800 protein-coding genes, 9 tRNA genes, 2 other RNA genes and 6 pseudogenes (2 of these 817 only partly in view) are annotated in these 922,746 nt (G+C 37.1%); 376 read left to right on the forward strand and 441 right to left on the reverse strand.

Annotated elements, in window-relative coordinates:
* The 3 genes in view from F9B76_RS00890 to exbB are tightly spaced (at most 2 nt apart) and all read right to left on the reverse strand, a layout consistent with a single transcriptional unit that may run on beyond the window.
* On the reverse strand, positions 1–229 hold the start of the coding sequence (locus F9B76_RS00890; RefSeq protein ID WP_159990385.1) for an energy transducer TonB family protein. It extends 560 nt beyond the left edge of the window; the window shows 229 of its 789 coding nt (coding positions 1–229); its start codon is at positions 227–229; the stop codon falls past the left edge of the window.
* Entirely contained in the window at positions 219–626 is a 408-nt protein-coding gene (gene exbD, locus F9B76_RS00895; RefSeq protein ID WP_243140654.1) for a TonB system transport protein ExbD, read from the reverse strand. Before exbD ends, F9B76_RS00890 begins: the two co-directional genes overlap by 11 nt.
* 2 nt (positions 627–628) lie before the next feature.
* Positions 629–1,084 carry a TonB-system energizer ExbB gene (gene exbB, locus F9B76_RS00900; protein WP_159990387.1) on the reverse strand — a complete coding sequence of 152 codons (456 nt, stop codon included), beginning with the start codon at positions 1,082–1,084 and terminating at the stop codon, positions 629–631.
* Positions 1,085–1,453: 369 nt separating this feature from the next.
* Between exbB and F9B76_RS00905 the strand changes: the two genes are divergently transcribed.
* On the forward strand, positions 1,454–1,843 hold the full coding sequence (locus tag F9B76_RS00905; RefSeq protein ID WP_159992034.1) for a Rid family detoxifying hydrolase: 390 nt from the start codon (positions 1,454–1,456) through the stop codon (positions 1,841–1,843).
* A 260-nt stretch (positions 1,844–2,103) separates the two neighbouring features.
* Positions 2,104–4,107, forward strand: a complete 2,004-nt coding sequence (gene recG / locus F9B76_RS00910) for an ATP-dependent DNA helicase RecG (RefSeq protein ID WP_243140655.1) — start codon at positions 2,104–2,106, stop codon at positions 4,105–4,107.
* A 208-nt stretch (positions 4,108–4,315) separates the two neighbouring features.
* On the opposite strand, the gene F9B76_RS00915 is transcribed toward recG, so the two are convergent.
* The gene (locus F9B76_RS00915) at positions 4,316–5,386 is read right to left on the reverse strand and encodes an AI-2E family transporter (protein WP_159990389.1); all 1,071 of its coding nucleotides are present in this window, start codon (positions 5,384–5,386) and stop codon (positions 4,316–4,318) included.
* Between the two features lie 199 nt (positions 5,387–5,585).
* On the opposite strand from F9B76_RS00915, the gene F9B76_RS00920 reads away from it, so the two are divergent.
* The 8 genes from F9B76_RS00920 to F9B76_RS00955 are packed head-to-tail and all read left to right on the forward strand — an operon-like array spanning position 5,586 to position 12,126.
* Positions 5,586–6,713 (forward strand): MlaE family ABC transporter permease, encoded by a 1,128-nt coding sequence (locus F9B76_RS00920; protein ID WP_243140656.1) that lies wholly within the window; start codon positions 5,586–5,588, stop codon positions 6,711–6,713.
* Positions 6,713–7,516: an ABC transporter ATP-binding protein gene (locus tag F9B76_RS00925; protein WP_159990391.1), complete on the forward strand. Its 804-nt coding sequence runs from the start codon at positions 6,713–6,715 to the stop codon at positions 7,514–7,516. The genes F9B76_RS00920 and F9B76_RS00925 overlap by 1 nt, the downstream gene beginning before the upstream one ends.
* A 2-nt stretch (positions 7,517–7,518) precedes the next feature.
* Positions 7,519–8,472, forward strand: coding sequence for an MlaD family protein (locus F9B76_RS00930; RefSeq protein ID WP_159990392.1), 954 nt, complete (start codon positions 7,519–7,521; stop codon positions 8,470–8,472).
* Positions 8,469–9,059 carry an ABC-type transport auxiliary lipoprotein family protein gene (locus tag F9B76_RS00935; RefSeq protein WP_159990393.1) on the forward strand — a complete coding sequence of 197 codons (591 nt, stop codon included), beginning with the start codon at positions 8,469–8,471 and terminating at the stop codon, positions 9,057–9,059. The genes F9B76_RS00930 and F9B76_RS00935 overlap by 4 nt, the downstream gene beginning before the upstream one ends.
* Positions 9,060–9,070: 11 nt before the next feature.
* Positions 9,071–9,523, forward strand: coding sequence for a D-aminoacyl-tRNA deacylase (gene dtd, locus F9B76_RS00940; protein WP_159990394.1), 453 nt, complete (start codon positions 9,071–9,073; stop codon positions 9,521–9,523).
* A gap of 1 nt (position 9,524) precedes the next feature.
* A complete protein-coding gene (locus tag F9B76_RS00945; RefSeq protein WP_159990395.1) occupies positions 9,525–10,214 on the forward strand; it encodes an ABC transporter ATP-binding protein in 690 nt (229 codons plus the stop codon).
* Complete coding sequence (locus F9B76_RS00950; protein ID WP_159990396.1) at positions 10,211–11,011, forward strand: ABC transporter permease; 801 nt, start codon at positions 10,211–10,213, stop codon at positions 11,009–11,011. Before F9B76_RS00945 ends, F9B76_RS00950 begins: the two co-directional genes overlap by 4 nt.
* Entirely contained in the window at positions 11,008–12,126 is a 1,119-nt protein-coding gene (locus F9B76_RS00955) for a methyltransferase (RefSeq protein ID WP_159990397.1), read from the forward strand. Before F9B76_RS00950 ends, F9B76_RS00955 begins: the two co-directional genes overlap by 4 nt.
* Before the next feature lie 266 nt (positions 12,127–12,392).
* Here F9B76_RS00955 and F9B76_RS00960 read toward each other — a convergent pair whose 3' ends face one another.
* Entirely contained in the window at positions 12,393–12,650 is a 258-nt protein-coding gene (locus F9B76_RS00960; RefSeq protein ID WP_159990398.1) for a hypothetical protein, read from the reverse strand.
* Positions 12,651–13,106: 456 nt separating this feature from the next.
* On the opposite strand from F9B76_RS00960, the gene F9B76_RS00965 reads away from it, so the two are divergent.
* Positions 13,107–13,466: a hypothetical protein gene (locus F9B76_RS00965; protein WP_159990399.1), complete on the forward strand. Its 360-nt coding sequence runs from the start codon at positions 13,107–13,109 to the stop codon at positions 13,464–13,466.
* Between the two features lie 198 nt (positions 13,467–13,664).
* On the opposite strand, the gene F9B76_RS00970 is transcribed toward F9B76_RS00965, so the two are convergent.
* Positions 13,665–14,612, reverse strand: a complete 948-nt coding sequence (locus tag F9B76_RS00970; protein ID WP_159990400.1) for a YicC/YloC family endoribonuclease — start codon at positions 14,610–14,612, stop codon at positions 13,665–13,667.
* 118 nt (positions 14,613–14,730) lie between these two features.
* Here F9B76_RS00970 and rph point away from each other — a divergent pair, with 118 nt between their 5' ends.
* The 8 genes from rph (at position 14,731) to F9B76_RS01010 (ending at position 21,842) form a co-directional block, all read left to right on the forward strand.
* A complete protein-coding gene (rph, locus tag F9B76_RS00975) occupies positions 14,731–15,465 on the forward strand; it encodes a ribonuclease PH (RefSeq protein WP_159990401.1) in 735 nt (244 codons plus the stop codon).
* Between the two features lie 11 nt (positions 15,466–15,476).
* A complete protein-coding gene (gene rdgB / locus F9B76_RS00980; protein WP_159990402.1) occupies positions 15,477–16,076 on the forward strand; it encodes an RdgB/HAM1 family non-canonical purine NTP pyrophosphatase in 600 nt (199 codons plus the stop codon).
* A 173-nt stretch (positions 16,077–16,249) separates the two neighbouring features.
* Positions 16,250–17,479: a radical SAM family heme chaperone HemW gene (gene hemW / locus F9B76_RS00985; protein WP_159990403.1), complete on the forward strand. Its 1,230-nt coding sequence runs from the start codon at positions 16,250–16,252 to the stop codon at positions 17,477–17,479.
* Between the two features lie 11 nt (positions 17,480–17,490).
* Entirely contained in the window at positions 17,491–18,252 is a 762-nt protein-coding gene (gene phnP, locus F9B76_RS00990; RefSeq protein ID WP_201289320.1) for a phosphonate metabolism protein PhnP, read from the forward strand.
* A gap of 155 nt (positions 18,253–18,407) precedes the next feature.
* A tRNA-Pro gene (locus tag F9B76_RS00995) sits at positions 18,408–18,484 on the forward strand.
* A gap of 224 nt (positions 18,485–18,708) precedes the next feature.
* A complete protein-coding gene (locus F9B76_RS01000; protein ID WP_159990404.1) occupies positions 18,709–19,179 on the forward strand; it encodes a thermonuclease family protein in 471 nt (156 codons plus the stop codon).
* 221 nt (positions 19,180–19,400) lie between these two features.
* Entirely contained in the window at positions 19,401–20,501 is a 1,101-nt protein-coding gene (locus F9B76_RS01005) for an alpha/beta hydrolase (protein WP_159990405.1), read from the forward strand.
* Positions 20,502–20,756: 255 nt separating this feature from the next.
* Positions 20,757–21,842 (forward strand): porin, encoded by a 1,086-nt coding sequence (locus F9B76_RS01010; protein WP_159990406.1) that lies wholly within the window; start codon positions 20,757–20,759, stop codon positions 21,840–21,842.
* 140 nt (positions 21,843–21,982) lie between these two features.
* Here F9B76_RS01010 and F9B76_RS01015 read toward each other — a convergent pair whose 3' ends face one another.
* Entirely contained in the window at positions 21,983–22,237 is a 255-nt protein-coding gene (locus tag F9B76_RS01015) for an aldo/keto reductase (RefSeq protein ID WP_159990407.1), read from the reverse strand.
* Between the two features lie 229 nt (positions 22,238–22,466).
* Between F9B76_RS01015 and F9B76_RS01020 the strand changes: the two genes are divergently transcribed.
* The 4 genes from F9B76_RS01020 to F9B76_RS01035 all read left to right on the forward strand — a co-directional run bounded on the left by F9B76_RS01020 (position 22,467) and on the right by F9B76_RS01035 (position 27,044).
* Positions 22,467–24,515, forward strand: a complete 2,049-nt coding sequence (locus tag F9B76_RS01020) for an N-6 DNA methylase (RefSeq protein WP_159990408.1) — start codon at positions 22,467–22,469, stop codon at positions 24,513–24,515.
* A gap of 20 nt (positions 24,516–24,535) precedes the next feature.
* Positions 24,536–25,645: a restriction endonuclease subunit S gene (locus tag F9B76_RS01025; RefSeq protein ID WP_159990409.1), complete on the forward strand. Its 1,110-nt coding sequence runs from the start codon at positions 24,536–24,538 to the stop codon at positions 25,643–25,645.
* A gap of 133 nt (positions 25,646–25,778) precedes the next feature.
* Positions 25,779–26,090, forward strand: coding sequence for an ArsR/SmtB family transcription factor (locus F9B76_RS01030; RefSeq protein WP_159990410.1), 312 nt, complete (start codon positions 25,779–25,781; stop codon positions 26,088–26,090).
* A gap of 66 nt (positions 26,091–26,156) precedes the next feature.
* Complete coding sequence (locus F9B76_RS01035; protein ID WP_159990411.1) at positions 26,157–27,044, forward strand: arginase family protein; 888 nt, start codon at positions 26,157–26,159, stop codon at positions 27,042–27,044.
* A 111-nt stretch (positions 27,045–27,155) separates the two neighbouring features.
* Here the strand turns inward: F9B76_RS01035 and F9B76_RS01040 are convergent, their stop codons facing one another.
* Positions 27,156–28,118 carry a GlxA family transcriptional regulator gene (locus F9B76_RS01040; protein ID WP_159990412.1) on the reverse strand — a complete coding sequence of 321 codons (963 nt, stop codon included), beginning with the start codon at positions 28,116–28,118 and terminating at the stop codon, positions 27,156–27,158.
* A gap of 121 nt (positions 28,119–28,239) precedes the next feature.
* Between F9B76_RS01040 and F9B76_RS01045 the strand changes: the two genes are divergently transcribed.
* Positions 28,240–29,091, forward strand: a complete 852-nt coding sequence (locus F9B76_RS01045) for an MBL fold metallo-hydrolase (protein WP_159990413.1) — start codon at positions 28,240–28,242, stop codon at positions 29,089–29,091.
* An 86-nt stretch (positions 29,092–29,177) separates the two neighbouring features.
* Here F9B76_RS01045 and mltB read toward each other — a convergent pair whose 3' ends face one another.
* Positions 29,178–30,305: a lytic murein transglycosylase B gene (gene mltB, locus F9B76_RS01050; protein WP_243140658.1), complete on the reverse strand. Its 1,128-nt coding sequence runs from the start codon at positions 30,303–30,305 to the stop codon at positions 29,178–29,180.
* 452 nt (positions 30,306–30,757) lie between these two features.
* Here mltB and F9B76_RS01055 point away from each other — a divergent pair, with 452 nt between their 5' ends.
* Both F9B76_RS01055 and F9B76_RS01060 read left to right on the forward strand, forming a co-directional pair.
* Positions 30,758–31,507, forward strand: a complete 750-nt coding sequence (locus F9B76_RS01055; protein ID WP_159992036.1) for an electron transfer flavoprotein subunit beta/FixA family protein — start codon at positions 30,758–30,760, stop codon at positions 31,505–31,507.
* Position 31,508: 1 nt separating this feature from the next.
* Positions 31,509–32,438: an electron transfer flavoprotein subunit alpha/FixB family protein gene (locus F9B76_RS01060; protein WP_159990415.1), complete on the forward strand. Its 930-nt coding sequence runs from the start codon at positions 31,509–31,511 to the stop codon at positions 32,436–32,438.
* Between the two features lie 169 nt (positions 32,439–32,607).
* On the opposite strand, the gene F9B76_RS01065 is transcribed toward F9B76_RS01060, so the two are convergent.
* The 3 genes from F9B76_RS01065 to F9B76_RS01075 all read right to left on the reverse strand — a co-directional run bounded on the left by F9B76_RS01065 (position 32,608) and on the right by F9B76_RS01075 (position 35,247).
* Positions 32,608–33,342 (reverse strand): M48 family metallopeptidase, encoded by a 735-nt coding sequence (locus tag F9B76_RS01065; protein WP_243140659.1) that lies wholly within the window; start codon positions 33,340–33,342, stop codon positions 32,608–32,610.
* 134 nt (positions 33,343–33,476) lie between these two features.
* Positions 33,477–34,250 (reverse strand): hypothetical protein, encoded by a 774-nt coding sequence (locus tag F9B76_RS01070; RefSeq protein WP_159990416.1) that lies wholly within the window; start codon positions 34,248–34,250, stop codon positions 33,477–33,479.
* 28 nt (positions 34,251–34,278) lie between these two features.
* The gene (locus tag F9B76_RS01075) at positions 34,279–35,247 is read right to left on the reverse strand and encodes a homoserine kinase (protein ID WP_159990417.1); all 969 of its coding nucleotides are present in this window, start codon (positions 35,245–35,247) and stop codon (positions 34,279–34,281) included.
* Between the two features lie 357 nt (positions 35,248–35,604).
* Here F9B76_RS01075 and dusA point away from each other — a divergent pair, with 357 nt between their 5' ends.
* The gene (gene dusA / locus F9B76_RS01080; protein WP_159990418.1) at positions 35,605–36,600 is read left to right on the forward strand and encodes a tRNA dihydrouridine(20/20a) synthase DusA; all 996 of its coding nucleotides are present in this window, start codon (positions 35,605–35,607) and stop codon (positions 36,598–36,600) included.
* Positions 36,601–36,647: 47 nt separating this feature from the next.
* Here dusA and F9B76_RS01085 read toward each other — a convergent pair whose 3' ends face one another.
* Entirely contained in the window at positions 36,648–37,706 is a 1,059-nt protein-coding gene (locus tag F9B76_RS01085; protein WP_159990419.1) for a glycosyltransferase family 4 protein, read from the reverse strand.
* Positions 37,707–38,001: 295 nt separating this feature from the next.
* On the opposite strand from F9B76_RS01085, the gene F9B76_RS10215 reads away from it, so the two are divergent.
* From F9B76_RS10215 to sbcB, 5 genes are all read left to right on the forward strand, one after another.
* A complete protein-coding gene (locus F9B76_RS10215; RefSeq protein WP_201289321.1) occupies positions 38,002–38,118 on the forward strand; it encodes a glycosyltransferase in 117 nt (38 codons plus the stop codon).
* A 31-nt stretch (positions 38,119–38,149) separates the two neighbouring features.
* Positions 38,150–38,812 carry a glycosyltransferase family A protein gene (locus F9B76_RS01090; RefSeq protein WP_243140686.1) on the forward strand — a complete coding sequence of 221 codons (663 nt, stop codon included), beginning with the start codon at positions 38,150–38,152 and terminating at the stop codon, positions 38,810–38,812.
* A 354-nt stretch (positions 38,813–39,166) separates the two neighbouring features.
* A complete protein-coding gene (locus F9B76_RS01095) occupies positions 39,167–40,513 on the forward strand; it encodes a cytochrome ubiquinol oxidase subunit I (RefSeq protein ID WP_159990420.1) in 1,347 nt (448 codons plus the stop codon).
* Positions 40,513–41,514, forward strand: a complete 1,002-nt coding sequence (gene cydB / locus F9B76_RS01100) for a cytochrome d ubiquinol oxidase subunit II (RefSeq protein ID WP_201289322.1) — start codon at positions 40,513–40,515, stop codon at positions 41,512–41,514. Before F9B76_RS01095 ends, cydB begins: the two co-directional genes overlap by 1 nt.
* A gap of 208 nt (positions 41,515–41,722) precedes the next feature.
* Positions 41,723–43,147 (forward strand): exodeoxyribonuclease I, encoded by a 1,425-nt coding sequence (sbcB, locus tag F9B76_RS01110; RefSeq protein WP_159990422.1) that lies wholly within the window; start codon positions 41,723–41,725, stop codon positions 43,145–43,147.
* A gap of 205 nt (positions 43,148–43,352) precedes the next feature.
* On the opposite strand, the gene F9B76_RS01115 is transcribed toward sbcB, so the two are convergent.
* Positions 43,353–44,582, reverse strand: coding sequence for an aromatic amino acid transport family protein (locus F9B76_RS01115; RefSeq protein WP_159990423.1), 1,230 nt, complete (start codon positions 44,580–44,582; stop codon positions 43,353–43,355).
* 355 nt (positions 44,583–44,937) lie between these two features.
* On the opposite strand from F9B76_RS01115, the gene alaS reads away from it, so the two are divergent.
* From alaS to F9B76_RS01270, 31 genes are all read left to right on the forward strand, one after another.
* Entirely contained in the window at positions 44,938–47,553 is a 2,616-nt protein-coding gene (gene alaS, locus F9B76_RS01120) for an alanine--tRNA ligase (protein WP_159992039.1), read from the forward strand.
* A 7-nt stretch (positions 47,554–47,560) separates the two neighbouring features.
* Positions 47,561–47,806: a sulfurtransferase TusA family protein gene (locus F9B76_RS01125; RefSeq protein ID WP_159990424.1), complete on the forward strand. Its 246-nt coding sequence runs from the start codon at positions 47,561–47,563 to the stop codon at positions 47,804–47,806.
* A 122-nt stretch (positions 47,807–47,928) separates the two neighbouring features.
* A complete protein-coding gene (rpsP, locus tag F9B76_RS01130; protein ID WP_159990425.1) occupies positions 47,929–48,174 on the forward strand; it encodes a 30S ribosomal protein S16 in 246 nt (81 codons plus the stop codon).
* A gap of 156 nt (positions 48,175–48,330) precedes the next feature.
* Positions 48,331–48,927, forward strand: coding sequence for a ribosome maturation factor RimM (rimM, locus tag F9B76_RS01135; protein ID WP_159990426.1), 597 nt, complete (start codon positions 48,331–48,333; stop codon positions 48,925–48,927).
* Between the two features lie 23 nt (positions 48,928–48,950).
* Positions 48,951–49,718 (forward strand): tRNA (guanosine(37)-N1)-methyltransferase TrmD, encoded by a 768-nt coding sequence (gene trmD / locus F9B76_RS01140; RefSeq protein ID WP_159990427.1) that lies wholly within the window; start codon positions 48,951–48,953, stop codon positions 49,716–49,718.
* A gap of 69 nt (positions 49,719–49,787) precedes the next feature.
* Positions 49,788–50,288, forward strand: coding sequence for a low molecular weight protein-tyrosine-phosphatase (locus tag F9B76_RS01145; protein WP_159990428.1), 501 nt, complete (start codon positions 49,788–49,790; stop codon positions 50,286–50,288).
* Between the two features lie 369 nt (positions 50,289–50,657).
* Positions 50,658–51,158 carry an Rrf2 family transcriptional regulator gene (locus F9B76_RS01150; protein ID WP_159990429.1) on the forward strand — a complete coding sequence of 167 codons (501 nt, stop codon included), beginning with the start codon at positions 50,658–50,660 and terminating at the stop codon, positions 51,156–51,158.
* A gap of 26 nt (positions 51,159–51,184) precedes the next feature.
* Positions 51,185–52,396 carry an IscS subfamily cysteine desulfurase gene (locus F9B76_RS01155; RefSeq protein WP_159990430.1) on the forward strand — a complete coding sequence of 404 codons (1,212 nt, stop codon included), beginning with the start codon at positions 51,185–51,187 and terminating at the stop codon, positions 52,394–52,396.
* A gap of 21 nt (positions 52,397–52,417) precedes the next feature.
* Positions 52,418–52,798 carry a Fe-S cluster assembly scaffold IscU gene (gene iscU, locus F9B76_RS01160; RefSeq protein ID WP_159990431.1) on the forward strand — a complete coding sequence of 127 codons (381 nt, stop codon included), beginning with the start codon at positions 52,418–52,420 and terminating at the stop codon, positions 52,796–52,798.
* Positions 52,799–52,810: 12 nt separating this feature from the next.
* Entirely contained in the window at positions 52,811–53,137 is a 327-nt protein-coding gene (gene iscA / locus F9B76_RS01165; RefSeq protein WP_159990432.1) for an iron-sulfur cluster assembly protein IscA, read from the forward strand.
* An 18-nt stretch (positions 53,138–53,155) separates the two neighbouring features.
* Positions 53,156–53,656, forward strand: coding sequence for a Fe-S protein assembly co-chaperone HscB (gene hscB / locus F9B76_RS01170; protein ID WP_204319124.1), 501 nt, complete (start codon positions 53,156–53,158; stop codon positions 53,654–53,656).
* Between the two features lie 4 nt (positions 53,657–53,660).
* Entirely contained in the window at positions 53,661–55,520 is a 1,860-nt protein-coding gene (hscA, locus tag F9B76_RS01175; protein WP_159990433.1) for a Fe-S protein assembly chaperone HscA, read from the forward strand.
* 15 nt (positions 55,521–55,535) lie between these two features.
* A complete protein-coding gene (gene fdx / locus F9B76_RS01180; RefSeq protein ID WP_159990434.1) occupies positions 55,536–55,877 on the forward strand; it encodes an ISC system 2Fe-2S type ferredoxin in 342 nt (113 codons plus the stop codon).
* 318 nt (positions 55,878–56,195) lie between these two features.
* Positions 56,196–57,059 carry a M23 family metallopeptidase gene (locus F9B76_RS01185; RefSeq protein ID WP_159990435.1) on the forward strand — a complete coding sequence of 288 codons (864 nt, stop codon included), beginning with the start codon at positions 56,196–56,198 and terminating at the stop codon, positions 57,057–57,059.
* Positions 57,060–57,404: 345 nt separating this feature from the next.
* Positions 57,405–57,602 (forward strand): 50S ribosomal protein L35, encoded by a 198-nt coding sequence (gene rpmI / locus F9B76_RS01190; RefSeq protein WP_159990436.1) that lies wholly within the window; start codon positions 57,405–57,407, stop codon positions 57,600–57,602.
* A 12-nt stretch (positions 57,603–57,614) separates the two neighbouring features.
* A complete protein-coding gene (gene rplT, locus F9B76_RS01195) occupies positions 57,615–57,974 on the forward strand; it encodes a 50S ribosomal protein L20 (RefSeq protein ID WP_159990437.1) in 360 nt (119 codons plus the stop codon).
* Positions 57,975–58,069: 95 nt separating this feature from the next.
* The gene (pheS, locus tag F9B76_RS01200; RefSeq protein WP_159990438.1) at positions 58,070–59,092 is read left to right on the forward strand and encodes a phenylalanine--tRNA ligase subunit alpha; all 1,023 of its coding nucleotides are present in this window, start codon (positions 58,070–58,072) and stop codon (positions 59,090–59,092) included.
* A 27-nt stretch (positions 59,093–59,119) separates the two neighbouring features.
* A complete protein-coding gene (gene pheT / locus F9B76_RS01205; protein WP_159990439.1) occupies positions 59,120–61,528 on the forward strand; it encodes a phenylalanine--tRNA ligase subunit beta in 2,409 nt (802 codons plus the stop codon).
* 15 nt (positions 61,529–61,543) lie between these two features.
* On the forward strand, positions 61,544–61,858 hold the full coding sequence (locus F9B76_RS01210) for an integration host factor subunit alpha (protein ID WP_159990440.1): 315 nt from the start codon (positions 61,544–61,546) through the stop codon (positions 61,856–61,858).
* A gap of 313 nt (positions 61,859–62,171) precedes the next feature.
* Positions 62,172–63,659 carry an alanine/glycine:cation symporter family protein gene (locus F9B76_RS01215; RefSeq protein ID WP_159990441.1) on the forward strand — a complete coding sequence of 496 codons (1,488 nt, stop codon included), beginning with the start codon at positions 62,172–62,174 and terminating at the stop codon, positions 63,657–63,659.
* Positions 63,660–64,354: 695 nt separating this feature from the next.
* Positions 64,355–66,631: a NosR/NirI family protein gene (locus tag F9B76_RS01220; protein WP_159990442.1), complete on the forward strand. Its 2,277-nt coding sequence runs from the start codon at positions 64,355–64,357 to the stop codon at positions 66,629–66,631.
* An 88-nt stretch (positions 66,632–66,719) separates the two neighbouring features.
* The gene (gene nosZ / locus F9B76_RS01225) at positions 66,720–68,639 is read left to right on the forward strand and encodes a TAT-dependent nitrous-oxide reductase (RefSeq protein WP_159990443.1); all 1,920 of its coding nucleotides are present in this window, start codon (positions 66,720–66,722) and stop codon (positions 68,637–68,639) included.
* Positions 68,640–68,654: 15 nt separating this feature from the next.
* Positions 68,655–69,938 (forward strand): nitrous oxide reductase family maturation protein NosD, encoded by a 1,284-nt coding sequence (locus tag F9B76_RS01230; protein ID WP_159990444.1) that lies wholly within the window; start codon positions 68,655–68,657, stop codon positions 69,936–69,938.
* Positions 69,931–70,827 carry an ABC transporter ATP-binding protein gene (locus F9B76_RS01235; protein WP_159990445.1) on the forward strand — a complete coding sequence of 299 codons (897 nt, stop codon included), beginning with the start codon at positions 69,931–69,933 and terminating at the stop codon, positions 70,825–70,827. The genes F9B76_RS01230 and F9B76_RS01235 overlap by 8 nt, the downstream gene beginning before the upstream one ends.
* Entirely contained in the window at positions 70,824–71,657 is an 834-nt protein-coding gene (locus F9B76_RS01240) for an ABC transporter permease subunit (RefSeq protein WP_159990446.1), read from the forward strand. The genes F9B76_RS01235 and F9B76_RS01240 overlap by 4 nt, the downstream gene beginning before the upstream one ends.
* Complete coding sequence (locus F9B76_RS01245) at positions 71,654–72,319, forward strand: nitrous oxide reductase accessory protein NosL (RefSeq protein ID WP_159990447.1); 666 nt, start codon at positions 71,654–71,656, stop codon at positions 72,317–72,319. The genes F9B76_RS01240 and F9B76_RS01245 overlap by 4 nt, the downstream gene beginning before the upstream one ends.
* A 112-nt stretch (positions 72,320–72,431) precedes the next feature.
* Positions 72,432–73,400: an FAD:protein FMN transferase gene (locus F9B76_RS01250; protein WP_159990448.1), complete on the forward strand. Its 969-nt coding sequence runs from the start codon at positions 72,432–72,434 to the stop codon at positions 73,398–73,400.
* A gap of 368 nt (positions 73,401–73,768) precedes the next feature.
* Positions 73,769–74,014 (forward strand): hypothetical protein, encoded by a 246-nt coding sequence (locus tag F9B76_RS01255; protein ID WP_159990449.1) that lies wholly within the window; start codon positions 73,769–73,771, stop codon positions 74,012–74,014.
* Positions 74,015–74,164: 150 nt separating this feature from the next.
* Positions 74,165–74,980 carry a GW dipeptide domain-containing protein gene (locus tag F9B76_RS01260; RefSeq protein WP_201289323.1) on the forward strand — a complete coding sequence of 272 codons (816 nt, stop codon included), beginning with the start codon at positions 74,165–74,167 and terminating at the stop codon, positions 74,978–74,980.
* Between the two features lie 253 nt (positions 74,981–75,233).
* A complete protein-coding gene (locus F9B76_RS01265; protein ID WP_159990450.1) occupies positions 75,234–75,533 on the forward strand; it encodes a hypothetical protein in 300 nt (99 codons plus the stop codon).
* A 173-nt stretch (positions 75,534–75,706) separates the two neighbouring features.
* Positions 75,707–76,108: a MerR family transcriptional regulator gene (locus tag F9B76_RS01270; protein ID WP_159990451.1), complete on the forward strand. Its 402-nt coding sequence runs from the start codon at positions 75,707–75,709 to the stop codon at positions 76,106–76,108.
* 179 nt (positions 76,109–76,287) lie between these two features.
* Here the strand turns inward: F9B76_RS01270 and F9B76_RS01275 are convergent, their stop codons facing one another.
* Positions 76,288–76,554: a BolA family protein gene (locus F9B76_RS01275; RefSeq protein WP_159990452.1), complete on the reverse strand. Its 267-nt coding sequence runs from the start codon at positions 76,552–76,554 to the stop codon at positions 76,288–76,290.
* Positions 76,555–76,822: 268 nt separating this feature from the next.
* Here F9B76_RS01275 and leuC point away from each other — a divergent pair, with 268 nt between their 5' ends.
* The 8 genes from leuC (at position 76,823) to F9B76_RS01315 (ending at position 84,987) form a co-directional block, all read left to right on the forward strand.
* Complete coding sequence (gene leuC / locus F9B76_RS01280) at positions 76,823–78,223, forward strand: 3-isopropylmalate dehydratase large subunit (RefSeq protein ID WP_159990453.1); 1,401 nt, start codon at positions 76,823–76,825, stop codon at positions 78,221–78,223.
* A 13-nt stretch (positions 78,224–78,236) separates the two neighbouring features.
* Complete coding sequence (gene leuD, locus F9B76_RS01285; RefSeq protein WP_201289324.1) at positions 78,237–78,884, forward strand: 3-isopropylmalate dehydratase small subunit; 648 nt, start codon at positions 78,237–78,239, stop codon at positions 78,882–78,884.
* A 12-nt stretch (positions 78,885–78,896) separates the two neighbouring features.
* On the forward strand, positions 78,897–79,973 hold the full coding sequence (gene leuB, locus F9B76_RS01290; RefSeq protein ID WP_159990455.1) for a 3-isopropylmalate dehydrogenase: 1,077 nt from the start codon (positions 78,897–78,899) through the stop codon (positions 79,971–79,973).
* Positions 79,974–80,041: 68 nt separating this feature from the next.
* Entirely contained in the window at positions 80,042–81,172 is a 1,131-nt protein-coding gene (asd, locus tag F9B76_RS01295; protein WP_159990456.1) for an aspartate-semialdehyde dehydrogenase, read from the forward strand.
* 3 nt (positions 81,173–81,175) lie between these two features.
* Positions 81,176–81,994 carry a tRNA pseudouridine(38-40) synthase TruA gene (gene truA / locus F9B76_RS01300; protein WP_243140660.1) on the forward strand — a complete coding sequence of 273 codons (819 nt, stop codon included), beginning with the start codon at positions 81,176–81,178 and terminating at the stop codon, positions 81,992–81,994.
* A gap of 87 nt (positions 81,995–82,081) precedes the next feature.
* Positions 82,082–82,672 carry a TRAP transporter small permease subunit gene (locus tag F9B76_RS01305; protein ID WP_159990457.1) on the forward strand — a complete coding sequence of 197 codons (591 nt, stop codon included), beginning with the start codon at positions 82,082–82,084 and terminating at the stop codon, positions 82,670–82,672.
* 14 nt (positions 82,673–82,686) lie between these two features.
* Entirely contained in the window at positions 82,687–84,327 is a 1,641-nt protein-coding gene (locus F9B76_RS01310) for a TRAP transporter large permease (RefSeq protein WP_159990458.1), read from the forward strand.
* Positions 84,328–84,345: 18 nt separating this feature from the next.
* Complete coding sequence (locus F9B76_RS01315) at positions 84,346–84,987, forward strand: phosphoribosylanthranilate isomerase (RefSeq protein ID WP_159990459.1); 642 nt, start codon at positions 84,346–84,348, stop codon at positions 84,985–84,987.
* A gap of 242 nt (positions 84,988–85,229) precedes the next feature.
* Here F9B76_RS01315 and F9B76_RS01320 read toward each other — a convergent pair whose 3' ends face one another.
* The 8 genes from F9B76_RS01320 to F9B76_RS01355 all read right to left on the reverse strand — a co-directional run bounded on the left by F9B76_RS01320 (position 85,230) and on the right by F9B76_RS01355 (position 92,911).
* Positions 85,230–85,682, reverse strand: a complete 453-nt coding sequence (locus tag F9B76_RS01320) for a DIP1984 family protein (protein WP_159990460.1) — start codon at positions 85,680–85,682, stop codon at positions 85,230–85,232.
* Between the two features lie 198 nt (positions 85,683–85,880).
* The gene (locus tag F9B76_RS01325) at positions 85,881–87,800 is read right to left on the reverse strand and encodes an ABC-F family ATP-binding cassette domain-containing protein (RefSeq protein ID WP_159990461.1); all 1,920 of its coding nucleotides are present in this window, start codon (positions 87,798–87,800) and stop codon (positions 85,881–85,883) included.
* 62 nt (positions 87,801–87,862) lie between these two features.
* On the reverse strand, positions 87,863–88,771 hold the full coding sequence (gene prmB, locus F9B76_RS01330) for a 50S ribosomal protein L3 N(5)-glutamine methyltransferase (RefSeq protein ID WP_159990462.1): 909 nt from the start codon (positions 88,769–88,771) through the stop codon (positions 87,863–87,865).
* 43 nt (positions 88,772–88,814) lie between these two features.
* The gene (dapE, locus tag F9B76_RS01335) at positions 88,815–89,963 is read right to left on the reverse strand and encodes a succinyl-diaminopimelate desuccinylase (RefSeq protein WP_159990463.1); all 1,149 of its coding nucleotides are present in this window, start codon (positions 89,961–89,963) and stop codon (positions 88,815–88,817) included.
* Positions 89,964–90,030: 67 nt separating this feature from the next.
* The gene (gene dapD, locus F9B76_RS01340) at positions 90,031–90,852 is read right to left on the reverse strand and encodes a 2,3,4,5-tetrahydropyridine-2,6-dicarboxylate N-succinyltransferase (protein ID WP_159992043.1); all 822 of its coding nucleotides are present in this window, start codon (positions 90,850–90,852) and stop codon (positions 90,031–90,033) included.
* A 180-nt stretch (positions 90,853–91,032) separates the two neighbouring features.
* Entirely contained in the window at positions 91,033–91,494 is a 462-nt protein-coding gene (locus tag F9B76_RS01345) for a T6SS immunity protein Tdi1 domain-containing protein (RefSeq protein ID WP_159990464.1), read from the reverse strand.
* Positions 91,495–91,506: 12 nt separating this feature from the next.
* A complete protein-coding gene (locus F9B76_RS01350) occupies positions 91,507–91,977 on the reverse strand; it encodes a TM2 domain-containing protein (RefSeq protein WP_159990465.1) in 471 nt (156 codons plus the stop codon).
* A 148-nt stretch (positions 91,978–92,125) separates the two neighbouring features.
* On the reverse strand, positions 92,126–92,911 hold the full coding sequence (locus F9B76_RS01355) for a ferritin-like domain-containing protein (protein ID WP_423805511.1): 786 nt from the start codon (positions 92,909–92,911) through the stop codon (positions 92,126–92,128).
* A gap of 223 nt (positions 92,912–93,134) precedes the next feature.
* On the opposite strand from F9B76_RS01355, the gene F9B76_RS01360 reads away from it, so the two are divergent.
* Both F9B76_RS01360 and F9B76_RS01365 read left to right on the forward strand, forming a co-directional pair.
* Entirely contained in the window at positions 93,135–94,922 is a 1,788-nt protein-coding gene (locus F9B76_RS01360; protein ID WP_159990467.1) for an ABC transporter ATP-binding protein/permease, read from the forward strand.
* 135 nt (positions 94,923–95,057) lie between these two features.
* The gene (locus tag F9B76_RS01365) at positions 95,058–95,504 is read left to right on the forward strand and encodes a GNAT family N-acetyltransferase (RefSeq protein ID WP_159990468.1); all 447 of its coding nucleotides are present in this window, start codon (positions 95,058–95,060) and stop codon (positions 95,502–95,504) included.
* Between the two features lie 71 nt (positions 95,505–95,575).
* Here F9B76_RS01365 and F9B76_RS01370 read toward each other — a convergent pair whose 3' ends face one another.
* Entirely contained in the window at positions 95,576–95,959 is a 384-nt protein-coding gene (locus tag F9B76_RS01370) for a SirB2 family protein (RefSeq protein ID WP_159990469.1), read from the reverse strand.
* 96 nt (positions 95,960–96,055) lie between these two features.
* On the opposite strand from F9B76_RS01370, the gene F9B76_RS01375 reads away from it, so the two are divergent.
* The 7 genes from F9B76_RS01375 to F9B76_RS01405 all read left to right on the forward strand — a co-directional run bounded on the left by F9B76_RS01375 (position 96,056) and on the right by F9B76_RS01405 (position 102,682).
* The gene (locus tag F9B76_RS01375; protein WP_159990470.1) at positions 96,056–96,817 is read left to right on the forward strand and encodes a TSUP family transporter; all 762 of its coding nucleotides are present in this window, start codon (positions 96,056–96,058) and stop codon (positions 96,815–96,817) included.
* A 138-nt stretch (positions 96,818–96,955) separates the two neighbouring features.
* The gene (gene rnr, locus F9B76_RS01380; RefSeq protein WP_159990471.1) at positions 96,956–99,421 is read left to right on the forward strand and encodes a ribonuclease R; all 2,466 of its coding nucleotides are present in this window, start codon (positions 96,956–96,958) and stop codon (positions 99,419–99,421) included.
* Positions 99,422–99,631: 210 nt separating this feature from the next.
* Positions 99,632–100,378 (forward strand): 23S rRNA (guanosine(2251)-2'-O)-methyltransferase RlmB, encoded by a 747-nt coding sequence (gene rlmB / locus F9B76_RS01385; protein WP_159990472.1) that lies wholly within the window; start codon positions 99,632–99,634, stop codon positions 100,376–100,378.
* 1 nt (position 100,379) lies between these two features.
* Entirely contained in the window at positions 100,380–101,633 is a 1,254-nt protein-coding gene (locus F9B76_RS01390) for a cystathionine gamma-synthase family protein (RefSeq protein ID WP_159990473.1), read from the forward strand.
* Positions 101,634–101,800: 167 nt separating this feature from the next.
* The gene (locus tag F9B76_RS01395) at positions 101,801–102,082 is read left to right on the forward strand and encodes an HU family DNA-binding protein (protein ID WP_159990474.1); all 282 of its coding nucleotides are present in this window, start codon (positions 101,801–101,803) and stop codon (positions 102,080–102,082) included.
* A 421-nt stretch (positions 102,083–102,503) separates the two neighbouring features.
* Positions 102,504–102,579, forward strand: a tRNA-Val gene (locus F9B76_RS01400).
* Between the two features lie 27 nt (positions 102,580–102,606).
* Positions 102,607–102,682, forward strand: a tRNA-Val gene (locus tag F9B76_RS01405).
* Between the two features lie 310 nt (positions 102,683–102,992).
* Here the strand turns inward: F9B76_RS01405 and trxA (F9B76_RS01410) are convergent.
* Together trxA (F9B76_RS01410) and F9B76_RS01415 are read right to left on the reverse strand one after the other, a co-directional pair.
* Positions 102,993–103,361, reverse strand: coding sequence for a thioredoxin (trxA, locus tag F9B76_RS01410; RefSeq protein WP_159990475.1), 369 nt, complete (start codon positions 103,359–103,361; stop codon positions 102,993–102,995).
* A gap of 267 nt (positions 103,362–103,628) precedes the next feature.
* Positions 103,629–104,918, reverse strand: a complete 1,290-nt coding sequence (locus F9B76_RS01415) for an NCS2 family permease (protein ID WP_159990476.1) — start codon at positions 104,916–104,918, stop codon at positions 103,629–103,631.
* A 146-nt stretch (positions 104,919–105,064) separates the two neighbouring features.
* Here F9B76_RS01415 and tsaD point away from each other — a divergent pair, with 146 nt between their 5' ends.
* A complete protein-coding gene (gene tsaD, locus F9B76_RS01420; protein ID WP_159990477.1) occupies positions 105,065–106,096 on the forward strand; it encodes a tRNA (adenosine(37)-N6)-threonylcarbamoyltransferase complex transferase subunit TsaD in 1,032 nt (343 codons plus the stop codon).
* A 130-nt stretch (positions 106,097–106,226) separates the two neighbouring features.
* Here tsaD and plsY read toward each other — a convergent pair whose 3' ends face one another.
* Complete coding sequence (gene plsY, locus F9B76_RS01425) at positions 106,227–106,862, reverse strand: glycerol-3-phosphate 1-O-acyltransferase PlsY (RefSeq protein WP_159990478.1); 636 nt, start codon at positions 106,860–106,862, stop codon at positions 106,227–106,229.
* A 309-nt stretch (positions 106,863–107,171) separates the two neighbouring features.
* On the opposite strand from plsY, the gene surE reads away from it, so the two are divergent.
* The 15 genes from surE to ppa all read left to right on the forward strand — a co-directional run bounded on the left by surE (position 107,172) and on the right by ppa (position 124,508).
* Positions 107,172–107,921, forward strand: coding sequence for a 5'/3'-nucleotidase SurE (surE, locus tag F9B76_RS01430; protein ID WP_159990479.1), 750 nt, complete (start codon positions 107,172–107,174; stop codon positions 107,919–107,921).
* Positions 107,921–108,781, forward strand: a complete 861-nt coding sequence (locus tag F9B76_RS01435; protein WP_159990480.1) for a protein-L-isoaspartate(D-aspartate) O-methyltransferase — start codon at positions 107,921–107,923, stop codon at positions 108,779–108,781. Before surE ends, F9B76_RS01435 begins: the two co-directional genes overlap by 1 nt.
* A 32-nt stretch (positions 108,782–108,813) precedes the next feature.
* On the forward strand, positions 108,814–109,551 hold the full coding sequence (locus F9B76_RS01440; RefSeq protein ID WP_159990481.1) for a peptidoglycan DD-metalloendopeptidase family protein: 738 nt from the start codon (positions 108,814–108,816) through the stop codon (positions 109,549–109,551).
* Between the two features lie 330 nt (positions 109,552–109,881).
* Positions 109,882–110,439, forward strand: coding sequence for a Spy/CpxP family protein refolding chaperone (locus F9B76_RS01445; protein ID WP_159990482.1), 558 nt, complete (start codon positions 109,882–109,884; stop codon positions 110,437–110,439).
* 678 nt (positions 110,440–111,117) lie between these two features.
* On the forward strand, positions 111,118–112,479 hold the full coding sequence (gene rlmD / locus F9B76_RS01450) for a 23S rRNA (uracil(1939)-C(5))-methyltransferase RlmD (RefSeq protein WP_159990483.1): 1,362 nt from the start codon (positions 111,118–111,120) through the stop codon (positions 112,477–112,479).
* A gap of 146 nt (positions 112,480–112,625) precedes the next feature.
* Positions 112,626–113,789, forward strand: a complete 1,164-nt coding sequence (sucC, locus tag F9B76_RS01455; protein ID WP_159990484.1) for an ADP-forming succinate--CoA ligase subunit beta — start codon at positions 112,626–112,628, stop codon at positions 113,787–113,789.
* A gap of 11 nt (positions 113,790–113,800) precedes the next feature.
* Positions 113,801–114,682 carry a succinate--CoA ligase subunit alpha gene (gene sucD, locus F9B76_RS01460; RefSeq protein ID WP_159990485.1) on the forward strand — a complete coding sequence of 294 codons (882 nt, stop codon included), beginning with the start codon at positions 113,801–113,803 and terminating at the stop codon, positions 114,680–114,682.
* A 173-nt stretch (positions 114,683–114,855) separates the two neighbouring features.
* Positions 114,856–115,581 carry a TerC family protein gene (locus F9B76_RS01465; protein WP_159990486.1) on the forward strand — a complete coding sequence of 242 codons (726 nt, stop codon included), beginning with the start codon at positions 114,856–114,858 and terminating at the stop codon, positions 115,579–115,581.
* Positions 115,582–115,736: 155 nt separating this feature from the next.
* The gene (gene hemC / locus F9B76_RS01470) at positions 115,737–116,693 is read left to right on the forward strand and encodes a hydroxymethylbilane synthase (RefSeq protein WP_423805509.1); all 957 of its coding nucleotides are present in this window, start codon (positions 115,737–115,739) and stop codon (positions 116,691–116,693) included.
* A 3-nt stretch (positions 116,694–116,696) separates the two neighbouring features.
* Positions 116,697–117,524 carry a uroporphyrinogen-III synthase gene (locus F9B76_RS01475; protein ID WP_159990487.1) on the forward strand — a complete coding sequence of 276 codons (828 nt, stop codon included), beginning with the start codon at positions 116,697–116,699 and terminating at the stop codon, positions 117,522–117,524.
* Between the two features lie 171 nt (positions 117,525–117,695).
* Positions 117,696–119,078, forward strand: coding sequence for a D-serine/D-alanine/glycine transporter (gene cycA, locus F9B76_RS01480; protein WP_159990488.1), 1,383 nt, complete (start codon positions 117,696–117,698; stop codon positions 119,076–119,078).
* A 279-nt stretch (positions 119,079–119,357) separates the two neighbouring features.
* Positions 119,358–120,746 (forward strand): amino acid permease, encoded by a 1,389-nt coding sequence (locus F9B76_RS01485; RefSeq protein WP_159990489.1) that lies wholly within the window; start codon positions 119,358–119,360, stop codon positions 120,744–120,746.
* A 156-nt stretch (positions 120,747–120,902) separates the two neighbouring features.
* A complete protein-coding gene (locus tag F9B76_RS01490) occupies positions 120,903–122,537 on the forward strand; it encodes a uroporphyrinogen-III C-methyltransferase (RefSeq protein WP_159990490.1) in 1,635 nt (544 codons plus the stop codon).
* A 14-nt stretch (positions 122,538–122,551) separates the two neighbouring features.
* Positions 122,552–123,952 carry a heme biosynthesis HemY N-terminal domain-containing protein gene (locus F9B76_RS01495; protein ID WP_159990491.1) on the forward strand — a complete coding sequence of 467 codons (1,401 nt, stop codon included), beginning with the start codon at positions 122,552–122,554 and terminating at the stop codon, positions 123,950–123,952.
* A 25-nt stretch (positions 123,953–123,977) separates the two neighbouring features.
* Entirely contained in the window at positions 123,978–124,508 is a 531-nt protein-coding gene (gene ppa / locus F9B76_RS01500) for an inorganic diphosphatase (RefSeq protein ID WP_159990492.1), read from the forward strand.
* A 141-nt stretch (positions 124,509–124,649) separates the two neighbouring features.
* Here the strand turns inward: ppa and F9B76_RS01505 are convergent, their stop codons facing one another.
* On the reverse strand, positions 124,650–125,870 hold the full coding sequence (locus F9B76_RS01505; RefSeq protein WP_159990493.1) for an argininosuccinate synthase: 1,221 nt from the start codon (positions 125,868–125,870) through the stop codon (positions 124,650–124,652).
* Positions 125,871–126,076: 206 nt separating this feature from the next.
* The gene (argF, locus tag F9B76_RS01510; protein ID WP_159990494.1) at positions 126,077–127,033 is read right to left on the reverse strand and encodes an ornithine carbamoyltransferase; all 957 of its coding nucleotides are present in this window, start codon (positions 127,031–127,033) and stop codon (positions 126,077–126,079) included.
* A gap of 144 nt (positions 127,034–127,177) precedes the next feature.
* Here argF and F9B76_RS01515 point away from each other — a divergent pair, with 144 nt between their 5' ends.
* Positions 127,178–127,465: a DUF3579 domain-containing protein gene (locus F9B76_RS01515; RefSeq protein WP_159990495.1), complete on the forward strand. Its 288-nt coding sequence runs from the start codon at positions 127,178–127,180 to the stop codon at positions 127,463–127,465.
* 204 nt (positions 127,466–127,669) lie between these two features.
* Here the strand turns inward: F9B76_RS01515 and rpsT are convergent, their stop codons facing one another.
* From rpsT to F9B76_RS01550, 7 genes are all read right to left on the reverse strand, one after another.
* On the reverse strand, positions 127,670–127,933 hold the full coding sequence (gene rpsT, locus F9B76_RS01520) for a 30S ribosomal protein S20 (RefSeq protein ID WP_159990496.1): 264 nt from the start codon (positions 127,931–127,933) through the stop codon (positions 127,670–127,672).
* A gap of 234 nt (positions 127,934–128,167) precedes the next feature.
* Positions 128,168–129,094 (reverse strand): aminoimidazole riboside kinase, encoded by a 927-nt coding sequence (locus F9B76_RS01525; protein ID WP_159990497.1) that lies wholly within the window; start codon positions 129,092–129,094, stop codon positions 128,168–128,170.
* Between the two features lie 268 nt (positions 129,095–129,362).
* Entirely contained in the window at positions 129,363–129,968 is a 606-nt protein-coding gene (locus F9B76_RS01530; RefSeq protein WP_159990498.1) for an SCO family protein, read from the reverse strand.
* Positions 129,969–129,978: 10 nt separating this feature from the next.
* The gene (locus tag F9B76_RS01535; protein WP_159990499.1) at positions 129,979–132,030 is read right to left on the reverse strand and encodes a M3 family metallopeptidase; all 2,052 of its coding nucleotides are present in this window, start codon (positions 132,028–132,030) and stop codon (positions 129,979–129,981) included.
* A 179-nt stretch (positions 132,031–132,209) separates the two neighbouring features.
* On the reverse strand, positions 132,210–133,058 hold the full coding sequence (gene folD, locus F9B76_RS01540) for a bifunctional methylenetetrahydrofolate dehydrogenase/methenyltetrahydrofolate cyclohydrolase FolD (protein ID WP_159990500.1): 849 nt from the start codon (positions 133,056–133,058) through the stop codon (positions 132,210–132,212).
* 1 nt (position 133,059) lies between these two features.
* A complete protein-coding gene (locus tag F9B76_RS01545; RefSeq protein WP_159990501.1) occupies positions 133,060–133,674 on the reverse strand; it encodes a response regulator transcription factor in 615 nt (204 codons plus the stop codon).
* On the reverse strand, positions 133,667–135,412 hold the full coding sequence (locus F9B76_RS01550; protein ID WP_159990502.1) for a PAS domain-containing sensor histidine kinase: 1,746 nt from the start codon (positions 135,410–135,412) through the stop codon (positions 133,667–133,669). The genes F9B76_RS01545 and F9B76_RS01550 overlap by 8 nt, the downstream gene beginning before the upstream one ends.
* Before the next feature lie 523 nt (positions 135,413–135,935).
* Between F9B76_RS01550 and aceE the strand changes: the two genes are divergently transcribed.
* The 3 genes from aceE to lpdA (F9B76_RS01565) all read left to right on the forward strand — a co-directional run bounded on the left by aceE (position 135,936) and on the right by lpdA (F9B76_RS01565) (position 142,134).
* Complete coding sequence (gene aceE, locus F9B76_RS01555) at positions 135,936–138,623, forward strand: pyruvate dehydrogenase (acetyl-transferring), homodimeric type (protein ID WP_159990503.1); 2,688 nt, start codon at positions 135,936–135,938, stop codon at positions 138,621–138,623.
* 70 nt (positions 138,624–138,693) lie between these two features.
* Positions 138,694–140,370, forward strand: coding sequence for a dihydrolipoyllysine-residue acetyltransferase (gene aceF / locus F9B76_RS01560; RefSeq protein WP_159990504.1), 1,677 nt, complete (start codon positions 138,694–138,696; stop codon positions 140,368–140,370).
* Between the two features lie 12 nt (positions 140,371–140,382).
* Positions 140,383–142,134, forward strand: coding sequence for a dihydrolipoyl dehydrogenase (gene lpdA, locus F9B76_RS01565; protein ID WP_159990505.1), 1,752 nt, complete (start codon positions 140,383–140,385; stop codon positions 142,132–142,134).
* 160 nt (positions 142,135–142,294) lie between these two features.
* Here the strand turns inward: lpdA (F9B76_RS01565) and F9B76_RS01570 are convergent, their stop codons facing one another.
* The 5 genes from F9B76_RS01570 to F9B76_RS01590 form a co-directional block, all read right to left on the reverse strand.
* Positions 142,295–143,056: an ABC transporter ATP-binding protein gene (locus F9B76_RS01570; RefSeq protein ID WP_159990506.1), complete on the reverse strand. Its 762-nt coding sequence runs from the start codon at positions 143,054–143,056 to the stop codon at positions 142,295–142,297.
* A gap of 11 nt (positions 143,057–143,067) precedes the next feature.
* Complete coding sequence (locus F9B76_RS01575) at positions 143,068–144,714, reverse strand: ABC transporter permease (protein WP_243140661.1); 1,647 nt, start codon at positions 144,712–144,714, stop codon at positions 143,068–143,070.
* 281 nt (positions 144,715–144,995) lie between these two features.
* Entirely contained in the window at positions 144,996–146,024 is a 1,029-nt protein-coding gene (locus F9B76_RS01580; protein WP_159990507.1) for a Fe(3+) ABC transporter substrate-binding protein, read from the reverse strand.
* Positions 146,025–146,186: 162 nt separating this feature from the next.
* Positions 146,187–146,513, reverse strand: a complete 327-nt coding sequence (locus F9B76_RS01585) for a rhodanese-like domain-containing protein (protein ID WP_159990508.1) — start codon at positions 146,511–146,513, stop codon at positions 146,187–146,189.
* Positions 146,514–146,968: 455 nt separating this feature from the next.
* Positions 146,969–147,880, reverse strand: a complete 912-nt coding sequence (locus F9B76_RS01590) for a recombination-associated protein RdgC (protein WP_159990509.1) — start codon at positions 147,878–147,880, stop codon at positions 146,969–146,971.
* 412 nt (positions 147,881–148,292) lie between these two features.
* On the opposite strand from F9B76_RS01590, the gene recA reads away from it, so the two are divergent.
* Together recA and recX are read left to right on the forward strand one after the other, a co-directional pair.
* Complete coding sequence (recA, locus tag F9B76_RS01595; protein WP_159990510.1) at positions 148,293–149,372, forward strand: recombinase RecA; 1,080 nt, start codon at positions 148,293–148,295, stop codon at positions 149,370–149,372.
* Positions 149,373–149,501: 129 nt separating this feature from the next.
* Positions 149,502–150,320 carry a recombination regulator RecX gene (recX, locus tag F9B76_RS10305; RefSeq protein ID WP_243140662.1) on the forward strand — a complete coding sequence of 273 codons (819 nt, stop codon included), beginning with the start codon at positions 149,502–149,504 and terminating at the stop codon, positions 150,318–150,320.
* On the opposite strand, the gene F9B76_RS01605 is transcribed toward recX, so the two are convergent.
* On the reverse strand, positions 150,317–151,081 hold the full coding sequence (locus F9B76_RS01605) for a glycosyltransferase family 2 protein (RefSeq protein ID WP_159990511.1): 765 nt from the start codon (positions 151,079–151,081) through the stop codon (positions 150,317–150,319). The genes recX and F9B76_RS01605 overlap by 4 nt on opposite strands.
* 321 nt (positions 151,082–151,402) lie before the next feature.
* Between F9B76_RS01605 and F9B76_RS01610 the strand changes: the two genes are divergently transcribed.
* From F9B76_RS01610 to F9B76_RS01625, 4 genes are all read left to right on the forward strand, one after another.
* Positions 151,403–152,440, forward strand: a complete 1,038-nt coding sequence (locus F9B76_RS01610) for a glycosyltransferase family 4 protein (protein WP_159990512.1) — start codon at positions 151,403–151,405, stop codon at positions 152,438–152,440.
* Between the two features lie 116 nt (positions 152,441–152,556).
* Entirely contained in the window at positions 152,557–153,783 is a 1,227-nt protein-coding gene (locus F9B76_RS01615; protein WP_159990513.1) for an O-antigen ligase family protein, read from the forward strand.
* A gap of 106 nt (positions 153,784–153,889) precedes the next feature.
* Complete coding sequence (locus tag F9B76_RS01620) at positions 153,890–155,005, forward strand: AAA family ATPase (RefSeq protein WP_159990514.1); 1,116 nt, start codon at positions 153,890–153,892, stop codon at positions 155,003–155,005.
* Position 155,006: 1 nt separating this feature from the next.
* Positions 155,007–155,438, forward strand: a complete 432-nt coding sequence (locus tag F9B76_RS01625; RefSeq protein ID WP_159990515.1) for a type II toxin-antitoxin system VapC family toxin — start codon at positions 155,007–155,009, stop codon at positions 155,436–155,438.
* Positions 155,439–155,635: 197 nt separating this feature from the next.
* On the opposite strand, the gene argH is transcribed toward F9B76_RS01625, so the two are convergent.
* The gene (gene argH / locus F9B76_RS01630) at positions 155,636–157,033 is read right to left on the reverse strand and encodes an argininosuccinate lyase (protein ID WP_159990516.1); all 1,398 of its coding nucleotides are present in this window, start codon (positions 157,031–157,033) and stop codon (positions 155,636–155,638) included.
* Between the two features lie 161 nt (positions 157,034–157,194).
* Between argH and F9B76_RS01635 the strand changes: the two genes are divergently transcribed.
* The 3 genes from F9B76_RS01635 (at position 157,195) to F9B76_RS01645 (ending at position 160,337) form a co-directional block, all read left to right on the forward strand.
* On the forward strand, positions 157,195–158,862 hold the full coding sequence (locus F9B76_RS01635) for an NAD+ synthase (protein ID WP_159990517.1): 1,668 nt from the start codon (positions 157,195–157,197) through the stop codon (positions 158,860–158,862).
* A gap of 13 nt (positions 158,863–158,875) precedes the next feature.
* Positions 158,876–159,214 carry a P-II family nitrogen regulator gene (locus tag F9B76_RS01640; RefSeq protein ID WP_159990518.1) on the forward strand — a complete coding sequence of 113 codons (339 nt, stop codon included), beginning with the start codon at positions 158,876–158,878 and terminating at the stop codon, positions 159,212–159,214.
* Positions 159,215–159,284: 70 nt separating this feature from the next.
* Entirely contained in the window at positions 159,285–160,337 is a 1,053-nt protein-coding gene (locus F9B76_RS01645; RefSeq protein WP_201289326.1) for an MBL fold metallo-hydrolase, read from the forward strand.
* Positions 160,338–160,423: 86 nt separating this feature from the next.
* Here the strand turns inward: F9B76_RS01645 and F9B76_RS01650 are convergent, their stop codons facing one another.
* Positions 160,424–160,987: a chorismate--pyruvate lyase family protein gene (locus tag F9B76_RS01650; RefSeq protein WP_159990520.1), complete on the reverse strand. Its 564-nt coding sequence runs from the start codon at positions 160,985–160,987 to the stop codon at positions 160,424–160,426.
* Positions 160,988–161,132: 145 nt separating this feature from the next.
* Between F9B76_RS01650 and F9B76_RS01655 the strand changes: the two genes are divergently transcribed.
* The gene (locus F9B76_RS01655) at positions 161,133–161,858 is read left to right on the forward strand and encodes a pseudouridine synthase (protein ID WP_159990521.1); all 726 of its coding nucleotides are present in this window, start codon (positions 161,133–161,135) and stop codon (positions 161,856–161,858) included.
* Positions 161,859–161,930: 72 nt separating this feature from the next.
* On the forward strand, positions 161,931–162,485 hold the full coding sequence (locus tag F9B76_RS01660; protein WP_159990522.1) for a SecDF P1 head subdomain-containing protein: 555 nt from the start codon (positions 161,931–161,933) through the stop codon (positions 162,483–162,485).
* Positions 162,486–162,688: 203 nt separating this feature from the next.
* On the opposite strand, the gene xth is transcribed toward F9B76_RS01660, so the two are convergent.
* Entirely contained in the window at positions 162,689–163,462 is a 774-nt protein-coding gene (gene xth / locus F9B76_RS01665; RefSeq protein ID WP_159990523.1) for an exodeoxyribonuclease III, read from the reverse strand.
* A gap of 182 nt (positions 163,463–163,644) precedes the next feature.
* Here xth and F9B76_RS01670 point away from each other — a divergent pair, with 182 nt between their 5' ends.
* From F9B76_RS01670 to F9B76_RS01730, 13 genes are all read left to right on the forward strand, one after another.
* Complete coding sequence (locus F9B76_RS01670) at positions 163,645–164,535, forward strand: spermidine synthase (protein WP_201289327.1); 891 nt, start codon at positions 163,645–163,647, stop codon at positions 164,533–164,535.
* A 169-nt stretch (positions 164,536–164,704) separates the two neighbouring features.
* Entirely contained in the window at positions 164,705–165,922 is a 1,218-nt protein-coding gene (locus F9B76_RS01675) for an efflux RND transporter periplasmic adaptor subunit (RefSeq protein WP_243140663.1), read from the forward strand.
* 12 nt (positions 165,923–165,934) lie between these two features.
* Positions 165,935–169,153 (forward strand): multidrug efflux RND transporter permease subunit, encoded by a 3,219-nt coding sequence (locus F9B76_RS01680; RefSeq protein WP_159990525.1) that lies wholly within the window; start codon positions 165,935–165,937, stop codon positions 169,151–169,153.
* A complete protein-coding gene (locus tag F9B76_RS01685; protein ID WP_159990526.1) occupies positions 169,153–170,565 on the forward strand; it encodes an efflux transporter outer membrane subunit in 1,413 nt (470 codons plus the stop codon). Before F9B76_RS01680 ends, F9B76_RS01685 begins: the two co-directional genes overlap by 1 nt.
* Positions 170,562–171,275 (forward strand): pyridoxine 5'-phosphate synthase, encoded by a 714-nt coding sequence (pdxJ, locus tag F9B76_RS01690; RefSeq protein ID WP_159990527.1) that lies wholly within the window; start codon positions 170,562–170,564, stop codon positions 171,273–171,275. Before F9B76_RS01685 ends, pdxJ begins: the two co-directional genes overlap by 4 nt.
* Before the next feature lie 251 nt (positions 171,276–171,526).
* Positions 171,527–172,111: a nitroreductase family protein gene (locus F9B76_RS01695; RefSeq protein ID WP_159990528.1), complete on the forward strand. Its 585-nt coding sequence runs from the start codon at positions 171,527–171,529 to the stop codon at positions 172,109–172,111.
* A gap of 218 nt (positions 172,112–172,329) precedes the next feature.
* Positions 172,330–174,096: a ShlB/FhaC/HecB family hemolysin secretion/activation protein gene (locus F9B76_RS01700; protein ID WP_159990529.1), complete on the forward strand. Its 1,767-nt coding sequence runs from the start codon at positions 172,330–172,332 to the stop codon at positions 174,094–174,096.
* A gap of 151 nt (positions 174,097–174,247) precedes the next feature.
* Positions 174,248–184,975 carry a two-partner secretion domain-containing protein gene (locus tag F9B76_RS01705; protein ID WP_159990530.1) on the forward strand — a complete coding sequence of 3,576 codons (10,728 nt, stop codon included), beginning with the start codon at positions 174,248–174,250 and terminating at the stop codon, positions 184,973–184,975.
* The gene (locus tag F9B76_RS01710) at positions 184,968–185,690 is read left to right on the forward strand and encodes a hypothetical protein (RefSeq protein WP_159990531.1); all 723 of its coding nucleotides are present in this window, start codon (positions 184,968–184,970) and stop codon (positions 185,688–185,690) included. The genes F9B76_RS01705 and F9B76_RS01710 overlap by 8 nt, the downstream gene beginning before the upstream one ends.
* A complete protein-coding gene (locus F9B76_RS01715; RefSeq protein WP_159990532.1) occupies positions 185,683–186,075 on the forward strand; it encodes a hypothetical protein in 393 nt (130 codons plus the stop codon). Before F9B76_RS01710 ends, F9B76_RS01715 begins: the two co-directional genes overlap by 8 nt.
* 62 nt (positions 186,076–186,137) lie before the next feature.
* The gene (locus tag F9B76_RS01720; protein WP_159990533.1) at positions 186,138–186,443 is read left to right on the forward strand and encodes a hypothetical protein; all 306 of its coding nucleotides are present in this window, start codon (positions 186,138–186,140) and stop codon (positions 186,441–186,443) included.
* A 230-nt stretch (positions 186,444–186,673) separates the two neighbouring features.
* Positions 186,674–187,246, forward strand: coding sequence for a flavin reductase family protein (locus F9B76_RS01725; protein WP_159990534.1), 573 nt, complete (start codon positions 186,674–186,676; stop codon positions 187,244–187,246).
* Between the two features lie 161 nt (positions 187,247–187,407).
* On the forward strand, positions 187,408–188,859 hold the full coding sequence (locus F9B76_RS01730) for an NAD-dependent succinate-semialdehyde dehydrogenase (protein WP_159990535.1): 1,452 nt from the start codon (positions 187,408–187,410) through the stop codon (positions 188,857–188,859).
* Positions 188,860–188,910: 51 nt separating this feature from the next.
* Here the strand turns inward: F9B76_RS01730 and F9B76_RS01735 are convergent, their stop codons facing one another.
* Positions 188,911–189,984 carry a M23 family metallopeptidase gene (locus tag F9B76_RS01735; protein WP_159990536.1) on the reverse strand — a complete coding sequence of 358 codons (1,074 nt, stop codon included), beginning with the start codon at positions 189,982–189,984 and terminating at the stop codon, positions 188,911–188,913.
* A 99-nt stretch (positions 189,985–190,083) separates the two neighbouring features.
* On the opposite strand from F9B76_RS01735, the gene F9B76_RS01740 reads away from it, so the two are divergent.
* Together F9B76_RS01740 and F9B76_RS01745 are read left to right on the forward strand one after the other, a co-directional pair.
* Positions 190,084–190,512, forward strand: coding sequence for a hypothetical protein (locus tag F9B76_RS01740; protein WP_159990537.1), 429 nt, complete (start codon positions 190,084–190,086; stop codon positions 190,510–190,512).
* Complete coding sequence (locus F9B76_RS01745; protein ID WP_159990538.1) at positions 190,499–190,879, forward strand: hypothetical protein; 381 nt, start codon at positions 190,499–190,501, stop codon at positions 190,877–190,879. Before F9B76_RS01740 ends, F9B76_RS01745 begins: the two co-directional genes overlap by 14 nt.
* A 159-nt stretch (positions 190,880–191,038) precedes the next feature.
* Here F9B76_RS01745 and F9B76_RS01750 read toward each other — a convergent pair whose 3' ends face one another.
* The gene (locus tag F9B76_RS01750) at positions 191,039–191,830 is read right to left on the reverse strand and encodes an SDR family oxidoreductase (RefSeq protein WP_159990539.1); all 792 of its coding nucleotides are present in this window, start codon (positions 191,828–191,830) and stop codon (positions 191,039–191,041) included.
* 47 nt (positions 191,831–191,877) lie between these two features.
* Between F9B76_RS01750 and F9B76_RS01755 the strand changes: the two genes are divergently transcribed.
* From F9B76_RS01755 to mnhG, 7 genes are all read left to right on the forward strand, one after another.
* The gene (locus tag F9B76_RS01755; protein WP_159990540.1) at positions 191,878–193,188 is read left to right on the forward strand and encodes a hypothetical protein; all 1,311 of its coding nucleotides are present in this window, start codon (positions 191,878–191,880) and stop codon (positions 193,186–193,188) included.
* A gap of 248 nt (positions 193,189–193,436) precedes the next feature.
* Positions 193,437–196,310, forward strand: coding sequence for a monovalent cation/H+ antiporter subunit A (locus F9B76_RS01760; protein WP_159990541.1), 2,874 nt, complete (start codon positions 193,437–193,439; stop codon positions 196,308–196,310).
* A complete protein-coding gene (locus F9B76_RS01765; RefSeq protein WP_159990542.1) occupies positions 196,310–196,654 on the forward strand; it encodes a Na+/H+ antiporter subunit C in 345 nt (114 codons plus the stop codon). The genes F9B76_RS01760 and F9B76_RS01765 overlap by 1 nt, the downstream gene beginning before the upstream one ends.
* On the forward strand, positions 196,654–198,297 hold the full coding sequence (locus tag F9B76_RS01770) for a monovalent cation/H+ antiporter subunit D (RefSeq protein WP_159990543.1): 1,644 nt from the start codon (positions 196,654–196,656) through the stop codon (positions 198,295–198,297). The genes F9B76_RS01765 and F9B76_RS01770 overlap by 1 nt, the downstream gene beginning before the upstream one ends.
* Before the next feature lies 1 nt (position 198,298).
* Positions 198,299–198,787 carry a Na+/H+ antiporter subunit E gene (locus F9B76_RS01775; protein WP_159990544.1) on the forward strand — a complete coding sequence of 163 codons (489 nt, stop codon included), beginning with the start codon at positions 198,299–198,301 and terminating at the stop codon, positions 198,785–198,787.
* The gene (locus tag F9B76_RS01780) at positions 198,787–199,068 is read left to right on the forward strand and encodes a K+/H+ antiporter subunit F (RefSeq protein ID WP_159990545.1); all 282 of its coding nucleotides are present in this window, start codon (positions 198,787–198,789) and stop codon (positions 199,066–199,068) included. The genes F9B76_RS01775 and F9B76_RS01780 overlap by 1 nt, the downstream gene beginning before the upstream one ends.
* Positions 199,065–199,385 (forward strand): monovalent cation/H(+) antiporter subunit G, encoded by a 321-nt coding sequence (mnhG, locus tag F9B76_RS01785; protein ID WP_159990546.1) that lies wholly within the window; start codon positions 199,065–199,067, stop codon positions 199,383–199,385. The genes F9B76_RS01780 and mnhG overlap by 4 nt, the downstream gene beginning before the upstream one ends.
* A 140-nt stretch (positions 199,386–199,525) precedes the next feature.
* Here the strand turns inward: mnhG and F9B76_RS01790 are convergent, their stop codons facing one another.
* From F9B76_RS01790 to F9B76_RS01810, 5 genes are all read right to left on the reverse strand, one after another.
* Entirely contained in the window at positions 199,526–200,254 is a 729-nt protein-coding gene (locus F9B76_RS01790) for an amino acid ABC transporter ATP-binding protein (protein ID WP_159990547.1), read from the reverse strand.
* A 1-nt stretch (position 200,255) separates the two neighbouring features.
* The gene (locus F9B76_RS01795) at positions 200,256–200,924 is read right to left on the reverse strand and encodes an amino acid ABC transporter permease (RefSeq protein WP_159990548.1); all 669 of its coding nucleotides are present in this window, start codon (positions 200,922–200,924) and stop codon (positions 200,256–200,258) included.
* Positions 200,914–201,573, reverse strand: coding sequence for an amino acid ABC transporter permease (locus tag F9B76_RS01800; protein WP_159990549.1), 660 nt, complete (start codon positions 201,571–201,573; stop codon positions 200,914–200,916). Before F9B76_RS01800 ends, F9B76_RS01795 begins: the two co-directional genes overlap by 11 nt.
* A 288-nt stretch (positions 201,574–201,861) precedes the next feature.
* The gene (locus F9B76_RS01805) at positions 201,862–202,686 is read right to left on the reverse strand and encodes a cysteine ABC transporter substrate-binding protein (RefSeq protein WP_201289328.1); all 825 of its coding nucleotides are present in this window, start codon (positions 202,684–202,686) and stop codon (positions 201,862–201,864) included.
* 204 nt (positions 202,687–202,890) lie between these two features.
* Entirely contained in the window at positions 202,891–203,814 is a 924-nt protein-coding gene (locus tag F9B76_RS01810) for a LysR family transcriptional regulator (protein WP_159990550.1), read from the reverse strand.
* A 126-nt stretch (positions 203,815–203,940) separates the two neighbouring features.
* On the opposite strand from F9B76_RS01810, the gene metE reads away from it, so the two are divergent.
* A complete protein-coding gene (gene metE / locus F9B76_RS01815) occupies positions 203,941–206,211 on the forward strand; it encodes a 5-methyltetrahydropteroyltriglutamate--homocysteine S-methyltransferase (protein WP_159990551.1) in 2,271 nt (756 codons plus the stop codon).
* Positions 206,212–206,354: 143 nt separating this feature from the next.
* Here the strand turns inward: metE and F9B76_RS01820 are convergent, their stop codons facing one another.
* The 12 genes from F9B76_RS01820 to mltG all read right to left on the reverse strand — a co-directional run bounded on the left by F9B76_RS01820 (position 206,355) and on the right by mltG (position 221,550).
* Positions 206,355–207,293, reverse strand: coding sequence for a DMT family transporter (locus F9B76_RS01820; protein ID WP_159990552.1), 939 nt, complete (start codon positions 207,291–207,293; stop codon positions 206,355–206,357).
* 29 nt (positions 207,294–207,322) lie between these two features.
* Positions 207,323–208,822, reverse strand: coding sequence for a class I adenylate-forming enzyme family protein (locus F9B76_RS01825; RefSeq protein ID WP_159990553.1), 1,500 nt, complete (start codon positions 208,820–208,822; stop codon positions 207,323–207,325).
* A gap of 17 nt (positions 208,823–208,839) precedes the next feature.
* On the reverse strand, positions 208,840–210,159 hold the full coding sequence (locus tag F9B76_RS01830; RefSeq protein ID WP_159990554.1) for an aminotransferase class I/II-fold pyridoxal phosphate-dependent enzyme: 1,320 nt from the start codon (positions 210,157–210,159) through the stop codon (positions 208,840–208,842).
* Positions 210,160–211,025: 866 nt separating this feature from the next.
* A complete protein-coding gene (locus F9B76_RS01835; RefSeq protein ID WP_159990555.1) occupies positions 211,026–212,933 on the reverse strand; it encodes a UvrD-helicase domain-containing protein in 1,908 nt (635 codons plus the stop codon).
* A complete protein-coding gene (locus tag F9B76_RS01840) occupies positions 212,921–214,987 on the reverse strand; it encodes an ATP-dependent nuclease (RefSeq protein WP_159990556.1) in 2,067 nt (688 codons plus the stop codon). Before F9B76_RS01840 ends, F9B76_RS01835 begins: the two co-directional genes overlap by 13 nt.
* Before the next feature lie 97 nt (positions 214,988–215,084).
* Positions 215,085–216,200, reverse strand: a complete 1,116-nt coding sequence (locus F9B76_RS01845) for an NADH-dependent flavin oxidoreductase (protein ID WP_159990557.1) — start codon at positions 216,198–216,200, stop codon at positions 215,085–215,087.
* Positions 216,201–216,574: 374 nt separating this feature from the next.
* Positions 216,575–217,339, reverse strand: coding sequence for a hypothetical protein (locus F9B76_RS01850; protein WP_159990558.1), 765 nt, complete (start codon positions 217,337–217,339; stop codon positions 216,575–216,577).
* Positions 217,340–217,453: 114 nt separating this feature from the next.
* The gene (locus F9B76_RS01855; protein WP_159990559.1) at positions 217,454–218,077 is read right to left on the reverse strand and encodes an ankyrin repeat domain-containing protein; all 624 of its coding nucleotides are present in this window, start codon (positions 218,075–218,077) and stop codon (positions 217,454–217,456) included.
* 13 nt (positions 218,078–218,090) lie between these two features.
* The gene (locus F9B76_RS01860) at positions 218,091–218,867 is read right to left on the reverse strand and encodes a TatD family hydrolase (RefSeq protein ID WP_159990560.1); all 777 of its coding nucleotides are present in this window, start codon (positions 218,865–218,867) and stop codon (positions 218,091–218,093) included.
* Positions 218,868–218,879: 12 nt separating this feature from the next.
* Positions 218,880–219,920, reverse strand: coding sequence for a DNA polymerase III subunit delta' (gene holB / locus F9B76_RS01865; protein ID WP_159990561.1), 1,041 nt, complete (start codon positions 219,918–219,920; stop codon positions 218,880–218,882).
* On the reverse strand, positions 219,917–220,531 hold the full coding sequence (gene tmk, locus F9B76_RS01870; RefSeq protein ID WP_159990562.1) for a dTMP kinase: 615 nt from the start codon (positions 220,529–220,531) through the stop codon (positions 219,917–219,919). The genes holB and tmk overlap by 4 nt, the downstream gene beginning before the upstream one ends.
* A complete protein-coding gene (mltG, locus tag F9B76_RS01875) occupies positions 220,531–221,550 on the reverse strand; it encodes an endolytic transglycosylase MltG (RefSeq protein WP_159992048.1) in 1,020 nt (339 codons plus the stop codon). The genes tmk and mltG overlap by 1 nt, the downstream gene beginning before the upstream one ends.
* A 151-nt stretch (positions 221,551–221,701) precedes the next feature.
* On the opposite strand from mltG, the gene ygfZ reads away from it, so the two are divergent.
* Positions 221,702–222,667, forward strand: coding sequence for a CAF17-like 4Fe-4S cluster assembly/insertion protein YgfZ (gene ygfZ, locus F9B76_RS01880; protein WP_159990563.1), 966 nt, complete (start codon positions 221,702–221,704; stop codon positions 222,665–222,667).
* A 138-nt stretch (positions 222,668–222,805) separates the two neighbouring features.
* Here the strand turns inward: ygfZ and F9B76_RS01885 are convergent, their stop codons facing one another.
* Both F9B76_RS01885 and F9B76_RS01890 read right to left on the reverse strand, forming a co-directional pair.
* Positions 222,806–223,162, reverse strand: a complete 357-nt coding sequence (locus tag F9B76_RS01885) for an RnfH family protein (RefSeq protein ID WP_159990564.1) — start codon at positions 223,160–223,162, stop codon at positions 222,806–222,808.
* On the reverse strand, positions 223,155–223,586 hold the full coding sequence (locus tag F9B76_RS01890; protein ID WP_159992049.1) for a type II toxin-antitoxin system RatA family toxin: 432 nt from the start codon (positions 223,584–223,586) through the stop codon (positions 223,155–223,157). The genes F9B76_RS01885 and F9B76_RS01890 overlap by 8 nt, the downstream gene beginning before the upstream one ends.
* Positions 223,587–223,907: 321 nt before the next feature.
* Here F9B76_RS01890 and smpB point away from each other — a divergent pair, with 321 nt between their 5' ends.
* Positions 223,908–224,357, forward strand: a complete 450-nt coding sequence (smpB, locus tag F9B76_RS01895; protein WP_159990565.1) for an SsrA-binding protein SmpB — start codon at positions 223,908–223,910, stop codon at positions 224,355–224,357.
* Positions 224,358–224,488: 131 nt separating this feature from the next.
* On the opposite strand, the gene F9B76_RS01900 is transcribed toward smpB, so the two are convergent.
* The 5 genes from F9B76_RS01900 to ppsA all read right to left on the reverse strand — a co-directional run bounded on the left by F9B76_RS01900 (position 224,489) and on the right by ppsA (position 229,548).
* Positions 224,489–225,052, reverse strand: a complete 564-nt coding sequence (locus tag F9B76_RS01900) for an isochorismatase family protein (RefSeq protein WP_159990566.1) — start codon at positions 225,050–225,052, stop codon at positions 224,489–224,491.
* A 287-nt stretch (positions 225,053–225,339) separates the two neighbouring features.
* Positions 225,340–226,266, reverse strand: a complete 927-nt coding sequence (locus F9B76_RS01905) for an SPFH domain-containing protein (RefSeq protein WP_159990567.1) — start codon at positions 226,264–226,266, stop codon at positions 225,340–225,342.
* Positions 226,267–226,281: 15 nt separating this feature from the next.
* Positions 226,282–226,701: an NfeD family protein gene (locus F9B76_RS01910; protein WP_243140664.1), complete on the reverse strand. Its 420-nt coding sequence runs from the start codon at positions 226,699–226,701 to the stop codon at positions 226,282–226,284.
* Between the two features lie 9 nt (positions 226,702–226,710).
* Entirely contained in the window at positions 226,711–227,043 is a 333-nt protein-coding gene (locus tag F9B76_RS01915; protein WP_159990568.1) for an FKBP-type peptidyl-prolyl cis-trans isomerase, read from the reverse strand.
* A 138-nt stretch (positions 227,044–227,181) separates the two neighbouring features.
* Positions 227,182–229,548, reverse strand: coding sequence for a phosphoenolpyruvate synthase (ppsA, locus tag F9B76_RS01920; RefSeq protein WP_159990569.1), 2,367 nt, complete (start codon positions 229,546–229,548; stop codon positions 227,182–227,184).
* Between the two features lie 150 nt (positions 229,549–229,698).
* Between ppsA and ppsR the strand changes: the two genes are divergently transcribed.
* A complete protein-coding gene (gene ppsR / locus F9B76_RS01925; RefSeq protein WP_159990570.1) occupies positions 229,699–230,532 on the forward strand; it encodes a posphoenolpyruvate synthetase regulatory kinase/phosphorylase PpsR in 834 nt (277 codons plus the stop codon).
* 130 nt (positions 230,533–230,662) lie between these two features.
* Here ppsR and F9B76_RS01930 read toward each other — a convergent pair whose 3' ends face one another.
* From F9B76_RS01930 to F9B76_RS01945, 4 genes are all read right to left on the reverse strand, one after another.
* Entirely contained in the window at positions 230,663–231,448 is a 786-nt protein-coding gene (locus F9B76_RS01930; protein ID WP_159990571.1) for a TrmH family RNA methyltransferase, read from the reverse strand.
* A 329-nt stretch (positions 231,449–231,777) separates the two neighbouring features.
* Positions 231,778–232,680 (reverse strand): pirin family protein, encoded by a 903-nt coding sequence (locus F9B76_RS01935; RefSeq protein ID WP_159990572.1) that lies wholly within the window; start codon positions 232,678–232,680, stop codon positions 231,778–231,780.
* A 95-nt stretch (positions 232,681–232,775) separates the two neighbouring features.
* A complete protein-coding gene (gene ycaC, locus F9B76_RS01940; protein ID WP_159990573.1) occupies positions 232,776–233,411 on the reverse strand; it encodes an isochorismate family cysteine hydrolase YcaC in 636 nt (211 codons plus the stop codon).
* 161 nt (positions 233,412–233,572) lie between these two features.
* Positions 233,573–234,253 carry a hydrolase gene (locus tag F9B76_RS01945; RefSeq protein ID WP_159990574.1) on the reverse strand — a complete coding sequence of 227 codons (681 nt, stop codon included), beginning with the start codon at positions 234,251–234,253 and terminating at the stop codon, positions 233,573–233,575.
* 148 nt (positions 234,254–234,401) lie between these two features.
* Between F9B76_RS01945 and F9B76_RS01950 the strand changes: the two genes are divergently transcribed.
* Positions 234,402–235,310, forward strand: coding sequence for a LysR substrate-binding domain-containing protein (locus F9B76_RS01950; protein WP_159990575.1), 909 nt, complete (start codon positions 234,402–234,404; stop codon positions 235,308–235,310).
* Here the strand turns inward: F9B76_RS01950 and rnhB are convergent.
* From rnhB to rpsB, 15 genes are all read right to left on the reverse strand, one after another.
* Complete coding sequence (rnhB, locus tag F9B76_RS01955; RefSeq protein WP_159990576.1) at positions 235,301–235,909, reverse strand: ribonuclease HII; 609 nt, start codon at positions 235,907–235,909, stop codon at positions 235,301–235,303. The genes F9B76_RS01950 and rnhB overlap by 10 nt on opposite strands.
* Positions 235,902–237,077, reverse strand: coding sequence for a lipid-A-disaccharide synthase (gene lpxB / locus F9B76_RS01960; protein WP_159990577.1), 1,176 nt, complete (start codon positions 237,075–237,077; stop codon positions 235,902–235,904). Before lpxB ends, rnhB begins: the two co-directional genes overlap by 8 nt.
* A 3-nt stretch (positions 237,078–237,080) precedes the next feature.
* The gene (gene lpxA, locus F9B76_RS01965) at positions 237,081–237,872 is read right to left on the reverse strand and encodes an acyl-ACP--UDP-N-acetylglucosamine O-acyltransferase (protein WP_159990578.1); all 792 of its coding nucleotides are present in this window, start codon (positions 237,870–237,872) and stop codon (positions 237,081–237,083) included.
* A complete protein-coding gene (gene fabZ, locus F9B76_RS01970; RefSeq protein WP_159990579.1) occupies positions 237,872–238,330 on the reverse strand; it encodes a 3-hydroxyacyl-ACP dehydratase FabZ in 459 nt (152 codons plus the stop codon). Before fabZ ends, lpxA begins: the two co-directional genes overlap by 1 nt.
* Positions 238,331–238,385: 55 nt before the next feature.
* Complete coding sequence (gene lpxD, locus F9B76_RS01975; RefSeq protein ID WP_159990580.1) at positions 238,386–239,501, reverse strand: UDP-3-O-(3-hydroxymyristoyl)glucosamine N-acyltransferase; 1,116 nt, start codon at positions 239,499–239,501, stop codon at positions 238,386–238,388.
* A gap of 2 nt (positions 239,502–239,503) precedes the next feature.
* The gene (locus F9B76_RS01980) at positions 239,504–240,073 is read right to left on the reverse strand and encodes an OmpH/Skp family outer membrane protein (RefSeq protein WP_159990581.1); all 570 of its coding nucleotides are present in this window, start codon (positions 240,071–240,073) and stop codon (positions 239,504–239,506) included.
* Between the two features lie 77 nt (positions 240,074–240,150).
* On the reverse strand, positions 240,151–242,511 hold the full coding sequence (gene bamA / locus F9B76_RS01985) for an outer membrane protein assembly factor BamA (protein WP_159990582.1): 2,361 nt from the start codon (positions 242,509–242,511) through the stop codon (positions 240,151–240,153).
* Between the two features lie 194 nt (positions 242,512–242,705).
* Positions 242,706–244,034: an RIP metalloprotease RseP gene (gene rseP / locus F9B76_RS01990; RefSeq protein WP_159990583.1), complete on the reverse strand. Its 1,329-nt coding sequence runs from the start codon at positions 244,032–244,034 to the stop codon at positions 242,706–242,708.
* Positions 244,035–244,043: 9 nt separating this feature from the next.
* Complete coding sequence (gene dxr / locus F9B76_RS10220) at positions 244,044–245,210, reverse strand: 1-deoxy-D-xylulose-5-phosphate reductoisomerase (RefSeq protein ID WP_201289329.1); 1,167 nt, start codon at positions 245,208–245,210, stop codon at positions 244,044–244,046.
* A 6-nt stretch (positions 245,211–245,216) separates the two neighbouring features.
* Positions 245,217–246,125: a phosphatidate cytidylyltransferase gene (locus F9B76_RS10225; RefSeq protein WP_201289330.1), complete on the reverse strand. Its 909-nt coding sequence runs from the start codon at positions 246,123–246,125 to the stop codon at positions 245,217–245,219.
* A gap of 3 nt (positions 246,126–246,128) precedes the next feature.
* Positions 246,129–246,878 carry a polyprenyl diphosphate synthase gene (uppS, locus tag F9B76_RS02000; protein WP_159990584.1) on the reverse strand — a complete coding sequence of 250 codons (750 nt, stop codon included), beginning with the start codon at positions 246,876–246,878 and terminating at the stop codon, positions 246,129–246,131.
* 13 nt (positions 246,879–246,891) lie between these two features.
* The gene (gene frr / locus F9B76_RS02005; RefSeq protein ID WP_159990585.1) at positions 246,892–247,452 is read right to left on the reverse strand and encodes a ribosome recycling factor; all 561 of its coding nucleotides are present in this window, start codon (positions 247,450–247,452) and stop codon (positions 246,892–246,894) included.
* Positions 247,453–247,492: 40 nt separating this feature from the next.
* Positions 247,493–248,209 (reverse strand): UMP kinase, encoded by a 717-nt coding sequence (gene pyrH / locus F9B76_RS02010; protein ID WP_159992051.1) that lies wholly within the window; start codon positions 248,207–248,209, stop codon positions 247,493–247,495.
* Between the two features lie 179 nt (positions 248,210–248,388).
* Entirely contained in the window at positions 248,389–249,261 is an 873-nt protein-coding gene (gene tsf, locus F9B76_RS02015; RefSeq protein ID WP_159990586.1) for a translation elongation factor Ts, read from the reverse strand.
* 146 nt (positions 249,262–249,407) lie between these two features.
* The gene (gene rpsB, locus F9B76_RS02020) at positions 249,408–250,163 is read right to left on the reverse strand and encodes a 30S ribosomal protein S2 (RefSeq protein WP_159990587.1); all 756 of its coding nucleotides are present in this window, start codon (positions 250,161–250,163) and stop codon (positions 249,408–249,410) included.
* Between the two features lie 243 nt (positions 250,164–250,406).
* Here rpsB and map point away from each other — a divergent pair, with 243 nt between their 5' ends.
* The 4 genes from map to F9B76_RS02040 are packed head-to-tail and all read left to right on the forward strand — an operon-like array spanning position 250,407 to position 254,993.
* Positions 250,407–251,225 (forward strand): type I methionyl aminopeptidase, encoded by an 819-nt coding sequence (map, locus tag F9B76_RS02025; RefSeq protein WP_279268035.1) that lies wholly within the window; start codon positions 250,407–250,409, stop codon positions 251,223–251,225.
* 3 nt (positions 251,226–251,228) lie between these two features.
* Positions 251,229–253,808 (forward strand): [protein-PII] uridylyltransferase, encoded by a 2,580-nt coding sequence (locus F9B76_RS02030; RefSeq protein WP_159990589.1) that lies wholly within the window; start codon positions 251,229–251,231, stop codon positions 253,806–253,808.
* Positions 253,809–253,810: 2 nt separating this feature from the next.
* The gene (locus F9B76_RS02035; protein ID WP_159990590.1) at positions 253,811–254,497 is read left to right on the forward strand and encodes a MarC family protein; all 687 of its coding nucleotides are present in this window, start codon (positions 253,811–253,813) and stop codon (positions 254,495–254,497) included.
* Between the two features lies 1 nt (position 254,498).
* Positions 254,499–254,993 carry a disulfide bond formation protein B gene (locus F9B76_RS02040; protein WP_159990591.1) on the forward strand — a complete coding sequence of 165 codons (495 nt, stop codon included), beginning with the start codon at positions 254,499–254,501 and terminating at the stop codon, positions 254,991–254,993.
* Positions 254,994–255,025: 32 nt separating this feature from the next.
* On the opposite strand, the gene F9B76_RS02045 is transcribed toward F9B76_RS02040, so the two are convergent.
* Positions 255,026–255,595, reverse strand: coding sequence for an anthranilate synthase component II (locus F9B76_RS02045; protein WP_159990592.1), 570 nt, complete (start codon positions 255,593–255,595; stop codon positions 255,026–255,028).
* 153 nt (positions 255,596–255,748) lie between these two features.
* Here F9B76_RS02045 and F9B76_RS02050 point away from each other — a divergent pair, with 153 nt between their 5' ends.
* Together F9B76_RS02050 and F9B76_RS02055 are read left to right on the forward strand one after the other, a co-directional pair.
* Entirely contained in the window at positions 255,749–256,762 is a 1,014-nt protein-coding gene (locus F9B76_RS02050) for an aminodeoxychorismate synthase component I (RefSeq protein ID WP_159990593.1), read from the forward strand.
* 41 nt (positions 256,763–256,803) lie between these two features.
* On the forward strand, positions 256,804–257,397 hold the full coding sequence (locus F9B76_RS02055) for an aminotransferase class IV family protein (RefSeq protein ID WP_201289331.1): 594 nt from the start codon (positions 256,804–256,806) through the stop codon (positions 257,395–257,397).
* Between the two features lie 234 nt (positions 257,398–257,631).
* Here the strand turns inward: F9B76_RS02055 and F9B76_RS02060 are convergent, their stop codons facing one another.
* The 3 genes from F9B76_RS02060 to F9B76_RS02070 all read right to left on the reverse strand — a co-directional run bounded on the left by F9B76_RS02060 (position 257,632) and on the right by F9B76_RS02070 (position 258,904).
* A complete protein-coding gene (locus F9B76_RS02060) occupies positions 257,632–257,817 on the reverse strand; it encodes a HepT-like ribonuclease domain-containing protein (RefSeq protein ID WP_159990594.1) in 186 nt (61 codons plus the stop codon).
* Positions 257,814–258,176, reverse strand: coding sequence for a nucleotidyltransferase family protein (locus F9B76_RS02065; RefSeq protein ID WP_159990595.1), 363 nt, complete (start codon positions 258,174–258,176; stop codon positions 257,814–257,816). The genes F9B76_RS02060 and F9B76_RS02065 overlap by 4 nt, the downstream gene beginning before the upstream one ends.
* Before the next feature lie 299 nt (positions 258,177–258,475).
* Positions 258,476–258,904 carry an Lrp/AsnC family transcriptional regulator gene (locus F9B76_RS02070; protein WP_159990596.1) on the reverse strand — a complete coding sequence of 143 codons (429 nt, stop codon included), beginning with the start codon at positions 258,902–258,904 and terminating at the stop codon, positions 258,476–258,478.
* A 186-nt stretch (positions 258,905–259,090) separates the two neighbouring features.
* Between F9B76_RS02070 and F9B76_RS02075 the strand changes: the two genes are divergently transcribed.
* Positions 259,091–260,167 (forward strand): ornithine cyclodeaminase, encoded by a 1,077-nt coding sequence (locus F9B76_RS02075; RefSeq protein ID WP_159990597.1) that lies wholly within the window; start codon positions 259,091–259,093, stop codon positions 260,165–260,167.
* A gap of 251 nt (positions 260,168–260,418) precedes the next feature.
* Here the strand turns inward: F9B76_RS02075 and F9B76_RS02080 are convergent, their stop codons facing one another.
* The 9 genes from F9B76_RS02080 to F9B76_RS02120 form a co-directional block, all read right to left on the reverse strand.
* A complete protein-coding gene (locus tag F9B76_RS02080; RefSeq protein ID WP_159990598.1) occupies positions 260,419–260,802 on the reverse strand; it encodes a YgiW/YdeI family stress tolerance OB fold protein in 384 nt (127 codons plus the stop codon).
* 394 nt (positions 260,803–261,196) lie between these two features.
* Positions 261,197–262,204: an NAD(P)H-dependent flavin oxidoreductase gene (locus tag F9B76_RS02085; RefSeq protein WP_159990599.1), complete on the reverse strand. Its 1,008-nt coding sequence runs from the start codon at positions 262,202–262,204 to the stop codon at positions 261,197–261,199.
* Positions 262,205–262,465: 261 nt separating this feature from the next.
* The gene (gene purF / locus F9B76_RS02090) at positions 262,466–263,974 is read right to left on the reverse strand and encodes an amidophosphoribosyltransferase (RefSeq protein ID WP_159990600.1); all 1,509 of its coding nucleotides are present in this window, start codon (positions 263,972–263,974) and stop codon (positions 262,466–262,468) included.
* Between the two features lie 19 nt (positions 263,975–263,993).
* Positions 263,994–264,482: a CvpA family protein gene (locus F9B76_RS02095; protein WP_159990601.1), complete on the reverse strand. Its 489-nt coding sequence runs from the start codon at positions 264,480–264,482 to the stop codon at positions 263,994–263,996.
* 9 nt (positions 264,483–264,491) lie between these two features.
* Positions 264,492–265,490, reverse strand: a complete 999-nt coding sequence (locus F9B76_RS02100) for an SPOR domain-containing protein (RefSeq protein ID WP_243140665.1) — start codon at positions 265,488–265,490, stop codon at positions 264,492–264,494.
* Positions 265,491–265,525: 35 nt separating this feature from the next.
* Entirely contained in the window at positions 265,526–266,851 is a 1,326-nt protein-coding gene (gene folC / locus F9B76_RS02105) for a bifunctional tetrahydrofolate synthase/dihydrofolate synthase (protein WP_243140666.1), read from the reverse strand.
* 38 nt (positions 266,852–266,889) lie between these two features.
* Entirely contained in the window at positions 266,890–267,429 is a 540-nt protein-coding gene (locus F9B76_RS02110; protein ID WP_204319022.1) for a cytochrome b, read from the reverse strand.
* 281 nt (positions 267,430–267,710) lie between these two features.
* The gene (aroC, locus tag F9B76_RS02115) at positions 267,711–268,769 is read right to left on the reverse strand and encodes a chorismate synthase (protein WP_159990602.1); all 1,059 of its coding nucleotides are present in this window, start codon (positions 268,767–268,769) and stop codon (positions 267,711–267,713) included.
* Between the two features lie 28 nt (positions 268,770–268,797).
* The gene (locus F9B76_RS02120; protein ID WP_159990603.1) at positions 268,798–269,202 is read right to left on the reverse strand and encodes a DUF2069 domain-containing protein; all 405 of its coding nucleotides are present in this window, start codon (positions 269,200–269,202) and stop codon (positions 268,798–268,800) included.
* A gap of 191 nt (positions 269,203–269,393) precedes the next feature.
* Between F9B76_RS02120 and F9B76_RS02125 the strand changes: the two genes are divergently transcribed.
* The 5 genes from F9B76_RS02125 (at position 269,394) to F9B76_RS02145 (ending at position 275,087) form a co-directional block, all read left to right on the forward strand.
* On the forward strand, positions 269,394–270,686 hold the full coding sequence (locus F9B76_RS02125; protein WP_159990604.1) for a YihY family inner membrane protein: 1,293 nt from the start codon (positions 269,394–269,396) through the stop codon (positions 270,684–270,686).
* 48 nt (positions 270,687–270,734) lie between these two features.
* Entirely contained in the window at positions 270,735–271,187 is a 453-nt protein-coding gene (locus tag F9B76_RS02130) for a CBS domain-containing protein (RefSeq protein WP_159990605.1), read from the forward strand.
* 189 nt (positions 271,188–271,376) lie between these two features.
* Positions 271,377–273,029, forward strand: coding sequence for a phosphoethanolamine transferase (locus F9B76_RS02135; RefSeq protein WP_159990606.1), 1,653 nt, complete (start codon positions 271,377–271,379; stop codon positions 273,027–273,029).
* Positions 273,030–273,063: 34 nt separating this feature from the next.
* Positions 273,064–273,726, forward strand: coding sequence for a response regulator (locus tag F9B76_RS02140; protein WP_159990607.1), 663 nt, complete (start codon positions 273,064–273,066; stop codon positions 273,724–273,726).
* Positions 273,723–275,087 (forward strand): ATP-binding protein, encoded by a 1,365-nt coding sequence (locus F9B76_RS02145; protein ID WP_159990608.1) that lies wholly within the window; start codon positions 273,723–273,725, stop codon positions 275,085–275,087. The genes F9B76_RS02140 and F9B76_RS02145 overlap by 4 nt, the downstream gene beginning before the upstream one ends.
* Positions 275,088–275,110: 23 nt before the next feature.
* Here the strand turns inward: F9B76_RS02145 and yfaE are convergent, their stop codons facing one another.
* From yfaE to rplS, 5 genes are all read right to left on the reverse strand, one after another.
* Positions 275,111–275,413: a class I ribonucleotide reductase maintenance protein YfaE gene (gene yfaE / locus F9B76_RS02150; protein ID WP_159990609.1), complete on the reverse strand. Its 303-nt coding sequence runs from the start codon at positions 275,411–275,413 to the stop codon at positions 275,111–275,113.
* A complete protein-coding gene (nrdB, locus tag F9B76_RS02155; protein ID WP_159990610.1) occupies positions 275,410–276,543 on the reverse strand; it encodes a class Ia ribonucleoside-diphosphate reductase subunit beta in 1,134 nt (377 codons plus the stop codon). Before nrdB ends, yfaE begins: the two co-directional genes overlap by 4 nt.
* A 26-nt stretch (positions 276,544–276,569) precedes the next feature.
* The gene (gene nrdA / locus F9B76_RS02160; RefSeq protein ID WP_159990611.1) at positions 276,570–278,858 is read right to left on the reverse strand and encodes a class 1a ribonucleoside-diphosphate reductase subunit alpha; all 2,289 of its coding nucleotides are present in this window, start codon (positions 278,856–278,858) and stop codon (positions 276,570–276,572) included.
* Between the two features lie 479 nt (positions 278,859–279,337).
* Positions 279,338–280,051 (reverse strand): CoA pyrophosphatase, encoded by a 714-nt coding sequence (locus tag F9B76_RS02165; protein ID WP_159990612.1) that lies wholly within the window; start codon positions 280,049–280,051, stop codon positions 279,338–279,340.
* An 82-nt stretch (positions 280,052–280,133) separates the two neighbouring features.
* Positions 280,134–280,508 (reverse strand): 50S ribosomal protein L19, encoded by a 375-nt coding sequence (rplS, locus tag F9B76_RS02170; protein WP_159990613.1) that lies wholly within the window; start codon positions 280,506–280,508, stop codon positions 280,134–280,136.
* Positions 280,509–280,994: 486 nt separating this feature from the next.
* On the opposite strand from rplS, the gene F9B76_RS02175 reads away from it, so the two are divergent.
* Positions 280,995–281,342: a hypothetical protein gene (locus tag F9B76_RS02175; RefSeq protein ID WP_159990614.1), complete on the forward strand. Its 348-nt coding sequence runs from the start codon at positions 280,995–280,997 to the stop codon at positions 281,340–281,342.
* Positions 281,343–281,401: 59 nt separating this feature from the next.
* Here the strand turns inward: F9B76_RS02175 and F9B76_RS02180 are convergent, their stop codons facing one another.
* From F9B76_RS02180 to F9B76_RS02225, 10 genes are all read right to left on the reverse strand, one after another.
* Positions 281,402–281,812 carry a DUF192 domain-containing protein gene (locus F9B76_RS02180; protein WP_159990615.1) on the reverse strand — a complete coding sequence of 137 codons (411 nt, stop codon included), beginning with the start codon at positions 281,810–281,812 and terminating at the stop codon, positions 281,402–281,404.
* A gap of 229 nt (positions 281,813–282,041) precedes the next feature.
* Positions 282,042–282,914: a type II secretion system F family protein gene (locus F9B76_RS02185; protein WP_159990616.1), complete on the reverse strand. Its 873-nt coding sequence runs from the start codon at positions 282,912–282,914 to the stop codon at positions 282,042–282,044.
* Positions 282,915–282,927: 13 nt separating this feature from the next.
* Positions 282,928–283,770, reverse strand: coding sequence for a type II secretion system F family protein (locus F9B76_RS02190; RefSeq protein ID WP_159990617.1), 843 nt, complete (start codon positions 283,768–283,770; stop codon positions 282,928–282,930).
* 70 nt (positions 283,771–283,840) lie between these two features.
* Entirely contained in the window at positions 283,841–285,502 is a 1,662-nt protein-coding gene (locus tag F9B76_RS02195; protein ID WP_159990618.1) for a TadA family conjugal transfer-associated ATPase, read from the reverse strand.
* A complete protein-coding gene (locus F9B76_RS02200) occupies positions 285,502–286,884 on the reverse strand; it encodes a type II and III secretion system protein family protein (RefSeq protein WP_243140667.1) in 1,383 nt (460 codons plus the stop codon). Before F9B76_RS02200 ends, F9B76_RS02195 begins: the two co-directional genes overlap by 1 nt.
* A 21-nt stretch (positions 286,885–286,905) precedes the next feature.
* A complete protein-coding gene (gene cpaB / locus F9B76_RS02205; RefSeq protein WP_159990619.1) occupies positions 286,906–287,847 on the reverse strand; it encodes a Flp pilus assembly protein CpaB in 942 nt (313 codons plus the stop codon).
* 15 nt (positions 287,848–287,862) lie between these two features.
* Entirely contained in the window at positions 287,863–288,630 is a 768-nt protein-coding gene (locus F9B76_RS02210) for a hypothetical protein (protein ID WP_159990620.1), read from the reverse strand.
* Position 288,631: 1 nt separating this feature from the next.
* Positions 288,632–289,192 carry a pilus assembly protein gene (locus tag F9B76_RS02215; RefSeq protein ID WP_159990621.1) on the reverse strand — a complete coding sequence of 187 codons (561 nt, stop codon included), beginning with the start codon at positions 289,190–289,192 and terminating at the stop codon, positions 288,632–288,634.
* A 202-nt stretch (positions 289,193–289,394) separates the two neighbouring features.
* Entirely contained in the window at positions 289,395–290,786 is a 1,392-nt protein-coding gene (locus F9B76_RS02220; protein WP_159990622.1) for a hypothetical protein, read from the reverse strand.
* Between the two features lie 3 nt (positions 290,787–290,789).
* Complete coding sequence (locus F9B76_RS02225; RefSeq protein WP_159990623.1) at positions 290,790–291,068, reverse strand: hypothetical protein; 279 nt, start codon at positions 291,066–291,068, stop codon at positions 290,790–290,792.
* A 327-nt stretch (positions 291,069–291,395) separates the two neighbouring features.
* Here F9B76_RS02225 and F9B76_RS02230 point away from each other — a divergent pair, with 327 nt between their 5' ends.
* The 4 genes from F9B76_RS02230 to F9B76_RS02245 are packed head-to-tail and all read left to right on the forward strand — an operon-like array spanning position 291,396 to position 293,813.
* Complete coding sequence (locus tag F9B76_RS02230; protein WP_159990624.1) at positions 291,396–292,283, forward strand: tetratricopeptide repeat protein; 888 nt, start codon at positions 291,396–291,398, stop codon at positions 292,281–292,283.
* A 32-nt stretch (positions 292,284–292,315) separates the two neighbouring features.
* The gene (locus tag F9B76_RS02235) at positions 292,316–292,975 is read left to right on the forward strand and encodes a tetratricopeptide repeat protein (RefSeq protein ID WP_159990625.1); all 660 of its coding nucleotides are present in this window, start codon (positions 292,316–292,318) and stop codon (positions 292,973–292,975) included.
* The gene (locus F9B76_RS02240) at positions 292,975–293,424 is read left to right on the forward strand and encodes a tetratricopeptide repeat protein (protein ID WP_159990626.1); all 450 of its coding nucleotides are present in this window, start codon (positions 292,975–292,977) and stop codon (positions 293,422–293,424) included. The genes F9B76_RS02235 and F9B76_RS02240 overlap by 1 nt, the downstream gene beginning before the upstream one ends.
* Positions 293,425–293,465: 41 nt before the next feature.
* A complete protein-coding gene (locus F9B76_RS02245) occupies positions 293,466–293,813 on the forward strand; it encodes a tetratricopeptide repeat protein (RefSeq protein ID WP_159990627.1) in 348 nt (115 codons plus the stop codon).
* A gap of 26 nt (positions 293,814–293,839) precedes the next feature.
* Here F9B76_RS02245 and ung read toward each other — a convergent pair whose 3' ends face one another.
* Complete coding sequence (ung, locus tag F9B76_RS02250) at positions 293,840–294,496, reverse strand: uracil-DNA glycosylase (protein ID WP_159992057.1); 657 nt, start codon at positions 294,494–294,496, stop codon at positions 293,840–293,842.
* Positions 294,497–294,733: 237 nt separating this feature from the next.
* Between ung and F9B76_RS02255 the strand changes: the two genes are divergently transcribed.
* Entirely contained in the window at positions 294,734–295,405 is a 672-nt protein-coding gene (locus F9B76_RS02255; RefSeq protein ID WP_159990628.1) for a glutathione S-transferase family protein, read from the forward strand.
* 329 nt (positions 295,406–295,734) lie between these two features.
* On the opposite strand, the gene hflC is transcribed toward F9B76_RS02255, so the two are convergent.
* The 13 genes from hflC to ndk all read right to left on the reverse strand — a co-directional run bounded on the left by hflC (position 295,735) and on the right by ndk (position 308,466).
* Positions 295,735–296,604, reverse strand: a complete 870-nt coding sequence (gene hflC / locus F9B76_RS02260) for a protease modulator HflC (protein ID WP_159990629.1) — start codon at positions 296,602–296,604, stop codon at positions 295,735–295,737.
* 11 nt (positions 296,605–296,615) lie between these two features.
* Complete coding sequence (hflK, locus tag F9B76_RS02265; protein ID WP_159990630.1) at positions 296,616–297,968, reverse strand: FtsH protease activity modulator HflK; 1,353 nt, start codon at positions 297,966–297,968, stop codon at positions 296,616–296,618.
* A complete protein-coding gene (gene hflX / locus F9B76_RS02270; RefSeq protein WP_159990631.1) occupies positions 297,952–299,055 on the reverse strand; it encodes a GTPase HflX in 1,104 nt (367 codons plus the stop codon). Before hflX ends, hflK begins: the two co-directional genes overlap by 17 nt.
* Positions 299,056–299,151: 96 nt before the next feature.
* A complete protein-coding gene (hfq, locus tag F9B76_RS02275) occupies positions 299,152–299,391 on the reverse strand; it encodes an RNA chaperone Hfq (RefSeq protein WP_159990632.1) in 240 nt (79 codons plus the stop codon).
* Positions 299,392–299,491: 100 nt separating this feature from the next.
* On the reverse strand, positions 299,492–300,577 hold the full coding sequence (gene hisC, locus F9B76_RS02280) for a histidinol-phosphate transaminase (RefSeq protein WP_159990633.1): 1,086 nt from the start codon (positions 300,575–300,577) through the stop codon (positions 299,492–299,494).
* Positions 300,574–301,998: a ribosome biogenesis GTPase Der gene (gene der / locus F9B76_RS02285; RefSeq protein ID WP_159992058.1), complete on the reverse strand. Its 1,425-nt coding sequence runs from the start codon at positions 301,996–301,998 to the stop codon at positions 300,574–300,576. Before der ends, hisC begins: the two co-directional genes overlap by 4 nt.
* Positions 301,999–302,007: 9 nt before the next feature.
* Positions 302,008–303,165 (reverse strand): outer membrane protein assembly factor BamB, encoded by a 1,158-nt coding sequence (gene bamB, locus F9B76_RS02290; RefSeq protein ID WP_159990634.1) that lies wholly within the window; start codon positions 303,163–303,165, stop codon positions 302,008–302,010.
* Positions 303,166–303,169: 4 nt separating this feature from the next.
* A complete protein-coding gene (locus F9B76_RS02295; protein ID WP_159990635.1) occupies positions 303,170–303,814 on the reverse strand; it encodes a YfgM family protein in 645 nt (214 codons plus the stop codon).
* Between the two features lie 6 nt (positions 303,815–303,820).
* Complete coding sequence (gene hisS / locus F9B76_RS02300; protein ID WP_159990636.1) at positions 303,821–305,107, reverse strand: histidine--tRNA ligase; 1,287 nt, start codon at positions 305,105–305,107, stop codon at positions 303,821–303,823.
* Between the two features lie 43 nt (positions 305,108–305,150).
* Positions 305,151–306,425: a flavodoxin-dependent (E)-4-hydroxy-3-methylbut-2-enyl-diphosphate synthase gene (ispG, locus tag F9B76_RS02305; protein WP_159990637.1), complete on the reverse strand. Its 1,275-nt coding sequence runs from the start codon at positions 306,423–306,425 to the stop codon at positions 305,151–305,153.
* Complete coding sequence (locus F9B76_RS02310) at positions 306,422–306,907, reverse strand: helix-turn-helix domain-containing protein (protein ID WP_159990638.1); 486 nt, start codon at positions 306,905–306,907, stop codon at positions 306,422–306,424. Before F9B76_RS02310 ends, ispG begins: the two co-directional genes overlap by 4 nt.
* Positions 306,904–308,046, reverse strand: a complete 1,143-nt coding sequence (gene rlmN / locus F9B76_RS02315; protein ID WP_159990639.1) for a dual-specificity RNA methyltransferase RlmN — start codon at positions 308,044–308,046, stop codon at positions 306,904–306,906. The genes F9B76_RS02310 and rlmN overlap by 4 nt, the downstream gene beginning before the upstream one ends.
* A 12-nt stretch (positions 308,047–308,058) precedes the next feature.
* Complete coding sequence (gene ndk / locus F9B76_RS02320) at positions 308,059–308,466, reverse strand: nucleoside-diphosphate kinase (RefSeq protein ID WP_159990640.1); 408 nt, start codon at positions 308,464–308,466, stop codon at positions 308,059–308,061.
* Positions 308,467–308,785: 319 nt separating this feature from the next.
* On the opposite strand from ndk, the gene F9B76_RS02325 reads away from it, so the two are divergent.
* A complete protein-coding gene (locus F9B76_RS02325) occupies positions 308,786–311,626 on the forward strand; it encodes a valine--tRNA ligase (RefSeq protein ID WP_159990641.1) in 2,841 nt (946 codons plus the stop codon).
* A gap of 274 nt (positions 311,627–311,900) precedes the next feature.
* Here F9B76_RS02325 and F9B76_RS02330 read toward each other — a convergent pair whose 3' ends face one another.
* From F9B76_RS02330 to F9B76_RS02345, 3 genes are all read right to left on the reverse strand, one after another.
* Positions 311,901–312,614: a hypothetical protein gene (locus F9B76_RS02330; protein ID WP_159990642.1), complete on the reverse strand. Its 714-nt coding sequence runs from the start codon at positions 312,612–312,614 to the stop codon at positions 311,901–311,903.
* 204 nt (positions 312,615–312,818) lie between these two features.
* The gene (asd, locus tag F9B76_RS02335; protein ID WP_159990643.1) at positions 312,819–313,937 is read right to left on the reverse strand and encodes an aspartate-semialdehyde dehydrogenase; all 1,119 of its coding nucleotides are present in this window, start codon (positions 313,935–313,937) and stop codon (positions 312,819–312,821) included.
* A 289-nt stretch (positions 313,938–314,226) separates the two neighbouring features.
* A complete protein-coding gene (locus F9B76_RS02345; protein WP_159990644.1) occupies positions 314,227–315,486 on the reverse strand; it encodes a D-amino acid dehydrogenase in 1,260 nt (419 codons plus the stop codon).
* A 331-nt stretch (positions 315,487–315,817) separates the two neighbouring features.
* On the opposite strand from F9B76_RS02345, the gene F9B76_RS02350 reads away from it, so the two are divergent.
* Positions 315,818–316,351, forward strand: coding sequence for a hypothetical protein (locus F9B76_RS02350; protein ID WP_159990645.1), 534 nt, complete (start codon positions 315,818–315,820; stop codon positions 316,349–316,351).
* Positions 316,352–316,734: 383 nt separating this feature from the next.
* On the opposite strand, the gene F9B76_RS02355 is transcribed toward F9B76_RS02350, so the two are convergent.
* The gene (locus F9B76_RS02355; RefSeq protein WP_159992059.1) at positions 316,735–318,972 is read right to left on the reverse strand and encodes a nitric-oxide reductase large subunit; all 2,238 of its coding nucleotides are present in this window, start codon (positions 318,970–318,972) and stop codon (positions 316,735–316,737) included.
* Between the two features lie 278 nt (positions 318,973–319,250).
* Here F9B76_RS02355 and norR point away from each other — a divergent pair, with 278 nt between their 5' ends.
* Entirely contained in the window at positions 319,251–320,777 is a 1,527-nt protein-coding gene (norR, locus tag F9B76_RS02360; RefSeq protein WP_159990646.1) for a nitric oxide reductase transcriptional regulator NorR, read from the forward strand.
* Between the two features lie 17 nt (positions 320,778–320,794).
* Entirely contained in the window at positions 320,795–321,379 is a 585-nt protein-coding gene (locus F9B76_RS02365; protein WP_159990647.1) for a hypothetical protein, read from the forward strand.
* A gap of 125 nt (positions 321,380–321,504) precedes the next feature.
* On the opposite strand, the gene F9B76_RS10410 is transcribed toward F9B76_RS02365, so the two are convergent.
* The 10 genes from F9B76_RS10410 to uvrB form a co-directional block, all read right to left on the reverse strand.
* A complete protein-coding gene (locus F9B76_RS10410; RefSeq protein WP_159990648.1) occupies positions 321,505–325,590 on the reverse strand; it encodes an Ig-like domain-containing protein in 4,086 nt (1,361 codons plus the stop codon).
* Between the two features lie 446 nt (positions 325,591–326,036).
* The gene (locus tag F9B76_RS02375) at positions 326,037–341,432 is read right to left on the reverse strand and encodes an Ig-like domain-containing protein (RefSeq protein ID WP_159990649.1); all 15,396 of its coding nucleotides are present in this window, start codon (positions 341,430–341,432) and stop codon (positions 326,037–326,039) included.
* 25 nt (positions 341,433–341,457) lie between these two features.
* Positions 341,458–342,345 (reverse strand): OmpA family protein, encoded by an 888-nt coding sequence (locus tag F9B76_RS02380; RefSeq protein WP_159990650.1) that lies wholly within the window; start codon positions 342,343–342,345, stop codon positions 341,458–341,460.
* A 1,244-nt stretch (positions 342,346–343,589) separates the two neighbouring features.
* Positions 343,590–350,591, reverse strand: a complete 7,002-nt coding sequence (locus F9B76_RS02385; RefSeq protein WP_159990651.1) for a hypothetical protein — start codon at positions 350,589–350,591, stop codon at positions 343,590–343,592.
* A gap of 25 nt (positions 350,592–350,616) precedes the next feature.
* On the reverse strand, positions 350,617–351,504 hold the full coding sequence (locus F9B76_RS02390) for an OmpA family protein (RefSeq protein WP_159990652.1): 888 nt from the start codon (positions 351,502–351,504) through the stop codon (positions 350,617–350,619).
* Between the two features lie 610 nt (positions 351,505–352,114).
* Positions 352,115–353,395: an HlyD family type I secretion periplasmic adaptor subunit gene (locus F9B76_RS02395; protein ID WP_159990653.1), complete on the reverse strand. Its 1,281-nt coding sequence runs from the start codon at positions 353,393–353,395 to the stop codon at positions 352,115–352,117.
* Positions 353,388–355,586: a type I secretion system permease/ATPase gene (locus F9B76_RS02400; protein ID WP_159990654.1), complete on the reverse strand. Its 2,199-nt coding sequence runs from the start codon at positions 355,584–355,586 to the stop codon at positions 353,388–353,390. Before F9B76_RS02400 ends, F9B76_RS02395 begins: the two co-directional genes overlap by 8 nt.
* A gap of 15 nt (positions 355,587–355,601) precedes the next feature.
* Entirely contained in the window at positions 355,602–356,828 is a 1,227-nt protein-coding gene (locus F9B76_RS02405) for a TolC family protein (RefSeq protein ID WP_201289332.1), read from the reverse strand.
* 201 nt (positions 356,829–357,029) lie between these two features.
* Entirely contained in the window at positions 357,030–358,646 is a 1,617-nt protein-coding gene (locus tag F9B76_RS02410; RefSeq protein ID WP_159990655.1) for a BamA/OMP85 family outer membrane protein, read from the reverse strand.
* Positions 358,647–358,831: 185 nt separating this feature from the next.
* Positions 358,832–360,847: an excinuclease ABC subunit UvrB gene (gene uvrB, locus F9B76_RS02415; RefSeq protein ID WP_159990656.1), complete on the reverse strand. Its 2,016-nt coding sequence runs from the start codon at positions 360,845–360,847 to the stop codon at positions 358,832–358,834.
* A 79-nt stretch (positions 360,848–360,926) separates the two neighbouring features.
* On the opposite strand from uvrB, the gene F9B76_RS02420 reads away from it, so the two are divergent.
* Complete coding sequence (locus tag F9B76_RS02420; RefSeq protein WP_201289333.1) at positions 360,927–362,123, forward strand: amino acid aminotransferase; 1,197 nt, start codon at positions 360,927–360,929, stop codon at positions 362,121–362,123.
* 348 nt (positions 362,124–362,471) lie between these two features.
* Entirely contained in the window at positions 362,472–363,227 is a 756-nt protein-coding gene (gene lexA, locus F9B76_RS02425; RefSeq protein WP_159990657.1) for a transcriptional repressor LexA, read from the forward strand.
* Between the two features lie 16 nt (positions 363,228–363,243).
* Here lexA and F9B76_RS02430 read toward each other — a convergent pair whose 3' ends face one another.
* Positions 363,244–363,825, reverse strand: coding sequence for a transglycosylase SLT domain-containing protein (locus F9B76_RS02430; protein WP_159992062.1), 582 nt, complete (start codon positions 363,823–363,825; stop codon positions 363,244–363,246).
* A 264-nt stretch (positions 363,826–364,089) separates the two neighbouring features.
* Between F9B76_RS02430 and F9B76_RS02435 the strand changes: the two genes are divergently transcribed.
* The 4 genes from F9B76_RS02435 to dapC all read left to right on the forward strand — a co-directional run bounded on the left by F9B76_RS02435 (position 364,090) and on the right by dapC (position 368,691).
* Positions 364,090–365,214 (forward strand): AI-2E family transporter, encoded by a 1,125-nt coding sequence (locus F9B76_RS02435; RefSeq protein ID WP_159990658.1) that lies wholly within the window; start codon positions 364,090–364,092, stop codon positions 365,212–365,214.
* A gap of 175 nt (positions 365,215–365,389) precedes the next feature.
* A tRNA-Leu gene (locus tag F9B76_RS02440) sits at positions 365,390–365,474 on the forward strand.
* Between the two features lie 78 nt (positions 365,475–365,552).
* Entirely contained in the window at positions 365,553–367,490 is a 1,938-nt protein-coding gene (locus F9B76_RS02445; RefSeq protein ID WP_159990659.1) for an LTA synthase family protein, read from the forward strand.
* 1 nt (position 367,491) lies between these two features.
* Positions 367,492–368,691 carry a succinyldiaminopimelate transaminase gene (gene dapC, locus F9B76_RS02450; RefSeq protein WP_159990660.1) on the forward strand — a complete coding sequence of 400 codons (1,200 nt, stop codon included), beginning with the start codon at positions 367,492–367,494 and terminating at the stop codon, positions 368,689–368,691.
* A 274-nt stretch (positions 368,692–368,965) separates the two neighbouring features.
* On the opposite strand, the gene F9B76_RS02455 is transcribed toward dapC, so the two are convergent.
* The 4 genes from F9B76_RS02455 to proC all read right to left on the reverse strand — a co-directional run bounded on the left by F9B76_RS02455 (position 368,966) and on the right by proC (position 372,260).
* A complete protein-coding gene (locus tag F9B76_RS02455; protein WP_159990661.1) occupies positions 368,966–369,715 on the reverse strand; it encodes an amino acid ABC transporter ATP-binding protein in 750 nt (249 codons plus the stop codon).
* A gap of 33 nt (positions 369,716–369,748) precedes the next feature.
* A complete protein-coding gene (locus F9B76_RS02460; protein WP_201289370.1) occupies positions 369,749–370,432 on the reverse strand; it encodes an amino acid ABC transporter permease in 684 nt (227 codons plus the stop codon).
* A 22-nt stretch (positions 370,433–370,454) separates the two neighbouring features.
* Positions 370,455–371,240 (reverse strand): amino acid ABC transporter substrate-binding protein, encoded by a 786-nt coding sequence (locus F9B76_RS02465; protein ID WP_201289334.1) that lies wholly within the window; start codon positions 371,238–371,240, stop codon positions 370,455–370,457.
* Between the two features lie 198 nt (positions 371,241–371,438).
* Positions 371,439–372,260, reverse strand: coding sequence for a pyrroline-5-carboxylate reductase (proC, locus tag F9B76_RS02470; RefSeq protein ID WP_159990663.1), 822 nt, complete (start codon positions 372,258–372,260; stop codon positions 371,439–371,441).
* A 257-nt stretch (positions 372,261–372,517) separates the two neighbouring features.
* Here proC and ugpB point away from each other — a divergent pair, with 257 nt between their 5' ends.
* The 4 genes from ugpB to F9B76_RS02490 all read left to right on the forward strand — a co-directional run bounded on the left by ugpB (position 372,518) and on the right by F9B76_RS02490 (position 376,840).
* Complete coding sequence (ugpB, locus tag F9B76_RS02475) at positions 372,518–373,825, forward strand: sn-glycerol-3-phosphate ABC transporter substrate-binding protein UgpB (RefSeq protein WP_159990664.1); 1,308 nt, start codon at positions 372,518–372,520, stop codon at positions 373,823–373,825.
* A gap of 177 nt (positions 373,826–374,002) precedes the next feature.
* A complete protein-coding gene (gene ugpA, locus F9B76_RS02480; protein WP_159990665.1) occupies positions 374,003–374,884 on the forward strand; it encodes a sn-glycerol-3-phosphate ABC transporter permease UgpA in 882 nt (293 codons plus the stop codon).
* A gap of 12 nt (positions 374,885–374,896) precedes the next feature.
* On the forward strand, positions 374,897–375,742 hold the full coding sequence (gene ugpE, locus F9B76_RS02485; RefSeq protein WP_159990666.1) for a sn-glycerol-3-phosphate ABC transporter permease UgpE: 846 nt from the start codon (positions 374,897–374,899) through the stop codon (positions 375,740–375,742).
* Between the two features lie 12 nt (positions 375,743–375,754).
* Positions 375,755–376,840, forward strand: coding sequence for a sn-glycerol-3-phosphate import ATP-binding protein UgpC (locus F9B76_RS02490; protein ID WP_159990667.1), 1,086 nt, complete (start codon positions 375,755–375,757; stop codon positions 376,838–376,840).
* Between the two features lie 167 nt (positions 376,841–377,007).
* Here the strand turns inward: F9B76_RS02490 and lolD are convergent, their stop codons facing one another.
* Both lolD and F9B76_RS02500 read right to left on the reverse strand, forming a co-directional pair.
* Entirely contained in the window at positions 377,008–377,694 is a 687-nt protein-coding gene (gene lolD, locus F9B76_RS02495) for a lipoprotein-releasing ABC transporter ATP-binding protein LolD (protein ID WP_159990668.1), read from the reverse strand.
* The gene (locus F9B76_RS02500; RefSeq protein WP_159990669.1) at positions 377,687–378,967 is read right to left on the reverse strand and encodes a lipoprotein-releasing ABC transporter permease subunit; all 1,281 of its coding nucleotides are present in this window, start codon (positions 378,965–378,967) and stop codon (positions 377,687–377,689) included. Before F9B76_RS02500 ends, lolD begins: the two co-directional genes overlap by 8 nt.
* A gap of 41 nt (positions 378,968–379,008) precedes the next feature.
* Between F9B76_RS02500 and F9B76_RS02505 the strand changes: the two genes are divergently transcribed.
* On the forward strand, positions 379,009–379,938 hold the full coding sequence (locus F9B76_RS02505; RefSeq protein ID WP_159990670.1) for a hypothetical protein: 930 nt from the start codon (positions 379,009–379,011) through the stop codon (positions 379,936–379,938).
* Positions 379,908–381,620 (forward strand): single-stranded-DNA-specific exonuclease RecJ, encoded by a 1,713-nt coding sequence (gene recJ / locus F9B76_RS02510; protein ID WP_159990671.1) that lies wholly within the window; start codon positions 379,908–379,910, stop codon positions 381,618–381,620. The genes F9B76_RS02505 and recJ overlap by 31 nt, the downstream gene beginning before the upstream one ends.
* 439 nt (positions 381,621–382,059) lie before the next feature.
* On the opposite strand, the gene F9B76_RS02515 is transcribed toward recJ, so the two are convergent.
* On the reverse strand, positions 382,060–382,446 hold the full coding sequence (locus F9B76_RS02515) for a helix-turn-helix domain-containing protein (RefSeq protein WP_159990672.1): 387 nt from the start codon (positions 382,444–382,446) through the stop codon (positions 382,060–382,062).
* 142 nt (positions 382,447–382,588) lie between these two features.
* Between F9B76_RS02515 and F9B76_RS02520 the strand changes: the two genes are divergently transcribed.
* The 5 genes from F9B76_RS02520 (at position 382,589) to lysS (ending at position 387,632) form a co-directional block, all read left to right on the forward strand.
* Positions 382,589–383,020: a DUF4156 domain-containing protein gene (locus F9B76_RS02520; RefSeq protein WP_159990673.1), complete on the forward strand. Its 432-nt coding sequence runs from the start codon at positions 382,589–382,591 to the stop codon at positions 383,018–383,020.
* A 170-nt stretch (positions 383,021–383,190) separates the two neighbouring features.
* Positions 383,191–383,940, forward strand: coding sequence for a hypothetical protein (locus tag F9B76_RS02525; protein WP_159990674.1), 750 nt, complete (start codon positions 383,191–383,193; stop codon positions 383,938–383,940).
* A 290-nt stretch (positions 383,941–384,230) separates the two neighbouring features.
* Positions 384,231–385,335, forward strand: a protein-coding gene (prfB, locus tag F9B76_RS02530; RefSeq protein WP_159990675.1) for a peptide chain release factor 2 whose coding sequence is annotated in 2 segments (ribosomal slippage) — positions 384,231–384,311 and positions 384,313–385,335 — 1,104 coding nt in all. Because the reading frame shifts where the segments join, the coding sequence is not laid out codon by codon here.
* 3 nt (positions 385,336–385,338) lie between these two features.
* On the forward strand, positions 385,339–386,103 hold the full coding sequence (locus tag F9B76_RS02535) for an SDR family NAD(P)-dependent oxidoreductase (protein ID WP_159990676.1): 765 nt from the start codon (positions 385,339–385,341) through the stop codon (positions 386,101–386,103).
* Positions 386,104–386,111: 8 nt separating this feature from the next.
* A complete protein-coding gene (lysS, locus tag F9B76_RS02540) occupies positions 386,112–387,632 on the forward strand; it encodes a lysine--tRNA ligase (protein WP_159990677.1) in 1,521 nt (506 codons plus the stop codon).
* Between the two features lie 113 nt (positions 387,633–387,745).
* Here the strand turns inward: lysS and F9B76_RS02545 are convergent, their stop codons facing one another.
* The 5 genes from F9B76_RS02545 to F9B76_RS02565 form a co-directional block, all read right to left on the reverse strand.
* Complete coding sequence (locus F9B76_RS02545; RefSeq protein WP_201289335.1) at positions 387,746–388,606, reverse strand: DNA-methyltransferase; 861 nt, start codon at positions 388,604–388,606, stop codon at positions 387,746–387,748.
* Positions 388,607–388,679: 73 nt separating this feature from the next.
* Entirely contained in the window at positions 388,680–389,522 is an 843-nt protein-coding gene (locus F9B76_RS02550; RefSeq protein ID WP_159990679.1) for a type II restriction endonuclease, read from the reverse strand.
* Position 389,523: 1 nt separating this feature from the next.
* Complete coding sequence (locus F9B76_RS02555; protein ID WP_159990680.1) at positions 389,524–390,435, reverse strand: DNA adenine methylase; 912 nt, start codon at positions 390,433–390,435, stop codon at positions 389,524–389,526.
* Between the two features lie 250 nt (positions 390,436–390,685).
* Positions 390,686–392,941 carry a S8 family peptidase gene (locus tag F9B76_RS02560; protein ID WP_159990681.1) on the reverse strand — a complete coding sequence of 752 codons (2,256 nt, stop codon included), beginning with the start codon at positions 392,939–392,941 and terminating at the stop codon, positions 390,686–390,688.
* A gap of 6 nt (positions 392,942–392,947) precedes the next feature.
* Entirely contained in the window at positions 392,948–393,982 is a 1,035-nt protein-coding gene (locus F9B76_RS02565; protein WP_159990682.1) for an ATP-binding protein, read from the reverse strand.
* A gap of 1,063 nt (positions 393,983–395,045) precedes the next feature.
* Here F9B76_RS02565 and F9B76_RS02570 point away from each other — a divergent pair.
* Positions 395,046–396,266, forward strand: coding sequence for an esterase-like activity of phytase family protein (locus F9B76_RS02570; protein WP_159990683.1), 1,221 nt, complete (start codon positions 395,046–395,048; stop codon positions 396,264–396,266).
* A 305-nt stretch (positions 396,267–396,571) separates the two neighbouring features.
* Here the strand turns inward: F9B76_RS02570 and F9B76_RS02575 are convergent, their stop codons facing one another.
* From F9B76_RS02575 to F9B76_RS10480, 3 genes are all read right to left on the reverse strand, one after another.
* Complete coding sequence (locus F9B76_RS02575; RefSeq protein ID WP_159990684.1) at positions 396,572–396,958, reverse strand: TrbG/VirB9 family P-type conjugative transfer protein; 387 nt, start codon at positions 396,956–396,958, stop codon at positions 396,572–396,574.
* Between the two features lie 392 nt (positions 396,959–397,350).
* Positions 397,351–397,794: a nuclear transport factor 2 family protein gene (locus tag F9B76_RS02580; RefSeq protein ID WP_159990685.1), complete on the reverse strand. Its 444-nt coding sequence runs from the start codon at positions 397,792–397,794 to the stop codon at positions 397,351–397,353.
* A 178-nt stretch (positions 397,795–397,972) separates the two neighbouring features.
* A complete protein-coding gene (locus F9B76_RS10480) occupies positions 397,973–398,338 on the reverse strand; it encodes an exodeoxyribonuclease VII small subunit (RefSeq protein ID WP_159990686.1) in 366 nt (121 codons plus the stop codon).
* A 203-nt stretch (positions 398,339–398,541) separates the two neighbouring features.
* Here F9B76_RS10480 and F9B76_RS02590 point away from each other — a divergent pair, with 203 nt between their 5' ends.
* The gene (locus tag F9B76_RS02590) at positions 398,542–399,687 is read left to right on the forward strand and encodes an aromatic ring-hydroxylating oxygenase subunit alpha (RefSeq protein WP_159990687.1); all 1,146 of its coding nucleotides are present in this window, start codon (positions 398,542–398,544) and stop codon (positions 399,685–399,687) included.
* Positions 399,688–399,796: 109 nt separating this feature from the next.
* Here the strand turns inward: F9B76_RS02590 and lon are convergent, their stop codons facing one another.
* The 4 genes from lon to tig all read right to left on the reverse strand — a co-directional run bounded on the left by lon (position 399,797) and on the right by tig (position 405,650).
* Positions 399,797–402,274 carry an endopeptidase La gene (lon, locus tag F9B76_RS02595; RefSeq protein WP_159990688.1) on the reverse strand — a complete coding sequence of 826 codons (2,478 nt, stop codon included), beginning with the start codon at positions 402,272–402,274 and terminating at the stop codon, positions 399,797–399,799.
* A 64-nt stretch (positions 402,275–402,338) separates the two neighbouring features.
* Positions 402,339–403,592, reverse strand: a complete 1,254-nt coding sequence (gene clpX / locus F9B76_RS02600) for an ATP-dependent Clp protease ATP-binding subunit ClpX (RefSeq protein ID WP_159990689.1) — start codon at positions 403,590–403,592, stop codon at positions 402,339–402,341.
* A 97-nt stretch (positions 403,593–403,689) separates the two neighbouring features.
* Positions 403,690–404,343 (reverse strand): ATP-dependent Clp endopeptidase proteolytic subunit ClpP, encoded by a 654-nt coding sequence (gene clpP / locus F9B76_RS02605; RefSeq protein WP_159992064.1) that lies wholly within the window; start codon positions 404,341–404,343, stop codon positions 403,690–403,692.
* Positions 404,344–404,345: 2 nt separating this feature from the next.
* The gene (gene tig, locus F9B76_RS02610; protein ID WP_159990690.1) at positions 404,346–405,650 is read right to left on the reverse strand and encodes a trigger factor; all 1,305 of its coding nucleotides are present in this window, start codon (positions 405,648–405,650) and stop codon (positions 404,346–404,348) included.
* A 428-nt stretch (positions 405,651–406,078) separates the two neighbouring features.
* Here tig and F9B76_RS02615 point away from each other — a divergent pair, with 428 nt between their 5' ends.
* The 3 genes from F9B76_RS02615 to F9B76_RS02625 all read left to right on the forward strand — a co-directional run bounded on the left by F9B76_RS02615 (position 406,079) and on the right by F9B76_RS02625 (position 407,457).
* A complete protein-coding gene (locus tag F9B76_RS02615; protein WP_159990691.1) occupies positions 406,079–406,534 on the forward strand; it encodes a hypothetical protein in 456 nt (151 codons plus the stop codon).
* Positions 406,535–406,837: 303 nt separating this feature from the next.
* Positions 406,838–407,134, forward strand: coding sequence for a type II toxin-antitoxin system RelE/ParE family toxin (locus tag F9B76_RS02620; RefSeq protein WP_159990692.1), 297 nt, complete (start codon positions 406,838–406,840; stop codon positions 407,132–407,134).
* A gap of 2 nt (positions 407,135–407,136) precedes the next feature.
* On the forward strand, positions 407,137–407,457 hold the full coding sequence (locus F9B76_RS02625; RefSeq protein ID WP_159990693.1) for an addiction module antidote protein: 321 nt from the start codon (positions 407,137–407,139) through the stop codon (positions 407,455–407,457).
* A gap of 167 nt (positions 407,458–407,624) precedes the next feature.
* On the opposite strand, the gene F9B76_RS02630 is transcribed toward F9B76_RS02625, so the two are convergent.
* Positions 407,625–408,998 (reverse strand): L-serine ammonia-lyase, encoded by a 1,374-nt coding sequence (locus F9B76_RS02630; RefSeq protein WP_159990694.1) that lies wholly within the window; start codon positions 408,996–408,998, stop codon positions 407,625–407,627.
* A 203-nt stretch (positions 408,999–409,201) separates the two neighbouring features.
* Between F9B76_RS02630 and glnE the strand changes: the two genes are divergently transcribed.
* Both glnE and F9B76_RS02640 read left to right on the forward strand, forming a co-directional pair.
* Complete coding sequence (glnE, locus tag F9B76_RS02635; protein WP_159990695.1) at positions 409,202–411,955, forward strand: bifunctional [glutamate--ammonia ligase]-adenylyl-L-tyrosine phosphorylase/[glutamate--ammonia-ligase] adenylyltransferase; 2,754 nt, start codon at positions 409,202–409,204, stop codon at positions 411,953–411,955.
* 39 nt (positions 411,956–411,994) lie between these two features.
* Positions 411,995–412,657 carry an epoxyqueuosine reductase QueH gene (locus F9B76_RS02640; protein ID WP_159990696.1) on the forward strand — a complete coding sequence of 221 codons (663 nt, stop codon included), beginning with the start codon at positions 411,995–411,997 and terminating at the stop codon, positions 412,655–412,657.
* A gap of 95 nt (positions 412,658–412,752) precedes the next feature.
* Here F9B76_RS02640 and bioD read toward each other — a convergent pair whose 3' ends face one another.
* The 6 genes from bioD to F9B76_RS02670 form a co-directional block, all read right to left on the reverse strand.
* Positions 412,753–413,406 carry a dethiobiotin synthase gene (gene bioD, locus F9B76_RS02645; RefSeq protein WP_159990697.1) on the reverse strand — a complete coding sequence of 218 codons (654 nt, stop codon included), beginning with the start codon at positions 413,404–413,406 and terminating at the stop codon, positions 412,753–412,755.
* Between the two features lie 4 nt (positions 413,407–413,410).
* Positions 413,411–414,184 (reverse strand): malonyl-ACP O-methyltransferase BioC, encoded by a 774-nt coding sequence (gene bioC, locus F9B76_RS02650; protein WP_159990698.1) that lies wholly within the window; start codon positions 414,182–414,184, stop codon positions 413,411–413,413.
* On the reverse strand, positions 414,178–414,831 hold the full coding sequence (locus F9B76_RS02655) for a DUF452 family protein (protein ID WP_159990699.1): 654 nt from the start codon (positions 414,829–414,831) through the stop codon (positions 414,178–414,180). Before F9B76_RS02655 ends, bioC begins: the two co-directional genes overlap by 7 nt.
* The gene (locus F9B76_RS02660) at positions 414,832–416,013 is read right to left on the reverse strand and encodes an 8-amino-7-oxononanoate synthase (RefSeq protein WP_159990700.1); all 1,182 of its coding nucleotides are present in this window, start codon (positions 416,011–416,013) and stop codon (positions 414,832–414,834) included.
* A complete protein-coding gene (bioA, locus tag F9B76_RS02665; protein WP_159990701.1) occupies positions 416,006–417,295 on the reverse strand; it encodes an adenosylmethionine--8-amino-7-oxononanoate transaminase in 1,290 nt (429 codons plus the stop codon). The genes F9B76_RS02660 and bioA overlap by 8 nt, the downstream gene beginning before the upstream one ends.
* A gap of 260 nt (positions 417,296–417,555) precedes the next feature.
* Entirely contained in the window at positions 417,556–417,999 is a 444-nt protein-coding gene (locus F9B76_RS02670) for a hypothetical protein (RefSeq protein ID WP_159990702.1), read from the reverse strand.
* A 412-nt stretch (positions 418,000–418,411) separates the two neighbouring features.
* Between F9B76_RS02670 and gdhA the strand changes: the two genes are divergently transcribed.
* From gdhA to F9B76_RS02690, 4 genes are all read left to right on the forward strand, one after another.
* Positions 418,412–419,761, forward strand: a complete 1,350-nt coding sequence (gene gdhA, locus F9B76_RS02675; protein WP_159990703.1) for an NADP-specific glutamate dehydrogenase — start codon at positions 418,412–418,414, stop codon at positions 419,759–419,761.
* Between the two features lie 660 nt (positions 419,762–420,421).
* Positions 420,422–420,721 (forward strand): type II toxin-antitoxin system RelE/ParE family toxin, encoded by a 300-nt coding sequence (locus F9B76_RS02680; RefSeq protein WP_159990704.1) that lies wholly within the window; start codon positions 420,422–420,424, stop codon positions 420,719–420,721.
* A 1-nt stretch (position 420,722) separates the two neighbouring features.
* On the forward strand, positions 420,723–421,043 hold the full coding sequence (locus tag F9B76_RS02685) for an addiction module antidote protein (protein ID WP_159990705.1): 321 nt from the start codon (positions 420,723–420,725) through the stop codon (positions 421,041–421,043).
* A 29-nt stretch (positions 421,044–421,072) separates the two neighbouring features.
* Positions 421,073–421,315 (forward strand): helix-turn-helix domain-containing transcriptional regulator, encoded by a 243-nt coding sequence (locus tag F9B76_RS02690; protein WP_159990706.1) that lies wholly within the window; start codon positions 421,073–421,075, stop codon positions 421,313–421,315.
* Here the strand turns inward: F9B76_RS02690 and F9B76_RS02695 are convergent.
* The 17 genes from F9B76_RS02695 to parE all read right to left on the reverse strand — a co-directional run bounded on the left by F9B76_RS02695 (position 421,284) and on the right by parE (position 445,967).
* Positions 421,284–421,694: a tyrosine-type recombinase/integrase gene (locus F9B76_RS02695; protein ID WP_341477965.1), complete on the reverse strand. Its 411-nt coding sequence runs from the start codon at positions 421,692–421,694 to the stop codon at positions 421,284–421,286. The two genes, F9B76_RS02690 and F9B76_RS02695, sit on opposite strands and share 32 nt — an antisense overlap.
* Positions 421,695–421,846: 152 nt before the next feature.
* The gene (locus F9B76_RS10485; protein WP_159990708.1) at positions 421,847–421,984 is read right to left on the reverse strand and encodes a hypothetical protein; all 138 of its coding nucleotides are present in this window, start codon (positions 421,982–421,984) and stop codon (positions 421,847–421,849) included.
* Positions 421,985–422,025: 41 nt separating this feature from the next.
* Complete coding sequence (locus F9B76_RS02705) at positions 422,026–422,232, reverse strand: hypothetical protein (RefSeq protein ID WP_159990709.1); 207 nt, start codon at positions 422,230–422,232, stop codon at positions 422,026–422,028.
* A gap of 11 nt (positions 422,233–422,243) precedes the next feature.
* The gene (locus tag F9B76_RS10490) at positions 422,244–422,414 is read right to left on the reverse strand and encodes an Arm DNA-binding domain-containing protein (protein ID WP_423805510.1); all 171 of its coding nucleotides are present in this window, start codon (positions 422,412–422,414) and stop codon (positions 422,244–422,246) included.
* Between the two features lie 183 nt (positions 422,415–422,597).
* Positions 422,598–422,674 (reverse strand) — tRNA-Val (locus F9B76_RS02710).
* A gap of 196 nt (positions 422,675–422,870) precedes the next feature.
* Positions 422,871–429,359, reverse strand: a complete 6,489-nt coding sequence (locus F9B76_RS02715) for a hypothetical protein (RefSeq protein WP_159990710.1) — start codon at positions 429,357–429,359, stop codon at positions 422,871–422,873.
* Between the two features lie 25 nt (positions 429,360–429,384).
* Positions 429,385–430,272 carry an OmpA family protein gene (locus F9B76_RS02720; protein ID WP_159990711.1) on the reverse strand — a complete coding sequence of 296 codons (888 nt, stop codon included), beginning with the start codon at positions 430,270–430,272 and terminating at the stop codon, positions 429,385–429,387.
* A gap of 770 nt (positions 430,273–431,042) precedes the next feature.
* Positions 431,043–433,403, reverse strand: a complete 2,361-nt coding sequence (rpoD, locus tag F9B76_RS02725) for an RNA polymerase sigma factor RpoD (RefSeq protein WP_159990712.1) — start codon at positions 433,401–433,403, stop codon at positions 431,043–431,045.
* A gap of 218 nt (positions 433,404–433,621) precedes the next feature.
* Positions 433,622–435,466 (reverse strand): DNA primase, encoded by a 1,845-nt coding sequence (dnaG, locus tag F9B76_RS02730; protein ID WP_159990713.1) that lies wholly within the window; start codon positions 435,464–435,466, stop codon positions 433,622–433,624.
* Positions 435,467–435,475: 9 nt separating this feature from the next.
* Entirely contained in the window at positions 435,476–435,688 is a 213-nt protein-coding gene (rpsU, locus tag F9B76_RS02735; protein ID WP_159990714.1) for a 30S ribosomal protein S21, read from the reverse strand.
* Between the two features lie 282 nt (positions 435,689–435,970).
* Positions 435,971–436,516: a phosphoribosyltransferase gene (locus F9B76_RS02740; RefSeq protein ID WP_201289336.1), complete on the reverse strand. Its 546-nt coding sequence runs from the start codon at positions 436,514–436,516 to the stop codon at positions 435,971–435,973.
* A 5-nt stretch (positions 436,517–436,521) separates the two neighbouring features.
* Positions 436,522–437,817, reverse strand: a complete 1,296-nt coding sequence (locus tag F9B76_RS02745) for an adenylosuccinate synthase (RefSeq protein WP_159990715.1) — start codon at positions 437,815–437,817, stop codon at positions 436,522–436,524.
* 60 nt (positions 437,818–437,877) lie between these two features.
* Positions 437,878–439,044 (reverse strand): ATP phosphoribosyltransferase regulatory subunit, encoded by a 1,167-nt coding sequence (locus F9B76_RS02750; protein ID WP_159992066.1) that lies wholly within the window; start codon positions 439,042–439,044, stop codon positions 437,878–437,880.
* 279 nt (positions 439,045–439,323) lie between these two features.
* Positions 439,324–440,130, reverse strand: a complete 807-nt coding sequence (locus F9B76_RS02755; protein ID WP_159990716.1) for a hypothetical protein — start codon at positions 440,128–440,130, stop codon at positions 439,324–439,326.
* A gap of 462 nt (positions 440,131–440,592) precedes the next feature.
* A complete protein-coding gene (locus tag F9B76_RS02760) occupies positions 440,593–441,642 on the reverse strand; it encodes a CDP-6-deoxy-delta-3,4-glucoseen reductase (RefSeq protein WP_159990717.1) in 1,050 nt (349 codons plus the stop codon).
* Positions 441,643–441,693: 51 nt separating this feature from the next.
* Positions 441,694–443,997, reverse strand: a complete 2,304-nt coding sequence (parC, locus tag F9B76_RS02765; protein WP_159990718.1) for a DNA topoisomerase IV subunit A — start codon at positions 443,995–443,997, stop codon at positions 441,694–441,696.
* Entirely contained in the window at positions 443,997–445,967 is a 1,971-nt protein-coding gene (gene parE / locus F9B76_RS02770) for a DNA topoisomerase IV subunit B (protein ID WP_159990719.1), read from the reverse strand. The genes parC and parE overlap by 1 nt, the downstream gene beginning before the upstream one ends.
* A gap of 299 nt (positions 445,968–446,266) precedes the next feature.
* On the opposite strand from parE, the gene trxA (F9B76_RS02775) reads away from it, so the two are divergent.
* The 4 genes from trxA (F9B76_RS02775) to F9B76_RS02790 all read left to right on the forward strand — a co-directional run bounded on the left by trxA (F9B76_RS02775) (position 446,267) and on the right by F9B76_RS02790 (position 448,955).
* Positions 446,267–446,593: a thioredoxin TrxA gene (gene trxA / locus F9B76_RS02775; protein WP_159990720.1), complete on the forward strand. Its 327-nt coding sequence runs from the start codon at positions 446,267–446,269 to the stop codon at positions 446,591–446,593.
* A gap of 53 nt (positions 446,594–446,646) precedes the next feature.
* Complete coding sequence (gene rho / locus F9B76_RS02780) at positions 446,647–447,903, forward strand: transcription termination factor Rho (protein WP_159990721.1); 1,257 nt, start codon at positions 446,647–446,649, stop codon at positions 447,901–447,903.
* 180 nt (positions 447,904–448,083) lie between these two features.
* Positions 448,084–448,863: a 5'-methylthioadenosine/adenosylhomocysteine nucleosidase gene (locus tag F9B76_RS02785; RefSeq protein ID WP_159990722.1), complete on the forward strand. Its 780-nt coding sequence runs from the start codon at positions 448,084–448,086 to the stop codon at positions 448,861–448,863.
* 15 nt (positions 448,864–448,878) lie between these two features.
* Positions 448,879–448,955, forward strand: a tRNA-Ile gene (locus F9B76_RS02790).
* A 231-nt stretch (positions 448,956–449,186) separates the two neighbouring features.
* On the opposite strand, the gene F9B76_RS02795 is transcribed toward F9B76_RS02790, so the two are convergent.
* Positions 449,187–449,504 carry a nucleoside triphosphate pyrophosphohydrolase family protein gene (locus tag F9B76_RS02795; protein ID WP_201289337.1) on the reverse strand — a complete coding sequence of 106 codons (318 nt, stop codon included), beginning with the start codon at positions 449,502–449,504 and terminating at the stop codon, positions 449,187–449,189.
* A gap of 134 nt (positions 449,505–449,638) precedes the next feature.
* On the opposite strand from F9B76_RS02795, the gene F9B76_RS02800 reads away from it, so the two are divergent.
* Positions 449,639–450,931: a PHB depolymerase family esterase gene (locus F9B76_RS02800; protein ID WP_243140668.1), complete on the forward strand. Its 1,293-nt coding sequence runs from the start codon at positions 449,639–449,641 to the stop codon at positions 450,929–450,931.
* Between the two features lie 121 nt (positions 450,932–451,052).
* Here the strand turns inward: F9B76_RS02800 and pgsA are convergent, their stop codons facing one another.
* From pgsA to orn, 5 genes are read right to left on the reverse strand one after another with little or no spacing between them, the layout of a single operon-like run.
* Positions 451,053–451,622 carry a CDP-diacylglycerol--glycerol-3-phosphate 3-phosphatidyltransferase gene (pgsA, locus tag F9B76_RS02805; RefSeq protein WP_159990723.1) on the reverse strand — a complete coding sequence of 190 codons (570 nt, stop codon included), beginning with the start codon at positions 451,620–451,622 and terminating at the stop codon, positions 451,053–451,055.
* Positions 451,623–451,668: 46 nt separating this feature from the next.
* On the reverse strand, positions 451,669–453,492 hold the full coding sequence (gene uvrC, locus F9B76_RS02810) for an excinuclease ABC subunit UvrC (protein WP_159990724.1): 1,824 nt from the start codon (positions 453,490–453,492) through the stop codon (positions 451,669–451,671).
* Positions 453,455–454,498: a beta-N-acetylhexosaminidase gene (nagZ, locus tag F9B76_RS02815; protein WP_159990725.1), complete on the reverse strand. Its 1,044-nt coding sequence runs from the start codon at positions 454,496–454,498 to the stop codon at positions 453,455–453,457. The genes uvrC and nagZ overlap by 38 nt, the downstream gene beginning before the upstream one ends.
* Before the next feature lie 35 nt (positions 454,499–454,533).
* Positions 454,534–454,980 (reverse strand): holo-ACP synthase, encoded by a 447-nt coding sequence (gene acpS / locus F9B76_RS02820; protein WP_159990726.1) that lies wholly within the window; start codon positions 454,978–454,980, stop codon positions 454,534–454,536.
* 18 nt (positions 454,981–454,998) lie between these two features.
* Positions 454,999–455,544, reverse strand: coding sequence for an oligoribonuclease (gene orn / locus F9B76_RS02825; protein ID WP_159990727.1), 546 nt, complete (start codon positions 455,542–455,544; stop codon positions 454,999–455,001).
* 161 nt (positions 455,545–455,705) lie between these two features.
* On the opposite strand from orn, the gene F9B76_RS02830 reads away from it, so the two are divergent.
* Positions 455,706–456,962 (forward strand): M48 family metallopeptidase, encoded by a 1,257-nt coding sequence (locus F9B76_RS02830; RefSeq protein ID WP_159990728.1) that lies wholly within the window; start codon positions 455,706–455,708, stop codon positions 456,960–456,962.
* A gap of 2 nt (positions 456,963–456,964) precedes the next feature.
* Positions 456,965–457,852, forward strand: a complete 888-nt coding sequence (gene rsgA / locus F9B76_RS02835; RefSeq protein WP_159990729.1) for a ribosome small subunit-dependent GTPase A — start codon at positions 456,965–456,967, stop codon at positions 457,850–457,852.
* Between the two features lie 57 nt (positions 457,853–457,909).
* On the opposite strand, the gene F9B76_RS02840 is transcribed toward rsgA, so the two are convergent.
* The 9 genes from F9B76_RS02840 to F9B76_RS02880 all read right to left on the reverse strand — a co-directional run bounded on the left by F9B76_RS02840 (position 457,910) and on the right by F9B76_RS02880 (position 470,290).
* Positions 457,910–458,494 carry an IMPACT family protein gene (locus F9B76_RS02840; protein ID WP_159990730.1) on the reverse strand — a complete coding sequence of 195 codons (585 nt, stop codon included), beginning with the start codon at positions 458,492–458,494 and terminating at the stop codon, positions 457,910–457,912.
* A gap of 56 nt (positions 458,495–458,550) precedes the next feature.
* Positions 458,551–460,152 (reverse strand): ABC-F family ATPase, encoded by a 1,602-nt coding sequence (locus tag F9B76_RS02845; RefSeq protein WP_159990731.1) that lies wholly within the window; start codon positions 460,150–460,152, stop codon positions 458,551–458,553.
* A 307-nt stretch (positions 460,153–460,459) separates the two neighbouring features.
* Positions 460,460–461,590, reverse strand: coding sequence for an LD-carboxypeptidase (locus F9B76_RS02850; protein ID WP_159990732.1), 1,131 nt, complete (start codon positions 461,588–461,590; stop codon positions 460,460–460,462).
* A complete protein-coding gene (gene tadA, locus F9B76_RS02855) occupies positions 461,562–462,071 on the reverse strand; it encodes a tRNA adenosine(34) deaminase TadA (protein WP_207708267.1) in 510 nt (169 codons plus the stop codon). The genes F9B76_RS02850 and tadA overlap by 29 nt, the downstream gene beginning before the upstream one ends.
* Before the next feature lie 24 nt (positions 462,072–462,095).
* Positions 462,096–463,451, reverse strand: a complete 1,356-nt coding sequence (locus F9B76_RS02860; protein WP_159990733.1) for a tryptophan--tRNA ligase — start codon at positions 463,449–463,451, stop codon at positions 462,096–462,098.
* Between the two features lie 38 nt (positions 463,452–463,489).
* Positions 463,490–464,590 carry a cell division protein ZapE gene (zapE, locus tag F9B76_RS02865; protein ID WP_159990734.1) on the reverse strand — a complete coding sequence of 367 codons (1,101 nt, stop codon included), beginning with the start codon at positions 464,588–464,590 and terminating at the stop codon, positions 463,490–463,492.
* An 89-nt stretch (positions 464,591–464,679) separates the two neighbouring features.
* Positions 464,680–466,110 (reverse strand): dihydrolipoyl dehydrogenase, encoded by a 1,431-nt coding sequence (lpdA, locus tag F9B76_RS02870; protein ID WP_159990735.1) that lies wholly within the window; start codon positions 466,108–466,110, stop codon positions 464,680–464,682.
* Between the two features lie 85 nt (positions 466,111–466,195).
* Positions 466,196–467,404: a 2-oxoglutarate dehydrogenase complex dihydrolipoyllysine-residue succinyltransferase gene (gene odhB / locus F9B76_RS02875; protein ID WP_159990736.1), complete on the reverse strand. Its 1,209-nt coding sequence runs from the start codon at positions 467,402–467,404 to the stop codon at positions 466,196–466,198.
* A gap of 24 nt (positions 467,405–467,428) precedes the next feature.
* Positions 467,429–470,290, reverse strand: a complete 2,862-nt coding sequence (locus tag F9B76_RS02880) for a 2-oxoglutarate dehydrogenase E1 component (protein WP_159990737.1) — start codon at positions 470,288–470,290, stop codon at positions 467,429–467,431.
* Between the two features lie 540 nt (positions 470,291–470,830).
* On the opposite strand from F9B76_RS02880, the gene F9B76_RS02885 reads away from it, so the two are divergent.
* A complete protein-coding gene (locus tag F9B76_RS02885; RefSeq protein ID WP_159990738.1) occupies positions 470,831–473,116 on the forward strand; it encodes an NADP-dependent malic enzyme in 2,286 nt (761 codons plus the stop codon).
* A 216-nt stretch (positions 473,117–473,332) separates the two neighbouring features.
* On the opposite strand, the gene F9B76_RS02890 is transcribed toward F9B76_RS02885, so the two are convergent.
* From F9B76_RS02890 to F9B76_RS10420, 22 genes and pseudogenes are all read right to left on the reverse strand, one after another.
* Positions 473,333–473,695, reverse strand: coding sequence for a hypothetical protein (locus F9B76_RS02890; RefSeq protein ID WP_159990739.1), 363 nt, complete (start codon positions 473,693–473,695; stop codon positions 473,333–473,335).
* 130 nt (positions 473,696–473,825) lie between these two features.
* Positions 473,826–474,158: a DNA polymerase III gene (locus F9B76_RS02895; protein WP_159990740.1), complete on the reverse strand. Its 333-nt coding sequence runs from the start codon at positions 474,156–474,158 to the stop codon at positions 473,826–473,828.
* A gap of 80 nt (positions 474,159–474,238) precedes the next feature.
* On the reverse strand, positions 474,239–474,577 hold the full coding sequence (locus F9B76_RS02900) for a hypothetical protein (RefSeq protein ID WP_159990741.1): 339 nt from the start codon (positions 474,575–474,577) through the stop codon (positions 474,239–474,241).
* A 71-nt stretch (positions 474,578–474,648) separates the two neighbouring features.
* The gene (locus tag F9B76_RS02905) at positions 474,649–474,786 is read right to left on the reverse strand and encodes a hypothetical protein (RefSeq protein WP_159990742.1); all 138 of its coding nucleotides are present in this window, start codon (positions 474,784–474,786) and stop codon (positions 474,649–474,651) included.
* Positions 474,787–475,050: 264 nt separating this feature from the next.
* Positions 475,051–475,443, reverse strand: coding sequence for an SMI1/KNR4 family protein (locus F9B76_RS02910; RefSeq protein WP_159990743.1), 393 nt, complete (start codon positions 475,441–475,443; stop codon positions 475,051–475,053).
* Positions 475,444–475,798: 355 nt separating this feature from the next.
* A complete protein-coding gene (locus F9B76_RS02915) occupies positions 475,799–476,041 on the reverse strand; it encodes a hypothetical protein (RefSeq protein WP_159990744.1) in 243 nt (80 codons plus the stop codon).
* 172 nt (positions 476,042–476,213) lie between these two features.
* Complete coding sequence (locus F9B76_RS02920; protein ID WP_159990745.1) at positions 476,214–476,744, reverse strand: hypothetical protein; 531 nt, start codon at positions 476,742–476,744, stop codon at positions 476,214–476,216.
* 77 nt (positions 476,745–476,821) lie between these two features.
* Entirely contained in the window at positions 476,822–477,193 is a 372-nt protein-coding gene (locus F9B76_RS02925) for a hypothetical protein (protein WP_159990746.1), read from the reverse strand.
* A gap of 73 nt (positions 477,194–477,266) precedes the next feature.
* The gene (locus F9B76_RS02930; RefSeq protein ID WP_159990747.1) at positions 477,267–477,710 is read right to left on the reverse strand and encodes an SMI1/KNR4 family protein; all 444 of its coding nucleotides are present in this window, start codon (positions 477,708–477,710) and stop codon (positions 477,267–477,269) included.
* A gap of 102 nt (positions 477,711–477,812) precedes the next feature.
* Positions 477,813–478,256 (reverse strand): hypothetical protein, encoded by a 444-nt coding sequence (locus F9B76_RS02935; protein ID WP_159990748.1) that lies wholly within the window; start codon positions 478,254–478,256, stop codon positions 477,813–477,815.
* 57 nt (positions 478,257–478,313) lie between these two features.
* Positions 478,314–478,487 (reverse strand): hypothetical protein, encoded by a 174-nt coding sequence (locus tag F9B76_RS02940; RefSeq protein ID WP_159990749.1) that lies wholly within the window; start codon positions 478,485–478,487, stop codon positions 478,314–478,316.
* A gap of 410 nt (positions 478,488–478,897) precedes the next feature.
* Positions 478,898–479,311, reverse strand: a complete 414-nt coding sequence (locus F9B76_RS02945; protein ID WP_159990750.1) for a tetratricopeptide repeat protein — start codon at positions 479,309–479,311, stop codon at positions 478,898–478,900.
* Positions 479,312–479,325: 14 nt separating this feature from the next.
* Positions 479,326–479,595 (reverse strand): GH-E family nuclease, encoded by a 270-nt coding sequence (locus tag F9B76_RS10230; RefSeq protein WP_201289338.1) that lies wholly within the window; start codon positions 479,593–479,595, stop codon positions 479,326–479,328.
* 24 nt (positions 479,596–479,619) lie between these two features.
* Complete coding sequence (locus F9B76_RS10415; protein WP_279267997.1) at positions 479,620–479,958, reverse strand: RHS repeat-associated core domain-containing protein; 339 nt, start codon at positions 479,956–479,958, stop codon at positions 479,620–479,622.
* A gap of 186 nt (positions 479,959–480,144) precedes the next feature.
* On the reverse strand, positions 480,145–480,546 hold the full coding sequence (locus F9B76_RS02955; RefSeq protein ID WP_159990751.1) for an Imm50 family immunity protein: 402 nt from the start codon (positions 480,544–480,546) through the stop codon (positions 480,145–480,147).
* A 4-nt stretch (positions 480,547–480,550) separates the two neighbouring features.
* Complete coding sequence (locus F9B76_RS10495; protein WP_163764130.1) at positions 480,551–480,757, reverse strand: HNH/endonuclease VII fold putative polymorphic toxin; 207 nt, start codon at positions 480,755–480,757, stop codon at positions 480,551–480,553.
* Positions 480,758–480,830: 73 nt separating this feature from the next.
* Entirely contained in the window at positions 480,831–481,241 is a 411-nt protein-coding gene (locus F9B76_RS02965; RefSeq protein WP_159990753.1) for a DUF2750 domain-containing protein, read from the reverse strand.
* Positions 481,242–481,378: 137 nt separating this feature from the next.
* Positions 481,379–482,218 carry an integrase core domain-containing protein gene (locus F9B76_RS02970; RefSeq protein ID WP_159990754.1) on the reverse strand — a complete coding sequence of 280 codons (840 nt, stop codon included), beginning with the start codon at positions 482,216–482,218 and terminating at the stop codon, positions 481,379–481,381.
* A 32-nt stretch (positions 482,219–482,250) separates the two neighbouring features.
* Positions 482,251–482,430, reverse strand: coding sequence for a polymorphic toxin type 8 domain-containing protein (locus F9B76_RS10325; protein ID WP_159990755.1), 180 nt, complete (start codon positions 482,428–482,430; stop codon positions 482,251–482,253).
* Between the two features lie 99 nt (positions 482,431–482,529).
* Positions 482,530–482,607, reverse strand: a pseudogene (locus F9B76_RS10500) (hypothetical protein); the annotation flags it as partial.
* A gap of 136 nt (positions 482,608–482,743) precedes the next feature.
* A complete protein-coding gene (locus F9B76_RS02985; protein WP_159990757.1) occupies positions 482,744–483,190 on the reverse strand; it encodes a hypothetical protein in 447 nt (148 codons plus the stop codon).
* Between the two features lie 3 nt (positions 483,191–483,193).
* Entirely contained in the window at positions 483,194–484,366 is a 1,173-nt protein-coding gene (locus F9B76_RS10420; RefSeq protein WP_159990758.1) for an RHS repeat domain-containing protein, read from the reverse strand.
* A gap of 63 nt (positions 484,367–484,429) precedes the next feature.
* On the opposite strand from F9B76_RS10420, the gene F9B76_RS10345 reads away from it, so the two are divergent.
* A complete protein-coding gene (locus F9B76_RS10345) occupies positions 484,430–484,750 on the forward strand; it encodes a hypothetical protein (RefSeq protein WP_243140669.1) in 321 nt (106 codons plus the stop codon).
* 29 nt (positions 484,751–484,779) lie between these two features.
* On the opposite strand, the gene F9B76_RS03000 is transcribed toward F9B76_RS10345, so the two are convergent.
* The 15 genes from F9B76_RS03000 to F9B76_RS03065 form a co-directional block, all read right to left on the reverse strand.
* Positions 484,780–485,205: a hypothetical protein gene (locus F9B76_RS03000; RefSeq protein WP_159990759.1), complete on the reverse strand. Its 426-nt coding sequence runs from the start codon at positions 485,203–485,205 to the stop codon at positions 484,780–484,782.
* A gap of 228 nt (positions 485,206–485,433) precedes the next feature.
* Positions 485,434–485,790 (reverse strand): hypothetical protein, encoded by a 357-nt coding sequence (locus F9B76_RS03005; RefSeq protein WP_159990761.1) that lies wholly within the window; start codon positions 485,788–485,790, stop codon positions 485,434–485,436.
* A 202-nt stretch (positions 485,791–485,992) separates the two neighbouring features.
* Complete coding sequence (locus F9B76_RS03010) at positions 485,993–486,307, reverse strand: hypothetical protein (RefSeq protein ID WP_159990762.1); 315 nt, start codon at positions 486,305–486,307, stop codon at positions 485,993–485,995.
* Positions 486,291–486,854: a hypothetical protein gene (locus F9B76_RS03015; RefSeq protein ID WP_159990763.1), complete on the reverse strand. Its 564-nt coding sequence runs from the start codon at positions 486,852–486,854 to the stop codon at positions 486,291–486,293. Before F9B76_RS03015 ends, F9B76_RS03010 begins: the two co-directional genes overlap by 17 nt.
* A 270-nt stretch (positions 486,855–487,124) precedes the next feature.
* Positions 487,125–487,613, reverse strand: a complete 489-nt coding sequence (locus F9B76_RS03020; RefSeq protein ID WP_159990764.1) for a hypothetical protein — start codon at positions 487,611–487,613, stop codon at positions 487,125–487,127.
* 83 nt (positions 487,614–487,696) lie between these two features.
* A complete protein-coding gene (locus F9B76_RS03025; protein WP_159990765.1) occupies positions 487,697–488,107 on the reverse strand; it encodes a hypothetical protein in 411 nt (136 codons plus the stop codon).
* Between the two features lie 185 nt (positions 488,108–488,292).
* Positions 488,293–488,604 (reverse strand): hypothetical protein, encoded by a 312-nt coding sequence (locus F9B76_RS03030; RefSeq protein WP_159990766.1) that lies wholly within the window; start codon positions 488,602–488,604, stop codon positions 488,293–488,295.
* A 429-nt stretch (positions 488,605–489,033) separates the two neighbouring features.
* Positions 489,034–489,645 (reverse strand): hypothetical protein, encoded by a 612-nt coding sequence (locus F9B76_RS03035; RefSeq protein WP_159990767.1) that lies wholly within the window; start codon positions 489,643–489,645, stop codon positions 489,034–489,036.
* Positions 489,646–489,764: 119 nt separating this feature from the next.
* Positions 489,765–490,019, reverse strand: a complete 255-nt coding sequence (locus F9B76_RS03040; RefSeq protein ID WP_159990768.1) for a hypothetical protein — start codon at positions 490,017–490,019, stop codon at positions 489,765–489,767.
* Positions 490,020–490,148: 129 nt separating this feature from the next.
* Positions 490,149–490,451, reverse strand: a complete 303-nt coding sequence (locus F9B76_RS03045; RefSeq protein WP_159990769.1) for a hypothetical protein — start codon at positions 490,449–490,451, stop codon at positions 490,149–490,151.
* A 169-nt stretch (positions 490,452–490,620) separates the two neighbouring features.
* Positions 490,621–490,908: a hypothetical protein gene (locus F9B76_RS03050; protein ID WP_159990770.1), complete on the reverse strand. Its 288-nt coding sequence runs from the start codon at positions 490,906–490,908 to the stop codon at positions 490,621–490,623.
* A 209-nt stretch (positions 490,909–491,117) separates the two neighbouring features.
* Positions 491,118–491,612, reverse strand: a complete 495-nt coding sequence (locus F9B76_RS03055) for a T6SS immunity protein Tdi1 domain-containing protein (RefSeq protein WP_201289340.1) — start codon at positions 491,610–491,612, stop codon at positions 491,118–491,120.
* Between the two features lie 6 nt (positions 491,613–491,618).
* Positions 491,619–491,741, reverse strand: coding sequence for a hypothetical protein (locus F9B76_RS10425; protein WP_279267998.1), 123 nt, complete (start codon positions 491,739–491,741; stop codon positions 491,619–491,621).
* 137 nt (positions 491,742–491,878) lie between these two features.
* Positions 491,879–492,619 (reverse strand): peptidoglycan editing factor PgeF, encoded by a 741-nt coding sequence (gene pgeF, locus F9B76_RS03060; protein ID WP_159990771.1) that lies wholly within the window; start codon positions 492,617–492,619, stop codon positions 491,879–491,881.
* Positions 492,620–492,621: 2 nt separating this feature from the next.
* Positions 492,622–493,581 (reverse strand): RluA family pseudouridine synthase, encoded by a 960-nt coding sequence (locus F9B76_RS03065; RefSeq protein ID WP_159990772.1) that lies wholly within the window; start codon positions 493,579–493,581, stop codon positions 492,622–492,624.
* Between the two features lie 141 nt (positions 493,582–493,722).
* Here F9B76_RS03065 and F9B76_RS03070 point away from each other — a divergent pair, with 141 nt between their 5' ends.
* On the forward strand, positions 493,723–494,541 hold the full coding sequence (locus tag F9B76_RS03070) for an outer membrane protein assembly factor BamD (RefSeq protein ID WP_159990773.1): 819 nt from the start codon (positions 493,723–493,725) through the stop codon (positions 494,539–494,541).
* A 248-nt stretch (positions 494,542–494,789) separates the two neighbouring features.
* Here F9B76_RS03070 and yoaA read toward each other — a convergent pair whose 3' ends face one another.
* Entirely contained in the window at positions 494,790–496,811 is a 2,022-nt protein-coding gene (gene yoaA, locus F9B76_RS03075) for a DNA repair helicase YoaA (protein WP_243140670.1), read from the reverse strand.
* 194 nt (positions 496,812–497,005) lie between these two features.
* On the opposite strand from yoaA, the gene F9B76_RS03080 reads away from it, so the two are divergent.
* The 5 genes from F9B76_RS03080 (at position 497,006) to F9B76_RS03100 (ending at position 504,131) form a co-directional block, all read left to right on the forward strand.
* Positions 497,006–499,351: a Tex family protein gene (locus F9B76_RS03080; protein ID WP_159990774.1), complete on the forward strand. Its 2,346-nt coding sequence runs from the start codon at positions 497,006–497,008 to the stop codon at positions 499,349–499,351.
* Between the two features lie 300 nt (positions 499,352–499,651).
* Positions 499,652–500,161 (forward strand): LAPAL motif-containing putative phage structural protein, encoded by a 510-nt coding sequence (locus F9B76_RS03085; protein WP_480285506.1) that lies wholly within the window; start codon positions 499,652–499,654, stop codon positions 500,159–500,161.
* 79 nt (positions 500,162–500,240) lie between these two features.
* Positions 500,241–500,375: a hypothetical protein gene (locus tag F9B76_RS10430; RefSeq protein WP_279267999.1), complete on the forward strand. Its 135-nt coding sequence runs from the start codon at positions 500,241–500,243 to the stop codon at positions 500,373–500,375.
* Between the two features lie 31 nt (positions 500,376–500,406).
* A complete protein-coding gene (locus tag F9B76_RS03095; protein ID WP_159990776.1) occupies positions 500,407–500,664 on the forward strand; it encodes a hypothetical protein in 258 nt (85 codons plus the stop codon).
* 200 nt (positions 500,665–500,864) lie between these two features.
* The gene (locus F9B76_RS03100; RefSeq protein WP_159990777.1) at positions 500,865–504,131 is read left to right on the forward strand and encodes an Eco57I restriction-modification methylase domain-containing protein; all 3,267 of its coding nucleotides are present in this window, start codon (positions 500,865–500,867) and stop codon (positions 504,129–504,131) included.
* Positions 504,132–504,189: 58 nt separating this feature from the next.
* Here the strand turns inward: F9B76_RS03100 and F9B76_RS03105 are convergent, their stop codons facing one another.
* The 36 genes and pseudogenes from F9B76_RS03105 to F9B76_RS03275 form a co-directional block, all read right to left on the reverse strand.
* Positions 504,190–504,480, reverse strand: coding sequence for a helix-turn-helix domain-containing protein (locus F9B76_RS03105; protein ID WP_201289342.1), 291 nt, complete (start codon positions 504,478–504,480; stop codon positions 504,190–504,192).
* 25 nt (positions 504,481–504,505) lie between these two features.
* Positions 504,506–505,159: pseudogene (locus tag F9B76_RS03110) on the reverse strand (IS1595 family transposase).
* A 21-nt stretch (positions 505,160–505,180) separates the two neighbouring features.
* A complete protein-coding gene (locus tag F9B76_RS03115) occupies positions 505,181–505,564 on the reverse strand; it encodes an Ada metal-binding domain-containing protein (RefSeq protein ID WP_159990779.1) in 384 nt (127 codons plus the stop codon).
* Between the two features lie 198 nt (positions 505,565–505,762).
* Positions 505,763–506,233, reverse strand: a complete 471-nt coding sequence (locus F9B76_RS03120) for a hypothetical protein (protein ID WP_159990781.1) — start codon at positions 506,231–506,233, stop codon at positions 505,763–505,765.
* A gap of 47 nt (positions 506,234–506,280) precedes the next feature.
* Positions 506,281–506,724 (reverse strand): hypothetical protein, encoded by a 444-nt coding sequence (locus tag F9B76_RS03125; protein ID WP_159990783.1) that lies wholly within the window; start codon positions 506,722–506,724, stop codon positions 506,281–506,283.
* A gap of 47 nt (positions 506,725–506,771) precedes the next feature.
* On the reverse strand, positions 506,772–506,933 hold the full coding sequence (locus F9B76_RS03130; protein ID WP_159990784.1) for a hypothetical protein: 162 nt from the start codon (positions 506,931–506,933) through the stop codon (positions 506,772–506,774).
* 141 nt (positions 506,934–507,074) lie between these two features.
* Positions 507,075–507,434 carry a lysis system i-spanin subunit Rz gene (locus F9B76_RS03135; RefSeq protein ID WP_159990786.1) on the reverse strand — a complete coding sequence of 120 codons (360 nt, stop codon included), beginning with the start codon at positions 507,432–507,434 and terminating at the stop codon, positions 507,075–507,077.
* Between the two features lie 136 nt (positions 507,435–507,570).
* Positions 507,571–507,705 carry a hypothetical protein gene (locus tag F9B76_RS10435; RefSeq protein WP_279268000.1) on the reverse strand — a complete coding sequence of 45 codons (135 nt, stop codon included), beginning with the start codon at positions 507,703–507,705 and terminating at the stop codon, positions 507,571–507,573.
* A gap of 620 nt (positions 507,706–508,325) precedes the next feature.
* The gene (locus F9B76_RS03140; protein WP_159990788.1) at positions 508,326–508,847 is read right to left on the reverse strand and encodes a lysozyme; all 522 of its coding nucleotides are present in this window, start codon (positions 508,845–508,847) and stop codon (positions 508,326–508,328) included.
* Positions 508,844–509,110 carry a phage holin family protein gene (locus F9B76_RS03145; protein WP_159990790.1) on the reverse strand — a complete coding sequence of 89 codons (267 nt, stop codon included), beginning with the start codon at positions 509,108–509,110 and terminating at the stop codon, positions 508,844–508,846. The genes F9B76_RS03140 and F9B76_RS03145 overlap by 4 nt, the downstream gene beginning before the upstream one ends.
* Before the next feature lie 61 nt (positions 509,111–509,171).
* Complete coding sequence (locus F9B76_RS03150) at positions 509,172–509,510, reverse strand: hypothetical protein (RefSeq protein WP_159990792.1); 339 nt, start codon at positions 509,508–509,510, stop codon at positions 509,172–509,174.
* Positions 509,511–509,579: 69 nt separating this feature from the next.
* On the reverse strand, positions 509,580–509,768 hold the full coding sequence (locus tag F9B76_RS03155) for a hypothetical protein (protein WP_159990794.1): 189 nt from the start codon (positions 509,766–509,768) through the stop codon (positions 509,580–509,582).
* Positions 509,749–510,111, reverse strand: a complete 363-nt coding sequence (locus F9B76_RS03160) for a hypothetical protein (protein WP_159990796.1) — start codon at positions 510,109–510,111, stop codon at positions 509,749–509,751. The genes F9B76_RS03155 and F9B76_RS03160 overlap by 20 nt, the downstream gene beginning before the upstream one ends.
* Positions 510,112–510,120: 9 nt before the next feature.
* Positions 510,121–516,573, reverse strand: a complete 6,453-nt coding sequence (locus F9B76_RS03165) for a host specificity factor TipJ family phage tail protein (protein ID WP_159990798.1) — start codon at positions 516,571–516,573, stop codon at positions 510,121–510,123.
* On the reverse strand, positions 516,558–516,938 hold the full coding sequence (locus F9B76_RS03170; protein WP_159990800.1) for a hypothetical protein: 381 nt from the start codon (positions 516,936–516,938) through the stop codon (positions 516,558–516,560). Before F9B76_RS03170 ends, F9B76_RS03165 begins: the two co-directional genes overlap by 16 nt.
* A 2-nt stretch (positions 516,939–516,940) precedes the next feature.
* Positions 516,941–517,438, reverse strand: a complete 498-nt coding sequence (locus tag F9B76_RS03175; RefSeq protein WP_159990802.1) for a DUF1833 family protein — start codon at positions 517,436–517,438, stop codon at positions 516,941–516,943.
* 10 nt (positions 517,439–517,448) lie between these two features.
* The gene (locus tag F9B76_RS03180) at positions 517,449–517,805 is read right to left on the reverse strand and encodes a hypothetical protein (protein WP_159990804.1); all 357 of its coding nucleotides are present in this window, start codon (positions 517,803–517,805) and stop codon (positions 517,449–517,451) included.
* Positions 517,806–517,814: 9 nt separating this feature from the next.
* Positions 517,815–521,240 carry a phage tail tape measure protein gene (locus tag F9B76_RS03185; RefSeq protein ID WP_159990806.1) on the reverse strand — a complete coding sequence of 1,142 codons (3,426 nt, stop codon included), beginning with the start codon at positions 521,238–521,240 and terminating at the stop codon, positions 517,815–517,817.
* Positions 521,241–521,300: 60 nt separating this feature from the next.
* Entirely contained in the window at positions 521,301–521,759 is a 459-nt protein-coding gene (locus F9B76_RS03190; RefSeq protein WP_159990808.1) for a hypothetical protein, read from the reverse strand.
* Positions 521,760–521,796: 37 nt separating this feature from the next.
* The gene (locus F9B76_RS10505) at positions 521,797–521,949 is read right to left on the reverse strand and encodes a phage tail assembly protein T (RefSeq protein ID WP_159990810.1); all 153 of its coding nucleotides are present in this window, start codon (positions 521,947–521,949) and stop codon (positions 521,797–521,799) included.
* A gap of 125 nt (positions 521,950–522,074) precedes the next feature.
* Positions 522,075–522,446 (reverse strand): hypothetical protein, encoded by a 372-nt coding sequence (locus F9B76_RS03200; protein ID WP_159990812.1) that lies wholly within the window; start codon positions 522,444–522,446, stop codon positions 522,075–522,077.
* Entirely contained in the window at positions 522,446–523,105 is a 660-nt protein-coding gene (locus F9B76_RS03205; protein WP_159990814.1) for a hypothetical protein, read from the reverse strand. The genes F9B76_RS03200 and F9B76_RS03205 overlap by 1 nt, the downstream gene beginning before the upstream one ends.
* Before the next feature lie 35 nt (positions 523,106–523,140).
* A complete protein-coding gene (gene gp17, locus F9B76_RS03210) occupies positions 523,141–523,455 on the reverse strand; it encodes a tail completion protein gp17 (RefSeq protein WP_159990816.1) in 315 nt (104 codons plus the stop codon).
* Positions 523,452–523,901 (reverse strand): HK97-gp10 family putative phage morphogenesis protein, encoded by a 450-nt coding sequence (locus F9B76_RS03215; RefSeq protein WP_159990817.1) that lies wholly within the window; start codon positions 523,899–523,901, stop codon positions 523,452–523,454. Before F9B76_RS03215 ends, gp17 begins: the two co-directional genes overlap by 4 nt.
* Complete coding sequence (locus F9B76_RS03220; protein ID WP_159990818.1) at positions 523,891–524,220, reverse strand: phage head closure protein; 330 nt, start codon at positions 524,218–524,220, stop codon at positions 523,891–523,893. The genes F9B76_RS03215 and F9B76_RS03220 overlap by 11 nt, the downstream gene beginning before the upstream one ends.
* Positions 524,220–524,552 carry a head-tail connector protein gene (locus F9B76_RS03225; protein WP_159990819.1) on the reverse strand — a complete coding sequence of 111 codons (333 nt, stop codon included), beginning with the start codon at positions 524,550–524,552 and terminating at the stop codon, positions 524,220–524,222. Before F9B76_RS03225 ends, F9B76_RS03220 begins: the two co-directional genes overlap by 1 nt.
* Before the next feature lie 9 nt (positions 524,553–524,561).
* On the reverse strand, positions 524,562–524,765 hold the full coding sequence (locus F9B76_RS03230) for a hypothetical protein (protein WP_159990820.1): 204 nt from the start codon (positions 524,763–524,765) through the stop codon (positions 524,562–524,564).
* 56 nt (positions 524,766–524,821) lie between these two features.
* Positions 524,822–526,057 carry a phage major capsid protein gene (locus F9B76_RS03235; RefSeq protein WP_159990821.1) on the reverse strand — a complete coding sequence of 412 codons (1,236 nt, stop codon included), beginning with the start codon at positions 526,055–526,057 and terminating at the stop codon, positions 524,822–524,824.
* 3 nt (positions 526,058–526,060) lie between these two features.
* A complete protein-coding gene (locus F9B76_RS03240; RefSeq protein WP_159990822.1) occupies positions 526,061–526,909 on the reverse strand; it encodes a head maturation protease, ClpP-related in 849 nt (282 codons plus the stop codon).
* A complete protein-coding gene (locus F9B76_RS03245) occupies positions 526,896–528,113 on the reverse strand; it encodes a phage portal protein (RefSeq protein ID WP_159990823.1) in 1,218 nt (405 codons plus the stop codon). The genes F9B76_RS03240 and F9B76_RS03245 overlap by 14 nt, the downstream gene beginning before the upstream one ends.
* The gene (locus F9B76_RS03250) at positions 528,104–529,834 is read right to left on the reverse strand and encodes a terminase large subunit (protein ID WP_159990824.1); all 1,731 of its coding nucleotides are present in this window, start codon (positions 529,832–529,834) and stop codon (positions 528,104–528,106) included. Before F9B76_RS03250 ends, F9B76_RS03245 begins: the two co-directional genes overlap by 10 nt.
* Positions 529,815–530,351, reverse strand: coding sequence for a phage terminase small subunit P27 family (locus F9B76_RS03255; RefSeq protein WP_159990825.1), 537 nt, complete (start codon positions 530,349–530,351; stop codon positions 529,815–529,817). Before F9B76_RS03255 ends, F9B76_RS03250 begins: the two co-directional genes overlap by 20 nt.
* Positions 530,352–530,520: 169 nt before the next feature.
* Positions 530,521–530,856 carry an HNH endonuclease gene (locus F9B76_RS03260; RefSeq protein WP_159990826.1) on the reverse strand — a complete coding sequence of 112 codons (336 nt, stop codon included), beginning with the start codon at positions 530,854–530,856 and terminating at the stop codon, positions 530,521–530,523.
* 136 nt (positions 530,857–530,992) lie between these two features.
* Complete coding sequence (locus F9B76_RS03265; RefSeq protein ID WP_159990827.1) at positions 530,993–531,631, reverse strand: hypothetical protein; 639 nt, start codon at positions 531,629–531,631, stop codon at positions 530,993–530,995.
* Positions 531,624–532,529, reverse strand: coding sequence for a DNA-processing protein DprA (locus tag F9B76_RS03270; RefSeq protein ID WP_159990828.1), 906 nt, complete (start codon positions 532,527–532,529; stop codon positions 531,624–531,626). The genes F9B76_RS03265 and F9B76_RS03270 overlap by 8 nt, the downstream gene beginning before the upstream one ends.
* A gap of 162 nt (positions 532,530–532,691) precedes the next feature.
* Positions 532,692–533,384 (reverse strand): BRO family protein, encoded by a 693-nt coding sequence (locus F9B76_RS03275; protein WP_159990829.1) that lies wholly within the window; start codon positions 533,382–533,384, stop codon positions 532,692–532,694.
* Positions 533,385–533,971: 587 nt separating this feature from the next.
* On the opposite strand from F9B76_RS03275, the gene F9B76_RS03280 reads away from it, so the two are divergent.
* The 3 genes from F9B76_RS03280 to F9B76_RS03290 all read left to right on the forward strand — a co-directional run bounded on the left by F9B76_RS03280 (position 533,972) and on the right by F9B76_RS03290 (position 534,813).
* On the forward strand, positions 533,972–534,160 hold the full coding sequence (locus tag F9B76_RS03280) for a ribbon-helix-helix protein, CopG family (protein ID WP_159990830.1): 189 nt from the start codon (positions 533,972–533,974) through the stop codon (positions 534,158–534,160).
* A 169-nt stretch (positions 534,161–534,329) separates the two neighbouring features.
* Positions 534,330–534,566 carry a type II toxin-antitoxin system RelB family antitoxin gene (gene relB, locus F9B76_RS03285; protein ID WP_159990831.1) on the forward strand — a complete coding sequence of 79 codons (237 nt, stop codon included), beginning with the start codon at positions 534,330–534,332 and terminating at the stop codon, positions 534,564–534,566.
* Entirely contained in the window at positions 534,535–534,813 is a 279-nt protein-coding gene (locus F9B76_RS03290; protein ID WP_159990832.1) for a type II toxin-antitoxin system RelE family toxin, read from the forward strand. The genes relB and F9B76_RS03290 overlap by 32 nt, the downstream gene beginning before the upstream one ends.
* 48 nt (positions 534,814–534,861) lie before the next feature.
* Here F9B76_RS03290 and F9B76_RS10245 read toward each other — a convergent pair whose 3' ends face one another.
* The 5 genes from F9B76_RS10245 to F9B76_RS03310 all read right to left on the reverse strand — a co-directional run bounded on the left by F9B76_RS10245 (position 534,862) and on the right by F9B76_RS03310 (position 538,981).
* Entirely contained in the window at positions 534,862–535,023 is a 162-nt protein-coding gene (locus F9B76_RS10245) for a hypothetical protein (RefSeq protein ID WP_201289343.1), read from the reverse strand.
* Between the two features lie 723 nt (positions 535,024–535,746).
* Positions 535,747–538,023, reverse strand: a complete 2,277-nt coding sequence (locus F9B76_RS03295; RefSeq protein WP_159990833.1) for a VapE domain-containing protein — start codon at positions 538,021–538,023, stop codon at positions 535,747–535,749.
* Positions 538,020–538,289: a hypothetical protein gene (locus F9B76_RS03300; protein WP_159990834.1), complete on the reverse strand. Its 270-nt coding sequence runs from the start codon at positions 538,287–538,289 to the stop codon at positions 538,020–538,022. The genes F9B76_RS03295 and F9B76_RS03300 overlap by 4 nt, the downstream gene beginning before the upstream one ends.
* A gap of 5 nt (positions 538,290–538,294) precedes the next feature.
* Positions 538,295–538,588, reverse strand: coding sequence for a DNA-binding protein (locus F9B76_RS03305; protein ID WP_159990835.1), 294 nt, complete (start codon positions 538,586–538,588; stop codon positions 538,295–538,297).
* Positions 538,589–538,759: 171 nt separating this feature from the next.
* Positions 538,760–538,981, reverse strand: coding sequence for a transcriptional regulator (locus tag F9B76_RS03310; RefSeq protein WP_159990836.1), 222 nt, complete (start codon positions 538,979–538,981; stop codon positions 538,760–538,762).
* 110 nt (positions 538,982–539,091) lie between these two features.
* Between F9B76_RS03310 and F9B76_RS03315 the strand changes: the two genes are divergently transcribed.
* From F9B76_RS03315 to F9B76_RS03385, 15 genes are all read left to right on the forward strand, one after another.
* Positions 539,092–539,787 (forward strand): S24 family peptidase, encoded by a 696-nt coding sequence (locus F9B76_RS03315; protein ID WP_243140671.1) that lies wholly within the window; start codon positions 539,092–539,094, stop codon positions 539,785–539,787.
* Between the two features lie 90 nt (positions 539,788–539,877).
* Positions 539,878–541,509: an AAA family ATPase gene (locus F9B76_RS03320; RefSeq protein WP_159990837.1), complete on the forward strand. Its 1,632-nt coding sequence runs from the start codon at positions 539,878–539,880 to the stop codon at positions 541,507–541,509.
* 22 nt (positions 541,510–541,531) lie between these two features.
* The gene (locus F9B76_RS03325) at positions 541,532–542,389 is read left to right on the forward strand and encodes a DNA adenine methylase (protein WP_159990838.1); all 858 of its coding nucleotides are present in this window, start codon (positions 541,532–541,534) and stop codon (positions 542,387–542,389) included.
* A gap of 241 nt (positions 542,390–542,630) precedes the next feature.
* Entirely contained in the window at positions 542,631–542,807 is a 177-nt protein-coding gene (locus F9B76_RS03330) for a hypothetical protein (protein ID WP_159990839.1), read from the forward strand.
* A complete protein-coding gene (locus F9B76_RS03335) occupies positions 542,782–542,985 on the forward strand; it encodes a hypothetical protein (RefSeq protein ID WP_159990840.1) in 204 nt (67 codons plus the stop codon). The genes F9B76_RS03330 and F9B76_RS03335 overlap by 26 nt, the downstream gene beginning before the upstream one ends.
* A 33-nt stretch (positions 542,986–543,018) precedes the next feature.
* Positions 543,019–543,354 (forward strand): hypothetical protein, encoded by a 336-nt coding sequence (locus F9B76_RS03340; RefSeq protein ID WP_159990841.1) that lies wholly within the window; start codon positions 543,019–543,021, stop codon positions 543,352–543,354.
* Between the two features lie 22 nt (positions 543,355–543,376).
* Positions 543,377–544,243 (forward strand): DUF2303 family protein, encoded by an 867-nt coding sequence (locus F9B76_RS03345; RefSeq protein WP_159990842.1) that lies wholly within the window; start codon positions 543,377–543,379, stop codon positions 544,241–544,243.
* Between the two features lie 85 nt (positions 544,244–544,328).
* Positions 544,329–544,595, forward strand: a complete 267-nt coding sequence (locus tag F9B76_RS03350) for a DUF2207 domain-containing protein (RefSeq protein WP_159990843.1) — start codon at positions 544,329–544,331, stop codon at positions 544,593–544,595.
* 246 nt (positions 544,596–544,841) lie between these two features.
* Positions 544,842–545,498: a DUF3800 domain-containing protein gene (locus F9B76_RS03355; protein ID WP_159990844.1), complete on the forward strand. Its 657-nt coding sequence runs from the start codon at positions 544,842–544,844 to the stop codon at positions 545,496–545,498.
* A 515-nt stretch (positions 545,499–546,013) separates the two neighbouring features.
* Positions 546,014–546,730 carry a BRO family protein gene (locus F9B76_RS03360; protein ID WP_159990845.1) on the forward strand — a complete coding sequence of 239 codons (717 nt, stop codon included), beginning with the start codon at positions 546,014–546,016 and terminating at the stop codon, positions 546,728–546,730.
* A 291-nt stretch (positions 546,731–547,021) separates the two neighbouring features.
* Positions 547,022–547,702, forward strand: a complete 681-nt coding sequence (locus tag F9B76_RS03365; RefSeq protein ID WP_159990846.1) for a BRO family protein — start codon at positions 547,022–547,024, stop codon at positions 547,700–547,702.
* Positions 547,703–547,986: 284 nt separating this feature from the next.
* Positions 547,987–548,667 carry a BRO family protein gene (locus F9B76_RS03370; RefSeq protein WP_159990847.1) on the forward strand — a complete coding sequence of 227 codons (681 nt, stop codon included), beginning with the start codon at positions 547,987–547,989 and terminating at the stop codon, positions 548,665–548,667.
* A gap of 119 nt (positions 548,668–548,786) precedes the next feature.
* Positions 548,787–549,425: a deoxynucleotide monophosphate kinase family protein gene (locus tag F9B76_RS03375; RefSeq protein ID WP_159990848.1), complete on the forward strand. Its 639-nt coding sequence runs from the start codon at positions 548,787–548,789 to the stop codon at positions 549,423–549,425.
* A 1-nt stretch (position 549,426) separates the two neighbouring features.
* Positions 549,427–549,867, forward strand: coding sequence for a single-stranded DNA-binding protein (gene ssb, locus F9B76_RS03380; RefSeq protein ID WP_159990849.1), 441 nt, complete (start codon positions 549,427–549,429; stop codon positions 549,865–549,867).
* A gap of 121 nt (positions 549,868–549,988) precedes the next feature.
* A complete protein-coding gene (locus F9B76_RS03385) occupies positions 549,989–550,189 on the forward strand; it encodes a helix-turn-helix transcriptional regulator (protein ID WP_243140672.1) in 201 nt (66 codons plus the stop codon).
* 1 nt (position 550,190) lies between these two features.
* On the opposite strand, the gene F9B76_RS03390 is transcribed toward F9B76_RS03385, so the two are convergent.
* The 4 genes from F9B76_RS03390 to purL all read right to left on the reverse strand — a co-directional run bounded on the left by F9B76_RS03390 (position 550,191) and on the right by purL (position 558,929).
* A complete protein-coding gene (locus F9B76_RS03390; RefSeq protein ID WP_159990850.1) occupies positions 550,191–551,390 on the reverse strand; it encodes a tyrosine-type recombinase/integrase in 1,200 nt (399 codons plus the stop codon).
* A 205-nt stretch (positions 551,391–551,595) separates the two neighbouring features.
* Positions 551,596–553,188 carry a glutamine-hydrolyzing GMP synthase gene (gene guaA, locus F9B76_RS03395; RefSeq protein ID WP_159990851.1) on the reverse strand — a complete coding sequence of 531 codons (1,593 nt, stop codon included), beginning with the start codon at positions 553,186–553,188 and terminating at the stop codon, positions 551,596–551,598.
* A gap of 14 nt (positions 553,189–553,202) precedes the next feature.
* A complete protein-coding gene (gene guaB / locus F9B76_RS03400) occupies positions 553,203–554,663 on the reverse strand; it encodes an IMP dehydrogenase (RefSeq protein ID WP_159990852.1) in 1,461 nt (486 codons plus the stop codon).
* A 225-nt stretch (positions 554,664–554,888) separates the two neighbouring features.
* Positions 554,889–558,929, reverse strand: a complete 4,041-nt coding sequence (gene purL / locus F9B76_RS03405) for a phosphoribosylformylglycinamidine synthase (protein ID WP_159990853.1) — start codon at positions 558,927–558,929, stop codon at positions 554,889–554,891.
* Positions 558,930–559,330: 401 nt separating this feature from the next.
* On the opposite strand from purL, the gene F9B76_RS03410 reads away from it, so the two are divergent.
* Positions 559,331–560,200 (forward strand): serine hydrolase, encoded by an 870-nt coding sequence (locus tag F9B76_RS03410; protein ID WP_159990854.1) that lies wholly within the window; start codon positions 559,331–559,333, stop codon positions 560,198–560,200.
* Between the two features lie 428 nt (positions 560,201–560,628).
* Here F9B76_RS03410 and F9B76_RS03415 read toward each other — a convergent pair whose 3' ends face one another.
* The gene (locus tag F9B76_RS03415) at positions 560,629–561,336 is read right to left on the reverse strand and encodes a dienelactone hydrolase family protein (RefSeq protein WP_159990855.1); all 708 of its coding nucleotides are present in this window, start codon (positions 561,334–561,336) and stop codon (positions 560,629–560,631) included.
* A gap of 271 nt (positions 561,337–561,607) precedes the next feature.
* Between F9B76_RS03415 and F9B76_RS03420 the strand changes: the two genes are divergently transcribed.
* Positions 561,608–562,060, forward strand: a complete 453-nt coding sequence (locus tag F9B76_RS03420; protein ID WP_159992074.1) for a GatB/YqeY domain-containing protein — start codon at positions 561,608–561,610, stop codon at positions 562,058–562,060.
* Between the two features lie 298 nt (positions 562,061–562,358).
* Here F9B76_RS03420 and dinB read toward each other — a convergent pair whose 3' ends face one another.
* Positions 562,359–563,414: a DNA polymerase IV gene (gene dinB, locus F9B76_RS03425; protein ID WP_159990856.1), complete on the reverse strand. Its 1,056-nt coding sequence runs from the start codon at positions 563,412–563,414 to the stop codon at positions 562,359–562,361.
* A 193-nt stretch (positions 563,415–563,607) separates the two neighbouring features.
* Between dinB and F9B76_RS03430 the strand changes: the two genes are divergently transcribed.
* A complete protein-coding gene (locus F9B76_RS03430) occupies positions 563,608–563,955 on the forward strand; it encodes a hypothetical protein (protein ID WP_159990857.1) in 348 nt (115 codons plus the stop codon).
* Here the strand turns inward: F9B76_RS03430 and F9B76_RS03435 are convergent.
* The 4 genes from F9B76_RS03435 to clpS form a co-directional block, all read right to left on the reverse strand.
* A complete protein-coding gene (locus tag F9B76_RS03435; protein ID WP_159990858.1) occupies positions 563,912–565,894 on the reverse strand; it encodes a UvrD-helicase domain-containing protein in 1,983 nt (660 codons plus the stop codon). The genes F9B76_RS03430 and F9B76_RS03435 overlap by 44 nt on opposite strands.
* A 144-nt stretch (positions 565,895–566,038) precedes the next feature.
* On the reverse strand, positions 566,039–567,538 hold the full coding sequence (putP, locus tag F9B76_RS03440) for a sodium/proline symporter PutP (RefSeq protein ID WP_159990859.1): 1,500 nt from the start codon (positions 567,536–567,538) through the stop codon (positions 566,039–566,041).
* A 622-nt stretch (positions 567,539–568,160) separates the two neighbouring features.
* Complete coding sequence (gene clpA / locus F9B76_RS03445; RefSeq protein ID WP_159990860.1) at positions 568,161–570,452, reverse strand: ATP-dependent Clp protease ATP-binding subunit ClpA; 2,292 nt, start codon at positions 570,450–570,452, stop codon at positions 568,161–568,163.
* A 24-nt stretch (positions 570,453–570,476) separates the two neighbouring features.
* Positions 570,477–570,776 carry an ATP-dependent Clp protease adapter ClpS gene (gene clpS, locus F9B76_RS03450; protein ID WP_159990861.1) on the reverse strand — a complete coding sequence of 100 codons (300 nt, stop codon included), beginning with the start codon at positions 570,774–570,776 and terminating at the stop codon, positions 570,477–570,479.
* A gap of 199 nt (positions 570,777–570,975) precedes the next feature.
* Between clpS and F9B76_RS03455 the strand changes: the two genes are divergently transcribed.
* From F9B76_RS03455 to F9B76_RS03485, 7 genes are all read left to right on the forward strand, one after another.
* The gene (locus F9B76_RS03455) at positions 570,976–571,212 is read left to right on the forward strand and encodes a cold-shock protein (protein ID WP_159990862.1); all 237 of its coding nucleotides are present in this window, start codon (positions 570,976–570,978) and stop codon (positions 571,210–571,212) included.
* A gap of 352 nt (positions 571,213–571,564) precedes the next feature.
* Entirely contained in the window at positions 571,565–571,966 is a 402-nt protein-coding gene (locus F9B76_RS03460) for a DUF192 domain-containing protein (protein ID WP_159990863.1), read from the forward strand.
* 28 nt (positions 571,967–571,994) lie between these two features.
* Complete coding sequence (locus tag F9B76_RS03465) at positions 571,995–572,360, forward strand: hypothetical protein (protein ID WP_159990864.1); 366 nt, start codon at positions 571,995–571,997, stop codon at positions 572,358–572,360.
* A gap of 441 nt (positions 572,361–572,801) precedes the next feature.
* Entirely contained in the window at positions 572,802–573,785 is a 984-nt protein-coding gene (locus F9B76_RS03470) for an HlyD family secretion protein (RefSeq protein ID WP_159990865.1), read from the forward strand.
* The gene (gene rbbA / locus F9B76_RS03475) at positions 573,785–576,532 is read left to right on the forward strand and encodes a ribosome-associated ATPase/putative transporter RbbA (RefSeq protein ID WP_159990866.1); all 2,748 of its coding nucleotides are present in this window, start codon (positions 573,785–573,787) and stop codon (positions 576,530–576,532) included. The genes F9B76_RS03470 and rbbA overlap by 1 nt, the downstream gene beginning before the upstream one ends.
* A 1-nt stretch (position 576,533) precedes the next feature.
* A complete protein-coding gene (locus F9B76_RS03480) occupies positions 576,534–577,658 on the forward strand; it encodes an ABC transporter permease (RefSeq protein WP_159990867.1) in 1,125 nt (374 codons plus the stop codon).
* 20 nt (positions 577,659–577,678) lie between these two features.
* The gene (locus F9B76_RS03485; protein ID WP_159990868.1) at positions 577,679–579,085 is read left to right on the forward strand and encodes an efflux transporter outer membrane subunit; all 1,407 of its coding nucleotides are present in this window, start codon (positions 577,679–577,681) and stop codon (positions 579,083–579,085) included.
* Between the two features lie 15 nt (positions 579,086–579,100).
* On the opposite strand, the gene F9B76_RS03490 is transcribed toward F9B76_RS03485, so the two are convergent.
* Entirely contained in the window at positions 579,101–579,646 is a 546-nt protein-coding gene (locus F9B76_RS03490; RefSeq protein WP_201289344.1) for an NADPH-dependent FMN reductase, read from the reverse strand.
* Positions 579,647–579,770: 124 nt separating this feature from the next.
* A complete protein-coding gene (locus F9B76_RS03495) occupies positions 579,771–580,424 on the reverse strand; it encodes an IS1595 family transposase (RefSeq protein WP_159990869.1) in 654 nt (217 codons plus the stop codon).
* 207 nt (positions 580,425–580,631) lie between these two features.
* Between F9B76_RS03495 and F9B76_RS03500 the strand changes: the two genes are divergently transcribed.
* Genes F9B76_RS03500 through F9B76_RS03510 form a run of 3 tightly spaced genes read left to right on the forward strand, consistent with a single transcriptional unit; the run spans position 580,632 to position 582,089 of the window.
* Positions 580,632–581,255: a cation efflux transmembrane domain-containing protein gene (locus F9B76_RS03500; protein ID WP_159990870.1), complete on the forward strand. Its 624-nt coding sequence runs from the start codon at positions 580,632–580,634 to the stop codon at positions 581,253–581,255.
* Between the two features lie 20 nt (positions 581,256–581,275).
* Positions 581,276–581,665 (forward strand): MerR family transcriptional regulator, encoded by a 390-nt coding sequence (locus F9B76_RS03505; protein WP_159990871.1) that lies wholly within the window; start codon positions 581,276–581,278, stop codon positions 581,663–581,665.
* Between the two features lie 43 nt (positions 581,666–581,708).
* Positions 581,709–582,089, forward strand: a complete 381-nt coding sequence (locus F9B76_RS03510) for a nuclear transport factor 2 family protein (protein WP_159990872.1) — start codon at positions 581,709–581,711, stop codon at positions 582,087–582,089.
* Between the two features lie 81 nt (positions 582,090–582,170).
* On the opposite strand, the gene F9B76_RS03515 is transcribed toward F9B76_RS03510, so the two are convergent.
* Together F9B76_RS03515 and F9B76_RS03520 are read right to left on the reverse strand one after the other, a co-directional pair.
* A complete protein-coding gene (locus F9B76_RS03515; RefSeq protein WP_243140673.1) occupies positions 582,171–583,016 on the reverse strand; it encodes an SDR family NAD(P)-dependent oxidoreductase in 846 nt (281 codons plus the stop codon).
* Between the two features lie 81 nt (positions 583,017–583,097).
* Positions 583,098–584,519, reverse strand: a complete 1,422-nt coding sequence (locus tag F9B76_RS03520) for an aldehyde dehydrogenase family protein (RefSeq protein WP_159990873.1) — start codon at positions 584,517–584,519, stop codon at positions 583,098–583,100.
* Positions 584,520–584,691: 172 nt separating this feature from the next.
* Between F9B76_RS03520 and F9B76_RS03525 the strand changes: the two genes are divergently transcribed.
* The gene (locus F9B76_RS03525) at positions 584,692–585,561 is read left to right on the forward strand and encodes an AraC family transcriptional regulator (protein ID WP_159990874.1); all 870 of its coding nucleotides are present in this window, start codon (positions 584,692–584,694) and stop codon (positions 585,559–585,561) included.
* A gap of 350 nt (positions 585,562–585,911) precedes the next feature.
* On the opposite strand, the gene F9B76_RS03530 is transcribed toward F9B76_RS03525, so the two are convergent.
* The 4 genes from F9B76_RS03530 to F9B76_RS03545 all read right to left on the reverse strand — a co-directional run bounded on the left by F9B76_RS03530 (position 585,912) and on the right by F9B76_RS03545 (position 591,236).
* A complete protein-coding gene (locus tag F9B76_RS03530) occupies positions 585,912–586,496 on the reverse strand; it encodes an NAD(P)H-dependent oxidoreductase (protein ID WP_159990875.1) in 585 nt (194 codons plus the stop codon).
* Positions 586,497–586,675: 179 nt separating this feature from the next.
* Complete coding sequence (locus tag F9B76_RS03535) at positions 586,676–587,602, reverse strand: LysR substrate-binding domain-containing protein (RefSeq protein ID WP_159990876.1); 927 nt, start codon at positions 587,600–587,602, stop codon at positions 586,676–586,678.
* 487 nt (positions 587,603–588,089) lie between these two features.
* Positions 588,090–589,067, reverse strand: coding sequence for a cysteine synthase A (gene cysK, locus F9B76_RS03540; protein WP_159990877.1), 978 nt, complete (start codon positions 589,065–589,067; stop codon positions 588,090–588,092).
* A gap of 258 nt (positions 589,068–589,325) precedes the next feature.
* Positions 589,326–591,236, reverse strand: coding sequence for a SurA N-terminal domain-containing protein (locus F9B76_RS03545; protein WP_159990878.1), 1,911 nt, complete (start codon positions 591,234–591,236; stop codon positions 589,326–589,328).
* 367 nt (positions 591,237–591,603) lie between these two features.
* On the opposite strand from F9B76_RS03545, the gene ugpQ reads away from it, so the two are divergent.
* Positions 591,604–592,347 carry a glycerophosphodiester phosphodiesterase gene (ugpQ, locus tag F9B76_RS03550; protein WP_159990879.1) on the forward strand — a complete coding sequence of 248 codons (744 nt, stop codon included), beginning with the start codon at positions 591,604–591,606 and terminating at the stop codon, positions 592,345–592,347.
* 63 nt (positions 592,348–592,410) lie between these two features.
* Positions 592,411–593,268, forward strand: a complete 858-nt coding sequence (locus F9B76_RS03555) for a 23S rRNA (adenine(2030)-N(6))-methyltransferase RlmJ (protein ID WP_159990880.1) — start codon at positions 592,411–592,413, stop codon at positions 593,266–593,268.
* Between the two features lie 4 nt (positions 593,269–593,272).
* On the opposite strand, the gene greB is transcribed toward F9B76_RS03555, so the two are convergent.
* The 4 genes from greB to F9B76_RS03575 all read right to left on the reverse strand — a co-directional run bounded on the left by greB (position 593,273) and on the right by F9B76_RS03575 (position 598,443).
* Positions 593,273–593,824, reverse strand: coding sequence for a transcription elongation factor GreB (gene greB, locus F9B76_RS03560; protein ID WP_159990881.1), 552 nt, complete (start codon positions 593,822–593,824; stop codon positions 593,273–593,275).
* 25 nt (positions 593,825–593,849) lie between these two features.
* Positions 593,850–594,692, reverse strand: a complete 843-nt coding sequence (locus F9B76_RS03565; protein ID WP_159990882.1) for a PHP domain-containing protein — start codon at positions 594,690–594,692, stop codon at positions 593,850–593,852.
* A gap of 322 nt (positions 594,693–595,014) precedes the next feature.
* Positions 595,015–597,528, reverse strand: coding sequence for a DNA internalization-related competence protein ComEC/Rec2 (locus F9B76_RS03570; protein WP_159990883.1), 2,514 nt, complete (start codon positions 597,526–597,528; stop codon positions 595,015–595,017).
* A gap of 99 nt (positions 597,529–597,627) precedes the next feature.
* Complete coding sequence (locus F9B76_RS03575; protein WP_159990884.1) at positions 597,628–598,443, reverse strand: TatD family hydrolase; 816 nt, start codon at positions 598,441–598,443, stop codon at positions 597,628–597,630.
* 64 nt (positions 598,444–598,507) lie between these two features.
* Here F9B76_RS03575 and ubiM point away from each other — a divergent pair, with 64 nt between their 5' ends.
* Complete coding sequence (gene ubiM, locus F9B76_RS03580) at positions 598,508–599,692, forward strand: 5-demethoxyubiquinol-8 5-hydroxylase UbiM (RefSeq protein WP_235914877.1); 1,185 nt, start codon at positions 598,508–598,510, stop codon at positions 599,690–599,692.
* A 52-nt stretch (positions 599,693–599,744) separates the two neighbouring features.
* Here the strand turns inward: ubiM and F9B76_RS03585 are convergent, their stop codons facing one another.
* Positions 599,745–600,254, reverse strand: coding sequence for a LysR substrate-binding domain-containing protein (locus F9B76_RS03585; protein WP_201289345.1), 510 nt, complete (start codon positions 600,252–600,254; stop codon positions 599,745–599,747).
* Positions 600,255–600,414: 160 nt separating this feature from the next.
* On the opposite strand from F9B76_RS03585, the gene F9B76_RS03590 reads away from it, so the two are divergent.
* Together F9B76_RS03590 and F9B76_RS03595 are read left to right on the forward strand one after the other, a co-directional pair.
* Positions 600,415–600,861, forward strand: coding sequence for a nuclear transport factor 2 family protein (locus tag F9B76_RS03590; protein ID WP_159990885.1), 447 nt, complete (start codon positions 600,415–600,417; stop codon positions 600,859–600,861).
* Positions 600,862–600,888: 27 nt separating this feature from the next.
* On the forward strand, positions 600,889–601,734 hold the full coding sequence (locus F9B76_RS03595) for an aldo/keto reductase (protein WP_159990886.1): 846 nt from the start codon (positions 600,889–600,891) through the stop codon (positions 601,732–601,734).
* A gap of 152 nt (positions 601,735–601,886) precedes the next feature.
* On the opposite strand, the gene F9B76_RS03600 is transcribed toward F9B76_RS03595, so the two are convergent.
* The 3 genes from F9B76_RS03600 to xseA form a co-directional block, all read right to left on the reverse strand.
* Positions 601,887–602,798 carry a glycosyltransferase family 2 protein gene (locus F9B76_RS03600; RefSeq protein ID WP_159990887.1) on the reverse strand — a complete coding sequence of 304 codons (912 nt, stop codon included), beginning with the start codon at positions 602,796–602,798 and terminating at the stop codon, positions 601,887–601,889.
* 295 nt (positions 602,799–603,093) lie between these two features.
* Entirely contained in the window at positions 603,094–603,675 is a 582-nt protein-coding gene (sodB, locus tag F9B76_RS03605; RefSeq protein ID WP_159990888.1) for a superoxide dismutase [Fe], read from the reverse strand.
* A gap of 123 nt (positions 603,676–603,798) precedes the next feature.
* Positions 603,799–605,244 (reverse strand): exodeoxyribonuclease VII large subunit, encoded by a 1,446-nt coding sequence (xseA, locus tag F9B76_RS03610; protein ID WP_243140674.1) that lies wholly within the window; start codon positions 605,242–605,244, stop codon positions 603,799–603,801.
* Positions 605,245–605,682: 438 nt separating this feature from the next.
* Between xseA and lpxK the strand changes: the two genes are divergently transcribed.
* From lpxK to murJ, 5 genes are all read left to right on the forward strand, one after another.
* Positions 605,683–606,798, forward strand: a complete 1,116-nt coding sequence (gene lpxK / locus F9B76_RS03615; protein WP_159990889.1) for a tetraacyldisaccharide 4'-kinase — start codon at positions 605,683–605,685, stop codon at positions 606,796–606,798.
* 26 nt (positions 606,799–606,824) lie between these two features.
* The gene (locus tag F9B76_RS03620) at positions 606,825–607,001 is read left to right on the forward strand and encodes a Trm112 family protein (RefSeq protein WP_159990890.1); all 177 of its coding nucleotides are present in this window, start codon (positions 606,825–606,827) and stop codon (positions 606,999–607,001) included.
* Positions 606,991–607,812 carry a 3-deoxy-manno-octulosonate cytidylyltransferase gene (gene kdsB / locus F9B76_RS03625; RefSeq protein WP_159990891.1) on the forward strand — a complete coding sequence of 274 codons (822 nt, stop codon included), beginning with the start codon at positions 606,991–606,993 and terminating at the stop codon, positions 607,810–607,812. Before F9B76_RS03620 ends, kdsB begins: the two co-directional genes overlap by 11 nt.
* A gap of 45 nt (positions 607,813–607,857) precedes the next feature.
* On the forward strand, positions 607,858–608,511 hold the full coding sequence (gene adk, locus F9B76_RS03630) for an adenylate kinase (protein WP_159990892.1): 654 nt from the start codon (positions 607,858–607,860) through the stop codon (positions 608,509–608,511).
* 267 nt (positions 608,512–608,778) lie between these two features.
* Positions 608,779–610,386: a murein biosynthesis integral membrane protein MurJ gene (murJ, locus tag F9B76_RS03635; protein WP_159992080.1), complete on the forward strand. Its 1,608-nt coding sequence runs from the start codon at positions 608,779–608,781 to the stop codon at positions 610,384–610,386.
* Positions 610,387–610,476: 90 nt separating this feature from the next.
* On the opposite strand, the gene pnp is transcribed toward murJ, so the two are convergent.
* Both pnp and rpsO read right to left on the reverse strand, forming a co-directional pair.
* Positions 610,477–612,630 (reverse strand): polyribonucleotide nucleotidyltransferase, encoded by a 2,154-nt coding sequence (pnp, locus tag F9B76_RS03640; protein WP_159990893.1) that lies wholly within the window; start codon positions 612,628–612,630, stop codon positions 610,477–610,479.
* A gap of 145 nt (positions 612,631–612,775) precedes the next feature.
* Positions 612,776–613,045, reverse strand: coding sequence for a 30S ribosomal protein S15 (gene rpsO, locus F9B76_RS03645; RefSeq protein ID WP_159990894.1), 270 nt, complete (start codon positions 613,043–613,045; stop codon positions 612,776–612,778).
* A gap of 116 nt (positions 613,046–613,161) precedes the next feature.
* Here rpsO and F9B76_RS03650 point away from each other — a divergent pair, with 116 nt between their 5' ends.
* Complete coding sequence (locus F9B76_RS03650; RefSeq protein ID WP_235914876.1) at positions 613,162–613,737, forward strand: hypothetical protein; 576 nt, start codon at positions 613,162–613,164, stop codon at positions 613,735–613,737.
* A gap of 189 nt (positions 613,738–613,926) precedes the next feature.
* Here the strand turns inward: F9B76_RS03650 and pssA are convergent, their stop codons facing one another.
* On the reverse strand, positions 613,927–614,712 hold the full coding sequence (gene pssA, locus F9B76_RS03655) for a CDP-diacylglycerol--serine O-phosphatidyltransferase (protein ID WP_159990895.1): 786 nt from the start codon (positions 614,710–614,712) through the stop codon (positions 613,927–613,929).
* 571 nt (positions 614,713–615,283) lie between these two features.
* On the opposite strand from pssA, the gene F9B76_RS03660 reads away from it, so the two are divergent.
* Complete coding sequence (locus tag F9B76_RS03660) at positions 615,284–615,505, forward strand: tyrosine-type recombinase/integrase (RefSeq protein ID WP_159990896.1); 222 nt, start codon at positions 615,284–615,286, stop codon at positions 615,503–615,505.
* Positions 615,506–615,576: 71 nt separating this feature from the next.
* Here the strand turns inward: F9B76_RS03660 and F9B76_RS03665 are convergent.
* From F9B76_RS03665 to F9B76_RS03715, 11 genes are all read right to left on the reverse strand, one after another.
* Positions 615,577–615,651 (reverse strand) — tRNA-Asn (locus F9B76_RS03665).
* Positions 615,652–615,876: 225 nt separating this feature from the next.
* On the reverse strand, positions 615,877–617,700 hold the full coding sequence (typA, locus tag F9B76_RS03670; protein WP_159990897.1) for a translational GTPase TypA: 1,824 nt from the start codon (positions 617,698–617,700) through the stop codon (positions 615,877–615,879).
* On the reverse strand, positions 617,697–618,452 hold the full coding sequence (gene truB / locus F9B76_RS03675; protein ID WP_159992082.1) for a tRNA pseudouridine(55) synthase TruB: 756 nt from the start codon (positions 618,450–618,452) through the stop codon (positions 617,697–617,699). The genes typA and truB overlap by 4 nt, the downstream gene beginning before the upstream one ends.
* A gap of 46 nt (positions 618,453–618,498) precedes the next feature.
* The gene (gene rbfA, locus F9B76_RS03680) at positions 618,499–618,912 is read right to left on the reverse strand and encodes a 30S ribosome-binding factor RbfA (protein WP_159990898.1); all 414 of its coding nucleotides are present in this window, start codon (positions 618,910–618,912) and stop codon (positions 618,499–618,501) included.
* A 2-nt stretch (positions 618,913–618,914) separates the two neighbouring features.
* The gene (gene infB, locus F9B76_RS03685) at positions 618,915–621,932 is read right to left on the reverse strand and encodes a translation initiation factor IF-2 (RefSeq protein ID WP_159990899.1); all 3,018 of its coding nucleotides are present in this window, start codon (positions 621,930–621,932) and stop codon (positions 618,915–618,917) included.
* Positions 621,933–621,979: 47 nt separating this feature from the next.
* A complete protein-coding gene (gene nusA, locus F9B76_RS03690) occupies positions 621,980–623,452 on the reverse strand; it encodes a transcription termination factor NusA (RefSeq protein ID WP_159990900.1) in 1,473 nt (490 codons plus the stop codon).
* A complete protein-coding gene (gene rimP, locus F9B76_RS03695) occupies positions 623,449–623,919 on the reverse strand; it encodes a ribosome maturation factor RimP (RefSeq protein WP_159990901.1) in 471 nt (156 codons plus the stop codon). Before rimP ends, nusA begins: the two co-directional genes overlap by 4 nt.
* A gap of 458 nt (positions 623,920–624,377) precedes the next feature.
* Positions 624,378–625,757 carry an adenylosuccinate lyase gene (purB, locus tag F9B76_RS03700; RefSeq protein WP_159990902.1) on the reverse strand — a complete coding sequence of 460 codons (1,380 nt, stop codon included), beginning with the start codon at positions 625,755–625,757 and terminating at the stop codon, positions 624,378–624,380.
* Positions 625,758–625,778: 21 nt separating this feature from the next.
* Positions 625,779–626,891 (reverse strand): tRNA 2-thiouridine(34) synthase MnmA, encoded by a 1,113-nt coding sequence (gene mnmA, locus F9B76_RS03705; protein ID WP_159990903.1) that lies wholly within the window; start codon positions 626,889–626,891, stop codon positions 625,779–625,781.
* A 227-nt stretch (positions 626,892–627,118) separates the two neighbouring features.
* On the reverse strand, positions 627,119–628,189 hold the full coding sequence (gene aroG / locus F9B76_RS03710) for a 3-deoxy-7-phosphoheptulonate synthase AroG (RefSeq protein ID WP_159990904.1): 1,071 nt from the start codon (positions 628,187–628,189) through the stop codon (positions 627,119–627,121).
* A gap of 271 nt (positions 628,190–628,460) precedes the next feature.
* Positions 628,461–629,135 (reverse strand): Crp/Fnr family transcriptional regulator, encoded by a 675-nt coding sequence (locus tag F9B76_RS03715; protein ID WP_159990905.1) that lies wholly within the window; start codon positions 629,133–629,135, stop codon positions 628,461–628,463.
* A 228-nt stretch (positions 629,136–629,363) separates the two neighbouring features.
* Here F9B76_RS03715 and F9B76_RS03720 point away from each other — a divergent pair, with 228 nt between their 5' ends.
* Entirely contained in the window at positions 629,364–629,807 is a 444-nt protein-coding gene (locus F9B76_RS03720; RefSeq protein ID WP_159990906.1) for a CopD family copper resistance protein, read from the forward strand.
* A gap of 181 nt (positions 629,808–629,988) precedes the next feature.
* Here F9B76_RS03720 and tldD read toward each other — a convergent pair whose 3' ends face one another.
* Together tldD and F9B76_RS03730 are read right to left on the reverse strand one after the other, a co-directional pair.
* A complete protein-coding gene (gene tldD / locus F9B76_RS03725) occupies positions 629,989–631,434 on the reverse strand; it encodes a metalloprotease TldD (RefSeq protein ID WP_159990907.1) in 1,446 nt (481 codons plus the stop codon).
* Positions 631,435–631,632: 198 nt separating this feature from the next.
* Positions 631,633–632,310, reverse strand: a complete 678-nt coding sequence (locus tag F9B76_RS03730; RefSeq protein WP_159990908.1) for a DUF4136 domain-containing protein — start codon at positions 632,308–632,310, stop codon at positions 631,633–631,635.
* 91 nt (positions 632,311–632,401) lie between these two features.
* Between F9B76_RS03730 and pepN the strand changes: the two genes are divergently transcribed.
* The 5 genes from pepN (at position 632,402) to F9B76_RS03755 (ending at position 639,963) form a co-directional block, all read left to right on the forward strand.
* Positions 632,402–635,098 (forward strand): aminopeptidase N, encoded by a 2,697-nt coding sequence (pepN, locus tag F9B76_RS03735; RefSeq protein ID WP_159990909.1) that lies wholly within the window; start codon positions 632,402–632,404, stop codon positions 635,096–635,098.
* 17 nt (positions 635,099–635,115) lie between these two features.
* On the forward strand, positions 635,116–636,117 hold the full coding sequence (locus F9B76_RS03740) for a class 1 fructose-bisphosphatase (protein WP_159990910.1): 1,002 nt from the start codon (positions 635,116–635,118) through the stop codon (positions 636,115–636,117).
* A 331-nt stretch (positions 636,118–636,448) separates the two neighbouring features.
* Positions 636,449–636,955 (forward strand): SH3 domain-containing protein, encoded by a 507-nt coding sequence (locus tag F9B76_RS03745; protein WP_159990911.1) that lies wholly within the window; start codon positions 636,449–636,451, stop codon positions 636,953–636,955.
* An 89-nt stretch (positions 636,956–637,044) separates the two neighbouring features.
* Positions 637,045–638,961 (forward strand): hypothetical protein, encoded by a 1,917-nt coding sequence (locus F9B76_RS03750; protein WP_159990912.1) that lies wholly within the window; start codon positions 637,045–637,047, stop codon positions 638,959–638,961.
* A 15-nt stretch (positions 638,962–638,976) separates the two neighbouring features.
* Positions 638,977–639,963 carry a hypothetical protein gene (locus F9B76_RS03755; RefSeq protein ID WP_159990913.1) on the forward strand — a complete coding sequence of 329 codons (987 nt, stop codon included), beginning with the start codon at positions 638,977–638,979 and terminating at the stop codon, positions 639,961–639,963.
* 162 nt (positions 639,964–640,125) lie between these two features.
* Here F9B76_RS03755 and F9B76_RS10510 read toward each other — a convergent pair whose 3' ends face one another.
* The 5 genes from F9B76_RS10510 to F9B76_RS03780 all read right to left on the reverse strand — a co-directional run bounded on the left by F9B76_RS10510 (position 640,126) and on the right by F9B76_RS03780 (position 644,578).
* Entirely contained in the window at positions 640,126–640,308 is a 183-nt protein-coding gene (locus F9B76_RS10510; RefSeq protein WP_159992083.1) for a DNA/RNA helicase domain-containing protein, read from the reverse strand.
* Positions 640,309–640,657: 349 nt separating this feature from the next.
* Positions 640,658–641,698, reverse strand: a complete 1,041-nt coding sequence (locus F9B76_RS03765) for a virulence RhuM family protein (protein WP_159990914.1) — start codon at positions 641,696–641,698, stop codon at positions 640,658–640,660.
* Positions 641,691–643,385 (reverse strand): site-specific DNA-methyltransferase, encoded by a 1,695-nt coding sequence (locus F9B76_RS03770; RefSeq protein WP_159990915.1) that lies wholly within the window; start codon positions 643,383–643,385, stop codon positions 641,691–641,693. The genes F9B76_RS03765 and F9B76_RS03770 overlap by 8 nt, the downstream gene beginning before the upstream one ends.
* Positions 643,386–643,396: 11 nt before the next feature.
* Positions 643,397–644,341, reverse strand: coding sequence for a Kiwa anti-phage protein KwaB-like domain-containing protein (locus F9B76_RS03775; RefSeq protein ID WP_159990916.1), 945 nt, complete (start codon positions 644,339–644,341; stop codon positions 643,397–643,399).
* A 78-nt stretch (positions 644,342–644,419) separates the two neighbouring features.
* Entirely contained in the window at positions 644,420–644,578 is a 159-nt protein-coding gene (locus F9B76_RS03780) for a hypothetical protein (protein ID WP_201289346.1), read from the reverse strand.
* Between the two features lie 295 nt (positions 644,579–644,873).
* Between F9B76_RS03780 and F9B76_RS03785 the strand changes: the two genes are divergently transcribed.
* The 3 genes from F9B76_RS03785 (at position 644,874) to F9B76_RS03795 (ending at position 646,420) form a co-directional block, all read left to right on the forward strand.
* Positions 644,874–644,951: transfer RNA gene (locus tag F9B76_RS03785), tRNA-Arg, on the forward strand.
* Between the two features lie 31 nt (positions 644,952–644,982).
* Positions 644,983–645,060 (forward strand) — tRNA-Arg (locus F9B76_RS03790).
* A gap of 445 nt (positions 645,061–645,505) precedes the next feature.
* Positions 645,506–646,420 carry a DMT family transporter gene (locus F9B76_RS03795; RefSeq protein WP_243140675.1) on the forward strand — a complete coding sequence of 305 codons (915 nt, stop codon included), beginning with the start codon at positions 645,506–645,508 and terminating at the stop codon, positions 646,418–646,420.
* Here F9B76_RS03795 and tilS read toward each other — a convergent pair.
* The 3 genes from tilS to cysS form a co-directional block, all read right to left on the reverse strand.
* Positions 646,377–647,423, reverse strand: coding sequence for a tRNA lysidine(34) synthetase TilS (gene tilS / locus F9B76_RS03800; RefSeq protein ID WP_159990917.1), 1,047 nt, complete (start codon positions 647,421–647,423; stop codon positions 646,377–646,379). The two genes, F9B76_RS03795 and tilS, sit on opposite strands and share 44 nt — an antisense overlap.
* A gap of 281 nt (positions 647,424–647,704) precedes the next feature.
* Positions 647,705–648,664, reverse strand: coding sequence for an acetyl-CoA carboxylase carboxyltransferase subunit alpha (locus tag F9B76_RS03805; RefSeq protein WP_159990918.1), 960 nt, complete (start codon positions 648,662–648,664; stop codon positions 647,705–647,707).
* A 197-nt stretch (positions 648,665–648,861) separates the two neighbouring features.
* Positions 648,862–650,307 (reverse strand): cysteine--tRNA ligase, encoded by a 1,446-nt coding sequence (cysS, locus tag F9B76_RS03810; protein ID WP_201289375.1) that lies wholly within the window; start codon positions 650,305–650,307, stop codon positions 648,862–648,864.
* A 355-nt stretch (positions 650,308–650,662) separates the two neighbouring features.
* Here cysS and dcm point away from each other — a divergent pair, with 355 nt between their 5' ends.
* From dcm to F9B76_RS03835, 5 genes are all read left to right on the forward strand, one after another.
* Complete coding sequence (gene dcm / locus F9B76_RS03815) at positions 650,663–651,619, forward strand: DNA (cytosine-5-)-methyltransferase (protein ID WP_159990920.1); 957 nt, start codon at positions 650,663–650,665, stop codon at positions 651,617–651,619.
* Positions 651,616–652,731 carry a phospholipase D-like domain-containing protein gene (locus F9B76_RS03820; protein ID WP_159990921.1) on the forward strand — a complete coding sequence of 372 codons (1,116 nt, stop codon included), beginning with the start codon at positions 651,616–651,618 and terminating at the stop codon, positions 652,729–652,731. Before dcm ends, F9B76_RS03820 begins: the two co-directional genes overlap by 4 nt.
* A 141-nt stretch (positions 652,732–652,872) precedes the next feature.
* Positions 652,873–653,556, forward strand: coding sequence for a tetratricopeptide repeat protein (locus tag F9B76_RS03825; RefSeq protein WP_159990922.1), 684 nt, complete (start codon positions 652,873–652,875; stop codon positions 653,554–653,556).
* 57 nt (positions 653,557–653,613) lie between these two features.
* Complete coding sequence (locus F9B76_RS03830; protein WP_235914901.1) at positions 653,614–654,174, forward strand: peptidylprolyl isomerase; 561 nt, start codon at positions 653,614–653,616, stop codon at positions 654,172–654,174.
* 2 nt (positions 654,175–654,176) lie between these two features.
* Complete coding sequence (locus tag F9B76_RS03835) at positions 654,177–654,986, forward strand: UDP-2,3-diacylglucosamine diphosphatase (protein ID WP_159990923.1); 810 nt, start codon at positions 654,177–654,179, stop codon at positions 654,984–654,986.
* 232 nt (positions 654,987–655,218) lie between these two features.
* Here F9B76_RS03835 and F9B76_RS03840 read toward each other — a convergent pair whose 3' ends face one another.
* Together F9B76_RS03840 and F9B76_RS03845 are read right to left on the reverse strand one after the other, a co-directional pair.
* On the reverse strand, positions 655,219–656,070 hold the full coding sequence (locus tag F9B76_RS03840; protein ID WP_159990924.1) for an undecaprenyl-diphosphate phosphatase: 852 nt from the start codon (positions 656,068–656,070) through the stop codon (positions 655,219–655,221).
* Positions 656,071–656,260: 190 nt separating this feature from the next.
* Positions 656,261–657,037: an inositol monophosphatase family protein gene (locus tag F9B76_RS03845; RefSeq protein ID WP_159990925.1), complete on the reverse strand. Its 777-nt coding sequence runs from the start codon at positions 657,035–657,037 to the stop codon at positions 656,261–656,263.
* Positions 657,038–657,166: 129 nt separating this feature from the next.
* Here F9B76_RS03845 and F9B76_RS03850 point away from each other — a divergent pair, with 129 nt between their 5' ends.
* Positions 657,167–657,922 (forward strand): RNA methyltransferase, encoded by a 756-nt coding sequence (locus F9B76_RS03850; protein WP_243140676.1) that lies wholly within the window; start codon positions 657,167–657,169, stop codon positions 657,920–657,922.
* 95 nt (positions 657,923–658,017) lie between these two features.
* Here the strand turns inward: F9B76_RS03850 and F9B76_RS03855 are convergent, their stop codons facing one another.
* The 3 genes from F9B76_RS03855 to F9B76_RS03865 form a co-directional block, all read right to left on the reverse strand.
* Positions 658,018–658,512 (reverse strand): hypothetical protein, encoded by a 495-nt coding sequence (locus tag F9B76_RS03855; protein ID WP_159990926.1) that lies wholly within the window; start codon positions 658,510–658,512, stop codon positions 658,018–658,020.
* A 600-nt stretch (positions 658,513–659,112) separates the two neighbouring features.
* The gene (gene cysI / locus F9B76_RS03860; RefSeq protein ID WP_243140677.1) at positions 659,113–660,873 is read right to left on the reverse strand and encodes an assimilatory sulfite reductase (NADPH) hemoprotein subunit; all 1,761 of its coding nucleotides are present in this window, start codon (positions 660,871–660,873) and stop codon (positions 659,113–659,115) included.
* Between the two features lie 59 nt (positions 660,874–660,932).
* A complete protein-coding gene (locus F9B76_RS03865; RefSeq protein WP_159990927.1) occupies positions 660,933–662,723 on the reverse strand; it encodes an assimilatory sulfite reductase (NADPH) flavoprotein subunit in 1,791 nt (596 codons plus the stop codon).
* Here F9B76_RS03865 and F9B76_RS10515 point away from each other — a divergent pair.
* Positions 662,713–662,760 carry a hypothetical protein gene (locus F9B76_RS10515; protein ID WP_423805512.1) on the forward strand — a complete coding sequence of 16 codons (48 nt, stop codon included), beginning with the start codon at positions 662,713–662,715 and terminating at the stop codon, positions 662,758–662,760. The two genes, F9B76_RS03865 and F9B76_RS10515, sit on opposite strands and share 11 nt — an antisense overlap.
* Positions 662,761–662,791: 31 nt before the next feature.
* Here F9B76_RS10515 and F9B76_RS03870 read toward each other — a convergent pair whose 3' ends face one another.
* The 6 genes from F9B76_RS03870 to F9B76_RS03895 form a co-directional block, all read right to left on the reverse strand.
* Positions 662,792–664,090: a sulfate adenylyltransferase subunit 1 gene (locus tag F9B76_RS03870; RefSeq protein WP_159990928.1), complete on the reverse strand. Its 1,299-nt coding sequence runs from the start codon at positions 664,088–664,090 to the stop codon at positions 662,792–662,794.
* A gap of 68 nt (positions 664,091–664,158) precedes the next feature.
* Positions 664,159–665,085 carry a sulfate adenylyltransferase subunit CysD gene (gene cysD / locus F9B76_RS03875; protein ID WP_159990929.1) on the reverse strand — a complete coding sequence of 309 codons (927 nt, stop codon included), beginning with the start codon at positions 665,083–665,085 and terminating at the stop codon, positions 664,159–664,161.
* A gap of 42 nt (positions 665,086–665,127) precedes the next feature.
* Positions 665,128–665,880 (reverse strand): phosphoadenylyl-sulfate reductase, encoded by a 753-nt coding sequence (locus F9B76_RS03880; protein WP_159990930.1) that lies wholly within the window; start codon positions 665,878–665,880, stop codon positions 665,128–665,130.
* Positions 665,870–667,309 (reverse strand): siroheme synthase CysG, encoded by a 1,440-nt coding sequence (gene cysG / locus F9B76_RS03885; protein WP_159990931.1) that lies wholly within the window; start codon positions 667,307–667,309, stop codon positions 665,870–665,872. Before cysG ends, F9B76_RS03880 begins: the two co-directional genes overlap by 11 nt.
* A gap of 462 nt (positions 667,310–667,771) precedes the next feature.
* Positions 667,772–669,214, reverse strand: coding sequence for an aminoacyl-histidine dipeptidase (locus F9B76_RS03890; protein ID WP_201289348.1), 1,443 nt, complete (start codon positions 669,212–669,214; stop codon positions 667,772–667,774).
* 351 nt (positions 669,215–669,565) lie between these two features.
* On the reverse strand, positions 669,566–671,560 hold the full coding sequence (locus F9B76_RS03895; protein ID WP_159990932.1) for a BCCT family transporter: 1,995 nt from the start codon (positions 671,558–671,560) through the stop codon (positions 669,566–669,568).
* A 247-nt stretch (positions 671,561–671,807) separates the two neighbouring features.
* Between F9B76_RS03895 and F9B76_RS03900 the strand changes: the two genes are divergently transcribed.
* From F9B76_RS03900 to F9B76_RS03945, 10 genes are all read left to right on the forward strand, one after another.
* Complete coding sequence (locus tag F9B76_RS03900; protein WP_159990933.1) at positions 671,808–672,839, forward strand: tetratricopeptide repeat protein; 1,032 nt, start codon at positions 671,808–671,810, stop codon at positions 672,837–672,839.
* A gap of 140 nt (positions 672,840–672,979) precedes the next feature.
* Positions 672,980–675,634 (forward strand): leucine--tRNA ligase, encoded by a 2,655-nt coding sequence (gene leuS, locus F9B76_RS03905; RefSeq protein WP_159990934.1) that lies wholly within the window; start codon positions 672,980–672,982, stop codon positions 675,632–675,634.
* Between the two features lie 27 nt (positions 675,635–675,661).
* Positions 675,662–676,204 carry an LPS-assembly lipoprotein LptE gene (locus F9B76_RS03910; protein ID WP_159990935.1) on the forward strand — a complete coding sequence of 181 codons (543 nt, stop codon included), beginning with the start codon at positions 675,662–675,664 and terminating at the stop codon, positions 676,202–676,204.
* A gap of 26 nt (positions 676,205–676,230) precedes the next feature.
* Positions 676,231–677,283, forward strand: coding sequence for a DNA polymerase III subunit delta (gene holA, locus F9B76_RS03915; RefSeq protein WP_159990936.1), 1,053 nt, complete (start codon positions 676,231–676,233; stop codon positions 677,281–677,283).
* Between the two features lie 39 nt (positions 677,284–677,322).
* A complete protein-coding gene (locus tag F9B76_RS03920) occupies positions 677,323–678,585 on the forward strand; it encodes a glutamate-5-semialdehyde dehydrogenase (RefSeq protein WP_243140678.1) in 1,263 nt (420 codons plus the stop codon).
* 4 nt (positions 678,586–678,589) lie between these two features.
* Entirely contained in the window at positions 678,590–679,015 is a 426-nt protein-coding gene (locus F9B76_RS03925) for a CopD family protein (protein WP_159990937.1), read from the forward strand.
* A gap of 6 nt (positions 679,016–679,021) precedes the next feature.
* Positions 679,022–680,509: a THUMP domain-containing class I SAM-dependent RNA methyltransferase gene (locus F9B76_RS03930; RefSeq protein WP_159990938.1), complete on the forward strand. Its 1,488-nt coding sequence runs from the start codon at positions 679,022–679,024 to the stop codon at positions 680,507–680,509.
* A 3-nt stretch (positions 680,510–680,512) separates the two neighbouring features.
* Positions 680,513–681,013: an RDD family protein gene (locus F9B76_RS03935; RefSeq protein WP_243140679.1), complete on the forward strand. Its 501-nt coding sequence runs from the start codon at positions 680,513–680,515 to the stop codon at positions 681,011–681,013.
* 70 nt (positions 681,014–681,083) lie between these two features.
* On the forward strand, positions 681,084–682,436 hold the full coding sequence (locus F9B76_RS03940) for an AMP-binding protein (protein ID WP_159990939.1): 1,353 nt from the start codon (positions 681,084–681,086) through the stop codon (positions 682,434–682,436).
* Between the two features lie 35 nt (positions 682,437–682,471).
* Entirely contained in the window at positions 682,472–682,993 is a 522-nt protein-coding gene (locus tag F9B76_RS03945; RefSeq protein WP_159990940.1) for a gamma carbonic anhydrase family protein, read from the forward strand.
* A 117-nt stretch (positions 682,994–683,110) separates the two neighbouring features.
* Here F9B76_RS03945 and hslO read toward each other — a convergent pair whose 3' ends face one another.
* Positions 683,111–684,028: an Hsp33 family molecular chaperone HslO gene (hslO, locus tag F9B76_RS03950; protein WP_159992091.1), complete on the reverse strand. Its 918-nt coding sequence runs from the start codon at positions 684,026–684,028 to the stop codon at positions 683,111–683,113.
* Between the two features lie 337 nt (positions 684,029–684,365).
* Here hslO and F9B76_RS03955 point away from each other — a divergent pair, with 337 nt between their 5' ends.
* From F9B76_RS03955 to F9B76_RS03965, 3 genes and pseudogenes are all read left to right on the forward strand, one after another.
* Positions 684,366–685,328, forward strand: a complete 963-nt coding sequence (locus tag F9B76_RS03955) for a TadE/TadG family type IV pilus assembly protein (protein ID WP_159990941.1) — start codon at positions 684,366–684,368, stop codon at positions 685,326–685,328.
* 76 nt (positions 685,329–685,404) lie between these two features.
* Positions 685,405–686,058, forward strand: a pseudogene (locus F9B76_RS03960) (IS1595 family transposase).
* A 182-nt stretch (positions 686,059–686,240) separates the two neighbouring features.
* Positions 686,241–686,963 carry a helix-turn-helix domain-containing protein gene (locus F9B76_RS03965; RefSeq protein ID WP_159990942.1) on the forward strand — a complete coding sequence of 241 codons (723 nt, stop codon included), beginning with the start codon at positions 686,241–686,243 and terminating at the stop codon, positions 686,961–686,963.
* Between the two features lie 396 nt (positions 686,964–687,359).
* Here the strand turns inward: F9B76_RS03965 and F9B76_RS03970 are convergent, their stop codons facing one another.
* From F9B76_RS03970 to rpsA, 17 genes are all read right to left on the reverse strand, one after another.
* On the reverse strand, positions 687,360–689,399 hold the full coding sequence (locus F9B76_RS03970; protein WP_159990943.1) for a TonB-dependent siderophore receptor: 2,040 nt from the start codon (positions 689,397–689,399) through the stop codon (positions 687,360–687,362).
* 357 nt (positions 689,400–689,756) lie between these two features.
* A complete protein-coding gene (locus F9B76_RS03975) occupies positions 689,757–690,017 on the reverse strand; it encodes a FixH family protein (protein ID WP_159990944.1) in 261 nt (86 codons plus the stop codon).
* Positions 690,018–690,030: 13 nt separating this feature from the next.
* On the reverse strand, positions 690,031–691,524 hold the full coding sequence (ccoG, locus tag F9B76_RS03980; protein WP_159990945.1) for a cytochrome c oxidase accessory protein CcoG: 1,494 nt from the start codon (positions 691,522–691,524) through the stop codon (positions 690,031–690,033).
* Positions 691,525–692,025: 501 nt separating this feature from the next.
* A complete protein-coding gene (gene ccoP / locus F9B76_RS03985) occupies positions 692,026–692,928 on the reverse strand; it encodes a cytochrome-c oxidase, cbb3-type subunit III (protein WP_159990946.1) in 903 nt (300 codons plus the stop codon).
* An 11-nt stretch (positions 692,929–692,939) separates the two neighbouring features.
* Positions 692,940–693,098 (reverse strand): cbb3-type cytochrome oxidase subunit 3, encoded by a 159-nt coding sequence (locus F9B76_RS03990; protein WP_159992092.1) that lies wholly within the window; start codon positions 693,096–693,098, stop codon positions 692,940–692,942.
* Between the two features lie 32 nt (positions 693,099–693,130).
* Positions 693,131–693,808: a cytochrome-c oxidase, cbb3-type subunit II gene (gene ccoO / locus F9B76_RS03995; protein ID WP_159990947.1), complete on the reverse strand. Its 678-nt coding sequence runs from the start codon at positions 693,806–693,808 to the stop codon at positions 693,131–693,133.
* Between the two features lie 12 nt (positions 693,809–693,820).
* Positions 693,821–695,290 carry a cytochrome-c oxidase, cbb3-type subunit I gene (ccoN, locus tag F9B76_RS04000; RefSeq protein ID WP_159990948.1) on the reverse strand — a complete coding sequence of 490 codons (1,470 nt, stop codon included), beginning with the start codon at positions 695,288–695,290 and terminating at the stop codon, positions 693,821–693,823.
* Positions 695,291–695,445: 155 nt separating this feature from the next.
* Complete coding sequence (gene ccoS, locus F9B76_RS04005; RefSeq protein WP_159990949.1) at positions 695,446–695,604, reverse strand: cbb3-type cytochrome oxidase assembly protein CcoS; 159 nt, start codon at positions 695,602–695,604, stop codon at positions 695,446–695,448.
* Complete coding sequence (locus F9B76_RS04010; RefSeq protein WP_159990950.1) at positions 695,604–696,578, reverse strand: P-type ATPase actuator domain-containing protein; 975 nt, start codon at positions 696,576–696,578, stop codon at positions 695,604–695,606. Before F9B76_RS04010 ends, ccoS begins: the two co-directional genes overlap by 1 nt.
* Before the next feature lie 184 nt (positions 696,579–696,762).
* A complete protein-coding gene (gene cysM / locus F9B76_RS04015; RefSeq protein ID WP_201289349.1) occupies positions 696,763–697,668 on the reverse strand; it encodes a cysteine synthase CysM in 906 nt (301 codons plus the stop codon).
* Positions 697,669–697,674: 6 nt separating this feature from the next.
* Positions 697,675–698,019, reverse strand: coding sequence for a ComEA family DNA-binding protein (locus F9B76_RS04020; protein WP_159990951.1), 345 nt, complete (start codon positions 698,017–698,019; stop codon positions 697,675–697,677).
* A 242-nt stretch (positions 698,020–698,261) separates the two neighbouring features.
* Positions 698,262–699,251 (reverse strand): ADP-glyceromanno-heptose 6-epimerase, encoded by a 990-nt coding sequence (gene rfaD / locus F9B76_RS04025; RefSeq protein WP_159990952.1) that lies wholly within the window; start codon positions 699,249–699,251, stop codon positions 698,262–698,264.
* A complete protein-coding gene (gene rfaE1, locus F9B76_RS04030) occupies positions 699,248–700,174 on the reverse strand; it encodes a D-glycero-beta-D-manno-heptose-7-phosphate kinase (protein ID WP_159990953.1) in 927 nt (308 codons plus the stop codon). The genes rfaD and rfaE1 overlap by 4 nt, the downstream gene beginning before the upstream one ends.
* A gap of 2 nt (positions 700,175–700,176) precedes the next feature.
* A complete protein-coding gene (lapB, locus tag F9B76_RS04035; protein ID WP_159990954.1) occupies positions 700,177–701,385 on the reverse strand; it encodes a lipopolysaccharide assembly protein LapB in 1,209 nt (402 codons plus the stop codon).
* Positions 701,386–701,396: 11 nt separating this feature from the next.
* Positions 701,397–701,735: a LapA family protein gene (locus F9B76_RS04040; RefSeq protein ID WP_159990955.1), complete on the reverse strand. Its 339-nt coding sequence runs from the start codon at positions 701,733–701,735 to the stop codon at positions 701,397–701,399.
* 183 nt (positions 701,736–701,918) lie between these two features.
* The gene (locus F9B76_RS04045) at positions 701,919–702,221 is read right to left on the reverse strand and encodes an integration host factor subunit beta (protein WP_159990956.1); all 303 of its coding nucleotides are present in this window, start codon (positions 702,219–702,221) and stop codon (positions 701,919–701,921) included.
* A 3-nt stretch (positions 702,222–702,224) separates the two neighbouring features.
* Positions 702,225–703,937 carry a 30S ribosomal protein S1 gene (gene rpsA / locus F9B76_RS04050; RefSeq protein ID WP_159990957.1) on the reverse strand — a complete coding sequence of 571 codons (1,713 nt, stop codon included), beginning with the start codon at positions 703,935–703,937 and terminating at the stop codon, positions 702,225–702,227.
* Between the two features lie 504 nt (positions 703,938–704,441).
* On the opposite strand from rpsA, the gene F9B76_RS04055 reads away from it, so the two are divergent.
* The 3 genes from F9B76_RS04055 to F9B76_RS04065 are packed head-to-tail and all read left to right on the forward strand — an operon-like array spanning position 704,442 to position 705,878.
* Positions 704,442–704,867, forward strand: coding sequence for a PACE efflux transporter (locus F9B76_RS04055; protein WP_159992094.1), 426 nt, complete (start codon positions 704,442–704,444; stop codon positions 704,865–704,867).
* Between the two features lie 55 nt (positions 704,868–704,922).
* Positions 704,923–705,435 (forward strand): GNAT family N-acetyltransferase, encoded by a 513-nt coding sequence (locus tag F9B76_RS04060; RefSeq protein WP_159990958.1) that lies wholly within the window; start codon positions 704,923–704,925, stop codon positions 705,433–705,435.
* Positions 705,432–705,878, forward strand: coding sequence for a MarR family transcriptional regulator (locus F9B76_RS04065; RefSeq protein ID WP_159990959.1), 447 nt, complete (start codon positions 705,432–705,434; stop codon positions 705,876–705,878). Before F9B76_RS04060 ends, F9B76_RS04065 begins: the two co-directional genes overlap by 4 nt.
* A 182-nt stretch (positions 705,879–706,060) precedes the next feature.
* On the opposite strand, the gene F9B76_RS04070 is transcribed toward F9B76_RS04065, so the two are convergent.
* Positions 706,061–707,161 (reverse strand): cupin domain-containing carboxymuconolactone decarboxylase family protein, encoded by a 1,101-nt coding sequence (locus tag F9B76_RS04070; protein ID WP_159990960.1) that lies wholly within the window; start codon positions 707,159–707,161, stop codon positions 706,061–706,063.
* A gap of 354 nt (positions 707,162–707,515) precedes the next feature.
* Here F9B76_RS04070 and F9B76_RS04075 point away from each other — a divergent pair, with 354 nt between their 5' ends.
* The gene (locus F9B76_RS04075) at positions 707,516–710,017 is read left to right on the forward strand and encodes an autotransporter outer membrane beta-barrel domain-containing protein (RefSeq protein WP_159990961.1); all 2,502 of its coding nucleotides are present in this window, start codon (positions 707,516–707,518) and stop codon (positions 710,015–710,017) included.
* Positions 710,018–710,455: 438 nt separating this feature from the next.
* Here the strand turns inward: F9B76_RS04075 and F9B76_RS04080 are convergent, their stop codons facing one another.
* From F9B76_RS04080 to F9B76_RS10460, 5 genes are all read right to left on the reverse strand, one after another.
* Positions 710,456–710,929, reverse strand: a complete 474-nt coding sequence (locus F9B76_RS04080) for a tetratricopeptide repeat protein (protein ID WP_159990962.1) — start codon at positions 710,927–710,929, stop codon at positions 710,456–710,458.
* A gap of 95 nt (positions 710,930–711,024) precedes the next feature.
* Positions 711,025–711,813 carry a hypothetical protein gene (locus tag F9B76_RS04085; RefSeq protein WP_159990963.1) on the reverse strand — a complete coding sequence of 263 codons (789 nt, stop codon included), beginning with the start codon at positions 711,811–711,813 and terminating at the stop codon, positions 711,025–711,027.
* The gene (locus F9B76_RS04090) at positions 711,806–712,930 is read right to left on the reverse strand and encodes an AAA family ATPase (protein WP_159990964.1); all 1,125 of its coding nucleotides are present in this window, start codon (positions 712,928–712,930) and stop codon (positions 711,806–711,808) included. The genes F9B76_RS04085 and F9B76_RS04090 overlap by 8 nt, the downstream gene beginning before the upstream one ends.
* A 447-nt stretch (positions 712,931–713,377) precedes the next feature.
* A complete protein-coding gene (locus F9B76_RS04095) occupies positions 713,378–713,677 on the reverse strand; it encodes a HigA family addiction module antitoxin (protein WP_201289352.1) in 300 nt (99 codons plus the stop codon).
* A gap of 6 nt (positions 713,678–713,683) precedes the next feature.
* Positions 713,684–713,821, reverse strand: a complete 138-nt coding sequence (locus F9B76_RS10460) for a type II toxin-antitoxin system RelE/ParE family toxin (protein WP_341477968.1) — start codon at positions 713,819–713,821, stop codon at positions 713,684–713,686.
* Positions 713,822–714,217: 396 nt separating this feature from the next.
* Here F9B76_RS10460 and F9B76_RS10465 point away from each other — a divergent pair.
* The 8 genes and pseudogenes from F9B76_RS10465 to F9B76_RS04135 form a co-directional block, all read left to right on the forward strand.
* Positions 714,218–714,592, forward strand: a pseudogene (locus F9B76_RS10465) (type I restriction-modification system subunit M N-terminal domain-containing protein); the annotation flags it as partial.
* 60 nt (positions 714,593–714,652) lie between these two features.
* The gene (locus tag F9B76_RS04105) at positions 714,653–715,774 is read left to right on the forward strand and encodes an N-6 DNA methylase family protein (RefSeq protein ID WP_341477966.1); all 1,122 of its coding nucleotides are present in this window, start codon (positions 714,653–714,655) and stop codon (positions 715,772–715,774) included.
* A complete protein-coding gene (locus F9B76_RS04110) occupies positions 715,767–717,161 on the forward strand; it encodes a restriction endonuclease subunit S (RefSeq protein ID WP_159990965.1) in 1,395 nt (464 codons plus the stop codon). The genes F9B76_RS04105 and F9B76_RS04110 overlap by 8 nt, the downstream gene beginning before the upstream one ends.
* Complete coding sequence (locus F9B76_RS04115; protein ID WP_159990966.1) at positions 717,158–717,778, forward strand: abortive infection family protein; 621 nt, start codon at positions 717,158–717,160, stop codon at positions 717,776–717,778. The genes F9B76_RS04110 and F9B76_RS04115 overlap by 4 nt, the downstream gene beginning before the upstream one ends.
* A 9-nt stretch (positions 717,779–717,787) precedes the next feature.
* Entirely contained in the window at positions 717,788–720,958 is a 3,171-nt protein-coding gene (locus tag F9B76_RS04120) for a type I restriction endonuclease subunit R (RefSeq protein WP_159990967.1), read from the forward strand.
* 319 nt (positions 720,959–721,277) lie between these two features.
* On the forward strand, positions 721,278–723,971 hold the full coding sequence (locus F9B76_RS04125) for a phospholipase effector Tle1 domain-containing protein (RefSeq protein WP_159990968.1): 2,694 nt from the start codon (positions 721,278–721,280) through the stop codon (positions 723,969–723,971).
* 172 nt (positions 723,972–724,143) lie between these two features.
* Positions 724,144–725,166: a hypothetical protein gene (locus tag F9B76_RS04130; protein ID WP_159990969.1), complete on the forward strand. Its 1,023-nt coding sequence runs from the start codon at positions 724,144–724,146 to the stop codon at positions 725,164–725,166.
* Between the two features lie 101 nt (positions 725,167–725,267).
* Positions 725,268–726,215: a hypothetical protein gene (locus tag F9B76_RS04135; protein WP_159990970.1), complete on the forward strand. Its 948-nt coding sequence runs from the start codon at positions 725,268–725,270 to the stop codon at positions 726,213–726,215.
* Positions 726,216–726,801: 586 nt separating this feature from the next.
* Here F9B76_RS04135 and F9B76_RS04140 read toward each other — a convergent pair.
* Entirely contained in the window at positions 726,802–727,752 is a 951-nt protein-coding gene (locus F9B76_RS04140; protein ID WP_159990971.1) for a hypothetical protein, read from the reverse strand.
* Between the two features lie 102 nt (positions 727,753–727,854).
* Complete coding sequence (locus F9B76_RS04145; RefSeq protein ID WP_159990972.1) at positions 727,855–728,793, reverse strand: hypothetical protein; 939 nt, start codon at positions 728,791–728,793, stop codon at positions 727,855–727,857.
* A 645-nt stretch (positions 728,794–729,438) separates the two neighbouring features.
* On the opposite strand from F9B76_RS04145, the gene F9B76_RS04150 reads away from it, so the two are divergent.
* The 3 genes and pseudogenes from F9B76_RS04150 (at position 729,439) to F9B76_RS04160 (ending at position 732,090) form a co-directional block, all read left to right on the forward strand.
* On the forward strand, positions 729,439–731,109 hold the full coding sequence (locus F9B76_RS04150; RefSeq protein ID WP_159990973.1) for a formate--tetrahydrofolate ligase: 1,671 nt from the start codon (positions 729,439–729,441) through the stop codon (positions 731,107–731,109).
* A gap of 323 nt (positions 731,110–731,432) precedes the next feature.
* A pseudogene (locus F9B76_RS04155) lies at positions 731,433–731,624 on the forward strand (type II toxin-antitoxin system Phd/YefM family antitoxin); the annotation flags it as partial.
* Between the two features lie 172 nt (positions 731,625–731,796).
* Positions 731,797–732,090, forward strand: coding sequence for a PIN domain-containing protein (locus F9B76_RS04160; RefSeq protein ID WP_201289353.1), 294 nt, complete (start codon positions 731,797–731,799; stop codon positions 732,088–732,090).
* A gap of 13 nt (positions 732,091–732,103) precedes the next feature.
* On the opposite strand, the gene cmk is transcribed toward F9B76_RS04160, so the two are convergent.
* From cmk to gyrA, 6 genes are all read right to left on the reverse strand, one after another.
* The gene (cmk, locus tag F9B76_RS04165; protein ID WP_159990974.1) at positions 732,104–732,760 is read right to left on the reverse strand and encodes a (d)CMP kinase; all 657 of its coding nucleotides are present in this window, start codon (positions 732,758–732,760) and stop codon (positions 732,104–732,106) included.
* Positions 732,757–734,088 carry a 3-phosphoshikimate 1-carboxyvinyltransferase gene (aroA, locus tag F9B76_RS04170; protein WP_159990975.1) on the reverse strand — a complete coding sequence of 444 codons (1,332 nt, stop codon included), beginning with the start codon at positions 734,086–734,088 and terminating at the stop codon, positions 732,757–732,759. Before aroA ends, cmk begins: the two co-directional genes overlap by 4 nt.
* Positions 734,088–734,981 (reverse strand): prephenate dehydrogenase, encoded by an 894-nt coding sequence (locus F9B76_RS04175; RefSeq protein ID WP_159990976.1) that lies wholly within the window; start codon positions 734,979–734,981, stop codon positions 734,088–734,090. Before F9B76_RS04175 ends, aroA begins: the two co-directional genes overlap by 1 nt.
* A gap of 8 nt (positions 734,982–734,989) precedes the next feature.
* Positions 734,990–736,087, reverse strand: coding sequence for a prephenate dehydratase (gene pheA / locus F9B76_RS04180; protein WP_159990977.1), 1,098 nt, complete (start codon positions 736,085–736,087; stop codon positions 734,990–734,992).
* Entirely contained in the window at positions 736,080–737,207 is a 1,128-nt protein-coding gene (serC, locus tag F9B76_RS04185) for a 3-phosphoserine/phosphohydroxythreonine transaminase (protein WP_159990978.1), read from the reverse strand. The genes pheA and serC overlap by 8 nt, the downstream gene beginning before the upstream one ends.
* Positions 737,208–737,367: 160 nt before the next feature.
* Entirely contained in the window at positions 737,368–740,031 is a 2,664-nt protein-coding gene (gyrA, locus tag F9B76_RS04190; protein ID WP_159992097.1) for a DNA gyrase subunit A, read from the reverse strand.
* Between the two features lie 551 nt (positions 740,032–740,582).
* Here gyrA and ompA point away from each other — a divergent pair.
* The 5 genes from ompA (at position 740,583) to F9B76_RS04215 (ending at position 744,236) form a co-directional block, all read left to right on the forward strand.
* Positions 740,583–741,149 carry an outer membrane protein OmpA gene (ompA, locus tag F9B76_RS04195; protein ID WP_159990979.1) on the forward strand — a complete coding sequence of 189 codons (567 nt, stop codon included), beginning with the start codon at positions 740,583–740,585 and terminating at the stop codon, positions 741,147–741,149.
* Between the two features lie 299 nt (positions 741,150–741,448).
* A complete protein-coding gene (gene ubiG / locus F9B76_RS04200) occupies positions 741,449–742,147 on the forward strand; it encodes a bifunctional 2-polyprenyl-6-hydroxyphenol methylase/3-demethylubiquinol 3-O-methyltransferase UbiG (protein ID WP_159990980.1) in 699 nt (232 codons plus the stop codon).
* Positions 742,144–742,824, forward strand: coding sequence for an HAD-IA family hydrolase (locus tag F9B76_RS04205; protein ID WP_159990981.1), 681 nt, complete (start codon positions 742,144–742,146; stop codon positions 742,822–742,824). Before ubiG ends, F9B76_RS04205 begins: the two co-directional genes overlap by 4 nt.
* Before the next feature lie 328 nt (positions 742,825–743,152).
* Positions 743,153–743,483, forward strand: a transfer-messenger RNA (tmRNA) gene (gene ssrA, locus F9B76_RS04210).
* Positions 743,484–743,576: 93 nt separating this feature from the next.
* Complete coding sequence (locus F9B76_RS04215) at positions 743,577–744,236, forward strand: hypothetical protein (protein ID WP_159990982.1); 660 nt, start codon at positions 743,577–743,579, stop codon at positions 744,234–744,236.
* A gap of 119 nt (positions 744,237–744,355) precedes the next feature.
* Here F9B76_RS04215 and F9B76_RS04220 read toward each other — a convergent pair whose 3' ends face one another.
* Positions 744,356–746,542, reverse strand: a complete 2,187-nt coding sequence (locus F9B76_RS04220) for a carboxy terminal-processing peptidase (protein WP_243140680.1) — start codon at positions 746,540–746,542, stop codon at positions 744,356–744,358.
* A gap of 281 nt (positions 746,543–746,823) precedes the next feature.
* On the opposite strand from F9B76_RS04220, the gene F9B76_RS04225 reads away from it, so the two are divergent.
* Both F9B76_RS04225 and F9B76_RS04230 read left to right on the forward strand, forming a co-directional pair.
* Positions 746,824–748,044, forward strand: a complete 1,221-nt coding sequence (locus F9B76_RS04225) for a lytic murein transglycosylase (RefSeq protein ID WP_159990983.1) — start codon at positions 746,824–746,826, stop codon at positions 748,042–748,044.
* A 168-nt stretch (positions 748,045–748,212) separates the two neighbouring features.
* On the forward strand, positions 748,213–750,030 hold the full coding sequence (locus F9B76_RS04230) for an ATP-binding cassette domain-containing protein (protein WP_159990984.1): 1,818 nt from the start codon (positions 748,213–748,215) through the stop codon (positions 750,028–750,030).
* Here the strand turns inward: F9B76_RS04230 and F9B76_RS04235 are convergent.
* A complete protein-coding gene (locus F9B76_RS04235; protein WP_159990985.1) occupies positions 750,010–751,518 on the reverse strand; it encodes an alpha/beta hydrolase-fold protein in 1,509 nt (502 codons plus the stop codon). The two genes, F9B76_RS04230 and F9B76_RS04235, sit on opposite strands and share 21 nt — an antisense overlap.
* A gap of 19 nt (positions 751,519–751,537) precedes the next feature.
* On the reverse strand, positions 751,538–753,610 hold the full coding sequence (locus tag F9B76_RS04240) for a TonB-dependent siderophore receptor (RefSeq protein ID WP_159990986.1): 2,073 nt from the start codon (positions 753,608–753,610) through the stop codon (positions 751,538–751,540).
* A 128-nt stretch (positions 753,611–753,738) separates the two neighbouring features.
* Between F9B76_RS04240 and F9B76_RS04245 the strand changes: the two genes are divergently transcribed.
* Together F9B76_RS04245 and ppx are read left to right on the forward strand one after the other, a co-directional pair.
* Positions 753,739–754,605, forward strand: coding sequence for a helix-turn-helix transcriptional regulator (locus tag F9B76_RS04245; protein WP_159990987.1), 867 nt, complete (start codon positions 753,739–753,741; stop codon positions 754,603–754,605).
* Positions 754,606–754,804: 199 nt separating this feature from the next.
* Positions 754,805–756,286, forward strand: coding sequence for an exopolyphosphatase (gene ppx / locus F9B76_RS04250; RefSeq protein ID WP_159990988.1), 1,482 nt, complete (start codon positions 754,805–754,807; stop codon positions 756,284–756,286).
* A gap of 121 nt (positions 756,287–756,407) precedes the next feature.
* Here the strand turns inward: ppx and F9B76_RS04255 are convergent, their stop codons facing one another.
* The 5 genes from F9B76_RS04255 to F9B76_RS04275 form a co-directional block, all read right to left on the reverse strand.
* Positions 756,408–757,175, reverse strand: coding sequence for a GNAT family N-acetyltransferase (locus tag F9B76_RS04255; protein ID WP_159990989.1), 768 nt, complete (start codon positions 757,173–757,175; stop codon positions 756,408–756,410).
* A gap of 160 nt (positions 757,176–757,335) precedes the next feature.
* Positions 757,336–758,679 carry a phosphoglucosamine mutase gene (gene glmM, locus F9B76_RS04260; RefSeq protein WP_159990990.1) on the reverse strand — a complete coding sequence of 448 codons (1,344 nt, stop codon included), beginning with the start codon at positions 758,677–758,679 and terminating at the stop codon, positions 757,336–757,338.
* A 2-nt stretch (positions 758,680–758,681) separates the two neighbouring features.
* Positions 758,682–759,524, reverse strand: coding sequence for a dihydropteroate synthase (folP, locus tag F9B76_RS04265; protein WP_159990991.1), 843 nt, complete (start codon positions 759,522–759,524; stop codon positions 758,682–758,684).
* A gap of 16 nt (positions 759,525–759,540) precedes the next feature.
* Positions 759,541–761,472, reverse strand: a complete 1,932-nt coding sequence (gene ftsH, locus F9B76_RS04270) for an ATP-dependent zinc metalloprotease FtsH (RefSeq protein WP_159990992.1) — start codon at positions 761,470–761,472, stop codon at positions 759,541–759,543.
* A 172-nt stretch (positions 761,473–761,644) separates the two neighbouring features.
* Positions 761,645–762,283, reverse strand: coding sequence for an RlmE family RNA methyltransferase (locus F9B76_RS04275; protein WP_159990993.1), 639 nt, complete (start codon positions 762,281–762,283; stop codon positions 761,645–761,647).
* 27 nt (positions 762,284–762,310) lie between these two features.
* Between F9B76_RS04275 and F9B76_RS04280 the strand changes: the two genes are divergently transcribed.
* A complete protein-coding gene (locus F9B76_RS04280) occupies positions 762,311–762,853 on the forward strand; it encodes a YhbY family RNA-binding protein (protein WP_159990994.1) in 543 nt (180 codons plus the stop codon).
* A gap of 117 nt (positions 762,854–762,970) precedes the next feature.
* Here the strand turns inward: F9B76_RS04280 and greA are convergent, their stop codons facing one another.
* From greA to bfr, 4 genes and pseudogenes are all read right to left on the reverse strand, one after another.
* Positions 762,971–763,447: a transcription elongation factor GreA gene (gene greA, locus F9B76_RS04285; RefSeq protein ID WP_159990995.1), complete on the reverse strand. Its 477-nt coding sequence runs from the start codon at positions 763,445–763,447 to the stop codon at positions 762,971–762,973.
* Between the two features lie 204 nt (positions 763,448–763,651).
* Positions 763,652–764,954: pseudogene (locus F9B76_RS04290) on the reverse strand (solute carrier family 23 protein).
* A gap of 408 nt (positions 764,955–765,362) precedes the next feature.
* Positions 765,363–766,118 carry an SDR family oxidoreductase gene (locus F9B76_RS04295; RefSeq protein WP_159990996.1) on the reverse strand — a complete coding sequence of 252 codons (756 nt, stop codon included), beginning with the start codon at positions 766,116–766,118 and terminating at the stop codon, positions 765,363–765,365.
* A 21-nt stretch (positions 766,119–766,139) separates the two neighbouring features.
* Positions 766,140–766,604, reverse strand: coding sequence for a bacterioferritin (gene bfr / locus F9B76_RS04300; protein ID WP_159990997.1), 465 nt, complete (start codon positions 766,602–766,604; stop codon positions 766,140–766,142).
* A 305-nt stretch (positions 766,605–766,909) separates the two neighbouring features.
* Here bfr and F9B76_RS04305 point away from each other — a divergent pair, with 305 nt between their 5' ends.
* Positions 766,910–767,449, forward strand: a complete 540-nt coding sequence (locus F9B76_RS04305) for an NUDIX hydrolase (protein ID WP_159990998.1) — start codon at positions 766,910–766,912, stop codon at positions 767,447–767,449.
* Positions 767,450–767,779: 330 nt separating this feature from the next.
* On the opposite strand, the gene carB is transcribed toward F9B76_RS04305, so the two are convergent.
* Both carB and carA read right to left on the reverse strand, forming a co-directional pair.
* Positions 767,780–771,010: a carbamoyl-phosphate synthase large subunit gene (gene carB, locus F9B76_RS04310; protein ID WP_159990999.1), complete on the reverse strand. Its 3,231-nt coding sequence runs from the start codon at positions 771,008–771,010 to the stop codon at positions 767,780–767,782.
* Between the two features lie 6 nt (positions 771,011–771,016).
* The gene (carA, locus tag F9B76_RS04315) at positions 771,017–772,165 is read right to left on the reverse strand and encodes a glutamine-hydrolyzing carbamoyl-phosphate synthase small subunit (RefSeq protein ID WP_159991000.1); all 1,149 of its coding nucleotides are present in this window, start codon (positions 772,163–772,165) and stop codon (positions 771,017–771,019) included.
* 421 nt (positions 772,166–772,586) lie between these two features.
* Here carA and tal point away from each other — a divergent pair, with 421 nt between their 5' ends.
* Entirely contained in the window at positions 772,587–773,543 is a 957-nt protein-coding gene (tal, locus tag F9B76_RS04320; protein WP_159991001.1) for a transaldolase, read from the forward strand.
* Positions 773,544–773,710: 167 nt separating this feature from the next.
* Here the strand turns inward: tal and recR are convergent, their stop codons facing one another.
* The 6 genes from recR to F9B76_RS04350 form a co-directional block, all read right to left on the reverse strand.
* Positions 773,711–774,316 carry a recombination mediator RecR gene (recR, locus tag F9B76_RS04325; RefSeq protein WP_159991002.1) on the reverse strand — a complete coding sequence of 202 codons (606 nt, stop codon included), beginning with the start codon at positions 774,314–774,316 and terminating at the stop codon, positions 773,711–773,713.
* A gap of 12 nt (positions 774,317–774,328) precedes the next feature.
* The gene (locus F9B76_RS04330; RefSeq protein WP_159991003.1) at positions 774,329–774,661 is read right to left on the reverse strand and encodes a YbaB/EbfC family nucleoid-associated protein; all 333 of its coding nucleotides are present in this window, start codon (positions 774,659–774,661) and stop codon (positions 774,329–774,331) included.
* Positions 774,662–774,836: 175 nt separating this feature from the next.
* On the reverse strand, positions 774,837–776,876 hold the full coding sequence (gene dnaX / locus F9B76_RS04335; protein ID WP_159991004.1) for a DNA polymerase III subunit gamma/tau: 2,040 nt from the start codon (positions 776,874–776,876) through the stop codon (positions 774,837–774,839).
* 23 nt (positions 776,877–776,899) lie between these two features.
* Positions 776,900–776,997: signal recognition particle sRNA small type (gene ffs / locus F9B76_RS04340), an RNA gene on the reverse strand.
* Positions 776,998–777,018: 21 nt separating this feature from the next.
* Complete coding sequence (locus tag F9B76_RS04345; protein ID WP_159991005.1) at positions 777,019–780,447, reverse strand: UvrD-helicase domain-containing protein; 3,429 nt, start codon at positions 780,445–780,447, stop codon at positions 777,019–777,021.
* Positions 780,440–783,085, reverse strand: coding sequence for a PD-(D/E)XK nuclease family protein (locus F9B76_RS04350; RefSeq protein WP_159991006.1), 2,646 nt, complete (start codon positions 783,083–783,085; stop codon positions 780,440–780,442). Before F9B76_RS04350 ends, F9B76_RS04345 begins: the two co-directional genes overlap by 8 nt.
* 369 nt (positions 783,086–783,454) lie before the next feature.
* On the opposite strand from F9B76_RS04350, the gene F9B76_RS04355 reads away from it, so the two are divergent.
* The 6 genes from F9B76_RS04355 (at position 783,455) to miaA (ending at position 791,178) form a co-directional block, all read left to right on the forward strand.
* The gene (locus F9B76_RS04355) at positions 783,455–784,660 is read left to right on the forward strand and encodes an ATP-grasp domain-containing protein (protein ID WP_159991007.1); all 1,206 of its coding nucleotides are present in this window, start codon (positions 783,455–783,457) and stop codon (positions 784,658–784,660) included.
* Positions 784,653–785,816, forward strand: coding sequence for an MFS transporter (locus tag F9B76_RS04360; RefSeq protein WP_159991008.1), 1,164 nt, complete (start codon positions 784,653–784,655; stop codon positions 785,814–785,816). Before F9B76_RS04355 ends, F9B76_RS04360 begins: the two co-directional genes overlap by 8 nt.
* A gap of 233 nt (positions 785,817–786,049) precedes the next feature.
* A complete protein-coding gene (gene tsaE, locus F9B76_RS04365) occupies positions 786,050–786,589 on the forward strand; it encodes a tRNA (adenosine(37)-N6)-threonylcarbamoyltransferase complex ATPase subunit type 1 TsaE (protein WP_159991009.1) in 540 nt (179 codons plus the stop codon).
* Positions 786,541–787,890 carry an N-acetylmuramoyl-L-alanine amidase gene (locus tag F9B76_RS04370; protein WP_159991010.1) on the forward strand — a complete coding sequence of 450 codons (1,350 nt, stop codon included), beginning with the start codon at positions 786,541–786,543 and terminating at the stop codon, positions 787,888–787,890. Before tsaE ends, F9B76_RS04370 begins: the two co-directional genes overlap by 49 nt.
* Before the next feature lie 466 nt (positions 787,891–788,356).
* A complete protein-coding gene (gene mutL, locus F9B76_RS04375) occupies positions 788,357–790,234 on the forward strand; it encodes a DNA mismatch repair endonuclease MutL (RefSeq protein ID WP_159991011.1) in 1,878 nt (625 codons plus the stop codon).
* A gap of 2 nt (positions 790,235–790,236) precedes the next feature.
* Positions 790,237–791,178: a tRNA (adenosine(37)-N6)-dimethylallyltransferase MiaA gene (gene miaA, locus F9B76_RS04380; protein WP_159991012.1), complete on the forward strand. Its 942-nt coding sequence runs from the start codon at positions 790,237–790,239 to the stop codon at positions 791,176–791,178.
* Between the two features lie 139 nt (positions 791,179–791,317).
* On the opposite strand, the gene purM is transcribed toward miaA, so the two are convergent.
* Entirely contained in the window at positions 791,318–792,367 is a 1,050-nt protein-coding gene (purM, locus tag F9B76_RS04385; protein ID WP_159991013.1) for a phosphoribosylformylglycinamidine cyclo-ligase, read from the reverse strand.
* A gap of 207 nt (positions 792,368–792,574) precedes the next feature.
* Between purM and F9B76_RS04390 the strand changes: the two genes are divergently transcribed.
* The 3 genes from F9B76_RS04390 to pcnB are packed head-to-tail and all read left to right on the forward strand — an operon-like array spanning position 792,575 to position 795,407.
* Positions 792,575–793,261, forward strand: a complete 687-nt coding sequence (locus F9B76_RS04390; RefSeq protein WP_159991014.1) for an HdaA/DnaA family protein — start codon at positions 792,575–792,577, stop codon at positions 793,259–793,261.
* Positions 793,258–793,935, forward strand: coding sequence for an HAD family hydrolase (locus F9B76_RS04395; protein ID WP_159991015.1), 678 nt, complete (start codon positions 793,258–793,260; stop codon positions 793,933–793,935). The genes F9B76_RS04390 and F9B76_RS04395 overlap by 4 nt, the downstream gene beginning before the upstream one ends.
* A 5-nt stretch (positions 793,936–793,940) precedes the next feature.
* Complete coding sequence (pcnB, locus tag F9B76_RS04400) at positions 793,941–795,407, forward strand: polynucleotide adenylyltransferase PcnB (RefSeq protein ID WP_159991016.1); 1,467 nt, start codon at positions 793,941–793,943, stop codon at positions 795,405–795,407.
* 164 nt (positions 795,408–795,571) lie between these two features.
* Here pcnB and F9B76_RS04405 read toward each other — a convergent pair whose 3' ends face one another.
* From F9B76_RS04405 to F9B76_RS04430, 6 genes are all read right to left on the reverse strand, one after another.
* Positions 795,572–796,546: a peptide ABC transporter ATP-binding protein gene (locus F9B76_RS04405; RefSeq protein WP_159991017.1), complete on the reverse strand. Its 975-nt coding sequence runs from the start codon at positions 796,544–796,546 to the stop codon at positions 795,572–795,574.
* A complete protein-coding gene (locus tag F9B76_RS04410) occupies positions 796,539–797,519 on the reverse strand; it encodes an ABC transporter ATP-binding protein (protein ID WP_159991018.1) in 981 nt (326 codons plus the stop codon). The genes F9B76_RS04405 and F9B76_RS04410 overlap by 8 nt, the downstream gene beginning before the upstream one ends.
* 11 nt (positions 797,520–797,530) lie before the next feature.
* Positions 797,531–798,433: an ABC transporter permease subunit gene (locus F9B76_RS04415; RefSeq protein WP_235914894.1), complete on the reverse strand. Its 903-nt coding sequence runs from the start codon at positions 798,431–798,433 to the stop codon at positions 797,531–797,533.
* Positions 798,434–798,457: 24 nt separating this feature from the next.
* Positions 798,458–799,486 carry an ABC transporter permease subunit gene (locus tag F9B76_RS04420; RefSeq protein WP_159991019.1) on the reverse strand — a complete coding sequence of 343 codons (1,029 nt, stop codon included), beginning with the start codon at positions 799,484–799,486 and terminating at the stop codon, positions 798,458–798,460.
* Between the two features lie 152 nt (positions 799,487–799,638).
* Complete coding sequence (locus F9B76_RS04425; protein WP_159991020.1) at positions 799,639–801,237, reverse strand: ABC transporter substrate-binding protein; 1,599 nt, start codon at positions 801,235–801,237, stop codon at positions 799,639–799,641.
* Positions 801,238–801,440: 203 nt separating this feature from the next.
* Positions 801,441–802,958 (reverse strand): fumarate hydratase, encoded by a 1,518-nt coding sequence (locus F9B76_RS04430; protein ID WP_159991021.1) that lies wholly within the window; start codon positions 802,956–802,958, stop codon positions 801,441–801,443.
* Positions 802,959–803,421: 463 nt separating this feature from the next.
* Here F9B76_RS04430 and fumC point away from each other — a divergent pair, with 463 nt between their 5' ends.
* From fumC to F9B76_RS10250, 6 genes are all read left to right on the forward strand, one after another.
* Positions 803,422–804,813 (forward strand): class II fumarate hydratase, encoded by a 1,392-nt coding sequence (gene fumC / locus F9B76_RS04435; RefSeq protein ID WP_159991022.1) that lies wholly within the window; start codon positions 803,422–803,424, stop codon positions 804,811–804,813.
* Positions 804,814–805,109: 296 nt separating this feature from the next.
* Entirely contained in the window at positions 805,110–806,054 is a 945-nt protein-coding gene (locus F9B76_RS04440) for an alcohol dehydrogenase catalytic domain-containing protein (protein ID WP_159991023.1), read from the forward strand.
* 279 nt (positions 806,055–806,333) lie between these two features.
* The gene (locus F9B76_RS04445; RefSeq protein ID WP_159991024.1) at positions 806,334–807,059 is read left to right on the forward strand and encodes an ATP-binding cassette domain-containing protein; all 726 of its coding nucleotides are present in this window, start codon (positions 806,334–806,336) and stop codon (positions 807,057–807,059) included.
* Positions 807,059–808,588: an ABC transporter permease/substrate-binding protein gene (locus F9B76_RS04450; protein ID WP_159991025.1), complete on the forward strand. Its 1,530-nt coding sequence runs from the start codon at positions 807,059–807,061 to the stop codon at positions 808,586–808,588. Before F9B76_RS04445 ends, F9B76_RS04450 begins: the two co-directional genes overlap by 1 nt.
* Before the next feature lie 142 nt (positions 808,589–808,730).
* Positions 808,731–809,000: a hypothetical protein gene (locus tag F9B76_RS04455; RefSeq protein WP_159991026.1), complete on the forward strand. Its 270-nt coding sequence runs from the start codon at positions 808,731–808,733 to the stop codon at positions 808,998–809,000.
* Positions 808,993–809,523 (forward strand): hypothetical protein, encoded by a 531-nt coding sequence (locus F9B76_RS10250; protein ID WP_201289354.1) that lies wholly within the window; start codon positions 808,993–808,995, stop codon positions 809,521–809,523. The genes F9B76_RS04455 and F9B76_RS10250 overlap by 8 nt, the downstream gene beginning before the upstream one ends.
* On the opposite strand, the gene F9B76_RS04465 is transcribed toward F9B76_RS10250, so the two are convergent.
* Together F9B76_RS04465 and F9B76_RS04470 are read right to left on the reverse strand one after the other, a co-directional pair.
* Positions 809,497–810,219 carry a zeta toxin family protein gene (locus F9B76_RS04465; RefSeq protein ID WP_159991027.1) on the reverse strand — a complete coding sequence of 241 codons (723 nt, stop codon included), beginning with the start codon at positions 810,217–810,219 and terminating at the stop codon, positions 809,497–809,499. The genes F9B76_RS10250 and F9B76_RS04465 overlap by 27 nt on opposite strands.
* Positions 810,220–810,231: 12 nt before the next feature.
* Positions 810,232–810,444: a hypothetical protein gene (locus F9B76_RS04470; RefSeq protein WP_159991028.1), complete on the reverse strand. Its 213-nt coding sequence runs from the start codon at positions 810,442–810,444 to the stop codon at positions 810,232–810,234.
* 234 nt (positions 810,445–810,678) lie between these two features.
* Here F9B76_RS04470 and glyQ point away from each other — a divergent pair, with 234 nt between their 5' ends.
* From glyQ to gloA, 6 genes are all read left to right on the forward strand, one after another.
* On the forward strand, positions 810,679–811,575 hold the full coding sequence (gene glyQ, locus F9B76_RS04475; RefSeq protein WP_159991029.1) for a glycine--tRNA ligase subunit alpha: 897 nt from the start codon (positions 810,679–810,681) through the stop codon (positions 811,573–811,575).
* A gap of 2 nt (positions 811,576–811,577) precedes the next feature.
* Positions 811,578–813,710, forward strand: a complete 2,133-nt coding sequence (gene glyS / locus F9B76_RS04480; RefSeq protein WP_159991030.1) for a glycine--tRNA ligase subunit beta — start codon at positions 811,578–811,580, stop codon at positions 813,708–813,710.
* 4 nt (positions 813,711–813,714) lie between these two features.
* Positions 813,715–814,257 (forward strand): D-glycero-beta-D-manno-heptose 1,7-bisphosphate 7-phosphatase, encoded by a 543-nt coding sequence (gene gmhB, locus F9B76_RS04485; RefSeq protein WP_159991031.1) that lies wholly within the window; start codon positions 813,715–813,717, stop codon positions 814,255–814,257.
* Positions 814,258–815,001: a lysophospholipid acyltransferase family protein gene (locus F9B76_RS04490; protein WP_159991032.1), complete on the forward strand. Its 744-nt coding sequence runs from the start codon at positions 814,258–814,260 to the stop codon at positions 814,999–815,001.
* 121 nt (positions 815,002–815,122) lie between these two features.
* On the forward strand, positions 815,123–815,845 hold the full coding sequence (locus tag F9B76_RS04495; protein WP_159991033.1) for a M48 family metallopeptidase: 723 nt from the start codon (positions 815,123–815,125) through the stop codon (positions 815,843–815,845).
* A gap of 18 nt (positions 815,846–815,863) precedes the next feature.
* Entirely contained in the window at positions 815,864–816,277 is a 414-nt protein-coding gene (gene gloA / locus F9B76_RS04500; protein ID WP_159991034.1) for a lactoylglutathione lyase, read from the forward strand.
* Between the two features lie 124 nt (positions 816,278–816,401).
* Here the strand turns inward: gloA and F9B76_RS04505 are convergent, their stop codons facing one another.
* The 4 genes from F9B76_RS04505 to F9B76_RS04520 form a co-directional block, all read right to left on the reverse strand.
* Positions 816,402–817,370, reverse strand: coding sequence for a glycosyltransferase (locus F9B76_RS04505; protein ID WP_159991035.1), 969 nt, complete (start codon positions 817,368–817,370; stop codon positions 816,402–816,404).
* Between the two features lie 439 nt (positions 817,371–817,809).
* The gene (gene rsmA, locus F9B76_RS04510; protein ID WP_159991036.1) at positions 817,810–818,574 is read right to left on the reverse strand and encodes a 16S rRNA (adenine(1518)-N(6)/adenine(1519)-N(6))-dimethyltransferase RsmA; all 765 of its coding nucleotides are present in this window, start codon (positions 818,572–818,574) and stop codon (positions 817,810–817,812) included.
* An 18-nt stretch (positions 818,575–818,592) separates the two neighbouring features.
* Positions 818,593–820,068: a peptidylprolyl isomerase gene (locus F9B76_RS04515; RefSeq protein WP_159991037.1), complete on the reverse strand. Its 1,476-nt coding sequence runs from the start codon at positions 820,066–820,068 to the stop codon at positions 818,593–818,595.
* A 3-nt stretch (positions 820,069–820,071) separates the two neighbouring features.
* Positions 820,072–822,474, reverse strand: a complete 2,403-nt coding sequence (locus tag F9B76_RS04520) for an LPS-assembly protein LptD (RefSeq protein ID WP_243140681.1) — start codon at positions 822,472–822,474, stop codon at positions 820,072–820,074.
* Between the two features lie 113 nt (positions 822,475–822,587).
* Between F9B76_RS04520 and F9B76_RS04525 the strand changes: the two genes are divergently transcribed.
* The 9 genes from F9B76_RS04525 (at position 822,588) to minE (ending at position 831,361) form a co-directional block, all read left to right on the forward strand.
* Complete coding sequence (locus F9B76_RS04525; RefSeq protein WP_159991038.1) at positions 822,588–823,619, forward strand: aminoglycoside phosphotransferase family protein; 1,032 nt, start codon at positions 822,588–822,590, stop codon at positions 823,617–823,619.
* A gap of 10 nt (positions 823,620–823,629) precedes the next feature.
* Complete coding sequence (gene murU, locus F9B76_RS04530) at positions 823,630–824,316, forward strand: N-acetylmuramate alpha-1-phosphate uridylyltransferase MurU (protein WP_159991039.1); 687 nt, start codon at positions 823,630–823,632, stop codon at positions 824,314–824,316.
* A gap of 21 nt (positions 824,317–824,337) precedes the next feature.
* On the forward strand, positions 824,338–825,081 hold the full coding sequence (locus F9B76_RS04535) for a hypothetical protein (protein WP_159991040.1): 744 nt from the start codon (positions 824,338–824,340) through the stop codon (positions 825,079–825,081).
* An 83-nt stretch (positions 825,082–825,164) separates the two neighbouring features.
* Complete coding sequence (locus tag F9B76_RS04540) at positions 825,165–825,878, forward strand: response regulator (RefSeq protein WP_159992102.1); 714 nt, start codon at positions 825,165–825,167, stop codon at positions 825,876–825,878.
* 72 nt (positions 825,879–825,950) lie between these two features.
* The gene (locus F9B76_RS04545) at positions 825,951–827,504 is read left to right on the forward strand and encodes an ATP-binding protein (RefSeq protein ID WP_159991041.1); all 1,554 of its coding nucleotides are present in this window, start codon (positions 825,951–825,953) and stop codon (positions 827,502–827,504) included.
* 152 nt (positions 827,505–827,656) lie between these two features.
* The gene (locus F9B76_RS04550) at positions 827,657–829,411 is read left to right on the forward strand and encodes a glutamine--tRNA ligase/YqeY domain fusion protein (RefSeq protein WP_201289376.1); all 1,755 of its coding nucleotides are present in this window, start codon (positions 827,657–827,659) and stop codon (positions 829,409–829,411) included.
* 12 nt (positions 829,412–829,423) lie between these two features.
* Positions 829,424–830,152: a septum site-determining protein MinC gene (minC, locus tag F9B76_RS04555; RefSeq protein ID WP_159991043.1), complete on the forward strand. Its 729-nt coding sequence runs from the start codon at positions 829,424–829,426 to the stop codon at positions 830,150–830,152.
* A gap of 111 nt (positions 830,153–830,263) precedes the next feature.
* The gene (gene minD, locus F9B76_RS04560) at positions 830,264–831,079 is read left to right on the forward strand and encodes a septum site-determining protein MinD (protein ID WP_159991044.1); all 816 of its coding nucleotides are present in this window, start codon (positions 830,264–830,266) and stop codon (positions 831,077–831,079) included.
* 3 nt (positions 831,080–831,082) lie between these two features.
* Positions 831,083–831,361, forward strand: a complete 279-nt coding sequence (gene minE / locus F9B76_RS04565; RefSeq protein ID WP_159991045.1) for a cell division topological specificity factor MinE — start codon at positions 831,083–831,085, stop codon at positions 831,359–831,361.
* An 82-nt stretch (positions 831,362–831,443) separates the two neighbouring features.
* On the opposite strand, the gene F9B76_RS04570 is transcribed toward minE, so the two are convergent.
* Positions 831,444–832,262: a glycosyltransferase family 2 protein gene (locus F9B76_RS04570; protein WP_159991046.1), complete on the reverse strand. Its 819-nt coding sequence runs from the start codon at positions 832,260–832,262 to the stop codon at positions 831,444–831,446.
* Between the two features lie 389 nt (positions 832,263–832,651).
* Between F9B76_RS04570 and miaB the strand changes: the two genes are divergently transcribed.
* From miaB to F9B76_RS04600, 6 genes are all read left to right on the forward strand, one after another.
* Entirely contained in the window at positions 832,652–834,076 is a 1,425-nt protein-coding gene (gene miaB / locus F9B76_RS04575) for a tRNA (N6-isopentenyl adenosine(37)-C2)-methylthiotransferase MiaB (protein ID WP_159991047.1), read from the forward strand.
* Between the two features lie 2 nt (positions 834,077–834,078).
* Entirely contained in the window at positions 834,079–835,047 is a 969-nt protein-coding gene (locus tag F9B76_RS04580) for a PhoH family protein (RefSeq protein WP_159991048.1), read from the forward strand.
* An 8-nt stretch (positions 835,048–835,055) separates the two neighbouring features.
* A complete protein-coding gene (gene ybeY / locus F9B76_RS04585; RefSeq protein ID WP_159991049.1) occupies positions 835,056–835,529 on the forward strand; it encodes an rRNA maturation RNase YbeY in 474 nt (157 codons plus the stop codon).
* Positions 835,530–835,880: 351 nt separating this feature from the next.
* Positions 835,881–836,450 carry a septation protein A gene (locus F9B76_RS04590; RefSeq protein WP_159991050.1) on the forward strand — a complete coding sequence of 190 codons (570 nt, stop codon included), beginning with the start codon at positions 835,881–835,883 and terminating at the stop codon, positions 836,448–836,450.
* Between the two features lie 27 nt (positions 836,451–836,477).
* Entirely contained in the window at positions 836,478–837,254 is a 777-nt protein-coding gene (locus tag F9B76_RS04595; protein ID WP_159991051.1) for a peptidylprolyl isomerase, read from the forward strand.
* Between the two features lie 165 nt (positions 837,255–837,419).
* Positions 837,420–837,677 carry a hypothetical protein gene (locus F9B76_RS04600; protein WP_159991052.1) on the forward strand — a complete coding sequence of 86 codons (258 nt, stop codon included), beginning with the start codon at positions 837,420–837,422 and terminating at the stop codon, positions 837,675–837,677.
* Positions 837,678–838,138: 461 nt separating this feature from the next.
* On the opposite strand, the gene ligA is transcribed toward F9B76_RS04600, so the two are convergent.
* The 3 genes from ligA to smc all read right to left on the reverse strand — a co-directional run bounded on the left by ligA (position 838,139) and on the right by smc (position 844,898).
* A complete protein-coding gene (gene ligA, locus F9B76_RS04605) occupies positions 838,139–840,172 on the reverse strand; it encodes an NAD-dependent DNA ligase LigA (protein WP_159991053.1) in 2,034 nt (677 codons plus the stop codon).
* Between the two features lie 137 nt (positions 840,173–840,309).
* Positions 840,310–841,353 (reverse strand): cell division protein ZipA C-terminal FtsZ-binding domain-containing protein, encoded by a 1,044-nt coding sequence (locus F9B76_RS04610; protein WP_159991054.1) that lies wholly within the window; start codon positions 841,351–841,353, stop codon positions 840,310–840,312.
* 17 nt (positions 841,354–841,370) lie between these two features.
* Positions 841,371–844,898: a chromosome segregation protein SMC gene (gene smc, locus F9B76_RS04615; protein ID WP_159991055.1), complete on the reverse strand. Its 3,528-nt coding sequence runs from the start codon at positions 844,896–844,898 to the stop codon at positions 841,371–841,373.
* A gap of 139 nt (positions 844,899–845,037) precedes the next feature.
* Here smc and lplT point away from each other — a divergent pair, with 139 nt between their 5' ends.
* Entirely contained in the window at positions 845,038–846,351 is a 1,314-nt protein-coding gene (gene lplT / locus F9B76_RS04620; protein WP_159991056.1) for a lysophospholipid transporter LplT, read from the forward strand.
* Positions 846,352–846,624: 273 nt separating this feature from the next.
* On the opposite strand, the gene F9B76_RS04625 is transcribed toward lplT, so the two are convergent.
* From F9B76_RS04625 to tsaB, 3 genes are all read right to left on the reverse strand, one after another.
* Positions 846,625–848,148, reverse strand: coding sequence for an IS1634 family transposase (locus F9B76_RS04625; protein WP_159991057.1), 1,524 nt, complete (start codon positions 848,146–848,148; stop codon positions 846,625–846,627).
* A gap of 735 nt (positions 848,149–848,883) precedes the next feature.
* Positions 848,884–849,870: a uracil-DNA glycosylase family protein gene (locus F9B76_RS04630; protein WP_159991058.1), complete on the reverse strand. Its 987-nt coding sequence runs from the start codon at positions 849,868–849,870 to the stop codon at positions 848,884–848,886.
* Complete coding sequence (tsaB, locus tag F9B76_RS04635; protein ID WP_159991059.1) at positions 849,867–851,186, reverse strand: tRNA (adenosine(37)-N6)-threonylcarbamoyltransferase complex dimerization subunit type 1 TsaB; 1,320 nt, start codon at positions 851,184–851,186, stop codon at positions 849,867–849,869. Before tsaB ends, F9B76_RS04630 begins: the two co-directional genes overlap by 4 nt.
* 241 nt (positions 851,187–851,427) lie before the next feature.
* On the opposite strand from tsaB, the gene ompR reads away from it, so the two are divergent.
* The 4 genes from ompR to F9B76_RS04655 all read left to right on the forward strand — a co-directional run bounded on the left by ompR (position 851,428) and on the right by F9B76_RS04655 (position 854,851).
* The gene (gene ompR / locus F9B76_RS04640; RefSeq protein WP_159991060.1) at positions 851,428–852,180 is read left to right on the forward strand and encodes an osmolarity response regulator transcription factor OmpR; all 753 of its coding nucleotides are present in this window, start codon (positions 851,428–851,430) and stop codon (positions 852,178–852,180) included.
* A gap of 9 nt (positions 852,181–852,189) precedes the next feature.
* Positions 852,190–853,590, forward strand: a complete 1,401-nt coding sequence (locus F9B76_RS04645) for an ATP-binding protein (RefSeq protein ID WP_159991061.1) — start codon at positions 852,190–852,192, stop codon at positions 853,588–853,590.
* Positions 853,591–853,670: 80 nt separating this feature from the next.
* The gene (locus F9B76_RS04650) at positions 853,671–854,219 is read left to right on the forward strand and encodes a peroxiredoxin (RefSeq protein WP_159992103.1); all 549 of its coding nucleotides are present in this window, start codon (positions 853,671–853,673) and stop codon (positions 854,217–854,219) included.
* A gap of 113 nt (positions 854,220–854,332) precedes the next feature.
* Positions 854,333–854,851 carry a carboxymuconolactone decarboxylase family protein gene (locus F9B76_RS04655; RefSeq protein ID WP_159991062.1) on the forward strand — a complete coding sequence of 173 codons (519 nt, stop codon included), beginning with the start codon at positions 854,333–854,335 and terminating at the stop codon, positions 854,849–854,851.
* A 94-nt stretch (positions 854,852–854,945) separates the two neighbouring features.
* Here F9B76_RS04655 and F9B76_RS04660 read toward each other — a convergent pair whose 3' ends face one another.
* The 3 genes from F9B76_RS04660 to ispD form a co-directional block, all read right to left on the reverse strand.
* Positions 854,946–855,407, reverse strand: a complete 462-nt coding sequence (locus F9B76_RS04660) for a hypothetical protein (RefSeq protein ID WP_159991063.1) — start codon at positions 855,405–855,407, stop codon at positions 854,946–854,948.
* Positions 855,408–855,541: 134 nt separating this feature from the next.
* Entirely contained in the window at positions 855,542–856,024 is a 483-nt protein-coding gene (ispF, locus tag F9B76_RS04665) for a 2-C-methyl-D-erythritol 2,4-cyclodiphosphate synthase (protein WP_159991064.1), read from the reverse strand.
* Positions 856,021–856,794, reverse strand: a complete 774-nt coding sequence (gene ispD, locus F9B76_RS04670) for a 2-C-methyl-D-erythritol 4-phosphate cytidylyltransferase (protein ID WP_235914907.1) — start codon at positions 856,792–856,794, stop codon at positions 856,021–856,023. The genes ispF and ispD overlap by 4 nt, the downstream gene beginning before the upstream one ends.
* A 344-nt stretch (positions 856,795–857,138) precedes the next feature.
* Here ispD and mfd point away from each other — a divergent pair, with 344 nt between their 5' ends.
* Both mfd and F9B76_RS04680 read left to right on the forward strand, forming a co-directional pair.
* Positions 857,139–860,576 (forward strand): transcription-repair coupling factor, encoded by a 3,438-nt coding sequence (gene mfd, locus F9B76_RS04675; protein WP_159991065.1) that lies wholly within the window; start codon positions 857,139–857,141, stop codon positions 860,574–860,576.
* Between the two features lie 444 nt (positions 860,577–861,020).
* Positions 861,021–862,694 (forward strand): Fic family protein, encoded by a 1,674-nt coding sequence (locus F9B76_RS04680; protein WP_201289355.1) that lies wholly within the window; start codon positions 861,021–861,023, stop codon positions 862,692–862,694.
* Between the two features lie 88 nt (positions 862,695–862,782).
* Here F9B76_RS04680 and F9B76_RS04690 read toward each other — a convergent pair whose 3' ends face one another.
* The 8 genes from F9B76_RS04690 to F9B76_RS04725 form a co-directional block, all read right to left on the reverse strand.
* Positions 862,783–863,280 (reverse strand): GNAT family N-acetyltransferase, encoded by a 498-nt coding sequence (locus F9B76_RS04690; RefSeq protein WP_159991066.1) that lies wholly within the window; start codon positions 863,278–863,280, stop codon positions 862,783–862,785.
* Positions 863,281–863,559, reverse strand: a complete 279-nt coding sequence (locus F9B76_RS04695; protein WP_159991067.1) for a type II toxin-antitoxin system TacA family antitoxin — start codon at positions 863,557–863,559, stop codon at positions 863,281–863,283.
* Positions 863,560–863,838: 279 nt separating this feature from the next.
* The gene (locus F9B76_RS04700; RefSeq protein ID WP_159991068.1) at positions 863,839–865,095 is read right to left on the reverse strand and encodes a porin; all 1,257 of its coding nucleotides are present in this window, start codon (positions 865,093–865,095) and stop codon (positions 863,839–863,841) included.
* A gap of 424 nt (positions 865,096–865,519) precedes the next feature.
* Complete coding sequence (locus F9B76_RS04705) at positions 865,520–866,767, reverse strand: porin (RefSeq protein ID WP_159991069.1); 1,248 nt, start codon at positions 866,765–866,767, stop codon at positions 865,520–865,522.
* A gap of 322 nt (positions 866,768–867,089) precedes the next feature.
* Complete coding sequence (locus F9B76_RS04710) at positions 867,090–868,334, reverse strand: porin (RefSeq protein WP_159991070.1); 1,245 nt, start codon at positions 868,332–868,334, stop codon at positions 867,090–867,092.
* Between the two features lie 273 nt (positions 868,335–868,607).
* Positions 868,608–869,834 (reverse strand): porin, encoded by a 1,227-nt coding sequence (locus tag F9B76_RS04715; RefSeq protein WP_159991071.1) that lies wholly within the window; start codon positions 869,832–869,834, stop codon positions 868,608–868,610.
* 1,212 nt (positions 869,835–871,046) lie between these two features.
* Complete coding sequence (gene mnmE / locus F9B76_RS04720) at positions 871,047–872,435, reverse strand: tRNA uridine-5-carboxymethylaminomethyl(34) synthesis GTPase MnmE (protein ID WP_201289356.1); 1,389 nt, start codon at positions 872,433–872,435, stop codon at positions 871,047–871,049.
* A 128-nt stretch (positions 872,436–872,563) separates the two neighbouring features.
* On the reverse strand, positions 872,564–873,163 hold the full coding sequence (locus F9B76_RS04725; protein ID WP_159991072.1) for an RNA pyrophosphohydrolase: 600 nt from the start codon (positions 873,161–873,163) through the stop codon (positions 872,564–872,566).
* Positions 873,164–873,225: 62 nt separating this feature from the next.
* Here F9B76_RS04725 and F9B76_RS04730 point away from each other — a divergent pair, with 62 nt between their 5' ends.
* The 10 genes from F9B76_RS04730 to F9B76_RS04775 all read left to right on the forward strand — a co-directional run bounded on the left by F9B76_RS04730 (position 873,226) and on the right by F9B76_RS04775 (position 882,429).
* Positions 873,226–874,968: a proline--tRNA ligase gene (locus tag F9B76_RS04730; RefSeq protein WP_159991073.1), complete on the forward strand. Its 1,743-nt coding sequence runs from the start codon at positions 873,226–873,228 to the stop codon at positions 874,966–874,968.
* A 33-nt stretch (positions 874,969–875,001) separates the two neighbouring features.
* Positions 875,002–875,427 carry a tol-pal system-associated acyl-CoA thioesterase gene (ybgC, locus tag F9B76_RS04735; RefSeq protein ID WP_159991074.1) on the forward strand — a complete coding sequence of 142 codons (426 nt, stop codon included), beginning with the start codon at positions 875,002–875,004 and terminating at the stop codon, positions 875,425–875,427.
* 4 nt (positions 875,428–875,431) lie between these two features.
* Complete coding sequence (tolQ, locus tag F9B76_RS04740) at positions 875,432–876,118, forward strand: protein TolQ (protein WP_159991075.1); 687 nt, start codon at positions 875,432–875,434, stop codon at positions 876,116–876,118.
* 5 nt (positions 876,119–876,123) lie between these two features.
* Positions 876,124–876,567: an ExbD/TolR family protein gene (locus F9B76_RS04745; protein WP_159991076.1), complete on the forward strand. Its 444-nt coding sequence runs from the start codon at positions 876,124–876,126 to the stop codon at positions 876,565–876,567.
* Positions 876,568–876,590: 23 nt separating this feature from the next.
* Complete coding sequence (gene tolA / locus F9B76_RS04750) at positions 876,591–877,679, forward strand: cell envelope integrity protein TolA (RefSeq protein WP_159991077.1); 1,089 nt, start codon at positions 876,591–876,593, stop codon at positions 877,677–877,679.
* Positions 877,680–877,809: 130 nt separating this feature from the next.
* Positions 877,810–879,075, forward strand: coding sequence for a Tol-Pal system beta propeller repeat protein TolB (gene tolB, locus F9B76_RS04755; RefSeq protein WP_201289357.1), 1,266 nt, complete (start codon positions 877,810–877,812; stop codon positions 879,073–879,075).
* A gap of 45 nt (positions 879,076–879,120) precedes the next feature.
* Positions 879,121–879,600 (forward strand): peptidoglycan-associated lipoprotein Pal, encoded by a 480-nt coding sequence (gene pal, locus F9B76_RS04760; protein WP_159991078.1) that lies wholly within the window; start codon positions 879,121–879,123, stop codon positions 879,598–879,600.
* Positions 879,601–879,809: 209 nt separating this feature from the next.
* On the forward strand, positions 879,810–880,475 hold the full coding sequence (gene ybgF / locus F9B76_RS04765; RefSeq protein WP_159991079.1) for a tol-pal system protein YbgF: 666 nt from the start codon (positions 879,810–879,812) through the stop codon (positions 880,473–880,475).
* A 62-nt stretch (positions 880,476–880,537) separates the two neighbouring features.
* Complete coding sequence (locus tag F9B76_RS04770) at positions 880,538–881,374, forward strand: alpha/beta fold hydrolase (RefSeq protein WP_159991080.1); 837 nt, start codon at positions 880,538–880,540, stop codon at positions 881,372–881,374.
* A 254-nt stretch (positions 881,375–881,628) separates the two neighbouring features.
* A complete protein-coding gene (locus F9B76_RS04775; RefSeq protein ID WP_159991081.1) occupies positions 881,629–882,429 on the forward strand; it encodes a DUF1868 domain-containing protein in 801 nt (266 codons plus the stop codon).
* Between the two features lie 174 nt (positions 882,430–882,603).
* On the opposite strand, the gene F9B76_RS04780 is transcribed toward F9B76_RS04775, so the two are convergent.
* From F9B76_RS04780 to F9B76_RS04810, 7 genes are all read right to left on the reverse strand, one after another.
* Positions 882,604–884,622, reverse strand: a complete 2,019-nt coding sequence (locus F9B76_RS04780; protein ID WP_159991082.1) for a capsular polysaccharide biosynthesis protein — start codon at positions 884,620–884,622, stop codon at positions 882,604–882,606.
* Positions 884,619–885,599, reverse strand: coding sequence for a CgeB family protein (locus F9B76_RS04785; RefSeq protein WP_159991083.1), 981 nt, complete (start codon positions 885,597–885,599; stop codon positions 884,619–884,621). Before F9B76_RS04785 ends, F9B76_RS04780 begins: the two co-directional genes overlap by 4 nt.
* 7 nt (positions 885,600–885,606) lie before the next feature.
* Entirely contained in the window at positions 885,607–888,315 is a 2,709-nt protein-coding gene (locus tag F9B76_RS04790; RefSeq protein WP_159991084.1) for a DUF6270 domain-containing protein, read from the reverse strand.
* Between the two features lie 2 nt (positions 888,316–888,317).
* Positions 888,318–890,621: a glycosyltransferase family protein gene (locus F9B76_RS04795; RefSeq protein ID WP_201289358.1), complete on the reverse strand. Its 2,304-nt coding sequence runs from the start codon at positions 890,619–890,621 to the stop codon at positions 888,318–888,320.
* A gap of 4 nt (positions 890,622–890,625) precedes the next feature.
* Positions 890,626–891,894: a UDP-N-acetyl-D-mannosamine dehydrogenase gene (wecC, locus tag F9B76_RS04800; protein ID WP_159991085.1), complete on the reverse strand. Its 1,269-nt coding sequence runs from the start codon at positions 891,892–891,894 to the stop codon at positions 890,626–890,628.
* Between the two features lie 5 nt (positions 891,895–891,899).
* The gene (gene wecB, locus F9B76_RS04805) at positions 891,900–893,027 is read right to left on the reverse strand and encodes a non-hydrolyzing UDP-N-acetylglucosamine 2-epimerase (protein ID WP_159991086.1); all 1,128 of its coding nucleotides are present in this window, start codon (positions 893,025–893,027) and stop codon (positions 891,900–891,902) included.
* 458 nt (positions 893,028–893,485) lie between these two features.
* Entirely contained in the window at positions 893,486–894,694 is a 1,209-nt protein-coding gene (locus F9B76_RS04810; protein WP_159991087.1) for a capsule biosynthesis protein, read from the reverse strand.
* Between the two features lie 268 nt (positions 894,695–894,962).
* On the opposite strand from F9B76_RS04810, the gene F9B76_RS04815 reads away from it, so the two are divergent.
* From F9B76_RS04815 to F9B76_RS04830, 4 genes are read left to right on the forward strand one after another with little or no spacing between them, the layout of a single operon-like run.
* The gene (locus F9B76_RS04815) at positions 894,963–896,126 is read left to right on the forward strand and encodes a polysaccharide biosynthesis/export family protein (RefSeq protein ID WP_159991088.1); all 1,164 of its coding nucleotides are present in this window, start codon (positions 894,963–894,965) and stop codon (positions 896,124–896,126) included.
* 9 nt (positions 896,127–896,135) lie between these two features.
* Positions 896,136–897,227 carry a capsule biosynthesis protein gene (locus tag F9B76_RS04820; protein ID WP_159991089.1) on the forward strand — a complete coding sequence of 364 codons (1,092 nt, stop codon included), beginning with the start codon at positions 896,136–896,138 and terminating at the stop codon, positions 897,225–897,227.
* Positions 897,227–898,024: an ABC transporter permease gene (locus F9B76_RS04825; RefSeq protein ID WP_159991090.1), complete on the forward strand. Its 798-nt coding sequence runs from the start codon at positions 897,227–897,229 to the stop codon at positions 898,022–898,024. The genes F9B76_RS04820 and F9B76_RS04825 overlap by 1 nt, the downstream gene beginning before the upstream one ends.
* Positions 898,021–898,671, forward strand: a complete 651-nt coding sequence (locus F9B76_RS04830) for an ABC transporter ATP-binding protein (protein WP_159991091.1) — start codon at positions 898,021–898,023, stop codon at positions 898,669–898,671. Before F9B76_RS04825 ends, F9B76_RS04830 begins: the two co-directional genes overlap by 4 nt.
* 169 nt (positions 898,672–898,840) lie before the next feature.
* Here the strand turns inward: F9B76_RS04830 and F9B76_RS04835 are convergent, their stop codons facing one another.
* The 3 genes from F9B76_RS04835 to F9B76_RS04845 form a co-directional block, all read right to left on the reverse strand.
* Entirely contained in the window at positions 898,841–899,374 is a 534-nt protein-coding gene (locus F9B76_RS04835; RefSeq protein WP_243140682.1) for a copper chaperone PCu(A)C, read from the reverse strand.
* Positions 899,375–899,657: 283 nt separating this feature from the next.
* Positions 899,658–899,954, reverse strand: coding sequence for a type II toxin-antitoxin system RelE/ParE family toxin (locus F9B76_RS04840; protein ID WP_159991092.1), 297 nt, complete (start codon positions 899,952–899,954; stop codon positions 899,658–899,660).
* Positions 899,955–899,958: 4 nt separating this feature from the next.
* Positions 899,959–900,246: a type II toxin-antitoxin system RelB/DinJ family antitoxin gene (locus F9B76_RS04845; protein WP_159991093.1), complete on the reverse strand. Its 288-nt coding sequence runs from the start codon at positions 900,244–900,246 to the stop codon at positions 899,959–899,961.
* A gap of 207 nt (positions 900,247–900,453) precedes the next feature.
* On the opposite strand from F9B76_RS04845, the gene F9B76_RS04850 reads away from it, so the two are divergent.
* The 12 genes from F9B76_RS04850 to F9B76_RS04905 all read left to right on the forward strand — a co-directional run bounded on the left by F9B76_RS04850 (position 900,454) and on the right by F9B76_RS04905 (position 912,751).
* Positions 900,454–900,708: a type II toxin-antitoxin system prevent-host-death family antitoxin gene (locus tag F9B76_RS04850; RefSeq protein WP_159991094.1), complete on the forward strand. Its 255-nt coding sequence runs from the start codon at positions 900,454–900,456 to the stop codon at positions 900,706–900,708.
* Positions 900,705–900,959, forward strand: coding sequence for a Txe/YoeB family addiction module toxin (locus F9B76_RS04855; protein ID WP_159991095.1), 255 nt, complete (start codon positions 900,705–900,707; stop codon positions 900,957–900,959). The genes F9B76_RS04850 and F9B76_RS04855 overlap by 4 nt, the downstream gene beginning before the upstream one ends.
* Positions 900,960–901,094: 135 nt before the next feature.
* Positions 901,095–901,790, forward strand: a complete 696-nt coding sequence (locus tag F9B76_RS04860) for a response regulator (RefSeq protein WP_159991096.1) — start codon at positions 901,095–901,097, stop codon at positions 901,788–901,790.
* 15 nt (positions 901,791–901,805) lie between these two features.
* Entirely contained in the window at positions 901,806–903,215 is a 1,410-nt protein-coding gene (locus F9B76_RS04865; RefSeq protein WP_159991097.1) for a sensor histidine kinase, read from the forward strand.
* Positions 903,216–903,341: 126 nt separating this feature from the next.
* On the forward strand, positions 903,342–904,100 hold the full coding sequence (locus F9B76_RS04870; RefSeq protein ID WP_159991098.1) for a DUF4261 domain-containing protein: 759 nt from the start codon (positions 903,342–903,344) through the stop codon (positions 904,098–904,100).
* Positions 904,101–904,485: 385 nt separating this feature from the next.
* Positions 904,486–905,484: a Bug family tripartite tricarboxylate transporter substrate binding protein gene (locus tag F9B76_RS04875; RefSeq protein ID WP_159991099.1), complete on the forward strand. Its 999-nt coding sequence runs from the start codon at positions 904,486–904,488 to the stop codon at positions 905,482–905,484.
* 111 nt (positions 905,485–905,595) lie between these two features.
* Positions 905,596–906,039, forward strand: coding sequence for a tripartite tricarboxylate transporter TctB family protein (locus F9B76_RS04880; RefSeq protein ID WP_159991100.1), 444 nt, complete (start codon positions 905,596–905,598; stop codon positions 906,037–906,039).
* Positions 906,036–907,559, forward strand: a complete 1,524-nt coding sequence (locus F9B76_RS04885) for a tripartite tricarboxylate transporter permease (protein WP_159991101.1) — start codon at positions 906,036–906,038, stop codon at positions 907,557–907,559. Before F9B76_RS04880 ends, F9B76_RS04885 begins: the two co-directional genes overlap by 4 nt.
* Positions 907,560–907,582: 23 nt before the next feature.
* On the forward strand, positions 907,583–908,650 hold the full coding sequence (locus F9B76_RS04890) for an AbrB family transcriptional regulator (RefSeq protein WP_243140684.1): 1,068 nt from the start codon (positions 907,583–907,585) through the stop codon (positions 908,648–908,650).
* 200 nt (positions 908,651–908,850) lie between these two features.
* The gene (locus F9B76_RS04895; RefSeq protein ID WP_159991102.1) at positions 908,851–909,867 is read left to right on the forward strand and encodes an amino acid ABC transporter substrate-binding protein; all 1,017 of its coding nucleotides are present in this window, start codon (positions 908,851–908,853) and stop codon (positions 909,865–909,867) included.
* Positions 909,868–910,318: 451 nt separating this feature from the next.
* A complete protein-coding gene (locus F9B76_RS04900; RefSeq protein WP_159991103.1) occupies positions 910,319–912,049 on the forward strand; it encodes an ATP-binding protein in 1,731 nt (576 codons plus the stop codon).
* An 18-nt stretch (positions 912,050–912,067) separates the two neighbouring features.
* On the forward strand, positions 912,068–912,751 hold the full coding sequence (locus F9B76_RS04905) for a response regulator (protein ID WP_159991104.1): 684 nt from the start codon (positions 912,068–912,070) through the stop codon (positions 912,749–912,751).
* 126 nt (positions 912,752–912,877) lie between these two features.
* Here the strand turns inward: F9B76_RS04905 and F9B76_RS04910 are convergent, their stop codons facing one another.
* The 3 genes from F9B76_RS04910 to F9B76_RS04920 all read right to left on the reverse strand — a co-directional run bounded on the left by F9B76_RS04910 (position 912,878) and on the right by F9B76_RS04920 (position 918,697).
* The gene (locus F9B76_RS04910; protein ID WP_159991105.1) at positions 912,878–914,335 is read right to left on the reverse strand and encodes a surface lipoprotein assembly modifier; all 1,458 of its coding nucleotides are present in this window, start codon (positions 914,333–914,335) and stop codon (positions 912,878–912,880) included.
* An 84-nt stretch (positions 914,336–914,419) separates the two neighbouring features.
* Positions 914,420–915,364: a Slam-dependent surface lipoprotein gene (locus F9B76_RS04915; protein ID WP_159991106.1), complete on the reverse strand. Its 945-nt coding sequence runs from the start codon at positions 915,362–915,364 to the stop codon at positions 914,420–914,422.
* A gap of 24 nt (positions 915,365–915,388) precedes the next feature.
* A complete protein-coding gene (locus F9B76_RS04920) occupies positions 915,389–918,697 on the reverse strand; it encodes a TonB-dependent receptor domain-containing protein (protein WP_159991107.1) in 3,309 nt (1,102 codons plus the stop codon).
* 496 nt (positions 918,698–919,193) lie between these two features.
* Between F9B76_RS04920 and F9B76_RS04925 the strand changes: the two genes are divergently transcribed.
* From F9B76_RS04925 to pyrF, 4 genes are all read left to right on the forward strand, one after another.
* The gene (locus F9B76_RS04925; RefSeq protein ID WP_159991108.1) at positions 919,194–919,481 is read left to right on the forward strand and encodes a co-chaperone GroES; all 288 of its coding nucleotides are present in this window, start codon (positions 919,194–919,196) and stop codon (positions 919,479–919,481) included.
* A 66-nt stretch (positions 919,482–919,547) separates the two neighbouring features.
* Positions 919,548–921,191, forward strand: a complete 1,644-nt coding sequence (gene groL, locus F9B76_RS04930; RefSeq protein WP_159991109.1) for a chaperonin GroEL — start codon at positions 919,548–919,550, stop codon at positions 921,189–921,191.
* Positions 921,192–921,641: 450 nt separating this feature from the next.
* Positions 921,642–922,037, forward strand: a complete 396-nt coding sequence (locus tag F9B76_RS04935; RefSeq protein ID WP_159991110.1) for a diacylglycerol kinase — start codon at positions 921,642–921,644, stop codon at positions 922,035–922,037.
* 12 nt (positions 922,038–922,049) lie between these two features.
* Positions 922,050–922,746 carry the 5' portion of an orotidine-5'-phosphate decarboxylase gene (gene pyrF, locus F9B76_RS04940; RefSeq protein ID WP_159992109.1) on the forward strand. Its footprint extends 137 nt past the window's final position, so the window shows 697 of its 834 coding nt (coding positions 1–697); it begins with the start codon at positions 922,050–922,052; the stop codon falls past the right edge of the window.

Raw genomic sequence — 922,746 nt, forward strand, 5'->3', positions numbered from 1 at the left:
GCTCTTCCTGAACAATAGGTTCTGGCTCGGGTTCTGGTTCAGGCTCAGGTTCTGCTACGACCATTCCTTGTAGCATTTCCATTGAAATACTGGTAGAAATAATCTCAGCAGTATGCCCATTTGCACTCTCATCTTCATGAAAAATAGCATAATATATTGCTGCAAAAAGCGAAGAGTGAAAGAGCAAGGAAACCAGAAAACCTAACCAAAAAGGTTGTTTATTTGTCATTGCTACTCGCCTTTTCTTTCATAGTGACAATGGCGACATTTTTAATGTCATTTTTTGCCATGATATCGGTCAAGGTAACAAAGTCTTGAAATGTAGCACTTGCATCTACTTTAAGCGTTACTTTTTGTGCTTTATCCCATGAGGCAATCTCTTTTTCTAAACTTTCAATATCAATCGGTTTATCATTAAAAAAGATTTCACCTTTATCCGTTACCGTTAAAAGTTTTGCTAAATCATCGGATTTAAAGGCAACGGTACTACTTGCTTTAGGTACATTAACTTGAATCTTACCCTGAGAAATAAAAGAGGCGGTGATTAGCACAATTGCTAGTAAGACCAGCATAATGTCGATGAAAGGAATGATATTAATTTCATCAAACTTCTTGGCGTTTTTCACCTTTATTCTCCTGTGTGATGCGTACCGTTTAATGCTTGCCATTTAAGGCGGTTTACTTCTACTTTACGGTTAAGACCGTTGTAGCAAACCATAGCAGGAATGGCAACAAGAATACCGACAGCAGTTGCTTTAAGGGCTAGTGATAGGTTTAGCATAATTGCAGATGCATCAATATCACCACCTGAATTACCTAATTCGTAGAAAGTTAATAAGATACCGATAACAGTACCTAATAAACCTACATAAGGGGCGTTAGAGCCAATAGTTGAAATAATAGTGAGGTTACGGTTTAAATCAATATCTAATTGATGGATGTTTTCATATTTAGCGACATTAACACGGCTTAAAAATATAAAACGTTCAATGACAAACCAAACGAGTAAAAAACTCATAAAAGCAAGTAATCCAAGAATGATATAGTCAATGTAGGCATGTAAAAAATCAAACAATTGTGACATTATATGAAACACCTTTAATGATAAATAATATAAATCTAATTGATAACTAATATCAATTAGATTGCCTATTGTAGCAAAAGTGAATGATTACGCAAGTAAAATCAGCTTTATATGACAAAAATATTATGTCGTTCTTTATTGTAATCAAATAAAAAAGTCAAAATAACAATTAGGAAAATTTATTACTAATTAGTACGTTAAGTAGATGAAATTTGTTAGAATGGAAAACGCTATAGATTACTTATCAAGATGAGTATTGCCTACGATAAAATATCTGTAGTGGTCGTATGATATGTTTTTATGATAGGTAATATAGGTGCTGTGGAAAATAACCATAAGCACTAATGAATTTATTTTTAAGGAGAAATGATGAGTCAAAAATCAGTTATTCATACCGATAAAGCCCCTGCAGCGATTGGACCTTATTCACAAGCCGTTGTTGCGCCTGTTGGTAAAACAGTTTTTTTATCAGGACAAATTGGATTAAATCCAGCAACAGGTGAATTGGTTTCTGATCAAATAGAAGCACAAGCACGTCAAGCATTTGCCAATATGACAGAGGTAATTAAAGCCGCGGGTGGTACATTGGATAATATTGTAAAACTAACGTTATTCGTTACCGATTTAAAAGATTTTGGTGTGGTGAATTCGGTAATGTCTTCTTTAATACCAGAGCCTTTTCCTGCACGTTCAACAGTTGAGGTAAGTGGTTTACCTAAAGGTGCTTTATTTGAGGTAGAAGCCATTATTGTTATTTAATGTCTTGTCGTTTAGCGAAGATAATCTTTAAGTATCTTATTGCTATTAATTGATAATCTGTCAGTAAGGTGGTTATGATAGCTATCTTACTGTACAGTTCCAAATATTAGTATGGTATAACGGTGTAGAGATGCCACAAATAGCATACTTAATTCACGGTTACCATTTATTATATTTAGAGAAAATCCCTTTTGTCAGTGAATTTTTAGTACATGACGACTCCCAAAAAAAACGCTTCTAACACTTCATCAAAGGAAAAAATGGCTACATTAGGCTTAATCAGTGATTTTGATTTCGCCTTACATTTGCCGCTACGTTATGAAGATGAAACAAGGCTTTATAAAGTAAATGAAGTCTATCCTGGGCAAGTCGTGCAATTAGAGGGCGTAGTTGAAAACATACACGTTAATTTCGGACACCGTAAGCAACTGACCGCTACTTTTAAGGATGATACAGGAAAAATAGCGCTTAGATGGATACATTATTATCCTAGTCAGAAAGCACAATTAGAAAAAGCAGGGCTTATTCGTATCCGAGGTGAAATTCGCGGTAGTAGTATGTGGGGCTATGAAATTATTCATCCCAAGGTGAGTAAAGCAGGGCAGAGCTTACCCCAAACACTAACACCTGTTTATCCTAGTACAGATGGTTTAACACAGATTATGTTGCGTAAGGCGATTACAGAAGCCTTAACGCGTGTTAAAGTACATGATAGCCTGCCAGAGAGTATTCAGCAAAAATATCATTTACCGTCATTAAGTGAATCTATTCATACCTTACACCATCCGCGGGTAGATATGGATACGCAAGCGTTAATGGATAAAACACACCCAGCTTGGGAGAGAGTGAAGTTTGATGAGTTATTGGCACAACAAATTGCCTTACATTTAGCCAGAGAAGCGAGGGTACAGTTACAAGCACCTCAGATGGTTTTACAAGATACACATTTATTTGATCAAGTATTAACAGCATTTGGTTTATCATTGACTAAAGCACAACAGCGTGTATTAACGGAAATTCAGGTAGATTTACAGCGTAGCTACCCCATGCATCGTCTTTTACAAGGGGATGTAGGAAGTGGTAAGACAATTGTGGCTGCTTTAACAGCTGCTTTGGTTATTCAGGCAGGTTATCAAGTGGCTATTATGGCACCAACAGAAATTTTAGCTGAACAGCATTTTATAAAAATGCAAAAATGGTTTGCGCAAACAGATATAGAAGTTGTTTGGCTATCAGGTAGTCTAAAGGTAAAAGAAAAACGAGAAACAATACAAAAAATTGTATCAGGTCAAGCACGGCTAGTTGTAGGGACACAAGCCTTAATTCAAAAGGGAGTGGTGTTTCAGCGTCTGGGGCTGATGATTGTCGATGAGCAACATCGTTTTGGGGTTATTCAGCGATTAAGTCTTAGTAAAAAGGGTGAAACGCAAACGCATGATAGTATTCCGCATCAATTAAGTATGAGTGCCACGCCTATTCCTCGAACATTAGCCATGAGTTATTTGGCAGATTTAGATGTTTCTGTAATTGATGAGCTACCACCGGGAAGACAAGCTATTATGACAAAATTAATGGTAGATGAGCGAAGAGATGATTTGTTAAAGCACCTACGGATTGAATGTCAGCAAGGAAAACAGGCTTATTGGGTGTGTCCTTTGGTTGAGGAGAGTGAGGCTTTACAATTACAAACAGCAGTAGATACATATCAGTATTTACAAACAGCTTTACCTGATTTACGGATTGGTCTTGTGCATGGGCGATTAAGTCCAGTGGAAAAAGCACAGGTAATGCAAGATTTTGTTCAGCATCATATTGATATTTTAGTCGCAACAACGGTTATTGAAGTGGGTGTTGATGTACCGAATGCAAGTATTATGATAATTGAACATGCAGAGCGGTTTGGTTTGGCTCAATTGCATCAATTAAGGGGGCGTGTTGGGCGAGGGCAGGCAGCATCTATTTGTATTTTGCTTTATCAGAATCCTTTATCGCAACAGGCTAAATTACGCTTAAAGGCATTGCATGAAACGAATGATGGTTTTGAGATTGCAAAAAGAGATTTAGAGCAACGAGGGCCCGGTGAGTTTTTAGGCTTACGGCAATCTGGTGAGCAGATGCTGCGTTTTGCTGATATTGAGGTAGATACTGATGTGCTAGAAAATGCAAGAGAAGCAGCAGCTATTATGTTGAAAGAGTATCCTCAAGCAGCAGAAGCACATATGAAGCGGTGGATTAAGGGGAGAGAGGATTATTTGCGATCATAATAGCAAGGGTTAATTTTGTTTTGCTAAAAATAGTATAAACACCCTACAAAATGCTTTGTGAGTCGCTCGAATAGTTCCTCACTTTGGTTTGTAAAACTTGTTTTATATGGTTTAAATATATTGTATCTTATGCGGATAAAAAGGGAATTCTTTAAATAACTAAAAAATTCCCTTATTTTTGTTAGATAATGACGTAATCAGCCAGTTATTATGTTGTTGTATCTGCTGTTACGGTAGAAGACCATGCATTAACAACGGATTTTACTAAAGTAGCGAGTGGAATAGCAAAAAATACACCCCAGAATCCCCATAACCCACCAAAAATAATAACGGCAATAATAATAGTAAGTGGGTGTAAATTAACGGCTTCTGAAAATAGGAATGGAACAAGTAGATTGCCGTCAAGTAATTGGCTAACAATATAAGCAATCATTAAATACCAGAAGGTAGAACCAATACCAAATTGAAAAATAGCTACTACTATAATAGGAATAGTGACAATAACAGCACCAATATAAGGAACAAGCACAGAAATGCCTACGGCAAGTGCTAATAGCAGTGCATAATTTAATCCAAAGAAAAGGAAAATGATATAACTCACAATAGCAACAATGATAATCTCAAAAATTTTTCCTTGAATATAGTTAGCGATTTGTTGTCGCATTTCCTGCCAGACTTGAGAGACTAATGTACGGTTACGAGGTAGGAAACGACTGATATAAGCAATCAGAACTTCTTTATCCTTTAATAAAAAGAATGTCATTAGAGGGACTAAAAAAGCATATACCCCTAAAGTAACAAGACTTAATAATGAGGTAAGGGATAATTTGAGTGCAGATTCTCCAAAAGCAAGGCTTTTCTCTTTGATGGTATTAAAAAGAGAATCAATAATTTGGGTATCAACAATTTCAGGGTATTGTTGTGGTAAATCCATTAACCAAACATTAAGCCGTTCAAACATATAAGGTAGGTTGTGGATAAGGCTAGTTGCTTGGTTCCATAAAATAGGTGTAAGAACAATAGATGTAAAAATGAGACACCCAAAGAAACAGCCAACAACAAATATGGTGGCGAGTGAGCGAGGAAACTTGAAATGCTTGGTGAGCATACGAATAGGCCACTCTAATAGATAAGCAAAAACGATGGCAATGAGCAATGGTGCTAGTAAATTACCAAAGAAATAGAGTAAGAAAAAACTAAATAGTAATAAACCAAGTAGTGCCACTGCTTGAGGATCACTAAAGTGGCGAATATACCAGTTTTTGAACATTGCAAACATAAAGCTTGTTGCTCCAACTTAGGGGTAAAACATAAAAGAGATATTGTACGCAAGAATAACGTTATAAACTAGGTTTTAATCAACCCTTTAGTATAAAGTTATCGCATTACAAAATCGTTACAAAGAGGAAACAATCGGTTTTATCTAAAAAAATCATAATATGATAGAATTAGGCGTTCTATTTTTTGATGAAATCAACGTGGAATTTATTAAAAACCTAAAAGAAGAGAATGCCGTTTCTCACTTGGTTTTAGTGGGAGATTGGACGGTTAATAATTTTGAAAAAATTAAATCAAAATTACAACCGTATTCTACTCAAAACCAGGAGAAATTTTCTCTTAAACTTGATCATATTCGACAATTAGATACAGCAGGGGTGTTGCTGATTGCTGATACTTTTGGACGGCAATCTTTAGAAAAAGCTTTAGAAAATCATGCACTGTCAAAAGAGCGACAAGCTATGATTCAAGCGGTAATTAAAGCGATACCCCAAGAAGAGAGTATCCAGCCTGCTCCTAAAGAGGCATGGCCTATTCGCTTATTTGAAAATGTCGGTTTAGCAGTGAGCAATACATGGAAGGAATTTATTCACTGGATAGGTTTCTTCGGCATGGTAATTGCTTCTTTTTTGTATATATTGAGTCATCGTAAAGAATGGCGGATGACCTCTCTTATTGCCAATATTGATAATAGCGGTTTTAAAGCAGCCCCTATTGTTATGCTACTTTGTTTTATGGTGGGTGCAGTGGTTGCTTTTTTGGGGGCAACTGTACTTGAAAGCTTTGGCGCACAGGTTTATACCGTTCATTTGGTAACGTATTCTTTCTTACGGGAATTTGCCATTATTTTAACGGCAATTCTTGTGGCAGGACGAACAGCAAGTGCCTATACAGCACAGTTAGGCTCTATGAAAGTCAATGAAGAAATTGATGCCTTACGAGCAAGTGGTGTTGATCCACTGTCTATATTAGTTGTCCCTCGTGTATTAGCTTTAATCATTGCAATGCCTATTCTGACTTTTCTAGGCATGTTATCTGGTATTTTGGGTGGAATGTTGGTGGCAGCATTGTCAATGGATATTTCCCCCAGACTATTCTTCGATATTATTAATAACACAGTAGATGTTAAGCACTTTTTGGTGGGTATAGGTAAAGCACCTATTTTTGCTGTAGTGGTTGCCATTACTGGTTGTTTAGAAGGTTTTAATGTATCAGGGAGTGCTGAGTCAGTAGGGCAGCATACAACAGCAAGTGTAGTGAAGTGTATCTTTTTAGTGATTTTATTAGATGCCTTATTTGCTATATTTTTCATGGAGATGGGTTGGTAATGCAGACACAAACCACTTCAAATAAAGAACTTGTTATTAAGGTACGCAACCTTGATAATGCCTTTAATGGCTTTTATGTTCATCAAGGATTAGATTTGGATGTTTATAAAGGTGATATTTTAGGGGTTGTCGGAGGATCAGGTACAGGGAAATCTGTGCTTTTGCGTACGATTGTAGGATTGCGTAAGCCAACAGCAGGCAATATTGAAGTCTTAGGGAAGTCTATGCTAGATCTAAGTGGTGAAGAGCGTCAGGCACTGGGTAGGCAATTAGGGGTGTTATTCCAAGGAGGGGCATTGTACTCTTCTTTGACTGTTGTCGAAAATATTGCTTTCCCCCTGATTGAGCAGTTAAAACTTCCTCGAAAAGATGCAGAACATATTGCAATGCTCAAAATTTTATTAGTTGGTTTACCTGCAAATGCCGCTGATAAGTATCCTTCAGAATTATCAGGAGGTATGGTCAAACGAGCTTCTTTAGCACGTGCATTAGCTCTAGATCCTGCGATTTTATTTTTAGATGAACCAACAGCAGGACTTGATCCGATTGGTGCAGCAGCATTTGATCAGTTAATGCTGACATTGCGAGATGCCCTTGGTTTAACAATGTTTTTAGTAACCCATGATTTAGATACTTTATATACTGCTTGTAACCGTGTTGCTGTATTGTCACAGAAAAAAGTATTAGTGAATGACACGATTAATCAGGTAGAAAAAGTTGATAATGAATGGATTCAAGAGTATTTTAATGGTCCTCGTGGTAGGGCTGCTTATGACGCACATCAAGCGTTAGGAGAAAAGTAAGAATGGAACCTAAAGCAAGGCATATATTAATTGGTGCTTTTACAGTAGGATGTATTATCGCTATCCTTTTATTTGGATTATGGTTAACTCGATCAGGGATTAATCAAAATAGCCAACGTTATGTTGTACACTTTAAAGAGAGTGTAAGTGGTTTATCTCGCGGTAGTGCTGTTTTATTCAGTGGTATGAGTGTGGGTGAAGTAGTTGATTTATCGCTTGATAAAAAAGATCCTAGTCATGTTTATGCACTTATCTCTGTCAAAAAAGAAGTCCCTTTACATGAAGGGGTGCAAGCCCGTTTGCAATTGATGGGGATTACAGGGCAACAAGTGATTGCATTAAGAGGCGGTGATACGACTAAACCGTTATTAATCCATTCAACCGTAGTTGAAAAAGAAGATGATTTACCTGTTATTACGGCAGTTCCCTCACCTTTAAGTGCTTTATTTGAGGGAGGGCAAAATGCTGTTTCTAATCTAACCGAGATTAGTGTAAACTTAAAAACATTATTTTCAAAAGAAAATATGCAACATATTGGTAATATTCTTAACCATATTGATAGTGTGACAGGTGCTGTAGCGAGTGAAGATGAAGCAATTAAAAGTATCGTGAATGTTGCGAGTAAAAGTATGGTAGAACTCAATAAAACACTTGAGAGCTTTAGCCAGCTGGCAGGCAATATAACACATTTATTAAATGATGAAGGGAAAAAAGCCTTATCTAGTGCTGTCAATGCAATGAATAGCTTAGCCGTATCAAGTCAGCATATCCAACGTCTTGTACTAAATAATGAAACCAACTTAAATCAAGGGTTACAAGGGTTTAAAGAAATAACTCCTGCGATTATTGAATTTAAACGGGCGTTTGGTACATTACAAAATATTTTGCGTAATATGGAAGATAATCCTGCTGGGTACTTTATAGACGGCAGTTCATTAAAGGAATTTAAACCATGAAGTTAATTCGTCTTAGTATCGCTAGTTTAGCGGTAGTATTAGGGGCTTGTAGTATTTTACCGAGTAACCCACCTACAGATGCTTATCGTTTACCTGATAGCCAAGTGAGTGTTCAATTTGCACCAAAACAATTGGGTATTGTGATACCTGAACCGTATGCTAATCGTTTTCTTAATCATCAACGTTTAACGGTAGTGCTTGAAAACAACGAAGTACAGGCATATAGTGGAATAAATTGGGTAGATATTGTACCGAAAGTATTTAGAGATCGTTTAGTTGATGATTTTAGACGGGCAAGGGCATATCAAACTGTTGTTAAGAATGATGAGCTGATCAATTTAGATCGCTTATTACAAACAGATATTCAGGCTTACCAGATTCAATATCAACAGGGTAAACCTTATGTGGTTATTGATGTGAATGTCGCTTTGATTAATCGCCGTCAGGGTAATATTATTGGGGCGAGTAATTTCCGTCAAGAAAGAGAACTCTCTTCGGCTCAGATAGAGACCGTAATGCAAGCATTTGGTGAAGTGAGTGATCAAATGAATACGCAGATTTTACAGTGGGTTCGAGCGCAAGAGTAGGGTAATTTATCATGAAAGTCCTTATCCAAAAAGTATCTCAAGCCTCTGTAACAGTAGAACAACAGTGCGTTGCTCAGATTAATGAAGGATTATTATTACTAGTTGGTATTGGGCATGAGGATACACAGGAAGATATTGACTATTTAGTGCGTAAAATTAGTCAGATGCGAATCTTTGAAGATGAACAGGGTGTGATGAATTTATCGGTTTTAGATAAAAAAGCAGATGTACTCTGTGTTAGTCAATTTACATTAATGGCATCGACTAAAAAAGGGAATCGTCCTTCTTATAGCCAAGCAGCACGTCCTGAAATTGCTTTACCCCTTTTTGATACTTTTGTCGATCAGATGGCTCAAACAATAGGAAAGCCTGTTCCTAAAGGGGTATTTGGTGCTTTTATGGAGGTAGCCTTGACCAATAGTGGCCCTGTTACAATATGGGTAGATAGTAAACAGTTGGTATAATATGGTGGGTGTAGAAGATACCAATGCGTTGGTACGATTTGAAGGATTATCACGTTATGATACATTAAGTGGACGTGTTTTTTTTAAATCCTTTTCGCAGGCAATTTATCCTAATGATCGAATTTTATTAGATGGTGCTTCTGGTGCAGGAAAGTCTGTATTTTTACGGACATTGGCATTTTTGGATCAGATGCAAGAAGGGGTAATTTATTTTAAAAATGAAGCTATCACTCCCAAAAATGTGACTTATTACCGTAGTCAAGTTGCATATGTGCATCAACAGGCTATCCTTTTTGAAGGAACAGTCGAAGAAAATATTCATTTACCTTGGCAGCTAAAAATACACCAAGGCAAAGTATTTGATCAGTCTCTATTAATGACTTATTTATCATGTCTTGAAAAACCAGCAGATTTTTTAAAAAAATCAAGTAAAACATTATCAGGGGGAGAACAACAAATTTGCCATTTATTGAGAACATTAATGCTAAATCCAAGTGTTCTTTTATTAGATGAGCCAACATCTGCTTTAGATGCTGAGGCAGTTATTCTTGTTGAAAACTTACTGAATCATTGGTGTCATCAAGATAAAGCATGGGTTTGGGTCAGTCATGATCAAGGGCAAAAACAACGAGTAGGGCAACAACAGTGGCGAATTGATCAAGCTACTATTACGGTAGGGAATAATATATGAGTCCTTATGAAATAACGTGGATAGATATCGCAATAGCTGCCTCATTAGTGCTTATTAATGGTGTTATTTCTTTTACGCTTCGATTAGGATTAGGGAAGTCTTTGCTTATTGGCAGTATCCGTACGATAGTACAATTAAGTCTGATTGGTTTAATTTTACGTTGGGTATTTGCACTTGATAATGTCTTTATTGTGCTAGGTATCTTGTTAATGATGACTACAGTAGCGGCTTTTTCTGTTAAAGGAAGAATGCCAGTGATATATACAGGACTCTTTCAAGATACTTTTATTGCGATTTTTTTACCGTCATGGGTTATTTTATTTATTGGGGTTAATATTGTATTGCACGTAGAACCTTGGTATAAGCCACAATATATTATTCCTATTGCGGGTATGATTATTGGTAATGTACTAACAGGTGTGTCTCTTGTGATGGATAGATTGTTATCTGAGTTAAAAGATAAACAAGGTGAGATTGAAACATTAATTACACTAGGGGCAACCTCTTGGGAGGCCTATGAAAAAAGAGCCAAAAAAGCCATAAAAGCAGGTATGATGCCTACTATTAATAGTATGATGGTCGTTGGCTTAGTGAGCTTACCCGGAATGATGACAGGGCAAGTCTTGGCTGGTCAAGATCCTGAACAGGCTGTCCGTTATCAAATTATGATGATGTTCTTTTTAACAGCAACAACAGGTTTGGCTTGTATTTTAGTCGTATTTGCAGTATTTAAACGTATTTTTAATAAGAATGGGGTTTTTCTTTCTCAACGACTTATCGATATAAAAACATCATGATAGAACCGACTTACTTAATAATAGATGATGAACCTTTGATTTGGCAATCTGAACATCAAGCTAAACTACCGAAACAGTATATAAAAGTAGATGATACCTTAACCGCAAATAAAGCCTTACAATTTGCACGTTCAGGGTGTGCTATGATTTGGCAAGGTGATTTTATCAATGCGAAGCAACTCTTGAGTGCGATGGCAAGAAAAATTGATCGGAAAAAAAGTAAAGTTGCCCCCGATATTCAGACACAATTTCATCTTTACCGTTTAGCACAAGCGCAAAAGGCACAATTATTAGGAATGTTGTTAATCCGAGTGGAAAAAGACTTTTTGATTCAACTAAGACGAGCCCCTGATATTAAAGCGGCTGCTGAGCAAGTATGGTCTTGGCAAGCCCCTTTTGTTGTTTCTTTAAGAGAGTTGTTAGGTGTTATTGGTGCTTATGAATGGCGAAAAAAAGGTGTGTCAGTGCCGGTATTAGGTGCAAAAATATATCCCTTTTATGGTGTTTTTTCTCCTATTCGGGGAGAGTATATTGATTTAGTGGCAAACGCACCTCTGCCTGAAAAAAGAGATCTTGCTATTGAGATTGGGGTAGGGACAGGCGTTTTATCCGCTGTGCTGGCGAGACGAGGATATACAACTGTATTAGCAACGGATACTTCGGATAGAGCGGTAGCGTGTGCAACATATAATATCAAGCAATTAGGCATTGATAAGCAGGTACAGATTATGAATCAGGCTTTTTTTCCTGATCAAAAAGCGGATTTAATCCTTTGTAATCCTCCTTGGCTACCCTCAAAAGCAAGTACAACATTAGAATCAGCGGTATATGATCCGCAAAGTATGATGTTAAAAGGTTTTTTAGCAGGATTAGCTGATCATTTGAACCCTCAAGGACAAGGGTGGCTAATTTTATCGGATTTAGCTGAACATTTATCACTAAGAACAAGGGAAGAGTTATTAACATGGATTACCCTAGCAGGATTAAAGGTTGTGGCTAAATATGATACGCAGCCTAAACATAAAAAAGTAATGAATGATACAAGTCCCTTAGCGATGGCAAGGCAACAAGAAATAACAAGCCTTTGGGTGTTAGAGGCTGTATCCGACTTATAATAGTTTTGTAATTTGCTAATTGCTTGAATAGGTTTTTGCTTTACTTATAAAATTTGTTTAATTATTAACGATTTTTATGGGTGTTTTTTTAGGAAAAGTCCTCTTACTGTTATTTAACACTATTCTAGATAGTAAATAGATTTTAATGTTTAAATATTAATGACTTTTCTAGTGTTAGTCATGATTAAAAATGAAAGAATTTTTAATCAAAGACGGATAGATAATATGAAATATTATTACCTATCATCCGTCTTTTAATATATTCATTAGTGGCAAGAGAACGTCATAAAATAGGAATCATCAGGAGCACCTGATCCAACAGGAGGTAGCTGTTGGATATTACCCACTTGTTGTGGTGCGCATAATTGCTGAGCTGTTGCCATACAACCTTCCCAATTGGGTTCACTATTGGCATTATGCGAGCATTTAAGACCAAAACTATTACGGTTGCTTAGATCAATATTACCCGTTGTGGTACAAGCTGCTAATAAGGCGGCGAGAGAAATAATAATGAGTTTTTTCATAGAAATAATTCTTGGTGAAAGTAGCATAAAATTTATCTACCTAGTAAAAGACCTTGGCAGTTTTGTTAAATAGCCTAGTGGTATTTACTAAAGTATTTTCATTATAACATTGTAAATTTTAGAGTTATAGCATTATATGGTACGCTTGCAACAGTTTACGGATGGGGAATGTTATTTTTAGGGCGTGTTGGCGTGTTATTTTTTAGCTGGTAGTGTAGTAGATTATTTTTGCTCAAGTAAAAAGGGAAGTCGTGATATTGAGTTGGTCTAAATAATTTACGCTTTCGTATCAGTAAAAGATATAAATGCTTTATAAAGAAAGAGGGGGGTTTATTATTAAAAGATAAAAATAGTTTTTTTGAAACCAAGCGTAATGAATAATTGATAAGTGTATTTTCTAAAATAGTATTATTTGTTATGCTGATAAGAGTCGTTTATTATTAATGAGGAGTCTTAATGATGAAAAAGAAAGTGCTATTATGGTGCATGGTTCTATCAAGTGTTATGGCAAGTGCTGTTGCTCAAGAAGTAGATAATCGACCGGCTTCTCAAAAAGCACAAGATGTTTATGTTGAGCCAACCTTACGAATGACACAAACACAGACAATAGGGATTACCGATGATAAAACGCAACAAGTATCTGTTGTTGGTGTTGAAACGAAAACATCAGTAATCGATCACCAAGGTAATGTGATTGAATCAAGTGAAGAAAGAACAGATGTTCAACCCATTGAACAGAAAGCGATACCGCAAGTACCTGCACAAAAAGCACCTATAGAGAAAGCCATTACCGATAAAAGTCGTTCAATGCCATAAGGTGAGATGACGATATTAAATAACACCATTTAGTCTTTTTAATATGATTAAATGGTGTTATTTTTTTATCCTTTAATTTTAAGATTGAAGTACAGCACGTTACATCATCAATTGAAAGTGTAAGAGGGCTATATGGTACTTTGGTGCGTTTATTAGAAAATTTTTAAACGTATCTAAAAACTTAACCCTATATCAAATTTATTCTATATTTTGAGCCTGTTCTCTGAGTTGTTCAACTAATAGTTTGAGTTCAATCACTGCTTGTGTGATTTCAATAGCGGTTGATTTTGAACCTAATGTATTAATCTCTCGATTCATTTCTTGAAAAAGAAAATCAAGACGCTTTCCAAGGCTTTGTTTATTTTTGGTTTGCGGAATATCTGCTTCTGAAATAACTTGTTGATGGCTGAGTAAAGTATGTAGTTCTTTTTGATGTGAGTCTAATCGATCTAACTCTTCAGCAACATCAATACGCAAGCTAAAGAGAGAAGATTCGGCGGCAATACGAGCGCTGAGTTCTTCTCCTTTAATTTGCTCAAATCCATTTGGGGCAATATTTTCAAGAACTTCGCGTAATTTACGGCTTAGCTTTTCTTGGTACTCTACCTGTGTTTGAGGTAAACGTTCTTTGACTTTATTAAGAATTTCTTGAATTTGATGCGTATAGGCTAGCATGGTTTCTGCTAGGCGATAACCTTCTCTTGCACGCATTAGGATAAAGGTATCTAGGGCTTTATGTAAGGTTGAAATACAGAGTGTTTGCCATTGCTTACTTATTTCATCATCTTTAGTCGTTTGTTGATTGAGGCTAAGCGTAATAAGCTCTTGCAAAGAGGGGGCTTTGGTTTCAGGAATAAATTCTCTTGCTTGAATAAGCTGTTGTTTCAGGGCATTAAGTAAATTCTTATCAAGTTGAATATTGTCAGTATTTTTATTTTTCGTCAGACTAATACGGACTTCTACTTTACCCCGACTAAGGCGATTATTTAGGATTTCGCGTAGTGTGTTTTCGATTATCCGACATTCATCAGGAATACGAAAATGTAAGTCTAAAAAACGGTTATTAACACTTTTAAGTTCAATCGTGAGTTGTCCCAGTTCATGTTCATTTTGCTGGCTAGCAAAAGCAGTCATACTATATATCATTATATTAACTCTTTGGTTTTTTAAGGAAGTAATATCGTTTACAATCTATACCATTAGGCTAAAATAGGTCTTTCTAACCAGACCAATGTTCTCTATTTTACTAGAAAGCGAGTAGTTTATGAGTAATTCTTCTTTTTCACGGGTGAGTGGGCGTGCATTTGATGGCTTGCGTCCTGTTTATATTCAACGATCTTATACGGCTTATGCAGAAGGTTCTGTCCTTATCCAGATAGGTAATACCCATGTATTATGTAATGCCAGTGTTTTAGAAAAAGTTCCTCCTTTCTTAAAAGATACAGGAAAAGGATGGGTAACGGCTGAATATGGTATGTTACCGCGAGCAACGCATTCTCGTATGGATAGAGAGGCTGCCAAAGGTAAGCAATCAGGAAGAACACAAGAGATTCAACGTTTAATTGGTCGTAGCTTGCGTGCGGTAGTTGATTTGGAAAAATTAGGGGCGAGAACCATTCATATCGATTGTGATGTTATTCAGGCAGATGGTGGTACACGTTGTGCGAGTATTACAGGGGCTTGGATTGCTTTAGCAGATGCTATTCAACAATTAATAGCGAAGGGAATATTAACGGAAAATCCGATAAAAGATAATGTTGCTGCTATTTCTGTGGGGATAGTCAATGGACAAACCGTTTTGGATCTGGATTATGTAGAAGATTCAGCCTGTGATGCAGATATGAATATTGTGATGACAGGGGCAGAACAATTTGTTGAAATACAGGGAACGGCAGAAGGGCAAACCTTTGCTCGTCAGGAATTGGATCAATTATTGCAATTGGCTCAAAAGGGTATTAGTGAATTAATTCAATTACAAAACCAATCACGTACAGAATAGAGAGATGATAAATGAATAAAATTGTTTTAGCATCAAATAATAAAGGAAAACTGGCAGAGTTTCAGGCGTTATTTCAACCATTAGGGATTGAATTAATTAATCAAGGAGCATTAGGGGTAGGTGAGTGTGAAGAACCTTATTTTACTTTTTTAGAAAATGCATTAGCTAAAGCAAGATTTGCAAGCCACCATACAGGATTACCTGCTATTGCCGATGATTCTGGTCTAGTTGTGCCTGCCTTAGATGGTGCGCCGGGGGTATTATCTGCTCGTTATGCACAGACACAAGGCGGAGAAAAATCAGATGCAGCTAATAATGCGTATTTATTAAAAGCCTTAGAAGGTGTTGAAAACCGTCAGTGTTTCTATGTGGCTTGCTTGGTCTATGTTCGTTCAGCACATGATCCTTGTCCTATGGTAGCACAAGCATTTTGGCAAGGAGAAATCATTGATCAGGCACGTGGAGAAAATGGTTTTGGGTATGATCCCCATTTTTATATCCCTACATTAGATAAAACAGCGGCTGAATTATTGCCAGAAGAAAAAAATAAAATTAGCCATCGAGCAAAGGCCTTAAAAATATTATTAGAGATGATTAAAGCACATACATAAAATAGGTTTTCACTTTGTCTATTGACCATATAACGTACAATGATGGTACTTTATACTAAGGGTAATGATAAAGAGTTGTGGACGTTAAAATAAACTTTCCAGTATCTAGTCGTATAAAGGTAAATATCCTAAAAAGAGTATGGTTAGTATCATAAAGATAGATAGTATTCAATATGCAGTTAAATGAAATCAAACGAAATGGGGGGCAAGTAATCGCTTCATCTAATAGCGTTATCCCATTACAAAAAAATGTACAATTTACCAAATCACTTCCCCCCTTATCACTTTATATCCATGTGCCTTGGTGTGTGCGTAAATGTCCTTACTGTGATTTTAATTCACATGCGCATCAAGGAAAAATCCCAGAAGATGCCTATTTGGCAGCCCTAGAGCAAGACCTTATTAGTGTTCTTCCTTCTGTATGGGGACGAGCGATTCATACGGTCTTTATTGGGGGAGGTACCCCCAGTTTATTATCCTCAAAAGCATTAGATCGACTACTTACAATAGTGAGAAATCTTTTTAATCTAGCACCCGGTACAGAAATTACAATGGAAGCTAATCCCGGTACGGTAGAAGCCTCTCGTTTTGCGGATTATGCAGCATCAGGTGTTAATCGGATTTCATTAGGTGTGCAGAGCTTTAATGATGATAGCCTTAAACGCTTAGGGCGTATTCATGATAGCGAACAAGCCAAAAGAGCAATTGTAATGGCACAAGAGGCATTTGCCCGGGTTAATATTGATTTGATGTATGCCTTACCGCATCAGACATTAGCTGCATGTCAGCAAGATATACAGACGGCTTTATCCTTTGGGACGGAGCATTTATCTTTATATAATCTTACCTTGGAGCCGAATACTGTTTTTGCGAAATATCCACCAGATGGGATTCCTGATGATGATTTGGCTGGCGATATGCAGGATTTACTGATTGATATGACAGCCAGTCAAGGGTTTGAACAATATGAAGTATCTGCCTATGCTCGTCAATATGCCTATTGTCAGCATAATTTGAATTATTGGCAATTTGGGGACTATATTGGGGTAGGTCCAGGGGCACATGGCAAAATCTCTACACATGATAGTATTCACCGTACAGCAAGAGTTAAAAATCCTGATAGTTGGATGCAAAAAGTACAAACAGGAGAGCAATTAGCAGAATCCCGTTATTTAAGCTATAAAGAACTACCTTTTGAGTTTATGCTTAATGCGTTAAGGTTAAAGCAAGGCGTTCCTACACATTACTTTGCAGATCACTGTGGTATCAACCTTAATATTATGTTGCCCATGATAGAAAAAGCAGTTAATAAGGGATTATTAGATAGTGATCCTAATCGCTTAAAGGCAACACCATTGGGATGGCGATACTTAAATGATTTACAAGAGATTTTCTTATTATAGAGAAAAGTATTATGATTAAATTTGAGTTTTTAGGGACAGGAAGCTCATCGCAAGTGCCTGTTTATAATTGTTCATGTATAGCTTGTCAGCGTGCCGTCAATGATAGTCGTTATATTCGCCGTCCTGCAAGTGCGGTGATAAGTGATACACAAGGGAAGTGGTTAATAGATAGTGGTCGTATGGATTTAACAATCCTCTTTGCTCCACAAGCATTAAAAGGTATTTTTCAAACCCATTATCATGCCGATCATGCACAAGGACTTTTACAATTACGATGGGGTGTTAATGTAAAGATTCCTGTCTATGGTCCTATAGATGAGGTAGGTTTTGCGGATTTGTATAAACACCCCGGGATATTAGATTTTCAAGCAGGCTTTGAACCCTTTGATATTCGTAATTTTGGTGATTTTTCGATGATGGCATTGCCGTTAGAGCATTCAAAACCGACAGTGGGTTATTTACTATCTACACCGAACGGGGAAAATCTGGTTTATCTTACGGATACTATTGGTTTACGAGAAGATGTTTTGCAGTTTTTAGGGGCTATTCCCTTAAAGTATGCGGTTATAGATTGTTCTTATCCACCAGCGACTGAACCACGCAATCATAATGATTTAACGATGGCATTATCGCTGTTGGAAGTGTTAGGCGCAGAGCAGAGTTTTCTAACACATATTGATCATAAGCTAGATGCTTATTTAATAGAAAATCCTGATGTATTACCTGAACATATTGCTTTAGCTCAAGATGGAATGTCAGTTATCTTGAGGTAGAGTAGGGGTAAGGGGGCTATTGTTTAAGGTTAATGAGCAAGTAAGAATAGGGATTTATAGAATTTAATGAATAATAGTCGTTAATGAAATAATAGGGTCAGTAAAAATAAATTGAACTTTATAAGAAAGTTATGTTAGAATAGCTCCTTTGTTGTCGGGGCGTAGCGCAGCCTGGTAGCGCACTTGCATGGGGTGCAAGGGGTCGCGAGTTCGAATCCCGCCGCTCCGACCAATTTTGTTTATAAATATAAAAATAATTTAGTTATTTTAAAAATATTTTTTCAGTTTTCTATATAAAAGTTCTACAAAATATACTGTTGTGTGGCTTAGGTAGTTTTCATATTGTTCACAAAATTCGCTTTGTTATCAAATATTTTATGCTGTTAAAAATAGCGTTTTATCGTGTTAAAAATCATATAATAATTCATTAAGTTTGATAAGTATTTTAAGTATAAAATGAAAGGTATTATTTTTCTAATAAGCTTGTTGATAAGCTCAACCGTATGGGCTACATCTTTTGTAGGATATGTTGTTGGTGTGTTGGATGGTGATACGATTGAAGTAATAGATAAGGATAAAAATCGTTTTAGAATACGCTTAAATCAAATTGATGCCCCTGAAAAATCACAGCCTTACGGTAAAAAAGCAAAGCAATTTTTATCAAATCTTATTTTTCAAAAACAAGTGATAATTAAATGGACAAAAAAAGATCGTTATCATCGAATTCTTGGTCAGGTATATCATCATCATCAAGATATTAATTTATTGATGATACAAAATGGCTATGCGTGGGCTTATACGCGTTATTTGAAAGATGATTATTATTTACTTGCACAAAAAAGAGCAGAAAAAGAAAAGCTAGGATTATGGGCTAGCCATCAGCCTGCTATTGCACCATGGGAGTGGAGAAGAAATAAGAGAAAATAAATAATTGAGTTTCTGTCTCTTAAATTAAAAAATTATCTACTACCCGTATATTTAACAGTAAGCTCATACAAAAAATATTTTAAATATTATTTAAATTTCATTTATATGTAAAAATTATTGAATACTATTCAATAACGTAATGAATAAAACAAGGTTTATCCCTTATTCTTCCTAAAGATATAATACTGCTGAGTTTGATATTTTAGATATGAGGAATCAATATGAAGAAATCTTCATTACTTTTAGCGGTATTGTCATTAGCGGTATTAGTAGGGTGTCAGCATATCCCTTCATCTACTTTATATATCGAAAAACAAGGTAGTTTTACGGTTGGTGGACGTTATATTACGCATAAAGGGACTTTTTCAGCAGAAAACTTTATCTCCCCTGAAGGACAGCGTGCTTATGGTGATTTTGCTTATGTCAATTATCAAATACCTGTTAATGCCAAACCCTATCCACTTATCTTCCAACATGGGGGTGCGCAATCAAAACGAACTTGGGAAAGTACAGTAGATGGTCGTGAAGGGTTTAATAATCTCTTTTTAAGAAAAGGTTATAGTGTTTATTTACTGGATCAGCCGCGTAGTGGTGAGTCTAATCTTTCTACTGAAGCACTAGATCCAGCGACACCTTGGGCAAGTAATCCAATGTATGGTGATAAAACATTCTATATTCTATCGCGTATAGGGCATTATGATCAACAAGGTAATCCTGTTCCCAATGCACAATTTCCTGTTGGAGAAAGTTATTATCAAGCATTTCAGCAAAGCTGGTCGGTGGGTTCAGGACCACTGGATAATGATTTAAATGCCGATGTATTAGTACAACTCACTAATCAAACAGAGGGAGCGATATTGGTAACGCACTCTATGGGGGGTACGATTGGTTGGCGTGCGGCTATTCGGAGCGATAAGGTAAAAGCTATTGTAGCGTATGAACCGGGTGGTACACCTTTTATCTTCCCTGAAACAGAAATGCCTACTATTACAAAAGCACGTTTTGAACATTTATCGGCAACAGCAATGGGTGTTCCTATGAATGACTTTTTAAAATTAACCCAAATTCCAATCGTATTGTATTACGGTGATTATATTCAGCTTGGGTCAGAGAATGTTGGTGAGGATAAATGGGGAACAGAGTTTGCAATGGCAAAACAGTTTGTGGATGCAATTAATAGACATGGTGGTGATGCGACTTTAGTGCATTTACCAACAATGGGTATTCATGGTAATTCACATTTTTTAATGGGTGAAAAAAATAACCAACGATTAGCCGATTTAATGGAAAAATGGTTAAAAGAAAAAGGTTTAGATAAGTAGGATTTTGTATATTTTGCTATAGCGTGAAAGAACGGGGTGGTTTATCTGTTCTATGTTGAAATTTACATATTTAGAATGATTAAAACTGCCTCTTTTTTTGTCTTACTGATTTGTCAAATAGTTTACGTAATGAGTAAAAGAACCGTTATAGCGCTTAATGATTGAACTAAAAAGAGTCGCTAAATTGGACTTATCCATAGTATCAATTTGGCTACTTATTCTCTCTCTATCACTATATTATTACGATTATTCTTAATGAAAAAACTATTCCTTTCTTCTTTTTATGTCTTTTGTTTGACACCAACATATGCGCTGACTTTAGTAGAAACAGGGCAGACTAAAGTAGAATTAACTGGATCACTTAGAGTGAATGTCAGTGGTTCATCTACTCGAACAGAATTTGCGGATGGTACTACTCAACGAGTAAGCCGTTCACCGGCTTTTACAAATGACAGTTCACGTTTTGGGTTTAAATTAACACAAAATTTAATGAATGGATTTTATGCGGTAGGGAATGTAGAGTGGCGTTTTAGGGGTACATCCGATTCAAGACATAATTTTGATGATATTTATACGCGCCAATTAAATGCTGGTATTGGACATCTACAATATGGTGAATTGCTATATGGCAATATATTATCCATTGCTGATGAGGTCAGACGGACAGACTTGGCAAATGATTTGACGATATCCTATCCTTTATTGCCTGCACTGCACCGTAGAATTTTACAATATACTAATGCGATTGATCCTGTACGGATAGGGATATTTTATGGAGGAGAAAGTAAACGTAATGGTTTAGGGTTAGATTTAACGAATCACCGTAAAAATGTATGGGGTACAGGTATTATTTATACCCATCAGATTAATGAGTCTAATAGTATTAAAATTTCTTCAGGATTGGTGAGAGAGCAGTTTTATCACCGTCAAGCAGGGGGCAAATATACCATACAGACCTATGCCGTAGGGGCAAGTTATATTTATCGAGATACAACAATAGCGATAGATTGGGAACAGCGAAAAACTAAAGATCAAATAATGAGCCATGATAAGCGATTAGAGAATGATATTCGGTTTGCACTTGTTCAGCAACTTACGCCGAGATGGCGAGTATATGGGCAATACGGACGTAGTTTACATAAATTTCATCGTCCCATAGGCAGTCATACACGAGAGACTGGCTATCGTTATACGATCGGTACAGATTATTTTGTTATTCCTCAGTATGTGCGTGCATTTGTTGAGTTTCGTCAGGATTACCGTAAGCACTATACTAACCAGATTTTTCAACGAAAGGTTAAAGAGCAGATAACAGCAGTGGGTGTGCGTGTTTATTGGTAAGTAGGTGATAGGGATAATTAGTCTATAAGCTGTTATGAAGGATTTTTAGGTGTATAAGATAAGGAAGATTATTAACTCAATAAACATTCACTTAATAAAAAAGGCTTTACCCTTAAAGAGTAAAGCCTTTTATTTTTTGTTTATTTTGCTTCTGAAAAATTTAATATCGCTTCAGGTAAGCGTAAACCTACTATTTCAATGGTTTCTAATTCTTGATGAAATTGTGTGAGTTCATCTGCTGTTAATTGTATATCATCTGCACCTAAGTTATCTAATAAATGGTGTACTTTTGTTGTACCGGGGATAGGAACAATAAAGGGTTTTTGTGCCATTAACCATGCTAGGGCGGTTAAACCACCTGTTTTTAATAAATGACGTTTAGCATGATTGACCATTTTTTATTCCTGATAAAGATGGATAATGGTTTATTGTAAAGTGAAAAGCGTATTTTGATTAAGTAGGAAAAATGGGATAGGTTGTTGAATGAAATTCAATAAAAATATTAAAAACTTATAGATTTTTATACTAAATATTCTGTTCTATTTTTCGGGTATTATAAAAATGATAGTAAAATTTATTAAAATTCAAGATAAGGCAAAAAATTATTGACTGATAGGATATGAAATGGCGAAAAAATCAATACAATCTATTGAGCCTAATATTGCAGATTTAGCGAATGGCTGGTTGAAAAAATATAAATTAGATTACAAATTAGAACAAGAGTCACTTAATGATGAAATTGATAAAGCGTTGAAGGATTATTTTTCTAAAAATGGTGGTGTGGGGGCAAATCGTCCTGATGTAAAGTTGTTGTTACAGACTGCCAATATGGAATATTATCCCATTTTGATCGAATACAAAGGCTATGGTGACAAATTGGTCAAATTAGATGCCGAAGGCAATGTGGATAATCGTACGGTGAAAAATGAACCGAATTTTAAACATATCAATGGCTATGCGGTTAATGGTGCTGTGCATTATGCCAATGCATTACTCCATCACACTAGTTACACGGATATTATCGCTATAGGTATGACAGGCGAGAAAAATGAAAAGGGTGAAATTCGTCATCAAATCGGGGTTTATTATGTTTCTAAATCCAACCTTGGAGTGGGGCAAAAAGTTGGAGATTTTACCGATTTTTCTTTTCTCACCAAAGAAAATTTTGATGATTTTATTGTACAGGTTAAGCAACTTACACTTTCTCCAGAAGAATTAGAAAAAATCAAAGAAAAGCGTGAAAAAGAAATTGACTCCAGTCTAACCAAACTCAATAATGATATTTACCAAAACGAAAAAGGCTTAGGTGAAAATGACCGTGTTTATCTTGTTGCTGCATCAATTATTGCGACACTGGGAGTGGCAGGTAAAGTAAAACCGCTAGAAAAATCCGATTTAAAATCCTCGGAAGAAGAGGGTAATCGAGATGGCGATATTATTATTCGTAAAATCAATGCCTTTTTTAATGAAAAACAATTACCGAAAGATAAAAAAGAGTTAATTATTCGTACTCTGTCTAATACACTTTTAACTGATAATATCAATAAACCACAAAATGGTGAAAGTCAGCTTAAACGGGTATTTACCAAAATTGTTGATGATTTGGGAATTTATTACAAAATTGGTTTGACAACAGATTTTACTGGTAAGCTGTTTAATGAAATGTACTCTTGGCTTGGTTTTACCCAAGACAAACTCAACGATGTGGTTTTAACGCCGTCTTATGTGGCAACTTTATTGGTTAAATTGGCTAGAGTGAATAAAGATAGCTATGTTTGGGACTTTGCTACAGGCTCAGCAGGGCTATTGGTTGCTGCAATGAATGAAATGCTTAGAGATGCCAAAGCCACTATTCAATCGCCTGAAGAACTACGCAAAAAGGAAGCTCATATTAAAGCTAAACAACTGTTGGGTTTAGAACTGCTTTCTAGCGTTTATATGCTTGCTATTTTAAATATGATTATGATGGGTGACGGTAGTTCAAATATCATTAATAAAAACTCATTGACTGATTTTGATGGTAAATATGGTTTTGGTAATACTCATGATAAATTCCCTGCAGATGCTTTTATTCTGAATCCGCCTTATTCTGTTACAGGCAATGGTATGAACTTTGTGGAAACCGCATTGAATATGATGAACAAAGGCTATGCAGCAGTTATTGTTCAAAATTCAGCAGGTAGTGGTAAAGCAAAAGAAATCAATCAACGTATTTTGCAAAAACATACTTTGCTTGCCAGTATTAAAATGCCAATTGATTTATTTATTGGTAAATCAAGTGTGCAGACAAATATTTATGTATTTAAAGTAGGTGAAAGACATGAAAAAGATGAATTAGTTAAATTTATTGATTTTTCTAATGATGGCTATACTCGTACTAATCGTAAAAAAGCGAGTAATAATTTAAAAGATACAGATAATGCCCGTGAGCGTTATCAGGAAGTAGTAGATTTAGTCCGTTTTGGTGAAAGAAAATTAAAATTATTTACTAAGAACGAATATTATGAAAATACTATTGACCCGACAAATGGAGCAGACTGGAACCAAATCGCCCCGATAGACACTAAGCCAACGCTTGAGGATTTTAAAAAAACTGTTAGTGATTATTTAGCGTGGGAAGTAGCAAATATTCTGAAACAACAAGGTTCAAGTAATGAACATTTGGGAAAATAGAAGCCCATTTAGCACAAGAATTGCAACAAGTTAAATGGGCAGAGTTTGAGTTGCAGGATATTTTTGAAGTAAAATCGTCTAAAAAAAGATTTGATGCAAATAAAATACAACTTGTTGATATTGGGTATCCTTATGTAGTGAGAATTGCCAGTAATAATGGAATTAGAGGATTCTTAGATGAAGATGAAGAGTACTTAAATGATGGAAATACTATTTCATTTGGACAAGATACAGCAACAATGTTCTATCAAGAAAAGCCTTATTTTACTGGCGATAAAATTAAAATTCTCAAATGCAAAACAGATAAGTTTAATAAAAAGAACGCTCAGTTCTTTATTCCTATGATGAGCCGAGCATTTAGTTCTTTTTCTTGGGGAAGTTCAAGTTTCAGTGAAGAGGTGATTAAAGATCAATGTTTTTCTTTACCAATAAAATCAGATCAATCTTTAGAAAAAATAGATCAGATTAATTTTGATTTTATGGAAAATTTTATCACCCAGCTCGAGGCGTACCGCCTCTCGCAGCTCGAGGCGTACCTCTTGGTTACTGGATTGAAAGATTACCAACTAACAATAGAAGAAGAGCAGGTGCTGGTGGATTTCCAAAATGGGAAATTCAAATGGCAAGAATATAATTTACAAAAGCTATTTGGTAAATCGACACGAGGAAAACGTTTAAAAAGTGCGGATAGAATTGATGGAAATTTACCTTTTGTTACTGCAGGTGAGGCGGATACAGGTATTTCTGCATTTATTGGTAATGCGGTAGAGATCTTCAAAGCAAATACCACAACCATTGATATGTTTGGTTCTGCAAAATATCGTAACTATGATTATGGCGGAGATGATCATATTGCTGTTGTACATACCGAGAAGTTAAATAAATTTGCCTCTATTTTTGTTACATCGGCAATACATAAAGCATCATATACTGGGAAATTTAGTTATTCTCGCAATTTTTATGCTAAAGATGCTGATGAGTTAAATATCTTCTTACCTGAAGGTAGTGATGAACCTGATTACCAAACCATGCAAACGCTCATTTCTGCCGTGCAAAAATTAGTGATTAAAGAAGTGGTACGTTATGCCGATAATAAAATTGCTATAACAAAACAGATTATTGATAAATAAATCAATTTTATAATATTGATAAAAATAAAGCGGTTAATTTTGTAAAAAATTAACCGCTTCTTAATTTACGATTAGGCTTATTAAAAATTTTATTATATTGACAAATCTAGTTTTATAGATATATAATAAAAAAATGGAAACACTAGATATTTTTAAAGCTCTTTCAAATGAGTACCGTTTACAGATGTTGTTATGGTTAAAAAATCCTCAACAGCATTTTACAGCAAAGCAACTAGAGTCAGAAGCTGTTAATTTTGATGGCGGTGTTTGTGTGGGTTCTATTACAGAAAAAGCAGGATTGGCACAATCAGTTGTTTCTAGCTATTTAAATGCTTTAAAACAAGTGGGATTAGTTGAAACTCAACGAGTGGGGAAGTGGACGTATTATCGTTATAATGCCTCTGCTATTAACCAGTTCATAGAAAATTTGTATCAGCAGTTATAAAGCAAGTCGATATTTTTTATTTTAATAAATCTATATTTATAGATATTTAAATTTAAGGAATTGTATATGTCGTTATCATCAACTTTACGTTTAACCTTTCCACAATGGCAAGGAGGAGGTTTTGATAATATTTCCCAATTAGTACCAGAGTTACCTTATCAAGAGGCTATTCAAGGCTATTATTTAGGAAGTCAGCTTTTAGAATGGTTAGCACCAAAAAGTAATCATATTACAGCGACTGTTCCAGTTAGTTTATCTTTGGATAAAGCAGAAGTAGCGACTGAAAATGGTATTCAAGCATACCCAATACTTAAAAAACAATTAAAAGCCGCATTAGATATTATAGAAGTACATCAACCAGCTAAAGTAGTAACACTAGGGGGGGAATGCTCGGTAAGTATACCTGCCTTTTCTTATTTAGCAAAACAATATGAGGATGATGTTGCTGTTATTTGGCTTGATGCACATCGTGATTTGACGGTTCCAACAGATCATTATAATGGTTATCATGCAATGGCTTTGACTACCTTATTGGGAGTAGGTGATAAAGCAATTGTTGATACTTTACCTGCCATAATTAAACCCGAAAATGCTTTGATTGTTGGCTTACGTTCAGAAGATGAGGCAGTACAGCGTCAAAAAGATTTGGGCGTAAAATCATTATCTCCAGAAGAGGTTAAACAAAATAGTCAAGCTATTATTAGTTGGTTAAAACAAACAGGTAAACGTAAAGTATTAATCCATTTTGATTTAGATGTATTAGATCCAGCAGAATTTCATATTGCGGTAGGTAAAGATCCTAATGGATTAACTATGGCAGAAACGATTCGGATTATTCAGGATATTGATCAATTTGCTGATACAGAATTGGTTGGTTTAACGATTGCAGAACCTATGCCAAAAGCTGTGATTATATTACGTCGTTTATTGCATTCATTACCATTAATGAAATGAATGGTTATTCTCTACCCAAAAGATTTTTTGGGTAGGATTTTGAAGTGGTTAATAAGGTTAGTCTGAATGATAAAATGAGAAAAATAGTCTATTAATAGATTAGTGTAATAGCTAAATTGAAAAGTTATCTTTCTTCATAAACCGCTTTTGCCACTGTTTTGGGCTTATTTGATGTTTTTGTTTAAAGTGGTGCCGAAAAGCGGTGGTAGAATGAAAACCAATTTGTTGGGTAATTTCTTCAATGGTTAGGGTTGTACTTTCTAATAACTCACGCCCCTTTTGTAATCTACTATCAATAAGCCATTGGGTAAATGATATTCCTGTAGTATGACGAAAATGGCGAGTGAAAGTGCTTCGGCTCATCATTAACCGTTTAGCGAGTTGATCAATTGAATAGTTTTCACTTAGATGTGTGCGAATATCTTCTAACAGCTCATTAATATTTTCATGTGATGTTTTGCGTGTTATGGGTTTTTCAACAACTTGTACTTGACTGCCTTCGCGATGAGGTGAAATAACAAGAATTTTGGCTAGTTGATTGGCAATTTTAATCCCATATTGTTGCCGAACAATTGCTAGGCAACAATCTAATCCTGCTGCTGTACCTGCTGCAGTGATGATATTTTCTTCTTCAATATAAATAGATTGGCAATCAAGTATAATTTGAGGAAAACGTTGTCTAAAATCCTCCTCACCCAACCAGTGAATAGTTGCTTTTTTACCATTGAGTAAACCAGAATAGGCAAGGGGGTAACTACCATAACAAAGCCCAACAAGTGTCGCTCCACGATGATGTGCTTGTTGTAAGGCGAGTTTTAAGGCTTCAGATGGTGTCTCTTCAGGCTTATCCCAACCACAGATAATAATAAAATCAGCGTGTTGTAAAAGGTCTAAGCCACCATCGGTTTGGATAGAAACAGGGGAAGATTGGCTAATTTGCTGATTTTCCGCTACGATATGTACATTAAATAAAGCCTGATTCTGTATTTTACTGGTAAATACCATATACGGAATAGAAAAATGAAAAAGATTAAAGTTAGGATATAAAACTAAAGCAACAGTAGGAAGAGTCATTTTTTGAAAATCTAAACAAATTGACCCAAATTTTATACTTTTTGATAGTTAAGTCAATATTTTCTTTTTATAAGTAACGATAAAATAGTTATACGATCAAAATTTTATAAAGGGAAAATCAATGAAAGTAAAATCAGTTTTATCTTTTCTTGCGTTAAGTACATTATTAACGACTACTGCTCAAGCAGCAATAAATTATCAACATATCCGAAATGCAACGGCTAAAATTCACTATGGTCAAACAACTTTTTTAGTCGATCCTTATCTTGCACCTAAGGGTACTTATGAGGGATTTAAGGGAACAATAAATAGTGAAAAAAGAAATCCATTAATTGAAATGGCTGAACCTGTAGAAAGTGTATTAAAAGGAGTTGATGCAGTCATTGTGACACATACACATGATGACCATTGGGATGAATATGCACAAAAAGCTATTCCTAAAGATTTGCCTATTTTTGTTCAAAATGCAGGAGATGCTAAGATTATTCGTTCACAAGGATTTAAAGATGTCCGTGTTCTTGGTAAAAATACTGAATTTAATCAAGTTAAGTTAAGTAAAACAGGTGGACAGCATGGTACAGATGAAATGTATGCTAATCCACAACTGGCTGAATTATTAGGTGATGCTATGGGTGTTGTCATGCAAGCAGCTGATGAGAAAACACTGTATATTGTTGGTGATACTATTTGGAATTATGAGGTTGATACTGCACTTGAGCGTTATAAACCAGATGTTGTGGTTATGAATACGGGCTATGCACAACTAGAAGGTATTCCAAATAGCAGTATTATCATGGGAACAGAAGATGTTGCTAAGATGCGTCAAGTTGCCCCTAATGCTGATATTATTACAGTCCATATGGATGCTGTTAATCATGCCGCACTTTCATCAAATGATATGCGAGCATTTGTTGAAAAACAGAAATTACAAAAAGTGGCAGTACCTAAAGAGGGTGAAGTATTAACATACTAAGGAATATAATTTAACCACTTTTTTGTATAGAAATAATATACAAATAAAAAATCCCCCAACATTTTTATGAAGGGGGATTTTTGATATTAAGGACGTGTTACTTGATAACCGTTACGGATCTGTTGATTTGCTAATGCTGTCGCTAAATCGGCAACAGAAGCTGCGTAAAAATAGCTACGATTATATTTGGTAATGGTAAAAAAGTTCTGTGTGGCAACTCGATATTCATGATTACCACGCACTTCATCTTTTAAATCAATGACCCCAAGTTGTTTTCCTTTTTGCCATGAAGCATTTTTACTCTGGCTACTTGCTCCTTTTTGTTGTAAGGCTTGCCATGTAAAAGTTGGTTCTAAACCACCACTCACAAGTGATGCTGGAGAGGGGGGGAGTTGAACTGGTGGGAAAACAGGCATATTGGCTTGCCATCCATGTTGAACAAGGAAGTTGGCAACAGAAAAAATCGCATCTTTAGGACTATTTTTTAAATCTACTTTACCATCTTTATCGGCATCTACGCCATAATGTAAGATACTGATTGGCATAAATTGCCCTAATCCGTAAGCACCAGCAAAAGAGCCTGTTGCGGTATGAATATCTAATTTACCTTCATAGGCTAAAGCAATCAAAGCTGCTAGTTGATTACGGAACATTTGGCTTCTTTCTGGGCGAGTTTTATCAGGATGATAAAAACCTAGTGTATAAAGAGCATCTAGGAGTTTAAATGATCCTGTATTTTGCCCGTAAATGGTTTCGACACCAATAATAGCAGTAATAATAGCCGCAGGAACACCATATTGTTTTTCTGCGGCTGCTAATGTTTGACGATGAGTATCCCAAAATGCTGTTCCTTTACGAATACGGATAGGTTCAACAAAGCGGTTACGGTAAGTTTGCCAATGACGTTTAATCGAAGCAATACGCTTTGGACTTACTAATGTAATCACACGATCATTGACTTGTGCTTGGTTAAGTTGTTGCTGAATAAAGTTCTCTGGTATCTGATAGCGTTGTGCAACTTGTTTTACAAAGCTATTTTGATTCGCACTAAGGGCTGTATTTTCTACTTGCCAAGCAGAAGAACCTTGTTGATGTGTTTTTTGAGGTATTGGTAAAGTGGTATTAGAAGGTTGTTCAGTAATTGCTGTTGAACTAGCACAAGCACCTAGTAATACGGTTAATCCAATCAATGAATAACGAGGGAGTGATAACACAGTAAATAACCCTTTAGAAATAAAATAATAAAAAACCATAGTTGTGGATACTATTTCGCTATTTTACTGTTTTTTAAGAGAATTGTGCTATGAGTCTTTTATCTATTCAACGCTTGGGTGAAATATAAGATTGGTAAGTGGTGTTGGTGATTTTCTTATTCATATAGAAGATCTACTAGTGAAAGAAGAAGATTAGTGTACTATTGATACAGAAGAGATAACTTTAAAATACCTATACAGCTATTGAGTATGTATGCATAAAGGGCTATTAACGGTAGATAATAGACTAAAAAACGAAAAGGATAGTGATGTGTTATTAAGTGCTATTTAAAATAAAGATATCTACCAATAGGATAGAAATTTAATTTTCTTGTGCTTGAATGAAGAAATTCTTTGGGTAAACGTGTATGATAAGAATAATTTTTGCTAGAATTATCCAAGGAGATAAATGGATGAAGGTATTAGTACCTGTGAAACGTGTAGTTGACTATAATGTCAAAGTCCTTGTCAAATCAGATAATACAGATGTGGACATTGCCAATGTCAAAATGTCAATGAATCCTTTTGATGAAATTGCTGTAGAAGAGGCGACCCGTCTTAAAGAAAAAGGCATTGCTACTGAAATTGTTGCTGTGTCATGCGGTGTAACACAATGTCAGGAACAAATTCGTTCAGCGATGGCAATTGGGGCGGATAGAGGTGTTTTGGTAGAAACTACGTCATTATTACAACCGTTAGCGGTGGCTAAACTCTTAAAAGCAGTCGTGGATAAAGAACAACCACGGCTCGTTATTTTAGGTAAACAAGCGATTGATGATGATGCAAATCAAACAGGGCAAATGTTGGCAGCTTTATTAGATTGGCCTCAAGCAACTTTTGCTAGTCAGGTAGAAGTAGAGGGTGATTCTGTTAAAGTAACGCGTGAGATTGATGGTGGTTTAGAAATATTACAACTTAAACTGCCTGCTATTATCACAACAGATTTACGTCTAAATGAACCTCGTTTTGCGACCTTACCTAAAATTATGCAAGCTAAGAAAAAACCAATTGAAACACTCACACCAGAATCATTAGGTGTTGATATTGAACCTCGTTTACAAGTGCTTAAAGTGAATGAACCCCCTGCTCGTAAAGCAGGTATCAAGGTATCAAGTGTAGCAGAGCTTGTAGATAAACTAAAAAATGAAGCAAAGGTGATCTAAGATGACAGTACTTGTAATTGCAGAACATGATAATGGTGTACTAAAAAAAGCAACATTGAATACCCTAGGTGCTGCTTTTAAATTAAGTAGTGATGTACACGTATTGTTGGCAGGTAAAGGGGTAGATGCTGTTGCTACACAAATAGCGAATATTGCGGGGGTTACCAAAGTATTAGTTGCTGATGGTGATGCTTTAGCACATGATTTAGCAGAGAATCTTTCTCGTCAAGTCTTACAAATAGCCGATGCTTATACACATATTGTATTTGCAGGTACAACTTCAGGTAAAAATACTGCTCCACGAGTAGCCGCTAAATGCGATGTGGCTCAAATTTCAGAAATTACGGCAGTCATTGATTCTGATACGTTTGAGCGTCCGATTTATGCTGGTAGTGCTATAGCAACAGTTAAAAGTCTTGACAAGCAAAAAGTGATAACAGTACGAACAACTGCATTTGAAGCTGTTCCTGCAACAGGGGGAAGTGCGGGTATCGAAGCGATTCCTGTAGTAGCGGATAGTGGTTTAAGTACATTTGTTGGTCGTGAAATTGTTAAGTCTGAACGTCCAGAGCTTACCAATGCGGCTGTTATTGTATCGGGTGGTCGTGCCCTAGGTAGTGCGGAAAACTTCCAATTATTAGAAAAATTGGCGGATAAATTAGGGGCTGCGGTAGGGGCTTCTCGTGCAGCAGTTGATGCAGGCTATGCACCAAATGATTTACAAGTCGGACAAACAGGTAAAGTCGTTGCACCACAACTTTATATTGCTGTGGGTATTTCTGGGGCGATTCAACATTTAGCAGGTATTAAAGATGCTAAAGTTATTGTAGCGATTAATAAAGATGCAGATGCTCCTATTTTTGGGGTGGCTGATTATGGTTTAGTTGCTGATTTATTTACTGCTGTACCTGAATTAACAGAGGCTTTATAAGTTTATTTATTAGCTTTTGAATAGGATAAGACAGAAAAATTCATTTTATATAGATTATTTTCTGTCTTTTTATAAGAATAGGGAATGTATATGAACATTCCCTGTTTTTTGTGGACATAATAGTCAGTAAACTTGATGTATTTACTGACTAAATAGTTATCAGTCCTTTTTATTTCATGTTAGCAATACGTTCTGCTCGTTTGAGTGAATCTGGGTGAGAAGAGAGTATAGAAGCATTTGAACCTCCATTTAGTGATGCTAATTTACGTAAAGCACTCACACCAGCTTCTTTAGGACGATTATTTTCTTTTAGGATTTTTAGCCCAAAAGTATCGGCATCATATTCTTGTGATTGAGAGTATTGAGCATTAACAAAATTATGCGCTAATTCACCAATTTCACCAGATGATAGGGTAGATGCAATAGAATTACCACTTGCCACAGCTGCTTGACGAGCAGCGGTAGCGAGTAAATTTGTTCTCATGCGTGCTTTAGAATGTCCTTCAATCACATGACCAATTTCATGCCCCACAACAAATAGGACTTCATCATCTGTCATTAGATCCATTAACCCAGCATAAACACGGACATCACCATTTGGTAAAGCAAAGGCATTAACTGATTTAGTGAGATATACTTTAAAGTTAAGGGGAATACCATTGTATGATTTGAAGTTTTTGGTGATTTTATTTAGGCGTTTGGCATAAGCATTTGATGCAGGGGCAGTTTTATTTTCAGCATCTAGTTTTTTGGCAGATTGTAAACCAATGGCTTTCATCTCATCATCACTAATAGAGGCGGCTTGGAATAATGATGATCCTGCTTCAATGGCAGAAGCAACATCAAGTGTCTTACACGCACCGAGTGAAAGTGCAAGTAAACTAGCGAATAATACTTTTTTCATTATGCTATTCTCCAAAAAGAGTACCTATTGACCTTAATAAGATAGGCTATATTAATAAAATATGGAATAGAAACCTACTGTCTATAAAATATATTTGTTATATACATAAAAATGTATTAAATAATTACTGTTTATTATGTGTTAATTGTTTGTTTTCCATAAAAAATTTCCATATAAGCAGCAAAGAGGCAATTATAAAAATAGGCAGAAATTGCACTTACTTCAATAAAAACAAATAAAATCCCTATTCTTGATAAGCTAGGAAAAAACTGTGTAATTAAGATAACACTAATGCTTATTAAGGCAAAGTAGAAAATGATTAAAAAACTTAATGCAATAGCATTAGAGGCGGTGGCTTTGAGGGACTGTTTAAATGCCTCTAAAACAGTTAAATTTTCCCATGTGATTAATGGATATACCCATGAAGTCAATAGAAAATAAATACATACTCCAAGAATGACTGGGAGAAAGTTTGAGAATGTTATATAAGATGCCATTAATACTACTATTTCTTCATTACTTATATTCATTAATGTTTCAATTGGTACAGGTAATGGTGGTAGGGTAATAATGAGGATAATATTCGTTAAAATGATATTAATAAGGGAAGCTAGGATTAATTTTGACCATATACTTTTTTCACGAAGTTTTTGTAATAAATCCTGCTGTGTAAAATAGCCACGTAGTTTAACACCATAGGCAGCGTTAAAAATCACCATCTGTAGGAGTGGTAAGCAGATAATACCGACAATAAGACTAATAAAGGGAATACTAGCACTTAGTAGATTAAGCATGAAAATAGTGATAAATAAAAGTGTAAAGGGAATAAACCGTTTAAAAAATACGTTAAACCCTTGAGTTGCCCACCGTACTGTTGCACTAGGGCCATAAGCGTGAATAACTGCCATAATAATTTTGTTAAATAAAATAAAAATACTAAGGTAATGTAGGGATATATCCGGTAAAACGCTGTTGTAGCACACGTTCAAAATGTGTGGGATCATGTGGTTTTAAGGTTTCTGCTGCTCTTGGAAGATAAAAGTCATATAAGCGAGATGTCCAAAATCGTAAAGCAGCTGCACGTAGGGCTTGTGGCCAGACTTCTCGTTCTTCCTTGGTGAATGGGCGAACTTTATGATAGGCATCTAACCATGCTTTAACATGGGGACGAATAAATTCTCCTGTATCTCGATGGATACACCAATCATTCACAGCAACAGCGACATCAAAAATCCATTTATCAACCCCAGCAAAGTAAAAATCAATAACACCGCCCATAGCAGGAGATTGATAAGTTCCATCAAATAGTACATTATCACGGAATAAGTCGCAGTGGCAGGCACTACTAGGGAGGCTTTTCCATAAGGAAGATTCTTGTAGTGTGATTTGCTCATTGAGTGCTTTTTGATAAAAAGAATTGAGTTCATCACTTAAAAAGGGGGCGATTTTAGGATAATTGGCTTGCCACCAAGGTAGTCCGCGCAGGTTTTCTTGGTAAAGAGGGTAGTCTTGGGTGGCTAAATGGATATGGGCTTGTATATCTGCAGCTAGCATACAGTGTGTTTTACTGGGTGTAGCCTCATAGCCCCCAGATAAACGTGTCACAATACTAGCAGGTTTTCCCATAAGATGACCAATTAATTCACCATCTTTTCGGACTTGAGGCATTGGTACTTTGATACCCTTTTGAGCAAGGTGATACATCAATTGGATATAAAAGGGCAATTGTTCAAAAGTAAGTACTTCAAAAATAGTTAAAACAAACTCACCTTTGGTGGTATTGAGAAAAAAATTTGTATTTTCAATACCTGCTGTAATACCTTGTAGAGATACTAGTTCTCCTAGGTTGTAATGCAGTAAAAAATCTTGTGTTTGTTCTGTTGTTAGGGGGGTAAAAACAGCCATTCTTATCTCTATTTTCTTAAAAATAATGCTTATTCTAACAAATAAATATAGCCATTGATATTATCAGGAATCATTTTGATGGGTTTATTTAATAAATAGCATGGTATATCTTAATAAGAGGGGGGGGGAGGGATCTTTTACTTTTATTATTAGAACGGGATAATTTTTACCTATGCCGTGTTGAATGTTGTGTATTTTAATAGGCGTTAGAATAAGATTTATAACTACTTAAAGATGGGCTAGCTCATTATATAGGTCTCAAATCCATCTGTATGAAAAGTAGTCTATAAAAGAGTAGGAGTATATGAATGAAAATGTTTATAATATGGGCTGATTAATAAATAGTAAATAGATTTTATGACTATATCCTTATCTGGACTTTACCAATCACCTCTCAAACCTTGGCGACTATCTGTTGCACCTATGCTTGATGTTACAGATAGACATTGTCGCTATTTTCACCGCTTATTAGCACCGAATGCTTTGCTTTATACGGAAATGGTGACAACAGGTGCATTAATTTACGGTGATGTTCCTCGCCACCTACAGTTTAATGAACAAGAACATCCTGTTGCTTTACAGCTTGGGGGAAGTGAGCCTGATGCCTTAGTGCAGTGTGCTAAATTAGGGCAGCAATGGGGATATGATGAAATTAATCTAAATTGTGGTTGCCCCTCAGAACGAGTACAAAAGGGGGCTTTTGGTGCTTGTTTAATGGCAGAAGCAGATTTGGTGGCGCAATGTATTCAAGCAATGCAAGCAGCAGTAGATATTCCTGTTACCGTTAAGCACCGCTTGGGATTAGATTACGAAGACTCTTATGATTTTGTGAGAGATTTTGTTGGTAAAATCTATGATGTAGGGTGTCGAGTATTTATTACACATGCACGTAATGCTGTATTAAAAGGACTTTCTCCAAAGGATAATAGAGAAATTCCACCCCTTCGCTATGATAGGGTAATGCAACTTAAAAAAGACTTCCCTGATGCATTGTTTATTTTAAATGGTGGTATTCATCAATTAGCGCAAGCAAGTGCATTGTTATCCGAGTTTGATGGCATTATGATAGGAAGGGCAGCATGGCATGAGCCTTATTTATTAAGAGAGCTTAGTCAATTGATTTGGGCGGATAGCCAACCTGCCGATAATGCCCGTATTTGTGCAGAAATGACTACTTATGCTGAAAAAGCACTGAGTGAGGGGGCTCCGTTAAGGGCTGTTGTTAAACCAATGTTAGGGTTGATGAACGGACAAGCAGGTGCTAAGTATTTTAGACGCTTACTTTCAGATGTTAAACGTCTAAATGCACAGGATATTCGTTTAATAGAAGAGGCTTTTAGTGGGTTTATTTAATGATCATTTACATAATGAGATTTAATAATCGTAGTAATTACTTGAGTCTAGCCACAGTATCGTTCAATTCTATGTATTAAATCTTGGATATGTTGTTCTATAGAAGGATTATATTTTAAGCATGATAAAGGATTTGTTATTCGATATTTTTTCTGGAGAGCATATTCTACTGATTGATGAATAACCTGATTCAAATGTGTTTTTTCATCTCGATTAAATGTAAAACCAAATTGATGCTGTAAAACTTCTAAACAACCAATGTTATTAGCAAAGACAATAGGAGTACCGCATAAAATAGATTCGATGCCTACTAAACCGAATGGTTCATAAAGAGACGCCATAATGGTGTAATCAGCCATTTGATAAAGTTCTACCATATTAGTACAGTATCCTAAAGATGAAATGTGGGGTTCTTCAGTAACAGGTGTTCCTACAACGACCAAACGGATGGGTAGAGTAGTCTGAGAAAAGTAATTTCTTAATATAGAAAACCCTTTTCGAGTATGCCCTGTGGATGGAAATAGATAAATAATTTCATTTGACTTAAATCCATATTTTGCACGAATATATTCTCTGTTTTGTTCGGTAGTAATTAAAAATTTGTTGGTATCAACAGGAGGGTAAATAATTTCTATTTTATTTTGATCAATATGATAAAACTTTGAAATTTCATCTTTCATTAATTTGGAATGTGCAATAATTAAATCTGCTTGATTAAAGCAAGATTTTTCATTATGAATTTTTAGCCTACTTAGATAAGAGGGACGTTTACCTAAGGCATTTATATAACCTAGATGGTTTCCTCCACAAATAATAATATCTGCTTTTGTGAATATAAGTGATATAAGTTTATCATTGAGAGTTTTTTGTTTATTGGTTTGGTAAGAAAGAAAAAAATGACGTAATTTTTTAGGGATGAAAGATAAGTTAATCTTTTTAGGAGTAATAAGACCATACTCTTTTATTGTTTGATCAAAATTTGTAGCATAGACATTGATTTTATGATTTTTTTTATTATAAGTATAAAAACCATTGACTAAATCTATTGTATAGCGTTCTATACCACCACCATTTTGAAATTTATTACATACCAAAGAAATCTGCATTTTATACCTTATGTCAGTTGTTAAAAATAGTATTTTTTATTTTATTTTTACAAATTTTCTCATTTTATTTATTTATTTTTTTTTTTTTTTTTTTTTTTCAAGTGGTTAGACTAATTTAAGCCCTTTTTTATCTTAATTTTATAGATTAAGTAATAAATGGTTGTTTTTAAGAAAATTACTTTATTTTGTTACTTCAAAATGATAAATAGCTAGAGAAAATATAATAAACCTGATAGAGTGTATTTCTATAAGTACTCTTATTTTCCTTAATATTTTTACTTCTCCCAAGACCAAGATGAGCTTTCCTAAAATTGATGTTGTTATCCCTTGTTTTAATGCTGAAAGCACGTTAGAGCGTGCGGTGCAATCGGTATTAGTACAAAAAATATCTTGGGCGACTTTATTTAATTGATGACTGTTCTCAAGATAATACATTTACCCTCATTCAACAATTAGCCACACAGTATCCAGAGCATATTTATTTTGCTCAATTAGCACAAAATAGCGGTGTAGCACAGGCACGTAATTTTGGTACTTTTTTAGCTCAGCATAATAATGTGGATTTTGTGGCTTTTTTAGATGCGGATGATGCTTATGAAGAGGGGGCTTTAGAGGTAGCTGCAGCGACTTTTTATTTTCAGCCTGAAACACAAGTTGTACGTTTAGATTTAAAGCCTGTTCATTTAGCACCACGTTATGCACAGCACGAACACATTGATTTAGCATGGCAGTATATGCGTATGACAGGTGCTGGGAATACGGTGTTTAATAAAACTTTTTTTGCTGCTTGTGGAGGCTTTCCGACAGATGACTTATTTCGTGAATTAGGAGGAGAGGATGGGGCATTGGGTATTGCCACAACAAAAGTTGCCAAAGTAGCAACCCTCTTTAAAGAGGCAGGTGTACTATACTTCTGTCGTGAGGGTATGCATGCAGAAAGATTATTAGATGCTATTTTATTTGATAAAAAAGACCCACGTATTACACCTGACAAAATAGCACAAGCTGATGCAGTAACAGAAAGTATTTGTACTCGGATTAATGCGTTGAAAAAAGGATTAAATTCTGATCAGATAGGTGTATTCCCTCAGGAGGTTAAGCGTTAATCGTGTATCATCATAAAAATAATAAATTTTTAATATATTATTCCAAATAATGCAGTGATAAGCTATTTACCTATTATTAATTTAGTGTGTAGTACAAATTTAAAAAGCTACAAAATTTATCTGGAAAAATAATTTTAAAGAAAAGATAAATTGTATTTTTATTCGATTTTATTAGGGGTATTGTCTAAAAGAGTATTTTCTCTGATTAAGCCCTTATTTACTTTTATATATAAATACTAGGTAGTTCGTAATAATTTCTTGTGTTTACTATTAAATTATTACTATAGGTTTTCTTTACACCTGATAATCAGTCTTTTAAAATTTAGATCTATTTATACTCGTATAGGGCGTTTTATGGATCTTGGTCTTACGGCGTTAATGCTAGCTCGTATTCAGTTTGCATTTACCGTCTCTTTTCATATTATTTTTCCAGCTACTTCGATTGGTTTAGCATGTTTCTTAGCTTTTATTGAATGGCGATGGTTACGTACTAAAAACCCTATTTATCAAGACTTATTTAAATTTTGGGTAAAGGTCTTTGCACTTGCTTTTGCGATGGGGGTTGTCTCAGGTATTGTGATGAGTTATCAATTCGGTACAAACTGGAGTGAGTTTTCTCGTATTGCTGGTAGTGTAACTGGACCTCTTTTGACCTATGAAGTATTGAGTGCCTTCTTTTTAGAAGCAGGGTTTCTTGGAATTATGCTATTTGGCTGGGGGCGAGTAAGTGAAAAAGCACACTTTTTTGCAACACTGATGGTAGCGATAGGGACGTGTATTTCAATGTTTTGGATTTTATCATCAAATAGTTGGATGCAAACCCCCCAAGGTTTTTATATGGAAAACGGTATTGTTGTTCCGGAAGATTGGTGGGCAATCGTATTTAATCCATCTTTTCCTTATCGTCTCGCACATATGGGTGTTGCCGTTTTTCTAGTGTCAGCTCTTTTAGTGATAGGGACAGCAGGTTGGCATCTGTTACGAGGTCGCCGTGATGCTTTAATCAAAAAGTCATTTTCATATAGCTTATGGCTACTCTTGTTTGCTTCCATCGCTCAAATGGTTATAGGTGATTTGCATGGTTTGAATACACTAAAACATCAACCTGCCAAAATTGCTGCATTGGAAGGACATTGGGAAACCAATCACGATCATGCGATGCCATTATTGCTATTTGCTATCCCTGATATGGAGAATGAGCGTAATCATTTTGAAATTGGAATTCCTCATTTAGGAAGTATGATTTTAACGCATACCCTAGATGGTACGGTAACAGGGTTAAAAGCGTTTGAACCTCAGGATCGTCCTAATGTACCTATTATGTTCTGGAGTTTTAGAATAATGGTAGGGATTGGTTTATTAATGATAATAATGTCTGTAATAGGGCTATGGTTAAGAAAAAAACATACTTTATATGAGAATAAATACTTTCATTGGTTTACTGTTTTTATGGCACCACTCGGCTATGTTGCGCTATTAGCAGGTTGGGTAGTCACTGAAGTAGGACGTCAGCCTTGGACTATTTACGGAATACTGCGAACAGAGGATTCGCTATCGCATACTGTTTCTGCTGATCAAGTTGGATTAAGCCTTATTGTTTTTGTTATCGTGTATGCCATTGTTTTTGGGTGTGGTATTTATTATATGTTACGTCACTTGATGAAAGGCCCAGAAATTGTCTATTCAGCGGAGGGTAAATAATGGATATAACACTTGTTTGGTTTGCGATTATTGGCTTAGGTGTATTGTTATATGTCGTACTAGATGGTTTTGACTTAGGTATTGGTATTTTATTTCCTTTTATCAGGGCAAAAGCGGAAAGGGATACGATGATGAATACCGTTGCACCGGTATGGGATGGGAATGAAACTTGGATGGTACTTGGTGGTGCTGGATTATTTGCTGCATTCCCCCTTGCGTATGCAACAATATTATCAGCACTTTATATGCCAATTACGTTAATGGCACTAGCGCTGATTTTTAGGGGAGTATCATTTGAGTTTCGCTTTAAAATGAGCCGATTACAGAAATGTTGGGATTATGCCTTTATGTGGGGATCGATATTATCTGCTTTCTTTCAGGGGGTTGTATTAGGTGCCGTTATCCAAGGTATTAAAACAACAGAAGGTATTTTTTCAGGTGAAACATTTGATTGGCTTACTCCGTTTACCGTATTAACAGGTATTGGGGTAGTGGTGATGTATGCTACTTTAGGCTGTGCATGGTTGATTTATAAAACAACGGATCATCTTCAACAAAAAATGTATCGTGCTATGCCTAAAATACTTATGATGCTATTAGGAATATTTGCACTGGTACTTATCGCTTCTGTATGGGTTCAACCGAGTATCGTAGAGCGTTGGTTTGTTGCGTCTCATCGAATTTATTTTGGTTTACTCGTTATCATCACACTCTTTATGTTTGGGTGGATTTTTAGAGCGGTTCAGCAACAAAAAGAACGACAACCCTTTATTTATACTATTTTATTATTGTTAGTTGCTTTTATAAGCTTACTATTAAGTATATTCCCTTATATTATCCCTCCCTCTATTGATATTTGGCAGGCGGCAGCACCACGTTCAAGTCAAGTATTTACATTGATTGGGGCGCTAATTTTTATCCCTATGATTATTGCCTATAGCTTATTTTCATATTGGGTATTTAGGGGTAAAGTACGTGTCGGTGATAGTGGGTATCATTGATGAAACAAAAAAGAAAGTTAAGTTCAATACAATGGTTTATTTTGTTATGGTTAGCTGGCTTTGTCGGGCTAGCGGTTATCGCTGGTTTATTTAGACTATTATTGTATTGGGCATATTAATAAAATAACCCGATATTCAGTTGAGTATCGGGTTTTTAGTGAGTAAAATAGAGCATCAATACACCCTAATAGAGGGGTAAATTTTACTTATGAATAATACATTTAGTTTCTTCTTTTATGACTATGAGAGTTTTGGTGTTGATCCTGCCCGTGATCGACCCGCTCAATTTGCAGGTATCCGTACAGATGCTGATTTTAATATTATTGGTGAACCTGTTATGTTGTATTGTAAGCAAACAGATGATTATTTACCATCACCTGAAGCGGTTATTATTACGGGTATCACACCGCAGCTTTGCAATGAAAAAGGTATTTCTGAACCTGAGTTTGCACAACGTATTCATGCGGAGTTTAGTCAAGCGAATACCTGTATCGTAGGATTCAATAATATTCGCTATGATGATGAAATGACACGTTATATATTTTATCGGAATTTTATTGATCCGTATGAGTATGCGTGGAAAAATGGTAACTCTCGGTGGGATTTATTGGATGTTGTTAGGGCGTGTTATGCATTGCGTCCAGAAGGTATTCAATGGCCTGTCGATGAAGAGGGAATTCCCTCTTTTAAATTAGAAAATTTAACGAAAGCAAATGGTATTGAGCATAGTCACGCACATGATGCGATGTCTGATGTTTATGCGACGATTGCTATTGCTAAATTAATAAAAGAAAAACAACCCAAACTTTTTCAGTATTTTTTTGAGCATCGACATAAAAAAACACTAGAACAATTGATTGATACACGAGCAATGACACCTTTGGTTCATGTATCAGGTATGTTAGGTAATTATCGAGGAAATTGTACTTGGATTGCTCCTATTGCTTGGCATCCTACTAATCCTAATGCCGTGATTGTATGTGATTTAGCAGGTGATATAAATGATTTATTGTCTAAAGATGCAGATATATTACGCACCTATCTTTATACTAAAAAAGAGGATTTGACGCAACAAGGTATATTGCCTGTTCCTTTAAAATTAGTGCATATTAATAAATGCCCTATTTTAGCACCAGCTAAGACACTGCTACCTGAAACAGCAGAACGATTGGGGATCAATCGTGAACAGTGTTTGGCAAACCTAAAAACCTTAAAACAATCGGCAGATATTTGTGAAAAAGTAGAGGCTATTTTTTCAGAAGAACGTGTGTTTGATACAGATAAAGAAGATGTAGAAGCAGCACTTTATCAAGGATTTTATAGCTATGATGATAAATATAGCTTAGAAGTATTGAAAGGGCTACCGCTAGAATCTCTAGCTAATCATGGTTTAGTCTTTCAAGATGAGCGTATTCCTACATTATTATTTCATTATCGGGCTCGTCATTTTTATAAGACACTTAGCCGTGCTGAACAAATGCGATGGGAAAAATATCGACATAAGAAAATTGATGCTAAAGTACCCGTATTTACACAAAGTTTGCAACAACTTTCAGAGCAATATGCTAATCATGCTGATAAATTAGCTCTTTTAGAACAAGTATATGCCTATGGGCAGCGAATAGCAGAATAGTGCTAGGAGAAACATTACTGATTGAGGGTAAATAGTTTTTAAAAAAGAACTGCTTGTTATATACAAAAACTTTATTCATTATTATTTGCTTTTTGTCTATTTATTGCGGTAGAAAAATAGAGTATTTTTAGCATTAAGACTAAAAATAAACTGACCTTAATATATGTGATAATAAGGTCAGTTTGTTTATTAAAGAATATACTGATTAACCTGTAAAAATAATTTTAGGTAATACACCCCATTTAATTAAAAATGGAATAAGGATAATAAGAATACCTGCCAAAAATGTTATTGCTAGAGCAATATTACCACCTGCGACACGATAGGGGAGATTAGGGTGTTGTTGTCGTGCTTTCCATACTAATCCGACCGGTAAAATAACACCGTAGAAAGCGAATAATAAACCAGCATAGGCAAGAGCAGCAGCAAAACCTTCTGGATAAAAGAGGGCAAAAATAAGCGGTGGAATAAAAGTAAGTGGAGCAAGCGACTTACGATTAGCGGGTAACTTAAATCGTTTTAATAAATCACCAACTCCTTCAAAGATACCCATTGCTACGCCTAGGAAAGAGGTAATAAGGGCTAATGAGGCAAAAATCCGCATAATCCCGCCTAATACCGTACTTTCTGTTATTTGAGTTGTTGCTTGTACAAGGCCATCAGGAGAAGGATTTTTTTGTAAAATAGCCATAAAGGTTTGTTGACTGAGTACACTATGTGTTGCCAGTTGCCATAGGCTATAAGCAACGAGAGGGATTAATGCACCAATAATAACAGCCTTTCTGATTTTACGAATATCTGCTTGTAGATAAGTATTGATACTTGCCATAATGACATGGAAACCAAATGCGGTAAAAAAAATAGGTACAGCAGAGAGGATAAGATAATGATCGGTTGGTAAAATAAGGAGATTTTCTACTTTAGCATGGGGTAGCATCATAGCCAAAAGAATAACAAAGGCAATAATCTTTCCAAGGAATAACAAACGGGTTAAACCATCGACTCCCCGAATACCAAAGATAACAAATGAGCCTAAAATAAGGGTAAATAATAAAATAGCAATGTGTTTTGTAATCAATACACCGCCTAAATGAATATCAGGTAATATTCCAGCTAGTAGAGAACCTCCGCCAGTAATATACGCAGCAAGTAAAGCATATAATAAGATTAATAAACTAAGTGTCGTAACAATACGTCCAATTGCCCCAAAATATTGTTCTGCTAAGCTAGCCACACCTGCATCCATACGAGGGGCTGTTTGGTAAACTTCCATAAAAAGTAGCCCAGTGTAGGTGAGTAGCCCCCACAGAATAACTAGCAAAAAAATAGTTGCGCCAAAACCCATATCTGCTGAGGTTAATGGCATTGCTAACATTCCTGCACCGATGGCAGTACCTGCAATAATCAGTGCACTTCCTAGAATTCTATTTTTCATAAGCCCTCGAAGAGATAATAAGAAGAAATATCATCTTTCTTCTATCTTTATAATCACTATTTAGCCCTCCATATTAACCGAACTTTTATGTTTTGTGTAAGAGAACGTAATAAATAGAGAGAATATGCCTTTGTATCTGTGGATACTTTGTTTATAGTCAGAAAGGGTAGAATAAAAATTTGATCATACTGTCAAGTTAATAAATATTGCTACTTTTACGGGTCTAGTATTGATGATAAATATAAAACGCTCCGACACATTACCATTAAATAAAAGATAATTTTTCAAGTATTACCACTTTTGAAGGTTTTGGCATATAATGAGAAGTTACTTATTTTTTATGCTAAAACCAGTAATGAAAACAGCTGATATTCGTTCTAAATTTTTGAATTTTTTTCACTCAAAAAATCATACAATTGTTAAATCATCTTCTTTAATTCCTGCTAATGATCCTACATTGCTTTTTACCAATTCAGGTATGGTGCAATTTAAGGATGTATTTACAGGTAAAGATACCCGCCCTTACAAACGTGCGACAACGGCACAACGCTCTCTACGAGCAGGTGGTAAACATAATGATCTTGAAAATGTAGGTTATACTGCACGCCACCATACTTTCTTTGAAATGTTAGGAAATTTTAGTTTTGGGGATTATTTCAAAGAAGAAGCCATCCAATTTGCTTGGGAGCTATTGACAACCGTTTATATGTTGCCGAAAGAAAAACTCTGGGTAACAGTTTATTTTGAAGATGATCAGGCTTATGATATTTGGAAAAATAAAATAGGTGTTCCTGAAGAACGAATTATCCGTATTGGTGATAATAAAGGGGCTCGCTATGCCTCTGATAATTTCTGGCAAATGGCTGATACAGGTCCTTGTGGTCCTTGTTCAGAGATCTTTTATGATCATGGTCCAGAAGTATGGGGAGGTCCTCCAGGATCACCCGAAGAAGATGGTGATCGTTATATTGAAATTTGGAATCTAGTCTTTATGCAATTTGACCGTGATAAAGACGGTGTTTTGCATCCGCTACCACACCCATGTGTGGATACAGGTATGGGGTTAGAACGTATTGCTGCTGTTTTACAGCATGTACATTCTAATTATGATATTGACTTATTCCAGCATCTTATTCAAGCAGCTGCGCGTGAGACGAATACAAGTGATTTAACTAACAATTCCCTTAAAGTAATTGCTGACCATATTCGTGCCTGTAGTTTTATGATTGTGGATGGTGTTATTCCGGGTAATGAAGGGCGAGGGTATGTCTTGCGCCGTATTATTCGCCGTGCATTACGTCATGGTTATCAATTAGGGCAAACAAAACCATTCTTTCATAAATTAGTTGCTGATGTAGTGGCTGAAATGGGGGCAGCTTATCCTGAGTTGGCAGAACAACAAGAACGCGTTGTTGCTGTCTTAAAACTTGAAGAGGAGCGTTTCCAAGCAACCCTTGAAAAAGGGATGAAGATTTTAGAAGAGAACTTAGCAACCCTTAAAAAGGGCGATGTTCTTGATGGTAAGACAGTCTTTACGCTTTATGATACCTATGGTTTCCCATTTGACCTAACCGCAGATATTTGTCGTGAGCGCGGTGTATCACTTGATGAAAAAGGGTTTGATATTGCTATGCAGCATCAACGTGAAATGGCACGAGCAAGTGGTAAATTTAAAACCAATCAACAACTTAGCTACACAGGTGATAACACAGATTTCCAAGGTTATGTTACTTTAGAGACAGGCTCTACCATTTTAGCAATTTATCGTGATGGTACTGCTGTACAAGAAGCGGATGAAGGACAAGATGTGGTGTTAGTTCTTGACCGTACACCCTTTTATGCCGAATCAGGTGGTCAGGTTGGTGATGCAGGGGTATTAACTGGTTTTGGTAATGCCGTTGAGGTATATGATACACAGAAAATTACGGCGAATGTCTTTGGTCACTATGGTACAGTAAGTCTAGGGCATATCAAAGTAGGTGATACCGTTCAAGCCCATGTTAATGCACAACGTCGTAAAAGTATTACTCGTAATCACTCAGCAACTCATTTGATGCATAAGGCGTTACGACAAGTATTAGGTAGTCATGTTCAGCAAAAGGGCTCTTTGGTTGATGCAGAGAAAACCCGTTTTGACTTTTCGCATGATGCACCTGTTACACCCGCGCAAATTGCGGAGGTAGAGGCGATTGTCAATGCAGAAATTCTTGCTAATACTGAAGTGCATGACCAAATTATGGATTTTGATGCTGCCGTTGAAGGTGGTGCAATGGCACTCTTTGGTGAGAAATATGGCGATAAAGTTCGTGTATTAGATATTGGTTTCTCACGTGAGTTATGTGGTGGTGTACACGTTAAGCGTACGGGTGATATTGGTCTATTCAAAATTGTTTCAGAAGGTGGGATTGCTTCAGGTATTCGCCGTGTTGAAGCTGTAACAGGTGAAAATGCCTTACATTGGCTCAAAAACCTTAATGATAATGTCAATAAAACAGCGGCATTATTAAAATCACCGCCATCAGAGTTATTTGAACGCTCTAAATTAGTACAGGATCAAGTTCGTCAACTAGAAAAAGAGTTAGAACAGACCAAGGAAAAATTAGCCGTAGCAATGGCATCTGATCTAGCGGCACAAGCACAAGATATACAAGGAGTAAAAGTATTAGTTACGACCCTTAAAGGGGCTGATGCAAAATTCCTACGTGAAATGATCCCTGTACTAAAAGACAAATTACAGTCTGGTGTTGTGGTGTTGGCTTCTGATGCTGAAGGTAAAGCAACTGTTGCAGTAGGCGTTACAAGTGATAAAACAGCAGCGATTAAAGCAGGTGAACTTGTATCCTTTGTTTCTGCAAAAGTAGGCGGTAAAGGTGGTGGTCGTCCTGATATGGCGATGGGGGGTGGTACAGATGTTGCTGCGCTACCTACTGCCTTAGCAGAAGTGCCTGCATGGATTCAAGCGAAACTATAAGGATGATATGAGTCATATTACTTATCCTGAGTTTGTAGCGGCAATTGATACGTCTGGATTAACGTGTCCTTTGCCATTGCTTCGTACCAAAAAAGCCTTACAGACAGTGGAAAGTGGTCAGGTACTTAAAGTTTTGACAACAGATCCTAGTGCTGTAGGTGATTTTCAAGCTTTTGCTAAGCAAACAGGGCATATTATTCTCTTGCAAGCACCTGTTACGGAAGGAATGGTACATTTTATCCAAAAACGCTAGTGTTGTAATTTAGTGGTTATTTCTAAAAAATATGGATTATCTATTGATTTATTTAGTAAAAACCACTAAAATTACTCGTTTATTGAATTTGATTTAACTAACTTTTAAGAGGAATAACCCCCATGGTGGTGATTCGTTTAGCCCGTGGTGGCTCTAAAAAACGTCCGTTTTATAATATCGTAGCAGCTGACTCACGTAATCGTCGTGATGGTCGCTTTATTGAGCGTGTTGGCTTTTATAACCCAGTAGGTAATCCTAATGTTGAAAACTTACGTATTGCTTTAGATCGCGTAAATTACTGGGTATCTAATGGTGCTCAAGTTTCTGAAGCAGTTGCTCGTTTATTGAAAACATACAAACCTGCTTAATAATAAGCTTCGTTGTAATAGGCAAGTGTCTAGCCTTATTGACAACGTGATATAAGCAAAACACAACGATCGTTAGTTAGGCTGACGGTCGTTTTGTTTTTTAGGGTTGATAAGCGTATTTGAGCATAAAAGCATATTTTAGTAAAAGGTGAGTATATGCAAGAGACGGTTCCAGATGATTTAGTGGCGGTTGGTCGTATTAGTGATGCTTATGGTGTGCAGGGTATGATTAAGGTTATTCCTTTTTCAGAACAACATACTATTTTATTGGATGTGAATCAATGGTGGTTAATGCGAAGTGACCTTAAAGGTAATCCGTTGGAATCTATGCGTGATGCCAAATTAGTACGTAGTCGTCCACAAGGAAATGCAGTAGTGGCACGTTTACGTGGTATTGCTGATCGAGATCAAGCACAAGCATTAAAAGGAACAACGGTCTATATTGCACGACAAGATTTTCCGCCGGAAGATGAAGATGAATTCTATTGGGTAGATTTGATAGGTTGTTCTGTCTATAGTATGCAAACTGAACCACATACCTTAATTGGTATTGTCAGAGAAGTATCTGAAAATGGTGTACATGGTGTTTTACACGTACAGCATCAAATTCAAATCGCTGAACAACAATGGGAAGCGAAAGTTAATGCCAAAGGAAGACCTGTAGAAAGTCTTATTCCTTTTGTAAAGCAAATTGTACCTGAAGTAGATTTAGCAAAACGCTATATTCTTGCTGATTGGCCGCTTGATTTTTAGGTAGATAAAACAAGGAATACAGAGTGCGGATAGATGTTATTACGCTTTTTCCAGAGATGTTTTCGGTGGTTTCGCAGTTAGGTGTAACAGGGCGGGCACACCAGAAAGGTATTTGGTCGCTTAAAACATGGAATCCTCGAGATTTTACCCAAGATGTACACCATACTGTTGATGATCGCCCTTATGGGGGAGGGCCAGGGATGGTGATGCTAGCTGAACCTCTTGTTAAAACAGTGATGGCAATTAAAAAAGAGCATGAAGCATTGGGCTTGTCTCATCCACTTTATTTATTGAGTCCTGTTGGCGACGTATTTAAGCAAGAAAAAGCACAAGATTTAAGCCAATCTACAGGATTTATTCTTTTGTGTGGTCGCTATGAGGGGATTGATCAACGTTTTATTGATCGCTATGTTGATGCGCAAATCTCTTTAGGTGATTTTGTGTTATCGGGAGGCGAAATAGCTGCATTAGCGGTGATTGATAGTATGGTTCGTTTATTATCTGGTGTTTTACATACCGCAGAATCAGCATTGCAGGATTCATTTCATGCAACACAGTCAGGTTTATTAGATAGTCCGCATTATACACGTCCTGAAAATTTTGAGGGAATGACTGTCCCAGCAGTATTATTATCAGGTCATCACCAGAATATTAGTCGATGGCGTAGAGAACAATCTTTACAATTAACGGCTAAATATCGTCCTGATTTGCTCAAAAGAGCGCAACAAGAGAATTTGCTTTCAAAAGAGGATATTCGTTTTCTAAAGACAATTGATTTCTTCTCTTATTGACGTTGTTTAGACAAAACGCTTTTAAAAAAAACTTGAAAAATGAGGTATTTTAGTTCAAACTATTAGGCTATGGATACAAAAATACTTTTCGTCAGCATGGGTGGTATTTGTCGTCCACCAAGTGCGGTGGGGGTCTTACGTCATCTTGTTCAAGAAGCAGGATTGCAGGATCATATCAAAATAGACTGTGCTGCTACACATGATTATCATATTGGTGAGCCTCCCGACGGGCGTGCTCAATTTGTTTCGCGTAAGCATGGTTATGATATTAGCGATATTAGAACGCGTCTTATTACCTTAGAAGATATTAAGGAGTTTGACTTGATTTTAGCCATGAGTTGGGAAACTTTGTCGTTTCTACAACAAATGGCACCGCGTAAGGAATATCATAAACTCATGCTATTAATGCGTTATGCGAATGACTATGAAGAAGCCACAGTACCTGATCCTTACTATGGTGGGGTGGATGCTTTTTTCAAAATGTTGGATTATTTAGAAGATGCCTGTCAGGGTATGTTTGAGGTCATTAGTAAAAGAGTTACTCAATATCAGCCATTATCATCTTCATAAAATTACCGAACCTTAGTCAATTAAAAGAGGTATGTTTTTTAGCATTGCCTCTTTTTTGTTAGATCATTATAAAAAGAATAGTAGAAAAATAGAGGGTATTAGTAGCCTAATAGTGAAAGTGGTATAATGAATATCCATTTTATGAGTAGTGTTATTCATCAAAGAAAATTTTAAAAAATACAGTGTTAAATATACTTTATTTGATAAAAATCATATATTTTAAGCTAATACTTTAAGTTTCACCGTATAATGGGAGTTTTAAGGGGCTGTTTTTCAGAGGGATGTGTTGCTTAAAAACATAATTCCCTAGTAAATTACTCGGGAATTTGCTATAATTGAGTAAATTACTTGGTTATTATGGAATACATCATGAGATTAACAACAAAAGGTCGTTTTGCAGTAACTGCTATGATTGACTTAGGTTTACGTCATCATACAGGTCCTATTACATTAGCGGCTATTAGTCGTCGTCAGAATATTTCCCTCTCTTATCTTGAGCAGTTATTTGGCAAACTGCGCCGTCATGAACTTGTTGAGAGTGTGCGTGGTCCAGGAGGTGGTTATACCTTAGCCAAATATGCTCGTGAGATCACCATCGCAGATATTATTCTTGCTGTTGATGAGCCGTTAGATGCAACGGGCTGTGGTAATAAAAAACCCTGTACGAGTGGCAGAGACGGAAGAGATTCTGGACATTGTATGACACATGATCTCTGGAATAATTTAAATCGCCGTATGGTGGATTATTTAGATTCTGTTAGTTTACAAGAGTTGGTTGATCAACAAAGAATGCGTCAAGTGCAAACGGCAGAGTCCAATACTATCCATATTCAACCTAGAGCAGATGCGTTACGTTCTGTTTTAGCTTAAAGTATGACAATATTAAGAGGTTTTATATGTCAACTCGTCCTATTTATTTAGATTATTCTGCTACTACACCTATTGATCCGCGTGTAGCAGAAGAAATGATTCCTTGGTTAGTTGAAAAATTTGGTAATCCTGCTTCTCGCAGCCATGCATATGGTTGGGAAGCAGAAGAGGCGGTAGAAAAAGCACGTGCTCAAGTAGCTGATTTACTGAATGCTGACCCAAGAGAAATTGTATGGACTTCAGGTGCAACTGAATCAAATAACCTAGCTATTAAAGGTGCGGCTCATTTTTATCAAGAAAAAGGAAAACACTTAATTACAGTACGCACCGAACACAAAGCCGTATTAGATACGATGCGTGAATTGGAACGTCAAGGATTTGAAGTAACTTATCTGGATGTTCAGGAAAATGGCTTATTAGATTTAGATGTATTAAAAGCCGCTATTCGCCCAGATACCATTCTTATTTCTGTCATGATGGTCAATAATGAAATTGGTGTTATTCAAGATATTGAAGCGATTGGTGAAATAGCACGTGATAAAGGAATTGTTTTTCACGTTGATGCCGCTCAAGCAGCTGGTAAAGTTGAGATTGATTTAAAAAAATTGAAAGTCGATTTGATGTCTTTATCGGCACACAAGATTTATGGTCCTAAAGGTATTGGTGCTTTATATGTTCGCCGTAAACCACGTGTCCGTTTAGAAGCACAAATGCATGGTGGTGGTCATGAGCGGGGTTTACGTTCGGGTACATTAGCCACTCATCAAATTGTAGGTATGGGTAAGGCATTTGCTTTAGCAAAAGAGTTAATGGCAGAAGAAAGTAAACGAATTGGTGCTTTGCGTGATCGTTTATTAGAGGGTTTATCTGAAATCCAAGAAACATATGTAAACGGTGATATGGTACATCGTGTTCCGCATAACCTTAACATTAGTTTTAACTATGTAGAAGGTGAGTCACTTATTATGGCAATCAAAGAGTTAGCGGTATCAAGTGGTTCTGCTTGTACGTCAGCAAGTTTAGAGCCTTCTTATGTATTACGTGCTTTAGGACGTAATGATGAGTTAGCACATAGCTCAATTCGCTTTACAATCGGACGTTTTACAACAGAAGAAGAAATTGAAAAAGCAATTGAATTACTCAAAGCCCGTGTAGGTAAATTACGTGATATGTCACCTCTATGGGAAATGGCACAAGCAGGTATTGATTTAAATACCGTACAATGGGCAGCTCACTAATTTTAGAAAGGAATTTTTATTATGGCATATAGTGATAAAGTATTAGATCATTACGAAAACCCACGTAACGTAGGCTCTTTTGAAAGTGGTGATGATAGTATTGGTACAGGTATGGTAGGTGCACCAGCCTGTGGGGACGTGATGAAATTACAAATTAAAGTCAATAATAACGGTGTTATCGAAGATGCACGTTTTAAAACATATGGCTGTGGTTCAGCAATTGCCTCTAGCTCTTTGGTAACAGAATGGGTAAAAGGTAAAACGCTAGATCAAGCATTAGCAATTAAAAATGCAGATATTGCTGAGGAATTAGCATTACCTCCTGTAAAAATCCACTGCTCAATTTTAGCTGAAGATGCGATTAAAGCAGCAGTGGCAGATTACAAAAGTAAAAAAGCATAGGTGATTAAGATAATGGCTATTACGCTTACAGAAAAAGCAGCAAAACATATTCAGCAGAATATTGATAAAAGAGGTAAGGGGATTGGTTTACGCGTTGGTGTCCGTACCTCAGGCTGCTCAGGAATGGCTTACAAACTTGAATATGTCGATGATGATATTGATCCCGTCGATCAAGTATTTGAGAGCTTTAATGTCAAAGTATTCGTTGATCCTAAAAGCTTGCCTTATATTGATGGAACAGAGTTAGACTTTGTTCGTGAAGGGTTAAATGAAGGATTTAAATTCAAAAACCCTAAAGAAAAAGCAAGTTGTGGTTGCGGAGAGTCTTTTTCTGTTTAACCTGTCTATATCATATCAATGGATACTTATTTTAGTTTATTAAATATTGCTCCTATATTTGCTCTGGATAAAGATCAACTAGAGAAAGCATGGCGAGAAGCTTCTTCGCGCGTACACCCTGATCGTTTTGCGATGGCAAGTGCTGCTGAGAAGCGTATCGCTATGCAGTGGGCATCACGTATTAATCAAGCGTATGATGTTTTAAAAAGCCCTGTTAAACGAGCAGCTTATTTATGTGAATTAGCAGGTTTTGCTATCAATGCTGAAAGTAATACGAGTATGGATACTGCCTTTCTAATGAAACAAATGCAGTGGCGAGAAGAGCTTGATCAGGTCAGAGCAGATACCGAGGGGTTGTCTCGTTTACTAAGTACGATTTCTACAGAAGAAAAAGTACTAGAGCAATGTATTACGGAATTATTGGATAACAAAAAAGATTATGCTAAGGCGAGTGAAAAAATTCGTCAATTAATGTTTGTTACCAAAGTTCAACAAGAAATTCAATCTTTATTAATATAAAAATATGGCACTTCTACAAATTTCAGAACCGGGTCAATCTCCAGTACCGCATCAGAGGAACTTGGCGATAGGCATTGATTTAGGAACAACTCATTCTCTTGTTGCAACTGTTAAAAGTAGTATAGCAGAAGTGATTAAGGATGAAGATGGTAAGGCTTTATTACCTTCTGCGGTACGCTACCTTAAAGATGGTTCTGTTCAGATAGGTTTTCCAGCCTTACAGGCTAAAAACAAAGATCCTTACAATACCTTATTGTCTATTAAGCGTTTGATGGGGCGATCATATGAAGAGTCAGTAGAGACTTTTTTACCTTATGAACTTGAAAAAGCAGATGGTAGTGTGAGTATTCGTACGGTGCAAGGTAATGTTAGTCCTGTTGAAGTGTCTGCACAAATTTTAGCAAAATTACGCCAACGAGCAGAAGATGCGTTAGGTGATAGTGTTACTTCTGCTGTTATTACAGTGCCAGCTTATTTTGATGATGCACAGCGACAAGCCACGCGTGATGCTGCACGGTTAGCGGGTTTGCACGTTTTACGCTTACTTAATGAACCAACCGCTGCAGCAATTGCCTATGGTTTGGATAATGCGGCAGAGGGAATCTATGCTGTATATGATCTTGGTGGTGGTACTTTTGATATTTCTATTCTAAAACTCAGTAAAGGTGTTTTTGAAGTTGTCGCAACGGGTGGTGATACGCAATTAGGTGGCGATGATTTTGACCAACTTATTGTTGATGACGTGATGAAACATCATGATATGAGTCAATTAACAGGACATGATCAGCGTTTTTTACTTTCTGTTGCTAAAACAGTGAGAGAGCGATTAAGTAAACAAAATCGAGCTTATTTTGAAGCAGTATTATCAGATGGTTTACATTTGGATTTAAACTATCCTCGTGTTCATTTTGATAATTTAGCAGCCCCACTAGTTAATAGAACGCTTGAACGTGCTAAGCAAGCCTTAAAAGATGCACAGTTGAGTACTCAAGATATTAAAGGGGTAGTAATGGTGGGTGGTGCTACCCGTATGCCTATTGTTCAAAAAATGGTAGGCGAGTTTTTTGGTACAACACCGCTTACTAATTTAGACCCAGATCAAGTTGTCGCATTGGGAGCAGCATTACAAGCTAATAAATTAGTGGGTAATCGTACAGCAGATGATGATTGGCTCTTGTTAGATGTAACGCCTCTTTCATTAGGTATCGAAACAATGGGAGGATTGGTTGAGCGTATTATTGATCGTAATAGTACGATTCCTGTTGCTCGTGCTCAAGAATTTACTACCTTTAAAGATGGTCAAACGGCAATGCGTATTCATGTCGTGCAAGGTGAACGAGAAATTGTTGATGCTAACCGTTCTTTAGCTCGTTTTGAGTTACGAGGTATTCCACCAATGGTGGCAGGGGCTGCTCGTATTCGAGTAACATTTCAAGTAGATGCAGACGGTTTACTTAGCGTGACGGCGCGTGAAATGAGTACAGGGATTGAATCTTCTGTGACGGTTAAACCAAGCTATGGGTTAAGTGATGAAACGATTACTAAAATGCTCTCAGAGGGGATGTCTCAATCAGATTATGATGCACAACAACGTATGTTACGTGAAGAGCAAGTCAATGCCCGTCAATTAGTAGAGTCTGTGCAGTCTGCATTAGCTGAAGATAAGGACTTGCTTTCAGAGCAAGAGTTAGCGGATATTTTAGTATTATTAACACAAACAGAAAGTGCATTGCATTCTGATGATGTGAATAAAATTCGTGAGCAAATTGCATTGTTATCAAAGCAAACAGATGAATTTGCTGCTCGCCGTATGGATAGAAGTATCCGCCGAGCTTTAGCAGGTAAAACACTAGATCAACTTTAAATAGGAAATAAATTTATGCCTAAAATAACAGTTCTACCGCATGAAACATTAGCACCGGAAGGAAAAGTGATTGAGAATGTATCCTCTGGTGAGTCTATCTTAGAAGTATTATTGGCTAATGGTATTGAATTAGAGCATGCCTGTGAAATGTCTTGTGCCTGTACAACCTGTCATGTGGTGGTAAAAGAGGGATTTTCTTCGCTAGAAGAGGCTAGTGATGAAGAGGAAGATTTATTAGATAAAGCATGGGGATTAAAACCAACTTCTCGTCTTTCTTGTCAAGCATTAGTTGCAGATAAAGATCTTATTATTGAAATTCCTAAATATACGATTAATCATGCTAAAGAAAATCACTAGATAGTAATCGATTTTTAGATACTTATGTCATTATATTTATGCCCTCATTGTTTTTAATCAGTGAGGGTATAGTTTTTTGTATATCAGTTGTGTATATCAGAATAAGGCTATATTTTATGGTTCCTTATTTTTAACGATACTTTTAGCCTACTAAAATGATATGAAAAAGTATCTTCTTTTAAATATAAAGAACATATCATCAATGCGTTAAATAATAAGTGATTTCTATAAAATGTATGGTTAAGTTAATCTTTTTTATTTGGGTTTGATATACTTCATTCATTGATTTATAAAGATAGAATTACCGTGTGAGGATTTATGCTATTGTCTCGTTTTTTTCATCTATTTTTTGCGATTAGTTGCTTACTGATTACTCAAGTAAGTTCTGCTAAAACGTATATAGAAAACCGTTTAAATAAGCCTGTTCCCGGTGGGGTAGCCGTAGTAAAATTAGGTGATGGGGTATCTACTGAAAAATTACCGCAGGTTTCTTATAATGGACATCAAGTATTAGTGGTTAAATCAGAGGGTGAAGTTTTAGCAATCGTTGGTATTCCTCTGACGGCTAAGGTAGGGCAGCACCATATTGATGTTGTTTCTAATACAGGTAAACATCAAACAGTTACATTTAATGTTTCGTCTAAAAAATATACGGAGCAACACATTAAATTACCCTCTAATAAGCATGTTACACCCTCAGCTGCTAATCAAGCACGATTTAAGCGAGAATTAGAAGAGCAGTTACAGGCATATGCTCAGTTTCGTGAAACGATACCTAGTAATGTTGTCTTGGATAGACCTGTTGATGGAGGGCGATACTCAAGTCCTTTTGGGTTAAGACGCTTTTTTAATGGTCAAGAGCGTAATCCTCATTCTGGCTTAGATATTGCTGTGCCGACAGGTACACCAGTTAAAGCCTCCGCTGATGGAGTGATTACCATTGTAGGGGATTATTTCTTTAATGGTAAAACTGTTTTTGTCGATCATGGGCAAGGGCTGATTAGTATGTATTGCCATTTGTCTGAAATAGATGTTAAAAAGGGGCAAGTGGTTAAAAGAGGGGAAGTTGTTGGTAAAGTAGGTGCAACAGGACGAGCAACAGGCCCTCATCTTCATTGGAATGTTAGTTTAAATAATGTGCGTGTTGATCCTGCGATATTTGTCGGTGCTTTTCAGCCCTAAATATTTAGGGTAGGTTACTCTCTAGTAAGAAAAGCGTTTGATTCAGAAATCAGTTGATAAAACATTATGGATAAAGGTATTCATTAATAGTGTGTAATCTTATATAAAAATATAACGCATAATGAGTACCTTATTCCGTTTGTTTTGCAACATTAATCTATTGATTTTCTTATAAATTATAGACAAGAAATAAATTTTTTGCTAAACTTATGGACTTACCTTAATTCTTAGGCTTTGTTATTAGGTTCGAACGAAATAGAGGTAAACAAAGTTAGCTTAGGTTATAAAAGACTTGGTAACTATATCAAGCACCTAAAGTTAAGACATACTTTATAAGAGTAAATTATGCCAAAAATGAAAACCAAGAAAAGTGCTGCCAAGCGCTTTCAGGTACGCGGTAGCGGTTCTATTAAGCGTGGTCAAGCGTACAAACGCCACATTCTTACTAAGAAAACCACTAAAAATAAACGTCAATTACGCGGTTCTGCTGCAGTTCACGAGTCTAACGTGGCTTCAGTTCGCGCAATGATGCCATTTGCTTAATAGGAGAATAATATGCCTCGCGTAAAACGCGGTGTAACCGCACGTGCTCGTCACAAAAAAGTTATTAATGCTGCTAAAGGTTATCGTGGTCGTCGTGGTAACGTATTCCGTATTGCTAAACAAGCGGTAATGCGTGCTGGTCAATACGCCTATCGTGATCGTCGCAACAAAAAACGCACTTTCCGTGCTTTATGGATTACTCGTATCAATGCTGCTGTTCGTGAACAAGGTTTAACCTACAGTGCATTTATCGCTGGTTTGAAAAAAGCAGCTATTGAGTTAGATCGTAAAGTGCTTGCCGATATGGCGGTTAATGATAAAGCAGGTTTTGCTACAATTGTTAACCAAGCTAAATCAGCCCTTGGTGCTTAATCAATCGTTTTAATTTTTAAAACATTGATTTAACTCAAACCACAAGCGGGGTTCATTTTGGGCTCCGTTTGTTTTTTACAGAATGGTAAAATGTCATGTCTCAGACTCTCGATGATTTAATTTTGCAGGCAAAGCAAAGTTTTGAAAATGCCCCTAATGTTGCTGAATTAGAAAATGAAAAAGCAAAGTTTTTAGGGAAAAGTGGTAGTATCACCGCATTAATGAAAGGTTTAGCAACATTATCACCCGAAGAAAAAAAAGTAGAAGGGGCAAGGATTAATCAAGCTAAACAAGCGATTGAACAGTTTTTAAGAGAACGCCGTGATGCGTTTGCTCAAGCTGAATTACAAGCAAAATTAGCCGCAGAAACCATCGATGTTACCTTAGCAGGAAGAGGCGAGCATACAGGTGGTATTCACCCTGTTATCCAGACATGGCTGCGCATTGAAAGTATTTTTAGATCGATTGGTTTTGCTGTAGCAGATGGTCCAGAAATTGAAGATGACTGGACAAATTTTACAGCATTAAATAATCCAGAGAATCATCCTGCTCGTTCTATGCAAGATACATTTTATGTTGATATGCAAGATAAAAAAGGATTGCCCTTATTACTGCGTACCCATACCAGTCCTATGCAAGTACGCTACGCACGTATGCATAAACCACCTATTAAGGTGATTGCTCCGGGACGTACTTATCGTGTAGATTCAGATGCAACACATTCTCCTATGTTCCATCAAGTTGAGGGATTATGGATTGATGAAAATATCTCTTTTGCTGATCTTAAAGGGGTTTATACGAATTTCTTACGTGCTTTCTTTGAAACAGATGATTTATGCGTACGTTTTCGTCCTTCTTTTTTCCCCTTTACAGAGCCATCAGCAGAAATTGATATGATGTTTACATCAGGCCCTAATAAAGGGCGTTGGTTAGAAATATCAGGATCTGGTCAAGTACATCCCGTCGTGATTCGTAATTATGGATTAGACCCTGAAAAATATGTAGGGTTTGCATTTGGTTCTGGTATTGAACGCTTAACCATGCTACGTTATGGTGTGAATGATTTACGACAATTTTATGAAGGTGATTTGCGTTTCTTAAAGCAATTCAATGTGTAAACCTCTCAAATCATCTGGAAAGTTATTATGTTAGTTTTAGAATCTTGGTTACGTGAAGTTGTTAATCCTTCAATTGATACAGAAGAATTAACGCACCGTTTAACAATGGCAGGTTTAGAGGTAGAAGGTGTTGCATCTGTTGCCCCTGATTTTTCTGGTGTTGTAGTAGCAGAAATTAAGGAAATTGCTCCTCACCCTAATGCTGATAAATTACGCATTTGTCAAGTAGATGCGGGCAAGGGCGAGTTATTACAAATTGTCTGCGGTGCCCCTAATGCCGCACAAGGTATCAAAGTACCTCTTGCTACTATTGGTGCGGTATTACCAGGTAATTTTAAAATTAGTAAAGGTAAACTGCGTGGTGAAGAATCCTTTGGTATGCTATGTTCAGCAAAAGAATTGGGTATTTCAGAGGAAAGTGCAGGTTTACTGATTTTAGATGAAAGTAGTATCGTTGGTCAGGATATTAGAGAAGCACTCCGTCTTGATGATAAAGTTATTGAGATTAAACTCACCCCTAATCGTGCTGATTGTTTATCTATTTATGGTGTTGCACGTGAGGTGGCAACACTGACAAATACACCACTTAAAACATTTGATTTTAGTCCGAATAAAACAGATATTACTGATACTGTTAATGTTAATATCCATGCTCCTGATTTATGTGGTCGTTTTGCTGGTCGTGTCATTCGTGGTGTTAATGCTAAAGCAAAAACACCTGATTGGATGAAAGAACGCTTAGAGCGATCTGGTCAACGTTCAGTTTCTGCATTAGTTGATATTTCTAACTACGTTATGTTAGAGTTAGGTCGTCCAACCCATATTTTTGATTTACAAAAAATCAAAGGTGATTTAAATGTACGTTGGGCAAAAGAGGGTGAGTTACTTACCTTATTAAATGGTCAAACTGTTGAGCTGAATACCGATGTTGGTGTTGTCGCTGCAGGTGATATTGTTGAAAGTATGGCAGGTATTATGGGTGGTGATGAAACGGCTGTTTCGTTAGATACTCAGGATATTTATGTAGAAGCTGCTTTTTGGTATCCTGAAGCGATTGCGGGTCGAGCTAGACGTTTTAAATTAACCTCTGAAGCGAGCCATCGTTTTGAGCGTGGTGTTGATTTCCAACAAATTCCTGAGCATATTGAGTATATTACACGTCTTATTCAGACTATTTGTGGTGGTAGAGTAGGGCCTATTCAAGATGAAATCGTACAATTACCTACGCGACATCCTGTTAAAATGCGTCTTGAGCGTTGCCAAAAAATCTTGGGTATTACCGTTAGTAAACAACAAGTTGCTGATATTTTCACTCGCTTAGGGTTGGATTTTACAGAAGAGAATGATGTTTTCACTATCAATCCTCCTTCATTCCGCTTTGATATTGAGATAGAAGAAGACCTTATCGAAGAAGTTGCTCGTATTTATGGGTTTGAAAATATCCCTGATATTGCCCCTAAAGCATCTGCAACAATGTTATATACAGAAGAAACAGTCCGTTCTGAACATATGATGCGTCAATCTTTGGCGGCTCAGGGTTATCAAGAAGTTGTTAATTACAGCTTTGTAGAAAAAGAGTGGGAACAAAAGTTAATGGGAAATGATGATCCTATTACTTTATTGAATCCTATCGCAAGTCAATTAGCGGTTATGCGTTCAGGTCTAATTGCTGGATTAGTGGCGAATATTGTATATAATGCTAAACGTAAGCAAAATAGGGTTAAGGTATTTGAGTTAGGGCGTGTGTTTAAACGCAATCCTATGATTGTTGAAGGCGATTTATCAGTAGCTGGCGTAGAACAACCCTTACACATTGCAGGTGCAGCATGGGGATTAGCTTATCCTGAACAATGGGGGATAGGTACTCGTCAAGTTGATTTCTTTGATGTTAAAAAAGATTTACAGAATCTTTATGGGTCAACTGCCAATCAGCTTTCATTTGTGCCGCTAGACGATCATCCTGCTTTGCATCCTGGACGGAGTGCTAAGATTATCTTAGCCGATCAACAGGTAGGCTTTATTGGTGAATTACACCCTAGTTGGGTACAACATTATGAGTTACATCATGCGCCCGTTGTTTTTGAAGTAACGGTTGATTCACTTAAAACATTAACCTTACATCAAGCGAAAGAGTTATCAAAACAGCCTGTTGTTATCCGTGATTTAGCGATTTGGGCACCAAATACACTTGCTGTACAGTCATTACTTGATGTTATTCAGAAAGCAATTCGTTCTGTACCAGAACTAGCCATTATTCAGGATATTAATCTTTTTGATATTTGGAAAGATGAAAAAAGTGATGCTGCTGAACGTAGCTTGGCTTTCCGTTTTGTTTTACAAGATCCTGCTGTTACATTGGAAGATGCTCGTGTTGAACAATGTATGGCAAAAGTATTAGAAACTTGGGTAACAACATTTGGCGTACGTCAACGTTAGAAAGAGGATAAAAAGATGTTGGGAGAAAATAAAACCTTAACAAAAGCAGATTTAGCAGAATTATTATTTGACTATGTTGGTCTTAATAAACGTGAAGCTAAAGATATTGTGGATACTTTCTTTGATCAAATCCGTGAATCATTAGCTAGCGGTGATGCGGTCAAATTGACGGGGTTTGGTAATTTTCAGGTACGAGATAAACCATCACGTCCGGGGCGTAATCCTAAAACAGGAGAAGTGATTCCTATCGAGGCGCGCCGTGTAGTGACTTTCCATGCAAGTCAAAAACTTAAAGCAATTATTGAAGAATCATCAGATATGCCTCATTAATTGTTTTATGTATTGATAAAAACCCTTTATATGATAACGATATAAGGGGTTTTTTATTGTTAAGTATAATCTTCATCATTTCTGATATACCAGAATAGATTGATAGTCGATATAGAGATTTTTGTTTACTGTTATTATTGTTGTTTATCGCTTATTTACTATTTATCTTATAGTTAGGATTAGAAGTGTGATTGATGTCGCAAGAATATATGTCAATATTATTATTTTTTTGTATCAATAATAAAAAATAACATTTATCATAGAATAGTTATATTAAAATGCCAAAAAGTTATTAAAAGGAGAGAATTTTAGTATGTCAAAACTTACTTGCGCTGAACAAGCCTCATTTTTAGATCAATTTCATTGTTATATGAATGCATTAAGCTCACCTATGTGGGAATACTTAGTGTGGGTATTAGTAGGAGTAGGGCTTTATTTCACCCTTTTCACAGGATTTGTACAAATTCGTTTATTTAGGCAAAGTGTTAGAGCTATGCTTAGTGGACGACAAAAGAATGGTGAACATGGCATTACCGCTTTTCAGGCTTTTGTGACAGGTTTAGCGAGTCGTGTTGGTACAGGTAATATTGCTGGGGTGGCTATAGCCATTTCTACAGGTGGACCAGGTGCTGTGTTTTGGATGTGGCTGACGGCTTTAATTGGTATGAGTTCTGCTTTTGCAGAATCAACGCTAGCACAACTTTTTAAAGTTCGTGATACTGAAAATGGTCAATTCCGAGGTGGTCCAGCCTATTACATCACACATGGTTTAAAACAAAAATGGTTAGCTATTTTATTTGCCATTAGTCTTATTTTTTGTTTTGGCTTTGTTTTTAATGCTATCCAGTCTAATACGATTGTATTAGCTATTCAATCGGCTGCCAATCTTACCGCAGAGCATGGTGTATCAGAAGAGCAATGGGCTGTTTATAAACATTTAATCGGTGCTATTTTGTTGATTATTACTGCGCCTATTATTTTTGGTGGTATTAAACGTGTTGCCCGTATTTCGGAGGCATTAGTACCTGTCATGGCATTAATTTACTTAATTATTGCTGTTTATGTTGTTTTTGTGAATGCATCAGAAATCCCCCGAATTATTGGTTTGATTCTTGATGATGCTTTTAGTTTTAAAGCGGCTGGCGGCGGTTTATTAGGTGGTTTAGTATCTCAAGCAATGCTATTAGGTATTAAACGTGGTTTATTCTCTAATGAGGCAGGCATGGGTTCTGCTCCTAATGCGGCGGCTGCAGCTGATGTTAAACACCCTGTTTCTCAAGGTATGATCCAAATGTTAGGTGTTTTTGTTGATACTATTATTGTTTGCTCATGCACGGCATTTATTATTCTATTAGCACAATTACCTGCCGATCATGGATTAGATGGGATTCAATTAACACAAGCTGCCTTAGAAAACCATATTGGTTCATGGGGACAAACTTTATTAGCGGTTATTCTCTTTATGTTCTGTTTCTCATCTGTTATTGGTAATTATGCTTATGCAGAATCTAATATACAGTTTATTAAAAATAACCGTGTATTAATGGTTGTATTTAGAATGTTAGTTTTAGGTTTTGTGTACTTTGGTGCAGTGAATAAATCTTCACTTATTTGGGATATGGGTGATTTTACAATGGCAATTATGAGTTTTATTAATTTAGTAGCAATTGTATTATTGTCAAAATGGGTATTTACTTTGTTGGGAGACTATGTGAAACAGCTTAAAGTAGGTAAAGAACCTGAGTTTAAAGCAGAAAATTATCCTGCACTAAAAGACAAAATTAATTCTACCATTTGGTAAGATTAATCGATAAAGTATTTATTTAATAGTACATGATACCGTTAAATAAAAATGCTAGTAAAAACTCCATCTGTGATTTAAATAGGTGGAGTTTTTTATATGTAGAATAGGGGGGTAAGTCTAGGTTTTTATTTATCTCTATTTTGTATGTTGTGTAAGTTATTGAAATAATTGTGTTTTTAAAAGAAATATTTTTGAAATAGTTTATCATGCATAATAAAGCTGTATCAAGTAATCAGGTGATTATTTGGTATTTTCTCATCTACATTTTCTCTCCCTTATGATAGCCTCGGTTTTTACCGAGGTTTTTTTTGCTTATAACAGTGAATGTTTTATTCTATACACTAAGATAATATATAAAAAACCTTACTTATTCATTCTTTTGATAAAATTAAACTATAATGGGCTTATAATAGTGTTTGATAATTTATTTAAGTTGTAAATAATATTGATTTAATAAGATAAATCCTATATTATTCTTCAAGTACCAAAAATTTGGCAAAATTCTGTTATAACAACCATTTGGATTAAAACATTGTTTTAATCTTAAACTTATTTTTAAGAAAATTAGTAAAAATAACAACAAAAATCTCTAATTATTGATACAAAATCACGTCATTTGATAATTGTCAATTACCTTTGTAAATACCTTATGTTACAGTGAAACAGTACAAGTTGTTAGCAGTAGGTTTTTTATGTTCATCATTAAATTACTTCATTCCTGTCAGAAGTATGTTCTTTTTTCCCTCTTTATTTTATTAAGTCATATTTTTAGCATAAATGCTTATGCCGAAAGACTTCCTGAATTTTTATCTAAAGTTCCCCCGTCAGAAATTTTCCCCGGTGCAACTAGTTATGGTAAGCCCGAAGGTAACCCATTGGTTGCTCGTGTTTTCCAAGAAGATAAACCAGTAGGGTTTGTGTATATCACAACCGATTTAGTAAATACTCGAGGTTATTCTAGTAAACCAATTGATATGATGATAGGTATTGCTGATGATGGTACGATTAAAGGTGCAAAATTAGTCGAACATCATGAGCCTATCGTATTGATTGGTATTCCAGAAGAAAAAGTAAATGTATTTATTCAACATTATATTGGCTTAAATTTTGTCAAAAATCCTCCTCAAACAGGTAAAGCACCTGCTGATATTATTAGTGGAGCTACTGTTACCTTGATGGTGATTAATGATAGTATTCAACGTTCAGTAAAACGTCTGACACAGCAATATAAGTTGGGTTCGGCAGATGTTGCTTTATCATCATCTAGTGGTGCTACCGTTGCCACTCAAGAAACAACAGAAAAACGTGTCATCAATGAAGATAAACAAGATATTCTTACATGGGATGAATTACTTGCACAAAAAGCCGTGCAAGAGCTTTATCTTTCTGTTGCGGATGTGAACCGTTTATTTGAAGAGTTTGGTGGAGCAGATGCCGCTAAAGTACCTGAAAAAGGTCCTGATACAGATACCTTTATTCGCTTATATGCCGCAGTTGTGGATCAACCCTCTATCGGTCAAAGCCTATTGGGTAAAATGGGTTGGGAGAATCTCAAAAAACGTCTAAAACCAGGTCAGCATGCGATGGTTATTATGGGCGATGGGCGTTATTCATTTAAAGGTTCAGGCTATGTTCGTGGCGGTATCTTTGACCGGATTGAAGTTATCCAAAATGAAACGAGTTTCCGCTTTATTGATTTGAACCATGAACGCTTACCGAGCTTATCAGCAAAAGGTGCGCCCCGCTATAAAGAAATAGGTATTTTTGTTTCACCAGAGGATGTTAATTTTAATCCGGCTGAACCGTGGCGATTACAGTTAATGATTCAACGTACGCTTAATGTCAATGATAAAGCGTTTGTAACGTCTGATTTACACTATACCTTACCAGATGCGTTTGTTAAAGTAGAGAAGAGTGCTACCCCTCCTGCTACTGAACAACCAGCACAGACAGTTGCTCAAGTTGAACAGCAGCAAGCACAGGTAACAGAAGAAGCCACAGAAGAGGCAAAACCATTATGGCAAATGATTTGGGAAGAAAAACTTGGACAAATCATTGTCATTAGTATTGCCTTGATTATCCTTATTGCGGTATTCTTTTTCCAAAATACCTTAACAAGTTATCCTGTCTTTTATAAACGATTCCGTACTATTTTCTTACTGTTCAGTGTCGTTTATATTGGTTGGTATGCACAAGCACAACTATCCGTGGTGAATGTATTTACCTTTACCGACTCTTTACGGACAGGCTTTAGTTGGGAATACTTCCTCATGGATCCTTTAGTATTCATTATGTGGAGTGCTACCGCTATTTCTATCCTATTCTGGAATCGAGGAGCTTTCTGTGGTTGGTTATGTCCATTTGGTTCTTTACAAGAGTTGCTTAATCAATTGGCACGCAAAATAGGTATCAAGCAAATCAAAGTACCTTATACTGTACAAACACGATTAGCGGCATTGAAGTATGTCATCTTTATGGGTTTATTTGGGGTTTCTCTCTATTCATTAGGATTAGCCGAAAAATTAGCAGAGGTAGAGCCTTTTAAAACAGCGATTATCCTGAAATTTGTTCGTGAATGGTGGTTTGTACTCTTTGCGGTAACATTATTAGTCTTAGGTTTATTTATTGAGCGGTTCTATTGCCGTTATTTATGCCCATTGGGTGCAGCATTGGCAATTCCCGCTAAATTAAGAGTATTTGACTGGTTAAGACGCTATAAAATGTGTGGTGATCCTTGTCAGCGTTGTGCGAATGACTGTCCTGTACAGGCTATTCATCCCACAGGAGAAATTGATGCAAATGAATGTATTCAATGCTTAAATTGTCAAATGCTTTATCACCATCAAACTAAATGTCCGCATTTAGTGCAAAAAAACAAGGTGAGAAACAAAATGGCAGATGCAAAAGCAGCTGCTGAGGAAAAGAAAGTAACTTTAGTAAAAAAAGAAGATCTTGGTCTTCTTAAATAGAGAGGTTGAAATGAGGAAATAAATAGGTTGTTTATATTTATATTTCTTGTTTTTATTAAAAATGTTCTTACATTTTAGGAGTGAAAGTATGAGTAAGAATGATAAAGTGAGCGTAAGCCGTCGCTCGTTTTTAGGTACTGTTGCCGCATCAGGCACAGGTTTGGCAGGGGCTGGATTACTAGGTTTTACAGCAGGGTCAAATACGGTTGAAGCAGCTAGTGGTGATAATAAACCATTAGACTACGTTGCACCAGGTGAGTTAGACGAGTACTATGCGTTTAACTCTGGTGGTCAGTCAGGTGAGCTTCGAATTTTAGGCCTACCTTCTATGCGTGAATTAGTACGTATCCCTGTATTTAACATTTGTAGTGCTACGGGTTGGGGTATTACTAATGAAAGTCGTAAGATTCTTAATGAAAATCTTACACCTGAAACACGTAAATTCTTAGAAGATACGCATCAAGCCGTATTACCAAATGGTGACTTACACCATCCTCATATGTCGTTTGAAGATGGTACTTATGATGGCCGTTATATCTTCGTTAACGATAAAGCGAATAACCGTGTTGCTCGTATTCGTTGTGATGTAATGAAAACGGATAAAGTGCTTGAAATCCCTAATATTTCTGGTGTACATGGTTTACGTCCACAACGTTATCCTCGTACAGGTTATGTGTTTGCCAATGGTGAGCATATTGTACCTATCCCTAACGATGGTAGCGTTTTTGGTGATCCAGTCAAAAATTACTTTGCTGTTTATACTGCTATTGATGGTGATACCATGGAAGTGGCTTGGCAAGTAATGGTAGATGGTAACCTTGATAATGGTGATGCTGACTACCAAGGTAAATACTCTTTTGCTACTTGCTATAACTCAGAAAAAGGTTTAACACTTAGTGGTACGACAGGTAATGAGCAAGACTGGTGCGTAGTTTTCAATATTAAAGCGATTGAAGAGGGTATCAAAGCAGGTGATTATAAAGAAGTCAATGGTGTCAAAATTGTTGATGGTCGCCATGGTTCTAAATATACTCGTTATGTACCTGTTCCTAACTCACCACATGGATGTAATGCATCTCCAGATGGTAACTATATTGCATTAAATGGTAAGTTATCACCAACAGTTACATTGATTGATGTTAGAAGATTAGATGATTTATTTGCTGGCAAAATCAAAGAGCGTGATGTCGTTGTTGCTGAACCACATCTTGGTTTAGGTCCATTGCATACTGCCTTTGACGGTCGTGGTAATGCCTATACAACATTATTCATTGATAGCCAATTAGTTAAATGGAATATTGACAAAGCAATTAGAAAATTTGCGGGTGAAGATGTTGATCCGATTGTTCAAAAAGTGGATGTTCACTATCAACCAGGACATAACCATACGACAATGGGTGAAACAAAAGAGGCTGATGGTAAATACCTTGTTTCATTGAACAAATTCTCTAAAGACCGTTTCTTAAACGCAGGTCCTTTAAAACCAGAAAATGATCAATTATTTGATATTTCAGGTGATGAAATGAAACTTCTTCATGATGGTCCAAGTTTTGCTGAGCCACATGATATGTTATTGGTGCATTCATCAAAAGTACATCCTCGCCATGTTTGGGATCGTAATGACAAAATGTGGGAAGATGCACGTAAATGGGCTGAAAAAGACGGTGTTAATTTAGAGAGTGATTCTAAAGTTATCCGTGATGGTAATAAAGTTCGTGTTTATATGGTAGCCATTGCGCCTGTTTACGGTGTAACTAATTTTGAAGTGAACGAGGGTGATGAGGTTACTGTATTTGTAACGAATATGGATACTATTGAAGACCTTACTCATGGCTTTACATTAGAAGGTCATGGTATTGCGATGGAAATTAGTCCACAAGCGACTTCATCTGTTACCTTTATTGCACATCGTCCTGGTGTACATTGGTACTATTGCCAATGGTTCTGCCATGCTTTACATATGGAAATGTCAGGACAAATGAACGTTATTCCTAAGAAAAAAGCTTAGAGTTATTAATGTTGTATGAGGAACGTTAATTTTCCAAAATACATACTACCCAGTGTGATACTGGGTAGTATCGCTTCAATTGCTTCTGCTGAGGTGATCCATGTACAACCAACAGATAATCTGCAACTTGTCATTGATCAAGCCAGTAGTGGTGATGTATTAGTATTATCTTCTGGTACTTATCGGGGTCAGTTTGTTATTAATAAACCTTTAACCTTGACGGGTCCAGAGGATAGAAGCGCTATTTTAGAGGGTCAAAGACAAGGACGCACATTATTTGTAGATGCAGAAGATGTGGTTGTTCGACATTTGACCGTTACGCAATCGGGTATGAATCTCCCCCAAATGGATGCGGGTATTTTTCTGAATAATACCGCAACCAGAGCCTTGATTGAGCAAAATGATTTGCTTGATAATTTAATGGGTGTTTATATATGGGGGACACAAGATGCCATCGTTCAACATAATCGCATTGTTGGGAATAATGAGTTTCGTGTTAATGAACGAGGAAATGGTGTTTCGGTTTGGAATGCACCAGGGTCAAAAGTGCTTGAAAATGATATTTCTCTAGGAAGAGATGGTATCTTTTCTAATAATAGTAGCCATAATGTTTTCAAAGGAAATACGTTTACTAACTTACGATATGGTGTGCATTATATGTACACAAATGATAGTGAGGTCAGTGAGAATATTTCGGTTGATAATGAGATCGGCTATGCATTGATGTTCTCTGATCGCCTTAAAGTGACAAATAATATTGCCGTAAGAAGTAAAGCCCAAGGTATTATGGTGAACTATACTAACCATTCGATTATTGTGGGTAATCAAGTGGCTAGGGCGGAGAAGTGTTTATTTGCCTATAATGCCAATATGAATACTATCCGTAATAACTATTTCAGACAATGTGATATGGGTATTCACTATACGGCAGCAGGTCAAGGTAATCATATATCGGGTAATGCTTTTGTAGATAATCAAAATCAAGTGAAGTACGTTGGTACTCGGTATATGGAATGGTCTCATGAGCAGAAAGGGAATTACTGGAGTGATAATAGTGCCTTTGACTTAAATGCTGATGGTATTGCTGATACGGCTTATCGTCCTAATGGGATTATTGATCAAGTGGTCTGGAGAGCGCCTGCTGCCCGATTATTATTGAATAGTCCTGCGGTCAGTATAGTGAAATGGGCTCAAACACAATTTCCAGCGATTCTTCCCGGTGGGATTATTGATAGCTATCCATTGATGGGTATTCCAGCCGAGATAGATTTACGAAAGATAAAGGAACTTTATGAGTAAAGAAGCTTATATTGTACTCAAAAACATCAGCAAAACATTTAAACAAATGCAAGCCTTAAAAGAGGTTGATTTAAGTTTATATGCAGGTGAATGTGTCGGTTTAGTAGGACATAATGGTGCTGGTAAAAGTACACTCATTAAGTTAATTTTAGGCTTAATTCAGCCGACAGAAGGAAGTATTCAGCTATTTAATCAAGACTTTTCACTTAAAAATGCAAGTGAGTTACGTCGTCAAATTGGTTATTTGCCTGAAACTGTTGCCTTGCATGGCGCATTAACGGGAGAAGAAACCTTAAATTTCTATGCGAGATTAAAAGGTGTTCCGTTAGAAGATAACCCGTCTTTATTAGCAAGAGTAGGTATTGCTCAAGCCGCTAATCGAAGAGTAGGGACATATTCTAAGGGTATGAGACAGCGTTTAGCCTTAGCACAAGCCTTACTGGGTGAACCTAAAGTCTTATTATTTGATGAGCCAACAACTGGGTTAGATCCAGCCTCTCGACAAATGTTTTATGACATTGTAGGTGAATTAAAAGCCAAAGGAACGACTATCTTATTGAGTACGCACGCACTGGCAGAGCTAGAAGGATATGCGGATAGAATTGTCGTGATGAAAAATGGCGTGAAATTAGCGGATGGAACGTTGAAAACGCTTCAGTCACAAAGTGGTTTACCAGAGCGAATAGAGGTTAAATTTAAATCAGCAACAAATCTACCATCTCATTGGGAAAAAATTGGTGAAAATGCGTATAGTACGCAGAGCCTTGGTGATCAAAAAATTACCTTACTAAAAGAGTTAGGTGATTTAGATCTATTAGCATCGCTTGATATTTATACACCAAGTTTAGATGAAATGTATATGCATATGCTGAAAAGAGAGGATATATGAGTCCTATTATTATTGTCATGCAAAAAGAAATTAAAGATAGTTTGCGTAATCGCTGGGTGATGGCAGCTACTTTATTATTGGCACTTTTAGCCCTTTCTTTAGGTTTTCTAGGTAGTTCTCCGACTGGACAAGAGGTAAAAGCAGATTTATTAACGGTAACAGTCGTTAGTTTATCCAGTTTATCTATATTCCTTGTCCCTTTGATTGCTATGTTACTATCTCATGATGCTTTAATTGGTGAAATAGAGCGAGGAACAATGGCATTACTCCTTAGTTATCCTATATCCAGAACGCAAGTGTTAGCAGGAAAGTTTTTAGGGCATGTTGTCGTGTTACTATTAGCTGTTACCTTGGGTTATGGTTTAGCCGGTTTAGCCTTACAACTCTCTGCAGGAATATTGAGTTTACAAGGATGGAAACCTTTAGGCTTGTTAATTCTAGCGAGCATTTTATTAGGTGCTTCTTTTCTTTCAATGGGATATGTAATCAGTGCCTATGTAAAAGAAAGAGGAACAGCAGCAGGGATTGCTATTGCGGTATGGTTGTTCTTTGTTGTTATTTTTGATATGGCAGTGTTGGGTATATTAGTTGCTGATACGCAGCAAAATATAACAGCTGGAATGGTAGAATATATTTTATTATTTAATCCTGCTGATATTTATCGTCTATTGAATCTAACAGGCTATGAAAATACAGCAATGTATGCAGGTATGGCAGGGTTAAGCAATCAATTATCACTGTCAAAAGAGATCTTATTTTTAATGCAATGGGTATGGATTATCGTACCGTTTATCTTGGCGATTTTAATCTTTAGGAGACGTCAGTTATGAAGAAATTTTTGATAATATTAAGTATATTATTAGCGGCTTGCAGTCAGCAAGAACAGGATGTTACACCACCGACTGCTCAATTAATTGATGGCGATTCTATTGGTCATTATTGCTCAATGAACTTAGATGAGCATATTGGGCCTAAGGCACAATTATTTATTAAATCGCGAATGGATAAACCCTATTGGTTCTCTACTGTTAAGCAAATGTTTGTCTTCCGTGTACTACCAGAAGAGCCCAAGGATATAGTGGCTATTTATGTAACGGATATGTCAAATGTGACTGACTGGAGTAACCCAACGGCTGATGAAAATTGGATTGATGCTTATCAAGCCTATTATGTAATTAAGAGTAATTTTATCGGTGGTATGGGAACAGAAGATGCCTTACCTTTCTCTGATTTAAGTAAAGCACAAGCATTTGTGGCTAAAAATGGTGGTGAAATTAAAAAATTAGATGAATTAGATGAAGCGTATATTTTTGATGGAGGGGCAAGTGAAGCACCTTCTTTCTCGCAACATCATTCTTCACATGATGGACATGGAAATCATGGTGCTCATCAATCACATGATATGAGTAATATGACATCATCTTCGCATAATCATCAGAATGCACATGATATGCAAAATAATGATCAGCCATCTCATGATAATCATCATTAATCCTATCGTGTGATGACTACGGCTTTAGTGTATTTAATATTTTAAGGATGATTTACTTACTATATTAATGCACTAGAGCGGTCCAATAAGTAAAAAACTAAAGGAAAATAGTGTGAAATATTGGTTGTTCTGCCTAAAACTGAGTATTATATTTTTAATGACAAGTAGTTGGGCAAAACCAGTAGAACCGGTTATTTGGCAAGGAATGGCATTAGGGGCTGCAGCTGACATTCGTTTTTTTGATGTTTCCCAAGAAAAAGTTGATCAGCTCATGCCAACAATAGAAAAAGAAATAGAACGGTTAGAGCATATTTTTAGCTTATATCAAGAAAAAAGTGTGTTAAATGAACTTAATCAAAAAGGTTTTTTAGCTTATCCTCCTGCAGATTTACTCACTGTGCTTTCGCAAAGTCAATACGTTTATCGACTTACAAAGGGGAAATTTGATCCTAGCATACAAGTTTTATGGAAGGTATATGCAGAAGCCTTGGAAAAAAATCCTCGCCACTTACAGCCACCCTCAAAAGAAGTGATACAGCAAACATTAAATCTTGTTGATTTTTCGGCGGTAGAGTTTAATGAAAATTATATTAAATACCATAAACAAGGTTTAGCCTTGAGTTTAAATGCAATTGCTCAAGGTTATATTACGGATAAAGTAACGGATATTATTCGACAAGCTGGTATTAAGCGAGCCTTAATTAATGTGGGAGAAATTCGAGGATTAGATAGTGAGCAAAAAGGAGAATGGCAAGTAGGGATTAAAAATCCAATGGATCAAGAGAGTATTTTTTTTACAATCCCTTTACAAAATGGAGGAGTATCTACTTCAGGGGGGTATGGAACAGTTTTTGATCAGCAAGGGCAATTTACCCATTTATTTAATCCCAAAACAGGTGATAATAAAGATACCTATCAAAGCGTAACGGTAGTAGCACCCACAGCAAGTTTGGCAGATGCCTTATCAACAGCTTTTGCCGTTAGTTCATTAGATGAAATAAAAGCTGTTCTTCAAACATTACCTGAACTAAAAGTTTGGGTAGTTGATTATCAAGGTAAGGTACTTTTTAAAAAAGAATAGTTAGCCTAAATAGGTAGGTTCAGTATAATAAGTTGTTATAGTAAGGATTAATCTACTATAGTTTTTTATTAGGATAGAAAGAGAGATAAATGTTTTTAAAGAAATATTGGAAGTATCATTTATTTATTATTTTTATTCTATTTAGTTTTACACTTTTTGATCGGTATGTAGATGCTTATCCACTCCCTATCTTTAAAGTTTTATCTAAAGCGTATTTTTAGGATAGTGTTATTGTTTATAGTGGTATTTATATAGTATCTGTTTTATTTATTAGTTTTTTAGTATTTTTATTGAAAAGCTTTTATAAAAATAAGACATAATAGTAGAAATTTTTTCTGAATAGAGTTTTTGTAAAAGAAGGAATTCTAATGAAAAAAATTATATTTTTGCTTTCTAGTTGTTGTTTTGCACAAGAAAGAGAAGATGCTTTAAATGCTAAAGATTTTATGCTGGGATATTGTTTATCGCTTAACTACGATAAGATTGATAAGAATAATGTGATGAATAATGATAGTTTTACACTCCTTGATAAATACTCTCCTGATGATTGGGATAAAATTATAAAATTTACTAAGGATAATACAAGTGAGTTTTATAAAGAGACAGTGCATTGACATTTTGATAAAAGCGAAGATGAAGAGAACAATATTATTTTTACGTAAGGCATAAAGTTTTATCATTCAGATAAAATGAAAAAATTTATTAAGATGTGTCGGTACTAGATTGTGATCATAAACGATAGATATGAGTAACGAGAAAGAAAAGTGAAAGAAAAAAGTGTTAAGTTTAAGATGGTTATAAGGATTATTTTATCTTTATTTATGATATTTTTTTGTAAACTTTCTTTTGCTAGTTATGAAATAAAAGATAATATTATTTATTTAGATGGTCATGCTATAACGAGTGATTTAGTCAATGAATCTCTTGGAAGTATAGTAAGTGATGATGGAGAGTATTTTAAAATATCAAATCATTACAATGCTGCATATCATACGAAGACTGAAGTTAATTATATATTTGATAAGAAAAATGGTAATTTATTAAAGTTTAATAAAATAAACTACTCTCCGGAATATGAAATATATTATGGCCATGAGGTTGGTTTTAACAATAAACGAATTGATAATGTTGATGCTGATTATTTTGATGAGCTAGATGAAAAATTAGGGTTTATTGATTATAAATTTACTAAATTAAATGAAGGTTTACGAGTAAACTTAGTAAGTTCTTCAAAGGAAATTGAATTTTTAACAAAAACTAAAGGACGGGTATATCTATTTAAAAGTATGATAAATGGAAATGATATTTCAACATCAAACTATTATGAGTGTCATATTTCAGATTTTGAAATAGATTATAATTCGTGCGATAGAATTGGGATTATAAATAAAAAATCATATCTATATAGGTATCCAAATTCATCTAATGATATTACTAAAATATACTTATTAAAAGGTGATAAGGTATATATTTTAAAAGAGAAAAAAGATGAAAGAGGTAATGATTGGTATTTTGTTAGATATGAAGGAAAAAAAGAAATCACAATGTGGATTAAATCGGATTCGGTTGATTTTCATTAATTTATGAATGATACTTTATAATAAATCGTTAGCTGGAGGATCGGTCAGAGTTGAAAACCGGCTTATAGAAGAAGCTGACAATATGATGAAAAACTGATTGTATTTTGAGATTAATAGTTTGAAAGTGTGATTTTTCTTATTGTTTATCTCTCAAATGATTAAAATTGATTTAAAGCGATATTCACTTGTTATTATTCTACAGTTAAATTAATTAATAAGTAATCTTGAGTATAGAATAAGTTTTGGCGGTTAAATGAAAAAAATTATTTTCTTACTTTTGCTTTCTAGTTGTTGTTTTGCGCAAGAAAGAGAAGATGCTTTAAATGCTAAAGATTATATGCTGAGATATTGTTTATCGCTTAATTACGCTAAGATTGATAAGAATAATGTGATGAATAATGATAGTTTTACACTCCTTGATAAATACTCTCCAGATGATTGGGATAGAATTTTGAAATTTACTAAGGATAATACAAGTGAGTTCTATAAAGAGACAGTATATTTACACTTTGATGAGGGAGAAGATAAAGAGAAAAATATTATTTTTACGTAAGGCATAAAGTTTTATCATTCAGATAAAATGAGAAAGTTTATTAAGAAGTATCGATATTAGATTGTAATAACTTATTGATGCGGATTTTATTGATTTAAAATAATCTTCATGTTGTAGGATAGGACAACAATAGTGTAAAATTAGGTAATAGATTAGATTTATTGGCTACCCTTATGATTCAGACAGAGATTTTACCTCAAAATACCTTGCCACCAATACCTGCCAAACGATATTTTACGATTGGTGAGGTGGCTGAATTGTGTAATGTAAAACCCCATGTTTTACGCTATTGGGAACAGGAGTTTACACAGTTAAATCCTGTTAAACGACGTGGAAATCGCCGTTATTATCAACATCATGAGGTGTTATTAATTCGTAAAATCCGTGATTTACTGTACGATCAAGGTTTTACCATTAGTGGGGCTCGTAATCGTTTGGGTGATGTACGAGAGAGTAAATCAACAGTTGATGCAGCTGTTCGTTTTAGCGCCCAAGAAATACAAAATTTGCGTATAGAATTAAATCAAATTTTGACAGATTTAGATAAGGTACTAGAAAAAGAATCTACTTTTTAAGCCTTTTTATCATTAATGAAATAGCTAGTTATTAGCTTATTGGTAAAAGTGCGTGAATATAATAAATACTTGAATTAAACAGTATAGCAATATAAAGGTGAACAATAGGCTCACCTTTTTTATTGATGTATCAGATGTTGATAGGGGTGTTAATCCTTATTTATTGCGATTTTTATATATTAATCTTGTGGTACTTGCGTTTCTAATACCAAGGCATGGATAGGATAGGGCATTAAATCTGCAACGGTAGCATAGACAAGTCGTTGCTGTGCAATTTTATTTAACCCCTTAAATTGGGTAGATGCAATACAGACTTTAAAATGACTAGCTCCTTCTCGATTAGCAGCGTGTCCTGCGTGTAAATGCGACTGGTCTTCGATAATTAATGTTTGTGGATTGAGTTGTTGTAAACGTTCTCGAATAAGTTCTGTACGATTTTCTGCCATGATGGTATATCTATCAAAAGTGGTTGTAAAAAGAGAGTAAATAGTATTTTTATCTCTGAAATGCTTAGAATTTTAACTGCTTTTTTATAGTGAAATCAAGAATTCTCCGTACCCATTAGAAGAGATGTTAGGTTAAAGCATATTTTATACATTTATAATATAGTAGTATTAGTAATAGTATAAATAATAGGCTTGTTAAAATTATAAAATCATTGATAATAGGCATATTAAATGAATTATTTATCGCACTAAAACGTGGAGAATCGCAATGGCAAAAACACTTTATGACAAACTTTGGGACGCTCATGTAGTAAGTCAAGAAGAAGATGGTACCTGTTTGATCTATATTGATCGTCAGCTTTTACATGAAGTCACAAGCCCTCAGGCTTTTGAAGGGTTGGCAATGGCTAAACGTCAGCCTTGGCGATTAAGTGCTAATTTAGCAGTGGCAGACCATAATGTTCCAACGAGTAATCGTGCGGGAGGAATTACCGATCCTATTTCTAAACTTCAAGTCGATACTTTAGATAAAAACTGTCAAGAATATGGTATTACAGAATTCAAAATGAATGATATTCGCCAAGGTATTGTACATGTGGTTGGGCCAGAGCAAGGTGCTACTTTACCGGGAATGACGGTTGTTTGTGGTGATTCACATACCAGTACACATGGGGCAATGGGGGCATTGGCTTTTGGTATTGGTACATCAGAAGTAGAACATGTACTAGCAACACAAACCTTATTAATGAAAAAAAATAAAAATATGTTGATTAAGGTAGAGGGTAAACTCCCCATTGGCTGTACCGCAAAAGATGTTGTCTTACATATTATTGGTGTGATAGGTACAGCAGGGGGAACAGGCTATGCAATTGAATTTGCAGGAAGCACTATTCGTGATCTTTCTATGGAGGGTCGCTTAACCGTCTGTAATATGTCGATTGAAGCAGGTGCACGGTCAGGCTTAGTAGCGGTTGATGATAAAACAATTGAGTATTTCCGAGGTCGCCCTTACTCACCCAAAGGTGAAAATTGGGATAAAGCAGTCGCTTATTGGAAAACCTTACATTCTGATGAGGGGGCTTATTTTGATCGTGTTATTGAAATTAATGCGGCAGATATTAAACCACAGGTAACCTGGGGAACATCACCAGAAATGGTTTTAAGTATTGAGGATAGAGTACCTAACCCTGCCTTAGAAAGTGATCCTGTTAAACGTAGCAGTATGGAGCGTGCATTAAGCTATATGGGCTTAACAGCTGATATGCCGATTACGGATATTATGATTGATCGAGTCTTTATTGGTTCTTGTACGAATTCACGTATTGAGGATTTGCGTGCGGCTGCTGAGGTCATTAAAGGCCGTAAGGTAGCGACAAATGTTAAGCAAGCAATGGTAGTCCCCGGTTCAGGACTAGTAAAATTCCAAGCAGAGGAAGAAGGGTTAGATAAAATCTTTATTGAGGCGGGTTTTGAGTGGCGAGAGCCGGGCTGTTCTATGTGTTTAGCAATGAATGCAGATCGCTTAGAGCCTGGTGAACGTTGTGCATCAACCTCTAATCGTAATTTTGAGGGTCGTCAAGGACAAGGTGGTCGTACACATTTAGTCAGTCCTGCAATGGCAGCATCAGCCGCTATAGCGGGTCATTTTGTTGATGTTAGAAAATTTTAATAAGGAATTTATCATGCAAGCATTTACAGTACATAATGGTTTAGTTGCTCCTTTAGATCGAGAAAATGTAGATACGGATTTGATTATTCCTAAACAATTTTTAAAATCTATCAAACGTACAGGGTTTGGTCCTAATCTTTTTGATGAATTGCGCTATCTTGATCATGGTGAGCCAGGTATGGATAATAGCAAACGTCCCTTAAACCCTGATTTTGTATTGAATAAACCGCGTTATCAAGGTGCTTCTGTTTTACTTGCCCGTAAAAATTTTGGCTGTGGTTCAAGTCGTGAACATGCACCTTGGGCGTTAGTGCAATATGGGTTTAGAGTGATTATTGCCCCATCATTTGCCGATATTTTCTTTAATAATAGTTTTAAAAATGGCTTATTACCTATTTGTTTATCAGAAGAGGAAGTCGCTACCCTATTTGATGAAGTTAATCATCAAGAGGGTTATACCTTAACCGTTGACTTAGAGCAACAACGCATTACTACACCTTCAGGACGTGAAATTGCCTTTGATGTAGAACCATTCCGCCGTTATTGCTTATTAAATGGTTTTGATGACATTGGGCTTACTCTTAGACAAGCCGACAAAATTAAAACTTTTGAAAATCAACGTTTAATGCAGATGCCATGGTTAGTTGGTATGGCTGAATAAGTAGAGGAATAAATGTCAAATTTAGTTGCAGTATTACCCGGTGATGGGATTGGTGAAGAAATTATTGAACAGGCAGTGCGTGTTTTATCTGCGTTAAAACTAGACTTACAGCTAGAAAAAGCAGATGTAGGGGGACGAGCTTATGATGTATATGGGCATCCTTTACCAGAGCATACACTTACCCTTGCGAAGAAAGCGAAAGCGGTTTTATTTGGGGCGGTAGGTGATTGGAAGTATGATACTTTACCTAGAGAGTTTCGTCCTGAACAAGCTATTTTAGGGTTAAGAAAAAATTTAGGACTTTTTGCGAATCTTCGTCCTGCCATTTTATATCCTCAGCTTGCGAATGCTTCTACCCTAAAACCAGAAATTGTTTCAGGTCTAGATATATTAATTGTACGAGAATTAACGGGTGATGTGTATTTTGGTACACCGAGAGGGAATAGAAGAGTAGAAGAAGGGCCTTTTAAAGGAGAGCAAGAGGGCTTTGATACGATGCGTTATGCAGAAACGGAAGTACGCCGTATTGCACATATTGCCTTTCAAGCCGCTCAGAAACGTCAGAAGAAACTTTGCTCTGTTGATAAAGCGAATGTTTTAGAAACTTCTCAATTTTGGCGGCATATTATGTTAGAGGTTGCGCAAGAATACCCTGATGTTACCCTAACACATATGTATATTGATAATGCGGCTATGCAATTAGTCCGTGCCCCAAAAGCATTTGATGTGATTGTAACGGGTAATTTATTTGGGGATATTCTTTCTGATGAAGCCTCTATGCTAACAGGTTCTATTGGTATGTTACCTTCTGCATCATTAAATGCTAGCCAACAAGGGCTTTATGAACCAAGTCATGGATCAGCTCCTGATATTGCAGGTAAAAATTTAGCTAACCCATTAGCCACCATTCTTTCAGCGGCGATGATGCTACGTTTTTCTTTCCAAAATGAAGAGGCTGCTTTACGTATTGAAAAAGCAGTTGCTCAAGTGTTGGAGCAAGGATATAGAACACCTGATATTTATGAAGAAGGGACAACGAAAGTAAGCACTTCAGAGATGGGAGATGCCGTAATTGCTACATTAATATAAGATATTGTAGTAAACTTTTACTTATTTTTATTTTTTATAGTTAAACTAATTTTTTGGGTGGTAAACAAATGATGCAGTCTGTTGGTATTGTTGGTTGGCGTGGTATGGTTGGCTCAGTGTTGATGCAACGTATGCGAGAAGAGGGTGATTTTAAACTGATTAATCCTGTTTTTTTCTCGACAAGTAATGCAGGTGGTGCTGCACCAAGTTGGGCAGAGGGTGCTGGGCTTCTTCAAGATGCTTATGATATAGATACGCTTAAAAAATTGCCAATTATACTAACCGCTCAGGGGGGGGATTATACGACTAAAGTTTATCCTCAATTGCGTGCTGCTGGTTGGGACGGTATTTGGATTGATGCGGCGAGTACATTACGTATGAATGATGATGCGATTATCGTTCTTGATCCTGTTAATCGTCATGTGATTGATACGGCTATGCAAAAAGGTATCAAAAACTATATTGGTGGGAATTGTACTGTTAGTTGTATGTTGATGGGTTTAGCAGGGCTATTCCGTGAAGATGTTGTAGAGTGGATGACTTCTATGACATACCAAGCTGCATCAGGTGGTGGTGCTAAACATATGCGTGAGTTAATTTCACAATTTGGTATTCTTAATCATACTGTTAGTGATTTACTGGCTGATCCTGCTTCTGCTATTTTAGAAATTGATCGTCAGGTATTAGCTCAACAGCGTGATCCACAACTTCCTCGTGATAATTTTGGTGTACCGTTAGCTGGTAATTTAATTCCTTGGATCGATAAAGATTTAGGTAATGGTCAATCTCGTGAAGAGTGGAAGGCACAAGCAGAAACCAATAAAATTCTTGGTCGTGGGGAAGGGTTTGATCTACCACTGATTCCTATTGATGGTCTATGCGTGCGTATTGGTGCAATGCGTTCTCATAGCCAAGCATTGACGATCAAATTAAAACGTGACATTCCTTTAGATGAAATCGAAGATATGATTAAATCAGGAACACCATGGGCTCGTTATATCCCTAATGTACGAGAAAATTCAATGAATGAATTAACCCCTGTGGCTATTTCAGGTACTTTGGATATTCCTGTCGGTCGCTTGCGTAAACTTAATATGGGATCTGACTATATTAGTGCCTTTACGGTAGGTGACCAATTATTATGGGGGGCTGCTGAGCCTTTACGTCGTATGTTACGTATTGCGATTGGTGAACTATAAACCATGCCGGTATACAAACGCATGGCATTAGGGATTGCTTATGATGGGCAATCCTTTAATGGTTGGCAAACACAGCCCAATGGTAATACCGTTCAAGACTTTCTTGAAAACGCATTGACGCAATTTACTGCTGAGCCTATTCATACCATTTGTGCAGGACGTACAGATACAGGTGTACATGGTCTAGGGCAAATCGTTCATTTTGATACAGTGGCAGAACGGCAATTATTCTCATGGGTAAGGGGGGTAAATGCTTTATTGCCGCCCAGTATTCGCGTGCGTTGGGCGCATGAGGTAAGTGGTGATTTTCATGCACGGTTTAGTGCGTGTTCTCGTACCTATGTATATATTATTCGTAATGAAATGAATCTTGCTCCTAGCTGGCAAGGACGAGCAGGTTGGGATTTTCACCCCTTAGATACTACTTTAATGCAACAAGCGGCAAGCTATTTGATTGGTACACATGACTTTACGTCTTTTCGCTCTTCTATTTGTCAGGCGGCTAGTCCCATCAGAACATTAGAGCAATTAACGATTGAGCAACATGGTGTCTTCATTGTTTTTACCCTAAAAGCGAATGCTTTTTTACACCATATGGTACGCAATATTATTGGTGCTTTAGTATATGTAGGAAAAGGGCGTTTTCCACCCGAATGGATACAACAGTTGTTATATCAAAGGAATCGTTCTTTTTCTGCACCTACATTTATGGCTGATGGTCTTTATCTAGTGAATGTGGATTACCCTGAACAGTTTGGATTACAAGTATATCAACAATTTGATATACACCATGCGTTTGATAGCTTAATTCAATCTATTTAACAAAAGATTATTTTAGATATAAACTACTTATATACGTTAAGTATATAAGTAAAAGATAGTTGTTTTTTATTGATTATTGAGATACTTATGAAAGGCTTACTTTTATTATCCAGAGCAATTGATAATTTTATTACATGGATAGGTAAAGCGGTAACGTGGATTACATTGATTGTGGTGATTATCAGTGCAGGTAATGCGATTGTCCGTAAAACTTTTCATATCAGTTCTAACGCGTGGTTAGAAATTCAGTGGTATTTATTTGGTGCTATTTTCTTATTGGCAGCTGCTTATACCTTTATTAGAAATGAACATGTCAGGGTCGATATTTTAAATCAACGTTTTTCATCACGCACACAAGTGATTATTGATATAGTGGGTGTTGTCTTTTTTATGTTACCAGCTTGTCTATTAATCGTATATCTTTCGATTCCTTTTGTTGAACTTGCTTTTGTAACAGGGGAACAGTCTTCTAATTCAGGGGGACTTATCCGTTGGCCTGTAAAATTATTAATTCCAGTTGGCTTTTCTTTATTAATACTAGCTGGTTTTTCTCATTTGATTAAGTGTATTGCTTTTTTAAAGGGGATAGCACCTAATCCACTTGTACATCACCGTACCGAAACCGATGAAGAAGCTTTAGCAAAAGAAATTACGGTTAGAGTTGAAAATAAACAATAAAGAGGAAAATAAAAATGGAGTTTTTGATTGCGAATATGCCACCTATTATGTTCCTTACCCTAATTGGGTTTTTATTAATGGGTTTTCCTGTCGCCTTTTCTTTAGCGGCAAATGGTATTTTATATATTATCCTAGGTATTTACTTAGGGGAATTTCCTTTTGAGTTTTTAGGGGCATTACCAGAACGTATTTTTGGTATTGTACAAAATGATTCATTATTAGCTGTTCCTTTCTTTACGTTAATGGGCTTAGTATTAGAACGATCAGGGATGGCTGAAGATCTCTTAGAAACAATTGGTCAATTGTTTGGATCGGTAAGAGGGGGGCTAGCCTATGCGGTGATCTTTGTGGGAGCTATGTTGGCAGCAACAACAGGGGTAATGTCGGCATCAGTTATTTCTATGGGACTGATTTCTCTACCGATTATGTTACGTTATGGCTATGACCGTAAATTGGCAACAGGGGTTATTGCAGCGGCAGGAACATTATCACAAATTATTCCACCTTCTATTGTTCTTATTATTCTAGCGGATCAATTAGGTCGTTCTATCGGTGATATGTATCGTGGCGCTATGCTCCCGGGCTTATTACTCACTGGTGCCTATATGGTTTATGTACTTATTACGGGTTTATTTAAGCCTAATGCAACACCTGCTATTCCAGAAAGTGATCGTATTTATAAAGAATCTAATGGAAAATCAGGTTTATTATCTCTTCTTATCTTGAGTGTAATTGCTGGTGTAATAGCTTACTTTTTTGTATTAGAGACATTTAGTGCAAAAGCCGCTTTAGATGAAAAAATCTTAACTGGACTATTGATTTGGGGATGTGTCGCCTTTATTGTAGCGATTATCAATAAAGTGCTTAAACTTGGTCTATTATCCAAGATTGCAGAGCGAGTTGTTTTTGTGATGATTCCTCCTTTATTCCTTATCTTTTTGGTATTAGGAACAATTTTTATTGGTGTGGCAACACCAACAGAAGGCGGGGCAATGGGTGCAGTTGGGGCTATTTTATTAGCACTAGCGCGTGGTCGTTTAAATATGCCGTTATTAAAACAAGCGATGGAGAGTACGACTAAATTAACCAGTTTTGTTATCTTTATCCTTGTTGGTTCTACTATCTTTACCCTTACATTTACAGGTTTTGGTGGTCAGCATTGGGTGGAAGGGTTATTTGCTTCTCTACCGGGCGGTGAGATTGGCTTTTTGATTGTTGTTAGTATTGCAACATTCCTATTAGCATTTTTCTTGGATTTCTTTGAGTTAGCCTTTATTATTGTGCCTTTATTAGCCCCTGTGGCTGAGTCAATGGGAATTGATTTAATCTGGTTTGGTGTATTATTAGCAGTAAATATGCAAACCTCCTTTATGCATCCTCCATTTGGCTTTGCACTATTTTTCTTACGCTCAGTCGCACCCAAAGAGGACTATAAAGATAAAGTCACGGGTAGGCTGATTGAACGAGTGAAAACAAGTGATATTTACCGTGGTTCAATTCCATTTATTATCATTCAATTATTAATGGTGGCAATTGTAATGGCTTTTCCAAAAGTGGTAACGCATTATAAGCATACGGATACTCATATTGATCCCAATACGATTATTATTGATGCAGGTGTTCCAAGTAATGAAGAAGAGCCAGCTTTCTTCTAAGGTAAAGGATGAAAGTAGATGAAAGTCAAAATATGTGGATTACGGCAAGTACAAGAAATTCAGCTTGCAGAACAACTGGGTGTAGATGCGATTGGTCTTGTACTTTATCCTAAGAGTAAGAGGGCATTAACCTTAGCACAAGCTAAACGGTTACGAGCAGCTATACCTGATACGATGCAATGTATTGTGCTGCTTGTAAATCCTAGTGTAGAGGAAGTAAACACAGTGATTGCTGAGTTAAAACCCTCTGCCATACAGTTTCATGGTAATGAAACGGGTGAGTTTTGTGAGCAATTTCAGTATCCCTATTGGCGAGCCGTGCGAGTAGGGGCTGAAAATCTTACTACAACAGAAGAAATCCAAGCCTATATCCAACAATACCCTCACAGTGAACAGTTTCTCTTTGATGCTTATAGTAGCGAGTACGGGGGAGCAGGTATTCGATTTAATCTGGATATTTTAAAGGAATTAGATTTACCCTTAGAGCGAATGATTATTGCAGGGGGTATTCATGAGGGTAATGTGGGTGAATTACTTGATCACTATGCCTTTATTGATCTGAGTAGTGGCGTAGAAGAAATACCGGGTGTAAAATCGCTAGAAAAAATGGAACGATTTATGCAGAAAGTGCATAAAAGTACCAAGAAGAATATTTATTAATGCCTTCTAAATAAGACGTATAAACCCCAAAACCCACCCTTATTTTTAGTTTAATCAACACTTAGTCGTACATCATAACAATAAATAATACACATTAAGCAATATTGGGCGACACGGTAATCATAAAAATGGACTGCCCTTCGTCCTATCTAATGTGTAAGGAATATCGCTTTTTACCCTAAGCGAAAAGAGGGGTAGTGTTCGTCTTAAACCAAAAATACACCTAAAAACTTAATAAAGTATTATAAATCATTCTCCCAATTGGCTTGTTGGATTTTGGTATCTAATTCACGGTGTTGTCGTGCAATATCATCTGCTTTTTTGTGGATTTGACGAATATCGACTGAAGCAACCATTTTAATTTCAGATCGACTATAGCGAGATTGATCGGGTGTTGCGTTACTGGCAAGGTTAATCAGCATACTATGTGTTGCTTTAAGATGATCTCGTTTAGCCAGTGCTTGCACCATACTAAGACCGTTATCTAATTGGATATGGTAGTTTGCCTTATTGATACTGACAATTAAATCTTCTAATTGTGCAGAAATACTATAATACTCTGCTAATAAATCATTAGGATGTTCAGCAGGTTCTTCCCCCTCTTGATGCTTAGCATTTTGAACTAAACGTTGATTTAATTGTGATAAACGGCGTTGTAATTCGGCACGTTCAATTAAGGCTTCGGCTAATTTCATCGGTATTCCTCTTTATATGATGATAGCGTGATAATACGGATAATATATCTTCTTAAAAAAGATTAGCGGGCATGATTTTATCACCTTTCCCATTATATCTGAATATCTTTACCTTTTACTCTATCTTTACGCTGGAGATGCAATAGTATGGGGTATAGCATATAGAGATGTATTACTAAGAATACTTTTTGGGATAAACTATTCAGCATTAATCGCTTCAATTTGTTCTAGTAATGTCATCCATTCTTCTTCCAAAATACTAGTATCACGGCTTAAATTACCATGTTCTTCGAGTAGCTTTACTCTTTCTTCTCTACGTGCTTCACTATAAAAATCTTCATCAGCGATAAAGGTATCAATCTGGGCAAGACGCGCTTGGTTTTGCTCAACGGTTTTCTCAATCGTAGCAATACGTTTTTCGAGTGGTTTACGTAAAGCAGATTTACGTTGTCTTTCTTCTGCTTCAAAACGTTTTTGGTCTTTGCGAGTATTGGATATATTGACTTGGGTGTCTCGTTCTTCACGTTTTTGTTGTTGCTGTCGATTAGATAACCATGTTTGATAATCTTCTAAATCCCCCTCAAACTCTAGTACGGTTCCATCAGCAACAATCCAAAAACTATCAACAGTTGTTCTTAATAAATGGCGGTCATGGGATACCATTAGTACACTACCATCAAATTCTGCTAATGCTGTTGCTAATGCTTCACGGGTTTCTACATCAAGATGGTTACTTGGTTCATCCAGTAATAATAAATTAGGTTTTTGCCATACAACGAGTGATAAGGCTAAACGTGCTTTTTCACCTCCTGAAAAAGGGGTAATAGGACTATTAACACTATCTCCACTAAAGCCAAACATACCGAGATAGTTTCTCAGTTCTTGTTCTCTAATATGGGTATCAGCAATGCGTTGAAGGTGTGTCAGAGGGGAAGCTTGCATATCAAGCATATCAAGCTGATGCTGTGCAAAATAACCAATAGATAAGCCCTTAGAGGGTTTAAACTCACCTGCTAAGGGTTCAAGCTCATGTGCAATTGTTTTAATCAGTGTTGATTTACCTGCACCATTAACACCTAATACACCAATACGAGCACCACCACGAAGCATGAGGTTAATATTTTTTAAAATAGGTTTTTGCCCTTGATCTGTTGTATAGCCCACACTTAATTTATCCATAATCATTAGAGGATCTGGCATATTAAGTGGATCAGGAATACGAATATCAATACTGGATTCTGCTTTAATAGGGGAGAGTACCTGCATTCGGGCTAATGCTTTTACGCGACTTTGTGCTTGCTTTGCTTTACTTGCTTTTGCTTTAAAACGATCGATAAATTGTTGTAAACGTTGTGTTTCACGTGTTTGTCTATCAATAGCAATTTGCATTTGACGGATACGTTCTGCTTTTTGGGTTAAAAAACTATCGTAATTACCTTTGTAGCGGATAAGTTTTTGTGCCTCAAAGTTAAGAATAGTTTTAGCTACTGCATTTAAGAATTCAGTATCATGAGAAATAAGAATGACTGTTCCTTCATAGTGTTGTAGCCATTTTTCTAACCAAAGCATAGCATCTAAGTCTAGGTGGTTAGTTGGTTCATCAAGGAGCAATAAATCGGAAGGCATCATTAAAGCACGGGCTAAGGCAAGTCGTACTTGCCAACCACCAGAAAAGCTTTCAATAGATTGTTCCCATTGCTCAGGTGTAAACCCTAAACCTGCTAATAATTGCTCTGCTCGAGAGCGAGCTGTCCAATGTCCTGCTTCGGTTAATTCACCTTCTAATTCAGCGATTGCTTGTCCGTCTGTATCAGGTACAACAGCCCGTAAAGCTTGTAATTGACGAAGATGTGTATCCCCATCGATTACGAATTCTCTTGCACTTTGTTGACCTACTAAGGTTTCTTGTTTAACATGAGATATACGCCAGCTTGAGGGAATATCAACTTCACCGGCATCTTGGTCTATCATACCTAGTAGTAAAGCAAAAAGGCTTGATTTACCAGCGCCATTTTTACCGACAATACCTACCCGTTCTTTGGGATGTATCACAAAATCGGTATTTTCTAATAAAACTTTATTGCCTCGACGCAGTGTTAAGCCTGTTGCTCTAATCATTTTAGGTATAAATTATTTAAAGTTAAAATAAATATCATTCTTTTTAAGAATAAAAAGAATAACTAATCTAACATCAGTAAATCTTCTCGTGTTAATAATAAGATACTCTCATCGGTTGTTTCCGTTTCTAATAATGTTGGTGTTATAGAGGGGAATGCTGTAAGAAAGTTCTCATATTCATGACCAATTTCGAGTAAAAGAAATCCATTCTCTGTGAGATAATTCGGTGTTGCATAGAGAATTTTACGGATAATGTCCATACCATCTTCTCCTCCTGCTAAGGCGAGTTGTGGTTCGTTTTTGTATTCATCTGGTAGTTCCTGCATAGAGGTGCTATTGACATAAGGAGGATTGCAGATGATGACATCATAAAGCTTTACGGGAATATGATCAAATAAATCTGACTCATATAAATGCACTTGGTGTTGAAGTTTGTATAAATGGATGTTTTGTTTCGCTACCTCCAGTGCTTTAGGTGAAATATCTGCCGCATCGACAAAAGCATGAGGAAATTGTAATGCCGCTAGAATAGCTAAATTACCTGAACCTGTGCATAAATCCAGAATATTAAGCGGTGCTTCGGGATCCATTATCCATGGTTGTAATCCCTCACTGATAAGTTCAGAAATAGGAGAGCGAGGCACAAGTACGTCAGGTGTTACCATAAAGCGATATCCTTGTAACCAAGCCTCACCCGTTAGGTAGGCTAAAGGAACACGTTTTTCAACACGTTGGTGAATAAGGTCAAGGCAACGCTGTTTTTCTATTTGAAGTAAATGTGCATCTAAAAAGGGTTCAAGATGATCTAGGGGTAAATGAAGTGAAAATAAGGTTAGATACACTGCCTCATCCCATGCATTATCAGAACCATGTCCAAAATATAATTTTGCTTGATGAAAGGCAGAAACAGCATAGCGAATCATATCGCGGACTGTTTTTAGTTCATCATAATTGTTAAGAGATGCAGACATATTATTTCCTTTAATATAAATATTGTATGAGGTATTGAGTGTATTACTCGCTAAGCAATAGCTTTTCTAAAGAACGCTTATAAATATTTTTCAGTGTTGTAATATCATTGACAGCAACACATTCATTGACCTGATGAATAGTGGCATTGATAGGTCCAAACTCTAAAATTTGTGGGCAAATCTTAGCAATAAAACGTCCATCAGATGTACCACCTGTTGTACTTAGTGAGGCATGTACTCCTGTTTGTTCAAAAATAGCTTCTTGTACAATATCGGTGAGTTTACCTTTTTCCGTTAAGAAAGGTGATCCCCCTAATACCCATTCAAGATCATAGTCTAATTGATATTTATCGAGAATAGCATGGACTTTTTGCTTTAGTGAATCGGGTGTACTTTCTGTTGAGAAACGAAAATTAAAAATAAGTTGAGCCACATAAGGAACAACATTAGTTGCACCTGTTCCTGAATGGTAGTTAGAAATCTGAAAACTTGTTGCTGGGAAATAATCGTTCCCATTATCCCATGTGGTGGCGACTAATTCAGCGATAGCGGCTGCACCAAGATGAATAGGATTACGGACTTTTTCAGGATAAGCGACATGACCTTGTTTGCCTTTGATGGTTAGTGTACCTGTTAAAGAACCACGGCGACCATTTTTAATCGTGTCTCCAAATATTTTATCAGAGGTGGGTTCGCCAACAATACAATAGTCTAGCTGTTCACCGCGTTTTTCGAGTGTTTCACAGACTTTAACTGTACCATTAATAGAAGGGCCTTCTTCATCTGATGTAATTAATAAAGCAATAGAGCCTTTATGTTGAGGATATTCTTGGACAAATTCTCGGCAAGCTATTGTAAAGGCGGCAACACCTGTTTTCATATCGGCAGCACCGCGTCCATATAAATAGCCATCTTCTTTGATAGTAGCTGTAAAAGGAGGAGTATCCCATCGCTCAATAGGGCCAGTTGGTACAACATCGGTATGTCCAGCAAAAACAACGAGTGGGGCTTGTGTACCTTTACGAATCCATAAGTTTTGTACTTCTTCAAAGGGAAGGTATTCTGCGGTAAATCCGACTTCTTCAAGTAATTCTGCAATACGTTCTTGACAACCTTTGTCTTGAGGGGTAACGGAATCTCGATTAATAAGATCAATGGTTAAATCAACAGCGGTAATAGTGTTATGGCTCATGGTTCTTTTTGAGTAAAAAGGAGGCGGTTTTTTATCCGCCTACCTCTAATAAAGTGATAAGAAAGTATTAAGCACGTAATAGATCATTAATGCTTGTTTTTGAGCGTGTTTGTGCATCAACCCGTTTGACAATAACAGCGCAAGCAAGGCTATGAGAACCATCTGCGCTTGGTAAAGAACCGGGTACGACAACTGAACCAGATGGAATACGTCCGTAGGTGATTTCACCTGTTTCACGATTGTAGATTTTGGTACTTTGAGAAAGATAAACACCCATTGCTAAAACAGAGTTTTCTTCTACAACAACCCCTTCAACAATTTCAGAGCGAGCCCCGATAAAGCAGTTATCTTCAATAATGGTTGGATTGGCTTGTAGTGGCTCTAATACACCCCCAATGCCTACTCCACCAGATAAATGTACATTTTTACCAATTTGAGCGCATGAGCCAACGGTTGCCCATGTATCTACCATCGTTCCTTCATCAACATATGCGCCAATATTGACATAAGAGGGCATTAAAATAACATTTTTACCAATAAAAGCACCACGGCGAGCCACAGCAGGAGGTACTACACGAAAACCTGCTTGTTTAAAGTCTTCTGTCGTATAGTCTTGGAATTTAAGAGGTACTTTATCGTAGAACTGCATAGGCGTATCATTAACGACCATATTATCATTAAGGCGGAATGATAATAAAACGGCTTTTTTTAGCCACTGGTGCACATGCCATTGACCATTAATTTTTTCAGCAACTCGTAAAGTCCCAGTATCTAAGCCAGCAATAGCAGTATTAACAGCTTCTTTTAACTCAGCAGATGCTGTTGTGATAGAAATATTGGCACGGTCTTCCCATGCTTGTTCTAAAATAGATTGTAACTGTTGTGTCATCATCTTCTTCTTTCAATAAAATAATAATAAATAATTTATCTAATAGTATCGATAAATACAGTATAGATATGGATAGATTTTAGCATTAAAATGAATCTTCCGATAAAGGGTATGGAGTATGGCAAGGTGTATTCTGATTTAAAAAAGAGAGGATAGTTTTTAACATATAAGGAATTAAAATTAGGTTTTTTCCAATGTATCCATTTCTTCTGCTAATTGATCCACTTGATACCATAGCTTACCCATATCATCAAAATGTACTTGTACATCAAAAAGCTCAAGATTATCACTTTGTAATGCCCCTCCTAAGACGGGCGGTTCTTTAAAGCTATAAACGGTATTCTCTGGCATCTCAAGATGGATAAGAGGTGCTAATAGCTCTAGAGAAAAGTAATCAATGACAAAATCTTGATCGGCTAATAATTGCCGAAAATCACTGACAGAATCAGCAATAGATTCTAGTTCACCGTCTAATGTATCTAAAAAGAAAATCTCGCCACTTTGTGGTTCAATTAAAAAAGCATCGCCTAGCTTGGTAATCATTACAATTTCAAAGCGAGGTTCAAAAAGCCACGTCCAATTTCTGAGTAATTGACTAGCTTCTAAATGTTGATGCGGAATAGTAAGGTGTTGAATTTCCATAATAAGATAACTTTAGTGAGGATATTTAATTGAAAACGTTTCATCTGACATGAAGAGAAAATGTAAGGCATCAATAAGACTAAGTAAAATAGAGAAGGGCGTAAAGAGAATAGATAAGATAATATAAATTAGCCCTAATCCAATTTGATTATTATAAAAACGGTGTGCCCCTAACCAGCCAAGAAAGATGGCTAAGAGAATAGCGATTTTGTGGCGACTATTGGGTTGGGTGATAACTTGCTCTTTTTGATGGAATAACCAGAAAGAGACAATTGCCGTAATAATTAAGGCAAGAATAATTTTATAAGGATGAAGGCTGATAAAATGACCAAGATAATCAAAAATATCTTGCCAATATTCATAGATACCAAAATAAATAATTTGGATAAAATGACCTAAAGAGCGAAGGACTCCTTCACCAAAAGTGAGTGCCATCAGAGAAGCGATAAAGACTAATAGAATAATGAAAAACTTTTGCATCATAATCCTTTATAAATAATAAATGCCTTGTGGTAAAACCTGTATAAAATTTTCTGATAAAGAAGGAAAACCCTATAAGAATAAATGTATCGAATTATCTATAAAATTGTATAGCATAATAGGAAGAAGAGCATGAATAAATTTAATATTCCTACAAGGATTGCAACCAATCTATCTCTTCTTGTGTAAATCCTGCTTTTATTCTATCGGCTATATTAAAAGGTCCTTTGGGTTTATTGGCATGATAGCGTATCAGGAGTTCAGCATAATATTGAATAGGGTCTAAATGTTGCTCTTGGCACATATATTTATACCAACGATTTCCAATTTCGACATGACCAATTTCATCGCGTAGAATAATACTTAAAATTTCTACTGCTTTGGTATCACCGATTTGTTTAAATTTTTCTTGCATGGCTGGATTGACATCTAGTCCTCTTGCTTCTAATGTTCTAGGGACTAGGGCGAGTCTTGCGATAAGGTCATTTTGTGTTTTTTCAGACATATCCCACAAGCCACTATGCGCACTGAAATCACCGTATTGAAAACCTAGTTGATTAAGATGTTCGTGTATTAGGGTGAAATGATAGACCTCTTCTTTAGCAACGCGTAACCAATCCGTATAAAACTGAGGGGGCATATGAGGAAAACGCCAAATAATATCAAGTGCTAAATTAATAGCGTTAAACTCAATGTGAGCAATAGCATGTAAGAGTGTCGCTCGCCCTTGCTCTGAACCGACAGAACGTACTTTTACAGAGCGAGGATCAACAAGTTCGGGGCGATCAGGTCGTCCAGGTAAGGGTAGGGTATTGGTGATAATCTGCTCTGATAAGAGAGGATGTGTTTCCAGACTAATATTACGTACTAATTGTGATTTTTGGGCAATATCGGTTTGTTGAAGGGCAAAAAGCGCTTGTTCTCTAAAATTCATAATACGGTTATGACAAATAGTAATTGAGTGATACCTATATTGTACGGTAGATTGTTATATAAATCTGGGTTTCATTAAAAAGTGGGTTGTGCTAAGGGATTTAAGATAGTGTTCTTAAGATAGAAATTTGGAGAACTATGGTAAACTTAATGATTGTTATTTTAAATAGTATTTGTCTGCTGTTTAATAGAAGAGAGCAGGTAAGATTAGCAAAAAATAGGTTTTTATGGATTGGACAAAAGAGCTTTTAGAGAGTGCATTATGGGTAGGTAGTGCATTTTTAATTTCATCTTTATTACTCGTTATTATCGGTTTTATTCTGATTAAAACGACTAAATGGGCTGCCCAGTTTTGGCAATTATCAGGACATTACTTTAACCCCGTCAAAAATCCTCTTACTGTATTTACTTTTGCTTTTATTCTTTTGTTAAGCCTTTTTGGGGTAAGGATAAGTGTACTATTTTCAAACTGGTATAACGTTATGTACTCGGCTTTACAAAAGTTAGATGAACATACTTTTTGGGTTCAGTCAGTTGTTTTTGCAGTGCTTGCCTCTATTCATATCGTTCGAGCCTTATTATCGTATTACCTACAGCAACGCTTTACCATTAAATGGCGAGAAACATTAAATAATACCTTATTAGATCGTTGGATGGCTAAGAAAAACTATTATCGTCTTTATTATTTACCAGATGCAGCAGATAACCCTGATCAACGTATTCAACAAGATATTTTAAGTTTTGCTCAACTCTCCTTAGAGCTTGTTCTTGGTGTTATTTCTTCTATGGTATCGGCGGTAGCTTTTACGATTATTCTATGGAATTTATCAGGTGAAATACAGATTTTAGGCTTTACGATTGATAGAGGCATGGTTTTTGCTCTCTTTATCTATGTATTAGTTGCAACCGTATTTGCATTTAAAATTGGACGACCTTTAATCCAGCTAAATTTTTTAAATGAACGGCTCAATGCGAACTATCGTTATTCTCTTATTCGTGTAAGAGAATATGCGGATAGTATTGCTGTCTATGCGGGTGAAAAGATTGAACAAAATCAGCTGGCTCAACGCTTTACTAACGTGATTAATAATATGTGGGATATTGTACATAGGAATATTAAGTTTCAAGGATTTAATTTCTTTATTACTCAAACATCTGCTATTTTCCCATTTATTCTTCAAGCCCCTCGTTATTTCGCAGGTAAATTAGATTTAGGTGGTATGGTTCAAACGGCACAGGCTTTTGGTAACTTATCAGATAATTTATCGTTCTTCCGTAATGCTTATGATAGCTTTGCACAATATCGTGCGGTATTGGATCGCTTAACGGGTTTTCAGTATAACTTGGAACAAGCAGAGGATTTACCCACCCCTAATATTGAAGAGCAAGGTGATATGATACGGTTAGAAAATGTATCGGTTTCAACCCCTGATGGACGTTGTTTAGTTAAAAATGTTTCTTTAGAAGTCAATGAGGGAGAAGCTCTATTAATCCAAGGACAAACGGGGTCAGGAAAGACAACCTTATTACGGGCAATGGCAGGATTATGGCCCTATTGTGAGGGAAAAATTATACGTCCGTCTAAAGATATTTTATTTATCTCTCAAAATACTTATATTCCTGAGGGGCGACTATTAGACGCATTATTTTATCCTGATGTGATACCTGATAATGCAGAGGTTTTGGCTAAAGAGGTTTTACATAAAGTTTCGTTATCACATCTTATTGATAAATTAACACAAGAAGTGAATTGGTCTTCTGTTCTATCGACAGGTGAAAAGCAACGTATTGCTTTTGCGCGTATATTATTGAATCAACCTAAAGTGGCTGTATTAGATGAAGCAACAGCGGCTTTAGATGAAGGTTTAGAGTATGCTATGTATAAATTGATTAGAGAGACACTTCCTCAGCTTCGTTTAGTCAGTATAGGTCATCGTAGTACTTTATATACACACCATACAGCATTGTTGAAGATTGAAGGAAAAGGGCAGTGGACAATTCAATCATTAAATTAAGCAGAATATAAGCGTATCTATTGATTGATTTTTGCTTGTTATGCTAGAGATAAGTAGTGGTGAAAGTTATAGTATCATCTAAATAATCTATCTTTAGCGTCTTATATTGTCCCAATTGTTTTTAGGAATAGAGAAATGCGTAGTAAAACATTAGAAGATTTAAATTTATCTTTAGCTCTTGGTTCATGGTTACAGCTTGGAGAGGCTGCTAGTAAAGTGCGATTTGAAGTTTTTGTTCATGAGCAAAATGTACCTATTGAGATAGAACTGGATGAAATGGACGAAAGTAGCCTACACGCAGTCGTGTTTAACCATGCTCATGAAGCGGTAGCAACAGGTCGCTTATTACCAGATGGGCATATAGGACGTATGGCGGTATCCAAATCAGTACGAGGCAGTGGGGTTGGTGGTATTATTTTACAAACCTTAATCGAAGAGGCTCGTCAGCGAGGGTATAAAGAGGTTGTACTTTCGGCGCAATTACACGCTATGGGATTTTATGAGCGGTATGGCTTTAAGGCAGAGGGTGATATTTATTTAGATGCTAGCATTGAACATAAAACAATGCGTTTGGTATTTTAAGTCAGCTAATCAAAAAATCGTCAGTTTACGATTTAATAAACTGACGATTTTTATATGAATAGATGGTATTTTTAAGCTGCAAACCATGAAAGTGGACTTTTATAAATAGCCACACCTACAATCATTATAAATACAAATAAGGTTACGGCTGTTCCTATTAATTTACCTATGAGTGTTTTCGCCACACGAAGTGTCATATAACCACAACCAATATAAACGCAGAGTAATATAATTTTTACGAGAATAAAGGGGTGATTAGGTCCAATAACGGTCAGCATTAGCATCGCACAGGTTAATAAAACGGTATCAATCACATGAGGAAGATATTTAAGTGTTGCCTGCTCTAATAGTGCTGGTCGATAGACTGATAAGAAGATTCTGAGAAGTAATAAAGAAATGCTTAAATAAGCACAACTCATATGAATTGATTTGATGGTTAAGTAGTATTCTGCCATTTTATTTCCAAAAATTTCTTAAACGCTATATAGATGCCTAATAATAGCGTAATATGAATAAGTTTTCTATTCTGATTGATATTTTTCATTATTTTTATGGATTTAAATTTTACATGGGAATTATTGCTACTATTCTTTTTTGTAGCTATCTTGGCAGGGTTTATTGATGCGATTGCTGGAGGAGGTGGTTTAATCTGTATTCCTGTATTATTATTGGCGCAGATTCCACCTCTTAATGCGTTGGCAACAAATAAAATTCAAGGGATGGCAGGTTCTCTTACTGCTTCTCTGACGATGATTAAAAAACGTGTAGTGAATCCTAGGCAAATAGTATTTGCGGCAATTATGTCCTTTGTTGGTGCGGCGATTGGGACAATTATTGTTCATTTTATCAATGTATCGGTATTGGATATTTTTATCCCTATTGTATTAATACTAATTGGTCTTTATTTCTTATTAGTACCCAATATGGGAGATATTGAGAAAAAACCCAGAATATCAGAAAAATCTTTTAATACGATTGTTGTTCCTTCTATTGGATTTTATGATGGTGTCTTAGGCCCAGGAACAGGCTCTTTTTTCTCACTAGCCAATATTGCATTAAGAGGTCAGCAAATTATTACCGCTACAGGTCATGCAAAAGTGCTTAATTTTGCCAGTAATATTGCTTCTGTTATTGTCTTTGCATTGAGTGGGAAAGTGCTTTGGGTAGTTGGGGGATTAATGATTATCGGACAAATTATAGGGGCTTATTTAGGCTCATTAATGGTGATTAATAAAGGTGGTAAATTAATTAGACCACTTGTGGTTATCATGTGTTTTTTGATGGTAGCACGTTATCTTTATGATAAATTTTAAAAATTATTTTTTAATAAATTATCTAAAACTAAAATAATCTTGAAAGATGTATTAATATCTTTTTAATCAAAGAAAAATGGTTTTGTTGTCAACGTCATAAAGAAGTAATGTTATTCTTTTATAATGAAATTACTTTTTATGAAGAAAAATAATGGAGAGACCCTTTTGGTCATACGCAATACAAATACCCCCATTGATATGGGAATACAATTTGATCCTGATGTACCAAGCCGTGAAGCGATATTGGCATTTATGCGGGAATATAAAAAACAAATTAGGCTAGATGCATTAGCACGTCATTTTGCTTTATCACGAGATACTGGCATACAAGGATTAGAAAAACGATTGACTGCCATGTTAAGAGATGGGCAATTAATACAAGTACGACAGGGCTATAAAATTAATGATCAGAATGAAGCAGTTGTTATTGGTAAGGTACAAGGGCATCGAGATGGTTTTGGTTTTCTTATTCCAATAGAGGAAGGCGAAGATATTTTTCTTCCTAATCGAGAGATGCTCAAAGTGCTTCATGGTGATACAGTGAGTGTCAAAATTACGGATAAAGATGAACGAGGTCGTTTAGTTGGTACGATTTTAGAGATTATTGAACGAGGCACTACCCGACTGGTTGGTCGTATTTTGTATGAGCAAGGGCAGTGGTTAGTTGTACCAGAAGACCAACGGATTAAGCATGATATTATCATTCCAGTTGCTGAAACCTTATCTGCAGAACATGGGCAAGTTGTTGTTATTGATATTACACAACAGCCGACACGCTATAGTCAGCCTATGGGTAAGGTTATTGAGGTATTAGGGGAAATAGATGACCCTGGTATGGAAATTGAAATTGCTATTCGTAAGTTTGATATTCCTGCTGAATTCTCAAAAGCTGCACTACAGCAGGCTGATAAATTACCCGATCATGTAAAACCAAGTGACTTAAAGGGACGAATTGATTTACGTGATATTCCATTTATTACAATTGATGGTGAAGATGCGCGAGATTTTGATGATGCCGTATATGCAGAAGCTATTAATTTAGGTACAGAAAAGCGTAAACGTAAAGGGTGGCGATTATTAGTTGCGATTGCGGATGTTTCACATTATGTAAAAGCTCAAGATAGTTTAGACAAAGATGCTTTGCTACGAGGAACATCTGTGTATTTCCCTCGCCGTGTTATTCCTATGCTACCAGAGGCGCTATCTAATGGATTATGTTCTTTAAATCCAGCGGTAGATCGTTTGGTATTGGTTTGTGATATGGTCATTCCAGCAACGGGAGCAAAAGCAGGGACTGTACAAGCCTATCAATTTTATAATGCGGTGATTCATTCTCATGCAAGAACAACCTATACCCAAGTCTGGGATAGTTTACAGCAAGCAGAAGGCCCAACAGCTAAAAAGCTAAAAGCCGTTCTTCCCCATATACATGATTTGTATCAACTTTATCAGCTTTTATTTGATGCTCGTAAACAAAGAGGAGCAATGGAGTTTGAGACGGTAGAGACTAAAATTATCAGTAATGATATGGGTAAAATTGAGCAAATTGTACCTGCTATTCGTAATGATGCACACCGTCTTATTGAAGAATGTATGCTTGCTGCTAATACATGTGCGGCTGATTTTATCTTACGACATAAACGTTTAGGGCTATTCAGGGTACATGAAGGCCCAACGGTAGAAAAACTTGCTAGTCTTAGAGATTTTCTAAAACAGTTAGGTTTACAACTAGCAGGGGGGACTGAACCTCAGGGTAAAGATTATGCGGAGTTATTAGAAAGTGCAAGAGTCAGACCCGATTATCAGGTAGTACAGACGATGGCTTTACGCTCTATGCAGCAGGCGATTTATAGTCCTGATAATGTAGGGCATTTTGGTCTAGCATATGAGGCTTATACGCATTTTACCTCTCCTATTCGCCGATACCCTGATTTACTCGTACATCGTATTATCAAAGCGATTTTAAGCGAACAAAAATATACCCCGACAATAGATGGGGTAGAGCGCATTAAGGGTGAACCATTAAAAGCTTATGAACATGCTGTATGGGAACGCTTAGGTTTACAATTGTCAGCGACAGAGTGCCGTGCAGATGAGGCATCTCGTGATGTGGAGGCATGGCTTAAATGTTGGTATGTACGTGAACGTATTGGTGAAGTATTCAGCGGTAAAGTAACGGGTGTAACGAGCTTTGGCTTATTTGTGACCTTAGATACGCTTTTTGTTGAGGGATTAATTCATATTTCTGAACTAGGGTCAGATTATTTTGTCTTTTCAGAAACAAATCATGAGCTTTGTGGACAGCGTACGGGTATTCGCTATCGTTTGGGTGATACTGTACATATTCAGGTTGCTCGTGTTGATTTAGAGGCGCGCCGAATTGATTTTATTCCTGTCAAAGGATTAAATTATACCTCTGTACAAAAAGAGTTAAATACATCACAAAGAGAAGTTTCTCGTCAAGTAAAAAAAGCGGCTAAACCAAAACCTCATGCACTTAAGGGACAAACAGCCCGTCAGCGTAGAGCAGCTGCCAAAAGAGAAACTAAGAAAGTAAATAAACGGGTAAGTGCCTCTAAAAAATCAAACCGAAAAAAACGGTAAATTATAATAGGAATAGCCTATTATAAAAAAGAGTATGATAGGCTATTAAGATAGTAGTGTATGGATAAAACCATATAAGTAATTGTTTTAAGCTTATTCTTTTTATAAAGATACAAATCGTTTTCTATTCGAACAATTCGCAAAAATGAATTACTTTTAATAAGTAAGCCTATATAATGAGAGTATTCATTTTAAAAAAGGTAGTAAAACGTGGCTTCTCATCAAATTTTGGCGGGTTTTCATGCGGTTACAGCACGATTACGTCATGCACCAGATTCTATTAAAGAGATTTATATTGAAGCCTCTCGAAAAGATAAGCGTATGCTAACGCTTGTTGAGCAGGCTGATCGTTATCAAGTAAAAATTTATGCGGTTTCTATGGATCGCTTAGATGGTCTTGCCAAGGGGGTAAGGCATCAAGGGGTTGTCGCACTGGCTGAACCTCGTCAATTAGCGGTTAATATTCATGATGTATTAGATGTCATAACAGGTCCCGCTTTCTTTTTAATTCTTGATTCGGTGACAGATCCTCATAATTTGGGGGCTTGTTTGCGTACGGCAGATGCGGCAGGTGTTCATGCCGTGATTGCACCTAAAGATAAGGCTGTTGGTTTAAATACAACGGTTCAGCGCGTTGCTTGTGGAGCAGCAGATACAGTACCTTATCTTATGGTAACCAATTTAGCGCGTACTATGCGTGAGTTAAAAGAACGGGATGTGTGGTTAGTGGGTACTACTGATCAAGCAGAACAGGATATTTATCAAGTAGATGCGACTCGTTCTATTGCTTGGGTGATGGGGGCTGAAGGAGAGGGAATGCGTCGCCTAACAGCTGAAACGTGTGATGAATTAGTTAGAATTCCTATGGCGGGTTCTGTCGAAAGTCTTAATGTGAGTGTTGCAAGTGGCGTGTGCTTGTATGAAACGCATCGTCAACGTTCCTTAAAGGGGAAATAAAATGTATAAAGAACATATTGAATCTCAATTACTTCATGCAGATCGCCGTCAATCAGTAGAACATAATGCGATACATAAACCTCTGCATATATCAGCACAGTATTCTTTTAAAGATGTACGAGACCTAATTGCCGTTTTTGGAAATACCCCCGGTTATGCGTATTCACGACAAGGGACACCTACGGTAGCAGCATTAGAGAACAAAATCACGTTGTTAGAAGAGGGGACAGGTAGTGTTTGCTTTGCCTCTGGTATGGCAGCAATTGCTGCTGTTATGCTAACGTTACTCAATAAAGGGGATCATTTTATTACTAGTCGTTATATCTTCGGTAATACAAAGAGCTTATTTAGTACCTTAGAGCGATTTGGGGTGGAAATGAGTGTGGTTGATACCACTGATATTCAAGATGTACAAAAAAATATTCGACCCAATACGCGATTAGTATTTACTGAAGCGATTGCGAACCCTGTTACACAAGTCAGTGATTTAAAAGCGATAGGTGATTTATGTGAACAACATAAACTCGTGTATTTTGCAGATATGACGATGGCTACGCCTTATTTATTGAAAGGAAAGGATATTAAAGCCTCTTTGGTGGTTCATTCGTTGTCTAAAGCGATTTGTGGTCATGCAACAGCATTAGGTGGATCTATTACGAATACAGGGCTTTATGATTGGGAATACTATCCGAATATTATGGAAATATATAAAGCCTACCCCACTCAAAATAGGGCATTAATTCAAATTAAGAAAAAAGCCTTACGTGATATGGGTGCAACCATGACATCTGATACGGCTAATCGTATCGCTATTGGTGCAGAAACATTAACATTGCGCGTACAAAAGAGTAATGAGAATGCCTTAGCATTGGCTCGTTATATGCAAGAAAGTCCTATCTTTTCCGAAGTAAAATATCCTGGTTTAGATACACATCCACAGCATCAGTTAGCAAAATCATTATTTAATGGTAAAGGTTATGGCTCTCTGATTGCTGCTTCTCTACGAGAAGATATTGATTTAATAACATTCCTTAATCATTTAAACATGATTGTATTAGCAACGCATCTTGGTGATAACAGAACACTTTGTTTACCTGTTGCACCAACTATTTATGCGGAAACACCGCCAGAAGAACGTGCTAAAATGGGTATCTCGAATAATCTCTTGCGCATTTCGGTAGGTATTGAGAATATTCAGGATTTAATCGCTGATATTGAACAAGCATATACGAAAACAATGCAGTCAAATGTATAGAAAAAACAATTGTCTGTGATAAAAAACCTACATTATTACCTTCTTTAGTGATAAAAAGTAGCCATATCACTAAAAATAAAAGGAAATTTTGAAGGATTTACTTGACAGGTTTATCTATTCAAGCGATTATAGTAGCAGTAGTTTTGTTATTTTATAGGGGTAATTTGATGAACAAGACCGAATTAGTAGAAAAAATTGCTGAAAGTGCTGAAATTTCAAAAGCAGCAGCAGCTCGTGCATTAGACGCAACCATTGAAACCGTGAAAAAAACCCTTAAAAAAGGTGATACTGTCACTTTAGTTGGTTTTGGTACTTTCCGTGTTACTGAACGTCAAGCACGTACTGGACGCAATCCACGCACTGGAGAAGAGATCAAAATCAAAAAAGCTAAAGTACCTAAATTTGTACCAGGTAAAGCTTTAAAAGACGCTGTTCAATCAAAGCGTTAATCAAAAAAGCGAAGTAATTTTTCAAAAGACTACTATGAAGACCAGTAACTTAAATTACTGGTTTTTGTTTTTATAACAATACTAGGTAAGGTATCAGTAAATCGTATTTTTATACCTCAATTTATAAAAATAAGGTATCTGCTACTATTGATGGAAGATCACAAAAGTAGTTGATAAGAATATATGTGAATAATGGCTTGTATGCTCACTGTTCATTGTGCGTTATTGAAGTATGACTATTGCTGTTTCATTAGAATAGTCTGAATGACAAATAAAAATCATATATCTATAATACTTTCTATAGATTTTTAAAAATATTTGTAAAAATACAACGAATAATACTTATAAATTATTTGTTTTTATAAAATACTTGCCTAAATGTAAAAAGCTCTTTATAATTCTAATCTTTAACGCATACAACGGGTGCTTAGCTCAGTTGGTAGAGCGGCGCCCTTACAAGGCGTAGGTCACAGGTTCGACCCCTGTAGCACCCACCACGTTTTATGTGTTACTACCCATTTGATGGGTGCTTAGCTCAGTTGGTAGAGCGGCGCCCTTACAAGGCGTAGGTCACAGGTTCGACCCCTGTAGCACCCACCATCAAATCGCATTAACCTCTGATTGTATCAGGGGTTTTTTGTTGTCTTTTATCTCTAGCCTTATGTCAGAAAATATGGTTTTTCTTCTATTTTTTATAATGTGTAGAAAATAGTAGATAAGCAATGTATCTTTTTATTTACATGGTAAAAAATCATTTTATCCATATAATTCTAGTGTAGTATGGTTCTTATGCTTAATAGTTAAGAGCGCTATTTTTATTATTTTTTTATCTCTTATCTGGATTATGCGGTAGATATAAAAAGGGCCTGTTAGCATGATTAAAACCAACAGACCCAAAGGGAGAAAAGGTTTATTTAGCTGCTTGATTGGCTGCTATTTCAGCATGAATTTTTTCCATATCAACTGCTTTAACCTGTGCGATTAAATCATCAAGTGCGGCAGGAGGTAGTGCACCTGATTGATTAACTAATAATACTTTTTCTCTAAAAATCATTAAAGTAGGAATAGAGCGGATATTAAAAGAACTTGCTAGCCCTTGTTCTTCTTCGGTATTTACCTTAGCAAAGGTAATATCACTATGTTTTTCAGCAGCAGCTTCAAAAACAGGTGCAAATTGACGGCAAGGGCCACACCATGGAGCCCAAAAGTCAATAATCACAATATCATTATTGGTAATCGTTTCAGCAAGATTATTTTCGTTAAGTACTTTAACTGTCATAAGATAATTCCTTCCTAAATTATTTGTTTCTATAATATGGAGAAAAAAATAAAGAATTCAAGGGTAAGATGATGGGGATTAGTTATTTTTATATAACTTTATCTTATCTATATGATTGGGTATAAGGCTGAGATCAGGTAGGATAGGCTATTATGAGATAATTAATAAATAAAAGGGGCTATTTTGTATAGCCCCAAGCGTTTTTATAACTCACTGATTTAAATAGATTGCGTGATTAGATGTCTATCTCTATAACCTACTACTTATTTAGACTAAAGCAAAACGTATGATAAATAAGCTTGCTACTAAAACAGTAGCTGGATGAATTTCTTTAATACGTCCTGTACATGTTTTTAGAATAACGTAACTAATAAAACCGAATGCAATACCTTCTGCAATAGAGTAGGTAAATGGGGTGAAGATAACTGTGATAGCAGCAGGTACAACATCAGTCATATCTTTCCAATTAATATCAGTGAGTTCACGTAACATTAAGATAGCAACATATACAAGAGCAGGTGCTGTTGCATAGGGAGGAACAATACCAGCCACTGGTGAGAATAATAAAGAAAGTAGGAAAAGTACACCAATCACAAAAGCAGTTAATCCCGTACGTCCACCTGCTTGCACACCAGCAATACTTTCAACATAGGCTGTTGTACTACTTGTTCCAATTAATGAGCCAGATAAAATAGCGGTTGAATCAGCAAATAAAGCACGTCCTAAATTGTTTCTCTTGCCTGTAGTTACAAGACCTGCTTTTCTGGCAATGCCGATCATCGTACCTGTTGCATCAAAAATTTCAACTAATACAAAAACGAGAATAACATTAAAGAGTCCCTTGTCAAATGCCCCAATAATATCTAACTGTAAGAAAGTAGGTGCAATAGAAGGGGGGAGTGATAAAATAGATTCAGGTGTCGCGGTATGGCCTGTTAAGATGGATAATAGCGTAATACTTAAAATCCCAATAAGAATAGCCCCTTTAATCTGTAATACATCAAGTACCACAATAATGAAAAAACCTAAAAAAGCAAAAAGAACAGGTGCGGATTTTAAATCACCGTGACTTGTAAGGGTGGCAGGATTATCAACAACGATACCAGCAGACTGTAAGCCAATAAAGGCTAAAAATAGACCAATACCTGCTACTATAGCAGAGCGAAGGGAGTGTGGAATACCATCAATTAACCACTTACGTATGCCTGTGATGGTTAGGATTAAGAAAATAATACCTGAAATAAAAACAGCCCCTAATGCTTGTTGCCATGAATAACCCATTGAACCGACTGCAACAAAAGCAAAAAAAGCATTAAGCCCCATTCCCGGTGCCATACCGATTGGCCAATTTGCTACAAATGCCATAATAAATGAGCCTACAGCAGCTGCTAGACATGTTGCAACAAAAATAGAGCCAGTATCCATTCCTGTGGTTTCTAGGATTTTAGGATTAACAAAAATAATATAAGCCATTGTTAAGAAAGTGGTTAACCCAGCTAATACTTCAGTACGAATATCGGTGCCGTTTTCTCGTAGCTTAAATAGAGGTTCTAGCATAGAAATGTTCCAATAGGTTACATGATAAAGTGTATATTTTAGTCTTGCCTAAGTTGCTTATGGGATTTATTCCAACTTACTGATAAAATTATAGGGAATAAAAAAGCGGTTCGTCTTAAATTTACAACAAATGGCTATAGAAAATAATGAAAATTTTAGGAATAGAAAGTTCTTGTGATGAAACAGGTGTCGCTATTGTCGATACTGAACAGGGGTTATTGGCACACGCTTTGCATACGCAAATTGCCATGCATCAGGCTTATGGAGGGGTAGTACCCGAATTGGCTTCTCGGGATCATATTCGCCGTGTTATTCCTTTAATTGAAACGGTGATAAAAGAGGCTAATCTTTCTTTGCAAGACATTGATGCTGTTGCTTATACTGCAGGGCCTGGTTTAGCAGGTGCTTTATTAGTAGGGGCTTCTGTTGCACAGGCATTTGCATGGAGTCATAACTTACCAGCTATTCCTATTCACCACTTAGAAGGGCATTTGCTTTCACCTATGTTGGCGGATCCTGTCCCTGCGTTTCCCTTTATTGCTTTATTGGTATCGGGTGGACATACACAAATTATGCGAGTAGATGGGGTAGGGCAATATGAATTATTAGGAGAAACCTTAGATGATGCTGCTGGCGAGGCTTTTGATAAATCAGCTAAATTGTTAGGATTGCCCTATCCTGGTGGCCCTCATCTTTCTAAGTTAGCTGAACAAGGGGATGAAACCGTTTATTCATTACCTCGTCCTATGAAATATAGTCATGATTTAGATTTTAGCTTTAGTGGGCTTAAAACGGCAGTCCTCACTACTTTACATAAAATAGAAGCAGAAAAGGGTACTCTTGATACTCAAGATAAAGCTAATCTTGCGGCTAGTGTACAAGCTGCTATTGTAGATGTGCTGGGTTTTAAAGCAATTAAAGCCGTTAAAGAGAGTGGATTAAAAAGATTAGTCGTGGCTGGCGGTGTTGGTGCTAATAAACAACTGCGCGCATTTTTAACGGCTGAAATGCAAAAAAGAGGTGGAACGGTATATTTTCCTCCACTTCAACTTTGTACGGATAATGGTGCAATGATTGCTCATGCCACGAGTGAAAGGGTGAAAGCAGGCTTAGTTGATTTGTCTCACAAACAATATGGGGAAAGTGTGCGACCACGTTGGGCTTTAGATGAGTTATAGGTACTGTATTAGTTTTAATATAAGTTAAAATTTCAGTGAGATACCTTCATAAGAAAAGCACTTTTAATTGAAAAAGTGCTTTTTGTGATGGTAGTATTGAGTGTTATTATTTTATTAAAATCTAACACCATTAATGCCGTTTTTTACGAGAAGCTTTTTTTGAAAATTTAGCTTCTTTACCGGTTAATAATTTAGTGATATTCGCTTTATGACGATAAATAAGCAAAATAGAAATCACCAGAATGGCTATAAATAGACTTCCATCGAATCGGTAATCTTGTAGTGATAGAATAAGATATAAAAAAGGTGCATTTAAAGCAGCAATAAGTGCGGCTAGTGATGAATAACGGAATAATAAAAAAACCAGTAACCAGATAATAATAAGAATAATTGCTAGCATAGGGTCGCAGGCTAATAATACACCAATAGCAGTTGCTACGCCTTTACCACCTTTAAATGAAAGGAAAATAGAATAGAGATGACCTAAAAATACAGCGACTGCAACAATAGCAATGCTAGTTGTATGGTGAGGGAAATATTGTTGTGCTAAATAAACGGCGATCCATCCTTTAAAAGCATCACCAAATAGTGTCAATGCCGCTGCAATTTTATGGCCACTTCTGAGTACATTAGTTGCACCAGGATTACCTGAACCAAATTGTCTAGGGTCTTGTAATTTAAATAAACGACTCGTAATGATTGCAAAAGGAATTGAACCAATAAGGTAGGCAATAATGGCAGCAATAATTGTATAAAGCACAAGCATAATAAATATCGAATGAATGGTTAAGGTAAGCAATGATCCTTTGATGAAACATTGATTACCAAGAAAAATTAGTTCATTATATACAGATAAAATAGGGATAGGGTCTATCGTTAAAAATCCTTTTAAAATAAAGTGAATAAAGCGAGAGGATTGTTTTAGATAAGTTGATTTTTTTGCTTTTAGTTTTTGATAAAAAACAGGTAAAATACGGTCTGTTTTGTTTTACTCGTCTAATGAGAGATAAAAATATTTTTGATGTTTTTAGTGTTTATAGTATATTGAGTAAAATTCTGAAAATGGTGATAAATAATGAAAAAGCGTATTTTACTTTCTAATGATGATGGTTATAATGCACTGGGGTTAGAACGCTTATACCATGCTTTGTCAGCGTGGGCAGATGTAACGGTGTTTGCACCCGAAGTTAATCATAGTGGTGCGTCTAATTCGTTAAGTGTTAATCGTCCCCTGTCGGTTAAACAAGCGCCTAATGGTTTTTTTTATGTTAATGGTACACCAAGTGATTGTATCCATGTTGCCTTAACAGGTATATTGGATTTTAAACCTGATTTAGTGGTTTCTGGTATTAATAATGGGGCTAATTTAGGAGAGGATACTTTATATTCTGGTACGGTAGCAGCAGCGACAGAGGGATTTTTATTTGGCTATTCAGCGATTGCTTTTTCTTTAACTGAACGTAATTGGACCAATCTTGATGCTGCTGTTGATATTGCTAATCAAATTGTTCAACACCAAATAGCCTATCCTCATCCTTCTAGTACCTTGTTAAATGTGAATATTCCTCCCTTACCACACCATAATTTTGAAGATATTCAAATTACGCGTTTAGGGCGCCGTCATCCTAGTCAAGATGTTATTAAAAGTCAAAACCCTCATGGCGATCCTATTTACTGGATAGGGCCTGTTGGTGAAATTTTGGATACAAGTGAAGATACGGATTTTATGGCAATCAAAAGAGGGCAAGTGTCTATTACGCCATTACAGCTAGACCTAACACATTTTGAGCTATTGTCTCAGACCAAGCAGTGGATTAAACAATAATGCATAAAAAGGCTAAAATTACGCTAAGTAATAGTAATGCAAGGCTTATACAGGGAAGTAACACCGTTCGTTTTGCTAAGCCAACACTATCTTCTCGAGGTGTTAGTCTTTCTCAAAATAGTAATACAAAGGTGAGAAAAGGAAACCAACAAGAGGGTAGTCCTATTGGTCGTGCTTTACGCGAGCAGGTGCAAAGTGCTTTATTACAAAATAAAGGACTTAATTCAGACCAATTGCGGATTAATATGGTGCATCGGTTAAAGGTGGTCAATGGGATTACAGATGATAGAGTGCTTAAAGCCTTAATGCAAATAAAGCGACATCATTTTATGGATCAAGGAACAGCTGTACGAGCCTATGAAGATGAAGCATTGCCTATTGGTTTTGGTCAAACTATTTCTATGCCATCTGTTGTAGCAAGAATGATTTCTTTACTAATTGAGCAACGTACTGCAAAAAAAGTATTGGAAATCGGCACGGGTTGTGGCTATCAAGCAGCTGTTCTAGCTTGTATTTTCCAAGAAGTGTATTCAATTGAACGAATTGAGGGTTTATATCACTTAGCTAAGCAGAATATTGCTAAAATGATAGGTTTACCGCCTATCCATTCTATATTAGGCGATGGAATGCAAGGTTTACCAACTCATGCCCCTTTTGATGCTATCATTATTGCAGCAGCTGGTTTGAAAATTCCACAAGCCTTATTATCACAGCTTGCTATTGGTGGGCGATTAATAGCACCAGAAGGAACGTCTCAACAACGATTAGTATTGATTGAACGTAAAGGTCAGCAAGATTGGGTACGTACAGAATTGGAAGAAACACGTTTTGTACCGCTCTTAGCAGGGGTACAACGTTGATATTTTTTAGAAGTTATAAATAGGTTTAATGAATGATGAAAAAGTCTTATATAGTTGGTTTGAGTCTTGTTGCTGCCGTATTAGCGGGATGTGCAGGCAGCAATAAAGCACCTATTTCTACCATTGGTGGATCAAGTGGCGCTTATAGTGGATCGGGTGTGCATATTGTACAAAAGGGGGACACACTTTATAGTATTTCTCGTCGTTATAATGTACCTGTTAATCGCATTTTGAGTTTAAACAGTATTGCTGACCCCTCTCAAATTGAAGTAGGGCAACGTATTCGACTTTCTGATGGAGCAAGTAATGCTTCTCGTACAACAGCAGCTAGTAGTGCAAATCGTACAACAAATAATGCAACCGCAAGCAAAACCAATAACACAAATGTTGCGAGAGCATCTGATGCATCATTAATTGCTTGGGAATGGCCTCATCGCGGTAATATTATTACAGGGTACTCAAGTAGCACACGTGGTATTGATATTGCGGGTAAGATTGGTGATCCTGTTAAAGCAGCCGCAGCTGGTACTGTTTCTTATGTCGGAAATGGCTTGCGTGGTTTAGGTAATTTAGTCTTGATTACGCATAGTAATGGTTTTATTTCTGCCTATGCACATAATAGCAAATTATTAGTCAGACAAAATCAGCAAGTTTCTAAGGGACAAACAATTGCTGAGTTAGGTCAATCTGATACGACATCGCCTCGTTTACACTTTGAGATTCGTCGTAATGGAACACCTGTTAATCCCCAATCTTATTTGCCTAAGTAAGTATAACTCTTGGTTGGGTATAGATGGGTATAGAGAGCATTCTGATAAAAAGAATGCTCTTTTTTAGCAATATAACTTATCAAATAAATATAGGTATTAGAAGTTACTGGTTAAGAATATTGCTCGTTTTAGGCGAACTATATTTTGCTATTTTTACCTTATTTCGACTAATACTCTGGTATTGCTGGTAAAAAAAGCATTTATTGCTACTTAATAATAGCTGAAAGAGAAAGAAATAATTTAACTTTGTTGCGAAATATATTTGAAATTGCTTGTTTGTCATAATGACATCACTAATTTATTTATGAGTACATAACAAAGGAGTACATAATGAAAACAGCTTCATTAAAAAAACTTTTATTAACTTCAGCATTAGCATTTGGTATTGTAGGTACTGGTTTTGCACAAGAAACTCAGATAGCCCCAGAAGCAAAAGCAGAATATAGCCAAAAATCATTTCATGAAAATAAACAAGGTCATGCAAAGTTTGGGTTATTTAGCCCTAAATTAATTAAAGAGCTTGATCTTAATGCAGATCAAAAAGCTAAATTTGATGCTATTGGTGAAGCAAGAAAAGCTGCATTTGAAGCACGTAAAAATGAAATGAACAAAATCGCTGAACAGCGTAAAGCTTTATTAGCTGAAAAAGTCGTTGATTTAAAAGCTTTACTTGAAAATGGTGATCAAGCTAAAGCCCAGTTGGAAAAAAATAGAGAAGATATTCGTGCTAAAACACTTACTTTTTGGGATAGCTTAGACGATACACAGAAAGAAAAAGCAACAACTCATCTTCGCCAGAACCATGATAAAAAAGCGTTCGGTCAGAAAAATTATGATCATAAAGGCAAAAAAGGTGATAAACATGATGGGCATCATGGTAAACAATAATCACCACTGATTCTTTAAATCGATTAAAGTAAAACACCGCTTAAATAAGCGGTGTTTTTAGTAATAAGAAGTGTTAGGTTTAGCGTATCTATTAGGAAACTCGGTATTTAATTGAGTAATCTATGCTTGTTATGGAAAAGTAGTAAATAGTGTTTAAATAATAGGTTTATTTTTAAAATATACAAATAAAAATTGACTAGATTGTCATGGTGATTTAAAAGCCCTAACTCATTGATTTATTTTGTTATTTAATAAATTTATATCGGTGTGAAAGAGAATGAAATATTTAAGGGGGATGTGTAATGATTTTGAAATGAACTTTAGGGCATAATAGAGTCAATGTTTAGTGAATTGATGGTTTATTAAACATCTTCTCATTTAAATTTTCCTCTCCCTGTTTGCCTCGGTTTTTATGCCGAGGTTTTTTTTGGCTAGTATATAGTCAAGCGTCATCAATATAAAATAGTATGTGTGATAGAAGTATGTGCTTCATATACGTAAATCTACTAAAAAGAATAATATTTTCAATAAGTTAATACTATAGTTATTAATAAAAATATTTTATAGTGAAAGATTTAAAAAGGATTATTTTCATTGAATATTGATAATTTATTCTATCTATAACATAGGGGATTTATAGTAAAATACTTTCTTTTTTATCCTTGGTTAGGAAGTATAATGTCTGAAATTTTATCCATTGAATCCCTTGATAACGAGGCCCGTGGTATCGCTCGTCGAGAGGGGAAAGTTGTTTTTGTGGAAGGTGCTTTACCCAGAGAGGTAGTAGAAGCCAATATTTATCGTAAAAAAGAAGCGTACGAGAATGCACATACTGTACGAGTAATTAAAGAGTCTTTTATGCGAGTAACACCAAAATGCCCTAATTTTGGTATCTGTGGTGGTTGTGCTATGCAACATGTTGAGCCCTCTGCACAGGTTGCTGCTAAACAAAGAACATTGGAAGATAATTTCAAACATATTGCTCAACTAACGATTCCTCATGTCTTACCGCCTATTTATGGACCAACATGGGGATACCGTTTCCGTGCGCGTCTATCGGTTCGTTATGTTCGTAAGAAGGGCGAAGTATTAGTTGGTTTTAGAGAGAAAAAAGGCCGTTATGTTGTTGATATGAAAGAATGCCTTGTTCTTCCTAAAGAGGTATCTGATTTGCTTATACCACTACGCACCTTAATAGGGGGATTAAGTGTAAAAGAAGAAGTACCTCAAATTGAAGTGGCAGTTGGTGATACCTGTATTGTCTTGGCACTTCGTCATATGGTGCCATTATTGCCGAGTGATATTGAACAAATGGATCAATTTGCTCAGCAGCATAATATTGTTTGGTGGACACAAGCCAAAGGACCCGATACCTTAAAACCATTACATCTAGAAGATGAAAACCGTTTAGCCTATACGCTACCACAGTTTGGTTTGCGAATGCACTATAAGCCTAGTGACTTTACACAGGTGAATTACTTTATTAATCGTAGTTTAATTGCTAAAGCACTTAGTTTATTAGAAGTTAAACCAACAGATAGAGTGGCTGATTTATTTTGTGGATTAGGTAATTTTACCTTACCCTTAGCCACGCAAGCGAAAGAAGTCGTTGGTATAGAAGGAAGTTCTGCTTTAACAGATAGGGCGCTTGCTGCTACAGCACAGCATGGTTTAGATAATAAAACACGTTTTTCAACATTAAACTTATTTGAAGTGGATGTACAGTGGCTGCGTGATTTAGGCTATTTTGATCGTATGTTGATTGATCCTCCTCGAGAGGGAGCTTTTGCAGTCGCTAAGGCACTGGCTCAATTAAAAGAAAATGAGCGACCAAAACGGATTGTCTATGTTTCCTGTAATCCTGCAACATTAGCAAGAGATGCGGGCGTATTGGTAAAACAAGGAGGCTATCGTTTAATAAGTGCTGGTGTGGTTAATATGTTCCCACATACTGCTCATGTGGAATCAATAGCAGTCTTTGAATGGCATGAGGGAGATATTATCCCTGAGGTAGAAGTAACAACGGAAGAAACTGCTTAAAAAGCATAAAAAATATTTGTTTTTAACGGCTTTAATAGGTTACAATAAACCTAGTTGACATATTCCTTAGGGAATGAGTGCCGACAATTTCGTTTTTTTGTGCTCTTATAGATTTAAGGGTTTTATTCACTTCTTATAGGTTAACTATGAAGATTCATGAGTATCAAGGCAAAGAACTTCTGAAAGGATTTGGCGTGAATGTACCTCGTGGCATTCCTGCTTTTTCTGTTGAAGAAGCTGTTAAAGCTGCCGAACAATTAGGTGGTCCAGTTTGGGTTGTTAAAGCTCAAATTCACGCGGGTGGTCGCGGTAAAGGTGGTGGTGTTAAATTAGCACGCTCTATCGAAGAAGTACGCGAACTTTCTTCTCAAATTTTGGGTATGCAGTTAGTCACTCATCAAACAGGTCCACAAGGTCAAAAAGTTAATCGCTTATTGATCGAAGAAGGTGCCGATATTAAAAAAGAGTACTATGTTGGTATCGTAACAGATCGTAATACACAACGTGTTTGCGTGATGGCATCAAGCGAAGGCGGCATGGATATTGAAGAAGTTGCTGCTAAAACACCAGAGAAAATTCTTAAAGTTTTTGTAGATCCACTTGTTGGATTGACAACAGAAGAAGCTTCACAATTAGCGCGTGGTATTGGTATTCCAGAAGAAACCGTTGCTGAAGCAGCAGATCAATTCCAAAAACTATACAAAGCGTATTGGGATACAGATGCTTCTTTAGCAGAGATTAATCCATTAATTCTTACGGGTGATGGCCATGTACGTGCGTTAGATGCTAAGTTTAATTTTGACTCTAATGCTTTATTCCGTCATCCAGAAATCGTTGAATACCGTGACTTAGACGAAGAAGATCCTGCTGAAGTTGAAGCTAGTAAATTTGATCTTGCTTACATTCAGTTAGATGGTAATATTGGTTGCTTAGTAAACGGTGCTGGTTTAGCGATGGCAACAATGGATACTATTAAACTATTTGGTGGTGAACCCGCTAACTTCCTTGACGTTGGTGGTGGTGCAACAGCAGAGAAAGTGACTGAAGCCTTCAAAATTATGTTGAAAAATGAAGGGGTTAAAGCGATTCTGGTAAATATCTTTGGTGGTATCATGCGTTGTGATGTTATTGCTGAAGGGATTATCCAAGCGTGCCATGCTGTGCAATTAGATGTACCACTTGTTGTTCGTATGAAAGGGACAAACGAAGAATTAGGTAAACAAATGTTGGCTGACTCTGGTTTGCCTATTATCAGTGCTGACACAATGGCTGAAGCAGCGACTAAAGTTGTTGAAGCTGCTAATAAATAAGGAATCGAGCAATGTCTATTCTTATTAATAAAGATACCAAAGTGATTACCCAAGGGATCACAGGTAAAACAGGGCAATTTCACACTCGTATGTGCCGTGAATATGCCAATGGTAAAGAGTGTTTTGTTGCAGGTGTAAATCCTAAACGTGCGGGCGAAGACTTTGAAGGTATTCCTATTTATGGTACTGTCAAAGATGCTAAAGAACAAACAGGTGCAACAGTTTCTGTTATTTATGTACCACCAGCAGGTGCAGCAGCGGCAATTCTTGAAGCCGTTGAAGCAGAGTTAGATTTAGCTATTTGTATTACAGAAGGTATCCCTGTTCGTGATATGTTAATGGTGCGTAGCCGTATGCGTGAAATGAACAGTAAAACACTACTACTAGGCCCTAACTGCCCTGGTTTAATTACACCTGATGAAATTAAAATCGGTATTATGCCTGGTCATATTCATCGTAAAGGTCGTATTGGTATTGTATCTCGTTCAGGTACATTAACTTATGAAGCAGTTGCTCAAGTAACTGGTCTTGGTTTAGGTCAATCAACAGCTGTTGGTATTGGTGGTGATCCAATTAATGGTCTAAAACATATTGATATTCTCAAAATGTTTAATGATGATCCTGATACAGATGCGGTTATCATGATTGGTGAAATCGGTGGTCCTGATGAAGTCAATGCGGCATTATGGGCAAAAGACAATATGAAAAAACCAATCGTTGGCTTTATTGCAGGTGTGACAGCGCCAGCAGGTAAACGTATGGGTCATGCAGGTGCGTTAATTTCTGGTGGTGCTGATACAGCAGATGCAAAACTTGCTGTTATGGAAGAGTGCGGTATCAAAACTACTCGTAATCCATCTGAAATGGGTAAATTATTGAAAACTGTTCTTTAATTTGACCTTTTAATGCATAAAACCGTCATTACTTTTAGTAGTGGCGGTTTTTATTTGTTTACAAAAACTTTATTAAAAAACAAGGTAATCCTAATAGGCATACGATAAATTGTAGGATACAATAAGCGTAATTTTGCTAAAATTTAGCGTAATTTTTCATTTAAAGGAATAAGATGATAGAGTGGTTTGAAACGATACATTGGGGTGTTGTTGGTGGTATTGTACTGATTGATATTTTATTAGGAGGCGATAATGCGGTGATTATTGCATTAGCGTCTCGTAATTTAGAAAAAAGTAAACGTATGCAAGGTATCTTATGGGGTACATTTGGTGCGATTGCTATGCGAATTGTCTTAATTTTCTTCGCTATGCAGCTTTTAAATATTCCCTTCTTAAAAGTAATTGGTGGGGTATTATTGCTTTGGATTGGCATTAAGTTATTATTGCCAGAGCATGATGATCATAATAGTATCCAAGGTGGTACAACTGTATGGTCAGCAGTTAAGACGATTTTAATTGCGGATTTTGTGATGAGTCTTGATAATGTACTGGCGATTGCAGGGACAGCACAGCATGCGGATCCAGAACATCAATATTTTTATGTTATCTTTGGTTTATTGGTTTCTGTTCCTATCATTATTTGGGGAAGTACATTAGTTCTTAAACTAATTGATAAATTTCCTATCGTGATTATTGGTGGGGCTGGTCTATTGGGTTGGATTGCTGGGGGTATGCTTATTAGTGATGTTAAAGTGGTTGAATACTTCTTTAATGGAGAATCGGCATCTGTAGCGATGAAATATGCGGCTGAAATTATCGGTGCTTTATTTGTTATTACCATAGGCTTATTACTTGCCAAACGTAAAAAAGCAAGTATGCAAGTAGAAGCAACAAAATAATGCATTGATTAATGGTAGAATAGCTACTATGTTTTATAAGAGCCAGATAGATTATCTGGCTTTCTTTTAGTTTGGGTATATTAGAAATAACAGGTGTTAATCTTAGATTTCTTATATATCAAGTAAATTTAACTTTATTTTGTGTAGGAACATATATGTCATCAATAAAAATTCCTGAAAAATTAGTAATTGCTACGCGTGAAAGTCGTTTGGCATTGTGGCAGGCAGAATATGTGCAAGCTAAATTATCTGCTTTATACCCACAGACTAAAGTTGAATTATTAAAGATGACAACAAGAGGGGATCAGATTTTAGATAAAACTTTATCAAAAGTGGGTGGAAAAGGTTTATTTGTTAAAGAACTTGAGACGGCTTTATTAGATGGACGGGCTGATTTAGCAGTGCATTCCCTTAAAGATGTACCTGTGGACTTACAGCATCCTTTTCAATTGGCGTGTGTGATGGAAAGAGAAGATCCTCGAGATGCTTTTGTTTCTAATGATTATACTCAGTTATCAGATTTACCAGCAGGTGCAATTGTTGGTACATCTAGTTTACGTCGAGAATCACAAATTCGTGAACGTTATCCCCACCTTATCGTTAAGTCATTACGAGGTAATCTGGATACACGATTGCGTAAATTAGATGAAGGGCAGTATGCTGCGATTATTTTGGCAGCAGCAGGGCTTAAACGATTAAAACTAGTAGAACGAATCCAATCTTATATTACTATTGAAGAGAGTTTACCAGCAGCAGGGCAAGGTGCATTAGGTATTGAGATTCTAGCAGCTCGTCAAGATATGTATGATTTATTACAAGCCTTAAAACATGATAATACACAGGCATGTACGATAGCAGAAAGGGCAGTTTCTTTTGCATTAGGGGGGTCTTGCCAAGTGCCTCTAGCAGCTCATGCGGTATTGGAAAATGACACCTTATATCTTCGTGCCTTAGTGGCGGCTACCGATGGGTCACATATTATTCGTGCTGAAAAAAGAGGGCATATGACTCAGGCCTATACCTTAGGTATTGAAGTAGCAGATGTATTAAAACAGTCTGGCGCAAAAGTATTAATTGAACAAGCTATTAATGCAGCAAAGTTGGATAAATAGTGTATGCAACATCTTATTGTACTGACAAGATCTATTGATAAGAATCATCATTTATCAGGTTTATTAAAGCAATCACTTGCTCAAGTACAACAATCGGCTACTGTTCTTTCTGTACCTGCACTTGTGCTGAAACCTTTTCGTTTGTCAGATTTAACAGATAATGAACGTTGGTCTTTACGCCATTTAGAGGAGTTTGATGCGATATTTTGTGTTAGTTCAAGTGCTGCAGAATATTTTTTTAATTTAGTTAAAGAAGGACAATATCTTATAAACCCCTCTACTTACTTTCTTTGTGTAGGGCAGGCGACTCAGGCATATTTATTGCAGCAAGGTATTTCGGTGCAACAAATAATTTGTGCTGAGAAAGGAAATGATTCTGAAGCATTGTGGCGTACGATAGAGCATCAAGGCATGGTTTTTTCCTCTGTTTTAATTGTAAGGGCAGAAACGGGTAGAGAATGGTTTAAGCATACGCTACAGCAAAAGGGGATAAAGGTTAAAACCTTGGCTGTTTATTGCCGAGGGCCCGCTTTATTGAGTAATGAAGTGTATCAAACCTTTAGCCATCTTCATCAACAAACAAAGGTTCAATGGGTTTTTACGAGTCGTGAGGGAGTTTTAGCACTATTGCCTCAATTGTATTCTCTACCTATTTTTCAACAATTAGTCCATCATCAATTTATTGTTATTCATCCTAAAATTGCGATACTATTAAAAGAAGAAATAGCACGATTAAGTGCTAATCAGTATCTACTAAAGGATGAACAAATACACTTATCTCCAGCAGATGATCAAGCAATAGTTAGTGTACTAAAGGCATCTATAATTTAAATTTTACAAAAAATTAAAATTCTTAATTTTCAATTAGTTACAGTAAGAATAGAACTAATTAGTCCTTTTATTAGGGTAATTCCCTATATTTGTTTTAATGCAAAAACTTTTATTTTTATTGTAAATAGGTTATATTGCTTGCCGTTATATTTATTATATAAGTGGTTACAAATGACAACAGAGCAGCAAAGTGAACACAGATTACAACGAAATTTACAGAATAGACACTTACAATTAATTGCTATTGGTGGCGCTATTGGTACAGGTTTATTTATGGGGTCAGGTAAAACGATTAGTTTGGCAGGCCCTTCGGTACTATTCGCCTATATGCTGATTGGTTTAGTTTTGTTCTTTATTATGCGTGCAATGGGGGAGTTATTACTATCCAATTTGGAATATAAGTCATTTACCGATTTTACGCATGATTTATTAGGCCCTTGTGCTGGTTTCTTTGTTGGTTGGACATATTGGTTTTGTTGGGTTGTTATTGGTATCGCTGATATTATTGCTATTACTGATTATGTACGTTTTTGGTGGCCTGATATACCTCTTTGGTTGCCTGGTGTAATTTGTATCATAGTCATGTGTACCATGAATCTATTGACAGTGAAACTTTTTGGCGAAATGGAATTTTGGTTTGCCCTAATTAAAATTATTGCCATTCTTGCTTTAGTTATTGTTGGTATTTACTTAGTATTCACGGGTTTTACGAATCCACAAACAGGTGTAAAGGCTTCTTTGAGTCATTTATGGGCAAGAGAAGGGGGAGTCTTTCCTCATGGAATAAGTGGCTTTTTCTCAGCGTTTCAAATTGCTGTTTTTGCATGTTTAGGAATGGAATTAGTAGGTACTGCTGCTGCCGAAACAAAAGACCCTTATAAAAATCTTCCTGTTGCGATTAACCGTATTCCTATTCGCATTATTGTATTCTATATCCTTGCACTTTGTGTGATTATGACCGTAACCCCTTGGGATATGGTTAGTCCTGATAAAAGTCCTTTTGTCAATATGTTTATGCTTATTGGTATTCCTATTGCAGCAAGTTTAATCAATTTAGTCGTTTTAACCTCTGCTATTTCATCTGCCAATAGTGGAATGTTCTCAACAGGTCGTATGATTTATGGTTTGGCACAAAGTAAATCAGCACCTGGTATTTTGGGTAAACTCAATAAAAATGGTGTACCTGCATTAGGGTTGATGTATTCATGTATCTATCTTGTTATTGGCATTTTCTTACTTTATCAACAAGGGGATATTATGGAGGCATTTACAATTGTTTCGACTGTATCCAGTATTGGTTTTATTTTTGTATGGTCGATGATTTTATTATCTTATCTAAAATATCGAAAATTACGTCCCCAACAGCATCAACAGTCTATCTATAAAATGCCGGGTGGTGTGATAATGACGTGGGTATGTCTAGGATTTTTAATTTTTGTGCTATATTTATTTTCACGTGATGCAGATACTTTAAAAGGTTTAATAGCTATGCCAGTATGGTTTTTAATTTTGGGTATTTGTTATCAGTTTTATCGTAAAAATCATAAAGTATAGTAAGGGATTAACCCGTCAAAAGAAAATCATTCATATAACAAGGTTGTATGAATGATTTTTTTATATGGTCTATTTTTTTATTCGCTTATTATAATAAAGATCATAAATAAAGCAAAAACAGTTTTCTAGTATATCCCTGAATATATTATTATTTCTTATAAAAAAAGTATAAAATATTACAAATTATAGAGAATAAGCAACTAACTTTAATGCTTTTTATGCAGTATATTTCATATTTGCATCCATTTTGTCATACTGATTGTAGAAGTAGGAAAAATCATGAGTCATGTACAAGAGCAAGGTTTACAGCGTAAGCTACAAAATCGTCATTTACAACTAATTGCTATTGGTGGTGCTATTGGAACGGGTCTTTTTATGGGCTCAGGTAGAACGATTAGCCTAGCAGGTCCTTCGGTACTGTTTACCTATATGATTATTGGTTTTTTCTTATTCTTTGTTATGCGTGCAATGGGTGAGTTATTACTTTCTAATCTAAACTATAAATCTTTTACGGATTTCACCTATGATTTATTAGGCCCATGTGCTGGTTTTTTTGTAGGCTGGACATATTGGTTCTGTTGGTTAGTATTAGGTATTGCAGATATTATTGCGATTACAAATTATGCTCAATTCTGGTGGCCAGATATACCCCTTTGGATGCCTGGTGTTATCTGTATTGCAACCATGTGCTTAATGAACTTACTAACCGTAAAATTATTTGGTGAAGTAGAGTTTTGGTTTGCCTTAATTAAAGTAATTGCCATTATTGCCCTAGTATTTGTGGGTATTTATCTATTGATGACAGGGTTTGTTGATCCAACAACCGGTATTCAAGCATCTGTTACGCATTTATGGGCGAGAGAAGGGGGGATGTTTCCACATGGTATTTCAGGCTTTTTTGCGGCATTCCAAATTGCTTTTTTTGCCTTTGTGGGGATTGAATTAGTTGGAACAGCTGCTGCAGAAACACAAGATCCTTGTAAAAATTTACCTGCTGCAATTAATCGTATTCCTATCCGTGTGGTTGTTTTTTATGTATTAGCCTTATGTGTCATTATGACGGTAACACCTTGGGATAAAGTCGTACCAGACCGTAGTCCTTTTGTGAATATGTTTATGCTGATTGGGATTCCTGCAGCAGCAAGTATTGTTAATTTAGTGGTACTTACATCAGCAATGTCTTCTGCGAATAGTGGTGTTTTTTCTACAGGAAGAATGCTATATGGTTTAGCAGAAACAAAATCAGCACCGCGTATTTTTAGTAAACTCAATAAGGGTGGGGTGCCAGCGTTAGGATTACTTTACTCAAGTGTATATTTATTGATTGGTGTCTTTTTGCTATACCAAGATGGTAATATCATGAAAATGTTTACTATCGTAACAACCGTATCCAGTATTGGTTTTATGTTTGTATGGATTATGATTTTGGTATGTTATATTAAATATGCTAAAACAAGACCAACCTTACATCAACAGTCTATCTATAAATTACCGGGTGGTGCTATGATGGCATGGGCATGTTTAATTTTCTTACTATTTGCTTTTTATCTCTTCTCCCAAGATGCAGATACTTTAAAAGGATTATTAGCGATGCCAGTTTGGTTTGGTCTATTAGGTATTAGTTATTTATTCTACCGAAAACATCATACTACTTCTAAAAAACCTTGATGTATATTTATCAATGATATATCCTATCGCTCTTGATAAAAAAGAGAGTGATAGGGATAAAATTCTTATAATGGGTTTTAAAACGTCACATTAGACGTATAAAATGTGTATAGTTATTCTTATAAACAATATAGTACCAAAAAGGGGTTTATAGACATGGATGAACAAAAATCAACGTTAGAGCAAGTAGAAACAAAACCAAAAGAGGGTAATGTGGATACTAAAAAAACGTCTTCTACACCTAATACAGATATTGTAATGATGACAATGACCCATGCTAAGAAAAAAGTCAAGGAACAAAAAAAAGCAGAAAATGTGTCAGAGTCACCTGTAGATGATATAAACCAAGCGGTTCATTCAGATCAGTCTATAGAGCAAGCCCCTGTAGAAGAAAGTATAAAAGAATCCTCTACCGCAGAGGAGGAACTACCTCTTGAGCAAAAATCATCAAAAGGTGGTTTAGGTAAAACGATAGCGATTGTTGCTTGTTTGGCTGCTTTAGGTGGTGGTGCTTATTATGCACAACAACAGGGTTGGTTAAATGATCTGATACCAAGTTCGACAACACCTCCTAGTGTATCTACACAAGAGAATACTACGGATAATACGGTACATCATGAGGTAAGCACTACTGAAGCGGATACACCAGTAATGGCAGAATCAACAGAAAATAGTAGTGTTACAGAACCTCCCTCAATGGCGCATATTGATCATACTCCTACAGCAGAAGCATCTGTAGATATACCAGTAGATATCGCTTCTGAGGTAAAAACGCCAGCAGATACTTCAATAACAAACTTACAAGAGGAAGAGCCAAAAGAGGCGGTATCAACTGAATCTGAGCAGACTACGAATGTAGTATCAACGCAAGCACTTGTATTAGATAATCAGGCGATTAATCCTGCGGCTGATTCTGAGGAAGTTATTTATTTAAAAAATAGAATTAATGAACAAAATCAGCAAATTGCACAGCTTACTCAGCAATTACAAGCAACTCAGCATGAAATAGCCAATCAACAAACACAATTACAAAAAACACAACAATCATTGGTAACGGATATACTACGTTATTACAATGCGGCTGATTTTGAGAGAACAGTCAATTTTAATAAAGATCGTACCATTAAAGCATTATCGGCTATCCAAGTAGCAATTGCGGATCAAAGAGGGGAACAATGGTCTGCACTGAGTTTAGCGATTGATAAAGATATTTCCGCTCTTAATACCGCTAAAGTTGCTGATATCAATGCCTTGTTTAATTTAAGTAAAGCCTTAGATGAAGCCCTTCAAACAGCTCCCTTTATGAGTCCAGAAAGTGTAACAGGTGTTGTACCAAGTGCGACCTCATCAATGGCAAATACGAGTGAAGTTGATCAAGAAATACCTTGGTTAGATAGAGCAATAAATCAAGTAGAACGGTTACCAGCAGAGGCATTTGAGGCGATTCGTTCTGATTTAGGTGGTTTAGTGCGAGTTGAAAAACTTTCTGATCCCGCCTTGGCTACATTGTCTTTAGCTGAAGTTAAGTTACAGCGGGAAGCCACATTAGCACAATTGCGTATTGCACAAGAAGCCTTACTTAAACGTGAGGATGCTATTTGGAAATCGGCTATGCAAAAAGTTGAACAGCAATTAATGAAATACTACAACTTAAATGCTGAGAAAACACAACAGGCAATTGCTATTGTGCGTCAATTAATAGCAACACCTATTCATACTGATTTACCTAAGCTATCTTATACACAGCAGGTAATCGATCAAATTAACCATGATTTAAGCAAAGAAAACTAAGAGGAAACAATACAATGCGATCACTGATTAAGTTACTCATTTTATTTGGCTTAGCGATTCTTGCTGTGCTTTTATTAAAGAATAATCATGATGTGGTGATGATTATTACAGGTGATGAGCGCCGTACTATGTCATTATTAACGGCGGTTATGCTTTTATTAATTATCTTCGCCCTTTTTTACATCGTACTACGATTGATAGCAAAAGTGCTTCATTTACCACTGACTTTTTCAAATTGGTCTGAAAAACGTCATGAGCATAAAGATATTGCTTTATTAGAGCAAGGGTGGACTGATTTTCTAGAAGGACGTTCACAACAAGCAGAAAAGCATTTATTACGCTTAATTAAACATACACATCATGATAAGCGTCAAGTTTTGGCTAGTATGGCGGCAGCTCGTGTTACACATGATTTAGGTAATACGCATAAGAGAGATGAATTATTAGCGCAAGCTCGCCGTATCAGTAAATCTAATCCGCGATTAGAAGCAGCGGTAGCAACTGTTCAGGCAGAATTACTGTTGGAAGAAGGGCAGAGTACAGCAGCCTTAGCACATTTAGATTTTGTCGAAAAAGTCGGTCAAAAGAGTGTCCATCTTCAGGAGTTGATGTTACGAGCTTACCGCCAAACAGGTCAAACCCTCAAAATGTTTGATATTGCACGACAATTACATCGCAAAAAAATCTTAACAGATGAAGAAGTTCAAACACTATTAGTGCATTATGGTCCTATTTATATTGCGAATACATCTTATAAGGAAGCTATTAGTTTTTATCAATCACTAGCGCGTGAAGAGAAAGCTACAACACAAATCGCAATGGCAATGGCACTACGTTATGAGTCTGCTGAGGAATATCGTAAGGCAGGAGAGGTTCTAGAGCTTTCTTTAAATACTAAAATAGATAATACTATCTTATTGCATTATGCAAAATCTCCAGAGAAAGAGGTAGGTGAGCGTCTTTCTTTTGCACAACAACTGTTAAAAAGTGATGAAAATAATTCAAATCTTTTAACGGCTTTAGGACAATTATGTCTGATGCAAAAACTTTGGGGGCAAGCCGATCGCTATTTAACCAAAAGCTTATCTTTGACAGAAAATCCTCGTACTTATGCCTTATTAGGTATTTTAAATGATCGACAAGGTAAATTACAGGAAGCAATTCGATACTGGAGATTAGCTTCTAATTCATTTGTTCTCTTAGACAAGAATGAAGAAAAAGTATTAGTAGCGGCTGATACGAGTAATGATCCAGCCCCACCTGATGTAAAAAGTTTAGCGCATCCTGATGAACATCTACTTGTAAATCAGGTAGAATTTGCGCATGATGTTATACAAGAGCAAAAAGCACCCGATGAAGCGCTTTTTGACTCTGCACCTCTCCCAGGTGTTAATCATCAAACACCTAAAATATAATTTTTATTGTTATAAGGAAATAAATATGAGTTTAGCCAATGTACCTGCTGGTTCTAAATTGCCAGAAGAGTTCAATGTAGTGATTGAAATTCCAATGAATTCAGATCCTATTAAATATGAAGTAGATAAAGAAAGTGGTGCTCTTTTTGTAGATCGCTTTATGCTAACAGCAATGCATTATCCATGTAACTACGGTTATATCCCTCAAACCTTGTCATTAGATGGTGATCCTGTGGATGTACTGGTCAAGACACCTTTTGCTGTACAGGCAGGTTCAGTGATTAAATGTCGTGCTATTGGTGTTTTACAGATGGAAGATGAAGCGGGTCAAGATGCTAAACTACTTGCTGTGCCTGTTGATAAACTTTACCCTGTTTATAGCAATATTAAAACTGTTGAAGATTTACCAGAAGTTGAATTAAAACAAATCCAACACTTTTTTGAACATTATAAAGATTTAGAAAAAGGTAAATGGGTAAAAGTAACAGGTTGGGCAGGCCCAGATGTAGCGAAAGAAGAAATCACCAGCAGTGCTGATCGTTACCAAAAAGCATAAGGTCTGATCTTTTTCATCATAAATAAAACCCCTAAAATCTTTTAGGGGTTTTTATTTTGCCTATATTATATAAGCCGTGATTCAGGCTAGAAATATCATAGAGCGAGTTTATATCTCTTATGATAAAAAATAGAGAGTGTATTAACGGTGGCCTGCTTTACTCTCAATACGCATACGCAGTGCATTTAGTTTGATAAAACCACCTGCATCAGCTTGATCATATGCACCACCATCATCATCAAAAGTCGCAATTGTTTTATCAAAAAGACTATCTTTTGAATCACGTGAAACAGTATATACACCACCTTTATAAAGTTTAAGGCGGACAAAGCCATTCACATATTCTTGGGTATGATCAATAAGGACTTGAAGGGCTTTACGCTCTGGAGACCACCAATAACCGTTATAAACTAATGCAGCATAACGAGGCATTAAATCATCTTTAAGGTGAGCAACTTCACGATCAAGGGTAATAGATTCAATAGCACGATGGGCTTTTAGCATAATTGTACCTCCTGGGGTTTCATAACATCCACGAGATTTCATACCAACATAGCGATTTTCAACTAAGTCTAAACGACCAATACCATGTTTACCGCCTAAAGTATTGAGTTGTGTCAATACTTGCGCAGGGCTAAGACGAACACCATTAATGGCGACAATATCACCACGTTCATATTCTAAATCAATATATTCAGGTGTATCAGGAGCTTCTTCAGGAGAAGATGTCCAACGCCACATACTGTCCTCTGCCTCTGCATTAGGATCTTCTAAATGACGACCTTCATAGCTGATATGGAGTAAATTAGCATCCATAGAATAAGGTGCGCCACCTTGTTTATGCTTCATATCGATCTCAATTCCTGCCTTTTCAGCATAAGCAAGTAGTTTTTCGCGTGATAGTAAATCCCATTCACGCCATGGTGCAATAATACGAATATTAGGGTTTAATGCATAATAACCGAGTTCAAAACGAACCTGATCATTTCCTTTACCTGTTGCACCATGAGAAACGGCATCAGCATTGACTTGATTTGCAATTTCAATTTGGCGTTTTGCAATTAAAGGGCGAGCAATAGAAGTACCAAGTAAGTATTCACCTTCATAAATAGCATTGGCACGGAACATTGGGAATACAAAATCACGGACAAACTCTTCACGCAGATCATCAATAAAAATATTTTCTGGTTTAATACCAAATTTTAATGCTTTGGTGCGTGCGGGTTCTAATTCTTCTCCTTGACCAATATCTGCAGTAAAAGTAACCACTTCACATTGATAAGTATCTTGTAACCACTTTAGGATAACTGATGTATCTAAACCGCCAGAGTAGGCGAGTACTACTTTATTAATATTACTCATGAATTCACTCGAAAAAAAGATAAATAATGGTTTACTATTGTACGCTTTCGTATTATTGATTGCAAAAACTTTTAAGGGCATATTTAAAAGAATATGGTTCTATTAAAAATAGCAATCAACTAACTCGTATATTTTTATCTCATAAGGGATAATAAAGTCTTATCTGTTAAATGAATAACAGCATATCCCTTTATTAGACAGAAATATTATAGTAATAATTGAGGGGTTTCTTGCTTACCTAGCACTAAAAACTCCATTAATGCTTTTTGAACGTGGAGACGGTTTTCTGCTTCATCCCATACAACACTTTGAGGTCCATCAATAACATCTGCTGTTACTTCTTCTCCGCGGTGAGCAGGTAAACAGTGCATGAAAATAGCATCTTTATTGGCTAATGCCATCATATCCTGATCCACCATCCAATTGGCAAAGGCGATACGACGACGTTCATTTTCTTGTTCGTATCCCATACTTGTCCATACATCTGTTGTGATTAAATCTGCACCAACAGCAGCTTGCATAGGATCATCAAATTCTTGTAGATATTTAGCATCAACCTTACCGATACGATGATGGTCTAATTGATAGCCTTTAGGTGCGGATACATGAAGTTTAAAATCAAGTAATTGAGCAGCTTGTAGCCATGTATAAGACATATTATTGGCATCACCAATCCACGCAACAGTCTTCCCTTGAATAGACCCTTTATATTCTACAAAAGTGAGTAAATCTGCTAGGATTTGGCAAGGATGATATTCATTTGTAAGTCCATTGATAACAGGAACACGAGAATGAGCAGCAAAGCGTTCAAGACGTGTTTGTTCAAAGGTACGAATCATCACAATATCTACCATACGTGTAATAACACGAGCCGTATCTTCAATGGGTTCAGAACGTCCTAATTGTGAATCATTAGAGGTAAGATTAATCACTAATCCACCCATTTGATACATACCTGCCTCAAAAGACACTCGTGTACGTGTGCTTGCTTTTTCAAAAACCATAGCTAATGTACGATCATGTAAAGGCATATGTGGCTCGTATCGTTTAAATTTTTGCTTAATATAATAGGCACGCTCTAGGATATAGAGTATTTCTTGTGCAGAAAAGTCAGTGAGCTGTAGAAAATGCCGCATAGGTGCGTTATGGTTTTGAATATTCATAGATCAATTACTAAAAAGAGAATGTTTAATAATAAAGGGTTTTTACCCGTCCTTTTAGTAATAATAAACAATAATAGGAAAAATTGTCGAAATTTTTCCCTAAATAGAATAAAATATTACATTCCTTGCTATTGGGCTAAACAAGTGCAACAGTTAATTATTTACGGTGTAACCAAAAAAGGTCAGACATTTCGACCTAGTGATTGGGCAGAGCGTCTAGCGGGCGTGATGTCTCAGTTTCGTCCTGCTGGTCTAACAAACAACCATATTGCCTATTCACCTTACGTTGTTCCTAATAATATTGATGGAAAAAAATGTATTGTGGTTGACGAGCGTTTGCGTGCATTAGAACCACGAGCCTGGAAGTTTATCTACGACTTTGCAAATGATAATGATTTAGTGGTAGAGCTAAGAGGAGAGCCTACACTATAGCGTTATTGTTAATTTATTATATTCATCACGCTACCGCAGCATAAATCTTTTATAGAAAATTTATTGTTCTAAAAATTATCTTATTTGTGTATGTGTATTTCCATAGAAAAAAGACGCCATTTAAAATAGCGTCTTTTTTATGCTGAACCCTAGTGTAGAAAAGAGGACATCTCTACACAAACTTAATATTTATATCCTAAAAAATTAAGCGAGGGCTTTAATCGCTGCAGCCAAACGGCTTTTATGACGAGCAGCTTTATTTTTGTGAATGATTTTTTTATCAGCAACACGGTCGATAACACTAGTTGCTTTAGAGAAAACTTCGTTAGCTTTAGCTTTATCACCAGCTTCGATAGCTTGACGTACACGTTTGATAGAGGTGCGTAATAAAGAGCGTAAGCTAGAATTGTGTTTATTGCGTGCTACAGCTTGGCGAGCACGTTTACGAGCTTGGGCAGTATTGGCCATATGTATAATCTTCTATTAAGTTAATTCAGCAAAGCTAGCATTTTAACAGTAAGTGCTTAATTAAGCAAGTTTTTGAGTAAAAATCTCTAAAAACCAACAGATATAAATACAAAAAGTGACGTATTTGCGTATAAATCTAAATGATATATAAGAAAAATAGGTTTATTTAACCTAATATGCTTTTATGATTAGGGTAATAGTTTATTTTTGCTTATAACGATCTACCTCTTTTATTCATTGCGATAAAAAAGCAGCTAGCTTTGCTTTATCGGGTAGGGCAGACATAGCTCCCTTGGCAGTTGTTGCCAACGCACCACAAGCATTGGCTTGACAAATAATCTGCTCTAATATGGTTTTATCATAATGCCAATTGGTATGTTGTGCTAAACCTGCTAATAATCCGCCCACAAAGGCATCACCTGCACCTGTTGTATCAACGGGTTCTAGTGCTTTGCCTGCTATAACGGCACTTTCTCCTTTAAAGTAATAAAGCGTTCCTTTCTCACCTAGCGTAATTAGAATTAATTTATCGCTAAATTGAGAAGTAATATATTGAATAGCTTGTTCTAAGCGATTTGTATTGGTGAGAAGTGTGAGCTCTTCCTCTGAGAATTTTAAGACATCGGCTAAGGCGACAGCTTGCATCACAACCGTTTTCATTTCCTCTAAAGAGTCCCAGAGCGATTCTCGTAAATTAGGATCAAACGAAAAGAATCCACCAGCCACTTTAATTCGGCGAATCGCTTCAAAAGTTGCTTCTCGAGAAGGATTATTGACTAATGCAATAGAACAACAATGTAGCCACTCACCAGCATGAAAAGGGGGTAAATCATTTGTCTGTAGAAATTGATCGGCACTAGGTTTCACCATAAACGTAAAACTACGTTCTCCATTGTCTAGACCAACAATAACCGTAGAAGTGCGTTGTTGAGGATCTAAAATCATATGGGTTGTTTGTACATTTTCAGCGGCAAGTGTTTGTTGCATAAACTTGCCGAGTGGATCATTACCCACACGTCCAATAAAGGCACTGGGTACACCAAGACGGGCAATACCAACGGCCACATTGGCTGGTGCTCCGCCTGCGCAGCGTAAATAATGATTTTCTCCATCTGGAATTAAATCGACAACAGCATCACCTATTACCCAGATCTTAGTCATTTTGTTATCCTTTTATTTATTAAAACCTCCGCAAGTTTACCAAACAACAGATTGACTTTAAAGAAAATTTAAATATAAAAACAAAATTATATGAATAAAACTGCACAGTGATGTAGCTTATTAAGGGTGATTAGTGAGGTGCTTTTATTTAATATGTCAAATTACTTTTAATCAAAAAAGGATAGAAGTAGTAATGTTTTATATTTAAAATAAAAATGACGCAATAATGGCTATTGCGTCAAATAATTTATTAGAATTTATCGTTTATTTATTTTAATAAAGGACGAGTTTTTTCCTTAATTAATTCTGTGTTATCTGCATTTGAAGCGAGTAATTTTGCTTTGCCTTGCGTATCGAAAATATAAACCCCTTGAGCGTGCATAACTTCATAATTTAATGGATCATCACCGGGTTTAGGTTTTTCAATTTGGTAAGCCACACGGTAGCGTTTTGCAATCTCTGCAATTTGTTTATCTGTTCCTGTAAGACCGATAGCCCCATTGTGAAAGGCATCTACGTAGGCTTGTAGTACGGCAGGTGTATCACGGTGTGGATCAACACTGATAAAAACGATCTGCAATTTGTCTTTTTCAGCATCACTTAATTCATCACGAAATGCACTTAATTCAGCCATAGTTGTTGGGCAAATATCGGGGCAAGAAGCATAGCCAAAAAACACCATAACAACTTTACCTTTAAGGTCACTGGCTGAAACAGGCTTATCAACACCTTGTAGGGTAAACTCAAGATCGGGTAAATTACCCCCGATGTTATAGACAACAGTAGGTTTTGTCTCTTGAGCCATAGCAGGGGTATGGGTTAATAACACCGTGCTAGTGCATAGTACAGCAATGGATAATAGGGATTTAAGCATAGGTATCTCCTTATTTGTTTAGCATACCATTATGACGTAGTAGTGCATCTGGTTTAGGATCACGCCCACGGAAGTTTTTGAAAAATTCAGCAGCAGGAATAGAACCCCCGACAGCAAGAATCTCTTTTCTAAATAAAGCACCAATGTCAGGATTTAAGGTACTACCATCCGCAACTTTATTTTCTTCAAATAGACTGTATGCATCTGCTGAGAGAACCTCTGCCCATTTATAACTATAATAGCCAGCCCCATAGCCACCTGCAAAAAGGTGAGAGAAGTTATGAGGAAAACGATTCCAACTTGGGGGTATAATCACAGCGACTTCTTGGCGAACAGTATTTAAAATTTCTAGTACATCCTGAATAGTCAGCTGATGATTAGATTGATGAATGAGCATATCAAATAAAGCAAATTCAATTTGACGAACGGTTTGCATACCGCTTTGGAAGTTTTTCGCTGCCAGCATTTTGTTATAGAGTGTTTTAGGTAGTTTTTCGTTCGTTTGCCAGTGGCGAGAGAGTTGCTCAATAACTGCCCACTCCCATACAAAGTTTTCCATAAATTGAGAGGGAAGTTCAATGGCATCCCATTCTACGCTAGAAAAAGGAGATGCGGCAGGTTCATTTACCTCAGATAAAAGGGCATGTAAAGCGTGTCCACTTTCATGGAAAAGGGTAATAATATCATCAAGGGTTAATAAAGCAGGTTTATCACCTGTTTTAGGGGTAAAGTTACATGTTAAATAAACAATAGGAGGAATATAGGTATCACCATAGACATGACGACTGCGTTCTGAATCCACCCATGCACCACTTTGTTTACCGGTGCGTGCATATAAATCCATATAGAGATAACCAATTAATTTTTGCTTATCTTTGATGCTATAAACATTAACATCAGCGTGCCATACAGAGGCTTCAATAGGCTCAAAGGTAACTTGGAAGAGTTTTTCTATAACAGTTATAAAACCTTTGATAACGGTATCTTCTGGGAAAAATTGTTTGACTTCTTCATCAGAATAAGCGTATTTGGACTGACGTAGTTGTTCAGAAATATAGCTATAGTCCCAAGGATTAAGTGTATCTATGCCTAGTTTCTCTTTGGCAAAGGTACGAATTTCTTCTACGTCTTTTTGTGCAAAAGGTTTTGCTTTATTAGCTAAATCTCTTAGAAATTGTACAACTTGGGGGGCACTATCTGCCATACGGGTTTCTAGACGCATATCAGCAAAATGTTGATAGCCTAATAAATGAGCTTCTTCTTGACGTAAAGCAAGTAATTTTTCAATATTATCGGCATTATTAAAACGAGGATCACCTTGATCTGATGCAATGGTGGTAAAACCTCGATAGAGTGTTTCACGCAAAGTAGCATTTTGTGCATATTGCATGACAGGAAGATACGAAGGCATTTTTAGGGTAAATTTATAGCCTGTTTTTCCGTCTGCTTTGGCAGCTTCAGCGGCTGCATTAATCGCATCTTGTGGTAATCCTGCTAAATCTTTTTCATCATTGACAAAATATGCCCAGTTATCCACAGCGTCTAGGGCATTTTCACTAAATTTTTGAGAAAGTTGTGCCATTTCTTCACTGATTTTGGCATAATGCTCTTTGTCCTCACCCTCTAACTCAACACCACTCAGTTTGAAATCTCGTAAAGCTAATTCAATAATACGCTGACGGGTAGGGCTTAATGTATTAAATTCAGGGGAGGCTTTAATAGCTTTGTAGTGATTATAAAGATTTTTATTTAAACCTAACCATGTAGAGTATTCCGTTACTTTAGGAAGGACTTCATTGTAGGCAGCACGAAGCTCTGGCGTATTAACCACGGCATTAAGATGGTTCACAATATGCCATGCTCGCCATAAGGGGGCGCTAGCTATATCTAAATATTCAATATAACTTTCCCACGAAAGAGGGGCTTCTTTGGCTGCAATTTGCTCAACGATTTTTTTGTTTTTTTCAAGTAGTTGGGTAATAGCAGGGACAATATGTTCTGCCTTAACGTGTGCATAGTCAATAAGATGATGGATTGATTGTTGTAAAGGATTATTTGCCATAACGATAAAAATAATAAATAAGATGATTTTTGTTAATACTTAAAGTATTTTGTCACTCTTTAAGCGAGATAATAATGCAGACTAAGTGATGTCTTTTATTAAAAAAGCAAGGATTAAGTATTAAAAAAGAGCAGTAAAAAATAATATATCCTCCATTAAGGAGGATATGCAAATTAATACTACAACTGACGTTCTGCGGCCTCAATGGTATTGACCAGTAACATTGTAATTGTCATAGGACCAACACCGCCGGGGACAGGCGTAATAGCCCCTGCTACCTTGACAGCAGAAGAGAACTCTACATCGCCCCTTAGTTTGCCATCTTCTCCACGATTAATGCCAACATCAATAACAACGGCTCCGGGTTTAATCATATCGCCAGTAACCATTTCTGGGCGACCGGTTGCAACGACTAAAATATCAGCACGCTTTGTATGCGCCGCTAAATCTTTGGTTTTTGAATTGCAAATCGTAACGGTAGCACCTTCCTTTTGTAGTAAGAGTGCCATGGGTTTACCAACAATATTACTTGCACCGACAACAACTGCCTCTGCACCGCGTAAGGGTACTTGTTGAGTAGCAAGCATTTTCATCACACCGTAAGGGGTGCAAGGAATAAAGCGAGGGTGTCCAATCATTAAAGCACCTGCATTACTGATATGAAAACCGTCAACATCTTTTTCAGGTGCAATAGTATCAATAACCGTATGACTATCAATATGAGACGGAAGTGGTAACTGTACTAAAATACCATGTAGAAGAGGGTCTTGATTCAGTTCTTTAATCTTGTTTAGTAATGCTTCTTGTGTAATATTTGCAGGAAGATGTAAAACATCACTTTTTAAACCAAGTTGTGTAAAAGTATTATGTTTATTGCGGACATAAACAGCAGAGGCAGGGTCATCACCGACAAGAATAACGGTTAAAGCAGGGGTAATACCTTTGCTATTTAGGTGTGCAATGCGTTCATGTAGTTCTTCTTTAATAGTCTGGGCGAGTGCTTTTCCATCAATAATTGTGGCTGTCATATTATTCCTTTGTTGAGTGAAAATGAAGGGCAACTTTCATTAAATCAGCTACCGTTGATACTTGTAGTTTTTCCATAATATTAGCACGGTGTGCTTCAACCGTTTTAATACTGATGCTTAAATCATCGGCAATTTGTTTATTGAGCCGTCCTGCTACAATTCTACCTAATACTTGCTGCTCTCGAGTGGTCAGTTTACTAAGCAATTCTTCGTTAGCACGTTGGCTCTGTGCTTCATCAGCTCGGGCTTGTGCTTCGGCAGTGAGCTGAGAAATAACTTCTTGAATTTCGGTTAAGTTAAAGGGTTTTTCAATAAAATCAACCGCCCCTTTTTTCATCGTATCAACCGCCATCGGTACATTACCATGACCAGAGATAAATACAATAGGAATATTGATTTTACGGAGATTAAGCTCTTCTTGTAATTGTAATCCTGTCATACCTGGCATACGGACATCAGTGATTAAAATACTGACAAGATTGGGGTCATATTTTTCTAAAAACTCACTCCCGCTGGAAAAGGTAAGTACATTATACCCGGCAGTCTCTAATAAAAAACGAAGAGAATCTCTTACTGCATCATCATCATCAACAATGTAAATGGTGTAATTAATCATTATGTATCTCCTTATCTGTTGATATGGTATTGTTGGAATTGGCAAAAGGTATTTTGAATCTGAATATAGTACCACCATCTGGGTTAGGAGTGGCCCATAATTGACCATTATGAGATTCAATAATAGAGCGACAAATATTCAGCCCCATACCAAGTCCTTCTGGTTTTGTACTAAAAAATGGTTTAAATAGTTGATCAGGCTCTTTAATACCATAACCTCGGTCAATAACAGCGACTTCTACATATTTATTACTGCGATTAACCAGTACTCTGACAACTGTTTCTTTACTGTTTATCATTGATTCTAAACCATTTTTAATCAAATTCAAAAGAACTTGTTCAATAAGAATCGGATCAGCAAAAACATCGGGTAAATCAGGCTCAATATATGCCTCGATTTGTTTACCATGCTTACGTGCATCTATTTCTGCTAAATCAAGCGTATTAGAAACAATACGATTAATAGAAGCACGTTGGCGGCGAGGATCATTACGTTTAACAAAAGCACGAATACGGCTAATAATACGGCCAGCACGTTCTGCTTGAGTGGCTGATTTTTCCAATGCGGTAATTAGCATAGGATTTTCAGTTTGTCCAGATTTGAGTAAATTCATGGCGGCTGTATTATAGTTTACAATAGCGGTAAGCGGTTGGTTAAGTTCATGTGCTAGTGTAGATGCCATTTCTCCCATAGTGGTTAATCGGCTTGTAATTTGGATTTTTTCTTGTTGATTAAGGGATTCTTGTTCATGTTTGAGTCGTTCTGTAATATCACGAGCGACTTGTAGTCTTACTTTGCGACCGTCTGTCCAACTGAGCGTACGATGATGAACCTCAAACCAAATATTGACTAGTGGAATATAGTATTGGTTTGTATCATCTGTGCTGTCATTGTATTGCTTAAATAGCTCTTCATGCCCATAAGGTTGAGAGCCAAATAGGCGGCGGTATGTACGATTAGCAAATAAAATTTCAACACCATTGGGGGTATCTCTTGCCACTGAAATCGCATCATCTAGACTTTCAAGTACCGTCATAAACCGCTCATGTGCGGCGGATAAGGCTTCTCGTACACGTTTGGGCTCTGTAATATCTGTCATAGATGTCATCCAGCCAATTTGATGACCATCTGAATTACGCATGGGCGACACATATAAACGGGCGGTAAAACGAGAACCATCTTTTCGTTGTACCTCTAATTCAATACCAGAATTAGGGGTTTTCCCATTAAGAACCAGCTCCATATTTCGCATATGTTCTTTGTGTCGTCCAGGAACCCAATAAGGGTAAGGCTGAACAGCCCCTAGTAGGCTAGTTTCATCCCAACCAATAAGGCGACAGAAAGCAGGATTTACATAGATAATTTTGCCTGTCATATCGATCACACGCATACCAGTGAGAATAGAGTTTTCCATGGCACGTCTGAAAATAGTTTCTGTCTCTAATGCTGCCTCTGTTTTGAGTCGTTGCCGAATATAATGCCACATCACAAATAAACTCATAATAATGAGAATAGATAGGGCAATAATAGTGAGATTTAATAAGTGCTGTAATGCCTCGTTATTATCGATAAAATAAGGGAGAAGGTTTGTTTGGATTTTTTGTAAGCTGAAAAAAGCAATCATGACAGCGATATACAAAATAATCACAAAAACAGGGGCTAACCAATAAAAACGACGCGGTTTAGAGGTATAGCTTAGTGCTTTACTGATAAGATTGGTAGGAGAGGATTCTTCCATAATAATGATAGGTTTAGAAACATATAGAAAGTATTTTAAAGCGTTTTCTACTGTAATAGCGAAATTTACTATCTTCTTCTTTAAGAAGATTTAAAACAAAAACTTAGGCATAAGACATAAATTGTCTCTTTAAATACATAATAATATATTACATCACTAAAGATTATGTCTTTGCTACCTAACCTTTAGATTTAAATAATCATGAAAAGAAATTTATCTATTATTATGTTTTGTTAAATACATAAATATATTTTGACGTAAAAACTTATCATGAAATTCATAAAGTATTTCTATATAATAAGGGTTTACCCTAGGATTTGAGATATATCAGATAAGTAAAATGTTTTGATATATTTGTTTATAAACAGTTTTTCTTAATTAAAACACGATTTTATTGTCAAATGAACAATAAAAAAATATGGCATAATTAAGAGATGACGCAGTATCTTGGCTTGAGTGTAAAATCTTCAAATGATGAAATAGGCGTCAGCCTTAGTCAAAAGCTATTTAATAGGAGCACTACATGACGACAAATGAGCAACTTAACGATGTAGATGTGGCAGAAACCAAAGAATGGTTAGAAGCCTTAGAAGCTATTTTGGACAGAGAAGGTCCTGAGCGTGCGTATTATATTATCGAACAATTAACTGACTTAGCACGTCGTTCAGGTTCAAATATTCCTTATTCACCTAATACCGCTTATGTGAATACCATTCCTCCTGGGTTAGAACCACCTAATCCAGGTAATTTAGAGTTAGAAGCCCGTATCCGTGCTTATATCCGTTGGAATGCAATGGCAATGGTTGTTCGTGCTAACCGCCATGATGCCGATGATGGTGGTAGTTTAGGTGGACACATTGCCTCATTTGCTTCTTTAGCAACAATGATTGGTTGTGGTCAGAATCATTTCTGGCATGCTGAAACTGAAAACCACGGTGGGGACCTTGTTTATTTCCAAGGACATTCTTCTCCTGGTATTTATGCACGTGCTTTCTTAGAGGGACGTATTACAGAAGAGCAACTCAATAATTTCCGTCAAGAGGTAGATGGTAACGGTTTGCCTTCTTACCCACACCCTAAACTATTACCTGATTTTTGGCAGTTCCCAACAGTATCTATGGGTTTAGGGCCAATGATGGCAATTTATCAAGCACGTTTCCTCAAATATCTACATGCACGGGGTATTGCTGATACCTCTAATCGTAAAGTATGGTGCATCTGCGGTGATGGTGAAATGGATGAACCTGAGTCATTAGGTGCGATTAGTCTGGCTGCTCGTGAGAAACTTGATAATCTGATTTTTGTCATTAACTGCAATCTTCAACGTTTAGATGGTCCTGTTCGCGGTAACGGTAAAATTATCCAAGAGCTAGAAGGGGATTTCCGTGGTAGTGGTTGGAATGTGATCAAATTAATCTGGGGCTCATATTGGGATCCGCTATTAGCTCGTGATAAAGATGGTGTTTTACGCAAAATTATGGAAGAAACCGTTGATGGAGAATATCAAGCGTATAAAGCCAATGATGGTGCTTATGTGCGTGAACATTTCTTTGGTAAAGACCCACGTGCATTAGAAATGGTTAGCCGTATGAGTGACGAAGAAATTTGGCGCTTAAATCGTGGTGGTCATGATCCTAACAAAGTATATGCGGCTTTTGATGCAGCAATGAAAACAACAGGACAACCTACTGTTATTCTAGCTAAAACTATTAAAGGTTATGGCCTATTAAATGTGGCACAAGGTAAAAATCCAGCCCACCAGCAGAAAAAATTAGATGCGAAAACGGTGCGTGAGTTCCGTGATCGTTTTAATATTCCTATTCCTGATGATAAAGTGGATGAAATCCCTTACTTTAAACCATCAGAAGATTCTGCAGAGATGAAATATCTTCGCGGACAACGTGAAAAATTAGGAGGGTACTATCCTCGTCGTCGCCAAAATGCGGATGAAAAACTTAAAGTGCCTGCATTGGATAAATTCCAGGCGATTTTAGAACCGACAGCAGAAGGACGTACAATCTCAACAACACAAGCATTTGTACGTTTCCTTAACCAGCTACTACGAGAAAAAGAGCTTGGTGAGCGTGTTGTACCTATTTTATCGGATGAATCACGTACCTTTGGTATGGAGGGGTTATTCCGTCAAATTGGTATCTATGCACCAGAAGGGCAAAAATATGTCCCTGTTGATAAAGACCAAGTGATGTACTATCGTGAAGCAGCAAATGGTCAGTTATTGCAAGAGGGTATCAATGAAGCAGGGGCTTTCTGCTCATGGTTAGCTGCAGCAACCTCATACTCTGTTAGTAACCGTATCATGATTCCATTCTTTATTTACTACTCTATGTTTGGTTTCCAACGCTTTGGCGATTTTGCATGGGCGGCAGGTGATATACAAGCGCGTGGTTTCTTATTAGGTGGTACAGCAGGTCGTACAACCTTAAATGGTGAGGGTTTACAGCATGAAGATGGTCATAGCCATATTCTCGCCTCTACTATCCCTAACTGCGTTTCTTATGACCCAACGTTCGCCCATGAAGTTGCTGTGATTATGCAACATGGTCTTAAACGTATGGTGGAAAATCAAGAAAATGTCTTCTACTACATGACATTGATGAATGAAAACTATGCTCAACCTGGCTTAAAAACTGGGGATGAAGAAGGTATCATCAAGGGTATGTACAAGTTAAAAGAGGGTGAAAAAGGCGATCTTCGTGTTCAATTATTGGGTTCAGGTACAATTTTACGTGAAGTGATTGCTGCTCAAGAACTACTTCAAAAAGATTGGGGAATTGCAGCAGATGTATGGTCTTGCACTAGCTTTACAGAGTTACGCCGTGATGGTTTAGATTGTAATCGTGAAAACTTATTACATCCTACCGCTAAACCTAAAGTACCTTACGTTACGTCAATGCTAGAAAATACACAAGGTCCTGTTATTGCTTCTTCTGACTATATGAAGATTTTTGCAGACCAAATTCGTGAGTTTATTCCTGCTAATCGTACTTATCGTGTATTAGGAACAGATGGCTTTGGCCGTTCAGATTTCCGTTACAAATTACGTAATCACTTTGAGGTGGATCGCTACTTTGTCGTGTTATCAGCACTTAAAGCATTAGCTGATGAGGGTAAATTATCAGTAAGCAAAGTAGAAGAGGCGATTGCTAAATACGATGTTAATGTTAATAAAGCAAACCCTCACCACGCGTAATAAAGACAGTAATTGAATATGTTGGGTAAAAAATAATCTTTTTTACCCATTCATGAAAAGGAATGCAAGAATGAGTCAAATAGTTCAAGTAAAAGTCCCTGATATTGGTGATTTAGACGAGGTCGATGTCATTGAGATGATGGTTAATGTTGGTGATACCATCAGTGTCGATCAAAGTCTTATTACGGTAGAGTCTGATAAAGCCTCTATGGAGATCCCATCAAGTCATGCAGGTAAAGTGGTCGCCCTTAATGTGAAGGTAGGCGATAAGGTTCGTAAAGGTAGTGTGATTCTTGATGTAGAAGTCAGTGATACGGCTTCTGTTACGACAGAGAAACCAGTACAAGCACCAGAGTCAAAACAAGAAACCTCTCCAGTTGCTCCTACAGCGGTTAGTACACCAGCTCCTGCGGTAGCTCAAACAGGTGGTATCGTAGATGTTGTTGTTCCAGATATTGGTGATTTTGATGCGGTTGAAGTGATCGAAGTTATGGTAGCGGTAGGTGATACCATTAAAGAAGAACAAAGCCTTATTACGGTAGAGTCTGATAAAGCTTCTATGGAAATCCCATCAAGTCATGCAGGTAAAGTGGTCGCCCTTAATGTGAAGGTAGGCGATAAAATCAGTAAAGGTAGTCTTATCCTACAAGTAGAGACAAATGCTGCCTCAACAGCTGCACCTGCACCAGTTAAAACTGAGGTTACACCGAAAGTTGAGCCAACAGTGGTGAATAATACGGTAGTAAGTGCCACTCCTTCTTTAGATACCAGTACACGTCGTGCTTCTCCAACAGCTGCGTATGCATTGAGTGCAGCTGAGTTTAGAAATTTACCTTATGCGTCACCATCGGTTAGACATTTTGCTCGTGAGTTAGGGGTCGATTTAACACAGATAAAAGGTTCTGGTCGTAAAAATCGTATTACGGCGGATGATGTACGTGCATTTGTAAAAGCGGCTTTATCTGTTGCGCCTAATAACAATGTCAATACGGGTAATACCAGTGTTGGTGGCGGTTTATCTGTTCTTGATTGGCCAAAAATTGATTTTAGTAAATTTGGTCCAATAGAAACAAAACCATTATCACGTATCAAAAAAATCTCTGGTGCTAACCTGCACCGTAACTGGGTAATGATTCCTCATGTTACGAATAATGATGAGGCTGATATTACTGAATTAGAAGCTTTCCGTGTGAAATTGAATAAAGAATACGAGAAAGCAGGGGTAAAATTCACGATGCTAGCTTTCTTAATTAAAGCTGTTGTTCAGTGTTTGAAAAAATTCCCCGAATTTAATGCCTCATTAGATGGTGATAATTTAGTGCTGAAACAGTTCTATCATATTGGTTTTGCAGCCGATACCCCAAATGGTTTAGTCGTACCAGTTGTTCATGATGCGGATAAGAAAACTGTTTCAGAGATTGCGACTGAAACTGCTGAACTGGCTAAATTAGTGCGTGATGGTAAATTATCACCTGCTCAAATGCAAGGTGGTTGTTTTACTATTTCCTCATTAGGTGGCATTGGTGGTACGCATTTTACACCGATTATTAATGCACCAGAGGTTGCTATTTTAGGGGTAAGTCGTTCTTATCAAAAACCTGTTTGGAATGGTCATACGTTTGAACCAAGATTAACTATTCCACTATCGCTTTCTTATGACCACCGTGTTATTGATGGGGCAGCAGCAGCACGCTTTAACGTGTATTTAGCCCAATTATTAAGCGATTTCCGTCGTGCATTAATTTAAGAGGGAGATTTTATGACTGTTCAAGTAAAAGTCCCTGATATTGGTGATTTTGACAGTGTTGATGTTATTGAGATTTTGGTTAATGTTGGTGATACTATCCGAGTAGATCAAGGTCTTATCACCGTTGAGTCTGATAAAGCATCTATAGAAATTCCTAGCAGTACTGCAGGGGTGGTTAAGGCTATTCATGTCAAATTAGGTGATAAAGTGAGCCAAGGCTCTGTTATTTTAGATGTAGAGGCAGAGCAAACATCAGTGACAGCACCATCATCAGTAGAAAAAACAAGTTCACCAGAAAGTACCAAACCAACTGTTTCTGCACCTATTGGGGTAAAAACATCTGTTGGTGATGATGCTTTTGATGTGGTGGTATTAGGTGCGGGCCCAGGGGGATACTCGGCGGCTTTCCGTGCAGCTGATTTAGGTTTAAAAGTAGCGCTTATTGAACGTTATAATACATTGGGTGGAGTTTGCCTAAATGTGGGTTGTATCCCATCTAAGGCATTACTCCATAATGCTGCTGTACTTGAAGAGGCTAAACATTTATCCGCTAATGGTATTCAATTTGGTGAGCCTACTATTGATTTGGATAAATTGCGTAGCTATAAAGACAATGTTGTGGGTAAATTGACCACAGGTCTTAGTGGTATGGCAAAAGCACGAAAAGTAACTGTTATTACGGGTACGGCACAATTTAAAGATGATCATCACTTCATTGTTGAATTGACAAGTGGCGGTACACAAGAGATTGCTTTTAAAAATGCCATTATTGCGGCAGGTAGCCAATCAGTTAAATTACCTTTCTTACCGGAAGATGATCGTATTGTGGATTCAACAGGTGCGTTAGCATTAAAAGCGATTCCACAAAAAATGTTGATTATTGGTGGTGGCATTATTGGCCTAGAGATGGGAACAGTCTATTCTGCACTAGGTGCGCGTTTAGATGTTGTTGAAATGATGGATGGCCTTATGCAAGGTGCTGACCGTGATTTAGTCAAAATCTGGCAAAAGAAAAATGAACATCGTTTTGACCGTATTATGATTAATACCAAAACAGTAGGGGCTGAAGCAAAAGCTGATGGTATCTATGTGAGCTTTGAGGGTGAGGGTGCGCCTAAAGAACCTCAACGCTATGATTTGGTGCTACAAGCAGTAGGTCGTTCTCCTAATGGTAAGAAAATTGCTGCGGATAAGGCAGGTGTGATTGTGAATGAACGAGGCTTTATTCCTGTTGATACACAAATGCGTACTAATATTCCTCATATTTTTGCTATTGGTGATATTGTTGGACAGCCCATGTTGGCGCATAAAGCCGTACATGAAGGGCATGTGGCAGCCGAAGTAATTGCAGGTGAAAAAGCTGAGTTTGATGCTCGAGTCATTCCGGGCGTTGCCTTTACTGATCCAGAGGTTGCATGGGTAGGTTTAACAGAAGATCAAGCTAAGGCACAAGGGATTGCTATTGAAAAAGGTGTTTTCCCTTGGGCAGCTTCTGGTCGTGCTATTGCCAATGGTCGAGATGAAGGTGTGACTAAATTAATTTTTGATGCAGAAACACATCGAATTCTTGGTGGTGGTATTGTTGGTACGGGTGCTGGTGATTTAATTAGTGAAGTTTGCTTAGCCATTGAAATGGGGGCAGATATTACTGATATTGGTCATACCGTTCATCCACATCCTACCTTAGGAGAATCTGTTGGCATGGCGGCAGAAGTGGCACATGGCTCTTGCACAGACTTACCTCCACAAAGAAAACGTAAATAGTTTTCCTTTATATGGTAGAGTAAAAAGAGGTGAATGATTTATTCACCTCTTTTTGTCTGTTTATTAATATAAATAAGAGCGTTTAATACTAGTTTATATATAAACTATCTTAGTAAGATACAATATAAAAATATTCGATAATACACACTTTTAGATTGCATCAAACCATCTTTTGATAAGCAGTGATAACATCTTGACGAATATAATCTTTAACAGCAGAATCCGCTGGTGTATTGATAATCTCTTGCGCACTTGCCCATTGTAGCAATTGACCTTGTGAAATAATCCCAATTTTATCTGAAAAAACAAAGGCTTCAATTTGATTATGGGTAACAAGAATAGCACTTAGTTGTTTTTCTTTAAGAATAGCTCTTACATCAAGTGCAAGTTTCTCACGGGTATCAACATCAAGATTAGAAAAGGGCTCATCTAATAAAAGTAACTTAGGAGAGGGGGCTATTGCACGTGCTAAGGCAACACGTTGCTGCTGCCCACCTGATAATTCATGTGGATATGCTTTAGCGCTTTGTTGTAATCCAATTAGTTCTAACATTTCATCGGTAATTTTTTTTGCAGCTACTTTTGATAATTTATGTAATCCAAACGCAATATTTTTTTCAATAGTAAGATGAGGGAAAAGTGCATAATCCTGAAACATCATACCAATTTGACGTTCTTCAGGAGGAACCATACGGCCCTTTTCAGCTAATAGATGATTTTCTAGGTAAATATGCCCTTCATAGACAGGTTCAAAGCCTGAAATAGCACGTAGAACAGTCGTTTTACCACATCCAGACGAGCCAAGTAAAGAACCAATTTCCCCTTTTTGTAAATCAAGAGAAAAGTTTTGGATAATTTTTTTAAAAGAACTACCTTGAGAATAGCCAAGTGTTAATTGCTGAAGTTGAAGTAATGGATGCATAATATTATTCATTAGTAAGTATTTTTAAATTGTGTACGCGCTAAAAAAATAACGGGAAGTAAACCAACAAGAACGATGAGAAGTGCAGCAATAGCACCTTCTTCATACGTTCCCCGTGCGGCTTCTGCATATAACCATGTCGATAGGGTTTCAAAGTTTAATGGGCGTAATAATAAGGTCGCAGAAAGCTCTTTCATGGCATCTACAAAAACAAGTAAGGCTGCTGCACCCAGTGCTGGTTTTAGAAGAGGAAAATGTATTTTTCTAAAAATCTGTGTAGGAGAGTAACCGAGAGTTTGTGCTGCATTATCCAGTGATAATGGAATACGGGCATAACCAGATTCAACAGAGCCAATTCCCATTGCCATAAAGCGAATACAATAAGCGATAACGAGTCCTGCTATACTACCCATAAGATATAGTTGGGGTGGAAAAGAAAAAAACACTTCCATGATGTGGCTAATGGCACTATCAATCAATACTAAAGGAGAAAGTAGTCCAATAGCTAAAACAGAGCCGGGAATAGCATAACCTAAACTACCTAGACGGACCATCGCTTTACCATATTTAAATCGAGGTTGTCTGACCACCCATGCTATGATTAATCCTAAAAATACTGTTAATAAAGTGGCAATGGCTGCTAGTATGACCGTATTTATTGTACTGCTTAATAAAGCATTTGATACTGTTCCTACATTATGGATACGTTTTAGTGTTTCTATGATTAAATAAAGGGCAGGAAAGACAAAGCCAGCAATAACAGGTAGCCAGCCAAAGATAATGGCCAGTATTGCTTTCCAACCAGTGAGTATTTGTGGTTGAATGGCACGAGGACGTTGTGTATTAGCGTATCGTTGGCGCTGACGACTAAGACGTTCCACATAAATAATCATGGTGACAATAAAGAGCATAAAAATAGCAATCTGTGCTGCAGCGGATAGATTGGAGCGTGTAACCCATGCTGTATAGATGGAGACAGTTAATGTTTGAATACCTAAAAATTCAGAAGCCCCAATATCATTAAGCGTTTCTAGTAGAGCAAGACTAATCCCTACAGCAATAGCAGGGCGTGCCATAGGTAAAATAAGACGAATAAAGGCTTGTCTTGGTGTACAACCCAGTGTACGGGCAGCTTCAACCAGATTAGCTGATTGGCTCATAAACATCACTCGTACACTAAGATAGACATAAGGATAGAGTGCTAAACCCATAATAAAAATAGCACCTATCATAGAACGAATATCTGGTAACCTAAATTCTCGAGGAGAAGAATAGCCCAATAGCTCGCGAATAACACCTTGTATAGGCCCCAAAGGGTGTAGTAAATCTAAATAGGCGAATGCCATAATATAAGTAGGGACAGCTAGGGGGAGTAGTAATGCCCACATTAGTATTTTACGTGTAGGGAAATGGTAGGCAGAAGTCAGCCATGCACTACCTGTTCCTACTAATCCAACTACAATTGCAACACCTATTAGTAATAGTAATGTATTACTCAAGGCAGTTGGAATAACATATTGTAATAGATTATGCCAATGATCAAAATTACCTGTAATAGCCAGTATCAAAAGACTTAGAATAGGTGCAAGTACCATTAAAACGGTGATCCAGCCAAGTACTTGCCAAAGTGTTATTCTATGATTTTTTTGAAGTTTCATAAGAATTTAGATATAGAAAAGATAATCATTCTTATTCATTGTAACATATAACCTTACTAAAACAAGGTTTAGTGGAATGTAAGTGTTTTATAACTGTCATAATAATTCATTAAGTATTGTGATATAGTAGCCTCTACTATAGGGGTGATCATTGTGAATCAGAGAAAAGAATTTAGAATGCTTTATACCACCAAAAGTTAAATGCGTTTAAATAAAGAAAAAGGGTAGTTCACAGAGAAACCACCCTTGTAGAAAATTAAAATAAGTTATTGCTATGATTATTAATTATCAAAACCTACTTTATCGACTAATTCACTTGCTTTTTGACGATTTTTAGGTACTTCAGACATAGGAAGTGCATCTGCTTTAAACTCACCAAAAGAAGCAACGATAGGATCTAATTCTGTTCCTTTACGAACGGGATATTCATAGTTAATTTTGGCATACATAGCTTGTGCTTTATCACTCACAAGATACTCTAATAGTTTAACGGCATTCTCTTTATGAGGTGCGTATTTAGCGACAACTGCACCACTCACATTAGCATGTGTACCACCATCTTTTGCACTAGCAAAAACAGGACGAATCACTTTGATAGCATCACCCCATTGACGTTGTTCAGAGCCTTCTTTCTCATTACGCATACGGCCTACATAGTAAGAGTTGGCAATACCGATATCACAAATACCTGCCAAAATATCACGTGCTACTTCACGGTCTCCACCCGCAGCTTTACGTGCAAGGTTAGCTTTAATACCTTTTAACCATTCTTCTGTTTTTGCTTCACCATTATGCGCAATAAAAGCAGAAATTAAGCTAGTGTTATAAGGGTGTTGTCCTGAGCGAATGCACACTTTGCCTTTCCATTTAGGATCAGCAAGTTCTTCATAAGTAAAATGGTCAAGATCTAAATCTTTGGCAACATATAAGATACGATCACGCAATGATAAGGCGAACCATTCACCGTTAGGGTCACGGTATTGAGGTGGAATAACATCTTCTAGTACCGCAGATTTAATAGGTTGAGCAAGTCCTTTTTCTGATAATTCTGTTAGGCGACCAATATCTACCACCATTAGTATATCAGCAGGTGAACGATTGCCTTCATTAGTGACACGTTCAGCTAGACCATCTTTAACAAAAACAGTATTAACTTTTACACCAGTATCCTTGGTAAATTGATCAAGTAATGGTTGTAATAAACCTGGCTCACGAGTAGTATAAATATTTACTTCTTCTGTTGCATGAACCATAGAACTTGCTAATGTGCAAGCAAGAACGATAGGTTTTAAGAATGTAGAAAATTTCATTAAGTATCCTTTAAGAGTATAAATGAGAATAATTCTCATAAATGGTACTATGTTTAAGTAATTTTTTCAAGTTATTATGTTGAATAGTTATATTTTTTATCTATTTGTAATTAAATAAAATAACTTATTCATACTATTGATTAAAAAATGAGGGTGATAGTCTTAGTACATTGGTACGGTATTATCTATTTCTTGAGACCAAGCATGAATACCACCTTCAAGATTAAAAAGGTTTTCAAATCCCATTTCGGCTAGGTATTTTGCTGTTTGTAAGCTACGTACGCCATGATGACAATAAATTACAATAGGGTAGGTATCATCAATTTCTGTATGACGAATAGGAATAAGATGCATAGGTATATGTTGATAGCCTTTGATATAGGCATAGGCCACTTCATCATCTCGGCGTACATCTAGTAATGTAAAATGCTTACCTTGATCTTGCCAGTCTTTGAGTGTATGTACAGAAATAGAGGGAATATTAATCATATAAAATAATAATAGAGATAAATAGGAGGCTATTGTATCTGTTTTAGCGTATATATAAAAATTATTTTTAGCTATAAGGGGAAAATATTACTTTACTATATAGTCAATCACTAATAGAGATTAGGTAGTTAATTTATGAGATATATTGAGAATAAATAAAATGAATAGTTTATAAATGATGTAAATAATCTTTTACTTAATTTAAAGATATAGTGCTTATTGATTTCTATATTTTTAGTTTTATAGATATAGTATTGAAATGATTAATAATTCTCTTATTATTTTTATCTAAAAGGACTGTATTTTGTAATAAGTAATACAGTCCTTAATAAGTTCATTTAATAGTGCCTAGGGGTTGCTACCATACTTTTACCCACTTTATGGCATTATCAATAAAATTACTATAAATAAGTAATTTTACACAGGTAAGATACAGCGTTCTTATGAGAAAACTATTAAGTGGCTTTCTTTTCTCCACCTAATGCTTGTGTTAGATCATTAAGTAAGCCATTTAGTTCCCCAAACATTAATAACATTTCTGCATCAAAATGCTCAATAGCATCATCAGAATTAACCACTTCACGAGACTCTGCTAATACCTCAAGAGGTGTAATACGACGAATATCACCTGCATCATTTAACATAAAGGAAACCCTATCATTCCATGTTAAAGCAAGGCGCGTACACGTTTTTCCAGCCGTAATATGGCGAGTAATTTCTTCTTGTTCAGGAGAATGATTTGCATAGCGAACACTAATACGAGAGTCGGTCATAGACTTTAGCTCTGTATCCTGATCGATAGTAAAGGGTGTTGGTACTTCATCATCTACTAACCATCGGGTCATCGAACTTGTAGGTGATTGTTCTGTAATAAAGCTAAGAATCGGGAGTGGATCTAGTATTTTGGCTAGCATACCAATAACCTCATCTGCTTTATTACTAGCTCCTGTATCAATAATAAGCCAATGATTTTCAGTATCTATCCATACGCGTGTCTCACGATAGATACTAAAGGCTTTTGTCCGAAGAACAGCCGCTACATTTTCTTTAATCTCTTTCATTTGCTTGCGACCTACTTTATAGCCTTGTTGTTCTTCTATTTCTTGGGCTTTAGTTTTGGCAAATTGATTAATAACAGAAGTAGGAAGTAGTTTTTTTTCTACTTTTAATTTAAGTAAATATTGGTGTCCTATCTTATGTAGTAGCGTACCTTCTTCCTCAAAAAAAGGAGCCCACCCTAGATTAAGTGGTTCACCAGAAAATTGTTCAGGGACAAATAGCTGTTTCTCAAGTAAGGCTTCTAGTTCTTCAGAAGAGGGTTGCCATGTTGGCGAAAGACGAAAGATTTTTAAGTTTTTAAACCACATAAAAGACTCTTAGTAAGAATAAATTTACTTTAGTAATAAGGCGAATAATCATTATCTGATCATAGATTAAATGATTTAATGAATAATGTATTGTAACGCAAGAATGTTTAGCTAAATAATAACTTATTGGGATCGTTAAAATAGGTGTAGTAGAATAACGCAAATATAAGAGATTGGAAAGTTTTTATCGTGTAAGCAAATAATATGATTAAATCATAACATTATATTAACTATATGAAAATGAAAAGAAAAATAATGTTTTTTAAAATAGAAAGTAGAAAAAATAGTCGTAAAAGTGATGTAAATAAGCGATAAATTTATCCACTGTATAGACATACAGTATTTTTAATGGCATAATATTGTGTATAGTGTAAGTGAATAACACTTTATTGATTTTATAGGACCCTATTTTATGGATGATAAACAAACAAAAGCGGCAGCAGCCGAAAGAGAAAAAGCACTAAGTGCGGCCCTTGCTCAGATTGAAAAACAGTTTGGTAAAGGCTCGGTCATGCGATATGGTGATAATGAAGTCACGCATGATATCCAAGTCGTATCAACAGGCTCTTTAGGTCTTGATATTGCATTAGGTGTTGGGGGGTTACCGCGTGGACGAGTAATTGAAATATATGGTCCTGAATCAAGTGGTAAAACAACACTTACCTTACAAGCTATTGCCGAAATGCAAAAACTGGGTGGTACTTGTGCTTTTATTGATGCTGAGCATGCCTTAGATGTACAGTATGCAGCCAAATTAGGGGTTAATTTAGCTGATTTATTGATTTCTCAACCTGATACAGGGGAGCAAGCCTTAGAGATTACAGACGCTTTAGTTCGCTCAGGTTCAGTGGATTTAATTGTTGTGGACTCTGTAGCTGCTCTTGTACCTAAAGCTGAGATTGAAGGCGATATGGGAGATAATCTGCCCGGACTTCAAGCTCGCTTAATGAGTCAAGCATTACGCAAATTAACAGCCTCTATCAAACGTACCAATTGTATGGTTATTTTCATTAACCAAATTCGTATGAAAATTGGTGTAATGTTTGGTAGTCCTGAAACAACTACTGGTGGTAATGCACTTAAATTCTATTCTTCTGTTCGTTTAGATATTCGCCGTATTGGATCAATCAAAAAAGGGGACGAAGTTGTTGGTAATGAAACACGCGTTAAGGTTGTTAAAAACAAAGTAGCGCCACCTTTTAAACAAGTAGAATTTGATATTCTTTATAATTCAGGTATTTCTCGTGAAGGGGAGATTATTGATCTTGGTGTTAAAGCAGGTATTGTGGATAAAGCAGGTGCTTGGTTTAGTTATGAGGGTACGCGTATTGGGCAAGGTAAGGATAATGTTCGAGAATACTTACGAGAGCATCCAGAATTAGCAAGAGAGATTGAAAATAAAATTCGTCAAAATCTTGGTTTAATTGAGATGGCGGCTATTCATGATGAATCGAATAGTGAAGAAGACGATGAAATATTAATTGAGGAATAGTTTTTCCTTATCCTGTATTGCCTAATGGGTTAATTATTCTTCATATATAAAAGGGATTGCTCTTTGTAAGAGAAGTCCCTTTTTATACTTGTATCTCCTGAGAGAAGAAAATAGTGAGCTGATAGTAGCATGGTAAATAAAGAAACGTTAAATCTAAAAGATATACCTGAACAGTTTGAAAAATCCTCTAAACAAAAGCGTTTATTAAAGGCAAAAGAAATTATTCAAACATTATCAGTTCCATCAACTCTTCAGCAGAAACAATTCCAATATATAGAGGATAGCGAGAATAAAGTAGGATTTAGTAAAAATACTGGTAGAGTAGATAAATCAGCTAATAATACTAATTTACTAATAAGCAATCATAGAAAACAAAATATACCTAGAAAAACATATCAGTGGGATGGTGGTTTTGAAATGGATACAGACTATCATCAATCTTCTGCTGATGAAATGCCTTATCAAACAGAGGAGATACAAACGACAAATGGGCAACCAACGGATATCTCTTCATCAAAGCCCGTTAATTTATTAAATAAAGCTGTTATGCTACTTTCTAGGCGAGAATATTCTGAACAGGAATTACGTCAAAAATTATACCGTTACACGGATGATGAAGTAGCAATTAATCAAGTAATTACTCGATTACAAAAAGAGAAATGGCAATCAGATACACGTTTTGCAGAAAATTTTGTAAGTAGTAAACAAACGCGCTGGGGTAGTCAAAAAATTATACAAGCATTAAGTAAACATCATTTAGAGCAAGATACCTTAGTGGATATTAAAATGTCTCTACGTGAGACAGAGTATGAACGTGCTTTAGCTGTTTGGAATAAAAAATTTAAAGGACAAAAAGCAACTACACCACAAGAAAAAGCAAAACAAATGCGTTTTTTAGCGAGTAGAGGATTTAGTGCGGATATTGTTAGAAAAATAGTGTTTAGTTAATGTTTTTTCTGATTTCTAATCCATAAATCAGCATATTTAATAAAGGTAGAGTAGGCAGATAGTACAGCAAGTAAAAAACCATGTTTACCATCTAAGAAGCCTTTTTTAAGGATATAAAGACGAATAAAACGTGCTAATGAATGGTTAAAAGCACTAAATAAACTGGTTGTTTTCCCTTTTTTTTCTCTTTGATCTGCCCATGCTTTACCATAGCTAGATGCTTTATATAAATAATGCTGAAGATCTTTATACGTATAATGCAGCAAAGTTCCCTTTAATTTTTGTACTCTAAAATGAGGAGGAATAATAACGCTTTCATGAACAAGGTCATCAGAATAGTGAGTATCTTTTGTTTTATATAAGCGCGTCACATAGTCAGGGTACCAACCTGAGTGATAAATCATTTTTCCAAAAAATTCACTCTGTCGAGAAAGAGCATAGATAACATTATTTTCATCTTTTTCGATGGCATATTGAATTGACTTTTTGAGTATTTCAGTAATACGCTCATCGGCATCTAACCATAAGACATAATCGCTCGTTACATATTGCTGAGCTAACTGACGTTGTTTACCAAATCCCTGCCAATCCGTATGGATATAAAATTTTGCACCATATTTTTCTGCAATAGTAGGGGTATTATCTGTACTACCAGAATCTACAATAATAATTTCATCCACCCAGTCCTTAACGGTATCAAGACAAGCAGCAAGATCTTTCTCTTCATTTTTAACAATAAGGGCGGCAGCAATACTTGGCATAGTCATTTTTAAATAAAAAGAATAATAACTTGAGAGATTTTATCTATTATACAAAATTTCTCTATTTTTATTAGATACGTAAGAGAGTATATAAGGAATATCAATATATTCTAAAGGATGATCGATACTTTATTTACCTATTATGTGAAGCTATTATCTATAGGTTTTTTCTATCTATAAAACTTTTTGATAAAAAGGTAAAAATAAAATACTTGTATCGCCTAATATAAATGAGTATTTAACGGTATAATAAAAAGCATTCTTTTATAAAAGAAGCATCTCTTCATTGCATTTTACTTAATTGAGAAATTTAAATACTTTATGACTGATCAGATATTATCTACTCCCCAATTACTCTATATTAATATGGCATCTGGTTATGGTGGGGGAGAGGTACAGACAGAAGAATTAATTAAACATATAAAAGGGTATAAATGTTTTTTCTTAGGAAAACCAAATGGCAAACTCGTAAAAAGTCTGCAACAACAGTCTATTGATATTGTTATTTTATCTTTTTTACAAGCATTAAAACTCGCCTATAAGCATAAAAATTTAATTGTACATGCTCAGGATGGGCGATCTGTCCATATAGCCCTGCTTATTAAATGCCTAACAGGGACACCTTATGTGATTACACGTAGAGTCTATAAACCGCTTAAAAGAAAACTTTCTGTCTTATCATACCGTCAGGCTGACTTTTTAGTAGGTATTAGCCATCAAATTACCAAGCATTTAAAGCAATTAAATCCAAATAGTATAACAATTTACGGTAGTGTTAAACCGACATATACAGATGAAAAGATAGAGCAACAATACTTTCCTCTCAAAACAGAGAGATTAAAGGTAGCACATATCGGTAATTTACAAGCTATTAAGAATTTTCCGTTAACGATTTCATTAGCTAAGGCACTTCCCGATATTGACTTTTTTATTGTAGGGTCAGGGACGCTAGAAGCTGAATTAAAGCAACAAGCAAGGGGCATAGAGAATTTAACCTTTATCCCTGCGACTAAAGCTATTGGTAGTATATTTAAAAATATAGATGTGCAACTTGTTCCATCACATTCAGAAGGACTGGGTAATGTTATTTTAGAAGCTTATCAATATAATGTACCGACTATTGCCCATAAAGTAGGGGGGATGATAGAGATTATCGAAGATGGAAAAACAGGATTTTTAGTAAAAGATAATGATTTTGAAACGTATAAAACATTGTTATTATTGCTAAAAAGAGGGGAAATTTCACGAGAAGTGCTTAAAAGTAATATCCAACACTTTAAAAAAACACATGATTTTTCTGCGGAACGTATGGCAAAAGAGTATAGTGATTTATATCGAAAAATATTACCAAAAACATAGTTGTTTCTTATAATAAGTAGCTAATTTAGTTTTTTATATTTAATGAATAGTTATTTTTAGAAAAATATAGTAATATCAGGGTTTTAATTAATGAGTAAGAAAAAGGGCGGTATCTAATGGAGAAAAGTATCTCAATATCATCTATCTTAACCAGTTTAATTTGTCTTTTCTTTCTACTTTTTCTTCCCTTTAGACCTATTTACTTTATCGTTCCTGCTATTCTTTTTATTACCGCTATCTATTTTTCGATTAAAAATTATCAGTACCTATCATGGCAGCAAGTACCCAAAGAAAATAAGTATTTTATTTTCACTATCTTATTTTATATAGCCTTATTTGTTATTTCGCTTATTTACCATCAAGGGAAACTGAGAGAGATTGATAGTATTTCGCGGATTTTATTGATATTACCGCTATTATTTTTAACAACACAAATACCATTCAAACAAAAATGGATTGTTATCTCTATTCTATCATCTGGCATATCAGTAGGGTGTCTAGCACTTATCCAAACTAGTTTAAGTGATGATCTTCCTTTTCCAAATCATATGCATATTCAAGCAGGTGGTTTCACCATGTCTTTTGCCTTGTTTTGCTTAGCGATTACTTGCTATGCTATTTATCACCATCTGGGTAAATGGGTAGTAATTGGTGTGATAGCGATATTATTTGCCTTATTAGCCAGCTTTATGACAACCTCAAGAGGGGCATGGTTAGGGATTAGTGTTGTACCCGTTATTCTTTTTTATTATCGTCAAATATTAAGTAAAAAATTGATAATCGGACTTATGGCTATTGCTATTATTAGTGGTATCTTGGCAAGTGATATCTTAGTTAAGCGATGGCAACAAGCACATGATGATATTACGCAATATGCTCAGAAAGATAATGGTAGTACTTCGGTAGGGGCGCGCTTTGATATGTGGAAGAGTGCTTTATTGGGTATTCAGGAAAAACCTATTCTTGGTTGGGGAAAAGAAGGGGTGCTTGAAATGCGTAAAAAGCATTATGAGCAAGGTTTAATATCAGAATTTGCCTCTCAATTTGGTCATGCACATAATCAATATCTACATGATGCTTCTACAAGAGGGATTATTGGACTGACGGCTTTATTAGGTATTTTTTTAGTACCTTTAGGGATTTTTATCCGAGGTATTAAGCAATCGGTAGTCGGTTCATTCGCCCATCTGTGGTCGGTAATGGGTGTTAGTCATATCTTAGCCGTTATGATTTATTGCTTACCGCAGTCTTTTTTTAATCATAATTCGGGATTGAATTTTTATTTCTTTATAACAGTATTATTTATGGGGCTATATCAGGCAGCTAAAAAGCAAAAGATGTAGTAATAGCATTACTATACCTTATGAAAAGGATTGTATTATCTTTGCAAATCTAACTATTTTATAGTATAAATAATTAACTATTAATTATCATTATTACGGAGAAGTTATGCTGTCCTTACATAATATCTATTTTCAAGGTGTTAAGGGTATTGATGAGTTAGAGCTAACATTATCAGATAAACAAATAAATGTACTGATAGGTTCAAATGGGGCAGGAAAGACCAAAACGCTTGAAGCACTTTATACCTTATTACTATTTACAAATAAAGAGCTTAGTGACTATGGTTTATTTAGTGAAGATCTTATTTTTGATGTTTGTTCTATTTCTGATAAAGAAATTATTACTACTATTAATAAAGATAAAAACCACTACACTAGGATTAAAGAATTTCTAACAAGCAATGTGGTAACGCATACTTATCCAGTTGTTTTTCTTGCTGCACAGAATAGGGGGAAAATTAGTCGTTCTTCTCATAATACTATTCGTCCTTTAGGTACAGTAACAGAACGAAAGTCAAAATATTTTGAACATATTATAGATAGTATGAAGAATAATTTTTCTTCTCTTAATATGGATACGCCTATTGAAGAGTGGATTATTCAACGTGCCAACTCTTCAAATTATTATCAAGATGATGAGGATAATAGGGAGTTAGAGCTAATTTCTTTATTGAATGTTTTAAATAGAATTGATAATCGTATTAGTAATGATAAGTCTAGTTTAAAAATCTCTGGTAATAATACGGTATCTCTATTAATTGATAATCAAAAAACAGAGTTAAGTGCTTTAAGTAGTGGTTTTTCATCCCTTATTAAAATTATTCAATCTATTATTGCGGGCTACGCTTTTTTTACAAATAGTCAGCAGATAGAAATCGTTGAGGGATATGTACTTATCGATGAGATAGAAAGTCATTTACATATAGAGTGGCAAACAAAGATTTTACCTATTTTATCTGAGGTATTTCCTAATACACATTTTATTATTACAACACATTCATCATTAATACTTTCTCAGCTATATAATGGTTCAGCTTCTAAATTAATTCGTAAAAAAAATAAAGTAGTAAATGAAGAAATTCCTAATGCAAGTAATTTTGCTTTAATTGACTTATTACAAGAAGCTTTTAATATAGATCTAAACAAAATTAAAATAGAATCAACAAAGTCTGAATATCAGAAAAATGCAAAAAAAGCTATTTTAGACTTATTGGGGGCGTAGTATGAAGCGTGTATTATTAGATTCTAATATTCTAATTGAAGCATTTAATAATAAAAGCGGGGATGCTGCGAATAAGTTAAAGACATTAATGAATGAAGAGAATACGACTGTTTTTATCACACCATTAATTAGTTATGAAGTATTAAGGGGTGTTGATTGGAATAATGAAGAAGAATATCAAAAAATAAAAAATGCTATAGCACAATTTTCTTCTATTAATATCGATTATAAAATCACACAGTTAGCAAGTAATTTATTTCGTTTTGAAAAATATAATCGTTTTCAAATGAAGCAACAAGGTAAGAAAATTGATAAACATAATTTTGATTTAGTACATTTTTCAACGGCTAAAATCCATGGTTTAGAGTTTATGTCTCAAGATAGTGATATGGGAAGTTGGGGTAATTTATATGATCAGCTTTTACAGCAGTAAATAAAGAAAATCATAAAAATTAAAGAATATGCTATATTCTTAATCAATATATTAAAAAATAGGATATATACCAAGAGAAGTATATATCCTATAAAGGGTTTATCTAAAATAGAAATATAACAGTATTAGCAATTCTATCTCATATATTTAGTCAAGTATTGGTACTTTTATTGCCTGATTTATAAAATCATATAAAACTATTCCGCTAAAATACGTTCTGCTTCTGCTTTTACTCGCTCTGGAGCGGTTCCTCCAATATGGTGGCGAGAAGAAACCGAGCCTTCTAGTGTTAATACCTTAAAAATATCTTCTTCGATAGCACTATTAAAGGCTTTTAGCTCTGCTAAAGATAAATCAGCCAAGTCAATACCTTTCTGCTCACATTCTTTCACAGCAAGTGCTACAGTTTCATGGGCATCACGGAAAGGTAAACCTTTTTTCACTAGATAATCAGCTAAATCAGTCGCTGTTGAAAAACCTTGTAGGGCAGCAGTACGCATATTATCTGCATTTACTTTAATCCCGGCAATCATATCAACAAAAATAGTTAAGGTATCACGTAAAGTATCAGCAGAATCAAATAGTCCTTCTTTATCTTCTTGATTATCTTTATTATATGCTAATGGCTGACCTTTCATAAGGGTGAGTAAACCGATTAAGTTACCATTAACACGACCTGTTTTTCCTCGAGCTAGCTCTGGTACATCGGGATTTTTCTTTTGGGGCATAATTGAGCTACCTGTGCAAAAGCGATCGGCTAAGGTAATAAATCCAACTCTAGCACTCATCCAAAGAATTAATTCTTCTGATAAACGTGAAATATGCGTCATCACAAGGCTAACAGCAGCGCAAAATTCAATTGCAAAATCACGGTCAGATACAGCATCTAATGAGTTACGGCATACCCCATCAAAGTGCAATGTTTTTGCAACACGCTCACGATCAATAGGATAAGATGTACCTGCTAAGGCAGCCGCTCCTAATGGTAATTGATTCACACGTTTACGACAATCTAGTAAGCGTTGATAATCACGACCAAACATTTCTGCGTAAGCTAATAGATGATGACCAAAGGTAACGGGTTGGGCCACTTGTAAGTGTGTAAACCCCGGCATAATGGTGGCATGATGCACTAATGCTAGTTGTGCTAATGCTTTACGTAACTGAAGCAATAGAGCAGCAGAGGTATCAATTTCTGTGCGTAACCATAGACGGATATCTGTCGCGACTTGATCATTGCGTGAGCGACCTGTATGTAACCGTTTACCTGCATCGCCGATGAGTTCAACAAGTCGTTTTTCAATGTTGAGATGAACATCCTCAAGATCTAGTTGCCAGTCAAAATGACCTTGCTGAACTTCTTCTAAGATAACCGCCATTCCTTTTTGTATATCGGCATAATCTTGTTGAGAAATAACACCGACATGACTAAGCATTTCAGCATGAGCCAAAGAGCCTTGAATATCAAAAGGTGCTAAACGTGTTTCAAAAAAAACAGAAGCCGTATAGCGTTTAACTAGTTCAGAAACAGGTTCAGAAAAGCGGGCAGACCACGCTTCACTTTTTTTATCGAATTGGTTGTGTGATGCACTCATGATAGACCTTTGACTTTACAATAATAAAATACCTAACGCTAGGATTATACACATTTTCCTTAATTTCCGTCATAGGAATAGAGCGTAGGTGCTAGCATAGTAGCTGCAAAGCTGTGTATAATTTATCCGTTTATTTGATTAGATATTCTTTTAGGTTGATTATGTCATCGTCTATTTATATTGGTTTAGCGCAAATAAATCCTACAGTAGGAGCATTTGAACATAATGTTACCTTGATAGTAGAGGCTGCTAAAACTGCCCATGAAAAAGGGGTTGAAATTCTTGTTTTTCCTGAGTTAGCTCTGACAGGGTATCAACCAGAAGATTTAATGTATCGCCCTCATTTTTTAGCGCAACATGATCAAGCCTTACAATCCTTGCAAAAACAATTAATACCATTTAAAGGTCTTCATATTGTAGTGGGACATTTAGCGCAGGAAGAAGGGCATCTCTATAATGCCGCTTCCTTAATTGTTGACGGTGTTATACAGCAAACTTACTATAAACAAGCACTCCCCAATTACAGTGTTTTTGATGAACACCGCTACTTTACAAAAGGGTCAAAAGCATCTATTTTCCATTATAAAGGACATACATTTGGTATTGCTATTTGTGAAGATGTTTGGTTAGCTGAAGTGGCAGCACAAGCAAGTGCAAATGGTGCACAAAGCTTACTGGTGCTAAATGCTTCTCCTTATACTATGCATAAAGATGAGCAACGTATTGAGGTACTAAAAACGAATATTAGTGCTCATCACATGAATACATTTTATTGTAACCTTATCGGTGGACAAGACGACTTAGTGTTTGATGGACAGTCTTTAGTTATTGATACAAAAGGGCAAATAGTTGAAGTATTAAATAGCTTTGTGAATGCTTTAGGCATTATTGAATTAAAACAAGACGGTACACTTCAATCATCTACTGTACTCAGCCTACAAGAAACAACAAATAAAGAACAAGCCTTAGTTAAAGATAAGAAAGAATGTATTGAATCGGAAGTATGGCGAGCATTAGTGCTGGCGACACATGATTATGTGAAAAAGAATGGATTTAAAAAGGTTGTCTTAGGCTTATCAGGCGGAATTGACTCGGCGGTGGTGATGGCAATTGCTGTTGATGCGTTAGGTGCTGAAAATGTGCGTGCTGTTATGATGCCCTCGCGCTATACGGCTGATATCTCTGTTAATGATGCGGCAGAAATGGCTCAATTATTAGGTGTTACTTATCATGAAATTGCTATTTCACCTATGTTTAATACTTTTTTATCTGCCTTAGAACCTAGTTTTCAAGATTTACCATTGGATACGACAGAAGAAAATATTCAGGCTCGTATTCGAGGCGTATTATTAATGGCTTTTTCTAATAAATTTGGTGCGATGGTATTAACAACGGGTAATAAATCAGAGTTAGCAACAGGTTATTGCACATTGTATGGTGATATGGTAGGCGGATTTGCCGTACTAAAAGATATTCCCAAAACGTTAGTTTATCGTTTGGCAAAATGGCGTAATACTGTTGCTTATGTAATTCCTGAACGGATTATTACACGTCCCCCTAGCGCTGAATTACGTGAGGATCAGACTGATCAAGATAGTTTGCCAGAATATGATATTTTAGATGCTATCTTAGAACGTATGATGGAACAAAATCAATCTAGCCAAACCATTATAGAAGCTGGCTTTCCTGTAGCAGCAGTAGAAAAAGTGGCTCGCTTATTGCGGATAAATGAATATAAGCGCCGTCAGGGAGCGCCAGGACCTAAAATAACACATCGATCTTTTGGTAGAGATTGGCGAGTTCCTATTACAAATGGCTATTACTATTAATTAAGGATATACAATGAAATTAATTACAGCGGTGATTAAACCCTTTAAACTTGATGAAGTACGGGAAGAATTAAGTGAAGTGGGGATTAGTGGATTAACCGTCACAGAAGCAAAAGGTTTTGGACGACAAAAAGGACATACAGAGCTTTATCGTGGGGCAGAGTATGCGGTGGACTTCTTACCTAAAGTTAAAATTGAGTTAATTGTCAAGGATGAATTACTTGAAACCGCTATTGAGGCAATTGTAAAGGCAGCTCGTACGGGTAAAATTGGTGATGGCAAGATATTTGTTACCAATGTAGAACAAGTGGTACGTATCCGTACTGGTGAAACAGGGGATGATGCGGTTTAAAATGATACGCAAAATATTTTTTATTCTACTACTTATTATTCTTATTGGCATAGTAGCGATTTATCTCTTTATGCAGACAAAACCTTTTGGAAAACTTCCTGAAGGCGAACGATTAATTAGAATTGAGCAATCACCACATTATAAACAGGGTGAGTTTGTTAATCTTACACCGACAACACTCGAAACGGGGGATAAGTCTCGTTGGCGTGTTATGTATGAATTCTTATTTGATCATGTAGATAGGTTAAAACCAAATAAACCATTACCCCATGTTCAATCTGATTTAAAAAATATTCCAATAGATCGTAATTTTTTCGTTTGGTTTGGTCATTCCTCTTATCTTTTACAAGTAGATGGAACACGCTTTTTAGTTGATCCTGTTTTTGTGAGCGGTGCACCTTTACCCTTTTTTAATGATATGTTTGAAGGGTCTAATGTTTATCGTCCTGAAGATATGCCTGATATTGATTATCTAGTGATTACGCATGATCATTGGGATCACCTAGATTATGAAACGATAAAACAGCTTATCCCTAAGGTTAAAAAAGTGATTACTGCTTTAGGAGTAGGCTCTCACTTAGAATATTGGGGATTTGCACCAGAACAAATTACTGAACTTGATTGGAATGAAGAAGCTGAATTTGATGATGTATTTATCACTGCTTTACCAGCACGTCATTTTTCAGGAAGAACACTGACTGCCAATAAAACACTTTGGGCAAGTTTTATGATAGAAACCTCAAATGAAACGGTGTATATAGGTGGGGATAGTGGTTATGATACTTTTTATCAGGATATTGCTAAGCGCTTTCAGCCCATTAGCTTAGCTATTTTGGAAAATGGGCAATATAATTCGCAATGGGCGCAAATTCATATACAACCTGATGAGTTAGTACAAGCGATTAAGGATCTACATCCACAAAAAGTTGTGTCTGTGCATAATGCTAAATTTGCTTTGGCTAAACACGCTTGGGATGATCCAATGATACGACTATCCGCTGCGGCTGAACGAGAAAATTTACCCCTTTATACCCCAATGATTGGTGAAGTTTTTTATTTTACAGAAGGACAGCAGCAGTTTGGAAAATGGTGGGAAACTGTTGATGATACATCGTCTCAGTAATATCACCATCTGTAAAATATCCAATAGGTACGATTGCTTAGTGTAGATGGTGTATTAGGGATAATTTTTCTAAAAGATCACCTACACTAAAATCGATAATTTATTTGTTTATTGAGTAATAACCAAAAAGCAGGTAAAAAGCATTCTGTTACCATTAATGGTTGTTTTGCTCGTTGAAAGACAGAACGCCTGGCATAATAATCAGTAGGAAGAGGGGTATTAAAATACCGTTGATGCGTATGACGTAAAACCGTACTTTGTTTAATATTAATACATTCAAACATTGAGCGTGTAATACTAGGGTCATGATACAACATATCGGCTAGAGGTCTTGTTTGTAGTTGTCGTATTCCTTTCCATACTGATTGAGCGGCAGAGAGTGGGGTGATGCTTCTTGCCCAAATACAGGGTGTATTATCAATTGACATCATAATTTCACGTACCCAAATAGGTGTATGTACAGGTATTTGAATAGCAATGCTATCTTCTTCTTTTAAAGAAGTACATGATTCATTTAGTACGGTAATCTGTACATGACCGAGCTTTTTCAATCCACTTGTTAATGCACCAGAGCGTTTAAGCCAATACCGTTGTGCTATAGATGCTTGACAAGGGGGAGTATTTCGCCAATTTGAAATAAGTGGCATCATCGTAAAATTTATCCTTTTTAGAGCTAGCTTAGTACACCATATCACTAAGCCAAGCATTTAAATCGTGCTATTGTAGCAGAAGAATATATAGTATTTTTATATTTCATAGTACAATAAGCCCCGTTAATAATAGAAATAAACCATTATGGAAAAAGTTAGAGTATCAAAATTATTAAGCGAGCAGGGTATTTGTTCGCGGCGAGAAGCCGATGCATTTATTGAGCGTGGTTGGGTAAGAGTAGATGGAAAAGTAGCAACACTAGGTACAAAAGCATTTCCTTACCAAGAAATTACACTTGATAAACAAGCATTAGCACGCCAAGCTCAACAAGTAACAATTATTTTAAATAAACCTGTCGGCTATGTTTCTTCACAACCTGAAAAGGGCTATAAAGCAGCTATTTCATTGATTACCCCTGATCGCCAGTTTGATAAATCACATCATCAATTTGATCCTAATCATCTAAAAGGCTTAGCGACAGCAGGGCGATTAGATATTGAATCACAAGGGTTATTAGTCCTAACACAGAATGGTAGCGTTGCCAGACAATTAATTGGTGATGACTCTGAAGTAGAAAAAGAATATATTGTCCGAGTAGAAGGTAAAACCTCCAGTAATGGCTTAAAATTACTTAACCATGGATTAAGTTTAGACGGACAACCCTTGAGAGAAGCAGAAGTTGAGTGGATTAATGATGATCAGCTTCGTTTTATTTTATGGGAAGGTAAAAAGCGTCAAATTCGCCGTATGTGTGAACTGGTCGGTCTTAAAGTGGTTGGTTTAAAACGTGTTCGGATGGGAAATGTTACTTTAGCCGATTTACCACAAGGACAATGGCGATATTTAAAACCCTTTGAGCGTTTTTTATAACGATCAGAAAAAAACTGACTACAATATCGGGTGTATTGTATTTGAATAATTTTTAACTATTTGGGAAATATTATGCGATTTAATCGTTTATTGATAGGACTTGGTCTTGCAACAACATTAGTTGGCTGTCAGGCTATTGATCGTTTAATGGGGATTACACCATCAACACCATCGAGCTTACCTAGCAATATTCCATCAGCACCTCCGCCAGATTTACCAACAAAACCAGCTACAACAGCAACATCAACAAAAGTTAAATCATCGTTGGTTATCTATGTCGGTTCAACCAACCCTATTAGTGGCTACACACAAGTACAGCAAAAAGGGCGTACTGTTTATGTTGATCCTCGTCAAACATTACTTTATAGTGATTTAAGTAATGCTATTGCTGTTGTTGATGAAAATAATCGTCCATACGTTGATTTAGCCTTTTCACCAGCAGGTACTAAAAAATTAGCACAATTAACTGGTCGTAATATTGGTAAAAATTTAATCGTTACCTTTAAGAACGAGTTAATTTCTATTATGAATATTGATGCACAAAATACACGAAATATTTTGCATGTTCCTATGCAAAGTGTTAGTGATGCACAAACATTAGAACGCCGTATTCTCGATGGTGAATAATCAGAAAAGGCTATATTTGTCCTCTCAAGTGGAATAGCCGCTAGTATTTATAAGAGATATTTTTTTATAGCATAGTATTATGATCTAGGTAAAAGTGTCTCAAAAATATCATCTCTGCACCTTACTAATAAGTCTTGATGACTGATGGGGTAAGGTGCAGATTATTTTATAAATGCTTTTTATAATTGGAGTATCTGATAGCACTATATGGCTAATTCTACAATCACTGGGGTATGATCAGAGGGGCGTTCATTGGTACGAGGGGTTTTATCAATGGTACTAGCAATACATTTATCAATCAATGTATCTGAAATTAATAAATGATCAATACGCACACCAGCATTACGTTTGAAAGCAAACTGGCGATAATCCCACCAACTAAAACTTTTCTCTTCTTGTTCAAATAAACGGAAAGAGTCCTTTAGACCCAAATTTAATAAATGTGTAAATTGCGCTCTTTCTTGAGGGGAAACGAGAATATCACCTGAATATTTTGCATGAACATCACGATCTTCAGGGGCAATATTAAAGTCACCTGTTAAGACCAACTGTGGATAGTGAGTGAGTTGATCTTTAATATAGGTATTTAATGCATCAAACCATGCCATTTTATAGATAAATTTATTACTCTCTAAAGAGCTACCATTAGGACAATATACGCCAATCACACGGATTTTACCTTGTTGAGTTGCAAAATCAGCAGCAATTAAACGTTGTTGTTCATCTTCAAAGAGAGGATTATTGATTTGTACCTGTTCCGCTTTTTGTTTGCTGATAATGGCGACCCCATTATAGGTTTTTTGACCTGACCAAACAGCATGATAACCAATAGATTTAAAAATATCTTCTGGAAATTTATGTGTTTCCATTTTGATTTCTTGTAAACATAACACATCTACTGGGTGATGGGATAACCACTCTACTACTTGTTCAAGACGGACAGATAAAGAATTCACATTCCAACTGGCAATTTTCATATTATTCCTATAATTGATGGGAGATGATAATTAAGCTATTTTACGATAGATAAATAAAGGAGATATTTTACCAATTCTTTATCTTATATTTTCTCTCATATGAATGAGAAGAATAAAGAAAGATAAGATAATCCTTACGATATAATAGCTATTTCTAAAATGATAACTGACTATCATTCGATATGAACTTTATTGTCGTTAATACTGCAATACATTGGCTAACAAATACCTTAAAACGAGCAAAGGTATTGCAACAACTATCAAGAGAACCGAGAGAAATGCCTAAAACAGCCCCCGATCAAGAAAATGATATGCCGACATTATCTGAAATGGACGGTGTACGGTGTTTACATTTTAATAGTCCTTGGATTCAAGGTGCTATGCAAGTTTCTAATCCTGCCCATTTAGTATTTTTATATACTAGGCAGATGATGTCATGGTTACTTTTTTTACAAACCTCTTCTGTTAAACGAATTGATTTACTGGGATTAGGAGCTGGTTCTCTTGCGCGTGCTTGCCTTAAATTAGGTAAATCCGAAGTGCATTGTGTAGAGTGGAATCCTGCCGTAACAGCTTTTTGCTATCAGTATTTTAGATTACCCAAACAAAATAAACGATTTTCTATCACACATGATGATGCACAACAGTGGGTAGCCAATCCAACACATCATCACCGTTCAGAGGTGTTATTAGTCGATTTATATGATTATACGGCTCAAGGTCCTGTAGCAGACTCACTGATTTTTTATCAGCATTGTTATCAGGTCTTAGCAGACTATGGTGTAATGGTTGTTAATTTATTTGGGCATCACCCTAGTTACCGTAAAAATTTAAAAAATATACAGAAAGCCTTTCATCAACGCGTATTGGTATTAGATGAGACAGAAGATGGGAATCGTATCGTTTTAGCCTTTAAAGGTCCATTAGTACAGGTGAGTGAAGAGGATTTCTTACAGCGTGCTAGAGTGATTCAACGTACAACAGAGTTAGAGGGGGTAGAAATGGCAACAATGTTACTACCTCAATTAAAAGCAAATCAGTTATCTAAAAAAGCATCTTTATTAATCGTATAAACGCAGAAAGACGTAATAAATGTTATCAAAAAAAGAAACATATGCTTGCATTCTAATGCTTGTCTAAATAGGTATTATTATTTAAAATAATCAGTTACTTAGTAAAAACCCTATATAGTTGTTACCGTATTTACGTTATAACGGTATTACTTTTTCTATGATGAAAATTATGAACTTTAATAAAAAAATATTAGTCTCAGCACTTCTACCTTTGTTTTTGCTTAGTGCTTGCGGAGAGAGCAGTAACCAACAAGCACAACGTCCACCAATGAATGTTTCAACGATTACATTGGAATCGCAACCAGTAACTATTTTTACTACCTTACCAGGTCGTATTAATGCTATTAAAGATGCAGTTGTTATTGCTCGTGTTACAGGTAATATTCAAAGTATTCAATTTGAGCAAGGTAGTCGAGTAAAAGCAGGGCAGGCATTGTTTAAAATTGATCCTGCTGTTTATCAAGCCAACGTTAATGCCGCACAAGCAAGTCTTAGCCAAGCAACCGCTAATGCAAGTAGTGCAGCTGCTTTAGCAAATCGTTATAGAACCTTAATTAAAGAAAATGCGGTTAGCCGTCAAGAATATGATCAAGCGATTGCTTCAGCAAAACAAACAGCTGCGGCTGTAGAAGCAGCAAAAGCAGCCTTGGACGCAGCGCAGATTGATTTATCTTATACTGATGTTATTTCACCTATTGATGGTATTGTTGGTGCAGCATTAGTAACAGAAGGTGCTTTAGTAAGTGCAACTAGTGGAACACAATTAGCTAAAGTACAGCAGATTAATGAAGTATATGTGGACTTTACACAATCAACCACAGAGATGATGCAGTTACGCAAAGCATTCCTCAATGGAGAGCTTGAAAGAGTTGATAATAACACGGCAGCTGTTCGTTTAATCCTTGAAGATGGTAGTACATATAACGAAACGGGTAAACTTTTATTTAGTGGTGTTAGCGTTGATGAAACAACGGGTAAGGTTAATTTACGAGCCACTTTCCCAAACAGTGATGAATTATTATTGCCGGGTATGTTTGTGCGTGTTCGTTTAGAACGTGGTATCAATAACAATGCTGTACTTGTACCTAATCAAGCCTTACAACGTAAAGCAGATGGTTCTAGCTTTGTTTATACCGTAGAAGAGGGTAAGGTTGCTCTTCGCCCCGTAACAGTAGGGGAAGTTGTTGATAATAAAACGATTGTTACTTCTGGTCTAAAATCAGGTGATCAGCTTATTGTTGAAGGATTTACCAAAATTGGTCCTGGAGCACCGATCAATGCATTACCTTGGGCAAAAGATCCTAATGTCGCTGCACAATCAGCAGCAGGACAACAAAAAGAAAACGCATCAGATCAACAAGAACCTGCTAATCCATCAGCAGAATAGAGTGATTGAATTATGGCTCAGTTTTTTATTCAACGTCCCATCTTTGCATGGGTGATTGCAATTCTCATTTCTTTGTTTGGATTCTTATCCTTACAAAATATGCCAATTGCACAATATCCTAATGTTGCACCAACCACAATTACGGTATCCGCCACTTACCCCGGTGCTTCTCCTGAAGAGGTTTCTCGTTCGGTAACGAGTCTTATTGAGAATGAGTTAAATGGTATTGAAAACCTTTTATATTATTCATCTACTAGCTCATCAAGTGGTCAAGCGTCTATTGAAGTGACTTTCCAACCGGGTACTGATCCTGACCAAGCACAAATTGACGTACAAAATGCGGTAGCTGGAATCACCTCTACTTTACCAACAGCCGTGATTCAACAAGGACTTACTTATAGTAAATCACGTAGTGGTTTCTTGATGGTAGTTTCTTTAAACTCAACCAATGGAAGTATGACCGCTTCTGACTTGGCTGACTATGTTGCTCGTAATATCCAAAATAGTATTGCTCGTTTAAAAGGGGTGGGTAATTTCCAATTATTCGGTACTGAAAAAGCACTGCGTGTTTGGGTAAATCCTGAAAAATTGACTTCTTTTGGTCTTACCATGAGTGATGTTACTACTGCGGTTGCTTCTCAACATGGGATGATTTCTGCGGGTACATTAGGTGCGCCTCCAACACCAGATTCACAAACAATTTCAGCGATTATTCGTTCAAATGGTGAATTGATTACAGTAGATGATTTTAAAAATATTATTCTTACGGCTAATACGAATGGTGCATTAGTAAGACTGTCTGATGTTGCTGAAGTAGAAATTGGTCAGAATAGTTATTTAACAAGTTCTCGCTTAAATGGTAAACCAACAGCCGCTTTTGCGGTATCGCTTTCTACAACAGCAAATGCATTAGAAACTGAGAAGTTGGTTCGTGAAGAAATGGAAAAACTCTCTGAGTATTTCCCTGAAGGGGTTGCTTATACCATTCCTTATAATACGGCTCCTTATATTAGTGCTTCTATCAATAAAGTATTCCATACTTTACTTGAAGCGATTGGTCTAGTTGTTGTGGTAATGTTCTTATTCTTACAGAATATCCGTTATACCATTATTCCAACCCTTGTTGTTCCTGTAGCTTTATTAGGAACAGTGGCATCATTACTTGTATTAGGGTACTCTATTAACGTACTAACCATGTTAGCGATGGTACTTGCCATTGGTATTCTGGTGGATGATGCGATTGTTGTTGTGGAAAACGTTGAACGGATTATGTCCACCGAGGGTTTGACACCAGTACAAGCAACGATGAAGGCTATGCCTCAGATTTCAGGTGCGATTGTAGGGATTACGCTAGTATTAGTAACTGTCTTTACGCCATTGCTCTTTATGTCAGGCTCATCAGGGGTTATTTATCGTCAGTTTGCTGTGGCAATGGCAATATCGATTGCTTTCTCTGGATTTTTAGCCTTGACCTTTACCCCTGCCTTATGTGCAACGATTCTTAAACAAATACCCAAAGGGCATCACCAAGAACAAAAAGGCTTTTTTGGTTGGTTTAACCGTACTTTTGATAAAGTGACACATCGTTATTCGGCGTGGGTTGCTAAGCTAATCAAGCGTACTTTCTTAATGATGTTTACATGGTTAATCCTCACGCTTGGTATGGCTTACATTTTTGTCAATTTACCAAGCTCATTTATGCCTGATGAAGACCAAGGGTATTTGATTACCAATATTGAACTACCTGCAGGTGTATCTAGTAATCGTGCAGAAGAGGTGATTAAACAAGTAGAAGGTTACTATTTAAATCAACCTGCTGTTGAGAATGTAATTGCCGTACAAGGGTTTAGCTTTAATGGTACAGGTCTTAATGCAGGGATTGCCTTTACTACATTAAAACCATTTAGTGAGCGTACCTCAGCCGCTGATAGTGCCGCAGCGATTGCTGGTAAAGCAACGGGGGCTTTACTGTATGGTATTCCTGATGCAACGGTATTTGGTATTGTGCCACCAGCTATCTCTGATTTGGGGACATCAGCTGGTTTTGAATTACAGCTACAAGACCGTGATAATTTAGGTCAAGAAGCCTTACGCAATGCGGCTAATACTTTAATTCAAAAAGCAAGTGGTTCAGGTAAGGTTGTTAATGCACGTATCTCTGGTTTAGGCCCAGGCCCTCAACTTTCTATTGAAGTGGATCGTGATAAAGCCGCTACGATGGGAGTTAGTGTTGCTGAAGTACGAACAGTTTTAGGTACAGCAGTCGGTTCTAACTATATTGCAAAATTCCCTAATAACGGTCGTATGCAGAATATTTGGGTACAAGCTGATAATGCAGGTCGTTTAACCTTAGAAGATATTTTAGCCCTTAAAGTACATAATACCAGTGGCGATTTAGTTGATCTTTCTACTGTTGTTAATGTCAATTGGACAAATGGAGCTTCACAAGTTAAACGCTTTAATAGTTATGATGCGATGAATATTTCAGGTGAAGCAGCACCAGGCTTTGCGAGTAGTGAAGCACGTGATGCCATAGTCGATATTATTCGCAATGAATTACCTGATGGTATTGGTTATGAATGGTCTGGTCTTTCATACCAAGAAATTCAAGCGGGTAACCAAGCACCTATTATGTTAGCTTTAGCGCTTTTAGTGGTTTTCCTAGTATTAGCAGCTCTTTATGAAAGTTGGGCTATTCCATTAGCGGCTTTATTAATCGTACCACTTGGTATTTTTGGTACAGTAGCCTTAACGGCATTACTTGGTATGTCTAATGACATCTTCTTCCAGGTAGGTTTAATTACTGTTATGGGTTTATCGGCTAAAAATGCTATTCTTATTGTTGAATTTGCTAAAGATACCTATGCAGCAGGTAAGAGCTTAGTAGAGTCAGCAGTTGAGGCAGCACATCTACGCTTCCGTCCTATTTTAATGACATCATTTGCATTTATTATGGGTGTTGTACCATTAACTTTAGCAACAGGTGAGGGTGCTGCTGGTCAGCAAACAGTAGGACTTGCTGTATTAGGTGGTATGTTAGCTGCAACACCTTTCTCTGTTGCATTTGTACCTGTTTTCTTTGTTGCTGTTTTAAAATTCTTTAAAACAAAACCACCTCGTTTGTTAGGTGAAGAAGAGAGTACACCTGTTGCAGTTACGAGTACAGCTACTGCCTCTGAAAACCATCATGCAGGTCATTCAACAACAGAAGAGACACTGAAGGATAAATAATGAAAAAAGTAACACGTTTATCTCTATTAAGTACGACGATTTTATTAGCAGCGTGTAATCTTGCGCCTAAATATGAACAACCACAATCACCCGTTGGTGATATGTACAAACATATTGCCCCGGCGGGTGAAACAGCAGCTGATTTAGGGTGGCAAACATTTTTCGTTGATCCTCGTCTTAAAGCATTAATTGAAGTGGGTCTCAAAAATAACCGTGATTTAATCATTGCGACTAAAAATGTAGAAGCGGCAAGAGCGCAATATAGCATTGCTCGTAGTAGCCTATTTCCTACTATAGGTCTTAGTGGTTCACAGACGGCACAAGAGTTACCTGCTGATATGAATGTATCTGGCACACGTGAAATTAGCCGTTCTTATCGAGCAGGTGTTGGTATCACAAGCTATGAATTAGATTTCTTTGGTAGGATTCGTAATCAAAAAGAGGCTGCCCTAGAGACATACTTTGCCACAGAACAAACACAGCGTGCGGCACACATTAATCTTGTTGCGAATATTGCCGAAGCCTATTTTACGCTACGTGCGTCAGAAGAAATGGAACAACTTATGTTGAGTACGGTTGATGCCTATGAAAAAACATATGCATTAACAAATGCTCGCTTTAAGGCAGGAACTGCTTCTTTACTTGATGCACAACAAGCACGAGCAACGGCAGACTCTGTCAAAGCAAGCTTAGCTGATACACAGCGTAGCAAACAACAAGCCGTCAATGCTTTAGTATTATTATTAGGGCAAGAACTTCCTGCTGATTTACCTGCAGCAATGCCTTTTGGTCGTGATGTGATTGTTAATAATATTCCAGTGGGACTTCCTTCTGATTTATTAACACGTCGTCCTGATATCATGCAGGCAGAGCATAATCTTAAAGCGGCTAATGCTAATATTGGTGCAGCTAGAGCGGCTTTTTTCCCTTCGATTAGCCTAACAGGATTATTGGGTGTTGCTAGTTTAGATTTGGATAATTTATTTAAATCTGGACGTGATATGTGGTCATTTACACCAAGCGTATCTATGCCTATCTTTACCGCTGGATCACTAAAAGGTAGCTTAGATGTGGCTAAAATCCAAAAGGATATTCAAATAGCTACATATGAAAAAGCAATTCAAACCGCTTTTTATGAAGTAGATAATGCGTTAATTGGTGTTCAAACCTATCAACAACAGCTTAATGCATTACGTTCTCAAACAGAATCTGCGGATCGTGCTTTAAAACTTGCCACTTTGCGTTATACTAGCGGTATTGATAGTTTCTTGCAGGTACAATCTGCGCAAGTCACTTTATTAACAGCTAAACAAAGTTTCCTAACCGCTGGATTAGCTTCTTTACAAAATAAAGTAACCCTTTATAAAGCATTAGGTGGCGGTTGGTATGCAACAGATATGGTAAGAAAATGATAGAACTTGGTGTCAATATTGATCATGTGGCAACGTTACGACAACAGCGTCACAGCGTATATCCTGATCCTGTCCGTGCGGCATTAATTGCTGAACAGGCAGGGGCAGATGCAATCACGTTGCATTTACGCGAAGATCGGCGGCATATTCAAGATAAAGATGTTTATGCAATGCGACCGTTATTACTAACACGTATGAATCTTGAATGTGCTATTACACCAGAAATGTTAAAAATAGCTTGTGATGTCAAACCTCATGATGTGTGTCTTGTACCTGAGCGCAGGGAAGAGTTAACCACAGAAGGGGGCTTAGATGTTATTAAGTATTTTAGCCAAACACAAGAGGCGATTCATCAACTTACTGAAAGTGGTTCGCGAGTATCACTTTTTATTGATCCAGAAGAAAACCAGATTGAAGCAGCTGTAAAAGCAGGGGCTGGCATCATTGAGTTACATACGGGTGCTTATGCAGAAGCGGTATCAGTACAAGCCGTTACGGCTGAAATAGAGCGTCTGAAAAAAGCGATTACTTTTGCCTTATCCTGTGGTCTTAAAGTTAATGCTGGGCATGGTTTACATTATCAAAATGTACAGGCAATTGTAGCTTTAGGTGGTATTAGTGAGCTTAATATTGGTCATGCGATTGTGGCACAAGCTGTTTTTGATGGATTAGAAAAAGCAGTACGTGATATGAAAGCGTTATTAGCATAAGTAGTTTTATAGTGCTTTCCTACTATACGTATAAATCTTACCTTGTTTTTGCTATTTTTAAACTTTTTTTTAAATTTTTTAAACCCAAATTATGCAGTAGAAAATAAAATAGAACATTGTTTTCTAATGTATCATTTGGGTTTATGTATGAGAGGATTTCTTGTGCTAAAAGTCATCCGTATTTCTATGAATAATAAGGATTTAAAAATATTATTTATTGATAAAACTATCTATAAATAAAGGAGCATAATATGAAAAATCAAGAGTCTATTGAACTATTAATTCAGCGTAATTCGATGAAGCTAGTGACTTCACCAGCTCCCTCTGATGAAGAGCTTGCTTTGGCATTTCAAGCGGCTGTTTCTGCCCCTGATCATGGTGCTTTAACGCCTTGGCGTTTTAAACTTATCCGTCAAGAAAATATTGCTAAATTTGCTGAATTTGCATTTAATATTAGTCAAAATAGTGATAATCCTTTACCTGAGGCTAAGTTAGCGGCTTCTCAAGCTTGGTTATCTGAAGTTCCCCTTATTATTGCTGTTGGATGCCATATTGATTATAGTAATACTAAGATATTAGAATCAGAACGCATGATTTCTGCAGGTTGTGCCGTGATGAATCTTATCAATGCTTTACAAATGATGGGGTATGGAGTTTTCTGGAGTACAGGGATTGCTACCTATAATGAAGAGTTTCAAATCGGACTTGGTTTTGATCCTCTTGATTATCGTTTTATGGGATTTTTAGCTGTAGGTACACCCAAAGTGCCTATCCCTAAAAAGCCTCGCAAACCTTATACGGATTTTGTTGAAGAATGGGTAATGCCTCAGAAATAATGGTTTATTTGATTATTTCGTTAATTTAATTATTTCATCAATAAATAAAATAGCCTAAATTATGTATTAAATTAATAACAAAAAGTACATTATTTGGGCTATAGATATAAGTAAGAATTATAAAATTGTTGTTTTTTATCAATTGATTAAAAAACCACTTGTCAGAAAATATTTAAGAATATTACCATTAGTTTTTTATTACAATTGGTATTTTAATAATGCGTTTAGGAAATGGTTTATTATGGGTGATGCTGGGGTGGGGCTTGCCGTTAGTCGGTATGGCACAACTTACTCCCTCGGCTATCCGTACCTTAGACCAACTGGATTCCACGCAACAGCAACGGCAACAACAGCAACAACAAACGCAAGCGGAGCAATCCCTGCCTTCTCCCACTATCCATCTTCCATCCTTCTCTTCTTTTTCTACTTCGCTTCCTTCTCACGAATCTCCTTGTTATCCTATTACCAATATTATGTTAGTTGATGATAGCCATAGTGATGGTTATAGGGTAGGCAGTTCATTTCAGTGGGCATTGGATAAGGCGCAATCAACGCTTTCTTTAACACTGCCCCATTGCTTAGGTGAAGAGGGTATCCGTCTTTTAATGCGCGAAGTACAAAACCATTTGATTGATAAGGGCTATGTAACGAGTCGAGTGGTGGCAACTGAACAAGATCTTGCTTTAGGGCAATTGGTATTAACGGTAGTGGTGGGAAAAGTAGGCAATATTATCGTGCAAGACAGTAGTGAGATTCCGAGATTTTCACGGCTAACGGCATGGACGGGTTTAACCTTGGATACGGGGGATGTATTAAATATTCGGGATATGGAGCAGTCTTTAGAGAATTTTAAGCGTGTTCCTACCGCAGAAGTGGATATGCAGATTATCCCGAGCCAAGACCCGTTAGCCCCAGCCGGGCAAAGTGATCTGTTGATACGGTATCAACAACGGTTTCCGATTCGGTTTTCATTGGGGCTTGATGATTCGGGTTCTAAAACAACCGGGCGACTACAAGGCTCAGGTGCTTTGTCTTTTGATCATTTACTAACGGGCAATGATATATTTTATGCCTCTGCCACGCATCATCTTCCTTCTTCTCGGGATGAAAAGGGTAATCGGGGGAGTAGCCAATATTATCTTTACTATGCCATACCGTTTCGGTACTGGCATTTTTCTTTGTCGCAAAGCTGGAGCCGATACCATCAGGAGGTAGCCGGTGCTTTTGGCAAGCGGTATCGCTACAGTGGTAAGAGCCGAACCAGTCAATTGAATGCGTCTTATGTGGTGTACCGAGATAATCAGCATAAAACCCGTTTAACGGGGGCATTATGGGTAAGACAATCACAGAATTTTATCAATGGTGCACAAATAGAGGTACAAAAGCGGCGTATGGCAGGTTGGGAGCTAGGGATAGTGCATCAATCCTATATAGGGCAAACAACCTTAGCACTGGAAGCCAGCTATCGAAGAGGCACAGGGGCTAGACGAGCCATACCCGCCCCCGAAGAATTATGGGGAGAAGGAACGTCCAGACCTCGGATTATTCGTGCGATGGTGGAATTAACTGCCCCGTTTAAACTTGGGCAAGCGGCTTTTACCTATCATACCCGATGGCAAGGGCAATGGCATAAAACGCCCTTAATTGCTCAAGATCAGCTAAGTATTGGAGGGCGTTATACGGTACGAGGCTTTGATGGCGAGCTGACCTTAATGGGAGAGCGAGGGTGGTTTTGGCGAAATGATATCAGTTGGCATATCCAGCAAAGTCCCCATCAGCTCTATGCTGCCTTAGATATGGGGCGAGTGAGTGGGCGCGCTACACAGTACCAAGTGGGTAATCGTTTAGTGGGGGCTGCCATTGGTCTAAGAGGGATGTGGCAAGGCTTCTCTTATGATGCCTTTGTGGGTAAACCCATTGATAAACCCACAGGGTTTAGAACTGCCCGTTATACGACTGGTTTTCAGTTAAATTATCAGTTTTAGTGTTAATGGTAAAAAGGTATTTACTTTGTGCGCTATAAGGGTTACTTGGAAAAATTTTATAGCAAAAGTTTATCTCTTTACACCATGATGATGTTAAGTAGTTGTTAGTTGGATAGTGATATAAAAAATTTCTTTAAAAAAGGGCAAAAGCATGAATAAGCGTTGTTTTCGCGTGATTTTTAACCACACTTTAGCACGCTATGTGGTGACCTCTGAATTCAGTAAAGCACAAGGTAAAGCCAAATCCTTATTCCGCTTTTCTCCTTTTAAACCTATCCCGACACCACTAACCTTAGTAGCAATTCGCCCTCTTGTTTTTAGCCTATGGTGTATAGTGGGAGCCGTCATCCCTTTACCGCAGAGCTGGGCAGACCCTCTAATCATTCAAGCCGATGCTTCTGCCCCTGCTCATCAACAAGCGATTATTTTAGAAACGGCAAACGGTATTCCTCAGGTCAATATCCAAACGCCCAATGCACAGGGGCTTTCACATAATAAATATAGCCAATTTGATGTGGATACCAAGGGGGTCATAATCAATAATAGTCGCACCATGACCACCACCCAACAGGCAGGGTGGGTACAAGGTAATCCTTATTTAGCCCGAGGGGAAGCAAAGGTTATTTTAAATGAAGTCAATTCTCACAACCCTAGTATCCTTAAAGGCTATGTGGAAGTAGCTGGTAAAAAAGCCGATGTCATTATTGCCAACCCCTCAGGGATTCATTGTGATGGCTGTGGGGTGATCAATGCTCATCGTGCCACCTTTACAACGGGTCAGCCCCAGATTCAAGCAGGCCATTTAGATCACTTTGTGGTTGAAAAAGGGCGAGTGGCGATTGAGGGGAAGGGGCTAGATAATAGCCGCGTGGATTACACCGCGATTCTTGCAAGAGAAGCCAAAGTTAATGCGGGTATTTGGTCGCAAAAAGACATACAAGTGGTGACGGGTAAAAATACCGTACCTGTTGAAAAAACAACGGGGAAGTTAAAGATTGATCATATTGCGCCTCAAAAGGCACATCAAGCCCCTGTCTCTAAAACATCCTCATCGGATACCCGTAATACTCCCCCTGCCTTTGCGGTAGATGTGGGTGAATTAGGGGGGATGTATGCCGGTAAAATCCATCTTATCGGAACAGAAGAGGGAGTGGGCGTCCGTCATGCAGGGCATATCGGGGCGAGTAGCCAAACCCTTAAGATTGATAGCCAAGGGCGGATTATCAATACAGGGACACTTAATGCCAATCATGCCATCACACTCACGGCTAAAGAGGGTATTAAAAACCAAGGTAAAATAGAAAACCGCCAAGGCAATATCGTCTTACATACCCCAGCGGCTATTGAGCAAGCAGGGTCAATGGTGGCACGAGATGGGGATATTGCACAAACTGCCCAGCAGGGGATAGCCCAAACAGGAGAGACGATTGCCAAAGGGGATATTCGCTATACGGCACAAAAGGTAATGGCTCCCCCAACCTCACTGATGGCAGCAGGGGTTACTATTTATGATACGGCAGAAGGAGAAACACGCACGTTAGCCCCCTTCTCTCGTCAGGGAAAAAACATCACCCTTCAGACAGTAGCCGATACGCAGTTACAAGGTAGAATGCTTGCCTCAGGTCTTGTAAAAGGGGTAGGGGCGACACTGAATGCCGATCAGAGTCATATCGTTGCACATGCGATTGACTTAAAGAGTACACAAGGGGCGATAAAGGCAAATGAGGCGTTTCTTTTTGCGCAGACAGATTTAAGCTTACAGACCCCAACACAGTTACAAACACAAAAGAGTACCCTTAAAGCGGAGAGTATAAATACCCAACAACGCTCGCTACATACCCAGCATGCAACATGGGAGCAAACAGGGACAACGCCATTGGTGATTCAGACACTTGATAAGTTACACCATCAAGGCGGTACCATCAAAACCCAAGGTGATTTACACCTAAAGGCACAAGGGGTAGATAACCGTGAGGGTCGCTTTATCGCTCAGGGAAAATTAACGCTAGATGCTGGTCTGCATCCAGTGGATTCAACGCATGGTGTATTGGCTTCTACCCAAGCCTTAAACATTACCTCTGGTGAACTCCTGAATGATGGTGGTTTACTTCAATCACAGCAAGCCATTCATATCAATACACAAGGCAATCGCATATCCAATCGAGAGACCTTAAGCAATAACCAAGCGACAGGGATGGTAACCCTGGGTAAACTGACGATACAATCAGCTGATATTGCTAACGAACAAGGATGGATAATCAGTGGAGAAAGCCAACAGATTAAGGCGGCATCTATCAATAACCGACAAGGCGTTATTAGTACCCACCAAGCCTTAGGCCTTGAGGCTAACAATATAGATAATCATCAAGGGGTGATAGCAGCTCAATCGGCTTACCTTAATACCGCTACATTAATGAATCATTTGGGTAGCGTGCAAAGTCAGCAGGATTTATCGTTAAATGCACAAGGGATTGATAACACAGAGGGTGTTATCTTGGGGGATAAAAAAGTCACCTTAACGATTGCGGATACCCTGACCCAAAAAGCAGGTCAAATTAGTGCGGGTGAATTATTACTTCATACAGGTACTCTACATACCATTGATAATAGTATTATCACAGCGGATAATGCTCACTTAGTCGTTAAGCAAACACTGCATAATCCCCATAGTGAAATAGCCGCCTTAAAAAACCTTGCCATTACTAGCCAAACCCTTAATAATCAAGCAGGACTACTCTTAGCTGAAAAAGGCAATCTTACCCTTGATACTTCCACCCATACCGTGAATAATCAACAGGGTAAAATCGTAGCGGGACAAGCCCTTAAAATGGCATCAGGAGAGGTGAATAACCACCAAGGGGTAATACAGTCTGCCCAAGAAGCGGATATTCAGCTAGGGTTATCTGCCTTAGACAATCAACAAGGGGTAATTGCCTCGGGGGCAAATGTACAGTTACGGGCAGGATTGGTAAAAAATCATGATGGGGTGATAGATGCCAACGGTGATTTACAAGCAACCGTATCGCATCTTGAACAACAAAAGGGAACGGTACAAGCCCGTCAAGGGTTGGCGATAACGGCAAGGGGGCATGTACTTTCTACCGCAAAGAGCCAAATCCTGGGTGAGCAGGTCAATATCACGATAACTGGTCAATTAGACAATCAGCAAAGTGAAATGATTGCTAAAAAAGGGGCGCTCATTCAGAGTGGGCAACTCAATAACCGCCATGGTACGCTTTTAGCTGAAGAGGGTAATCTTGAGATCGATACCCATACAAACGATCTCACCAATTCCTTAGGTAAAATCAGTGCTGGCAAGCATCTGACAATTCATAGTGGTGCACTGAATAACCACCAAGGACTTATCCAGAGTCGTCAGGATATGGTGATAGAGACCCATCAGGGTGACTTAAATAATCAGCAAACCTATCTTCCCTCCCAACAGGGAGTGTATCAAGGCATCATTTCCCTTGGTCAATTAACCTTAACGACACAGGATTTATTGAATCAACAAGGGTTTATACTTAGCCAAAAAAAACAATCCATTCAAGCTCGAACGCTACAAAATCAGCAAGGGGTTATATCTTCACTGGCAAACCAACAGCTAACGGTAAAAAATACGATTAATAATACCAAGGGAAGAGTGAGTGCAGATACCTCTAACATAACGGCTCAATCTATTGATAATCATCAGGGGTTAATTCAAGGGAATCAACACCTTACTCTTGATACCCAAGAGGCGATCAATAACCAAGAAGGGTATATTAAAGCAGGTGATCATCTTACCCTCAATACCCAATATCTTAATAACCACCAAGGGGAAGTACGCGCTATTGCTGGAAAGCTCTCACTGACAGCACTTGAGCAAGTGAGCAATACCTTGGGCTACATTACGGCAAAACAACAAGCGAGCATCAAGGCAAAAGCATTTGATAATCAACAAGGAATAGTCTATAACCAAGAAGGGTTACTGACACTGAATGCCCAACAAGTCATGGATAACCAACAGGGCGAAGTGATCAGTAAAGATCGCCTAACCATACATAGTGCATCCCTTTTAAACAAACAAGGTAAGCTATACGCTGAAAAAGCGGGTCATCTTACTATTACAACACATATCGATAACCAACAGGGCGGTAAAATCTATAGCCTAGGGGAGACAACGATTGATACAAAAGCAGTGGATAACCGAGGTGGCGAGATTCGTTCGCAGGATAGCCTACGGATAAAAGCCACTACTCGTATTGATAATCAGAAAGTGGGTGAGACCGGTTCCTTTATTGATAGTGGTCATACCCTTATCCTAGAGACGGCATTATTGAATAATCGCCAAACCTACACCCCTCAAGAGAAAATACACCAAGGGATTTTAGCCACAGTGCTAAACCTATCCGCATCAATCGTTAATAACCAGCAAGGCAAAATCCACAGTCGAGCACAAGGTCAATTGGTGATTGAAAAGACCCTAGATAATCGTCAAGGGGAGGTAACCGGTAGTGATGTGGTGATAAAAGGGCAATCCCTACAGATAGATAATCAAGCAGGACGCTTACAAGCAAAAGAGGCATTATCTATTGTTGCCGATGCCGTCACCACCAATGGGCATATTGAAGGGCAGGATGTCGCTATTACTCAGCAACAAGACTTTGTGACCGCTAATCCTATTCATGCCAATCATCGCTTACAGATTAGCACCACAGGTAAGCTGATTAACCAACATAGTCTGTATGCCGATGATAGCGTCACCCTTCAGGCACAAGATATTATCAATCAGGTGGATGGGCGGATAAGTAGTGCCCATACACAGTTACATGCCAAAGGGCATCTAACCAATGAAGGCTTAATCAATAGTATTAGCCTAACGGATACAGCAACGACTTTGGTTCAAGTAGGGCATCACTTAGTCAATACCGGTAAGGGACGTATTTACGGGGATCATATTGCCCTACAAGCCGATAAGGTGAACAATAGTGATAAAGCGTATGACAATGGCGAGATTCAATCGGCAGCGATTGCCTCACGCGGTGATGTAGATATCGCGGCACGTGAGATTGATAATAATACAGCGCATTATCTGTCAGATCATCAAGTGGGGGCAACCTTATTCAGTGCTGGTGATATGCGGTTTGGACGTACCTTAGATGCGGATAAACACGCCCAAGGCAAAGCGGATACCTTACGCAATAACAGCAGTATTATTGAGTCAGAAAATACCCTCACCCTAAATGTCAACCAAATTCATAACAACAATACCCATTTTACGGTAGAGCATGTGAAAACAGGGCATGAACCGACTAATGTTACCCTTGTAGGAGAAATAGAGGAGGTTAATGAAACCTATATCATACCGTTGCATGTTAAAGTAAAGGACAAATTAGTAGAGAATGATCCTAATAACCCATTAAAAAATCTATACACCAATCCTTTAAATGGGGACAAAGCAACAATTAATATCAATAACCCATTTATTTCGATGGATTTATTGCGTTGGGCAGGATGGAGCCGAGCAGGGAAGTTAGTCTATAAAAGTGATGGAGCGGAACCTGTTTTATTAAAACCGGGTGATGTGATTACCCCCGAGACTTCATTGGCAACCCGTAATGAAATTACTTGTGAGTATAAGAATGAGCAATCAAATTGCCGCTATAAACCAGAAGGGCAATATGGAGCAGATAGCCCTATTTGGGCACATTTTGGGATTGCTGCCCCTAAAGATCCTCAACCAAGTTTCTTATTTGATGAGCTAGAAGCACAGCCTTGGTATGTAGAGTCAGAGTGGTTTGATGAGGAAGGAAACTTTCTAACCCCTACAAATCCATGGGTATGGTTTTATAGGGAAGATGGTCGGTATTATAATGAAAAAGCGTTTAAAGCCCAACTGCCTAAATGGAACTACTATATTAAAAATATTAGACCATTACAAAAGTGGGAAGAGAAATATAGTAAGAGTATTGATGCACTGGATGCGGCAATTGATCGGCATAATAATGCCCGTTTAGGTGCTTTAGCCAATAGAGATTATAAAGATTTTTGGCAGATACATTTTTCTTTGCATCGTAAGGATGAAAGTAAAGTCTTAACAACCGTACCGGGACAGATTTTGTCAGGGGGAGATATAAAGGCAAATAGCCAATCCTTTATTAATGAACGCAGTACGGTGATTGCAGGGCAGCACCTTGCTTTAGAAAATGGTATTACCAATATTGATGAAGAGGGCTTACACCGCGTAACAGATACGGGTAATAAGGTCTATACCTATAGCCGTTGGCGTGGGGGGTTTAGACGTTACCACCAACGGAAGTGGACAGAGAGAGGCAACTATAAGCGTATTATCGAAACCCCCTTTGATATGCTTGTCTATCGCACGCAAGAAAATGCAACACTTGACCTATCGTCTGCCCATCAAAAAGCCAAAGAGGGTTTAAAAGAGGCAACTGCCCATCAATTAGACTTGACACAAGTCAGTGTGCAAAGTGATGCCTTAAAGGCGAATAATCCTATCGGATTAGGTAAGGTAGCTAGCCAAGCGGTTGCTTCCTTTACACCATTACATGGGGATACGCGTGTAGTGACAGGAGTAGAACCATCATCAGTAACCCATAAAAAGCCAGATGATTCACTCATACGCCCCTTAACGCGTATTACATTAAATGAGCATCAAGAAATCCGTCATATTCAGCCGAATGTGGCCATACCAAATAATGTCCTTTATCGGGTGAATGCGCATCCAAACCATCAGGTATTGATAGAAACTGACCCTGATTTTACCCAGAAAAAGCGTTGGCTAAGTTCCGATTATATGTTTAATGCGTTGCGGTATGAACCGAGCCTTGTACAAAAACGCTTAGGCGATGGATTTTATGAACAACGCTTAGTCAGAGAACAAATTAATCGCTTAACGGGCAGAAACTTTGTGGGGGATTATAGGGATTTTGACAGCCAGTATAAAGGCTTAATGGATGCCGGTGTTACCTTTGCGCAGCGATTTAACCTACGCCCAGGCATTGCCCTATCACCGCATCAAGTGGCCCAATTAACCAGTGATATCGTGTGGTTAGAAAAAGAGTCGGTAACCTTACCCAATGGTCGGATTGAGCAAGTGCTTGTGCCTAAAGTGTATGCTGTTGTACAAAAAGGCGATATTACCGGTAATGGTGCCTTATTGTCCGGTAATACCATTACCCATCGCGGTGGAGAGTTACTCAATAACGGTACAGTGGCGAGTCGAACACTGGTACAGTTTGAGAGTGAAGCCATCCGTAATAGTGGCAACATTAGTGCAGGTACGCTGGTGGGGAATATCCGTGGGGATATGGACAATATCGGTGGTTCCATAGTAGCAGACCGGGCTATTCTCTTAAATGTGGCGGGTAACTTTACCCATCAGAGTACCACTCATACGACGCAAGTTAATACACGAGGCTATCAACGTCGTGATACCACTATGGGTAGAAAAGGCTTACTGCATGTGAAAGGAAAAGAGGGGCTATTACACCTACAGGCGAACAATATAGCCCTTTTAGGTGCAGAGATTATCAATGAGGGGAAAGGACAAACCTACCTTTCAGCCAATCACAATGTAACGCTGAATGCCTTATCCGTGGGCTTTGATGAAAAGATGGGGAAAGGGAATCACCGCCGTCATGAAAAAGCACAAGGGGTTTACATCAGCCATATCAAGGGTAAGGGAGATGTCATCCTTAAAGGGAACAACCTTTATGCCGAAGGGGCAATGATGGAGAGTGATGCCAAACTGGCTGCCTTAGCAGAAAATGACCTTGTTCTTAAGGGAGCGACGACCCAAAGTGAGATGCAAGAGTACCATAAAACCAAGAGTGGTAGCAGTGTGGCTAAAAGTAGCAAGACAACTTTTGACCAATACCAAGATATAACCCAAATTAGTACAGTGATAAGTGGTCAAGAAATTCTCTTATCAGCTGGTCATAATATACAAGCAACAGGCTTACAAGCGATAGCGGATAATGACCTCCTTATCCAAGCCGGAAACAATATTGACATCACTGCCGATACCAACTACCAAAAAGAGGTTCACTATACCAAAAAAAACCGTTCGGGTATTTTACCGAGTAGTGGCGGTGGTGTAGGCGTTACCATTGGCAAACAATCCCAATCACGCCGTACCGAACAAGAGGGTTGGACACAAAGTGATGCCAGAAGTGTGGTAGGCAGTATTGGGGGTAATGTGACCGTACAAGCAGGGAATCACGTCAATGTTATAGGTACGGATACCATCGCAGGCAATACCCTTACCCTACGAGGTAAAACCCTGTCGATAGAAGCAGGCAAAGACCATTTTAAACAGAAAGAAGAGCATATCGTTAAACAATCAGGCATCAGCCTATCACTTTCTGCGCCAGCGGTGGACATGATACAAAAAATGAACCGGAGTCTGCAACGTAGCCAATCGGTGAAGAATGATAAATTGAGTAGCTTGTATAAAGTCAAAGCCGCTCAAGAGCTAATACTGGCAGATAGAGCCGCTGGGGCAGCCGTCAATACCCTTGATGCCTTAATGGGTAATGAAGCGATGAGCAAAGGGGATATTAGTAATCCCTCCTTTAAACTGGCGGTGAGTATCGGGTCAAGCCAATCTAAGCAAACGAATCAAGTGGAACAAATCCTGCACCAAGCGAGCAATCTTAGTGGTAAACAAGTGCAGCTTACGACCACCCAAGGGGATATACAGCTTAAAGGGGCTAACCTGACAGCCCAAGATACCCTTGATATAAACAGTGCCAACGACCTACACCTACAATCGATTGCCGATACAGTAAGCCAACGTAGCCAGAGTAAGCACAGTGGTTGGAATGTAGGTGGCTTTGTGGCGGCATCAGGCTCACACTATGGTGTAGGGATAGAAGCCTCTGCGCAAAAAGGCAAAGGGCGAGAAAACACCGATACCGTTACCCATCAGCTGATAGCACTTAAAGCCAATACCCTAAACCTTAGTACCCAAGGGGATACCACCCTTAAAGGAGCAAGCATTCAAGCTGATACCATTAAAGCGGATATTCAAGGTAACCTCACCATTGAAAGTGAGCAAGATACTAATCGCCATAAGAGTAAACACACCCAAGGCAGTGTAGGGGCAAGTGTCGTTATCTCAGGCACAGGATTAGGGGCATCCTTTAATGCCTCGCATAGCAAAGCCAAACTGAACTACCAACAAGTACACACCCAAAGTGGTCTTACCGCAGGACAAGGGGGAATGACGATTACCGTAGGGAATAATACCCACCTAAAAGGGGGTATTATTGATAGCACTGCTCCAGCGGATAAAAACACCTTTACCACCAAAACCCTAACGGTAGAGAATATCCTTAACCAAAGCGAGATTAAGGTACAAAGTGCCAGTGTAGGGTTATCCACCAACCTAGAGGCGAATAAATTAGCCGCAGTAGGAACAGTTGCCAGTGCCGTAGGCGGTAATATCCATCAAGAGGATAGCAGTACCACCTATAGTGTGATTGGTCAAAATATCTTGCTCAATGTGAAAGAAGGCTCAATCCCTGATAATATCAGACGAGATAAAGAAGGGGCAAATCAAAAAGTAGCGCTTTTTAATAAAGCCGATGCACAAGAGCGCATGGAGATGGCACAAGTGATGGGCGAAATCAGCCAAAATACAATCACGATTGCCTTACAACCCATGTTGGATAAAGCCGAAGCACAAAAAGCAGAGGCAGAAAAAGCCCTAAAAGATAAATCGCTAACCGCTGCTCAAAGAGCGTACTATACAGAGCAACTTAACCGTAATATAGAAACAATTAATACCTATGGCAAAGGCAGTGACCTACAACTGGGTATCCGAGCAGCAACGGGTGTATTACAAGGCTTAGCTACCGGTAATACCAATGCGGCAATTTTAGGAGGCTTATCGCCATTCTTGAATAAAGCGATTAAAGAAGCCACCACCGATAAAGCGACTAATAAAGTGAATCTCTTTGCCAATACCGTCGCCCATGCCATACTGGGTGCAGTAGAAGCTAAGATGCTGAATACCAATGTAGCGGCAGGTGCAGCCGGTGCCGTGGTAGGAGAAACAACCGCCCATATTATTGCCGATAAACTCTACCAGAAATCCCCGGAAGCCCTCACGGAACAAGAGAAAGAAACCATTTCAGCACTTAGCCAAGTGGTAGCAGGATTAAGTGGAGTAGCGGTAGGGGATAACTTTCAGAGTGCTATTACCAGTAGTGAGATTGGTAAACGGGCAGTGGAGAATAATGCACTTGTACCTAATTATGGAGCATGGAGCAATATATCCAATTGGGGACCTGGAGCTACTTCTTTAGTACAAGTAGGTATTGAGAATGGAAAAACAGTAGAACAAATTAATCAGGATTTACAAGCCTATACAAGAAGAGATGGATTTGATGCCGGCATGAAAGATGGTATTCTTGTAATGGCAGGTATCCCTACAGTGGCAGGAACATTGGTCGTACCTGGTTTATGGGGAGAATATGCTAAGTTAGCAGGTCCTTCTATTCTTTCTAGTATGGGAATTAATGCACTACAAGGAAAGGATTATACAAAATCAGCCTTAGTAACTGATTTAACCATAGGAGCTTTAAATAATAAGTGGATTGATTTCTTACAAATACAGAGAGTTGCTGCTATTTCTCAGTCCTCTAAAGTAGCCAATTTTTTTACAAAGGGTTTTTTAAATGTACAGGGGACAATTCAAGGTTATTTCTTAGGGGAAGGAGTATCTAGTGCACTGAATAGAGTAGATAATATGCAGTCTGTTATTATAAAAACTTCAGATATTTGGAATAATGGAAAGGAAATAATAGATTATAAACATCAAAAAGAGACAGAGACTAATTCCTTAAAAAAAGGAGGAAAAAATGATTAAGGAGAGAGAAACAAGATATTGGGATCATGTTGGATTAAACTCGCTATCAGGTACTCTTATTTTTCTGAATTATTGTTTATCCCAAATTATTCTCTTTTTATTTTTGAGAAAGTTATTACCTAAAAAGCAATTTTACATTAATCGTACGATAGGATTTATCTTTTTATATATAGAACTAGTTATCGGTGTTTTAATAAAGACTCATGCTCTTATTACAGTGAGAACCATCTTTGATGCAATGATATATGCTTTTTTATTTTTTTTAGCTATTCTTTATTTAGGTAGAAGATGGATTCCATATTGGGAAGATGATAAAGAAGATACTAAAAATATACAAGAACAGCAAATGACTAAACATAAGTCGGTTGAAGATAATACCGTTATTGTAGAAAGTAATATTAAAGAACCTGTCAGAAATCATTGGGATTTAATAGGTATAAATTCAGTTGCTGGTGGGATGTTTAGATTAAATTATTATATTGCTCAGGCGGTTAGAGTATTGTTATGGAAAGTTTCTGAAAAGAAACAATTTTACACTGTTCTTACAGTAAGTTTTATTTTAATTTATGTAGAACTTGTGGCAATATTATTTTTCTATAAAGATAATTACACTATAAAAGGTGGTTTTAGTGCTGTATTTTATGCCATACCTATTTTTATAGTGGTAATGTATTTTGGTAGAAGATGGATTCCTTATTGGGAAGATAATGAGTAAGGTTTTCTTGGTAACCCTTAAGAGTAAGCATACCCAAGGCAGTATCGGGGCAAGTGTCGTTATCTCAGGCACAGGGTCAGGGGCATCCTTTAATGCCTCGCATAGCAAAGCCAAACTGAACTACCAACAAGTACACACCCAAAGTGGTCTTACCGCAGGACAAGGGGGCTTACAGCTCAATGTTGGACAGCATACCCACCTAAAAGGGGGTATTATTGATAGCACCGCTCCAGCGGATAAAAATACCTTTATCACCAAAACCCTCACGGCAGAGAATATCCTTAACTACAGTGAAATTAAGGTACAAAGTGTCAGTGTAGGGGTATCCACCAATCCTCTACAAAATGCCTGGTCAGCGGTAGGAACAGTAGCCAGTGTTGGATGAAAGATGGTAAATAAATTTAGATTAATTCAAGAATCTAGTGAGGATATTGGGTTTGTAAAATCATGTTTAATTATCGGTGCAATAAAAAAAATGAATTTAGAGACTGGATTTATTTAGTAATAAGGAGTACCGAAATAGCTGAATTACTATTATATATTCTTGATTTAATTGATTTTAATGGTTCTTTCTATGAGTTATTAAATATTATTGGATTTACACCAGATCCTATATTAAATGATGAGGAAGATAATGCATTATATGGTATAGCAATAAAGCGATTTGAAGATGTTTTTGATATGCCTATATCTAAGAGTGAAGCATTAGAACGTTTTAAAAGAGAATTTCCATTTATATATTTAGATCTTTAGTAATAATAGAGTAAACAATAGTTTATCATTCACGAACTGGTATAGATCTTTCATTTAAGGCAATTTTTAAATAAAATAGTTCATAGAGCATTCCTTAATCTAGTTCGTATAATGTATATTATGTAAAGTTTAATAATAAACTTATAAACTTGTACTATTCTTATGTACTAGATGGTAATAAAATATTAAAATACCATTTAATAATAAATCATTGCTTCAGGAGTTTTATTATGGCAATTAAGCCAGTTGAATTATCTAAATTTTATCGTCTTGCTAACCATGGTCCAACAACATTAGTTTCAGCTAAGTATGAGCAAAATCAAAATGTTATGGCAGCATCATGGGTCTATGTTTTAGATTACCTGCCTGTTCCCAAAATGATGGCTGTTATTGATAAGCAAGCTTATACCCGTACACTAATTGAAAAAAGTGGTTATTTTGCTATTCATATTCCAGTTGCTCAACAGGCTAAAATGGTAATTAATATGGGTCAAGGTCGCCGTGAGCATCCAGAAAAACTAGATCAAACAGAATTCTTTTATCAAGATGGTTTTGATATTCCGCTTGTGAAAGGCTGTGCAGCATGGATTATTTGTAAAGTTATTCCAGAACCAGATAATCAGGAAAAATATGATTTATTTATTGGTGAAGTCCTTGGTGCTTGGGCGGATGATCGTATTTTTGAAAATGGTCATTGGAAATTTGATGAAGTAAGTGATGAATTAAAAACGCTTCACTATATTGCAGGTGGGCAATTTTACTTAACAGGAAAAGGTCTTAATGTTGGTCATGGCCCAGCTTAATCCCCTCTTTCATAACTATTATATAAGATAAGACCATATAGTCATATCAAAAATAATACATAATGTCTATCAGGCATACTATAATAATGGTTTCCATTATCCTTATAGTTTTTATAGGGATAATGGGGTCTTTTTAAAGATCCGCTGAGGGGATAAAATCAATGCAATTAACCGATCAATCGCTACTAAAGCAACAATGTTATATTAATGGTGAATGGAAAACTGCTTTATCACAAGCAACAATTACCGTTAATAATCCAGCGACAGGTGAACATATTGCTCAAGTACCTAATATGGGGCGAATAGAGACTGAATTAGCGATTAAGGGAGCAGAAAAAGCCTTTAAACAATGGAAAAATTTCTCTGTTCGAGATAGGAGTAAAATTCTAAAAAATTGGTATCAGCTAATCATTGCTAATAAAGAAGACTTAGGACTTTTACTATGCTTGGAACAAGGTAAGCCCTTACCTGAAGCTATTAGAGAGGTAGCGCATGGTGCGAGTTATATTGAGTGGTATGCAGAAGAAGCAAAACGTATCAGTGGTGATATTTTACCTATACCAGCTGTAGATAAACGTGCCTTTGTTACTAAAGAACCTATCGGCGTCTGTGCAGCCATCACCCCATGGAATTTTCCCAATAGCATGATTACACGCAAAGTGTCCCCTGCTCTGGCAGCTGGCTGTTCGGTGATTGTCCGCCCTGCTTCTAAAACGCCACTCTCTGCCTTAGCATTAGCTGAACTGGCTCATCGAGCAGGTTTACCCGATGGTGTATTTAATGTTATTACTGGTTCACGAGAAATTGGTGATACATTGGCAGAGAGTCCTATTGTGCGTAAATTTAGTTTTACTGGCTCAACAGAGGTAGGTGCTAAATTAATGGCACAGTGTGCGAGTACCGTTAAAAAAATGACACTCGAATTGGGTGGTAATGCCCCTTTTATTGTTTTTGATGATGCGAATATAGAAGAAGCCGTTAAGGGAGTTATTGCTAATAAATATCGAAATGCTGGACAAACGTGCGTCTGTGCTAATCGTATCTATGTACACGATAAAATTTATGATGAATTTATTCATCAATTAAGTATAGCGGTTGACACACTTAAAGTTGGTAATGGTTTAGATGAAGGGGTAAATATTGGTCCCCTCATCGATCAATCGGCAGTACATAAAGTAAAAGAGCATATTCAAGATGCACTTGAGAAAGGTGCAACCCTTATCCGAGGAGGAAAAACACATTCACTGGGTGGACTCTTTTTTGAACCTACTATATTAGCGAATGTTACGCAATCCATGAAAGTCGCAAGAGAAGAAACTTTTGGACCATTAGCACCTATTATTCGCTTTTATACGGAAGAAGAAGTAATTACCTATGCGAATGATACCATTTTTGGCTTAGCCTCTTATTTCTTTTCGCAAGATTTAGCTCGTATTTTTCGTGTCTCTGAAGCATTAGAATATGGTATGGTAGGTGCAAATACAGGTACTTTATCGAATGAAATGGCACCGTTTGGTGGTGTTAAACAATCTGGTATCGGTAGAGAGGGTTCTAAATATGGGGTAGCTGATTACCTAGAAATTAAATATACCCTTTTGGGTGGACTAAGCTGATAAAGATATATCAAAAAAATAGGCACTATTAACAAGTGCCTATTTTTATACTTATTTTACTTTTTTCTTCGCTGTGCTAGTACTTGCTGTTTTTTGAGTATTTACCTTTTTGGTAGTAGCTGTTTTTGTGGTAGTAGCTTTTGGGGCTACTTTTTTTGTCGTTGTTTTTGTTGGCACTACTTTAGCAACTGTTTTAGCTGGAGCAGTACTTGTTTTAGTAGGCTTAGTCGTTTTAGTAGAGGATGCTTTTGCACTTACTTTAACAGCTTTAGCCTGCTTGGCGGTACTACTGGTTTTTTGTGTAGTTGCTTTTGTTGGTAATTGGCTAACTTTACTCGTTTTTGCACTTGTTTTAACGACTGTTCCCGTTTTCTGCTGAGAAGCACGCATATCTTTAAGTCCTTCTAGCGCAATACGCTTATTAGCTGCTAACTGTGATTTACTAGAAAAACGTGTTTGAATACGTGTTCCTATACGGGTTGGTTTTATCTGACTATTAGAGAGGCTAACGTGACGTGTCGTCGCATTACCTTGACCATCAAATGCCAATACACGATTTGATAAGGCTTCACCTGTACGATGGTGAATCGCTAAACCGTTCATACGAATTTCATAGTGCAAATGTGGGCCTGTTGATCGACCAGTATTTCCACTTTCGGCAACTACTTGACCACGTTTAACATGAGCCCCTACTTTGATCCCTTGACCAAATCGGTTAAGATGTCCATAAACGGTACTAAAAGTGCTATCATGTTTGATAACGAGTAATTTACCATAGCCATCCATCCAACCTGCATAGACAACCGTGCCGTTCTCCCCTGCTTGTACAGGTGTACCAACAGGAACAGCAAAATCTACACCAGAGTGAAAACTTTTACGTTTAAGGATGGGGTGAACTCTCCAACCATAATCAGATACTACACGCGCATCACCGACAGGATGTTTTAAAATACTGTCTAGCGTAACAACATTGACTTTAAACTGACTACGGCAATCTTTAAGGCAAATGACATTGACATCTTTGTCAAGTGCTTTAAAATCCAAGTCAGGTTCATCATAACTTGTTTGAGCAATAGCTGAATGGCTAAATAGAGCGAGTAATATAGTTAATAAATGTTTTTTCACGCTAATTTATCCTATTCAAAAAAGTTTGGTATTATAAACAGAGTCTTATAGGCTGTTTATAATAACCTAGTTCATGATTATACAGTAAGATATTCATATATGACTAAAAATTTGAAGCTTAATAAAAAATATTCTCAATTTGGCATAACACTTGCCTTTACTTTAGGGCTATTGGGGTGTTATAACGAACCCTACCCTGTTGATATTCAACAAGAATTACTCAATTATTGTCAGATTGGTATTCAATCAGGTCTAACCGTTGTTCACCATGGTAAAGATACGCCCATGACAGACAAAGAAACACAGCAACTTTGCCAGTTTCGTTTAAATATTTTTATGAAAGAAGTGGCTTTATCCGATTATTTGCAACTTAATCAGCATATTTATGAAAACTTTCAACGTGCTTATGCAAATAAATATGTTCTCAAAGACATATATGACACCTTATCGCCAGATGATAAACGGACAAATGAAAAAATTGCTAGAATTATGCTCGGATTAGAGGAAAAACAAGATGCAACACAGTAAAAAAATAATGTATATTTTAGGTCTATTTTTATCGATGAATACGTATGCGTTAGAGCCTGAATATACAGCATATGATAAACATAAGGCAGTAATTACTTGTATGCAACATATTTATCTTGAAAAATACCAAGAAATACCTGCAGAAGAAGACGCGTTTCCTTTGTGTGAACAACGTTTTTTAAGTTTATCTAGAACATTACCACATAAAGATTTTTTAATTGCTAAAAATACACTATCTTCTCTTGAAAATGCATCATCTTCAGTAAATACCACTGATCATTCGATAGAAAAAACAACAAATATATACTATGATATGATGCTTGGTATTCCTACAGAAATAATTCAAACCGATAAGTCTACAGAATAAACAGATTTATAAAATAACCTCTACTTATCACAAAGCAGAAAATAGGTATAGAATATTATTTATATAAACTTTCTTTATTATCACCTATTTTCTGTCATTTTCAAATGTCGCAAGACAGAAATAATTTAATGAAAACACATTACGTTTAAGATATCCTCTTTAAAATAAAACGGATAAGCCACCATCAATTGTAAATACTTGTCCAGTAATATAAGCGCTTAAATCACCTGCTAAAAACACAGCTAAGCCCCCTATTTCTTCTGGATTTCCCCAGCGTTTCATCGGAATACGATTAAGCATATGAGACCCCTTAATGGGATCTACCGCTAAGGCTTCATTCGATTCTGTTAAAAAAGCACCAGGTGCAATCGCATTAACACAAATCCCTTTTGTTGCATACTCAACGGCTAATGAACGCGTCATACCAATAAGACCTAATTTACTAATAGGATAAATAGCATCGCCTTGACGAGCGATACGACCAGCAACAGAGCTAATTGAAATAATCCTTCCCCCCTCTTGCATCTGTTTTGCCATTTGCTGTGATAAATACATAGGTGCTAGTAGATTTGTCTGTATCATTTCATTCATCTGTACAAAATGGGTTTTTTCCCAAGATTCTCGTAACCGTAACCCCAGATTATTAATAAGTACATGACAGGTTTGATTCATGGATTTTAAAAATAGCATTAATTGATCAATACAATACTGATCCGACATATCTCCTTCATAGGCTAATAAAGAGATTCCCTTTGATTGTGCTTCTTCTACAACTTGGGCTAATTTTTCTTGATTTCTACCATTGATATAAACGGTTGCACCACTTTGTGCTAAGGCATATGCCATCTCTAAACCAAGCCCTCGACTGGATGCAGAAATAAAAATAATTTTATTTTGTAGGCTAAATTTACTTAAATAAGGTATATTTAGGGTAGTATTATGACTATTCATATGTTCAACTTTACGATAAAATTTGAATAACGAATTAGGTTTTGAATATGGCTCAAGATAAACAATTGTTTAATTATAGTAAAGAATTAAAGTCTATCGCAAAAGGTAGTAAGAAATCACTGCAAAGTCTTTACCAGCAAGAAGCAGGTAATATGCTGACTTTTGCGTTTAAAACACTACAGCATTATAAATTTGCTGAAGAAGCCGTTATAGAAACCTTTACACTCATCTGGAATAATGCAAAATATTATGATGAGAGCATGGGTTATGCGCGTGGATGGATATATACTATTTTCCGTTATCATCTTCATAATATTACACAAAAAAATTATATTGCCCTCAAAGAGAACCTTAAAGGGAATACTTCTACTTTTTTAGGTGAAATCTGCACAAATCTTTATGTGGGTGTTGATAATTTTAAAGAGCATGGTTCTTTTTATCAAATTTTAGAAGAACTTCCCGAAGATATTCAGCGCTCATTAATGACGACCTATTTTAGTGGAGAAAGTCTAGCGGATACCGCTACCTTATTAAACATTTCTCTCGGAAAGCTTAAAGAAGATATTCGGACGAGTATTCGTTATTTAGCACAAAAACGCCAACCACTCAATATTAAGCATGATCATACTTGCTTTATTGGTGAATTTGTACTGGGTAGTTTAAATACACAAGAGCAACAAAAAGCAAATGATTTACTTGCTAATGACCCTGTGGCAGAGCAAATTAGTCTTATTTGGGAAGAAGAATTTTTACATTTCCTCTCTCAATTAATTATTGAAAAAACACCAGAGAGTTTATGGGTGCGTATTAAACAAGCCACTATTACAGAGAAAGATACTTCTACAGATATGGCTGAATTGGAGGATGAGTTAGCATTAAGTCAAGCTGAAAATAATCCATCTTTCCTTCATAAAGCCACTTATTTTACTAAAAAATGCTGGATTAGCCGTAATTTTTGGCGAGGCACAAGTTTTGCTCTATTAGGGTTAATGGTGGCATTATTAATCATTCGTCCATTTGAGTACCCTATCAAAATAGCAGCTGTATTAAATGCAACATTACAACCAAATCAAGTGGGCTATACGGTCAAGCAAGATAAGCAGCTAACGATTACGCCTTTAATTCATCAAAGTGCTAATGATCAATTAGGATTACAACTATGGCATCGTGATGCACAGGGTATGCTTCACCCTATTACGATACTTGCTGATAATAAACCGACTATTTTAGATTATCAATCTCAGTTTAAAGTAGGAGATTTATTATTAATTAGTCTTGAACCTAAGCAATCAGGACAAATAAGTCATCAATTAACAGGACAAATTCTTTATCAAGGTACGCTTGTCTCTTTTGAATAAATCACCCAAATAAAAACATTTATTTAATTCTTTTAATAATTCTGTAAATGTTTTAAACTTGCATTGAAAAGTAGATAGTATCTTTTAAAATCCTATAAAATTATGCTAAAATGAATGGCTTTTGTATTTTTATGTGATAAATTACATTTTTGCATAAAAATACAAGCTCTTTTAGCTAAAAGTTGCTAATTTTGACGGTTTCAATAAATTAGTTTTTATTTTTAAGATATATTTTCGGATACTTATCAATGAATCTTTCACTGCTTATTCTTTTACCCTTTTTAGGGAGTATTCTTGCAGGTTTATTACCTCCAAATGCACGTAATAGAGAAGCAGTTTTATCAGGATTAATAGCCTTTGCCTGTATGGGAATTGTGCTGTGGAGTGCACCCACTATTTTTGCAGGTGGTATTATAAAACAACAAATTGAGTGGCTTCCTTTTCTTGATCTCAATATTATCTTTCGCCTAGACGGTTTTGCGTGGCTATTCGCATTAATCGTTTCTTTAATGGGCTTATTAGTGGTTATTTATGCCCGTTATTATATGGATCCAGCTGATCCTGTTCCCCGCTTTTTTGCCTTTTTCCTTGCTTTTATGGGATCTATGTTGGGGGTAGTGATTTCAGGTAATGTCATCCAGTTAGTAATTTTTTGGGAACTAACATCACTTTCCTCTTTTATGCTCATTGCTTATTGGCATCATCGCCCTGAAGCAAGAATGGGAGCGAGAATAGCATTAACAATTACTGCTGGTGGTGGTTTCTGTCTATTAGCTGCTATGTTATTAATTGGTCAGGTTGTTGGCTCTTACGAATTAGATGTTATTTTAAATTCAGGGGATCTGATTCGCAGGGATGGAAACTATACCCTAATTGTTATATTATTTGCCCTTGGTGCTTTAACGAAAAGTGCACAATTTCCTTTCCATTTTTGGCTTCCTAATGCCATGGCAGCCCCTACACCTGTCTCTGCCTATCTTCATTCGGCTACCTTAGTAAAAGCTGGTGTATTTTTATTAGCCCGTTTCTGGCCTATTTTAGCCATGACGGAACAGTGGTTCTGGATTATTGGTTTAGCTGGACTGCTGTCCTTAACAATAGGGGCTTATATTGCGACATTCCAACGTGATATGAAAGGTGTGCTTGCCTATTCTACGATTAGTCATTTGGGGTTAATTACGCTCTTACTAGGGTTAAATAGTCAATTAGCGCTTATTGCGGCGATTTTCCATATGATTAACCATGCTACCTTTAAAGCCTCTCTATTTATGGCAACAGGCATTGTAGATCATGAAACAGGGACTCGTGATATGACGGTTTTATCAGGTTTACGCCGCTCTATGCCATTAACCGCAACATTAGCAACAGTTGCTGCCGCTGCTATGGCAGGTGTTCCCCTATTAAATGGATTTATCTCAAAAGAAATGTTTTTCTCTGAGATTCTTTTTGTTAATGACGCACGTAGTTATTTATTGCCTATATTAGCTGTTATTGCTACTACTTTTAGTGTGGCTTATTCTTTACGCTTTATTCTTCAAGTGTTTTTTGGTCCTGAAGCAACACAACTACCAAGACAGCCCCATGAACCACCCAAATGGATGTTATTCCCAAGTGCTTTTTTAGTATGTTTGTGTATATTAATCGGGGTATTACCTGATATTATCATCTCCCCTATTCTTACATTAGCGGCTAGCTCTATTTTGGGAGATTCAACACCGAGTATTGATCTTGCGATTTTCCACGGATTTAATATTCCTCTATTAATGAGTACGATTGCTTTAATTGGTGGTATTGTCGTCTATATTATCTTATGTCCTTATTTACGTAGTAATCCAGGACAAACACTGGGCATTACCCACCTTAATGGTAGTCGAATATTTGATTCTATTATGAATGGGTTAGATAATATTGCCCTAAATGTAAACGCTTATATTGCATCTAATCGTGTACAAGTTCAAGTATTGTGTATTGTACTGGTAAGTTTTATCGTTGCCCTTATCCCCCTACTCCGCTATCAAGATGGCTTAGTTTTACCACGCTCTTCATTTGACATTGCATTTGCACTACTTTGGGCAATGGGGGCATTATGTGCAATAGGAGCAGCAAGACAAGCAAAATATAATCGTTTCCGTACGGTTATTTTTGCAGGTGGTGCAGGTATTGTGACAACCGTAACCTTTGTCTGGTTATCAGCACCTGATTTGGCTTTAACACAGTTGGTGATTGAGGTTGTTACCGTTGTTTTACTATTACTCGGTTTACGTTGGTTACCGCGTCATAATGCTAATAATCAAGATATTTTAGTTGATGAGACGGTGAAACGCTTACGCCGTGGCCGAGATGCCATCATAGCGATTGTGACAGGTTTAGGGATGACCGTTTTAACCTATATCATTATTACACGAGACACTATTCCTGCTATTGGTCAGTTCTTTAGTGAGAATGCACTCCCTAAAGGTGGTGGTACAAATATTGTTAATGTTATTTTGGTGGATTTCCGTGCTTTTGATACCTATGGTGAGATTACGGTATTAGGCATTGTCGCTTTAACGGTTTATGCCCTCTTACGCCGTTTTAGACCACCAGAAGAAACTATCTATGCACTTGAAAAACGTAATCTTACTGAAACACCTGATTTAGCTAAAATTAAGGAAAATGAGGCATTACCGCGAGGTACCTTATTAGTGCCTAATGTACTTGTCCGTTTAATGGTACCACTAGTAAGTTTAATTGCTGTTTTCTTCTTTCTCAGAGGTCATAATTTACCGGGAGGTGGGTTTGTCGCAGGGGTTATTTTCGCCATTGGTATTATTGTGCAATATATTATTAGTGGTATCCACTGGGTCGAGTTAAATTCTCGTGTACGTCCACTAGACTGGTTAGCCACAGGATTATTATTTGCAGTTATTGCAGGTATCTGGCCACTTTTCTATGGATTACCTTTCTTATCCGCATTGGCATGGGATATTCATCTACCTTTAGTGGGTAGTGTGCATTTATCTAGTGTTATCCTCTTTGATTTAGGGGTTTTTGCACTAGTTGTTGGTTCATCAACTTATATGCTAGTCGCTTTAGCTCACCAATCATTACGTTCACAACGTCAGTCTCAAGGAGCAAAATAATGGAAATCATTTATGCTTTAGCAATTGGAATACTAACGAGTTCTGGCGTTTGGCTTATTTTACGCCCTCGTACCTTTCAGGTGATTATCGGTATTACTTTAATTTCTTATGCGGTAAATTTATTTATTTTTGGTACGGGTCGTTTATTTGTCGGTAAACCTCCTATTATTGATAAAGATTTACCTATAGATCCTGCTTTATATGCAGATCCAGTCCCCCAATCCCTTGTTTTAACTGCAATTGTCATTGGTTTTGCGATGACAGCCCTAATGCTTGTTGTTATTATGGCTCAACGTGGTTTAACAGGATCTGACCATGTTGATGGTGAGGGAGTCAAAGAATAATGCCACTTATTGATCACTTACCTATTTTTAGTATTGCTATCCCTATGTTTGTAGGGGTATTGATGGTTTTTCTAAAAGATAAACGCCGTAAATTAAATAAGTCCATTGGTCTTTTATCTACCGTAGCACAATTGACAATTGCCGTTATTCTGATGTTAGGGGTATCGGGTAAATTAGAGGGGATAGAATGGACAAATAATATTAATGTTTATTTGCTCGGTAACTGGGACGCACCTTACGGAATTCTACTCGTTGTTGACCGTTTATCTGCTTTAATGCTTGCCCTTGTTGCAGGACTTGGCATGATGTGTATTATTTACTCTACCTCTCTTTGGGATAGAGCTGGTGTGCATTATCACCCTCTTTTTCAATTTATTATGATGGGGTTAAATGGTGCATTTTTGACAGGTGATTTATTTAATCTCTTCGTCTTTTTTGAAATTCTATTAGCGGCTTCTTATGGATTATTACTCCATGGTTCAGGCGCTAAACGAGTTAGTTCAGGTTTTCATTATATTGTGGTCAATATGCTGGGAAGCTTTTTAATGCTAATCGGTATTTCCATGATTTATTCTGTTACGGGTACACTTAATCTAGCTGATTTAGGCATGAAAGCAGGTATGTTAAGTGAAAATGAACGTATTCTCTTTGAAGCCGCTTGTGCCTTTTTAGCCACTGCCTACCTCATTAAAGCAGCAGCATGGCCTTTAAGTTTCTGGTTAATTAATGCCTATGCCTCTTCTGTTGCGCCTGTGGCTGCCATGTTCTCTATTATGACAAAGGTAGGTATTTATGCCCTGTTGCGTGTGGGTTCATTACTCTTACCAACTGGTGCTCCTGCAGGATTTGGAGGCGAATGGATGTATCTTATCGGTTTAGGAACATTATTCTATGGGGCGATGGGTTTACTAGCTGAGAAAAATATTGCACGAATGGTTTCCTATTGTATTGTAATTTCTTCTGGCACATTATTAACAGCTTTAGGTATGCCAGGTGTAGCACTAACAGGGCCATCTCTTTATTATATGGTTAGTTCCGTATTGGCACTAAGTGTCGCTTTCTTATTGGTAGAAATTATCCGCCGTACAGAAGTAACACAACATAGTGTATTATCCATTACACAAGAAGCCTTTGGTTTAGAACAAGAAAAAGGCTCTTCTGATTACTCTGGTGAAGTCGTGGGTGTCCCTATCCCTGCCTCAATGGCATTTTTAGGCTTGGCTTTCTTTACGTGTACATTGATTGTGGCAGGTCTTCCTCCTTTCTCTGGTTTTTTAGCCAAATTTGCTCTTTTATCACAAGCGATTAAGCTAACCCAAACAGAAATCGGTGAGGTTTCTTATAATGCGTGGATATTGGTGGGTTTTATGCTTGTGTCGGGCATGATTACCGTGATTGTATTAGGACGTACAGGTATTCGCGTTTTCTGGGGATCTGGTACATTAAATACACCTAAACTGACTACACGAGAAGCCTTCCCTATTGCTATTTTATTATGTGCTTGTCTCTATATCACTATTTTTGTCAGTGATGTAATGGCTTATATGAATTATACAGCTGAGTCATTAGATAATCCTGCACAATATATTGGTGCAGTTTTTGAAAAACGCTCAGTGACTAATCCACTCATAGGAGACCACTAAGATGATTAGTTTATTCTTCTGGCTACCTATGACTATCTTTCTTACACTGATATGGTTGTTATTGGCAAATGCTATTACCTTAGGTCAGTTTTTATTAGGTGGATTTTTTAGTTTTATTTTTGTTATTCTTTCTTTAAGAATTCGTCCTGATTTAGCTTATCCTCGCCGAATCAGTGTCATGATTAAGCTAGCTTTTCGTGTCATTATCGATATTATTAAATCCAACTGGAATGTTGGTTTATTAATTTTACAATGGCGACGTAAAGACTTTACCTCTGGTTATGTGTATATTCCTCTCGAAATTCGAGACCCTCATGCCCTTGCCTTTCTAGCATGTATTATTACCTATACCCCTGGAACCGTTTGGTCAGGACTTACTGAAAAAGATTTTATTCTACGGTTACACGTTCTGGATTTACGCGATGAGTCAGAATGGTTTGATACGATTAAAAACCGTTATGAAAAGCTATTATTGGAGATTTTTGAATAATGCTTGATTATATTTCTCTTGCTACTCAATTTGCAGCATTATGTTTTGCACTCGGCATTGTTATTTGCACTATTCGTATTTTTAAGGGCCCTAGTCCTCAAGATAGAGCATGGGGATTAGATGCGATGTATGTAAACTGTATGCTACTAATCCTAACGTTAGGTATGCAGTTCCGAACCTCTTGGTATTATGATATTGCTTTATTAATTGCCTTATTTGGCTTTGTAGGAACAGCTGCTCTTGCTAAATTTCTACTCCGAGGTGAGGTTATTGAACCATGACAACCGCTATTCCTTTTATCCCTAGCCTTATTATTGCTACCTTATTAGTTATCGGTGGCATTATCACCCTGATCGGAAGCCTTGGATTATTACGTTTTCCTGATTTTACAGGACGTATTCATGCCACTACACTTGGTAATACACTTGGTACAATCTTTGTATTAAGTGCCTCCATTATACTTTCGTGGTATCTTGATGATCGAGTGTTTTTTCATGAAATTGTGATTGTTATTTTCTTATTTATTACCTCCCCTGTATCGGCTATGCTATTGATGCGTTCTTATACATTACGACAAGAAAGGATAGAGAATAGTTAATATATATCATTTTAATTTAATGCTAAAAAAGTCCCTTTTAATAGAAAGGGACTTTTTAATAGACCCCTTTGTTTTTATGAAGGGGTTTTATTATTGATAAATTACCTACACATAAAATAACCTATTAGTAAGTACAAAACCTAGTAATCCATTTTATTTAAAAAGGCTCTTGCCCTCTCCGTTTGAGGTTGGGTAAAGAATTGATTAGGATCTGTACTTTCTTCAATAATATGACCCTTATCCATAAAAATAATACGATCTGCTACTTTACGAGCAAACCCCATTTCATGAGTAACAATAATCATACTCATCCCATTTTTTGCTAAATTAAGTACCACATCCAAAACTTCTCGTACCATTTCTGGATCTAAAGCCGCCGTAATCTCATCAAATAGCATAATCTCAGGATTCATACATAAAGCACGAGCAATAGCGATACGTTGTTTTTGTCCTCCCGATAGTTCTCGTGGATAGGCATATTTTTTCTCTAATAAACCCACTTGTTTTAAGAGTAAATCAGCCTGTGCCTCTGCTTCTGCTCGCTTTCGTTTTTGTACTTTTAGTGGGCCTAATAAAATATTATCAATAACTGTCATATGAGCAAATAATTCATAGTTTTGAAAAACCATCCCTACTTTCTCACAGACTTTTTCCCAACTAATATCTTGTCCAAACTCGCCAACACCCTCCATACGGATATGACCACCTTGCTTTATCTCAAGACCATTAATGCAACGCAGTAAGGTACTTTTACCACAGCCAGAGGGTCCAAGTACAACAAGAACCTCTCCTTTTTTTAGTTGAACATCAATCCCTTTTAATACAGTATTATCACCATATTTTTTAACCAGTTTTTCAATTGATAGCATTTTAATTTTCCCATTTTTTCTCTAAACGAGAAGCCCATAATGATAATGGATAACAGCAAATAAAATAAAGGATAAAAATAAATCCATATACCGATAAAGAAATATAGGGTGAATTAAATAGAGAATTCTCAATAATTTGCTGCCCTACTTTTATGACCTCAATCACCCCAATTAAAGCGGCTAATGAGCTTGTTTTAATCATTCGTGTAAAAAGATTAATCGCACCGGGTAATACACGACGTAACCCTTGAGGTATTTCAATATAGCGGAAAATTTGCCAACGTGTTAGTCCCAAAGCTCTAGCTGATTCTGTTTGATGACGCTCAATGGAAGCAATACTTCCTCGGACTAAATCCCCCATTTCTCCTGTTCCCCATAGCACAAATACCCAAATACAAATCCATTCACCACTAATATGAATACCCGTCCATATAGATAATCCAAAGTAAAGCACAAATAACCAAACAAGAATAGGTACAATACGAATAGTCTCTAAATAGAGACGACAGAGAAAACGGATAAATCGACTATGGTGTGTCATCAACAAACCAAATAAAGTGCCCAAAACAAGTGATAATCCAACTGAAATAAATGAAATTTTAATTGTAAGCCATAACCCATACAGTAAGCGAGTGGCATTTGCCCCCTCAAATAACCAATCAAACCCCATATTTAGCCCTCCTCATACGGTTTTCGAGATAACGGACATATAATGAAATGGGTAATAAAATAATAAGATAACTCATTAATAAAAGAAAAAGTGCTTCATTTGTCTTGTAGTCCATACCGATAACATCACGGGTAACAAACATCAATTCAGCCACAGCAACAGCACTGACAACAGATGTCTCTTTTATAAGAAATAAGATATTTGCACCAATACTCGGTAAGGCAATTGCCCATGCTTGAGGAAAAACCACATAAATAAACTGTTGTTTTTTATTGAGTCCCAAGGCTTTAGCTGCCTCTATTTGCCCTTTGGGTATGGCTTGTAAACCTGCACGAAATGACTCTGCCATATAACTTGCCCCTAGAAAAACAAGTGCAATAACACCACAGGTGAATCCATCTAATTTAATCCCTATTTTGGGTAATCCATAATAGAGGAAAAATAATTGAATTAATAAGGGCGTATTACGTGATAGCTCAATATAGCCTTTGGCAAGTTTTGTAAATCCTTTTATTTTGTATGTTACTAATAATGCAATACCTAAGCCAACAATTAATGACAATACAACACCCCAAACTGAAAGTGATAATGTCATCAATGCTGCCCGATAAAATTGTGGTATAACTTGATAAATATAATCCCAATTCATTTTTACTCAACTGACTGTTTTTAATATTATTATAGGTGATTAAAAGGGTTTATAAAATAGACTGAAAAATACAATACTCATCACAATAAACAAGTCAAAAAATATATACCTAAATAGCATAAAAATGATAAGGTTATATAAGATTAACCTTCCATTATTTTACTTACTCAAATTTGACTGATTATCAAGTAGCCTATTTTATAAAATCCCTTCTATGATTAAAAATCAGGCTTTAGTGGTATAAGCACCAAAACCTGATTAGTATTCATTTAAAGGAATAATTAATAATTAGTTGGCTAATAACTCATCAGCTCTATCACCATAGATAGGTAATAAAGTTTTATCATAGATAACTTTAAGCGTTCCCTCTTTCTTTAAACGGTCAATTTCTTGATTGACAGCTTCTAATAGTGCTTTATCCCCTTTTTGTACAGCAGGTGCAATTTTATCTTCAGGACCAATATTACTAATAGCAACATTATATCCTTTGTTTTCTTTTGCCCATGCCCATAGTAGTGCATTATCATGTGCTAATGCAACACCACGACCATCTTTTAGAGCATCAAAAGTTTCCGTATTTTGATCAAATTTTAATAATTTAATATCAGGGTGATTTCTGGTAAAGAAAATATCCGCTGTTGTTCCTTTATTCACTAAAAGCACTTTATCTTTTAGCTGTGCAATATCTGTAATCTGTGCATTTTCAGGTGAAACAATACCTAATTGAACCTTTTGATAAGGATGTGCAAAATCCACAACTTCTTCACGTTGAGGGGTTTGGGTAAAATTAGCTAAAATCAAATCAACCTTACCAGAGCGAAGGTATTCTACACGATTAGCCGCTTCCGTTAATACAAATTGAATTTTATCAGGGCTACCTAATAGACTATTTGCAATTTCCTTAGCAATTTCTACATCAAACCCTTGATTCTTCCCTTGGCTATCAACATAACCAAACGGAGGTTTATCACCAAATACACCAATACGAATCACATCATTTTTCTTAATCGTATCCAGTGTATCGGCTTGTGCAACTGTATTTATACTTAAAAAACTAAGACTGGCTACTAGACCAAGTAAGGCTGTTTTAACTGTTTTTTGGAATTTCATCATTAACTCACTCAAAAATAATATACTTATATTCTATTGTTTTAAAGAAACAAAACAAAATAATATTTAGTTATATAGGATAGTTTTTTTTGTTATAAAGAATAGATAAGCCAATGTAAAATATTGCATACCTTATCTACTTCATTAGTAAAACATCCATTTCTCTTTTGACTATCAGTACAAATTTACCCTGATACCATAAGGTTTCTATAAAGGACTTAATCCTGATAAATTAGCAAAACTTTGCTCCCTGACAATATGCGTAAAGTCTAAAAGATATTTTTTATCTAATGCCGACTCTCGAATGGCTGCATAAAGTTCACTGCGTAAAGGCTCATCACCAATTTGCCTTGCCACCACATAGCCTTTTTCAAGGTATGGCATAACCGTCCAATAAGGTAATGTCGCTACCCCTCTTCGACTCGCTACCAGTTGAATAATAGCAATTGTTAGCTCACTATGTCGCCGAGTAGGATTAATCCCTGCTGGTACTAATACTTTACGCATTAAATCCAGCATATCATCAGGGACAGGATAAGTAATCAATGTTTCTTGTGCAAAATCCTCTGCTTTCCAAATAGCTCGACTAGCTAAAGGATGATCTTTCGCACAAATTCCTACCATCTCATAGGAAAATAAAGGCATATAATGGATACCTGTCTGCTCTTCTACTTCTGAAACAATGGCTAAATCTGCACGGTGTGATAATAATAGCCCAACTGGATCAGTATGAAAGCCAGAAACAATATCTAATTCTACTCTTGGCCATAAGGGACGAAAAAAATCCATTGCAGGCATTAACCAATCAAAACAGGTATGGCATTCTACCGCCACGCGTAGCTCACCCGCATCACCCTCTACAATTTGTGTAATATCACGTTCAGCCTCTGAAACAAGTGGCATAATATCTTTAGCTAATCGTAATAAACGCTCACCAGCTGGTGTAAATTTAAGTGGTGATGATTTACGCTCAAAAAGGCTTGTCTGAAAATAATCCTCTAAACTTCTTATTTGATGGGATAATGCGGATTGTGTTACGAATAATCGTTGTGCAGCCGTAGAAACCGTACCTGTTTCAGCTAACATAAGTAAAGTTTTTAGATGCTTAAATTCTATTGCTGTTGATTGCATACCATACCATTATTAAAAAAATTCATACAAATCACAAAAATATATCGTTTGACTCATATTTTACTCTTCTTTACCATAGCATTTACGTTTTTAGCGATAACAATTAATTTTTATAGGATAGTTTTTATGAGTCAATTCCATATTTTAGGATACCCTCGTATTGGGGCAAAACGTGAATTAAAATTTGCCGTAGAGGCGTACTGGAAAGGTCAGCAAGATGAAAATCATGTGCAGACAGTTGCAGCTACCATTCGTGAACAAAACTGGCAAGTGCAAAAACAACATCAAGCTGCTTTTATCAGTGTCAGTGACTTTTCATTTTATGATCATGTGTTAGATATTTTAGTAGCTGTTGGTGGTATTCCTCGCCGTTTCGGTTTCAATCCACAACAACTTAGCCTTGCACAGTATTTCCAATTAGCACGTGGTAATGCCGAACAAGTGGCAATGGAAATGACCAAATGGTTTGATACTAATTATCACTATATTGTACCTGAGTGGTCAGTAGATACAGAATTTAGTCTGAATGCAGATCATCTTATCCAACAAATTCAGCAAGCTAAAACATTAAATCATGCGATTAAACCTACCCTATTAGGCCCTATTAGCTTATTATTTTTAGGTAAAGAAAAAGGTAGCTCATTTAATCGTTTAGATTTATTACCTAAACTTTTACCCGTTTATAAAGCCTTATTAGCACAACTTAAAGCAGAAGATATTGAGTGGGTACAAATTGATGAGCCTATTCTTACACTAGACTTATCAGCCGAGTGGTTGGCTGCCTTCTTACCGACTTATAAAGCCTTACATCAAGAGGGATTATCTATTCTTTTAGCCACTTATTTTGGTGATGTGAGTGAACACCTTGCCTTATTACAAGATTTGCCAATTCAAGGTTTACATATTGATGTGGTAAGAGCACCTCAACAATTGGATACCTTTGTAGAAAACTGGTCTAAAGATAAAGTGCTTTCTCTCGGCATTATTGATGGTCGTAATGTATGGCGTGCTGATTTACGCAAAATTCTGGATAAATTAACGACTATCAAAAATCAATGGAATAATAATCTATGGCTTGCACCAAGCTGTTCTTTATTACATAGTCCGCAAGACTTAAGTATTGAAGAAAAACTTGATACCACTATCAAATCATGGTTAGCCTTTGCCCAACAAAAAGTAGAAGAACTATCCGTTCTTAACAAAGCCCTTAACCAAGGTGAAGAAGCCGTATCGAATGAGCTTTTCCTCTCCTATGCTGCGGCAGAAGATCGCCGCACGAATAAACGTATTCATCAAGATGCGGTAAAAGCACGTCTTAGCCAATTACCTAAAGGAGCTGATCAACGTAAAAGTCCTTTTGCTACCCGTATTGCCGCACAACAAGCATGGTTAAACCTACCTCTTTTACCAACTACTACTATTGGCTCATTCCCACAAACCAGTGAAATTCGTCAAGCTCGTGCAGCTTTTAAAAAGGGTGAACTCAGCCTAGAGGCTTATGAAACCGCCATGAAAAAAGAGATTGCTCATGTGGTTCAGGTACAAGAAGAATTGGACATTGATGTACCCGTTCATGGTGAAGCAGAACGTAATGATATGGTGGAGTATTTTGGCGAGCAACTGTCAGGTTTTGTCTTTACACAATTTGCTTGGGTACAAAGCTATGGTAGTCGTTGCGTAAAACCACCGATTATTTATGGTGATGTGTCTCGCCCTACGCCAATGACAGTCAAATGGTCTTCTTATGCACAAAGCCTTACCAAACGCCCTATGAAAGGTATGCTAACTGGGCCTGTTACTATTCTACAATGGAGTTTTGTGCGTGATGATATTCCACGCAGTGAGGTAACTAAGCAAATTGCCCTTGCCTTAAATGATGAAGTATTAGATCTTGAGAAAGCAGGTATTAAAGTGATTCAAATTGATGAGCCTGCTATCCGTGAAGGTTTACCTTTAAAACGTAAAGATTGGGATACTTATCTTGATTGGGCATGTGAGGCATTCCGTCTTAGCTCAAGTGGTGTAGAAGATAGTACACAAATCCATACCCATATGTGCTACTCTGAATTTAATGATATTTTACCCGCAATTGCCTCTATGGATGCTGATGTTATTACTATTGAAACATCACGTTCAGATATGGAATTATTAACGGCTTTTGGTGACTTCAAATATCCTAATGATATTGGCCCGGGTGTATATGATATTCATAGCCCTCGTGTACCAAGCGCAAAAGAAGTTACTCACCTCTTACGTAAAGCGTTAGAAGTCGTTGATGCTAAACGTCTATGGGTAAATCCAGACTGCGGATTAAAAACCCGTGCTTGGCCAGAAACCATTGATGCACTAAAAGTGATGGTACAAGTAGCTAAACAATTGCGTAAAGAACTAAGTTAAGATTATTGCTTTACACAGTAATTAATAAATAAACCACCTTATTGACGCTATGATCCTTTTGATGGAAATAGGTATTAAGGTGGTTTAAAGTTTACTGTTAGTTACCGTCCAACTTATGAAAGGTAATAATTCATAAAATATCGTTATGTTTTGGAGAACTTAATAAGCCTGTGCTGATTTAGATTATTTAAAATAAGGGCAATAACCGTAATAGAAGCACCTATTAATTGAACGTTACTAGCAACAACATTATTAAGAAAGGATACAAAGAAGGCTGTAATAGGAACAATATCCATAAACAGAACCCCATTTGTCGGTGTTAGTATCCGATTACCCATATTCCAGCAAAGAACAGCTACTAGACCAGCTATAAATGCCATATAAAGAAGATGGGGAATCACAGCAACTACGGATGTAAAACTTGGTACTTGAACACTATGCGTTGCCATTAAAAAGAGGTCTATACTAATTACACTAATCATTCCGAGTAGCGTAGTCAATGTTGTATAGCGAACAGGACTCCAATGGGGAAAATGACTCCCTCCTATAGTATATAATACCCAGCACAAAGCCCCCAGAATAATAAGTGTATTAGCCGTTAAGTTAGTTGGTGAATTTATTAATGCGTACAGATCTCCATTGCTTAATACCAAAAAAACACCACTAAAAGAAAGTAAGATAAAAAAGACGGTACTAATATGTGGACGAACTTTTTTTAATACCCATATTGTTAAAATACTAAGCATTGGCATGGTTGCCATCATAATAGATGCGGTTAAAGCCCCTTTAGGACCGGCAAGATGCTGTCCCCAGAAAACAAGAAAACCAAAACCAGCAAATCCAAATGTGCCAAATAACCATGCTAAGCCCCATTTTTCACCCTTTAAATTAAAAGATTCCTTACCTTCTTTTGCAAGCATTAATACCGCAAAGGCAAGACCGGCTATACCATACCGTAACGTTGTAAAATTAAATGGGTCTAAGTGAGTAAGGGCATCTGTCATGATTGGAAACATCGTTCCCCAAGATACGGTCGCAATTAGACAAAATAAAATACCTTTTAAATATGATGAGTTATTCATAAAAAGAGTTCCTTAAAATAATGATACATTTACTGACTATCTAATCCAAAAATATTAAAAATTTCATTTATTCTTACTTTTCCGCTAGGACTATATGGAATTGTAGTAACTTCTTTTACACTAAAATTGTGATACCCTAGCTGTTCTGCTAATTCTCGAATAGCAATTAGCTTTTGCTCTTCATCTATCAATTTCGACTCTGATGAACTAAAAATACATAAAATTTGATTTTCTTCTTTTAGTCTTAATGTGGTTAATGCTATATCTTTAATAAAAAATAGATTTCTTATTGCATTTTCAAGATGATAGATATCATCTTTACAAGAGGAATTTCCGTTACGATTCATAAGAATTAATCTATTTTCTCTAATATATCCATAATCAGGCATAATAAAAAATTTTTTATTATTAATAGTAATAAACGGATTTTTTCCATCCTTATATTGATCCATTAACATATAACTAGAAATAGCTACCTTTCCAGGAATACTAGATTGTATAGGAGTATTATCTTCATTTAGAATAATAACTTGATTGCCTTCAAAAGCTTTTCCTACACTTTCTGGACATATTTTCATATCAAATGAGTCTGCCAATACATTGACTCCCGTTTCGGTACAACCATAATACTCACATAAAACATCACCGAATATACTAATAGCATCAAGTTTTTGTTGAATAGGAAAATGACTTCCTCCAACCAAAATCCATTTAAGGTGAGGTGTTAAATTATTTTCCTTTACTAAATTAATTAATTTAGTGAGCAAAATAGGAGTCATTACTGTAGTTTTTATAGGATTTGTTGTTATAGCTTTTAGCATTTCTTCATTATTACTTTGGTCAACTAAGTATAGTGTTGCTCCTAGTCCCATAAACATTCTTGCCCAACTATTACCTGCGGCATGATATAAGGGAAGTATAAGCATAAACCCATCATCTTTACAAAAATTAAACCTTTGTATAAACCAACTAAATCGTTTAGATTCAAAGGTGTTGTGTCGTATGACAACCTTAGGAATTGAACTAGTACCTGATGTTAATGAAATAGAGCAAAACTTAGGAGGAATATGCTTAGAAAGTAAATTATCTAAATCTTCGCTATATAATTCTCCAGAATTAATTTGACTCAAAATAGCATTATTATGAATATTTATTACCTTCAAATTATGTATTTTTAAAGAATCTATTTCATTAGTTGAATACAAATCAGAAGATACTAATAATAAACTTGGATTAATTTTTATTAATAGCTTTTTTACTGTACTTAATGGAAGAGAATAATCTATTCCTGTTACTGGAATTTTGAGCGTTGCTAATGCTGCTAACCAGCAAATAATGTCTACGTTATTTTTTGTTAAATAACAAACTGATACTAACTCTTTAGTTTGAAATTTAGTCAATAAAAACATTAATAACTGATTTGTTTTTTCTAAAATATCTTCCCATGTATACTTACTATTTTTATCTACAATACAAATCTTTTCTTTATATAACTGTGTAAAATTTCTTAGATCTTTAATAGAAATCATTTGATTTTCCCTTGGATTTATGAATAAACTACTGTATAACCACTAGTTATATAACTAGTAAGTTTATCTTTAACTGTTTTATCAAGTTTGTCAGCAATTTCTCCCTCTTTCAGATAAATATTCTTTTTTTCTTTTATGATTTCTGCTAATGCTGATATAAGCATTTCAACTAATAATTCATTTATTCCAATATGAAAGTTAAGTAATAGATAGTTATCAATAAATCTATTAATATAAATCCCCTCCTGTTCTAGTCGTTTTTTTATTTCAAAACCTGTCCCTATTTGTGAAACATCTAACATAACTTTTGATGAATCTTGATGAATATGCCATTGAGAATATAAATTTGAGTGATATATTTTTAGTTCTTTGAAAAATATAGATGATTCTATTAAATTAATAAATTTATTCGCCAAGTTTTTAGTATGTAATGCTAACTCTTCCCCATAAGTTCTAATCATTGATTGAGCAATATCTAAAGATGATAAGATTGAGTAGTTAGGGGATGTTGTATGTATACTGTATCTTGCTATTTCTATCCTTTCAGCTAAGTTTTTTCTCCCCTTACAATGAATAATTGATGCTTGACGGAGACAAAAAAGAGATTTATGAGCAGAATGTGTGCATACTATTTCTAAGTCTGGATACTTATCCAAGAGTTCTTGAACATTCATTGCAGTTAATTCTTTATGTGATGAGTTAAAGTAATTTAGACTACCCCATGCCTCATCAATAAGAAATTTTCTTGTTTTAATTCCTGCGGATATTAAGTTTTTAATAACACTTGGAATATCATAAATCATTCCCTCATATGATTGTGCAGTAAGGATAATTAAGTCAATATAGTTTTCTGTCTTTTGTAGTGATAATAATAATTTTTCTAAATTCTCATATGACCAAGCAGTTATATCATTATTATCATCCTTTATATCAGGTTTAAGGTAAACAACCTCAGCACCTATAGAACGAGTATAAAAATGTATTGATTGATGACAATTTTTATCAATAATAATTTTTTTCCCTTTCTCATATAAAGCAAAAATAGCTATTTGGTTAGCAACACTTGTTCCTGAAGTTACATAAAATGAATAATCTGCTCCATAAAGATCAGCAGTTAATCTTTGAGATTCTGCGATAACTCCTTTAGAAAAAAAGAAATTATCAAACATTTCTCCAGTAATTGAACATTCTAAACTAGGAAATAAATGTGTATAATCTCCTATAACATCACTTTTAATTCGATTAGCAATAGGAAGAGCATGAAAGGAATAAATATTTTTTTCAAATAATTTTTCCAATTTTTTTGCAATTGGAGCATTGTTTATAATATTTTGCATAAGGTCATCCTAAATAAAGATAATTTTTACGTAAAATAATATTTCAAATAAAGAGCTTATTCGTTTTGAATGAATTCATAAATGCTGATGAGCGTGACTGTACTATTTATTAATGACAAATTAATGATAAATTAATAAAAATGTAAATAGTAATAAATTATTCTTAGAACTGTATTAAATTAATAATTATGTTAGTCTATGAAAATATATATAAGTCATTGTAAACTAAAGAAGTTTAATATAAAAACTACTTGATTTTTATATTAAAGGTAGACACTCAATTAGCACATATCGATATGCTTAGTATTAATCCTAATTCAGCTATACTCTTTTTACTAAGAAATTTAAAAATTTAATTTACTAACTATTGTTTAATCTTAGAAGTAGATGGACTTTTTAAGGTATGTCCTCAATTTCTTTTTCATCAATTCTTAGCTAAGAATTGATAGTATTTATTTGAAAATAAGTGATAATTTCTTATAAATACACCCTCCAACAAGCCTATTTTTAGTTGATGATAAGGAGTTCTATAAATTGAGGACATACTCTAATATTACTAAATAAGAACTATTTTTGGGAGTAAATGAAAAGGAAATAAGTTATAGTAGATAAAGTAGATGTATTTGAGACATTGAAAAAGATAAGATTTTACTACTATCGTACAAAATGCCAAAAAGTGCTTGGCAAGTCTAAAATAAAATAAGATTGACAATGATTCTTTCTTTTATTTTTAAAGGAAGATAAATTTTAATTTAACTTCGAGTATTAAAAGAAAACAATTAAAATTGATATTTAGGGCTAATCTGACACAGCCCTAAATTTCATATATTGAGTAAGTAAAAATATGATAAGGTAGTGAAACTCTTCTACTTTATCGAAGATATTTCTATAACATTTTCTTTACCAAAGAACTCCCTAGCTTTATTTACTATCTCAGAATCATTAGTAGGCATATATATTATTAAATTTTTTTTTGCTCTCGTTATACATACATAAAATAATTTTTTCGTTCTTAGTTGAACATTAGAATTTGAAGACCCCTTTCCAAATAATGTATTAAAATCGTATTTATTCCAATCAGACTCTAATACAAGAAGTACATTATCATATTCACTACCCTTAACACTATGTTGAGTACAAATTGGTGAAAATTCTTTTAAATATAAAACACTTTTTCTATATTGATTAAATGTTATCTTTTTTATTCTCTCCCATAAATAAAACCCTTTATTTAAAATATAATCACTGAATAATTCATCTTCTTTTAGTAACTTATTTCCTTCTGCATACTTTAAAACTTCTTCTATCGTTTTATTATCTTCATTTACCAGATACTCTATTGCTTGCTTAAGGCAAATCTTATCATTCCTATCATGAATAGAAAATTTTGTTATTCGTAGAAAATCATTAAATTTATTAGCCCCATATAATTCAATAATTTCCTCTAATATATCTAATCTGCGTAAAATCCTATCTCTATAAGAATTAGCTTCATATCTACCACTCATCCCATTTAATTTATATGACATAAGTGATTCCTTAGTAACTCTACATTTTTCGCAAGCTTCTTCCCATGACATACCTTCTAAAACACTGTATATTGACTGATAAATTTCGTTTCCGTTAATTTGATCCAGCAACTCTACTTTCTTATATATCGGTTTTACCTCTAACGCCAATTCTCCCAAAGTCTTATCACTGTCTAAATTTCCCTTATCAATTTTTTCCTTTATCTTGCTTATAAGCGTAATTATCAAATCAGCATTATATAGATCATATAAGCCTTTAAATCCAGCCATTTCAGCATTATATTTATGTGTTAACCTTAACTCTTTTGTTTGTTTTCCATCCGAGAAATTCCAAGATTCAAAAATACTCTTTTCCTTTATGCTTATAAAATCATCTGCTTCATTTCCATATAAAAATTTAATACTACCTTTTCTAATAGTACCATTCTCCATATTAGGTGCATTTGTATCTTCTGAAGGGCTTTGCTCAATATCATCATCTCTAAACTTATTGGCTACTTCGATTACAACTCTTGGATTTCTTCGGTTTTGCGTCTTTACTATTTTAGTTAAATTATATTGATTTAAATTACCAACTCCGTCGTCATATATAGACTGCATTGAATCTCCAAAAAAACCAATTACATTTTTCTTATTGCTTTGTTCAAGATGCTTTAGTAAAATATCCGCAACTAAAGGACTTGTATCCTGATATTCATCAACAAAAATACAATCTGCAATATCCTTTAAAATGTCTGCTATTTTTTTATATTTCTCAAACATTTTCTCTGCAACAATCAAAATGTGATCATGGCTGATTTTCACTCTATTTTCATCATTTGGCGTTACAGAATAATACTCGTCATAATCCACATAAAGATTTTCGAAATATTCTTTAGAAATTAAATCCTCAGAAAAATCTTTTGGCTTTTTAAAGTTCTTTTCATTATCGTCATTAATAAGCCCAACTAAAATATCTTTTATTTCATTCTGATATTTTCTGATAAGAGCCCATATAAACTCATGTATTGTTGAAACACAAAGGTTCTCATTTTCTATTCTTGATAAAATTTCTGCAACTGCGTTATTTGTATATGTAATACATACTATCTTAATATCTGGTAATTCCTCTGTGAGTGCATTTATTAAGGAAATTAAGGAGTATGTTTTTCCACTTCCTGCTCCACCTTCTAAAATAAAATTTTCACCATTTTTTATACATTGAAGAGCTTCTAACACTTCTTTTTCCAATGTTAGCGTATCCATAATAAGGCCTCCTCAATATAATGTGGAACTGCCCATTTTTCATCTTCTTCGCCATTCTCATCATCAAAATACAATAAGCTTGATGCAAATGAAGATTTCTTTTTCACATTATTCAAAGCAAAATTATAATAATCACCATTTTCTATTTCATCATTCGAAAAATCTTTTAAAGCTCCATATTCACAAAGCCCTTCTTTATTCTTTATAATAAAGTCTTTATTTAATGCTATAAATGCATCTTCAAAACTACTTGCTTGATACTCACCATCAGTTTCCGGTATTTGATATGCTATTCGAATATTATTTTTAATTTTATCCTCGGGTCTTTTTTCTACAAGTTCTCCAAATTGATCATTTAATTCATCAAGACCAGTATCTTTGAAAAAATCTTTTATGGAAGCGTTGCTTGTATACTTTGCTTCCTTAGGGTGTGATTTTACATATCTCCCATTGTCATTTTTATTAGCGGCATCTATATCTGTTAATATTAAAGCCTTAATACCTAAAAACTCAAATAGTGGAATAAAGATATGTGAATGTGCCCCAACTTCTATTACAGAAATATTTTGTGATAATAGTGGGATAATATCTCCTTCTGGATTTTCTTTATTATCAATCTTATGCATCATCATTGGCATTAAGATTCGTTCGGTATCTCCTTCTATACAAATAGCTTTGTCAGCAAAAAAAAGTTCACTTCTATTTATTGTCAGATATTGTTTTACAAACTTAAATCCTTTCTGTTCATCTCCACCATACTCTTTTTTTAAAGAATTAAAACTCTTAGCTATAACTGTATTCCCGTTTTTCTTTAAATATATAATATCATCAAAGTTACATTCAGAAACTATATGTGATGAATGCGAAGTGATTAAAATCTGCAACTGTTTATTCTTGTCTTCCAACAACTTTTTTCTATGTGCTTTGATATGAGATTTAATATTCCTTATAAATATATACTGTAACTGAGGGTGTGTATGTGCTTCAGGCTCTTCAATATATAAGAGATTTATATCTGCTGGTTGTTCAAATAATTCCTGTATCTTGGTTTCAATCTCAAATACAATACCAATTAAATTCAAATATCCCAACCCATTATATGTTTCTGGAAGTGAACAATCTCCCCCTTGTCTATAACTTAAGTTTGTATTATCTGACAATAAATTTTTCTCTGAAATAGATGACTCTATTGCTATATCAATTCCATTTTCTGCACCACCATAAGTTTTTATAACATCTATAACATCACTAAAAATGCCATCAATGACTTCTCCACTTTCACTTTTTTCTCCATTGTAAATCTTATATAATTCTTTATCGGCTTCCTCCAATCTTTCTTCAAGTCTTGTAAATACCGACTCACCTTCATCTTTTGCAGCTTTATAGGAACTGAAATATTTACCAGTTAAACCTGATAAAACATGGTTACGATCATCATTAGAAACCGCTCGATCAGCTCTTATTCCTGCCACTTTAACGACTTTTTGAATATCCTTATTATCAATTTCTTCTGATCTATCTTGCGTTATTTGGTTTGATTCAATATCAAACCCTCTTGAATATTTTTTCGTTTCAAAGAAGTTTGCAAAATTCTTACTCATAAATTTGGAAAATGATTTGAAATCTTCAATATTTTTTTCACTAATAAGGTTTTTTAATTCGATGATTTTTTTTGCAGATATTAACGAAATAAATTCTAACACTATAATGTTATTTTCTGGGTTTAAATCCATCATGAATTTTTGAATATTTGCATATGAATCATTATCATCATACTCAATAAATAATTGCAGATTAACAGCTTCTAATGATGCAACTTTCTCTTGCTCAGATATATCAAAATCAATTATTTTTTCATAAAATTCTTTCTGACATTCCAAATTTATATCTTCCCACATCACTTTAGATGAATTTAACATCTTATCCAAAATAATAAGGGCTGATGTTTTTCCACAATTATTTTTACCTATAACTAACGACAATTCATCTTTAAAATCTAATTCAAAATTTTTTAGGAGCCTAAAATTTTTGACTTTCATTTTTTTCAAAATCATTTTATCATTTCCTTTTATCTTTCCATAGACTTAATTTTAAAGGTTAAATCACTTATAATCCATTATAGTAAAAACTACTACTATAACCCTCTCTTTCCTAAACATCCAAAGGCTTCCATGCTTTTCCTTTAATAGGTGGAAGCCATGCTTCTCCTTGCAAACAAAAATCCCAAAGTACATCAGGGATACCATAATGATCTGTTTTTTCAGGATCTAATTCAGTGATAATTTCATCTTCCCTACCGCTCTTTATTAAATACGCAAATAATGGATTGAGCATAATAGCTTTAGAAACTGCTATAAACTCTGCCCAACCTGTTTGATAGGCAGTTAAAACTTGATCTGCACTTAATAAACCACCTACACCAATAAGCGGTAATCTACCTGCTATATGCTGATGAATAACTGCTATTCGTTCAAGGTGAGTATTCTCTCCACGTCTTACTTTCTTATAAAAATCCCATAATGAGATATGTAAATACTGTAATGGTTTTTGTGTAAGGGCATCAATTAATGCAATAGTTTCTACCATTGTTAAACCATTGTCCCCTGCCTCTTCAGGTGAAAAACGATAACCTACAATAAAATCAGGACATTGATATTTTTCTCGTATAGTAATAACTGCATCAACCACCGCCATAGGAAATGCCAGAGGCTCACCCCATTTATCTGTACGAAAATTAGTTTGTCGTGAATAAAATTGTTGAAGCAAATAACCATTTGCCCCGTGTATTTCAACACCATCAAACCCTGCCTCTATCGCAAGACGTGTTGCATTCGCAAAGGCATTAATAAGACGTTCAATTTCCTCATTATTTAAGGCTCTTGCTTTATAAATCGCAGAGGGAGCAACAATCTCTTTATTTAAAATAGATTTACTACGGTATCCACCATGATGAAGCTGTAATATAGCTTTTGCCCCTTGTGATTGAATAAGTTGTGCTACTTCCCGTAAACTGGGTAAATCTTTTTCACTCACGGCTTCTGGCTGCCCTATAAAGGCTTTTCCCCCTTTAGCCACTAATGTAGATGCCGTAATAAATAAGCCAAAATCTTCCGCTCGATTACTTAAAAACTGTCGTTCTTGTTCACTCATACTCCCATCTTCACTTGAGGCAAAATGCGTAGTAGGTGCGACAACCAAGCGATTTTTGACGATAACACCATTATTAAGCGTATAAGGTTCAAATAGTGGTTGATATTTTGGGTTCATTTATCTTCCTCCATATTGTGGTTGTATTATTTCATGATAGCTTATTCATTATATAGTAGAAAAATTATTTATTATTTGATAAATTTCTAAGCTATTATTAAGAATTTTATTTTTGACGTAAACATTATAATTTAATTGTAAAAATACGCCACTTTAAATTTATAAAGATAAAGGGAAAAACAGAGAGAAATAGTAATTTATAAAATAAGTTTTCTCTAGTAAAGCCAAAAGAACGGTTCAAGTAACTTAACATTATTTGTCATGCTTACTGTTAATGAAATTTATCTAACAAATAACGTAATTTTTATCACTATTTCTACCCTATTTCCTCAACTATCTCTAATTTTCCCTTTACGCAAACTTACGCAAACGCTTTATTGAATATCCGTAATTTTCATTGTATATAACTGATTCTGATAACGGAATTCTGTTTGCATACTTAAACCCATTGATGGGCAATACCACTCAGTAACACCTAATTTTTTAATCTTAGAAGGACGCTCTTTTTTCGTTAATGATTCATAAAGCGAACCACTAGCAACCTCTGCTTGATAGTGTAAAGGCATACATGACAATGCCCCCATTGCGGTATTAATAGTTTGGGATGATCCTACTATACTGGCTTGAGCAGAAAATACCGTATTACGAATTAACATCTGACTAATACGAGGAAACCCTTTAGCTAAAAACATATCAACTGTTGTTTGTGCCGTATATTTTCTAGCTGGTATTTTTGTACCCTCCTTGATATACGAAACAGGTTTAAGTAATAGCCCTATTAATTGAGCTTCAACAGAGGATTCTCCATAAGGGCTATTCGTCGTACTTGATGTTAATTTTCCCTCTATATTTGCTTTATTATCCCGTACGGCGAGTGTAAATATACCCGATGCATTTGGAATCAACGTTTGAGTCTGTAGGTTAATCTGTAGAGTCGCCTGACAATTCTGACTATCTTGCCGTTTAACCTCTTGTACATTAATTGTAAACTGCGCAAGAGACTGACTAATTTCCCCTTTGATCTTTTTACTATGTTGTAACCAATCACTATCACAAAAGGCTGTATCCGCCTGTGCGAATACAGTGCTTGATGCCATTAACATCATAGGATACAAGATAGCTTTATAGAGAATCTTCATATTTGCCCTTTTAAAAAATAGGATACTGCTGAATCATTGCAATATCCTTAGTTTGGCATTTTATCATGCTATTTCTATCAGATGATTAAATAGAAATAGCTTGTTATACCTTACTTAGTGTTTCTGTTCAAAAAGCTTAATCACACTACTCATTTTCTTCTCTTTGGCTAAATCCATTGCACTTTTCCCTGCTTGGTTAATCGCATAAGGATCAGCACCACCTTTTAATAAGGCTTTAATAGTTGCTGTACTGCCAAATTGTACGGCTGAATATAGGGGAGAACTACCATCAGGAGCTGGTGCATTAGGTAAAGCCCCTTGCGATAGTAAATAATTCACCATTTCAGTTTTCCCTTTAACTGCGGCATAGTGTAAAGGAGTCCAACCTAATTTATTTACTCGAGCACCACGATTAAGTAGTGCTTTGGCAAAGTCCATATCCCCCATAATTGCCGCATACATAAGTGGGGTTTCATCATAACGATTAGCAAGATTTACATCAACTTTTGTATTATGTACTAATGCCATATAGGACTTTTTTGATTGCTCTCTTGCTGCATAAATAATCGCAGTATGTCCTTCTTGATTAAAAGCATTAGGATCTTGTCCTTCCGCAATTGCTTTAGTTACTGAAGTCACACGATTATTTTTAACATCATTCCACCAATCGGCTGAAGCAATAGGCATATAAGTCATTAGTAAAAGTGTTATTAGAGAATAAGGTAAAATACGTTTCATATACTTCTCCTTTTTAGCTTTGCATAGGTACTTTAGCAAATAAACGATAAAAATTTTCTGTACTTGCTTTGGCTACTTCAGCCAGTGAAATACCTTTTAATTCTGCAATTTTTTCTGCGACATGAATTACTTTTGAGGGATCATTCGTTTTACCACGATAAGGAACGGGGGCTAAATAAGGTGAGTCTGTTTCAATCAATAAACGATCTAAGGGTATCGCTTTAGCTACCTCTTGTAACTGTACTGCATTTTTAAAGGTAACAATACCAGAAAAAGAAATATAAAATCCGAGTGCCATCGCTTGTTCGGCAACTTCTCTGGTTTCTGAAAAGCAATGCATAACACCAGAACAGCGTTCTGCTCCCTCTTCCTGCATAATACGAATAGTATCTGCACTTGCTTGCCGTGTATGAATAATTAAGGGTAATTGGCTAGTCACCGCCGCTTGAATATGGGTACGAAATCGTTGACGTTGCCACTCAAGTGGTTCGCTTAATCGATAATAATCTAACCCTGTCTCACCAATCGCTACTACTTTAGGGTGCTTCGCTAATTCAACTAACTGTTCTACACTTGGCTCAATGGTATCAGGATAATCAGGGTGTGTGCCTACTGAAGCACTTAGTTGAGGGTGAGCCTCTACCATTTCCATCATTTGCTGCCAATCTTTTAAGTCAACACTGACACATAAAGCATGATGGACTTGATTTTTTTGCATATTCGCTAAAATAGTCGGTAAATTTTCTTTTAACTCTGGAAAATCCAGATGACAATGTGAATCAATAAACATCGTACATAAACCTTATTTTCTAAGACAAGTAATAGCTACTTTCTGTAATGTTGCTTGAATAAATAATTTGGGATTTAAAGGGTGTGTTGCCAATCGTTGTTGCCCTATTAAATAGGTATGTAAATCTGCTATTTTTGATTGACTAGTACGCTGTGCAATATGTTGTAAAACCTCAGATAAAATAGGATAGAATCGAGGTGTAACACCATGCATCGTCAGTAATAAATCCGTCATAAAACTTTGTAAACTACTTAACCAATCCGTATTAGGTACTTTTTCTAAGCGAGCAACAAAATCATCCAAATCTGGTACATTGCCCTTAGCCAATATTTGAATAAAATCCTTTAGCCAATAACTCAAGGGTTCATAAGGAGATTCACTTTGTTGTAATGCCTTTAAGGGAGCACCTGAAGAGGAAGCTAGCCATAACTCTGGGTCTTTAACGCCATTTTCTTTAAGCCAAGGAATTGTAAATTGTGTTGATGGAATAGGTAAAGGTAAACGCCTACAGCGTGATAAGATAGTAGGCAATACTTTTTGAATAGCATGCGTAAAAATTAAAAATACTGTATTTTTAACAGGCTCTTCTAAAATTTTTAAAATAGCATTAGAAGACGCTGTATTTAAACTTTCAGCTGGGCCTAGTACAATAACTCGGTATCCCCCTCGTAATGTACTCACTGTCATAAAGTCTTCTATTTGCCTGATTTGCTCTATACGAATTTCATTAGAGAGTTTAGTTTCCTCTTCATTATCCTTAGATGTATTTTCTTCTGTATTTAACCCTAAAGTATCGCGTAAAGCATCGGGTAATACCAAGCGATAATCCAAATGATGACCTAAATCCATCCAATGGCAAGATTGACAATGACCACAGGCTAACCCCTGTTGGGGGTTTTCACAAAGCAATGATTTAGCAGCAGCAAGGCAAAAATTTAATTTACCTATACCCTCTTGACCATGGATTAACCACGCATGAGCAAATCTATCTTGATGAGAGAGCCAATTTCTTGCTATATCCACTTGCCAAGGGAAAAATGCAGCATTACTCATAAGGCAAATCTTTTATCTAAAACCGTTTTTAAATAATGACGAATAGCTTCTATACTTTGTGTCGCATCGATAATAACAAAGCGTTCTGCCTGTTGTTGTGCTAATTGTAGGTACATTTTTCGTACATTCATAAAAAATGTTTCTTCTTCTTTTTCAAAACGATCCATTGTACGTGTAGCAGATAAACGCTGACGAGCAACTTCTAATGGGACATCGAATAAGAACGTTAAATGAGGATTAACATCAGCGTGTACCCATGTAGCTAATTGTTGTAAACGATGAATATCATAAGCACGACCACCACCTTGGTAAGCAAACGTTGAATCGGTAAAGCGATCACTAATGACGACTTTATTTTCTGCTAAGGCAGGTTTAATAATGTTATCGACACTTTCTTGCCGAGCAGCAAACATCAAAAGGACTTCTGTTGTTTGGCTCATGGATTCATTGAGTAATATATTTCTCAGCTGTTCCCCTAGTTCTGTGCCTCCCGGTTCTCGTGTAAGTAGCACTTCTTTATTTTTTTGCTGAAAATAATTAATCAACCACTCCGTATGAGAGCTTTTTCCAGCCCCATCAACACCTTCAAGTGTTATAAATAGCCCAGACATTATTCACCTTTTTTTAAAATATATTTTTGTACATTACGATTGTGTTGTGAAAGTGTTTCTGCAAATTCACTTGTACCATCACCTCGAGAGACAAAGTATAAAAACTTATGCTCATTAGGATGTAATGTTGCTTGTAAAGCTAATAAACCAGGACTCGCAATAGGTGTAGGTGGTAAACCATTACGAGTATAGGTATTCCATGGGGTGTCCGTTTGTAAATCGACTTTACGGATTCGTCCTTGATATTTATCGCCCATACCATAGATAACAGTAGGATCTGTTTGTAAAGGCATATTTTTATTTAGACGATTAGTAAAAACACCTGCGACCTTTCCTCTATCTTCACCATGTCCTGTTTCTTTTTCAACGATAGAAGCCAAAATTAATGCTTCATAGGGTGATTTTAAAGGTAAGCGCTCAGCACGTTTATTCCATTCTTGCTGTAAATACTGTTGTCCCTGAGTATATGCTCGTCTAATAATATCTTTATCACTATCACCCGGAACAAAGATATAAGTATCAGGATAGAGCAAACCTTCCATTGACTGAATACTGCTTGGTGCATCTAATAATTTGAGTAATTCAGTATCGGATATATCCCCTAATGTTTGTACAATATCAGGATGTTTTTCAATGGCACGGCGGATTTGTTTATACGTCCACCCTTCAATAAACTGGATAGAACGTTTACTCATTTCACCATTTGCCATCATATCCACAATTGCTTGGCTAGTTTGCCCCTCTCTAATTTCATAAGCCCCCGCTTTTAACTGTGTCGCTTGCCCTGTATAACGGGTATAAAGGGTAAAAATAGTAGGGTTAATCTCTACACCATTACTAATTAATAAATCGGCAACTGTCTTGACTGAACTTCCCTTTGGAATGGTTAAATCAATTTTACTATTTTTTAATATGACAGGTACATTATGCCATTGCCAAACTTGGTATCCTATATAAGCACCAATAGCACAAACCATTATCACCAAAAGAAGAAAAAACTTTTTAAGCATTCGTTTCATCAAAAATTTTGTAAACTCATATTGTATCAGTGTTTTCTCTATTTTCTATTCTTGTGATTAGGGTTTCTCTATTATTTCTTTTCATAGTAGCGTATGATGGTATATATTTACATAAAGCAATATACCTATTAAGTAGCATAAAGAGGTTTTTATGATAAAACATTCCTTCTTAAATCACCTAACTCTTTTACAATTTGAAGGTGAAGATAGCCTAACTTTTTTACAAGGGCAATTAAGCCAAGACATGAAAGCAGTAACAGGTCATACTGCTTTATTAGCGAGTTATGCGAATCCTAAAGGTCGTGTCCTCTCTACCCTTTTATTTTGGCAAGCAAGCCCTACTTGCTATTATGCTTTACTTCGTCAAGATGTTGCTGATTTTATTCAAAAACGATTAAGTATGTTTGTATTGCGTGCTAAGGTTAAAATTTCTACTGTACCGCATCAATTAATCGCTTATTGGGGAGAAGATTTATCCCCCTTAACTTCATTATCTTCTACCATACAAACATTTATTGATACCCCTAGTGTAGCATTACATCAGCAACCCTCATTTACTGTTATTGCCCTAAATACACAACGCTATGCAATCCAATTCCCTACCATTGATACTACTCAACGTCTTTTAGTGGTTGATTTAGATGTAGAAACAAGCCCTACACTGATTGGTGAGGCAGGCTCTCGTGCTGAATGGGAAAAACAAGATATTCAAGTTGTTTTACCTTGGATTGGTGAAGCGACCAAAGGAGAATTTGTTGCACAAAGCATTAACCAAGATGCTATTGGTGCAATTAATTTCAAAAAAGGTTGTTATCCTGGACAAGAAGTGATTGCTCGTAGCCACTACTTAGGTAATCTAAAGCGGAGAACATTACCTGCTGTTATCGATGTTGTAACAGAAGATACGGCTGCTTTATTAGGAACAGATGTAATGGTAGAGGATACCCCTGTTGGTCAAGTGGTTAATGCGGTTAGTGTTGATGGTAAAACTTATTTATTACTTGAACTTCAGTTACGCTCAACAGAAAATCCAACTCAGCTAACACTTGCTCAATTTAATTCTTCTTCACCATTAACTCTATTAGATGTTCCTTATTCTTTAGATAAACCAGAGTAAAGAATAACAGTAGTTTGATAGTAAAAATACTAATTTCTGAATAGAAAGATGCCCCTTGTTCAAATACGAGGGGCATTGTTTATGAAAATAGAGCTATTTTTTATTTAACAATTTGATAGCATAAATAATATAGCCATATTAAGACTGATATTCATCATATTCGACCCGTCTTGCTCTATCAGGTTTTAGGTGCTTTTTCTTGAGAATACCAGCTTGTCGATGTGCTGCCCTACGCTTACGTGATTCTTTTGGATCAAAGCTAAGCTGACGACATACCTCAATACGATCCCCTTTTTTTAGATGATATGTTTTAGTCACTTTTTGCCCAAAAATACTAATACCTATTGTCTCTTTATCTATCTCAGGGAATTGCTGATATAAATGACTCACCTCTAACGCTTGTTCAATACTACTACCCTCTTCTATCGAGATAGATTGTTGCCAGACGGTTTCAGCTTGAGGAGAATAGAGAATTTGAATGATGATATTAGCCATAGATAGCCTGCGCACGCTGTGTAAAAGAATCAATAAAGCTATTGGCAATACGATTAAAAATAGGCCCAATTAATAAGGCTAAGGCTCGATTACTAAAATCATAATCTAACGTAAATACAACCTTACAGGCAGTTTCATCTAGTGGTATAAACTCCCAATTTCCTTGTAAGGAAGAAAAAGGGCCTTCTACTAATTGTAGGGCTATTTTATGAGGATAATGATGCGTATTTTTAGTTGTAAAGGTTTGTGTTAATTTTGCAAAACTAATCGTTACAGAAGCAACCATCCCCTGTTCATCTTGTTCTTTAATGACAGCACCTCCACACCAAGGCATAAATTCAGGGTATTTATCAACAGCAGCTACCAAATCAAACATCTGTGCCGCAGAGTATGGTAGTAAGACGGAGCGTTTAACAGTTTGCATAACCATCACGTTAATCAGTGTTATAAGAAGTGTCATTTTAACAGATTTAAATGACTTCACTCACTTTAACCCTTATGTATTTAAGCATAAATAAAGAGAAAATCTTTATAAAGGATATCAATTTCCACAGGCTTTAGACAAACTAATACTATCCATTCATGATGTAAATATACAAAAATCTATCTTATACTTTATTTATAAAGGTATTTTCTATCCATAAATATGGCATAATAGACTGTGTGTAAGCTTACTTACTAGTCCTCTATCCTAAAATATATTTCCTTAAATTAAAATAATCCATTTATAATTAAAACTAATATTATGAGTATTGTAGAAAATAGAAAAGCTCGCCATGATTACTTTATTGAAGATCGCTTTGAAGCAGGTCTTGTACTAGAAGGTTGGGAAGTTAAATCTATCCGTGCGGGTAAAGTGCAGCTAGGCGAAAGTTATGTGATTGTTCGTGAAGGCGAATTGTATTTATTAAATATGCATGTTAGTCCATTAGCAACCGCATCAACCCATATCCACCCGATGGCAACTCGTACCCGTAAACTGCTAATGCACCGTCAAGAAATTAATCGCTTGATTGGTAAAGTTGATATTCGTGGTTATACCCTTGTTCCACTTAATTTGCATTATAAAAATGGCAAAATTAAACTTGAGTTTGGCTTGGGTAAAGGTAAAAAACTGCATGATAAACGCGACAGTAGCAAAGAGCGAGACTGGCAGCGTGAAAAAGAACGTATTATGAAAAATAATCGTCTCTAATGTGAAATTGCTGCTACATTAACTATAACCCTATTTTTAATTAAGTTTATCTATATTATTTTAATGTCCAATATATCGGATATTATGCTTATTCAAGTAATACGCTTAATATCCGATTAATTATAATTTTCTTAATCACTAAGATTTTTAATAAGTTTAGACAATACTCTAAAGTGCGGATGCTCACCACTTTCCGCCCATTCAAATATAGCCATCTCTGTTGTAATCAAAGAGATACCCGCCTCTTTCACTCTTTCTAGTGCAATTGTTTTATCACTAACTTTACGAGAACTAGTAGCATCAACGACTAAATGGCAATGATACTGCCCTGTTTTCTCTAATTCAATCAGCGTTTGTAAAACACAAATATGGCTTTCTACCCCTATCACAATCAGTTGATGTCGGTTAGCCTTTTGACTAATCTCCGCAAGGGTTTGTACAAATAATGGTTCTTTAGCAGCACTAAAGGTTTTCTTTGTAATGATTGTTCCTCGATAAGGTTGTAAGGGGATAACTGTTGCACCAATTTTGTCTGGATAATGTTCAGTCGTCATAACTGGAATATTAAGAAGTGTCGCTGCTTGTAAAAGTGCCTCAGCACTTTGAATAACACTATCTCCTCGGTGCATAACAGGCATTAACTTTTCTTGAATATCTACCATAATGACAATACTTTCTTCTGGTTTTAATAGCATATCTATCTCCTTTTACACATCAAAAAAGACATCATATCATGCTTATTTACCCTATAAAGTAGATAGTTCACTAAGGCATAAAAGATAATTATTTAAACCTAAGAAAATTATTGATAGATAAAAGCTATTTAAATTCTGATGATATAGTAAAAATACTTTTCTTATTAAAAATAGAAGAGTCGTTGATAATAATATTTACCCCCATAAAGAGCTTAATACATTATCCCTCTTAGAATACTTTAACCTTAAAAATAAAATAGCCTATCAATTGATAGGCTACCCAATTATTAGGACTGTTTTTGTTGCTTGACCACAGACATTGCCGAAGCTATCATTCCTGCCATATCCGATAAATTAGCAGGTAAAATTAAGGTATTCCCTTCTTTTGCAACACCAGAGAACGCATCAACATAACGCTCAGCAATCTGTAGATTAATCGCCTCAAGACCACCGGGAGATTGTAATGCATTAGCCACTTTACTAATCGCTTCTGCTGTTGCATTCGCTAGAGCTACTGTCGCAGCAGCTTCACCTTCTGCTTTATTGATTTGAGCTTGCTTTTCACCTTCTGAACGCGCAATCGCTGCTTCTCGTTCACCTGTTGCAATATTAATCTGCTCTTGACGGCGACCTTCTGATGCAGCAATTAAGGCACGTTTTTCGCGTTCTGCCGTAATTTGTGCTTGCATGGCACGTAAGATTTCAGCGGGTGGTGTTAAATCTTTAATCTCATAACGTAAGACTTTAACCCCCCAATTTAAAGCTGCTTCATCAAGTGAAGAAACAATACTACTATTAATAAAATCACGCTCCTCAAAGGTACGGTCTAATTCAAGTTTACCAATCACTGAACGTAAAGTAGTTTGGGCTAGTTGCGTAATAGCACTAATAAAGTTTGAAGAACCATAAGATGCACGCATTGGGTCAGTTACTTGGAAATACAGTACACCATCCACCTGTAATTGTGTATTGTCACGAGTAATACACACCTGGCTAGGAACATCTAGGGGAATTTCTTTTAGTATATGCTTATAAGCTATCTTTTCTACAAAAGGAATTACAAACCGAGGGCCCGGTGTGAGTGTACGATCATACTTACCCAAACGCTCTACAATCCATGCGTGCTGTTGCGGTACAATAGCGACAGCTTTTATAATCACTAAAACAGCAAGTGCAACAACCACAATCCAGAAAATATCATAATCAGTGTACATTTTTTCTCCTATACATCACTTAGGGCTAAGAATTAGCACAGATCCTTGAATATCAACAATCGTATGCTGTCCTATCACTTCAGCAGTAATACTATCCTCTAACATGGCTTTCCACTGCGCTCCTCTATAATACACAGTAGTTTGACGATGAGACCATTGTGTTACTTCAACGGTAGCACCGATATCTAAATTAACATTAACATCACTCGTTGCTGTTTTAGTAGAACCATGCTTACTAATACCAAAAAGTTTAAATACATAAACACATAGTATCGCCGTTAATGCAAAAGCAAAAAGTTGCCAATAGATTGACATATCTATCCAAGCAACAATACCACCAACCAATAATCCTACGGTTAGAAATAAAAGATAAAAAGAGCCAAGCATTAATTCAAGCGATAGGCAAATGCCTGCCAGAACAAACCAAACCCACATTATTTATCCTTATTCTTGCACAGATAATAATTCAACCTCAAAGACAAGTGTTGCATTAGGAGGGATAACGCCACCAGCACCACGGCTACCATATCCAAGTGTGGCTGGAATGGTTAATTTACGAACACCACCTACTTTCATTCCAACGACACCTTGATCCCAGCCTTTAATCACATGACCAGCACCTAAATCAAAAGAAAAGGGTTGTTGACGGTCTTTACTTGAATCAAACTTTGCTCCGCCATCTAGTAACCAACCCGTATAATGAACCGTTACATAATAACCTGATTTAGCTTCTGCCCCATCACCCTGAACAATATCTTCAATAATTAATTCTGACATAATAATCCTTTAAATTTAAAGTAAATATCCATTCGATATATTGGCTTACTATTATACCAATACCCTATTTTTTATTATACAAAAAATGCTAGGATAAATAACATTACCCTAGCATGATGATTACTTAACGGTTTAGCATTATTCTGCTAATTTTTGCCATGTATCCACAACAGTATCGGGATTTAATGACATAGAAATAATGCCTTTCTCCTTGAGCCAAACAGCTAAATCAGGGTGATCAGATGGGCCTTGACCACAAATACCTACATATTTACCTGCTTTTAAGCAAGCACTAATCGCACGCTCAAGCATAAATAATACAGCAGGATCACGTTCATCAAAGTCAGCCGTGAGTAAATCCATACCAGAGTCACGATCCAATCCTAACGTTAGTTGTGTCATATCATTAGAACCGATAGAGAAACCATCAAAATATTCTAAGAACTGTTCCGCTAAAATAGCATTGGTTGGAACTTCACACATCATAATGAGGCGAAGACCATTTTCACCACGTTTGAGACCATTTTGTGCCAATAAATCATTCACACGTTGAGCCTGTTTGATATTACGAACAAAAGGAATCATAATTTCAACATTAGTTAGCCCCATCTCTTCACGTACAAACTTGAGGGCTTCACACTCCATACGGAAGCAATCTGCAAAATCCTCAGCAATATAACGTGATGCACCACGGAAACCTAACATTGGATTTTCTTCCTCTGGTTCGTAGCGAGAACCACCCACTAATTTACGGTATTCATTTGACTTAAAGTCAGACATACGCACAATAACGGGTTTTGGATAGAAAGCTGCCGCAATCGTTGCAATCCCTTCAGCAAGTTTCTCAACAAAGAAAGCTCGTGGACTTGCATAGCCTCTTGCTGCAGACTCAACCGCTTTTTTAAGATCGCTTGCAACATTTGGATAGTCTAGCACCGCTTTAGGGTGAACATTAATATTGTTATTAATGATAAACTCTAGACGAGCAAGACCAACACCAGCATTAGGAATTTGTGCAAAGTCAAAGGCTAATTGAGGATTACCTACGTTCATCATAATCTTGACTGGAATCTCAGGCATTTCACCACGGCGTACTTCCTCAACAACAGTCTCTAAGAAACCATCATAGATACGACCCTCGTCCCCTTCTGCGCAAGAAACAGTAACATCCATATTTTCTCTTAATACTTCTGTACCATCACCTGTACCAACAACAGCAGGAATACCTAACTCACGAGCAATAATTGCTGCATGGCAAGTACGACCCCCACGATTAGTCACAATCGCAGAAGCACGTTTCATAACAGGTTCCCAGTTAGGGTCTGTCATATCGGTTACTAGAACATCACCAGCCTGTACTTGATCCATATGCGCAATATCATGAATAACGCGTACTTTACCAGCACCTACTTTTTGACCAATAGCACGACCTGTTGTTAAAACTTTACCTGTTGCTTTAAGTTTATAGCGTTGTTGTACTTCATGACCAGACTCTTGTGATTTTACGGTTTCTGGGCGAGCTTGTAAGATATAGAGTTTACCATCAATACCATCACGACCCCACTCTACATCCATAGGACGTTGGTAGTGTTTTTCAATAATAACCGCATAACGTGCTAATTCAGCTACTTCTTCATCTGTTAATGAAAAGCGGTTGCGATCTGTCACAGGTACATCTACTGTACGCACAGCATTTTCACCGGGTTTACGATCCTCATTAAACTCCATCTTAATAAGTTTAGAACCAATACGGCGACTGATAATAGGATATTTACCATTGGCTAATGCTGGTTTAAATACATAGAATTCGTCAGGATTTACGGCCCCTTGTACAACAGTTTCACCTAAACCATAAGAAGAGGTAATAAAGACAACATCAGGGAAGCCTGATTCTGTATCAATCGTAAACATTACCCCTGCACTGCCCTTATCTGAACGAACCATGCGTTGTACACCAGCAGATAGCGCTACATCTGCGTGTGCATAACCTTTATGTACACGGTAAGAAATAGCACGGTCATTATAAAGAGAGGCAAAGACGTGACGAATTTTGTCTAATACATCATCAATACCAGCTACATTTAAGAAGGTTTCTTGCTGACCAGCAAATGAGGCATCAGGTAAGTCTTCTGCGGTTGCTGATGAACGTACGGCAAAAGTCCCTTTACCATCGGTATCTAATTGATTAAATGCTTCACGGATTTCTTTTTCAAAGGCAGGTGAAAATGGTGCTTCAATAATCCAACGGCGAATCTCTTGGCCTGCATTTGCCAATTCACGTACATCTTCAGGATTAAGACTCGCTAAGCGATCAGCAATGCGTTTATCTAACCCTGCATCTTTTAAGAAATCACGGAAAGCCTCCGCTGTTGTAGCAAAGCCACCGGGGACACGAACACCAGCATTAGCAAGCTGGCTAATCATTTCCCCTAAAGAAGCATTTTTACCACCGACAATCTCAACATCTGTCATGCGAAGGTTTTCAAAAGGAATAACATAAGACATACACGTCTCTCCAAGTAAAGAAAAAAAGCTTATTTATTCAAAAAACCATAAAATTTTTTCAATAAATATGCCTTCCCCTGAAAAAATAATAAAACTACGTTATTGTAACCCTTTAATGAAAATAATTGGGTATTTTTAAGGAAATTTTTTATGTCACTTCCCCAAAAAACAGTTTTTATTATTTCAGATGGTACTGGTATTACCGCAGAAACATTTAGTCATTCTGTATTGAGCCAATTTATGCATACCTATGAGTTTAAACAAATCCGAGAACCCTTTGTTACCTCTGTTGAAAAAATCAAAGAAATTGTGGCAAGAATTGATGAAATCGCTGAAACAGATAGTCCTCCCATTATTTTCAGCACTATGGTTGATCAAGTTCTTGTGGACTATATGCGTAAGTCTAAGGGGATTTTTCTTGATATTTTTGGGGCTTGTGTGAATACGCTTGAGTTAAGCCTTAATGTCCGTTCTCAACCAACCGTTGGACGTTCTCATCTTGATGCTAGTTCAGAAGCTTACCATAAACGGATTGAAGCCATTAACTTTACGCTAGCCCATGATGATGGTCAATTTATTCATGGTTTACAAGAGGCTGATGTTATTTTGGTCGGTGTGTCTCGTAGTGGTAAAACACCAACAAGTCTTTATCTTGCAATGCAATATGGTTTAAAAGTAGCAAATTTTCCGCTTATCCCAGAAGACTTTGAACGAGGCACATTACCTAAAACCATTGTCCCCTTTAAACATAAATTATTTGGGCTTTCTATTCAACCTGAACGCTTATCCGAAATTCGTAGTGAACGCCGCCCTGATAGCAAATATGCCTCGCTTGAACAATGCCGTTATGAGGTAGCAGAGGCAGAGCATCTTATGCGTATGCAAAGTATTGCTTGGCTTTCTTCTACGACTAAATCAATTGAAGAAATTGCGACAACTGTATTACATATTTTGAAATTGGATAGTGTTTTATTAAACAAATAATAATATTAAAGGTAATTATCTTATAAAAAGTGTTCATTTATGTTGAGACTGTCTTAAAGCTATAAATGAACACATTTTCTGTTGAAGGTATGAGGGAATTATATAGATAGATGTTTATATCTGCCTATATTTACTGAGAAAAACCATCACTGACTTGTCGCCATTGTTCATATAATACTAAAGCACACGCTACCCCTACATTTAAGGATTCAACTTGCTCTAGCTGGGGAATAAAAATAGTCTGGTGAGGATAATTAAAAAAACGCTTTTCAACCCCCTGCCCCTCATTACCAAGTACCCAAACCACATTTTTAGGTAAAGATGATTGATAAAGATGACTTGCCTTATCATCAAGATAGGTAATATACAAAGGTAAGGGATTATTTTCTAAAAAATAATTCGTATCTACCTGTGTATAAATATCTAATACAAAATGTGCCCCTTGAGCACTACGCAATACCTTGGCAGACCAAGGATTAACACAACCTTTGCTCAGGTATATAGATTGAATACCCACTGCTGCACAGGTTCTAAAAATAGTTCCCATATTCCCTGGATCTTGTAAGCGATCAAGAAAGACCGTATTTTGCTTAGGTATAGGGATAGATGCTACTGTTGCTATCCTTATCCAAAATAAAATCGCTTGGGGGCTATCAACACTATTTAATTGTTTAAATAATGCGGTATTTAGGATAATAATTTTATGAGGATCAATATCAGCTAATAAGGCTTGCCATCTTTCTTCTGAATAATCATAGCCTTCTAGTAGAATAACGCCTTGTAGATGTTGCCCATATGCTTTATACATTTGGCTTAAATGATAACCCTCTAATAAGGCCTCATCTTTAACTTTTCCTTGTGCTATTTTATAAAGGTGTTTATATAAAGCATTATCTTTAGAAGTGATGAGCTTCATTTTTGTCCTTATTATTAATATACCGTGATAGATGTTTTATTGTACCTGAAGTTTTATCAATAAAGATACCCTCTTTCATTCTAATGATAAGATAGGTTGATATATCAGTTTACCTAAGCTGTGTAGTTATATAAGGGAAAAATTCTATATTTCTCCACTTTTACTAAACAATAAATAGTTTAATGTGGCAGAAAACTATCAATCTCTCCAATATAAAAATGATTTTCTACTTATTTAAAATTTTCTTCTAAAAAGGGTATTACTCCTTTTATAAGTAATACCCTTATTCAATTGCATAAGAAAGTAATATATGCAACTTATCCCTAGAATTAACTCAATTTTCCTTGTATTTCAGGAGCAACTAAGCGTTTTAATGCTGTACCATCAAGATTAATATCACCAAATCGTGCATGACCATTATTCCAATCAGCAACAGCTTGTTCCAAGGCTTCTTGGCTATCTGCGACAAAGTTCCACCAAATTAATGTAGGGTGTGGTAAAGGCTCTCCACCTAGTAACATAATATGCGTACCTTCTGATGCCCAAAGCTCAAGTTTACCTTGAGCGTTCTTACAGTCTGCTAGTACAGCTAATTCATCGGCTCTATAAGCAACACCATTTACCTCTACTTCACCTGCAATTACTAAAATACCATATTCAAAACCTTCTACTTCATCAATATGGAAAGATTGTGCTTGTGTAAATTGCATATCTACACCTACTAAAGGACTAAATTGTGTTGTCGGTGCTGTATGTCCTTGATAAGAACCTGTTGTTAACACATAATCAATACCACCTTCTGACCACATCGGTAATTCTGGATAATGTTCAAAATTTGGTTTAATCTCTTGATTCATTGGTAAAGCAATCCAAAGCTGTACAGCATGTAATGCTTTTATCCCTTCAGGTGTTTGTTCTGTATGACTAATCCCATATTGATGTCCTGTACCTGCTGTCATAAGGTTTACTTGTTTAGGACGGATCAATTGACGATTACCAAGACTATCTTGATGCCATACCTCTCCTTCTAGCATCCATGTAAAGGTCTGTAAATTAGTATGTGGGTGTAAACCTACTTGTAAGCCCTTACTTTCTTCTTCAAATACAGCAGGACCAGCATGATCTAAAAAACACCATGCTCCTACTGTTCTACGCTGCGGCTGAGGCAATAGACGTGCAACGGGAATTCCTCCCACATCTTTTGTTTTAGCAGTCAGTTTATCAATAGACATAAAAACTCCTATAACATCATATTTGATTGGATAAAAAAGGCTGATTTCAGTATTATACTGATTTCAGCCTCTTAGATTAAGGATAAAAGTAAATATTACTTCTTACCTTGGGTGAGTAAGGTATAGCTTGTAATTAAATTTCTATAATCTGGAATATGATTAGAGAATAAAGTACCTAAACCTTCAATATCATTACGCCAGTCACGGTGTAATTCGCAAGCAGCACCAAACCATGTCATCATTTGTACACCAGCTGCTTCCATACGACGCCAAGCCGCATCACGGGTCATTTCATTAAATGTACCTGAAGCATCAGCAATCACAAACACATCAAAACCTTCTTCAATAGCAGAAAGTGCTGGGAAAGCTACGCAAACCTCAGTTACTACACCAGCAATAATTAATTGTTTTTTACCTGTTGCTTTTACTGCTTTAACAAAGTCTTCATTATCCCAAGCATTGATGTTACCAGGGCGAGCAATATAAGGAGCCTCTGGGAACATTTCTTTTAACTCTGGTACTAATGGACCGTTTGGACCATCTTCAAAGCTAGTTGTTAAAATAGTAGGTAAATTAAAATATTTTGCTAGATCAGCCGTTGCTAATACATTATTTTTAAATTTGTCAGGGTCAATATCACGAACAAGCGATAATAGACCAGTTTGATGATCTACTAATAACATTGCCGCATCATTTTTATCTAAACGAACATAAGGTTTTTTATTAGCCATGGAATTTCTCCTATATTTACTAATTTTCAAAATAAATAAATGGTCAATTTGAAAAGAATTTTTAGACTACCCACCCTATATGACCAATATGATAAAGTGGGTAAAGTAGCTACTAGTAGAGAAAATTCATAGATTCAAAAAATTCTTTTTGCTTTTAATAATTACTGACGAGTAGAATCAAGTTGTTCACCAGTACGCTCAACTTCTCGTGCTTTTGCGTAGCTTTCAATTAATAATTGATATTCAGGGAAAACAGCTTCATAGGCTTTAGCCCACTCTTCAGGATTAGGAAGATTCCATGTTTGCTGAATTTCAGCGCAAACAGCAGCTGTATCCATCGGAACAGCACCTGCTTGAACCACACGTGCTAGCGTAATTTCTTCTGCCATTTTAGAATAAGTACCAGAGGCATCAACAACAACAAATACTTGATAACCCTCAGCAATAGCCGAAATAGCTGGGAATGCCATGCAAACACTGGTAATCGTACCAGCAATAATCAATTGTTTTTTACCTGTTGCTTTCACTGCATCAACAAAATCAGGGTTATCCCAAGCATTAATTTGTCCTTTACGAGCAACATATTGTGCATGAGGCGCTGCTTGATGAATTTCAGGGATTAATGGGCCGTTTGGACCTTGTGGTACAGATGCTGTTGTAATAACAGGCATTTTAGCCAATGTTGCAATTTTAGCCAGAGTCACGGCATTAGCACGTAGCTCACGGACATTTAAATCACGAACGGTATTAAAAAGACCACTTTGGTGATCAATAAGTAACATTACTGCATCTTCTGGATTGATTTTTGGGGCTTTTCCATTAAAATTAGCAGGTTGGCTCATAAAGAAATTCTCCTATATATAAAATGACTACCCTTACAAGAGGATAATCCATACTAACTAGCTATTAATAGCTAGCACTAGTATAAGTAAATGAGATAAAATTGAGTAGTTATAAAAATGAGATTTATTTTTGCAAATTTGGAACAAAATGAATACTTTATCTTTGAAAGATTTAGATTTAAATGATCTCTATTTATTTGTACACGTTGTAGAAGCCCGTAATTTTAGTGAGGCTGCTCGTAAGTTAAATATTCCTAAAGCAACAGTTAGTCGAAGAATTATGCGACTTGAAAAGCAATTAGGGGTTGCCTTAGTACAGCGTAATACACGCCAATTTGAAATTACCCATATTGGTCAGCAGTTCTATTCTTATTGTTTGGATTTTGTTTCAAAAGCAGAAGAAATTGAACATTTTATTCGTAATCAAAATCATTTTAGTGGTAAGGTTAAATTCAGTTGTCCTAGAGAAATGCTGGATACGCATATTACACCGATATTAGTAACATTTATGCAGACCTATCCTTCTATCCAGATACATATTGAAAATACTAATCAACCATTAAATCTTATTCAAGAACAGATTGATTTTGCTATTCGTGGTCGTCCTTTACCCTTAAAAGATAGTACCTTAATCAGTCGCCCTCTTTTTACCACTAGACATTACCTTGTCGCTAGTTCTCGATTGACGACAAAACCCGTTGAACATTTAACAGAACTATTAAATTTTCCTAGCCTAAGCTGGTCATCACAAAAACCACAATGGGAAATACACCATAAACATACAGGACAGCGTATTTTTTTAGATCATCAACCCGTTAGTTATTGTGATAATTTTTTCTTTTTACAAAAAGCGGTATTATCCAGTATAGGTATTGCCAGCCTACCTGAAGCCCTAGTACTACCTCACCTTATCTCTGGTGAAATGGTTGCTTTATTACCTGAAGAATGGGAATTACCCTCTTGGTTGATTCATGCAGCTTACACTTCTCGAAAACTTTCTTATCCTGCTAAACTTTTATTAGATTTCTTAGCAGAAAGATTAAATAATTACCCTTGATTGTGTATAAGCTTTTTAACTGGGGCAAAGCTTTTCCGATGTGCAGGACATACACCAAACTCCTCTAAACGAGCAAGGTGTAAAGCCGTTCCATATCCTTTATGTTTATCAAATGCATATTGGGGATATTGCTCATGTAATGTTACAAGAGCCGCATCTCTAGCTGTTTTGGCTAGAATAGAAGCTGCAGAAATAGCTGGTTCAAGTAAGTCTCCCTTTACTATTGCTTTGGCAGGATATAGTAATTGTCGAGGAATACGATTACCATCAATAAGCACTAAATCTGCTTTGATGGATAAACCCTCTACCGCTCTTGTCATGGCTAGCATAGTTGCTTGTAAAATATTAAGGGTATCAATTTCCTCTACACTTGCACTCGCAATACACCACGCTAATGCTTTTTCTTTAATAGTTTTAGCCAGTGCATCACGTTTTTTTTCAGTCAGTTTTTTAGAATCCGTCAGTCCTAGAATAGGATTTTTTTCATCTAAAATAACAGCCGCTGCATATACATCACCTGCTAATGGCCCTCTGCCAGCCTCATCAACCCCTGCGATAATCGTATATTGTTCGTCAAAGAGAGATAAATTTTCACGCATGATGTGATGCCAAATCGAGAATAACTTGGGCTGCCTTTGCTGCGGTATCTTGTTTTAAACTTAAATGAAGCTCATGAAGTTGTCTTTTTAAATTCGCAATATAATGTGCATTTTCAAGGGCATTAATACAAGCATGACTCAGTTTTTCTGGGGTGGCATCATCTTGTAAAAGCTCAGGCACTGCAAAATCATTTAATAAGATATTAGGTAAACCTACCCATGGGACATAAGGTTTACTTTGACCTGATTTCCATTCCATTAAACGTTTCATTAATGGTGTTAATTTATACGAAATAACCATCGGACGTTTAAATAAGGCTAATTCTAAGCTAGCCGTACCACTTGCTACCAATGCAGCATCACAAGCTTCCATGATATGCCATGAGATAGGCCAATCTGATACTTTTTGATCATATATATGTAAATTAGGAACAACAATTTCTTTAGCAATTTGCTCAAATTGCTGTTTCCTTTTTTCATTGACAAGAGGCACAATAAAATGTAAATCAGGATTGTGTTTTGCCAGTTGTTGTGCTGTACGCAAAAATGGCTCGGCTAATAGCTTAATTTCTGATGCACGGCTACCTGGTAAAATTGCCATGATAGGAGCATCGGGGGGTAAATCCAATAAATGACGAGAACGTTTACTATCTGGAATAAGTGGAATTTGACTTGCTAAAGGATGACCAACAAAGGTAACAGGAATCCCCTCTTTCTCATAAATAGCTGTCTCAAACGGAAATAAAACTAGCATATGCGATACCGCTTCACGAATCTTATGGATCCGCTCATATCGCCAAGCCCAAATGGATGGACTCACAAAGTGTACAGTAGGTACACCTTGTTGATGTAATCGGTGTTCTAATCGTAGATTAAAATCAGGGGCATCTACACCCACAAATACAGAAGGTTTTTGTTTGAGTAAGCGTTTTTCTATCCCTTTATACGTCATAATAAGCCTAGGCAATGACTTTAAGGCATCTGCATAACCAAAGACTGTTAATGTATCCATTGGATACCAAGTATCCAGTCCTGCAGATTGCATATTTGGGCCACCAATTCCCATAAAATGAGCGGTTGGTGCTTGCTTTTGAATACCCTCTATAATGCGAGAGGCTAGCAAATCCCCTGAGGGTTCGCCAGCCACTATAGCGATTTGCTCTGTCATAGATTACTTACGACCAATACCACGATGAGCCGTTTCAAAAAAATCAATAAATAACTGAAGATGTTCTGTTGTATCGGTATGCACTTGTTGTAACTTTTTAATCTCAACTAGTGCATCTTCTAGGCTTAATTGACGTAAATAAATAATCTTATATGCTTCTCGTAAGACCTGAATTTGGTTATCACTAAAGCCCCTACGTTTTAGCCCTTCTGTATTGATACCAGCAGGTTTATAGGGTTGCCCTGCACCTAGTACAAATGGTGGAATATCCTGACGAATAGATGACATACCTCCCGTCATTGAATGAGCGCCAATATGGATAAATTGATGAGCAGCAGACATCCCACCAATAATTGCCCAGTCTCCAATATGGATATGTCCCGCTAATTGAACCGTATTAGCAATAATTGTATGGCTACCAATTTGGCAATCATGAGCAATATGAACATATGCCATAATCCAATTATCATCACCAATACGAGTAACACCCATATCTTGTGCTGTACCTGTATTAACTGTTACAAACTCACGAAATGTATTATTATTGCCAATTTCTAGATAGGTTTGCTCATAATTGTATTTTTTGTCTTGAGGAATTCCACCAATTGAACAAAAACGATAAAAAACATTATTTTCGCCAATTGTCGTATGACCATCAATGACACAATGCTCACCTACCTTAGTACCTGCCCCTATTTTAACATTGGCATGAATGACGGCATAAGCACCCACTTCTACAGTCTCATGTAATTGAGCACCTTCATGAACGATAGCCTTACGATGAATAATTGCCATTACGCTTCACCTATATCACGAATTGCACACATAATTTTAGCCTCTGCCACTACTTCATCTTTTACATAGGCTTTTGCTTCATACTTACACATTACTTTACTGATACGCAGAGCAGTGACTTCTAAACGTAATTGGTCCCCTGGTACGACTGGTTTACGAAAGCGTGCATCATCAATACCAACAAGATAATAAGCCGTCGTATTACTATCCAACATAGTTCCCCCTTCTGGCTTAGCAAAAGAGAAAATTGCGGCTGCTTGCGCTAATGCTTCAATAATTAACACACCTGGCATAACAGGTAAATGGGGGAAATGTCCTTGGAAAAAAGGCTCATTAATACTTACATTCTTAATAGCAACAATACGTTCTCCCGGCACTAATTCAAGCACTCTATCCACCAATAACATTGGATAGCGATGTGGAAGATGCTCCATAATGCGACGAATATCTAACTCCATAATTCTTCCCAGTTTAAATAATGAAAACTAATAACGCTTTTAAATACACTGAACCTTAGGTAGATTCTTTGGTATTGACTAATTTTTCAAGTTGTTGTATGCGACGTCGTAAATCATATAAATTGGCTAGCGTAGCCGCATTTTTTTGCCAAGTTTGGTGATCTGCAATTGGCCATAATCCTGTATAACGTCCTGGTTTTTCGATATTTGACATGACGCCCGATCCACCTGAGATATGAACATCATCACCTATCTCAATATGGCCTGATACCATAGCTGCACCAGCCAAGGTACAACGTTCACCCACTTTGGTAGAACCTGCCACACCAACACAAGCTGCCATAGCGGTATATTGACCAATTTCACAATTGTGTCCAATCATAATTTGATTATCAAGCTTAACACCACGGTGAATTAAGGTATTACCTAATGCCCCTCTATCAACTGTTGTATTCGCTCCAATTTCTACATCATCTTCGATAATTACTTTACCCAGTTGGGCAATCTTAGACCAAGCACCTTTATCTTTAGTGGAATCTGGTGCAAACCCAAATCCGTCCGCACCAATAACAGCTCCACTATGAATAATACAATACTGTCCTATTTCTGTGCGTGGATAGAGTGTCACATTAGCATGCAAGCGTGTTCCTTTACCGATAATTGCACCTTTACCAATTACCGATCCAGCACCAATTGTGACATCATCTGCAATAACAACATCTTCTTCAATAACCGCTAAAGCATGAATACTCACATTTTTACCAAGTGTAACGCTAGGGTGAATAACCGCTTTTTCATGAATATTTCGTACTTCATCCGCTCTCATTGTTTTTTCAAACCATTGAGAGATACGGGCATAAAGTAAATAAGGATCTTCACATTGCACAATGACAAAAGGCAATGTTAAAGCTAGTTTAGCTAAGGCATCAATCGCTCGCTGAGGCAAAATAACCGCCCCAGCTTGCGTTATTTGTAGTAAATCAAAGAAACGAGGGTTAGCTAAAAAACCAATTTCATTAGGCTTTGCATCTGACAAAGAACCAATCCCGACTATTTTGGGTAAAGCCTTATTATCAGTTGCTTGAATTTTCCATGTTAAGCCACTGGTATCAACTTGTGCTAATAAGGCATCCAGATCAATGGCTTGCTCTAATGTCAGAATAGTTGCCATGATTATTTTTTAGTATCTAATGCTTTAATTACTTCGTCTGTAATATCCACACGAGGACTTACTGTTACCGCATCTTGTAAGATGAGATCATAGTTTTGGCTTTCAGCAATATTTTTAATTGCTGTATTCGCTTTATCAACAATGGTAGAGAAAGCATCATTACGACGACGATTAAAGTCTTCTTGGAATTCACGACGTTTACGTTGTAAATCTGTATCTAAATCGCTTAATTCACGCTGTGCTTTGACACGATCTGCATCAGACATTACTGGTGCATTTTTATCAAAATTTTCATATTTAGTGCGTAGTTCATTAGCTAATTTTTGTAAATCAGCATCACGTTTTTTGAATTCTTCTTCAATTTTCGCTTCTGCTTCTTTAGCAGGCGCTGATTCACGTAATAATTTTTCGGTATTGACAAAACCGATTTTAAGTGGTGCAGTTGCTTCTGTCGCTGGTTTATCGGTGCTAGCAGGTTTATCTTGTGCCATAGCAATACTAGCTGATGTACTTAAAGCAAGTGCTAAAAGGGTCGTGGTTACACGGCTTAATTTAACTGAATGGTTTTTCATAATAACCTTTTAAAAAATAAAAATACAAACGGTGTTCTTATTGTAAATCAAATTACCCTAGAACACCTAGAATCATCTTAGAATGCTGTACCAATTTGGAATTGGAATTGTTGTTTATCATCACCCCTTTTCGTATTAAGCGGACGAGCAAGTGAAAGTTGTAATGGTCCTAAAGGTGAATTCCAAGAAAGACCAATACCCGTAGAATAACGCCATCCACACGGATCTTCTACATGATTACGTCCACCTGAGCAAGATTGACCACTACTTACCCCAATCTTACCAGCATCAGCAAATAAGAACCAACGTAAAGAGCGGTCATTCTGTGTACCAGGGAATGGTAAGAATAGTTGAACATTGGCAACAATACGGCGACTACCCCCTAAATAGTCATCACTATTAGGGTCGCGTGGTCCCAAAGAAGAACCATCAAAACCACGAACAGAACCAATACCACCAGCATACATATTCTTAATCACAGGGTATGGTTTACTTGTACCGTAAGTATGTCCCCAATCTGCTGCCACATTAAATGCTAAGGTATAATCTTTGCCAAGAGGTAAGTAATATTGTTGTTGCGCACTTAAAATATAGTATTTCAAATCACCCACACTACCTACCGCACTTAGAGAGGTCATGTAGCCACGCGTAGGGGCAATACCACTATCACGCGTATCTTTTGTCCAACCTACATTAAAAATAACTGAATTGGTTTTCTCACCATATTGCTTCACAAAATCACGGTATGCATATGAGAAGTTAGGATAGGCTCTTTCGTCTGGTAATCGAATTTTATTCTGCTCAAAAGTAGCTCCCATAAAAATCGTATCATTTTCAGAGATAGGTACACCAAAATTCATCCCTAAACCCACAGAGCGAATCTGATAGCTATAGTCATCATCATTCCAAGAAGAGCTACTATAGGGACGATCCAAACGATAATAAGCTGAAGTTGTTTTACTAATACCACTGCTTGTCCAATACGGATCGGTATGAACTAAAGAAACGACTCGGTTATATTTAGAGGTATTAAAGTTTAAACCTAAATTAGTACCTGAACCAAAGATATTATCCTGATTTAACCCTGCTTGGAAAGAAAAACGATCACTAGAGCCATAGCCCACACCTAGGCTAATCATTCCTGTTGGTTTTTCTTTAACATCAACAACTAAATCAATCTGATCATCTGATCCCTCAACGGGTACTTGAGCAATATTGACATCATTAAAATAGCCCAAACGATCAATACGATCACGTGACATAGCTAAACGAGATGAGTCGTACCAAGCCCCTTCTGTTTGGCGCATTTCACGGCGAATTACCTCATCACGCGTACGCACATTACCACCAATTTCAATACGGCGGACATAAGTACGTTTACCTGGGTTAACATAGAAAATCACATCAACTTCTTGTGTTCCCGGTACAACTTGAGGAACAGGATTCACTTGTGCCGTAGCATAACCTAACTCACCCAAACGTAATGCAATCGCATTAACCGTTTGACGCACTTTAGTCACATTGTATAATTCGCCTGATTTATTAACAATTAACCCCTCAAGTTCTTCATTCATGCCGAGTAGGTCTCCAGCGACATTAAGATGACGAATTGTATAGGGTTGTCCCTCATCAACGGTAATATTAATATCAATATCACGAAGATTAGGTGAAATGGATACTTGTGGCGATTCAACTTTGGCATCTAGATAACCACGGTCTAAATAATAATCCTGAATTCTTTCAACATCACTATTTAAGGTATCACGAGAGAATTTATCTGTCCCTGTGTACCAAGTCATAAAACCAGAAGTGGTAAGATTCATTTCATCTTCTAAATCAGACGATGAAATAGCTTTATTACCAACAAAGTTAATATCACGAATTCTTGCTCGACTACCCTCTGCTACTAAGAAACTGATACCAACACGATTATTGGGTAATGGGGTTAATGTAGGTTTAATATCAACAGTGTAATTGCCTTTTGTCACATATTGATTACGAATTTCGGTAATGGCTTTATCGAGTAAAGCTGGATTATAGGCTTTACCCTCTCCTAATCCCAATTCATTTAATGATTTAACAATATCCTCCCCTCTAAAGGCACTCATACCTTCAAAAATAACAGAAGACACAATAGGACGCTCTTCTACAGCAATATTAACAACACGACCTTCTGTTGTAATTTTGACATCATTAAATAAACCTGTGGCATAGAGACGGCGTACGGAGTCTGTCGCTATATCATCACTAAAAGTAGTCCCTACACGAGCAGGAATATAGCTAAACACCATAGAGGGTTCAGCACTACGCAAACCAGTAACGCGAATATCTTGTATAACAAAAGGCGAAAACGCATTCGCTGTTACAGGCAAAATTAATGCCGAAACAAAAGAAGCTATCGCTGTTTTATGTAAGTGTTTTAATGGGCGAATTTTCATTCGTGCATTCCTTGAAGATGAGTATCCATAATTAACGAATTATTTTAAGCTATAAAGTGCCATTTGTCAGTAATATTTGGCTTTATACCTTGAATAAACTCATACCATAAGCCAATCTTACGACTATTTTCATTAAAATACCGAATAACTAATGATAAAAGGTAATAATATCCTTAATTTATTGATAAAAATAACTATTGAAAAATTCGATTAATATCATTACTCAGGGCAAAAAACATCATTAAAAATAAAAAACCATACCCGACTATCATAATATTTCGTAATAAATTATCTGATAGTGCTTTCCCTCTTATGGCTTCGATAGAATAAATCACCATTTGCCCCCCATCTAAGCCAGGAATAGGTAAAAGATTTAATACACCAATACTAATACTAATGAGGGCAATAAATTGAATAAATGTTATCCAACCATGCTGTGCTACTTTGCCTGAATAATCAGCTATCGTCAATGGCCCACTTAGGTTTTTAAGAGAAACCTCACCAATAATCATTTTTCCGATCATTTTAAAGGAAAGTAAAGCAGTATCCCACGTTTTATCAATCGCTTTAATCAATGCATCAATAGGATTATATTGTACATAGGTCATAGGGTAATTCGCACCAAATCTTGCTTGAATCCGTGCAACTGTACGCCCATCTTCTAATGTGACTATTGTTGGCACAATAAATAAATCTACTTCTTGATGGTGACGACTCACTGTAAGCGTAATATTTTTATCGATACTCTCTTGAATCATTTGAATAAAGTCAGCTAATTGAGCAATGGTTTGCCCATTCATCGCCTTAATAGTATCCCCTACTTGTAAGCCTGCTTTTTCGGCAGGTCCTCCAGTAATAACTTCTTGCACAATAGGCGTTGGTGTTGTCAATGCTAAACCAGATAATTTTGTCAGGTTAGTATGCTCTAAGTTGCCCGTATAAGGTGGAAAGGCAAGATTAACGATTTTTTGCTCTCCCCATTTATTCGTTATTTGCATATTTACTGTTTGCCCTAAGGTCATTGGCCCACTTAATGCTTCAAGAGCCTCTGACCAACTATATATCTCTGTACCATTAATAGCATGGATCTTATCCCCCGCACGGATACCTGCATTGGCAGCAATAGAATGTTCGGCGGGTTCAGCAACAATCGCTTCTGGTTGTTGCTCTCCAATCATAAAAGTAAAGGTATAAATAATAATACCTAATAAAAAACTAAAAGTAGGGCCTGCTGCGTAAATCACTACTTTTTGCCAAGCTGTTTTTTCTTGAACAGATTCACCAACTTGATAATCAGGATGATTGGGACGTGGTTCTGCTAGTGGTTTAACATATCCTCCCAAGGGAAGCATAGAAATAGCCCATTCTGTTCCCTTTTTATCTACTCGGCGGTACAATACCTTACCAAAACCAACTGAAAAGCGTTCTACATGAACATTGTAATAACGGGCAGCAACATAGTGACCGTACTCATGAAATACGACCACAATACAAATAGTAATTAGAAAAGTTAGAATACTCAAGAAAAACCTTTATGAACGTAAAGAATGTAGATACTGTAATGTTTTTGCTCTTACCTCAGCATCAAAATCCACTACCTCATCAATAGTCGTTAAGACAGGAAGTTGAATCTGCTGAAGCATAGTTGCTATAGTCTCCGCAATTTGCGTAAATTTAATTTTATAGTCTAAAAATTCTTGTACCGCAATTTCATTAGACGCATTTAAGATAGTACAAGCACCAATGCCCTCTTTTAAGGCTTTAAAAGCTAATGATAAACAAGGATAGCGTTGATTATCAGGTGGCATAAAATCTAATTGGGTAAGCTGGCTTAAATCAAAACTTGCCGCTTGATGAGAAATACGATCTGGATAAGCTAAAGCATAAGAAATAGGGATACGCATATCATGATGCCCCATTTGTGCTAATAATGAACCATCTATAAACTGCACCATTGAATGAATTGTACTTTGTGGATGAATAACGACATCAATCTGTGATACATCTAGGTCAAACAACCATTTCGCCTCAATTACCTCTAGCCCCTTATTCACCATTGTGGCAGAGTCCACCGAGATTTTTCGTCCCATATTCCAATTAGGGTGTTTACAGGCTTGCTCTGGTGTAACGGTTGCTAGACTGTCAATCGGTATATTTCTAAACGGCCCTCCCGAAGCCGTAATAATCACTTTGTGCAAATATTTTGTTGAATCTTGTTTAGGTAGGCATTGAAATATCGCATTATGCTCACTATCAATAGGTAAGAGGGTTGCATGGTGATCTTTAACCGCTTTCATAAATAAAGCGCCTGCTGTTACCAAAACTTCTTTGTTTGCCAATAAAATACGCTTACCTGCTTGAGCAGCTGCATAGGCACTTTTAAGCCCTGCCGCACCAACAATGGCACAAACAATCGTATCAGCAAGTGGGTCTTTTGCCGTCTCACACAAGCCCTCTTGTCCTATTCTAATTTCTGGAATAGTCGCCCCTTGATAAAAAGAAAGTACATCTTTTTTGGCTTTTTCGTCGGGTACAATCAGTACCTTAGGAGAAAAACGTTGTGCAAGATGAGCAAGTTTTTCCATATGAGAAAAGGCACTCAAGGCATAAACACGGTATTTATCAGGATGGCAGGCAATAATATCTAGGGTACTTGTCCCTATTGATCCCGTAGCACCAAAAATAACAAGCGACTGCATAGTGTTTTAAATATTAAAAAGAAAAATAAAATTCATGGCTAAGGGAGTAACCGCAATAACAGAATCTAAACGATCCCATACGCCACCATGTCCTGGTAATAACTGGCTAGAATCTTTGACACTCGCTCGTCTTTTGAGTAAGGACTCGTAAAGATCACCAAAAATAGACACTATGCCGAGTAGTAGCCCAACAATAACAGCACCACCAAAACCCATAAAATGCACTAAAAAAGCAGAAAAAGAATGATCTATATAGGCACTAATTATTATCCAAATAGCAACACTTAATAAACCACAAATTGCGCCTGACCGTGTTTTTCCAGGACTAATGGTAGGGGCTAATTTTTCACCACCAAAATACCGACCTCCAAAATAAGCAAAAATATCAGCACACCAAATAATAATTAAGAAACTCAATAAAAACCAAGTACCCGATAGTAAATAGATAGTTAATAAACTGATCCATGCCGCCGTAGAAGCCATCACAGCAAAAATACTATGTAAATAGCTATTGCTGATTTGGCGAGTTTCTCCCCGATAAAGTACAATTGGGATAATTAATAACCAAATAAAACTCAAAAAAAAGGTAAGTACCATCAATAGAGAAAAAATGGATAGTTTCCAAGGATTGGCATAAAATAAACTTAGCCTATCAGGTATAGCCGCTAGCTCATCTCCATTAAGAGGAATAAACAGGCTATATAAGCTCATAAAGGCGATAAAACTAACAATGGCAACTAGTGCTGCTTTTAGTCCTTTTTTTGAGGTTGGTAATGAAATACGCAACCATTCAAAAATAGTTAAAGCACTTGCCACACTCAAAAAAATAGCAAAATAGAAAGGATTAGATAAACTTAGCAATATGGCTAAAATAACCAATAAAACAATGGCAGTTATTACTCGAGGAATTAGCATAATTTACATTTTTAGTTGAGCTGATGTACGACCAAATCGCCGCTCTCGTTGAGCATACCAATGAATAGCAGCTTCAAAATCATCAGCAGAAAAATCGGGCCAATATTTTTCTGTAAAATAAAGCTCTGTATAGGCAAGTTGCCAAATCATAAAATTAGATACTCTACTCTCTCCACCCGTTCGAATAAAAAGATCTGGCTCTGGAATATCAGCGAAACAAAGGTAAGGAGATAAATCTGATTCTTGAATAAGGGATTGCCCATTTAAGTCTGGTCGATGTTGGAGCATTTTTTGCATAGCTTGCAATATATCCCAACGACCACCATAATTAGCTGCAATATTTAATTGAAGCCCTGTATTATGTGCTGTAGATGCTTCTGCGGCTTGAATCAATGTTTGTAATGTTGCATCAAAAGCCGATAAGTCTCCTACTACTTTTAGCTTCATATTGTTTTTTTGAAGTTTGGTAACTTCTTTTTGTAATGCCTTTACAAATAACTTCATCAATAAGCTGACTTCATCCGCAGGTCGGCGCCAGTTTTCAGAGCTAAAAGCGAATAAAGTCAGATAAGGAATATGATTTCTTGCACAGTATTCTACCGCACGGCGTACAGCTTGGATACCACGAATATGCCCTGCTGTACGCGGTAAATGACGCTTAGTCGCCCACCGTCCGTTACCATCCATAATAATAGCAACATGGCGAGGTTTTTCGCTAACCGTAGGAATACTCAGTGTAGAACTTTGCGTCATAACTACTTTATTACTAAACTTTCATAATTTCGGCTTCTTTATCAGCCACGAGTTTGTCAATTTCAGCGACATATTTATCTGTCATTTTTTGTACAACATCTTGTGTACGGCGATCATCATCTTCTGAAATTTCTTTTTCTTTCAATAGACGTTTTAACGCATCATTTGCTTCACGGCGAAGATTACGCACAGCTACTTTACTATCTTCACCTTCTGAACGTACCACTTTGGTTAAATCACGACGACGCTCTTCTGTTAATGGTGGCATAGGCACACGAATTGAATCGCCTAAAGCAACAGGATTTAAACCTAAATCAGACTCACGAATAGCTTTTTCAATTGGCGCTGCCATATTTTTTTCCCAAGGTTGTACATTTAATGTGCGTGCATCAACAACACTTACATTGGCAACCTGACCAACGGGAACCATAGAACCATAGTAATCAACGTGTACATGATCTAAAATACCCGCATGTGCACGACCTGTACGGATTTTAGATAAATTAACTTTTAAGTTTTCAATCGATTTACCCATACGAGTTTCGGTTGATTTTGTAATATCAGAAATACTCATTTTTTACCTTTTAGTGAAAATATCAATTATTTTAAATAGTTTATACGTGAACTAATGTACCTTCATCTTCACCAGCAATAACACGTTTTAGTGCGCCAGCTTTATTGATAGAGAAGACTTTAATTGGTAGTTTTTGATCACGACAAAGTGCAAATGCTGTTGCATCCATCACTTCTAAACGTTTGCTAATCGCTTCATCAAAAGCAACACGAGAATAACGCGTAGCGGTAGGATCTTTATTAGGATCAGCTGTATAAATACCATCCACTTTAGTCGCTTTTAAGACAATCTCAACCCCCATCTCTGCACCACGCAATGCGGCTGCAGTATCAGTTGTAAAGAAAGGATTACCTGTCCCTGCTGCAAAGATAACCACTTTCTTTTCTTCAAGATAGCGTAATGCTTTAGGGCGGATATAAGGCTCAACCACTTGATCAATATTTAAAGCAGACTGTACACGAGCTACAACACCATGATTTTTTAAGGCATCTTGTAATGCTAATGCATTCATGACGGTTGCTAACATACCCATATAATCAGCCGTAGCACGATCCATACCTTGTGCTCCTGGTGCAATACCTCGGAAAATATTACCACCACCAATCACAATAGCTAATTCTACACCTTGCTTTGCTACTTCAGCAATTTCCTCTGTCATACGGACAATCGTTGAACGATTAATCCCAAAAGCATCTTCACCCATGAGTGCCTCACCCGATAATTTGAGTAGCACACGCTTATATGATGTTGACATGATTTTTATCCTTTTTAATAAAACTATATTAATCATTAAATCGTCGTCTATTATACGCTAAATCTCTTTGCTTAAACGATTGATTAAAGAATTAGCCATATTTAAACTTACTTCGGTTCGTATCAATAAAAAAGCCTTGAAAGTAAATACTCTCAAGGCTAATCATGGTGCTAATGCAAAACTTATGCTTTTGCCATAGCCGCTACTTCAGCAGCAAAGTCTGTTTCAACTTTCTCAATACCTTCACCTACGATAAATAAACCGAAGCTATGAACAGCTGCTTTTTTCTCTTTAAGCATTTGCTCAACTGTTTGTTTATCGTTTTTAACAAAAGGTTGGTTGAATAAGGTAACTTCTTTGAGATATTTAGCAACAGAGCCTTCAACCATTTTTTCAACAATCTCAGCTGGTTTACCAGATTCAGCCGCTTTTTGTGCCGCGACAGAACGTTCTTTTTCAATATCTTCAGCAGGTACACCATCAGCATTTAATGCTTTTGGTTTTGTGGCAGCAACGTGCATTGCAACATCTTTACCTACTTCATCTGCACCTTCAAATTCAACTAATACGCCAATACGACCGCCATGGCTATAGCTAGCCACTTGGTGTGGGGTTGCAATACGGTGGAAACGACGTACAGTCATATTCTCACCAATTTTACCAACTAAGGCGGTACGAGTTGTTTCTACTGTACCTTCACCAAAAGGAAGTGCATTGAGTGCAGCAACATCAGCTGGATTTTCAAGGGCAACTTTTTTCGCTAATTCTGCAACGAAATCAACGAACTCTGGGTTTTTAGCCACGAAGTCAGTTTCACAGTTTACTTCAATTAATGCACCTGTTTTACCATCTTCAGAAGTATAAATACCGATAAGTCCTTCAGCTGTTACACGTGTAGCTGCTTTACTTGCTTTATTACCTAATTTCACACGAAGAATCTCTTCTGCACGTGCTAAATCACCATCAGCCTCCGTTAATGCTTTTTTACATTCCATCATCGGTGCGTCTGTTTTTTCACGTAACTCTCTAACCATTGCAGCGGTAATTTCAGCCATGTTTTCTCCAATTTAAGATAAATTACTTAGTCCATGCTAAGTATAAAAATGTTTAACGAATAAAGTCGCCCTACTCTATTAGAAGCATCAGGCGACCTTATGATAATAACTGTCGTTTATTGTAAAATAAATGACAAGCAAAAATTTTACTCAGCAGCTGACGCTTCTTCAGCAACAGCTTCTTCTACAACTTCTTCTTGAATTTCTTCAACTAAACCATTTAGGCGTTGTTCACGACCCTCAAGAATAGCATTAGCAATACCAGAAGCATATAATTCAATCGCTTTAGCTGAGTCATCGTTACCTGGAATAACAAAATCAACACCATCTGGTGAGTGGTTAGTATCCACAACAGCGATAACAGGAATACCTAGAGTACGTGCTTCTTGAATAGCAATTTTGTGATAACCAACGTCAACAACGAACAAAGCTGCAGGCAATTTGTTCATGTTTTTGATACCACCGATTGATTTATTAAGTTTCTCTAATTCACGAGAGAACATTAATGCTTCTTTTTTAGTCAAACGCTCAACACTACCGTCTGTTTGAGCAGCTTCCATATCTTTTAGACGTTTAACAGATGATTTAACTGTTTTAAAGTTAGTCATCATACCGCCTAACCAGCGATTATTAACATAAGGTACGCCAGCACGTTCAGCTTCTGCAGCGATAATATCGCGCGCAGAACGTTTTGTACCTACAAATAGAATATCACCACCGCGAGCAGCTGTCTGACGAACGAAGTTTAGGGCTTCTAGGTATTTAACAACTGTTTTTTCTAGGTTAATGATATGGATTTTGTTACGTTGACCAAAAATGTATTGACCCATTTTTGGGTTCCAGTAACGTGTTTGGTGACCGAAATGAACACCAGCTTCTAACATTTGACGCATTAATGACATAGTAAACTCCACAGGGTTATGTCTTGTACAGCACCCGTATTGATATGAATCTTATTGGAATCAACACCCTATGTGGTGATGTACGCTATTAAAAAAAAGAGGATTTTATTTGAACTAATGGAAATACCATTACGCTAAAAGCACTATACCCCAGCAAAACCTACCATAAAAAATACTTTTAAAATACATTTTTTATAAAGGGTGATTGGATATATTTTCAAATAAGTCTATAATTATATACTGATTTTTTATTTTTATACAAGTTTTATGCAAATCCTTAAAAAACCTGAAGAGATTGCTCAAATGAAAGCTGCCTGCCAAGGTGCAGCACAAGCATTGGATTATATTACACCCTTTGTTAAAGCAGGCATCACAACAGGTGAGCTTGATCGTCTAGTATTAGACTATATTACCAATGTACTCCATGCTAAGTCTGCAACGATTGGCTATGGCAACCCTCCGTTTCCTGCCAGTATCTGCACCTCTATTAATAACGTCATCTGTCATGGTATTCCCGGTGATCGTGTGCTTAAAAATGGTGATATTATGAATATTGATATTACGATTATTAAAGAGGGTTGGTTTGGTGATACAAGCCGTATGTTCTATATTGGCGAACCTTCTATTCAAGCTCGTAAACTAACTGAAACAGCGTATGAATGTATGTGGTTAGGTATTGAACAAGTGAAACCTGGGGCAACATTAGGTGATATTGGTCATGCCATTCAAACACACGCCCAAGCCCAAGGATTTTCTGTTGTTCGGGACTATTGCGGTCATGGTGTAGGACGTGTTTTCCATGATGATCCTATGGTTTTACATTATGGCAAACCCCATACTGGTACAAAACTCGTAGAAGGAATGACATTCACAATTGAGCCTATGATTAATGCAGGACACTATGCAACACGTTTAATGCCCGACCAATGGACTGTTGTGACTAAGGATCGTAGTTTATCTGCACAATGGGAGCATACTGTTATTGTAACCGCTGATGGTTATGAAGTGCTTACTGTTTCCGATCAAATGCGACCACCACCAGACTTTATTCAAAAAGGATAAGGAATGACCTCACTTCTTGAGATCAAAAAAAGCATTACACAGAAACGTGAACAGTTAAGAGAGCGGTATAAAAAGGGCAAGATAAATGCCAATACTTTTTTAAGTAGAAACACACGGATTATTGACCAATGCTTTAAAGAAGTGATTCAGCAATATCCCCTACCCGCAGGGACAGCACTCTGTGCTGTAGGGGGATATGGTCGCAAAGAACTTTATCCTTACTCTGATATTGATATCCTCTTATTAATTGCCAAAGAGCCCAATACGGCTGATCAAGAAAAACTTGCTCAACTTATTCAATCCTTTTGGGATTTGGGAATAGACATTGGTGCAAGTATTCGCACCATAGATGATTGCCTTCATGAAGCCAAAAAAGATATTACGGTAGAAACCAGTTTACTCGAATGCCGATATATCCTTGGAGAGCATAAAACATTTCTACAGCTTCAAAAGAAATTCAAAAAATTTCACCAACCTCGAGATTTCTTTTTAGGTAAACAATTAGAATTCAAACAGCGTTATGCTCGCTATAACAATACCCCCTACTCTTTAGAACCCAATGGAAAAGAGTCTCCGGGAGCTTTACGCGATATCCACCTTTTACACTGGCTAGCCTTATCAAACAATATGAAAGGTGGTTGGAAAGCCTTAGTAGATGCACAGCTAATGACCGCTAAAGAAGCAGAAGTTATCACTAAAGCAGAAAATAACTTTAAGCGCTTTCGGATTGAATTACAGTTGATTCATCGTAAACGGGACGATCGTGTCCTTTTTCATGTACAACCTTTACTTGCCGAAGTATATGGTCATAAAAGCATCGCAGGTAAACGTGCATCAGAAAGTTTTATGCAAAGCTATTATGGGGTTGCTCGATTAGTAAATCTTATTACCCATTTTATGCTACAAAATTTTAAGGACTATCTTTTCCCAGGGCAAGATAAACGGATTATTATACTTGATGAGGACTTTCAGCGTATTGGGCATTTACTGGATATTCGTGAAGAAGATGCATTTATTAAAAAACCACACCTTTTGCTAAAAACCTTTTTAGTTTTACAACACTATCCAGAGCTAGAGGATTTAAGTGTTAAAACACAACGTCTCATCTGGGAACACCGAAAATTAGTTGATACGCAATTTAGAGAAGACCCTCAAAATCAAGAAACTTTCTTAGCTATTTTGCAACAACCTACAGGTATTGTACAGAATTTACGACTACTATCTAAACTGAAAATTCTGCCTCGTTATATCCCTAGTTGGCAAAAAATTGTAGGACAAATGCAACATGATCTCTTTCATGTTTATACGGTTGATCAGCATATTTTGCAAGTTATTCGTCATCTTTATCGTTTCACTATGCCAGAATATGCACAAGAAAATCCATTGGCATCTCGTTTGATGGCTGAATTTGACCGATATTGGATTTTATATATTGCAGCACTTTTTCATGATATTGCTAAAGGTCGAGGTGGTGATCACTCTATTTTAGGGGCAATTGATATTAAAGCCTTTGCACAACAACACCGTTTATTAGCGGAAGATATAGAACTCTTAGAATTCTTGGTAGCTAACCATTTATTAATGTCCACTGTGGCACAAAAGAAAGATATTTCAGATCCAGCGGTTATTAATGATTTTAGTAAAGCGGTAAAAACTAGACGACACCTAGATGCTTTATATCTTTTAACCGTTGCTGATATTCGTGGCACAAGCCCTAAAGTATGGAATAACTGGAAAGATCAGCTTTTACAAAACCTCTACCAAAGTACCGTACAATTATTTGAAGGCGATACCTTTGATCGTCAAACTATTTTATCGCAACGTAAAACCGAAGCCAAACATCTTATTCAAGCTGTCGGATTAACCGATAAACAACGTGATGATTTTTGGCATCAAATGGATATTGCCTATTTTCTACGTCATGAAGCAGAGGATATCGCTTGGCATACTCAAGTATTATTTCCCTATGTTGGCACACGTCAAACCATTGTTCGTGCACGTTATGCTGCCAAAAGTGATCATATCCAAATTGTTGTTTTTACGCCTGATCAACCACATCTTTTTGAAAAAATCCTGGCATATTTTTATCAGCATCATCTTAATATTCTTGATGCCCGTATTCATACCAGCATAGATGGTTATGCTTTAGATAGTTTTTCTATCTCATTTAATGAGGGAGAAAACCCAAATCATTTAATTCATACCATTGAAAAGACACTTGTAAAAGCAATACAGCAAGAAAACCTAAAACCACCCAAATCATTTACAACAAAGGTTGGTGCAGAGGCACGACAATCCCGTATTTTTCCTATTGTTCCTAGTATTACCTTACGTAAAGACGAATATGGTTCAACATGGTTATTATCTATCACAACAACGGACTGTCCCGGAATCCTCTATCACTTAGCCCATTTATTGAGTAAACATCATATTAATTTACACATGGCTAAAATTATGACATTAGGTGAGCGAGCAGAAGATATTTTTATTATTGAGAGTCCCTATTTAGATAATGAAAAAAATCAGTTATCATTTGAACGGGATATTTTAGATACCTTAAATCATTTAATTGAGTTGAAGTAATTATGTTTTCCACCTTTTTCACCAATTTTCTTTTTGTATTGGCTACTATTCTTCCGATTTTAAATCCTCCCTCTGTTATTCCTATCTTTTGGACAATGACAAGTGGCGCTAGCAATCAAACTCGGAAAATGCTATCTCAACGTATTGCGATCAACATCTTTATTATGATTGTGGCGGCTATTTTCCTTGGTAATCTCGTGCTAAGTATGTTGGGTATCTCTTTAGCCGTTGTACGTGTCGGTGGGGGTATCTTGGTTATTGCTGCGGCATGGAAATTACTCAATGCAGAAGACCCTGATACTGGTATGCATCCGATTAGTAATGAAGAATATACGCTAGATAAAGCAAAAAATAATGCTTTTTATCCACTTACCTTCCCTATTGCTTGTGGTCCGGGTACGATTGCTGCCGCTATTACCGTAGGGGCAAGTTTACAACACAATCAGTTAAACTTAGCTACTTTCTTTACATTAAGTGGTACTATTGTAGGTGTAATAGTCATTGCGGTTATTGTTTATTTCTGTTTACGCTTTGCCGCTCAATTCTTGCATCGTTTAGGCAACAATGGGTCGATTATCTTTATGCGACTTTCTGCCTTTATTTTGCTATGTGTAGGGGTTCAAATTTGCTGGGCAGGCATACATGATTTAGCAATGAGTTTAGCGAGTGATATTAACCAGTTAACATGATATGAATACCACACAAAAAATACTGAATACCATTGCATTAATCTGTTTACTTGCCCTTGGATTTGCTTTATTTTCCCAACACTATTTGGGAATGTACCCTTGTGCTTGGTGTGTATTGCAACGTTTTATTCTCCTCGTTATAGCGGTGGTTTGCTTACTTTCTAACCTCTTTCGTTCTACTTATTTTATCCGTTTTTTCGCCTTTTTAAGTGCAGGATTATCCTTATCTGGCGTATTAAGTGCATGGTATCAATACAATGTTGCGGCTAAAATGCTTTCTTGTGATATGACATTCGCCGATGTCTTTATGTCCCGTTGGACACATTTAGATGCCGCAGTACCGTGGTTATTTGGTATTTTCGCCACTTGTATGGATGCACAAGTTAGCTTATTGGGTATTGAATATTCGTTATGGTCATTAGGTCTCTTTGTGTTGATGGCTATCGCTTCTCTTATTGCTCTATTTAAGAAAAACACTCGACATCTTTTTCATTAAGTCTCAATAAACACTAGAAAAGATACTGTCAATTACATCTCTCCTTTTAGCCAATTGGATAAAAGCGCTAAACCATTTTCAGAGATAAAAGACTCTGGGTGAAACTGCACCCCAAAAAGTGGTAATGTCTTATGCTGAACCGCCATAATCAGTTTATCCTCACATACAGCAGTTATATCCAATACATCAGGAAAGTTGTCTATTGATACGACCCATGAATGGTATAAACCAATCTGAAATGATAGTGGTAAATGATGGAATAATAAAGAGGCTTTTATCACATTTAACTGTTTTGATTGTCCATGTCGTACTTTATCAAGATTATAGAGTGTTGCACCAAAAAACTGGCATAGGGTTTGATGTCCCAGACAAACACCCAAAATAGATTTATGCTGATAGTATCGCTCTAATAAAGCAAAAAGCTGAGGATAAGCATCAGGGATATCTGGCCCCGGTGAAATTAAGATATGACTATATTGCTCAACTTGATCTATCTCTAATTGCTCAACAGTAACAACATCAAAAGTAATATTTAACCGCCGTATATAATCCACTAGATTATAAGTAAAAGAATCATGATTATTAATAATCAATAAACGCATAACTACCATCTATCATTTATTTGTATCTATCTTCTCGCTATCACTTCTTATATAGATAAGGTAAAATGCCATTACAAACAAACTATTTATTTTAAATAGTCATCTCTACTCGCATCAGTATAGTATTTAGCGAAAGCATTATTTTATATCATTATGTCGTTCTCTGCTTTTATTCAACAAGCGAATACGCTTGGAAGTCAGCGTATCCCCTTTTTCTTTCTTATTGATTTTGAAAAAGAAAAACCCATTATTGTTCCATTAGAAAAAGCGATACAACAAGGTATTTATTATATGATTTCTGGTAAAAGCAATTTTACCTTTCCGACATTAACTGATAGCCCAACCACTCAAGCAAAAGAGAAGTTTCCTATTACATTTACCCCCTTTCCTATATCATTTGCTGAATATCAGAAAGGATTTGATATTGTTCAGCAGGAATTACACAAAGGAAATACCTATTTATTAAACCTTAGCTATCCAACACCGCTTTGTACATCAGCAACGTTAGCGGATATTTTTATACAAAGTCAAGCCAAATATAAACTCTGGCTTGATCAGCAATTTGTCTGCTTTTCACCTGAACCTTTTATCCGTACACAGCATAATACTATTTATACTTATCCGATGAAAGGTACAATTGATGCAACTTTGGATAATGCAGAACAATTACTACTCAACAATGAAAAAGAAAAACGAGAACATTATACGGTGGTTGATTTATTACGAAATGACTTAGCAACAGTAGCCCATTCTATTGAAGTCACTCGTTTTCGGTATATTGAGCGTATTTCTACGGCTAGAGGGGATATTCTCCAAACAAGTTCAGAAATTCAAGGTCAATTAGATCCGCACTGGCAAGCACATATTGGGACACTATTAGATAAACTCTTACCTGCTGGCTCTATTAGCGGTGCACCCAAAGAAAAAACAGTACAGATTATTCAACAAGCAGAAGGGAGTTCTCGTGGGTATTACACGGGTGTTTTTGGTCTATTTGATGGCAAAAATATTGATAGTGCCGTTGCTATTCGCTTTATTGAACAACGAGACCATCAGTTTTATTTCCGAAGCGGTGGTGGTATTACCGCTCAAAGTGATGTTGAAGAAGAATATAAAGAGTTAATTCAAAAAGTCTATATTCCTTTTCAACCCTCTACCTCTAAATAAGTGATAATTTTTACAGTAAATATTTTAAGATTAAAATAGATATGATGAATACGATATTTCCTTTATTTGAAACCATTGCAATTGAGAAAGGACAAGTCTGTAATATCGAAGCTCACCAATATCGTTATGAACAAAGTGTGCGAGAGTATTATTCAAGTAGTTATTCATCTATAAACTATTTAAATTTAAGACAAATTATTGATGCTTCACTCCCCTCTTCATTACATACTGAAGCATTATTACGCTGTCGGTTAGATTATAATCACCAATCTTATCAAATACAGTTTTTCCCCTATCAACGCAAGGTTTATCACCACTTTCTTCCTATTATTTGTGATGATATTGACTATCACCTCAAATTAACTGATCGTGCATTATTGAGTACACTTTTAACACAAAAAGGGGCAGCCGATGAAATTATAATTATCAAACAAGGCTATGTAACAGATTGCTCTATTGGTAATCTTATTTTTAGGAAAGGCTCTCAGTGGTTCACACCTAATACTCCCTTACTAAAAGGGACAATGCGTCAGACTTTACTCAATACGAATAAACTTATTGAAATTCCTATTCGTTTAGAAGATCTGACTGAATATGAAGAAATTCGCTTAATTAATGCACTTAATCCCCTTTAACCAATAGAATGGTTAAATTTAACGACAGGTTACTTTATGGCGATGATAAATCTACACAGCAAGCAGATATAGAGAAAGCAATCTGGCACTTATATTAAAGCCAACTCTTAAATAATTTAAAGAAAATCATGGAAGCAATCATGGTAAATGATATTAAATTAGATAAAGATGATTTACAAATTAGTCAATTTTATATAACTGACTATTTAAGCAAAGATAAAAATTAACCAAACTTTACCTAAAGAACGCTTTAAAACTTGCCTCTCCCATAATGGCAAAATTGTACAATACAGCATCTTTAACCAATTGATTAGATAAAAACTCCTCTTCACTTATTTCTTTTGCATAATTCTCTATATTCAAAATATATTCGGTGATATAAGAAAGATAATCAACTATACGATAATCTTTTCTATTCATAATAACACCGCATGATGGATTATTTTATCTCGCCATTGATTGGGTAATCCCCTAGGTGTAGTAATATCAACCCGACACTGTAAAAGGTTTTCTAAATCAGATTGTAACTCAGCAATATCAAAATAGGTTACACCACGATCAGGATAGACCAAGAAGTCAATATCACTACCCTCTTCATCAGAACCATCACAAACCGAACCAAAAATATGAGGAGATTTAATATGAGGATATTTAACAAAAATCACTTTAATATCTTCTTTATACTGTAAAAGTAATTCCGATGGTCGCATACACTCACATCCAAACTGAATATAAACACTATTATCTAATTTATCTAATGGTAAGTAATACTTGAACACCTATACATTTCCATATACACACTTTCAAAACGTGTACCCTAAACCTCTTGACTACCAGTCCTAAATATCACTTACGATAGGTCTATTCCTAGATATTATATGCTCTCTATTCTACCTAATTTATCCTAATCATAACAATATTTAAAGGTGAATTCAAAATTAAAGTACAACACTGCAATCTTAGCTTATCAACTCAGTTTTTAAAACATTACACTTCTATTTTAAATTTAAGAGCAGTAAAAAATAAATATAATTTAAAAATTTATTTTCAAATTAAAAATAAAGTAATTTAGCACTCCTCACATATAATTTTTAAGATGAATACTCGTTTCAGATTTACTAATATTCTTAATCAAACGAATACGCTCAAGGGCCTTCCCTAGCTCTTCTAAAGAATTTGCCCTTAATTCAACTAAAATATCCCAGCGCCCATTGGTATCGTAAATTGCACTTACACAAGGATCGCCTCGCAGTGCTTTTACCACCGATAATGTCATATTCCCCTCTATCACAATACTTGTCCATGCATGAACACGATTAAGCTCATTTTCAGGACGTAACTCAACTGTATATCCTCTAATCACTCCTTCATCTTCTAGCTTTGCAAGGCGATTACTTACTGTTCCACGAGAGACCTGTAATTTCTTTGCCAAATAGGCAATAGAATAACGGGCGTTTTCTCTTAATAAACTTAGTAATTTATGATCTGTTTCATCTAAATTTTGCATAAAACCTACCAAAATGATAATTTAATCTATCAAAATGCTATATATCATAGCAAATATTAGCATAATTTAGCATTTTAATTAACTTAAAAATAAGAGAAACTATAGGTATAGATAAATTTTTGTTTTATAGCTTTCTTTTCATTAAGAAAAATAAATATCAATTTACCCATTAAATAGGAGTACAACATGTCACAACAAGCCATTAAAGGTAGCCTACCTACCCTATTAATTAGCCCTCAAGATATTGCCAAAATTATTCAAAAGCAAGGGATTAAATCTACTTTTGAAGGTATGATGGAATACCTTCATCAAGATTATTTACGCTGGGACGAATTTGATAAAACCGCACGTGTTGCAAATTATTTAAATAATGGTGTTCTTGAGCTTATGCCAATTGCAAGTAAAGAACAATATAGTTTTAAATATGTCAATTGCCACCCTGATAATCCTAACCACGGCTTATCTACTGTGCTTGCTTTTGGTGCATTAATCAGTAACGATACGGGCAAACCTGATGTTATCAGTGAATTTACACTAACAACAGCGATTCGTACCGCAGCAATGTCAGTGCTTGCCGCTAAATATCTTGCTCGCCCTAATAGTAAACGCATGGCAATAATTGGTAATGGCTGTCAAAGTGAATTCCAAGCCTTAGCGTTCTACCATCTTTTAGGTATCCAAGAATTAGCTATTTTTGATATTGATCCTAAAGCCAGTCAAAAATTAGTTCACAATCTACGCAATACAGATTTAAAAATAGAAATTTTTGATAATGTCGCAGATGCAGTAAAAGGTGCTGATATTATTACCACAGTAACCGCTGAATATTCAAAAGCGCATATTATCACTGAAGCAATGGTAGAGGCTGGTGTACATATTAATGCTGTCGGTGGTGATAGCCCCGGTAAAACAGAATTAGACCCTCGTATTCTGACAAAAGGTACAGTATATGTTGAATTTGAACCCCAAACGCGTGTAGAGGGTGAACTTCAAAATATGCCAGAAGATTTTAAAGTCAAATTATTAGCAGATATATTTAAATCTAAACAATCTGCCCGTACGTCTAATGAAGAAATTACGATTTTTGACTCTGTTGGTTTCGCTATTGAAGACTTCTCTGCCGTACGCTATATTACAGATGCTGCGGTTAAACTTGGTTTAGCACAACCACTAGCACTTGTCCCTGATTTAGCTGATCCTAAAGATTTATTCGGCTATTTAGAAAGTAGTATAGAAGAAACTACTTTACGTCAGGCTGTCTAGTAACGTTATCGCCACAATATACTTATCCTCTATAGATACTACTCTATAGAGGATATCATCAAGTAAAAGTTATATACTCTGCTACTCCTTTTTAAACTTTATTTATAGAGTAGTTGATAGTACCTTTCTTTCACATTATTTCTTACTTACTACGCTTATAATAAAAAAGCGATACAATGCGTATCGCTATATTGATGAGAAACCCCTTGTTTTAAGCAAAGGGTTTTATTAATACAGTAAAAATAAATAAATTATTTCACTTTTTCTATACGGTGAATTTCAACTTCTGTTCTATTCCAAGATTTATCCACTTCACCAAAAACTTTGATTTTATCAGCTGGTGTAATATTTTGACCATACCATGCTTTATCATCAACTTCAATTTCAATTTCACCCGTACCATCACTAAAGATAAAATCATCTTTACCAATTTGTTTTACGATTTTACCTTGTAATACTACATATTGATCATCACGCCATTGTGATGCTTCAGAGACCTTACTCACTGCTTGCTGCCCTGTAAAGCCAGCATTTTGATTATTGGGTGTCGTTGCTTGGAATCCACCTTGTTGAGCAAATGCAGTTGTACCAACAGAAGCGGCTAAAATAGTTGCTAAGATTGTTAATTTTTTCATAAAAACTCCAAAAATAATTAAAAAAATAGTTAATATCTATACTATCTATATAGTCTTATCAACAGTCTTCATTATATAAGACTTATTTTTTTGATGACAAGATACAATATGGCTTTTTTATCAGATAAATCTTTCTAATGATTTCATTATTATTTCAAATAAAATCAAGTAATGATTACTTACTTTTACTTATTATTTTCCCTATGAACAAATAATAAGGAACTTTTAGAAAATACCTAAACGTATATAAAAAGGGATAGTAAAAATCCATCTATCCCTTTCTTTAAATAAAATATATATAGACATTACGCAAAGCATAAAAGTTAAGGAAAGAAATATCCAAAACCCTAATAAGCAATTCTTTATGTATAAACAACTATCTTATTGGTACATTTTATTTTTCACCTTGCAATCGTTTCATAATATCTGCAGCTGTTCCTACTTTGGCTAACCGTGCATTTTGCCCTGCCCACAAAGAGGAAAAATCAAATTTCCCTTCCTTCTCTGCCTTTTCTTTTAGAATCTTAATCGCATTACCTGCCAGTGGAAAGGGTAATACTTTATCATTCACCAATCCATTTTCTTGCATAAACTGAGTACATATCCCTCTTGCATATCCCCCAGTAAATAGATTGGTTATAACAGTATGCTCTGCTGCCTCACTTTGCAAAGCATCACGATGGTGCACTGTAATGTTAGCTTCCTCTGCTAATAAAAAAGCCGTACCTACTTGTACAGCACTAGCGCCTAATTGTTCTGCTACACGGACAGTTTGTCTATCACTAATACCACCTGCAGCAATTACAGGGCATTTAACAGCCTTGATAATATTAGGTAAAAGAGCAAATGTACCCATTTGTTCTGCCAATGGAGATAAAAACATCCCTCGATGACCACCCGCTTCTAAGCCTTGAGCAATAATGGCATCGACTCCTTTAGAAGCTAAATATCGTGCTTCTTTTACGGTTGTTGCACTTGACCAAATCTTTGCTCCAGTTGCTTTTACCGCCTGTAATAAATCATCATTGGGTAAACCAAAATGAAAACTGACAATGGGTGGTTTAAGGGCTTGAATGACAGCTAGTGCTTCTTCATCAAAGGGATTTCTACCTCCACTTTTAGGTATATCATCAATAGAAATATGATATTGCTCTAAATAGGGTTTTAATAGATTAAACCACTCCTGCTCTTGTAATATACTCACTTGAGGGGGGTGATGTGCAAAAAAATTTACATTAAATAAGGCATCACCAACCGCTTGCTGAATTTGTTTAATTTGTTCACTTAATTTTTCAGTCGATAAGAGTGCTGCTGGTAATGAACCAATCCCCCCTGCTTGACAAACCGCAATTGTTAATCGCTTATCCTGTGCACCTGCCATTGGGGCTTGAATAATCTGCATAACTATCTCCTAATTCTATTATCACTAAACAAATAGTATGCTACAAACCCACATAGACCAAAAGACTATCCTTATTTTAATAAGGGTTAATATATAGAAAAGAGGCTATATTAGATTAACGCTAAACGTATTACCTCTCTAATCTTACAGTAAAAGAGTCTATGACTAAATTAGGGGGGGGGAATACCCAGTATATCTTACTAAATCTAATAAAGCACCTAAAAAATAAGAGGCATCACTGCCTCTTATGTTTATCAGTAGTTATTCTGATGCTATCCCCATATTCATGGACATTCCACCAATGCTTTCTTTATCTTTATTACGACTAGCACTAAGACGATCAAGATAGGCTTGATCAATATCACCCGTTACGTAGATACCATCAAAGCAAGACGTATCAAAACTCTTAATATCAGGGTTAAGATCTTGTACAGCTTTTTTCAGATCCTCTAAATCCTGATAGACCAAACCATCTGCCCCAATCTCTTGACAAACCTCTTGAACACTACGATCATGTGCAATGAGTTCTTGCTGGGTCGGCATATCGATACCATAAACATTTGGAAAACGTACGGCTGGTGCAGCAGAAGCAAAATAAACTTTTTTAGCACCTGCTGCTCGTGCCATATCAACAATTTCACGGCTTGTTGTACCACGAACAATTGAGTCATCAACAAGGAGAATACTTTTATCCTTAAACTCAACGCCCATTGCATTTAATTTTTGACGTACAGATTTTTTACGCACTGCCTGCCCTGGCATAATAAAGGTACGACCCACATAGCGATTTTTGATAAAGCCCTCGCGGTATTCTAACCCTAGACGTGCTGCCAATTCCATTGCAACAGGACGTGAAGTATCAGGAATAGGCATCACCACATCAATATACTCTAAAGGTAATTCACGGGCCACTTTATCCGCTAAATACTCCCCCATTTTTAGGCGAGCATTATAAACATTAACTCCATCAATCGTTGAGTCTGGACGAGCAAAATAAACATACTCAAAAATACACGGATTTAGCTTAGGATTATCAGCACATTGCTCTGCCCATAAATGAGAGGTTTCATCAATAAAAATAGCTTCTCCCGGTGCAATATCACGGACAAAATGGAATCCGATTCCTTCTAAGGCAACCGATTCTGATGCTACCATATACTCAATACCATTTTCTGTTATCTGCTGACCAAGGCATAAAGGACGAATACCATTGGGATCACGGAAAGCAACCATACCAAACCCTGTAATTTGTGCTACTACAGCATAAGCCCCTCTAACACGGCGGTGTAACGCACGAATAGCCGAGAAAATTAAGGCAGGTTTGTCAAGATTTTTGTCAGAAGCTAGTTGTAACTCATGGGCAAAAACATTGAGTAATACTTCTGAGTCTGAATTAGTATTGATATGACGGCGATCTACACGGAAAAGCTGTTCACGTAATTCATCAGGATTTGTCAAATTACCATTATGTGCAAAAGTAATCCCAAAGGGTGCATTCACATAAAAAGGCTGTGCCTCATCAATACGATCGCTTGAGCCTGCTGTAGGATAACGTACCTGCCCTATCCCCGCATTACCTGGTAAAGAACGCATATTCCGTGTACGGAAAACATCTCGCACTAAACCATGTGATTTAAACATGCTGAAGTGATTATCTTGGGTGGTTGCAATACCTGCTGCATCCTGACCTCGATGTTGTAATAACAATAATGAGTCATATACTAATTGATTAACAGGTGATGTACCCGAAATCCCAACAATACCGCACATAATTAAAAACCTTTAAAAATTAATAAGGAAGATATTTCACCATATCGCTAGGAACAAATGTTTTGAGATAGTGTACTATTTCAATCACAACACCCGAAAACTTTGCATTTTGCCACCATGGTGCTTGAGGCATATCTGTGTACCCCAATAAGATAACGACAACTAGTACGATAATCAAGCCTCGTACCAAACCAAAAAATAGTCCTAAAATACTATCCGCAGAGCCTAAGCCTATCTGAGAAATAACAGAGCTTAATGTTTTATTGATAAGACCAATGATTAATAAGACTGCAATAAAAACAACCGCATAAGATAATGCAATACTTATATAGATATTATCAACCATACGGCTAAACCACGGTAAAGCATGGGGTCCCCACGCTGCAGCAGCACAGCCAGCAGCAATATAAGCCACTAAAGAGAAGGCTTCTTTTAAAAACCCTCTCATAAATCCTAATATACCTGATGCCCCTAAAACAGCTAAGAATATATAATCAAACTCTGTCATCGGAATTTATTATTGTGCAATAAATCCTTGATAGCCTAAACCTCTTAATCGTGTAAGTGCAGCCTGTGCAGATTCACGACTATTAAAAGGCCCTACTCGTAAGCGATAAGTTTGATTACCATTAACGACTGCACTTTGAATAAGCGTATTAGAAACACCCGCACTACCTAACTTAGTACGTTGATTCTTCGCTTCATCCATAGAAGAATAGGCAGCAACTTGTACAAATATTTTACCGCTTGCTTTTGGTTCAGCTTGTTTTTTAGCCGCTGGAGAAGTACGTCCTTCTAATAAAGCTAAGGCACGGCTACCATCGTCTGTGCGGTCTTTGTCTTTAATATTATTAGTTGATGCTTTATTATCACGGCTAGCTTGCTGACGCTTTGCTTCAGCCGCTTTCTGTTCAGCTAAGCGTTTTTGTTCCGCTAAACGTTTCTGCTCAGCAAGACGTTTTTGCTCGTCTAAGCGTTTTTGATCATCCTGTGTATGTGTTTCAGTAACTGTTTGTACTGGTTTTTGTACCATATCAGGATTGGTACCTGCTGCAATACTAGGCGGTGTAACAGTTGAAGAACTAGTGCCTGACGGCATAGTTGGTGAAATAACGGTTCCTGTTGTACTACTTGCGACACTTTGTGGAATTTCTGTGCCATCCGTAGGTATTTGTGTATTGACAACCGATGTTTGTTCTGGTGAGGAAATAACCTCCCCTGTCGTACCTGCTGTTTCTACACCGGGAGCAGTGGTAATCGATAAAGTACCTGTTGTACCATCTGTATGACTACTAGAAGAAGAAACCATAGGTACTAATGGTGCTTGTGTCTGTATTGGTTCAACTGGCTTATCGTTTGGTAATAAAAAGGGAACGACAATTGCTGCCAACACAACGAGTACAGCCGCACCGATTAATTTACTCTTTGCTTTATAACGTAAATCATTATCTTGAGCATTTCTTGGCAATGGTTTTTGTGTTGTTTGATGTCGATTAGATTGATTAAATAAACCCATATATATTCCTTTTTAAGTTAATCACACACTTAAAATCATGATTTAGCGATATGCTCTAAAACCGCAGAAACCGTTAAGAATGAACCAAAAACAAGCAATCTATCTTTATCATCCATAACGCTACGAGCTTGCTCATAAGCACTTACAGGATTGTCAAACACATTTACGGTTGGTAGTCCATCTTTATCCGCAGGAAGTGTTGCTTTAATAAGATTGGCTAATTCTTCAGCTGGACGAGCGCGTGGCCCTGATAAATCGGCAACTAACCAATAATCAACAATACCTTTAAATTTATTAATAACCTCTACCGCATCCTTATCATTTAACATACCAATGACAGCATAGGTATAGGGAAAGTAGGACATACTCTGTAGATTATGTGCTAAGGTAGCCGCTGCGTGCGGATTATGGGCAACATCTAATATGATGGTTGGTTGCCCTGGTAAAATTTGAAACCGTCCTTGCCAATTTACCTGAAGTAAGCCCTCACGTACAGCCTGTAAAGGAACAGCCAAATAAGGTCTTAATGCATCTATAGCTGCCAATGCTGCGGAGGCGTTTAATAATTGATTAGCCCCTCTTAATGCAGGATAGGCTAAAGCATTTTTGCGTCCGATACGACTTGCAAATGCCCATTGTTGTTTGTCACCACTATAGTTAAAGTCTCGACCAAACAGCCATAAATTAGCGCCAATTTGCTCTGCATAATCTAATAAATGTTGTGGTGGCTCTGGATCACTACAAATAGCAGGTTTTCCTGAACGGAAAATATGTGCTTTCTCAAAACCGATGGCTTCTCTATCCGTACCTAGCCACTCGACATGATCAATAGCAACACTCGTGACAATCGAACAATCTGGATCAATAATATTAACGGCATCTAACCGCCCACCAAGTCCCACTTCTAAAATAGAGACATCTAACTGTGCTTCTTTGAACAATAAAAAAGCCGCTAGTGTTGTATATTCAAAATAGCTAAGACTAATATCGGCACGGACTTGTTCGATTTGATGAAATGCAGCAATAAGTGCCTCATCACTCACCTCTTGACCATTAATATGAATACGTTCATTAAAACGTATAAGATGAGGAGAAGTATAAAGCCCTACTTTATAACCAGCTGCTAAATAAATAGATGCCAACATGGCACAGGTCGAACCTTTACCATTAGTTCCTGCAACAACAATTTTGATGCCTTGCCATTGAGAAATTTGTAAGCGTTGGGCAACTATTTTTACCCGTTCGAGACCCAAATCAATTGTTTTGGGATGAAGTGTTTCAAGATAAGCGAGCCACTCTGCTAATGAGTGTTCAAGTGTAGGCACTGACATAATACGAGTCGTGATAAATAAAGATGCCATTTTATCACAACTCGTTCATAAACACGTTAAATAATTAATTACACACGCCCCAACATACGATTGAGTGTATCATCTTTTACAACACGATGATGATAAATTGCTCCAATAATATGAAGGACAATTGCTACAATCATAATGGGTAGTAAAGCACCATGAATATTGCTTGCTAGTCCTGCTAACTCAGGATTAATAGGGGTTGGTTTACCATCTACTATATTCATGGCAAATAGTTCAATACCAAAAAGACTAAGTCCACGTCCTCCCATAGCCGACATAATCATGCCGCTTAAAGGAAATAAAAATGTTCCTAGCAATAAAACAATATGCACTACCTTGGCTAATAGGTGCTGAATAAAGGGAGGATTTCCTAAAGCACTTGGAAAGCCTTTTTGAAGACGTAATACACAACGCCATAAAATAAAAGCAAAAATAGCAATACCAATTGATTTATGCAAAGGCATCAGATGATAGGCTTGGTTAGCATCAATATACTTACCTAAAATCAGCATACCGATCATAACGATAGCAATTAACCAATGTAAAGCTATCTCAGTTTTACTTAAACAGGATGTACTCATTTTTTAACCTCTTACAAAAAATAATAATGCTTATTAAGGGTAATAGACATTTTGCCAGTCATACCAAACTATTTTTAGCCAAGTAAAAATAACAAAGTTAGTTATAGCCCCTATATAAGTTATGTACATATTAAAATATCTCCCTCTTATTATAAGAGATTAAAAATAGGGGTTATTTTTCTTATCTAAAAACCCATAAAAATACTATTTTTTGAAAGCATTTGAAATAACTTTACACACTATGGGAATTAGCAATTCACATTGTTTTTATATGGATATGGTTAGGTTTGATAAGCTCTTTGTATTAAGATATGGTCAATTAATACCAAGGCAAGTAAAGCTTCTGCGATAGGTGTAGCTCGAATCCCCACACAAGGGTCATGTCGCCCTAGTGTTTGTACCATAACAGGCTCATTATCTGTGTTAATAGAACGACGTTCAATACGGATACTAGACGTTGGTTTAATCGCTAAGGATACAGTGATATCTTGCCCACTCGAAATCCCCCCTAAAATACCACCTGCATGATTACTTAAAAATCCTTCAGGGGTTATTTCATCACCATGCTCAGAGCCTTTTTGAGCAATAGATTCAAAACCTGCACCAATAGAGACCCCTTTAACCGCATTTAAACCCATCATCACATAAGCAATATCCGCATCTAATCGATCATAAATTGGCTCACCCAAGCCAATAGGTACATTTTCAGCAACTACTTCAATACGTGCACCAATAGAATCCCCCTCTTTTCTTAATGCATCCATATAACGCTCTAACTCTGGCACTATCTCTGCATTAGGGGCAAAAAAAGGATTGGTCGGCACATCTTCCCATTGTTTAAAAGGAATATGGATAGGACCTAACTGACTCATATAACCGCGAATTTGGATACCATATTGCTCTTTTAGCCATTTTTTAGCTACAGCTCCTGCCGCTACGGTTGGTGCGGTCAATCGAGCAGAGGATCGCCCTCCTCCTCGAGGGTCTCGAATGCCAAATTTATGCCAATAGGTAAAATCTGCATGACCAGGTCGGAAAGACTGTGTAATATTATTGTAATCTTTACTACGCTGATCTTGATTTTCGATCAGTAAAGCAATAGGTGTACCTGTTGTTTTACCCTCATAGATACCCGATAGAATTTTTACAGTATCAGGCTCTTGTCGCTGTGTAACATGACGAGAAGTTCCTGGTTTACGGCGATCAAGTTCTTGCTGTATATCCGACTCTGTTAATGACATTCCTGCAGGACAACCATCAATCACACAGCCAATCGCTTTTCCATGTGATTCACCAAAATTACTGACCGTAAATAATTTTCCTAAAGAACTTCCTGACATATTCGTTTCCTTGATAATAAATACTATATTACTTTTTTTGATAAGATTTTGCGTGTTGCTTTGCTGGTTTTACATATAAAATAGCGCCGAAAAAAACGATAACCGATAGGATAGTTTCTATCATACCCAATCGTTGCGATAGGATAGATATATCAGCATACCAACGCACAACCCCCTCCATAAAGTAGAGTAATACTAGCATAGCTGTCCATTGCATGGTATAGAGATTTCCCTTAAAAACACCATATAAAGCAAACATCAAAGGTAAGGCTTTTAAAAAATAAATACTCCCCCCTGCCACCATAGGATCTAACCATAACTCCCACAAAATACATAAGCAAAACAAGAGTAATAAGGCTATAAAGGTACCATAATGTAAATATGGATTGAGTATTACCCCTTGTGGCAATGGTTTATCGTTCTTCTGTGTCATTATCGACATACCTATTGAGTATAAAGAGTAAACATTAGCATAGTTTTTAGAAAAAAAGCATTGAGAAATAGTGAATAAACAGAAAAACCTTCTATTTGTTATAATGAAGTATCTTAAAAAGCACGACAAAGTAAGCTTTCTTCCTCTGCTTTTCCGTTTAGATACATCTATTAGTTATTAGTTAAATGATAATGCAAAATAAAGAAATTTTTTATGGTATTCAAGCAGCACATGAGTTAAGTGAAGAAAACCAACTCAAACAGCATCACTCCCCTCATTTTAAACAAGCCTTATTAGACGCAGTTAAGCGTTTATCTACCGATAAACTGACACAAGTAGCCAGTAGCCTAACCTTTACAACCGTTCTTGCTATAGTACCTTTATTAGCTGTTGTGTTGTCTCTTTTTACTGCCTTTCCTATTTTTAAAGAATTACAAATAGAGTTAGAAAATTTTCTCAGTAATAATCTTATGCCAGCCACTATCTCTGCCAATATTATGCAATATCTTAATGATTTTGCAAGTAAGGCACGCAGCCTAACCGCAGCAGGGGCAGTAGCTTTAATGGTGACATCTATCCTTCTCATGAAAACCATTGATGAGGTATTTAATAGTATCTGGCAAGTCAGAAAACAACGTCCTCTTACCATCCGTATCTTGATATATTGGATGATCTTATCTGTAGGTCCTTTTATCTTAGCCGCAAGCATTTGGGCTAGTAGCGTTGTCGCAAGAGCGCAATTGGGTATTGGGGTTGATTTAAGTATTTTTCAAAATATTTTTGCCACCCTTTTCCCTACGCTTTTATCCTTTATTGGTTTTACTCTTCTCTATTATATAGTACCAAACCGTACGGTTTACTTACGAGATGCTATGGTAGGTGCTAGTATTGCCGCTATTTTATTTGAAGCGATGAAATGGGGCTTTACATTCTATATTACGCAATTTCCCTCTTATACCGCTATTTACGGGGCATTTGCAATTATTCCTATTTTCCTCTTATGGATTTATTTATCATGGTTAGTCATACTATTAGGGGCAATTATTGCATCACTAATACCCCAATTGCGTTTTGGACATATTCAAACCCATGATAAAGCAGGGGCTGATTTTGTTCAAGCCGTTCATATTCTTCGTATTTTGGCAGAAAGTTGTAATGATAATCCCCCGGGGAAAAGTACACCTTACCTTATCAAGGCATTACAAGGCGATAGTACCCATACACTTTATATATTAGAACAACTTAATATGCTTGGCTATATTGTGAATACACAAGGAAAACGTTCAGAACGCTGGGTATTAGCGAATAATCTGGATCAAAGTTTATTAACATTAGGAGAGCTATTTATACTTAATCCTGAAATTGATCAGCGAATGGGGGATAAAAATATCCGTCAAGCAATGAGTAAATTACTTCTAAAAGAAAATGTATTTTTAAAAGATATTGTAGAATATTCGCCAAGTACATTGCCAAATGACACATAATCGTGTACATTTGATAAATCTTCGTAAAAGACAATAAAGGAAATTTCCATGTTAAAAGTGAGCGAAATTTTACGCGTTAAAGGTGACGTTCTTTATACTATTAGCCCAGATGATAGTGTTGAAAATGCTATTAAGACGATGAGTGAACATGATATTGGTTCAGTAGTTGTTATCGAGCATGGTGAACTCGCTGGTATGCTCACATTCCGTGAAATTATTCGTCATATTGATAGCAAGAAAGAGCAATTTGCCCACTCTACTGTTCGTAGTATTATGGATAGCTTTCCTGTTAGTGTTACCCCTAATACAGAATTAGCTGAGGTACAACGGCTTATGTTAGAACAACACGCACGTTATGTTCCTGTATTAGATGGTCCTACTCTCTTGGGTATTATTTCTTTCTATGATATGGCACGCGCATTGATTGATTTAGAACAATTTGAAAATAATATGCTCAAAGCGTATATTCGTCATTGGCCTGATGATAAGGAAGAAACATAATCAACGCATTCAATCATTTTTTAGAAGTCAAATACAGTAAATGTATTTGGCTTTTTAACTATTTAAAAAATATATCTATACAATCACCCTATTAAGGAAATATCAAAATAGATAATTATTTTTCTTAAGTTTTCCTTAAGTTTACTTATTCATAATGTGCTTCTTTCTTGTTTATAGATAATGAATATAATGAAGCACCCTCTTCTACGTAAACTCCCTACAATTCAGCTAAAAGACAGTACATTTATTTACGGTATTGCCTTCTTTTTTCTCTTTATTCAAAATATTCCTTTTTGGAAAAAACTCTTTGAATTACAAGCAATAGATTCTTTTATAAATATATTTTTTATTATCTCTATTGCCATTTTTCTTTTTTGTGCCTTTTGTTTTATTTTTGGTCTATTATGCTGGCGATTTACAAGCAAGCTCTTTATTATTTTTTGTATCTTAGCGAGTGCAGCGACCAATTACTATACATTAACGTACCATATTTTTATGGATAAGGTAATGATAGCTAATATTTTCCAAACGACACTAACCGAAGCAAAAGATTTACTCACCTTACGATTTCTTTTTTGGTTCATTATTTTTGGGGTTATTCCCAGTATTATTATTTTACGCATTCAACTTATTTATACTAATCCGTGGTGGAAAAATCTTTCAAAACGTATGTTATTATTAATAAGTGTTCTATTCACCTTATTAGTAACTGGTATCCCTTTTTATAAAAATTACGCTTCTCTTATTCGTAATAATAGAGAGATTGTTAAACTTATTACACCGTCTAATTTTATCGTAGGACTTATCTCTTACAGTAAACAAATAATTGCCAAATCCTTACCCCTAATTCCCATAGGGACAGATGCAGTCATCACACAAAAGGATAAGAAAAAAACTATTTTTATTATGGTCGTTGGCGAAACTTCTCGTGCACAGAATTTTTCATTAAACGGTTATGCTAAAGAAACCAATCCTAAACTCAAACAATACCCAGATTTAGTTAATTTTAGAAATGTTTTTTCTTGTGGTACAGTAACTGCTATCTCTGTTCCTTGTATGTTCTCTAATATGACTCGGCATGATTTTTCATCATCTACGGCTAATCGCCAAGAAAATATTTTAGATATTATCCAACGCGTAGGCATTCATACCTATTGGCGAGATAATGATAGCGGGTGCAAAGGCGTATGTGATCGTATCGTACATGATGAGGTCGCACAGTATATGCAAGATCAAAAAATACCCAATGAAGGACTTTATTATGATCAATATTTGCTCAAAAATCTTGATACATACATCAATCAACAGTTGGAGGATAGCATGATTATATTACATAGCAATGGTAGCCACGGACCAGCTTATTATCAGCGCTACCCCTCTACTTTAAAAGGCTTATTTCGTCCTAGTTGTGATACCAATGCTATTGAGTCATGTAGTCCAGAAGAAATTACCAATGTTTACGATAATACTATTTTAAATGTAGATGATTTCTTAGATAAAACCATTCAACTCTTACAATCTTATGCGACAGATTATAATGTTGCCTTACTATATGTATCTGATCACGGGGAATCATTAGGAGAAAAAGGATTTTATCTACATGGTGCACCCTATATCATTGCTCCTAAAGAACAAACACATATTCCAATGATTTTCTGGGCAAATCAACAATTTTATCAAAGTCGTCAGCTTGATTTAAATTGTTTAAAACAAGTAGCTGAACAACAAGAATTTTCACATGATAATATCTTTCATAGTCTCTTATCTATATGGCATATTAAAACAACGGAATATCAAGCACAATTTGATATTTTCAATATGTGCAAAATAAAATCAGAGTAATTGGCATAACAACGATAGGAATCAAAGTAACGATATGCGTATTCTATTAATAGAAGATGACCAACATATTGGTGATGGTTTATGGCATGGTCTTAAAAAAAATGGCTTTACCGTGGATTGGTTTCAGGACGGTCATGAAGGGCAGTGTGCATTAGAGCATACACCTTATGATGCTGTCATTCTTGATTTAGGACTACCCTCTATTGATGGTATGGATATATTATTCTCTTGGCGACAAAGGCATTTAAATACACCTATATTAATCTTAACAGCAAGAGATGCGCTTCCTAATCGTGTAGCAGGACTTAATGCAGGAGCAGATGATTACTTATGTAAGCCCTTTTCTTTACATGAAGTTGTCGCACGACTTTTAGCTCTTATTCGTCGCAGTAAGGGACAGTCTAGCGCAACACTATGCTATGGGCAACTTACCCTTAATACAAGTACAAAAACTGTATTTTTACATCATACCCCCCTATTACTGACACAGAAAGAATATCTATTAGTTGAGCTATTCTTACTACACCCTCAACAAATTTTTACTCGAGCACAGATAGAGGATAAATTATATAGTTGGGATCAAGAGGTTGATAGTAATGCAGTTGAAGTACATATTCATAATATTCGTAAAAAAATTAATAAATCCTTTGTGCTGACACGACGTAACCTTGGCTATACATTAGGAGATAAACCATGAGTTTATTCTCATTAACACCTACCTCTAGTATTCATCGCCGTTTATTACAGTATCTTAGTAGTGGGTTATTAACCTTATGGATACTAACAACCATTATGAGTAGTATCAGTGCATTAGCCGAAATTAATGAAATCGCAGATGAACAGATGCAACAACATGCCTATACGCTTAGACAAGTATTTTCTTCTCTACCTAAAGAAGCTATATTTATTCAGAAAAATATACTCTCTGATAAATTTGCTTTAGATAATAATAAAGATACAGGTTTTATCTTATGGAATAAAAAGGGACAGCGTTTATTCTCCGATCAGGAAGGGTATCATATTCCCTTTAAACAAGATATCAATGGATTTAGTAGTAGCGGTTATATTTGGGAATCTGATAGTTGGCGTTACCTTTATATTGTAGATGATGAGCTTATTATTGCGGTTTCTCAACGATTAGAAGAACGTTTTTCCATGTTATTTAATGCATTATGGATTCAACTTCTTTTGCTATTAATCTCTTTACCTATTCTACTTTTATTAATTATTTATGGTGTTAATCATGGATTAGCACCCCTTAAAAAACTCAGTATAGAATTACAACACCGCCATGCCCATAGCCTAGATAAAGTTTCTGAGGATATGCCAATAGAGATAAAGCCTCTAGTACAAGAAATTAATCATTTATTAGAAAGACTTGATCAAACTATTCAGCGTGAACGGCAATTTACCTCAGATGCTGCACATGAATTACGTAGCCCACTTACCGCCCTTAAAGTACAAACTGAAGTATTAGCACTGAGTGACCATAAAGAAGATCAACTACAACGTATTATACATATTCAGTCTAGTATTGATAGAGCCTCCCGATTAGTAGAGCAGTTACTAATTCTTTCTCGACTAGACCCTCTACAAGCAATACCAGATGCTCAAACTATTCAATGGGAAATCATTATCCCTCAACTTTTACAAAGTATTAGTCTAAACCTACGTGAAAAAAATAGTAAATTAACTTTAGAAACAAAAGGAGAACTTAAAGAAGCTTTTCCTTTACAAGGAAATCCCCTACTTATCCAAATTATGATACGAAATCTATTGGATAATGCTATTCGCTATAGTCCAGAACACTCACGGATTATACTTTATTTAGATAAAGAAAAAATCCAAGTGATAGATGAAGGGGAAGGCATTGAATCAGCCCACCTTCCTAAAATAAAAGAACGTTTTTATCGACCTGCTGGTCAGGCAGAACACGGTAGCGGATTAGGGTTATCTATTGTGCAAAGTATTGCTCATTTACATCAATTAGTATTAACTATACAAAATCGAGAAACACAAGGCTTATGTGTTACACTTTCTAAAATGGTGGATAGATAAAGAATATAGCTGAAAAAACCAAATTAAAACCCAAAATCAGGTTCAACCGCTAGGTATGAAGGTGTATCCTCTTTTTCTGTTGCTATATCAATACTAAGTGTATCGACAGGAACACAACAACACGGTAAAACTTCACCACTAAACACATAAGCCAGTGGCTCAGTTAAATACTGTACTTCTCCACTAATTACGCGAGTACGGCATGAGCCACAATAACCCGAACGGCATTGGTATTCCACCTGATGCCCTGTTCTTTCGAGTCCTTCTAGTAAAGTCTCACCTGTTTGTAAATTAAAACTTTTAGAACGAGTAATGACTAAACTCATAGATCAAAATCATCAAAATCTTCTGTATTGACCTCTGCATCAATTTGACCCACCAAATAAGAAGAAATTTCAACCTCTTGAGGGGCAACTTGAACATTATCAGAGGTTAGCCAAGCATTAATCCAAGGGATAGGATTTTGAGTAGCGCCAGGGAAAGCCGGTTGTAATCCAACGGCTTGCATGCGAATATTGGTAATATATTCAACATATTGCACCAAAATATCTTTATTTAAACCAATCATTGAACCATCACGGAATAAATAAGCCGCCCACTCTTTTTCTTGTTCCGCCGCCACTTTAAATAAATCAAAGCATGCTTGTTCCAATTCTTTCGCTACAATAGCCATTTCTGGATCATCTGTCCCACTACGCATAATATTTAACATATGCTGTGTGCCTGTTAGGTGTAAAGCTTCATCTCGCGCAATTAATTTGATGATTTTAGCATTCCCTTCCATTAATTTACGCTCAGCAAAGGCAAAAGAGCAAGCAAAACTCACATAAAAACGAATAGCTTCTAAGGCATTAACTGCCATTAAACAAAGATAAAGTTTTTTCTTTAATTCATAAAGACTAACCTTTACTTCTTTACCATTGATAAGGTGTTTACCCTCACCAAATTGATCATAAAGCTGGGTTAAATGAATTAAATCATCATAGTAGCAAGAAATATCTCTTGCTCGTGCAAGGATATGCTCATTTGTCACAATATCATCAAACACTATCCCCGGATTATTTGTAATATTACGAATAATATGTGTGTAAGAGCGTGAATGAATCGTTTCTGAGAATGCCCATGTTTCAATCCATGTTTCTAATTCAGGAAGAGAAACTAATGGTAAAAGTGCCACATTAGGGCTACGTCCTTGAATAGAATCTAATAAGGTTTGATATTTAAGGTTACTGATAAAAATATGTTTCTCATGATCAGGTAATCCTGCGTAATCAATACGATCTTGTGAAACATCAATCTCTTCTGGTCGCCAAAAAAAAGATAATTGTTTTTCAATTAATTTTTCAAAAGTTTCATATTTTTGTTGATCATAACGAGCCACATTCACACTTTGCCCAAAAAACATGGGTTCTTTTAGTGGATCATTGGGGGTTTGGCAAAAAGTACTATATGACATAATGAACTCTCCATCCTACTATACTATTAAATTTTGCAAGCACCGCCAGCACAATCTTCATCCTCTTGTGCAACAACGGCAATATCATCTTGCGTATCATCAGCACCATCACGTGTATTATGGTAGTAAAGTGTTTTGATACCATATTTATAGGCTGTCAATAAATCTTTGAGCAATTGTTTCATAGAAACACGACCACCCTCAAAGCGTTTAGGGTCATAGCATGTATTAGCAGAAATAGACTGATCAACAAACTTTTGCATAATACCGACTAATTGTAAATACCCCTCCATATTAGGCATTTCCCATAGTGTTTCGTACTGATGCTTTAATTGCTCATACTCTGGCACAACTTGTTTTAAGATACCATCTTTAGAGGCTTTGACTGTTACTAACCCTCGAGGAGGCTCAATCCCATTAGTAGCATTAGAAATCTGGCTGGATGTTTCTGATGGCATTAAAGCAGTTAAGGTAGAGTTACGTAAACCATACTTCACAATATCCGCACGCAAGGCTTCCCAATCAAGGTGTAAAGGTTCAGTACAAATAGCATCTATCGCTTGCTTATACGTATCAATTGGTAAGATACCTTTTGCATAAACAGTTTCATTAAAACCTAAGCAAGGTCCTACTTCTTTTGCCAAATTCATTGACGCTTTTAATAAATAATATTGGATTGCTTCAAAGGTACGATGTGTTAAAGCATTACCACTACCATCTGAATATTTCGCACCATTTTTTGCTAAGTAATAGGCATAATTAATCACCCCAATACCCAATGCTCGGCGCTTCATACTACCTAAATAAGCTGCTTTAATAGGATAATCTTGATAGTCTAATAAGGCATCTAAAGCACGTACGACTAAATCTGCCAAATGCTCTAATTCATTCAGATTATCTAAAGCACCTAGATTAAAGGCAGATAACGTACATAAGGCAATTTCACCTTCCTCATCATTAATATCATTTAAGGGCTTAGTAGGTAAGGTAATCTCTAAACATAAATTACTTTGGCGAACAGGTGCTACTTTAGAATCAAAGGCACTATGTGTATTACTATGATCAACATTATGAATATATATCCGCCCGGTACTTGCTCGCTCCTGCATCATTAATGAGAAAAGATCTACTGCTTTTACAGAACGCTTACGAATAGTAGGATCATTTTCATATTGAAGATACAGTTTTTCAAAAAGTGCTTGATCTTCAAAGAAAGCATCATATAAACCCGGAACATCAGAAGGTGAAAATAAAGTAATATTCTCCCCTTTGATAAAACGTTTATACATTAATTGATTAAGCTGTACCCCATAATCCATATGGCGAACACGGTTTTCTTCAACACCACGGTTATTTTTGAGGACTAATAGGGACTCAACCTCTAAATGCCAAATAGGATAGAATAAAGTCGCCGCTCCTCCACGAACACCGCCTTGAGAACAACATTTAACCGCTGTTTGAAAGTGCTTATAAAAAGGAATACATCCTGTATGCTGTGCTTCCCCCCCACGAATAGGACTACCTACCGCACGAATACGTCCTGCATTAACACCAATTCCTGCACGTTGAGACACATAGCGAACAATAGCAGAGCTAGTCGCATTAATAGAATTTAAACTATCATCACATTCAATCAGTACGCATGAACTAAATTGACGCGTTGGTGTACGCACACCAGCCATAATCGGTGTTGGTAATGAAATTTTGAAAGTTGAGACAGCATCATAGAAATCTTTTACATAATTCAGACGTGTCTCTGCTGGATATTTAGCAAATAAACACGCAGCAACTAAAATATACAAAAATTGAGGACTTTCATAAATCTCATTTGTCACCCGATTTTGTACTAAATACTTTCCCTCTAATTGCTTCACTGCTGCATAAGAAAAAGTCATATCACGGCTATGATCAATATAGCTATCCAGTTGGTCTAATTCTACTTCGGTATAATCTTCAAGAATATGTGCATCATATTTTTTCTTTTCAACCATTTTGATCACATGATCATATAAACGAGGTGGATCATATTGACCAAATGCTTTTTTACGAAGATGGAAAATAGCTAAACGAGCTGCTAAGAACTGATAATCTGGTGTATTAGGTGAAATAAGATCAGCTGCTGCTTTAATAATCGTTTCATGAATATGCTCTGTACGCATACCATCATAAAATTGGATTTGAGATTTTAGCTCTACTTGTGAAACAGAAACATTATTAAGCCCTTCTGCTGCCCATGTAATCACACGGTGAATTTTGTCTAAATTCAATGGTTCTGTTGATCCATTACGTTTAACAACAGATAATTTTGTATTCATATAGTAGTCCATTTAATCGTTAACAGGACTAAATATAATTTTTTGTTAAAAACTATATTTAGTATTGCAAAGCTTGTTTCAAATACAAGATATGGTGTAAGTATAGTATAAAAATACAATTACTGCTACCACATGGAAAGCAAGGAAAATAAATCTAACGTATTGAACAAGCAAATATTTTTAGAGAAAAAAGCGATGTTTAAGAATTTGTAAATATCGCTTTATATCGCTATGATTCGTAAGATACTTATAACTATCAATTATAAAACAGAATGATGAAATCCTAATGAACATTAAAACTTACCCCCCTTTTTCTATTTGTATCATCCGTTCATTGATATAAGTAGTATAAAAATAGCCTTCAATCTGTTTTTAAGGAATCATATTTTTTGTGTAATATAAACGATTGGTTACCCTCTTTTTATACCCTATTTTGATTACTTATCTGGAGGTAATAACTATTTTATTACCAACAAAGATTAGACAGAACGATAAAGCATTTCACATTGTAAATAAAACTGCCTAATAATCATCGCTGTAATTCCCCAAATGAAATGATTTTGCCATGTCATCGAAAAATAATGTCGCTGTAAATTATGCCCCATCTCTACTTCGTGGATATAATGATTATCAGGATTTAATAAAAAGTGTAAAGGCACTGAAAACACCATTTCAACTTCTTCTCTATTAATAGATAAGGTATAATGTTCATCAACTATAGCCACAAAAGGCGTAACACTAAACCCTGTCCCCGTTATCACGGAAGGTAATTGACCCATAACATGAATATGGGAAGCTGTAATTCCTATTTCTTCAAAAGTTTCTCTTAGCGCAGTTTCCTCAAGATTTTTATCCTCTATATCTTGCTTTCCCCCCGGAAAACTAATCTGTCCTCGATGTTTTTCAAGCAGTAATGACCGTTGTGTTAATAATAATTCTAACTGATGATTTTTTTGAATAATTGGTACTAATACAGCCGCCTTGGTATAGTTTGCAGATAAGGCTTGAGGGTATTTTTCTTGTTGAACTTTTGACATGAAAAAATCATGCTTAATTTCACCTTGTGCTAAAGCCCTTTTTATATTCCCTACATTGATCCATACTTCTGGAATAGCAAACAATTGATGATTCGCTTGTATGGCTTTTTGGATACGCGGATCAAATAAAGGATTACCAGATAACTGTTGTTGCATACGATACTACATTATTTTTATGATAAAAAAAGCACCTACATAAAATGCAGATGCTTTCTTTTTGTCTATTAAAGCGTCAAAATTAAGCTGCCTTACGTGCAGGTAATTTTTCTTTAATACGAGCAGCCTTACCAGAACGGTTGCGTAAGTAGTATAACTTAGCACGACGCACAGCACCACGGCGTTTTACTTCGATAGAAGCAATTTGTGGAGAATATAATTGGAAAGTACGCTCTACGGCTTCACCAGAAGAAATCTTACGAACGATAAACGCTGAGTTTAAACCACGATTACGTTTTGCGATAACAACGCCTTCATAAGCTTGCTGACGTTTACGGTTACCCTCAACAACGTTAACATTAACAACAACTGTATCACCAGGTGCAAACTCAACAACTGCTTTACCGCCTGTTAAGCGCGCAATCTCTTCTTGCTCTAAAGTTTGAATTAAGTTCATGTTTTTCCTTAAAACCATCATACGCAACCCTAAATTGATATAAAAGACAAAAGTCCTTAATAACTACACCTACCATTAAGCGTAGTAGTTGCCAGAGGATGAAAACTAAGTCTCAAATTATAAAAAAAATAGATAAAAACATCAAGACTTGATTAAAAACAATGATAAATACAAAAAAATTTATCAAAAAACAAGCTATCAAAGAGGTAAAAAAACCACAAGAGATAAAAAGAAAGTAAAAAAGCTTGCAAAAAATACTGTATAAATGTACAGTATAAATGTCGTTGGCATAGTAACGACAATCAGGTGTAGGGTCCTGATTTCCATCTACCTGTTACTTATATGATAGCAGGTAGATGGGCCTCTCTGTAGAGAGATAAAGATAATGATTTTAATACTGTATGTTAGATAATCACTACCGCTATATATTATATAGGATGTTGTTTAGGGAAAGGAATATCTAACATTTTAATAAGGGTAATTAGAATGACAAACACATACTATCATCATACTAACATTATGCCTACTTTTACAGGCACTCATTATAATTGGTCTATATCAGCAGCACCCCAACAAAAATCAGCTAAAACAACGCAGCCCAAAACCATATTTACACATACACTACCACAGAATACCTTACCTCAGCCCTCTTACCGTCCTGTACAAGACTGGGTAAATATGCCTATGATACGCACGAGAGGGTTACGCAGTGATTTACGCTATATCAAAGCTTATATCGGTAGAGCATTATCCTCATTCTGGGGTGATTTACTCATGGTACTTATCTGGGCAGCTATGATTCCATCATTAAGTATGCTATCACTTTGGGTATAAAGTCATCTTTTATAGACATTATGAGGCATTGTCTTAATCACTAGGTATATACAAAAACATTACGATAATGTATGCATATATTCAAAAATAGCTTGCTGTAAGTCCTTCTGAACAGAAAATAAATCCTTTTGCTGTAGTAATGCCTCATAATGTCGAGCATCAAACTCATAAATACCACTTGCTTTAAAACAAAAAGCAATTGACCATGGTTTCACCGAGGGTATTAGCTTAATAATCTGCCCTTTCTTATTACAAAACACTACTAAAATAGGCATACGCATAAACATTGTATGTACTATCTTACACCGTGGAAAATACATTCCCTTATCCTTTGGTAAAGATGGCATACCTATTAATCCACGCAAGCGTTGCCAAAAACTATCTGCCATTATTATTGTCATGCGATTAAATTTATATAAAACGATTAGAAGTTGTTCCCAAAGTGGGTCTGTTAATGCTATTCTCGTCATTATCTACAAAATAGGTAATATTTATGATGGTTTTTTGCTTATTTTCAAATTGAGAACATAGCCTAAAAACACGATACCTTTTTAAATGGTATAACTTTTAATATTAAACCCAGATAATATGCTAAAAACACTATACCTATTTAAACAAATAGGTATAGTAATCATAAGAAACCTATCGTTGTATCCTATAGCACTATATACAATCCCCTGCACTACTATCTATGTTCAATTAAAAGAAACCAATATCTGAGATTTGTGATACCAAGGGAAAAGCAATCACAATAAATGTACATGGAAAAATAAATAGTACCAATGGAAATAACATTTTGACAGGGGCAGTGGCAGCTTTCTTTTCTGCTCGTAAAAAACGCTCTCCCCTAAATTGATCGGCTTGTGTTCTTAATACTGGCCCTAAACTCATCCCCAGCTTATCCGCCTGTATTAAACTACTCACCCATTGTTTTACTTCATTTAAACCTATCCGTTGAGATAAACCTTTCAATGCTTCCATACGATTTACCCCTGTACGCATATCATTTAAAGTATGCCTTAACTCTTGTCGTAAAGGGCTATCAGGTAATGCTTGAGAAGCTTGTAATAAAGCACCATGTAAGTTTAAGCCTGACTCAACACATAGAGTGGTCATATCTAAGAAAAAGGGAAATACTTTCAGAATAGATTGCTTTCTCTCTCGTGCCTTTCGCTGTAAAAATACGAGAGGAAGTTGAAACCCCAATACCATACTAAGCAATAAAACACCCAGAAGCCCAAAATAATTATTAATCATATTCAAGATTGATAATACACCTAGAACACCTACGACAATACTACATAAGCCTTGTAACCCTGCTATATCCTTAGTAGAAACATCACCCTTATAACCAGCTAGCTCAATATTATGTTGTAATTTTCGTTGATATGTCCATGATAAAAAAGGCATAACTACTGTACTGGATACGGTTACCCACGGCCAAACCCATGCTAAACGTCTTAAAGATATTGTCGGTTTTTCTTGTACTGTTTTAAGGCCAGGACTAAGTATGACATAAAAAATAGCACATAAAGAAATACCTGTTAATAGTAAACTCAAACCAAACCACATAATTACCCTCTTTCTACACATCAATATTAATAATACGGCGAATAAAAAAGATACCGCATATTTCTAAAAATATAATCAATGCCAATACTAACCACCCTGTTTGACTAGAGAGAAAAAGTGATAAGGTATTCACTTCTCCAAAATTCATAACAAGCATAAGTACAATCGGTACTCCTACCATTGCTTTCATTTGCATACGTCCTTGACTGGTTAAAGCATCAATTTTTCCTCTAATTTGCTGAATATCACGTAATGTTTGAGCGACACGTTCTAGTGCCTCAGCTAAATTTCCCCCCGTTTGAGCTGAGATTTTTAGAGAAGCAACCACTAATTGAGTAGATTCTGCTGGCATACGACTTAATAAATTATCCAATGCCTGCTCTAGTGATAATCCTAATCGTTGCTCCCTAAGCATTAGTCCAAATTCTTGTGATAAAGGAGCTTCTGACTCTTGCACCACTAACTTTAAAGCAGATTGAACACCAGACCCAGCCTTTAAAGCACCAGATAATGCCGTTAGCATGTGAGGTAATTGCATTTCAAACCGATGTAATCGTTGTTTTTTCAGACGATGAAATATAAAAGGTGGTAAAAATAAAAATATCCCACCAACTATTAATGAAATAAAAAGATGAGATGTAACAAACCATACACCCATCATACACACAAGACAGCATAAAAATGCAGCACTCCATAATTGCACAGGATCTAAAAATAAAAAGATTTCTGTTAAATTATGCTTTGCCTGCCCTTTAAAGTGTGCCTCATACCGTTTTAGTGCAATATTAAACATTTTTATAAATAGAAAAGACAACAGACTTAAACAAACACTCATCAATATAAATGTCAAGATCATAAAGTCTCCTTTTCCGTGTATAGGATAAATAGATTGAATATAAGCAATAATCTCCCCATAAGATTTCCTTTTAAAGCATAGCAGTAGTCGCTTGTTTTATAGGGGTATATTGATTAAAAAGCTCTGGGGAAATTTGCTCTATTCCACTTTGCTTTAATACCTCAAAGTGATGAGGCATAATACCTCGCCCTACAAACGCACCCTTACGATCATAATGGAACAGCTCCTGCGTTTTAATTACCCCACTTTCTAACCCATCTACTTCAGCAATAGAAGCAATAACTCGCCGACCATTGGATAAACGTGTTTGCTGTACAATAAAATGAATACTACTCGCAATATGCTCCCGAATAGCCGATAACGGTAAATCCATATTTGCCATCATAATCATTGTTTCTAGTCGTGATAATGCATCTCTCGTTGAATTCGCATGTAAGGTTGTTAATGATCCCGCATGACCCGTATTCATTGCCACTAAGGTATCAAAAGCTTCTGCCCCTCGACACTCTCCCACAATAATACGATCAGGTCGCATACGTAATGCATTTCGTACAAGATCACGTATTGAAACCATTCCTTTGCCCTCTACATTGGCAGGTCTTGCCTCTAAGCAAACAAGATGAGCATGATTAAGTTTTAATTCAGCTGCATCTTCTATCGTGACTAATCGTTCATTTTCTGGAATACAGTTTGACAAAATATTTAATAATGTTGTTTTTCCTGAACCTGTTCCTCCTGAAACAATCATATTCATCCGATGTTTTACACATAAATTAAGAAATGTTGCCATTGCTTCATCTAAAGAATCCAACTGGATAAGCTCCTGCATTTTCGGTCTATGCTGAGCAAACTTACGAATCGTGATACTTGCTCCCTTAATAGCAATCGGTGGAATAACCGCATTCACTCGAGAACCATCTAATAAACGCGCATCTACCATAGGGGAACTTTCATCAATACGTCTTCCTATCGGTGCAACTATCCTATCAATCACACCAATCACTGCTTTTTCACTACTAAAGATAGTATCTGTTTTTTCTAATAGTCCTTTTTTCTCTACATAGATTTCATCAAACCGATTAACCATAATCTCTGTTACAGTAGCATCTTTAAGTAAAGGTTCTAAAGGTCCTAATCCTACCGCTTCATCAAGCACCTGTTGCCGTAATACTTCTTTATCAAAACTAAGTCCAATTTCGGTATCATCATCAATAATTTTTCGTAATAAACTATCTACTTCTGCACGTAACACCTGATCACTCATGCTCGCAATATCTCGGCGGCGTAAATCTAAAGCCTCTAACAATAAAGCATGTAATCGTTGTCGATGATAAAGCTCTCGCTCTCGTAAGCAATCTTCTTTAACTGTTTGATTAACGTTATGATGTTCTTGAAGTTCATCGGTAGATAGTAATGGTGCTGTTTCTACGGGTATAGAAATAGGATCATGGATAGATTTAATTATCATAAGACATGGTCCCATAATAATTTCATCACCTACTTTTAAAGGGCCTCCTAAATGGATACGTTCACCATTTAATAAAGTGCCGGCAAGAGAACCAAAATCCTCAATAAAAACCTCTCCCTCTTTCATTATTATACTGGCATGATGTTTACCAATCCGCCAAGAACGTATCACCAATTGCATTTCTTTCGTACGTCCAATATGATAAGGAAAACAAATATTTTCATACTGAACAGTACCATCTTCAAAACGAATTTCAACTTGCATTATGATTTCCCCTTTTTAGAGATAGTCGGTGTTTTTATTGAGGAAAAAGGAATACCATTAATGGGTGGAATACTCACTTTTTGATCTATAGTTAGCTGTAAATGTTGAGGTAAAATATCCACATTAATGATTGCACTCTCTTCAAAACTACTATCAATAACTGCTTTTGTCCGTTGAATGCGTGTTTGCATTTGAGGATTATCTGAAGAAACCACAACAGGTCTTACAATAATGACAAGCTCTGTTTCATTTTGCTGAAATTTTCTTGAACGGAATAATTCTCCTAAGATAGGAACATCCCCCATACCTGGCATTTTTTCCATACCCTGCATTTGGTCACGCGAAATAAATCCCGACAATACTAATGGCTCTCCTGATCGAACATTAAATTCTGTTGCTGTTCTTCTGGTTTTTAAGGCAGGCCCTCCATTTAAACTTAAAGAACTATCAACTGAACTGACTTCCACATGGATTTTAGAGCGAATAGTGCCATTCTTTTCAATGCGAGGGGTAATAAATAAACTCACCCCATAAGGTTTAAAAACAGTTTGAGCATTACCATTTGCATCAACAACAGAATAAGGAACTTCCCCACCCGCTAAAAATTCAGCCGTTGCACCACTTCTTGCCATTAACTGGGGTTGTGCTAATACGACTGCTCTTCCTTGTATCGTTAGTGCCTGTATAGAAGAACTTAAAACTGCATTTAATCCTGCATAACCTACCCTAGAACCTAAGGCTGCATTGACAAAAGATTCCCCAGGACGTGCTAATAAAGCTGTATTTTTTGTCTCTAATAATCCCCCAATCTGAAAGCCACCTTGAGTGGTATTTGCCCATTTAACACCAAGCTCTTGTACATAATTACGGGGTAATTCAAGCACCTGCACATCAAGCATCACCATCTCATCCCAGCCTATTTGGCTTGTCATATCAACAATTTGTGGATAATGACTTGCCAGTTTTTGTACTTTTTCACGATCTGCGTCTGTTAGTCTATCCCCTTCTACAATTATTTTTTCACCTACAATAGTAGCCTTTACATGGGGAATACGGTTAAGCATTCGCCGAATATCTTCTTTGACTTCTCGCTCTTTTGCTGAACGCACATCAATCATAAAACTAGTACGTTGCCCTGCTTCATCCCATACTTCTAAGGTTGTCTGCCCCTCTTCCCGGGCAAAAATGACAATTTCCTTATCATCATCTGTATTCGCATTTACAATTTTGCTATCGCCTACTGCAACCCTTGCTATTTTTTCAATTGGGACAACTTTAATCTCTCCCATTTGCATAGATAATTTTGTTTGCCCCCATGCGACTGTATGGGATAAAAGTAAGCTAAAACTCATTAATACAGGTATTAATTTACGATTCATCATAAATTCCTTTGATAAATAATGTTATTCAAATGCTTTCATCTGTTCTGCGGATGGTGTTGGCAAAGAATTAATCCAAGCACTGACAATATTTTCTTGTCCAGGAATATCAATCATTCCTCTTTCCTGATTGACTTTCTGTTCACCTTTTTCTTTATTAACCGCTAAATTAGGTAACTTTCTATGACCTTGATCACCATAGACAACGGCTGGTTTTTTCTTGATTGTCGGTGGTGGTGTTGCAATCCCTAGGATAGTTGCTAAATCCCCTCTGACTGCTTTATGAGAAGATTTATCATCTGTCGGATTACGAAGTAAAGCCGTAATTGTACCCGCCTGTCTAGCCGCGACTAATTTAGCGGCTTCTTCTGGTGCGGTATCTAGTGTTACGGTAGAAAAAGTGTTTTCCTCTCCCTCTTCATTATGACGACTTTGCTTACCTGTTGCCATCACTAAAACCCCTTGTAATAAGGGTGCTGTTATTTGACGTTGCCGATATTCAAATGATACATACAAATCAATTAAATCACCTGGTACTAACATTCCTGACACAGAATTAATACTATCAACAGGCATCGTAATCGCCCGGCGACCTATATTAATCTTTTCAGAAAAGGGTCGTTTACTTACTGTTGCAGTATTTGCCCATAATAAAGGATCTCCTCTTTTTAAGGCTACCGTAATCACTTGCCCTTCAATATGGATAAAATCTTCTGGTGTTAAGCTACCACTTAACACCCATTCTCGTGGTATTTCTCTTACTGCTACATGAGTAGATTCTATTTTTGTCCCTACAGGTAAATCATAAGCAGCAACGATACGAGATACCATCTCTACTTTTGACTTATCCTCTATCTCTTGAATACGTTCATGTATATATTGTTGTGCAGAAAAGGCGGCAAATATCCCTGCAGCAACAGCTAAACCAATCAGAATAATTGTTTTTCTATTCAATTTAATACGCATACTATTACCTCTCACTTAATGATTTGTTGATATTCTTTTTTTGACAAGATACAGACTAGTAGTACCATTAATCTGTGCAATGTAGTACATCAATTGCTCTTGTGATTTTTGCCAAGTAGATAAAGGAGAATCTGATGATATTACTTGTTCCCACTGATGTTGCTGTAATTGTTCTTGCATAAAATGATTAGCCTCTTCAACAGAAAACGGTAGGGTATAAATCCACTGATGAATGACTTCTGGTTTTTGTTGTTCAATATCCAGTAACACCACCGCTTGATCTGGCAACCATAATAGCGGCATCATTATTGGTTTCATTTTTTTGTTACTAAATAAACTCAGACTTCCTGAATATGCTTGCTGATGATGTCGCTTAATCCAGAGTATGGCTTGCGCATCCTTAATCTCTGCTTGTAAATATAATTGCTGCGGCAAAATATTAATTTGTGTAAAGGGGTGCTTACCTTTTTCAAAAAAACGTAATAAACGATCAAATCCACTCTTTTCATCAAATAGCCATACCGCTGTTGGCAAACCAAAAACAGTATTTTCTTGCCATAATACCGTATGCGATAAGGAAAGTTGTTGCAATAATTGTTCACCCTGTTGTCGTAATAAAGTAGCAGTATCACTGGGGTTATACCCTATGTTCTGCATATCTCCATTATGTACAGATATATAGTGCTTTTGCTCATATCTATCTGTATCAGTAGCACTAGTTATCAGTGTATTTGCCATTAAAACCTTACCCCATAATAGTAAAAAAATAATAAGTATTGGCATATCAAGGCCTTTCTTTTAAATGATGCTTAGGTAATTTACCCGTCCAAGGCAATAACCAATCAAAAACTGGCTTAGCTCGATTAAAACCAGCATCAACAGGTTCAGCATAACGCTGAATATGTTCACCCAGTGCATAAGAAGATTTCGCTACATCATGCCATGCGAGAGCAGATTCTCCTGTACGTTTATGTGCTGTCGTGTCTGAATCTGAATGCCCTGCATCTTGTAAAATTGACAGATGACGTTGAAGTCGTATAGTTTGTTGGTCAAAAAATCCTAAATATAATCCCAGTGCAGTAGAGGCTTTGCCTATTTGGGTATAACGTGGTTGAACGGTTACATCTACTCGGACTATACCTTTATCCTGTAACTGCCAACCCTCTCTTAGTGCTTTCGCTTGCCCTACCTGCATACCCGCTTGCCTATCATCACCCAATTGTTCGGTTTGATTCGACTGTATCTCAACATCCTCCGCATTTACTATGCGATGATGTTGCCTATCTCGCCATTGGTGTGTTTTCCCCAGAAAAAATTTCTGTTTTATATCTTCTTGATTTAACATAGTGATAGTTCTTGTTAATTGAAATCCACCATAACGACTAGCATTTTGCTGCTGTAAACTAATATCTATTAAGCGACCCAACCAAGGAATAGCAATAAAAAACTTAATAGCACCAACATCAATACTAAAGACTCTGCTAAAGCCTGTCCCTTTTGATGGTTTACCTTTTTAGTCATTTACTTACCCCTTACCTGCAAATTACTTACTCTGGTAAACTCACTAAGCGAGCTTTCCAATAGGGATGCCAAAAATTTGCCATTTCTTTTTTTCTATCTCGCCGTAATGTAGGGCGTTCAAAAAAAGTTTCTGCTGCTCCTTTTATAGTGAGAGTATGATCAAGTACATCTTTTTGTTTTACACTTAAAACAAATAACAAATTATCTTGTTTATTAGCATTTTTTATATCGACATAAGGGACTAAACCACCACCTGCCCAACGATGTCGTTCACTCACGGCTTTAGAATTAGCCAAAGGATTAGACGAACCTGAAAGAATATTCCATGATGTCGCATTATTAACCCATCGCCAAAAGTCCTCACTTGAAAAATCATCTGGTGGATTTTGTGTATATTCAATATCCTCTGGTACAGAGTCTGATTGCCCTGGTACCCATCCCCAGCCCATAGGATATTCTCGATAATAGCAACCAATCCATCTATTTGACCGCAACGCATGATAGGACTGTGTATCCATAGACTGCCAATTTCCTTGATCATTTAAAATAGTATGCCCCCTACGGCGTAACTCATGCCGTTTATGTGGGCAACGGCGACTAACAGGGAGTAAGCTTTTTTTCGTATAATTACGTTCCCCTAAAAACTGATAAATACGGGCAACATCACTAATTAAGGAACGATAATTTGCTCTAGGTTTAAATAAAGCACTAAGTTTTTCTTTGGTATGATTATCAACTGCCCAAATAATATCTATACCCTTTTGAGAAGAGGCTTGTGTTTCTTCATAAGGACGAATATAGTGTTCTGTAGAAAGTAAATCCTTATTTGTTGAAGAAAACGTTGATTCTTGAAGAATATTTTTATGTGGATAATTACTTTCCAGAATTTTCTGAATTATTTTATCCCTTGATGTTTCTAATGTACGGTGAATAGCATAGCTTACTTTTGCTAATACTTTTTCCACAATTTCATCATGTTTAGCAAACTGTTGATGGAGTATATTTTGCTGATGTGCAATAGAGGATAATGCCATCGCTCTACTAGAGGATAGATAGGCTTTACCATGTGAAGCCCCAAAATGTGTAGCAATTACCCATGAAGGCGGATTTCTTCGTGATAAAGATCGAGCTTCTGTACTTGCCCACTTTGCCCAAGAACCCAAGGTAACTAAATGTGCCATTGCCATTTGATGTGCAACTTGAGCAATATTAATATAGGCTTGCATATTGAATGCTCGTGCCTGTATTAACGCACCCGAATAAGCTGCCGCATCCACTGCATTGGTTTGACGGAGTTTTTCACCCATTAATCGCCCATTGGAATACATTCCCAATAAGGCAAGGATAAGAATTGCCATCAATGATAACCCCAGTACAAGAGATTGCCCTTTATGCAAATGGATACGGCTTGTACACATCACCTATTCCCCAGCAGAAGCATTACCCGTAAAGCTCTTTAAGGATTTTGCTGCGGTTTGTGCAGAAGCATTCTGTGCGGCAGACTGTGCATTTTGAGACTCAGCAGAACCATCTTCACCCGCCAGTTCTTTTGCCATAGCTGCCGTTTGTGATCGAACAACCTGACCAAATAATTGATAAACACCGATTGCTGCGATGGCAACCAGAGCAACAACAATAATATATTCTGTCATGCCTTGTCCCAATCGCTGTTTAAGGGATTTCAAACGTTTAATATTCATAAAAACTCCTTATATCAAAGAGTTTTTAGTATCTATGTTTTCTTTCTTAAAAACTATCCTCTAAAATGAGATTAGCTTGTTTTATCCTAGTAATTTTTGGGGTAATCATATTGAATTTGTTCTATTTTATTCAGTAAATATTTTTATTTTTTCGTGTTGTTTTATGGTGAAAGATAAAATAAAGTTATTTTTTAATTAGGCGAGAAAGTAGAAGTTATCATTAATTTTTAAGATAAATATACATAAATCTACCTTAAATTTTTATAGGATAGTATGATAGCAAATATTACATTGATTTTATTTTTATTACATTAGGGAGAGCATATAATGAATAAAACAAAGACTCTATTTTACGCCGTTCTTTTTGGTTTATCTACCTTAATTATCCATACGCTTACATACGCAGCTCAGCCACATAAAAAAGAATATATTTCACAAATTCAACCTGCTGTTAATGCCTATCAAAGGGGTAATTATCAAAAGGCTTTCCAGCTATTACTACCTTTAGCAAAACAAGGTAATTATCCTGCACAATCTATTCTGGCTCAATTATATTATGAAGGAAAAGGTGTCAGACAAGACTATCAACAAGCCTTTGAATGGATACAAAAAGCAGCAATGCATGGTGATTCAGAGGATCAATATAAGCTAGCACTGCTATATCTTAATGGTCAAGGTATAAAACAAGATTACCATCAAGCCTTTCAATGGTTTCAAAAAGCAGCTGAACAAGGTGATGCAATGGCACAGCATAATATAGGTGTTATGTATGAGGATGGTCAAGGTGTCAAACAAAATCTTCAAAAAGCGATTGAATGGTATCAAAAAGCCGCCAAGCAAGGGGATATAAGATCACAATATAATTTAGGATATCTATACGAAAACGGAAAAGGCGTTAAACAAGATTATCATCAAGCGTTTATGTGGTATCAGAAAGCGGCTGATCAAGGTGATCCAATGGCACAAAATAACTTGGGATATCTATATAACCAAGGGCAAGGTGTAAAACAAGATTACCATCAAGCCTTTAAATGGTATCAAAAAGCTGCTAAACAAGGTAATGCAGAAGCACAAACAAATTTAGGCTCAATGTATTTTAGAGGTGACAGCATTAAAAAAGATATAGAAAAAGCTAAACATTGGTTTGGAAAAGCATGTGAAAATAGTATTCAGATAGCTTGTGATAATTATCGTATATTAAATGAAAAACGATAGTCTATAGAAAATATTTAATAAGAAAACATAGTATGAAATTAACAAAGAAGCTATTATGCTCTACCCTTTTTATCTTATCTTCCTTACTGATAAGTCCCTTAGGCTATGCTGACGATATACAAAAAATCAGTGAAGAGTATATCCAACAACTTACATCTGCCGTTGAAGCCTATAAAAATAAGGATTATCAAACTGCATTTAAATTATTACTACCTCTGGCAGAAAAAAATCATATAAAAGCTCAATACAGTATAGGAATGTTATATGAGAATGGATTTGGCACTAATCAAGATTACCAAAAGGCAATTCTATGGTATCAAAAAGCCGCTAATCAAGGACATCCAATAGCTCAATATAATTTAGGATATATGTATTATGAAGGGTTAGGTACAGAAAAAGATTATCATCAAGCTCATCAATGGTATCAAAAGGCAGCAAATCAAGAATATGCAGATGCTCAGTATAATTTAGGCATTATGTATGAAAATGGTCAAGGAGTAGCACAAGATTTATATCAAGCCATTCAATGGTTTAAAAAAGCGGCTAATCAAGGACATATAATGGCACAGAATAATTTAGCTCTAATATACACAAGAGGAGAAGGAATACAACAAGACTATCAGCAAGCTTTTAAATGGCTTCAAAAAGCAGCAGAGCAAGGGCATGCACCTGCTCAATATAATTTAGCATAATGTATTATCATGGAAAAAGCATTAAACAAGATTATCTTCAAGCCATTCAATGGTTTAAAAAAGCGGCTAATCAAGGACATATAATGGCACAGAATAATTTAGCTCTAATATACACAAGAGGAGAAGGAATACAACAAGACTATCAGCAAGCTTTTAAATGGCTTCAAAAAGCAGCAGAGCAAGGGCATGCACCTGCTCAATATAATTTAGCATTAATGTATTATCATGGAAAAAGCATTAAACAAGATTATCTTCAAGCTATTCAATGGTTTGAAAAAGCCGCTAATCAAGGGGGTGCCTTTGCTCAATATAATCTAGGAGTTATTTATGCTAATGGAGAAGGTATTCAACAAGATTATTATCAAGCAATGAAATGGTTTCAAAAAGCATGTGAAAATGGCATTCAAATGGCTTGTGATAATTACCGTGTGCTAGAAACAGCACAATAATTTATAGTATACTTTTAAAGCTTCAACAGAAAAACCATAGAATGAAATTAACAAAAGCACTTTTTTACTCTACTCTCTTAGTTTTTTCTACATTAACGCTAAATACAACTATTTATGCAGAAAACTCTCAGCAATATAGTGAAGAATATATTCAACAACAAATCAAAAAAGCCTTTGATGCATATGAGAAAGAAGACTATCAAACTATGCTTGACATATTATTACCTTTAGCAGAACAAGGTGACTCTCTTACACAAGCAATTATTGGTGATATATATCATTATGGAAAAGGTGCAAAACAAGACTACCAACAAGCCTTCCAATGGTATGAAAAAGCAGCTAGACAAGGTAATGCCTATGCACAGCATAATTTAGGATTTATGAAATAATTAATTTTTCTTAAAAATTATAATAACTACACCTGCCAATCAATCGGGGCTTTACCTTGTGCCAGTAAATAATCATTTGTTTTAGAAAAGGGTTTACTACCAAAAAAACCTCGATAAGCCGATAAGGGTGATGGGTGAGTGCTTCGTAACACTAGGTGTTTCTGCGTATCAATAAAAGCCCCTTTTCGCTGAGCATAGCTACCCCATAGGATAAATACTAAGCCCTCTCGCTCTTCATTTAAGACTTTTATCACATTATCCGTAAAGGTTTCCCACCCCCAACCAGCATGAGCATTAGCTTGTCCAGCCTGTACAGTTAAAACCGCATTTAATAATAAAACACCTTGTTCTGCCCATTTGGATAAGCAACCATGTGTTGGTAGATAAAAATGGGGAATATCGTTTTCTAATTCTTTATAAATATTCTTCAATGAGGGAGGAATATCAATCCCCTCTCTAACTGAAAAAGCCAAGCCATGCGCTTGTCCTACCCCATGATAAGGGTCTTGCCCTAAAATAACGACTTTAACCTGATTAAACTCAGTTAGACGAAAAGCATTAAAGACATCCGCTTCTGGGGGGTAAATTGTATATCGCTCTCGTGCTTGCTTTACTCTTTGCATTACCTGAATAAAATAATCTTTTGTCTTTTCTTCCCCTATTGCTTCTCGCCATGTTTGCATCATCATTTCCACTATTCATTAAAAGTTATACTATGCTATATCATACCCGATTAAGCCTAGTAGGGTACTAGAAAACACTATTCTTATATCGTTAATATTTTTGTTAGTGTGAAACCTGTATCATCTCCACTTTCATAGTGATTAACATCATCTATCAAGCCGTTAAATTTTTAAACAAATCCATAATTTCATGTAAAATATCAGTTCTACTGATAAGCTCGGAATATAAGGATACCTATGATCACTCTTTATCATATCAATACAGTAAATGCTTATAAAATCATCTATTTACTAGAAGAATTACAGCTCACTTATCATATTAGTAATGAACAAACCCTACCCGAAACAGTCAATATTCCCTGTTATCAAACACAAGCTATTCTTATTGAGCATCAGCATACCATTGTTGGTTTCTTGGCTATTACCGATTACTTGCTTAATCAATACGATAGAAAGGGATTAAGACCCCCTATTACCTCTACCGCTTACCTTACTTACCAACAATGGAATAGCTATATTGAAACCGTACTACAACCACTATTACTCCAATATGAAGCAGGTAAAAAACTTGCCAATGCAAGAGTGCCTTTCTTTGCCCGTTCTATTATCAAAAAGACCGTTTCTAGTACACTACAGCACCCTATTGAAACTGAATTTGAACAACACCTTAATTATATTGAACAGCATTTGAGCCAATATCGTTGGGTCTGTGATAATTATTTCTCTTTAATTGATATTCAGCTAAGTGAGGTACTTGATGCTGTACCACAATGGATTCAAGAAGAAAAACACCCTAATATCATTCATTTCCTCAATAGCATGAAAGAAAGACCTGCTTATAGTACGACAAAGGATAAACTTTCTTTCAGTACCCACATTAATAATGAAGAAACGATCGAGCAAGCATAGTTTTTAAAATAGCTATAAAAAGTACATAAAAATACTTTTATTTAGGTAATATATCCGTTATGGTGAAAAGAGAGGAAACAGTAACGGATAAGCTTAGTTTTCTAGGGTAAAAATCGGTTGAATAGCTACATACTTACTATATGTTATAGTCTTAATTTTATGTAACAAGATAGATATAAATTATTTTTTATTTTAGATAGATCAAAGCTAAAACACTCTATTTCTTCTTACTCTAACTATTTATCACTTAAAATATTATCTTCTATTATTTTAAAGTTAAACAACAAAAAAGACGAGTATCTCTACTCGTCTTTTTATTCACTATTTTTTTAAGGTTGAACGGTTTTGAAGTAACGGAAGAAATCACTATCTGGATCGACTACTAACAAATCATTTTTACCCGAAAAAACATTTTTATATGCATTCATACTATTGTAAAAACGATAAAAATCAGGATTTTTACTATAAGCATCTGCATAAATTTTAGCAGCAATCGCATCACCCTCACCGCGAATAGCTTGGGCTTTAGCATTGGCTTGTGCTAATACTTCCTGTACTTGGCGGTCTGCATCTGCTCGAATGGTTTCACTTTCAGCCGCACCATTCGCACGAAGACTATTTGCTTCTTGCTTACGTTCTGCTTGCATACGCGTATAAACAGAATCAGAGACCTCTTGTGAGAACTCAATACGTTTTAATCGTACATCGACCACTTGAATACCAAGAGGTTTGGCTCTTGCTTCTACATTTTGAAGGATTTCTGCCATAACAATATCACGCTCTTGCGAAATTACCGCACGCACAGTACGCGTATTAACTGAGGCATTTAAAGCATCACGAATTTGCGCATTTAAACGATTTTGTGCCGCTGTTGCATTCGCACCAAAAGAGATATAAAACTGTCTTGGATCTTGAATACGCCATTTGATATAAGAATCAATAATCAAGTTTTTCTTTTCAGAGGTTTGAATACGCTCTGTATCACCTGATTCAATCGTTTGGATACGCTTATCTAAAAAGACCACATTTTGTAGAGGCGATGGTAATTTAAAATAAAGTCCGGGCTCGGAAATAGTTCTTTGCCACTCCCCTAGTTTAAAGACAACAGCATAATTACGCTCACCCACAATAAAGATAGAAGATGACGCTAGCCAAGCTAATACGGCTAAAACAATAACACCAAACATAGAACGATTCACTTCTTAGCTCCTTATTGTGTTGAACGTGTGCGTGGGAGTGCTTGACGACTATTGCGTGCAGCCTCATTGTTAATCGTAGGTGTCAAACTCACTTCACTTACCGTTGGATTAACAAGACGGTTTTCTGTAGTTGTTGGTGCGGTAGCATGAGGTTGTACCGATGTACTATTCTGTTCGATAATTTTATCAATAGGTAAGTACATCATATTATTGCTATCCTTAGTATCTATCATTACTTTAGAAGCATTACTAAAGACCCCTTCCATTGTCGTAATATACATACGTTCACGTGTAATAGCAGGTGCTTGTGCATATTCTTTCTCAATACTCACAAAACGCTCTGCCGCACCCTGTGCCTGCCCTACGACAGCTGCTTTATAACCCTCAGCATCTTGTAAAATACGAGATGCCTGTCCTCGAGCTTCAGGGATAACTTTGCTCGCATAAGCATTACCTTCATTTTTTTGACGCTCATTATCTTGCCCTGCTTTAATCGCATCTTCAAAGGCTGCCTGAACTTGTTCTGGTGGTTGTACGTTTTGGATAGCAACCGTAATAACCTCTATCCCTGTTTGGTAACGATCAAGAATACTTTGCATTAATTTACGCACATCCGAAGCGGCTTGTGTACGGCTTTCATATAAGATTTTGTTCATTGATTGTTTACCCACGATCTCTCGCATTGCCGTTTCAGCAGCTTGGCGAACAGCTTCATCAGGTAGTACCGTTTTAAAGAGATAATCTGCGGCGGCAGAAGGCTCTCCGCTATTGCCCATATCTGCTTTTAAGCGATATTGAACATCAAACTGCACATCAACGATATTTTCATCTTCTGTTAGCATAAGTGCTTCAGGTAAAACTTTATTACGCGCATTTTCACGATAACCTACTGAAAATGAACGAACCGTTGCCACATCTACCACTTGTACTTTTTCAATAGGTGCAGGGATATGCCATTGGAAACCCGGAGATACTGTACGGTCATATTTACCAAAATGCGTGATAACACCTAATTGTCCTTCTCGAACAATAAAAAAACCACTTGCCAACCAAATCCCTAAAGCAACAACACCAATAGTGACAGCACCAACCTTAAACACTTTAGGAGAAGGCTCTGGTGTACGGCGCCCCCCTCCCTGTTGATTAGGTGATTTTCCTCGACCTCCACCACCAAAAACAGACGAAAGTCGTTTAGAAAAATCGTTAAAAATTTGATCTAAATCAGGGGGTGCATCTTCTTTAGAACGAGGTGGTGGTGTATGCGTATCTTGAGGACGATTGTCCTTATTATTATCCTGATCAGACGGAGGTGACGGATTACCTCGTCCCCAACCAGAATCATTTAAGTTAAAAATGTTCATCATATTCAATGTTAGTATTTCCTAAAATAAGTGTTTTAGCTTCTGCCATTGCTTGGCGTAAACCATCTAAACCTGTTCTTTCCTGTGCACTGACAAAAACACGCTTAATACTACCTGTTTCATCTCTATCGATTTTAGGGTCTAACCCTATTCGATCTATTTTATTGTAAACGAGAATAGTAGGAATGTCTTGAGCCCCGATTTCTTTTAGCACTTTATTCACTTCAAGCAATTGTTCATCACGTTGCGGACTTGATGCATCAATAACATGAAGCAATAAATCCGCATGAACAGTTTCTTCAAGTGTCGCTTTAAATGCAGCAATTAATGTCGTGGGTAAATCACGGATAAAACCTACAGTATCAGATACAGTAATCTGCCCTGCTCCCTCTAGCCAAATACGGCGAGTAGTCGTATCTAATGTTGCAAAGAGTTGATCTGCCGCATAAGCTCCAGCACGTGTTAACGCATTAAAAAGCGTTGATTTACCCGCATTGGTATAACCGACTAATGAGACGGATAAAGTGTTTGAACGCTCACGAGAACGTCTTTGTGTTGCCCGTTGTTTCTCAACTTTGGCAAGACGCTCTTTAAGCGCCCTTACTTTATCGCCAATCATTCGTTTATCCATCTCTAATTGAGATTCACCCGGGCCTCGTAAACCAATACCCCCACGTTGTCGCTCTAAGTGTGTCCATAAACGAGTTAATCGAGTCACAAGATGCTGTAACTGTGCTAATTCAACTTGTAATTTACCTTCATGACTTTTAGCCCGTAGTGCAAAAATATCAAGAATTAACGTTACCCTATCTACAACCCGAATACCAAAAACACGTTCCAGATTACGCTGTTGAGCAGGACTTAGCGGTTGATCAAACAAAATAATATCTGGCTGAGTGCTTTGTATCATTAATGCCACTTCATCAACCTTACCAGATCCAATAAAAAACTTAGCATCAGGACGATCTCTTTTGGCAACAACTGTCGCCACAATCTCTGCTCCTGCACCTGTTGCTAACATCGCAAATTCCTGTGCATGCGCTTGATAATCTATATCGCCAAAATTAACACTAATGACAATTGCTCGCATAATCTTACAAAGCTTCAACAAAGAAAATGCCCGCTCATTCTACAATGAGTAGGCATTTAATGAAAAAGGATTAAAATTTTAGTGAAACCAATAAAATTATTCTTCTTCAGCTGTTTCTGACGGGAAATTCACAGCGCGAGCTGGAACAACTGTAGAAATAGCGTGTTTATAGACCATTTGGGTAACAGTGTTGCGTAATAACACAACATACTGGTCAAAAGACTCAATCTGCCCTTGTAGTTTGATACCATTCACTAAATAGATAGATACAGGTACATGTTCCTTACGTAAAGCATTTAAGAAAGGATCTTGTAGTGATTGCCCTTTAGTACTCATTGATAAAAGCTCCATATTTTAATTTTGTATAAAATAAATTTTAATTTTAAATGAAATAGACTACATCATCTTTTGCAAAAATCAATAATCCATAACTACACTACATCATACCCTTAGAAACGATTTCACACAAGGCATTTACCAATTTTTCGCAATTTTTTTGTGTTCCAATTGTTACACGTAAGAATTGTTCAATCGGTTTTTGCTTGAAATGACGCACTAAAATCCCCTTTTCACGCAAGGAAAATGCGAGTTGTGCTGCTTCTAATTGAGAATGACGCATAAAAATAAAGTTCGTACTAGAAGGCAGTACCTCAAAACCCATTTGTTGTACCGCTTGGCTCAAGTACGTTCGTGAATCTATAATCATCTGACGTGTCTGATTAAAATAGGCTTCATCCTCAAAAGCACCAATAGCACCTGCTTGTGCAATACGGTCAATAGGATAGGAATTAAAGCTATTTTTAACACGAATCAGTGCTTCTATCAAAGAAGCCTGCCCAAATGCAAAACCAACACGGATACCCGCTAAAGAGCGTGATTTAGAGAGGGTTTGAGTTACCAATAAATTAGGGTACTTGGCAATTAATGCAACTGCTGTTTCAGCCCCAAAATCCACATAAGCCTCATCGACAACGATTAAAATATTAGGTTGTGCATTGAGTAACTGCTCTATCTGCGACAAACTAAGTGCTATACCTGTTGGTGCATTAGGATTAGCAAAAATAATGGCACTTACTTCTTCGCTATTAGCTTGAAGGTAAGGATTTAAATCTATTGAATAATCTACCGCAAGAGGTACTTCACGATAGGCTACTTGGTAAAGCTTTGCATAGACAGGATAAAAGCTATAAGTAATGCTAGGAAAAAGAATATGCTTACCCTGATGACAAAATAAACCATGAAAGATATGGGCTAATACTTCATCCGAACCATTTCCCACAAATACTTGTTGCGGTTCAATCGCATAATACTGTGCAACAGCTTCTCGTACAGGAGTCGCCTCTGCATCAGGATATAAGGCTAAAGACCCATAAAGTGCTTTTTCCATCAGCGCAACCGCATGAGGAGAAGGTGGAAAAGGCGATTCATTACTATTTAATTTAATAAATTGCCCTTCTTTGGGTTGCTCTCCAGGAACATAGGGTTGTAGTTCCTTAACAATATCACTCCAGAATTGACTCATTTCTCACTGTCCTTATAGGGATTAGTAGAAGATTTAAATTCAATCCGCATTGGTGTTCCCTCTAACTTAAACACTTTACGGAATCGTGATTCCAAATAGCGTTTATACGAATCATTAATCGCATCTAAGGCATTACCATGAATAATCACTAAAGGTGGATTCTGTCCCCCTTGGTGAGCATAACGCATCTTGGGTCTAAAAATACCTTTACGAGGAGGGGGCTGTTGTTCAACGGCTGCTCGCAATTCTCGTGTTAATTTAGGTGTTGCCAGTTTACGGAAAGCGGCTGCATGTGCTTCATTAACCGATTTTAAGAGAGCTTTAACACCTTGCCCTTTAAGGGCTGAAATATAATGAATCTTAGCGAATGATAAAAACCGCATCTTACGCTCGAATTCTCGTATAATCCAATCCCGTTTATCTTGATCTAAACCGTCCCATTTATTAATAGCAACGACTAATGCACGACCACTCTCCAGAATAAATCCTGCAATATGTGCATCTTGTTCTGAAATTTCACTTTGCGCATCTAAGACAAGCACCACTACATTACACGCTTCAATAGCTTGTAAGGTCTTAATAACTGAAAACTTCTCTATAGACTCAAAAACCTTACCTCGTTTACGCAATCCTGCGGTATCAATAATGGTATATTTTTTGTCGCCTTGTTCAAATTCAATTTCAATGGCATCACGTGTGGTACCGGGCATATCAAAGGCGATAACGCGTTGTTCACCAATTAATGTATTAATCAAAGTAGATTTACCCACATTAGGTCGCCCTACAATGGCTAATTTAATACGGTGATCCGTAAACAACTCTTGAGAAACTTCCTCACCCTCTTCTGTGGCTAAAGCCTGCTCTAGTGCCTCTTCATCCATCTCCGTCATTGAAGTCTCTTCTGACGATTCCACCACAGGATTGACTAAAGAAGCAAGCGCATTTTCAATTAAATCTGCCACACCATCGCCATGCGCAGAAGAAATAGGTACAGGCTCACCTAAACCAAGCTCATGAAACTCAGCCGTTGCTTGTACCTTATTCATCCCTTCTGCTTTATTAACCGCAAGGATAATTTTGGGCCCAGCACGGCGCAGCATAGTCGCAATTTCATGATCATGTGCGTTTACACCTGCTCGTGCATCAACCAAGAAAATAACCACATCTGATTCAGCAATAGCTTGTTCTGTCTGACGTGCCATTTCTTTGAGGATACCTGATTTAACCACAGGTTCAAAACCACCTGTATCAATAACCAAAAAGGGATACGTACCTACTCGCCCTTCACCATAATGACGATCACGCGTTAATCCAGAATAATCTGCCACTAGCGCATTACGCGAACGTGTTAGACGATTAAATAGAGTCGATTTACCCACATTGGGTCGTCCAACCAGTGCGACAACAGGTTTAAATTGTATTTTTTTCACTTAGTTTGCACCAAATAAAACTAATTTACCATCACCTGTCTGAGCAATAATACCCCCAGGGATAGCAATTAGAGGAGAAACAACAGGATCACTATCACCAAGATAGATACGTCCTTCTAATTTACCCGTATTAAAATCATAAAAATGAGCATAACCCTCATAGTCTGCTACAACCGCATGATTGTTATATACGATAGGATTTGTTAAACCACGATTACGCAACGTATTATCTGACCATAACTCTTGACCGTCTTGGCGAGAAAAGGCTTTGACTGAACCATCTGTTTCTGCACCAACAATTGCCGATGGTGTCGCATCAATACCCACTGCGGTTGAAAAGGGTTGTGCCCATTTAGCATTTAACCCTTGTGCCGTTGCTGCATAGCACACAATATTTCCCTGATAACTTGCTAGGCATACTTCGTTACCTAGAACTATAGGTGAGCCAACAACATCGGTAACACCATCTAAATCACTCATTCCCTTAGCTGTCGCAGCGACAACTTCCCAAATGACACGACCACTATTTGTATTTAATGCCACAAGGCGGCCTGTTGGTACAGCTGCCAATACGGTTTGTGCATCAGCAAATACCATACGAGAATTTGTTTTTAATGATAAGTCTGGATTTTTACGGATATAACTCCATAATAATGCACCATCAGCAAGGTTATAGCCTTGTACTCTAAAATCATCTGATCGTACTACCACTACCCCTGAAGCAATAGCTGCAGGCGTACTTGATGTGGTTGAAGCCGTATTATCCCATAAGGTTTTACCTGTTGCTGCTTCTAATGCCAATACATGACCATCTCGTGTTGTCACAACAACAACACCCTCATTGACACCAACACCTGCAGCCAAATCACGGTCTAAATCAATACGCCAAACGATTGCCCCATTACTCGCATTGACACGAGCAACTTGTCCATCTGGTGTAGCAGCATATACAGAACCATCAAAAAAGGCAGGTGTAAAACCATATCCACTACCATTACCGATAGAAATAGACCAATTAATACGTGGCGTAACAGTCGCGGTATAATCGGTTAAATCAACTGGTTCAAAACGCTCATCAGCACTAAAGATACTGCAAGCGGATAAGACAACCGAAGCACCTAGTGCTAATGCCCATGTTTTTATCTGACGTGATTTCATTTGATTACTCTCCACCCAAAACATTTAACTTCATTTGAATTAAACGAACAAAATTTTGATCAATATCTTTATCATTCAACGCTTCTTTCCATGCTTTTACTGCACCAGCTTTATCCCCTTTAGCGAATAAAATATCGCCCTGACGGTCTAAAAAAGCAGCAACAAAATGTTCAGCAGGTTTACTTACCTGTGCAAAAGCCTCATCGAATTTTTCTTGATCCATTAAAATAGCCGATAATTGTAAGCGAGCTACTGGAAGTATTTCTGTTTCTTTACTTTCATCAATAATCCATTGTACCGCTTGTTGTGCGGCGGCCAAATCATTTTGTTGGATAAAATATTTAGAAGCAACAAGACTGGCACGTGCAGGATAAGCAGTACCCACATAATCTTTTTGTAGCACAGCTAATGCTTCTTGAATACGAAGTTTATCATTGGCATCTGGATTGGTTTTACTAGTGCTTGCATACACGATGTCGTAGTACCCCAATGCTTGATTTGCTTTACTATTTTGGTACCATTGCCATGCATAATAACCTGCTATACATAATAAGATAACAATTAAAATACCTGTCACTAAACCGCCAAATCTATTCCACCAAGCCTTAACCTGATCAATCTTTTCCTGTTCTTCTAAATCAAATGCCATAATATATTAAATCCTTTGTTGTAATACGGTAATTATATTCTCTTGAGCAACTGTTATTTGCTCTGACATCATACCATTATCTGTACGCAATGGCTTAATTCCTATCGTTCCATCTTGAATTTCTGACTCACCTAGGACTAAAGCGATTTTAGCACCACTACTATCCGCTCGTTTAAACTGATTCTTAAAGGCACTACTCCCTGCATGTGTCAATACGCGCCAACCTTGATCTCGGCAGAGTTCGGCAATTTGTAAAGCACGGCGACTTGCCGCCTCCCCTTGATGGATAATATAAATATCCGTTTCACTAGGAGTTTGTTGTTGCGCTGAAAGTTCCATTAACAATAAGAGACGCTCTAAACCAATCGCAAAACCAACAGCAGGTGTAGGTTTACCCCCTAAAAGCTCGCATAAACCATCATAACGACCACCACCACATACGGTTGCTTGTGCACCAAGGCTACCTGTTACCCATTCAAAGACCGTTAAATTGTAGTAATCCAAACCTCGCACTAAGCGTGGATTTACCGTATAAGCAATGCCTGCTTGTTCTAGTCGCGTACAAATTTCCTGAAAATGTGCTTTTGATGCCTCACCTAAGAAATCAAATAATTTAGGTGCATTATTTGCCATTTCTTGCATTGCTGGATTTTTGGTATCTAACACACGCAAAGGATTACTATACATACGGCGTTTACCATCATCATCCAGTATGTCTATATGGGCTTCAAGGTACTTAATCAATGCCTCACGGTGGGCTTTACGCTCTTCAATTTGCCCTAGAGAGTTTAACTCTAAATGAATATCTTTTAATCCTAAAATTTTCCAAAGACGGGCTAGCATAATAATTTGCTCGGCATCAATATCTGGCCCATTAAACCCTAATGCTTCAATAGATAGTTGATGAAACTGACGATACCTACCCTTTTGAGGCCGCTCATGACGAAAAACAGGCCCTATAGAAAATAATCGTTGAGGTCGTTCATACGTTATATTATGTTCAATCGCTGCTCTGATAATACCTGCTGTAAACTCAGGACGCATCGTTAATTGTTCGGTATCTTCTGACATACGGAAAGTGTACATTTCTTTTTCAACAATATCCGTTACCTCACCAATACCCCGTGCAAATAAGCGTGTTTCTTCTAGTATAGGGGTACGCACATTTACATAACCATATTGTGCTAACCATGCTTTTAGGATACTTTCTAATTGCTCCCAACGCCAGCTTTCAGCAGGAAGAATATCATTCATTCCTCGAATAGCCATTACTTTTTTAAAAGATTTACTCATAATTATTTTGAATATAAACTATTAAATAATAAACTTTGTCTGGTTATGATGGCTGACCATACCGCTTTTCAACGTAATCCAATACAATTTGCTGAAATTCTTGTGCAATCGTCTCACCTTTTAAGGTAACTGTTCGCTCACCATCAATAAATACAGGGGCAGTCGGTACTTCACCAGTCCCAGGTAGACTAATCCCAATATCCGCATGACGACTTTCACCCGGGCCATTCACAACACAGCCCATAACAGCAACATTCATACGCTCTACACCGGGGTATTTTGTACGCCAAATCGGCATTTGCTCCCGTAAAAAGCGTTGAATATCATCAGCTAACTCTTGGAAAAAAGTGCTACTTGTTCTTCCACAACCAGGACAGGAAACCACCATAGGCGTAAAAGCACGTAACCCCATTGATTGTAAAATTTCTTGTGCTACCACGACTTCTTTGCGGCGATCACCACCAGGTTTTGGTGTTAAAGAGATACGAATAGTATCGCCAATACCTTCTTGTAATAAAACCGATAATGCTGCGGTAGAAGCGACAATACCCTTACTCCCCATACCTGCCTCAGTAAGGCCAAGATGTAAGGGATAATCACAACGACTGGATAGATTTCGATAAACAGAAATTAAATCTTGAACATGACTCACTTTGCAAGAAAGGACTATTTTATCGCCTGCTAAACCTAAGGTTTCAGCACGTTGTGCATTACTAATAGCCGAGATAACTAAGGCCTCTCGCATGACGGCTTGTGCCGACCACGGTATAGGACGCGCATTATTTTCGTCCATCATACGCGCCATTAAATCTTGATCCAAACTCCCCCAGTTCACACCAATACGAATAGCTTTATCATACTTAGCCGCTACCTCAATCATCTGAGCAAAATTATCTTCTCGCTTTTTGCCACCCCCCATATTACCGGGGTTAATGCGGTATTTAGATAAAGCCTGCGCACATTCTGGAAAACTGGTGAGTAATTTATGACCATTGTAATGAAAATCACCGACTAATGGGACATCTACTCCCATCGCATCTAATTGTTCTCTGATTTTAGGTACTTCTGCCGCTGCTTCTGGCGTATTGACTGTAATACGCACCAATTCAGAACCTGCTAGGGCTAGTTCTTTGACTTGAATAGCGGTCGCAATGGCATCAGCGGTATCGGTATTGGTCATAGACTGCACAACAATCGGTGCTCCACCCCCTATCTGCACCTGCTTTGTGCCACATTTAACAATTACTCCCCTTGTTGAGCGTCTTTCTTGATGACCAACAGGATAGGGTTCATTCTGATTTATTTCTACACTACTCATTGTGGAAACCACTTTCTAAAAAACGCCATCATATCTGCTAGCCACGTATCTTGTACCACTAGCACATATACAATCGCAATGGCTATCAAAGTGAAAATAATGATTTTTAACCACCATACCCATGAACTCCCCTCTTCATATTGTTCATTGATTGGCGTATCAAATCGAGCAGCAATATTACGTCGTGTAGAAGGGGCGCTATTATTTGTCTCTCCTGCTAATTTACTCAGTGCTATTTCAGGATCTGCCCCCACCGCTATCGCATACTGCTTAACAATACTCCGCAAAACAAACCCAGACGGCAATGCTGACCATTTATGTTCTTCTAAAGCGGCTAATTGATGTACATTATATTTAATCACATCACTCACATCAGACAAAGTCATCCCACGCGCTTGGCGAGCCTTTTGTAAGTACTCCCCTACGGTTTCATGACTACTATTTGTCGATACATTTGCCAAATCTGGTGTTTCTATACTCACGATATGACCTCTTTAATAGGAATCATCTTGCGTGCCTGCATTTTGGCACTAATTTTGGTACGATCTTTTACTTCACCGGCTAACTGACCACAGGCAGCATCAATATCATCGCCTCGTGTCTTGCGAACAGTGGTAACAACACCGGCATTCATTAAAATCTGTGCAAATTGTTTTACTCTTTCTGCACTTGAACGTTTTAGTCCCGACTCAGGGAAGGGATTAAACGGAATAAGATTAATCTTACAACGCACTTCTTTCGCAATATCAATCAACTCTTTGGCATGTTTATCCAAATCGTTAATTTGATCAAGCATAATATACTCAAAGGTAATAAAATCTCGAGGGGCATATTCCAAATATCGATTACAAGCGGCTAGTAATTCAGCCAATGGATACTTTTTATTTAAAGGAATAAGCTGATCTCTTAACTCATCATTAGGTGCGTGTAAAGATACCGCTAAGGCAACGGGACAGTCTTGAGAAAGACGATCCATCATCGGCACAACACCTGATGTTGATACCGTAACACGACGACGAGATAAACCATAAGCATTATCATCTAGCATCAGTTTTAAGGCTGGTACAACTTGATGGTAATTGAGTAAAGGTTCACCCATACCCATCATCACCACATTACTGATAATTCTATCATGCTCATTTAATTCTGTATTTAAACGGGCAGCCCCTTGATCCGCTAAAATGTCGGCTCTTGCACTCCAAAGCTGACCAATAATCTCTGCAGTTGTTAGATTACGGTTAAAACCTTGATGGCCTGTTGAGCAAAATCGACAGGCAACCGCACAGCCTGCTTGGCTAGAAATACAAAGTGTTCCTCGGTCATCTTCAGGAATAAATACAGTTTCAATCGCATTATGATTACCCACATCGAATAACCATTTGCGCGTACCATCAGAAGAGACTTTTTTGGTAATAACATCGGCTAACTGAATCGTACACTGACGTTCTAGCTGTGCACGGAAATCTTTTGCCAAATCAGTCATTTGAGCAAAATCACTCACCCCACGTTGATGTATCCAACGTAGTAATTGCTTGGCGCGAAAAGGCTTATGCCCCCACTCAGCAACTTGCTGAGTGAGTGCTTCATTGTCTAAGCCTAATAAATTAAGACTTTCTGTCATTATATAAAATGATTATTTACCGAAGAAATAAGCAATTTCAACTGCGGCTGTTTCAGGCGCATCTGAACCATGAACAGCATTAGCGTCAATACTTTCAGCAAAATCAGCACGGATAGTACCTGGTTCTGCTTTTTTAGGATCAGTCGCACCCATTAATTCACGGTTTTTAGCAATCGCATTTTCACCTTCTAGCACTTGAATAAATACAGGACCAGAAATCATGAAATTTACTAAATCATTAAAGAATGGACGCTCTTTGTGAACAGCGTAAAAACCTTCTGCTTCTTCACGTGTTAATTGTTGTAAACGGGCATTTACTACTTTAAGATTTGCTTTTTCAAAGCGAGTAATGATCTCACCAATAACGTTTTTAGCAACCGCATCAGGTTTGATAATAGAAAGTGTACGTTCGATAGCCATGTAAAGCTCCTAAATTTAAGTTTTTAAAAAATGGATAAATAATTAAATTTTTTAAGTAAATCTTCATCTACTCAAAATAATCTGTGATTTTACCATATAAGCAGATATACAGGGCTTTCAACGACATGATACCTATAATATTCTACACCTTGATAAATCATACAAACACCCTCAAATAAGTAAGATACCAACACGGCTATTTATTTCCCTTTTTCTTTCTTAAATAGCTAAATTTCCCTTTTAAATCCGATAGAATATAGGTTTTATCAAAATTTGACACTTCAACAAACAGGTATAGCACTTCTGTGCCAAAAAACGTATGACTACTCAAACAACAGACAATAAGCAATTTGCCAAAAATTTTGAACCAACCGCATTAGAAGCCTACTGGTACAAAAAGTGGGATTCATTAGGTGCTTTTAAAGCAGGGCAACACGTCAAAACCGATTCTCCACTATCAGGGACACCTTATATCATTCAATTCCCTCCTCCTAATGTAACGGGTACACTCCATATGGGACACGCCTTTAACCAAACCATTATGGATGGATTAATCCGCTATCACCGTATGAATGGGTGTGATACAGTATTTGTACCAGGGTCAGATCATGCCGGTATTGCGACACAGATTGTTGTAGAACGTCAATTAGATGCACAAAATATTTCTCGTCATGACCTTGGTCGTGAAGCCTTTCTTGAAAAAGTTTGGCAATGGAAAGAATACTCAGGCGGTACAATTCAATCACAAGTTCGCCGTTTAGGTAGCTCGGCTGACTGGTCTCGTGAATATTTCACAATGGACGAACAAATGTCTGCTGGTGTGATTGAAACCTTTGTCCGTCTCTATGAACAAGGGCTTATCTATCGTGGTAAGCGTTTAGTGAATTGGGATCCTATCCTTGGCACAGCCGTATCAGATTTAGAAGTAGAAAGTGTCGAAGAAGATGGTAGCTTATGGCATATCCGTTATCCATTGCTTGAGCCAGTGGGAGATTTACAGTATTTAGTTGTCGCAACGACTCGACCAGAAACCATGCTGGGGGACGTAGCGGTGATGGTACACCCCGAAGATGAGCGCTATAAACACCTTATCGGTAAAAAAGTTAAACTCCCCCTTGTTAATCGTGAAATCCCAATTATTGCTGATGATTATGTCGATTTAACATTCGGTACAGGAGTGGTTAAGGTAACACCAGCACATGATTTTAATGACTATGCTGTTGGTCAACGTCATCAACTTGAGATGATTTGCATTCTTTCTTTAGATGCCAAGATTAACGAAAATGCTCCTTCTCAATATCAAGGTCTTGATCGTTTTGAAGCACGTAAACAAATTGTGGCTGATTTAGAGCAACAAGGCTTATTAGATTCTATCAAACCACATAAACTGATGGTTCCACGTGGTGATCGTACAAAAACCGTGATTGAACCTATGCTGACGGATCAATGGTTCGTTGCTATGAGCAAGCCTGCCCCTGAAGGTACATATAATCCGGGAAAAAGCATTACAGAAATGGCACTTGAAGTTGTTCGTAATGGTCAAGTAAGTTTTTACCCTGAAAACTGGTCGAACACCTATTATCAATGGTTAGAAAAAATCCAAGACTGGTGTATTTCTCGCCAATTATGGTGGGGACATCAAATTCCTGCATGGTTTAGTGAAGATGGTCAAATTTTCGTAGCTCGTAACGAAGCAGAAGCCTATGAAAAAGCAAAAGCCGCCAGTGTAACAGGTACATTACGCCGTGATGAAGATGTGTTAGATACATGGTTCTCTTCAGCACTTGTTCCTTTTACCACAATGGGTTGGCCTGCTGTAACACCAGACTATGAACGGTATATGCCATCTAATGTATTAGTAACAGGATTTGATATTATTTTCTTCTGGGTTGCTCGTATGATTATGATGAGTATGCACCTGACAGGACAAGTCCCCTTTAAGGTAGTATATGTTCATGGCTTGATTCTTGATGCGCAAGGTCAAAAAATGAGTAAATCAAAAGGTAATACCCTAGACCCTGTTGATTTGATTGACGGTATTGAATTAGAACCCCTTGTGGCTAAACGTACTACAGGACTAATGAATCCTAAACAAGCTGCCAAGATTGAAAAAGATACTCGAAAAGAGTTCCCTAATGGTATCAGTAGCTACGGTGCTGATGCACTACGTTTTACCATGGCAGCCTACGCTACCCTTGGTCGTAATATGAACTTTGATCTTAAACGTTGTGAGGGGTACCGTAATTTCTGCAATAAATTATGGAATGCCACTCGCTTTATTATGATGAATGTTGAGGGTCATCAAATTCAGTCAGATAATATCGTCCTTTCTACGGTTGACAAATGGATTATCAGCCAGTATGAACGTTTCGTTGCTGAGGTTCATAAAGGTTTCCAAGAATACCGTTTTGATATGGTTGCTAATGCCATTTACCGCTTTGTATGGGATGAATATTGCGATTGGTATGTAGAATTAGCTAAGGTACAACTACAAACAGGTACACCAGAACAGCAACAAGGAACTCGTCATACCCTCATTACGGTATTAGAAGGGATTTTGCGTGTAGCACACCCCATTATTCCTTTTATTACGGAAGAATTATGGCAACACGTTGCTGTATTAGCAGGTAAACGTCAATCCGATGAAGAGATTTTACTTAGCAATCAAGCCTACCCTCTTGCACATTTAGAACGTGTAGATGAGGCAGCCGAGGCAGATATTACGCATTTAAAACAAACCATTGAGGCAATTCGTGCCTTACGCGGTGAAATGAATATCTCTCCTGCTGAAAAAGTCGGTATCTATATGGTGGGAGAAGCGCAATTAGTGGATCATCATCTTCCCTATATCAAAGCATTGGGTAAAATAGATGAAATTCAACGTGTTGAACAATTACCTGATGTTGGCGCACCTAGCCAAATTCTTGGGCATTGTGAGTTAATGCTTAATGTTAAGATTGATGTTGCTGCTGAAACAGCTCGTCTTAATAAAGAGATTAAACGTCTTGAGGGTGAAATTGCCAAAGCAAATGGTAAATTGAACAATGAGAATTTTGTTCAAAAAGCACCTGCCGCTGTCATTGAGCAAGAAAAACAACGTGTAGCTGATTTTACGGCTTTACTCAATAAAGTCCAAGAGCAGTTAAGTAAACTCAAATAACGATATAGTTTATATATCAATAAAAAAGCCTTACTTTAAGTATGAAGTAAGGCTTTATTTTTGAAGTAATATAGCTAAAAAATAGTGTATATTTTCCTAAAGTTATTTTTCTTCAGTAATATCATAAACAACCTATAGTAAGTAGAATATCCATTCTACTAAAAATATGGTAAGCAGTTACTTGAGAATTTTTATGTTATATCCAACAAAAAACCCGACTTTAGCATATTTAAAGTCGGGTAGGTATTGAAATACACTCAATAATTGTGACTAATTATTTAACAGAAAATTTCTCTTGTAATTCTGTTTGAAGCGCTTGAAGTTCATTCGCTTGTTTTACTGTTTTATCAATAGCCGCTTGGAGTAATTGAATATTCTCTTCTGTACGGTTACGAATAGTTTCGGCACTACGTTTCATCACTTCTTCTGATGATACTAATGTCTCTTCTAATTTCGTTTTAAGTGGTTTAATCACATCGCTTTTAATATCAACAGATGCCAAGCTTTGTTTCATCTCTTCAATAGAAGCAGAGTATTTTTGAATCATTTCTTGAATTTTTGATTCATCTTGGCTTTCAAAAGCAGCTTGTGCTTGTTGTTGTAGTGTTTGTTGTTCAGCTTGTTTTTCATTGCCCCACTCTAATAATTTCTTCAAATCAGCAGCAGGATCACCAGTTACTTCAGCAATTTTATCTTTTACCCCTTCAGTTACAGATGAAACAGCTTCTTTTGCCTCATCAGCCGCATTAGAAACAGCCTCTTTTACTTCTTCAGTTGCATTAGAAACGGCTTCTTTAGCGCTTTCTGTTGCATTAGAAACCGCCTCTTTAGCGCTTTCTGTTGCATTAGATACAGCTTCTTTAGCATCTTGTGTTACGGCTGAAACTTTTTCTTTGGCATCTTTAACTGGATCTGATTCTTGTGAGCAAGCCACCAATAATAAAGCAAGTGCTGCACCAGATGTTACTTTTAATAAGTTTTTCATCATATTTTCCTTTAAGTTAATGTAGAAATACTGTCATTTTTATTAACATACATTACGTTAATTCCGCCATTCTACCCTATTTTGTACTATTTACATAGTCTTTTTTAGTGAGTGACTTTACTTTGTCTTATTTCTTGACACAGTTAGATCATCATAAAGTAGCTAAATAGTGTCACACACCATCGTTTTACACTATTATCCATGGGATTATAATTTTCCTAATAAAATACACAACATTCTACGCAAAGGCTCTGCCGCCCCCCAAAGTAGCTGATCACCAACAGTAAATACCGAATAAATAGGCATATCACCAAATCCCATTGGTTTGTAGCGACCAACTGCTACTTGTAAAGAACCACTTACGGAAGCAGGCATTAGCCTAGACAGCGTATCTGGTAAATTATTAGGAATATATTGAACCCACGGATTATTTTCTGTAATAAGTTCTATCAATCTCTTTTCTGGTATATGATGTGTTAATTTCATGGTAATAGCAGCACTATGACAACGAATGACACCTACCCTAACACATAGACCATTAACAGCAATCGTTTTGGCTGATAACCCTAAAATCTTATTCAACTCAACTTCACCTTTCCATTCTTCTCTACTATTACCATTATGTAAATCCGTATCAATCCAAGGAATAATATTTCCCACTAGAGGTACACCAAATGCCTCTTTAGGAAGATCTTGATGATTAATAAGCATATTTGTTTTTTCGATAAGCGGTAAAATAGCAGCGTTATGATTAAGTTCTTTTGGTTGAATCTGATCGGCAACAAATTTATTTTGTGCAAGCAATTCCTTAACTTGTTTTGCCCCTGCTCCTGAGGCAGATTGATACGTCATCAGACTCATCCACTCAACGACATTTTCTTTGAGTAATCCTGCTAATCCCATCATACTTAACGTGATTGAACAATTACCCCCCACAAAGGTTTTAATCCCCTTTTGTAAAGCATGATCAATAACTGAGCGATTCACAGGATCTAATACAATACAAGCCTCCTCATTCATTCTCAAAGCAGATGCCGCATCAATCCAATAACCTTTCCAATTTAATGCCCTTAATCGTGGATAGATAGCTTTTGTATAATCGCCACCTTGGCAAGTTACAATAATATCCATTTCTGCCAGTTCATGAAGATTATTAGCATCTTTTAATGTGTGAACACTATGATTAATTTCAGGCCCCTGTCCGCCTATAGTTGAAGTGCTATAAAAACTTGCCTGAATATCGTGGAAATCATTTTCTTGTCGCATTCTATTTAACAAAACAGAACCTACCATACCTCGCCAACCCACAAAACCTACTTTCTTCATAATTTATCCTTTAAGAATAAAACTACCCAAAGCCTAATTAGAAAGGATTAACCGTACTATTTTTTTATGACAAATTAATGAAATCAATATAATGACAATTTACTCTCTTTATTTTTAAAAGGAGGTGAGTTGCAATTTAACTTTGGAACACCAAAAGAGCGGTTAAAAATACTGAGAAAATGATGTGAAATTTAGAGCTAATCTAATACTGCTCCAAAAATTTAATGGCAAGAAATAGTTAAAACTACGCTTGCCATCTACACAATTAATTATAAAACGGGTATTTAATTTATCGTTTGATATAACGTGATATATCAAGCCCTTCTGTACTAATTTCTGGTTTTTCTCCAGCAATTAAATCAGCTAAATAATTTGCTGCACCGCAACTCATTGTCCAGCCTAATGTACCATGCCCCGAATTAATCCATAAATTAGGGTAACGTGTTCCTCCTACAATCGGTGTACCATCTGGTGTCGCTGGACGTAACCCTGTCCAGAAAGTAGCTTCTTGAAGATTACCCGAATTAGGAAAGACATGGTTAAAGATTTTATGCATGGTCTTGAGGTATTTATCCTTTAAACTTAAATCAAAACCATTAACCCCTGCCATACCACCCATACGGATACGTTGGTCAAATCGAGTCAGTGCAACTTTATAGGTTTCATCAAGAACGGTTGATTGTGGGGCTTTGCTTTCATCGGTAATAGGAACAGTTAATGAAAACCCTTTTAGGGGATAAATAGGTACATCAATACCCACCTGTTTTAGTAAAGCTGTGCTATAAGAGCCTAGTGCTACTACATAGGCATCTGCTGTGACTAATTCACCATTAACCCAGATACCTTTAATTTCTCCATTTTGATCATCAAATCGTTCAATATGTTGAGCAAACTGAAAGCGTACACCTAAGGCTTTTGCTAATTCTACTAAACGCTCTGAAAAAATAAAACAGTCCCCTGTTTCATCTAAGGGTAAACGTAACGCCCCTACAAATTCATTAATCGTCTCTTTTAGTCCCGGTTCATAACGTAGAATACCCGCTCGGTCTAATACTTCAAATGGTGTTCCCATTTCTTTTAGCACTTGGATATCTTTTGCTGAATCATCTAGTTGTTGCTGTGTACGGAATAATTGGATTGTCCCTCTCTGACGGTCTTCATAACGAATACCTGTTTCTTGACGTAATCGATCAAAACAAAGGCGACTATATTCTGATAAACGCACCATTCTTTCTTTATTGATCGCATAGTTTTTCGCTGTACAGTTTCTAAGAAGAGACCATAGCCAACGATATTGTGCTATGTCTAAGGTAGGTTTCATAATGAGAGGCGCATCTTCTTGGAAAAGCCACTTGATTGCTTTTAACGGTATCCCCGGTGCTGCCCAAGGCGAAGCGTATCCTGGTGAAATTTGACCTGCATTAGCAAAACTTGTCTCTAATGCAGGTCCATCTTGGCGGTCAAGAACAGTAACTTCAAAACCTTTTTTCGCTAAATAATAAGCAGTTGTAACGCCTACAATGCCACTACCTAATACATAAATGTGCACAATATACCTCCTAAAACACACAATATACAAGATATACTGTCAGCATATCGCATTTAACAAAAAATAACAAATTTTTATGATTTTTTGGTGCTTTTCTAGTAGATTTACGAGAGTAAATAGCAACACTTTTTGGCTAATGTTCTTTTTTACTCTCTTCTATACTATTTCTCTTTTAATAACCACTCCTTTTCTTACTAAAACAAACTACTTAGTAAAATCATTTTTAAAACATAACAATTCACTTCAGAATAAAATTTTCAGATTGCACCGCTGTCAAAGATAGATTAAAATTTCCTATTGTTTTCTCATTGGTATTTCTGAGAGTCCGTATATGCAGCTTAGCAATAACTCTAAAAAATTGATTATTGCCATTATGGCAATGACTGGATTAGGTGTATTATTAACCAGCCCAAACCCAACTGAACCTGCTCACGAATCTATCGCTACTGCCAGTGATCAAAGTATCCATCAAGCCAATGTGCTAGATCCTACTACTATCAAATCCCTTACGAATCTAACACAGCATATTACCATTGATACAGCAGGAATGCCTTTACGGTATCGGGGCTATATTCAAGGGGTAGGCTATTCTTCTTACCAATTCTTGGGTGAAAAGGGACAAAAAATCCTCTTCTCTCTGGAAGCACCGTCTAACATGGAAATGATTCTCTATGGGACAACGATTGTACCTATTAGCAATAATATGGAATACACACTACCTGAGAATGGCTCATATGATTTACGTATTCTCTATAAACCCTCTATTGAACTTCAACAGACTAAAAAATCATCAGATCCTGAAGCCTACTATATTACCTTTACACTTCAAGCATCGCCTACTACTCCCCCAGTAGAACAGCCATAAGTAACACTTATAAATACACTCGCACAACTTACTGTCTCACTGTCTCTATATACCTAGCCAAGACTATTGATAAAAAACTACTTGGTAATAGCACATCTTAGTCTATAGTCAATAAAATCATTATTATTTTATTTATAAACCATCTGTCATCATATAGTGAGATAAGCAAAGCCAATGTGTAGCGTGGTATATTTTACCTCATCAACTCAGTTTTTAAAACGTTGCACTTCTATCTTGAATTTAAGATTTAAAATATAACACTTTTCTTTTAAATATAAGCTATTCATATTTCCCCCAAAAAACTACCCCCATAGAAATGAATCTATGAGGGTAGTTTAATAGGCTTTCTTTCGAGAAAGGATTTTATTAACTATTCATTCAGATTATGAACGGCTAAATAAACCTTTAACGACTTGTAGGCTTACACCTAAACCACCTAATAAGAAGCACACGTCAGGTAGTGTTCTGATCCAACGTAAGTTTTCTAAGAAATCTTGTTGTAGGAACGCTTCACCACGAGCAGACCACATACCAACGCTTACGCTTTCATGGAATTGGAATAAACCAATTGGGAATAAGCTAATGCTAATCATACCGAGTAAGCCGATATTTAATGCCCAGAAAGAGAAGCGCATTAATTTTTCGCTAAATACAAGGTTTGGACGGATATAGCGTAATACTAAAAGTACGAAACCTAGTGCTAAGAAACCGTACACACCGAATAAAGCTGTATGTGCGTGAACCGCTGTTGTATTTAAACCTTGTAAGTAGAATAAAGATACTGGCGTATTGATCATGAAACCGAATACACCTGCACCAAGCATATTCCAGAAAGCAACGGCAATGAAGAAGAATAAAGGCCAACGAACATTTGCCATCCAAGATGCACGAGTACGTAAGCTCCAGTGTTCATACGCTTCATAACCTAATACCACTAAAGGCACAACCTCTAATGCAGAGAAGCTAGCACCCACTGCAACGATAGGTGTTGTTGCACCAGTGAAGTATAAGTGGTGGAAAGTACCGGGTACACCACCTAGCATGAATAAACAAGCTGATGCTAATGAAGCAGCTGTTGCTGAACGAAGTGATACAAGACCCATTGAGCTGAAGATAAAGGCTAATGCAGCTGTTGCAAATACCTCGAAGAAACCTTCTACCCATAGGTGAACCACCCACCAACGCCAGTATTCCATTACGGCAATATTAGAACGTTCACCGTAGAATAAACCACTACCGTAGAACAAACCAATTGCAACAACAGAAGCGGTAAATAACGCTAGTAAGTTTTTGTCGCCACCTTGTTTGAACGCACCTACTAAGCAACGTGCCATTAGGAATAACCAGAAAGCAATACCTAAGAATAACGCAAATTGCCATACACGACCTAAGTCGAGATACTCATAACCTTGGTGACCTAACATAAAGTTATATTCAGCTGGCATTTGACCTGCAATCGCAAGGTAGTTACCAACGAACGCACCAACAGTAACCACTAATAAGGCAAGGAATAGAACATTAACCCCTAGACGTTGGTATTTAGGATCTTTACCACCGTTTACAACAGGCGCTAAGAAAAGACCAGCGGTTAAGAAACCTGCGGCAATCCATAGAATTGCACTTTGTAAGTGCCATGTACGGAGTAAAGAGTAAGGGAACCATTTTGATAACTCAATACCATAGAAAGTATGACCTTCAACAGTATAGTGAGCTACTGCACCCCCCATAAACATTTGGAAAGCAAATAATGCAACGGTTAAGAAAGCATATTTACCTAATGCTTTTTGAGAAGGTGTTAATTTAAAGGTTGTAATTGGGTCAACATGAGGTGCTGGAGGATCTTCTTCATCATGTTTTGTTAAGAAAGCCCAACCCCATACTAATAAACCAATACCAGCAATCAGTACAACGATACTGATGATAGACCACATAATGTTTTCAGTAGATGGAACATTATCGATAATTGGTTCATGTGGCCAGTTATTGGTATAAGTTACGTCAGAACCAGGGCGGTTTGCTGAAGCAACCCAAGAACTCCAGAAGAAGAAATTCACTAATTTATCACGACGAGCAGGATCCGCTAGGGTATTTGTTTTCATCGCGAAACTTTCACGAGTACTTTCATATTGAGGATCATCACCATAAACACCTTTGTAGTATTCGGCAATTTCTTTGATCGCTTTAGCACGCGTTTCAGAAATAGTCACAACATCATTTTCATCAATAGTGTTGGTACGATATTCTTTTTTAGCGGCAGCTTCTAAAATCGCTTTTTGCTCTTCAGTCGCTTGCTCATAAGATACGCCAAAACGCTCTTGAGAAGTGATGTTCATCCAAGCAATAAGCTCTCTATGTAGCCAATCTGCTGTCCAGTCAGGGGCTTGATAAGCACCATGACCAAAAATAGAACCGTTTTGCATACCGCCTGTACCTTGCCAAGCAGATTGACCTTGATAGATATCTTCTGATGTCATCAAGACTTCACCTGTTGAGGCAACTTTTACTTGTGCAGGAATAGGTGGTGCATTACGATATACATCGACCCCAAGATAGCCTAGGATCGTAAAAGTAACGAGTAGGATACCAAATAACCAGTACCACAGCTTTTTATAATTTCCCATCATTTTTTCCTAAAACATTGAAATGATTTACCAATATACCTAATGGTCTATTAGTAGCTTTTGAGCAAGTAGAATAATTCAACATTAATCTGTATCTGCTACAATGAGAGATGACATGGATTAATCTATGGATTACGATACATACACTCTCATTTAATTATATAGCAAAAATCGTGCCAACTTATTTTCTGCTTAGAAAGGATAGAATTTTTGCTCAAAAGGTAAAAAATACCTTATACTACTAAGGTATTTTTTACCCTAATCAGGTTTTTTTTACCATGAGCCATCATCTCATTATTGAAGACCTCAATAAAGAACTTTCACCCACCCAACGTTTAGCACGTTTAGCCACAACCATTAAAACAGAATTTGGCTGTAGTGCGGTGGGATTACTTCGACTTCATCATGACACTCTCTTGATGGAAGCCGCGGCAGGTCTTAGTCCAGATACCTTGGGCAGACAATTTAAATTAGCAGAACACCCTCGACTACAAACCATTGTCAATGACTCTGCTCCTGTTCATTTTGATCAAAACTCTTCTCTACCCGATCCTTATGATGGGTTAGTAGATGAATCGCTTGGTGAAAATCTACACGTACATGATTGCCTAGGCTGTAAATTATTTGTTAATGGTCAATTATGGGGGATTATCACGCTAGATGCGATGAAAGATACCTTTACCAAAGCAAATAAAGAAAAGTTATTTCAATCTATTCACTTATTTGAAGCCAGTATCCGTATGGCACAAATCGAAAAGCAACTTGCAGAACAACAACTGTTCACCCCCATAGATGCACAATCAGAAATCAAAAATAATCGTAAAGTTATTGGGGATAGCCCTGCTATTTTGCATCTGACAGAAGAGATTCGGCTGATTTCAGACTCTGACTTACCGCTATTAATTACGGGTGAAACAGGGGTGGGAAAAGATGTTTTTGCCCACTATGCACATGCTTACTCTAAACGCCATGCACGCCCTCTTATTATTGTGAATTGTGCTGCCCTACCCGATGCTTTAGCGGAAAGTGAATTATTTGGCCATGTTAAAGGGGCTTTCTCTGGTGCAACGCATGAAAGGATAGGTCGATTTGAAGCGGCAGATAATGGCACTCTTTTTTTAGATGAGATTGGTGAGCTAAGTCTCAGTATTCAATCTAAGCTACTACGCGCTATCCAAAACGGAGAAATCCAGCGTTTAGGCTCTGATAAGTTGCATTATGTTAATGTGCGTATTATTGCAGCAAGCAATCGTGATTTAAAAAAAGAGGTTGAAGAAGGTAATTTTAGAAAAGACCTTTATCATCGCCTCTCTGTTTATCCACTTCACATTCCTCCCCTACGCGAGCGAGGAAATGATATTTTATTATTAGCAGGTTATTTTTTAGAACTCAATCGTTCGCGATTAGGGTTAAGAGGATTACGACTTAGTCCATCTGCTAGCCAGGCACTCTTACACTACCATTGGCCGGGTAATGTACGTGAGCTAGAACATATTATTAGTCGTGCCTCATTAAAAGCAAGAGGGGCAAGCCATAGTCGCCATGATATTGTGACGATAGAGTCTTATCAATTAGATATTGATAATTTATCGGAGCAACCACACCCTATACAGGATACTCATACCGCTCCTGCTATCCCTATTGATACTTCCCTACCCCTAAAAGTATTAATTCAAAATTTTGAGAAAGAAGTAATTCAGCAAACACTTGAACAAACGCATTATCGGTGGACAGAAGCAGGCAAAAGACTGGGGATTGATACCAGTAATTTACACAAATTAGCAAAGAAATTAGGATTAAAGTAATAACACGAGAGGATACTATGCCATATAGAAAATATAGTGAATTAGCGGAATCGGTTGAGATGATGTCTATGGCGGTCACATCTGGTCGATTTATGAATAAACTTGATGATGGCACATACTATAACCTACAGGATAGTTATGAGACATTTCCAGTTAAAAAATTTGAAAATGCCAAAAAATCCTACGCTCAAGGAATAGAAGAAGATGAAGAATTATTATTTCTTTTTGATATTACCTTATTTGGTAGTGCAACAGACGGCATGATAATCACCAACAAAAAGATATACTTTAAAGATTTTCTTGAAGATCCTGAATGTATTGATTATGTAGAAATAGATAAAATTATTGATCGAAAAATATCTGATGAAGAATGTGAAATGACCCTTTGTCATAAGGGAAAAGCGACTAAGATTAAAATTCCTCGATTTCAGTTCTTTGATCATCATTTTATCCAGTTTATCGCTGGGTACGCTGAGATTCTTCAACAAAATAACCATTTATTAGCACAGGGAAAAGCAGCACTAAAAGATGGGGTTGATAATATCACTGATATTATTTTTGATGCCTTTTGGAATGGCAAAAAAGTCGAAAAAATCCGATAAAACTCAATACTCACTTATGCTTATAAAAAGGATAGGTGGTCAGCATATGCCAACCACCTATCACATGGGAACTATCCTCCCTCGTAGAGAGAGGATATTACCTACTTACAAACAGGATTTATTCATTACACTACCTGAATATTTGCCTGCACATACACTAGTGTATCGTCTTGGTGGTTAAATTCATAACCCTCATAACGTACACCGTCTTTTATGGTAGAACCCACTTTGTGCCAGCTTCCTTTATTACCTTCTCTCAAGTTAGCACGAGCTGGGCTGACATTACCAAAGTCCACTTTGTCATCAAAGCCACCTTTAACAAATACTGTCGTACGATCAGCACGTGCAGCATCTGAAGTAACTCGTAATGTGTTGCTACCAGAGCCTGAAATGTCAATGGTTTCTACTTCAATAAAGTCTTTTAAGTGTAAAACAGCGTTTTTACCCGTGATTTTAACGGTATCATGGCCAGAACCACCATTGATTTTACCTGTACCTTGTACATAGGTAACAGAGTCATCACCTGCACCTAGTTCCATCTTACCGTTAAAGCGACCACCAATTTCTACGATGTCTTTACCTTTGCCACCATAGATTTTGGCACCCGGATCAACATTCACCGCAATGCGTAGATGATTAACATCAAAAACGCTGTCGGTATTGTGATCGTTACCGAGGCTACGACCTGTACCATCTTGGTAAGTATGTAAATAAACCGCTGGCATTGGTTTACCACTACCTAAATCAATAATCGTACTACCCACTAAGCTACCGCCACCTAAAGCACCAAAACCAATATTGATGTTGTCACTACCACTACCACCAGAAATGATAGAGTTATGGATACTACCACCAATATTGATAATATCATCACCTGACTCACCAAAAATAGCAGAAACTGCTTGATTTTGATTGCTTGATGCTCCCGCTGTATTAACAGCTGAAGTTACTTTTAAGCGGATATCCACTTGGTCATTACCTTCACCAAGGTAAATACGAGTTTGTTGATTTTCATCACCACGGATACGTACATAGTCATTACCTGCGCCCATATCAATCGTAGAAATACTCTTATTACCATCTGTTTTTAGACCATATTGGGTATTGTTATCCCCCCAGTTAGATACACTGCCAGCCTGACCTTTACGGAATTCTTGACCGTTAGCATAGTAACCGATAAAGACTTTATCATCACCATCTGTGGTAGTGTAAGCGTCTGCCCCTTTAGGTACGGTAAAGCTCACATCTGCTGAACCGTTTTTAGACCCTGATTTACTAACACCATAGTATAAAGTGAGATCACCGTTTAAGGCACGTAACTCAATAGTTTGACCCTTAGGAGCAACAGGTTCTACTGGTTTAACAGGTTCTACTGGCTTAATTGGCGCTACTGGTCTAGCGGGTTCTACAGGATTAATCGGTTCAACTGGTTTGATCGGTTCTACAGGTTTAACCGGCTCAACTGGTTTAGCTGGTTCTACAGGATTAATAGGCTCTACAGGTTTTGTTGTATCAACTAATTTGTTATATACAAATTTCTCGGCTTCTTCTCGTGTTAATGGATCAACGGGTTTATCTTTACCGCCAACACCTATCCAGAAGTGTCTTCCACCACCAATACCACTATGGAAATACCCTGGTTTTACTGTTTGAACACTAAATTTCACCGCATTTGAAATTTCTGCACTATTACCTACTGTATCGGTTGTCGTTAATACGGCTGATACAAGTTTATCGGCATCTTGTGCTAACTTACTACCGTGAACAGTCGCACTAAAGTTACCCTCTACATCCACTTGGCGAGTATAGTAAGTATCTTTATCTAAGAAAATACGAACTTGATCACCCTCATTAAATTCACCACTCACTTTACCTGAAATGGTGTATTCACGATCTTTGCGAACGCTACCGATTTCATTAAGCTGTATTTGTGCATCTACAGTCGTATCAACACCATATTGTTTATCGGTACGAATAGTACCGGTATTGCCTGCTGCATCCGTGGTGGTTAATACGGCATAAACCGTTTTATCTGCATCATTGACTAAGGAATCCGCTGATACCTCTGTGGCAAAACGACCATTTTCATCCACATAGCGTGTATAGAAAGTATTTTCATCAACAAAAATACGCACTTGATCGCCTGTGTTAAACTCACCACGCACTTGACCAGAAACCGTTACGGTACCTTGTGCTTCTGCGGCATTAATCACGTTATCTGCCGTGATGTTGTCTAAAGATAATTGGGTGGTTTCTGCATTTGGTGCAACGGTATCTACGCCATATTGTTTTTCTGCACGGATTGTTCCTGTGTTGCCTGCCGCATCTGTGGTAGTTAATACCGCATAAACGGTTTTATCTGCATCATTGATGAGCATATTTGCCGGTACTTCTGCTGAGAAACGACCGTTTTCATCCACATAGCGTGTATAGAAAGTATTTTCATCAAGGAAAATACGCACTTGATCGCCTGTGTTAAACTCACCACGCACTTGACCTGAAACAGTCACACTGCCTTGTGCTTCTTGGGCATTAATCACGTTATCTGCTGTGATATTGTCTAGGGAAATACGGGTGCTATCAGCATTAGGGGCTACGGTATCAACGGCATATTGTTTCTCACCACGGATAGTGCCGGTATTGCCTGCCGCATCCGTGGTGGTTAATACCGCATAAACGGTTTTATCCGCATCATTGACTAATTGACTTGCTGGTACAGTTGCTTGGAAGTAACCGTTTTCATCTACATAGCGAGTATAGAAAGTATTTTCATCAACAAAAATACGCACTTGATCGCCTGTGTTAAACTCACCACGCACTTGACCTGAAATCACCACATTACCTTGTGCTTCTTGGGCATTAATTACGTTATCTGCTGTGATATTGTCTAGGGAAATACGGGTGCTATCAGCATTAGGGGCTACGGTATCAACGGCATATTGTTTCTCACCACGGATAGTGCCGGTATTGCCTGCCGCATCCGTGGTGGTTAATACCGCATAAACGGTTTTATCCGCATCATTGACTAATTGACTTGCTGGTACAGTTGCTTGGAAGTAACCGTTTTCATCCACATAGCGAGTATAGAAAGTATTTTCATCAACAAAAATACGCACTTGATCGCCTGTGTTAAACTCACCACGCACTTGACCTGAAATCACCACATTACCTTGTGCTTCTTGGGCATTAATCACGTTATCTGGAGTGATATTGTCTAATGTAATCGTAGCAGTCTTAGCATTAGGTGCTATCGTGTCAACAGAATATGTTTTTTCCGCTTCAAAAATAAAAGGTTTGGTATTTTTGTAAGCAACCAATACCGCCTTGATAGTCTTATCTGCATCATTGACTAATTGTCTAGTTGGTATAGATGCAAAGAAATTACCTTCCGCATCAACGGTACGGGTGTAGTAAGTATCGTCATCAAGGAAAATACGCACATGATCGCTCTCCTTAAAATCACCTTTAACTTTACCGCTAATACGGGTATAGTTTTCTTGTGCTTCTTCGGCATTAATCACATTGTCTTCTGTTACATTATATAATTCAATCGTTACTTCTGGATCTTTCTCATGTAAAAGATAAACTTGCTCTTTTACTGCAGAACCATTACCGTGTTTATCAACAACGTAAGCAGATACCAGTAACTCACTATTCTCACCACCTTCTGGAACCTCCATTTTGACTTCAATTTGATCTTGTTGATAGCGATCTCTATCTAATGGTATAGAGATACCTTCACCTTGATTGGTTTCAACCACCAGTTCATCAGTTGGCAACAGCCCTTTTGGTAGTGTTACGGTAATAGTTACCTTACCCTCTGCATCAATTTCATCTGGGGTTAAAAGATCGTCTCCATTACCGATCACCACAGCTGCTGGTTGTTTGGTTTTATCAGCACGAGCAACTGTATCAATGTAAATATTCTCATTACCAGGGCTTTTGGGACGTTTTAGATCATAAGTCACTGCAATTTTTTCACCCGGAACAGGAGCATCAAAGCCAAAGACAAGAGTTTTACCTATATCCTCTTTTTGTAGGCGATAATGAATTGGGGTCCCCTCTGTACTTGAGTTACGTTCACCTGTTCCCTCATAATAGGGGCGAATAGTTAACCGATCGCCTAAACGAAATAACCCTTGCTTAACTTCTAAGGTAATTTTAGCGATTTGCTTTGGGTTGGTTACATCACTTGCATAAATAATTGTCATACAATCCTCATTAAAAAACAAAAATAAAAAAATAAAAAATGATACCAAACGCACATCATATACCCCTTAACACATTTATCTATAAAGGGATAATGATGTCGATAACATGACTATCTGTTTAGCATCTTATGGTAATAATGGCTGATAAGTATCAATTGACATTAATACCCATAAACCACCTCAATACCTCAAATATATCTATCGCCTAAAACGGTACTGATTTCAGCAAAATGCATGATACAGATACACATAAGGTATCCGTACCATTAACGCTCTTTGCCGTATCATGGCTTTAGGTGCTTGATACATTAGGTTTACTACATCACAAGTTAAGACTTGCTTTTTTTGACCGCTTATCACAACAGCATAAGCAATCTTGCTATAAAAGAGGTGAATGAGATTCACCCCCTTTATTCACTCTATTGTCGAATCGCTTTATTTAATCATTAAATGACTTCGACTCCTTGTTGAATATAGATCGTTGATGAGCCATCACCTAGAGACCATGTGTCGTAGCTAATGCCATCTTTCTCAACAGTAGCCCCTTTCGACCATGTTTTGGCAGCAGTTGAAATGAGAGTTTCTCCTAACCCATTAGGGGTCAATTGATAACCGATATTCACTTTATCGTCTGCACCACCTTTAATATAAATAGGATCTGCGGATTTATTTACATTAGCGGCATTTACATTCGTTAAAGTATTTGCACCGCTGCCGTTAAGATCAATGGTTTCAACATTTAGAATGTTTGCGAAGTTAATGGTTCTGCCCGCACCTGTAACAGTAAGCGTATCATTACCTTCACCGCCATTAAATGTACCATTAAAGTCTCCACCAACGGTTACAGTATCGTTACCAGCACCAGTTTCGATTTTACTGTTACCGACAACATTACCTTCAATGGTAATTTGGTCATTACCATCACCTGTTTTAATCGTACCGCCATCAGCAGCAGTACCTAGGTTATCCTTGATGGTTACCTTATTATCACCATTAGCAAGATCCATATCGCCAACATACGAACCTTTTTCAATAGAAATAATATCTTTACCTGCACCACCGTAAATAGTTGAGCCATGACCTATTGTGTCGATAGTGCCAGTACCTGTTATTACTAAAACATTCTCATGTGTCGCTAAATCGGTATTGTTATCATTACCGAGGCTACGACCTGAACCATCTTGGTAAGTTGGTAGGTAGGTACTTGGCATTGTTCTACCGCTACCTAGATCAATATCACCATTGGCAATACCACCTACTGTAACTGTATCGCTACCACTGCCGGTATAGAGATAGCCATTTGAATGAGTACCAATTTTAATCGTATCATCTCCTGCCTCAGCAAAAATATACGCATCCTTGATGTCTTTCGTATCAGCAAAATCATCACCTAACTCGTAGGTATCATTACCTTCACCAAGATAAAGTCTGGTTTTAGAAAGTTGTTTACCACGAATCTTAACAATATCATCACCTTTACCAGTATCAATAGTCGATAGTGATTTATCACCATCAGCTTTCTCTCTTGAGCTACCCGTATCGGCCCAGTTAGCAAAATTACCTGCTGTACTTGATGCTGCAGCATTTGAATAATAACCGATGTATAGTTTATCGCCACGGTCGGTCATAATAATGGCATCACCAAAGTCTTTAGCTCCATCTTTACCAGAGTCAGTACTCACTGTTTTTGCTGTATTAGATACGGCAAGTGTCTTGTTGTAGGTTTTCTCTAAATGAGAGGCTGATTCACCATACGCCAGTGACATATCACCATTTAAATGAGGTAATGCCACAGGGTTTGCATCTAAAATTAAACCAATCGCACGTTCTCCACTATTATTGGCATTGTCTAATGCCCCTACGGTATATTTGTCATCCGTACTCGCTTGGATAGTAGCGATAACAGTTTCAGATCCTTCAAAGTTAAAGGTATCACTATCTTCTTCACGAATTGGATTAACGATAAAGCTTGCAGATGTTTGTCCTGCCGGTACTTTAACCTCAATCACTTTATAAGTAACGTCTTTAGTTTCATCACCTTCACCAATGGTTTCTGTTACCTCTTGTTGATTGATGATGTTTTCACCCGTAACCGTATAATCCTCTGCTGTGGCTTTACCGGTTAGTTTTACTTTCACCACCGTATCGGTTGCTTTCGGTTGATCGACACTAACAGTATAGGTTAGCCCTGTACTTGCTTGTGTATCTTCTTCCGTTGCTGGATACAGTACATCTTCCGTAATATCACCTTTAACAGTGATACTCACGGTTGGAGGTGTTTGTTCTACTTCTGCAATAGCTGCCTTGGTTGAGATATTCTCACCTAGTACATAGAAATTACCATTACCACCCGTTTTGCCTTGCGCTTCACCAAATTCAAATGCCGCTCTAGCAATCCTTGCTTCAATCACTTCTGTACCTTCGGTAGTATTATCTTCCTTAGGTGTTAAAGTAAAGTGAGCAGAATCCTCCCCTCTGAATACGGTAACGACAACAATAGATCCCTCCTGATCAACTCTTGCACCATCATTAGTAGTCATACCGTTTGGATACCACTTCGCATTTGCACCTTCTTCAATGGTGTATTCATTGGTTGTTGCACCTGTTAATTGAATAGCGACTTTGTAGTCTTTCTGTGCCACTTCACTTAAACTAACGGTATAAGTGAGTTGACTTCCCACAAGCCCTTCATAAGCCGTTGCTAATTGTTCACCATTAACTTCTTTGGTGTCGTTAGCATTGACACTTAATTCAAGTATTGCTGGATTACCCGGTAGCTCTGCACTCGTATCTGCATAACCCAAACGATTTCTTACAGCAGATTCAGTTGCTTCACCGACATTACCCAGTGCATCGGTTAAAGTCACTTTTACATCAATTGCTCTACCACCAGTACGAGGAGCCGTTACAAGGACATCTACCGAACCTTTCGCAATATCTATTGCATCTAAAACCTTACTGCCAGACTCTGCAAGAGTATGTGGTTCACTTAACTCATCAAAAATGTAGTTATCATCCTCGTCATACCCAACTTCTCTGAAACCACCACTATTTACTTCATAGCTTAAGGTTTCCCCTACTTTGGCATCCTTCGGTAGATCAAAGGTAAGGCGCATTTTGCCTTCTTTATTGACTTCTCCTGAATAAATTTCTTGCTCAATATCATCAATCAAGTCTCTTTTTGAGCCAGAGAACATCTGCTGTAAATCCTCAGAGACCGACACTGAAAAATAAACGCCATTATCTTCTGAGTCTAAATGCTCTTTAAAGTAGTCAGGTCCACCAATGGTAATACCGATCGCTGCTGAGGTATCTCGGGTCGCTTCTGCTTTACCTGCTGTACTCATCACTGATGCATCATCTGCTGCGGTTATGGTCGCAGACACGTTGAGTTTTGCTCCATCTGCTGGGGCAGTTACAGACTGCGTAATGGTTTGACCAATATCGGCTGCTTGTACTGTATAGGTAATTGGCGCAGTATCTGTATTAGTCGTTAGTGTTAAGGTATCGCCAGCTTGTGCATCAGCAGGAATAGCGATTTTAACGCTAACTTTTTCAACCGCACTTTCACCGCTACCGGTAGTTGTGATCTCATCTTTGGTGAGGTATTCCACATTATCACCATAAGGTGAATCTTCTTTTGTACCAATGATTACGGTTGGTGCAGAACGACCTGATCCAACTTCGTATGGTTTTGGTGCTGATACGATGTCACCTTTGTTGCCTGCTGCATCAGTAGCCGTAACGGTTGCAGTTACTTGCTTATCAGTGGCATTGACGAGTTTTTCGGTTGGTACGTCAATGCTAAATGTACCTTCTGTATTTACCGTGCCATTACCGATCGCTTCATCACCAACTTTAACTACAACCGCATCACCTTCTTTAAACTCACCAGTTACGTTACCTGTTACAGTTTGTGTAGCCTGTTTCGCTTCCGCAGGATCAACTTTATTATCATCGCCTGCAACTGTATCTACGGTAATTGTTGTGGTTGAGCTGTCTGGTGCAGTGGTGTCGCGAGTCGCTTCATCAGGCACAGGGGTACTTTCGTTACCGGCTGGGTCTTTCACTGTCGCGTTCACTTTCAGTTTCTCACCTTCATTTGGTGCCGGTACTTCAACGGTTGCTTTGCCATTATCAATATCGTCTTTTGTTAAGACTTTCTCAACCGGTTCGCCATTTTCTGGGGTTACAACGACTTTATCACCTACTTTGGCATCGTCTGGTAAACCTACGGTCACCGGCACTTTGCCGTCCTTCACTTCTGATGGAGTAATAAAGTCGTCACCATTGCCAATCTCAACCGAGGTCGGCTTACTTGGTGCTTTGGTATCTACGGTCGCACGGTCTTCTCCCTCTAACGAGCTGTTGCCCGCAGGGTCTGTTACTTTCGCTTTCACGACATTCTCTTGACCTTCCACGACTGGGAAGCTCACTTCTTTTCCGTTCGCAATTTCATCTGCTGTCAACGTGAAAGTCTGCGTTGTGCCGTCCGGGTTGGTCACTGTTAAGGTATCACCCGCTTCATAACCGGCATCCACCGGGAAGGTAATGGTCGCTTTCGCTTGACCGTCCGTTACCTCGGTGCTGTTTAATTTCTCGTCACCGCCGTCTTGGATAGCCACGACCGGTTTACCGTCTTCATCCGCTTCACCGTTGTTGTCTTTGTCGCCCGGGACTTTGGTGTCACGTGTCGCTTCGTCTGATTTCGGTAAACCTTCGTTACCTGCTTCATCCACCACTTTCGCGTCCACTTTCAGTTTCTCACCTTCATTTGGTGCCGGTACTTCAACGGTTGCTTTGCCATTATCAATATCGTCTTTTGTTAAGACTTTCTCAACCGGTTCGCCTTTCTCTGGCGTTACCACCACTTTATCACCTACTTTGGCATCGTCTGGTAAACCTACGTTTACAGGCACTTTGCCGTCCTTCACTTCTGATGGAGTAATAAAGTCGTCACCATTGCCAATCTCAACCGAGGTCGGCTTACTTGGTGCTTTGGTATCTACGGTCGCACGGTCTTCTCCCTCTAATGAGCTGTTGCCCGCAGGGTCTGTTACTTTCGCTTTCACGACATTCTCTTGACCTTCCACGACTGGGAAGCTCACTTCTTTTCCGTTCGCAATTTCATCTGCCGTTAAGGTAAAGGTCTGCGTTGTACCATCTGGGTTGGTCACCGTTAAGGTATCACCCGCTTCATAACCGGCATCCGCTGGGAAGGTAATGGTCGCTTTCGCTTGACCGTCCGTCACCTCGGTGTCGTTTAATTTATCGTCACCACCGTCTTGGATAGTCACGACCGGTTTACCGTCTTCATCCGCTTCACCGTTGTTGTCTTTGTCGCCCGGGACTTTGGTGTCACGTGTCGCTTCGTCTGATTTCGGTAAACCTTCGTTACCTGCTTCATCCACCACTTTCGCGTCCACTTTCAGTTTCTCACCTTCATTTGGTGCCGGTACTTCAACGGTTGCTTTGCCATTATCAATATCGTCTTTTGTTAAGACTTTCTCAACCGGTTCGCCATTTTCTGGGGTTACAACGACTTTATCACCTACTTTGGCATCGTCTGGTAAACCTACGTTTACAGGCACTTTGCCGTCCTTCACTTCTGATGGGGTAATAAAGTCGTCACCATTACCAATCTCAACCGAGGTCGGCTTACTTGGTGCTTTGGTATCTACGGTCGCACGGTCTTCTCCCTCTAACGAGCTGTTGCCCGCAGGGTCTGTTACTTTCGCTTTCACGACATTCTCTTGACCTTCCACGACTGGGAAGCTCACTTCTTTTCCGTTCGCAATTTCATCTGCCGTTAAGGTAAAGGTCTGCGTTGTACCATCTGGGTTGGTCACCGTTAAGGTATCACCCGCTTCATAACCGGCATCCGCTGGGAAGGTAATGGTCGCTTTCGCTTGACCGTCCGTCACCTCGGTGTCGTTTAATTTCTCGTCACCGCCGTCTTGGATAGCCACGACCGGTTTACCGTCTTCATCCGCTTCACCGTTGTTGTCTTTGTCGCCCGGGACTTTGGTGTCACGTGTCGCTTCATCTGATTTCGGTAAACCTTCGTTACCTGCTTCATCCACCACTTTCGCGTCCACTTTCAGTTTCTCACCTTCATTTGGTGCCGGTACTTCAACGGTTGCTTTGCCATTATCAATATCGTCTTTTGTTAAGACTTTCTCAACCGGTTCGCCTTTCTCTGGCGTTACCACCACTTTATCACCTACTTTGGCATCGTCTGGTAAACCTACGTTTACAGGCACTTTGCCGTCCTTCACTTCTGATGGAGTAATAAAGTCGTCACCATTGCCAATCTCAACCGAGGTCGGCTTACTTGGTGCTTTGGTATCTACGGTCGCACGGTCTTCTCCCTCTAACGAGCTGTTGCCCGCAGGGTCTGTTACTTTCGCTTTCACGACATTCTCTTGACCTTCCACGACTGGGAAGCTCACTTCTTTTCCGTTCGCAATTTCATCTGCCGTTAAGGTAAAGGTCTGCGTTGTACCATCTGGGTTGGTCACCGTTAAGGTATCACCCGCTTCATAACCGGCATCCGCTGGGAAGGTAATGGTCGCTTTCGCTTGACCGTCCGTCACCTCGGTGTCGTTTAATTTATCGTCACCACCGTCTTGGATAGTCACGACCGGTTTACCGTCTTCATCCGCTTCACCGTTGTTGTCTTTGTCGCCCGGGACTTTGGTGTCACGTGTCGCTTCATCTGATTTCGGTAAACCTTCGTTACCTGCTTCATCCACCACTTTCGCGTCCACTTTCAGTTTCTCACCTTCATTTGGTGCCGGTACTTCAACGGTTGCTTTGCCATTATCAATATCGTCTTTTGTTAAGACTTTCTCGACTGGTTCGCCATTTTCTGGGGTTACAACGACTTTATCACCTACTTTGGCATCGTCTGGTAAACCTACGTTTACAGGCACTTTGCCGTCCGTGATTTCATCTTTGGTAATGTAATCATCACCATTACCAATGGCTACCTCTTTCGGCGCTGATGGAGCTGTCGTGTCAACCGTAACGGATTCGCTACCTTCTTTCGATTCGTTACCTGCTGGATCTTTTACTTTCGCTGTAACAGTAATAGCGGTAGTATCCGCTATCACAGGAACATCTTCTTGATGATAACCCTTCTCTAACATCTCTTCGGTAACCGGTACTTTTTTAGGAACACCATTAATCGTTACAACTAATGTGTCGCCTTTCTCTGTACCATCAGGAATAGTAATAAAGACTGGCGTGCTATTATCATCACCTACTTCTTTACCGCTTAATTTGCCATCGCTATTTTTATCTTCACCAAAGACAATGTTTGGTGCGCCGTCTGTATTAGCCGGTACGGTGTCATTATTACCATCATTATCTTTATCAATAGGTAATGTGACATCTTTGGTGCTGTCATCTTTATCGTCAACTTCACCATTACCGTCCGTATCGCCCGGGACTTTGGTGTCACGCGTCGCTTCATCTGATTTCGGTAAACCTTCGTTACCTGCTTCATCCACCACTTTCGCGTCCACTTTCAGTTTCTCACCTTCATTTGGTGCCGGTACTTCAACGGTTGCTTTGCCATTATCAATATCGTCTTTTGTTAAGACTTTCTCAACCGGTTCGCCTTTCTCTGGCGTTACCACCACTTTATCACCTACTTTGGCATCGTCTGGTAAACCTACGTTTACAGGCACTTTGCCGTCCTTCACTTCTGATGGAGTAATAAAGTCGTCACCATTGCCAATCTCAACCGAGGTCGGCTTACTTGGTGCTTTGGTATCTACGGTCGCACGGTCTTCTCCCTCTAACGAGCTGTTGCCCGCAGGGTCTGTTACTTTCGCTTTCACGACATTCTCTTGACCTTCCACGACTGGGAAGCTCACTTCTTTTCCGTTCGCAATTTCATCTGCTGTCAACGTGAAAGTCTGCGTTGTGCCGTCCGGGTTGGTCACTGTTAAGGTATCACCCGCTTCATAACCGGCATCCACCGGGAAGGTAATGGTCGCTTTCGCTTGACCGTCCGTTACCTCGGTGCTGTTTAATTTCTCGTCACCTCCGTCTTGGATGGTCACGACCGGTTTACCGTCTTCATCTGTTTCACCGTTGTTGTCTTTGTCGCCCGGGACTTTGGTGTCACGTGTCGCTTCGTCTGATTTCGGTAAACCTTCGTTACCTGCTTCATCCACCACTTTCGCGTCCACTTTCAGTTTCTCACCTTCATTTGGTGCCGGTACTTCAACGGTTGCTTTGCCATTATCAATATCGTCTTTTGTTAAGACTTTCTCGACTGGTTCGCCATTTTCTGGGGTTACAACGACTTTATCACCTACTTTGGCATCGTCTGGTAAACCTACGTTTACAGGCACTTTGCCGTCCTTCACTTCTGATGGGGTAATAAAGTCGTCACCATTACCAATCTCAACCGAGGTCGGCTTACTTGGTGCTTTGGTATCTACGGTCGCACGGTCTTCTCCCTCTAACGAGCTGTTGCCCGCAGGGTCTGTTACTTTCGCTTTCACGACATTCTCTTGACCTTCCACGACTGGGAAGCTCACTTCTTTTCCGTTCGCAATTTCATCTGCCGTTAAGGTAAAGGTCTGCGTTGTACCATCTGGGTTGGTCACCGTTAAGGTATCACCCGCTTCATAACCGGCATCCGCTGGGAAGGTAATGGTCGCTTTCGCTTGACCGTCCGTCACCTCGGTGTCGTTTAATTTCTCGTCACCGCCGTCTTGGATAGCCACGACCGGTTTACCGTCTTCATCCGCTTCACCGTTGTTGTCTTTGTCGCCCGGGACTTTGGTGTCACGCGTCGCTTCATCTGATTTCGGTAAACCTTCGTTGCCTGCTTCATCCACCACTTTCGCGTCCACTTTCAGTTTTTCACCTTCATTTGGTGCCGGTACTTCAACGGTTGCTTTGCCATTATCAATATCGTCTTTTGTTAAGACTTTCTCGACTGGTTCGCCATTTTCTGGGGTTACAACGACTTTATCACCTACTTTGGCATCGTCTGGTAAACCTACGTTTACAGGCACTTTGCCGTCCTTCACTTCTGATGGAGTAATAAAGTCGTCACCATTGCCAATCTCAACCGAGGTCGGCTTACTTGGTGCTTTGGTATCTACGGTCGCACGGTCTTCTCCCTCTAATGAGCTGTTGCCCGCAGGGTCTGTTACTTTCGCTTTCACGACATTCTCTTGACCTTCCACGACTGGGAAGCTCACTTCTTTTCCGTTCGCAATTTCATCTGCCGTTAAGGTAAAGGTCTGCGTTGTACCATCTGGGTTGGTCACCGTTAAGGTATCACCCGCTTCATAACCGGCATCCGCTGGGAAGGTAATGGTCGCTTTCGCTTGACCGTCCGTCACCTCGGTGTCGTTTAATTTATCGTCACCACCGTCTTGGATAGCCACGACCGGTTTACCGTCTTCATCCGCTTCACCGTTGTTGTCTTTGTCGCCCGGGACTTTGGTGTCACGTGTCGCTTCGTCTGATTTCGGTAAACCTTCGTTACCTGCTTCATCCACCACTTTCGCGTCCACTTTCAGTTTCTCACCTTCATTTGGTGCCGGTACTTCAACGGTTGCTTTGCCATTATCAATATCGTCTTTTGTTAAGACTTTCTCGACTGGTTCGCCATTTTCTGGGGTTACAACGACTTTATCACCTACTTTGGCATCGTCTGGTAAACCTACGTTTACAGGCACTTTGCCGTCCGTGATTTCATCTTTGGTAATGTAATCATCACCATTACCAATGGCTACCTCTTTCGGCGCTGATGGAGCTGTCGTGTCAACCGTAACGGATTCGCTACCTTCTTTCGATTCGTTACCTGCTGGATCTTTTACTTTCGCTGTAACAGTAATAGCGGTAGTATCCGCTATCACAGGAACATCTTCTTGATGATAACCCTTCTCTAACATCTCTTCGGTAACCGGTACTTTTTTAGGAACACCATTAATCGTTACAACTAATGTGTCGCCTTTCTCTGTACCATCAGGAATAGTAATAAAGACTGGCGTGCTATTATCATCACCTACTTCTTTACCGCTTAATTTGCCATCGCTATTTTTATCTTCACCAAAGACAATGTTTGGTGCGCCGTCTGTATTAGCCGGTACGGTGTCATTATTACCATCATTATCTTTATCAATAGGTAATGTGACATCTTTGGTGCTGTCATCTTTATCGTCAACTTCACCATTACCGTCCGTATCGCCCGGGACTTTGGTGTCACGCGTCGCTTCATCTGATTTCGGTAAACCTTCGTTGCCTGCTTCATCCACCACTTTCGCGTCCACTTTCAGTTTTTCACCTTCATTTGGTGCCGGTACTTCAACGGTTGCTTTGCCATTATCAATATCGTCTTTTGTTAAGACTTTCTCGACTGGTTCGCCATTTTCTGGGGTTACAACGACTTTATCACCTACTTTGGCATCGTCTGGTAAACCTACGTTTACAGGCACTTTGCCGTCCTTCACTTCTGATGGAGTAATAAAGTCGTCACCATTGCCAATCTCAACCGAGGTCGGCTTACTTGGTGCTTTGGTATCTACGGTCGCACGGTCTTCTCCCTCTAACGAGCTGTTGCCCGCAGGGTCTGTTACTTTCGCTTTCACGACATTCTCTTGACCTTCCACGACTGGGAAGCTCACTTCTTTTCCGTTCGCAATTTCATCTGCTGTCAACGTGAAAGTCTGCGTTGTGCCGTCCGGGTTGGTCACTGTTAAGGTATCACCCGCTTCATAACCGGCATCCACCGGGAAGGTAATGGTCGCTTTCGCTTGACCGTCCGTTACCTCGGTGCTGTTTAATTTCTCGTCACCTCCGTCTTGGATGGTCACGACCGGTTTACCGTCTTCATCTGTTTCACCGTTGTTGTCTTTGTCGCCCGGGACTTTGGTGTCACGTGTCGCTTCGTCTGATTTCGGTAAACCTTCGTTACCTGCTTCATCCACCACTTTCGCGTCCACTTTCAGTTTCTCACCTTCATTTGGTGCCGGTACTTCAACGGTTGCTTTGCCATTATCAATATCGTCTTTTGTTAAGACTTTCTCGACTGGTTCGCCATTTTCTGGGGTTACAACGACTTTATCACCTACTTTGGCATCGTCTGGTAAACCTACGTTTACAGGCACTTTGCCGTCCTTCACTTCTGATGGGGTAATAAAGTCGTCACCATTACCAATCTCAACCGAGGTCGGCTTACTTGGTGCTTTGGTATCTACGGTCGCACGGTCTTCTCCCTCTAACGAGCTGTTGCCCGCAGGGTCTGTTACTTTCGCTTTCACGACATTCTCTTGACCTTCCACGACTGGGAAGCTCACTTCTTTTCCGTTCGCAATTTCATCTGCCGTTAAGGTAAAGGTCTGCGTTGTACCATCTGGGTTGGTCACCGTTAAGGTATCACCCGCTTCATAACCGGCATCCGCTGGGAAGGTAATGGTCGCTTTCGCTTGACCGTCCGTCACCTCGGTGTCGTTTAATTTCTCGTCACCGCCGTCTTGGATAGCCACGACCGGTTTACCGTCTTCATCCGCTTCACCGTTGTTGTCTTTGTCGCCCGGGACTTTGGTGTCACGCGTCGCTTCATCTGATTTCGGTAAACCTTCGTTGCCTGCTTCATCCACCACTTTCGCGTCCACTTTCAGTTTTTCACCTTCATTTGGTGCCGGTACTTCAACGGTTGCTTTGCCATTATCAATATCGTCTTTTGTTAAGACTTTCTCGACTGGTTCGCCATTTTCTGGGGTTACAACGACTTTATCACCTACTTTGGCATCGTCTGGTAAACCTACGTTTACAGGCACTTTGCCGTCCTTCACTTCTGATGGAGTAATAAAGTCGTCACCATTGCCAATCTCAACCGAGGTCGGCTTACTTGGTGCTTTGGTATCTACGGTCGCACGGTCTTCTCCCTCTAACGAGCTGTTGCCCGCAGGGTCTGTTACTTTCGCTTTCACGACATTCTCTTGACCTTCCACGACTGGGAAGCTCACTTCTTTTCCGTTCGCAATTTCATCTGCTGTCAACGTGAAAGTCTGCGTTGTGCCGTCCGGGTTGGTCACTGTTAAGGTATCACCCGCTTCATAACCGGCATCCACCGGGAAGGTAATGGTCGCTTTCGCTTGACCGTCCGTTACCTCGGTGCTGTTTAATTTCTCGTCACCTCCGTCTTGGATGGTCACGACCGGTTTACCGTCTTCATCTGTTTCACCGTTGTTGTCTTTGTCGCCCGGGACTTTGGTGTCACGTGTCGCTTCGTCTGATTTCGGTAAACCTTCGTTACCTGCTTCATCCACCACTTTCGCGTCCACTTTCAGTTTCTCACCTTCATTTGGTGCCGGTACTTCAACGGTTGCTTTGCCATTATCAATATCGTCTTTTGTTAAGACTTTCTCGACTGGTTCGCCATTTTCTGGGGTTACAACGACTTTATCACCTACTTTGGCATCGTCTGGTAAACCTACGTTTACAGGCACTTTGCCGTCCTTCACTTCTGATGGGGTAATAAAGTCGTCACCATTACCAATCTCAACCGAGGTCGGCTTACTTGGTGCTTTGGTATCTACGGTCGCACGGTCTTCTCCCTCTAACGAGCTGTTGCCCGCAGGGTCTGTTACTTTCGCTTTCACGACATTCTCTTGACCTTCCACGACTGGGAAGCTCACTTCTTTTCCGTTCGCAATTTCATCTGCCGTTAAGGTAAAGGTCTGCGTTGTACCATCTGGGTTGGTCACCGTTAAGGTATCACCCGCTTCATAACCGGCATCCGCTGGGAAGGTAATGGTCGCTTTCGCTTGACCGTCCGTCACCTCGGTGTCGTTTAATTTCTCGTCACCGCCGTCTTGGATAGCCACGACCGGTTTACCGTCTTCATCCGCTTCACCGTTGTTGTCTTTGTCGCCCGGGACTTTGGTGTCACGTGTCGCTTCGTCTGATTTCGGTAAACCTTCGTTACCTGCTTCATCCACCACTTTCGCGTCCACTTTCAGTTTCTCACCTTCATTTGGTGCCGGTACTTCAACGGTTGCTTTGCCATTATCAATATCGTCTTTTGTTAAGACTTTCTCAACCGGTTCGCCTTTCTCTGGCGTTACCACCACTTTATCACCTACTTTGGCATCGTCTGGTAAACCTACGTTTACAGGCACTTTGCCGTCCGTGATTTCATCTTTGGTAATGTAATCATCACCATTACCAATGGCTACCTCTTTCGGCGCTGATGGAGCTGTCGTGTCAACCGTAACGGATTCGCTACCTTCTTTCGATTCGTTACCTGCTGGATCTTTTACTTTCGCTGTAACAGTAATAGCGGTAGTATCCGCTATCACAGGAACATCTTCTTGATGATAACCCTTCTCTAACATCTCTTCGGTAACCGGTACTTTTTTAGGAACACCATTAATCGTTACAACTAATGTGTCGCCTTTCTCTGTACCATCAGGAATAGTAATAAAGACTGGCGTGCTATTATCATCACCTACTTCTTTACCGCTTAATTTGCCATCGCTATTTTTATCTTCACCAAAGACAATGTTTGGTGCGCCGTCTGTATTAGCCGGTACGGTGTCATTATTACCATCATTATCTTTATCAATAGGTAATGTGACATCTTTGGTGCTGTCATCTTTATCGTCAACTTCACCATTACCGTCCGTATCGCCCGGGACTTTCGTGTCAATGCTAATCGGTGCATCAGTTTCTTTCGACACATTACCCTCTGGATCTTCAACTTTACCAACCACGGTATAATCACCGTCTTTCACTTTACCATCATCGTCTGTCGGTAATTTATCTTTCGGGATCGTCACTTCAATCGGTGTACCAGGTGTCCAGCCTTCTGGGATTTCTTTCTCCACTTTCACTGGCTCATTTGTATCTGGATCAACCACTGGATTGCCATCTTTATCTTTCAACTCAACAACAACTTTATCACCTGGTTTTGTGTTATTTTTCGGTGGTGTGACTTCAACTTGAACACCGTCTTTCAGTTCTTCTGCATTGATACCGCCATTACTATTTTCAGGAACATCAACTTTTGGTAGATTATCAGTATCTTTTGTTTCAACCGTCGTTGGGTCAGACTTATTCCCTGATGGGTCTTCGGTTTTCGCCGTCACATCGGTACCACCTTTAATATTATTTTCAGGAATGGTAATCACCCCAGTCTCAGGATCCACCGTAATATTATCATTTGGATTTGGATCAACCCATTTACCAGTAGTTGGATCTTTTTCCACTACTAACGTTTCTGGTTTACCGTCTTCTTTCGTGTAATCCACCGTGGTTTTGCTTGCATCGTCTTTTGGTGTCACAACCACAGAACCATCGTCTTTGGCTTCCACGTTTGGGGCTGATGGTGCATCCGTATCTTTGGCTTCTACCGTGGTTGGGTCAGACTTGTTCCCTGATGGGTCTTCGGTTTTCGCCGTCACATCGGTACCGCCTTTGATATTATTTTCAGGAATGGTAATCACCCCAGTCTCTGGATCAATGGTTGGATTGCTACCTTCTGGTTTCTCGGTGATTTCCCATTTTCCGGTCTCTGGATCTTTCTCTGCCACGACTTTGCTTGGTTTACCGTCTTCATCGGTATAATCCACGGTGGTTTTGCTTGCATCATCTTTTGGTGTCACGACCACAGAACCATCGTCTTTGGCTTCCACATCTGGGGCTGGTGGTTTGTCGGTATCTTTAGCTTTTTCGGTGGTCGGCTCAGACTCATTCCCCGTTGGGTCTTCTGTCTTCGCGGTCACATCGGTACCGCCTTTAATATTATTTTCAGGGATAGTAATGACCCCAGTCTCTGGATCAATCGTTGGATTGCTACCTTCTGGTTTCTCTTTGATTTCCCATTTACCCGTTTCTGGATCTTTCTCTGCCACGACTTTGCTTGGTTTACCATCTTCATCGGTATAATCCACGGTGGTTTTGGTCGCATCGTCTTTTGGTGTCACGACCACAGAACCATCGTCTTTGGCTTCCACGTCTGGGGCTGATGGTGCATCCGTATCTTTAGCTTCTACTGTGGTTGGGTCAGACTTATTCCCTGATGTGTCTTCGGTTTTCGCCGTCACATCAGTACCGCCTTTGATATTATTTTCAGGGATAATAATGATACCAGTATCAGGATTTACCGTAATATTGTCATTCGGATTTGGATCAACCCATTTACCAGTAGTTGGATCTTTTTCCACCACTAACGTTTCTTTTGTACCATCTTCTTTCGTGTAATCCACGGTAGTTTTAGTTGAATCGTCTTTTGGTGTTACCACGACTGAACCATCGTCTTTCGCTTCTACATCAGGTTTAGATGGTGGTGTCGTATCAGCTGGGCTACCTTTACCGCCGCCACCATTACCACCGCTACCTGCAGCAATGGCAATCCCTGCTATCGGTACTAATGCTAATAACCACCATGGGTTAAATGCCCAGAATGCAGAACTTAATTCTTCACCACCCAATGCTTGTGGCGCAGCTACTTCATCTGCTAGCATACTCACCGCATCAAGTTTTTCACCTGACTCGGGAACATACGCATAAATATTACCATTCTCATGTTGACCCACTAAGAGATTACTTACCTCTTCATTTTGGTCATCACCGTAATAACCTTGGATAACAATATCCGCATTCAAATTGCCATCTTCTAAAAAGATTTGTAAATCTTTTCCAGATCTTTTTGCGATAATATTTTGTGGACCAAAACCAGTTGCATCATCAATGAGTTGATAGTTTGAATTGGCTCTGGCATCAATCACTAATACTTCACCTTGATTAATGTTGTGGTTAGCAATGACTTTCTTGGCACTTAATACTTTTAATGTTACTGACATAATGTTTATTCCTTAATCGATACAATTACTGTTGTTGACCGTAAACAGTGATTTCAACACGGCGATTTGGCTGGTTACATACTTGTTTTGCTTTTCCTGTTAATGCACCGCAATGTGTTACCACTGGTTGGCTTTTGCCATAACCCACCGCTTCAATTGGTAAGCCAACGCCTGCATTGACTAAAGCTGCTTTAACCGTTTCGGCACGTTGTTGTGATAAACGTTGGTTATACGCGACTGAACCCTCTGGATCGGTATGACCACTAACAACTAATTTACTCACCCCACTTAATGAGGCAATCCCTCGTGCAAAGCTAATAATTTCTTGTTTTCCGTTAGGAAGAATGTCGTTATAGCCTGCTTTATTAAAGGCAAATAAGGCACTGGCATCTAATTCGGCATTGGCTAACACAGGCTCACCACACTGCTCAGGGGCTGGTACACGTGATAGGGTTTGATTTTCTTTGGGTAATTGGCTAATCACCATTTGTGCTTCTTGCTCATTAACACGTACAAATGTCAATTGACCGCGTTGATCTTGAATGACTTTAACAAAAGTCGTTTGTCCTACTGGTAGGGTGTAGTTCACCCCATGTGTGCGATTACCAAACGCTGCATTTGTACTAAAAGATGAGCTTATCAATGTTTTAGCAGCGCAAACCGTTACAGGTGTAAAAGCATTCGGTAATAAAGAGGCTTGGTAATTACCATTAATGTAAACATTCACCGCTGGACCTTGAATATCATCTTGACGGAAGAACACGATTTGGGATTGGTTTTCTTCAAGCTGTGGTGTACTTACTGATGATGAGGTAAAGTTATGCCACTTTTCAAGTGGTTGCCCTAACTCTTTTGACGTTGTGCAAGCACTTAATGCTACTAATAATGCCACGCTAAGTAGGCTTTTTTTCATATTAAATTTCTCCGTGTATAAATTTATCTCTTCCCAATTTTTCAAATTAGGATTTATTAAACCCAATTTGAGAAATTAAGAGCCATTTCAATAAATAAACAAAAAGAAATAACGCTTCACGCTATTGTGATAAACCTAACAATAGCCAGCTCTTTATTTCTTTGGAATATCTATTAATTTGCATTGTCCATATGAACTATTATTAAAAAAATAACTTATATTTCTTTAATAAAAGACATCTCACATATGAATAATTTCGTACATCAACATACCGTTACAGATAATTGGTAATCCAATAACGGTACATCTATAAAAAAAGAACAAAACAAAGACGATTCACAATCTCCTTTGTTTTGTTCTTTCATCTACATCAGTTAAAAGTTAAGTATTTGCTTGTATTATTCACTTAAATTCTCTATCAATACTACTACTTTTTGCTATATCTCTTATAAATTTAAAAGCATTATATTTTAAAATGTATCATTTTACAAATAAAAACAGTTAGTAGGATAAATTTGTCTAGTTTATTTACAACAAAATAACTTATTTTCTATTAATATGACTTTATTATTACAAATAGTTATGTAAATTCAATTAGTTAGTTAATAAGAGTTTTATAAAAGGGAGATTAGTATATAAGGGAAAAGATAAAAATTCATTAAAATTTATTTACTTTTATATAAAAAGAAAGATTTATTTCTAAGCTATGATTATTCAAAGAAATAGTTTATAGATATTTTTAGAATATGATTAATCCTATTGTCTTCTTTAATAGGGTTTTATAAATCAAGCATATAAGCTTATTTGTGATCCTCTTTTTAATCTTAAAATTTATATTTAGTGTTTAAATGATAATAATAAACTATTCAACATAAAATAACATATTTTCTAAGGCATGGGCTGTTGATGTAAAAATACCGTATTATCTTTCACCTATACATATACTGTTTATATGCGTAAAAGGTATTTAATACTTAAAAGCAACTGCTTACCCAAAATTCACCCCCCCCTTTACCTACTTTCAGTAGTATATAAAGGATAACTATAAGCTATGGCTTAGTTTCTCCCCTCCTATTACAACGGATATATTGCTTAGTAAATAGATATTGTATTTTATAGATAATTTGGAATAAATACCTAAAACAATTTAATCATATAGCTAAGGCTAACTTTCTATATAAAAAATCCCCCATCTTGTTACCAGGACAGGGGATTTGATTAGGTTAAGTTAAAAAATTAAGTAATTAGATGATTTGGATACCTTGTTGGATATAGACCTCTTCATTATTTACTTCACCTGTAGCGCCTTTGTAAGTATATTTATCATATACTACACCGTTTTCTACAATATCTGAACCTGTTTTTTCCCAGACATTCCAATTGCCTTTTTCGGTAAGATTTGTACCGCGACTATCACGATATTCCTTACCATTAGCACCATCTCTAGCACCGTTATCATTACCATTACCATCATTATTACCAAAGTCAACAGTATCACCTGCATCACCTTTAATATAAAGTTTTGTAATAGTATCACCGCTACGTTGAAGATCTTCTAACATTAAGGCAACTTTCTGATTACCAGTACCACCGGTTACTGCACGCATATCAATGGTTTCAACATTTAGCACTTGGCTCATATCTAGTGAAAGATCAGTACCATGTAAGAAGATGGTATCATTACCCTCTCCACCATTGATTGCACCAGAGCCAGTATTAACTCTAGTTCCAGTAATGGTTATGGTATCATCACCTTCTCCCATATCAATTTTCACATTATCAGCAGCAGATTTCAGAATAGATCCTACTGTTAGGCTATCATTTCCAGCACCAAAGGTAAATATTCCCCCTTTCAAAGTATCTTTAATATTGACTGTATCAACACCACTACCAAAAGTGAATATGCCATCAGTATCAACATCTTTACCTACTTCGATAAAGTTATCACCATCACCTAAATTAAAGGTTTGGGTTTGTCCTGCAATCGTATTAATACTTCCTTTTACAGAAATAGTGTCATCACCTGAACCTGAGATGAAGTCAATTTTCATCTTAAGATCCACACCGCCTTCTGTGCCGTAACCGACTCGTAATTCGTTATTACCCTCACCTAGGTGAACTGTTTTGTTACCATCGAAATTACCATCAATACGAATAGTATCGTTACCAGCACCACCGTAGAAATTATGCGTAGCAGCATTCGCAGTATTTCCACCGACATATAAGATATTGGTATTGCCTGCAACATCCTCTTTTTGTCCAAGATCAAAGGTGTAAATACCAGTAACTAATCCACCAGCAATAGAAACTCTGTCATTACCTGCTCCCATTGCAATTTTACCATTATGCATTGATTGAGCCGTCCCACGGAATTGAATACTATCATCACCAGCACCTGCATCAAAATTAAATCTATCATTAGCTGATGCACCAAATGAACCATTATGCAACCCCATACTACCAAATGACTGATAGTCTAATCCAACAATAACAGTATCATTACCATCTGTCGTAACAAAACCACCTTTATCTCCATTCTCCGTAAGCTGCCTCAAATTACCTAATCCAGTGACTACACTATCATCAAACCCACCATCCTGAGCAATAGCATATCCTTTACTTGGATCTGGACCGATTTCCTTGTTCATATTAGCAAACAAGTTACGCAATACACTGACTTTAGTTTCAGAAACGTTACCCGCCGCATCAGTAATACGTAATTCTAGTGCCCCAGGGACTTTACGGTTAAAGTTATTTAACTGCAGGCTATATTTACCATCTGCGCCTGCCGTTACCGTATCCCAGCCACTTGTACCTGTACCTGTTGCATAGCGATACTCAATAGTTGCACCAACTTCAGATAAACCAGTAGGAGCAAAGATAACTTCACCAGTAGTAATATCAAATTTTTCTACCGACATTTGCTCTACCAAAGTATCAAGGCGGAAATTAAATGTGCCTTTGCTACCCGTAGAAAGATCTTCACCATTTTTATCTCTCACTACGACTTCATAGCGATAGTTTTGGCTATAAGTATCACTTAATACATTATCGCCTTTTGGCGTAACGGTATAAGTTAATCCATCAGCCGAAGCAACCATATCACCTATTACCTCTGTTTTACCATGAGTAGTGTATGGATTCGCTGCATCTGAACTTTCAGATAGCGTGTAACGATATACTTTTACTTCCTGACCAGCTGTTGGTGCTTTATCAAGCGTAAACTCTAATACTGCCGCTTTATCATTAGTTAAACCAGTGGCTAAACTATTCGCAGAAGATAAATCATTTGCGTTAGTAACATCACCAACATACTTAGCATCACCATCTGCGTAGTAGTTAGTGTATTCGTATGTTCCATCAACAAGCGGTTCATCAGTTAAATTATCTTTTAATTTAATCGCCGTCACTTGTGGTGTTGATGCAGTTAAGTCAATATCTTCTACTGCTGTACCATCAGCAGATGAACCCGTTGCTTTTACCTCATACTCTTTTGTTGTATCGTATCCAGTTAAAGCATCAGCTTCAATATTAACACTCCAAGTACCATCTTCTTTAGGTGTTACTGTCTTAGTCACAACGGCATTGCTACCTTTCTCTGCGATAGTAACAGTAATCTCACCTGTGATATCTTTACTTGTACCACTGATTAAGAAACCACCTGCAGCTTCTGCTGGGCTAATTTGTGCATAAACATCACCTGCACTTGTGCCATCATCTGTCACATCAGCTGCTTGGCTATCTCCGGCAATCTGCGTAATATCAATTTGTGCATTTTGTGGTGCTAAAGAAGTATCATTTACGGTTACTTCATTACCCTCAACACCACCTACAGTGAATTTACCTTTTTCAGCACCTTCGGTAGTCGCATCTGCTTTCACTGGTGTCGTAATTGTGAACTCTGTTACACCGGCTGGGACATTTAAGGTACCGTCTGAGTTTTGCGTCACACCATTACTGAACTCAAACTCTGATTTATCCGCAAAGTCACTTTCACCTAGTTGACCATTCTCTGTACCACTCGGCAAGCTGAACGGTAAGCTAGCAACACCGTTATTGTTGGTTAATTTAACGGTTGTAACGATATTTTGACCTTCATCTGCCGGTGTAGTAGATACAACACCATCACCATTAGTATTATCAACAGCGGCATCTTTACTATCAGGGCCTGCATTTTTCGAGTCGTCTGCACTCTCACCAGCATCATTGGTACCTGTTGCTTTAACGGGTTCTCCATCTTTCACATTATCTTGTGGAATTGTGATAGAACCATCGGCTTCTGGTGTATAAGCAGAATTATCACTTGTCCAAGTACCATCCGGTTGTTTCGTCAATGTTACTGTAACTGGGTTACCGTCTTCATCTTTGAACTCAACCACAACTTTTGTATTGTCATCACCCGGTTTAACGGTGACTGAACCATCGGTTGTGCTTGGTGTTACCACTGGCGCATCGGCTGGCTCTACTGGGGTTGCTGAGGTATCATTTACGGTCACTTCATTACCTTCAACACCACCTACAGTGAATTTACCTTTTTCAGCACCTTCGGTAGTCGCATCTGCTTTCACTGGAGTCGTAATTGTGAACTCTGTTACACCGGCTGGGACACTTAAGGTACCGTCTGGGTTTTGCGTCACACCATTACTGAACTCAAACTCTGATTTATCCGCAAAGTCACTTTCACCTAGTTGACCATTCTCTGTACCACTCGGCAAGCTGAACGCTAAGCTAGCAACACCGTTATTGTTGGTTAATTTAACCGTTGTAACGATATTTTGACCTTCATCTGCCGGTGTAGTAGATACAACACCATCACCATTAGTATTATCAACAGCGGCATCTTTACTATCAGGGCCTGCATTTTTCGAGTCGTCTGCACTCTCACCAGCATCATTGGTACCTGTTGCTTTAACAGGTTCACCATCTTTCACATTATCTTGTGGGATAGTGATTGAACCATCTGCACTCGGTGTATAAGTAGGATTATCACTTGTCCAAGTACCATCCGGTTGTTTCGTCAATGTTACTGTAACTGGGTTACCGTCTTCATTTTTGAACTCAACCACAACTTTCGTATTGTCATCACCCGGTTTAACCGTTACTGAACCGTCTGTTGTGCTTGGTGTCACTGTTGGCGCATCGGCAGGATCTGCTGGTGTAGCTGACGTATCATTTACGGTTACTTCATTACCCTCAACATTACCTACAGTGAATTTACCTTTTTCTTCGCCTTCAGTGGTTTTATCCGCTTTCACTGGTGTCGTAATCGTAAATTCTGTCACACCAGCTGGAACATTTAAGGTACCATCTGGGTTTTGAGTAACACCATTGCTGAAAGTCGGTTTATCAAAGTCATTTTCACCTAACTCACCGGTTGCAGTACCATTTGGTAAGCTAAATGGTAGGTTATCAACACCGTTATTATTGGTTAATTTAACCGTTGTAACGATATTTTGACCTTCATCTGCCGGTGTAGTAGATACAACACCATCACCATTAGTATTATCAACAGCTGCATCTTTACTATCAGGGCCTGCATCGCCTTTACCTTCATCACCGGTATTACCTGTGGTATCTGTTGCTTTTGCGACCACTTCCGAACCATCTTTCACATTATCTTGTGGGATAGTGATTGAACCATCTGCACTCGGTGTATAAGTAGGATTATCACTTGTCCAAGTACCATCCGGTTGTTTCGTCAATGTTACTGTAACTGGGTTACCGTCTTCATCTTTGAACTCAACCACAACTTTCGTATTGTCATCACCCGGTTTAACCGTTACTGAACCGTCTGTTGTGCTTGGTGTCACTGTTGGCGCATCGGCAGGATCTGCTGGTGTAGCTGACGTATCATTTACGGTTACTTCATTACCCTCAACACCACCTACAGTGAATTTACCTTTTTCAGCACCTTCGGTAGTCGCGTCTGCTTTCACTGGGGTGGTAATGGTAAATTCTGTTACACCGGCTGGGACATTTAAGGTACCGTCTGGGTTTTGCGTCACACCATTACTGAACACAAACTCTGATTTATCCGCAAAGTCACTTTCACCTAGTTGACCATTCTCTGTACCACTCGGCAAGCTGAACGGTAAGTTATCAACACCGTTATTGTTGGTTAATTTAACCGTTGTAACGATATTTTGACCTTCATCTGCCGGTGTAGTAGATACAACACCATCACCATTAGTATTATCAACAGCGGCATCTTTACTATCAGGGCCTGCATCGCCTTTACCTTCATCACCGGTATTACCTGTGGTATCTGTTGCTTTTGCGACCACTTCCGAACCATCTTTCACATTATCTTGTGGGATAGTCACTTTACCCGTAGCAGGATCGACTACCGTACCATTTGGTACATCACCGTCTGCTTTCCATTGACCATCATCACCTTTGGTTACGGTGATTGTTTGTGGTTGGTCATTTTCATCCGTATAAGTGATTTCCACTTTTGCCGTATCCGCCTCTGTTGGCGGTGTCACTTCTACTGAACCATTGGTTTCACTCGGTGTAACCGTTGGCGCTGCTGGTGATGTAATATCTACAGTCACTTTTTCTGTTGCTGTTGCCGATTCATTACCTGCTTTATCAACGACTTTTGCTGTAACGGTAATATCACCATCTTTAGTCACTTCTACAGGAACAGTTGTATAGCCTTTATTAATCATTTCATCCGTTACAGGGATAGATTGTTCTTGACCATTAACTGTTACTACTAGTGTATCACCTGCTTTTGTATTATCAGGAATGGTAATTTGTACTGGTGTACTATTATCATCACCAATTTCTGTCTTATTCAAGAAATCGTCACCATTACGATCTTCGGTGAAAATAATATTTGGCGCACCATTATTATTTTTATCTACTTTGATAGTGCTTTCATTACCATCATTATCAATAACTGGTACATCAACTTTATCTTTACTATCATCGCCATTACTTGGTGTGCCATCTCCATCGGTATCGCCTGGTACACCAGTATCCACTTCTACACTTTCCTTCCCTTCGTTAGAAGATTGGCCAGCAGGATCGGTAACTTTTGCCGTTACTTCAATCTTACCGTCACCTGTTACAGGAACATCTACCTGTGTAAAGCCTTTTTCAATCATTTCAGGAGTAACAGGAATAGATTGTTCTTGACCATTAACTATCACTACTAAAATGTCGCCCACTTCTGTCTTATCAGGAATCGTGATATAGACAGGGGTTGTATCTTTATCATCTTTTCCAATAATTTCTTTAGCATTGATGTAACCGTCAGAGTTTTCATCTTCACCAAACACGATATTTGGGGCACCATCGGTATTACGAGGGATTTCTTTTCCGTTTGGTAAGGTTACATTATTTGTAGAATCGTCATCACCATCTACCTTACCATCACCATTGCTATCGCCTGGTATTTTGGTATCTGGATTATTACCTGCAGGAACTGCCTCTGCATCAGCTGTATTACCTTTATCATCCGTACCTTTTGCATTTACAGGCTCACCATCTTTCACTGACGTAGCAGGAATGGTAATCTCACCTGTATCGGGATTAACAGTCGCTCCAGTATCGCCTGCATCAGGAATCGTCCATTTACCGTCTGAGCCTTTTTCAGCCGTTACGGTCTTATCGGTACCATCTTCACCTTTAAAGGTGACATCCACTTTGGTATTATCTGCACCGGGTTTAACAGTAACAGAACCATCATTATTAGCAGTAATTTCTGGTTTATCCGCTGTAGTATCAGTATTATTATTACCACTGCCACCACTGCCACCGCTACCACCACTGCTCGCTGCGGCAATAATACCAGCGATTGGCACTAAAGCTAGTAACCACCATGGGTTAAATGCCCAAAATGCACTGCCTAGGTCTTCACCGCCCAATGCTTGTGGCGCAGCTACTTCATCTGCTAGCATACTCACCGCATCAAGTTTTTCACCTGACTCGGGAACATACGCATAAATATTACCATTCTCATGTTGACCCACTAAGAGATTACTTACCTCTTCATTTTGGTCATCACCGTAATAACCTTGGATAACAATATCCGCATTCAAATTACCATCTTCTAAAAAGATTTTTAGGTCTTTCCCTTCACGTTTAGCAATAATATTTTGTGGGCCAAAACCAGTTGCATCATCAATGAGTTGATAGTTTGAATTGGCTCTGGCATCAATCACTAATACTTCACCTTGATTAATGTTGTGGTTAGCAATGACTTTCTTAGCACTTAATACTTTTAATGTTACTGACATAATATTTATTCCTTAATCGATATGATTATTGTTGTTGACCGTAAACAGTGATTTCAACACGACGATTCGGTTGATTGCACTCTTGTTTAGCCACACCATGTAAACTGGCACAATGTGTTACCACTGGTTGGCTTTTGCCATAGCCTACCGCTTCAATCGGTAAGGTAACACCCGCATTTTGTAATGCTTTTTTCACTGTCTCTGCACGTTGTTGTGATAAGCGTTGATTGTATTGTGTTGAACCTACTGGATCGGTGTGACCACTAACAACTAATTTACTCACCCCACTTAATGAGGCAATCCCTCGTGCAAAGCTAATAATTTCTTGTTTTCCGTTAGGAAGAATGTCGTTATAGCCTGCTTTATTAAAGGCAAATAAGGCACTGGCATCTAATTCGGCATTGGCTAACACAGGCTCACCACACTGCTCAGGGGCTGGTACACGTGATAGGGTTTGATTTTCTTTGGGTAATTGGCTAATCACCATTTGTGCTTCTTGCTCATTAACACGTACAAATGTCAATTGACCGCGTTGATCTTGAATGACTTTAACAAAAGTCGTTTGTCCTACTGGTAGGGTGTAGTTCACCCCATGTGTGCGATTACCAAACGCTGCATTTGTACTAAAAGATGAGCTTATCAATGTTTTAGCAGCGCAAACCGTTACAGGTGTAAAAGCATTCGGTAATAAAGAGGCTTGGTAATTACCATTAATGTAAACATTCACCGCTGGACCTTGAATATCATCTTGACGGAAGAACACGATTTGGGATTGGTTTTCTCCAAGCTGAGGTGTACTTACTGATGATGAAGCAAAGTTATGCCATTTTTCAAGTGGTTGCCCTAACTCTTTTGACGTTGTGCAAGCACTTAATGCTGCTAATAATGCCACGCTAAGTAGGCTTTTTTTCATATTAAAGTTCTCCATAGATAAACTTATTTACGGGGTAAAAAGATCTTTTAATTCTTAATCTATAAGTTATAAAGAAAAAAACTTTACTAGAATATTGACTACTACTTTATTCTTAGTAAAAACATCAATAACCTTACTCAAAAAATATCCTAATCAATTAATTAAGATACTCTTCATCTAAAGTATTGATGCCTTTTTATAGCTTAGAACTAAATAATTAAAAACAAAAAGGACAAGGTAAGGCGGTTATCTAATCGCCTTACCTTGTCCTTCTAATTTTGTCGAATAAGAAACTTTGCTGTTTGCATTATTCATAAACTCCCTAAAAATATGACATCCTTATTTTGCGGACGGTATTCTATCACAACGCTTAATTCAAATAATTTCAAAACGCGGCTATTCAGCAACATTTTATCCCCTAATTACGTTAAAAAATGTAATTAATTTTTATATTTTTGACAAAAATCAACAAAACACTTAAAATTTAATGAAATTGTAATAATTTTAGTGTAAAGATTTATAATTTTTTCAAATATTTTCTTTTTGTTTCTTTAAAAGTATAAAAAAAGACCTAGATATCAATCTAGGTCTGTATGGAAAGGATGTCGTTTTAACGCTCTTGTAAAGCTTGTTTCATCCGAGTGATCGGTTTTATTAAGTATTGAAATACTGTTTTTTCACCCGTTTTAATATCGACTGTTGCCGTCATCCCCGGCGTAATATCCAGTTTATTCCCCAATTTATCAGTAATATTATTACCATCTGTTTCGACTAAAATTCGATAGTATGCCTGATCGGCATTCAGATTTAGCTCACTGCGGCGGCGTTCATCTTGTAAAGTGTCTGGACTGATTAGGATGACTTTTCCATCTAGTCCCCCATAGAGTGAATAATCATATGCACTGATTTTCACCAATGCAGGTTGTCCTGGACGAATAAACGCTACATCTTTTGGACTAATATAGGCTTGTACTAATAGCGTATCATCTAATGGAACAATTTCTAAAATATCTTGCCCTGCCTGTACAACCCCACCAACCGTATTAATACGAATATTTTTAACAATACCACGCAATGGCGCACGAATTTGTGATCGTTCTACTGGGTCAGCACGCATAGCCATATTTTCACGTGCTTGAGCAAGTTCAGATTCGGCTTGAACTAGCTCATTGTTAGCATCTGCTATATAACGGTTACGGCGTTCTGCAATCTGTTGCGCTAACTCAGATGATTGACGTTGCATTCTAAGGAGTTCTACTTGTGCCACCACCCCTCTTTTAACCATCGGTGTGGTAATGGCAATTTCATTATCCAATAAGGATTTACTGCGTGTAAACCCTTCTACCGCATCTATCATTGCTTTATAGCGCGCATTATAGGCGGCCTCTTCACGCTCTTTTACTTCTTGAGGAATATCCCCAGGAAAAACTAAGGCTGTACCACTGGATTCGGCTTGTAATCGAGCAACAACACCTCGCAAGTTTTGTACTTTTGCTTCACTTTCACGCAAAATAGCAGAGCTACGTGTATCATCCAGTACAAGTAAGATTTGTCCTTTTTCGACAATATCCCCTTCTCGTACTTTCATCTCTTGGATAATACCGGGGTCTAAGCTCTGAACAATTTGCTCTCGGCTTTTAGGAATCACACTTCCCTGTCCTCGTGTCACTTCTTCTAAGGGACTAAAATATGCCCAAATGACAAACACGACCAGAAACGCGGCAAACAGTATAATGACCGAAAAAATACACTTATGATTTTCGACTTGCATCGCCGCATTTAAATCATTAATAAGGACTAAATCTGCTTTTTTAATTTTTTCTTCATTAGGCTGACTCACAACAACTGCTTGTGTTTCTGCCTTATGTTGGCTAATTTTCTGATCACTCATGATTATTTCCTTTTTCTTCTAGTTGTTTGGCAGTGGTGGCAACCTGTGCTTTATTGTCAGCGGCTTTTGCTTCCTGCTCATTTTTTCTTAAATGCTCTAAAACAGCATCTCTTGGCCCATCAATCACCACTTTACCATTATCCATCACAATAATGCGATTCACAATTTTGAGTACCTGTGGGCGATGTGTCACAACGATTAACGTACGATTACCTATCCAACGTGCTAGGGCTTGTAGTACCATTTCTTCTGAACCTTGGTCTAAATCACTCGTTGGTTCATCTAATAACACAACCCTAGGATCACGAATGGTTAGACGTGCTAAGGCAACTAATTGTTTTTGACCACCCGATAAACCCATGCCATTTTCACCTAAAGGCATATCTAAACCACGTGGATGGGCTCTCACTAAACCATCTAAACCAAAACGGTGTAAGGCAACAATCAACTCTTGATCACTAGAAAAGTTGTCTGTACGGGCAATATCCAAGTTTTCACGCAATGTTCCCAAGAATAAACGGGGGCTTTGTCCTAATAAGGCAATTTGGTTACGCACATAATTAGGCTCAATTTGCCGTAGATCAATATTATCTAAAGCAACTCCCCCACTTTGTGGTTCATATAAGCCAGAAGCTAGCTTGAGCATGGTACTTTTACCGCTACCAATACGACCTAAGATAGCCACTTTCTCACCTGGGTTAATATTAATGGTAACACCAGAAACCGCTTTAGGTGCTTCTTTATTGTATTGGAAATTCACTTTATTAAAGCTAATTTTCCCTTGTGCTTGTTTTAATGTAATATATTTGCGTTCCGTATCACGATCAATCGGTCGAGAGACAATCTCATCTACCCCTTTTAGGGCAAGACGTGCTTGTTGGAAACGTGTCGCTAAACCCGCAATTTGTGCTAATGGCGCTAAGGCTCTTCCTGATAGAATAACGGATGCGATTAATGCCCCCATTGAGATACGGCTTGTTTCATCGGTGCTGTGAATAAGGTAAGTCCCTAAAATCACTAAAAACACCGTATTTAATTGTTGCATAGCAACCGAGAAATTTACAACAAGACTACTCAAATCTTTTACCTTAATTTGAGAAACAGCTGTCTTAGCGGTGTACATATCCCAACGTTGTTGCGCCCAGTTTGTTGCATTATTCGCTTTTAGGGTTTCAATACCATCTAACGCTTCCACAATCAAGCCTTGACGTTGTGAACTTTCACGCATAGATTCATTGATTTTTGCAGCTAATTTGGGTTGAATAAGAATACCTGCAATAATCACTGTTGGAATAATCAAGGCAGGCACAATTGCTAATGCACCACCGATTAAATAAATCACAAAAACAAATAAGAGCAAGAAGGGTAAATCCACAAGCACTAATAAACTTGCACTGGTCATAAACTCACGCACTGACTCAAAATCGCGTAAGTTATTCGCATAAGAACCTGATGAAACAGGTTTATCAATTAAGCGCAATGCCATTACTCGTCTAAATAAGGCAGCACTAATAATCAAATCAGCCTTCTTCCCTGCGATATCCGTAAGATGTCCACGGATCATTTTTGCCATAAACTCAAAGCTAATCGCCAGTACAACCCCAATACTCAATGCCCAAAGTGTTTCATAGGTTTTGTTAGGTATCACCCTGTCATAAACATTCATCACATAGAGTGAGCTGACCAATGCCAGAAAGTTAATAATAAAGGTAGCTAAAATTACTTGTCCATAATAGGCTTTAAATCGCCAAATCACTTTCCAGAACCATGATTTAGGCAAATGATATTCTGGTAATTCTGAACGAATATCAGATGCCATTTTTTGTTTGATAAACCAGCAATATCCCAAGTACAGCTGACTTAATTCTTGATACGTCAATACTTTTTTGACATCTTCGGTTTGCTGTACATGAAAAACTCTATTGGTACCTGAGCCTTCTATCTTGGTAATAATCAGTGCTTCTTCATTATGCAAAATCGCAATCACAGGTGTTGCTAGGCTGGGAATATCTGTTAAAGCACGTTTTGAAATAGAGTTTTCAAAACCATAGGTTCTTAATACTTCAATCAAGGATTGATAATTAATGGAATTATTGGTATTTCTAACCACTTGAGCGGTTAATGTTTCTTGAGACACAGGATTACCATATATTTGTGTCATCAACGATAGGTGTTCAATAATAGATTTCATACGATTCTTTTTTCGTTACTTTTTAGTCGAAGATTGATTGGATGAAGAGGATTTATCGGTAAATCCTACCCATTCGGTGACACGGGCTTGAGAAACCAAATAGAGCAAAGCTGCATCACGAAAATCATTATGTGCAGCCACTCTTGCCGCTTGAACATTGGTTAATTCTTGGTAAGAGTCCAATAAATCAATGAGTGTTCGACTGGCAATGCTAAACTTTAATTCGTTATCATTCACCACATTTTCTTGCAGTTTAATTTGTTTTTTAGTCACCGCCATTAATTGTTCATTTCGGTGCATATCCGCTTCTGAGGTCAAGGCTTGCTCTTTAGCCGTTAGTTCAATTTCTTGTAACCTCGCTTCTGCTACCCGTTGAGAATAAAAACTTTGTTGTTCGGTATATTTAGCCGCTGGATTAAAAATATCCCAAGAAGCACTTAGATACAACTCATGCTCTCGGCGAGAGACATTCCCCTCTAAATTAATCGCTGGCATTCGTCTTGCTGCCGCCGCTTTTACCGCTGCACGCGCACTTTCTGACTCTTGCTGTTGTGCTAAATAAGAAGGGGTTGTTTTAATATCAGGGTTTTTGTACTGCTTAGTAAAAGAAGCTGCTGTTACCTTAACAAAAGGATCGATTAGGTCTTCTGGTTCTAAGACGCGTGGTGTATAACGGCTTAAACGATTTAGTGCAGTATGCATAATCCGCTTTTGAGACAAGATAGTCGATTCTACTTGATTACGGCGAGATAAGGCTTCGTTTACATCTGAATAACGACCTTCATCATGGCGAGCAATCACCTCTAAATCACCCAAGATTTTTTCATGACGAACTAAACTCTCTTCGTAAATGGCAATATTTTCTTTGGCTCTAAGGGCAGTTAAATATAATTGTGCAATTTGTTGCCCTAATAGTTCGCGTGTTTCGTCATATCGATGCTCATAATAACCTTCTCTAAAGCGATCACGTTCAACCTCAGCTTCAATCGCTCCCCATGCATATAGATTCAATCGTCCTACCACACTTGGACCAGAGCGTCTTTCACTGGTATAGACATGTTTTTGATTGATAACAGATGTACCAGCAAGTGAAATAATAGGATAATGCCCTGCTTCAGAGATTTTCGTTTGACTTTGTGCTACTTGAATATTTGCTTTTGCTTCATCTAAAGTAGGATCTAAAGTAAATGCTTGTTTTAACACTTCCTTTAATGGCATTGCAACTGCTGAGGGCATCTGCATAAACAAACATCCTGCTAATAGTAGGTAGCATTTTTTATACATCATACGTTTCATCTTTTTCCTTTTCTGAACATATCTTTTTATGATGGCGCTATTTATATTATCTTATGTTTTTCATAACAAAACAATTTACATGAATTTGCATAAAGTTACATAAAATAGCCTTTATTTCATCCTCATAAAATTATTAACCATTGATACCTAAAAGGTTGTTCCTAATTGGAATTGGAACTGTTGTTTCTGATCCCCAGGCTTTGCATGAATAGGTGCACCATAGGAAAGCTGTAATGGCCCAATAGGCGACTCCCATGAAATACCTACCCCTGCGGAATAGCGCCAACCACAAGGGTCTTTAACAATACCACCTCGTGAAGCATTACCATTGGTACAAAGATGGCTTTTATTTGTGCCAACCTTACCTGCATCGGCAAAAATAAACCATCGCCATGAAGGATCAACCTTAACTATCGGGAAGGGCAAAAAGAGTTGCATATTCGCTACGACTCGATAGCTTCCCCCTAAATAATCACCTGAAACAGGATCTCTAGGGCCTAATGAAAAACCATCATAACCACGTACTGAACCAATACCACCCGCATGAAGATTTTTAATCACAGGAAATGTTCTCTTCTGATTATAGGCACGTCCCCAGTCGGCTTGACCTTTAATGGCAAATGTGTAGCCATTACCAAAGCTCCAAAAAGACTGTTGCTCTGCACTAAGTAGGTAGTAGCGTAAATCACCCATGCTAACTTTAGCTGAAACGGTACTTAGCGATCCTTTTCGGGGGGCTACTATACTATCCCTAGAATCCGATGTCCATGTAGCATCTAGTATTACTGATCGCGTATTGCTACCATATGCTTGGATAAATTGCCGATGGGTTAATGAGAAAGGATGCCCTGCTTTGGGTAACTTCACACGACTATGCTCAAAAGTTGCCCCCAATATAATGTTATCGGTGCTCGATAATGGCAATGTAAAATCAACCCCTATTCCCAGATTACGCACTTCATATGAATAATGGCGATGATAGTCTTTTTCATTATAGGGTCTATCTAAATTGTAATAGGCATAGATAGAACGGCTAATCCCCGATGCTGTCCAATAGGGGTCTGTATAAACAAGTGTTGCATAGCGATTATAACGAGAGGCTTTGGCAGATAAAGAAAGGTTTGTGCCTGTACCAAAGATATTTTCACGGCTCATTCTCACAAAACCCGATACTTTATCGGTAGAACTATACCCAATACCAAAGGAGACTTTTGTGCGTTCACTCTCTTTGATATAAATCTTCACATCCACATAATTATCAGGTTTAGGCGTAAGAATATAATGAATATCTACCCCGTAATCCCCTTTATCAGAATATGCTTTACGAATGGCTTCAATCACCCCTCGCAGAAGAACAGGATGATAGAATTCACCCTCACCAAAACCTTGCTCTTTAACGGATTGAATAATTTCAGCTCGGCTAAAAGCAGTCATACCATCAAGGCTAATAGAGGCAATCTTAGGGCGTTCATCAACTTTGATAACAATCACACCCTTTTCATAGTGCATTCTGACTTTATCAAATAAGCCTGTTGCATATAAATTTTGTAAAGTTTCCGTCTCGTCTTCTACGGTAAAGGTAGCACCTACTTTTGCAGGAATAGCCGCAAAAATATCGGCGGCATTGCTATTGTAAATTCCTACCAATTGAACATCTTTGACAATAAAAGGCTCAAAGGCGAATGCCATGGGAGAAGTAGCTACAACTAATCCCCCTGCGATGACTAAGCGGTTAAGATAATGTTTCAAAGTACAAAAAGTCATTTTATTCATTTATTACGTTTATCTACTTACTATTTTATTCCATAAGTAAAAAATTATTAAAAATTTTATCCATTTTTAATAATTTTCTATGAATTAATTCTTTTAATCTTTCTCTTTATTACGTTACATTTTTTCAATAAAATAAAAATCTTATTGAAGACAAAAACGTTTTACCCTCATCTTGTTTACTGTAATAACCACTTCTCTTTTAGCGCATTTAGCTTATCGCGTGTAGCAGCAGCTTGTTCAAATTCTAAGTTTTTCGCAAAATCCATCATTTGTTTTTCTAAACGTTTTAGCTCTTTAGCAACCGCTTTTTCATCAGAGAATGAAATATCAGTTGCTATATCTTGAGCGGTTTCTGTCGCCGGCATTAGCACACCATCAATCAATTCTTTCACTGCTTTTACAACCCCTTTAGGTGTAATACCATGTTCTTGATTGAACTGTATCTGCTTTTGTCGTCGTCTTTCTGTTTCATCCATCGCTTTTTGCATGGAGTCCGTTATTTTATCAGCATATAAGATAGCTTTGCCATGTAAATTACGCGCAGCACGACCAATTGTTTGAATTAAGCTACGTTCTGACCGTAAAAAACCCTCTTTATCGGCATCCAAAATCGCAACAAGAGAAACTTCTGGAATATCCAAGCCTTCTCGCAACAAGTTAATCCCTACCAGCACATCAAAATGCCCTAAACGTAAATCGCGGATAATTTCAACCCTTTCTACGGTATCAATATCAGAATGTAAATACCGCACTCGAAGCTGATTTTCGGTAAGATAATCCGTCAAATCTTCTGCCATACGTTTTGTTAACGTGGTGACTAATACACGCTCTCCATTGGCAATACGCAATTTTGCCTCACCTAGTAAATCATCCACTTGTGTTAAAGCAGGTCTTACTTCTACCACTGGATCGACTAAACCTGTTGGACGAACCACTTGTTCAACAATATTATCCGCGTGTTCATTTTCATATTCCGCAGGGGTTGCCGATACAAAAATAGACTGCCGCATCCGTTGCTCAAACTCTTCCATTTTAAGTGGACGGTTATCTAATGCACTGGGCAGACGAAAACCAAATTGCACCAAGGTTTCTTTACGAGAGCGGTCACCACGATACATTGCTCTTAATTGTCCCATCATGACATGGCTTTCATCAAAAAACATAATGGCATCTTTGGGTAAATAATCAATTAACGTCGGTGGCGCTTCACCGGGTGCGGCTCCTGACAAGTGACGTGAGTAGTTCTCAATACCTTTGCAAAACCCTAATTCTTGCAGCATTTCTAAATCAAATCGTGTCCGTTGTTCAATGCGTTGCGCTTCTACTAATTGCTGATTATCTAAAAAAAACTTCACTCTATCGCGCAGCTCTTCTTTAATGGTTTCTATTGCTCGTAGAATGGTTTCTCTCGGGGTAACATAATGTGAACTTGGATAAATGGTAAAGCGAATCACATTTTGTCGAACTTTACCTGTTAAGGGATCAAACAGCTCAATTCGCTCTATCTCATCATCAAAGAGGTTAAGTCGTACCGCCAATTCAGGGCTTTCAGCAGGGAATATATCAATCGTATCACCGCGTACCCGAAAATGTCCTCGTGTAAACTCTACATCATTACGCTCATATTGCATCGCAACAAGGCGCGCCAAAATATCTTGTCGAGAAATCGTATCGCCCTCTCTCACTATCAATATCATGGCATGATAATCAGATGGATTACCAATACCATAAATGGTTGATACTGTTCCGACAATAATAGTATCGCGCCGTTCTAATAGGCTTTTAGTGGCAGATAAACGCATTTGCTCGATATGTTCATTAATATTTGAATCTTTTTCAATAAACAAATCTCGGCTGGGGACATATGCCTCTGGTTGATAGTAATCATAGTAAGAGACAAAATACTCTACTGCATTTTTTGGAAAAAACTCTCGCATTTCAGCATATAACTGCGCTGCCAGTGTCTTATTTGGCGCAAGAATCAAGGCAGGTCGTCCTAATCGAGCAATCGTATTGGCCATTGTATAGGTCTTACCTGAACCTGTTACCCCTAATAGTGTTTGGTACATTAGACCATCTTCTACCCCTTCTACTAGTTTTTCTATCGCATTGGGTTGATCCCCTGCTGGAGGGTAAGGTTGATAAAGTTGAAAGGGACTATTAGGAAATGCAACGAAACTTGCTTTACTCATGCTATCATTTATGGGAATGTTAATTTAATCGCTTATTTTAACAATCTTTTCTTTTTATTTACTTTGATAGTGGAATATCATGTCTATTTTTTCAAATGTTGAACTCGCTCCTCGCGATCCTATTCTTGGTCTTAATGAACAATATAATGCCGATACTCGTCCTACAAAAGTGAATTTGGGAGTCGGTGTTTACTATGATGCTGAGGGACGCTTACCTGTTCTTAAAGCCGTCCAAATTGCTGAACAAGAACTTGCCAAAAAAGTTAGTCCTCGTGGTTATCTTCCTATTGAAGGGATTGCAACCTATGATAAAGGGGCTCAAGCACTTTTACTCGGTAAAGATAGCGAGTTAAGTAAAGCAGGACGCGCACTTACTTTTCAAGCGCTTGGTGGTACGGGTGCTTTAAAAATTGGGGCTGATTTCTTAAAACAAATTAACCCTAATGCCAATGTTCACATTAGTAATCCTAGCTGGGAAAACCACCGTGCTTTATTTGAGCGTGCGGGTTTCACTGTCAATAACTATCCTTATTATGATGCCAGCACACATGGTTTAGACTTTGCGGCTATGCTTGCCTATCTTGATACATTACCTGCTGGTGATATTGTTATTCTACACGCTTGCTGCCATAATCCTACAGGGGTAGATCCTAGCTTTGAACAATGGGAACAAATTGCCAATACAATTAAAGCAAAAGGTCTTATTCCTTTCCTTGACATTGCTTATCAAGGTTTTGGCGATGGGCTTGAAGAAGATGCCAAAGTCGTCAAACTTTTTGCACGTTTAGATATTCCTACTTTTGTTAGCTCTTCTTTCTCTAAATCATTCTCACTCTACGGTGAACGTGTTGGTGCATTAACGATTTTATGTGCTTCTAAAGAAGAGGCTGATCGTGTATTAAGCCAAGTCAAACGTACTATTCGTACTAACTACTCTAACCCTCCTACTCATGGTGGTACAGTGGTAAGTATGGTCTTAAATAATGAAGAACTTTTTGCACAATGGGAAAGTGAATTAGCCGAAATGCGTGATCGTATTCGTTCTATGCGTTCTGCTTTAGTGCAAAAACTCAAAGAAAATGGGGTTACTCAAAACTTTGATTTTGTCCTTGCTCAACGCGGTATGTTCTCTTACTCTGGCTTGACACAAGCACAAGTAGAACGCTTGCGTAATGAACATGGTATTTATGCTGTTAATAGTGGTCGTATTTGTGTGGCAGCTTTAAATCCTAAAAATATTGATGCGGTTGCTAAAGCCATTGCATCGGTATTATAAGAAATAGTTTATATTTCAAATAAAATAGTATAGATTTAATTTATATAAATTTATACGATATCCCTATTAGCCTGTGTTAATAGGGATTTTTTTATACTTATTGAAGTTAGGCTGTAAGTGAATTTATTAAAATATCTTAAAAGTATTCATATAAAAGTTCTGAAAATACTTTGTAAGTTGTCCGAGTAGTTTTACGCTATGTTTAGCACTTTTAATGAAAATTCTAAAATTTTATATTTATTCTATTGATAACTAAATCACTTAATCAGATTTATTATTTACTATTTTTCTTGCTTTTTCTGAAAAAACGAGTAAAATAACTGTATATTCGTACAGTTTATTGCCATTATGTCTATTAAGCTCACCCCTCGCCAGAAAGAAGTCCTTAACCTTATCCAAGAGATTATTCATAAAACAGGTATTCCGCCTACACGTGCTGAACTTGCTCAATCACTTGGTTTTAAGTCTCCTAATGCCGCTGAAGACCATATTCGTGCGCTTCACAAAAAAGGGGCTTTACTCCTTAGTCCGGGGGCTTCTCGTGGTATTCGGCTTAATCCTGATTTTTTTGAAAATAATACCGTTCTTAATCAAACGACACCTATTACTGACAAAAGTATCCCTTCTTCCGAAAAATCAACCACGCATCACGCATCTGTTCGTCATACACTAGCCAAAACTGTCAATAAAGTCAGCGATTTTATTAAGGATACTCGCTTAACATTACCAGTTATTGGACGTGTCGCTGCTGGCTATCCTATTGATGCCATTGAACATCAAGAACAAGCTTTACAGCTTGATCCTGCCTTATTTAGCGATCAACCCGATTATCTGCTCAAGGTAAAAGGTGAAAGCATGAAAAATATTGGCATCTTAGATGGTGATTTACTCGCCGTCAAAAAAACAAGTCATGTCCGTAATGGACAGATTGTGATTGCTCGCATTGAAGACGAAGTTACGGTAAAACGTTTTCAACGTTCAGGTAAGGTGATTGAATTACTCCCTGAAAATGAGGATTTTCAACCCATTATTGTTGATGGCTCTCAATCTTTTGCCATTGAGGGAATTGCCGTTGGATTGATTCGTTCTACCGCTTTGCATTAATTATTGGTATCCATGGCTATAAACTCACCCGGCAACTCATATATTGAGCCCCATACTGCTCTGCTCTTTGCTGTACTTTCTTAGCCACATTTAACAACCATCCCTTACTATGATAAGTACCACGTGAATACCCACCCCATCCCTCATGGTAGTTTAGGTATTGATGATAGGCATCCCATTTAGATGTACCATTTACCGATTGTGATTTGTGCATATACCACCCCACAAAATCCACGGCATCCGCAAAATTATCACGGCTTACGAAAGAAAGTTGATTTTCTTTTTTATAGTCTCCCCATACTTCATCTTTTGCTTGAGGATAACCATAGGCTGAGCTCACACGCCCCATCGGAATAATCCCTAAAAAATAATCTTTAGGCGGTTTAGCATCATGCTTAAAACTAGATTCTTGATACAGGATAGACAGTACAATTTGTGGCGGTGCTCCCCATTTATCCCTTGTTTTTTCAAGTGCAATACCCCAATCTGGTTTTTCATTCAAAATATCACACATATTTTCTGGGCTTCTAGGCGGTGTCGTTGAGGCACAGGACACTAAAAAGAGTACACTTAGTAAAGCGATATATTTCTTATTCATCATTTTTGGAACAACACACTATGTAAGACGTATCAACTGCTTAGGTTAATGACAGATGGGAATATCTCTACCCTCGCATTGTATAATAAACTGAATAAAACCATTTGAAAATAGGTGGTATAGGATAATTTGTACATAGATGTAATTTTTGTTCACTTTTTTACAAATACCCTATCACTATCCCATACCAATAATCTGGGTTACAATCAACCCTATTTTAGTCTCCCCCCCATTTCTTGCATTTTATTTTTTGACCAGTACGCTATGCAAAATACAAACCGAGTTTTCTATGCCTTTTATATTAGTTTTTTACTCTTAATTAGTGTAGGATTTTTATATCTACTTTACCCCTTTTTCTCTGCTATTTTTTGGGGGATTATTTTTGCGATACTCTTTCAGCCTATTTATCGTAAGATACTAAAAAAAATGCCTAAACGACATAATCTCGCCGCATTACTCACGTTATTACTAACCTTTCTTATCGCTATTATACCGCTCAGTTTAATTACAACCGCCCTCACCAAAGAAGTGCTTGATTTATATAACAGAGTACAATCTGGTGAGCTTAATCTTGGGGTTTATGCGGATCATATTTTTGACAACTTACCTGTTTTTGCCAAAGAAATCCTTGAGCGTTATCAAATTAACGATATGTTTAGCTTACGTGAAAAATTAATGGTGTTTTTCAATAATGCTAGCCGTCTTTTAGCCAATGAGTTTGTTCAGCTCAGTCAAAATACCTTCTCATTCTTAATCACCATGGGTGTGATGATTTATTTACTCTTTTTCCTTATTCGAGATGGTTCTCTTATTAATCGACAGGTTCATCGCCTTATTCCATTAAGTAATGCACACAAATTACATCTCTTTGATAAATTTATCACGGTAATTCGAGCAACGGTAAAAGGCAATTTCCTTGTAGCTATTGTACAAGGAGCATTAGGTGGTGCTATATTTGCCTTTTTAGGGATTAAGGGTGCTTTACTCTGGGGGGTTATTATGGCTTTCCTATCCCTATTACCTGCTGTGGGTGCTGCTATTATTTGGTTTCCCGTGGCGGTTTATTTCCTTGTTACTGGGGCTTATTGGGAAGGCGGTATTCTGATTGCATATGGGGTATGCGTCATTGGTCTTGCCGATAATATACTTCGTCCTATTTTAGTAGGGAAAGACACTAAACTGCCTGATTATCTTATTCTTATTTCAACGCTAGGGGGGATTTCAGTCTTCGGGATTAATGGTTTTGTTATTGGGCCTTTGTTAGCCGCATTATTTTTAGCGTTTTGGGATGAATTACCCAATGCTACGGCTTTATTAAATGACATAGAGACACAGACCACACAACCACCAGAGATTGATTTGTCTAAAGCTAGTGATAAACAATCATAAGCATTACATGATTTATCTCTCCGTTTTACCTTGCTATAGATAGTAAGGTAATTTGGGGGGATAATGTATCTTATAAAAAGTTGCTTTACTACAACACTCTATATGATTTATTAAGCGTTCCACAAAAAATCACTTGCTGAATACTTAAAAAATCGGCATAATTATATTTCTTTCAGCGAGCGTGGCGGAATTGGTAGACGCACTGGATTTAGGTTCCAGCGCCGAGAGGTGTAAGAGTTCGAGTCTCTTCGCTCGCACCAGTATTAAGGGTCTTGGTTACGTACCAAGACCTTTTTGCTATGGTTTTCTTATTTCGTTTCATACCTATATTGGCTGATATGTTGATTCGACACGCTATCCTCCCCCCTCTTATTCGTATTGTTTTATTCGGTCTTTTTGGTTTTGCCGTAACACGGTTAAATCTGTATCTGAGTTATCCCGATTATTTTAATGTTTTAAATACAAATGAAGTAGCAATTGCTTTTCTCAAGGGGATTCAGTTTGATATTGCCACTCTAGCCACAACATGTCTGCTTTTCTTTATTCTTTTACTACTCCCCTTTAAAGCCATTCAAAAAAACCGTATTCGTCTGCTAGCTAGTTATGCTATTGGCATCATTCTTTTTATTCTTTTTGCTTATTCCTTAATTGATACCAGTTACTTTGGCGAAGTCAAACGACATATTGGCTCTGAAATTCTGAATATTAGCCATGATATTGGGGCTATTTCAGGTATTGCTTTTAGCTCTCGATTAGGGGATACAATAAGGGGGGTATTTATTCTCCTAGGTCTTTGGCTAATTTGGTCATTTTTTGTGATAAAGCCTATCAAGCAATCCACTGCCTATCTACCCTCTTCCCTTATTATTCGTCTTATCTGCTTTTTACTAGGGGCTGCTTTTTTAGTCTTTGCCATTCGAGGTTTTATCCCTAAAGGACGACCACTAAATATTGCTGATGCTTTTACACAAAATGGTAAGCTTCAACAAGCCAATCTTATTTTAAATCCAACTTATCTCACCTTTAGAGAAAGCCAAAAACGTCTTCATCAAACACCTTTAAAGTTAGTAGATAAAGAAACACTTTCTACCTTTAAACATAACAACCCACAATTTTTTACATGGCAAAATCCTCAGGCTATTCCATCAAAGAAAAATATTGTCTTTATTCTGCTAGAAAGCTGGACATATAAATATATTGATAGCCTTAGCGGTTCTCACTATCAAGCAACACCTTTCTTTGATAGTTTGGTCAAACAATCACAGGTTTGGGACAATTACTATGCGGCAGGACAACGTAGCATCATTGGTATCCAATCCGTTCTCTCTTCTATTCCAGCACTCCCCAATGAACCGACTATTGGTTTTGGTTTAGAAATAAAGCAAATGAGCCGTATCGCCGATATCGCCAACCAGTATAATTACCGTACTATTATGATGCAAACCTCTAACCGCCGTTCATTCCAAATGGAAAATATTGCTAAGGCACAAGGGTTTAGTGAATATTACGGTAAAGAAGATATACCTATTATCCGAGACTACCCTCAAGAACCACCCCACTTTGGTTGGGACTACGATAGTTTACAGTTCTTAGCGAACCAATTAATTAATGGGAAAGGACAACAGCCCTTTTTTACTTTTTTCTTTTCTGGTACAACACACGAGCCTTTTCCTCGTTTACCAGCTGAATTTGAAATCTACCCGCATCACCAACGTCAGGAATCTGGCTATCTCAATGCCTTACGGTATAGTGATTGGTCTTTACAACAATTCTTTAACCGTATAGAAAATGAACCTTGGTTTAAAGATACTATTTTTATTTTTAGTGCGGATCATACCCTTAATTTACTCAAAGATAATCCTTCTTGCGCTTCTAACGACAAGCAATGTGAAGCCGCTACGGCAATATCTAATGAGGACTTTCATATTCCTTTACTGATTTATACACCTGATGGTTCTTTAGCGCCTGTACGTCATTCTTCGCTTGCTTCTCAGTATGATTTACTACCAACAATGGTTGATCTACTTGGTTTTAAAGAAAAAATCCATACTTTTGGGCATTCATTATTTGATACGCAACAAAAAGACTTTGTTTATCTCTTTCAAAATGATTTATTAGGGATGAGCACCGCTAATCAATGGTTATTTTTTAATGAAAAGGGTATCCAAGCACAAAGTGGTGCACTTGATGAAAACACTTTAGAGCATCTTCATCGTTTAAAATTAAAATTACAATATGCTGATGAATTAATTCGTCACAATAAATGGGCAGATTAATATGAATCCTTTACTTAATCAATTAAAACCTTATCCTTTTGAGCGTTTACGTCAGCTCCTTGCTGATGCTAAGCCTACCCATCAATATGAACAGCCTATTAATCTTTCTATTGGTGAACCTAAACACGCTACCCCTCCTATTATCAAAGAGGCGATTATGGCTAATTTAAACGGATTAGCCAGTTATCCCGCTACAAAAGGTAGCTTAGCATTACGCACCACCATTGCTCAATGGATTGCTCGCCGTTATGATATTGATACACCTAATCCAGACACACAAGTGCTACCCTGTTTAGGCTCAAGAGAAGCATTATTTTCTTTTATTCAAACCCTATTAACAGGGGAACAAGATAGTATTGTTGTTTGCCCTAATCCTTTTTATCAAATTTATGAAGGCGCTAGCTATTTAGGTGGTGCTACCCCCTATTTTGTGAATGCTAGCCTTGATCACCCCTTTACCCACGAGTGGGAAAGCATTCCTGAATCAGTCTGGCAAAAAACACAATTATTAATTGTCTGCTCTCCCGATAATCCAACAGGTCGAGTGGTATCCCTAGCAGAGTGGCAATATTTATTTGAACTCAGTGATAAATATAACTTTATTATTGCATCAGATGAATGTTATTCTGAAATTTATTTTGATCAAAAACCATTGGGTATTTTACAAGCAGCTACCCTTTGCGGACGCAGTGATTATCACCGTATGATTTGTTTCTCAAGCCTATCCAAACGCTCTAATGTTCCTGGTATGCGTTCAGGCTTTGTGGCAGGTGATGAAAAGCTCATTAAACCATTTTTACTCTACCGTACCTATCATGGTAGTGCCATGAGTGATGTTGTTGCTGCAGCAAGTATTGTCGCATGGCAAGATGAAGAACACGTTAAGCAAAATCGCATACTTTACCAAGAAAAATTTAAACATGTTTTTCCTATTCTTAAACCCGTTCTTGATGTAACAATGCCAGAGGCTTCTTTTTATCTCTGGGCAGGTACACCCATTGCCGATACCGATTTTGTCAAAGCGTTATATGAACACGCTAACGTTACTCTATTACCTGGTAGCTTTTTGAGTCGAGAAAATACCGCAGGTATTAACCCCGGTAAAAATCGTGTTCGTATCGCCCTAGTTGCCCCTATAGAAGAATGTATTGAAGGAGCAAAAAGAATTGCTCAATTTGTTAAAACAATGAAGATTGGTTAAAAATAAATAGTTTATATATGAATTATTTGTCATAGATAATAGCGTGAATAATACTTTCATTTTTTACGCTATCATCTCACTGACTAAATACGATGCTTTTTAAAAGTTATCACACCATAGTGAAAAAAACAGTCAGCACTGAACACCAATCTGATAATGGCTAGGTAATATAACTAGAAATAACGCTATTATTTTTCTTATAATAATTTTTATAAAATTCAATTTAAAAGGGCTGTACGCCATTTGAATACAGCCCTTATTATTAATGGTTTATTTAATCTGCTCTTAACCGCTGTAAAAAAGCCTTTGTTCTCTCATGTTGAGGATGATGAAATAAATCCTCTGGTGAGCCTTGCTCTACAATAACACCCCCATCCATCACTACAACAATATCAGCCACATCAAGGGCAAATTTTATTTCATGTGTAACCACAACCATTGTCCAACCTTCATGAGCCAATTCTTTCATCGTATTTAATACATCTTGCACTAGTTCAGGATCTAATGCGGAAGTAGGTTCATCAAAAAGCATCAACTCAGGTTGAATAGCCAAAGCACGAGCAATCCCTACCCGTTGTTGCTGCCCTCCTGATAATTGGAAAGGATAAAGATTGGCTTTATCTACTAACCCTACTTTTTCCAATAAAACCATGGCTTCTTGTTTGGCAACCGCTATATTTTTACCTTGTACATATACAGGCCCTTCGATAATATTTTCAAGGGCAGTTTTATGGGGGAATAGGTTATATTGCTGGAAAACCATACCCGAACGGCGGCGTAATGCCAAAATATCCTTTTGAATTGATGGGCTAGTAAAATCAATCTTCAGCATAGGATCGTGCGTAAAAGTGATCGTACCTTGTTCGGGTAATTCTAAAGCATTAAGACAACGTAAAAAAGTCGTTTTTCCCGAACCAGAAGGCCCTAAAATAACAACCACCTGCCCTTTTTGAATAGTAAGGTCTATCCCCCGTAACACGGCATTATCACCAAAGGTTTTATGAATATTACGAACTTCTATCATAGCTATAGTATAAAAACTTAATTAAAATGGCTATTATTTCGCCACATAGCGATCCATTCGCTTCTCAATCCGTGCCTGAATCATAAAAAGTACCCAACAAAAACACCAGTAAATAAATGCTGCTTCAATATAAACGGGTAAAAAGTCATAAGATGCATTAGCAATTTGCTGTGCCACACGGAACATCTCTGTGACGGTAACAACAGAAGCAAGGGAGGTTTCTTTAAAAAGGCTAATAAAACTGTTACTCAACGGAGGAACCGCTACACGAAAGGCTTGCGGTGCAATAATGCGCCGAAAAGTTTGCAAATAAGTCATACCAATGGTATAGCCTGCTTCCCATTGCCCTTTAGGAACAGAAAGAATAGAGGCACGCACGGTTTCTGAGGCATATGCTCCTACATTTAAGGAGAAACCGATAATACCAGCAGGAATAGGATCAATAAAGATACCTATTGCTGGTAAACCGTAGAACACAATACAGAGCTGTACTAACATCGGTGTTCCACGAATAATAGAAATATAGACATTCACAAATGCCAATAGCACACGATGTAAAATACCACTAACGGGTGTTACTCTCAATAAAGCAACACCCACTGCAATAATCATACCTAAAATAAATGACACAATAGCAAGCGGTATGGATACCAATACCGCCGCTTTTACAATAGGAAAAAAACCATTAATAACCAAGTCAGCTCGTGCTTGGTCCATAAACGGTAAGGAAGCAATAAAACTATTTAACACTGATATCTTTACCAAAGAATTGTTCACCAATTTTTTTCAATGTGCCATCATTACGTAACTCAATCACCGCTTCACTAATTTTAGCTAACGCTTCTTGATTACCTTTATTAGCGACAAAACCAGCACCAACTTTCTCTTCTGAAGGGCTTTCCCAAACAATTTTAAGCCCTGATTTTGGGTTTTTCTTCAAATAATCTAATAAAGCAAGATTATCGTTAAGGGTTAAATCAGCACGTTTTTGTTCAATCAGTTTAAGCCCTTGTGCCATACCATCAATAGGAACAATTTCTGCTTGCATCTTAACCGCTAGCTCACCATAGTTACTGCTAAGCGTTTGTGCCGCTTTACGTCCTTTAATATCTGTAATATCTTTGATATCATTATTATCTTGGCGTACCACCATCATCACCCCAGACCAGTTGTAAGGTTCTGATTTATCAAATGTTGCTTGACGCTCTGGCGTGGTAAGTGCTACTTGGTTAGCCACCAAATCAAAGCGACCTGCTTTTAAACCTGCCAACATGGCATCCCATTGTGTTTCTTTAAACTCTACTTTAACGCCTAGTTTCTCCGCAACTGCTCGTGTTACTTCCACATCATAGCCTGTTAGCTTTCCACTGGCATCATGATACGTAAAGGGAGCATAAGTCCCTTCCGTACCTACGGTAATAGTACCTTTATTATTGATACGATCTAATAGACTATCTGCAGCATAAGCATTTACCGTAAAAGCAAAAGTAGATACTGCTAAGAGAGCAAATTTTTTTAACATCATTTTTCCTTATAACAAAAAGTTTGGAATCATCTATTTTTAGTAATAAATAAGCATTTTAATAAAAATTAACCATAAATCAAATAACTTTTGGTTATAAAAATATACCATTCCAAGCGACTTATATCATGGGGGTGCTAGTATAACATTCAAATAATGAATAAGGTATTTTTATTATTCAACCTTACCATCAATACCCTATTAAGAGGCTTTAGATAATTGAGTAGATAACTCTTTTGCTCGCAATGTAGCAGCTTGCATGGCTTGAGCAACTATTTCTTCAAATTCCTGTTGTTTAAAATAATCCAATGCAGCAGCCGTTGTCCCTCCTTTAGAGGTAACATTTTGGCGTAATTGAGCAGGTTCTACATCTGATTGATCCGCTAATATTGCTGCTCCTAATACCGTTTGAATGGCTAGGGCTTTTGCTTCTTCTGGTGCTAAACCCAGTTTAATCCCCCCCTCAATCAATGCTTCAATAAATAAAAACACATAAGCAGGCCCACTACCAGATAAACCTGTAATCGCATCTAATAAGGCTTCTTGCTCAACCTGTGTCACTATACCTACCGATTGTAATAAGGATTTTGCGAGTATCACATCACTTTGCTTGACGGCTGGTGTAGCATATAAACCCGTGCATCCTTTTCTAACAAATGCAGGCGTATTTGGCATGGTACGGATGATATAAGAGTGATTTAACCATTTCTCTAATGTCGCTACTTCTAAACCTGCTGCAATACTTATCACCAAAGTATCTGATTGTAGATAAGGCTTTGTTGCTTGAACTACCTGTTGCATATCTTGCGGTTTAACCGCATAAATCCATACATGGCAAGCAGAAAGTTGCTCATTTGGTGTTGTTAAAACATCCACTCCTAAGTCTCTCCATACTTGCGCAGCTTGTTCATAACGTTCGAGCACTACTAACGATTGGGGGGATGTACTGGCTAAAATACCTTCACCTAAAGCACGTGCCATATTACCCCCACCAATAAACGCAATTTTTGTTGTTTGAGACATACATTTACTCCTATTTTCTCAATTTATAAGTACTATTCCGTCTCTTTTTTGTCAAAAAAGAACGTTAATATAATAGCTATTCATACGCTACATTGTAATGAATGTTAGGTTAAAAAAAACAAAATGATACTTTTTAATTTCATTTTTTAATGTTTTTTCTGCACATCATAACGACATACGAGTAATATTACGTTATTCTTTTTAGTTATATTGATAATTTATATTTTTATTGTCCTTTTTAGGGAGTTTACAATACCATGAAATTTATACCTAAATCGTTAGCCATCGCTACATTACTAGCGGCAACAAGCAGTGCTTTTGCCACGACAACGATTACTTTTTGGCACTCAATGGAAGGCACATTAGGTGAGTTAGTCAATCAAATGACGGATGACTTTAACAAAAGCCAAACAGAATATACGGTTGTACCTACTTATAAAGGGAACTACACTGAAGGCATGAATGCAGGGATTGCAGCATATCGTGCAGGACAGGCCCCTGATATTTTACAGGTATTTGAAGTTGGAACAGCCACCATGATGTTCTCAAAAGGGGCTATTAAACCCATCCAAGAGATGAGTGAAGAAATCGGTAATCCTATTGATAGTAATAAATTTGTCCCCGGTATTGCAGGTTACTACTCAGATACCAATGGTAAGCTCGCCTCTATGCCATTTAATAGCTCAACCCCTGTTTTTTACTATAATAAAGACCTTTTTGCTAAAGCAGGTCTTGATGTCAATAATCCCCCAAAAACCTACCAAGAAATTCGTGAAGCTGCCAAAAAGCTAAAGGCAGCCGGTGCAGAGTGTGGTTATACTACCTCATGGCCATCATGGGTATTGATTGAAAACTTTGGTGCACTACATAATATCCCTTATGCTTCCAAAAATAATGGATTCGGTGGTTTAGACACACGCATTGATTTAACCCAAGACGCTTTTGTCAAAAACTTTGAACTCCTCAATGATATGGTAAAAGAGGGTACATTTACTTATGCAGGACGTGCGGATGCAGGTAACGCCCTATTCTCTTCGGGTAAATGTGCGATGTTTACTGGTTCAAGTGGTTCTCGTGGCGGTTTTATTAAAAATGCTAAATTTGAATTTGGTATTGCACGCTTACCATACAATAGCGATATTATCGAAAAACCACTTAATAGCGTGATTGGTGGTGCTTCTCTATGGGTTTTCAGTAAAAAATCACCTGAAACTTACAAAGGAATTACCGCTTTCTTCCACTATCTCTCAAGTACAGATGTCGCTGCTCAATGGCACCAAAAAACAGGCTATGTCCCTGTTGTCAAATCTGCTTATGAGCAAACTAAAGACTCTGGTTTCTATGCACAAAACCCGGGTACAGATATTCCTTTCTTACAACTTAATGTCGCTACTACTGATGCCTCTCGTGGTGTTCGTTTAGGTTTCCTTCCTCAAATCCGTGATATTCAAGAAGGTGAAATGGAAAAAATCTTCTCTCAAAAAGTATCCGTACAAGATGGTTTAGCACAGATGACCAAACGAGATAATGAGTTATTAACTCGTTTTGAAAATAGTAATAAGTAATCATTCGAGATTACCATCATACCGCTTTCCTAGCGATATGATTATTCATTCAATTATAAAGTAAGGGTGAATCATGTATTTACCTTTACTTTTAAGTATATTGCTGTGTACTTAAATGTACATCCTATTTTAAAGATTGAATGGGTTCTCCCTACCATTTTTTGTTGGTATTTATTTATGGAAAAACGAGTTGTATTTACACATAAAACATTACCCTACCTTTTATTAGCTCCCCAATTAGCCATTACGCTAATTTTCTTTTTTTGGCCTGCAGGTCAAGCGATTTGGCAATCTTTTTTTCTTGAAGATGCTTTTGGAGGAGGAAAAGAATTTGTAGGTTTAGATAACTATATCGCCCTTTTTAATGACCCTAGTTATTATGACTCTTTCTGGGTAACCGTTGTTTTTTCTCTCTTGGTAGCAAGTATAGGTCTAGCTGTCGCCCTACTCTTAGCGGTTATGGCGGATAGAGTAGTACGCTTTGCAACCACCTATAAAACACTGATTATCTGGCCTTATGCCGTAGCACCTGCTGTGGTTGGGGTTTTATGGGTATTTATGTTTTCACCTGCTATTGGTACAGTAGCCGTCTATCTTGCTCAACTGGGTATTGGATGGAATCCACAACTTGATGCCAATGACGCCATGATTCTCGTTGTAATGGCTTCTATTTGGAAACAAATTTCCTACAATTTTCTGTTTTTCTTAGCTGGCTTACAGGCTATTCCTCGCTCACTCATTGAGGCAGCTGCTATTGATGGAGCATCTCCATTCCGCCGTTTTTGGAGTATTGTATTTCCCTTACTCTCACCGACTACCTTCTTTTTACTCATTATCAATATGGTTTATGCGTTCTTTGATACCTTTGCTATTATTGATATTACGACTCAAGGTGGCCCCGGTTCTTCTACCAATGTACTGGTTTATAACGTTTATAAAACGGCTTTTAAATCATTTGACTACGGTTCTTCGGGAGCGCAATCCGTTATTCTGCTACTAATTGTAGTTGCCTTAACGGTTATTCAATTCCGTTACATTGATCGAAAAGTACAATACTAAAAGGAATTTATTATGGTAGAACGTCGTCCTTGGTTAGATATATTAGCCCATGCCACTTTAATTATTGGTTTAATCATGGTGGCTTTCCCACTTTATCTTGCTTTTGTTGCTTCCACACAAACAGCTCAAGAAGTTGCCAATGCACCCATGTCCCTTATCCCGGGCTCTCATCTTATTGAAAATTATCGCGATGCTTTATTAGGAGAAGGTCGTGCTAATGCAAACCCTGTCAGCCATATGCTATGGGTAAGCTTTGTCACCGCCATGATTATTGCCGTGGGTAAAATCACCATTTCTATGCTCTCTGCTTTTGCGATTGTCTATTTTCGTTTTCGCTTTCGTATGATTTTTTTCTGGATGATTTTTGTCACCTTGATGCTACCTGTGGAAGTACGCATTTCGCCTACTTTTGAAGTAGTCGCCAGTCTAGGGCTTGTCAATACCTATGCAGGTCTCACATTACCCTTAATTGCATCAGCAACAGCGACTTTTTTATTTAGACAATTTTTTATGACCGTTCCTGATGAGTTAGTTGAGGCTGCTCGTATTGACGGGGCGGGTCCTATGCGTTTTTTTAAAGATATTTTATTTCCACTCTCTCGTACCAGTATTGCAGCCCTATTTGTTATTCAATTTACCTATGGTTGGAATCAGTACCTATGGCCACTTGTCATGAAAACCACAGAAGACTTAACCCCTATTGTTGTTGGTATCCGTACAATGATTGGCGGTGGTGATAGTGTTACTAGCTGGAACTTAGTCATGGCAACGGCTATTCTCGCTATGATTCCTCCTGGTCTTGTTGTATTACTCATGCAAAAATGGTTTGTAAAAGGTCTTGTGGACGCTGAAAAATAAGGATTTTATAACATGGCAACATTAAATTTTAAACAAGTCAAAAAAGTTTATCCCGGTAATGTAGCAGTCATTCATGGCATTGATTTACATATCAATGATGGTGAATTTATCGTGATTGTCGGCCCCTCTGGTTGCGGTAAATCTACGCTTATGCGTATGGTGGCTGGTCTTGAATCCGTGACGGAGGGTAATATTGAAATTGATGGCAAAATTGTCAATCAATTAGAACCTGCTGATCGTGATATTGCTATGGTTTTCCAAAACTATGCCCTTTATCCGCATATGTCAGTGTATGACAATATGGCGTATGGACTTAAAATTCGTCAATTTAGCAAAGAAGAAATTGATAAACGTGTACAAGCAGCCGCCAAAATTCTTGAATTAGGGCATTTATTAGATAGACGACCTCGCCAGTTATCAGGTGGTCAGCGCCAACGTGTGGCTATGGGTCGTGCTATTGTGAGAGAGCCTAAGGTATTCTTGTTTGATGAGCCTCTCTCTAATCTTGATGCAAAATTACGTGTTCAAATGCGTCTTGAAATTCAAAAACTTCATGCTCGTCTTAAAACAACTAGCTTATATGTTACCCATGATCAAGTGGAAGCAATGACCTTAGCCAACCGTATGGTGGTGATGAATAAAGGTTTTGCTGAACAAATTGGTACCCCTGTAGAAGTATTTGAAAAACCTGCTTCTACCTTTGTTGCTAGCTTTATTGGTTCTCCTCCTATGAACCTTATTACCGTTAAAGTCTCTGCTGAAGGGGTAATCACAACAGCAAACGGAATTACACTGGCTATTGATAACCAAACCATTCCAGCTCATATTAGAAACCAAGACGTTATTCTCGGTATTCGCCCTGAGCATCTTAGCTTGCATATACCACAGTTTCCTGTACAAGTTGAGATGGTAGAAATATTAGGTTCAGAGCAATTGATCCACTGCACATTGGATGGACAATCTCTTGTTATACGAGCCGATCTTCATGAGACCGATCATCAGCCCATCAAATCAGGTGATACCATCCAAATTGGTTGTCATCCTAAATTTGCACTCCATTGGTTTAATAAAGAAACGGGGCGACGTATAGAGAAATAAAGATTTTATTTAGAAAGTCTTGTTTAACCCCCAATGTTAATTATCCATATTGGGGGCTATTTTTTAGATAGCTAATATGATGAATAAAGATATTATTCCACTTTATCAATGACTATAAACGCATACTATCAATAAAGAAAAACTGTCTTATTTCTTTATTACTACATTCACACCTCTCGCAAAACCCCTTTATCCATCACTAATTGCCGATCAGCTAAAGCCGCTAATTTAGGATCATGGGTCACAATCACAAAAGCGGTATTAAATGTTTTATTCACTTCTTTTAATAAAGCAAACATACTTTCAGCTGTTTCCGTATCAAGATTTCCTGTTGGCTCATCTGCCAATACAACCACAGGATTAGCCACCAAAGCACGCGCTAATGCCACTCGCTGACGCTCTCCCCCTGACAACTCGCCCGGTCGATGCAGTACACGATCTTTTAGCCCTACTTTTTCCAATACCTCTTTTGCTAATTCTCTTGCTTTTTGATAAGATTCACGGCGCATAATTAGGGGCATTGCCACATTATCTAAAGCCGTAAATTCAGGCAATAGATGGTGAAATTGATACACAAAACCTAGTTTTTGATTACGTAATCGACTTCGTTCACTTTCCGTTAAGGATACCGTATCAATACCATCAATAATCACCTGACCTTGTGTTGGCTGATCCAATAAACCCATGATATGTAATAAGGTACTTTTTCCTGAGCCTGATGCACCAATAATAGCTAGCATTTCACCCCTTTTAACCTCTAAATGTACCCCTCTTAAAATATCTAAGGTTTCTGTCCCATCAAAATAAGACTTGGTCACATTCTCAATATGTAAAGCATTTGCCGTATTAGTCATGACGAAGTACCTCCGCTGGTTGTAATCTTGATGCTCGCCAACTTGGATAAAGTGTTGCTAGTAAAGATAAAACTAATGAGGTAATCCCAACAATAGCCACTTCATTTAACTCTACTTGAGAGGGTAACTGATTAATAATATACACCCCTGGATCTAAGAAATGTGTTCCTAATAAATTCTCAATAAACGGTACAATCACATCAATATTATAGGCAATTAAACACCCTAAACCCACTCCAATGAATGTACCTAAAATACCAATAAGCGACCCTTGCACCAGAAAAATACCTGCAATTGAACGAGGACTAGCCCCTAATGTACGCAAAATCGCAATATCCGCTTGTTTATCTTTAACAGACATCACCAAAGACGATAAAAGATTAAAAGCTGCTACAGCAACAATAAGAGCTAGAATCATAAACATCATTCGTTTTTCTGTTTTTACGGCAGCAAACCATGTACGGTTATCATACGTCCAATCCCTAACGATATAATGAGGAGATAAAGTTTCCATAAGGGATTGAGCCACTTCAGGTGCTTTAATCATATTTTTAATTTTAAGTCTTGCTCCTGCTATCCCCATATCTCTAAAAAGAACGGCAGCATCATAAACAGAGATAAAGGCAAGACTGGCATCATACTCATAATGCCCAGAAGAAAAAATTCCTGTTACATGGAATTGTCGCATACGCGGTGAAAAACCAGATGGGTTTAATGAACCTTGAGGCGACATCAGTAATACCGTATCCCCCATTTGTACACCTAACTCAGCCGCCACTCGACTACCTAATACAATATTAAAACTACCCTTTTGTAAAGAATTTAAATCACCCTGTATAATTTGCTGGGGTAGATCAGATACATCACCCTCCGTTTCGGGTAGAATACCTCTAATTTGCACCCCTTTTAAAATATTTTGTCTGGCAAGCATTCCCCCTGCCGACACAAAAGCAGAAGCCCCAATGACATCTGTATTTTTCATCGCTTCTGCTTTTAACTCTGTCCATGACTCTACCGCTTCTTGTGCCGAAATAGAGGGATTAAAAACTTGGATATGGGGTAAAACAGATAACATTCTATCGCGCACTTGCACCTGAAAACCGGTCATCACCGATAATACAACAATCAATGCTGCTACCCCCAAGGCAATCCCTGCCATAGAGCTTCCTGCCACAAAAGAAACAAAACGGTCACGTTTTTTACCACGTCCTTTTGAGCGTGTTAGCCCTGCATATCGAGAGCCAATCCATAATTCATAAGGTAATTTCACCATAATACTTTTCTATCAAAGGTGTTTAAGGGTACAATCCATCTATGGATATTTTAATTTTAGGGGCACTTCCCCATCATTTAATGGCAAAAGAAAGCGAGGCTTATTTAGAAAAACAAGCCCCATTCTTAACGCACTTATTACAAACACATCAGGCACAAACCGAATGGTTCGATATTGAAACCCTTGGATGCACACCTTATGAATATTATCAACTTAAACAAGTTGCTTATCATAGTCAGGACGGTTTTTATGCCAGAGGGTTAGCGCCTTTACGTTGTCCCGCCCATTTTAACACTGCTTTACCTAAAAACCTTTATTTAATGACACTTTGTCATATAGAAGTTGGTTTAAACCATGCTTCTCTCTATTTACAAGAAGAGTTAAATATTCCGGCAAATGAAAGTACAGCCCTCTTTGAGCAAGCAAAAACACTTTTTGAAAATACACCCTTTTCATTACTAAGCTACGATGCCGATACTGCCCTCATTGATTTAGGGAATAATTTTGATTACCCCTTACCAAGCCCTGCCCTATTAGCAACAGGTTATATTAATGATTGGTATCGTCCACAGATACTTCCTCGCACTTTGCAAAATAGCTTAAATGAACTACAGATGAGTTGGTATGACCATCCTATTAATGTAGCTCGCCAATCTCGCGGTGAAAAAGCTATTAATAGTGCATGGATTTACGGCGGTGCTAGTAAAGCAGATATTAAAACAATTTCCCCTACTACCCATGATTCAATTACTTTAGATACACTTTTTTTCAGTCATTTGCATCAAGATTGGGGAAGTTGGTTAGCACAGCTTAATAATATCGATCAACAATTAAAATCCTTGCACTCTGCTCAAAATCGTTATATATTTTTTGGTTTTGACCGTATCACCACATTAACTCCCTTACCTTGGTGGCACAAATTTTTAACTCGTAAAGATCAATGGAAACAATGGTGGTCTCTTTCCAAGTAAGCAATCGTCCAATCAACCCCGATTATCAGACACAGTTAATCGCACAAGGTGCTAATCCCTTAATGGCAAAATTATGGGCTGCTCGAGGGGTTTCTGATATAGAACAAACCGAAACCTCTTGGCAAAAACTCATTGCCCCTCAACTACTCACACAAGTTGAAAAGGGTGCAACTATTCTTGCTGATGCTATCGAAGCCAATAAACAACTGCTTATTATTGCTGATTATGATTGTGATGGCGCAACGGCTTGTGCCGTTGGTGTACGAGCCTTACGTATGATGGGGGCAAACATTAATTTTATGGTACCTAATCGCTTTGAGACAGGTTATGGACTATCCCCTGCTGTTATTGATGTGATGCTTGAGCGTGTCTATCCAAAGCCTGATTTAATTATCACGGTTGATAATGGTATCGCTAGTGTAGAGGGGGTTGAAGCAGCTAAAAAGGTGGGTATTGATGTACTAATTACAGATCACCACTTACCGGGAGATACCCTACCCGATGCCTTAGCTATTATTAATCCTAATCAAAAAGATTGCCAATTTCCCTCTAAAAATTTAGCTGGGGTTGGCGTTATTTTCTATACCATGATTGCTTTACGGGCAGAATTACGCCGCCGAGGGCATTTTACACAAAAGCCTGAACCTCGTCTTGATGAGCTTGCCGATTTAGTCGCTCTAGGAACGGTTGCCGATGTGGTTAAACTGGATAGTAATAACCGCTTATTAGTTACACAGGGTTTACAAAAAATCCGTTCAGGTAAAATGCAAGCTGGTATTCAAGCACTTTTTGATATTGCAAGCACAGATCCCCGACAAGCCAGTAGTATGGATTTAGGTTTTAAAATTGGTCCCCGTATTAATGCGGCAGGACGATTGGCTGATATGAGTATTGGTATTCGTTGTCTTATTAGCCAAGATTATGATGAAGCCTTTGAATTAGCCAAACAGCTTAACGATTGGAACAGTACTCGCCGTCATATCGAACAAGAGATGAGTCAGCAAGCCTTACAAGAGATTGAAAGTGAAGCATTTAAACTCAAACACGCCATTTGTGTATTTAATCCTGAGTGGCATCAAGGTGTTGTTGGTATCGTTGCCTCACGATTAAAAGAGAAATTCTGGAAACCCACCCTTGCTTTTGCCCCCGGTGATGATGGTGAGATTCGGGGTTCAGGTCGATCTGTACCTGATGTACACTTGCGTGATGCCTTAGATTTGGTCTCCAAACGCTACCCTACACTTATCCAAAAGTTTGGGGGTCATGCTATGGCTGCAGGACTCACGATTTATCAAAAAGATTTTGACACGTTTATTACTGCTTTTGACCAAGCGGTTGTTGATATTAGTGGTAAAACCCATTTTTCACCCCTTATTGAAACTGATGGAACACTTGATATTCAATATAGCACCGTAGAAACCGCCATTGCTTTAAGCCAGTATGTATGGGGCGCAGGCTTTCCATCCCCCCTTTTTAGAGATACATTTACAGTTAAAGAACAATACCTACTCAAAGAAAAACACCTTAAATTATTACTTGAACGTGAGGGAGTAAGGTTTAATGCTATTTGGTTTAATCACCCAGAAATGGTAGATGAACAAGTTGAACTGATTTATGAAGTTGTACCAAATTACTGGCAAGGTAATGTTTCACTACAATTACTGATTCGATATACCGTATAAAGTATAGTTGAGGCGATAAAATTAACGCTAGCGCTATTCATATAACAACACTGTTATTAGCGTTAAAATACCATTCATTAGTTTAGAAGCTAAAATTATTATCAATAGAAATAATAAAAACAGGATATATGCGCTATGAAAAAATACCTTATGCCCAGATACTTTATCATGATATACGTATTACTACAGGGCTGTAGCACTTATATAGATCCTAATGCCTCTGTTGATGGAGTAATAGGAACAGTAGGTGGTGCGTTAGGAAATGTAAGATTGGTGAAGTAATAAAGTAAAATAGGAAGATATTTAGCAATATAATAAGGTCTTTACGCTATTCTATAATAACCAAAAAGAACCTGACTATCCCACTATTATTGGCATTTTTTATAGTAGAGTTTTAAAAATAATAATGAGTCTATATAGAATAACTCAGAGAAAGTGATTATTTATTTTTTAATAAAGTAATAATCTCTTTTAAGGCTTGAATTTCTGCTTTTTGTTGTTCAATAAGTTCTTCTTTATGCACAATAGTTAATTTTAATTTTTCATTTTCTAAAACTAACTGTTCATTACCTGCATAATAATTTGAACTATTATGGCTATTTTCACTAAATAAACAAATTAAACCATTCTCCTTGGCTGTCATCAACTCAATAATATCAATATTAAATATATTTGCTATTTGCTGTAGTCTATCTAAGTTTAACTTACTTTCTCCTCTTTCAATACGCGCATAGCTTGTGGGTGATATTTCCAACTTTTCTGCCATTTCTTCCTGAGACCAATTTTTAATTTCTCGCATTGCTCGGATTTTATCTTGAATATTCATCTACCGTTTTTCTCTCTATTTTCTATCAAATTTCGGAATTTTCCACCTATTTACGCTATGGATTACAAGCAATAACTTCCATAAAATACTACACAATATAAGATTTATTCTACACCATTTTTAATAAACGAGGATATTTATAATGAGAAAGCAAACGTTAAAATTTCTTCCTATTGTGGGGAGCATTTTATTTATTACAGGATGTATACACACACAGCCCTTTATTCCTAAAGCACTAAATGAGGATGCAAAAGGTATTACGACAGTACGCTCAACACCTTATGGTTGTAAGGTATTGGGGGAAGTAGAAGGAAAAGATGCTATTCCAGAGACAAGTCCTAATGTTAAGATTGTTAGTCGTCATAAGGATGTAATGAGAGAAGGTGCATTAAATGATTTACGCAATAATGCGGTTACTGTCACAGGGAAAAAAAATCGTATCACCTTACGTATTATTGATGAAAAACCTATTTGTAGATATTCCGGTCTTCCAAATCAAGATTGCCCTGTAGATAGTCGGGTTAGTGATGCCTATATCATCACCGCCCAAATCTTTGAATGTGGGGAAAAATAGTCACCCATTCTTCACTTACTTTTACTAGTACACTTCGGTAACTTAATAAAAATAACTCCCTATAACATAGGATAGTAGATAGTTTTGCACATTACCCATTCAAAAATAGTCTAGGTATCCCAATAAAACAAAATATCACTATCCTATCTACTTTATTTATCAAGGATAATATGCTACTTTTTAGTAAACCACTCCCTATCATCTTATTATTAGCACTAGTTGGTTGCTCTAGTATCCCTAAAATTCCAGAACAAGATATACCTGCTGAAATACTAACCACCTCTAATGGTGCAACTATCAAGATAGAGTATACTCATAAAGAAGACCCCTCACAATATTATAAAAGCGATGAAACAAAACAGGCTAGAATCGCACGATTAAGAATCATTGACAAAGGGCATGATGCCAGAGCAGATGTGAATGATGTCACCGCAACCATTCTTTGCAATCCACTCTCACTCTTTAGTCTCTTAGGAGTATGTTCACCAAAAATCTATACTCATGAAAAAGAAGATTTATTCGGGGATATTACTCCCATTCAAAATATTGCCTTAACCTATGCTTACCCTAAATATAAAGAGAAATTAATCAAACATCTACGTTTACCTAAGGTAGCCGACTATACCACAACACCTATCTACTTCATTCCTTTAGAGAATTATTTAGTTTTTGAAGATAATGGATATTACCAATTAAATATTGGTTTTAAAATTTTTCCTAAAAACAGTAATGCTCAAAAAATGTATATCTGTCAAGAAACCAAAACAGGCTTGCCCTTACAGCAGTGGCAAGCTAATAACTACGAATTAGCCAAAAAGCAAGGAGAATTATTAATTGATAAATGTTTTGAAAATTTCAGAACAGACCATTGGGAAAATTTAGCTGCTTTTCTTGAAAGACAAAGAGAAGATGAATTATAAATAAATATACAATAGCATAATAACTATATTTATCACCCCAATAATATGCAAAACAATCCTACTTGAATAGACTACTATTCAAAATAAATTACCATTTTTATAGTAGTCATTCATACCAATTCTCTATTCAACAAAAAAGTATTTTATTATTCACTATTTTTCATATTTTAATAGTAATAAATAGATATTTTCTACGACATCATTTAGCTTTAATATACCTATTACTCACTCCTTTATGCTAAAATGAAAGGTTAATAAAAACATAAATACACTCAGAGGATAGCGAGTTTATGGAAATCGAACGTCAAAACCTTTTAGCAGCAGCTTTAGCTGATTATGCAGAGCGAGAAAAATCGCTTAGGGGGTATCTTTGACTTTGAAGAAAAGTCAGAACGTTTACAAGTCGTTAATTTAGAGATGGAAGACCCCAGTATTTGGGAAAATCCAGAAAAAGCGCAAGAACTGGGACGAGAAAAGAAAAACCTAGAAAATATTGTCCTCGTGCTAGCTGATTTACGACAATCCATAAAAGATAGCCAAGAACTTTTTGAACTTGCCAGTAGCGACCAAGATGATGATACCTTGCTAGCTATTGAAGAAGATGCTAAAAAATATGCAGAAATCATTGAAGGATTTGAATTTAGGCGTATGTTTAGCAATCCAGCCGATCCGCTTAATTGCTTTGTGGATATTCAAGCAGGTGCAGGTGGTACAGAAGCTCAAGACTGGGCATCTATGTTGTTACGTCAATACCTACGCTATTGTGAACGTAAAGGATTCAAAACTGAGGTACTTGAAGAGTCAGACGGTGATGTAGCAGGGATTAAATCAGCTACAATTAAAGTAGAAGGTGAATATGCCTTTGGATTTTTACGGACAGAAAGTGGTGTACATCGTCTCGTACGTAAAAGCCCCTTTGATTCTGCCAATGGTCGCCATACTTCTTTTGCCAGTCTCTATGTTTATCCAGAAATTGATGATTCGATAGAAATTGAAATCAATCCTGCTGATTTACGTATTGATACTTATCGAGCAAGTGGTGCAGGCGGTCAGCACATTAATAAAACAGACTCTGCTGTTCGTATTACCCACCAACCCACAGGAATTGTGGTGCAATGTCAAAATGACCGTTCACAACACCGCAATAAAGCAGAAGCAATGTCTATGCTACGCTCAAAACTCTATGAGCTAGAAATGCGAAAACGCATGGCAGATCAGCAAAAACTAGAAGATGCCAAAACAGATGTTGGTTGGGGACATCAAATCCGCTCTTATGTACTGGATCAAAGTCGTATTAAAGATTTACGCACCAATGTCGAAATCTCTAATACCCAAAAAGTCTTAGATGGCGATTTAGATGCCTTTATTGAAGCGAGTCTTAAACAAGGAATCTAAACTATGCCTACACCATCAACACTGGCTATTGTAACAGGTGCTTCCAGAGGATTGGGTTTGGCATTAGCCGAGCAACTAACCCATGAGAGCCAAGTCCTCCTGACCGTTGCACGTCAAACACCCCCTCAAACATTAAGTGATTTAGCCCAAACAAACCATTGTCAGCATTTTCACTTCAGTGTGGATTTTAGTGATATGGCAAGTGTTGATGATATTCGTCATCGTATCACACCATGGTTAGAAAAGCCTTTTGATCAGTATTTATTGATTAATAACGCAGGGACACTCGGTCCAGTGGCACAATATCACGGACTTAGCCAAACATCCTCACAGACTATTGCCAATACCTTTGATATTAATATTGCTACTGTGATTGCCATAAGTAGTACCTTTCTAGCAACGGTACGAACCCATCAAAAGGCTACTATCCAAATCATTAATATTTCCTCTGGTGCAGCACGATCTGCTTATGCGGGTTGGGCAGCCTATTGTGCGAGTAAAGCGGCTTTAGACCGTTATAGTGAAGTTGCTCAGTTAGAAGCTCCTTTTGCACAAATTGTCTCTCTTGCTCCCGGTGTCGTTGATACCACTATGCAAGGTGAAATTCGTGCCAGTAACCTTGAAGATTTTCCACCTCTTCAACGTTTTAAAGATTTACATGCCCATCAGGCACTTAGTTCGCCTACAGAGGTAGCCAAGAAAATTTTAGCCTATCGCTTACACCCTGATTTTGGCAAACAAACCCTTTCTGATATTCGTTTAATGTAAAGATAATTATGACAGAACAAAACCAAACCCCTGAATTTGATGAGAATCGACTTATCGCAGAACGTCGTGCAAAACTGGATAAAATCCGCCAAGAGAAAGGCATCGCTTATCCTAATCATTTCCGCCCGACTGACCATGCCGAACAATTACATCAGGCCTATGATCATATCGAAAAAGCCGAACTTGACCCTTTAGCCAAACCTGCCTGTGTTGCCGGTCGTATGATGCTTAAACGTGTTATGGGAAAAGCAAGTTTTGCCACTTTACAAGATAGTACAGGACGTATTCAAGTTTACCTTGATAAAACCCATGTCGGTGAAGAAGCCTATAATGAATTTAAATCATGGGATATTGGTGATATTTTAGGGGTAAAAGGACGCATCTTTAAAACCAATAAAGGCGAACTCTCTATTCATGCTGAATCCATTGAACTTATCAGCAAATCACTACGCCCTCTCCCTGAAAAATTTCACGGCATTACCGATCAAGAATTACGTTATCGCCAACGCTATGTTGATTTAATCATGACAGAGCAAACACGCGATACCTTTAGAAAACGCAGTGCAGCCATTAGTACCATTCGTAGTATCATGACACAAGAGGGTTTTTTAGAAGTAGAAACCCCTATGTTACACCCTATCCCCGGCGGTGCTTCTGCTAAACCTTTTATTACGCACCACAATGCCTTAGACATGGATATGTTCTTACGCATTGCACCAGAACTATACCTTAAACGCTTAGTGGTAGGTGGGTTTGAACGTGTATTTGAAATTAATCGTAATTTCCGTAATGAAGGGGTTAGTCCTCGCCATAATCCAGAATTTACGATGATGGAGTTTTATGCAGCTTATACTGATTATCACTGGATGATGGATTTTACAGAAAAAATTATCCGTGAAACTGCTCGCCGTACCTTAGGCACCGCTAAAATTATGCATCAAGGTCGTGAGTTAGATTTAGAAGCACCGTTTGAACGTCTGACAATGGTGGAAGCTGTCTTAAAATATGCACCACAATACAATGAAGCACAATTAAGTGATATTGATTTCCTACGCAGCGAACTCAAAAAACTGGGTGCAGATATGAATGACCCTGCGATTAAAAATGCAGGATTAGGAGGATTACAACTTGCTTTCTTTGAAGAAACTGCAGAAAGCCAATTATGGAATCCTACCTTTATTATCGACTACCCTGTTGAAGTATCTCCTCTTGCGCGTGCTTCAGATACACAGGCTAATATTACCGAACGCTTTGAATTATTTATTACTGGTCGTGAAATTGCCAATGGCTTCTCTGAGTTAAATGACCCAGAAGACCAATCAGAACGTTTTATGGCACAAGTTCGCGCGAAAGATGCTGGTGATGAAGAAGCCATGTACTATGACGCAGACTATATCCGTGCCTTAGAATATGGTATGCCCCCAGCTGGTGGTTGTGGCATCGGTATTGACCGCTTAATTATGTTAATTACCGATAGTGCTACCATTCGTGATGTATTACTCTTCCCTCATTTAAGAAAAGAAGATTAATCAGGAATTAGTTATATACTTAATTTTTCTTTAAGTATAAAAGAATTAACCCCTGTATTGTACAGGGGTTAGTTTTTGGGTTTAGGAAAATATTTACTATAAATATTTCTTATCTAACTTAATTTATTAGAAAAAGAAGAAAGAATAAAATCATCAAAATTATTACCATTTATTTGATATTCACTCTCCTCTTCTCTTAGTAAATAATTACTTAATTCTTTCTTGCTACTAAACCCATTTAATTTTTGTTTATAGTTTTCTCTTATTTCCAAATCTTCTATTTCTAATTTTCGTTGTTGACTAATTTTTAAAAAATCTTCTTCTTTATCAATTCCTACAAACCGACGATTAAGAAGATTAGCTGCTATTCCTGTTGTAGAACTACCTGTAAATGGATCTAAAATCCATGCATTAGGCTGTGTCGAAGCTAGAATTAAACGTGTTAATACAGAAAGCGGTTTTTGAGTTGGATGTTTTCCACACTTTTTCTCCCAAGGAGATATAGCAGGCAATCGCCAAACATCTTTCATTTGCTTTCCTCCATTAAGTTGTTTCATCAGTTCATAATTATAGTAATGAGGAACTTTTTCTGATTTACGCGCCCAAATAATTTGTTCAGTAGAATGCGTAAAATATCGACATGAAAAATTAGGAGGAGGATTTGTTTTTTCCCACGTAATAATATTTAAAATTTTAAAATCTAATTCTGTTAATAATTGACCAATAGAAAAAATATTGTGCAAAGTACCACTAATCCATATAGTCGCATTCTCCTTCATTTTTTCACGGACTAGGCTTAACCATTGTCGATTAAAATAGTTAATATATTCAGTACCTAATGACTTATCCCAATCCCCTTTATTAACGCTAACAATTTTTCCACTTTGTATAGAAAGACCATTATTAGATAAAAAATAAGGTGGATCTGCAAATACCATATCAAATTGGTAATTAAATGATGGTAGTAATTGCATTGTATCACCATGCAGAAGATAAAAACTTTTATCTTCTGAGCAAAAATATGGTTTAATCATCTATATACCTTAATTACCAAGATGTGATAATACCTTCTTGTTTTACTTGCTGGATAAAATCAATTAACGTAGCTAAACTATAAACCGAGGGAATAGCGTAGTAAGCCTCTTCTAATTTATTTTTTGCCGTATACCAACCTTGTCCATCTGTGATCCATACAAACTCGTAATTAGAATACTGATTAATTTTATCTGCTAATTCTGTAAATGAACGAGCAGTTTCATTAAGTTTTGAGCCACCCCCATTATAATAATTAACTTCAATTAAATAGGTTTTCTTTTTAGTCTTCACAACAAAGTCAAAATGCTTTTTATCAGCACCTAAACTTTGTATATCAGAAAATAAGGTACTTTTTACTTCTTTTTTATAAAAAATATTCTCTTTATCAAATATAGAGGTAATCACAGCAGACATATTTGACCCACCCCTATTTTTTCTTGAGTTAGAATCTAATCCTACCTCTACGCCAAATACATAGTCGACTAAATTCTTAATATTTCTATCCCGAAAAACTTGTTCCAACCCTGTTTGACGAATAAATTCAATAATTCCATCAACTGATGATAAATAGGAGGATATTTCCACTACTTTATTATCTTCTGTCAGTACCCTTTTCTTATCTTTACTACGCACAGCAATAAGCACTTCTAATACTTCAAAACATTTAGGATTGGCTTGATAAACATCATAAATAGCTTGTTCAATATCAGATTGCCCTAATAAGTAATTCAACTGATTAAGTTGAAGCTCAATCTTTTTGACATTAGTGCGTACTTTATCAAAATCCGTAAAATCAGATAATTTAACATTTGTTTGAGAAAAACTATCTAAAAATTTATTAAAATCCTTACTCACTTTATATTTCTCCATTGTTAGTAATGAGAAGTTCAGTTAATACCCCTCGTTTATCTGCTTTAGCATTAATCATTCGCTTTGCCAAAACTCTATTAATAAGAAATGATTGATACAATTCATCAAAAAACTGATCTTCTGGATTAATATTTTTAGGGTCAGAGTTACTTAATATCCACTTATATCCTAATCTATCAATATATTTACAAAACTCTGCTAACCTTATCTGAGCCACATCATCAAAAACATCCTTTGCATAAGCATTAAAGCTAGAGGTCTCTGTTAATGGACGATATGGTGGGTCAAAATAAAATAAAGCATTATCTTTATTAACTTCTTTCAATACTTCTTGGTAATCGCCATTCAGAATAGTTACCTTCTGTAATTGTCGGTGAACTGCCTGTATATTTTCTTCATCACAAATAGTTGGATTTTTATAATCTCCCATTGGAACATTAAAAGATCCCGATCTATTAACTCTGTATAAACCATTAAAGCAAGTACGATTTAAAAATATAAATAAAGCAGCTTGTTCTATATCATCTGATATTCTTTGGTTATACATTTCCCTTTCTTGATAATAATACTCTTTTTTTTGCTCTTTATCCTCCCCCAATAGGATAAATTTATCCTGTTTTTTTCTTAATTTTTCAATTAAATCATCTGGACTATACTTAATTACACGATAAACGTTAATAAGATCGGTATTAATATCATTAATAACAACCTTAGTAAGATGGGGGAAATGATTTAATACCCAAAACAATACTGCTCCACTTCCAACGAAAGGCTCTATATATATAAAATTTTCATTCTTAAACTGTTTAGGAATTATATTAGCAATTTCTGGTATCAACTGAGTCTTACCACCAGCCCATTTTAAAAAAGGTTTTGCTTGCGTTATCGTTGCATTCATTTAAATAATCTTTGTATTATTAATAAATAGCCATTTTAATAAAATATCTATATTTTAGGCATATTATCCCAATTTGTAAAAATAAAGTATCAGAAAGAGAAAACAATAAAAAACTGATAAATTAATTTATCAGTTTTTCCCTAAAAATATACACTTATATAAGATTACTACAGAAATAATTCAAGTAATAGAGAGTAATTTTAATTATCCTCATAAAGTATTTGATTTTAATAAGTATACTTTCAATATTTTATTCAAATTCAATTTCTTCTTCTGATGTATTATAAATATCAATTCTATTTTCCACATCAATTTTATTCACCAACCAACCTCTAAACAAACATTGTTGTATAAATTCTTGTATTCGATTTATACCATTTACTTCTTTTAAAGTAACTACCATACCAAATTTGAGATTTTCTCCATCACCAGAGTTCAATCGTTCCTTTGTTTTAATACTTATACCCCATAAACCATTTGCTTTTTTTATTTTAGGTTTTTTCTGTTTTCCTGAAGGTGTTCTTATATTTTCCCGAATATGTTTAACATTATCCCATTTTCTATATAACTGACGTGCTGTTCCTTCATATAATAGCAGTTTCCCCTCATCAGATTGTTTATTATCATTAATAGAATCAATACTCTCTTTCCCATTCTTTGTTTTTTTTAATCTACCAAAATGAATATCCATCTCTGTATTTGTATAGTCTACTCCCTGATTTCTAGAACAATTAGGGAAATAACACAAGGTAGCCCTTGAAACAAACGGCTGTTTTTGTTTATCCTCTGGAATAGGAATATTATAATTATAAGTATCAAATTTTTCTGAAATTCCATTAATCATAAATTTGATTTCATCATCTGGAGTTTTGATAATGTCATTAATATTAATAGGAACAACACCATATCCTATTAATTGGGAACTATATAGCTGATTCTTCCAACCAGTTGCTGAATCAATTATTAACGCTTTTGCTAACTCTCTTGTTAATCCTAATATATTTATCAGGTAAGCTAATTTTCTTGCTATCCATGGAGCAGCAAATGAAGTTCCTTTAACAAAAGTTTCACCAACGGGAGAACATGTTCTTATTCTTTGCGTATTGTCTCCCCCATAATAACTTACATCAGGTTTATTAAAAAAAGATAACACTAGCCCTTCTCTTGAGTAGTCAACAGGTTTATTATCAAATCCTACAGAATTAACAACTAATGAATTAATAGAATCCGCTGGGGCACCAATTCTCTTAATATTCAAATTTCTGGATTTATTTGTACCAGCTACAACAAATATAACATCATTTTCATATTGAATCTTATCTAAAATAGCCGCTTCAGGAGAAATAAAATTTGTATTTATTTCCATTGAAGACCCTAACGATAAATTCCAGACTTTAATATCTTTATTAGACTCAACTATCTCTTTAATAGCTCTTAAAACTGTAAATGAACTAAATCTTCCACTAGTAGCAACCCCAAAATGTCTTGCTCTAAATCGACCACATCCATCATTCAGATTTGGATTTATACTTGCACCATCAACAATAATAGATGTTACCATCGTTCCATGCCTATAATCCTCTTCAGATAGTTCAATTTCACTATCAAGCATATTTTTAAATTCAACCCACTCCGAAAAATATACATTCTTATCAAACATAGTGTCTATAACACCAATAGTTGGTTCATTATTAGGGCTGGGTATAGAATATGCTAAATTTTCACCATTATAAAAATCTTCCTTATCTAAAGATGAAATATCACTTACAGCCATTGAAATTAAATATGGCGCTTTAGATTTCAATAAATTATATTGATCTGGTGTAAGCAAAATAGTAGTTTCGTCAATACTTCGTACATCTAAAAAATTTATATTTAGCTGATCCATTATATCAGCAGTTTTAGTCCCTGTATCATAGATTGTTATTATTGCATTTTCTTGCAAATTACTAGTATCTCTTTCAACCCCAAATTTTTCTAAATAATACGAATCTACTACAATATTAACAAACCTACTTTTTGAAATTTCAACTCCATCTTTACTTTTAAAAAGAGGTTTTAACGTATTGTGATTAATATCAGATATATTACTATAAGTAATCTTATCACCAAAATTATTCCTGATTATAGAAATCACTATATCAAGATTATTCACTGCCTCTCTTAAAATTTTATAATTTACACAATGAGTTATAATGTGTTTTTTACTTTCTCCTTGAGTGAATTTAGCTCCTACGATAGAATTATTATTTTTTCTACTACTACTTTCTAATATTCCCTTTATTCTATTACTTTTTGCTATAACGTCTGTATAGTATGCACTTACAAGTGGCTTTATTGATAACTTCTCCTTATCCCAAAATGCAATAACATTTAGTAAATTTTGTTTTAAATTCATCAGATGTTCAATAGTAACATATTTATCCTTAGGGATATTTGATGGTCCTAGTTTACTGCCAAAATCTTTTTGTTCAAATCTACCTTTTAATTGAAGAATTTCATTCATTATTAATTATTCCTTTAACTCTCTTGATACTTGACTTTTAGAAACACCTGTTAATATTTCAATTTCTCTAACTGTAAAACCATGATTTTGTAAATTTTTTAAACTTTTTCTACTATTTGTAGATACCACTGAATACAATCTTCTCAGATAATCATATTCATCGTTAGGATTACTAAACGCTAATGATGTTTTAATAATATTTTTTAACTCTCCTGGGTATGGTATGACCTCCATCAAAGAAATTATTTTTTTAAATAAACGAATATTTCTAGCAACATTTTTAAATTTAGACAGATAGTGATTTAATATAATTTCTGATATATCAATCAAATCTTCTCGTGAATATCTATTAAAATCTATAATAGAGTCAAACCTACGTACCAATGCTTTATCAAAATGTTTATACAAATTGGTTGTAGCTATAAGTAGAGTTTTATTATTTAACTCATCTAAACCTTTTAATACTGAGGTTGTTGCTCTACCCATTTCTCTAAGATCTTTTGAATCAATTCTATCTAATGCTAAAGCATCTATTTCATCAAATAAAATTACTATTTTTTCAGGAGTAAGTAAACTGTTAATTTCATTAAATAACTCGGCTATATTCTTTCCTGTTTGACCTAACTTACTATCTATTAAAGAAGCAAAGTCCACCATAAAAAGATCTCTTCCTAATATTCGTGCTATATGCTTAACAGTTTCTGTTTTACCTGTACCAGGAGCACCTTGAAACAAAAACCGATTTACACCAATTCCATACTCAGCAGCATTAACTATTCCTACAATATCCGCTTTTATTTCTTCAGGAAGAGGCAGTGGATCTCCATTCACCTCTATTTTTCTAACAAATATCAAATCTTCTTTATTTATTTGTGGAATAAATGTACTTGCATTAGAAAGAAGAGCCATTATATATTCTGATAATTGATAGTCTCCTAATTTATCAAACTCATTAGCAATTTGGTATGCTTCATTTCTAAATCCTGAATCATTATTTTCAACATAGTACTTTATTAAATTAATAATATTAGCCTTTTTCATTTAAATTACCTACCACACTACTTTATCTATAATTCTAACACAAAAGGGACAAAAAATAATATTTTGGGACACTTTTGATTATAAAACATTTGAAACTGAAGTAGATTAACCTTAAATATCACTCTATTTTTTCAGTTTTTAGTTATTCTTTTAATATTTTCATTTATCAAATTAAGCTGAAACTCATCTTCTTTTAAAATAAAGTACTTTCGATTTATATCATTATATTTTCAAATTTCAAGTTTCCTAGACTTAAAATTATTCAACACTTTTTATCTATCATCTCAAAAACCCAAAACACCAACTTTCCTAACTGTATCTCACTCTCTTTCCCCTTTATTATAAGCATTAAAATAACTTTCATCTAACTCAAGTTTTCCTCAAAATATCATCAGATTCAAAGAATAAATAATAGTAATAATTTAATGAATTTTATATAAAATATCAGTAACTAAACAAGCAGTAGCTTTTAACGCCAAAATTTAAGAAACTTTTTCTGTATAAATTTCTTTACTTTAAAATAACCTATCTTCATTTTTATAGATTAGGTATGTCTTCAATTTAAAAATAACAAAAATCTATCGCATAATAATCAATATAACCTTTATAAACAACTAAAATTATAATCAGAATTGTCTTAATAGATCATCATTAAGAATAGCTTGAAATAACCCATGAAAAATCACAGCTACTATTAATAGAAAAATAATCACATGGTAATAGGAACTATTTTATGGAAATAATATACAAGTACATCTTGACAAAATATTCCAGAAACACTTTATCCTTAAAAGACAGCCTATAATCGTTTTAATTACAATATAAATAAAAGTTCATTGAAGAAACTAGCACAAAACATTAAGGGAACACTGTATGTTGCCTGTATAATTATTCATTATGAAATTGAATTGTAAGTTATCTAATAACCCCCATCCTTCAAATAAATATATTTTTTCTCACCCTTAATAAACACCTCATCTCTTCCCCCAAAGCATGTCCCTTTCTTGTCATATTACTTCGCTAGAATAACCATTTCTTACTTAAACTATCAGGTTATTCATTTATGAAAAAGATTCTTTTTTCTTCTATTATCCTTAGTACATTATCATTTGCACTTCACACTACTGCAAAAGCCGATAATACCACCCTTATTGCTTTTGCTAAATTAGATGCTGAAACCTATGCAGAAGGCCCTCAATCAGGCAAAGCAACTAAAGCAGCAAATGGTATTGCCCCTCCCTTTAAAAGCCAGCCTGTACAGGGCTTTTCAGCCGTATTAAAAAACAAAGATGGTACGTATATGGCAATGTCTGATAATGGCTTTGGCACTCAAGATAACTCTAGTGATTTTTTACTTCGTATCTATCACATTAAACCAAATTTTAAAACTTCCCAAGGTGGAACAGGCAATGTAGAGGTGCTTGGTTTTATTTCATTACGTGACCCTAATAAACTCATTCCATTTCCTATTGTTAATCAAGAAACCAATGATCGATTACTAACAGGAGCTGATTTTGATATTGAATCCTTACAGCAAGCCGAAGATGGTAGCTATTGGATTGGTGATGAGTTTGGTCCTTATCTTTTACACTTTAGTGCTGATGGCATATTACTAGATGCCCCAATTACTTTACCTAACCCTTATGTTAAAGGTCAAGAATTACGCTCACCTCAAAATCAATTTAATAAAACTCAAAAAGAGATAATTGAGCCTTTAGTACAACGCAGTGGTGGCTTTGAGGGGATGGCTCTTTCAAAAGATAAACAATTCTTATACCCTATTTTAGAAAAACCGCTTACTAATGCTGATAAAAAACAACTCATTATTTTTCAGTTTAATATAGCTAAAAAAGCCTATACCGACAATTATTACTTATTTGATTTAGATGACAAGGCAACAGCTATCGGTGATTTTCAGCTTTTTGATCATCAATCGGGTATTATCATTGAACGTGACGATACTGAAAATGATTTAACAGGTCATAAAAAACTTATCTTAGTAAAACTTGGCGCATCTGGTCAAGCAGTTGAACGTAAAGAACTAGTTGATTTAATGCGCATTCATAATCCTCACTCATTATATAGTCCCTACCGTGAAGGGGATATTGGAACAGGTAAAGATTTCGCCTTTCCTTTTATAACAATTGAGGATATTGTGATTGAATCACCAGATACATTAACCATCTTTAATGATAATAATTTCCCCGGTTCATCAGGACGCAATGCCAAACTAGCAGATGATAATGAAATCATTCAGATTAAGCTAGATCAACCATTATTTTAAATACCCATAACATAACGTAAAAATCCCATAGTAACACCATGATTTTTTATGCTTCTATGGGATTTTTATATACCTCTTTGATTTATAAAAAACATTAAATAATACATAGATAATATAAGGGTAAATACCACACTTTAAATCTACCTCTTATCGAATTATAGTTATGACTTCCTATTGATCACCACTATTATTGCCCTATCAATGACACACTAAAATACAATGCTTATACTTGATATTAAGCGTATTGTATTCATTATTAGAAAGATAGAAATTAACAAGACATAAACCCTAACAATCCACACGTATTAGGGGCGTTGTTTGAGCCATACTTGCCTATCCCCCTCTTGTAATCTCAATTGTGTATATTGCCCTTTTAGTACAATATACGGGGGATTATGATAGTATTTCAACACCTCTACTCGACTATCTTTATCGACTTTAAAAATAACAGGGATAGTTGCATTTTCCTTTAATTGAATCCACACTTCATCTTGTGTACTAAAGACTTGTTGGGGAAAAATAGTTTCATCTCCTATCATATCCCATTTAAAAGAATATTGATTCACAGTCCTTGTACTAAACTCCCAGTCAGGGTAATGCCTCTTTTTCTGTAACCAATCTGCTTGAGTAGAACACGCACTCAGTAATAATATTCCCATAAACCCTGTTAAGTATCGTTTTGATAATGACATGATATTTTCCTTTAAAAGTCAATATCCATATATCATGGCAAAACTTTATATCATTGTGAACCACTAAAATTACTGATGGCTATTTTTAACCTAGTATTAAATCACTATAACTTATTAATTATTATTAATTTTTTAGCTGAAATATTGATATATTATTATCAGTTTACTTATACAACACCTTATCTACCAACACAAAGACATCAATCATTAAAACTAATTTACCTTTTAAATAAAAAGATTCTCAATAAAATTAACGATTTTTTAATATCTCTATCTTTCTACTAAATAATAAAAAACTAATAAAAAACGGTGCAACTACACTTGTAATAACACCGTCTCTTTTAAACAAATAGTCGTTTACTATCTACATAAGCGTATTATAAGCAACTCTCTTAGAACATTCCTCGACCACTTTCTGTTTTTTCGGGGACAGCTTGAATAACATCCCAATGTTCTACAATTTTACCATTTTCATCAAAGCGGAAAATATCCACAACAGCTTCACCCCTATCTTGTTCATCTAATTGGCTATGTACATGTACCGCCACCAAATCACCATCGGCTAATACACGTTTAACTGTCGCACGAGAATTAGGATGTTCTTTTAAAAACGGGGCAAACGCATCAATAAACGCCTGTCCACCATCAGCAACACTGGGATTATGTTGTAAATACTCTTTACCAATATAAGTATCGACCGCTTCCTGTAATTTATGCTGATTAAATGCCATTTCATAAAAAGCTAATGCATTCGCTTTATTTTGTTCTGGTGTGGTTTGAGCTACCGCCAGTGTTGATGAAAAGAGTGCCACTAAGAGTATAAGTGATTTTTTCATTTAGGTTTCCTTTATAAATGATGTTTTACAGTACAGCTACTGTTGCGGCATATTATAGTAAACTTTATAGTGATTTAACTATATCAATCTATACCCTATTTTGTGATAAATCGTTAAAGTATTTAGCAATAATTTTATCGTTAGTTTATTTTATATACTTATTTTTAGGCTAGCACTCTTAAAAAGGTACATCCTCTACAGTATCATCATCAAAAGCAGAAAACACCTCTTTCTGTGAACGATTTGTATATTGATTAGAAGATAATTCTTGACTAAATGAAAAACCATCTTCATCATCTTCCTGTACCGTACCTTCTTCGACACTTCCCTCTAAAGGTTGTAATAAATTATTCTGAAGCACTTGGATTTGTTGATTAGCCGCATCTAATTTTTCTTGACATACGCGTGCTAATAAAACCCCTCTTTCATAGGCTTTAAGTGATTCTTCCAAACTCAGCATATCATCTTCCATCCCTTGTACAATCTGTTCTAACTCACTGAGTGCCTCTTCAAAGCTAGCTGGGATTTTGGCTGTTTTCTTCATTGACAATCCTAAATTAATGCTATTTTATTGACCAAAACCTTATTTTACGAAAAAAGTTGTCTTATATGACAAAATAAGCCTACTTTCTATAGAGAAATACCGTTTTTCTCCTATTTTTAGCTATAATAACACCTTCTTTTAACTCACGACTTATGACCCTTGGTAAGTCGTCTTCTTTTTTTAATATAAAGCGGGGGATCCCAATGTCTATTACCGACAAATACCTTACACCGGGCAAATCACAGCTTGCTGCTAGTGCCTATTTTGATGAAGAAGTTTTTGCACTTGAACAAGAACTTATTTTTAAAAACGCCTCTATCTATGTAGGCAATGAAAAAGCCGTTCCAGAACTTGGTGACTGGCGAACATTACCACAAGAAAATGCAGGACGTATGCTTGTACGAAATGAAAATGGCGTTGAACTTATCTCTAATGTTTGCAGACACCGACAAGCTATTATGCTAGGTGGACAAACGGGTAATGTTACAGATCACAATAATAACTACGGCAATCTTAGTCAAACAGGTGGTAATATCGTCTGTCCACTACACTGTTGGACATATGACAACCAAGGCGATTTAATTCATGCTCCTCATTTTGAACAAAATCCCTGTTCCAACTTAAACAAATACCCTATTCAAAACTGTCATGGTTTACTCTTTGAAGGTCCTCGTAATCCTGCAAAAGATATGGCAGCTTTTTTTAATCTCCCGAATATGGATTTTTCTGATTACGTTCTGGATCATGTGGAATACCATGAATGTAATTATAACTGGAAAACCTTTATTGAAATTTACTTAGAAGATTATCATGTTGAACCATTTCACCCCGGTTTAGGCAAGTTTGTTACCTGTTCTGACCTAAAATGGGATTTTGATTCATGGTTTAGCATTCAACGTGTTGGTGTTCACCAAGCATTAGCTAATCCCGGCACAAAAGTGTATCAACGTTGGCATGATGAGTTACTCAAGTTCCGTGGTGGAGAAAGCCCTGATTTTGGTGCTATCTGGGGAACATACTACCCAACCCACATGATTGAAATTTACCCACATGTGTTGGTACTTTCTACCTTATACCCTCTTGGTCCACAAAAAACGATCAATATGGTGGAATTTTATTATCCTGAAGAAATTGCTGCTTTTGAGCGTGATTTTGTAGAGGCACAACGTGCTGCCTATATGGAAACAGCCATTGAGGATGATGAAATTGCTGAACGTATGGATGCAGGTCGTCTTGCACTGATTAACCGTAAAGACAATGAAGTCGGACCTTACCAATCACCTATGGAAGATGGCATGGAACACTTCCACGGTTGGTATCACCGAGTCATGAGTGGTCAGAAAGATTAATTTTATTAATCATTTTTTTAATTTACCCCATCATAACATTTATGGTGGGGTTATTTATTTGAAAAGAGAGATAAAGAATATTCTCTATCTCTCTTCTTATTACCTGTTTTTAGTGTCTTGCAGAAGGACTTTCAATATTACCAGCAGACACATGAATAGCTTCACTCGCTAACTTGGCAATTTCTTCCTCACTTAACGGAGTGGGCATTTTTTCTAGCGCTACCTCAAGCACTTGATCAATTCGGCGAACAGGAATAATTTCAAGATTATTTTTGACATTATCAGGAATATCTACTAAATCCTTCACATTTTCATGAGGTATTAATACAGTTTTAATACCACCACGATGTGCTGCCAATAACTTCTCTTTCAATCCACCAATTGCTAATACTTCACCTCGTAAAGTAATCTCGCCTGTCATTGCCACATCCGCACGAACAGGGATACCTGTAAAGGCAGAGACCAATACGGTCGTAATAGCAATCCCCGCAGAAGGACCATCTTTAGGTGTTGCACCATCAGGGACATGAATATGAATATCTTTTTTCTCAAAAAGATTATCTACCAAGCCAAATCGGTGAGCACGTGCACGAATAACAGTACGAGCAGCTGCCATTGACTCTTTCATCACATCGCCTAGTGAGCCTGTGTATTGGATAGCTCCTTTACCTGGAACAACAGCTACCTCAATATTTAATAAATCACCACCAACTTCTGTCCATGCTAGACCTGTAACCTGTCCTACTTGGTTTTCTTTTTCCGCTAAGCCAAATGAGAACTTACGTACACCAAGATATTTCTCTAAGTTACGGCTATCCACTTTAACTGTTGTTGGTTTATTACTTGTACGCACTGCTGTTTTACGTGGTTTAGTGGTTTTAGTCGTTGCTGTTGCTTTAGTCACAATTTCTTTTACCACTTTACGACAAATTTTACCAATTTCACGTTCTAATGAACGAACTCCTGCCTCACGTGTGTAATAGCGAATAATATCTAAAATAGCAGAGTCATGGACTCTTAGCTCATCTTCACTCAGACCATTATTTTTCATTTGCTTAGGTAACAAATGATCTTTGGCAATATGCAATTTTTCATCTTCGGTATAACCTGAAAGACGAATCACTTCCATACGGTCTAATAATGCTGGAGGAATATTCAAGGTATTACTTGTTGCCACAAACATGACATCTGACAAATCATAATCTACTTCCACATAATGGTCTTGGAAAGTATGATTTTGCTCAGGGTCTAAGACTTCAAGTAATGCAGAAGCAGGATCGCCTCTGAAATCCATTCCCATCTTGTCTATTTCGTCTAATAGGAATAAGGGGTTTCGTACTCCGACCTTACTCATATTTTGCATAATCTTACCAGGCATAGCACCGATATAAGTACGGCGATGACCTCGAATTTCTGATTCATCACGCACCCCACCTAATGCCATACGAACATATTGACGGTTGGTCGCTCGAGCAATTGATTGACCTAAAGAGGTTTTACCTACCCCTGGAGGACCAACTAAACACAAGATAGGCGCTTTCACTTTGGATACACGTTGCTGAACAGCTAAATACTCTAAAATGCGTTCTTTCACTTTTTCTAAACCATAGTGATCCGCCTCTAGGATTTCTTCAGCATGTGATAAAGAATTATCTACTTTAGATTTTTTCTTCCATGGAATACCAACTAATGTATCCACATAATTTCGTACAACAGATGCCTCTGCTGACATTGGAGACATTAACTTGAGTTTTTTCAATTCAGATAGGGCTTTTTCTTTTGCCTCTTTAGGCATACCTATTGAATGAATTTTTTTCTCAAGTTCTTCAATATCTGCACCATCTTCACCATCACCAAGTTCTTTCTGAATGGCTTTAATTTGCTCATTCAAATAATAATCACGTTGGCTTTTTTCCATCTGTTTTTTAACACGACCTTGGATTTTACGCTCTACTTGCATAATATCCATTTCTGACTCAAGAATATCTAGCAACATTTCCATACGAGCAGAAACATCAAACAAAGCTAAAAGCTCTTGTTTTTGCTCTTGCTTGATAGATAAGTTAGCAATAATTGAGTCTGTTAGATGGCTGGCTGTCGAGATATTTTGGATTGAGGTCAAAATATCTGAAGAAATTTTCTTGCTTGCCTTCACATATTGTTCAAATTGTGATGTTAGCATACGCATCATCGCCTGCTCATGTGCATCACCTTGTTCTTCAATCTCAACTGTTTGAACTGTGGCACTATAATATGAGTCAGTTTCTTTGACTTGCTCAATCGTAACGCGTTGTAAACCTTCTACTAAGACCTTAACTGTTCCGTCAGGTAATTTGAGTAATTGCAAAATGTTCGCTAAAACACCGACAGAGTAAATGTCATTAGGACCTGGATCATCATCATTAGGCGATTTTTGAACAACTAAAATCACATGATGCTGTTTCTCAGACATAGCTCTCTCTAGTGCACCCACTGAACGTGGACGACCAACGAATAAAGGAAGAACCATTTGTGGAAACACCACCACATCCCTTAAAGGAATTAGGGGCAATTCAAGTGTTTCTTGATGTTTGCTTTTCGTCGTCATTTAAATCCTTTGATCTATTCTTTAATAGAAAGTTAGATGGGGATAAAATACTCTATTTCAAGTTTTAATCACGTACTAAAATCGGCTTACCACCATCTAAAGCATCTGCATCTAAAATGACCTTTTTCACTTCTTTTTGAGAAGGTAATTCATACATGGTATCCATTAATGCCGCTTCTAGAATTGAACGTAATCCTCGCGCGCCCGTCTTACGTTTTAGGGCTTGTTTGGCAATCGCTTCTAATGCAGAAGCCGTTACTTCTAACTCAACCCCTTCCATCGCAAATAATTTTTGAAACTGTTTTAATAATGAGTTTTTAGGTTCAGTTAGAATTCTGACTAAGGCACTTTCATCCAATTCTTCTAGGGTTGCTACCACAGGTAAACGCCCTACTAATTCGGGGATAATGCCAAATTTAATAATATCTTCTGGTTCAACCTGACTAAAGACTTCACCCACTTTTTTCTCAGTCTTACTATGAACAGTCGCTCCAAAACCAATACCTGATTTTTCAGTACGATTCTGGATAACTTTTTCAAGACCATCAAAAGCACCACCCACAATAAAAAGAATATTAGTAGTATTTACCTGAATAAACTCTTGATTAGGATGTTTACGTCCACCTTGTGGTGGTACAGCAGCAACAGTTCCTTCAATTAATTTTAAAAGAGCTTGTTGTACCCCTTCACCAGATACATCACGCGTAATGGAAGGGCCATCCGATTTACGTGCAATCTTATCGATCTCATCAATATAGACAATAGCACGTTCTGCTTTTTGTACATCAAAATCACAATTTTGCAATAATTTTTGTACAATATTTTCTACATCTTCACCCACATAACCCGCTTCTGTTAATGTTGTTGCATCTGCCATCACAAAAGGTACATTTAACTGACGAGCTAATGTTTGAGCAAGTAATGTTTTACCTGATCCTGTAGGCCCAATCAGTAAAATATTACTTTTACTCAGTTCAACATCATCACCCACTTCACTTGCTCTTTCTTCTGCATAACGAATACGTTTGTAATGGTTATAGACAGCTACGGCTAAATTACGCTTAGGGGTATCTTGTCCAATCACATATTGATCTAGAAATGCTTTAATTTCGACAGGTGTTGGTAAGGCTGACTGTGCTTGCTCTGATGTCATATCACTCGCTTTATTCTCTTTCATCAAGGCTAAGCTATCATCTACACAAATATTACAAATAAATAAACCAGAAGGACCAGAAACCAATTGTTGAACTTCTGGTTTTGTACGATTGCAAAAAGAGCAACGTTTTTCTTTTTGAGAAGAAGATGTTGTATCAATCATATACTTTTCTTAAAACTTATAATCTTAAATAAAAGAGGTCGGCTTTAACACCGACCCTCCGCCTAATTATTTCCTATTTTATAAGTACTACTCTATACTATAGCATACTACGTTTTTCTAGGATTTTGTCAATTAGACCAAATTTCAATGCTTCATCAGGCGCCATGAAATTGTCTCGTTCGGTATTCACTCGAATATCTTCAATGGCTTGACCGCTATGTTTAGCCATTAATTGATTAAGACGTTCACGTAAATCCAAAATCTCACGGGCTTGAATTTCGATCTCTGTCGCCTGACCACGCGCACCACCCAAAGGTTGGTGAATCATAATACGAGAATTAGGTAAGCTATAGCGTTTACCTGCTTGTCCTGCATTGAGTAAGAATGCTCCCATACTAGCAGCAAGTCCTGTACACAATGTTGATACCTCAGGCTGAATAAACTGCATCGTATCATAAATCGCTAATCCTGCATAAACGCCACCACCAGGTGAGTTAATATACAGAGAAATATCTTTTTCTGGATTTTCAGACTCTAAAAAGAGTAATTGTGCCACGATCAAGTTAGCGGATTGATCATTAACAGGACCAACCAGAAAGACGATACGTTCTTTTAGTAAGCGAGAATAAATATCATACGCACGCTCACCACGACCGGATTGTTCTACTACCATAGGCACATAGCCCAATCCTGTCGGTGTTACAGACTTACCGCCATGCATTGAAGCATAAAAATCGGTAAAACGATCCATCATTATACTTGTCCCATGATTTCTTTGAAATCAACTTTAGTTTCTGTTACTTTTGCTTTAGATAATACGAACTCAACCACATTATCTTCTAAAGCAACATTTTCCATATCACTACGGCTTTGTGCATTACTTAAATAATATGCTACAACCTCTTCAGGTTTTTCGTAGTTTTGTGCAATTTCTTCAATACGCGCACGTACTTGTTCCATTGTTGGACGAAGTTTTTCTTTTTCAACCACTTCACCCACTAATAAACCTAGACGAACACGGCGCTCTGACTCGGGTTCAAATGTTTCTGCAGGAATTGGAAATTTCTCTACATCTTTCATACCACGAGCTTTAAGCTCTTCACGCGCTTGAGCAACACGAGCATTCACATCATCTGCAATTAATGCTTTAGGAATATCAAATGTTGCTGCTTTTGCTAAGGCATCAAACACATTTGATTTAGTACGTGCCAATGCACGTGCTTTTGCTTCACGTTCAATATTTTTGAAGATTTCTTCTTTCAGTTTAGCAACATCACCTTCTGCCTGACCTAAAGATTTAGCAAATTCCGCATCCACTTCAGGTAATACTGGAGCAGCAACTTCTTTCATGGTAATGGTAAACTCTGCTGTTTTACCAGCAACATCTTTACCTTGATAATCTTCTGGGAAAGCTAATGGGAATGTTTTTTCTTCACCTGCTTTTAAGCCTTTAGCTGCGGCTTCAAACTCAGGTAACATACGACCTTGACCAAGAACAAATGGGAAATTATCTGCCTTACCACCAGCAAACTCAACACCATCAATTTTACCTACAAAATCTACCGTAACACGGTCTTCGTCCTGAGAAGCACGATCTACTTTTTCATAAGTAGCACGTTGTTTACGAAGAATATCTAACGTGCTATCTACTTCGGCTTGACCTACTTCAGTGGTAAAGCGAGTTGCTTCAATTGCAGTGAAATCAGGTAAAGTAATCGTTGGGAATACTTCAAATTTAGCAGTAAAAGCTAATGAGCCTTCTGCAGCACCTTCTTTAGGTTCGATAGAAGGTACACCTGCAACACGAATATCTGCTGCTTTTACAGCATCATCAAACGCTTGACCAACTTTGCGGTTTAATACGTCATAGCGAACACTTGGCCCATGACTACGTTCAATAACAGATAAAGGGGCTTTACCTGGACGGAAACCTTGTACTTTAGCTGTGCGTGCTACACGTTGTAATTGCGTTTTTACTTCTTTTTCGATGTCTTCTAAAGACACAACTAATTCAACTTGGCGCTCTAGGCCTTCTAATGTTTCTACTGTTGGTTGCATTTAATAACCTACTTTTTAATAACAAAGAGAAAATATGTAATCTATTATTTTACCTATAATTTCTAAAGAAATACACTATTTTGATGTTTTCCTAAAAACTTTTGATAAGAATACATTACCTTTAAGGGGATTTACTCTATTTTTCTATTTAATTTCAGTCCTCTTTTATGATTTTTTCTATATAAAATACGCTGTAAATTTTTCTTAAATTAAAAAATATCACTATTCACCAAATTTTAATAAAAATACTTTATTTTAATAACAGACTAGAAAATCTATACCTATCCACACTATCTATTGTTATCAAAAAACATCTACCCTACTCTGTTACTAAGGAGGTAAAATCTAAAAACCTTATTCCCCCTATTCTATTCAATGTCATAATTCATTGTTATAATATACCTTAACCCTATTTTTGGAGTATAAAGATGCAAGATTCTACCGAACAACAAACCCCAGAAACACCATCAATTGAACAAGAAACTCAACATAAAGCAGAACAAAAAACCTCTCTTTTTAGTAATGGTTCTTTTGTGATTGTTTTAATAGTGCTAGGTTTATTTATTGCCCTTATTACATGGTCCGTTAGCTTTTCAGGATTATTCTTTGGTGCAGTAGGCACACTACTTTCTGTCGCTTCATGCTGCTTTGATCATCATCATTTACGTTTTAAATCTTCTCAAGATTTACCTAAACTAGAAGATGAAAATTGGGCTTATTTCTTAATGCGTGCTTTAGTAGGTTCTGTATTGGGAACAGCTACCGCTTTATTTGCTCTACACTCTATTGAAGCTAGTCCTTGGGCAAATATTGCCGTACTGTCAATGGCAGGAGCATTTGTATTTGATTATATTCTTTTCAAACGTCATTGTCATAAAGACTAATGCTATACAATTGCGAAGACTAAAAAAACGGAGAATATTCTCCGTTTTTTTATACTCTTTTAATTTTAAAATAAAAGAGTAATAATTTAATTAATAAGTTGATAATATACGATATGCAGTATTGCACTTCAACTTTAAATTTTTCTCCTAATAAACATTATCATTTCTATAAAATTCAATTAGAAATTTTATAAAGTAATATCTAAAAATTTTTCACTCAATTTGACAAATAAAAAAACAAAATTAAATTGATTATTTGTATTCTATCGAATACAATTAGACTAATGATATAGGAATTTTGTCATGTTCAAGGTTATACAACACCCCGAGTTTAGTAAGTGGTTAAATAGTATTAAAGACACAGTAACTAAGATTAGATTAAAAAAGCGACTAGATAAAGCTCAGCGCGGTAATTTAGGTGATGTAAAAGCTGTAGGGGAAGGAGTTTATGAAATGCGTGAATTTTTTGGATCGGGGTGGCGTATGTATTATATAAAAAGAGATGATGTATTAATTATTATGCTTGGTGGTGGTGATAAAAATACACAATCTAAAGATATTCAAAATGCGATAGAACTTTCAAAACTTTTAGGAGATTAATTATGATAATTAATGGTATAGAATTTAAACCCTTTGATATGGCAGAAGAGCTTCAAACAGAAGAAGACATTCAGGTTTATATTAATTTAGTGATGGAAGAAGACGATCCAGCAGAATTAGCTCATGCCTTAGGAGTAATTGCTAAAGCAAGAGGAATGACACAAATAGCAAAGCAGGCGGGAATAGGTAGAGAATCACTTTATAAAGCATTAAGAGAAGGAGCTAACCCACGTTATGGGACTATAGCAAAAGTATTAGGTGCTTTAGGATTAAAGCTAGTTGCTGTTCCTGCTAATAATACACATCAAGAGTCATTAAGTTAATTAATACCCCTTCCTAAAAGACAAAGTTTTACAGCACTAACTGATAACTTATTTTATGAATTAGGAAGGGAAGATAATTCATTGGAAATTACAATAATTAATAAGTTGATAATATATACAATATTACGCTTCAATAATCAACTCCTATATAACCAATTTAGAATACCTTAACACTCTGGTATATTTACTGCCAATCCTGCACGAGAGGTTTCTTTATAGGTTGATTTCATATCTTCACCCGTTTGTTTCATCGTTAAAATAACTTTATCCAAAGAAACAAGATGCTGACCATCTCCTCTTAATGCTAAACGTGCTGCATTAATTGCCTTAACCGCCCCCATAGCATTACGCTCAATACAAGGCACTTGTACAAGTCCCCCTACTGGATCACACGTCATACCCAGATTATGTTCCATACCGATTTCAGCTGCATTTTCAACTTGTTGTGTTGTTCCCCCTAGAACAGCCGCTAATGCACCAGCCGCCATAGAGCAAGCCACACCCACTTCACCTTGGCAGCCCACTTCCGCCCCTGAAATAGACGCATTTTCTTTATATAAAATACCAATTGCCCCTGCTGTGAGTAAGAAGTCAATAATCCCTTGCTCATTGGCATGGGGGATAAACCGTTCATAATAATGTAAAACCGCTGGAATCACACCAGCTGCCCCATTTGTTGGTGCGGTCACAACACGTCCACCTGATGCATTTTCTTCATTCACCGCAAGGGCATATAAATTTACCCAATCCAACATAGAAAGCGGATCACGTAAACACTCTTCAGGTCGATCACGAAGACGTTGATATAAAGCAGGGGCTCGGCGTTTTACCTTAAAACCACCGGGTAAAAAACCCTCTTTGGTATAGCCCCTTTTCACGCACGCTTGCATCACTTCCCAAATATGCAGTAGTTTTTCTCTTACCTCTTCTTTAGAGCGATAGACTAGCTCATTTGCCATCATCAGTTGAGCAATACTTAATTGGTGTTGCTCACTTAATTTAAGCAAATCTTCTCCTGAATTAAAGGGATATGGGACAGGTTTATCAGGGCTTAAATTAACTTTTAAACCATCACAGTTCACTACAAAACCACCACCGATAGAATAGTATTCTTTTTTCATTAATTGCTGACCATTCTCATCAAATGCTTTAAATCGCATCCCATTAGAATGTTGGGGTAATGTTTCTCGCAAATTAAACACTAAATCTTTATCAGGATCAAAAAACACAGGAAATTGATTTAATAATAAAACTTTTTTCTCTTGGCGAACCTGCTCAACTAAAATAGGAATCAGTTCACAATCAACTTGATCGGGTAAATGCCCAAAAAGTCCCACCATAATGGCCGTATCACTCGCATGACCAAATCCTGTTGCCCCTAATGAACCAAATAGTTCAATATGTAGTCGTTTTACTTGTTGCAAAAGATTAGCTTCTTCTAGGCGGCGAACAAACCGTACCGCTGCAATCATAGGTCCAACGGTATGTGAACTAGATGGCCCTACGCCTACTTTAAAAATATCAAAAACACTTAATGTCATGAATGATTGTCCCATTTAAATAATCAATATCCCTATTTGGATATATTCTTTTGAAAAAGCGATAACCTTTCTCATGAGCCGTGATTTTACCCTATATTTATCACCAATTGATGAATAGCCTTATTCACCTGATACAAATAGACGTTAAACTATTTTAACGATATGATATAGGCTTAGTCAGGCATTACATTTGGTTATTACATATGCAAAACTTCCTTTCTCGCCCCTTAAATTGGTCTTTTTATCTCAAACGATACATAGATACACGACCAGCCGCTATAGAACCTTTATACATTGATAGTCAAACACCTATTACCCCAGAGCGTATTGATACATGGTTAGCCGAACTAGGCACATCAACAACCGCTTTTCCTCCTCCTGATGTTACAACTTGCCGTTCTGTACTTCGTCAATTAAGAACACGTATATTTAATACGTTAATTGTCCGTGATATTAACCAACTTGCCTCACTTGAAGAAGTATTCAGTAGTATGAGCTACCTAGCCGATATCGCCGTACAGATGGCTTATCGTACGGTAATGCATACAATGGTCGAAAGTTTTGGGATACCGACTAGCTATAGCACAGGCTTACCCATGGAAATGATTATTCTTGGTATGGGAAAACTAGGGGGTAAAGAACTTAATGTTTCTTCTGATATTGATTTAATTATGCTTTACGGGGAAGAAGGCGAAACCAGTGGCGCACGCCGTTCATTAAGTTACCATGAATTTTATGGTCGTGTTACACAACGGATGATGCCTGTTCTGGCTGAATTTGATGCTGAAGGATTTGTTTTCCGAACAGATTTACGTTTGCGACCAGATGGTGATGGTAGTGCTCTAGCATGGAGTCTTTCAGCCTTAGAGCATTATTTAATCACTCAAGGTAGAGAATGGGAACGTTACGCATGGCTAAAAGCACGGGTTATTCCTGTTAAATACTTTAATGAAAGTCAGCCTATTGATGATATTCGTCTCTTAGAAAGTTTACGCAAACCATTTGTCTATCGAAAATACTTTGATTTTGATGCCCTTTCTGCCTTACGTCAATTACGAGAACAAATTCGCCAAGAGTGGACACGTCAAGTAAATGCTAAAGAAGGCTTACAAAGCACACAAAATATCAAGTTAGGTGAAGGGGGAATTAGAGAAATTGAATTTATCGTACAACTTATCCAATTAATTCGAGGTGGGCGACAAGCCAGCTTACAACAACGCCATCTACTTGATGCACTACAGGCTGAACGTAATGCAGGATTACTAACACCCGAAATAGCAGAAAACCTTGAAAAAGCCTATCGATTTTTACGGCGATTAGAACATATCATTCAATACAAAGAGGATGCACAAACCCATCTTCTACCAAATACAGAAGAAGGATTAACCGCACTTGCCACCGCCATGGGTCTTAATCGAGAAACCTTTGATTCACATTTAAAATATTATAGAACATGTGTATCAGAGACATTCCATAATATTTTCCGCCTACTTGGTATGCAAGAGGAACAAGATATATTACCAACTCCCTCTCCTTTATCGAATGACGGTACACTAACAGAAGATGAGCAAGCCCCTATTCAGCAGCGTATTGATTTAATGTTAAACAATCGCCGTATTCTACAGCTAAACCCTACCAATCGAAAACGTTTAGATAATTTAATTCCTCTTTTACGATCTGCTGCTTATGCCACTAAAAACCCTATCCAAGCAACCCATTATCTAACAGAACTGATTGAAACCATTGCACAGCGTAGTGCCTATATTGCTTTACTGGTTGAGTATCCTGAAATTTTACAACGTGTTGCTCGGATTATGACCGCTAGCCCCGTAGCCGCTCAATTACTCATCAAAAACCCTATTTTATTGGATAGTCTTATTGATTGGCGTACCCTCTTACAGCCGATTGATTTATCAGCTATTGCTGAACAATTACATAAAGATCTTGATGCTTGCCTCATCCATGAAGGCGAACCCGATATAGAACGGCAAATGAATCTTATGCGTGATACACATAAAATGGTGGCTTTCCAATTATTAGCTCAAGATTTAGAAAATACATTAAATGTAGAATATTTAGCTGATTATCTCTCTGCCCTTGCTGATATGCTACTCGAAGAAAGCCTATTTCGTGTATGGCAGCAACTGCGTAAAAGTAGTCGCTATGATTTACCCGAGTACCCTCGATTCGGGATTATTGCCTATGGTAAATTAGGGGGGAAAGAACTCGGTTATTTTTCTGATCTGGATCTTGTCTTAATTTTTGATGATGATCACGATTGGGCTCCTGAGGTCTATGTCAAACTCGGCAGACGACTGAGTACATGGCTATCCACAATGACCTCTTCTGGACGTTTATATGAAATTGATTTACGCCTACGTCCCGATGGAGAAGCTGGATTATTAGCCGTTTCAATAGAAGGTTTTGCGAAATACCAACGAGAAATGGCATGGACATGGGAACATCAAGCACTTACCAGAGGTCGTTTTTGTGCAGGTGATACAGCAATAGGCGAAAAATTTGAAGCCATTCGCCAAGAAATTTTATTAAGACAACGTGATTTAAATACGTTAAAAGATGATATTATCGCCATGCGCATCAAAATGCGGGAAGGACATCCTAATCCTACCCCGCTTTTTGATGTTAAACATGATCAAGGAGGCATGGTAGATTTAGAATTTATCACACAATACCTTGTACTTGCCTATAGTCATCAGCATCCTGCTTTACTCGGCAACTGGGGAAATATTGCTTTATTACTCTTAGCCGCTCAAGAAGGACTAATCCCTGAACAATTGGCAAAACAATGTGTAGAAGCCTATCGGGTTTATCGTAAAATACAACATGAAGAACGACTACAAGGTAAAGAGGTAACACGCGTAGAGGCATCCTTACTGGATAAAGAAAGAACGGCTGTTACCCAACTTTGGAACAATCTTTTTGCAAATCTGCGTTAAAATAGTTATTTAGTATTTATTATCTTGACGATTCTTATCATGGTTACAGTATGTGATATACAAAGACCTCAGCTTTCTTTACCTGACGGTCGCCAAAAACTACTGCTACACTCCTGTTGTGCGCCTTGTTCTGGTGAGGTAATGGAAGCATTGCTCGCCTCTGGTATTAGCTATACTATTTTCTTCTATAATCCGAATATTCATCCTGTTAAAGAATATGAAATTCGTAAAAGGGAAAATATCCGTTTTGCTGAAAAACATGGCGTTCCTTTTATTGATGCGGATTATGATGTCGATAATTGGTTTGCTCGTGCTAAGGGACTTGAATGGGAACCTGAACGAGGTGAACGTTGCACCATGTGTTTTGATATGCGTTTTGAGCGAACTGCTTTGTATGCCCATGAAAATGGATTTGATTGTATCACTAGCTCCCTTGGTATTTCTCGTTGGAAAGATATGAATCAAATTAATGGGTGTGGTGTTCGTGCGGCAGAACGCTACCCTGGCCTCACCTACTGGACTTATAACTGGCGTAAAGGGGGTGGATCAGCTCGAATGATTGAAATCAGCAAAAGAGAAGAGTTTTATCAACAAGAGTATTGTGGTTGTGTTTACTCTTTACGCGATACGAATCGCCACCGTCAGAGTCAAGGTAGAGAACGCATTGAAATTGGGGTTAAGTTTTATCATAAAGAAGCCTAATATCTTATATCAGTTTCTACCATTTCACGAAAATAAGGGGTTAATTTTATACAACCCCTTATATTTTGACTAGAGAAAATCATTTCAACTATAAACTATCCCTTTACCCTCTCAATATAATCTAATTCCTCATAAGTACCATTAGGAAAATGTTTTAGAAAAAATGCCTGTAAATATTGACGAGTCTCCATACCAATAATTAAATCTTCCTCTATATAAGCGTTATAAATTAGCTTTTCGACATGGATATGATTTAATCGGCATATTTCCAGACTTAATAAGGTATGATTAATACTCCCCAGTTTTCCTGATGTGACTAACCATAAGGGGTAACGAGATTGGATAAGATAATCTAAAGTGGTTCGGTTTTCTTGATAAGGAACCATCAAGCCCCCTGCTCCCTCTAATAAAACAATATCATAGCGTTGAACCAATTGCTGTGTAGCCGATTCAATGACATTTTCTTGAATATTCTCATTGACCAGTTTTGCTGCCAAATGCGGTGAACAAGGATATGGAAAAACATAGGGACACGTTAGACCCTCCTTATCCTCCTGCATTAATGGTATGCCTTGAATCTGACGATGTACCATAATATCTTCAGATAAGCCCTGACAACCTGTTTGAACCATTTTTTGGGTAACGACAGAAAACCCTTTATCCATTAATTGCTTAGCATAAACACCTGTTGCAACTGTTTTACCCACATTGGTATCAATACCCGAAATAAAAATAACCTTACCTACCATATCCTTATCCTTTCTTTTTCGCTATGATAAAAATTGGGCTATATGTTAAAGAAACCCCTTGATTTTCAACCTTAAATAGTATCCGATAATCTTGCTGAAATTGACTTAATCGTCCCTTTGTCCAGTGGTAATTACCAATACCATTTACGCCCGTTTGTTGTAAATGCCTTAAAACATCAATAGGGGAAGAAAAATAACACGGTATCATTTGCTCTTTCAATAATAAAATCTCAAAATCCTGTTCTAACCATTTTTGCCACTGCTCAATACTGACATAATCCAATCCCACACCCGTTAGTTGAACAATCTCGCTTAAATTATTTGGTGAAAAAGTGCTTAATACTAAATACCCCTCTTGTTTTAATGCTTTTGTACAATGCTGAATAAAACGTTCTGGCTCATGAAACCATTGAATTACAGAAGCACTCACAATAACATCTAAAAACGATAATTGCTTTAACCATAAACTATGTTCAGCATCTTCACAGCTAAAAATATAATTTTGCTGTTCTAATAAGGGAGCGATATAGGTGCGAGTATCACATAAATCATTTAAATACCATTGTTTAGCATAAATAGTCTGTTGTAATAACTGCGTCAAACCACCTGTTCCACACCCTATTTCTAAAATACATTCCATCTGATCTGGCAAATTATAATATTGCCAATAATTTATCAATCGTTGTTGAATTTCTTGTTGTATCACTGCCTGTTTCGTATAACTGGGTAATGCTGTTGTAAAACAATGCTTAATCTTTTGTTTATCTGGTTTTACCATAATTCCTTCCATTGTGTGAAATAAGGAAAGAGATAATGTGGTGCATTTATTTCTACTATAGGCACTGCCTTTTGAGACCAATACGTTCTCAAATGATCTACAGGGAAAATACGATCCTGTAAACCAATAACCGCCCGTGTCCATGGAAAATTACTCACTGATTTATCCTTCGGTATTTGTAATAAATCATATAAATGCTGTAGTTCTTGTTTGGCTTGTTCAAAAGGGATAGCAGGAAACTGATTGTAATACTGAAAAAGCGACTCACACATTCGCCGTTCAAACTTGCGTCGTGATATAGGGGTTAATTGCGTTAGTGTCCCCTCAAAAACAGCATGAGGAATACCAAGCGTATCATGACAAGGAAAACTTGTTCCATTGACTGCCGTTGCTGAAGCCAATGGAAAAGAAGATATCACTTGCTCTGCCACCCAAACACCCATAGACCATGCGACAACATGGATAGATTGATAAACAGAAAAATCAATATTCAGTGTTAAATCTCGATAATCTGAACATAAAAGTACATCATAATCCAAAGGAATAGATAAGTGTGATACCAGTTCAGGTGGTGTCGCCCAACCCGAAAAATACACGATCAAATGGCTTGAGGGTATAGTATGTCGTTGAATAAATTGTGTTTTCATCTATATCCCCACTTCCTGATGATTTAAGCAGCTAATTAAGGTATTAAGCTCTTGTTCTGTCATATCTGCTGTTAAGGAAAAACGAATTCTTGCTGTTTCTTTAGGTACTGTAGGTGGTCGAATAGGTAAGCAATAAAATCCTTGTTGTTGTAATCGTTCAGCTCTTTTAACAGTAGTAAGATTGTCTCCAATCATATAAGGCACGATACACGTTTGGCTAAGTACATCTTGCCCTAACAAGCGAATAGCGGACTGTAACTGTGTACTTAGCTGGTATAAGTGCTGACGTTGTTGCGTAAATGAGGAAAGTTGCTCAATAAGGAATAAAGTCCACGCCACACAGATAGGTGGTAAAGCCGTTGAAAAAATAAAAGAACGTACAGTATTGATTAAGTATTGTTTCACTACCTCATCACAAATAACATAAGCACCCATAGAGGCTAATGCTTTACCAAACGTTCCAACTAAAAAATCAATATCAGCAATACACGCTTGTTGATCAGCCATACCTAATCCATTTTCACCATACACACCAATAGCATGAGCCTCATCCACATAAAGTAAGATAGTCGGAAATTCTCGTTTTAAAGCGACTAATTGCGGTAAATCTGCTATATCGCCATCCATACTAAAGATACTTTCCGTCACAATAATAATGCGTTCATATTGAGCATAATATGTTGTTAATAGTTGCATTAAGTGTGTATAGTCATTATGACGATAGCGTAAAAACTTTGCACCACTTAATCGAATCCCATCAATTAAACTTGCGTGTACTAATTTATCCGCTATGATTAAAGTTTGACGATCTGCAATAGCAGGTAAAATACCGATATTGGCATGGTAACCACTATTAAATAATAGACAGGCTTCTCGTTGAAAGATCGTTGCCATGACCGTTTCTAATTGTTTATGCTCTGTAAATGCACCTGTTAATAAACGAGATGAAGAGGTACTAAAAGCAGGAAAAGATCGCCCTTTATATTGATCCCAAAAAGCCTCTCTAAGTGCTTGATTACTCGCTAGTCCTAAATAATCATTAGAAGAAAGGTTAAGCATTCTTTTCCCTTCTTTTTCAATCCATTTTCCCTGATGTTGTATCACAGGGATACTTCTATACTGTCCCATATCTGTAAGGGTATGTAGGGCTTTTTCAAAAGACTGTAAATGTAGCTTAGACATGATACTCTTCTTTTAAGGCTTCAATTAACTGCTGGATCAATTGATTCAGTTCATCAGGACGAATAATAAAAGGGGGCATCACATACACTAGGCGACCAAAGGGGCGAACCCAAATCCCCTTTTCAACAAACCGAGCCTGTAATGATGCCATTTGAACAGGCTCATTCATTTCAATCACCCCAATAGCACCTAATACACGAACCTCTTTAACACAAGAAAAATGACGAACAACATTTAAGGTATGTAGTAATTGCTGTTCAATAGATTTAACTTTTGCTTGCCAATCACTTTCAATAAGCAAATCAATAGATGCACTTGCTATCGCACAGGCTAGTGGGTTACCCATATAGGTAGGTCCATGCATAAAACACTTTGCCTCACCTGAGCAAATTATTTGAGCAATAGATGCAGTCGTTACTGTGGCGGATAAGGTCAGATAACCACCCGTCAAAGCTTTTCCTAAACATATAATATCGGGTGTAATAGACGTATATTCTGTTGCAAATAATTTACCTGTACGCCCAAAACCTGTAGCAATTTCATCAAAAATCAGTAATACCCCATATTGATTACATAAAGCACGTGCTTTTTCTAAATAAACTGGTGAATAAAAATACATTCCACCAGCTCCTTGCACAATAGGTTCTAGGATTAAAGCGGCTAACTCATGCCCTTTTTCCTCAAGTAAAGCCTCTAAGGGTTCAATAGCTTGCTCTTGCCATTCTTCACCAAATTTCACACTAGGTTGCGGTAAAAAATACTGTACAGGTAATCCTTTGGCAAATAAACTATGCATACCTGTAATAGGATCACAGACAGACATTGCATGCCATGTATCACCATGATAACCTGATCGAATAGTCGCAAATTTATATCGTTGCATCTCCCCTTTTGCCTGTTGGTACTGTACTGCCATTTTCATGGCAACCTCTATTGCCACAGAGCCACTATCGGCAAAAAAGATTTTATCTAAGCCATCAGGAAGTATAGATACTAAACGTTGAGCCAATTCAGCCGCTGGTTCATGTGTTAATCCCCCAAACATGATATGACTCATTTTTTGAAGTTGCTGTATAGCCACTTGATTCAGTCTAGGATGGTTATAACCATGTAATGCCGCCCACCATGAGGACATACCGTCAATAAGTTGCTGTCCATTTTTAAGGGTAATCATCACCCCTTCTGCCTTTTCTACCGCATATAAGGGTAAATCATTTGGCATAGCGGCATAAGGATGCCAGATATGTTGGCGATCAAATGCCAGTAATTCTTGTTCGTTCATCTATCCCCCCTTTTATTAAAAGTCATTATTGTAGAGAGAATATTTATGCTTTCCTAATTAAATTTTAAATAAATTAAAAAGCTTTTTATTGAATTTTAAACAACTATAAAGAAAATAAAAGGAAGTTATATACTTTTACGCATTAAATACAAAAAAAGAGATAATGAAAACCCATCATCTCTTTAATAATATATTGGCTTATATATAGAATTATCGTTATCAAAACACCTTCTATGATAGTAATAATAACTTACCAACTATTATTTAGGCTTACGAATAGATAAACCATCTCGTATCGATAAAATCATTAAGAATAAATTACAAGCACCAACAACCAACTCTACTATCTGCACTATATAAAAATTCATATCAAACGCTAAATGGCTGGCTTTATCTGCCAAGTAAAAAGCACAAGGTAATAAAATCAATAAACCATTGGCAGCTATAAATGGCATACGGAATTTTTTTGCCAAAATTTTAGGATGTTTCGCTTTACCTGCCATCTTAGCACCTGTAGCTCCTGTTGCTATCATTGCAATAATCAGTACAAATACACCATAGATAATACTTTGTTTCACGACTACAACGGCTTGCTCTGAAAGAAATAATTCACTTATTAAGGTACTACTCCAAAAAGTAGCGATTAATAAAGTTGCTAATATCGCAAAGGTTCGATGGATTTTACGCAATGTTGCACGCTCCATTAGAAACTCCTATAAAGTATGTCACAATAGAAAGTGCTATTTTAGAGTAATATTATAATTTTTTCTTTTAAAATTATAGGGTTATCGATATAAAAACAAGCCAAAAAGTAAGTAATTGTTAATTAAATATCTCTTAAATAGCTATTATCTGTTTTATACATAATCACCACTCTTTATTGTTTAAATATGAGGATCTTTATACTTAGTCCTTTCTTTTTAGATTAAAAATATTTATCTTAAAGAATAAAGTATATTTTGGGGAATACCCATAATTTTTTTACTGATTTTACCAATAAAGACAGGAATAAATCATTTATGGTGTAAGATTAAAGAGTGTTTTTACACAGTGTTGCTTGATTTTATAATCAAATCATCACTTTTGTTTGTTTATTTGTTTATTGGAAATTTAATTATGTCTCTTAACATTTTATCGAAAATTCAGAGGTCTAGTCCTGGCGAACCAGAGTTTTATCAAGCGGTTGAAGAAGTCGTTCAATCGCTTGAGCCATTATTTGCAAAAGAAAAAAAATATCTTGAATACAATATTCTTGAGCGTATTGTTGAACCAGAACGTGCCATTACTTTTCGAGTAACGTGGATTGATGATCAAGGTCGCCTACAGGTTAATAAAGGCTATCGTATTCAATTTAGTTCAACATTAGGCCCTTATAAAGGTGGATTACGTTTTCACCCTAGTGTGACAAGTGGTACGATTAAATTCTTAGGATTTGAGCAAATTTTTAAAAATGCATTAACAGGACTTGCTATTGGTGGTGCTAAAGGTGGATCTGATTTTGATCCTAAAGGAAAATCAAATAATGAAATTATGCGTTTCTGCCAATCTTTTATGACTGAACTTTATCGTCATATTGGTGATACGATTGATGTTCCCGCTGGTGATATTGGCGTAGGTGGTCGTGAAATTGGTTATCTATATGGTCAATACAAACGGTTAACTGGCAGCTATGAAGGGGTATTAACCGGTAAGAAAATCGCTTGGGGTGGTTCACTTGCGCGTACAGAAGCCACTGGATATGGTGCGGTATATTTTGCCGAAAATCTTTTAGCCAGCCGCAATGATACCCTAGAAGATAAAGTAGCAACGGTTTCAGGTTCAGGTAATGTCGCTATTTATACTATAAAAAAACTGTATGAATTAGGTGCAAAACCCGTTACTTGCAGTGACTCTCGTGGCACTATCTACCATGAAGCAGGTATTCATTTACATACACTTCAACAATTAAAAGAACAAGGCAAAAATGAATCTCTTGAAAAATATGCTGAAATTCACCCTGATGCAAAATATACGCCTGCAAGCCAATACCCTGAAGGTCGCCACCCTGTATGGTCTGTACCATGCCAATTAGCATTCCCTTGCGCAACACAAAATGAATTAAACCTAGAAGATGCAAAAGCACTATTAAATAATGGTTGTATTCTTGTGGCTGAGGGTGCCAATATGCCTTCTACTCCAGAAGCTGTACATGCTTTCCTAGAAGCCAAAATTCTTTATGGTCCGGGTAAAGCGGCTAATGCAGGAGGCGTTGCAACAAGCCAGTTAGAAATGGCTCAAAATGCCAGTATGATTCAATGGTCATTTGAAGAAGTAGATGCCCGATTAAAAGGTATTATGCAAAATATTTACCTCACTGCTTCACAAACCGCAGAGGAGTTTGGTCAGCCTCATAACCTTGTTTTAGGCGCAAATATTGCGGGTTTCCGTAAAGTAGCCGATGCGATGATTGATCAAGGCGCAGTATAGTTATATTTAGGTATATTTACATTAAACTACCATTTTATTTCTTTATGAAATAATGGTAGTTTTTTGTGGGTAATCGAATATTATTACTCTCTGCATAACTCACAAAATGATACGTTTTCATAACGTTATAAAAATAACCTAATAGATTAAACATAAAAACTAGTAAAATCAACGTTCTTACTAGGCCTATAATTAGATTATAGACTGCTTTTTATACAGTACATAACCTATATAAAACTAATCATATATTGATTTACTTTATTATTTTTCTAATAATCTAATTATTAGATATGAGAGTGAAATTTAATGAATAGGGTTATTTGGTCTTTTCAGGCTTTAAAGTGTATAAATACTTACAAGTTGTTTTTCTTGTTTATCTCTTCTTTGTTTTTGTTTTGCTTTCTCAAGGGTTGTTAGTGGTCTAATTATCATTTCTAACCTATGCCAAAAGGTGATCGCCAAATGTTAAAGGGTGGGTATTGTCAAACACTTTGGCGGGGTGTCTTTCAGTAGCTAGCCTATACAATACCCGATTAGATTATATACTGTTTTTCTATACAGTGTAATGTATGATGATTTTTGTATAGGTTAGATACTAAATTTATTTGATATTATGTAATCTATAGTTTACAATATAGTAAGTTATAAAGGTTTTTCATTATGTACATCATCAATCAAACAGAAGATTTTGAAAAGTGGGTCTCTAGTATTAGGGATATAAAGGCTAAGACTACTATAGCTATGAGATTAAGAAGAGCGGCACTTGGTAACCTTGGAAATGTAAAGAGCCTAGGCGGTGGTGTGTATGAAATGAAAATCGATGTTGGGGCTGGCTATCGTTTATATTATGGTCAAGAAGGAAAATATATTTACTTGATGTTTTGGGGTGGTAATAAATCCACTCAGGAAAAGGATATAAAAATAGCTCGCAATTTATGGAAAGAAATTAAAGGGGTTTAATATGTCAAACTCAAGAATTAAAATCAAGCCTGTAGATATTTCTGAATATCTTGATAGTGAAGAAATGATAGAAGAATATCTAAAACAAGCAATAGAAGAAGGCGACCCGATATTATTGGCTCATGCCTTGGCTGATGTTGCAAAAGCTCGTGGAATGTCTGAGGTTGCTAAAAAATCAGGGCTAAGCCGTGAAGGTCTATACAAGGCTTTATCAGGTGATACAAAGCCTAGATATGAAACACTTCAAAAAGTATTAGGGGCTTTAGGCTTTGGCTTATCTATAAAACCATTACAGAAAATAGAAAATTATCATCAGATATAAAGCCTAATTGTATAGTTAAGGTCTTAAATATGCCCTATTCATGGATTAAATTAAAACCGTTCTATAGTGCTGATTACTTTACATCTGATGAGGAAATAGAATCATATATCAAGCAAGCAATAAAAGAGGGTGAAAAGTGGCTATTACTCCATGCCCTTGTTGATGTGGGTAATGCTCAAGGTTTGCATGATATAAAAGTGATGTTTGATAGTGATGTGGGTGTATTTGTGGCTGATAGTTCTAGCCTTTGTGGCTTAACATCTTTTCAATGACTGCACTATATTCTGGGTGTTGCTCGTTTAGCCATGTACTGGCTAACCCTCTAAAGCCATGTATATCCTGTTTATCACTGGGTATTATTTGCCTTAGTGCCTTGTTTAAAGTGCCATCACTCATTACTTTCCCCTCTCCCTTTGTGCTTGGTAATAGATAACCACTAGGAATATGTCCAGTAAGTGCCTGTAATTGCTCTAATAGCCTTATAGCTTGGGTTGATAGTGCTATGGTATGGGTCAATGCCCCTGTCTGCTTTAGTAGCTTTGTGCCTTTCATTAGGTGGCTTGGTATGGTTAAGGTCTTTTGCTCCCAGTCGATATATTCCCATTTACAAAATCTAAGCTCCCCTTGTCTAGGAAATATCAATATAAGCAATTTAAGGACTATTAAAGTTATAGGGCTTGCTTTGATATTCTCTAACTTAGGTAAGTAATAGGCTAGTTCTTTAATGTCTATATGTGGGTGGTGTATATCAGGGTATTTTTTTAGATATTTCCCTAAGCCGTTGGTATTGGGTAAGTTATCCGCTAACCCTGAATCAATAGCATATCCAATACTTGCTTGATTAATGTTAGGCTAGCTATTGGAATATTCCTTAGTCCTTTATTATCTATGGCATTGATAGCATTTACTAAGTCTTTCCTTGTTATGTCATTAATATTCATATCCCCTATTTCAGGTAATACATGGTTATGTAAAACCCCTGTTATTTTTTATAGTGGTTATTTCCTACATTATAAGAATGTTTTTCTAACCATTCTAAGGCTATAGCCTTAAAGGTGTATTTGTCCTTGTTCTGCTCTCTGGCTTTTTCCTGTAATGTTGCCTTGTCGTGTTGTTTAGGGTCTATCCCATCAATAATTAGCTGTTTTAATTCACTCGCTTTTATGCGTGCCTCTAATAAGCTAATCATAGGGTATTGCCCTATATGGTGTAGGTGTCTTCTTTATTATCTGTAGGTCGTCTATATCTGTATAAAAAGCTCTTTACTGTACCTTTAGCATTAATTCGTATATATAGATTATCCCTATCTAATATTTTTTGTGGTTTGCCTGTGCCTTGTAGGGCTTTTATTTGCTTGTCTGTAAGTGCCATAATAAATAAATGGGTAATGATGGTTCTTTAATGGGTAATCGTAACCCGTTACCCACAATATTACCCACAAAATTACTCGGCCTCAAGCATTATCTAATATCATCTAAAATACCTATTTAATAAAAAAAACCTAGTAGAATCAATATTCTTACTAGGTTCATATATTATCTAAAAATGTATGCTTGGTAGGCGATACTGGAGTCGAACCAGCGACCTCTACGATGTCAACGTAGCGCTCTAACCAACTGAGCTAACCGCCTAATAAGCTAGCAATTATAGGGTAGAACAGTTATCTTTGTCAAGTATTTTCTTAGTTATTGTTAGTCTATATAAGAAAAACGGCTATCTATAAAATTTACCTTATCAAATAAAGCCATAAAGACTTCTATATATCAACAAAATCCCCCATCTTGTTGCCAAGATAGGGGATTTATTAGGTTATATTACAGACAGTAATTAGATAATTTGGATACCTTGTTGGATATAGACTTCTTCACCATGTGCAGATCCATTATATGTATATTTATCATATACAACACCATCTTTAACAATGTCTGAATCTACTTTTTGCCATACATTCCAATTGCCTTTTTCAGTAAGATTTGTACCGCGATTATCACGATATTCCTTACCATTAACACCATCTCTAGCACCGTTATTATTACCATCTCCACCATTATTACCAAAGTCAACGGTATCACCAACATCACCTTTAATATAAAGTTCTGTAATAGTATCACCGCCTTGTTGAAGATCTTCTAACGTTAAGGCAACTTTTTGATTACCTGTACCACCAGTAACAGCACGCATATCAATGGTTTCAACATTTAATACTTTGCTCATCTCTAATTTGAGATCCTTGCCTTGTAAGAAAATAGTATCATTACCATTTCCACCGTTAATAGCACCCTTACTAGTATCAATTTGCGTTCCTGTAATGGTTATGGTATCGACTCCCTCACCCATATTCAGCTTAATATTATCAATACCTGATGTATTAATAGTACCAACAGTTAGGCTGTCATCTCCAGCACCAAAGGTAAATTTACCACCTTTCAAAGTACCTTTAATATTGACGGTATCAACACCACTACCAAAAGTAAATGAACCATCGGTATCAATATTTCCACCTACTTCGATAAAGTTATCACCATTACCTAAATTAAATGTTTGTGGGTAAGCTCCTTCTTTTCGAATATCACCTTTAACCGAGATAATATCATTACCTTGACCACTGACAAAATTTGTACCATAGAGAAGGTCTGAGCCACCAGCAGCACCATAGCCTACTCGAAGCTCATTATTACCACCACCTAAATCAATGTTTTTAAGACCATTAAAAGTACCATCTATGCGGACACTATCATTACCAGCACCACCATATATGTTATGAGTAAGTATTCCATTAGCTACATTTCCACCAATATAAAGAATATTCGTATTACCTGAAATATCCTCAGCTTTCCCTAAGTCAAATGTATAATCACCAATTACAATATCACCTGCAACTGAAATTCGATCATTACCCGCACCCATTTTAAAGGCTTGCCCTGTCATTGATTGCGCTTCCCCACGGAATTGGATGCTATCATCACCCGCACCAAAAATGGCTCCTCTGAAATCTGATGATCCAGCAGTACCACCAAATGTACCATTAAACTCACCAAATTTACCAAATTTTTTATGCTCCAGACCAACAATAAAGGTATCATTGCCCGAAGTGCTGACAAAACCACCCTTACTAGCATTGGTTGTTGGTTGTTTTGGTGCTACAATACTTGGATCATCAAAACCAAAGTTACCAAAAGTAAGTGGTGCTCCAAGTTTATCACCTACTCTTGATGGATCTGGCCCTTCTTGGGTATTAATCACAGACGTTAAGTTACGCAATAAACTCACTTTAGTTTCAGAAACATTACCTGCCGCATCAGTGATACGTAATTCAATTGCTCCTGATACTTTACGGTTAAAGTTATTTAATTGCAGATTATATCTACCATCTGCCCCTGCAATTGCCTTACTCCAACTACTTTTACCCATACTACCTGTTGCATAGCGATACTCAATCGTTGCTCCTACCTCTGATAAACCAGTAGGCACAAAGACTACTCTACCTGTATCAATATCAAATTTTTCTACAGACATCTGTTCTACTAAGGTATCAAGACGGAAATCAAATGTCCCTTTACTACCCGTAGAAAGATTATCACTATTTTTATCACTTACGACTACTTCATAACGATAGTTTTGCGTATAGGTATCGCCCAATACATTATCACCTTTGGGCGTAACAGTATAAGTTAATCCATCTGCAGAAACCATATCGCCCGTTACTTCTGTCTTACCATGAGTGGTATATGGGTTATTCTTATCGGCACTTTCAGATAGCGTATAGCGATATACTTTGACTTCTTGACCAGCGGTTGGAGCTTTATCAAGCGTAAACTCTAATACAGCATCCTTATCATTGGTCAAACCAGTGGCTAAACTATTGGCAGCTGATAGATTATCTGCATGGGTAACATCACCAACGTATTTTGCATCACCATCTGCATAGTAGTTAGTGTATTCGTATGTTCCATCAACAAGTGGTTCATCGGTTAAATTATCTTTTAATTTAATTGCCGTCACTTGAGGTGTTGATGCAGTTAAGTCAATATCTTCTACTGCTGTTCCATCAGCAGATGAACCTGTTGCTTTTACCTCATACTCTTTCGTTATTTCGTATCCAGTTAAAGCATTCGCCTCAATATTGACACTCCAAGTACCATCTTCTTTAGGTGTTACTGTCTTAGTCACAATGGCACTGCCATCTTTCTCTGCAATAGTAACAGTAATATCACCTGCAATATCTTTACTTGTACCACTAATTAAGAAACCTGCAGCTGCTTCAGCTGGGCTAATTTGTGCATAAACATCACCAGCACTTGTGCCATCATCTGTCGCATCAGCTGCTTGGCTATCTCCGGCAATCTGCGTAATATCAATTTTTGCATTTTGTGGTGCTAAAGAAGTATCATTTACGGTCACTTCATTACCTACCACATCACCGGCTTTTACCTTACCAGTTTCTGCCCCTTCCGTAGTATTATCAGGTTTTGCTGTATGTTCAACTTTTAACTCAGTGACCCCTGCAGGGACATTGTATGTACCATCTGAATTAGGGGCTAGGGTTTTTGCTGAACCATCTACTGGATCGGTATATGTTACCACTGGGGTATCAAAGTCATCCCCAGAGACCGGTGCCGTACCTGAACCAACCACCTGAATCGGTAAATTATCCGCCCCGTTGTTATTATCCAAGGTAATGGTTGTCGTCACTTTATTGTTATCACCTGTTTCATCAATAACCGCAGGCGTACTGACCACCCCATCAGGGTTGCCATCATTATCCTTATCTTCGGCGATAGGTTTGGCATTTTTAGCATCGGTATCGGTGGTGACTGGCTGACCATCTTTATCGGTTTTACCAGTTTCTTTACCTGTTGCATTAACTTGCGCACCATCTTTCACCGCATCAGGTGCAATGGTCACTTTACCCGTGGTAGGATCAATTGTTACCCCCTCAGGTACAGTTCCTTCTGGTTTCCACTTGCCATCATCACCTTTTTTCACGGTAACGGTTTGTGGTTGGTCTTTTTCATCAGTGAAAGTCACTACCATCGCGGTATTATCTGCCCCCGGGGTAACAACGGCACCACCTTGATGATCAGGATCTTTTGCTAAGGTCGGCGCATTAGCTTCTTCGGGTAATGGGCTGGTTGACGTATCATTCACGGTCACTTCATTACCCACTACTTCACCGGCTTTTACCTTACCAGTTTCTGCCCCTTCCGTAGTATTATCAGGTTTTGCTGTATGTTCGACTTTTAACTCAGTGACCCCTGCAGGGACATTGTATGTACCATCTGGATTAGGGGCTAGGGTTTTTGCTGAACCATCTACTGGATCGGTATATGTTACCACTGGGGTATCAAAGTCATCCCCAGAGACCGGTGCCGTACCTGAACCAACCACCTGAATCGGTAAATTATCCGCCCCGTTGTTATTATCCAAGGTAATGGTTGTCGTCACTTTATTGTTATCACCTGTTTCATCAATAACCGCAGGCGTACTGACCACCCCATCAGGGTTGCCATCATTATCCTTATCTTCGGCGATAGGTTTGGCATTTTTAGCATCGGTATCGGTGGTGACTGGCTGACCATCTTTATCGGTTTTACCAGTTTCTTTACCTGTTGCATTAACTTGCGCACCATCTTTCACCGCATCAGGTGCAATGGTTACTTTACCCGTTGCTGGATCTACTGTCACACCGGTAGGGAGATTGCCTTCAGGTTGCCATTGACCATCATCACCTTTTTTCACGGTAACGGTTTGTGGTTGGTCTTTTTCATCAGGGAAAGTCACTACCATCGCGGTATTATCTGCCCCCGGGGTAACAACGGCACCCCCTTGGTGAGCAGGATCTTTTGCTAAGGTCGGCGCATTAGCTTCTTCGGGTAATGGGCTGGTTGACGTATCATTCACGGTCACTTCATTACCCACTACTTCACCGGCTTTTACCTTACCAGTTTCTGCCCCTTCCGTAGTATTATCAGGTTTTGCTGTATGTTCGACTTTTAACTCAGTAACCCCTGCAGGGACATTATATGTACCATCTGGATTAGGGGCTAGGGTTTTTGCTGAACCATCTGCTGGATCGGTATATGTTACCACTGGGGTATCAAAGTCATCCCCAGAGACCGGTGCCGTACCTGAACCAACCACCTGAATCGGTAAATTATCCGCCCCATTGTTATTATCCAAGGTAATGGTTGTTGTCACTTTATTGTTATCGCCTGTTTCATCAATAACCGCCGGTGTACTCACCACCCCATCAGGGTTGCCATCATTATCCTTGTCTTCGGCGATAGGTTTGGCATTTTTACTATCTGTTCCTACCGTACCTTTACCTTCATCACCAGTATTACCTGTGGTGTCCGTTGCTTTTGCGGTTACTTCCGAACCATCTTTCACATTATCTTGTGGGATAGTTACTTTACCCGTAGCAGGATCGACTACAGTACCGTTTGGTACATCACCTTCGGCTTTCCATTGACCATCATCACCTTTGGTTACGGTGATCGTTTGTGGTTGGTCTTTTTCATCTGTATAAGTAATTTCTACTTTTTCAACATCTGCATCTGTTGGTGGTGTTACATCTACTGAACCATCTGTTTTACTAGGTATCACAGTCGGTGCTGTTGGTAAAGTAGTATCTACTGTTACTGTTTCGGTTGCTGTTGCCGATTCATTTCCTGCTTTATCAATCACTTTTGCTGTAACGGTAATATCACCATCTTGAATAACTTCTACAGGAATAGTTGTATAGCCTTTATCAACCATTTCATCTGTAACTGGAATAGATTGCTCTTTACCATTAACCGTTACGATTAAGGTATCACCAGCTTTGGTATGATCAGGAATGGTAATTTGTACAGGCGTACTATTATCATCACCAATTTCTGTTTTATTTAAGAAATCGTCACCATTGCGGTTTTCAGTGAAAATAATATTTGGTGCACCATCCGTATTTTTATCGACTTTAATGGTGCTTTCATTACCATCATTATCAATGATAGGTACATTAACGGTATCTTTACTATCATCAGCATTATCTGGTGTACCATCTTCATTTGTATCACCCGGTACAGTGGTATCAACTTCAACTGTTTTTTTAGCCTCATTAGAAGACTGCCCTGCTGTATCCGTTACTTTTGCAGTCACCTCAATAATACCATCACCCGTTACAGGAACATCAACTTGTGTAAAGCCCTTTTCAATCATTTCAGGTGTAACTGGAATAGATTGTTCTTTACCATTAACAGTAACAATTAGGGTATCACCTACTTCTGTATTTTCTGGAATAGTAATATACACAGGTGTAGTATCTTTACCATCTTTACCCGTAATTTCTTTCGCGTTTAAGTAACCATCTGAATTTTCATCTTCACCAAACACGATATTTGGGGCACCATCGGTATTACGAGGGATTTCTTTTCCATTTGGTAAGGTTACATTATGGTTAGAATCATCATCACCATCTACCTTCCCATCTCCATTACTATCGCCGGGGATTTTATCTGCTGCAAATTTTTCATCTGCATCAGCTGTATTATCTTTATCATCCGTACCTTTTGCATTGATAACCCCACCATCTTTTACTTTATTCTCAGGAATGGTAATCACACCAGTATCTGGATCAATCGTTGCACCTGTATCGCCTGCATCAGGAATCGTCCATTTACCGTCTTCACCTTTTTCAGCGATAACTGTCTTATCTATTCCCTCTTCATTTTTGAAGCTGACTTCTACTTTAGTATTATCAGCACCGGGTGTAACAGTCACAGAACCATCTTTATTAGCAGTAATTTCTGGTTTATCTGCTGTCGTATCAGCTGGGCTACCTTTACCGCCACCACCATTACCACCGCTACCTGCAGCAATGGCAATTCCTGCTATCGGTACTAATGCTAATAACCACCATGGGTTAAATGCCCAGAATGCCGAACTTAATTCTTCACCCCCTAAGGCTTGTGGCGCGGCTACTTCATCTGCTAGCATACTCACCGCATCAAGTTTTTCACCTGACTCGGGGACATACGCATAAATATTACCATTCTCATGCTGACCTACGATAAGGTTGCTGACTTCTTCATTTTGGTCATCACCGTAATAACCTTGGATAACAATATCCGCATTCAAATTGCCATCTTCTAAGAAGATTTTTAGGTCTTTCCCTTCACGTTTAGCAATAATATTTTGTGGGGCAAAACCAGTTGCATCATCAATAAGTTGATAGTTTGAATTGGCTCTGGCATCAATCACTAATACTTCACCTTGATTGATGTTGTGGTTAGCAATGACTTTCTTGGCGCTTAATACTTTTAATGTTACTGACATAATGTTTATTCCTTAATCGATACAATTACTGTTGTTGACCGTAAACAGTGATTTCAACACGGCGATTTGGCTGGTTACACGCTTGTTTTGCTTTTCCTTCTAATGCACCGCAATGTGTTACCACTGGTTGGCTTTCGCCATAACCCACCACTTCAATTGGTAAGCCAACGCCTGCATTGACTAAAGCTGCTTTAACCGTTTCGGCACGTTGTTGTGATAAACGTTGGTTATACGCGACTGAACCCTCTGGATCGGTATGACCACTCACAACTAATTTACTCACCCCACTTAATGAGGCAATCCCTTGTGCAAAGCTAATAATTTCTTGTTTTCCGTTAGGAAGAATGTCGTTATAGCCTGCTTTATTAAAGGCAAATAAGGCACTAGCATCTAATTCGGCATTGGCTAATACAGGCTCACCACACTGCTCTGGGGCTGGTACACGTGATAAAGTTTGGTTTTCTTTGGGTAATTGGTTAATCGCCATTTGTGCTTCTTGCTCATTAACACGCACAAATGTCAATTGACCGCGTTGATCTTGAATGACTTTAACAAAAGTCGTTTGTCCTACTGGTAGGGTATAGTTCACCCCATATGTGCGATTACCAAACGCGGCATTTGTACTAAAAGATGAGCTTATCAATGTTTTAGCGGCACAAACCGTTACAGGCGTAAAGGCATTTGGTAATAAAGAGGCTTGGTAATTACCATTAATGTAAACATTCACCGCTGGACCTTGAATATCATCTTGACGGAAGAACACGATTTGGGATTGGTTTTCTTCAAGCTGTGGTGTACTTACTGATGATGAGGTAAAGTTATGCCATTTTTCAAGTGGTTGCCCTAACTCTTTTGGCGTTGTACAAGCACTTAATGCTGCTAATAGTGCTACGCTAAGTAGGCTTTTTTTCATATCAAAGTTCTCCATAGATAAACTTATTTATTGTTGAAAAAATATTTTTAATTCTTAATCTATAAGTCATAAGGAATGAAATAAGAGCATCAATAACTGTATTAAAAAAAAGAGTACCCCAACTAAATAAAATTAGCTGAGATACTCTTTATATGAAATATTGATACTATTTTATTACTTATAATTAAATGATTAGAAATAAAAAAGGACAAAGTAAAAACGATTAAATCATCGTTTTTACTTTGTCCTTTTAATTTAGTCGAATAAGAAACTTTGCTGCTTGCTTAATTTACCCATGACAAACTCTCTACTTCTCTCTATATATATAATATTATATTGCCTAATGTATTTATTTACAATAATAAATAATTAGAAATATTTATGATTCTGTTTATTTACAACAAAATTATCTATCTTTCATCTTAGACAGGTAAATTTATTTACCTACTTTTATATAAACTTTTTAGTTATTTCAAGGACTAGCTTAAACCGGTATTTATTTTTCTATAATAGTGATAATATGAAACTTGAATTATTGCTCGCTATTTAATTTTGCTTATTTTTATCTCCTATTATTCTCTTTTTAAAAATTTATCCGTTTAACAGAAAAATATTTCACATCAAATGGATTAAACCGTATTTTCTATATCCCTCATTTTTTATCGTCTTAATAAGAAATAGCTATATTATTGGTTTAATTTTATAAATGAGGAAGAATAAAAAAAGCTGTATGATTTCCTCATACAGCTTTTTATCTTTGGTCAATCTACTTAGTTATTTTCTAAGAAGCTTTTTAGTTTGTCTGCTCGACTAGGATGACGCAATTTACGCAGTGCTTTTGCCTCAATTTGACGAATACGCTCACGCGTTACATCAAATTGTTTACCAACTTCTTCAAGGGTTTGATCCGAACTCATTCCAATACCAAAACGCATACGAAGAACTTTACCCTCTCTTTGCGTTAAGGAATTAATTACCTCTTCAAAAACCTCACTCATTGAACGTTGTAAAGCAGAATCAGCAGGTGCTAATGTACCCACATCTTCAATGAAATCGCCTAAATGTGAATCATCATCATCACCAATCGGTGTTTCCATTGAAATAGGTTCTTTCGCAATTTTTAAAATACGGCGAACCTTATCAACAGGCATTTCCATTTTTTGAGCCAAGGTAGCTGGATCAGGTTCTACCCCTGTTTCCTGTAAAATTTGACGATTAATACGGTTCATCTTATTAATCGTTTCAATCATATGCACAGGAATACGGATAGTTCTCGCTTGATCCGCAATAGAGCGAGTAATGGCTTGTCGAATCCACCATGTAGCATAAGTCGAGAACTTATAACCTCGGCGGTATTCAAACTTATCAACTGCTTTCATCAAACCAATATTACCCTCTTGAATTAAATCCAAGAATTGCAAACCACGATTGGTATATTTTTTGGCAATCGAAATCACCAAGCGTAAGTTAGCTTCAATCATTTCTTGTTTGGCTTTCTTCGCTTTGGCTTCACCATTTGCCATACGTTTATTGACATCTTTCAGATCTTGAATAGGAAGAATAACTTCTTTTTCTAATTCAATAAATTTTTCTTGAATTTCATGAATATCAGGAATAAAACGTTCTAGTCTTTCAGCATAAGGAGCGCCTGATTGGATTTCTTTATGAACCCATTCTAAATCTGTTTCATGCCCTGGGAAAGAGGCAATAAAATGCTCACGAGGCATCTCAACACGATCAACACAAACCGCTAGCATTTGACGCTCTAAATGACGAACTTGTTCTACTTGTCCTCGCAATGTATCGGCTAAACGCTCAACAATTTTTGCTGTAAAACGTACCCCTAATAACTCATCATAAATAATTTGATGGGCTTTTTCATAAGTATCAGATTGATAAGCACCTTTTTCGCACTCTTCTTTCATGATTTTGAAAGCTTTTTCTACACGATCAAACTTCTCTAATGCCTGTTCATGTAGCATTTCAATTTGCTTACTACTCATACCACCAGCAGGTACATCATCCGATTCATCTTCTAACGTAACACCAGAACCCGCATATTCTTCACCATCTTCAGAGATTAAGCCATCAACAATTTCGTCAATTTGTGCTTGACCATCACGAACACGCTGAATATGACGTAAAATTTCTTCTACTGTCGTAGGTGATGCGGCAATTGCCATTACCATCGCCTTTAAGCCATCTTCGATACGCTGTGCAATTTCAATTTCGCCTGAACGAGTGAGTAGCTCTACTGAACCCATTTCACGCATATAAATACGCACAGGATCCGTGGTTCGACCAAACTCAGAATCAACTGTGGTTAATGCTGCTTCTGCCTCATCTTCCACATCGTCATCATCACTGATAGGCGTATTATCATTAAGAATTAAATCTTCAGCAGATGGGGCTTGATCATAAACAGGAATACCCATCTCATTAAATGTGCTGATAATACTGTCTAAGGCATCAACATCCACCAAATCATCAGATAAATGGTCATTAATCTCCGCATAAGTAAGATAACCACGATCTTTACCTTGCTTAATTAATTGTTTCATCTGTGCGCGACGTGCTTCTATTTGCTCTGGAGAGATATTTCGTCCACCCGCATCACCACGCCGTTTTGAGCGATTAGATTTTACATCTGAAAAATCAATATCAACGCTGTCATCATCTCCATTATCATCATCAAAATCTAAGTCATCTGATGAAATAGTTGATTTAGGACGACCGGGTGATTTTTTACTTTTAGGCGGTGTATCAAAATCATCATCAAAGCTATCAAAGTCATCATCTAAATCATCATCTAGGTCTTCAATGACTTTTTTAGCTGTCTTTTTGGAGGCTTTAGATTTTTCCGCTTTAGAAGCTGCTGGTTTAGTCGTTTTACTAGCCTTAGCGGTCGATTTTGTTGATTTAGTATCTGCCTTTACTGTTTCTTCTGCTGATTCAACTTTTTCAACTGCTGTTTTTTTAGCCGTATTTGCACTTGTCTTTTTGTCTGTCATAGGGAGTTCTTTTTTAAGAGATTTATTTGTCGTACTGCTTTCTGTTGCATCGGCTTTTGCGCTTACCTTTTTGCTTGTAGAACCCGTTTTCTCTGCCGTTCGTTTACTTACCTTAGCCATATTTCATTACCCTTTTAGGAGTTAATCAAGAAAGCACTACTCAAATGATGGGAAATATTTAGATAACCCTTTATTATACAGAACTCTATATAAAAACTGTAGAATAAAAGGTTTTATATAAAACATTATAGGATGCCTTCCATATCATCGGAATAATTTGCTGTTTACTCTCCTATATGGGGACAACTCCTATGATATTCAATAACTGATAAATAGAATTAAATCATATTATTTAAGTATTTTAGTCGCATACTTAACTGACGATAACGTTTTTTATTCGTTTCATCTTGCATATCCGCCGTTTGCATCAGTTCTTTTAGGATGCGTTTAATATCCTCTATTTCAACCTTATGCATTATTCCTATCCACTCTGCCTTAGGGTTGCTTAGGATTTCATCTTGTATAATGGGATTATTTACAATAGACATAACAATACGGTAAATATCTTCATGTTCTTTTAATTTATGCTCTATTGTCCCCAATGTCGCTGTTCCGCTAGCAATACAAATAGCAAGAAACTGTGCAACTAATGCATATTGTGTTTGATGGGCTAATAATTCTAACTGCCTTTCTGTGATACATGTCAGTATATCCGGATGATTTAAAATCAAACGAAAAATCTTCATACTCAAAGGATCTACCGTACGCTTTTGATGCCAAGAAGATACTTTTTTCTTTTCTTTTATCTCTTTCTTTACTAAAGGAGAAAAAACTTCTTCTGTGTGCATAAAGGCTTGTACATTAGCCTGCCGTTGTTGTTGACTTTCTATATAGCTATGTAGATTACTTTTCAGCTCTTCATGTGTTAATCCTAATAGCTTGGCCATATCCTTTTCGATTTGTACTCGCATAACGGTCGCATCAGGAAGCTGTACAAGTAATTCTCGTATCTCATGCAAACACGTTGCTCTTCCCTCTGCCTCATCAAGTCGATAATGACGTTTTAACTCTTCAATAAAGAATGTCGATAGAGGTAGCGAAGATTGTACTTGTTCTCTAAACTTTTCTTGTCCAAAAGCACGAATATAGGTATCTGGGTCATGCTCTTCTGGTAGAAAAAGAAAGCGTATTGCAATATCATCTCGCAATAAAGGAAAACACGTTTTTAACGCTTTCCATGCGGCTCTTCGCCCTGCTTGGTCTCCATCAAAACTAAAAACTATTTTATGCGTAATACGCATCAGTTTGGTAATATGCTCTGCTGATGTCGCTGTCCCCAATGTAGCTACTGCATTTTCTAATCCCAGTTGTGCAAGACTAACTACATCCATATAGCCTTCAACAACTAAGACAAATCCCTCTTTATGGATACCTGCTCGATTTTCAAATAAACCATAAAGTTCCAATCCTTTATGAAAAATAGGCGTTTCAGGTGAATTTAAATATTTGGGCTGACCACTACCAATAATCCTCCCCCCAAACCCAATAATTTTGCCTCTGGCATTATAGATAGGGAAAGTAATTCTCTCACGAAAACGATCGTATTTACGCAAATCTTCATTTTGAATAACTAAACCCGCCTCAACTAAATCGGGGTTATCATAATTTTCAAAGACTTGTTTTAGACCTTGCCTATCTCGGCCACTCCAACCCAAACCAAATTTAAGGGCTGTTTTTCCATCTAAACCTCTATTTTTTAGATAGTCAATCGCTTCAGGGGCTTGTTTTAGCTGTTGTTTATACCATTTTTGTGCTTTTTCTAAGCACTCATGTAATAAATCAGTTTTGGTTTTTCGCTCTATTTCTTGTGCAATTTGACGTGATGATCGTTTTTGTTCGGGTACTTGTAATCCAACACGACTGGCTAATGTTTTAACTGCCTCAGGGAAAGTCATTCCCAAATGCTTCATCAGAAAATCAATAGCATTACCGCCTTGACCACAACTAAAGCAATGAAAAAACTGTTTTTGGGGGCTTACTGAAAAGGAAGGGCTTTTCTCTTGATGGAAAGGACAGAGGCCAAATAAACTTGTACCTCTTTTTTTTAGCTGTACATACTGCCCAACCACGTCTTCAACATGAACGCGGTTGAGCACTTCCTGAACAAAGGATTCAGGAATCATAATACGACATTAGTATAAGCGTGGAGGTAATTGTTGGCTACGGATACGTTTGTAATGACGTTTTACCGCAGCTGCGTGTTTACGTTTACGCTCTGTTGTTGGTTTTTCATAAAATTCACGAGCACGTAAATCAGTCAATAAACCTGTTTTTTCAATAGTACGTTTGAAACGACGTAAAGCAGCCTCAAATGGCTCATTTTCTTTTAGACGAACGCTTGGCATTCAAAAATCCTTTAAATTTAATATATTGATTATATATAACAAATAATCAATGGTAATCTATAAAAAATACAAGACTAACCCTGTAAAGGGTTATTAATGTTTGGGGGTAATCAAACTATTTTACCCAACAAACAGCTAAAAAATCACCTGACCTTTTGAGTATGATGTAATGATCAAAGGTGAATAAAACGCTATCATAATAGTTAAAACACTATTGTTATCACTATCATTCACCTAAAATCAATTACTTAATTTTAGAATAATCTGCCATTTTAGCAGAAATTAATCGTTTTGTACACCTTTTCGGATCCAAGCCTCTAATTGATGAGGACGTAAACTATCATAATCTTCAAAGGGTTGATGAATCCATGGATTAGTTGGTAATTTATCAACATAGTAAAAAGGTTCTACTTTAGAGTGACCTTTCCACCATAATACCGCTGAACGCATTTCTTCAATATCCGGAAATTGTGTCAATAAATGATCATAGACCTTACTAAAAGTTAATCCTGTATCTACCATATCATCTACAAGTAATACACGTCCCGATAAAGTACCACGGGTAATTGTGATAAATTTTGCAATATCTAACTGCCCCTGTTGTGTACCTGCTGCTTCACGATAAGAACTGGTCGCCAAAATACCTAAAGGAACATCAAAAATCCGTGATAAGACATCCCCTACTCGCACACCACCACGTGCTAGGCAAATAATCGTATCAAATTTCCAACCTGATTGATAAACAGTTAATGCTAACCGTTCTATGAGACGGTTATAGCTATCCCAACTCACCCATAAATCTGTATCTGTACTCTGAGGAAGACTCATTATTATTAACCCTCTAAAATATTCGTTAGCATAATTGTTTCTTGGCGATCAGGGCCAGTAGAAATCATGGCAATAGGTACTTCACAAATTTCTTGCATACGCACTAAGAATTTACGTGCATTTTCAGGAAGTTTTGCATATTCAGTTACCCCTTTGGTTGATTCAGTCCACCCCGGAATCATTTCAATAATCGGTACAACTTTTGTACAATCATTTGCCCCATAAGGTAGGATATCTACTTTTTTACCATCTACCTCATAGCCCACACAAATACCCACTTCTTTTAAACCATCTAATACATCTAACTTGGTAACACATAAGCCAGAAAGACCATTTACAATAGCCGAACGTTTAAGTGCTGCGGCATCAAACCAACCACAACGGCGAGGACGACCCGTTACTGAACCGAACTCTTGACCGACTTTGGCAATATGTGCACCAATTTCATTATGCAATTCACTTGGGAAAGGGCCAGATCCTACACGTGTCGTATAGGCTTTCGTAATACCTAAAACATAGTGTAAGGAAGAAGGGCCCACACCAGCACCAGCAGATGCCTGTCCTGCAACACAATTACTGCTTGTTACAAAGGGATATGTTCCATGATCAATATCTAATAAAGCACCTTGCGCTCCCTCAAATAAGAGAGATTTACCTGCTTTTTGTACTTGATAAAGCTCTTCTGCGACATCAGCCACCATAGGCTTAATTTGTTTAGCCCATTCTTTAACTTGAAGTAAGATTTCATCATACGAAAGCGTTTCTGCTTTAAGATAATTGGCTAAAATAAAATTATGGTAGGCTAATACTTCTTGTAGTTTAGCTTCTAGTATTTCTTCTTGGAATAAATCCTGTACACGAATCGCACGACGAGCAACTTTATCCTCATACGCAGGCCCAATACCACGACCTGTTGTACCAATTTTGGCATCACCCTTAGCTGCCTCTCGTGCTTGGTCTATCGCAATGTGATAAGGTAGAATTAATGTAGTCGCCTCTGAGATTTTTAGGCGAGAACAGACTTCAACACCTGCGTCTTCTAACTCACCAATTTCTTTAAGTAAAGCTTCTGGGGAGAGTACCACACCATTACCAATATAGCAGGTAGTGTGCGGATGCATAATACCAGAGGGAATTAAACGAAGAATCGTTTTTTTACCATTAATCCACAACGTATGTCCAGCATTATGCCCACCTTGGAAACGTACGACACCGTGCACATTTTCTGCTAGCCAATCGACAATCTTGCCTTTGCCTTCATCACCCCATTGGGTGCCAATTACGACGACGTTTTTATTCATAGTCTCTACTTAAAAAAAAAACGGGTTCTTGTTTTCACAAGTCTAAAAATAAGCGTTAATTTAATCAGCAATTTTTTTGAGTTGCCACTCACCTTGCTCAAAAACTAACTCTTGCTCAAAAATAAATTCATCTACAGAGATATGGCTATTGGGTAACTCTTGAACAACAATATACCCTGCCTCTCTTAATGCATTAATCTGACTATTTAATGCTTTATCATTTAGCCAAGGGGCTTTGATTGCCTTACTAGGACTAGCTGGCGTTAAGTGTGTTGATAATTTACGCAAATCCAAACTAAAACCTGTTGCCGCCCTTGCACGACCAAAGGCTTCACTCAGATTATCATAACGCCCACCTCGTACCAATGCTTCATGCCAACCATCAGCATAAAGGGCAAAAATAACGCCTGTATGGTAAGCATAGCCTGTTACATCCGCTAAATCAATACTTAGCTGCGCAGTATTTAATTCTGCTACTATTGCTCTTAGTGATTGAATACCTTTTTGTACCTCTGCTAGTGGAGGTAATATTTCCTGCGCTTTATCAAGAATCTCTACCCCACCATAGAGTGTAGGTAAAGCAAGCAAACCCGATTTGATCTGCGCGGGTAATGTAGGATATTGATCTAATAGCAAAGCAAGAGAAGTCTTATCCTTATCTTTGAGATAGGTATAAATCTCAGTTACCGTATCTTGGTTAAAACCAGAAAATGCTTGAATCAATGCCCTTGTAATACCGGGATAATTTAAATCAACACGAACAGCAGAAACACCTGCTGTCATAAGACTTTCAAGGGCAAGTTGGATTACTTGAATATCAGCCTCTACCCCTTCATATCCATAGATTTCTGCGCCAATCTGCATCAATTCTCGATCAGATAATAAGCCTGCTGGGCGTGCATGAAGCACTGTTCCACAATAACAAAGACGTGTAACACCCTCACGATTGAGTAAATGGGCATCAATCCGCGTGATTTGTGGTGTCATATCTGCTCGCACACCAATATTTCGCCCAGATATTTGATCAACCAATGTACAAGTCTGTAAAGAGAGTGAATCACTTTGCCCAACAAGCAGAGAATCTGTATATTCTACTAATGGAGGTGTTACCATCTCAAAGCCATGCGCTCGATATAAGTCAAGCAATCGCCGTCTTAACTCTTCGATACGTCGCGCTTCAGCTGGTAAAATATCTGATAAATAGTCTGGTAGTAACCAGTTTTGTATTTTCATCTTAAAACAATAATAAAAAACGACCTATTTGCGTAAGCAAGTAGGCCGTATTTGCAATTCTTAACTTACAACACATTATAGCAAAGTTTCTCTACTTTTACACATTCATTTACCAGAAAAATAATCTATTTTACATTTAGCGTTAATAACTTACGCTATTCAAGGATAAAAACTTTAAAACACTATCGATTTTTAATTGTTTTTCGTAAACTTTGGATTTTTTACAAATTTTTCTAACTATTTTTGAAGAGGCATAAATAGCATTACGCAACTCTACCAATCTTCACTTTTAAAATCCTCTGCTTTGATATTATGTTTACGCATTAATTCCCAAAAGGCTCTTCTATTTTTGCTGGCTAACTGCGCTGCCGCACAGATATTACCTCTTGCTTGCACAAGTGAATATGTAATATAACGTTTTTCAAAATCTTCCACCACTTTCATCTTCGCCTCACGGAAAGAATCCTGATACTGGACAGCTTGCTCTACGGTTAGCATCGCTAGTAATGATTTTCTTTTTTTAGTCATCGCATAGCGTGATAATGCCTTGATACTTTTTTCTCGAGAGATTTGCCGTTTTTGGGGATTATCATGTACACCAGATAATTCTATATTATGAGAAGCATAGACTCGTTGTTGAGTATATCGATACACTTGATTACGCAACCGTACATGAATAAGTGCCATATTATCATTCTCTAATAAAAAATCACTTACACCCAACCCAACTAAATCTAAAAAAGCAACGGGTTGAATATGATGAGCTAATACAACAATAGGAACTTGAGGTATCGGCTGTAATTGAGATAGCATTATTCTTGTCCAAACTAAACTTTCTTGTTCAACAGGAACAATTAAACAGTCATATCGCTCAAATAAAACAGCCAAATCATTTATAACGGTTGGATTAGGAAATGACTGTCCCCCTATATCAAAAGTATCCCCAATCACAAAATTGAATATATCAATTTTGAAAAACTTTAAGCGATCCGATTCCTTTTGTGCCTCCCCTAGAAAACGATCTAGCCATGAATCAAACATAGGTAGGGTTAATACACCACACTCTATTTTTTCACGCATTATGTTCCCCTTTTGTGTCCTATTAAAATGAATTAAAAATTAAGAGAATAAAACTGATACCATTTTATAGAGCCATCATGACTGCAATATTGCCTTTATTTTATAATAAAACTTGCTCAAATTGTAATAATTATTAATTATATTAAACCAAATGTAATATTTGATGCTATATCTCTTGATCTGAAATACTGTTATTTTTATCTATTTTTAAACAATATATCACAATAGCCTATTAATCAAATTTGATACGACATTAACCCAGCATAAGTTTTAAATAGATGGTGCTTTTAAAAACCATTTGATAGACGCTACTAAGAGGGAAAGTAAAAGGATAAATAAGCAAAACAACAAAATAATAGTATCAGATAACGTAGATTTTATGAACGTATTCACCACAAAAATAATGTACCATAAAGCACAAAGGGGCTACTATTTTAGCCCCTTTATTTGAATCAATTTTCTCTATTTATCCTGCTCTTGATGAACTAAATCAGCAGCAGAAGTAAAGGAATCTGCATAAAATTCTTCTGTTGGTAATCCTGCCTGTGCATAAGCTGTACGTGCACTGGAAACAACAATAGGTGCACCACAGGCATAAACTTGATAGGCACTTAAATCAGCAATATCATCAAGCACTGCCTGATGAACAAATCCTGTACGCCCCTGCCAATTATCTTCAGGTAAAGCATCAGAAACAACAGGAATAAAGGTAAAATGAGGTAAGCGAGCATCCCACTCTTTACATAAATCCATCATATAAATATCAGCGGGGCGACGCCCTCCCCAATACAAAGAAACAGGACGCAAAATACCACTTTCTATGATTTCTTCTACAATCGCTTTAATGGGAGCAAATCCTGTACCGCTAGCCAACAAAACGATAGGTTTATCCGACTCTTTACGCAAGAAAAATGATCCTAATGGCCCTTCTATTCGTAAAATTTCTTTTACTTTCATCGCCGTATTACCTGTACCAAAGACATGGTCTGTAAATAGTCCACCCTTCATATGACGGATATGTAACTCTATCGGTGCTTTTTCGATAGGACGCGTGGCTAATGAATAAGCTCGGCGAGAACCATCTTTTAAAATAAATTCAATATACTGACCTGCTTCATAGAGAAAAGTATCTGAACTAGGTGTTTGTAATTTAACCACCATCACATCATCCGCTTTTTTCTCCATTTCAGTAACACGGACAGGTAGCTTTTTAACTTGAATAGCAGATGCTAATTTAACAATTTGTGTTTGAATGGTTAAATCAGAACGTGGCTTAGTCTCACAGAATAAACAAGCTCCCTCTGCTCGTTCCTCTTCAGGGATTAAATTAGTTGTCCCTAATCCTGACTCATACTCCCCTGAAACAACCTTACCTTTACAGCTTAGACAGGCACCCGCACGACAGCTATAGGGTAGAATAATGTCATTTGCCAGAGCAGCATCCAGAATAGTCTGCCCCTCATTTACCTCAAAAGTATGATTACTTGATTCAATGGTTACTTTATAAGCCATGGCTAATCCTATCGAACGAAGAGTAAAAGTGGTGATTGTACTCTATTTTATCTATAACGGTAATAAAGTTGCCTGCTTCATGCGTAAGTTTAGCGCCTTACCTTTACGCGCTCTTTTACCAATAAACTCCTGTAAATCACCTAGTGCGATTAAATCTTCAACATCTTTATTACGGTAAACACCTGTCGCCATAATACCTTGTTCACTTACCGCTAGAATCTGAGTAAAAGTATCTTTGGTATCAAAACTCATCAGAATAGTTCCTCGACCACCACCACTCAACGTTTTCACTTCAGCGATATCAATCATCAAGAAACGATTGGTTTTACTTAACATACCTATATAACGCGTATTTTCAGGCAATGCAACGGGTCGGATAATCTTTGCCTTTTCCTCAAGATTGATAAATGCTTTACCCGCTTTTTGTCTGGTCATCATATCACTGATTAACGCACTAAACCCTAGACCATTATCCTGACAAAGTAGCCAACGACTCTTCTCCGCACCAGCAATAATATGTACAATATGCGTACCACTTTCTAAATCAATCATTGCCGTAATCGGTTGCCCATCACCCCGTGCTGAGGGTAAATTAGCAACAGGAACAGAATACACTCGACCATTTGAACCTATACCGATTAAGGTATCCACACTACGGCACTCAAAGCTCGCATAAAATTTATCCCCTGTTTTAAAGTGTAATCCACTCAAATCATGCCCATGTCCTTGACGAGCGCGTAACCACCCTTTTTCAGACACAATCACTGTAACAGGCTCATCAACTACTTTATTTTCTACAATAGCTCGTTCAGCTTCTTCGATAATTGTTCTACGTTCATCACCAAACTTCTTAGCATCAGCCTCAATTTCCTTGATAATTAAACGTTTTAAACTAGAAGGATTAGCTAAAAGTTCCTCTAGTTTTTCTTGTTCTTTTCGTTTATCTGCTAATTCTTGTTCAATCTTAAAACTTTCTAATTTAGCCAATTGACGAAGACGCATTTCAAGAATATCTTCTGCCTGACGCTCACTTAAATGAAAACGAGTCATTAAGGCTTCTTTAGGATCATCCGATTCACGAATCGTATGGATTACCTCATCCACATTTAAATAAACCAATAATCGTCCTTCTAATACATGAATACGATCATTGACTTTATCTAAACGATACTGACTACGGCGAGTAACGGTCTGTGTACGGAAAGCTAACCACTCTAAAATAATCTCTCGAATACTTTTTTGCTGAGGTCTGCCATCAATCCCAATACAAACAAGATTAATAGATGCACTTCCCTCCATACTGGTACTAGCCAATAAAGCATTTACAAACTCATCTCGATTAATTCGAGAGGATTTCGGTTCAAAAACCAACCGCACTGCCGCTTCTTTACCCGATTCATCACGAACCGTTTCTAATAAAGCAAGCATCGCTGCTTTAGCTTGTTGTTGCTCTTGTGTTAATGTTTTTTTACCTGTTTTTACTTTAGGATTTGTAATTTCTTCAATTTCTTCTAAGACTTTTTGACAAGAGGTATTCGGTGGAAGCTCATTCACCACTAATTGCCACTGACCTCGAGCCATTTCTTCAAAAGTCCAACACGCACGAACTTTTACTGAGCCCTTACCACTTGTATAGATTTGTTGAATTTGTTCTGGAGAAGAAATAATCTGCGCACCACCATGAAAATCGGGGCCTGGTAAAAGCGTAAATAATTCTTCATCTGGCAATTGAGGATTACGCAATAAAGCAACACTAGCTGCAGCAATTTCTTGTAAATTATGCGAAGGAATCTCTGTTGCCATACCCACCGCAATACCAGAAGCTCCATTTAAAAGCATCATTGGTAAGCGAGCAGGTAATACCTCTGGTTCTTGCTCTTGTCCATCATAGTTAGGGATAAAATTAACCGTTCCTTCCCCTAATTCTTCTAGCAATAATTCAGCAATCGGTGTTAAACGTGCTTCCGTATAACGCATCGCTGCTGCACCATCACCATCACGCGAACCAAAGTTACCTTGACCATCAATTAAAGGATAGCGTAGGGAAAAGTCTTGTGCCATACGCACCATTGCATCATAAGCCGCTTGATCCCCATGTGGATGGTATTTACCTAATACATCTCCCACGACACGTGCAGATTTAACGGGCTTTGCTCCTGCTCGCAACCCCATTTTATCCATCGCATATAGAATACGGCGTTGTACAGGTTTTTGACCATCCCCCACATCGGGTAAGGCACGCCCTTTCACCACTGACACAGCATAATCAAGGTAGGCTTTCTCGGCATACAACCCTAGGGTAATACTAGGCTCTCCATTTTCTTCTACAGTTAATAATTCGTTTTGATTACTCATTACACATCCAATTCAGCTAAATTACCCTTTTCTTCAATCCAAGAGCGGCGTTGAGCAGACTCACTTTTTCCCATTAGCATATCAAACATAGCCACTGTTTCTTGCCCATCCATTTGTCCATAGGCAACGCGTAATAAACGGCGAGTATCTGGGTTCATTGTGGTCTCCCAGAGTTGTTCTGCACTCATTTCACCCAACCCCTTAAAACGGCTAATGCTAATCGCTGTTTCTTTGATATTTTCTTTATGAATAAGCTTTTCTTGAACACTTGCTAATTCATCTTCATCTAAACAATAAAACTTACGAGCAGGTCGTTTACCTTGTGCCGAAACATCTACACGGAATAATGGTGGTTTTGCGACATAAACAAAACCATTTTCGACCAGTTTAGGAAAATGACGGAAAAATAATGTCAGCAATAATACTTGGATATGTGAACCATCTACATCCGCATCTGACAAAATACAAATACGACGATAGCGTAAACCCGATAAATCAGGGTTATCCGTTGCGGAATGCGGATCTACGCCAATTGCAACAGAAATATCATGAATTTCATTGTTTGCAAATAAACGATCTTTTTCCACTTCCCAGGCATTTAATACCTTCCCTCGTAAGGGTAAAATGGCTTGGAACTCTTTATCACGCCCCATCTTAGCTGAACCACCTGCTGAATCACCCTCGACTAAAAAAACTTCTGTCCGAGTTACATCATTAGACTCACAATCGGTGAGTTTACCGGGTAGTACAGCAACACCTGAACCTTTACGTTTTTCAACTTTTTTAGCAGAGTTTGTTCTTGCTTGTGCTTGTTTAATGGCAAATTCAGCTAGTTTTTTAGCGTGTTCAACGTTAGAATTCAACCATAATTCAAATGCAGATTTCACAAAACCTGAAACTAATCGTACGGTATCTCGGCTATTTAAACGCTCTTTTACCTGTCCTTGGAACTGTGGATCAAGGACTTTGGCAGAAAGAATAAAACTAGCACGAGCAAAAACATCTTCGGGTAATAATTTAATCCCTTTCGGTAAAAGGCTATGTAACTCTGCAAATCCTTTTAAAGCACTAAAAAGCCCTTCGCGCAAACCAGATTCATGTGTTCCTCCATTTGTTGTTGGAATCAAATTCACATAAGATTCTCTTACTATCGCTCCCTCTGTTGTCCATGCGACAACCCATGCAGCACCTTCACCTTTAGCAAAGGTATCATGGTGTTGATCTGCATAATCTTCACCAGCAAATAAAGGAATCAACAATTCAACATCGGATAGCGACTCTGTGAGATAGCCTTTTAATCCATCTTCATAACACCACTTACGCGTATCGCCTGTTTTTTCGATATGAAGTACTACTTCTACACCAGGCATTAATACTGCCTTACTACGCAAAAGGTGTACTAACTCATTCAAAGGAATTTGTGCACTATCAAAATATTTAGCATCTGGCCAAGCACGAACAAGTGTACCTGATTTGCGTTTTGGTGCTGTTCCTACCGTATGTAAAGGTGTTTTAACCTCACCGCCATTTGCAAAGATAATTTCATGGGTTTCCCCTTCTCGTGTTACGACTACTTCAAGCTGTGTTGATAATGCATTTGTTACTGATACCCCTACACCATGTAAACCACCAGAAAAGGCGTAAGCACCCCCTGATTTTTTATCAAATTTTCCCCCTGCGTGCAGTTGTGTAAAGACAATTTCTACCACAGGAATTTTTTCTTCAGGATGCAAACCTACTGGAATGCCTCGCCCATCATCTTCTACCGTAATACTCCCATCAAGATTAAGACTGACACTGATTTTTTTGGCAAAACCCGCTAATGCTTCGTCTGCCGCATTATCAATAACCTCCTGAATAATATGCAGGGGGTTATCTGTACGAGTGTACATACCCGGGCGTTCACGAACAGGTTCTAGCCCCTTCAATACCCGAATGGAACTTTCATCATAATTTTCTTTACTCGCCACTTTTAATCTCTACTGTGTAAAAAAACAGTCCTATTTTAATGTGATTATTATCTATTTGTCTGACATTTCAACAAATTTTATGTATTCTATTATTAAATTGTATTCAAATAAAAAAACATTGTAAAATACAAAAAATTTTAAGAAGTATCGCTATACTTAACATTAATCTTTTTACCTGCTTCAAAAGTGTATAATACTAATAAAGTACACTTAGTTTGAAAGCAATTTTCATAAATAATCACTAAATGACCTACATCATTTAGTCTCTCTATTTTTATTCTTAACAGTCTTTATATATTATGAGTGACATTATTAAACATGCAACAGCAGATAGCTTTGATGCTGACGTATTACAAGCCGATAAACCTGTCTTAGTCGATTACTGGGCTCCTTGGTGTGGTCCTTGTAAAATGATTGCCCCTATTCTTGATGATGTATCTAAGGAATATACTGACAAAGTCCAAGTGGTTAAAGTTGATGTTGAACAATTCCCAGAAGTAGCTGCCCGCTTTGGTATCCGTGGTATTCCTACCTTAATGATTTTTAACAACGGTCAATCTGTTGCGACCAAAGTAGGTGCGGTTGATCGCACAGGTCTTGTTAATTTTATTGAAGCTAACATCTAATTATTCATCGCGTGGGTTATTCACTAACCCACCACTTTCCTCTCAATACGATAATGCATTTAAACGAATTAAAATCACTACACGTGTCTGCCCTTCTTGACATTGCGGCAGGTCTAGAAATTGAAAACGCTAACCGTTTCCGTAAACAAGAATTAATGTTCCAAATTATGAAGCGCCGTGCTAAATTAGGCGAACAAATTTTTGGAGATGGTGTTTTAGAGGTACTTCCTGACGGTTTTGGTTTTTTACGATCACCAGATTCCTCTTACTTAGCTAGCACTGACGATATTTATATCTCACCTTCACAAATTCGCCGTTTTAACCTACATACTGGCGACTCTATTGAAGGAGAGGTGCGTGTCCCTAAAGATGGGGAACGCTACTTTGCTTTGGTTAAGGTCGAAAAAGTAAATGGGGTTGCACCAGAAGCGATGAAACATCGCATTATGTTTGAAAACTTAACTCCTTTACACCCTGATCAGCCACTCATTCTAGAACGTGATATAAAGAGTGATGAAAATCGTACAGGGCGTATTCTTGATATTTTTGCCCCCATTGGTAAGGGTCAGCGTGCATTGATTGTAGCAAGCCCTAAATCAGGTAAAACAGTGATGATGCAACATATTGCACACTCGCTTACCACCAATTATCCTGATGCAACCTTAATTGTATTATTAGTAGATGAGCGTCCTGAAGAAGTTACTGAAATGCAGCGTACGGTACGAGGTGAAGTTGTAGCATCAACCTTTGATGAGCCTGCTACACGCCACGTACAAGTAGCTGAAATGGTTATTGAACGTGCCAAACGATTAGTTGAACTTAAAAAAGATGTCATTATTTTATTAGACTCTATTACTCGTCTTGCCCGTGCTTATAATACGGTTGTCCCTTCCTCTGGTAAGGTATTAACGGGAGGTGTAGATGCTAATGCTTTACAACGTCCTAAACGTTTTTTTGGTGCTGCTCGTAATATTGAAGAAGGTGGTTCTCTTACTATTATTGGTACTGCACTGATTGAGACAGGTAGCCGTATGGATGAAGTTATCTACGAAGAGTTTAAAGGTACTGGTAATGCAGAAATTCACCTAGAACGCCGTCTTGCTGAGAGACGTCTCTACCCTGCAATTAACCTAAATAAATCAGGTACTCGCCGAGAAGAACTCTTAATGAAACCAGAAACACTACAAAAAACATGGGTACTTCGTAAATTTATCCATGAAATGGACGAGGTAGAAGCAATGGAATTTATTCTTGACAAGATTCGTTCTACCAAAACCAATGATGAGTTTTTTGAATTAATGAAACGTTAATTTTCTCATTTATCACAAGGCACTGTGGATATTTTATTTTTATTGGTATTTCCCTGTAAAAAACAAAACCTCCACAGAGCCTATCATCTCAATATTATTTAAAGATTAAAATAATATTGAGATTTTTATTTTAAAAATAAATAAACTTCTTCTAAATTTAAATCAAATTATTCATATAAAATGACATTAGGTATTATTGCTGCTTTACCTCAAGAAATAGCCGTTTTTTTAGAAAAAATGTCTTCATCCATGAAACAATACACTATTGGACAGAGAGTTTTTTATCAAGGCAAAATTTACAATCAAGACTGCGTTATCGTACTCGCCCGTATTGGTAAAGTAGCTGCTAGTGCAACATGTACTACCCTTATCCAAACCTTTGGTGTAGATAGAATTATTTTTACAGGTTTAGCAGGTGGTTTACACCCCTCTGTTAATATTGGTGATATTGTGATTGGTACACACTTTTGCCAACATGATTTAAATGCAGAACCTCTTTTTCCTCGCTATGAAGTACCTCTTCTTGGGAAAAGTATTTTCTCATCTGACCATACCCTTAATACCGCATTACATCATAGTAGTTTAGCGTTTACACATTCATTAAACACCTCAGATCTATCTCACCTAATACCATCTCATATTATTGATAGTTTTAAACTTAAACAGATTCAAATTCATCAGGGTTTAATTATCAGTGGCGATCAATTCATTCATAAAGATGATGCCGTTACTGATTTACAAAATCGTTTCCCCGATGCCCTCTGTACCGAAATGGAAGGGGCTGCTATTGCACAAATAGCAGAAGAATATCAACTACCCTTTGCTGTTATTCGTATTATTTCTGATAAAGCTAATCATAAAGCAACGGAAGATTTTTCTACTTTCCTCACAAAAGTTGCTCCCTTTATTTCTTCAAATATTTTATTTAATTTTTTACAAAATCATAATTTTGCGTTATAATAGACAGCTTATGTTCCCCCTGTAGCTCAGTTGGTTAGAGCAGAGGACTCATAATCCTTTGGTCGCCCGTTCAAGTCGGGCCGGGGGGACCATAAATTGTCAATTAAATCAATCACTTAGAGACTTTCTTTAAGTGATTTTTTATTGCTTTTTATCCCCTTTTAAACAAAATATTAGACAGTGTCTAATATACAGTACTGGATAAAGAGGGCAAAGGTCAACTTTTTTGATTTGGCTCTATCGTCTCTATCCACCTTGATTTTACGTACTTTTCTGTCGTTGTAACGCTCTCGTGCCCATATATCCCTTACACCGTTACCCTTTCACCGTAAAAAGCGTTGCTCCATCCCTGATAAAAATGTTTCCATCGCTTTTTCTAAATCAATATCCATACGTTTAGAAAGTACCGCTAACCACCAAACACACTCTGCTAATTTATGTTCTAATTCAGGCATAGTATCTTTACTCATTACCCAACGTTCTTGTTGAGACATGGTTAGACGACCTACTAGACCAGCATCAGTCAGAAATGCTAAAGCATCTTCAATAACAGACCATTCTTTTTGATGATTTATTCGTTCTAATTGATGATATTTTTCTCGAATAAGATGTGAACGTTCAATAATTTGTTGCAAATTCATTATTTCTATATATCCTCAACACTATATAATACGACTTTTACAAAGTACATCTAATCTACAGTAACAATAAGCCTACTCAATCTTATTACTGGTTTAACTGTATTTATTTTAATATATTTCATCAAATGGAAAATATGATATTATCACGTCGAGAATTTTTAATGATAAGTGCTGGGACTGCCTTAACAGTTAGTTTTCCTACTTTTGCTACTACTGGGGTAAAAGCTAAACAAGCAACCGCAATAACCCAAGTATTTGGTGATGGTGTTCGTTTAACAGCCATTGCTCTTGAATACGATCAATCCATAACAAATGAACAGGTTAATATTAAAGATTTTAATGTTGAAGGACGCACGATTACCGATATTTTTATCAGTGATTCTATTGGTTTAGATAAAACAAATTCTGGGCATTTTGTGATTATTCAGCTATCACCTGACGATACTAATCTATCTTTATCAGAAATGATCCCAATGGATAATGCGACTGTTCGTCCTAAACCGACAGATGGTGGAAAACCTTGGGTAGCAGGCGATAAACCTGCCAGTAATTTAATTTTCAAAGATCCTAAAGCAACCATTAAAACAAATCAGACAGAACTAACAACCACTTCTGTTAAAAATCTCATTGTAGATGATTTTCAGCAACTCGTTTTTAATGATCCAGAGACAGGAAAATCCTTACGTTATAACCTCTATATTCCTAAAAACCATCAAGATAAACCTCTACCGCTTGTTTTATTCATGCATGATGCTGGTGTTACCAGTGAATTTCACCGAGCTACATTATTACAAGGATTAGGTGCTATTGCATGGGCAAGTCCAGAAGACCAAGCTAAACGTCCCTGCTTTGTACTTGCTCCACAATTTGATGAAATTATTGTTGATGATAAATCTCAAGCATCACCTATGCTAGAAACAACTATTCATCTTATTGAATCATTGAGCAAATCATACAATATTGATAAAAACCGTCTTTATGCAACAGGTCAATCTGGTGGGTGTATGATGACCATTGCAATGAATATAAAATACCCTGATTTATTTGCAGCTTGCTTTCTTGTCGCTGGACAATGGGATCCAGAACTGGTTACACCACTCACTAAGAAAAAACTTTGGATTTTAGTATCTGCTGATGATTTGGGTGCATTCCCGGGACAAAATGCTATTACTGAAAAGTTAGAGCAAGAAGGTGCTAAGATCAGTCGTGATATATGGGATGCTCGATGGACTACCGATGAATACCGTTTTGCTTATGATAAGATAATCGCTGAGAGTAATACAATCAACTATACTGTTTTTGCAAAAGATACTGTTTTTTTACCAGGTGCAGATAAAGCAGGAGCAAGCGGACATCGTAATACATGGCGTGTTGCCTACACTATCGAACCTATCCGTGAGTGGATCTTCCAACAAGTTAAAAATTAATATGTTAAAAATAAAGCGATAGGGTTAAAATAATACTATTCAAATCCTATCGCTTTTAGACTATTTTGGTATGATTAAAATATAAATTATCGATACCTTATTAAAAAGAAGCTACCATTTATCAAAATTGATTAATAATCGGCCAAGCCTTATTTAAATAATAAAACATAGACCATACAGTAAGAATAGCCGCTATATAAATAAGCACTTGGCCAAGTAAATACGTATCTATACCCAATAAAGGCTGTGCAAACATTAATAAGGGAATAGCCGTCATTTGTGCTGCCGTTTTAAACTTACCCAATCGGTGTACGGCAACACTATCTCTAGCACCGACCGTTGCCATCCATTCTCTTAATGCGGTAATCGTAATTTCTCGTCCAATAATGATTAATACGATAAAAGAATCTACCCTATTTAAATCTAATAAAATTAATAATGCCGCACAGACCATTAATTTATCAGCAACGGGATCTAAAAAAGCACCAAATGATGTCGTTTGATTCCACCGCCGAGCTAACCAACCATCAAACCAATCTGTTAATGCGGCTAAAACAAAGGCTAAAGCACCTATTAAATCACGAAAATAAACGCCCATCCATTCTGTTGGTAAATAATATAATGCAACCACTAAAGGAATCATTGCAATACGTGTCCATGTCAGAATAATGGGTATATTTAAATTTTTCATCTCACGCTTTTCTCATTTCGTTAACATCTTTTCTACTATGCTACCACTAACGCAAAGCTTCGTATATTTTTTCCGCTAATTGTTGCGAAATACCATCAACTGAACGAAGATCTTCAATACTGGCATTAACCACACCAGAGAAACCTCCAAATCTTGCTAATAATTTTTGTCGGCGTTTAGCACCAACACCTTCAATCTCTTCCAGCCGAGAAATATTACGCTGTTTTGCTCGTTTTGCTCGCATTCCTGTAATAGCAAAACGGTGTGCCTCATCACGTATCTGTGCTATCAGCATCAAGGCAGGTGAACCAACACCTAGAGATAGAGGTTCTCTTTCATCGGTAAACACTAAGGTCTCTAAACCTACTTTACGCCCCTCTCCTTTAGCAACACCAATAATTTTACTCGTATCTAATCCATATTCTTCAAAGACTTGGCGAGCCATTTCTATCTGCCCTTTTCCACCATCAATCAATACAATATCAGGCATTTGATGACTATCTTCATTTACTTTAGCATAACGGCGTTGTAGTGCTTGTTTCATTGCCGCATAATCATCACCTGGTGTAATACCCGTAATATTAAACCGCCGATAACGTGATGATTGCATATCATGGTGCTGATACACAACGCAAGAGGCTTGTGTTGCCTCACCCGCACTATGGCTAATATCAAAGCATTCTATCCATAATTGACTTAAACTCTCTGGGTCTTGAGGTAACCCCAATAATTGAGCTAAATCTAGTGTTCGGGCTTCTTTCACGGTTGATTCTGATAAAACTCTTCCTAAAGCTAAATATGCATTTTTCTGGGCTAATTCTAACCATACTTTCTGGGTATCATTTAAGCGTTGCAATACTCTCACTTTACGAGATTGTTGCTCCATAAGTAAAATCAATAATTCCTTATCAGGCAAAGGATGTGACAATATTAACTGTGCGGGTAGCTGATTATCCAAATAATGCGAAGCAATAAAGGCACTCAATACCTCACTTTCTGTATCACCATTCACTTGGGTTGGAAAAACCGCTTTATCCCCTAAATGTCGCCCCCCTCTTACCATTGCTAAATTAATACAACATTTGCCCGATTGAAAAACAACGGCAATAATATCCACATCAACTTGTGCGCTAAGTTCCATCGATTGGTTATGCATCACTGTTGCTAAGGACTGCATTTGGTCTCGATAGATAGCCGCTTGCTCAAACTGTAGGTTTTCAGAGGCATTGAGCATTTTAGTTTCGATATTTTTAATAACATCTGTTGCCTGACCATCTAAAAATTTTAGCGCATTTTGTGTATCCACCTGATAATCTTCTGCTGAAATTAAGCCTACACAGGGAGCAGTACAACGGTTAATCTGATATAACAAGCAAGGTCGTGAGCGATTATTAAAAACCGTATCTTCACACGTTCTTAATCGAAAGACTTTTTGAAGAATTTGAATCGAGTCTCTTACCGCATAAGCGTTAGGAAAAGGGCCAAAAAAACGCCCTGGCTTATTTGTTGATCCACGGTAGTAAGCTAATCTAGGAAACTCATGGTGACTAAACATTAAATAGGGATACGACTTATCATCCCTAAACAAAATATTATATTTAGGGTGTAAGGTTTTAATCAGATTATTTTCTAAAATAAGTGCTTCAGCTTCTGAACGCGTTACCGTCACTTCTGTTCGTACTGTTCTTGCGATCATATGTGCAATACGAGGGCTAGAAGCCGTTTTTTGGAAATAGGAAGAGACGCGTTTTTTTAAATCTCTTGCCTTACCTACATAAAGGACTTCTCCATCTTCAGCAATATGTCGATATACACCCGGTAAGTGGGGTAAATCATGCAGAAATGATTTGAGCTTGGAAGGATCTTGCATCTTGATAACGTTGATGGTGTTGTAGCTCATTCCATGTCATAAACGCTTTTTCAGGTAATAAGCGTTTAAGTCGTATAGAAAGCATTGGATTAGCAATAGGTTCTAAAGATGATAATAACTGATCAGCCAAATCAGGGCGATTACAGACAAGTACCATATCACAACCTGCTGTTAAAGCAGCTGTCGCTCGTTTGGTAATATCACCTGCAACACTTGCCCCTTCCATCGTTAAATCATCTGAAAAAATCAATCCCTGATAGTTTAAGCGTTGTCGAAGAATGGTTTGTAACCACACAGATGAAAAGCCTGCATTTTTTTGATCAACTTTAGGATAAATCACATGGGCGGGCATCACCGCAGGTAACACCATATCACTCAACCATTCATAGGGAATTGCATCTTCCGTTAAAATACTATCTAAATCTCGATTATCCACTGGAATAGCAATATGTGAATCAGCATCTACAAACCCATGCCCCGGGAAGTGCTTACCACAAGCCGCCATACCAGCTAATGATAACCCTTGAATAAAAGCTCTGGCTAACATAGTAACCACTTTAGGATCTCGGTGAAATGAACGAGAACCAATCACGGTGCTTACCCCATAGTCTAAATCCAATACAGGGGCAAACGTAAAATCAACTCCACACGCTCTTAATTCAGATGCTAACACATAGGCAATTTCTGTTGCTGCTCTCATCGCCTTTAAGGGGTCTTTATCCCAATATTCCCCTACTGTTTGCATAGCAGGTAGATGTGTAAAACCTTCTGTCTTAAATCGCTGAACCCGCCCTCCTTCATGATCAACAGCAATTAATAAGGGGGCTTTTCTTGCCTGACGAATTTGCTGTGTTAATGCATATAATTGAGTAGGATTTTCATAATTTCGAGAAAAAAGGATTACCCCTCCGACTAAAGGATGTTGTAATCGTTCATATTCTACTTGATTAAGACGAGTGCCCTCTACATCGACAATAACAGGCCCCGGTTGTAAGACTGCTTCCATTGCTTAATTTCCTTTAAGCTCATATTCCAAATAATCTACGTTTTTACTAAGGGTTTCTTTTCAATAATCACAAATGCCATGACCATGTCTGATTCATCGGTTAAAGATACATGAGCCATTCCAAATCGTTCTTCATACCATGATTTTAACGGTTCAGATAAAACGACAATCGGTTTACCACTCGGTGCGTTGAGGACTTGCATACCCGCCCAGTACATGGGCATATGCATACCCAGACCGATCGCTTTAGAAAACGCTTCTTTTGCTGCAAATCGTGTTGCTAAAAATAGTACCCCTCTTTTAGGGTCTCGCGCTGCTCGAGCATGGTATTTTTGTTGCTCTTCTCTACCTAATATACGTTGGATAAACCGATCACCAAAACGAGATAAGACTCTTTCAATTCGGTGAACATACAAAATATCTGTTCCTATGCCCCCAATAGTATTATTTCCTTGTAAGACAGACAAATCTGATGGTGTCATATACTATCCCTTAAAATATTATAGTTTAAGAAAATGCTCTCGATAATATTTTAACTCTTCAATAGACTCCCGAATATCCGCTAACGCCTCATGCTTACTTTGCTTTTCAAACCCTTTATATACTTCAGGTTTCCAGCGTTTTGCTAATTCTTTAAACGTACTAACATCAATTGTACGATAATGGAAATAGGCTTCTAATTTGGGCATATATTTAAACATAAACCGCCTATCTTGACTCACTGTATTTCCACATAAAGGAGAAGTATTTTCAGGTACATATTGTTTTAAAAAGGCAATAAGCTGCTCTTCCGCTTGTGCCTCTGTTAATGTTGATGTCTTCACTTTATCAATTAAACCTGATCGCCCATGCGTACCTTTATTCCATTTATCCATATTATCTAAGATACTATCTTCTTGATGAATCACTAATACAGGTGCTTCAGCAACAATGTTTAAATCAGACTCAGTAACAATTAAAGCAACTTCTAATATTCTTTCTTTTTCTGGATCTAGCCCACTCATTTCCATATCTAGCCAGACTAAACGTTGAGAATTATTTGCCATTATGATGATTCCTCATTTCTTAATAGACAACATTGTACCGTAAATAGTAAGGAAAAGAGATAAGATATAAGCTAATTTTCGCTTTAAGACATTTTCTATGCCCTCTTTGTGTAAAATAAGCGTATGTTTTACCCTATACCCTTTATGGATAATACAAATACATGACCACTTTTACCCTTGTTTTTATTGTTTTTCTCATTGCACAAACAACAACACAGCTTTACTTATCAACTCGACAAATTCGCTCTGTTAGCCAACATAAAGAGGCTGTACCAGCAGAGTTTGCGCAAAAAATTAATCTACAAAGCCATCAACGTGCTGCACAATACACCATTGCCACCCAACGCTTGCATATGGTTAGTGTGTTGATTAATGTTATTGTACTACTTGGTTTTACCTTATTCGGTGGATTAACCGCTTTAAATACTTGGTTGGCTAGCCATATCAGCTCTCCTGTTGCTTATCAAGTTTTATTAGTCTTAGCGGTAACTTTTATTAGTGCTTTAATTGATATTCCACTATCAATTTATAAAACTTTTGTGATTGAGCAATCCTTTGGTTTTAATCGTATGTCAGTAGGGTTATTTATTAAAGACCTTATTAAAAGTACCTTAATTAGTACCCTTTTCATGGCAAGTTTACTCTATCTCTTATTTACCTTCCTTAAACATTTCTTTACGCCTTATTGGTGGATTTGGGCATGGGCAGGGCTTTCAATAATGATGGTTTTATTAATGGCTATTGTACCCAAATTTATTATGCCTTTATTTAATAAATTTACCCCTTTAGATGATCCTGTATTAAAAGAGCGTATCCAAGGGCTTGCTCAACGCGCCAATTTTGGCTTAAAAGAACTCTATGTGATGGATGGTTCTAAACGTTCTTCTCATGGTAATGCCTACTTTACAGGCTTTGGTAAAAATCGCCGTATCGTCTTTTTTGATACATTACTCAATAAATTGACTCCAGCAGAGGTTGAAGCTGTGCTAGCACATGAGCTAGGTCATTTTAAACATAAGCATGTGCTTAAACGAATTCTGCTGACGTTTGTAATGAGCTTCATCTTTTTTGCCCTCTTAGGCTATCTTATTAATCAACCTTGGTTTTTTGCAGGATTAGGTGTTTTCCATCATGTTACACAACCTATTTTTGGATTAGCGATTGTACTCTTTCTCCTTGTTCTACCCGTATTTATGTTTTTCTATACGCCTATTGGTAATTTACTCTCTCGTAAAGATGAATTTGAGGCAGATCAATATGCTGTACAGCAAACCAATGCAGAAGATTTAACCTCTGCCTTAGTCAAACTCTATGACGATAATGCCGCTACACTAACCCCTGATGCACTACATTCTGCTTTTTATGATAGCCATCCACCAGCCAGTATTCGTATTGCACATTTAAAAAAGGCAGCATAATAATGCAAGGACGTGTTATTACCGCTTATGGACGACATTTCACGGTAAAACTTGAAGATGGTTCTACCCGTCAAAGTTTTACCAAAGGAAAAAAAACAGGTGTATGTGTTGGAGACTATGTACGTCTTGTTTTACAAGGACAGGAAGAGGCACGCATTGAGGAAGTTCTGCCTCGCCAGAACCTTTTGTACCGATCAGATGAAATGCGTTCCAAACAATTTGCCGCTAATGTTGATTTATTATGCATTGTGGTTGCGGTACAGCCTACTTTCTCAGAAGATTTACTGAGTCGGGCTTTAGTGGGGGCATGGAGTGCCAATATCGAACCTATTATTCTTTTGAATAAAATAGACTTGCAACAAGATTACCTCCATGCTAAAGCTCGTTTAGCTGTATTTGCCGATTTGGGTGTAAAAATCATTGAAATTAGTACATTACAAGCAAATGATTTAAAGCAAAAACTTATCCCCTTGCTCAGTCACAAAACAAGCCTATTACTGGGTCAAAGTGCCATGGGAAAATCCAGTATCTTAAATGTTTTAATCCCCTATGCACAGGCACATACACAAGAACATTCTATTGCTTTAGGTACAGGTAAACATACAACAACAACAACTTGTCTATATGAACTCCCTGAATATCAACTAAGTATTATTGACTCTCCCGGTTTTCAAAGTTTTGGGCTAAAACACCTTAGCCTACAAGAAGTCATCCAAGGTTTTCCTGAGTTTTTACCATATATTGATTATTGTCGATTCTATAATTGTACTCATTTACATGAACCCGGCTGTGGGGTCTTACAAGCCATAGCAGAAAACCATATTTCTCCAAAACGTCATGAAATGTATGAGCGTATTTTAATGGAATGCACTGCACCAGAAAAATACTAAATATCCAAACTAGTTTTTTATAAAAGAAATAATTTATGTTCTCTACGAAAACAAGTATTAAGTTTCTATTTTTTCAAAAATACGTCCTCGGGTAATATTCGTATATACAGCACTTAATACATCAAGTTGTTCATCAGGAATACTTAATATCCAACATACCCCATTTTCTGTAAAATCTTCAGAGATAAGCTGCACACCTTCTTGCCATAAACGAGACTTTACCATAGCCATCTCTGAAAATGTTGCTGTACATCGAATTAATGTTGTGGGAATTATTTTTTCTTTTTCTGCTTGATGTAAGCATTTAGCAGCTGTCCCTCCATAAGCCCTTACTAATCCCCCTGTTCCCAGTTTAATACCGCCAAAATAACGAATCACTAAAACAGCTACATTCACCAATTCTTGACCTTCTATCGCTTGTAAAATCGGACGTCCTGCAGTACCGCCCGGTTCTCCATCATCATTAAACCGATAGCTTTGAGTTAGCTTAAATGCCCAACAATTATGTGTTGCATCTGCTTGATGATACGTTTGAAAAAAAGCCAATGCCTCTTCTGCACTTGTAATCGGTGTCGCATGGCAAATAAAGAGGCTTTTTTTAATCGTTTCTTCAAAAGAAGTGGCTGTTTTAAGTGTAAACATAATAAATAGCGAGATGGTAAATATCTTTCTAAAAAAAATGATTTACCATCTATATATTAATTTTCAATACCACGAGAAGTTAAATATTCATCATAACTACCCATATAATCAATTAACTCCCCTGTAGGTAAAATTTCAATTACACGGTCAGCAAGCCCTGAAACAAACTCACGGTCATGAGAAACAAAAATTAATGTACCCTGATACTTTTCTAAGGCAAATTGTAATGATTCAATAGACTCCATATCAAGGTGATTCGTTGGTTCATCCATTAATAATACATTATGACGACCTAGCATTAAGCGACCAAAATACATTCTGTTTTTTTCGCCACCTGATAGAACCTTAACATCTTTAACAATATCATCTGCTGAGAAAAGTAATCGCCCTAATACAGAACGAATTTGCTGATCTTCATCTCCTTCTTGACGGAAATTTGCCATCCAATCAAATACATTATTACCTTGTTCAAATGCATCTGAAACATCTTGAGGCATATAGCCAATATCCGCATTGTCAGACCATTTCATTTCACCACTATCTGGTTGTAGATCCTGTGCAAATAACCGTAATAAAGTTGTTTTACCTACCCCATTTGCCCCAATAATTGCAATCTTTTGCCCTGCTTCTACCATTGCAGAAAAATCTTGAATAATGGGTCTATCATAGGCTTTTGATACTTTCTCTGCCGTTACTGCTAAACGATGCATCACTTTTTTCTGTTCAAAGCGAATAAAAGGATTCTGACGAGAAGACGGTTTGACTTCGACTTGTTCTGATTTGATACGGTCAATTTGTTTTAAGCGAGAAGTCGCTTGGCGTGATTTAGATTTATTAGCCGCAAATCGGCGTACAAAGTCTTGTAACTCTGCTACCCTTTCTTTTGCCTTAGCATTATCTGCAATTAATCGTTCTCTTGCCTGAGTTGATGCCAACATATAATCATCATAATTCCCCGGATAGATACGAATTTCACCATAATCCAAATCAGCCATATGTGTACAAACAGCATTTAAAAAGTGGCGATCATGGCTAATAATAATCATTGTACTTTGATAACTATTAATTACTCCCTCTAACCAACGAATCGTATTAATATCAAGGTTATTAGTTGGCTCATCTAAGAGTAAAACATCTGGATTAGAAAATAAGGCTTGAGCTAATAGTACACGCAGTTTCCAACCAGGCGCAATTTCACGCATGGGTAATTGGTGTTGTTCAACGGGAATTTCTAAACCCAGTAATAATTCACCTGCTCTCGCTTCTGCCGTATAACCATCATATTCAGCAAATTTTGCTTCTAACTCTGCTGCTTGCATATAGTCTTCATCTGTTGCATCAGGATTAGCATAAATAGCATCTCGTGCTGTCATGGCATCCCACATTTCTTGATGACCCATTAGCACTACATCTAAGACACGAATATCTTCATAAGCAAACTGATCTTGGCGTAACTTACCTAAGCGTACGCCTGGGTCTAATGAAACATTACCAGATGTCGGTTCTAAATCACCCCCAATAATTTTCATAAAAGTGGATTTACCCGAACCATTCGCTCCAATTAATCCGTAACGATTACCTCCCCCAAACTTTACACTCACATTTTCAAATAAAGGTTTAGGTCCAAATTGAATGGTCAAATTAGCCGTTGAAATCACGCTACTATCCTATTAAAAAGCAATACTAAACCTCTCATTTTAACCTAGATTTTATGGCTTGTTCCACTTCTTTCTTATTTTATTTTTCCCTACTTAATAAAAATAACACGATAAAAATAATATACCCTTTTTATCACACTATTTAGGAAATCTAACGTATATTAATTAGGCAATGATTACTCATCTAGTATTATTCCTATTGGAATCTGCATCAAGTTGTTTAAGATAAACAATTGCTTATAAAAAAATCTACAATATAAAAAAGCAGCCTTTTATAGACTGCTTTTTACCATTGAGGAAGTTGATATTATTTTTTGTTTTTTTTACTTGCTTTGGCTTCAGGTTTGCTTGGTGTTTCGTGTTTACCTTGGCATACTAAGCTACAGCCACAGTTAAGATAGACCCCCTGATTATCTGTATGAGTCTCTACGTCATGCTCATGCTTATCTATTACCAAATACGCCATACCATCTTCTGTTGCAATACCCACCTTTTTACCAATAGGCAAAGTAACACGCATTTCACCATGCCCATATGGTAAACCTGTAATAACAGGTATATTCACTTCGCTACGCAACCATCTAATCACTTCTGCCATATCATAACCATTATCAAATTTGGTTAATTTATAATCAGAAAACTCACCGAAGACAATCGCTTTTTGTTTACTTAAAATACCGGCATGAAGCAATTGTATCAACATACGTTCTACACGGTAAGGATGTTCATTGACATCTTCTAAGAAAAGAATACCTTTCTTAATTTTGGGTAAATAAGGTGTCCCTATTAAAGAGCAGAGGACGGCTAAATTACCTCCCCATAAAATACCCTCTTCATCTACACTGTCTGCATCTTCCGCAATAAAGCTAAGGATTTCAAGCTCCCCTCTCATTGCTTCAACAAAGATATCTGCAATCAGGTCATCTACCATATCAGCACCAAAATCACCCACTGCATTAGGGCCTGTAAAACTAGGCAAACCAGTTTTCGCTAATAAGGCAAGGTTAAAGGCCGTAAAATCGCTATACCCCACATAGACTTTTGGATTTTTTTCTAGTAATTTCCAATCAATATGATGCAAAATACGACTTAAACCGTATCCTCCTCTTGTCGCCATCACAATACTCGCATCATCTTTAGCTGCGCGTGAAAAAGCCTTTGCTCGCTCTTTATCTGTAGCAGCAAACCGCATATAACGACTATCTGCGGCTTTATCAATTCGTACATCAAATCCTAGTGTCGTTAGTTTATGTTCAGCAATAACTAACCGTTCTGGTTCTATTAACGCCCCTGATGGTGAAATCAGATAGAGACCTAATGCATTTTCGTAAGGTTCTCGTGTAAAAGGCACATCATCTGCTTCATCAAATAAAATTTGTGCATCATTTACCAGTTGTTCTAACTGATTGCTATCTTGTCTCTTGGGATTTGAAACCATTATTTTTCCTACGCTCTTTGAAAAAACGACGTAAAAGTTCAGCACTTTCTTGTTGTAAGATACCTGAACTGACATGGGTATGGTGATTTAATTGATGATTAGCATGTAAAGACACCGTACCTCCACAAGCCCCCATTTTTGTATCAACTGCACCAAATATTACATGATTAATTCTAGCACACATCACTGCACCAAGGCACATTAAACACGGTTCTAAGGTAACATAAAGCCGACAATGTGGAAGTCGGTAATTATTCAAATGCTGTGCTGCCATACGCAATGCTACTACCTCTGCATGAGCGGTAGGATCTTGATCAATAATTGTTCGATTATATCCTCGTCCAATAATATGACCATTTTTATCAACGATAACAGCACCCACAGGAACTTCACCTAAATTATAGGCAAGTTGTGCTTGTGCCAAAGCCTCTTGCATATAAGCAATATGCTGTAAACGGTTAGGGATAAATGTGGAGGGCATTTTTATCACTCCTAATTTATACACTTACTCTGCACTTAATTGCTGTAAGCTCTCCTTCAGTAAAGCTAGCATTTTTTCTCTGTCTTGCTCTGTATTGACAGAAATACTGGACGCAACCAACTTATCATCTAACAACACATCAAAACCTTCATCATCACGTACCACAATGGTTGGTTCAGTTGTCTGTAAGGTTTTACTGATAAGGCCTGCTTCTTTAGGATTAGCAAAAGGAACAGAAAGTAAAATCTCTTGAGCATTTGCTGCCACAAGGCGAAAACGGAATTGACCATCCTCATCACGGAAACTTACAAAACGAGCGGATTTAGCTGATTTTTTATTTGTTTTTGGATTAATCGCTATTTGAGTAGATTGGCGTAATCCCACTGCTTCACGAATTGTCTGAATAAAAGGTGTCGCATAACGGCGTGCTTTTACAGCACCTGCTTGTAGAATATCTTCTATTTCCTGTGGTTTTGCTATTAAGCTTTCATAGCGTTCACGCATAGGGCTTAGTAGATTATCTAACAGCGTAAACAATTCTTCTTTTGCCTGCCCCCAAGCAAGCCCTTCTTCTAACGCTTTTTTAAACTGTGCTGTTTGCTCTATACTTGCAAAAGCCTTATATAAGGTAAATAAATGAGAACCCTCTGTCTCTTTAGGTTCACCGGGTAACTTAGAATCCGTTTGAATACGTGCAATAGCTGTTTTTAATGCTTGACGTCCACCCTCAAATAAAGGAATTGTATTACCATAGCTTTTAGACATTTTTCTTCCATCTAACCCTGGTAATGTTGCTACTTCTTCATCTACTTTTACATCAGGTAGTACAAAATAATCTTTACCTTGACCATAATGATGGTTAAAACGCTGAGCAATATCACGCGCCATTTCTAAGTGTTGTACTTGATCTTTACCGACAGGAACAATATTGGCATTAAACATTAAAATATCCGCTACCATTAAGATGGGATATGAGTAGAGACCCATTGTGACACCATCATCAATTTCTGTCCCTTTTGCCGTATTTTGATCAACCATTGCTTTATAAGCATGTGCCCGATTCATCAGACCTTTGGGAGTCATGCACGTTAGAATCCATGATAATTCTGGAATCTCAGGAATATCAGATTGACGATAAAACGTCACTCTCTCCGTATCAAGTCCTGCTGCCAACCAAGTTGCAGCGATTTCTAATCGTGAACGAGCTACCCTCGCTGGGTCATCGCATTTAATTAAAGCATGGTAATCTGCTAAAAAGAAAAAAGCATCCACATTATCTTGACGACTTTCACAAATAGCAGGACGTAAAGCCCCTGCATAGTTCCCTAAATGCGGTGTTCCTGTTGTTGTAATACCTGTTAATACACGCGTTCTTTCCATTATATTCTCATCTTTCATTAAAAAATTTTTACATCACTCTATAATTGTGCAGAATGACGTGTTTCTGATTCCATATATTCTTTAGATTGCATCTCTATCATACGTGATACTGTACGATGAAACTCACTCGCTTGCACCCCTTTAACATAAATTTGTTCAGGTTCAGTCTGAGCAGACATAATTAATTTTACTTTATGATCATATAGAACATCTACCAACCATGTAAAACGCCGTGCTTCAGAAGCATCTTTAGGCTCAAGTTTAGGAATATCCGATAAAATAATCGTACGATAACGATTAGCAAGCTCTAAATAATCATTTTGAGAACGTGCCGTTCCACATAAATTCGCAAAAGTAAACCATACTACATCTCCTCCTACAGCAACAATCGGAATTTCCCGATTTTCAATCATAACCACTTTTTGCTCACTTTGATAAGATGTCAGCGAGCGAAAAGTTTTTTCTAGATCTTGATTGGTCTCTGCTGTGATAGGTGTAAAATACAGCTTTAATTGTTCTAAGGTACGACGACGATAATCTACCCCTGTATCTACATTCAGAATATCCATTTTTTCTTGAATTAAGGCAATTGCAGGTAAGATACGATCCCTGTGTAAACCATCTGGATATAAAGTTGTTGGTTTATAATTAGAGGTCATTACAAAAGTCGTACCATTTTCAAATAATTTACTCAATAAACGGTATAGAATCATCGCATCTGCAATATCAGAAACATGAAACTCATCAAAGCAAATTAATTGATATTTATCAGAAATTTGTTTTGCCACAACATCCAGTGGATCAGCTTCTTTGCTAATACGCTGGAGATGAGCATGGACACTACGCATAAACTCATGGAAATGAATTCGCACCTTCTTTTCACATAGAATCGTATGAAAGAAGGAATCCATTAAAAAACTTTTGCCTCGTCCTACACCACCCCACATATAAACCCCTCTAGGCATAACAATAGGTTGTGGTTTTGAAAATAATCGTTGAATAAATGATGTTTTGGGTGGTGTTATTTTCATCCAATCATCATAAAATTGTTGTAAGCGTTCAATGGCTTGTTGTTGAGCATGGTCAGCATGGTAGCCTTTATCAGCTAATGTTTTTTGATAATATTGGATAACATTCATAACAATAAAAATGGTAAAGCCTGACTAGTATGCGCTAGTCAGGCAATAATGACAGGTTTTATAGGTAAAGTAACCTATTATACTGTTTATTAGAGATTCAATGTACGCTTATCAACTGCTAAAGCGGCTTCTTTAACTGCTTCAGATAAGGTTGGGTGAGCATGACAAATACGAGCGATATCTTCTGCTGCACCTTTGAATTCCATAATAGTCACTAATTCTGAAATTAATTCTGATGCCATTGGGCCAATGATATGTGCACCAAGCACTTCATCTGTTTGTGCATCAGCAATAATTTTAACAAAACCAGTGGTATCACCTAAAGCACGGGCACGACCGTTTGCCATAAAGGGGAAATTACCCACTTTAATTGTGCGACCTTCTGCTTTAAGTTGTTGCTCTGTTTTACCAACCCAAGCGATTTCTGGAGAAGTATAAATAACAGAAGGAATAGTATCAAAATTCACATGACCATGTTTACCTGCAATACGCTCTGCAACAGCAACACCCTCTTCTTCTGCTTTATGTGCAAGCATAGGTCCACGAACAACATCACCCACAGCCCATACATTTGGAAGATTTGTTTTGCAGTCACCATCTACTTCTACAAAACCTCGTTCATTTAATTTTAAACCAATCGATTCTGCATTAAGTCCTTCAGTATAAGGAACACGACCGATAGAAACAATTAAACGATCTACTTCAAGTGACTTCTCTTCACCTTTTGCAGTTGTATAAGGTACTTTGACTTGTTTAGCTGTTTGTGTAATTTCACCTAATTTAACACCCACTTCAATTTGAAGTCCTTGTTTATCAAAGGCTTTTTTGGCTTCTTTTGCAATGGCTTCATCTGCTACCGCAAGGAATGTTGGTGCCGCTTCAAGAATAACGACCTCAGCCCCTAAACGGCGCCATACACTACCCATTTCAAGACCAATCACACCAGCACCAATTACACCTAATTTTTTAGGTACAGATGGAATACGTAAAGCACCATCATTTGATAAAATTTTGTCTTCATCAAAAGGTAAACCTGGTAACGCACGAGGAGCAGAACCTGTAGCCACAATAACGTGCGTTGCTGTTAGTTCCTCTGTATTTTTACCTTCTACTTTGATTTTGTAGTTACCATCAGCTGCTTTACCGTCAAAAGAACCTTTTCCTACATAAAAAGTCACTTTGTTCTTTTTGAAAAGATACTGAATACCATCATTATTTTGTTTAACCACTGTATCTTTACGAGCAATTAAAGTATCTAGTTTAAGTTTGATACTACCCACTTCAATACCGTGATCTGCAAAGTGATGTTGTGCTTGCTCATAGTGTTCTGAAGATTGTAATAAAGCTTTAGAAGGAATACAACCTACGTTTGTGCAAGTACCACCCGGTTTTGCGTTACCTTTTGTATCGACCCATGCATCAATGCACGCAACTTTCTTACCTAATTGTGCAGCACGAATAGCAGCAATATATCCACCAGGACCAGCACCAATAACAACCACATCAAATTGTGTAGACATAATAAACTCTCTCTTAACTCTTAAATGAATACTTGATAAAGATAAACGCCCCAACAATTAGGGGCGCCCTCACCATTACATTAGATTAAATATCTAATAATAAACGTTGTGGATCTTCTAGTGCTTCTTTCATGGCAACTAGACCTAACACTGCTTCACGACCATCAATAATACGGTGATCATAAGACATTGCAAGGTAGTTGATCGGACGAATCACTACTTGACCATTCTCTACAACAGGACGTTCTTTAGTTGCATGAACGCCTAAAATAGCTGATTGTGGAGGGTTAATAATAGGGGTAGACATCATTGAACCGAATACACCACCATTAGAAATAGAGAATGTACCGCCTGTTAAATCTTCTAAACCTAATTTACCATCACGCGCACGTGCACCAAAGTCAGCAATTGCTTTTTCAATATCCGCTAAGCTTAATTGATCAGCATTACGTAAAATAGGTACAACTAAACCACGAGGACTACTTACTGCAATACCAATATCAAAGTAACCGTGGTAAATAATATCTGTACCATCTACTGAAGCATTAAGAATTGGGTAGCGTTTTAAAGCAGCCACTGCAGCTTTTACAAAGAAAGACATAAAGCCAAGTTTAACACCATGTTCTTTCTCAAATTTTTCTTTGTATTGGTTACGTAAATCAATCACCGCTTTCATATTAACTTCATTGAAAGTGGTCAAAATAGCATTTTCTTGTTGTGATTGAAGTAAACGTTCTGCCACACGAGCACGTAAACGAGTCATTGGTACACGTTGCTCTGGGCGACCATCTAAATTCAATGGAACAGCGACAGGTGCTGGGGCAGCTGCTTTAGCAGAAGCACCTTGTGCATCAGCCTTAGTCACACGACCATCACGACCTGTACCTTTAACATCCGTTGCTGCTAAACCTTTTTCTGCAAGAATCACACTAGCGGCAGGAGAAGCTACATCCGCTTTCGCTGTACTTGTTGGTGCAGGTGCTGCTGGTGTAGCCGCTTGAACAGGGGCAACTGCTGGTGCTTCTGCTACAGGTGCAGAAGCAGTCGCACTCGCTTCTGTATCAATACGTGCTAATAACTGATCTGAAGTTACTGTACTACCATCACCTTGTAGAATTTCAGTAATCACACCAGATGCGGGAGCAGGTACATCAAGTACAACTTTATCTGTTTCTACACCGATAAGAATATCGTCTTGTGAAACAGCATCGCCCACTTTTACTTTCCAATCTAATAGTGTCGCTTCTGCAATCGACTCTGATAATTGTGGTACAACCACGTCAATAATTGCCATAATGATTAATCCTTTAAATATAAATTATTTCGTTACTAAAATACCTTTGCGAACGGTAAATGCTTGTTCAATCAGCGCTTTTTGTTGTTCTTGGTGTTTAGCCAAATAACCTACTGCTGGAGAAGAAGAAGCGGCACGTCCTGCAAAAGCCAATTTCTGACCTTCTTGCATATTCTCAAGAATATGATGTTGGATATAGAACCAAGGACCTTGGTTTTGAGGTTCATCTTGAACCCATACCACTTCCTTAGCATTTTTATATTTAGCTAACTCTTCAGCAAATGCTTTATGTGCAAATGGATAGAGTTGCTCAATACGAATAATAGCGACATCTTGTGCATCACGTTCTTGACGAGCACGGGCTAAATCATAATACACTTTACCAGAGCAAACAAGTACACGTTTAACTTTATCCGCTTTGATATTATGATCAACTTCACCAATGACTGTTCTAAATGTACCTTCAGATAATTCACTAATAGGCACACCAGCATCTTTATTACGTAAGAGTGATTTAGGCGTAAAGATAACCAATGGTTTACGTAGTTTACGAATCATCTGACGACGTAATAAGTGGAAAATTTGTGCACCATTAGTTGGTTGAACCACTTGCATATTATTGTCGGCACATAATTGTAAATAACGTTCAATACGTGCTGAAGAGTGTTCTGGACCTTGACCTTCATAACCATGTGGTAGCATTAATGTAAGGCCACATTGACGACCCCATTTCGCCTCACCAGAAGCAATAAATTGGTCAATCACTACTTGAGCGCCATTAGCAAAGTCACCAAATTGTGCTTCCCAAATGGTTAATGTGTATGGTTCTGTACACGCATAGCCGTACTCAAAACCAAGTACCGCCTCTTCTGATAATACAGAGTCAATCGCCGTAAATGAACCTTGATCATCACTGATATGTTGGAGAGGAACATAAACACCATCATCCCAACGTTCACGTTTTTGATCATGTAGCACAGCATGACGGTGTGTGAAAGTACCACGACCAACGTCTTCACCTGTAATACGAATATCATAACCAGCGTTCACAAGTGAAGCAAAAGCTAAATGTTCACCCATACCCCAGTCAAGATTCATTTCACCACGTGCCATTGCTGCACGATCTGCTAATAATTTTTCAACTAATTTGTGTGGAGTAAAAGTAGTAGGAATTGTGGTAATACGCTCACCCAAACGTTGTAACTCTTTTAATGGAACAGCGGTATCTGCTTTATCAGACCATTTTGCACCAATAAATGGTGTCCAATCAACAGCAAACTCACTCTTATAGTCAGTAAGCACTGGTTCTGCTGAGTCTTGACCTTTATCCATTAAGGCACGGTATTCTTTTACTAAATTGTCTGGACCATCTGTGCCTAATACACCTTGTGCAACCAATTTATCTGCATACAAACGACGTGTACCAGGGTGTTTATCAATTGTTTTATACATTAATGGTTGAGTCAATGCTGGTGTATCTTGCTCATTATGACCAAGTTTACGGAAGCAGACAATATCAACCACTACATCATGACCGAATTCTGCACGGTAATCCATCGCCAAACGAGTCGCAAAAGCAACAGCCTCAGGATCATCACCGTTTACATGAAATACAGGTGCCTCAATCATTTTAACGACATCTGTACAATAAAGAGTAGAACGAGCATCACGAGGATCTGATGTTGTAAAACCAATTTGGTTATTAATGACAACATGAACCGTACCACCTGTACCATAACCACGCGTTTGTGCAAGGTTAAGGGTTTCCATCACAACACCTTGACCAGCAAATGCCGCATCACCATGAACAAGCACAGGAAGAACAGCCTTAGTATCACTACGGCGTTCTTGACGAGCACGTGCACTACCCTCAACAACAGGATTTACAATTTCCAAGTGTGATGGGTTAAACGCTAGTGATAAATGAACTGGACCACCTGAAGTAGCCACATCACTAGAGAAGCCATTATGGTATTTTACGTCACCATCGGTTAAACCTTCTGCGTGCTTACCTTCAAACTCGGCAAACAAATCAGCAGGACGTTTACCCATAATGTTGATAAGCATATTGAGACGACCACGGTGAGCCATACCGACAACGATTTCTTTAACGCCAATCTTGCCACCATGATTAACCACTTCATCCATACTCACGATAAAGCTTTCGCCACCTTCTAGTGAGAAACGTTTCTGACCAACGTATTTGGTATGTAGATAACGCTCTAAACCTTCCGCTTCTGTCAGTTGTTTAAGAATATTAACTTTTTCTTCTTTTGAGAAAGATGGTGTGGATAATGTACTTTCAAGACGCTCTTGAATCCAACGTTTTTGAGCTGGATCAGAAATATGCATAAATTCTGAACCAATAGAACGGCAGTAAGTATCGCGTAATGCATTAAGGATTTCACGTAAAGTCATCGTTGACTTGGTGGTGAAATAAGTGTTTGTCGCTGAATATACTTCGTCTAAATCAGCATCAGTAAGTCCATAGAAAGAAAGATTTAACTCTGGAATATCCTCTCTCTCGCTACGTTTGAGTGGATCTAAATGTGCATATCGCACACCTAAGCTACGATAAGCAGCAATCAATGATTGCACTTTAAGTTGTTTGCCCGCAACTTCTAAATTGGCGGGTTGTACTTGAGTCAATAAAGTATTGGCTCTTGCTCTTTGAGCAAAAGAGGCAATTACAGACGTATGATTTTGGTCTCTTGTTGTCTCCTTCCCATCAACAGCAGGCAAGTGGCTTAAATTATCGAAATAAGCACGCCATTCTGGAGTGACAGATTCTGGGTTATCCAAGTAAGCTTCATATTGTTCTTCAACATATGAAACATTACTACCAAATAAATATGAGTTATTACTCTTTTCAATTGCAGTAGTCATCTACGCTTCACCTTTATATGAGTGTTTCACCATATGGATGCAGGAAAACCTTCCGATTTACGGCTTAACCGAATTACGGATAGCGGAAAAAAGAAGGCGGAAAAATCAATAAAATTAACATTCCGATTATTGTTAGTATAACGCGAATTCAATGGCAATTTTAAATGATACGACTTTTTTGTCTGATTTCATTTACTACGTTGGAATTTTACCCTTGTTATACACCTTATATTCTAACAAAATACAGCGTAAAATAGTCAATTACTATTTCCTCTAAAAGGGTTTCTCTATCCATTTATTTTTCGCTTCAACTAAGTTACTAACATAAAAATATATCCTTTACCACCTATCTCATCCACTATTACTATCTTATTTCAATAGATTTTATTTCAAAATAATCAAATACTTTATGGGTATAAACCCCTACTTATTACCAGAAACTGCGGTAAAATGATGGAATTATTTGTGTCTTCTATCATTTGTTGTTTTATTGATAGCACCACAAATTTAATATTTATCTATTTTTATGAGATTTCAACTATGTCGATTGATTTGAAAAAACTTGCTCTTGATTATCATGAGTTTCCTAAACCGGGTAAAATTTCTGTTACACCTACAAAAACTATGGTGAATCAGTTTGACCTTTCCCTTGCCTATTCACCCGGTGTCGCGCATGCCTGCATGGAAATTTATCATGATCATCAAACAGCAGCACGCTACACCTCTCGCAGTAATTTAGTCGGTGTGATTACTAATGGTACAGCCGTATTAGGTCTAGGGAATATTGGTCCTCTAGCGGCTAAGCCTGTAATGGAAGGTAAAGGGTGTTTATTCAAAAAATTTGCAGGTGTTGATGTATTTGATATTGAATTAGCTGAAAATGATCCTGACAAAATTGTCGATATTATATGTGCCTTAGAACCTACACTAGGTGGTATTAACCTTGAGGATATTAAAGCACCCGAATGTTTTTATATCGAACAAAAACTTCGTGAACGTATGAATATCCCTGTCTTTCATGACGATCAACATGGTACAGCAATTATCTCAACCGCTGCTATTCTTAATGGTCTTAAACTTATTAATAAAGAGCCAAGTAAAGTTAAACTAGTTTGCTCTGGTGCTGGTGCTGCTGCTATTGCTTGCTTAGATTTATTGGTTCGAGTAGGTATCTCTCGTGAAAATATCTATGTATGCGACTCAAAAGGGGTAATTTACAAAGGTCGCGATACTAATATGGAAGCGAATAAAGCACGTTATGCACAAGAAACCGATGCACGAACATTAGCAGATGTCATCAATGAAGCCGATGTATTCTTAGGTTGCTCAACTAAGGGGGTTTTAACAGGTGATATGGTTAAAACCATGGCAGCCAATCCACTTATTCTAGCACTGGCTAACCCTGACCCTGAAATTCTGCCAGAAGAAGCAAAAGTCGCACGAGCAGATGTCATTATTGCAACAGGTCGCTCTGATTACCCTAATCAAGTGAATAATGTATTATGCTTCCCTTTTATCTTCCGTGGTGCATTAGACGTAGGTGCAACAACGATTAATGAAGAGATGAAATTAGCCTGCGTTCATGCCATTGCCGAACTGGCGCAAGCAGAACAAAGTGATGAGGTTGCGAGTGCTTACAAAGGACAATCACTTGAATTTGGGCCTGATTATATTATTCCAAAACCTTTTGATCCTCGCTTAATTGTTAAGATTGCTCCTGCGATTGCACAAGCGGCTATGGACTCTGGTGTAGCAACAAAACCCATTACCGATATGGATGCTTATCGTGCTCAATTAAGCAATTTTGTCTATCATTCTGGTCAATTTATGCGTCCGCTCTTTACACAAGCAAAAGGCTCTCAAAAACGTGTGGCTTATGCAGATGGTGAAGATGAACGCGTTCTACGTGCGGCACAAACAGTTATTGATGAAAGGATTGCTATCCCTTATTTAATTGGTCGCCCTGCTGTTATTGAAGCAACGATTAAACGTCTTGGTTTACGCCTAAGAGATGGGCAAAATATTACTATTATCAACCCAGAAGATAATCAATATTTTGAAGAAGCATGGCAATCTTACTACAAGCTTCGTGGTCGTTATGGTATTACGCCTGAAGTAGCTCGTACAATGGTTCGTAAGCATAATACTCTTATTGGATCATTCTTACTGGAAAACGGTGTTGTTGATGCTCTACTATGTGGTACTCATTCACGTTGGGAAAACCAATTACAATATATCTCTGAAGTCATTGGTCTTAAAGAAGGCATGAAAACTTTTGCTTCAATGAATATTATCATTATGCAAGATAATATTCTTTTCATTGCAGATACACATGTTAATGAAAATCCTGATGCAGAAACTGTTGCTGACATTACCCTTATGGCAGCTGATGAGATGAAACGTTTCGGTGTTGAACCCAAAATTGCTTTACTCTCTAACTCTAACTTTGGTAGTCGCCCTTACAGTGCCAATGCACAAAAAATGGCAAAAGCACGCCAAATCGTTGCTGAAAAAGCACCTCACTTAGAGGTAGATGGTGAAATGCACGCAGATGCAGCACTTAATGAACGTATTCGATTAGAAGCCTATCCTGATAGTACACTTACAGGATCAGCTAATCTATTGATTATGCCAACATTAGAGTCTGGTAATATTTCTTATAACCTACTCAAAATGACCAGTGGTAACGGTATTACCTTAGGGCCTATTCTTTTAGGGGCAGCTAAACCTGTGCATATTCTCACTACAAGCTCAACCACTCGCCGTATTGTTAATATGACAGCATTAGCGGTAATTGATGCTTTAAATGCAGAAAAAGGTGAATAAATAGTTTAGTTTTAAACTAGTCTCAAATATAAAGGGCTTATCTTTAAAGGTAAGCCCTTTTTTCTGCTTCGGATAGTTTATTCTTAAACTTTATCTACACACCAATATCTTTAACTATTTTATAACTATATAGAGAAAAAGAATAATCAATATTTTCAGCAATCCTTCGTATTATGGATATATAAAGTATTTTACCTCTATTAAAGCCAATCTGTATTATTCAAACTCATCAAAAGAGCTTGGATATTGACTATATTTTTTTATCCATCCGTCTTCAGCATATAATTCGCCAGATAATCCATCAGATAAACTTGCTAAATTTTGATTTTTACATATAAGCTCAAACTCTGGGTATTCCTCAAATAGCAATAACATATGATGAAGCGTATTATCTATCAGTACCTCTGATAATTCTTCAATCACTTTTCTTTTTTGATCATCTACGTTATTCAACTCTTCCTGTAATTTTAGGAGTCTTGGAGCCTTTATTTTACCTTCCAGAAGTTTATAGAGTAAGGACAAAGAACGGTCTCTTACCTCATGTATATACATTTCTCCAAATTGCTCTAATCTATTCATTTTATTTACTCCAAGGTATATTGCTAGATGCTAAAACCCCTTGTTATCTCAAATTTCTATTCTATGATATTACCATTAAAGGATTGTTAGTATATGTCTAAATGATTTATTATTCATATTCCTACGTTTGCTATAACAGTTTACTTTCTCGAATCTTTTTTAATCCCCTTTCTAAAATAGAAATTTTTTCAATAGGTGTACCTCTATCGTGGGCTTTATACCAATTTGGTATTGTTTTCATAAATAATTTATCTCCTTCTGGCGTAACATTAGATTCATATATAATTAAATCTAATTTCACATTACCATTTTCATCGTATGGGCTTAAGTTAACTAATAAATTATTTTTAGATAAAAAATCTACTAAAATTTTAGTCCTTAAATGGACTCTTTCTTGGTATTCTTTACTTTTATTGGCATTCAAAAATACTTGATAATCATATAGAGGAAGATCAACGCTCACTTATTTTCTCCTTATTACTTTATCTATATTTATACAGGTATAGATGATAAATCATTCATACATCCTACACTTATTACTATTTAGTTATTATCCTCTGCCTTTGCAAGAAAGTAATCTTGCAAACAACCTTGAATTTCTTGATTTTCATACTTCAAAATATATATTCCATCTACATTTTTAAGAAATGTTGTACCATCGATAGTCCCTAAAATAGTTGAGGCAGTATCAATAATAGTATTACGAATAAATTTGAAAATAATATCTTTTTGTTCATTATCTAAGTTGTTTATAAGCGCTCTCATTCTTCCATATAAGTCTGATGATTTTTCTGATTTTTTATTTAATGTTTCGACATAATATTGAAAAACAGAATTCATCAATTCATCATAAATAGCTTCGCTAATAATTTGATCTTGCATAATTTTATCCTTATTTATTTTATCCATTTAACCATCTCTGGATACATGGATTTTTTAAACGAATTAGTTCTTTAGTCAAGAGATATATTCTGTATTTTTCTTCTTCCGAATTTATCAAGGATTTGTACTCTCATCTTAGGCACTTTCCCCTTAGCCATTTTAGCTAAATTTTTAGTTAAATATTTATGGTGGATTTCTAATTGCTTCATTTCCCAAAAATCTTTTAGGGTGGCAGTTCATTATTTCAATTCTAGAGGCTCAACAAAATCCCAAGGATATTGAACATAAAAATACAGCGTACTGCCACCTTCTAATTCAATCAGACTAGAATTTAAATAACAAGCTATTTCAGGGTCGTAATATCAGAATCAGTTATAAACCAACCCTCTTTCTTTGTTGTAATATTACCCCACAAATAAAAGTTGTGGGTCAGGTTGATTAGATTGCTTATATTTATTAGGAGTTACCTTAAATTAATATTTTACTAAAGGGTTTTCATTTAATAAAAACTCTTCCAAACTTTTAGATTGAAATTTAAGATCTTCTGGTAGTAGAGAACCTAATCCATTAGCATATATATTTCCTGTTTTGAATTCCATGAGAATAGCAATACCACCATTATCATCTCCTATCATAATATATTCAGGAAGGTATAAATCAATTTCATAGTCTTTATTTCGTTGGAAGATTTCTTCAGCTTCTAATAGAACAAAGTTTTCAGCATATAAGCCATTAGATATAAGCAAAAACTCCACATATGAAACAGGGATTATAAAATCATATTTCTTCATTGTATCCTGTATTACACTTATATCAGCTGGTTTATTCAGGTTAAAACCCCTATCTAATAATATTGTTTTATTCATTTGAATGCTCCTACTGAATCAAACTATTTATAATTCTGTCTCATTGTTTTTTTATTACACTGTTTTTGGAACTCCGTCACTTCTCATTTTTCTTACCGCTTCATTAAATTCTTGCTTAATTTTAGGTAACAAGCCGTTTCAAGATCGTAGTATCTAAATCGATTATACGCTATCTTCATCATCATATTGCCCTACAAAAATTCGGGTTAAGTTACGAGTTTTGGTTATAGTCACTAAATGATAATCTCCACAGACTCTTATTCTATGCTCTCCAACTTAATTTACCATTGGGTTTAAGTAGCCCTAGCACTTTTCCGTTTAGCTGCACAAAAGCTGGGGTACTGACAGAATTAGATTAATGCTCTAATGTTAACCTACCGTTTTTCCATTCTTTTAATGTTTGTTCTGCTATTGTACCAAAAAGATTATTTTCACTATTACTTATGGATTCAAGAATATCTTCAGAGCGTTTAGAAAAAGTGGAACTAAAGAGAAGGTATCTTGCTGTCCATATTTTTATAGATATTAAATCGGAATCTAAATTGGGGGCTAATAACTCTAATTGTTCTTGGGAAAGAATATCATCTTTTGCAGCCACAATTTATATTGCAATTGTAGATAAATGATTCAAGCATATTCTCTAATTTATTTTTTTCATCTCGTAGCATTATATACTAACCCACTTTTTTCATCGAGCCATTTCCGTTTTTTCATTAATCTACCAGCCTTACCTCAGATGTAGCAATAGTAGTTTACTTGTATATCACTTGCTAATCAAACTCAAAAACATATTCTCTTGGATCATTTACGATAAATCCATTACATTTTGAGAAAAGAAAAGACAAGCAAGGTGTACTATTTGTATCCACACTGCCTATAATTTCTATTTCATATCTACCATTTTCAATGTAATGCTTTTGAGCTATACATTCTATATCGCCATTTAACAAGACATTCTCTATTTTACTAGTTGTTTCAAATGCTTTTAAATTAGATTTATTTAATAAGCCTATATCACTAATCCAAATTTCATTATTGATTACATTAAGATTAAACTGACCATATTTAAATTTAACAATATTATTATCTGGGACTAAATCAAAGGTTATAAAGTAATCAATTGAATCAATCTCTGGAATTGGAAGGAAAACGCCCTCTTCCAAGGCTCTTAAATATAAATTATGATTATCAATAAGTTGTTTTAAAATTTTTTCTCTGGGATTTCCATTTCTAGCGATAAAACCAGCTAGATTAGCTTTATCAAATAAACACAATCCATAATTTGCTGTTGAAATTTTCATACAAATGCTTCCTTTTATTAGGATACCAAGAAATAGAGTTAGGAGTGAATTATTTACGCACCCTATTCTTACTTTTTTTATCTACTATTTCCTCTCGCTATGTTAAACAAATCATGTAGATATTGCTTATTATCATCATTTACCAAAATTTCTTCACCAGCCTTATTCATTGCTAATATTTTAATATTCTCTATATCGTCATCAAATGTACATACTTGATCAAGAATACACAATATATCAAATATAGTGGATTCAACAGCTAATTTAATCATCTTTTTTAAGATTATTTTTTCATCTTCAGATTTACTATTAAAATAATGTGATAGGCTTTTTAATTCTTCGGCTGGTCTCCTACCTGGAGGATCTTCTAATATAGATACAATTCTATTTATGCCATCTATATCAACTTGTTGATATAAATTGTCAATAAACTTTTCCTGTATATTCATTTTTTATTCCTTACTTCTTAAAGGTATTCACAAGTATAGATAAAGACTTAATAATATTATGTTTTAATTAAAATTATAAATTAAAGGCTAATTTATTAAATAAGCTAATAAAGTTTTCCTTTACTAGGGATATAGATATATCAGGTAAAGAAAAATCCATATAATAGATTTCATCTAAAAAATAACTATCAACTTTTTTAAAACAGTATACTCCTCCTGTTTGATCATCAAATATCGGAAAAAATTCATTATTTATTATATTTATATTGCGTTGAATACCTAATACATAATATTCACTATCAGGAACTACTGAAAATAACTCAGTAAATCCGAAACTACCTCCTCCAAAAATTTTTTGAAATGCTACATAAATAGATGGTAACTCTGCTCCCAAATAACTTTCTATTTCTTTTATATTTTCTATAGTTGCTTTTGGCTCTAACTCTCTAAATAAAAATAAATTAGGATCATTATTCATTTTTTCTTCTAAATAGATAAAGAATTCTTTCCTTGTCATTTTGTTCCTCTTTTAATCATAAATTAAGTTTAGATTATTTTATCAGCACCTTATTCTCTAGCTCTATACCACCAATATAACTGCCTATCAGAATTTCTTATACTACCATTTATAGAAACCAACGCTATATTCATCATATAAAAAACAAAAACCATGTTTAAGATTTTCACTACAAAATACAATATTTCTATCCATATTAAATAATGAGCTAACTATACGATCTTTGTGCTTTAAAAAGATATTTAAAGATAAAATCATTTGTATTCTTTCTTTATAAAAGATAAAAAATGTTATCTCTTTTTCTCTCCAGTAAATATCATCAATTAAAATTAAAGCATTGTTTAACTTAAATTGTTCTAAATCAAACTCTTTTACTTTGTGTTGTTCAGAATATTTATATAACTTTCTTAAGTTATTTGATGTAACTTCATCATTTTCAATGCATTTTATTTCCTCACTATATTCATCTAATCTAAGCAAAGAAATTACTTCTTTTACTAATAATTTTCTCTTTAAAACAGCAATTCTATTCTTTATTTCTTGCATTTTTTCACCTTTTCAAAACCTTCAATACTATCTATTATGATATACACTAACTTATTTTTAGGAAAGACTTAATAAGGTATCTGTCATTTCTCTAATATCAAAATAGATATTGGTTTTTTCTTCAATAGAAAGATATGGTTTTATTTTAAAAAAATCATCCTTATCGCTATCACAAATAAATAAAAATAAAGTATGTTCAAAAGTATTTATAAAATCTTTACGTAGTTGCATATTTTGATCTATTTTTGATTGATGCTTAATATAAAATTTATAGGCTTTTTTAATGGTATTAAATTTTTGTTTGCTGAATTTATTTCTATAGTGTAGATGATAAATAAAAGATTTTTTTGATGATGCTGATACTATATCTATTAAGCTTTAATTATCCACATTTCCCCCCTTTTACTACATCAGAGATTTTTTACCGTAAAGATTATATACTCCTTTATGTTGCTTCTGTAAATCCCAAATTATAAACCTCAATTCATATTTATCCTTATGAAATACATCATAGGTTTGCTTGAGAATAAACCCTTGCAGAGATGTACAGTCTGTTTCATTACCGTTTTGGTCGTATTGGAAAAACAGTTGATGATATTGACCGCTTGTTGAGGGAGAAATATATTTTTAAAGAGCGAAATTTATTTTTTGTTTTTGGAATAAAATTCCCAGTATTTTTTATCAAACTCTTTGAAAGCCCGTTTTTTTCCTCGCTCATAAGCAACGGAAAAATATTTCATGGCTTCATCATATTCTTCTAGTTCATAACAAACTCGACCCACTTGAAAATATTCATAAGAACCTTCTTGAGCGGTGTCATTCTTTAAACCTTTTAAGGCCCATTCTTTAGCTTCTATGTAGCATCCCATTTTAAAATAAGTTTCAAATATACAATCAATAATCCAATTTGAAATCTGTTCAGGTTGCTGATGTTTGGGGTCCGGTAAAGAATCCCATAAATTCTTTAAGAATAAAATATTTTCATTATCATCAGGGGAATCAAATTCCTCCATTTGCTGAGTAATATTTTGAATTTGTTCATGAGTGAGTAACATTTTTTCTCCTACTATTATTTTAAAGGTGGTAAATATCTATCTGGAAGTTTTCCGCCATTTGAGCGATTTATTTTAAAGTAATCTAATTCATAGTTACTAGAATCTCTCATCCATTTACGAACTTCTGGAGCTCTTGCCCCGTAATTTCTTCCCGTAGAATTACACCATTTTACGGCATCTACTTTGTGTGACATATCGGCATCTTTTAATGAACGCCATACCCCTTGACTATCTTTAAATTGTGTTTCTCCTCTAGATTCCTTAATTCTTCCCTCTTTTCTCATTCTCTCAATGACTTCACGTCCAGTTCAGCTATTTTTACTTGGTGTATTGCCCATATATTTTCTACGACAAGAAGCGAGACCAAACGGATCGATAAAATCAATAGAGTTTTGAATGTAGGAATACGGTGTTTCCCCACCCAATAATCCTATTGGGTCTGAACGGAGATAATTCCCTCTTTCAGGATCATAGTATCTAAACCGATTATACGTCAACCCACTTTCTTCATCGTAATATTGTCCTGCAAAAAGTAAATTTGGGTCTAGTTGTGAGTTTCGGTTGTAGTCGCTAAACGGTAATCTCCATAAGCTATGCTTTTCTTTACGCCAAATGGTTCTGCCTTTTGGATTGAGTAGAGCAAGCACTTGCCCATTTGGTTGGCAAATAGCGTAGCCGGTTTCCTGCTTCCATTCGATAAAGTTACCGTCAATGGTTTGTTTGAGCTACGGCGTGCTACCGCCTTCTAACCCAATCGGATCAGAATTTAAGTAACAAACTGTTTTGGGACGTAATAACAGAAACAGTTACAATATAAGCTACTTTTTTAACTTTTAATTCATGCTTTCTTCAATATTAATGAATTCTGGAGTTATATCATCAATAAAGTAAAAATCAGATTCACATATTATGTTTATATTATTCCCTTCAAAGTTCATTTTTACTATATTTTCATCAATGTTAATATTTAGTATTCCCTTTTTATTAAATAAATTATTTCCATATACATTAAAATGGTTTAAATCTGAAAAACTTAATTTCATACTTATTGCATTAAAGTCTTTTTTGTTCCATTTTTTAGGGAACTCTGATGGGATATTTAAAATATAAAAAAATATTGTTAATGTATAGTCATAGCATAAAATTTTGTGTAAATAGACTTCATTTACATCAATATTTCCATTAAACATATTAATTATTTTTTCTTTACCTATTGCTTTTTCAAACCATTTCATATTTCTACTCTCCATAATTATAATGTTCTGAAATTCCAGGAAAACTTTTATTTCTATATCCATTACCTGTAGTTGGATCGTATTGTCTTGGATTAAAGTGAGGTCCTTGGTTTCCTGGAGTCCCTTTTGGTCCGTATACATGGCCAAGAGAATGCTCCTGGAAAACAACCTTCTCTCCACTTGGAGTTGTGTAGTGATATTCTCTAGTCATTATTGGCTTATGATTTTGATCTAAAATTTTCTTTCCTGATGTTGGTCGCCGTCCCACAGGTATTCAATGCCTTTTACAAATATGTTAACTCAATTTTTTCCCCATATTCTTCTAAAATATAATTAACTATGTGAGACGCAAATTCTTTTGGTTCTAAAACAATACTTTGTTTATCATTATTTCTAGGAAAAATAGATAATAAATCATTATTGTCAATAATTTCTGGAATATAATCTGTTAGAAATTCTTCTAAATCTATAGATAATGCCTTTGCTCCTATCCAATCATCTGTAGCACACAAATTAGCAAACTCTTTTTCTGGCCATATAGGAAAAATTCTTCTTCCTTCATTATCTCCATAAAGAAGAATTCCATCATCATCTAAAACCCAGATCTGATTATAATCTGCAACCCTTAATAAAAAAGTCTTGTAGAGTTTCTCTTTAGGTAGGGATAGTACATTTTCTATTTCTTTTATATTCATGTTTAGCTCCTATTTCATTCCAGATTTTTTAGAAACCTTAAATTTATTATTCTTACCATAATTATCATATTTATGTTGTAACTTATGTAATGAACGTTGATTTAGTTCAGAATAATTATAATTAAAGTGTTAGAAACTCAAGCGTTGTTTACACTATTTGCAAAATAAATTTCTAAATATTCGTAAGGTGTCAGTGTCCGTTTATGACCAAGTTGATCTTGGTAAACAAGAGCACTATGTGGTTTTACGGTGTTGTAGAAATTAATAAATCGGGTAAGCTCCTGTTTTCTATGCTGGCTATCGGTAAATTCATGTTTATCATGCCACATTTGCATTAAGGTTCTAATCACCCTTTCTGCTTTTCCATTGGTTTTAGGATTGGCGACTTTAGTAAATTTTTGATTGATATGATGTTGATAACAGGCTTTACCAAACTCATGTTCTTTTGTTCCTTTGTATTCTGTTCCATTATCCGAGTAAATAACCTCTATGGTATAAGGACAAGGGTCTATCAGATGTTGGGTTAAGAACGTAGCTGCGCTAAAGGCGGTTTTATCTGGCATAATAGCCGCATATAATTCACGCGAGTAATCATCGATAGCCACAAACAGATATTCCCTTTGACTTTGCGTGTGTTGTCCTTTCAGTAAAGGCAAGCGTTTTGTATCGACATGAACCATCTCGCCAGGATAGGATTTATTATAGCGTTTGGCTTGTTTTTTTAATCGTTCTTGGATGGACTTTTCTACTTTGGCTAAGCGTTTAATCCCAAATTTAGCCTGTCTAAACCGATTATTGATACTGGTCTGAGGTTTTAATAATCGACCACGAGCGAGTTTGAGTATCTTATAGATGGTGGGGCGAGAAACCTTGTATTCTTTCGCTAAAGAAGTGACATTTTGTTTGTTTTGCGTGTAAGCTAGCCAAATCTCTTCTCTTTGGCGAGGTAATAAGCGAGTGTTTTTGTGTATATTCATCGTACTATTATCTTAAAATAATGTAAACAACGCTAGTTTATTCTACAATTAAAGCCTTTTGCATTTTCATATCCTCTCCAATGAGCTAAATCATATCCTTTAGGTAGACGCATTATTTTTTGCTTACCAAATTTTGTTTTATATTGTAATACACGTCTATATTCATTCTTTAACCAACCTCTTATAAATGATGGTTGTTTATCATCATTCATAATTTCTAATAATTTAATAGTTCTACTAGCATAGCTTCTTAACCCAAACAAATCCACCCAATCTAACGGATTTTGGACATAAAAATACGGCGTGCTACCTCCCTCCAATCCAATCGGATCGGAATTTAGGTAACAAGCCGTTTCAGGATCATAGTATCTAAACCGATTATACGTCAACCCACTTTCTTTATCGTAATATTACCCTGCAAACAACAGATTAGGATCTAGTTGTAAGTTTCGGTTGTAATCGCTAAACGATAATCCCCACAGGCTCTTATTCTGTGCTCTCCGACTTAATTTATATCAATTATTTTTAGTCTTCGATAAATGTTAATAATTCATTAGTATTATCAAGATCTATTACAGACTGTTTAACTTTATTGAGTGCTGAATGTATATCGTATTTTTCAGCGTCCTCTCTTAGAATATCGATAAGTCCTAACTCTACATAATTTAGAAAATAAACAGCTTGTTCTTTAATTTTAGGGATTTTCTTATAGGGTATATTTAAATAAAAATCAATTTCTTGATCTTTTCGATACATTGTTGGACCAGTTACTGTAAATTCATCATTATGACAACTAATATTTAATACTAATGTATAGTCTGTTGTATCTGTTTTCATTCCTTTTCTAAAAGGAATTTTTTCAATATAAAGATTTTTATTTAATTCATTAGTCATAAATATATTTAATTTATAGTGAAAATTAAAAAACATTCCTGGTTCTAGATATACTGTTCTAAAATAAATTTCCTTCATAATTTATCCCTTACATTTTTTTACAACTGGCTCTAGGCTTATTTTTGGTTTATAACTTTTTTGATTGCCTAAAGGTATTTCTCCATATTTACTATAAAAGTTATTTAATTTATTAGTTTCCATCTGTTTTGCTAATTCTGTTGTTTTTATTCCTTTTTCAATTACTTTTTGCTCTACATTTTGTTTCCCATAAATATTTCCTAATTTTCTCACTTGTTGATGTAATCTTGTAGGTAATCCACTAGATTTTGTTACTCGATTTAAATCGGTTTTTCCATATTTATATAATTCCCCATTAACCTTGATTTCGTAAACTCCAAAATTTCCTTTCGAGTTATTGCTATTTAAATGTAAGCCGAGCGGATCTAACCAATCTATTGGATTAAACACATAACCATAAGGTATTTCCCCTCCCAATAATCCTATCGGGTCTGAACTGAGGTAATTCCCACTTTCAGGATCGTAATATCTAAACCTGTTATACGCTAACCCACTTTCTGTATCGAGCCATTGCCCGGCAAACAACATTTGTGGGTCAAGTGGGGTTGTTTTACGGTAATCATTTGGGAAGAGTAAACCCCATAAACTATGCTTTTCTTTACGCCATAGAGTTCTACCTTGCGGATTAAGAAGAGCAAGCACTTGTCCATTCGGTTGGCAGATGGCGTAGCCGGTTTCCTGCTTCCATTCTACAATATTACCATCAATCGTTTGTTTAAGTTGTTGATAGTGGTCTTGTTGAGCAATGAGCTCAAAGCCATTAAAAATACTGTGCCGTTCGCTAACGAGTTCATCATTTTTGAAAGTTCGAGTGAAAGCAAGCTGGTCACCTTCCCACAGGTATTCAATGCGTAGGTGCTGTTGCGGACATTCTTTTGAAATCCGTCTGCCTAAGGCATCGTATTTATAGTGCCAGACTTCACCTTTGGGGGTGGTAATGCCTATTAGTTCGTTTTTGCCGTTCCAGCGGTAATCGGTTTCTTGTTTTCTAAAACCATCCCGTTTTTCAACTTTAGTGACCAACCGCCCGGCTTTGTCGTATTCGTAGTAGTTTTCGTTTAAGCGGTGGAGTTTATGCCCTTTTTGGTAAATATCCTGATGTTGGATGATTTGCCGTTGTGCGTGATATTCAGGGTGGTGAGGGTTTTGAATTAAGCCGTAAGTTTCACTGCCCACATAACGTTGGATGAGGTAGCCACATTCATCATAGGCATAGCGTTCTTGTTCACGGTTTTGATTGTGAACGGCGGTGATTTGGTTATTTCGGTTGAGGGTGAAAAAGTGCTGTTCGCCTTTATCCTTGGTTTCAAGGGTGTTCAGTACCTTGTCATAGCGGTAATGTTGATTGACCTCAGCAAAACTTGGGGTATCAATCCCGGTGGCTCGCAGTTCGTCTTTGTCAAAAAACTGTGTCGGCTCCCAACCTGCCCGTTGTTAAATGAGGCAATCCATTGCATCATAGCATTGTTTGAGGATAAACCCTTGTGGGGAAGTGCGGTCGGTTTCATTGCCGTTTTGGTCGTATTGGAAAAACAGTTGGTTTTTTTGACCGCTTTTTGAGGGAGAAATATATTTTTAAAGAGCAAAATTTATTTTTTGCTTTTGGAATAAAATTCCCAGTATTTTTTATCAAACTCCTTGAAAGCCCGTTTTTTTCCTCGATCATAAGCAATGGAAAAATATTTCATGGCTTCATCATATTCTTCTAGTTCATAACAAACTCGACCTAGTTGAATATATTCATATGAAGAGTAGGGGCTTTTAGCTCTACTTGTGAGCATACCTTTTTCAGCCCACAACTTAGCTTTTGTATAATCATCCAAATCCACTAGTTCTTCAAATATGCAGTATATAATTAATTCTGCAAGTTGTTCAGGTTGATTAAATTTGGGTTCTGGCAATTTTTCCCAATATTCAATGAAATTTTTTAATCGATCGTTAGAGTTCTCAATATTTCCTATTTCTTGCAGTTTAGATACAAATTTTTTAACTTCTTCAGTGGTCATTATAGCCATTTTTAACTCCTATTATTTTAGTGCTGGTAAATATGTTTCTCTGATTTTTGCACCTTCAGAACAGTTAATAGAGAAATATTCAAGTTCATAATATCTTTAGTCTTCCAATGGATTATAAATATAAAAATACAGTACACTACCACCGCCTAGTCCAATCGTATCGGAATTTAGGTAACAAGCCGTTTCAGGATCATAGCACCCAAAACAGCTATACGCTAAGCCGTTTTCTTAATTTTCTAAGTTTAAATTACCTGATTTCCATTCACTTAAAATAGTCTCTGCACCAAGTCCAAATATATCTGAAGTATTAGCTATTTCTGCCAATTTTTCTTGGCTAGTTTCTGAAAAATTTTTACTAAATAATAAATAACTTGCAGCCCAATTTATGACGGAGTTTGACTTGCTATGTAACAATACTTCTAAACTATCTATTTCATCCATAGCAAGAAGATAATTTTTAGCACTCACTATTTTCTTATAGCTACTGTTAGCTAATTTATAGTTTCCTTCTAAAGTTGCTTTTCCATGTATATCAGAATACTTTTCAAAATACTGAATAGCTTGAGCTACATTATTAAACTTCATATTCCTACTCCTAAAATTTCCAACCAAATCGTTCAAGAGCGTTAATGCCGTATTGATACTGTTCATTAAAATTTTTATTTCTCAACCAGTCTAACTCTCCTAGATGATCTACGACGTATAGATGAATAAAATCCAGAAATTTGTAAATGAATAGTTCCCTTACCGTTTGGTAATTTTATCAAGTTGTTTATATTGTTGATACTTAATTATTTTTATATATGTAATGAGATACTTTATCCTCGATAACCTTAATTAATTCATTTATATTTCTAGTTTTAAATTCAAAAATTGGTTTTTCCCAATTAAAATCTTTAATAATAGAAAGAACAAATCTTCCATTTTTATCAAACGATGGATACCAACCGATGTCAATCAAATAATTATTAAATGAAGCTTGATATAAATCTTCTTTTAAATTGTTAATTTGTTCTTCTATTGTTTTTTTTTCATCAAAAATAAAATCATTAAAAGTTACTTTCACAGAATTTGGAATGAATAAATTATTTAAAGTTATCATTTTTTAACCTCAAAAACTTATTTTTAGATATTGAATTATAATACCAATAAGGCAAAGATCTCCCTTTAATCATTTTTTGAAAATTTTCATGGGTATAATAGCTGTAAGGGTCTTCATTTTCATCACAACATAGTCCAATACCAACTTGAGTCAAATACTCAATTCCCTCATAACCATATAATCCAGCACTACCAAATAATGATAATTCTGGAATATTATTTACCTCTTGATAATTATAATCATAGACTTTACCCCAAGCCTCAAATCTTAAAAATTCTAAAATATTTAATTCAGATAATTCAATTGTTTTAAAATTTACAAAGAAACCTAATAACCAAGCTCTTTTATTGATAATTGTTTGTGGGGCTAATAAATTTCTGTCATAAATACCATTAATAAATGATTCTTTTTTGAAGTTTTCAATAGAAGACTCAAAATAATTTGGTAATAGAACAGTAATATCAACACCCTCTTTAATAGAAGGGTTTAACTGTGTTAGTAAAACTATTCCAAAATAAAATTTTCCATTAATAAAATAATAAAACACATCTCCTTGCTTTAATTTAGGTCTACTTTTTTAATAAATTTTAGGTTTTTTTGCATTTTTTAACTCCTGAGCTAGCTATACCAAGTTCTTTTGCTAAATCTGTATTATTTTTCTTTATCCAGTTTCCCCAATTTTTAAATTTAAAATCATTCATTATTTTTTCTAAATCTCTGTTGCTGTTAAATATACTCTTCAAACATTATTTTCATATCAATATCATAAAGCATCATGCCAAATCTCCTATATACCAGTAAAGATATTATATGCTCACTATGCAATAATAAGTTTTCCGTTCGGAAAATCCCCATCCCAGCCACAAGGTAACCGACCTAATCGATACCACTCAAATAATTCAGAAAAAAAGCTTGTTCTAATTATTTTTTTTCTTTTATAGTAGTCTTCAATAATGAAGTGAATCAGGTTCCAGCTAATATCATTAATGATAATTTCTCTAGTTAATCCATTGATTTCCGGAATTGTAGGGATTACTTTATTTTTAATAAAGTCCCTCCCTTCCTCTGCAATTAAATCCCATTCATCTTGTTTTGAAAATAAATTTTTTTGTAAAAAATAACTGTTGATATTATTGCTTTCTTCTAGAGTGATATTTTCCCATTCTGGGGAATTAATTTTTTCATTCACCTTATTTAAGTTTGTTTCAATAGATATATTATCTTTATTTATCGGTTTTCCTAGTTGTGAAAACCAATTGATAGATAAAATTTCTCTTTCTATATTTTCTGAAATATATTTTCCCATTTTTAAATCCTTATACTATGGCGTAACTTGATTAATACGACCTGGAATACGAGGAACCCTCATGCCACCTAGGGCTCCATTGATTAGTAATTATCCAATATTATGGTTGCAGCCTCTCGAATATCTTCATTTTCTGAGTGTAATGAAATTTCAAGACCTTTACGCAATCTGTCGTCAAAAAATAACTCGGCATTTTGCGTAACCCAATATCGCACATTGTTTGGGGTGTTAATATCTTCAAGAACTTCTTTAATTAATAAAATTACTTTCTCTTTAGAGCAATTTAATAAGACATCTTCAACTAATGGATATACACCCAATCCATCCCCGTTACCATATGAATTTAGAAATAATCCAATGACATCATCATCCGGATTATCTATAAAAAACTTCCTTATTTCATCATATTTATTAATAATTTCTTCTGTTAATTTTTCATCATCTGGTAATGGTTGATGATTTTTTAAGAAAGTAATTGCATCTTGTTTATTCATGGTTATTTACCTAGTGTACGCCACAGCTCTTTATTTTGTCTAATCAACTCTTTAAGCTAAATATTAATTACGCTTCTACTATAACCTGCATTACCTCATATATTTCTGAGATCTTTAATGTCTCTAGCTAAATACTGACGATTAGTTAATCCTGGGATAACAGGTTTCTTATAAGTCCATATTATTTATACTGGATTGAGTTGATTTTCACTAAGAGAATTATAATACCAATATGGAAGAACCTTATTTTTAATATATTTTTTAAAGTCATCATCTTCATAGTATTTATATGGCGACTCATTTTTATCAAAAAATACGCCAAGCCCCACTTGAATTAGATATTCAATTCCTTCATATCCATAAATACCAATACTTCCGAATAATTTAATTTCTGGAATATCATGACTAGGTTCATATTGATAATTACATAAATGATCCCAACATTCAAAACGAAGTAATTCTAATATATCTTGGTTTTTATAATTTATATTTTCCAAATTGACAAAATAACCTAACGACCAAGGTTTTTTATTAACTACAATAGGGGGGGGATATTAAATCAATTTCTATTACTTTGTTATTTAATTCCTCTAAAGAAAAATCACCGATTTTTTTGTGTGATAATTAACTAACAATACAACTATAGCAGTGTTGTCGCTTATTTTCTTATCTAATTGTGTAAGCAATACTATACCAAAATAGTATTTATTATTGATAAAATAATAAAACACATCTCCTTGTTTTAATTTTTTTCTAGATTTTTTTATAAATTTTAATTGATTCATATTTTTCAACATTTGCTAATATCTAATTTTAGATTATTTTTATAAATTAGGAATATAATCTACTCCTCAAACAACAGCATCATCACAGAAACAGTATCATCACAGATCGTGTATCATAAAATAACCAACTTTACTATGGAATTAAGTAATATTTTCCAAATAATTAATTATTCTGGCATTACCTATTCCTATAAAACCACAATACATATCATCAAACTCACCCTCTTTAAATAAAGCTAGTCCTCCCCTCTTACTGACATGTAATAAATATTCTTTATTTTCCTTAATAATATAGGTAAAGCCATATTTTATAATATCATGCACACCTATATTTTTAGGTAAAATTAATAAATGTGAATTAACTTGATAGTTTAATAATTTGATAGTATCTTCTGCTGTATTAATTGAATTTAATTTTATTGCTCCAAAATACTTGATTCCTTTATCTCTGCTTATCTCAATTTCATTAAGATACTCTCCTTTTGATATTATTATTCCTTCTCTATCTAGATATTTCCATAATTTAAAATAATTAGCTAATTTTATGTTTTCTCGGTAATCTGAATCTCCAGTTACAATATATAAAGATAATTCTTCTCTAATTGTTATCTGAAGGATCTTTTTTAATAAATAACAAAGACTTAAGCTCTTATTTAAACTCGGTTTTTTTATATTTAAACTTATATTTTTATGCTTTAACCCTAAGGGTGATAAATCAATATTTCTTTTAATCTCTATATTATCAATAGTCATAGTAATTTCCCCATATCTCATTAACATAAGATCCTATAACAGCATAATACATTATTAGCTTATCTTGATAAAATGGTATTTGCAGGGGGTAAATTCACCTCTTTATCCATAAAGTTATACTAAGAATCATTAATAGCATAATGAATTATTCTATTACATTTTTCTTCTAATGATAGTTCTTTTGGTAAATCATCTAATAGTTCTTTTACCAAGAATATTTCCAAGAAATATTTTTTATGAACATATGTTGATGGTTTATTCTCATCTTCATGAATAACTATACTTGGTGAGTATATATTCCAAGGTTCTTCTGAAAAAATTGTATCCTCTACATTATAATTATCTATATTTTTAATGATTTCATATAAATTCATTCTATTTTCCCCGTATAGCATATCCACCCTTACCAATAGGGTACACTCTAAAATTTACTTCTAATAGTATGTTGATACTTTGCAACTAATAGTATTTTTTCCACGCTATATAAAAATAATATATATTTTCTATTCAGAAAAATAAGTAGTTATTCCTTGAAAAATAAATTTACTGTCAATACTAAATCTTATACTACCATCTTTCCATATTTGTTTAAGAATATATCCTGAAGCATCATTGCTATATATTTCAATTGGCGAATATGAAATTTTTTTTGAAGAGTTATATACTTCGAGTTCCGATATTCTACACGATAACTCTATTACAATAGTATCGTAATCCTCACCAAAAACACCATATTTAGGTATATTAATTTGTGGGGGCTGATTGGTATAAATATAGACAAAAGAACTGCCATAACTATCTGTCATGAAATTTATTCTATGTATTGACAAATTATTGATACCATTAGGGTAGAGTTTATGTAGAAAGGGTGATGATTCAATAATTTCAGTAATATTTAGCATTTTTATATATTATCTCTAAAATATTCATTATATGCCCTATTAGTTAATAGAAACATTAAGAATCCAAATGTGGCTATTCATCATTATATCTAACCCAATTTGAGTACTTATTATCCCTACAAGCACTCCATCCTAGAGGCAAAGAGCAAAGCTCATTAATTGTTATATCAAGATTGATAATCTCTTTTAATGCAATAATAACCACCTCATTTTCTGTAATATCCTCCGATGAATCTAAGAATTGCCACATTCCATCATCATTATCATGAAAAACTCGAGTAATATCCATTTTTTTTAATAAGATATTTTTTGTCGTAATCACGGCTACATTCGGATCATCATTAAATAACCAGTTTTTCATCAACTCCCCTTTTTTCAAACTTTTTCTTACTTGCGTAAAATACTCAGGAAAAGTATTTTAAGAAGAAAACAATATTCACATTGAATATTCCTTTTATTTATGGAAACCCTATCCATACCAAAATCACCAACGTTTATAAAAGGATTTAGTATAAATATATTTTATCCTCTTATATTTTGCAAAATGAATGAGGAATTAGACCAATTGCATTACTCACCATAATCAATAATTTTTCCAACGGCTTGACCGATTAAGTGAATATAGGCTTTGGCATCCACTACTTTTAGATTTTTGATGGATTTGCTACCGCCTAATGCTAAAGCTGGGATATAACCGTAACATTCGCCGTAGTTGAGTTTTGGAAATTTGTCTTTATTATCTAAATAGATTTTAGCATCAAACATATCATTTTCTCTAAGAAAAAAGTCATCACCATCATCTGCAATAAATACATTAAGCGTTCCTTCCATATTACCAATAACATTATCATTACATCTTCTTACATTTATAATTGAGCAACGATCACCTTCGTCAGGTGCAATAGTCCAATTATAATGTCCTTCCCAAACTAATAAATCACCTAAAGTAGTAATACCCCAAACAATTGTAGGCTCTAATAATTTATCTACATACTCAAAAACAAATTCATATTCATCAGGATTAACGATTTGCAAAAAACCATTCTCATAAATAACAAGCCCCATCTTTTCTCAAATATAAATTAACTCTTCAGGCAGGATACCTTTGTATTTATTGGTAATGTTTTCTGGCACATCTGCTGTTTTAATATAGGTATTCATATTTCGACTAATAAATTCATTCATTGGGTTCATTTTATTTTCCTATAATATTTAATATTCATCATTGCGTTATTAGGCAAGCTTTCAATAGTTTTAAATGGAATAAAATCAAGATGAATTTGATAGTATGTGTCGTTATCATGTACTATTTTTTATATTTAGGTGTTTTCCTATACCCTCCAAACCAACGTTACCATTCTCCCCGTTGGATTTTCTCGGCGATAGGAAAAATAACGCTCTGCATTTAAGTAAGTACATTCCCCACTTTGTTCAATTTGCTGAACACCCTTTTTTTGTAATTTATAGGCGGCGATACCGGTTAAATCTGCTAAATACTTATCTGCATTAGGTAAGGCTTTAAAATATACCGCTAAATCAGCATTATTCTTTGTAAAGGCATCAAATACCTCTTGCCCTACTTCAAAGACTGATTGAGAAATAGCGGGTCCAATCCATGCACGTAATGTAATATTTGGTTTTTTAGTCAGCATCATTTGTACGGTATTTTCTAATACCCCTGCTTGTAAGCCTCTCCATCCAGCATGAGCCGCACCAATCACCTCCCCTTGTAAATCTGCTATTACTACAGGTAAGCAATCAGCTGTCATAATGGCTAATACCGTGTCTTTTTGTGTGGTTACCGCTGCATCAACTTGAGGAGGTTCAGTAACCATAGTATCAGCATCAAATACCTTATTACCATGTACTTGATTTAACCAAATCGGTTCACTTGGTAAAATCGTTCGTAGTAAGGCTCTATTTTTATAAACCGCTTCAGCATTATCTCCACAGTGTAAGCCCACATTAAATTGGTCAAAAGGAGCTTGGCTATACCCCTTAATATTCCGTGTTGTTGTACCATAAACCACTCTCTCCCATGGCTGACCACTTATTAAGTTTATTGCTGTCATTTTCACTCCTTATCCCATAAAATCTGATTAATCAACATTTGCATATCCTCTGGTATATCTGCAACAAATGCAACCTCTTGCTCATCTAAAGGATCAATAAATTGCAAACGGTACGCATGTAGCATTTGTCGGTTCACAGGTATCTGACTACCATAAAGACTATCCCCCAACAAAGGATGTCCTAGGGAAGCCATATGGACACGAATTTGATGGGTACGTCCTGTCTCTAGTTTACACCTTACCAAACTCACTGCTTTTTCAGCTTTATCGTATGAATAAATCCCTGTTTTTTCTTGTTGGTAATGGGTAATAGCAGGTTTAGGGGCTATGGGTCTATCAACAGACATTCGCACTGGTACACGCGTATCTCGCCCTATGGGTAAATCTATTGTCCCCTCTACTTTACTAATACCTTGTACAAGTGCCATATACTGCCTACCCATAGTTCTTGCTTGTAGCTGTCGTACTAAATGTGTTTGAGCAATTTCTGTTCTTGCTACGACCAATAGACCAGAAGTATCTTTATCTAAGCGATGTACAATACCTGCACGAGGAATATGCATTAATTCAGGGTAGCGATAGAGTAAACCATTTAGCAAAGTACCATGCCAATTACCTGCTCCCGGGTGTGTCACTAAGCCTGCTGGTTTATTGACAACTATCCAATGCTTTGCTTCTGCCACAACCCCAAAATCAATATCTTCTGGTGTAAAAGCCTTACTTTGTTCACTTTCTTGTACCACTACACTTATCTCATCACCCACACCGACTATTTGCTTAATCTTTGCGGTTTTTTGATTAACTGTAATAAAGCCCTCTTCAATCCATTTTTGTAAACGTGCACGAGAATGCTCAGGTAATAACTGAGCAACAACTTTATCCAAACGATCCGCCTTAGTCTCTCGATTTAATCGAAATACAATCGGTTCATCTGATTCAATTTCACTTTCGGAGTCAATCATATTCATCTTATTTATGCCAATTTATAAAATTTAATACATATTGTAGCGGTGATTTTAATCAAGGTGAAAAGAAAATCACTATAATAGCCTGAGTAATGTTATTATTAGCGTTATTCTTTTATTAATCAACCCATACTGACGATGAAAAGACTATACAGAAGTAGCTTAATTATTCTTAGTACTGCAATCATTGCGGCTTGCGGTACTTTTGGTAAAGATGTAGATGAGACAAAAGACTGGACAGCCACTCAGCTTTATGATGCAGCACGAGAAAGTGTACGCGGATCAGAATGGAAATCGGCTCGCCGCTATCTTGCCGCCGTTGAAAGCCGTAATCCCTATAGCTCTTATGCACAACAAGCCCTAATTGATTTAGCTTATGTAAATTGGAAAGATAACGAGCCAGAACAAGCTACTACTGTGATTAATCGTTTCCTATCCTTATACCCTAATCACCCTGGTACTGATTATATGCTTTACCTAAAAGGAATGGTGACGTTTACTCCTCCAAGTGCTTTTCTGTCAAGCTATACAGGACAAGACCCTAGTGAGCGAGACCCAAAAGGTTTACGTCAGTCTTATGCAGCATTCAAAGAGTTAGTCGAGCGTTATCCTGAAAGCCGATATGCTAATGATGCTCGTCAACGCCTAATCTGGTTGGTTAGTACAATTGCCGACAACGAAGCAAATGTGGCACAGTATTACTACTCACGACAAGCGTATATTGCAGCTATTAATCGCTCGCAAACGATTTTACGCGAGTTTAGCGGTGTACAGGCAGCAGAACGTGCGTTATTTATTATGATGAAGTCCTACGAAGCCTTAGATATGCCCGATCAAGCGGCTGATGCGAAACGTATTCTGGATCAAAACTTCCCTGATAGTAAATACTATCAATATGGTCTAGAAGGGCCTCGTTCTTGGACAGATTGGTTCTCTCCACGTTCTTGGTTTAGATAATCATCATATAATTGATAGAATAATGGATATAGCAAAAAACTATATCCATTTTTTTATAGGTATCTATATAGGGTTTATAAACACTTTTTAGATACTTTATTTTTTAATTAAATAAGGGCGAAAATAGCAAAGTATCCTAAATAGGAAATACCTACACGCCGTAGGATTGGTAAAAATATCTGTGAACACTACTTTATTACATTTACTATTTTAGATTTAAAGAATAAAGTCTATTCTGTGTATATTTTTTACCTATTCTCTTGCCAAAAATTTAAAGCCGTATCAAAGTGCCGTGTACGATAAAAATTCGGTAAACTTCCCCATAATAATTTACTATAGTGCTGATTCACCAATCGCCCATCACCAATAATCAGCACACCACTATCTTGTTCGGTTCTAATAAGCCGCCCAGCCCCTTGTTTTAAGGCAATAGCTGCCATAGGTAATTGAATATCCATAAAAGGATTTCCCCCCTTCTTACGACATTCTTCTATACGAGCCTCTAAAACAGGATCATCTGGTGGTGCAAAAGGAAGTTTATCAATCGCCACTAATGTTACTAGATCACCGGGGAAATCAACTCCCTCCCAGAAGCTCGCACTACCAATTAAAATACCATTTTTCTCTTGTTGAAATTGATCAATTAATACGCGATGGGCTGTTTCCCCTTGTCTAAAAATACGTTTATGAATCCCTTCTCGTAATAACGCTTCTTGTAATAACGTACCTAATGAATCTACAGAACGTAACGTTGTACTTAAAATTAAAACCCCACCCGGTGTACGTTGGATAAAAGGAATAAGTAACCGAACAAAATCCTGTTCATAATGAGGAACTTTAACATCAGGTAAGTGGTCTGGAACATACATTACCGCTTTTTCAGCATACTGAAAAGGAGATTCCCATGTTTGGCATTCTGCATCAAAAAGCCCTAATTGTGCCTGAAAATGTGTGAATTGATGATTAACCGATAAAGTCGCTGATGTCAGTATCCATGCTTGATCTTCTCGTTTAAAATTTGCCACATTTTTAACCGATAAAGGTGCTCGATAAAGCCTTAACTGATGCTTACCATACTCTACCCAACGAACATAGCTATCTTGATTATCCTGATCAAATTTTTCTGGATAAATCCATTGTAATAACCGTCCATAGTAAGCATCTAATCGGTTATAAACCTCTTTTAAATCAAGATGTTGCTCATTCACTGCTTCTAGGGACTTATGTAGGTCATCTATACCCTGCACGACTTTTTCTAATACAGCGATTAAGCGTTCATTATCAGGTATTCGTTCTAAGATCGCTTTTTTACCCGGCATACTATCAATAGGACGAGCAGTCAGTCTTAAATCCATCAAGTCATGCGTAACTCTACCACATAATTTAGACCACTCTGCCACACGCTTCGCATACATAGCCGTATAAAGTTCTATATCTTTTACTACCTCTTCAATACTAGATAGGGCTATTTGACTCCCTAAAAACTGTGTTGCAATTTCTGGTAATTGGTGGGCTTCATCAAAAATAACCGTATCAGCAATGGGTAATAAATCAATCTGGGCTTCTTTTCGTAAAGCCATATCTGCAAAAAATAAGGCATGATTAACAATCACAACATCAGCCTCTCTTGCTTTTTTACGTGCTTGTGCTAAAAAACACTCATTGATATAAGGACAATCCTGATTTAAACAGCTTTCATTTGTTGAAGTTACTTTTAACCAAATCGGTGCTTTATCGGGTACTTTTGCACAATCTGATTTATCACCAGTCGCTGTTTTCTGAAAAAAGAGTTTAATTTCTTTTAGCTGTTCAACTTCTTCCTTACTATTAAGCTGTGTATAGTCATCATTAACCAAACGATTATAATGAAAATGGCAAAGATAATTACTTCTTCCCTTGAGTAAAGCGACTTGAATAGGCAATCCCAGTGCTTTTTTCAACATAGGAACATCTTTACGAAAAAGTTGATCTTGTAATGCTTTTGTACCTGTTGAAATGAGTGTTTTACGAAATGACATAAAGGCTGGAACAAGGTATGCCCATGTTTTACCAGTGCCTGTACCTGCTTCGGCAATCAATACGGACTGTTGTGCAATTGTTTTTTCAATTGCCTGAGAAAGTGCTACTTGTGACTGTCGAAAGACGTAATCTGGCTTAATCCGAGCCAATTTATGCTTAAAAAAATCACTTACGTCCAAATCCACCATACCACTCATATCATCAAAATTACGCAGAATGGATATAGTACCAAATCTGGAATAAATTGCCACTCCCCTTACCCATAAGTGAGACAAAAATCACCTAGTTGGTATAGATAAAATTTGTTAAAGCCTGCACTTACCAGCCTAAATATAAAGCAATATGCGACAATATCCCCTTTACAGTATAGGATACTATAATTATTTAATTAATAGCTATTCAATACGACTGGAAAACACTGATTAACTTTTCTACTGTTTAACCTATGAGTACACTAAACGACACTATTGATGAAAACCGCATTATCGAACAACTTGCTCAAGAGCTAAATGTACGTCCTCAACAAGTTGCTGCTACCATTACCCTTTTAAATGATGGTGCAACCGTACCTTTTATCGCACGTTATCGTAAAGAAGTCACTGGCGGTTTAGATGACACAATACTACGAAATCTTGAAGTTCGCTTAGTGTATTTACGAGAATTAGAAGAAAGACGTCTTGCTATTATTCGCTCTATCGAAGAACAAGGCAAAATGACAGACGAATTATTAGCCCAAATTAATGAAGCTGATGCCAAACAACGTCTTGAAGACCTATATGCACCTTATAAACCCAAACGCCGTACACGTGCACAAATCGCGAAAGAAGCAGGTTTAGAACCTCTCGCTGATGCTATTTTAAATACGATTGATAGTGATCCGCTTACCCTTGCTGCTGAATATATTAACCCTGAACATAAAATCGAAGATGCTAAAACCGCATTGGATGGTGCTCGTGATATTCTGGCAGAACGTTTTGCTGAAAATGCTGATTTACTCGCTGATATGCGTGAATACTTACAAAAAAATGCTTACTTATATGCCAAAGTTATTGAGGGAAAAGAACAAGAAGGTGATAATTTCCGTGATTGGTTTGACTTCTCCGAAACCATCCGTACTATGCCCTCTCATCGTATCCTAGCCTTACTTCGAGGACGTAGTCAGGGTATTTTAGACTTACGCATTGGTTTAGACCCTGAAAGTGATATACTCACCCCCCACCCTTGTGTTGTACGCATTAGTGATTTTCTTAACCTTGATGCAGATTACCAAATAGATGCCAATCCCCGTGGGAAATGGTTAGCCGAATTATCTCGCTGGACGTGGCGTGTAAAATTACTGACTTCTTTTGAATCTGAAATTATTACTCAACTAAGAGAAAAAGCAGAGGAAGATGCTATTGCTGTTTTTGCAGCAAATCTTAAAGATTTATTATTAGCCGCCCCTGCTGGCCCTAAAGCCGTATTAGGACTTGACCCTGGTATCCGTACAGGTGTCAAAGTAGCCGCCATTGATCCAACAGGTAAATTACTTGAAACAAGCACTATTTATCCTTTTGAACCTCGTAAAGATATCGAAGGTTCTATCAATACCTTATTAGGATTAATTGCCAAGCATCAGATTGAATTGATTGCTATTGGTAATGGTACAGCTTCCCGAGAAACTGAAAAATTAGTGGGTGATTTACTTAAAACCATTCCAAACGCAAATGTAAAGAAAATTGTTGTTTCTGAAGCAGGTGCTTCCGTATATTCAGCCTCTGAATTAGCGGCACAAGAGTTCCCAGATATCGATGTTAGCCTACGAGGGGCTGTTTCTATCGCCAGACGTTTACAAGACCCATTAGCTGAACTTGTTAAAATTGAACCAAAAGCCATTGGGGTTGGTCAATATCAACATGATGTTAATCAACGTGAATTAGCACGTTCTTTAGATGCTGTTATTGAGGATTGTGTCAATGCAGTCGGGGTTGATGTGAACACCGCTTCCTCTGCCTTGCTTAGCCGAGTATCAGGACTTAATGCGACTTTAGCCAAAAATATTGTTGCTTATCGTGATCAGAATGGTCGTTTTGAAAATCGCAAAAAACTAATGGATGTTTCTCGTTTTGGTGCCAAAGCCTTTGAACAAGCGGCTGGTTTCTTACGTATTAATGATGGTGATAATCCTTTAGATGCCTCTGCCGTACACCCAGAAGCCTATCCTGTTGTAGAACGGATTATTCATAAATTAAATCAAGATGTAAAAAGCATTATTGGTCAAAAAGATGTTCTCAAAGGGCTTTCCCCCTCAGAATTTACAGATGACAAGTTTGGTTTGCCTACTGTTAAAGATATTTTTAGTGAAATCGAAAAACCGGGACGAGATCCTCGACCAGAATTTAAAACAGCAACCTTTAAAGAAGGTATCGATACCATTGATGATTTAAGCACTGGTATGATTTTAGAGGGAGTAGTGACAAATGTCGCTAATTTTGGTGCATTTGTGGATATTGGTGTTCATCAAGATGGTTTAGTGCATATTTCTGCCCTATCAGAAACTTTTGTAAAAGATCCTCGCGATGTTGTGCGTGTAGGACAAACTGTACAAGTTAAAGTGATTGAGGTTGATGCTCCCCGTAAGCGTATTGGACTTACGATGCGATTACATGATGAAGCAAGCCCTGTTAAACGAGGTACTGGTGAATATGGAGCAAGAGATAATCGTTCTCGTGCGGATAAACCTCGGCAACAAAATACTTCTTCACAAGGTCTGGGTGCTATGGCAGCAGCCTTTGCTAAGTTAAAACGATAGTGTTTTCAATATAGAATGGTTAATATTCTCTATCAACCCGTTCTATAAAATAGTAAAAATATCACTTTAATACGCTACTATTCTCTACAATTTTTATAATATAAAAGATTAATAAGAGGAATAGTAGCGTATATTTTTACATGATTAAAAGTGCTTTTCATGCTCAAGTAACCATGCCTTTGTGTATATTCATCATACTATTATCTTAAAATAATGTAAACAACGCTAGTTTATTCTACACAATCTGATGAAGTCGAATTGTTTACAGAAAATACAAAAATTACAACCAATCGAGATACGGTGGTACTTATGCAGGACCCTGAAATCCGTCGAGCAATTAAAGATTTAACTGTTGCACCTTTGGCAGATAAAGCTAATGCTGTATTTAAAATTAAGGGTGATGAAATTATTGATAGCACTGATGGAACAAAAGAAGAACAAGTAACAGTTTTAATAGAGAGTGGTAAGGAAATAGACACGCTAACCAAATTGTCAGAGAACATCGTACAAGAGCCTGATGTGGAAATTAAATCTGGGGCAATGGTGACAATTACTCAAATTAATTTCTCATCTGGTGAAAATGGTTGGAAAATGAAATATGACGGTAAAGAACGTGCTGTTGTACTACGAGATATAGCTTTCTTATCGAAAATCAATGCCGATCAAGCGAGTTTCCGTAAAGGTGACTGGCTGAAAGTAAATCTAAAAATAATGAAAACCTTTGGTGTTCAAACCAAAACAACATATATAATAACCGAAGTTGCAGAACACTTGGTCGGCAAAGACCGTAAATTAACAGAAAATGACTAATATTGAATTGCTTACCAACATATTCTTAGCCATAGGGATAGTTTTATCTATTCCTATGTGGATCTGCGTGGGCGAAAAATTGAGTCAAAAAGTTAGATTATTTTTCTTCCCTATCAAAAAAGTCAAAATCCGTCGTTGGCATAACGATCAGTTTCTCGGTTATGGAGAATTAGATTTAACCTCTCCAGAGACCTTAGCTGAGCAACTTGAATGAATTGATGCAAATCTAAAGGAACAGCGTGCCAATGGACGATAACAAAGATAAAAATTTTTCTTCCACACAAGCAATTGCGACTTATTCTACGGCAATAGCTGCTATAGCGGTATTTCTTATTAATTGGTTAGCAAGAGAAGATCTTAAACAACCATTATTATTGCTCAATTCAGCACTAAGTCCGTTATGTGGTTCATTTATCTATTCATGGTCATCAGCTCGTCACTTAACAGCAGAGCAAGAAGCAACTATCGCTGCGTATAAAGCTGCTTTAAAAGATTTAGATTAGGAACTGAAAAAAGAATTTTATTCACCAGAAGAAAAACAACAGCTAAAAGAAAAACGAATGAAATTGGTACTTGAATTAACGGATATTCGTAAACAACCCGCAAAATATGTTGTAAGAAATAACACTAATGACAATCCTATTTAATTATTCATTCACTAGTTTTATAATTATCCTTGCATTACTTATTTAAGGAGCTTAAATTGAACAATTTAGAGAGTATTTTTAATTCAATAGAATTTAAGAATTCACTAAGTTTCATTGTTGAATTAGTAAAAAGTGATGCTAAAAATTCACCTAATGAAAAAACAATAGAAACAAGATTTGATAATTATCTTTATCAATTATTTCAAGACTACTTTGTAAAGCTTGGTTATGAGTATAGTCCAATTAAAGAAAAAAGTGTAATTTCCGTTCGTTCAGGAAGAATAGATACTGCGTTATCTAATGTGTTAATTGAATTTAAACAACCCAAAACACTATCTTCAAAAAAAGACAAGGAATCTGCAATCTTACAAACTCTATCATATCTTGATAGCGAGAACCAAAATAGTATAAACAAAACTTTTGCTTTACTAACAGACGGTCAGCAATGTGCTATTTTTACAGTAGATAGCAACGGACAAAAAAGATATGAGGATTTTGTTGAAATTACTTTAGAACATTACGAGCGTTTAATTAAATCAATCTTAGGTTTAAATCAAAAAACTTTTGATTCAGAAGCATTGGTAAATGATTTTGTAATTAAAAATAATTCGCCAATAAGAATATTGGCTAATATCCTTTATCGCAGTATTTACTTAAATAGTACTGAAAAAAGTCAAATGCTTTTAAAGGAATGGAAAAGTTTATTTAAACTATCTCATAGCGATCAATCACAACAAAAAGATTTAATTGAGAGACGAAAAGCTCTTAGCGAGTATTTATCTTTATCATTGAATGATGTAGATAGTGAATACAATGCTTTATTCTCTTTGCAAACAGCTTATTCTATACTTATTAAGCTAATAGCATTTAAAGTTGTTTCTGAAATAAAATTTGATAATGCCTTAGTGAATTACTCTGAAATACTAAATGCAAATTCTTCATCTTTACAGAGAAAAATGGAAGATTTAGAGAGTGGTTCAATTATTCGTGATTACGGAATTCAAAACTTACTAGAGGGGGATTTTTTCTCTTGGTACTCTTCTGAGCAGCAATGGAATGAAGAAATTTCAACAGCAATCAAGTTGATTGTCTTAAAATTAAACAAATATACAACATTTGATTTTTTTAGCTCTAATTTAAAAGCTAAAGATTTTTTTAAAAATTTATATCAAACTGTAATCCCAAAATCGGTAAGACATTCATTAGGGGAATACTATACACCTTATTGGTTAGCAAACCATGTTGTTGAAAAGACATTACTTAGTATCAATAATAATCAATGGAGAGCGTTAGATCCGACTTGTGGTTCAGGCACATTTATCACTATACTTATTGATAAAATCATCAATGAAACTAAAGAAAAATACGATAAAGGTAGTATTCTAAAATCAATAACTTCAAGAGTTATTGGTATAGATTTAAATCCTCTTGCGGTATTGACAGCTCGAGTAAACTATTTTTTAAATATAGCTCAGTTTATGAGTTTTGATTCAGAAATAGAAATACCAATTTATAGTGGAGATGCTGCATACACACCTGAAGTAGTGTCAATTGATGGTGTTAGATTTATAAAATATTCGCTAAATACTAATATCCCTGTTGAAAACGGAGCTGACACATCATTTTCTGTATATTTTCCAGAAGTAGGATTGAAAAATTTAAAGAAATTCTCTCGCTGCATGATAGACATTGAATTAGATATTAAATTATTAAGTCCTGTTAATATATTTAATCGTTTAATGTCATTAATACCTTATGAATTAAAAGAAAATGCAACCGTTTGTAGTAAATTAGAGGATTTATCTAATAGTTTTATTAGATTTGAGAGCAATAACTGGAATGGCATTTGGGCTAGAATTATTGCAAACTATTTGACAACATCAAAATTAGGTAAATTTGATGCAATCGTAGGAAATCCTCCATGGGTAGATTGGAAAAATTTACCATCAGAATATAGAGAAAAAATTAAGTCGTTAGAGGTTACAAACACTATATTTTCTGGTGATTATCGAACAGGTGGGATAAATCTTAATATAGCAGCTTTAATCACCAATGTTGTTGCTAGCAATTGGTTAGATAAAAAAGGGGGAATGGGCTTACTAATGCCTGATACCTTTTTAGTTCAGAAAACATATGAAGGATACAGAAAATTATTATTAAGCAATAATAGAAAAGCTTACTTTAAAGCAATAGATGATTGGTCTAAGGCTGGCAATCCTTTTGATGGTGTTACACAAAAATTTTATACCTATTACTTTACGAAAACCCCACAAGATTATCAAAAAGGCATACCTATTGATTACTATCAAAAATTAAAAGGTGTCAACTCCCAAGTTGAATCTCTTGATTTTCAAGCTTCTTTCTCGGTTGAAAAAGGAAAAGCTATACAAACAAGTGAAGATACAACTAATTTTTGCCTAATTCATAATAATGCAAATTTAACCATTGAGAATCTAAAATTAATAAGCTCTAATCTATCAGATTATCGTGGTAGAGAGGGTATTGAGTTTTATCCGCAAGAGCTAGTGCTTTACGAGTATGTAGAAAGAGGAAGAGAAACAAATACAACCGTCACACTAAAGAACGTTCAAGTTAAAAAATCAAAGTTTAAAGTACCTCAATCTCAAATTTTTATTGAGAAAATTTACTTAAAACCTCTTGTTCGTGGTGTTGACATAACTCCATTTAATATTAATAGTAAATATATTGTTCCATTTGCTTATGACTCAGAATATAGTAAAAGAGTAGCTATAAAAGAAAATGTATTAAGAGAAAAATCACCTTTATTATTTAAGCATTTTTCTTTGCATAAGGAGCTATTTGAATCTCAAAATCATTATAGTAAGAAGATAATTAATGGAAATCATATTCCATATTATTCTATGGCAAGAGTTGGAGATTACACATTTGCCCCTTATCACGTTGCATTTAGAGATAATACGCGAAATGTGGCTTGTGTTGTTAGTGAAATAGAGATGCCTTGGGGTGAAAAAGTTGCTCCAGTTTTTCAGAATCACGCTGTTACAATTTCTCAAAGACCTAATGGAGAATATATTTCTTTAGATGAGGCATATTATATTGCTGGTATTATAAATAGCGATGTAGTCTGTGAATTTGTAAAAATCTCTTCAGATGGTCGTTCTTATCCAATACATCCTAGGTATAGGATTCCGCTTTACGGAAATGAAAAAATATTGGAATATCAAGATAAGATAATTGAGTTATCAAAAAAAGCTCATAATAATTATTTTGATGAAAAATTGATAAAAACGATTACAAAAGAAATAAGCTCAATTTACCTTGAAATGTTGCAGATGCTATAAACAAAGGCGGTTTTTAACCACCTTTCAAATCTTGTAAATTAAGTTTTAAAATTTATGATTACTTTTGCATTTCAGACAATGCTTTAAAAGACACATCAAACGCAGTTTGCGTATCATTCGACATCATTCGGTAATGATTGATAAGAGCTTGTTCTTTTGCTTCTAATTCATCATTAGGCAAGCTGCGGTACATTTTCCCTTCACCAGTAAGCAACCAGTTAATGTCAATATTCATCGTTTCTTTTAACTTGATTAGGGCTTCTACGTTTGGTTCTCTTTCATTACGCAAATAATTTTGAACGGAACGATAAGGAATGCCAGAGATTTCCGAGAATGCTTTGATATTCAAATTTTGGGGCTGTATTAGATTAGCCCTAAATTTTACACCATTTTCTCAGCATTTTTAACTGCTCTTTTGGTGTTCCAAAGTTAAACCGAAACTCACATTCTTTCAAGAATAAAGCAAAGTATTTTCGGTCTATTCCATTATACTTACGAAGCACTCTTTTTGCTTGACTCCAGAAGTTTTCTATACCATTAATATGGTTTTGTCTTATAGCAAACTGCTTAGTATGATTAATCCGTTGATGATGAAATCCATTCACATCAAGGGTATTATAACTGGGACATGTATCGGTATAAACCCAGCTATCTGGTTTGATTTTCCTTTTAATAACAGGTAGTAAGGTCTTACTTTTCGTGTCCTGTACGATAAGCGTAAAAACCTTACCTTGCCTTTTCAATATCCCAAATACCGCTACTTTACCTGTTGCCCCTCACCCTCGTTTCCCCTTTCGTTTACCACCAAAATAACTCTCATCAAGTTCTACTGCACCTTCAAAAATTTCATCCGCTTCTAAGGTTAAATAATAATTAATGATCTCTCTAATTTTACGATAAAAGAGTGCAGCTGAATTAGGATTAATACCCAGTATATCGGCTGCTGATCGAGCGGTTACTTCTAGTACAAAAAATTCAAGTAATTTTCTTTGTATAGATTTCCTTAATTTACAATAACTTATCTTCATTTTTATAGACTAACATAACTGCTAATCTAATACAGCCCCAAATATTTTATTAAGATTACGCGGTGAAGTACAATACTGATCAGCAATTGCCATAATAGGTGTTGTTATTAACTCCCCTGTTTGAATCTTTAATACGATATTATTAACGATGATAGATTGCTTAGAAATATCATGATATTTTGGGGCATATTCAGGTTTACAACGTAAACAAGGGCGAAACCCTTCGGCAATCGCCTCCTCTCTGGTATCAAAGTACTTTACATTCTTTTCTAATGGTAACTTTGCAGGGCATATCGTCCGACAAAAAATACCAGTGGATTTAACAGCAATAAAAAACTTCCCATCAAATCTTGGATCTCGGCTAAGCCTTGCTTGTTGGTAAATTTGAATTGGCATAGTACCCATATAATAATCCCTTTACTTCTATTTCTAAATAGTCTATAGGATTTTAAGAGGGGCTATTTTACAAAAATCGGAACGTAATGATAAATGGAAAGAAATAAAAACTAATAATAGTGCTTTTATTATTTTTTGATAAATAGGAAAGTTAAAAATCAAATGCTAAGTATTTTAAGTTAAACCTCTCACCCTCCCTATCTAGTTTTAATCAATAGCTCTAACCAATCTACCTTGCCCATAAACTTCCAAAGAAGTACAATCGCCCATCATTCTTATCATACGAAAATAATCCTCAGAATCCACATCATCAGCAATAAAATAACGCCCATCTTTAAATAAAACAATAAACCGCATTTTATAAGCAACAACCCTCTCTTTTGGAGGAAAAAGAAGATCAGTAAACATTGCTGCACCTACACCAATAGCTGCACCTAAAGACCCCCCCAAAGCACCAACTCCACCCCATAATAGCTTATTTGTTTTAGGTAGTTCTTCACTCTCTGAGTCAACTGAGATAAGTCTTAGCTCTTGGCACTGGTCATAATATATGGTTGTTGCATCAGATATATCATTTACCGTACGTTTAGCATTAGGAAGCCAAAAACTACCAAGTTCTATTGAACCGTACGTTCCAGATGCAAAATTAGTATCTATTATATTAAATCGACCAAACATACCAACCTCCCTAAAAAATCCTATAGCATTTTACATTGGGCTTTTATTTAATGCACAAACTTAACAACAGAATAATTATCAAAAACTTGCACTTTGGCTAAGTTTTGTATACTCTTTACCATTGTTTTGTAGTCCTCTTGTTCACTAACACCCACAAAATACAACCCATCTTTAAATCGTACACTAAACTCAATATCATACCCAACTACTTTTGTCCCGGGCGGATTAAAATAATCATAAACCATTCCTGATAATACACCTAAAACAGCCCCTATAGGACCAGCAGGAGCACCAAGAATACCTAATAAGAATTTATTCGATTTAGGAGCTTGCTCTGTTTGTACATATCCGTTAAGTAATCTTATCTCACTACAGTTTTCATAAGAGAACAAGGCTCTATCTAATTGATGTGCTTCTGGTAGTAAAAAACCATAAACACCATCATTTCCCCTTGTACCCGACAAGAAATTGCTATCTATGATTTTAAACATACCAACCTCCCTAAAAAATCCTATAGCATTTTACATTGGGCTTTTACTTAATGCACAAACTTAACAACATCATAATCACCAAAAATCTGTAATGTTTCAAATGCTTGTATATATCTTATCATTTGTTGGTAATCCTCTTTTCTCATAGTACCTACAAAATAAGAACCATCTTTAAATAACACCACAAATTCAACATCATACCCACTCAATTGTCAAAACAAATAATAACCTATTGATATTAAATAAGATTTAAATATTATTTTTGATACTCTACCGTTAAATTTACCGTTAATACTTAGCTATAAAGCAATAAGGAATATATGTTTAGCAACCTAATGCATACTATATTATCACTCTTTATGAATACTCTCTACATAATCCTGTAAAGCATTTAACTGTCTAATAGCCTTATCTCCTCTTTCTGTTATTCCGATAAGGCGTTGAGCAGTTCCTCTGTCAATGTCGGCATATGCTTTTGCATTGTCCACGCTGGTGGTTTGGGTATTTTGGCGGGTGCATACACTGGCTTGATTGATGGCGACACGCAACCGCTTATTGCCAGTGCTAATATTATGTTTAAGCCGATTAATTTCAGTTTGTGCATGGTTTAATTCCTCGTAGTGTTTTTTATCAAGTTCATTTACAGTAGATTGCCATTTAGCCTCTAAGGCTCTAGCTTCTTCATTTCGTTTAGCTATTTCATTGTTCATTACTGTTTTCATAGCGTTATAGCCTTGATTGTACTGATACCGACCATAAAGCAAGCAAGCGGAAATAGCAGAGACAACAATAACCCCTCCTAAAATAGCTTTATTTTTCATATTATTTATAATCATCATATTTTCCTTAATTATTTATTAAATCTTTAATTGCCATAATAAAATTAGGCAACCACCATAACACAATCGGTACAACAGTAGCAAAACATAATGTCCAGATAGTTTTACGGATTTCTTTCGATGGCATATTTTCAGTTTGCATAAACATTCCTAGCAATTTAAACATAAATCGGTTATACTCTTTCATGAATTAGAATTCCTTTACATGAGGATATTTATCACCCAGCAAGAGTTCTCGCTCAAGCTGGGTTTTTATCACTATCGAATAGATTGAATAAAATCAGGCAATACGGCTACTAACCCCACGATAAAACTACATATCAACACCGCCCATAAAAAGTATCCTACTTTTTTGGATTTATCCATTAATTCAAGCATTTTTCTTAGCTCCTTGATTAATTTAAAAAAAGACAATACAATATCCATAAACATATAATTCTTCCTAATAAAAAACCCAGTACGAGTTGCCGCTCAAACTGGGTTTAATTTTTACTACCACCATCTAATCGCTGTTATAAAAGTTCCTAAAACAAAAACAAACAGAATAAAAACCAATGTATTAATTAAGTACCTAAAAGACTTTGACTGCTCATATTTATCTAGCATTTCAGTTACCTTTAAAACTATGTTAAAATTCATATGAAAACCTAATAAATGTTAAATTTTTGTTGTTCAACCACAAACCCTAGTTACTCGTAATAACTAGGGTTTACTTTTGATGAATGAATAATAAATTAGAGCAATAAGAAAAAGTACCTTTTCCTATAATCCATTAAGACACAGCTCCCGTTCTGCCAAACGCCTGTTATATAACCCTTGTACAAACCGACCATTGGCATAGCTCCACACAGGCTTACCATCAGCACCATGAGCCAATGCATCACAACCTGCCTTAATCTTACCTGCATTAATCAATCGCACCGCACGACTCTGGCAGGTAGCATTCACCCCTACATTATGTGCATGACTACTCAACGCATCAAACACATGTTGCGTAATCCCTTGGTTACGAATACACATCGCTAATTTCTGTTGTGTTTCTACCGTCACTTGCTTTTCTACTGCATCACACTTTTCTTTTGACCAACGCTCCCCGACCACAACAGGATAAGGACTTGTCCACTTCGTAATCCCCTTGCATACCGTTGGCAGCCCCCCAGCTAGCTTATCGGCATACACCACATATTCACGCCCTTCCCATCGGGCTAAAAAATCCATAAAAAAAGGCGTTGCTGTCGCAATCGCCCCTGTTGTTAATAACGCAACAATACTCTTTTTCTTCATACCTTTTCTCCTCGTTGATATGCCATTGTTCTCGCCTTTAACTCATCAATCCGTGCTTGACTCTCCATTCGCTCTCGCTTATCTCTTCGCCGTTGAAAATACACATTCATCGCCAACCCCAAAATTGCCACTGTACTCGCAATAATAGAAGTCCAGTTCCAATTAGTGATACTTGAAAATATCCCCGTTAAACCTGAATAAATGGTCGTATTAGTAGATACCGTAATCCCTACCGTATCAGGGATTCTATTTAAAAAATTCATCAACAACCTCTTAATAAAAAAGACGGATATTCAATACCCGTCTTTACTCACACACTACCAATTACTGCGTAATAACCTTACCACCAGCAAACATAAAGCGATCGGCTAATTCATAACCAGCTTGATAGTTATACTCGTTTTCTACTCGTTCCGCGTCTGTTGCAATAAGCTGTTCCGCAATCCATGCTAGCGTATCACCTGTAGGCTTACCTTTTAGCACTACGGAATAAGTCGCTAATGCTTGTGCTTCTGCATGAGATAATGCCTCTTTATTAAAGTAAGATGCCACCGTAACTGTTACTACATCATCATCTACTTGTACCGTATAGGCTTTAATCTTATGAGCAGATAGCGGTACATAGTAAGGTGTACTAAGCACTTGTTTTTCAATAATCATCATATTAAGACTCCATAAAAAAAGCCCTCAAAATGAGGGCGTAAAAAAACCGACTATTGTCGGGGTTAAAAATTACTGTTTAGGGTACTTTCGTTTGATTTCTTCAATTTGAACTAACCACTCTTTTGTTTCCTTAGGAAGTTCAATTCCTTGTCCCTGTAAGGATTTAAACCCTTTATAAATTGCATCAAGTTGATGACCAATTTCAGGATAATCAGATGATCGTAATGGTTCATACGGTTCATTGTGCTTGATTTTCATAAGTAATACTCCAATCTAAATAAGGAAAAGCAGATACGGTAATTTCATAAGTACCTAGTTGATTAAACTCTAATTCCGCTTTATCATCTGTACATTCATAAATTTTACCGTTAATAGTAATTTCACATGGGACTGGTAAATTTTGTAAGGTGGCATTTTTTAGTACCGTTTGTTGTGATGGTCTTTCTGTTACTATCCCATTCTTAACGTAATGGATAGACATATCCGCATTAACCCCAAGCAAAAAATGCTCCCCTCGATTTAACCAAACAGACCCTAAATCACCATCTAATATACTGATAATTCGTCCTGTTTCGTTATCATAATTAATTAGCTTTGCCATAAATTATCCTTATTTCATTGTGCCAAAAATAACAATAGATAAATCTGAAATTGGCATATTTTTTAACTCCGTCCTTCCGTGACGGTTTTCTATTTCTATTTTAATTGCATGACTACCTACTGGAATATCAATAGTAAAACAAGCATTTATTTGACCTCTACTATTTATATATAATTGAGGAATACCGTATTCATTCCTACCACCGCCAGAGCTTTGCCAACCATATTGTCTTGTTATTCTGTTTACTCCATCTACCGATACAACTAATTTCGAGCCATATCCGTTACCCGCATAACTATTTATACTAATTGGTCCTTTTTCAATAAAAATAATAATCTTACTTTGATGTGGTACATGGAAATTAAGCGTTTGACTATCTGATAGACCAAAATAACTCAGATGTCTAGAAATAGCCCCATCTTTAATCTTAATCGTATCAACGGATAAATTTTGAATATGTGCTTCGGTAATAGCAGCATCAGCAAGTACACCAGATTGAGCCGTAATCGTCTTAGCCGCTAATTTATCAGCCGTAATACTGTTAGCAACCACTCTATTACCATGTAACGTATTGGTAATAATACGGTCGCCATTCAGACTATTAGCAACTATTCTATTGCCATGAAGGGTATTAGCCACAATCCTATCCCCATTAACCGTATTAACCGCTAATTTATTACCATGAATACTCCCATCTACAAATAAATCCCCATTAATCCCTACTTTATTATTTGCCACAATAAAGACAGGCTTAGGGCTACTGTCTTTGACATCTTTAGCAATCGTAAATCTATCGGCTAATACAATAACAGAGGACTCTACTGCTTTACCACTGCTCTCTACCCCTAATTTAATACCGGCAATCGCTGTTTTACCATTGGCAATCGCTTGTGTCTGGATAGAATGAGTGGCTTTTACCTTTCCATCAAGCGTTGCAACGGTATTACTCACTTGTCTGACTTGAGTGGAGTTATTACCAACAGAAGAGGTCAAGCTATCAATGCGTTCACTTAATGCTTTATCAAGCGTTGTTATCGTACTACTTAGCTGTTTTACTTGTGCAGTATTATTGCCTACAGTAGTTTGCATAGTGTCAATACGCTCACCTAGTGCTTTATTTGTGGTACTAACCGTTTTACTTAACGCACTATAGTTAGCTTCTGTACTCCCTACTCTACTTGTTAGCTTATCAATTGCGGTCGCTTGTGCTTTTGTCACATTAGCCTGTGTCGTTCTATAGTTATCTAAGTCTGCTAATACTTTTGCAATATCTCCTTCAACATCTTCCGGTGCCGGTGTCCAGTCTGTCGCAATTGTGCCAGATTCTAGTTTTAAACTATGAAACTCAACCCATTGTCCTATCGCTCTATTTCTAAACCCAAAAAGAATATAGCCTTGTTCAGTCGTAAAGTGTGCCGTAAAGGTAAGTTTATATAATCTAAAGTTTGTTTCATCACCTGATACGGTAATCGGTGTAAGCAATTGATTACTACCATCTAAACGCATTAAATAGCAATAATTCAATAGCGTTATATTACCCCTAGCATAAAATGACAGTGTGTATTGCTTACCTTGTTCAAAGTGACTTTTACTAAACTTCGCATGTGAAGCAATACCGGAATGAACTGTATCTTGTGTTGAGGTAATTTTTATGGCTCTACGCTCTTTCTCTGTTGAAAAAGTAATCGTTGATTTTCCCCAACGATAATAATCGGTAAATTCACTATTCTGGATTAAGTTACGCCCACCCACACTTAAATTATCAATTCTTGCGTTAAGGTTTTGATTTACTTCATTTAGGCTTTGCCCCTGAGTCGTGATAGTACGCTGTATGACGGTAATATTACCCTCAACAACACCCACCCGTGTCATCAGATTATTAAACTGTTGAGCCTGTGCTAAATCTTTGCCCGCTTGTGTTTTTTGATAAGCCGTTAAATCAGCAGCAACTTTCGTTACATTACTATCAACATCTTCCGGTGCCGGTGTCCAGTCTGTCGCACGATTACCTTTTTCAAGTTTAATATTTTTAAATTCAAATTGTTCAGGGGTATTACTTCTAATTTCAATGATGATATTCCACAATCTATGCCCTGCCTTTAATGCAGGAACAACCCCTGTTAATGATAACTTTTCCCACTTATTCGCTTTTGTATGTTTAAAATAACGATAAATAGGATTAGATGACCGATTTACGCCATTTTCTGTATAAAATTGACGTACAAAAGCCCTGATAAAACTGCCTGATATTGAACTGGCTTTTACCTCAAAAGAAAGCGTAATCTCTTGTCCCTCTACTAGCAATTCTTCCAGTAATGTATTATCAGTTGAACGTTGATAATAGAACGCCCACTTATCAGGCGTAATCGATTTCAATGTAAGAACAGTATCGGTTCTTTCCATTTCCCCTTGAACTTGATCGCCATGTTTACCAAACTTCCAAAAATCAGTATTGGTTAGCTGATGGGTGGCTCGTAAAAAATTTCTACCCCCGATATTTAAATTATTTATTTTTGAATTAAGATTCTGGCTAACCTCATTTAAACTTTGACCTTGAGTGGTAATGCTGCGTTGCATAGTCGCTATATTTCCCTCTACCGTCCCGATTCGGGTTACTAAGGCATCACGTTTGGCGGCTTCGGCTTTCGTTTCATTCACCCTAGCAACTTTTTCCGTCTCTATAGCGGATAATGCCTTATCTGCTTTGGCGGTTAAGGTCGTGATTTGTTGGGCTTGCTGTTTATCCGTATTTTGTAATTGCGTAATAGCGTTCCCTCTGGTTTGTGCCTCCTGCTGCAATGCTTTTGTACGATTATGTGTTTCAGCCTGAATAGCTTGTGTTCTATTTTTAGTTTCTTGCGTAATACGGTTAGATAATGTACTTATATCATCTAACATGGTTTTATCCATATTAGCGCGTGGTAGCGTAAAGTCCTTTTTAAATGCTGATGCATCTAAGGTTGCTTTTTCTATCATCTCACCGCTAATTTTTAATTGTAACGGGCGAGTAATAAACGACCCACTCATATTTAAGCTATCTTTCCCGAACGTATCATATCCGGCACACCAGATATAGTAGTCTTTAATTTCCAGTTCTTTATTATTAATTTGCTGGAAAAACACCATATTAGAAACCGTATCTAAATAGACATTATCCAGTGCTGGTACAAAGTCAGCTTTATCACTAATCCAATACAAAAAGCCTGCAAAATCTTCTTCATTGGGCTTATGGCACGTTAAGGTAATGGCTTTTACATTAGGGGTAATTTCAATCCCTTGTAATGCCCCTATTTGGGGGTTTGTGCCGGTTACTTCTACCCACTCTGATTTAGATTGTCCTTTACCTAATGCCCGTACTTTAAAGGTAAGGCTACGCACTAGACCACCATCTTGACGCATATCGGCATTACTATAGCTATAGGTTAAGGTATCACCGATTTTAACGGTGCGGCGTATTGTACCGTTAGAAAGTACCTGTACCTCATAGCCTGTTGCCTGAACAACACGCTCCCATTTGATACGAACCGTTGATTGATTAAACCCACCCATAATCGCTAAACCTGTTGGGTTAGGAATAGCAACCGCCGTACCGACTACCACAAATTCTTGCGTATAGGTACGACTCATGCGGTTATGCGCAAAGGGGCGGATTTCTACCCCTAATACGTCCCCCTCTCTGGCTTCAACGGTTGTACTATAACCATGCACACGTTGATTGACTAATACCGCTCCTGTCTCTGTGTTATATATCACTACATCAGCATTGGCTTCTTCACTCATCACCCAAGTAAGCGTTACTTGTGTTGTACCGTTTTTTTCATCTATCACACGTTCAGTTGTATAGGCATCAAATACTTGTATTGCCGGTAAATCCTTTGCGTCTTTTCTAGGCACGGCTTGATAAAGATTATTTTCCGCCTTGAAATAATCAGGGATATATTCAATCGCTTCAAATCTGACATTACCGTTTGATTGAGGCACAACCGATTTAATCTGTAATTTAATACCGGGGGTTTTTACAGGATCATATTGCCATAACCAGTCCTCCGCTTGCCCGACTTCACCAAACGTCCAACCGCCTACTACCGTTAATTGATTGCCTTTTGCATTGACTTTAACCGTATAAATCTGGTTATAAGGATTGCGTAAAGATAGCCAAGCCCCTTTTTTCTCTGCCACTTCACTATCAATGGTAATGACACCTGTAGTGGTATCAACAGCTATTAGGCGACCCCCGGCAGAATAACTGGTTAAATCATGTGTCAGTTGTGCCACATCACCTCGGGTTAATACCGCCCCCTCAATATCCATTTCAAAGGCGTATTGTTTGCGGTGATAGTGCTGACTGGCGGCTAAAAGATTCGCTTCTCTACCGGCTTGATTTTCATCTGTACACCCCTCTAAATCTAGCGTAATCGGGTTATTCGTTTGCTGTACACCCGGCACAGTTTGACGAACAACAGACTTTTCCCAGTTCTTTTCTTTATCAAAGAAATTAACAATGATTTCATCCGCCACATCGGTATTAATCACTTTATAGCTAAATGAGCCGGCAATAATATTAGCCGGGGTTAATAGCGTTGTAACGGGTAATTTATCACTATCCCAAATCACCCCACGCTTGCCTGTTTGCCATGTGGTAGAGGCGCGTCCTGCTCGTGCAATGGTATAGTAAACTTCTTCTACATTCATCTTACGGTCAAGTACCCAGTTAAAAGTGAGGTTTTTACGCTCGCAAAACTCCGCCCATGCCTTAATCGCTTCAATATCAATACGATTATCAGGTAAACATTCCCCATAAAGACGGCGATAGTTAATATCCCGTTTACCTCTTGCCCACCATAAAAACCACCATGCAGGATTAGAGGTTTCTTTTTCCTCCCATGCACTACCATTCCAGACAGGGCATTTAGCCGAGGCAATCGCATTTAAGACATCAATTTGACCGTTTAATTGGCTGGTCGCTTTAATCCGTACCGCAAGACGTAATTGTCCTGTATAGTCCGCTTCATCAACCTGTGTGCAACGTATTTGAGCAATATTCGCTTTATTGCTTTTGCGTGTGGTCGCAATATCTTTAGAAAGTTTTCTAAAGCGGATTTCATACTGCCCACGTTCTACCGCTGTTTCAATGGTGTGTCGTGTCGGTTTTTGTGAGCTTTTACCCTGAATAGCGGTAATCCCTGACCCCTCATAACCACCATAAGGGTCAGGGGCTGAACCTTGCCATAATAAAGCACCACGCTTAAATCCTCCTCTTCTATTGGACGAATAGGGAATATAACGCCATGTATATTCTTCACAAACCTCTACTTCTTCCTGATACCCATAACGTGTTACGCTTAGTTCTTTGTGGCAAATACGCTCTTTATCACCTGCCTTATGTTCATCAGGACGAGTTGAACCATAACGGACTTGTTGCCAAACCGGGACTGTTGTTCTTCCATCTTTTCTCTCTTGTGTCGTATAACGACCAAGCGACCAATACCTTTCAGCCCCTACCCCATTATGACCACCTAAAGGTCGCCAATTCGTTTCCCCTACCTTACGATATTGGGCTTCTACTTGTAGGGTCATATTAACTTCATCACCTTTGTCGTTAATATCGTACAGATTACCTGCCAAATCAGCCGAAATAAAGGTTGTATCACGAGGGGTTGTTCGCTCTACCCAACCCATATCATGTTTAAGCTCAAAACCATCTAAGACATCAACATTGCCCGATACTAGCGACAACTTACCATCATGTAAAGAGCGGTTAATTTCTACTTCTTGATAGTTATTAATATCCGTATCACCAATGCGGATAGTCTCAAGGTTTAAATCGGTTTGTAAGCCAAAATGAAAGGCTTGACTCAGATACTGATCATCACCCGAAAATGAGGTGTAAGGCTTACTTGCCAAGAACGGTACAACCTTATGGCGACCAAATACCAATAACATAGGACCATAGGGATTAGCCTGATTTCTACCTGCATTAATGCCGTATGTAGGGCTTTGCTCTTTGTCTTTCATCGCTGGCATTTGTGGCTTAGGTGGAGGGAACAAAGCATTAAGCAGTATAGTTCCACCCATCATAATTAAAGCACCACCAACTGCCGCCGCCATATTACCAGTTAAGCCCATTGCCACACCTAGTGCACCACCAAACCCGGCAGAAGCGACCACCAAAGCAACCGTAGCAACAAGGCGTAAGACCTTACCTCCTCCGCCACCGCCTAAAGCAGACGAACGGAAAACAATATCATCACCCTCTTGTAAGATATATTGTCGCCAATCGTGCATGGCTAAAGCACCATTAATCAGTACAACAATAGAACCTTTAGGTACTTCAATACCGACACGTTCAACATACTGTCCTAATGTTTCACCCGTTTTAAACTTTTCGTAATAATAAAGGCGACCATCACCAATTAAGGGGTGTGGGTTACTTACTACTATTGGTTTTACATTTGTTTCCATTGATAAAAACCCTCTAATTCATATCCATACTGTGCCATCTCTCTAAGTCTTGTTAAAATCACAAAACCACTTCTTTGGTCGGCATGTAATATCCAATCTTCACTATCGATTCGCACATAAACACCTATGTGAAAAAAGCGTTTACGGCATAAAAAAAGGACGGGGTTTCCGTCCTGCTTTTTGTCTGTCTTGACCGCTAAATCATCTTTGTATAGCTGTAAGGCTCTTGCTTGTGCATAGACATTGGCGTTATAGCTAGGCTTTTGGATAAGATAACCAAACTCCGCCCCCACTCGTATAGCCAATGCCATACAGTCATTCTCTTCGCTATAGGTTTCACCAATATATTTTTCATACCATTGCATGATTAAAATATCCCCGGTGCGGTTTGAGGGGTAAAAAAGACACCTACCGCATGAGCGTGTAAAGAGTTAGTTCCTACTTTGATTTGCCCTGAAATTTTATTCCTATCCACTGAAATACCTGATAATTCAAAATCAATATCGACTTCCGGGTGTGGGTCTGATAGTAACGTCTGCATCAGCCTAATACGCACCCCCCGACCACCATCAGCCTCATTTATCCATTCACTTAGGGTTAATTCTCTACCGTCTCCACCGTCAAGCAATACGCCTCCAATGTTATTAATGCTAATTGTTCCGGCACTGACAACTTGATCCTCATCATTGGGTAGCGTAAACTCAAACGGAAACCCTAACCACCGCTTACCAAATACCTCTACATCAACCACATCATCATTAACATAGATTCGCTCTTGCATTTGAGGGTGATAGATTTCTAATAAGGTTAATAAGCGTTCTGGGGCATTTACCGTTACAAGGTTATTGGTGTATGTATTACTCATCTATACTCTCCTATACATCTATCGTTTCCATTTCACAGCTAACCTCCCAAATCTGCTTTTCCCTTAGTTTTAAACTAAACTCCCATTTAGGATTAATAAATCGGCATGTCTTAGTCACTAATGACATAGGATCGTGATAGCTAAAATACTGCGTCCCATTACCAATAGATTTAAGCCATTGCTCAAAGAGTTGCTTGTTTTTAAGTCCCTTTAGAAGAATAGATCCTTTATATGTTTTTAAGGGAACACTTCTTCCCGGACGCTGCTTTTTCAATCCACTATCCATATCAGATTGCTGAATGTTATAGTCCAGCTCTTCTGCATATCCCTCTCTTAAAAACTTGGCATAGCTTGGAAACTTTTCCATATAATCCCCTTATGAAGATTTCATCACTGATTTTAATTGTTGGGCATATTGTCCATTACCATTTAAATCTGCCAACATAATATCAATCACCATACGACCTGAGGCATCTTTACTCATCTTGGCATTACCCGTCATTGGCTGACTGCCATTATTATGGATATTTACAATCACATCAGACGGTCTTTGTTCACCCATCATCGGTTGTAAAGCAGGTAATAGATTAACACTACCAACAGCCCCTCCCATTGCGCGATACTGTACACGTCCACTATTAATTGCTTCTAACAGTTTAAGATTCGCTTTAGTGGCGCGAGCATTAATCACAAACTCCCCGTTAGATAGCATAGTAGGGATAGAATCACTCGTACCTGTTCCCGGTCCTCTTACAAAGCCTCCTGTTGCCATTCCACCTACTGAAACAAAATTAGTCGGTGTAACCGTCGGCAAACTTGCACCACCACCGCCCAAAAATCCCCCCAACGCATTGGCAAATAAACCCGTAATCCGCTGTTGAATAAAGATACGCACTAAGTCTTTAATAATGCTATTGGCCAGGTCTTTAAAACTCCCCTTACCCGTCATTACAAAATCCGTCAACGCATCTGTTGATTGGCTCGCCCAGTTCTGTACTGCACCACTTAACTGAGCATAAACATTCTGCGATTGAGTCGCGTAATTATTTAAACCCTCCTGAATACCAAGCAACCAATTACCCTCTGCTTGTTGTCTCTGTTGCGCACTATTTTGAATAATATTGAGCTTTTCTTCTTCTGTTTGTCTTAAATATTCTAAGCGTTGTTGATAGGCTTCATTACTAATTCGAGTCGATTCATTCTCTTGTGCTTCTTCTAACTCTCTCCGTTTTTGAGCAAATTCTTCTCGTAGCTGATACTCTGCTCGTAATTGCTCTCGTGCCTGCTCTCCCACACCCATTGAGGTAATATCCAGCATGGATTGTGCACGAAAGATATTTAACTCTTCCTCCATTAATCGAGCTTGTTTAGCCGTTTCTGCTTGTTCTTTTTGCGCTGAAATCATATCTACTAAAGATTGCGCATAAGCCTTTGCTTCTTCTGACCCTTGCATCAGGCTAATTTTATATTTTTGTGCTTCAACATCAGTCATACCAAATAAGGCGACTTGCTCTTTAAGTGATTTAGTCAAAGAGGCTAATTCAGACTCACCACCGCCTGATCGTCCACCACCTCCACCAGAACGCTTACCACCGCCTGTTACTTTGGTATTATTTTTTAGTCTATTAATCTGCTCTTGGGCTTCCTTGGATAAAACAAACTGGTCTAAATTAGCTAAAGCCGTCTCAAACGTATTAGATACCACCGCAGACATCTTATCCGAAAAATCCTTATCAATTAAACCGTTAGCTAATTGATTTGCTAAGACAGCCAATTGAGCCGTTTTCTGAATCAGTAGCTCCATCTTATGTCGCTCTTGCTCCAGATTCTTAATATTCTCAATAGCGGCATTCTCTGCTGCACTATCCTTTTGTTTAATCGCCTCTTCTAATCGTTTATACGCATCTGTTTGACCACCCACAATCCCGGCAATTTTAGCTTGTTCGGCATTTGCACCTTTTTGAGCCGCTTGAAACTCAGCTAATTCACGGGCATTCATACCAATCATTTTTCGAGTATCTTCTAGGTTTTTTAGATACTCAGCCCATTTTTCCATACCAGTGGGGAGAGGAGCGATGACTTTTTGTTGATTCAGTTTATTAATAGACTCTTTTGTTTGTTCCGCTGCTTTTGTTATATTATCTAATCCCTCTCGAGCTTCACCAAATCTAATTAAAGCCACTCTAACCTCTTCAATATTTTCATTAACAATTCCACCAGTACGTTCCCATCCCTCAATTAGTTTTAATTGCGCTGTATAGACCTCTTCAGCACTTAAACTTGTATCTCTCCCAATATCCCAAAGAGCCTTTCGTATATCCTCTCTCATGGTTCCTGATGATGCGTTAATGGTTCTCATCAGCTCAGAAAAAGTATTTTTAACAGTATCTACTTGAATCGTATAATCTTCATCCAACTGAATCTTAACCGCATCTAATTGAAAGCGATTTAAGGTTTTAATCTTATCAATCGTAGTATCTAATGGTGCATTAATATCAATTAATCGTTCTTCTGCTTTTTCGGTTTCACGGCTAAAATACGTCCATGCCATCGCCCCTACGGTTAAAGCACCCGTTAATAAACCTACAGGACCACCTACAAAACTTAAAGCACGAGAGGTAACACTATTCGCTGCATTATAGAGTTTAGTGGCATGGGTAAGATTTTTAGTCGCTTGAGTTAACTCCAATCTTCTATCAGCTAAATTAGCACTCGCTATAATCTGCTGACTTGTTCCCATTGCTGCTATTTTTTCAGCTTCTGCCTTTCTAACAATTGCTAATGCATCTGCATGATTAGCCCTTGCGTTATCTAATAAGGCTTTTGTATTAGCAATATTCGCAGCGGTTGCTTGATTCATTGCCACTGCCCCTGCATAGACAAATTGAGATAGCTTAGCACCACCAAATCCCACTACAGCAGCAGAGGCAATATCTAGATTATCTGCTAAAACACCTATTCCACTCGATATTAATTGAGTTGCTCCATAGGTTTCATTGGCTTCACCAATAAACTTAGCAAAATTATTCTGTAGCTTTGTCATCGCATCTGCTACAGTGGTTGGCATTTCATCTGCCTTTTTACCAAGCATATCCATTTGTGAGGTAACTTTGACCAATTGATCAGCTGTTACTTGCCCTGCACTCACCATCTGACGCAGTGCCTGCTGACTTCCCCCTGCGATACTATCCGCCAAGGCTTGGAATAAAGAAGGACTTGCTGCAACCACACTATTAAACTTCTGCATATCCATCTTACCTTCCAAAATAGCCGAAGAAATAGCATTAATCGCCGATTGTGTTTTCTGAGTATCAGCAGAATCAACCGTTAAACCAAACTGTACCGTAGAAACCAAATCAGCCGCTGTTTTAGCATCATACCCAAGCTGTTTTAATACTCCGCTTGTTCTAATAAAAAGCTCTGTTGCATCTTCATAATTTTTAAAAGTACGGTTAGAGGTCTCTAATAACTGTTCTTGAATAGCTTTAAACTCTTCTGTATCAGCCGTTGCTTGTTTAAGTCGTGAACTATATTGACCAAAAGAGTCAGCAACACCAATACTCATTTTAGACAAATCACGGAACATAGAAAGCCCATGATTCAACGCGACAATATTAAATTTGGTATTTAACGCTTTACTAGATTCCGCTAAAGATTGAAAAGCACTACCTAAACCATAAAGCTCTTTTTTACTCTTACTCGCAAAACTTTCCATCTGGTAGCTAGACTTATCTAGTGCCATAGAAAATTTAGCCGTATCCAAATTCATTAGAATATTTAATACACCTAATTGTCCTGACATAATTTATCCCATAAAAAAACCGCTTCATACTGAAGCGGTTTAAAATCAATTTAGAATCTATTAATGCACAAACTTAACAACAGAGTAATCACCAAGAATTTGTAAGGTTACACTACCTTGTATACACCTCACCATTCTTTTATACTCTTCTTGTTCCATTGTTGCCACAAAATAAGAACCATCTTTAAAAGATACAACAAATTCAACATCATACCCAACTACTTGTGTACGAGGCGGATTAAAATAATCATAGACCATTCCTGTTCCTATTCCTGCTGCTACACCGACTGGACCTGCAGCAACACCTAGAAGACCTAATAAAAATTTATTAGATTTTGGTCCTTTTGCTGTTTGAGCATATTCTCCCAATACACGAATCTCTACACAATTATCATAAGAGAGAAATTCTTCTGCATCTAGTCGATTCTTACCTATTTGAGCTTCTGGTAATCTAAACGTACCACCTCCCGCTCTACCAAAAGAACCTGACAAGAAATTGCTATCTATGATTTTAAACATACCAACCTCCCTAAAAAGACCAATCCATACTCTTATTCTATAGTATTTCTACCCCATCTAAAAGCGAATTATCCTCTTGTACAGAATTAGTATAGAAAGGCATAAAATCAAAGGCTTGCATTGGTTTTTTTACAACAGTATTGGCAATAGTGGCGGCAATTGTTCCCGCCCTAAAATCCTCTCGAATCAAACCAAAAGGCTGTTCTTCTGCAAATTGCTCCCAGATTTTTAACTCTTCCTCTGGTATCAGGTCTAACTCCTGCAGTGTTTTACCCAGAGCTAGACCAAGATTACATAAGAATCGCTGTCTATCTGTTAGGACTTTTTTTTAGTATCTTGGAAGATTGTTAAAAAAGATTGTCCCAAACTATTGAGCTGATCCAAATCATCTACATTTCTGAAATCAAATAGTAGATTACCCTCTTCATCACAAATACGCATAGCCGCCTGACGAGCAAGCATATAGGGGTCTTCTACCTGTTTAAGCTGAGCTTCTATCTGCGTACCATTGCTCATATCAATTTCAATACCAAGCTGTTTAGCACGCTGTAGCATATAGGCTTGTGTCTCAAACATAATGAAATTATTATCCCCAACAGTAAGCTCTCGTAGGTAGATGGTTTTTCCATCTACCTCGATTTTCTCTACCTTGGGTTTATGTTGGCTAAGAAAATCTGCTTTATTCATTATGCCCCCATAAAGTAACGGCGACCTGATAGTTTCATTGCAAGCCCTGATTCCCAACGACCCGCCACTTGACCATCAATATTAATACCTGTTTCAACTGAACCATTAAAGATATAAGTTCCTTGATTCTGTGGTAGTAATAAACGCACCCAGAACTTTTCACCACTATATTCATACTCTTCAAGCGCTTGTTGAATAGGTGAGTTAGGATTTAAGAAGAATTGCATGGTTAAAGAGCCTTCTTCTCGATCCCCTGCTTCATACTCTTTACCCTCGGAGCAGATAGTTGATACATCAATTTGTTCAACGGTTGCCCCTGATTTCTGAATATTTTTTAGTTCGCAGAAATTATCAAAGAACTGTACCAGACCAATCTTAGAACCAGTATAAGCAGAAGGTATCTTCTTCCCCAGCCAATTGGTATTGGCTAATGTTAATGCACCTGATGAATCAACTGCAGATACCACATAATCACCATTAAACCCCTCTAAACCGGAGATAGTCACAATATCACCCTTTTTAGCTTTAAGCGTACTCTTAACCACAGCAGGATTGGTCGCCGTTACCTCTGTTACCGCAACCGTTGCCGGTGTCGTTACTATTTTTTGAATCTGTACCTTAGACCCATTAAACTTAAACGTCTTTCCTTTAGACATCATTTTTCTCCAATAAAAAAGCCCTCAACCGAGGGCAACTAAATATAAAACTCTAACGTTCGTCTAAATAACGTAGAGTTCTCCACAAAAGCATCAAAATCATTGACCTTATCCGCATCTAATAACGCATCCAGCACATCATCACGAAGCATCAAAAGGTCAGCATAGGTTTTAGCATAACAGTCTATTTGCACTCTTTTATCCTCATCTGTCGGACCGCAAATTGTACTATTAGTATTTACCGCTACCACACTATAAACAATCGCAGGAAATACCTCATTATCCTGTGGCATATAGATAGGAAAAGTCGGACAAATAGCCGATAATCGCTGTGCTAATTCATCTTCTGTCATAGCTTATCAATCTCCTGTTTTAACGTATTTTTGACAACATCAACCGCTTTCTCTTTCTGTGACTCAAAAGCAGGACGTAAAAAAGGACGAGCTTTCATCTTTCTCGTCCCAAACTCTACCATGTGACCATATACCGTTTTACCTTGATAATAGGTTTTTCCTACTCTCCCCTTTTTACGATTAACCTTATTATTTTTATAAACCGCCCTTGAAGACACTAAACCAATACCATAGCGAACATTTCCTTTACCTCTATCTCGGAATCGTTTCACCACAATATTTTGCTTTAATATACCAAGATAAACAGGTACTCTATTTTTTGCCTCATTTCGTATTAGTTTTGACCCTTCAATCGCAGCCTTACGCACCACTTGCCCGGCTACTTTCTTATCCAACTTTTCAAGGCGATCAGATAGCTCTCTTAATCCCTCAACCCTAACTTTCATTATTCAGCACCCGACACGTTAAATCAATATACTCTTTATATTTAATATCCGATAGCACCGACTCAATCTCATAGACTTCATCACCAATAATAACGCGCATGGCTGCCATCACATTCTTAATATAACGAATACGTATACTGGCTCTTACCTCAGAGGACTCTACATTACCTTTAATAGACTCTATCCCTGAAATATGCCGTACATCTGCCCATACCTTAGCAAAAGTCGCCCAGCTCTCAATACGCTGACCATACTTATCTTGCAATAACGTACGGTGTTGTATCTCTATTCTTGTATTTAAATCACCTGCCTTTAACATTACGCTCCCCTAATTCTATCTGCCCATAATAAGGATAAAACCGCATTAGGCAAATGTTGAGTTGCCTCTTGGGCAGATTCTCGTTGATAATAAAAATCACCAACCAGCAACATCATTGCTTGCTTATGATAAGGTGTAATCACCATAGGATAGCGTAATGTTTGCCCAGAAGATACCGCATCATTAAGTGCCTCTTCCGATACAAAAATATCACGATTCAAATAAGCCTCACAACGTGATTCAGCACTCCGCATCATCTCTTCAATAAGCTCATCCTCCTCTTGATGATCCACTCTCAAGTGTTGCTTTACCACGGATAAATCTAAAAACATTCTTTGCCCTTATTCTGTTGTCTTATCTTCACCAGATTGATGAGGATCTAGTAAATTACCCTGCTTACCATCAGACTGCTTTCCCTGATCAATAAACCCCTTTTCTACTGCCGCCAATAATAACTCCTCGGGACATTCCTCACCAGCACTAAAAACAATCGGATAAATACTGCCATTTGGCGCACCAATAAATCCGTCTTTAATAAACTTCATCCTATTTCTCCATAAAAAAGCCCCCTATGACTAGAGGGCTGTTATGCAACAATCACTTATGTAGCAACTTTTAACACTTTCATCGTATCAGGATTAAGCAATCCACCACCAACACGTTTTGTTGTATAGAAACTCACAAAAGGCTTATTAGTATAAGGATCTCGCAACACACGCACACCAACACGGTCAAGCACCATATACCCTTGTGCTAAATCACCAAATAACACAGGTGTAGTATTCGCTGCTACATCAGGCATATCCACTAACTCAGTTACTTTATAACCCAATAAAGTAGAGGGTTGGCCAGCCACTAAAGACGGTTGCCATAAGTAGTTCCCTTGACCGTCTTTTAACTTGCGTAATGTCGCTAATGTATTACGATTCATCACAAAACCTGCATTACTCGCATAAGTGGCTGGTAACGCATACACAAGATCAATCAACGCATCAGCAGTAATCTCATTAGCATTACCACTTTTCACTACCTTAATTGCACCATAAGGGTGTTTACTTGCATTAGCATTACCCTCAATATAAGTCAGTAAACCAGTCGGTTTATTCACCCCATCACCCGTTAAAAAGGCTTTACCCTCTTGTAAGGCGATTTCATTATCAATCTCACCCAATAACCATGATTCAAGATTAATTTCACTATCATCTAGCATTTGTTGCGTTGCAGATGGATTTACATAGATTTCACCGGTATTATAGGTAAATGGTTTAAACTTCCCTGTAGTTGTTTCAGGACGAGCATCCGTTTCACCCACCCAACCAGATGACATACCATGTTCAGTAAATAAACGCGTAAAAGACGGTTTAGAGGTCGTTTGTACTTTTGCCAATGAACGCATAGGCGATAAAATCAAGAGCCGTTTCTCTAACGTACGATCCCATTCTGTCGGTACTAAATAACCGCCATCTTCTGCTGCTCCTTTATTTAAAGCAGCATTAATTTCACCTGAACGTAAATTAGCATTAAAAGCAGCTGAATATTCAGCATCTACTTTACCCTCACCATCACCGACCAAACGCATACCCACCATAGCCTGATTAGCTTGATCAACGGCTGCTTGTAACTCAGTAATACGAGACTCAAGGTTCTTAATGGTTGTTTCTTGCAACGCATCAATAACACCTTTTTTGATATTTTCTTCACGTTTATTGTTTTCAATTTTGAACTCATTAAACGCACTATTGAGCTCTTTAATTAATTTATGCACATCTGCTTCTGGTGCAGTTGCATATACGCCCATTAAGCCACGGCGCAACGGCATAGTTTGCTTAGTCTTCATAGTTTATCCTTTTAAAGAAGTAATTAACGATTGCAAAGACGCAATCAATTCAGAGTTGTCAGCGCTCGACTTGACAGGTTGACTACTAGCAGCGCCCGACTTGCTAGAAAAAATCTGACTCATAATCTCTCGGCGTTGAGATTTTGTTTTACCCTCTTTCTTGAGACTATTTTCAATAAAACGAAGGTAAGTTGTATTCTTAATATCCTTGGTACTTTCTGCTTGAGTACCTGTGGCATCATGTAATTCACCCGTAGCAAAGCCTTGTTCAATCGCACTTTCACCATTAAGCCATGTTTCAGCCGACATCAAACTTTGGATAAAAGACTTATTCAACCCCGTACGAGCCACATAGACATCTGCCATATCACTATCCAAACGGTGCAATAAGTCAATCACACTTTGCATATCCTCTTTATTGCCATAGACAACACCCATGGCATTATGGATCATCAGATTAGCCGCATCACCCATTAGAATTTCATCACCCGCCATAGCAATAATAGAGGCAGCAGAGGCAGCTAAACCCAATACATTAACCGTTACTTTATAAGGGTGGTTTTTTAGTAAGTTATAAATCGTTACCCCCTCAAAATAATTACCACCGGGTGAGTTAATATTCACCACCACATCACGAGGACCAATCGCTCTTAATGCCGCAGCAATTCGATTGGCAGTTACCCCCGTACCGTCCCAACTCTCACCGATACCCTCATAAATACTAATCGTATTATCCGTATCTGCCTTGGCAACAATACTTGCGTCCCATTTCTCCAAATGCTCAATAGGGGCTTCTAATGCTGTAATCGTACCAAAATCAGCACGAATATCAGGTAATTTAATTAAGCTCATCTTCCTGTTCCTTAGACTCTTTAACACTCACACCAGCAGCAGGTTTTAATGTATCTGCTAATGTATCCTTAATCGGTTTCATATCCTGTAATTCACGAATTTCATTTTGGGTATACCAAGCACCATGACCACCGGCACCCAATGCCTTAGCGAAGAAATCCGCTTGATCCTTTAACGTACCACGCAACAAAGCACGTTCATTAAATTTCACATATAAACCTTCTTCATTCTGTAGCAAACAACGCTCAATCGCTTGCTCCCAAGCCGTAAACCAAGGCTGTAGTGTATATTGCACAAAATACATACCTAACTGTTCAATCCCTGAACCCCAGCTAGTATCGTCCATCATCAATAAAGGACGAGGTACACCAAATGCTCTTGCTACCTCTTCAATTTGATGTTTACGGTTCTCAATATGCTGTGCATCGGCGGCTGAATTTCCAAATAGAACAGGCTTTAATCCCTGCTCCAATAACATAAATTTATTATTTCCTTGAGGGCCTGAGTAGGCAGCTAATGATTCTTTTAAATGCTCATAAGATCTATCACTTAATTCACCCTCTGTTGTAATCGCTCCACGCGCCATAACACCATCAGTAAAGTAGCGTTCAATCGCTTGCTCAGCTGATTCAGCAATATTCAAGACTCTAAATGCCATCTTAACGCGCGATAAACCCTTAATCCCATCAAAGGAAATATCCTTTAAATGCAATACATCTGACTGGTTTAGCACAGAAGTATGCCCTTTCTCATTGGTGTATCGGTATTCCAATGTAAAATCCGTTTTCTGCTTAACCGTAACAGACTTAGACATCAACGGTACTAGTCCCGTTATACGCTTACCCGTTCGCAAAATATACGCATAGGCATTACCATAAAACAAGACATTTAACTGCATTTGACGCTTAAACTCATAAGCCGTCTGCCATGTATTGGGACATTTCTTTAACAGTAAGTACAAAGGGTGATCTTTAGCTAATGCCTTTTCTTCCCCTTGACGCATTAGGTTAAGCGGTAACATACCCAATGATTCAGAAATAAGTAGTACACAACGAAGTAATGCCATATTATTCAAAGCATCACCTGACGATTTCCCTCGTATAAAAGCCTCTAATCCCGATGTACCTCGTTGCTCTATTGGTGATTTTTCCTCTTCTGCTTTGGCAAAAAATGATTTCACCGTATTCAGTAAATTTACACCCATCTGATTCCTCTATTTTCATAAACCGATTTAACCGGAATATCTGCCCCCGTTGAACTACCATACGCCATAATGGCTGCCACAATACCGTCCACACGACCGGTAGCCTTAGCTTTATCCACTTTACGATTACCGGCCGGATCTTTAGTCACTATCGCATTGGCTGCATTCCACGTTAAAATCTGATGCCCTGCATGACGTAACTCCTTATTCAATAAGCCGGTTTCAAACTTATCCAGCGCAGGACTCATATCCTTAAACCCCTGACCAAACGGCACCATATTAGGTAATTTAATCCCCATATTCTCTGCAAGCATTTTTAAGTCTTCAATCCGCCAACGGTCATAGGCAACCCCCTGAATATCCAAGACCTCATCTAATTCAGTCAGCTTCTTCAATACAGCTGTTTTATCTACCGCACTACCGGCCGGGGTTTCCAGTAAACCTTGCTTTTGCCACATCAGATAAGGCACTTTGTCTTGTTCTTCTTTTAAGCGTAAATTATCCCTAGGTAACCAGAAAAAAGGCACTAAACGGTAAAACTCATCTGAATCATCAGGCTCAAATAACAACACTAGTGACGTTAAGTCTTGCGTACTGGATAAATCTAATCCAGCCCAACATTTACGTCCATAGTAGCTTTCAATACTACGAGGAGTACTATCCTCACAAGCTGACCATATCTCATGACTAATCCATGGTGCTGCTGCTTCAGTCCATACACAAAAATTTAAGCGTTTGACTTCTGCCTCACGAGCAGGCATACCCTTAGCACTCGTTACTTGTCCTCTCAGATATTTATATCCCGGGATACCATGTTCTAAGCTAGGGTTTGCTTTTGGCCAACAAGATTCATCATTTAGCGGATCATCACCTTCATCTACACCACAGATAAAAGCAAAGAACTCATCATCTAGCAACATACCAGAGCATACCTTTTCACCATACTCGTGATAATGCCAACAAGTTGAATGCTTATCATGGCCACTATTGGTAATCATAAAAATCAGAGGTTGTGCACGAAACTTAGTACCACTACGGATAAGCTCTACCGTACTACCATCAGGGTGTTCATGAATTTCATCTAATAAGGCAATATGAGGACGTGTGCCTGATTGTGCTTTATCAGATGATAAGGTTCTAAAGAACGAATTAGATTCATGGTGGGCTAAATTCCACTCTTTACCTGTTGAGCCTGATCGTGTTAGGTTACGATCTAAAAGTGGTGATAAATCCACCATTGCCACCGCATCACGGAATAGAATTTGTGCCTGATCTTTTTTAGCCGCTGCTGCGTAGATCTCTGCTCGTGCTTCTTTATCCCCAGTTAATCCATATAGACCTATTCCTGCCGCTAAAGGTGATTTACCTGATCCTTTAGCAGTTTCTACATAAGCTGTTCTAAAACGGCGAGAATTATCTGATTTATATTTCCAACCAAAAAGAGAACCGAGTACAAAGGCTTGCCAAGGGAGTAAATCAAACTTTGCTCCCTCAAACTGTCCACCATTGAGCTTTAATACATTCTCAAAGTAGAGAAAAATACGTGCGGCTGCATCCGGGTCAAAATAAAAACCACGTTCACCTGCTGTCTCTAAATCTGACAAATGGCGCCGGCAAGCATTCAATACATTTTTAGATACAACGTACTTACCCTCTACAACCGCTTTAGCATAGGCTGTTGTACGCTCTTCTGCTGGTGGATTAGTGTAAGCCAAACTCATACGCTAAACGTTCCTCACGGGCTTCTTCTTCGCTCGCAAAGAGCGAGGGTTGTGTTGCTGTTACAGCAGATTGAATCTGCTTACTGCGTGCTGCTGGATTCATGCCAAAACTTGTCTGAATAGATAACATCTCAGACACGGCTGATTTGCGTAATGTGACCCATACACTCATTTGAGGGTAGCCATTAGGTGTTAGGGTTACTTCACCATGTATCTTGATATGTTCAGTTGCTTTCACCCATAGGCTATAGTTTTGACAATATGCAGCTAAAGCATCTGTATCTACGCGCGTCAGCAATCCTAATTCGTACAAATCAGGTGCTAGCTTATACCACTTTTCCTGAGCGACTGCATCTAAAAAGGCAGGACACTCAGGCATGGTATTAACAACACTCCAGTCCACTGCACCACTACGCAAATCATTGACTTGTCCCAGTGGCTTTTTTGATGGATTACCATTTAAACGGTGGATAGCATCAGGCTTTGCCTTACGACCTGAATTATTATTACCTGCCATAAAAATCCTATAAAAAAACCATTTAAACTCTATTGTTTAAATGGTCTAAACACTTATTAATTGACTCCCCCCTCCCTCCCATTTTTCCCGATTTTGTGTGCGAAGTTGGGGGGGCGGTCAGGAGGGCAAAAAGTACAGAACTTTTTAAGGGGGGCTACCCCTCTCAAACTCACACTTTTTTATTCCAATGATGGTTGGGATCAAGTGGAATCCCATTCACATCACAGCCTTTTTGTAAACTACCTGTTTCTTCACGTTGTTTAACACTACTATGACATGACTTACATAAGGCTTGCCAATTCTTCTGATCCCAGAAAAGTTTCTGATCACCTTGATGTGGAACGATATGGTCAACAACTTTGGCTTCTGTTACTTTGCCTTGTCGTTCACAATACACACATAAAGGATTCTTTTTCAAAAAGGCAAGACGTAACCGCTGCCACTTACCACCATAACCGCGTGATGCAACCTTTGTCTTATCCTCACGCCAACTGATTCTTTGCATATCAAATACCCAATAAAAAACCACGCAATCCAAACAGAATCACGTGGTTTAATACACTTTCCAACTTAACCTAGGCACACTTTCACCGAAGTTTAGCTGATATTAGCATAAAACAGGAAAGTGACGAAATTATTTTTTAACTATCTATTGAACAAGCAAAGAATACACCTAGAATAGTTACAGTTGGCAATCTTTTCTGTAAAACCGCTTGTATCGCTTTAAAATGAGTCCCTGTTGTCAATACATCATCAAATACAATTATATTTTTTACTGGTTTACTTAGTAATAAATCATTATCAATTATGTATTGTTTTTTCAACTCTCCAACTGTAGCTCTATGCGATGATAAATGTGAAGGAGTCATAGACGTTGTTTGAATAACTAACTCACGGATATCTAACACATCTCCAGAAAGTCTATTCAAGTGCTCTAATATATCCAACATCCTACTATCATACTCTGGAGAATCTTTCGCACTCGATGGAGGAATAGGAACCAAAGTAAACTCTTTTAAAGTATCTATTTTAAAACCACTATGATAGAGACTCGCAACATACTTAATATCTTTTATCTTATACTCATAACCATTATTACCTGGTTTTTTCTTCAAATTATATACAATACTATTTGTTCGGCTATGCCTCCAGCCCTTATATGGTGAATATTCTCCTAGAAAAAAACACTCATCATCTTCTTCTAAATAGATACATCTTGCTTTATCTCTGATAAAAGAATCTACCTTCTGAAACCGAAATTGTTCAATCCCTTCACTCATTTGATAAACCTTCTAGACCTTTTAATATATCTTCAAAAGTTCTGACTCGAATTGCACCCTCTCGTTCAAATTTAGCAGGCCAAGAAATAGCTGGGTTTTCAAAGCAATTATTCAAAATAAAAAGTTTTCTACCCTGATATAAAGCATGCTTTGCTTGAGTTAAAGTTCCGGATGTTTCCCCTGCTTCCACAATAATAGTCGCATCACTTAATGCTGACATTGTGGCATTTCTCTCAGGGAAAAAGAAACGATTTATCTTATAGGTCTGTTTTTTATATTTTAATACAGGCACTTGACTGATTAATAAATGGTCTTGAGCAATAATATCCTGTAATTCCTTATTTTCTTTTGGATAATATTCAGTAAGCGGTGTTCCAAGAACTGCTACAGTACGCCCCTCGAACTCTAAAGCACTTTCGTGAGCAATTTTATCTATTCCACTAGCTAATCCAGAGAAAATAGTAAAATCATGTTTTACTAAATCTCTTACTAATTGTCTTGTACGTCTAATACCTTCTTCTGATGGACTCCTAGTTCCAACCACAGCAACAGATTTCTTTGAAAAGACTAAATCTGGGTTACCCCTATAATAGTAAAATTGTAAAGGATTCTTAGCATCATCTAGCTTAGCAGGAAAATCAATAGTTCCTTTAAAAGCAAAATGAAAGTCATTAACATTAGCCTTATCGAAATAACTTATAACTCTTTGATAGGCATCATTAATAATATCTTCATTATCCACTATCTGTGATGGCAAAATTCCAGGATTATTCTGAAATAATTCTGCCAATGACTTAAATGAAGCCTTATCATTCTCCCATAGAGCTTCGTAAGCTGCCATTTCCTTTGCTGGAATAATTGGCTCATTTGCAAATATATCTCTGAACTCAAGACTCATACTTATTTCTCAACTTTCTCACTCAAGTATTTTAATGGATAAAGCTAATATTTTCTTATTTTCTTCTAATTTTAACAATTAAATTTTATAAATAAAGATAGACCGAACAACAAGGAGAAAATTCCCCTTGTTATTCAAAAAACTATCTGTCTAGCAGAAACGCTATGCTCTGTGTTGTACTGCACGCAGGGCTTGTTGTCTGCTTAACCGAGCGTTGTATTTCTCTATCGGAAACATCTCATTAAAATGGTGTAGGGTTTTGCGCCACTCAATATCGTCCTTGGATAGTTTAGTAAAGAGTTCTCGTAAGCTACGTTCTCTAAGGGTGATAGATATATCAGGCTCTGTATAAAGACTGAACACCTCAGCCGCATATTGTGAGAGCATGGCTTGGAGAGCAGGATAGAGTTTTTTAAATATCTCAGCTTGTTTGTGTGCCAGAAAGAGCAAATCACTCAATGTATGCAACACCTCATCTTCTACTTCATGGGTTTTGGGCTCATACGCAATGGTTGCTTGGGTTGGGGTGGTGTAGCTACCTGTTTTGCGGATAGTGGGGAGGACTTCTTCCATTACCCATTCTTCAAATCGTTCTGCTTCGACTTTACGGCTTTTGATAATTAAGCGGTAAAGATTGGGTTCGTTGATGAATGTTAATTCTTGATTACCTTTTGGGGTAAGGGTATATCGTTTCGATATACCCTTTTCTCTACAATGTTTTTGAATAGTTAGAGGTGCATTAATATAACCCAGAATATCGCAAACATCGGTACCGCAAAACCAAAGTTCATTGTTCTCATCAGTATGAGTACGAACGGGGAGATTATTAAAGTTAAAAGTCGTGATATTGCTCATGATGAGCTCCTTGGATTTTAGTTAATGATTGTCACCTTAATAGGGTGACGGGCTTCAACTACCGATCCAAGTCGGCGACTGGTATTCCCAAAAGGTGTTGTATTTCCAGTTCTCGACCCGTCATAAGAAGACGTTACTTTGTGTATAGGCGTAAAAAAACCGCTTTATCTGTCGGGTGCGGAAACCGCTTGGATTTAATAGTGATTTTATTATGCGATATGTTTAGGGATTTTGTCAAGCCATTATTTAATGGGAAATGTAATTTTGATTGATAAGTTAATGAAAAATAATGAAAAAATAGTAAAATTTTTATAAAAAATACTTGATTTTTATTGTAACGTACGGTATAATCATAACTGTTGAATGGTTCAACAAATGGAAAAACCCACCGTTTCAGATGGGTTTAATTAAAGAGGTTAGAAAATGAAACTACCCTTTCAAATTCTAGTCTTTCTAGTATTACTGCTCATTAGCAGTCCTGTTTATTAGAATATAAACAGTGCCTAGAAGGCGGGGGCGGTTCTGGAACAACTGCCCCTTTCCTCTCCATTATAAAGTAAGTTATTTTTAAAGTAAAGGGAAATATTATGGCATTAAGTCGCACTGAATTAAACCGCCGTTCAATGGAAAAACGTGGGATTAAACAAAAGAAATTTGATTTAGATACTGACACTGTTACTTTACTGGAACGTGTGGCTAAAGAGACAAATCAACCGCAGACTGTCGTTTTTAAAAAGGCACTTGAAATGTATGCTAAGGCGGTATTGGGAACGTAAAAAAACGCTTGGATTTAATAGTGGTTTATTGTGTCTGTAAGGGTACAGTTTATAAAGGTTAATTTTATTCTATGAATGAAATCATTGTATTACAATTATTACATTGCTATAATTGTATTCATACCTTAAACCACCAATGGGTGGCAAGGCCATGTAGGAGGATAACACTATGGCACTCACTGTAAGATTACCTGATGAGCTTGAACAGCGTTTAGATCATTTAGCCACACAAACAGGGCGCGCTAAGTCTTTCTATGTTAAGCAAGCATTGGAGGCTTATTTAGAAGATTTGGAAGATTTACTCTTGGCTAATGCTGTTTTAGAGCGCGTTCGTGCAGGTAAAGAAAAAGTATATCGTTTAGAGGACGTTGAAAATGAACTCCACTTGGACAGTCCAACTTGCTGATACTGCCAAAAAGCAATTAACAAAATTAGCTAAGAAAAACCCACAACAAGCAAAACGTATTCTTGATTATCTAAAAGAACTTCAAAGGCTTGAAAATCCACGTGATCGGGGTAAGGGATTAGTTGGTGAGCTGTCTGGCATGTGGCGTTACCGTGTTGGTGATTACCGTATTATTTGCCATATTGATAATGGTAAATTATTAATCACTGCCTTGGAATTAGGGCATCGGCGAGAGATTTATCATTAGTGTTTTTTTAAATTCTATGGTAGTGGGAATTAACTAAGTCAGTCGAAATCATTTATACGCCAATGCTTTAATTTCTTTCTGATGGGCTTTAATAACACGTCTTGCAGCGGCAAGGACTACACGCTTTCCTGCTTCTCCATTAAGCTCAAATTGTACCGCTTGTGTGTTGAGTTGAGGCGTTTTTTTATCTTGTACGGATTGTTGAGACATTATCTTTCCTAAAATCATTCAACGTATTGTTTACTAAGGATTAGTTTAACAAACGATGGAGGAATATTCAATAATTTGGGCTTAACCTACACTTCCCTTTCCCCCAAAAAGCTCGCAATCAATCTATCGGCTCGACATAACCGTATCTGTACGGTTCTTGGTGTAATACACAATTTCCTTGCCACATCACTTTGTTTCATATTCAATACATAAACTCCTACTAGAACGCGTATATCGGCTTTTCTTAGCGTTTTTATCGCTTGGTCGGTCAATAACACCTTCTGCAGTTGTAATGCGTTAAATTCAACGTTATTGAGCTTTAAATCGTCTTGAGGGGTATTGCATAGGGTAACACTACAATCTTCGCTTACAACGCTTCCATAAGCTCTATAATGCCCCCAAATCATCAGGCGATAATGAATGTACTGTAATCGCTTCATCTACTATTCCCTCTTTCTTTCCTTTTTCTGTCTTACCTGTCTTACTTCAATTTATATAAAGATAATGTGTCGCGCACATATGTATCACATCGCGCATACGCAGGAGGTTTTACAGTGTAATCTGCCCGAGGTAGGACAGGTAGGTCAGGTTGGTCAGCATTGCGTTCATATATCACCTTTTTTCAGTTAATAAAAGTTCCTACACTCTTTTTAGTGCATTTTAAAATCTCATTTTGTCCGCTTTCTCGCTTAAAAGCGTCTATTTTATCTCAAAAACTCAAATTCAACTAGGGACTGTTTTTACATACGCATAGCCTCTATAACCGTTACGATCGGCCGGTTGTCGTTTCTTTTCCCATCCTAATTTCTTCATAATGCCACCTATTTTGGTTTCTTGCTGTCTTGTTGATGTTACTCTTGCCATATCTAATCCTATGATTTTCTCTAAAATATAGACCATACTCAGCTTGGTTTCCATAAAATCGGGTTCCGCCAAGGCGGTACGAATCTTGGTCTCCCATGCGTCACTAATCTCTCTGGCTCCTTGCTCTTCCTGAATCAATTGACGCTCTTGTTCAGGTGTAGGGTGGCAAGGATAGCCTTGTTCAAACTCATATAATGCCTGTGCAAATAACTGATCCCTATCGCGAGCTAAAGCATCAATATCAATAGCGGTACATTTGACTGGCCAGAAACGGCGGTTACCTGTGGTATCTTTAAAATATTCATCTGCATTGGTCGTTCCTGCAAATACAGTATGACGAGCCTGTTCGACCACATGACGACCATACGGCTCTCTAAAACGGTCTGTACCACGCGTAATAAACGCTTTAATAGCAGTTGCTTCTGCTCGATTAAACATATCCAGCTCCGCAATCTCATAAATCCATACCCCATTAATAATCTGGTATAGATCTTTGTTGTGAATATCCAAAGGGCTATCAGCAAACCATGAGCCGCCTAATACCCGTAATGCGGTTGATTTACGCAAACCTTGACGACCCTCCAAGATTAATACATAATCGGCTTTGCAACCGGGGTTTAAGGCTCGATTAATGGCTTGTCGCAACCATAAAGGACCAATCAATCGTGTATAGTCTGTTGCCGGTACGCCTAAATAGGTATTGAGCCAATTTGTCAGCCTATCTTGTCCATCCCATTTAAGTGTCTCTAACCAATCTTGTAAGGGGTGATACACTTGACGAGAGGCTGCCACTTTGACCGCATTTAAGACGGTTAAAGGGGTTTTAAATAAGAACTTATATTCCCTACTCAAATAGTCAATTAGTTCTAGCTCATCTGCATCATTCCACGCGCGAGGGTATTCTGTATTCCAAGGCAATTCCCCTACTACCGTAACACGTTCTGTCAGTTTATTAAGCTGTATTTTGCCTTTAAGGCTGGGCAACTCATCAATCAGTGTGATGATATTTTGCATACAATCCACCACAACCCCATTTCCTTTACAAATGAGCTTTTCATAAAGTTCTTTGATATTAGGATTCTTTTCTACAACAGAAGCCTTAATCATAGGTAATCTATCCCCATTATCACTAAAGAGCTGTGCTTGCTCCCTAATATAGGTGATTAAAATATCCGCTGTTGCCCCTGATTCGATTGCATCGGCAATATCCCAACCATCTTTTAATTGCCCGGGAATCGCCACATCTAGCACATAGACTTTTTTCGCCTTGTCTTTTAATTGTTCCGCAATTTTCTGTGCTGCTACATAACCGGGTTGAACGGTTTTATCAAGGTATTCTCCTGTCTTTGGATTACGGTGTGAATCACAATCGGGCCAGATATATACGATACGATCAGCCAATACAGACCAATCCACCTTATCAACGGCATTACAACCACCCGGCCAAGTAAGTACATCATATCTATCTTGTAATAATTGATGCCCTGCATCCGCACATTTTTCACCTTCAACCAACAATACGGGTTTATCGCTTAATCGATCTAAACCATATAAAGGACGAGGTAATGGAAAGTGCATCCACCGCCAATCAAAATATCCCCCTCGACTCGTATCCTCGGCATAGACAAGGGGTAAAATCTCTTTCTTACCCTCACTATTGGTAAATCGGCATACATACCCTAAGACTTCCCCTTGCCGGTTTTTATACGTCCAGAAATGGTTATACGCTCCTCTGACGGGGTGTGCTTTATGAATGGGCTTAGCATCAGCAGGAACAGGCATAATAATTTTCCAAGGGGATTTTTCCGCCTTAACAGCAGATTTTCTGCCTGTTGGAACAATAGGGGCAGTGCCTAGCAAGCGAGATAACTCCTCTGCAGCGGCTTTATACTGTAAGCGGTGTATGGCGGCATATAGGCTGATTAAATCACCGCCCTTTTCTCCTGTACTAAAATCACTCCAGAGACCGGTTTTCAGGTTGATACTTAATGATTCTCCGGCATTACCGTCTAAATCACCTAATACCCATTCTGCTCCTCGTTTCTTACCATGAGGTAGCCATTGAGGGACGTAATAATCGGCTTGAGCCTGTAATTGTGCGGCAATATCTTTAAAATTAATTTTATATGCTGTCATGGTGTACCCCAGATAATTTCACGCATTTTATTTGGTTGAAGCGGTTTAATCAGTGCATAAATAAATAGTGGTTTAGCCGCACGCATTTGTCGCTTTCCTACCACACGGATTTGTTTACGAACAACTAAACGCCTACAAGTACTCTTCATCACCTGAACGGATACTTGTAGCCGTTCAGCCAGTTCTACTGCTGTCATATTTTGTTGCGATAAAGCCTCTATAACCGCACTGGCAATTACACCTAAAGGACGACCTACTCTATTCATAGCCACTACTTTACCCCACACGCATTAAACCCGGCTCTGGCACATGCACAATTAGTACCAATCTCATTACCATAGGCGAGGTATTCCATATACTTACGCGATACCACCACAAGCCCTAAGGCAGCTAATGTCTTATCGAGTTTGTCTAAGGTAATGCCTGCATCACCGGCTAATACTTTGCTAATCATGCTTTCATGCCAGTTAGTGGCGGTTAGAATTGCCCCCTTTTGTTCTGGGTGGCTTAATGCACCGCGTAAAGCAGCTTCAAAGGCTGGTTTGCGTTTTAGTTCTAGTTCCATAGGTTTTCCTTTGTAGGGGTTCTAATTGGGCGGTTGGTTTCAGTGCTAAAATGGAAGTTTCCACACAAACAATGACTACATTCACCTCTATTCAATTAAAAAAGAATGCACTCACCACTACTCCTAAATCATAATGTGTCAATAAACAACACTTTTAGGAGAAAATATGGGTTATCTACGTTTTTTACGTAAAACAGACCACTCAACATCAGGACGTAATTCTTCACATGTCACGACACCTTTTGTGGCTTTTTCAATGGCGGGGCAATGTACGGCTGGGACAGGTCTTCTACCAAGAACCCAACGACTAACGGCTATTGGCTTTACATTTATTAACCTAGCCAATTCTTTAGTTAACCCTCGTTTTTGCCTTACAAACTCAAATAAAGTCATTTTGATAATCCTTTATGGTTTTTAATTTTATATATTGTAACCTTAAAGTATTTACAAGTAAACCCTTTTTTATAATTTAATTTAGAACCATTATGGTTAAAATATTATCCATGAAGCTTAAAAATGAAATCCGACTAGATAATTTACGTGTATTAATCTCTGAAGCTGGCAATCAGGTCAAATTAGCCGAATTAGTAGGCGTAGCGCCAAGCTACATTAATACACTTGCTAAACAACGTATTGATGCCAGTACTGGTAAGTCAAAAAGTATTGGTGAATCTATGGCTCGCAAATTAGAAGTAGCGATGGATAAGCCTTATGGTTGGTTAGACCAAGACCACTCAGAGCATAAAGATGACGTTACAGATGGGTATATCTCGCTAACCTATTACGATATACAATCATCCGCAGGTAATGGTAACAATGTAGAGTACTTCCCTGCGATCAAACAAATTACTGTCTTAGAAGATTGGGCAAATAGTCAGCTCGGGTACAATGCCTCCAAAAGAATAAAACTTATCCAGAATAAAGGTGTTTCCATGTACCCCACCATCAGAGACGGCGATATTCTGATGGTCGATATTACATGCAACCGCTTTGATGGAGATGGCATCTATATTATCGCCATCAATGATGAGTTATTCACTAAACGGCTTATTCGTGATATTGATGATGGCAGTTTATTAATCGTTAGCGATAACCAAACCGCTGGCTATAAAACCAAACGTATCACCAAAAGAGAAGAACACCTACTGACTATCTGTGCCAAAGTCAAAAAACATGGGGCGTTTTTGGATACGGTTTGATGGGATAACTAGAAAACTAGCATATAACTTGTAGTTCTATTAGAAAATAGGAATTAATAATAGATAGTAACGTTTAAAAAGGATGAAATAATGACCACAACTCATAGCATTAAACTACAAAAACTATCCTTTCCAGAAAAATCATTTAGAAAATTTAAGAATATCGAAATAAACTTTGCAAAGAGATTAACTTTAATTGCTGGTCATAATGGCGTAGGTAAAACAACTATTTTAGGTTTACTCGCTGGCACATTTGGACAAACTAATACATCCTTTAAAACTTATACAGAGGAAGCATTTTCAAAAAGCATTGAAAATATTCTTCATATTGATTTAACAGAAGTAGAAAAATACGCAGGAGAAGCAAAAGACAATCCAAAAATAACTATTGACTTTAATAAAACCATTATAGAAAAAAGATGCTCACTAACAACTAGAACAAGAGGAGATACCCGCCGAGCAAGGCTTGTTGCTCGAAATACATCAAAAGACTTTGATAATATAATCGGTGATTCTTCTAAGATACCACTACCCACTATTTTTCTAGGTGTAAAACGATTAATTTCCATTGGCGAATCTGATGAAAAGGATGTTATCAGCACCCCTTTTAAAGAAATGCATCCAGACGATAAAGCTCTCATTAAGGAGTTTATAACAAATATTATGACAGGGGGCCAACTTACTGATGATATATCCTATCAAAAAATAGGTAAAAATGAAAAAAGAAGTGCACAACCAATCTATAAAGGATTTAATGAATTAAGTATTTCTTTAGGACAAGATAGCCTAGGTAATATAGCGACTGCATTAGCTTCTTTTCAAAAATTAAAACGAGAAATGGGTAATTCATACCCGGGAGGATTGCTACTTATTGATGAAATTGATGTTGGTTTTCATCCTCTTACTATTCGTAAATTAGCCAAAACTCTAACCTCCATTGCTAGAAGGCTAAGTCTCCAAATTGTAGCAACAACTCATTCACCTATTCTTATTGAAGAATATTTTAAAAATAATCAAAAAAATCAACCCGAAGATAAAGTTATTTATTTTTTCGATAGTAACTATCCTCATCTTAAAGATAACATTTCTTTTCAAGATATTCAAAACGATTTAGAACTCACTCCTCCTTGTAAAATACATAAAGAAACAATGTCTATTTACTTTGAAGATGAAGAAACTAAAGAGTTTTTTAATGAGATACTCCCAGCCAATGCTAGAAGAAAACTTATGAAAGAATTAAATATAAATATTACATTACATCTTATTCCCTTAAAAATAGGATGTAATAGTCTATTAAATCTACCCAATATTGATCCTCTTTTTCGCCAAAGAGTTCTTGTCGTAGATGGAGATGCCTCCCTTACTAAAAATAGATACAATAATACGACAAGGCTTCCATTTCCCAAAAATTCATCTAAAAATCAAAGATCCCCTGAACGATTAATCAAAGAGTTTTTAGAAGATTTATCAAGAAATGAGAACCTTCTCCAGCAATTACCTAAGGATATAACATCAGATTATATTCATGAACACTTATTATCATCAATCACTACTGATGCAAGAGAATCCAATAAAACTTGGTGGAGGAATAATTTTAAATATTTAAAAGAATGGGGAATTATTAAATTATGGGCAAAACATTATAAAAAAGAAGTAGAAGAATTTAAGAATAACTTTTTAATAGCTCTAAAGAACGCCTTAAAAAACGCTGGCCAAAAATAAAAAAAACAGTTAAAATTCAGACATGAACACTTTTTACACTCCCCTACGCTATCCAGGGGGCAAAGGTAAGTTTGCCCCTTTTATTGAGTCCCTTATCAAGCTCAATGAATATCCCTATACCCACTATTTAGAGGTATATGCGGGAGGGGCAGCTATTGCCTTAGACCTACTCTATAAAGGCTTTATCAAAGAAATCCATATTAATGACATAGATTTTGCTATCTATGCTTTCTGGTATGCCGCTGTTTACCAAACAGATGAAATGATTGACAAAATCCGCTCAGTCGATATATCACTAGATAATTGGTACTATTACAAAGGCATTCTGATTGATGAGTCAAATAACAATACCCTAGAAAAAGGTTTTGCTACCTTTTTTATGAATCGCTGCAATCGTTCAGGTATTTTAAAAGGTGGAATGATTGGTGGTAGAGCACAAACTGGACAATGGAAATTAGATGCTCGGTTTAATAAAGAAGAATTGATTAAACGCTTTGAACTTATTAAAAAATACCGCTCTCAAATTTATGTACATAATAAAGATGCTAAGGAATTACTAGAATCTTGCCATGATTTTTTACCCGTTCATCAATCGCTTATCTATCTAGATCCACCCTATTTTGTTAAAGGACAAGGTTTGTATCGCAACTTCTATCAAGCAAAGGATCATGAAGAGATAAAGAAAACCCTAGACCATCTTCAATATGACTGGATTGTTTCTTATGACAATGTCCCTGAAATTCGCAAGATATACAAAGGCTATTCAGCCCGTGAACATATCCTAAACTATAGTGCGTACGAAAAGAAACTTGGAAATGAAATCATTTTCTTTAGTCCAAAATTACGTATTCCTCGCAAAAATCTCCGTAAAGCAGCATAACCCCCCCCCAACCCACTCCCAAGTGGGTTTTATTTTATCTCTACACTCCCCCAAAAAACAACACTTCCTATCCCCCCTCTAACTACACCCTCTCCCATTTTCTCCTATCAACATATAAACTTCTCTCCTTAAAATTACAATTTATTACAAATTATTTTATCTCTTTTGGTTATTTTATATTTACTTTTAAAACCTTAAAGGTTATTATATGGTTAATTAAATATCCAAAAAGGAGTAACAAATGAATGCTTACAACGTCAATCAAACCATTATTTTTGCTCATTCATCTAAACGAGCGATTGATATTTTCTTGGCACAGCAAGCCAATATCCCTGCCCGTATCGTGTGTAAACCCTTAGACCATGCCATAACACTGTCTAAAGGAGTGAATAATGTCACCAAACGCACCATTCACTAATCGATACGATATTGAGCGTCTTTCACATCAGACAGGCATTCAGAATCCCTTTGAGCATATCGAGAAGAAAACCGTATTAGGTCGAGCATTACTCCTTTTTTCTCGCTATATGACAAAAAAGCAGCAACAACACACCAAACAACCTGACTTTAAAAAGAGGCAAGCTGGTGATATTTAACCTTACTTTTTTAACTAACCAAAAGGAACCAAAATGCGAAAACCCTTTGACGAAACCCTCAAACAGATACGAGCGGGCTTATTACTTAATGAGGCTGCTGAAAAACTACAAGAAGTCGTTACAGCCGTAGATGCGACCGGTAAACAAGGCGAATTTATCCTCAAGCTCACAATCAAGAAAATTGGTCGTACTGGCACCATGGAAATTGCCGATAAAGTCACCACCAAAGTACCACAGGAAGCTCCTGTAACAACCATGATGTTTGTAACACCAGAGGGGAATCTTTTAACTGAAGATCCCCGACAAACAAAACTCGACATTGAACGTGTTGAGTCTAAACCCAAAGAAAAGGTTTTAAAAATTGTTTAACCCATCTTAATTAGGAGTAAATATGGATAACTATCTAAATGAAACAGGCGATACAGAAAACATCGTTCAAACTTTATCTAAAAAGCTGGCTCAACCCGTTAAACTAGAAACAGCACTACCCAATAGCTTTGTCAGTGTTTTTGCTATACCTAAGGGCTATGATCTCGTATCAGATGCAAGTTCAGAGCAGTACCAACCTGCTCCCTATCGAGCAAAAGGGAATGTCCATTTTGTCGATGTTGATTCATTTATTGAATACGTTAATTTATACAAAACACCTGAAACACGTCTATATGCCAAGGTTGATCCTCAGAATACTGAGCAACCGCTCTTAATCAAGGCTGTATTTAACGAGCATGTTCCACACGCATTAGCTGGCTGGCGTGATTTTACTGCTACGCTGACAATGCTCCCCTCTTATGAATGGAAACTATGGAATTACCACCATAAAGAAGCGCAAAGCCAGTTTGATTTCGCTGTCTTTATTGAAGAAAACATCAAAGACATTCATCACTCAGAAGACCGTAAAACCCCAACGGGTACTGATATGCTCAAGCTAGCACTTGACTTTGAAATTAAGCAGGATAAATCCATTAAATCTATCGTACGCACGCAGTCAGGTGGTACAAAACTGGATTTTGTAGATATGGAAAACCAAGCTACGGTAGAGCAAATGCAAGCCTTTAATGAGTTTGCTATCGGTATTCCTGTTTTCTTCCACGGCAAAGGCTATGAAATCTTTGCTCGCTTACGTTACCGTCAATCACAAGCCAAACTTACTATTTGGTATGAACTCATTCGCCCTGATTTAGTCGTTGATGCTGCTGTTACCGCTGTTTTAACGACTATTAAAGAAAAAGTGAGTATCAATCCACTTTATATTGCGTAATCTCCCCTCCCAGCGTCACCTGCTACAGTGGTGAGCAAGCCGGGGCTGACCGGCACCGTTCTTTAACAATGTGTGAAATAAGGATATGTGTTTAACAATCCATAGCGTCATTGCTTTGGCGCTATGGGTGGTTTTTCCTTTTCTTCTGGTAATAATATTTTTTACAAAAGGTTCTTATATGTTTTCAACAATACTTATCTCAGCATTAGTAGCATTAATTGTCTCTTTAATAGTACATTGGTTCTTCATGACTCAGTTAACAAAATGGATTGATGATTTTTTTGATAGAGAAGATAAAACATTCAAAAAATACGCAGAAGATATTACAGAAATAGTAAGAAAAAATTTATAGGCAAACTCTGCAGAAGTTTCGACCAAGAGCGGTAAGTTGATATGGAGATAATTATTAGTTGCTTTTTCTATTGTTCTTGTATATAATAGTAAACATAGACAGGTAAATCCTAGTTAAACTGCGAAGCGGTTATCGTATCGTAAGCGTATGTGAAGTACGTCAGCACTAGGGGCTGTCGCTATTCATTTAAAGCCACCAGTTTTATACTAAATTGGTGGCTTACTTATTGCATAAAAGGACAATAAAATGCAAATCTCAGCTTATCTAGATGAAAGCGGTGATCTTGGGTGGAAATTTGATGCACCTTACCGCCAAGGTGGCTCAAGTCGTTATCTAACGATTGCCGCAATCTTAATTCATCATGATAAACGTCATTTACTTAAACGGTTAATGAGAGATTTATATAATAAAACAAAAACACCTACAAATAAAGAAGTTAAATGGGCTGCTCTCACGGTAGAACAACGTATCTGGATAGCAAATAAACTAGCAGATTTCAAAATAAAGCATGGTAATGATGTTCAATATTTCTGTATGACTGTTAATAAGGAAAAAGTCGCAGTACATATTCGTCAAGATCAAAACAAACTCTATAATTACATGGTCAAGTGCTTACTTGCCAAAGAGTTTGCAAAATATAATAAAGTTATATTCAATATTGATCAACGAACAATGAAAGTACAAAGTGGCAATTCCTTACATGATTACCTACAAACAACAATCTGGCTTGATATTGGTGCAGAAACATTACTAACAACCAATCAATGTGACAGCAAATGCCATTTAGGTGTTCAGCTTGCTGATATTATTTCAGGCATAGTACAAAGCCATTTTGAAGATGCAAAGAGCGAGCCTTTCAATATATTAGAAGTACACAGTGAAGTAAAAACACTCTTCTTTTAAAACACCCAATTGTAAACTATAGTAAGTTTATAAAGCAAACCTTATAGTTCTCATTAAAAAACCATATTTGACACCAACCGCCCTTTCAGGCATAATGAAACCACTACTAAATTCACAGCGGTTTCCGCACCTGTCAGCCAAGCGGTTTTTTTACGCCTATTTACAGGCACGTCTTCTTATGACGGGTTGAGAACTGGAAATATAACACCTTTTGGGAATACCAGTCGCCGTCTGTGAACGGTAGTTGAAGCCCGTCACCCTACTAAGCAGTATCTATTGACAACAAAAAATCTTTTTGCTACTATTTCCACAAGGTCTCAAAAGCCTATTTGTCAAACGGTCATATCACCCCGTTAGTGTGTTTTTTTATGTCTTAAATATATACAGGATATATGCCGACGGTGCGAGGAATACAATACCGTAAGGGAATAACTCCGCCAGATTTTGACACTGGTTTTGAGCCGTTGGCGCCCTCTCAAGGGTTTTATAAACTCCTCTCAAAAAGGAAGTGTCAAATGTCTAATCAATTATCTACATTTAATTTTGAATCAAATTCTATCCGTACTTTAGTTATTAATAATGAACCGTGGTTTGTTGCTAAAGATATTTGTGATATTCTAGGAATTAAAAATCCTACTCAAGCCTTAGAAAATTTAGATGATGATGAAAGGGCTATGTTTAATGTAGGGCTTAATCAGCGAGTAAATTTTGATAATCGTATTACTGAAATTAATATTGTTTCAGAAAGCGGAATGTACACCCTAATTTTACGTTGTCGTGAGGCGGTAAAAAAAGGTTCTATTCCTTACCGTTTCAGAAAATGGGTAACAAATGAGGTCCTCCCCACTATCCGCAAAACAGGCAACTATACCACCCCTACCCAAGCAACTATTGCGTATGAGCCTAAAACCCATGAGGTAGAAGACGAGGTACTGCATACATTGAGTAATTTACTCTTTCTTGCCCACCGACAAGCCGACGTGTTAGCAAAACTTTACCCTGCTCTCAAAACCATGCTTTCACAATACGCTGCTGAAGTATATAGCCTATACACCGAACCGGGACTTTCTATCTCACTTAGCGAACATCGCTTACGCAAACTTTTTACCACACTTGCCAAAGATGATGCTGAGTGGCGAAAAACCCTACACCACTTTAATGAGATGTTTCCGATAGAGAAATACAATGCACGGTTAAGCAGACAACAAGCCCTACATGCCATAGGGCGATAACTTACCGTCTATTTATGCTATTTATTTAGCATAAAGTTTACAAGCACACTTTACAAATAAATGCTGATGGGTTATGATGAAATCCTCTCAATAAACTAACAAGCAGATTCCGCACCTGTCAGCCAAGCGGTTTTTTTACGCCTATTTACAGGCACGTCTTCTATGGCGGGTCGATAGCGAGCAAATACAACACCTTCGGGAAATAGCTTGCAGCGGTTTCTTGTTAGACCGAGAGTGAGTCCCGCCACCCTCATTAAAAGTGGTATCTCTCAAAACTAACAGGAGCTCATCATGAGCAATATCACAACATTTAATTTTCAATCTAATACAATACAAGTTATTAATAAAAACAATGAAGCATGGTTTATTGCTTCAGAAATTGCATTAATCTTTGGTTATCGTGACGCATCAAATCTTGTTAGAATTTTAGATGAAGATGAAAAGGGTACTCACAATATGAGTACCCTTGGTGGAACACAATTAGCTCTAATTATTTCAGAAAGTGGACTATATCATGCAGCTTTTAAAAGTCGCAAACAAGAAGCTCAAGATTTTAGGAAATGGGTAACAAATGAAGTCCTACCAACCATTAGAAAAACAGGTAGCTACACCACCCCTACCCAAGCAACTATTGCGTATGAGCCTAAAACCCATGAGGTAGAAGACGAGGTACTGCATACATTGAGTAATTTACTCTTTCTAGCCCACCGACAAGCCGACGTGTTAGCAAAACTTTACCCTGCTCTCAAAACCATGCTTTCACAATACGCTGCTGAAGTATATAGCCTATACACCGAACCGAGACTTTCTATCTCACTTAGCGAACATCGATTACGCAAACTTTTTACCACACTTGCCAAAGATGATGCTGAGTGGCGAAAAACCCTACACCACTTTAATGAGATGTTTCCGATAGAGAAATACAATGCACGGTTAAATAGACAACAAGCCCTACACGCTATAGGGCGATAATGTACCGTCTATTTATGCTATTTATTTAGCATAAAGTTTACAAGCACACTTTACAAATAAATGCTGATGGGTTATGATGAAACCACTACTAAATTACGAGCGGATTCCGCACCTGTCAGCCAAGCGGTTTTTTTACGCCTATTTACAGGCACGTCTTCTTATGACGGGTTGAGAACTGGAAATACAACACCTTTGGGAATACCAGTCGCCGTCTCGTAACGGTAGTTGAGACCCGTCACCCTCATTCATGGTGATGATACTAACTAAATTACGAGGAGCTCATTATGAGCAATATCACAATATTTAACTTTAATAGCCACCCTGTCCGTATCGAAATTAAAGATAACGAACCTTTATTCTGCTTGACCGATGTCGCAGAAATCTTAAATATCCAAAATGCCAATCCAGCTCGTTTTAATTTAAATGAAAAGGGTGTACATAAAATGTACACCCTTACACAAGGCGGTAAACAAGAAATCACTTTTATTGATGAAGCAAACCTCTACAGGGTAATTTTTAGATCAAATAAACCGGAAGCCATTGAGTTTCAAAACTGGGTCTTTGAAGAAGTTCTCCCCACTATCCGCAAAACAGGCAACTATACCACACCTACCCAAGCAACTATTGCGTATGAGCCTAAAACCCATGAGGTAGAAGACGAGGTACTGCATACATTGAGTAATTTACTCTTTCTTGCCCACCGACAAGCCGACGTGTTAGCAAAACTTTACCCTGCTCTTAAAACCATGCTTTCACAATACGCTGCTGAAGTATATAGCCTATACACCGAACCGGGACTTTCTATCTCACTTAGCGAACATCGATTACGCAAACTTTTTACCACACTTGCCAAAGATGATGCTGAGTGGCGAAAAACCCTACACCACTTTAATGAGATGTTTCCGATAGAGAAATACAATGCACGGTTAAGCAGACAACAAGCCCTACATGCCATAGGGCGATAACTTACCGTCTATTTATGCTATCCACTCTCCTCTACCGCTGATGTCATATCACCGGTAGAGGAACATTCCTTATTTCACCCATTGTTAAAGATTTTTTAACATTTTTATAGGAATGAAATATGTCTCAACTTTGCACTATTATAGGTCTTTGCGGTACAGCCGGATCAGGTAAAAACACTTGCGGTGATATTATCCAAAATATATCCCCCGACTATATTCAATTTGCTATCGCTGATCCTCTGAAATATGAAGTTGCCAACGCTTTTCAAATAGATGATAGCTACCTCTACTCAAGAGCATTAAAAGAAAGCCGCACTTACAACCTAGCCATCTACCGTTGTAAGGATAAAGCATTTATTGAAGTATGCCGCTCACTGGATATTGATTTATATATCCCACAAACCCCTCGCCGTATTATGCAACTCTGGGGGCTAGAATATCGCCGCCAACAAAATATTAACTACTGGTTAGACCTAGCGATTACCTACATCAATAATCTGATTCAAGCCGGAGCCAAAGGGATTGTAGTTACCGATATACGCTTCCCCAATGAAGCAGAGATGATTAAATCCTGCGGTGGTCAGCTGGTATTGATTAATCGTCCCTCTCTCAAACAACAGATGGCGCATGAATCAGAAAACATCGCAGCACTCACACCTTGGATTGACCACGTCCTCTACAACCGTGGAACAACCGAGGAATTCGCAGAAGATATTCAAACCTTTTTAAAAACACAATGTAATATACAGGAGAAATAAAATGGCAAGTGTGAATAAAGTGATTATTCTTGGTAACCTAGGCAAAGATCCCGAAGTACGCTATACCCCTGATGGGGCTGCAATGGCTCGCTTTTCTGTCGCTACAACCCGTGCATGGAATGATGCAACCACCAAAGAAAAACGCAGTGAAACCGAATGGCACCGCATCTTTATGTATGGACGATTAGCCGAAATCGCCGGTGAATACCTTAAAAAGGGCTCTCAAGTTTATATTGAAGGACGTTTGCGAACACTCGAGTGGACAGATAAAAACAATATCAAACGCTACACTACTGAGATTTATGCTGAATCCATGCAGATGAACGGTAATAGAGAACCCGATAGCACACAAAAACCAGCTAATCCCCCTCCTCAGGCTGTCGCCCAAGCGAATAATCAACCCTCACAAACAACATCCGTAGAGGGCGATATACCCTTTTAAGGAGTAATGATGATAGCATTTATTAAACTCTACCAGCTCTACCGCCGAGCAGGTTGGTGTCGTAGGGCTTCCTTGAGAAGTGCTTGGGAAATTACAAAACGATTAAGATAAAGAGAATTTTATGGATAAAGATTACATCGAAGAAAATATGTTAATCAGTAGAAAAACTGTTTTTCAAATGGTTGGTCTAAGTAACTCAACCATCTGGCGGCTAGAGCGTGAAGGTAAATTCCCTAAGCGTAAACAACTCTCTAAAAATAGAGTAGCTTGGCTAAAGAAAGAAATCCTTAACTGGATTAAACAAAGAGCCGATGCTATTTAGACTAAAGCCCCTCCCCCGAAATCCACCTATCCACCATATCCGCCCATTGTTGCATCATTTCACGACGTTGGGCGGCATATTCTGCTTTATTATAAACAGCTCTTGTACCTTGTTGTTCATGAGCTAAAGACTTTTCTATCCAATCCGTATTAAATCCATATTCATTTAATAGCGTTGATCCTGTTCTACGCAAGTCATGAATAGTAAATGAATCAATCGCAATTCCCTCTTTATTCATCTCTGCCACAGTATCATTCACAACTCGATTCAGAGAAGATAACGAGATTGGCTTTACTTTAGAAGTCCGTGATGGCAAAAGATAACGAGAGTCTTCGCAAAAAACCTTAAAAGCAGTAAATATCTCCACTACTTGATGTGATAGATAAACATTATGCGCTCTTCTTGCTTTCATACGTTCTGCCGGAATTGTCCAAACATTATTTTTAAAATCAATTTCATCCCAAGTCGCATAGACTAATTCACTTTTTCTAACCATTGTATAAAGCACTAATAATACGGCTTTACGCAATGTAAGGTACTTTTCTGTATGATTGAGTGCATTAAAGAACAAGTGGATTTCTCGAGGACTCAAAGACCGTTCTCTTGGTTTAAATTTAGCAATAGATGCATTTGTCACTAACTCAGCAGGATTGACTAAATAAGCCCCCTTTGATATAGCATATTTATACGTCGCATTAAATAAATCTCTGACAAAAACAGCCGTAGATGGTGCTCCCCTATCTCGAATAGCTTCACAATGATTTCGTATGTCTTCCGGTGTAATTTCTATCATCAGCTTTGAACCAAAATCACTTTCCATTTCTCGCTTATAGGTTGCCACTCGTAATTCAAGCGTACTTTTAGCAAAATCAGCCTCCGATAAATAACGCTGTATAAAATCCCCAAAAGTATTTGCATTTTTAAGACGCAGTTTTTCTCTTTTTTTCTCTGCCATCGGTGAAATACCCTGAGCAATTAGTTTTTTGGCTTGTATTAATAATTGTCTTGCTTCACTTAAATGAATACCACTTGCCCCATACTTACCAATAGATAATGTCTCTCTTCTCCCATTAATTTGATAATCATACCTAAACGTTACTCCTCCTACCGTAGAAACATAAACATATAAACCATCACGATCACTTACCTTATAGGGTTTATCTTTTGCCTTCAGTGATTTAAGCTTAGAATCAGTCAGCATCTTACTCTCCAGAACTTTACCGTTAATATCTAACGGTAAATTGTATTTTACACTAATATGCCATACTTTTTTACCGTAAATTTTACCGTTAAAAATATGAAATACTACGGAATACTATGAAAAGCCTTGAAAAGCTAAAAGCCCCATGGATAGGGGCTTTTAAGGATTTTTGAACTATACTGAAAAAATAAAAATAAGTGAAAAACTATTCCCACTCAATGGTTGCAGGCGGTTTACTCGACACATCATATGTTACTCGATTAATACCACGCACTTCATTGATAATCCGTGAAGAAACTTTAGCCAGTAAAGGATATGGTAGATGTGCCCAATCTGCTGTCATAAAGTCAGACGTTTGAACAGCTCGTAATGCAACAACATAATCATAGGTACGTCCATCACCCATTACACCAACAGATTTTACTGGTAAAAATACGGCAAAAGCCTGTGAGGTTAAATCATACCAAGATTTACCTGTTTCGGGATCCATGTAATTACGCAATTCTTCGATAAAGATAGCATCAGCCTTGCGTAATAAATCAGCATACTCTTGTTTTACCTCACCAAGAATCCGTACACCTAAACCGGGGCCGGGGAATGGATGGCGATATACCATATGATGCGGTAAACCTAATGCAATACCAAGCTCTCGTACTTCATCTTTAAATAGTTCACGCAGTGGCTCTAATAACTGTAAATTAAGTGTTTCTGGTAATCCACCCACATTATGGTGTGATTTAATCGCAACCGCTTTTCCTGTTTTTGCCCCTGCTGACTCAATCACATCAGGATAGATAGTACCTTGTGCTAACCATTTTGCATTGACTAATTTACCTGCTTCTTCTTGGAAAACTTCAACAAACTCACGACCGATAATCTTACGTTTTTGTTCAGGATCAGAAACACCCTCTAAATGCTTCATAAATTGATCCACTGCATTTACTCGGATAATTTTGACACCTAAATTTTTATGAAGGACTTCCATCACTTGGTCGCCCTCATTCAAGCGTAATAATCCATGATCCACAAAAACACAAGTAAGCTGATCACCGATAGCTTTATGAATTAAAGCAGCAGCCACAGAAGAATCTACACCACCCGATAAACCAAGGATAACCTCATCATTCCCCACTTGCTCACGGATATGCTCAATCGCCTCTGAAACATAATCAGGCATATTCCAATCGCCATCACAACCACAAATATCCAACACAAAGCGACTTAATAATGCTTTACCTTGAACAGTATGCGTAACTTCTGGATGAAACTGCACAGCATAAAAACGGCGCTCTTCATCTGCCATACCCGCAATAGGACAAGAAGGTGTAGAAGCCATTAATTTAAAACCAGGTGGTAGCTCTGTTACCTTATCACCATGGCTCATCCATACTTTAAGAAGTGGGTAGCCATCTTTGGTACGACCATCTTCTAAGGTATTTAATAAAGCCGTATGACCATGAACTTGCACCTCTGCATAACCAAATTCACGATGATCTGACCAAGAAACACTTCCTCCTAATTGATTTGCCATCGCTTGCATACCATAGCAAATACCCAATACAGGGACATTAGAGAGGAAAACAGCATCTGTTACTTTCATAGAACCTTCATCATAAGCAGATGAATGGCTACCTGAAAGAATAATACCCTTTAAACCTAAAGAAAGTTGTTCTTTAATAAAATTATCATCCACATCACCGGGATGAATTTCACAAAAAACACCAGCTTCGCGTACACGACGTGCAATCAGTTGTGTTACTTGTGAGCCAAAATCAAGAATTAAAATACGTTGGTGCATAGTTCTACCTAAAATTAATCAGCGCGATAATTGGGGGCTTCTTTTGTAATTTGTACATCATGAACGTGTGATTCACGTACACCTGCGGCAGTGATTTCAACAAATTCAGTTTTGGTACGCATATCCTCAATCGTAGCACAACCACAATAACCCATAGAGGCACGAACACCACCAATTAATTGATAAATAATTGCTAAAACACTACCTTTATAAGGTACGCGTCCTTCTATACCCTCTGGAACAAGTTTATCGGTATTACTACTAGAGTCTTGGAAATAACGATCCGCAGAACCTTTTTCCATTGCGCCTAAACTACCCATACCACGGTAAGATTTATAAGAACGACCTTGGAAAAGGATAACCTCACCCGGTGCTTCTTCTGTACCGGCAAACATACCGCCCATCATACACGCATAAGCACCTGCTGCTAAGGCCTTGGATACATCTCCAGAGAAACGAATACCACCATCAGCGATAAGAGGAACACCTGTTCCCTCAAGTGCTTTTGCAACATCTGCAATTGCCGTAATCTGAGGAACACCAACACCAGCAACAATACGCGTTGTACAAATAGAGCCTGGACCAATCCCTACTTTGACGCCATCAGCACCTGCTTCTACTAATGCTTTAGCAGCAGCACCTGTTGCAATATTTCCACCAATAACATCTACTTTAGGGAAATTTTGCTTCACCCAACGTACACGGTCAATTACACCTTGAGAATGACCATGTGCCGTATCAACGATAATCACATCAACACCAGCAGCAACTAATTTAGCAACACGCTCTTCTGTACCATCACCCACACCAACAGCTGCGCCAACACGCAATTGTCCCAGTGCATCTTTATTAGCATTAGGGTGTTCATGATTTTTGTAAATATCTTTAACGGTTGCTAAACCTCGTAATTCAAACGCATCGTTCACAATGAGAACACGCTCTAATCGGTGTTTATGCATTAACGCTTGAGCATCTTCTAACGTGCTATGCTCTTTCATGGTAACTAAGCGTTCTCTAGGTGTCATGACGTTCGCAATTTTTTCATCTAAACGATCTTCAAAGCGTAAATCACGATTGGTCACAATACCGACAACTTTACCGTTTTCAACAACAGGTAAACCTGAAATACCGTTTTCTTTTTGTAATGCTACTGCCTCACGAACAGTTGTAGAAGGCGATACAGTAACAGGATCAATCACTACCCCAAACTCATGACGTTTAACACGAGAGACTTCAAGGGCTTGTTGATCGGCTGACATATTTTTGTGGATAATCCCAATACCACCCTCTTGTGCCATGGCAATCGCTAGACGTGATTCTGTCACGGTATCCATTGCGGCAGAAACTAAAGGAATATTTAAAGAAATATTACGGGTGAGTTGGGTTTTTAAAGACGTGTCGCGTGGCAACACATTGGAATAGGCAGGTACCAATAATACATCATCAAAGGTAAGTGCTTTTTTAACTAAACGCATGAATTAACTCCAAGCACAAAAATCAATTATACGCTCTTAACACCCTATTTTCAAGCAAATAGCCTTTATTAACACGATAAAACGACTTACTCACTATAGGAATTATTTCGTATTCGTCTTATCAGCTTTACGCATATCAATCAATAGGGATAAGCAATATTTATTTCATCATTAACACTTCTTTTAAAAAAGCAGGCAATCGCATTGATTACCTGCTCTTTTTTACTATTTCAAGAATGCTCTCGCATTCATAAACATACGCATCCAAGGCGAATAATCACCGCCTGTATCTGCTTCACCCCAGCGCTCAGGAGACCATGACATCATCACATTTCGCGTAACACGTTCAGGGTGTGGCATCATAATGGTAAAGCGACCATCTTGTGTTGTTACCCCCGCAATACCATTAATACTACCATTAGGATTGGCAGGATAGGCCTCGGTAATCATGCCATTATTATTGACATAACGCATGGCTGTAGCCACCTGATTTAAATCACCTTGCGCCGTAAAATTAGCAAAACCTTCACCATGAGCAACCGCAATCGGTGCTTGCATACCTTCCATCCCTGTAAAGAAAATAGAGGGTGATTCAGGAATTTCTACCATCACAAGACGTGCCTCATACTTAGCAGAAACATTTTGAGTAAATTTTGGCCAATGCTCTGCACCTGGAATCATATCCGCTAATGTTGCCATCATCTGGCATCCATTACAAATACCCAAACCAAACACGTCAGGACGATTAAAGAAGGCATTAAACTGTTCTGCTAACTGTGTATTAAAACGAATTGTACGCGCCCAGCCTTCTCCTGCACCTAATACATCACCATAGCTAAATCCACCTACTGCCACCAAACCTTGGAAATCAGCTAATTGTGTACGTCCTTGAATTAAATCTGTCATATGCACATCATAAGCCGCAAATCCTGCTTTATCAAATGCCCATGCCATCTCTATATGACTATTACATCCTTGTTCTCGTAGAATAGCCACTGTTGGACGAGTTCCTTTCGCAATATACGGAGCAGTAATTTCTTCTTGTGGATTAAAGGGTACTTTAGGCGACATACCTGGATCAGTCGTATCTACCCAACGGTTAAATTCTGCTAGCGCCGTCTTAGGATTATCACGTTGTTTCATGATTTCGTAACTGACTTTACTCCATTCTTGTCCTAAATCAGTACGGTTAATATCAAAAACTTTCTTACCATCACGATAAACTTCAATCGTATCACTTTGGTTTAAACTACCAATAACATGAGAGCAAAGTGATAGTCCTGCTTCACGCAATACCTGTAATACGGCATCACGATCACTGGCACGCACTTGAATCACAGCACCTAACTCTTCATTGAATAAGGCTTTAAATGTACTTTCATCACGTTGTACAGACACTTGCTCTGGACGGATTTTGTAATCTCCCCAATCCGCATTATTACTGTCAAATGTTAGCATATCTACATTAAGCGATACACCCACATGGCCTGCAAAAGCCATCTCCGCAACAGTAGCAAATAAACCACCATCCGAACGATCATGGTAGGCTAAAATAGCATTATTCTGTGCTAAAGCACGGATAGTCACAAAGAACTTACGCAATAATTCCGCATCTTGAATATCAGGAACCTCGTCTCCAAACTGATTGGTAACATGAGATAATACAGAACCACCTAAACGGTTTTTACCAAGACCTAAATCAATTAAGATAAGGACTGTTTCACCTTGATCGGTACGTAATTGAGGTGTTAGCGTTTTACGTGCATCAGTTACATTGGCAAAGGCAGTAACAACAAGCGATACAGGCGCAATCACCTCTTGTGATACATCCCCCTCTTTCCAACTGGTTCGCATAGATAAAGAATCTTTACCAACAGGGATAGATAAGCCCATTTTTTGACAAAAATCACTTACCGCTGTTACTGTATCAAATAATGCGGCATCTTGTCCTGCAACACCTGTTGCTGCCATCCAGTTGGCTGATAATTTAATATCCTCAATTCGCTCTACATCTGCCGCAACAAGATTGGTTAAGGCTTCTGCAATAGCTACACGCCCAGAAGCAGGTGCATCTATAATCGCTAATGGGCTTCGCTCACCCATTGCCATCGCTTGACCAGTATAGGTATCAAAAGCATCTAATGTTACCGCACAATCTGCAACAGGTACTTGCCAAGGACCAACCATTTGATCGCGTGCATTTAACCCTCCAACAGAACGATCTCCAATCGTGATAAGGAAGGTTTTATTAGCAACTGTTGGGTGACGTAATACCTTACGCGAAATCTCGTTAAAATCAAGACCTACCACATCTACTGGTTTATCCGTTAATACTTCACGGTTTACTTGACGATGCATACGCGGTGGTTTACCTAAAATTACATCAATAGGCACATCAACCGGTCTTACAACAGTCGCTGTTTGTAAACTGGTTGTTCCTTCTTCACCAGGTAAACCCTCACCATCAACAACACGCAAAATACGCTCTTCTGTTGCAATCCCTACCACAGCATAAGGGCAACGTTCTCGTGCACAAATAGCATCAAATGCTTCTAAATTCTCTGGAAGAATGGATAACACATAGCGCTCTTGTGACTCATTACTCCAAATTTCAGCCGCAGACATTCCTGATTCTTCTAGGTGTACCCGTTTTAAATCAAATATAGCCCCTCGCCCTGCATCATTAACCAATTCAGGGAAAGCATTTGATAAACCACCTGCGCCAACATCATGAATAGCAATCACAGGATTGTCCTCTAGCATACGCCAGCACGCATCAATCACTTCTTGTGCACGGCGTTCAAGTTCTGGATTTCCACGTTGTACAGAATCAAAATCAAGGCTTTCGGTGTTAGAACCTACGCTCATACTAGAGGCAGCACCACCACCCATACCAATACGCATACCAGGCCCGCCTAATTGAATCAATAACGCACCTGCTGGAATTTCATTTTTATGGGTTAGTGAGTCATCGATACTACCTAAGCCACCTGCAATCATAATAGGTTTATGATAACCCCATTTTTTACCAGCGACTGATTGTTCATAAACACGGAAATAACCCAATAAATTAGGACGACCAAATTCATTATTAAAAGCAGCGCCTCCAATAGGGCCTTGAATCATAATATCTAAAGGACTAGAGATACGGCTAGGCATACCATGAGAATCCTCTTCCCATGTTTCAGGTAAATCTGCTAAACGTAAATTAGAAACCGTAAACCCCGTTAGACCTGCTTTAGGTTTAGAACCACGTCCCGTTGCCCCTTCATCACGAATTTCTCCACCAGCACCTGTTGACGCACCGGGGAATGGTGCAATCGCAGTGGGGTGATTATGGGTTTCTACTTTCATTAAGGTATGCGTTAAGCGCTCTTTATGGATATAACGCTCGCTCGATGCGGTTCCTGCCAATGGATAAAAACGATTAACCGTTCTTCCTTGCATAATCGCTGCATTATCCGCATAAGCCACTATCGTACCTTCAGGTTGGGCTTTATGCGTATCACGAATCATACCAAATAGCGTTTTCTCTTCTGGTTTACCGTCAATTGTCCACGTTGCATTAAAAATTTTATGACGACAATGTTCACTATTCGCTTGAGCAAACATCATTAATTCCACATCCGTTGGATTACGTCCTAATTCTGTAAAGGCTTTTAATAAGTAATCTACTTCATCTTCAGATAGTGCTAATCCCAATGCAGTATTTGCCTGATCTAAAGCGGCTTTTCCCTCGGCTAAGACAGGAATTTGTTGAAGCGGTTTACCCTCTAATGGTTTCATTAAAATAGAGGCATCAAAATCACTGGTAACAACAGATTCTGTCATACGATCATGCAATAAATCAGCAATTTGATCTGTTTGCTCTGGTGTAATTTTTTTGCTACCTAACCAACCTGATTCTGGCACAATATAATAAGCAATACCACGCTCAATACGTTTAACCTTTGTTAAACCACAATTATGAGCAATATCGGTTGCTTTACTTGCCCAAGGTGAGACTGTACCAAGACGAGGAATAACACGTAATGTAATAGCCTTATCCAATGAACCTTCTGTACGGAAAGGTTTACCATAACAAAGTAGCTTTTCTAGTTGCTCTTGCTCTTGCGATGTTAATGTTGTCTCTGTAAAGACATAATGTTCATAACGGGCATAAATATGGCTAGCAGGAACATTAATCTTTTGGAAATCATCAATAAGTTTTTCAGCTTTAAAAGCAGATATGGCAGTATTGCCGGGGATAAATTGATAAGTCGTCACTTTGTAGCTTCGCTTAAAAAATGGCTTAACACAGATTAAGCAATAATTTTCTCTTTGCTGATATTAAGCCGTAGATTCCATAAAAGCATAGGCAAAAACCTATATTCGTAGAATCTTCTCAGTTGAAAGGAAACCTCTATTTTACTGTTTTTCCTCTTTCTTTTTGTAAAAAATAGATAGCCTTACAAGAAATTTAATAAAAGTAAAAATAAACTTCATCTTTCCTATTAAGTTTGATTTTTTCTTTAAAAATCAGTCAACTATTGAATTTTCAAATCATTCCTTATAAACTTTCTAGGAAAATAACATAAATATATAATTTATATATGTATTTTTTAAATTTTAACGGTATAATATACCTACCCTAAATCTATTTTAATGATAAATTTTGTTGTACTACTATGCCATTTTTGACTAAAAAAGCCCTTAGTTTAGGCACATTATGCTTATTGCTTGCTATGCCAATAGCCTATGCTAATAATAGTATCCCTGCCAATATTTCAACTATGGCAGAAAGCGGAGGCTATATTCATTCTGAAGTTGCCTTAGTGATGTCATTGGATGATAATCAGGTACATTATGCTAAAAATATGAATACTGTTCGTCCGATTGCTTCAATCACTAAGCTCATGACTGCCTTAGTAATTACTCGCTCTAAGGTAAATTTGGATGAAATCATTACGATTACAGATGAAGATATTGACCGTCTCAAATCTTCTAGTTCTCGCTTAATGGTAGGTACATCACTTACTCGTCGTGATGCTTTACATCTTGCCTTAATGTCTTCTGAAAATCGTGCTGCTCATGCGCTAGCACGTACTTACCCCGGTGGGGTCAATGCCTTTGTCAGAGAAATGAATCTTATGGCTCGTCATATTGGTATGACAAGAAGTCGTTTTGTTGAACCAACAGGGCTTTCTCCGCTTAATGTTGCCTCTCCTCAAGATTTAGTCCGCCTTTTGCAAGCGACATCAAAAGAAAAACTTATCCATCAATTATCTACAAGCGATGACCATACTATTATTGCTCGCAATGGACGCCCCCTACAATATCATAATACGAATCGCTTAGTACGAAATAATGATTGGAATATTAATATTTCTAAAACAGGCTATATTCGAGAAGCAGGTAATTGCTTAGTGATGATTTCTAAGGTAGAGGGTAAAGATATGGCAATTGTCTTATTGAATGCCGAAAATAGAAATACTCGCTTTACAGATGCCATTCGAGTTCGTCATATTGTACAAAACGATTACCCTTCTTTATACTAATGATTCTGCACATCTAATCAAGTGAATAAATCGATCCATATTTCTCCAATATTATTGTGATGAAATATGGATTTTTCTTTACATATATCATTCTTACATACCCTTATCTCTTTACGATTAAAGGAAAAATAGAGGTATCGTAGTATTCGTTAAACTAAGACCGTATTATATCATCATGAGTTATATTGAAAAAAAGCCTCGGAAAAATCCGAGGCTATAAGGAGAGGAAAATTTAAAAGGAGAGAAATGTTTGATAAGCAATGGTTATCAAACCATGTATGTATTATGCACGATAACCCATTTCAAAAATATTTCATTTTTTAACAAAATTATTTCATTTCGTTTCGCTTACAATTTACTCACGCTTTTAGACTATCTGCTATCTATATGTAACATTCACATAGGATAAAACGCATTTTAAACAGCACTTAGTGAATAAGATCTTTTTCTGTGGCTGGCTGGGTATCAAGAACTTGTGCTTGCTGTGCTTCTTTCCAATAGCGTAAAGGTACACACGTTAATAAGCGATTTATCATTTGTTTCACCAATACATCATTAAAAGAGTTTGACACATTATTAGCAATATCAATCGTGGCATCACCCTCTAATTGAGCAAGTTTCTCATGTGCATCTATCGCATACTGTGAATCTACTAAGGTATCATTCTTAGCATGTAAAAAATGAATAGTTTGGTTTAAAGATAATGCTTCCTCTGGCAATTCAGCAAATCTAGCCCCAAAACTTAGTATTCTCCCAGCTAAAGGCTCTTCTAGTTTACTTAACTCTAGTACAAGGCTTCCCATTTGCCCTATTCCTATCAGTGCTGTTGCATTAGGCTCTATCTGAAAATGAGACTGAAAAGATTTAATAAATCCCTGTATATCTTGCTGATGGGTACTAACAAACGCTTTTAAATCTTCTTCTGAAAGATTTATTTTTTGTTGAATATGTGTGTAATGTAGCAAGGCATTACTTGGAATAGCCACAACAATACCAGCAGAAGGAAAGGTTTTAGCAATGGTTTGACAAAATCCATCCATCTCTTGGGTATCTACCTGATCCGTAAAAATAAAAAATAACTGTGCAATGCCGCCTCCTTGGGGTTGTAATGCACGTTCAATTGTAAAAACTGACATAAAATAATAACCTACTTATTTTCTTCTATTAAACCCAAAGAAAACACAACAAAATAAATGATTTGTTTACACTACATTATTTCAACGATAAAGAATAGTCAATCATTATAAATCACGCAAAAACGGTTTATTAACTCAAAAAACTACTTTTATCTACTATTTTCTGTAGTTTTCATAATAGTGGATATATTGTTCAACTAAACATCGTATTTTCTAGTATATATTTTGGGTTAAAATACCATTTTAACTAATTTATTTTAAAGAGTGAATGATGTCATTAAAACAACGTGTAAGTGATGCTGTTAAAGAAGCAATGCGTGCTAAGCAATCTGCTCGTCTTGCCACACTTCGTTTCTTACAGGCAGCGATTAAGCAAAAAGAAGTCGATGAACGTATTGAGCTTGCCGATACCGATATTGTCGCTATTATCGAAAAGCAAATTAAACAACGTAAAGAGTCTATCACTGCCTTTGAAAATGCAGGACGCACTGAGACAGCAGAAGCCGAAAAAGCAGAATTAGCGGTATTGAGTGAGTTTTTACCTGAACAAGCATCAGATGAAGAGTTAGCCGCCGAAGTTGCCAAAGTTGTAGCAGAATTATCTGCTCAAGGTATTACAGGCAATCCTGCTATGGGTAAAGCCATGGGGATTCTTAAACCCAAGTTAGCAGGACGTGCTGATATGGCAAAAGTGTCTCAATTACTTAAAACAGCACTAAGCTAATTAGCCATTAAAGGGATTAAACGGGATGTTTCTCTACTCGTTTAATCCTAAATAATATTTTTAGGTATCTATTATCTACGTTAAACATTGTAAGTTTTCTGACTTCTAAAACAAGATAATATATAAGGGTGGTATGCTATTTCATCACTAAAAAAAACAATCACCAAAAAATGACTATCTATTACCTTATCAACAGGCTCATTTTTTCTTATTTTTTACTTTATTCAACTACTTACTTATCTAAAATCCCTATCGTTAAATACATTTTTATATGGTATGGATTATTCACTAACCTTTATCATAACAGTGCTAATTGTTGCACTTGTTCATCTTCAAAAGAACTTAACCCTATTCCTAATAAACGAAAATACTGCGTTGGCATTTCATGAATAAGCTCTGTCAAAATACCTCGCCCTATTCGTTCAATATCCTCTTCACTCTGAAAGGCAATATCAAATGTTTTACTTCGTGTAATAACTTTAAATTCAGCATTTTTTAATTTAACCGTTAAACTTCTTCCAAAACGTTTTTTGCGTAATGTCCGCTCCCAAAGTGATTGACAAAGATGCTGAAAAACACTCTCCATATCTTGAATTCTTATATCTACATCAAACGTTCTTTCTACAGAAATTTGCTTAGTTAATTGACGCTCTTGTACAGGTCGATTATCAATGCCTCTGGCTAAATCATATAATCGAAAGCCATACTTACCAAAATAATGTACTAATTCATCCACACTACAGCTTGCCATATCTTGTATGGTGTACATTTTTAATTGATGAAATTTTGCTAATGTTACCTTACCCACTCCCGGAATTTTTTCTAATGGTAAGGGCATCAAAAATGCCATCACTTTTTGAGGGGGGACAACATAGATACCATTTGGTTTATTCCAATCCGAAGCAATTTTAGCAATAAATTTATTAGGCGCAACACCTGCTGATGCTGTTAGCTGTGTTTGTGCCATGATATCAGCTCGAATCCGTTGAGCAACTTCTGTTGCAGAGGGGATATTTTGTAAATTTTGAGTAACATCTAAATAGGCTTCATCTAGCGATAACGGTTCAATTAAGGGGGTATATTGCTCAAAAATTTGTCGTATTTGTTGCGATACAGAACGATATAAATCAAAATGAGGAGGAATAAAAATCGCATTAGGGCAAAGTTTTTTAGCTTGTACAACAGACATCGCCGAACGCAAGCCAAATTTTCTTGCTTCATAAGAAGCCGCACATACCACCGAACGAGGCCCCTCCCAAGCAACAACAACGGGTAAACCTTTAAGATGAGGTTGCTCTCTTAGCTCAACAGAAGCATAAAAAGCATCCATATCAATATGTATAATTTTACGCATTACTACAGCGAGAAAAAGAAATTAACGTTAAAATGAGACATCTCTTATTTTACAAATATTTTATTCATGATGAAAAAATTTCTTGCTTCTTTTTTACTGATATGTCTATTATCTGCTTGCGCCCAGTCACCTCAAGCACCAGCAGTCCCTGCGGATATTCCTCCTCCTACTGACTTACTATAAAAAGGCAACTATGTCTGAGCAAGATGCACTAGAAACCAGTTTTGAGCGAGAGTTTGATCACGGTTTTGAAGTAAAAACTATCGTGAATCAAATGACCTTATATGTTAGCTTTTATCTAGGCAATACTGATTTTGATTGCCTGCCCGCCATTATTCCTGCTTCGCGTTTTGAAGAAGGTTTTAATGTTCATGTAGGGCAATTAAACCAACAAACACCTGATATTGCTGATGAAATGGAATCCATATTAGCGAATATGGATGATAATGATACCGTTGTTTTCTTCTGCGAAAGTGAAGCTGAAATCGCCGAAGGACTTACTTTTCTAAACTTTTCATCAAACGATCACGCCACCCACTAAACCATTTTACCCATGATTGTTTTTTAATAGAATGGTCATTTGATTTTTTTATACGCTGAATAAAGGCATGTCGTTGTTGGATTTCCTCAATAAAGGGGGAGATATTTTGTACATCATAACAAAGATAAACTCGCTCTCTGGCACGCGTTAAGGCAACGTAAAATACGCGTCTTTCTTCAGCATATAAAAAAGTCTCTTCCTTACACTTAAATAAGGCTAAACGATCCTGTTTCTCTGATGGTAATCCCTCTTCCCCACTATTAACATCTACTATAATCACAATATCTGCTTCTGTCCCTTTAGAGGCATGAATACTCGCACAACGAAATAAGAGTAAGGGATAGCTTGTCTGCCATCTATTCAGCGTCATTTCATCAGGCAATTGATGATTAAATCGTGCCAGAATTAAGCATGTTTTGGGTGCATCAATTTGCAAATCATATAATACATGAGCAAAGACAGTCTCTATATTTTTATGTTCTGTATTTTGCGGCACTAAGAATACTGAATTACGAATACGGGTATCAAAACTACGTAGTTCCTTTTGATACTGGCGAGGATTTTGTTGAACAAAGGTACTACTAATATCCCCTAATTGTTGATGAAACCGAAAAGTCGTATCTAAAGATACCACCTTTACCTCACCAAAATACTGAGCAATATCACGGATATACGTTAATTCACTACCAGCAAATTGGTAAATCGTTTGCCAATCATCCCCCACACAGAATAAACGAATCGCAGGATTTTGCTCTCTCATCGCCTGAATTAACTGTAAACGAGCGAGTGAAATATCTTGAAATTCATCAATCAAAATATCTTGCCAAGGCACAATAAACCGCCCCTCTTTAATATATTGTTTTGCTTTATTAATCATGCCATCAAAGTCAATACTCTTTTCGTCTTTTAAATAATCTTCATACGCTTGCCATAATGGGTATAGTAAGGCATATAGACAATATTGTTTCAGTAAAGGAAAGGTTTTTTCGTCTGAATGGGTTTGATTTTCTTGTAAATATGTTTTTAACCATTGAGAAGAATAACCCATTGATTTTAAATAAAGAAATAAGTTGATTAATAGTTTAAGTAAGCTATCCATCCGACCGACACTATGCGAAAGCATTGGATCTGTATAAATAGTGGATGGTTCAAACATTACCTCATCATCGGCATAGAATATCTGATAGTTAGTACCGTAGTGTTGATGAATATTGTTTAACTTTTGTTGTCGTTGTTGCTGTTCTAAGGATAATTCAGTTTCTTTACAGTCCAATACATCTATATAGAGTTTTCTATCAGGTAAATAAAAAGTACAACAATATGGTTGATAAGGCTTATCTAAATAGATATCCTTTTCATAATGTGCATGGTAACAATAAGGTATGCCTAAAAAGTACAAGCGATTCGCTATCCTTAATTCTGTCTGATTTAAAACATAATCATCATTTAATGTTCGCCGACTCGACTGTTCATCATAAAAAGTGTAATACTGATAGAGCCACTCTCGATAAGATAAATTCTCTTTTCTTAACTGGGAAAAATGCATCTGAAAAAAAGATAACAGGCTATTTTCATCTATCAAGGTACTTACCAAAGGTTGTTGTCCCTCTACAGCACTCACAATATATAAGCCTAAACTATGAAATGTCCTTGCTTGAAATCCCTCTAAAGAGAACCCACCCACAGAAGTAGCAACCTTTTCAATACGTGATTGGATTTCATGTGCCGCATCTACCGCAAATGCTAGCGGTAAAATCTGGTGAGCTTGGTTCAATCCCTTTTCCCATAAATAAACAATTCTCCCCATAAGCGTACTGGTTTTACCCGTTCCTGCGCCTGCTAGTACCAGTGTTGTTTTTGCTTGAGAAGCACAAGCCTCATATTGTTTAGTTGTTAATGGATTTTTTTCTAAATGGGCAAATAGTTCATCTTTATGCATATGGTCTCCTGATTATTTTCTCCTCTTCTAACCATACACAAAAACCCCCTAAAAATAAAGAGCGACTGGGATAAAATTATCCTAGCCGCCCTTTATTTGTCATACTATTTCTTATGATAAAACAAGAAAAAGTATCAAAGCTACCTAAGCATTTGCTTGTTTTTTATACTCTTGATCTGCTTTTTCAAAGCGTTCAATAACGTCCTTAGGTACTTTAGTCGATAAAGAAACTAAGACTAATACCACTGAGCAAGCAATAAATCCCGGAATAATTTCATATAAACCAGTATTTAAACTTTTCCATAAAACAACAACCACTGCTCCTGCTATCATACCTGATAAAGCACCTAATGCAGTCATACGTTTCCAGAATACAGAGAAAATCACCACAGGACCAAATGCCGCACCAAAACCAGCCCACGCATAAGAAACAAGACCAAGTACCTTACTATCGGGGTTTTGGGCAAGCACTAAAGCAATTACCGCAACGGCTAATACCATCAAACGACCAATCCAAACTAATTCTTGCTGGCTTGCATTCGGACGAATAAGCCCTTTATAAAAGTCTTCTGTTAATGCAGATGAGCAAACTAATAACTGAGCACTTAATGTACTCATTACTGCCGCTAAAATACCAGATAGAATGATACCCGCAATCCAAGGATTAAATAAAAGGGTTGCTAATGCCATAAAGATACGTTCAGAGTTACCTTGCAGCGCACCTACTTGATCTGGATGTGCATCAAAGTAAGCAATACCATAATAACCAACTAATACCGCACCCAATAAGCAAAGAATCATCCATGTCATACTGATACGGCGAGCATTTACTAAGGTTTTAACATTCTCTGCTGCCATAAAACGCGCTAAGATATGTGGCTGACCCAAATAACCTAATCCCCATGCCGCTGCAGAGATAACAGCTAAGAAACTAGCACTTTCTGGTAATAAACTCGTTACATCTTGTCCTACCTTACTAGAAGCAGCTGCAAATGCTGCATTTACTTCATCCACACCACCTAAAGAAAGGTAAACAGCAATCGGTGTAAAGATTAAAGCAAACAACATCAAAGTTGCTTGTAAACTATCGCTCCAAGACACCGCTAAGAAACCACCAATAAAGGTATAAATAATGGTTGCTCCCGCCCCTAACCAAAGTGCTTTTTGGTAGTCAATTTCAAATAATAATTCAAATAGGCGAGCGCCTGCTACAACCCCTGAAGCACTATAAATAGCAAAGAATACAAGAATAATAGCTGCTGAAATAATTTTAAGTAATAACCCATACTCACCAAAGCGACTTGAAAAATACTCTGGTAAGGTAAGTGCATCATTATTAAACTCAGTATGAACACGCAAACGACCAGATACTAATAACCAGTTAAAATACGCACCAATCGTTAGACCAATCGCAATCCATGCTTCTACTAAACCAGCCGCATAAATGGCACCCGGTAGCCCCATCAGCAACCAACCTGACATATCCGAAGCACCAGCAGCCATACCCGTAACAAAGCCACCTAAACGGCGTCCACCTAAGATATAATCACCAAAATTACGTGTGGCAAGATAAGCCGCAATACCAATACCAATCACCGCCACAATATAGAGGGTGAATGTAATATACATTGGGTTTAAATTCATCTAATTTCTCTCCTTATAACTGATGACAGTTATAGTCTATGATTTACCTATTACAGTGTAGAACGTGATATTAAATAAAAATAGCCTTCTTGCTATTAAAATAACGATAAAAATTATTTATCGCACAACAAATACAATAACCACCTATCAATAGGATGGTTATTGATTGTTTAGCCTAAAATCATGGTATCTTTACACTGTAGAGGGAAATTATAGAGAAATATAGTGTTTTTGTGTATTATTCTTTTCTCTAGGTTTTCACTAATTGACAAGTTATATTTTTTATGTATTAGCAATAGTTTTAGAGAATAACTTATTGATTATCAATGAAATTTAGCCTAAAAACTACTGATTAGCACTTTCCATCTATTACGACTATTTTTTACTTTTATCAAAAAAATAGCCATAGACTCTAATCTACTATATGCTTTTCTATAAAAAATACCATCTTTATTGAATTAAGATGGTATTTTTTATCTGATAAATTTCACCTTATAAGACACGATAAACCCAGATAATAGATAAAAAACATAATCACTTTATTAGAAGATCATATTTTCTACTATCACTTAGCTCTCCAATTATCTGCTTTCATCATTTTTACCTCAGAATAATATAAGGATTAAATTAATAATTCATCTTGTTTTGTCTCTGGTTGTCGAAGATGTGTAGGCATATCAAAAGAAAGTGTAACTTCTTTTACATCATTCATATCGACATAAACAAAACCACCCTCTTTTAAACGACCAAATAATAATTCTTCGGCTAATGCTTTACGAATCATTTGCTGGATAAGGCGTTGCATTGGTCTTGCTCCCATCACAGGATCAAATCCTTTTTCAACCAAATAATGTCTGACCGTATCAGCAAAAAGCACTTCTACTTTTTTCGCTTGAAGTTGCTGCTCTAATTCTAATAGGAACTTATCCACAACACGCAGAATAATATCTTTTGATAAGGGGGCAAAAGGAATAATCGCATCAAGACGATTTCTAAATTCAGGGGTAAAAATCTTTTTAATTTCAATCATCTCATCCCCTGCTTGACGAGTATTATTAAAGCCAATAGCATTTGTATTTAATAATTGTGCCCCTGCATTTGTCGTCATAATAATCACGACATGACGAAAATCAGCCTTACGCCCGTTATTATCAGTTAGCGTACCATTATCCATCACCTGCAACAAGATATTAAAAATATCTGTATGGGCTTTTTCAATTTCATCTAATAATAAAACAGCATGAGGATTTTTAGTCACAGCCTCGGTTAATAAACCACCTTGTTCAAAACCCACATAACCGGGAGGAGAACCAATTAATCGAGAAACCGCATGACGTTCCATATATTCTGACATATCAAATCGGATAAGCTCTACCCCCAATAGCTTGGCTAGCTGTTTGGCGACTTCTGTTTTACCAACCCCTGTTGGACCAGAAAAGAGGAATGAGCCAATGGGTTTATCTAGTTTGCCTAAACCAGAACGCGACATTTTAATAACATCTGTTAGGGCTTCAATGGCTTTATCTTGACCAAACACAAGGGTTTTAAGATCTTTTTCTAATGTTGCCAATTTACCAATATCATCTACCGATACCGTTTGTGTCGGAATATTTGCCATTTTACTGATAACAGCTTCTATTTCCTCTCGTCCAATCAAAGATTTTTGTTCAGTCTCTGGTAACAATCGTTGGGCTGCTCCTGCTTCGTCCATCACATCAATGGCTTTATCTGGTAAATGACGGTCATTCATATAACGTGCAGATAATTCAACCGCTGCTACTAATGCCTCATCATCATATTGAATTTGATGATGTGCTTCAAAATGTGATTTTAACCCCTTTAAGATAGTAATCGTATCTTCAATACTAGGCTCATGAATATCTATTTTTTGAAAGCGGCGAGAAAGCGCATGATCTTTTTCAAAAATACGGCGATATTCTTGATAGGTTGTTGCTCCCATACAGCGAAGCCGTCCTGAAGATAATGCTGGTTTAAGTAAATTAGAGGCATCCATAGGACTACCAGAGGTTGATCCTGCACCAATAATTGTATGAATTTCATCAATAAATAAAATTGCCTGTGGTAAAGCTTCTAAGGCTTTTAGTAAGTTTTTAAGACGTTGCTCAAAATCCCCTCTAAATTTAGTACCCGCTAGCAAACTACCTATATCCAAGCCATAAACGACCGCATCTTTTAAAACAGGGGGAACTTTATGATGAACAATGCTTAATGCTAATCCTTCGGCAATCGCTGTTTTACCAACACCTGCTTCACCTACCAATAAAGGATTATTCTTGCGACGACGGCATAATACTTGAATAACTCTGGCTAATTCAGTATCACGGCCAATTAAAGGATCAATTTTACCTGCTTGAGCCAATTGATTATAATTAACCGCATATTGCTCTAACGCAGATGGTTGATGAGACTTTTCTTCCTCTTGCTCTGTTGCTACTACTTCTTCTGCTACCTCTTCAGGACCATGAGCAATAAACTGCATCACTTTAAGTCGAGTTACCCCTTGCTCTTCTAAGAAAAAAACAGCGTGCGTATCTTTCTCAGCAAACATTGCCACCAAAATATCTGCCCCTTCTACGCCATTTCCTTGCTTAGCTTTATCACTTTGCGATAAAACTGCTCGCTGGATTATTCGTTGAAAACCAAGTGTAGGCTGTGTATCGACTTGCTCATCTTCTACCGACTCACTAACTTTTGGTGTATTTTCTTCTATAAAATCAGCAAGTTTTTTATGTAGCATCACCAAATCTGCATCACACCCTTCTAATACTTCCTTGGCTGAAATATTATCCAGTAAGGCTAAAAGCAAATGTTCCACTGTTATAAACTCATGGCGAGAGGCTCTTGCCATAATAAATGCTTTTTGTATGGTTAATTCTAACGCTTGGGAAATCATATTTATTTCACCTTTCTTTCATCATTACATCGCTTGCATTGTACACATCAACGGATACTCATGTTCTCTTGCATATTGATTCACTTGAGAGACCTTAGTGGCGGCAATATCTTTTGTATAAATACCGCATACCCCCTTACCTTTGTAGTGAACTTCCAACATTATGACCGTTGCTTCATCTTCTGTTTTATTAAAAAATAATTTTAAGACATCCACCACAAAATCCATAGGTGTATAGTCATCATTTAAGAGTACCACTGCATAGGGGGTTGGGGGCTTTAACCGTGTCTGGTGATGGGTTTCCGTCAGAGTCGCGCTTGTCATAGGATAAAAATAATCGAATGATAAATACAATATATCATATAAAAATAGCTATCAAGAATAATAACATTGATTAAAAATGCTGTTTAATGGCTTCATTATAGTAGTTCTACTAGTTGACAAAAAGATTTTTATAGGATAATTTGAAAATATATATATAAAAATGTAATAATCTGAAACCATGAAACAAAAGGAAGCATTTATGACAGATACTACACTAGAAACAATTGGACAACATCAAGGAACCGTTAAATGGTTTAATGATGCTAAAGGCTTTGGATTTATCACATTAGATGGTAGCTCAGAAGATCTTTTTGCGCATTTCTCTGCTATCAATATGGAAGGCTTTAAAACCCTAAAAGAAGGACAACGTGTCAATTTTGATTTAGCAGAAGGCCCTAAAGGGAAGTTAGCCCTTAATATCACAAGTATTGGCTAGAGATATACGTTAGTGTTTTTAAATTAATACGTTAGATGATGTAGTATTAGTTTTATAACCTATAGTAATATTTAATACTCTTTGCATTACTATATATATGTAGATATATATAGCGTTTTTTGCTTTCTCCTCTTCTTTATAGTTGAGGAGATTTTATTTCATTCTCTATATTGACTATATTTTGGCATTAAGCATATGTTTATATCTACTCTACTGGTATGATAGAATTTAACTTCCTTCAATAGATAGATAAAGTTTTGTCTCATATTATCTGCTTATTATGTTTTCTCTCTTCAATATATCGTTTCGTTTAATAGTATTTGTTGTATGTGGATTTTGTTATACCCCTATTATGGCAAAAACATTATCTATACCAGAAGCCCCTCCTCACACCATTACACTCCACTTTCCAAAACAAATATTAACAGCGGAAATAGTAAATAACAGTACCTCACGCGCCAAAGGTCTAATGTTTCGCCAAAATTTAGAAAAAAATACTGGTATGCTCTTTGTTTTTCCCGATAGTCAGCGGCGCTGTTTTTGGATGAAAAATACTTTTATTCCATTATCTATCGCTTATATTGATCATCATCACCAAATTATTGATATTCTTGATTTACACCCCTTAGATGAAACTGCTATCTGTTCATCAAAACCAGCTATGTTTGCCTTAGAAGTTAATCAGGGATGGTTTGACCAGCATCATATTCGTGTCGGTGATACAATAAATATACCTTTACTATCCGCCTATTAACACTATCATTACACTAGAGAGATTCCCGATGAAACGTTTATTCTTTATTTCACTAAGTTCCTTATTTATCATTGGCTGTAGTGTACTTGATACATTGCCTGCCCCTAAAACTTATGGATTAACACCTGTTCTTATCAAAAAACCATCAAATAAAATACTACCTAATCTTATCCAATGTATTGAGCCTTCTCTCAAAGAAAAATACCCAGCGGCTAGCTTAACACTAACAATGGAAAATCTGTATGAAGGTAAGATTCCGGGGACTGACCCAGATAGCCCCATTGCAACTTTTGATATTTTTGCCAAAACAGGTACTTTCCAAGGGTATGTAAGCCTGTACCAAAAAGAACCCGTTAATCCTGCAATTACGGCTATTTTTACAGATTGTCTCTAATCATATTTGGTTTTACCCTCTTCATTGATCCGATTAAAGGTAACTATTACACACTAAAACTTATTATATTTTAATAGTTCATTTGTTAAATTATATCTTAACAATAAGAAAAAACAATCCATTTAAACATTTTTGTATGGTTAGGCAACAAAATATTTTTTAAAAGTTATTTAAAAATCATTCTATTGCTAATATTTTTCCCATCTAAATAAAATAAAAAAGAATAATAAAATAACAGAAATTAGCTATTGCCCCGATGGTTTCTACTCATTTAACCATTTAACAAAACCCCCTTTTTCATTTTATCCCTCAGAAATAAGTATTAACCGACCTATTTAGATATTTTTATGATTTAAAACAATAAAATATTTTTTGGAGGTTGTTCAAAAATCACTTGAGTTCTATAATTTTTACTATCTAAATGAAAAAAAGGAAAAACAAATGAAAATAAAATACCTACTATTAGGTGTTACCCTGATTGGAGCAGCAGGTGTAGCGATTTGGCAAAACCAACGTTTGCAGGCTGATGAATTAGTGGGAATTATTGGTGTCAATGGACGCATTGAGTTAAAACGTTTAGATATTGCCACCTTATATGCAGGGCGGGTAGAAGAGGTTTTGGTACAAGAAGGCGATCAAGTAAAACCTCATCAAAGTTTGGCCCGTTTATCTTCCAGCCAAACCGAAAGCCAAGTGGCGGCAGCACAAGCACAAAAACAACGTGCAGAAGAAAATGTCGCACGTGCTTTAGCCACTGTTGAAACGCAACAACAGCAAGCCAATGTAGCAAAATTGGAACTTGATAATGCGGTAAAATTACGTCGTGAAAAATTAGTTTCCGACAGCGAATTATCACGTCGCCAGTCAAATTACAAAGCAACTTTAGCTGCCGTAGCCACCGCTCAAGCCGCCGTGGCAGAAGCCAAAGCCGGTGTCGCACAAGCACAGGCTCAATTAGAGCATGCCCAATCACAAAATGATGATATGTTGATTAAATCACCAAAATCCGGTTGGGTAGAATATCTGATTGCTGAACCGGGTAATGTGCTAGGCACAGGTGGCAGAGTATTAAGCCTGTTAGATCCAACAGATACCTATCTCAATGTATTTTTAACCTCAGAACAGTTAAATCAAGTCAAAGTGGGGGATGAAGCGCGTATCGTGCTTGATGGTGTTGATGCGGTCTTCCCTGCTCAAATTACCTTTACCGCAGCTAATGCTCAATTTACCCCCAAAAACGTAGAAACAGCAGAAGAGCGGGCAAAATTGATGTTCCGTGTTAAATTGCAAATCCCACAAGAGATTGCCTTACAGTATGAACGCCGTCTGAAAGGCGGAATGACTGCCATAGGCTATGTAAAATATGATTCACAAGCCGCTTGGCCATCACATTTACACGTGAAACTCTCCACAGGAAATGAATAATGATGGCACATAATATTGCCGTGGCGGTAACGCATCTTTCACATTCATACGGAAAAACGACTGCACTTTCTGATGTATCCCTACAAATTCCGAAAGGGACAACCGTCGGATTGATTGGCCCTGACGGTGTAGGAAAATCAACACTGCTTTCCTTAATTGCCGGGGTCAAAATTATTCAACAAGGCTCAATACTGGTATTTGATGACGATATTGCAGACAAAAAAGCACGGGATAGTCTGTCACACAAAATCGCTTTTATGTCACAAGGTTTGGGGAAAAATCTGTACCCCACCTTATCCACTTATGAAAATGTGGATTTTCATGCCCGATTATTCGGATTAGATAAACAATACCGCCAACAACGCATTGAACGCTTACTGCGTGCCACTGGCTTACTACCCTTTGCCGATCGCCTTGCCGGAAAACTTTCAGGCGGTATGAAACAAAAACTAAGCCTATGTTGTGCCTTGGTACATAGCCCTGATTTACTTATTTTGGACGAACCGACCACGGGGGTCGATCCGCTTTCACGCCGTCAATTTTGGGAATTGGTCGAAACCCTAAGGCAAGAAAGCCCGATGATGACGGTAATTATCGCCACTGCGTATATTGAAGAAGCGGAAGCCTTTGAACACGTTTTAGCCATGGACGATGGCAAGCTGATTGCCAATCAAGCTACGAAACAATTAATGGCAGAAACCGGCAGTCAGAATCTGGAAGAAGCCTATATTAAATTACTCCCTCCCGAAAAACGCGGCGCAGAAAATGGTTTGCTCATTCCGCCCTTTGAACAAGAACCCAATGAACCGCCTGCTATCGTGGCGGAAGGTTTAACCAAAAAATTCGGTGCTTTTACCTCTGTTGATCATGTGAGTTTTACCATTCCAAAAGGTGAAATTTTCGGTTTTCTAGGTTCAAACGGATGCGGTAAATCCACGACCATGAAAATGCTCACCGGTTTACTTGAATCCACCGAAGGAACGGCTACCCTGCTTGGTCAGCCTATTGATGCCAGTGATATTAACACCCGTAAACGCGTAGGCTATATGTCGCAAAGCTTTTCATTGTATGAGGAATTAACCGTACGAGAAAATTTAACCCTACATGCCAAACTGTATCAAATCGACAGGCAGGAATGGGACAATTATGTCAATGCTGCCATGAGACAATTTGATTTAAGTCATTTGGCAGACAAAACGCCTGCTGCTCTTCCATTGGGGATTCGTCAGCGTTTACAGCTGGCAGCCGCTTGTTTGCATCACCCCGAAGTATTGATTTTGGACGAACCAACTTCAGGTGTCGATCCTGCGGCAAGGGATATGTTTTGGGCATATCTGATTAAGCTCTCAAGAGAAGACAAAATCACTATTTTTGTTACCACCCATTTTATGAATGAGGCGGCACGTTGCGATCGTATTTCCTTTATGCACCGTGGGCGTGTATTAGCTGTGGGAACGCCTGAAGAATTACGCATGAGCAAACAAGCCCCAACGCTGGAAGAAGCCTTTATCCTCTATTTGGAAGAACAGGCGGACGATATTACCTCGCCAGAGGGAAAAATAGCAAGCAATGAAAGTGCGGTTAAAAATAACGAGATTTTATCGGATAAACAATCATCCGGTTTTATCGCATGGTGGTCGCTTATCTGGACATTTGCTTTACGGGAAGGAAAAGAATTATTACGCGACCGCATTCGTCTGTTCTTTGCCTTGCTTGGGCCGGTGATTATGTTATTGGCGATGGCATCCAGTATTTCTTTTGACGTTAATCCGATGAAGTTTACCGTGTTGGATCATGATAATACATCGGAAAGCCGCCGTTTGATTGAATATTTTGACGGTTCGCATTATTTCGTCCGTCAAGCCGATATTCACTCGGTAAGGGATATCAATCCCATACTACAAAGTTCAAAAGTAAAATTAGTGATTGAAATTCCGGCAGATTTCGGGCGGAAAATGCTAAATGGTGAGAAACCCGAAATCGGTTTTTTTATTGATGGGACATTTCCATCTACAGCAGAAAATTTAAACGGTTTGGTCGCAGGAACACTCAATCAATATTTGCAAGATACCGCACGAAATGCCGGTATAACGGTAGCTAACAATAATATATTGGAAAACCGCTTTGTCTATAACCAAGATTTCAAAAGTATTTATGCCATGACACCGGGTGTCATTATGTTGGCAATGATGTTAATTCCCTCCATGATGACCGCACTTGGCGTGGTTCGGGAAAAGGAGATAGGTTCGATTATGAATTTATACGGTTCACCTGCCAGCACGCTACAATTTTTACTCGGTAAACAGCTGCCCTACATTATGTTGGCATTTATCAGCTATCTGATTATGATTTGGGTTGCCATCATGCTATTTGATGTACCGGTAAAAGGCTCTTTCTGGGCGATGTCTTTAGGCGGTATCGTGATGATTGCCACTGCTACGGCTTTTGGTTTGTTGGTATCCAGTTTTGTAAAATCACAAATTGCGGCGATTTTCGCCACTGCTATTATCGCCCTCATACCGGCACTCAATTTCTCAGGAATGCTCTACCCGACTTCCACCTTACCCACTCATGTCAATATTATTGCCCGTTTATTCCCCGGTTTTTGGTTTCAGTTAATCAGTTTAGGCGGTTTTACCAAAGGGCTGGGCTTTATGGATTTTCTCAATAGCTATGCCGCCTTATTAATCATTGGCAGCCTGTACTTTTTTGGGGCGGTTGCACTGCTCAAAAAACAGGAGAAATAATATGTTCAGATGGGTTAAAAATGTTGCTTATTTATCTGCCAAAGAATTACGCAGCTTGCTTTCTGATCCCGTATTAATCGTGCTGATTGTTTATATGTTTTCCTTAGCGCTGTACACGGTAGCCACTTCTATTACCACAGAAGTCAAAAATGCTTCTATCGCTGTGGTCGATCATGATCACTCCGCCCTTTCCTATCGTTTACAGCAAAGCCTATTACTACCAAACTTTAAAAAGGTAGATCGTATAAAAGCAGAAGAAATCGACCGTTTAATGGATATAGGGGAATACACTTTTGTACTCGATATTCCACCCAGCTATGAAAAAGACGTACTGGCAGGGCATCATCCGCAAATACAATTATTGGTCGATGCGACAGCCATGACCCAAGCCGCTATCGGTTCTTCTTATATTTCCCAAATTTTTAGACGTGAAATCACCGAATTTCTTCACCAATCCCAATTACCATTACCGATAACCGCAACGGTGAACGTGTTATACAACCCAAATTATTCCAGTGAATGGTTTTTAGGGGGTATGAATATTATCGGTAACTTAAACTTGCTTACCATGTTGTTAGTAGGGGCAGCCGTAATTCGTGAGCGGGAGCGTGGCACGTTGGAACATATTTTGGTGATGCCCGTACGTTCCAGTGAAATTGCCATGTCTAAAATTTTTGCTAACGGCTTAGTGCTATTGTTGGTAGTTACGTTGGCGTTACGCTTTGTCACCCATAGTATTTTGGGTGTCCCCTTGCCTGATGGCTCGGTTTCCCTATTTGTGTTGGGTTCGGCGGTGTTTATTTTCTCCATTGCCTCTCTGGGGATTTTATTGGCGATTTTTGCACCGACAATGCCACAGTTCGGTTTATTGATGCTTCCTGTGTATATTGTATTGTACTTACTCTCAGGCACGGTATCCTCTGTAGAGAATATGCCCCAACTGGCACAACAGATCACCCAGTTTTCTCCTACGACAATCTTTGCCGCTTATGCACAAGACGTTCTCTTTCGCGGTGCAGGCTTAGACATTGTGTGGGATAAATTAGCCAAAATGGCTGCTCTCGGTACAGTATTTTTAATTATTGCATTGATGCAGTTTAAAACAATGCTGTCAAAACAAGGTTAATGAATTTAAAGGATTTAAACATGAAAAGAAGATTACAAGAGATGACACTAATCGCCCTTTCCGTTTCCCTTGTGGCATGCCAGTCTAACAAGGTGGATTTGAATTCAACCGTAGAAATACCGGCACAGTTTGAGCAAACCCAATACGCTAAAGGGCAAGCAGAAATAATGCAATGGTGGAAAAACTGGCGTGATCCGCAACTCAACCGTTTAATTGAACAAGGCTTACAAAATAACCTTGATATCGCTCTTGCTCGCAGCCGTTTACAAGAAGCACAGGCAAACAGTCGTTATACCGAGGCAGACCTTGGTGTGAACGTAGGTGGACAAGGTAGGATTGGCGGGATCAATTCACGCACGGATAATCTCATTGGTTCGGGACATACCCACAACACAGGGAATATGCAAGTGGCAGGCATTATCGCCAGCTGGGAACCGGATTTTTTTGGACAAAAACGTAGTGATGCCGATGCGGCACAAGCCCTTGTGTTAAGCTCTCAAGCACAGATTTATGCCGCCCAAATGCTCGTGGCAGGACAAATTGCAGAAAGTTATTTCAATATTCAATCCATTCGTCAGCAACAACATTTATTAAAACAAACGGAAAATACCTTATCCCGTTTGAAAAATTATGTGCAGGGGCGTTTTTCCGCCGGGCAAGCCAATGCAAATGATGTGTTGCAAGTAGAAAGCCGTTTAACCGCCGTACAGGCACAACAAGCGACTCTAAATAGCCAAATTGCCAATAATGAACGAGCCATTGCGATTCTCATCGGGCAAACACCGCAAGGCTTTCATCTTGCTAAAAGTGCGGTCGTTTTTTCCGATATTTTACCTAATCCCCCTGCCGGTGTGATGCCTAGTGATGTACTGAACCGCCGCCCCGATTTGAATGCTTATCGCCATCTCATACAAGCACAAGCAGCCAAACTCGCCAGTGCCAAAGCCGATTTATATCCTCGCTTTGATATTCGGTTTCTCGGACAATCCGGTCGGATTGATTTGAATACCGATATTCCTGACTTAAAAGGCTGGAGTGGTTTACTCAGTGCAGGGATTAGTTTTCCGATTTTCACCAACGGACGTATTCAGGCAAATATTGATGCTGCCGATAGCCGCCTTAAACAAGCCCTTTTACAATACGATAAAGCCTTATTGCAAGCCTTGGCAGAAGTAGATAACCGATACCAAAATCAATACGCCATCAATCACCAAGTACAGCTGTTGCAAAATGCCGCCAATCAAGCCCAAAAACAGGCTGTTCAGGCAGAAAAATTATTTAAGTATGATGCCAAAACCTTAGATAATGCGTTGAACGATCGCCTCTCCGCCCTTAATTATCAACAACAATTACTTCAAGCGCATCTACAACAAGCGAAGAATTTAATTCATTTGTATAAAGCACTAGGCGGGGGCTGGTCGGAGTGAAACGGCTCAATTTGATTATGATTTTGCTACCCAAGCATAAAATGTACTGGCAAATTTGTTTAAAAAACTAACCGTACGTTCATCATTCACTTCACCATGATCATTTAATGCCGTATTCGCTCGAGATAAAAATAGTTCAGGTGCATTTAAGGTTTCTGCACCTAACGATTGTAAAATTTGCCGTAAATGTAAGCCTGAATTAATACCACCATAACTTCCTGGTGATGCCGTTACAATAGCTGTTTTTTTACCGTTCCAAACACTTTTACCAAACGGACGAGAAGCAATATCAATAAGATTTTTTACGGCAGCAGGCACACTACGGTTATGCTCTGGACTAACAAATAATACCGCATCTGCTTCACTTAACTGTTTGCGTACACGTTCATAAACATCTATCGTTTGTTGATCTAAATCTTGTGTATAAAGAGGTAAATCTCCAATAATCACTTCTTCCACACTCACCCCTTCAGGCTCTTGATTAACAAGATGATTAGCAATACTACGGTTTAATGAGTTTTGGCTTAAACTACCGATAATTAATGCAATTTTCGTCATCATAATTTTCCTATTTAATAAATAAAAATCTGTAATGGCGTATATTATAAAAAAATAAATATCCTCTAAAAAGCCTTAAAAAGTAACTAAAACACAGGAAAAAGTAAGGGGCTGTATTAGATTAGCCCTAAATTTTACACCATTTTCTCAGCATTTTTAACTGCTCTTTTGGTGTTCCAAAGTTAAACCGAAACTCACATTCTTTCAGGAATAAAGCAAAGTATTTTCGGTCTATTCCATTATACTTACGAAGCACTCTTTTTGCTTGACTCCAGAAGTTTTCTATACCATTAATATGGTTTTGTCTTATAGCAAACTGCTTAGTATGATTAATCCGTTGATGATGAAATCCATTCACATCAAGGGTATTATAACTGGGGTATGTATCGGTATAAACCCAGCTATCTGGTTTGATTTTCCTTTTAATAACAGGTAGTAAGGTCTTACTTTTCGTGTCCTGTACGATAAGCGTAAAAACCTTACCTTGCCTTTTCAATATCCCAAATACCGCTACTTTACCTGCTGCCCCTCGCCCTCGTTTCCCCTTTCGTTTACCACCAAAATAACTCTCATCAAGTTCTATTGCACCTTCAAAAATTTCATCCGCTTCTAAGGTTAAATAATAATTAATGACCTCTCTAATTTTACGATAAAAGAGTGCAGCTGAATTAGGATTAATACCTAGTATATCGGCTGCTGATCGAGCAGTTACTTCTAGTACAAAAAACTCAAGTAATTTTCTTTGTACAGATTTCTTTAATTTACAATGACTTATCTTCATTTTTATAGACTAACACAACTGCTAATCTAATACAGCCCCAAAAGTAATTATTTTTTAAATCAATGACTAAATACTAAAAATTTCATTTATCCATTTCCTAATTAATTTTTGTATCTATCATAAAATTCTTTTTTAAACTACTATCTTGACCTTGCACCCACTCCCACCTTTATGATGTTTCATATTCATAAATTAAAGGGAAAAAATATGGCTTGCTCACACCATTTACAGCATGTAAAAACAGGCAAATATCGCACTGCTCTTTGGGCAGCATTAGGAATTAATGGCATAATGTTTTTAGTAGAAATCATCGGTGGTATTCAAGCAGGATCAGTATCTTTGCTGGCTGATAGTTTGGATTTTTTTGGTGACACTGCAAATTACGGTATTAGTCTATTTGTGCTGAATCACGCTCTACGCACAAGGGCGAAAGCCTCTCTTATTAAAGGTGGTACAATGCTACTATTCGGCGTGTTTGTATTCGTTTCAACAGTATATCGTTGGTGGCTAGGTGAACTACCGAATTATCACGAAATGAGTCTTATCGGCACATTGGCATTGTTGGCTAACCTGTGGGTAGTGTGGATTTTGTACCGTTTCCGTGAGGGCGATAGCAATATGCAAAGTGTGTGGCTTTGTTCACGCAACGATGCCTTAGGTAATTTCGCCGTGATTTTGGCGGCCTTTGTGGTTTACCTCACCCAAAGTAATCTAGCGGATTTATTCGTTGCCTTACTTATGGCATATTTAGCCATCTCCGCCGGTGGAAAAATTATACATCAAGCCAAGCGGGAATTAAACGGAAATATTTCTACCCCTTCATGCTGTTAAAAGCTCAATAGGAAAATAAAATGAACTACCGCAAAAATGAACTTATAAAACTGGCAGAAATCAGTCCTGATACCTTACGTTATTATGAACGTATCGGACTTTTGAGCAAACCACAACGACAAACTAATGGCTACCGCTTATTTAATGATAAACATTTAAACGAATTACGTTTTATTAAAACTTGTCGTTCACTCGGGTTTAGCATTGATGATATTCGCGAGTTACAAGATTTGCAAAGCAATAGTCATGCTAATTGCCATAATGCAGATGATATTGTTGCTAAACATTTAGCCAATACAACATTAAAAATCCAACAATTACAACAAATTCAAAAAACCTTACAAAAAATCGCTGATTGTGATCAGGATAAAAGTGCAGATTGTAAGGTATTGAGTTTCCTAATAGAATAACTGTTAAAATGCCCTATATAATTTTCAATAGAAGGAATATTTTATGCTCAATACAGTAAAAGCTTACTTTTCTACTCTTGCCGCAGGTGATATTGAAGGTTTCGCTGCATTATTGGCTGACGATATTGTTTGGCATCAACCCGGACACAACCAATTTTCGGGCGATCACAAGGGTAAAGCCGATGTACTGAAAATGCTTGGTGGTATGGTGGAATATACCCATGGTACGCTCAAAGTAGTGCTTGATGGTGAAATAATGTTAAATGGCAACCTCGCCGCTTGCCCCGTACGTTTCAGCGGTAATAACGGTACAAAAAATGTAGATTTAACAGGAATCGATTTGTTAGAAATTCAAAACGGTAAAATCACTCAAGTTTGGTTATTCTCCGCAGGTGGTGGTGCTGAAGATGAATTTTGGGGTTAAGAATAAAGAAAAATAGCTATCAAGAAAATACCGACTGAAAAAGATCTTCAGACGGTATTCCATTTTCACTTTATATAATAATCAACTATTCGGCATAAACCCAACTTTACCTTCAAATGCTACGGATTTTGCCAAGGTTTCTTGGGCTTTGAGATCTGCGGCATGTTTAGCATAAGCTTGTTCCAACACGGCATAGGTATCCGTACCGAGTGCAGTGCGCAATGGTGGTGTGTCGGCAATGGTGAGATCAATCACCGCTCGAGCAATTTTCACCGGGTCGCCTGCAATGCTGTCTTCGCCATAATTTTGAATGTAATCACGCATTTTACCAACTGTTGTGCCGCTATGATATGTCTCGCTCTGTACCGCCCAATTAACGTTTGCCACAAAACGGGTTTTCATTGACCCGGGTTCAACAATGACAGTTTTGATACCGAACTCGGCAACTTCTTGCGCTAATGCTTCGGCAAAGCCTTCCAATCCGAATTTTGCCGCATGGTACATCACACCACTGGCAAAACCAACCCGTCCGCCAATACTGGTGATATATACCAACACGCCCGATTGTTTAGCACGCATTGCCGGTAAAAATGCACGGGTTAGATAAATTGGCGTACGCAAATTAAGTGTGAGTTGTTGCTCTACTTGTTCATTCGTTAATTCTTCCATTGCTCCTAAAACCGAACCGCCGGCATTATTGATAAGCACATCCACTTGCGGATATTTATCGGCAAGCACCTGAAATTGAGCCGTGTCGGCAGCATCAAAACGTTCGGTGGTTAACTGTTCAGGGTAAGATTTCACCAGTTCTGCTAATGAATCAGGATTCCGAACGGCGGCAATCACGTGATGCCCATCATTTAAAGCCGTTTTGACAAGTTCTAAACCTAATCCACCTGAGGCGCCTGTAATTAAATAAGTTTTCATTGTTATTCCTTCAAATTTTATCCCATCACTATATCGTATGGGTTGTTAAGTTAATGAAAAGTGAGGGGTATTATCGACCAATCAACCGATAATGGCTTTTGGCTCAAGGTAGGCATCCAAACCATAAACACCAAATTCCCGTCCGTAACCTGATTGTTTAAAACCGCCGAATGGAGCGAGATCATCGTGGAAATCACCGTTAATACACACTCGTCCGGCATCAATACGTTCGGCGATATAGTCAATACGTTTGCGATCTTTACCTGTAATATATGCTCCCAACCCAAATGGTGTATCATTGGCAATAGCGATAGCATCCTCCTCATCTTTATAGGGAATAATGCACAGTACCGGACCAAAAATTTCTTCACGGGCAATACGCATTTGGTTACTCACATTAGTAAACACGGTTGCCTTAACAAAATTGCCGTTTTCTAAGCCCTCAGGTTTACCCAAACCGCCTGCCAATAACTCAGCTTTATCTTCTTCAATACCAATGCGGATATAATTTTGTACTGTTTGCCAGTGATTTGATGTCACCATCGGCCCGATTGTTGTGTCATTTTCTTGCGGTAAACCCACTTTCACTATATTTTTAATAGCATTTTTGGCAAGTTCGTTTACTTCTGCCAAACGGTGTTGCGGTACGAGTAAACGGGTTGCAGCTACGCACGCCTGTCCGCTATTGATATAGCAAGCAAAGAGAGCCTGAGGAATAGCTGTAGCAAAATCGGCATCATCCAAAATAATATTCGGGGCTTTACCACCTAATTCTAAGGTAATCCGTTTCATGGTATCCACCGCCCCTTTTGCAATGGTTTTACCTACATTCGTTGATCCCGTGAACGTAATTTTGTTCACATCAGGATTACGGGTAATTTCTGCACCAACCACAGTCCCCTTACCCGTTACAAAATTCACCACGCCTTTTGGTAAACCGGCTTCGTGGAAAATTTCCATCATCAGTTGTGTTTGTCGGGCAGATAGTTCGCTCGGTTTAATCACGCAAGTACAACCGGCAGAAATGGCGGCAGAAACTTTGGTGGCAATAAAGCCGTTAGAGGAGTTCCATGGGATAATCACACCCACCACACCTACAGCTTGTAAACGCACTTTTGAACGTCCGACTGTTGGTTCAAAATCATAATTTTCCAAAATATCTGCCATATTTTTGAAATCATTGACGGCACCGGAAATCAACAATTCAGTGAAATAACGCGGACAACCAAACTCTTCCATCATCACATCCATTAAATCTTGCTTACGCACTGCCATAATGTCGTGTAATTTGCGTAGATAGCCAATACGCTCGGCTTTATCGGTATAGCGGAAAGTTTGAAATGCCGTTTTAGCAGCAGCAATCGCGTTTTGTGTATCCACCTCATCCGCTAATACCACGCGGCTGACTTTTTCTCCACTGACAGGGCTGAACAATTCCAGCACCTCTGTCCCGTGCGGAGTCACAAATTCACCATTGATATAAATCTTGTTGATATCGTACATAGGATTTCCTTTTCTCGTTTACCATGTTTTCATCAATAGCTATTATTGGGGAAATTTCACTTTAAATGGTAGACTGTTTCTATCGTTTTCTTGCCTATTTTTATCAAATACCGAAATTTTATTACTATTTTGTTATACTCTTTCTCTGATAATGATAAACAGCAAATACCACATGATTAAACGCCAACAACTGATTGAAGCCCTACTTGCTTTCTTGAAAAAAGACCAAATACTTGAACTGAAAAACACAGGATTAATCCTTTACCGCTGCGATACACCCATTAAACGTATTAGCTACTTACAAGAGCCTGCTGTCTGTTTTATTTTAAGAGGACAAAAAACAGTCTATTGGGGACAAAACCACCTGACCTACGGTAACGGGCAATATATGTGCTACTCTATTGAGCTACCTATTACAGGCGAAGTATTGGGTGCAAGTGAAAGTTATCCTTATGTCGGCATACAATTAAAACTTGATACCACCATTTTATTACAACTTTTGATAGATTCAGGCAAATCATTTTCTGATAAAACAGAGAGCAGTCCTATCCAAATCGGTATAATGAACGAAAAAATGACAGATGCACTTTATCGTCTTGCGAATCTGGCTTGCTATCCCGATGATATTGCCGTTCTTGCCCCTTTGATTCAAAAAGAATTGTATTATTACCTACTTCAGAGTGAAATCGGTGGCAGACTATGTGAAATAGTATCGTTGGGCGGACAAACCACCAGAATTATGCAGGCTATCGCCTATCTCAAATCCCACTTCAACCGCCCACTCACTATGCAATACCTTGCTGATCAAGCGAATATGAGTGTGCCAAATTTTTATCGTCATTTTCGTCATATTGCCGCAATGAGTCCATTGCAGTATCAAAAATCCCTTCGTCTGACTGAAGCATTCCGTCTCATCAACCAAGAGGGGAAAAGTATTGCTGATGCCGCCTATCAAGTTGGTTACGAATCCCCTAGCCAGTTCAGCCGCGAATACAAGCGCCACTTTGGTTATCCTCCCAAAGAGACAATACAACGCGAATAGAGAACAATGGCTTATTGGGGATAGTAATTATCTATAATCTAGGTAATCATCTATCCTCATAATAATTTCTTATTCTCTTAATAATTAAACCTTTAATTTCAGATAATCCTTATTGAACTTTATATTAAGAATAGATTTTTGCTTCATTCAGTATTATCGGTTTAGTTTTAATAAATACTTTTTATTCAAACCGATTAAACATATAGTAAAGTCACATTATTTATATTATTTAGAAGAATAAAGGGCTTATTAAAAAGCCCTAAAAATAAATACACAATTTAATTTTACACAATAAAATCAATAAGTTATTATTATCAGAATTGATATAACTTCACTAAATTTATACCTTTTTATTGAGAAAACACTTTAGTAAGGTGTGCTTTATAATTAGCAATATACGTTGGCACATCAGGTGCTTTAATCACATCATTACAAATAAAGGTAGGTAATGCTTCTTTGATACCGATAAATTCATTCGCTTTATGAAAATGTAGATAAACACCATCTACCCCTTTCCCCTCAAAGAACTCATTTGGATCCGTAAAGGCTTCAAGAGGAGCATTCCATGTTAAAGATAACATATGTTTTTTACCATGAAGTAAACCACCTGTTCCATAATCTTTAGTTGGATTAACACGATGACGACCATCACTTTGATAGAGTTTTCCATATCCAGCCGTAAAGACCTCATCAATATATTTTTTTACTGTCCAAGGCTCTCCCATCCACCAACCAGGCATTTGCCAAATAACAGCATCCATCCATAAGAATTTTTCAACTTCTGTGGCAATATCATAGCCATTATCTATCACTGTTTCCTGCACTTGGTGTCCAAGCTGTTTTAATACCTCAGATGCTGTGTGGTGTAAAGTATGGTTAAGCTGACCATTTGAATGTCCAAAGGCTTTACCACCATCTAATAATAAAATATTCATTGATACTTCCTTTATTTTATTAAGCCATCTCTATTATAAAAAATATTTGGGTACTATATCTTATTGTGAACAACAATCTAAACTTTTATCAAATAAAATTTATCTCACTGAAATTTAACCATAAAAAAACGGGCTTCAGCACTTGTCTAAAATCCGTCTTTAGATACTACTCAGATAAGCTATAACATATCTACCCCAAAAACACCTGACTGCTTAATTGCTTTGACTAAAGCATCAATAGCAGGTTGGCGAGAAAAACTACGCCGCCAAGCTAATACAACTTCTCGACTAGGAACAGGATCTTGTAGAGGAATATAGCGGACTAAATCATGCCCGTCATTCGTCAATTCTGGTACGGCACTCTTGGGTAATAGCGTAATACCCAACCCAGCAGCAACCATATGTCGGATAGTTTCTAAGGAAGAACCTTCAAAAGAGCGTTGAATACCAGAGTCATTTGAAGAAAAACGAGACATCTCAGGGCATACCTCTAACACCTGATCTCGGAAACAATGCCCACTACCAAGTAACAACATCGTTTCTTCTTTGAGGTCCTTGACATTAATTGATAATTCATCCGCCCAGCGATGGTGACTAGGTACAGCAGCAACAAACTCTTCACGGTATAAGGGTTCAATTTCTAAACCAGAATCGGGTAAAGGTAACGCCATAATGGCACAATCCACCTCACCTAAACGTAGAAGTTCCAATAAACGTACTGTAAAATTTTCCTGTAAAATCAAGGGCATTTGCGGTGTTAATTCTAACTGCTTACGGACTAATTTAGGCAATAAATAAGGAGCAATCGTATGAATAACCCCTACTTTTAAAGGACCTTCTAACGGATCATGACCTTGTCGAGCAATCTCTTTAAGATGAGTGCTAGCTTCTAAAATACGCTGTGCTTGTGTAACAATTCGCTGACCAATAGGTGTAACCGTCACCTCAGTTCCCCCTCGTTCAAATAGGGTAACACCTAACTCATCTTCTAGTTTTTTAATTGCCACAGAAAGCGTAGGTTGGCTGACAAAACAAGCCTTTGCTGCACGACCAAAATGCTTCTCACGAGCAACAACAATTACGTATTTTAGTTCAATTAATGTCACGATAAACTCTAAAAAATAATATAAATAGACTCGCTACCTTATAAAGAAGAATACTTCATACACTATGTTATAAAGAAAATTTACTTAAAAACCAGAAATATCCTCTCTTTAATAAAATAACCTTATTAAATGTAGTAGTTTAGTCTTGTTTACTTATATAAGCAAGTAGCATACCCTATAAAGTTATATTTAAGTTATCCCGAAAAAGTTACGTCAGTTATACTTATTTTTTGAATAAATCTCTACAATATTTATGATTTCCCCTAAAGAATAATATGACTAAAGTATAAATCTCATCTTCATCAAATGGCTAAGCATCATAAAAATCTACTCACTCTTATACCACTAAATAGATAGACAAAAAAAACCTGCTACCTTAGTAGCAGGAAAAAGCTTTTAAAGAGAAAGTATCAAATGAGGGAAAATACCTCTCCTTAAAAGGATGTAGAAACCTAATTACTTATAAGTATAACAGTAATATCTTAAATTACTTAGCAATACCCTTTTCATCAAATAGGTTTTCAAATAATGCAGAGCTGAGATAACGCTCACCTGAGTCAGGTAGTACAGCCACAATCACTTTTCCAGCATTTTCAGGACGTTTAGCAAGACGAACTGCCGCAGCCACTGCTGCACCACTTGAAATACCTGATAAAATTCCCTCTTCTCGACCTAGGCGTAAAGTGTATTCAAATGCCTCTTCATTTGATACTTGCTCAACACTATCTATTAAGGATAAGTCAAGAACACCAGGGATAAAACCAGCGCCAAGACCTTGGATTTTATGAGGACCCGGCTTTAATTCTTCACCATTACGCTGTTGTGTCAATACGGGACTATCAGTTGGTTCTACGGCAACCGATTGAATTGCTTTGCCTTTTGTCTTTTTGATATAGCGTGTTGCTCCTGTAATTGTACCCCCTGTACCCACACCAGAGACAAGAATATCAACAGCTCCCTCTGTCGCATCCCAAATCTCAGGGCCTGTTGTACGTTCATGTACCGCTGGGTTAGCAGGATTTTCAAATTGTTTTAAAAGCACATATTTATTAGGATCAGAAGCAACAATTTCCTCTGCTTTGGCAATAGCGCCTTTCATCCCTTTTGCACCTTCCGTCAGTACCAATTTTGCCCCAAAAGCAACTAATAATTTACGGCGCTCTAAACTCATGGTTTCTGGCATCGTTAATGTAACAGGAATACCTTTAGCAGCACCCACATAAGCGAGTGCAATACCCGTATTACCACTGGTTGCTTCAACAATCTCTTTACCTGGACCTAGTACGCCGCGAGCAAGGGCATCTTCAACCATCGCTACACCAATACGATCTTTAACAGAATAAGCAGGATTACGACCCTCTACTTTTACTAATACAGTAGCAGCAGCACCTTCTGTAAGACGATTCAATTTAATAAGTGGTGTATTACCGATTGATTGTGTATTATTTTCAAACCATTTAGACATTATATATCCCCTTGTTATTGATAATAGACTAATTCATAAGTATATATTATCAGTCATATCATTACATATATAAAAAACTTTTTATTGATTTCATACGGCTTAATAAAGCTATTCATTCTCAAAAAAGTAAACTTAACAAAGTATAAAAGTATTATTTTAAAAATAAAAATAATGTTTTATTGTTTTTATATTTCTTATAGTTATATAAAAAAAGGGGCTCATTATAAATGAGTTCCCCTTTTAAATTAATTTAGCAATTTACTGCTGTTCTTCCTCAAGTAATGTTTTCGCCAATGGAAGAATCTCTACCTTATGCATTTTCCGTAAATTTGCCGTAAAGTCTTTACTGACCTCATTACCCAATACCACATCCAACATCGGTGCTTGGTACTGTGTAAATAAGTCTTTTAAATCTTGCTTATCTGCCGTAACACCTTCAATTCGAGCAATAACATAAGCATTATTCACAGATAGCCCAATATAGTGAGGTAATTTATCAACAGGTGCTGTCATAATTTGATTCAGCAACGCTTCAGGTAAATTTGTGGTAAAACGACTAATACCAACAGCTGTACCAAACCCTTCTTGTGTTTGATCCAGTTGAGCTTGTTCCAATACTTTTTGTCCTGTTTGCTCTGCCAAAGCATGTGCTTTTTCATTCAACATCATAAAAGACGCCTGTTGCGTTACTTTTGCTAATGGGGGAATATGTTTTTCAACCTTATCACGAATACGAATAACTAATAATTCTGCTGGTGAGGCTTCAATCACACCAGAGTTTAACCCTTGCGTAAACATTTCTGCCGAAAACACATCTTCACGCACACGAGGTAATGTAAAGAAACGCTCTACCTCACTACCTAACGCTGCCTTAGCTCCTGCTTGTGCTTTAGGTAATAAACCACTTCGAGAAATACCATCTACCTGCTGAACTTTAAGTCCTAATGCATCCGCAATCGCTTGTAAAGAATCATGGTTTTCTTGTGCAAGACGTGTTAAATCGGTTGCCATAGTTGCAAAACGATCAGAAGCCAACTGTAAACGAACTTCTTTAGCAATTTCCTCTTTCACTTCAGCAAAAGGTTTAACCGTACCACCTTGAATACTCACAATTTGGAAAACATGGTAGTTATTACCAAGTTGAATAGGATCCGTAATACCTGTTTCTTTAGGAGTAAAAACGGCCTCATCAATAGTGCTAATTTGTCCACGTTGCAGTAAACCTAAATCACCACCCGTATTTTTAGTACCATTATCAAGAGAATATTCTTTTGCTAGTGCTTCAAATTGAGTAGGATCTTGTTTTGCTTTAAGTGCTACCTCTTGTGCCTTTTCTAAAGTATCGACTTGAATATGACGAATATGACGGCGTTCTACTTCTGAAAAACGGCGAATATTACTTTGGTAATAACTTTCAAGCTCTGCATCAGAAGGCGTATTAACTTGAGCAACAGCGGCTTCTTGGTTTAATAAAATATAGTCAAGATTCACATATTCAGGAATTTCAAAAGAAGTTTTATTCTCCTCATACCATTTACTTAACTCTTCTTCAGAAACTTGAATACCATTAATAAATGCCTCATTATTAAACCAACGTAAACGTACTTGACGCTCTTCTGACATAGCATCACCTAATGCCTTAACTGTCTTAGCAGGCATCACTACGCTATCAGCGATAGGATTAATCACTAAACCAATGGCTTCATTACGACGTACACTATTCTCATATTGTAAGGCACTCGCCCCAATCCCTGTTAGAAATCGGTTATAAGCATCCATACTAAAATGACCGTTTTCCTGTGCTTGCGGTAATTGGGCAATAGTTTGGCGAACAAGACTTTCAGGGGCAGAAAATTTATCCTGAATAGCCGTTTCTTGGATAACCATCGCATCAATTAAACCATTTAACCAAGCCTCTCTCGCCGCTGGCGTATCCACTTGAGCAATATCAAAATTAGCACCTTGGCTCGTTCTTAATTCATGTAAACGATTTGTCCAAGAATGATTAAACTCTGATTGAGTAATGTTCTGTTTATTGATAGTAGCAATACGGTCTTCAGTTACACTAAACCCTTGATCAGCAACCACACTAAATAAAAAAGATGGCATACCTAATACAAACAGTAAAATCATCAATAAACGCGAATGTCGGCGAATAAAATCTAACATATTATTTTCTCTATATGAACGCGTATATACGCAAGTAATTTGTCCAAATCAATAAAGACAAAAAGTCTTGAACGCCTATTTTAGCAGATTCATACCCATTTACCTTAACACTTCGGCTTTCACCCTATAGAATAAGCCGAAAAAGAGCTTATTTTTTATTCTATTTTATTGTTATACCTAACGGTTATTAAGTTAAGCTAAAAGATTACTTCTCTACTATCGCATTTGGAATAAAGTTAAAAAGTTATTTACCACAATCTACAAATTCATCACGACAAAATAAACGCTATTCAATATCTCTACACAAAGAAAATAATGAATCTGCGGTAAAATAAGGTTTATTAGTTTTTATACAAAAGGATACAGAATGTCATCTAAGCATTGGGCTTACCCTCGTCTTGTTGCACACCGTGGTGCTGGTACATTTGCCCCTGAAAATACCTTAGCAGCTATGCGATGTGGGCTTGATTATGGTTTTGATATGGTTGAGTTTGATGTCAAATTAAGCCAAGACAATGTACTTATCCTTATGCATGATGACGATGTAACACGTACATCAACGAGTCTGGGACTTGTTGCTCAAATGGATTACAAGCAACTGCAAACACTTGATGTGGGGCAGTGGCACAGTGCTTATTATGCAGGTGAACCTATCCCTACCTTAGAAAATATTATTCGCTTTATACAAGAAAATAATATGCTTTGCAATATTGAGATTAAGCCTTGCCCTAACCGTGAAAAAATTACAGGACAATTAGTTGCCAAAGCAGTTACCAAATGGTTTGCAAAATCCGATACACTCCCCTTACTCTCTTCTTTTTCAGCAGAAGCATTAGAGGCAGCATACCAAGAAGCCCCTAAAATTCCTCGTGCATTCTTATGTGAATCCTATAATGCCTCTGTCAAGAAAATAGCTAAAAAACTGGCTTGTGTTGCTATTAACCCTGACCACCAGATACTGACAGAAAAAATGATTAAAACCATCCATAAAGATGGATTTAAAATTTGTACTTGGACAGTAAATGACTATCAAAGAGCCAAACAATTACAACAATGGGGGTGTGATGTGATTATCACGGATGAATTAGAGCGATTAGCCTCTTTAGCCTAATAATCTTAATAAATTTACTCCCTCTCTTATTCATAAAACTTACTGATCCATTAAGGAGCTACTGTGTTTAGTTATCGCCACGCTTTTCATGCGGGTAATCATGCAGATGTCCTAAAACATACTGTACTTATCCATGTTTTAAATTATTTTAATCGTAAACCAACACCCTATTGGGTCATTGATACACACGCTGGGGCAGGTATTTACGATTTAGGCGATGAATGGGCAGAAAAAACAGCCGAATTTACCACTGGGATTACACGTCTTTGGCATCAAAGTGATTTACCAGAAGATTTACAGCACTATGTGAACTATATTAAAGACCTCAACTTAGGTGAGTCACTACAATTTTACCCGGGCTCACCTTGGATTGCATTAGAATATATGCGAGAAGGCGATCGTTTACGATTATTTGAATTGCACCCCAGTGAATTTCAAGTATTACAAGATCATATTGCTCAGCAAGATAGACAAATCAGCCGACAGGTAACCATATTTGAGAAAAACGGTTTTGATTTCTTAAAATCACAACTACCACCACCGCCTCGCCGTGCTATTACACTGATTGATCCCTCTTATGAAGATAAAACCGATTACCGTCATGTTCTTAAAACCGTCAAAGAGGCACTAGCACGTTTTCAGACAGGTTGTTACCTTATTTGGTATCCTCTCGTGCAACGTAAAGAGGTTTTTGATATGGTTCACCATCTTGAGAAACTACCCAATGTAAGCTGGATAAACGCAGCACTAACAGTAAAAAGACCAACAAAAACAGGGTATGGCTTACATGGTAGTGGTATGTTTATTATCAACCCTCCCTATACGCTATTACCTGCCCTACAAAAAATAATGCCCTACCTCGTTACCCATTTAGGGGAAGATGATAAGGCAAGTTTCCAGCTAAACCATTTTGAGAAGTAAAACACTATTCTTCTGGATAGTTTACTTCTAAAATAATAAGCTCTTGAGGGCCTGATGGTGTCGTTAAATTAACGCTATCCCCCTCTCGAGCTTTTAATAAGGCTTTGGCTACAGGAGAAATCCAGCTAATTTTACCATTAAGTGGATCAGCCTCATCAACACCAACAATCGTTACTTCGATGACTTCGCCATCTTGATTTTCATACTGTACCGTTGCACCAAAAAATACCTGATCTTTATTAGGTTGTGTCGCTGGATTAATAACCTCAGCGATATCCAATCTTTTTGTCAAAAATCGAATACGTCTATCAATTTCACGCAATCGCTTCTTTCCATACAGATAATCACCATTTTCAGAACGATCACCATTTGATGCTGCCCAAGATACGACTGAAACAACCTCTGGGCGCTCCACTTTTACCAAATGTTCTAACTCTTTTCGCAACATTTGATACCCTTGTACGGTCATATAATTTTTGATACCTTTCGGCAATGATGGCTCTTGTTGATCATCATCTTCTTCTCTATCGGTTTCTTTTGTAAATGCTTTACTCATTATTTCACTATTTTAAATATAAAGTTTATAAAAACGTATGCCATACTGGTGTTAAACCAAAATCAATATCAGGGACACAACCAAGCATCATTTTTTTAGGATCAACACCATGAAAATCCGAACCACAAGAGGCTAAAAAACCATATCGTTTTGCCACATCTGCATACTGCTGATATTGCTCTGGACGGTGAGAACCTGTCACTACCTCAATGGCTTGTCCCCCTAATGATTTAAATTGGTCAAAAAGTACAGCAAACTCCATTTCTGAATACTTATAACGCCCCGGATGTGCAATCACAGCGATGCCTCCAGCCCCTATAACCCAATTGATCGCTTGCTCTAAGGTTGCCCAAGCACCTGCTACATAGGCCTTTTTGCCATCACCTAGGTAGATATCAAATGCTTCTTGAAGATGATGACAAAATCCCTGATTAACCATATAGCGTGCAAAATGTGTCCGACTTAATAAATCAGGATTTCCTGCCAAGGCTAATGCCCCTTCAAAAGCTCCCTCAAGACCAAATGATGTTAATAAAGATGCCATCTTATGTGCCCGTGCTACTCTATCTTCTCTAAGACGCTGTAACCCCTCTAGTAAAGCGGTATGGTGAATATCATAGTTTAGCCCGACCATATGTAAGGTTTTTCCTAGCCATGTTACTGAAATTTCAATCCCTGTAATATAGCGTATTCCCAAATCACTTGCCGCTTGTTGAGCCTCTTGCTGCCCCCCTACTTCATCATGATCGGTTAAACTCCATACTTTTACCCCATTCTGGTACGCCAATGAGGCTAAGGCAGAAGGGGTATAAATACCATCAGATACCGTAGAATGGCAGTGTAGATCAATAGAAGAATAACGGGTCATTTATTTAAACCTTAAACATAATACGATTGATTTGGCTTATATGAATTACTACTAATTACTTATCATACAATATTTAATTATTTTAATCGTCTATATATCCATAAAACGCTATTTTAACGATAATTAACACTTATTAAATCATAGGGATTTTTTATAATTGCCTAAAATACCAGATTTAGTTAAGAAGGACAAAAATAGTCAGTTTAGCCATCTCAAATAAGCCATTTTCAATATAGAATAGACACCCTTCCTTTTTAGGTAAAATACAATAATTTCCCCATTCTTAGTAGCAGTTATTACCAATAAAAACCATTAATAAGTGCTATCTATGCCAATATCGCCTATGTTTCTCTCGCCATTGTTCATGCTGCAGTCCTAGTACCATAGAGCGAAAATAAAGTGCCCCTGTTTCTGCTGTATTCAAAAATAGACTTCCCTGCTTTTGCCATGCTTCTTTAACTACTTGGTGAGGGTGCTTAAATTGATTATTAAACCCTGTTTGTGCAAAGGCAATCTGTGGTGATACCTGTTCAATAAATATCTGACTTGAAGAAGAGTGAGAACCATGATGAGGAACTTGTACAATATCATAGGGGTGCCACTGTATCTCTTTTTCTTGTGCCTTACCAATATCACCAGTTAATAGCACTCTATGATACTTTCCTTCAATAGACAGTACACAGCTCTGCTCATTTTTCGATTTTATCGGTAAAGTAGTAATGGGTTTATTTAAAAATCGAAAAACGACCCCATCAAAAGAAAAACTTACCCCTTTAGCACAAACTTGATAAGATAAATCAGGATTTACACTACTAATCTCTCTATCCAAAAGTCTAGCCTCATAGTCGATAAAGGCATCCACTTTAAAAGAAGCATAGACGTTATGGATAAAAAATTGTTCTACCAGCGAAGACATCCCCCCACTATGATCAAGATCGGCATGAGAAACCACCAAAGCATCTAACTGCTTGATACCTAAAGCTCTAAAGGCTGGTAGTAATACTCTTTCACCTGAATTATTATTCACTGAACTTCTGATTCCTGTATCAAATAACATATAGTGATGACGTGTTTTAACCAAAATAGCCCCTCCCTGACCAATATCAAAAGCCCACATCTGCCATTCACCCTCTGCAATTGTTTTATCTTGAAAATAAAAAGCAGGAAGCAATAAAAAAATAGCTAATCCTTTAAAAGGAATACCTTGGGGTAATAACCCTAGCAAAATACCAACAACACATAAAGCAAGTACCCATATCGGTTGGTCGGCAAAATCAATCATTGCCCATGATAGTTCACTTAACCATTGACTTAATTGCATCACTTTTTCGAGTAAATAATGACAACTATCCGCTATCCACTGATTTAACGTATCCCATGGGTTTATAACACTCAAGATGCCCAAACATAATGCCATTGGTGTAATAATCATCCCTACCGTAAAAATCGCATAGGCATTAACTAATGGAGCAATCAATGAAATCTGATGAAAAAAGACCATTAAGAAAGGGGCTAAAGCAATAGTCATCGCTCCTTGCAACACCACCCACTCTTTTAATAAAACCATATAGGGTGAATACGTAGATGTGGCTTGTTGTTGATGAATTTTAGCCAATTGAAAGCGTGCTAATAATTGATGCAATACAGCAACCGCCCCAAAAGATAAATAAAAACCAGTCGTTAATATCGCCCAAGGATCAAGTAATAGAACAAACACTGCTACAACTAAAAATAAGGAAGGTAATGATAGTTTATATTTAAATAATTGCATCAGATAAACCATCAATAACATCAAAAAAGTCCGTTGCGCAGGTACTCCCCACCCAGCTAATAAACAATAGAGTAAAGCCGTTAATACAGCAATACCACCTGCTATTAACCAAATATTTATAAATTCACTTAGTCGTTTATATTTGTATCTTATTCTTTTTAATAAAAATAGTGTTATTAACGCTGCCAAACCAGATAGCATCGTAATATGAGAACCACTGATTGACACTAAATGTATCATACCTGTTTGATTAAATAACTTCCAGTCCTCTTGTGTAATCCCTTGTTGATCCCCCATCACTAATGCCAAAATAACCGCTCCATAACGCTTTCCCTCTAAAAAGGGTTGCATATTTGCACGTACATCATGCCGCCAACTTTGAATCCATGTGGATAAAGTATGGTCTGCTGTTTTAAGTAAAGTAGGTGTCCCTTTTACCGTACCTAAAGCACGAATATTTTCACGAAAAAGAAATTGTTCATTATCAAAACCACCCGGATTTAGTAAGGTATTAGGAACTTTAAGTTTTAATGACATCTCCCATACTTGTCCGGGACGGATCAACGGTATATGATCGGCAGTTTTTTTTTGATAAAGATTAAATTGTTTACTCAATAGCCATTGCACCCGTATCGTGTCAGGAATACCCTTTAAAAATGGTGCATCAAGTACCTCCACATCAAACCGTACACTATCTGTATCATATAAAGCAATATCCGTTACTCGCACAAGCAAACGACTTACTTTACCAATATGTTCCTCTGCTAATACATTATCTAAACGTTGATGAGCTAACCATAAACAATAGCTAAAAGCAAGTATAAAGCCCAATAAGTAAAATAAGATAGACTTTATCCCTTGTTGATAGGTTTGATAAAAAACCATTATTTTGTTACTTAAAGAAGCGGTATAAGGCTTTTTATACCCATAAATACCCAAGCACCCAATACTCAATACAAATATAGAAATGAGTAAGTAATAAGTAACTGTTAGTGGAGGCAACACACTTAAATACTGTGTCAATCCAACACCACTTACCATACCAATACAAAAGCGTAATAACATAAACCATCAATATATAAAAAGATAGTGTATTATTTATCACTCGATCTTAAATACCAATAACTACTGTTTACATTTATCCTAGAGGGATTACCCTAATATTTATTGTACATAAGATAACTGCATTCTAGGCATGATACGGAGTGCATTTTGTGTGGTGATTTTTTGAATATCGTCTAGCGACATTCCTCTTAAATCAGCTAATACTTGTGCAATACGAGGTAAATTTTCTGGACTATTTCGGCGATTATCTCCTGATAACCAAGCAGGTGGAATATCAGGGGCATCCGTTTCTAATACAATAGACTGCATATCTATTTGTGTTACCAAACGGCGAATTTGTAAAGAACGCGTAAAAGTCATCGTTCCCCCAAACCCTAAACAGAAACCCTGCTCTATAAATGCCTTAGCTTGTTGCTCACTACCATTAAAAGCATGTGCAATCCCCCCTCGTATATTCAATTGACGCAAATATTTAAGCACCATATCTTGAGAACGTCTTACATGAAGCAAAACAGGTAGCTGATATTTTTTAGCCATTTTAAGTTGCTCTTTGTAAAAAAAGAGTTGCCTTTCTCTTTCTATTCCTGTACTAATCTCTGGTACAAAGAAATCTAAGCCTATTTCCCCTATAGCGACTAAACGTATATCTTCATTATCTAATGCTGATTGAATGGCTAATTCAACATCCGCCAAATCTTCATCTTTGGCATAACGCACATACATAGGGTGAATGCCTAAGGCATAATACCCACCCTTAAACTGTGCTGCCAATGCTTTAACAATACCTAAATTCTTTTTCATTACCGCTGGAATGACAATACCTGTTACCCCATTATTCAAACTTTTTTCAATAACAGCCATTCTATCCGTATCAAATTCTGGCGCATCTAAGTGGCAATGTGTATCAATTAGCATAAATATATTAAAGTTTTTGGTAAAATAAAGGCTATTTTACTGTGTTTCTATCATTAGGAGGATAATGATGTCTTTTGATGCCGATATTATTGTAGTAGGGGCGGGTCCTGCTGGTTTAGCTTTTTGCCGTACACTGGCTCAAAGCCCTTTAAAGGTACTTTTACTTGAAAAACAAGAAGAAGAAAATATTAAAAACCCTGCTTTTGATGGACGAGAAATTGCTATTACGCACTCTTCTCGCCAAAGTATGCAACAACTTAATATATGGCAACATCTTCCAAAAGATGAAATATATCTTCTACGTGATGCTAAAGTTTTTAACGGTACGTCAGATTATCAACTCCATTTTGAAGAAAAAAATCCTCGTATCCCTGGTGAAGGTTTAGGATTTTTAATTCCTAATCACTGCATTCGACAAGCTAGCTATCAAGCAGTTAAAGAGCAAAATAATGTACAAATCCGTTATGGTTTAGGTGTAAAAGACGTTGCTTTAAATGAACAAGGTGCAACCGTTACACTAGATAATGGCGAGCAAATATCTGCTCGCCTTGTTGTAGCTGCAGATAGCCGATTCTCAAATACTCGCCGTAAAATGGGTATTGGTGCTGATTGGAATGACTTTGGTCGTACCGTACACGTTTTCCGTATGCGTCATACTAAATCGAATGAACATACTGCTTTTGAGTGTTTCCATTATGGTCGTACTTTGGCTATTCTCCCCCTAGAAGAACATCTCAGTAGTTGTGTAGTAACGATTGATACTCATCGTTCTCATGAGATTACCGATTTAACCCCTGAACAATTAGCACAAAGTATTATGAACCAGTTAGGACATAAACTTGGTGATATGCACATGGAAGAAACATTAGTCAGTTACCCTCTTGTCGGAGTACATGCTAAAACGTTCTATGGGGTATCATGCGCCGTTATTGGTGATGCTGCTGTTGGTATGCACCCTGTTACTGCCCAAGGCTATAACCTTGGTTTACAAAGTGCAATGATATTAGGTGGTCTTATCACAGAAGCAGCATTAGCAGGACAAGATATTGCGGCACCTAGTTTATTAGCCAAATATGAGCGTAAACATATGTTAAGTACCAGAGCACTCTATCATGGTACTAACTTTGTGGTTAAGCTCTTTACCACTGAAAATGCACCCGCTAAACTACTACGTTCTGCAGTTATGCGTATCAGTAATAACCTCCCCCCCGTTAAGTACTTGATTACTCGTCAATTAACGCATATTTAAGTCGTTAATCATATATAGAAAAGCAGGTTTAATAAGCCTGCTTTTTTATCACTTAAATGCTCTTTAATGTATTAACTACGAGTTGAAAGGCATTTGAATGCCCTTGTCGGCTTGGATAGTAGAGATAAAACGGATCGTAAACCATGGCATTTTTCGGTAATAATTCCACCAATTCGCCACGATCTAAATAATTTTGCACATCACCCATTTGCGGCAACCAAGCAATACCTAAGCCATCCAGTACCGCTTGTGTACGAAGATGATTATTAATAGAAAATTGTGGTCTAGGGATAAATTTTACCGTTTCTTTTTTCACCTTAAATTCCCAAGGCAACTCCGAACCGTGTTGGGCTGAAATCCACATACCAATCAAACGATGATGAGTTAATTCTTCGATTGTTTTTGGCACACCTTTTTCAGCAATATAAGTAGGGCTTGCTACTAATGCCATTTTGAGTGGTTCAGAAATTTGTACGGCAATCATTTCAATTGCCACATCTCGTCCCAATCGTACACCAAAATCAAAGCCCTCTTTTACAATATCCACCCAGCGATTTTCCACCACAATTTCAAGGTTAATTTGCGGATCGTGAGAGTTTTGGAATAGCGAAAGTATAAGTAATTAATGAAATAAATTCACGACACTATCAATTTAACCCCAATTTATCTTCATTAAAATGCGGTATAAAATAATAATATACCGAGGAATAAAGGAAAACTAAATGAACACTATCAAAACCTTAATTGAAAAACAAGCAATTAAAGAATTGGTGGATACTTTCTCAAACCTTTCGGATGAGAAAAATGTAGCGGCACAAGATCCATTATTTACTGAAGATGCCCATGTCACCACTTATATTGGTGGAGAAGTGTTTGCCGATATGAAAAATCGTGCCGAAATTGTAGAAGTATTTACTAATTTTTTAGCCAATTTCAAAACAGTCTATCACCTTAACGGACAATTAACCGTCACACATTTAGATGACATCCAAGCCGAAGCCATCACCTATTGCCAAGTAGCATTGGTGGAAGAAAAAGACGGTAAAGATATTATTCATAACCATTATGTTCACTACAACGATACTTACACAAAAGTAAACGGCACATGGCTAATCAAACGCCGTATTGCCAATTTTATGATTAGCGATAGTCATGTATTAAATGCTTAAACAACCCACTCAACAAGGAGTACAATCATGCAATATATTCAACTTTCCGATAATCAACAAATCCCTATGCTTGGTTTTGGTGTATTCCAAATTGCCCCTGAACACACGGAACAAGCGGTATTAGACGCAATTAAAGCAGGTTATCGCCATATTGATACAGCTCAAGCCTATCTGAATGAAAAAGAAGTCGGACAAGCCATTGCAAAATCAGGTGTCGATCGTAAGGAACTTTTTATTACCACCAAAGTCTGGCTCACAAATTATCTGGATGCCCGTGCATCAATTGAACGTTCTCTTGCCAAACTTGGTACGGATTATATTGATTTGGTGTTGTTACATCAGCCATTTAACGACACTTTTTCGGCATGGCGTGATTTAATCGCACTCAAAACAGAAGGAAAAATTCACGCTATTGGGGTGAGTAATTTCACTCCCTCAGAAGTGGCAAGTCTTGGTCTTTATAGCAAAGTGATGCCTCAAGTCAATCAAATTGAAGTCAATCCGTTCCATCAACGTCCCGAACAAATCGCACAATTACAAGAAATGGGAATTACCGTGCAGGCATGGGCGCCTTTTGCAGAAGGAATGGACGATATTTTCAATCATCCCGTATTAAAAGGCATTGCCGATAAATACCATAAAACCACCGCTCAAGTGATTGAACGTTGGCTGATTGAACAAAATATTATCGTCTTGGCAAAATCAAGTCGTGCAGAACGTATGGTAGAAAATTTAAATATCTTTGATTTCAGTTTGAATGAGGAAGATAAAAAACACATTCGCACCTTAGATCTCGGTCAATCCCATATTTTCAGACATGATGACCCTAAAGCCGTTGCCTTTTTAGCCAATTATGAAGTGCATGGAATTTAGTGGGATTTTTCTCGTTATTTATTGGTAGCAAAATTTAGAAACTAAATAATAAACATAAGGTGGGTAATTTACCCACCTTGTTTAATACGGCATTAATAAGTGCGGTTAATTTTTGTTAAGTTTTTAGACTGCTATATTGTTATTCCTATCTTTTATGTATAACTATCGCGTAACCGACAGCATTTTATTAAATCGCCAACAAGATTTTGTTTATCCTCCTCAGGCAACGACATAAAAAATTGAGTAGCAAAATAAAGCTCTCGTTGAATATAGGCAAATAATCCTTCAAATAAATCGGGGTGAGATTGTTTAATATCAGCTAATTGTTCCAATTCAAATAGGATAATAGATAAAAAATCTTTAACATTTTTTGCCGGAAGTGATGCTGTTGTACTACCTATTCTCCCGACATGATATGAATAGAAAAAACTGTCATAAATAGCATATTGATGAATATGCTTAGCTAATTTGAAACTCCATTCACTATCTTCATAACGTTTTTCGATTGGAAAGAAAATATTATTTTGGATAATGATTTCTCGCTTTACAACCTTCATACATGCACTTGAACGGTATATAGAACGAGATATGAGTAGAGAAAAATCATCGTAATAACTTCCCGATAAATCCGACTTATCAATATGAATAATATCCTGTGGTTTAGAAGGATCATGTAAATGGATGACTTTAAAGGAATGAAAAATAATATCCGGCTCATTTTTTTCTTTAATAATATTGGTAATATCGCTAAGAATACTTTTCCCTTCCCAAAAATCATCTCCGTCTAAAAACATAATATACCGACCTTTAGCCACTTTTAGACCGATATTTCTTGCGGTAGAAACGCCATTATTCGCTGTTTGAATAAAGGTTATTTGTGGAAATTGTTGAGCCAGTGAATAACAAATATCACCGGATTGATCCGTTGAACCGTCATTAATCACAATTAATTCATAGTGTTCGAAATTTTGTTGCAATACTGAAGAGAGTGCTTTATGAACAAAGGCTTCTACATTATAAACAGGGACGATGATTGAAAATAAAGGCGAAGTATTGTGTGGCATAGTTAATAAGTCAAAAATAGAAATTGGCTATATTCTAAATATAAGGAAAAGTGCGGTCAATTTTTTTGTATTTTCAAATATCAATAAGCTATTTAGACCATTAGTGAGATAGTTTACTTCTCATTAGTTTCTATTCAAATAGAGAAACACTACATTTTAAATAATGAATTGATAATATAGATATACGGTATCTTACTTTGATTATTAACGACAATATAACTGTTTTCTATATTAAAACTCTCAAAAAAAGCAGGTAAATTACCTGCTTTTTTTACTTATATAAGTGATAACAAACTTATGCCGCAAAATTTTGTTCTGCAAATTTCCAATTAACCACTTTCCAGAAACCACCTAAATAGTTAGGACGAGAATTGCGGTAATCAATATAATAAGCGTGTTCCCAAACATCACAGGTTAATAATGGCTTATCTTCTGTGGTTAAAGGTGTAGCAGCATTGCTTGTATTCACAATATCTACTGTACCATCTACTTTTTTCACTAACCATGTCCAACCAGAACCAAAGTTAGCTGCTGCTGATTTGTTAAACGCATCAACAAATGCCTCAAAACTACCAAATTTAGCATCAATTGCTTTTGCAAGTTCACCTTCAGGTTTTCCACCACCATTAGGTGATAAACCATTCCAGTAAAATGTATGATTCCAAATTTGCGCAGCATTATTAAAAATACCACCAGTTGATTTTTTAACGATTTCTTCTAAAGAAAGATTCTCAAACTCTGTGCCAGGAATAAGATTATTCAAATTAGTCACATAAGTTTGATGATGTTTACCATAGTGGTATTCTAATGTTTCTTTTGAAATATGAGGTGCTAATGCATCTAAAGCATAAGGCAATTCGGGTAATGTATGTACCATTTTCTTTTCCTAAAATAAGTGTTAAATAGCAAAACCTATCGATAACAATAATGTTTATAGGCTTTATATGAGCATTTTTCCTGATAATAATAACTTATCAGTCTGTATATTTTATCTTAGAAGTCAATTATCTGCATCTAAAACGCATACATTCACCCTACCTTGCCCCAATTCTATCTGTAGAGTTTGCCCTTTTTGTAGCTGTTTGGCTTGGCGTACCACTTTCATCTGCTCATCATATGTAATCGAATAACCCCGTTGAAGAATGGCTCTTGGGTTATACGCATAAAGTGATGCTTTTTTAGCCTCTAACTGAGATTGTTTATATTGCCATAGTCTAGGCATAAGACGTATTAATTGATATGTATATTGCTTAATTTTCTCTTGTTTAGGAATAATCTGCTGTGGTAATGAACGGTATAATCGTTTCTCTAAACTCTCTACTTGATGCCGTAATACCGTTATATCAGGACGATTTTGTTGCAAAGCACGTACTTCTTGGTTTAATAGCAAGGCATTATCTTTTAGCTGCTGATGGATATTTTTCTCTAAGCGTTGATGTAAAAATTGGGTTTTTTCAAACCATTGCTGTAAACGTTGCTGAGGGGAAATCAGCCGATGACTCGCTCGATCTAAACGCATAATATACGTTTGTTCTTGATGCGTAAACGCCCGATATAATCGCTGTAAATAGTGTGATATTGTATTTTGCCAAGCCTCTGTTGTGACTGACACCAATTCAGCCGCCGCTGTTGGGGTAGGGGCTCTCACATCTGCCACAAAATCAGTAATCGTAAAATCAGTTTCATGACCAACACCACTGACAACAGGTAATGGAAACTGATCAATCTCTCGTGCTAGTTGTTCATCATTAAACGCCCATAAGTCCTCTATACTTCCCCCTCCTCTGACCATCAATAAAACATCAATTTCTTGTCGCTCTTTTACTTGAGATAAAGCATTTATCAGAGATTGTGGCGCTTCTTTACCTTGTACAAGACTAGGATAAATAATAATACGCATATAAGGAGCTCTACGGCGAATAGCGGTTAACACATCTTGTAAAGCAGCCGCGCCTAATGACGTAATAATACCTACCGTACGGATAAATGATGGTAAGGGTTTCTTACGTCTCGCATCAAAAAGCCCTTCTTTTTCTAATTTATCTTTAAGCCGTAAAAAAGTTTCATGTAAATTGCCCAGACCAGATTGACGTAATTGCCAAACCTGCAACTGGTAATCCCCCCTTGGTTCATACAATGTTACTTGGGCAAAAACCTCAACCTCCATACCATTTTGAGGACGAAAATCAACCGATACAGCCTTTCCCCGAAACATAACCGCTCTTACCTGAGCATGATCATCTTTAAGCGTAAAATACCAATGCCCCGCAGCAGATTGTATAAAGTTAGAAATCTCCCCTTTAATCCATAATACATCAATCTGCTCTGATAAAACTCTTGTTACATATCGATTTAATTGAGAGACACTGACAACAGGTTTTTCTTGTCCTAGGGGCGAGGGTTTATCTATACCATAAAAATCATTTACATTCATCTTTTTCGTCACAAAACAAATAAATTTTCCACAACAAGAAAAAATCAATAAGATACGTCAATTTGCTATAGATTAGCGAAGATTAATAAACTTTTTCATTAAAAGTATTTTATAACCAATTGATTTTAAAGCATTATTTCAATAATAATAAAATTGCACCCTTTTTAAGCAGTAGTAAGCTAGCTTATGTAAATCCTATGCTAAGCAAACTTTTGCACAGAGTTATCCAAAGAAAATGGGGATAACTTATTTCGCTAAAGTTATCCAAAATATGATGAATAAGTCATGTATTTTACAATAACTATTCATGCCACTATTCTACTCAATCCTGCTTACAAATAGCAGAATATACACGCTTACCTACCTAAAAAACAAAAACAATTTATTTAGTTCGCATTTGCGAACAAATTATTTTAAACTATACCTATTCTTTTCCCTTTCTCTTAAATAATGCGTTTATTTAAAACAATCAAAACAACTCTTCATCACTCTATTCAGGCACAATGGTTAAAAAAAGGGCTATTTAGCTTTCTGCTATCACCATTGAGCGGTATAAGCTATTGTTATACACAAAAAAAACGGCAACATTACCTAACAAAACCAAATCTAGCTTTTCATGCCCCCGTGCCTGTTATTGTTGTGGGTAATATCTTTGTTGGAGGAACAGGTAAAACACCCTTAACCATTGCACTGGTCAAAGCCCTACAGCAAAGGGGATATTCCCCCGGTATTATCAGCCGAGGATATGGCGTAAAGATTGGTAAATATGCCAAAAGTGCCTTTCAACAAAATGCATACCCCCATGAAATTGGCGATGAACCTAGTTTACTTGCCCAATATGCACCTATTGCCGTACATCCTATACGTTCAAAAGCAGTAGAACAATTACTACTTGATTATCCTACAACAAACGTAATTATTAGTGATGATGGGCTACAACATTATGCATTAGCCCGTGATATTGAAATTATTGTTCAGGATCAACGAGGTACTGGTAATGGTCAATTATTACCAGCAGGCCCTTTGCGTGAAAGTGCCTCACGCTTACAAACGGTTGATTTTGTGGTAACAAACTATAATACGAAAGCACAAGCGGATCAAGCCTATCTCACAAACACAAATAGCACTAAGAGCAATACCTCCTCTTCTAGCGAAAAAACCCAGCATATTGGTATGTATCTCAGTATTCAAACCTTTGAGCATATCGTTTCAGGAAAACATTACTCGGTTTCTTCTTTCTTAAGAAACTTTTCTCATCAAACCTTTTATGCCATTGCGGGCATTGGTCATCCCCAACGGTTTTATCAAAGCCTTAACAATATGGGTATTACGCTTAAAGCAACAAGAGACTTTGATGATCATTATGCCTTTCAAGCAGAAGATTTAGCCCCTTTTACGACGGGTATAGTATTAATGACCAGTAAAGATGCGATTAAATGTCGTCATTTTGCACAAGATAATTGGTGGGCTGTCCATGTTGATGCTCAATTTACTAATCCTGAATTTTTTGATGAAATTTATCACAAAGTTTCGCATTTACCGTTATACTCTACTTATACCGAATAAATTGTTAAATCAGGATAGTTGTTTATATGAATCCAGAATTTATTAAAAAATTACGATGCCCAGTGACTAAAAAACCTCTTCGTTATGATGCTGAGAAACAAGAACTCATTTCCGAAGAAGCTCAACTCGCTTACCCAATTAAAGACGGAATTCCTATCTTACTTAAAGAGCAAGCTCGTTCACTCGCATCACATGACAAATAAATTTATTGCTATTATTCCTGCCAGAGCAGCATCCACACGACTACCGGGAAAAATGCTTGCAGATGTCGGTGGCTTACCACTCGTTGTTCGTACTGCATTACAAGCCAAGCAATCAAAGGCTGACCGTATTATTATCGCTACCGATGATGAACATATTGCTCAAGTCACACAATCTCATCATCTTCAAACCATGCTAACGGCTAAAACACACCCTTCTGGCACAGATCGATTGTCCGAAGTTGTACAGACACTCGATCTAACTGATGACACGATTGTTGTGAATGTACAAGGTGACGAACCCCTCATTGATCCTGAGTTGATTAACCAAGTAGCTTATTCACTAATTGAGCATCCTGAAGCATCTATTGCTACTTGTGCCTATCCCATCACCGAGGCAGATAAACTATTTAATCCTAACATTGTTAAAGTTGTCTGTGATAAAAAGGGATTAGCACTTTATTTTTCTCGTGCACCTATTCCATGGGCAAGAGATGCTTTTAATCAGGATAAATCCCTCTTGCCTCATCCTAGTCATGCACTACATCATATTGGTTTATATGCCTATCGAGTTGGTTTTCTCAAACACTATCCACAATTATCGACAGGTATTTATGAGCAGCATGAATCACTCGAGCAACTTAGAGCATTAGAGCATGGTTATAAGATTTTTGTACTCAAAACACAACAAGCCCCATTGCCCGGTGTTGATACAGAAGAGGATCTATTGCGATTAAGGGCTTATCTTGCTGATACAGCAGATTCTCACATATTCCCTCATTCTCTACCCAATACACACAAAAAGCCTTTATAATGATTGATTGCTATTAAAAGGTTAATTTATTTCAGGAGAACACTTATGCGTCTTATTCTTCTTGGCCCTCCCGGTGCAGGTAAAGGTACTCAAGCGAGTTTTATTACTCAAAAATATGGTATCCCACAAATATCAACGGGTGATATGCTACGAGCTGCTGTAAAAGCACAAACACCCTTAGGTATTGAAGCAAAGAAAGTGATGGACGCAGGTAAGTTAGTATCTGATGATATTATTATTGGATTAGTCAAAGATCGTCTTACGCAGCCAGACTGTGCAAATGGTTATCTTTTTGATGGCTTTCCTCGTACTATTCCTCAAGCAGATGCCCTTAAAGAAGCAGGCGTTCAGCTAGATTATGTGGTTGAAATTGATGTACCCAGTGAAGCGATTATTGAACGAATGAGTGGTCGCCGTATTCATCCTGAAAGTGGTCGTAGCTACCATATCAAATATAATCCTCCCAAAGTAGAGGATAAAGACGATGTAACAGGTGAACCTCTTATTCAACGCGATGATGATAAAGAAGAAACTGTTCGTAAACGTCTAGATGTTTACCAAGAACAAACTCGCCCTCTTGTAGAATACTACTCTAGCTGGGCAAGTCAATCACCAGATCAAGCGCCTAAATATGTCAAAGTATCAGGTGTCGGCAAGGTTGAAGAGATTACACAACGCATTGCAGATGCCATTAAGTAATTAGTTATTTATATCTGACTCAGTTTCTACTGGGTCAGATAGTGCTTTAGTATTACTTGACACTTATCTATAAAAATATCCCAATTACAGATATTTTATCTCGTACTTTCCTCCTATTTAAAAGTATAATACCTCTCCAGAACATTCATTATAAAGAATAGATCTATTAGAGCTACTCTTATCATGAATATTGATGCCTAGTCCGATTAACAAATCATTGATATGAGTCCATATATCATTGATTTTTATAACCCTATTAATATAGCAATGAGTTTATTACGTTCAGCTGCCACCATTAGTGGACTTACTTTACTATCACGCATAACAGGACTTATCCGTGATATTTTAATTGCCCGAACTTTTGGAGCAAGTCCCTTTACTGATGCGTTTTGGGTCGCTTTTCGTATTCCTAATTTACTACGTCGCCTCTTTGCTGAAGGAGCATTTTCTCAAGCCTTTGTACCTATATTAGGGGAGCAAAAGGCAAAACAAACTCCAGAACACGTTAAAACACTCTTAGATCATGTGGCAATGGTACTGTTCTTTACACTATTCATTGTCACCCTACTTGGTATTATCGGCGCCCCCATTGTCGTATGGATTACGGCAACAGGAATGAAAGAAAATGCAGGACTTCAGGAAACCATTTGGATGACCAGAGTGATGTTTCCCTATATTTTATGTATGTCCTTAGTAGCTTTTGCTTCTGGTGTACTAAATACATGGAAAAAATTTGCTATCCCAGCATTTACACCCGTCCTACTTAATCTTTCCATGATTTTTGCCTGCTTTTTTTTAGTAGGTCTATTTGCACAACCTATTTATGCACTTGCTGTTGGTGTCATGATCGGAGGAATTGCTCAGCTTATTGTACAATGGATTGCTTTAGCAAAAATTGGTTTATTACCTAGCTTTAGGCACAATCTAAAAGAGGCTTGGGCTGACCCTCATGTTAAACGTATCATTAAGTTAATGGGACCTGCTATTTTAGGGGTATCTGTCGCTCAAATTTCTATTCTTATTAATACCAATATTGCCACATGGCTACCGTCTGGCAGCGTAACATGGCTTTCTTTTGCTGATCGTTTAATGGAGTTTCCCACTGCCCTACTCGGTATTGCTATCGGTACGGTGCTTTTACCAAGCCTAACAGCCGCTAATACCAAAGGGGATATTGAAAACTACAGTCAATTACTGGATTGGGGATTACGCTTGGTTTTCTTACTGGGATTACCCTGTGTACTCGGTTTAGCGTTATTGAGTGAGGGCTTAGTAGCGAGCTTATTTCATTATGGTGCTTTCTCACACCAAGATGTACTAATGACAAAAACCGCTGTTTTTGCCTATGCGATTGGACTTATTGGTATTTTATCAGTCAAAATCCTTGCACCGGGATTTTATGCTAAACAAGATATTCGTACACCCGTAAAAATTGCCATTATGGTACTTATCAGTACACAAGTCTTTAATCTTATTTTTGTGCCTTTCTTTGCTCACGCTGGGTTAGCATTATCCGTAGGATTAGGGGCGAGTATGAATGCACTCTGCCTATATATAGGTTTACGCCGCCGTGGTGCTTATCTTTCTCGTACATCGTGGTTACCCTTTTTTATACGCTTATTCCCTGCTTTATTATTATTAGGATTATGGCTTTACTACGCACAACAATTTATTGATTGGCAGATGCTTGACCCTCATAGCATTAATCATTGGTTAGGTTTAAAAATAGCACAATGGTTAGGGCATTTATCATGGATACCCTCTGCTAGTCGTATTATGGCATTGATAATTATTCTCTTAGGTAGTATGCTTATTTACTTTGCTAGTTTATTTATTATAGGGTTTAGGATACGAGATTTTACAAGAGTACGTTAGTAAGTAACCATTAAAAATCTTATGAATATTCATTATTCAACAAAAAACCCTCTATCGCTAGAGGGTTTCTTTGATTAGATACCAAGTATCCTATTCAGCAGTAGGCTCTTCTGGTAATACAGGAGCAGAACCTTCTAATCCTTCTAAACCACCTAATGCTTTTGCTGATAAGCGTAAACGACCACGATCATCTGCTTCAATCACTTTGACTTTGACTTTTTGACCAACGCTTAATACATCATTAATATCATTAATGCGATAGTTAGCTATTTCTGAAATATGAAGTAAACCATCACGTCCTGGTAAGATTTGAACAATACCACCAAAGTCTAATAGACGTTGAACAGTACCTTCATAGACTTGACCGACTTCAACCACTGCTGTTAATTCAGCAATACGGCGTTCTGCTTCCTTCGCTTTTTCTAAGTCAGTTGAAGAAATAGTGACAACACCTTCATCCGTAATATCAATTTGACAACCTGTTTCTTCTGTTAAGGCTCGGATAGTTGCACCACCTTTACCAATGACATCACGGATTTTTTCTGGGTTAATTTTCATGGTTAGCATACGCGGTGCAAAGCTAGAAAGCTCCTCACGAGAACCTGAAATAGCCGCTTTCATTTTACCAAGAATATGTAAACGACCTTCGCGTGCTTGTGCTAATGCCACTTGCATAATTTCTTTGGTAATCCCTTGGATCTTAATATCCATTTGTAATGCAGTAATACCCTTTTCTGTACCTGCTACTTTAAAGTCCATATCACCAAGGTGGTCTTCATCACCTAAAATATCGGTTAGAACAGCAAATTTATTCCCTTCTTTAATCAGACCCATTGCAACACCAGCCACATGATCGCTCACTGGTACACCCGCATCCATCATAGCTAAAGAACCACCGCATACAGAAGCCATAGAAGAAGAACCATTTGATTCGGTAATTTCAGATACAAGACGAATGGTATATTGGAAATCATCATGAGGAGGTAATGTTGCCACTAATGCTCGTTTAGCAAGGCGACCATGACCAATTTCACGACGTTTTGGTGAACCAAAGCGACCACACTCACCTGTTGCAAAAGGAGGCATATTATAGTGAAGCATAAAATGATCACGAGACTCACCCAATACAGAATCAATAATTTGTTCATCTGATTTAGTACCCAATGTCGCTACCACTAATGCCTGTGTTTCACCACGCGTAAATAAAACACTACCATGCGTGCGTGGTAATACACCTAAACGAATCGAAATCGGACGTACAGTGCGTGTGTCACGACCATCAATACGAGGCTCACCATTAAGGATTTGACCACGTACAATTGCTGACTCTAAATCAAAGATAATATTATCAATTGCCACTTCATCAGGTGTTTCTTCACCACGTTCTACCGCTTGTTGAGCTAAGACTTCTTTCGCTTGTGCCGCAACCGCTTTTAGTTTGCTAGAGCGTTCTTGTTTTTGACGAATTTGGAAGGCTTCTTTTAAACCCTGTTCAGCAACGGCTTTAACCGCAGCAATTAAGGTTTCATTTTTAGGTGCTGGCTGCCAATCCCATTCAGGCTTACCCGCTGCTTCGACTAACTCATGAATCGCATTAATAGCCGTTTGCATTTGCTCATGACCAAATACCACGCCACCTAGCATTACTTCTTCACTAAGTTGCTGAGCTTCTGACTCTACCATTAATACGGCAGATTCTGTCCCTGCAACCACTAAATCCATTTGTGATTGAGCCACTTGTGAAATGGTTGGGTTTAATACATATTGACCATCAATATAACCTACACGAACCGCACCAATAGGACCATTAAAAGGGACACCAGAAACGGCTAAAGCAGCAGATGTACCAATCATAGAAACAATATCAGGATCAATCTCTGGATCAACTGATAATACATGAACAATAACCTGAACTTCGTTATAAAAACCTTCAGGGAATAATGGACGTAGAGGACGATCAATCAAACGTGAGGTTAATGTTTCTTTTTCAGTAGGTTTACCTTCACGTTTAAAAAAACCACCTGGAATACGACCAGCAGCGTATGCTTTTTCAACATAATCCACCGTTAAAGGGAAAAAATCCTGCCCTGCTTTTGCTTCTTTCGCCGCAACTACCGTTGCCAACACAACAGTATCCCCCATAGAAGCAACAACAGCTCCCGATGCTTGTCGTGCAATTTCACCTGTTTCTAAAACAACTGTATGTGCACCATACTGGAATGATTTACTGACTTTATTGAACATATATGCTCTTCCTTCTAATAGTATTGCCTTCACTATACAAATACACCATGATGCCATGTATTTAGGCAAATTAACAATAAAAAACCGCACACAGTGAACTAACCTGTGTACGGTCTTGAACCCTGATTAAATCACAAGGATTAAATTACTTACGTAAACCTAGTTTTTCGATAAGTGCACGGTAAGCATCTGGGTTACGACCTTTTAAGTAGTCTAATAACTTACGACGACGGCTAACCATACGTAATAAACCACGGCGAGAGTGGAAGTCTTTGCTATGTGTTTTAAAGTGAATAGTTAGCTCATTAATACGAGCAGTTAATAAAGCAATTTGCACCTCTGGTGAACCTGTATCGCCAGGTGTACGTGCAAATTGACCAACGATTTCTGCTTTCTTGATGTCTGCTACTGACATAATTTTTCCTTTATAACGTGCGTTAGTCATGGAATAATACTAACGTGATTTAAATAATTGTCTATCAAAAAATCTTTAAAAACTTATGATAAACTACCTATAGCATTCCTTAATAAATGCAGTTGCTCATTATAGCTGAGTTTTTCTCTAAAAACAAAGTTTTCTTTTATTTTGTACAAAAAATGCCTTATTTATTCCGCCCTATAGCTATTTTTAGCCTAGTTATTCTATCCGCTTGTACAACTTATCGGGATATTCCTAGTAATAGCCCTGCTGAAGTTGTATATGCTAAGATGGGAAAACCAACTCATGAATGTACCATTGATACCAATACCACTCGCCTTATTTGGTCTCAACAACCAAGGGGGCAGTACGTATACTCAGCCAATTTATCCCGACAAACAGGAACAATTGATCGTGTTGAATCTGTTCTTAATTTAGCCCATTTTCGTCAATTAGATAAAGGGATTTGGTCTGCACAAGATGTGCAATGTACCTTTGGTCCTCCTGCTGAAATTGGACGTACTGGTCTAGGTGAAAAAAACGAAGTAGTATGGACTTATCGTTACAAAGAAGCTAATTATTGGAACAATGTGATGTATATCTACTTAGGCAAAGATGGTCAGCAAGTTACCCATTATCATTCAGGACCAGATCCTGATTATGAACGTGTTTTTTGGTTATTTTACTAATCCATTTTTATCTACCCATCGCTATATGCTGATATGATTTACATTCAAATATAAAGGCACTCTACTTTAATAATATATTAAAATGATAGCAAGATACTAAAGTAAATAATGCTATCATTACATATAAAAAGAGCCTAGTTCTTTCATTAACTAGGCTCTTATCATCAATAAAATAACTTTTAATCCACGTTATCCTTCAGATTCCTCTTGAGAAATTTTATGTCGATTATCAACTAATTTTCTTGCTCGTTTCCATCGTACAAAAAAGACAACCCAACCCGATAAAGAATAAATAACAAAGAGCAAGAAAAGAACAATAGGGGGATCTAAAGCCACAATAGCAAAAGTTAGGATAAGCGTTAATAGTAACCATACGGGTGGTCTTTTAGCAGTATCCCCTTCTTTACGCTTAATTAATGATTTCCCACTAAAAAATGGTGCTGTTGAAATCATGGTTAAACCAGCATAAACAGTTAATACAAAAGCAATCCATAACATAGAATCTGTCGTTGGAATACGATTTTCTGCACTTAACCATACAAAACCACTTAATAAGGCTGCGGCAGAAGGACTTGGCAACCCTTGAAAGAAACGACTATCTACAATAGCAATATTCGTATTAAAACGTGCTAACCGTAATGCTGCTCCTGCAACATAGATAAAGGTGGCAATCAATCCTAGTCGTCCCAAATTATCAAGTGCAAAAGAATACATGACCAACGCAGGCGCAACACCAAAAGAAACCATATCCGCCATTGAGTCATATTGCTCACCAAAAGCAGATTGCGTATTAGTAAGGCGAGCAACACGACCGTCCATACCATCTAATAGCATAGCAACAAAAATGGCGGTTGCTGCAGACTCAAAACGATCATTCATTGCCAACATAATAGCAAAAACACCTGCAAATAAATTACCTGTTGTAAAAGCATTTGGCAACAAATAAAAACCACGGTGCAACTTTTGAGGACTCATAAATGCTTTCCTTTCTATCAAGCATATTTTATAAATAACGCTACATTTTACTCTTTTTAGCTAGTTTATGGTTTCTTTCATCAACAGTCATCGTATATTCTATTCATTTTGGTATTCTTAAACTTAAGATATAATGATATAAACCGAAAAGCTTTCCTTTATTCTTAAAAGAATATGAATTTTATTTAACGTTAAAACACCTAAGATGCAATTTTAAAAACCTTACAAAAATAGTACGATATTTAAGGCTAATCTACTTTAGCCCTTCATTTAATGAGTTTACACATACAGCCACCCAAAGGCGGCTGACTGTTCTAACATTAATAACATATTAACTTTATCAACACACGTATAACTATAAGTTATACGACATAAAAGTTATATTTAAATAACTTCACTCTCCGATCTTAAAAATCCACCTACCGTTTTACTTCATCTACCTCATTATCAAAAATAAATATTTAGCACTATAATGGTAGATATTCTCAATTCACTTTTACCATAAATAACTGTACAAGCACAATATTGCCTTAAAAATTTCATACTAACAAAAGCATTTGAAAAAATAAGCATGAAACATTTTGGATTTTATGACTTAAAAGGCAAAGATGCTACTGATATGTGGTTACGAGGTGTTCCACTTAAACAAATTCAAGTTTTAGGTGGGCACGAAAGCATTAAAACGACAGAAATTTATGTTAAATCAAGGTGGATTGGCACTGCCAAATACCAAAAAGAAAGGGTAAGCACCACCACTTACCCTATTTTTACATTTATAGTAGACACTGTCTAATATTATTCTCTTTAGCAATAAAAAAATCAACTACCTAAAAGTAATAAGTAGTTGATTTTTAACAAAATCTTTGGCTGCCCAGACTGGGATCGAACCAGTGACCAACGGATTAACAGTCCGCTGCTCTACCGCTGAGCTACTAGGCAACGTTAGAAATAAAATTATGCCAAATCTATAAAAATAGATCAAGTATTTTACGATAAATAACGATAAAGTTGTTTTTATACTACAAATTAATAATAAATACCCTAATCATTCTTCTTAAATAAAAGAGATATAAAAAAGCGAGTACTGACTCCATACTCGCTTTTTAAAAATCAAAGACTATATCAATATGCTATTAATAGCTATAAGCCTTATAAGAGAGAATATTAAACTAAACCCTCTCGCGCTGCTTTTTTACGTTCATTTTCTGTTAAGAAACGCTTACGTAAACGAATACTCTTCGGTGTTACTTCCACTAGTTCATCATCATCAATAAACTCAACCGCATATTCTAAGGTTAGTTTAATAGGTGGCACTAAACGAACAGCTTCATCCGTACCTGATGCACGGATATTCGTCAATTGTTTTCCTTTAATAGGATTAACCACCAAATCATTATCACGACTATGGATACCAATAATCATGCCCTCATATAAAGGTTCGCCCGGTGAAACAAACATACGACCACGGTCTTGGAGCTTCCATAAAGCATAGGCAACCGCATCACCATTATCCTGACTAATTAATACACCATTACGGCGTTCACCGATACTACCCTCACGCACAGGCGCATAATCATCAAAAATATGACTCATTAACCCTGTACCACGTGTCATTGACATAAAATCACTTGAGAAACCAATTAATCCACGCGCAGGAATACGGTATTCTAGGCGAGTACGACCACGACCATCTGATTGCATATCAAGTAACTCACCTTTACGGCGACCCAACTCTTCCATAACACCACCTTGATGTTCATCTTCAAGGTCAATTGTTAATAATTCCATTGGTTCACAGCGAACGCCATCAATTTCTTTATAAACAACACGAGGACGAGATACCGCTAATTCATATCCTTCACGGCGCATATTTTCTAAAAGAATGGTTAAATGTAATTCACCACGGCCATTTACTTCAAAAACCGTATCATCATCAGTATCATTAACACGCAAGGCAACGTTTGATTTTAATTCAAGATTTAAGCGATCACGGATTTGACGACTCGTCACGAACTTACCTTCACGTCCAGCTAAAGGAGAAGTATTCACCATAAAGTTCATCGTCAGCGTAGGTTCATCAATCTTTAACATTGGTAGAGCCTCTGGTGTATTAGGATCACAGATAGTACACCCAATACCAATCTCATCAATACCATTGATTAAAACAATATCGCCTGCCTCTGCTGAATCGACTAATTCACGCTCTAAACCTTTAAATTTGAGTACCTGATTAATACGACCTTTAATCGGATCACCCTCAGGGCCAAATTTAACCACCACATCTTGTCCAGGACGTACACGACCACGATTAATACGACCAACCCCAATTTTACCCACGTAACTACTATAATCTAAAGAGATAATTTGCAATTGCAAAGGAGCATCTGCATCATCATTACGTTGTGGAACATGTTTAAGGATGGTTTCAAACAAAGGTCGCATATCACCATCACGAACATCTTCTGTCAATCCTGCAAAACCATTTAAACCTGAAGCATAAACAACAGGGAAATCAAGTTGTTCCTCTGTTGCTCCCAATTTATCAAATAAATCAAACGTTGTATTTAATACATAATCAGGACGCGCCCCTGGACGATCAATTTTATTGACAACCACGATAGGTTTTAAGCCCAAAGCGAGTGCTTTTTTCGTCACAAAACGTGTTTGTGGCATAGGGCCTTCAACAGAATCCACTAATAATAATACGCCATCCACCATTGATAATACACGCTCTACCTCACCACCAAAGTCGGCGTGTCCCGGTGTATCAACAATATTAATATGCGTACCCTCATATTCAACCGCACAGTTTTTAGAGAGAATAGTAATGCCACGTTCTCTTTCAATATCATTTGAATCCATCACACGTTCAGCGATTTGTTGATTATCACGGAACGTCCCTGACTGACGAAGTAATTGGTCAACCAACGTTGTTTTACCATGGTCAACGTGAGCAATAATAGCTATGTTACGGAGCGCACGGCTCATAATATTTCCTTTTGACGTAATTTTTCTGGTAATAAATCCAGAGGAAGATCATGTAATGATAACAACTTACTCTGAGGGTTTTCAGTCTGTTGAAAATCCTCCAAACTCATTGCATCGCTTAATTTAAAAGGCCCTACTGATGTTCGGCGTAATGCAGTTAAATGCGCAAAACAACCTAAAGCACGACCAATATCCTGAGCAAGGGTACGAATATAAGTCCCTTTACTGCAAAACACTTCGAGCACAATTTCTTGTGCGGAGAAATGCGTAATCGTAATATTATAAATTTTTACTTTACGCGCCTCTCTTTCTAATTCTATTCCTTGTCGAGCATACTCATACAAGGGTTTTCCATCTCGTTTTAGGGCGGAATACATAGGAGGAATCTGTTCAATTTCACCTATAAATCGGGGTAAAACACACTTTAATGCCTCTTCCGTAATCCCTGTAAACTGTTCTGGGGCTTTCTGCACCACTGTACCCGTTAAATCACCCGAATCAGTTTCTGAGCCAAGGGATAAGGTCGCTCGATAACTTTTATCCACATTAAGCATAGCACCACAGATTTTAGTCGCTTTACCAAAACAGCAAATCAATAATCCTGTAGCAAAGGGATCTAATGTTCCTGTATGACCTGCTTTTTTAGCATCTAATGTGCGTCTAGCTCGTTGTAAGGCATGATTACTGGATAAACCCTCTGGTTTATCTAATAATAAAACACCATCTATCTCTTGACCTTTTCTTCTTGCCATCATGTATTCCTAAAGATATATAACGAGTATTTAACGAAATTGAGTATTAGCCTCTAATCTTAGGCGGTTCAAAATCAACCTCATTATTCTCTTCAGGAAAATCATCTGGACGATTAGCACGATCAATTAGTTTGGTCATTTCAATACCTCGTGCTAATTGATTATCATGATGAAAATGTAATGTCGGTACAGTATGGATATGTAAAAGTTTAAAAAGCAAAGAGTGTAGATAACCTGCTTTTTCATTTAATGCCGCTGTTGCTACTTCTGGTTCTGCTCCTAGTACCGTAAAATATACTTTAGCATGAGCATAATCAGGACTTAATTCCACTTCTGTTAATGTAATTAAGCCAGCACGCGTACCCAACTCACGTTGAATAAGTTGGGCTAAATCTTTTTGAATTTGCTCAGCAAGTCTAAGATTACGACTTGCTGGCGCTTTAGTTTTATGACGACTCATGTTTATAGTGTCCGTGCAATTTCACGAATTTCAAAGACTTCTAACTGGTCATTAATTTCAATATCATTTTGACCACGTAAAGTAATACCACAGTCAAAACCAGATTTGACCTCTTTAACATCATCTTTGAAGCGTTTAAGAGAATCTAACGCACCAGTCCAAATGACGACATTATTACGTAATTGGCGTACTTGAGAATCTCGGCGAACAACACCCTCTACCACCATACAACCAGCGACTTTACCGATACGAGAAATACTATATACTTCACGAATTTCAACCATACCAATAACTTCTTCTCGTTTTTCTGGAGCTAGCATACCAGATAAAGCACTCTTCACTTCATCAACAGCATCATAAATAATATTGTAGTAGCGGATATCAATACCATTATTTTCTGCAAGTTTTTTCGCATTTTGATCGGCTCGTACGTTAAAGCCAATAATCACCGCCTGAGAAGCAATTGCCAAATTGACATCACTTTCAGAAATACCCCCTACTGCCGCATGTACCACTTGGACGCGGACTTCATCTCCAGAAAGTTTAAGCAATGATTGCGATAATGCTTCCTGTGAACCTTGTACATCCGTTTTAATGATAAGTGATAAGGTTTTCGCCCCATCTGTTGCTGTACCATTAAGGATATTTTCCAGATTTTGTGCTTGTTGTCTTGCTAATTTCACATCACGGAATTTACCTTGACGGAATAAAGCAATTTCACGGGCTTTACGTTCATCTAGTAAGACCTGTACTTCATCACCAGCCGCAGGAACTTCTGTTAGACCTTGGATTTCTACAGGGTAAGATGGGCCAGCTGATTCAATAGTTTTTCCATGCTCATCTTGCATCGCACGAACACGACCAAACGTAGCACCCGCTAGTAGCGCATCACCACGTTTTAGCGTACCGCTTTGTACTAAAATCGTTGCTACTGGACCGCGACCTTTATCAAGACGTGCTTCAATTACAATGCCTTTTGCACTTGTTTCTACTGATGCTTTTAGTTCAAGAATTTCAGCTTGAAGTAAGACATTCTCTAATAAATCATCAATCCCTTGTCCTGTTTTAGCCGATACAGGAACAAATGGTACATCACCACCATACTCTTCAGGGACAACCTCTTCCGCAACTAACTCTTGTTTAACACGCTCTGGATTAGCTTCAGGCTTATCAATTTTATTGATAGCCACTACCAAAGGAACGCCTGCTGCTTTCGCATGATGAATCGCTTCTTTTGTCTGAGGCATAACACCATCATCAGCCGCTACTACCAGAATAACAATATCGGTTGCCTTAGCACCACGCACACGCATTGCCGTAAAGGCCTCATGTCCTGGTGTGTCTAAGAAAGTCACCATACCACCTTCTGTTTTCACACGATAAGCACCAATATGTTGGGTAATACCACCTGCTTCACCTGAAGCCACTTTGGCTCGGCGAATATAGTCTAGTAAAGAGGTTTTACCATGGTCAACGTGTCCCATTACGGTAACAACTGGCGCACGAGGAAGTGCTTCTACTTCACGTACTTCATCAGTATTTTCCAAGAATGCTTCTGGGTCATCTAATTTTGCTTGAACTGCTGTATGCCCAAAATCCTCTACCACAATCATAGCGGTATCTTGGTCAAGGACTTGGTTAATGGTAACCATTTGACCTAACATCATTAATTTCTTAATGACTTCTGTTGCCTTAACTGACATTTTATGGGCTAAGTCTGCCACAGAAATAGTTTCTGGCACATGAATTTCACGTGCAATAAACTCAACCACTTGTGGCTGACGTTGTTCTTGCTGTTGTTGTTTATTCTTCTGTTTATTACGATTACCACTTGCACGCCAACCGTCTTCGGTATCCTTGAGATTATTACCACGTTTGTCATTACCACTGGTACGTTTTGCATTACGTGCTGCACCATCATTCCAGTTTTTATCGTTGTCTGACGATTTTTTAGCTGAGGATTTATTATCTTTTTTCCCTTTACCTGACTTTTTAGGTGCTTCCGCTTCGACAGGCTCAGCTGCTTTTACTGGTTTTGCAGGTTTACGCAATAAATCACGAATAGCCGCCGCTTCACTTTCTGCTTTTTTACGTGCATTCTCACGATCTACGGCAGATACTTGTTTTGTTTGAGCTGGTTTTTGCTCTGATTTAACACCACCTGTTTTAGGCTTTTGTGCATCTTTTGACTGAACACGATTATCTTTATGTTCTGGTTTTGTGGCACGATGATCCTGTTTTTGCTTTTTATGATCCGCTCCTTTGGGTGCATTAGCCTTAGGTGCTGTTTCACTTGATTTAACAGGCACAGGTTTATTACTTTTTTCTGCTTCTGGTTTATTTGTCTCTGTCGGTTTAGCAGCCGTTTGATTAGCAGTATGATGAGATACATCAAGAGGTTTAGTTTCCTCTTTAGGTTTAACCTCTTCTTTAACTGACTCTTGAACAGCTTTTGGTGTTTCTTTTGGGGAAACCTCTGCTTGAACGACTTTAGGTGTATCCACAGAAGATGGGGTTTCTTTTTGTTCCACCTGTGATACCCCTTCAGATTTCACCACTTTATCATCAACGACAGGAGAGACTGGAGCAGTTGCAACAGTCGCTACTTTAGGAGGTTCTACTTTAGCAGAAGAAGAGACCGACACATTATCTGTTTTCGCCACGGTTTCTGTCTTGTTTTCTACCTTTTCAGGTGTTGCTTTTACTTGTGACATTGCTTTAAGTTCAGCACTCACAACACCCGGCGAAACAACAACACGTTTTTTACGGCGCTCTACTTGTACCTTAGAGCCATCCGCTTGACTAATTTCAGATACTTTTTTACGCGTTAGGGTAATTTTCTTTTTTCCCTTGTCCCCTTGCTCATGATTGAGCAATTTCAAAAGTTTTGCTTTATCTTCTTCCGTCACGACATCATCTGCTGATTTAATTGTAGATCCTGCTAAACGCAGTTGTTCTAGCAAATCATCAGTAGAACGTTTAATTTCTTCAGCAAACTGTGAAACAGTGATATTTGGCATTCGGTTCTCTTTCTAACAACTAAAATAAATTTAAATTAATAATCCTATTATTCAAACCAGTGTGCACGGGCATTAAGAATAATTTTTCCCGCTTCTTCTTCAGAAACAGCTAGGATTTCCATGACTTCATCGCTTGCTAACTCTGCAAGATCATCACGCGTTTTAATATCAGCTTGAACAAGTTTAGCAATTTTATCTGCATCTAAACCCTCAATATCTACTAAATCACGTGCACTCTCAACCGCTTCAGCACGAGCAATCTCTTCTGTCAATAAAGCCGCTCTTGCACGACTACGTAGCTCAGCAACTAACTCTGCATCAAATCCATCAATATCTAAAAGCTCATGTTCAGGGACAAAAGCAACCTCTTCTAAACCACTAAAGCCTTCTTCAATCAGGATAGAAGCAATCTCTTCGTCCACATCTAGTTTTTCTTCAAAAAGTTTTAAGAGTTTGGCATTTTCTTCTGCCTTACGACTCTTACTTTCTTCAGGTGTCATAATATTAATTTGCCACCCTGTTAATGCAGAAGCTAAGCGTACGTTTTGACCACGAGTACCAATTGCTTTCGCATGGTTTTCTTCATCAACGACTACATCCATTGTTTTCTTATCTTCTTCGACAACAATAGATACCACTTGTGCAGGTGCTAATGCTGCAATCACAAATTCAGCAGGATCATCAGCCCATAACACAATATCGACTTGCTCACCTGCTAATTCATTACGAACGGCACTTACGCGTGAGCCTCTCATACCCACACAAGTACCAATAGGGTCAATACGCTTATCATAAGCTACAACAGCAATCTTAGCACGAATACCGGGATCACGAGCAGCTGCTTTAATTTCTAATAAACCTTGTTCGATCTCAGGTACTTCATGTTCAAACAATTCTTTAATAAATTCGGGTGCTACACGAGAAAGTAATACCTGTTGCCCACGTAAAGCCTGATTTACTTCTTTAACCCAAGCACGAACACGATCACCTGATCGTAAATTTTCTTTAGGAATCATTTCTGAACGAGGTAAACGAGCCTCTACCTTACCAATTTCAACAATGGCATCGCCTTTATCCATTCGTTTAATTGTACCTGATACAATTGATTCATTGCGTTCAAGGAATTCTTTCAAAACTTGTTCACGTTCAGCTTCACGAATTCTTTGTAAAATCGCTTGCTTTGCTACTTGCGCACTAATACGGCCAAACTCTTCTAAATCAAGTTTTTTCTCTAGATACTCCCCTACTTTAATAGCAGGATTAACTTCTTGCGCATCTGATAAAAGCTCTTGACGTTCAGGCTCGGCTAAACCAGCCTCGTCTGGTACGACTAACCAACGTTGCACGCCTTTGTACTCGCCTGTCTGACGATTAATCGTTACTGAAATATCAGCATCTTCTTTAAAGCGTTTTTTAACTGCTGATGTTAAAGCCCCCTCTAAAGCGCTAAACACCACTTCTGCTGGTACATTTTTCTCATGTGCAAGTGCATCAACAAAATTAATGATATCACGACTCATTTTTTCTTACCTTTAAAATCCAAAACAGGGTCAAGCTTAGCTTTGTCTACATCTTCGTAAGCAAATTCAATCACTTGCACCTCATTCTTTTTAACATCAAACGTCAAGCAGAATAAGTGGCTCTGCTCATCTTTTATCTCTAAAGTCCCCGTAAATACTTTGCGATTATCAATAGGGGTGTGTAATTTAACTTCAACCCTTTCCCCTGCAAAGCGTTTAAAATCAGCTAGTGTTTTTAAAGGACGATCCACCCCCGGCGAACCAACTTCTAGGCGTTTGTAATCAATATTTTCTACTTCAAAAACGCGTGATAACAAACGAGAGACTTGCTCACAATCTTCGATATTCACGCCACCTTCTTTATCAATCGTAACGCGTAATAATCCAAGAGCAGCACGCTCTACATCGACTAGCTCCACATTTAAACCAGCGATAGCTTGTTGTGTTAATGTATATAAATCTGCCATAAAAAGTATAAAAAAAAATGGGCTTGGTAAGCCCATCATTTCCAAAGTGCTTCTGTTGCCTTTAATGATAAAGGTAACGAAATAATGAACTTATCTAGGAACAGCATCTACTGCAACATAATGAATAAGTTCGGCTCAAGATACCAACAGCACCTAGAGCAATCATTCTGTATAAGTTATTACACTACTTATACCACACAAATATTGTGTCTTAACTTTATAAGTATATAAGAGAAATTCTTAAAATTCAAGCACTAAAGCTAATTTATAAAAAATAATCGCTTATTTTACCAACAATATCCTATCTACAACCAATGAAATATCTAGGCGTTACTCAATAGGTCATAGATTACCGCTCTCCTATCTCACTGATGGATATTTTATTAGTCAATAAAAACCCTTATAGAATACACGCTATAAGGGTTTACTTGACACTATCGCCTTAATAATACTAGCAATTATTTAAAGGCTTTTGCTAATTTAGCCGCATATCCAATATAAGAACGAGGGGTCATATTTAGCAATCTATCTTTTGCCTCTTTAGGCAGGTCTAAGCCTTGGATAAACTCACGCAAAGCCTCTTCTGTAATTCCACGACCGCGTGTCAATGCTTTTAATTGCTCATACGGCTGAGGCAAACCATAACGGCGCATCACAGTTTGTACAGGCTCTGCCAATACTTCCCAGCAAGCATCAATATCCGCATCAATTGCCGCAGCATTTAACTCTAGCTTACCGAGTCCTTTGAGGTGTGAATCCCATGCAACTAAACAATAACCTAAAGCAACACCTAAATTACGTAATACCGTAGAATCTGTTAAGTCACGCTGCCAACGAGATACAGGTAATTTTTCTGATAAATGACGTAACACCGCATTTGCTAGGCCAATATTACCTTCTGAGTTTTCAAAATCAATTGGGTTTACTTTATGTGGCATCGTAGAAGAGCCTACTTCGCCATCCTTTAGTTTTTGTTTGAAATAACCTAAGGCAATATATCCCCAAATATCACGGTTTAAATCAAGTAAAATGGTGTTGGCTCGTGCAATCGCATCAAACAATGCCGCCATCCAATCATGAGGCTCAATCTGGATGGTATATTCATTTTGTTTTAAACCTAAAGATTTTAAGACGTTTTTGCTAAAGACCTGCCAATTAATCTCTGGATACGCACTTAAATGCGCATTGTAATTACCTGTTGCTCCATTTAATTTAGCTAAAGGCTCTACTGATTCAATTGCCTTAATCGCATTTTTTAAACGTGCTGCCACATTGGCAAATTCTTTACCCATCGTGCTAGGGCTTGCTGGCTGACCATGTGTGCGAGACAACAAAGGTTGATGAGCAAATTGCTTTGCATAAGCACTAAGCACATTTAAAATCTCTTTTAATCGAGGTACAACAACCTCATCACGAACGCGCGTCAACATCAACGCATGAGATGTATTATTAATATCTTCTGATGTACACGCAAAATGAATAAACTCTGCTGCTTTAGCTAAAGTTTTATCACTTGCTACTTTTTCTTTTAGAAAATACTCTACCGCTTTTACATCATGGTTTGTTGTTCGTTCAATTTCTTTGATACGCGCTGCATCTTCTTCAGAGAACTGACTAACGATTTTATTAAGCGCCTGTTTTGATTTCACACCAAACTTAGGTAGTTCTGGTAAACCTGCTTCTGATAAAGCCATCAACCATGCAATCTCAACTTCTACACGATGTGCCATAAAACCTGCTTCTGAAAGATAAGCACGCAAGTCATGACAGCGAGAGGCATAACGTCCATCTAAGGGAGATACTGCATTGAGTACGGTAAGTTCTTTTGCAATTTTCATAAGTTGTTTATTGATAAAAGTTTAATAAATGATTCCACCACCAAGGCAAACATCCCCTTGGTAAAGCACTGCCGATTGACCCGGCGTTACTGCCCACTGTGCTTCATTAAAAGCGAGCGATAAAGTATGTTGATCAGCCGATACTAAGCGACAAGCAGCATCTTGTTGTCGGTAACGAGTTTTGGCACCATACTCACCCAATTCAGGCGCATACCCAGCAATCCAGCTTACATCTTCTGCCGATAAAGTAGGTTTTAATAACCAAGGGTGATCATGTCCACTCACTACATATAGAATATTATTTTGAATATCTTTACGAGCCACATACCATGCATCAGCCGTTCCATCATCAGACTGATAGCCCTTAACCCCTCCAATACCTAGACCTTTACGCTGACCTAATGTATAAAAAGCTAAGCCTACGTGTTCACCAATCTGCTTACCTTCATCTGTCAGAATAGCCCCCGGTTTGGTCGATAAATAACGGTTTAAAAACTCACGGAATGGTCGCTCTCCAATAAAACAAATCCCTGTCGAATCTTTCTTACGTGCATTGGGCAAACCCAATTTTTCAGCAATCTTGCGTACTTCGGTTTTATGAATCTCACCCAATGGAAAAATCACTTTACTTAATTGAGCTTGATTTAAACGATGTAAAAAATAACTCTGATCTTTTGCAGGGTCTATCCCTTTTAGTAATTGATATTCTTTTTGACCATTTATATCAACAGCACGCACACGTGCATAATGCCCTGTCGCAATATAGTCAGCTCCTAGTGTCATAGCATGATCTAAAAAAGCTTTAAACTTGATTTCTGCATTACAAAGCACATCTGGGTTAGGCGTACGCCCTGCTGAATATTCACGCAAAAATTCAGCAAAAACACGGTCTTTATACTCTGCAGCAAAATTAACCGCTTCAATATCAATACCTAATACATCTGCCACGCTAGCAGCATCAATCCAATCTTGGCGTGAAGAACAATACTCAGAATCGTCATCATCTTCCCAATTTTTCATAAAAAGACCGACAACATCATAGCCTTGCTCTTTTAACAGCCACGCACTCACGGAGGAATCAACACCACCAGAGAGTCCAATTACAACACGAGGTTTTTTAACAATAGTATTCATACCCGCTATTTTAACGCTAAGCCTTGTTATTGAGTATTATTTTACCTATTTCATAAAAAGATTATTTGTGACTCTACGCTAATAATCCTATCTATGGATAGTTTCTTTAGGCGACAAAACAAAAGGGATAGTAGCTTATTTATGAAAAATAAACTTACTATCCACTTAATAACTCAGGCATATTTATTGATAATATAACTACCCTAGCTATAAATTATGAAGGATAACTATTTATCCGATTGAGCCTTTTGGCGGCGAACCTTAACCGCTTCCGCAAGACGTGCTAATACCACTTCTGTTGTTTCCCAACCGATACAGCCGTCTGTAATACTTTGACCATATTGTAAAGGAACTCCCTCTACATGATCTTGGCGACCAGCAACCAGATGTGACTCAATCATAACACCAAAGATACGCTGATCTCCTGCTTCCATTTGTTGTGCAATATCTTCTAAGACAGCAGGCTGATTTTCTGGTTTTTTAGAACTATTTGCATGACTAGAGTCAATCATAATTCTAGGGGCTAAGCCTGCTTTTTCAAGTTCTACACTTGATGCTTCTACAAATTCAGCTTGGTAGTTAGGTGCTTTACCCCCTCTTAAAATAATATGGCAATCTTCATTACCTTTTGTACGTACAATCGCCGAATGCCCCCCTTTCGTTACAGATAAGAAATTATGTGGTGCAGAGGATGCTTTAATCGCATCAATGGCAATTTTAATATTACCATCTGTACCATTTTTAAACCCTACGGGACAAGAAAGGCCCGAAGCTAATTCTCGATGTACCTGACTTTCAGTTGTACGTGCCCCAATTGCTCCCCAAGAAACAAGGTCTGCAATGTATTGCGGTGTAATCATATCTAAAAACTCACACCCTGCTGGTACACCTTTATCATTAATGCTTAATAATAGTTCACGAGCAATTCGTAGTCCCTTATTAATATTAAAACTATGGTCTAAATCAGGGTCATTGATTAAGCCTTTCCAACCAACAGTTGTACGCGGTTTTTCAAAATACACACGCATAATCACTTCTAATTCATTTTTATAGTTTTCACGTAAGACTTTAAGGCGATCCGCATATTCTAAAGCGGCTTTTGTGTCATGAATAGAACAAGGTCCAACCACAACAACTAAACGATCATCTTTCCCTTGTAGAATATCATGAACGGCATGACGCGTCTGATAAACAACATTAGAAATATCCCGTGTAATAGGGAACTCTCGCATTAAATGTGCTGGAGGGCTAAGCTCTCGAATCTCCTGAATCCGAATATCATCTGTATTGTATGACACATTAATCTCCTATCTATTTCAATTCAGTCAAAGTCTATTTAAACAAAAAGCCGCCTATATTCCTTAGGCGGCTTTTGGACAATATGCATTTTTACGAGTCGCACTGTATCCTTCTCTCCGCACTTACGCATCGAAAAAACCAAGAAAAATAAAAAAATACAGTTTGCATCATCGTTTTCATGTTTTCTATCCTATCACATGATGATGCTTTACCAAGTATTTTTATCAAAAACACTGCTTCTCTGTTGTATATTTACCACGGTTTATTCACTTAAAAACTTCTTACCCCTGTATTAGCAAATGAGGATAAAACCCCCACATCTAAAAGCTCCCATTCTTTTCGTTTACCTTGAATATACTGTTTTTGTTGCCATTCACTTAGTAAACGATTTAAGGTTTCTGCTCTGATACCTAATTGTGTCGCAAGCTGCTTTTGTGTCACAGGGATTGTAATTCTATCACCCTGCTCTTTTCGTAGCTGAATAAAGTAATAAGCCAAACGCTCTGTTGCAGAACTTGATGTCAGTAAATGCACCTGATTAATTTGCTCATACATATTCATACTTACCATAGACAATAGACGGATCGCTAAAGCTGGATATTGATGACAAGCCTTATGCAGTGATTGTCTATCTAAGCAATAAAGTACCACATCTTCTCTGACACGGGCATTCATAGGATATTTTCCATGAGGCATAAACATCGCCGCATGCGCAACAACCTGTCCTTTTTCAAAAATAGAAAAAACCCGCTCTTCTCCTTCCATTGAATAGCGGAACATTTCTAACGCACCCTCCGCCACTAAAAAATATTGAGAAGCCTCGTCCCCTTCTGTAAAAATGACTTTACCTGCAGCTACTTTAGCCAAAAAAGAATTATTCAGTAATACCTCATAAAACTCAGGTGGATACTGTTTAAAAAGACTATGCTGTCTTAGTAAAGTCATTATCGGTTCTTTATCCGTAATTGGATAGTAATTGACTTTTATCATTTATAAACTTAACTGTAAGTGTGAAAATAGAGGGAAAGTGGTACTAGTCAATCGTATTAAATAAAGTAAATAATACTCTCCATGCTAACTCACTTAACCTCTTGCTATTGTACTCGTAAACTGATTATAAAACGGGTATCATAGAATTTTTCAATAATTTCTTATCTTTTTGAACAGTACTGTATGACTTACTACCCTATTTTACTCATCTTACATTTATTAGTTGCTTTTGTTTTTATTGGTACTGTTTTCTTTGAAATGATTTTTTTAGAAAATATTCGTAAGCGAATTCCTAAGGAAATGATGCGTCTATTAGAAAAAGAGGTGGGTATCCGTGCAAGACAAGTCATTCCGTGGGTATTACTAATACTTTTTAGTGCTGGCATTGGTATGGCATGGTTTCATCGTGGAGCATTAAGTCATCCTATCAGTAGCCAATTTGGTGCTTTATTATTATTAAAAATTATATTGGCTATTAGTGTTCTTTGCCATTTTATCACTGTTGTTATATTACAAAAAAAAGGAAAACTAACAGGCAAAATCTCAAAATATGTACATATTAGTGTTCTTTGTCATGTTATTACTATCGTGATTCTAGCAAAAGGGATGTATTACATTCACTGGTAATATCTTTCTTATATTTTCTAGTACATTACCCAAATAACGGATTCTCAATTTTTTAATAGTTGATATTTCAACTATAGCAAGGTATCACTCAACACCCTATTTTATCAATAAAAAAACCTCATCTATAAAAAAGATGAGGTTTTGGGTTTTACATCTTATAGCTAAATAATTTATCTTTAAACTATTGTGTTCCACCTACCGTTAATCCATCTAATCGAATAGTAGGCATACCCACACCAACGGGAACACCCTGTCCTTCTTTCCCACACGTCCCTACACCTGAATCAAGTGCTAAGTCATTACCAATCATAGATACTTTATTCATGGCATCAGGCCCATTACCAATTAATGTAGCCCCCTTAATTGGATAGGTAATCTTACCATTTTCAATCATATAGGCTTCTGAAGCAGAAAAAACAAAGTTACCACTCGTAATATCTACCTGCCCACCTGAAAAATTAGCGGCATAAATACCCTTTTTAACAGAAGCAATAATTTCTTCTGGTGCTTTATCACCATTGAGCATAAAGGTATTTGTCATCCGAGGCATAGGAAGATAAGCATAAGATTCTCGGCGGCCATTCCCTGTTACGGGCATTTTCATTAGACGAGCATTAAGACTATCTTGCATATAACCACGCAAAATACCATCTTCAATCAATACGGTACGCTGTGTAGGATTACCTTCATCATCTACATTTAAAGAACCTCGGCGATCGGCAATTGTACCATCATCAATAACTGTCACACCCTTTGAAGCTACTCGTTCACCAATACGACCAGAGAAAACACTTGAGCCTTTACGATTAAAGTCTCCCTCTAATCCATGCCCCACCGCCTCATGTAATAAGATACCCGGCCACCCTGATCCTAAGACAATGGTCATTTCACCTGCAGGTGCTTTTTGAGCTTGAAGATTAGTGAGCGCCTCATTCACCGCTTTATGCACATATTGTTGTAATAGCGCTTCAGTAAAGTAGTTTAAGCCAAAACGACCGCCACCGCCTGCACTACCCACTTCACGGCGACCATTACGCTCTGCAATGACAGTTATAGATAAACGTACAAGTGGGCGAACATCTGCCTGCAACCGTCCATCAGACCCAGCCACCATCACCACATCATACTCAGCACTCAACCCACCCATTACCTGTACAACAGCAGGATCATAAGCACGAGCAAGCTCATTCACGCGCTCTAGTAAAGCAACTTTTTCCTTGGTATCAACACTACCTAAGGGATTAATAGGTGCATATAACTGATGGGGTTCTGCAAAGGTATCACTAACTTTTGCCTTGCCCGCTCCCTGACGAGCAATCGCCTTTACTGTACTAGCCGCATTCATTAAAGCCTTAGCAGAAATATCATCAGAATAAGCAAAAGCTGTTTTATCACCTGTTATCGCACGTACCCCAACCCCTTGAGAAATATTAAAACTGCCTGATTTTACAATCCCCTCCTCTAGTCCCCAACTTTCGCTTCGTGTATGCTGAAAATATAAATCAGCATAGTCCACTTTATGCGTAAAAATCTCAGATAGTGTTTTAGAGAGAGAACTCTCATTTAATGAATAAGGGTCTAATAATAAAGACTTGGCTTGCTGTAAAGCATTGAGAGGTTTTGTCATATGGTTAAAATTTCTATATAAATACTCACATGAATAGAAACAGCATAGATACCCACTACACCACACTAAAAGCGTATCTCATAGTGGGAATTACCGTCATAACATATAAGCTAAAATAAAGTTTACAACAATAACATATATTTTCTTTCTTAGACAATCACACAAGAGGGAAAGCCATATAAAATTTATGCTAATGATTTACGATGATTTATTAACCTTAACAGGTTGATTGACTTGTTTACTCTTTTCTATATCAAATACTACTTTTTTAGGGCCAGTATTCGTACCGGGGAAATCATCAAAAATAGAAGCCAATAAATACGGCATCACCTGACTTAGCATAGCACTTTCTGACTCTGTTAAAGCCTGTGCTTGATAAACGGGCTTTCCACTTTTATCACGAATCCCCAAACTTAATACAAAACGGCGATAGGTAACAGGATAGGTATCAACACGAGGGACATAAGCAACATTAAAACCTGACGAAAAACCATTTCCCCAACCATAATAACCATAATCCCCAAAGAACCACCCAAAACTAGGATAAAAAACAGGTTCACGGTAATATTCTTGAACAATACGCTCTTTCTCTTGCACATTAACAGAGAAATCAACTAAATAATGTGCTTTCTTCACATTATTGGTTTGCATTAAACCTGTTTTCCACATTTCTTGTGCAATTAAATTCTCATATGCTCTTTTTTCTAAATTATGGCTATTATCCTGACTAAATGCGTATAGTTTACCTTGTGCTTCTGATGGCCAATTATTAAAGGCATTCACTTGGGTAGAAAAAGTTTTAGTGCTTGAGCAAGCGGTTAATGCTAATACACTAACAAGCCCCATATATTTGAAAAACTGACGAAAAAGAGACATAAGACGCTCCATAATAATGGTTATACCCATAAAATTCTGAATGAATCGCTATAATATAACCGTTTTCTGTTTTTTATGGGTGAATTAATCAATGTCAGTCTCTTCTCATACAATTTATCGTAAAGATTATCGTCCTTATCCCTTTACCATTGAACGTGTTCAGCTGCACTTTGCACTTGAACCACAACATACCATTGTCACCAACACAATGCACGTTATTACGAAAGAACATAATGCAACAATGGTACTCAATGGGGAGGATATTGAATTACAAGCTATTTACATCAATGGAAAAGCACTGACATCCTATGAATATAGCGATAATTTACTTCAATTCAAGCCATCTGAAACAGAATTTGATCTTAAAATTGTATCTAGTTGCAACCCTAGTGCTAATAGTACCTTAATGGGTCTGTATGTTTCAGGTCAAAGTTTTTTCACACAATGTGAAGCTGAGGGTTTTAGACGTATTACCTTTTTCCCTGATCGTCCAGATGTAATGAGTGAATACATTGTAACGATTGAAGCGGATAAAAAACAATACCCTTATCTACTCTCTAATGGTAATCTCATTTCTAGTCAAGACCTTGATAATGGTCGTCATCAAGCCGTTTGGCATGACCCATTCTTAAAGCCTTGCTACCTTTTTGCCCTTGTTGCTGGTGATTTTGATATTCGTGAAAAAACAAGCCATACACGCTCAGGACGAGAAGTTTTACTTCAAATCTATAGTGATAAAGGAAGTGGTGATCAGACACTTTGGGCATTAGATAGTCTAGAGCGTTCTATACAATGGGATGAAAAACGCTTTAATCTTGAACTTGATTTAGACCGCTTTATGATTGTCGTTACCCATGATTTTAATATGGGGGCAATGGAAAATAAAGGGCTAAATATCTTTAATGCTGTTTATGTTCTTGCTGACCCTGAAACTGCTACAGATGCAAACTATATGGGGATTGAATCTGTTGTTGGTCACGAATATTTCCATAACTGGACAGGTAATCGAGTAACTTGCAGAGATTGGTTTCAACTATCCCTCAAAGAAGGGCTAACAGTATTCCGCGATCAAGAGTTCTCTGCGGATATGGCTGCTCGCCTATTGCCACCAGAAGCTGCACTAAGCGCTAGAACTGTTAAGCGTATTGAAGATGTTACCCATTTACGCGCAGCACAATTTCCAGAAGATGCAGGCCCAATGGCTCACCCTATTCGACCTGATAGCTATCAAGAGATTGGTAACTTCTACACCATGACCGTTTATGAAAAAGGGGCTGAGGTTATCCGTATGCAGCACACCCTACTTGGTGAAGAAGGTTTTCAACAAGGTATGCAAGAATACTTCCGTCGTCATGATGGACAGGCAGTAACGTGCGATGATTTTGTCAATGCTATGGAAAGCGTTTATAAAGCACGTCATTCTGGAAAAGACTTTAGTGTTTTCCGCCATTGGTATTCACAAGCAGGTACACCAACGGTTAATGTACAACTTGATTATGATGCACACCAACAAACCGCAAGTATTACTCTCACACAACATTGTGATAAGGTTGGTGTCGAAAAATTACAAGCGGATATGGAGAAAAAACCTTTCCATATTCCTTTCCATATCGGTATGCTTAACCAAGCAGGACAAGCGATTCCTCTTAATATTGGGGGATTAGAAGATATTACACCTACTCTACAAAACGGGGTTTTACTTGATCTTAAAGTGCCTTCTCAAACATGGGTATTCAAAGGTATTAAAGAGCGTCCTATTCTTTCACTTTTGCGCGACTTCTCTGCACCTGTTTCTGTTATTTATGATTATTCTTTTGAAGAATTAGCTGTACTATGTGCACATGATAGTAATCCTTTTGCTCGCTGGGAAGCCACTCAAGAACTTATTAGCCGAGAAATCCTACGTCTAACACAATGTATTCAGGAAGAGAAATCACTTGCCCTCAATCCTATCATTCATCAGGTTTGGCAACATAATTTAAGCGATCCTCTTTTAGATGCTGCTTATCGCACATGGATTCTTGCTTTACCCTCTGAAAAAGTATTATTAGAACGCCTACATCCTATTACGCCACTTGCGCTAAATAAAGCACTACAATTTGTCCGTCAATCCCTTGCCACCGTACACCGAGATATATGGATAAGTACCTACCAACACTACCATACACAAGAAGATTATCAACCTGATCCGATTAGTATTGGTAAACGCAGCCTTAAAAATTTAAGTTTAAACTATCTACTTTCTATTAAAGACCCTGAGGGTATAGCTCTTGCCAAGACACAATATCAACAGGCTAAAAATATGACAGATAGAATGGGTGCTATCAGTGCTTTACTTCATTATGCAGATAAGGCAGATACCGAAACAATTAACCAAGATTTCTATCAACGATTTGAAAATAATCCACTCGTGATGGATAAATGGTTTGCTTTACAAGCAACTTCTGCTCAATCTGTTAAAACTATTCGTACACTGATGGATAACCCTCTCTTTACTTTACGCAATCCAAATAGAGTAAGAGCCTTACTTTTCCAATTCTGCATGAATAATACTGAAGCCTTCCATCAGAATAATGGTGAAGCCTATACATTCTGGGCAGAACAAGTCATTGCTTTAGATGCTATTAATCCCGAAGTGGCAGCACGCTTTGCACGCGTAATGGATAACTGGCAACGCTTTGCTGAACCGCACAAAACACAAATGCAAAAAGCATTACAATCTATCGCTCAACAGACCGCTTTATCGAAAAATACCACAGAAATTATCGAAAAAGCCCTTAGTATTTAATCGCATCGGAGAATAAAATGCATAAAACTTTATCTCAATATCTGGTTGAACAACAACGTCAAGGCTTTTTATTATCAGAAGACTTAAAAGCCTTGATTGAAGGAATTGCTCGCTCTTGCAAAAGTATTGCTCATGTTGTTGCTAAGGGAGCTTTAGGTGGCGTTCTTGGCAATCAAGGGACAGACAATGTACAAGGTGAAGCTCAGAAAAAAATGGATGTTATTTCAAATGACATCTTATTACAAGCCAATGAATGGACAGGACATCTTGCAGGTATGGCATCAGAAGAGATGGATACCATTTATAAGATTCCTAATAACTACCCCAAAGGCAAATACCTATTACTCTTTGATCCACTTGATGGCTCTTCTAATATTGATGTCAATGTTTCTATTGGCACTATTTTTTCTATTCTTAAAGCCCCCGAAGATAGCTTTAATAGAGAACTAACCGAAGCCGATTTCTTACAAGCTGGTTCACAACAAGTAGCAGCAGGCTATGCCCTTTATGGTCCTCAAACCCTTCTTATGCTTACCATTGGCCATGGGGTTGTATGCTTTACCTTGGATAAAGATGTAGGTACTTGGCTATTAACACAAGAAAATATCCAAATTCCGACCGAAACAAAAGAATTTGCAATTAATATGTCAAACAGCCGTCACTGGGATACTCCTGTTCAAAATTATATTCATGATTGTTTAGCAGGAACAACAGGCCCTCGAGGGAAAGACTTTAATATGCGTTGGGTAGCCTCTATGGTAGCAGAAGTGCATCGTATTCTCCAACGTGGCGGTATTTTCCTCTACCCTTGGGATAAACGTGACCCTAATAAAGCAGGTAAATTACGTCTGATGTATGAAGCAAATCCAATGAGTTTCTTAATTGAGCAAGCAGGTGGGGCTTCAGTTGATACAGTTAATCGCATCCTAGATATTCAGCCTAGTCAATTACATCAACGAGTTAGTGTTATTCTTGGCTCTAAAAATGAGGTCGAAACCGTTAAACAGTATTTTGTTTAATACTTGATGAAAAGTAAGGTAATCTTCTTCATTCTATCTTATTAAGTAAAGTTAAGATACACTGAATTATTGAAAGGGGGCAAACTATTGCAGTTTGCTCTTTTTTTATTGGAGAGTTAGTATATGTTCATTTAAATTGAAAATAAAAGCAATAGCATAGAAAAAGGAATATATTTCTTTAATTACTTCATAAAAATTTACAAAATTTTCTTTAAATCTAAAATGAATATCCTAATAATTTCTATAAAAATGATTAATTTATTTATTTCTTGTTATCATTTCTGGTATATTATTAACAATATATTTCATTATTTATCAGAGAGAACAACTTATGCTATCTAAAAAACTTTTACTAAGTGCCATTATTCTCAGTATAGGCTTAGTAGGTTGTAAAACATTAGAAGATTTCTTTGGTTATAACAAACAGGGAAATTATGCTGAAACATACCAAGGAACACAAATAGAGCGAGTGCAGTTATACAGCAAAGATCCTAATGGTCGAGCGGTTTATTATAAAACATTAAAATCCTCTAATGTTCGTTCAGGCCCACGAAAAACAGCGACTATTGTGGGTGGACTTCCAGCAGGACAGCGTTTCTTGGTCGCTGGCTATACCAAAGACAATTGGGTTGCGGTTGAAAGTCGTGGACGTATTGTAGGATATGTGCATGGCTCTTTAGTCAGAGAACTATCTGCTGCCGAGCTCAAAGCGCCTAACAAAACTCATAAAGCAAATACCAAAGCCAATAACAAAACTAAAAAAGAAGAAGGCGAAGATATTGATGCTATTCTGACGAAAGAAACCAAAGAAGAAGGCGTTAATTTAGACGAACTTTAATAAAATTTTTTGTATAAATAAGGACTATGTCAATAATAGAACATAGTCCTTTTTACCATATTCTTTTACTTTATTTATTAGGTGTTATCATGCTGAAAAAGATGATAGTAATACTACTAAGCATTTACGGTTCAACCACTCTTGCACAAGAAACAAGCTATCAAGTGGGTTACTCCAAAAAAGAAGACATTAAAATTGTGGCAGAAAATGCAACAAAAGACTCTTGGTGCCAGTCTTCGGTTCATTTACAATTTTTAGAGGGAAATACAACAAAGCCTGATAGTGTTCCTACCCTATTTTCCAAATTGGATAAATTATTTACCGCACTCAAATGCCCTACTGTAGAAACGATTCACTGGAAACATCTTAATCACCAAGGCAGTCTTATTGCAAAAGGCACAACAACAAAAGCCAATGGTTGGCAATATTCAACAGCTACAACACCAACAACAACCAATACACCAATAGCTGCAGAAGATACTAATATAGCTACAGAAGATACTAATATAGATAGCATAGGTAATACTACTACGGTAGAAAATACTTTATCGACTACCATATCAGCTGAAATCGTTGATCATACACCAAATAAAGAAACCTCCTCAGCTGAAATACCCCATCAAACACCTACTACTATAACCACTAATGAGACCACAACAGCGATAAATACAAAAGAGAATACGAGTCCAAATCAACACACTGACCCTATTAAGCAAGAGACTAATCTTATTCATACAGCAGCTTTCTCTGTTGGTTCATGGACTCCTCCCACCCCAGAGCAAAAACAACACTATAAAACACTCTTTACAGCACTTAAAGATCAAAATGGGTGTATTGTGTTAATGCCTAATACAAAAAAAACAATTGAACAAGATTGGAAATCCACTACCGTTGAAACCACAGGGGCTATTTGCGATAGTCAAGGGTATTTACATGGTGCAGGAACAATTTCACTTATCCGTACAGATGGTGTTGCTCTAAGTGATAAAGCTAAACTATGGTTCCAACATGGTTTACCCTTTAGTAGTGAAATTCGAGATATACAGTTAGATAATCTCAATTTTATCAATACAGATAACAACCTTTATTTCTTCACTTATGGATCTAATACACAAGACAAAAGCCATTATTTTATTCCTACTGAATTAAAAACATACACTAATTTTCCTTTTTTTAATATACAGGATCATTTTTTAATCCTCACCGCATTACCAATGGATAATTTTAAAAAAGTAGATTTTATTCGTCCTCAAGTCGATACGGCAATGCAACGTTTTATTAAGGCTAATCCCAACCTTAACTATGATTTCAGAATCACTTTCTTAGATGATTTACCTACTGATTTTAGTCTCTACGATATAAATCCTCGGCTTTATTCTATTCGTATAGAGCGACCCTTATTTTCTAAAAAAGATACTCCTTGGCAATATAATTTAAAAACAGCTGATAATTATGTTTATCAACGAGAAGAGCAACAACGCCGTAAAGCTTTTCGACAAAAGCAACAACTCGCCTACCAAGAGCAAGAGCGTTTAGAAAAATACCATTCGCTTAAAACAAAAGTAATTGATGAGCAATCATTACAGTCCATGATTTATCAGAATATTCGCTATACCGTACCTTTTCTTAGCACAAACTATGACAATCTTTATGAAGAGGATTATGATGAAAAGTTCTCTAGTATTATTCATATTACAGATAGCAAAGATGGTCATGCTATTATTTCATTTCCTTATGAAATGCATTTACTGGATAAAGGCGACTTAGCAAAAGGTTGGTATTTACTAAAGGGACATCAAAAAATTGATAAAACAACACTTGATAGTAAAGGACTCCCCATCACCTTAGTAACATTAAAAGAAAAAGACCATATTTACCCTTGCCAAGAAGAAGGTTGTAAAGATATGCTAAATCCTACCGCCTTAATACGTTATACCGAAGGAATTCCAGATTGGGATCCTGTTAAAGCCAAAGCATTAATTGATGAAGTGGCTAACCATCATTAATCCATGAGGTACTATATGAATTTCTTATCTAAAAAAAGTTTTTTAATTCCTACTGCTAGTACGATTATTCTAGTAGCAGGATGGTTTATCACCTCTTCTATTGCTACGAATAAAGCAGAAGAAAAAATAAATACCTTTCTCTCTGATTCAGGTTTACAGTCCATTGTTCAGTATGATCATATTAAGGCATCTCCTTTTGGAACAGTAACACTTGATAAAGTAAGTATTAAGAAAGAGTCCCTACTAACAACCATTGAAAAAGTCATTATTCATCACTATGAGAACACTGAAGACGCTAAAGCCATCGATATTGAAGCGATTGGTATAGATGACAGTAAAGGGATAATAGCCATTACCCGTACCTTGGCACATGAGACGGCATATTTTAAACCAACCCTCTCTCATCTTCGACTTCAGGTTAATGCAATAGAAAATAAAGGAAGTATTAATGCTGACTACAATGTTCCCCATGTTGCACAATTCAATCTATCATTTGATTTAAATAATACTAAGCCTATACTTAATCTACTTAATCAAAAAAGCAAGCCATCTACCAAAGAGTTCGCTTTTTCAATGGCAATGAGCGGTGAAAAAGCACTTGAAAAAGTCGCATTAAGTAAAGCCAATATACACATCAAAGATGACTCAGGTATGGAACGTGTTGTAAATCTTTTTAAGCGCTATAACACAACCCCTCTTCCTTCAGAAGATATTGAAAAAACACAAAACAAACATTATCAGGAAAAAATTGATGGTATTGTTAATGCTTGCTTATCTAACTTTAATCCAGACAATCAAGTTTTTATAAAAGTAGAAGATTCGAAAGACGCTTACCATAATCTCAAAGATTTTCTTTTATTAAAAAATCAATCATTAACCATCAATATAACGCCTGAACATCCAATTACAATCGATAGACTTTTAGGTGGTATGATTTTTAGAGGTATTAGAGGAATGCTTTACCAAAAGGATAATATTATCTCTATTGAGTTTTTAGATTAAACTTAATTTACCTTGGCTTAAATGGCGTAAGTAAATATTTACGCCATTTTTTATGTTATATCTTTATACACAACCTAAATACCAACAATATTCTCTTATCATTTATCCTTTTTATTAGATACGGTAAAGAGCAACATCCCTCCTCTTTCCTCATCAATATATTTATTCTAGCTCTACAATACCTAAAGATATTAAATACTGATATGTATTATCATAAAATTTACTTAAACGTGTACTATCAGTATCACTACCTTTTGGAATCCAAATAACCATTCCTTGGCGTGCTCTAGTCAATAAGACACGATATGCATTTTTAGTAAACTGTCTATCCTCTTCTTTATTAATATTTTGCCACTTGCTTCCTTTAAAAGATTGATAATGCCATTTATTACTTTCATAATAAAAATACTACGAATATCCTATATCTGTCTTATCATAAGATAAATTAATAAAGATATATTCCAAGCAAGTAAATAGTAATTTACCAAGGTACTAACAGGATAAGGTCCAAATATCTATAAAGTAGATATAAAGTAATGACAAACTAGTTAAAACTGCATAAACTATTTAATATATACATATATCTACTCTCATAAAATACGATATACAAGTTATATTTAAATAGCTTTTCTCTCTACCTGTGGTGCGCGCAAAGACAAGCACCTGTTGATATGGTTTTGAATTCTTGTGGTCATTATCCGTTTTCCTTATCCATTTGTTTTAATAGGCGGTCAAAATCGCTTTCAAACAAGCGGTCTTGCACAATGCGGTATTTTTCAAATTCACTTTCGGCATGCAATTTTGCCTGTTCATGTGAAATTTTTCCCGGTCCGGTCAGGATTTCATTGCCATTGAACTCAAGAAAACCGTCCAGACGTTTTGCCCAATCCTGCATAGACATTGGGATTTTCCGCATTGCCTGGAGCTCAGCAAAATCTAAATAAAGAGAAACAATCCGTTCAAGATATTTCATTTCAGTTTCGCTTAAATAATTTTTGGCAACAGATACATCAGAACGGATAATTTTCCCATTCGGTGCTGCATCCCAATAAGTCAGTCCCATATTTTTCTTATCGGCATCAGCTCGAGCAACAATTAACTCTGCAGCGGTATGTCTATGCACCGCCCAATGCAGTTTGTTTTGTACCAAAGCAAAAAACTCACGCGTAGTAGGTGCCTGTTTGTCATAATCAAAGGCTGTAGCATATAAATCTGTTACTTTCTGATAAAACTTGCGCTCGGACAGGCGAATTTCACGAATATATTCCAGCTGCCGCTCAAAATATTCATCTGTAAACATATGCCCTTTTTTCAGGCGTTCCACATCCATCGTCCAGCCTTGGATAGTGTAATCTTTAACAATTTGCCCTGCCCATTTACGAAACTGTACCGCCCGTTCATTATTAACCTTGAAACCAACAGCAATAATAGCCTGCAAATTATAATGTTTAGTACGGTATTGCTTACCATCATCGGCAGTTATTAAGTATTCCTTAATAACTGAGTCAGGAATAAGTTCGCCATCATCAAAAACCCTTTTCAGATGCTGGTTGATGGCAGGAATGGAAACATCATAGAGCGTCGCCATCATTTTTTGAGTAAGCCAAATATTTTCATTTTCATATCTCATTTCTACAGAATGGGAACTCCCTCCCGTGGCTGCAACAAATGTCAAATATTCCGCCGTTGGTGATCGGGTAATAGAAATCTCTCGTTTTTTTGCTGTTTTACTCATTATATCCCTCTTCAAATAAAACACCTTGATTTCCAACCGCACTTTTACTATTTTTGGTTTTTATTGGGGTTGGAAAATTAATTTCAGAGGAAGCTGATTCCTCTTCAGACATAGGCAAATTAGCAATATTTAAACTGTAATCATCATGCCCCCATTCGCAACGAGCCAACACCATTTTAGGAATTTTTTTCAAAGAAAGATTCTCAAAGCGTTCAGCCGCTTGAACTATCGTGATACCACGCCAAGCCGCACAACACACTAAAAGGGTTCGGTTATCCCCTACTTCATCTGACAATACTTGCAATTGTTCCACAGATAACGTTTGTGTCGTCACATAAATAAAATCACATTCACTGGAAAAGCCGTGTTGCCACCATAAAGTCTCAGATGGTTGATAAGTAAAGCCTTCTAGTTTAGCCAGTGCTTCCGCTAACATTTTAGGATTGTATTCAGGATTAATAATTGGATTACCCCATTTATCATTCACTATTAGAGTCGGCGCTAAGCGGTAATAACGAAACCCACCACCGCCCTGCCAGTTCACCGCTTTAGAAATTCCACCTTGATCTGTGCCGTCAATCACCTTTTGCAAACGCGGGATAATATGGGTATGGCAATGTTCACCCAGCTCGACCATAATCCAACGTTGCCCCATTTTATGGGCAACTGCACCGGTGGTGCCGCTGCCTGCGAAAGAATCTAGGACAAGATCGCCGGGGTTGGAGGCTAGATGAATGATACCTTGTAAGAGTTTTTCGGGTTTTGGGGTATCAAATACATCTTCAGCATTAAATTGTTTAACTTCCTTTTTTGCGTCTTGATTGTGTCCAACTTCTTCATGCAACCAAATTGTCAGGCTTATCATTCCTTCTTTAACTTCTGTGAGAAATTTTTTCAATGATGGGACATTATTACCTGTTTTCCCAAACCAAATACGATTATCAGCAACCAGCTCATTAAAACATTCTTTTGACGTAACCCAACATCTACTTTTGGGTGAATTAACTACATGCCCTGTGGGTGTAGTAATCGGATAATCATTTGCAGCAGAATATGTTTTTACTGAAAAGTCAGTTGATTTCCAAATCCCACGCAGATCATTATCAGGATTTTTATAATGTGCTTCCGCCTCGTCCGTGCGTTGTAAAAGGTTAGGTCTCCAAATATCCTTATTTTTGGCATAAACCAAAATATAATCATGATTATCAGACAACCACTTTGCATTATTTTGTGGCGAGTACTTTTTTTGCCAAATAGAATTGGAAACAAAATTCCCCTGCCCGAACACTTCATCACACAACACCTTTAAATAATGTGCTTCGTTGTCATCAATGGTTATCCACAGCAAACCGTCATCCGCCAGCAAACGCTTAATAATTTCCAGTCGGTCGCGCACCAGCCCCAACCAAATCGAATGCTCCAGCCCGTTATCATAATGCTCAAATGCATTTCCAGTATTATATGGAGGATCAATATAAATACACTTCACCCTACCCGCAAACTCCTGCTCCAATGCCCTGAGTGCCAGCAGGTTATCACCAAAAATCAGCCGGTTATCAAACAGATCATTTTCCGACCGCACTTGCGTATGATACGACTTCTCCGCATCTTCCAATAAAATCCGCGACTCCAGTTTCGGACATTTATCTTTGCTTATCCAAGTGAGTTCTAATTTTTGTTTGTTCATAACTTTACACCTTATTTATTAACCTTGGATTTTGCAGCAGCATCAAATATTTCGTCATTGATAGGAGAACGCAAACGATCGTTATTAAGCAGTTTTAATAATAAATCTATTGTTTCTTCTTCAACTACAATCTGCCCATTCTCCACCTTCAAATCCCATTTTTCTTTTTTATTGACAGCAATTAATTTTTTAAGATAATCAAGTTGTTTATAATAACTGGATTTTAATATAGAAACCATTTTTCGCAGATGATGTAGATTATTGCCAACATACTGCTCAATCAATTCTATATTTTTAAAAGTCGCAAGATTTTTGAAATCGTCTATAACTTCGGCAGACTTTTTCTTCATTCCTTCACGAAAATTCATGGAACTCTCAAACTGTTTCTTGCTCGCTATAAATACTGTCTCTTCATAAACAAAAAAATCATAATTTGGATAAATAACAAAAACCTCTTTATCATCAGGATCAACCAATTCTTTATTTATAAAAAACAGAACCCCTTTTGAAGCCACCTTTTTAGGCTGTGTGTCCATATTGATTTTTTTCCAGGCATACAATTTTTTATCATCTTTTTCAAACAAAATAACATAAGCCCATGAATTAAGCAGATCTTTATGATTATCTACTCTTGGATTATCAAAACCTTTATTTATTTCCAGCTCAACTTTTTCAAAATCCGTAATACCAGAATCAATTGTTAGCAATACATCATCACAGTCTGCATTGCTATAATCATATTTCTCAACATGAAACTCTTTCCCTTGAAGTTGATTTTTCAGGTAACCTTTAAAGCGAGTAGGCAGTTTTTTATCCATATCGACACGCCAAGCATGATACGAAGCTTCTTTGATAGCTGTTGGAGTCTTTCTTTTTATCAGCCAAAATGATACAAACCAATCATTAAAATTTTCTGCTTGTATTTCTTTAATTTGTTTTTTAGTATTTGTACTCATGATTTTTCCTTATCACTCTTATAATCAGAGTTTGAACGAATATATAGATAATGAGAAAGCCTATCTAAACAAACTGTATCACCAGAACCAATAGGCTGCATCAATCTGATGTGGATTTAAATCTACTTGAGAATCAACTAACGTACTTGCTAGAGAATCAATACTTCCATTTTCCGCCTGACGAGTGAGCAACCAGACATAATATTTCACTTGATGGGGAGTAAGTAAATCTGGCAATATAACCTCCTATAAATAATTTATTAGAATTTATATTTAGTTAAAATATTTTAAAATTATATTATAAAAAACCAACAATCCCTTCTTTATACTCCTAAACAAAAAATTCCTTCTACTTCCCCTATATATCCTTATTACTTCACTCATAACAATCACCTCCTATGCCCTACCTCTTAAAACCATACTGTTCAATCCCCTTAATCAGCATTATTTGTATCAAAACAACAACACTCATCATAAAAACCACTTTTTTCTTGCCAAAACTACTATTCTCATGCATAATTAAACTCTTAACGTGCCCGTAGCTCAGTTGGATTAGAGTACTTGGCTACGAACCAAGGGGTCGTGGGTTCAAATCCTGCCGGGCGCGCCAAATTTCATAATATATCTCCTTAAAAAGTTAAGCGCCCGTAGCTCAGTTGGATTAGAGTACTTGGCTACGAACCAAGGGGTCGTGGGTTCAAATCCTGCCGGGCGCGCCAGACAAGCGAACTTGGGGTATTCCCAAGTTCGTTTTCTTTTATCCTCTTTTTGTTTCCCCATTTCAACAAAAGCTAGAACCACCCAATATCGTCTTTCTTACCCTTCTAACTTATTATTCAAGATAACGATATTCCCACGTCAACCCCCAAATTAAACAAACTCTATTTACCAACATATCTGTATTACCCTTAAAATATATAATGCGTAGCAAATACTTCACTTAAATAATAAGCGACTCCTATCTTTTATCCATTCCACTCTCTTCCCAGTTTATTTTATATCTAAACATTACATACCCTCTCTTTCAATTCTTACCATTCAAATACTTTTAACATTTAATTTTTACTATCAATTTCATTACACTTATTCAAGCTGATATAATAGACTTTCCATTTTTCTCTTTTCCCATAAAAGCATTTTCTATATACTATAAAAGGTTTTTATATGTCAGCAGTATCTCCCCTATTAAGCGTTCATTTACGTTTACTTGGTATGGCTATATTGTGGGGAGCATCTTGGCCCTGGGGAAGAATACTGGCACAAACGATTCCACCTATTACCGCTTCCACCCTACGATTTTTAATTGCCAGTGGTGCGCTTATCATATGGCTATATCATCATGATCATTTTAAAGCGGCTCGCTCTCTCACTAAAAAACAATGGATAGGGCTTTTAGCGACAGGGGTAATAGGCGTTTTTGCTTACGCTATTTGTTTTCTATCTTCATTGCAATACTTACCCTCTGGTAAGGCCTCTGCTGCTATTGCTTTAAATCCTGCTTTTACCCTAATACTTGCCGCCTTATTTCTCAAAGAAAAACTAAACAAAATAATTATTCTAGGTATTATTCTCGCTATTTTTGGGGCTTTATATGCACTTTCACAAGGACACCCAATACGGTTTCTCTCTGGCAATCTACATACAGGAGAATATCTTTTATTAACAGCAGTTATTTGCTGGGTAGCTTATACCTTATTAGGACGTATTGTATTAAAAGGGATTGACTCACTCACTGCTACTACCATAAGTAGTATTTTTGGGACTATTTTGCTATTAATAACTAGTATTACTGTTGAAGGTCAGTCAGCATGGGAAAGCTTTTTACAAGCACCATCACAGAGTTATATCGCACTGATTTGTCTTGCTTTAGGTTCTACTACACTAGCATACGCTTGGTACTTCAATGGTATTAAAGCACTAGGAGCAGGTAATGCAGCTGCTTATACCTCTCTTGTACCTGTTTTTGGTATTCTGATTTCTGCGGTATGGTTAGGTGAACCCCTACACTTATCTCTACTTATTGGTGCACCACTAGCTATTTTTGGAATGTTACTGATGAATATTGGTCAGCGACAATAATGACTCGCCCTTTTTTAATCAAAATAACCCATCCCTCATGCGGTAGTTTAACTTCTCGATCAAAGCCCAGTTGATGTACTTCTCTTAACTGTTTAAGCCATTCTTTAAGCCGATTTTCACTTGGCATTGCTAATTGGAAGAGACTTAACCAATAACGTAATACATTACTTTGACGATAAGGGGGAAGCATTCTCCATGCTTTAAGACAAAAGCTATGCTGATTATCTTTTATATCTAAACCATCAAAGTCTATTTTTGCCATATCATCAGCTAATTGTTGCATTTCCTGCATTAATCTTGCATGACGAGAAAGGTTTTGCTTCCAACTTGGCCAAAATTGGTTCAAATAAGGACTAAGATACTGACGGATAGCACCTCGTTTATAGCGACTATCCATATTACTACTATCCTGCACAGGTTTCCACTGGTATTGCTGTGTAAATCCCTCAGCTACCTTTAAAATAACAGCACGATCTACCCCTAACCAAGGTCGATAAAAAGAAATTTCTTTTTTCTGGATATGACTCAACATACCTCGCATACCCAAAACACCACTCCCCCTTAGCAAACGAAGTAAGACAGTCTCTGCTTGATCATTTAAATGATGTGCTAATAAAAAATGAGAAACTTGTTGTTCCTTAGCAAAATGATAATAAGCCTGATAACGTGCTTCTCTAGCAGCCCCCTCTATACCAAGCCCACTTGATGTATCTACCTTTACTCGCTCGATAAAGCAAGGCACATCAAGCAATTTTGCTAATGTAAGACACTCTTCTACCCATTCATCTGCTTCTGGCATTAAACCATGATGCACATGGATAAAAGAAAGCGTAATCTTATATTGAGATGCAAGTTCAGTCGCACATACAGCTAACATAGCAGAATCAACCCCACCACTTAAACCAATAGCAACACGTTTTCCTTGTAGTGTCGCAAATAAATCAGTGAGTGGCAATAATAAACGACTAGCCTCTTTTGTCAATAGATACGGTTTATTATTCAAGATGACGACCCTATATCACAAGCCATAGATTCGCTTTAACTTAAAGAATAGTTGATAGTAATCATTAATATATCAATAAGATCTAACATCCTATTCATATTAATTTAAGTTAAAAATAACGATAGTAAGCTATTCAAATACTTATTTGATCGAAAGACCTACTTGCTTATCTACCTTCTCCGCTACCTTTAATCAGTATGGATATACCAGGCAAATAAGCATTATAGTAAAGTCCATCTAGGTTTAATTACCTTTCTTAAAGATTTTTAACCTAAATAGATTTATTTTTCTAGTACCCGACCGTAAGACATTAATCGCTCTAGACGGCGATCAATAAGTTCTTGCGTTGATAACCCTTTTACTTGTCGTATCGCTTCAGCTAAGGCAAGTTTTAAGGCCTTACTCATAGCAATATGATTACGGTGAGCCCCCCCTACAGGTTCAGCTACCACTTTATCAATTAACCCAAACTCTAATAAACGTGGAGCAGTAATCGCTAAGGCTTCTGCCGCTAAAGAGGCTTTTTCTGCACTACGCCATAAAATAGAAGCACATCCTTCTGGAGAAATAACAGCATAAGTCGAGTATTGCAACATTTGTACAACATCACCAACAGCAATCGCCAAAGCACCGCCTGACCCACCTTCACCAATAATTGTTGCAATAATAGGCACTTTTAACTCAGCCATTGCATATAAATTATGCCCAATCGCCTCTGACTGCCCTCGCTCTTCTGCCCCAATCCCAGGATAAGCCCCCGGTGTATCCACAAAGGTAAAAATAGGAAGATTAAATTTCTCTGCTAATCGCATCAAACGTAATGCCTTACGATATCCCTCTGGTCGTGGCATACCAAAATTACGTTTGGCACGCTCTTTTGTATCACGTCCTTTTTGATGACCTATCACCATACACGCTTCACCATTAAAACGTGCTAATCCACCTACAATCGAAAGATCATCCGCATACATACGATCACCATGTAATTCATGAAAATCCGTAAAAATAGCATTCACATAATCCATCGTGTAAGGACGTTGAGGGTGACGAGCCACCAAAGCGGTTTGCCAAGGTGTCAACTTCTCGTAGATTGACTTGGTTAATGACTCACTTTTTTGTTGAAGACGAGCCACCTCTTCTGAAATATCCACTGCTGAATCCGAAGAAACATTACGTAGTTGCTCTATTTTTTGTTCTAATTCTTCAATGGGTTTTTCAAATTCCAAAAACGTATTTTTCATAAGTTGCACCTAATATATTTTTAACTGTTTTGCATTATATCTTACTAGTTTCATAACTATACCATAAATACCAACGTATCACGGTAATGCTATATTCTCCCAGCCTTGTAATGCATTATTAATGACTGTCTCCATACTAAATCCTTAATCACCCTCTCAGGATTATAGTTATAGAAAACAATATTGACTTAAACTCACTATATACGACGCCACTGGGTGACACCACCAGGCTTATCTTCTAGTTCAATACCGGCTTCTTTTAAAAGTTGACGAATTTCATCGGCACGCGTAAAGTTTTTATCCTTTTTCGCTTGTGTACGTTCTTGTACTAAGACATCAATCTGGTTTTCATCTAAAGTATCTTGCTGTGCGGTGGCATGACGTGTATAACGTGTAGCTGTACGTAAATACTGCTCTGGCTCTTGTTGCAATAAACCTAAAATACCGCCCAATGCTCTTAACTGACCTGCTAATACTTTTGATTTTTCACGATTAACGGCTGTATTTAGTTCAAATAAAACCGATACCGCAAGAGAAGAATTAAAATCATCATCCATTGCCTCTGAAAATTCAGCTGCATAGCAATTTGACCAATCTACTTCAGCCTCCTCAAAGCCTATATTATGTAATGTTTGATATAGCCTATCCAAAGCTGCTTGCGCATCAAATAAATTATCAGGCGTAAAATTCTGTGTACTACGGTAATGATTCCGTACAATAAAAAAGCGTAGCATCTCTGCTTCTCGAGGATTAAAGGCATAGGTAGCCGTATCACTCGGTATATCTTTAGCAATTGTTTCTCGAATTGTTTTAAAATTCCCCAATGATTTAGACATTTTGTCATTATCCACCATCAAAGGACCACAGTGCATCCATACATTCGCTAAAGCACCACCATAAGCGCCCTCTGTTTGTGCAATTTCATTTTCATGATGGGGAAATTTTAAATCGGGCCCTCCACCATGGATATCCAAAGGTAATCCTAATAATGCCTTACTCATTGCTGAACATTCAATATGCCAACCTGGACGCCCCCAACCATAGGGAGATGCCCATTTAGAATCCTCAGGCTCTTCTACTTTGGCTGATTTCCATAAAACAAAATCCAAAGGATCACGTTTACTATCTGAAACGGCAATCCGTTCACCTGCACGCAAATCATCTAAAGAGCGACCAGACAACTTACCATAGCCAGCAAATTGACGTACCGCATAATTCACATCACCATCATCGCCTTGATAAGCTAAGCCCTTTTGTTCTAAGTCATGGATAATTTGCAGCATACCAGGAATATGATTCGTTGCCCTCGGCTCATAAGTAGGCGATTGTACGCCTAATGCTTTTTCATCAGCGTGCATAGCCTCTGTATAGAACTGCGTTACTTCTTTCAATGCTTTTTGCGTAGTCACTGCTTTTTTAATAATCTTATCATCAATATCTGTCACATTACGCACATAAGTGACTTCATAACCCTTTAAACGTAACCAACGTTGTACCACATCAAAACTAACCAACATTCGAGCATGCCCAAGATGGCAAAAATCATATACCGTCATTCCACAGACATACATACGCACTTTTTTATCTTCAACCGTTTTAAATGGTTCTTTTTGACGTGATAAAGAGTTATAAATCAACATAATGGTTTTCTCAATGAATAAAACTTCTAAATAATAATCTATTTTACTGTTTGCAATATTATTTTAGAGTATCTTATAAATAACAATAAAACGTTAAGTATAACAATCCCAGTGCAATTCGTGCGAAAGATAGATATTACACTTAAAAATCAGCATGGAGTATTTTGTCTATATCTGTTTACTACCATTGTTTATTTAAGATAGAATACAAACTTGAAGAGTTTTTCTCATGATAGATATATTAGCCTCTCTATAATGAATTACTTTAAAGATTAATTTAATTCTGTATGGAAGAGTAAAGAAGAATTGACTTAAATTTAAGATTTTATAAAGTTATTAATATAATGACTAATTAGTAATGAAAAAACAATTTACTTTTATTGATTTATTTGCTGGTATTGGTGGATTTCATTTTGCCCTAAAAGAATTGGGAGGTAAGTGTGTTTTTGCAAGTGAGTGGGATATAAATGCTCAAAAAACTTACGAAGCAAATCATGGAATTAAACCATTTGGCGATATAACAAAATCAGAAATTAAAGCTAAAATACCATTAGACTTTGATATATTATGTGCTGGTTTCCCATGTCAAGCGTTCTCTATTGCTGGTTATCAAAAAGGATTTTCAGATAGTAGAGGAACATTATTTTTTGATATTGAACAAATTATACAAGCACATAGACCCAAAATAGTTTTTTTAGAAAATGTAAAAAACCTTATTTCTCACGATAAAGGAAATACATTTAGGATTATTCTTGATATTTTAGAAAACAAATTAAATTATACCGTACACTTTAAAGTACTCAATACTGCCGAGTATGCAAATATTCCCCAAAATAGAGAACGTATTTTTATTGTTGCTTTTAATAATGACTCTAACCTAAATACTGCACAATTTTATTTTCCTGAAAAAATAAAATTAACCAAAACAATACATGATATCCTAGAAACAGAGAAACAAGATGATTTTTTTTATTACGAGAAGTCCAAATATATTACACAATTAAGAGAGAATATAAAATCTCAAGATACTATTTATCAATGGCGTAGAGTTTATGTCCGTGAAAATAAAAATGGACTCTGCCCTACGTTAACAGCCAATATGGGGACTGGCGGACATAATGTACCTTTATTACTTGATAACTTTGGAATTCGGAAACTAACCCCAAAGGAATGCTTTGCATTTCAGGGATACAACATGGATAAATTTAAAATTCCAGAAATTGCTAAAAGTAAATTGTATATGCAAGCAGGTAATAGTGTAACAATGCCCCTAGTAAAACGTATAGCTGAAAACTTTTTAAAGGTTTTAAAATGAACAATTTGCATATAAACAATGAATACCTTGAATTACTTAAAATAATGTCATCTCTATCAGGATTATTTTCAGATAGCAATGTCCCCTACTTATATTACCGAAACGCTGAAAATCTATTTTGTCATGCATTAAAAGCTAAAAATTTAAGTCGTGATGATACAGCTTTTGATGCCCTATTATCGGTTGAAAATCAAAATATTGGTATAGGTTTAAAAACGTTCATTTGTTCTCGACAAGCAAGTATTGAGAAAGTAGCTGAATTTAATCAATTATCTAAAACATTTCAATCTAATAATTCTAAAGAATTAGCAAAAATGATCGCTGATGCTAGAAATCAACGAATATTATTTGCAAAAAGAATGTATGGGATTGAAAAGGCTATATATCACTTAGTCACACGCCGTGATGAAGAGCTTCGTATTTTTGAGGAAAACTATGATTTAATTAATATCAATCAAATTACTGTAACTAGGAAAACAGAAAGTAGCTTATCATTTTCAGATAATTTAAACGATTATACATATAATTTTTCTAAAAGTACTTTATTCAAAAAATTTATTATTCCTCAACAATATCACTCTATTCCAGTTAAAATTATCTCAGAACCATATGAATTACTACTAAACTTAAAAAATACCTTAGAAAATAAAAATAATATACAGCAAAATCAGAAACCACAAGTGGTATTACCGCTATACTCAACTAGAAGAAATAATGTTGAAAAACATAGTGGTTTAAATCAATGGAATGCTAATGGTCGTAAACGTAGTCTTGATGAAGTATATATTCCTATTCCTAAATTTATTCACAATAATTATAGTAATTTTTTCCCACCTAGAGATCAACCATTTAGTTTAATCACTCCAGATAATCAAGTATTAAGTGCTAAAGTATGTCAAGAAAATAGCAAAGCTCTCATGAGCAATCCAAACTCTGCTTTAGCAAATTGGTTATTACGTCAATTACTTAATCTAAATGAAGGAGAACTAGCAACAATGGAAAGATTAGAGCTTATGGATTGTGATAGTGTAATAATTACAAAACTTAATAATAATGAATATAAAATAGACAAAGCTAAATTTGGTGCATATAGAGAATTTTCAAATACATAAGGATATTTATAGTTTGAAGTTTAAAATCTAGGTTTTTTAATTTAGTATTTATAAAAATCAATTACTCTCTTTCATAAAGACTTGATTACACCCCTAAACAAATGTAAACTCTCTATTCAAACAGTGATTATCGGAGTTATTGTGAATAAATTAACCTTGTTATTAGGTACTGGCTTGTTGTTAAGCCACTCAATTGCTACCGCCCAATTTGTGCCGCCTTCCACACCTCTTTCAGAAAATGCCACTATTTTTGATACAGAAGATACATCGGTAACAGGTATCACTACTACAAGTGCTGAAGGGGGGTCAGAAACCGTTGCAAATATCCTCAAGCATCTAGAACCCAGTATTGATACCAGTATCCCTGAAACCCATTCTCAAGCGGCAGAACGTATCAAACAATTGATTCATGCTGGGAAATACGATATTGCCTTACGAGAAATTGACAAGTTTACTATCAATCACCAATACACAGATGGGACAGATGTACAATTACTCTTTCTCAAAGCACGTGCCTATGCAGCCAAAGGGGATATTAATAAAGCTATCACTATCTATAATGAGATGACCTTTAATTACCCAGAATTGGCTGAACCATGGAATAATAAAGCAGCCCTTCAAATGAAATTAGGTTCTTTTGATGAAGCACTAGAATCCCTAAAGATGGCACTGGCTATTCGTCCTAATTACACTATTGCAAATCAGAATATTGGCCTTATTTATACAGCTCTCGCTAAACGATCATTTAATCAAGCCGCTCATAATGGCTCAAAAAGTGCTCAGCAAAAAGCAGAGAAACTTCAACAATTTTTAGATGGAAAATAATCCATGCGTTTATTTAACTCTTATGTAAGTAGTCTTGTTATAGCAGGTATGTTGATAATGCCAATTAGTCAAGCTACTTACGCTCAACCTTCAAAGGAAACAAATACTATGTCAGCGCATCCTCGTGTTAAATTAAGTACCAATAAAGGTGACATTCTTCTTGAACTTAACCCAGAAAAAGCACCTATCACTACAGAAAATTTTTTATCCTATGTAAAAGACGGTTTTTATGATGGTGTTGTTTTTCACCGTGTTATCAAACGCTTTATGATTCAAGGCGGTGGCTTCCTACCGGGACTAAAAGAAAAAGATACTAAAGCTCCTATTGAAAATGAAGCAAAAAATGGTTTACGTAATGATAAATATACCATTGCTATGGCACGTACTTCTGCTCCTCACTCAGCGAGTGCACAATTCTTTATCAATACAAATGACAATGATTTCCTTAACCACACTAGCCCTACACCACAAGGTTGGGGTTATGCTGTTTTTGGTAAAGTCGTAGAGGGAACAGATGTGGTTGATGCCATTGAGGGAGTCCGTACAGGTAATAAAGGTTTCCATCAAGACGTACCTGTTGAAGACGTTATTATTGAAAAAGCGACTATTGTTGAATAATAGTGAATAAGTTGCCTACACTTACCCTGTCAGGTACACTTTATGTGGCCTCGGATATTCATCTGGGGCCTTCTATCCCTCTTACCAATCAACTCTTCTATCAATTTCTACAAAAAGCATCGAATGAAGCAGATGCTCTCTTACTTCCCGGAGACATTTTTAATGTTTGGTTTGGTGATGATTTTGCTCTCACTAGCCAAGAACCTTGGTTACAAGAGACTTTAGTCACATTAAAAAAATGTGCACAAAAAATTCCTGTCTATTTTATCCATGGCAATCGTGATTTCTTAATCGGAAAAACATTTTGTCAGCAGGTTGGTATGCATCTATTACCCGAACAGTGCTTACTAAAAACAGAGGCAGGGACTATTTTTATCAGCCATGGCGATGAACTCTGCACACAAGATAAATCATATATGCGATTAAGATGTATCCTACGTTGCTCTTTGGTTCAGCATCTATTTTTACACTTACCACTTTCATGGCGCAGTGCTATCGCTCAATTTCTTCGTCATCGCAGCCATTCTATACAGCAACAACAAGATAAAGCCTACCATCAACACTATGATATTGCTCTAGAAGCCCTAGAGACTATTTTACAGCAGTATCCTGATATTCAATATATTATCCACGGACATACCCATCAAGAAGCCATACACACTATTCCCAATCACCCTAACAAAAAACGTTTTGTACTCAGTGACTGGGATATAGACCATGCACAGCGACAAGGTTATCTCTGTATAAAAAAAGAGGGATTAGCCTTTCATAAAATGCCAATCCCTTCTTCTATTGATACATTAACACCATAGGTTCAACACTATTTACAGTGGTTTCCCTCAAATGCCCTTATTTTTCTTTAAATTTAAATCATTTTAAAAATTATCTTTAACTTATCAAAACTATTTTGATAAGAAGGAAAATACTACAAATAGCGATTGATAAAGCGAGTTTTCTGGAGTAAAGCGGAAGAACTGCTTGAGCGACTCAACACTATTTGTAATGGTTTCCTTCTCTCACCTATAATTTTAAATACAACCTAATTTAAACAAGATTAAACACCCATGCTGCCACAAGCAAACCAAAGATAATACGATACCACCCAAAAGGACGATAAGAATATTTCGCTACAAAGCTCAATAAGGCTTTAACCACTACTAAGGCGCTAAAAAAAGCAAATATAAAACCAATAATAATAGCCAATAAATTGCTTTGACTTAGCTGAGCACCATACTTATATAGGCTTAATACTGTTGCAGCAATCATGGTAGGCATTGCAAGAAAAAAAGAGAATTCTGTTGCCGTTTTACGATGAATACCTGCTAACATACCGGCAATAATCGTAGCACCTGAACGAGAAGTACCGGGAATCATTGCTAAACATTGAGCAAAACCAACGGTTAATGCCTGAGCAATACTAATATCTTCAATCTTACGGGTCTGATGCGAAAGAGCTTCCTCATTTTGTGTAGAATGTTTAGCCATACTAGGGCGACTTTCTACCCATAACATAATCAAACCACCCAATACCAAAGTAATCGCATAGACAATAAACTGCCCATCTAATAATTGTTTGATATATTTAATCAATAATAGCCCAATAACCGCTGCTGGCAAAAAAGCGAGTAATAAATTACGCACAAATAATAACTCTGTCCGTTCTCGTTTTATTGTTCCTACACAAATCTTGGCAATCTGTTGTCGATATACCCACATCACTGCCAAAATGGATCCTAACTGAATCACTATTTCATAGACTTTATCTTGCCCAGCATCAAAACCAATCCAATCACCAACAATCAATAAATGTGCCGTACTTGAAATAGGTAAAAATTCTGTAATCCCTTCAACAATACCTAAAAAGGCGGCTTTCAAAAGAAAAATAAAATCCTGCATCGTTTATTCTCAATTAAAGTATTTTATAGATTAAATAAAAAGCAAATACCACTATTAATTTTATAAAATACACATTACGCTATCAATCTCTTTACCCACTCAATTTGTAAAGTAAATTCACTAAAGTATAAAAAAAGCCCTCATCAACCAGTTTTATTCAGGTTGAAAGGGCATCATCAGTCATCTATCCCTATGCTTGGATAGCTTGAACTAACTGAGGGAATAGTTTAGGTGAGCTTGCTAACACATTACCAGAACTCATCCAGCCTTGTTCGCCATCAAAATCACCAATTAAACCACCCGCTTCTAATACAAGCAAACTACCTGCAGCAACATCCCACGCTTGAAGATTAGCACCGCAATAACCATCTAAACGACCACTGGCAACATAAGCTAATTCAAGTACCGTTGAACCTAAACGGCGAAAACCGCTGGTTTGTTCAATAAGATTATAAAACTGGTAATCATTTTTATCTTTTGACTGAACAGGGAATCGACCAGCAATGAGAGAATCTTTCAGATAAGAACGTGAACTGACTCGAATACGGCGATCATTTAAAAAAGCACCCACACCACGAGAAGCAGTAAAAATCTCATTACGGTTAGGATCATAGACCAAACCATGCATCACTTTACCTCTTTGCACAACCGCAATAGAAATTGCATAATCAGGCAGACCATGAATAAAATTCTTTGTGCCATCTAAAGGATCAATAATCCACTGATACTCAGGATCACTTTTACTTCCTTTTGTTAAACCTGTTTCTTCTCCCAAAACAGCATGATCAGGATAGGCCTCTAGTAAGATTTCAATAATCGCATTTTCAGCGGCTCTATCAATATCAGTGACATAATCATTAGGGCCTTTACGAGACACTTGTACTTTTTCTAATTCAAGACTAGCACGGTTAATTATATTGCCCGCACGACGGGCAGCCTTCATGGCAATAGTAAGCAATTGATGCATTTTTTATACAATGATGTTAAAGAGTTAGGTAAAAAGAATTTTCATTATTTCAAACAAACCTTTATTGTAATGAACTATGTTCTTATATACTAGTCAAAATCCGCTTTTTCTTTATTTTTTAAGTTTTTTATGCAAAATTTTTTTAACGGTACACGTTTTATTATGGTTGGAACTAGCCACCCCGGCAATATTGGTTCAGCCGCACGGGCAATTAAAACCATGGGATTTCATGAGTTAGTATTAGTTTCTCCCAAAACCACTAATTTACATCAACACCCTGATGCAATTGCTTTAGCTAGTGGGGCTGTCGATATCTTAGAAAATATTATCGTTGTCGATAGCCTAGAAAAAGCATTAGCACCGATTACTTTATCTTATGCCTTAACCGCAAGAGATCGTGATATGGGGCCTCCTGTTATGGATATTCGCCAAGCGGCTCAAGAATCAGCCCACCATCTTCACCAATCCATTACGAATAAAATAGCGATTATCCTAGGGCCAGAACGCATTGGTTTAGATAATCAACAAATCAGCCTTTGCCACCGTATTTGCCACATTCCAGCTAATCCAGCCTATAGCTCATTAAATGTAGCACAAGCCTTACAACTTTCTGCATGGGAATTGCGTTATGCCTTTACACAGCAGCAATCTACCTCCCCTATCGATAAAACTATTCATTATGCACCACAAGAAAAAGTTGAAGCTCTCATACAACATTGGCAACAAGCCTTAATACATATTGATTTTCTAAATCCTGCCCACCCCAAAAAATTAATGCCAAGAATGCGATACTGGTTTAACCGTAGCCAATTAACGCAGGAAGAAACCGATATGATGCGTGGTGTATGTACACAAATACTTAAAATGAAAAAAGATTCATCATAAATATATAGATGAGTTATTTTTTCATATTATTTTTATATTTTTTAATGATATGGCTCTTTGAAATATGCACCTAATCTCGTAATACCCCTTTATTTTTATTGACAAATCTCTAATTTTTTCTCTTTCCGAAGATTGGTTAGCAAGTAATTCGCTTTATTTTCTTTATAGTATTTACTCACTAAGTAATCTTTACCATCTGATGCAGTAAAACAAAACTCTTTTCCTCTGCCTATAAAAGGTGCTATTTTATCTTGAGAAATATTTAATCTTGTTAGATATTTCTTAGAATGAGTAGTTGAAATTATGTCTCTGAATCTACTTTTTGGTAATTCATCATTTTTACTTATCTGAAAAATAATAATTAAATCACTCGTTTCAACAAATGACTTTAGATATATATCCACTCCCTTATCAAGTATTTCACCTACATACCATGAAAACTGTGTAGAATTTAAAAATTCACTCGCACTGTTGTAGCTATACTCCTTATCATTAGATGTTAATAAAGCAAATAATAGATAGAATATAAAAATAATAGCTATAACGATAAAAATAAAATTTTTTAGTATATTTTTAACTGTTTTTCTCATAAATATTCTATTTCCTTCTTAATTTTTTAACAAGTATTCTAGTTTTTTATTTTAGGCATTCCCCCCTATTATTTCCTAAGTAGAATTATATTTTTGAAATACTTCAAAGGGACAACATCTTAGCAGTATTAATGTAGCTAGTATTATCGGAAATAATATATAGATGGCATTTTGTAACTCATTACACTCCATACTTATCAATACCAATGCTAACAATCCATAGAAATGTTAGCCAAAACAGTAGATATACAACCAGTAGATTTAAAACACCATAAAATAATTTACATTGCTTAATAAGAGGAATAACGATAAGTGAAGATATAGCAAAAGGGAAAACTATCCCTACTTTCCCAAATATAACAAAAATAAAATAAATTGATAATATATAATCAATTCTCAATATTATCGATAGATAATTAACCAAGAAGAATATAGCTATTAATATAGCATCAATAATGATAATCTTCCTTAACATCAAATATCCTTTCTTTTAAAGAAAAATAGGGACCATACTAGATTGTCCCTAAGTTTTCTCAGTATTTTTAACTACTTTATCCCACCCCTAAGGTGGAGTCTTATTATCAAGGTTCATTTTATCACTTATTGATTATCCCAAAAATCAACCGCTGCATTAAAGACAGGTCGAACAATTTTCTGACGAATCACAAAATCACCAAATGCCTCCTCTTCATTTCGTTCACTAACCCAACGTCCAATTAACATATCTAATTCCGCTAAAATCTCAGGAATTGTAATATTCTCTTTATACAAACGAGGAATCCGCACACCTGCACGATCCCCCCCAATATGCAGATTATAGCGACCCACCGCCTTACCGACTAAACCAATCTCTGCCAACATTGATCGTCCACACCCATTTGGACACCCTGTAATACGCGTAATAATATAATCATCAGGGATACCATACTTAGCCAATATTTTATCCATCTCTGTAATAAAATCAGGCAAGATACGTTCTGACTCTGCCATTGCCAAAGGACAAGTCGGTAAAGCCACACAAGACATTGCATTTTCTCTTTGCTTACTCACATCATTACGGATTAAACGATATTTTCTGGCTAATTGCTCAATATGTTCCTTATCCTCTTCTGCCACATTAGCCACAATCATATTTTGATTTGCTGTAATCCGAAAATCACCTTTATGTACCTTGGCAATTTCTAGCATACCTGTTAAAAGAGGCTTATCTTCTTTATCTGTTAAGCGACCACTTTCAATAAACAAGGTTAAATGCCATTTATTATCAATTCCTTTTACCCAACCAATACGATCCCCTCTTTCAGTAAACTCAAAGGGTCTAATGGGTTCAAATGCACAGCCCATCCGTTTTTCAACTTCTTGGCGAAAACCGTCTAAAGTCATATTTTGAAGAGTATAACGGGTACGTGCATTTTTACGGTCATGACGATTACCAAAATCCCGTTGAGTCGTTACAATTGCTTCAGCTGCCGCTAAGGTTTTATCCAATGTGACAAAACCAAGTTCTTTAGACACATCAGGATAAGTTTTAGTATTGCCATGCTCAAACGATAAACCACCACCCACTAGTACATTAAACCCACATAACTGTCCATTATCATCTTGAATAGCGATAAAGTTCATATCATTACCATAGATATCCACATCATTTAATGGAGGAATAGCAACAGCCGTTTTAAACTTACGAGGAAGATAGGTTTCACCCAAAATAGGCTCTGATTCCTGCAATATATCATCGGAACTTTCTACTTTTTTACCATCAATCCAAACATCTAAATAGCCACGAGAACGGGGTAATAAATGTTCAGAGATTTTCTTAGCAAATTCATACGCCTGTTGGTGTAATTCGCTCTCAATCGGGTTAGAAGTACAAAGTACATTACGGTTCATATCAGAGGCGGTTGCAATAGAGTCTAAACCAATACGATGTAATAAGCGGTGCATAGACTGTAGTTTTCCCTTGGGGACACCGTGATATTGGAACGTTTGACGATTAGTTAAGCGAATAGATTGATAATAAGTATGTTCACGAGCAAATTTATCAATCTCAATCCATTGTGCTGGTTTAATAATCCCACCGGGTAAACGGCATCGTAATAGCATAAACTTTAACGGTTCTAGTTTTTCTTCTAATCGTTCTGCTCGAATATCACGATCATCTTGCTCATACATACCATGAAAGCGGATTAATTGGAAATTATCTCCCGTAAAACCACCTGTTAAAGGATTTTCTAAATCCTCTACAATCGTTCCTCTTAAAAACTTACTCTCACGTTTTAAACGTTCATTATCTGATAATGGTTTATCTTGCCACTCTAATTTCATTTCGACTTCCTTTCTTTCATCACTTATTTTCATCATAAGGTGTATGAATAACCCTACTTATCCTTACCATCAAAACAAGCGATATTTTCTAAAAATTAATACACATCTCGCTGATAGCGTTTATCTTCACGTAACTCCATTAAATACTCTTCCGCCTCTTCTGTGCTTAATTGACCTTCTTGTTCAATCACCGTTAATAAGGCTTTTTCCACATCTCTTGCCATTCGGCTTGCATCACCACAGACATAGATATAAGCCCCTTCTTGTAGCCATTGCCAGACCTCTTTAGCCGCCGCACGGATTTTATCTTGCACATAGATTTTTTCTTCTTGGTCACGAGACCATGCAAAATCATACTTATGCAAATACCCCTCTTTAGCCAATTGTTGCCACTCTAATTGATAAAGAAAATCTTGCGTAAAGCGTTGATTACCAAAAATTAACCAGTTTTTACCACTTGCCTCATTTGCCGCACGTTGCTGTAAAAAAGCACGAAATGGTGCAATACCCGTACCTGAACCAATCATAATAATAGGTTTACTGGTATCTTCTGGTAGGCGGAAGTGATCATTAGGCTCAATAAAGACCCTGACCGTACTATCCTCTTGTATTCGATCCGCTAAAAAGCCTGATGCAGCACCTGTATAGGCGGTTCCTTGGTGATCAAAACGTACTACTCCTACGGTAATATGGACTTCTTCCCCCACCTCTGCTGGTGAAGAGGAAATGGAATAAAGTCGTGGGGTTAAAGGACGTAATAAATCAACTAATTGTACGGCGGTTAAATGACTAGGATAGGCTTTTATCACCCCAACTAATGGGGTATTCGCAATATACTCATTTAAGGTCTCTGGAGATTGTAATAAATCCCTTAATGCTTGATGGTTTGCTAAAACAGCATATGACTGCACAAATGCCGATGTATTTTGGCTGATTTCCAAATAAGAAGTTAAGGCTGTATATAAATCAATGGATTTATTTTCTATTTCAACTATTTCATCTCCTTGGAGGGAAACTAAACGGAGTATTTCCTGCACTAAAGCTGGATCATTATCAAACCAAACACCTAGCGCATCACCTGCTTGATAATGTAACCCTGAATCACTTAAATCAAGTTCAATATGGCGAACATCTTTTTCCGCTTGTCTAGCCGTAATTTTTTGGTGTGTTAAGACTGTTGCAGGAAAAGGATTTTGCTTAGTGTAAACAGAAGATACGGTAGTAGTATTTTCCCTAGTCTGAGACACTACGTTGGCACTCTGACGTTCTTGCACTTGCTGTTTTACAATCGTACTAATTTGCTCAATCCATTTTTCTGCTGTTGCCTGATAGTCTAAATCTGCCGTTGTACAGTCTAAGAGTCGTGTTGCCCCTAATTCACCCAATCGCTGATCAAAATCCTTACCTGCTTGGCAGAATTTAGGATACGAACTATCGCCCAACCCTAAAACGGCAAAGCGTAATGTACTTAATGAAGGAGCTTTTTTCCCATATAATAATTTATACAATACAACCCCTTCTTCTGGCGGTTCTCCCTCTCCCTGTGTCGAGCTTACTAATAGTAAGAGTTCTTCATTAACAATATTTTTAGCCTTATAGTCTTTAGCTGAAATACAGCTAACCTCAATATTTTCTTGTTGTAACCGCTCTGCTAGACGAGTAGCAACACCTTTCGCATTCCCTGTTTGAGAAAGGGATAACACCGTTACTTTTAAAGGTGATACAGTTGTTGCTAAGGTTGATACGCTCTGCAAATCACCTATCGCCACCGCAGGGTTTACTCCTTGTGCTTTTGCCCAGCAATACCCGGAAATCCATGCGAGTTGTAATGGATTTAACTGTTCTATTGCCTGACATATTTCTTTATTTACTGGAATATCATTCATTTTCTTTATATACAAACTAAAATTATTTATCTCATAAAACCGTATATAACGACAGTACACCCAATTACCTATACATTGGCAGACTGAATCATACCTGCTGCCACAGTTTGATAACTAGCATCATCAATCAAAATAAAAGAACCAGCAACTAGGTTTTCACTATAAGGGGTTGCCACGATTGGTTTTTGCAAAGTAAGATTAACGTCTGCAATATCATTCATTTTTACTTGCTGTGTATCTTGTGTATTTAATAAGGTTTGGATATCTAATACTTGATTAATGCAACTGACTTTTGCTAAAAGCGTTTGCGTGCCATGCTTTAGTAAATATTTACGAGCGGGATTTAAGGCTCTTTCATCAAACCAACAGAGTGTTGCTTTTATCTGTTTAACCGCTTGAAGTGGTGCTTGTATATCGACAAACACATCTCCTCTCGAAATATCAATATCTTGATCAAGACGTAAGGTGATCACCTCTCCAGCAAAAGCCTGCTGTACCTCACCCCTTGGTGTGATAAGTTCTACTACCTTTGCTTCTAATCCTGAGGGTTCTACTCGGATAGACTGTCCTACAGCAATACTTCCTGCTTCAATACGGCCTTGGTATCCCCTAAAATCATCTTTTGTATCAGCATCCTGACGAATCACAAATTGAACAGGGCAATAAAAATAGTGATCTTGTTGGTGTAATTCTTCAGCACTTGGTAGATTCTCTAGAATATCTAATAAAGACTCTCCTTGATACCAAGGCATTTTTTCACTTTTATAAACAACATTCTCCCCTAATAAAGCAGAAATAGGCACAAAATGAATATCCTTTAAACCAAGTTGATGTGCTAAAGAAAGATAAGCATCTTGAATCGCTAAAAATGTCTCTTGCTTAAAATCTAACAAATCCATTTTATTAACTGCCACAATAATATGCGGACAATTGAGATGCTGTAAGATAGCAGAATGTCGTTTAGTTTGATTTAATAACGTAATAGGTGCTTGACTATCATGAAATTGTGAGGCATCAATTAAAATAATTGCTGCTGATGCGGTAGAGGCACCCGTTACCATATTTCGTGTATATTGCTCATGCCCCGGTGTATCGGCAATAATAAATTTACGATTAGCGGTTGAAAAATAACGATAGGCAACATCAATCGTAATTCCCTGCTCTCTTTCTGCCTCTAAACCATCGGTTAATAAAGAGAAATCTATTTCACCCTGTTCACTATACTTTGATTTACCTTGTTTTAAGGCATGAATTTGGTCAGCAAGTAAGGTCTTACTATCATAAAGTAGTCGCCCAATTAAGGTACTTTTACCATCATCTACACTACCTGCTGTAATAAACCGTAAAGGGCTTTTTTGTATGCTCATCTTGTTATACTCCACTATCTATTCACTATTTATTCAAAATAATTTGTATTAATTATTTCAAATTTAAATTAAAAATATCCTTCTTTTTTACGTTTTTCCATCGCTGCTTCACTTGCCTGATCATCTAGACGTGTTGCACTACGTTCAGAAATATCGGCTAAAGCTGTCTCTTCAATAATGTCTTGTGGTGTTCTTGCCCGACTGACAACAGGACAAGTACAACTAATATCACCTACCGTTCTGAAGCGAACATCTAAGACTTCTGATATTTCATCCACCCCTTTAGGTGTCAGTGGAGTAACAGGAACGAGTAAACCTTTACGGCGAACCACTTCCCGCTGATGGGCATAGTAAATAGACGGAAGGGCTAAATTTTCTCTTGCAATATATTGCCAAATATCCAATTCAGTCCAGTTAGAGATAGGAAAGACACGCATATTCTCACCCTTATGCAATTTTGTATTGTATAAAGACCATAATTCAGGACGTTGCTCTTTAGGATTCCATTGTCCAAACTCATCACGGAAAGAAAAGATACGCTCTTTGGCTCGTGCTTTTTCTTCATCTCGTCTTGCGCCACCCATTAAGGCATCAAATCCATACTCCGCAATAGTTTCTAATAGTGTTACGGCTTGTGCCGCATTACGGCTCTCATTTTCTTTACGTAGTACCACTGTTCCTCTCGCAATAGAATCCTCTACCTTACCTACAATAAGGCGAGCATTAAATCGTACGACTTGTTCATCTCTAAATTGAATCACTTCAGGGTAATTATGCCCTGTATCAATATGCACTAGTGGAAAAGGAAGCTGAACAGGTCTATTCCCTAGCTGAAAAGCCTTACGCACTAAGGCTAATAAGACAACAGAGTCTTTCCCTCCTGAAAATAACAAAGCAGGATTTTCACACTCCGCCACAAGTTCACGAATAATATAAATAGACTCTGCTTCTAAGCCATCTAAATGTCCGTTTTGAATTTGATATTTCTCTACCATTTATTTACCCTACTAAAATTTGTTTATCCTTAAAATAAATTATTATTTATGTAATCCACATTCTTTACTCTCTTGGTTTTCCCACCACCAACGACCAGCCCTTATATCTTCCCCTGCTTTAACAGGGCGTGTACAGGGATCACAACCAATACTCGGATAACCTTGTTGATATAGCGTGTTATACGGTACTTGATATGTCAAAATATATGCCCAAACCTCTTGTTCTGACCAATCAAAAATGGGATTATATTTAGCCATTTGATGTTGCTTATCTTCCTCTACAAATGTCAACTCAGCTCGTGTAATTGACTGCTCTCGCCGTTGCCCTGTTATCCAAGCATCAGCATCTTTTAATGCATGTGATAAAGGTTCTATTTTTCGTAAAAAACAGCATTGACGGCGTAAAGCAACACTTTCATAAAAAGGGGTTTTGCCAAATTCTTCTACAAAAGCATTCGTCCTTACCATATCAGGCATAAAAATATGTGTCGTTAAATCAGGGTAATGCTTTATTAATACTTCCCATAACGCTAATGTCTCTTTATGCAATAAACCCGTATTTAAGGTAAACACTGAAATCACTAAGCGATAACGCGCAATCATATCGGTTATTAACATATCTTCTACTGCCAAACTACTGGCTAATTTCACCATTTTATGTGTTTGAACAATACTTTCTAAACGCTCAGCTAATACCGCTATTTTGCTAGGTAATGCCTCATATACTTCTGTCGAAGGTCGAGGAATTTCCCAAAGTTTGGGTTTATAAAAATGTAATAATTCTTCAGCCGACATAAGCCACCTCTTTTGGGTTACTTACTACATCATCAGTAGGTAGATTATTCAGGACAGTTTGTTCACCAAACCACGCTAAATGATCGTGTAATTTGACTACCTCTCCTACAACAATTAACGCTGGGGTAGGCATATTTTTTACTAAAGCGGGTAATTCAGCTAATGTACCCACTACTGTTTTTTGTGTAACTTGTGTACCTTGTGCAATGACTGCTACAGGGGTATCTGCTGCTCGACCATAACGCAGTAAACACGTTGCAATATCTGGGGCTTTTAATGTACCCATATAGATAACCAGTGTTTGCTTACTCCGCGCAAGACTTTGCCACTCATGCTTATCTTCCACCCCTGTCTTACGATGCCCTGTAACAAAAACAACACTCTGCGCATAATCTCTATGGGTTAATGGAATGCCAGCATAAGCCGTAGCACCAATACCAGCGGTAATACCCGGCACAACCGAAAAGGGAATACCTTGTTCAGTCAATACTTCTAACTCTTCTCCACCTCGACCAAAGACAAAAGGATCACCTCCTTTTAAGCGAACAACACGTTTTCCTTGTTGGGCATATTGCACCAATAATTGATTTGTTGTTTCTTGTGAAATACAGGAACCATTTGCCCGTTTTCCAACATATACAAGTTGTGCATCTCGCCGAACTAAATCTAAGATTTCCTCAGAAACCAAGGCATCATATAACACAACATCGGCTTGTTGAATTTCTTGTAAACCTTTTAAGGTTAAAAGACCTGCATCACCCGGACCTGCTCCTACTAAGGAGACAAATCCACCTTGATAATCTTGATCTAATTGTTGTTCTAATTCTTGCTCTGCTTGCTGATATTGATGATTTTTCAGTAACTGATCAAATCGTCCATTAAATAGTTTTTCCCAAAAGCGGCGGCGTTCCGTAATTGTTTTTAATTTATGTTTAACCCTTGCTCGCCATTGACCCGATAACGTCGCCATTGCACCTAAATGTTGCGGTAATAAACTTTCTAATTTTTCTCTCAATAAACGGGCTAATACAGGGGCTTTTCCACCACTTGAAATAGCAATCTGAATAGGGTTACGATCAATAATAGAGGGAAAAATAAAGCTACAACGTGCTTGATCATCAACCACATTAACTAATTTATACTGTTGTTGTGCCGATAGATACACTCGTTGATTTAATACTTCATCATTGGTGGCTGCGATAACTAAAAAAACGGTACGAATATGATCGGCTGTAAACTCCTTAGCAATCCATTCAATACGATGTTGGCTATATAGTTGATGCAAGGTATCTGTTAATGTATGTGCAACAACACGTACCTCTGCCCCCGCTTTTAGTAATAATTTGATTTTTCGCTCCGCAATATCTCCTCCTCCTACCACTAATACAGGGCGAGCTGTTAATTGAGCAAATACTGGAAAATACTCCATAAACCTACCTCATTTCAATGTTATAGAGAAGAGAAAAAGCGTTCACTTCTTTGTTATATACATTTGTTGCAAAAATGCTTGCTTGAGATATCTTTATAAAGGAAAATAAATTTTTAAGAAAATAATAAAAAATTATTTTTTATTATTTACAGAAATAAGAACTTTTTATTAATTAGTTATAATTTTTAATTATATAGAAATATATTATAAGCTATTGATAATACTGTATTTTTATAAATTATCTACTATACTAATTTCAAAACTTATAATATGAATAAGGATATACACTATCCGATTATGAAGATATAAAATCAAGTTATATATTCATTCACTCTACATACAAACTAACTAAATTTATCCCCCTACCTTTCAATAAGGGGATAAATAAAAAGTTAGCACTTAGCCCTAAGTCACAGAGACAATTACCCAATAAGGACTAGTAGTGTATTAATATAATACCCCTTAAAACCCCTCTTTCAACAACTGACAAAAAACTTGCCAACACTTATCTACAGAAGCAATTTCTACACACTCATTAGGTGAATGGGCTGAACGGATATTTGGACCAAAAGAAATCATATCCATTTTGGGAGCATGACCTTTTAAAATACCACACTCTAAACCTGCATGAATCACCTCAATCGTAGGTGCTTTGCCATAGAAATTGGTAAATAGAGTTTGGCATTTCGCCAATAAAGGTGAGCTTGGGTCTGGCTTCCATCCGGGATAATCATCACTAACCTCTACCATTGCACCTGCTAAATCTGCCAAAGCTTGTAAACGTTGCGATATATCGTCTTTAGGTGTTTCTAGTAATGAACGCATTAAGCAGTGAATTGTTAGTGATTGATTTTCTACGGCAACAACACCCATACTAATCGAAGTTTCTACAATACCTTTAAAATCGGTACTCATTCTTAGTACACCATTCGGTATAGTACGAATTAATCGAATCATTTTAGCCGTATCAGCTACTGAGCAAGCTTCTGTTACGGTATTATTTTTCACCACACTCAGTTGTAGATGTGGTTCTATATCCCCTAATTCTGCTTTCAGTGTCGCTTCTAAGGTCTGAATAAGGGTATCAGGTAACTCGCCTTGGCAAATAATATCCGCATACGCTTCTCGTGTAATCACATTACGCAAAGTGCCACCTTTAATATCTGCCAATTGGAAAGGCTGATGATGATATAACACATCCAATACGCGTGCTAATACTAAATTAGCATTGGCTCGTCCTGTATGGATATCAATACCTGAATGTCCTCCTCTTAACCCTGATACTTGCACACGGTAAGCATTGCCCTGTGTCATAGATGTAATAAAGGGTAAAGAAAAAGTTGCATCTCGACCACCCGCACAACCAATAAATAATGCCCCTTCATCTTCTGAATCAAGGTTAATCAAATAAGGCGCGGTTAGCCATTCTGGTGATAAAGCTCTTGCACCTCCCATACCGATTTCTTCTTCAACGGTTAGGATAATATCAAGTGGCGGATGAGGAATATCTTCTGAAAAAACAATAGCTAATGCCATCGCCGCACCAATCCCATTATCTGCACCTAATGTAGTATCTGTCGCAAAAAGCCATCCATCCACTATTCGTAATTGAATAGGATCAGTTTCAAATTGATGTGTACTCTCTACCGTTTTTTGTGCCACCATATCAATATGAGCTTGAATAGCCACACGAGCACGGTTTTCCATACCTGCTGTACCATTCTTTTGAATAAGAATATTACCTATCTCATCACGCTTAACAGATAAACCTTTTTCTTCTGCTTTCTTGATAATAAAATCCCGTAGTGCTTGCTCATGAAAGGTGGGATGAGGGATTGCACATATATCACTAAACCATTGCCATACGGGTTGGGGGGTAAAAGCGACAATTTCTTTTGACATCATTATTCCTAAAATATAATTAAACCCTATCTTGTGATTTATATAATACTTATATCAATAAGTAAGGTCTATAAGATAAAAGTAAAAACTTATTTTAACAGACTGTTGCAATAAGATTAAGTAAACGCATACGATTAAGATTTATATATAAAACAATCTTTACTCTATTTTGCCTTAGATAATATTGTAAAACGACTGAAAGTAACTAAGAACATAATAGAATGCTACTATTTAACCTAAAATCTTATCTATTCTCTATAGATAAGTAAACCCATAGAAAAATATATAGAAAATAAGTAGATAACAAAAAAGCGAGGTGCTATTACCACCCCGCTCTTTTTATACATTATCTTATTAGTTTGATGTTTCCCCATCAATCGGTGCTTGCATCATTAAAGCAAGCTCTTCTGTATGCATCAAGTTAAGGTAACGTTGATATTGTTTAAGAATATCCGCTATTAACTCTTCTTTATTCATGTACTGTACATCATAACCAATACGACCATCACCAAAATAGGTAAAAGGTTCATGCACCTCGGTTTTATCCAATTTTGGTAAAGCATCTTCATCGGCTAGTGCATCATGAACTTTAGAGGACTGTACTTTAACCCCATATAAGAAATTACGCCACTGTCCTTTTTCAATCACTAATTCCATTGCCATTTCAGGCTCTGTAAATTCATTAATAATCACTTGTAATTGATGCTTATTAACTAATTCTTGACGTAAAGATTCAAAAGCAGGACGTACAGTTTTCTTAAAGAAATTATCCATATCACTGGCTTGTGTTTGATGAAGAATTTGATTTAAATGTTGTTTCCAACGATCACCACTCCAGAAAACACTCGCAGCATTTAATTTCTTATCAAAATAACGGGCATCTGAACGTAAACCTCTTATCAAACTAACACACATACCAACCATAATCACCATAAAGGGTAAGGCAACAATTAATGTAACCGCTTGTACCGCACCCAAGCCATCTGTCCGTAATAAAGCAATTGCCATGGTAATCAGTAATATCCCCCACAGAATACTTTGCCAGCGTGGACTAGGTCGGCTACTTCCCCCTGAAGCAATATTATTTAATACAATAATACCTGAGTCAGCAGAGGTAATAAAGAACATCGATAAAATAATTAAAGCAACAATACTACTAACTTGGTAGAAAGGAAAATGCCCTAAGAATTTAAAGAGTAAAATTTCTGGTGTACTCGTAAAGGCAGATAAAGCACCATTATTTACCTCATTTACCCAAAGTCCTGAATTACCAAAAATAGTAAACCACAATAAACTAAATACCGTAGGGGCAATTAAAACACCAATAACAAATTCTCGGATTGTACGGCCTCTGGAAATACGAGCAATAAACAAGCCAACAAAAGGAGCCCAAGAAGCCCACCATGTCCAGTACAATACCGTCCACCCTGTAAACCAAGCCTGATGTTCTGTATCATACGAGAAAGTTTTAAAACTCATCTCTGTAACATGACTAAGGTAATAACCCACATTTTCAACAAACGATCCGAGTAGTTTTACCGTAGGACCATAAAAGAGAATAAATAATAAAAGGGATAATGCTAATAATAGGTTTAATTCACTCAAGCGTCTAACACCTTTACCCACACCTGATATAGCAGATAAAATTGCGACAGAAGTCACCACGATGATAATCAGCATTTGAGGATAAAAACCAACCTCATCAACAATCCCAAGACTGTGTAAACCTGAATTTAATTGGATTGCACTAAACCCTAATGTCGTAACAATACCAAAAACCGTTGCCAATAGTCCGAAACCATCAATCACATTACCTACTGTACCATTAATTTTTTCTTTAAATAGCGGATAGAATGTTGAACGTAATGATAAAGGTAAACGATAACGATAGCCAAAAAAGGCTAAGGCTAATGCCATAATGCCATAAATCGCCCACGGATGAATTCCCCAATGGAAAAAGGTATAAAGCATGGCATTTTTATCAATATTATCCTCGGTAATCGGTGATGCATAGTGCATTAAAGGCTCTGCTACACCAAAATACATTAATCCTACACCCATACCTGCGGCAAATAGCATCGCTAGCCATGAGAAGAAAGGATATTCTGGATCTTCATCATCTGCTCCTAAGCGAATATCACCTAGGCGGCTACATACTAATGCAATTAAAAAAGCTAAAAATAAAGATACCGCTAAGATATAAAACCAACTAAAATGGTTAAAGGTAAAAGCCTGAGCAATATCTAAGGTTGTTTTCATTTTTTTAGGAACTATCATTCCTAGTGTCCCGATAATCACCATAAAGATAAAACTCGGGATAAATACTTTTAAATTAAATGTCGTCTTCATCTGTTATATCTCAATATAATATATCTATCTTCCAGTAAAAAACACAATTTATTGTAACACAAGAATTTTTTAATGAATAATAACCACTAAAAACCCTTTTATAAAAAGGGTAAATCTCTTATAATAAAACAGTTAAATAACGCTCGAAAAATAACCCTTTATTCATCACTGCTTGTAAATATAAACTTTAATTTCTAAATCTTTATAACAATGGTAGAATGAGAAATAACGTTAAAAAGAGTACACAATGAAACAAACTTTATCTATACAGTCTATTTTAGATTTAGAAAATAACCAAGAACGCGAGTCTGCTGTTGTTAAGTTATTAAATAAAGCGTTACAAGATGAAGACTACTCATTTGCTCAAGAAGTGGCGGAGTTTATCTTGTATCATGGTATCGTAGGATTGCATTTTTCCTATCGTTTACAACTATATAGTATCTCTTGGCTTAGCAAATACTACCATTCTATGCGTATAGGAGAGCATCAGGATAATTCATTAACAGAAGATGATATTACCAATGGTGCTTTGTCATGTGCACTTAAATTTAGAGACGTTATTCCTGGTATAGCATTTGATATTGAAGCAAGCCCCGAAGAAATCGAAAAGGGAAATGATCAAATGTTTACCTTTTACACCTTATCTGGGCTTTCTACTGATTCTGTCTATCGCTCTGTTATGCTACAGTGTATTTTAATGGGAGATGAAGAATCAACACGAGAACTCTTTGATATATGGCAAACTAAACAAGCCTGTGAACAACTACCTGATTGTCAAGCCTGCGTACAACATAGTTTAGTCGAGTATCACCACTTTTTAGGGGATTTTGAACAAGCACTAAAAGAGGCAACGCCTATTCTTGAAGGTAAAGTATCTTGCGAGCATATTCCTCAAGCGAGCTACTATCCTATTATAGATAGTCTTATTCGCCTAGGGAAATATGAACAAGCCAACTCATTACTTGATGAGGCAATCACCCAAATAGAAGACGAAGAAAATACCTACTTATTCCATATTCCTTATATGGCACAGCTACTCACACGCTTAAATCGTAGTGAAGAAGCTTCTGAATTATTACAACACTATAATAACGATTTAGTCCGCCTAGGTAGTATATATCCTTATGTCTATCTACAGTATTTAGTCGCACTTTCCCCTTATCATCCTGATGCACTTTCTGATGCAAAACGTTTAGCCAAATTATTTGATGAACGAAACGAAAATAGCTACTACCAAGCTTATGTAGAATTTATGTATGCCAAGACAACTATTCACTAATTCAATCATCTCATCAGATTATCATTGGTTTTTAGACCTAAGGGTAAAATGACCACGATAATAGACACTTCGTTTTATAATAGAGTGTTTTAGGGTTTCTTTACCTATTTATTTTTACTTCAAATTAACTGCTATTAATTATGTTAGATCAATACCAACCCCAACTCGTTGAAAAGAATGTACAAAAACAATGGGCTGACGGTGATGTTTACCGTGTGACAGAATATGCCAAAGATAAAAATGGCAATGACAAGCCCAAATACTATGCGTGTTCTATGCTTCCCTATCCAAGTGGTAAACTGCATATGGGACACGTTCGCAACTACACCATCAACGATATGCTAACACGTCAGTTACGCATGAAAGGCTATAATGTCTTAATGCCTATGGGGTGGGATGCTTTTGGTATGCCTGCTGAAAATGCGGCAATTAAGTCTAATGTACCCCCAGCACAATGGACATATGCCAATATTGACTACATGAAAAGTCAGCTTAAAGCGATGGGATTTGCGATTGACTGGTCTCGCGAAATGACAGCTTGCGATCCAGAATACTATCGTTGGAATCAATGGATGTTCCTCAAGATGCTTGAAAAAGGTATCGCTTATCGTAAAACGCAAGTCGTTAATTGGGACCCTGTTGATAATACTGTACTCGCTAATGAACAAGTAGTTGATGGTCGTGGATGGCGTTCTGGTGCTTTAGTGGAAAAACGAGAAATCCCCGGCTATTACTTACGCATTACAGACTATGCAGAAGAATTATTAGATTGTGTTAAACACCATATGGACGGTTGGCCTGAACGTGTCCGTATCATGCAAGAAAATTGGTTAGGCAAAAGTGAAGGGATTCGCTTTGCCTTTACACATGATATTCGTAATGAACAAAATGAGCTTATCCAAGATGGTCGTCTCTACGTTTTTACGACTCGTCCCGATACCATTATGGGCGTAACTTTCTGTGCCGTTGCACCAGAACACCCACTCGCAACAGAAGCCGCTCGCCGTAATCCTGCATTAAATGATTTCATTGAGCAAGCTAAACTGGGTGGAACAACTGAAGCAGAGATGGCAACCAAAGAAAAAGAAGGTGTATTCACTGGTTTTTATGTTACCCACCCTCTCAATGGACAACAAGTTCCTGTATGGATTGGTAACTATGTCCTAATGAGCTATGGGGACGGTGCAGTAATGGGCGTTCCCTCTCACGATGAACGTGATTTTGCCTTTGCTAAAAAATACCAATTACCCATTATTCAAGTTATTGATTTCAAAGATAAAATATATTCAACAGATGCTTGGCAAGAATGGTATGGTGATAAACAAACAGGGGTTTGTATTAACTCTGGGGTATTAGATAGTTTAAACTTCAAGCAAGCTTCTGATAAAGTCGCTCAATTACTAACCGATAAGGGTATGGGCGAAAAACAAACTACGTGGCGTTTACGTGATTGGGGTATTTCTCGCCAACGCTATTGGGGAACACCTATTCCTATTATCCATTGCCCTGATTGTGGCCCCGTTCCTGTACCAGAAAAAGACCTACCTGTTGTATTACCAGAAGATCTTATTCCTGATGGTACTGGTAATCCACTTAATAAATGCGAGGCTTTCCTCAAATGTCATTGTCCTCAATGTGGCAAAGAGGCACGTCGGGAAACAGATACCATGGATACTTTTGTAGATTCTTCATGGTACTTTATGCGTTATACCTCACCCAATAATCAACAAGCTATGTTTGATGAGCGTAATGACTATTGGATGCCAATGGATCAGTATATTGGTGGAATCGAACACGCTGTCATGCATCTTTTATATGCCCGTTTTTGGTCAAAAGTATCTCGTGATTTAGGTTTAGTAAAGTTTGATGAACCATTTACTAATTTACTTACGCAAGGTATGGTACTAAACCATATCTATAACCGCCGAAATGAAAAAGGGGGTATTGAATATTTCTGGCCAGATAAAGTCGAAAATATCTATGGTGATAAAGGTCAAATTATTGGTGCAAAATCACTAGAGGATGGTTTACCCGTTAATTATGCAGGTATTGGCACAATGTCTAAATCAAAGAATAACGGTGTTGATCCTCAATCTATTATTGATACCATGGGCGCAGATACAGCTCGCTTATTTGTCATGTTTGCTAGCCCACCAGAACAAACCTTAGAATGGTCAACAACGGGCGTAGATGGTTCTAACCGCTTCTTACGTCGTTTATGGACAATGGCATATAACCATCGTGAAATCGTTGCCCGTGCCAAAACAGAAGTTGATTTTTCACAAGCGCCTAAAGCAGTTAAAGCACTTCGCCTAACGGCACATCAATTACTTCGTCAAGCAAATTATGACTATGAGCGTATGCAATACAATACCGTTGTATCCGCTAATATGAAGCTACTCAATGCCATTGAAGATGCTAAACTTGAACCATCTGACTATAGCGATGCAGCTCTTAAAGAAATTATTGGGATATTATTGCGTATGCTTTACCCTGCTGTCCCTCATATTACCTATACTTTATGGCAATCACTTGGCTATGACAAAGTATGGGGAGATCTCTTAGATGCACCATGGCCTGAAGTGGATGAGTCTGCATTAGTAGCAGATGAAATTGAAATGATGCTTCAAATTAACGGTAAACTTCGTGGTGCCATCACCGTACCTAATGGTGCTTCTAAAGAAGAGATTGAAGCATTAGCACTTGCTCACCATCAGATTACAAAACACTTAGAAGGACGTACGCCTAAACGTATTATTGTTGTTCCTAATAAGCTTGTAAATGTTGTAGGTTAATTGCTTTTATCAAAGGATTTGGCTTTTATGCAAACGAAAAAAACTGCTATTTCTTACCGTTTACTACTAGGTTTACTTGCCTTTTGCGTTTTTCTAACTGCTTGCGGTTTTAAAATGCGTGGTCAAACTGACCTACCTTATAAAACGGTTTATACCAATATTTCCCGTAATACTAGTTTTGGGATTTATATTTATCGTTTGCTAAAAGCTAGTTCTCCCGATACAGTAATGGTAGATGATGCTAAAGATGCTGATATCATCATCACTCAACTGAGCATGAATCGTAACCGTACCGAAGTTTCTCTTGATGCAGATGGTAAGGTGGAAGAATATGAACTAGGGATTTCTTTACACTTTACCGTTACAGATAACCAAGGTAATGTTTTAATTGAGCCTTCTTCTTTAGATAGCACACAACTACTACCTTATGACGAAGATGTTGCCGATGCTAAAAACGCAGAGATGTCATTGGTGTATAGCAATATGGAAAAAAGTATTGCCGATAGACTTTATCGTCGCCTTATTTCTGAATCGCTGGTAGAACGCTATCGTTACTTTAATCCTCAGTAACTTATCTCTTTTTACCCTCTTCTACTATGGCACAACATATTAAATATGACGCATTTGAAGCGTATTTAAAGAAACAAGGCAATCATATTGATCGATTGTACTGTGTCATGGGGGAAGAGTTACTTTTACGTAATGAAACAGTTGATTTCATTCGCCAGCATTGCCGACAACTTGGGTTCAGTGAACGGGTCAGCTTAGTATTAGAAGCCAATGGGCCTTGGCAAAAGATTCAAGAAAATCTTCATAATACCTCACTTTTTGCCGAGCAAAAAATACTAGAAATTACACTACCAACGGGCAAACCAGGTAGAGTTGGAGGACAGGCTCTTATTGAGATGGTAGAAGCCATTCAAAAAGGGTTCACAAATGATACAACTATTATCCTTAACTTACCCAAACTGGATAAAAAAACTCAAGAAAGCAAATGGTATAAGGCAATCAATCAAGTCGCTATTACCATTAATATTCCCCAAATTACTCGCCAGCAATTACCTAACTGGATGCGTCAGCGTTTTGCCTTACAACAGCAACAAATTGATGATGATGCCCTCCACTATTTAGCAGATAAAGTCGAGGGAAATTTATTTGCTGCACACCAAGAAATTCTTAAATTAGGCTTAATACATGAAAAGGGGAATATTAATCTTCAAAGTATTGAAGCCTCTGTCAGAGATGTTGCTCGATTTGATGTTTTTCAGCTTACTGATGCAATGCTTAAAGGCGATGCAAAACGTAGCATTCGGATTTTACAATGCTTACAAGATGAAGGAGAAGCATTACCGCTTATCCTTACGATGATTACCCGTGAAATACGAACACTCTATGCTTTAGCATTTCATCAACGAGAAGGCAAAAACCTGACACTATTAATGAATCAACTACGGATTTTTAGTTCAAGGCAATCCCTTTTTCTCTCTGCCTTACAACGTCTTAGTTTAGTAAAACTCATAGGACTGATTCAACATGCCAATGATATTGATCGATTATTTAAAGGGTATCCTGTAGAAGGACGATTAAAAGATGCCTGGCAAGAAACCAAACGGCTGATTATTAAAGTCGCTCAAGATGGCATACTGTAAGACAGTTATTTATCTCATTCTTTCCTAGGAAGCCACTTTATGACAATTTCCCTTGACGACACTATGCAACATTTAGGGCAAAATGCCAAGCAAGCCGCACGACAAATGCGTACCGTGTCTTCCGTACAAAAAAATAAAGCGCTTCGATGGTTGGCTGATGCAATTGTTGAACATACTGCTTTTTTACAAACAGAAAACGCAAAAGATATAGCACTAGCACAACAGCATGGTTTAGCATCCGCCTTAATTGACCGATTAACCCTATCGGATAAAACCATTCAAACGATGGTAGCAGGGTTACATCAAATTGCTCAACTTGACGACCCTATTGGTAGTTTAGGCCCTACTCGGTGCTTACCTAATGGTATTCGCATTGCTAAAATGACCGTTCCTTTAGGTGTGATTGGTATTATTTATGAATCACGTCCTAATGTTACGATTGATGCCGCAGCCCTTTGCTTAAAAGCAGGAAATGTCGCTATACTTAGAGGGGGAAGTGAGGCCTTTTATACCAATCAAGCACTCGCCCAACTCATACAAAAAGCATTAACCTACGCTGAATTACCTTTGCACGCCGTTCAACTCATCCCGACCACTGATAGAGAAGCAGTCAGTCACTTAATCCAAATGACCGATACCGTTGATGTCATTATTCCTCGTGGTGGTAAAAGTTTACTTGAAAGATTAAAAAAAGAGGCTAAAGTGCCACTTATCATGCACTTAGAGGGTAACTGCCATATGTATATTGACAAAAGTGCAAATCCCAATATGGCAATTGACTTAGCCTTTCATGCAAAAACATACCGCTATGGTATCTGTGGTGCATTAGAGACACTACTTATTCATCAAGATATAGCAGAAACAGTTCTTCCCATTTTAGCAGAAAGATTTACACAAAAAGGCGTAGAAATGCGAACTTGTTTACGCACACAAGATATACTCCCTCATACAACTTTAGCAACACCAGAAGACTGGGCAACCGAGTATCTCGCCCCTATTATTGCCATTCGTATCGTAGATAATATTCACCAAGCCATTGAACATATTGAACAATACAGCTCTGGTCATACAGAATCTATTATTACAGAAGATAGGCAAGCCGCTTATTTATTTCAGCAAAGTATCGATTCTGCTGGTGTTTATGTTAATCTACCCACCATTTTTGCCGATGGTTTTGAATATGGACTAGGGGCAGAAATTGGGATTTCAACTAATCGTCTTCATGCAAGAGGTCCTGTTGCCGTTGAGGGATTAACCACTTATAAATGGGTACTTTCTGGTGAAGGACAACATAGGGAATAATCATATGCTTTATTTATGGCTTAAAATTATACATATTATTTTTGTAATCTCTTGGTTTGCAGGTTTATTCTACCTCCCACGCATTTTTGTTAATCTTGCTCAAAATCAGCAAAATCCTATTATTTATGATTATTTATTAGGAATGTCAAAACGACTCCTCCGTTTTATGACTATTATTGCAATACCTGCCATTATAACGGGGCTTTGGATGATGATTCAGTTTAAGATTGGAGCAGGAATGGGCTGGTTACATGCTAAACTATGCTTTGTTTTTTTTATTCTCTTGTACCATGCTTCCTGTTTTAAAATACACCGTCAATTTGAACAAAGAAGTAATCAAAAAACACATATCTTTTTCCGTTGGTACAATGAAATTCCTTTATTTTTATTACTAGGCGTTGTTGCTTTTGTAATTCTTAAACCCTTTTAATTCACTATGACAGAAGAAACACCTCGTAAAAAACTTAGTATTAATCGTCAAAGCAAAGATGAAAATAAACCCCGTCAAAGGACAGGGGCAAGGGCTCGTCTTGTTGCGATGAATGAAATCCGTAAACAAGTAGAAGAAAATGCTTCCTCACGGACAGCTAAAACAAACAAACCCTATAATGAACGTTTTGATCGATATGATGAGGACAAAGGGTTTAGACGACCTCGTACAGCAGGCTATGCTCGTCATCGCACCAGCCTAGAAGAACGAATGGCAAGGGGAACTGGTCATCGTTTTAAACCACAAACAAACTTTACCCCCCCTCAAACCTATGCCAGTTATCAAGAAGAAATTTTTCCTGTATTTGCTCCCTGCCCTATCGGTTTAGAGCAAGTATTAGCAAAGGAACTCGAATCACTTGGTTTTCAAGGCATCAATGTTGGGCGTTCAGGTTGTGCTTTTAAAGCAGATTGGACAGGTGTTATGCGTGCCAATCTTTATTCTCGTCTTGCCACTCGCATTCTTGTACAAGTTGCTTATGCTAAGGTAAACACCGAAGATGATATTTATACTCTCGCTCGTCAAGTAGCATGGGAACGCTGGTTTGGTGCAGAACAAACACTTCGTGTCGATACCTCTGCGATCCGTAGTCCTATGCAAAGCCTACAATTTTGCAATTTACGTGCAAAAGATGGGATTGTTGATCGTTTGCGTGAAATAGAGGGCGAACGTCCTAGTATTGATACCGTCAGACCTGATGCAAAGGTACATCTTTTCCTTGACAGTGAATCCGCAACACTCTATTTAGACACCTCTGGAGAATCCTTATTTAAAAGAGGTTGGCGTTATGACAAAGGACAAGCACCTTTACGCGAGAATTTAGCCGCTGGTATCCTTGCCCTTGCTGGCTGGCAACCTACCCAACCACTGTATGACCCTTTCTGTGGTAGTGGCACTATCTTAATTGAAGCGGCATGGATAGCCAAAAATATCCCACCGGGTATTAATCGTCCCTTTGCTTTTGAACGGTTACGCGGAATGAATCGTCATGCATGGGCAGCCCTCAAAGAACAAGCATTTGATGAAATTATACCAACACTTAATGTCCCCTTATTTGGTTCAGATATAGATACCACTGTTATTCAAGCTGCTTATGCTAATTTAGATAGAGCTAAACTACCTGAAAACAGTATTCACTTTTCTCAGCAAAATGCACTACATATAAAATCACCCACCGTACAGGCAGGTTTTCTGATAACAAATCCACCCTATGGTGAGCGATTAGGGGCAGAAGATGAAACCTTTTGGCGTGAATGGTCTAGTGTTTTAAAAAACCAATTTGCACAATGGCAAGTTCACGTTATTACAAATGATATGGATTTTCCCAAAAAACTCCGCTTAAAACCCAATCGTCGTACACCTGTGTTCAATGGTGATATTGAGTGTCGTTTATTTGGTTTTGAGATTGTTTCTGATAGTTATCGACAAAAATAGCCTATGAGTAACCTTTCTTTTTCTTCTCCTTCACGGCTTAAAATTTTTGCTAGCCAAATGTATGAGGGTATGCTTTTACTCGGACTCATTTTTGGCTTTAGTTTAATTTTTGATGCCTTAACCAATCGTACAGACTATCATCGACTTTTTTATGTCAGCCAAGCCTTTATTTTTATATTGATAGGTGTTTATTTTATCTTATCATGGTATCGAAAAGGACAAACTTTACCGATGAAAACATGGGGTATCGTATTATGTGATACAGAAGGAAAACGCCCCACTATCCCTCAATTAATACTACGTTATGTACTCGCATGGATTTTTCCATTCATTGGTGCTTACGCCGTTCATCTACTGGCTGAATCTATCGGGTGGGCATCTATTACCATGTTAGTTATTTTTACCCCTTTTTTAAATTTTATTTACTCATGGTTCGATAAAGAGGGTTTATTTTTACATGATAGAATAGCTAGAACACGCTTGGTAAACAAATCCATACATTAGGGGCTAGTAATCTGAAGCCATAAAATCTATAATACTAGTTATCCTAGGAAATTTTAGCTCTTGACACATTATGACAAGCACAAATCAATACGATTCTTTATACGATACCTACGAATGGTTCGTTCCCAATAATTTTAATATTGCTTCTGCTTGCTGTCATCGTTGGGCAAATAGTCCCCATGAGGCACGGCAAGCCGCTATTTATTTTGAAGATCAGGTGGGGCAACTGACTAGCTTGTCTTATGGTGCCTTATCTGAACGTGTCAATAAGCTAGCAAATGGCTTTATCCGTATGGGTGTTCAACCACAAGATCGCATTGCTATTGCCTTACAACATTCCGCCGAAACAGCCATTACTATTCTTGCTGCGATTACCGTTGGAGCGATTGCTGTTCCACTTAAAGCAAATCTTAGTAACACTGACTATGATAAGCGTTTAATGGATTGTGCTGCTCGTATTGCGATTGTGGATAAACATACTATTGGTCCGATGACTAATGCTATTGACCATAACCCTACCCTTCGCCAAAGCCTTAAACAAATTATTGGTATTCATACCGAAGATGAACGTGTTATTCCTTGGCGTACCTTATTAGCACGTCAGCCTAATCAGTTTACCATGATACCCGCTGACCCCCATATGCCTGCGATCATGTTTTATCCTGATCATGAACCTTTACGAGCAACAGTTATTACCCATGAAGCTATTGTTGGTTCATTACCGGGGTTTGTCGCATCACAAAACTGGTTTCCTAAACGTCATGATATTTTTTACACCACTTATGACTGGAGTACACCATTAGGATTGCTTGGTGCATTACTACCTACCCTCTATTTCGGAAAAACTATTGTCGGGTGTCCAAGCGGACGTACTATCCCTCGCTTATTTACCCTATTAGAGCATTACCCTATTAGTAATATTCTCGCTTCTGGTCAAGAGCTTCGCCGTATTCAAAGTTATAAAGACCCTCTTTCATCTTTTGATTTGGTCGTCCGTTGCATTTCCTGCCCTGAAGAAGATAACTCACCCGAACTAAAAGCATGGGTCAAAGATCGCTTTAATGCCTCTCTTAATAGTATCTTTATGCCACTAGGTTTTTCATATATTGTGGCAGAATCTGAAGAGAAATGGAAAGATAAACTCGGTAGTATGGGTAAAGCCGTTCCTGGACACACTGTTGAAATTCTCCGTGATAACGGTACAATTGCTAATGTTGGTGAAATTGGTTATTTATGTGTCAGTGCTAATGATAAGCATGGTGAAGTAGATCCTGCTTTATCCACTTATTTTTGGTCTCAAGCACATTTACAACATATTGCACCTTTCTCTCAAAATTGGTATAACACAGGGATACGCGCTCGCAAAGATGAAGATAACTACTTCTGGCGAGTCCCTATCACCCCACCTCCTGAGGCTGAGTAATCATCATATAGCCATAAGAGGTAAAGGAAATACTTATGGCTATTTATCAACTACATAACCTTATTCCCTCTATTGACCCAAGTGCTTATATCTTTGAGAATGCCACCATTATTGGCAATGTAAGCATCAAAGCGAATGTTAGCATCTGGTCTCATGTCTCTATCCGTGCTGATAACGATAGCATTACGATTGACGAAAATAGTAATGTTCAAGAGGGAGCTGTTTTACACGTTGATCAAGAAACCCCTATGTATATTGGGAAAAACGTTACCATTGGTCATCAAGCCATGCTTCATGGCTGTACCATCCAAGAGGGTAGCCTTATTGGTATGCAAGCCATTGTTTTAAACCGTGCTGTTATTGGAAAAAACTGTCTTATTGCTGCAGGTGCTATTATTCCAGAAGGTAAAATTATTCCCGATAATTCTCTGGTAATAGGTGTAGCTAAAATAGCACGTACATTGAGTGAAGAAGATATTCAACAAATGCAAAAAGGGACTGCAAATTATGTGGAACGGGCAAAATATTATCGGGAATATCTTAAACAAATAGCGTAGTAATAAACTATATCATCACCACTCAAAAAAGATAAATACAAAAATCCCATTAATATATTCACTATATTAATGGGATAACCGTATTATGAGAAACCATCAACCACTAATGATACATCATTAATGTTTTTGAGGATTTTCTTCCTGTTGCGGTGTATTAGGTATAAATAATTGCGCACTGTCAATTGCATCAAAAACATATGCCTTACCACAGAACTCACAATTAACTTTTACCTCATTTTGTTCACTTAATATACTTTCCACCTCTTCAACACCTAGCATTTTAAGCATATTAGCAACACGCTCACGCGAACAATCACAGTGCCACTCAACAGGCTGTGGCTCATAAGCAAGCAGATTTTCTTCCCAAAACAGACGATGAATTAAGGTTTCTTCATCAATTTCAAGTTGTTCGCTCGGTTTAATGGTTTCTGTAAGCATGACAGCTCTTGTCCATGCACTTTCTGCCGTTTCACTATCTACTTCTTGCCCTCCACCATGCGGTAAACGTTGAAGTAAAAGACCCGTTACTTTCTGCTCATTTGCCGCAAGATAGAGACGTGTATCTAACTGTTCAGAACTTTTCATATAAAGTGCTAAGACTTCTGCTACCGTATCCCCTACTAATGGTACAACACCCTGATAAGCCTGTTGTCCCTCTTGGCGATTTTTGGGATCTAAAACCACAATAAAACGTCCATTACGATTCGCATTCAGTAATGATTGTAAATTATCCGTATCTTTAATCGCAAATTCTTGGCGAATTTTAATCGTTGCTCTTACTTGAAGTTGTTGATTACATTCCACCACAATTAGGGCGATAGGACCATCACCTTGAAGTTGAAGAATTAAAGAGCCATCAAACTTAATATTAGAAGCCAATAAAACCGCAGCAGCACTTAATTCACCTAATAAATGACGCAAAATCGGATGATACGATTGATGCTCTAACATATCATGCCATGTTTGGTTAAGATTAACCGTTTGAATACGGACACTACGGTCATTAAATAAATATTTTCTTAGCGTATCATTCATCATTAATAAGAGTAACCTTTTACAAAAATAGATAAAGCACTCTCTTATAACTAAAATAGTCATTCTACTTAACATAGGACAACAAATTTTATCAGTACAAGAAAACCTTATCATCATTATGAATAAGCTCTTATATGGGGCTAATCCCTCTAAATACAAGGGGGATATGTACTTAATAAGGATCTAAAATATACCTCTATACACTAATAAATTCCTTGATTTTAAAGCTATATTTCCTATAAAAACATAGGCTAAAAATAGCATAGTTCCTTTTTTACCTATTTTATTTTCTTTCTATATTCGGCATACTATCTACTTATTATTTGGAGTATATGCCATGTCTATATTTACCCTTTCACACCACAAAGGAATGGCTGGAATTGAATTTATCCTTACTGCTATTCCTATCCTCTTGCTTGGTCTTGGTGGCTATGAGTTTACACGCTGGTATAACACACGCCATTTACTTAATATTGCCTTAGCAGAAACAGCAAGACAAGCCTCTATGGCTCATGCCAACCCAGAAACCATTGAAGCAACTTTTGAAAAAGCCATCAACCCTCTATTTGCATCAGGAACACAAACAGAGCAACGGCGACAACGCTATCTACACCATATCCAGACAACACTACAAAATACACCGTGGCAAATTCATATTCTAAACCCAACACCTGCCCACTTTTTAGATTTTCAGCGCAAAGATTTACAGATTACACAACAAACAGGTTATGCTGCCATTGACAATAATTACCAAAAAGAGCAATACCAACGGCAAGGGATAGGTACTTTTTCAGGAGAAGATATTTTTGCCGCCAATGTGCTTACCCTCTCACTTATATACCCTTATAAACCGATTGTACCGGGAATCGCCTCTCTCTTTAAGTGGTTAAGTCCTTCACAAACAGACACCTATGCCCATCAAATAATGGAAAAAGGATTTTTACCCATGAAACATACCTTTTCAATTCATATGCAATCCCATCCAGTACAATGGCCAAGTCTTCATAATGGCAAAGTACTTAGTTCTGGAAAAGCGCATACCATTCCATCAGGTAAAACATCAGTAGATACTTGTCTCGGTATTTGGTGCCAATCTCCAAAAACTCCCCTTTCTTCTACTATCCCCTCTAAAAAAGTAAAATTTGAAGAAATTAACACGCATCACCCAACAACGACCCATCAACCAATAGCAACAAAGCAACATCATTCACTACCCGTAGAAACTAAGCCACCTTATACAGAATCTATCCCCTCTCAACAAAATCATCCTTTATGCGGGACAACTTTATGTTGCTCTTAATTTATCACTATTTTTTGAGGGTAATAATATTGTTTAAGGGGCTGTATTAGATTAGCAGTTATGTTAGTCTATAAAAATGAAGATAAGTTATTGTAAATTAAGGAAATCTATACAAAGAAAATTACTCGAATTTTTTGTACTAGAAGTAACCGCTCGATCAGCAGCCGATATACTGGGTATTAATCCTAATTCAGCTGCACTCTTTTATCGTAAAATTAGAGAGATCATTAATTATTATTTAACCTTAGAAGCGGATGAAATTTTTGAAGGTGCAGTAGAACTTGATGAGAGTTATTTTGGTGGTAAACGAAAGGGGAAACGAGGGTGAGGGGCAACAGGTAAAGTAGCGGTATTTGGGATATTGAAAAGGCAAGGTAAGGTTTTTACGCTTATCGTACAGGACACGAAAAGTAAGACCTTACTACCTGTTATTAAAAGGAAAATCAAACCAGATAGCTGGGTTTATACCGATACATGTCCCAGTTATAATACCCTTGATGTGAATGGATTTCATCATCAACGGATTAATCATACTAAGCAGTTTGCTATAAGACAAAACCATATTAATGGTATAGAAAACTTCTGGAGTCAAGCAAAAAGAGTGCTTCGTAAGTATAATGGAATAGACCGAAAATACTTTGCTTTATTCTTGAAAGAATGTGAGTTTCGGTTTAACTTTGGAACACCAAAAGAGCAGTTAAAAATGCTGAGAAAATGGTGTAAAATTTAGGGCTAATCTAATACAGCCCCTTGTTTAATATTTATATTTTATAGTAAAACAGTTATTTAATTCACTAACATCTTATTCTTGAAAAGTCAAGTTTTATTTATAAGAATTTTATATACTAAAAACATCTTTTATTACTAAAAATACTTTACAATAGAGGAAGTCTTCTTTTTTGTATATTTATAATGACTAGACATATTGCATTGAATAAAGACTCCATTCATTGTGCAAATTGCATGTTAGGGCGTATCTGCATGCCCCAAAAAATGAATCTCTCCGATATCGAACATTTAACCGAATTAATCAAAGAAAGAATTCGGGTGGCAAAAGGGGAATATGTTTTTCATATCGGTAATACCTCAGGAGCCATTTACAGTATCCGTACAGGGGCAATCAAAACACAAGTAGAAAATAATTGTGGCCATACACAAATTACTGGTTTTTTTCTACCAGGTGAAGTGTTTGGTTTAGATAGCTTTACAGCGCAACAACACACTTCTGATGCGATTGCGTTAGAAGATAGTGAAGTATGCGTCATGTACACCAAGGATTTAAATATTGTTGCCCAGCAAATTCCTTCCTTGCAAGCACAATTTCGTCACCTATTAAGTGGTGAGATTATTCGTTCACATCAATTACTCTTATCTCTAGGATCGCTACGCTCTGATCAACGTGTTGCGTGGTTTATTCTTGATATGTCGGCTCGTTTTACGCAATTAGGTTATTCTTCTAATGAGTTTATACTACGCATGAGTCGTGAAGATATTGGTAACTATTTAGGCCTGACACTTGAAACAGTAAGCCGTTTATTTTCTCGTTTTCAAAAGGAAGGGCTTATTCATATCCAACAGAGAGCAATCCGTATCCTTGATCATGAGGCACTACAATCGTTGATTAAATATAAGTAAATACTTATCTATATATTATTTACTGTAGTAAATACTGACGGATAATATCTTTAAAAAACACTATATGTATTAAATAAATACATCTAATACTATATAAAATATCAATATTTTATATAGTGGTGCATTGTACCTTTAGACACCACACAAAAGTAATATATATCAGTGCAGTTGATTTATTATTTTTAATATAAATAATCTATATATGTATTATTTCCCTAATACATAATCTAGGTTAATACCGTACTTTCTCTATAAATAAATTAGAGCGAAGTAGGTTCTCAATTTATTTTATATTTTAATAATATTTCCTTTTATCCTTTAAGCTATCCAATAAAAAATCCACCGTTTTTATGTAAAACGGTGGATTAGCCTTATGAACAGCCTCAAAATAATGGATTAGAACTGATAATTCATACCTACACGGAACTCACGTCCTACCCCAGGTAATACATCTGGACGTTGGCTATGTGGATAGTAGAATTTATTAAAGGCATTGTTAAGGGAAACATTGATATTTAATTGATCATTACCCAGTGGTTTCCAATTAACATAGAAATCATGCACACTATAACCCTTACGAACAATATCTGATCCTGTTTCATTATCACGAACTAGCACAGAACCTTTGGCTCTTTGAACGGTACGATTACGCCAACCGATTTCTAAATCAGGTTCTTCAAAGTGATACGATAAAGCAGCTGTCCATGTACGCCCTACTTGTACCGCAAACTCCGGATTACTACTTAATAACTTAGCAGGGTGGGTATCATAGATACGAGGTTTACTTTCAGCTACACCGATACGAGCCGCAAAACCACCATAGGTATAGCCAGCATTGATTTCATAACCACGGTTTTTGATAAACCCAGCATTAACTGCCTCTCTTATCCCGCCAGCATGTCGATCTTGTGGATTAGCTAAAGCATCATTAATACGTTGCCAGAAATAGCTACCCTCAAATGAGAAAGTACCATCATTATAGTTAAAACCAATCTCTGTATTACGTGCACGTTCTGCTACTGTACCATCTGCGATAGAGACAATGCCACGGTTACCATGAGTCATTAAAGCATCATAAAGACGTGGGCTACGTGTTGCATAGTTATGGGTAGCGCTAAAACTTAAAGTAGGTGTTGCTTGCCAAATAACCCCTAAGCTAGGATTCCAACGACCATCAGAAACGGATTTTTTATCCATTGCTTTAAGATCAAAATAATCATAACGTAAACCTGCTGTTAAAGTAAAATCACCTACCGCAGCAATCGCTTCAAGGTAAGCACCAACATCTTCTTTCGTAGGTTCAACTAAATTAGGACGGAAGAATGTATGCGGTTTAATCTTTTGATGACGATAATTCACTCCATATTTAAGCAATACTGAATCACTAACATCAGAGTCAAAATTAATATTGGCACCTTTTGTGATGATTTTAGTCGTAGTAGCTCCTTTTACATTGCCACAGTAGCCACATTTTGAGTCATCTGCTGAATAGCGTTTATCCTGCATAATATAGGCATTAGCGGTCAGCTCTTTAATAAAACCTAAGTTTTTACCCGTATATTCAAGGTTAGTATTACTCTTACTTGTTTCACGGTAAGTTGGTGCTTGACGTTCTAAAGAAAGTCTTCCCCCTGTAATTGTAAATTCTTCACGCACTGCACGTATACCACGATGCTCATCATTTAAATGACTTAACACTAAACGATGATTACCATCACCAAAGGTACTTCCTAATTTAATTAAATAATTCCGTTTATCTAAAGCACTATAAGGAACTGTTTTTCCACCATTGATATTACGATAGTTTTTACCGGGTTTATAATCATCTTCGTCTGTTCTTGCATAAGATACTAAGGCATCAAAATTACCCACTTTTCCAAAGATAGATGCACCATAGCTATGATTATCGTTAGAAGAATACCCTGTATTTAGACGGAAACCATAGTTCTTGTCGGTGCCCTCCAACAAATCTAGTGCATCCACTGTTTTCACAATAATAGCACCATTGGTAGCACCAATACCCGCACTAGCAGAGCCAGCCCCCTTTTGTACAGAGATACTCTTTAATAATGCTGGATCAATAATAAAACGACCCTGATGATAGAGAATCTGACTATCCGAATAAGCATTATCCACTTTAATATCAACCGAATTTTGCCCCATACCACGAATAGTAAGGAATTGAGAAGTTCCTCTCCCCCCCCCGAAATCAATAGACGGTTCTTTGGCTAAGAAATCTCGTAAATCAGTAGCTGTACTTTCATTACGCTCTTTCATGGTTACTACATTTGTTTGAACTTTTGTTCCTTGACGATCAATCACTGAAATTTCATCTAATGTCGCACTTGATTCTGTATTTGCCAAAGCTGTACCCGCACTTAATGCCCCCAGTACCACAAGACTAATACGCGTGAGGCTAAATGACTTTACTTGCATAAATTTCCTCTCATTAATAACTAAAAATAAAATTGAAAATAACTATTACTTTAATAAGTAATTATTATGAAACAATTTAGAAATATATCATTTAATTTATTAGAACACAAATAATATTTATTCTCATTAACAATTTTATTTTAAGTTTTAATGAAGTGATTATAATGATAATGATTTATTTTTATAAAATAAATTATTCCTACTTTAAAAATAAACTATTTAATTATCAAGTAGTTACTTATTAATCCCCCTCTTTCTTAGTAGATAAAACAAATAATAAGCATAAAAAAATCTACTCCCTTACTTACTGATAAAATATCAATTTTTAGGGAGTAGATTATTCGTTAAAAAACAACACTATTTTTGTGTTTCTTTCGTTTCAGTCGTTTCTATGGGTTTATTAAAGAGATTAGGAATATCGCTTCCATCTCGACTCACAAATTTACCTTGCTGATAGCCTTTAACAGTAACTTCTGCATCATAATTATTTGTAAATGCCAAATAAATTGTAATGAGACAACCAATAATTGCCATAAAAGGCCCTGCCATTAAAATCCACGGCCAAGGTTCTTTGTACCAAGGGTTAGGGTACTTATCTAAATCTCTTTCTTCTTTCATCTTTATCTATCCATTAATTAGGGACATAGAAACTACTTTCTTCATCCGCCTCAAGTTCTTGACTTGCATTCTCTACTGTTTTGGCATAAATCTCAATTTTGTAGATTTCACCACGCTGTAGATCTTCTAATGGTGCTTGAATCACTAGCGGAATCCATTTATTAGAGAATGGTTCAATCATAATGGTATTATGATCGGTGTTTTCAAGTAATACTTTAGCTTTTTGCATCGCATCACCTTTGACACCAATTTTAAACTCTTCCGCCTTATCTGTCATATTAATGACTTGAATTCGGTAAACATTTTCAATTAAATCACCGGGGATTTCACGACCTAAAGCACCACGATCACGTACGACATCGACACGCAACGGTGTACGCATACTAAGTGAAATGATTAAACCTAAAATAAACAGTACCAATAAACCAACATAGACAAAAATACGTGGTCTATACAAGCGTTTACGCACTTGCTTATTATCAAGTCTATTGAGCATACCATATTCTGATGTATAGCGAATTAGCCCTCGAGGATAATTCATTTTATCCATCACATCATCACAGGCATCGACACAGGCACCACAACCAATACACATATATTGAAGACCATTACGAATATCAATACCTGTTGGGCATACTTGTACGCAGATCGTACAATCAATACAATCGCCTAGACCTTCTGCTTTTGGATCAACTTTCTTAGAGCGTTTACCACGTGGATCACCTCGCACTTTGTCATAAGTAACAACAAAGGTATCTTTATCCACCATTACACTTTGGAAACGGGCATAAGGACACATAAACTTACAAACATTCTCACGAAGTACCCCTGCCATTAACCATGTCATAAAGCCATAGAAAATAAACCAGAACCATTGTGCCAAGCTTAAATCAAGGTGAACAACTTGTACAATTAGCTCACGAATCGGGGCAAAATAACCAATAAAGGTAAAGCCTGTCCAAATAGCAATTAAAATCCATAATAAATGCTTCGTAAATTTAATACGGATTTTACGGAAATTCCATGGTGATTCATCTAAACGCATACGTTGTACACGATCACCTTCTACAAAATGATCTACCCACATAAAAATTTCGGTATAGACCGTTTGCGGACAGGAATAACCACAGAATAACCGCCCTGCTAAGGCTGTAAATAAAAATAAGCCATAAGCAGAAACGATAAGGATAATCGCCATATAAATAATATCTTGAGGCCATAGTACAAGACCAAAGATATAAAATTTACGTGCAGATAAGTCTAGTAAAAATGCTTGGCGATCATTCCATTGTAGCCACGGCAAACCATAGTAGATAATTTGCGTGAAAAATATCATGAAAATACGCCATGATGCAAAACGACCTTTTACAGAACGCGGATAAATTTTAGCGGTCGCCTCTGTAAAAAGTCGCTGACTTTCTTCTTCTGAGATACGTAGTGTTTGAGGTTGTTCAGGTTGCCAAGCGGGAATATTTTCATCTTGACTATGCGAGTCTTTATCACTCATTGGATTTCCTTTACTTCTTAACAAAACTCGTCCATCATTGGGCTAAGGACTGCCCTTATGGGGAAATATCAAATGACTTATAGAAATATACACTCTACAAATCAACAAAATTACTTATATAAAACTGTCAAGGTGGACGAGTACAGAAGAAATAATACAATACCTTAACAGCTACCACATTTTACTCTTATTAGTGTTTATACACAATAACATTAACAAATTATTATTTGTGTTTTAAACAAAAATCTCTTTTATTTCATATCCTTTTGATACTTATCATAATAATATTTTACGCAGATAGTTAAATACATCTTTTTATAATGAAGAAGTACCTTTTATAGTATTCATTGAATAACATAAGTATCCAATCATCTGCCCAAATATCATATCTTTGACATACCATATATATACTGAAATAGCAAAGACCTCATACCGATAGAAAATATGAGGTCTTTTTTTAAGATAGAGACACCATCTAGTACATGGTATTATCCATCTTTATTATTTGGTATTAGACAAGCCCCAAACATATGCTGTTAGCATACGGATTTGTTCAGGTGTCAATGTATTTTTCTGTGCAGGCATAGTACCTTGACGACCTTCGAGAATGGTTTTCACGATAACGTCCACAGAAGAACTATTTAACCAAATATTATCAGTTAAGTTAGGCGCACCTAATAATTGATTACCTTTACCATCAGCACCGTGGCAGGCAAAACACGCTTGCGCAAATTTTTCCTGACCTAAAGGCACTAATGTTGAATCACTACTTAAACCTGATAATGAACGAACATAGTGTGCCACTTGTTTAGCTTCTTCAGGTGTAACCACTGCCGCCAAAGGAGCCATGATACCATGACGACCTTCTGTAATGGTTTGCTGAATTTGCTCTGGGCTACCACCATATAACCAATCATGATCGGTTAAGTTAGGGAAGTTAGGTGAACCTTTCGCATCAGAACCATGACATTGGGCACAGTTATTTAAGAATAAACGCTCACCCAAAGCACGGGCATCTGCATTAGCCGCCAATTGCTCAATAGATTGACCATCAAACTTCGCATAAACGGGTTTAATCGCCTCTAATTGTGCTGCTTGCTCTTGTGCTACCTCTTTTTGAGATGTAAAACCCACTTTTCCAGGATTAGATCCTAATGCTGGATAGAGGAACATAATTGCTAAACCCACAATACATAAACCGATGTACATTACTGTCCACCATGTTGGCACGGGGTAGTTATACTCCGTGATACCATCCCATTCATGACCGGTATCTGTTGCTTCGCTCGCATCTTTATTTAAGAAAGAGCGCTGTGTATATAGTAACCATACACAGAAGAATACACCGCCTAATGCGATGATGGTGATCCAGTAACTCCAACCGCTACTAAAGAAATCACTCATGATTTAACCTCTCAATTTTTACGATTTAAATCTGCTTCATCAGGCATGCTAAAGGGTAGATTAGCCGCTTCTTCATTCGCCTTACTACGACCTTTTGACCATGCCCACCAGACAATACCCAAAAATGCCGCCATCGACGCAATAGTCATAATAACGTTTAACCAAGTCATAAGACCGCTCAATGAACTCATTTTTTGGACTCCTATTGTTTGCTTTGCTGTAACTCTTGTTCACGTAAAGCCGCTACATAACCGACACCTAGGTTTTGTAAGTATGCAATAACAGCATCTTCCTCGGTTTTGCCTTTAAGCATTTCAGGTGCTTTAGCAATTTCCTCGTCAGAATACATTACTTCACCATGGTGGAACTTATGAATCGCATTTAGTGATTTCATACGGTTCTGTACATTTTCATTAGAAACATCTTTGTGTTGTAACCAATAATATGCAGGCATATTAGATTGTTTAACAAACACTCGAGGATCACGTAAGTGAATACGATGCCAATCATCTGAATAACGACCACCTACACGTGCAAGATCTGGACCCATACGGCGAGAACCCCATAAGAATGGGTAGTCATAGACACCCTCTGCCGCAACAGAATAAGGGCCATAACGTTGTACTTCAGAAGCGAGTACACGTACTTGTTGGCTATGGCAACCTACGCAACCTTCTTTAATAAAAACATCACGTCCCACAAGTTGTAAAGCATTTAGTGGCTTAACACCTGGCGCTGCTTGTGTAGTAGAGTGTTGGAAAAATAATGGAACAATCTGAACAAGACCAGCAAACGATACCACTAGAATAGATAAGATAATCAGGATGCCGACATTTTTCTCGATTGTTGCATGAGAGAAAAATTTATTATTACTAGCCATTTTTATTCTCCTTTAAGCAGTAGCTGTCGCACTAGGTGTATTATGATCAACCGCAGGAGCAGGAACAGCAGGGTTCACTACTTTATGGCCTTTAATGGTCATAATAACGTTAGTTAACATAATCACAACACCTGTTAGGAATAATCCACCACCTAATAAACGGATCATGAGTAATGGACGTTTTGCTTCAAGTGCTTGAACAAAAGAGTATGTCAATGTACCATCCGCTTCAACAGCACGCCACATCAGACCTTCCATTACACCAGCTACCCACATAGAGGCGATATACAATACCACACCGATAGTAGCAACCCAGAAATGTAGTTCAACAAGACCTTTACTTGCCATGCTATCACGACCCCATAAACGAGGGATTAAGTAATATAAGCTACCAAAGGTAATCATTGCTACCCAACCTAAAGCACCTGAGTGAACGTGTGCAACAGTCCATTCTGTGTAGTGAGATAACGCATTAACCGTACGGATAGACATCATAGACCCTTCAAAGGTTGACATACCGTAGAAAGACAATGCCACGACCATGAATTTTAAAATTGGGTCAGTACGTAGTCGATGCCAAGCACCTGATAGCGTCATGATACCGTTTACCATACCACCCCATGATGGTGCAAGTAGGATAAGCGAAAGTGCCATACCTAAACTTTGTGTCCAGTCAGGTAATGAAGTATAGAGTAAGTGGTGAGGACCCGCCCACATATAAGTGAACGCTAATGCCCAGAAGTGTACAATCGATAAACGATACGAGAACACTGGACGACCCGCTTGTTTCGGTACAAAGTAATACATCATACCTAAGAAGCTTGTTGTCAAGAAGAAACCTACCGCATTATGACCATACCACCATTGAACCATCGCATCTTGTACACCAGCATAGCCAGAGTAAGATTTGAAAAGTTCACCCATAACAGGCCATTCAACATTATTAAAGATATGAAGAATAGCAATGGTAAGGATATAAGAACCATAGAACCAGTTAGCAACATAAATATGTTTAACACGGCGTTTCATAATCGTGCCAAAGAACACGATAGCATAAGCCACCCAAACAAGGGTAATAAGAATATCAATTGGCCATTCTAACTCTGCATACTCTTTAGAGCTTGTAAAACCAGCCGGAAGAGTAATAGCAGCAAGAACAATAACTAATTGCCAACCCCAGAATGTAAATGCAGCCAATCCACCTGCAAATAAACGAGTATGACAGGTACGTTGTACAACATAGTATGAAGTAGCAAATAAAGCACTACCACCAAAGGCAAAAATTACTGCATTAGTATGTAATGGGCGTAATCGTCCATAACTTAAAAAGTCAACAAAATTTAACTGAGGCCAAATGAGTTGGGCAGCCACAATGACACCCACCAACATACCGACAATTCCCCAAATCACGGTCATGATCGCAAATTGTCGTACGACCTTATAGTTAAAAGTTTCGGCTTCGTTAGCGCTTAAAGTACGCATAAGACCTTCCTCTTTAAAAAAATAACTATTTCTCTTATTTGTAACCATTATCTGTTCTTGGTTAAAGCAGATAAACAGATAAATTTATACAAAGTTTTTTTACAAAAAAAATGATTTTATAGCCAAAAATAAAACTATTTTTGTTTATACCACCATTATTTTTTGGTATTTAATGAGTCGTCATCCTCTAGAATAGATCGAGCATGCTCTTGAACATTATCAAATTGTCCAGAAAGCACCGACCAAAAGAGGAAACCCCCAATAAAAATAACAAAAACGACAGAGATGGCTATCAATAGAAAAAATGCATCCATTACATCACCACCTGAGTAACAGCAAGCTCGCCTGTCATATCTTTGCTTAGTTTTTTATAGAGATGGTAAGCATTCCACGCTACTGCCAGAGAAGAGATTAACATCGTAATCGCTGCTAACCAAGGAGCTACAATGCCCAACATCGCTAAAGGAGTCATCAAAAGATGCCACACTAAAGACCCATATAAATTCTGATTTGTACAATGAACAGTCTTTGTTATTACATATTCTTTTTGTTCATGGTTTAAGGAAGAATGATTTAAGAAAATTGCCTGAGCCGCAGAATACGCTGTAGGAACAGCCATTGCCATCGCACATGGGCAACTCATTACGAATAAGGAGACTAATACAGGAACAGCATGTGTTTGATCAATATAGAGATACCATACTAATGCTGTGATAATCGCTAAAGCAATTTGAACAATAATAAACCAGAAAGCAACCTTATCTGCTTTTTGTGCTAACGTTGCTCTAGCTTGTTCGAGTAAAGGTTCTGTCTTTGTTTGGGAAAATTGTGCTGATTGATTAGCAGTAAATTCAAGATAACGGGCTGTCAGTAAGAAAGCCACAAACATAGAAATAGATTCAAAATATACTTCACCCTTATGTGTCCATGTGGTGATCGTACTAGGAATAAAGGCAACAACAATTCCGAGAGCAACAGGCCAATTCATATTAATCCAAGAAGAACCTTGTTTTTGGAATAAACCTGACCAAACAGGACTTGCTGAATAGAATAGAACGGGAATCGTTAATGCTAAACTAATCCAATTCATGGCAATAATTGCTGCATCTAAGGTATCAAGAATTTCACTATCGATATAATCATTGCGTAAATACCCGGGAAAAGCAAACATCATTACTTGCATCATCACAAGCCAAGCAAAACCCAAGCGAGCTAACATTTGTCGGCGCTTGAGTCTCTCTTCATAAGGCAAATTTTTAGGTATAGCAAAAATCGATACTTGTTTCATTTATGTCATTAATACCCATACATCTAATGGTGTCTTATTATAAAACATTCACATACAAAGTATGCTAAATATTTCATAGAATTTTCTTGATATTTATCTAATTTTTTACCAAGCCCCAGTAATTTAGTAGACTATTACAGAAATTAACTGAAATTAATATGTTTTTCACGGCAATAAAATGAAATTAAAAAATTCCCAACGAAATATATCGATCACCTCGATCACAAACAATAAACACAATCGTGGCATTTTTAACACGTTCTGACGTTCTAACTGCAGCAACAAGCGCACCAGCCGAAGAAATACCAGCAAAAATCCCCTCTTCCTTAGCTAAACGGCGAGCCATCTCTTCGGCCTCAAGCTGTCCTATCGACTCAAAACGATCAATTAATTCAGGTTTATAAATCTCTGGTTGATAATCTTTTGACCACTTACGGATACCGGGAATTGATGCTCCCTCAGCAGGCTGAGCACCAATAATCTCAATAGATGGTTTCTGGATTTTAAGGTAAGTCCCTGTTCCTGTGATCGTACCTGTTGTCCCCATAGCAGAAATAAAATGCGTAATTTTACCCTCTGTCTGCTCCCATAACTCAGGCCCTGTTGTATGAATATGGGCTAAAGGATTGGCTAGATTAGCAAATTGATTTAAGACGAGTCCTTTACCTTCCTTTTGCATGGTAAGTGCTAAATCACGGGCATATTCCATCCCCCCCTCTTCAGCAGGGGTTAGGATTAATTCTGCCCCATAGACTTTCATTGCTGCACGGCGCTCCATCGAAAGATTATCAGGCATCACTAGCACCATTTTATAACCTCGAATAGCAGCTGCCATTGCTAAAGCGATACCTGTATTTCCGCTGGTCGCTTCAATCAAGGTATCCCCCGGTTTAATTTTGCCCTCTAATTCTGCTTGACGAATCATGGATATAGCCGCCCTATCTTTTACCGATCCGGCAGGATTATTACCCTCTAATTTGGCAAGAATAACATTATTATTCTTTGTACATTGCTCTGCTGCAATACGTTGTAAACGAACAAGAGGGGTATTGCCAATCGTATCTTCGATAGTGAGGTATTTTTTCATCATAGCCTTTTAGTGAGTAGTATCCTTTTTCTTAGGACGCACATACATTATTTTTTCCCCAAGCTGAGGCATTACCGTAGAGGGTTGTTCATTTTGGGGAATATCAATAAACACACCCTGCTCTTTAATACGTTGAATTTTCTTTTTGCCCATACCCTTAACACGAAGGCTAAAGTCTTCAAAAGAAATAAAACGACCAGCTCGAGTGCGTTCCGCAACAATCTTTTCTGCTGTTTTTTGACCAATACCTTTAATCTGTACAAGTTCAGTTGCTGAGGCTTGGTTTAAATCTAAAGCATAGACAGCATTATATGCAAAACATAGTGCACAGACAACCAAAAACACCTTCCACATTATCATCTCCTTAGAATAAACGCACAGTAATACTAAAGAGTAAATAAATATTACCTTACAGAAAAGCCCTTATGTAAGGTTTTATCTATTGTGGAAACTACGTAAAAAAGCAGGTATATTATTAGAAACTATACCTGCTCATTTACAAATAGGTGCTTATTACTTTATATTGAGGTAATAAAGTAATAGTTGATGGTGCTATTAATCTTAAAAATAATCCATTACCTATTAAAAATATCCTATTATGTAGGCAATTGCTTATTCGCTTTCAATACATCAATATAGCGACCAATACCTGTATGAACATCTAAGAAATCATCTGTATAACCTACAGCACGTAAATTGGTCAAATCTGCCTGCGTAAAACTCTGATATCGACCTTTTAAATCCTCAGGAAAGTCAATATATCGTAATTTCCCCTGTGATACCATCTCATCAAGACTTAACGCTTGCCCACCTAAATGGGTAATCACCGCTTGGGCAACATCATTAAAGGGTTGAGCTCGTCCTGTACCGCAATTAAAAATACCAGATTTATCAGGGTGTTCTAAGAAAAAGAGATTCACCTTCACCACATCTTCAACTGAAATAAAATCACGGCTCTGCTCACCATTACCCCAACCATCATAGCCTCCGAATAGTTTGAGAAAACCTTCACGTTGGAATTGTCCCATATTATGAAAAGCGACTGATGCCATACGCCCCTTGTGTTGCTCTCGTGGTCCATAGACATTAAAGTAACGTAAACCGACCACTTGTGCTTGTAATTGATGCATATGACGGCGAACAACTTGGTCAAATAAGAACTTAGAGTAACCATATACATTTAATGGGCGTTCATACTGCAGGTCTTCAATATACTTTTCTGATGCGCCATAGACAGCAGCACTAGATGCATATAAAAATGGAATCCTTTTGGTCTGACAATACTGGAATAACTCAAAAGTAACTTGGTAATTATTATCCATCATATAACGACCATCTTGCTCTGTTGTATCCGAGCAAGCCCCCTGATGAATAATCGCTTTGATGCGTGGTAAACGATCGACTTTAATCAACGTTCTAAAAAGATCTTTATCCATATAATCTGCAATCTGGCAATCCACTAAATTGACAAATTTAGGACCATCGGTTAAATCATCTACACAGAGAATATTGGTAATCCCTTTTTCATTTAAACCCTTAACAATATTACTACCAATAAAACCTGCTGCACCTGTTACTACTATCATATTAATTCCTCTGCTGTCACAATAGATGTACCTAATTTACCCACCACAATACCACCTGCTTTATTTGCCCAGCCAATCGCTTGCTCCCAGGGCATATCTGTTGCTCGTGTTACCGCCAGTGTTGCTAAAACCGTATCCCCTGCCCCAGAGACATCATAAACTTCATGTGCCTGTGCATCTTCATGAAACCGCCCATCTTTTGCAAAAAGTGTCATGCCTTGTTCAGAACGTGTAACCAGTAAGGCATCTAAATGTAAATCATCTCGTAATTTATTTGCTTTTTGTGTGAGTTCATCTTCTGTATGCCATGCACCAACCGCTTGCATCATTTCTGTCCGATTAGGTGTTACTAAACTAGCACCACGGTATTTTTGATAATCATTTCCTTTAGGATCGACAAGGATGGGAATTCCCTTTTCACGTGCATAAGCAATCATACCCTGTACTTGTGTAAGTACCCCTTTGTTGTAGTCTGACAACACCAATACATCATGATGATCAATACAAGCTCTTACCTGATGATTTAATCGTTCTAAGGTATCCATACGAGGTTTTTGCTCAAAATCAACACGGAGTAACTGTTGCTGACGGCCTAACACACGCATTTTAAGTGTTGTATCGATATGGGCATCTATTTCAAGATGAGGAACAATATCAGCCTCATGACATAATGCTTGAATTTTTTGACCTGCCTCATCATTACCAATAATACCCAATAAGGTTGCTTGTGCTCCCAATGCTCTGATATTACGTGCCACATTACAAGCACCACCTAAGCGATCCTCTTTGCGTGCGACATGCACCACAGGTACAGGTGCTTCAGGTGAAATTCTATCAACCTCACCAAACCAATAGCGATCTAGCATTAAATCGCCAATAACAAGGATTTTTTTTGTTTTAATAGTCTCAATAGGAAAATGCATACTTAAAGTTCCTCTAACCGTTTAGGAGCATAGGTATCCCACATATTACACCCCGGGCATTGCCAATAAAAAGAATGGGCTTGGAACCCACAATAACGGCAAGCATATTTATCTAAGCGTTGTGTATGTTTATGAATCATCTTATGTAATAAATTCATATCTAATTCGGGTAAAATTTGGGGCTGCTTATTTGCCTCTTCTTTGAGTTCAACTTCTAGTAATTTATCCAACCCCAATAAAGAAGGGGAAACCATTAAGGATTCACGTGCAAAATCCCATGCAGGACTTGCACCTACTTGAGTTCGTAAATATTTAAAGATAACATTAAATAAATCTAGCGAAGGATACTGGCGATAATGTTCACGCAATAATTGAATCCCTTTATCACCCTCACCTGTCTGGCAATAATTATCTAATAAGGAATTTGCAACTAATCCTGCATATTCTGGCGATATGGATAATACTCGTTGTAAGTGTACTCTTGCTTCATCAGGGCGGTTTTCTAATTGTGCTATTTTGGCTTTTAACATAGCGATACGGGCATTTGCCGCTGTTTGTTTGCTTTTATCCAATTGGCTTAATGCTTGCTCTGCCTGTAATAATTCATGATGAGCAACCGATAAATGAGGCGGTTTTGCCATCAGTGCCTGATCAACCAATTCACAATGATAATGAACTGACTGAGGAACGGGTTCATCTAGTAAAGCATGTAAATGTTTAACCATCTCTATGGCTTGTGGCCAATCATGTGTTGCCTCATAGATACGAATTAAGAATCGCGTAGAAGCTAGCGCATACTGCCCTGATAAGGTTTGTTGAAAAGCCGTTTCTGCTCGGTCAAACATACCAGCTTTTAAATAATCTTGTGCTAGTTCAAATTTAGCCTGTTCCTGATCTTTTTCAGATAAATCTGCTCGGTTTAATAAACTCTGATGCACTCGAATAGCGCGTTCAATTTCACCTCGACGACGGAATAAACTACCCAAGGCAAAATGCAATTCTGTTGTTTCAGTATCTAATTTGGCAACCTCAACAAAGGCATCAATCGCCTTATCATGATCTTCATTTAATAAATAATTTAATCCCTTAAAATAAGAATCGGGTAAATGACGCGATTCAGAAAGCATCTGACGAAAATCATAACGCGAAGCCACCCACCCTAAACAAAATACGATAGGGATAACAATTAACCACCAAGCTTCAAAATCCAAAAGAATACTCCTTATTCTTTAGTCGGTACAAATCCATCTGGTGGTGTTGCCACAGACGATGGAGTAACGGGATGGGTATGTTGCACATCATGCAAATCTTTTTGCAAAATATGCACTTCATTTTTTAACCGTTTAATTTCTCGATTACGTGTAAAACGGGTAGGTAAACTTAGCAAATACATATACAAAGCACCCAGTATAAAACTTGCTAAGATAATAATAATCAAAGGGATGGAAGTTAATGACCAACTGCCAAAAAAATTGACATCCACTGCTTGTACATTTTTGACAGCAAACAGCACAATCAATACAAAAAAGACGAGTCGCAAAGTCCAAATTACATAATGCATAAAAAACTCCTCGTTGTAGCACTATCTTATTGTAATAGATTCCATGAAGTATAGCATTAAAGATTAGGTTTTCCTATAAGCATTATCATTAATGGTTATCTACTAATGCTTTCTAGGTATTCAAATAATAAAAAAGCTCAAGTACCAAGTACTTGAGCCTTATGATTCATAACGCCGATAATATTATGACTTATCTTGTGTTTTGAATACGAAATCCACTCTTTCACGTAATTCCTTACCTGCTTTAAAGTGAGGTACACGTTTACCCGGTACTTCTACTTGTTCACCAGTTTTAGGATTACGTCCCATTCTGGGAGCTCGTTGAGAAAGAGAAAAGCTACCAAAACCACGAATCTCAATACGCTGACCATTCGATAAAGCTTCGGTCATTGCATCTAACATTGTTTTGACGGCTAAATCCATATCTCGCACAGCGAGCTGTGGATAGCTCGCTGCCAAAGCTTCAATTAACTCTGATTTAGTCACCGTTTATTCGTCTTTAGCTTGATCTAGTTTAGCTTTTAATAAAGCACCTAGATTTGTTGTACCAGAAGATGCGGCTGCATCGTTTAAGCTCTCTAATTTATCCGCTGTTTCAGCATTATCACGCGCTTTAACAGATAATTGAATAGAACGAGCTTTGCGATCGATATTAACAATCATCGCCTCAACTTTATCGCCTTCTTTTAGTACAGTCGTAGCATCTTCAACGCGACCGTTAGAGATTTCTGATGCACGTAAGTAACCATCAACATCAACATCTAAAGATACTACCGCACCTTTAGGTTCAACTGATTTAACTACACCAGAAACAATAGCACCTTTGTCATTAGCAGAAGCATAGTTAGTGAATGGGTCACCTTCTAATTGTTTAACACCTAAAGAGATACGCTCTTTTTCAGTGTCAATTGCTAATACAACAGCTTCAATCTCATCACCTTTTTTGTAGTTACGAACCACTTCTTCACCAGGTTCATTCCAAGAAAGGTCTGATAAGTGAACTAAACCATCAATACCACCAGCTAAACCGATAAACACGCCAAAGTCAGTGATTGATTTAATAGCACCTTTGATTTTATCGCCACGTTTGAAATTGTTAGCAAACTCTTCCCATGGATTAGCACGAGTTTGTTTCATACCTAAAGAAATACGACGACGATCTTCATCGATTTCAAGTACAGAAACTTCAACTTCTTCGCCTAAGCTAACGACTTTGCGTGGATCAACGTTTTTGTTTGTCCAGTCCATTTCAGAAACGTGAACTAAACCTTCGATACCTGTTTCAACTTCAACAAATGCACCGTAATCAGTTAAGTTAGTTACTTTACCGAATAAACGAGTACCTTGTGGGTAACGGCGAGCTAAACCAACCCATGGGTCTTCGCCAAGTTGTTTAACACCTAAAGAAACACGATTCTTGTCTTGATCAAATTTAAGCACTTTAGCTTCAACTTCTTGACCAACAGTAAGCACTTCTGATGGGTGACGAACACGACGCCATGCCATATCAGTGATATGTAATAGACCATCAATACCACCTAGATCAACGAATGCACCGTAGTCAGTAATGTTTTTAACCACACCTGTTACTACTGAACCTTCTTGTAGGTTTTCAAGTAGTTTTTGACGCTCTTCACCCATGTTCTCTTCAAGCACTGAGCGGCGAGATAAAACAACGTTATTACGCTTACGATCAAGCTTAATAACTTTGAATTCCATTGTTTTACCTTCGTATGGTGTAGTGTCTTTTACAGGACGTACATCAACTAATGAGCCGGGTAAGAAAGCACGGATACCATTAGTCATTACAGTTAGACCACCTTTCACTTTACCAGTGATAGTACCTGTAATCATTTCACCTGATTCAAGTGCTTTTTCTAATGATAACCAAGCAGATAAACGCTTAGCACGATCACGAGAAAGGATAGTATCACCATAACCATTTTCGAGAGAGTCAATAGCAACTGAAACGAAATCACCTGCTTGAACCTCAATCTCACCCTGATCATTTAAGAATTCTTCACGAGGGATATAAGATTCTGATTTTAAACCAGCATTCACCACAACAAAGTTATGCTCAACACGAACAACTTCAGCTGAAATCACTTCACCTGATTTCATATCATGTGATTTTTCACTTTCTGCAAATAAATCTGCAAAGCTTTCGCCACCTAAGGCATCTTGTAAATTAATAGTTGACATTAAAAATTCCAACAGCATATGCTGCAAAAACACGCCAATATATATTTATCAATATATACGAGCGGAGTTGATAAAAAAGACTTTTTACATACCCGTAAAAAGCACCCCAATCTACAAAAAAGACTGTTTAGAAATTTTAAACAAAAAAACCTTGTTATTCAAGTGCTTAGCCTTTTAGTTGAAAAAAAGTAATTTTATAAATAACTATATATCATGGGGAAAACCTTATCCCCTTTGAAAAACAGTATAAATAGAAATAACATTATTATTTTTGGAGAGCGGTATTTTCTATACAAAAAAACAACACCTATCGCTTTCATCTATCCCTAACTCATACTGATATTCATCTCTTTTCATCATCTTATACCCTATGCTGCCCTATACCCTTTTTTAGGAATAACAGATAATTTATTTGGCTCATCAAGAGAAATGATCATATTAGCTCTTGCATTTAATCCTATATCGTACTAAAATAATATTTAGTCTGATATAGGAGTAATTTTGATGAAAGTCTGGGAACGTATTTTCCATTCTGTCTTATTTGAAATAGGTGCTATGGCTGTAGGGGCAATTGTTGTTTTATTAGCAGGTGATTTCAGCCTTGAAGCCGCAGCAGGAACGGGTATTGCTATAGCAATTATTGCGATGGTATTAAATTTTATCTTTAACTATATTTTTGATAAATGCTTTCCCGGTAAACGTGAAGAGCGTGGGTTAAAACTACGCCTCCTACATATGATATGCTTTGAAGGTACCCTACTTATCTTTACTATTCCCATTATTGCTTATTTATTAAATTTAAGCCTATGGCACGCTTTTCTTGCTGATATAGGTCTTAGCCTAATTATTATGCTGTATGCTTTTGTCTTTAACTGGTTATACGATATTATCCGCGCAAAACTTATTCAAATGCGGACAAAAGAGCAGTAAAAACACTCTTTTCATACAAAAGTACCATATAGAATGATAGCCAATGGAGTAATTAATGATTCATATTAGAAAAATAGATACGCAAGATATTGAGCAACTACAGCAAATTGCTAAGCAAACCTTTATTGAAACATTTGCTCATAGTAATAGTGAAGCAGATATGCAACATTATCTCAGCACACAGTTTTCTATAGCACAATTAAAAAATGAGCTGAATAATCCCGATATGGTATTTTATTTTGCCGAAATAGCACAACATATAGTAGGTTATCTTAAATTGAACATGAAAGAAGCGCAAACAGAGCCACTATCACCTCATGCAGTGGAAATACAAAGGATTTATATTCTGAATCAATGGCATGGTCAAGGGGTCGGACAACAACTTTTTGACTTCGCCATACAATTTGCGAAAGAGAAACAAGCCGATTACCTATGGCTTGGTGTATGGGAACATAACCATAAAGCATTACGCTTTTATCAAAAAAATGGTTTAATCCCTTTCGATCGCCATATTTTCCAACTAGGGAATGATGCTCAAACCGATATTATGATGAAACTGACACTATGAAACTACCATACAATCCTTTTGATCGACTTTCAGAGTTAGCAGCTTTACAAATCGCTATCTACACCGAGGTCGCTAGACAACATCACCTAACATTAAATGAGCTACACTTTTTATATTTTATTGGTCGCTATGGTGCTGTATCACCAAGTAAAATCGGGGATACATGGAGTTTACCCAAACAAACTGTTACCTCTGTTTGCAAGCAATTAGCCAAGAAAAACCTACTCACCTTTTTGGTCGATGAAAAAGACAAACGAAGTAAATTAATCCATTTAAGTCCGCAAGGTAAAGATTTTATTAAACCTATTATTGACAAAATGACAGAGGCTGAATTATCTGTCAGTCAATACTTTGGTTTCGCACGATTTGAAACCTTATTAAACGATACAGAAACCATTCTTGATAAACTGGCTACACATTTAAATACCTCAAAAACAGAGTAATGGTGATGTAATGTATATAGACAATGGTATAAAAATAACATTACACCATTGTCTATTTTTAAACTGATTTAAAGAGAATATAAAAAATACTATTTACCTAATTATTTAAAAATATTACTCTTTTATTTTGAATAAGACTATTTTGGACAACTTACTGTGGTAAACAGCTAAATAGGAATGCTTTACTTTAAGACTTCCCGTAAAACAGCCTTTGCACGCTCTCCTGCTGATGGATTATATTTTACAATCTCTGCCATCACACGCTGTAACTCTGTCTCATTTAAACCAAGATTTTTTAAAATAGTCAGATGCGAACGGAGCTGATTTTGTACCGTTTCAAGTCCTGCCAATGTTGAAACAGTAACTAATTCACGATTAACCATACTCAAATTATCTCGACTAAAGAGATAACCAAATAAATGGGCTTTTAAAGCATAATCTATACCCTCATTATTCCATAGTACAGCAGAATTATCTCGTCCATTCAGCATATTCAGTGTTTGTGTCCCTTGCGTATAGTAATCCTGTATACCGTCTATTGTTGGTGCATCACCTAGCGTATCTTGAATCCCCTTTTCCTCACGCTCTTTGAGTAAATTTTGTAAAGCTAATAATCCATTTAAGGCTCTGGGAAACCCAGCATACGCATATTGATGGGTGAAAATCTCTTGCAATTCACTTATCGTTAGCCCATTCTCTAATCCTTGTTCTAAAGCAATTTTTAGTGATGCCAATTCCCCTCTTGCCGCATAAAAGGCAATAGGTACAATAGCCAATTGTTTGGCTGATAGAGGTTCAGTTTGACTGATTTTTTGTAATTCAGCCTTTGAATTAACGGGCGGTAGTTCTACTTTTTCAAGCCATGTTACCTTATTCTCTTTGGCATTTGGACTAATCGCAATATGCGTCATCTTGCTATGCTCACCCGCACCATGCCAATGTTTCACGTTCGGAGGACACCAAACAACATCACCCTTTTTAATAATCTGAATAGGTTTACCCCATTCTTGTGTTCGCCCCTCACCCTCGGTAACAATTAAATATTGCCCTTGAGAATGCATATGCCAATCGGTCATCGCACCTACCTCAAATTCTACAATCGCCGAACCATTTGGACTATCAGGAATAGCAGGTAAACGTGTAAAACGAGCCTCTCCTGAAAAATGTTCTTTAGCAGCATTTACCCATTGATGCTGTGTATAAGGGGTAACTATTTGTTGAGCAAATACGGGGGTCGTCATAAACGAAATAGCCAAAAAAGTAGAAAATAGTATTTTATTCATCTTTACCATCTTTAATAAATAGTTGATTTATTTAAGAAATAATCTCTATTTTATAAAAAAATAGAGCATATTTATCTATTATAAGTAAAGTTAATCACTCTGATTAGATAGGAAAAAATGAATGGGGTAGTGAATAGGATTCAATAATTTTATCTATTAATCTCATATTAAAATCCTATTAAAATTTGGCTATTATCATTATTATTGTAACTATCTAAAATCATTAGGAGTATTAAATAAACTACGCTTTATATTAAGATTGTGGATTTATAATAAATTAGTTAAAATTTGCTACAATTTATTGTATATTACATTTATAGAAATCAGCTTTTTATTATTTAGGGAGAACCAAAGATGGAAAATAAGAAGAGATATGACCGCACTTTTAAACTGAGTGTACTAGTAGCAGCATTGAGTATGGCAAATATGGCATGGGCAAACGAAGTAGCATGTAGTCCTAGCGGTATAAGTATTACAGAGAAAAATGGAGCAACTCTTAATAGTTGTGTACTAAATCAACCAGATCCAGACAATCCCTATCAATTAACAAAAATTCATATACAAAATAGTAAAAATACCACTATCAATAATTCTCAAATTTCTATTTCAAATGAAGAATCTTTCGGCATTCGTATTGAAAATTCCGATGTAACACTCAATAATGTTACTTTAACGGCAAGTAGTCCCGATGATCAACAAGGAAGTCAAATAGGTATAGAAGCAATAGACTCTATCGTTAATATTAATGGAGGCAACTATAAAACAGAAACAGATGAAAACACAAGTGAAGCCTTTTATTTAGACAATTCCACCATAAATATAAAAAATGCAACAGTATCTATAAGTGGAGAAGGAAATAATGGTTTTTCTTTATTCAATAATAGTACTGCTAATTTAGAAAATATCACACTAACAGCAACTGATGGTGCAGAGGCTGTACTTTATGATGCCGAAAATACGAATATCCACTCAGTCATTAATATTACTAATTCTACATTAACAGCAAATGCTAGTTTATTTGGTGTCACTTGGAGTGACCGCCAAATGGCAGAGGGAAAATTTCAAGTTAATCTTAATAACTCAACACTAAATACACCTTTTATTATTAGTGCATCAGATGCAGGTGATAATGGAGTTTTTCTATCAGAGCAGATTCAACTAACAGCTAATAACAGCAAATTAAATGGGCTTATCACTATTTTTGAAAATAAAGAAAATAAAAGTACACTTAATGTAAATTTAACAGACTCTACTTGGACTACAAAACCATTCATTATCGAAGAGGATCGCACTGTACTCCATCCAAGTGTCAGTAACCTCTCCCTCAACAATAGTACTGTCAATTTAGAAAAAACCAATAGTTTCCAAACCCTTACTATTAAAGGCAATCTCACTGGCTCTGGTACTTTCAACCTCAATACTAATATCGCTGAAGAAAAAGGCGATAAAATCATAGTACAAGGCACCGCAGAGGGCAATCATCAATTGGGGGTTACCGATCATGGTATTGCCGTTGCGAATAAAAAACTAACCCTTGTTGAAACTAATGGTGGTAATGCTGCCTTTCGTTTAACCAATCCCAATAACCGTGTAGATTTAGGGGCATATCAATATTTCCTAGCCAAAGAAGGCAATAACTGGGTATTAGCTAATTCTCAAAGTGCTGTAACGCCTCCTAATCCTGATGTACAACCAGACCCCATCATACCTCCAGTAACACCCCCAGCGGTTGAACCTAGTGTACCCGAAACACCAGCAGAACCAGCAGAACCAGCAGAACCAGCAGAACCAGCAGAACCAACAGAACCAACAGAACCAACAGAACCAACAGAACCAACAGAACCAACAGAACCAACAGAACCAACAGAACCAACAGAACCAACAGAACCAACAGAACCAACAAAACCAACAGAACCAGCAGAACCAAGTGACCAAAGTACACCAGTAGCACCTGTTCAACCGATAAACACTGCCTTACCGCAAACCGCCTTATTATCGAATAAAGCCAATGCTCAAGTATCACTTCGTCAAGCACAACTATTAGTCGTCGAGAACGAACTTAGCGGTCTTCACCAACGTTTAGGGGAAATCAAAAATGGTGAAAAGGGTAATCTATGGATACGTAATGTCAATGCTCGTGAGAAACTAGCCGCCCTTTCTACAGGTGACAGTAAAACCGCAGGCTTTAAACAAAATATTCACACCCTACAAATAGGAGCAGATACAGCTATTACTAATAATTTCCGCCTCGGTGGCTTTATCGGTCGTAGCCAAGCCAATGTAGATTTTAATGGTGACTATGGTAAGGGAAAAGTCTATAGTAATAGTGTCGGTTTATATGCTACTTATCTTGCTGATAACGGTTTTTATATGGATAATATTGTGAAATATAACCGTTTAAAAACTAAATCTGACCATACCAAAGACCGCCGTTACCATGCCTACACCCTCTCTAGTGAAGTAGGTAAACAATTCCACTTAAATGGCGATTGGACAATTACACCACAGGCACAATTAGCATGGACACACATTCAAGGTAAAGACAATGAAGATAGTCTTTCTGCACTCACCTCTCGTGTGGGAGTACGTGTAGCAAAAGGCTTTACCCTTGAAAATGGCTGGCACTTACAACCTTATGCCGAAGTCAATGCGATGACTAGCCATAACCGCCATAGCAAAATCCATTACACCAATGCAGCATTAGATGTTGCGAGTAGCCGTGAACGAGTTGAAAGTATCCTTGGCTTAAATGCTGGCAAAGCAAACCATCGTTTTGGGGTAGAAATCAGCCGAGCTGATGGTAAACATTACGATAAACCTTATCAAATCCAAGCAGCTTATCGTTATCAATGGTAACAGTGATTTGATGTAATCTATACTAATCACCAACACAATAAAGGGATATCAAAACGGTATCCCTTTTTTATAGGTATAAATTTGATTTTAAATAAAATAGATCAACAATAATTAATTCCAATCAAAATAAATAAAAAATAATTAATTTTATACAGATATAATTAATTTTAAGCAAAATGATTTAAAAACAATCAATTTTATGTGAACTTAAATTCAAGATAGAAGTGCAACGTTTTAAAAACTGAGTTGATAAGGTAAGATATGCTATGTTGCACTTCAGTTTTGAATCTACCAGATAAATATATTTGCTGATCTAAGGAGTGAGATTCAATAATAATTTTATGGATAATTTTGTATGCAATGGATTTTTATACGTAGAGCAGAATAAATAGTCACCAATTCACTCAATCAACATAGCATACACTATTAGCTAATACTTTATGATGGATGATGAGCAACTTTTAATCGTTTAAGTGCATCTATCGCTGGTTGTGAAATTTTATCGCCACGTTTTGCAGATTGCTGATACCAAAAAATAGCTTGATCAAGATTCTTATCTGTACCAATTCCATTTTCATAGAGATAAGCTAACCAATATTGACCCGTAATATCCCCCGAGGCAGAGATTTGAAAATGTCTAAAAGACTTTCTCTCATCTTTCTCTACACCATAGCCATTCAAATACATCAGACCTATATAACGGCTAGCTTTCATATCTCCTAATTGTGTTGCTTTCTGAAAAAGAGGAAGTGCTGATACATAATCTTTTTGATTATAAAGTGAAAGTCCTTGATCAAAACTGGCTTTTGCTATCTCCCTCATTTCATCTGATGGCTGAAACATACGTTGATGATAAGGTGGTGAGCAAGCAGCTATCACGCTAACAACACATAATAAGAGAAATTTTTTCATGGTGTTATTTATCAAAATATCATCTACTATTTATATAATAACTTTTCACCTTAAAGTATATTATGAAATTTTACTAATGAATAAAGTATAAAACATCATTTAATAGTTCTTTCTTCAAAATTTTTCCATTCATTAAATAATCCATTACCCAAATATTCAATTAAGAATAGTGGAAATGAACTTAAAACTAGCAGTTTATGAGCTGGATTAATATATTTTTCCAACTGCATTTTATAAATTTCTTTCTGATTAAAATTTATAGTTGATTTATATTCTACAGGGAATGAAAAATTATCTAGGATTAAATAATTAATAGATTTAAGGTGTGACGAAAAAATAGAAAACCAATCATTCTTAGTTAACTTAATAATCTGTTCAAATTTCTTATTACAAATTCTGCTGACATACGTTTTATAATGCTCATCAGGAGATATATCAACAATCACACATTCTTCATGGATAGGATGCTTATAAGACTCAATCATCGGGTAATTTATATATAGCTTACCATTCCCCGTTTCATCATTAAATAGGTTAAGCATATCATTTATACAGTCAGGGTATTTGCTGGCGACAGTATCATGACCATCATAATCAAAAAAAAGAAATATCTCACTAATTTGATTACGTTGGAGTATTTGAAGTTCAGGATCAGCACTACTTTTCTGCTGTAAGCTGATCTCTTTAATCAATGCAAATGTATCTAAAAATTCAGAACCAAAATCCTCATAATCAGTAAATTTCTTATAGAGGTTATAGATATTTAAGCATATTGGAAATATTTTCATATTTTTAGATACAAATTCTGTTTTGAATTTATTCAAAATACGAGGGTCTAGCTTTTCTCCTTCTGTAATACACAAAACAAAATTTTCTTTATCCATTAAAATGCCCTGCTTGATATAATTTTTCTAAGTTATGTGCTTCTCTTAACTCTTTTTGTGTAAGATTATTTAGAGAGTTTATTTCTTTTCCATTAATCACAAAACCACAATCAGGACGAATTAAATCATTAGTAAGTAAATTCGTATTATGTGTTGTCAATATGACTTGAGTTTTAGGAAGTTGCTTAAGTTTTTTGACTAAATTTTCAGATAGCGCAAAATGATACGAACAATCAAATTCATCTATAAATAATAATGGTATTTCATTTTTCTTAATACTTTGCCACCAATAATAAAAGAATGTTAGACTTAAAGTACCTGTTGAAACAGTATCAAAAAATGGCAGTATTTTTTCTCCCATTTTAATGCCAATAATAGATTTATTTAACTGTTTAACTTTGGTTAATTTAAAATCAAGCTCAAAATCATTTAAAAATTTTTCAAAATCTTTGAGATTATCCTTATCTATAATATCTTGCTCAATATTATTTAACCCAGATTTATACCCTGTATAATTTTGACCTGCAAAAACATTTCTAAAATAAAGTATATGATTTACAAATTCTATAAACCTAATAAAAATACTATTATTGATATTTCCTCTATCTAAACTAGTATTGCTATAAATATATTTAATAGCAGATAAATTCTGCGATGGATTAATGATTTTATTTAAGTTCTCTGCCCCCATTAAAGTGGTTGAGAAAGGTTGGTTTAAATTATAATCTACAACAACTTCATCAGATATAAGTAGTTTTTCTGAAATTAGTTTTGCCCTTTCATCTTTTTTATATTCATAGATAACTGGTTTTTTATGATTATTTTCATCTAAAAATTCAAATTCAAATTTAAATAATGCATATTTATCATTAGATAAAGCACTTAAATAATTATCAGACACTAAACTAGTTTCATTATCCGTTAAATGTGAGACTAAATCAAACATAGCCCATGCCAGATTAGACTTTCCAGAGCCATTTTTTCCATATACTAGGGCTAATTTAATTAGTCCATTCAATGTACAATCTGTATTAAATGTGTAATTATTAGCTGATAAATCAAATTCCAATGTATTATTAAATTGCCGATAATTGCGCACAGAGAACTTCTTTAGCATAGCGATTACTCCTAGTCTCTACAGTCTTTTCATTCTACCATAAACATCCGTAGAAAAAATACGGCAAAGTATTTTTGTATAATTTATTATACAAATAGGAAAGTAAACATATTATCCCTAAAAGCTATTACTCTTTTGGGCAAAATCACATTATTTTTAACAAACATAAAATACTTTCCTTAGAAAAAATGTTATTTACCTACATTTTTTCATTGGAAAAAGTGTTACCCACTATCAATTTATCATTGATAAAAATATGCAATTCTCTTAAAATAAAGTAAACTGTATCAAAAGAGTCAATAATGCAACGCGATATTTTAAACAAACTCACTCAATGGAAAGCCAAACCAAATCGTAAACCATGGCAGCCATAAAAATAATGACTGCCATTATTTAATAACGTTTAATCTAGTAAATCTACACCATTAAAACTCAGTAACTATCCACTCAATAACTACACAAAACAGGCTTTATAGAAAAGTCCGCTTTTTGAGAAGCTATCCATAAATCATAATCAGCCTGTTGGTGTAACCAACTCTCAGGACTAGGGCTATTTTCACCTAACCAACGATGCAATCGTAATGCCATATCAGCACTAATACTAGATTTACCATTTAATAAGCGAGAGAGTGTTACACGATTAACCCCTAGCTGTTTAGCTGCTTCAGTAACACTTAAACCAAGTGCAGGTAAAATATCTTCACGAATAACTTCAGCAGGGTGTGGGGGATTATACATACGCATCATAAACTCCTAATGATAGTCTTGATAATCAACAATTTCTGCGTGCCCATTCTCCAATTTAAAGGTAATACGCCAATTACCGTTAACTTTAACACTCCAATGATTGGCAAGATGACCTGATAAAGAGTGTAAATTAACCGGGAATATTCATATCTTGAGCAGTTTTACTACTATCTAACCGAGCTAAAATTCGTTTTAGTTTAGCTGAATGTACAGCAATAATACCAGCCGTTGAGCCAATTTTATAAAACTTTTCTACTCACCACCCCTACACTCTCCCTCTATTTTAGGTACAATAATCATCATCTTAAAAAACAGTAAAATGCAGTATAAAAACTGTTTTATTTCAATACAATATTGATAATTTACTTTTTGTTACAAAAGGATTTTATATGACTTCGCCACACGACACGACACGACACGACACGACACGACACGACACGACACGACACGACACGACACGACAACGCACAACTAGCACAGGCATTTCTCACTGAGCTAGACAAAAAGCTCTGGGACGCTGCCGACAAACTACGCTCCAAAATAGATGCCGCTAATTACAAACATATTGTATTAGGGCTTATCTTCCTCAAATACATTTCCGATAGCTTTACCGCCCAACAACAAAAACTCACCGCTATCCTACAAGACCCAGAGAACGAACTCTATCTTGACCCCTCTTTCTACGATAGCGAGACCGATTACCAAACCGCCTTACAAAACGAACTAGAGAACCGTGATCTCTACACCCAAGACCATGTTTTCTGGCTACCTCGTCAAGCCCGTTGGGAAGAAATTCAAGCCGTTTCCTCACTCGATGCCGGTGCAGAGCTACCATGGGGAGGCAAATTTAACGGTATTACTCAACTCATTGATAATGCCTTTGATGCCATTGAAAAGGACAACGAACAACTACGCGGAGTCTTAGAGCGTATCTCTCGCTTTGCCATCAGTGATGAAGCCTTACGCGGTTTAATCATGCTCTTTTCTGATACCAACTTCACCCACCCACAATACCATGGCAAACCCATTCCACTAGGAGCAAAAGACATTCTCGGTCATGTGTATGAATACTTCTTAGGACAATTTGCACAAGCAGAGGGTAAACGCGGTGGCGAATACTTTACCCCAAAATCCATTGTTAGCCTTATTGTCGAAATGCTCGAACCCTATCAAGGACGCGTCTATGACCCAGCCATGGGTAGCGGTGGTTTCTTTGTACAAACTGAACGCTTTATCCATGCTCACCAAGGCAATATCAACAACATCAGTATTTACGGACAAGAAGCCAACCCCACCACGTGGAAACTAGCTGCCATGAATATGGCAATCCGAGGGATAGAGTACAACTTTGGCAAACACCATGCCGACACCCTCACCGATCCTAAGCACCTTAGCACCAAGATGGATTTTATTATGGCAAATCCACCCTTTAATATTAGCGATTGGTGGCAAGAAAAACTCGCTGATGATCCACGTTGGCAATACGGTATCCCCCCGGCAGGCAATGCTAACTTTGCATGGTTACAGCACATGATTTACCACCTTACCCCTAACGGCAAAATGGCACTCTTACTGGCTAACGGTTCAATGAGTAGCCAAACCAGTGGGGAGGGAGAAATTCGCCGTGCCATTGTACAAGCCGATTTAGTCGAAACCATGGTTGCCCTACCCGGTCAGCTCTTTACCAATACCCAAATCCCCGCTTGCATTTGGATTATCAATCGGAATAAACCCCGTAAAGGTGAAGTCCTCTTTATTGATGCTCGCCAAATGGGTGAAATGAAAACCCGTGTACTGCGTGATTTTTCAGACAAAGACAAAGCCTATATTGCCGATACCTACCACCATTGGCAGCAAAACAAAGACTATCAAGATATACCTGCTTTCTGCAAATCCGCTACCCTAGCCGAGATTGAGGCAAATGATTTTGTACTTACACCGGGACGTTATGTCGGAGCAGCAGAACAAGAAGATGATGGCATACCCTTTGCGGAAAAAATGAAAGAGCTAACAGCATTGCTAAATGAGCAATTTACACAAAGTGCTGTATTAGAAGTAGAGATTAAAAAGAATTTAAAGGAGTTGGGGTATGAGTGATTGGAAAAAATATAAGTTAGGTGAATTACTTGAACTGGTAATAGACCATCGAGGAAAGACACCTAAAAAATTAGGGTTTGACGACTTTCATTCTAATGGATATCCTGTTTTATCAGCAAAACACGTTAAAACATCTGGATTAATAAATTTAGATGTAATGAGATTTGCTAAACAAGAAATGTACGAAAAATGGATGAAAATTCCTACTAAAAAAGGTGATATTGTATTAACTTCAGAAGCTCCATTAGGAGAACTTTTCTATATTGATGGATCAACTCAGTATTTATTAGGTCAAAGAGTTTTTGGTCTTAGACCTAATACAACTTTAGTTAACCCTATGTATTTATTCGCTTGGTTAAGCTCTTCAAAGGGACAATCTGCTTTACAAGCAAGAGCTACAGGATCAACCGTACAAGGTATTAAGCAATCTGAATTATTAAATATAGAGTTATCTATTCCAAATTTAATAGAGCAGGTAAAAGTTGCAGATAATTTATTTAGTTTAAATAACAAAATCCAACTCAACACCCAAATCAACCAAACACTAGAACAAATCGCACAAGCAATTTTTAAAAGCTGGTTTGTTGATTTCGAGCCAACTCGTGCCAAAGCCACCGCCCTTGCAGCAGGTAAAACCCAAGCCGAAGCCGAACTATCCGCTATGCAAGTCATCAGCGGAAAAACAGCCGAAGAACTCACTACCCTTGCCCAAACCAACCCACAACAATATACCCAACTCACCGAAATCGCCAAAGCCTTTCCAAGTGAGTTAGTAGAAACAGAAATGGGGGAAATACCGTTGGGGTGGGAAAGGACCTCAATTACTGATAAAAGGATTTGTGAAATTATTAAACCTAAAATTCATATATTTGAAGGTGAAAAAAACTATATTGCAACAGCAAATATCTCAAAAAATTCTATTGTTGGTACTTTAGAAAAAATCACTTATGAAAATAGACCCTCAAGAGCCAATATGCAACCAACTATTAATAGTATTTGGTTTGCTAAAATGGTTGGAGAACATAAAGCAATTTTAATTGATAAAGATGATAAACTCTTATTAGAAAATACTATTCTATCCACAGGATTTTTAGGTTTAAAACCTCAAGAAAACACAAAGTCATTTCTTTATTGCTTTATAAACTCTGACTACTTTATATTAAGTAAAAATCAACTAGCTACAGGGGCAGTTCAAATTGCGTTAAATAACAGCTCATTTGCAAAAATTGAAGTAATACTACCCAAAAAAGAAATTCTTAAAGTATTTGAGGAAACCGTATCTAGTCTATATTCTAAGATTTCACAAAATCAAAGAGAAAATAAAGCATTATCAGAAACAAGAGATTTATTACTATCAAAATTATTAAGTGGAGAAATTCATTTATGATGAATTGGGTACTTGAATCAATGAAAAGCTTGCCTAGTTTTCAGAATTATCAATCGCATATTGATAGTATCATTGAAAATGTATATAAACATCCAACTTTTAGTATCGAACTATGTAAATCAGTTACTGAAGGAATATGCAAAACTATTTTAATTGATAAAAATATTACTGATATACCAAAAGATTTTCCACCTCTTGTCAGTAAAACTATAGATAACTTAAATTTAAATGATCATATAGATAAAGAACACTTATCAGTTTTATGCACAAGGATGAAAGGTGCATTTAGCTATATTTCTGAGATTAGAAATAAAACTGGAAATTTTGCTTCACACGGACAAGATATTGAACATCAAGGAGCAACAAGTGATCTATCTATATTTGTACTTCATTCTACTAATACTATTTTAGGATTTATTTTACACTTTTATGCTACAACAAACGATTATCGTACAAGTAAAAGAATTAGGTATGAAGATTATCAACAAATTAACGATCTTATTGATGAAGATAATCAAGTTAAAGCTAAATATAATATTTCATATTCAAAAGCTCTATTTGATCAAGATTTGGATGCTTATAAAGAGCTATTAATAGAGTATGAACAACAAGAATAGAGGAATAATATGTTAAATGAACAGATGATTGAACAATTAACCCTTCTTCGCCTACAGAACCTTGGCTGGGAATACCACTTCGGCAAAGACTTACCCGTAGCAGATGATGGTATCAATCCCTTTGCCCGTGGTGATGTAAGTGGTGTTGTTTTACTCCCCGTCTTACGTCAAGCGATTGTACAGCTTAATCCTACCCTCCCACCTGATGCAGTGGATACGGTCGTCAATACCATCACCAAAAGAGAACTGGGGGAATTAGTCATCCGTAATCAAACCTTTTATGAAATGCTACGCAATGGTGTACCTGTTCAGTATCAACAAGAGGGTGAGCAGAAGATAGAACGAGCCCAATTAATTGATTTTGAAAATTACCGCCATAACCGCTTTATCATCATTAATCAACTGGATATTCGTACTCATAAGGGTGGTAAGCGTATTCCCGATATGATTGGTTTTGTCAATGGTTTACCGCTCTTGGTCTTTGAGCTTAAAAATCCACTTACCCCATCAGCCGATTTAGAAAAAGCCTTTAACCAGCTCAAAACCTATCAAGAGGAAATCTCCGATCTTTTTGTCTATAACCAAATACAGATTATCAGTGATGGATTCAATACACGCATTGGCTCACTTTCGGCAGACTTTAACCGCTTTATGCCATGGAAAGTCGTCAATGAGAAAAACCAAAGCCAACGTGAACATTTTGATGATGAGCTACAAGCCTTAGTACAGGGGTTACTACAACCTCGTCATTTACTTGACTATATCCGCTATTTTATCCTCTTTGATCATAATGCCAGCGGTCAATTGATTAAGAAAATCGCCGCCTATCATCAATACTATGGGGTGAATGAAGCGGTAGATTGCACACTCTATGCCACCAGTGAAAAAGGCGATCAACGCATTGGGGTGATGTGGCATACACAGGGTTCGGGTAAATCCATTTCTATGCTCTTTTATGCGGGTAAATTATTAGCACAGCCCGAATTAAATAATCCCACTATCGTTGTTGTTACCGATCGTAATGACTTAGACGGTCAGTTATTCCAAACATTCAGTGCCGGTAAAGCTATCATCAAGCAAGAGCCAAAGCAAGTTGCCGATCGTGAAGAACTACGCAGAGTGCTCAGTGAGAGAGAAGTCGGTGGGGTCTTTTTTACTACAATTCAAAAATTTGCCCTCAATGAGGAAGAAAGCCATTTTCCAGCCCTCAATACCCGTTCTAATATTATTGTCATTAGTGATGAAGCACACCGTTCACAATATGGTTTTACAGCCAAATACCATCAGGGGAAATTACAAGCAGGCTATGCCCGTCATTTACGCGATGCTTTACCTAATGCCTCATTTATCGGATTTACTGGAACACCCATTAGCCTAGAAGATAAGGATACGCAAGATGTATTCGGTCGCTATGTTTCTATCTATGATTTACAAGATGCGGTAGAAGACGGTGCAACCGTTCCTATTATCTATGAAGCAAGGCAGATTAAGCTAAGAGAGATTGACAATCCAGAGGTCTTATTTGAAGATATTGATGAGTTTATCGAAGAAAATAATCCTACTTTAAATCTACGCGAGCAATTACTCGGCAGTACCACCCGATTACAAGAACTCGCACAAGACTTGGTACAGCATTTTGAACAACGCAATACCCTATTTGATAGTAAAGCCATGGTCGTTGTCTCTAGCCGTAAAATTTGTGTGGATTTATTTCATCAAATCGCCATATTAAGACCGGATTGGGTCAGTGATGATATTCTGCAAGGGACGATTAAAATTATCATGACGGGTTCAGCCAGTGATCCGCAAACCATGCAACCGCATATTTACTCTAAACAAGAAAAACAAATTCTTGAAAAACGTTTTAAAGACCCTAATGATCCCCTCAAAATCGTCATTGTGCGTGATATGTGGCTGACGGGTTTTGATGCACCCTGCTGCAATACCATGTATATTGATAAACCCATGAAAGGACATAATCTCATGCAAGCCATTGCACGGGTTAATCGTGTCTTTGCAAACAAAAGCCGTGATAATGGTGGGCTTATTGTGGATTATATTGGACTGGCTGAAGAATTACGTCAAGCCACACAGCAATATACCAATGCACAGGGTAAAGGCAAAATTACCGATGATGTGCATGATGTCTTTCATAAAATGCAGGAACATTTAGAAATTGTCCGCCAGCTCTTTGCAGAAAAGATTAAAGGTAGAACTATTGATATTCCAAGCATTCTGGCAATTCAAGAACCACAGGCAATGCTGAATGCCATTCGCCAAGCGGCTAATCATCTACTCGCCCTTGACCATCTACCCGCTAGCGATTCTGCTGTTGCTCGTTACTGGGCAAACCATAAAGAGACTGAGCCTCGCCGTAAGACTTTTATCAAAACCGTAGCTCTCATTAAAAAAGGCTACTCACTCTGCGGAGCATTACCTCAAGCCAAAGCACTTGAACAAGAAATCGCCTTTTACGAGGCAATCCGTACGATTGTGAATAAACGTAGTCATAGCACCACCAATCAAGCCGAGCGCCGCCTACAACTTACTGCACTGATTAATCAAAGTATCATTGCCGATGGTGTGGTGGATTTATTCGATTTACTGGGTAAACCCCAAGCCCAAATCAGCTTATTATCCGAAGAGTTTTTACAAAGCATCAAAAACAGTGATAATAAAGATTTATGGGTACTTGCCATTGAACGCTATCTACGCCAACAAATCAGCATAGGGGCAAAAACTAACCTCACGATTCAAAAAGATTTTGAGGAACGCTTACAAGATGCCTTAAATCAATACCATAACCATAATTTAACCATCTTAGATATTTTGGATGAATTATTCAAAATGAGCCAAGATATTCAAGAAAGGATAGAACGGGGTGAAAAATTAGGATTAAGCACAACAGAGCTGGCTTTCTTTGATGCCTTAGCGAATAATGACAGTGCCAAATCCTTACTCGGTGATGAAATCCTCAGCAAAATCGCTAAAGAAATCACCGACCAGCTTCGCCGTTCCATCAGTATTGACTGGCAATATAAAGACGCTGTCCGTGCTAGAATGCGTACATTGATTAGACGCACCCTGCAAAAATACAAATACCCACCTGATAAAGAGCAAGAAGCCATTGATTTTGTATTAAAACAAGCCGAAGAAGTGGCAAGTGAATTGGTGGTGTGATAGAGAATAAACAGGAGGTTTATCATATCTTAATGTTTAAATTAGATACGACAGTGGTAGGAATATAGGGTGGAGAATTAATCCACCCTTTTATAATAAGTACACAAAAATATCACTCTACATATTATTTTAATCATTTTTTCTACGACTATTTTTATTTTAAATATAAGCTATTCATTACGACACTTAGAAATCTTAGGGTTTTCCCTAATGGATAAATTTATCTCCATCTACTTCCTCTTGTCTTTAAATCAGTGAATAATATAAAGTCTATCTAGGCTATCTATTTAATACACTACGTTATATTCATGAAGGAATAATGATGAAATATATACTTGGGGGTTTTCTTTTATATCTATCCATCCAGAGTGCTTTTGCTCAGCCATTAAACAACGAAACATCACAGCAGTGTCTTTATCAGATAATGACACCTCAGCTCAATATTGAAAAAAACTGTTTACTATGTGCTGATGAGATCAATAATCCACAACAAGGGGTTGCTTATCACCTAAGCATTGACTATATCAACACCCATTATCCTCAAGCAGAGATTCAATACAACACAGAAAATAAACCCAAAAAAGCAATATTTTCTCATCCATCTTGGGGAGAGGTAGAAATTACCTACGACAAAAATCAAAACCCCTATTCTATTAAATCATCTACACTTGATGATGGTAACCGATTTTATGATTCACTTGTTGCCATACAACCTGAATGTATTACCCCTGAGCAGAATCATACTAACCCCTTTATTCATCTAAAGGATAATCGTCTTATTTTTAACAATAATTTATATTTAAAACAAATTAATAAAAATAAACTTGAACATTCTCTTATTCTTGAAAAAGAAGACACGCCCATTTGGGCACAACACCGTTTTTATCAAGAAAATGGGATGTTAGAGAAAGAAGTTTTCGAGTTTTATCAAGAAAACAAACGCATAGCCTATCACTATACCTACAATGATAAAAAACAGTTAATTATCGCCGATCAAACTATTAACGCTATCAATAAACCCAAGAAAAAAGAAACACATCAATTCTATTATGCATGGAATACGGATGGTAGTAGCAATGCCTATGCGATTGATGGAAAGACGGTTAAACCGACTACATTTTCAAAAGCATATGGAGTCATTCTACATCCTCCCATAATATTAAAGCATAATAGCATTCCTAGTCGTATATATGCTGCTGCCTCTTATCATACTAAAGAACCTTTTGTGCAATATATAAATAAAAATGGTATTCGTTATAAAAAAATTATCGGTGATAAAACAGTTTCTTTTACATATCAAAACAACCGACTTAGTACAGAAACTACCCATATCCCTAATCAACCAATCATTAAGCGTCATTACTACTATTCGGGTATTATGCCTATTGCCTTTACAGAGCAAATCTTTCCAGCTGATACCACTGATATAGAAAAAGCCTCACCTATAAGCACCCACACTTTTTATATCCATAATGATCATATCGGACAACCTTTTCTAGTGTCTGATGAAGAGCAAAATATCCGTTGGGCAGCTTACTATACCCCTACAGGAGAGGCTCAAATACTCAAAGCAGATATTGAGTTTAACTTACGACAGCCTGGGCAATACTATGATGCAGAAACAGGTTTACATGATAATTACCTACGTACCTATGACCCTAAGGCAGGGCATTATCTAGAGGCTGACCCTATTGGACCAACAGCAGACAATAGCCCCTTTGGCTATGCCAAGCAGCAACCCCGTCATTTTATCGACCCCTTTGGTTTATTACTATTTGCGTTTGATGGTACTCAAAATAATGCAAGTATAGAGACTAATGTTTGGAAATTTTATAAGCTTTATGAAGGCAAAGAAAATATTGATAAGTTTTATGTAGAAGGACCCGGTGCTACACCAGAAAAAGCAAAAGATGATCCTTGGTGGGGAATTGTTGATATCCCATCAAGTGGAGCTCTATATGGCTCTGATAGATACAATATTCTACACAAACAATTCAAACACTTTATCGAAAATATGCAATCCAAAAATGGGAATTTTGATGAAATCACTCCTATTGATATTATTGGTTTCTCACGAGGTGCAGCTATTAGTATGATATTCTCTAATTATCTAGCTAATTTTGTAAAAAATGGATTATTTAGTTTTCAAGGTAGTTATAATGGGAAAGATACTTCTATTCAAACATGTGTTGATTTACGTTTTATCGGTTTATTTGATGCAGTTGCTCAATTTGGAGCAAACGGTATATCAAACATTGAACATATCTACACCGCACAACCATCATGGGAATTAATTGCTCATGCTGTGGCTCTTAATGAATATCGTTCGCTTTTTCCCTTTACTACCTATAAAACAAGTCGTATCAAAAATCCTACTGGAGACCCAAATAATCCTTATATGATTGTAGAAAATCCCAATGTCATAGAACAAGGTTTTTTAGGGAATCATACGGATATTGGTGGTGGTACAAAATACGATGATATAGATAATAAATATAATCCCAAAAAAGATATACCTGGTGATTTAGGTAATATTACCCTCGCATGGATGCATACCCAAGCCTCTCAACTTGGAGTAGATTTAGCCCCATTATCCTCAGCAATAGAAGGTACTAAGATAAATTCAACAACAAATCAAGAAGAAAAAACTATATTAGCATTAAATAAAGTTAATAACCCTCTACTACATGGTACCTATGGTGAATACTCTGGAGTCACAGATTATGAACCCTATAATTATACAAAACGTACAGCTGAAAGAGAATATCAATATCCGAGGCAGACTCATGGAGAGGGAAAACAAAGTGAGTTAGCACATGTTGGTGAAAAAGTCAGAGAGAAACACCTTAATGCCGCTAATGTTCAATTTATTAATATTTATAAAAGCTCCCTACCTACAAAAATTAATATCTATGGTTATATTGATGCAGAAAAATATATTAATTGGTTAGAAAAAGAGCTTAATTGGAATTCTAATCTTAGTGTAGATAAAGATAGCTATAATAAATCCTAATCAGTTTATAGGGTTCCACAATTTTAATCTATGATAAAAGGGGTTATTTTTAACCTAGTAAAAAGGATAGAAACGATAATATTTATCCATACTAGATTTATGTAAAACGTAGTGTTTTATAGCTGTATTATTTTGAGTATAAGATGTATAGTGAATATAAGGAGAATAAGTGATGGAAAAACAAGGTTATCATCAACAGAAAGATTTAGTTTTAGAAAAAGGAATGTCAGATAATGAGGATATAAAAAAGTTATTGGAGGGAAGTGTCGATAAAAGAGTTGAAGAAGAAATAAATAAAGCATCCAAACAGGAAAAAACATTATCTACTATAGAGAAATTTTGGATAACAAGATTTTTTACTTTTTTCCTTACGATAGTATTTGTTACGAATTTTGCATTTATTGCGATAGAAAATGATTTTAGTGTGGAATTTTTTAATTCCATATTAAATATGATGTTAACAGTTATTCCGCTTAGTCTAATATTTGCAGCTTCTCGTGCATTATTGGATAAACGACCTTTAGATGCTTTTTTATTCCATGAAGTAGGTATATATTTATTGATTACTTTTTTGATGAGTTTGTCAGTATCTTCTAGGTATTCATCAGAAGATGTATCAGAAATTTTTGCTGTATTATATTTTATGTCTATTCCTATTATGGTAGAGGCGGTTATTAGTTTTTATACTAAATCCTATTTACAGAATAGTGTCTATCTAAAAGGATATAAAGGATATTTAAGAATCTTGTGGAGTTATCTTGTTAGCTTATATTTTGTATTGATGTTAAGTATTTTTAGATTTTTGGCTAGTTTATCTGTTGATCTAAAAGATTTGTGGGCAATGATTCATCAGCAGTTTTTATTATTTATACCTTTAATAATGGGGCTTTCTTTTATTCGATATAAATTGTCTCGACTAAAAGCTAATAGCTTAAATCTTATTCTTTTTTGTACGATTGCTTTTCTAGGCAGTGCTTTTTTTAGTAAAGAGGCACAAGTGGTTTCGGCTAACTTGAGTAATCTATCTTATGAAAAATGGCGACAAGTGAGTGAAATTTTATCGCCTCCAATAATACCGTATTGGGGAATAGATTATGGTATTCGTAGTGTAGTGTTATGGTTTCTAGTGGCCGAGGGAATATTATTTTTGGTTTTATTATGGCAAGATATCTTTCATTCAGAAGATAAAAAGTAGTTTATTTATATTTGAAATAATGTAGGAATAAAAAGAAATGTTTTATGTATCGTAAAGGGATATATAAAACCTTTATGTATATTAAGCAAGAAGGATAGGCAATGATACAACACAATAATGATGATCAGAAAGACTTATCTATAGGTAGTGTGGATAAACAAACAGATAAGCAAGAAAAAGAGATGATAATAGAGACAAAAAAATTACTCACTATAGAAGGAGATTGGCTATTTAGGTTTTTTATTTATTTTTTAATAATATTATTTTCTATTGAACTAGTATTCGTTATTCAGATAGACGATTATAAATGGCAATCTATTAATCATCTCTTTATCAGTATAGAAGTCTTATCTGTAATTATTCTATTAAGCGTAATGTTAGCAATTTCTCGAGCAGGATTAAATAAATATCCTTTAGGAGCTTTTGTCTGTAATGCTTTTTTTGTTTTGTGCGTAAGTTCTTTTGTTTTGAATTCCAGTGGGGCTTTTGGTAATCCAAAGCCAATAGAGGTTACTGCTTATGTATTATATGGTTTGTCTATTCTCTTGGTAGCGGAGGCAATCATTAGTTTTTATAGTAAATCTTATCTACAAACTTATTTACATCAAAAGGGGTATAAAGGTTATTTAAGCATTTTAGGAAGTTATATAGTGAGTTTATATCTTGTATTAGTAGCAACTATTTCGATGTCTGCGATAGATTTACCTTTGAATAAAAAAGATGTAAATATTATTTATTATCAACAGTTTTTATTATTTTTACCATTAGTGATATGTCTTACTATTATTCGATATAAACTGCCTCGTTTAAAAGCAAATAGTTTAAATCTTGTGATTTTTTGTATTATTGTTTTTTTAGCGAGCTACTTTTTAGGTGAAGATGCCTATCAAGAATGGCAGCAAGCAAGCGAATCGCTAATCACTCTTTTAGTACCTTATTGGGGGACAAGCTATGGAATTGCCAATGTAGTATTATGGTTCTTAGTGGGAGAGGGGATATTATTTTTGGTTTTACTATGGCAAGATTTAGTACAGGAGAGTAAGGGATAGTTTATTGATGAAAAAAAGTAATAATAACAGTGAGTTAAATACTGAATTTAACGTATAGTGTTTTAGGCGATATCCTCAATTTGCAAATAAGTCAAAAGCACCATAATAACTACTATAAACTTTACTCATTTTTGTAGATGATGATGAGAATAGTATTAACAGACCTACTTTGGGAGCAACTTTAAACAACGCTAAAAAATCATGACTGCCACAAATGGAAAAATAATTGTATGGTTATGGAAGCTATTATCCGTTGATACCCATGGATACCCGATCTATTTTAAAATCACTGGGGGTGAAGTCCATAACAGTTAAGTTGTACAGACTTTAATTGAAGCAGTTGGTAAAGGTGATTATTTTATGGTTGATAAGAGGTATGATTCAGACACTATCCGAGCCAAAGAACATGGGATGATTTCCGTTATTTTTCGAAGGAAAAATACAAAACAATCCAACCAAGAATTTGATACTTATCTATAGTGAATTGAGGGTATAGCCTAATCAGTATTCGATCCGTTAACTAAAATACCATACGTTAAATTCAGTATTTAACTCACTGTTATTATTACTTTTTCTCATCAATAAACTATCCCTTACTCTTCTGCACTAAATCTTGCCATAGTAAAACCAAAAATAATATCCCCTCTCCCACTAAAAACCATAATACTACATTGGCAATTCCATAGCTTGTCCCCCAATAAGGTACTAAAAGAGTGATTAGCGATTCGCTTGCTTGCTGCCATTCTTGATAGGCATCTTCACCTAAAAAGTAGCTCGCTAAAAAAGCGATGATACAAAAAATCACAAGATTTAAACTATTTGCTTTTAAACGAGGCAGTTTATATCGAATAAAAGCAAGACATATCACTAATGGTAAAAATAATAGAAACTGTTGATAAACCATTATCCATAAGTCTTTTGTATCAATAGGAAAATATCTAATAAACACAAAAATAGTTGCCATCAATACAAGATATAAACTCACTATATAACTTCCTAAAATACTGAAATAACCTTTATACCCCTTTTGATATAAATAATTTTGTAGATAAGATTTACTATAAAAACTAATGACTGCCTCTATTACTACGAGAATAAACAACCCATATAATACATAAGTAATCATATCTACCGTCTGCATACGAGATCCAAAAGCCTCTACTAAATTTACAAAAAAAGCACTAATAAAAAATACAAGAAAAACATTACATACAAAAATTACTAAAGGATATTTATGCAACCATGTACGTAGAATAGCAACTAGTAAACTTAAAGGAATACTCTCAGAAAATCCCTTTTCATTATCAAGTAAAGAACGAAAAAACTCCCATCTATAATCATCTTTTTGAATAATAAATATAAAATTAAGAGAAAATAATATCGTCACAAAATAAACAAAAAACCTAAATACCCAATTCTTTTCTATAGACAATAGTCTTTCTTTATCTGCACCCACATCATTTTCTTGCCTATCTATTTGTTTATCCACACCGTCTATAGATAAACCTTTCTTATCATCATTATTTTGTTGTATCATTGCCTACCATCCTACTTACTTGGTATATAAAGGTTTTACTTATTCCTTTACAATATATAAAACATTTCTTTTTATTCCTACATTATTTCAAATATAAATAAACTACTTTTTATCCTCTGAATAAAAGATATCTTGCCACAATAAAGCCAAAAATAATATTCCCTCGGCTACAAAAAACCATAGCATAATATGACGAATAGCATAACCTGTTTTCCAATACGATATAGACGGAGGCTGTAAAGTTTCACTTATTTCTTGCCATTCCTCATAAGGTAAATGACCTAAATAAGCAGAAAATATTTTTGCATCCTCACCAACAAAGATTCCCCAAAAAAGGACAATAGAACAAAAAATAATCAGATTTAATTTATTCGCTTTTAAACGAGGTAATTTATACCGAATAAAAGAAAACCCTACTATTAAAGGAATACATAATAAAAACAGTTGATAAAATACTACCCATAAATCTTTTTTATAAATAGATAACTCATCAAGAAGATTAAAAACACACACTATCAAAACAAGATATAAACTTAATGAATAACTCCCCAAAATTCTCAAAAATCCCTTTAAACCACCTTGATAGAGTCTATCCTGTAAATAAGATTTCGTATAAAAACTAATCACCGCTTCTGCTACAATAAGTATAAAAAGACCTTTTAGTATAGTAACAACAACAGACATTGTCTTTACAGGAATTCCAAAAGCCCCTGACAAATTTCCTAAGAAATGACTTATAAAAAATACAATAACAGCATTACAAGTAAAAATAGTTAAAGGGAATTTATAGAATCCTGAACGTAAAATAGTAAATATTAAGCTACCCGGAATAATTATTATCATCACATCTGACATAAGAGAGCTCAATGATTGCCTACTAAAATCATTTGTTCCCATAACAGTAACCAATATGATAGAAAAGACCATTATCCAAGAAAAAGTGAAAAATCTAACTATTCCATACTCTTCTACAGCAGATAATTTTTTCTCTTGCTGAAACACATTATCCTTTTGCTCTTCCTCTTGCTTATCTATTTTCATTTTTATATCATCCTTATCAAATTGTACAGTTTTTAAAGTTAAACTCTCTCTATCTTCATTACCTAATTAGACTATTCCTAAAACCGTAGCTCTTCTTAGTATTATTTTGAACACTAGATCTATTAATAACATAATAGATTCCTTTTCTAAAATAAAATTTCTTTTATCCCTACTACCTTATTGTTCCATTAATTCCTCCCCCTTATATTCACTATACATCTTATACTCAAAATAATGCAGCCATAAAACACTACGTTTTACATAACAGCTTGATAAGGTAAAAAGCACCATCTTATACTTCAATTTTGACACAATAACGACACCAATACCTTACTTAGTATTTTCTACAATCCCCCTCTTATTAAATCGTTTATTCATCATAAATACAAGCAACAAAAAAAGAAGTAGGACAACTTTATCCTACCTCTTCATACTTATTTCTCTTTATTTTCAACATTTTCTACTAAAACTTATCCCCCTCCGATATACAAATCCTTATCATTTTATTAAGTATTCATTTTTTATAATCGCTATTCTCTAATAAGTTTCCACCCCTCCTTTCTATGCGATAATAAGAACATAATTTACTTCCCAGTGAATAACACATTTATATTCACTATTTAAAAATATTTTATAGGAGATATTATGCTATCTGATGTGCAAATCGCCCAATCTGCTACCATTCAACCGATTGATGAAATTGCCAAAAAAATTGGTATTTCACCCGAACAACTAGAACATTATGGCAAGTATAAAGCAAAAGTTAACCCCAAAGAGATAGCAACTCTACCTAAAAAACAAGGGAAACTCATTCTCGTCAGTGCTATTAATCCAACACCTGCTGGTGAGGGTAAAACCACCGTTACTATTGGATTGGCAGACGCACTTAATCATATTGGCAAACAGACCGTTATCGCTTTGCGTGAACCCTCACTCGGCCCAGTCTTTGGCATCAAAGGCGGTGCAACAGGCGGTGGTTATGCACAAGTGCTACCAATGGAAGACATTAACCTGCACTTTACAGGAGATTTTCATGCCATTGCCGCAGCAAATAACCTACTCGCTGCCATGATTGACAATCATATTTACCAAGGCAATACATTGAATATTGACCCTAAGCGTGTACTATGGCGTCATGTGAGTAATATGAATGATCGTCAATTGCGTCATATCATTAGCGGTATTGGCAAACCCACAGATGGCGTTATGCGTGAAGATGGTTTTGATATTGCCGTTGCCTCTGAAGTCATGGCAATTTTCTGCTTATCCAAAGATTTGCAAGATTTAAAAAATCGTCTCTCACAAATTCTCGTTGCCTATACCTATGATAACCAAGCCGTTTTTGTTAAAGACTTACAAGCACAAGGAGCAATGGCAACGCTTCTTAAAGATGCCATAAAACCTAACCTTGTCCAAACACTTGAAGGCACACCTGCTTTTGTACACGGCGGACCTTTTGCCAATATCGCCCACGGTTGTAACTCTATCCTTGCAACAAAACTTGCCCAGCACTTGGGTGATTATGCGGTAACAGAAGCAGGATTTGGTGCCGATTTAGGAGCAGAAAAATTTCTTGATATTAAATGTCGTCAATCAGGATTACGCCCCGATTGTGCCGTTATTGTAGCGACGGCTCGTGCATTAAAATATAACGGTGGTGTTAAAAAAGAAGACTTAACTCTCGAAAACGTAGAAGCCCTTAAAGCAGGTTTACCTAATCTTTTAAAACATATCCATAACCTAAAAAATGTCTTTGGTTTACCCGTAGTTGTGGCAATTAACCGCTTTGTCAGCGACACTGAAGCAGAGCTAAATGCTATCGAAGACGCCTGCGCCGCACAAGGTGTAAAAGTATCTATGACTGAAGTATGGGGCAAAGGCGGTGCTGGTGGTGTAGATTTAGCTCAAAAAGTGATTGATACAATCGAAAACGAAGAGAATAAATTCCAATTTGCCTATGAAGTAGAAGCAAGTATTCAAGATAAAATTATGGCAATCGCTAGCAAAATATATGGCGCAACTCATGTAGAATTCAGCACGGAAGCACAAGCTGAAATTGCCAATCTTAATCGTTTAGGCTTAAATCATTTACCAATTTGTATGGCAAAAACACAATATTCTCTTAGTGATAATGCCAAATTACTCGGTCGCCCCGAAGGCTTTACCATTCATATACGCACTATTACCGTCTCAGCAGGCGCAGGCTTTATTGTTGCCATCTGCGGTACTATTATGAAAATGCCTGGTTTACCCAAAGTTCCTGCTGCAGTTAATATTGATGTGGATGAAAATGGTGTTATTAGTGGCTTATTCTAACGATTAATATTTTATATCTCAATAATTTACTCGCTTATTTCTGATAGAAGTAAGCGAGTTTTTTCATCCAATCAACAATATACTTTTTAAGATTTTTATACCTATTCATTATTTTTCATGAGACATATTTACTATTAAATCAGATCTTTATCAATAAGAGCAAAAATATTCTTTAGAAATACAGAAAAATAATAATCAATAAAACTAACTAATCTTACCAATCCAATATACATTGGATAAAAGTATATTAAAATTGTAGCCACATATCTATATTTGGAGGATATAATATGGCTACTATTATGACTAGTTGAGAATTTAATCAACATTCTAGCCAAGCCCAAAAATACGCATTAGAAGAACCTGTTATTATCACCAATCGAGGCATACCGACATTCGTATTAATGAGCTACTCAGAATACCAAAAAATACAAAAACCATTTGTCAGTATTACCGATTCGCTCTGTCCAAGTAATGCGGATGTAGCCGATATTGAATTAGAATTACCCCCCTCGTAGTCGTACTCAACGTCCCACCATAGATTTAGAAGATTAAGGGAAAACAGTGTACTTACTCGATACTAATATTATCAGCGAAATTAGAAAATTACCCAAAAATAAGTGTCATCAAGGTGTTGCCAACTGAGTTCAATCGACGTCGAGAGAACTTATGTTTACCAATGCAATTATCATGATGGAATTAGAACGAGGAATAATCTCTGTCGAACGTAAAGATACTGTTCAAGGTAATCTATTACGATACTGGTTTGAGATAGAAGTAAAACGAGCTTTTCACCACAAAACACTCAAAATTGATGAACATACAGCCCAAATTTATGCAAAATTACATATCCCTAACCACACACCTGAAAATGATGCATGGATTGCCGCAAGTGCTATTCAACATCATTTAATTTTAGTTACTCGAAATACAAAAGATTTCGTACATACAGGTGTAAGATTATTTAATCCCTTTGAAAAATAGTTATTGATTAGTTTCACTTAACCCTTACCTGCTCCCAATGCCCCAAAATCCTATCCACAACTGCCTGAATTCCCATATAACTAGAATCAATAACGATTGCATCATCAGCAGGTTTTAAAGGTGCTACGGCTCGATTCATATCCTGTTCATCACGCTTTTGCAAATCTAACAAAATTGCCTCAAAATCAGCATCAATACCTTTTTCAACTAACTGCTTATAGCGGCGCTTAGCACGCTCATTCACATCAGCAATCAGAAAAATCTTTAACGGTGCTTGAGGAAAAATAACCGTTCCCATATCACGTCCATCACCTACTAATCCCTTATCTGTAAGAAAAGAACGTTGCAAGTCTAACAATGCCTGACGCACCGCAGGATAGGCTGCCACCTTAGAAGCCAATTTCCCAATATGCTCAAGCCGTAATTGCTCACTCACTTCTTGGTCATTAACATATACCCTGTCCACATCAAATCGAATCACCAAATCGGGAATAACAGCAGCAACCGCTTGCTCATCATCAGCATTAAGACCATATTCCAATACGGCATATGCACAAATACGATACAATGCACCAGAATCTAATACTTCCCACCCCAGATGCTGTGCTACTAAATGACTGACTGTCCCTTTCCCTGATGCACTAGGCCCATCAATTGTAATTAAGTTCATTTAACCAATGCCTTATAAAAATCAAAATAATGCGGAAATGTTTTTGCTACACACTGTGGATCCATAATCCGTACACCAACAGGGCCAAATGTTGCTAATGAAAAGCACATTGCCATACGATGATCATCATATGTATCAATACTAGCGGTTTGCCACTGTATAGGAGGCTCTACGCATAACCAATCTTCCCCTGAAGAAACTTTTGCACCTAATTTACTCAACTCTTTATGCATTGCTTCTATACGATCGGTTTCTTTTACTCGCCAACTTGCAATATTGCGTAATGTACAAGGGCCATCTGCATATAAGGCTAAAACAGCTGCTGTCATTGCTGCATCAGGAATAAGATTAAAATCACGGTCAAAGGCTTTTAACGGTTTCAACTGCTGTTCTGCTTGACGATAAATTAACACACTATTCTCGTCCATTTCTACCGTTGCACCCATCTGCTCCACCACGTGAGCAAATTGAATATCACCTTGAATACTATTTTTACCAATCCCCTTTAATCGGATAGGTCCATTGCCTAATAGCCCCAATGCCATAAAATAAGAAGCTGATGAAGCATCACCCTCTACATAAAACTCATTAATTGCCTGATAAGCTGACTGTGCAGGTATCGTAAAAGACGACCAATGTTGATGGGTAACATTAACCCCAAATCGTTGCATTAAATTTAAAGTAATCGCAATATAGGGTTTAGAAATCAATTCCCCTTTAACTTGAATATGTACATCTGATTGGATACGTTGAGCAATTAATGGCGAAATCATTAATAACGCGGTTAAAAATTGACTAGATACAGAACCATCAATCTCAATAGGGGCATTGACCTGTAACGTTGATTGCTTAATCTGTAAAGGGGGATAACCATCATTTTGTCGATAGTCAATATCACAACCAAAAGAACGTAGTGCATCCACCAAATCCTTAATCGGTCTTTCGTGCATTCGGGGAACACCATGTAAATAATAATCCCCCCCCAATACCGCTAGCGTAGCAGTCAACGGTCTAAAAGCTGTACCTGCATTCCCTAAAAAAATATCGGCTTTCTCTTGAGGAAATTTTTGTTGATTAACCGCATTAATTCCCTCTATTTGATAGCTGGTTTCATCAATAGCAGAAATCTTTACCCCTAAAGTATTAAGCGCAGCTAACATCACACGTGTATCATCTGAATCTAATAATCCTCGGATAATAGTTGTCCCTTTCGCTAAAGCAGCTAATAACAATACCCGATTAGAAATACTTTTAGACCCCGGCAATACCACCTCTCCTTGAGCCGAGTTTGATTTTGCTAAATCTAAAAATGCTGATTTTTCTTGCATTATTTTTCCTTATCCGTTGGAATAGTTGTCCATGCACGTCTCGCCTGTGCGGCAGTCGATAACCATTGGTAAATTTGGTCCGCATCCTTATTTTCTAATAATGTACGAATACGGTGAAACTCTTTTTCAAAGGCATTCATCTGCGCTAACATAGCTTCTTGATTACTTAAAAAAATATCACGCCACATCTCTGGTGAACCAGCTGCAATCCTTGTAAAATCACGAAAACCAGTTCCACCCATATGTAATGCCTGACGACGTACAGCATCAGACTCCATAAAGGACATATAACTTGCCGCTAAAAAATGAGGGAAATGGCTTACTGCCGCAAAAATATCATCATGGTCTTTTGCTTGATCTAACAATTGTACATTTGCTCCACAGGCTTCCCATAAAGCCTGCATCCATGCGACATCTTCGGATTTATTTTCAGCTAAAGGTGTGATAATGACATTTCTTTCATGAAAAAGCGTTGCAAAAGCTGCAGCAGGTCCTGATGAATGTGAACCTGCAATAGGGTGAGAAGGAATAAATTGTGCAATCTTCTCTTTAAATGCTATTTTTGCCCATTGAATCACCTCTGCTTTTGTACTACCCACATCACAGACAATGGCTTTATCATTCAATACAGGAGCTAATACCTCTGCAACCGATAAAAAGGCTTTAACTGGTGTCGCAATCATAATGACATCAGCAACCTTACCCATTTCTTCAATCGTTACGATAGCATCAATAATACCAAGATCTTTAGCTTGTTGAATACTTTGTTGATCTCGTCCATAACCAATGACATTTTCCACTAACCCAGCTTTTTTTAGTGCTAAGGCAAAAGAGCCACCAATTAAACCAACCCCTATAATCCCCAAGGTATTTATTTTTTGTATTTCCTGCATCTTCTATCCTATTGCATGGGGTATGAGCCTAGTAATTTAAAGAAAGAAGATTGTTCTTTCAACTCTTCTAGTGCCTTAGCAACGGGTTCATCTAAATAATGCCCCAAAATATCTACATAGAAATAGTATTCCCATTGTCCTGTACGAGCAGGTCTTGACTCAAATCGTCGCATAGAAACTTGATGTTTAGCAAAAGGCGAGATCATATCATAAACCGCCCCTGCTCTATTGGGTACGGCAAATATAAGACTGGTTTGGTCATTACCACTGGGTAGTACATCTATCTTACCAATCGCTAAGAAGCGTGTTTTATTATTGGCATCATCTTGAATACCCTCAACCACTACGGTTAGTCCATACAGCATCGCTGCTTGCATACCGGCAATAGCTACACAAGTAGGATCTTCGGATGCCAATCGAGCTGCTTCTGAATTGCTTGCTGCTGGTACACGCTCAAGATGTGGATAATTTCTTGTGATCCAATGATGACATTGTGCAAGTGCTTGAGGATGACCTAGTAATCGGGTAACTTGGCTTAAATCACCTGTTTTATGTAAGAGACAATGACTAATTGGTAATGTCCGTTCACCATGCACTTTAACCGTACTCGATAAAAGTAGATCCTGTGTACGATTCACCGCTCCCTCAGTGGAATTCTCTATCGGTACCATACCCACATTAGCACGTCCTGTTTCAACCACATGGAATACTTCATCAAAGGATTCGCAAGGCATTTTCTGGATAGCATGACCATAATACGATAATGCTGCTTGCTCAGAAAAAGACCCCTCTGGCCCTAAATATGCCACGACAAGACCACGTTCTAAACCACGGCAAGCCGAGATAATTTCACTCCATACCGCTTGAACCGAACTTTCAGGAAAAATCTTCCGTGCATTTAGTGCCTGTAAACGGCGAATAATCTGGGCTTCTCGCTCTGGTTTTAGAATAGTATCTCTTTCACCAAATGAATGCTTTACTTCACCAACAGTAACAGCGACTTGCGCTCGTTCATTCAGCAAGGCTAATAACTGCTCATCAATTTCATCAATTCGTTGCCGAAGTGGTAATAATTCAGCCTGTAATTGCTTTTGCTTATTATCCATGGGTACGCTCAAACTCTTTCATAAAATCAACTAAGGCTTTAACACCCTCTATTGGCATAGCATTGTAAATAGAGGCACGGATACCACCCACTGATTTATGTCCTTTAAGGTTAAATAATCCTGCTTGTTTTGCTTCTTGCAAGAAAGTATTGGTTAAGCCTTCATCTGCCAATACAAACGGAACATTCATACGTGAACGATAAGTAGGGTGAATTTTATTAATATAAAAAGCACTTGCATCTAGTGCGGTATAAAGATAATCAGCTTTTTCTTTATTTTTCTGCTCTATAACCGCTAATCCACCTTGCTTTAATAACCATTTAAAGACCAAACCACACATATAAATAGGGTAACATGGAGGGGTATTAAAGCGTGAACGCTCTGCGGCTACATTGGCATAATCGAAAGCAGATGGACAACTTGGCATACTATGTCCAAGTAAATCTCGTTTCACAATAACCACCGTTACCCCTGCAGGCCCCGCATTTTTTTGTGCCCCGGCATAAATCATACCTGTTTTAGTCACATCAAAAGGGCGTGATAAAAAATGAGAAGACATATCCAATGCTAGAGGCACTTCTGATGCACCTAATGATCCCATATCAGGTAATTCATGTAACTCAATACCATCTATCGTTTCATTTGTACAAAGATGAAGATAAGAGGCATCAGGGTTTACTTTCCATTCATTAAAGGCAGGTACCCAACATTTAGCGCCATAGACTTTACCATCTATTTCTCGCTCTTGTGCATTATTAGCGACAATATTACCTTGACCATAACGCAACCCTTCTTTATAAGTTTTATTTGACCATGTCCCCAATCCGGCATAATCTGCTGTATGGGCTGGGCGAGAATAAAGTAAGTTCATGGGTAATAAAGCATTCTGTGCCGTTGCACCGCCTTGCATAAACATCACTGCATAATCATCAGGAATAGAAAGTAATGTTCGCAAATCCTCTTCTGCTTCATCACAAATTTGTGTAAACTCTGCTCCACGATGGCTCATTTCCATTACAGAAATACCACAGCCATGCCAATCCATCATTTCAGCCGCAGCCGTTTCTAATACTTCTGTTGGCAATTTAGAAGGACCAGCAGAGAAATTCCATATCGTCATTTGAATCTTCCTTTTATCTTTGCTTTAGGGTTAAAGTATTTAAACAACCCTATATTTGCTATTGATTGAATAACTCCATCATAGCAAAAAAATACAATGTATAGATAAAAAAACGGGTGTATATTCTCTGATATACACCCGTTTTATCTTTTAAAAGTATTTATGCTTCAGTATCCGTTGATGGGGATTCAACAGCCTCTGTTGCATTTTGTTCTTCTCCAGTAGTATCTACTCCATCGTCTATCTCTTCATCCGCATCAGATTCGGCCACACGGCGAATACCTGAAAGCACTGTGCCTTCATCCACCCTAATAAGGGTAACACCTTGTGTAGCACGTCCCATTTCACGAATTTGATCAACTTTGGTTCGTACTAATACACCACCTGTTGTAATCATCATAATTTCATCGCTTGGATTCACTAATACAGCAGCAACTACTTTACCATTACGTTCTGATGTTTGAATAGCAATCATCCCCTTAGTACCACGACTATGACGTGTATATTCTGTGATAGATGTCCGCTTACCAAAGCCATTCTCTGTTGCAGTGAGAACACTCTGTTCTTCACTTTCAGCAACTAGCATAGAAATAACTGACTGCCCTTCTTCAAGGTTCATACCTCGCACACCGCGCGCAGTACGTCCCATCGAACGAACATCATTCTCATCAAAACGAACTGCCTTACCTGCATCAGAGAACAGCATCACATCATGCTTGCCATCTGTTAATTCCGCCCCAATAAGGTAATCCCCCTCATCTAAAGTCACTGCAATAATACCAGCCTTACGTGGATTAGAGAAATCAGACAATGGGGTTTTCTTCACCGTACCTTGTGAAGTTGCCATAAAGATATAATGGTCATCAGAGAATTCTTTAACAGGTAGAACAACGGTAATACGCTCTCCATCCATTAAGTTGAAAAGATTAACAATTGGTTTACCCCGTGATGTGCGTGTACCTTGTGGCACTTCCCATACTTTTAGCCAGTACACACGGCCATGGTTCGAGAAGCACAAGAGATAATCATGCGTATTGGCGATAAACAGCTGATCAATCCAATCATCTTCCTTCATCGCTGTTGCTTGTTTACCTCGACCACCACGTTTTTGTGCACGATATTCTGATAGCGGCTGGCTCTTGATATAACCACTATTAGACATCGTTACTACCATATCAGTCGGTGTAATTAAATCTTCTGTATCTAACTCACCACCATTAAATTCAATTTGTGAACGACGTGCATCCTTGGTTTTAAGTGCAAATTCATTTTTGATAAAGGTTAACTCATCTGCAATAATCGCGGTAATACGCTCAGGCTTGGCAAGAATATCTAGCAAATCTTCGATCACCTTCATGGCTTCTTCGTATTCTTGAATGATTTTATCTTGTTCTAAGCCTGTTAAGCGGCGTAAGCTCATGGCTAAAATACCATCTGTTTGCTCTTTGCTAAGACGATAGAAGCCATCATCTTGTAAACCAAATTCAGCCCCCATACCTTCAGGACGGTAAGCCGCTAAACCACCTAGAATATTATCAGCAGCAACACCTTGTAAAAGTCCACGTACTAAAGTTGATTCCCATGTACGCTCCATTAATCGGTCTCTCGCAATCTCTGGATTAGGTGATGAACGAATAATAGCAATAAATTCATCAATATTCGCCAATGCAACGGCTAAACCCTCTAGGATATGCCCTTTTTTACGTGCTTCACGAAGACGGAAAATTGTACGACGTGTAACCACTTCACGGCGATGCTGCAAGAAGTAATCAACTAATTGTTTAAGATTCAACAATCGAGGCTGACCATCAACCAGCGCTACCAGATTCATACCAAAGGTATCTTGCAACTGTGTATGCTTAAAGAGATTATTGAGTACCACTTCTGGTACTTCCCCTCGTTTAAGCTCGATGACTAAACGCATACCATCTTTATCTGATTCATCGCGAATATCAGAGATACCCTCAATACGCTTATCATTGACTAGCTCTGCAATTTTTTCTTGAAGATTTTTCTTATTCACTTGGTAAGGAATATCATCAACAATAATCGCTTGACGATTGCCTTTATCCATTTCTTCAAAATGTGTTTTGGCACGCATGACCACACGACCACGACCCGTACGATAGCCTTCACGGACACCGCTCATACCGTAGATAATGCCACCTGTCGGGAAGTCTGGAGCAGGAATTAATTCGATCAATTCATCTACTGTACACTGTGGGTTACGCAGACAATACAAACAACCATCAATCACTTCACTTAGGTTATGTGGCGGAATATTGGTTGCCATACCTACCGCAATACCAGAACTACCATTGACGAGAAGATTAGGAAGTTTTGTCGGTAACAGCCTAGGTTCTTCTTCACTACCATCATAGTTAGGGCCAAAATCAACGGTTTCCTCATCGATATCTTCTAGCATTTGATGAGCGATTTTAGACAAGCGAATCTCGGTATAACGCATTGCCGCAGCACTATCACCATCAATTGAGCCAAAGTTACCCTGTCCATCAACAAGCATATAGCGCAAAGAAAAGTCTTGAGCCATACGAACAATGGTATCGTACACTGCCTGATCACCGTGAGGATGGTACTTACCGATAACATCACCCACAATACGAGCAGATTTTTTGTAAGCACTGTTCCAACTATTATTGAGTTTATCCATCGCATATAAAACACGACGATGCACGGGTTTAAGACCATCGCGCACATCAGGCAAAGCACGCCCAACAATAACACTCATTGAATAGCTTAGATAACTACGGCGCATTTCCTCTTCGAGAGAAACAGGCAACGTTTCCTTGGCAAAAGACTCGATATTATTTGAATCCATATTATTCACTTATTGCTTATTCCTGTTGTATAAAAACAGTTTATCTTTAAAGATAAAACGTCACTAAAACATTGATTTTACCATTGTTCTGGCATGGAATTCAGTCTGTATAAAAGGGAAAAGAAATTTAGAGCTAGTTAATATTTTATTTTCTCCTTATTGATATTCCCTACTCAATTCATCTCTCCACGCACCTTTGCACAAGAATATTTTCTATACCAAACGATAAAATGTATAAAAAAGCACTTTTTTATAAACTGAAAGATATGTTTTACTCACAAGCACTTATTATGTTATGTTGCCATTAAACAACAAATATGGTATAAAAACAACAATTCTCTCAAATACCTTTATAAATCTAGCTCTTATTTTCTGTAAAATCTCAAGAAATCACTTAATATGATTAAGAGAATACAGGGAATCCCTTCAAATGTTTTGAAACACAGCTAAAGGATTGTTATACTAACCCTGATTTCCATTCTGCGGCATATCGCTGCGAGTCAATTTTTTAGCTACTTAGCTCATCGAGGAGAAATATGAACAAGCCCTCTAAATTCGCATTAGCAATCGCCGTTGCATTATCTGCATCTGCTAGCATTGCTTCAGCTCAAACAGTGGACAACTGGGTTAATCCATACGGTCAAGTATGGATGAACGGCACAAACGAACACTGCTGGAGAGATAACAACTGGACACCAGCTACTGCAGCACAAGGTTGTGGTGCTGAAGCCGCTCCAGAAGTAACAGCAAGTAAAGTTACTTTCAATGCTGATACATTCTTTGATTTCGACCGTGCCACTCTAAAACCTGAAGGTCGTAATATTCTTGATCAAGTTGCTGCTCAAGTTCAACAACTTAACCTAGAATCATTAATCGCTGTAGGCCACACTGACTCTGTTGGTGCTGATGCTTACAACCAACGTTTATCTGAGCGTCGTGCAGCTTCTGTTAAACAATACTTAGTGTCTAAAGGTATTCCAGCAGAACAAATTATCGCTTCTGGTCGTGGCGAATCTCAACCTGTAGCATCTAACGCTACTCGTGAAGGTCGTGCTAAAAACCGTCGCGTAGAAATCGAAATCGTTGGTACACCACGTAAATAATCATTTTTGATTATATGATTTCTGGAAGACCCCTTATTGGGGTCTTTTTTATTATCCAAATTAGGGTTTTATAGCTTACTTTTAGCATAAATCACTTATAAAAGTTATACAAACAATACTCAAATACTTTTACCTTAAAGCTTAAAATTTTTATATCTATACTATACCAACATCTTATCCAAGTTAGATATATCTTATAAATATAAAAGAGTTTTACACACTAAAATCAATAAAGTGTCCAGAAGAAATAATGGAATATGGTAAAATCAGACCTTATTTAGTCTCTACATTTCATTGCTATGCAAAACGTTAATCAAGCCGAAATTGATAAATTCAGTGCTATTGCCTCCAAATGGTGGGATCCAGAAAGTGAATTTAAGCCACTGCATGATATTAATCCACTACGTTTACAATGGATTGAAGAGCAAGTCGGTAAACCATTACAAGGTTTGCGTATTTTAGATATTGGTTGTGGTGGTGGTATTCTCGCAGAAAGCCTGGCTAAAAAAGGGGCTACTGTCACTGGGATTGACCTAGCACAACAATCACTTACGGTTGCCAGACTACATAGTCTTGAAAGTGGTGTTAAAGTTGATTATCAATGTATTTCTGCGGAAGACTTTGCAGAACAGCACCCCGAGCAATTTGATATTGTTACTTGCATGGAAATGCTAGAGCACGTGCCTAATCCTGCTTCTATTATCCAAGCTTGCCAAAAATTGGTTAAACCGAATGGTTATGTTTTCTTTTCAACTATTAATCGTAATCGTAAGGCACAAGCATTAGCCATTATCGCAGCTGAATATATTTTAAAAATGGTACCCAAAGGGACTCACCATTACGAATCCTTTATCAAACCAAGTGAATTAATGCGTATGGCTCATCATGCAGGATTATATTTACAATCACTCAAAGGATTAGAATACCACCCTCTTCGTCAAGTATTTTTTCTTTCTGACGATACTTCTGTCAACTATCTACTATCAACTCGTAAATGATACAAGCCGTTTTTTTTGATTTTGATGGCACTTTAGCCGATACGGCACCCGACTTAGTCAATGCTGCCAACCAACAACGTCTTTATGCAGGACTTTCTCCGCTTCCCTTTGAAGCACTACGCTCTTCCTCTTCTCAAGGAGCAATCGGTTTACTTAAAACTGCTTTAAATCTAACACCAGAAGATCCCTTATATGAAGCAACAAGAGAGCAATTTATCCTTGATTACACCAAATGTATGACAGATAAGACGGCTTTATTTGATGGTATTGATACGCTTCTCACCACTTTAGAAGAAAAGGGATTACGTTGGGGGATTGTCACCAATAAAGCCGAAAGACTATCTTTCCCTATCTTCCGTCATCTTAATCTTGAACAACGTAGCGCTGCTAATATCTGCGGCGATACGGCTGCTCGTCCTAAACCCTATGCAGATCCACTACTACTCGCTGCTGAAAAAGCTGGTGTGTTACCAGCCCATTGTATCTATGTAGGTGATGATGAACGTGATATTCAAGCAGGAAAAGCAGCAGGCATGAAAACAATTGCCGTAACCTATGGTTATAGCCCTACCCCTGAACTGATTCCACAGTGGGGGGCTGATATTATTGTCGATTCACCAGATGCTTTATTAGCCACTATCCTAGGCATGGTAGATACACCTATTCAGTCAGTATAGGGTTTAACTATTCAAATTTGAAGTGTAGTATTTTAAATAAATAACAAGTTGATTACCTAAGATGTAAACAATACCAGTTTATTCCACATCCAAAATAATAAGTATTACACTTCATTTTTAAATGACATGAAAACTACCTCTATAAGCTAGATATATTACTCACTATCTTTGTAGTATCACTCATGCTATGACATACCATTTTCTATTTTATCCTCTCTTTTTTGACTAAAAACACAAACATTTCCCTATACAAATCCATACAAATCTACTCACTTTCTCATTTTACTATAGCAAAAAAACAACACTTAAAAAGTGTTCTATCTTGTTTAAACCCTTTTCTATTTCCTTTTTAATCTTTTTATACTAAGATGGGAGATAAGCTGTATATCTAGTCGACTGACAGATTTCTGGACGCGGGTTCAACTCCCGCCGTCTCCACCACTAGTACATGAGGTAATCGTGTTTTAATGAGGGGGACGTATTGGTTTCGACAGGGGTAAATAGGAAGATTGGCAGCCGGTAGGCGATGACCGTAAATCAAGCAAATCTTATAAATGCAAACGATGAAAGTTACGCATTAGCCGCCTAATGAAAGGCCGCTAGGAGTGTGATTCACTTGGCAACAGAACGAATCAGGGCAGCTTAGGCTGCCTTTTTTAATGCTAAAACCTATTTCAATAACACACAGTTTTGTTATTTCTAACGAGAACGTGCTACACTTTTACCCTTGCTAGTTCCACACTATATTGGCTATGAATACAGCGTTTATTATTCCTTGTGATTTCAGTCTCTATCACCCTCATAATCAACATTACCAAGCGTGTAGAGAAACCATTAGTACCCTAAAATATCCTGCATCTGGGATAGGTATTGTCGAGTATGGCGGTTCACCCATTGAGCCAAGCATACAAGAATCACTTTTAGAGGATGTCAGTTTTATAGCCGCTTATCAACATGATGAAAAAATCAAAGCACAAATTCAGCAACTACCCGAAAAACAGGTAAATACCTTATGTCAAATAGCTGCATTAACATGGTTTTTCTCATTAAGTGAAGCACAAAAGATTTTTCCTCAACCGACTCAAGTGATGGTTGTAACACCTGGCGTACAAATAAATTCCGACTTATTTTCACAATTATCTTCACAACAGCAAGAAGATAAATTTATCTTTGCTCCTCCAACTAAAGCCACATTACGCCATGAGGATACAGGAGGTGTTTTAATGCAACTAAGTACCACACTATGGGGATTTAATAGCCAACAACTTCCTACCGTTACACAAGTACTTAATAAAGCCCTACACTATACCTACCAACGTTTCCTTCAAAATGGCGATATTGATTTAGGACATGCTCTATTCCAATTTATTGATTCAAGTGATATTTTCTTTATTAATCAATTACCTAAATAAAAGTATTTTATAGGGATTTTATAAAACCAGCACATGACACCCTCATAAAATACAAAGAAAAAAGGATATAAACATTACCTATTTATATCCTTTTAAAAAACGAAGTAATAAAACCAACGTTACTTCTTACTTAACGTAACTAAATCAGAAGCAATATTTGCCGCCTCTTTAGCAACTGTATCAATAGATTCTCGACGTTTTTTAGCATCTTCAAGCTCTTTCTTGAGATTACCCTCACCCATCGCTAAACCATCGTCCATTTCTAATTTACTGGCATCATCTTCACCTAATTCTTTGCGACGCTGTTCAAATTCCTTATAAATTCGATCTGTAGCCACAAATTCAGCTTCCCGCTTGGCTAAATTAAGTGAAAAAGACTTACGCTTAGCTTCTTTTAAACGATACTCCGTTTCATCTTTAAATAATTGCCAGCTTGCTGATTGCTCTACACGTGCTTGATGCTTCTTACTCAACTGTGTAATAGTCGCCTTTAATTTGGTCGTAAAGGGTTGATATTTAGCTGCAGGAATTTCTGTCCAAGGCATAGCATTATCATAACTAGACTCACCTAACTCTTCATTCACAAACACACTTGGAAATTCAATATCAGGCGAAACTCCTTTAACCTGCGTTGAGCTACCATTTACACGGAAGAACTTTTGAATAGTCCATTTTAATGCACCAAGTTTATTATCATCTTCATCAGGAAAACGTAAGAAATCCGCTAAAGGACGGAAAGTTTGTACCGTACCTTTACCCCAAGTATCGCCACCAACAACAATACCCCGTGCATAATCTTGTATCGCAGCAGCAAAAATTTCAGAGGCAGATGCTGAAATACGATTGATAATAACGACAACTGGTTTCTTCCAGACTTGTTCAACCCCTCGGCTACGAACCCCCGAAATACTTCCCTCTGCTGAACGAATCTGTACAATATTTTGATTATTACCTAAGAATAAGCCACTAAGATTAGCCGCTTCATTTAGTGAACCACCGCCATTTTCTCGTAGGTCTAAAACAACTGCTTCTACACCTTCTTGGTTAAAAGTATCTAATATTTTTTTAACATCACGCGTAACACTCTTATAGTTTTTATTCCCATTAGAGCGACCTTCAAAGTCTTCATAAAAAGAAGGAACAGTAATAATGCCAATCTTACGCTTAATATCATCGACATTCGTTTCAATCACTTTAGAACGAGCCGCTTGGTCTTCCATCGTCACTTTTTCACGAACAATACGTATTGTTTTGTGTTTACCATCTAGCCCACTATCCGCAGGAATCACCTCAATACGAACCACACTACCTCGTTTACCACGGATTTTTTTGACAATATCATCTAGTCGCCAATCAATCACATCTTCCATGGGACCATTATCACCCTGTCCCACCGCAACAATACGGTCTCCCGGTTGTAATTCGCCACTACGTGCAGCAGGCCCACCTGCTACTACTTCTCGGATCTGTCCATATTCATCACGTTTTTGTAAAACAGCACCAATACCCTCTACCGACAAACTCAGTTGAACATCAAAATTTTTAGCAGAGGTTGGGCTGTAATAATTGGTATGCGGATCTGTACTATCTGCATAGGCATTTAGAAACATTTCTGCTACATCTTCGCTATTCATACGAACAACTTGATTATGATTATTGATATAACGTTTACGTAAAATCTCACGAATTTTTGTGTCATCTGTTTTATTTAATTTAAGCCGTAAGAAATCATTTTTGACACGTTTACGCCATAAATCATTTGCCTCATCATTATTCTTCGCCCATTCTGCTTTTTTGCGATCAACATTAAATTCTTCATCAACAGAAAAATCAAATGGTTTATCCAACAACGATAAGACATAATCTAAACGATCTGCCACACGTTCTCGATACAGTTTATACACATCAAAAGCAAAGCGTAAATTCCCCTCACGAATCATTTTACTCATGACAGGTTTAGCACTGCTGAAATACTCTATATCCTCAGCGATAAAATACATTTTTTGAGGGTCTAGCATTTTAAAATAATTATCATAGACCTTCTCTCCCATCGCAACCGTTAATGGCTTTTTATCATATTCAAACTGGGTCAGAATCATAGAAACCAATACAGTAGAACGTGCAAAATCTAGCTCAGGTGCTAATTTAGGGAAACTCTCTCGCTTGGTAGGAACAAGACGAGAACTTTCTGTTGTAGTGGCTACTTTATCAACAGTCGTTTTTGCATACGTCAAACCGGTAAGCAATGAAAGAGAGAGTGCGAGAAATAATCGTTTTAATTCCATTGAGGATTTTTTCATCATCATTATCTATATCTAAAATGTAAAATGGCTTAAAAATACCATCACCACTCCATACTAAGGTCATAGATATTTTGTCAGCATCACAAAGCTTAGTAAGAGTGGTACTATTTACCGTACTTTCCTCTTTACTCATAGTCATTTGCCAACAACACCGATAAAAACAAAATTATCTACATACCCTATAGAGGGTTAAGCCGCTAAAATTATAACGTATTGTTAGGATACATAACGGTATAGCTTACCCTAAGCATTTTGAAAAGAAAAGATTTAAAATAGACAAAGTTATGGTAAATTTTTCTAGGGATTACATGAAACTTAACGCACTTTTGACTATTGTTACCGCTTCACTTGCTTTACCCTCTTCTTTATTCGCACAAGAATCAAACTTTCATCAATGCTTATCAAGCCTAGAAAGTCAAGCAGCACAAGCAGGTGTATCACATTATACCTTTAAAAAATATACCGCACAGTTAGAACCAGATACCTCTTTACTTGAAAAACTAAATTATCAACCTGAGTTTCGTACCCCTATCTGGGATTATATGACCGCATTAGTAGACGAAGAACGTATTGATGACGGGAAAGCCATGTTACAAACGCATCAGACAACCCTAAAACGAGTAGCCCAGTTATATGGTGTTGATCCTGCTACTGTTGTTGCTGTTTGGGGAGTAGAAAGTAATTACGGTAAAAATCAAGGTAAATATTCACTGGTGAATGCGCTGGGAACACTCAGTTGCATAGGTCGGCGTCAAGCATTTTTTAGAAAGGAATTTTTTGCGACTTTACGCATTATCCAATCTGGAGATATTACAGAGGATCGCCTAAAAGGTTCATGGGCTGGTGCTTTTGGACATACTCAGTTTATGCCAACTACTTTTGAACGATTAGCCGTTGATTTTGATAATGATGGTCGCCGTGATTTAATCGATAATACCGTTGATGCCTTGGGCTCTACTGCTAATTATCTTAAAAAAGCAGGATGGCAAACAGGTCAGCCTTGGGGGTTTGAAGTCAAACTGCCACAAGGGTTTTCTACAACAGGAGAAAGTCGTAAAAACAAAAAAAGTATCACTTACTGGATGAGTAAAGGCGTAAAAACAATCAATGGGCAAGCCTTGAATGAAGTTGTTGGGTCACAGCAAAAAGCAGGGCTTTTGCTACCTGCTGGTATTAATGGACCCGCTTTTTTAGTTTTTAAAAATTTTGATGCTATTTATAGCTATAATGCTGCCGAAAGCTATGCCTTAGCCATCGCACATTTATCAGATCGTCTAAAGGGAGCTAAACCCTTTGTAACACCTTGGCCTACAGATGATTTAGGACTATCTCGCCGAGAACGAATTGAGTTACAAACACTACTACTTAAACGAGGACATGATATTGGTGAAGCAGATGGTCTTATTGGTAGTAAAACACGCGAAGCCATCAAAAAAGAGCAAGCACGTCTTGGTATGACCGTAGATGGTAGAGCAGGTCAGAAAATCCTAAAGGCGCTTCAATAAGCTATTTAACCTTATAAGGCATATATGATACATTGAATAATAGCAACTTAGTGCAAAATATTTTTCATATATGCTTTATATGTAAATATTTAGGGCTAATCTAATACTATTCCTAAAATTTTACATAACAACACTTTCATCATACATTTTTCATCAAGATAATTCATTATGGCTGGACAAACATTAATTACACTAACGAATGCACAATTAGCTTTTGGACACTATGCACTTTTAGATCATGCTAATTTTAGTATTCAAGAAGGCGAACGTATCGGCCTCATCGGACGTAATGGTGCAGGCAAATCTTCTTTATTACGTATTTTAGATGGTCGTATTCTAGCAGATGATGGTGAAGTAGCTCGTCTTAGCACATTAAAGGTTATTACGGTTGAACAAGAACCTAAACTTGATGAAGACAAATCTGTTTATGATAATCTTGTCGGTGATTTTATGCTAAATGAAGATTGGGGGCGACCTTCTCGTGCTCAATCCATGATAGAACACCTAAACTTAAACGCTGATGCGGTTATTCAAGGTCTATCTGGTGGTACACGTAAACGTATCGCCCTTGCACGAGCTATTTTAGAAGAACCTGATTTACTCTTATTAGATGAACCAACCAATCATCTTGATTTTGAAGGTATTCTCTGGCTTGAGAACCTTATTCGCCAAAGTAAATGTGCTTATGTCATTATTACGCATGATCGCCGATTTTTAGATGAAGTAACCACACGAATTGTTGAACTAGACAGAGGACAATTACATAGTTTCCCTGGTAATTTCTCTCGTTGGCAAGAACAAAAAGCCGCATGGTTAGCCGCAGAACAATTACAAAATGAACGTTTTGATAAATTTTTAGCCCAAGAAGAGGTATGGATTCGTAAAGGGGTAGAAGCTCGCCGCACACGCAATGAAGGACGTGTTAAACGTCTAGAATCCTTACGTCGAGAACGTGCTGCCAGACGCGAACGCTTAGGAAATGTTAATTTTGCGATTGCAAGTGGTGAGCGTTCTGGTAAGCTAGTAGCAGAACTTAAAAATATCCATCACCAATTTGGTGAAAAGGTCATTATTGATCATTACTCAACAACCATTATGCGAGGGGATCGTATTGGCTTAATTGGACCTAATGGTGCAGGTAAAACCACTTTATTAAAGATTATTCTTGGTCAGCTTACCCCTACATCAGGTAGCGTGAAATTAGGCACTAATCTACATATCGCCTATTTTGATCAAATGCGTGAACAATTAGATGAAAATGCACCGCTCACTAGCGTGATTAACCCCGGTAGTGAATGGGTTGAGATTGGTAATACACGTAAACACATCATGAGCTATTTAGGTGATTTTCTATTCTCCCCTGCTCGTGCGCAATCCCCTGTCAGTAGTTTATCAGGGGGTGAAAGAGCCAGACTTTTATTAGCCCGTCTCTTTGCCCGTCCTGCTAATGTTTTAGTAATGGACGAACCTACAAATGATTTAGATATTGAAACCTTAGAGTTACTAGAACAATTACTGCAAGAGTTTGATGGTACAGTCTTATTAGTGAGTCATGATCGTAGTTTTCTGGATAATGTCATCACACAAACAATTGCCTATGAAGGAAATGGACAATGGCGTGATTATGTGGGTGGCTATGAGGACTGGTTACAACAACGATCTCATCAACTCAATACGCAAAGTGCCACTAAAAGTAATCCCAAAACAGAATCCGAAAAGCAAGTAGAGCCAACAGTAACAAAGCCCAAATCACCTGCACGTTCTAAACTCAGCTCTTGGGAAGCCAAAGAGTTAGAATCAATTCCTCAAAAAATTGCTGATTTAGAAACACAGCAACAATCATTAACAGCGCAATTATCTGACCCTACTTTATACGAAAATGGACATGATAAAGCACAAGTGATTCAACAAGAGCTTGCCTCTATTGAGCAAGAGTTAATGACACTATTTGAACGTTGGGAAGTGTTAGAGGCAAAGGTTTTGTAAAGCAATTAAACCATCACTCAGTACACCCTGCCAAGAAAAGTAACTATGGCCAGCACTATATTCCTTGTAAATAAGGGGATAGTGCTTAGCTTTTAATACATCTTTTAAATGTCTTGAACTCGCTAAAATACTATTTTCTCCTGCTTCAAATCCACCTGCACTTATGAATAAACAAAGTGGTTTTTTATCATGCTGTGCAAACTGCCATGCCATATAATTATTTTCTTCTGGAGGACTTTCTTTAGCCTGCCACCAAAAAGAACCTGACATGATTAAGGCTTGTGGAAATAAATGAGGGTAATTAAAGGCTATATAGGCTGATGCTAATCCACCATAACTTGAACCTGAAATAATACGGTATTTTGCTTGGATAGTTTTTTCTACAAAAGGAATCAATTCTTCCGTTAATGCTTTAGCAAACTGTGTATTAGCAGGTAATTCCTCTGCCCTTGTTTTAGCAGAAATAGTGTCAATAAATACACCAACCATTGGTTGAATTTTATGTTCTGCAATCATATTATCTAAAATGGTAGGTACAGATACTTGCTGTGTGTATTCAGCTCCATCCAATAAATATAAAATAGGATAGTATTTCTCTTTACTAAAATTTTTGGGAAGATATATCCAAACTCGTCTTTTATTGCCTAAAATAGTGCTTTCAAAATAGACCTTTTGGATACTCCCCTGTAATGTATCCTTTTTAGTCACAAAAGGTTGTTCTACAGCATGAGGTAATGTAACCGAAGACCAATAATTAAACTTATCTATCGTTTTAATATCATTATTAGCTGATTCAAAATAAGGATATTGATTGAATAAGTCAGCCTGTGCGGTTGCTAAAATAGCACGCCGTTGTTCAGCAGAAGAAACCGGTAAATCAGGTATATCAGGTGCTACTTTGTATAAGAACCTAGCATCATTTGGTAACGTATAACTTTTATACCATATATCAGTACCTGTAATTTGCTGCATAGCATCATGATTGTATGATATATCACTAAATAACTTTACATTCTGTTTAGCACCTCTATATAAAAAAGTAACCTTACTCCTTTTCTCATCTAACTGCTCAATAAGTGGCGTACCTACCTCCTTAATACGTTGCCAAAAAACAGAGGTATCCTTTTGAAGCCCCTTTATATCCTGCAAGAGTGGATGGGTAAAAACTTCTTCTTTTTTTAATCGCTCCTGATCATTTAGTGGTATTTGTTGAATAATATTTAGTGTAAAGTTATCTATTAATTCCCGTGTACCTGTTTTATACGCAATAAAGTTTGCCTCTCCTTGTTGTTCAGATTTAAATAAAAATATTTTCTCTCCATGTATATTTTTTGCTAATACACGGGTCGTTTTATCAGGAAACTGAATATATAAATCTGCCTCCTGATGACTTATAAACTTACCTTTTACAAAATCACCCTCTTTCAGTGATATTGCTTGTCCTAAAGAGGGTAAAAGTATCAATAAACTTAGTAGTACGCTTCTCATTACTTTATTTATAAAATAATTAGAAATAATAATTAAATGTCATATTAGCATTACGCTCTTTTCCATAAAAGCAGGTATCAGACCGAGCACAACTACTTACATATTTTTTATTGGTTAAATTTTGAATATTAAATTGTACATCCGCATTAATACCAACTTTATTCAAGTCATAATGGATAGCCGCATCATACAAAGTAAAGTGAGGAACATCTACTCTTCCATTGTTATAACTATGCACAGAACCAAAGTAACGCATACCTGCAGATAGACTTAACCCATTATCAAATTGATACTTTGCCCATAATGAACCTTGATGACGAGGAACTCCCCAAGGTGTTGTACCTATTGATTCTTTATCCAATGAGTGAATTACTTTTTGATGGGTATAGGCATAGGTTGCTAACAGAGAAAGCGATTGACTGATTTGTGCTGATATATCAACTTCAATCCCTTTTGTTCTCACCTTACCAATCTGTTTATATGCACGTGTTACCATATCAAAATTGGTTAAGTTCTTTTGGGTAATTTGATAACCAGCCACCGTCATAAAGAATTTTTCATTTGGTGCATATTTAACACCCACCTCCCATTGTGATGCGGTGGTTGGTTTTAAATAGTTACCTCTCTCATCTTGATTAGTTGTTGGTAAAAATGAGGTACTATAATTGATATAAGGGGCTATCCCATTATCAAAATTATAGATTAAGCCCGTACGCCAAGTAAATTTATGCTCTGATTGGTTTGACCGTGTATTTTTCAAGCGATTTTTCTGTTGGATACGTGCAAAATCAATACGGCCACCTAATAAGAAATCTAATTTCCCCCATTCTATTTGTTCCTGTGCATATAAACCGGTTTGTTTAATCCAATGTTCATCATCATTGATAAGATCTGGTTGTTTAATTTTTTGATGATAAATCGGATGACGCCAATCAATACTGGGGGTATCAGCAACACTACCCAAATAAATTAAGCTATCCTTACTGTAATATTTATAATCAACACCGGCTAATAATGTATGTCGTGTTTCACCTAATTGAAAATTTGTCTCTAACTGATTATCAATCGTCAATTCTCTACTTTTTTCATCCCATGCTCTGGTAATCCGTTTTAGTTCAGAACCAATATTAAACATAACAACCAAATTTTTAAAATCTTCTCTTGATTGGCTATACCGTAAGTTTTGACGAAATATAAGGTGATCATTAAAACGATGACTAAATTGTGAACCAAGATGATACTGTTTCACAGACACTTTATGATAATCAGGATCACCCGCAAAGAAATCATAAGGAATTTTCTGCCCTTGATACGGTTTTACCGTCCCCTCACCTACTAGAAAATTACGATCCCCTGCTTCTGGTTGTTTTGAAAAATAAGAATAAAGTATCAGACTTGTCTTATCATTAGGTTGCCATTTTATGGAAGGAGCAATCATTCCACCACGTTCTTTGACAAAACGTTCTTTCCAATCCATTCGTTCAGCTTGACCAATTAGACGAGCTGATAAAGTAGAAGATATTTTACGTTCAACATCAAGTCCTAATTGATAACGGTCATTACTACCTACTACTAACTGGACTTGCCCCTTATTCGCTCCTGTTGCTTTTTTAGTAATAATATCAACAATGCCACCCGGGTTCACCTGACCATACAAAACAGAGCTTGGTCCTTTTAGTATATCCATTCGCTCAATAAAAAAGGGTTTAATTGCATACGCAGCAGAATAAGAAGTACCGTTCACATAAATCGGTAGTTGTCCTCCTTCACTTTTAGTTCCAATACCACGAATAGAAATTTCCATTAACTGATTTGAGCCACGATAATTACTAATTACCCCACTATGATAACCTAGTGCATCAATAACAGATTCTACCCCCTGATCTGCCATTAGTTTATTCGATATAATTTCTATACTCTGTGGCGTACGCATAAGCGGTGTGGCTGTCTTAGTAGCACTATGAGATTCCATGGGTGAATAACCTGTTGCAAAATATTCTTTTTTCTCAACCACATTAATAGTATCCAATGCCTCACTGTACCCAATTGCTGGTAGTACCATCAGAAAAACAGAAGTAAAGTATTCTCTCATTATATTTCCTAGAAGATAATAATTCTCATTAAATAAAATTATCACATAGATTAAAATATAAAATCTTTGCAAAAAATTATTTTTTCCTTGTAAAAAAGTTTTTTATAGGTTTATGGTGGTGATAGGATATGAATTATCAGAAACTAGTAATAGCCAATAATCATCTCTCTGGTGAAGAACAGATTTTTTATTTCAAATCAGGTTTACGGTGTAAGTTTTCTCATCTTTATATTAATCACGATACACAAGAACCTATTGAGGGGGCTTTTCACCCTGATGTACGTTTAATTGTTACACTACAAGGTAAATCAGAAATTCAATTTTCTCAGACACAGTTTCAGCAAAACGCTCACCAACACCCACAGATTACGCTATTACCTATTATCCAAACAGCCTTAGGAAAAAAAATTTATCAAGGGAAACAGCATCAAATAGAATTTGTTATCTTTATTCCATTGCATTGGTTACAAGAAAGAGGATTTGCCGATATAACACAATATCATTTAAAAACACAAAAGCTTGTCTTTACCCATAAGATGAATAGATTACTTAATAGATTTAAACAAACAGTACAAGGCTATCATGCAATAGAATGGTTAGAGAAAGAAACTGATTTAACCACCTTAATTACTGAAAGCTTAAAACAATATTATGAAAAACCTTTGCAAAAAAATAAATCGGATTTGATTATGGACTTATGCCAAAAACTTGAAAGTGGTGAGTTTGATCACTACACACTTAGTGATATTGCCAAGTATTGTCATACGAATATTACAAGCCTACAACAACAATTTCACCAAACAACACAGCTAAGTATTGGCGCTTATTTACGACGTTGTAAATTAGAACGAGCCTATAGAGCATTACTGCAGAATGCAACTGTTATACAAGCGGCAGAAATCGCAAAATATACTAATCCTGATAACTTTAGCACTGCCTTTAAAAAACAATTTGGTATTTCCCCCAGAGAGGTCAAAAAGCAGATTCTTTTTTAGGTATAGCGGTAAGTAGTATCTATGTTATTAAGTATTTATATATTATGATACATTTTTATACATTCACATATTAAACTAAATAGAGCAGAAACAATACCCTACAACATTTCATACTCACTATTCCCTTTCTTTTTGAGTTTTTTAATCATTTTACGTTAAAATGGCGTATTATTTATTTCATATCATTTAAACCATGGAAATGGATCATCTCTTAGCCGCAGTCGATTTAGGTTCTAATAGTTTCCGCTTATCTGTAGGACGTGTTGTTCACTCAGACGGTATTCCTCAAATTTTTTCTATTGATCGGCTTAAAGAAACCGTTCGTCTTGCCGCAGGACTAGATGATAAAAATGTATTAAGTCCAGAAGCAATTCAACGTGCTGTAGATGTATTACAGCGTTTTGGTGAACGTATTCAGGATTTTTCACCCGATCAAGTACGTGCTGTTGCTACCAATACATTCCGTGTAGCACGCAATATTGATGAATTATTACCTAGAGCAGAGGCGGCACTGGGTTTTCCTATCGAAATCATTCCTGGTCATGAAGAGGCACGTCTTATTTTCTCTGGGGTTGCACATGAACTCCCTCCATCAAAAGAAGGTCGTTTAGTCGTTGATATTGGTGGAGGCTCAACAGAATTTATTATTGGTAAAGGGCTAGAGCCTAAACTGATGAAGTCTCTTCATATCGGTTGTGTTAGTTATACCAAAGCCTATTTTCCCAATGGTAAAGTCACTGAAAAAGCCTTTGAAAAAGCAGAACTCGCTGCAAGCAAAGAAATTGAAGTAATCAGTAAAACCTACCGTAAAATGGGCTGGGAACAAGCCTTTGGTTCTTCTGGTTCAGCTAAAGCCATTATTGCTGTATTACAAAGCTCAGGCTATTCTGATTATGGCATTACGCTAAATGGGATGCTTGCACTCAAACAAGAATTAATTAGGTTTGGTTCAGCCCAGTCACCTAAGATTAAAGGGCTTAAAACTGACCGAGCAGAAGTTTTACCTGCTGGCTTAGCCATTATGATTGCCATCTTCCGTAGCCTTGAAATAGATATTATGCGACAAGGTGAGGGGGCATTACGTGTAGGGGTGTTATATGATATGTTGGGGCGGCGAATTGCCTCAGATAAACGCGATGAAACGGTCAAGATTTTTATGGATCGTTACCATATCGATACCAAACAAGCTTATCGAGTCAAAAACATTGCATTAAGTCTGTATGATTCTCTTCCTAGCCATCATGCAGATGATATTCGTCTTGCCCTTAGTTGGGCTGCTGATTTGCATGAAATTGGTTTAAGTATTTCTCAATTATCTTTCTATAAGCATACCGCTTATGTATTAGAACATGCCGATATGCCAGGATTTTCACGTGATGATCAAAGACGGCTTTCTATACTTACCCTAGTCCAACAAGGCCGTTTAAGTAAAACAAATATTCAACATTTTACAACTGATAAATGGCAAGCCATTCTCTGTTTACGTCTTGCTATTCTCTTTGCCCGTAAACGCCAAAACCAAAAACTAGAGGGACTAAGTTTAACAGCAACTCCTAACAAGCAAATTATCCTAAGCCTAGATAAAACATGGCTAGATAAGCATCCTCTTACACGTTATAGCCTTGAATTAGAAGCACAAGAATGGCAAGCAGTAGGATTTGATTTTAGGTTAAAAGAATAGTTTATTTAAAAATCATTTTCTAAAATTTCTAAAAAACATAAAAATCCCCATCAATAAGTAGATGGGGATTATTTATATACCTAAAAGGAAATATATGTGATACTCTTAATCAAACAAATCCTTAAAGCCCGAAATGCTTTTGATACCTTTTATCCATATTCTGTACATCAATAATCACAGGAAAATCAGCTGAATTAAAATGCTTATCCCACGCAGGTTCACCACAAATACGTGCCCCTGTTTTAAGGTATCCTTTAATTAAAGGAGGAATCTTAATTTCTTCCCCATCTTCTAATATAGGAAGCTTATCCAATGGATAAGGGGTTAGGGGTTTTACACGAAATAATTCAGGGTGTAGCGCCAATTGTTTTTTGGCATCTTGCCATACCTTGGCAGCTTGTCGTCCCCCATCCATCAGACTAACACTGGCACAACCCAAGATATAGCGACCTTGCGTTTGCTGTAAATAGCGAATTAGCCCTGTCCATAGCAACATAATAGTTGCCCCATTACGATAATCAGGGTGAATACATGAACGACCACATTCGGTCAATACATCACGAATATTATCTAATTCACTTAAATCAAATTCCGATTCAGAATAATACCCACCTGCACGCTTAGCCTCAATAGGATTCATCATCCGATAAGTACCAACCACTTGATTAGTCTGTAAATCACACACCATCAAATGTTCACAAAACTCATCAAAATAATCCTTATCTATACCATTTTCTGAGTCAGGAAAGATAACCCCCATTTCTTTTGTATAGACATCAAAGCGAAGCCGCTGTAATGCCTCAAGTTCTTCTGGTGTAGTCGCCAAACCCAACACTAACCCTGGTTCTTCATTATTCGCTGACGATTGCGTTCTGAATAACTCTTGCATATTTTATTATATCCATTCACCGTCTAATTAAAACAGTCATTCTAGCAGAAAATATTGACAAATATTTTAACAAACAAACGTGATATATACCTTATTTAATATCAAGTGAATCATAAAAAGACTCACTTGATAATATAGCATACTGGGCCAGCGTGTCTTCTTATGCACTACGCAAATCTACCGCTGCCAAAATAGCAACACATTCTTTGGCTAATGCCTCACTTTCTGCTTCAACCATTAATCGTAATTTAGGCTCTGTTCCTGATGCACGAATAAGTGTACGTCCTCGTCCTGCTAATTTTTGTTCAGCTTGTTCTTGTGCTGCTTTCATACCCGCATGATTTTTCCAATCAATACCGGGTTCAATTGGCACATTAACCATTACTTGTGCATACATATCAAGGTCTTTAATCCATTCTTTCATCGTCACTTTATTACGCACTAACCCCGTTAATACTTGAAGTGCAGCAATAATACCATCACCTGTTGTATGACGATCTAAGCATAGTAGATGACCAGATCCTTCTCCACCATATAGCCAATTATTTTTCTGTAATTGTTCCATCACATAGCGATCACCTACATTTGCACGAACAAAAGGAATATCCATTTCTTTCATTCGTTTTTCAAAACCATAATTGGTCATCAATGTACCGACTACCCCTTTGACCTGCCCATGCTGTAAACGCTCTAAAATCATCGCATATAGCAATTGATCGCCGTTGTAGATATTTCCTTGTGCATCAACCATTTGAATACGATCAGCATCACCATCTAAAGCAATACCATAATCAGCTCGATAGGCATTAACGGTTGAAGCAAGCACTTCTGGGTGCAAAGCCCCCACATTTTTATTAATATTAAATCCATCTGGTGTAGAACCAATAGAAATGACCTCTGCTCCCAACTCTTGGAAAACAGGTGGCGCAATATGATAAGCTGCCCCATTGGCACTATCTACGACAATACGTAAACCGCGCAAATTCAAATCATTCGGAAATGTACTTTTACAAAACTCAATATAACGACCTGCGGCATCATCAATACGTTTAGCACGACCAATTTTTTCAGATTCTACACAACCAATGGCTTGGTCTAATAGTTTTTCGATTTCTTCTTCTACCCCATCAGGTAGTTTTGTCCCTTGACCTGAGAAAAATTTAATCCCATTGTCATGATAGGGATTATGAGAAGCACTAATTACAATACCGGCATCTAAACGAAATGCTCGAGTTAAATAAGCTACTGCTGGGGTAGGAATAGGTCCTGCTAAAAACACGTCAATCCCTGCAGCACTCAACCCAGCTTCTAACGCAGATTCCAACATATACCCCGATACGCGCGTATCTTTACCAATTAATACACCTGGGCGATTATTACCTTCATGTTTTGCCGTTAATACTCGACCAGCAGCATAGCCTAAGCGTAAGGCAAACTCTGCATTAATAACATTACCACCCACTAAACCACGAACACCATCTGTTCCAAAATATTTACGACCCATTTTTATAACTCCTGTTTAATCTTATTCCATACATCAATAGCACTTTTAGTCTGCCATACATCATGTACACGCAAGACAATTGCACCACGATCAAGCCCTGCTAACCCAGCCGCAATACTACCTGCCACTCTATTTTCAGTAGGTTGCCCTGTTACTGCACCAATCATTGATTTTCTGGATACACCAACTAATATAGGTTTATTTAAGGCTTGTAATTGATGCATATTCGCTAATAATTCATAATTTTGTTCGACTGTTTTACCAAAACCAAATCCTGGATCAATCATTATACGATTACTTGCAATTCCTTGTTCTTCCATTATCGCTATACGTTCTTGTAAGAACTGATAAACGGCTAGTGTAATATTGCCATTATAATCAGGCGGATTTAACTGCATGGTTTTGGGTTCACCATACATATGCATCATACAGATACCTGCTTTAGGATATTGCTTTAATACCTCTATCGCCCCTTCTTGTCGCAATGCATAAATATCATTAATTAAATCAGCCCCCTCTGCTAATGCCGCTTGCATTACTTCAGGTTTAAAAGTATCAATAGATAAGGGAACACCACAATTTTTTAATCCTCTTATCACGGGAAGAATACGATTAATTTCTTCCTCAATACTGACAGGTTCAGCACCGGGGCGAGTTGATTCACCACCAATATCCAGTATATCAGCTCCTTCTTGAATAAGCTGTAAACCATGTGCTATCGCTTTTTCCGTTGTGAAATGTTGCATACCATCTGAAAAAGAATCAGGGGTAACATTCACAATTCCCATAATAAAAGGACGTTCGAGTCCTAACTCGAAACGTCCACATTGAAATAAATGACACATAAATAATTAATTATCGCTAAACAGGATCCACGGCATTTTTATCGCCACTTTCCTCTTTTTGATTCACGACCGTTTCGACAGGAACACCTGCACCAGGGCGAGGGTTTGAATCATTACGATTATCGTAGGGTTGATCAGGTTCATGTGGAGGACGTGGTTCTTTACCATCTATAATATCCTTAATTTGATCGGCATCAATGGTTTCCCACTCTAATAAAGCCTTAGCCATCATATGCATTTTATCTTTATTGCCTTCAATCAAATCACGCGCTACTTTATATTGTTGATCAATAATTTTGCGAATTTCTGCATCTACTTTTTGCATCGTTGCTTCTGAAACATGCGTTGTCTTAGTAACACTACGTCCTAAGAAAACTTCATTTTCGTTTTCTGCATAGACCATAGGGCCTAAGGTATCTGTCATACCATAACGCGTTACCATATCGCGTGCAAGAGAAGTCGCCCGCTCAAAGTCATTAGATGCACCTGTCGTCATTTGGTTCATAAAGACTTCTTCGGCAATACGTCCACCAAACAATACTGAAATCATATTCAATATAGCTTGTTTATCCATACTGTACTTATCCCCCTCTGGTAATTGCATCGTTACCCCTAAAGCACGACCGCGAGGAATAATTGTTACTTTGTGTACAGGGTCAGTTTTAGGCAATAACCAAGCTACTAAGGCATGACCCGATTCATGGTAAGCCGTATTTTTACGCTCTTCCTCAGGCATCACAATAGAACGGCGCTCAGCACCCATGATAATTTTGTCTTTCGCTTTTTCAAAATCTACCATATCGACTGTACGTCCATTACGACGTGCAGCAAAAAGAGCCGCTTCATTAACAAGGTTGGCCAAATCAGCACCTGAAAATCCTGGTGTACCACGTGCCAAAACAGAGGGATTAACATTAGGGGCTAAAGGTACTTTACGCATATGTACATTAAGAATATGCTCACGACCACGAACATCTGGTAAATTAACCACAACTTGACGGTCAAAACGACCGGGACGTAATAAAGCAGGATCAAGAACATCTGGACGGTTAGTTGCCGCAATCACAATAACAGATTGCCCTGACTCAAATCCATCCATCTCAACTAACATTTGGTTAAGTGTCTGCTCACGTTCATCATTGCCACCGCCTACACCAGCACCACGCTGACGACCAACAGCATCAATTTCATCAATAAAAATAATACAAGGTGCGTGTTTTTTGGCATTCTCAAACATATCACGAACACGTGAAGCCCCTACCCCGACAAACATTTCAACAAAGTCTGAACCAGAGATAGTAAAGAAAGGTACTTTTGCTTCACCAGCAATAGCTTTTGCTAATAAGGTCTTACCTGTTCCTGGAGGGCCTACCATCAATACACCACGAGGAATACGACCACCCAACCGTTGGAACTTAGACGGGTCTCGTAAGAAATCAACTAATTCTTGTACATCTTCTTTAGCTTCTTCAACGCCAGCAACATCAGCAAATGTAATGTGATTATTATTTTCATCTAACATACGAGCACGTGATTTACCAAAGCTAAATGCACCGCCTTTGCCACCACCTTGCATTTGACGCATAAAGAAAATCCAGACACCAATAATAACAATCATCGGCAGCCAAGAAATTAATGCACTAACAAGAAGATTTCTCTCGACAGGTTCAGCAGTCACTTTAACACCATCGTTCATTAAATCACCTACCATCCAAAGATCATTTGGTGAGGTAATTTCATAAGGGCGTCCATCCTTAGGGGTAACGGTTAGATTATTACCCTGAATCACGACAGAACTAATCTTACCAGCTTTGGCATCTGCCATAAACTGACTATAAGAAACATTATTGGCATTGGAAGAATTGCCGCCTGTGTACTGATTAAATACCGTAAACAGAACAACAACAAACAGTGCCCACATGGCAAATTTTGAGAAAGATTTATTCAACGTAAAGCTCCTGCAATGCAATTAGCAATGCTCGTCTATTAAAAGTAATGGTTTATTTTACCTGAGAAAATTAGCCCTTGGTAAAAAAATGATAGTCTAGTACAACTCACTCATGAATATGGTGCGTAAAGACTGTTTTCGTACATGGGGATAACCCTTTAAAAATCAAGGCTTACCTTTGTTTCAATCCTTTTCCAACAATAAAGGTTTCAGCAGATTTATCACGAGAGGCTTTAGGTTTGCGCTCTACCACTCGTTTAAAATGTCGCTTAAACGCTTCAACCAACTGAGAAAAACCACTACCGTGGAAGGCTTTTACGATTAATGCCCCCTCTGGTTTCAGGTGGTGAATAGCAAAATCAATTGCTAACTCAACAATATGCTGGATACGAGCAGCATCTGCAGAACTAATCCCCGACAGATTCGGTGCCATATCCGAGATAACTAAATCTACCTGCTGTTCTCCAACTAACGCATTAAGCTGATTTAGTACTTCATCCTCCCTAAAATCACCCTGTATAAACTCTACACCTGCAATAGGTTCCATCGGTAAAATATCTAGGGCAATTACACGCCCCTCTATTTTTCCCCCTTCTCCAAGTAATCTTTCTCGTGCAACTTGCGACCAACTTCCCGGTGTCGAGCCTAAGTCGACTATAATATTACCTTTACGCATCAATTTTTCTGTATCGAGAATTTCGATCAGTTTAAAAGCGGCGCGTGCACGGTACCCTTTTTGTTGTGCCATTTTTACGTATGGATCATTGATATGCTGATGAATCCATTCTTTTGAGAATTTTTTTTTGGCCATTGCCTAAAATCCTATTCATTAAATAATATGTCTTTATCCGAACTATCTTCTAAGGAACGCAGTACACTTCGTGCAGCTGCCCATTCACTCAAACCTATCGTACAAATTGGTGATAATGGTTTGACACCTGCTGTTTTAAAAGAAATTGATACGAGCTTAACTGCTCATGGTCTTATCAAAGTCCGTGTTGCAGGTGATGATCGTGAAAATCGCCTTACTATTTTGGAAGAAATTTGTACCCAACTTAACTGTGTTAGCGTGGCACACCTTGGTAAAATTTTAACCATTTTCCGCCATGCTCCGCAACATACACATCTATTAGCAGACGCTAAACCTGTTTTAGAAAGAAGTAAGCGCCATCCTAAAGAGGAATATACGCCCAAAAAATTAGCAGCAGCTGGTAAAACTATTAAGGATAAAAAGCGTAAAACTACCCTTAAAGGCAATGACGAACTAGTTAAGCCTAAAAAGCCCTCTATCCCTGTACGAAAAACAGCAACTAAAACACCTAATCGCACTACAAGAGCAGGTAGTGCTTTAACTTTACGTGCTGGTCGCCGGGGTCGTTAAATAACGCATAAGATTTTTCATCATCCCTTCCATTAAAAAAGAGGACTACCTAAAAAGTAATCCTCTTTTTCTATACGGCATTATCAATACATCTGATAATACACAGATAGTGTACCCTTAAATATACAGCACTTCGTGAATTTCAAACTCACGGTCACCAGAAGGAACACGAATAACAACAACGTCACCTTCTGATTTACCAATTAATCCTCTAGCAACAGGGCTAGAGATAGAAATTAAATTTTGCTTAATATCCGCTTCCAAATCACCCACAATTTGGTACTGCACTACCTCACCACTTTCTAAATCCTCTAGTTTAACAGTCGCACCAAATACGATACGTCCTTCAGCATCTAATGTTGTCGGATCAATGACTTGTGCATTAGAAATAGTACCTTCTAATTCTTTAATCCGTCCCTCAATAAAAGCCTGACGTTCACGTGCTGCCTCATATTCAGCATTTTCAGAAAGATCACCTTGTGCGCGTGCTTCAGCAATCGCCTCAATCACGGCAGGGCGTTCAACAGATTTTAAGCGAGCTAACTCCTCATTCAAACGTTTAGCTCCAGCAACAGTTAATGGTAAAGAAGCCATAGTCATCCTTTATATTGTTGTATGAATAAATAAAAATAATGCAAAAAATCCCCATGCTCTTGTAATAGAGCGTATAAATTTTGCATTTTAAAGTTTCCAAAAAAGTGAAACGCTCTGCATGCAAAATGCAGAGCGCTAATACAGCTATTATAGCGAGTCTTAAATAAAAAGCAACTTTTAACGTTGTTTATTCACACATAGTCATTATTGTGTACGCTGTTTACGATTTAATAAAGCATAAAGAATAATAGCACCAAATGTTGCTGTCCCAATACCTTCCAATTTAAAACTACCAATTTCAATAGCAAAATTGCCTGCACCCATAATTAATGTAACCGCCGCAACAATCAGATTTTTATTATCTGAAAAATCCACATGATTAATAACCCAGATACGCGCCCCTGCTACCGCAATTAAACCAAACACCACCTAAAACAGGCGCAGGAATACTATGAATTAAAGCACCAAATTTAGGTGAGAAACCAAGCACAATCGCAAAACACGCGGCAACAACAAATAACAAGGTAGAGTACACACGCGTTACTGCCATAACACCAATATTTTCAGCGTATGTGGTAACACCTGTACCACCAATACTCCCTGAAATCATGGTAGCCACACCATCACCTACAAAAGCTCGTCCTAAATATTGGTCTAAATCCTGCCCTGTCATGGCACTTACAGCACGGATATGTCCTAAATTTTCAGCTACTAAAATAACAGCAACAGGAACAATAATAGTAATAGCACTTAAATTAAACTCTGGAGTACTTAATGTAGGCAAACCAAACCACGCTGCTTGCTGAATACCTGAAAAATCAATAGGTGTACCAAATCCTAGTAAATTAGTAAAGACAAAATATATCACATAGGCAATCATTAATCCTACTAAAATCAATAATCGCTGTATAGAACCTCTAGTGAAAACAGCCACCCCTCCAACGCAAAGAATGGTCATAATAGACATCATGGCATCAAAAGCACTACCACTAGCCATCGCTCCTTTTGCCGCAATAGGGGCTAAATTTAGACCAATCACCGCTACAATAGCCCCAGTTACAACCGGTGGCATCCACCGTTCAATTAAAGCAGATGCATGTCCTTTGGTATTCGCCAACCAAACAATAATACCGATAATCGTATAGACAAGACCACATACGATAATAGCACCAAGTGCCACACCAATATTTGGGTTAGCCCCAGAACCTGCAACATATCCTGTTACCGAAACAACCCCACCAATAAAAGCAAAGCTTGAACCTAGATAACTGGGCACACGTCCTTTGACAAAGCAAAAGAAAATTAAAGTACCAATCCCCGACATTAAAATAGCTAAATTGGCATCAAAACCCATTAATAAGGGGGCTAACACCGTTGCTCCAAACATAGCGACGACATGCTGGATACCCATTAATAAGGACTGTCCTATTGATAGCCTTTCATCAGGGGCAATAATGGTATCTGGTGTCACTTGCTCAACTTTATGCCAAGAGGGAAAATATGCCATATCTGTTCCTTAGAGATCAATTCTTGCTATATCAGCATAACGATAAATACTCATTTTGTATTTCAAATAATTTCATGTGAGATTATACGCTTAGCCGATATAACATAACAGTATTTTCAGGTAGAACATAATTTTTATCTTTTTATACGCTCAAACCATCTTACTACTAACAGAAAAACATCTTTTTATATCCACTTGCCAGAATATAGTAATGCGCAATAAGATATGTATTTATTTTGCTTAATAAATATGGATTAAATTTTGAAATAATGAGAGTATGTGGTTTAAAGAAAAATAGCGCCTCACCCCCCATTTCTGATAGTAATAAATAATGCCTATATATCCATAATAGACACTATAGGCATTATAGGGTTAGTATATTGACAGAAATTAATACTAACGATTTAGCTATTTAGCCCGAGGTTTACGTTTACGCTTAGAGACAAAATAATCATATAAAGGATTAGGAACTAAACGTAATAACTTACCCACAACCCCCATCTGCCATGGAATCACCTTGTAGGAGCAACCCTTTTCAATGGTTTTAACCGCTTCTTTGGCAAATTCCTCTACAGGCATTAAAAAGGGCATTTTATAAGGATTTACTTTTGTCATAGGGGTATCAATAAATCCCGGTGCAATAGTAACCACCTTAATACCTGTATTATATAAATCCACTCTCAGACTTTCACAGTAGGTTCTAACGGCTGACTTAGAAGAACAATACGCACTTGCTCCCGGTAAACCACGAACCCCTGCCACACTACTAATCCCCACGAGCGTACCCTTTTTATGCTTTTTCATATTGGCAATAAAAGGCTCAAAAGTAGCTACTAACCCAAAGACATTTGTTTTATAAACTCGTTCAAAGACTTCAAAATCTTCTAAATATTCCGTTACTGTCCCAATACTGATACCCGCACAAGCTAAGACAATATCCGTAGGTCCATAGGACTGAAAATCATAAGCAGCAGCGTGCAATGCTTCTCTATCAGAAACATCAAGCACATATATTTTATGCTCACCAGCAGGAAGCTCATCTAATAACGCAAGAAGGGCGTCTTCTCGACGCCCCACTAGTCCTAGGCTTGCTCCTGCTTTGGCATAGGCATGCGCTAATGCACGCCCTAAACCACTGCTTGCACCTGTAATAAATACGCGCAAAGCAACCTTCCTTTAATTGGATTAAGCTTTTGATTGTAGGTAATTCTCAAGACCCATTTTCTCAATTAATCCAAATTGTTGTTCTAACCAGTGAGCGTGATCCTCTTCAGTATCCACTAATTGAGCAACCAAGATCTCACGGCTCACAAAGTCCATCTCTTGTTCACACAATTGAATACCTTTTTTAAGATGTTCACGAACACTATATTCTACCTCTAAATCTGCTTTTAGCATAGAAGGAACGTCTTTACCCACATTAACGGGTTCTGGTGTCATATTAGGTGTACCATCTAACATTAGAATACGCGTAATCAATGCTTGAGCGTGTTGCGTTTCTTCTTCCATTTCGTGGTGGATACGTTCATGTAATTTAGTATAACCCCACTCTTCATACATACTTGCATGGATAAAATATTGGTCACGAGCCGCTAATTCGCCCGCTAATAAGAAGTTAAAATAATCAATTACCTTTTGACTACCTTTCATGGGTATTCTCCTAATAAAGTAAACTATCAAAACAGACATATTTTAACTGATGAATACTTTAAATGTTATCTTTTTTTGTAAAAAAGAGCATCTTGTAAATAAGTATAGCTCCTATTTATATTTTATTTTTAACTATTTTGTATTAATTTCGTTTAATTTTTAATAGAACTGAGAACTATTCTTATATTATATTTTGTATAAATCCAAATAATATAAGAAAACAATATATTATTTTCTTCATTCATAATTTAGGATAAACTGCTTATTTTACCGACAATATATACTCAATTTACCAAGGAAAACCAATGGCAGACCATCTTATTGAAACCCCTCATTCTTCAACAGAAATCTTTCACGGTAATATCATTCATGTATTTAAAGATACCGTCAAACTACCTAATGGTAAAATAGCACCACGTGAGGTTGTCCGCCACCCTGGAGCTGTTGCTGTATTAGCCATTACTGAAGAAGATAAAGTTATTCTCGTTCAACAGTATCGCCATGCTTGTGGGAAAGTGCTTTTAGAAGTTCCTGCAGGTAAACTTGATATTCAAGGAGAATCCCCTGAGCGTTGTGCTTTTAGAGAACTGGCAGAAGAAACCCCTTACACAGCAACATCAATGACATTACTTTATACTTTTTATACTGCCGCAGGGTTTTGTGATGAAAAAATGTACCTTTATCAAGCACATGGATTAACTAAAAATAGCCAAGCCAAAGCCGATGAAGATGAATTTGTTGAGCAAGTTTATCTTAGCAAGGAAGAAGTACGTGAGGCTTTAAAACAACAAAAAATCCAAGACTCTAAAACACTTATTGCTTTACAACATTGGCTTGCTCAATAGGTGTTAAAGTTAGACAATAGATATAAACAAAATTTTTTATGTTCTTTAAGTAATTATTCTCACTAAAATAATATATTAACTTATGACGATAAAAAGCACAGAGAAATAATGATTGACCAAGTGAGTTTTGCGAGTAGAGCGAGCAACTTAACATTATTTGTAGTGCTTTTAATAACCGCTTATTTATCGTCAATATACTGTCTTATTTTCAAAATAGGAAATTTCATTTAGTAAATCTACTAAATTAAAAATATCATCTACCACCCCAAACAAAAACGAGTGTGATTTTTTAATACCACACTCGTTTTTTACTTAAAACACAAAAAAGACTTATGCTTTATGCATTGTTTGCAATGGATAAACACGCAAGCCTTTTGACTCTCGAAGATATTGCATACCTTCTACTGCCGCCTTAGCGCCTGCAATGGTGGTGTAGAACGTTACTCTAGCCGCTAATGCATGAGTACGAATAATACGAGAATCATTAATCGCATTTCGTCGTTCTTCTACAGTATTAATAACTAAGCTAATTTCACCATTTTTTAGCATATCCACAATATGCGGACGTCCTTCAGCAACCTTATTTACGATTTGTACTGGAATACCCGCTTCACTTAACGTTGCGGCTGTTCCTCGTGTTGCTGCAATCTTGAAACCTAGCTTTAATAAGCCTTGAGCAACAGGAATCGCCTTAGCTTTATCTTGTGCTTTCACACTGATAAATACAAGACCCGATTCTGGTAACACAACACCAGCAGCAATTTGAGATTTAACAAAGGCTTCACCAAAGGTTTCACCAATCCCCATTACCTCGCCCGTTGATTTCATCTCTGGCCCTAAAATAGTATCAACACCCGGGAACTTAACAAAGGGGAATACCGCCTCTTTCACACAATAATGTCTTGGGGTAATTTCTTTGGTAATTCCTTGTTCAGCCAGTGTTTTACCTGCCATAACACGTGCAGCAATTTTTGCTAACTGTAATCCTGTTGCTTTAGAGACATAAGGAACCGTACGAGAAGCACGAGGATTCACTTCTAACACAAAAACTTCATCACGTTGAATAGCAAACTGTACATTCATTAAACCTCTTACGTTTAATGCTTTTGCCATCACGCAAGTTTGACGTTTGATTTCCTCAATGATAGAAGGTGAGAGCGAATACGGTGGTAGGCTGCAAGCAGAGTCACCAGAATGCACCCCTGCCTGTTCAATATGTTCCATAACACCACCAATAAAGACTGTTTCACCATCGGCAATACAATCCACATCTACCTCTGTCGCATCATTTAAGAAACGATCAAGCAATACAGGAGAATCATTACTAACCTTAACCGCCTCACGCATATAGCGTTCTAAATCGGCTTGCTCATGAACAATTTCCATGGCACGACCACCTAACACATAAGATGGGCGCACCACTAATGGATAACCAATATCCTCTGCATGTGCAATCGCTTCCGCTTCTGTACGTGCCGTACGATTAGGGGGTTGTTTAAGTCCTAATTTTTGCAGGAGTTTTTGGAAACGTTCACGGTCTTCAGCAATATCAATGGATTCTGGACTTGTACCAATAATAGGCACACCATTTGCTTCTAAAGCACGTGCAAGTTTGAGAGGGGTTTGACCACCATATTGTACAATCACACCAACAGGTTTCTCGATATGTACAATCTCTAACACATCTTCTAAGGTTAGTGGCTCAAAATAGAGACGATCAGAAGTATCATAGTCAGTTGAAACCGTTTCAGGATTACAATTGACCATAATGGTTTCATAGCCATCTTCTCGTAAAGATAAGGCAGCATGTACACAACAATAGTCAAACTCAATTCCTTGTCCAATACGATTTGGGCCGCCCCCTAAAACAATAATTTTTTGCTTATCGCTAGGTTGTGCCTCATCCTCTTCTTCATAAGTTGAGTACATATAAGCCGTATTAGTCGCAAACTCTGCAGCACACGTATCCACTCGTTTATAAACAGGACGAATACCATATTGATGACGGACTTTACGTACCTCTGCTTCAGATGTATCAAGCAAATAAGCTAACCGGCGATCAGAAAACCCTGCTCGTTTGATTTCTCTTAGGGTATCCTCATCTAAATCACCAAGTGTTTTTTGCTCTAGGGCAAGTTCAACATCAACGATTTCTTTAATTTGTTGTAAGAACCAAGGGTCTATCTTTGTTAATTGATGTACTTCTTCAATTGTAAACCCTTTATCAAACGCATCACCGACATACCAGATACGCTCAGGACCCGGCTCAGCAAGTTCTACTTGAAGTTTTTCACGATCAACCGTTTTTTGATTTAAACCATCAACACCCACTTCTAAACCACGTAAGGCTTTTTGGAAAGACTCTTTAAAGGTTCTTCCCATTGCCATCACTTCACCCACTGATTTCATTTGTGTCGTCAAACGAGAATCTGCCATTGGGAATTTTTCAAAAGCAAAACGAGGAATCTTGGTAACAACATAGTCAATTGTTGGCTCAAATGAAGCTGGTGTAGCACCACCTGTAATCTCATTTTTTAACTCATCTAAGGTATAGCCTACAGCTAAACGAGCGGCTACCTTGGCGATAGGGAAACCTGTTGCCTTAGATGCCAAAGCAGATGAACGTGATACTCGAGGATTCATCTCAATCACAATCATTCTACCGTTATCTGGATTCACCGCAAACTGTACATTAGATCCCCCCGTATCAACACCAATTTCACGCAATACCGCAATAGAGGCATTACGCATAATTTGGTATTCTTTATCGGTCAATGTCTGTGCAGGTGCAACTGTAATTGAGTCCCCTGTATGTACACCCATCGGATCTAAGTTTTCAATAGAACATACAATAATGCAGTTATCGGCTTTATCTCGCACGACTTCCATCTCAAACTCTTTCCAACCTAACATTGATTCTTCAATTAATAATTCATTAGTTGGAGAGGCTTCTAAACCACGGCGACAAATCGTTTCAAACTCTTCGGTATTATAGGCAATCCCACCACCGGATCCCCCTAGTGTAAAACTAGGACGAATCACCACTGGGAAACCAGAAGTTCCTACTTCTTTTGCGATACGTTGCTGTACTTCCCATGCCTCTTCCATAGAATGTGCAATACCTGATTTAGCAGATTCCAAACCAATTGCCGTCATCGCTTCTTTGAATTTTAAACGGTCTTCTGCTTTCTCAATCGCTTTTTCATTGGCACCAATAAGCTCTACACCATATTTGGCTAAAACCCCTTCTCTAGCTAAATCTAGGGCACAATTTAAGGCTGTTTGCCCACCCATCGTTGGTAATAAAGCATCAGGACGTTCTGCTTCAATAATTTTTTCAACTGCTTGCCATGTAATTGGTTCAATATAGGTAACATCAGCTGTTTCTGGGTCAGTCATAATGGTAGCAGGGTTACTATTGACTAAAATAGTACGATAACCTTCTGCTTTTAATGCCTTACATGCTTGTGCGCCAGAATAGTCAAATTCGCAAGCCTGACCAATAATAATGGGACCTGCTCCAATAATCAAAATACTTTTTATGTCGGTACGTTTAGGCATAATTCCCTACTTCGCCATATGGCTGATAAATTTGTCAAATAATTCAATAATATCATGAGGTCCAGGACTTGCTTCTGGGTGTCCTTGGAAACAAAATGCAGGACGATCTGTCAGTTCAAACCCTTGTAATGTCCCATCAAAGAGAGAGATATGGGTAACTCGTGCATTACTTGGTAAGGTATCACCATCAACTGCAAAACCATGGTTTTGGCTTGTAATATAAACACGCCCAGTATCAATATCTTTAACAGGGTGGTTAGCGCCATGATGCCCTGTTTTCATTTTGACCGTTTTAGCACCCAAAGCCAACCCCATAATCTGATGACCTAGGCAGATACCAAAAAGTGGGATTTTTTTAGCAATAACCTGTTTTGCTGTTTCAATAGCATACTCAACCGCTTCTGGGTCACCCGGGCCATTGGCAAGAAACACACCATCAGGATTTAAGGCAAAAACATCTTCCGCAGGCGTTTGAGATGGCACAAGTGTTACTCGACAGCCACGATCAGTTAATAAGCGAAGAATATTAGACTTTACACCAAAATCATAGGCAACAACATGGTATTTTTTCTCTTCTGGTTGGCAATAGCCTTTACCTAATTTCCATGTACCTTGTGTCCATTCTTGCGTAACACCTACACTTACTTGTGTTGCTAAATCCTGTCCCACCATACCGGGGTATGATTTAGCAAGGGCAATGGCTTTTTCAACATCATCACCAACAAGAATACAAGCTCCCTGAGCTCCACCCTCACGCAAAATACGCGTTAATTTACGCGTATCAATATCAGCAATCGCCACGATACCATTTTCTTTTAGGTATTCTGGTAAAGACTGTGTTGCACGGAAATTAGAATGACGTGTTGGGCAGTTACGAATAACTAAACCTGAAGCATGAATTTTAGATGATTCTACATCTTCTGTATTAACCCCCGTATTCCCGATATGTGGATACGTTAGCGTTACAATCTGTTGAGTATAACTGGGGTCAGTTAGAATCTCTTGATAACCCGTCATCGAAGTATTAAAAACGAGCTCTGCAACCGTGTGTCCCGCAGCACCAATAGAAATACCTTTAAATACAGTACCATCAGAAAGGGCTAAAATTGCGGTAGGAAAATCATGATTTCCTTTGAGTAGTAATGACAGTGCCATAAAATCCCACAATATTAAAAATCAGTAAATAAACCCTCTGATTATACTGTTATTTTAGGGGGAATGGCTTAATTTTCTGGCTTATTTCTCGTAAAATATTGATAAATTCAGATGAGCAAGCAACAAAATAATAGGCAAAGTATATATAGATTTTTACAATATAATTTAAAATCAAAATAGTTATATGCCGTATTACTATTCGTCATAAAAACTGTACCTATTACACTTAAAAACTTACTTTATTATCTTACTTTCTACTACTTGTCATAAAGCCCGTGTAAAATAAAATCGTTTATTTGAATAATTTTTTATCCTAAATAATATAAAGTCTATAGATAGAACGAATTAGAAAACAAGTTGATTATAAAATCAATTTTATTTTCTACTACATCATTGATATAAAGAGACACGAGGTTTGATAATGAATAATACATTAGAACAATTACGCCAATATACTACTGTAGTTGCTGATACAGGTGATTTTGCTTTAATGCAAACTTATCGCCCTACCGATGCAACGACCAATCCTTCACTTATTCTCAAAGCTATTCAGCAAGACACCTATCGTCCTTTATTAAAAGAGGTTATCCAAGCACACCACCAAGCATCACTTGCTGATATTACCGATCATCTTCTCGTTAAATTTGGTCAAAATATCCTTAACATTATTCCGGGACGCGTATCAACAGAAGTAGATGCTCGTTTATCCTTTGATACAGCAGCAACCATTAAGCGTGCTAAACACCTTATTCACTTATATGAACAACAAGGCATAGACAGACAGCGAGTTTTAATCAAAATCGCTTCTACATGGGAAGGCATTCAAGCCGCAAAACAGTTAGAACAAGAAGGAATTAAATGTAATCTCACCTTATTATTTTCACTTGTACAGGCAGTAGCTTGTGCAGATGCTAAGGTACAACTGATTTCCCCTTTTGTTGGACGTATTTATGATTGGTACAAAAAACAAGCAGGTACACAATGGGATGAAGTCACTTATGCAGGGGTGAATGATCCGGGGGTTAAATCTGTTACGCAGATTTTTCACTACTATAAGAAATTTGCTATTTCAACTGAAATTATGGGGGCAAGTTTTAGAAATACAGGGCAAATTTTAGCCCTAGCAGGTTGTGATTTACTCACCATTAGCCCTGACCTCTTACAAGCATTACAACAATCGACACAAACTGTTAGCCCTATTTTAGATGCTAATACAGCACAACAACTTGATATACAACCCCTTATCCTTAATGAAGCTAGCTTTAGGTTTTTACTGAATCAAGATGCAATGGCAAGTGAGAAATTATCAGAAGGGATTCGAGCCTTTGCCAATGATGCAGAGAAATTGGATAGGATTATTTTGGATTATAAGAAGTGAAATATTAGTTTAAATAGAAAATAAATCGCTATTTATACTATTTAAAATAAGTAGGTAAAATCACGATAAATAATATTAAAGCACTCTTGGGTAGTGCTTTATATAAAAGATTCACTTTATTAAGCTATATTATTTCTCTATGAATTTACCTACAGTAGTAATATTATCTAACCACTCCGCCTATCATTTAGCGCCCATGCAATTGTCCCGGCATCAACATATTCAAGTTCACTTCCACTGGGAATACCACGGGCAATACGAGAAACCTTAATATTTTGCTCTTTTAATACTGTTCCCAAGTAATGAGCAGTGGTTTCACCCTCTGCGGTAAAATTAGTTGCCAAAATCACTTCTTTAACGGGATATTCAAAGACACGTTTAAGTAAACGTTCAAAGTTGATTGTCTGAGCCCCTACCCCATCTAAAGGGGATAATTTACCCATCAAGACATAGTACAGACCATGGTAGCCATGGCTCGCTTCAATCATATTTAAATCTGAGGGAGTTTCCACCACACAAAGTAAGGAATGATCTCGGCGAGGGCTTTGGCAAATTGCACAAATCTCTTCCTGCGAAAAGGAATTACACATCTTACAATGCACCAGATCATTTAAGGCATGATCCAGTGCATCATGAATCTGCTTTGCCCCCTCTCGGTCATATTGCAACAGATGGTAAGCCATTCGACGAGCCGATCGCTTACCGACACCGGGCAGTTTAGTTAGCGATTCAATCAACTCATTTAATGGCTCTGGATCAGGTAAGACTACCATACTTTATAATACTTAGAAAGGGAATTTTAAACCACCCGGTAAAGGCATACCTGCTGTAACAGCTGACATTTTTTGCTCTGTGGTTGATTCTACTTTACGCAATGCATCATTAACAGCAGCAGCAATTAGATCCTCCAGAAAATCTTTTTCTTCAGCATCTGATAATAAAGAAGGATCTAAGGTAATACGTTTTACATCATGACGACAAGTCATTTCTACTTTTACTAAACCGCCACCAGAAGTTCCCTCAACCACAATATCACCTAAGGCTTCTTGTACTTTTTTCATATTTTCTTGCATTTGCTGGGCTTGTTTCATCAAACCTGCTAATTGACCTTTCATCATAATGGTATATATCCTTAAAAATAATTAATCTTTATTCCTTTTAAAAAGGTAATAATCAACGATAATGTTTGGTGCTAAATTATAACAAGATATTCATAGATAAACATTTTGTTTTTATCTACAGCATCAGACTATTTTTAGATAAAAATATATATTACCGATACCTAAAAATAGTTTATTCTGAAACTAAAGGGCGAATAGAATCTGGCACAATTGTTGCTTGAAAATCTGCTTGTAAAGCCTTCACTAAGGTATCATTGTAGGCATTCTGCTCTGCCATTTGTTGTCGCACTTGCAAAACCTGTTGATCCTGTGCATAAACCGTCTGATCCGTTTGACCCACCTCTAATTTGAGTTTAACAATACGTTTAAAATATTCTGTTAAAGCCGTATTCAACTTTTCTACAGCTTGCATATTGTTAGGTAATCGTACCAATAAACGTAAGAGAATTGTATTCTGATCGATACCTATCCATTCTGTATGACGTGCAATTTCGCCTGTAATACCCGTTAAATGTAATGATTTAACTATCTCTACCCATCGTTCAGGGGTCATACTTTCTAAAGTATAAGTATCTTCTACCTCTCTAAAAGTATCCATATCCTGCATAGGAACACTACTATCATCGACTCTCTCTACGGGTAGGTACAAATCATCGTCCCATGTTGATACAAGTGCTATATCTTCTTCTACTGGTGTGTCAATAACCGCACCATCATATTGTTCTATATCAATAGATGAAGATATTACAGGATTTTCAAGTGTTTTTTTTTCAGCAGGGACTTCTTCCCAAGGCGGTAAATCCTCACTTACCTTAGCTTGATTTATATCGACAGAAGATAGTTTATCTTGAGGTTCTATATAAGCGGGTTCTACTGGCTCAGGACTTGCTTGGGTATTAGTAGCATCAGAAACAATAGCTACTTTTTCCTCATCAGCAATAGCTTGCTTAACATCATTCCCTGTTGTGACGACTGGTTGTATTACCTGATCTGTTGATGTTATAGCAGAAACCGTATCCACTACGCTTGATTGTTCTACTTCTTGTGCAGTATGCTCAACAGCTACTGTATTGACTGGCTCTACTGGCGTATAGGATACCGAAGGCATAAGCATATCCGTAGGGGCAACTAATGACAGCATTCTCAGCCCTGCCATAATAAACCCTGTATATTCATCAGGTGATAAGGCCAATTCTGCTCGGCTATGAATCGCAATACTATAAAAAAGTTGCAATACATCTGGTTGAATTACCTGTGCCACTTGGATAATATCGGCATAGCTAGGGTCTTCTTTTCCTATCGTACCGGGGAGACGTTGTTCAATCGCAATCCGAGAGAGTAAAGATGCAAAATCTTCTAATGCACTAGAAAATGAGAATCCTCTACTGGTTAATTCAGTTGCGACATCAACTAAACCTTGTGCATTACCTGCTAAAAGCTGTTGTAATAAACGGACGAGATAGCGTTGGTCAATCGTTCCCAACATATCTCTTACGGCTTCTGCTGTAATATGAGAACCTGAATATGCAATTGCCTGATCCGTTAATGATAACGCATCACGCATCGAACCAGAAGCTGCTTGTGCTAATAAGCGTAAGCCTTCATTTTCATAAGCAACAGCCTCTTGCCCTAAAAGATTCTGTAGATGCGACACAATAGATTCTGGTGCCATTTGCTTGAGATTAAATTGCAAACAACGCGATAATACCGTTACAGGAATTTTTTGTGGATCGGTGGTCGCTAGAATAAATTTCACATGGGGAGGCGGCTCTTCGAGCGTTTTGAGCATGGCATTGAACGCATGCCCTGTCAGCATATGCACCTCGTCAATAGTATAGATTTTGAACCGTCCAACAGAGGGCGCATAAATTGCCTGCTCTAATAGCTGCGTCATCTCTTCTACTCGGCGATTAGAAGCAGCATCAAATTCTAAATAATCAACAAATCGTCCCTGATCAATTTCTACACAGGCTTGACAAGTACCACAAGGGTGAGGACTAATCCCTTTTTCACAATTAAGGGATTTTGCCAAAATACGAGCTAATGTTGTCTTACCAACCCCTCGAGTACCTGTAAATAACCATGCATGATGTAAACGTTGTGTACTCAAGGCATTAGATAATGCCTTAACCACATGGTCTTGACCCACAAGCGTTTCAAAAGTACGAGGGCGCCATTTACGCGCGAGAACCAAATAATTATCTGTTGTCATGCCAAAAAGCAAATGTATAAATGAAGAGTGAGCCTTACTCCGGCACTAGATCCGCACAGCTATGGCTGCTTCGTTCCCGACCTGACCAGTTTCACTGCCGACCCATGCGAAGGGGCCCACCAACAAGCATTGTATCACAGAATTAGAAAAGCTCAATCCATTCACAACCATCTACCGCATAAATCACTGCTTTTACGGTTCGTCCATCTAATAGATGAAGATAGTTGGCATAGTTAGTTAATTGTTCACGATAAGCACGCTTTAATCTTTCCTGAAAATCATCAGAAGACTCTCCATCAAACCGTGCATCTGTTTTATAGTCAACCACTAGCCAGCCTTCTGGAGTATTGAGTACAAGGTCAATAATTTTTTGCTGCCCCTCTTCATTACTTAATGCCCACTCTCGGTTAGCATCTTTATGACTTAATAACCACTGCCCTTTTGTATCTGCCAAAACACCTTGTAATAAGGTGATAACTCGCTGTGTCGCCGCTTCTATCGCCTCAACACCTAATCGTCTTAAATGACGGGTAATCATTGTTGATGAATTTGCCACTCTTTCAGATGTCCACTCTTGCATTTTGTCTAAACCAATTTGTTCTAACCATTGATGCACAACTGTTCCTATGGCTGCCTCTTGTCTGCTTTCAAAAGACCATTTACCCGTATGTAATGGGGTGAATACTTTGGGGATAGAAACAGGTGTTTTTATAGAGGCTATGGTATCTAGGGTATAGCGTCTTAACTTATCCTGTGTGATAAAAGGATAGGCTTCTGTTGATTCTATTGGTACTACTGGTGTAATCATTTGTGGATGATAAAAAGTACCCTCTTTACCCTTTAAATCCATCACTATACTAGATAGCATGGTTCTTTTATCATGAGCCGCTTTATCCTCTACATCCACATAAACAAGGTGTAGCTTTTGCTTAGCTCGTGTACACGCTACATAAAGCAAGCGATCTACCTCATTACGCTGACGTTTATCATTCCTTGCTTTAATAAAGAGAGAAACATCATCTTTATATTCCGTTGCGGTATGTTTAATAGGGCCTATTAATAGATGACCTTCTTCTGATTCAATTTCTAATAAACCACCCGTATCATGGCAAGGGATACGGTGTAATCCATATAAAATAACTTCATCAAACTCTAATCCCTTGGCACTATGCATCGTCATAATCTCTACTGCACCTGCTTGTTTGGAAGGCGTTGCATAAAGGTTTTCAATACGCGATTCAAATAGAGCTAAATCAAGCTGTCCATAGGGAGCTAAATCATCAATAATATGTAAAACAGCTTGAATATTTTCTTGCTGAGTAGGCAAATGATATAAAGCGTTTGCACCCAAATCTTCCCATACTTGCTCAATATAGCTCGTAAAGGTCATTTCTCGTTTAGTATAAGGGGGATAGACTAATGGCACTGCCAAATGCATCAATCGTTTTGCTTCATCTTGACCAATCAGAGCAACTAATGCTTGTTCATCTTGTAAATAAGTTTTGAGTAGCGAAGGAATACTTTGTTCTTTTTTATCTTCAAAAAGACGTGTTAAACTCACCAAACTCAACCCACAAAAAGGTGCTCTCAACAGCGACATCCACGCCAAACGATCCCATTCATGTGTTAAAGCACGCACTAATTGGATTAAATCAATTACTTCTTCGGTCTGCCCAAGAGAAACCATTTTAACCGCTTGAATAGGAATATTTGCCTGAGTTAATTTCTCACTGATTCTTCCTATATGTGAACGAGAACGAACCAAAATCGCTACAGGATGTTTACTATCAGAATGTCTTGCCAATGCCTCTTGAACAAGTTGAACAATATACTGCTCTGCATTATCTTCAAGCACTTCCTTACTACCCTTTTGTTTTTGACTTTTTTCATCCAGTGCTTGCTCATTATCTATAAAAGAAAAATGATGGTATTGCACCGCAGGTGTATCTTTTGCTTGATTAAAAGGAGATGATGGTGTATATCTAATCGCCCCTAAATCTGGATTATCTTCTGATGGAAAAACCTGTGTAAAATTACGATTTACCCACTCCACCACACCAGCATCTGATCGGAAATTGACTTGTAGCTGTAATAAATCTAATACAACATCACCGACAATATTTTTTTTCTCTGCTTTTGGTAATAAGGTATTGTCTTTTGCAGCCTCTGCTATTCTTGAAAAAAGCGCTACCTCTGATTGACGAAAACGGTAAATCGACTGCATAGGATCACCTACTAAGAAAAGCGTTCGTCCATCATCTCGTTCCCAACCTGATGTGATTAACTCCAAGAGTTTCTTTTGGCTTAAACTCGTATCCTGAAATTCATCAATCAAAATATGTTTTAAATCTGCATCCAATTTTAAGAGCATCTCTGTTGGTGAGCCATCTGCATTCTCCAATGCCATCAATGCCCGCTGTGCAATCTCTGTAAAATCAACACTGCCCTCTTCTCTAAACACTTCTTGTAGATAAATTTCACTTTGTTTTAAACAATCAAAAAAACTTTCAAAAAGCACTTTATTATCAGGATTATAGAGTTGCTTAGGAATATATCGTATATCATTCAACCCAGATACGATCTCTGCATATTGGGGTAGATCTTGTAACTGCTTTAACCATACTAGAAATCCCTCTTTATAGCTTGATTTAGGTAGAATACCTATTTTTTTATCCACTCGTTGACGAATTTCACCTTTACCTGTCAGTAAAAAATCCGCAAGACTTTTCCATAAAGCAATATCTTCTATACTATGTATTAAGGTCTGTCCATTCCATGATAGCCAAGGTTTTAAGAAATTTTTCTGTGTATTTTCTGCATTATCCTCTGCTTCCAATGTGAAAGCCGCCTCTGTAATCACCCCTCTTATATCATCTAACCATTGATGGGGAAGTACCTTATCCAACTGTTCTAGCTGTGTTTGGATAATATTACCCAGCGTTTCAGCCATTGTTTCCATTGCCTTAGCCTGATTCTGAACAATACCCAACCAGTTTTGTCGGCGACTAAGCATATCTACTAGTAACGATTGAAACTTACCCACATTAACATCTAAGTGATCCAGAATAACGGCTATACTCGGGTGCTTATCAATATGTTGAAGCATTTTTTGAGTCGCTTTATAGAATAATTGCTGACTATCCTCTGTTGGTGATAATCCAGCCCCTGATTCAGATAAACTTGGCGTGAGTCGCACCAGTGATTGACAAAATGAGTCAATGGTTTGTATGCGTAAACGACTAGGATTTTCTATTAATTGCCAATTTTTTGCTGTATTTCGTTCCAAAACTGCCTTTGCTTTTTTCCATGAGGCTTGACGATAGGCTTCAAGAGGTTCAGGTTCTTCTGCTTTTTGTAATTTTTCCATAACCCTTGCTCGCATTTCTGCCGCTGCTTTTCGGGTAAACGTAATCGCTAGAATATCTTCTGGTCGCTCAACAATAGCTAATAACGCTAATATTCTATCGGTTAGTAACTCTGTTTTTCCTGAACCTGCTGGTGCTTGAACAATATAAGAACGTGAAGGATCAACCGCGTGTTCACGCGCTACTTTATCTATAGGTTCACTCATTATTATTCTCCTGATGAATACTATCGACCAATCTTAAAAAAGGTTTAATATCACAATATGCTATATCCTCTTCATGGATATATTGGTTTGTTGCCTCACCTTGTGCAATTTCGTCCATTAAATGGTGTAATTTTTGTCGCCACTCACTACTTACCTTCGCCCATTCTTCCTGACTCAAGATAGAGGCGGATTTTTGATGTTTATACTGTTCACTTTGCCATAAGCCCTCATAATGCGATTGACGATTTAACCCTAAAAACGTAATCCCTGCTACCTGTACAGAAGGAATATCATTTAAAAGTGTTGCATATAAAGGGAGCTGTAAATTTAATAAACGAGGTCTTTCCACCCAATCTTCAATATAGGTATTTAAAGACTTTAATCTACCTGTTTTATAGTCAATTAATACTTTTTGCTGATGATCAACACTATCAATACGATCCACTTTAAAAGTAAATGCTATGTTTTTATAATTGACGGTATATTTCTTTTCTACTGCCTCTACGGTAAAGGGATAGCGATTATCCCTATCTTCATCAATTTTCTGCTGCAAAATAGCTCGGCTTCTTTGGATAAATAATTCCTTTAATCTTGCACTACTTAAAAAAGAAAGCATTTTTTGAGAAACTTCTGTGATAACTGCATCAAGTGTGGACTGCACCAAGTCATTATCCATTAATTGCTCTTGGTTCGATAGTTTTTGATAAAACTTTTCCATTACACTATGTAAGAAATTCCCTTGTAAAAGAGCATTTAATTCTATTTCAGGATAATTAAGTAATTGCTTTAAATGTAAACGAAGTGTGGCATATGCCCATAATGGATTTTTAGATTGTTTTTCCAGAATACTATATCCACCCGTAATATACCCCTCTTTCGGTAAGCCTCTTGTATCCCGTATTTCTTCAAAAGCAACGGGTATTGAAACCTTATTATCAAGGGGAGGTAATGCGTCAATAGCAGGTAGGTTTTTATCAAGTAAAAAACTACTGGGTCTTAATATTTCATCTTGTTGATGAGCAGGATAACTTAACACTACCTCCGCAGCACTACTTAAAATCGCTTTAAAAATTTGTGTAGCCCATTGCATTTCACCCTCTGGTGTTGCATGGGTTATTTTGGCATGGCGCTGACTACGAATAGGCAAATAAGGATTGGGAGACGGTACTTGAGGGAGGGTATTATCGGTTAGACCTAATACCCAGACACTATCCCATTGCCCCCCCTCAATCTCATATAAACCAACAATATCTAATACAACCTGTTGTTTTCGTTGTCCTTGGAAACTGGTTTTATTAAGTTGTTGTTCAAAAAGATAAAATGCCTCATCAACAGGTAAAGCAGGTAGCATTTCATCTAATAAAGCAAAAGTTTTAATAGCACTTTCAAATGCTTGGCATACCTGATAATCAATACTTCCTAATGCTGTTGTTCCCGGAAACGCAAAAGCCTCTAATGCCTCTCGATAGCATTGAGCCCATTGTGCACATGTTTGCTGTTGGTTTGCCCATTTATCAACTATTGCTTTCATGGTTTGTGAAAACGTTTCATCGACTTTTTCGAGTAAACCTAAAAATGTTGTCAAAGAAAGACTCACTTCTTGTCCCTCTCTTAACTGATTATCTATGTGTGCTAATGCCATCTGTTGCATATCATTAAAGGCAAACTCTGCATGAAGCAAAGCATCACCAATAACGGGAACAGCTATTTTTCCTTTGGAAAAATTAACGATTAAACGAAACCATGCCAAGGCAGAATAAACCAATGACCATTGTGATAGAGGACGACCCACCGCCACATGCCAATGATTTTCTAAGGGACTACCTCTTAAACAACGCTGTAAAGTTCTTCTTACAGGAGCAACCCTTTCTTGTAAATCTGGTATCACAATAGCTAATTTAACTTGAGACGTATGTGATAAGACTTTTTGCTTTGCCCAATGAATTGCACACTCAACTTCATGCTGAAAGTCCTGTGCCTCAAGGATTTTAATTTGGTGAGCAGGTACAGTATGAGGTTCTAATGATAGAATTTGTACCCCTTTTGCTTGAAGTATATTGAACAATTGTTCTTGATAGGCACTAAACGCATAGAAACCCATTAAAACAAGGTATTTAGGTAAATGAAAAACATCCTCTTCTATCGCTTGAAGAATATATTGTTGCAATAGTGGTGCATCCCAATAATGATGGGTATTTAGCTGCCTTTGATACGCCTTTTTCCACTGTATAAATGTCTCATACTCAACCGTTTGGTCTTGTTCTTTTACATCAATATGCCACTCTGCTTGTAGTTGATGTGCTTGATTTGCCATTAATGCAGCTGAAGCAATATTTAATAAAGGGGTTTTCTTTGCCTCTGTATCCTCTGCTATCACTTTTTTCCACCACCATTGCTGTGCTGTTTCATTTAATACCACCGGCATATCTGGTTTTTTAAAAGATAGCTGTTCTTCAAACTGAGTAATCCATGCTTTATATGGAATAACCGTAGGCAATGGCTTCACTTTTTGGGTGTTTCTTTTAATAAATACACTTTTGATAAATACAGCTAAACGATTATTCGCAGTGATCACCCATGTATGACTAGGGTCTAAATCACCTAATTGTTCAATTGTATAAAGTGGATACTGCTGCATGATAATTACCTATTTTATAAATTGACTGCATTATTGCTTTACTGCCTAAAAAGTATACAATACCTTTTGATCATATCTAGCTTATCTATATCGTATTTCTTATTTGAATTAATATTCTGTTATTAAATAAAAATAATGGATTAGTAATAATAAAATAACCTTAATAAATATACTTAGCACTTATTTTTCGTATTTAGTAAGGTAATCATTTTCTCCTACGCCATTAAAATAATATTTCTCTGCAATAATATGCTCGTTTATACTAATTTCAGATAATAGACTTAATATTGTATGATAATTCTTATCATGTAACAAAATATAAACATAAATTATTATTCTTATATAACAGAATAGAAAGAAGGATATCAGATGAATATTGTTTTAGTAGAAGCATTAACATTTGGTTTAGGTCGATTAGTCAAAGCCGCTCAAGAAATGAATGTTACTCTTCATCTTCTTACCTACAATAAAGCATTTTACTTTTACGAATTAAACCAAATAGAGAGCAAACATTTAGTTGTTTATGAAATTGATACCTTTAACCCAGAAAATATTATTGCTTATTGCCAAAACTTAAATAAATTTGGCGGCATTATTAGTCTAACTGATACATGGGCGATGGCTGTACAAGAGATCTTACCCCAGTTGGGATTAAAAGCTCAAAATGCTACAACCATATGCCGTCATAAAGATTTATTTCGCCAAAAACTCTTAGAAAATAATCTTACATCAGGGACGGTAAACATTATATACCCCAAAAAAGGGAAAAATACTATTCCTGACAATATACATTATCCTGTTATTATTAAAGATCCTAGTGGAACAGGCTCTAAAAGTGTATGGTTTGCTGAAAATGATAATGAATTATCCCATCTTTTAGATATGATAGGAAACAATGAACAACTTGAAAAAGTCCTTATAGAAACCTATTTCAAAGGGACTTTATTCAGTGCAGAAACCATTAGTTTTAAAGGTGAAACAAAAATCCTAGCCATATCTAGTAGGATACTATCCGATATACCTTTATTTATGGAAAAAGCAATATCTTTACCTATCAATACAAACCATCAGGAATTATCAGGTGTAGAAGAATGGATTAAAAAAATACTGTCATGTATTGCTTATACAGATGGATTTGCCCATATTGAATTTATCGTTACGCCAAATGGATTTGAAGTTGTTGAAGTAAATCCCAGATTAGGTGGTATTCAAATTGGAGAAGCACTTTGTCAGTCCTATGATACTAATATCTACAAAGCCTTTATTGAAATAGCAGTGGGTAAAAGACCTTCTTTATTAGATATGACACTAATACCAAAAATATTTACTGCTCAAGTTGTTATTTATGCAAAACAGACGGGTTATTTTAAAGGGATTAATGATAAATATATCAATAAAGAACGCACTAAAATTTTCCCTTATGCTCAATCTGGTAAAAAAATTGATACTATCACCGATCAATCTGCTTGTGTAGGTATTTTAATGACCACTGCCCAAAGTAGTGAAATCGCTTTACTAAATGCTATTTCAGAAGCCAATAAAGTAATTGTACAGATGGAAGCACCTAATGATTAAAAAATTTGCCTCTTTCAATCATGATGTAAAACTGACACTTATTACGACATTGCTAAGCAATATTGGCATTTTTATGGTCATTCCATTTCTATCTATTTTCCTAAATCAATTAGCAACTATTACAACCAGTGAAGTGGGTATCATTATTGGCGTAGCTTTTTGGTGTCAAAGAGCTGGTTCTCTTTTGGGTGGATTACTATCTGATTACATTCATACTAAGGGGACAATGCTACTAGGGCTTATCGTAAGAATTCCCGGTTATCTCCTCATTGGATATGTTGATAATTTCTACTTACTCTTACTTTCCTGCATTCTTATTGGTCTAGGAAGTAGTATTTATTTACCGGCTGCTAAATCATTTCTTATTAAGGTGATTGGAGAGAACGAAAAAGTCAGTGTACTTTCTATGCGAGCAATATTTGCTAATATTGGTGTGGCGATTGGACCTATTATTGGTGTTGCTGTTTTTTCTCTATCGCCATCGGTACTCTTCACTTCTGTTGGTATTATTTTTATCTTCTTAACATTACTTAACCTAAAATTAAATGGTGATGTAAACCCTATAGAAACAAGAAAAATTTCTTTATGCGATTTATTAGCACTTATTAAAAATAAAACAATGATTTGTATCTCAATCGCTATGTTCCTTGTTATGGCATTTTTTATGCAAATTGACGTTACAATACCCATGTTTACCAGTGCTACATTTGATAATCAGACAACAAGTTATGTGTTTATTTGTAATGCTCTTATAGTAATTTTTTTTCAGTCTTCGGTTTCTTCATGGGCTTGCTCAGGTTCATCAAGACTACCTTTTTCATTGGCCTTTTTATTATTTTCTGCTTGCTTTTTACTCTTTGATTTTATAACAACTGAATATAGTATTTTATTTCTCTCTATTATTTTATTCTCTTTGGCAGAAATTATTATACAGATACGATTAGATTATGACACCACAAATATTAATCCCAATATGGTTGCTACCGCCTTTGGCATAATGAGTTTAGCCGGTGCATTTGGTGGATTATTTGGTAGTTATACCGGTACACTCTTATATAATACTGGACTATTTGGATTATCTTTGTGGACACTTTTAGCACTATCTTCCGCTATCGCTGCTTTTATTTATTTTATCTATCACTATGAAACAGAATAAAGTGAATATATTCATCATACTTCATTAAACAATCATAAATTATCCATGGTTTTATCAATTAAACACCACTATTGGGAATAGAAAATACTAGTAATAAGGTATCTACAATTATGAGATGGTTAGTGGTTTTTAATAAAGAACACTTAACTCCCTATTTTTCATATATACTCAAGAGTTTAAGAACATAGAAACCTTTTCGCTTACTATCTTTAATGTGTCAAATTGTAAAACCTATGTCAAGCATCAACAATATTTACCGTTTTTACCTACCCGATGAAACGGCAACACAAACATTTGCACAAATAATGGCAGCCCCTATTCATCAAGCCATTACCTCCCCAGAAGGGCAAGAACAGGGCTTAAAATCAGCCTATCACCTTCATTTACAAGGGGATTTAGGTGCTGGCAAAACTGCCTTTTCTCGTGCTTTCTTACAAGCCCTAGGGGTAAAGGGTCGTATTAAAAGCCCTACCTATACATTAGTTGAAACCTATAAAGTTTCTAGATTATACTTATACCACTTTGATTTTTATAGATTTAATGATTCTTCAGAGTGGCAAGAAGCAGGATTCCGTGATAATTTATTAGAGAATGCAGTGGTTTTAATTGAATGGCCAGAAAAAGCCGATAAATCACTTCCTTCACCTGATATTTTATTAAAACTTCACTACTATCAAAACGGTAGAATAGCGGAATTACACCCCCATTCTGATAAGGGAAAAGCATGGATAACACAACTCAAGATACCACAGGCATTTCACCTCGCCGAATAATCACACGACGCCAGATTTTAGGCTGTGGCATTGCCATGCTCTCTTTACCTGTGGTCTCAAAAGTCGCTCATGCCGCAAGTAGCCAGATTTTAGCGGTTCGTACATGGCCTGCTGATGACTATACACGGGTTACGCTCGAATTAAACTCTCCGATTAAGCATGAACATTTTACCCTTGATAACCCTCATCGCTTAGTGGTGGATTTACAAGGGTTAAGTATGAGTGAAGCCCTTAATTCCCTTATCTCTAAAATCAAACCGAATGACCCTTATATTTCACGCGTTCGTGTTGCTCAAAATCGTGCAGATGTCGTCCGTTTAGTCATTGATTTAAAACAAGCTATTGTTCCACAAGTATTTACCTTAAAACCGATTGGTAATTACCAATACCGCCTTGTTCTTGACTTATACCCTAAAGTGGCTAAAGATCCACTTACTGCACTCGCACACAATGTCGATACGAATAACGACCCTTTAGCGAGTATTCTTAATCAGCTAAATCATAATCGACCAACCACCGCAGCCCCTAAAGTACAAGGACAAATTGCACCTAAAGCACCTGCTGTTGTAACCAATAATACAGGCAATACTAAAGGAAAGAAACGTCCTATTCTAGTAGCGATAGATCCCGGCCATGGAGGTGAAGATCCAGGGGCGATTGGATCAAGAGGTACAAAAGAAAAAGATGTTGTACTCTCTATTGGTCGTAAATTACGAGATGCAATTAATGCACGGTCTAATATGCGTGCTTATATGACGCGTGATGCTGATTTCTTTGTCCCTTTACAAGTACGCGTACAAAAAGCACGCCGAGTGAAAGCTGATATTTTTATCTCTATTCATGCGGATGCTTTTACCAATCCATCCGCAAGGGGAACATCTGTTTTTGCCCTCTCTCGTAAGGGAGCATCAAGTGCAGCAGCTCGTTGGTTAGCCAATAAAGAAAATGAAGCTGACTTAATTGGTGGTTTAGATATTGGTGCACATGATCGTAATACGGCTAGTGTATTACTTGATATGTCAACAACAGCACAAATCAATGAAGCACTCAAAATTGGTCATCGAGTATTAGACTCACTTGGTAGAGTGAATGGTTTACAAAGTCGCCGTGTAGAACAAGCTGGTTTTGCTGTGCTTAAAGCCCCTGATATTCCCTCTATTTTGGTAGAAGTTGCCTTTATCTCTAACAAACAAGAAGAGACTTTCTTACGCAATACGGGTAACCATAACACCATTGCGCGTGCCATATTATCTGGATTAGATAGCTATATTGCCACGAATCCTCCTCTTGCTAGCCGTTAATAATGGCTGATTAGATTTAAAGATATTTTGTATTTAAACTAGTTTTATATACAAAATAATAACCGTATTTTTTAAAAGCACTGAGAAATAATGATTGACGAAGCGAGTTTTGCAAACCGAGCAAGCAACTGCTTGAACAACTTCTACTCTATTTACAGTGTTTTTATAACTATTACTTTATACTTAAAAGATTCAATCCTTTTTTATAAAAATCATAAAATTATTCTTCTAAAAATCCGTAAAAATGCTTGATAACAAAGCGATTTTTTATAGCAAAGCAGAAGAACTATTCAAACAACTTACAAAGCATTTTGTAGGACTTTTATAAATAGCAATTTATCATAAGAACATTGTTATATTTAAAATAATTTTTTAACCCTCCCTATTCCATTCACTCACAAAAATTCCTAATTCAAACCCACTTGAGTTACAATAAAAAATCACCTTATTTTCTTCTTATGTTGTTATGTCTGAACGCCGCCATATTCACTTACTTCCCGATCAATTAATTAGTCAAATCGCTGCAGGTGAAGTTATTGAACGCCCTGCTTCGGTACTTAAAGAATTAGTTGAAAATGCTATTGATGCAGGAGCAACACAAATAGAATTACGCTTAGATGGGGGAGGTATTCGCCGTTTATGTGTGATTGATAATGGCTCAGGCATTCCCAAAGAAGAACTAGCACTTGCCTTAACACGACATGCAACCAGTAAGGTTCGTTCCCTATCCGAACTAGAATCAGTCCGTTCAATGGGTTTTCGTGGAGAGGCTCTTGCTTCTATCGCCTCTGTTTCTCATCTCACACTTAGTTCACGCACTGCCAACCAAAAACACGCATGGATGATAGATGGATCACATGGTGTCATAGAACCCTCTTCAGGTTCACAAGGTACGGTTGTCGATGTTAAGCAAATTTTTGATGAAATTCCAGCCAGACGTAAATTTTTAAAAACAGAACAAACAGAATTTTCTCATTGTATTGATATGGTAGAGCGTATTGCCCTTGCCTACCCTCATATCAGTTTTAGAATCTTTCATAATGACAAACCCTATAAACAATGGCAAGCCACCGAAACAATTCAACGTATCCGTGATGTACTAGGTGCTGAATTTATAAGTGCAGGGCTTGAGGTAGAAGGTAGTACCTCTATATGTCATTTACACGGATTAACCGTACAACCCAGTGCTGCCAGATCAAGAGCAGATAAGCAATATCTTTATGTGAATGGTCGCTTCGTCCGTGATCGTACGGTAACACACGCTATCCGTAGTGCTTACAATGATGTATTACATGGCGATCGACAACCCGCCTATGTCTTATTCTTATCCATTGAACCCAGTCTTGTTGATGTTAATGTTCACCCTGCCAAAAGCGAAATCCGCTTTCGTGATAGTGGTGCTATTCATCGTTTTATTCAACAATGTATTGCAACAGCACTCGCTCGTTTGGGTGGACAAGGTGCAGTTCACCAAGAAAAGACATCAGATGAAGAGAACGCTCATATCCACACAGTAGAAACAGATAGGGTGAATTCTTCTGCTTTAGTAAACCAAGAAGGACTATCAACAGGGCAATCTATTAATAATCAAGCCAATCCTTTTGTCGGTGCAAAACCTGCTTTCCCCTATAAGCAACAAACACCATTAAACTTAGCCCCTCGTCAGGAAGTATGGCAAAAAGCCTACGCCCCTTTGGATATTCACTCTCCACAAACTATTTCGGACAATCCCCAACCTAGCCAAACATCAGAGGAAGAAGACTTTCCACTTGGTATGGCAATTGGTCAATTACATGGCATTTATATATTGGCACAAAATAAAGAGGGACTTATCCTTGTTGATATGCACGCTGCACACGAACGTATTGTCTATGAACAATTAAAATCACTAGCGGATCAACAACACATCATCACACAAGAATTACTTGTTCCTGTTGTTTTTCATACATCAGAAAAGCAGGTTGCACTTTTAGAAGAACATAAAGAAACACTGGAGGCAATTGGTCTTTCATTAAGCTCTTCTGGGCCAAAATCTATTGCTGTCCGTGCTGTCCCCAGTTTATTAGCCAAAGGGGATATTGAAACAATGGTCAGACGTATCCTAAATGATTTAGAAAATATTGGTATTTCTCATCTGATGACAGAACAGCGTAATGAGCTACTCGCTACCATGGCATGTCACGGTTCCGTGAGAGCAAACCGCTTACTTAGCCTAGCTGAAATGAATGCACTTTTACGTCAAATGGAACAAACTGAAAGAGCCAATCAGTGTAACCATGGTCGCCCTACTTGGTTTACTTGGTCATTAGCCGATTTGGATAAACTTTTTATGCGTGGACAATAATAATGAATAAGCCAACCATTATTTGTATCGCTGGGCCTACCGCCGCAGGTAAATCAGCCTCTGTACTGACTTTAGCAGAGCATTTACCCATAGAGGTAATTAATGTTGATTCAGCCACTATTTATCGAAATATGGATATTGGTACAGCCAAACCTAGCCGAGAAGAACAACAAAGCGTTCCACAGCATTTATTAGATATTCGTGATCCTTTAGAGAGCTATAGTGCCGCCGATTTCTATCAAGATACCCTACGCCTTATACAAGACATTCAAACCAGAGGCAAAATCCCTATCTTAGCAGGCGGTACAATGATGTACTACAAAACACTACGTGATGGTTTACATGACCTACCCTCTGCTAATAATACTTTGCGTACTACATTAGAACAAGAAGCACTTGAAAAAGGTTGGGCTTTTATGCATCAAAAGTTACACCAATTAGACCCTCAAACCGCAGAGCGACTAGCACCTAATGATAGTCAGCGTATTCAACGAGCGTTAGAAGTGATAACTCTTACAGGTAAACCCCTCTCTGCCCTCTTTGCCGAACAAAAACCTACACAAAGCCCCTATCATTTTCATACGATTAGTTTAGAGCCTAATGATAGAACACAGCTACATCAACGCATTGCACAACGTTTTATACAAATGATGGATAGTGGTTTTTTAGAAGAGGTACGGACACTTTATCAACGAGGGGATTTACATACTGATTTACCCTCTATTCGCTGTGTGGGTTATCGCCAACTATGGCACCACCTCACCGGTGAAGTGAGTATAGATAAAGCAATTGAACAAGGTATTGCTGCCACACGCCAACTGGCAAAACGACAAATCACATGGCTACGGAGCCAACCTGAACGCACAATTATTGACTGTTTTGATAAAAATGTACCACAGCAAGTCTTAACAACCGTTAAGCAAATACTTCAGTTATCAAATTAAAGTACAAGTACAGTTAAATATATTTCATATCCCTAAAAATACAGATAAGATAACTATACAAAAAAGACTGTACTCACTACTGAATACAGTCTTTAAATCCCATTATTAGGGAATAAAAAATACTCCCTATATAACATCTCTACACGACTACGGTTTGGGCTTGCCCCTCTTGTTGAGCAACAATTTCACCTAGTGCATAGACTGTTTCACCCAGTTCTTTAAAGGTTTGTGTAATCGCTGCTTCTTGTTCAGCATCTACCACAATTACCATACCAATACCACAATTAAAGACACGGTACATTTCTTCTTGAGCCACATTACCCTGCTCTTGTAACCATTGGAAAAGCGGGGGGAATGTCCATGCAGATTGTTGAATTTGGGCGGTTAATCCTTTTTGTAAAATACGAGGAACATTATCTAATAACCCCCCTCCTGTAATATGGGCTAACCCTTTGATAGATTCACCATGCTTTGCTAAAGCAGCTAAAACAGGTTTTACATAAAGGCGAGTTGGAGCCATCACCACATCGACAAGTGGCTGACCATGAAAATCATCTGTCGGTTTTGCCCCTGCACGTTCAATAATTTTGCGGATAAGTGAATATCCATTAGAATGTGCACCACTAGAGGCCAAACCAATAATTTTATCCCCTACTTTAATAGATTTACCATCAATGATTTTGGACTTATCTACTGCACCAACAGCAAACCCTGCTAAATCATATTCACCATCTGGGTACATCCCCGGCATTTCTGCCGTTTCACCACCAATCAAGGCACACCCAGACTGTTCACATCCTTTAGCGATTCCTCCTACAACAGCAGCTGCAGTATCAACACTTAATTTACCACAAGCAAAATAATCTAAGAAAAATAGAGGTTCTGCCCCTTGTACTAGAATATCATTAACACTCATTGCCACTAAGTCAATACCTACTGTATCATGGCGATTCCACTCAAAAGCGAGGCGAAGTTTAGTTCCTACACCATCTGTACCAGACACAAGCACAGGCTCTTTAAATTTTTTAGGCACTTCAAATAAAGCACCAAAGCCACCAATACCTGCCATCACCCCTTCACGTAATGTTTTGGCAGCCAAAGGTTTAATGCGATCTACTAATGCATCGCCTGCATCAATATCAACACCGGCATCACGATAAGTGAGAGAATTTTTTTCATTTGTTGTCATGGAATCCGCCTAAAATAGATAAAGTAACCTATTAAACGTCATTTATGCCTTTTTTACCCATTCATTATTCATCCTATTACGCTTGTAAATCGTATATAATGGCATACATAAATGACGAAAATTTTAATCTGAATGATTTCTGATATAAACCATTCAATAAGAAAGTATAATTTTACGCTGAATAGAAAAAATTCGTTGCTATTTTCCATGAAAGAACAATTATTTTTAACCTCTTTACTTATTAAGCCTAACCCTAGCTTTGACAATTTTGTCCTAGGGGAAAATCAAGAGGTCGTTTTTATCCTACAAAACCTATCCGCAGGACAAGCTGTTTATCTTTGGGGGGGGGTAGGTTCTGGTAAATCTCACCTTTTACATTCCCTAATGACTGAACATACCCACCTCTTTACATCGACTTCATTTCCTCACCAACAACATGATATACCCCCCATAATGGCTGGGGATTATGTATTAATTGATGATGTACAAGATTTTTCTGATGAGCAAAAAGAGGTTTTATTTAATCTTTACAATGAATGGCAGGCCAGAAAAGCAAAGGATAATGCCTTTACCATTGTAAGTACGGGTAATCTCCCTCCCCTACAGATGCAAATGAGGGAAGATTTACGCAATCGTCTTGGTTGGGGAATGGTTTACGCTTTACATACCTTAAATGATGAAGATAGTAAAAATGCCTTAAAAAAACGTGCTGATGAAAAAGGGTTTACACTAAGTGATGATGTACTACAGTGGATTTTTACGTATTGTCCAAGAGATATGCGTACACTTTTTGCCTTACTTGAAGCACTTGATGAATACTCACTTAGCCAAAAACGCCCTATTACTATTCCCTTAATCAAGAACTTTATTAAATCACAGGAAATTTTTCAATGAGTACAAAAACACTTGCCTTATTTGACCTTGATAATACCTTATTACCTATTGATAGTGATCATGAGTGGCTTGAATTCCTTGCTCGTCATGGACTTGCTGGCGATCCTCAAGAGGTAAAACGCCGTAATCAAGAAATTTATGCCAAATATGAAGCAGGAACACTTACCGCCGAAGAAGCCAATCTTTTTATGTTGAGTTTTCTAACATTGCATCCTATTGTTGATTTAGCCAAATACCATGAACAATATATGCAAGAAGTTATCCGCCCTCATATCCTTCCTCAAGCAATCGAACTTGTCGGTAAACATTTACGCAACGGAGATTTATGTTGCTTAGTTAGTGCAACTAATTCATGGGTAATTACACCAATTGGACGGGCATTTGCTTTTGAGCATATTATTGGTACACAACCTGAAATTATTAAGGGGCAATTCACAGGAAAGTACACGGGTGTTGCCAGTTATAAAGAGGGCAAAATTACACGTGTTCAAGAGTGGTTATCCTCTCTAGGATTGCGTTTTGATGATTTTGAGCAAAGTTTCTTTTATAGTGACTCTATTAATGATTTACCTTTATTAGAACGGGTAAGCCACCCTATTGCAACCAATCCACATACGAAACTTCGTGAGGTTGCACAAGCGAAAGTTTGGACAATTTTAGATTTATTTCAATAAAGATTATGTTTACAAAAACAATTACCAAATACGTTAGCAAACTCTTTAAACCTAAACAACATACCACACCGCGTATTTACACAAAAGAGGAACATGGTATTGATATACGACTTGTCTCCCGTAATGCCATTAAAGTATGTGAGGTTTTACAAAAAAAGGGGTATCAAGCCTATATTGTAGGTGGTGCTGTACGTGATTTAATCTTAGGGCATGAACCCAAAGATTTTGATGTTGCTACTAGCGCTACCCCCGAAAAAGTTCGTGCACTTTTTAGACGAGCTAGAATTATTGGTCGCCGCTTTCGGTTAGTTCACGTTGTATTCGGATCTGAAATTATTGAAACCTCTACATTCCGAGCAGCAGGTAATCAAATCACCGATGAACAAGGGCGTATTCTGAATGATAATATTTTTGGTGATCTCAAAAGTGATGCGGCTCGCCGTGATTTTACGCTAAATGCCCTCTATTATGACCCTATTAAACAGGAAGTTATTGATTACCACAATGGGGTTGCTGATTTACGCAAGCGCCTTGTCAGAATGATTGGTGATGCTGAAACCCGTTATCGTGAAGATCCTGTCCGTATGCTAAGAGCTATTCGGTTTGCTGCAAAATTAGATGCCAAGATAGAAAAAAATACTCAGCACCCTATCAAACCATTAGCCCATTTAATTTCTAATGTCCCTGATTCTCGCCTTTTTGATGAAACGTTTAAATTACTGACGTGTGGTAATGCTTTAACCTGTCTTAAACAATTACGTGCAGAGGGGCTTCATCAAGGCATTCTACCTTTATTAGATTTAGTGCTTCAACAAGAAGGAAGTTTAAAACTTATCGAGGTAACACTAGACCGTACGGATCAACGTATTCGTCATAATAAACACGTTAGTGCCAGTTTCTTATATGCTGCCCTGCTATGGCCGCTTGTTCAAGCCTACCAGAAAGAAGAAATACAACGAGGAAATACTCCTCCAGTTCCAGCACTAGTCCATGCCGTCAATCGTGTATTAGATGAACAGGTACAACGACTCTCTCTCCAAAAACGCCATAGTGCAGAGATGCGCGAAATATGGTTAATGCAACCTCGCTTTACTAAGATAACCCCTCGCTTTATCTGGCGTATGATAGGACAACCTTATTTCCGTGCTGCTTGTGATTTCCTACAAATTCGTGCAGCTTGTCATGAATTTGATAGTGTATTAGCCCAGTGGTGGATGGATTTAGCTAATGCCTCAGATAGTGAAAAAGCCGTGATGATTCAAGAAGCCGCCCAAAAAGCACAGCAAAAATCATCTCGTTCACGGACTAAAGTAGCCAGTACCATAAGTACTGAAAATAATATCGCATCACCTATAGAGGAACAAGATAGTGCTACCCCTAAAAGCTCCCCTCAACGAAAACGCCGATACCGTACACGTCGCCGTGCTAATCGTAAGAAATGGTCTGCTGAAAATAGAAGTCAAGAGGGATAATTCTAAACAGTATTCATTCGTATAGTTTATCTTTTAAAGAAAAATATACACAAAATATGCTGTTTACCTAGTCTTTATCCTAACGTACATCATCAAACATAAGGGGATATATTGCTATATCCCCTTTAACTTTCTATATGATATTCATCACAAAATATGATATATCACACAAAATCTTCTGCTAGATGACAAGCCACTTGTCGCCCGTCCACTTCACGTAATACTGGCTCTTCTTGGTGACATCGCTCAATAGCATGGGGACATCGTTTATGAAAGGCACAGCCCAATGGCGGATTAATAGGAGATGGTAATTCCCCTTTAATCATAATTTTCTGATACCGTTTTTCAGGGTGAATCGTAGGGGTAGCCGATAATAAAGCACGCGTATAAGGATGTAATGGTTTTGCATATAACACCGACTTTTTACTGATTTCAACTGCTTTACCCAAATACATTACCAACACATCATCTGCCATATGTTCAACAACAGCAAGGTTATGTGAAATAAAGACATAGGCAGTTTTAAGCTGTTCTTGTAAATCCATAAACAGATTTAGTACCTGTGCTTGAATAGAAACATCAAGGGCAGAAGTAGGTTCATCTGCAATGACTATTTTAGGGTTAAGAATCATTGCCCTTGCAATAGCAATACGTTGCCGCTGTCCTCCAGAGAACATATGCGGATAACGATAGTAATGTTCTGGACGTAACCCCACTATTTGCATCATCTCATCAATCTTCTGCTTACGTTCCTGTGCATTTAAAGACGTATTGATGATTAAAGGTTCGGCTAACTGATCGCCTATTTTCCGTCTAGGATTTAACGAACCATATGGGTTTTGAAAAACCATTTGTACTTTTTGACGTAAGGCTTTAATTTGTGTTTTATCACGATAATTAACTTGCTCACCATCTAAAAATAGTTGCCCTCTACTCGGCTCTTCAATCAAGGTTAATTGTCTTGCAAGTGTCGATTTACCAGAACCTGACTCACCAACAATTGCCAATGTTTTTCCCGCTGATAAATCAAAGGAAATACCATTTAACGCTTTGACTGTTGCTTTAGATTTAAACAATCCTTTTGATACATCATAATGACGCGCTAAATCACGCACACTTAATACTACTTTATTATCCATGTGCTTTCTCCAGTGCCATTAGGGGTTTAATACAACGGACAGAACGTTCTTGATAATCAACTAATGCAATACGCTGCTGACGACAGGTATCTTCAACATAAGGACACCTTGGTGATAATAAGCAACCTTTGGGTCGATCATATTTTCCCGGGACAATCCCCGGTAAGGTTTTAAGTCTTTTTTCACCCTGACTGGATTCAGGTACAGCGGCTAATAATGCTTCTGTATAAGGATGAGCTGGTTGATAAAAAATCTCTGGAATATGACCTAATTCAACCTCTTGCCCTGCATACATCACACAAACATTATGAGCAACTTCAGTCACAACTGCTAAATCATGTGTAATCATAATAAGTGCCATATTATTTTGTTTTTGTAAACTTACTAATAAATCCATAATTTGTGCCTGAATGGTAACATCTAATGCTGTAGTTGGCTCATCTGCAATTAATAATTTAGGTTCACAAGCAATTGCCATTGCTATCGCAACACGCTGACTCATACCACCTGATAATTGATGGGGATACGCAGATAAACGAGACTCAGGTTCAGGGATTTCAACAATTTTCATTAACTCAATCGCTCGCTGACGAAGTGCTTTCCCTTTCAGTCCTTTATGAATTTTAAGGACTTCCTCAATCTGAAAACCTACTGTAAAACTAGGATTTAAAGCCGTCATTGGATCTTGGAAAATCATTGATATATCTTTACCAATAATCTGACGGCGCTCTTTCGGTGTCAGTGTTAGCATATCCTTACCATCAAATACTAACTTATCAGCAGTGATATGTCCTTGCCCATCTAGTAATCCCATCAGAGCCATCATTGTTACCGATTTTCCAGAGCCTGACTCGCCAACAATACCTAGAATTTCACCTTCTTTTACTTCAATACTTAGGCTATCTACCGCATAAAAGGGGTTTTCTTTTGTACCAAAACGTACAGATAAATTTTCAATAGATAATAAACTCATCTTCTCTCTCCCTATGCTGCTTGTTTTAGTTTGGGATCTAGGGCATCACGTAAACCATCACCCATCAGATTAATTGCAAGCACGGTTAATAAAATAGCTAATCCCGGAAAAGTAACTACCCACCATGCACTTGAAATATAATCACGTGCTGTTGCTAACATTGTTCCCCACTCAGGAGCAGGTGGTTGTACACCGAGTCCCAAGAACCCCAATGCAGCAATATCCAAAATAGCAGAAGAGAAACCTAATGTCGCCTGTACAATAATAGGTGCCATACAGTTTGGTAAAACAGTAACAAACATTAATCGCCATATCCCTGCACCAGCGACACGAGAAGCCACAACATAATCTTTACTTAACTCACTCATCACAGAGCCACGGACTAAACGAATATAAGCAGGCAACCCTACCACCGCAATAGCGATCATTGCATTCATAATACCAGGGCCTAAAATCGCCATAATCGCAATAGCAAGTAATACCGAAGGTAGTGCAATCATAATATCCGCACTTCGCATAATCACCCGACCAATACCTTTAGGATAAAAACCTGCCAATAAGCCTAGAAAAATACCTGGTAATAAAGTAATAAGCACCGCACAGATACCAATAAATAAAGAAAGCCTTGCTCCATAAATAATACGAGAAAGAATATCTCGCCCTGCCTCATCTGTACCAAGTATAAATGTCCAAGATCCCCCCTCTTGCCAAACAGGTGGCTGTAGCATATGCTCACGGTATTGAACGATGGGATCATGTGGTGCAATATAAGGGGCAAAAATCGTACAGGACACCATCAATAGTAAAAAAATAAGTCCTATCACTGCTCCTTTATTGTGCATAAAGTGGGTGATAAATTCTTTAAGTGGTGAAGGATATTTAATTTCTCTCACACGATCCTCCACTAAAATCATATTTTCTGTACTCATCATACTTCCTTAACGAGCGTGTCGGATACGAGGATTTACTAAACCGTAAACCACATCCACTAATAAATTAACCAAAATTACTAGCGTTGCCACAATTAATAAACCATTCTGTACAACGGGGTAATCGCGTCTAAAAATAGAATCCACTAACCATTTTCCAATTCCGGGCCACGAAAAAATGGTTTCGGTTAATACCGCACCACCAATTAATACCCCTATTTGTAAGCCAATCACTGTAACAACCGCAATCAAGGCATTACGTAAAGTATGAATAAAAATAACACGGCGAGGTGATAAACCTTTTGCTTTTGCGGTGCGTACATAATCTTCACCCATTACTTCTAACATTGAAGAGCGAGTCATACGCGAAATAACAGCCAATGGAATCGTTCCCAACACAATAGTAGGTAAAATCAAATGATGTAAAGCACTTAAAAAAGCCCCTTGATTAAATTCTGGATCTTCCCATTGTGCAATTAAGCTATCAATCAGCATAAATCCTGTATGCGGTTCAATATCATAAAAAAGGCTAATCCGTCCTGATACAGGTGTCCAACCCAATACACTGGAGAAAAGCATAATTAACATTAAACCCCACCAGAAAATAGGCATAGAATATCCTGTTAGTGATAAACCCATCACACCATGATCAAAGATTGAACCTCTTTTAACTGCTGCCAATACCCCTAATAAAATACCAAAAATACTACCAAATAAAAGCGCCATAATGCCCAACTCTAAGGTAGCAGGAAAAAGTGCTTTAAACTCTTCCCATACACTGGTATTAGTCACAAAAGACTTACCTAAATCACCCTGTAATAAACCTTTTAAATATTCCCAATATTGAATATAAAGCGGTTGATCTAAACCCAAGCGCTTAACAATACTGGCATAAATTTCTGGATCATTAGAGCGTTCGCCCATCATGATTTGTACTGGATCACCTGGAATTAGGTGTAGTAATAAAAAAGTTAAGAGCGTAACCCCTAATAAAGTAGGAATAAGGGCAACGACTCTTTTTAGCAAAAATAAAAACATTTTACTCTTCCCGTCTGTTTGGTAATAAATGTAGTGATACAGACCTAGGTTTCCCTATTTGAATTTCATTCAATACTACCAATAATTATTGACATAAATGACAAAAGAGTGGAGATCACCCCACCCTTTTATACACTTACTACTCATCGATCCTATTTTACACTAACACCTGTAAATTGAAATGCACCTAATGGACTTACTTTAAATCCTTCCACATTACTGGTTGTCGGTACATTCACAATAGATGTTCCCACAGGAGAACCCGGCATTTGCTCATGGAAAACCACTTGTGCTTGTTCATATAATTTGGTTCGCTCAGCAACATCACTAATTTGGCGTGCTTCTGTTAGTAATTTTTGGAAAGGCTCATAACAATAACGTGAATAATTGCTACCACCAACGGCTTCACAACCAAATAAGTTGCCTAACCAGTTATCTGGGTCACCATTATCGCCTGTCCAGCCTGCCATTACCATTTGGTGTTCACCCGCTTTAGCACGTTTAAGATATTCTGCCCATTCAAACGTTGTGATATTTACCTTAACACCAATTTTTGCCCAGTCTGCTTGTACTAATTCAGCCATTAGACGACCATTAGGGTTATAAGGACGTTGTACAGGTAGTGACCATAAGGTTGCCTCAAAGCCATCAGGAAAACCTGCTTTAGCTAATAATTCTTTCGCTTTTTCAGGATCATAATCACGGACTTTAATCTCTTTATTAAAAGACCATTGAGTAGGAGGCATAGGATTCGGGGCTAATTGACCTTGACCACCATAAACAGCATCAATAATTGCTTGTTTATTGATAGCGGTATCCAATGCAACACGAACATCTACTTTATCAAAAGGTGTTTTTTCAGTATTGTAGTAAATCATACCTACATTAAAACCAGGGATCGTTAATACATTAATCCCTTTATCTTTTTTCATATTCTCTACATCTGCCGGTAAAGGATAGGACATCACATGACACTCACCTGCTTTTACTTTTTGATAACGAACAGAAGCATCTTTTGTAATGGCAAAAATAAGATTATCCACAAGTGGCATATCTGATTTATCCCAATACTCTTTATTTGCTTTATAACGAATAACGGCATCTTTCTGATAACGCTCAAAAATAAAAGGCCCAGTCCCTACAGGTTGCTGATTAATCATTGCAGCTTTACCATCTGCTAATAATTTATCCGCATATTCTTTTGAGTAAATAGAACCCACCATAGGCATAGCGATTGTTTGTGTAAATGACGCATCATTTTTATTCAGTGTAAATTTCACTGTATAATCATCAATCTTTTCAACACGCTTAATATTCTTATCTAGCCCCATATCGGTAAAATAAGGGAATTCAACAGGATAGGCTTTATTAAAAGGATTTTCTTTATTGGCTAAACGATCAAAAGTAAAGACAACATCATCAGCATTAAAATCTCGAGTAGGTTTAAAATAACGTGTTGTATGCCACTTCACCCCTTTTCGTAGATGAAAGGTATAAACTAAACCATCATCAGATACATCAAAACTTTCTGCTAAGCCCGGAGCAGCCTTTGTTTCACCACGAGGAAACTGTAAAAGCGTATTAAAGATATTATTTGCACTTGCATCAAAATCTGTACCTGCCGTATATTGAGCAGAATCAAAACCTGCAGGACTTCCCTCAGAACAGTACACCAAAGTATTAGCAGCATGAGCAGTACCAGCAAAAACCATCAAAAGAGAGGCAACTAAAATAGTGGATGTTTTCTTCATAATCTTTCTTTCTAAAAATAAATAATGTATAGAAATGTTATAACGCAGTTTAGTATAAAGTGCAACTAGTAGTTTCACGAAGTTACCATCATTTTGACAAATCATATACCTATTGACTAAAAATCGTTGAGAATGAGACAAAAAAACAGCCATATACCTTTGATATATGACTGTTTATTTTTATAAAGAAACTTAATTAATTTCTATTTTTTAATATTTTGGCGAATAATTTTTTGCCATTTCTCTGGACCCGTTGTATGAACAGAAGTACCCGATGCATCTACGGCTACGGTTACTGGCATATCTTTTACCTCAAATTCATAAATCGCTTCCATTCCTAAATCTTCAAAACCGACAACTTTAGCAGAACGAATCGCCTTAGACACCAAATAAGCAGAACCACCAACCGCCATTAAATAAGCAGATTGATGTTTTTGAATCGCCTCAATAGCAACAGGCCCACGCTCTGCTTTACCAATCATGGCAATAAGCCCTGTATTTGCCAACATCATTTCAGTAAACTTATCCATACGGGTTGCTGTTGTTGGACCAGCAGGGCCTACAACCTCATCACGCACAGGATCGACAGGCCCTACATAATAAATGACACGATTTTTAAAATCGACAGGAAGTGGCTCACCTTTAGCAAGCATATCTTGAATACGCTTATGTGCAGCATCACGCCCTGTTAGCATTTTACCGTTGAGTAATAGCGTTTGACCGGGTTTCCAGCTTGCCACTTCTTCTTTCGTTAACGTATCTAAATTAACTTGTTTAGATTGATTGTAGTCAGGCGCCCATTGTACTTTAGGCCAAGCATCTAATGAAGGAATGGGTAAATCTGCCACACCACTACCATCAAGGACAAAATGCACATGACGAGTTGCCGCACAGTTTGGAATCATAGCAATCGGCTTAGAAGCAGCGTGTGTTGGGTAAGTATTAATCTTAACATCTAACACAGTTGTCAAACCACCTAAACCTTGCGCACCAATCCCTAAGGCATTAACTTTCTCATAGAGTTCAATACGTAATTCTTCCACTTTATTTTGAGGGCCACGAGCAAGTAACTCGTACATATTAATATCTTCCATTAGGGATTGCTTAGCCATCAGCATCGCTTTTTCAGCCGTTCCCCCAATACCAATACCCAACATACCCGGAGGACACCAACCTGCCCCCATTTGAGGAACCATTTTTAATACCCAATCCACAATACTATCACTTGGATTTAACATGGCAAATTTTGTTTTATTTTCAGAACCACCCCCTTTAGCAGCCACTTGTACATCAATAGTATTGCCAGGAACTAATTCTACCGATAGTACACAGGGTGTGTTATCACGGGTATTTTTACGTTCAAAAATAGGATCCGTTAAAACAGAGGCACGCAATTTATTATCAGGATTAAGATAACCTTGACGCACCCCCTCATCACAGGCTTCTTGCAATGTTGATGTTAATTCTAATTTAACATCCGTGCCTATTTTTAAAAATACATTCACAATTCCTGTGTCTTGACAAATCGGACGATGCCCCTCTGCACACATACGAGAGTTAGTTAAAATTTGGGCAATGGCATCTTTAGCGGCAGGATTTTGCTCTTTTTCATAAGCACGCGCAAGATGTTGAATATAGTCTTGTGGGTGATAATAACTAATGAATTGTACTGCATCAGCAATTGATTGAACCAAATCACTTTCTTTAATAATCGTAGCCATAAATAAATATTCTCAATAAAGTCAGTAAAAACGAAATGCCTACATCATACTGGAATTTAAGTAGAAACCTGAGCGGGTATCTTGTAAAACCTATGGTTTGTTAGTGATAACTATTCTCATCATTTCGCTAAAATAATAATAAATTCCTTTTAAATAACGACTTAACTTTATGAATAAGACAATTAGTTTTTAGATATAACCAGCATTAATTTAAGCAACTTAATACTATTATTTATTGATTTTTTGATAAGCAATTGGGAAATAATTATCTGTTTAAGCTCTCTTCTGCATCATCTCATTTTAAAAATTGATACCATAAAAGTACATTATATTTCCTAAAAATCTCGCTATAACCCTATTAAATAGATTGATTTTGCTCATCCATTTTCTCTTTTTCTGGTATAGTGCTATTAATTTGTTAATAATTCTTATTTTTATTTAGAATATAGTTAGGAGTAATTTTATGTCAGTAACTCGTATAGAACACGACACAATGGGTAATGTAGAAGTACCCAGTGAGGCATACTGGGGCGCACAAACTCAACGCAGTAAAATGAACTTTAAAATTGGGGGTGAAACACTTCCTCTTCCCCTTATTCATGCAATGGCGCTGGTTAAAAAGGCAGCAGCCAAAACTAATGCCTCTTTATCACGCATCAAACCAGAACAAGCAGAATTAATTATTCAAGCCGCTGATGATGTACTTGCGGGTAAATTTGATCAACAATTTCCTCTTGTCGTATGGCAGACAGGCTCTGGTACACAATCTAATATGAATATGAATGAAGTGATTGCCAACCGTGCCAATGAAATTGCAGGAACAGGTTTAGCAGCCTATCAACCGATCCACCCTAACGATCATGTCAATCATGCTCAATCAACCAATGATTCCTTTCCAACCGCTATTCATGTCGCTGCGGCTATCGAAATCAACCGCTTACTAATCCCTGCTGTTACCACTCTCAGAAATACATTAGCCCAAAAAGCAGAACAGTTTAAAGATATAGTTAAAATTGGTCGTACGCATCTTCAAGATGCCACTCCTCTCACGCTAGGGCAAGAATTTTCTGGTTATGTGAGCCAATTAGACCATAGTTTAGTACGTATTCAAGATGCATTAAAAGGTTTATATGAATTGCCATTAGGTGGTACAGCAGTAGGAACAGGTCTTAATAGCCACCCAGACTATGCCGTTAAAGCCGCTGAAAACTTAGCTTCTCTTTCTGGCTTACCCTTTGTGACTGCTCCCAATAAATTTGAAGCCCTTGCTGGTCGTGATGCTTGCGTTTTTGCATCAGGTGCTTTACGCACATTAGCGGTTAGTTTAAATAAAATTGCCAATGATATTCGCTGGTTATCCAGTGGGCCTCGTTGTGGCTTAGGTGAAATCACAATCCCTGAAAATGAACCCGGCTCTTCTATTATGCCGGGCAAAGTCAATCCTACCCAATGTGAAGCAATGACGATGGTCTATTGCCAAGTGATGGGGAATGATACAACAATTGGTGTGGCAGGTGCTTCTGGTAATTTTGAGCTTAATGTTTATATGCCAGTCATTGCTTATAATCTTTTACAGTCTATCCGTTTATTGGGTGATGCGTGCAATAGCTTTAATGATAATTGTGCGGTAGGCATTGAACCGGTTAAAGAAAAAATTGATTATTTTCTTCATCACTCATTAATGTTAGTAACAGCACTTAACCGCCATATCGGTTATGAAAATGCCGCCAAAATTGCTAAAACGGCTTATAAAAATAATCAGTCGCTCAAAGAAACGGCTATTGCACTGAATTTACTCACTGCCGAGCAGTTTGATAATTTGGTAAAACCTGAAGAAATGGTATCACCCAAATAAATAGTCGCTACCAAAGATGGTGTCTTTATAGCAAAGATACCATCTTAATTAAAAATATTTAATATTTTTAACCAATTGATTTTATTCATTAATATTTTATTTGATCATTTAAATAATAAAAATTCTAGTTACTAGACAAGCGAAGCAATATCTTTTAGAATGCTAGAAGAGCCTTATATCACAAGGTTTACAATATCAATCAAATCTTATAAGATATTCCCTTTTTCTAAAAAGATTAAGACAGAATCCAAGTAATAATTTTGTACAAAATTAATGGAAATTAAGGAAATAAAAAAATGAAAGCAGTAGTCATTTATGAAGCTGGAGGAACAGATAAGCTGATATATCAGGAAGTTCCAAAACCAAAATTTAAAAAAGGTTGGTCTTTAATAAAAGTAAAAGGATTTGGAATAAATCGATCTGAAATTTTTACAAGAAAAGGATATTCCCCTGATGTTAAATTTCCACGAATACTAGGGATTGAATGTGTTGGCATTGTGGAGCAGAGCGAAAAGTTTGAAATAGGAACAAAAATAGTATCAATAATGGGGGAAATGGGGAGAGCGTTTGATGGAAGTTATGCAGAGTATGTGCTACTTCCTAATGAACAAATTTATCCAATAGAAAGTAATTTATCATGGGAGTTATTAGCTGCCATACCTGAAACTTACTATACAGCTTATGGTTCTTTTATAAATCTTAGAATAATAGAAGAAGATAAGATATTAGTTAGAGGAGCAAGTAGTGCGACTGGAATAGCTTTTTGTAACTTGACAAAGGCACGATTTCCAAAAATTAAAGTCTATGGAAGTACTCAAAATATATCCAAAAGGGAAGTATTGCTTAAAAGCGGTTTTGATGAAATTTTTGAGGATAAGGGATATATACTACAAACAGAGGAGAAATTTAACAAAATACTTGAATTAATAGGTCCTCGATCAATTAAGGATTCTATTAAACATCTTAATCGTTTTGGCATTGTTTGTAGTACGGGACAACTTGGAGAACAGTGGTTTTTAAAAGATTTTGATCCCATAATAGAACTCAAGAATGATATATATTTGACAACATTTTATTCAGGGATTGTTGATTCTTTAAGATTAAACGAAATGCTCGATTTTATAAATAAGTATAATGTTATGGCAAATCCTAATAAAATTTTTAAGTTAGATGAAATTCACAAAGCGCATCAATATATAGAGAGTAAAAACAGTTTTGGAAAAGTAGTGTGTATTGTCTGATATCTGAATTTTTGCTAACTATCGATAAAATATAAATTCTTAGAGAAGTAGAATAAAGTGTACCTATAACATTAGGACAGTTAAAAACCTATAATGATCCAATTTAAACTATTATTATTTCAATATTTCATAGTTTTTTACATTTTAATCATATAGCCTATCCACCATTTTTTAACCATTTATTATCGCTATAATCAAGAAGATAGAAATAGCCCAATCTATCCTTTAGTTTTTATCCTAACGATAATCTCCTACGGTTTAATACAAATAGGAAACCTAATGATTAAATACCAAAATGTCTCTTTATATAAGGCAAATAATGCTATCTTACAAAACTTAACCTTTGAGATTAAAGCACAAGAATTCTTTGTCTTAATTGGACCTAGTGGTAGTGGTAAAACAACGACCATCAAACTGATTAATCGTCTTATTGAACAAACCGATGGTGATATTCTTTTTCAGGGAAAACGTCTAAAAGACTTTGATTTAAGGGAATTACGACTAGAAACAGGCTATGTTTTACAACAAATTGCATTATTTCCTAATTTAACAGTAGAAGAAAATATTGCTCTTATTCCTGATATGAAAAAATGGAATAAGACAGACACCCTAAATAAAACAAAAATATTACTTAGTAAAGTTGGGTTAAATCCCACTCATTATCTGCATCGCTTACCCCATGAATTATCAGGTGGTGAACGTCAGCGAGTGGGTATTTTAAGAGCCATTATTGCAAACCCCAAGGTTTTACTCATGGATGAACCCTTTTCAGCCCTTGACCCTATTAGTCGAGCACAGTTACAAGAACTCATTAAAACACTACATCAAGAATACCAAATGACAACCGTATTCGTTACACACGATATGGAAGAAGCATTAAAACTAGCCGATAGAATTTGCTTAATGAAAGCAGGAAAAATCATACAAATTGGTACCCCAGAAGAATTACATCATCAGCCTGCCAGTACCTTCGTAAGTGATTTTATTCAAAAAAGGAAAATGTAATGAATCAATTGATAACAAGTTTTTTAGAGCGTTATCCTCAATGGCTAACCGCCCTATTTGAACATTTACAGATTTCTTTACTTTCCTTAATTATTGCCATTACTATCGCTGTACCACTTGGTTTATTACTATCACGGAACAAACCACTCAGTGAATGGAGTTTACAGATAACAGGCATTTTTCAAACCATTCCTTCCTTAGCCCTACTCGGTCTTTTTATCCCCTTTTTGGGTATTGGTACATTGCCTGCTGTAGTCGCATTGGTTATTTATGCCATTTTTCCTATCCTACAAGGAACACTAACTGGGTTAGCCACAATTGATCCCTATTTAGAAGAAGCAGCAACTGCCTTTGGTATGAATAAATGGGAAAAGCTAAAGAAATTTGAATTAGCCTTAGCTATGCCTATCCTTATGGCAGGTATCCGAACCGCTTCTATCATGATTATTGGTACAGCTACCCTTGCTGCCTTAATTGGAGCAGGTGGGTTAGGCTCATTTATCTTATTAGGTATTGATCGTAGTGATTCAGGACTTATTTTAATTGGTGCTATATCCTCTGCCTTACTCGCTATTCTTTTTAGTAGTGTCATTCGATTCTTACAAAATAAAAAACCTCGTACAATATTAATTGCTTTTATCCTTAGCTTACTTAGTTTAAATATACACTTTCTACTAAAAACCCCATCAAGTAGCCCCTCTCTTATCATTGCAGGAAAACTCGGTGCAGAACCTGAAATTCTGATGAATATGTATAAGATATTGATTGAAGATCAAACCAATCTATCCGTAGAAGTAAGACCTAATTTTGGAAAAACAAGTTTTCTATTTGAAGCACTTAAATCAGGGAGTATTGATATTTATCCCGAATACACGGGAACCATCACTACAACGTTATTAAAAAATCCACCCTCAGACTTATCCAACAATCCCAATGAAGTCTATACTTATGCTCAAAAAGCAATTTTGGCGCAAGATAACTTGGTGTACTTAAAACCCATGAAATTCCAAAATACCTATGCCCTTGCCGTACAAGAAGACTATGCAAAAACAAACCATTTAACAACTATTTCTAATTTAAAGTATATTCAGAAGAGTGCTATTGCTGGTTTCTCTTTAGAGTTTAACGATCGTAAAGATGGCAATATAGGTCTAAAAGAACGCTATGGGCTACACCTTAATGTCAAAACAATGGATCCTGCCCTTCGCTATGAAGCCATTAAAAATGGAAACATTCAGATTGCCGAAGTATTCTCAACAGATAGCAAACTCATTACCTATCAACTCAAGGTGTTAGAAGATGATAAAGGGCTTTTCCCACCCTATCAAGCTGCTCCATTATTAGCAAAAGCAACACTTGAAAAATACCCTGAACTAGAAGATATACTAAACCAACTAGCAGATAAAGTATCCACACAAGAAATGAGCCAAATGAACTATACCGTTGATGTCGTTGGAAAACCTGCCTACCAAGTTGCTAAAGAGTATTTAGAAAAGGAAGGTTTAGTAAAAAGTATTCAACACCAATAATGGTTGATTTAATAAGAAATATAAACACACTTACTCTCTAGGAAAAATAAATACGATTATTTTTTCTCATAATTTATTCATGGTAATATTATCTAAGACAATATCCCTCATGTCTTTTTAATTTTTATATAGGAGTTTAATAATGGAATTAAAGAGTTATTTAACGGATGCCGTAAGAGCAGAATTGATAGCAGCACATGCAGATGAAGCATTAATGAATATGGAAGAAAGTAAAGCAGCGGCTGAGGCAGATGATATGGATACTGCTTGGCGATGGTTAGGAAAAAATGATTTACCTGACTACACTTTAAAATTACTAAAACAATCACGAGGAGCAGATTTTATTAGAAAATATGGTTTTAATACAGTTAATGCCGATAAATCGTATGGGGAAAATTGGTTAAATGAGTAAGTTAGACTATTACTTAGCGTTAGAAAGTGAAGGAATCAAAAATTTAATGAAAAGTAGGCTCAATCAATCTATAAAAGATACTCAAAATAATATTTATAAACATATTACACAATCTACTTTAAAAAAGGATATTGATTCTATTATTGCAAACGAAAAAACAATTTTGAAGGCTGATTTAGAAAGAAATGCTAATAGTCAATCCATGATAAGTAGTTTAAAAACAGCTTTAAATGAAATTACTGTTATTGAACAACATTTAATACTAGTAGAAAATGCACAAGACTATAAAATGATTAATAAAGCATATAGCCTGCCCAAAAATCGTAAAGCAGGTTTACCTTATGATGAGGCTAGACAGGCTTTTGCAAGTCATATTACTCGATTAAGTAATATGGATAAAGTACGTCTAAGCGATAATGATAAAAAGATTATTAACGCTCGACAGGAAGCGATAAAAGTAGCTTCAGATATTTATAAAGAGAAACAACAAAAAATACTAGGTATTAATGTATGTTCTATTTAGCTCTACCTCAATCACATCACTTGGCATTTGTTGTGTATCTAGTACTGAGTCAAACAACATTTTTTCACGATTAAAAACCCTAAGCCGATTAACTAATCTTGTCTTAACTATTGCATCTACATTTTTTGCTAAACAAGCCACTACTAAATCATGATGTTCTTTTGGTGTGTATCGAGGAATTCCACCCGCTTTTAAATCTTTATCCCCTCTCTCAATAGTGCTTTGCCAGCTTATATCTTTAGGACAAGTGCAAATAATCACCTCTGTACAATAAGCATTTTCTTTAAATTTATTGAGTTCTTTTAAGGGAGTTTCAATTGTTCTAAATGTCCCTTCAATAATCACATTAAACCGATGCTTTATAGCTTCATCCCTTACTTTACTTACCATTAAACCTGCAAAATCACCAGTATATTTAGAAGCCTCTTTATTATGGACTTTATAAATATCTTCATAACGACTATGATAATGCCTATAATCATCACCATTAATCACAAGGACATTACCATTTAACTCATCAATCACCTTCTTACTACCAAAGGCTTTTCCTGCTCCGGGCTGACCCCCTAATAACACTATCTTAGGATTATTTGACGTAGAAAGAGTCTGCCCTAATAGTAAATCACTCCATACATCTTTAAATTTCTTTTCTACATCATCTGTAACGGAATACCCCTCTAAGATTAAACTATTCATATTATCCTCTCCTTATTGATATTTTGATTCGATACATTTTATTTCATCTAAGATAACTTCAAAATCTAACGCCTCTGGATAAGATTGATATAAAAAGTTTCTTATTCTCGCTAAAGCGACTCTATCTTGATGAGGTGGTTCTTCACTGCCAACGATTATCGTTACTTTTGCCAATACCCTAGCTACAAAATTGAGTAAGACATCTTTCTCCATCACTGTTGCCATCACTATTCTCCCATAAACTTCCTCCATTATATCCCTATTATTTCATCACCATTGAGAAAAAATCTCTATAACCATGTCATCTGAAAGTCAAACTTATATAACAGCCCATTATCATCATTAAGTATCTCTTTAATTTATATCAAAATTTATATTACACACAAAAATTCCACCCCCCAACACTACCCCTCTATATGGTAAAATTGACCATTATTCTTTTCAGCCTGAGTAACATTCATGCTTACATTTCAACAAATTATTCTCACCCTACAAAACTATTGGGGTGAACAAGGTTGCGCCTTACTACAACCCTATGATATGGAAGTAGGTGCTGGTACATCACATACAGCTACTTTTTTAAGAGCCATTGGTCCAGAACCTTGGTTTGCAGCTTATGTTCAACCATCACGCCGCCCCAAAGATGGACGATACGGAGAAAACCCCAATCGTTTACAACATTATTATCAATTTCAAGTTGTTCTTAAACCAGCCCCACAGAATATTTTAGATCTTTACATTGGCTCACTAAAAGCACTAGGGATTAATCCACAAGAACATGATATTCGTTTTGTAGAAGATGACTGGGAAAATCCCACACTGGGTGCATGGGGCTTAGGCTGGGAAGTTTGGTTAAATGGTATGGAAGTTACACAATTTACCTATTTCCAACAAGTCGGCGGATTAGATTGCTCTATTACGACAGGTGAAATCACGTATGGAGTAGAACGTATCGCCATGTACCTTCAAAATGTAGAGAGTGTATATGATCTCGTATGGACTATTCGCCCTAATGGGGACAAAATTTACTACCGTGATGTATTCCATCAAAACGAAGTAGAACAATCTACCTATAACTTTGAATATGCCAATACAGAAGTCCTCTTTCAACACTTTAATGATTATGAGGCACAGGCACAGCAACTCATGGCATTAGAAAATCCACTTGCCTTACCCGCTTATGAACAAGTGCTCAAAGCCGCACATACCTTTAACTTACTAGATGCACGTAATGCCATCAGCGTAACAGAAAGAGCAAGCTATATTGGACGTATTCGTAATCTATCTCGTGCTGTTGCACAATGCTATTATCTTTCCCGAGAAAAACTGGGCTTCCCTATGTTGGAGGTAAAATAATCATGACTACACAACCATTACTCATTGAATTATTTACAGAAGAATTACCTCCCAAAGCATTACGCCGCCTAGGAGAGGCTTTTGCACAAAGTATTGTGAATGATTTAAACAAAGCTAAACTTATCAAAGCAGACACAGCATTTGAAAGCTTTGCAACCCCTAGACGGCTAGCAGTTCTTGTACAAGGTGTACGCAGTCAAGCACCTGAACAAGCCTTTACCGAAAAGCTCATGCCAGTTAAAGTCGGTTTAGATAGTGAAGGACAAGCAACACCTGCCCTTTTAAAAAAATTAGCCAGTAAAGGATTGGCACACCTCACCGTTGCCGACCTAAGCCAAGAATCCGATGGAAAACAAGATTATCTTATCGCCAAAGGAATGGCAGCAGGTGTATCACTTAAACAGCATTTACAAAGCATCGTTGAAAAAGCCATTGATAGCTTACCAATTCCAAAAGTTATGCGTTATCAATTGGCAGATGGTAAAACAACCGTTAAATTTGTTCGCCCTGCTCACGGTCTTGTTGCTTTACACGGCGACAATATTATTCCTATCCATATTCTTGGACTAGAGGCTAGCAATATCAGTCATGGTCATCGTTTTATGGGGCAAACGGATATTACCTTAAATAATGCACAAAGTTACGCACAACAACTCGAACAAGACGGTATGGTGATTGCCTCTTATCAAAAACGTCTTGAAAATATTCGTCAACAACTTGAACAAACTGCCACCACCTTAAATCTTACGATTGGTCAAGATAGTGCGGTTGAAGATTTACTTGAAGAAGTCACTTCACTGGTTGAATACCCTACCATTTATATTGGTCAGTTTGAAGAAAAATTCTTAGCCGTGCCGCCAGAATGCTTAATTCTTACTATGCGTTTAAATCAAAAGTACTTCCCTCTTTTCGATAAGCATACGGGTAAATTAAGCCATCAATTTTTAATTGTTAGCAATATGGCTGTTAAAGATCCTCACCATATTATTGAAGGCAATGAACGTGTCGTTCGCCCTCGATTAGCTGATGCGGAGTTTTTCTTTAACACCGACCGCAAACAGACACTGGCTAGCCGAGTTGATCAATTAAACCATATTGTTTATCACAATAAATTAGGCACTCAATTAGCACGGGTAGAGCGCGTTCGTGCTTTATCTCGCTATATCGCCGATAAATTAGGGGCAAATAGTGCTGAAGCCGATCGTGCTGCTTTTTTAGCTAAAGCCGATCTTACCTCTAATATGGTGGGAGAGTTTCCTGAACTACAAGGTATTATTGGTGCTTATTATGCAAAAGCAGATGGTGAGTCTGCATCTGTTGCACAAGCGATTGCCGATCAATACTTAGTACGTTTTGACCAACCCATTACCGAGCATAATCTTACCAGTGTTATCCTTTTTATCGCTGAACGTATTGAAACCTTAGTCGGTATCTGGGGGATTGGACTATTACCCACTGGTGAGCGTGATCCTTATGCCTTACGTCGTGCCGCTTTAGGCATTATTAGTGCTTTTGATGCCCTCAATGCTTCTGGTTATTTTAAATATACTGATAAGCTCAAACTTATTGATTTACTGCATACAGCACAGGCACTTTTTGTGAAAGCAGGTATTGATATTAATCCTCATACCGCACTAGAAGTCCAAAACTTTATCTTTGAACGATTACGTCATCAATTACAAACACAGCATAATCGCTTTGTTGTAGATGCTGTACTTGCTCTTAATCCTCACTTAGATGAAGTGATTGACCGTGTAAATGCGGTTAGTCAATTTACTGCTTTACCAGAAGCAAGTAGTTTAGCAGCAGCTAATAAGCGAATTGGTAATTTACTCAAAAAAGTAGAAGGAAATATCCCTGCCCTACATAAAGAGAAACTCAGCGAAGCAGCTGAAATTACCTTAGCTAATCTTATTGAGAATATTGCCCCTATTGTACAGTCTCATTTTGATAAAGCAGAGTTTACACAAGCACTTCAACACGTTGCACAAACGAAAGAAGCGGTTGATGCTTTCTTTAATGATGTTATGGTGATGGCAGAAGATGACGCTATTCGCCAGAATCGTCTTGCCTTACTCAATCAACTGCATCAAACTATGAATTTAGTTGCAGACCTTTCTAAACTTGCCCAATAGTCTTATGAAATTAATTATCTTAGACAGAGATGGTGTCATTAATCATGAGAGTGCTGAATTTGTCAAAAATGCTGATGAATGGATACCTCTAGCGGGTAGTATTGAAGCCATTGCTCAACTCTACCATGCAGGTTATAAGATTGTCGTAGCCACTAATCAATCTGGGCTAGGGCGTGGATTATTTGATATTCATGCCTTACATGCCATGCATAAAAAACTACAGCAATTACTTCAAGAAAAAGGGGCAATGATTGATGCTTTCTTTATCTGCCCTCATCACCCTGATGATAATTGCACTTGTCGTAAACCACTCCCCGGAATGTTTAATGACATCAAAGAACGCTATGGGATTCAACAAGCAGGAGAATTTTTTGCGGTAGGCGACTCGCTTAGAGATTTACAAGCTGCTTCTGCTGCTGGTTTTAAACCATGGCTTGTTCTTACTGGCAATGGTAGAAAAACACATCAAAAAGGCGAGCTTCCTATCGGAACAGTCATTAGTCCTGATTTAAGTAGTGTAGTTAAGCTATTACTTGAGGAGTCATAAATGATTTATCTTCGCTCATTATTATTCTATATTTGGTTAATCCTTATCACGCTTATTTTTGCACCTTTAACAATTGTACTCGTTATTCTTCCTTTTAAAAAACGTTGGCCTATTATTACCACATGGAATACATTAGCCATTTGGGGAGCAAAAGTTATTTGTGGTATTCGCTACCAAATTAAGGGCGAAGAAAATATTCCCTCCTATGCTGCCATCTATCTTTGTAAACATCAATCGGTATGGGAAACAATTTTCTTTCCTGCCTTCTTTAAACGAAGCCTAGCTTATGTTTACAAGAAAGAAATTGACTATATCCCTATTTTTGGATGGGCATTTATGACCGCTCAGCAAATTGCCATCAACCGTAAAAAACGGCGTAGTGCAATGATCCAGCTTTTAGAACAAGGGTCACAACGGTTAAAGGATGATCGTAATATCTTTCTTTTTCCTGAAGGATCTCGTATGCCTATTGGTCAAAAGGGGCAATACAAATTGGGAGGTGTACGTCTAGCAATTCATACAGGGAAAGGTATTATTCCTGTTGCTCATAATGCGGGGATTTGTTGGGCAAGAAATGCTTTTATCAAAAAACCGGGCATAATCACCGTCTCTTTTGGACCCGAAATTACCCCTGATAAGGGATTAGATGATAAAGCACTCAATGCCAAAGTAGAGGCATGGATTGAAAACGAAATGCGTATTATCGATCCGCAATCCTATCACGATGAACCAAAGAAAGATTAATCATTATTTCAATAAATAATAGACTTACTATTTTCAACGTCATCAACTATACACTTAATACCTATAAACTACGCAATACAAACGATTATTTCCCCTTGAATTAACCGTATATTCTGTCATTATGTTTCATATTCATACACCACATGGAGAATTTAACTATACAATTAAACGTATAAAACGACACCGTTTGAGCTTACGAATTGGTTTTGAAGGTATTCGTATTATCGCCTCACCTAGCATTTCTCTCGCCAATATTGAAACCTTTATTCTTCAACATAGTCAATGGTTAGCTGAAAAACAAAAACAATTTGATCAAAAACGCCCTAATCCTATTAATCGTTGGGAAATCAATCAGCATATTCACTATCTTGGTAAACAGGTACTCATTAAACCACATTTTTCCAATACAACCCCCTTATTTTTGGGACAAGCAGAAGCACCAGAACATGGGGATATACTCTTAGTTGATAATATTAGCTATACCCATATTACCGATGCCATTGCCCAACAATGCACATATTGGTTAAAACAACAGGCCCTACACTGGTTTAAAAAGCGTATGATATGGTTTGAACAACAAACAGGACGACAAGCCAAAGGACTAAGACTCAGCAAAGCAACAAGAAGCTGGGGACAGTGTAATTCAAAGGGAATTATTGGGTTAAACTGGCGATTAATTCATTTACCCCCTAAACAAATTGATTATGTGATTGCGCATGAACTAGCCCACCTCAAGCATATGAACCACAGTAAAGCCTTTTGGCAAGAAGTAGCTGATATTATGCCTGACTACCTAGCTCATAAAGCAGCCATTAAACAGCAATCTATTATTTTTCTCACTTAAAATCGAAGGAATATCACCATGCAATTTTTACATACGATGCTTCGTGTTGGTAATTTAGAACGCTCTATTGATTTTTATACCAATGTACTCGGTATGAAAGTATTACGAACCTCTTCTAATCCAGAATATCAATATGATTTAGCCTTTTTAGGTTATGCCGCTAACCCAGAGCAAGCAGAACTAGAGCTTACTTATAATTATGGAGTAAGCAACTATGATTTAGGAACAGCTTATGGACATATTGCCATTGGTGTACCAGATGCTTATGCTGCCTGTGAAGCCGTTAAAAAAGCAGGGGGTAAAGTAACACGTGAAGCAGGCCCTGTTAAGGGAGGGACTACTGTTATTGCCTTTGTAGAAGATCCTGATGGCTATAAGATTGAATTTATTGAACGTAAGGATATGAATGCTTCAGGTGTTGGATTACGATAAAAGAATAGTTATCTATTAACCCTCCTCTCATACCCAAAATTCTGATTTCTGATAAAGGGTCTATAGTATTTTTATCTATATAATCAATAGAAATACAATGCTATAACCCTTTAAACTTAATGTATTACAGCTTTACCTCATACAGTAACCATTTTTTCATTAATTGCAAAACATCTTCTGTAAAATAATGATAGACTTCCGCTTGCAGTTCTGGTGAATATTGTAAATACTGACTACGATAAATATAGCCATAGTTAATGGCCCTAATACGTTCTAAATTAATCAACATTATTTTTTCTTCATCATTAAACCCTTCAACCTCTTGTTGACGTTGTTCATAAAGCTTTATAAACCATTTATCCAGTAAAAATAAATTCATAAATTTTGTCGTATCATTTTTTATGGTTGTTAGGCTATTTGATCTTAAACGATAATGATAAAATACACGTCCCATTTCAATAACGGTAACCTTAGGTAAAGAGAGTATTTCTGTTATAAAAAGAGTATCTTCACCAATCGCCAATGCTTCATTAAACCAAAGATTATTTTTGCGTAAAAAGTCCGTTCTAAAAAAACCGAAACAACAACTAGGATACCAATCTCTTTTCAACATATCGTTTAGATGTCGATAACCACTCATGACTTCATATTGATTAGGTTCGAGGCTAGAAGACTCAAAAGGTCGAGTACTTTGCTCTCTACCTGAACCATCTTCATAACTATGCTCTACTGTGCCTTTTAACACATCAACTTGATGTTCATCCGCAATATCAACTATTTTATCGAAGTAAGTTTCAACCATCCAATCATCAGGATCAACAAAATAGATATAACGCCCTTTTGCCAATTTTAATCCTGCATTACGAGCAGCAGAAACACCACTATTTCGTTGGTTAATAATGGTAATAAAGGGATAACGTAAAAAATATTGCTCTGCAATGGCTAAACTACAATCTGTTGAACCATCGTTAATAATGATAATTTCTTTACTAACAGATTGTGAGACAAGACTATCTAAACACTGAGCAAGATAGGAAGCAACATTATAAACAGGAATAACAAAACTAATACTTATTTGCTCTGCAGATAACATTATATTTCCTCTTAGTTTTATATTCCCATGAAAACGGCATGATGATTTTGTATCCTATGTTTTATATCCAGTAAAAATCAAATATAACCAAAAACATATATAAAATAAACTTTTGGAGAGGAAAGATTTACCTAGATAAAACTATTAATACATAATATTTAACTTATTGAAAAATATTGAAACAACTTAAATTATATAGTCCTTATTAAAAATGTCAATACAATTAGTCGTAACCCTAACATTTTAGAAACTCAAACATTTTATTTATGTTATACAAACAACTACTCTTATCGACGGAGTGAATTCATTTCACTATTGATAGGATATTGCAATAAAATAGAAAGGGCTGTATTAGATTAGCCCTAAATAGAATTATTTAAGATGAAAAGTCTATAATTATATTTATAGATAAAGACTAAATTCTGATAGAAAGATAGGTCTATGGCAGACAAAAGTCAGCTATTTTAATAAAATCGCCTACACTAAGCTCTTCAGCCCTAGCCGTTTCAGGGATTCCTAAACCTTGCCAGTCAATACCCCATTCTTTGAGACTACCTCGCAACATTTTACGTCTTTGCATAAATGCCTGTGCCACGATACGCGCAAAAAGAGCCTCATCTTTCGGTTTAGGTCGCTCTTCACCTAAAGGGATCATACGGACAACAGCAGACATCACTTTTGGAGGTGGGGTAAAACATTCTGGCGGAACATCCATTAAAGCATGCATCTTATACCGTGCTTGAAGCATTACCGAAAGTCGCCCATAATCTGCCTCACCCGGTCGAGCAACCATACGGTCAATCACCTCTTTTTGAAGCATAAAATGCTGATCCTTTACTTTATCAGCTGCATTCATCAAATGAAAAAGCAAAGGACTTGAAATATTGTAGGGGAGATTGCCAACAATTCTTACCCCTTGATCAAACTGGTTAAAATCAACCGTTAAAGCATCAGCCTCTATCACGGTTAGACGCGTAGGACTATACTGGTGACGCAGACGATGCGCCAAATCCCGATCAATTTCTACTACCGTTAAATGCTTTACTTGCTCTAAAAGTGGTGCAGTCAGTGCCGATAAACCAGGTCCAATTTCAACAATATTATCATCTAGACTCGGCGATACTGCTCTTACAATGGCAGCAGGAATACTTTCATCCGTTAAAAAGTGTTGTCCAAAGCGTTTTCTTGCCTTATGTGCTGCCATATGAGTTATTACCTATAATTAACGAACGGTTTTTTCACCCGTTAAACGATTTTCAATATAAGACTGTGAACGAATTTTCTCTGCCCAGTCTTGAAGCACATTTGCCGCTTGCTCTTGATATAAAGTATCTCTTGCTAACTCACGGCGAATAGCAGGTTGCTTATCTTCTGTACGGCGCTCTAAGACTTCAATAATATGCCAACCAAACTGGCTACGCACGGGCATACTCACCTGCCCTTCTGGTAACTGATCAACCGCCGCTTGGAAAGAAGGATCTGCTTGCCCCGGTGCAATCCAGCCAATATCCCCACCTAAAGATGCTGACGCATCTTGTGAATACTTACTCGCGACATCAGCAAAAGATTCACCTGATTGTAAATGCTGAGCAATTTCATCAATTTTGGCTTTGGCTTGTGCATCGGAGAAGACAGGTGTTATACGAACAAGAATATGGCGAACATGCGATTCTGTCACATTAACTGGCCCTGCTTGCTTAGCCGCTTTTTCACGAATAGACAAAGGGGATGGAGGCGGATCAGGTAAACGTACATTAACAACCTTACGTTGCTCATTAATGATACCGCGGCGTTCTACCACTTTAAGAATATGAAAACCATTGGCAGCTTGGAAGACATTTGTCACACCACCATCTCTTACTTTTCGTGTGACTTTCATAAAGAGATCTGGCCAATCTTCATTAAGACGAATACCTAAATCACCACCGTTTTTCCCTTCTGCTGCATCCGAATATTCTTTAGCAACACTCGCAAAACTCTGTCCTTTACGAATTTTTGCTAATGCTTCATTGGCACGCTGACGCGCAGCAGCGACAACTTCTTCACTCGCACCATCTGGCACACGGATAAAAATATGTTGGAAAGCAACGGCTTTAGGATCAAAAGACCGTTCAACAACTTCTCGTTGCTCATAACGTGGTTGCTGAACCTGTGTTTTATGCTCTGGATATAAACCTGTGGGATTCTTAATTAAGAAAGCATCAACATCACGCTCTGTCACATTCACGTTAGAATGCACAATACTATTACGAAGCTCTTCCATTTTAAGTTGGTTACGAATAGTTTCAACATAGTTATCCCAATTCACCCCATTTTGTCGAGCCATGGTATGAAGATCTTCTAAGCTCATATGGTTTTCTTGTGCAATATCCATTAAGACCTGTTGTACCTGCGCATTTGGAATTCTGATACCTACTTGATCGGCATAAGTATTCATTACTCTTTCATCAATCAGCATTGATAGGGCTTGCTCTGCTGACACAGTTTGACCTGATACCCTTAAAGCAGCGATTCGTTCATTGACTTCGCGCTGTGTAATCACACTTGTATCAACAATAGCAGCAATACCATCGGCAAACTGACCTTGTTGTTTAACTGCTGGCTTACTCGCTTTCTGTGCATACGCATTAGGCAAAGCAAGCATTAAGCTAGGTAATGTTGCTAAAGCAATCTGTAACCATAATTTTGATTTTTGCATTATCTACTCATACCTTTCAAAAGGAGATTGATCTGTCTCTGGATCTTTAACATTCTGATACCCCGGAATACTTGTACGAAGTGTTTCCATCGGATCAGAGCCGACAGGACCCAGCCCTGTTAATTCTAACTGAAAATAGAGTGCTGTATTTGTTTTTTCTTGCGATACGGCATATCGTTGGAACACAACACGAGACGTCCAACAGCAACGCCCCTTATATTCTAAACCAATAATGGATTGTGTTGAGCGATTTTCTTTAAGAGAATAATCATGACGTCCCACCATATATAGTCGCTGACTTAAAGGCCATTGCCCTGCTACACTCACATTATTTTTGCCTTTGACTTGATAAGGATAAACACTATTATTTGTTTCATTAATAAAAGGATCACGCTGATAGCGATAGGTTAAGGATAAAGAAGTTAATCTCTTAGGAAACCAACGAATAGTGGCATAGGTTTGTGCAATCTTTTTACCGTAGGTATCAACTTGTACTCCTGCCTCTGTTGTAAAGGTATCTGTTAATAATACCTTACCATTCGCTAAGAACTCTGAACGACTTTGTTCACTCATTCGCTCACTAGGTAAGCTAACCTCAGACTGTTTAATATAAAAACGCTGAGCCACCTGTAATGCCATTCGTTCACGACCTGATTCCTCATCATACCAACGAGAAGTTAAACCAGCAGTCAGGGCATGAATATCATTAATTCTATCCCATCCACCCATATAGCGGTTTTCAGAGAATGCTGTTCCAAAGTTAAATTCCCCTAGGGTTGTATCATAAATAGGAATATCACTTTGATCCCGATAAGGAATATAGACATAATATAAACGTGGTTCTAATGTTTGAACACGTGGTTTACCAAATAAGGTAGTTTCTCGTTCAAATGTCATACCACTATCAACCGAAAAAATTGGTAATACACGAGAAAGGCTTTTATATTGCGTCCCTGCTTGGCTTGGAAAGTGAAACCAATCCGTACGATAATGCGAAGCATGTAAACCCACTTTAGGGGTCACATACCAGCCACTACGAATAATCGGATAGCTAATTTGTGTATAAGAGACCAAGCGGTCGCCATCCCAACGTTGGCGACCATCACCCCCTACAATCGTACCATTAGCCCTTACCCGAGAACGGTGAATAGGGTAACGAAAACGTGTCCATGTATTTTGTGTACTAACATCAAAACCATTCCAATCATAACGAATACCACGAATCATTAGCTCTGGCTCACGTTCATATTGGTAGTAATAGCGATAATCTCTAGGGTCATTACTCGTTAAATCATGTAAGGACTGGTATTTTTTCCACATTAAATAACCCGACCAATACTTATATCCACTAAATGTTAAACTTGCCGATTTTGCCAAATACGTTTCATCTGCCTGATTCAAAGCAATCGTGGTAAAGTCTCGATAATAGTCATTATCTGATACACCATGTATATCAATATTTAAACCAATATTCCAACCGAGCAAACGACCTAAACGCTGACGATGTTGCCAATCTAAAGACCAACGTTTGTCATCATGTTTGCGGTCTTTAGGCATATAGTTACCCGCTACAATCCCTTGATAACTCGGCATAATATAACGGAACTCAGCCCCTAGCATAGCACCTCGCTTGCTATACCACTGTGGTGTCAAGGTTAAATCATAGTTGGGCACAAGATTCACAAAATAAGGAAGTGAAAGACCAAAACCACTACGAGAAGTCGAAGAGAACGTTGGCATCAACCACCCTGTCTTTTTCTCTCGTTTAATCGGGAACGTAAAATAAGGCGACCATAATACGGGAACACCGCCAATATACAAAGCACCGTTCTCTGCAATACCTTCATTTTCATCATTGTAGAGATCGACCTTATTGGCACTGATATACCACGCTTTTTTATCACAATTGCAAGCAGAGTAAATCGCCTCTTTTAACTGCATATGATTATCATCAATCAGTTCTGCTGAACTTGCCTGACCACTTCCCCCATTTGTTAAACGATAAACAGGGGAAGATAAGAGACCTGTTTTTTGATCAACATTGTATTTAAGACGAGGACCTGTAATAAGAGAACCATCTCTAAAAAGTCGAGTATTCCCCTCTGCCTGTACTTCACCCGTCAATCGGTCATACGTAATAGAATCCCCTTTGAGAATGAGATCTGCTCGCCTAATTTGTGCTTTACCAGATAGTTTGATACGATTATTATCATTCGTTACATCAATATCACTACTATCAGTAAAAGTCATTACATCATTTTTATCGGTATTTTCTAGTGTTAATAAGGTACTTTCTTGTAACCGAGGCAAATCACGAGAGTCTAAACCTTGCGTTTCTCCCGTATTTGACTGCGCATTGACTACCGGCATTAATAATAAAAATGTCAGACCAACGATCTTTTGCACAACAGAATCCAATAAATAATGATTAAAAACAAATAAATTTATTTTTTAACGCAGACAAAATAGCTTTTCACGTCTAAAATAATACTTTTAATATCGCATTATAAAATAGTTTTATGTCTATCCATACTGACGCTCGCATTGATTTATTAAAAAACTGGTTACTCACGTTACAAACACAATATACTTTTGATTTAGAAACACTACGCCCAGCATCGAGTGATGCCAGTTTTAGACGTTATTTTCGTATTAATACCCCCTCACAGTCCCTTATTATTATGGATGCCCCTCCCTCACATGAGGATTGCCGTCCATTTATTCAGATTGACCAAAAATTACAAGACGTAGGTGTTAATGTTCCTCATATCTTTGAGCAAAACCTCAAAGATGGATTCCTTATTCTTAATGATTTAGGTGATCAAACCTATTATCAACGTTTACAATCCCCTATTGAAGACAAGGAATTACAATCCCTTTATCGAGATGCTATCGCAGCAATAGTTCAGATGCAAAAAGCCGATACCAGCGGTTTACCCCTTTATGACAAAGCACGTTTAACCGATGAGTTAGCTCTATTTCCCGAATGGTATATTAAGCAATATCACCAAACTGAATTGAGTGATAAAGAGGCAGAGCAGCTTCATCAGCTTTTTACGCTATTAGTTGAACACAATGATAAACAAGCCAAAGTATTTGTTCATCGTGACTATCATTCACCTAACCTTATGATCGATAAAGAAAGAACAAATCCCGGTGTTATTGATTTTCAAGATGCTGTTTTAGGTGCTATTTCTTATGATATTGTGTCTCTCGTTATGGATGCTCGTACAACATGGGAAGAACCGCAGCAATTAGATTGGGCAATTCGCTATTGGGAAATGGCACGTCAGGTGCAACTACCCGTACCAGCTGATTTTGCTGATTTTCATGTGGATTATGAATTTATGGGGTTACAGCGTAATCTTCGTATTCTTGGTGTTTTTGCTCGTCTTGCTATTCGTGATAACAAAAAGCACTACCTTAACCATATCCCTCGTGTTAATGCGTATGTACGACAAGTGGCAAATCGTTATCAGGTATTTAAACCATTATTACGCTTACTAGATCGACTCGATAATATTGATGAAAAAGTAGGCTATACCTTCTAATAAATACGATATGAAAGCAATGATTTTAGCCGCAGGACGTGGCGAAAGAATGCGTCCTTTAACTGACCATTTACCCAAGCCTTTATTATCAGTAGGTGGTAAGCCACTGATTGTTTGGCATATTGAACGCCTTGCTAAAGCAGGATTTTACGATATTGTGATTAACCATGCATGGCTTGGACACAAGTTTGAAGAAATACTCGGCAATGGCAGTCATTTAAACGTTAATATCCACTATTCGCCAGAAGATACTGGCGGATTTGAAACAGCTGGGGGTATTGCTACCGCATTACCCTTATTGGGATCCGCCCCCTTTCTTGTTATCAATGGTGATGTCTGGTGTGATTGGGATCCTATTGAAGCCTTAGCAAAGGCACAACAACTACAGCAGCAACAAGCAAAAGCATGGTTATTAATGGTCGATAATCCACTTCACCACCCATTAGGTGATTTTCATTTACAAAACAATGGTAAACTAGCGCAAGCTAGCGGTTCAACAACACTCACCTTTGCGGGGATAGGTGTTTATGATCCCTCCTTATTTTCTGCATTGCCACCCAGAACAGTTGCTAAATTAGCACCCTTACTGCGTCAAGCTATGCAAGAACAACAAGTACTTGGCACGCATTACAAAGGGCAATGGACTGATGTTGGGACACCTAGTCGATTACAAGAACTAGATGCTCAGCTTCATTAATTCAAATTTAAAGGTTTATACATGTTTGGTTCATCAAAAAAACAAGTTCTCTTTAATCCTTCTAACTATCACTCTCGCCGCAGTCGTCGTATGCCGAGATGGTTAATGACATTTTTAGCTGGTATCATTATTGGAAGTGGTGGCTTTTGGTTCTTACAAACTAATTATGTTCCTCAACGTATTAGTATCGAAGAATCTAACCGTTTACAGCACAGCATTAGTGAGCTTGAACAAGAGAAAAATACCCTTCAACGTCAATTAGTAGAAACACAATCTGCCTTAACAGAAAGTAGGAGTAAGATCCAACAACTACAAGCGACTACCTCTTCACGTCCTGTTCCCACTGTAGCAGAGATAGCGCCCATACAAAATACACAAGACAACACTCCGCTAGATTTATCTAAATTGACGATTAATGTTCAATCGGCTAACTTTACAGGTAGTCGTGGTAAATTAAACTATGATTTAACCTTAAACAAATCAATGCTTCAAGCACCTGATGTATCTGTACAAATTGCCATAACCACAACAGGTCAATACATCAATAAAAATAAAGGATTTGAACAATTTCCTGCTATTTCTGCCGTGATTGGAGAATCCTCTCGTTTGCAAGGTAGTTTTACCTTTGATAAGAAACCTACCCTAACGCCTCAAGCCGTGGACATTAGAATTATTGATGCCAAAACCCGTAAAGTCTTAGCCACACAATCTTTCTCTGTAGCACCTGTTGAGGTAGAGGCCGTCACACAGACAACAGGAAATTAATTTCAAATGATTTCCTAATAAACGTTACAAAGTAATAGTTTGGTATGATGAGTTACCTAAAAATTTAATAGGATAGCAACATGATGACAACCAATAAACCACTGACCAAGATTATGGTCGTCGATGATGATCCTGATTTACGTCAATTACTTGCACAATACCTTAACCGCCACGGTTACGATACATTATTGGTCGATGATTGCAATGATCTCTTCCAACGTATCACTAAATTTAGCCCAGATCTTATCGTGCTAGACCGTATGCTACCCAGTGGTGATGGGGTAGAAGCGTGCCGTAATTTACGCGCTCACAATGAAGATATTCCAATTATTCTTCTAACAGGGCGTGATGAAACCGCAGATCGTATTATTGGTTTAGAGTCTGGTGCTGATGATTATATTGGTAAACCTTTTGATCCTCGTGAATTATTAGCACGCATTGAAACCGTTCTTCGCCGTAAAAAAGGGCCTTCTTCTCTCATCAAAGAAGTACCTATTAACTTTGGGCCTTTTACCTTTGATCCAGCAAAACGTCAGCTCCTCAAAGGAGATACCGTGGTCAAGCTAACAGGTGGTGAAATTAACTTACTTGAAGCCTTTGTTAAAAATCCTAGCAAACCCTTATCCCGTGAGCGTTTACTCGCATTAGCGCGTGACGATGATGAAGGAGAACGTAATGACCGAGCCATTGATATTGCTATTCTCAGATTACGTAGAGCGCTAGAAGATGACCCTAAAGACCCTCGTTGGATTCAAACGGTTTGGGGGATTGGATACCGTTTTTCCCCTAATGCTTAGGTCTTATACTCTACTAGAAAGTCCTCTCTTCTGAGGACTTTTCGCATTTATATAATATGTAGTATGACAAAAATGAAATTTTCTCCTTTTAAATCATTTTTCCCTCTTAGTATCCGTAGTCAAATTATTTTGATGATACTGGGTACAATTATTCTTGTACAAAGTGCTGCTCTTTATGCAGGTACTTATTTTAAGGAAAAATTCTTAGAAGATATTGTTTCTAAGCATCTTACCACCAGTATCCAGATTATCCGCTCTGCAGTCGCCCTACTTCCACCTGAGGAACGAGCAACATTTATTCGACACTCCTCAAGAGGGAAATGGTCATTATGGACAAGAGAATTACCGCAAGCCTTTAGTAATAATCGCTCTCAGCCACATCGTCTCTCTAAACGAAATAATTTGAGTAATCATTTTTTTAGTGATGATCATCTACCATCTGATAGACCACAAGCACCCTCTATCTTACAGCAGTTATTTCCTAACTTAAAAGAAAATACACAACCTAAAACACAACGACAAGCACTTCTTCGATTTACCGAAAATGAGCCTACCCCTCTTTTATTTAGTCCTGTTATGCGTCAGGATCTTAAAAAATTCATTGACAAAATCAATGCTAATTTAGATGATGGTACGCGTGTAGGGCTATCTATTCGGGATAATATTCCCTTGATGTACCTCTCTTTACAACCCGAATATAATCCTTTTAAAGATACTCTTATTAAAGAGTGGTTAGTGATTCCCTTAGACGATATTGAACCGGTAGAAGGCGGTATCTTCTTACTAGCATGGCTAATTATGACCGGCTTACTCATTCTTTGTGCCGTTTACTTTAGCTGGCGAATTACCACCCCATTAATGCGATTAAGTCAATCTGCTGACCAACTTGCCAAAGGAATTCACGTTAAAGTTGTTCCTGCTGGTCCTTATGAAACCAAAAAGCTTGGTGAACGATTTAATGCAATGCTCAACTCACTAGAACAAGCTAAAACCGTTCAACAAACCTTACTAGCAGGCTTACCCCATGACCTCAAAGGCCCACTAGCAAGAATGCGTTTACGCTTAGAAATGACAGATGATGAATTTCTTAAACAAGGAATGAGTAATGATGTTCAAGAAATGCAAAATATTATTGAACAATTTATCTCTTATGTGCGTGGTTCTGACCCTGCACGATATAATTTTATTCCTTTAGATATAAACAAATGGTTAGACGAACGTATTAACGCATGGCAACAAGCGGGAACAGATATTTCCCTCAAAGCCTTACCAAAAGAAACGCTTCATATTTCTGGCGATACTTTATCACTAGGACGTATGATTGATAATATTATTGGTAATGCCTTAAAACATGGTAAACCACCTATTGATGTTTATCTCTACAAAAAAGATAAGCAGGTATTACTCTCTATCTGTGATCATGGCCCGGGTATTCCAGAAGATCGCCGAGAAGAAGCATTGCGTGCATTTTCTCGCTTAGACTCAGCACGAACCAAAACAGGTAGTGTCGGCTTAGGATTAGCATTAGTAGAAACCATTGTACATGCCCATAAAGGAACATTATCATTGGATTCACATAAACCATGTGGTTTAAAAATCAACATTCTACTACCACTGATAGCATAACGATAAAAAGGGATAGTCTATTGGGACTATCCCCTTATTTTTTTAGCTAGTAAAGCAATTTAAACACACCCTAAATCCTATTACAGGACAGATATTCTGTACTATAATGTAGAATTATGCTTATTTTTTTACTATAGTTGATTAATATGTCAATCCATCATTCTGAAACACCTGTTTCTAATTTTTTACGCACTATTATTGAAAATGATTTAAGTGCTGATCGCTTTGAAGGTAAACGTTGGGCTGGTGTTCCCGGCCCTGCTGCTGTTCAAGAAAAAGGGGCAAAAGACCCTGCTCGTATTCGTACACGCTTTCCCCCTGAACCCAATGGATATTTACATATTGGTCATGCCAAAAGCATCATTATTAATTTTGGTCTAGCTCGTGATTATGGTGGGTTATGTCATTTACGTTTTGATGACACCAATCCTGAAAAAGAAGATCAAGAATATGTTGATACCATTCAAGATTCTGTTAAGTGGTTAGGATTTGATTGGGAAAACAAAGATAAAAACTACTGTAATCTTTACTTTGCCAGTGATTATTTTGAGTATATGTATGAGTTTGCCATCGCCTTAATCAAAAATGGTGATGCGTATATTGACCAACAAAGTCCAGAAGAAATGCGTCAAACTCGTGGCACACTCACAGAGCCGGGAATAGATTCTCCTTGGCGAAATCGTCCTATTGAAGAATCACTCACCCTCTTTCAAGAGATGCGTGAGGGAAAACATCCTAATGGTAGCATGGCATTACGAGCAAAAATCAATATGCAGTCACCCAATATCAATATGCGTGACCCTGTGATTTATCGTATTCGCCATGCCGCACATCATCGTACAGGCGACAAATGGTCTATCTATCCTATGTACACCTATGCTCACCCTATTGAAGATGCACTTGAAGGGATTACACATAGTTTCTGTACATTAGAGTTTGAAGATCAACGCCCTTTTTATGATTGGTTATTAGCAAAACTATCTGAGTTAGGATTATTACGTCATCCATTACCTCATCAATATGAATTTTCACGTCTCAATATTAAGCATATTGTGACAAGTAAACGTAAACTTCTCCAACTCGTGAATGAAGGCTTTGTAAACGGTTGGGACGATCCACGTATGCCAACCATTGTTGGGTTACGTCGTCGTGGTTATACACCAGCCTCTTTACGCTTATTTGTTGAACGATTAGGGGTATCTAAGTCAGATTCTCATATTGATTACAGCGTACTTGAACAAGCCTTACGCGATGATTTAGACCCTATCGCACCACGTGCAGTAGCTGTGCTTGATCCTATCAAATTAGTCATTACTAATTTACCAGAAGATTACGAAGAGGCTTGCTTTGCCCCTATTAATCCCCATCAACCCGAGGCAGGTCGCCGTGAATTCCCTCTCACACGAGAATTATGGATTGAGCGAGACGATTTCCGCGAAGATCCACCTAAAAAATATTTCCGCCTCTTCCCCGGTAACACCGTTCGTCTAAAATATGCTTATGTGGTTCGTTGCACAGGTTTTGTGAAAAATGAGCAAGGCGAGGTAACCGAGGTACACGTAGAGTATATTCCTGATACTAAGAGCGGTACACCCGGGTCGGACAGTATTAAAGTTAAGGGCAATATCACATGGGTCAGCACAAAATATGCAGTACCTGCCACTGTTAATCTATACGATAGATTATTTACGGATCCAGCACCTGATAGTGGAGATAAGAATTTCCTTGATTACCTTAACCCCAACTCACTGACACAAGTACAAGCATGGTTAGAGCCGGGAATTGACACAACGGCTGGTCATCAATGGCAATTTGAACGCTTGGGCTACTTTATTGCAGATCCTGACTCTACAAAAGAAAAACCAATTATCAACCGTAGCGTAACCTTACGCGATTCTTGGGTATAACGTGAATCTATTATGAGCAAACATATTTTAGAAATAAAAAGTAGTCATCTTTTTACCTTACGTCTTATCCTTAAAACAACAGACTTTAGCGCTATTGTTAAAACACTTCAGGATAGGCTTCAAGAAACAGGTAGTCTATTTGAAGGTGAAAGTATCGTGATTGATGCCTATGGTATTGTACAACCCTTGCCTTGGCGAAAACTTGCCGATGTACTAGAACAGCATCACCTTAAAATATTGGGGATCTATACGAATGAACGGCTTTCACCCAGTGTTATTGAACAAGGGTTTAATACCATTGAATTAGGGGCACCATCAGAAAAAGAATCCATCGTTGAAGTACCCAAAGCATCAGAAGCACCTCAACAGACTACAAGTACCCCTATCACTACTTCTACAACGGCCAATCCCTCTTTAATCGTTGATCGTCAACTACGTTCTGGTGAGCGTATTTATGCACAGGGTAGTGATTTAATCGTAATTGGTAATGTAGGACATGGGGCTGAAATCATTGCTGATGGCAATATTCATGTCTATGGACATCTTTTTGGACGTGCGATTGCTGGTGCTAAAGGGGACGATACGGCAAGGATTTTTACCACTTATTTAGATCCTCAACTCGTTGCGATTGCAGGTATCTATCGTTTATTTGATGGAGAAAACCCTATTGCCGAACTTAAAAAGCCTGTTATAGTCAGTCTTCACCAAGAATCACTGACTTTTCAAGCAATTAAGTTCTAACCATTAGCCATACTTTATGATTGAGCAAACTTATTAAGAATCCTTGTTTTAATAGCAAAAAAATATTTTTTGCGTTAAGATTAAGACTAAATTAACTTAGGAAAACTATTCATGTCACGTGTAATTGTTGTTACTTCTGGTAAAGGTGGTGTTGGTAAAACGACCACTAGCGCAAGCTTTGCTACTGGCTTAGCGATGAAAGGTCATAAAACAGTCGTTATTGACTTTGATGTTGGTTTGCGTAATCTTGACCTTATTATGGGATGTGAACGCCGTGTTGTTTATGATTTTGTCAATGTTATTCATGGTGAAGCCACACTTAACCAAGCCCTAATTAAGGATAAAAATTTAGAAAACCTGTTTATTTTGCCTGCCTCTCAAACGCGTGATAAAGATGCTCTTACCAAAGAGGGTGTCGCTAAGGTTATTGAAGACCTTAAAACCATGGGATTTGAATACATTGTATGTGATTCACCAGCAGGGATTGAAACAGGTGCATTAATGGCATTGTACTTTGCTGATGATGCCCTCGTCGTCACAAACCCTGAGGTCTCTTCTGTTCGAGATTCTGATCGTATTTTAGGTATCTTACAAGCAAAAAGTAAACGAGCAGAAGAAGGTGCAGATCCTGTTAAGACTTTCCTTGTGATTACACGCTACAATCCTAAACGTGTAGAAGATGGCGAGATGCTTTCTATCGAAGATATTAACGATATTCTTCATATTAATCTTATCGGGGTAACACCTGAGTCATCTGATATTTTACAGGCATCTAACACGGGTGTTCCTGTTATTCTTCATATGAAAGAAAGTGATGTTGCACAAGCCTATTCTGATATTGTTGATCGTTACTTAGGTAAAGAACTCCCCTTACGTTTTACAGAATATGTAAAACCTAGTTTTCTCAAAAAACTATTTGGAGGATAAGTTATGTCATTTTTTAGTTTTTTCCTTGGAGAAAAAAAGAAAAGTAATGCGGTTGCCAAAGAACGCTTAAAGTTGATTCTTGTTCGTGACCGTGAAACAGATGATACCCCTGATTTCTTACCAAAATTACAGCAAGAATTAATTGATGTTATTTCTAAATACATCAAAATTAATGCTGATGATATTAAAGTCAATCTGGATCGCCAAGACTCCCTAGAAGTGCTTGAAGTCAAAATTGAAATGTCACCAGAAGAAATGGCAGCTGCACGTGTAAATCCTTAACACAGGCAACATATTATTAAATAAAACAATTACCCCCATTATTAGTCGCTAATACTGGGGTAATATATTTATCCCCTACCCTCTATTGCCAAGGTAGTTTTCCACCATGTAAGCGTTGATTTGTTTTACCCATTTGTACTAACAGTTGTTTTAAACTGTCTTCTATATCTGGAACAGAAGCTGATAACTTACTGATAATACTACAAAAATAACGAGAAACATCAACGACATAATTCACCGTATATTGATGACTACACGCCATTTTGCCATTTAGCGCAATAATTTTATTGTAAACATGGCGATCATTACCAAAACCAGAATACCAACTTTGTGCTAACTTTAAAGCAAAATCTCGCTTAATCGAATAGCAATTTGCATCTATACCACAAAAGGGAAGAGGCATTGTCACCTGCACTTCTTGATATTGATAGATAAATTTAAACTGGCAGGATTGATGATTATGAATACCATATAAACCGATAGACTCAAAATCATCATTACAAATAAAGTTTCCTTGTGGGTCTATAAATTTGCGTAAACTATAAGCAACATCTAAGGTAGTATCTTGCTGATGGCATCGTACTAACTGTTCAATATGATGTGCATCATACCAATTATCATCATCAAGATAACAGATAATATCCTCTTTAACCAAAAAAGGAGCAACCGCATTAATACTACTATTAAACATATTATTTGCACCCGTATTCATGGGTAAATAAATAATAGTGACATCAGAATAGATTGGAGAATGCAATAATTGTTGTACGGCAGAAAAATATTGCTCACCATCAACAAAAATATAATGTGTACAAGGGTATGTTTGTGCCTTAACACTTTGTACGGCTCTTAGTAAACTTTCTCTCCCTATTGTCGCAGTAATAACAGCAACACTTGTCATAGTCTTATCCTCTTATATTTGTCATTATACGAAAAACAAACCTTTTAGAATAATATTTTATTACTAATTATTACTATATCATACAATATAAGATATTTAAATGTAAATAGATACTAGACTATTTCCCTAGTCAAAATAGTTCTATTAACTATCCTTTTCTATACGTATTAATTTATTCGATTAGTGCACCCAAACGATACCTCAAAATAGGATTATTTTGAGTTAAATAAATAGATCTCCTATACTTTAAAAAAGAAAGAATACCAAATAATAAAATACTATTTTATGTATAAAAAACAACAAGATACCCCTTTTCTTCTCAAAAAAAGGTAGAATACTGCTTTTACTCTTTTTACCCTCGGGATAGAAACCCGCAACGGTACTTTATTATGCAAGAATTATCTATTAAACGCTCAGGCGCATCAACTAACACCCAAAACCTTCTCGATAACGAAGTCGTTACCTTACCAGAAGGGGCAAAAAAACTTTATATCAAAACCTTTGGCTGCCAAATGAACGAGTATGACTCTGCCAAAATGGCTGATATTTTAAATGCCGAAAAAGGTTTAGAACTCACGCAAACCCCCGAAGAAGCAGATGTTATCCTCATCAATACCTGTTCCATTCGCGAAAAGGCACAAGAAAAAGTATTCTCTGATTTAGGCAGAATGAATTTACTGAAAAAGAAAAAGCCTGAACTTATCATTGGTGTAGGGGGTTGTGTAGCCAGTCAAGAAGGAGCAACCATTATCCAACGCGCACCTTATGTGGATGTCGTTTTTGGACCACAAACCTTACACCGCCTACCCAAGCTACTGGATCAAAAAGAAGCCACTGGCAGACCTCAAGTTGATGTGAGCTTCCCAGAAATTGAAAAATTTGATGCCTTACCACCTGCTCGTGTCGCAGGGCCAACAGCCTTTGTTTCTATCATGGAGGGTTGTAGTAAGTATTGTTCCTACTGCGTTGTACCTTATACCCGAGGTGAAGAGATTTCTCGTCCCTTTGAAGATGTTCTTATGGAAGTAGCTGACCTTGCCGATCAAGGAGTTAAAGAAGTCAATCTACTGGGACAAAATGTTAATGCTTACCGTGGTGAAATCAAAGAAACGGGTGAAATCGCTGACTTTGCCATGTTACTAGAATATATTCATGAGATTCCCGGTATTGAACGTATTCGCTATACAACATCTCACCCTAAAGAGATGACAAAACGCTTGATTGATGCACACGCAACCCTAACCAAACTTGTACCATTCTTACATTTACCCGTACAAGCTGGCAGTGATCGTGTTTTAGCCGCCATGAAACGAGGTTACACCACCCTAGAATTTAAATCTATCGTGCGTAAACTCTATGCAGCTCGTCCTGGCATGACATTATCCTCTGACTTTATTGTTGGCTTCCCCGGTGAAACAGATGCTGACTTTGAAGCCACCATGAAATTGATTGAAGAGCTTAATTTTGATACGTCTTTCTCATTTATCTATTCTCGCCGTCCTGGTACACCAGCAGCCGATTTACATGATGATACCCCTTACGATGTCAAATTAAAACGACTTCAACGCTTACAAGCCCAAATTAACAAACAAGCCAAAGCCATTAGCGAGAAAATGCTAGGGACAGTACAAAAAGTCTTAGTAGAAGGTAAATCTCGCCGTGATAGCACTGAACTAATGGGTCGTACCGAAAATAACCGTATTGTTAATTTTGAAGGTGGTGATCGTTTAATCGGTCAGATGGTCGATATTAAAATTACGGCTGTTTATACTAACTCACTTCGTGGAGAGGTCATCCGTAAAGAGGACGATTAATCATGCGTAAAAAGCAAATTACCCTAGAGGGCGATAATACCCATCTTGCTAATTTTCTAGGGCCTTTAGATGAAAACCTTAGACAAATTGCGGTCGCTTGGGACGTTCAGATTGGACGTAACGGCAACCGCCTACAGATCGAAGGCATACACGCACAGCAAGCCGCTAAAACCATTGATCTTTTCTTTAAGCGCGCAACCCATCAAGCCCTATCCATTGATGATATTCAATTAGGACTTGTAGAGCTTCAAGCAAAAGATCCAACAACGGATAACGATACCAGTATCCCTTCAATCACCGATGAAAATAGTGTTTTCAACTTACGGGTTCGTAAAAATGATTTACGTCCCCGTACACCAAGGCAACGTGATTATCTACAACATATCCTCCATAACGATATTACTTTTGGTGTCGGTCCTGCTGGTACAGGAAAAACATGGTTAGCGGTCGCTTGTGCCATTGATGCGCTTGAACGTGACAATGTACAACGTATTATCCTCACTCGTCCTGCTGTAGAAGCAGGGGAACGTCTAGGATTTTTACCCGGGGATTTAGCACAAAAAGTCGATCCCTACCTCCGCCCTCTTTATGATGCCTTGTACGATTTAATGGGATTTGAAAAAGTTCAAAAACTCTTTGAAAAACAAACCATTGAAATCGCCCCTCTCGCCTATATGCGAGGACGTACCCTAAACCATGCTTTTGTTATTCTTGATGAAGCACAAAATACAACCCCTGAACAAATGAAAATGTTCTTAACACGGATTGGTTTTGGCAGTAAAGCCGTTATTACAGGCGATCCTAGCCAAGTAGATTTACCCAAAGGACAAAAAAGTGGATTAACGCACGCTTTAGGTATTTTAAAAGCGGTACAAGGAATTAAAATCAGCCAATTTACGAGCAAAGATGTTGTTCGCCATCCACTCGTTGCTCGTATTATTGATGCTTATGAACAAGCAGAAAAACAGTAGGAATACATATGTTGCAATTTTCGGTTCAATATACCATAGAAATACCTGAACTTACTCGTCAGCAACTTCGCTCATGGGCATACCGTGCAGTTAAAAAAGCACATCAACATATTGACTTTGATTTTGCTGAACTCACCTTACGTTTTGTTGAAAAAGAAGAAGCCATAGCCCTTAATAAAGCCTATCGCTCAAAAGACTATCCCCCCAATGTACTTACCTTTGAATATGGGGTGGACGAACTAGGGACAATCCGAGGAGATATTGTTATTTGCTTACCTATCTTACAAGAAGAAGCTAAGCAACAACATAAAACACTTAAACAGCATACAGCACATCTACTTATACACGGTGTGCTACACGCTTTAGGATACGACCATATGACAGAGGAAGAAGCCGAAGAAATGGAAGCCCTAGAGATAGAGATTTTAAAAGAAGCAGGTTTTCCTAATCCCTATGAAGAAAACCACTCTTTTCTAACATAAACAACCTACAATAAATGGATATAAACAGCGATAACTTGGGTTAAAACCCATAAAATATCTACCATATTATCTAAGCTTGGTGTAAATAAGCATTGATTTTTGTGTCTATTGTCTTACATATAAACTATTTTTATATTATTAAATAGATTATCTATATAACCTATAATAATAAAAATAGTACAAAATAATATGAATATTTCCTCTTTATTAAAATAAAATACTCATTTTCTTTAAAAGATGATAATATGCCTTTAAAAAACACTAAAATAGCTTATTCTATTAATAACTAATTAATAACACACTCCATCAAATATACGTTACAATGGAGCGTTTTATTTTATACAACTCGTTATGAAAAAACTCTTATTTGATTTCTTTCCTCTCTTATTATTTTTTATTGCCCTAGAATTTGGCGATATTTATATAGCAACATGGACAGCAATCATTGCATCTTTACTACAAATAATATGGCTAAAACTCACTCGTCAAAAAATTGAAACAATGACATGGTTAAGTCTTATTATTATCGTTGTCTTTGGAGGTGCTACGATTTATTTACATGATGAAGCTTTTATTAAATGGAAACCTAGCGTACTCTATTGGCTATTTGCAAGCATTTTATTAATCGCTAAAGTTTTCTTTAAAAAAAATCTTATCCAACAACTCATGGGTTCACAGATTCAAACCACTGAAACCATATGGAACAAAATAAATATCAGCTGGATGTTATTTTTCGTATTTGTTGGTATTATTAACGCTTATGTTGCCTTTTCTGGTCACTTTAGTACAAAACAATGGGGATCATTTAAAGTTTTTGGTATGACAATACTGTTAATTTTATTTGCCATTGGTCAATCTATATGGCTAAGCAAACATATTAATACTAATGATTCCTCATCAGATCAACAGCTTAAAGGCTGATAATCTATCATTTAAATAGGATGTAATATGAAACGTTTATTATTAGTTACTGCTATTTGTGCATCTTTACCTGTTATGGCCCAAAATATTGCAACTGTTAACGGTAGTGCTATTACCAAAAAAGAGCTTGACTACACACTCAAAACATTACGTATCGAAAACCCTAGTGACGAACAACGTCAATCTATTCTTAACGAACTCATTAACCGTGATATTCTTGTTCAAGAGTCTATCAAACAAGGCTTTGAGAAAAAAGACGATGTCAAAGCAACGATTGAAGCTGCACGTAAAGAAATTCTCATTTCAAACCTTCTCCAAGAATGGAATGAAAAAAACAAAGTATCTGATGCAGAAATTGATACCGCTTATAAAACAACACTCAAAAACTTTGAAGGACGAAAAGAGTATAAAGTTAGCCATATCTTAGTCAAAGACGAAGAAAAAGCCAAATCATTATTTAATGATATTAACGCTAAAAAAGTTAGCTTTACTGATGCTGCCAAAAAAGACTCTATCGACCCCAGTTCTGCTAAAAATGGCGGTGATTTAGGTTGGTCAAACCTTGATATCTATATTCCAGAGTTTTCTCAAGCTGTTCTCGCTGCTAAAAAAGGGGAAATCACTGAACCTGTTAAATCACAATATGGTTATCATATCATCAAAGTAGAAGATGATCGCCCAGTTACTCCACCAACACTAGAAGAAGCAAAACCAGAATTAACACGCTTACTCACACAGAAAAAACTATTTGACTATGTTGAATCTTTACGTCAAAAAGCTAAAGTAACGATCAACGACAAATAAATTTAATATAAAGTAAAAGGGTAGAATAAATATTCTGCTCTTTTTCTTTATTAATATAACAAGAGATAGTAAAGATATAAACCTTTTACTTGTGTATTAATCTAGTCTTTTCAACAACTACCTATCCATATAGGCTAATTCTATTGTAAATAGAGGATTGAGATAATGACAGCCATTTTGTTCTTCACTGAAAAATGCCCTGATACCGCTCCATTTGTGGCACAACTCAAAACACTTAACATCAACTACACACCTGTTGATATTTTAGAAAATACAGGTACACTTAAACAATTTTTAAAACTCAGAGACAAACACCCTGCTTTTAATACAACAAAAGCAAATGAAAAAATCGGTATCCCTGCCCTATACATTGGGGAAAAAGTGATAGTAGATATGAATGAATTAAGTTCTTTAGTTAAATAATACGGCTATTTAACATTAAGGTATAACAGCAAAATAGTTTAAATAATAATTCATATTTAAACTATTTTTAAGGTAAAAATAATCAGACTTTATAAAAAAATACTCAACTCTATTTTTTCAGAAGTAATAACACTATTTTTTAAAGCACGGAGAAAGTGTGATTGACCAAGCGAGTTTTGCGAGCGTAGCAAGGAATTGCTCGAGCGACTCAACACACTTTGTAGTGCTTTTTAATGACCTTTATAAAATTTATAGAAAAATACTCAATTCTATTTTTTCACAAAAATAATAACACTATTTTTTTAAGCACGGAGAAAGTGTGATTAACCAAGCAAGTTTTACGAGCATAGCGAGGAATTGCTTGAGCGACTCAACACACTTTGTAGTGCTTTTTTAATGATTTTTATAAAATTTATAGAAAAATACTTAACTCTATTTTTTACTAAAAAGTAATAGTACCATTACATCCCCAAAAGTGCCCTTAATTCCTCCTCACCAATCACCATTACACCTAAAGATTGCGCCTTTTCCAACTTAGACCCAGCATCAGCACCTGCCACCACATAATCAGTTTTCTTAGATACCGAGCCACTAACCTTTCCACCCGCTTGTAGAATATAAGCAGCCGCCTCATCACGTTTCCAAACAGGCAAAGTCCCCGTTAAAACAAATGTCTTACCTTGCAATGGCGATACAACATCACTTGCTACCGTAGCAAGCTCTTGCACAACCACACCAGCTACCAATAAAGCCTGAATAACTTCCTGATTATGCGGTTCAGCAAAGAATCGTACAATCGATTCTGCCCCTACAGGACCAATATCATTCACCGCCAGTAAATCGTCTTGAGAAGCCTGTGATAACGCCTCCAAACGTCCAAAATGATTAGCTAAATCTCTTGCCGTTGCTTCACCCACATGACGAATACCCAATGAATAAATTAATCGAGCCAACGTTGTCTGCTTACTTGCCTCAATAGCTGCTACTAATTTTTCAGCTGATTTTCGTCCCATACGATCTAAACCAATCAACTTCTCTACCGTTAGCTTATACACATCAGCAATCGAATGCACCAATCCAACATCTACTAACTGAATCGCTAACTTCTCACCAAAACCATCGATATTCAATGCCTTACGGCTTACCGCATGCATAATACTTTGCTTACGCTGTGCCTCACAAAACAAACCACCTGTACAACGTGTTACCGCTTCATCAGGTAAACGCTCTACCGCAGAATGACAGACTGGACATTGATCCACCATCACAAAAGGGCGAGCGGTACTAGGACGTAATTCAGACAATACACGCACCACTTCAGGTATGACATCACCAGCACGCCGTACAATCACTGTATCACCTATCCATATATCTTTGCGGCGAATTTCATCTTCATTATGCAAAGTAGCATTTGTAATCGTTACCCCACCCACAAAAACAGGCTTTAATCGAGCAACAGGTGTTAATGCTCCTGTACGTCCTACCTGAATATCAATATCAGTGATAACAGTCGTTGCTTCTTCTGCTGGAAATTTATGTGCCACCGCAAAACGAGGCGCTCGAGAAACAAAACCTAAGGCTTGCTGTTGATCTAAAGCATTAACCTTATAAACAACACCATCAATATCAAACGGTAATTCTGCACGAATCGTACTAATACGTTGAAAAAACTGCCATAGTCCCTCTACACCATTAACCGTTTCTCTTTGCTTAGCCACCATAAAACCAATAGAAGATAAATAAGCTAACCGATCCGATTGTGTATTACCCATATCCACAGGATGATTAGGACTTATTTCTCCCCAACCATACGCAAAGAATCGTAAAGGTCGCTTAGCCGTAATGCGAGGATCTAATTGTCGTAAACTACCTGCTGCCGCATTTCGGGGGTTGACAAATGTTTTTTCCCCTAGTTTTGCTTGACGTTCATTTAAGGCTAAAAAATCTTGACGATTCATCAATACCTCACCTCGTACTTCTAATACTTCAGGATATTGGCCACTCAAATGTAAAGGAACAGAACGCATCGTACGAATATTAGCCGTTACATCCTCTCCCACTTGTCCATCACCTCGTGTAGCAGCACTGACTAATACCCCTTTCTCATAACGTAAACTCATGGCTAAACCATCAAATTTAAGTTCACAATCATATTCAACTAATTGCCCTACCGATAATAAACCCTCTGCAATAAGTGCTTCTCTCACTCGCTTATCAAATGCCCTTAATTCTTCTTCAGAAAAAACATTACCCAATGACAACATAGCTTGAGCATGCTGAATCGTCTCAAATCCCTCTAATGGCTTACCACCCACACGTTGGGTAGGAGAATCTGACGTAATGAATTCAGGATGAGCTGCTTCAAGCGCCATTAACTGTTGCATTAAACTATCATACTCATAATCCGAAATGGTTGGTTCATCTTTAACATAGTAAGCATAATCATGACGGCGGATTTCATTACGTAAAGCTTCAAGACGTTGTTGTATATCCATTTTTATTCCTTGAGGGGGTAGTACAACCATAAAAATATAAATGATTAAAAAAGCATTAACAACTTTTTGCCTATCCAACAAAACTGTTAATGCTTTTTATCTAAAATAAAATTGTTTAATAATAAACTATTTAATCATTAACTAAATAATCGAGCCGCTCTTTCTGAACCTGCGGTAAACCCACTACTGCTCAAATTATCATAGACCTGAGCCAATTGTTCATCAATAACCGCAATGGCTCGATTATCCTGACTAAGTGGATTACCTTGATCATCAACAACAGTCGCATTTAAGGCTTTCGCTAATTCATAGGCACATTTTACAAGATGGCTAAAGGGTTTATCTATTTGCTGACTATTGGGAACATCAATCAGTAATTCAACATAATCAACACCTGCAGAATGCACCATAGAACTTAATTCACCACCTAATAACAATAAAAATAATGGTTTACCATTCTCATGCTTCCACACATGACCTTGCCCATATTCAACATAGCCCAAACGTTGGGCAATCGTCAGGATAGCTTTAACAGGCTGTGTGCCACCAAGCATGAGTTTTACACCCACTTGAGCTTCTAAACCTGCACATAGTTCATCAAGTTTAACAGCACGTGCTAAAGACTCTTCTTTATCTGGTGATTCAATCACACCATCAAAAGCATGGGCAATATTATCTGTATAAACAACTGCACGCGCCCATTCTTCAGGTTGTAAAGCACCGCTACGATTAGCGAGTAATACCGCCATTTGAATGGAACTATACATCTCGTTAGGTTGAATTCTGGCACGATGGAAACCATCTGATGTTTCAGCAAAATAGCGAATTGTTTTTTGACCAGCTAAACGTAAAGGTTGTAAATGACTAATTAAATGCGAACCTAATACTGGCATCTGAAAAGCAATATCAAATACCATTTCACATAGTGGATCAGGTGATTCATCATCATGCTTTTTAACAATAGACTCTGCCACATCATCACCTAAATGAATAACAGGCTCTACCGACTCAGCATTAGGATTAATCGCATGAAAACCCGACATCAGTGCATCATGCTCAGAGGCAGGAAACTGCTCTTTAATACGTTGCTGTGCTTTTTTCTCTTGCCAATAGTTATAAGCGACTACTCCAAGAATAGCTAATAATCCCAATACAATAATACTAATTTGTAAACTTGACATATACTTCCTAAATCCTATTAAGCATCACCCATTAGTTTAACCGCAGAATCAATATCTACAGCCACAATACGAGAAACCCCTTGTTCTTGCATCGTAACACCAACCAATTGTTTTGCCATCTGCATAGCTATTTTATTATGAGAAATAAATAAAAACTGTGTTTGATCACTCATACTTGATACTAAATTTGCATAACGCTCTGTATTGGCATCATCTAAAGGTGCATCTACCTCATCTAATAAACAGAATGGAGCAGGGTTTAATTTAAACAAAGCAAATACCAGTGCTGTTGCCGTTAGTGCTTTTTCACCACCCGACAATAAATGAATTGTACTATTTCTTTTGCCCGGAGGTTGTGCCATTACCTGAACGCCTGCATCAAGAATTTCATCACCTGTCATACGTAACTTAGCTTCTCCACCCCCAAATAAGCGAGGAAAAAGCTCACCAAAATGAGTATTTACCTGATTAAAAGTATCTTGTAATAACTCGCGTGTTTCTCGGTCAATCTTACGAATCGCATCTTCTAAGGTATGAATCGCTTCAATCAAATCACTATGCTGACTATCTAAGAAATTTTTACGTGTGGTTGCTTCATTCAGTTCTTCTAGTGCCGCCAGATTAACAGGACCTAATGCCTCTATTTGGCGCGTAATCCGTTGTACTTCACTCTGTAACCAAGAAATCTTTTGCCAGTTCTCACCCATTGTCTTGATTTCAGCACGTAAGACTTCTCGATCCACATTTTGTAAATCTAATTGTTCTGAGAACTGCCCTGCAGCACTCACTGCCGCCTGCTCTTCAATACGTAATTGAGTAATTTTCTCACGGAATGGCTCTAAAGAATGCTCAATCTTCATTCTTTTTTCATCACTTTCACGTAAGCTCGCCGCTAAATTATCTTGATGAATACGCGCCTCACTCAAGATAGACTCTTTTTCAGAACGCACTAAGAGAGCTGCTTCTAAACCACTACGCGTTGCTTCCTCATCAAACTCAAATAATTCAGCCTCTAAGTTTTCTAATTCTGTCCGTGATTGCTCTATTTGATGCTGTGATAAATCACGATTACGTTTTAACTCTTCTATACGTGCTTGCAGACTACGCTGATTAAACTGAATTTCCTGTACCTGACGACCAGCATCACTTATTTGACGGCGTAAAGTATCTGCTTTGGCATCAATATCTTCACCTGATATTTGTGCCTCAGCATAACGTGTTTGCTCTTCACCAAGCTGAATATCTAATTGTTCAAATTTCTCTTCACACGTTGCCAATACCATCTGGAACGATTCAATCTGTGCCTCTGTCTCAGCTAAATCATCATTTAAACGTTGATTTAACGTATTGGATTGCTCTACACGACTTTGCATCTGTGTATAGGTTAATTGCATATCATGCACTACCCGCGTTGATTCAGCAACTTGCTGACGAGCGCTGGATAGGGTTTGTACAATTTGCTGATAGTGTTGCTCTGCTCGTACAGATGCATCCAGAGATTGGTCTGCTTTCATTTGTGCAGCACGAATTTCTTTCTGTAGATTTTCGATTTCTTGCTGACGTACCAACATACCCGCTTGTTCTGATTCTGCCGCATAGAAATAGACACCATAGCGATCAACCATATGCCCTTCTTTGACAATAAACAACGCACCTTCTTGTAACTGTGTACGAAGTTTTAGAGCAGTTGATAAATCATCAATAATATAAACCCCTGATAACCACTGTGCCAGTAGTGATTTTAATTCACTATCCTGTGTTCTCACTAAGGACGACAAAGCAGTCAATCCCGTTGGGGCAACAGGCAAGGGCTGTACAGTAGGTTTACTATAAAAGGCTAAACGAGCAGGAGGTGGGTCAAAAGCAAACCCTGCCACCATATCTAGTTGATGAACCTGTAAAGCAGTCATACGCTCTCGTAAAACAGACTCTAATGCAGTTTCCCAACCCGTTTCAATATGCACTGACTGCCATAATCGAGCATAGCGATTTAGCTCATTTTTTTGTAACCAAGGCTCTAAAGCACCTTTTGATTGAACATCTTCCTGTAACGATACCAAAGCATTATAACGTGCCTCTAATTTACCGAGATGCTGTGCTTCCTCTTGCGCTTGTTGCTGTACTTGCTGACGTGTTTCATCTGCCTGTTGTACTTTAGTCTCTATCTCCAATAAATTCGCTTGAGCAAGCTCTACTTTCTCTTGTGCTATTTCACGTTGGATACTAAGCTCTTCAAGCTGTTCTTTATCTGGTGTATCCAGTGCTTTTTTCTCTTTTTCCAAGCGTTCTTGACGTAAAATTAATTGCTGTAGCTGACGATTAGCATCTTGTTGCTGTTGTCCTATTAAAGCTAAATTTTGTTCGATACCCGTCAGCACTGTACGCATCTGCTCTCTTGCTTGACTAGCTTCTCTTAACTGCATTTCCAAAGCAGGTAATTGCTCTTGATAGGATTCCTCTGTTAAGCGAGCATCTTCTAAACGCTCACTACTCATCGCTAGCTCTTCTTCTACCTGCACAATTTGCGCTTCACAATGCGTAAACTGATCCTGCCATTCTTGAATTTTAAGGTTTAATTGTGTTTTCTGACTACTCAATCGAGTACGAGAATCCACCACATGGCGAATATCCGATTCTAAAGAAATAACCGCACTATTTGCTTCAAAAAAAGCTGTTTGTGCCTTTTGTACAGTATCACTGGCTTGATAATGGGCTTGACGGTGGGTTTCTACTTCGCTTTCAATAGCACGTAGTGATGCCATGGCTTCTTCAAATGCCGTTTGTGCCGCTTCAATCTCTGCTGCCTTGCGTTGTTGATCTTGCAAAGCATTTTCTTCACGGTTTAACCATAGGGCAAATTGTTTTTTTTCACCCTCTTCTTGTAAGCCTCGATAACGATTAGCCACCTCAGCTTGTGCTTCCAAGCGTGTTAATTGTTTTTCTAATTCACTTTGAATATCTTCAACGCGTAATAAGTTCTCTCGCGTATCAGATAAACGATTTTCTGTTTCACGGCGGCGCTCTTTATAACGAGAAACCCCTGCGGCTTCCTCAAGATACACACGTAATTCTTCAGGCTTTGCTTCAATCAAGCGATTAATCATACCCTGCCCAATAATAGCATAACCTCTCGCCCCTAAACCCGTTCCTAAAAATATATCATGCACATCTTTACGGCGGACTTGCTGATTGTTAATAAAGTAGTTACTTGTGCCATCACGCGTCAGTACACGGCGTACCGCAATCTCTGCATAAGTGCTCCATTGACCAACCGCTCGTCCCTCTGAATTATCAAAAACAAGCTCAACTGCAGCACGCCCAGCTGGTTTACGATTACCTGAACCATTAAAAATTACGTCTTGCATGGACTCACCACGCAATTCTGATGCTTTTGTTTCACCCAGCACCCAACGTACAGCATCAATAATATTCGACTTTCCACATCCATTTGGACCAACAACACCCACCAATTGGCTAGGCACAGGAATCACGGTAGTATCTACAAAGGACTTAAAGCCAGATAGTTTAATTTGAGTTAATCGCACAAATAATCCATTAACAGAAAAAATAACATAAACCTGAATTTTAAAAAAAATGGCAGAATTTTTCACCCCTTCGCCTTAAAACAATATAATAACCCGATATATTTTTAAAAATCGACATTACTACACGAACGGGGATATTTTGAAAAAAGGTTTTTTTACTGTTATGGTCGCTCAAGCATTATCATCTCTAGCCGATAATGCTTTATTTATTGCCGCAATTGCATTAATTCATCAGCTTTCAGGCCCCGCTTGGTTAGATGCCCTACTCAAATGGTCATTTGCAGCATCGTATGTGATTTTAGCGGCATTTGTAGGAGCATTTGCAGACTCATTTCCTAAAGGAAGAGTCATGTTTGTCACAAATGCCATCAAAATCACAGGCTGCTTACTAATGTTTCTCTCGGGAACAATAGCTAGTCACCATACAGAATTACAAACAACAATTATCTGTCTTGCCTATACCTTAGTCGGTATTGGTGCCGCCGCCTACTCACCTGCTAAATATGGTATTGTCACCGAACTACTTCCCCCTAAAGACCTTGTCAAAGGCAATGGGTGGATTGAAGGATTAACCGTACTTTCTATTATTCTTGGTTTTGTCCTAGGTGGCGTATTAATTAGCCAAGGAGCGACACAATGGTTCTTGCAATTTGATATATTCCAACCCTTTAAAGAAACACCCGCAGAAATTGCCATTATTTTAATTGGGTTTATCTATATTGCTGCTGCCATTTGCAATCTTTTGATTCCATCAACCAATTATAAATATCCCAAACAACCAACTAACCCTATTGTACTAACCAAAACCTTTGCTCGCTATGTCATGATTTTATGGAAAGATAAAGTAGGGCAAATTTCTCTTGCTGTCACCACACTCTTCTGGGGAGCAGGTGCAGTTATTCAGTTAGTCGTATTAAAGTGGGGAACCGATCACCTCGGCTTAGATGTTGCCTCATCCTCTTACTTAATGGGTATTGCTGCCATTGGGACGATTCTTGGATCTATACTTGCTAGTCGCATTCCACTAGAAAAAGCACTCTGTGTTCTTCCTGTGGGTGTCATCATGGGGCTTAGCGTTATGTTGATGGTGATTGTCAAAGAAAACTGGGCAGTCTATGCTGTACTGATTCTAGTGGGTGCATTATCAGGTTTATTCGTTGTCCCAATGAATGCCCTTCTCCAACACCGTGGACACGTATTATTATCGGCAGGACACTCTATTGCCGTACAAAACTTTAATGAGCAATTAAATATTCTAATTATGGTACTTGTTTATGGCATTATGGTCAGTTTAGATCTACATATCAATACCATTATTATTATCTTTGGCTGCATTGTTGCTACCCTTATGTATATTGTGATTGTCTTTAGCAAAAAAAATCAACGTAAATATCCCGAAGCCTTTGCTGAAATTGGTGATACAGGACATGGCAAATCACAATCTTATCACTAGAAAATATATTTAAATAATAAATAGTATTGATTTAAAACAAAAGGACTAATGGTTTTTATTAGTCCTTTTTTATATTGATAATTACGCTTTTTATTGCTTTTTTGTAGTATTTTTGGACATTCATAAATACAATTTAATTAATACCTAAAAAATAAATATTTAAACGTATTTTTCACAAAAAATGTATTTTCTTAAAAGCACGGAGAAATAATGATTGACCAAGCGAGTTTTGCGAGCAGAGCGAACAACTCCTGTCTTCGTCATTGGGTCACCCTAAAAATATTTTTGACAAATAGCCAACAATTCTTGTTGTTCTTTATCCATTTCTAAAAGGATTTTTTGCTTTTGTTTTAAATCAGGAAGCATAATATCAACCTGATACATAGTTTGTGTGATTTCACTTGCCCGTTTTAACGAGAGTGTAGAGTGTTCCTTTTTTAAAACCGTTTCCAATGTTTTACTGATACTATAGGCAGCAAATACTAAAGCAATATGAGCACGAATTCGATGTTCTAAACGGTGGTAAATAGGATGTATCCGTAAATCTGTTTTTGAAATACGGAAGGCTCGTTCTATTTGCCATAACTGTCCATAATGGGCGAGTAATTCTTTAGGGGGTAATGTTGTATTCGTTATATAACCTTTTAATCCATCCCATCTTTTATCTTGTATAAATTTTTCATAATCAATCTCTATACTGAGCTCTCCTTGCAAGCGTAAGTATTTATTGTATCCTCTCTTATTAAGATGTCCCTTTGTCAATTGTCCTGTTCGGATACGTTTCTCTAAGCGTTCAAGCCCCTTTCGGCGATTATCTGCATCACGATAGGCTCTCTCATGGCTGTAATGCACTATTAAACGCTTTCCCTCTTTATCTAATTCAATGATTTGATTATCATTATAGGGATAGTAAGCAAGCATAGCCTGTTTCAGTTGTTCATTCTCTGATTTAATTCTTGCACCAATAATATATGGATAGCCAAGGGTTTCTAAGTGGATAAGATTGTGTTTGGATAGTAAACCACTATCAGCAACCACTACTGGCTTATGCAGATTAAATTTCTGACGTATTCGCTCAATAAAAGGAATTAACGTATTGCCCTCATAGCTTTTACCCTCATAAATATCATAGGCAATAGGATAACCCTGCTGACCCACCAACAACCCCAGATAAATCTGAGGATGTGTATGTTTGCCTACCTTAGAGAACCCTGTACGACGTAAATCATCCTCATCTTCCGTTTCAAAGTGTAATGTTGTCATATCATAGAACACAATATGAATTTGATTATCTAACATACGTTTTGTATGCATAAAAGAAATTTGCTCTAACTGCTCTTTATATTTGTCTTCTAATTGATCTAAAAAACGATAGATAGCACTAATTTCTAATTGAACCCCTTGGTAACGTTCAAGATAACTGACGGTTTTCAGTTTACTTAAAGGAAAGGTTAGGCGAGCTAAGACAAGATGACGAAATAGGTCATTTTTGATTTGATTAAAACCAATCCAATCATAGATACGTCCAAAAATAAGCTCTGGACCAGCCATACTGACATCACTATTACTGAGTGTTTGAATCATTTTTACAATCTGTTCATCTTGCTCTGTCATCAGTAAGGAGGGTTGGTGTTTGAGTTCATCCATGTAGTGTTGGGCTTGTAATTTTAGGGCTTCTATTTCTGGACGCTTTGTGGCGGAACCCATTGTTTTAAGTAAAACATTACGTCCATTTTCTTTGCTAAGTATTTGAATACTAACACTTCCTGATTTATTTTTCTTCTCTCGAATAAACATGGAATATATCTTGGGTCACCCTAAATCACCCTCTATTTTAACCTAACCTATTGATTTTAAACAAAACTCAATGGGTGACCCGAAAAAAGTGACGAAAACAGGAAAAGGACTAATGGTTTTTATTAGTCCTTTTTTATATTGATAATTACGCTTTTTATTGCTTTTTTGTAGTATTTTTGGACATTCATAAATACAATTTAATTAATACCTAAAAAATAAATATTTAAACGTATTTTTCACAAAAAATGTATTTTCTTAAAAGCACGGAGAAATAATGATTGACCAAGCGAGTTTTGCGAGCAGAGCGAACAACTGTTCGAGCGACTCAACATTATTTGTAGGGCTTTTATAAAGATAAATGTAATTGATACCTAAAAAATAAGCACTTAAACTTCTTTTTTATAAAAAGGAAATAATATATTTTTCTAAAAGCACGGAGAAATAATGATTGACAAAGCGAGTTTTGCGAGCAGAGCGAGCAACTGTTCGAGCGACTCAACATTATTTGCAGGGCTTTTATAAAGATAAATGTAATTGATACCTAAAAAATAAGCACTTAAACTTCTTTTTTATAAAAAGGAAATAATATATTTTTCTAAAAGCACGGAGAAATAATGATTGACAAAGCGAGTTTTGCGAGCAGAGCGAGCAACTGTTCGAGCGACTCAACATTATTTGCAGGGCTTTTATAAAGATAAATGTAATTGATACCTAAAAAATAAGCACTGAAAAATATTAACCGTCAACCCCTTTCAATATCTTATCCACCTTTTGTAAGTCTTCCCATATATCAGCCTTTAACTCCGTATTTAATAAAACAAGACTAGGATGATGGCTCACAATTACAGGCACTTGCTGTGTTTCATTTAAAGGATAAAACCAAGTCTTTGACCGTAACACATCCATTTGTAAAGACACATCCGATAAAAACGGCTGTGCAATACGACTTCCTAATAACCAAATACACCGAGGTTGTAACCACTGAATTTGCATCCGTAAAAAAGGAAGATTCTGCGTATAATGAGAAGACAATACCTCTCCACTCAAAGGAACTTTTAAAAGACTCGTCATTGCCACAGATGACTTCCCTAACCCTAAAGGTTTAAGCATATTCTCTAATAATTGCCCACTACTACCTGAAAATAGCTCTCCAGCTATAAAATCTTCCGTACTTGGCATTTCATCAATAATCATTAGAGAACAAGGCTTATCCCCTTGTTGCCCCATTAATACCTCACTACCTTGCGTTATCCATCCCCATTCTTGATAATACCGACTAATATCATTTGCCAAAGCATCCCATGTTTGTGCATGGCTAACAGGTACAGCTAAACCATTTGCTGACTGATTTTCTCTAAGCTGACGATGATAAGCATGTTGCTTGCCTTGAATATCATGAATAATTTTCTTAAACGGCGATTGCTCTTCACGTACCAAACGACCTGACTTTGTTTTTCCCTCTGGAGAAGAGCGTTTGATCAGTGCAATACCCTCATGCTCAACAGCAGGTGATGAAGTTGATGTGCTAACACTGGCTTGATGAGCAGTTTCTGCATTCTCTTGTGTAGTACCACCTATAGATACACCAGTTGGTAAAGAAATGGCTTTTTCTACATTATCAATATTCACTTGCGTAGGAACAAGAGGTTTCCCCCAGAGCATCTCTACCCCTAGTGATTTTAACCACTGAACCTGAATGGCTGATAAAGGTGTTTGAGTCATACCATATCCTTTACAGAGGGTTTAATCTGTTTTTGTAACACCAAGGCATCTTCTTTTCCTCCATCAGCAGTATCATAATAACGCTTACGGATACCGATCTGCTCATAACCAAAACGTTGATATAGTGCTAAAGCAGACGTATTAGAAACGCGCACTTCTAAAAGTTGCTGATAAGGGGGTTTAGGTTGAGAAGCAATATAACACTCTAGCCATGTTAATAATAATGTTCCTAAGCCTTGCCCCTGTAAACAAGGTGCAACAGCAATAGTCATTAAATTGACCACATCAGGATCAACTAATTGCACCGCGTAGGCTAATACGTCATTATCAGCATTCACCAATGCCCAAGAATGGTAATGGATATGCATAAAAGCAGCCATAAACATACCTTCTGTCCAAGGGGTTAAATGTGCTTTTTCCTCAATTGCCATCACCGCTGGTAAATCACTTATTTTCAAAGGACGAATCCAATAATCTTTCAACATTAAGGTATTGGCTAATTCAGCTAATTGTTGTGTTACTTCATCTTGTACAGGAAGTGCTATTTTGGGATTTCCTCCCATACCAGACTCTCTTTCTTCTATCGTAAATGCTACCTTATCTCGCAAATATAAAGGGGCTAAATCTTCTACTGCTGCCTGAAAACCTTTTTTAAATTTAGCATAACCAATCTGCACTAAAGTATCCGCATTTGCCCATGCTGTTGTACCTGCTACCCATTGTGTTGAAGGTAAAACAAACGCATCAGGGTATGCTTGCACAGCATTACCTGTTACACCAATAGAAACAGTTTTAATCACTTTACGATACAGTAAACACCATACGGGCAACTGTTGCTGTATCCACGGGATAACATCTTGTGCTTGCATCAGTGTTGGAGCAAGTACAGGGGCTTCTACCAAGCCTCCATTTGTTATTTGATAGACGGCTAAATAAACCTCTTGCATTCGTGCATCTAAAGCAACCACTAAGAAACCATCCTCAATCAATGACTGTGATAATACAGCACTGGCTTCTAAAGAACTCACAGGGATAATTGGTAAACTTAAACCAAGTGCTAAACCTTGTGCTAAACCACAGGCTACTCTCAACCCTGTAAACCCTCCTGGCCCTTGAGAAAAAACAACACCATGTAAATCTTTTTTGCTTAAATTTGCCTGCCCCAACAGCTCATCTATCATGGGTAATACTTGTTCTGCATTTTTCCCTTCATCATGATGAGCGGCATATTTTATCGTTTGTTCACCATTTACCTCTTGAAGAAGAGCAACACTTGCACCATTAGCCGCATTTTCAATTGCAATAAAATTAACCATTTTTGATGTATCAAAGCGTAATAGACTGAACCTATCATTGTAGCAGAACAATAGATTTCACCATAGAAAACAGCTTTTTATACCTAACTCTTTTTACAATATTTCAATATTAAAATAATTAAACATTTCAGAGAGTTACTGTCTGTTTGTTTTTTGCTATAAGAAATGGAAAATATTATTGCTTTTATGTAACATAGAACTAATGTTACATACAAATTCATTCATAAGTAAAGGATTTTTTATGATGCAAACAGCAACTACCCCACTTCCTCGCAAGCTATTAGTAATCGATGACGATCCACGTCTTCGTGATTTACTCCGCCGTTATCTTACCGAGCAAGGATTTGTTGTACAGACTGCTGAAGACGGTAAAGAAATGGATAAAGCCATTCAAAAAGAAAACTTTGACCTTTATGTGCTTGATGTGATGCTTCCGGGTGAAGATGGTCTTTCTATTTGCCGCCGTATCCGTGGTGCAGGTAATTCAACACCTGTTATTATGCTAACGGCTAAATCGGAAGATATTGACCGTATCCTAGGTCTTGAAATGGGTGCTGATGACTACTTAACGAAACCATTTAATCCTCGTGAATTACTTGCTCGTGTTAATGCCGTTCTTCGCCGTCGCCAAGTAGATGAACTACCCGGTGCACCAAGCCTTGATACTGAAATTATTAATTTTGGTCCATATACCCTTAATTTATCGACTCGCACATTAACGAAAAAAGGTGAGCTTATTCCCATTACAACAGGTGAATTCTCTGTACTTAAAGTATTTGCCCGCAATCCTCGTGAGCCAATGTCACGTGATAAACTCATGGAATTAGCGCGTGGTCGTGAATACGAAGCATTTGATCGTAGCCTAGATGTACAAATTTCTCGCCTACGCAAATTACTTGAACCTAATCCTGCCAAACCAATGTATATCCAAACAGTTTGGGGTATGGGATATGTTTTTGTACCAGATGCAGACACTGGTGTTAATCCATCATAAATATTCTCTATGCAAAAATTTTGGACTTTGCTGACAGAGTATATGACTCGCCATATAAGACTCGGTCTCTTCGGCCGAGCCTTTTTGGTTTTATTTATCTTATTAGTATCAAGTCTATCCGCATGGACATTTGCCTTTTTACTGGCACAGCAAGAGCCTCGTGCCACACAAACCGCCGAACGAGCCATCACGGCATACCATATCACCTTAAAATCATTACAATACGCCCCCATTGAAAAACACGCTGCCTTAGTTGTTGATTTGGCAAGTTTAGGTGATACACAGGTATTCCCTCGTGAAATGTCTGATACGATCACCCCTGTTCCTGCTTCTAAATTTTGGAATTTGGTGATACAAAAAATCCGAGTTGCCCTCAAAGAACAAAATACACGGTTAATCATTGCTCGAGAAGTCAATGGACGAAAGGGATTATGGATTAGTCTGAATACACAAACAGGTGAGCCCTATTGGTTATTAATTAATTACCAACCATTCTTCTCTGATATTAATCGAGAATGGATTTATTGGAGCTTAATTACCATTATTCTTTCTTTTATTGGTTCTATCTTCTTAGCCTTATTAGCGAATCAACCTCTTCAACGTATCTCAACAGTTATTAAAGCATTAAGTCGTGGGAAAAAGCCACCCATGCTACCAGAAAATCGTGGGCCTCGAGAGTTACGCAACCTCTACCATGATATAAACCATATGATCAATGATTTACAAGAAATCGAAAACGATCGCCAAGTCATGATTGCAGGCATTTCACATGATTTACGCACTCCTTTAGCGCGTATTCGATTAGAAGTAGAACTCAGTAATATCAATGCAGAATCCTTAGAAGCGATTGATAACGATTTAGAACAAATTAATCATTGTATTAATCAGCTTATTGACTATGCCCGACCAGCAGATCCTAATGAGCAAACCACGATCAACGTCAGTGAAGCATTACTACAGCTCTGCAAAAGTGAGCAAAACTATACTCATGAACTCAATGGTAAATTTACCTACCATATTGAGAATAATCTTTTCGCCAATATTTCAGAAGGCAACCTAAAACGTATTGTAGGCAATCTTGTTGAAAATGCTCGTAAGTATGGACGAACTGAACAAGGGGAGATTGTCATTGATCTTCATGCCTACCGCCATCTATCTAGCATCTATATTGATGTAAAAGATTATGGACAAGGGGTTAAAGAAGAAGAAATTCCTCGTATTAGAAGGCTTTTTTCGCGAGGAGAGCAAGCTCGCACGAATGCCAATGGTTTTGGTCTGGGTTTAACTATTTGTGATCGTTTATTAAAACAAATTGGCGGTAATTTACGTTTATTACCAAATAATGGCAAAGGATTATTATGTCGGATAGAAATTTCCTTTGCTGATGATAGAAATAATCAATTGGACTAGATTTTTTAATAGATTTATAATATCATTAACAATAAGTCATTAAGACTTAATTCCATTAATTTATTTAGAAAGGATCTATGATGAAAACAGTAGGTGACAAATTAGAAGCGTTTAAAGTAACTGGTGTAAAACCTGGTTTCAACAACCACGAAGAAAACGGTGTATCCGCTTTTGAAGACATTACTGAGAGCTCTTTCCCAGGTAAATGGAAAATCATTTATTTCTACCCTAAAGATTTCACATTCGTTTGCCCAACAGAAATCGTTGGTTTCAATAACTTAGCAAAAGACTTTGAAGACCGTGAAGCTGTATTAATGGGTGGTTCTGTCGATAATGAGTTTTGTAAATTAGCATGGCGCCGTGATCACAAAGATTTAGATCGTTTAGGTCACTACCAATTTGCTGATACAACAGGTTCTCTTATCGATCAATTAGGTGTACGTGAAAAAGGTGCTGGTGTAGCATTACGTGCAACATTTATCGTTGACCCAGACAATGTTATTCAACACGTTTCAGTCAATAACTTAAACGTTGGTCGTAGCCCAGAAGAAATCTTACGTATTCTTGACGGTTTACAAACAGACGAACTTTGCCCATGCAACCGTGCAGCTGGTGGTTCAACTCTATAATTAACGTTATAGTTTGAACAAATTATCCCTGACCCAGCCCTCATCAGCTGGGTCTTTTTCCCTCTGTTTTGTGTCTTTTTAGTTTTTGACACATTTCTATAGAAAGGATATATATGGAATTTTTAAATACAATCAAAAATGAAATCCCTGATTGGGCAAAAGATATTCGCTTAAATATTGATGGTGCTATTGCTCGCTCTTCTCTATCAGAAGCAGATGCAATCGGTGTTGCACTTGCTGCTGCTTATGCGGCTAAAAGCACTTTCTTAATTGAACAATTCAAAAGTGGTCTTAGCGAAGAAGATGTTAATGGTGTACTAGTTGCAGCAGCATTAATGGGTATGAATAATACTTATTACCCTTATTTAGAAATGGCTGGTGATGAGCAATTACGTACGCTTCCTGCTCGCCTACGCATGAATGCTTATGCTTCACATGGTGGTATTGCTAAAGCGCGTTTTGAAATTTTTGGTCTTGCGGCTTCTATTGTCGGTAAATGTCATTTCTGCGTAAAAGCACACTATGACAATGCGAAGAAAGAAGGACTCACTCAAGAGCAACTTCAAGATGTTGGACGTATTGCCTCTGTTGTCAATGCAGCAGCACTTGTTCTTGCTTCACAAGGGAAATAATTAGTCCATTTTCTCTATTCCCCTATTGCCGAGAAAAGATATAATGTTTTTTCTCGGTTTTTTTATTTTAATAGTTGGGTTATTTAGTTTTTATTTAAATTGGATTTTTCTGTTTCCATAATCGTAAATTTTCCCTTTCTTGAGGATTTAATTGAGATTCAATTTGATTAAGTAAAACATAAACAGATTGTTTATCCTCGCTATTTGGAAACCAATCATCTAAAATAACACGTCCAATTAAGCCTGTTTGTAATACAGCAGTATAAAGATAATCAACACAAGCCCGTGGGTGATCTGCCAGCCAAACAGGGCTATTTTCAGGATAATATCCCATTTCATTAAAACGATGTGTCCCATCAATAATACCCGTATTACCTAATAAATGGTGTGTACTTCGCTTTTGACCTTTACCATAAATATAAAAATCTTGCGGATAGGCATTATCATTAAGTGCTGCCGCACTATGCCAGTCTCCCGTACCATTTGGACTATGCACATTTAACGCCACAATACTACTGACATAGTAATTTGGCTGAGTCTGTGGGATGTATAGCATAATAATTTTCCTAAAATTAATGACTATCTAATCATTATTATTGTTGAATTTTTAGTCTATATCAAGCATAACAATGATAAGACTTATTATACTAATATTAAAAGCTTAAACATTATAATGCTCAGTTCTTCTCTCTACCGCATCAATAACACCACAACTGTCGCAGCAATCCCCTCTTTTCGTCCCAAAAAACCAAGATGCTCATTTGTTTTACCCTTAACATTCACACAGTCTTCAGCAATCGCTAAATCCTGTGCAATATGATGTACCATTGCTGGCGCATAAGGCATAATTTTAGGGGCTTGAGCATGAATAGTCGCATCTACATTAACCACTTTCCAACCTGCGGCTTTTACTTTATCAAAAGCTGCGCGCAATAATACTCGACTATCTGCTCCTTGGTAGCGCGGATCGGTATCAGGAAATAACCGACCAATATCCCCCATACCAGCCGCACCTAATATAGCATCTGTTATCGCATGCAATAAAGCATCCGCATCTGAATGTCCATGTAAACCATGTGTATGTGGAATATGTACGCCCCCCAAAATAAGCGGACGACCTTCTACTAAAGCATGAACATCAAAACCTTGCCCAACACGAAATTCAGGTATCATAAAAAATACTCCACTAATTCAAAATCATCTGCCCATGTCACTTTTAGATTACGCCAATGTCCCTTTACCATACAACAAGGAGATTGAATAAACTCTATAGCACTTGCCTCATCTGTTATCTCAAACCCAGCTGACAATGCCGTTTCTAACGCTTTTATTAATAAACCTTTTTTAAATAATTGAGGTGTCTGTGCTAACCATAATCCCTCACGTGATATGGTTTGTTCAATCAATATAGCATCTGTATCATTTAATCGAGTAAAAGAGGGGTTATTCTCTACAGCCCCTCCACTAGGACTGGCAACACCCTCCTTAAAAGATTGCGCTCGTTTTACCGTATCACTCACAGGTAAAGCAACTATCCCCCCTATATCTTGCGATACACAAGTCTGAATTAAGCGATCCAATACATCAAGAGGTAAACCCGGTCTAGCCGCATCATGTACCATCACCCAAGTTTCTTCATTAAAAGGGAGGGCTTTTAGCGTATTAAGCACCGTATCTGCACGCGTTGCCCCCCCTGTTGGCAGCACAACACAATATTCAGGTAAATCTATGGTTTGTATCCATTCATCATCAGCAGCAACACCAATATATACTTGCTTAATCGCTGAATGTGCTAATAATGCCTCTACACTATGTAATAGCATCGCTTTACCATGAATCTCACGATATTGCTTAGGCTTAGTATGACCTTGTACTTGCGCCCTTGCTCCTACCCCACCAGCAGGAATAATAGCGACAATCGGTGAAGACGACACCATCATCATATTTGTTCTCATTAAAAAAGAGTTATTTTAACAAATCACCTTTATGCACAGATCCTTTTCTATTTATCTTCTACAAACTTCTCCCTCTTTATCTATTAGAAAACCAATCACATTTTATTCAAAGGAATCACGATTATTCGCATATAAACTAAATCATACAGAAAATACACTATACTTAAAATAATTTAACCACGATAAATAAAGTACAAATACTGTATCACTCCTATTTATCACGGGGAACAAAAGCACCTATTATTTTTCTAATGTATTATCCTATCCCTTAGGTATCCACTGTACAATGTTTTAAAATAAGACTTTACAGCATTTGTTACTCTTCTCAGAATATGAACAATAACTTTACTCTCCCTACACTCAAAATCGGTCAAAAACATAGTGTAGCGCGTCCTGCTGGCTCTGGTGATGCTTTCTGGTTTACACAACTTGTACAAAAAACACAAAAATGTCTTGTGATCTTCTGTGCTGATCCTTCTGAAGCACAGCGTCTTACCGATGAAATATCGTTATTTGATAAAACACTTCGTATTCGCCTTTTTCCTGACTGGGAAACACTCCCTTATGATCATTTTTCACCCCATCAGGACTTGATCTCCGCAAGGCTACAGACACTTAACCAATTACGCCAACAAGCTGTTGATATTCTGATTATTCCCGTAACAACCGCGCTTTATCGCTTAGCGCCCCCTAGCTTTTTAGCTGCATTTACCTTTGCCTTTAAAAAAGGGGAACAGCTCAATGAACAAGCCCTTCGCGATCAATTAATCTTGGCAAATTATCACCATGTTAGCCAAGTAACCACCTCAGGTGAATTTAGTATCCGAGGCAGTATTATTGATATTTTTCCAATGGGTTCAGCACTCCCCTATCGCTTAGACTTATTAGATGATGAAATTGATTCTATTCGCTCTTTTGATGTGGATACCCAACGCAGTATCTATCCTGTGAATGAAGTCAATCTACTCCCCGGTCGAGAATTCCCTATGGATCCTACCTCTCGCCAACAATTTAGAGCCAGATTTAGAGAAGTATTTGAAGGCGATCCCTCAAAAGCCTTACCCTATAAAGAGGTAGGGAATGGGATTAACTTTACCGGGATAGAATATTATTTACCCCTCTTTTTTGAAGAAACCGCCACCATCTTTGACTACCTCCCCCAAGATGCTATCAGTATCACACTAGGGGATATAGATAAAACAATCCATGCTTTTACAGAAGATACTCAAAACCGTTATCGTTTTTTAAATACAGATAGAGAACGCCCTGTTTTAGCACCTGAATATCTCTTTTTAACACAAGAGCAGTTTTTTACCGCTTTAAAACAATTTCCACGTCTCACTTTTGATACGCAGGATATTGATCAAACGATTAGCACACCACCTAATGTAGCTGTGTTACGCCGTACCGAAGAGCCTTTTCAACACCTTAAAACCGTGATAGATAAAGGGGAATACGCTATTTTATTATGTGCAGATTCTGCTGGGCGGCGAGAGACACTCTTACAACTTTTACAAGAAAACGGGCTTCGTCCCTCAATTGTTACACAAAGTATTCAAGATTTCTTTGATGCGCCTGAGCCTTTTGTGATGACAGTCGCTCCTCTACAAAAGGGCTTTGCACTCACCATTTCACGGCTATTAGTTATCACAGAAAATGATTTATACCCAGAAACAGCAGGCATCTCACAACGCCGTAAGCGTCAGCAAGAAAAACACAGTGATGTCGATGCAATGGTCAGAGATCTCTCTGAATTACAACCCGGAGATCCTATCGTACATATCCAACATGGCATTGGTCGCTATCAAGGACTCACCCATATGGAAATCAATGGTGATACCGTTGAAATGCTACAAATTGATTATGCAGGTGAAAGTAAACTCTATGTACCTGTTTCACAACTTCATGTGATTTCTCGCTACTCGGGTATTGATGCAGAGAGCGCTCCCCTACACCGCTTAGGATCAGGACAATGGGAAAAAGCACGCAAAAAAGCAGCTAAACAAGTCCGTGATACAGCTGCCGAGCTTTTACATATTTATGCACAACGAGCTTTACGACAAGGTTATAGCTTTAAACTTCCGCTACAAGACTACACACAATTTGTAGAGGGATTTGGATTTGAAGAAACCCCTGATCAACAGCAAGCGATTGAGGCAGTTATTCATGATATGACGAGCGATAAACCGATGGATCGTTTAGTCTGTGGCGATGTGGGTTTTGGTAAAACAGAGGTCGCCCTACGTGCCGCCTTTTTATGTGTTGCCAATGGGCAGCAAGTAGTTATGCTATGCCCAACCACCCTATTAGCTGAACAGCATACACAAACCTTTATCAACCGCTTTGCTGATTGGCCCGTCAAAATCGCTGAACTTTCTCGCTTTAAAAGTACAAAAGAAGTCAATGCGACCCTCAAAGGTCTTGAAGAAGGGACGGTTGATATTGTTATCGGTACACATAAGGTTTTATCAAAAGACGTTAATTTTAAACGATTAGGTTTAGTGATTATTGATGAAGAACATCGTTTTGGGGTACGTCAAAAAGAAGCCCTAAAAGCCCTACGTTCTGAAGTGGATATTCTCACCCTGACGGCTACCCCAATTCCACGTACACTCAGTATGTCATTAGAAGGGATTCGTGATTTCTCTGTGATTGCCACCGCCCCCCAAAAACGACTGGCGATAAAAACCTTTGTCAGACGTGAAGACAATAGCACTATCCGAGAAGCGGTATTACGCGAATTAAAACGTGGGGGGCAAGTCTATTTCTTACATAATGAAGTGGATACCATTTATAACCGTAAAGCACGATTGGAAGAATTAATGCCAGAAGCACGTATTGGTGTGGCACACGGACAAATGAGTGAACGAGAGCTAGAGACCGTGATGAAAGACTTCTACCATCAACGTTGTAATATTCTACTCTGTACCACCATTATTGAGACAGGGATTGATGTCCCTAGTGCCAATACCATTATTATGCACCGTGCCGATAAATTAGGGCTAGCACAACTACACCAATTACGTGGACGGGTAGGACGCTCTCACCATCAAGCCTATGCCTACTTACTCACCCCCGGTGAAGATGCTATTACCGCTCAAGCTAAAAAACGCTTGGAAGCGATTCAATCAATGGAAGAGCTTGGTTCTGGTTTTTATCTTGCTATGCATGATTTAGAGATTCGAGGAACAGGTGAAGTCTTAGGGGATCAACAATCGGGGAATATTCAAGAAATTGGTTTTAGCCTCTATGCCGATATGCTGAATCGTGCGGTTAAAGCCTTAAAAGCAGGGGAAGAGCCTGATTTAGAATCACCTTTTGATTTAAGTACCGAGGTCAATTTACACACTTCCGCCCTCTTACCGAATGATTACTGCCCCGATATTAATATTCGTCTCTCTATTTATAAACAACTCTCACACGCAGAAAGTGATCAGGATTTATTTATTATCCAAGAAGAATTAGTCGATCGTTTTGGCAAGCTCCCCGAACCCGCACTTATGCTAATGGCAACCCACCGTTTACGCATCATGGCACAACAAGTTGATATTCATAAAGTGGATATTAGTGAAGAAAATGCACTCCTTGTCTTTACGCCTGATACCAATAAAATTGATCCTGTAACGATTATTGAATTAATCCAAAAAAATCGCCATATTCGCCTACAAGGCCCCGATAAATTACGTATTGAACTCAAGAATATGCCCGATATTGCACAACGGATTGAGAGTATTCGACAGTTGATTAAGGTGTTAATAAAAGATAAGTAAAGCTAAAAGAGTAAGGAATATTTTTGCCTATTATCTTATTCAAAGATAATACTTCTTAATTACCAAAAAAGAGAATATTCCTACTAGCTGATTAACATAAAATAGTGGTCTGGTAAAACTACTGTTTTAGCACTTTTTTACTAATCATATCCATCTACAACACTACTTATTTATGAGATACTATTCATAAAAATCATAGGCAATTCAGAAACTTATATTTATTTAAATTAGAATAAATAATTTCTATCTAGCTTAATTTTTATAACTTGAAAATTCTAATTATTTACTATAAACACACCTATTAATTGTTAAAATTTTAAAAAGTCAATTTACTTTTATAACCGACTAACCGTTAAAATAGATGTATTATTGGAATAAACTAAACAACTTAAGGTATCAGTATTAAAAGCTATTTTTATACCTAATTAACAAAAGAAAGCTACAATGAACAAACTGCCAATCAATATCCATGATTTATTAACACAACGTACTATAGAAAGTGAACGTATTGAATATAAAGAGGGATGGAATCCAGAGCGTATTTTGCACACTATTTGTGCCTTTGCAAATGATTTTCATAATTTAGGTGGTGGCTATATTGTTATTGGAGTAAAAGAAAAAGATGGTATGCCGCAATTACCCCCTGTTGGTTTATCTCATAGTGAAATCGATCGTATCCAAAAAGAATTGCTCAATTTAGAACACTATGCGATTCAACCTAGTTTTAATACCTTAACAGCCACTTATGACATCCAAGGTAAAGCTATTTTAGTTTTATGGGTAAGTGGCGGTGAAGTACGTCCCTATAAAGCTAAAAAAAGCTTAGCTAAAGATAATAAAGAGTGGGCTTACTATATTCGTAAACATAGCAGTACAGTTATGGCTACCGGTGCAGATGAACAAGAATTAATCAGTTTAGCTAATAGAGTCCCATTTGATGACCGTTTACATATTACTGCGACATTAAATGATTTAGAACCACACTTAGTTCGTGAATTTCTAAAAGATATAAAAAGTGATTTATCTTCTATAGCCAAAAATCTATCTATTGAAGAATTAGCACTACGAATGAATATTGCTGGTGGTACATCTGAAGCCTTATTTCCCAAAAATGTAGGGTTAATGTTTTTTAATAGTCAACCTAACCGTTTTTTCCCTTATACCCAAATTGATGTAGTTTATTTTCCTGAAGGGGCTGGTGGTCAATCTTTTGAAGAAAAAATATTTCAAGGTCCTCTAGCACAAATGACGAAAGATGCATTGAATTTCATTAAAAATAATTATGTACAAGAAAAAATTATTAAACTACCTAATCAAGCAGAAGCGAGACGTTTTTTCAATTTTCCTTTTGAAGCTATTGAAGAAGCCTTGGTGAATGCAGTTTATCATCGTTCTTATGAATTGCGTGAACCTATTGAAGTCCGTATTGATAATAATGAAATCAGTATTTTAAGCTACCCCGGTCCGGATCGTTCCATCAAAATGGAGACCTTACAAGCTGGTAAAGCAGTAAGCCGACGTTATAGAAACCGTAGGATTGGTGAGTTTTTAAAAGAATTAGAGTTAACAGAAGGTCGTTCCACTGGTATTCCAACTATTTTGAATGTAATGGCACATAATGGATCACCTATGCCGATTTTTGAAACTGATGATGACCGAACTTATTTTATAATTCGATTACCCATTCACAAAGAATTTATTTTAGAAAATAAGCATTATACATTAATTGACCAAGATAGTAATAAGAAGACTAATTTAGTTACCGACCCAGTCACCGACCCAGTCACCGACCCAGTCACCGACCCAGTCACCGACCCAGTCACCGACCCAGTCACCGACCCAGTCACCGACCCAGTTACCGACCCAGTCACCGACCCAGTCAGTAGCCAAGTTATTTCATTACTACATTCATTAAATATTCAAGAAATGGGTACAAAAGAGTTAATGGAAACGCTAAGTTTACTTCATCGTCATACATTTAGAAATAACTATATTCAGCCTGCTTTATCACTCAACTTAATTGAAATGACTATTCCTGATAAACCCAACAGTCGTTATCAAAAATACCGTTTGACCACACAGGGAAGAAAATTACTGTCTCAATTAAAGAAAAAATAGTCATAAGTAGGCTAGTTTATTCTATAAACTACCATAAAATATATTAAGGAACTCCTTCTAATCCATCATTTCTACTATGTCTATAAGGTTAAATAGTATTAAAAACCTTAGATAAAGGATAAAATAAGGCTTCTTTATCATTAATTAAACTATCAAATGGTATAAAGCTCAAGTATTTATAAAAATTACTCGCCTTACTATCTTTTGCAACAACAATAACAGCAGCAACTGCTAATGCATTCTTTTTAACTCGTTCAATGGCATCATAAATTAATATTGATCCAAATCCCTTACCTTCAAATTTTTTATCTATTGCCAAACGTCCTATTAATGCAACAGGTAATACTTCATAAGAAGCTCTTTTTTGAACTATTTTTGGAAAACTTGTTAGAAGGACTGAACTTGCTGAAATAGTGTAATATCCTACAGTTTCATTTGTATCAGAGATTAAAACATAGCACTTTGCTAAACCACGCTTTTGATCTTGAGAGGCAAATTGTTTGAAATATTCATTTAGTTCCTCAGAACAACTCAAAAAATCCTTTCTATTAATGGATGATGATAGTTCAACAAATGAATATGCCATCTATTCGTCCTGTAAGAGTAACTGACGTCGTTGAGTCGCTCGTTTCATCGCATCGTTAGGTTCATAATCTTGTGATAAGGCATTAATAAGTTTATGTTGGTCGCTCACCATTAACTCAATTAAAGCATGCTCTTTAATTGATTTTGTTGCTTCAGCATAAGCCGCATTTACCACAAACTCTGTCACTGACTTACCCGTTATTTTAGCTGCTTGCTTAATGATATTATAAATATCTTGTTGAAGTCTTGCTTCAAGACGAGCAAATGATACTTTTTCCATATATACTCCTATAAATTACTTATATACGATACGGCAAATAGCCGTATTTTTCAATAAAATATGATAGAAGTACAAAACATAATAAACTACCTAGTATGTATTGATACGTTCATCACTAAGCTATAAGTACCTATTGTAGGGTGATTTTTATTATTTGCCAATATATCAAACTCCTTATAGGACAATATTATCCTAGTTAGCACCACAAAAACAAACACCCCCTAGAGACTAGGGGGTGTGCGTTTTATATTGGAAAGGGACTAAACCCTTATACCACTATTAGAAGCGGTGTTGTAAACCAAGAACGAATTGTTGTGTTGTTGTTTTAGCAAATTCATTAGGTTCTTTGTATTTAGTTTTGCCAAGGCTACCTAATAAGTAAACGTGTGTACGTTTAGATAGGTTGTGTTGGTAAGCTAAACTGAAGATGTGAGCGTTTGCACGGAAATCATCAAATTCACGGTGTTTAACACGACCACCTTGGTAACCAAAGATAACTTTACCTGCTTCACCTACAGGTGCTGTTAAACCAGCAAACCATGCTTGTGTACGTAAACCTTTAGTATCAAGTTCTGAAGCTAAAGTTGAATATACTGGACGACCATTAGCATCAAGCTCTTGACCATATACTCTACCTAATAACTCATAAGCATTACCAAAGTCACCATTTACTACGCCATCACGTTGTTGACCATAGCCTAAGTGTAATTTAACTACATCAAAGTCATACGCACCTGCAACAATCCAAGATTTTGCTTTGCTATCTGAAGTAGTGTCACCGTTAAGTTCTTTTTTATTACGGTTGTAGTCAAATGCCACACCTAACTCAACAGGGCCATTGTTGTAACCTAAACCGAAAGAGAAACCATTAGTTTTGGTTTTTTCAACAGTTTTAGAAGCTGCTGTTGAAGTTGTTGTTTTCTCATCACTAGAGATAACCGCTACACCAAATTTGAAACCATCAAAGTTTGGAGATACATATTTGATTGTTGGTGTTTGACGAGCAGTGATAGAAGCACCGAATGTAGATTCGGCTGTTGCTTGACCAAAGCTAGTACCAAATGGATCAATACCTGCGATAAAATCGTCAGCTAAGTTGTATTGACGACCGATAGTGAATGTACCCCAGCTTTCACCTGTTAAACCCACAATCGCTTTACGACCGAATAAAGCACCGCCTTGAGTAGAAGTACCAGAAGCAGGCTCAAAACCAGACTCTAATTGGAAGATTGCTGATGTACCATTACCTAAGTCTTCAGACCCTTTTAAACCCCAACGAGAACTGTTTTTAACATTGGTTACAGCACCAACTGTACGGTTTTTAATTTGTTTGTTTACTGCTTCAGTATATACAAAAGGACTTTCTGTTGTACCCGCTCCAGAACGAGTGAAAACACCTGTATCTTTAAATGTTGTTTTAGTTTGTTCATAACCAAAACCAACGTCAACTAAACCATATAGTGTTACTGATGACTCAGCATGAGCAACGCCTGCAAAACCTACTGCTAAAGCTGCTACTAATAATGACTTTTTCATTTAAAATCTCCGTAAGATTTGATTGACCTGAACAGCGTCTGGTATCAGAACACTATTCTAAAAAAATTTCCCTAAAAAGGAACTATGTTTATTGCATCAAATTTTGGTAAGAAAAGCTAGTTTTATTGTTAATAAAGTTTGCAATTTGTGGTTTTTCACCTTAAATTCGTTGTTTTTTTGCTATTTTTTGATGCTTTTATACAACATAAAATTATCATTATTTTCTAAATAACTGTAAAAATAGCCACTTAGCTATTTTTGCTCAAAAAATACTTAACTATCAAAACGCTACAAAAGACAAAATCACTTACGTTTCAATGCATAATCTAAAAAAATACGCTATTTTCCTTACAGGATATATAAAAAAATCTCTCCCTAGGATACCAGAGAGAGATTTTTAGATAAGCATTAAATTATGCGTACATTAGAAGTAATGAACAAGACCAATTCTAGCTTCTTGATATTTCACTTTAGCAAACTGACCATTTTTATGACTACTTAGTAGTTTACCTTTGTATTTGGTTTCACCATAGCCACCGATCGCATAGATATAGGTACGTTTAGATAATTTGTGTTTATAGCCAAGTTCATAGATATGTGTATTGATACGTAAGGTATCAAAATCACTATGTCTGATACGACCACCTTGGTAAGTGAAAGAAAGCTGCCCCATCTCGCCTACTGGTGCAGTAAGACCAGCAAACCAACCTTGTGTACGTAAACCTTCTGAATTTAAGCGTTTTTTGAAAGATGTTTTCGCTGTTTTCGCCTTATTATCTACTTGGTATGCACCAAGGAAATCATCTACGATACCAAAGCCTGAACCCAAGACACCATCATGTTGCTGACCATAAGCTAAGTGTAATTTCACCACTTCAAAGTCATAAGCAGCACCAATAGACCAACCTTTGATTTTACGCTCATAGTTTTCAATCACCTTACCACTACTATCTTTTTCATTTTCACCCTTTTCACGGTTATATTCAAAAGCAGCACCTAATTCAAGAGGACCATTGTTATAGTTTAGACCAAAAGCCACACCATTTCGCACTTTTCTACTCGTAACTTCTTTTTCTCCCACTGTTTTTTCGGTTGTTTTTTCATCACCTGAAAGGACAACCACACCAAATTTAAAACCATCTAAATTAGGCGATAAATATTTAATCGTTGGTGATTGGCGTGTAGAAATAGATCCTGCTAAGGTTGAGCCAGCAGCACCATTGCTCCAACCCACATCAGCAAAAGACACCATATCATCCGCAACGCTATTTTGACGACCGATGGTTAATGTACCCCAGTTTTTACTTTTCAGGCCAATAATTGCCTTACGTCCAAATAAAGCACCTCCTTGCGTTGATTTACCTGTTTCAGGATTAAAGCCACCCTCAAGTTGGAAGATAGCGGATGTACCGTTACCTAAGTCTTCCGATCCTTTTAAGCCCCAACGAGAGCTTGTGGCGATATTAGGCTTAATACCTGTAGAACGTACTTTAGTCGTACCTGCTACAACAGGTTTTTTATCTTTGTACACATGATTAATACCTTGGTTAATAGTTGTTTTGGTTTGTTCATAACCTGCACCAAAGTCAATACGACCATACAAACTCACATCTGCTTGTGCCGTACTAGCAAAACCAGCTGCTAATGCAGCGACTAATAATGATTTTTTCATCTACGATCTCCGTAATATTTACACAGTGAAACAGTGTCTCTTACTGGCACACTGTCTATAAAGACATCCAAAATCTAGGAGCTGCATTTAGCCCACCAGATTTTGATATACGAAGTGTAGTAAATTTTGTAAGTAAATTTTATTACTTGTAAATTTTTATAATTTTATGTTGTTTTTTTGCTCTATTCAGATGTTTTTATACAACAAACTTTTTAAAACAAGAATTCTCTATTTTTCAAGTAATAAAAATCCCTTTCTAAAGAAAGTAACTCCTTAGAAAGGGATATAACTAATACGTTAAAACATAAAATTATTGACTAGATTAGAAGCGATGGACCAAACCAACTCTAAAATCTTTATATTTCACTTTAGCAAATTGACCATGTTTATTGCCATTTAATACTTTACCTTTAAACTTGGTTTCGCCATACGCACCAACAAAGGCGATATAGGTTCGTTTAGACAGTTTGTGTTTATAGGCAAGCTCATAGATGTGTGAATTAATCCGTAAGGTATCAAAATCACTATGTTTTACACGACCGCCTTGGTAGGTAAAGGTTACTTCGCCCATCTCACCCACTGGTGCAGTAACACCGGTAAACCAACCTTTGGTACGAAGTCCTTTAGAATTCAGGCGAGTTTTAAACTTCATCAATGGTTCATTCTCTTTTTGTACATAGTAGCTATCTAGGAAATAGTCCAAAATCCCCATATAGTCCCCAGTACCCAAGACACCATCATGTTGCTGACCATAGGCTAAGTGTAATTTCACCACATCAAAATCATAAGCCCCAGCAACAGACCACCCCTTAATCTTACGATTATAATCGATAGTATCTGCTACATTTTTACCTTGTTCACGGTTATATTCAAAGGCTGCACCTAATTCAAGCGGACCGCTATTGTAATTTAGACCAATAGCCGCACCATTTCGTTTTTTCTTGGTTATTTTTTCGTTGCCATCAGGTGTTTCTTCGGTTGTTTTTTCATCACCTGAAAGGACAGCAACACCAAATTTAAATCCTTCTAAATCAGGTGATAAGTATTTAATAGTTGGAGATTGACGAGTAGAAATAGCCCCTACAATCGTAGAGTCAGCCGATCCATACCACCAGCCCACATCGGCAAAGGCAACAAGATCATCTGCCACACTATATTGACGACCAATGGTTAATGTACCCCATTTTTCACCTGTTAACCCTAAAACAGCATAACGCCCAAATAAAGCACCCCCCTGTGTTGATTTACCTGTGGTAGGGTTAAAACCAGCTTCCACTTGGAAAATAGCAGATGTCCCGTTGCCTAAATCTTCCGATCCTTTTAAGCCCCAACGAGAACTGGTAATATTATTCCCTCTAATACCAATAGAACGCTCTTTGACTGTACCTGCTCTTAATGCATTTTTCCCCTCTGCATCATGGTACATATTACTAATATCTTGATAGAGTGTTGTTTTGGTTTGTTCATAAGCAGCACCAAAATTTACTCTTCCATAAAGTTTTACCTCTGCCTGTGCCGTGCTTGCAAAACCAACTGCCAATGCAGCGACTAATAGTGATTTTCTCATCTACAATCTCCGTAATAAATTTTAACTTTAAAAATTAGTCTTTTAACATTAAAGTTTCCCTTAATAGGAAAACGGTATTTAGTACATCAAATTTTGGATAAGAAATCTATTAGTAATATTACTAATTATTACTTTTTATATTTTTTTATATTATTTGGGGGCTATTTACATCATCACGATAGATAAAACCCAAAAAATAACCCCCCTAGTTTCCTAGAGGGGTTACCTGTTCAGGTCAATTTATTGGTATGCTTTTAGCATACTTGCCACTGATTAGAAGTGGTGTTGTAAACCAACGATAGCTTGAGTAGTACGTGATTTAACTCTTCTTTCGTAACCAGAAGATTTCGCTTCACCGTATGAACCTAATACATAAACGTTAGTACGTTTAGAAAGGTCATGTTGGTAACCTAAGCTATAGATATGTGTATTTACACGACCGTTGTATGAGTTGTGTTTGATACGACCACCTTGGTAGCTGAATAATGCTTTACCATTGTCAGCTACTGGTACAGTGAAACCACCGAACCAAGATTGAGCACGTAAACCTTTATTGCTGATGTTATCACCACCGTAAATTACATGAGCAACTTGTTGAGTCGCATCAAATAGACCGTAGTTAGCTACACCGTTACGAGTAGCATCTTCATTAACATCGTTTACGAAACCATCACGTTGTTGACCGTAACCTAAGTGTAATTTCACAACGTCAAAGTCATAAGCAGCACCGATAGCCCATGCTTTTGCTTTGCTATCAATATCAGTAGTATTTACACCATTAAGGGTTTCTTTATCTTTTTGACGGCTATAGTCAAAAGTAGCTGCCAAAGATAAAGGACCATTATCATAGCCTAGACCAACAGACACACCACCGTCTTGTTTTTTATCAACGTTTTTGTAGTTTAATGCAGTTGTTTTAACTTTAGAGTCACTACCACTTACTGCTAAACCAAATTTGAAACCTTCAAAGTTTGGTGATAAGTATTTGATGGTTGGTGTTTGTACAGCAGAGATAGAACCACCGAAAGTAGAGTTAGCACCTGCTTGACCCCAGTCAGTACCGAATGGATCGATTGGCGCTAAGATGTCATCAGCCACGTTGTGTTGACGACCGATGGTTAATGTACCCCAGCTTTCACCAGTTAAACCGATAATGGCACGACGATTGAATAATGAGTCGCCTGTGCTACCAGTTTCTAAGTCAAAACCAGATTCTAATTGGAAGATCGCAGCAGTACCGTTGCCTAACTCTTCAATACCTTTTAAACCGAAACGGCTTTGTTGTTTAGCACCGTTGTTTAAACCGAAATCACGAGTTTTTTTCGTAGCATTTGTAGCAATAACGTTACCGTTAGCATCAACTACATTAGCACCAGTAGTTTTAGTTTGTGTGTAACCAATACCAGCATCAACGATACCGTATAGAGTAACTGATGATTCAGCGTGTGCTACACCAGCGAAGCTAACTGCAAGAGCAGAAACTAATAGTGTTTTTTTCATTTAGAAATCTCCGTAAAATTTAATCAATTTGAGCTATTCCAAAAATCTGTAGCTCAAAAATCTCTACTAGGAAAGCTGTTACTATTGCATCAAATTTTCAGCTTAATAGCTAGATTTATTGCTAAATTATTACGCTTTTGTTGTTTTTATGTCTAATTTTCGTTGTTTTTATGCTACCAATAAGCTATAAATAACAAAATATTTCTATTATTTAGATAGTATTTCTTAGCTTTTCTATATGTTGCATTTGTATGTTTTTGTATATAACTCCTTTATTTTTCAATAACTTACATTATTAAAATTATCTTGCTACCATAAAATTAAAATAAAATAAATAGGTATTAACCCTATAAGTACACATACCTATTTTGCTTAATAGAAGATAATACTGACTATTTACTATACAGAGTAGCGTAATTATGTATATTTCATTACTATTAATTTTTATTTATTTTTATGTAGTTCCTAAATAATTATGCATAATTATGCATTGTTTAAATAATTATGCATTCGATAAATAATTTTGCATAATTTCATATTACATAGAATATAGGCACAAGATGAATAGACTAAACGGTTGTTGTTGATAGCGTACTGATATAGGATATTTATATCCTATGAAGTATTTATCTTATATCATTGATTTGTCATTATTTAGTGTTATGCTCATTCCATGCACACTGTATTTTACGGAGGAAATAATCATGACTGATGGTGTTTGGGCACTTTTAGGCGTAGCCGCATTTTTTATAACGATTACTTTTCTTTCATCCTATGAGTATAAGGGTAAAAAAACGCATAAGCGTAAAGATAAGAGAAAATAATCACTCAACGCTATCATTTTTATTTAATATTTTTAATAGTATAACGTTGCCAGTCTCCTTGCCATACGTCCATTATGCAAAATAACAACACAAGCAGCTATAGCAGATAAAACGAAGGCTATTGTTTGAATCCAATAGCCCATGTTAATATACCTAAATCCATATTTAGTTACCGTCCCAACCTTCTCTTCGCATAATACCCCCTTAAAAAACAAAAAATATAGAAATAACCTATCTCTATACGAACCAATGTATCATAAATAAAATCAAAATAAAAGCTATAACAAAGCAAATAGGCTCATTTTATCCACCCTATTCTCTACGCAATACTACTTTAGTTAGCACTATATTTTAATAACTTTAAAACACATATCACAGAACATCCCCATCACTTCCCTATACAAAACCGACTAAAAATCACCCCTAATAAATCATCCGCTGTAAATTCCCCCGTAATCTCATTTAAAGCCTCTTGGGCTAGCCGTAAATGCTCTGCTAATAGTTCAATATTGTCATAACCATGAATCGCTGCATTTTCAAGCTCTTCTTTCGCTTTATTTAAGGCATTCAGATGACGTGTTCTGGCTAAGAACAATCCCTCACTTTCTCCTTGCCAGCCAATGATATTCAATAGTTCTTCTTTCAATAATGCCAAGCCCTCACCTTGCTTAGCCGATAGACGAATCACGGTATTAGCTCCGCTCTTACTCACTTGCTGTGCGGCGGTTTCACGCAAAATATCCGCTTTCATATCGAATAAATCAATTTTATTCCATACTTCAATTTTCTTTAAATTTGAAGGAATAGTGCTAAGTAATGCTTCTGTCTTTGCATTTAATCCCTCACTCGGATCAATCAGCACCAAGGCAACATCGGCATTCTGCAAGGCTTTATGACTACGTTCTATCCCTATTTTTTCAACCACATCATCTGTTTCACGCAACCCTGCCGTATCAACAATATGAATAGGAACACCATCTAAGGTAATTTGTTCGCGCACCGTATCGCGCGTTGTCCCTGCAATATCTGTCACAATGGCAATATCATCACCTGCCAACGCATTGAGTAAAGAGGATTTACCCACATTAGGTGCACCGACCAAGACAACATTCATCCCTTCTCGAAGAATAGCCCCTTGCGTTGCCTGTGCTAGCACACCCTCTAGTTCTTCTCGCAAATGGGCTAATTTACCGCGTGCATTAGCCGCCTCTAAGAAATCAATTTCTTCTTCTGGAAAATCTAAAGTTGCCTCAACCAACATACGCAAATTAATCAAACTATCAACTAACGTATGAATATGTTGTGAAAAACTCCCTTTAAGACTTCGCAATGCCATGCGTGCGGCAGACTGACTAGATGCATCAATCAAATCGGCAACACTTTCTGCTTGAGCTAAATCTAATTTATTATTTAAAAAAGCCCTCTTAGTAAATTCCCCCGGCTCAGCTAGTCTTGCCCCCAGTTCTAAACAGCGATGAAGCAACATCTGCATGACCACAGGCCCACCATGCCCTTGTAGCTCAATAACATCCTCACCCGTAAAACTCGCTGGTGCCGCAAAATATAACATCAAACCATTATCAATGGCTCTACCCTCTTTATCCACAAAGTCTGTATAGAGTGCTTGTCTAGGACGCGGTGTTTTACCACCACTTAATATCTGCGCAAGTGCTTGTAAGTTTTTACCCGATAAACGAATAACCCCTACACCACCACGACCGGCTGCCGTTGCAATAGCCACAATAGTGGGTGAATACGCAGTGATTTCTGTTTGCATAATGTATCCTTATCATCAACAGGTATCTATAGATGATGTATTGACCCCTTCACAATAAGCACGGATGATTTACCCTTATCGTGAACGGATACTTATACTATGACGGCATAAATACCACGACACCTGACTTAAATAATACTTTCTATATCCACAACGACCTCTCGCTGAATACGGATAATACTACTATCCGTACGGATGGTTTTTTGCTGGCGTTGTCGATAACGATGTTTACGTAAAAAGCGTGTTTCGGCTTTTTGGCTAAAGACCAAACCTGATAGTTCTTGTAAGGCTTGCATATAAACCCCTCTTTTAAATTCAATAACTTGCTCAAGGGATACCCAATAGGGACTCCATCGCCACGCATCAAACTCCGGGTGATGGCTTGCCCGTAAACAAATATTTTTATCTTTAGCAACTAGCCTTAATAAAAACCAAATCTGCTTTTGTCCTTTATAATGACCTCTCGACTCACGTCGAATAAAATTTTCTGGCACGTTATATCGTAGCCAGTTTTGTGTACGCCCTAATATTTGCACATGTTCAGGTCTCAGTCCGAGTTCTTCATTTAGCTCCCTATACATGGCTTGTGTTGGATTTTCACCGTACTTTATGCCACCTTGAGGGAACTGCCATGATTTTTCTCGAATTCTTTTACCCCAAAAGACCTCGTTCTTATGATTAACAAGGATAATACCTACATTAGGACGGTAACCTTCGCGATCAAGCATGCACCGCACCTTAAATTCAAATACAATGGTTGTCATTATACTTTTCAATTGAGTGAGTAATCATGTTAGCAACACATTTTCATTTAAATACATCAAAAGAAGTCCCTGCCGATGCAGAAGTTATTAGCCATCAGTTGATGATGCGCTCAGGAATGATCCGTAAACACGCTGGTGGTATTTACACCTATATGCCATTAGCCCTTAAAGTACTTCGTAAAATTGAACATATCGTCCGTACCGAGATGAATAATTCAGGGGCGATTGAAATCCTTATGCCTGTTGTCCAACCTGCAGAACTATGGATGCAAACAGAGCGTTGGGACGCTTATGGCCCAGAATTACTACGTCTTAAAGATCGCCATGGTCGTGATTTTGTACTACAGCCAACCTCTGAAGAAGTGGTTACCGATATTGTTGCCAATGAAATCCATAGCTGGCGCCAATTACCTGTTAATTTCTATCATATTCAAACAAAATTCCGTGATGAACGCCGTCCTCGTTTTGGTCTGATGCGTGGACGTGAATTTATGATGAAAGATGCGTATTCTTTTGATCGTGATGAAGCCTCTGCACTTAAAAGCTACGACATTATGTTTAATGCGTATCAACGTATTTTTAGTGCATTAGGACTTAAATTCCGTGCGGTGAATGCCGATACAGGCTCTATTGGTGGCTCTCGTAGTCATGAGTTCCAAGTCATTGCCGATACAGGTGAAGACTTAATTGTCTATAACCCTGATTCTGACTATGCTGCCAATATTGAATTGGCACAAGCCCCTTGTCTGATTGCTGAACGTGCTACACCGACACAAGCCTTAGAACGTGTCCCTACACCCGGTGCAAATAAATGTGAACTCGTTGCCGAACAACTAGGTTTACCGCTAACACAAACCGTTAAATCAGTGGTATATCGTGTAACAGATGCCGAAGGAAAACACCATATTTGCTTACTCTTGGTGCGTGGTGATCATGAGGTGAATGAAGTAAAAATAGGCAAACTAGAGGCATTTAAGCATAGTTTTGAACTAGCCAGTGAAGAAGATATTATTGAACATTTTGGCTCTAAACCCGGTTTCCTAGGCCCTGTACAAACACTAAAACCCATTACGATTATTGCGGATAAAACAGTTGCTAATATGAGTGATTTTGTCTGTGGTGGTAATCAAGAAGATACGCACTGGATTGGTGTTAATTGGGGACGTGATTTACCTGAACCTATTGTTGCTGATATTCGTAATGTTGTCGCTGGTGATCCTGCTATTGGTGAAGAAGGTACATTAGCCATTGAGCATGGTATTGAGGTAGGTCATGTTTTCTTCTTAGGGGATAAATATTCTTCTAAACTCAAAGCCACTTACCTTAACGAACAAGGCAAACCTGAAGTTATTCAAATGGGTTGTTATGGTATTGGTGTTAGTCGTGTAATGGCAGCTGCTATTGAGCAAAATCATGATGACCGCGGTATTATTTGGCCAATGCCTATGGCTCCTTTTGAGGTGGTGATTTGCCCTATTGGTTGGGGAAAAAGTGAAGAAGTTCGCACACAAGCACTTGCCATCTATGAACACCTCAAATCACAAGGTATTGATGTCATTTTAGATGATCGTGATGCGCGTCCCGGTGTCATGTTCTCTGAATGGGAATTAATTGGTGTACCTATTCGTGTTACGGTGGGTGAACGTGGTCTGAAAGACGGTATTATTGAAGTACAAGAGCGTTCAAAAACAGAATCCGTCAAATTGTCACCATCTGAAGTAAATTCTTATATTATAGAGCTATATCATCACCTTAAAAATACGCTATAATTTTTTGATTTATTAGCTAATTATGGTAAGTTGATGACTTCAGAAAACCATACTGATTTTATTTTCCCTATCCGTGTTTACTATGAGGACACGGATGCGGGAGGGGTTGTTTTTTACGCTAACTATCTCAAATTTTTTGAACGCGCTCGTACAGAATGGCTACGCCATCTTGGTTTACATCAATCTGTACTTGTAGAGCAAGCCAATATTCTCTTTGTCGTCACACACGCTCAACTAGACTATAAACGCCCTGCTCGCTTAGATGATGCGCTTTTAATAAAAACCCAGATCAAAAAGATAGGCAAAGCCTCTATTGATTTTGAGCAAATTTGTATGCGCCAAGACGAAATACTGGTTCGTTGTGATATTCAAATTGCTTGTGTCAATGCACAAACCTTTAAAATAAGTCCTATCCCTAACTTTGTACATTCTATTCTACTTTCAGATCAGGATAATTAACACTATGGATCCCGTTACAACAGCACCAACAGAGATGTCTGTCTTTTCGCTCATTATTGAGGCAAGTTTACCTGTTCAAATCATCATGCTCCTTTTAGTCATTATTTCTATTGCTTCTTGGGCATTGATTATTAGTAAATATCTTGCTATATCACGCACCCATAAACAAACACGTGAATTTGAACAAGATTTTTGGCGTGGTGGTGATTTAACCGCTTTACATCAAAGCATTACTCGCCACCCTGAACAAGCAGGGGCTTTAGCCCGTATCTTTGATGCAGGGATGAGCGAATTTCTCAAAGCACGTCAGCGTGAATCATCAACCGATACACAAATGGATAATGCCGAACGTGCTATGCGTGCTACCTATCAACGTGAATTAGACTCACTCGATGCTCGCCTTGGTTTTTTAGCATCAGCAGGTTCTGTTAGTCCCTATATTGGGCTTTTAGGAACAGTATGGGGGATTATGCACTCTTTCTTAGGACTTAGTACCAATGTAACCGCTACACTCGCTGCGGTAGCCCCCGGTATTGCCGAAGCCCTCATCGCAACAGCAATCGGTCTTTTTGCCGCTATTCCTGCGGTATTAGCCTATAACTATTTCTCTAATGCTATCGATAAAGAAGCCAATCGCTTTGATAGCTTTATGGATGAGTTTTTAAATATTTTACAACGTCAAACGAAGTAATCACTATGGCAACAGCACGCAGAAGTCGTGGTAAAACACGACGTATGAAAAATGAAATGAACGTGGTTCCTTATATTGATGTCATGTTAGTTTTGTTGGTCATCTTTATGGTAACCGCACCGATGATTACCCCCGGACTGATTAATCTGCCATCAGTAGGACAAGCAGCTGAAGTACCTTCTACACCAGTAGAAGTACAGATTGAAGAAAATGGGGATATTTCTGTTCGCTTACGTCAAGCAGGATCAGAATTTGAAAAAATTCCTAAAGAGGACGTACTCGCCCGTATTCAATCAATGACACAAGCAGATACCCCTGTTGTGATTTCTGCTGACGGTAAAGTCCCTTACGAAGAGGTCATGAAAATCATGGATACCTTACGATCCAATGGTCTTAGTCGCCTTGGCTTAATGGTTAATCAAACGAAAGGCAATTCGTCAAAGAAATAACCGTTAATACGGAAAGATAAAGTATGAAGAAGTTTGATAATCCCAATGATTTTTATGATCACCAAGATAATACCAAGGGCTTTATTGGCTCTATCGTGCTACACCTTGCCTTGGTGGCCGCTATTATTATCAGTGTATTATTAAATAAAGGGGATTCTGCGGCAGGCCCAGCGCAGCTTGAATTATGGACAGAGGGAACAGAACAAATTATTGCTCCCCCTGCAGAAACACGCACACCCAATCCTGCCGAAGAAGATACGCGTACAGAAGAAGAACCTGAACCTGAGCCAGAGCCTGAACAAGCACCTCCTCCCCCTCCGCCACCTCCTCCACCGCCTGCTCCAAAAGCAGCCCCAGCGGTTGCTGAGGAAAATCCTGATATTGCGTTAGAAAAGAAACGTGCACAAGAAAAAGCGGAAAAGGAAAAAGCAGAACGCTTAGTCAAAGAAAAGGCTGAGAAAGAGAAAGCAGAAAAAGCCGCCAAGGAAAAGGCTGAAAAAGAAAGAGCCGAAGCCAAGGCACGCGAAGAAAAAGCCAAGCAAGAGGCGGCAGAAAAAGCAGAACGCTTAGCCAAAGAAAAAGCTGAGAAAGAAAAAGCGGAAAAAGAGGCGAAGGAAAAAGCAGAACGCTTAGCCAAGGAAAAAGCCGAGAAAGAGAAAGCAGAAAAAGCCGCTAAAGAAAAGGCAGCTAAAGAAGCTAAAGCCAAAGCAGATGCACGTCTTGCCGCTGAAGCCAAAGCAAAAGCCAATACACAAGGCGATGCCCTCCGTGCCGCTATGCGTGGGGATATTAATAGCCGTGCTGGTATTAAAGGCGGACAGAACGACCGTAACCAAGTAGGTGGTGGCGGTGGTAATGATGGCTATGCTCGCCGTGTTAAAGCCTGCGTAGAACCTCGTTTACGATTTAGTGGTAATCAACGCTTGAAACTGCGTTACCGTGTAGACTTTAATGCTTCACTAACCGTTACACAAGCACGTATTACACGTACATCGGGTAATAAAGCATTTGATAATGCCGTAACGAATGCTTTAAAAGCATGTAATCCTTTCCCCAAACCCCCAACTGGAAATAATTGGGTTGAAGGAGAGTATGAATTCCGACCACGATAAGTTTATGGTTCAGATGCCTCTTTTATCCTACAAAGAGGTGTCTGAAAGTGGTTGAAATACTGAATTTTCCTACCTATTTTCGTTATCAAATTTTATTGATACACTCATTATTATTTAGGAGTACGACACAATGTCGCTATTAAACAAATATGGATTATTCCACCGCTCTATCAGCCGTCTTGGTGCATTACTGATGGGATTGAGCTTTACCGTTGCTACTCATGCACAGGTTAATGTCAATCTATCAGGATCTGGTGATAATGCCAATAAATTTCCTATAGTCGTGGCAGATTTTGCAGGTACAAATGGAGCAGAAATTGCCAATATTATTGCCGCCGACCTTACTCGTTCTGGTCAATTTGATGTAAAACGCATTAACGGTGTGATGAGTACCGATTCAACAGGTACACCCAATTGGGCAGCATTATCAGAAGCGGGTGGCGGACAAAATGTTGTCTATGGTGCGGTTTCTGGAAATACCGTTAATTACCATTTAGGGGATACTGCACAGCAAATTAATATCCACTCTCTCAGTGTTTCTCATAACAATGTACGCCAACAAGCTCACAAAGTGGCGGATGCTGTTTATGAGCAATCAACAGGGGTTCGTGGTATTTTTGCAACAAAAATTGCTTATGTATCAGGTAGTACACTCTATGTTGCCGATGCCGATGGTGAAAATGCACAATCTGTTACGTCTGGTGCACATATCATCTCCCCAGCATGGTCGCCAGATGGTTCCCGAATCGCTTATGTTAGCTTTGAATTAGGTAAACCTGTTGTTTTTGTACAAAATTTAAGTACAGGCGATCGCACAACTGTCGCTAATTTTAAAGGCAATAATAGTGCCCCAGCATGGTCGCCAGATGGTAGCCAACTCGCGGTTGCGCTTAGTATGGACGGTTTATCTAATATTTATATGATCAATAGCACAGGTAGCACAACACCGCGTAAAATCACCAATTCACCAGAGATTGATACTGAACCGTATTTCTTCCCAAATGGTAGTGGTTTAATTTTTACATCTGACCGTGGTGGTAGTCCACAAATCTATCGCACTGGGATAAATGGGGGGGCTGCTAGCCGAATTACATTTAGTGGTTCACAAAATGTTTCAGGTAAGATATCCCCTGATGGCTCTAAATTGGTATATACTAGCATGAGAGGTGGTGGTTACTCTATTGCCATAAATGGTTTAGGGACTGGTGCTGATCGTTTGCTAACCTCAGGGCCTAATGACCAATCTCCTAGTTTTGCTCCTAATGGAATGCAGATACTCTATACCTCAAATGGTAGATTATCGCTTGTCAATGCAGATGGTTCTTTTAACACAACATTACCTGGTGCAGGCAATGTGACTGCTGTGGTTTGGGGACCATTTACAGAGCAAAAATAGAAAATATTTATTTTGTTTTATTTTATAGATTAAAAGGAAAATGCTATGTCACGCTTAGCAAAAGTTTTAGCTGTAGCTGCCGTTGCAGCAACATTAGCAGCTTGCTCTACACCATCAACTGATACTGGTGCTACAACTTCTACTTCTGGTAGCGGTGTTGTAATGGATCCATTCAATCCTAACAGCCCATTAGCACAACAACGTTCAGTGTACTTCGCTTTTGACAGCTATGCTGTTGAATCTCAATACCAACCTTTAGTACAAATGCACGCACAATACTTAGCAGCTAACAGCCAACAACGCATTCGTATCGAAGGTAACACTGACGCTCGTGGTAGCTCAGAATACAACTTAGCATTAGGTCAACGCCGTTCAGTCGCTGTGGCTAAACAACTTGTTCAACAAGGTGTTAATGGTGCTCAAATCGAAGCCGTTTCTTTTGGTAAAGAACGTCCACGTGCAACAGGTGCATCTGAAGAAGCTTACGCAGAAAACCGTCGTGCTGATATTAACTACTTACGTTAATTGTTAGCGTTACGATAGACATTTTGTCTGCGCCACAATGGTTATTGACTATTGTGGCGTTTTTATTTTGCTTATAGCTAAAGTAAATTCCTATGTCTAATGATTTCTAAGCACCATAAAGTGATTATTTTCGGTGTAAAATATAAAATAGTTAAGATTTTCACTCCTCTTTTATCAAGAGAAGAGTTAACCCACTAAAGAGATAGAAAATGACGATTACCCAAAAAACTATTGCTGTTATGCTAGCCACTGCTTTTATTAGCCTTTCTTCTCCTGCACTTGCTAGCGAAGATGAACAAGCACGTCGTGCCATCTTAGAACTCCGCGCACAACTCAAACAAAGCGATATGGTACGTAACGATTTAGCAGCACAAGTACAACATCTTCAAAACGAACTCCGCCAGCTCCGTGGTCAAGTGGAAACCTTAAATGGGGCATCACAAACTAAAGCACTTGAAGCACGTGCCAACGATGATATAGGACCATCAGCACAAGTCGGCGATCCGAATGAACAGAACGCCTTTGATAGTGCTTTAGACCATTTCCGTCAAGGGGATTATGGTAATGCAGCTAAATCTTTAGCAAGTTTCTCTAAAAACTATCCTAATAGCTCACTCAGACCCACTGCCCTTTTCTACGAAGGCAGTAGTCGCTATGCCAATCGTGATTTCAAAGGGGCTATTAGTACACTTAACAATATGATTAGCACCTACCCTAAAGATGCACAAGCAGGTGATGCCTTACTGGTTGTAGCAGGCTCTCAACTAGAACTCAATAATATTGCTGCTTCTAAAGCCACCCTACAAAGAACGATTAACGAATATGCCGGTACACCAGCGGCAGATACGGCTAAAGAACGCCTCAAAATGTACTAATCCTCACTTATTTTTATATCAACACTTCTATCGCCCTCTTTGTAGGGCGGTTTTTATTCCCTATGAAAACTGATTTTTCACTTAACGAAATACTGATTAATGATACCCCTTATGCCTATATTGATGAGGGGAAAGGCCCTACGCTTTTACTGATTCATGGTTCACTCTGTGATTATCGCTACTGGAAAGCACAGATTCCTCAAATCGCACAGCATTTCCGTGTTATCGCCCCTAGCCTTAGACACTATGCCCCTATTACGCTTGATAGCAAAGAGGGGTTTAGCGTGGCACAACACGCAGAAGATATGAGCGAACTACTAAAACAATTGGTCGGAACAGAAACCGTTCATGTCCTCGGACATTCGCGTGGTGGTGCTGTTGCCCTCCAATTAGCCCTTAAACATGATTATCAAGTTGAATCCTTGCTCCTTGCTGATCCCGGCATCCGTAATGAAGAAGAACTGAGTGCCAGTATTGCCTTCAAACAAGAAGCCTTACGTCTTATCCAAGACGGTCAGATTGATGCTGGTTTAACCCTATTTATTGATTCCGTTAGTGGCAAAGGGACGTATCAACGTATGGTGAAATGGTTTAAAGATATGGTACGCGAAAATGCACATACCCTTTCCTTACAACGATTTGAACCACCCTTTTTAATCTGTGAAGATTTACGCATTCTCCAAAACTTCCGTATCACACTTATCGGTGGCTCTGATAGCCCTGCCCCATTCCCTAATATTATTAAATGCCTGCAAGATATGTGGCCACAAGCTAAAACCCATATCCTCAGCCCTGCTTCTCATGGAATGAATTTATCCTTACCCAGTGAGTTTAACCAAATCGTGATAGATCATCTTCAATACTGTGAAGAACAAAAACGTCTTGAGTTGGGGCGTTAATAGTTACTACTTTGATCGACTATCATGAAATAAAACCCAAATAATTCATAATCATGGCTGATAATAGCGTGAGTATTGCTCATATAGTAAGAAGTAGCAAATTCACCCTATTATCGGTTCTTTTCTATAGTATTAAAACCCAATAAATCAACTAGAAAAATAGGCTCTCCTACTTTATCTAGACCATTACATAATACTTTCATAAAAAGTCGCTATCTTTATATTTCCCAATTTTTTAATTCAGGAAAACAATAATGGATAGACGATCTTTTCTAGGTGCAGCTGCATTACTCAGCACATCAACACTATTAGCAACACAGGCAACAGCTCAGCAAACACGTATAGCACAAAATGAATTTTTACCCACCGTAGGTAAAGGGTATAAATTTGATTTTGATGGACAGGCACTGCATTATCCCGGGAACTCACTGGTTAGCCATGTACCACAAGATACCTCTTTTTACCAAAACTTAGTCGAACTCCAGCAAGAGATTAAACAAAGTGAGTTTGGTGAACTACACACTTTTTTACCTAAAAATAGTTTCCACATTACCCTATTTAATGGTACGAATGAAAACCCTGCTCAACGAGAAAAAGAAGGTTTTTGGCCACGAGATTTACCTAAAACCGCCTCTATTGAAGATGTACATCTGCACTATGCCCAAAAACTAAAACAATTTAAACCCGATTTACCCAAAGTATTAAAATTTGCACCTACCGAATTATGGGGGCCTTTTGATAAAGAGATGATTATTCTAGGGGTAGAATTAGTTGAGGGACGGGAACAAATTATTGAATTCCGCCGACAATTAAGCGAACTATTACAAACCACTCGTAACCAACCCGATAAGTTCCGTTTCCATATCACTCTAGCTTATAACTGGAAAAAATATACACCAGAACAATTAGAGCGTGCAGAAACACAACGAAAAATCTGGTCAACACAATTTAAACAACAAAATCCATTACTTGAAGTTGATACGATTGAGTTTGCTATTTTCGATGATATGTTGGCTTATGCACCATTAGTGAAATATCACTTAAATACACTATAAAGTACATCAGGCAACCAGTCCTATCTATAAAAAGCGTCATCCTTTCACTCAAGCACGCATTAACACAATAATGAATCATGTATTAGTAAAGTGATGACGCGGTTTCTTATTTAACCAAGCATCAAAAGCCATAGCGTAATAGTAAAATAAACTCACATTGCCCTACTAACTAAGCTATCCTAAGGCTTTCCATAACTGCTTTACTTTTTCCCATTGTTTAAGTAACCACGGACGATAAACGGTAGCTGTACCTTGTTCCATTTTCTGCTGATTTAAATACTCAATCGCACGCTCTACATTGACTAACCGTTTTTGTTTAGGATCAAAATAAAGTGGGTAATACATCAAAACACCCGCTATTAATTCATGTAAATTTAATTGACGATTTCGGCGTACTACAGCAAGACAATCAACCGTCAATCCCCAACCAGCATAAAACGGTAAACCATAACAATACACTTTTTTACCGCGTAATAGTGCTTCAAACCCAGCTAAAGATGTCATGGTATGCACTTCATCTACCTGTTGAATACAGTCTAAAATATTAACCGTTGTAACGATTTCATCCGCCAATTTCATCACTTGCTCTTTCGCAATCACACCTTTTCGATTACCACTGACCACATCGGGGTGCGGTTTATAGATAATATACGCATGGGGATTTTTGTCTCTTACCCGTTTAAGTAAAGACAAATTATCACGAATATAGGGTGAGCCCAGTTGAATAGAAGCATCATCCTCCACCTGCCCAACCACTAATAGTACAGGTTTACTGCCTGATTGCACCACAAAATCAGATGAACCCACATTGTATTTACCGATATGTGATTGAATTAATCGCTGACGTAATTGCTCTGCTCGTATCACATCTGCTTGGCTAAAAGACTGGTGCTGTAGTATATGTTCCAAGCGAGAAGATTGTTGAGCATTAAAATAAATCCCCCTATCATCAACCACTACGGAGATAGGTGCGACCAAATTTGACCCTAACCCTACCGATCGAATAAAACCATCTTCTATGCGTAAAATAGGGATCTGATATTGCTGTGCAAAGGCTAACACCTCTTCACTTCTTTCGCCCCAAACCAATATTTTCACCTGTAAAGATGATTGGGAACGTAGCACTTTTTGTAATTGAGACAAATGAGGAACAAAATGTAATCGACAATTGGGTAACTGAAAAAATGGCGTAATCACCGCCCTTTTCCATAAGGACATACCGATACAATATAAATCACCACTTAAATAGGTATTTTGTTGTTTAGCAGTAACCAGATAATCAATCACATCAAAGATTGTCCCTTTTTTACCTGTATTTGGATCAATATAACGACTATATGTAAAATAGGCAGTATAAAACAACTGTAAAATTGACCGCTCTTTTCGGCGATTGCTTTTGGCTAGGGTCTGTGCCTGTGGATGTCGCTCTTCTGTTACCCCCCAACCTGAGAACCAAGGCACACCAAAAGTGATAACGGTTTTATTCAACAATAGTGCTTCAAAACCCATATGCGAGCTAACACAGTACACTTTTTCCGCAATATTCAGCAAGGATAAAGGATTCACATCTTGAGCAAATACACGAACAGTCGGATAGTGTTGAGTTAGCTCGGTTAAATAACCTTTCTTTTTACCACTTATTACATCAGGGTGTGTTTTTATCCAAATGGTAGCATGGGGGTTCTCCGCTACGGCACAATCCAGCATTTGTATAAAATGGCTAGCATCTGCTTGTGCATATTTCACCGCCATGTCCCCAAAGGTTTGATCAATAACCAATACCACTGGGGTATCAGGTATTTCCACTAAATCAGGGGCATGATTATATTTGGATAAGTGATGCGTTTTAATTAACGATAACGCACGAGTCGCTTCACGTTGTTGTACTTCATTTAACGTTTCTGTTGCTAGGATAAGTTGTTCTAACTGGGAGGGGCAAGTGGTATCATAATAAACACCCACCTTATCCAAAACTATTGAGAATGGCGGATAACCCTGTACACCAAGACCAAGAGAGCGGAGAAAGCCGTCTTCTATATAGAGTGGATTATCGGCAAACACAGATAATATTTTTTGCCGTCTTTCGTGTTTTCTACCCCATAACAATAGATTACCTGTCGTTTTCTCGCTATCATCGAGAAAACTATCTAAGCTAATCCGTTGTTGCCATAAACCTAAACTCGCCCATATCATCGTTTACTTTCAATGACCTGCTCAATTTGTTGTAAGAATTTTTTCCACGTAAAATGATTCAATACAAAATCCGCCCCGGCTTTTGCCATTTCAAGATCTTGTTTAGATGCCCCATATTTTAAGCGTTCAAAAAGTTCAACCGCTTGTTCTTCTGTATGCACAATATGGCAGTAATCTTTAAATAATCTCTCCATTGCCAAACTGGGGGTTGAAACAAGAATCCCCCCACATGCCAATACTTCAACCACTCGCCGTGAGAACATCGTAGGTGAGTCTTCCACGGTATTGACATTTAACGATACTTGGTAATGACGGTATATATCCGCCGTTTGCAAATAATCCACAGCAGGCTTAATCGTTAAATTAAAAGCCTTGGCAGGGTAACGATAAAAGGAGGATTTTCTATCAGAATTACGATCAAATACCGTTACAGGTAATTTTGCTTTAGCCGCTGCTGTAAATAACATATCCTGTCGCTCTCTTCGCTTATCATGGAGATGTTGGCTATAGCTACCCACAAAATTAGCGGCTAATTTCTGGAAATCAAACCCTTGATAATGATGAATTCTAGGCTGTACAGGAAACATCGCCACATCAACCGTTGTTGATTCTGGCACAATTGCACGATATTTCTCTACACAGTTTTGATCGACTGTAAAAATATGATCAAAATGCTTGGCTGAATCAATAAACCGATCAAAATGCACCCCATCTTCCTTATTCCAGAAAACAGTGGGAATACCTTTAGATTTGGCTTTCTCAACTAATCGTACCAATTTTTCATTAGTACGATTGGGATAGTCGGGATAAGAGGCTATTTTGTATTTCCAGCGATTCTTGTAGCCTTGCCAAGCGGATTCTACAAATAAAATAGAATTCGTATGCTTAGTAAATGTCAACCAAGATTCCTGAATTTTTATCGTTTCAGCCAATAAGGAATAACGGGTAAGATCATCACTAATAAGTAATATATTCATATATTAATTATTTTAGTTTTAATAAAAAATCGGTAAAATAATCATAAACTTCCTGTTTATAGTGGAATGGCGATTTTCCCCATTTATGGTTACTATCACCTATAAACATATTACCAGGGTAATTTACAAATTGATTATCTGGAATGTATTTTCTAGCGATTAAGTATAATTTAGATAATATTGCATTACCCTCTTTAACTCTTTCTAAATTAAATACCTCTCCTGTATCAAGCCTATTACTCCAGAAAACATTATTTATAATAATTTTCTCTGCACCAACAGCATTAACTACTGACTTAAAACCTTCTTCCCATTTATCAAAAAAATCTTGACTATTAGGCTGTAATTTTTGGGCATTTTTTATATCAAATATTTTAGCGTTCTTTAACTCATCTGAATTGGTGATATAAATCCCTTGACTATATTCAACTAAACCAAATCTTTCATCAATACAATCTACTACCAGAAAATCAAATTCTGTTTGTTGAATCCTATCTAGTAAAGAATTATCCCATTCTTGCTGTAATATTTTTCTTTGAAAAGGAGAAGATATTTTTTGACAAAATTCTTGTTCTGTTAATACTCTATTTTTAATAGAGGGGTAGCTTATCCTAGCAAGAGAATATCGAGCAAAATAGCCAACATAGCGAAGTTTATCGTTACTATTATCCCCAAAAGGATCTCTACTCACACAAGAACCGGCAATAAAAATCTTTAATGGTTTTACTATATTCTTATCATCTTTAATCTCAATAATATTTTTATTTTTAAAAAATAAATTTTGTTCTTTTTCATAAAATTTAAAAGAATCCAAAATTAATCTAGCTGCATTACCCCATTTCCAAGGTTCTAAATTATATTTTGCCTTTAATTCTATAGAAATCACTACTTTTAACTCTTTTTTATTCTGTTCTGTAAGAGAAAAATAGACGATATTATCCCTTGCTTGAGAAAGTGATAATAGAGCAGCATATTGATTGACAGAACAAATCACCTCAAATCTATCTTCAAGTGCTTTTTGAAAGTGAGGTACTTTAATCATAAAAGCACAATATTGGCTAGAATGAAATATAGAAATAACCAAGTCAAGTTTATAACCTTCCCCCCTTTTTAAAGGATTTTGATTAATACTAATATCAAAAAAGTTTCTATTGTAACTACGTTGAATATATTCATTTTTGAGTGAACCTAGAGAAGCTAATTGATAACTTTTGATGATTCCCTCTGTTGGACTACTATTTAGATGACTTGTTCTTTTATAATTTTGCACTAATAAAGACGACAGCTGATGATTATCAACTGAAATATCTACTAAGTCAGGTATTTGGGGTTGAATATTAAGGTCAAAATTTCTTTTAATATTACCTATTGATTTTCTTGTAGGAGCAAGAGAAGATGGTAAAATTGCCTTTAACTGTCTATAAGATTCATTATATAACTCTACTGGATAAGTAGATTTTAATACATCAAAATAAAAAGCATCTTCATTTAAAATAGTAGCTTCACTAAAGAAATTTGACAACTTATGGAAGTTCTCAATTGCAATAGGATCTGTTAAGTAATTCTCTACTTTATTTGATAATTTATTTAATACAAACCTAAACGAATCAAAATGTAAATGGGATGTTAAGCCTGTAAAAAAAGAGCCTCTGTTTTTATTATTTATATTGAGCATTACTTTTTGAATCCAACCAGACTCTTTAAAAAAGTAATCCAAATTAATATCTTTTTGTTCTATATCATAATACATAGAAAATAAAACAAATTCTGCACATTTAGTACAGGAACAACACCATTTAGTATTCACATCAACAGTAGATTCACACATCAACAATGTTTTATAGAATGTTTTATTTTTTTTAGCTAAATAACCAAAACTAGATAATTCAGACAAATGTTGATTGGCATTGAAAATAGATAGAGGGATAGAAGCTATCTCATTAGAATAATATGAACTTATTTTGTTCATATAAGATATTTGTGATCGCTCAAAACCAAAATTATGATTATTCTCATCAGGAATAAAATAATGGCAATATTCATAGCTGAATGTAATATAGTTAAATAAATTTAACCATATCAATACCCCTAAAGGGGCAAAATATAATTCAAGATGATACCCTTGTACATTAGACCTTGCATTTGTTTTTATTTTGATAATATCAACATCATATTGATTGGATATAGGCGATAAAATAAGATTATCTCTACGCTCCTCAAGCTGTTTTATATTAACATGAGCATCTGGAATAACAAAAGAAATTAAAGAGACCCTATCTATATTTGAATTTTCATAAAGACTATCTAAGGCAAAGTAAGAATCTTTTCCTCCTCCATATAAAATACCAACTGTTCTTTTTTGTTGTGTATCAATATATTTGGGTATATCTTCTTGTGTTAAATTAGAAAAAAAGACATTATCTAATTTATGGTATTCACACCAAAATTTAGCCATATTTTTATTGATAGGGTCTTCTGTTACAATCACCGTGGAATAAGCTATTCCTCGTAATTTATTTAAAATAAGACCAAGTATAGTGTTATAGTGAATTTGCAAAGGAACATGGCTAATATCTAATTCATCATAAGTAACATATAGATTATCGACTGATTTATCTATACCTAAATCCATATGCCACTGAAAATAAACCGTATCATTACTCACCGTTGGACGATTAATATAAAGGAAATTAGTAATATTTAATTGATTTTCCACTTTTAAATCTCCGTTATTTCTCTTGCTAATTTATTACCAACAAAAGAACCTTTTTCAGTAAAGAATTTATCCTCTACTTGCCAAGTATGGTTAGATATATTTTTAGAACGGTAAACAATAAAATTAAATGGATCAGTAACATACATTTTTATATTATTGATTTTGGCTTGTTCTAATATATTAGAATCTTCCCCACGATTTAAATCACCAAATTTTAAACTACTCAATGCTTTCTTAGAAAAGACTAATGTCGCCCCTGTAAGAAAATTAGTTTCCATATGCCGTTGTCCTTTATAACGTACATAGGTTTTATCTTCTGATTCAAGATAAATAAAGATTTCTTTTTTTCCTACAATTCCATAATCCCCAAATTTAAATGGAATTAACATATCTTGTAAATAATTTGGAAAATAAAAATCGTCATCATCAAATTTCGCCACATATTCTCCCTTAGAAAGTTCAATGCCCTGATTCAGTCGTTTACCCAAGGTATCTTCACTATCATTACGGATAATATGTACGGATTTAAATTTATTTCCGCTATTTAATTTATTTTTCAATTGAATTAATTGCTCATCTGTATATTTTTGAGCAATGACAATGACTTCGATATTTGGATAGACTTGTCCCATCACATTTTCTGCAATTCTATCGATAAAGTGCGGTCGATTTGATGCAATAACAATACTCACTAGAGGACTATCTAAAGTAATATTTTGTCCTAAGGTATTCGCTATTTGAACAGCACGATGCTCATAGGTATGCTTTAACATAACTTCTCTATAACCAAGATGAGATATGCGCAACCATTCCCACTCATTTTCAAGTAAACGTTTTGCAATTTTATTGGCTTCTTTTGCATTTTTAGCTACTTGTACAATGCCTTTAAATTGCTTATCAATCGCTAGAGATGGGGTAGAAATAACAGGTGTTCCACAAGCTAAAAGCTCATATACCCTACGAGACATCATTGTTGGAGAATCTGTGATGGTATTAACATTTAAGAAAATCTTAAATTGCTTATAGACATCAACAATTTCCCTAAATGGTACAGCAGGGCGAATAAATTTCCTATATTTACGAGGATAGGCATAACGCTCATTATCTAGTTGAGACATACGATCATAAATAGCGCCTTTAAATTTTATAATGGTTGGTAATAAGGCATCCATTTGTTTTTTGCGATCATCATGTCCCACACCATAATAGGAGCCTGCAAAGCAAATATTTTCTGATTCTTTTCTAAAGCGATTCGCAGGATTACAGATATTGATATTAGCCGCGAATAGTAAAGTATCTACTTTAGCATGGGGTATATCTCGTTGATAATCTTTTACTTTATTACTATCTGTAGTAAAAATAATATCGCATTTAGAGGATATCGGTAAAAATTTATCATAGTGCATTGGGTCTTCTTTATTCCAGAAAATAACTGGAAAATGACGAGCCTTTGCCGTGTCTAATGCTTTTAAAAGGTTTTGAGCATTTTGATGTTGTAAATTAGGTGATGTAAAAGCATATTCCCATGCACCAAAATTTCCTTTCCAACAACTTTCAATTAAAAAGCCTAAAGAGCTAGAGCCTTTTATTTGTGTTTCAAAAGTCGCCTTATTTAAAGGAAATAATTTAAACTCACTATCAAATGAGGTATGCGAAATTTCATCTAAAATAGAAATAAACTTAAAACCATATTGTTTTTTAAATCGACTATCAACTTTTGGAAATGCTTTAGATGATTTACTAACCGCTTTAGTTTTTGATGAAAGTGGTGCTTGTCCACTTTTTCTCTGCCTCGCTAAAGAAACTAATTTTAATAAATCCCCCGGTAATGCCATAAAATTACCAACAGATTTAAACGAATGAATCAGTGTATAGCCTAATTTGAAGGATAGCGTATTTTCTACTTGCGCTTTAACTTCTCTCGTTTGTAAATAAGCAAAATTTAATTTTTTATTATAGTCATCCGTTATTTTTTTTAATTCCTCATTATATTTATCAAGCTTAACCTGATAATCCTCAGATAAGTTTTTGAGTGTCGTATTTAACTTAGCAATTTCATTTTCATAAATTTTAAGTGTAGTTTGATTATCCTGTTTTATTGATTCAATACTACTTACTATTTCGTCTGTAGATACTTTATTTTTTGATGCTACATCAATAACATTATCTAAACTATCCAATTTATTTTTAATAAGACTAATATCCTTTTCTATTGTTTCAGATACTAGTCTATTTTCAGGTAAATTATCTGCACTATAAGACAATGTTTTTTTAGCTTGTCTCTTAGATAAGATTTTTTTAGACATACTATTACCAAATCCCCTTAGTATCCACCACAACAGCATTGATAGAAGATAGTGCTACTCCCTTAAAGGCTTTATGATCCACCAATACCACTAATACATCAGCACTCGCCAATGCTTCATCTAATGAGGTATGTTGAATATTTTTATTCAGCAATTTTTCAGGTAGTTTTTCAACATTCGGTTCAACCGCTAGAATTTGCCCGTGATATTTATCAGCTAGTTTTTCGGTAATTTTAAGGGCTGGGCTTTCACGCAAATCATCAATATCAGGTTTAAAGGCTAACCCCAAACACGCTATCTTAATGTCATCTACTGTCTTACTAGGATGGCGGCGTAATACCTCAATAACAGCCTCATTAACCTGACTGATAACCCATTCTGGCTTACCATCATTTACTAAACGTGCCGTATGAATCAGTTTGGCAAGATCAGGGGTTTTATTCACAATAAACCAAGGATCTACCGCAATACAATGACCTCCAACACCACAGCCGGGTTGTAAAATATTCACTCTTGGGTGGTGGTTGGCAAGTCGGATTAATTCCCACACATTAATATCTAAGCGATCACAAATAATAGAAAGTTCATTTGCAAAGGCAATATTGACATCTCGGAATGAGTTTTCGGTTAATTTACACATTTCAGCTGTGCGACTATTGGTAATAATACAATCACCTTTGACAAAAACCTTGTACAAATCTGCTGCTTGTTGTGAGCATTTTTCAGTCATACCGCCAATGATTCGGTCGTTATCAATAAGTTCTTGCATTACTTTGCCCGGGAGTACTCTTTCTGGGCAGTGTGCAATACGAATATCAGAATCTTCCCCCGTCTGTTGTGGAAAGGTGAGATCAGGACGTGCTTGGGCTAGCCATTCTGCCATTTGCTCTGTTGCCCCAACGGGTGAGGTCGATTCTAAAATCACCAAATTCCCTTTTTCTAAAACAGGGGCTACCGCCTGACAAGCACTTTGGATATAGCTTAAATCAGGTTCAAAATGATCCCCTTTAAACGGTGTAGGGACGGCGATTAAAAATGCTTGAGCTGGTTCAGGTAGTAAAGTGGCTCTTAACTTGCCATTTTTTACGCATTGTTGTACGGCAACATCTAAGCCCGGTTCAACAATATGAATTTTACCTTGATTAATAGTATCTACCGCTATTAGATTAACATCAACACCAACAACCTCAACATTATGCTGAGCAAAGACAGCCGCTGTAGGTAAACCAATATAACCTAAACCAATTACAGAAATACGCTGAAATTCTCTCATTTCATTTATCCTTTTTTATTTAAAATCTCCAATATTTTTTCTATTGCTGTTCCATCACCATACGGATTATGTGCCATAGACATTTTGCGATATTCTTGTTCATCTTCAAGTAATTTATTTACTTCTTGAATAATACGTTCTTGTGATGTTCCAACTAATTTGACAGTACCTGCTTCAACGGCTTCTGGTCGCTCTGTTGTTTCACGCATTACTAATACTGGCTTACCCAAAGAAGGTGCTTCTTCTTGGATACCACCTGAATCCGTTAAAATCAAATAAGATTGCTTCATTAAGTACACAAAAGCGAGATAGTCAAGCGGTTCAATCAAATGAATATTTTGTCTGCTATTGAGTAGGCGATTTACTGGCTCTCTAACATTTGGATTAAGGTGAACTGGATAAACAAATTGCACCGTTGGGTGTTGTTCAGCCAATATAGCGAGTGCATTACAGATATTTTCAAAACCACTCCCAAAATTTTCTCTACGATGACCTGTAATCAGAATGGTTCGCTTATTTTCCAGAAAAGCAAACTGCTTCGCATACTGGGAAGATAAGTTTGGATTTTGTTCAATTTTTTGTAATGACAATAGCAAGGCATCAATAACCGTATTACCCGTTACATAAATCTGTTCACAAGGAACACCCTCTTTCAATAAATTTTGTTTTGTACTTTCTGTGGGAGCAAAATGATACTTCGCAATAGCGGCTGTTAATTTACGATTCCCCTCTTCTGGCCAAGGGGCATATAGATTATAAGTTCTTAACCCTGCTTCAATATGGGCAATATCTATTTGATTATAATAAGCGGCAAGTGCTGTAGCCAAAGTCGTTGCGGTATCACCATGTACAAATATGATAGTGGGTTGATACTCATGAATAATCGGTTGAATTTTGTTGAGGATAAGTCCTGCTACACCTGATAAAGTTTGCTGTTGGCTCATAATGTCCAAATCATAATCAGGCTGAATATTAAATAATGCCAGCACCTGATCTAACATTTGTCTATGTTGTGCTGTTACACAGACCTTAAAATCTAAGCCACTGGTCTTTAAACCTTCAATCAGTGGAGCCATCTTGATGGCCTCTGGACGAGTACCAAAGACAATGAGTAATTTTTGTTCTTTTCTCATATTCATATAAAAATACATATTTCTAGCGGATAAATAATCATCTCAACTAGAAATAGATCCTCTCAAAATTAAATAATTTTTAAATGACTTTAATCATATAAAGATAAGCTATAGCGACAAAATATCTGTACTAACTTATCTTCAACCCCATTTCTAAGCATTCATTTTTGTTATGCCAAATTTGACACATTAAGATAGCTAATAAGCCTACAAATTATTACATCAGAATATGACATACATATTTTCTTAAATTACCAAAAATAAAATAATATATTGCACATTTTAACATATAGCAAAATAAATATACAAATTGAATAATTAAGAAAAACAAAGAAATATTTATAATGGAATAAAAAATATTTATTTTTGGGAAGTTACCTGAAAGAGAAAATTATATATTTCAAATAGTTATAAATAAATAACCAGAATATTGACTTTATCAAAAGAACAATTCTTACTTAAATTTCATCATCAAAAATAACGCGATTATAAAAACTACCATTAATCATTGTTGTATTTAGGTGATATTTTTGATAGGCATCAAATAACAGCATATTGGGTTTTGTTGGGGTATGCCAAAACTGTGCCAAAGATTGCTGAGATGTTAATCCCTCTATATCATAATTTGCTCGCCCTAGCGTAATAACAGGCATTTCATGCAGTAAAGCAGAAATACCACTTGTACTATTGATGGTTACCATTGCTCTACCCTTTCTTAATAAAACAGGCAAAGGCACATCATGGATATAATAAATTCTATTTTTTAAGTGTGGATACTGATCAATGTATTGATTAATCAGACAGGTATAATCAATCAAACCACGATCCATCGGGTGGTGTTTTATCACCAGATTTAATGTCTTAGGTGCGTGCAATACAAAAGAAGTTAAGACCTCTTCCAAAAAATGAACGACAGAGGCATAGTCGCAATGCACTTTGACCTGTGTATCATCATATACCTGCAAAGTAACAATATAAAAGTTTTGTATTTTCCCTGTATTTATTTTGTGGGCAAAAAAATAGTCTTGCCAGTAATAATAAAAACGTTTAATACACGACTTACTCCAAAGACGGATATAGTATCGTAAATTAAATTCTTTATGATGGATATAATACGGATAGCTAGACTGCCGGCAACAGGCAGCGACATAGTAAAAAATGGCTCGTTTTGCCATTGGGAGAAAACCTTTTGCTACTTTTTTAGCTGGTTTTGGCAAGTCTAACTTTTTGGCTTGTTGTAAATAAAATTGAGGATCTTTTGGCAACAAAGAATAAGCATTGACCCCGTCTTGCTCAAAGGTAACATAGTCTGGTCTAAAATAACCTTCCTCGAAAACCCAAAACCGTATATTGAAGTGGTACGCTACTTTCTTAGCCATTCGGTGATAGACACGCGTATCCCCAAAGCAAATAATACTGTCTATTTTATGCTTTAAACAAAATTGTTTTAATTTTTTCTCAAAGGCTTCTACTGTATCACGGTAAGCAAATGTATTCGGCGTATGATAAGGATAATAATACTCATCACCTCCGTTAAAATTTATTTTAAAAACAACTTTATTTTTATCAGAAAGCCATTTGGAGAAATCCATAAAAAAACCACCCACAGGCCCCTGTAGCAATAGAATATGATGGCTATTCTTTAATAATTGGGTTAAATTATGCATGGTTTAAAGATACTCAGTGTTTTTATGCTATTTAATGTTCTACTCATAAAATAGTCAAAGAACATGATTTTTAATTTAACTTATTTTATGATAAACAGCATTACAATTTATCACAAAATCTAAATAATAGATTATTAATAGTAAAATATTATAATAAAAAGAAATCAAATAAGATAAAATAATACCATTTTGTTATTTTATTAGTTTGTCGAGTTTTATCATTTAATAAACAACAACTAAAACATACCTTTATTCGGAGAGATTAAGCATGAAAAAGCGGATGATAATAAGCACAATTGCAGTTATCCTTAGTGCTTGTAACGCTATGCCTACTTCAGGTCCTAAACAAAGCAAAGTGATGGATCTTCAGCAACAACGCACAGATTACCAATCCAAAGTAGATGTTGTGGATATTAATGACCATATTGCAGAAAATCTTTTTAATCAACGTCAGCAACAATTTTTTAGTCAATTTACCCAACAAATGGCTGATTATACAGGCACGGTCAAAGTAGGCGATACCCTTGAAGTCATGATCTGGGAAGCACCTCCAGCGGTATTATTCGGTGCGGTACTCAATGAAAACGGCACAGGGGGATCACAACTGACTACCCTACCAGAGCAAATAGTGAGTAAAACGGGCAAAATTACCGTCCCCTTTGTGGGAGCAATTACCGTAACAGGCAAAACACCCGAACAAATTCAACGTCTTATTGTAAACCGCCTCAGTACACAAGCCAATCAACCTCAAGCATTGGTACGTCTTATCAAAAATAATACCGCCAATGTTACTGTCCTTCGCCAAGGAAATAGTATCCGTATGCCACTAACACCAACAGGTGAGCGAGTACTAGATGCCGTTGCGGCAGTAGGTGGCACAACAGAAAACATTCAAGATGTTTCCGTACAACTAGCACGAGGGACAGAAGTCAAAACACTATCATTAGAAGTCCTCACGGCTAACCCTTCCGAAAATATCAAACTTCGTTCAGGTGATGTATTAACACTACTCAACAATCCATTAAGTTTTACTGGCTTAGGGGCATTAGGAAATAACCAACAAGTCAGATTTGCAGCCAAAGGTATCAATCTCGGCGAAGCGATTGGTAGAATGGGCGGATTAATCGATCATCGTGCCGATCCTCAAGGTGTCTTTATCTTCCGATACATTCCCTTTGATAAATTATCACTCACCGAACAACATATTTGGACACAAAAAGGCTATACAAAAGGAATGGATATTCCCAGAGTCTATCGCATCAATTTACTAGACCCTAAGTCAATGTTCTGGCTACAGCGTTTCTATATGGAAGATAAAGATTTAGTCTATGTCTCTAATGCACCGCTGGCAGAGTTTCAAAAATTCCTAAGAATTATTTTCTCTATTACATCACCTGTTATTAGTACAACAAACAGTGTTAATAGTTTATAAGGAATACTCATGAAATTATTTAAAAAAACCAATAAATTATTCGCTTTAACCGTATTAATCCCTACCTTTTGTGCCTTTTTTTATTTTAGCTTTTGGGCTTCTGATATTTATATTTCAGAGTCTAGCTTTGTTGTCCGTTCACCCAATAATCAAGCCGCTCTTAGTGGCATGGGTGCTGTACTACAAAATGTAGGATTTTCTCGTTCACAAGACGATAGTTATACTGTGCGTGAATACATGACTTCACGTAATGCCTTATCACAGCTAGAACAAAAACTACCCTTGCGTGAATTTTATAATAAAGGTGATATATTTAGCCGTTTTGCACCTTTTGGTATTGGAGAATCTAACGAAGAATTCTTTCGCTATTTTCGCCATAAAGAGTCGGTAAGTTTAGACTCTGTATCGGGGATTACCACATTACGTATTCGTGCTTTTGACGCAGAAGCTGCACAACAAATAAATATGGAATTACTCCAACAAGGCGAAACCTTGATCAATCGACTGAATGAACGGGCTCGCCATGATACGATTGCATTTGCAGAACAAGCTGTCCAAGAAGCCACTACTCGGGTAGAAGAAACCGCCAATGCCTTAACACAATACCGTATTAATAATGTTGTCTTTGATGTACAAGCACAGTCTGAAGTACAACTAGCACTTATTTCTAAACTACAAAGTGAACTCATTAATATCCAGACTCAATTGGATCAAGTTCGCTCTATATCTCCTGCTAACCCTCAAGTCAAAACATTAAAAGCAAGAGAAGCCAGTATCCAAGAAGAGATGCAGAAACAAATCCAACAAGTCCTTGGAGGTGGCGATTCTACGGCTAACCAAACCGCAGAATATCAACGCCTTGTATTAGATAATACACTCGCCCAACAACAACTCACCAGTGCGATGACAACACTACACAATACTAAAAATGAGGCAGAACGCCAACAGCTTTACTTAGAGGTTATTGAGCAACCAAGTAAACCTGATTTTGCCGTAGAACCTTATCGTCTCTATAATATTCTTGCCACCCTTATTATCGGCTTAATGTTATATGGCATATTAACCTTATTATTAGCTAGTATTAAAGAGCATAAAAACTAATGCAATACGGTAAACAAACGACATTAAAGCAATCGGTTATTATTCAATTGCGCGTTATTTTTGCTTTGCTAATGCGTGAAATTATCACACGGTATGGACGCAAAAATATCGGTTTCTTATGGCTCTTTATTGAACCCTTATTAATGACAGGTTTAATTGTATTACTCTGGGGGCTTATACGTGCCAGCCAAGTGTCCACACTGAATATTACTGCCTTTATGGTAACTGGGTATCCGCTAATGATGATGTGGCGTAATGCCTCTAATCGTACTATTGGTGCTATTTCCGCTAATATCAGCCTACTCTATCATCGTAATGTACGTATATTAGATACGATTTTTGCTCGTATCTTACTTGAGGTTGCTGGTGCGACAATTGCTCAAATTGTTCTAATGGTAGGGCTTATCATATTTGATCTCATACCTATGCCTGCTGATGTACTCTATATGTTGAATGCATGGTTACTAATGGCACTATTTGCCACAGGATTAGGACTTATTATCTGCTATATTGCCTATCACTCTGATGCGTTTGGCAAAATTTGGAGTACCGTCAGCTTTTTGATGATGCCACTTTCAGGGGCTTTTATTTTTGTCCACTCTTTACCCAGTCATATACAACCCTATGCCCTATGGATTCCCATGATTCACGGCACCGAAATGTTCCGTCATGGTTATTTTGGCGAAACAGTGACGACTTATGAAAACATTACTTTTCTTATCGTCAGTGACCTTGTTTTATTATTAATGGGTTTACTACTCATTAGGCGATTAAGTCGTGGAGTTGAACCACAATGATTAACGTAAAAAATGTCAGTAAAAAATATCATACCAATAATGGTTGGCGTACGGTACTACAAGATATTAATTTTGAACTTAAAAAGGGGGAAAAAATTGGTATTTTAGGTCGTAATGGTGCAGGGAAATCAACTCTTATCCGTCTTATCAGTGGTGTAGAAGCCCCCACATCAGGCGAAATCACACATTCCATGAGCATTTCATGGCCACTAGCCTTTAGCGGAGCTTTTCAAGGGAGCTTAACAGGAATGGATAATCTACGCTTTATTTGTCGTATTTACGGCATAGATATTCATTCTGCCAAAGCATTTACTGAAGAATTTTCAGAACTGGGGGATTATCTCTATGAACCTGTCAAAAAATACTCTTCAGGTATGAAAGCCCGTTTAGCCTTTGCCATATCACTTTCTGTTGAATTTGATTGCTATCTTATTGACGAAATTATTGCTGTAGGCGATTCACGTTTTGCCGATAAGTGTAAGTATGAATTATTTGAAAAACGCAAAGATCGATCGATTATCCTTGTATCCCATAGCCCTAACGCGATTAAAACTTATTGTGAAAATGCAATGGTATTAGAACAAGGCATTATGCACCAATTTGATAATATGGAAAATGCCTATCAATTCTATAATCAACTTAAATAATTAAGTATGGCTAACATATCATACTAATCCCTTCCCTTTGATTAGTAAGAGCAGGATAGTAGCAAAAATAACGCTATACAACAAATAGACAAAGAGCTAATCAGCGGTAACCGATTAGCTCTCATGTAAAGTCTTATTTTATAAAAATAACTATGTTGTCTTAGAGATATTAATCATTAAATGAACGTGATTTAGGGCTTTTCATCACACATTCGGCACTAAGCTCATGACCATTGCTTAGTAAGAATGTGAAAGGTATTTTATCCCCTTGCTTAACATTGCTTGGTTTATAGAGCATATAGTGATAGCCACCCGGTTTAAACTCTACAGCGCCTTTAGCAGGAATTTCTACTTCTGCTACATGACGCATACCCATCATACCGTCTTCTTCGTAGCTTTCATGTAGTACAGTTTTCTCAAAATGAGATGATTTTATACCCACTACATAAGCTGGAGTATCTTCTGTATTTTTAAAATTAACATAGAGTGCTGATGGATGTTGTTCATTATTTAAGCGTCCCCAGCAGTTAGATACCTCTAACTTTACTGCACTTTCTTTATGGCTAGCAGAATGGTGAGAAGCATGATGATGTGCTGCTTGTCCTGAATGATCATGACCAGAATGTGCAAGTGCAGGTTGAGCGATAGCCATTGCACCGAGTAAAGATGCCGTCAAAAGAGATACTTTTTTTAGCGAAAACATAGGAAACCTCCATGTATAAATATTGAGACAATGCTCACGAGAAAAACCATACCCATAGCATACCATTTTTTTATTCAAATAGATATGTATAATTTGAATATATTATATAGCATTTTATTACACTTCAAAAATATACCCATGTAAAAATTATTTCAATCATATACAGTGTACTTATTAAACTTTAAGAACGATTGATATATCATTTTTATTTAAAGAAAAATCATGTTTATCTAGCCAGTAGATAAGCCATTATCCAAGTATCATTAAAGATCAGAATAGGATATCAATTAAAAATTTCTGAATGAGAATTCAAACGAATAAGGGTTAATACACCATCTTTAATACTATAAATCAGCACTAAATCATTTTGTATATGACAATCACGATATGCCTTCATCTTTCCTTTTAATGGATGATCTCTATACTTTTCAGGTAGAGGTAACCCATGCTGAAGATGATACATAACTTCAGTAAATTCTGTTGAAAGCACTTGCTTGAGACTAAGTTTATCAAAGTCTTTCTTAAAATCTTTGGTATAAGCTATGGTAAGCGTTTTAGACTGTGCTATTGCTTTAATCATGTGATTAGGATATGTCAGGTACTTTAAGCAAAGCCTCAGCAATACTCATATCAGATGGTTCAATCATTTCTACATTACCTTCTTCCGCATCTTGCATTGATCGCAATGTGGTGACATTTGGCTCTAAATAGGATAAATCGACAGGAATTCTCTTTGTATTTGCAATTTGTGTCAAAAATACGTTTAGCACTTGTGATGGGGTCAAACCATAATGCTCAATTACACTAAATGCTTCCGCTTTAACGGATGGTGCTAACCGAAAACTAAAAGAAGCACTATTTAAATTTGCCATAGTAATCTCCTTAATATAAGATACTCACATTATAGTCCTTATTGTATTTCAATGCAATACATTATAATTATCAACATATTCCTATACCTGATATTTTTCCCCTAGTTCAAACATACTTCACTCACCACCTTGCTCATGGCATATAACAAGATATTATTGAAAATATGTACATGATATTGTACAATATAACAGTATTAAGGAGTTATTATGCACACAATTACATATACCGAAGCACGCCAAAATCTATCAAAACGAATGCAACAAACCATTGATAATCAAGAAGCTATCCTTATCACTCGTTCTCGAGGAGGCAATTGTGTATTAATGTCTGAAGAACAGTATAGTGCTTTACAAGAAACAGCCTATCTTTTACGTTCCCCCAAAAATGTAAAACGTTTATTAGAATCGATTGAAGAATTAAAATCCAATCAAGGCATAGAACTAACAGAGTTATCAGAATGAAAATTATATTTTCAACACATGCTTGGGAAGACTATCTCTACTGGCAAACAATAGATAAGCAGATACTTAAACGAATTAACAAATTAATAAAAGATATACAAGGAACACCTTTTGAGGGACTAGGAAAACCAGAACCACTTAAATTTAATCTATCAGGTTTTTGGTCTAGACGAATAACAGAGGAACATAGATTAGTCTATGAAGTCCAAGCCGATAGTTTATTTATTATCGCTTGTAGGTATCATTACTAGACAAGTCAATACAAAGCCACTTATCATGATTCACCATTAACTACTCTTTTTAAAAAAGCGACCAGTAAGCACTACTCTTTTTATACTATTTTCCATTGATAGAAACATTTAATATTTAGCCTAGGATTAAAATAAATGCGTATTTTATTGATTGAAGATGATCCTGATTTAGCCCATTGGTTATCAAAAGCCCTACATAAAAATGCAGGATTTAATGTTGAATGGGTGAATGATGGACTACTCGCTTATAAGCAATTACATCTTGAAGAATTTGATGCGATTGTTCTTGATTTGGGCATTCCTTCTTTAGATGGTTATTCCTTATTAAACAAACTTCGTACCGAAGATAATCACACCCCTATATTAGTCCTCACCGCAAGAGATTCTCTGGCAACACGCGTGAATACCTTAGATAGCGGAGCAGATGATTTTTTACCTAAACCCTTTATGATGGAAGAGCTTATTGCCCGTCTCAGTGCCTTAATTCGCCGTAGTAGAGGAAAAGACAAACCCAGCATGAGTTGCGGTAGTCTGCGATATGACACCAGTAGTAAGTGTTTTTTTCTTGCCTCAATCCCTCTTTCACTCACCCCCAGAGAGAGTGAAGTTCTCCGTATTCTTTTACAAAAAAGTGGAGAACCCATTAATAAACAATTTATCCTTGATCGCTTAACCAATATTGATGAACATTTTAATCTTGATGCAATTGAAGTCATTATCCATCGTTTACGCAAAAAACTACATCAAAGCGATATACAAATTACAACACTCAGAGGGATTGGTTACTGCTTAGAACCCGTCACACCTCCCCTTTCAAATCAGCAACCATAAGAAAGATAATCCCGTATGAAACAGCACTATACCAGTTTAAAATCAACCTTATTATGGCTATTAATCCCTATCTTTATCGCCATTACCATTGTCTTTTTACTGGTTTCTACACAAGAATTAAAAACACAAATCAATCAAGCATTTGATCGAACACTAGCAGGGGCATTACGTTCTATAGAAGTGAATATTCATACCGACCACGGTGGATTATCCATGGAACAACCCTTTTATTTATTTGAGTTCTTAGCCCTAACCACCCAAAGTCCTGTTTATTTTCGTGTTGCCACAGAAGATGGGCTAACCGAACTAGGATATGCCGCTATCCCACTTCCCGAACAAGCACTACAAGATAAACCCATTTTTTACAACAGCACTTACTTTGGTGAATCCATCCGTGTTGCTGCAATAGCTATCTATCCCAAAAACACCTTACACTATGCTCCCGATACAAAACTAATTATTCAAGTCGCCGAACTATCCTCTGCTCGTCAAGACTTTATCAAAAAAATGCTTTGGCAAACACTCATAAAAGATATTGTCATACTCATCATACTTGCTATTATTATTTGGGTTGGTATTTTGATGGCTTTAAAACCATTAAAAAAGCTCAGCCATAAAATTAATGCACGGCATGAAAACGATCTTAGCCCTATTCTGGCAGACCATATCCCACAAGAAATTCAACCCCTTGTCAATGCATTAAACCTACATATGGAACGTTATACCCAAAAAAGCCAACGACAACGACAATTTCTTGATGATGCCTCTCACCAGCTTCGTACCCCATTAGCTGTTTTGAATACCCAAATTAGCTATGCACAAAGCCTTATTTCCCAAGAACATGAATTAAATGATGTACTGACTGCGATGCAAAAGAAAATCAGTACAACCATTAACCTTACTAATCAATTACTCACATTAGCTAAAGTACAAGACTTAGCAGATAACCATACCACTTACTTTACACATGAAGTATTTGACCTTACTCTATTAACCAGACACACCGTCAATGAATTACTCCCCTTAGCACGACAAAAAAGAATAGATTATGGACTGGATATACCCGACACCCCTATTTACATTACCGGTATCCCTTGGTTAATAAAAGAAGCCCTCAGTAACCTTATTCATAATGCTATCCAATATACCCCTCAAGAAAGTCATATCACTATTGCTATTAGAACAACCTTAAATACTGTTGAACTATGTGTAGAGGATAATGGTATAGGTATGAGTACACAAGAAATAGAAGAAGCGGGTAAGCGTTTTCAACGAGGACAGGCAGCCCAAACACAACAAGGTTCAGGACTAGGACTTGCTATTGTCAAAACCATTGCAGAGATTAACCATGCTACACTCACCTTTGTTTCACGACCTACCTATCAAGGTTTAAAAGTATCACTGCACTTTCCAATATCTTGCTAAAGCGGCGATTGTCTTGATACTCCTCAAGTGATATACTCCAAAGAAATAACAGGGAAATAAAAGCTAATTTCTCTGTTAGCCTACTAACATTACCAATTTTTTGAACACACTAAAATTAATTTAATCATGAACAAAGAAGAAAATTCAACAGGGTCTTTTATTGCCTTTGTACTACTTTCCGATACTCAATGGGACATCAATCAACTGATAAACGATTGTAAAACAGACTGGAATATAGAATTACCTAATGATAGCCAAGACAATACACTATACACCAAGATTGGTGATATGACGCTTGTCATCTCTCTTATGCCAATTCCCATTCCAAACAAAGAAGTCGAATACCATGCAGCCACAAACTATATGTGGGAAGATGCAGTAGAAATAAGCAAAAGCCATAAAGCACATCTTTTAGTTTCTGTACTTGGAAAAGATGCCAATGTATTAGACAAAGGGAAGTTATTTACTAAGGTTATTTCTTCCTGCTTAAAACAGGAAAATACGATTGCTGTTTATACAGATGGAGCCGTATTCCAGCCACAATTTTATAGAGAAGTCGCTTCAATTATGCAGCAAGACGAAAACACTCTACCTATATTAAATTGGGTATGGTTTGGTATCTATCATACGGATGAATTTGCTGGTATCTATACCTATGGAATGAGAAAATTTGGAAAAGAAGAAATTGAGGTATATGCAAGCAATGCTGATTTAATTGAGATTCGTAATTTTCTATTAGATGTCGTTGCGTATATTTTAGACGCTAATATAACACTACAAGATGGTGAAACTATCGGTTTCTCAGCAGAACAAAAACTCAGTATCACCCTTAGTGATGCGATTGCATTAGATGGTAAGAGTTTAAAAATTCAATACCCTCAATAGAAACCTATACTGATGATAGAAAATCGTGGTGTTAGAAACGGTATAACACCATTGATACAACTGTAAAAATAATAACCGTCTTTACTTCAAAAAGTACGGAGAAATAACGATTGACCAAGCGAGTTTTCTTAAGCGAAGCGGAAGAACTGCAACTCAACATTATTTGCAGTGCTTTTGTAAGCAATAATTTATAACTAAAATATCCTATAAAATAAATACTAATTTCATCAAAAATATTTAATAACAAAACATTTTCATTAGGACTTTCCCTAGTTTTCACAAAAAAAACCTATTTTGAAAGCTAATCGAAAGCTATTATTCGTTAAGGTTATACCTATTTCCTCCTCAAAAGAGACTCACCTTACCTATCAACAAGGAGATAACCATGATAAAACTAACCAAACAACCTACCACACTTATCAGTGCTTGCTTACTAAGCCTATCCCTACTTAGCCCAGTATCCGCACAAGAACAACCCAAAAAACCAGAATGTATTGCCCCTGCACAACCCGGTGGTGGATTTGACCTTACCTGCCGAGTCGCCCTAAACGGCTTTCAACAAACAGGCATCTTAACCGAACCCATGCGTACACTCTATATGCCCGGTGGAGTTGGTGCTGTTGCCTATAACAATATCGTAGCTCAACGTCCTGATGACCCTAACGCTATCGTTGCCTTCTCTGGCGGTTCATTACTCAACCTAGCACAAGGAAAATTTGGAAAATACAATGTCAATGATGTCCGCTGGTTAGCCGCCATTGGTAGCGATTACGGTGTTGCCATTGTCCGAAACGATTCCCCTTACACCGACCTAAATTCCCTTATGCAAGCCTTTAAAGAAGACCCTCGTAAGATTATTCTTGGTGCAGGCGGTTCTGTTGGTAGCCAAGACTGGATGAAAGCCGCTCTCACTGCCAAAGCAGCAGGGGTTGATTATAAAAAAATGCGTTTTGTTGCCTTTGAAGGAGGTGGTGAAGCCGTTACCGCTCTGCGTGGTGGACATATCCAAGCCTATATGGGCGATGCCGCAGAAGCACGTACATTAATAGATGGCGGGGCACCTATTCGTATTCTCGCTGTATTCCATGATGAACGCTTACCCGGTACTTTATCGAATATCCCTACTGCCAAAGAGCAAGGCTATGATATTCAATGGCCCATTATCCGTGGCTTTTATGTCGGGCCTAAAATCACCGATGAGCAGTACCAATTCTGGGTCAATGCCTTTGATAAACTCATGCAAACACCCGAATTTGCTCAACTACAAGAGCAACAAGGATTATTCCCTTTTAATAAAACGGGAGCAGAACTTGATACATTCGTAAAAGAACGTGTTGAAAAATACAAGGCACTAGCAGACTCTTTTGGTTTAATTAAAAAATAATTTCCTACACTATGCGATAAAGATAGATATCACAGAAAGAGGGTTATCTTACCCTCTTTCTCTGCTTTATAAAAATAATACGATAACACTTAATTTTCTTTGAGGTTTATCATGCCACTCAATGACCGTACGCTAGGTTTTTTTGCCTTACTTTTTGCTATTTTTTTGACCCTTTTTGGTTATTCACTTGACGCAGAATTTTCTTACGAACCTGTAGGGCCAAAAGCATTTCCCTTACTCATTGCACTTATTATTGGTATTTGTGGATTAGTCTTGATTAAAAAGGGAGGTCATCCTATCAAATCGAATCCCCCTCACGCCAATTTTCGTATTTTTACCATGCTGATTTACATAACAGCCTATGCCTTTCTTTTCCAATGGTTAGGCTTTATTCTATCCACCTCATTAATGACTATTTTTGTCGCCCATCTTTTTGGAGGATCATGGAAAAAATCCGTTATTGGCGGTATAGGTATGGGTATCCTCTTTTTTCTCTTATTTGATAAAGGGCTTGACGTTATTCTTCCGACTGGCATTTTAGGAGATTTACTATGAGTCAATTTTTTGACCATCTCAGTTTAGGCTTTGGGGTAGCTTTTTCTTTACTCAATCTAGTCGTAGCAGCTATCGGTTCTTTTATCGGTACTATCGTAGGCGTATTACCCGGCTTAGGCCCTATCAATGGGGTAGCAATGTTAGTACCTATCGCCTTCGCAATGAAACTACCCCCTGAAACAGCCCTAATCCTATTGGCAGCCGTATATGTAGGTGCAGAATATGGGGGACGTATTACCTCTATTTTATTAAATGTTCCGGGAGAAGCAGCCTCTGTTATGACAACCCTAGATGGTTATCCTTTAGCACGTCAAGGCTTAGCCAGTGTTGCCTTATCCCTCTCTGCATGGGCTTCTTTTGTTGGCTCTACCGTTGCTACTATTGGTATTCTTGCTCTTGCCCCTATCTTAGCCAATTGGGCTGTTGCCTTTGGGCCTGCAGAATATTTTGTATTAATGGTTTTTGCCTTTGCGGCACTCACTAGCCTATTGGGTGAACAACCCGTCAAAGGTATTCTTTCCGCCATGATAGGATTAGCGATTTCTACCGTTGGTGTAGATGCCAATTCTGGGGTTTATCGCTATACTTTTGATCTACCCAACTTAGCCGATGGGATTGATTTTGTTGTCGTTGTCATTGGTTTATTTGCTATTGCTGAAATGCTACAAATGTTAGAAAATCTTCTAGCAGGTGAATCAATTGATGTTCCAAAAAGCACACGCAAACTCTTTAATCTTAAAGAAATTTGTCAAACTGCTTGGACAACTTTACGATCAAGTGTAATGGGATTTTTTATCGGTATTCTTCCCGGTGCTGGGGCAAGCGTTGCATCTGCCGTTGCCTATGCCAATGAGAAAAAAATAGTAGAGAGTAAAGACCCCCATGCAAAATTTGGGAAAGGTGATATTCGAGGACTTGTAGCACCCGAATCGGCAAATAATGCAGCAGCAACAGGTTCATTTATTCCTATGCTCACATTAGGTGTTCCTGGATCAGGCACAACAGCCGTGATGATGGGGGCGTTAACCCTCTATAACATTACCCCCGGCCCTATTCTCTTTGAAGCACAACCACAAATTGTTTGGGGCTTAATCATTTCCCTCTTTATTGCAAACATTATGCTGTTCTTTATGAATGTACCTCTTGTACGTGTCTTTGCTGCTATGTTACGCATTCCACCTTGGTTATTAGTCCCGGGAATTCTCTCTATCAGCTTTATTGGGGTCTATGCCATTAACGGCACAACTTTTGATTTAATGCTAATGGTCATTATTGGGCTTATTGGTTACTTTCTTCGTAAATTTAATGTCCCTATGGCACCGCTTGTTCTTGGTGTGGTATTAGGCAATATGATGGAGCAAAACCTTCGCCGTGCCTTATCTATGTCAGATGGTAATATTCAAATTCTTTTTGAAAGCTATCTCTCAATAGGTCTATGGATTGCCGCTCTTGCTGTGGGTATTATTCCCCCATTATTACGAAAATGGCGTAAAAAAGTCGTTACCGCACCAGCTAATTAATTTATTTTCTATAATACCCACCTATGAAGCAAAATATTTATCCTTATATCCTCGGTTTTTTGATTGCCCTAGGTGGGGCATTTATTGCGAATCTTCTCCATATCCCATTACCATGGTTAATGGGGCCACTTATAGCCACTGCCATTACAACCATTAATGGTGCAAAAAGTAAATCTCATCCCTATTTCCGTTATTTTGGACAGTGGGTTATTGGGATATCTCTCGGTCTTTACTTTACCCCTAGCACAATGGCTACCGTTATGGATCTTTGGCATTATATTATTATGGGGTGCTTTATTGCACTTCTTATGAGTATGTTTAATGCTTTTTCACTCTATCGTTGGGGAAGAGTTGATTTTAAAACAGCATGGTTTGCAGGGACTGTTGGCGGTGCTAGTGAGATGGCAAATTTAGCTGAACGCTATCATGCTCAATCCGATAGAGTCGCCTCTTCACATAGCGTTAGAGTGCTGATTGTTGTACTGGTTATCCCTTTTGTTTTTCGCTTACTTGATATTCACGGGACAGAAGCTATAGAATCGGATATTCCCTATCAATTTAGTTTGGTCGGATTATCGCAACTATTAGTATTAACACTTATCGCAGGCTTTATTTTTATCCGTTTTAATATACCCAATTCATGGGTACTTGGGCCTTTGTTAGTTACGCTTATATTAACCAGTCATGAGGTACACCTTACTCATCTTTCACCCGAAATTAGAAATCTAGGGCAACTCTGTATTGGCTGGTCATTAGGCAGTAAATATACCCCTAATTTTTTTAGTAAAGCCCCTCGCTATATCTCTGTCAGTGTACTTATCAGCCTAGCTAGTTTATTGGTATGTGCTGGTTTTGCCTTTATATTATCATGGATTTCAGGTATTCCTGTCTCTACCCTTATTCTAAGCCTAAGTCCCGGTGGGATTACTGAAATGACAATTACCGCCAAAGTGCTGATGCTAGGCGTACCAACAGTTGCCGCCTTTCATATTGCTAGAATGGTTTTTATTCTACTAACAGCACAACCTTGTTATAAGCTATTAAATCGCTATATACAAAAACGACACCACCATCATCCTATAGATGAGTAAGTGTTATTATTAATCTACCCTAGTTCCATCACTAACTCTGGGTACTTATCTAATAATTGGATTAATTTTAATGCTGCTCCACTAGGATTGCGTTCTTTATTTCTTTTTTTTATAACCAAATTCCTCTTACGACTTTATTATTTCTTCCAAGGTCTGCTATAGTGATGACTTTAGAATAGCCAATACCAAAGGGAGATACCATGAAAACACTATCCTTAGTAATCACTACCCTTGCTTTTACCCTAGCAGGTACAAGCACACAAGCATCAACATTAGATACCGTTAAACAACGCGGTCATGTTATTTGCGGAACAACCACAGGCTTTGCAGGCTTTTCTGCTCCTGATAGTAAAGGCGAATGGCAAGGACTTGATATTGATTTATGTAAATCAGTCGCTGCTGCTATTTTTGGCGATGCATCCAAATTCAAAACCGTTCCCCTTAACTCTCAACAACGTTTTACCGCCCTACAGTCTGGTGAGATAGATATTCTTACTCGTAATACCACTGTTACACAACAACGAGATACCGCCTTAGGCATACAATCACCGGGGGTTAATTTCTATGATGGACAAGGCTTTATGGTCGCCAAATCATTAGGTGTCAGCAGTGCCAAAGAACTAGATGGTGCGACTATCTGTTTACAAACAGGGACTTCTAATGAAAATACCCTTGCTGATTGGGCAAGAGCCAATAAGATCAACTACACACCTGTTGTTTTTGATCAATTCAATGAAGTGGTCAATGCCTTTGCCTCTGGTCGTTGTGATGTGTATAGTACAGATGCATCAGGCTTAGCCTCTATTCGTATTTCACGCCTTTCTAACCCAAATGACTATATTGTATTACCCGAACTCATTTCTAAAGAGCCTCTAGGTCCTTTTGTTCGTCAAGGGGATGATCAATGGTTTAATATTGTCAAATGGACACTTCATGCACAGCTGAATGCCGAAGAAATGGGGGTAACAAGTAGTAATGTTGATAAACAACTCACCAGTACCAATCCAGCGATTCAACGACTTTTGGGTGTAACAGAAGGTTTTGGTAAAAATCTAGGATTAGATGATAAATGGGCATATCACATTGTAAAACAGGTAGGTAACTACGGTGAAAGTTTTGATCGCAATGTCGGTGCTAAGAGTCCACTCAATATTCCTCGAGGTTTAAATCAGCAATGGTTTAAAGGAGGCTTACATTACGGTTTACCTATTCGTTAAATCACACTAACAACATAGTAGGTAAGCATTTTATAGGCTTACCTTTATAACTTTATTATCTGCACCTTAAAAAGCAAAAGATATTATGCGTATAGTTAAGGTGCAGATTTTATTTTTGCCGCTCTTTAATAACCTCTCATTTAATTAATACTTAAAAACTTAATATTTAAACTAATACTACATCAAAACAATAAAACAATTAGTTAAACATAGCCGATTTATTAACCATTCCTTTTTATGATGTATTTTTAAAAATATCCTCTAAAAATTGGTATCTTATACAGTAAATTTTATAAACTATGATATAGTAAATAAGAATAATTTTTATTATGATATAAATAGTAGTATGCCTCTTTACCATTCCCTAAAAAAACATCTAGATAAAAAGCTATTGACCACCATTATGCTTTGGGGGATTATCTTACTATTGATATTAAATCTTTCCTTTTTTGTGACATGGAAATTTGAAGACCGAGGCATAGCCCTTCAACAACTCAACCAGCTAAATACGCGTATATCCTTACTAACAACAATTAGTACCTCTTCTTCTCCCAATACAATTCACACCACACAAGAAGAAGTCATTTATGATATGGATAAGATATTATCTGATTTATCCGATAATGATATTTTTTGTTGTTCTTCTGTTTTAGATAAAAATACATATCCTCAACTCAAACAAAATATTCAGACCCTTATTCGCCAAGCCACCTCACTTACCATCGATAAGCAAGCTATTTCTCAAACCGCACACCATATTCTCCATGAAAATGAAATCCTTGCACAAATCATCACCAAGCAGAATACCCGTAATATTAAGCTCATGCGAATTATCCGTATAGGGCTTTTTTCGCTGATTGCCTTATTGCTCTTTACCTCATTCTTCCTCTTAAAAAAGAATATCTTAAAACCACTCAATACACTTAAAGACGGATTTAATGCTATTAAAAAAGGACAATTTGATACGGCAATTACCATCAATACTAAAGATGAATGGGAAGAAGTTGCTTTAGGTTTTAACCAAATGGTGCGTGAATTACATAACTCTTATTCTTTACTTGAAAATAGGGTTAAGCTCCGTACGCAAGAACTGGAAAATGAAAAAAACAATAAAGAAATACTTTACCAAATCACGTCTTATCTACATGAAAATGAGTTGTCTCAAAAAACCCTATACCATTTACTCCATAGAATTCAAAAAACATATCATACACGCTCAATTTATCTTTTTTTAATGGAAAAAGATAAGTTTAATCTTAAACAATTTATTCCATCTGATATGGCAGAACAAAATATCATTCAGCGTTATTGTCATCAATATCATCATACACTGAAAACATCTACAGCCCCTTATATACACTGCACACAAGATAATTTGCACTTTACCATTATCTTTATTAAATATAAGAAAAATAATGTAGGGTTACTTGTTGTTAATTTTAATACTGATGATCAAAATACCTCTCACACCCTACAATTATTAAAACCTATCTGCGACCAACTCGCTGTCGCACAGGAAAACAAGCATTTACATGAGCAACAAAAAGATTATGCTATTCTCTCCGAACGTAATCTTATTGCTCAGCGTTTACACGATAGCATTGCACAATCACTTGCTTTTTTGAATATGCAAATCCAATCCCTCAAAAATGAACTATCCACAGAGGCATCTACTACCTACCAAACACATATTGAGATGATTGAAAAAGGGATTCAACATTGTCACGAAGACATTCGTTTATTACTGAATAATTTTCGTGCAAAACTTAACTATACTAATTTACAGGAAGCCGTAAAATCAATTATCCAGCAGTACCAACAACGCTACCATTTTACGATTGATCTCCAGTGGTCTGATGATATTCACTTGCATAAAGATCAGCAATTACAAGTTATCTTTATTCTTCAAGAAGCATTATCCAATATTGCTAAACATGCCAAAGCAAGTCATATTACTATCCATTTTAAACAGCAACCCCACTTTATGATGGAAATAAAAGACAATGGCATTGGCTTTGAATTACAAAACAATACCAACCAACCACTACATTATGGCGAGCATATTGGTTTAGCCATTATGAAAGAACGTAGTGAGCATATTGGTGCCAAACTTCAGATTACCTCTGCCAAAAACCAAGGGACTTGTATTCAATTTAGCCTTGATTCCTCAACAACACGTTAATTTAAAAGGTTTCTTCTCATGAAAACCCCTATTTCTATTCTTATTATTGATGATCACGCCCTTTTCGGAGAGGGAATTGCCTTTATCCTCAGAAAAGAACCTGATATGCAGGTAGTAGCTATTGCTCAAAATGGTTTAGAGGGCAGTAAACTTATCAAAAAACATAAAGTTGATATTGTATTGTTAGATTTAGAAATGCCTTTAATCAGTGGGGTAGAGACGCTTAAACAGTTATTAACGCTACAACCAGATTTAAGAGTATTAATTCTTACCATGTCTGACGATATGGAACATCTTAATGAATGTTTACATCATGGGGCTTATGGTTATATTTTGAAAAATGCAAGCCCTGCCTTTCTGACTCAAGCCATTCGCCAAGCGATGAACAATCATAAAATATTTTCACAAGAAATCAAAAATAAATTTTTTGATTCAACACTTGATAATAAAAAAATACACCCCTCTTCACTGGAACAATCAGGCCTAACGGAACGAGAAATTCAAGTATTGTTCCATCTCTCACAAGGTAATAGCAATAAACTTATTGCGCATTGTATGCATTTATCTGAAAATACGATTAAAGTTCATGTACAAAATATTTTACGCAAGCTAAACTTTACCAATCGAACACAAGCTGCCAATTTTGCCAACCAGCATCATATACAAAAACTTTTTCAAGAAAAATCAGCCAATACCCCTTAAATATATGATTTCAACCGTAAAACAAGTAGATAAGATTATTAATACATCAATTTCTCAATAAATTCTATCTACTTATTTTTATATTAGGTAGTATCGACAAAAATAAGCTCCCCCTTTGTCTTTAGCTTAGAAGATATACTTCATATTTAAAGAAACTTCGCTTTGTTTATAGGGGTAAAAAATAATATTACTATCATTAATCACCCGTTTAAATTTAAGCTCTGGATAGATATTGTAGATATTCCACTGCGGAAAACCTACGGCAGCAATTAAGATTTTTTGTTTATCATGACGAGGGGTTGGAGATAAAAAGGTTTTGCCTCCATAACGACTATCACGATAAATCCCCATCACATTAATATAAGTTTCATTTTCAAAGGATTTAAATAAGCCCAATCTAAGGCTATGATTAATACTACTTGCAGCACTCTCGGCATATTTTTTTCGATCATAATCATACCCAATATAGGCAGAAGTGCTAGGCGTTACCCCATAAGAAACCCCTGTGTTGCTTGAATACTGGGTATAGTCGCTATAGTATTGCTTATTTTTAGAGGAAAACCGTTTCCCCTCAACTTGTAAATAAAGCAATAGTCTAGGTGTCAGCGATTGCTCTAGCCCTACGCTCAAACCCTTTGACCAATACTGTGTTTGACCATCTTGGTAATAACGCTCTATAGTCGGTGCTAAGGTAAAACTTGTCTGTGCATTTTGATAACGATACCCTATTGAGAGGTTAATCATATTATCGCTATAATTTCTAATTGCACCCGATGTTTTGTGTCGATACTGTGTCCCATATAGTAATGGACGTATTTCTAATTTATGATGACCTTTTAATTCAATTATTTTAGATAAAGCTGCCTGATATTGTATAAAAGTAGAACCCACTTGTTTTTCAAGTTGCTGTTCAATCAAGCAAGTATTCATAAAATAAAATGCACATGAGGTATAGCCATTGGCTTGGTTGATATTATTCTGATAACCATACCCAAGGCTAACAACCCCTTTCCATTTTTGTCGATCATCAAGATACTGGATAAAAGACCCTATCCGTTGCTTGGTCGCATCAGGAATAGCAGGGGTTTGTAATACTTGCGTAAAACTTGCCCTTGCCGCATTGGTCTGATAATCCTCTGCATATACTCGCCCTAACTCTAATAATAGACGACTATCGTAAGGGTTATGTTTTTTCGCCTCCTCCAGTAGAGAGACAGCACTTGTTGTATGCCCTTGCTGTCTTGCTATTAAGCCCTCTGCCATTAAGGCAAGCGATACTTGATAATCAGGGAGTTGGCGATAAGCAGCAACAAACTCTGCTAGCTTATCCCATTGTTGCTGATTAATCGCATAGTAAATCGCTAATTCCAATGATTCCTTATCATTATCCACCTGATACCGCTGTCCATCAATCTCAATATACCCTTGATAGTCCCCCTGTGGGGTAATCGCTTGCCAAGGAGTATGTTCTTTGGTTTCCTGCTGAAAATACACATCTGTTAATAAAAAGGTTTTGGTATCATCAATGGCATAAGCGGCGGTACTACACAAGCCTAGCAGAACAATGGGAAGGTTTTTTTTCATAGGATAAAGTGAACAAAATATAAGGGAAAAGGCAGAGGTGAATAAGTCACCTCCACCCTATGATTAAATGGCTATTGTGCCAATTTATTGTTTACGACCACCAAAGGCAACATCATCTCTCGGATTATCAGGTGTACCATTTTTGGCAAAACCAGCAATAGCAGCGGCACCTTTACCGTAGAATCGACCTTCGATATCATGTTTATTTTGCATACCAGCAAAATTTCTTGAGAATTTACCATTGTTCTCAATAGTAGTGCCTGCAAAATTCATACGATGATTACCACGTACTAATTCACCACTTAGTTGCCCATTTTGACCCCCATTCCCAAAGTTAGCGGTGAGTGTACCTGTATAAAAATCATTTTTGCCCGGTGTATGTTGATTAATACCCACCACATTATATTTGGCAGTGGCTAAACCAGCGACATTTCCGGTAGGATTTTCACCGACATAGAAGACTTCGCGTGAGGCACTATTCATTCCTAGATTGGTATCAGAACCTGTGCTTGGGTTACTCGCTCTGGGGGCCCATTCACCAAAATACACAGAAGCATCTTGTAAACCAGTTACCTTAGCCACGACTAAACCACCAAATTTAGGAGCAGCAGGAACAGCTGGATCCGCAATCTGGCGTACGCTATAGACCTCTGTATTATGGGCTCTATTCTCATACCATACTTGACCTAATGTAGGATTGTAGAATAAGCCAATCACTTTATTCACATCTTTAAGACGTAGGTACTTAGGATTACTTTTACCATCAACATCTTGTGATGCTGTACTATTTATCGGTTTATTACCATAAAGCTGTTTAATATGCTTTATAGGACCGGCTTCTAAATTAATAAAAGCTGAACCATTAATAGAAATCCCCGGTTTACCCGCGCCAAAAGGAATAGCACTTGAAGCACCTGTTTCAATTACCCCTTTATTATCTTTACTCGTATAACCGCTAATAGATGCCGCATAACTTGGTACAGCAAATACACCCACAGTAAGTAATAACATTAATTTATGCAATGACATTAGAATTCTCCAAAAAAAGAATATTTAAAACTGGGCGTTTACCCCTAAAGTAAGGGTACGTCCCGGCCCAGGAACGGCGACGTTAGACATCGGATCAAGGTAATAGCGATTGGTAATATTGGTTACCCCTGCTTTCACACTGATCCAATTATTGACTTGGTATTGTCCATAAATATCGACTAAGAGTTGAGGTCGCCAGTGGTAAGGTTTACCTGTACTGACATAAATACCATCTAATCCTCTACGCACCATTTTGTTAAATTCTTTGGTTTCCACTGAACTATGGTAGATAGCTCGTACCCCTAGTTCTAGCGATTTATTTAACAATCTAGCCCCTAGCTCCGCATTAATAGAGTATTTAGGCAGTAGGGATTTATTAAATCGACTATTCCCAAAACTTCCCTCAATACAAGTGGGAATACGGTAACGAATCATATCCGCTTGCATGGTGGTGCTACGATCACATGTTTTCTGCTCTAAACGATAAGTCCCCCCTAATGAGCCAAAGAATCGCCCCGTATCAAAGCGACTATGTAGCTCTACCCCCTTGGTTTTGCGCTTATCATATTGCACAATATTCCAGTGGTCTGTGGTATCAATGACATTTTTAATATGATTATCGTAGTAGGTGAGACGAATATCACCATATTTCATCCCCTTAATATAAGGAGCCCAATTAAATGCCCAACCAATTTCAATATTACGGCTAATCTCTGGTTTCAGTGAGGTCATGGGTGCCAATGGATGATCTGTTGTCCCCGTACTATTCATGGCATTCATTTCATAAATACTAGGGAATCGGCGCATCTCCGCATAGCGGGCAAAAAGGGTATGATTATCTCCTACTTGATAGCTTAATCCCAACATAGGTGACCATGCTTCTCCCTTGAGTTTAGGGGGTGGTGCCCAACGCATTTCTTCCGTTATTGGTTGTATAATATGGTTTATACTATTTCTATCCGCCCATTTTAATTCGCGTGTAGGAAGACCTTTTGAGGCAATAACATCATTAGCACTTGTTGAATTTAGAAAACGCTCTATCTCCTCTTCACTCATTCCAAAAGCATACTGATGAACTTCTTTTCCCTCATGATTGACTTTTTTTCTTAGATTTTCTGGCGTCATTTTTGACTGACTTAAATCCACTTTACGATTTTCATAAGGAAAATATTCTATTTTATAGTTATAAAATACTCTACCACTACCTTGCGCAGACCTATAACCTCTTTGTACTAATAAACTACCCAATTCTTTTCTACGTTGAGCATCTTGCTCTGTAAAATTTTTTTCATCCCATACCAACTTTTTAAAAAGCTTCTCATCTTCTTCTAATAAATCTACAATTTCTTTATCCCTAACTAATTCACCATATCTCATCCCAATACCCGTAATATAATCATCCACCCCATGCCCAAAGGCTGCCCATGGATTACGTTTTTTACGTTCATTTGCTAGAATCGTATCTTCAGCAGAGAATTTTTGATAACGCACACCGGCATCTACTGTTAATCGTGAGGTAGGTTTCCATTGTGCGGATAGGTTAATCCCCCACTCGGTGCGTTTACCCCCTCTAGGGCCTGCTAGTTTGGTCAGCCCACTCACCATACCGAGCATATTAAAAATATCTTGACTATTGACAACAGTATTTTTTTCTTCTAATTTTTCGCGTTGATAGTCCCCACCTAGCGTAATACTCAACTTATCATTAATCTTAAATACATTACTAATATCAAAGCCTGTACGGGTTACATTGGTCTTTTGCAATGCCCCTGCAATAATATTTTGTTCACCATTTTCATTGCTAGCCCCCCATTCTTTTGATAGCTTCAAAATATCATCACGGTTCATATTTAAGTCAAATCCATACGCATTTGCCACATCTTGACATGTCTTGGCCCATGATTGCGCACCAGTAGGTAGCTCATTGCGTTTGGTGCAAGAATACCATGCGTCCCATAATTGATCTGGACTTTTTACAGCTAATGATGCCCCACCACTTTGATGGCGACTACTATTGGTTTTGACACGCCAGAGATTAGCCGATAAATCAATCCATGGGTGGTTATCTGGTTTCCAGTCATAGCCAATCTTATACATCTTATTATCCAGTTCTGAGGCAATGGATCTGGTTTGAGGAATATTAATATTTTTACCATTATAGTTAGGATTATGTTCAATAACATTCAATACCCATGAGCTATCAAAGGGGTTAATCTCCCCAAAGCGAATTTTATTTCGCATATACTCTAGGCTGATTTTATGGTTATTAGGTAAGTACCAATTATTTTTAAGTAAGGTAGTTTCAGAGCGAACGTGTGAGTTCAATACTTCTTCACCGGGTTTATACATCTTTGCCATATTAGGAATAAAGGCATCTGATTTACGGCAATCATAGCCACAACCATAGTATGTATCGGCATCATACACAGGGTTATTAAGGTAGCCATGCGCTCCTTTTTTACCAGAGAAGTAATTCCCCTTATCGCGTATGCTATATGCCGCTAAGAAATCGGTATAATCCGAGCGAACCCCTGCAGCCACCATATAAGACATATCATTTTTAAATTTATAGGTATCAGAACTTGTTTTATGCTTAGGTGGTTTTAAATCATCTAGCACAACACCAAAAGGACTTCTTGCCCCTGTCAAAGGATCTGCTCCCCCCCCCGGACCATCGGCAGTAGCATTAAAAGAACGATAGTCTTTACCCAAATAACGTGATAAATCTGAACCACTATAGTCTGCTTTATTGCCCGATCCTTCAACATTCACTTGTAACCCCCAGCTTTTCCCCTCTTGGATAATATCTTCGGGTTCTATCGTACGCACCGCTACCGATCCTCCGATACCGGGTTTCATATGCCGTGTAAGAGACGGCCCTTTTTCTACAGAAATACTACGGAAAAGATTAGGATCGACATAATTTCGCTCACTCACCCCGTAGTTATTCATCCACACATCAACTGTTTGCTCTGTACCATCAATCGTAAAAGGAATACGCCCCTTACCCATAATACCGCGAATATTCGGTGTTACTGCACCACCAGCCGTACGGCTATTCATGTTATAGACACCGTTTAACCCTTTTAAAATATCCCCTGCCGACTCGATACGATAGTGTTTTAGCTCTTCTTGAGAGATGTATTCATTAGAGACATTTTTACGATAGACATTATCTTTTCCTTTTTCATCAGCTGTTTTTTCAACATCTGATACGACTGAGATTTCATCTAAGGCTTGTTGTGCCTGTACTTGTGCAAGTGGTAAAAAGAGGTTTGCCAAGACCACGCATAATAATTTAGGGGGAAAGTATTTTTGCTTTATACGATTCATATCATCTTCTCTCCATTGACTGATGTTGTCTCTTTCTAAGGGGCTGTAGATATTTTGTTTTTACTCGATTGAATATGGTTTATGTAGGATGACTTCATGTTGTTACTTTTGTCTTTACCTAGAAAAATCATCTTTATCGCAGGTAAACAAAACCTCCGCAGTCCTTAAATCATGACGACACTTTTCAATATTAAAAAATAGGTAAAAAATAATAATAACTTTAATGAGAATTATTTTCATTAATGATATATAACTAATACTTTAGTATTAGTCCTTAGAGGCTTTACTGGTCTTGATGCTAAGGGTTTGGGGTTGTTTAATGAGTGGTTTTTTTGCCTCAATCTGTAAAAATGTAACAAATTATAAAATACCTCTTGAATTCTTTGATTTCGTCCCTATAATTAGCAATCAAGGGCATGGTATGCTAATTTATTAGTCTATTATGCATTTATCGTGATTTTATTACTTTATTATTTCTGACAATTAGGAGTCTTCCATGTCATTACGTCCATTACAAGATCGCGTCATTATCAAACGCGTTGACAACAAAAAAACCACTGAATCAGGTATTATCCTTGCTGGTAGTGCTGAGGAGAAACAAGATTTAGGTGAAGTAATTGCTGTTGGCCCCGGCAAAAAAGCAGACAATGGTCAGCTTATCCCTGTTGATGTAAAAGTTGGCGACAAAGTATTATTTGGTAAATACGCTGGTCAATCTGTCAAAGTTGATGGTGAAGAATTATTAGTGATTCGTGAAGAAGAGATTTTAGCGGTATTCGCTTAATTTTTTCTTATCACTTTATTGGATGAATTTAAGCTCTCCATAGAGCAATCTTAAAAGGAATTTAAAATGGCTGCAAAGCAAGTATTATTTGGTGATGATGCACGCACTCGCATCGTTCGTGGTGTTAACGTTCTCGCTAATGCTGTTAAAACAACTTTAGGCCCTAAAGGTCGTAATGTTGTACTAGAGCGTTCTTTTGGTGCACCTACTGTTACAAAAGACGGTGTATCCGTTGCAAAAGAAATTGAATTAAAAGACAAATTTGAAAATATCGGTGCTCAACTGGTTAAAGAAGTTGCAGCAAAAACATCTGATAACGCTGGTGACGGTACAACTACTGCGACTGTTCTTGCACAAGCAGTTGTGGAAGAAGGTCTAAAATACGTTGCGGCTGGCATCAATCCTATGGACTTAAAACGTGGTATTGATAAAGCAGTTGCAACAGCTGTTGCTGAATTACAAAAACTTTCTCGTCCTAGCTCAACCTCTAAAGAAATCGCTCAAGTGGCTTCTATCTCTGCTAATAGCGACACTTCTATTGGTGATATTATCGCTAGTGCTATGGATAAAGTAGGTAAAGAGGGTGTTATCACTGTTGAAGATGGTAAATCTCTTGAAAACGAATTAGACGTTGTTGAGGGTATGCAATTTGACCGTGGTTATTTATCACCATACTTCATCAATAACCAAGATAAACAAATCTCTGCATTAGATGATCCTTTTGTTCTTATCTACGACAAAAAAATCAGCAATATCCGCGATTTACTACCATTACTAGAGCAAGTGGCTAAAACAAGTCGTCCTTTACTAATCATCGCTGAAGATGTTGAGGGTGAAGCATTAGCAACACTTGTTGTCAATAATATCCGTGGTATCCTCAAAACAACAGCGGTTAAAGCACCGGGCTTTGGTGATCGCCGTAAAGCAATGTTAGAAGATATTGCTATTCTAACAAACGGTACTGTTATCTCTGAAGAAACAGGTTTATCACTTGAAACAGCGACTTTAGATCAATTAGGTCAAGCAAAACGTATTGAAGTCGCTAAAGAAAACACTATCATTATTGATGGTTTCGGTTCTGTTGAAAATATTGAGGCTCGCGTTAAATTAATTCGTAAACAAATCGAAGAAGCGACTTCTGATTATGACCGTGAAAAACTTCAAGAACGTGTGGCTAAATTAGCGGGCGGTGTTGCTGTTATCCGTGTAGGTGCAGCAACTGAAGTTGAAATGAAAGAGAAAAAAGCTCGTGTAGAAGATGCTTTACACGCAACTCGTGCTGCAGTTGAAGAAGGTATTGTTCCTGGTGGTGGTGTTGCATTACTACGTACTCGTGAAGCGATTGCTGCACTTAAAGGTGCTAATGCTGACCAAGACGCTGGTATTAAATTAATTCTTCGTGCGATCGAAGCTCCTTTACGCACTATTGTTGCTAATGCTGGTGAAGAACCAAGCGTTGTTGTAAACAATGTGATCAATGGTAAAGGTAACTACGGTTATAACGCAGCAACTGGCGAATACGGTGATTTAGTTGAACAAGGTGTTCTTGACCCAACTAAAGTTACTCGTACTGCTTTACAAAATGCTGCTTCTGTGGCTAGCTTGTTATTAACAACTGAAGCTGCGGTTACTGAGATTGTTGAAGACAAACCTGCTCCAGCAATGCCTGATATGGGTGGCATGGGCGGTATGGGTGGCATGGGATTCTAATATAGATTCCTTAGTGACTCATTTTATACGGGAAAGCGTACATTTTTATGTACGCTTTTTTGTCTATAGTAATATTGGAATTAATTTACATATAAATCTTTAAAAAGATAATTTAATCACTTAGTGGGGGTATAAAAATACTATCAACAATATCGAGGGAATTAAATAATGCTTCACTTTATCATTAGATATTTTTAGGACTTAATTTCAAAAATCATAGCACTCATAAAAATAACTTTAATCAAAAAATATTCTCTAAACAGTAGTAAATTATTTTTTCTACTCCTCTCTCAATACTTATCCCCCTCTCAAACACTAAAATATAGATAACTCCCCAACGTATTCAAGATTTTTAGGCTACAATATGCCGATATTAGGTTATGACCTTTTAATCCTTTTGAGCATTATCGTCACTACCTTTTAATTATTCATCACCATAATACTAACATTATGCAATCAAACTCACCTCAACCATCATACAAAAGTAAGCGTGGACTCAAGCGCATTAAAAATGCACTTATTTATTCCTTATCTGGATTAAAAATAGCTTATCGTTTTGAAGCCGCTTTCTTTACAGAATTATGGCTATGCCTTGTTCTTGTTCCTTTTGCGTTTATTCTAGGACAAACAGGTTTTGAAGTTCTTTTTTTAATTGCTACCCTTTTTCTTGTGTTGATTGCAGAGTTATTAAATTCTGCAGTAGAAGCTATTGCTGATCGTATTAGCCATGATTATGATGAATATATCAAACGTGCTAAAGATATGGGGAGTGCGGCGGTATTCCTCTGTCTTTCATTAGTAGCTATAACATGGGGATATTTTTTAATTAAACGATTTTTTCTCTAAAACTAATATATGATGACTTTTACGGATAAACTTTCTAAGGCATGGGAAAGCAATCATTCTTTGCTAATGGTTGGCTTAGACCCTGATATTAATCGCTTTCCAGAAATATTTCAGAACAATAACAATGCCATTTATGATTTTTGTACAGGAATTATTGATGCAACAGCAGAATTTTCTTGTGGATTTAAACCTCAAATAGCTTATTTTGCCTCTCAACACGCTGAGGAACAATTAGCAGGAATATGTGAATATATAAAAAAATATTATCCTCACTTACCTATTATCCTTGATTCTAAACGTGGTGATATTGGTACAACAGCTGAACATTATGCTAAAGAAGCGTTTGAACGATACCGTGCCGATGCCGTTACAGTAAACCCATATATGGGATTTGACTCTATTGAACCTTATCTTGCTTGGGAAGAGAAAGGTATTATTATTCTATGTCGCACATCAAACCCCGGAGGATCTGATTTACAGTTTGCCCAACTTGATGATGGCACACCACTTTATTTACACGTTGCTCGTTTAGTAGCTGAAAAATGGAACCAACATGGGCAATGCGGACTTGTTGTAGGGGCAACTTTCCCTAATGAGATTGCTCAAGTCCGTCAGGTTGTTGGTGCTAATATGCCTTTACTTATTCCCGGGATTGGGGCGCAAGGTGGCGATATTCTAGCCACCGTTAAAGCAGGTTGTAATACACAAG

It is taken from the genome of Pelistega ratti, assembly GCF_009833965.1.
GTDB classification, from domain to species: Bacteria; Pseudomonadota; Gammaproteobacteria; order Burkholderiales; family Burkholderiaceae_B; genus Taylorella; species Taylorella ratti.

What these genes read in the sequence shown, in the direction of transcription:
- F9B76_RS04280 (WP_159990994.1), top strand. Translation starts at nt 762,311, where the DNA reads ATGTCTTTATCCGAACTATCTTCTAAGGAACGCAGTACACTTCGTGCA.
- F9B76_RS02570 (WP_159990683.1), top strand. Translation starts at nt 395,046, where the DNA reads ATGAAAAAGATTCTTTTTTCTTCTATTATCCTTAGTACATTATCATTT.
- pdxJ (WP_159990527.1), top strand. Translation starts at nt 170,562, where the DNA reads ATGATAGAACTTGGTGTCAATATTGATCATGTGGCAACGTTACGACAA.
- F9B76_RS01580 (WP_159990507.1), bottom strand. Translation starts at nt 146,024, where the DNA reads ATGAAATTTTCTACATTCTTAAAACCTATCGTTCTTGCTTGCACATTA.
- F9B76_RS03720 (WP_159990906.1), top strand. Translation starts at nt 629,364, where the DNA reads ATGACTTACTACCCTATTTTACTCATCTTACATTTATTAGTTGCTTTT.
- F9B76_RS03200 (WP_159990812.1), bottom strand. Translation starts at nt 522,446, where the DNA reads ATGAATAAAGCAGATTTTCTTAGCCAACATAAACCCAAGGTAGAGAAA.
- F9B76_RS10225 (WP_201289330.1), bottom strand. Translation starts at nt 246,125, where the DNA reads ATGCTAATTCCTCGAGTAATAACTGCCATTGTTTTATTGGTTATTTTA.
- F9B76_RS02220 (WP_159990622.1), bottom strand. Translation starts at nt 290,786, where the DNA reads ATGTGTACAAGCCGTATCCATTTGCATAAAGGGCAATCTCTTGTACTG.
- F9B76_RS03485 (WP_159990868.1), top strand. Translation starts at nt 577,679, where the DNA reads ATGAAAAGAAGATTACAAGAGATGACACTAATCGCCCTTTCCGTTTCC.
- F9B76_RS03260 (WP_159990826.1), bottom strand. Translation starts at nt 530,856, where the DNA reads ATGCAAAGAATCAGTTGGCGTGAGGATAAGACAAAGGTTGCATCACGC.
- F9B76_RS01185 (WP_159990435.1), top strand. Translation starts at nt 56,196, where the DNA reads ATGCTATTGTCTCGTTTTTTTCATCTATTTTTTGCGATTAGTTGCTTA.
- F9B76_RS02040 (WP_159990591.1), top strand. Translation starts at nt 254,499, where the DNA reads ATGAATACCACACAAAAAATACTGAATACCATTGCATTAATCTGTTTA.
- F9B76_RS04655 (WP_159991062.1), top strand. Translation starts at nt 854,333, where the DNA reads ATGGAATTTTTAAATACAATCAAAAATGAAATCCCTGATTGGGCAAAA.
- F9B76_RS00925 (WP_159990391.1), top strand. Translation starts at nt 6,713, where the DNA reads ATGCAGACACAAACCACTTCAAATAAAGAACTTGTTATTAAGGTACGC.
- F9B76_RS02055 (WP_201289331.1), top strand. Translation starts at nt 256,804, where the DNA reads ATGATGAATACGATATTTCCTTTATTTGAAACCATTGCAATTGAGAAA.
- carA (WP_159991000.1), bottom strand. Translation starts at nt 772,165, where the DNA reads ATGGCACTGTCATTACTACTCAAAGGAAATCATGATTTTCCTACCGCA.
- F9B76_RS04780 (WP_159991082.1), bottom strand. Translation starts at nt 884,622, where the DNA reads ATGATATGGGCGAGTTTAGGTTTATGGCAACAACGGATTAGCTTAGAT.
- F9B76_RS04470 (WP_159991028.1), bottom strand. Translation starts at nt 810,444, where the DNA reads ATGGCAACAGTGATGGAGAAAGATGTCTTACTCAATTTTGTAGCTAGG.
- F9B76_RS03465 (WP_159990864.1), top strand. Translation starts at nt 571,995, where the DNA reads ATGAAACGTTTATTCTTTATTTCACTAAGTTCCTTATTTATCATTGGC.
- F9B76_RS02410 (WP_159990655.1), bottom strand. Translation starts at nt 358,646, where the DNA reads ATGACTTTTTGTACTTTGAAACATTATCTTAACCGCTTAGTCATCGCA.
- F9B76_RS03990 (WP_159992092.1), bottom strand. Translation starts at nt 693,098, where the DNA reads ATGACTTGGTTAAACGTTATTATGACTATTGCGTCGATGGCGGCATTT.
- rpsU (WP_159990714.1), bottom strand. Translation starts at nt 435,688, where the DNA reads ATGCCAAGCGTTCGTCTAAAAGAAAATGAGCCATTTGAGGCTGCTTTA.
- ispD (WP_235914907.1), bottom strand. Translation starts at nt 856,794, where the DNA reads ATGATGATGGTGTCGTCTTCACCGATTGTCGCTATTATTCCTGCTGGT.
- F9B76_RS03480 (WP_159990867.1), top strand. Translation starts at nt 576,534, where the DNA reads ATGTTCAGATGGGTTAAAAATGTTGCTTATTTATCTGCCAAAGAATTA.
- F9B76_RS02800 (WP_243140668.1), top strand. Translation starts at nt 449,639, where the DNA reads ATGATATTATCACGTCGAGAATTTTTAATGATAAGTGCTGGGACTGCC.
- aroC (WP_159990602.1), bottom strand. Translation starts at nt 268,769, where the DNA reads ATGTCAGGAAGTTCTTTAGGAAAATTATTTACGGTCAGTAATTTTGGT.
- F9B76_RS01075 (WP_159990417.1), bottom strand. Translation starts at nt 35,247, where the DNA reads ATGGCTGTTTTTACCCCCCTAACAACAGAACAAACACAAGATTTTTTA.
- wecC (WP_159991085.1), bottom strand. Translation starts at nt 891,894, where the DNA reads ATGAGAGAATTTCAGCGTATTTCTGTAATTGGTTTAGGTTATATTGGT.
- F9B76_RS01360 (WP_159990467.1), top strand. Translation starts at nt 93,135, where the DNA reads ATGGATTGGACAAAAGAGCTTTTAGAGAGTGCATTATGGGTAGGTAGT.
- F9B76_RS03315 (WP_243140671.1), top strand. Translation starts at nt 539,092, where the DNA reads ATGAAGCTTAAAAATGAAATCCGACTAGATAATTTACGTGTATTAATC.
- rsgA (WP_159990729.1), top strand. Translation starts at nt 456,965, where the DNA reads ATGCAAGGACGTGTTATTACCGCTTATGGACGACATTTCACGGTAAAA.
- clpS (WP_159990861.1), bottom strand. Translation starts at nt 570,776, where the DNA reads ATGACAAGCGCGACTCTGACGGAAACCCATCACCAGACACGGTTAAAG.
- F9B76_RS02560 (WP_159990681.1), bottom strand. Translation starts at nt 392,941, where the DNA reads ATGAATGAAATTCTTCAATTAAAAGGTAGATTTGAACAAAAAGATTTT.
- F9B76_RS02625 (WP_159990693.1), top strand. Translation starts at nt 407,137, where the DNA reads ATGATAATTAATGGTATAGAATTTAAACCCTTTGATATGGCAGAAGAG.
- F9B76_RS03045 (WP_159990769.1), bottom strand. Translation starts at nt 490,451, where the DNA reads ATGACAGATAGTTATGGCAGTTCTTTTGTCTATATTTATACCAATCAG.
- hemC (WP_423805509.1), top strand. Translation starts at nt 115,737, where the DNA reads ATGTCATCAATAAAAATTCCTGAAAAATTAGTAATTGCTACGCGTGAA.
- F9B76_RS01525 (WP_159990497.1), bottom strand. Translation starts at nt 129,094, where the DNA reads ATGACTAAGATCTGGGTAATAGGTGATGCTGTTGTCGATTTAATTCCA.
- F9B76_RS01395 (WP_159990474.1), top strand. Translation starts at nt 101,801, where the DNA reads ATGAACAAGACCGAATTAGTAGAAAAAATTGCTGAAAGTGCTGAAATT.
- leuB (WP_159990455.1), top strand. Translation starts at nt 78,897, where the DNA reads ATGTCAAATTTAGTTGCAGTATTACCCGGTGATGGGATTGGTGAAGAA.
- F9B76_RS01695 (WP_159990528.1), top strand. Translation starts at nt 171,527, where the DNA reads ATGAAAAATCAAGAGTCTATTGAACTATTAATTCAGCGTAATTCGATG.
- leuC (WP_159990453.1), top strand. Translation starts at nt 76,823, where the DNA reads ATGGCAAAAACACTTTATGACAAACTTTGGGACGCTCATGTAGTAAGT.
- F9B76_RS04630 (WP_159991058.1), bottom strand. Translation starts at nt 849,870, where the DNA reads ATGACTCAAACACCTTTATCAGCCATTCAGGTTCAGTGGTTAAAATCA.
- nrdB (WP_159990610.1), bottom strand. Translation starts at nt 276,543, where the DNA reads ATGTCATATAGTACTTTTTGCCAAACCCCCAATGATCCACTAAAAGAA.
- F9B76_RS01670 (WP_201289327.1), top strand. Translation starts at nt 163,645, where the DNA reads ATGAACTTTATTGTCGTTAATACTGCAATACATTGGCTAACAAATACC.
- F9B76_RS01495 (WP_159990491.1), top strand. Translation starts at nt 122,552, where the DNA reads ATGCGATCACTGATTAAGTTACTCATTTTATTTGGCTTAGCGATTCTT.
- F9B76_RS02885 (WP_159990738.1), top strand. Translation starts at nt 470,831, where the DNA reads ATGTCGATTGATTTGAAAAAACTTGCTCTTGATTATCATGAGTTTCCT.
- F9B76_RS03055 (WP_201289340.1), bottom strand. Translation starts at nt 491,612, where the DNA reads ATGGGGCTTGTTATTTATGAGAATGGTTTTTTGCAAATCGTTAATCCT.
- carB (WP_159990999.1), bottom strand. Translation starts at nt 771,010, where the DNA reads ATGCCTAAACGTACCGACATAAAAAGTATTTTGATTATTGGAGCAGGT.
- F9B76_RS03135 (WP_159990786.1), bottom strand. Translation starts at nt 507,434, where the DNA reads ATGAACAATGAAATAGCTAAACGAAATGAAGAAGCTAGAGCCTTAGAG.
- F9B76_RS02350 (WP_159990645.1), top strand. Translation starts at nt 315,818, where the DNA reads ATGCAGCTTAGCAATAACTCTAAAAAATTGATTATTGCCATTATGGCA.
- F9B76_RS02325 (WP_159990641.1), top strand. Translation starts at nt 308,786, where the DNA reads ATGACTACTCAAACAACAGACAATAAGCAATTTGCCAAAAATTTTGAA.
- F9B76_RS03970 (WP_159990943.1), bottom strand. Translation starts at nt 689,399, where the DNA reads ATGCAAGTAAAGTCATTTAGCCTCACGCGTATTAGTCTTGTGGTACTG.
- F9B76_RS03565 (WP_159990882.1), bottom strand. Translation starts at nt 594,692, where the DNA reads ATGACCCGTTATTCTTCTATTGATCTACACTGCCATTCTACGGTATCT.
- bioA (WP_159990701.1), bottom strand. Translation starts at nt 417,295, where the DNA reads ATGAACGAACAAGAATTACTGGCATTTGATCGCCAACATATCTGGCAT.
- F9B76_RS02375 (WP_159990649.1), bottom strand. Translation starts at nt 341,432, where the DNA reads ATGTCAGTAACATTAAAAGTATTAAGTGCCAAGAAAGTCATTGCTAAC.
- F9B76_RS04205 (WP_159990981.1), top strand. Translation starts at nt 742,144, where the DNA reads ATGATACAAGCCGTTTTTTTTGATTTTGATGGCACTTTAGCCGATACG.
- F9B76_RS04795 (WP_201289358.1), bottom strand. Translation starts at nt 890,621, where the DNA reads ATGTCTAAAAAAATCTTATCTAAGAGACAAGCTAAAAAAACATTGTCT.
- plsY (WP_159990478.1), bottom strand. Translation starts at nt 106,862, where the DNA reads ATGCTTGTGCTTTATACAATTATTGCTGCCATTATTGCCTACCTTATT.
- recJ (WP_159990671.1), top strand. Translation starts at nt 379,908, where the DNA reads ATGGAAACAATGGTGGTCTCTTTCCAAGTAAGCAATCGTCCAATCAAC.
- F9B76_RS03165 (WP_159990798.1), bottom strand. Translation starts at nt 516,573, where the DNA reads ATGGAAACAAATGTAAAACCAATAGTAGTAAGTAACCCACACCCCTTA.
- F9B76_RS01125 (WP_159990424.1), top strand. Translation starts at nt 47,561, where the DNA reads ATGAGTCATATTACTTATCCTGAGTTTGTAGCGGCAATTGATACGTCT.
- F9B76_RS02985 (WP_159990757.1), bottom strand. Translation starts at nt 483,190, where the DNA reads ATGAAGGAAATTTATTTTAGAACAGTATATCTAGAACCAGGAATGTTT.
- bfr (WP_159990997.1), bottom strand. Translation starts at nt 766,604, where the DNA reads ATGAAAGGTAGTCAAAAGGTAATTGATTATTTTAACTTCTTATTAGCG.
- F9B76_RS01095 (WP_159990420.1), top strand. Translation starts at nt 39,167, where the DNA reads ATGGATCTTGGTCTTACGGCGTTAATGCTAGCTCGTATTCAGTTTGCA.
- dapD (WP_159992043.1), bottom strand. Translation starts at nt 90,852, where the DNA reads ATGACACAACAGTTACAATCTATTTTAGAACAAGCATGGGAAGACCGT.
- F9B76_RS02330 (WP_159990642.1), bottom strand. Translation starts at nt 312,614, where the DNA reads ATGATGAAAAACTTATTAAAAGTAACATCTGGTGCAGCACTTGCTTTA.
- F9B76_RS01265 (WP_159990450.1), top strand. Translation starts at nt 75,234, where the DNA reads ATGAAAAAAATTATTTTCTTACTTTTGCTTTCTAGTTGTTGTTTTGCG.
- F9B76_RS04160 (WP_201289353.1), top strand. Translation starts at nt 731,797, where the DNA reads ATGATGGAATTAGAACGAGGAATAATCTCTGTCGAACGTAAAGATACT.
- F9B76_RS04835 (WP_243140682.1), bottom strand. Translation starts at nt 899,374, where the DNA reads ATGTTTTCGCTAAAAAAAGTATCTCTTTTGACGGCATCTTTACTCGGT.
- hfq (WP_159990632.1), bottom strand. Translation starts at nt 299,391, where the DNA reads ATGAGTACTAAAGGGCAATCACTACAAGATCCTTTCTTAAATGCTTTA.
- F9B76_RS02910 (WP_159990743.1), bottom strand. Translation starts at nt 475,443, where the DNA reads ATGAATAAAACAATATTATTAGATAGGGGTTTTAACCTGAATAAACCA.
- cmk (WP_159990974.1), bottom strand. Translation starts at nt 732,760, where the DNA reads ATGAACTTAATTACAATTGATGGGCCTAGTGCATCAGGGAAAGGGACA.
- F9B76_RS02520 (WP_159990673.1), top strand. Translation starts at nt 382,589, where the DNA reads ATGAGAAAGCAAACGTTAAAATTTCTTCCTATTGTGGGGAGCATTTTA.
- F9B76_RS02555 (WP_159990680.1), bottom strand. Translation starts at nt 390,435, where the DNA reads ATGAATGCAACGATAACGCAAGCAAAACCTTTTTTAAAATGGGCTGGT.
- F9B76_RS04355 (WP_159991007.1), top strand. Translation starts at nt 783,455, where the DNA reads ATGAATATTGTTTTAGTAGAAGCATTAACATTTGGTTTAGGTCGATTA.
- F9B76_RS04405 (WP_159991017.1), bottom strand. Translation starts at nt 796,546, where the DNA reads ATGGATAATAAAGTAGTATTAAGTGTGCGTGATTTAGCGCGTCATTAT.
- lpdA (WP_159990505.1), top strand. Translation starts at nt 140,383, where the DNA reads ATGACTGTTCAAGTAAAAGTCCCTGATATTGGTGATTTTGACAGTGTT.
- ppa (WP_159990492.1), top strand. Translation starts at nt 123,978, where the DNA reads ATGAGTTTAGCCAATGTACCTGCTGGTTCTAAATTGCCAGAAGAGTTC.
- bioD (WP_159990697.1), bottom strand. Translation starts at nt 413,406, where the DNA reads ATGGTAGGTAAGGTTATTTTTATTTCGGGTATTGATACCAATGTGGGT.
- F9B76_RS02785 (WP_159990722.1), top strand. Translation starts at nt 448,084, where the DNA reads ATGACATTAGGTATTATTGCTGCTTTACCTCAAGAAATAGCCGTTTTT.
- rpsO (WP_159990894.1), bottom strand. Translation starts at nt 613,045, where the DNA reads ATGTCAGTAGCAGACATCAAGAAAGCAGAAATCGTTGGTCAATTTGCA.
- F9B76_RS02245 (WP_159990627.1), top strand. Translation starts at nt 293,466, where the DNA reads ATGAAATTAACAAAAGCACTTTTTTACTCTACTCTCTTAGTTTTTTCT.
- F9B76_RS01220 (WP_159990442.1), top strand. Translation starts at nt 64,355, where the DNA reads ATGTTCATCATTAAATTACTTCATTCCTGTCAGAAGTATGTTCTTTTT.
- uppS (WP_159990584.1), bottom strand. Translation starts at nt 246,878, where the DNA reads ATGACGCAAAGTTCTACACTGAGTATTCCTACGGTTAGCGAAAAACCT.
- sodB (WP_159990888.1), bottom strand. Translation starts at nt 603,675, where the DNA reads ATGGTACATACATTACCCGAATTGCCTTATGCTTTAGATGCATTAGCA.
- F9B76_RS03755 (WP_159990913.1), top strand. Translation starts at nt 638,977, where the DNA reads ATGAATTTCTTATCTAAAAAAAGTTTTTTAATTCCTACTGCTAGTACG.
- F9B76_RS04600 (WP_159991052.1), top strand. Translation starts at nt 837,420, where the DNA reads ATGACAGCCATTTTGTTCTTCACTGAAAAATGCCCTGATACCGCTCCA.
- F9B76_RS01625 (WP_159990515.1), top strand. Translation starts at nt 155,007, where the DNA reads ATGAAGCGTGTATTATTAGATTCTAATATTCTAATTGAAGCATTTAAT.
- F9B76_RS01575 (WP_243140661.1), bottom strand. Translation starts at nt 144,714, where the DNA reads ATGAAACTTCAAAAAAATCATAGAATAACACTTTGGCAAGTACTTGGC.
- F9B76_RS01240 (WP_159990446.1), top strand. Translation starts at nt 70,824, where the DNA reads ATGAGTCCTATTATTATTGTCATGCAAAAAGAAATTAAAGATAGTTTG.
- F9B76_RS02390 (WP_159990652.1), bottom strand. Translation starts at nt 351,504, where the DNA reads ATGAAAAAAAGCCTACTTAGCGTGGCATTATTAGCAGCATTAAGTGCT.
- pepN (WP_159990909.1), top strand. Translation starts at nt 632,402, where the DNA reads ATGTCAGTCTCTTCTCATACAATTTATCGTAAAGATTATCGTCCTTAT.
- prmB (WP_159990462.1), bottom strand. Translation starts at nt 88,771, where the DNA reads ATGTCTGCATCTCTTAACAATTATGATGAACTAAAAACAGTCCGCGAT.
- F9B76_RS02140 (WP_159990607.1), top strand. Translation starts at nt 273,064, where the DNA reads ATGCGTATTCTATTAATAGAAGATGACCAACATATTGGTGATGGTTTA.
- F9B76_RS04650 (WP_159992103.1), top strand. Translation starts at nt 853,671, where the DNA reads ATGAAAACAGTAGGTGACAAATTAGAAGCGTTTAAAGTAACTGGTGTA.
- F9B76_RS04055 (WP_159992094.1), top strand. Translation starts at nt 704,442, where the DNA reads ATGAAAGTCTGGGAACGTATTTTCCATTCTGTCTTATTTGAAATAGGT.
- F9B76_RS04145 (WP_159990972.1), bottom strand. Translation starts at nt 728,793, where the DNA reads ATGAAAATAGATAAGCAAGAGGAAGAGCAAAAGGATAATGTGTTTCAG.
- F9B76_RS01085 (WP_159990419.1), bottom strand. Translation starts at nt 37,706, where the DNA reads ATGCAGATTTCTTTGGTATGTAATAAATTTCAAAATGGTGGTGGTATA.
- F9B76_RS03940 (WP_159990939.1), top strand. Translation starts at nt 681,084, where the DNA reads ATGACAAGCACAAATCAATACGATTCTTTATACGATACCTACGAATGG.
- leuS (WP_159990934.1), top strand. Translation starts at nt 672,980, where the DNA reads ATGTTAGATCAATACCAACCCCAACTCGTTGAAAAGAATGTACAAAAA.
- F9B76_RS04230 (WP_159990984.1), top strand. Translation starts at nt 748,213, where the DNA reads ATGGCTGGACAAACATTAATTACACTAACGAATGCACAATTAGCTTTT.
- F9B76_RS04570 (WP_159991046.1), bottom strand. Translation starts at nt 832,262, where the DNA reads ATGACAAGTGTTGCTGTTATTACTGCGACAATAGGGAGAGAAAGTTTA.
- rnhB (WP_159990576.1), bottom strand. Translation starts at nt 235,909, where the DNA reads ATGCGTGAAAATTTATCTCTCTTTGACGAACAATATACGATTATCGCA.
- kdsB (WP_159990891.1), top strand. Translation starts at nt 606,991, where the DNA reads ATGACAAATAAATTTATTGCTATTATTCCTGCCAGAGCAGCATCCACA.
- F9B76_RS03115 (WP_159990779.1), bottom strand. Translation starts at nt 505,564, where the DNA reads ATGGGTACTATGCCAATTCAAATTTACCAACAAGCAAGGCTTAGCCGA.
- F9B76_RS02930 (WP_159990747.1), bottom strand. Translation starts at nt 477,710, where the DNA reads ATGACAAGGAAAGAATTCTTTATCTATTTAGAAGAAAAAATGAATAAT.
- F9B76_RS01610 (WP_159990512.1), top strand. Translation starts at nt 151,403, where the DNA reads ATGACTGATCAGATATTATCTACTCCCCAATTACTCTATATTAATATG.
- F9B76_RS01475 (WP_159990487.1), top strand. Translation starts at nt 116,697, where the DNA reads ATGCAACATCTTATTGTACTGACAAGATCTATTGATAAGAATCATCAT.
- F9B76_RS01635 (WP_159990517.1), top strand. Translation starts at nt 157,195, where the DNA reads ATGTCATCGTCTATTTATATTGGTTTAGCGCAAATAAATCCTACAGTA.
- F9B76_RS02965 (WP_159990753.1), bottom strand. Translation starts at nt 481,241, where the DNA reads ATGAATATAAAAGAAATAGAAAATGTACTATCCCTACCTAAAGAGAAA.
- acpS (WP_159990726.1), bottom strand. Translation starts at nt 454,980, where the DNA reads ATGACACCATCAGATTTGTCTGTCTTACAAGGAAATAATACTATTGGG.
- F9B76_RS00965 (WP_159990399.1), top strand. Translation starts at nt 13,107, where the DNA reads ATGATGAAAAAGAAAGTGCTATTATGGTGCATGGTTCTATCAAGTGTT.
- F9B76_RS02400 (WP_159990654.1), bottom strand. Translation starts at nt 355,586, where the DNA reads ATGAAATCTATTATTGAACACCTATCGTTGATGACACAAATATATGGT.
- dxr (WP_201289329.1), bottom strand. Translation starts at nt 245,210, where the DNA reads ATGCAGTCGCTTGTTATTTTTGGTGCTACGGGATCAATAGGGACAAGT.
- F9B76_RS02890 (WP_159990739.1), bottom strand. Translation starts at nt 473,695, where the DNA reads ATGAATAGATTAGAGCAATTTGGAGAAATGTATATACATGAGGTAAGA.
- murU (WP_159991039.1), top strand. Translation starts at nt 823,630, where the DNA reads ATGAAAGCAATGATTTTAGCCGCAGGACGTGGCGAAAGAATGCGTCCT.
- F9B76_RS03305 (WP_159990835.1), bottom strand. Translation starts at nt 538,588, where the DNA reads ATGGAACTAGAACTAAAACGCAAACCAGCCTTTGAAGCTGCTTTACGC.
- F9B76_RS03040 (WP_159990768.1), bottom strand. Translation starts at nt 490,019, where the DNA reads ATGAATTTATATGAAATCATTAAAAATATAGATAATTATAATGTAGAG.
- F9B76_RS04225 (WP_159990983.1), top strand. Translation starts at nt 746,824, where the DNA reads ATGGTAAATTTTTCTAGGGATTACATGAAACTTAACGCACTTTTGACT.
- F9B76_RS03000 (WP_159990759.1), bottom strand. Translation starts at nt 485,205, where the DNA reads ATGGCTATAATGACCACTGAAGAAGTTAAAAAATTTGTATCTAAACTG.
- F9B76_RS01615 (WP_159990513.1), top strand. Translation starts at nt 152,557, where the DNA reads ATGGAGAAAAGTATCTCAATATCATCTATCTTAACCAGTTTAATTTGT.
- mfd (WP_159991065.1), top strand. Translation starts at nt 857,139, where the DNA reads ATGAACAATAACTTTACTCTCCCTACACTCAAAATCGGTCAAAAACAT.
- bioC (WP_159990698.1), bottom strand. Translation starts at nt 414,184, where the DNA reads ATGGTAAAACCAGATAAACAAAAGATTAAGCATTGTTTTACAACAGCA.
- F9B76_RS03220 (WP_159990818.1), bottom strand. Translation starts at nt 524,220, where the DNA reads ATGTTAAAGGCAGGTGATTTAAATACAAGAATAGAGATACAACACCGT.
- F9B76_RS04890 (WP_243140684.1), top strand. Translation starts at nt 907,583, where the DNA reads ATGAAGCAAAATATTTATCCTTATATCCTCGGTTTTTTGATTGCCCTA.
- F9B76_RS01585 (WP_159990508.1), bottom strand. Translation starts at nt 146,513, where the DNA reads ATGATTAATATTCCCTCTATTTCTGTACATACACTCAAAGACTGGCAA.
- F9B76_RS04695 (WP_159991067.1), bottom strand. Translation starts at nt 863,559, where the DNA reads ATGGAAAAAGTATCATTTGCTCGTCTTGAAGCAAGACTTCAACAAGAT.
- wecB (WP_159991086.1), bottom strand. Translation starts at nt 893,027, where the DNA reads ATGAGAAAAGAACAAAAATTACTCATTGTCTTTGGTACTCGTCCAGAG.
- holA (WP_159990936.1), top strand. Translation starts at nt 676,231, where the DNA reads ATGGCACAACATATTAAATATGACGCATTTGAAGCGTATTTAAAGAAA.
- F9B76_RS01645 (WP_201289326.1), top strand. Translation starts at nt 159,285, where the DNA reads ATGCAGACAAAACCTTTTGGAAAACTTCCTGAAGGCGAACGATTAATT.
- gloA (WP_159991034.1), top strand. Translation starts at nt 815,864, where the DNA reads ATGCAATTTTTACATACGATGCTTCGTGTTGGTAATTTAGAACGCTCT.
- aroA (WP_159990975.1), bottom strand. Translation starts at nt 734,088, where the DNA reads ATGCAAGAAAAATCAGCATTTTTAGATTTAGCAAAATCAAACTCGGCT.
- dapC (WP_159990660.1), top strand. Translation starts at nt 367,492, where the DNA reads ATGAATCCTTTACTTAATCAATTAAAACCTTATCCTTTTGAGCGTTTA.
- ppx (WP_159990988.1), top strand. Translation starts at nt 754,805, where the DNA reads ATGGATCATCTCTTAGCCGCAGTCGATTTAGGTTCTAATAGTTTCCGC.
- cpaB (WP_159990619.1), bottom strand. Translation starts at nt 287,847, where the DNA reads ATGCGTATTAAATTGAATAGAAAAACAATTATTCTGATTGGTTTAGCT.
- F9B76_RS02970 (WP_159990754.1), bottom strand. Translation starts at nt 482,218, where the DNA reads ATGAATATACACAAAAACACTCGCTTATTACCTCGCCAAAGAGAAGAG.
- F9B76_RS01545 (WP_159990501.1), bottom strand. Translation starts at nt 133,674, where the DNA reads ATGATTAATTACACCATTTACATTGTTGATGATGATGATGCAGTAAGA.
- tolB (WP_201289357.1), top strand. Translation starts at nt 877,810, where the DNA reads ATGTCGCTATTAAACAAATATGGATTATTCCACCGCTCTATCAGCCGT.
- orn (WP_159990727.1), bottom strand. Translation starts at nt 455,544, where the DNA reads ATGGCAAATAATTCTCAACGTTTAGTCTGGCTAGATATGGAAATGAGT.
- F9B76_RS01325 (WP_159990461.1), bottom strand. Translation starts at nt 87,800, where the DNA reads ATGATTAGAGCAACAGGCTTAACACTGCGTCGAGGCAATAAAGTTTTA.
- F9B76_RS02880 (WP_159990737.1), bottom strand. Translation starts at nt 470,290, where the DNA reads ATGACTACTGCAATTGAAAAGAGTAATAACTCATATTTATTTGGTAGT.
- F9B76_RS04870 (WP_159991098.1), top strand. Translation starts at nt 903,342, where the DNA reads ATGAACAAAGAAGAAAATTCAACAGGGTCTTTTATTGCCTTTGTACTA.
- glnE (WP_159990695.1), top strand. Translation starts at nt 409,202, where the DNA reads ATGCAAAACTTCCTTTCTCGCCCCTTAAATTGGTCTTTTTATCTCAAA.
- F9B76_RS04430 (WP_159991021.1), bottom strand. Translation starts at nt 802,958, where the DNA reads ATGGCTACGATTATTAAAGAAAGTGATTTGGTTCAATCAATTGCTGAT.
- F9B76_RS00955 (WP_159990397.1), top strand. Translation starts at nt 11,008, where the DNA reads ATGATAGAACCGACTTACTTAATAATAGATGATGAACCTTTGATTTGG.
- F9B76_RS10245 (WP_201289343.1), bottom strand. Translation starts at nt 535,023, where the DNA reads ATGTCTCAACAATCCGTACAAGATAAAAAAACGCCTCAACTCAACACA.
- F9B76_RS02385 (WP_159990651.1), bottom strand. Translation starts at nt 350,591, where the DNA reads ATGTCAGTAACATTAAAAGTATTAAGTGCTAAGAAAGTCATTGCTAAC.
- F9B76_RS01860 (WP_159990560.1), bottom strand. Translation starts at nt 218,867, where the DNA reads ATGTTTATTGATTCACATTGTCATCTGGATTTTCCAGAGTTAAAAGAA.
- lolD (WP_159990668.1), bottom strand. Translation starts at nt 377,694, where the DNA reads ATGACTAATACGGCAAATGCTTTACATATTGAGAATGTGACCAAGTCT.
- F9B76_RS04415 (WP_235914894.1), bottom strand. Translation starts at nt 798,433, where the DNA reads ATGATTTTAGTGGAGGATCGTGTGAGAGAAATTAAATATCCTTCACCA.
- F9B76_RS04810 (WP_159991087.1), bottom strand. Translation starts at nt 894,694, where the DNA reads ATGCATAATTTAACCCAATTATTAAAGAATAGCCATCATATTCTATTG.
- F9B76_RS03005 (WP_159990761.1), bottom strand. Translation starts at nt 485,790, where the DNA reads ATGAAGTTTAATAATGTAGCTCAAGCTATTCAGTATTTTGAAAAGTAT.
- F9B76_RS03890 (WP_201289348.1), bottom strand. Translation starts at nt 669,214, where the DNA reads ATGATGTCAAAAGAAATTGTCGCTTTTACCCCCCAACCCGTATGGCAA.
- F9B76_RS04130 (WP_159990969.1), top strand. Translation starts at nt 724,144, where the DNA reads ATGGAAAAACAAGGTTATCATCAACAGAAAGATTTAGTTTTAGAAAAA.
- F9B76_RS03340 (WP_159990841.1), top strand. Translation starts at nt 543,019, where the DNA reads ATGCGAAAACCCTTTGACGAAACCCTCAAACAGATACGAGCGGGCTTA.
- xth (WP_159990523.1), bottom strand. Translation starts at nt 163,462, where the DNA reads ATGAAAATTGCCAGTTGGAATGTGAATTCTTTATCTGTCCGTCTTGAA.
- F9B76_RS01810 (WP_159990550.1), bottom strand. Translation starts at nt 203,814, where the DNA reads ATGCAATCAACAGCAATAGAATTTAAGCATCTAAAAACTTTACTTATG.
- F9B76_RS03730 (WP_159990908.1), bottom strand. Translation starts at nt 632,310, where the DNA reads ATGTCTCTTTTTCGTCAGTTTTTCAAATATATGGGGCTTGTTAGTGTA.
- F9B76_RS03770 (WP_159990915.1), bottom strand. Translation starts at nt 643,385, where the DNA reads ATGAACAAACAAAAATTAGAACTCACTTGGATAAGCAAAGATAAATGT.
- F9B76_RS01045 (WP_159990413.1), top strand. Translation starts at nt 28,240, where the DNA reads ATGAAAGTAAAATCAGTTTTATCTTTTCTTGCGTTAAGTACATTATTA.
- F9B76_RS10495 (WP_163764130.1), bottom strand. Translation starts at nt 480,757, where the DNA reads ATGACTAGAGAATATCACTACACAACTCCAAGTGGAGAGAAGGTTGTT.
- cydB (WP_201289322.1), top strand. Translation starts at nt 40,513, where the DNA reads ATGGATATAACACTTGTTTGGTTTGCGATTATTGGCTTAGGTGTATTG.
- F9B76_RS02465 (WP_201289334.1), bottom strand. Translation starts at nt 371,240, where the DNA reads ATGATGTTAAAAAAATTTGCTCTCTTAGCAGTATCTACTTTTGCTTTT.
- F9B76_RS03490 (WP_201289344.1), bottom strand. Translation starts at nt 579,646, where the DNA reads ATGATGACGAAAATTGCATTAATTATCGGTAGTTTAAGCCAAAACTCA.
- mnmA (WP_159990903.1), bottom strand. Translation starts at nt 626,891, where the DNA reads ATGAATACTATTGTTAAAAAACCTCGTGTTGTAATTGGACTCTCTGGT.
- F9B76_RS04935 (WP_159991110.1), top strand. Translation starts at nt 921,642, where the DNA reads ATGCAATCAAACTCACCTCAACCATCATACAAAAGTAAGCGTGGACTC.
- F9B76_RS01040 (WP_159990412.1), bottom strand. Translation starts at nt 28,118, where the DNA reads ATGACTCTTCCTACTGTTGCTTTAGTTTTATATCCTAACTTTAATCTT.
- metE (WP_159990551.1), top strand. Translation starts at nt 203,941, where the DNA reads ATGAGTCAATTCCATATTTTAGGATACCCTCGTATTGGGGCAAAACGT.
- F9B76_RS03925 (WP_159990937.1), top strand. Translation starts at nt 678,590, where the DNA reads ATGCTTTATTTATGGCTTAAAATTATACATATTATTTTTGTAATCTCT.
- miaA (WP_159991012.1), top strand. Translation starts at nt 790,237, where the DNA reads ATGAATAAGCCAACCATTATTTGTATCGCTGGGCCTACCGCCGCAGGT.
- F9B76_RS02190 (WP_159990617.1), bottom strand. Translation starts at nt 283,770, where the DNA reads ATGATCTTGACATTTATATTGATGAGTGTTTGTTTAAGTCTGTTGTCT.
- F9B76_RS01030 (WP_159990410.1), top strand. Translation starts at nt 25,779, where the DNA reads ATGGAAACACTAGATATTTTTAAAGCTCTTTCAAATGAGTACCGTTTA.
- ccoP (WP_159990946.1), bottom strand. Translation starts at nt 692,928, where the DNA reads ATGAGTGATTTCTTTAGTAGCGGTTGGAGTTACTGGATCACCATCATC.
- rpsP (WP_159990425.1), top strand. Translation starts at nt 47,929, where the DNA reads ATGGTGGTGATTCGTTTAGCCCGTGGTGGCTCTAAAAAACGTCCGTTT.
- F9B76_RS03270 (WP_159990828.1), bottom strand. Translation starts at nt 532,529, where the DNA reads ATGAGTCTTGAGTTCAGAGATATATTTGCAAATGAGCCAATTATTCCA.
- F9B76_RS03745 (WP_159990911.1), top strand. Translation starts at nt 636,449, where the DNA reads ATGCTATCTAAAAAACTTTTACTAAGTGCCATTATTCTCAGTATAGGC.
- F9B76_RS03945 (WP_159990940.1), top strand. Translation starts at nt 682,472, where the DNA reads ATGGCTATTTATCAACTACATAACCTTATTCCCTCTATTGACCCAAGT.
- tmk (WP_159990562.1), bottom strand. Translation starts at nt 220,531, where the DNA reads ATGTCTGGGCTATTTATAACACTTGAAGGTGTTGATGGGGCTGGAAAA.
- F9B76_RS02840 (WP_159990730.1), bottom strand. Translation starts at nt 458,494, where the DNA reads ATGTTTACACTTAAAACAGCCACTTCTTTTGAAGAAACGATTAAAAAA.
- F9B76_RS03500 (WP_159990870.1), top strand. Translation starts at nt 580,632, where the DNA reads ATGGCTTGCTCACACCATTTACAGCATGTAAAAACAGGCAAATATCGC.
- pgeF (WP_159990771.1), bottom strand. Translation starts at nt 492,619, where the DNA reads ATGACAGCAATAAACTTAATAAGTGGTCAGCCATGGGAGAGAGTGGTT.
- F9B76_RS04075 (WP_159990961.1), top strand. Translation starts at nt 707,516, where the DNA reads ATGGAAAATAAGAAGAGATATGACCGCACTTTTAAACTGAGTGTACTA.
- F9B76_RS02525 (WP_159990674.1), top strand. Translation starts at nt 383,191, where the DNA reads ATGCTACTTTTTAGTAAACCACTCCCTATCATCTTATTATTAGCACTA.
- F9B76_RS02035 (WP_159990590.1), top strand. Translation starts at nt 253,811, where the DNA reads ATGTTTTCCACCTTTTTCACCAATTTTCTTTTTGTATTGGCTACTATT.
- pheS (WP_159990438.1), top strand. Translation starts at nt 58,070, where the DNA reads ATGTCTCAGACTCTCGATGATTTAATTTTGCAGGCAAAGCAAAGTTTT.
- F9B76_RS00930 (WP_159990392.1), top strand. Translation starts at nt 7,519, where the DNA reads ATGGAACCTAAAGCAAGGCATATATTAATTGGTGCTTTTACAGTAGGA.
- F9B76_RS03265 (WP_159990827.1), bottom strand. Translation starts at nt 531,631, where the DNA reads ATGAGTGAAGGGATTGAACAATTTCGGTTTCAGAAGGTAGATTCTTTT.
- F9B76_RS02240 (WP_159990626.1), top strand. Translation starts at nt 292,975, where the DNA reads ATGTATTATCATGGAAAAAGCATTAAACAAGATTATCTTCAAGCCATT.
- F9B76_RS03525 (WP_159990874.1), top strand. Translation starts at nt 584,692, where the DNA reads ATGATTAAACGCCAACAACTGATTGAAGCCCTACTTGCTTTCTTGAAA.
- hscA (WP_159990433.1), top strand. Translation starts at nt 53,661, where the DNA reads ATGGCACTTCTACAAATTTCAGAACCGGGTCAATCTCCAGTACCGCAT.
- F9B76_RS01980 (WP_159990581.1), bottom strand. Translation starts at nt 240,073, where the DNA reads ATGAAAAACCATTCAGTTAAATTAAGCCGTGTAACCACGACCCTTTTA.
- F9B76_RS03375 (WP_159990848.1), top strand. Translation starts at nt 548,787, where the DNA reads ATGTCTCAACTTTGCACTATTATAGGTCTTTGCGGTACAGCCGGATCA.
- recA (WP_159990510.1), top strand. Translation starts at nt 148,293, where the DNA reads ATGGATGATAAACAAACAAAAGCGGCAGCAGCCGAAAGAGAAAAAGCA.
- hscB (WP_204319124.1), top strand. Translation starts at nt 53,156, where the DNA reads ATGGATACTTATTTTAGTTTATTAAATATTGCTCCTATATTTGCTCTG.
- iscA (WP_159990432.1), top strand. Translation starts at nt 52,811, where the DNA reads ATGGCTATTACGCTTACAGAAAAAGCAGCAAAACATATTCAGCAGAAT.
- tolQ (WP_159991075.1), top strand. Translation starts at nt 875,432, where the DNA reads ATGGATCCCGTTACAACAGCACCAACAGAGATGTCTGTCTTTTCGCTC.
- F9B76_RS00935 (WP_159990393.1), top strand. Translation starts at nt 8,469, where the DNA reads ATGAAGTTAATTCGTCTTAGTATCGCTAGTTTAGCGGTAGTATTAGGG.
- F9B76_RS04825 (WP_159991090.1), top strand. Translation starts at nt 897,227, where the DNA reads ATGCAATACGGTAAACAAACGACATTAAAGCAATCGGTTATTATTCAA.
- F9B76_RS04820 (WP_159991089.1), top strand. Translation starts at nt 896,136, where the DNA reads ATGAAATTATTTAAAAAAACCAATAAATTATTCGCTTTAACCGTATTA.
- serC (WP_159990978.1), bottom strand. Translation starts at nt 737,207, where the DNA reads ATGACGATATGGAATTTCTCTGCTGGTCCTTCTAAATTGCCAACAGAA.
- pcnB (WP_159991016.1), top strand. Translation starts at nt 793,941, where the DNA reads ATGTTTACAAAAACAATTACCAAATACGTTAGCAAACTCTTTAAACCT.
- F9B76_RS02685 (WP_159990705.1), top strand. Translation starts at nt 420,723, where the DNA reads ATGTCAAACTCAAGAATTAAAATCAAGCCTGTAGATATTTCTGAATAT.
- F9B76_RS02215 (WP_159990621.1), bottom strand. Translation starts at nt 289,192, where the DNA reads ATGTTAAATCAAGAAGATATAAAACAGAAATTTTTTCTGGGGAAAACA.
- bamA (WP_159990582.1), bottom strand. Translation starts at nt 242,511, where the DNA reads ATGAAAATTCGCCCATTAAAACACTTACATAAAACAGCGATAGCTTCT.
- mnmE (WP_201289356.1), bottom strand. Translation starts at nt 872,435, where the DNA reads ATGCAAACAGAAATCACTGCGTATTCACCCACTATTGTGGCTATTGCA.
- F9B76_RS03235 (WP_159990821.1), bottom strand. Translation starts at nt 526,057, where the DNA reads ATGAAGACTAAGCAAACTATGCCGTTGCGCCGTGGCTTAATGGGCGTA.
- nrdA (WP_159990611.1), bottom strand. Translation starts at nt 278,858, where the DNA reads ATGAATACAAAATTATCTGTTGTTAAACGTAATGGATCAACAGAACCA.
- rbfA (WP_159990898.1), bottom strand. Translation starts at nt 618,912, where the DNA reads ATGAGTCGTCATAAAACTAAAGCGCCAGCAAGTCGTAATCTTAGACTT.
- tsf (WP_159990586.1), bottom strand. Translation starts at nt 249,261, where the DNA reads ATGGCTGAAATTACCGCTGCAATGGTTAGAGAGTTACGTGAAAAAACA.
- F9B76_RS04235 (WP_159990985.1), bottom strand. Translation starts at nt 751,518, where the DNA reads ATGAGAAGCGTACTACTAAGTTTATTGATACTTTTACCCTCTTTAGGA.
- F9B76_RS02680 (WP_159990704.1), top strand. Translation starts at nt 420,422, where the DNA reads ATGTACATCATCAATCAAACAGAAGATTTTGAAAAGTGGGTCTCTAGT.
- F9B76_RS04515 (WP_159991037.1), bottom strand. Translation starts at nt 820,068, where the DNA reads ATGCAAAAATCAAAATTATGGTTACAGATTGCTTTAGCAACATTACCT.
- tadA (WP_207708267.1), bottom strand. Translation starts at nt 462,071, where the DNA reads ATGCCCTCCACATTTATCCCTAACCGTTTACAGCATATTGCTTATATG.
- F9B76_RS03065 (WP_159990772.1), bottom strand. Translation starts at nt 493,581, where the DNA reads ATGATTGACTCCGAAAGTGAAATTGAATCAGATGAACCGATTGTATTT.
- F9B76_RS04815 (WP_159991088.1), top strand. Translation starts at nt 894,963, where the DNA reads ATGAAAAAGCGGATGATAATAAGCACAATTGCAGTTATCCTTAGTGCT.
- F9B76_RS04065 (WP_159990959.1), top strand. Translation starts at nt 705,432, where the DNA reads ATGAAACTACCATACAATCCTTTTGATCGACTTTCAGAGTTAGCAGCT.
- F9B76_RS01215 (WP_159990441.1), top strand. Translation starts at nt 62,172, where the DNA reads ATGTCAAAACTTACTTGCGCTGAACAAGCCTCATTTTTAGATCAATTT.
- guaA (WP_159990851.1), bottom strand. Translation starts at nt 553,188, where the DNA reads ATGCACCAACGTATTTTAATTCTTGATTTTGGCTCACAAGTAACACAA.
- F9B76_RS01705 (WP_159990530.1), top strand. Translation starts at nt 174,248, where the DNA reads ATGAATAAGCGTTGTTTTCGCGTGATTTTTAACCACACTTTAGCACGC.
- bamB (WP_159990634.1), bottom strand. Translation starts at nt 303,165, where the DNA reads ATGAAATCACGTCAGATAAAAACATGGGCATTAGCACTAGGTGCTTCG.
- F9B76_RS02940 (WP_159990749.1), bottom strand. Translation starts at nt 478,487, where the DNA reads ATGCAACTACGTAAAGATTTTATAAATACTTTTGAACATACTTTATTT.
- F9B76_RS04420 (WP_159991019.1), bottom strand. Translation starts at nt 799,486, where the DNA reads ATGTTTTTATTTTTGCTAAAAAGAGTCGTTGCCCTTATTCCTACTTTA.
- F9B76_RS04080 (WP_159990962.1), bottom strand. Translation starts at nt 710,929, where the DNA reads ATGAAAAAATTTCTCTTATTATGTGTTGTTAGCGTGATAGCTGCTTGC.
- F9B76_RS02795 (WP_201289337.1), bottom strand. Translation starts at nt 449,504, where the DNA reads ATGAATTTGCAACAAATTATTGAACGTTCACATCTTATTCGAGAAAAA.
- F9B76_RS01210 (WP_159990440.1), top strand. Translation starts at nt 61,544, where the DNA reads ATGTTGGGAGAAAATAAAACCTTAACAAAAGCAGATTTAGCAGAATTA.
- F9B76_RS04425 (WP_159991020.1), bottom strand. Translation starts at nt 801,237, where the DNA reads ATGAAGAAAACATCCACTATTTTAGTTGCCTCTCTTTTGATGGTTTTT.
- F9B76_RS03420 (WP_159992074.1), top strand. Translation starts at nt 561,608, where the DNA reads ATGTCATTAAAACAACGTGTAAGTGATGCTGTTAAAGAAGCAATGCGT.
- F9B76_RS02145 (WP_159990608.1), top strand. Translation starts at nt 273,723, where the DNA reads ATGAGTTTATTCTCATTAACACCTACCTCTAGTATTCATCGCCGTTTA.
- F9B76_RS01155 (WP_159990430.1), top strand. Translation starts at nt 51,185, where the DNA reads ATGTCAACTCGTCCTATTTATTTAGATTATTCTGCTACTACACCTATT.
- F9B76_RS03205 (WP_159990814.1), bottom strand. Translation starts at nt 523,105, where the DNA reads ATGATGTCTAAAGGAAAGACGTTTAAGTTTAATGGGTCTAAGGTACAG.
- mutL (WP_159991011.1), top strand. Translation starts at nt 788,357, where the DNA reads ATGTCTGAACGCCGCCATATTCACTTACTTCCCGATCAATTAATTAGT.
- F9B76_RS01775 (WP_159990544.1), top strand. Translation starts at nt 198,299, where the DNA reads ATGATTAGTTTATTCTTCTGGCTACCTATGACTATCTTTCTTACACTG.
- clpP (WP_159992064.1), bottom strand. Translation starts at nt 404,343, where the DNA reads ATGGATCGTTTTACCGATTTTTATGCTTCAATGCATGGCGGTAAGTCT.
- F9B76_RS01780 (WP_159990545.1), top strand. Translation starts at nt 198,787, where the DNA reads ATGCTTGATTATATTTCTCTTGCTACTCAATTTGCAGCATTATGTTTT.
- ugpQ (WP_159990879.1), top strand. Translation starts at nt 591,604, where the DNA reads ATGTCATCTAAGCATTGGGCTTACCCTCGTCTTGTTGCACACCGTGGT.
- rnr (WP_159990471.1), top strand. Translation starts at nt 96,956, where the DNA reads ATGAAGAAAAATAATGGAGAGACCCTTTTGGTCATACGCAATACAAAT.
- F9B76_RS04910 (WP_159991105.1), bottom strand. Translation starts at nt 914,335, where the DNA reads ATGAAAAAAAACCTTCCCATTGTTCTGCTAGGCTTGTGTAGTACCGCC.
- F9B76_RS02580 (WP_159990685.1), bottom strand. Translation starts at nt 397,794, where the DNA reads ATGAAAAAATCACTTATACTCTTAGTGGCACTCTTTTCATCAACACTG.
- F9B76_RS02405 (WP_201289332.1), bottom strand. Translation starts at nt 356,828, where the DNA reads ATGCAGATGCCCTCAGCAGTTGCAATGCCATTAAAGGAAGTGTTAAAA.
- F9B76_RS01435 (WP_159990480.1), top strand. Translation starts at nt 107,921, where the DNA reads ATGCATAAAAAGGCTAAAATTACGCTAAGTAATAGTAATGCAAGGCTT.
- F9B76_RS04240 (WP_159990986.1), bottom strand. Translation starts at nt 753,610, where the DNA reads ATGAGAGAATACTTTACTTCTGTTTTTCTGATGGTACTACCAGCAATT.
- F9B76_RS03955 (WP_159990941.1), top strand. Translation starts at nt 684,366, where the DNA reads ATGTCTATATTTACCCTTTCACACCACAAAGGAATGGCTGGAATTGAA.
- F9B76_RS01310 (WP_159990458.1), top strand. Translation starts at nt 82,687, where the DNA reads ATGGAGTTTTTGATTGCGAATATGCCACCTATTATGTTCCTTACCCTA.
- F9B76_RS01685 (WP_159990526.1), top strand. Translation starts at nt 169,153, where the DNA reads ATGAAAAAAGTAACACGTTTATCTCTATTAAGTACGACGATTTTATTA.
- aceE (WP_159990503.1), top strand. Translation starts at nt 135,936, where the DNA reads ATGACGACAAATGAGCAACTTAACGATGTAGATGTGGCAGAAACCAAA.
- F9B76_RS01750 (WP_159990539.1), bottom strand. Translation starts at nt 191,830, where the DNA reads ATGAATAGTCATAATACTACCCTAAATATACCTTATTTAAGTAAATTT.
- nusA (WP_159990900.1), bottom strand. Translation starts at nt 623,452, where the DNA reads ATGAGTCGTGATATCATTAATTTTGTTGATGCACTTGCACATGAGAAA.
- F9B76_RS01720 (WP_159990533.1), top strand. Translation starts at nt 186,138, where the DNA reads ATGTTTAATTATCGGTGCAATAAAAAAAATGAATTTAGAGACTGGATT.
- F9B76_RS01820 (WP_159990552.1), bottom strand. Translation starts at nt 207,293, where the DNA reads ATGAATAACTCATCATATTTAAAAGGTATTTTATTTTGTCTAATTGCG.
- ccoS (WP_159990949.1), bottom strand. Translation starts at nt 695,604, where the DNA reads ATGGATGCATTTTTTCTATTGATAGCCATCTCTGTCGTTTTTGTTATT.
- ccoO (WP_159990947.1), bottom strand. Translation starts at nt 693,808, where the DNA reads ATGGCTAGTAATAATAAATTTTTCTCTCATGCAACAATCGAGAAAAAT.
- groL (WP_159991109.1), top strand. Translation starts at nt 919,548, where the DNA reads ATGGCTGCAAAGCAAGTATTATTTGGTGATGATGCACGCACTCGCATC.
- F9B76_RS04390 (WP_159991014.1), top strand. Translation starts at nt 792,575, where the DNA reads ATGAAAGAACAATTATTTTTAACCTCTTTACTTATTAAGCCTAACCCT.
- F9B76_RS04465 (WP_159991027.1), bottom strand. Translation starts at nt 810,219, where the DNA reads ATGAATAGTTTAATCTTAGAGGGGTATTCCGTTACAGATGATGTAGAA.
- ispF (WP_159991064.1), bottom strand. Translation starts at nt 856,024, where the DNA reads ATGATACCTGAATTTCGTGTTGGGCAAGGTTTTGATGTTCATGCTTTA.
- F9B76_RS02455 (WP_159990661.1), bottom strand. Translation starts at nt 369,715, where the DNA reads ATGATAGAAGTTCGTAATATTCATAAAACCTTTGGTGATAATGCCGTG.
- F9B76_RS01320 (WP_159990460.1), bottom strand. Translation starts at nt 85,682, where the DNA reads ATGAAATTAGCCGAAGCCTTAATTGAACGTGCCGAATTACAACGCCGT.
- F9B76_RS00945 (WP_159990395.1), top strand. Translation starts at nt 9,525, where the DNA reads ATGGTGGGTGTAGAAGATACCAATGCGTTGGTACGATTTGAAGGATTA.
- folP (WP_159990991.1), bottom strand. Translation starts at nt 759,524, where the DNA reads ATGTGTCATTTATTTCAATGTGGACGTTTCGAGTTAGGACTCGAACGT.
- hemW (WP_159990403.1), top strand. Translation starts at nt 16,250, where the DNA reads ATGCAGTTAAATGAAATCAAACGAAATGGGGGGCAAGTAATCGCTTCA.
- F9B76_RS04220 (WP_243140680.1), bottom strand. Translation starts at nt 746,542, where the DNA reads ATGATGATGAAAAAATCCTCAATGGAATTAAAACGATTATTTCTCGCA.
- minC (WP_159991043.1), top strand. Translation starts at nt 829,424, where the DNA reads ATGAGCAAACATATTTTAGAAATAAAAAGTAGTCATCTTTTTACCTTA.
- F9B76_RS04350 (WP_159991006.1), bottom strand. Translation starts at nt 783,085, where the DNA reads ATGCAGCAGTATCCACTTTATACAATTGAACAATTAGGTGATTTAGAC.
- F9B76_RS04540 (WP_159992102.1), top strand. Translation starts at nt 825,165, where the DNA reads ATGACAACCAATAAACCACTGACCAAGATTATGGTCGTCGATGATGAT.
- F9B76_RS02050 (WP_159990593.1), top strand. Translation starts at nt 255,749, where the DNA reads ATGTCGTTCTCTGCTTTTATTCAACAAGCGAATACGCTTGGAAGTCAG.
- adk (WP_159990892.1), top strand. Translation starts at nt 607,858, where the DNA reads ATGCGTCTTATTCTTCTTGGCCCTCCCGGTGCAGGTAAAGGTACTCAA.
- rplT (WP_159990437.1), top strand. Translation starts at nt 57,615, where the DNA reads ATGCCTCGCGTAAAACGCGGTGTAACCGCACGTGCTCGTCACAAAAAA.
- asd (WP_159990643.1), bottom strand. Translation starts at nt 313,937, where the DNA reads ATGAAGAAAGTAGGTTTTGTGGGTTGGCGAGGTATGGTAGGTTCTGTT.
- dnaX (WP_159991004.1), bottom strand. Translation starts at nt 776,876, where the DNA reads ATGACAACAGATAATTATTTGGTTCTCGCGCGTAAATGGCGCCCTCGT.
- ubiM (WP_235914877.1), top strand. Translation starts at nt 598,508, where the DNA reads ATGATGTCTTTTGATGCCGATATTATTGTAGTAGGGGCGGGTCCTGCT.
- F9B76_RS04785 (WP_159991083.1), bottom strand. Translation starts at nt 885,599, where the DNA reads ATGAATATATTACTTATTAGTGATGATCTTACCCGTTATTCCTTATTG.
- argH (WP_159990516.1), bottom strand. Translation starts at nt 157,033, where the DNA reads ATGAGTGCATCACACAACCAATTCGATAAAAAAAGTGAAGCGTGGTCT.
- F9B76_RS10410 (WP_159990648.1), bottom strand. Translation starts at nt 325,590, where the DNA reads ATGACAATTATTTATGCAAGTGATGTAACCAACCCAAAGCAAATCGCT.
- F9B76_RS04715 (WP_159991071.1), bottom strand. Translation starts at nt 869,834, where the DNA reads ATGAAAAAAACACTATTAGTTTCTGCTCTTGCAGTTAGCTTCGCTGGT.
- F9B76_RS01915 (WP_159990568.1), bottom strand. Translation starts at nt 227,043, where the DNA reads ATGTCAGAATTAATTATTGAAGATATTGTTCAGGGTGATGGGGCAGAA.
- F9B76_RS03620 (WP_159990890.1), top strand. Translation starts at nt 606,825, where the DNA reads ATGAATCCAGAATTTATTAAAAAATTACGATGCCCAGTGACTAAAAAA.
- gp17 (WP_159990816.1), bottom strand. Translation starts at nt 523,455, where the DNA reads ATGACAGAAGATGAATTAGCACAGCGATTATCGGCTATTTGTCCGACT.
- F9B76_RS04040 (WP_159990955.1), bottom strand. Translation starts at nt 701,735, where the DNA reads ATGCATTATGTAATTTGGACTTTGCGACTCGTCTTTTTTGTATTGATT.
- F9B76_RS01910 (WP_243140664.1), bottom strand. Translation starts at nt 226,701, where the DNA reads ATGTGGGTTTGGTTTGTTCTGGCAGGCATTTGCCTATCGCTTGAATTA.
- F9B76_RS04590 (WP_159991050.1), top strand. Translation starts at nt 835,881, where the DNA reads ATGAAAAAACTCTTATTTGATTTCTTTCCTCTCTTATTATTTTTTATT.
- parC (WP_159990718.1), bottom strand. Translation starts at nt 443,997, where the DNA reads ATGAGTAATCAAAACGAATTATTAACTGTAGAAGAAAATGGAGAGCCT.
- F9B76_RS02135 (WP_159990606.1), top strand. Translation starts at nt 271,377, where the DNA reads ATGAAGCACCCTCTTCTACGTAAACTCCCTACAATTCAGCTAAAAGAC.
- F9B76_RS02380 (WP_159990650.1), bottom strand. Translation starts at nt 342,345, where the DNA reads ATGAAAAAAAGCCTACTTAGCGTGGCATTATTAGTAGCATTAAGTGCT.
- F9B76_RS03495 (WP_159990869.1), bottom strand. Translation starts at nt 580,424, where the DNA reads ATGAAGATAAGTCATTGTAAATTAAAGAAATCTGTACAAAGAAAATTA.
- F9B76_RS04625 (WP_159991057.1), bottom strand. Translation starts at nt 848,148, where the DNA reads ATGTTTATTCGAGAGAAGAAAAATAAATCAGGAAGTGTTAGTATTCAA.
- F9B76_RS04450 (WP_159991025.1), top strand. Translation starts at nt 807,059, where the DNA reads ATGAATCAATTGATAACAAGTTTTTTAGAGCGTTATCCTCAATGGCTA.
- F9B76_RS02490 (WP_159990667.1), top strand. Translation starts at nt 375,755, where the DNA reads ATGGCAACATTAAATTTTAAACAAGTCAAAAAAGTTTATCCCGGTAAT.
- lpxA (WP_159990578.1), bottom strand. Translation starts at nt 237,872, where the DNA reads ATGGCAATTATTCATCGTAAGGCTATCGTTCATGAAGGTGCTCAATTA.
- fabZ (WP_159990579.1), bottom strand. Translation starts at nt 238,330, where the DNA reads ATGGAGTTAGATATTCGTCGCATTATGGAGCATCTTCCACATCGCTAT.
- F9B76_RS02200 (WP_243140667.1), bottom strand. Translation starts at nt 286,884, where the DNA reads ATGATGAATCGTAAATTAATACCTGTATTAATGAGTTTTAGCTTACTT.
- F9B76_RS04125 (WP_159990968.1), top strand. Translation starts at nt 721,278, where the DNA reads ATGATGAAATATATACTTGGGGGTTTTCTTTTATATCTATCCATCCAG.
- F9B76_RS00950 (WP_159990396.1), top strand. Translation starts at nt 10,211, where the DNA reads ATGAGTCCTTATGAAATAACGTGGATAGATATCGCAATAGCTGCCTCA.
- F9B76_RS01255 (WP_159990449.1), top strand. Translation starts at nt 73,769, where the DNA reads ATGAAAAAAATTATATTTTTGCTTTCTAGTTGTTGTTTTGCACAAGAA.
- F9B76_RS00960 (WP_159990398.1), bottom strand. Translation starts at nt 12,650, where the DNA reads ATGAAAAAACTCATTATTATTTCTCTCGCCGCCTTATTAGCAGCTTGT.
- F9B76_RS01605 (WP_159990511.1), bottom strand. Translation starts at nt 151,081, where the DNA reads ATGCCAAGTATTGCTGCCGCCCTTATTGTTAAAAATGAAGAGAAAGAT.
- F9B76_RS01835 (WP_159990555.1), bottom strand. Translation starts at nt 212,933, where the DNA reads ATGGATACGCTAACATTGGAAAAAGAAGTGTTAGAAGCTCTTCAATGT.
- F9B76_RS10480 (WP_159990686.1), bottom strand. Translation starts at nt 398,338, where the DNA reads ATGAAGAAAACAGCCAAAATCCCAGCTAGCTTTGAAGAGGCACTCAGT.
- F9B76_RS01020 (WP_159990408.1), top strand. Translation starts at nt 22,467, where the DNA reads ATGGCGAAAAAATCAATACAATCTATTGAGCCTAATATTGCAGATTTA.
- tal (WP_159991001.1), top strand. Translation starts at nt 772,587, where the DNA reads ATGAATAATACATTAGAACAATTACGCCAATATACTACTGTAGTTGCT.
- F9B76_RS04445 (WP_159991024.1), top strand. Translation starts at nt 806,334, where the DNA reads ATGATTAAATACCAAAATGTCTCTTTATATAAGGCAAATAATGCTATC.
- F9B76_RS03320 (WP_159990837.1), top strand. Translation starts at nt 539,878, where the DNA reads ATGACCACAACTCATAGCATTAAACTACAAAAACTATCCTTTCCAGAA.
- F9B76_RS04140 (WP_159990971.1), bottom strand. Translation starts at nt 727,752, where the DNA reads ATGATACAACAAAATAATGATGATAAGAAAGGTTTATCTATAGACGGT.
- F9B76_RS02515 (WP_159990672.1), bottom strand. Translation starts at nt 382,446, where the DNA reads ATGAATATTCAAGATAAAATCCGAGCAATGCGAGAAATTAAAAATTGG.
- ygfZ (WP_159990563.1), top strand. Translation starts at nt 221,702, where the DNA reads ATGATAAAACATTCCTTCTTAAATCACCTAACTCTTTTACAATTTGAA.
- F9B76_RS04455 (WP_159991026.1), top strand. Translation starts at nt 808,731, where the DNA reads ATGGAATTAAAGAGTTATTTAACGGATGCCGTAAGAGCAGAATTGATA.
- F9B76_RS01230 (WP_159990444.1), top strand. Translation starts at nt 68,655, where the DNA reads ATGAGGAACGTTAATTTTCCAAAATACATACTACCCAGTGTGATACTG.
- F9B76_RS03010 (WP_159990762.1), bottom strand. Translation starts at nt 486,307, where the DNA reads ATGATAACTTTAAATAATTTATTCATTCCAAATTCTGTGAAAGTAACT.
- F9B76_RS03050 (WP_159990770.1), bottom strand. Translation starts at nt 490,908, where the DNA reads ATGAAAAACTGGTTATTTAATGATGATCCGAATGTAGCCGTGATTACG.
- lexA (WP_159990657.1), top strand. Translation starts at nt 362,472, where the DNA reads ATGTCTATTAAGCTCACCCCTCGCCAGAAAGAAGTCCTTAACCTTATC.
- F9B76_RS04680 (WP_201289355.1), top strand. Translation starts at nt 861,021, where the DNA reads ATGAACAAACTGCCAATCAATATCCATGATTTATTAACACAACGTACT.
- F9B76_RS01890 (WP_159992049.1), bottom strand. Translation starts at nt 223,586, where the DNA reads ATGCAAACTGTTAAACGCTCCGTCTTACTACCATACTCTGCGGCACAG.
- F9B76_RS03410 (WP_159990854.1), top strand. Translation starts at nt 559,331, where the DNA reads ATGCCATTTTTGACTAAAAAAGCCCTTAGTTTAGGCACATTATGCTTA.
- F9B76_RS03775 (WP_159990916.1), bottom strand. Translation starts at nt 644,341, where the DNA reads ATGAGTACAAATACTAAAAAACAAATTAAAGAAATACAAGCAGAAAAT.
- F9B76_RS03180 (WP_159990804.1), bottom strand. Translation starts at nt 517,805, where the DNA reads ATGGAAAAGTTTCCAAGCTATGCCAAGTTTTTAAGAGAGGGATATGCA.
- F9B76_RS02905 (WP_159990742.1), bottom strand. Translation starts at nt 474,786, where the DNA reads ATGAAGCAATTAGAAATCCACCATAAATATTTAACTAAAAATTTAGCT.
- F9B76_RS03520 (WP_159990873.1), bottom strand. Translation starts at nt 584,519, where the DNA reads ATGTACGATATCAACAAGATTTATATCAATGGTGAATTTGTGACTCCG.
- recG (WP_243140655.1), top strand. Translation starts at nt 2,104, where the DNA reads ATGGCTACATTAGGCTTAATCAGTGATTTTGATTTCGCCTTACATTTG.
- F9B76_RS04330 (WP_159991003.1), bottom strand. Translation starts at nt 774,661, where the DNA reads ATGATGAAAGGTCAATTAGCAGGTTTGATGAAACAAGCCCAGCAAATG.
- F9B76_RS01745 (WP_159990538.1), top strand. Translation starts at nt 190,499, where the DNA reads ATGCAACACAGTAAAAAAATAATGTATATTTTAGGTCTATTTTTATCG.
- proC (WP_159990663.1), bottom strand. Translation starts at nt 372,260, where the DNA reads ATGTCTCAAACAACAAAAATTGCGTTTATTGGTGGGGGTAATATGGCA.
- F9B76_RS10250 (WP_201289354.1), top strand. Translation starts at nt 808,993, where the DNA reads ATGAGTAAGTTAGACTATTACTTAGCGTTAGAAAGTGAAGGAATCAAA.
- trxA (WP_159990475.1), bottom strand. Translation starts at nt 103,361, where the DNA reads ATGACAGTTAAAGTACTTAACGAAAATAATCTTGCTGAAACGATTACC.
- F9B76_RS04865 (WP_159991097.1), top strand. Translation starts at nt 901,806, where the DNA reads ATGAAACAGCACTATACCAGTTTAAAATCAACCTTATTATGGCTATTA.
- F9B76_RS03795 (WP_243140675.1), top strand. Translation starts at nt 645,506, where the DNA reads ATGTCAGCAGTATCTCCCCTATTAAGCGTTCATTTACGTTTACTTGGT.
- F9B76_RS03845 (WP_159990925.1), bottom strand. Translation starts at nt 657,037, where the DNA reads ATGCATCAATTGCTTACTATTGCCATGAAGGCTGCCCGTCGTGCGGGC.
- F9B76_RS03035 (WP_159990767.1), bottom strand. Translation starts at nt 489,645, where the DNA reads ATGACTATTGATAATATAGAGATTAAAAGAAATATTGATTTATCACCC.
- F9B76_RS03895 (WP_159990932.1), bottom strand. Translation starts at nt 671,560, where the DNA reads ATGAAGACGACATTTAATTTAAAAGTATTTATCCCGAGTTTTATCTTT.
- F9B76_RS03335 (WP_159990840.1), top strand. Translation starts at nt 542,782, where the DNA reads ATGTCACCAAACGCACCATTCACTAATCGATACGATATTGAGCGTCTT.
- F9B76_RS01315 (WP_159990459.1), top strand. Translation starts at nt 84,346, where the DNA reads ATGAAAGTCAAAATATGTGGATTACGGCAAGTACAAGAAATTCAGCTT.
- norR (WP_159990646.1), top strand. Translation starts at nt 319,251, where the DNA reads ATGAGCCATCATCTCATTATTGAAGACCTCAATAAAGAACTTTCACCC.
- F9B76_RS03460 (WP_159990863.1), top strand. Translation starts at nt 571,565, where the DNA reads ATGGCAAAAACATTATCTATACCAGAAGCCCCTCCTCACACCATTACA.
- F9B76_RS04060 (WP_159990958.1), top strand. Translation starts at nt 704,923, where the DNA reads ATGATTCATATTAGAAAAATAGATACGCAAGATATTGAGCAACTACAG.
- cysG (WP_159990931.1), bottom strand. Translation starts at nt 667,309, where the DNA reads ATGGAGTATTTTCCAGTATTTGCTCAATTAACAGCTCGCCCTGTATTA.
- F9B76_RS04770 (WP_159991080.1), top strand. Translation starts at nt 880,538, where the DNA reads ATGAAAACTGATTTTTCACTTAACGAAATACTGATTAATGATACCCCT.
- F9B76_RS04020 (WP_159990951.1), bottom strand. Translation starts at nt 698,019, where the DNA reads ATGTGGAAGGTGTTTTTGGTTGTCTGTGCACTATGTTTTGCATATAAT.
- F9B76_RS02715 (WP_159990710.1), bottom strand. Translation starts at nt 429,359, where the DNA reads ATGTCAGTAACATTAAAAGTATTAAGCGCCAAGAAAGTCATTGCTAAC.
- F9B76_RS04845 (WP_159991093.1), bottom strand. Translation starts at nt 900,246, where the DNA reads ATGGCAAATTTAAATAGTGCTTCTTTTAGTTTTCGGTTAGCACCATCC.
- F9B76_RS02165 (WP_159990612.1), bottom strand. Translation starts at nt 280,051, where the DNA reads ATGCAACAACAGTTATCTGGTAATCCTTTATTTGATCCGCGTATCCAA.
- F9B76_RS02085 (WP_159990599.1), bottom strand. Translation starts at nt 262,204, where the DNA reads ATGCAGATTATTCAAGCCCCAATGGCAGGTGCACAGGATAAGCGATTA.
- F9B76_RS03470 (WP_159990865.1), top strand. Translation starts at nt 572,802, where the DNA reads ATGAAAATAAAATACCTACTATTAGGTGTTACCCTGATTGGAGCAGCA.
- F9B76_RS04730 (WP_159991073.1), top strand. Translation starts at nt 873,226, where the DNA reads ATGTTAGCAACACATTTTCATTTAAATACATCAAAAGAAGTCCCTGCC.
- F9B76_RS02355 (WP_159992059.1), bottom strand. Translation starts at nt 318,972, where the DNA reads ATGGGAAATTATAAAAAGCTGTGGTACTGGTTATTTGGTATCCTACTC.
- F9B76_RS02445 (WP_159990659.1), top strand. Translation starts at nt 365,553, where the DNA reads ATGTTGATTCGACACGCTATCCTCCCCCCTCTTATTCGTATTGTTTTA.
- hisC (WP_159990633.1), bottom strand. Translation starts at nt 300,577, where the DNA reads ATGAGTCAATTCTGGAGTGATATTGTTAAGGAACTACAACCCTATGTT.
- F9B76_RS04150 (WP_159990973.1), top strand. Translation starts at nt 729,439, where the DNA reads ATGCTATCTGATGTGCAAATCGCCCAATCTGCTACCATTCAACCGATT.
- pnp (WP_159990893.1), bottom strand. Translation starts at nt 612,630, where the DNA reads ATGTTCAATAAAGTCAGTAAATCATTCCAGTATGGTGCACATACAGTT.
- F9B76_RS03275 (WP_159990829.1), bottom strand. Translation starts at nt 533,384, where the DNA reads ATGAGCAATATCACGACTTTTAACTTTAATAATCTCCCCGTTCGTACT.
- F9B76_RS04830 (WP_159991091.1), top strand. Translation starts at nt 898,021, where the DNA reads ATGATTAACGTAAAAAATGTCAGTAAAAAATATCATACCAATAATGGT.
- F9B76_RS04110 (WP_159990965.1), top strand. Translation starts at nt 715,767, where the DNA reads ATGAGTGATTGGAAAAAATATAAGTTAGGTGAATTACTTGAACTGGTA.
- gmhB (WP_159991031.1), top strand. Translation starts at nt 813,715, where the DNA reads ATGAAATTAATTATCTTAGACAGAGATGGTGTCATTAATCATGAGAGT.
- F9B76_RS03850 (WP_243140676.1), top strand. Translation starts at nt 657,167, where the DNA reads ATGCAAAATTTTTTTAACGGTACACGTTTTATTATGGTTGGAACTAGC.
- F9B76_RS04255 (WP_159990989.1), bottom strand. Translation starts at nt 757,175, where the DNA reads ATGCAAGAGTTATTCAGAACGCAATCGTCAGCGAATAATGAAGAACCA.
- F9B76_RS04725 (WP_159991072.1), bottom strand. Translation starts at nt 873,163, where the DNA reads ATGCTTGATCGCGAAGGTTACCGTCCTAATGTAGGTATTATCCTTGTT.
- rplS (WP_159990613.1), bottom strand. Translation starts at nt 280,508, where the DNA reads ATGAACTTAATTCAAACTTTAGAGCAAGAAGAGATTGCGCGCTTAACA.
- F9B76_RS04495 (WP_159991033.1), top strand. Translation starts at nt 815,123, where the DNA reads ATGTTTCATATTCATACACCACATGGAGAATTTAACTATACAATTAAA.
- F9B76_RS04010 (WP_159990950.1), bottom strand. Translation starts at nt 696,578, where the DNA reads ATGAAACAAGTATCGATTTTTGCTATACCTAAAAATTTGCCTTATGAA.
- F9B76_RS04105 (WP_341477966.1), top strand. Translation starts at nt 714,653, where the DNA reads ATGCTCTTTTCTGATACCAACTTCACCCACCCACAATACCATGGCAAA.
- putP (WP_159990859.1), bottom strand. Translation starts at nt 567,538, where the DNA reads ATGAATTTAAACCCAATGTATATTACATTCACCCTCTATATTGTGGCG.
- F9B76_RS01845 (WP_159990557.1), bottom strand. Translation starts at nt 216,200, where the DNA reads ATGAACCCAAAATATCAACCACTATTTGAACCTTATACGCTTAATAAT.
- F9B76_RS02100 (WP_243140665.1), bottom strand. Translation starts at nt 265,490, where the DNA reads ATGGGTTTATTTAATCAATCTAATCGACATCAAACAACACAAAAACCA.
- F9B76_RS04860 (WP_159991096.1), top strand. Translation starts at nt 901,095, where the DNA reads ATGCGTATTTTATTGATTGAAGATGATCCTGATTTAGCCCATTGGTTA.
- F9B76_RS02620 (WP_159990692.1), top strand. Translation starts at nt 406,838, where the DNA reads ATGTTCAAGGTTATACAACACCCCGAGTTTAGTAAGTGGTTAAATAGT.
- F9B76_RS03185 (WP_159990806.1), bottom strand. Translation starts at nt 521,240, where the DNA reads ATGTCAGGACAATTAGGTGTATTAAATATTCTAATGAATTTGGATACG.
- F9B76_RS02830 (WP_159990728.1), top strand. Translation starts at nt 455,706, where the DNA reads ATGACCACTTTTACCCTTGTTTTTATTGTTTTTCTCATTGCACAAACA.
- iscU (WP_159990431.1), top strand. Translation starts at nt 52,418, where the DNA reads ATGGCATATAGTGATAAAGTATTAGATCATTACGAAAACCCACGTAAC.
- F9B76_RS04275 (WP_159990993.1), bottom strand. Translation starts at nt 762,283, where the DNA reads ATGGCCAAAAAAAAATTCTCAAAAGAATGGATTCATCAGCATATCAAT.
- rfaE1 (WP_159990953.1), bottom strand. Translation starts at nt 700,174, where the DNA reads ATGCATTTTCCTATTGAGACTATTAAAACAAAAAAAATCCTTGTTATT.
- lpxD (WP_159990580.1), bottom strand. Translation starts at nt 239,501, where the DNA reads ATGGCAACTATTCTGACATTAGAGCAAGCCATTGATCTGGATGCCTTA.
- F9B76_RS04580 (WP_159991048.1), top strand. Translation starts at nt 834,079, where the DNA reads ATGCGTAAAAAGCAAATTACCCTAGAGGGCGATAATACCCATCTTGCT.
- gdhA (WP_159990703.1), top strand. Translation starts at nt 418,412, where the DNA reads ATGTCTCTTAACATTTTATCGAAAATTCAGAGGTCTAGTCCTGGCGAA.
- rpsT (WP_159990496.1), bottom strand. Translation starts at nt 127,933, where the DNA reads ATGGCCAATACTGCCCAAGCTCGTAAACGTGCTCGCCAAGCTGTAGCA.
- F9B76_RS02185 (WP_159990616.1), bottom strand. Translation starts at nt 282,914, where the DNA reads ATGTGGTTTGGTTTGAGTTTACTATTAACAGGTATTTCTTTATGTGCT.
- F9B76_RS04490 (WP_159991032.1), top strand. Translation starts at nt 814,258, where the DNA reads ATGATTTATCTTCGCTCATTATTATTCTATATTTGGTTAATCCTTATC.
- F9B76_RS04120 (WP_159990967.1), top strand. Translation starts at nt 717,788, where the DNA reads ATGTTAAATGAACAGATGATTGAACAATTAACCCTTCTTCGCCTACAG.
- F9B76_RS02660 (WP_159990700.1), bottom strand. Translation starts at nt 416,013, where the DNA reads ATGTCTAAGCTACATTTACAGTCTTTTGAAAAAGCCCTACATACCCTT.
- F9B76_RS03175 (WP_159990802.1), bottom strand. Translation starts at nt 517,438, where the DNA reads ATGAGTAATACATACACCAATAACCTTGTAACGGTAAATGCCCCAGAA.
- F9B76_RS03150 (WP_159990792.1), bottom strand. Translation starts at nt 509,510, where the DNA reads ATGATGATTATTGAAAAACAAGTGCTTAGTACACCTTACTATGTACCG.
- F9B76_RS03575 (WP_159990884.1), bottom strand. Translation starts at nt 598,443, where the DNA reads ATGCTAATTGATACACATTGCCACTTAGATGCGCCAGAATTTGATACG.
- F9B76_RS03650 (WP_235914876.1), top strand. Translation starts at nt 613,162, where the DNA reads ATGCAGTTGCTCATTATAGCTGAGTTTTTCTCTAAAAACAAAGTTTTC.
- F9B76_RS04840 (WP_159991092.1), bottom strand. Translation starts at nt 899,954, where the DNA reads ATGATTAAAGCAATAGCACAGTCTAAAACGCTTACCATAGCTTATACC.
- F9B76_RS10485 (WP_159990708.1), bottom strand. Translation starts at nt 421,984, where the DNA reads ATGAATATTAATGACATAACAAGGAAAGACTTAGTAAATGCTATCAAT.
- F9B76_RS02640 (WP_159990696.1), top strand. Translation starts at nt 411,995, where the DNA reads ATGGTTACAGTATGTGATATACAAAGACCTCAGCTTTCTTTACCTGAC.
- F9B76_RS01840 (WP_159990556.1), bottom strand. Translation starts at nt 214,987, where the DNA reads ATGATTTTGAAAAAAATGAAAGTCAAAAATTTTAGGCTCCTAAAAAAT.
- recR (WP_159991002.1), bottom strand. Translation starts at nt 774,316, where the DNA reads ATGGTAGTCTTACCTGATCCAGAGCCATTAAATGAGTTGATTGAATCG.
- F9B76_RS04245 (WP_159990987.1), top strand. Translation starts at nt 753,739, where the DNA reads ATGAATTATCAGAAACTAGTAATAGCCAATAATCATCTCTCTGGTGAA.
- F9B76_RS01760 (WP_159990541.1), top strand. Translation starts at nt 193,437, where the DNA reads ATGAATCTTTCACTGCTTATTCTTTTACCCTTTTTAGGGAGTATTCTT.
- lpdA (WP_159990735.1), bottom strand. Translation starts at nt 466,110, where the DNA reads ATGTCTACACAATTTGATGTGGTTGTTATTGGTGCTGGTCCTGGTGGA.
- F9B76_RS04875 (WP_159991099.1), top strand. Translation starts at nt 904,486, where the DNA reads ATGATAAAACTAACCAAACAACCTACCACACTTATCAGTGCTTGCTTA.
- rpsA (WP_159990957.1), bottom strand. Translation starts at nt 703,937, where the DNA reads ATGTCAACTATTAATTTACAAGATGCCTTAGGTGGCGAAAGCTTTGCA.
- tldD (WP_159990907.1), bottom strand. Translation starts at nt 631,434, where the DNA reads ATGACAAAACCTCTCAATGCTTTACAGCAAGCCAAGTCTTTATTATTA.
- dinB (WP_159990856.1), bottom strand. Translation starts at nt 563,414, where the DNA reads ATGCGTAAAATTATACATATTGATATGGATGCTTTTTATGCTTCTGTT.
- F9B76_RS02760 (WP_159990717.1), bottom strand. Translation starts at nt 441,642, where the DNA reads ATGGCTTATAAAGTAACCATTGAATCAAGTAATCATACTTTTGAGGTA.
- F9B76_RS01855 (WP_159990559.1), bottom strand. Translation starts at nt 218,077, where the DNA reads ATGAAACGTATTTTACCTTATTCTCTAATAACACTTTTACTAATGACT.
- ugpE (WP_159990666.1), top strand. Translation starts at nt 374,897, where the DNA reads ATGGTAGAACGTCGTCCTTGGTTAGATATATTAGCCCATGCCACTTTA.
- F9B76_RS03355 (WP_159990844.1), top strand. Translation starts at nt 544,842, where the DNA reads ATGCAAATCTCAGCTTATCTAGATGAAAGCGGTGATCTTGGGTGGAAA.
- rpoD (WP_159990712.1), bottom strand. Translation starts at nt 433,403, where the DNA reads ATGGCTAAGGTAAGTAAACGAACGGCAGAGAAAACGGGTTCTACAAGC.
- guaB (WP_159990852.1), bottom strand. Translation starts at nt 554,663, where the DNA reads ATGCGTTTAGTTAAAAAAGCACTTACCTTTGATGATGTATTATTGGTA.
- F9B76_RS01000 (WP_159990404.1), top strand. Translation starts at nt 18,709, where the DNA reads ATGAAAGGTATTATTTTTCTAATAAGCTTGTTGATAAGCTCAACCGTA.
- F9B76_RS02460 (WP_201289370.1), bottom strand. Translation starts at nt 370,432, where the DNA reads ATGGACCAAGCACGAGCTGACTTGGTTATTAATGGTTTTTTTCCTATT.
- folC (WP_243140666.1), bottom strand. Translation starts at nt 266,851, where the DNA reads ATGGCATCTTTATTTATCACGACTCGTATTATGTCAGTGCCTACACTT.
- F9B76_RS03590 (WP_159990885.1), top strand. Translation starts at nt 600,415, where the DNA reads ATGAACACTATCAAAACCTTAATTGAAAAACAAGCAATTAAAGAATTG.
- ispG (WP_159990637.1), bottom strand. Translation starts at nt 306,425, where the DNA reads ATGAGTAGTGTAGAAATAAATCAGAATGAACCCTATCCTGTTGGTCAT.
- F9B76_RS03830 (WP_235914901.1), top strand. Translation starts at nt 653,614, where the DNA reads ATGCCAATTAGTCAAGCTACTTACGCTCAACCTTCAAAGGAAACAAAT.
- F9B76_RS03865 (WP_159990927.1), bottom strand. Translation starts at nt 662,723, where the DNA reads ATGAATGATATTCCAGTAAATAAAGAAATATGTCAGGCAATAGAACAG.
- F9B76_RS02125 (WP_159990604.1), top strand. Translation starts at nt 269,394, where the DNA reads ATGCAAAATAAAGAAATTTTTTATGGTATTCAAGCAGCACATGAGTTA.
- F9B76_RS03020 (WP_159990764.1), bottom strand. Translation starts at nt 487,613, where the DNA reads ATGGGAAAATATATTTCAGAAAATATAGAAAGAGAAATTTTATCTATC.
- dcm (WP_159990920.1), top strand. Translation starts at nt 650,663, where the DNA reads ATGAAAAAACAATTTACTTTTATTGATTTATTTGCTGGTATTGGTGGA.
- surE (WP_159990479.1), top strand. Translation starts at nt 107,172, where the DNA reads ATGAAAAAGCGTATTTTACTTTCTAATGATGATGGTTATAATGCACTG.
- F9B76_RS01490 (WP_159990490.1), top strand. Translation starts at nt 120,903, where the DNA reads ATGGATGAACAAAAATCAACGTTAGAGCAAGTAGAAACAAAACCAAAA.
- F9B76_RS01550 (WP_159990502.1), bottom strand. Translation starts at nt 135,412, where the DNA reads ATGGAAGAATCCTCTCCTACCAATCTTATCAGTAAAGCACTAAGCTAT.
- F9B76_RS04885 (WP_159991101.1), top strand. Translation starts at nt 906,036, where the DNA reads ATGAGTCAATTTTTTGACCATCTCAGTTTAGGCTTTGGGGTAGCTTTT.
- dtd (WP_159990394.1), top strand. Translation starts at nt 9,071, where the DNA reads ATGAAAGTCCTTATCCAAAAAGTATCTCAAGCCTCTGTAACAGTAGAA.
- F9B76_RS03225 (WP_159990819.1), bottom strand. Translation starts at nt 524,552, where the DNA reads ATGTTTTTAGATTTATCCGTGGTAAAGCAACACTTGAGAGTGGATCAT.
- F9B76_RS01055 (WP_159992036.1), top strand. Translation starts at nt 30,758, where the DNA reads ATGAAGGTATTAGTACCTGTGAAACGTGTAGTTGACTATAATGTCAAA.
- F9B76_RS02925 (WP_159990746.1), bottom strand. Translation starts at nt 477,193, where the DNA reads ATGAATATACAGGAAAAGTTTATTGACAATTTATATCAACAAGTTGAT.
- F9B76_RS02670 (WP_159990702.1), bottom strand. Translation starts at nt 417,999, where the DNA reads ATGGAGCGTGCAACATTGCGTAAAATCCATCGAACCTTTGCGATATTA.
- ugpB (WP_159990664.1), top strand. Translation starts at nt 372,518, where the DNA reads ATGAAATTTATACCTAAATCGTTAGCCATCGCTACATTACTAGCGGCA.
- pal (WP_159991078.1), top strand. Translation starts at nt 879,121, where the DNA reads ATGTCACGCTTAGCAAAAGTTTTAGCTGTAGCTGCCGTTGCAGCAACA.
- F9B76_RS04360 (WP_159991008.1), top strand. Translation starts at nt 784,653, where the DNA reads ATGATTAAAAAATTTGCCTCTTTCAATCATGATGTAAAACTGACACTT.
- F9B76_RS02500 (WP_159990669.1), bottom strand. Translation starts at nt 378,967, where the DNA reads ATGGTGAAATTACCTTATGAATTATGGATTGGCTCTCGATATGCAGGG.
- ybgC (WP_159991074.1), top strand. Translation starts at nt 875,002, where the DNA reads ATGACTTCAGAAAACCATACTGATTTTATTTTCCCTATCCGTGTTTAC.
- F9B76_RS01700 (WP_159990529.1), top strand. Translation starts at nt 172,330, where the DNA reads ATGCGTTTAGGAAATGGTTTATTATGGGTGATGCTGGGGTGGGGCTTG.
- F9B76_RS01145 (WP_159990428.1), top strand. Translation starts at nt 49,788, where the DNA reads ATGGATACAAAAATACTTTTCGTCAGCATGGGTGGTATTTGTCGTCCA.
- F9B76_RS01245 (WP_159990447.1), top strand. Translation starts at nt 71,654, where the DNA reads ATGAAGAAATTTTTGATAATATTAAGTATATTATTAGCGGCTTGCAGT.
- F9B76_RS02295 (WP_159990635.1), bottom strand. Translation starts at nt 303,814, where the DNA reads ATGGCATTTGATTTAGAAGAACAGGAAAAGATTGATCAGGTTAAGGCT.
- infB (WP_159990899.1), bottom strand. Translation starts at nt 621,932, where the DNA reads ATGCCAAATATCACTGTTTCACAGTTTGCTGAAGAAATTAAACGTTCT.
- F9B76_RS01005 (WP_159990405.1), top strand. Translation starts at nt 19,401, where the DNA reads ATGAAGAAATCTTCATTACTTTTAGCGGTATTGTCATTAGCGGTATTA.
- minE (WP_159991045.1), top strand. Translation starts at nt 831,083, where the DNA reads ATGTCATTTTTTAGTTTTTTCCTTGGAGAAAAAAAGAAAAGTAATGCG.
- F9B76_RS02745 (WP_159990715.1), bottom strand. Translation starts at nt 437,817, where the DNA reads ATGAATAAAAACGTCGTCGTAATTGGCACCCAATGGGGTGATGAAGGC.
- F9B76_RS01270 (WP_159990451.1), top strand. Translation starts at nt 75,707, where the DNA reads ATGATTCAGACAGAGATTTTACCTCAAAATACCTTGCCACCAATACCT.
- trxA (WP_159990720.1), top strand. Translation starts at nt 446,267, where the DNA reads ATGAGTGACATTATTAAACATGCAACAGCAGATAGCTTTGATGCTGAC.
- F9B76_RS10215 (WP_201289321.1), top strand. Translation starts at nt 38,002, where the DNA reads ATGAGCTTTCCTAAAATTGATGTTGTTATCCCTTGTTTTAATGCTGAA.
- purB (WP_159990902.1), bottom strand. Translation starts at nt 625,757, where the DNA reads ATGAAAATTGCAAAAGAACTTACCGTACTCAATGCAGTATCTCCCTTA.
- F9B76_RS02590 (WP_159990687.1), top strand. Translation starts at nt 398,542, where the DNA reads ATGTCTATTACCGACAAATACCTTACACCGGGCAAATCACAGCTTGCT.
- cysK (WP_159990877.1), bottom strand. Translation starts at nt 589,067, where the DNA reads ATGTCTAAATGGTTTGAAAATAATACACAATCAATCGGTAATACACCA.
- greA (WP_159990995.1), bottom strand. Translation starts at nt 763,447, where the DNA reads ATGGCTTCTTTACCATTAACTGTTGCTGGAGCTAAACGTTTGAATGAG.
- yfaE (WP_159990609.1), bottom strand. Translation starts at nt 275,413, where the DNA reads ATGAGTTTAGTCATTACTCGTTCTAAAAGTTTTAATTTACAAACAGGT.
- F9B76_RS02860 (WP_159990733.1), bottom strand. Translation starts at nt 463,451, where the DNA reads ATGGAAAGAACGCGTGTATTAACAGGTATTACAACAACAGGAACACCG.
- sucC (WP_159990484.1), top strand. Translation starts at nt 112,626, where the DNA reads ATGAAGATTCATGAGTATCAAGGCAAAGAACTTCTGAAAGGATTTGGC.
- glyS (WP_159991030.1), top strand. Translation starts at nt 811,578, where the DNA reads ATGACTACACAACCATTACTCATTGAATTATTTACAGAAGAATTACCT.
- F9B76_RS02110 (WP_204319022.1), bottom strand. Translation starts at nt 267,429, where the DNA reads ATGAGTACATCCTGTTTAAGTAAAACTGAGATAGCTTTACATTGGTTA.
- F9B76_RS03415 (WP_159990855.1), bottom strand. Translation starts at nt 561,336, where the DNA reads ATGTCAGTTTTTACAATTGAACGTGCATTACAACCCCAAGGAGGCGGC.
- F9B76_RS10425 (WP_279267998.1), bottom strand. Translation starts at nt 491,741, where the DNA reads ATGAACCCAATGAATGAATTTATTAGTCGAAATATGAATACCTATATT.
- F9B76_RS01570 (WP_159990506.1), bottom strand. Translation starts at nt 143,056, where the DNA reads ATGCATCCATTACTTCAACTTCAGCAATTAACACTTGGCTATTCTCAA.
- F9B76_RS03360 (WP_159990845.1), top strand. Translation starts at nt 546,014, where the DNA reads ATGTCTAATCAATTATCTACATTTAATTTTGAATCAAATTCTATCCGT.
- F9B76_RS01885 (WP_159990564.1), bottom strand. Translation starts at nt 223,162, where the DNA reads ATGGCTAATATCATCATTCAAATTCTCTATTCTCCTCAAGCTGAAACC.
- F9B76_RS02945 (WP_159990750.1), bottom strand. Translation starts at nt 479,311, where the DNA reads ATGTTACTCACTCATGAACAAATTCAAAATATTACTCAGCAAATGGAG.
- F9B76_RS03325 (WP_159990838.1), top strand. Translation starts at nt 541,532, where the DNA reads ATGAACACTTTTTACACTCCCCTACGCTATCCAGGGGGCAAAGGTAAG.
- F9B76_RS03250 (WP_159990824.1), bottom strand. Translation starts at nt 529,834, where the DNA reads ATGAGTTTGGCTTACACTAATCCACCAGCAGAAGAGCGTACAACAGCC.
- F9B76_RS03935 (WP_243140679.1), top strand. Translation starts at nt 680,513, where the DNA reads ATGAGTAACCTTTCTTTTTCTTCTCCTTCACGGCTTAAAATTTTTGCT.
- F9B76_RS04175 (WP_159990976.1), bottom strand. Translation starts at nt 734,981, where the DNA reads ATGCAGGAAATACAAAAAATAAATACCTTGGGGATTATAGGGGTTGGT.
- F9B76_RS01680 (WP_159990525.1), top strand. Translation starts at nt 165,935, where the DNA reads ATGGCTCAGTTTTTTATTCAACGTCCCATCTTTGCATGGGTGATTGCA.
- rimP (WP_159990901.1), bottom strand. Translation starts at nt 623,919, where the DNA reads ATGGCAGATTTATATACATTAACACAACAAGCTATCGCTGGTTTAAAT.
- ccoN (WP_159990948.1), bottom strand. Translation starts at nt 695,290, where the DNA reads ATGCGTACTTTAAGCGCTAACGAAGCCGAAACTTTTAACTATAAGGTC.
- F9B76_RS03095 (WP_159990776.1), top strand. Translation starts at nt 500,407, where the DNA reads ATGGACGATAACAAAGATAAAAATTTTTCTTCCACACAAGCAATTGCG.
- F9B76_RS01485 (WP_159990489.1), top strand. Translation starts at nt 119,358, where the DNA reads ATGAGTCATGTACAAGAGCAAGGTTTACAGCGTAAGCTACAAAATCGT.
- F9B76_RS03120 (WP_159990781.1), bottom strand. Translation starts at nt 506,233, where the DNA reads ATGTTTGGTCGATTTAATATAATAGATACTAATTTTGCATCTGGAACG.
- F9B76_RS00970 (WP_159990400.1), bottom strand. Translation starts at nt 14,612, where the DNA reads ATGATATATAGTATGACTGCTTTTGCTAGCCAGCAAAATGAACATGAA.
- F9B76_RS04345 (WP_159991005.1), bottom strand. Translation starts at nt 780,447, where the DNA reads ATGAGTGAACCTATAGATAAAGTAGCGCGTGAACACGCGGTTGATCCT.
- F9B76_RS01900 (WP_159990566.1), bottom strand. Translation starts at nt 225,052, where the DNA reads ATGCTATTAAAACCAGAAGAAAGTATTGTCATTATGGTAGATATTCAA.
- nagZ (WP_159990725.1), bottom strand. Translation starts at nt 454,498, where the DNA reads ATGGAAGCAGTCTTACAACCGGGGCCTGTTATTGTCGATGTAGAGGGC.
- F9B76_RS04645 (WP_159991061.1), top strand. Translation starts at nt 852,190, where the DNA reads ATGCAAAAATTTTGGACTTTGCTGACAGAGTATATGACTCGCCATATA.
- F9B76_RS02900 (WP_159990741.1), bottom strand. Translation starts at nt 474,577, where the DNA reads ATGCAAGATCAAATTATTAGCGAAGCTATTTATGATGAATTGATGAAT.
- lpxB (WP_159990577.1), bottom strand. Translation starts at nt 237,077, where the DNA reads ATGACAGAGCAAATCGCTATAGTGGCTGGCGAACCCTCAGGGGATTTG.
- minD (WP_159991044.1), top strand. Translation starts at nt 830,264, where the DNA reads ATGTCACGTGTAATTGTTGTTACTTCTGGTAAAGGTGGTGTTGGTAAA.
- F9B76_RS01365 (WP_159990468.1), top strand. Translation starts at nt 95,058, where the DNA reads ATGCGTAGTAAAACATTAGAAGATTTAAATTTATCTTTAGCTCTTGGT.
- F9B76_RS02655 (WP_159990699.1), bottom strand. Translation starts at nt 414,831, where the DNA reads ATGAAAACACAATTTATTCAACGACATACTATACCCTCAAGCCATTTG.
- F9B76_RS02850 (WP_159990732.1), bottom strand. Translation starts at nt 461,590, where the DNA reads ATGGTTTCAAATCCCAAGAGACAAGATAGCAATCAGTTAGAACAACTG.
- F9B76_RS04070 (WP_159990960.1), bottom strand. Translation starts at nt 707,161, where the DNA reads ATGAATAAAATACTATTTTCTACTTTTTTGGCTATTTCGTTTATGACG.
- F9B76_RS04115 (WP_159990966.1), top strand. Translation starts at nt 717,158, where the DNA reads ATGATGAATTGGGTACTTGAATCAATGAAAAGCTTGCCTAGTTTTCAG.
- F9B76_RS04090 (WP_159990964.1), bottom strand. Translation starts at nt 712,930, where the DNA reads ATGCTAAAGAAGTTCTCTGTGCGCAATTATCGGCAATTTAATAATACA.
- hflK (WP_159990630.1), bottom strand. Translation starts at nt 297,968, where the DNA reads ATGATGAACATTTTTAACTTAAATGATTCTGGTTGGGGACGAGGTAAT.
- murJ (WP_159992080.1), top strand. Translation starts at nt 608,779, where the DNA reads ATGAGTTTATTACGTTCAGCTGCCACCATTAGTGGACTTACTTTACTA.
- F9B76_RS02180 (WP_159990615.1), bottom strand. Translation starts at nt 281,812, where the DNA reads ATGACGAGAATAGCATTAACAGACCCACTTTGGGAACAACTTCTAATC.
- hslO (WP_159992091.1), bottom strand. Translation starts at nt 684,028, where the DNA reads ATGAATGATACGCTAAGAAAATATTTATTTAATGACCGTAGTGTCCGT.
- F9B76_RS03390 (WP_159990850.1), bottom strand. Translation starts at nt 551,390, where the DNA reads ATGCTGACTGATTCTAAGCTTAAATCACTGAAGGCAAAAGATAAACCC.
- F9B76_RS02535 (WP_159990676.1), top strand. Translation starts at nt 385,339, where the DNA reads ATGCCTACACCATCAACACTGGCTATTGTAACAGGTGCTTCCAGAGGA.
- truB (WP_159992082.1), bottom strand. Translation starts at nt 618,452, where the DNA reads ATGGCAAGAAGAAAAGGTCAAGAGATAGATGGTGTTTTATTATTAGAT.
- relB (WP_159990831.1), top strand. Translation starts at nt 534,330, where the DNA reads ATGGCACTCACTGTAAGATTACCTGATGAGCTTGAACAGCGTTTAGAT.
- F9B76_RS02545 (WP_201289335.1), bottom strand. Translation starts at nt 388,606, where the DNA reads ATGCAATTACTACCATCATTTAATTACCAATTTGATATGGTATTTGCA.
- F9B76_RS02935 (WP_159990748.1), bottom strand. Translation starts at nt 478,256, where the DNA reads ATGCAAGAAATAAAGAATAGAATTGCTGTTTTAAAGAGAAAATTATTA.
- F9B76_RS01535 (WP_159990499.1), bottom strand. Translation starts at nt 132,030, where the DNA reads ATGGCAAATAATCCTTTACAACAATCAATCCATCATCTTATTGACTAT.
- F9B76_RS03350 (WP_159990843.1), top strand. Translation starts at nt 544,329, where the DNA reads ATGTGTTTAACAATCCATAGCGTCATTGCTTTGGCGCTATGGGTGGTT.
- F9B76_RS10325 (WP_159990755.1), bottom strand. Translation starts at nt 482,430, where the DNA reads ATGAATGATGATAAACAACCATCATTTATAAGAGGTTGGTTAAAGAAT.
- F9B76_RS01590 (WP_159990509.1), bottom strand. Translation starts at nt 147,880, where the DNA reads ATGTGGTTTAAAAACTTAAAAATCTTTCGTCTTTCGCCAACATGGCAA.
- fumC (WP_159991022.1), top strand. Translation starts at nt 803,422, where the DNA reads ATGTCAGTAACTCGTATAGAACACGACACAATGGGTAATGTAGAAGTA.
- aceF (WP_159990504.1), top strand. Translation starts at nt 138,694, where the DNA reads ATGAGTCAAATAGTTCAAGTAAAAGTCCCTGATATTGGTGATTTAGAC.
- sbcB (WP_159990422.1), top strand. Translation starts at nt 41,723, where the DNA reads ATGAATAATACATTTAGTTTCTTCTTTTATGACTATGAGAGTTTTGGT.
- tolA (WP_159991077.1), top strand. Translation starts at nt 876,591, where the DNA reads ATGAAGAAGTTTGATAATCCCAATGATTTTTATGATCACCAAGATAAT.
- dapE (WP_159990463.1), bottom strand. Translation starts at nt 89,963, where the DNA reads ATGAGCCATAACACTATTACCGCTGTTGATTTAACCATTGATCTTATT.
- F9B76_RS01070 (WP_159990416.1), bottom strand. Translation starts at nt 34,250, where the DNA reads ATGGCAGTTATTCACGCTTATGGCCCTAGTGCAACAGTACGGTGGGCA.
- rsmA (WP_159991036.1), bottom strand. Translation starts at nt 818,574, where the DNA reads ATGGCAGCACATAAGGCAAGAAAACGCTTTGGACAACACTTTTTAACG.
- cysD (WP_159990929.1), bottom strand. Translation starts at nt 665,085, where the DNA reads ATGGTAGAGAAATATCAAATTCAAAACGGACATTTAGATGGCTTAGAA.
- F9B76_RS02060 (WP_159990594.1), bottom strand. Translation starts at nt 257,817, where the DNA reads ATGAATAGAAAAGATTATCGTATAGTTGATTATCTTTCTTATATCACC.
- F9B76_RS03510 (WP_159990872.1), top strand. Translation starts at nt 581,709, where the DNA reads ATGCTCAATACAGTAAAAGCTTACTTTTCTACTCTTGCCGCAGGTGAT.
- F9B76_RS02720 (WP_159990711.1), bottom strand. Translation starts at nt 430,272, where the DNA reads ATGAAAAAAAGCCTACTTAGCGTAGCACTATTAGCAGCATTAAGTGCT.
- F9B76_RS03750 (WP_159990912.1), top strand. Translation starts at nt 637,045, where the DNA reads ATGCTGAAAAAGATGATAGTAATACTACTAAGCATTTACGGTTCAACC.
- F9B76_RS03545 (WP_159990878.1), bottom strand. Translation starts at nt 591,236, where the DNA reads ATGTTAGATTTTATTCGCCGACATTCGCGTTTATTGATGATTTTACTG.
- F9B76_RS03155 (WP_159990794.1), bottom strand. Translation starts at nt 509,768, where the DNA reads ATGAAAATCAAGCACAATGAACCGTATGAACCATTACGATCATCTGAT.
- F9B76_RS03900 (WP_159990933.1), top strand. Translation starts at nt 671,808, where the DNA reads ATGAAACAAACTTTATCTATACAGTCTATTTTAGATTTAGAAAATAAC.
- F9B76_RS03515 (WP_243140673.1), bottom strand. Translation starts at nt 583,016, where the DNA reads ATGAAAACTTATTTAATTACAGGCGCCTCAGGTGGATTAGGTTTAGAA.
- F9B76_RS02740 (WP_201289336.1), bottom strand. Translation starts at nt 436,516, where the DNA reads ATGAGTCTTCCTCAGAGTACAGATACAGATTTATGGGTGAGTTGGGAT.
- F9B76_RS04395 (WP_159991015.1), top strand. Translation starts at nt 793,258, where the DNA reads ATGAGTACAAAAACACTTGCCTTATTTGACCTTGATAATACCTTATTA.
- pheT (WP_159990439.1), top strand. Translation starts at nt 59,120, where the DNA reads ATGTTAGTTTTAGAATCTTGGTTACGTGAAGTTGTTAATCCTTCAATT.
- F9B76_RS02430 (WP_159992062.1), bottom strand. Translation starts at nt 363,825, where the DNA reads ATGAATAAGAAATATATCGCTTTACTAAGTGTACTCTTTTTAGTGTCC.
- ubiG (WP_159990980.1), top strand. Translation starts at nt 741,449, where the DNA reads ATGCAAAACGTTAATCAAGCCGAAATTGATAAATTCAGTGCTATTGCC.
- fdx (WP_159990434.1), top strand. Translation starts at nt 55,536, where the DNA reads ATGCCTAAAATAACAGTTCTACCGCATGAAACATTAGCACCGGAAGGA.
- F9B76_RS03290 (WP_159990832.1), top strand. Translation starts at nt 534,535, where the DNA reads ATGAACTCCACTTGGACAGTCCAACTTGCTGATACTGCCAAAAAGCAA.
- F9B76_RS01950 (WP_159990575.1), top strand. Translation starts at nt 234,402, where the DNA reads ATGAATACTTTATCTTTGAAAGATTTAGATTTAAATGATCTCTATTTA.
- F9B76_RS04905 (WP_159991104.1), top strand. Translation starts at nt 912,068, where the DNA reads ATGAAAACCCCTATTTCTATTCTTATTATTGATGATCACGCCCTTTTC.
- dusA (WP_159990418.1), top strand. Translation starts at nt 35,605, where the DNA reads ATGACTATATCCTTATCTGGACTTTACCAATCACCTCTCAAACCTTGG.
- F9B76_RS02575 (WP_159990684.1), bottom strand. Translation starts at nt 396,958, where the DNA reads ATGTCATTATCAAAACGATACTTAACAGGGTTTATGGGAATATTATTA.
- F9B76_RS01415 (WP_159990476.1), bottom strand. Translation starts at nt 104,918, where the DNA reads ATGCTAGAACCTCTATTTAAGCTACGAGAAAACGGCACCGATATTCGT.
- uvrC (WP_159990724.1), bottom strand. Translation starts at nt 453,492, where the DNA reads ATGCAAGATCCTTCCAAGCTCAAATCATTTCTGCATGATTTACCCCAC.
- argF (WP_159990494.1), bottom strand. Translation starts at nt 127,033, where the DNA reads ATGAATATTCAAAACCATAACGCACCTATGCGGCATTTTCTACAGCTC.
- F9B76_RS04545 (WP_159991041.1), top strand. Translation starts at nt 825,951, where the DNA reads ATGAAATTTTCTCCTTTTAAATCATTTTTCCCTCTTAGTATCCGTAGT.
- F9B76_RS01765 (WP_159990542.1), top strand. Translation starts at nt 196,310, where the DNA reads ATGGAAATCATTTATGCTTTAGCAATTGGAATACTAACGAGTTCTGGC.
- lon (WP_159990688.1), bottom strand. Translation starts at nt 402,274, where the DNA reads ATGACGACGAAAAGCAAACATCAAGAAACACTTGAATTGCCCCTAATT.
- F9B76_RS01930 (WP_159990571.1), bottom strand. Translation starts at nt 231,448, where the DNA reads ATGAAGCTCATCACTTCTAAAGATAATGCTTTATATAAACACCTTTAT.
- ppsA (WP_159990569.1), bottom strand. Translation starts at nt 229,548, where the DNA reads ATGTCTTATGTTATTCCTTTTGAAAACCTTCGCATGACAGATGTTGAG.
- F9B76_RS02175 (WP_159990614.1), top strand. Translation starts at nt 280,995, where the DNA reads ATGACAAACACATACTATCATCATACTAACATTATGCCTACTTTTACA.
- F9B76_RS03300 (WP_159990834.1), bottom strand. Translation starts at nt 538,289, where the DNA reads ATGAATAGAGTAGGTCGTCCTTTAGGTGTAATTGCCAGTGCGGTTATA.
- F9B76_RS03975 (WP_159990944.1), bottom strand. Translation starts at nt 690,017, where the DNA reads ATGAAAGAAGAAAGAGATTTAGATAAGTACCCTAACCCTTGGTACAAA.
- holB (WP_159990561.1), bottom strand. Translation starts at nt 219,920, where the DNA reads ATGAGTAATGCTGCATTTTTCCCTTGGCAAGTGGATATAGCAAGAAAT.
- F9B76_RS01730 (WP_159990535.1), top strand. Translation starts at nt 187,408, where the DNA reads ATGCAATTAACCGATCAATCGCTACTAAAGCAACAATGTTATATTAAT.
- pgsA (WP_159990723.1), bottom strand. Translation starts at nt 451,622, where the DNA reads ATGAAAAATTTAAATATACCCATTATTCTGACATGGACACGTATTGCA.
- F9B76_RS02070 (WP_159990596.1), bottom strand. Translation starts at nt 258,904, where the DNA reads ATGCAAAATTTAGATGAAACAGATCATAAATTACTAAGTTTATTAAGA.
- ndk (WP_159990640.1), bottom strand. Translation starts at nt 308,466, where the DNA reads ATGGCTATCGAACGTACACTTTCTATTATCAAACCTGATGCGGTTGCT.
- alaS (WP_159992039.1), top strand. Translation starts at nt 44,938, where the DNA reads ATGAAAACAGCTGATATTCGTTCTAAATTTTTGAATTTTTTTCACTCA.
- F9B76_RS03930 (WP_159990938.1), top strand. Translation starts at nt 679,022, where the DNA reads ATGACAGAAGAAACACCTCGTAAAAAACTTAGTATTAATCGTCAAAGC.
- lpxK (WP_159990889.1), top strand. Translation starts at nt 605,683, where the DNA reads ATGCGTTTATTTAAAACAATCAAAACAACTCTTCATCACTCTATTCAG.
- glyQ (WP_159991029.1), top strand. Translation starts at nt 810,679, where the DNA reads ATGCTTACATTTCAACAAATTATTCTCACCCTACAAAACTATTGGGGT.
- purM (WP_159991013.1), bottom strand. Translation starts at nt 792,367, where the DNA reads ATGACAACAAATGAAAAAAATTCTCTCACTTATCGTGATGCCGGTGTT.
- F9B76_RS02095 (WP_159990601.1), bottom strand. Translation starts at nt 264,482, where the DNA reads ATGACAGAGTTTGATTATATATTCTTAGCTGTTTTAGGGGCATCAGGT.
- F9B76_RS02235 (WP_159990625.1), top strand. Translation starts at nt 292,316, where the DNA reads ATGAAATTAACAAAGAAGCTATTATGCTCTACCCTTTTTATCTTATCT.
- phnP (WP_201289320.1), top strand. Translation starts at nt 17,491, where the DNA reads ATGATTAAATTTGAGTTTTTAGGGACAGGAAGCTCATCGCAAGTGCCT.
- asd (WP_159990456.1), top strand. Translation starts at nt 80,042, where the DNA reads ATGATGCAGTCTGTTGGTATTGTTGGTTGGCGTGGTATGGTTGGCTCA.
- clpA (WP_159990860.1), bottom strand. Translation starts at nt 570,452, where the DNA reads ATGATTTCCCAAGCGTTAGAATTAACCATACAAAAAGCATTTATTATG.
- F9B76_RS01345 (WP_159990464.1), bottom strand. Translation starts at nt 91,494, where the DNA reads ATGGAAATTCAACACCTTACTATTCCGCATCAACATTTAGAAGCTAGT.
- hflX (WP_159990631.1), bottom strand. Translation starts at nt 299,055, where the DNA reads ATGCGAGCAATTGTCATTAGTGTTAATTTTGGCGATATAGATTATCAA.
- F9B76_RS01660 (WP_159990522.1), top strand. Translation starts at nt 161,931, where the DNA reads ATGCGATTTAATCGTTTATTGATAGGACTTGGTCTTGCAACAACATTA.
- F9B76_RS01770 (WP_159990543.1), top strand. Translation starts at nt 196,654, where the DNA reads ATGCCACTTATTGATCACTTACCTATTTTTAGTATTGCTATCCCTATG.
- F9B76_RS03430 (WP_159990857.1), top strand. Translation starts at nt 563,608, where the DNA reads ATGTCTGAGCAAGATGCACTAGAAACCAGTTTTGAGCGAGAGTTTGAT.
- tsaD (WP_159990477.1), top strand. Translation starts at nt 105,065, where the DNA reads ATGAAAATTTTAGGAATAGAAAGTTCTTGTGATGAAACAGGTGTCGCT.
- hisS (WP_159990636.1), bottom strand. Translation starts at nt 305,107, where the DNA reads ATGAGTAAATCTTTTAAAAAAGTAATGGCTATTCGAGGAATGAATGAT.
- F9B76_RS04215 (WP_159990982.1), top strand. Translation starts at nt 743,577, where the DNA reads ATGAATACAGCGTTTATTATTCCTTGTGATTTCAGTCTCTATCACCCT.
- F9B76_RS03145 (WP_159990790.1), bottom strand. Translation starts at nt 509,110, where the DNA reads ATGAATTTTTTAAATAGAATCCCTGATACGGTAGGGATTACGGTATCT.
- F9B76_RS02755 (WP_159990716.1), bottom strand. Translation starts at nt 440,130, where the DNA reads ATGCGTGAAAAAATAGAGTGTGGTGTATTAACCCTACCTATGTTTGAT.
- F9B76_RS03740 (WP_159990910.1), top strand. Translation starts at nt 635,116, where the DNA reads ATGCATAAAACTTTATCTCAATATCTGGTTGAACAACAACGTCAAGGC.
- rdgB (WP_159990402.1), top strand. Translation starts at nt 15,477, where the DNA reads ATGAATAAAATTGTTTTAGCATCAAATAATAAAGGAAAACTGGCAGAG.
- F9B76_RS04710 (WP_159991070.1), bottom strand. Translation starts at nt 868,334, where the DNA reads ATGAGAAAATCACTATTAGTCGCTGCATTGGCAGTTGGTTTTGCAAGC.
- F9B76_RS01640 (WP_159990518.1), top strand. Translation starts at nt 158,876, where the DNA reads ATGAAATTAATTACAGCGGTGATTAAACCCTTTAAACTTGATGAAGTA.
- F9B76_RS03870 (WP_159990928.1), bottom strand. Translation starts at nt 664,090, where the DNA reads ATGAGCATACAAAAAAGCCCTTTACGGTTTATTACAGCAGGTAGTGTA.
- F9B76_RS02420 (WP_201289333.1), top strand. Translation starts at nt 360,927, where the DNA reads ATGTCTATTTTTTCAAATGTTGAACTCGCTCCTCGCGATCCTATTCTT.
- F9B76_RS01650 (WP_159990520.1), bottom strand. Translation starts at nt 160,987, where the DNA reads ATGATGCCACTTATTTCAAATTGGCGAAATACTCCCCCTTGTCAAGCA.
- F9B76_RS03600 (WP_159990887.1), bottom strand. Translation starts at nt 602,798, where the DNA reads ATGCCACACAATACTTCGCCTTTATTTTCAATCATCGTCCCTGTTTAT.
- F9B76_RS01830 (WP_159990554.1), bottom strand. Translation starts at nt 210,159, where the DNA reads ATGCAAAATATTATAAACAATGCTCCAATTGCAAAAAAATTGGAAAAA.
- F9B76_RS03855 (WP_159990926.1), bottom strand. Translation starts at nt 658,512, where the DNA reads ATGAGAAAAACAGTTAAAAATATACTAAAAAATTTTATTTTTATCGTT.
- F9B76_RS04505 (WP_159991035.1), bottom strand. Translation starts at nt 817,370, where the DNA reads ATGTTATCTGCAGAGCAAATAAGTATTAGTTTTGTTATTCCTGTTTAT.
- F9B76_RS01945 (WP_159990574.1), bottom strand. Translation starts at nt 234,253, where the DNA reads ATGAGCCAACCTGCTAATTTTAATGGAAAAGCCCCAAAAATCAATCCA.
- F9B76_RS10490 (WP_423805510.1), bottom strand. Translation starts at nt 422,414, where the DNA reads ATGGCACTTACAGACAAGCAAATAAAAGCCCTACAAGGCACAGGCAAA.
- F9B76_RS01620 (WP_159990514.1), top strand. Translation starts at nt 153,890, where the DNA reads ATGCTGTCCTTACATAATATCTATTTTCAAGGTGTTAAGGGTATTGAT.
- F9B76_RS02705 (WP_159990709.1), bottom strand. Translation starts at nt 422,232, where the DNA reads ATGATTAGCTTATTAGAGGCACGCATAAAAGCGAGTGAATTAAAACAG.
- ugpA (WP_159990665.1), top strand. Translation starts at nt 374,003, where the DNA reads ATGGAAAAACGAGTTGTATTTACACATAAAACATTACCCTACCTTTTA.
- F9B76_RS03715 (WP_159990905.1), bottom strand. Translation starts at nt 629,135, where the DNA reads ATGACTTTACTAAGACAGCATAGTCTTTTTAAACAGTATCCACCTGAG.
- ppsR (WP_159990570.1), top strand. Translation starts at nt 229,699, where the DNA reads ATGTCACTTCCCCAAAAAACAGTTTTTATTATTTCAGATGGTACTGGT.
- nosZ (WP_159990443.1), top strand. Translation starts at nt 66,720, where the DNA reads ATGAGTAAGAATGATAAAGTGAGCGTAAGCCGTCGCTCGTTTTTAGGT.
- F9B76_RS01755 (WP_159990540.1), top strand. Translation starts at nt 191,878, where the DNA reads ATGGCTCAAGATAAACAATTGTTTAATTATAGTAAAGAATTAAAGTCT.
- F9B76_RS04660 (WP_159991063.1), bottom strand. Translation starts at nt 855,407, where the DNA reads ATGCTATACATCCCACAGACTCAGCCAAATTACTATGTCAGTAGTATT.
- ybeY (WP_159991049.1), top strand. Translation starts at nt 835,056, where the DNA reads ATGTTGCAATTTTCGGTTCAATATACCATAGAAATACCTGAACTTACT.
- miaB (WP_159991047.1), top strand. Translation starts at nt 832,652, where the DNA reads ATGCAAGAATTATCTATTAAACGCTCAGGCGCATCAACTAACACCCAA.
- F9B76_RS03660 (WP_159990896.1), top strand. Translation starts at nt 615,284, where the DNA reads ATGAAACATTTTGGATTTTATGACTTAAAAGGCAAAGATGCTACTGAT.
- rfaD (WP_159990952.1), bottom strand. Translation starts at nt 699,251, where the DNA reads ATGATAGTAGTAACAGGTGCAGCAGGTTTTATTGGTAGTAATATTGTT.
- F9B76_RS01390 (WP_159990473.1), top strand. Translation starts at nt 100,380, where the DNA reads ATGTATAAAGAACATATTGAATCTCAATTACTTCATGCAGATCGCCGT.
- ybgF (WP_159991079.1), top strand. Translation starts at nt 879,810, where the DNA reads ATGACGATTACCCAAAAAACTATTGCTGTTATGCTAGCCACTGCTTTT.
- F9B76_RS04610 (WP_159991054.1), bottom strand. Translation starts at nt 841,353, where the DNA reads ATGTCAAGTTTACAAATTAGTATTATTGTATTGGGATTATTAGCTATT.
- F9B76_RS04305 (WP_159990998.1), top strand. Translation starts at nt 766,910, where the DNA reads ATGGCAGACCATCTTATTGAAACCCCTCATTCTTCAACAGAAATCTTT.
- typA (WP_159990897.1), bottom strand. Translation starts at nt 617,700, where the DNA reads ATGAGCCGTGCGCTCCGTAACATAGCTATTATTGCTCACGTTGACCAT.
- F9B76_RS01115 (WP_159990423.1), bottom strand. Translation starts at nt 44,582, where the DNA reads ATGAAAAATAGAATTCTAGGAAGTGCACTGATTATTGCAGGTACTGCC.
- F9B76_RS03025 (WP_159990765.1), bottom strand. Translation starts at nt 488,107, where the DNA reads ATGAATAAACAAGATGCAATTACTTTCTTAAAAAATCATCAACCATTA.
- F9B76_RS02195 (WP_159990618.1), bottom strand. Translation starts at nt 285,502, where the DNA reads ATGCAAGTTGAAATTCGTTTTGAAGATGGTACTGTTCAGTATGAAAAT.
- truA (WP_243140660.1), top strand. Translation starts at nt 81,176, where the DNA reads ATGCCGGTATACAAACGCATGGCATTAGGGATTGCTTATGATGGGCAA.
- sucD (WP_159990485.1), top strand. Translation starts at nt 113,801, where the DNA reads ATGTCTATTCTTATTAATAAAGATACCAAAGTGATTACCCAAGGGATC.
- F9B76_RS03370 (WP_159990847.1), top strand. Translation starts at nt 547,987, where the DNA reads ATGAGCAATATCACAATATTTAACTTTAATAGCCACCCTGTCCGTATC.
- F9B76_RS01790 (WP_159990547.1), bottom strand. Translation starts at nt 200,254, where the DNA reads ATGCTATCAATTGAAAAACTGGTTAAAAAATATGGTGATAATACTGTA.
- F9B76_RS03505 (WP_159990871.1), top strand. Translation starts at nt 581,276, where the DNA reads ATGAACTACCGCAAAAATGAACTTATAAAACTGGCAGAAATCAGTCCT.
- ompR (WP_159991060.1), top strand. Translation starts at nt 851,428, where the DNA reads ATGATGCAAACAGCAACTACCCCACTTCCTCGCAAGCTATTAGTAATC.
- F9B76_RS02690 (WP_159990706.1), top strand. Translation starts at nt 421,073, where the DNA reads ATGCCCTATTCATGGATTAAATTAAAACCGTTCTATAGTGCTGATTAC.
- F9B76_RS03330 (WP_159990839.1), top strand. Translation starts at nt 542,631, where the DNA reads ATGAATGCTTACAACGTCAATCAAACCATTATTTTTGCTCATTCATCT.
- F9B76_RS02365 (WP_159990647.1), top strand. Translation starts at nt 320,795, where the DNA reads ATGCCATATAGAAAATATAGTGAATTAGCGGAATCGGTTGAGATGATG.
- ccoG (WP_159990945.1), bottom strand. Translation starts at nt 691,524, where the DNA reads ATGAGTGATAAAGACTCGCATAGTCAAGATGAAAATATTCCCGCTTGG.
- F9B76_RS02955 (WP_159990751.1), bottom strand. Translation starts at nt 480,546, where the DNA reads ATGAAATGGTTTGAAAAAGCAATAGGTAAAGAAAAAATAATTAATATG.
- F9B76_RS02075 (WP_159990597.1), top strand. Translation starts at nt 259,091, where the DNA reads ATGTCACAACAAGCCATTAAAGGTAGCCTACCTACCCTATTAATTAGC.
- mnhG (WP_159990546.1), top strand. Translation starts at nt 199,065, where the DNA reads ATGACAACCGCTATTCCTTTTATCCCTAGCCTTATTATTGCTACCTTA.
- F9B76_RS04595 (WP_159991051.1), top strand. Translation starts at nt 836,478, where the DNA reads ATGAAACGTTTATTATTAGTTACTGCTATTTGTGCATCTTTACCTGTT.
- F9B76_RS03160 (WP_159990796.1), bottom strand. Translation starts at nt 510,111, where the DNA reads ATGGCAAAGCTAATTAATTATGATAACGAAACAGGACGAATTATCAGT.
- F9B76_RS02225 (WP_159990623.1), bottom strand. Translation starts at nt 291,068, where the DNA reads ATGAATATTAAACGTTTGAAATCCCTTAAACAGCGATTGGGACAAGGC.
- F9B76_RS00905 (WP_159992034.1), top strand. Translation starts at nt 1,454, where the DNA reads ATGAGTCAAAAATCAGTTATTCATACCGATAAAGCCCCTGCAGCGATT.
- F9B76_RS01035 (WP_159990411.1), top strand. Translation starts at nt 26,157, where the DNA reads ATGTCGTTATCATCAACTTTACGTTTAACCTTTCCACAATGGCAAGGA.
- F9B76_RS03880 (WP_159990930.1), bottom strand. Translation starts at nt 665,880, where the DNA reads ATGTCGGCTGAAGAATTATTACATTTTTATAAACCCAAACTTTGGGAA.
- rbbA (WP_159990866.1), top strand. Translation starts at nt 573,785, where the DNA reads ATGATGGCACATAATATTGCCGTGGCGGTAACGCATCTTTCACATTCA.
- F9B76_RS03765 (WP_159990914.1), bottom strand. Translation starts at nt 641,698, where the DNA reads ATGAGTAAAACAGCAAAAAAACGAGAGATTTCTATTACCCGATCACCA.
- F9B76_RS03310 (WP_159990836.1), bottom strand. Translation starts at nt 538,981, where the DNA reads ATGACTTTATTTGAGTTTGTAAGGCAAAAACGAGGGTTAACTAAAGAA.
- uvrB (WP_159990656.1), bottom strand. Translation starts at nt 360,847, where the DNA reads ATGAGTAAAGCAAGTTTCGTTGCATTTCCTAATAGTCCCTTTCAACTT.
- F9B76_RS02045 (WP_159990592.1), bottom strand. Translation starts at nt 255,595, where the DNA reads ATGCGTTTATTGATTATTAATAATCATGATTCTTTTACTTATAATCTA.
- F9B76_RS01465 (WP_159990486.1), top strand. Translation starts at nt 114,856, where the DNA reads ATGATAGAGTGGTTTGAAACGATACATTGGGGTGTTGTTGGTGGTATT.
- F9B76_RS02505 (WP_159990670.1), top strand. Translation starts at nt 379,009, where the DNA reads ATGGATATTTTAATTTTAGGGGCACTTCCCCATCATTTAATGGCAAAA.
- rph (WP_159990401.1), top strand. Translation starts at nt 14,731, where the DNA reads ATGAGTAATTCTTCTTTTTCACGGGTGAGTGGGCGTGCATTTGATGGC.
- F9B76_RS03435 (WP_159990858.1), bottom strand. Translation starts at nt 565,894, where the DNA reads ATGCATAAAGATGAACTATTTGCCCATTTAGAAAAAAATCCATTAACA.
- F9B76_RS01715 (WP_159990532.1), top strand. Translation starts at nt 185,683, where the DNA reads ATGAGTAAGGTTTTCTTGGTAACCCTTAAGAGTAAGCATACCCAAGGC.
- F9B76_RS00915 (WP_159990389.1), bottom strand. Translation starts at nt 5,386, where the DNA reads ATGTTTGCAATGTTCAAAAACTGGTATATTCGCCACTTTAGTGATCCT.
- recX (WP_243140662.1), top strand. Translation starts at nt 149,502, where the DNA reads ATGGTAAATAAAGAAACGTTAAATCTAAAAGATATACCTGAACAGTTT.
- F9B76_RS04690 (WP_159991066.1), bottom strand. Translation starts at nt 863,280, where the DNA reads ATGGCATATTCATTTGTTGAACTATCATCATCCATTAATAGAAAGGAT.
- F9B76_RS04895 (WP_159991102.1), top strand. Translation starts at nt 908,851, where the DNA reads ATGAAAACACTATCCTTAGTAATCACTACCCTTGCTTTTACCCTAGCA.
- F9B76_RS01010 (WP_159990406.1), top strand. Translation starts at nt 20,757, where the DNA reads ATGAAAAAACTATTCCTTTCTTCTTTTTATGTCTTTTGTTTGACACCA.
- F9B76_RS03965 (WP_159990942.1), top strand. Translation starts at nt 686,241, where the DNA reads ATGACTAGACATATTGCATTGAATAAAGACTCCATTCATTGTGCAAAT.
- F9B76_RS03805 (WP_159990918.1), bottom strand. Translation starts at nt 648,664, where the DNA reads ATGAAAAATACGTTTTTGGAATTTGAAAAACCCATTGAAGAATTAGAA.
- frr (WP_159990585.1), bottom strand. Translation starts at nt 247,452, where the DNA reads ATGAGTATTTCTGATATTACAAAATCAACCGAAACTCGTATGGGTAAA.
- F9B76_RS03240 (WP_159990822.1), bottom strand. Translation starts at nt 526,909, where the DNA reads ATGAGCTTAATTAAATTACCTGATATTCGTGCTGATTTTGGTACGATT.
- F9B76_RS01530 (WP_159990498.1), bottom strand. Translation starts at nt 129,968, where the DNA reads ATGCTTAAATCCCTATTATCCATTGCTGTACTATGCACTAGCACGGTG.
- F9B76_RS01015 (WP_159990407.1), bottom strand. Translation starts at nt 22,237, where the DNA reads ATGGTCAATCATGCTAAACGTCATTTATTAAAAACAGGTGGTTTAACC.
- F9B76_RS01445 (WP_159990482.1), top strand. Translation starts at nt 109,882, where the DNA reads ATGAAAACAGCTTCATTAAAAAAACTTTTATTAACTTCAGCATTAGCA.
- F9B76_RS01235 (WP_159990445.1), top strand. Translation starts at nt 69,931, where the DNA reads ATGAGTAAAGAAGCTTATATTGTACTCAAAAACATCAGCAAAACATTT.
- F9B76_RS03345 (WP_159990842.1), top strand. Translation starts at nt 543,377, where the DNA reads ATGGATAACTATCTAAATGAAACAGGCGATACAGAAAACATCGTTCAA.
- F9B76_RS02255 (WP_159990628.1), top strand. Translation starts at nt 294,734, where the DNA reads ATGATCACTCTTTATCATATCAATACAGTAAATGCTTATAAAATCATC.
- F9B76_RS04915 (WP_159991106.1), bottom strand. Translation starts at nt 915,364, where the DNA reads ATGTCATTGCATAAATTAATGTTATTACTTACTGTGGGTGTATTTGCT.
- F9B76_RS01795 (WP_159990548.1), bottom strand. Translation starts at nt 200,924, where the DNA reads ATGGGGTTTGATTGGTTATTTGAGGGGGCAAATGCCACTCGCTTACTG.
- tsaB (WP_159991059.1), bottom strand. Translation starts at nt 851,186, where the DNA reads ATGGTTAATTTTATTGCAATTGAAAATGCGGCTAATGGTGCAAGTGTT.
- ssb (WP_159990849.1), top strand. Translation starts at nt 549,427, where the DNA reads ATGGCAAGTGTGAATAAAGTGATTATTCTTGGTAACCTAGGCAAAGAT.
- F9B76_RS03840 (WP_159990924.1), bottom strand. Translation starts at nt 656,070, where the DNA reads ATGCAGGATTTTATTTTTCTTTTGAAAGCCGCCTTTTTAGGTATTGTT.
- F9B76_RS02615 (WP_159990691.1), top strand. Translation starts at nt 406,079, where the DNA reads ATGCAAGATTCTACCGAACAACAAACCCCAGAAACACCATCAATTGAA.
- rimM (WP_159990426.1), top strand. Translation starts at nt 48,331, where the DNA reads ATGCAAGAGACGGTTCCAGATGATTTAGTGGCGGTTGGTCGTATTAGT.
- F9B76_RS02030 (WP_159990589.1), top strand. Translation starts at nt 251,229, where the DNA reads ATGACCTCACTTCTTGAGATCAAAAAAAGCATTACACAGAAACGTGAA.
- F9B76_RS03070 (WP_159990773.1), top strand. Translation starts at nt 493,723, where the DNA reads ATGAAAAGACTATACAGAAGTAGCTTAATTATTCTTAGTACTGCAATC.
- F9B76_RS03295 (WP_159990833.1), bottom strand. Translation starts at nt 538,023, where the DNA reads ATGACAGCATATAAAATTAATTTTAAAGATATTGCCGCACAATTACAG.
- F9B76_RS04920 (WP_159991107.1), bottom strand. Translation starts at nt 918,697, where the DNA reads ATGAATCGTATAAAGCAAAAATACTTTCCCCCTAAATTATTATGCGTG.
- rlmD (WP_159990483.1), top strand. Translation starts at nt 111,118, where the DNA reads ATGTCTGAAATTTTATCCATTGAATCCCTTGATAACGAGGCCCGTGGT.
- F9B76_RS02565 (WP_159990682.1), bottom strand. Translation starts at nt 393,982, where the DNA reads ATGAAAAAGGCTAATATTATTAATTTAATAAAGTACTATGTTGAAAAT.
- ligA (WP_159991053.1), bottom strand. Translation starts at nt 840,172, where the DNA reads ATGGATATACAACAACGTCTTGAAGCTTTACGTAATGAAATCCGCCGT.
- F9B76_RS03230 (WP_159990820.1), bottom strand. Translation starts at nt 524,765, where the DNA reads ATGAAGTTTATTAAAGACGGATTTATTGGTGCGCCAAATGGCAGTATT.
- F9B76_RS01150 (WP_159990429.1), top strand. Translation starts at nt 50,658, where the DNA reads ATGAGATTAACAACAAAAGGTCGTTTTGCAGTAACTGCTATGATTGAC.
- F9B76_RS03530 (WP_159990875.1), bottom strand. Translation starts at nt 586,496, where the DNA reads ATGAATATTTTATTATTAGATGGTGGTAAAGCCTTTGGACATTCAAAT.
- dnaG (WP_159990713.1), bottom strand. Translation starts at nt 435,466, where the DNA reads ATGATTCCTGAATCCTTTGTTCAGGAAGTGCTCAACCGCGTTCATGTT.
- cysM (WP_201289349.1), bottom strand. Translation starts at nt 697,668, where the DNA reads ATGATGAAAAAATACCTCACTATCGAAGATACGATTGGCAATACCCCT.
- F9B76_RS01710 (WP_159990531.1), top strand. Translation starts at nt 184,968, where the DNA reads ATGATTAAGGAGAGAGAAACAAGATATTGGGATCATGTTGGATTAAAC.
- F9B76_RS01350 (WP_159990465.1), bottom strand. Translation starts at nt 91,977, where the DNA reads ATGATGCAAAAGTTTTTCATTATTCTATTAGTCTTTATCGCTTCTCTG.
- F9B76_RS03570 (WP_159990883.1), bottom strand. Translation starts at nt 597,528, where the DNA reads ATGTTATTACGCTTTTGTATTGGTATGGTAAGTGGTGTTGGATTGACA.
- F9B76_RS02120 (WP_159990603.1), bottom strand. Translation starts at nt 269,202, where the DNA reads ATGACACAGAAGAACGATAAACCATTGCCACAAGGGGTAATACTCAAT.
- F9B76_RS04095 (WP_201289352.1), bottom strand. Translation starts at nt 713,677, where the DNA reads ATGATGCGTATGTATAATCCCCCACACCCTGCTGAAGTTATTCGTGAA.
- F9B76_RS04850 (WP_159991094.1), top strand. Translation starts at nt 900,454, where the DNA reads ATGCACACAATTACATATACCGAAGCACGCCAAAATCTATCAAAACGA.
- F9B76_RS03820 (WP_159990921.1), top strand. Translation starts at nt 651,616, where the DNA reads ATGAACAATTTGCATATAAACAATGAATACCTTGAATTACTTAAAATA.
- F9B76_RS02130 (WP_159990605.1), top strand. Translation starts at nt 270,735, where the DNA reads ATGTTAAAAGTGAGCGAAATTTTACGCGTTAAAGGTGACGTTCTTTAT.
- F9B76_RS01505 (WP_159990493.1), bottom strand. Translation starts at nt 125,870, where the DNA reads ATGAGTAATATTAATAAAGTAGTACTCGCCTACTCTGGCGGTTTAGAT.
- pssA (WP_159990895.1), bottom strand. Translation starts at nt 614,712, where the DNA reads ATGAGTCCTCAAAAGTTGCACCGTGGTTTTTATTTGTTGCCAAATGCT.
- F9B76_RS10435 (WP_279268000.1), bottom strand. Translation starts at nt 507,705, where the DNA reads ATGCAAACTGAAAATATGCCATCGAAAGAAATCCGTAAAACTATCTGG.
- F9B76_RS04880 (WP_159991100.1), top strand. Translation starts at nt 905,596, where the DNA reads ATGCCACTCAATGACCGTACGCTAGGTTTTTTTGCCTTACTTTTTGCT.
- F9B76_RS03920 (WP_243140678.1), top strand. Translation starts at nt 677,323, where the DNA reads ATGACAATTTCCCTTGACGACACTATGCAACATTTAGGGCAAAATGCC.
- F9B76_RS01065 (WP_243140659.1), bottom strand. Translation starts at nt 33,342, where the DNA reads ATGAAAAAAGTATTATTCGCTAGTTTACTTGCACTTTCACTCGGTGCG.
- F9B76_RS02210 (WP_159990620.1), bottom strand. Translation starts at nt 288,630, where the DNA reads ATGCCAATACTTATTATTTTTTTACTATTATGGGGTAAGGTTTTAATG.
- F9B76_RS01675 (WP_243140663.1), top strand. Translation starts at nt 164,705, where the DNA reads ATGAACTTTAATAAAAAAATATTAGTCTCAGCACTTCTACCTTTGTTT.
- F9B76_RS01060 (WP_159990415.1), top strand. Translation starts at nt 31,509, where the DNA reads ATGACAGTACTTGTAATTGCAGAACATGATAATGGTGTACTAAAAAAA.
- F9B76_RS04410 (WP_159991018.1), bottom strand. Translation starts at nt 797,519, where the DNA reads ATGAGTTTATTATCTATTGAAAATTTATCTGTACGTTTTGGTACAAAA.
- glmM (WP_159990990.1), bottom strand. Translation starts at nt 758,679, where the DNA reads ATGGGTCGTAAATATTTTGGAACAGATGGTGTTCGTGGTTTAGTGGGT.
- F9B76_RS03245 (WP_159990823.1), bottom strand. Translation starts at nt 528,113, where the DNA reads ATGGGTGTAAATTTACTGAATACGGTGAAATCATTTTTTGCCAAAGCA.
- F9B76_RS04525 (WP_159991038.1), top strand. Translation starts at nt 822,588, where the DNA reads ATGTCTATCCATACTGACGCTCGCATTGATTTATTAAAAAACTGGTTA.
- F9B76_RS01305 (WP_159990457.1), top strand. Translation starts at nt 82,082, where the DNA reads ATGAAAGGCTTACTTTTATTATCCAGAGCAATTGATAATTTTATTACA.
- F9B76_RS04775 (WP_159991081.1), top strand. Translation starts at nt 881,629, where the DNA reads ATGGATAGACGATCTTTTCTAGGTGCAGCTGCATTACTCAGCACATCA.
- cycA (WP_159990488.1), top strand. Translation starts at nt 117,696, where the DNA reads ATGACAACAGAGCAGCAAAGTGAACACAGATTACAACGAAATTTACAG.
- F9B76_RS03080 (WP_159990774.1), top strand. Translation starts at nt 497,006, where the DNA reads ATGAGTACACTAAACGACACTATTGATGAAAACCGCATTATCGAACAA.
- tsaE (WP_159991009.1), top strand. Translation starts at nt 786,050, where the DNA reads ATGTCAAGCATCAACAATATTTACCGTTTTTACCTACCCGATGAAACG.
- F9B76_RS01825 (WP_159990553.1), bottom strand. Translation starts at nt 208,822, where the DNA reads ATGATTTCTATTAAAGATCTAAGAAATTTTACACAGTTATATAAAGAA.
- F9B76_RS04440 (WP_159991023.1), top strand. Translation starts at nt 805,110, where the DNA reads ATGAAAGCAGTAGTCATTTATGAAGCTGGAGGAACAGATAAGCTGATA.
- F9B76_RS03595 (WP_159990886.1), top strand. Translation starts at nt 600,889, where the DNA reads ATGCAATATATTCAACTTTCCGATAATCAACAAATCCCTATGCTTGGT.
- F9B76_RS03455 (WP_159990862.1), top strand. Translation starts at nt 570,976, where the DNA reads ATGACAGATACTACACTAGAAACAATTGGACAACATCAAGGAACCGTT.
- F9B76_RS04855 (WP_159991095.1), top strand. Translation starts at nt 900,705, where the DNA reads ATGAAAATTATATTTTCAACACATGCTTGGGAAGACTATCTCTACTGG.
- ycaC (WP_159990573.1), bottom strand. Translation starts at nt 233,411, where the DNA reads ATGGCTAATAAAAAACCTTATGTTCGTTTAGATAAAAATGATGCGGCA.
- F9B76_RS02920 (WP_159990745.1), bottom strand. Translation starts at nt 476,744, where the DNA reads ATGAAAATTTCAACAGCAAATTATGGATTGTGTTTATTTGATAAAGCT.
- F9B76_RS01935 (WP_159990572.1), bottom strand. Translation starts at nt 232,680, where the DNA reads ATGTCTATTGATAAACTGACTGCTAAAACAAAAGATGTGGGAGGAATT.
- F9B76_RS02630 (WP_159990694.1), bottom strand. Translation starts at nt 408,998, where the DNA reads ATGACATTAAGTGTTTTTGATATTTTTAAAGTAGGCGTAGGGCCATCT.
- F9B76_RS03280 (WP_159990830.1), top strand. Translation starts at nt 533,972, where the DNA reads ATGGCATTAAGTCGCACTGAATTAAACCGCCGTTCAATGGAAAAACGT.
- cysI (WP_243140677.1), bottom strand. Translation starts at nt 660,873, where the DNA reads ATGATGAAAATAAGTGATGAAAGAAAGGAAGTCGAAATGAAATTAGAG.
- F9B76_RS02395 (WP_159990653.1), bottom strand. Translation starts at nt 353,395, where the DNA reads ATGAGTGATCAGAAAATTAGCCAACATAAGGCAGAAACACAAGCAGTT.
- clpX (WP_159990689.1), bottom strand. Translation starts at nt 403,592, where the DNA reads ATGATTGATACAACATCTTCTTCTCAAAAAGAAAAACGTTGCTCTTTT.
- ung (WP_159992057.1), bottom strand. Translation starts at nt 294,496, where the DNA reads ATGCAAACATGGCGAGAAGCAATAGGGGAAGAAAAGACAAAAGATTAT.
- F9B76_RS04135 (WP_159990970.1), top strand. Translation starts at nt 725,268, where the DNA reads ATGATACAACACAATAATGATGATCAGAAAGACTTATCTATAGGTAGT.
- F9B76_RS03910 (WP_159990935.1), top strand. Translation starts at nt 675,662, where the DNA reads ATGCAAACGAAAAAAACTGCTATTTCTTACCGTTTACTACTAGGTTTA.
- mltG (WP_159992048.1), bottom strand. Translation starts at nt 221,550, where the DNA reads ATGAAACGAATGCTTAAAAAGTTTTTTCTTCTTTTGGTGATAATGGTT.
- F9B76_RS03255 (WP_159990825.1), bottom strand. Translation starts at nt 530,351, where the DNA reads ATGGCAGGTAATAATAATTCAGGTCGTAAGGCAAAGCCTGATGCTATC.
- rlmN (WP_159990639.1), bottom strand. Translation starts at nt 308,046, where the DNA reads ATGACAGAAAGTCTTAATTTATTAGGCTTAGACAATGAAGCACTCACT.
- F9B76_RS02230 (WP_159990624.1), top strand. Translation starts at nt 291,396, where the DNA reads ATGAATAAAACAAAGACTCTATTTTACGCCGTTCTTTTTGGTTTATCT.
- F9B76_RS03365 (WP_159990846.1), top strand. Translation starts at nt 547,022, where the DNA reads ATGAGCAATATCACAACATTTAATTTTCAATCTAATACAATACAAGTT.
- F9B76_RS01655 (WP_159990521.1), top strand. Translation starts at nt 161,133, where the DNA reads ATGGAAAAAGTTAGAGTATCAAAATTATTAAGCGAGCAGGGTATTTGT.
- F9B76_RS04705 (WP_159991069.1), bottom strand. Translation starts at nt 866,767, where the DNA reads ATGAAAAAATCATTATTAGTCGCTGCATTAGCAGCTGGTTTTGCTAGT.
- F9B76_RS01370 (WP_159990469.1), bottom strand. Translation starts at nt 95,959, where the DNA reads ATGGCAGAATACTACTTAACCATCAAATCAATTCATATGAGTTGTGCT.
- F9B76_RS02080 (WP_159990598.1), bottom strand. Translation starts at nt 260,802, where the DNA reads ATGAAAAAATTAACAATCTTAGCAACTATTTTAGCCGCTTCTGTTGGT.
- tig (WP_159990690.1), bottom strand. Translation starts at nt 405,650, where the DNA reads ATGCAACCAACAGTAGAAACATTAGAAGGCCTAGAGCGCCAAGTTGAA.
- F9B76_RS01440 (WP_159990481.1), top strand. Translation starts at nt 108,814, where the DNA reads ATGATGAAAAAGTCTTATATAGTTGGTTTGAGTCTTGTTGCTGCCGTA.
- F9B76_RS01805 (WP_201289328.1), bottom strand. Translation starts at nt 202,686, where the DNA reads ATGATGAAATTCCAAAAAACAGTTAAAACAGCCTTACTTGGTCTAGTA.
- greB (WP_159990881.1), bottom strand. Translation starts at nt 593,824, where the DNA reads ATGAGTAAAGCATTTACAAAAGAAACCGATAGAGAAGAAGATGATGAT.
- F9B76_RS04370 (WP_159991010.1), top strand. Translation starts at nt 786,541, where the DNA reads ATGGATAACACAACTCAAGATACCACAGGCATTTCACCTCGCCGAATA.
- purF (WP_159990600.1), bottom strand. Translation starts at nt 263,974, where the DNA reads ATGTGCGGTATTGTTGGGATTTCGGGTACATCACCTGTTAATCAATTA.
- F9B76_RS04085 (WP_159990963.1), bottom strand. Translation starts at nt 711,813, where the DNA reads ATGGATAAAGAAAATTTTGTTTTGTGTATTACAGAAGGAGAAAAGCTA.
- F9B76_RS01850 (WP_159990558.1), bottom strand. Translation starts at nt 217,339, where the DNA reads ATGAAGATTCTCTATAAAGCTATCTTGTATCCTATGATGTTAATGGCA.
- smpB (WP_159990565.1), top strand. Translation starts at nt 223,908, where the DNA reads ATGAGTATTGTAGAAAATAGAAAAGCTCGCCATGATTACTTTATTGAA.
- F9B76_RS01375 (WP_159990470.1), top strand. Translation starts at nt 96,056, where the DNA reads ATGGATTTAAATTTTACATGGGAATTATTGCTACTATTCTTTTTTGTA.
- F9B76_RS03125 (WP_159990783.1), bottom strand. Translation starts at nt 506,724, where the DNA reads ATGTTTAAAATCATAGATAGCAATTTCTTGTCGGGTACAAGGGGAAAT.
- rho (WP_159990721.1), top strand. Translation starts at nt 446,647, where the DNA reads ATGCATTTAAACGAATTAAAATCACTACACGTGTCTGCCCTTCTTGAC.
- folD (WP_159990500.1), bottom strand. Translation starts at nt 133,058, where the DNA reads ATGACAGCCACAATTATTGATGGAAAAGCACTCGCCCAGACTATTAAA.
- F9B76_RS04535 (WP_159991040.1), top strand. Translation starts at nt 824,338, where the DNA reads ATGTTTGGTTCATCAAAAAAACAAGTTCTCTTTAATCCTTCTAACTAT.
- rpsB (WP_159990587.1), bottom strand. Translation starts at nt 250,163, where the DNA reads ATGTCATTAATGCGTCAAATGTTAGAAGCTGGTGTTCATTTCGGTCAC.
- F9B76_RS04745 (WP_159991076.1), top strand. Translation starts at nt 876,124, where the DNA reads ATGGCAACAGCACGCAGAAGTCGTGGTAAAACACGACGTATGAAAAAT.
- F9B76_RS01905 (WP_159990567.1), bottom strand. Translation starts at nt 226,266, where the DNA reads ATGTACACTGATTATGATATTTTCTGGATTGTGGTTGTTGCACTTGCT.
- F9B76_RS01275 (WP_159990452.1), bottom strand. Translation starts at nt 76,554, where the DNA reads ATGGCAGAAAATCGTACAGAACTTATTCGAGAACGTTTACAACAACTC.
- leuD (WP_201289324.1), top strand. Translation starts at nt 78,237, where the DNA reads ATGCAAGCATTTACAGTACATAATGGTTTAGTTGCTCCTTTAGATCGA.
- F9B76_RS03170 (WP_159990800.1), bottom strand. Translation starts at nt 516,938, where the DNA reads ATGCAATGGTATGAAAAATATATTGGTGAAACCTATAGCGAAGAGAAT.
- F9B76_RS04925 (WP_159991108.1), top strand. Translation starts at nt 919,194, where the DNA reads ATGTCATTACGTCCATTACAAGATCGCGTCATTATCAAACGCGTTGAC.
- exbB (WP_159990387.1), bottom strand. Translation starts at nt 1,084, where the DNA reads ATGTCACAATTGTTTGATTTTTTACATGCCTACATTGACTATATCATT.
- F9B76_RS01725 (WP_159990534.1), top strand. Translation starts at nt 186,674, where the DNA reads ATGGCAATTAAGCCAGTTGAATTATCTAAATTTTATCGTCTTGCTAAC.
- lysS (WP_159990677.1), top strand. Translation starts at nt 386,112, where the DNA reads ATGACAGAACAAAACCAAACCCCTGAATTTGATGAGAATCGACTTATC.
- zapE (WP_159990734.1), bottom strand. Translation starts at nt 464,590, where the DNA reads ATGAATGTTATCCAATATTATCAAAAAACATTAGCTGATAAAGGCTAC.
- F9B76_RS01800 (WP_159990549.1), bottom strand. Translation starts at nt 201,573, where the DNA reads ATGAATTGGGATTATATTTATCAAGTTATACCACAATTTTATCGGGCA.
- F9B76_RS03385 (WP_243140672.1), top strand. Translation starts at nt 549,989, where the DNA reads ATGGATAAAGATTACATCGAAGAAAATATGTTAATCAGTAGAAAAACT.
- rpmI (WP_159990436.1), top strand. Translation starts at nt 57,405, where the DNA reads ATGCCAAAAATGAAAACCAAGAAAAGTGCTGCCAAGCGCTTTCAGGTA.
- odhB (WP_159990736.1), bottom strand. Translation starts at nt 467,404, where the DNA reads ATGGCAATTATTGACGTGGTTGTACCACAATTATCAGAGTCGATTGCA.
- F9B76_RS01740 (WP_159990537.1), top strand. Translation starts at nt 190,084, where the DNA reads ATGACTAAAAATTTGAAGCTTAATAAAAAATATTCTCAATTTGGCATA.
- F9B76_RS03190 (WP_159990808.1), bottom strand. Translation starts at nt 521,759, where the DNA reads ATGTTTAAAATCATAGATAGCAATTTCTTGTCAGGTTCTTTTGGTAGA.
- ompA (WP_159990979.1), top strand. Translation starts at nt 740,583, where the DNA reads ATGAACAAGCCCTCTAAATTCGCATTAGCAATCGCCGTTGCATTATCT.
- F9B76_RS10230 (WP_201289338.1), bottom strand. Translation starts at nt 479,595, where the DNA reads ATGAGAAAAGAGGGAAGAATTAAGGAATCTAGAGGAGAAACACAATTT.
- pheA (WP_159990977.1), bottom strand. Translation starts at nt 736,087, where the DNA reads ATGGATAATAAGCAAAAGCAATTACAGGCTGAATTATTACCACTTCGG.
- F9B76_RS04700 (WP_159991068.1), bottom strand. Translation starts at nt 865,095, where the DNA reads ATGAAAAAGTCATTATTAGTAGCAGCTTTAGCAGTAGGTTTTGCAGGC.
- F9B76_RS03215 (WP_159990817.1), bottom strand. Translation starts at nt 523,901, where the DNA reads ATGAAAGTTAGGGTTGAGGGATTAAGAGAGCTATCTGATCGCCTTGAA.
- F9B76_RS02435 (WP_159990658.1), top strand. Translation starts at nt 364,090, where the DNA reads ATGCAAAATACAAACCGAGTTTTCTATGCCTTTTATATTAGTTTTTTA.
- F9B76_RS03140 (WP_159990788.1), bottom strand. Translation starts at nt 508,847, where the DNA reads ATGAAGAAAAAGAGTATTGTTGCGTTATTAACAACAGGGGCGATTGCG.